Raw genomic sequence first — 922,746 nt, forward strand, 5'->3', positions numbered from 1 at the left:
GATGACGAGGAACAGTCTTTCTTGGGGATATTTAAGTTAAATTATAAACCGGCGCTGACACATTTTGTTGATTACATAGATAATCAGATGGTAAACAATATTATTGTGAATAAGACGATTTTGCCGAAGATGGGCCAAAGAGTGGATGAGGGGATTTTGATTTATCTTGAAACACTTGATTTCCATTCCATCGAAAAAAAATATAAAATAGAGGGGAAGAAAGTCAGTTATTTGACAGAACGGATTTTTGAAGTTCAGTCTTCCCCCTCAGCCGTGGAAAATATAAAAATCGTCAAAAAAGCTGTTCAGAAAGTGGCAGATAAATACAATGAGGAAAAATATGAAAGTTTTGCCAATGTGCAGCAAGCCATCTATGACAGCATTGAAGAAGAAGGAAAAATCGTTAACGAAAGAATTGCCGAAGCGGTTTTTGAAAATAATCACAGCGCCAAGCAGGAATATTTGGACTATGTGGAGAGAACAAATTTTCAAGAAGATGTGCCAACTAATGTCACTAAACTGGAAAAGAAATACAGCAAACAAAAGTTGAAACTGGCTAACGGGATCGAACTGACCGTCCCCATAGATTTATATTGGGACAAAGAAATCATTGAATTTATCAATAATCCAGACGGGACTATCTCAGTGATGATTAAAAATGTGGAAGAAATCATGAATAAATTCTAAAAAGAGAGACAAACTCTCAGTCGTGGACTTGCTTCTGCTGAATGGTTGATATTTCAGGAGCAATAGAAGTTATAAAAAATTATATGACATAAAGGAGCATTAACAAAATGAGTGAACATACTTTGGAATTGGTGCAGGGGAAAGACGGATTGGAGTTGCCGTTAGATTCGGGAAATTGGGTGATGTTGAAGGACTTTGGCTACTCGCCTGTGCAAAGCTTGGCGGCAGCTGCCGGTGCCTGTGGGGCTTATGTGTATCAGTCTGTCTTGTTTAATTCGAAAGTTCCGTATACCTTTGAAAAAGTTATCATCGACTATACGCGTGCTACGGAAAAACCAAGCAAACCGCTCGAAAAAATAGAAATGACATTTTATTTGTCCGTTGCACCGGAATTTCAGGATAAGGCCCTTCGTGCACTTAAGCTGGTCAAAAGAAACTGTCCTGTTATCCAATCTTTGGATCCCAAAATCCATGTGACAGAAACTGTCAGCTTTATTTAAATTGTCCGGTATGCCGGGTGGAGACTATTTGGATATCTAGTTGCTCTTAAATCGCAAACTATTATTTTTTAGTGAGGAATGGTATAATTAAATTGAAGTTTAAGAGTGTCGTTTCAGGTTTTTGGAGAATCTGATGTGTTATAAAATAGGAAGGGGAGAGCGTCATGGCTATAAATGACAAACGCTGGTCTATCGGAAAAAAAGATATCGATAGGGACAACAGGTTGATTAGCCGGGATCCGTTTAATGATACCCATCTACCCTCAGATGATAATGAAAAAAATGATTTCTCACGGGAAAATGTGTTTAGAAAAATTTTGTCCTCTGTCTTTGCATTCTTTTTGTTTAGTGTTTCGTTTTACATCGGCATGAAACTTCCGGATAATATCTCGCGCAGCCCATGGTTTTTAGCTTTTTCATTGATTCTCTGTTTTTTTGGCTATTTATTAGCAAATAAAGTGCTATTGAAAATAATCAAGCACTGAGAAATATAATCGGTTTTAAAAGAGTTTGAATAAATTAAAAAGATAAATATTAAGTGATGTTGCAATGCTTGAAGTTTGTTTTTAAGGGAAAATTTAGTCAGCTAAAATGATTGACGGGCAAAATGAAGAAAATATATTTGAAATTCATGTCCCAGCGAAATTGTTTTACGAGATGAATGTTGAAAAAATAAAAGAAATAATAGATAGAGAATTGGTCAATCAAGAGGAGACAGTTGAGAAGCTTTAAATGGTTATTTTTGTCAAGAGTAGATTAAAAGACTATTTCAACAGTCCAACTTGTTTTGATAAATGATAAAGTAAAAACCCGCTTCACTTACTGTGAGACGGGTTTTTTTTGTCATGAAAGAATAGAGATTCTGCTGGTTATTCAATGATTAAAAAATTGAGTTGAGGATAGTTGTTGATCCTTAAAGGGAAACGGCTATTGGCTAATCCCCGGCTGACGATTAGTTTTGCCTGTTGATTCTTTTCAGAATCATAGAGACCATCAGTGAGCTTAGGAAAAAATCCTTGATTGGGTGATAAGATACCTCCAATGCCCGGTATAATAATCTGTCCACCGTGGGCATGTCCGCTGAAAATATAGGTATTATATGGCTGGTTCTCTGGGAGCAGCTCAATGATATTTTCGAATAATTCCGGGTGATGGGACAATAATAAAAAGTGTTTTTTATTTTTTAATTTGTTCATCTCTGTTTCCGGAAAGGCAATTTGATATTCGCATAGGCCCCCCACCGCAATCGAATGGCCGTTGATTTCAAGTTCTTGGATTTGATTTTCTAACAAGAAGGCACCAGAATCATTGATCATTTGCCGCCACTCATCATATTGGCCGCTTGTGGTTTCGTGGTTTCCCGCAACGATAAATACAGGTGCGATTTCCATGAGTTTTGGCAGTAAAAGTTTTAGTTTTGTTTGTTCAACAGATTCGGTACGATCAATCGTATCGCCTGTTAAAAAAATCAAGTCAGGCGTTCTTTCCCTCAACTCGCTGATTAGTGTTTCTTCATTAATCCTTAGCCGCGGGTATTGCAAATCTGATAACTGGGCTATTTTGAGAGATGATGCTTCTAATGAAGCGACTTTATATTCGGCAACGGAAAGAACTCGATTCTCTCTGATTCCTTCCAGAACAAAAACAATAAAAAAAATGAAAGTGATTTGAATAAAATAACTCATGGTTAACTTTGCTTCCTTTCCATGCTGGTGAATCTATCATAGCAAGCGGAAGTGCAAGAACCAATAGCTGAACAGAACATTTAGAAAAAAATTAACCAAATCAAAAGTAATTTTTTTGAAAAAGGGACTAAAAACACAGTGGGAAAGGATTTGTTGAAAGCTCCATGAAAATATGTTATAATGCTTCTAGATTGATACCGGAGGAAAGAGTGAGCGTGCGGAACGCTCACTCTTTTTGATGGATAGACAGATTCCCATGAAGGAGGCGAAATTAATTGAGTAGTGTTGTGGAAACTGTTAGTGAAGTTGTGACCCCTATTCTAGATCAATTAAAGTTTGAACTTGTAGACATTGAGTTTGTAAAAGAAGGTAGAAACTGGTTCCTGCGCGTTTATATTGATAAGCCAAATGGTATAGATATCGAAGAATGTGCCATCGTTAGCGAACAGTTGAGCGAAAGAATGGATGCATTAAATCCAGATCCTATTCCACAAGCATATTTTTTAGAAGTCTCCTCTCCTGGTGTTGAAAGACCGTTGAAAAAAGAAGAAGACTTTCAAAAAGCTTTGGATGAATACATCCATATCTCTCTTTATGTCGCAGTTGAAGGTGAAAAGCAATTTGAAGGGTTTTTAACAAAATTAACTGCGGATGAATTGACGTTGCTAGTAACAATTAAAACGATGAAAAAAGAATTGACATTCCAAAGAAGTAATATTGCCAAGGCGAGACTGGCGATTCAATTTTAAGAAAACGTAATGGAGGATAGTAAAAGTCATGAGTAAAGAAATGTTAAATGCTCTTGAAGCATTGGAAGTAGAAAAAGGCATTTCAAAAGAAATTGTGATCGATGCACTTGAAGCAGCATTGGTTTCTGCGTATAAAAGACATTATGGTCAAGCACAAAATGTACAAGTAGAATTTGATGAGAAAAAAGGAAATATCCATGTGTTTGCAGTCAAAGAAGTGACAGACGTGGTAATGGATTCACAATTGGAAGTCTCTTTGGAAGAAGCTTTGAAGATTAACCCGGCGTATGAAATCGGGGATAAAATCAACTTTGAAGTGACACCGAAGGACTTTGGCCGAATTGCTGCACAGACAGCAAAACAAGTTATTTTACAAAGAGTTCGTGAGGCAGAACGTTCGATTATTTACGAAGAATTCAGCGCCTATGAAAATGAAATCATGCAAGGGATTGTGGAACGTCAGGATCACCGCTATATTTATGTCAATCTTGGCAAAATAGAAGCAGTTTTGTCCCGGCAAGATCAAATCCCTAATGAAATTTATCAACCTCACGACCGCATCAAGGTTTATGTGTCCAAGGTAGAAAACACATCGAAAGGGCCTCAAGTTTTTGTCAGCCGCAGCCATCCGGATTTGTTGAAACGATTGTTTGAACAAGAAGTGCCGGAAGTTTATGACGGTGTGGTGGAAATCGTCAACGTGGCCCGCGAAGCAGGAGACCGTTCTAAAGTTTCAGTCCGGTCTGAAGATCCAAACGTCGACCCTGTGGGGACATGTGTGGGACCAAGGGGACAAAGAGTGCAGGCAATCGTCAATGAATTGAGAGGCGAGAACATGGATATTGTCGAATGGGACGAAGACCCGGCAGTCTATATCGCCAATGCATTAAACCCGGCACAAGTTTTGGAAGTTAATTTCTCTGATGACAACAACAGTCGTTCTTGTACGGTGGTCGTACCTGATTATCAGCTGTCATTAGCGATTGGCAAGCGGGGACAAAATGCAAGGTTAGCAGCAAAACTAACTAATTTTAAAATCGATATCAAGTCTGAAACTGATATGGAAGCCTTACGAGAACAATGGGCGGCAGAAGAAGACGTTCAGTCAGAAGAATTTGCTGAAGAGCTGGAAGATTTTTCAGATGTTGATGATGAAGAGTTCGTGGAAACAGACGAAATGATTGGAGCTTCTGATGATGCAGGAGACGATGTAATCGAAGAAGATGATACAGTTGATGAGAGCTTTTTGGAGGAAGAGTAAGAACGGAGGCAAAAATAGATGAAACAGCGTAAAGTTCCTTTAAGAAAATGTGTGGTTTCGGGAGAAATGAAAAACAAAAAAGAAATGATACGCATTGTCCGCTCAAAAGAAGGAGAAGTATCCCTTGATCCTTCCGGAAAAATGCCGGGCCGTGGCGCTTACGTTTCTATTGAGCCTGAAGTGGCCAAGAAGGCACGTGACGAAGATATCCTTTCTCGGGTTTTAAATGTAAAAATATCAGATGACTTTTATCAAGAGTTGATAGATTACGTGACCCATCAAAAAGCAAGACAGGAATTGTTTGGAAAATGAATAATCGCGAAAAAGCGTTAAACTTACTAGGTATGGCCATGAGAGCAGGAAAAATCGTTTCCGGCGAAGGACTTGTGTTACAAGATGTCCGGAGTCGAAAGGTTGAACTTGTACTGCTGGCAGAAGATGCTAGTGCCAATACCCAAAAAAAACTCACAGATAAGTGTTCTCATTATCAAATTCCTTGTTATTCACTATTCACTCAAACAGAAATCAGTCAAGCGATTGGCAGAAAACGAATGGTTTGTGGGGTGAAAGACAAAGGATTTGCTGAGAAATTAAAGGAGTTAATATCAAGTTAGGAAGGTGATTGCATGGGAAAAAAAAGAATTTATGAATTAGCCAAAGAAATCAATCAATCAAGTAAGGCGGTTATTGACAAAGCTAAAACCCTTGGGATTGATGTGAAAAATCATATGGCAACTGTTGACGGCTCTCAAGCCGAAAAGATTAGTCATGCTTTTAAACCAAGAGCAGCTAGTCAAAAACAACAACCAGCGCAGTCCAAACAACCCTCAACACAAAAAAATCAACAAAAGAATCAAGATAATCAACCTAGAGGGAGCCAAAGTCATCAGCAAAACCGCTCCCAACAAACAAGCAAGAGACCAACGCACCAAGCTAGTCGTTCGCAAGCAGGTCATAAACCGGTGACAGGGCAGAGACAGCCACAATCCGGTAAAGAGACGCGGACTAACCAACAAAGACAAAATAATCCGCAGCAATCTACTGGCGGCAAGAAAGAGCAAACGACTTATATGAATAATAATCAGTCAAAAAATAGTACACAAAACAAAAATCAGCAACGTCCGACTCAGAAAAAACCATTTTCTAAGCAAGGCGGCCAGCAGAGTAACAGACCGCAGCAAGGGAATAAACCGCAACAAGGGAATAAACCACAACAAGGAAATAAACCACAGGGCAACAAACCCCAAGGTCAAAATAAAGGCGGCCAGCAGCAAGCTAGGACACAGGGGCAGGCGAAGCAGCAGCAAGGAAACAAACAACAGGGTGCTCAGCAGGGCACTCAAGGCGGCAACCGTTCAAAGAATTTCCGTGGAGATAATCGTCAGCAAGGCAATTATCAGAACCGAAACAAATTTAACAAACGAGGAAGAAAAGGGAAACAAAACAGACAGCAGTCAACGAAGCCAGCGGTGCCAGCACGTAAGTTCAGAGAGCTGCCTGAGGTTTTAGTTTACACAGAAGGTATGAATGTGGCTGAAATTTCAAAGAAAATCTACCGTGAGCCGGCAGAAATCATCAAGAAATTGTTCATGCTTGGCGTGGTAGTAAACCAAAATCAGGCATTGGATAAAGATACGATTGAAATTCTAGCTGCTGACTATGGCATTGAAGCAGAAGAAAAAGTTCAAGTTGATGTTGCAGACATCGATAAGTTTTTCGAGCCAGAGGCAATAAATAAAGAAAACTTAGTTACTCGTCCTCCTGTTGTGACAATCATGGGGCACGTTGACCATGGGAAAACGACATTGCTAGATACTCTTCGTCATACAAAAGTATCCTTAGGGGAAGCAGGCGGTATCACTCAGCATATCGGTGCTTACCAGATTGAAATCGAAGGCAAACCGATTACTTTCCTTGACACACCTGGACACGCAGCCTTTACCAGTATGCGTGCGCGGGGAGCGAGCATTACCGACGTTACAATCTTGGTAGTTGCAGCAGACGACGGTGTGATGCCGCAAACTATTGAAGCCATCAACCACGCCAAAGCGGCAGATGTACCTATTATTGTGGCGGTCAATAAAATCGACAAACCGTCTGCCAATCCTGATCGTGTCATGCAGGAATTGAGTGAACATGGTTTGATTCCGGAAGATTGGGGCGGCGATACGATTTTCGTACCGATTTCAGCTAAGTTCGGTAAACACATCGACGATTTACTGGAAATGATTTTACTTGTTTCTGAAGTTCAGGAATTAAAAGCTGATCCAACGCAACGAGCTATCGGAACAGTAATCGAAGCCCGCCTGGATAAAGGAAAGGGTGCAGTGGCTACTTTGCTGGTTCAACAAGGGACCTTGCGAGTTGGAGACCCGATTGTTGTCGGGAATACTTTCGGCCGTGTCCGTGTGATGACCAATGATGTAGGCCGTCGCGAAAAATCTGCCGGACCATCTTCACCAGTTGAAATCACTGGTTTGAACGATGTGCCCCAAGCTGGTGATCATTTCGTTACTTTTGAAGATGAAAAAACAGCACGGGCGGCAGGTGAAGAACGTGCTAAACGTGCACTGTTGGAACACCGTCATGCTAATACCTTGGTTACTTTGGATAACTTGTTTGAAAGTTTGAAAGAGGGAGAACTGAAAGAAGTCAATGTTATTATTAAAGCTGACGTTCAAGGTTCCGCAGAAGCATTGGCAGCCAGCTTGAAGAAAATCGATGTGGAAGGCGTTCGAGTGAAAATCGTCCACTCTGCCGTGGGAGCTATTAACGAAAGTGATATTACACTTGCAACAGCAAGTAATGCGATCATCATCGGTTTCAACGTTCGTGCCACACCTCAGGCAAAAGTTCAGGCAGAAAGCGATACTGTGGATATTCGTTTACATCGAGTCATCTACCGCGCCATCGAAGAAATAGAAACAGCGATGAAAGGGATGCTTGATCCTGAGTACCGAGAAAAAATCACCGGTCAAATGGTGGTTCGTGAAACATATAAAGTGTCCAAAGTGGGAACGATTGCTGGTTGTTATGTAACCGATGGACATATTGAACGGGATAGCGGTGTTCGTGTGATTCGCGATGGTATCGTCATTTTCGAAGGCAAACTTGCTAGTCTGAAACGTTTTAAAGACGATGTGAAAGAAGTGAAGACTGGCTACGAGTGCGGTGCCATGATTGAAAACTACAATGACGTCAGAGTAGATGATGTGATTGAAGGCTTTATTATGGAAGAAATAAAAATCGTTTAAGCTCTGATTTATCCGAAAAAAATATTACTTTTAACAAAATAATCTTTAGTACAACGGGTATCAGGCTGACAAGTAAGAGGAGAAAACAATGACAAAATATCGTGCACGCAGGGTAGCGCAAGAAATCCAAAAGGAAATCAACGATATTCTGCAAAAAAAAGTTCGTGACCCTCGAGTAGAGGGAGTAACGATCACAGAAGTATCTGTTACAGGAGATTTGCAAGAAGCAACGATCTACTACAGTACCTTGTCTGATGATGCAGAGGCTGTCAAAGAAGTTCAAGCCGGATTTGATAAGGCTAAAGGTTTGATCCGCAAAGAGTTGGGCTCACGTTTGCAGATTTACAGAACACCGGAATTGTTCTTCAAGCGGGACGAATCTGTTGCTTACGGTAGTCGGATAGACGAATTAATCCGTGAAATGAACAAAAGAGATTAACATTAAAAATCCTGAGGAATTCTCCAAGAAGATGTTCTTCGGGATTTTTTTTGAAGAAAAACAACAGATGATAAAGTGTCATTGTATTATCATATTTTTAGCAGAGAAATTTTTAAAACCAATCAGATTTCTCCTCTGCTGTCAGATTTTTTTAGCTAGGAAACAATCTTTCGTCAGCATATCAGCTGTATGAAAATACTTTAAAACCTCCGGAAATATTGCTATAATTAAACATGCTGATTGAAAAGAAAGTAGGAATTTTTTAAATGGAGATAGAAAAATTAAGAGAGAGGCAGAGCAAGATTCGGAATTTTTCGATTATTGCTCATATCGACCATGGGAAATCAACGTTGGCTGACCGGATCCTTCAGCAAACTGAAACAGTGTCTTCCCGTGAAATGCAGGATCAATTATTAGATTCCATGGACTTGGAAAGAGAGCGTGGCATCACTATAAAGTTAAATACAGTGGAACTTACTTATAAAGCAAAAGACGGTGAGGAATACATTTTCCATTTGATCGACACGCCTGGTCACGTAGACTTTACCTATGAAGTTTCAAGGAGCTTAGCGGCTTGTGAAGGAGCAATACTGGTGGTGGATGCTGCCCAAGGTATCGAAGCACAGACATTAGCCAATGTCTATTTAGCCGTTGACAATGATTTGGAAATCCTTCCTGTTATCAATAAAATAGATTTGCCGGCAGCAGACCCGGAAAAAGTTCGCCAAGAAATCGAAGATGTTGTAGGGATTGATGCCAGCGAAGCCGTCCTTGCTAGCGCAAAAGCCGGCATAGGTATTGAAGAAATTTTAGAACAAATCGTAGAAAAAGTTCCGGCACCTGATGGGGATTTAGATGCACCTTTGAAAGCTTTGATTTTCGATTCCGTTTACGACAGTTACCGAGGTGTGGTTCTAAATATTCGGGTTATTGATGGTATGGTGAAACCTGGCGATGAAATTATGTTGATGCAAAATGGCAAGAAGTTTGAAGTGACAGAAGTAGGGATTTTCTCGCCGAAACCTGTGTCACGTGATGTATTATCCGTGGGAGATGTAGGTTATATCACTGCCAGCATCAAAACGGTTCAAGACACACAAGTGGGGGATACTGTCACTTTAGCTGACAATCCTGCCAGCGAACCATTAGCAGGTTATCGGAAGCTGAATCCGATGGTTTTTTGCGGATTATATCCAATCGACACTTCAAAATATAATGATTTGCGTGAAGCTCTTGAAAAATTACAGCTGAATGATTCGGCTCTGGATTTTGAACCGGAAACATCTCAGGCTTTAGGCTTCGGTTTCCGCTGCGGCTTTTTAGGTTTGCTGCATATGGATGTGATTCAGGAACGTTTGGAACGTGAATTCAACCTTGATTTGATTACGACCGCCCCATCAGTTATCTATCATGTTGTTAAAACAGATGGAGAAAGAATTGTGGTGGATAATCCGGCAGACTTCCCCGAACAAGGAGTTATCGATTACGTGGAAGAACCTTATGTAAAAGCTTCTATCATGGTGCCTAATGACTACGTGGGTGCAGTGATGGAGCTATCCCAACGCAAACGGGGGGATTTTGTTACGATGGATTATTTGGATGCTTACCGGGTAAACGTCGTGTATGAGCTGCCTCTGTCAGAAATCGTTTTTGACTTCTTTGACAGGCTGAAGTCTCATACAAAAGGTTATGCATCATTGGATTATGAGATTATTGGCTACAAGACGAGCAAATTAGTGAAAATGGAAATATTGCTGAATGGGGAAAAAGTAGATGCATTGAGCTTTATCGTTCATAAAGAATTTGCCTATGACCGAGGCAAAGCTATTGTTGAAAAGCTGAAAGCACTGATTCCGCGCCAACAATTTGAAGTGCCGGTACAAGCCGCTATCGGACAGAAAATAGTATCACGTTCCAATATCAAAGCGTTGCGCAAAAATGTCTTGGCTAAATGTTACGGTGGAGATGTTTCCCGTAAACGTAAGCTGTTAGAAAAGCAAAAAGAAGGTAAGAAACGAATGAAATCCATCGGTTCAGTCGAAGTTCCGCAAGAAGCCTTCATGGCTGTTCTTAAGATGGATGAGGATACACCAAAGAAATAAGATTTTAAAATTGAATCCGGCTCTTTGCCAAATAGGGCTGATGACGATTAAATCAAAAGATGTTGGTTAGGAAGCGAATGTCCTGACCAACATCTTTTTTTCGTTTTAATTAAGAGGTTGAAAATCTTTTTTATGATAAGAAAATCTCATTAATCCTTCCTTACCCCAATTAAGATATTGAGATGTAGTAAAATTAATAAGAGCAGCAAAATAGAGCCGGTTGATAAGATTGTTTATGTTAATTACCTGATATTTTTTAGAAAAAGCGTTATTTTTATCTTCTAAATTGAATGAAGTTCGGTTACAATGATGATAAAATATTAAGAATCTTTTTTATAAATGGATACCAGTTAGCTTTATCATACATGTCATTTAATTTACTTTAAGGGTGAAGAAATGATATGATACAAAAATAAAGACGTTTTCATCCGTCATTTGGTAAAAGATGAAATAAGAAATAAGAGCAGACTATAAAATTATGGACTAAAAGAGTGTGAAGTTATGAGAGAGTTATTAAATGAAAAAGAGAACCGTCGTTTAGAACTAATCGAAATGATTTATCTTAACCCTGGGATACGTTTAAAAACTTTATCCGAAAAACTTTATTTAACTGTCATGCAGCTTCAAGTCGATATCGGTTTCCTAAATCAGATGATTTCACCATTGTTTATCGAAGTTACCGGGGACAAACGATGCTATTTACAAATCCCGCAAGAAAAATCAATGAAAATAATTTATCAAACTTTTTTAAAAGAAAGCCTGACGTTTAAGTTGCTGGAGACAGTTTTTTTCAATGAACATGACAGTTATGAAAAATTAGCTAAGGAATTGTATATTTCTCAAGCAACGTTAAAGCGGACGATTTCTTTTATTAATCTCTGTTTGGCTCCTTATCAAATTAAAATCAAAAGCAGACCTGTCCAGATGGTAGGGGATGAAAATAACATTCGTGCCTTTTACATCTTTTATTTCCAGGAACGCTATCCAAATGACGAGTATCCATTTGACAAAATAATCACAGACTTTAGTCTAGAGTTGATTGATGTTTTCATGGAGAAGTTTCCGCGGGGACAATATAATTATCCAAGTCACATGCGGATGAAACGTTATCTGATGGTGGCATTGATTCGTGAAAAGCAACACCATGTTCCTACTCAAATGGTCGAGTTGACCAAAGACTTGCGGGAACTGGTTCAGTCAGAATCAAGCCATTATCAAAACAAAAATAATTTCGAATATTATTTCAAAATAGAGTTAACCGTTGATGTTTATCAGAGACTGTTTCGTTATTTTTTAAATGACTGGTATGCGTTATCTAACCGTGATTTCAAGGAGAGGGTTGGGAAATCTAAAGGAAATCGTGAAATTTTTGAAGGAATCATCAACATCATAGAAACATTGAGTGATGATTTCTCTATTCCTGTCACACATTTGGAAAAATTAGCTCTAAATATCTATAATGTCATTTCTATTGCGAAAGAAATCAGCATTACACCTTATATTATTTTCCCCAATCGGAAAACATTCCTGCTCTTAAGTCACCATCTAAAAGAAACAGTCCAGTTACGAGTGAAATCTTTGTTTCAAGAACATTTGCCAATGGTTGCTGCTAGTAATGAGGCTTATTTTTACGAGTTTTTTTATTTATTAGTGACACATTGGCAAGAGTTTTATCATTACTTGATAGAGACGACGCCCCCATGCCGAATTGGACTTTTCTTCAACAGTGACGTGGAACATATGCACTATATGTCTGAACACCTTAACTTTTTGTTTGGAAAAAAAGCTAAAATCACCAGTCTTGATCTGCAAGCTATAGAAGAGCTGCCCAAAGCCGCTGCTGATTACGACCTTGTCTTGATTAATTTTATTTTGCCGGAAAATATAAAATTGGCTCCTCCTTATATCAGTGTCATCGATGTTTTAGGAATTGATGAATTGACTCAGATAGAAGCATTAGTGAACCAACAGTATTATCATAATATGAGTTATTTTTTAAGAAACGCTTAGGCGTTTCTTTTTTAGCTCAAAAAACATTTTTAAAAGGTAGAAACTGACCCGCTGAGCTCCCTGTTCCTTGATAAGATAAAGTTATATTTTATAGTTTGAAAGGAGATTGTTTAATATGAGTAATAAGCAGTTGGCTGAAGATATTGTGAGTCTTGTCGGTGGTGCTGATAACGTTCAGTCGGTCGTACATTGTGCCACTAGATTGCGTTTCAAGTTGAAAAATGATGAACAGGCACAAACGGAGAAATTAAAAAATCATTCTGAGATCATCCAAGTCGTCGAAAGTGGAGGTCAATATCAAGTGGTGATTGGCAGCCACGTCAGTGACGTTTATGCAGAACTGATAAATCTGGACGGGATGCAAGTGATGTCTGAGGAAACGGATTCGACTGAAAAAGAGACTGGAAAGAAAAAAATTGTCAGTCGGGCAATCGATATTATTTCTTCAATTTTTACCCCTATTTTAGGAGTGATTGCCGGAGCCGGTGTCCTTAAAGGGCTGATGAATCTAGGTGTTTTTCTAGGATGGCTGTCCATGGATTCTGGCACCTATCAACTATTGTACACAGCGGCTAATGGTATTTTCTATTTTATGCCCATGGCTTTAGCGGTGACTGCTGCCCGTAAATTCAAAACAAACGAATTTTTGGCACTGGCACTTGCAATGTCATTGATGTCAGTGGAGTTCTTGAATTTTGCAGCGGGCGTTGCAGAGGCTGGGGGCAGTTTAACTTTTCTAGGTATTCCTGTCATCTTCTCAGCAGCCATCGGAGGGTACTCTTCAACAGTCATCCCTATTATTATTGCTGTCTGGATTCAAAGCTATGTGGAAAAGTTTGCCCGTCGTATTGTACCGAATTTTCTACGGATTTTTGGAGTGACCTTAATCACCCTATTAGTCATGGTGCCGCTGACTTATATTGTTATTGGCCCGCTGGGACTAGTTTTCGGTCAACTGGTCGGAGCAGGTTATCAAGCAATTTATGGTTTCAGTTCGGTATTAGCCGGTGCAATTTTAGGAGGTTTCTGGCAAGTACTGGTGATTTTCGGGATGCATTGGGGCTTAGTTCCAATCGCTTTGAACAATTTAGCGACAACTGGTATGGATACGATGATTCCTATGTCGCTGGCAGGTGTTTTAGCACAAGCTGGTGCAGCATTTGGTGTTTTCTTGAAAACCAAAAACATAAAGATGAAGGGATTAGCAGGTTCCGCGACGTTGACCGCTTTGTTCGGGATTACAGAACCAACTGTTTACGGGGTCACCTTGCCGCTTAAAAGACCTTTTGTTTTCGGATGTATCGGTGGAGCGATTGGTGGAGCAATCACCGCATTTAACGGTGTCATTTCTTACGCTTTCGGACAAAGTATTTTGACTTTCCCTAATTTTATTGGCCCAGATAATGACACTTCAAAAGTTATCGCTTCAATCATCGCTTGTACGATTGGTTTTGTTTTTGCAATGACAATGACTTATTTCTTTGGAAGAGTAAACGCTGAAGAACAAGAAGTTGAAAATCTTACTGATGAAAAATCAGAGACAACTTTGGAAGAAGATGTGGTGAGTCCATTGGCAGGTAAAATGATTCCTTTAGCTCAAGTTCAAGACCCAGTTTTTGCCTCTGAAGCCATGGGGTTAGGAGTTGCGATTGAACCAGTTGAAGGTAAATTATATGCCCCTGTGGATGGAGAAATCGTGTTACTGTTTCCTACGGGGCATGCAGTGGGCATGAAAACGGCGAGTGGTGTTGAGTTGTTGCTGCACATCGGTATGGACACTGTTGATTTGAATGGTAACGGGTTCGTTCCTAAAATTGCACAAGGGGACAAAGTAGTCAAGGGACAGCTATTAATCGATTTCGATATTGATTTGATTGAAAGAGAAGGTAAATCGATTATCACGCCAATTGTCATCACTAACAGCAAAGATTTTGTTAATATTTCCGCAACTGAAAGTGCACATTTAGACGTTGGTGATCGGCTATTGACAATTGAAAAATAGAAGGAGGTACTATTTTGAAATTTCCTGAAAACTTTTTATGGGGCGGAGCAACATCAGCAAGCCAATGTGAAGGTGCCTATCTGGCAGACGGCAAAGGACTTTCGACTGCAGATGCACTGCCTGGTGGAAAGACACGCTTTCAAACGATTTTTAGTCCAGACTTTGACTGGGATATAGATGAAACAAAGTATTATTATCCTGCGCATTCAGGGATTGATCATTACTCCCGTTATCAAGAGGATATTGCGTTATTTGCTGAGATGGGCTTTAAGTGTTATCGGTTTTCTATTGCCTGGACAAGAATTTTTCCTAAAGGTATTGAAACTGAGCCTAACGAAGCGGGACTTGCTCATTACGAAAAAGTGATTGATACTTGTCTGAAATATAATATCGAGCCAGTTATTACGATTTCTCATTATGAAATGCCGTTATATCTAGCCAAGGAATTTGGAGGCTGGCAGGACCGGAGCTTGATAGACTATTTTGTGAGATATGCTAAAGTTCTCCTTGAACGTTATGGCAGTAAAGTAAAGTATTGGATGACTTTTAATGAAATCAATGGTGCCCTTCATTTTCCTGCTCTCAGTTTAGGAATGATTCCTAAGACTGGGTCCAATGATAAACAACTTGTCTTTCAAGCACTCCATCACCAATTTGTAGCGTCAAGCTTAGTAGTAAAATTAGCCCATGAGATAAATCCTGCTCTTAAAATCGGTATGATGACAATTTATGCTACCGGATATGGTTATGATTGCCATCCAGCTAATCAGGTGGCAAATATGGAGAAAAATCAGGAAATCAACGGATTTTGCTGTGAAGTTCAAGCTGGCGGAAGCTATCCTTCCTATACACAACGGATTTTAAAGAAATATGGGGTCAAACCATTAAAAATGGCTGATGACGATTTGGCTCTTATAAAAAAATATCCAGTAGATTATATTGGTTTGAGTTACTACATGTCAACAACCATTGATGTAGTTGATCCAGAGAGGGCAAAAGTTGCTGGCAATTTGACAGGCGGGGCTAAAAACCCTTATTTAAAAACCAGTGATTGGGGTTGGCAAACAGATCCCGCTGGTTTGAGAATCGGCTTGAATGAACTGTATCAACGTTACCACAAACCTTTGTTTATCGTAGAAAACGGCTTGGGTGCAGTCGATGTTTTGACAGAAGATAAAAAAATCCATGACAGTTACCGCATTGATTATTTGAGAGAACACATTATTGAAATGGGGAAAGCACTAGAAGACGGTGTGGAACTGATGGGCTATACTCCGTGGGGTTGTATAGATTTGGTCAGTATATCAACAGGTGAAATGTCTAAACGTTACGGGTTTATTTATGTCGATAAAGATGACGAAGGTCAGGGAACATTGAATAGATATAAAAAAGATTCATTTTATTGGTATCAAAAAGTCATTGGCAGCAATGGCAATGAAATAGACAATGATTGATAAACGCTCGTTGTGAAGAAATCTAGTATCATGTCAGCAGATAGATACTAGATTTTTTAATTGAACCCTAGAGAAATTTTGATTGCTCTAAATAGTAAAAATTCCCTAAAATGAACGATAGCCCTCTCAATCAAGAGAGGGCTATCTAACTAATCAATATTTTGTATTTAAAGTTGTGAGGTTACTATTACTAGATTTTGAGTATTTCTCATTTAAACGATGTATTCCCTAACCTCTAATACATCCTTGTAGCTCTTTAGCTACGCCAGTTTTGAATAAATTTCTTAAAAATAAACTAAAATTGTCGCATAAAAATATTTTTCGTATCGTTGTATTATAGCACATTTAAAAATAAATTTCCAAGTATGACTGATAAAGACTATTATAACTAACCTAAGCAATAAAAAGATAAATGAATCACTCTGAAATCTGTTTGTTCCTCATCATACAGGAATTAATAGTTATTTCTTGAATGGATGTGATTAGCTAGTGCTCAAAATGTTTTTCTAGCTGCTTTAAAAGTTGAATATAGTGAAGGTATAGAGCCGTGAATCGGCTGTCGCTACTCGGGTCCCACGGCTTGGGCTGTCCACAAAAATGAAGGATAGCTGTATTGCTCATGACCCACTGCCGATCATGTTTGCTCAAGCTTCGAGTATAATAACTGACAGCTTTTCGGGTGTCATAATTCCAGATTTCTTCTGGAACTTCTTTTATATATTTACCATCTAGGAAGTTAAGGACATCTTGATCGGGAAACAGTAGCTCCCTGTCATGCTTTTCAATGACAAATACAATGTCTTCCAGTTTAATTTTCGATTGGGTCTTTTCTAAGTCAAGCAACGCCAATTTTAAAATAAGCAAATCTGTTGCTTACGTCGCTTGCCAATTAAATCGGTCAAGACAGACCATCAATAAGGTCTATCAATGGTTCAAACAAGAGAAAACAGCTCTGGAATACAAATAAAACAAAGATGGTGTTTTCGATCTACACAAAAATCTTGACGCAACCTATGAATCATTGTAACGTTTAATATAGACATTTGAATGGTTTTTTGTTATAGTGTGTTCATATAATGGCCAAATTTTGTTAAAAAAACTTCTCTTAAAATTATGCTAATACATCAAAAGAGTGATTACCGTGAAATAAGTTGCTAGTAACAAGCATATAGAAAGGATGATTTATTTTGAAAAAGAAAATAACTATTTCTCCTAGAATGTTAATTTCGATGATTTTGATTCTGATAATGGTTGTGGTTTTGATTACATACTTAATCATTTCACATTTCGATGACGGAACAGCCACTGCTGAAGATCCCAATCCTAATACAGAAAAAGTATATCAAAAGAGTAATAAAGTTGTTATTCCCAATGTCCAACCAAAAAGAAAGTAGGTATAGAAATGATTGATACCAATTCAAAAAAGATAAAAGTTATTTTTTTAAGTTTATGCATGATGCTGTCTATTTTTGTTCTATCCGAACGGGTGCTTGCTGCTGATGATGAGTCCCAGAGCTCAACGGAATCCAATTTAGTAACTGACTCATCTTCTGAAGGGACATTAAATACGATTGACTCTTCGATCCCAAATCCCGAAGCTGAAATAGTCAGTCAAGAAAAAATCGTTGAAAATAAAGTATTAAATGTGTATGAGGACACGACTTTTGGTTTCATATTGAAAATGGATTTTATCAATCTTACATCAGGAGACATCAATAATACGGCAGTGGGTGACGTGATAGAACGAAGAGTAACAATGACTAATCCATTGACCTCTATTATGGGGGTTGAGCTTTCCATGTCCATCAATAGTCTTTCGGAAGGTTGGGACTGTTGGGGAGGGCTGGTGCATATCCCTGTTTTAGATGAAGTAGGCCCTGAGGTTGTGAAATCAAATCTGGGTTCAGAAGAAATAAATCCCAACTTCTGGGGTTATCGTCTTTTTAAATTGTTGGGTGGTGATACGATTACAATCACCCAACAATATGAAATTATTTCCCCGACCGACATATACACGGATGAAGGAAAAACAAGTTCTTTGGTTAATCAGTATAGTTATTATCTTTACACATTTCACGATAATGATTTTCAAATAGATGATACGGGTTTTTTTACTAATATTAGTGATACAAATGATGGCAATGATACTGCATTTTACACTACTAACTCTGTGCCCCCAAAACTCGAAGTTTCCAAATCAGTGGAAAATTTAAGCGGAGAAGATTTTCATGTGGGAGACACCTTAAGATACAGTGTGAAAATTACCAACACTGTCAACAGATCTATCTTGACTTCTGGTATGATTGAGGATAAGTTGGATAAGCATTTAGACGAACCTCAGAACATCATACTGACTTATTCTGATGGAAGTATTGAAAATATCGATGCTAAAGAAGTTTATAATGAAGAAACACATGAAATAAATGTGGATTTGTTAAAGCGATTAGTTGGCAAAGATAGCGTTGAATTATCTTTTGAAACCAAATTATTGGATTCAGCAGTTGGTAAAACCGTAACCAATACGGCTATTGTCAAAGGGACTGGCTTATTAGGTGGTTACACATCAGCAGATTATAGCTATTCTTCATTTGGCCCGATCTTAGAAGGCGTAATGTGGGTAGATGGAATCGAGAGAACAGAGGTGCCTATCACTTCTGATGAAGTGACATTAAAGCTTAGTGACTCAACAGAAACAACAGAAACAACAGAAACAACAGAAACAACAGAAACAACAGAAACAACTGGACTTACAACTTCCAAACCAAGCGGTAAAAATAACAAAAGCAATATCTTGCCGAAAACTGGAGAGCATACGTCAGATTTACTTATAATAGTTGGTGTAGGATTAGTTTCCATCATCGTGTATTCTAAAGTAAGAAAAGCAAGAGAATAATCAAAAACCAGCAAACTAGTTTGCTGGTTTTCGTATGAGGGAGGTTAGCTGTGAATGTGAAAAAGAAATATATGTGGTATGTTACATGTATATTATTAACATTGAGCATCTTAATTAGTGCATATATATTAATGGGTTTTTACCCATTTGGAAGCAAAAGTATATACATATCTGACCTGCATTCACAATACAGAGGTTTTTTGATGTATGCTAAAAATTTGATGATGGGTGAGGAATCTGCTTTCTTTAGTTGGCATTTTTTTAGTGGCAGTAACATGATTGGTAATGTTGCTTACTATATGGGAAGTATTTTTAATTTTGTCTTGTTAGTTGTGCCAGATGAGTATTTCTATTTTGGTATTGTTATCATCATAGCGTTGAAATTTACTGCGATATCCTGTTCTATGTTCACTTTTCTCAACAACTCATTTACTAATAAACAAGAGGTCTCATTATTTTTATCTCTTTACTACACATTTTCAGGTATGTTCATTGGCTATTTTTTCAATATTATTTGGTTAGATTCATTCATTTTATTTCCACTTTTCTTAAATGAGTTAGTTTATAGCATAAGAGAAAAAGAAGTTCGAATCAGATATATATTTTTGTTCTTATTTTTAATCATTGCTAATTTTTACATTGCCTATATAATCATATTGTTTTCGCTATTCTTTGTCTTAGCTGGTTTGTATATAAATAATTATTCTCGACAAGATGTATTTAAAATTTGTAGTAAACTAATAGGGTATGCAATGTTTTCCTTAATGCTTTCCTCTGTGATTGTCATACCAACTATTTTTCAATTGTTAGAGGGTTTAAGAAATCAAACTGGGACTGCTGAAATACGTTTTTCAATAGCTAAGCTAAGTGCTAAAATATTTAACGGCGTCTATTTTAATCGATCTTTTATTAGTAGTTCGAAATCAGTTTATCCGCATTTATACAGCGGTATATTACCTATTATGACAGTTCCCATTTTTTTTATGTCAAAGAAAGTCTCTCGAAGAGAAAGAGTCTGTTTTGGAATATTATTTTCTTTTATAGTGTTTAGTTTTATTTTTCCGTTTTTGGGATACATCTGGCATGTATTTAGTTATCCGACAGGATTTCCTTATAGATTCTCTTTTGTGTTTAGTTTTCTAACTATCTTTTTGTGTGCATTAGGAATGGAAAAAGAGATTTTCAACTTAAAAAATATCTCTATAAGTGGTTTATTGTTTTCTATGGTACTGATGGTGTTACTTTTTAAAAGAGAACTTAATTTTACCTTATGGTTTTGGAATCAAGCACTGGTTATATTCTGGTTTATCATATTAATGTTTATAGATTCATTTAAGCGAAATAAAGCAGCATTGATTGTAAGTATTATATGTGTGTGTCTAGAGGTTTCGGTGCATCAAGTGTTGACATTAGCCAAAATGGATAATGTCACCCCTTTTAATGAATATGAAAAGAATGAGTCTGAGATAGTTTCCGAATTAAATGACATTAAAAAAAGAATAACTTCAAAAAGCTCTGACCTTACCCGTTTTATTTCGTTGGATAATCAGTTTGAAACAGATAATTTATACTACCGTTTTCCTTCTGTATCTGGGTTCAGTTCTATGGGCAACAAAAAATATATGAAGATGATGAGTAATCTTGGTTATCCTTCTAGTTATGTAAAAGTAAACAAAGAAGGAGGAACGATGCTTACAGATATATTACTGAGAAATCAGTATAAGCTCGTCGCTAGTGGGGATAGTAACTCAGATGATAATCAATTTGATTTAATTGCCAAAGGGAAGTATATTGACGTTCTTCAGGCTAAATATCAAAGCCCCGTAGGTTTTTTAATGAATGGATCGGATGCTAATGCAACATCATTACCTGATATTCAAAATAGTATCATCCGTAGTTTAGGTGGGGAGCCTAATGAATTTTTAAAATATTACGAAATAAAGCACAAGCAAGCAACCGGTGTCGTCATTAAGGATGGCACACTTAATCAAGTTTCTGAGGAAGCGGCATATACTTTCGCCTTGCCTAGAATGAGTGATGATGACATTTTATATGTTTTTTTTCCACCTTATTTTATAAATAATATAAAGTATATTTTAAATGGAGAAGTTTATGATATTGTTCCTGGATGGCATCAATTGAACAATACCTCAAGTGATGAGATAATGATTGTATGGAATGAAAATCAGATTATCCAAGATTTTCAATTATATTTCATGACCATTGATAGCGAAAAGTTATTAACACTAGTTTCCAATAGTGGCAATTCAGGTCTTGATATAGATGAAATGGCAAGCCAATCGTTTTCAGGTTCTATAAAAACAGATGATAGGGCAGATTTAATTCTTCCAATACCTTTCGATAAAGGTTGGCAATTTTATATTAATAAGAAGGAAATCGACATTAGTACTGGGTTTGGAGGATTGATATTACTAACGGATTTGCCTAAGCATCAAGAGGTTCACATCTCAGCAGTCTATACATCACCAGGCTTTGAATTAGGGAAAAACATATCGATTGTAACATTGTTTGCCTTGATAATATTTCTTTCAAGAAAAAGCAGTTGGATAAAAAGTTTAATTACCAAATTCGATTGGTATAAAAGAAAGTATTGCTAGTTCTACAATCTGGTTATTACTTTCAATGACAATTTTAGCTTGCTTGAAATAAGTTTTCGTTAGCTTAAAATAAGCAGTATTCATATCTGTGATGAGAAACTTTGCTTTATTTAATGTTTCTGGTGGATAACGGTTAAAGTGTTTTTCTAACTTGTCGTGTTGTCGATTCAGCCAAATATCCACTAGTTTCTCCGATTCACCATCGGCACAAATAAACGTCATCTTATCTTCTTGCGTCGCATGAGACAGAAATTCATCGACCATTAGGACAGTGGGTAAAGTGGTATTTACTTGGTTGTTAGGCATGTAGACTTCTAGACTTTGAAAAAGTCTTATCACTGTCGTGATAGACACATAACAGAGTTTGGCAATTAAAGTATACGAGATTTTTTCCCTTTAAAGAGCCAAGATTTTAAACTTTACATGCTCTAAAATAAAACAATTTTCCTTGTCAAACTAGGGACTGGCAGTGGTATATGAGTGACAATTGCGACAAAAATATTTCTGTTTCTTCAGCTTCATCACGGTAGGCATGTGATGATAATTCTCCGAGCGAATCATAGAAGATTTAGACCATTTTTAACGACAATGTGACTTTCTTTATGGTCAGTAGAACTAGAACCACATTTTTGGTAAGCTTTGGCAGCGGGTAAATAGTGGGTGTCAATAATCAATGATTGCTTGTCTTGATATGCTTCTTTAGAAACAGCTAAAATAATTAGCCCTGGCTCTATAATTCTGAGTCATGGCATATAGTTCTCCTTACTGTTTTTGTTTAGACGCTTTAATAGTAACAGAAGAACTATATTTTTTTATTTACGCCAATTGTAAAATTGAGCTAGACAACTAAAAAGTCATTTGTGTCACACTCAAAATAGTTCCTACCACAGAATTATAAGGAATGCATATAAATGACCTGTACTCATCTTATACCAAATGAAATCGTAATGATAGAATCTTATTTCAAAATAAACGAATCTGTTGCTAACGTTGCACGTCAATTAAAACACTCAAGACTGGCCGCCTGATGCTATCGTTGGTCGTGCAGAATTCCCAATCAATTGCTCTGTACGCACACTCTATCGTATGTTTGAAAAAAAGCCCATTCAACGTGCTTGACTTTCCTTTTAAAGGAAAGCGTAAGCTCATCGGGCATCAGGAAAGGCATGGCAAAAAAACTTTCGATGTTCGATCCATCAACGAAAAAGCGAGTACACCAACTATTCAAAAGAACTTGGTCATCTTGAAGGGGATACGATTGTCGGTGCCAAACACAAAAGTGCCGTTATCACATTCGTTGAACGTTTATCTAAAGTGATCATTACACTGAAACCACAGGGGAGACAAGCCATAAACACCGAAAATAGATTGAATCAGTGGTTCGAATCTGTTTTCAAACGCTTATTTAAATCCATTACTTTTGATTGTGGCAAAGAATTTTCTAATTGGAAAACTATCAGTAATGTCAATGATATTGATAGTTACTTTGCCGATCCTGGTACCCTTCATAGCGGGCTTTAAATAAGTATTCAAATGGACTGCTTAGACGTGATAGTTTACCTAAATCAACAGATTTTAGGGATGTCAGTCAAGAATTTATTTCTTCTGTGAGTTGTCACAGGAATCATACCCCTAGAAAATCATTAAACTATCAAACACTTATTGAAGGCTTTTTGAGTTATGTACAACAGGCAATTTATTCTAACTTAATTTAACAAATGAAATGTATTGAAAACCAGCTGCCGTGTACCGACCTTTCAAAACAGACAGCGAATCTACGTTTAAAGAGCCGGTACATATCACGAGTAGGTAATTACTATTTACTTTATTGGCTTAAACTATATGGATAGTCAGTTCGTTCGTAGTCCCTAGGTGTTGGAACGATGCCTAAATGATAGTCGATTTGTCCGCCCTTGACTAGTGTTTCATGACTAAAGAACAATTTCTCATAGGATTCATCATTCAGTTTAACCCCATGAAGGAACTGTTGTTGGGAATGATTTGGGGAGCTGCGTAGTGTTAGCTTATTTCCGTTGGACAAATAAACAGTTGCTTGATCAAAAAGGGGTAACCCAATCACATATTCTCCGCTTCCGGGACAAACTGGATAAAAACCAAGACTATTGAAGATAAACCAACCTGCCATGCTGCCGTTATCTTCATCCCCGGGATATCCTGAAGGAGTGGCAGAAAAACATTGAGTCATCAACTGTTTTAAAAGAGGCTGAGCCATTTCAGGTTTGCCAATGTAGCTGAATAAATACGGAAGATGAAAGCTAGGCTGGTTTGATATTGCTAGTTGGCCAAATTCAATGGCAGCCATCTCGCTCATTTCATGAATTTCAAAGCCGTAACCGGTCGTTCGGTAAATGGGAGCTTGGTTACATAGTTCAATAATTTTTTGTTGGAAAGCTTTCTCCCCGCCATAAAGTTTGATTAATCCGGCAAAGTCATGATAGACAGCAAAACTGTTTTGCCAGGCACTGCCTTCAGCGTAGTCTTTTCCCCAACTATGGAAATCAAAAGGTTCGCGGAAACGTCCTTGTTTGTCCTTTGCCCGCATAAATTTTGTCTGAGGGTCAAAAATGTTCCGGTAGTTTGTCGCCTGTGAACGATAAAAATCTGCTTCAGGGTCGGATAACAGATTGGCTACTTTTTGAATACAGTAGTCACTGTAACAATAGTCCAAGGTATGATTAACAGATTCGTGGTAGTCGGCGGGCACATAACCGTATGTTAAATAATCTTTTGTTCCTTGCCGACCGTATTTAGAGTCGGTTGACTGAACGGTTGCTCCTGTTTTCATCGCCTCCAAAAATTCAGGCATTAAATCAGACCGGATATCTTTGACTGCTGCATCGGCAATCACCGCATCGACTAATGTTCCAGGCATTAATCCCCGTTCGTCAGGAGACAGCCATTTTGGTAGAAAACCAGTTTCGCGGTAGCTATTGAGCAGTCCTTCTAAGATTTCTTCATATTTTTCTTGAGCAATAAGCGAAAAGAGGGGATAGACGGTCTTGTAAGTATCCCAAAAGCCATTGTTTGTATAAAGGACTCCCGGACGTATCTTTTTATTGTAAGTGTCATAATGAATTTTTCCACCTTCAACATTGATTTCATAGAAGGTCTGGGGGAATAAAAACATCCGGTACATATTATGATAAAAAGTATTTACTTGATTTTTGTCATGGTGTTCAACTCTGATACGGTTCAGGTATTCTTCCCATTTATTTTGTGAATTTTGTAAATACTCAGAAGCCTTTTGTTTTTGTTCCCGGCTAAGATTTAGAGCAGCTTGTTCAGGGGAAATAAAAGAGGTACCCAAGCGGATTTCTTGATAATTAAGCGCGCCAAATCTAATGATGATAAAAGAATCTTCTCCTGATAAGTCTCCTTCTACGGTTTGAACAGATTCTTTAAACGATAAAGTAAAATAAAAAGTAAAATCAGGGTCCTCAGTTCCAGAAAAATTAATGACTTCCCCTTTAATAGTGTGTGCGTCAATTTGTTGAAGCTTATAACGTCCGGGGAGAAATAAACCTAATCCGGCATCGTCCATCAATCCTTCCATAACAAGAATTCCGCCGTACATGCTGGGAATCAACTGAGATACTAACTGGTAACGGCAGCTTTTGATTTTGAGCATAGAGGGTTGAAAGATACTTTCTTCAGGACGGTAAGAAGTCTGTGCATGAAAAAGCTGCTGCTTTTCAATCTTTCCTGATAAAGGCTGGAAAATAAGGTGGCTAAAATCTCCCATCCAGGGACTAGGTTGATGGGTCAGGCGGTAACCTTGGAAAGTGCGGTCTTCCGGATGGAACCACCAACTGCCATTTTGATCGGTTGTTTGCGGGGCAAAATAGTTCATCCCAAAAGGAACACCTGTGTACGGCAGACAATTCCCATGAGAAAAGCTGTATTGATTATTTGTACCATGCCGTGTGTCAATAGTTATCATAAAGTTGCTTCTCCTTTGTCCAAATCAATTTCTCTGGAAACTGTTGCGGTGGAATTTCTCTCAATTAAAGAGACAGGGACTTTTAAGACTCGAAGTTGCTTGCTTGTTTGTTGGATTTCCTCCAACAAGGTCTGTGCTGCCAATTGTCCGAGGGCTTTGAAATTTTGTGCAATGGTAGACAATGGGATTTCAACTAGGCTTGCCGCCTGAATATTATCAAAGCCAAAGACTGAGAAATCTTCTGGAATGCGAGAGTCTAGTTGCTTTAACTGCCGCATCAGTTCAATAGCGGTAATGTCGTTTTCACATACAGCAGCAGTAATCTCATTTTGATGTAAATAAGTTGCAGCATTTGTTATTGTTGCACTGTTGTCATCAAGTTGTGTTCTAAAATCAAGTCGGTGATTATTTAGACCGTCAAGATAGCCAAGATAACGTTGGCGGACAGATTGGGGATGAATCTCGGAACCGAAAATATAAGCGATCCGCTCATGGCCCAATTGAATCAATCTTTCAGCAGCAATTTTTCCCCCTTCAAAGTTATCAGGCAGAACCGTGGGAAAGGGAAGATCGTAAATGATTTTATCAAGGATGACCACCGGAAAATCTTGGATGGCTAATTCATAGAGTAAATCAATGTGACTTTCAGTGTTTTCAGCATAATAAAGAAGACCATCAAATTCATTCATTAAATTTTCAGTTGTTTGGCCATCAAGATAGCTTGATGGGGTCATCAACAGCTCCATTCCTCTTTCCTGAAGCGGCGGATAGAAACCTTCATTAAAATTTCCCATAGGAGCATTGTTGCTGAAAGGTAAGATAAATAAAATTTTATTTTTTTCGGCTGCAGATGCTAAAGTGCCATTTCTTGGTTTAACGAAACTGCCGCTCCCTTGTACCCGGTAAATGTAGCCCTCTTGCTCCAGCTCAGTCAATGCACGTTTGGAAGTGATACGGCTGACCTCATAGAGTTCTGAAAGTTCTTTTTCCGTAGGTAACTGGCTTTCCACAGGTCTTTTTCCTTGGAGAATTTCCTTTTTTAAATCTTCGAATATTTTTTTATATAAAGGCTGAGACATGGTAAACCCCCTCTTGTTGATATATCATTTGATTTAATAATACTACTTAAAACGTATTTAATCAATTGTTTTTAATTTATTATGGACAAAAATGGTATATCAAGTTATACTTGTTTTGAATTATTGATATAACAAAAAGGATAGGTGATAATATGGTTTACAAAGAAATCCCGCATTCAGTCAAGGAATTTATGGAAACTATTACAATTAAGTGTGGAGTGGAGCATGCTCATTGGGCAGAAAATTTTAATGCCGCTTTCGCCAATACACTATTAACAACTGTCAAACGTCATGAAGATGGCACTACTTTCCTTTTAACAGGCGACATTCCGGCGATGTGGTTAAGAGATTCAACTGCTCAAGTGCGTCCGTATTTGGTAGTTGCCAAAGAAGACGAAGATTTGGCAGAGATGATTAGTGGTTTAGTGAAAAAACAATTTTTCTATATCAACTTGGACCCTTATGCTAATGCATTTAACGAAGAGGCAAACGGTGCCGGCCACCAAGACGATCAAACAGAAATGAATGATTGGATTTGGGAGCGCAAATACGAAATTGATTCCCTTTGCTATCCTGTCCAGTTAGCTTACCTGCTTTACAAAAATACTGGGAAAACAGATCAATTCAACAAGAATTTCGTTGAAGGAGTCAAAAAAATTCTGACAGTTTTTGCCACTGAGCAAAATCATGCCGCGTCACCTTACACTTTTATGCGGGATACTTGGCGTGAAGAAGATACCTTAATCAATGAGGGCAGAGGGGCAGAAGTGGCACCAACTGGAATGACTTGGTCAGGTTTCAGGCCAAGCGATGACCGCTGTATTTATGGCTACCTAGTGCCTTCCAATATGTTTGCTGTTGTCATTTTGGACTACATAGCTGAAATTTTTTCATCGATATTGGATGATCAGGCGATTGTTGAAAAAGCGAAAACCCTGAAAGAAGAAATTAATGCTGGTATTCAAAAACACGGTATCACCAAAAACAAGGCGGGAGAAACTGTTTACGCTTATGAGGTGGACGGGTTGGGCCATGCAACGCTGATGGATGACAGTAATGTCCCAAATCTGATTTCTGCACCTTACCTAGGTTACACAGACGAAAGAGACCCATTGTATCAGACTACCCGGAACACATTATTAAGCAGTGAAAATCCTTATTTTTATGAAGGAAAATATGCTAAAGGTATCGGCAGTTCTCATACGCCGGAAAATTATGTTTGGCCAATTGCTTTAGCAATGGAAGGAATGACTACTTCCGATAAAAATGAGAAGAAGAGGATTTTAGATTTGTTAGTAGCCAATGATGCAGGAACTCATTTGATGCATGAAGGTTTTGATGTTAATGATCCTAATCAATATACAAGGGAGTGGTTCTCTTGGGCGAACATGATGTTTTGCGAATTAGTCATGGATTATTTTGATATACGGGTGGAAAAATAAGGAGATTTTTGATGAAGAAAAAAGTTTATATTGTTTCCCACAGTCATTGGGACCGTGAATGGTATATGGCCTATGAACAACATCATATGCGTTTAGTCGAACTTATGGATGATTTGCTTGAATTGTTTGAAACAGATGAGGATTTTCATAGCTTTCATTTAGATGGACAAACGATTCTTCTTGACGATTACTTGGAAGTTCGTCCGGAAAAAAAAGAAGCTGTGCAAGCAGCAATCACAGCTGGAAAATTGCAAATCGGCCCATTTTATATTTTGCAAGATGATTTTTTGATTAGTTCAGAATCCAATGTCCGCAACATGCTGATTGGTGTTTCTGAAAGTGAAAAATGGGGTACGCCAGTAGCTTTGGGCTATTTCCCTGATACCTTTGGCAACATGGGTCAAGCACCGCAATTGATGTTGCAGGCCGGGCTGAAACGGGCAGCTTTTGGCAGAGGAGTCAAGCCTATCGGGTTTGATAATGAAGTGCTTCCCGATGACAACTATGCTTCCCAATACTCTGAAATGTACTGGGACGGTCCAGATGGCAGCCGAATCTTCGGGTTATTGTTTGCTAACTGGTACAGTAATGGCAACGAAATCCCCGTGGACAAACAAGAAGCTCAAATCTTTTGGCAAAAGAAACTAGCAGATGTAGAAAAATACGGTTCCACCAGACATCTGTTGATGATGAACGGTGTGGACCACCAGCCAGTTCAAAAAGATGTAACTGAAGCGATTCGTGTGGCAAATGAATTGTTCCCGGAATATGAATTTGTGCATTCCAGCTTTACCGAGTATTTGGATGCGGTTGAAGGGGATTTGCCTGAAAATATAGGAACTGTTCAAGGGGAGCTGACTAGTCAGGAAACAGATGGCTGGTACACATTAGCCAATACAGCATCGTCAAGAGTTTACTTAAAACAGTGGAATACTAAGGTTTCCCGTCAACTAGAAAACATTGCTGAACCTCTTTCGGCCATGGCTTACGAATTGACTGGCAATTATCCTCATGATCAACTTGACTATGCTTGGAAACTGCTATTACAGAATCATCCTCATGACAGTATTTGCGGTTGTTCAGTCGACGAGGTTCACCGGGAAATGATACCGCGCTTTGAAAAATCATTTGAAGTTGGTAAATTTCTGGCAGATGAGGCTTTGACAACACTGACAGAAGCCATTGATACTAAAGGATTTCCAGAAAATAGTTGGCCTTTTGTCGTATTTAACACTACTGGTGTGAAACGCAGTGATATAGCAGAAGTGGAAATTTCATTAGAACGTAAACTATTTAAAGAGGGCATCCCAAGCGAGTTGTTTCGCTCCTTAAAAAATGCTCCTTCTAAAAATTATCAAGTAATCGATGCTGAAGGTAGAGTTCTGCCCGCAGACATCGGGGTAGAAGAAGTGCGTTTCAATTACGATTTGCCTAAAGAAGCTTTCCGAATTCCATATATGGAAAAATTTGTAAAAGTTAGAGTGATGATATCTGAAATGCCAGCATTTTCTTGGGAAACTATGACTTTGGTCATTAGTGAAGCTTCACCGTCAGTCGAGGAAATCGTAAAAGATGAAGGTCGAGTTTTAGAAAATGATAAAATTAAGGTGATTGTTGCAAAAGATGGCAGTCTTTCCCTGACGAATAAGCAATTGGACCAGACTCTTGACAACTTGCTGGTATTTGAAAATGTCGGTGATATCGGCAATGAATATATTTTTAAACAGCCTGCAGGTGACAATGCTATTTTATCAACAGATTTTCCTTATGAAATAGAAATTCTTGAAAATTCTACTGTGGCTGGAAGTATCCGTCTGACTCACCAGATGCGAATTCCTCCCTCGGCAGATGAGCTCTTAGCAGTGGAACAACAAGCAGTGGTGGAATTTCGCCATCGTCAAGCTCAAAGGTCCGAAGAGCTTATTGATTTTAAAATCGAAACAGTCATTTCTCTTGACCGCGAAACCAGTCGCGTTTCTTTTCAAACTACTGTGGACAATCAAGCAAAAGACCATCGTCTGCGGGTGATGTTCCCCACAGGTTTGGCTAGTTCGACGCATGTCGCTGACAGTATCTATGAAACAGTAGTGAGAAATAATCAACCTTCTGAACATTGGGAAAATCCATCCAATCCACAGCACCAGCACGCTTTTGTTAGTATCCACGACAGTGATGTTGGGGTAACGGTAAATAATTTTGGTCTGAATGAATATGAGATTGTAGAAAACACAATTGCTTTGACTTTATTGCGCTGCACAGGGGAGATGGGGGATTGGGGATATTTTCCTACCCCAGAGGCTCAATGTCAGGGAGAGCATACTTTGTCGTATGGCATTGAATTTCATGCTGCAGAGGACAGGTTTGAAGCCTATAAACAGGCTCAGGCATTGCAAGTTCCTCTGGTTGCCGCCCAGTCTGCTCATCATGAAGGACAATGGTCGGCGATAGACCGCTACATTGACATAAGTGGTGAAACCTTTGCGGTAACAGCATTAAAACGTCATAAAGTGACCCAGCAGTTAATATTGAGAGGTTATAATTTGTCGGAAAAGACAAGCCTTGTTTCTGTTAAAAAAGATTCCAGTTCAGGACTTGTGTTACTGAATCTTCTGGAAAAGGATTTGTCCAGCGAAGTATCCCCTGAACTAAGTCCTTATGAAATTAGAACCATCGGCTTTAAGGAGGATCAATAATGTATTATGGCGGTATTGAAGCAGGCGGAACCAAGATGGTTTGTGCTGTTGCTGACGAAGATTTAAACATATTGGAGCAAGTATCGATTCTTACAACGACTCCGGAAGCCACAATGAAAGAAATTTTTACTTTTTTTGATCAGTTTGACTTAATTAGTATAGGCATCGGTTCTTTTGGCCCGATTGGTATCGATCCAGCAAAAGAGAACTATGGTTACATTTTAGCAACACCAAAAAAAGGCTGGCAACAATTTGACTTCTTGGGAGCTGTTCAAAAACGATATGCAGTTCCAATTGAATGGACAACAGATGTCAATGCTGCGGCATACGGCGAGTTAAAACTTGGGGCAGCCAAAGGATTAAAAAGTTGTGTTTATCTAACTGTGGGAACTGGTATCGGTGGCGGTGTTGTGGTTGACGAACAAGTTTTTTCAGGCAGGACACATCCCGAGATGGGGCATATATTTGTCAAGCGTCATCCTGATGATGACTATAAAGGCACCTGCCCTTACCATCAAGATTGCCTTGAAGGCGTTGCTGCAGGACCTTCATTAGAAGCTCGGACGGGAATTAAAGGACAGCATTTGCCCGAAGACCATGCAGTTTGGACATTTGAAGCTTTTTATATTGCACAGGCACTGATTGCTTACACTTTGACGTTTGCACCGGACCGAATTGTTTTGGGCGGCGGGGTAATGAATCAGAATCACTTATTACATAAAATCAGACAGCAGTTTGTTGAACAGATGGCTGGTTATGTAGAGACACCAGAAGTCACGGACTATATTGTCCCGTGGGGGTTGCCAAATCAGAGCGGCATTACCGGCTGTCTGCTGCTGGGACAAAAAGCAGCGGCAGAGCATTCCGGTTAACAATAGTGAAAAAATAAAAACATGAATTAAAAAAAGCTCAATGATGAAACATCGTTGAGCTTTTTGTGTTGAAGCATCAAGAATCTAAAACATTCTAGAATAAAAAAACATGGTATCCAACAACTGATAATAGGAACTGTCATTTATCTTTAATTTGTTTCAAGTTTCCTTTAGTTTGTTCATTATTTTCAACGTTTGAAAGCGGTATGATAGTAGACGAGAGGAGATGAGAAAATGAAAAAGAAGAAAAAGAAAGGTTTTTGGGCTCAGGTTTGGCAGTTCAAAGCCTTATTGTTGATGGCGCTGCCCGGTTTTATCTGGTTTATCTTTTTCTTTTATATACCAGTCTTTGCCAATGTGGTGGCTTTTAAAAATTTTAGAATTTCTCCAGATGGATTTTTTGCCAGCTTGAGATTGAGCGAGTGGGTAGGGTTTGATAATTTTAAGTTTTTATTTAGTTCTAAAGATGCTTGGTTGATTACTAGAAACACTTTAGGATATAACCTTGTCTTTTTAGCAGTAAATCTATTTTTGGCAATTGCTTTTGCTATTATTATGAGCGAAATGAGAAATAAACGCGGCGTGAAAGTTTATCACACCATGTCTTTATTGCCTTACTTTTTATCATGGGTCGTCATTTCTTATTTTGTATATGCTTTCCTGAGTACTGACAAAGGGATACTGAATGCTTGGATCACCGGGTCTGGCGGGGAAAAGATTCACTGGTATTCAGACGTCACATGGTGGCCTTTGATTTTTGTTTTCCTGAATTCGTGGAAGAATCTCGGCTACAACAGTATTATCTACTATGCGTCAGTTGTCGGTATAGACCCAACCTATTATGAGGCAGCAATGGTGGATGGTGCCAGCAAATGGCAGCAACTTAAAAACGTGACGTTGCCGCAAATCAGACCAATGATGCTAGTATTGCTGATTTTAAATATTGGTGGTATTTTCCGTGCAGATTTTGGTTTATTCTATAATGTTCCGATGAAATCAGATGCACTTTGGTCAGTAACTTCCGTACTTGATACCTACATTTATAATGCGATGGCTAAAACAGGAGATATGGGAATGGCCATGGCAGCCGGTTTGTATCAGTCATTTGTGGGTGCTTGCCTGTTGTTGCTGGCAAACTTTGTCATACGGAAAATTGAACCGGAATCGGCTTTATTCTAGAGGAGGGCTGTAAATGAATAAGAAAAAAATAAATAAAGTACAAGTTCGTACCTTTAGCCCGGGCACTAATTTTTTTGTGAACATATTTATGGCGATTTTTGCTCTATCATGTGTGCTGCCTTTTATCTTTGTCATTATCATTTCTGTGACTGACGAAAGCAGCTTAGCGGTCAATGGCTATCAGTTTTGGCCAGAGCAAACGTCTTTTGCGGCTTATAAGTATTTATTCAGTGGTGCGATGAAGTCTAAAATTTTAACGGCATTTGGTGTTTCTGTTTTAGTAACAGTAGTAGGAACGATAGTAAATGCAACGATTACGTCGCTTTATGCGTATGTGATTTCACGCTCTAACTTTCCTTTCAGAAAATTCTTTACCTTGTTCGCATTGATTACGATGTTGTTTACACCAGGGATGGTGGCTAATTATCTAGTCATGAGCAATTTGCTGCGGCTGACTGACACAATTTGGGCATTGATTTTGCCTTTAGCACTGGCACCTTTTAATATTCTGGTGATGCGGACATTCTTTATCAAGACGATTCCAGACAGTATTATTGAGTCTGCCCGAATCGATGGTGCAACTGAAATGAAAATCTTCAGAAGTATTGTTTTGCCGCTGGCGGTGCCCGGTATTGCAACGATCAGTTTGTTTGCGGCGGTTGGTTACTGGAATGACTGGCTTAACTCGTTGCTTTATATTCAGAGTGACTCGTTAGTATCTTTGCAGTTTTTACTGATGAAGATTACTAACAATATGGATTACCTAGCTAGAAACACTGCTTCAGCAGCACAAATGCAGGGCGATATAGCAGCATTGCCAACAGAAGCAGCACGGATGGCAATTGTAGTGATTTCTACTTTACCGATTGCACTGACGTATCCTTTTTTCCAGAAATATTTTGTGGGTGGGTTGACAATCGGCGGAGTGAAAGAATAAATTTTAGGAGGAATTATGGATGAAAAAAACGTGGAAAAGAGTATTGGCTTTTTCAAGTGTTTTGGCTTTAACACTTGGGTTGGCTGCTTGTGGATCTGGTGACAAGAAAAAAGAGTCAGCTGGAGACGATGATTCTACGACATTGTTGATGTACCAAATCGGTGACAAACCGGATAATTACGATCAATTGATGGAGATTGCCAATAAACGCATCAAAGAAGAAATCGGTGCGACAATCGACTTGCAATATATCGGCTGGGGTGACTATGCTGAAAAAATGAATACCATCATTTCATCAGGTGAAAATTTTGACATTGCTTTTGCTGACGGTTATGTAATTAATGCTCAAAAAGGTGCTTATGCCGACATTACTGAATTAGCTCCTAAATACGCGAAAGAGGCTTATGAGCAATTAGATGAAGCTTACATCAAAGGAAATTTGATTAACGATAAACTTTATGCTTTTCCAATCAATGGGAATGTTTATGCACAGCAAATGCTGACGTTTAATAAACAATTCCTAGACAAATATGATATTTCTATTGATGATATCAATTCTTACGCAGATGCAGAAGATGCTCTGAAGACTATGCATGAAAAAGAACCTAATGTCGTAGGCTTCGCTATCGGACAAATTTACAATGTTTCTGGTAATTTTGATTATCCTTTAGGCAAAGACATGCCGTTTGCAATTTCTCTGGATGGGGATACGACAGAAATTATCAACCAATATGAACATCCAGAGCAAATGGAATTGTTGAAAACATTACATAAATGGTACAAAGCTGGATATATCCCAGCAGACGCTGCAACTAATGACACTGTCTATCCATTGCAAGAAGCTAACTGGTTCATGCGGGAAGAAACCCAAGGACCTATGGACTATGGTGACACAATCTTGACCAATGCTGCTGGCGGCAACGAACTGGTATCACGTCCTGTCACTAAACAATTGAAGACAACAACTCAAGCTCAAATGGCAAGTTTTGCCGTGGCAAATGTCTCCAAAAACAAAGAAAAAGCAGTTGAATTCTTAGGAATGCTAAACAGTGATCCGGAATTGCTGAATGGTCTGGTTTGGGGTGTTGAAGGGGAAGCTTGGGAAAAAGTTGGTGATGACAAAGTAAAATTGTTAGACGGCTATCAGCCAAACATGCATATGTCTGCCTGGAACACCGGGAATAACCTGGCCCTTTATACACAAGATACAATCACTGATGAGATGATTGAAGAACGTGACGAAAACATAGCCAACGCTGAAGAGTCACCGATACTTGGTTTCAACTTTAATACAGATCCAGTGAAAACAGAAGTTTCCAACGTCTCCAGTATTATGAGCCGCTACCGTGCCAGCCTTAATACAGGAACAGTTGATCCAGAAGAAAAAGTTCCAGAGTTGCTTAAAGAACTTAAAGAAGCAGGCTGGGATACAGTTAGGGATGAGATGCAAAAACAATACGACGACTATCGTCAATAATAAATCTGTCGATTATTAAGCTGACAGGGGCTCGTAAAATCTCTTGATTTTCCAGCTCCTGTCTTTATGCTATGATAAGTTTAACAGGAGAGTTACACAGCAGATTCAGTAACAAGGGGGAAATAGAGATGGTGAGTTCAGGGATTAGCAAGTTTTTTATGATTTGCTGGGGAATTATTAAATTGAATATGTATTTCTGGTTGATGTCGCTTTGCGGAGGTCTTATTTTAGGGATGGGTCCTGCCTTTTTGATGATGGCTGATTTTTTAGGCAATTATCCTTTGGATGGTCAAAAGTTGACATTTTCTTTTGCTTTCGACCGCTGGAAAAAAAATTTCGTGAGAGGAAATATTCTTTTTTATCTTTTTATAGCGATTATGGCAGTGCTGGGTTATAACTTGTTTTTGTCTGTTCAAATCGAAGGACTCCTTTGGTTGATGATTGATTTCCTTTTGTTCTTTTTGTTGCTTTTGCTGATAATGCTGTATCTATATAGTGTCATTTATCATGGCGTTTATGACATCGGACTAATGAATTTATTAAAACTTTCGTTTATCAGTGTCTTTATTGATTTTGGTTCATTTATAAAAATGATTGCTGGCTTGGCTGGTATCATATTATTGACTTGGAAAATGAAGGCTCTTTTGTTATTTGGTTCGTTTAGTTTGGCACTTGCCATTGTTAACAGTCTTTCATTGAAAACTCGGACATTTATTGATGGGAAGATGACCAATGAAGCGTAAGATTTTAAAGTTTTTTAAACGGGATTTTTTAATCAATCAACTGATGTGGCTATATAGTGTCTTACTTTTTATCGTGATTTTATTATTGATGATTGGCATAGGCACGTATTACACTTTCCAGAATATTGAAGATAAAAAAATGAATATTGAATACCGTTTATCAGAGTTGGAGCGTTATATCGACGAAAAAAATGGGATTATTGGCAGCTTCATGAGTGAAATCACTTCAAATGCAACCAATTTTGAGGCTATGCGTCAATACATTTTACAATCGCCACCTGACTACTTTGACTACGTTCAAGAATTTTATATGACTAAAGGAGAGAATATATTTTTTCCAAATAAACTTTCTGCCATTATTAATAATTATTCCGAAATAGAAACGATTGATATAGTTTTGGATGAGTCTGATTATGTCATTCATGCAGATAGAAAAAACAAACGAGGATTGTTATTGCGAGAACAACCGGATATGACGGATAAACTCTACATGTTCCGGACTATCCGAGAGCCCCTTGCATCGAAAACTGTAGGGAAGCTGTATATTACTTTTTCGAAAGAACCAATTGCATCTTCTGAACAGTATTTGTCCAGTGAAGATTTCAGCAGCTATATATTTTCAAATAACGGTCAAATTATTTTTTCGGAGAGTAATGATAAGCATCCTCCTGAACTTAGTGAAATCACTGAAAAATCCGCTGTTCAAAAAATAAATTTTGAGCAGCTGTTAAACAAAGAATACTTTTTTAGCAGGCGAACAGGCAAGGATAATACACTGATTCTAGTGATGCAAAGTAAAAAAGCAGTATTTAAAGAAATTGCTGTTTTTTTGGCCGGTCTTGCTGTGATTGGCGGGTTAGTGATTAGTTTACTTCTGGTGACTTTGCAAAAGACTTTTAAAAGATATTACTTACAAATTGCTCAAATCGTGGAAGTGACTCAACAAGTCAGTGAAGGAGATTTGAAGAAACAAATTGACACGTCAACAGTCCAGCTAGAGCTGAAGGATCTTTCCGTCGCTATTAATCATATGATCAAAAGTATCAATCAATACATTGATAATATTTACAATCTGGAAATCAAACAAAGGGATGCTCACATGAAGGCATTGCAAGCTCAAATCAACCCTCATTTTTTATCCAATACGCTGGAATATATTCGGATGTATGCTTTAAGCCAAGATCAGGAAGAACTGGCAGATGTGGTTTATGCTTTTTCTGCTTTGCTTCGTAATAATATCAGCTCTGGAAAAACCGCAACACTGCGGGAAGAAGTAGATTTTTGCGAAAAATATGTGTATCTTTACCAGATGAGATTTCCAGATGTAATTGCTTATCATGTCAATCTTGATGAACAGATGGAAAATTTGGTTTTGCCTAAATTTATTTTACAACCCATTGTTGAGAATTATTTCATACACGGAATTGATTATCAGCGGATGGATAATGCTATCAGTATCAAGGCATTTATAGAAGATGATTCTCTTGTGATTCAAATTTCTGATAACGGCAAGGGAGTTTCAGCTCCAAGATTGAAAAGTATTGAAACAAAACTTTTTAGTAGAACTCCCGACCTTAGCGATTCGATTGGTCTAAAAAATATTCACGAAAGATTAATGTCTTATTTTGGTGGAAATTATCGTCTTGAAATTTTTTCGGAGGAAAATGATGGTTTTACAGTGAGGATTTTGCTGAAAAGGGAAGTGCTTGAAGATGGCAAAGTATAAAATTTTGTTAGTCGATGATGAATACATGATTCTTGAAGGGTTGAAAAAAATTCTTGATTGGGAAGAATTAGGTTTTGAAATTGTTCACACCTCTAAAAATGCCCGTGATGCACTGAATTATTTAAAAAAGTTTCCAGTTGATTTAATGATTACAGACATAACAATGCCTGAAATGAGCGGTATTGAGTTGGTAGAAGAGGCACAAAAAACATCACGATTCTTTTTTACGATTATTCTCTCCGGTTATCGTGAATTTGACTATGTTAAACGGGGAATTTCACTAGGAGTTAAAGATTATTTAGTTAAACCGGTCAATAAAGAAGAATTGAAACAAAGCGTCTTGAACATCAAAGATGAATTGGAAAAGCGCAAAGAAAATCAGATGAAAGCACTTTTCTATGTTGAGAACCAGCTAATGAAGTGGTTGCAAGATGAGCTTAATGAAGTTGAGTTTGAACAAATGATGGAAAAATATTTCCCTAATATGAGTGCTCCCTATACTCCCGTGTTATTTAGCAGTGCCAAGTCTCACTTAGAAGAAGTGGTAGAGAAATTTGAGTCAGATGGTCAGAAAATGTGGGTAAATATTCAGGGAAAAGAAGGCCAAAAATATTTGATTTATGCAGGTAAACGACAACTGCTCCTAATCAATTTGCGTCAGCTTGAACGAGTTTTAAAGGAATCGGATTGTCAGATTCTTGTTGGAGAGACGGTTTATGAATGGGAAAATCTTTATGTCAGTTTTGACAAAATCAAACAGCTTGAAAAAATCCAGACTTTTTATCCAGATTTGGCATCTGCCCAAAGGATTCAAACAATAGACATCATCGATCAGGAAGAGGAAGAGCTTCCCTATCTTTCTTTTAATAAAGCGTTGATGATTGGCGATTATAAAACTATCAGAAGCGAACTGGATCAAATTTTTTTACAATTGGAGGAACTGCAAGCTGATCCGGAACATGTAAAGACAGTCAGCTTTCTATTGTTTACGGATATGTACCGACAGTTTTCAGGAATGTCGGCAACAGATTACGAAGCAGTTATTGAAGAAATCCGTCAGGTGAATACGATAGATGAATTGAAAGGAATCTTAGAAAATGTGTTGGATAATACTTCTTCAAGGATTTCCGGCAAACGATACTCTCAAGTTGTACAAAAAGTGATGGAGATGATTTTGACGGATTCTTCCAAAGATATTTCCCTAAAGTCAGTTGCCGAAGAATTATATATGAATGCCGTTTATCTAGGACAAGTTTTTAAAAAAGAAACAGAACTTAGTTTCAACCAGTATTTAAATCAAATCCGGATAAAAAAAGCACAGGATTTGCTTTTACATACTTCTTATACTATCAATGAGATTGCTCAGAAGACAGGTTTCAATAATACGAATTATTTTTCAAAAATGTTTAAAAAGTTAAACGGTATGACACCTAAGGAGTTCAGGGATACTTACGATAAAGAAAGATATGAGTCGGTTTGATAGGAGATAAAAAAGCAAAAAATCGAGAGAGAATAAATCCTCTCTCGATTTTTTTACTGATTTTTACTGGACCTCATCTAAAAAATTATTGACAAAAGGCAAAGCGGATCCAGTAGCAATGGCTTCTTCCTTATACGCACATGGTTTAACAAAATCAATTTTATCACCAAAGGTATTATACTGTTCCAACTTTTTATTAATACCTTCGATATAAGGCTCCATATAAGCCCCCACATATCCCCCCAGAATAATGTCGCTGTCAAAAAGCATCCGCAAGTTATGGATAGTTAAGACTAAGTCATGGCAGTATTTTTGCCAAATAGTTTGTAGTTCTAGAGAATCGGGCAAATCTTCGAAAAATTTCTGCAAATTTCCTTCTGTCAGATTTGAAAGAACGGTGGCAGACAGGTAAGGATCTGTGCATCCCTTTAGACCACAGTAACATTGTTCGCCGTCAGGGTACAATGTAAAATGACCCACTTCACCGCTTTTTAAAGTATTACCCGTATAAACTTCCCCATTAATCAAGACAGATCCACCGACATTATTACTGAGCATTAAATAAAAAGTTGCGCTATTCGGAAAATTAGTGAACGTCTCTGCATAGCCGGCAGCATTAGCATCATTATACAATAAAGAATTTACGGGAATATATTTAGTAAATGTGGCAAGGTCAAGGTCTTTTAACTTTAAAATTTCACCGTAGATAATCTCATTATTTTTTTCGTTAGTTAGTGCTGGCAGGCCGAGTCCACATCCCAAAACTTGTGCAGGTGTTAAATTATTTTTATCAATGATTTCTTGAGTTAAGTTACCAAGAATTTGAGAGTAGCCGTCTGTTTGCACAAATTTTTCTCTTATCCGTATGACATCAATGATTTTGCCAAGTAAATTGATTAAAACAACAGTAATATGGTTTTGCGTGATATCAACCCCAATGGCAAATTTAAAATCAGCATTAAGGGAATAACGTTTGGAGTTACGACCGCCCGTATTTTTTTCAATGCCTGACTCAATGATTAACTTTTCTTCTAAAAGTTCGTTGATGTAGAGATGAATAGTTGGCAAGCTAAAGCCTAGATTAAATTGTAAGTCTTGACGTGTTGCAAATTTATTTTCACGGATGTAATTAAATATAATCCGTTTATTTGTGTTTTTTTTCACAATAATTCTCCTTTTAAGTGTTGGTAAAAATCTATATTCCAATTATGCCTTGTTTCCTCAAAAAATTCAAATAAAATTAGTTTATTTTATAAAAGATTTTATTTAATATCTTTTATAAAGTTGTTTTATAAAAGGTGTTGACAAAACTATAGAGAACGTTTAAGATGAAATTATAAAATATTTAGGAGGAAGCAAGAATGTCAAAATTACCTGAAACAATGAAAGCGCTCGTTGCATATGGCGTAGGAGATTACAAATTGGAAGAAGCTTATCCAGTTCCAACGTGCGGACCTGATGAAGTTTTAATCAAAACAGAAGGATGCGGCATTTGTGCCGGTGACTTAAAATGTTTTGATGGCGCTTCAAGATTTTGGGGAGACAGCAATCAGCCAATGTGGGTGAACCCGCCATTTACCCCCGGTCATGAATTTTTAGGGACTATTGTTGAAAAAGGTGGAAATGTAAGTGATTTCTCAGTCGGTGATCGAGTCATTGGCGAACAAATTGTTCCTTGCGGAGAATGTAAATTCTGTACAAGCGGACGTTACTGGATGTGCGAACCTCACGCCACTTTAGGATTCCAAAAAGATAATAATGGCGGGATGGCAGAATACGTTTTATTTCCGAAAACTGCGTTACTGCATCAAGTACCGAAAAACATTCCTTTAGAGTCAGCGTTGTTGATTGAACCTTACGCTTGTTCAAAACATGCGGTAGACCGTGCTAATATCACCAATGAAGACGTGGTAGTTATTTCAGGGGCGGGAACTTTAGGTTTAGGGATGATTACTTATGCCCGCATGAAAAATCCGTATAAACTTGTTGTTTTGGACTTAGTAGACAATCGCTTGGAAAAAGCCAAAGAATTCGGTGCTGACATTGTTTTAAATCCAGCTAAAGAAGATGTTGTTTCGATTATCAAAGAGCTGACTGACGGCTATGGCTGTGATATTTACATAGAAGCTACAGGACATTCTTCAAGTGTTTCTCAGGGACTACAGATGATTCGCAAACTAGGAACATTCGTCGAATTCAGTGTTTTTGGTGAAGAAACCACAGTTGACTGGAGTATCATTGGTGACGGCAAAGAACTTGATTTATTAGGCGCCCACCTATCTCCTTACTGCTATCCATTTGTAATCGAACATATTGAAAACGGTAAATTAAAAACAGAAGGTGTTGTCACTAAAACTTACAGCCTTGATCAGTGGGAAGAAGCTTTTGAAAAAGCAACTGGAAAAGACGGAGACTTTAAAGTAGCAATTACTTTTGATCATTGATTATTTTGGGTTAAAGCTTTTTAAAATAAGGTGAAAATTAAAATGTGGAATAGAGGAGTTGCAATCTATGATTATTGGAATACTAATTGTTGCTATTTTTATTTTAATGGCAGTGTTAATGATGTTGAAAAAAATTCCAGCTTTACTGGCGTTACCGATTATGTCGGTACTAATCAGTGTCGCCGTTGGCTTGCCAGCCATCGGAGATGAAGGTATTTTTACTTTCGTAATAGAAGGCGGAGTTGTACGTCTTGCTAGTACTTATGTCGCTATTCTTTTTAGTTGCTGGCTCTCCCAATTGCTTAACCGGACAGGTGTCACCAGAACTTTGATAAAAAAAGCTGCCGAACTTGGCGGTGATAAACCGTTTGTGATTGCCTCGTTGCTTTTATTTGTAACTTTTATCATGTTTACCACATTGTATGGTACTGGAGCCGTTGCAATGGTAGGTGCAGTGGTTTTGCCTATCTTACTTTCAGTTGGGATACCCGGGGAAATTGCCGCCAATTCTTTCTTGATTGCTATGACGGCAGGATATGTGCTGAACCCAGCCAATGTTTCTTTAATTACAAGTATTACTGGAGTTGAAAATAGTGTGATCAATCCTGCAGCCATTGTTTTAGCAGTGCTGAGTTTGCTTTTTGCAGTTCTCTATTTACTTTATGGTTTCAGAAAATATGGTCTCAGCTCTGCGTTTTCTGTTCAATTAAACAGCAGACCGGAAGATCAACTAAAAGGTATCCGTGGTTTTTTAGCCTGTATGACACCAATCGCAGTTATTGTAATGATGCTGGTCTTTAAACTTCCAGCATTGTCCGTCTTTATCATGGGGATTGTTTGGGCAGTAATCTTTACCTATCACGGAAGCTGGTCGAGAAATATCAATCTCTTGGTGGAAAGTTGTTATGAAGGTTTTAGAGATGGCGCACCGACAGCGACGTTAATGTTTGGCATCGGTATGATTATCAATGCTGTTACAGCACCGACAACTCAAGCAGTTATCAATCCATTTATGAAAGCTATTACACCGACAACTGCAGTTGGTCTGATTGTTATGGTGTGTCTGTTAAGTCCTTTAGGCCTGTACCGCGGACCTTTCAATCTTCAGGGTTTGGGAGCAGGGCTGGCTGCAAGTATGTTGGCGATTAATGTGGTTCCCGTGGCAGCCTTGTCAGCAGTGTTTTATGCTGCATTCAGATGGCCGACTCAATCTTGTCCAACGTCCACGCAAGTAGTTTGGACAGCAAATTATGTGGGAATGGACCCTGTTTCTTTAACGAATAAAATTCAATTGCCTAATTGGATTTTAACGATTGTATCAGTCATAATTTTAACATTTATATATTTCAAATAACTTTGAGGTGAGAAGATGGCAAAGTATCGAGTAGGAATTGACGTTGGTGGCACGTTCACTGATGCTGTCGCAGTAAATTATGAAACATTCGAGTTAGTAGGACAAGTTAAAGTACCTACTACTCATGATTCTGAGTATGGTGTTAGTGAAGGAATCGTTCAGTCCTTAAAAAAATTAATGGAAGAACATCGGATTTCAGCAGAAGAAGTCAGCTTCATAGCCCATGGGACGACACAAGCAACAAATGCTCTGCTGGAGGGAGATGTTTCCCCAGTTGGTATTGTCACAGTTGGAAACGGTATAGAAGGCTTAAAGGCAAAGATTGATACCAATATGGGGAAAATCGAAATTGCTGAAGATAAATTTTTGAAAACAAGCAATCAGTTTCTAAACAGCAAAGAGCCGCTGGAAAAACAAATTCATGCCGCACTGGATCAATTTAGAAAAGAAGACATCACCTCCGTTGTGGCAACGGAAGCGTTTAGTGTCGACAATCCGGAAAATGAACTGCTTATCGCAGATGTAGCAGAGTCGCAAGGCTTTCCAACAACAACAGGTCATGACGTTTCGAAACTGTATGGTTTGAAGGTTAGGACACGTACAGCAGTAGTTAATGCTAGTATTTTACCCCGTATGATTGAAACAGCCGACATGACAGAAGACAGTATAAAAAAAGCGCGTATCACTTCTCCTTTGATGATTATGCGTTGTGATGGGGGTGTCATGACCATTGATGAGGTCAGAACTCGTCCGATACTGACAATTTTGTCAGGTCCGTCGGCAGGTGTTGCCGGAGCCTTGATGTATGAAAAATTGACAGACGGTATCTTTTTAGAAGTGGGAGGAACAAGTACAGATATTTCTTGTGTGAAAGACGGAAATGTTGTATTAAAATATGCGTCAATCGGCGGGCACAAAACCTATTTAAGTTCTTTAGACGTGAGAACTGTGGGGATAGGCGGCGGCAGTATGCTGAAAACTCAGAATGGAAAAGTAGTAGATGTTGGACCGAGAAGTGCCCATATCGCTAATTTAAAGTATGAAGTGTTTGCCGAAACAGAAGAAATCGATCAGCCGGTGTTTAAAGAAGTTTCACCTTTGCCGGGAGATCCAACTTACGGCTATATCCAATGTGCCAATGGCAAAAAATTTGCACTGACCTTAACAGGTGCTGCCAATATTTGCGGCTATATCGGAGAAGGGGACTACGCTCGCGGAAACGTTGAAGCAGCAAAAAAAGCCTGGGAACCTTTAGCGAAAAATATGGGAATGACTGTTGAAGAAACTGCTAGGCATGCACTGGATTTGTCTGCTAAACGGAATGGCGAAGTAGTTAAAAAAATCATGAAGGATTATGGTTTGGAACACGATGCGATTACCCTTGTTGGAGGGGGTGGCGGTGCGTCAGCTGTTGTAGGACATCTAGGGGAAGTCTTGGGAGTGGAAAGCAAGGTAGCTGAAAATGCTTCAGTTATTTCACCAATTGGTGTTGCTTTGGCGATGGTTAGAGATATGGTCGAGCGTACGGTGACAAATCCAAGCGAACAAGACATCATGGAAATCCGTAAAGAGGCAATTCAACTAGCAATCAACTCAGGTGCAACGGAAGAATCTATCGAGGTATTGGTGGAAATTGATACGCAACAAAATAAACTGCGGGCAATTGCCACAGGAGCAACAGAATTGCGTTCTAAAACACTAGGCAGTTTGAAAAAATCAGAACAAGAAATCATCGAATTAGTCGCAGAAAATACAAAACAACCTGTAAGTAAAATCAAAATCGCAGCAAAAAATGAGTACTATACTGTGGCGACGACCCAAATCGAAACAAAACAATTTTTATTTTTTAAAAAGACTAATTATCCTGTCCGGGTGGTGGATGTGGACGGTGTTATCCGTTTGCAGCGGATGAACGGAAAAGTTGTGACCACTCAGGCTTCCCAGTGGAAAAACACCCTTGAAAAACTAATCAATGAAAATATCGTTTACGGTGATGGCGGTGCTGAAATCCCAAATATCTTTATTTTAAACGGTCCGCGAATTATCGACTTATCGGGAATGAAAGATGCTGGACAAATTTTAGCTTTGGCTGATGCAGAGTTGAAAGGGATGACCGGTAATCCTGAGCTGATCGTCATTTGTACTCTGACTGCCGAGAACCAAAGAGGTTAAGATGGACAAAGCCTTTAAAACTTTTCAATGGGAACAGCTGCGAAGAGATATCTTGTTTGATAAAATACCTTCAACAGAGATTCCTAAAATTTTAGATGCTGCCCATCAGATAAGTTCTCAGGTGAGAAAAAAAATAAAGATGATTGACAATCCGGCGGATGTGATGACTTGTTTTTTAGAAAGAAACATTCGTCTGATAAAAAAATCCAGTCGGAGTTATGGTGGGACAACAGTTTACGGTGAGTATCAACCAAAGTCTAAAGAATTGTTTTTGTATCAAGAAAATATTGATTCATTGAACTTGGCGTTTACTCAGGATGTACCATCCTTTATATTGTTGCATGAGTTATATCATATTCTTGAGCAAGAACAGCCAATCAATTATCGTGAGTATTATCAGCTTGAAACAATAAAGTGGGGACCTTTTAAAAAAAGCAGCAGTTTGATTCAACTATCAGAATTGGCAGCAAATGATTTTGCCTATCAAATTCAAAATAAATGGAGAGATTAAAAGATGAATAAATCGAAACGAAATGTAATAAAAACAGATGTTGTGGTGTTGGGAGCAGGTTCTGGCGGGATTGGAGCAGCAATTGCTTCTGCAAAAGAAGGAGCAGAAACTTTATTGGTTGACCGTCAGGGGTTTATCGGCGGAAACATGACAATTGGTTTACCGCTGCTTGCTTTCCTGGATGCACAAGGGCGTACAGTTACAGGTGGTCTGGCACAAGAAATTGTGGACCGTTTAATTGAATTAGACGGCAGTTTTGGCCATCGCGAATGTCCCCTGCATAACTCAACCACAGTAGTCGATCCTAATCTGATGAAAATCGTCCTTTTTGAAAAGGTAAAAGAATATGGCGTTAATTTGCTTCTTCATTCAGAAATTATTGAGACAAATGTAGAAGACGGAGAAATTACCTCAGTAATAGTTAAAGGAAAAGGTCAAGAAACTGAAATCATCGCTGATGTTTATGTGGATGCGACCGGTGATGGGGATGTTGCATATATGGCAGGAGCGGAATTTGAACAAGGCCAGTATGCAAACGGAGAGACACAGCCTCCGACATTGATGTTTACAGTAGGCGGTTTTGATATTGATCAGTTCATGGATTATTTAAAAGAAAATCCAGATGAATTAGTTCATGGAGACTCAATGAAAATTCGTCCCGGCTATACTCCGGAGTTCCTAAGTGCCAGTCCAAATCATGTCATGGTGGGCTTAAGAAAAACGATTACCAGACTGCGTGCAGAAGGTAAGTGCCCAATTGACCGAGACACGATTATTTATATCAACTTGCCTAAGGACGGGTACATTGCTTTAAACTGTATTCGGATTTTAAATTTTGACGGAACAAATGTGGCAGATTTAAGCCGTGGAGAAATTGACTCTCATTTGCAGATTCTACCATTGATCGACATGTTGAAAGAACACGTGCCAGGTTTCCAAGATATTTATCTTTCTTCCATTGCACCTTTCTTGGGCATAAGAGAAACACGCCGCTTTATCGGTGAACAGATGATTGTAGAAGAAGATGCGGTGAATGCAGTTGTACCGGAAGATACGATTGCTCTAGGGTCCTACATCATTGATATCCATAGTGGGTCTGGGGATTCGACCATTATTAAATCATTGGCCGATCCTTACGGCATTACTTACGGTGCTACTGTCAGTCGTGATATCTCTAATTTAATGTACAGCGGCAGATGTATCAGTGTGGATCCAGTCGTCTTTGGTTCTTCCCGTGTGATGCCGACTTGTATGGCTGTGGGTGAAGGCGCAGGGACTGGAGCAGCAATGGCTTCAAAACAAAAAATTGCACCAAAAGAAGTGGATGTTGCTGTTGTCCGCGAAAAACTTCTCAAAAATGGTGCAATCTTAGAAATAAAGTAAAGATTTTGGTCACTTTTTAAACATCGTATTTTTGTAAGAACTAACCAACCTAGATTATTTTGCTAAGTTTGGTTAGTTTTTTTGTAAAATCACTAAGGAGCAGTTGACAATGGAAAATAAACAAAGGATAAAAGGTGAAATTGAAGCTGGTCGTGGAGTATTGGGAATCGAATTAGGTTCCACTCGAATCAAAGCAGCACTGATTGATTCAAATTTTAAAGTTGTGGGACAAGGCAGTTTTTTATGGGAAAATGAGCTGATTGACGGTCATTGGACTTATGCATTAGAAAAAGTGTGGCAAGGCGTACAAACCTGTTATCGCCGTTTGGTTGAAGATGTTGAAAAAAAATATGACACAACTATCACCAGCTTAGCATCTATCGGCGTCAGCGGGATGATGCATGGTTACATGGCTTTTGATGAAAAAGGGGAGCTGTTGGTTCCTTTTAGAACATGGCGCAATTCGACAACTGAACAGGCGAGTCATGAGCTGAGCAACTTATTCCAATTTAATATTCCCCAGAGATGGAGCGTGGCTCATTTTTACCAAGCTGTTTTGAATCAAGAATCTCATGTGGGGAAAGTAGATTATTTAACCACCTTATCAGGTTATGTTCACTGGCAGTTGACTGGTGAAAAAGTTTTAGGCGTTGGAGATGCCTCGGGAATGTTTCCGATTGATTCAGAAATCAAAGATTACCATCAGACAATGGTTGATAGTTTTGACTCTTTATTGAAACAAAAAGGATTGGAGACGACACACCGACATATATTTCCTAAAGTATTGACGGCGGGAACTCAAGCGGGAACGTTAACGCCCGAAGGCAGCAAGCTTTTGGACCAGACAGGCCGCTTGGTTTCAGGTATCCCGTTTTGTCCGCCGGAAGGAGATGCCGGTACAGGAATGGTGGCCACTAACAGTGTTGCGGTCCGTACGGGAAATATTTCAGTTGGAACGTCGATTTTTTCCATGAATGTTTTGGAAAAAGAGCTAAGTAACTGGTACCCTGAAATTGATCATGTAACGACACCTAGCGGCGAGAGTGTGGCGATGATTCATGCTAATAATTGCTCATCAGAAATCGATGCTTGGGTGGAACTGTTTGCTGAAATGCAGGAACGTTGTGGTATCAGTGTGGAGAAAAGTCAGCTATATGATATTTTATTTGCTGAAGCTATGCTAGGTGATTCGGACTGCGGCGGTATTTTAAGTTATGGATTTTACGCAGGTGAAAATATCTTTGAACTAAATGAGGGCAGACCGCTTTTAGTACGTTTGCCAAATGCTAATTTCAACTTGGCTAACTTTATGCGTTCTCATTTACTTTCTGCTTTTTGTACTGTCAGAAAAGGAATTGAAATTTTGAGTAATGAAGGTGTGGAAATCGATCAATTTGTCGGCCACGGAGGGATGTTTAAGAAAAAAGGAGTGGTACAGCCTCTGCTTTCAGGTGCCTTGAAAACACCGGTTGCTGTGATGGCAACAGCCAGTGAGGGTGGAGCGTGGGGGATTGCCTTGCTTGCGTCCTATATTAATCAAAAAATTTCACTTGCAGAGTATCTGAATGACCATGTATTTTCGAAAGAGCTTAGTGAAAAGGTTCTTCCAGCGAAAGAAGACATGCTGGGATTTGACCGATATTACGGTCATTTTATTGCTGCACTTACGACAGAACGGCAAGCTGTTGAAGATTTTAAATAAAAGAATAACCTCCTCTGTGATGAGCTTTTCATTATAGAGGAGGTTATTAAAATTAAATGATAGAGATTGAATAAGAGCACGGCTGTTGGGATTCGTAGAAAATATCTTTAAAGATGGAAATTTTATATTGAAAATCTTATCAACAATTTGCTTTAATTAATCATAAAAATTTATTCTTCAAATCAAACTTGTCAGAGAAAATCATCCAGTCTGAAAAGTCTGTTTGATTAAATATCTGGAAAATAAAATCTCAAATGACTTTCATATGGCTTCTTTTTAGAGACTAAAACCCAAAAAAATATACTTATTGAGGAAGGTACATATATAACATAATAAAAATGTAAAAAAGGCTTTTTGACATGGCAGCTGTTGAAATTGCTAAGGATTATTTTATATCATGACAGCTATTTCATCTAACTAAGAAGTAGGCAATTATTAAGAGAATGATGATGATAACCAGGGTTGTTTTCCAGCTTCCGCTTCTAAAATCTCCAATTTTCGATTGATCATGAGCATCTTTTAAGGTTCCTAAAGGATTCTTTCTTTGCTCTTTTGTGATCAGCTTCCTTCTTTTTTCTTCAGGATTCTCTTTCCTTTTCATTACTCAGCGCCTCCTCTGATGTTAAGTACATTATAGCATATGTGGTTGACCGCAATGAGTTGCCTGACTTTTTAGTGTCCGGCGAAGTGGGAATCAAATCATGTTGTTGGATCAGTCAGAAAAAGTCAGATAAATTTTAACAATCGTATAGAAGAATAAATAACATCCCTGTTCAACATAAGATGATCAGGGATGTTTTTGTTTTGCAGGATACACTGGTGACCAGAAAAATCGTAAGACTGATTTGAAATCCAAAACCAGTTCTTGTGAAAGTATTCTACCCTATAAAAATTTCCGACTAGAACATTTTGGAAATTACAAAAGTATTCAAAAAAATAAATAATACGATATGAGCAGGGTAGTAGGTGTAGAAGAAATACTTATTAGGCCCTTCTCCCCTCTGACCATTGTACAAGAAAAAGAAGACAAAAAACAGTAAAGCAGGCCAGTAACCTCCGCTGATACCGTTGTTGATCAAGTCCGGTAATGAAGTGGGCAAGATAACAAGAGCAGCGATTAATGCTTGCATCCATTTTTTATTTCTTGTGATATATAATAGCAACCCAAATATCGGAAAGACTGGAGCCCCTTCAACAATGATTGGTAAAATGCTATTAAGAATCATAGCTAGTTCAGGTGAAAAATTAATAATCACCATAAAACTGAATGACGATGTTAAAACAAGCAGAAGTGCTGAACTGAAACCGAAAACTTTCAACCAATTTTTTTCGAACCAAGAAGCTCTCAGACAATCAAACAAATACATGGAGAGAACAGCTTGGAAAATCCCACCAAAAATGTTAAAAAACATCATTTCTTGCATGGCTTGACTTAATGGAAGGAAAGTAATCATCAAAAACTTTGCCAACTCTACGATCCAAAATCCTATTAAAAGATTACGCAAATATCCTTTTTTATTTCTTGTATAATAATACCCTTCAACGCTTAAAAAGATGAATGTAAGTCCTACTGAAGGGCCAGCAATACTGGCGACCAGCTCAAGCATAGGGTATTTTTCTATGACGCCGAAGAGCAAAATACTTAAGTGATTCAAGGTCATCAGGATAATCCCGATAATTTTAATTTGGTTGCCAGTGAGCCCGATTTTATTTTTAATCATTTTAAATTTCCTTTCTTAAAAAAATCACGATGTTCATTTTAAGTGATATTATTTTGTTTAGCAAGTTACAAGATTGTCATATAAATGCTAAGAAAAGTTATTAATTGCTGACAACCTAGACTTTTTTATAAACTATGTTTCATAATTAGTGAAATTGTTAGGTAGGACAACAAGCTACGAACAATATTGATGTCTAAGAAATCATGGAGAATAAGCCGTTTTATTTGAACCAAAGAAAGTCAAAAAAATTAAAAACAGGCCTTGTTGTCGTGGTAAATAATGGACAACATTGCCTGTGCTTTAAGCAAAGTTAAAATTTTGTTAGTTTTAATTTTTAATGGTAGTTATTTTCCAGACATCCATCGAAAATTTACTAATTGTTCCATTCTTGTGATGAACAGAAATACTTTTCACCTCCGGGTCGTTCAGGTAATCCAGCATATCAATTGCGTCTATGATTTCGATACTGCCTTGGGAATTTCTAATGATTACCTTTGTGACATCATCAATTTCCTTTGTGGAGTTGTCAGTCATTTTCAATAGTTTAATAAGAGCCATTTTACCACCTCGCTTTCAGTAAAATTATACCAAAAAGAATTGAAATGAGCTAAAAGTTGCGGACGAGGTACGCTCCGTGTTTGAATGAATTTATTTGTATTTGAAAATTGGATAAAGATTCTACAATGATTTAATTTAGTAGCTGAGATGTATTTGTACTGGACTGTCATGCTAGTATAATCATCGAAATAGATATTTCAAGATAAAAAATAATTGTTTTCTTAACATGGAGGGATTATAATAATCAAGTACTACCTAATCCAGATATTGCTTATTATTTACTTTAAATGAATTCCCAAATGGTGTTAATGTTTCAGTTTATAATTTTATCGTTGTTAATATGGAAAGTTACCCAAGTTTGGCTGAAGGGGACGGTCTCGAAAACCGTTAGGTCGGGCAACCGGCGCAAGGGTTCAAATCCCTTACTTTCCATTTTATTATATCAAAAAGTTGTTTAAACTCTCGCACGATCAATATCGTCTAGACGTTTATTAACTTTTTTGTTTTGGATTTAGCAAATTTCACCCTACATTATGAATAACCAGAGAGATTAAAAAGAATAATCTCCAAGTATCTTTTTAAACAAATGGAAACGCTAGTATTTTCATAATATTACAATCTCAACATTGGAATATAAGAAAACAATAATTAAAATTAAAGTGAATGACTACATGAACAAGTTAAAAAGTGTTGTGTTGAACTTTAGCAAATTTAAATAATTATCTTTAAAAATTGTAAAGTGTGAATATCACCATCACCGATCAGAATTTGCATGACTTGGCAAAAGCTTTTGGCATAGTACCAAGAGAAGATTATCTATGTTAGAATAAAGGAGGCTGACCCATAAGTCTCAAAAATAGTAAAAAGGGAACCAAAATCAATAAAAAGATTTTGGTTCCCTTATTTTTTTGTTTATTTAAGAGGTTCTTCCGCTGATAGGCAGTTAACTTTCTCAGATTAACCGCCATAAATGCAAAACCTAATTCGTTTCTCACCTTATCTTTACCTCTTACTGAAAATCGAGTGAAGCCTAAATTAGCCTTCAGATTTCCGAAGGCTGGTTCTACGTCTATTTTTCTTTGACCATATAATTTGCCTGTTCGTTCGTCTTTCAGAAGTGTCTGAACGTAAGCTTTAAAATAGTCCCAATTGCCGTTTTTTTGAATCATTCTATTACGACCCGACTTCGCTTTGGTACATTGAGAACGAACTGGGCAGTTTTCACAAGAAAGACATTCGTATATTTTTAATTGTCGTTGGTAGCCATAGTTATCTATACGATTGGCATAACGTTTAAACGGGACCTCACGGTCAATGGGACATAAATAGGTATCTCTTAACTCATCATACCGCCAATTCAAAGGATTAAAACGATTCTTTTTAAAACTTCTCTTTTTCTCTTTGCGGTACATCCCATAGGTTATCAAAGGTGTTTTTTCAAAGCCATCCACAATAGTTTCATAGTTTTCTTCACTACCATAACCGGCATCTGCCACAATATAGTCGGGTAAATCAAAATAGGTATTTTCTATGGTCCGTAAAAAAGGAACTAAAGTTCTCGTATCCGTAGGATTCGGAAAGATGTCATAAGCTAGGACATATTGTTGATTGGTCGCAATTTGGACATTGTAACCTGCTTTTAGTTGCCCATTGCGCATATGATCCTCTTTCATTCTCATAAAAGTGGCATCGTGATCTGTTTTGGAGTAACTATTTCTCTCACCTAAAATAGCTTTTTGACGGACATACCGTGACTGACGTTCTTTAAAATCAGAGAATTGCTTCAAGGCTTGTTTAGGTGCCTTTCGTTGAGAGCGTAGTTGTTTTCGTTTTTTAGCGCAGTCAGAGGTCTCAATTTCTTGAGTCAAATTTTCTACACTTGTTTCTAATGCCGTGATGATTTTTGAAAACTCTTTGTCTGAAAGGTCTTTGTCTTCATCACAAATAGAAGGAATGATGGTTTCCTTCACGAGTTGTTGATAAATCTCTTTTGATTTCTCTGTCAACTTAGCTTCATACTTTTCAATGCTTTTTTTCCAGACAAATGTGTATTTATTGGCATTGGCTTCTAACTTAGTACCGTCAATAAAGATGGCATCTGTTTCGATAAGATTCTGGGAAACCAAAAGGTTTCGGAATTGAATAAAGCATTCTTCTAATAACACTTGCATCTGAGGATGTACACGAAACCGATTAATCGTTCTAAAATTGGGTTGCTGGGATTGTGTCAGCCAGCGAGCGCGAATACTGTCTTTAGCTAGCGCTTCAATTCTTCTGCCAGAAAAAACAGACTGCGTGTAACCGCACAAAATCAACTTCAACATCATTTTAGGATGATAAGAGGTTGCACCCATCTGATGGTCAAAAACCGAGAAGGCTTTTTCTGGCATGCTTTCTACAAGTTCATTGATTGCAAAAGCGATGTCACCCTTTTCCAAATAAATTTCTAAATCTAGTGATAAAGTGACTTGATTCATGTTATAATCTTTGTACATAGATAGCACTCCCTTTTGGTTATGGTTGGTACTTTAATTATACAAGGAAGTGCTATTTTTATCGCTAAAAAAAGGAACAAAATCATAAAAAGATTTCGTTCCTTTTTGCATTGAATGAGGACTTATGGGTCAACCTCTTTTTATAAAAACATAAGTGATTTTATTCACATGAAAGGAAGTTATTAAATATGGCAAACCGAATGATTTTAAATGAAACCTCTTACTTTGGGGCTGGAGCAATCGCTCATATTCCAGAAGAAGTAGAGGCACGAGGATTTAAAAAAGCTTTTATTGTGACAGATGAAGGACTGGTTAAAGCAAGATTGGTAAAAAAAATTACCCAATTATTAAGTGATAATGACTTGTCTTATGAAATTTTTGATAAAACTGTTCCTAATCCAACTGTAAGCGTTGTTAAAGAGGGAATAGATGCTTATAAAATATCAGGAGCAGATTATATTTTAGCAATTGGCGGAGGCTCGCCGATAGATACTGCCAAAGCCATCGGAATCGTTGTTGCGAATCCAGAATTCGATGATATCGTCAGTCTCGAAGGAGTTGCACCTACAAAAAATCCTTCTGTTCCACTTTTGGCAGTACCTACTACATCTGGTACTGCGGCAGAAGTCACTATCAACTATGTTATTACAGATGAAGTAAAAAAACGTAAATTCGTGTGTGTAGATGTTCATGATATTCCAATTGTTGCGTTTGTGGACAGTGAAATGATGTTGGGTATGCCAAAAGATTTAGCAGCAGCCACAGGGATGGATGCTTTGACCCATGCAATCGAAGGCTACATAACTAAAGGTGCTTGGGAAATGTCAGACATGCTTCACATCAAGGCGATTGAGATTATCGCACGCTCTTTGAGAGATTCTGTCAATGGAGACCTCACTGGAAGAGAAGATATGGCATTAGGTCAATATATCGCTGGTATGGGCTTTTCCAATGTGGGCTTAGGTTTGGTTCATGGCATGGCTCATCCTCTTGGTGCATGGTATGATACGCCCCATGGTGTGGCAAATGCGATTTTATTACCGACAGTCATGGATTATAATAAAGAATTCACTGGAGAAAAATACCGCGACATTGCTACAGCAATGGGAGTATCCGGTGTGGAAGGGATGTCATTAGAAGAAGCTAGAGAAGCTGCTGTAAACGCTGTTCGTCAACTAGGTGTTGATGTAGGCATCCCAACAACATTAACGGAAGTAGGATTTAAAGCCGAAGATGTGGAACAAATTGCAAAAGATGCTTTGGCAGATGTGTGCACAGGCGGGAATCCTAGAGATACTAACGTAGCAGAGATTGTTGAACTTTATCAGTCACTACTATAATAAAAACTTTGCAGCATAAGTAAAGAGATTTTTTTGAAGCCATAAGATTTTGATAAACTAGGGAGAAAATATTTCCCTAGTTTTTTGTTACTGTTTTGTTTTTTGAAAAATATTAATGCCTGATTGACGGATGGGACGAATCAATCACAGGAATAAAACTTGTCATTGGCACCAAAATAGTTTTAAAATAAACAGTATACGAACGGGTTATTTTTAATTTCTCAATCATAATAATTACTGGAGGTTATTTAGATGGTGTTGCTGGAAAAAGATATTTTGAATGAAGCTTTGGCGATGAAAGATGAAATGATTCATAACAGAAGACATCTTCACGAAAATCCTGAGCTCGGTCTTGATTTGCTTAATACACGAGAGTTCGTCGAAAGTAAGTTGAAAGAGATGGGCTATGCTAAGATTCAACATGTGGGACAAGCTGGGTTGACAACAACAGTGGGGACAGGAAAAGGAAAAGTTTTCATGCTTCGGGCCGATATGGATGCTTTGCCGATACTGGAAGATAATGATTTATCATATAAATCTAAAATCGATGGCAGAATGCACGCGTGCGGCCATGATATGCACACAACGATGCTGTTGGCAGCGGCGAAAATTCTAAAAAAACATGAAAAAGAAATTCCGGGACTTGTCAAATTAATGTTTCAACCGGGAGAAGAAATCATGAAAGGTGCACGCGACATGATTGCTCATGGAGTTTTGGAAAATCCCGCACCTGATGCAGCAGTGATGATTCATGTGATGCCCGCTGTTCCCTTTGTTTCCGGGACGGTGATTGTGTCAGAAGGCGGTCCGACCATGGCTTCAGTCGATTGGTTCAAAATTACTCTTCAAGGCAAAGGCGGACACGGCTCAACCCCATATTTGACTTCGGATCCTTTGATTCCTATGAGTGCCATCCACAATGGACTGAATACCATTCAGTCCAGAGATTTGCCTCCTAATGCCATCGTATCTTTAACGGTAGGGGAAATAAGTGGCGGAGAAACATCTAATGTCATTCCGGACTCAGTTTCAATGGGCGGAACGATTCGTACTTATGATGAAGCTCATAGAAAATTGATTAAGGAAAGAATTGTTGAGATTTCGGAAAATATTGCAAAGGCTTTTCGCTGTACTGCAAATGTGGAATTCCCTGCAGGGGCTCCATATTTTAAAACAGACGATGACCTATCAAAACATCTTCAAAAGTCTCTGCCTAATTATTTAAAGGGAAGATATATTCCGCCAATCAAACAAGAAATCCCCGTCATGGGTTCAGAAGATTTTGCCCACGTCTCTCATGAAATCCCGACTGCATTGATGATGTTGGCAGCCAGCGATTTGCGCAAAGGTGCGATTCATAGTGTTCACCATCCAAAGTTAATATTGGATGAAGAGTGTTTACCCTATGGTGCGGCAGCTTATGCTGGTGCAGCATTGAGCTGGCTGGAAAGCAATTAAAAGATCAAAAAGAAGTGCCCGTACTAGCGGCACTTCTTTTTTGTTCTTACCCTAATTTTAATTTAAGTTCTTCTTGACAGATTTATTTTATCTGTATATACTGTACTTGTTGAATGAGTACAGACTGAAGTTGAAATAGGAGGATAGCTAAATTGGAAATAATTATCAGCAGCACGATTGATAAACCAATTTATGAACAAATCTGCTCTCAAATTAAAGAGATGATCATGACTGGAAAACTAAAAGCTGGTGACCCGCTGCCTTCAATGAGGAAATTAGCGAAAAGTTTACATATTAGTGTCATCACCACCCAGAAAGCTTATGAGGTACTCTTGAATGATGGTTTTATTGAAACTGTTCCGGCAAAAGGTACCTTTGTAGCAGATACGAATAAGGATTTTATCATAGAAGAAAACCGTAGAAGAATCGAGGGATTGTTGGAAAATGCTACAGCTCTTGCAAAAGAGAACGGTATTTCAATGGATGAACTTACTGAAACATTAAAACTATTGTATTTGGAGGAAATGGAATGAGCAACGCAGTTGACATAAAAAACTTGAAAAAATCTTATAAAGATTTTTCATTAAAGGGAATAGATTTAACTATTCCTAGAGGGAGCGTTTTTGGTTTGATCGGGGAAAACGGTGCTGGTAAGTCGACGTTGATTCATTCAATGTTAGGATTAACGAATGCGAGTTATGATAGCTTAGATTTTTTCGGAAAAGAAATCAGCCGTTTTCAAAAGGAAATCAAAGAAAATATTTCAGTGATTTTTGATCAAACCCATTTCGACTTGGAATTTTCACCGACAATCATAGGAAAGATAATGAGTAATATTTATAAAAGTTGGGACTCTGAAAAATATATGAAATTACTGGCTGAATTTAAACTTCCAAAAAACAAAAAGTTGAAAAAATTTTCCAGAGGAATGAAAATGAAACTGGAATTTGCAGTCGCGTTTAGCCATAGTACAAAATTACTTATTTTGGATGAAGCGACAAGTGGACTGGATCCAATCTTTCGAAATGATATCTTGGAAATCCTTCAAGAGTATAGTGAAAATGAAGAAAATACAATTTTGATGTCAAGTCATATCACAAGTGATTTAGATAAAATAGCTGATTATATCGGTTTTATCCACGAAGGAGAAATGAAGTTTATTATGAGCTATGATGATATTAGAGAAAATTACGGCATTGTTAAGTGCGGCAGACATGTGTTTGAGTCACTGCATGAAAATGATATCGTTGCATATCGTGAAGGAGAATATGCTTATAATGTTTTAGTCCATAATAAACATGATCTCAGAAAGAGTATCAAAGATTTAGTTGTAGAGAATGCTACTTTGGAAGATATCATGCTTTTTATGGTGAAAGGGGAGCAGTTATTATGATCGGTGTGATGACAAAAGATGTGTACCAAAATATATTTATCCGGAAAAATCGTATGAGCCTGATGTTAAATGTTTCAGTCTGTATTTTATCAATGCTGTTGATGCAAAATTTTTATGGACTTATCTTGCCTGCGTTCATCTATATTCCGTTTATTATCTCCCCCAGTTTGCTGCAAATTTCTTCTGAGAGAGATAGTTTGAGTAATTATGACAAAATCCAATTGACAATGCCCGTAACAAAAAGGGAAATTATTTTTGCAAAATATTGTTTAGGTGTTTTATTTTGTTTGTTCAATACCCTGATATTATTTATAGGTATTTTCATTCATATTTATATCTTTCATTCTATCACCATGACTCAAGGGATTTATTTGGGAATCACTTGTTTTCTTATTTCTTTACTGTCACTGGCAATAAACTATTTGTCTTATATTATTCTAGGTGATAAAGGTGTCTTTGTGACAGTTGGGATTGTAGGCATCATATTGTTTAGTTATTTTTTTAATCCCTCTTTTTTAAATTTTAATCGTATGATTGAAATATTATTAACTTTGAAGAGTCTTACTTTTTTTGGTTTTGGTAGTTTTATCGTTATTTTATTTTTAGCTTTAAGTTATATGAGTGCTTTTTTTTACTATTCAAAAAAAGAAATCAGTTAACAATATATTTTTTAGAAAATTCGGCAAGTTTTTGTATCGGATTTTGCGTGTAAATAAGTTAAAAAGGGACTGACCTATAAGTCTCAAAATGGAGAGAACCCCATGAAATCATTTTTCTAAAACATTGATTTCACGGGGTTTTTAAATTATAAAAATTATCTTTTTATGCTTAAAAACTACTTATGGTTCAGCCTTTTGATTTTAATTTTCTTTTCCCCGTTCCTGTTCAATGATATATTGAAGATATTTTATTGCACGCAATTCCATCTTGGCGTCTCCTGGATTTGGTGCTTTTTCTTTTAAAGCAATCCCTTCCTTCAAAAGCACCTCAGCTTTCTCCTCATTCTCTAAAATAAAATAATAATAAGCTGCCTCAATCCGCCGATTACCCATCAATGGTTGTTTTAGACTTGCTCTTACAAGTTTATCTTGCCATAAGTCGGAGATTCTCGAATCTTGAGGGTCTTGCAGACACAAAATAAACAGCAATTCTTTTTTTAATTCCGTTTGATAAACAATGATGATATTTTCTCTTTCTTTCCACAAATCTTCTACTCTATTTCTGAAGTCACCCCAGTCTTGTTTGTCAAAGGCCCATCCGATTTGCAAAAACTTTTGGGAATCATTGAAATAAGTGTTTTCTGGAACAGCCGGAACTGCTTTTAAGTATTCTTCCGGTAGTTCTCGATATGTTTGTCCTTTTGTTAACCGGGAATTCACGTCCATTTGGAGAAAAAATAAATATTGCTGTTCAGGACTGGAAGAAGCGATTTTATAAGTCATCCCGTCGTTGAATCCTGCTGGAATGCCGTTGGTGATAATGATAAGGAATCCAACTAGAGCAAAAATAATCGCAAAATTAGAGTTTGGGATAAAGAGCAATCCGACAACCAAACTACAGATGGCATTTGCTAAAACACCTCCCATCACATATAGTCGATAGGGAAATTTATTCTTTTGAAATTCTGGTGGTGTCATTAAGCATTGACCTAGTGTGCCCGGAACTTTGAAACGACGAAAAACGATTTTTCCATCCTCTTGCCACAGCCACATAAAAGAAAAAATGCGATAACTTAATATCTTATAACCTGTCAAAGAGCCAAAAACAGCATGCCCTGCCTCGTGGATAATGATATGCAGAACATAAAACAAAACTGCTGAAAAAGAGTAAAACAATAGTTCTGGGACACTTGTGGCACCTTCTCCTATAGTGATACCTAAAATGAAACCGATACAGGCGAAAACTAAAATAAATATAGAATAACCAGCTGTTTTTTTAATTTTTTTCTTCATTTCTACCTCCGTGTCTCTGATTTTAACCTATTTTTGTACGAAAAGGGAGAGTAAAATGTTATTTATTCTTGATGAAGAGATGTTAATGTGAATGATACTAGAAAAATAAAGAGGAGAGGGTATCCTGTTATCAGTGATTGGCAGTGATTACTGAAAAAAACTATTATTGTTTCTCTGCAAAGTTTAACCATGGAAAAGAAATTGTAAACTACTAAAATTATTTTTTATAGTCAAATCAAGAAAATTTGTCTATACTGAAAACAGGTACTAGTGGGAAGATTTTTTTGATTGTAATTTCAAATAATCTCCTGAAAAAAATTAGAAAGAACTATATTAATTTTGGAGGAATGTTTCAATGTCAACAGGAAGATTGGAAGCTTTTTCTGATGGGGTCATAGCCATCGTTATTACGATTTTAGTGTTAAATTTGACGCCGCCCAAAGGGGATACACTAAAAGAATTACTAGGGATTGAACATAGTGTTTTGGTCTATCTTTTGAGCTTTAGTCTGGTGGCAGTCTACTGGTTAAATCATCATCATCTTTTCCAAGTAGCACAAAAAATCAACAGCAAAGTTCTCTGGGCGAATATTTTTTTCCTGTTCAGTTTGACATTGTTTCCATTTTCAACAGCTTGGATCAGCGGACATCTGTTTAGTTTATTACCTCAGTTACTTTATGGTTTGGTCATCTGCCTGGCAGATTGTGGATTTTTGTTGATTTTGTTAACACTGGCCAGAAGTAATGACGAACCAATCATCAAGGTAGATTTACGAAAGACAGTATTTTCAATTTTTCTAAATATACTGGCATTGCTCCTTGGCATTCTGATTAATCCAATAATGGTTTGCCTTGTGAATTTTTTAATGATTCTTTTGTGGGTTTTACCTAATAAAAAGATAGAACATTTCTTCGAATAAAAATTATAATTGCCGGATAAGCACAAATAGTTTTATACTACATTTAGAAATCACATTAAAAATATCGAAAAGGTTGTTTTCAAGGTGTATTACCACGTTGGTTTGTTTCTACACGGTTGCGGACCATAACGTTTTGTTGCTATCTTTCGACCAATTGAACTTCTCAAATTTTTTATAGTTTGGGAAGTTTTTAATTTTCCATGCTGGTTTAGAACTGACTTGTTCGTAAAACACAAAGATTTTGACTTCTGATATTAGCCATGTATGATATTTCTTCTTGTGGAATTGTTCACTAGTATGGAGTATAATAGGCAATGTAATAATGATTTAATAGGAGGAACTTATGCATAATACAAGAAAAATTACTGATGACATCATTTGGGTAGGAGCGACCGATCGACAAGTACAGTTATTTGAAAACCTTTTCCCGCTAGCCCATGGGATGTCCTATAATTCCTATGTTCTCTTAGATGAAAAGACTGCTCTGCTTGATACTGTGGACTCTTCAATCAGCGATATTTACATGGAAAATATCCTTCATGCTTTAGGCGGCAGAGATCTTGACTATCTGATCATCCATCACATGGAGCCGGATCATTGTGCGAATATCGAAGCCGTTTTGCGCCGCTTCCCTGACGTTAAGTTAGTCGGTAATAAAACCACCTTCAAGTTCTTGGAACAATTTTACGATGTGCATGTGAAAGATAATTATCATCCAGTAAAAGGAGGAGACACCTTAGAATTAGGAAAACGGACACTGAAATTTATCATGGCGCCAAATGTGCACTGGCCGGAAGTGATGTTCAGTTATGATAGCAGTGACGGATTTCTATTTTCAGCTGATGGCTTTGGTTCTTTTTCACCTCTTGACGGAAATCTATTTTCTGATGAATTGGATTTTGATGGCCGGATTAAAGAAGAAAGCCGCCGTTATTTCGTCAATATCATCGGTAAATTTGGGGCTAACGTACTAAAAGTTTTGAAAAAGCTGAATGGCTTGCCGATCAATATGATTCTTCCTCTCCATGGTCCCATTTTCCGTGACAAGGAACATATTTCATATATGATTGATCGTTATCGCCAATGGGCTAGCTATGAGCCCGAACAAGAAAGCGTACTAATCCTTTTTGGTTCTATGTACGGCAATACTGAAAATGCCGTTGGGAATTTGGCGACAATGCTTGCTGAAAAAGGCGTGAAAAATCTGCGTCTGTACGATATCTCCAACACTGACCCTTCATTATTGATGTCGGAGATGTGGAGCTACTCCCATATTGTTTTGGCATCACCTAACTATAATGGAGATTTGATGTATAAGATGGACACAGTTATCAGAGAAGCTTTGCGACTCAATTTGCAAAACCGCAAGATTTCTTTCATGACCAATGCGACTTGGGGCGGGGCAGCTCTGAAAACGATGGAAGCTTACTTCGAGGATCCAAAACATTTCGAAATTGTAGGTGAACCTGTAAAAATTTCATCTTCAGTTAAAGTAGACAACGTGCCGGAGATCGAAGCACTGGCAGATGCGATTGTAGCGTCACTCAACGCGTAATTCAACAAGAAAAACGAAAAATAAATAAGCTGAACCACCCGATAGTTTGGGAGTTCAGCTTATTTTTTTATGTTATTGAACTTTTGCAGCCATTTCTTTGGCAAATTTTTCCAATGCTTCTACGTCGTCATCTTCTGGTGCAAGCTCTACCTTAACAGAGTCAGCCCCTTTGATTCCGCCGATTTCTAAAAAGACTTCTTCAAATTCATCAATCGCTTGACCAAAATGATCGTATGAGGTGTCTCCAGAACCTACGACACCAAAAATTTTATTGCTGAAGTCTTGTTCTTTCAAATCATCAAAGAAATCTTCAAATTCATCAGGAACACCATCACTATATGTGAAAGTTGCCACGATGAAAAGGTCGCCCTCATCGAAAAAGTCGATATCTACATCATCTACTTCTTCTTTTTCGACCTCTAGTCCATTTTCTTCTAAAGCTCTTTCAACGATTTCAGCTACTTCTTCAGTGTTGCCGCCTTGACTTGCATATACTAATTTTGCAATTGCCATAATATTTCTCCTTTCAATTGTTTACAATTATTATAACAGATGTTGAGTTTTTGAGGTAGAGTGAGACTGAAAAGGTTTGTAAGAACTTGGAAAAAAATTGAGATAATAGACATATTTGAAAATTATAGCTTTGTTATGTAAGTTTTGTCAAAACATCTCAAAACAAACAAAAAAATGAATAGTACACAAACAAAAGTCAGCGAAAGATTTAGAGTGAAGCTGTTTTTAGTTAGGAAAATATTTTTAACTTGTTGTAAAAAAAACGAAATATTTAAAATTTTATTTTGGTGCAATTTTCGATTTCTAAAAAAAACAAAATCAATAACGAGTAATAAAAAAAATACTAATTAAAATCTAATTACAGAGTGCTTAACCCAGCAGTACGATAAGCATAAAACATATTATTGATTCAATATAGTCAGGCCCATTTTATTTCCTCTTGAAAATGGCAAAAAGTTCTATAATCTTTTTCCTAATGTGAGTTTAACGGAAATCGTTCTTGACTAACACAATGTATTCTTTGATGACTTTAAAAAAAGCATCAATTTCTTCTTTAGTGCAATTTTCTTCTAGTTGACTCATCGTTTTGGTAATGTCGCTGATATCATATTTCTTGTGCGCTTTACTCAATCGGAGCCCTTTTTCTGTTACAAACAGCCAATAGGATTTGCCATTTTCAGTGGATTGCTCTTTTCTAATATACTCTTTCCTCTCAAGTTTTGAAACAGTTTGAGAAATTGCGGCATTTGTTCGGTTTAAATAATCAGCTAGCTCACTTACTGTGGTTGCTGGATGTTCTTCAATAAAAGTAATCGTATGGGATTCAATCATTGACAAACTTTCGCCCGTGCCATAATCATGCTTGGAAATGATGTAGTTATAATAAAGCATTACAAATTGATAAATATTATTATGCCGCCGATTTAACAATTTGAATTGCTCATCAATTGATTCATTTTGCTGGAGTTCTTCGCGATTCTTATTCTGAATTGATGTCATTGTATACCTCCTAGATATTGATTTTAATAATACTATAGCATAATTCTCATAAAATTTTATAAAATATACTTAAGTTCCTTAAACATTTTCAAAAAAACACTTGACAGCGTATACAAAAAGAATTATATTGGACATATAGTTTAGGACCTTAACTAAGTTGGCGATTTTATTTAAGAAAGGATAGTTGAGTATGGAAATGAATAAGTTTTTAAAAAATTATGCTGTAGATCGTAAAAATACTGATTCTTTAAAATGGGATGCATTAGATGTTAGGTTTGGTGACCCGGATTTGATTGCAATGTGGGTGGCTGATATGGAATTTAAAGTACCTGAAGCAGTACAGAAAGCGTTGAATGAAAGAGTTGACCACGGGGTGTTTGGCTATTCCTATACACCAAAAAGCTATTTTAAAGCTTTTTTTGACTGGCAGAAAAAACATCATAATATCTCATTAAAAGAAGAATGGATTTTCTTTTCACCGGGGGTTGTCAGTGCTTTATATTGGCTAGTCAACATTTTTACAAATGAAGGGGATAGTATTATCATTCAGTCGCCTGTTTATTATCCTTTCCACAATGTGGTAATTGATAATAACAGAAAATTGGTTCGTTCTGAATTGATTAATGCTGATGGCTATTACTCTATGGATCTTGAAGATTTTGAAAAGAAGATCAAAGATGAAAATGTTAAAATGTTTATCCTTTGTTCTCCTCATAATCCTGCAGGAAGAGTATGGAGTGAAGAAGAATTGAGTGAGGTTCTTGCAATTTGTCAAAAACATGATGTTCTTGTGATATCTGATGAAATTCACCAGGATATTATTCTTGGAGGACGAAAATTTATTTCAAGTTTAAATGTTGATCAAGGAAAATATCATGACAATCTTATCGTATGTACAGCACCTTCGAAAACCTTTAATCTGGCTTGTCTATTAAATTCTCATGTCATTATTCCAAACGAAAAAGTGCGGGAACATTACCGTTCAGAAATTAAAAAATATAATCAGGTTGAGACAAGTATCATGGGACAAATCGCCACCGAGGCAGCTTATACTCATGGTGAAGAATGGTTAAGCGGCCTATTAAGCGTAATCGAACATAATTTTAATTACGTAAAGAAAGAGCTTTCAGAAAAAGCGCCTAACATTGTAATAACAGAGCTAGAAGGTACTTATCTGGCATGGCTTGATTTACGTGCCTATATCGAACCGGATGAAGTTAAAAGTTTTATTCAGGATAAATGCCGTTTAGCTATTGATTTTGGTGAATGGTTTAGTGATGAATGTAAAGGTTTTGTAAGACTAAACATGGCAACCGAGCCTAGATATGTAGAACAGGGTATTCAGCACATAATCGAGGAATTGAAAAAAATAGGAGAAGATTCATGAAAATTTTAAAAAATTATAAATCATCCCTGATATTATTGGCAGGAATGGGCGTAGGAGGAATTATTGGAGCAATCATGGGGCCAAAAGCTGAAGTTTTTTCGCCGATTGCAGAATTGTTTCTTAATCTGTTGTATGTATGTATTGTACCAATGATTTTCACCTCACTAGTTTCTGCTATTGCTAATATGAAAAGTACTAAGAAGTTAGGAAAAATTTTAGGATTGATGTTGTTTCTATTTATTTTAACAGGTGTTATTGCGGCTATTTATATGTTGATTGTCACTCTTGTTTTCGATCCATCCAAGGGAGTGCAGATGTCATTTACTGAGACAATTGATAAAGGCTCTGCCAATACCAATTTCTTGGCTATGTTGACTGTGGATGATTTTAATTTGTTATGGAGCAGACAAAATCTGATGGCCTTAATAGTCTTCACGATGATGTTTGGTATTGCAACATCAGCGATAGGAGAAAAGGCCAAACCTGTAGTTGATTTTTTTGATGCATTGTCAGGTGTTATCATAAAAATCGTTGGCTATGTTATGAAACTGGCTCCATTTGGTTTAGGAGCATTTTTTGCAACGTTAATAGGTGAACAAGGAAGTCAGATTGCTGGACCGCTTTCACGGGCCTTGATTATTTATATGTTTGCTGCAGTCGTATATTTCTTTGCATCAAATACAATTTTTGCATTGATTGGTGCCGGAAAAGAAGGAGTTAAAGCTTTTTGGCGTAATATCATTCCACCGGCTTTAACTTCACTTGGGACTTGTTCCAGTGCAGCGGCAATTCCTGCTAACTTAATTGCTGGAAAAAAGATTGGTTTATCAGATGAAATCAATGATTTGACGATTCCGATGGGGGCGAATCTGCATAAAGATGGAGCTGTTCTTATACAAATTTTAAAAATTGTATTCATGGCAGAAATATTCGATATTGATTTGCTACAACCCGGAAATTTAATAACAGCAGTTGTGATATCAGTACTAGCATCATGTGTTATGGGAGCTATTCCGGCAGGTGGTTATACTGGAGAAATATTCATTGTTTCAGCTTTTGGATTCCCAGAGGTTTCCATCCCAATTATGGTCTTGATTGGTACTATCACAGACGCCCCAGCGACTGCTATCAATGCCACAGGAGATGTTGGCATTGCCATGGTGCTAAATCGTTTAATAGATGGTAAAGGCTGGTTCAATAAAAAAGAAGATGATGTAAAAAAAGAGCCAGTGCTTAAAAATGTGAAATTAACGGTTAGTCAATAGTAAAAATAACGATTTTAAATAAATGATATAAGTCCCCACTTGAAAGCTTTCCGGTAGCGTCAAGAATTATGTGTAAATGGAAAGTCCATCCCGAATGATTAATTTAGAACATTGATTCCAAAGTATCTTGAATTTCTTTGAAACCTTTGTGGACACGACCTAAAAATGTTTGATTATAATTATTAAATTGAGAAACCAAGAATCTTTCTAAAGATTCTTCATTAGGAAATTGTTCTTTTCTCTTTGTATATTTTTTCAGTTGTTTATTAAAGCCTTCAATCAGATTAGTCGAATAGATGGTTCGTCTGATGGAGGGAGGAAAATTGAAAAATGTTAGTATAGCAGGATTCAGGAGTAGTTTGACCACTCTTGGATACTGCTTCTTCCATTTTTCACTCATCAAATGTGTTTGATTGATCGCTTCTTCTTTTGAATCAGCTTGATAAACTTGTTTAAAATCATCACATATTTCTTTTCTATCGCTTACCCGTACTTTATGGGCAATATTTCTCGCAACATGAACACAACATTGTTGAAATTGTGCCTTGGGATAAACACTGTGAATACTATCGCTGATACCACTTAGACCATCGGTCACCACTAATAAAACCTCTTCTAACCCACGGGCTTTTAAATCTTGAAGGATCTCTTTCCAAACAAAAGCAGACTCTGTTGGGGCAATCGTAAATCCTAACACTTCTTTGGTCCCGTCTAATCTGATGCCAATCACAATGTAAACTGCCTCTTTAGAAACCGTTTGTCGCTTTAAGGGAATGTGGGTCGCATCCATAAAAATGACGGAGTAACGTGAGTCTAGTTTCCTATCTTTGAACGCGGAGACATCTTCAGAAATGATTTTACTCATATTAGAAATGGTTTGCGGTGTGTAGTGATGGCCGTACATTTTTTCAATTAAATCAGCTATTTCAGACATTGTAATACCTTTTTGGAATAGCTGAATAATGGTTGTCTCTAAAGAATCATTGGTTCTTTTATAGGCTGGTAATGTCTGTTGAGAAAACTCGCCATTTCTATCTCTTGGAACGACTAAGTTTAATTCTCCATATTCTGTTTTGAATGAGCGTGAATAATTCCCATTACGGGAATTACCAGAGTTAAAGCCAGAACGATCATACTTTTCATAATCTAAGAAAGCCGTTAACTCAGCCTGTAGCAAAGAATTGACAGCAGACTCCAAATGTTTACGAAATAATTCGTCTAAATCACCTTTATTGATTAGTGTTTCCATAATTTCTGTAGTAAAATTGGGCATGTGAAAGTCCTCCTATAAAATTTCTGTGTCGCAATTTTAATTTTACAGAATGGACTTTCTTTTTTACTACCCTAAATTTCTATTTACACAAAATATTTTACGCTATCAGCTTTCCTTTGTTGCACTTTCAAGTGGGGATTTTATTATACAAAACTATAGCACAAAAAATATTATAATAAACATATTCTTGACGATGTGCAAATTAAAAATCATCAGACTGAAAACATGGTATTTCAAATCCGCTTGAACTTTTTCAGTATTCTATATAAAGAGATTATTAACAAAATTTATCTGGAAAAATTCCACTTGGACTTTTGAAACCTTTTTATTCACAAAACAGGTTGTTTCATCTTCATCCTAGAAAATTGTCAATCCCATTAATCGAGTTGTCTATCCTTTTTTAACCTAACTGTTATTTTAAAAAATCTAAAGTGTCAATCAGTAAAATACTAAAAAATGATTATTTTACATTTGGAAACGACATTCCTTTAAACTTTTGGCGTAAATAGCAAATGATACTTAAATGTACAACTCGTGAGTGCTGAAATTTTATCAACATTAGAAATAAAGAAATACTTTTTAGTTTCCTATAGCGTTTTTCTAGTCAACAATTTAGTTTATCCCATGAACTTTTTATCGCTGAAATTCTGTTGCCCATGCACAGTGTAGTACACTTGATTTTTTTACATGATTTATGCGCATCTTGCTAAAGTCTTTAATAAAAAATCACTTGAGTCAAAAAATTTAATTCAAACGATTTTTGAATGTACGAGTTTTTAAAAATAGGGTAATATGAAGGTATGACCTAGAGAAGTTATGACAGATGGAGGGAATGTTGATGACAGAAAATACTTACATCATGGCAATTGACCAAGGCACAACCAGTTCACGAGCAATCATCTATGATAAGCGGGGAAATCAGGTAGGAAGTTCCCAAAAGGAGTTCACGCAGATTTTTCCTCAAGAAGGATGGGTAGAACACAACCCTAATGAAATTTGGAATTCTGTGCAGTCAGTTATTGCGGGAGCATTTATCGAGTCTGAAATCAAGCCGGAGCAAGTAGTAGGCATCGGCATTACCAACCAGCGTGAGACAACGGTGGTCTGGGATAGAGAGACTGGCAAGCCAGTCCATAATGCGATTGTTTGGCAATCAAGACAGTCAGCCCCGATAGCAGATCAATTAAAAGTAAAAGGATATGGAGATTTTTTTCATAAAAAAACCGGATTGATTATTGATTCATATTTTTCTGCGACAAAAATTCGCTGGATCTTAGATCATGTGGTAGGCACGCAGGAAAAAGCAGACAAGGGTAAGTTGATGTTTGGCACGATTGATACGTGGCTGACCTGGAAGTTAACAGATGGCGGGGCGCATGTTACAGATTATTCCAATGCCAGCCGAACGATGTTATTCAATATCGAAAAATTGGAATGGGATCAGGAAATTTTAGACCTGTTGGACATTCCACGTTCAATGCTGCCGAAAGTTTGTTCAAACTCTGAAATTTATGGCTATACGAAAAGTTTTCATTTCTATGGCAGAGAAGTGCCTATCTGCGGTATGGCAGGGGATCAACAGGCGGCTTTATTTGGCCAAATGGCTTTTGAACCGGGAATGGTAAAAAATACTTATGGCACTGGTGCGTTTATCGTGATGAATACTGGTGAAACACCACAATTATCAAAAAATAATTTGCTGACGACGATTGGTTATGGTATCAACGGCAAGGTTTACTATGCTCTAGAAGGAAGTATCTTTGTTGCAGGCTCGTCTATTCAATGGCTGCGTGACGGTCTTCAACTACTGGAAAATTCGGCAGAATCTGAAGAAATGGCACAGAAGTCTGATAATGATGATGAGGTCTACGTGGTGCCAGCTTTTGTAGGTCTGGGTGCGCCATACTGGGATCAGGATGTTCGGGGTGCCATGTTCGGCATCACTCGTGGAACTGACCGTAATGACGTGGCAAAAGCGACACTTCAGGCTATTGCTTATCAAGTTCGAGATATTATTGATACAATGGAAGCTGATACAGGCATCAAAATCCCTGTTCTAAAAGTAGACGGCGGTGCGGCAAATAATGAATATCTGCTTCAGTTTCAAGCTGATATTATCAACACCCCGATTCAAAGAGCGGTGAATTTGGAGACAACGGCTTTAGGTGCAGCGTTTCTTGCCGGTTTAGCTGTAGGATACTGGAAAGATATTGATGAAATAAAAGAATCATATGAAGCCGGGAAAATTTTTGAACCACATATGGCTGATGAACGCCGAGAAAAATTATATTCGGGATGGCAGCAAGCAGTTGCCGCAGCCCGCGTCTTCAAACCGAAGGGGTAAGGGAGCGGTTGTCACGAGTTTTTTGATTAAAACAGGGTACTTACCAACCACCGAAACAATTGCGGTTGCCCTTTACCTGTGATATTAAAATTAAAAATTTTCGAGAATTACCATTGATTCAGATAATTTGAGTCAATGGTTTTCTATTTAAAATAGATTATTTTAGTGAAAAAAATGCTATACTTATAGGAAAATCACAAAAAAGTTGAAAAGGATGAATGCTATGGGGAAAAAAGTCGGGATTATAGGTGTGGGTCATGTGGGCAGTACAACGGCGTATACTTTGATTCAAAAACAAGTGGTGGATGAACTTGTCCTATTTGATAAAAATGAAAAAATCGTTGAAGCTGAAATCAACGATTTATTACAAGGACAAATCGGCAACGAATCTACGGTCAAAATTACCGGCAATGATTTGTCTCAACTAGCAAGTTGCGATGTGCTGATTTTTTCTGCCGGTAAAATCGAATTGCTGGCAGGAGGGGCTGACAGATTTGAAGAGCTGTCTTTTACCAAAAAAGTAGTAGAGGAATGGGCACCTAAAATCAAAGATTCAGGTTTTTCCGGCATTATCCTCTCTATTACCAATCCTTGTGATGTCATCGTCCGTTATTTACAGGAGTTGACTGGTCTTCCGAAAAATAAAATTTTTGGGACAGGTACCTCCTTGGATACTGCACGGATGAAACAGGCTGTGGGAGAATCATTTGGTGTCCACCCAAATAGTGTGGGAGGCTATGTTTTGGGCGAACATGGTGAAACACAGTTTATTGCATGGTCTACGATCAGGATTGCAGAACAACAAATTGCTGACAGCCTTTCCGTAGAAAGACTGGATTATCTGGAGGAAGAGGCAAGTGCTGCTGGTTGGCGAATTTTTCTAGGCAAGATATACACTTGTTATGGTATAGCAAATCAAGCCGCTCAAATCACCAAAGCCATATTGACCGATGCAGATGTAATTTTTCCTGTTTCGGCTTATTCAGAGCCAGAAAAGTTATACATTGGTCAGCCGGCACTGATAGGTGCTACGGGGATCAAAAAGACTTTTGATTTAAAATTAACTAAAGAAGAACAGAAAAAATGGAAACATTCAGCAGAAAGAATTAGTGAAATGTATGCCGCCATATAATCAGTGATTAACAATCAGAGAATGTCTGGTTGTTTTTTATTTTACTGTGCTCAGGAATATTTTTTCTTTGTTTCAACTTTATATTTCTCTATAACACGAATTATAAAATGATAATGACATGAAATATTCGTAATTGTTTTGACATTGGAAATAGAGGTTGTTAAAATAAAACTGAAAGTATGAAAGGAGAAGATTATGAAACCGTTAGTTGGAGTTATCATGGGGAGTATTTCCGATTGGGAAACGATGAAGTTTGCTTGTGACATCCTTGATGAATTAGCCGTTCCTTATGAAAAAAAAGTTGTCTCTGCACATCGCACACCAGATTTAATGTTTGAATATGCAGAAACAGCACAAGAAAAAGGATTAAAAATAATTATTGCCGGAGCTGGTGGCGCCGCCCACTTGCCAGGGATGATCGCGGCAAAGACCGTATTGCCGGTCATTGGTGTTCCAGTTCAGTCAAGGGCTTTAAACGGTTTGGATTCCTTGTTGTCCATTGTGCAAATGCCTGGTGGTGTTCCAGTTGCGACCACTGCCATTGGCAAAGCAGGGGCAACTAATGCTGGTTTGCTGGCTGCACAGATATTGGGCATCGAAAATCAAAAATTAAGTGATAAAATTAAAGATAGAAGACAAAGCTTAGCCGATACCGTGCTGGAAAGTAGTGAACAACTTGACTAAAATTATTTTTCCAGAATCAGTTATCGGAATTGTCGGGGGCGGTCAGCTGGGGCGAATGCTGGCAATGAGTGCTAAAGAGATGGGATATGTGGTCGGTGTGCTTGATCCTGCTGAAAATTGTCCGGCTGCCCAAGTTTCCGACTGGCACATCCAAGCTGATTATGATGATAAAGCAGCTTTAAAACAATTAGCTGACAAATGCGATGTATTGACCTATGAATTTGAAAATGTTGATGTCACGGCTTTGGAACAGGTAAAAGAGGATGTTTTGCTTCCCCAAGGCACCAGACTTCTGTCTATTACACAAAACAGGATAAGAGAAAAGAACTTTTTACATGAAGAGCAAGTACTGGTTGCACCTTTTGCCGAAGTCAATCACTTTGAGGATTTGGCTGCTGCTGTTGTAAAAATCGGTTTTCCTTGTGTCCTGAAAACAGCTACTGGCGGATATGACGGAAAAGGCCAGCAAGTGCTTCATGGAAAAAATGATTTGGAAAATTGCCGAGAAATGCTAGCTTTAAGTCCTTGTGTGTTGGAGGCTTGGCTGGATTTTGAAAAAGAAATCTCAGTTTTAGTGTGCGGCAATGGGCAAAACGACTATATTACGCTTCCAGTAGGAGAAAATATCCATCGGAACAATATTTTACATGAAACCATCGTTCCAGCTGACATTCAGACAGATATTGCTGAAAAAGCGCAGAGGATTGCCTTGAAAATTGCGAAGGCATTAAATTTAGCCGGCATATTGGCTGTCGAGATGTTTTTGACTAAAGATGGAAAGATTTATGCCAATGAACTGGCTCCTCGACCTCATAACTCCGGTCATCACAGCATTGAATCATGTGCCATGAGTCAATTTGATTTGCATATTCGCGGTGTTTGCGGCTATCCGCTCAGCTTTCCCAAATTATTGTCTCCTGCAGTAATGGTGAATATTTTAGGAGAACATTTGGCGGCAACCTACAAGATTATCGAAGAAAAACCAGATTGGCATTTTCATTATTATGGTAAAAAAGAAGCTAAATTTGGCAGAAAAATGGGTCATATCACAATTTTGACCAATAACACAACAGATACTTTGAATGAAATCCAAGCAACAAAAATATGGGATAGATAAGGGAGAATAAAATGATACCACGTTATACTCGCCCCGAAATGGGTGCAATCTGGACAGAAGAAAACCGTTATAATTCTTGGCTGGAAGTAGAGATTTTAGCTGCCGAGGCTTGGGCTGAACTTGGAGAAATACCAAAAGAGGACGTAAAAAAAATCCGTGAGAAAGCAACTTTTGATATTGAACGGATTTTAGAAATAGAAGAGACCACTCGGCATGATGTGGTGGCATTTACCCGTGCCGTTTCCGAGAGTTTGGGAGATGAAAGCAAATGGGTTCACTACGGACTGACAAGCACGGATGTGGTGGATACTGCCTACGGATTTCAATTAAAGCAAGCCAATAAATTACTGTTGGAAGGCCTGGAAAACTTTCTGTCTATTATCGGCAATAAGGCGATTGAACATAAATTTACCATTATGATGGGACGTACTCATGGTGTACACGCAGAACCGACCACCTTTGGTTTGAAATTGGCTACTTGGTATTCTGAAATGAAGCGCAACATTGAAAGATTCAAACATGCCTCTGCGGGGGTGGAAGCAGGGAAGATATCCGGAGCAGTAGGGACGTTTGCAAATATTCCGCCTTTTGTAGAAGAATATGTTTGCCAAAAACTAGGAATACGTGCACAAGAAATTTCAACTCAGGTGCTGCCTAGAGATTTGCATGCAGAATACATTGCTTCACTGTCATTGATTGCCACCAGTATCGAACGATTTGCTACTGAAATCAGAGGCTTGCAAAAATCCGAACAAAGAGAAGTTGAAGAATATTTTTCAAAAGGGCAGAAAGGTTCATCAGCCATGCCACATAAAAGAAATCCGATCGGTTCTGAAAATATGTGCGGTTTGGCAAGAGTTGTCAGAGGACATATGATGACAGCTTATGAAAACGTGGCACTGTGGCACGAAAGAGATATCTCACATTCTTCAGCTGAGAGGATTATTATCCCTGATACTTTGATTTTAGTCGATTATATGATTCATCGTTTCAGTAAAATCGTTAAGGATTTGACCGTATATCCAGAAAACATGAAACGCAACATGCAGGCTACCTTTGGTTTGATTTATAGTCAGCGAGTCATGTTGAAATTAATCGACACCGGTATGACGCGGGAAGAAGCTTATGACTTAGTGCAGCCAAAAACTGCCTATGCTTGGGACCATCAAACGGATTTTCGCCCATTGCTAGAATCGGATGAGAAAATTACTTCTGTGTTGAGTGCATCAGATTTAGATGATGCTTTTGATTATCACCACCACATGACACAAGTAGAAACAATCTTTGAAAGAGTAGGTTTGTCATAATACTCGGAAAATTTTCCGAGTATTTTTTCAATTAAATAAAACACGAACATTAACTTTACATTCGTGTTAAATGTACTGAATATCATTGACCAACATTTTTTGCTTTGTTACAATGATGGCAAGTTAGTGATTCTGATAACATTTAGTTTTAAAAACAAAAAGGAGTGTTGATGAATGGAAAAAGCTGGACTTCTCTATGAAGGAAAAGCTAAAAAGCTCTTCAAAACAGATGATGAAGACGTTCTTTGGGTAGAATATCTAGATCAGGCAACGGCTCTCAATGGTTTGAGAAAAGATATCGTGGAAGGTAAAGGTGCCCTGAACAATCAAATCACAAGTTTGATTTTTGAAAAGTTGAAAGCAGCAGGCATTGAAAGTCACTTTATTGAAAAATTATCAGAAACCGAACAATCTGTGAAGAGTGTGGAGATCGTTCCCTTAGAAGTGGTTGTCCGTAATATTGCAGCCGGAAGCTTTTCAAAACGATTGGCAGTAGAAGAAGGCACTGAGCTGGCATTTCCGATCGTAGAATTTTATTACAAAGAAGATCAGCTGAATGATCCGTTTATCAATGAAGACCATATCAAAGTATTGGATATTGCTTCCGATGAAGACATTGGCAAAATCAAAGAACTGGCATTAAAAGTTAATCAAGTGTTGTCAAAATTGTTCGATGAAGTGGGTATCCAGTTGGTGGATTACAAATTGGAATTTGGTCGCACAAAAGAAGGGGAGATTCTTCTAGCCGATGAAATCTCGCCAGATACGTGCCGTCTGTGGGACAAAGAAAGTAAAGCTCACTTAGATAAAGATGTTTATCGACGTGATTTAGGGGAATTAGTCCCTGTTTATCAAGAAGTATTAAACCGTTTAAAAAAATAAAACAAAATAAAGGAGCGCTCAACATGTATTTCGTGAAAGTTTATGTAACGTACAAAGATTCAGTCTTAGACCCTCAAGGAGAAGCAGTGAAGGGAGCTGTTCACAAACTGGGCTATGATGAAATTGAAAATATCAGAATCGGAAAATATTTTGAAATTAAAGTGGCGAAATCAGCAAAACCTGTAGAAGAAATGATCGAAGAAGTTTGCGACAAGCTGTTAGCTAATGTGAATATGGAAACATACCGTTACGAAATCGAGGAGGTTTAAAATGAAATTTGCAGTCATTGTATTTCCAGGGTCAAATTGCGACATGGATTTGTTATGGGCAGTGAAAGATGTGATGGGTGTGGAGGCCGAATACGTTTCTCATAACGAAACCAGCTTAGCCGGCTTTGATGGTGTGCTGCTTCCCGGAGGCTTTTCCTACGGGGATTATTTGCGTTGCGGTGCCATTGCTCGATTTTCTAATATCATGGAAGAAGTTGTGCGTTTTGCAGAAGAAGGGCGTCCGGTTTTTGGCACCTGCAATGGTTTCCAGATATTGACGGAAGCAGGACTTTTGCCGGGAACATTATTAAAAAACAGTTCTCTGAAATTTATCTGCCGTCCCGTTCCGTTAAAAGTAGTGAATAATCGTACAAAGTTTACTTCTGAATACGACGAAGACGAACTTATCAGTTTGCCGATTGCGCATGGTGAAGGGAATTATTATTGTGATAATGAGACATTGGCTGACTTAAAAGCTAATAATCAAATCGTGTTTACTTATGAAGAAGAAGTAAACGGCAGTCTGGAAAATATTGCCGGCATCATTAACAAACAGGGCAACGTGCTGGGGATGATGCCCCATCCTGAACGGTCGGTAGAAAAGTTGCTAGGGTCGGAAGATGGCAAAAAACTCTTCCAATCAATGATAAAAAATTTCGGAAAGGTGACAGTTTAAATGGGAAAAATCATGGAGCCAACTCCTTTAGAAATTAAAGAAAAACGTATCTATGTTGACTGGGGCATGACAGATGAAGAATATCGGATGGTAGAAGAAGATATTTTAGGAAGAATGCCTAACTACACTGAAACCGGGTTGTTTTCAGTGATGTGGAGTGAACATTGTTCATATAAAAATTCAAAAACAGTGTTAAAAAAATTCCCCACATCAGGTCCGCAAGTACTACAAGGACCAGGGGAAGGCGCAGGGATTATTGATATCGGTGATGATCAGGCAGTCGTTTTTAAAGCTGAAAGTCATAACCATCCATCTGCGGTGGAACCTTATGAAGGTGCAGCCACTGGAGTGGGAGGAATCATCCGTGACATTTTCAGTATGGGTGCTCGTCCGATTGCGATGCTGGATTCATTGAGATTTGGTGAACTGAATACTCCGAGAACTAAATTTTTATTAGAGCAAGTGGTGGCAGGAATCGGCGGTTACGGTAACTGTATCGGTGTTCCCACAGTGGGCGGCGAGATTTGTTTTGATCCATGTTACGAAGGGAACCCCCTCGTGAATGCAATGTGTGTAGGGTTGATGGAACATAAAGATATCCAAAAAGGACAAGCTAAAGGAGTAGGGAACTCCATTATGTATGTCGGAGCGAAAACCGGTCGTGATGGTATCCACGGAGCGACATTTGCGTCGGAAGAGTTTGTAGAAGGCGGCGAACAGCAGCGTTCAGCAGTACAAGTGGGCGATCCTTTTATGGAAAAATTATTATTAGAGGCTTGTTTGGAACTGATCCTTGATCACTCTGATATTTTAGTAGGGATTCAAGACATGGGAGCTGCCGGATTAGTTTCTTCCAGTTCCGAGATGGCTTCAAAAGCCGGGTCTGGGTTGGTGCTTTATCTGGACGATGTACCACAACGTGAAGCTGATATGACACCTTATGAAATGATGCTGTCAGAGTCCCAAGAGCGGATGCTGATTTGTGTGAAAAAAGGTTCCGAAGACCAAGTCAAAGAATTGTTCCATAAATATGATCTTGATGCAGTCACAATCGGTGAAGTGACCGATGACGGTCTCTATCGTTTGTATCATTTAGGTGAAGAAGTAGCTAATGTTCCGGTTGATGCATTGGCAGAGGAAGCTCCTGTCTATCAGCCTGAAAAAGAAGAACCAGCAAGAATCAAAGAGTTCAATGAAATGGCAGACTTTGTTCCTGAAGTGGCCGATGCCACGGAAGTTTTAAAAGATTTGCTGCAACAGCCGACCATTGCTTCGAAGAGAGCTATTTTTGAGACTTATGATTCCCAAGTATTGACCAACACAGTGGTCGGTCCGGGAAGCGATGCTGCTGTTTTACGTGTACGGGGTACAAATAAGGCACTGGCCATGACGATTGATTGTAATGCACGTTACTTGTATTTAAATCCTGAAGTCGGCGGGCAAATTGTTGTAGCTGAAGCTGCCAGAAATATTGTAGCCAGCGGCGGGCAGCCGTTAGCGCTCACAGATTGTCTTAACTATGGTTCTCCGGATAAACCGGAAGGCTATTGGGAGCTGTGGACTTCAGCAGACGGAATTTCTGCGGCTTGCCGTGAGTTGGGCACACCAGTAATTTCGGGAAATGTCTCCTTATATAATGAGACAGACGGCAAAGCGATTTATCCGACGCCAACAATCGGTATGGTTGGTTTGATAAAAGAGCTGGACCATGTGACAACACAAGACTTCAAGTCAGCAGGAGATTTGATTTATGTGGTAGGAAATACTTTTGCGGACTTCAACGGATCTGAATTGCAAAAAATGCAGTTGGGCCGCATCGAAGGGAAACTGATGTCCTTCGATTTGAAAGCTGAAAAAACAAATCAAGACTTAGTATTGCAGGCAATTCAAAACGGTCTGGTAGAAAGTGCCCATGATTGTTCTGAAGGCGGGCTAGGGGTTGCTTTAGCTGAATCTGCTTTCGGAAATAATTTAGGTATTTCAGTCAAAGTTTCAATGCCAGTAGAAAATCTGTTTTCTGAAACACAGTCACGTTTCGTAATTTCTGTGAAGAAAGAAAATCAGCAGGCATTTGAAGAGTTGATTAAAGACAACGGGGTATTGATCGGTGAAGTTAATGGACAAGGAAAATTATCAATTACAGCAGAGAATGGTGAGATAGATTTGGCAACTGCAGAAGCTAAGCAACTTTGGGAGGAAGCCATTCCATGTCTTATGAAGTAAAAAGTTTAAATGAAGAGTGCGGGATTTTCGGCATCTGGGGACACCCAGATGCTGCCCGCGTCACTTATTTTGGTTTGCACAGTTTGCAGCATCGCGGACAGGAAGGTGCCGGTATTGCTGCTAATGAAAACGGGATTCTCCAGCGTCATCGCGGACATGGTCTTTTAGCGGAAGTCTTCCAAGATGAAACTCACATGGAAATGTTGTCTGGTTCCAGTGCAATAGGTCATGTGAGATACTCAACCTCGAGTAAAAACACCTTGAACAATATCCAGCCGTTTTTGTTTGAGTTTCACGATGGGCAAGTTGCACTTGCACATAACGGAAATTTGACTAATGCCAAGTCATTGCGCAGGATGTTGGAAGAAGACGGGACGATTTTCCATTCTACTTCAGATACGGAAATTTTAATGCATCTTATCCGCAAAAGTACCAAAAAAACGTTCATCGAGAAATTAAAGGAAGCCTTGAATGTAGTCAAAGGGGCTTTTGCTTATTTGCTGATGAATGAAACACAGATGGTGGCGGCCTTAGACCCGAATGGTTTCCGCCCTTTATCCATTGGTCAGATGACCAACGGGGCGTATGTAGTAGCATCAGAAACTTGTGCTCTTGAAGTGAGCGGAGCCAAGTTTATTTGTGATGTAAAACCGGGAGAAATCGTGATTATTGACGATGAAGGCTATCATATTGACCGATATACCGATGAGGTTCAGTACGCTATTTGTTCTATGGAGTACATATATTTTGCCCGTCCTGATTCCAATATTGCGGGAATCAATGTGCATTCGGCACGAAAGAAAACAGGAAGCAATCTGGCAAAAGAGGCTCCTGTAGAAGCGGACATGGTCATCGGTGTTCCAAACTCTTCCCTATCGGCAGCCAGCGGATATGCTGAAGCTTCAGGTATCCCTTATGAAATGGGACTGGTGAAAAATCAATATGTGGCTAGAACCTTTATTCAACCCACCCAAGAATTACGGGAACAAGGGGTGAGAATGAAATTATCAGCCGTCCGGGGTGTGGTTGAAGGCAAAAAAGTAATCATGGTAGACGATTCCATCGTGCGGGGGACTACCAGCAAGAGAATCGTCCAGTTGTTAAAAGAAGCCGGAGCGAAAGAAGTCCACGTGAGGATTGCTTCACCGCCGTTAAAATATCCTAGCTTTTATGGGATTGACATTCAAACACGCAACGAGTTGATTGCTGCTAATCATACTGTGGAAGAAATACGGGATTGGATAGGGGCAGATTCCTTGTATTATTTGAGTGAAGAAGGGTTGATTGATGGCATTGGTCTAGATTTCGATGCACCTTATTCAGGTTTGTGTATGGCTTATTTTAATGGGGATTACCCAACTAAACTTTATGATTATGAAGAAAATTATCGTAAATCACTGGGAGAAAAAAATTCCTTTTTCTGATAAGTAGTCAGGGGTACTTAGGAGTGCTCATCTCAGTTAACCATTAGTCAATGATTAAAGGAAAAAATTGAGGTAAATTTAAAAGCGTGGGAGACAGTGAAGAAAGGAAGAGAAATCAATTGGGAAATGCCTATTCAAAAGCTGGCGTAGATGTAGAAGCTGGTTATGAAGTAGTGAAAAGAATCAAAAAACATATTAAGCGAACGGAACGTTTGGGAGTCATGGGGGAAATCGGCGGATTTGGCGGTTGTTTTGATCTAGGTGAATTGAATTACAAACATCCTGTCCTTGTTTCGGGGACAGATGGTGTGGGGACAAAACTGCTTCTGGCGATTCAAGCCGACAAGCATGACACTATTGGAATAGACTGTGTGGCGATGTGTGTCAATGATATTGTTGCCCAGGGTGCAGAACCTCTTTATTTTCTGGATTATCTTGCCACCGGTAAAAATGATCCCGCTCAAATTGAGCAGATAGTTGCAGGTGTTGCGGAAGGCTGTGTGCAGTCAGGTGCTGCATTGATTGGCGGAGAGACCGCTGAGATGCCGGGGATGTATGATGATGAAGATTATGATTTGGCGGGTTTCGCTGTTGGGATTGCAGAAAAAGACCAGTTGATTACAGGTGAAAAAATATCTGAAGGTGATGTCTTGATCGGTCTTCCTTCGACAGGTATCCACTCAAACGGCTATTCTCTTGTGCGGAAAATCTTTTTCCAAGACCATTCATTTTCTCTTGAGGATACTTTGCCTGAATTACAGGGGAGAACACTTGCGGAAGAATTATTGGTTCCAACCAAAATTTATGTGAACTCTCTCTTGCCCCTTGCAAAAAAAGGATTAATAAATGGTGTGGCACATATCACAGGGGGCGGATTTGTGGAAAATATCCCACGGATGCTGCCTGATGATTCATTGGCAGCCAAAGTGACTTTGGGAGAATGGCCTAAATTGCCGATTTTTGATGTTTTGCAAAAGTACGGAGACATCCCTCATTTAGAAATGTACGAAATTTTTAATATGGGTATCGGTATGGTGCTGGCAGTTTCTAAAGAAAACGTAGAAAATGTTCAAACTATTTTAACAGAGTTGAATGAACCGAATTATGTGATTGGGAATGTAGTTTCAAAAAAAGAAGAAGCTATCACGTTTAAAAATGTTTAACAAAATGTCGATTCGCAAAAATTTAGGAGATTATATTTTGTTTTTAATGATAAATCAAAACTATCAGAGGGCTTTATATCATGAATAAGGAGATCGGCAACATGAAAGTGGCAGTATTCGCATCTGGCAACGGCAGTAACTTTGAAGCTATCATGGAAGCTGTTGCAGCAGGAAAGCTGGAGATGGAAGTAGTTTTGCTTTTTTCTGACCAAAGAGAATCCTATGTTTTAAAACGGGCTGAGAAGTATCAAGTTCCATCTGTCGCTTTTGGTCCCAAAGAGTTTGACTCAAAGGGGGCTTATGAGCAGGCAATTTTGAATTTGCTTAGTGAAAAGCAAGTAGATTGGGTTATTCTTGCAGGCTATATGCGTATCATTGGAAAAGAACTGCTTGAAGCTTATCCAAATCGGATTATCAATATCCATCCATCCTTGCTGCCTGCATATCCAGGGCTGCATGGTATCAGAGATGCTTTTGAGGCTGGTGTCTCTCAAACAGGCGTCACTATTCATTTTGTGGATGATGGTGTGGACACTGGCCCAATGATTGCTCAAGAGACGGTTCCAGTTTATTCAGAAGACACATTGGACACATTAGAAGAACGGATTCATAAAAAAGAACACGAGCTATATCCCAAAGTGCTGCAACAAATTATTGGCAAAGGGAAGTTAGATTTTAACATAAAGGAGAATAGTGATCTATTATGACAAGACGAGCATTGATCAGTGTTTCAGATAAAAACGGAATCGTTGAATTTGCAAGAGAATTACAGGCTTGCGGCATAGAGATTATTTCTACTGGTGGGACGAAGCAAACGCTGGATGAAGCAGGTGTACCTACTATCAGCATAGATGAAGTCACTGGATTTCCGGAGATGATGGATGGACGGGTGAAAACACTGCATCCTAAAATACATGGAGGACTTCTTGGCAGACGGGATTTATCAAGTCATCTAGAGGCCATGAACGAACATGACATCCTACCAATAGATTTTGTATGTGTGAACTTATATCCTTTTAAAGAAACGATTTCCCAGAAAGATGTGACAGAAGAGCAAGCTATTGAGAATATCGATATTGGCGGTCCAAGCATGTTGCGCTCGGCGGCCAAAAACTTTGCTGCAGTTACAGTAATCGTGGATCCGGAAGACTATTCTTTGGTTCTATCAGAATTGCATGAAGGGAACGAAACAACGTTACCTACACGTAAAAAGTTAGCAGCGAAAGTTTTTCGCCATACTGCCAGTTATGATGCCCTGATTGCGGAATACTTGACCAATGCAGTCGAAGAACATTTGCCAGAGAAATTGACGCTAAGCTATGAATTGAAACAAACTTTGCGTTACGGGGAAAACAGTCACCAAAAAGCTGAATTTTATAAGGAATTGCTGCCCAGCGATTATTCTATTGCCCAAGCAAAACAGCTTCACGGGAAAGAGTTGTCCTATAACAATATTAAGGATGCAGATGCGGCAATTAAAATCGCCCGGGAATTCGATGAACCTACTGTGGTTGCTTTAAAACATATGAATCCTTGCGGTATCGGCACAGGAAAGACGATTTATGAGGCATATTGTGCGGCTTATGAGGCAGACCCTGTTTCCATTTTTGGCGGCATCATTGTCTTGAACCGGGAAGTAGACGAAAAAAGCGCCAGGGACATGAGCGGTATTTTTCTGGAAATCATCATTGCTCCGAGTTTTTCTGACAAAGCTTTAGAAATTTTATCCAAAAAGAAAAATATCCGTTTACTAACCCTTGATTTTTCTAAAAAAGCTGAAAAGCCAAAAAGAGAAATTGTTTCTGTGCTAGGCGGACTGCTAGTCCAAGATCAGGATATACTTGAGGAAGATGTGCAGGCATGGGAAGTAGTGACAGAAAGAAAGCCGACAGCAGAAGAGCTTGCTGCTTTATCTTTTGCCTGGAAAGCTGTCAAACACGTAAAATCCAATGCTATCGTCGTAGCAAATACCAAACAGACTTTGGGAATCGGTGCCGGACAAATGAATCGTGTAGGCTCTGTTAAAATTGCTATTGAGCAGGCAGGTGATAAAGCGGCTGAGGCTGTTTTAGCAAGTGATGCATATTTTCCGATGGATGACAGTGTAGAGTATGCTGCACAGCACGGAATCAAAGCTATTGTCCAACCAGGCGGAAGTATCAAGGATCAAGATTCTATTGATATGGCAAATAAATATGGTGTGACCATGGTCTTTACAGGCGTTCGCCATTTTAGACATTAATGGCTAATACTTCGGCTTATATAAAAGCTTTCCGTTTTTTAAATAATCAAAGGGAGCGTACTTAAATGAAATTATTGGTGATAGGCAGCGGAGGCCGCGAACATGCAGTCGCTAGAAAGCTGCTTTCAAGTCCAAAGGTAACCAATGTTTACTGTGCTAAAGGCAACATTGGCATGTTACAAGATGGTGTTGAACTAGTAGATATAGCAGAAGATAATCATGAAGCACTGATTGAATTTGCTAAAAAACATCAAATTGACTGGACATTTGTCGGTCCGGAAATTCCTTTGTTAAATGGTATTGTTGATGATTTTGAGCAGGCGGGACTGAAAATCTATGGCCCAAGAAAAAATGCTGCGATGATTGAAGGATCAAAGGAATTTGCAAAAAAAATTATGAAGCAAAATAACATTCCAACGGCTGATTATCAGGTTTTCACGGCTTTTGATGAAGCAAAAAAATATGTTGAAAAGATGGGAGCACCTATCGTCATCAAAGCTGATGGGTTAGCTGCCGGAAAAGGTGTCGTAGTTGCAGAAACCGAATATGAAGCACTGGAAGCCTTGAAAGAGATGATGGTGGACAAAAGATTTGGTGAAAGCGGCACTCGTGTAGTCATCGAAGAATTTCTCCAAGGGCAGGAGTTTTCTCTGCTGGCGTTCGTTCGCGGAAAAGAAGTGTATCCTATGGTTGTTGCTCAAGATCACAAGGCAGCTTTTGACGGGGATAAGGGACCAAACACGGGCGGCATGGGGGCTTATTCCCCAGTTCCGCAAATTCCAGAGTGGATGGTTCAGACAGCAATTGATAAAATACTCCAGCCTGCTGCTGAAGGGATGGTTAAGAACGGTACACCTTTTGCCGGGATTTTATATGCCGGTTTAATTGCAACAGATGAAGGACCGAAGACCATCGAATTTAATGCGAGATTTGGCGATCCTGAAACACAGGTGATTTTACCTAGATTAAAAAGTGATCTGGCACAGGTCATTGATGATTTGTTGAATGAAAGAAAACCTGAAGTAACATGGGATCATGAACTATCTTGTTTGGGAGTTGTGGTCGCAGCAGAAGGGTATCCGGGAGAATATGAAAAAGGGGCTCCTATCCCTGAATTTTCAGATATTGTGACCGTTTCTTATGCTGGTGTGGCAGAAGATTCCGGGAATCTTGTAACAAACGGCGGGAGAGTCTATCTTGTTGCGGCAGAGGGGAACAATCTGAAAGAAGCACAAAAGAAAGTTTATGATGCTTTGTCAATTGTCGATACCGACGGGACATTTTACCGGATAGATATCGGGGATAAAGCGATTAACCATTCTGTTTAAAATAGTTGAATTAGTAAGAAAATGTAAAGCATACGAATCATCTATCAGATTCGTATGCTTTTTCTATTGAAAGAGAACTTCTTCTATTATTCTATTTTGCTGGTTTGTTGAACAAAAATCTGTACAAATCTAAAAAAAGTACAGTTTTTCCATAATCAATTTTTATTTTCAAGTTAATCATCCCCGATTGATTTGGTAATTACATCAATAGTATGCTCCATATTATGACGATATTCTTCTTTTTCAAGTAATAGAGTAGTGATGATGTCAATGATGTAGATGGTAGCAAATTGGGAATTAATAAAGCGTTCATTGTCGATAAATTTGCTACTATACGATACTAAACTGATATCACTCAATTGTGAGATGGAACTTTTGGAGAAACTGGTTAAACTGACTATTTTAGCTTGAGCTTTTTTTGCTAATTTCATGGCATTTAAAACTTCCATAGTTTCTCCAGTTGATGAAATACCTATCACTAAATCTTTTTTTGTGGCAATGGAACTACTAATAATCATAAAATGGGGGTCGGTAATCGCTGAAGCATTTAACCCCATTCGCAATAAACGGTAAGTCAGTTCTGTAGCAGTCAACCCAGAACTTCCAGCACCAAAAACCAGTACTCGGTCAGCTTTCTCAATCAAACTCACAACATTTTTTATTTGTTCATTTTTTGTCATACGTTGTGTATTTTTAATTACCTTCGAGTAGAAGTTATAAATTTGGTCAGATTTTTTATTGTGATCATTTTTGGGAATTTCAATCATTGAGGCGTTTAAGCGAATTTTTAATTCAACGAAACTTTCGCAGCCTATTTTTTTTGCGAATCGGGTGATGGTAGCAGGAGAAGTATCCGTTAACTTAGCCAAATCAGAGATATTAATGTTTTTGATTTCATTAATACTTTGCAATAGGTAAGTGGCGATTTGTTTTTCTTTTTCGGAAAAATTAGGAAATCTGTCTTGAATTTCTTCAATGATAGTCATAATTACTTTCCTTCCTTGGTTTTAATATTATGAAGATATGCTTTGAATTTTAAATCATTATCAATATTTAAGCAACTAGAAAATTATTTTCGTAAATTATCTCTAAATGAATTTAATACGAGTGTTAGTTTTAAAATCAATAAGAAAATTATTTTCATAAAAATACTATTGATAAAATTAATTTCTTAATGTATACTGAATTTGAGAGTATTACCACTAGTGGAAATCTAAAAGAGTTAGGAGCAAAAGATGAAAAGTCAAATATTAAGTAACATAAAAAACAATTTAATCGTTTCTTGTCAAGCACTTGAAGAGGAACCTTTACATAGTTCTTTTATAATGTCAAGAATGGCACTGGCCGCCGTTCAATCTGGTGCTGTTGGTATTCGAGCTAACTCCACTGAGGATATTAAAGCGATTCAAGAAACCGTATCTGTTCCTATTATAGGGATTTTAAAAAAAGAATACCCTGATTCACCTGTGTTCATTACGCCAACCTTAGCTGAAGTTCGAGAGATTTGTGAAACGGGCGTAGAAATAGTTGCAATGGATGCTACCTTGCGTCAAAGACCTAATGATGAAAAATTAAAAGAAATTGTTGCAACGACAAAGGCTGAATACCCGAATATTTTATTGATGGCTGACTCAAGTTCAATTGCTGATATAAAAAAAGCTGAAGAATTCGGGTTCGATATCATTGGAACCACATTATACGGTTATACAGATCAAACTCAAGCTAAAAATATAGCTGACAATGATTTTAAATTTTTAAAAAAAGTTTTAGAGACTACCAGCCTGCCAGTTATAGCTGAGGGGAAAATTGACAGTCCAACAAAGGCAAGAAAGGTTCTTGAAATGGGGTGCCACTCAGTAGTTATCGGAGGAGCAATCACTCGACCACAACAAATCACGTTAACATTTGTTAATGAAATAAACAGAATGAAAGAGGAAGATAGAAGTGACAGTAAATAAAGCTTATCTTTGCTTAGATGTTGGAGGGATGAGCATTCAATTTGGTCTGTTCAGTCAAGAGGGGGTTCTTTTATCTGAAATAAGTTCAGTATCTTCGATTAATGAGAAGAAGTCCATTTTGGATATCTTGTTAGAAATTGTTGCGGGAGTAATTAAAAATAATCCGATTAAAGGAGTTTGTGTCGCCAGTTCAGGAGTTATTGATTCAGAAAAAGGGGAAGTGATTTATTCTGGCTATACGATTCCAGATTATAAAGGGGCGCAAATAAAGAAAACAATTGAAATGAAGTTTAATATACCATGTGAAGTGGAAAATGATGTGAATTGTACAGCATTAGGTGAATATTGGAAGGGAAGTGGGAAAAATAGCAAGTCTCTAGTTTGTTTGACTATTGGTACAGGTATTGGTGGTGCAGTTATGTTTAATGATTCAATTCTCCATGGGAATAATTATTCGGCTGGTGAAATTGGATATATGAAAGTTGCTAATAAAAATTTCCAAGACATTGCTTCTGCAACAAGTTTGATTGATAGAGTAAACCGAAAGAAAAATGCTACTTTGGATGGAAAAAAAATTTTTGAAGCTGCAAAAGCTGGGGATAAAGTATGTATTGAAGAAATTGATTACCTTCTAGAAAATCTAAGTGTTGCGGTTATAAATGTGACGTATTTATTAGCCCCAGAAAAAATAATCATTGCAGGAGGAATTATTAATCAGAAAGATTATCTCTATGAAAAATTATTAACAAAAGTTGCCGAAAACATAGAAGATGCTTTTTTCAATAATAGCGAGGTTGTTTTTGCTGAAAATAATGAAATCGCTAATTTACTAGGAGCATTGTTCCATTTTAAAAAGAAGCAAGGCATATAGTTATCTTGTGTTTTAAAAAATCGTAAAGTAACTTTTAAAGGAGATGTTTAAATGACAAAATTAGAAAAATATAAAACAGTTATACCCGCATTTTATGCTTGTTACGATGATGAAGGAAATATTTCACCAGAGAGAATAAGAAATTTAGCCAAATATTTCTTAGCTAAAGGAATCAAGGGACTTTATGTAGGGGGAAGCAGTGGCGAATGTATCTACCAAAATGTAGAAGAAAGAAAACTAGTTTTAGAAACTGTGGTTGACGCAGTTGGAGATGAAATGTTGATCATTGCTCATGTGGCGGCAAGTTCAACTCGGGATAGTATTGAGCTTGCTAAGCATGCAGAAAAACTGGGGGTTGATGCTTTGGCAGCAATTCCACCAATTTATTTTGTCTTACAAGAACATGCGATTAAAGCTTATTGGACAAGTATTCTAGAAGCTACTGCACTGGACTTTATCATTTACAACATTCCTCAAACTACAGGTTATTCACTATCAGTTAAGTTGTTTCAAGAGATGATGGGGCATAAGCAAGTGATAGGCGTAAAAAATTCTTCCATGCCAGTGCAGGATATCAATAATTTTAAAATTTTTAGTGAGAAGCCTTCCATTGTTTTTAACGGACCCGATGAGCAGTTTGTTGGTGGTAGAGTAATGGGGGCAGAAGGAGGCATTGGTGGAACTTATGGTGTAATGCCCGAGCTTTTCATTGCCATGGATCAGCATATAAAAAATAATGAACTAGCCCAAGCGTTAGCCATTCAGAATCAAGTCAATTTAATTATTGCTAAACTTACTTCATGTAAAGGTAATATTTACGCAGTTATAAAAAAGGTACTAGAGTTGCAAGGAGTAACCATTGGGGGGGTTCGTGAGCCTCTACCAAATGTAGAAGATCAAGATTTGGATACCATCAAAGAATGCTATAAAATGATTGAAGCTGCAAAAAACTCTTTGGCGTAAGGGGTTAGGATAATGATTATTGACAATATAAAAAACATTCAAAGGTATCAGCAGATGGAAGAAATCCATCAAATGTTAAAAATAATGAAGGAATATAGTAGACAAAGTGAATTAATTTCAAGACAAAAAATGACAATTAATAAAATATTTTTTACAGCTAAGCCCGAAGAGGAAAGAGTGTTTGAAAATCACAAAAAGTTTATTGATGTGCATTATATTTTGTCTGGTGAAGAAAAAATAGATTTGGCGGATGCAACAGTTTTAAACGAATTAGAATCTTATGATATCAGCAAAGATATTATGTTTTTAAGAGGGAAAGCTCAAGTAGAAGTTAGATTGAAACCAGGTGATTTTTTAATTTGTTACCCTAATGAAGCTCATAAAGTAGGAGGAAAGATAAGCGATGACACAAAAGAAATAACTAAATTTGTGGGTAAAATCAAAGAAATTTAAAGCTGAAAGGAAGAAAAATCATGAGAAAATTATTTAAAAAGAAAATGTTAGTTTGGGGCTTTGCTTTATTAGCATCAATATTTTTAATTAGTGCTTGTGGAAAGGATAAAAAGGAAGAGGCGACTGTTGATGGTGAATTAAATGGCGAAATCACATTTTGGCATTCATTTACTCAAGGGCCGCGGATGGAATCGATTCAAAAATCTGCAGAAGATTTTGAAAAAGAACATCCTGGCGTAAAAATAAAAATTGAGTCGTTTTCGTGGGATGATTTTTATCAAAAATGGACTACCGGTTTAGCCTCTAATAATGTACCAGACATGAGTACGGCTTTACCGAATCATGTTGTGGAAATGATAGATTCAGGTGCAGTTGTGCCTCTGAATGATTTGATTGACAATATTGGTCGTGATCGTTTTTCTGAGATGTCAATTGGTGAAGGACACGTGGATGGTAATGATTATTCTATTCCTTTATATTCCCATGCTCAAGTGATGTGGATTAGAAAAGATTTATTAGAAGAGAATAATTTGGAAATACCAGAAACATGGGATGAATTTTCAAAGGCAGCAGAAATTTTAACAAAAGATGGTGTTTACGGTGCCTCTTTCCCAACGGGATCTAATGATTTCCTAGGGACTAGATACTTGAACTACTATGTCAGAAGTCACGGAGAAAGTTTGTTAACTGATGATTTAAAGGCCAATATAACTAGTGATGCTGCGATTGAAGGAATCAAGTTCTGGGTTGATGTTTATGAAAAGGCTTCCCCTAAAGATTCCATATCCTATAATGTACTAGACCAAGCCACTCTCTATTATCAGGGAAAAACAGCTTTTGATTTTAATAGTGGTTTTCAGATTGCTGGAGTAGAGGCTAACTCGCCAGACTTGCTTGAATATATTGATGCTGCACCTATTCCAAAAGTAAATAAAGACGATGAGGAATTAGGGATTGAAACTGCAAATATTCCTATGGTTGTCTGGGAAAATTCAGAGCATCCAGAAGTTTGTAAAGCGTTTATAGAATACCTCTTTGAAAAGGATCGTTATATTGAATTTCTTTCAGCTACACCAGTTGGTATGTTGCCTTCATTGAATGATATCAGCGAAGAACCAGCTTATAAAGAAAATAAAATAGTTAAACAATTCTCTCACGCAGAAAAAGTTATTAGTGATGCGGTAGCAAAGGGAACTGCAATAGGTTATGAACATGGTCCTAGTGTTCAAGCAGGTTTATTAGTATCTCAAGGTGTTATTGAGAGTATGTTCCAAGATATTATAACTAATGATGTACCAGTTGAAAAAGCAGCTAAGGCAGCAGAAGAGGAGTTAAACGAAATATTCAGTAGTGTGGAACAATAGTCATTATTCATGATGATGGATAGGAGGGGAATGAGTGATAAAAAGAATTAAAAAGATAAATTATACTTCTTGGTTGTTTATATTACCAGCGATTTTAGTTATTGTTTCTTTACTTTTGTATCCGGTTCTCTCAAGTGTTGTTTACAGTTTTACCTCTAAGCATTTAACAAGACCGGTAAGCACATTTGTAGGATTGCAAAACTACAAGCAGATACTTGCTGATGAACAATTTTATAAAGCATTTTTCATGTCAATAAAATGGACTGTAGCATCTATCGGCGGACAAGTTATTTTAGGGTTTATATTAGCAATGTTGCTAAATAGTATCAAAATCGGGAAAAAAATGTTCCGTGTTTTGCTTATCGTACCTTGGGCGTTTCCTGTTGTGGTGATTGCAGTTATTTGGAAGTTTTTATTGAATGGAGTCTATGGCTTTATTCCAACGATGTTAGTTAATTTGGGATTGACAGACACGTTACCACAATTTCTTAGTTCAGGAACTTTGGTTTTTCCAACTATATTATTTGTCAACTTGTGGTTTGGAACACCAATGATTATGGTGAACATTTTGTCTGCCCTCCAAACAATTCCAGAGGAACAGTATGAAGCGGCAAAAATGGATGGGGCTAGTGCTTGGCAAACTTTTGTTAGTGTAACCATTCCACACATTAGTAAAGTGGTAGGTTTGCTAGTTATTTTGAGAACTATTTGGGTTTTCACAAACTTCGATATGGTCTACTTATTAACTGGTGGTGGTCCAGCTAATGTTACAATGACTTTACCTATTTATGCTTATAAGATGGGTTGGGGTCTCAAACTATTAGGGAAATCATCTGCTATTACTATTATCATGCTGATCTTCTTATTAATAGTTTGTTCAATTTATTTTTACTACTCAGATAAAAAGGAAAAGGAGAATGTGTAATGAGGAAAAAATTATCTTTCAAAACAATTATCAAATATGTAACATTAATTTTAGCCTCGGTTGTTGCAGTTTTTCCTTTACTTTGGATTATTTTATCAGCTTTTAAAGGACCGGGAGAAATCAATCAATATCCTACCGATATTTTACCTAAACAATGGACATTTGAGAATTTCCGCTATGTATTATCTGAATTGAATTTTGGAAACTATATTGTTAATAGTCTAGTGATTGCATTGGCTACAACTTTTGTAGCTGTAACAATTTCAGCTTTAGCTGCATATGGAGTGGTTAGATTTTTCCCAAGGGTTGGAAAAGCTTTAACAAGATTATTAATTACTACTTACATGTTTCCACCAATTTTGTTAGCTATTCCTTACTCTGTCATTATCGGAGCATTAGGTTTAGTTAATACTAGGATAGGTTTAATTATTGTTTATCTATCATTTAGTGTACCTTATGCTGTCTGGCTGTTAGTAGGTTTTTTTGAAACAGTTCCACTAGGAATTGAAGAAGCAGCAAGAATTGACGGTGCCAATAAACTGCAAGTATTTATTCAAGTAGTTTTACCAATTGTTGCGCCTGGAATTGTGGCAACAGCTATCTACACATTTATAAATGCTTGGAATGAATTTTTATATTCATTAATTTTGATTAATAGTACAGAAAAAATGACCATTGCAGTGGCTTTAAGAGCCTTAGAAAACCAAGAAATATTAGACTGGGGTCAAATGATGGCAGCATCAAGTTTGGTGGTTTTACCATCGGTGATATTCTTTGTTTTCATTCAAAATAAAATAAGCAGCGGATTAGCTGAAGGTGCCACTAAATAAAATAATTTGAGGAGAGAAAATATGAGCAAAACAGGATATGCAGTTGTAGGAGTAGGTTATTTTGGTGCAGAACTAGCGCGAATCATGAAGCAAAATCAAGGAGCAGAAATTGTAGCGGTTTATGATCCTAATAATGCTGAAACAATCGCAAAGGAGCTAGACTGCGACTATGAAACTGATTTAGATACATTGTTTAGTAGAGAAGACGTTGATGCAGTAATTGTAGCGTCTCCTAATTATCTGCATAAAGAAGCTGTTCTAAAAGCTGCTGAACATGATGTACATGTTTTTTGTGAGAAACCAATCGCACTTTCTTTTGAAGACTGCGATGAGATGGTGAGAGCATGTGATGATAAAGGGCTGACCTTTATGGCCGGACATGTAATGAATTTCTTTAATGGTGTACGGACAGCCAAAAAATTAATTGAAGAGGGTAAAATTGGTGAAGTTTTGTATTGCCATTCAGCTAGAAATGGTTGGGAAGAGCCTCAAAAAGAAATTATTTGGAAGAAAATACGAAGTAAATCAGGTGGACATTTATACCATCATATTCATGAATTAGATTGTATTCAATTTATTTTGGGAGATCCCTTAGCGGCTACAATGACCGGTGGAAATGTGGCACACCAGGGAGAAGAATTTGGTGATGAAGATGATATGTTATTCATTAATCTTGAGTTTGAAGGTAATAAGTTCGCGCTGCTTGAATACGGCTCAGCTTTCCGCTGGACAGAGCATTATTTATTAATTCAAGGAACTTTAGGAGCAATAAAAATAGATATGAATAATGTGGGAATGACATTAAAAACTGAGGAGGGAGAAGAAAGATTCTTGGTTCATGAAACTCAAGAAGAAGATGATAATAGAACAGCTATTTATCGAGGAACAGATATGGATGGAGCTATTCAATATGGTCAACCAGGTAAAATCCCACCGATGTGGTTACATAGTATTATGAAAAAAGAAATGCTTTATTTCCATAACATTATGAATGGAAAAGCACCAGATAAAGAATTTGAAAGTTTGTTAAATGGTAAGGCTGCGAGATCCTCTATTGCAACGGCAGATGCGTGCACACTTTCTCTGAAAGAGGATCGGAAAGTAAAATTAAGTGAAATTAGAGAGAAACAATAAACTTTCCAGTTACTGATTTTAATCACTGTTAAATGAGACACTGGATTTACAACTTGCCTCTAGCTATGATGGATTTTAACTAAACAATGGTTGTTGAGATAATAAATAAAATTGAAAATTATAGAAAAATTATCCACCCAAAATCTTAAAATAGATTTTGGGTGGATTTTTAGATGTGGGCGCATTTGTTTGAAAGTCTCACATTGAAGTTGAAAATTGGGAGTTTTGTAATTTTTTTAGAATATCATCTCTACTGTTTTTATTTACCTATCTGTTCTTCCACGTATTTAACAATCACATCAACGTCTTGTAAAGCCCCTTTGCCAAAATCACCGCAAGCCAACAGACTTTCCTTTGGCTCAATGATGGTATAGCCGATTTCTTTGAGAATCGATAAATTTTTTTGGACTATCGGGTGTTCATACATATAAGTATTCATCGCCGGTGCAATCAACTTCGGCATATTTGGATTAGGGAAAGCCAAAGCAACGGCGGATAGCAAGTCATCAGCCAGTCCGTTTGCAAGTTTGGCAATCACATTGGCAGTTGCCGGGGAGATGATAAACAAATCTGCTGCTTTTGCCAGGTCAATATGGGTGATGTTTTCCGGCGCATTTTCAATCATCAAGTCAGAATAGACCGGTTTTTTGGATAATGATTGGAGAGCTAAGGGAGTGATGAATTCTTGACTGTTTTTCGTCATGACTACGTCAACCGTCCAGCCTTTTTTTGTAAACTGACTGGTGATATCTGCCGCTTTATAAGCAGAAATACTTCCCGAAACACCTAGTAAAATATTTGTCATTAGTTATTTTCCCTCCGTTTTTGAGTTGTCTCTAATAGTTTTTACAATCATCTCAGCAATTTCCTGCTTCGTTTGAGCTATTTGAGTGCTGCGGTCCTTGCTGACTAGAATTCCACGGTGCTTATCTCCCTTGATGGTGCTCAAATCATTTGCCAGAACATAATCGCAGTTATTTTTTTCCATCAAACGGAGAGCTACATTAATTAAATTTGTTTCCGTGGTGTTCACAAGAAGTTTGAAGCCTACCAAAAGCGTTTCAGGTTGTAAAAGTTTGATGCTTTGGATAATTTTAGGATTTTTTTCCATTCGTATCAGCAGATTATCAAAATCAGAACTTATTTTATGGTTTTGCTGAGAACCGATGGATTGAAAATGTTTTTCCAAAGCAGACAAAAGTTCATCTATAGTCCACGAAAGCTGGCCTGTTTCTTGTTCTATTGGTATTTTTTCAGCAAATGCCGACAAAAAATCTGCTTCACTGAAAGTGTTTGCCACCGTATAATCGCTCACAGCCATACTGTGGATGACGGCTGTAAATTTTTCTTTTTTTAATTGCTCCTCCAATTGTATTTTCAATTCTTCAGTGGAAAATACCCCAATTGGAAAAATATTGGGGTGTTCCGGAACAATCGCACCAGTGCCGTGGAGGTAGACAATTTTATTTTCAGCATCTTTCGCAAATGTTTCAGCAATGGCTGCTCCCAGTCTTCCTGTGGAATGATTGGCAATGTAACGGACGTCATCTATTTTTTCTTTTGTTCCGCCTGCAGTAATCAGAATATTCATCGCTTACTTGCTCCTTTGGTCATATCAGTTGAGAGTGTTTCAAGCATCTGGGTAATTTTCTTATTTCTCAGCAGAGATTTGCAGACAAGTGTCACGATGACTGCCGCCACAATGGATTCCATCACACCATTAGTCACAATGATGCTCAAAATAACCGTATAAACAGCGTTAAGGTTGATGTCCTTCACAAGTGCATATTCATCGCCGAAAAGAAAGAATATCCCGTTCATAACAAGAAGGGTATTGGTCATGGTTCCAAGAATTCCGGCGATGGCAAAAGACAAACTGTCTTTATTCTTAATACGTTTTTTCAGGAATTGATAGACAAAATATGGAACAACACCTGTCAAAATTCTAGGGACGAAACAAATAATTAATGCTAAGTAACTGCCCTGATTGGTCCCTGGTAAAGGGATAAACGGGGAAAAGACAAAGGAGCTGACCACGGGTGCAGTGGTATTACTAATGAAACTGGTCAGACCAAAAACAAACCCTAGAAAAGCTCCTTTTTTAGGTCCTAATAAGATCGAGCCGATAATCACCGGCACATGGATGATTGTAGCTTTAATAAAAAGCAATTGGATAAAACCAATAGGGGTGAAACTCAATAAAAAGATGATGGCAGTGAAAATTGCTAAGATAACTAAACTTTGAGTTTTGATTGTTTTAATCGGAACCCACTCCTTAAATTTTTTTGCTTGAAACTAATTGTTTTTTTCTAATAATGTCTCTAAGAGATTAAGTTGCTGAGTGATTTGTTTTTCTGATAATTGATTAAATGTACGAAAGACACTCATTCCTTCAAGTAAAAAAATAAAGGTGTCCGCAATATCGTCAATATTTTGATTGGTGATGGCGTTTTGCTTTACACCTAAAGCAAGGACATTGTAAATGATCTCTTTCAAGTATGCCACATAACTGCGCTGGAACTGGATTTGCTCCTCTGTTTGATGAGAGCGATAGTATTCGTAAGTTGCCACGAGTATAACGTCATCAATATTAAGCAAACGGTTTTTTTGTAATTCTAAATACAGAGCAAGGATTTTTTCAAAGGGTTGGTCTTCTTCTACCATCTGGTTGATGATATTAAACTTCTTCTTTGACTGGTCGATAACGACTTCTTGAAAAAGTTCTTCTATTGATGAGAAATAAAGATACAATCCACCCCGGCTGATTTGGCAGGCATCCACGATGTCTTTCATCGTCACATTAGAATACCCTTTTTGTCCGAATACTTTTCGGGATTTCTCAATAATCATTTTTCGCTTTTCCTCACGAATTTTTCCACTGGGTTTATTCGACATATCAGCATCCCTTTCTTAAAATGACACGCGTGTCATTTTTTATAATTTACCACGTCCCGAAAGAAGTGTCAATCATTTGTTTTCATAGCACTAAATTTCCTTTTATCTGAATTTTTTTACCGCTTATCGTGATGACTGATAGATTTTGAGAAAATTCTATTATCATTTGATGTAGAGAGGAGTCGAACAGCATGGCATTTATGACAATAAAAGGTTTAAAAAACTTTATCATGACTTTGAAGCGGTCATCTGGCTCAATGAATATATAAGAAGCAAAGAAGCAGCTTAAGCTATCAATAAAAAGTTGTTTAAAAAGTAAATTTTCCAGTTTTTTGTCAAATTTTCAGAATATTTCAACTATTTAACAAAAAAGTGTTGACTTTTGTCCCAAGGGAATGTATCCTATTTATTAATAAGTTTTAATTTTCTAATCAATCTTTAATTTTAAGGAGTAGTTATCCGATATGAAATCTTATAAGAATCTATTTGTCATTATTTTATTACAACAGAGGGCTTAGATCATTTGAGAAGTTTGCAAATGTTCGAGTCCTGTTTGTCATAAGATAATGGGATTCTTATTCATCGAAGCATTCCATTTTTGAGTAATCAAGATGGAATGCTTTTTTATTTCTTAGAAATCAAAAGATGGATGTTTCACAGAACATGGAACCATGAGTTTGAGAGAGGCACTTGAGTTAGACAACCGAAGGAGTGAAAGAATTTGAGAAGTGACAAAATAAAAAAAGGAATAGACGCTGCACCAGCCAGAAGTTTGCTGTACGCAACGGGACAAGTAAAAAGCGCAAAAGATATGGAGAAACCTTTTATTGCGATTTGCAATTCTTATATCGATATCGTACCAGGGCACGTTCATCTGCGTGAGTTGGCAGACATTGCCAAAGAAGCAATCAGAGAGGCTGGGGGAATTCCTTTTGAGTTTAATACGATTGGTGTAGATGACGGGATTGCCATGGGGCATATCGGCATGCGATATTCATTGCCGAGTCGTGAAATTATTGCCGATGCAGCCGAGACAGTGATCAATGCTCACTGGTTTGATGGTGTTTTCTATATTCCCAACTGTGATAAAATCACTCCCGGAATGATTTTAGCGGCTATGAGAACCAATGTGCCGGGAATCTTCTGTTCAGGAGGTCCTATGAAAGCGGGGATCGATCCCCACGGCAAATCAATGACACTTTCTACAATGTTCGAAGCGGTAGGCTCTTTTAAAGAAGGAAAACTGACACCAGAAGAATTTAGGCAGATGGAACAAAACGCTTGTCCAACATGCGGATCATGTGCCGGAATGTTTACAGCGAACTCAATGAACTGTCTGATGGAAATTCTAGGGTTAGCTTTGCCAGGTAACGGGACTATTTTGGCAGTTTCTGATGAACGGAAAGAGTTGGTCAGGCAGTCAGCATTTCATCTGATGGACCTTGTTAAAAAAGGAATCAAGCCTAGAAATATTGTGACCAAAGAAGCGATCGATGATGCGTTTGCACTGGATATGGCTATGGGCGGTTCAACGAATACTGTGCTCCATACTTTAGCTATCGCCAACGAAGCAGAAATCGATTATGATTTAGAAAATATCAACAAGATTGCTGAACGTGTGCCGTATCTTTCTAAGATTGCGCCATCTTCTGCTTACTCTATGCACGATGTCCATGAAGCAGGAGGCGTTCCTGCTATTATCAGGGAATTAGTAGATATCGAAGGTGCTATTCACCCGGACCGGATAACCGTTACAGGTAAGACTATAAGAGAAAACGTGGCAGAGGCAAAAATTAAAAATCCAGAAGTTATCCGTCCAAAGGAAGATGCATATAGTCCTGTCGGCGGACTGTCGATACTCTACGGAAATATTGCCCCTAAAGGAGCAGTAATCAAAGTTGGCGGTGTAGACCCGTCAGTAAAAGTCTTTAAAGGGAAGGCCATTTGTTTTTCCACCCATGATGAAGCCGTAGCGGCCATTGATAATCATACAGTGACAAAAGGGCACGTGGTGGTTATCCGCTACGAGGGACCAAAGGGCGGACCGGGTATGCCGGAAATGCTTGCTCCAACATCAAGCATCGTGGGGCGCGGCTTAGGAAAAGACGTGGCTTTGATAACAGACGGACGTTTTTCCGGAGCGACAAGGGGCATCGCTGTAGGACATATTTCTCCTGAAGCTGCTGCCGGCGGACCGATTGCTTTGGTAGAGGACGGAGACGAAATTGTTATCGACCTGACTGAACGTACAATCAATGTTTTGGTTGAAGACGACGTGTTGGATGAAAGAAGGCAGCACTTGCTTCCATTCAAAGCAAAAGTAAAAACTGGTTATTTGGCTCGTTATACGGCACTAGTTACTTCTGCCCACACAGGCGGAGTGATGCAGATTCCAGATGAATTACTAAATTAGGAGGAGAATAAAATGGAGGAGGAGAAAAAAATAAAAAAGGGCACGAAACTTTTACTTGAAGCATTGGAGAAACAACAAGTCGAAGTAATTTTTGGTTATCCAGGCGGAGCAGTTCTTCCTTTATACGATGAGCTTTATGACAGTGATATTCGCCATATACTGACCAGACATGAGCAGGGAGCTGTTCATGCTGCTGAGGGATATGCAAAGGCAAGTGGAAAACCTGGAGTGGTGATAGCAACGAGCGGACCAGGGGCGACAAATGTTTTGACTGGGATTGCAGATGCCATGGGAGATTCAGTTCCTCTAGTTGTTTTTACGGGACAAGTCGGAACTGCCGGAATCGGCAAAGATGCTTTTCAAGAAGCAGACATCATGGGCTTGACCATGCCAATCACCAAGTATAATTACCAGGTGCGTTGCGTAAAAGATTTACCGAAAATCATCAATGAAGCTTTTCATATTGCTACAAGCGGAAGGAAAGGGCCAGTCGTCATCGATTTGCCTAAAGACATCACGATATTGGAAACAGATGCGCCAAAGTGTGATGATATAGAGCTGGAAAGCTATCAGCCGACTTATGATCCCCATAAAATACAGGTCACTAAATTATTGGAAAGTCTTGCCGCTTCTAAAAAACCCTTGGTTCTGGCAGGAGCCGGGGTGATTGGAAGCGAGGCGAGTCAAGAACTGATGACATTTATCAAAAGGTATGAACTGCCAGTAGTGAATACGTTATTGGGATTGGGAACCGTTCCTTATGACTACGATTTGTTTTTGGGAATGGGCGGCATGCATGGGTCTTACGCAGCTAATATGGCTATTACCGAATGTGATTTGCTGATTAATTTTGGTTCTCGTTTCGATGACCGTCTTGCTAGTCACCCGGAAAAATTTGCGGCAGAGGCGACGATTGTTCATGTAGATATTGATCCTGCAGAGATAGGAAAAGTAGTGAATACAGACATTCCGATCGTTGGGGATATCAAAAGAGTGCTCCAGCAATTATTAAAAGAAGAAGTGGAAAAAGTAAGCCACCATGAATGGAAAGAGCATAATCTTTCTAGAACGAAAAAATATCCATTTACGTTTGACCGGCAGCAGCAAGAGGAAATAAAACCGCAGCGCGTAATCGAACTGATTGGAGAAATAACTCAAGGAGAAGCCATTGTTGCAACGGATGTGGGTCAGCATCAGATGTGGGCGGCTCAATATTATCCTTTCTCTAGAGAAAAACAAATCATTACCAGCGGGGGATTGGGAACTATGGGTTACGGTATTCCCGCTGCCATAGGTGCTAAAATCGCCTGTCCTGAGAAAGAAGTAGTTGTTTTCGTTGGTGACGGCGGATTCCAGATGACAAATCAGGAGCTGGCAATTTTAAATCTCTATGAATTGTCGATCAAGTTTATTTTATTGAATAATCATTCTTTAGGAATGGTCAGACAGTGGCAGGAATGTTTCTTTGAAGAACGGCGTTCCGAATCAGTCTTTGAGGATCAGCCGGATTTTATCAAGCTTGCTGAGGCTTACCACATTAAAGGAAGAAGAATCGATGATCCGTCTACTTTTGAGGAAGACTTGAAAGCAGCTTTTAATGAAGAAGGGTCCATGCTGATTGAAGTGGTGGTTTCACCGACTGAACACGTCTTGCCAATGGTCCCGGCTGGTAAAAATAACGATGAAATGATTGGAGTTGAGTAACTATGAGAAGAATCATTTCGGCAAAAGTCCGCAACAGCTCCGGTGTTTTAAACCGGGTGAGCGGTGTTCTCACAAGGAGACAATTCAATATTGAAAGTATTTCAGTTGGAGTGACGGAAAGAGAAGGTATTTCCAGAATCACTTTTGTTATGGTAGGTTCATCAGAAGAAGTCGAACAGGTTTTAAAACAGTTGAATAAACAAATCGACGTTTTAAAGGTGGTTGATTTGACGGAAGTGGCTTATTTGGAAAGGGAACTGGCTTTAGTCAGAGTCAATGCTCCTACCGCTACCCGTTCAGAGTTATTTGCTTTAATAGAACCTTTTCGAGCCAGTGTGATTGATGTAGGAAGTAAGACGATTTTGATTCAGGTGACGGGTACCAGCGACAAGGTAGATGCTTTCGTCGAGCTGGTCAAACCGTATGGGATAAAAGAACTTGCCCGTACAGGTGTGACCGGCTTGGCTAGAAGTTTATAAATGTAAAAAAGATGTCTTGAACATCAAGTATGAAGCAGACAAATTAGGAGGAAGAAAAATGACAAAAGTATATTATGAAGACGCAGTAACATCAAATGAATTAGATGGGAAAGTAATTGCTATTTTAGGCTACGGCTCACAAGGACATGCCCATGCACAAAACTTGCGTGACAATGGCAATCAAGTGATCATCGGTGTCCGCAAAGGGAAATCAGCCGATGCAGCAGCAAAAGATGGTTTCGATGTGTATCCAGTGTTTGAAGCCACTAAAAAAGCTGATATCGTTATGATTTTAGCTCCTGATGAGATTCAAGGAAAACTATATCAAGAAGAAATCGAGCCTAATTTAGAAGCCGGCAATGCATTAGTTTTTGCCCACGGATTCAATATTCATTTTGATGTTATCGTTCCTCCGAAAAACGTGGACGTTTTCTTAGTTGCACCGAAAGGACCGGGACACTTGGTCAGAAGAACGTTTGTGGAAGGTTTTGCCGTGCCGGCATTGTTTGCTGTCTATCAAGATGCAACAGGCAAGGCTAGAGAAATCGCATTGTCTTACGCTAAAGGCATCGGTGCTACCCGTGTAGGAGTTTTGGAGACGACCTTTGAAGAAGAAACCGAAACAGATTTGTTTGGTGAACAGGCAGTGTTGTGCGGCGGTACGACTCACTTGGTTCAAGCTGGTTTTGAAACGCTGGTAGAAGCAGGCTATCAACCTGAAATCGCCTATTTTGAAGTGCTGCATGAGTTGAAACTGATTGTAGATTTGATGTATGAAGGCGGAATGGAAAAAATGCGCTATTCTATCTCAAATACAGCAGAATATGGTGATTATGTTTCTGGACCGCGTGTGGTTACATCAGAAACAAAAGCCCGCATGAAAGAAATATTAGCTGATATCCAAAGCGGAAAGTTTGCCAAAGAGTTTGTTGCGGATAATGCTAACGGATTTAAGGAATTCCACAGAATGCGCGAAGAACAAAAAGGTCATCAAATCGAGAAAGTCGGGGCAGAGTTGCGTGCCATGATGCCTTTTGTTAAAAAGGATGCTTAGATGTTTGAAAGAGGAGTGAAGTCTTTTGGTTGATTTAGTAAGAAAGGAAGATGTCCTGAGCGCACACGAAATGCTGAAAAAAGTAGTGACCCATACCGAATTGCAGTATGACGACTATTTGTCCAACAAGTATCATTGCCACGTGTACCTTAAAAGAGAAGACTTGCAGAAAGTTCGTTCTTTTAAACTAAGAGGAGCCTACTACGCTATCGCCAACACACCAAAATCAATTTTAGACAATGGCGTCGTTTGCGCCAGTGCCGGCAATCACGCTCAAGGAGTGGCATATACGTGTAATAAAATGAAGGTGAACGCAACCATCTTTATGCCTACGACAACACCTAATCAAAAGATATCACAAGTAAAATTTTTCGGTGAAGATTTTGTCACTGTTCGACTGGTAGGAGACACGTTTGACGCTTCTGCTGAAGCTGCCAAGCGTTACGCTGAAGAAAAGAACAAAGGATTCATCGATCCCTTTAATGATCCCTATATTATCGCCGGACAAGGGACCGTAGCAGTGGAAGTTTTCGAAGACTTAGCAAAAGAAGAACGTCAACTTGATTACATCTTTACTGCCATCGGCGGCGGCGGGTTAATCAGCGGGATTTCCACGTATACCAAGGAAAAAAGTCCTTACACCAAAATTGTGGGTGTGGAGCCCAGCGGTGCCGCTTCGATGAAAACATCTATCGAACAAGGAAAAGTAACGCCTCTTCATCAAATCGATAAATTTGTTGACGGTGCAGCGGTAAAAGAAGTCGGCGAAATCAACCTTGCACACGCCAAACATTTTGTGGATGATGTGGTAGCAATCGATGAAGGCTTAGTTTGTTCTACGATTCTGGAACTCTATACTAAACAGGCAATCGTTGCTGAACCAGCAGGAGCTTTAAGCGTTTCTGCTTTGGATAGATACAAAGAAAAAATCGTTGGAAAAACAGTGGTGTGTGTGATTAGCGGTGGAAACAATGACATCAGCCGTATGCAGGAAATCGAAGAACGTTCTCTCCTTTATGAAGGGTTAAAACATTATTTTGTCATTAATTTCCCTCAAAGAGCCGGCGCCTTAAAAGAATTTGTGACAGATGTTTTAGGACCAAAGGACGACATAACAAAATTTGAATACACGAAAAAAGTCAACCGGGGCAGCGGACCAGTAGTGATTGGTATCTTATTGAATGACCAAAACGATATTGATGTGCTGTTGGAACGCATGTCTGACTTCGATCCGAATTATATCAATTTAAATGAAAACCAATCCTTGTTTACCTTGTTAGTATAAGCAAGGATAGGCATTTTAAGTTAAATAAGTTTTGAGAAAACGCAGCAAGTTGTCAAATAACTTGCTGTGTTTTTATTTTATCGCACTAACAAGGGAGACAGGTTGTTTTTAGAGTGATTACAAATGAAATTTTAGTTTTTTTAAGAGAAGAAATCAGTCTTCGAGGGTAACTGAAAACGTTATTTATAACTTAAAGTCCAAAAGTAATTTGACAAAAGCTTAACAAAAAAAATATAATAGGATAATGTGGGATATTATAATTTAGAAATTTTAATAAAACAATCGGCATTTGTGTCTTACCTTTCTGGAAAAAACTTCTATGGAGTTGGAATATTTTTTACCTTTAGCAATACTACAATAGTCTTCGGATAAGTAACATGTTGTCTTATTTTTGATAATTTTCATTGTGTGTTTTCAAAGAAAACGGCTTTTCTAGTCGTTTTTTTGATGGTTAAAATCATTCTTCATTATTTTTATGATTAGAGTTTATCATGATATTTTAATAAAAAATGATTTTCGAAAATTTTCAACCCGTTTTATTTAGGCTTTTATTGCTATAAATAGAAAGCTGTGTTTATTTTTAAAACGTATGAGTTGCTATGTCAACGTTGTTGCAGACCGGAGCATATATTTTATTTTTTTGAATATTTCTAGGTCAAAATGATTAAATGTGATATAATTTTACACGTACCTAAAATTAGAGTATTCTCATTTTTTAGAGAAAGGAAGTTGCGTAAATTGATTGAGATAGAAAATGTAAATAAATTTTATGGTGATTTTCAAGCACTAAAGAATATCTCCTTGGAAATAGAAGCTGGAGAAAAAGTCGTCATTCTTGGGCCGTCTGGTTCGGGAAAAAGTACTCTAATTCGCTGTATGAATAAACTTGAAGATGTGACCGAGGGCAGAATCGTCATCAACAATATAGATGTGACAAAAAAATCAGCACCTATCCATCGGGTTCGTGAGAAAGTAGCTATGGTATTTCAAAATTTTAATCTTTATGCCCATAAAACGGTGCTGGAAAATTTAACTCTGGCTCCAATAAAGGTTCAAAAAGTAAAAAAAGAAGATGCCGAAAGAACTGGAATGGAGTATTTGGAACGTGTGGGACTTGCTGACAAAGCCGATGCGTACCCTGCACAACTCTCCGGCGGACAGCAGCAGCGTGTGGCAATTGCCCGTGCACTAAATATGCACCCATTGGCAATTCTTTTTGATGAGCCCACATCGGCATTGGATCCGGAAATGATTCAGGAAGTGCTGGATGTCATTGCCGGATTAGCTGAAATGAATATCACCATGGTAGTGGTGACCCATGAGATGGGATTTGCCCGTTCAGTTGCGGATCGTATTGTTTTTATGGACAACGGTTCGATCATAGAAACAGGAACCCCTGACGAGTTTTTCAATAATACACAAAATCCGCGAGTTCAAGGATTTTTAAGCAAAATTATTAATCATTAGACATAGGAAAGGAAGGAATAAGTTATGAAAAAATTTAAAGCTGTTTTATTAGGTATGGCAGTCGTACTGTCTCTTGGTTTGATTACAGGCTGCTCAAATAATGATGATGATAAAAAAAATGCCGGAAACGGTTTGGAGAAAATAAAAAAAGCCGGTGTGGTTAAAATAGGGATCAAAGAAGATGTCCCGAATTTTGGCTTTTTGAATCCTGACACTAATAAGCATGAAGGTATGGAGATAGAGATAGCTAAAAAAATCGCCAAAGATTTGACCGGCAGTGAGGACAATATCGAATTTGTCGGTGTTACTGCAAAAACCCGGGGACCTTTACTTGACAATGGGGAAGTGGATATGATTATCGCCACTTTTACCATTACCGACGAACGTAAAGAAACTTATAATTTCTCTACACCTTATTATAAGGATGAAATTGGCTTTTTAGTGCGTAATGATGAAGGTGTAGATTCCATGGAGGATCTAGACGGAAAAATGATTGGTGTGGCACAAACTGCGACAACAAAACAATCATTGGAAGAAAAAGCCAAAGAAATCGGCATTACACTTAAATTCAGTGAATATGCGACCTACCCAGAATTGAAAACAGCATTAACTTCTAAAAGAATCGATGCTTTCTCCGTGGACAAATCGATTTTGACAGGTTATGTAGACGGCGGTACGAAGATTTTAGATGATGGATTTTCACCGCAAGAATACGGTGTAGCGACAAAGAAAAGCAACAAAGAATTGCATGAACATCTAAATAAATTGATTGAAGGCTGGGAATCTGATGGCACATTAGATGAGATATATGCAAACAACGGGTTAAAATAAACTTTCATCCCGTCAATTATCATATGAAGGGGGAAAATATTTTGTTAGTTGCATCTATTTTTTATTCAAATACAGGGCCATTTGCCTTATTCCGTTGGGAGGCTTTATTCAAAGACCTCCCAGTCTTTGTGAAATCATTTGGATACACTATCGCCCTTTCCATTGGTGCGATTTTGCTTGCTTTTATTATCGGACTAATATTCGGGATTGTTTCTCAGGCGAAAAATCCCCTAGCTCGGGCATTGGTTCGAATTTATGTGGAGTTTTTCCAAAACACGCCTTTGTTGATTCAAGTTTTTTTTGTTTATTATGGACTGCCTTTAGTGGGAATCGTTATGCCGGTTTATTTGATCGGAATTATTTGTGTGGGATTGTATCATGGCGCGTATATTTCTGAAGTCGTGCGTTCTGGAATTGGTTCAATTCCTAAAGGTCAGCTGGAAGCCGCCATGTCTCAAGGCTTTACTTATTGGAATGCCATGGGTTACGTGGTTTTGCCCCAAGCTTGGCGTGTGATGCTGCCTCCTTTGACAAATCAGGCAGTGAATTTAATCAAAAACACATCGGTGATTGCCATTATTTCTGGAGCTGATATCATGTTTACCGCAAACAGCTGGTCGTCAGTCAACTTGAACTACGTCCCGGCCTTTGCCTTTGCCGCAATTTTATACTTTATTCTTTGTTTTCCACTTGCATCAGCTGCTAGAAAACTGGAAGAAAAGAATAAAAAATTGTACAGCAAATAAGAGAGGAGAAAAACAATTTGGATACAATAGGACAAATTTTCACTTTCAATAATATGAAATTTATACTGGAAGGTTTGGGTTTGACCCTCTATATATCGGCTGTAGCAATTTTATTAAGTATGTTTTTTGGCACTTTTTTAGCTATTTTTAGAAATATGGAAAAGGGCCCTTTGAAATTGCTTGCGACTATATACATAGAAGTAGTTCGGAATGTCCCTAATTTGCTGTGGATTTTTGTGATTTTTTTAGTTTTTCGTCTAAAATCCACACCGGCAGGCATTGTAAGCTTTACCGTGTTTACCACAGCTGCTCTGGCAGAAATTATTCGCGGCGGGTTGAACAGTGTGGGGACAGGACAAATCGAAGCGGCAATTTCCCAAGGCTTTAATCAGATACAGGTGATGTGGTTTATCATTTTACCTCAAGCCTTTCGAAGCATGCTACCGGCAATTATGTCCCAATTTGTCACAGTGATCAAAGACACAAGTTTTTTATGGTCGGTCTTAGCGTTACAGGAGCTTCTAGGGAAAGCAAACATTTTAATGGGACGCTACACAGCTACCTCACAGGTATTTGCGTTATACGGCATTGTGGCAGTCGTTTATTTTGTTGTCAACTTTACTATTTCCCACTATGCTAGACGATTGTCGAAGAAATGGGCGAAAGCTTATTAAGATATTTTCAAGTTATTTGTGACGGTAATCCTGTGATTTCAAGGATAATAAGAAATGAAATGAAAACTTTTTAATGTTTACCATAGACAATTTTAATATTACATGATATCATCAATTTAATTTCATAAAGAGGTTGCAGTGTAAATGAGTAAGGTGTGGGAGAAGGCATTTGTTGATCATACCCGAAAGGTAACCACTGCCGAACGGGACTTTATCGGCGGATAGAGATCGTGGGGGTATGGGGAAAACCTATATCACTCCTACTTGTATAAGTAGAGGCGCTGGATCATAATTTTGAAACATAGTGATAAAGCCTGTACTTTACGTATAGGCTTTTTTGTATAATATCTATAAGGAAGTAATCTCTGGTGCAAAACCATTTATGAACTTACCAAAAACTTGTTAGAATTTGCTAAGAAGCAGTATAAAATTTTGATCCGCGAGTGGAGTTAAAAGCAAAAGGAGAAGATAGTATGTCAGAATTGTTAATCGGCGGAGTGTCAGCAGAGTCTTTAGCTAAAGAATACGGCACACCATTATACGTTTATGATGAAACTAAAATCAATGATAGGATTAGTGAATATACAGACAACTTTATTTCCCAGTCTTTCCAGACGAAAGTGCTGTACGCATCAAAAGCTTTTCAGTGTATCAAACTGCTGCACAAGATAGAAGCTGCCGGTCTTTATTTGGATGTGGTAAGCGGCGGGGAAATCTTCACTGCACTGGAAGCGGGCTTTCCAACTGATAAAATATATTTTCATGGCAATAATAAAACACCGGAAGAAATTGAGTTTGCTGTCTCAGAAGGCATCACCCATTTTGTGTGTGATAATGTCATGGAGTTGGAAGTGCTGGAACAGGAAGCACGGAAACAGGGAAAAATTATTTCGGTAATGTTGCGTTTAAATTTAGGAATAGAAGCACATACCCATGAATATATCGTTACTTCTTATATCGATTCCAAGTTTGGCATGTCTTTGGAAAGTGAGGATTATCGGGAAAGTTTGTCAGTGATAAATTCAAGTCCTTGGCTAGAACTGGAAGGGTTCCATTCTCATATCGGTTCCCAGATTTTTGAGATGGATGCCTGGTTGGCAGCAATTGAGAAACTGGTTGATTTAGCTGCAAGTTTTTCTCAACCTTTGTCATTAAATATTGGCGGCGGTTTTGGCATCAAGTATACAAAAGAAGACAAACCGTTAAGTATCCCAGAAGTTGTTGCCCAGCTGGTGCAGGTAACGGAAGCTGCTTTAGCCAAACGAGAAATTCAAATCAACGCCTTAATGATTGAACCTGGCAGAAGTTTGATTGGTGAAGCCGGAACAACGCTTTATACTGTGGGATATCAGAAAAAAACTCCGAACAAACACTATGTTTTTGTAGATGGCGGGATGACGGACAATATCCGTCCAGCTCTTTACCAAGCGAAGTACAGCTGTGATGTGGCGACACGTTTAGCAGAAGAAAAAAGCAATAAAGTGACGATTGCCGGAAAAATGTGTGAGTCGGGGGATGTAGTGATTGAAGAAACATTTTTACCTGAAGTGGTGCAAGGGGACGTGTTGGCAGTATATTCCACAGGAGCTTACGGCTATTCCATGAGCAGTAATTATAATCGGGCGACAACGCCGGCAGTGATTTTTGTTAAAGACGGTGTGGCAAAAGAAGTCATCAAGCGACAAACTTTAAAAGATTTATTGAGAAATGATGTCAGAAATTAAAAGTATTCTGTTTGAATCAAATTAGACAAAAAAATTCGAAAAATTTAAAAAAGGTGGAGATAAAAATGTTTAAAGGGTCGATTGTTGCGCTTGTTACGCCATTCACGCAAGACGGAAAAGTAGATTTTGAAAAATTAGAGTCGTTGATTGACTGGCACATAGACAATAAAACTGACGGCATTGTTGTCTTTGGGACCACAGGAGAGTCGCCAACTTTGACTATTGAAGAGGAAAAAGAAATCGTTGCTTGTGCCGTAAAAACAGCGAAGGGTCGGGTTCCAATTATCGCTGGAAGCGGCAGCAACAGCACCCAAGAAGCGTTGCACAGAAGTCTGGTGTTTGAGGAAATAGGTGCAGATGGATTATTGCTGATCACCCCTTATTACAATAAAACAAATGAAGAAGGAATGAAGCAGCATTTTCTGACAGTCGCTGACAAAGTCAATATCCCTATCGTTCTTTACAATGTTCCTAGCCGGACAGGCTGTCAGATTTCTATTCCAGTATTGAAAGAATTGAGTCTCCATCCAAATATTGTGGCAATCAAAGAAGCTTCGGGAGATATTTCTTATGTTATGCAAGTTTCTAAACTGATTTCCGATGACTTTGGTCTGTTGAGCGGCAATGATGACACCATCTTCCCGTTGTTAAGTGTGGGAGGTACAGGAGTTATCAGTGTTTGGGCCAATATTATGCCTAGAGAAGTACATGATTTAGTTAAATCATTTGAAGAAGGTGACATTGCCAAATCATTAAAAATTCAGCAAGACCACTTGCAGTTAATCAATACTTTATTTGTTGAAACTAATCCAATCCCGGTCAAAAACGCCATGAATTTTTTAGGATTTGAAGTAGGACCATTGCGTTTGCCATTGACAGATCTCTCAGAAGCTAATGAAAAAGTCTTGAAAGAAATTTTAGAAAGTTACGGGGAGGCATTGACATGGAAATAGGCGTAGTCGGCAATGGACAAATGGGGTTGACTTTAGCGGAAACAATTAAGGAAACTTCCCATCAGATGGCCAAGATGTGGGATATTTTTCCGGAAAATGAAACAGCCTCAGTTGACGTACTAGTCGATTTTTCTAACCCGGAAAATCTAACGAACTTATTAAATTATGCGGTGAAAAATAATGTACCGGTCGTAATTGCGACCACAGGATATACTGATGAACAACTACAGCTGATAAAAAAAACGGCAGAAAAAATTCCTGTTCTTTTTAGCGGTAATTATAGCTTGGGTGTGATTGTGATGAATCAAGTAGTCAAACAGTTGGCTGAAAGTTTAGGTGAAAACTTTGACATCGAAATCATAGAAAAACATCATAATAAAAAGCTGGATGCACCGTCAGGAACGGCTAAAATGCTGTTAGGCAGTGTGATGGAGACAGGAGATTTTACTCCGGTTTATGGGCGGGAAGGTATCGCCCCAAGACAACCCAAAGAGGTTGGTGTTCATGCATTACGCGGAGGTACTATCGTTGGCGAACATGAAGTGATTTTTGCGGGAACTGATGAAGTGCTTTCTATTAAACATGAGGCATTCTCGAAGAAAATATTTTCCAAAGGATCGCTTGTAGGTGCAGCATGGCTGCTGCAACAAGAACCAGGTCTGTATTCGATGGAAGATTGTTTATTTTAATATAGCTGGTGCTGATCTAAGGATCAGAGGAATAAATCAGAATAATCAGAGATGCATAAGGCATCAAAAGAATGATAAAGGGTGGAAGTAGATGAAAAAATATCATGTATGTATTGTAGGAGCAACTGGGGCTGTCGGTCAAACGTTTTTGAAAGTTTTAGACGAGTATGATTTTCCCTTGGCCTCCTTGAAACTTTTGGCTTCAAAACGAAGTGCAGGAAAAACTTTTGAATTCAAAGGACAGGAATTAGTCGTTGAGGAATTGACTGAAGAATCTTTTTCAGGGGTGGATTTAGCATTATTTAGTGCAGGGGGAAGTATTGCAGAAAAGTTTGCTCCTATTGCTGTCAAAGCAGGTGCTAAAGTCATTGACAATTCAAGTATGTTCCGTGAAGACCCAACAATCCCTCTGGTAGTCCCTGAGGTGAATTTCAGCGATGTGACAGGACATTCGTTGATCGCAAATCCAAACTGTTCTACGATTCAAGCAGTGTTACCGCTGAAAGCCTTGCATGAAAAGTTTGGTTTGACTCGCGTAAGTTATGCAACCTATCAAGCTGTCAGCGGCAGCGGACAAAATGGGATTAATGATTTGCTGGAAACCAGAAAAGGAAAAGAGCCAGCCTTTTATCCTCATAATATAACTGAAACATGTATCCCGGAAATCGATGTTTTCCTTGATGACGGTTATACAAAAGAAGAAATGAAAATGATTAATGAAACCAAAAAAATGCTCCACACACCGGATTTGCCTATAAGTGCTACCTGTGTCAGAGTGCCTGTGCTTAACGGACATGGTGTCAGTATTTCTGTAGAGTTGGAAAAAAGCTTTGAGTTGGATCAAGTCAGAGAAATTTTAAAAAATTTCGAGGGGATTAAATTAGTGGACGACGGCCCTAACCATCTTTATCCGGTATCAACGTTAGCTAACGGTACCGATGATGTGTTTGTAGGTCGGATACGCCGTGATCTTGCAGCTGACAACGGTCTGCTGCTGTACTGTGTGGCTGATAATATCCGTAAGGGAGCTGCCGGCAACGCTGCTCAAATTGCATTGAAAATGGCACAACAAGAGTTGATTTAATCAATAGTTGTTTGTATCAGAAATAATTAGGTTAGGAGTTTTCAAATGATTCGGCATATTGTAGCCTGGAATTTCAAAAGAGAGTTTTCTGACGAGGAAAAACTAGCCAATGCACGTAAAATAAAATTAGCTGTGGAACAGTTAAGCACTGCTATCCCCGGTATTATTTCTATTGAGGTAGAGATTTCCCTGCTTCAATCAAGTACCCATGACCTTATGCTAAATGGGTTGTATGAAAACGAAAAAGCTTTAGCTGACTATCAGACTCATCCAGAGCACTTGCGTGTGGCCGAGTTTATCAAGGAAGTGACAACTGATCGAGTATGTCTTGATTTCTTTGTGGGATAGCGGTCTTTAAAGCAGGAGCAGGAAATATTCTGTGAGAAAAGCAGGTGATAAAGTGTTAGAACAATATCGACGGGAACTCCATTTGATCCCTGAAATTGGATTTCAGGAATTTGAAACAAAAGCATATCTCTATGACCATATGAAAAAAACGTCGGGTATATTGCACGAAGTAGGAGAAACTGGAATAATTATTTTCTATGATAACGGAAAAGAGAAGACAATCGGGTTTCGAACGGATATTGACGGCTTGCCTATTATGGAGGAAACCGACCACGATTTTGTTTCCCAGCATCCGGGATTTATGCACGCCTGTGGACACGACGGTCACATGGCGATGGTTTTAGGAATATTTGACTACTTAGAAAAGTATGTCCATAAATTAGATAAAAACATTGTTTTGGTTTTTCAGCCCTCGGAAGAAGCTTTGGGCGGATCTCAAAGCATCATTAATTCAGGTTTGCTTCAGAAATACGGAGTATCGGAGTTTTATGGTTTTCATTTATGGCCGGGACTGCCAAAGGGAAGTATTTTTTCGAGAAGCAAGGCATTGATGTCCCAAGCTTCCGATGTGAATATTACAGTCCATGGAAAAGCGATTCATGTTGCGGACAGCGGCAAAAGTGTAGATGCATTACAGGTTGCCTGCCGTTTGCTGAATGATATTTATAATTATGAACAAACCATTGATCCTGCAATCGATCATCTGTTGAAATTTGGTCAGATGGGCGCGGGAACTGTCAGAAATGTAATCGCCAGTGAAGTTAATGTTTATGGAACACTGCGTTCTTATGACAATCACTTTCATCAGGAAATGAAAAGTGCACTTAAAAAAATTGTTGAAAAAAATGAAGAAACATTTGAATGCCGTATAACACTTGAGTATAGAGATGGATGTGATGCCGTGATTAACGATAGAAAATTATTTTCAAAGTTATCAGAGACACTTCATATTCAGACACTAGAAAAACCGGTGATGCAATCTGAAGATTTTGGCAATTACACGTCATTAATCCCATCTGTTTTTTCATTTCTAGGTGTTGGGAACACTCCCTCCCTTCATGAATCAACCTTTGATTTTGATTCCCAAGTATTGTATAAGGGACTGGATTTTTATAAAAAGATCCTGTATTTGGAATAGGCAGCAGTTAAGTAACAAGATTTACTTAAATCACAGTTTGACTGACGAAATATTTGAAAAAAATATACATAAAGTACTCTTACCAGCCGTCTTGACGGTTGGTAAGGGTGTTTTTGGGTATCAGTGATTCATGATAGAGATGACGCTTTCCTTTTAACTATGGTAACAAGGTCTTATCATTCGAATGGAAAAGTCTGAAACGTATTTATGAAAATTTATCAGCAAGTTTTTAAATATCTTCTCAAAAGAAGATTTATTGCTTGATGTTGTTAATAGATTTTAAAATTCAGAAAACAAATTCAAATTATCATTTGAAATCAAGGTTTGTTATAATAGCTGTAAAGAATACTTTTCGTAGGAGGTTGGGATAATGACATTGAAATCAATTGAAAATGGAGATCTGCTTTTGCGTCCTGTTGATAGTGCTGATTTATCAGATATATGGCGTCGTGCCTATGACACGGACGAGCCCCAGTGGATGAAATGGAACGGTCCTTATTTCAACGAACCTAAATACAGTTTGGAGCAATTCACATATTTGATTGGGCCTTCTTGGGTGGAAAGTCCAAAAACTTATCTAGTTTTATTTCAAAATAAAATCATAGGTGCGGTTTCATGGGAGTGGGAGGACGGCGAACTAGAAAAATGGCTGGAGTTTGGCGTCGTCATATTTGTTCACGAATATTGGAATCAGGGACTAGGGACAGAAATTTGCCGGTTGTGGATCCATCATATTTTTTCTACACAACCCGATTTAATCAAACTTGGATTTACTACTTGGTCAGGCAATCACCGTATGGTAAAAATCGGCAAGAAATTAAATCTGGCGTTGGAAGCTAATATTCGCAAGGTAAGATACTATGAGGGAGAGTATTTTGATTCGGTCAGTTTTGGTCTTTTACGGGAAGAGTGGCTGAACAGTGATATCTTTAATGACCTTTTTGAAAAAAACCGCTGATACCTTTTTTTATAAAAACTTAACTGGACCTTGAGGACGAGTCCCTTCATAATTTAATCAAAGAATTACTCAGAGGAGATGGTATCTGAAGTGAAATTGTTTAAAAGAATCCTTGTGTTGATGTTGGGAATAGGTATTGTGTATGCAACGACTCTTTTTTATTTGATTCATACTGGTAAAAATACCCAACCGGCTTCAAATGCGGATACTTTGCTGATTCTAGGTGCGCAGGTAAAAGGTGATCCGGCTTACCCAAGTGCTTCGTTAAAAGAACGACTGGATGAAAGTCTTATCTATCTTGCAGAAAATCCTGACACTGAAGTGGTTGTTTGTGGCGGACAGGGAGCCGACGAGTCTGATACTGAAGCCAATGTCATGGCGGCTTATTTGGAAACTAAGGGCATCAGTGGGGAAAGAATCATAAAAGAAGGAACATCTACAAGGACAAAAGAAAATATTCAGAATGCCATGAACAAGAAAGATTTAGGCAGCGTTGTGATCTGCACGAGTGATTTTCATCAGTACCGTGCTTTGCTGCTAGGAAAACGTCTGGGATTAGAAAAAGTTACGGGCTTGCCGGCCAAATCAGATAATTCTGCCACATTCAAGATGAATGTGAGAGAAATTGCAGCTTTAGGTTACGGTCTGATTTTTGACTGGTAAATGTTGGAAACATGAAAAATAACGATTGACAAGTCGTCCCTGGATTGTCAGCCGTTATTTTTTTGTTTATCAGATTTTGTCCCATGATTGATCAGGAGTCTAATAAAAGTTGGCAAGAACATTTTATTTTCCAAATAAGATGATTTTTACCGGGTTTTCCGTTATACTATTTGGGGAAGAAAATAATAAAGTAGGTTTTGGAAAATGGCTCAATTATTTTTTAAGTACGGTACTATGAATAGTGGGAAAACTATTGAAATTTTGAAAGTGGCCCACAATTATGAAGAACAAAATAAACCGGTGATTCTTATGACCAGCGGCCTGGACACGCGGGATGGCGTAGGTGTGATTTCCAGCAGGATTGGTCTTTCGAGAGAAGCCATACCGATTTTCAGCGAGACCAATGTCTACGAAAAAATCAAGGAGCTGTCTTTCCAGCCATACTGTGTGCTGATTGACGAGTCTCAATTTTTAGAAAAACACCATGTTCTCGAATTGGCACAAGTTGTAGATGAACTTGATATACCGGTGATGGCTTTTGGTTTAAAAAATGATTTTCGCAATGAACTTTTTGAAGGATCCAAGTATTTACTGCTCTATGCGGAAAAAATTGAAGAATTAAAAACCATCTGCTGGTTTTGCCATAAAAAAGCAACGATGAACTTACGGGTGATGGACGGTAAACCTGTCTTTCACGGCAAACAAGTTCATATTGGGGGCAACGAATCATATTTTCCTGTTTGCAGAAAACACTATAAGGACCCAAAATTGTAACTGGGCACTGACAGAATATAAAATAAGCAAAGAAATTTTTTGAAATTAGAAAAGCATCTTCAAAAGCAGTTGAAATCACATAATATCCCATATTTTCGATTTCAAACGAGATAACACGATAGTGGCAGATGGAATGCTTAAAGAAATGAAAAGATGTTTTCATGAGTTCAGAAGATAAGAAAACAATCTCAAGGATGAAAAGAAGAGGAGAAGATACATGTTTGATCAATTACAAGCGGTTGAGGACCGTTATGAGGAATTAGGTGAGCTGCTAAGCGACCCGGAAGTTATTTCTGACAATCGTAGATTCATGGAATTGTCGAAAGAAGAGGCGAACACACGGGAAACAGTAGAAGTGTACCGCCGTTATAAAGAAGTTATGCAAGGAATTGCAGATGCAGAAGAAATGCTGGCTGAAAATCTTGAAGATGAGCTGGCAGAGTTGGCAAAAGAAGAGCTGTATGAATTAAAAGATGAAAAAGAAGAACTGGAAGAAAAAATAAAAATATTGTTGTTGCCGCAAGACCCTAACGATGATAAAAACATCATCATGGAAATCCGTGGCGCTGCAGGGGGGGACGAAGCCCAGTTGTTTGCAGGGGATTTGCTTGAGATGTATCAAAGCTATGCCCAATCTCAAGGCTGGCGTTTTGAAATATTGGAAGCCAACGTGACAGGAATCGGCGGTTATAAAGAAGTTATAGCTATGATTACCGGAAATAATGTGTATTCTAAATTAAAATATGAAAATGGTGCCCACCGTGTACAGCGTGTGCCGACGACAGAGTCTCAAGGAAGAGTCCACACGTCTACAGCTACAGTTGTAGTACTTCCTGAAGCAGAAGAAGTTGAAATGGAATTGGATGAAAAAGATATCCGAGTAGATATCTATCATGCCAGCGGTGCAGGAGGACAGCACGTCAATAAGACCGCCTCAGCCGTCCGTTTGACCCACGAGCCTACTGGTATCGTGGTTGCCATGCAGGACCAGCGTTCACAATTACAAAATAGGGAAAAAGCAATGCAAATATTGCGCGCCCGGATATATGACCAGCTTCAACAGGAAGCTCAAAGCGAGTACGATGCCAATCGTAAATCTGCGGTCGGAACAGGAGACCGTTCTGAGAGAATCAGAACGTATAATTTCCCTCAAAATCGTGTGACCGATCACCGTATCGGCTTGACTATTCAACAGTTGGACAGGATTTTATCTGGTGAATTAGATGATATTATTGATGCTTTAATCATCTACGACCAAACCCAAAAATTGGAGCAGATGCAGAATGGATAGTAAGACTTATGGGGAGGCCCTCTATTGGGCTTCTTCTTTTTTAACGGAAAGAAAAAAGGAACGGGAAGCAGCGGAATATTTGATGCGCGGCCGTTTAGACTGGGAAAAAACCGAACTGGTCATGAAGTTGAGAAAACCGATTCCTAAAGAAGTATTACAGCAATTTGAAAATGACATTTATGAATTTGCAATGGATAAACCGGCCCAGTATATTATCGGACATGAATTTTTTTATGGTGAAAAATTTAAAGTGACTGAAGATACATTGATTCCGAGACCGGAAACGGAGGAACTGGTGGCATTGATTTTACGTGAAAACGGCAGACGAGATCAGCTGACAGTGGTGGATGTAGGAACGGGAACAGGTGTGATTGCTCTCACATTGAAACGATTGAAACCTGAATGGCGGGTAATCGCCATAGATGTGTCGGAGGAAGCTTTGAAGGTAGCACAAGAAAATGCTGAGAGACAAAAATTAGCAATCGATTTTAGATTGGGTGATTTGCTGGCACCGGTAATGGATGAAGAAGTTGATTTGATTGTTTCCAATCCGCCATACATCAGCGTAGATGAATGGGAAGAGATGGATGAGAGTGTCCGTAAGTATGAGCCTAAAACAGCTTTATTTGCAGAAAATCAAGGACTGGACTTTTACGAACGTTTAGTGCAGGAAATCCCGCAAGTCCTTGCGGTTGATGGTAGAGTGTATTTTGAGTACGGCTATAAGCAGGCCCGAGCTATTCAGCAGATGTATCAGACGGCTTTCCCCACTAAAAAAGTTCTGGTCCATAAAGATTTGAGCGGTCACGACCGAATGTTGGAAATGAAATAAAAATTTTAAGTTTAATGATAATAGAGGCGAGAAAAATGAGTGAGAAAAAATGGCAGGCACCACAGCTGCATCAGGCAGTCATGGCGTTATTAAAAGGGGAATTAGTTGCCTTTCCAACTGAGACAGTCTATGGGTTGGGGGCTGATGCGACTAATCCTGAAGCAGTAAAAAAAGTGTTTAAAGCTAAAGGACGTCCGACTGATAATCCCCTGATCGTCCATGTAGCATCAAAAGAAGAAGTGGATTATTACGCTCAGGGGATTACTTTAGATGCGAAAAAAATCATGGCCGCCTTTTGGCCAGGACCGCTAACTTTGATTTTTGATATCAAACCTGCTGCTTTTGATTCTGTTGTTACCGGCGGCTTGACCACCGCTGCTTTTCGGATGCCTGACAATCAGCTGACTTTGTCATTGATTCAAAAAACAGGTCGGCCGCTGGTCGGTCCAAGTGCCAATATTTCCGGTAGACCAAGTCCGACCACAGCTGATCATGTCTTACATGACTTGGAAGACAAAATTGCCGGCGTTTTGGACGATGGTCCTACAAAAGTCGGTGTTGAATCTACCGTCCTGGATATGACTGTCGTACCTCCGATGATTTTACGTCCCGGAGCGGTGACAAAAGAAGATTTGGAAGAAGTGATTGGCAAGGTAGCGGTGGACGGTTCACTCAACGGGACAGCAGATATACCTAAGTCTCCCGGAATGAAGTACAAACACTATGCTCCGGAAGTCCCCGTGTATATGATTGATGCGCAAAAACAAAATTGGCAAGAAGCCGTCAAGTGGGCGGAAGAACAAGGTATGAGGATCGGCTTGTTAGGCTCTAAGGCACGTTTGAAACCTTTTGTTGGGAGAAAGCTGACGATGTTTTATTTAAGCGAGGAAAGCGACGTTACGGAAAGTATGCGGCGGTTATTTTCCGGTTTGCGTTCATTAGATGAAACAACTCCGAAACTAGACATTATTTTCGTGGAAACCTTTTCTGATGAAGGAAAAGGACTTGCGTACATGAATCGTCTTAAAAAAGCGGCAAATCAAAAATATTTTTCAACCTTACAAACGTAATATGATACAATCAGAGTATTAACTACAAGGGAGTGCAAGCCATGAGTTTTAAAAAACAAGACCCAGTGTTATGGGAAGCAATTGCAAATGAAAAGAATAGACAAGAACATAATATCGAGCTGATCGCTTCGGAGAACTTTGTTTCGGAGGCTGTGATGGCAGCCCAAGGAAGCGTTCTGACCAATAAATATGCTGAAGGCTACCCGGGAAGAAGATATTATGGCGGGTGTGAGTTTGTTGACATCGTAGAGAATTTAGCCATCGAAAGAGCAAAAGAATTATTCAATGCTAAATTTGCTAATGTTCAACCTCATTCAGGTTCACAGGCTAATACAGCAGCCTATCTAAGTTTAATCGAACCGGGAGATACGGTTTTAGGGATGGATTTAACTCATGGAGGGCATTTAACTCACGGTTCAGCAGTTAACTTCAGCGGCAAATCATATAATTTCCGTCCATACGGAGTGGACCCGGTAACAGAAGTGATCGATTATGACGTGGTGATGATAAAAGCCCGTGAAGTCCAGCCAAAACTAATTGTGGCAGGTGCCAGTGCCTATGGCCGGATGCTTGATTTCAAAAAATTCAGGGAAATCGCAGATGCTGTAGGTGCAAAATTAATGGTGGATATGGCCCATATTGCTGGTCTTGTTGCCGCCGGACTTCATCAAAATCCAGTGGAATATGCTGATATCGTGACTTCTACTACACATAAAACTTTACGCGGCCCCCGCGGCGGACTGATTTTAACGAACGACGAAGGGTTAGCTAAAAAAATCAACAGCAATATTTTCCCTGGGATTCAAGGAGGACCTTTAGAGCATGTCATTGCGGCCAAGGCGGTCTGCTTCCATGAAGCTCTTGACGAGGACTTCAAGGATTATCAGGAGCAGGTGATAGAGAATGCCAAAGCGATGGCAAAAGTCTTTAATCGTTCTGCCAATGCCCGTTTAGTCAGCGGAGACGTGGATAACCATCTTCTGCTTATCGAAGTGACAGACTATGGTTTGACCGGCAAGCAAGCTGAGGAGATTCTTGACGACGTGAACATCACGGTCAATAAAAATACGATTCCTTTTGAGGTGCTGAGTCCGTTCCAAACAAGCGGAATCCGAATCGGAACACCGGCGGTAACAACAAGAGGAATGCGTGAAGCTAATGTGACTCGAGTAGCTGAATTAATCAATGAGGCGCTTTCAAATTATCAAGATGAAAACAAGTTGTCGAATATTCGCAAAGAAGTTCGTGCTATCACTGAAAAGTTTCCATTATATTCTTAAAAAAACGCAAGATTGACTAGTCAATCTTGCGTTTTTGCTTTACAATAGATAAGAGTAAAATTTAAATTTCGCTTCTATTTCTAAAAGTTGATTGGGGACACATCTGGAAAATAGCAGGCGTCAAACTTATATGAAAGAGGAGAATCGATATGGGAAAATTTCAAGTAATGGATCATCCATTGATTCAACACAAATTAACGATTATTCGTGATAAGCATTGCGGAACTAAAGTTTTTCGTGAGGTTGTGAATGAAATAGCAATGCTGATGGCTTACGAAGTTTCAAGGGACATGCCTTTAGAAGCAGTCGAAGTTGAAACGCCAATGGGAAAAACAACTCAAAGAACACTTTCAGGAAAGAAAGTTGCCATTATTCCGATTCTTCGTGCCGGTATTGGGATGGTTGACGGGATGTTAGAATTGATTCCTGCTGCAAAAGTTGGGCATATCGGCATGTACCGAGATCATGAAACCTTGGAACCGGTAGAGTATTTTGTAAAATTGCCGTCTGATATTGAAACACGTCAGCTATTTGTGGTGGATCCGATGCTGGCTACCGGCGGATCAGCTATTTTGGCAGTAGATGCATTGAAAAAACGCGGCGGCACTAACATCAAATTTGTTTGTCTTGTGGCAGCACCTGAGGGAGTGAAAGCCTTGCAAGAGGCCCATCCTGATGTGGATATTATTACTGCCGGACTGGATGAGGGCTTGGATGAGAACGGCTATATCGTTCCAGGTCTTGGCGATGCTGGAGATCGTTTATTCGGGACAAAATAAAGCACTTGAAGGACATAATGTAAGAATTTTCTAACATTGGTTGGTTTTTTATTGATTTATATTGCCACTCTATTATAATAGAATGGTCTGAAAGATTTTCTAGGGTTCCGCATCTTAAACATAGATGGTCTGGTCCGAGAGAAAACGCGTAAAAGATTTACGTACCACGGAGGGATAAAAGCCTGGGAGAATATTGTTGAAAGACAATATTTCTCCGGGCTTTTTTATATGGAAAGGATGAATCATGTGAATACGTACTGGTTAAAAATTATTATTGCAGCAATATTTGAAGTTGGCTGGGTGATTGGTTTAAAACATTCCGTTTCGGTTTTTCACTGGCTGATGACATTGATTGCCATCTTTATCAGCTTCTATTTATTGATTACTGCCACGCAAAAGTTGCCTGTAGGAACTGCTTATGCCGTTTTTGTTGGCCTAGGTACTACAGGAACGGTGATAATGGACACTTTTTTGTTTGGTGCTCCCTTGTCCCTGGCCAAAGTTTTATTTATCGGTCTGCTTTTAGCAGGTGTGGTAGGATTGAAAATGTTGACGGATCAGCAGAAGGAGGGGAAATAGATGGCTTGGATATATTTGATTTTCGCTGGGTTATTTGAAATGGTTGGTGTGTCGCTGATAAATTATTTTAACGTGAAAAAAAATCTCTTATCCGTTATCTACTTGTTTATTGGTTTCGGCATCAGTTTTTATTTGCTGAATTTGGCCATGAATGAGATTACTATGGGGACAGCCTATGCTATCTGGACTGGTATCGGTGCTTCCGGCGGGGCGATTATGGGAATGTTTGTGTACGGTGAGGAAAAGAGTTGGCAGAGGATCGCTTGTTTGCTGCTGATTATCGGCGCAGCGGTAGGATTAAAAGTAATTTCTTAAATTAAAATTCTGAATAAAAATCGGCAAAATAATACCGAACAATGATATGCTCAAAAGCATGGTCGTTGTTCGGTTTGTTTATTTTAATAGGTCGTTGGGTTTAAATGATATTGCGGTAAATGGCGATTGAAGCTCTAAAAAAGAATTTATCAGTTAATGAGTGTCAAATCTTTATAACTAACGACCACCATTCCTTGAGTTTGAAAAATAAGGTCTCGATTTTCAACAGTTTCTTCAATTTCAATGATTGCAGAGTTTATTTTTTGTTTAATAACAGTTCCTGTTTCAATCTCATTATGAATCAAAAATTGAACTCTAGTGTCAGGCAAAAACTGTTTTCCATCTTGACTAATGTCTTTATTTGCAGAATAAAACATGCTTTTTTTCCACCTTCCTGTATAAACATGCATAAAATAACCGTCCATCGTTTATATTATAACATATTTTGAACGGAAACACACGTTTGCAAAGCCATAGCCTTGGGAGTGACAGTCGTCAACGAGGGCTTTTTGTAGTAAAATGATTTTGAAGTACAATTATAAGCTGGGATAATTTTTATGTTTATCGGTTATCAGTTTTGACATTAGTTGACAAGACGGTCTGTTAGAAGGCCGTCAATTAATAATAAAAATTTTTATGATAAGGTTGGAAGCACTAATGAAAGATATTTTTCAGCATAGTCTGATTGTTAGCGGCACTTTATTATTATTTTCTATTTATATTATAACATTCACTCCTTTTCCGATTTTAGAATATTATCAGCAAAATCAAAGGGAGGATTCTTTTTCTTTGTCAACAGAAGTTGAAGAAGGATTAGTCGTGAAGAAAGACATTGTCTACGACCAATCCACTTTTCATACCCATTATTTGAGAGCAGTCTATCAGAAGGGTCGGTCTCAGCTGCTGCCCATCGTATATTATCACCCGCTGGGAAGTTCAGAAACAAACTGGCTTGAAACAGAAGGCATGGAGTTGGCACGCCAAGGGTATCTGGTAGCAGAACTCAGGGAAGGGACCAGTAACGATTATTCATCTGAGAAGACAGGGGAACGTTTGGCTAAGGTTCAAGAAGCGATGCAGACTCTTGCAACTGAAAATCATAGTACGCTGGCATCCTTTACTTGGGTCAGTGAAGGTATTGGAAGTTTGGTTGTTTCCAATTATTTGCTGGCTTCGAAACAAAAAAACGATGTTGCCCATTTTGTGAACCCTTATTTTTCATTCGAAGATATGAAAAATAATTCTGTTACAACAGGAGATTATTTGGCTGCGGTGAAGTATGAACAGGCTTACGGAGCAAGAGGACTTGGTAGATTTGAAACTGCCGATAAAAAAAATATGAAGAAAATCTGTTTTTATACCACAGAGGATTTTCCGGGAAGAAATGATTTGGAGGTCCATCTGAAAAAAATAGCTTTTGATAAAGAGATTTTTAAACTGGAACAAGTGCCTATTGCCAGCGATGTGATTTTACAAAATCATTGACGATGTTAAAAATCATTAAAAATAAGTGGCAGGAGTGTTTTTTGCAAACTATTTTTTGTATAATGATTTGTATAATGAAGATTAATAGAAAAGAGTATATGAATGAATAAAAAAACGATCGACTTAGATAATCGAATAGATTACGGTATCATCCTGCCTGTGTTTGTTTTGTGTCTGGTCGGGCTGGCGGCCCAGTATGTGGCTTTAAGTGTCAATCCGATAAAGCAAGATGTGACTTCCCAGATGTTTAAAAATGTCTTGTGGCTGGCGCTTGGGGTGGTAGCCATTGCGGTATTAATGCAATTCACATCTAAATTATGGTGGAAACTGTCTGCGCTTTTTTATGGATTAGGGTTGATTTTGATGGTTTTACCATTGTATTTTTCTGACCCGCGAGTTGTCGCGCTGACCGGATCGAAGAACTGGGTATATTTTGGCAGTCTTTCTTTTCAACCTTCAGAGCTGATGAAGATTGCTTATATTTTAATTTTGGCCTTTATCGTGACCCAACATAATCTTCAGGAAGAACATACAATCAAAAGGGACTTTATACTGATTGGAAAAATGATTGCAGTGACGATTCCCATCGCTGTGCTGTTGCGGTTTCAGCATGACTTTGGAACCTTGCTGGTATTTTTTGCAATTTTTTCCGGGGTATTCTTGATGTCAGGGGTGTCTTGGAAAATATTGTTGCCGTCGATTGCTATTGCTGTTTTGCTGGTCGTCGGTGTGATTTATGCCGTCACCACTGAAACTGGACGGGAATTTTTGCAAAGATTAGGAGTGAAGCAATATCAGCTGCTCCGGATTGATTCTTGGCAAAACCCTTTCCATGACCCTACCGGAAACTCTTATCAGCAGGCACAAGCATTAACAGCTATCGGCTCGGGAGGGTTGATAGGAAAAGGTTTTAACGTATCAGAGGTGGAAATTCCTGTAAGAGAATCTGATATGATTTTTACGGTGATTGCTGAAAATTTTGGTTTTATCGGAAGTGTTTTTGTTATTTTTATGTATTTTCTTTTGATTTACCGGATGATCCGTGTCTGTTTTGATACGAATAATGAATTTTACACTTATATTGCCACAGGAATCATCATGATGATTTTATTCCATGTTTTTGAAAATATCGGAGCCAATATCGGGCTTTTGCCGCTGACAGGAATCCCGCTGCCTTTCATCAGTCAAGGGGGGTCTGCTTTGCTGGGGAACATGATCGGTATAGGCATCATCCTTTCCATGAGATTTCAGCAGGAAGATTATTTAAATACGTAATTATTTTTTGAGTTGTGTGATTTGAAATTCCTTTGTTTTTTGTCTCAGCATGTCTTAAAACTAAAGACATTCTATGATATACTGAATGCTGACTAATTAGAAATGAGGGAGACAGATGATTAATTTTTATTGGTACGAAAAATGTTCTACGTGCAAACGGGCAAAAGCTTGGCTGGATCAGCATCAAGTAGAATATCAATTGATAGATTTGATCAATGACACACCTACAAAAGAGCAATTTGTAAAGTGGATGGAAGAAACCGAAATTCCTATTCATAAATTTTTCAATACTTCGGGAATCATTTACCGAAAAGAAAATTTAAAAGAAGTTGTTTATTCGTTATCGAAAGAAGAAGCGGCAGAAAAACTGTGTGAGCGGGGCATGCTAGTCAAACGTCCAATTTTGGAAAACGGCAGTCAGTTGTTTCTTGGTTTTAAAGAAGCCGAATATGAAACACTGCTGTAATTTGGAGGAAAGCTTATGAAAAAGAAAACATCAGGTAAGTACCTATGGATTGCTAAAAAGGATCAGAACTACCGCCTAGGTTTGACAAACGAGGGACAAGATGAGCTAGGGAGCATTACTTTTGTTTCACTGCCTAAAGTGGGGAGTCTATTAGTCAAAGACGAAGCTTTTGCTGATGTGGAAGCTGAAAAAGCGGTGACTGAGCTATTAAGTCCTCTAAACGGTACTGTGGTAGAAATTAATGAAAAAGCAGTTGATGAGCCGTCAGTGTTGGACAGTGAAGACGAAAACGAGGCGTGGCTGTTAGTTATGACCGAAGTTTCTGAGGACGATTTTCAAGCACTTTAAGAAATTAGTTGACAATCAGAAAAAACACTGCTAGAATAACAATCAAATTTAAAAATAAATGCTTTGAAAAGAAAAGTACATATCAGGAAAGTTTAAAGAGAATCCCCAGTTGGTGAGAAGGGATAGCCGGAAAGTTATGGAAAATGGTCTTTGAGCAGAATGGATGAGCTGTAACAGTCAGTCCATTACGAACACACTCGTTAACGTGTCACAGTATTAAAAGTTTTTCTTGCGTACTGGAAGAGGTTACTTTTGTGAGAAAGTAACAAATAAAGGTGGTAACACGAAGCAACGCTTTCGTCCTTATTTCATTAGAAATAGGACGGAAGCTTTTTTATTTTCAAAAAAAAAGGACAGTTTTTCTTCTGATGAATCAAAAGTCTATGACAAAAGGTTCAGAAGATGAGAGTTTGGAGGGAACGCAATGTCGCTTATTAGCTTAAAAAAAGTATCAAAAAAGTTTGAAGTTAAGAACGATACGATTTTAGCAGTGGATCAAGTGGATTTTACCGTTAACGAAGGAGAAATATTTGGGATCGTTGGTTACTCAGGTGCGGGGAAAAGTACACTGCTGCGATTGCTCAATGGTTTGGAAAAGACAACTGAAGGCAAATTGACAGTCAATCAGCAAGAAATAGCTCATTTGAAAACAAAAGAATTAAGACAGTTTCGTAAGGATATCGGCATGATTTTTCAACATTTTAATTTATTATGGTCACGGACTGTTTTGGAAAACATCATGCTCCCTCTGGAATTGGCCAAGGTTCCTGCCGATCAGCGTCGTGAACGGGCAGAGGAATTGCTCCATCTTGTGGGATTGAAAGGAAGAGGGTCAGCTTATCCCGGACAACTTTCAGGAGGACAAAAGCAACGTGTGGGTATTGCCCGTGCTTTAGCCAACCATCCAAAAATTTTGTTATGTGATGAGGCTACCAGCGCACTGGACCCTCAAACCACTGACGAAGTGTTGCAGCTGTTGAAACAAATCAATCAGGAATTAGGTGTGACCATTGTCTTGATTACCCACGAGATGCACGTGATTCGCAAAATTTGTCATAAAGTTGCCGTGATGGAAGACGGGAAAATCGTTGAGCAAGGCAGTGTCATGGAGGTTTTCAGTCATCCCCAAGAGGAAGTTACTAAACGTTTTGTACAGCAAGAAACCTTTCCCGAAGTGGTGGAAGACAATACTTTGGATTATTTCAGCAAAAATTATACTCAAGGAAAAATCGCTCAGCTGACTTTCAGGGGAGAAAAATCCAAACATCCGATTTTATCCCAGGTTATCAAGGAATTCGATGTGGATATCAACGTGATTCAAGGACAGATACAGGAAATAAATCATTCTTCCTTCGGCACACTAATCGTGGAATTAACCGGCGCTGAAGAAGAAATCAAAGCGGCACTCGATAGATTTATCCATGAAGGTGTTGGTGTGGAGGTGGTTGAAGATGAACAATAAAGGCTTTAAAGAAACCTATTTTAATTTTTCTAACTTGAACACTGAAAAATTTAAAATAGCAACTCAGGAAACTTTGATGATGACAATTATCTCTATGGTACTGGTAGTGATTTTGGGACTTATTTTAGGCCTGATTTTATATAGTCTGGCAAAGAGCGATAAGAAATCATCACGAATTTTATATTCTGTCGTGTCGATTCTCAGCAATATATTCCGCTCCATCCCATTTATTATTTTGATTCTGCTTTTGATTCCATTTACCAAAGCTTTGTTGGGAACTTTTTTAGGTGCAAAAGCTGCAATTCCCGCATTGGTGATTTCCGCAACACCATTTTATGCCAGATTGGTAGAGATTGCTTTTAGAGAAGTCGATGAAGGTGTGTTGGAGGCTGCTGATGCGATGGGCGCCAACAAGCTGGAAATCGTATGGAAGATTTTGCTGGCTGAAAGCAGGCCGGCGTTGATTTCAGGAATCACTGTCACCACTATCACGATGATTGGTTTCACTGCAATGGCGGGAGCAGTAGGGGGAGGAGGGCTAGGTCAATTGGCCTATTACCAGGGCTATATGCAGGGAGATTTGACAACCACTTTGTTTGCGACGATTTTGATTTTAGTGATTGTTTTTATTATTCAGTGGATTGGTGATTTATTAGTAACGAAAGTTGATAAAAGATAAAACTATTTAGGAGGAAGCAAAATGAAGAAAAAATTATTGAGTGTTTTAGGTATTGGGGTTTTGGCCCTTAGTTTAGCTGCTTGCGGAAATTCAGGAACGCCAAAAGAGGAAGAAAAAGCAGATACTAAAGTTTTGAAAGTGGGCGCCAGCCCAACTCCTCATGCAGAAATTTTGGAGCATATCAAACCAAAACTTGAAGAAGAAGGCATTGAATTAGAAATAGTCGAGTTTCAAGATTATGTCTTGCCGAACAAAACTTTAGCTGAAGGAGAAATCGATGCGAACTATTTCCAGCATATACCTTTCTTTGAGGAAGCCAAGGCTGAAAACGGCTATGATTTTGTGAATGCCGGTAATATTCATATCGAATTAATGGCTTTTTATTCTCAAACTGTCAAAGATATTAAAGATTTAAAAGATGGTGCCACAATACTGGTCAGCAACTCAAAAACTGACTGGGGCCGCAACATCGCTATCCTTCAAGAAGCTGGTCTAGTGAAAATAAAAGACGGTGTGGATGTTAAGACCGCCACTTTTGACGACATTGTAGAAAATCCGAAAAACTTAGTCTTTAAATCTGATGTCAATGCTGAGCTGCTGACTACCGCTTATCAAAATGATGAAGCAGATTTGATTGCAATCAATGCCAATTTTGCCGGAACGATTGATTTGGCTCCAGAAAAAGATGGTGTCATCGTAGAAAGCGACAATGCTCCTTATGCGAATCTAGTAGCTGTCCGTTCAGAAGATAAAGATGATGAGAGAATCAAAAAGCTAGTGGATGCCCTTCATGATTCAGAAACTCAAAAGTGGATCGAAGAAAAATGGAATGGAAAAATCAAACCAGTCACAAAATAAATTCCAGCAAGAGACTGAGTGATAAACAGTTTCAAAACTAAAGTAGATAAACTTATAATTAAAAATCCCATAAAACCGCTGTTTTGGCAAAGTGGTTTTATGGGATTTTTTCTAGTTTGAGACTTTCCGCTCTGGCTTTTTTTCAATTTTGCGCATCATTTCTGCCGACTATTTTCATTGACCTAAAACAATCACCATCCACTGAAGAAGCCCAATGCTGTGAGAGTATCAGTCGGAAAACTTGCATTAACCCTTGATTAATTTTAAACTAGTCTTAAACCAAACTAGATGTCGAGGGTGATAGAGAATGTACCAGGTAATAAAAATCTATGGGGAAAATGAACCTTGGTGGTTTTTTGAAGATTGGGAGAAAGATATTATTGAGAAAAAAGAATTTGCCGATTTTAATCAAGCAAAAGAATGTTTTGCAAAAATATTTTGCGAATTAAGAAATGCCAATGATCATGTCAATGAAAAACCGGGTTTTCTGACTGCCTTTTGGCGGGAAGGGAATACTCATTTTTGTGAAGAATGTGACGACGAGGTCCAATTATTTCACGGTTTAATGCTCTTGAAAAACAACCAAAAAATGGTTCTTGATGGAAAGGATAACAATGAAGCAATTAATTATAGCGGAAAAGCCAAGTGTTGCCAGAGATTTAGCCAAAGTCCTCGGCGCGACTCAGAAAAATAAAAATTATATTGAAGGAAAAAACGTTATTGTGACTTGGGCGCTGGGTCACTTATTGACGTTGAAAATGCCGGAAGATTATAAAAAAGAATGGCGCGAGTGGCAGCTTGAGACTTTGCCGATGATCCCTAAACATGTGGGAATCAAGCCGCTGCCAAAAACCACGGGTCAGCTAAAAGCTATCCAAAGGCTTGCACAGCGTAAAGACATCAAGGAAGCGGTGGTTGCCACAGATGCCGGAAGAGAAGGGGAACTGGTAGCCAGATGGATACTTGAATATGTTCGTTTCAACAAACCGGTCAAGCGGTTGTGGATCTCATCTCAAACCACTAAAGCAATTAAAGACGGTTTTAAAAAATTACAACCCAGTGAAAAATATGATAATTTATATGAATCAGCTGTTGCCCGTTCAGAAGCGGATTGGCTGGTGGGATTAAATGTGACACGGGCCCTGACAGTCAAATATGAAGACAGTTTATCAGCCGGGCGTGTTCAGACACCCACATTGGCGATGGTCCGTGAGCAAGAAAAACAAATTGAAACATTCAAGCCCCAACAGTATTATACTATTGAGGGAACGGTCAAAGGTTTAAAAGGGAGAGTGCAAATACAACCTGTTCACTCCCTAAAAAATTATGAAGACGCAGAGAAGATTGTCAAGGCGCTGCAAACTGCCAAAGGAAAAGTAGTTAAAGTGGCGGAAAAACGTAAGACTGAAGCTGCACCGTTGCCTTATGACTTAACGGAAATCCAGCGGGAGGCTAATCAAAGGTACAATTACTCCGCCAAAAAGACATTGTCTATCGTTCAAAGACTGTATGAGGTTCATAAAATTGTTTCCTATCCGAGAACAGATTCTAAATATTTAACTTCTGATATGGCAGCGACGATGAAAGAAAGGGTACACGCTGTCGCAAGTTATTTTCCCGAAGAAGCCAAAAAAATATTGCGTAACGGCGCACAAGTGCAGCAGAAAAATGTTTTTCAAGATGCTAAAGTCACAGACCACCATGGCTTGATACCAACGGAGCAGACACCTCGAAGCGAAAAGATGGACCAAGAGGAGCACCGAATCTATCAGCTGATTACAGAACGATTTTTAGGGTTGTTCCAAGGACCTCACATCGTTAAGCAGCAAAAAGTGGAAGTAGTTTTTTTAGACAAAAAAATCAATCTGGTTCAAACGCAGGTGGTGGCACCGGGATGGAAAGTGACAACAGAGCAAGAGAGCTCGACAGCATCTGTTGAGTTTAATGAAGGGGAGACGGTCTCTGCCAGTTTCGAAATAAAAAAAGAAGTCACTTCACCTCCAAGTCCTTTGAATGAAGGAACGTTGCTGGCAAAGATGGAGAAACATAATCTAGGCACACCGGCGACCCGGGCAGAGATTATCGAGCGATTAATCAGTTCCGAACTGATGGAGCGGCATCAAAATCGGTTGATAGTGACACCAAAAGGAAAACAGCTGCTTCAACTGGTGAACCCTTCTCTAGTGTCTCCTGAGTTGACAGAAAAGTGGGAGAAACAGCTGGAAGAAATTGCAAAAGGCAAGTTGAAGCGCCAGACATTTATTCGGACTATTGAAAAAGATACCGCCCGCCTCGTTAGTGAAATCAAACAGAGCGAGCAGAAATATACGGATTTCTCTATCACAGAGAAAAAATGTCCGGAGTGTGGCGAAAAACTTCGTGAAAAAAATACCCGTCAAGGAAAAATTTATGTTTGCACCAATTCGGAATGCAGCTACTCAAGACGTAAAGATCCAAAGGTTTCGAATAAAAGATGCCCTCAATGCCATCGGAAAATGGAAATTCATTCTGGAAAAAATGGCGACTTTTTCCGCTGCAAGTATTGTGTGATTACTGAAAAAGTTGGAACGAAGCAGGATCGAAAGAAAAAAATGACTAAGTATGAGGAAAAGAAACTATTGAAAAAATACAGTCAGCCCCAGGAACCGGAAGAAAGTCCATTGGCGGCTGCACTAAAAGCAGCAATGGAAGGAAATAAAAAGTAGCAGAAGGACTGACCCTTAGCAGTTTTTAAATCTGAAATAAAAATTTTATAAAATAAAACCCCTATGAAATCAATGTTTTAGAAAAGTGATTTCATGGGGGTTTCCATGTCAAGACTTTGAGGTCAGCATCTGTCACATAAAGGTTGATTTTAGCAATTTATGAGCATCTTTTAATAATGGGAAAAATTTTATTTGTTAATGAGCATCAAATGCAACGATTTTTGTCCCGTGTACTTCGCGGACATTCAGGTTTTCAACTACATGCTGATAATTTTCGTGAGTTATCCCGCCGCCGGGCATTATTTTGATTCTTCTATTTGCAATGCAACAAACCCAATCATCCAATCCTTTGTTTTTTTGGATGTATTTCTAGTAATTTAGTGTATAATAAATAAGGAAGTAAAGGCAGTCACCTAACAAGTATATTTTGACGAGCCGGAACTTTAGGGCATATAGGAGGGTTTTAATGGCGAAGAAAAAGAAAAAAAAGAAAATGACTAAAAAACAGCAAGCTAAGCAGGAAAAACTCACCTTTCTTTTGATTGGTTTAGCATTTATTTTATTTGGCTTATTTGGAGCGCTTAAGCTTGGGTTTTTAGGCATGCTTATCGGGAATGTCTTTCGATTACTAGTGGGAGACACTTTTCGTTTTTTCGGTGTCCTCTTAATGGTTTATGGATTCATCTTGATGATTATGGGGAAAGACATTCGCTTTAAAAATCCAAAATTATTTTATGGCGGACTGTTAGTTTATCTCTCTGTTTTAATATTCCTGCATGCATGGCTGTTTAAAGGAGCAGTATCAGAAGAAACAAATATCATAAGCATGACTTGGGAAAAGCTTCTCGCAGATGTCCGTTTGAATACGATTAAGCAACCTGTTGGCGGCGGAATGATTGGGGGAGTTTTATACAGTGTGACTTACTTTTTAGTTGCACAGTTGGGGACTTATATCATTGCCAGTCTGCTGGCGGTTTTTGGGTTGGTATTGCTTTTTAATCTCAAATTGGAGCAATTTGCTAATTTTGGACAAAAATTCAAGGAATATATGAAAAATAGTGCAGCAAAACGTCAGGAAAAAACTGAAGCCAAAAGAATCAAAAAAGCTGAGGAGATGGCGGCACTAGAAGAGCAACAGAAAGAAGCAGAACGCAATCAAGTGCGAAAATTGACACCGGGGGAAGAACTGGCAAAGGAAAATTTGCAGAAAGATTTTTCGGAAGAACCGGGAGAAACAGAACAGTTGTCTTTGGAAATCGACAGCTATCAGCGCACTTTTAAAAATAAAACAATGCAAGAAGATGAAATGCCGCAAGAAGAGGATGAGAGTTTAGAGTTCGAGATCCCGCAGGAAATTGAAAACCGGGACTATCAGCTGCCGCCTTCTTCATTGTTGAATGAAATTCCGATGACTGACCAAAGTGCCGAGTACGCCGCCATTCAAACGAATGTTGACACTTTAGAAAGAACATTTAACAGCTTTGGAGTAGATGCAAAAGTTGTCAAAGCGAGTTTAGGACCTTCAGTAACAAAATATGAAATTCAACCGGCAGTCGGCGTAAAGGTCAGCAAGATTGTCAGCCTTGCTGATGATATCGCCCTGGCTTTGGCAGCCAAGGATATCCGTATGGAAGCACCGATTCCGGGAAAATCTTTGATTGGTATTGAAGTACCCAATGGCACCGTAAGTACGGTATCTTTTCGTGATATTGTAGAATCCCAAGTAAAAGATGATGATAAACTATTGGAAGTCCCTCTAGGCAGAGATATTTCCGGTCAGGTTATTTCGGCGGACTTGTCTAAAATGCCTCATCTTTTAATAGCCGGGTCCACCGGAAGCGGAAAGTCTGTTTGTATCAACGGAATCATTACAAGTATTTTAATGAGAGCGAAACCTCATGAAGTAAAATTAATGATGATTGATCCAAAAATGGTAGAATTGAATGTTTATAACGGTATCCCTCATCTGTTGACACCTGTTGTGACCAATCCTCGTAAAGCGTCCCAAGCTTTACAGAAAGTCGTTCAGGAAATGGAAAAACGTTATGAGTTGTTTGCAGCTACCGGCGTCAGGAATATGACCGGTTATAATCAGTTAATAATCAGGCACAACATGGAAGATGGTGAGAATCGCCCGGTCCTGCCATATATCGTTGTGATTGTTGATGAATTGGCAGATTTGATGATGGTTGCCAGCAATGAGGTGGAAGATGCTATTACTCGTCTTGCACAGATGGCAAGGGCAGCAGGAATCCATATGATTTTAGCAACACAGCGTCCCAGTGTGGATGTCATCACAGGAATTATTAAGGCAAATGTTCCGTCACGGATTGCGTTTGCTGTTTCAAGCGGCACGGATTCAAGGACGATTATTGACAGCAACGGGGCTGAAAAACTTCTTGGCAGAGGGGATATGCTGTTCCTGCCAATGGGGGAAAATAAACCTATCCGCGTGCAGGGAGCATTTATTTCCGATTCAGAAGTGGAAGATGTTGTCACTTATGTTACGGATCAGCAAGGAGCTGACTATCAGGAAGACATGATGCCTAGTGAAGAACCCCAGACTTCTAACGGTGCTTCACAGGACGAGTTGTATGATGAAGCGGTAGCCATGATTTCAGAGTTGGAAACGGCAAGTATTTCCATGTTACAGCGGCGTTTCAGAATCGGTTATAATCGTGCGGCCCGGTTGATTGATGAAATGGAGGCACATGGTGTGGTAGGTCCTTCAGAGGGCAGTAAACCGAGAAAAGTTTTAATTGCGGCTTTATCGTCTGAAGACGTTGACGCAGAGTTTGATGGGCAAGACAGATAAAAAAAGACTAATATTGTTATCTATTCATTTAATCTCAACACATAAAAACTGGGAAATTCTTCTCAGTTTTTTTATATGACAACAGCAACGTACAAAAGTTAAATAAGTGTAAAAAATAACAGCGGGAGATTCTTTTTAAAAGGAAAGTGATTTATAATTTTAGGAAGAAGAATAGGACAGTGGAAGGAAAATGAGGAGGAATTTTATGAGAGAAGTGGTTATTGTATCAGCAGCCAGAACGCCAATCGGCAGTTTTGGCGGGGTATTTAAAAATGTTTCAGCTGTTTCATTGGGCGTTGCTGCAGGTCAGGGAGCACTTGAAAAAATAAATCTTTCTCCTGCTGAAGTTGATGAAGTGATTTTCGGTAACGTACTGGGTGCTGGGCTGGGGCAAAATGTGGCACGGCAAATTTCAGTTGCACTAAAAATTCCTGTTGAAAGTTCCTCCTTTACAGTGGACATGGTTTGCGGCTCAGGGTTGAAAGCAGTGATGCTTGGGGCTCAATCCATCCAGACAAATAATGCTGATGTGGTTCTAGTCGGCGGAACAGAAAATATGAGTCAAGCCCCTTACTTGTCAAATAATCAGCGTTGGGGCAGTAAGATGGGAAACGTGACGTATGTTGATTCCATGTTGAAAGATGGTTTGTTAGATGCTTTTAAAGACTATCATATGGGCATCACTGCGGAAAATATTGCAGAAAAGTATCAAATCAGCCGGGAGAGTCAAGACGAGTTTGCTGTGAATAGTCAGAAAAAAACAGAAAAAGCAGTGAGTGAAGGGAAATTTGATGAAGAAATCATTCCCGTTCAAGTGCCGAAAAAAAAAGGAGAACCTTTGATTGTTTCTAAAGACGAGTACCCGAGGAAAAATGTCACACTGGAGAGTTTAAGCAAGTTGCGCCCGGCATTTAAAAAAGGGGGTACTGTGACGGCCGGAAATGCTTCAGGAATAAATGATGGTGCTGCGGCAATTATTTTAATGGCGAGAGAAAAAGCCGAAGCTCTGGGATTGAATATCATGGGACGTGTCACACATTACGCCAGCGCAGGTGTGTCACCTGATGAAATGGGGCTGGGTCCGATCCCTGCCACCCGAAAAGTTTTGTCTAAGGCAGGCTTGACGGTGAAAGATATTGATTTAGTAGAAGGCAATGAAGCCTTTGCGGTCCAATCCCTTTGTGTCTTAAACGAGCTTGGTTTGCCGCCGGAAAAGGTGAATGTCAATGGGGGAGCCATCGCCCTTGGACATCCGATCGGTGCCAGCGGAGCTAGGATTTTAGTAACTTTAGTCCACGAGATGGAGAAAAGAGATGCTAAAATAGGTTTGGCCACATTATGTATCGGTGGTGGACAAGGAAATGCTGTTTTAATAGAAAAAGAATAGCTTTTTATCAAAGAGCCTGAACTTCGGCTCTTTTATATTTTCAAATTTGATGGGAGAAAAAATTGCACCGAGTGTCAATATGCTGCCAAATCAGAAACAAAAACAAGTGCTGATTTTCCTTGTTTTTATTTCATTTGATTTGTCAAATTAAGCTAGACAATATAGTTTTATCCATATGATTCAGAAATACCTCCATCGGTGTTTGATAGTTTAACGATTTCCTTGGAATGTGGTTTCGTTTGTTCGCAACACTAGAAATGAAGTCTTGAGGGACTTGGTTAAAGTCCATATCTTTTGGCAGACCATCTTTCCTAAGTAATCCGTTTAAGTTTTCATTAAGAGCTCTTTGTGAAGGCGTTCCTAGATCCGCAAAATAAATGTCAATATCATTAGTATTACTGATGTTTTTCCAATTAGAAAACTCTTTGCCACAATCAAAAGTGATAGATTTAAATAGGTGTCTAGGGATTTCCTGTAACCAAGTATTTATTGACGTCTCAATGTCTTTGGCCTTACGGCCTTTAGGTTTCAAAGTGATAATGACTTTTGAAAATCTTTCAACCAACGTGATGATTGCACTTTTATGATGCATACCAACAATTGTATCACCTTCAAGGTGTCCAAATTCCTGTTTAAAGGTAGGGCAATCTTTTTCTCTCTCGGAAATATGTCGTTTGAAAGCCTGTTTACCTCTTTTTTCCTTGTGACCATTAGGTTTACTTTTCCCCTTCATAGGAAGAATAGCCGTATCAAATTTACCTTGTTTGAATTGTCGATGGAGCGTTCTGGCAGAACAATCAATAGGAAACTCTCCACGACCAATAATCACATCAGGCGTCCATCCTTGAACAACCCTTTTTGAACATAGGCTCGTTGTTCCTCGGATAAAATGGTAGAGCGTCTATCACAACGTGTTTTGTTTATTTGATAATTTTCCCAATAATTTGAAGCAGACTTTCCGGTTTTAAGAAAGTTAATCACGTTGTAAATGGTTTGCCTAGAGCGCCTTAAAGAAAGAGCTATTTTAGACACAAGTTTGTTTTCTTGATAGTATGCTTCTATCATTACGAGTTCATTTGGTGTAAGATGGGTGTAGGTCATTTGCACTCACTCCTTATAATTCTTTCGACGGAACTATCTTGAGTGTAGCACAGATGACTTTTTTAGTTGTCTAGCTTAATTTTACTATCCGCGTATTTAAAAAAAACTCAAAGATTTACTTTAAAAGAAAATAATATTCTAATAAAACAAAAAGGATACTTAAAATAGGGATCAAAATGGCTATCAATGCAAAAATTATAGGCACCAGAAATGAACCTTTTTTTGTGTTTTTGTAATATTTTATAGAAATAATTAAAATTAAAAAATTACCAATGTAAAATACTCCTCTAGACATTTGGCCATAAAGGTAAGTCAGATAAAGCATTTCGTTTGTATGCAATAGAAAATAATAGGGAACAGTACATAATACAGAAATAACAAACAGTATCCAGGGCGCGTTTATTAATTTTTTCATGAAACCACCTCCTGAGTACATTATATCATGAGAAGACACAGTTATTCAAAAAAGGATTTAAGCAAAACAAGATTCTGAAAATATAAAAATTTATAATTTAAAAATCCTGTGAAATCATTCCAAAACATTGATTCCATAGGATTTTTTCTATTTTAAGACTTTTTTATCACTTTGAACTTACTTGCCTTTTTTTGCATTCGCTCCAAAAACAGCATTAATGACTGATTTTACTGATGCAGGTTGATTCTGTGTACAAGTGATTAATTGTTTATCACAACAAGAATCGTCAGCACCGAATCTTGACCAACACACATCATGGTTTTTGCAGCATTGATCCAATGGATTTCTAACTGGACCACCGCCATTTCTTTGTCCATCACCACAGCCTGCGCCACAATGATTAGTTCCCGCAACACAAATTCCATTAAACCAATCTGCAATACTGGTAGTTCCAAAGTATTCTTCTTCGTGAGTATTTTTTTGTTCCATAGCTTTTTTCTCCATTCTATAATATTTTATTTTAATTATAAACAGCCCATATTTTCTTATTAACATAACCAGCGTACAACACAGTCAAATTCGCTCCACTGCCCGTTTTATTAAAAATAGGGATAGTCCCCTTTACCCAATATTCGTATCCTCCACTTTTATATTTATAGTCAACACTTTGGTAAGCTGGAACATTTTGGAATGTTGTAAAGTACAACGTTCTACTTACCCAATCATGACCATAATCTTCCCATCGCCCTGTTTGTGCCTCAAGCTCTTCCAATGAACTTGGGGTTGTAGCCTCTTCACTTTCAGTATGTACCATGTCTAAAATCAATTTTACTTTTGCGAAATCATACCCGACAATGATTACGTTTAGATTATCAAAAATCATGTTGATTGTCGGTACAGCACCTTTCGCCCCAAGCTTATCTAAAGCTTCTCGGTTTTCTTTATCAGCTACGTCATGTTAAATGAAAAATCACTTGATTTTTAAATTGATGATAAGATTCCGTTCTACAAGATTGCAATGGAAGAATATTTGCATTATAGTGTAGACTGAAAGTGTCAGTACGAGAAAGTAGGAGAGTTTAATTGGAAAAAAAGGGGATTTTTGACCTGACCTATCAGGAACTTGAAGAATGGTTTCTGTCGCAAGGGGAAAAGAAGTTTAGAGCTTCTCAAGTCTGGGACTGGCTTTATGTGAAAAGAGTGCGCAACTTTGAAGAAATGAGTAATCTATCAAAAGACTTGATTAATAAATTGGAAGAGGCGTTTTTATTTGCCCCGCTCAAAGCCATCGTCGTCCAGGAGTCACAAGATGGGACAGTAAAATATTTATTTGAATTAGCGGATAAACACATGATCGAAACAGTTTTGATGAAACACAGCTACGGCTTGTCTGTCTGTGTGACTACTCAAGTCGGCTGCAGTATCGGCTGTACGTTTTGTGCCAGCGGCTTGTTAAAAAAACAACGGGACTTGACAGCAGGGGAAATCGTGGCCCAAATCATGCAAGTCCAGTACTATTTAGATGACAAAGGTAAAGAGGACCGCGTCAGTCATGTGGTGGTCATGGGAATTGGCGAACCTTTTGATAATTATGATAATGTCATGACTTTTTTAAACATCGCTAATCATCCTAAAGGTTTGGCCATCGGTGCCAGACATATGACAGTGTCTACCAGCGGTTTGATTCGTAAAATCAGGCAATTCGCAGATGAACCTTTGCAAGTCAATTTAGCGATTTCACTGCACGCACCTAACGATGAGGTCAGATCATCTATCATGCGGGTTAATAAAAGTAATCCGATAGACAAATTAATGGCTGCGGTAGATGATTATTTAGAAAAAAATAACCGCCGTATCACATTTGAATACATTATGCTGTCTCATGTGAATGACCGTCCGGAACATGCGAAACAACTAGCAGAACTGCTGAGAGATAAAAAGAAACTGGCTTATGTCAATTTGATTCCATACAATCCAGTCAGCGAACATGATCAATATCAGCGCAGTTCCAAGGCAGATGTGCTGGCATTTTATGATCGTCTGAAAAAAGAAGGGATTAACTGCGTTATCAGAAAAGAACAGGGGACAGATATAGATGCAGCCTGCGGTCAATTAAGAAGTAAAAAAATGAAAAAATAGTCTTAGAAAAAAACATGAAATGTTGTCAGAGGTTGACCCATAAGTCCTCATTCAATGCAAAAAGGAACGAAATCTTTTTATGATTTTGTTCCTTTTTTTAGCGATAAAAATAGCACTTCCTTGTATAATTAAAGTACCAACCATAACCAAAAGGGAGTGCTATCTATGTACAAAGATTATAACATGAATCAAGTCACTTTATCACTAGATTTAGAAATTTATTTGGAAAAGGGTGACATCGCTTTTGCAATCAATGAACTTGTAGAAAGCATGCCAGAAAAAGCCTTCTCGGTTTTTGACCATCAGATGGGTGCAACCTCTTATCATCCTAAAATGATGTTGAAGTTGATTTTGTGCGGTTACACGCAGTCTGTTTTTTCTGGCAGAAGAATTGAAGCGCTAGCTAAAGACAGTATTCGCGCTCGCTGGCTGACACAATCCCAGCAACCCAATTTTAGAACGATTAATCGGTTTCGTGTACATCCTCAGATGCAAGTGTTATTAGAAGAATGCTTTATTCAATTCCGAAACCTTTTGGTTTCCCAGAATCTTATCGAAACAGATGCCATCTTTATTGACGGTACTAAGTTAGAAGCCAATGCCAATAAATACACATTTGTCTGGAAAAAAAGCATTGAAAAGTATGAAGCTAAGTTGACAGAGAAATCAAAAGAGATTTATCAACAACTCGTGAAGGAAACCATCATTCCTTCTATTTGTGATGAAGACAAAGACCTTTCAGACAAAGAGTTTTCAAAAATCATCACGGCATTAGAAACAAGTGTAGAAAATTTGACTCAAGAAATTGAGACCTCTGACTGCGCTAAAAAACGAAAACAACTACGCTCTCAACGAAAGGCACCTAAACAAGCCTTGAAGCAATTCTCTGATTTTAAAGAACGTCAGTCACGGTATGTCCGTCAAAAAGCTATTTTAGGTGAGAGAAATAGTTACTCCAAAACAGATCACGATGCCACTTTTATGAGAATGAAAGAGGATCATATGCGCAATGGGCAACTAAAAGCAGGTTACAATGTCCAAATTGCGACCAATCAACAATATGTCCTAGCTTATGACATCTTTCCGAATCCTACGGATACGAGAACTTTAGTTCCTTTTTTACGGACCATAGAAAATACCTATTTTGATTTACCCGACTATATTGTGGCAGATGCCGGTTATGGTAGTGAAGAAAACTATGAAACTATTGTGGATGGCTTTGAAAAAACACCTTTGATAACCTATGGGATGTACCGCAAAGAGAAAAAGAGAAGTTTTAAAAAGAATCGTTTTAATCCTTTGAATTGGCGGTATGATGAGTTAAGAGATACCTATTTATGTCCCATTGACCGTGAGGTCCCGTTTAAACGTTATGCCAATCGTATAGATAACTATGGCTACCAACGACAATTAAAAATATACGAATGTCTTTCTTGTGAAAACTGCCCAGTTCGTTCTCAATGTACCAAAGCGAAGTCGGGTCGTAATAGAATGATTCAAAAAAACGGCAATTGGGACTATTTTAAAGCTTACGTTCAGACACTTCTGAAAGACGAACGAACAGGCAAATTATATGGTCAAAGAAAAATAGACGTAGAACCAGCCTTCGGAAATCTGAAGGCTAATTTAGGCTTCACTCGATTTTCAGTAAGAGGTAAAGATAAGGTGAGAAACGAATTAGGTTTTGCATTTATGGCGGTTAATCTGAGAAAGTTAACTGCCTATCAGCGGAAGAACCTCTTAAATAAACAAAAAAATAAGGGAACCAAAATCTTTTTATTGATTTTGGTTCCCTTTTTACTATTTTTGAGACTTATGGGTCAGCCTCTTTTTAATCTTTCGGAAATATGGTATTATTTAGTAGATATTGAGAAAAGGGGCGAAGATACTTTTGACAGAATCCAATAAATTTTCTATGGAATTAGAGCTGCATGACCATGAGGAAATTTCGCAAATATTCGGTGCACAGGACAAGCACTTACAATTAATAGAAGAAAACCGCCATGTGACCATCCATGCCAGAGGAGAGATTATTCAGATTTCTGGTGAAGAGTCTGATGTCAGGGCCGTTCATGAGATATTGAAAAAATTACAGATGCTGGTATTGAAAAAAATCCCAGTCAGCACCCCTGATGTGGTGACAGCATTAAAAATGTCGAAAAAAGGCACGTTAGATTATTTTGTTGATTTATACGAAGATGAAATTATAAAAGACCGCAATGGCAAAGGAATCCGTCCCAAAACTTACGGACAAAAGCAGTACATTGAAACCATCAAGAAAAAGGATATCACATTTGGAATCGGTCCGGCAGGGACGGGGAAGACTTTCTTAGCCGTCGTCATGGCAATCGCAGCTTTGAGAAAGGGAGAAGTGCAAAAAATTGTCTTGACCCGGCCTGCGGTGGAAGCTGGTGAAAATCTCGGTTTCCTGCCCGGCGATTTAAAAGAAAAAGTCGATCCTTATTTGCGGCCGGTTTATGATGCCCTTTATACAGTTTTTGGTGTGGAGCATACCAACCGATTGATGGAAAGAGGCGTGATTGAAATTGCCCCCCTTGCCTATATGAGAGGCCGGACCTTGGATGATGCTTTCGTGATATTGGATGAAGCACAAAATACCACTATCGCACAGATGAAAATGTTTTTAACTCGTTTAGGTTTTAGTTCTAAAATGATCGTTAACGGGGACATCTCTCAGATTGATTTACCTAGAGGGGTCGTCAGCGGTCTGGTAGATGCTCAAAAAAAATTGCAGCATATCAAAAGAATTGGTTTTGTCACCTTTGGGTCATCAGATGTAGTACGTCATCCGGTTGTTGCTGAAATCATTGATGCTTATGATAAAGACGTCGGCTGACAAAGGCTGAAGAAGGAGTAACCGCAAATGAAATTTGATTTTAAAAGTCTGATTGATAAGTTCGGCAAACGATATATCATCATTATTACCGTTCTTTTTGCGCTTATCCTTGGCTTGATGATGTCTGGAAGTGTGAAACAGACAAATAGAGATCTTAGAGAAGGAAAATTGGCCGAAGAAACGATTCGTGCCAATAAAACTATCGAGAATAAAGAAGAAACAGAAGAGAGAAGGAAACTTGCGGCCGAAGCTGTGACTCCCACCTACAGTTTTGACGATTCGATTGCTAAACATCGTGTGGAGTTAACCATGCAGTTGTTTTCTTATGTGGAAGCAACAAAAAAAGAACTGCAGGAAAAATATCAGGCAGAGTTGGAAAGAGCTAAAGACCGCAATGCCGTTGAAGTGCCGACTGTTGAAGATAAGGTGGCTAATCTGAAAGGCCGTCTTGAAAAAATTGACAGTGATGATATTAATTTCTTTCAGGATATCTCCATGAGTTTTTATCAGGATGTTTTTGAGTTGCCTGAAGACCAGTTCAACTTATTAAAAAACGAAATGATAAAAATTGTTGAAAAAACCATGGGCGAAAGAATCCGCGACAACAATTTAGATCAACATCGTGAATCAGCTAAAGACAGCATCAATGCTTCATCGCTTTCCGATGACGGCAAAAACTTAGCGGAAGCTCTAATCGATAAGGTCGTCGTCGTGAATGAAGTTTACGACGAAAAAGCGACTCTTGCAGCGAAGGAAGCAGCAAAAGAGGCTGTGAATCCAGTGATGATTTATCACGGAGAAGTGATTGTCCGTGAAGGTGCCCAGATTGATTCCCGGGCAATCAAAAAATTGGAATTGCTGGGGATGACCGACAAGAACAGTACCATTTTCCCTTACGTGGCAATGATCATGCTGATTTTGATTCAATTGGTTCTTCTTGTCTGGCTGGTTTTGAGAGAAACATCCAAAGAATTTCAATTCAGGTTTATTAACTTTTATGTATTTATGATGACTCTAAGCATATTATTCATGAAATCTGTCGCGCTGTTTCAAACAGAGAGCATGCCCTACATTTCTTTACTATTTCCAGCAGCGTTCACACCACTGGTTCTGAATTTATTTATTAGTCGAAAGGCCAGTATTTTAGCGGCATTGTTTCAAGTCGCCTTTTCGGTCTTCGTTTTTTATGATTTAGGCGGAACCAGTACGCTGATTTCCTTATTGATGTCCTATCTTTTTTCAGGACTGATGGCTTCTTTGATAAAACAGGAGCGTATCGGAAGGCAGCTTGGTAAAGCACTTATCTTGCTGATTGTCATTCCTTTGGCATTTACCATCGTTATCTCCACCTATCAGGGGATGGATTTTGGAGATAGAAAAACTGTGTCAGCGATACTCTGTATGCTGATTGGCAGTCTGTTTACCTATGTTTTATCTATCGGACTGCATCCTTATATCGAATTGTTATTAAATGATGACAGTATGATTGTGTTGAATGAATTAAGTAATCCCAACCATCCTTTGTTGAAACGTTTGCTGGAAGAAGCTCCCGGCACTTACCACCACAGCATGATGGTGGCCAGCCTTAGTTCCAATGCGGTGGCTGCAATCGGCGGACGGTCGCTGATTACGCGCGTTGCCTGTTATTATCATGATATCGGGAAACTGAAACATGCGAATTTCTTCGTAGAAAATCTGCCTTTTGGTGCAGAAAACCCACATAATTTTCTTCTGCCGGAAGACAGTAAAGAAATCATCTTTTCTCATGTGACAGAAGGAGTCAAGATTTTAAAAAAACAAAAAATGCCTAAGATGATTGTTGATATTTGTGAGCAACATCATGGGACGACGTTGATGACTTTTTTCTACATTAAAGCTTATGAAAGAGACGACACTGTCAAGGAAGAAGATTTCAGATATCCCGGACCGAAGCCCCAAACTAAAGAAGCGGCAGTGGTTAACTTGGCTGACACTTGCGAAGCAGCCGTCCGGGCGATGAACCAGCCGACCAATGCAGCCATCCATGAGTTTGTCCATGATTTGGTTGAAAAAAGAATCAAGGATCATCAACTGGATGAATCAGGTTTGACTTTGGGGGAAATCCGCTTAATTGAGAAATCAATCATCAACGGATTATGCAGTGCCTATCATTCGAGAATCGAATATCCAAAAATGAAAAAGAAAATTGAGGAAAGTAATCAATAATGGAAATTACAATCAATGATCAAACGGAAAAACTTACAGAGCTACAGTTGTCAGAAATCACGTCGCTGCTGAATTTTACAGGAGACTATCTTAAGTTGGCAGATGATACCGAGATGTCTGTCACATTTATGTCTAATGAGAAGATTCAGACTTTCAACCGGGAGTATCGCGGAAAAGATGTTCCGACGGATGTTATCAGTTTTGCGATCGAAGATGAGGAGGACATTTCACCGGAGTTGTTTGAACAGATGGGGATCCCGAGAAATCTGGGGGATATTCTTGTTTCGGTAGAGAAAGCTCAGGAACAGGCAGCCGATTACGGGCACTCCTTCGAGAGGGAGTTAGGTTTTTTAGTTGTCCATGGTTTTTTACATCTTAATGGTTATGATCACATGACTAAGGAAGAAGAAACCGAGATGTTCAGTTTACAAGGAAAGATATTAGATGCGTATGGACTTGAAAGAGAATAAATACAGTGTTGAAAAGAATAAAAAATTTTATCGTTCTTTGAAGTGTGCGTTGGCAGGTTTGAAGGTTGCCTTTTGCGAAGAAAGAAACTTAAGATTCCAATGCATGCTGGGAATCTTAGCTGTTTTGGCAGGCATTTTTTTCAAACTGAACCGCTTTGAATGGCTGTGGATCCTTCTGGCGATTTTTCTCGTCATCACGATGGAACTGTTGAATACTGTGGCTGAAAATTTAGTAGATATGATTACCGAAAAAACGTATCATCCCATCGGTAAAAAGGTTAAAGACATTGGTGCCGCCATAGTGTTTCTAAATGCATGTTTTGCGGTGCTGATTGCAGGGATTATATTTTTGCCGAAAGTGATGCTTCTGTTACAAAAATTTTTATAAAAGAAAGAGGACCTTAAATGACTAGACCATTTCGTTCAGGTTTTGTGGCAATCATCGGTCGGCCTAATGTGGGTAAATCCACTTTGCTCAATCGTGTGATCGGTCAAAAAATTGCAATCATGAGTGATAAAGCTCAAACCACGCGAAACAAAATCCAAGGTGTCTATACGACGGAAGAAAGCCAAATCGTATTCATTGATACACCGGGAATTCATAAACCTAAGCATAAACTGGGTGATTTTATGGTGGAATCTGCCTACAGTGCACTGCGGGAAGTAGACGCTGTGCTTTTCATGGTGAGTGCAGACCAAAAACGGGGACCGGGGGATAATTTTATTATCGAACGGTTGAAAAAACAATCAGCACCAGTCTTTTTGATAATCAATAAAATAGATACTGTTCATCCTGACGATTTGCTGCCTATGATTGAGGATTATCGGGAGCAGATGGATTTTGCAGAGGTAGTTCCCATTTCTGCCACCGAAGGAAACAATGTGGAAAATCTGCTTGATGTGTTGACCGGTTATCTGGAAGAAGGTCCCCAGTACTATCCTTCAGAACAGATTACAGATCATCCGGAATACTTTATCGTTTCTGAATTAATCCGTGAAAAAGTTTTACAGTTAACCCATGAGGAAGTACCCCATTCCGTTGCTGTCGTCATAGACAATATGGAAAGAGATGAAAATGATAAAATTCATATTATGGCAACGATTGTCGTAGAACGGCCGACTCAAAAAGGGATACTGATTGGCAAAGGCGGCAAAATGATGAAGGATATCGGCATCAGGGCACGTAAAGATATTGAAAATCTCTTGGGAAACAAAGTTTACTTGGAAACTTGGGTCAAAGTAGAAAAAAATTGGCGGGACAAGCAAAGACATCTTAGAGATTTAGGCTATAGGGACATGGATTATTAGCGGAAGTTAATAATCCTTTTTGTTCTTTTGGATCAAATACCTTCAAATTTTTAGCGGCAAAAAAATTGCCCGGCATCTAAGTGAAAGGAGATAAGGCATTGTTACAAAGCAATGAAACGAAAGGTTTGATTTTGTTTGCGAGAAACCATCGTGAAAGAGACAAACTAGTTAAGATATTTACCGAAAAATATGGCAAGCGGATGTTTTTCATGCGCAATGCCACAAGAAAAAATAATCCTTTAACCGTTGCCGTACAACCTTTTACAGAAGCCGTCTATGTAGGTAAAATAAATGAGGAAGGGCTGTCTTTTTTAAATGATGCAAAAGAAGTGACGGGGTTTAAAAATATCCAGCAAGATATTTTCATCAGTGCCTATGCCACTTATTTACTGAATTTAGTGGATGCGGCAATTGATGATGGGGTCTATGATCCGGCTCTTTATGGCTTTACCAGAAATTTATTGCAGCTGATGGACGAGGGAAAAGATCCGCAAATTTTGACAAATATTTTGGAAATTCAAATTTTAGAACGTTTCGGCTTGGATTTTGATTGGCTTCATTGCCGGATTTGTGGCAAAACTCAAGGGAAATTTGATTTTTCCTCCGCTTATCACGGTGTTCTTTGTGAAGAACATTTTTATAAAGACCCTCGACGCTATCACGGTTCTCCCCGTGCAGTTCATTTTATCCGGATGTTTGCCAGTATTACTTTGGAGCAAATAAACAGTATCAGTGTTTCAGAGCAAACGAAAAAAGAATTGCGGGAGATGATAGATGCACTGTACGAAGAGTTTGTCGGTGTTTCTTTGAAAAGCAAACAGTTTATTGATAAGATGGCCGGTTGGCAGGATATTTTAAAAAGTCCTAAGGAGAAGGATGGAAATAATTACCCGACGGAGACAGAGAAGAATGAAGCAGGTTCAGAAGTCTCCAATGATAGAAAGGCTGACGAAAACCGAGATTGATTTCCTTTTTTATGTTTAGGTGTGGATGTATCCGATAGTCGCCGTGAGTAATTAAAAAACATTTGACAAAAGAGGCCTTTAAAGGCTATTATAAGAGAAATGTAATAATGGTGCGTTGAAGAAGAGGAGTAAATTATTTTTCTTTCTAGAGAGACTGGCAATGGTGGAAGCTGGTTAAGAAAATTGATTGAAGGGCGCTTCCGAGCAGCAAAATTAAGAGCCAAGTTTTTAATCCTTGGAAGTAGGGTGGAACCGCGAATATTTCGTCCCTATGCTTGACAGAATTGTTAAGCATAGGGATTTTTTATTTTTTTATGGAGCATAAAGTTATTGTTTATTTCCGATCTCTGGTTATCGGAAACAAGGATTTCAATTACTGGGAGGAGATTTTTTATGACTAAGGGATTAACGATTCAAGAAATGATTTTAACCTTGCAAAATTTTTGGTCCGACCAAGGATGTTTGCTGATGCAGGCCTATGACACAGAAAAAGGAGCAGGGACTATGAGTCCTTACACCTTTCTTAGGGCAATCGGACCGGAGCCTTGGAATGCGGCTTATGTAGAGCCTTCACGCCGTCCGGCTGACGGACGTTATGGTAAAAATCCGAACCGTTTGTATCAGCACCATCAATTTCAAGTGGTGATGAAACCTTCGCCGGACAATATTCAGGAAATGTATTTGGATAGTTTGCGTAAATTAGGGATAGACCCGTTGAAGCATGACATTCGTTTCGTTGAAGATAACTGGGAAAATCCTTCTATGGGATGCGCCGGTTTAGGATGGGAAGTTTGGCTGGACGGGATGGAAATCACACAATTCACTTACTTCCAGCAAGCGGGCGGGTTGGAATGCAAACCTGTCACTGTGGAGCTGACTTATGGTATTGAGCGTTTGGCTTCATATATTCAAGAAGTTGAAAGTGTCTACGATTTGGAATGGACCCACGGTGTGAAGTACGGAGAAATTTTTGTAGAACCGGAATATGAACATTCTAAATATTCTTTTGAAGAAAGCAGTCAGGAAATGTTGTTGACGTTATTTGAGATGTACCAACGTGAAGCCCAGCGGTGTATCGAACTGGGACTGGTCCATCCGGCTTATGACTATGTTTTAAAATGCAGCCATACCTTCAATCTGCTGGATGCCAGAGGAGCTGTTTCTGTGACGGAGCGTGCAGGTTATTTGGCCCGTATCCGCAAGATGGCCAGAGAATTGGCAAAAGCATTTGTTGAAGAAAGAAGAAAATTAGGTTTCCCTCTGTTGTCAGAAGGTGTTTTACAAGAGGAAAAGGAGAGAGCATAAGATGACAAAAACATTTTTATTAGAAATCGGTTTGGAAGAAATGCCTGCACGGGTCGTGACTTCTTCGATTAACCAACTTAAAGAAGCCATGGCTGCTTTTCTGAAAGATAACCGCCTATCTTATGACAGTATCGAAACCTATTCAACCCCAAGAAGACTGGCGTTGAAAGTCATCAATTTAGCTGAAAAGCAAACGGATGTTGAAGAAAATGCCAAAGGACCTGCCAAAAAAATTGCTGTGGATGACCAAGGCAACTGGACTAAAGCGGCAGAAGGATTTGCCCGCGGTCAAGGGGTTTCCGTAGATGAATTATATATGAAAGAAATCAAAGGAGTCGACTATGTCCATGCCGACAAATTTATTCGCGGAGAATCTGCGGAGAAAGTTCTGATTTCTGTCTTGGATATTTTAAAAGATCTGCATTTTCCTGTGACGATGCACTGGGGAAATTTTGATATGGAGTTTATCCGTCCCGTGCATTGGATTGTCAGTCTTCTGGACGACCAAATAATCCCGTTGCAGTTTTTAAATGTGGACAGCGGCAATGTTTCCCGCGGTCACCGATTCTTAGGCACAGAGACAATCATTGAGCACGGGAAGGACTATGAAGATAAATTAAAAGAACAATTCGTGATTGCTGATGCTGCTGAGAGAAAAATGATGATTCGTGAGCAGATCGCGGGGATTGCCGAAAAAAATCAATGGCTGATTACTCTGGATGAAAAACTTCTTGAGGAAGTCACCAATCTTGTGGAATACCCGACAGCTTTTGCCGGGAATTTTGCTGAAAAATATTTGGATATTCCAGAGGAAGCACTTATTATTTCTATGAAAGAACACCAGCGTTATTTTGAAGTCCGAGACAACGATGGAAAATTATTACCCCACTTTATCGGTGTTCGCAATGGAGATGAACGCTACTTAGGAAATGTGGTCAGCGGCAATGAAAAAGTTTTAGTGGCCCGTTTGGAAGATGCGGTGTTCTTCTATGAAGAAGACCAGCAAGTGTCCATCGAAGAGTATGTCAAACGCTTAAAGAAGGTCACTTTCCATGAGAAAATCGGCTCTATTTATGAAAAAATGCAGCGTGTAGGAAGTATTGCCCAACTCATTGGGGAACAAGTGGGATTGACTGCAGAAGAGTTGAAGGACTTGGACCGGGCAGCAGCTATTTATAAATTTGATTTGATGACCAATATGGTGGGAGAGTTTCCTGAACTGCAAGGCGTGATGGGAGAAAAATATGCACTGTTGAAGGGAGAATCTGCAGCTGTTGCACAGGCAATCCGTGAACACTATTTGCCAACTTCAAGTGAAGGAGACTTGCCTGTTTCCAATGTAGGTGCTGTTTTGGCTGTGGCGGACAAACTGGATACGGTAACGACTTTCTTCAATGCAGGCATGGTGCCGACCGGTTCCAATGACCCTTACGCTTTACGCCGTCAGACTTATGGCATCATACGTATCGTCGAAGATAAAGATTGGGATTATCCGATTTTACGAATCCAAGAAAAAATGGCTGAGATGATCAATGATAATCCGGATAAATTCGGTGTTCACTTATCCACTGACGGTCAAAAAGTTTTTGACTTTATGAAAGCCCGTCTCAAACAATTTTTGTCAGGTCATGACGTCCGTTACGATGTGATTGAGGCAGTCACTAATGCGAAGCAAAGTAATTTGATAAAAATGATCGAAGCAGCCCGGATTTTGAAAAAACATCAGCAAGACAGTGACTTCAAGAGTGCGATGGAAGCTCTGGGCCGGGTCACTAACTTAGCTAAAAAAGGTGAGGAAATGCTTCGTGAAGACATCCATGTACCAGTTGATGAAGATTTATTTGAAAATGAAGAGGAAAAACAACTGTTTCACGCTGTGGAGCAGTTGATTACGACTGCTAAAGAACACGAGCCGGAAGACATTTACTTTGCGCTTAAAGATTTGGCACCTTTGATCGAAAAATATTTTGACAGCACCATGGTGATGGCTGACGACGAAGGCAAAAGAAATAACCGTCTGAGACAATTGAAATTGATTTCAGATTTGGCTTCGGCATTTGCAAGTATTGATTTATTAACAATAAAAAATTAGGAGTGAGCTAATATGAAAAATGTAGAAACTGCGGCAGCCCCTCAAGCAATCGGACCTTACGCTCAAGGGAAAATCATTGGAAATTTATTGTTTTCTTCTGGTCAGATTCCCCTTCATCCTGAGACAGGAGAAGTGGTAGGGACGGAAATCAAAGAACAAACTGTCCGGGTAATGGAAAATATCAAGGGGATTTTGGCATCAGAACAGCTGACATTCGATCAAATCGTAAAAACCACTTGTTTTTTAAGTGATATGAATGATTTTGTCGCCTTTAATGAGATTTACGGCAATTATTTTTCTGAGGGAAAAGTTCCTGCCCGCTCCTGCGTGGAAGTGGCCAGATTACCAAAAGATGTTTGTGTGGAAGTTGAATTTATCGCAACATTGGACTAATGAAATAACCCTAAGACCCAAAGAGGTTGACCCATAAGTCCTCATTCAATGCAAAAAGGAACGAAATCTTTTTATGATTTTGTTCCTTTTTTTAGCGATAAAAATAGCACTTCCTTGTATAATTAAAGTACCAACCATAACCAAAAGGGAGTGCTATCTATGTACAAAGATTATAACATGAATCAAGTCACTTTATCACTAGATTTAGAAATTTATTTGGAAAAGGGTGACATCGCTTTTGCAATCAATGAACTTGTAGAAAGCATGCCAGAAAAAGCCTTCTCGGTTTTTGACCATCAGATGGGTGCAACCTCTTATCATCCTAAAATGATGTTGAAGTTGATTTTGTGCGGTTACACGCAGTCTGTTTTTTCTGGCAGAAGAATTGAAGCGCTAGCTAAAGACAGTATTCGCGCTCGCTGGCTGACACAATCCCAGCAACCCAATTTTAGAACGATTAATCGGTTTCGTGTACATCCTCAGATGCAAGTGTTATTAGAAGAATGCTTTATTCAATTCCGAAACCTTTTGGTTTCCCAGAATCTTATCGAAACAGATGCCATCTTTATTGACGGTACTAAGTTAGAAGCCAATGCCAATAAATACACATTTGTCTGGAAAAAAAGCATTGAAAAGTATGAAGCTAAGTTGACAGAGAAATCAAAAGAGATTTATCAACAACTCGTGAAGGAAACCATCATTCCTTCTATTTGTGATGAAGACAAAGACCTTTCAGACAAAGAGTTTTCAAAAATCATCACGGCATTAGAAACAAGTGTAGAAAATTTGACTCAAGAAATTGAGACCTCTGACTGCGCTAAAAAACGAAAACAACTACGCTCTCAACGAAAGGCACCTAAACAAGCCTTGAAGCAATTCTCTGATTTTAAAGAACGTCAGTCACGGTATGTCCGTCAAAAAGCTATTTTAGGTGAGAGAAATAGTTACTCCAAAACAGATCACGATGCCACTTTTATGAGAATGAAAGAGGATCATATGCGCAATGGGCAACTAAAAGCAGGTTACAATGTCCAAATTGCGACCAATCAACAATATGTCCTAGCTTATGACATCTTTCCGAATCCTACGGATACGAGAACTTTAGTTCCTTTTTTACGGACCATAGAAAATACCTATTTTGATTTACCCGACTATATTGTGGCAGATGCCGGTTATGGTAGTGAAGAAAACTATGAAACTATTGTGGATGGCTTTGAAAAAACACCTTTGATAACCTATGGGATGTACCGCAAAGAGAAAAAGAGAAGTTTTAAAAAGAATCGTTTTAATCCTTTGAATTGGCGGTATGATGAGTTAAGAGATACCTATTTATGTCCCATTGACCGTGAGGTCCCGTTTAAACGTTATGCCAATCGTATAGATAACTATGGCTACCAACGACAATTAAAAATATACGAATGTCTTTCTTGTGAAAACTGCCCAGTTCGTTCTCAATGTACCAAAGCGAAGTCGGGTCGTAATAGAATGATTCAAAAAAACGGCAATTGGGACTATTTTAAAGCTTACGTTCAGACACTTCTGAAAGACGAACGAACAGGCAAATTATATGGTCAAAGAAAAATAGACGTAGAACCAGCCTTCGGAAATCTGAAGGCTAATTTAGGCTTCACTCGATTTTCAGTAAGAGGTAAAGATAAGGTGAGAAACGAATTAGGTTTTGCATTTATGGCGGTTAATCTGAGAAAGTTAACTGCCTATCAGCGGAAGAACCTCTTAAATAAACAAAAAAATAAGGGAACCAAAATCTTTTTATTGATTTTGGTTCCCTTTTTACTATTTTTGAGACTTATGGGTCAGCCTCTTTGTTTCGAATGTCTAAATGACCGCTGTCATTAGTGCACGATTTCCCTGATTCTTATATCCAAAAAATCATCGATGACAAAATCTACTAAACCAGTATCATTTAATTTTTGGTGATTATCACCAGTCGCCACTGCGATAATATGTTCAGCTTTTGCATTAAAAGCCCCCTGCAATCCGATGGGAGAATCTTCAAAAATAATCATGCGGTCAAGGTCGCCGCCAATGTTCAACGCGGCTTGTAGATAGAAATCAGGAGCCGGCTTACTTTTTAATGTCCCGTCATTATAAACGACATTTTTAAAATCAAACCAGCGGGCAAGGTGAAAAATATCAAAATAAAAATCCAGGTTGACCTTGGGTGAAACCGTCGCAATATTCATTGGGCGATTCTTATACTTTAAAAAATCAAAATATTCCGTGACCCCTTTGATCAACTGAGGATGGGGGTTCTCCATCACCAAATCCCGGTAAATAGCTTCTTTACGATTAGATAATTCTTCAGCTTCTGTATCACTCAAAGACTTTCCTAAAATTTTTTCCATCACTAAATGATTGGTCCTTCCATGAATATGATCAAATTCTTCTTGAGTAAATTTGCGTCCAATCAACTCTTGGATAAACTGCTGCCACGCCTGTTCATGCAAATGAGAATCGCTGAACAAAGTGCCGTTGAAATCAAAAATAATCGATTGCATTGCTTTTCTTTCCTCCTTTTTTTAAAAAATGCAGTAAATTTATTAGTAGCGCTAAAATGCAGCAAAACATTCTCAATTTTGAAATATTAAAATAGGGAGCACATATCTCTCGCTATTTTAACTATGGTAACAAAGGAATTCCAGATTTCAAGTGCCTGCCAAAAAAATTATCCTTAGCTTTGCGGAGAAATTTTGTTGTTTAGATAAAGCCTCCGCATTGGATATAAAGAATTTTTTCAGCCATATCAGGCATCAAATTACTGCTAATCCAAATAAATGTAATAAACATTTTTTTATTAAACATATTTTGCCAAGTATGCATAAATAGTAGCAAAACAAAATTTTTTAGTCAACGTTAGTTGAAACCATCTGCTTTTGTTTCCGTTAAAACCAGCAATTTTTTACAATTGTTTTAAGAAAAAATCCAAGTCCATGTGTGAATAAAAATCAATTTGAGTAATCAAGTTTTCGAAACATTTCTTTTACTACTTCTTAACCTTTGATTTTAAACTTACAAAATAATAGGACCAGTGAAATTTCTATCATCCAACAGTTAGAAATATTTTGGAATAGCTGAGGGTTTCAAAAGTTATTTGTCGCAGGATTAATTTTTTGAATCTTACAACTTTGACATCTTAATTTTTCGAACTTTATGGGGTTTGTCCTAAGGGGTATGCTATAATTAAGGTTAGAAAAATTGGAGGTTTAAACGGAAAGCAAAGTGGAAGTTGTCGGTTTTTTAATAAAGGAGGTATACAATGAATTTTTTGAAAAGAGCGTGGGCAAGTGTTTCCAGGCGTAAGGGGAAATCGCTGATTTTATTTGCGGTGGTTTTTATTTTGGGGAATGTGATTGCAGGAGCAATTGCCATCCAGCAATCTACCAAAAACGTGGAAAAGAATATAAAGAAAGGTTTGGGGGCATCAGCAACTCTCTCGATTGACTACGAGCAGATGATGAACCTTTCAGAGACTGAGAATGAGTCAGCTTTCAAAGATTCTGCTTTGATGAACTTGGAAATTATGAAGCAGATAGGGGAACTGCCTTATGTTGCCTATTTTGATTATACAACGCCTTCTTATTTTCAAACGGAAAAGTTAAAACCCGTGGAACCTGAACTAGAGGAAGATGAGGGAGGATTCATCGGCGGAGGCATGGGCTTCACTATCACTGGAGGTAATACCGAACAGATTGCCGATGAGAAAAAAGGGAAAATCAAACTTGTAGAAGGCCGCTCATTTTCAGAACAAGAATTATCTAGCGGGAAACAAGTGGGAATCATTTCCAAAAAATTAGCGGAACAAGAAAAACTCTCTGTTGGGGACAAAATTATTTTTGATCGTGTCAGCCGGATGGGAGAAGAGTACAATGATGACGGTACAATCAGAGAAACAGAAAATACAAAAACATTTGTAAAAGAAATCCCGGTGGAAATCGTGGGGCTCTTTGATGTACAACAAACAGAGAAAAAAGACAAAGACGACAACAAAAACCAACACGTTTTTATTGACTATAATTTTCAGCTTGCAGAGCAGCAAAATACCGTTTATATGCCAAATGAAGCAGTCGTAAAAATCGAAAAAGATTACAATCATGCACTAGAAGAAGAATTCCCTAATTTCTGGGGGATGAGTGAGGAGGATTATCAGGAATTCAAAAAGGGAACAGAAGAAGAGCTCACTTATTATCAGCCGTTTTTCATGCTGAAAAACCCTGAAGATGCAGAAGCATTCAGAAAAGAAGCGCAGGCACTAATCGGAAAATATGACAAGGTGCTTATTTCAAGTGACCAGTTCGATTCAGTCTCGGGTCCGCTTTCCGGTATGTCAAAAATATCGGGATTGGTTCTATATGTTGCGGTGGGGGCTTCTTTACTTATTGTCACACTGGTAATTTTGCTGTTCTTACGGGACCGCAAACATGAATTGGGGATTTACTTATCCCTTGGAGAAAATCGCATCAAAGTCATCGGGCAAATCGTGGTAGAAGTGATGGTCATTTCTTTAGTGGCAATCACGCTGTCAGTATTTACCGGTAACCTTGTGGCGGACGGCGTTTCGTCTTCACTGATTGCCTCGCAGGAGCAGACTGACAGCTTCGAGATGTACAGCAATCCAGATTACTATGAATTACAGCAACTTGGAACTGAAACAGTCAGCGAGGAAGATGTTATTTCTGCTTATGAAGTGAAACTCTCGGCAAGTTATATCCTTACCTTTTATCTTGTGGGAACGGCGACCATCTTATTATCAACGGTCGTACCGCTGATTTATATCATGCGGCTGAACCCCAAAAAAATTATGATGTAGGAGGAAAAGCAGATGACAATTATTGCAGCGGAAGACGTAAATTATTACTATCAAGACGGCGACCAGCGTAGATATATTTTAAAAAATACCAGCGTTAGTTTCGATAAAGGGAAATTTTATACGATTCTTGGACAGTCGGGTTCCGGAAAAACTACTTTCCTCTCATTGTTAAGTGCCCTTGATGCGCCAAAAGAAGGGAAGATTTTATATCAGGGAAAAGACGTCCGCACAATCGGCTACGAAAATTTCAGGCGCAATAACGTAGGCATCATTTTCCAAAGTTATAATTTGATTCCCTATTTGACTGCAGTGGAAAACGTGATGGTGCCCATGGCAATCACTGAAAATAAATTACCGGACAATCAAAAAGAAGTCGCTTATAATTTGCTGGATTACATCGGAATCGTCAAGAGCAAATCCGACCGGCAAGTCAATCAGCTGTCAGGGGGAGAGCAGCAGCGTGTGGCAATTGCCAGAGCGCTGGCAACCAATGTGGATGTTATTCTGGCTGATGAGCCGACAGGTAATCTGGATGAAGGAATCGAGCAGGAAATCGTAGCGATTTTCAAAAAATTAGCTCACGAACATGGAAAATGTGTTATTGTGGTGACCCACTCCAACGAAATTGCCCAGCAGTCGGATGACACCTATATTTTAAGGAAAGGCAGCTTAAAGCGATATGAGTGATTTTTTATCTAATTTCAGCCGAGACAATTACAAAAAAACGTTGAAGAATAAAACGGATAAAAAAGACACTGATGACACTAAAGCTGAAGTCCAATCCAAAAGCAAAAAAAAATACAAAGATGTTTATGATAAGGTGGAAAATAATCATATTACTGAGTCGAGAAACGAAAATCAGGGAAAAAAACGAGCCAACGAAAAAAATGGAACAATTGGCACGACATCAACCCAAACGACTGATGTCGGGTCTGATGGAACGACTGAAAAATCGTTATCGAGAAGTGACCGTCACAAGGGAGTAAAATCAGATAAAGAATCCCAAGAGCTTCAATTCAGCGATAAGACGGATCTGAGAGATGCTTTTTCTTCCGAACCGCAAGAAAAAGCAGACTTGTCAGATGAAGCCTATGATGACAGGGAAGAAGTCACAGAAACTGACCCGTCCTACCAATCAAAGAAGAGAAAAAAAATGATTTTAGCTGCGGCAGGAGCTTTGTTCGCCGTTGTTGTCCTTATGTTTGCTTATCATCGGGGAACTACTGTAGCAACCCCGGATTTCAAAGAAAAACCTTTGTCAGAAGTCCGTGAATGGGCAGCTGATAATAAAATCAGGTTAGATGTGGAACAAGCCCATGATTTTGATGTAGAAGTCAATCATATTATCAGACAAAAGGCACCTGCCGGCAAACGGGTCAAAAAGAAAAATAAATTTTTGGTTATTGCCAGTCTTGGTCCAGATCCTGAGGAAGCCATCAAACTGCCGGATTTTTCAACGATGGTTCAAGAAGAAGCAGAAAAATGGGTGGAAAAAAATAAAGCAGAAAATGTGACGATTACCAGCGAGTATGACGATAAAATTGAAAAATCAAAATTTATCAAGCAAGAATTTTCTGACAAAGAAATGACTGTTGAAAAATACAAACGGAAAGATCAGTTGATTGTGTCCTACTCCAAAGGGAAAGAAGTTTTTGAAAAAAATATCAGTGTGCCGAATTTTGTCAAAAAAGCCAAAGCTGATGTTGAAACGTGGGCAAAGAAAAATGAAATAGCTATGACCTATGAAGAAACAGATTCAGACACGATCGAACAGGGATTTGTCATCAGTCAAAGTGTGGGTGAAAATGAGAAAATAGCTAAAAGAGATGCCATGACCGTTGCGATTTCTAAAGGGAAGGCATTTGTGGTCCCTAATTTTGCTGAATATAATAAAAGTTCCGCCGCAGAATACCAAAATCTGACCGTCAATGTGAAAGAACAATTTTCCGATGGGGTGGCTTTTGGACTGTTGATCAGTCAATCTGTTGAACCGGGGAAAAAAATCTATGAAGCCGATAAAGGCACCCCTATCACAGTCATTTATTCCAGCGGCAGACCTTACTTGAAATCATATATTGGTTTAATCGAAGGGGAATTGCCGGAGCTTTTCTTCAATGATTACCAATCCAAAGGGGCCAATATCACCTATGCCGTCTACTATGTGGATTCCGGAGAGCCGAAAGGGACTGTGGTGGATATGAGCAACTATAATGAATATGTTCCGCTCAATTATCAGGTTAATGTGGCTGTAAGTAACGGAATTTATGCCGATGTCATCCCAACGACTGCTGAGGTTGAAGAAGAAATCGAATAATTTTTTAAAGGAGGGCTGAACAGCCTTCCTTTTTGAGATGATTCGGATAAGTTCTTTGCTTGCTTGCGAAAATTGTGTTATACTGAAAGATGTATTTTTGTGTACGTTACTATGAAAGTCGCACTAGAAGAGGTCATTTTAGTGCGACTTTTGACAGCTATTTTTGTCTCAGCTGAAGTTCAAACATTCCTTAAGGGTGAGAAAACCATGAGTAGAATTCCGCAAGAAGTCATAGAAGAGATTCGTGCTGGAACCAACATCGTTGATGTGGTCGGCCAGTATGTCCAATTAAAAAAATCAGGGAAAAACTATTTTGGTTTATGTCCGTTTCATGAGGAAAAGTCGCCATCTTTTTCAGTGGCAGAAGACAAACAAATTTTTCATTGTTTCGGTTGCGGCAAGGGCGGTAATGTTTTCCAATTTATTCAGGAAATCGACGGCGTGAGCTTTCCAGAGGCCATTGAAAAAGTTGCAGACTTAGGTCACATGCATGTGGATTTTCAATTTTCTTCGGCGATATCTCCGGCTGAGGACAGCCGCAGACAGAAAGATGTCCAGCTGATAGCATTGCACGAAAAAGCTGCGGAGTTGTATCACCATATTTTACTTCGGACCCAAGTGGGCGAGCATGCGTTAAAATATCTGCGAGACAGGGGTATCAGCGAAGAACAGATAACAGAGTTTCAAATCGGTTTTGCTCCGGCAGAAAGAACGTTGTTAAAACAAGTTTTTCAACAAGAAAACACTGATAATCAGCTAATCCGTGATTCTGGTTTGGTGACAGTGAGAGAGGACGGGGAACAACTGGACCGCTTTTATTCCAGAATAATGTTTCCCATACGCAATGCCCAAGGAAAAGTCTCGGCTTTTTCAGGAAGATTGTTTTTAGAAGATTTCCAAGAGTCGGCAAGAATGCCAAAATATTTGAACAGTCCTGAAACAGAAATATTTAATAAACGGCAAGTGCTTTATAATTTTGATCAAGCGAGAGCAGTGGGTAGAAAAGAAAATGAATTGATTTTATTTGAAGGGTTTATGGATGTTATTTCAGCATCCGGTGCCGGGATTAAAAACGGCGTGGCTTCGATGGGGACTAGCTTGACCAACGAACAGTTGATGATGTTCCAACGCACGGTGAAAAAAGTGCTGATTTGTTATGATGGGGATAATGCCGGAAGAGAGGCAAGCTATCGTGCCTTGCAGAGTTTCACTGACCATTCTTCCCTAGATGTCAGTGTCCTGATGTTGCCGGAAAAACTTGATCCCGACGATTATATCCAAAAATATGGCGGCAAACGATTTAAAGAGCAGGTAAAAAATCATCGTGAGTCCCCTTTTACGTTCAAAATGCTTTATTTTAAACAAGATAAAAATCTGGAAAATGAACATGAAAGACTGGCTTATTTAGATCAGATGATTAAAGAACTGGCAACAGTTCCTTCAGTCATCGAACGTGAGGTCTATGTCCATCAGCTTTCTGAGATGTTCGAAGTTTCGGAAGAAGCGATCCAAACCGAAGTTGATAAAGTGCTGCAGGCTGAAAGGCAGCAGCGCCGTCAGCAGCGCTCATATCATCAGCGAGAGAGTTACGGTGTGCCGGAAATTGAGCGAGTTACGCCTTTGACACAGCAAGAGGCAAAACTGACTCTAGTGGAAAAAACAGAACAGATGCTTTTGTACCGGATTTTTCATGAACAAAATGTGGCTAATCGTTTAAAAAACGAGAAAAACTTTTCTTTTGCCCATGATGACTATCAAGAATTGTTTACACATTTTGAAACGTATATGATGCTGCATGGTCAATTTGTTGAAGCTGATTTTTTAAATTACTTACAAGAGGATCACTTAAAACGTAAAATAATCGATATTTCTTATTTGGAAATGTCAGATGAAAGTACCGATCAGGAGATTGATGATTATATCCGGGTGATTGAAAAAAACAGTCTTGAATTGCTAAAAAGAGAAAAATTAAAAAATCAGAAAGAAGCTGCCAGGGCCGGCGATAAAGAGTTAGAGCTGGCTTTGTCAATCGAAATAATTGAAATTCAAAAGAAATTGAAGAATCATTAGGAACGTAGAAAGGGGATTTCTTCCATGGCAGAAAAAAAACTAACTTATGATCAGGCAGTGAAAGCAGTGATCAAAGAATATAAACCCAAAGGCGCAGTCTTGTATGATGTTTTGACAGATCGTGTCGCCACTCCCTATGAATTAGGAGCCAAAGGTATGGATAACTTGATCCAGCGTGTTGAAGATCAGGGAATCAGTGTAGTGGATGAAGATGGCGAACCGGCCAAAAGAAGTTTGGAAAAAACTGAAAGTGAAGTCGATCAAAAAGAACTGGAGGACATGTCCGCACCCGCAGGCGTTAAAATCAATGATCCAGTACGTATGTATTTAAAAGAAATTGGTCGTGTCGATTTATTGACCGCTGAAGAAGAAGTGGAGCTTGCCCTGCGTATTGTTGATGGAGATCAAGAAGCCAAGCAAAAATTAGCCGAGGCTAACTTGCGGTTAGTGGTAAGTATCGCTAAACGCTATGTTGGGCGTGGCATGCAGTTTCTTGATTTAATTCAAGAAGGAAACATGGGATTGATGAAAGCTGTAGAAAAATTTGACCACACTAAAGGTTTTAAGTTTTCAACTTATGCCACTTGGTGGATCCGTCAAGCTATCACCCGTGCGATTGCTGATCAGGCACGTACGATTCGTATCCCGGTGCATATGGTAGAAACCATCAACAAGTTGATTCGTATTCAGCGTCAATTATTGCAGGATTTGGGCAGAGAACCTACACCAGAGGAAATTGGCGCAGAAATGGACTTGCCGACAGAAAAAGTTCGCGAGATTTTAAAAATATCCCAAGAACCGGTTTCTTTGGAAACGCCGATAGGGGAAGAAGATGATTCTCATCTGGGAGACTTTATCGAGGATCAAGATGCCACAAGCCCGGCAGAACATGCCGCCTACGAAATGTTGAAGGAGCAGTTGGAAAGTGTGCTTGACCAGCTGACGGACAGAGAGGAAAATGTTTTGCGTTTGCGTTTTGGTCTAGATGACGGCCGGACACGGACCCTCGAAGAAGTAGGGAAAGTATTTGGCGTCACACGTGAAAGGATTCGTCAAATCGAAGCGAAAGCTTTGAGAAAATTACGTCATCCTTCCCGTTCCAAACAATTGAAAGACTTTTTAGAATAAGCCTTGCTAAACCAGAAGTCGATGGGATTTCTGGTTTTTCTTTTTTAAAAGTCAAGAAGTTTCATTTTTTTGTCTATTAGAATGAGGGTTGATTTCATTTTTAAAAACATTTAGTTTTTCCACTCATGGCGTGAAACAATGGTATAATATTAAAGACAATAAATCGAGGAAGTTGATAGACAGATGAATGAACATAAATTATCTGGCAGATTACAGGCAGTGGCAGATCTTGTTCCTGACAATGCCAGACTGGCTGATATTGGCTCAGATCACGCTTATTTGCCGGCTTGGCTGATTTTGAATAAAAAAATACGGTTTGCAGTTGCAGGGGAAGTTGTGAACGGACCTTACCAATCAGCTCGGTCGTTAGTGGAAACTTCTCAACTGCAGGATAAAATTCATGTACGCTTGGGAGATGGACTGGAAGTTATCTCTGCCGCAGATGCAATCGATGTGATTACCATTGCCGGGATGGGCGGGAGTTTGATCCGTGATATTTTACAGCGAGGGAAATCCGGCGGGCATTTGACGGGACAGGAAACATTGATTCTCCAACCCAATGTAGGAGAGCCTGCACTACGGGGATGGCTGGCAAAAGAAGGATACTTAATCACCCATGAAGAAATTTTAAAAGAAGACGACAAGATTTATGAAATTATAGTTGCGATTAAAAAGCCTGAAACTTTCAGCTACAGCCGGAAAGAATTATTTTTTGGTCCCATCCTGCTCAAACATCAAACAGATGTTTTTTACGAAAAATGGGGCAAGCAGTTAGAAAAATACCAATATATTTTATCTGGTTTAAAAAAAGCCGCTCAAACAGATGAACAAAAAATTTCCGAAACAGAAGAGAAAATCGAATGGATAAAGGAGTTGTTGACATAAATGTTACAAGCTTTAGAGTTTATCAAGCGTTTTGAACAACATTTTCCGCTGGAGTTGGCAGAAGAAGGGGACCCGGTGGGACTGCATATCGGCACATTGAATAAGCCGGTGGAGCGGATTATGATTACTTTGGATGTGCGTCCAGAAGTTGTGGAAGAAGCTATTGAGAAAAAAATAGATTTGCTGATTGCCAAACACCCTCCGATTTTCCGGCCAATCAAAAATTTGGCTACGGATAATCTGCAGCATAAAATGTACGGGGATTGTCTAAAACACGATATCGCAGTTTACGCTGCCCATACCAATATGGATATTGTTCCTGACGGGTTAAATGACTGGTTTTGCGAGCTGTTGGGCATCGGTGATACAGATTATGTGACAAAAACCCACGAAATAGATGGAAAATCTTATGGCATAGGGCGGATAGGCAACTTAAAAAATGCTGTTGCTTTAACAGATTTTATACAGAAAGTGAAAGAGGTTTTTCATTTAGACGGGCTGCGTTTGATTAGTCCCACAACAGAAAAAAATATCCGTCGGGTGGCAATTTGCGGCGGGAGCGGAGAAAAATTTTATCCTGATGCTTTGGCAAAAGGGGCCGATGTGTATATCACTGGGGATGTTTACTATCATACGGGTCATGAAATGATAACAGACGGGTGCTGCGTTATTGATGCAGGTCACTATATCGAAGAACTTTGTAAATCTAGAATCGTTTTGTTATGTAATGAGTGGAAAAAAGAGTATAATTGGGATGTGGACTTCATAGAATCAACAGTAAATACCAACCCGTTTATTTATTACTAATTTTTAAAGGAGCTTGATAAAATGTATGAAAATTTAGTCTCTCGTTTTTTGAAGTATGTAAAAATCGACACCCGATCCAATCCTGCAAGTAAGACTGTCCCTTCGACAGAAAGCCAAGTGGCATTTGCAAAAATGTTAGTGGAAGAACTTAATGACATTGGTTTGTCCGCAGTTAAGTATAATGATGAAAACGGCTTTGTGACAGCAGAGTTACCAGCTAATACTGACAAAGAAGGGGTCAGAAGTATTGGTTTTATTGCTCATATGGACACGGCAGATTTTAATTCGGTGGGTGTGAATCCGCAAATTGTTGAAAATTATGATGGGAAATCTGATATCCCCTTGGATGAAGCAGGGAAATACAAGTTAACAGTAAAAGCATTCCCTAATCTTGCTAATTATGAAGGACAAACACTGATAACGACAGATGGTTCTACCCTTTTAGGAGCAGATGACAAGTCTGGTATCGCAGAAATCATCTCAGCCATGGAGTACTTGCTGAAAACACCTGAAATCAAACATGGGAAAATCAAAGTTGCTTTTGGTCCTGATGAGGAAATCGGTGTAGGTGCCGACCGTTTTGATGTGGACGATTTTGCAGTTGACTTCGCTTATACAATGGACGGGGGACCTGTGGGCGAATTGAATTATGAAACTTTCAGTGCAGCACAGGCAGACATCACGATTCAAGGGATGAACGTTCACCCGGGCACTGCTAAGGACACAATGATTAATGCACTGCAGCTGGCTATAGATTTTCACAACTTGCTGCCTGCTGAAGAAGTACCGGAAAAAACAGAAGGCTACGAAGGATTTTTCCACTTGATGAAATTGAACGGCAATGTAGAAGAAGCAGAACTTTGTTATATTATTCGAGATCATGACCGTGATAAATTCGAAAACAAAAAAAATAAAATAACAGAAATTCAATCCAAACTGAATGCTGCTTTTGATCAGGAGAGAATCCAAATAAATATGTATGATCAATATTATAATATGGGTGAAATCATTGCCAAAGACATGAGTATCATCGATTTGGCAAAAGAAGCCATGGTCAATTCAGGTATCACGCCAAAAGTAGAACCTGTCAGAGGAGGAACAGACGGTTCAAAAATTTCTTATATGGGCATTCCTACCCCAAATATTTTTGCCGGCGGGGAAAACATGCATGGACGTTTTGAATTTGTGGCAGTGGAAAGCATGGAAAAAGCCACAGACGTCATTGTGGAAATCGTTCGCCTAAATGAATCGAAAGCTTGATAATTACTAAAATTTATTTGATTTGATGTTTGCCAAAGTGTCTGGGAGAAACAATGGCCCGATGTTTCTCTCAGATGCTTTTTACTTGCATTATAAAAAAGTTGTTGATTTGTTAAAAATAGAATAGAAAAAATATCATCATCAAGATTAAAAGGAGAAGCAAGTGCTGACGTTTGAAGAAAAGAAAAAAATTATAGAAGAATTTTCAGAGTTGGAAGAACAGAAAGTATCTATGAACCGGTTGAATTATCATTTTAATGAAAGTGCCGTTGCTAAAACTGTGGTAGTAAAACATCTGCATCCCAAAAGTCACAATGCCTTTGTTTATGCCGGCTATTTGCCTGCGGCTGAAACTAAGGACGGCTATCTTTCTGTTATAGATGCTTCAGAAGAAGAATTGAGACAGCTGATTCGTTTGGGCATCGAAGAGTTGAAAAAAACTGAGGATGGTTTTCCAGACGGATATGAAGAACGTTGGGAAGATGACCGGGGAGATGTGCTGCGTTTAAGATACATGGCACCTGTTTGGGGAGTCGTTATGCAAACAGAAAGTATCGAAGGAATTTTCAAAACAAAAGAAGCGGGAGAGGCCTATCTAGAAGAAGAAGGTTTTTTTCTGAAAAATCAATAATATGAAATAAACAAAAACGAATCAAAATGCCGGACATTTTTAACACTCTGCCGGACATTTTGATTCGTTTTATTGAAAAGGATTATAAAATCTGCCGTTATTGACAAAATACAACCCGATGGAAAGGACAAGAGTCACTATGGAAATGGCGATAGTCACACCATCAGCTTTGTTGAATGGTTTTGCCATGTACCATGTGCGCGTCTTTTTTTTACCGAATCGCCGTAATTCCATGGCGGTACTGATAGACTCGATACGATCGATACTGGACAAAATTAAAGGAGAAACAATAGCGACTGCTCCTTTGATGCGCTGTGAAAACGGCGCTTTTTTTGATGTTTCAGAGCCGCGCGCCTGCTGGGCGACTGAAATATCAAAGTAATCTTCCTGAATATCAGGGATATAACGCAAAGCCAGCGCAACAGCATAACTGATTTTATAACTGACACCGATTTTATTTAAACTTGAGGCAAATTCGCTGGGATTTGTCGTCAAAATAAAAATGAGAGCAATCGGAATAGTTGAAAAATATTTTAATAAAAGGTTGAATTCATAAAAAAGCTGTTCGCTGGTTATGGTGAAGCGCCAAAACCCTTCCCAAAGGACATGTCTTGTGCCGTAAATAGTCACACCATATTCCGGGGAAAAAATATAAACGGCAATCAGATTGAGAACAGAGAAAAAAGTTATAAATTTTACGACAAAAGAAATTTGGTGCCATTTGATTGCGGAAATCCTGAATAAAATTAATGACATGACTGCGGCAGCTAAAAGAAATCTAGTATCATAAGTTGTCATGGTTGCAATGGAAATGAGGATCAGAGCAATCAATTTTGCCGCCCCGTTTAATTTATGAATAGGAGTATCTTCTGGAATATATCCTAAGATTTGAAAATTCATTGAAGTCTGACCTCCTTATCATAAGCAATAAATTTATCGACAAATGTTACCGGATCTTTCAGCCCGATTTTTTCGGCAAATAAAAATAGACTTGTTTCCTTGAGTGAAGCCTGTTTGACAATCTCCCGATCGGTCAGGACTGCCACAGGGGAAGTATCTCCAACCACCATTCCTTCATCAATCACGATTGTCCTTTCAGCATATTCCAGCATCAAGTGCATGTCGTGAGTGACCATACCAATGGTTAGTCCTTGTTTGTTCAGTTTTTTTAGAAACTGCATCATTTCAGTGTAGTGGCGTAAATCTTGCCCCGCAGTAGGTTCATCAAGCAAAATCAATTCTGGTTCCAACACGAGGATGGAAGCAATAGTGACCCGTTTTTTTTGTCCGTAACTGAGAGCAGAGATGGGCCAGTTTCTAAAAGGATAAAGACCGCAGACTTTCAGTGTATCGTCCACCTTTTGATTGATTTCTTCTTCCGGTATACCCCGGAGCAGCAATCCCAAGCCGACCTCTTCACGTATCATCTTTTTTGAAATCATTTGATTGGGGTTCTGCATGACAAAACCGATATTGTCCGCTCTCTCTTTGATAGAAAAAGTGGTGAAATCTTCCTCTTTCCATGTCATCTCCCCCCGTTGCGGCGTAATAAAACCGCAAATCGCTTTACATAGGGTCGATTTTCCAGAGCCGTTTTTCCCAACGATACTAAAAATTTCTCCTTTATGGATATCAAGGGAGAGATTATTCAGCACTTTTTTTCCGTGCTTGGTATACTGAAAATCAATGTGTTTAAGAGATAGAAGAGGCTCTACTTTTTTTATGTATGGCTGTGCAGGAATCGTTTCATGCCATTCCGTGATTTTTTTGGTCAAGTCAGGACTTGTTACCTGATTGATGTTTTCTAAATATGTTGCAGCAGTCATATCAACCCCGGCATATTTCATAGCCGTCACATAGAGGGGCTCGCGAATACCGATTTTTTCCAGCAAGTCTGATTTTAACAGGGCATCAGGTGTGGTATCAGCTACAATCCTTCCGTCATTAAACACAATGATACGGTCCACAGGACGGTGAAGGACATCCTCCAAACGGTGCTCGATAATTACCGCAGTGGTCTGATTGGACCGGCAAATGTCGTCAACTAAAGTGACCGCGTACTGTCCGCTTTCAGGATCAAGATTTGCCAAAGGTTCGTCAAGAAGGAGGACTGGTACTTCATCGATTAGCACCCCAGCCATACTGACGCGCTGTTTTTGTCCTCCCGACAAATCTTGGGGACGATGACTGAGGTGTTGCCCCAACCCAACGATATCGGCAAACTGATTGACTTTTTCTTTCATGACAGATTGTGCCACATTTTCATTTTCTAATGAAAATGCGATATCTTCGGCCACAGTCAAACCCACAAACTGTCCATCAGTGTCTTGCAGGACTGTGCCTACTTGGAAAGAAAGGTCGGCAATCGTTTCTTTTGAGACATTTTTCCCGTTTATCAGCACCTCGCCTTGAATTTCCCCGGAATAAATGTGGGGAATCAAGCCATTGATACAATGGGCAAAGGTTGATTTTCCGCTGCCGCTGGGACCAATCACTAAAATTTTTTCTCCCGGGTGAATACGGACATTGATATTTTTTAACGTCGGTTCAGCTTGGCTATGATATTGAAAAGAAACATTGCTAAATTCAATGATTGGATTCATTTGCAAAACTCCATCTTATTCTTTAGTTAAACTTCCTTCTTCCGTACGTGATGAAGCATAAAGTTTCATTAAAATAGTTCCCAATACTCCTACGGAAACACCGTTTGCAATAGAAGCAATGACGCCCTGAGTAAAGACTTTGTTCGCTGGCTCTTGATAAATAAGGATATCTAAAAACGGTGCAATAAGGCCAAATACTACCAGCTGAGCAATAAATTGAAGCACAATAAATTTTATCATATCTTTCACGGAAAATTTTCCGCTTTCCAAATCAAACTGTTTCCCGATAACGCCATAAACAAGACCAATCAATCCTGAACAGATAATCCAACTCCACCAAGGCCCGTAAGTTGTTATGTCTTTAATCGTATGCCCGATAAATCCAATCAGAAATCCGGCAATGGGACCGAAAAGGGCGGACATCAGGGCTAAAAATGGATAAGTTGTTTCTAGATTGGTGTTGGGTACACCGGTGGGAATACTGATAAATCTCCCCAGCACAACGAATACTGCCGCGCCGATACCAATAGCAACGATTGTTTTAACAGAAAAATCTTTCTTCATAAATTTATCTCTCCTTAGTTTTCAAAAATTATTTTTGGTGCTTTTCTAAGCTGAAGGGTCCAGTCGATGCCAGTCCCGATATTATAAAGTTTGGAAAAAGAATCCTGATTCACAGCCACGCCTAAGTTCACTAAAGAATTAACATAGACCAATGGCTCGCCCACATGCACGTCAGCAAAAGATTTTGCAAAGAGCATCAAATTTTGGTAAACTTTTTTATCCTTATGGAAAATAGTGACTTGAACGTTATCCCCATGTTGGATGCCGACTTTTTTAAGATAGTGAAGCGGGATATTGGTCCACAAAGAACCAAAGCGTACATCAAGCACGTCGATGCTCCCCGTCAGAATACTTCCTTGTTGAGAAGCTTCAATAATGGAAAGTTTCTCGATGGTTTCTTTATCAGTGATTTCCCCGAGTTCTTCAAAACTTATTTCCCCTGAAGCTAAACGGGCACCATTATAGGCGTAAATATCTCTGCCGTGGAATGTGTGGCTTTCTTCCGAGTGGGGCAGGCGGCTTTTCACTTCGTCAATCTGACGAATCTCTTCTATACCGTCATAATGGGAGATGTGGGTCAAAGTTCCGTTATCCGGTGTGATTACATAGTGTCCGGAACTTGTTTTACACACAATACTTCGTCTTGCACTCCCCACGCCTGGGTCTACGACGGAAACAAAAACGGTTCCCTTAGGCCAATATTGAACCGTCTGATATAATCGGTAAGAAGCTACCCAAATGTCATAGGGCGGAATATCGTGAGTCAAGTCGTGAACTCCGATTGTCGCATCCACGGTGTAGGCAACACCGTACATAGCACTGACAGCACCATCTCCTAAACCAAAATCTGTCTGTAACACTAAATTTCTTTTCATTCGTCACTCCCCTTTGATAATTTATAGTCCAAATTCAATATAGCATGATATTTAGATTCAAACAATTATTGAGAATAGGATAATTAAATATTTTATCAGAATGTTCGTAATTTTCACACTATTTTAGATAAAATGGTACAAATCTTTCGATTCAATGCATTGAAGTTCATTCTTTAGTCCTATGTGTTATAAATTTTCTTATTATATAATTGTGATAAGACTTTATAAGTGAAGTGTTTAAGAGGAGGGGTTACTGTTGAAAAAACAGCGAGTCATTTGGTTAGGGGTTATAGCAGCAGCTGGAATTTTTTTGCTGATTAGAAATTTTACGGGATGGCCGTGGCAAGGCGCAATGACGTCAAAAACTATTGATAGTTTTGACAGTGTGGTCATGGATTTATCCGATGCTGATTTAGTCATAGAGGAAGGCTCACAGTTTGAGCTGTCATTTGAAAATATAAAAGAGAATCAGATAGAGTGGAGCGTGGATGACGGAGAATTATTTTTATCCGAAGAGGTTCTTGGAAATCCGTTTTTCAGTTTCAATTCGAAAAGAAGGGTTATTGTGCTTACGGTGCCGCGGAAAACATCCTTAAAAAATTTAGAACTCAGCACCGAGGACAGCGATGTCGTTGTAGGTAATCTCAGTGCAGAGAAGATCACTATGGAGTTGAGCGACGGGGATTTGACGCTCCAACAACTTGCTGGTCAGGATATGAGTGTGATGACAGGAGACGGGGATGTTTATGTTGAGGACATCAATGTAAAAAACATAGAGATGGAGTCAAATGACGGGGACTTTTATTTTAATAAGCTCACATCAGATTCCCTCTTTATCAACATGGCAGATGGGGATCTGGTAATAAACGACAGCACCATCGGAAAATTGCAACATGATGGTAACAGCGGAGACATTGCAATCGATCACTCTAAGATTAGTGAAAGTTTTCTTAGTGTGGCAGATGGAGATTTTGCGGGTAATGAAATGATTTTAAATCTGTTTGAGTTTAACAGTGATGACGGGGATTTTTTATTAGGCGTTGAGGGAAAAAGGAAAGATTATGAACTTGATTTAGATTCAGATGATGGGGATATACTTTTAGATGGTCAGGCTTACCGAGGGAAAAGCAGTCAGGGAAGTAAACAAGACAACCGGATTATAGTGTATTCGGGGGACGGGGACATTTTAGTCAACTTTAATCACTAATCTGACAAATTGTCAGGCAGTCATCAAGTTTGACTGCCGGTGAGATTTGCTGGAATATCTTCTAGTCATGAACTAAATGTTCAAAAAGAGATTGAGGGATAAATCAAAAAGAGTCAATGACATTTCTCAAGATCATTGACTCTTTTTAGCTTTTTCAATAGTTTGACAGCTAGAAATCCACAGAATGTACGATTAGAATCGGATCTTCTGAACTCCCGATCAGCTCTCCAGTGATGCGTTTTTCGTTTCGCATGGCAGTAAAGGCTTCCGCTAACAGGTTGTTGTCGATGTCGTCTCTCTCAATCAATTCGAGTCCTACACGAGTCGGGAAAGTGGTCAACTCCTTGATTTCACTCTCCAATTCCAAATAAATATTTTCGTACCCATAAGGCATACTAACACCACCCTTTGTTCCTATTATAGCAAGAATATTTTCGGATGAAAGTTTAATCCATGTATTTAAAAACACTTCAAAAGAAACTTTGAGAGGGATTCCAATAGGGTAAGGTTCATTATTCTAAGAAAGAGAAAAATGTATAAAATTGGGAAAATATACACAATTATTTGTTGTCCATTTTTAAATTTGCTACAATTTAAAAAGGAAGACAGACAGTAGTTTCATAGAAAAACCTTTATTTTAAACGAAAATGAAACAGCCACAGAAGCTTTTCAGAATTGACTCACAGAAATTATGAAAATAAAAGAGCGTAGTTGAACACTTCATTCATTATCCATGAAAAGTTTACATACCATTGATATTCTGTTAATAACAGTGTCTATCTACAAATTTATAAGGAGGAAATTAATGCCAATCAATAAAAGAAAAGAAACTATTTTTAAAAGAAAGAATTTGATATTTAAAATAGTTTTTATTCTCTTAGCATTATCAGTTGTTTATGCAGCGATAATGTTGACTCGTGCGCCTTCCGGTGTATCCAACAAAGAGTACGAGCTGGTAAAAACCGATTACGTTTTGATGATTTTGCAGTGTTTGGTAGGAATGGTAGTTATTTTTCTTCCCCACAGGGCGGAAAAACTATTCAATGTAGATATTCCCGATATGATGGAAATTATTTATTTTCTTTTCTTATTTTGTGCGATTTATCTAGGGGAAGTGCAAAATTTCTACTATAAAATTCCTTTCTGGGACAATATTCTTCACGGTTTCAGTTCAATCATGCTCGGTGCGTTAGGATTCGTGATTGTTGACTTTTTAAACTATAAAGTCAAAAGCAAACTGCAGCTTAGTCCTTTTTTTGTTAGTTTGTTCGCTTTTTGTTTTGCGATTACGTGCGGTGTAGTTTGGGAAATTTACGAATATCTCGCTGACCATATTTTGGGGACAAACATGCAAAAGTTTATGACAGCCCATGGCAACATTTTAGTTGGCCATGATGCACTGGGAGATACGATGAAAGACCTGATTATCAATTTCTTTGGTGCTCTAATCATCGTCATCTTAGGCTACGTTCATTTAAAAAGGCAGCAAAACGGATTGAAATACTTGGGAAGAAAAAAGAACAAGGGAAAATGATTATTTACCCCCGCAAAAAATTTGCTGTCGTATGGCAATTTTTGTGGGGGTGTAGTTTTAAAACCGATGTTTCTTTGAATTTTTTTCGTTGTCAGCTTTCCAGCTTGATTTATTAAACTTAAAAATGAAAAACTTTGTATTAGAAAACATTTGTTGGGAATGTTTATGTAGAAAAGCTATATTCAAACATATAGAATTTTCATGGTCTAATACAAAGTTTACAATTAGATTATATTAAAAACAGTACGTTTTGTATACAGATGTGCTTGGCACTCATTTTTCAAAAAAATGTTATTTTTAACAGGCAAGATTTTGGATGGAAAAGCTGACGCTGCAAATTTTTTGTCAGAAATACAGCATTAAAAAACGTCGCGATTAAAATTAGGCATAGAAATATTCATCAGACTATCATTGAAAACCCATGAGATTATTATTTTCATAGTGTTAGCTATAGTCATAGATTGACCTTGTAATAGGGTGAGGCTATAATTGTGTTGAGAGAGCCCTGTCGGTTTCTTTTGTCATGTGAAAATAATCACTTAATATAATTTGAATGAAATAATGAATTTTTAGGAGCCTATGATGATATTATTAACAAATAATCCCAAGGTAGCAGAAGAAATGAAAGCGGTTAATAATTTGGAGTTGGACTATAAAAAGGTGTCTTCTGGTGAAATATTTGAATACGCAAAAAAAATGATTGTGGATCAAAAGATGCTTCTGCTAAGTCATCCATTAAGCGGCAACATCAAACCTGACAAAACTTATTTTAAAACTATTTTTTTATCTGAAAGTTCAAACAGATATATCGATTTGGAAAGTTTAGAATATATTGAATCAGCCATATTAGTGTATGAGAAATTTATGAAAAATCACGTGTATCCGGTCTGCACTGATAAAATTTTGGATGATTTTGCATCTTTTGATTTATATCTTACAAAGAGCACGTTACAACGGATAAGTACGTCCTATGGTTATCATAGTTTTTAGTTGTAGAAAAATATTTGGGAAGGAGGCATTACCATAAATTCCAAAGAATTGAGGTGAGAAAATGAAATTAGAACTTGGAAAAATTCAAATTCAGAATGTTGAAACAGCCACAGAAGAAAGGATTGAAAATCATGTACTGTACATTAATCCTGAAAAAATTACTGAACTTGTATTAGAAGATGAACGATTGGCAGCTTGTTCGATTGAAATTGCCAAGCCAGGGGAAAGTGTTCGAATTACGCCAGTCAAAGATGTTATTGAACCTAGATGTAAAATCGGATTGTCCAGCGGCATCTTTCCCGGTGTTATCAACAAAGTAGATACTGTGGGGAGCGGTCGTACCCATGTTTTAAAAGGCTGTGCAGTGATGACAGTTGGAAAAATTGTCGGCTTTCAAGAAGGAATCGTTGATATGAAAGGTCCGGGGGCGGAACTGACCCCTTTTTCAAAGTTGATGGAAATCTGTCTTGTTTTAAAACCGAAAGATGATATCGAACCCCACCAGTATGAAGAAGCAGCCCGTTTGGCCGGTTTAAAAATTGCAGATTATCTGGGTAAGTTGGGGGAAAATATCGAACCGGACGAGATTGAAACTTATGAAACATTGCCTTTACAAAAACAGCTGGCACAATTCCCGGAATTACCCAAAGTTGGATACATTTACATGCTTCAAACACAAGGATTGTTACATGATACCTATGTCTATGGGACTGATGCCAAACATATCGTGCCTACGATTTTATATCCGACAGAAATAATGGATGGTGCCATCATCAGCGGCAACTGTGTGTCTGCCTGTGACAAGAATACAACCTATCACCATCAAAACAATCCGGTGATTGAAGACTTGTATAAGAAACATGGAAAAGAACTAAATTTTATCGCTGTCATCATCACGAATGAAACAGTCTATTTAAAGGATAAGCAGCGCTCGAGTGATTTTGTTGCCAAGCTGTCGGAATTTTTAGGGTTGGATGGTGTGATTATTTCCCAAGAGGGATTTGGGAATCCCGACACAGATTTAATTATGAATTGTAAGAAGTTGGAAGAAAAAGGCATACGTACGGTAATCGTTACTGATGAATACGCAGGAAGAGATGGTGCAAGTCAATCTCTGGCAGATGCAGATAAACTTGCGACAGCCGTGGTGACAGGCGGCAATGCAAATGAAATCGTCCAATTGCCGAAGATGGACAAGGTTATTGGACAGTTGGATGATGTGGATGTGATTGCAGGAGGGTTTGATGGCAGTCTAAAAGAAGACGGTTCGATTGAAGTTGAGATTCAAGCGATTACCGGCTCGACCAACGAGCTTGGGTTTAATCATTTGTCTGCTAAAGGCGTATAGAATCATAAAGATAGGTTAGTAAGTGTTGAATAGGAATTTAAGGAGGAATAAATCATGACATTTACCTTGGAAAACAAAAAGGTTTTAGTCATTGGAGACCGAGACGGTATTCCGGGACAGGCCATAGAAGCGTGTCTGGCAAATACAGGGGCAGAAATCATCTTTTCATCAACAGAATGTTTTGTTTGAACGGCCGCAGGGGCAATGGATTTGGAAAATCAGCGTAGAGTAAAAGAGGCAGCTGATAATTATGGTGCCGAAAATGTGGTAGTGATTATTGGTGCAGCTGAAGGGGAAGCAGCAGGTCTTGCTGCTGAGACTGTCACCAATGGGGATCCTACCTACGCAGGTCCGTTGACCAATGTACAGCTAGGTTTAGCTGTTTACCATATTGTAGAGCCGGAAATCAAAACGATTGTGGATGAGACTGTCTATGAAGAACAAGTCGGCATGATGGAGATGATACTTGATGTTGATGATATTATTGAAGAGATGACTGAGATCCGAAATGAATATTCCAAATATTGAAAGAATCAAATGGGATATTTATCGTAAGGAGGCATACAATGACGAGTAAATTTAAAGTAGTTCACTATATAAATCAGTTTTATGCCGGAATTGGCGGCGAAGAAAAAGCTGATTTGGAACCCTTTACTAAAGCAGAGGTTGTTGGCCCCGGTCTTGCGTTTACAAACGCGTTTGGGGAGGAAGCTGAAATCGTCGGAACTGTTGTCTGTGGAGACAGCTATTTTAATGAAAATTTAGCATCTGCAGAAAAAAAAGTCGTCGATTTTATAAAATCATACAACCCTGATTTGGTAATTGCCGGTCCAGCTTTTAACGCTGGCAGGTATGGAATGGCATGCGGGGCTGTGGCAAAAGCGGTGATGGAACAGTTGGGAATCCCGGCTGTGACGGGCATGTATGAAGAAAATCCTGGTTTGGATTTGTTTAAAAAAGATGCTTACATCGTCCCGACTAAAAGCAGTGCAGCTGGCATGAGAAAAGCTGTGCCCGTAATAGCGAGATTAGCGTTGAAACTTTTAAAAAATGAAGAAGTATCACCAGAAGCTGATAACTATTTTGTCAGGTATCGTGTCAATTTTCAAGCAGCACATAGAGGGTCGGAGCGGGCAGTGGACATGCTGATTAAAAAATTAAAGGAAGAAGAATTTGTTACGGAATACCCGATGCCTGAATTTGATAATGTTGTTCCCGGAAACGCTTTGGAAGATTTATCAAAGGCTAAAATTGCTTTGGTCACATCAGGGGGCATCGTCCCGAAAGGAAATCCCGATCATATTGAATCAAGCAGTGCGTCCAAGTATGGGCAATACGACATTTCCGGAGTGGATTATTTAACTGATGACACTTATGAAACTGCCCATGGCGGATACGACCCGGTCTATGCCAATCAAGATCCCAACCGTGTGTTGCCTTTAGATGTGGTCAGAGAGCTGGAAAAGGAAGGGAAAATCGGCAGTCTGCATCAATTTTTCTACACCACAGTGGGTAACGGAACTTCTGTTGCCAATGCCAAAAAATTTGCTGCTGAAATTGCAGAAAAACTTAGAATTGATGGCGTAGATGCGGTAATTTTGACGTCAACCTGAGGGACCTGTACACGTTGCGGTGCAACGATGGTAAAAGAAATTGAGAAAACTGGAATCCCGGTGGTTCATATCTGTACAGTCGTTCCGATTTCAGTCACAGTGGGAGCAAATCGAATCGTACCAGCAGTGGCTATCCCTCATCCATTAGGAAATCCAAATTTATCTTTCAAGGATGAGAAAAAAGTACGCCGGGAAATCGTGGAAAAAGCTCTGGCCGCCTTAACGACACCTGTTGAAGAACAAACAGTCTTTGATTAAAAATACTTGTCAGCTGCCTGAATAGTTATATTCAGGCAGTTTCAAAAAGGAGCTGAACAAATGACTAAGTATGATGTGGTAATTATCGGAGGAGGACCAGCAGGACTGACAGCGGCTTTATATAATGCCAGAGCGAGATTAAAAGTCCTCGTCCTAGAGCAAACTAAACTTGGCGGACAAATCGTTACTACTCATGAAATTGCAAATTTTCCCGGATCTGTCCGCGGAAAAGAAGAAGAAACAACAGGACCGGAATTGATTGCCAGAATGACTGAACAAGCGCAAAAATTTGGAGCAGAAATTCAATTAAGAAAAAAAGTTGTGAATTTAGATGTTTCAAGAGAGATAAAAAAAATCACCTGTCAGGACGGGACAGTTTATGAATCCTACACTGTCATCTGTGCTAACGGGGCTCACCCGAGAGAAATCGGATGCCCGGGTGAAAAAGAATTGCGCAGCAAAGGTGTGTCTTATTGTGCCACTTGTGATGGAGCATTTTTTGAAGATATGGAAGTTTATGTTATAGGCGGAGGTAATTCAGCCGTTGAAGAGGCAGTTTTTTTAACAAATTTTGCCAGAAAAGTAACCTTGATTCAAAATTTGTCCCATTTGACAGCGGATGCTATTGCCGTGGAGCAAGCTAAAGCAAATGATAAAATCTATTATATTTTTAATTCAGTTGTTGTGGATATAGAAGGGGACGGGATGGTGGAAGGAATGACCATCAAAAATACCAAAACCGGCGAATTGACCCGAATCAAGGCAGATGAGGAAGACGGCTTATTTGGGATTTTTGTATTCATAGGCACCATTCCCAACACCGAAGTATATGAAGGAATAATTCCGCTGGATGATTTCGGTTATATGCTGACTGATGAAAACATGGCAACGGAAATTCCGGGAGTTTTTGCTGCGGGTGACATTCGTCCGAAAATTTTGAGGCAAGTGGTAACTGCTGCTGGCGATGGAGCGATTGCAGCTTTTTCGGCACAAAAATATGTGGAGAAAATGAAATAAGGAGGCTTTCTGAGATGATTGAATTGACATTAGATAATTTTGATGAGGAAGTCATAAACAATGCCCAACCGGTTTTAGTTGACTGGTGGGGTGAGTCTTGTGAAAATTGTATTGCTTTGATGCCGGCAGTAGAGGAATTGGCTGAAAAATATGGAGACAGAGTCCATTTTACTAAATTCAACACATCGCAAAAAAAAGTTCGTCGTTTTTGTATCAAGCATAAAATACTGGGTTTGCCGGTGATATCGATATTTAAAAATGGCGAAAAAATCGATGAACTCATCCAAGACGATTGTACTAAGGAAAATATCGAGAGTTTGATCAAAAGAAATATTTAGGGAGGGACTGCAGATGAATTACTCCACATTAAAAGGGGCAAGCTACGTCTTGGTGCATACACCCGATATGATCGAACATAACGGAACAACTCAAACAACCGAAAAAATCACCGCACCAGACAGCGATTACCTGAAAAATTTATATGAAAATATCCGGTCCTATGAAGATGTAATCAATTATGCCCCTAATCAAACATATATCGGGAATCTGCACTATGATGATTTAAAAAAAATACCCCAACCTTGGGTGAAAGCAACTAACGAAGGAAAACGGGTAGGAAAGTTTGGGGAAATTTTACCGGAGCTTGAATTTTATGGTTTGCTGCAAATCGTCGATGTCTTCGAGCTGGTTCATTTAGAAGAAAGTTTTGCTGAAAAGGTTAGAGATGCTTTATCAGCTCATCACTTATTCAAAGACGATGTTGGAGAAATAAAAAATGAAAAAAATTTAACTTGGATCGAAAACGAACTTTCAGAAAACGGTGCAGAAGGACTGTATTATCAGCGAGAATTAGTTGGCTGTGTCAGCCGTGCCCATCAAATCGATCTTAATTTGAGCGCCCATGTCATGCTTGAAAATTTGGTGGCTAAAGCCAGCGGAGTCCTAGCTTTGCGTCACCTGTTTGATAAGAATGACATCGATCCGGCATCAGTGGATTATGTCATTGAGTGCAGTGAAGAAGCTTGCGGAGATATGAACCAGCGGGGAGGAGGCAATTTTGCAAAATCTATTGCAGAGTTGTGCGGCTGTTCTAATGCGACGGGCAGCGATATCCGCAGTTTTTGTTCCGCACCGACCCATTCGATTATCACTGCTGCTTCTCTAGTAGCTTCGGGAACACATAAGAATGTGGTAGTGGTGGCTGGCGGCTCGGCAGCTAAGTTAGGGATGAACGGCAAATCCCATGTGAATAAAGGATTTCCGATTTTGGAAGACGTATTGGGAGGTTTTGCCGTCATGGTCGGTGAAAATGATGGCGTCCATCCGATTTTTCGGCACGATCTGACAGGAATGCACAAAGTGTCTAGCGGTTCCAGCCCTCAAGCTGTGACTACGGCTTTGATTGCCGATGCTTTGGACAAAGCTGGATTGACTGTAAAAGACATTGATGTGTATTCAGTGGAAATGCAAAATCCTGACGTGACGAAACCTGCTGGTGCAGGAGATGTACCGCTGGCTAATTTAAAAATGATCGGTGCCATTGGCGTCCTTCGTAAAGAAATCGAAAAAAAAGATTTGATGAGTTTCGTCAATGAGAAAGCGTTGGTTGGATGGGCACCTACTCAAGGACATATCCCAAGCGGTGTTCCTTATCTTGGTTATGCATTGGATGATCTGACCAATGGTAGCAAAAAACGCTGTATGATTGTTGGAAAAGGTTCTTTATTTTTAGGAAGAATGACTAATTTGTTTGATGGGGTATCAATCATTATGGAAAGAAATTCCGGAAAAATAGCCGAAGACGATCAAAGGGATTTGGAAGAGCTGGTTAAAACTGAAGTTGCAAAAGCTCTAAGAAGCTTTGCTGCCAGTCTTTCCTCAGATTAGGGGTGGAATCATGTCTGATCAAATAAAAAAAATAGTCAAAGAGGTTTTTGAAGATTTGGCAACGGCGATTGAAACTGGAAAAATGGAAACACGGATTAAAATCGGATTGACGATTGATGGCAGTGAGTTAGGTTTTGATGTGATGAAAGAAGCTGCCTATCAGATAAAAAAGAAAAATGATTTTGATGTTGTCATTATTGGCAGTCATCAGGAATGGATGGCAGACTTTGATTACGTTTCTACAACAGACTGTCAAAAAGATGCCTATGACATCATGGAAGAGCTGCTGGAAAAGGGAGAAATTCAAGGATGTGTCACACTTCATTATAATTTTCCGATTGGGGTGTCAACGGTCGGCCGGATTTTGACACCGGCTTTTGGAAGAGAAGTATTGATAGCCACCACCACCGGAACAACAAGCGCTGTAAGGAATGAGGCCATGGTATTAAACACAATCAATGGTATCATAGCGGCAAAAGCACTCGGTATTGAAACTCCTACAGTCGGCATTTTGAATGTGGATGGTGCAAAAACAGTTGAACGATCCCTGATTTCTTTAAAAGAAAATGGTTACGATATTCATTTTGGTGAAAGCGTCCGGGCCGATAGAGGAAGTGTCTTGAGAGGAAATGATTTGCTGACAGGCAGTGTCAATGTGGTGGTGACAGACAGTCTAACTGGAAATATATTGACTAAACTGTTTTCTGCTTATTCTAGCGGCGGCAGTTACGAAAGTCTAGGCTCTGGCTATGGCCCTGGTATCGGAGCAAACTATGATAAAAATATTTGTATCATTTCGAGAACGAGCGGGGCACCGGTAATTACAAATGCATTGGAATATGCTTATCAGCTTGCTAAGGGAGGACTTTCTGAAATTAGTCAAAAGGAGTATCGAGAAGCAGAACAAGCGGGATTAAGAAAAATTTGCGAGGAGTTGAAGCCTTCTTCGGTTGTAAAGGAAGAGCTGATTGCTCCGCCTGAAAAACAAGTGGTAACAGAAGAAATTTCCGGTATTGATGTGATAGAGTTAGATGAGGCTGTAAATGTTCTCTGGAAAGAAAAAATTTACGCAGAAAGCGGAATGGGATGTACAGGCCCGGTTATTTTGGTAAATGAGCAGCAGATAGATTTAGCACAACAGCTACTAAAAAAAGAAAAGTTTCTTTGATGTTTAAGACATTCTCTGAAAACCAGCCTTTAGAAAATTACTCAAAAATCAGAAGACAAAGACATACGAAGTGTCAGGTGGGAGTTTGCTTTCCCACCTGTTTTGTTTCGCCGTTAGGAAGGGAAAATAAAACTATTTAAGTATAAATTACGATTATAATTATCGATTATGAATATCGAAAAAATGGAGAAATAATGCCAACAACAAATAAGTGTCAGCGCTTGCAATAAAAGGGATTATATGGTATAAAATAGATGTAAGGGATAATAGAAATTCCCAAAAGGTCGGTCAAGTTGCCGACGTAATAGTGAAAGCAGTTGACGAAAAGATCAACTGAGAAAGGAACGTGGGGATTTGAGAAATTCCTTACCAATCGAAGAGTCTAGCAAGTGTTGAAAAACGAAGGATTGAGTGGACATAAGAACCTCAGTTCAGATGTGTATGAATGAGAACACCTCTGCTAGACTATTTTTGTGCCCAAAAATAAAACAGTCGGACCTAAAAATCATAAAATCCCATGAAATTACTATTTTAGAAAAGTGATTTCATGGGACTCTTAATATATATTTTTAGTTTAAAATATTTTTGAGACTCTGTCTTCATGAGTATTATTTGACTGTGATGACAGAGCACGGCGCGTGGTTTACCACATAGGCTGTTGTGGAGCCGATGAGCAGTTTATTGATTCCATGTTTTCCGGTAGCTCCCATGACGATGATATCAAAATTATTTTCTTTTGCAAAATCTACAATGGTATTTTTGGGTGTGCCTCTTAAAATAGTGACAGTGACATTATCAGATTTTTCCGGATTGAGTTCATCTTCCATTTCTCGTTTTAATTGTAAGTCAGCTTCAGTTTCACCTTCAATCAGACTGGTTGGGACAAGGGTATAGGGTGCCAAAAAATAAGCAATAGGTGTCAGAACTTGAAGAATCGTCACATGAGCATTTTGAAATTCAGCCAGGACTTTTGCGTGTTCAAGAGCTTCTTTGGATTGATCTGAACCGTCGAAAGGGACAAGGATTTTTTTATATGTTAATTTCATAAAACAACGCCTCCTTTACTTTATTCTACCACATCAGTAATAAAACAATGTGTAGAATGAATGTACGATTAACTAATCCAACAAAAAAGACATTTCGATTTCGAAATGTCTTTTTTAATATCTAGGTGTTCTGACTCTTATTCCTTTGAAGAGATGAACTATAAAATATTTATAATTATCAAATGAATAGGGATACTGGACTTTAGCCGGAAACGTTTTTTAGCGACAACTGTCTCTAACCAAGCTTTTCAACCAGTCATAAAATGAACGAATCTGGCCATTCTGAATATTTTGACGAACCGTAATAAACCGTGATACACTATTGACGCACCCTAAGGGAATCGAACCCCTGTCTCAAGAACCGGAATCTTGTGTGATATCCACTACACTAAGGGTGCCTTGAACACAATAGTTAGTTTAACTAATTTTCTTAAAAATAGCAAGTGTTCGTTTGCATCAATTTGGATCGAATGATAGAAAGAGGATTATTATGAGGTTTGGCCAACAATTAAGTCAACAACAAAAACAAGTGCAAAAACTTGCCATGACACAGGAATTACAGCAATCTATTCAAATTTTGCAATTTAATACTGATGAGTTGCTTTCATTTTTAAAAGATAAAACATTAGAAAATCCTTTGCTTGAAATTAAAGTTACAGGTGCCCAAGCAGATGTAACTCATTACAGCAGAAAACCGAAAAAGGATTCCGATGATGAGGAGAGCAATTTTTTTGCTCAGATTCCTGACACTCACATATCGTTATTTGAATATTTGATCGATCAGATCCATTTAAATTACCGTGACACGTATTTGCGTCAGTTGATTATTTTTTTAGTAGAATTTATTGATGTCAACGGCTATCTGTCCATTGACCTTGAAGATGCGGCGGAAAAAACAGGCGCGGATTTTATTCAGATGCTGGATGCTTTGACACTTTTACAGCAACTTGATCCTGCCGGTGTAGGGGCGAGAAACCTACAAGAATGTTTGATGCTGCAGACTGAAAGAGATGATAAGGCACCGGAAATGGCTTATATCGTTCTTGAGGAATGCTTCGAAGCCTTTGCAGAGAGAAAATGGAAAAAAATTGCGGATAAATATAAAATATCTTTAGCTGAAGTTCAAATGATTTACGATTACGTACAAACTTTGTCGCCTAACCCGGGGGCCGGCTATGGAGAATCCTATGAACAGCATATTTACCCTGATTTAATCGTCAAAAAAGAAGATGATCAGTTGGAAGTCTTGTCCACCAGACGGGGACAGCCTCTCATCCGTTTTCAAGAGGAATATTTTAACCGTATGTCCCAAACAGATGACCCGGAAGTAAAAAAATATCTGAGAGAGAAAAAGGGCGAATTTAATTGGCTTCAAAAAAGTGTGCAGCAGCGGGGCAATACTATCTTGAGAATCGGCCTAGAGATTGTCAAAAGGCAAAAGGAGTTCTTTTTTGACACTGCCCGTCCGTTGAAACCAATGAAACTGAAAGAATTAGCTGAAACTTTAGATATTCACGAGTCAACAGTCAGCAGGGCAGTTAACGGCAAGTATTTAGAAACGGATTTTGGTGTTTTTGAGTTAAGGTCATTTTTTACGAATGCTGTTAATCCTGACGAGGGCGGCGATGCCCTGTCTGCCAGTGATGTTCAACAAAAAATAAAACTGATTATAGATAATGAAGATAAAAACAAACCTCTGTCTGATCAGAAAATATTAAATCTTTTGAAAGAGGAAGGGATTGAAATGTCCCGCCGGACGGTTGCAAAGTATCGGGATGTGTTGGGGATACCATCTTCTTCAAATCGTAAACGCTATGACTAGATTTTTTTGAAAGAAATATTTTTTCTTGACCTCTTTAATATGATACAAATTTTTCCAGCAATTCCATTCGCTTTGGGATTGCTTTTTATTTTTCATAAATAAAGAACGTTTCTTTATATAGAAGAAAAAGATTTTCACTTTGTAATGGACATGTAATGTTTCAAGGTTTAGTAAACTTACTAATATAATTAAAAATAAATAGAGTGTTATATTTATATCTTGAAGGCCTTTATTATCAAGTTTGCTGGCAAAAATAGGTGTCTTCTCTTGATTTTGGCAAGTATCAATGCTATACTTGCTTTAGCTTTGGTAGTTAAATATTTAAATATATCGACTACCAAATTTTTTTAGAGATGATGGGTCGATAAACGACTGACTTGGACGTTTAAAGTCCAACGAAGGGAAAGTGACAAAACGAGTGGATAATCAATTACGTTTACTAGAAGCGATTGTTCCTGATGTTTTGGAGATTGTTCAAGAAAGATTTAATATCTTAAGACATATCCGATGGATGTCACCGATCGGTCGCAGAGCTTTATCTCAAAAGCTAGATATTACTGAACGGGTTTTGCGTACTGAAGCAGATGTTTTACGCAGTCTAGGACTGATTGAGACATCCAAAAGCGGTATGACTTTGACAGAAGAAGGTGCCCGGATTTTAGATAGTTTAGAACACATGATGTCTCAGTTATCAGGAATGCAGCAAAAAGAAAAAAAATTGGCTGACTTTTTTGAAATTGAACGTTGTATCATCGTTTCAGGAAATAGTGACGAGGATCCAAAGGTGTTAGTAGAATTTGGCGAAACGGTCACAGATGCCTTGAATACGCTGCTGCCTAGCGGTGAAAATATCATTGCGGTCATGGGCGGAACGACAATGGCTGGCGTGGCTGACAATATGCATTCGTTGGCTTCTGAACAGCAGAATAATATTTTTGTTCCCGCACGAGGCGGTTTAGGCGAAGCTATGAACATTCAAGCCAACTCAGTAAGCGGCATGATGGCTGCCCGGACAGGAGGACGTTCCCGTCCGCTCTACGTTCCAGAAAGGGTCAGTAAGGAAACTTATGCATCATTGCTTCAGGAACCAACAGTTCAAGAAGTTCTGGCACTGATTGATCGATCAACATGTGTGATTCACAGTATCGGCAAGGCCATGCATATGGCTGAACGCCGCGGCATGTCCCAAGAAGAACTTGATATGCTGGCTGCCAATGGTGCCGTGGGAGAATCTTTTGGTTATTTTTTTGATGCAGACGGTGAAATCGTCTATAAAATCCCCCGGATTGGTTTACAGTTAAAGGATTTAAAAAAAATCCCGATCGTGATTGCAGTCACCGGCGGAAAGAATAAAAGCCAGGCGATTCAGTCGTATATGAAACATGCCCCAAGTCAAACATGGTTAGTTATTGACGAGGGTGCAGCAGAAGAGATTTTAAAAGGTAAAAACCTTTAAAATAAAAAATTTTTTTGATTTTCTAAAGGAGGAAATCCAGCATGACAGTAAAAGTAGGTATTAACGGATTTGGACGTATCGGACGTTTGGCATTTCGCCGCATTCAAGATGTAGAAGGCATCGAAGTTGTAGCAATCAACGACTTGACAGACGCAGCTACTCTTGCTCATTTGTTAAAATATGATACAACACAAGGACGTTTCAACGGTGATGTTGAAGTTCATGATGGTTACTTTGATGTAAATGGCAAAAAGGTAACAGTTATGGCTAACAGAAATCCTGAAGAACTACCTTGGGGAGACTTAGGTGTAGAAATCGTTTTAGAATGTACTGGTTTCTTTACTTCCAAAGAAGGTGCTGAAAAACACTTGAAGGGCGGAGCAAAACGTGTCGTTATTTCTGCGCCAGGCGGAAACGACGTGCCTACAGTTGTTTACAACACTAACCATGATATCTTAACTGGTAAGGAAACTGTTATCTCAGGAGCTTCTTGTACTACTAACTGTTTAGCTCCAATGGCTAAAACTTTGCAAGACAAATTTGGTATTGTTGAAGGCTTGATGACAACTATCCACGCTTATACTGGAGACCAAAACACATTAGATGCACCGCATAAAGACTTACGTCGTGCTCGTGCTGCTGCAGCTAACATCGTACCAAACACAACTGGTGCTGCTAAAGCAATTGGCCTAGTTATTCCTGAATTAAACGGAAAATTAGACGGAGCTGCTCAACGTGTTCCTGTACCAACTGGTTCATTGACAGAGTTAGTGACTGTTTTAGAAAAAACTGTAACTGTTGACGAAGTGAACGCAGCAATGAAAGCTGACGCTAACGAGTCTTATGGTTATACAGAAGATCCAATCGTTTCTTCTGACATTGTCGGAATGGTTTACGGTTCATTGTTTGATGCAACTCAAACAAAAGTAATGACTGTTGGCGACAAACAATTAGTTAAAACTGTTGCTTGGTATGACAACGAAATGTCATATACTGCACAATTAGTAAGAACTTTAGAATACTTTGCAAAATTAGGTTAATATGCTTAATAAAAAGCGGGGAAGCAGCGCGCTTCCTCGCTTTTCTTTCTATGAGAGATAAATTATGGGAGGCTATCAATTAAAATGGCTAAAAAGACTGTGAAAGATCTTAATTTAAAAGATAAAAAAGTTTTGATACGTGTTGACTTCAATGTACCTTTGAAAGACGGCGTTATTACAGATGACAACCGTATTGTTGCGGCATTGCCGACAATCAACTACGTTATTGAGCAAGGCGGCAAGGCGATTTTATTTTCTCACTTGGGACGTGTGAAAACTGAGGAAGATAAAGAAGGAAAATCTTTGCGTCCAGTGGTTGACCGTCTAGCAGAACTACTTGGTAAGGAAGTTGTTTTCGTTCCTGAAACCCGCGGAGAGAAGTTAGAATCCGCTATCGATGCTCTAAAAGACGGTGAAGTCCTTGTTGTGGAAAACACACGTTTTGAAGATATCGATGGAAAAAAAGAAAGCAAAAATGATCCTGAATTAGGAAAATACTGGGCTTCTTTAGGTGATGTTTTTGTTAACGATGCTTTTGGAACTGCACACCGTGCTCATGCTTCCAACGTTGGAATTTCTTCTAACCTTGATTCAGCAGCCGGCTTCTTGATGGAAAAAGAAATTAAATTTATCGGCGGAGCTGTAGATGAGCCGAAACGTCCATTTGTAGCAATTTTAGGCGGTGCCAAAGTTTCTGATAAAATTGGCGTTATCGAGAATTTATTAGACAAAGCTGACAAAGTACTTGTCGGCGGTGGAATGACTTATACTTTCTATGCAGCCAAAGGTCTTGAAATCGGTAAATCACTTGTAGAAGCAGATAAAATTGATTTGGCAAAATCATTGATTGAAAAAGCAGGAGACAAGTTGGTTTTACCTGTGGATTCAGTATGTGCGAAAGAGTTCAGCAATGATGTGGATACCTTCGTTTCTGAAGGAAGAACGATTCCGGCAGACGCCATGGGCTTGGATATCGGACCTGCAACTATCGAGCTGTTCACTAAAGAACTTTCCGGAGCTAAAACTGTAGTTTGGAACGGACCGATGGGTGTGTTCGAAATGAGCAATTTTGCTAAAGGAACAATCGGTGTTTGTGAGGCAATCGCTAACTTGGAAGATGCTACAACAATCATCGGCGGAGGAGATTCAGCGGCAGCTGCCATCCAACTAGGATTTGCTGATAAATTCACTCACATTTCTACTGGCGGCGGCGCTTCTTTGGAATACTTAGAAGGAAAAGCTTTGCCTGGTGTAGAGGCGATTTCAGACAAATAGACAGCAGGGAACTTTCAGTCTGTCATCTGACTGACTATCATAATTATTAAGGAGTTACTAAAATGCGTAAACCTATCATTGCAGGAAACTGGAAAATGAATAAAACAGTTGGCGAAGCATTGGCTTTTGCTGAAGCTGTGAAAACAAAGATACCTAGTAAAGATGTGGTGGATTCCGTGATTGGTTCCCCTGCATTGTTTTTACATGGATTGAAAGAAGCAGTCAAGGGAACAGAAGTACAACTGTCTGCTCAAAACTGCTATTTTGAAAATGCTGGAGCTTTCACAGGTGAAAACTCACCGGCAGCCATTGCCGACTTGGGTGTTGAATATGTGATCATCGGACACTCTGAGCGTCGTGAGTATTTCCATGAAACAGATAAAGATATCAATAAAAAAGCGAAAGCAATCATCGCTAATGGCATGACACCTATTTTCTGTTGCGGGGAATCTCTTGAAACTTACGAAGCGGGTAAGACTGCTGAATGGATTGAAGGACAAATCACAGCAGGTTTAGTTGATTTAACTAGCGAGCAAGTCAGCGAAATGGTCATTGCTTACGAACCTATCTGGGCGATTGGTACTGGAAAATCTGCAGACGCAGCTATTGCTGATGAAATTTGCGGAGTGGTACGGGCAACAGTTGAAAAGTTATACGGCAAAGAGGTTGCTGAAAAAGTACGTATTCAATATGGCGGTTCAGTGAAACCTGAAAATATTGCTGAATATATGGCAAAAGAGAACGTTGACGGTGCTCTTGTGGGCGGCGCAAGTCTTGATGCCGAATCATTCCTTGCGTTGTTGGAGGCTGTTAAATAATGAGTAAGTCACCAGTCGCAATTATTATTTTAGACGGTTTTGGTTTGCGTAATGAAACCGTTGGAAATGCAGTAGCACAAGCAAACAAACCTAATTTTGATAAATACTGGGAGGAATATCCTCACAGTACCTTGAAAGCTTCTGGTTTAGACGTGGGTCTTCCCGAAGGTCAGATGGGGAATTCTGAAGTCGGTCATACGAATATCGGTGCCGGCCGCATTGTTTACCAAAGTCTGACTAGAATTGATAAAGCTATCACTGATGGAGAGTTTCAAACCAACCAAGGAATTTTGTCTGCAGTTGAGCATGCCGTTGCTAAAGGGACTGCATTGCATTTGTTTGGACTGCTTTCTGACGGCGGTGTACATAGCCATCAAAATCACTTATACGCTTTGTTGGCACTAGCCAAAGCCAAAGGTGTCAAACAAACTTATGTGCATGCTTTTCTAGATGGACGGGATGTTCCTCCAACTTCAGGAGCAGACTTTATGAGACAACTTGTTGCCAAGATGGATGAATTGAATTACGGAGAAGTTGCAACAGTCTCTGGCCGATTCTATGCTATGGACCGTGACAGACGCTGGGAGCGTGTTGAAAAGGCTTATAAAGCTCTTGTCAACGGAGAAGGTGTGAAGGCAGCCGATCCTGTTCAGGCAATTGAAGATTCCTATGAACAAGGTGTGAATGACGAGTTTGTTGTGCCTGTGGTCATTGAAAAAAATGGTGCACCAGTTGCGACCGTAAAAGAAGATGATGCAGTTATATTCTTCAATTTCCGTCCGGACCGTGCCATTCAATTATCTAACGCATTTACTGATAAAGAATGGACACATTTCGACCGGGAAAATCATCCTCATGTGAAATTTGTGACGATGACTTTATACAATCCAAGCATTGATGCAGTAGTTGCTTACCCGCCGATTGAATTGAAAAATGTTTTGGGAGAAGTATTGTCAAATGCTGATTTAAAACAGCTGAGAATAGCTGAAACTGAAAAATACCCTCACGTAACATTCTTTATGAATGGTGGACGCAACGAAGAGTTTCCTGGTGAGAGCCGTATTTTGATCGATTCGCCAAAAGTTGAGACTTATGACTTGAAACCTGAGATGAGTGCTTATGAAGTCACTGATGCCTTAGTGGATGATATCGAAGCAGACAAACATGATGCGATTATTTTGAACTTTGCTAACCCGGATATGGTTGGGCACTCCGGTATGCTTGAACCGACAATCAAAGCAATCGAAGCAGTGGATGAAAATCTTGGACGTGTGGTAGATGCCATCTTAGCTAAAGGCGGTTATGCGGTTATCTTTGCGGATCATGGCAACTCAGAGACGATGTCCACACCGGAAGGCAAACCTCACACAGCTCATACAACGGTTCCAGTCCCAGTGATTGTGACTAAGAAGAATGTGGAGTTGCGTAACGATGGACGTTTGGCGGATATTGCTCCAACAATGCTTGACTTGTTAGGCGTGGAAAAACCTGCTGAAATGACTGGTGAGTCTTTAATTAAAGAGTAATCACCCGAATTTTAAAGGGTATTCGTTGCAACTAGCAATGAAACGATTTAGAATGTAGTTGTAGAGCTCTTTTTCACTGGCAACAATAAAAGCATTCAAATATTGTTCTCAAATCAAAGGCTCTATACCACATAAAATAAATAACTATGGTAGAAATACCTAGATATAAACATAACCTCAAAGGAGAGAATTTAATCATGTCAATTATTACAGATGTTTATGCTCGCGAAGTTCTTGACTCTCGTGGAAATCCAACAATTGAAGTAGAAGTGTACACAGAAAGCGGTGCTTTTGGTCGTGGAATCGTTCCTTCTGGTGCTTCAACTGGTGAACACGAAGCAGTTGAATTACGCGATGGAGACAAAAGTCGTTACTTAGGTAAAGGCGTACAAAAAGCTGTTGATAATGTTAATAATATTATTGCAGAAGCTATCATTGGTTTTGACGTAAGAGACCAAATGGGCATTGACAAAGCAATGATTGAATTAGATGGTACACCAAATAAAGGCAAACTAGGTGCCAACGCAATTTTAGGTGTTTCCATTGCAGCCGCACGTGCAGCAGCAGATTTTCTAGAAATTCCTTTATATCATTATTTGGGCGGCTTCAATACAAAAGTATTGCCTACACCAATGATGAATATCATCAATGGCGGATCTCACTCAGATGCACCAATCGCATTCCAAGAGTTTATGATTTTACCAGTGGGAGCTCCAACATTTAAAGAAGCTTTGCGTTGGGGAGCAGAAGTATTCCATGCATTAGCAAAAATCTTAAAAGGCCGCGGTTTAGAAACATCTGTCGGTGACGAAGGCGGATTTGCCCCTCGTTTCGAAGGAACTGAAGACGGTGTTGAAACAATTCTTGAAGCAATCAAAGCAGCTGGATTAGAGCCAGGCAAAGATGTATTCTTAGGATTTGACTGTGCAGCTTCTGAGTTTTATGAAAATGATTTGTATGACTACACGAAATTTGAAGGTGAAGGTGCGGCAAAACGTACTTCTTCTGAGCAAGTAGATTACTTGGAAGAGTTAGTTAACAAATACCCAATCATCACTATCGAAGACGGTATGGATGAAAATGACTGGGACGGCTGGAAAGAATTGACTGAGCGTCTTGGTTCTAAAGTTCAGTTGGTTGGAGACGACTTGCTTGTAACTAACACTGAAAAACTTTCTCAAGCAATTGACTTGGGTGTAAGTAACTCTATCTTGATCAAAGTAAACCAAATCGGTACATTGACAGAAACATTTGAAGCTATCGAAATGGCGAAAGAAGCAGGCTTTACAGCGGTTGTTTCTCACCGTTCTGGTGAAACAGAAGATTCAACAATTGCTGATATCGCTGTTGCAACAAATGCTGGTCAAATCAAAACAGGTTCTCTGTCAAGAACTGACCGCGTAGCAAAATATAATCAGCTATTGAGAATTGAAGATCAATTAGGTGAAGTAGCTGTTTATAAAGGCTTACAAGCTTTCTATAACTTGAAAAAATAAGCTTTCCTTTTGCTAAATAACATTAATCTCTCTTATTTTAATAAAAATAGGAGAGATTTTTTTTCAAGTCCATAATGTTGTCGAAAATACTATCTAATGTTTCACTGCTCTTTTAGTGTTTAAACTTAACATACTTTCTTGTATGGAAATATACTTATCAAAATAGCATTTGTATTCTGATTACAATTTCTCAATGAAGTGGTTGCAATACATATCTCAATACTTGTAACAGCTCTATATATTTACCACAATAAAAATCAATACATAGAAAAATACTTGAATGACCTAAAAATTAGAATCATTCAAGTATTTTATAAGATACAAAAGATTGTCAAAAAAATAACTAGCTTAATTAGTGCTGCTGATATTAGAGCCCAAAAGTATAGTTATTTTTCAATGACCAACGGGACGCAAAGATTATTTATTTTTTCCTTCCAGCTTTTTCTCTAAACTTTCGATTTTCCTAGTCATAAGATTGGTTTGTCCCGGTTTGATGTCAGCTTTGAAAATGACTTCAGTTCGGATGCCTTTTTCCGCAAGTTTAAATGTGGCTTCTTTGATGACAGTCATCACTTGATCCCATTCTCCTTCTATTTCCGTAAACATGGAAGTGGTGCGGTGTGGCAGACCGGATTCCTCAATCACTTTGACCGCCTCGGCCACATATTCTGACAAATGTTCTCCCTGTCCAAAGGGAGCAATGGCTACAGCAACCAGTGTGTTCATAACAGTACCTCCTGCTAGTGTGAGAAAAAGATCTCCCACAACTTTTATTTTTGATTCCACTATAACATTGTCCAAAAAGAGTATCAATCTTGGCAGATTATTTATTTTTAATGTTAAAGTGATTTTCTTTTTTTGTTTGTGAAATGATGGTATACTGTAGTGAGAATTAGAACGTAAAGGAGTGGGATGGGATGCTATCAGTCGAAAAAATGTGGGAAACTTACGTAACTTCGAAAAACACAAAAGAACTATCCTTACCGGATCTTATCTCCGAATCTTGGGAATACTGTCTAAAAGAAAATGTAAACCCTTACCTCGTGCGCGGAACTGAAGCTATTTCACAAACTGGATTGATATTGATTAAAAAAGAGATGTCGCTGTTGATAGAAAGTGTCAAATATGAATTGAGCCGGCTGAATGAATTTTTGCAGGTAAAAAAACCTTTGTTTATATTAACAGATAAAAATGGCGTAGTGATTTGGCGGGACGGGAATGATTCTACCCGCCATTTGGCTAATGACATTAATTTTACAGAAGGAAATATCTGGACCGAAAAAGCAGTGGGCACGAATGCGATTGGTATCGCTTTGAGAACATTTGAAAGTGTTACAGTTGAAAAATTTGAACATTTCTCCAAAGCTTCTCATCCTTTTACTTGCAGTTCCACTCCGATTTTGGATGCAGATGGTGAAATGATTGCTTGTTTAAATGTCTCTACGATGGAAGAAGTGCCGAATGCAAACTACACTATGCTGGCCATGCAGATGATTGCAAAAAATGTTCAGCGAGGCTTGGTAATCAATTATTTTAAAGATAAGAAACAAGAATTGCTGGACGTGTTGAAAACGCCTTTTGTGAAGGGGGTCCTTTGCGATACGAAAATGAGAGTGGCAGGATTATCTAAAGATTTTGATAAAGATGAAGGGCAATGGCTGGGCCGTTCTATTGACAGCTTGTTAGAAGAGTGCCAAGGAGAATATAGGAAACGAATACTCACAAGAAATGGCCACTTGATTGGATATTATTTCCAGTTTTCACGTCAACATAAACTAAATAATTTTGTCACATTTGGCATTGAATCAAAAAATCGTCACTATCGGACTTTTTTAAATCAGCTGGTCCGAGCTGCCGAGTCGGATTTGCCGATTCATATTTACGGAGAAACGGGCAGTGGAAAAGAAATTGCAGCAAAAACTGTTCATCATAATAGTGATCGGCGGCAAGGAAAGCTGGTTTCGGTCAACTGTGGGGCATTGAGTGAAAGTTTGCTAGAAAGTGAGCTTTTTGGTTATGTTCCGGGAGCATTTACAGGAGCACAAACAAAAGGGTATAAAGGTAAAATTCAGCAGGCAGATGGCGGGACTTTGTTTCTGGATGAAGTGGACAGCATGTCTCCCCGGATGCAGGTAGGCTTGCTAAGAGCTTTGGAAGAGAAAAAAGTGACGCCGCTGGGAAGTGAGAAAGAAGTTTATTCAGATTTCAGGGTAGTTACAGCTAGTAACAGGGATTTGAGAAAATCAGTTCAGGAAGGGACATTTAGAGAAGATTTATTTTACCGTTTGTATGTCGTCCCTCTTTCTCTGCCGCCTCTTCGTAAACGGCAAGAAGATCTTTATGAGTTGGCGGAACATTTTTGTCTTACAAAAAATTGGGAACCTGATTGGATGGATGAGGTAATCGATATCGCCCGGACTTATGAATGGGCAGGGAATATCCGGGAGTTTCAAAATTTTCTTGAAAGATTATATGTCTTTTATCCGTTGAGTGCGCCGACAGAAAATAAAGTCCATGAGATGATTCAGATAGGAACGGTGAAAAAAGAAATAACGGGAAAGACAGCTTCTACACCGCTAAATGAAAAAGAACGAATAGTACAAATGCTGAACGAAACAAATTATCACTTGAGTCAAACCGCCGAGCGGTTGGGAATTGCGAGAAGCACTTTGTATAGAAAAATTGACAAGTATAATATCAATGTGAATAAAAAAAGCAATTAGTTGCAAATTTTTTTGGCTTTAAATCCTTTAAATAAACGAATGCAGGACATTTGGAGATTGTCAATCTTCAATTGTCCTGTTTTTATGTTTTGTTGCAACAAAATGACACAAAATTGTCTCATTTTTTATTATCTAAAATAGCAGAGCCTGTGTTCATGGGCTTAATGTTTTGGCACGTTAATTGCTTTTATAGGAGTAGAGAAAAAATAGGGAGGGGGATTCTATGGGAGATTATGATTTGATTGTAATTGGTGCTGGTCCCGGCGGTTATGTTGCAGCTGTAGAAGCAGCAGAACTGGGGAAAAAAGTAGCAGTTATCGAACGAAAACAAATCGGAGGTACTTGTCTAAATGTTGGGTGTATTCCTTCGAAAGCTTATCTCAAACATGCCAGTTGGATGGAAGAATTAAAAGAAGCAAATCGTTTTGGCATAATGAACACCTTGGAAGTTGTAGATTTTGAAAAACTTGTCAGTCGTAAAAATCAAGTGGTTTCTCAATTACAACAAGGGATTCACTATTTGTTCAAGCAGCACAGGATAGATTATTTTGAAGGCGAGGCAAGTCTGAAAAGTCCGCACGAAGTGACAGTTGGCGAAAAAACATTAACTACTGATTACATTTTGCTGGCAACGGGGAGCAAACCTTTTGTTCCACCAATCAAAGGACTTGAGACCACAGACTATCTGACGACAGATACTTTTTTTGATTTGCTGGAGCTGCCAAAAGAGCTGGTCATTATCGGTGGGGGTGTAATTGGTATCGAATTAGCGTTCGCAATGGCACCTTTAGGCAGTCAAGTCACTGTGATTGAGGCGGCACCTAATATTTTAATGACAGAAGACACCCAAGCCAGAGAAATCATAAAAAAACAGTTAAAAAAAATGGGTGTTCGTGTGTATGAAGGGGCAGAAATCAAGGGGATTCAAAAACAGCAATTGACGTTAGCACAAGACACAGTGACCTTCGATAAATTGCTTGTGGTGACAGGTCGTCAAGCTAATCTGGCACTTGCTGATCAATTAGGGTTAAGACATACGAATCAAGAAAAATTTGTTGACGTCAATGATTATTATCAAACCAGCAAGCCGAATATTTACGCAGTGGGAGATATGATAGGGGGATTATTGCTGGCACATACGGCAAGTAAGGAAGGGATTAAAGCAGTCCGGCATATGTTTGCAGATAAAGAACTGCCTCTTAATAAAGAGTTTGTTCCCCGGTGTGTTTACACTCATCCGGAAATTGCCAGTTTTGGTTTGTCGGAGGAAGAAGCTGCAGCTTCTGGTTACGATGTGCTGACGTCAAGTGTTCCTTACATGGCAAACGGACGTGCCATTGCCGGAAATGAAACCTTGGGATTCGTCAAAATTATTGCAGATAAAAAGTATCGGGAAATACTGGGAGCAGTTATCGTAGGTGCTAATGCAACTGAGATGATTCACACGCTTTTAGCTGTCAAACAATCGGAAGGAACGGTTTTTGAGTTGGAACAGATGACATTTGCTCATCCGACTTTATCGGAAATGATGGGTGAGTTAGCAAATCAAATGATTGATTAAGGAGGAAAAGAAATGGAAGCGATGACAAAAGAAAAAGCAGTATGGGTGTACAAGACAATGAATAACATCCGTCATTTTGAAGACGAGGTCCATCGGATTTTTACTACTGGGGAGATTCCAGGGTTCGTCCATTTATACGCAGGGGAAGAAGCGATTGCCACAGGGGTTTGTGCCCATTTGACGGAGACAGATTATATCACGAGTACACATAGGGGACACGGACATTGTATCGCAAAAGGCTGTGATCTAGATGGCATGATGGCGGAAATTTTCGGTCGTGAAACCGGGTTATGTAAAGGCAAGGGCGGTTCCATGCATATTGCTGATATCGACAAAGGCATGTTGGGGGCTAACGGTATGGTAGGCGGCGGTTTTGCTATTGCTGCAGGTGCAGGTTTACGAAATAAATATTTAAAGACTGATGATGTGGTAGTTTGTTTCTTTGGTGACGGAGCTTCAAATGAAGGCAGTTTCCACGAAGGAATCAACTTGGCAGCGATTTGGAAATTACCGGTAGTCTTTGTTTGTGAAAATAATATGTTTGCCGAATCTACGCCTATTACTTATTCTTCCGGTTCCAGAACCATTGCCGATCGCAGTGTGGCTTATGGCATCCCTGGCATACGGGTGGACGGGAAAGATTTGATGGCAGTCTATGAAGAAGCTGGAAAGGCGATTGACAGAGCACGCAACGGGGAAGGACCAACTTTAATCGAATGTATGACTTACCGAAATTATGGACATTTTGAAGGAGACGAACAGAAGTATAAAGCAAAAGACGGGGAAGAAAAAGCCTGGGCGGACTTGGACAACATCGTCCTGTTTAGGGAAGTTGCTATTGAAAATAATTGGTTGACTGCTGAACAAGCAGATGAAATCGAAGCAGCTTCTGCCAAAGCGATTGAAGAAGCAGTGGTTTTCGCCAGAAACAGTCCGTTGCCAAAACCAGAATCTTTGCTGGAAGATGTTATTGTCTAGAAAAATTAAATGATTAAGGAGTGACTATGATGAGCAGAAAAATAACATTTATGCAAGCAATCAATGAAGGATTAGATTTGTCGATGGATAAAGACGACAAAGTTATTTTGTTGGGTGAAGACATTGCAGGGGGAACGACTGTTGAACATTTAGAAGGAGAAAGTGCGTGGGGCGGAGTGTTCGGAGTTACTAAGGGATTAGTGGAAAAATACGGTTATGATCGGGTAATCGACACGCCAATCTCAGAGATGGGATATATGGGCGCAGCAGTTGGAGCAGCTGCAACAGGTTTGCGTCCAGTGCCAGAATTAATGTTCAATGATTTTATCGGATTCTGTTTTGATACTTTACTAGGTCAGGGTTCTAAGATGCGTTATATGTTTGGTGGCAAAGCAACTATTCCTATGACTGTGCGGACGAATCACGGTGCCGGAGCATCTGCCGCTGCACAGCATTCAGGTTCTTATTACGGCATTTTCGCATCGATTCCGGGAATAAAGGTGGTAGTTCCATCCAATCCTTATGACGCCAAAGGCTTATTGATTTCGGCTATTGAAGATGACAACATCGTGATTTTTTCTGAAGACAAAACGATTTACGGGATTAAGGATGAAGTACCGGAAGAATATTACAAAGTAGAAATTGGAAAAGCAAAGGTGAAACGGGAAGGAACAGATTTAACAATCGTGACCATCGGGAAAATGCTCTACGTTGCGCTGGAAGTGGCAGAAGAGTTGGAAAAAAATGATATCTCCGTAGAGGTAATCGATTTGATCACTGTGGCACCATGGGATCAAGAGACCATTTTAGAATCTGTTAAAAAAACTGGACGTCTGATTGTAATCGATGAGTCGAACCCTCACAACAATGCGGCAACTGATATTGCTTCAGTCATGGGAGATAAAGCATTCGATTACTTAGACGGACCTATCAAATGTGTCTGCGCTCCAAATACACCAGTTCCATTTGCCAGTAATTTAGAAGCGATGTATTTGCCGAATAAAGAACGGGTATTGGAAGAAGCGAGTGAACTAATCGAGGATTTAAAATAGAAGGCGGGTGAAAACAATATGGCTGAAACATTAATTATGCCAACACTTGGTTTAACAATGACGGAAGGGACTGTGGACCACTGGTATAAAAAAATAGGTGACAGCGTCGAAAAAGGGGAAGCGCTTGTCTCCATCAGTTCTGAAAAATTAACACATGATGTTGAATCGCCAATCGACGGTGTGCTGCTGGATATTGTTGCTGCCGAGGGCGAAGTGGTTCCCTGCAAAGATGCGATTGGTTATGTAGGGGCACCTGGCGAAAAAATTGAATCCGGAGCGAATGAAAAACAGGTTGAGAAAGAAGCGGACGCTCCTGCAGAGGTTGAAGACAAGACAGAAAAAAGCAGTTTGGAAAAAAATGAAAGTGTCAAAAGAAATGCTGGTCAAAGAATTTTTGTGACACCTCTAGCTAGAAGAATTGCGGCAGAAAAAGGTTATGAGTTGTCGGAGATTATTGGCACAGGGGGTAATGGCCGTATCACGCGTCGTGACGTTGAAAGATATGTACCGATTCCGGCTGTAAAAACCGCAAGCAGTGAGGTTATGAGTATCGGTGAAGGGCTTGAAGGAATGCGGAAAGTTATCGCTCAAAGAATGCATCAGAGTCTGAAACAAACTGCGCAGTTGACTTTACATGGTAAAGCTGATATTTCAGAATTGCTGGCATTTAGAAAAGAAATGAAAGCAAAAGGTGGAGAAAAATTAGATCGCCGGACACTGAGTATTAATACTTTACTGATTAAGGCGGTTGCTTTGGCACTGAAAGATTATCCTGAAATGAACAGTTGGTATGACGGACAGAGTTTGGTTGAACATGAGGAAGTCCATATGGGGATTGCGGTAGCAGTGGCAGATGGTCTGATGGTACCGGTTTTGCGGGGCGTTGACACGAAAAGTCTATCACAAATTGGCGAAACATTTTCTGACACAACAGCTAAAGCGTTGGATGGCACCTTATCAGGAGAATTTTACAGCGGTTCCACCTTCACGATTACCAACTTGGGCAATACGAGAGTAGAATATTTTACACCGATTTTAAACACGCCTGAAGTGGGGATTTTAGGAATTGGGGCTATGCAGAACAGGTTGGCGTTCAATGAAAAAAGAGAAGTGGTAGAAATACAAGAATTGCCTTTGAGTTTGACTTTTGATCACCAAGTAGTAGATGGCGCACCGGCCGCTGAATTTTTGGATAAAGTAGTTGAGTATCTGCAACAACCATATTTATTAGTTCTCTAGTATAGGGGGAAGCCTCCTCTGATTTTTATCAGAGGAGGATTTTTTGTGTGTACAAATATTCAAAACTATTTTTCTTTTGACAATGAACGACTTTTGATAATTTCAGACAGTTTGCAATGACTTCTCTCTCCATTTTTGTTAAAATCAGCTTATGATGAAAGGAGTGGTGTGTCATGAAGGAAAGAACTGAGAAAATAAGACTAGAGGTTCTTGTTGGTCGATAAAGACTGCCTACGTCTGTAAACAATGATAGTATCGACTAATAATTTTGTTAGGAGATAAAAATGACAATCAACTTTAAAAAAATGGAAACATCCGCTGAAATCGCAACTTTTTGGCAAAAAAAAGAAAAATACGAAAAAGAGGATATCTTTCCTAATTTAAAGGAAAAAGGCGACGCACTACAGGAAGTTATAGACTGGTTTCAATCAAAAGAATATTATGACATCATCATGGAGCTGCACCAGCATGCTCAACCTGAAGGGAGAACTTTGGAATTTGTTTTTATGTTTAACGATCGGCAGAATTACTTAGGTTTTACTATGTATAAAATTTATACAGAAGAAGACGGCAAAGCGTTTATTTTGGATTTTTGTATTGAAAAAGACTACCGCAATCAAGGGATTGGCAGCAAGGCAGTACGAGAATTGGAAAATTTTTTAAAAAATGAAGGTGCCAGTTATATTGCTTTAAATACCTCAAATGGAAAAAATCTGAACTTTTGGCAAAAGAATGGTTATACAGCATCTGGAAAAGATGAGTTTGGTGAAATGGTCTACATTAAAAACACAGAAAATTTCAATATAAAATAACAAATAATCTGAATAATGCACCTATATTTTCAGATAAAATCTTAAAATAATACGGATGTATTTGTTATGATAGAGCAAATAAAAATCAATCGGCTGGGTAACCAAAGTTTTGAAGGGAGAAGGAAATTTAAAATGAAAAAGCCTAAAATTTTTACTATGACGTTTGCAAGTGTCTATCCTCTTTATATCCAAAAAGCAGAGAAGAAGGGACGGACCAAAACAGAAGTTGACGAGATTATCTTTTGGCTGACTGGTTATGATCAAGCCGGCTTACAACACCAGCTTGATGAAAAAGCAGATATTGAAACTTTTTTTAACCAAGCACCCCAATTTAACGGTAATGCTTCATTGATTAAGGGAGTTATCTGCGGTTATCGTGTGGAAGAAATTGAAGATCCGCTCATGCAAAAAATCCGTTATCTGGATAAATTGATTGATGAATTGGCAAAAGGAAAAGCAATGGAGAAAATTTTGCGTAAATAATCAGCCTTGCAATGATTTTTATCTCCGACAGGAAAACTGCAGTTGTCCTGTTATTACTGAGTATATCCGATGATTGGAAAAGGTTTATACCAATGTGGAAATCTTTACTCATGGATATGCAAAAAGTGACTAGAAGAGTTGTCTAAATTGAGCTACCATTTACTATGGTTTGCCATAATCAGTAATAGGACGATGACTTATGCTGTAAGAAAACTTTACTGAACCAGTTGGCAAACAAGATGATATCATCTGTTTTAGTGCCGCTCTTACCCCTCGATACTTGATTATTGGGGAAGCTTGTTGTGAAGTACTGTTGTGACAAACTGGGGAAGTTGAAAGGGTTAAGTATGTTTATTATCAGAAAAGCAGTCGAAGCAGATGTATCATCTATTGAAAAAGTTATCGCCTCTGGAGTAAATTTTCTCAAAACGCAAGGCTTACCACAGTGGCAAGATGGGAATCATCCCTCAACACCGACATTACTCCGGGATATAAAACTGGGTGAAGGTTATGTGCTGACTGATGGCGAAGGTGGCAATATTCTTGCTTATGGTGCCTTAGTTTCAGGTCCGGAAAACAGTTATGAACAGCTGCTTTCAGGTTCGTGGGTAGAGAATAATAGGAATTATATGGCCATCCATCGTATTGCGGTAGATGGGAATCAGCGGAACCGTGGACTAGCCAAGCGTCTGTTGATTGGTCTGATTCGAGAAGGTAACAGATTGGGAAATTTTGATACCCGTATCGACACTTATCCTGATAATAAAATCATGCAGCACCTGGTAACGGGGATCGGCTTTAGTTATTGCGGAGAAATTAAGCTACCTATTAAAAATGGCGAGCGTTTTGTCTATCAAATGTTAAACACTTACTTTTAAGGCTTTTGGAGCAGAGAAATCTGCTCCTTTTTGATTTTCCCGGAACCTATCGGTATACTTGATTTAGAAGGACTATCTGATGTGGCGGGACTTGCGGCAGGGATAACTAGCCAGCTTTTTCCAAATTGCCAAAACTTCAGGACATAAATTTTATAAAATGAAGAGTCTATTGACGAATGGAGGAATAGGATGCTGACATTACAAGGACGTTATGCCGAGGCAAAAATTTTTACAGATGCAGTGGATGAGTTGACGTTGCAGCAAATCCAAGCCATGATCGACCATGATATTACTAAAAATACCCAAGTGAGAATTATGCCGGACTGTCATGTGGGAAAAGGTTCCACAGTCGGGACGACTATAAAATTCAATGGGGCGATAGACAAAGTAGTCCCCAATATTGTAGGCGTTGACATTGGCTGCGGTATTTTGATGCACCAGCTTGCCCCTGGTACGGATATTGATTTCAAGCGATTGGATCGTAGAATAAATAAACTGATTCCTTCTGGTTTCGCAAAACATGATTTTATCTCTAATATTTTTGATGAGGAGCTGTCAAAGCTTTTGCTGCCTTTGAGCCAAGATGGGATAGTGATGGCACGGCAGTCCATCGGTACACTGGGCGGCGGCAATCACTATATTGAAATCGCTGAGGATGAACAAGGAAACAAATGGCTTTCTGTCCATTCCGGTTCAAGAAATCTAGGTCATCAAATCGCCAGTTACTATCAAGAGCTTGCATTTGGCGAAAGTGCTCAGGAATTAAGCGGAACATATCAGAAGGACTTAGTGCCTTTGACAGGTAAAAATTTGGCAGATTATCTGAATGATATGCAGATTGCACAAAAATTTGCTGCGTTAAACCGCAAAACCATGCTGGAAACAATTGCTGGAGAGATGAGTTGGGAGATTGTGGATTGTTTTGATTCGATTCATAATTTTATTGATCTTGAACATAAAATTATCAGAAAAGGGGCAACTTCAGCACAGAAAGGAGAACGTTTAGTTATTCCTTTAAATATGCGGGACGGTTCTCTGATCTGTGAAGGGTTAGGAAATGAAGACTGGAATTATTCGGCTCCCCACGGGGCAGGGCGTGAATTATCCCGTTCACAAGCCAAAAAACAGCTGGACTTTAAACTTTATCAGGAACAAATGAGAAGTGTTTACACAAGTTCAGTAGTTCGCAGCACTCTGGACGAAGCACCAGATGCTTATAAACCAGTAGAACAAATCGTTGAGAATATTTCTGATACTGTTGTGATTACCCATCGTTTAAAACCTTTGTATAATTTTAAAGCTCACTAAAAAAAGATTCTCCAAGTCGGAGAATCTTTTTTTGTGTTTTACTTTGCGTGAATATTTTACTTTTCCATGATTGCCTGTGCCGCGGTGCAGTTTAGCTTGAACATCTCCCGGATTTTGGTCAACGTGTCTAGTTTTTGGCTTGACAGTTATTTTTCTTTTAGCCATATCAAGATCTCCTTTCCTTTATATGTCGTTCAGACAGGGGTTGATATCGGCTCCTATCTAACGATTATTGTGCCAATAAAAAATTATTTTGTAAAGCTTCCAGTTAATTAAAGGTTAAAAACAGTCTTTTACCAGAAGTGATTAGCACAATATGGATTTTAATTGCCTTAAAAGAGAATAACGTTCAATGTTAAGGCAAAAATTAGTGTGAAAGTATTTTTTAAAATAATTTCATGCTTTGTTTTTGATTGAGGTGGGAAGAATTTCTTGTTTCATGGTAAATGGGACCAACAAAAATTTAATCCAATTTACTGACTAGTGAAAGAAATTTTCTTCACTGTTTTTTATCAGCCCTATTTGTTTAGATTTGGTGAGATTGAAAGCATATTATCCGGCTTTTTCGTAAACTATAAAGAAATTTACATCAGGATTAATTTACAATTAGAAAGAAATTGTGTATACTAATCAAAATGTAATCATTGTCGAGAGGTGAGGAAATGTCCTTATTTAAGGAAAATTGTCGCAGTCAATTACTGCATGACAATCAAGTTTATTTTTATTATGATTTAGAAAACGCTGCCCGTCAAGCTGAGGCAGATTTGCACAGACTACCCTATACGATTCGGATTTTACTCGAATCATTGATCAGACAAGAAGACGGTTTGGATATCACTGAAAATCACATTGAGGAGCTGCTCCGCTGGGAACCAAAAAATGTTTCCGGTGAGATTCCTTTTAAACCGGCGCGCGTGATTTTGCAAGATTTTACAGGTGTTCCCGCTATTGTGGATTTGGCTTCCATGCGTGAAGCCATTGTTCAATTAGGCGGAAAAGCAGAACAAATCAATCCAGAAGTCCCGGTTGATTTAGTAATCGACCACTCCGTTCAAGTGGATGCTTTTGGAAACGAAAAAGCATTGCAAAAGAACAGCAAGTTTGAATTTTTACGCAACAAAGAGCGGTATGAGTTTTTGAAATGGGCACAGCAAGCTTTCAGCAATTACCGGGTTGTGCCTCCAGCAACAGGAATCGTCCATCAGGTAAACCTTGAATATCTGGCCGATGTTGTGAAAACAGGCAAAGAGAATGAGACAGATTTACTTTACCCAGACAGTGTTTTTGGAACGGATTCCCATACGCCAATGGTCAACGGCCTAGGAGTCTTAGGATGGGGTGTGGGAGGAATCGAAGCAGAAGCGTGTATGTTAGGAGAGCCTTCCTATTTCCCTACACCGGAAGTCATCGGTGTTGAATTTACCGGTACATTGCCGCCAGCTGCAACAGCAACAGATTTAGCATTGAAAGTGACTCAAGTGTTACGTGAAAAAAATGTAGTAGGAAAATTTGTGGAATATTTTGGTGAAGGTATCCGGTCACTGACTTTGGCAGACCGTGCCACTATTGCCAATATGTCGCCGGAAAATGGTGCAACATGCGGGTTTTTCCCGGTTGACGAAGAAACTTTAAATTATATGCGTTTGACGGGAAGAAAAGAGAAACAAATCGAGCTGGTTGCTGAATATTTAAAAGCTAATCATTTGTTTTATGACAAGGAAGCTCACATTCAGTATAGTGATGTGGTCGAGATTGATTTATCGGCGATACAATCTAATTTGGCCGGTCCTAAACGGCCACAGGATTTGATTCCTTTGACAGAGATGAAAACTTCTTTTGAAGACGCGGTGACAGCTCCGGAAGGAAACCAAGGCTTTGGTTTACCAAAAACGGAACTGGATAAAAAAGCCGTATTGACATTGAATCAGGAAAACTATGAACTGGCAACTGGAAGTGTCGTGATTGCTGCGATTACCAGCTGTACGAATACTTCTAATCCTTATGTGATGCTGGCAGCTGGACTGCTTGCCAAAAACGCAGTAGCCAAAGGTTTGAAAGTAGCTCCGTTCGTAAAAACTTCTTTGTCGCCAGGTTCTCAAGTGGTAACAGGCTATCTTGAAGATTCCGGTTTAATGCCTTATTTGGAAGCGTTAGGATTTTACTTAGTTGGCTATGGCTGTACCACGTGTATCGGAAATTCCGGTCCATTGGAAAAAGCAGTAGAAGACACTATCAAAGACAATGATTTGCTAGTGACATCAGTTTTAAGCGGCAATCGAAATTTTGAAGGTCGGATACATCCTTTGACTAAAGCAAATTACTTAGCTTCTCCACCATTAGTCGTAGCTTATGCTCTGGCTGGAAATGTCAACAAAAACTTGGAGGATGAGCCGTTAGGTTTGGACAAGGACGGTCAACCTGTTTATTTGAAAGATATCTGGCCGACTGCTGAGGAAATCAATGAAATGATTGCCAAATATGTGACACCGGAAATTTTCCAAAAATATTATGCTGAAGTTTTTGACGCCAATCAGGATTGGAATGCTATTGAGACCAGTGAAGGAAGTACTTACCAATGGGATGAGGCTTCAACTTATATTGCCAACCCGCCGTTTTTTGAGAATCTTTCGCTGACTCTGGATAAAAAGGATGAGTTGCACCAGCTTCGTGTGTTAGCGAAATTTGGCGATTCGGTTACCACAGACCATATTTCACCGGCAGGCTCAATAAGTCCGGAGTCTCCAGCCGGTAAATACTTGCTGTCCCATGACGTCCAGCCGCGCGAGTTTAACTCTTTTGGTTCACGTCGGGGACATCATGAAGTGATGATGCGCGGAACCTTTGGCAATATCAGAATCCGTAATCAAATCGCCGCTGGAGTGGAAGGCGGCTACACGACTTACTGGCCAACAGGAGAAATCATGTCAATTTATGACGCCGCTATGAAAAATCAGGAAGATGGCATTGGTTCCGTGATTTTAGCCGGTGCCGACTATGGTATGGGATCTTCCCGGGATTGGGCAGCCAAAGGGTCAAAATTATTGGGAGTCAAGGCAGTCATTGCTAAAAGTTTTGAAAGAATCCATCGTTCCAATTTAGTGATGATGGGGATTCTGCCTTTACAATTTATCGAAGGCGAGGATGCACAGACGCTTGGATTGACTGGTTCTGAAACCTTTACAATTCTGTTGCCGGAGGAGCCGGCTATCCACGAAAAAGTAACGGTCAAAGCAACCGATGCCGATGGGAACGTGAAAGAATTTACGACAGTTGCTCGTTTTGATGCTCAGGCAGATATCCGCTACTATCAGCATCAAGGGATACTGCCGATGGTGATTAGAAAAAAATTGGAAGAAAAATAGAAAAGAGAAAGGTGGCTACTCAAGATGGCAGTCGAAATAGGATTAAGAGGAACCTTTGCCTGTGAAACGCGAATCAGCTCGATTATTGATGAAGTGCTGTCCTATGCTGGTTACACGATTGAGGAACTGGTGGATAATAATATAAGTTTCGAAGAGACGATTTATTTGTTGTGGTATTTGAAATTGCCAAATGCTAGTGAACTGAAAATATTGACAGATGATTTAAAAGCCCACATGGGGATTTCAGATGTAATCGAAGCAGCGTTGCGCATCCAATGTCGGGAAAACTTGCACCCGATGAGCGTCTTGCGCAGTACTATTTCACTGCTGGGAGTATTCGATCGGGATGCAGAAAAAACTGATTCAGAGGCGACTTATCGTCAGGCAATCAGCATTCAAGCAAAAATGCCGACAATTATTGCTGCTTTTTCCCGCTTGCGTCGGGGGCTTGATCCAATACCTCCGCGCAAAGACTTGTCCTTTGCCGGAAACTTTATTTACATGTTGGAAGGAAAAGAGCCGACAAAAGTTCAGGAAGATTCCCTAAATGAAGGGCTAGTGCTCCATGCAGATCATGAGTTGAATGCTTCGACTTTTGCCGCACGGTCATGTGCTTCAACCCTATCAGATATGTATTCTTGTATTACCACCGGGATTGCTACGCTGAAAGGCTCTCTGCATGGGGGCGCCAACGAGCGGGTCTTTGAAATGCTAAGGGCCATTGATGAATGTGGAGATACGGAAAAATATCTGCAAGAGAAATTGGATTCCAAAGAAAAAGTCATGGGCTTCGGACACCGTGTCTATCGGACAGTAGACCCACGACAAAAATATTTAAAGAAGAAAGCTTGGGAATTGACAGAGGGAACCGAAGATGAGAAATGGTACCATCTGTCAATCGAGGTTGAACATTTTATGCGAGAGAAAAAAGGAATCATTCCTAATGTGGATTTTTATTCCGCCACAGTTTATCATAGCTTAGGCATTGAAAGTGATTTGTTTACCTTGATTTTTGCCATGAGCCGGACATCTGGATGGATTGCCCATGTGTTTGAACAAAAAAGTGAGAACACTTTGATTCGTCCCCGTTCCAAATATGTCGGTCCATCAGATTTGAAGTTTGTTCCACTGGAATTACGGGAAAATTTTTCAGCGATACAGGAGGGGTAAAGGTTGTCAGAAGGAAATAAAATTATAAAAGAAACCAATGGGGTAAAGGTCGGCGATCAGCCGATCATTCCTTTTATCGAAGGTGACGGGACAGGACCTGAAATATGGCAGGCAGCTCAAAAAGTTTTCGATGCGGCTGTGCTCAAAGCTTATGGCGGTCGTCGAAAGGTTGTCTGGAAAGAGTTGCTGGCGGGTGAAAAAGCTTTTAAACAAACAGGGGAGTGGCTTCCTGAAAAGACGTTGACAGCCATCAAAGACTATTTGGTTGCTATCAAAGGACCTTTGATGACTCCTATCGGCGGAGGTTTCCGCTCATTGAACGTGACGATGCGTCAAGTATTGGATTTGTATGTTTGCTTGCGTCCCGTGCGATATTTTCAAGGAGTTCCTTCACCATTAAAACATCCAGAGCGGACAGACATGGTGATTTTCAGAGAAAATACGGAAGATATTTATGCAGGGATTGAATTTGCTCAGGGGACATCGGAAGTTCAAAAGCTGTTGAATTTTTTAAAGGATGAGTTGGATGTGACAAAAATCCGCTTTCCTGAAAGCAGCAGTTTGGCCATTAAGCCTGTATCACAGGAAGGGACCAGCCGTCTGGTCAAAGCAGCCATCGACCATGCTTTACTTGAAAATAAACCGAGTGTGACTTTAGTGCACAAAGGGAATATCATGAAATATACCGAGGGTGGTTTTAAAAACTGGGGTTATGATGTTGCCGAACAAGAATACGGCGAACAAGTTTTCACTTGGCGACAGTATGAAGTTATCAAGTCTGACAAGGGAGCAGATGCAGCGGAAGCCGCTTTGAAAGAGGCCGAGCAAACAGGTCGTTTGATTATCAACGATGTGATTGCGGATAACTTTTTGCAGCAGATTCTTTTGCGGCCTGAAAACTTCTCTGTGGTGGCCACATTGAACTTGAATGGCGACTATATTTCAGATGCATTGGCAGCACAAGTGGGTGGAATCGGTATTGCACCTGGGGCGAATATCAATTACGATACCGGCCATGCAATTTTTGAAGCCACTCATGGAACCGCACCTGATATTGCTGGGTTGAACAAAGCCAACCCGTCGTCTGTAATTTTGTCAGGGACGATGATGTTTGACTATTTGGGATGGCAGGAAGTTTCTCAGCTGATTGTGACCGCTTTAGAAAAAACGATTCAGGCCAAGACAGTTACCAGTGATTTTGTTACTCAAATGGAAGATGCTAAAGAAGTCACGACGATAGAATTCGCCCAATGTCTAATCGATAATATGGCTTAGATTTATTTTGGTTATTAGTGGTGACTGTTGTTCAAAGCAGAAAAATCAAAAATGAATAGAGCATTTGACCAGTGAAGAATTCTTTCTTCGCTGGTTTTTTAATATGCTTTGCTGTTTAATTTTTAGCATATATCTAAAAAAGTTCTGAAATCTTTTCATTACCAAGAGAAGTTTTAAGGTTTACAGTTCGAAAATTTCTAACGAGTTTATTTTAAATAAAATAACAAAAAATATCAGGATAAAATAATTGACATGAGGATTTATCAGGTGTCATACTATACACGAAAGATATTTATCCTTTCTAAATCCTAAAACTTTAATGATGAAAAAGAATGATAAATAACAATAAGAAAGAAGGCGGTTTTATGTCAACGATGGTTTTCGCAAACTTTCCTGTGAGCAACTTAGAGCGTTCGATTGCCTTTTATACCAGTCTGGGTTTTCAGCAAGATGAAGAATTTTCATCGTTTGATGGTTGTGCAATGGTTTGGGATGATACTTTCTGGATCATGCTCCATACTCACGAGTCGTATCTCAAGTTCATTGGAGGAAAAAGTATTCCAGATACTAAAACTATGAGCGGATCGCTAGTTTCCTTTAGTCTTGAAAGTCCTGAAGCTGTGAAAAAATTTGCTGAAACTGCAAAAGAAAATGGCGGGAATTATTATAAAGTTGACATGGGAGTACCAGAAGACCATTTATATTTTTTTGAAGTCACAGACCCCGATGGAAATATTTTGGAGCCATTGTGGATGAAAACTTAGATTTACAGGATAATCAAACTGTCTATCAATAATGATTTCTAGTTGTTTACACTTTGTTGCAACAATCCTGCTATTTAAAAATTTAAAAATGAATTGCTCATTTACCCAGAAAAATATGATCAGTGTTTTCTGGGTGTTTGATTTGTTGCCTATTATAATTTTTTTCTACGGGGATTTAAATAAAAAAATTGAAAGAAAATTGTTTTCTTTCAATACCGATAATTTATAAGTTTGTGTTTTCGAAAACGCAGTAAATCTTGATGATCCCTTAAAACACTGTATCTATCGCACTATCAATGGATTGCAATCATTCATTTTACTATTTATTTACTACTGACGAATGAGTCTTGATACGCTGATATTCTGGATATACGAAGAGATGGTACAGTGCATCAGTATTGAAACATCAAAATTGAATAAAGTATATAGGTCGCAGAGCATACAAAACCGACATTCTTTTTCTATCTCCATCCGTTCAGAAATGGGCGGCTATTTTATTACACAAATTGTACTACTGACGTAAGGATAGCACCTCTACAATTTCTCAAGAGCTTGAGCATTTTATTAGATACTTATATTCAACAGTTCGCAATTAATCACTGATTCAGAAAGTTATTAATTAAAGTATGACAGTGTGGATATGTTTCACTAACAAAGATTTTTATTTTGTAGATAGAGGAAGTAACCACAAAGCAGCGTATAAATTTGTCTATTCTGAAGGTTACAACGTTGAATTGGGTTATAATGGTAATCTTTATGCGGCAAAAAGCTATACTTGCATTTATGATGTTAATGTTATGAGTTTTTGATATAATATATTTAAGAAAAGGAGGGATTATTATGACACTTGAAAATTATATAAACATACTGACATTGATAGGTTTAGGAATCTTTTTTCATTTTTTGATTTATTTGATTATACAAAAGATATTTTCTAGTTCAAAACTACAGGTACTTGCATCTTTTCTTCTTTCTTTAGTTTATACTATTAGTATATTCACTTTTACAAAAGGGTTTGAATTACTTGCTTTGGGTATAGCCATGGTGGGAGTATGGTTTTTCTTCGTAGTAATTCTCTTATATAAAATCATTAAATATTTTAAAGGTAAATTAGCATAAGAACTTTTAGGGGTCATCTAATCTGATGACCCCTTTTTTTGTAAGCTTTTTTGAATGATTTATCTATAATTAAATCTCCTTATAAATTTTTCTTGTTCATACTATAGAACTGATTTTTTGCATTTTTAAATGTTATGTCCAATATAATTTTTAAAGATTGAAATAATTCTTGTTGCACTAATATTTAACAAAAAAATGTCGTTATTGCCTGTATTTATGGGCTATAACGACATTTGACAACATTTGAAAATATAATCAAAGTTTTTATAAGTTTGTATGATACAAATATTTGATTTTAGGAACATGTTATGGCATGAATCAAAGTGTGAAAAGAATAGTTCAAATCAGTACTGATAATTGTTTGTAATTAAACAGATTCACTCGCAAGCAATAACATGATTCCATCCTTCAAAATGGAAAATTCCTTATCGGAAGGGTTGACAGATAAAATAAAATTGATTTTCCCAAGCAAAGAACTCAAATAATCTTCAGCATTTTTGGTTTCATTGGAGGAATGTGACCAGTCATTTGTACGTTCTAAATGGGACTTCACCCCGTATTTCAAGCAGTAATGAGCAGATTGTCTGACCTTTCTCCGGTATTTTTTAGGTACTTGTATTTTTTCGTTGACGGTGAGGCCGGTAACTAACTGCTGTTTGCCGGTTGAAAGGAGTTTGGTCTTTTTTTGATTGAGGGAAAATCCCAGCACTTCAAGAAAAGCATTGACTTTATGATACAGTTTTTTAACATCAAAATCACCGGAAAAAGTCATGTCGTCGCAATATCTCGTGTACTCAATGTCGCGTTCCAGACACCATCGGCCCATATAGTCGTCAAAGGGTTTCATCACAAGATTGGAAATCATGGGAGAGCTAGGTGCTCCCTGCGGCAGACAATGGTTCAAACAGCATAATTGAGTCAAGATACCAGCCGTTTGCGGCGGGAAATAGGCTCTTGGGAATGCCCGCTGAAAGACCATGGCAAAAGAAATGTTATCAAAAAAATCATTTATATCTAATTTATAAACCTGCGTTTTTCCAACGTGAGCCGAAGCATTGTGGAGCAAAGATTTTTCTCTTTGATAGGCGGTGGCATAGACCGAACACGATTGAGGTTCCAGCACATGAGTCAAAATATTTTTTTGTATTTTTTTCAACAAAGGGCTTGGCTCATGGATGATTCTGTGGCCGCCTGTTCTCTTTTTTAAATAAATAGTAGTGTAATGGGACTCGATGGAGTTGCTGACGGCATAGAGACATGCCAGCTGTTTGTCCGGAGTCAAGTTGGTAGGGGCCAGCAAGTTAAAAGACAGCAGAAAATCATTACATTGATCAGTCGTAGTATATTTCCAAATTGAAGTGTTCATACGCTTAATCCCCTTAAAAAAAAAATAACGCATCGGCAAGATAGAAGGATACTAAACAACGATGCTGTAATGAGCGAGATGTGCATCGTCGTAGACTGGCAGCACATGCAATGTGCGGAAGCACATTGAACGAGTTACAGTTTAAATGGTTCATGTACCATTTTCCAAGGGCGACTCGCTCTTGGACTGATTGGAAAACAATCAAAATGACTATCCTTATCCTGCCGATGCTCTAACCACATCATAGCATATTTTTTTAAACCGTTATAGTAATAAGGGGGATTAAAACTGAGCAATTGTTTGCTGTAAATTTTCAAAAAATCAATCCGCTGTTATGAGAAGGGAACACCGAAATTCTTGTCTGAAGTGAGTGTGGAGATTGAAAAATGGTTCGTTTATGCAAATTTTTACATGAAATTTACATGCTTTATAATCTTTTTTTACATAGACAATCTATAGTTGAAGATGAGACAACGTAAAAATTTTACAACAAATGGAGGAAAAAAATGGCTCGAGTAAAAATAAAATGGATTTTGACCTTAGTATCACTTCTAATGCTGGTATCAGCTTGCGGCAATTCAAAAGCAAATGAAGGGGAAGAGAACGCTTGGCCGGAGAAATTGACAATTGTGACGATGCCTGATGAAAATAATCCTGAGGCAGGCGGGAAAAATAAAAAATTTGAACAGGATATGAGCGACTATCTTGGAATCGAAGTGGAGCAAATGGAAGGAGCAGATTATGCCGTCGGGATCGAGGCGATGAAAAGTCAGCAGCTTGATATTTTACTAGTCAGTCCGATGAGTCTTCATCAAGCAAGCGAGAGAGTAGAAAACGGAATCGAACCCGTAGCTACCACAAAATCTGGTGATGCCCAAGAATATAAAACTGTATTTGTTGCCAAGTCAGATAATGATGAAATCAATAGTCTTGAAGACCTGAAAGGGAAAAATTTTGCCTTTGTGGATCCTGCCTCATCTTCCGGGTATTTATATCCTAAATACACATTAGTCAAGGAACTAGATTTATCACCGGACCAAATGGAAGAATCAAACTACTTTTTTAAAACTGTGGCTTATTCAGGGAAACATGACACAAGTTTGATGGGTGTAGCTAAAGGGGATTATGATGCAGCGGCAGTGGCACTTCAAATAATTTCAATGATGTCTGACTCTGGTTTAATCAAGGAAGACGACCTTAAAATAATCGGAGAGACTTCTGTCATACCTAGTGCCCTTTACATCATGCGTTCCGATTTGCCCGCTGATTTGAAGGAAAAAATCAAAAATTTCTATTTACAGTACGAAGATGAAGAGTACTTTGAAACATTTTATAAAGATAAAACTACCCGTTTTACTGAAGTGGATATGGCTGATTATGCTGAAACTCAAGATATGTTGAAAACATTGAATCTGGAGGTAGACTGAAGTGAAAGAACCTTTGCTAAAAATAACCAATCTTACCAAACGTTATGACGGAAACAAAACTGCATTAAAAAACATTGACCTTGAGATTCATCCAAAAGAATTTGTGGTGATTATCGGGCCTTCAGGTGCCGGTAAATCCACACTCATCCGCTGTCTGAACCAGCTGGTGAAACCTTCTGAAGGGGATATTATTTTTGATGGGGAGGATATCTCAAAGGCAAAAGGCAAACAGTTAAGAAAATTACGCGGAAAAATCGGAATGATTTTTCAACACTACAATTTGATTTCCCGTACCAATGTTTTAAAAAATGTACTGAATGGCAAACTTGGCAGTGTACCTTTTTGGGTCAGCACTTTTGGATTATACAGTCAAGAGGACCGGTTGCAAGCCTATCAGCTGCTGAAAACGGTTGGTTTACAAGACCACCTTTATCAGCAGGCAAAAGATTTATCGGGAGGGCAGATGCAGCGTGTAGGTATTTGCCGTGCACTCATGCAGGACCCTACACTTATCTTGGCAGATGAACCTATAGCTTCTCTAGATCCAAAATCTTCGGAAGTTGTGATGGATTATCTGAAAAAGGTGACCGAGGAACGGAATTTGACGTGTATTGTCAATCTCCATCAAGTGGAAGTAGCGAAAAAATATGCCACTAGAATCATCGGTGTCCGTCAGGGGGAGATTGTATTTGACGGAACAGGTGCCCAGTTGAATGATGAGATTATTCAAAATATTTACCATCTTCCGGAAAAAAATCAAGAAGTCATCCTTCCGGAAACAGAATTTATGCCCGAAGGAGAAGCTGTCTATGAATAGTCTTGATCAAAAAGTTTCTGTCCCTTTACGCCAAATGTCTGTGCTCAAACGAAATTTCACTTACACTATGCTTTTTATTTTAGTTGCATTTCCTTTTATTTATCTAAGAGTCAATCCAGTAGAAATATTAGCTTCTTTTCCGTCGATTGTGAGTTTCTTTGGTGAAAATTTTTTCCCGCCGGATTTTTCAGGATTTAAAAATTATGTGCCTCTGATTATTGAAACGGTGTTGTTTGCTGTAGTGGGGACATATATTTCGGCTGTTCTAGCTTTTGTTTTAGGACTTGCCATGTCAGAAAACATCAACCCGATTGCGCCGGTACGCTGGGTTGTCCGTACTTTTTCATCTTTAGTCCGAAACATTCCCGTGCTGGTTTGGGCATCTTTGCTTGTGTATATTTTTGGTATTGGAAGCATGGTAGGCCTTCTTGCCTTGATACTGGCGACTCTGGGCTTTTTGACCCGGTCCTATGCCGAAACCATTGACAACATCGCAGACACGAAACTGGAGGCTCTAAAGGCGAATGGTGCCTCTCCTGTCCAAGTCATCATCAATGGACTGATGCCGGAATTTATCCCTTCATGGGTCAACTGGACACTTTTTTCTTTTGAAATAAATATTAGGGCTTCTGCCATTTTAGGAATGGTGGGAGCCGGAGGGATAGGTATCATGATTCAAACCAATATCCGTCTGTTTAAATATCAGGAAGCCCTAGCGTTGATTATTACCTTAGTTGTCCTGATTCTTTTGACAGAATTTGCCGTTACAAAAATCAGAAGAGCGATTTTATGAGGGGAGAGGGAAATGGAAAGTAAAATTCAATTAACTGACAGGAGATCCCTGATTAGAAAAGTTTTGATGGCAGCTGGTTCTCTGGTACTTTTCGGTGTCAGCGTCAGCTTTTTAAAACTAGATTTTGTTACATTTTTTGATAGAGCCAAAGAAGCCGGCACTGTTTTACAGCATTTTATTCAGTTGGATTTGACAGATATTGCTGAAATTATATCGGAATTATTTTTATCTGTCACTATTGCCTTTGCTGCATTGATTGCCGGCACAGTGTTTTCTGTAATTTTCGCTTTATTCGGTGCTGAAAATATTTCTCCCCATCCTTACGTTTCTTATTTTATCAAAGGATTTATTTCAATCATTCGGGCGATTCCGTCCCTTGTGTGGATATTGATGATTGTAGCAAGTATGGGATTTGGGACTATTTCGGGTTTAATCGGTTTGATTTTTCCCACAGTAGGTTATCTGGGAAAGTCTTTTATCAGCAGTATTGAAGAGGTCCCAGAAGACATAATCGAAGCAATGAAAGCTACTGGTGCTTCCAAAATACAAATTATTACAGAAGGGATATTTCCCTGTGTGAGCAATATGTTTTTAAGCTGGATTGCTATCCGGGTGGAAAGTAATGTGGCTGAATCCATCTCTTTGGGAATCGTGGGTGCGGGAGGTATCGGAACACTGTTGACCCGTGCTATCGGCAGTTACAATTATCCTAAAATATCAACAATTATCCTGATGATTTTTATCACCATGCTGGCACTGGAAATAATTGTCAACGGTATTAAAGCGGCAGCAAAATAGAAATAGAAGTTATCGAAACAAACAAAAATATTAAAAAAGGAGACCATGTGATGTCTTTTGTACGATTACCATTAGAAACAACTTTTAATACCCGTGATTTAGGAGGGATTCCTACTAGAAACGGGAGTCATACCAAATGGGCCCGGCTGATAAGAAGCGATGATGTGTCCAAAGTAAACCCCCATGATATGGATTGGCTTAAAAATTACGGTGTAAAAACCATCATAGATTTAAGAACAGCAGAGGAAAGGGAAGTGACCGGCTATAATTTTTCGTCCAAAGACTTTTCCTTGCACCATCTTTCTTTGATGTCCTCAGACGTAATTGACGATGTGACAAAATATGACTCAAAAGATGTGTCCATGGGAGATTTATACGTTAAATTCCTCGAAGAAGGGGGAGAAAAATTCCGACATCTTGTTGAAATCGCTGGGGATGATAAAACCGGGGGCGTTTTATTCCACTGTGCTGCCGGCAAGGACCGTACAGGAGTGCTGGCCGCCTTGCTGTTAAGTTTGCTAGGGGCAGAAACGGGGGATATTTTAGCTAACTACGAAACTACTTATACTTATTTGAGTCAAAATCCGCTTTTCAATCATCAAAATGGTTATGGCGAATTGCTGCAAAGTCGCCGGGAGTGGATGGCACAGGTGCTGAATCATTTAGATAGTGAGTACCAAGGGTCAGAGAATTATTTGAAATATTATGGCGGAACAAAAGAAACGATAGAGATGTTGAGAGCCAAATGCTTGAACTCTTAATCGTTTAAATACAAAAAAATGGGACTGATGAATCAATTTTTGATTCATCAGTCCCATAAATTATAGAGCCGAGAAATCTAGATGATTCTCGGTCCCATGATGTTTATTTGTTTTTTTAAGGGGTTCTTGGGGCGAGTTGGGGTTTGCCGTCTGCACCGATCAGCGGTGTGATAGCTGTTCCTGAACCGCTGGCAACGAATAAGTATTGAACACCGGTGAGGGTATCTGTAATCACCCGTACATCCACCATCAATCCAAGACCTTTTTGTATATCGATTTCAAAACGTTCTGACATAGTGTCACTTCCTTCCGTTTTTATCCCTATTTTTTATTAGTCTGTAAAATCTGCTGACAATCAAAACTGTAAAACTTACCAGTGCTATCACGAAAAAAATCGTCAATTGCAAGGTATGATTTTTGTATTGGAAATAAAGGGCAGTGTATGGCAAGTCTAAATAAAACAGCCACCAAACCGTATCCAGGAGATAGCAGACAATGGTCAGGCACAGAAGGATTTTATCAGAAATCAGCCACTGGGTTCCTTTTGTTAGAAATAAGAACAACACTATCAATGCTAGAGTAATGACGATTACAGCCAAACCTTGGGACAAGTGGTAGCTCATGTTTGCCAACTCCTTTTTTATCCCCACAACACTTATTCCAATCTTAAAAGATATCTGATTTTAAAGCAAATCAAACCTTTTAGGCAAAATAACATTTGAAAAAGCAATTATCTTATAGCTAAAATACAGGGTTTTTGTCTAAATTATGTTCTGTGAAAGTTTCTCTGATTTTATTTTATAATGACGGATTTATCTATATGAGATATAATATAGACAGAAACATCTATATCAGTAGTGATATAGTCGTTTCCGTCTATATTTTTTTATTAGTTAGCAGGGAGGAACCGTCGTGAAAAACAAATTGTTTTCCGTCTTTATTATGGATGTGACTGATTCCAGTAAATTTAAAAATTATCAGCAATTGTCTCACTATTTGACTTTTTGGGAACAGACGCTCAATGGTTTTTTTTCAGACATTCAGATAAAGGCCAAGTATCGGATGGGGGACGAGATCATTTGTGTGGCAGAGCATTATTTTACTGCGTATCTTTTGGCTAGTTTTCTGTTGAGTCAATGGAAATTCAGGGAAGCCATGCCATATTTCGGCATTGCTTTAGGGGAATTTGAAAAAGATGCCAGTGAAATCAAAGAGCTGGAGTCTTGGAATCATCCCGCAATAAAATCAGCACGAGAAAAAAATGACTGGATCAAATCCGGAGACAGACAAAATTATTTAGGGATGGCCATGCCGAATTTTGGTGCTTTTGCCAAAATGGCTATGACTACTGCGGATACAGAAACAGAGTTTTTATTTCACTTGCAGTCTTTGCTGATCAATGAGCAGTCTAGCAGTCAGCGTGAAGTCTACTCCCTTTATAGTTTATTAGATAAACAACAGCTGGTTGCAGAAGAATTGAATAAAACACAGGCCACTGTGTCCGCCGGTTATAATCGGGGGAAATCAGACTTGCTGGCAGAAACATCCAGTCTGTTAGTTAAAAAGTTTGAAACATTGGAAGCTTATCAACAACTTGCTGTTTTAAAACGTTCTTCAGGAGATGGTTCTGAGGGGAATATGCTTTTGCAGCAGCTTCTTCAGGACTCTGAGAAAACAGAAGAGTTGGTTTCAGAACAATGGCAGAAAATTCATGGTACAAGGAAAAATTGGGAGAATCAATTTAAAGATTATCTTTTTCAGCGTTTTAAAGAACATCCGGAGGTACGCCCATGGGAAATTTGACATTGGTTTTGATCATCGGACATTTGCTGGCAGATTTTCCTTTGCAGCAGTACGGCATGAAAGAAAGCAGGGAAGGATTGCTGCGCCACGTATCCATACACCTGATTGTTTCCGTGGTGCTGACAGTGTGTTATTTATTTTTTGCCCCGAGTGTGGGATTTATCATGATTTTAAAGCTGGTGCTGACGATTATTTTGATTAGTTTTCTTCATATCTTTGTTGATTTGGCAAAAGAAAGATTAAAAAAACATGCAGATTACTTAATCCATACTGCCCATATCAAAATGGCGGTTCAAACCGGTCTGTATGTGCTGGATCAGCTTGTCCATCTTATGGTTATCCTATTGGCGGTCAAGTGGCTGTTTAAAAAGAAGTTTGATTTTTATCGTTTATTTGAAAGCTTCCTTCAGAAAAAAATAATTCTTCCCTTTGACACCCGGATTTTATTGACAGTTATCGTCATCCTTTTGAGCGTGTTCTTTGTGGGTTACTTGATTGCCAGTGTTTTAAGTTATTTCAAGCCCGTCAATGAAATTAGGGAAAAAATAAAAACAGAAGAAACCCGGCAGCAGGACAGCCAGTCTCAAATCATTGAAAAAATAACCGTTAAAAAAGCGACTTTTGTGACAGATTCCCCTGAAAAAGCAGGTATGTGGATTGGTATCTTGGAACGGTTGCTGATTTTGATATTATGTCTGGCAGACAGTATCACCGGCATTTCTTTTATCATTGCAATGAAGGCACTGACCCGTTTCAAACAGTTTGAAGATAAAAGTTTTGCGGAGTATTATCTAATCGGCAGTATGCTTAGTATCATGTTTTCTCTGATATTAGGTTATTTCCTGCGTTTTGTTTGGATAGGATAAAAGATATGACAATAAATGACGACTAACAATTCATTGGAGAAAGGAGCTGGGAAATGTATCAGCCGGTGATTTTATCTTATTCTCACGACACTTATTATGAGATTCCACCCCATAGTGCTTTGAAAAACTGGATTCAGACTTTCTGGGTCAGTCCGCCCGGTGATACTTTTCAACGGGTCCTTCCGGATTTTTGCGGAGATATCATACTGGTCATGTCAAAAGAATTAACCATAAAAAAGATGTTTTTTTCAACACCGCAGACTGCCTATTTCATTTCTGATGGCGATGAAGACTATATCACGGTGGGTATCAGGTTTTATTTAAGAGGTTTTCCTTTGATTTTAGAAGCACCCTTGCTTGGTCAAAAAAATGAAATTTTGACAAATCCAGCCTATTTTTCGGATTTTTCAACTTATTTCAATTATTTGAATGGCTTTTCTAGTTTGTTCGAATTGTTTGAACGGCTGAATCAATATTTTTTGAACAAATCGACTACGGTCAAACCTTTGGAATCAGAAACACTTTTAGGCAACTTTATCACAAATGCCTTCAACAATTTACCCTATAAGGATGTAATCCGGAAAGAAGTGATTTCTGAACGAAGTATTCAACGGAAATTTAAAGAAGAAATTGCTTTATCACCTTATGAATTATATGATACAATCCGATTTCAGAAGATTCTGAGAGATATTCAAATGAGCCGGAAATCATTTATAGACTTGACCTATGATTATCATTTTCACGATCAGGCACATTTTTCCCGAACGATGAAGAAATACAGCGGGTTGTCTCCAAAGCAAATTGTATTTGCTTGTCGCAATTATACAAGAAACTCCTGAATTTTTTTAATATAATTGGTTTACTAGAAAGGAGAGGTGCAGATGCGATTAGATATGGTGGGAATCATTGTGGAAGAGATGTCCAAAGCAGTTGATTTTTATCGGCTGCTAGGTTTTGAAATTCAAGGGGAACAGTCTGATGATTACACAGAATTAGCCAGCGAGTCTGTCAGGATTTCTTTGAATTCTAAAAAAATGATTGCCGATATTTATGGCTTTGAGCCGGCATTAACAGGAGAAAGGCTGGAACTGGCTTTTTTATGCGATTCTCCCGCCGCATTGGAACAAAAAGTCGAACAGATACGACAGGCTGGATTTAAAGTATTTAAAGAACCATGGAATGCTTTTTGGGGACAATATTATGCCATTGTTGAAGATCCCGACGGCAATTATCTTAGTCTATTTTGTCATACATTGAAAGAAGGGGGCAGGGATTGATTTTGACATCTGATGAAAAAAAGATTGCACACAACGAAGTCAATGATTATTCCATATTGACAGACTTCAAAAAAATCATTCTGAAATGGCCCGGAGCTGATGTTTATTACCGGAAAGACTGGGAGTGCGAGTATTTTAATGTGGCAGGCAAATTTTTTTGTTTGTATACGCAGAATCATCACCATGGTCTTCTCATGACGGTCAAAGGGTTGCCTGCAGACAATGAGCTTTTACGTGAACAGTATGAGTTTGTGATTCCCGGTTATCATGTGAATAAAACCCATTGGAATTCTATCAAGCTTTCAGAGTCAACTTTTTCACGTGAGGAATTACATGCTTTGTTGAAACAATCCTATAATCTAGTGGTGGCAAGTTTGCCAAAAAAAGTCCGTAAAGAGCTGGAAGAAGGGGAATAGGGGAGTTTAAAAGTTTTGTAATGTAACATTAATAAATTATTTTCATTTGGGATTTCAAGGATGAGATTTTTATGAAATCTCATACAGAAGAACATATAGTTTTCAAACTTAAAAAATCATGACCGCTCTCTACAAGGGCGGTCATGATTTTAAAAATTTATATCATCAAAATCCATTATTGTCAGAAACTTCCTTGAACCAGCGTCCGCTGTTTTTGATGCTGCGTTTATAATCTTTATCCAATCCAACTGAGATAAAGCCGTAACGATTTTTGTAAGCATTTAACCATGACCAGTTATCCATACACGTCCACATATGATAACCTAGGCAATTTGCCCCTTCTTGAATGGCTTGATGGACGTACTTTAAATGTTCGCTGACAAATTCAATCCGGTAATCATCTTCGATAACACCATCAGCATTGCGGAATTTTTCTTCTCCTTCCACACCCATCCCGTTTTCTGAGATATAGCATGGGATATTGCCATAATTATCGCGAACATTAATCAAAATATCATAAATACCTTTTTCATAAATTTCCCAGCCGCGGTGAGGATTCATTTTCCGTCCCGGCATTTCGTAGTTATCGAAGTAGTCATCAGGCATTGGTCCATGTTCTGGATTGATAGGAGATTCTTTTGCTTTGACACGTCTCGGCTGATAGTAGTTGATACCTAACAAGTCGATTGTATTTTCTTTAATAATTTCCAAATCATTTTCTTGAACATCAGGCATCATGTCCAACTCTTTCACGATTTCCACTAATTCGGCAGGGAATTCGCCTTTGATAGAAGGATCTAAAAATGAGCGGTTAAACATCGCATCAGCAATAATTGAAGCTTTGACGTCTTCAGGATTATTTTCATCTCTCGGATAACTAGGTGTCAAGTTCAAAATGATACCGATTTGCCCGTCCTGTTTCATTTCACGATATGCTTTTATAGCTTTTGCACTAGCCAGCATCTCATGATAACCCACCTGCACCGCGTGTGCCATATTGATTTCAGCAGGGTAATGGAATTGATATAAATAACCAGCTTCTACAGGGACGATTGGCTCATTTTGGGTAAACCATTTTTTCACTTTGCCGCCAAACAATTCAAAACAGGTCTGGGCAAAATGAACATAAGCATCAACTGTTTCCCGATTTAACCATCCGCCTTTTTCTTGCAACGCCATCGGCATATCGAAGTGATACAGATTCATGAAAGGTTCGATGCCATTTGCTAGCAATTCATCGATTAAGTTATGATAATACTCAACAGCGATTTGATTGACTTCACCCGTACCTTCAGGAAATAATCGACTCCACTGAATAGAGTGGCGGTAAGTGTTGTGACCTGTTTCTTTCATCAGTTGGATGTCTTCTTTATATGTGTGATAAAAACGAGAAGTGTCCGCCGGGCCTACCTGATTAAAAAAATTTTCCGGGGCCTCTTTGTACCAATAATCCCAGATATTTTCACCTTTGCCGTCGCCTTCGAATGTTCCCTCTGTCTGCGGACCACTTGCTGCAGATCCCCACCAAAAATCTTTTGGAAATTTATACGTTACCATGTTGATCCTCCTTCAAATATTTGTTCACTCCCATTATAAGACAAAACATTAAAAAATAAAAGTCTAGACATTAAAAAATATAATAGACAAACAGCAGCTTGCTATGGAATAATCCGGGAACTAATCATAAAAAGTTACTTGATAGTTTTTATCAGGTAACTTTTTTTATGGTTGAATGTTATAATATGGATGAACGAAGGACGAAAGGAAGAGAGAGTTGACAAAATATGAAAAAGTAGCTGGTATCATCAGGAAACGAATCTTGTCTGGTGAATATCCGGAAAATACTCTGATTCCGAATCAAACAGATTTTGTTGAAGAATTTAATGTCAGCCGGATGACTGTGAATAAAGCTATCAATATGCTGATGATGGAAGGTCTAGTCTATAGTCAGCGTGGTGTGGGCACCTATGTGTTGCGCAACAGCTCATTTAAACGTTCGCCGACTTTGGCAAATGATTATACAGGGCTGACAAAGGGGTTGAAGGGCAGGAAGATCGAAAGTAAAGCTCTGCTGTTCAATGTAGATTTTCCTTCTGAGGAAATTCAAGAAAAACTAAAAATAAACAGCCATATCCCTGTTTATGAGATTATCCGGTTACGATTTGTTGATGACGAACCTTTTGTTATTGAGCACACGTTTATGCCCACAGATTTGGTGCCAAATTTAACAACGGAAATCATTGAGCGGTCTATTTATACATACTTGGACGAATTAGGTATCGAGTTCGCCGGTGCTCACCGTTCGATTCAAGCAGATAAACCCTCTGAACTGGATCAAAAATATTTGGAGTGTGCACCAGACGATCCTGTGTTGGAAGTAGAGCAGGTGGTTTATCTTAAAAATTCACGTCCCGTTGAGTATTCAAAAAGCCGAAACAGATATGACAAGAAGCGCTATACTGTATTAGATGTTATCCAATAAAACAGCTCACAAATAGTTTTTCATGCTTTCCAATTGGAGGGTATCAGCGTTAGAGATGATTTTGTCTATCCACTTGAGGGAAAAATCAGCGGAAGACAACCAAACAAAAGCAAAACAAGCTTAGTCTTCAGTGGTGTTCGCTGAAATTAAGCTTGTTTTTTATTCCGATAAATCATTCGCTTTCGGGGCGGGTAGTTTCGTTCTGCAGGGTTTCCTCAAATTTTTCTTCAATCCCATTGCTATAGACGAAAACATCAAGCTGTTCCTGTGACGCCAAGTGGGAAAAGAAATATTGAGGGACATCTGTATCCACGATATTTTTAATAAAGCTGATGGTCAATTTATCTCCGCAGGAAATCAATCCGCAGGCCATCGGACTTTGTTGGGTCGGGTAGGCAAAAATTTCTGCGTGGGCAATCAATTCAAGCATTTCTTCCGGCAAGTCCATCCGACCCAGATTAGTCAGAGTGATTGTCTTACGGCGTTCACTCAAATAACCAAAGCCGATTCTCACAGCCAACTTTTTAACAAACAGCGGCACAAATTTTGAAGCTAGATTACGCTCGAAGTTCACATTATGATTAATGGCTGACTGTAAATTACTTTTACTAGTCTTTTGCAGCAGCATTTCTTGAACTTGAGGGACTAATTCTTTCAGAGTGATATCATCGTTCATGTAGGCACCAACGTTTACCACTGTAAAAAAGTTTTTCAGTGTTTTTGAGTGAAACACAGGACGCAAGTTGACTGGAACAGCGATAACGATTGGTTTCTTTTGAGTTTTATCAGATTTTCTTGTCTGATAAATCGACATCAGCAGTAAAGAAGCCAAATAAGCAGTAATCGAGCCGCCGTATGATTTGGCTACCTGATTGAGTTGACTGCCGCTTGTAACGCCGCTGATTGTACTTGCATCGGCTCCCTCCAGACGGACACCTCTCAAATGATAAGAGGCAGGGCTAGAGGTGTTTTCGGCATAGACAGGTGTATAATTAGCAGAAAAACTATCTTCCAATTCGTCCCGGGAAATAGCATCTTTTGCCAATAATATTTTATTTTCGTGATCCAGCTCATGACCTTCCATCAAAAAGTAATAATAGATTAAGGTCTTTAATAATTCGATGGCACCGCCCCCATCAGTCAACGCATGAAACATTTCAATCGAGATACGGTAACGGTGGTATAAAATCCTGAGCGAGTAGCCATCGTCCTGGTTCGATATAGGCTCGCAAGGCGGATTGATCTCCTTTTGTATCTTTAATGGATGCCTATTTTCATCTAGATAGTTCCAAAAAATACCTTGTCTTAAACGGACGGTAAACATTGGAAATCTCGGCATCACAATATCCACAGCCTTTTGAAGAGACTTAGGATTAACTTCCTCTTTTAAGACTACTGCAAATCGGAAAACTGATGAATTCTTGCTTCCGGAAACGGAAGGGAAGACAATTGCAGCATTATCTAAACGATACCATTTATGCATGGGAACCTCCTTTTTAAAGGTGACACAGTTTAATTTTTCAGTTTAAAAATGGAATCTCTTTTGCAACTCGTATAATAATCTTTTGCCTGAAAAAATAAATATACCCACCACAGTCATTACTCCGTAGAGCAGAGAGGCGATACTTGGCCATAAGACATCTACGGCTTTCAGTAAAAATAAAATAAAGGGCATTACATTGACTCCTAAAATCAATAAAATATACCCGATATCATCCCGCCACATAGATTTATTTTTAACAGACCAGAGCGTCATGATGAAACCTGTGGCAATCCCCAAGAAAGGGATAACAAAATTTAATGACCATCTTTGGTAGCCAGTCACATTATCAACAATCAGAAAAAAAGCAGTTAGTATCAAATAATTGTTCCACAATGTTTTTGCTACTAAGTTGATATTAAATTTCTGATATAAATCTCGACCTAAGAACCAAATATAGAAAACGGTGATAGAGAGAATCGGAGACCAGCCTAGGGGCTTGATTTTCCAAGTCAGCGCATTGATTGCCAAAGAAAAAACGATAATTGAAATTGTTATGAATGTCCAAACTTTGACACGGAATTTTTTCTTTTTGGCAGTCTGAGGGTATTCCGGATAAGACACGGAAGTCTCTTTGATAGTTTCTCTTAGTTTGATTCCGCACAACGGACAATTCAAATGATGATCAGCAACATCGACTTGACAACGAATACATTTGGTCATAAAGAAAAACTCCTTTTTATTTTTTCACACCTTCTTCAGTTTACCATGTTTCGATGGCAACTGAACATAGCAAAGTTTATTTTTTATTTACTTTGCTCATAGTACATTGACTTGCATCATCTGTAAAATGGGAAGAAAAGTTGATACCAGAGTGTTTCAAAGAAAAAATATAAAAAATCTCCTTCAGATAGCCTGAAGAAGATTTTTTAATTACTTGAACGTTTGCCATAAGAACGCCAGTCTATGTCTCTGGCTTCACACCAAGTTTTTAATGGTTCGTAAAGCACGATGTCAGTTCGTTGCAAATCAGCAATTTCCGCAGCACCTAATAGTGTCATCATAGTTTGGATATTTTCTTTCCATTGAGTCACTTCCTCAATGGTTTTTTCCACACCTTGATTGACGACTAAATGAAGAAATTGACCGGAAAGTCCCACTGCACGGGCTCCCAAAGCTAAAGATTTGACGATATCGAAAGGGGTGCGGATTCCTCCAGAAGCCAAAATTTCGACCGAATCAAGCTGACTGCCGGCTTCCAGCAAAGCAATCGGGGTGGATTGTCCCCAATGTTCAGCAAAAGAAAATTCTTTGTTTGCTCTTCTGGAATTTTCTATCTGAATAAAATTAGTGCCGCCCCGGCCGCTCACGTCAATCGTTTGCACCCCGGCTTGCACCAGTTGTTTAATCGTATCCTGGCTCATCCCAAAACCGACTTCCTTAACGATTACCGGTACACCGACTTTTTGTACTGTTTCTTGGATATTTGTCAGCCAGTGGGAAAATTTTCGCTCACCTTCAGGCATGACAAGTTCCTGTGGGACATTTACATGGATTTGTAAGGCATCAGCTTGTAATAAATCTACTGCTTTCAAGTAATTCTCCAAGGGATGTTCAGGTCCCATATTGGCAAAAATTTTACCATGGGGATTTGTTTTGCGGATGATAGAAAAACTTTCTTTCGTTTCAGGATGTTTGATTGCAGCACTTACAGAGCCAGATGCCATTGCCAGACCAGTTTCTCTAGCTAGTGTTGCTAAATCACGATTGATTTCCTGTGTTTTCTTACTTCCGCCAGTCATTCCGTTGATGAAAAAAGGGAAGGGAAAGTTTAATCCGGCAAAAGAAGTATTTATTTTAACATTTTCCCAATCTATTCCGGGAAATGAGTGATGGATGAAACGCATATTGTCAAAATCGCCTGCAACTGCTGTTTGATAAAACTGTTCAGCTAATGCCACGTGTTCATCTTTGCGATTCTTGTGGATACTCATAATGTCTCTCCTTATTTCATAGGAACTGGCAGTTTCTCAAAGTGAACCGCTAGAGGAAGGTGTGTGATTCCTGCCTTTTTCCATTCTTTAAATAGTTCAAAATGATTTTTCGTTTTATTTATTAAAACGATTCCGCAATCTCCGCCGCCGGCACCAGAAGATTTTGCTGCTCCCATGTGTTCTTCCGCGATTTCGCATAATTCAAAAAGAGTAGAAGTTTCGATATGCATACGACTGGAAGCACCTAATTTTTGCAGCAATGCCCGGTTTTGCCGAATCCCATGTTGAATCGCGTCAAGATCTTGTTCTTGAAATGCAGTAATAATTTGAGCAACGATTTGCTTGCTTTCTTTAAGAAATATTTGGTAAGTTTCTTTGATTTCCGCTTTCTCATCATTCAGCAAGTCTACCAAATGAGTCGTTGAGGCAGGGGAGCCGGTCCAGCCAATCAGGAGTTCTAAATCTTCCGGTGCATCCAATGGCTGGATAGATAACAAAGGCCACTCCATCTCTAAAACTTCCAATAAACTGTTTTTAGTCAGCTCTCTTGTCAACCAGCCGCGGTCAAAACAAGAATAAGCAATCCATCCGCCATAAGTGCTGGCAGCCAAATCACCAAAAGAACCGTTGCTGTTGATAGCCAGATGTGTGATTGCAGCCAGCTTATAAACGGTCTCCTGAGTAAAAGCGACACGGTAGAACTTTAACAATGCCTTGATAGTGGCAACAGTAACGGCACCGCTGGAACCCAGTCCATACTTGCGTCCGTCTTTATTGTCTAAGTCGCTGTCTATTTCTATATTGAAAAACGTTAATTTTTTTCCAAGTTCTTGAATATACTTTTCCGTGGTAGTCACAGCTTCTGCCACATAGGCGAAGGGGTTTTCCCGCTGGTCGATAAAAAATCTGCCTTGTTTTCTGGTCCAAAGAATCGGGAAGTTATTGGTCAGACTGGAACGAATGGTCCCCAAGTTGTTTGTTTCCTTTAGACGAACAGTGATGTATTGTTCCAGAGCTACCAAGATGGCTGGATGTCCCGGCTCAAGTACAGCATATTCACCTGCAATGTATAATTTTCCCGGTGCACTTGCTTGAATCATTCGTTTCTTCCTTTCTCAATGTCTGTCAGCAGATAAGCTCCCTGACCCACTCCTGAAAAAATACTAGGATTTTCAGGAAAAGCATCATCCAAAATTTTTTTAAGTTCCATCGCCTGCGACTGCCGGCAAAGAACTTTCACGTTTGGTCCAGCGTCCATTGTATAGTAACAAGGCAACCCTTGTCCACGTATTTCTTTGACTTTTTGTAAAACTTTGACTGTCAATGGTTCCCAATAACAAAATGGAGGTACAGCCCCCAACATCGTGCCGTGCATTTTCATGCCGTTTGCTTCGGTTATTTCCCCTAGACGAATAAAATCTTTTGCCGCGATGGCTTCTTTAATCGAATTAAGATCTTTTTCAGCTTGTTCCACCCACGCAGGGTAGAAAGCTGACGTTTCCACAGTCAACTTCATGCCGTCACGGCTGGAGATTTTCTTTTTATCCGTACTGACAGGAATCGTCAGCATGGCTATGTCCCAGGCGGCATCATCGATTTTCTTCGCACAACTGTTAAAACTATCTGTACCCATGTCCCATTCGACGAATCCGCCGAAAAGACTGCGCGTTGCACTTCCTGAACCCCGCCGGACAAAGGTGGACAAGGTTGTTTTGTCCATTTTCAAACCAGTCAACTCATTTAAAGACGTGCCTAGGGCGGCAAATGCTGAGGCCGATGATGCTAATCCCGCAGCAGTAGGGACGTGATTTCTGCTCTCTACTTTGACTTTAGTTGTGATACCGGCAGCGGCACGGAATAAATCAATAAATGCAGAAATTTTCTGTTGTTCTTTTTTTCCCTGTTCTACACCGTTTAAGACAAAAACATCATCTTTATCTTCGGGTAAAAAACAAGTGGTCGTGTCGGTATAAAAAGCATCTAAAGTTAATGAGAGTGAGCTGTTCATAGGCAAAAACAGTTTTTCGTCTCTTTTTCCCCAATATTTTATTAATGCAATATTCGTGTGAGCTCGAGCAGTTATTTTTTTTTCAGTCAATGATGCGACCTCCGTTCATTTCAAAAATCCAAGTTTCGGCAGCCCCGGCTTTTTTTAAGCTTTCAGCAATGGTGACGCCATGGTCTTTATCTCTTCCTAAGGCAATCATACAACCGCCGCGACCGCCGCCGGTTAATTTTGCGCCGAGAGCACCGGCGGATAAGGAAGCAGCGACCAGCTGATCCAGTTCTTTACTTGATACATCTAATTTTTTTAAAAGTTCGTGGACTGCTGACATATGTTTTCCCAGTGCCACAGGTTTATCATTTTCTAAAAAATAAAGGGATTCACGGGCCAATTGACCAAGAGTGCGGATGTCATTGCCATATTTTTCAGGTTGACGTTTCACCTTGTCAGCAACATCCTGAACCGCTTCTTTAGTCTTTCCTGTCACTCCGGTGTCTCCAACAACTAAGACCCCGTGTAAATTTAAGTTGAAAGGGGAGAGTTCTTGATTTTTTATATAATAATAGGGAGTGCGGCTGCTTGTCATTAAAGCATCTAAACCGCTGGGATTGCCGTGAGCTATTTTTTCAGCTTCATTGACGATGTCAAGCAGCTTTTGATTTGTAAGAGGGTAGTCGTAATAATCAAAAATCGCCCTCGTTACAGCCACTGCAACTGCGGCACTTGAACCCATGCCTCGTTCTGCAGGGATAGTGCTCTCTATTTTTATGGAAAGCCAGTCTTCTTTTTTGATTTTCTCCAAGGAAATATCGATTGCTTTATGCAAACTTTCAAGAAGTTCAGGCATCTCTTCGACCAGTCCTTTATAAAATAAACAATCAATCGAAGTTTTTCCTTGATTTTTTTCCACTGTTGCTTTGATTTTTACAGCGGGAAATGGGATGGCTACAGCCGGTTCTCCATAAACCACCGCATGTTCTCCCATCAGTATAATTTTCCCGTGTGCATACCCAATCCCCTGAGTCATTTTCTACCTCCAAAATCATCAACTTCAACCATTCAAACATACTTCCCCATAATCAGTATGATTACTTTTTCAAGACAATTTTAACTGAAAAGAGAATTGAAAGGCTATCGAATCAGCTATTTTTAAACATTTCTTATGTTTTATAAGTAAGTAAACAAAAAAAGAAAGAGGCTGACCCATAAGTCTCAAAAATAGTAAAAAGGAAACCAAAATCAATAAAAAGATTTTGGTTCCCTTATTTTTTTGTTTATTTAAGAGGTTCTTCCGCTGATAGGCAGTTAACTTTCTCAGATTAACCGCCATAAATGCAAAACCTAATTCGTTTCTCACCTTATCTTTACCTCTTACTGAAAATCGAGTGAAGCCTAAATTAGCCTTCAGATTTCCGAAGGCTGGTTCTACGTCTATTTTTCTTTGACCATATAATTTGCCTGTTCGTTCGTCTTTCAGAAGTGTCTGAACGTAAGCTTTAAAATAGTCCCAATTGCCGTTTTTTTGAATCATTCTATTACGACCCGACTTCGCTTTGGTACATTGAGAACGAACTGGGCAGTTTTCACAAGAAAGACATTCGTATATTTTTAATTGTCGTTGGTAGCCATAGTTATCTATACGATTGGCATAACGTTTAAACGGGACCTCACGGTCAATGGGACATAAATAGGTATCTCTTAACTCATCATACCGCCAATTCAAAGGATTAAAACGATTCTTTTTAAAACTTCTCTTTTTCTCTTTGCGGTACATCCCATAGGTTATCAAAGGTGTTTTTTCAAAGCCATCCACAATAGTTTCATAGTTTTCTTCACTACCATAACCGGCATCTGCCACAATATAGTCGGGTAAATCAAAATAGGTATTTTCTATGGTCCGTAAAAAAGGAACTAAAGTTCTCGTATCCGTAGGATTCGGAAAGATGTCATAAGCTAGGACATATTGTTGATTGGTCGCAATTTGGACATTGTAACCTGCTTTTAGTTGCCCATTGCGCATATGATCCTCTTTCATTCTCATAAAAGTGGCATCGTGATCTGTTTTGGAGTAACTATTTCTCTCACCTAAAATAGCTTTTTGACGGACATACCGTGACTGACGTTCTTTAAAATCAGAGAATTGCTTCAAGGCTTGTTTAGGTGCCTTTCGTTGAGAGCGTAGTTGTTTTCGTTTTTTAGCGCAGTCAGAGGTCTCAATTTCTTGAGTCAAATTTTCTACACTTGTTTCTAATGCCGTGATGATTTTTGAAAACTCTTTGTCTGAAAGGTCTTTGTCTTCATCACAAATAGAAGGAATGATGGTTTCCTTCACGAGTTGTTGATAAATCTCTTTTGATTTCTCTGTCAACTTAGCTTCATACTTTTCAATGCTTTTTTTCCAGACAAATGTGTATTTATTGGCATTGGCTTCTAACTTAGTACCGTCAATAAAGATGGCATCTGTTTCGATAAGATTCTGGGAAACCAAAAGGTTTCGGAATTGAATAAAGCATTCTTCTAATAACACTTGCATCTGAGGATGTACACGAAACCGATTAATCGTTCTAAAATTGGGTTGCTGGGATTGTGTCAGCCAGCGAGCGCGAATACTGTCTTTAGCTAGCGCTTCAATTCTTCTGCCAGAAAAAACAGACTGCGTGTAACCGCACAAAATCAACTTCAACATCATTTTAGGATGATAAGAGGTTGCACCCATCTGATGGTCAAAAACCGAGAAGGCTTTTTCTGGCATGCTTTCTACAAGTTCATTGATTGCAAAAGCGATGTCACCCTTTTCCAAATAAATTTCTAAATCTAGTGATAAAGTGACTTGATTCATGTTATAATCTTTGTACATAGATAGCACTCCCTTTTGGTTATGGTTGGTACTTTAATTATACAAGGAAGTGCTATTTTTATCGCTAAAAAAAGGAACAAAATCATAAAAAGATTTCGTTCCTTTTTGCATTGAATGAGGACTTATGGGTCAACCTCCTATCTGTGTATTTTAACTAGAAGGCTCATTTTTCTTGTCAGTCATTCGCCAAGTTTGGAGAAACTGACGGGCCTTTTCCAAACTCATTTTGTCCGTTTGACGCAGTTGTTCCGAGACATGAGAGATTTCCTCTCCTACAGCTCCAGCGTGTATCGCCAAAGCATTCGCATGAAGCCCCATATGTCCTTTTTGGATGCCCTCCGTTACCAAAGCTCGCAGTGCGGCAAAGTTTTGTGCCAATCCTACAGAAACAGCGATGTTGGCTATTTCTTTAGATGACGAAGTTTTCATTAATTCTTGGGATAATTTTGCTGCAGGGAGTACACTGACAGCTCCTCCCAGAGAACCAATCAACATAGGCAAGGTGAGGGAGCCTTGCAGATAGTCGCCGTCATCACTTAACCGCCAATCACTCATCCCGCGATAACGACCTGTTCGACTGGCAAAAGCATGGGCGGCAGCTTCAATGGCACGAAAATCATTTCCGGTCGCAATGATGACAGAATCAATTCCGTTCATGATGCCTTTATTATGGGTGACTGCACGGTATGGGTCTAGCGAAGCATAGTCAGAAGCCCGGATTATTTTTTCAGCCACTTGGCTTCCTGAAAGTGTATCTGTTGCCAAATCTGAAATTGGTATTTCACAGCTGGCCGTTGTCAAAGTCTGGTCGTTATAATTACTTAAAATACTAATCAAAGATTCAGCATTCACCCATTCAGCGACAACCGGTTGAAGTCCTTCTAATATTGTATTGACGATATTTGCTCCCATAGCTTCTTGTACATCAATATGAAGATAAACGGTCAAATATTGAGGGACTTCCTGTTCGTCTCTGATAATCTCGACCACTACTTGTTTAGTGCCTCCGCCCCGTTTGACGATGGAAGGGTGGAGTTGATTAGCTAATGCAATAATATCGTTGCTACGTTCTTCTAAAACTTTTTTTGCTTGTTCAAAGTCGGCAAGACCATAAAAAATCATTTGACCGGTTTGCAGCCGCTCATTGGAAGTGGCTTTGAACCCGCCAGTTTTCCTAACGAAGCGGGCAGCATTGCTGCATGCTGCCACGACAGAAGGTTCTTCTACCACCATCGGAACAACGATTTCCCGACCGTTGACGATAAAATTAAGAGCTACCCCTAAAGGCAGGGGAAACTGACCGATTTGATTTTCGATTAAATGATTGGCAACGTCATCGTCCAGTAAATTATTTTCAAGAAAGTATGTCATCCCGTCCTCGGTAAGAAAGTGATGATCCTTTAAAAGAGACAAACGTTCCTGTCTGCTTTTTTTATAAAATTTTGATAAATGTGATGTCCCAGTCATAGCTGCTCCTTTTATGAAATGAAGAATTTAACGAAAATCATAATGCCGCTGATGGTCACGGATTTCTACCAGCTGGATTGGAGCCGAATCAAAGCGGTTAAACAGCTTTAACGAAGTCCCGTCTTCCGGCAGTGCCTCCATGAACAGCTCTTCATACTCTGGAATCGTCAGTCTTTCTCTATCGTCCAGCAATTTTTGATGTTCTTTTGTGGCAAGATGATCTTTAAACCCTTGTACCAGTTCGCCGACGAAAAATTCTCCCACAGCTCCTGAACCGTAGCTGAACATACCGATTTTGTCTCCGCCACTGATTTCCTGACTATTATCCAGCAGGGAAGCCAGCCCAAGATAGAGAGAGCCGGTATAGATATTTCCGATATTTTTTGTGTAAAGAATACTTGATTCATAATGGGCTAATAAACGGTTTTTTGTTTCTTCTGATACTTTTTCCAGTTCATTTGCCATGGCTTTTTTACCCATTTTTGAATAGGGAAGGTGAAAGCAAAGTGCTTCAAGGTCTTCTAAAGAAAAACCAAAACGGTCTTGATATTCATGGAGTACAGTTTCAAAAAACTGAATATAGGCTTCATTTGAGAATTTTCCGTCCACTTTTGCAGTATCAGAATAATTTGGCCGCCAGAAATCAAAAATATCTTTGGTAAACGGCAGAGTCTCATCACTGATTGCCATGATCCTCGGCTCGGCGCTGATAAGCATGGCCACTGCACCGGCTCCTTGGGTGACTTCTCCGGCGGTATTCAATCCGTAGCGGGCCAAGTCGGAACCGACTACTAAAACTTTGCGGTCCGGATGGGCAGCGATGTAGTCTTTTGCCATCATCAGTCCCGCCGTAGCACTGTAACAGGCCTGTTTCATCTCGATGGCCCGGGCGAAAGGATTTATGTTTAAGAGGCGATGGATAGATACTGCGCCTGATTTAGAGTAGTCTGTACCAGACTCTGTGGCAAAAATCACCATATCTATTTTGGATTTGTCCGCTTCTGAAATAATTGGCAAAGCAGCATTTGCACCCATAGAAACAGCATCTTGGGTGATTGGATTAATCCCCATTTTTTCCTGACCAATCCCGATAATATATTTATTCGGGTCTGTGTTGCGGGCTTCTGCCAAGTCGATCATATCAACATAGAGAGCAGGGGTGAAAAAATTCAACTGGTCAATCCCGATACGCAATTTATCCATAATCTACGACTCCTTGTCATTATAAAATTATTTCCATAGAGAGTTTAGCACAATTTGTAAAAAATCAGAAATTCAGCAGGACAATTTAGTGATTACTTAACAATTTTCACAAAAAAACTCACTCCTATGAAGGCATTCATAGGAATGAGGTTAATTTATTTTGGCTCTTGCAGGATTTTGATTTCAATAATCGTCACATCAGTTTTAGGTTTTTCTCCGTCAACTTCCACAGCGGCGATTTTATCTACCACATCCATCCCTTCGAAAACTTGTCCGAAGACTGTATGATTGCTGGCACTTGCTTCGTAAGTGTAGTCTAGATAAGGCGCACCGCCTTCTTTATACTTTTCGATGATTGCTTCCGGGTACTCGTCTTTTAAAAGTCCGCTGCGTGTGGACACATCGTCTTTATTTTGCACGATGAAAAACTGGCTGCCGTTTGTATCTGGACCAGAATTCGCCATGGAAAGAGCGCCGCGGATATTGAACAGCTCCCGATTGGATTCATCTTTGAAAGGTTTGCCCCAAATACTTTCGCCGCCGGCTCCTGTGCCTTCAGGATCTCCGCCTTGAATCATAAAATTATCAATGACCCGATGGAAAATGACACCATCGTAATAGCCGTTTTTAGCATGGGTGACAAAATTTTCCACTGTTTTTGGCACGATATCAGGAAATAATCTAAATGTGATCGACCCCATAGACGTGACCATTTCCACCAGATATTCATTGTCCGCTACTTCTGAATTTAATTGCGGCAGAGTTAAGTTTGAAAAATCAACAGGCTCAGAAGAAGTTTCTATGGTTTCTTTCGTTGTTTTCTTTCCATTATCGTTATTGGCATCTTTAGAGGTCCCGCAGGCTGTTAAAAGTAAAACAGATGCACCAATCGTTAAAAATTTTAGTATGCTTTTTTTCATTTGAATCCTCTCTCTCTAAAAAAATCTATGATGCCATAGTATCAAATAATAGGAATGATTGAAAATTAAATGTGAAAAATTTTATGTAAGTGAGTCTTTTTAAACACAGTTCTAAATTATTTGTTATAATGTTATTTTAAGAAACTAAATTCGGGAGGAATGTAGGAATGGGAAAACTTGGAATTTCGATTTACCCAGAAAAATCAACTTTTGAGAAGGACAAAGCGTATTTGGATTTGGCTCACAAATATGGATTCAAACGTGTATTTACCAGCCTGCTTCAAATTAAAGATGATAAAGAAAAAGTGTTGAGTGATTTCAAAGCAGTTGTGGACTATGCGAATTCTCTTGATTTTGAGGTCATGGTGGATATCAATCCGGCGCTGTTTGATCAACTAGGTGTTTCTTATAATGACTTGTCTTTTTTCCATGAGCTGGGGGCCGATGGTATTCGCTTGGATATCGGGATGACAGGCCAAGAAGAAGCACGTATGACCCGCAATCCTTATGGTTTGAAAATCGAAATCAACATGAGTGCAGGGACCAGCTATGTGGATAATATCATGAGCTTTTCTCCTAATCAGAAAAATCTGCTGGGATCACATAATTTTTATCCTCACCGTTATTCCGGTCTAGATTATAATCATTTTGTTGCGTGTTCAGAAAAATTCAGAAAGCATAATTTAAACACGATGGCTTTTGTAAATTCTCAAGACGCCACCTTTGGTCCGTGGCCGACACAAGATGGCTTGTGTACTTTAGAAGATCACCGGACTCTTGAAATCAGTACGCAAGTCAAGCATTTGGTGCTGACAGGTCTGATTGATGATATTACGATTGGCAACGCCTATGCCTCAGAAGAGGAATTAAAAGCGATGTCCGAAGCATTCTTTGCAGATTATCCTTCAATAAAAGTGGTACCCCATGAAGAAATAACAGAAGCTGAACGTATCTGCTTGTTTGATAATTTGCACAGTTACCGGGGAGACCGTTCGGCCTATATGCTGCGCTCAACCATGACCCGGGTTTACTATAAAGACAAAGCATTTCCTGCACATAACACTGTGGCTATTACAAAAGGCGATGTGCTGATAGACAATGAAGGTTATGGGCAATACAAAGGAGAAACACAAATCGCTCTGAAAGAAATGGAGAATGACGGGCGTGTGAATGTGGTGGGGAAAATTACCGACAGCGAATTATTCTTGCTGGATTTCTTGAAACCTTGGTCAAACTTCAAGCTTATCGAAGACAAGTAAAATCAAGAAAACCTCACAAAAAGACTGTTCCAAAAATTTTTTAAAAAAGAGAAAATCCCATGAAATCACTGTGTGGTAGAAGTGATTTCATGGGATTATTAATTTGTAAAAGTCTTTGTTTCGAGATTGAAGTCAGTTAGTGGACCAGATTTTTTTCTTTTTTATTTTGATTCTTCTGGAAAAGAGGAAAGGCTCGATTGAAGTCTGAGTTCAACAGCAATCAGGTCTATCAGAGCATTGAGATAGAATTTGAATTCATTAAAAGCTTCTGGTTCGAATTTTTGATAGTGATGTTGGAAAGTAGAGCCTTTCAGTTGGCTCAGTTTAGTTGAAGCAATATAGGTCATTCTTGGTAAGTAGTCTTCAATGCATTGATATAGAGGTTTAGCAGAAATCTCGTCCTCAGGCACATTCAAAATGGCGATGGCAAAATCCTTAACTAAAATTTCCAATGCGAATTTATATCCAATAGCAGCCAAGGTCAAATTATTTTCAGCTTCACAGCTGGAAGCTTGATGATAGATTTCAGTGAACCGGGGAGACAAACTGGTCAATTGTTCGCTGAATTTCCGCTTATGAATGGGTGGTGTGATGCCTAAAAATCTGGCATTAACATCACTTAAATTACGCCGGGTGTGAAACGTGACATAGTTGTCAAAACATTGGGGACATTTCCATGAAAAAACTTGCAAATGTGTTTCTTTCGCATATTTAAATACTTCCGAACTATTTCGTATCGGCAAGATGGCATGATGACAGTTTGGGCACTCTTTAGGCAAGGTTACCTTTGCATAGTTGAGCCATCTTTCCGTGTTGCTCCCTAAATTGATTGAAGTCATCTTGTCATCAGACATATTAAAACACCGCCATTTATTTTATTTTCTTATACCATCATATCACAAGAAACAAAAAGGATGGTTATATTCAAGGCCTCTTTGTTTTGGCGTGCTCTAAGAAAAAAAGCATATCCACGGGACGGATATGCTTGATAGTTTAATAATCTTTTTCTTTGATGTTTCCGTCTTTTTTGAATACTTCATAAAAGCCGGCTGTTCCGCTGCCGCCTTTTTCTTGTATACTTTTTGAAACTAATTTGATTACATAAGAATCCTCAGTTTCCCGCCACATCATATAATAAATATCATCATTTTCTTCCAAATAAGCAGTCAAAGTGTTAATCGCTTGTTCCTCAGTTTTGATCAAATTTTCTTCTGCGGAAGAGGTTTCTGTTGTTTTGTTTGCAGAGTTTTTGTTGACCGTCGTCTCTGTCTGATTGATTGACTCGGCAGTTTCCTCTGTGTTGCCGGTTTTTATTTCTGTTGTGGCAGGTTTCACCACATCACTGTGAGAAGAATGTTGCGTGTTATTTCCATCTTCTGTTTGAGTACAAGCGGTAAGTGCAAAAGCCAATCCTAAAAGCAAAATCAGCCATCTGTTTTTTTTCATCGTCACCCGCTCCCTTCTATATAAAATTTTATCTCAATTCATCATGTTTAGCCAGAAAAATAAACAATCTTATTTATTTTATTACCTTTGTCATTAATAATCCCAGATGATGACGGGATAGGGGAAACTGTTTTGAAAATAATCATTTAGAGTAGGAGGTGTATATCATAATGGAAGGGGAAATTATAGAAATTGATTCTATCCAAGAAGCGTTTTTCTGCAACTATTTTCTGAATAGATGCAGAAACGATAAATGATTGGACAAAAACCTATAATATCAGTAAAATAGTAAAGGATTTGATAGGAATAGGAGGACAAAAAAATGTCCATGTTTTTAGATCAGGTGACGATTGATGTCAAAGCCGGCGATGGCGGCGATGGAATGGTTGCATTTAGAAGAGAAAAATATGTACCCGAGGGCGGACCAGCCGGCGGTGACGGCGGCCGCGGAGGAGACGTTATTTTTGAAGTGGATGAAGGGTTGAGAACTTTGATGGATTTCCGCTTCAATAAACATTTTCGTGCCAAGACCGGAGAAAACGGTATGCGTAAAGGTATGCACGGTCGGGGAGCGGATGATTTGGTGGTTGCTATTCCTCCGGGGACAACCATTCGTGAAAAAGAAAGCGGACGTCTGTTGGGAGATTTAACGGAGCACGGAGAACGTTTGACAGTTGCAAAAGGCGGACGGGGCGGACGGGGGAATATCCGATTTGCCACACCAGCCAATCCTGCGCCAGAAATTGCAGAAAACGGCGAACCGGGTGAAGAATTCCGTCTGGATTTAGAATTGAAAATACTTGCTGATGTGGGATTGGTCGGGTTTCCGTCTGTCGGTAAGTCCACACTGTTGTCCGTTGTCTCAAAAGCCAAGCCAAAAATCGGCGATTATCATTTTACAACTTTAGCACCGAACATTGGTATGGTTGCATTAAAAGACGGCCGGAGTTTTGCCATGGCAGATTTGCCGGGGCTGATCGAAGGAGCTTCCCAAGGTGTGGGGTTGGGGACACAGTTTTTACGCCATATCGAACGTACTCGGGTGCTGCTCCATGTAATTGACATGAGCGGTATGGAAGGGCGCGACCCTTTTGAAGACTATTTGATTATTAATCAAGAGTTGGAAGCCCACAATTTGCGCTTGATGGAACGACCGCAAATCATTGTCGCCAATAAAATGGATATGCCTGATGCAGAAGACAATTTGCAAGAATTTAAGTTGAAGCTGGCAGAGCATTGGGCAGGAAAAGAAGCGCCAGTCGTTTTTCCAGTGTCGGGCATCGCACATCAAGGGATAGATGGCTTGCTGACTGCCACAGCTGATTTGATTGAAATTACGCCTGAGTTTCCACTTTACGAAGAAGAGCTTGCTACAGATACCAACGTGGTTTATTCTTTTGCAGACAGTCAGCCGGATTTCGAGATTACCCGTGATCCGGACGGCACGTGGGTCATTTTTGGCGAGAAGCTGGAACGTTTATTCAAAATGACTAATTTAGAACGTGATGAAAGCATCATGAGATTTTCCAGACAACTTCGCGGCATGGGAGTTGATGCAGAGTTGCGTCAACGAGGGGCCAAAGATGGCGATTTGGTGCGAATTGAAGATTTTGTCTTTGAGTTTGTTGACTAATGCTTTAAAATAGTAGCTGAGACACTGAGTCTCGGCTATTTTTATCAATGAATTTTAGAAAGTTTAGGTGTCATATGGAAATAGAATTTTTAGGTACAGGAGCAGGTGTTCCTTCGAGACAACGCAACGTAACCGGGATTGCTCTGAAACTTTTAGACGAAAGAAATGCGATTTGGCTTTTTGATTGTGGAGAGGGTACCCAACAGCAGATTTTGAAAACCAGTATCCGCCCGAGGAAAATAGAAAAGATTTTTATCACTCACTTGCACGGGGATCATATTTTTGGTTTGCCCGGCTTGCTGAGCAGCCGTTCTTTTCAAGGCGGTGAGTCTCCGCTGACTATTATCGGACCAGTCGGTATCAAGAAGTTTGTAGAGACGAGTTTAAACATTTCCGACTCTCATTTAAAATATCCTATCATCTATACAGAAATCGAGGATGGTGGAGTTATTTATAAAGATCATCAATTTGAGATTACTTGTCTTCCTTTAGATCACCGGATTAAGAGTTATGGCTTTCGTATCCGTGAAATGGATCACCCCGGCGAATTGCTGGTGGAAAAGGTGAAAGCCCTTGGTATCCCATCAGGACCAGTCTATGGCAAAATCAAAAACAGAGAAAAAATCATTTTAGATGACGGACGTGAAATTGACGGCAAGGATTTTGTCGGTCCGGATCAAAAGGGGCGCATCGTCACGATTCTGGGAGATACCAGACCCCATCAAAATATAGGAATACTTGCTCAAGATGCGGATGTTCTGGTTCATGAAAGTACATTTTTATCGGAAGAATATAGAATGGCCAATGCTTATTTTCACTCAACAGCTTCTCAAGCGGCAAAAGTTGCCAAGGAAAAAAATGTTAAGCAATTATATCTGACCCACATCAGTGCCAGATATTTAGCTAAAGATATGAAATTGATGGAAAATGAAGCGAAAAAAATCTTCCCTCATACAAGAGTGGTCAGAGATTTTGATTGTTTCGAAATACCATTTCGTAAAGAGGAGCGGATGAGATGAAGAAATTGTCCAATCAAGTTGTCCTGATTACTGGAGGCTCCTCGGGACTGGGGGAGCAAATAGCCTATGAGTCGGCGAAACAGGGAGCGACGGTCATTGTATGTGCCCGAAGAGTAGAGGAATTGATTTTAGTTTGTCAAAAATGCAAAGAACTTTCCGGAAATCAAGCTTATTGTTACGAATTAAACATTGCAGAACCTGAAAGGATAGGGGAAGTTTGTCAGCAAATTTTTGATAAATTTCCTAAAATAGATATTTTGGTGAATAATGCAGGTTTTGGTCTATTCCGCAATTTTCTTGAATTTGATATGGCAACTGCTGAACGGATGTTTCGTGTCAACGTACTGGGATTGATGTATTTGACCCAAAAAATCGCTTTGAAGATGGCTGATGAAGGGCAGGGGCACATCATAAACATTGCTTCTCAGGCGGCAAAGATGGCCACCCAAAAAAGTACCATCTACTCCGCAACTAAATTTGCCGTTTTGGGATTTTCTAATGCCTTGCGTTTGGAATTAAAACCGTTGAACATTTATGTCACGACGGTGAACCCCGGTCCAATCGAAACAGATTTTTTTGATATTGCAGATGAATCGGGGGATTATTTGAAATCTGTAGATTCCTTTGTTTTAGATCCAGTCAAGCTAAGCCGGAAAATTATGAATAATTTTAACCGCCCGAAAAGAGAAATCAATGCGCCGGGAATCATGGAAATTGCAAGTAAGATGTATACATTATTTCCCCATATCGGCGATTTTTTAGCGGCATCGGTTTTTAATCATAAATAAATGAAAGAGGTGGCAAGATGGGCAGACAGTGGAAAGTCGTTGTAAGTGCAGTATTAGTTTTACTTGTGATTATTTTTGCTGTGATGAACACGGCTAAGGTCACACTTGATTTTGGAGTAGCTACATTTTACGTGCCATTGATTTATGTTATTCTTGGGTCTGCATTTGTCGGTGCTTTAGTTGTTTTTTTACTGTGGCTGACCTCCCATTTGCGTCAGAAAAAAATAATCAAACAATTAACTAAAGAGTATCAAGACCTTCAGGAAAATCTTGAAGAAAGGGTGGAGAAAGAAATCCATCACTATCATCATGAATTCGAGAATGAGTTGGAATTAAAGGACAGACGCATCCGGCAATTAGAACAGGAATTTTCAGAATTAACTGGCAGTGTGTTTAATATCGAAGAAGATTACGATGATTGAAAGAAGGCGATTCGCCTTCTTTTTAATTTATCTTTTCTCCAAACCAGAATAGTTGTAAAGGGTTGCAACAACGTAATTACGACTGCTATAATGAAAGAAAATAAGGGGGGATTTTTATGCAAAAAGTAATCAGTAAACCAAGAATACTGCTTCTTATTTCTATTTTATGTACGATTCCCTATTACTATCTTTCGCTTACAGACAATAATCGCTATCTTTTTTACCTCTACGGCTCGTTATCTAAAGGAGTATTTTACATTGGTAATTTTATGATTTTTATAATATCCATAATATATTACAAAAAAGCGAAAAATATTTCCTATATGGTTCCTATATTTTTTTCGATAATTCCCATGTTGATTCCTTTCTTAACTAACTTTTTTGTTCTCCTAGAGTATTATTTTTTGTTAAAGTGAGTCTACAGCTGCGTTTTGATACAATTGCTTCTTAGAAAAAAGTAATGTCCAAAATACTTGCAAAAAAATGGAGTTAGGTGGGATTTTTATGAAAAAGGTAATAACAATACCAAGAATACTGCTTGTTGTCTCAACTTTACTTGCCATTCCATATTTTTATTTTTTATATACTGATATTCGCTATCTTAGCTACCTTTATCTGCCATTATCAAGAGGGATATTTTATATCGGAAATTTATTGATTTTCATCTTTTCAATTATTAATTACAGGAAAACAAACGTTGGTTCGTATAAGCTGCCATTATATTTCTCACTAGTGATTATGTTATTTCTTCCCGTGCGAGTTTTACTTTTTATCTTGCTTCTTTTGTTGCATAGACCATAGGAGTATTGAAAGCAGCTCCAAGGTTGCTATATCTGATATCATTTTTTTAATTTATTTTTTTTAACAATCAAAACCTCCAGTATATCCTGGGGGTTTTGATTGTTATGAAGAGTATTAGTTGAAAAATTTAATTTTTAATCTCCAAACTTTTATTAATTTTGAAACCATACTAAAATATAAATGCTTCTACGGTTATCTATCAAGAGGAAATTTGCTATAATGAATAGGTTGGGAGTGATTGAAAAATGAGAAAATCTCATTTCCATTGGGAAAAAACGCAAGTGGAAATACCAACGGAAGTTGTCCGTTGGTTGGAAAAAAATAATATCTCTCGTTTTCTTGGAGAATTACTGGCAAAAAGAAATATAACTACCGAGAAGCAATTGGAACTTTTTTTTAATCCCACAATTGAGGAGCTTCATGATCCTTTTCTTTTTTTTGATATGGAAAAAGCCATTGAGCGGCTTCGTTCAGGTATAGCCTCTGGTCAAAAAATAGTGATTTACGGCGACTATGATGCAGATGGTATTACCAGTGCAACAGTTTTGAAGGAAGCTATCGAACTTGTGGGAGGGGAAGTGTCAGTCTATTTACCTAATCGCTTTACTGATGGCTATGGCCCTAATGTAGATGTTTATCAACGTTTGATTGAAGAAGGGACAGAGCTGATCGTCACAGTAGATAACGGTGTGAGCGGTCACGAAGCGGTGAATTACGCCAATGCTGCGGGAGTCGATGTAATCATCACAGACCATCATGAGCTTCCTGAAAACTTACCTGAAGCCTATGCGGTGGTTCATCCCAGACATCCTAAAGGAAATTATCCTTTCGGAGACTTAGCAGGTGTGGGTGTGGCTTTCAAAGTAGCATCGGCCTTATTAGAAGAAATTCCCGAAGAATTACTTGACTTGGTTGCCATTGGTACCATTGCCGATTTAGTGTCATTGACAGGGGAGAACCGTGTCTTAGTTAAATTAGGGATAGAATATATGCGTCAAACTCACCGCATTGGTTTGCAAGCATTGAGTGAGGCAGCAGGGATTGAGCTTTCGTCTGTCAGTTCTGAAACGATTGGTTTTGGTATCGGTCCGCGGTTGAATGCCATTGGTCGATTGGGAGATCCTACACCGGGCGTTCAGTTACTGAGCACCTTTGATACGAACGAAGCGGAAACAATCGCCAAAGACATTCAGAAAAAGAATGAGCAAAGACAAAAAATCGTTGCGGATATAAAAAAAGAAGCAATGGCGATGGTTCAGGAATCTGGACCGCAAAATATTTATGTTTTGGCGAAGGAAGGCTGGCATGAAGGCGTATTAGGAATCGTTGCCAGTCATATCGTACAGGCAACTAACCGCCCCGTCCTGATTTTATCGGTTGATTCGGGCACCGGGATTGCTAAAGGTTCAGGCCGGAGTATCGAAGCAGTTAATTTATACGAACTGCTGCAAACTGCGGCAAATTATTTAGAAAAATTTGGCGGTCATCATATGGCTGCAGGGCTTTCCATGGAAGCTAGCCAGCTGGCACGGGTCAGTCAAATGCTTAACGAACAGGTCTCGTCGATGGGGATTGATTTTTCAATCGGAGCTCCGTTACCAGTTGAAGACAGTCTGTCGGTAGCAGATATTTCTGAATCATTAATTGAAGATTTGCAGCTGCTTGAACCATTCGGAACTGACAACCCCAGTCCCAATTTCCTTTTTAATAATATCAGTATCAAAGAAAGCAGACGAATCGGTGCCGATAAAAAACATTTAAAATTAGTGCTAGAGTCCTCTGGCCAAACGCTTGACACGATTGGATTTGGTTTTGGAGACGAGGCCAGTGAATTTGAGAGTGCCGAAGAGCTTTCGGTGGTGGGAACGATTGGCTTGAATGTCTGGAACGGCATAAAAAAACCACAGTTGCTGTTGAAAGATTTTCAAGTCACAGGCAACCAGTTGTTTGATTATCGTGAACAGCTCCATCGGATGGAAGAATTATCCCGACTGGAAGATGCGTTATTCGTTTTGTTCGATGAAAAAAATCGCAGTGTGTTCAGAAATCTTTCGGTAGAGAGAATTTTTTCTTTTGAAGAGTTAACGAACGGCGGAGCAGTTTCGACTGTTGACTATCGCTCTCTGGTTCTGTTGGATTGTCCCAGCACAGTGGCACAAGCCCGTACGATTGTACAAGCGTATCAGGCAGAACGGTTATATTTGCTGCTGTATTCCAGCGAAAAATGCTATTTAAATGGCTTACCTAGCCGGGAGCAATTTGCTAAATTATTTAAACTAATTCAACAGGAAAAAGAGCTGGATGTCCGTCATAAAACTTCTTTGATTGCCAATTATTTGAAAATTGAAGAAAGTTTGATAATTTTTATGATTCAAGTGTTTTTTGATTTGGAATTTGTTACAATAGAAGATGGTGTTTTGCGAAAAAAAGAAGTTTTACATGGGATGTCGTTAAATGAAAGTAAGAGCTATCAATTACGGGAACAAAAAGTTTTGACAGAAAAACTATTATTATACGGCAGCGTGAAAGACGTGGAAAAGCATCTTTTTTAATGGGAGGAAATAACATGAACTTAAAAGACTATATTGCAAGTATTCCAGACTATCCGACAAAAGGGGTGATTTTTAGAGATATTTCACCGCTCATGGGAGACGGAAAGGCTTATCGTGAGGCAACAAATCAGATTGTCGCATATGCTAAAGAAAAAAAGATTGATATGATCGTAGGTCCGGAGGCACGTGGGTTTATTATCGGATGTCCGGTGGCTTATGAATTAGGTGTCGGTTTTGCTCCTGCTCGTAAGAAAGGAAAGCTGCCCCGTGAAACCGTTGAAGTAGATTATGCTTTAGAATACGGTCATGCCACTTTGACTATCCATAAAGACGCCATTAAACCCGGTCAGAGAGTCTTGATTTGTGATGACCTGCTGGCAACCGGAGGCACTATCGCTGCGACCATCCAATTAATTGAAAAGCTGGGGGGCATCGTAGTCGGATGTGTTTTCTTGGTAGAATTGATGGATTTAAAAGGACGGGAAAAAATCGAAGGCTATGATATCTTAACGTTGATGGAGTTTTAAACTTGTCTGCTTATCAAAAAATAGCAATAAATCAAACGGTTTTCTTTTTGGTTTATTGTTTTTTTGATGACATTTTTATACTGGATACCATTTTTTAAAAAACAACTAAGGAACAGCGAAAAACTACTCACGGCATTAAAAATATAGTATGATGTGAATTCATCAAATGATTTTTACTAGAAGGGTGACACCTAATATGAAGAAAAAAAGAAGACATCCGCTGAAACGTTTCTTCTTTCTAATTTTAGTAGTTCTTTTGCTGTTTTTTGGCAGATATTTATATATAAGTAAACAGAGAGTTGATCAAATCAACCAATGGCAGTCTCAAGTGGAAACTTTAGTAGACTATTATGATATCGGCGAATATCGTGACATTGTCTTAGCGATTATTTTTACTGAATCTAAGGGGAATCATGTGGATCTCATGCAAAGCAGTGAAAGTAAATATGGCAAAAAAGATGAAATAAGGGATGCAGATGAAAGTCTGGACTCAGGGATAAAGTTTTTGTCCGAAGCTATTCATCAATCGGAAATTTTAAATACTGACATCTGGACTGCCGTCCAAGCCTATAATTTTGGTTTGAACTATATTAATTATGTGAGCGAACGGGGGGGAGTCCACACTATTGACCTTGCAGAGGAATATTCTAAAAATATTTTGGCTCCGGCACTAGGGAACAACACTGGAGTTGAGTACCGCTATTTAACGCCCCGTTCTATCCTGCACAATGGCGGCTATCTCTACCGGGATGGGGGAAATTTCTTTTACGTGGATCTTGTCAAATGGAATGTCAGATTGTTGAATTTATTGACCTAAAGGTTGGGCATGCTGCCTGACTTTTTATTTTGGCAAATTATTAAAACAAGAATTGTTATAAATTTTTTGCCTCAATAAAAATCACCAAGATTGCCTACCAGCAATGCTTAAAGCCACCAAGATATTTTTTCTAACTTTCAAACTAACAATCCATTGTAAAAATTGATATACTAGAGTCTAGAAAAGAGAGTGAGTGCAATGTTAAAACTATCTGAATTTTTACAAGAAGGGTCAACTAATGTATCTAATTTGGTTATTAAATATTATAAAAAAATTGGGTTAAGCGAGACCGAGCTTGCCTTATATTTGCAGCTTGTCATGTATCACGATAAGGGTGATTTGTTTCCCGACATGGAGGAAATTGCTTCAACAATGGAGATTTCCTTAAAAGACGTTTATGAAACTGTCCAGGGACTGTTAAGAAAAAAAGCCATCAAAATGGAATCTGTTAAGGATGCACAAGGCAGACAGGCTGATCAATACAACTTATTTTTGATTTTTGAATTAATTGATAATTACTTGGTTTCACTGAAACAAAAAGAGCAGTCGGCTGCTGATGAACAGGACGTCGTCCAATTGTACCAATCTTTCGAAAAAGAATTCGGCAGGATGTTGTCGCCCATTGAAAGGGAAACGATCGGCTACTGGATCGAAGACGATAAATATTCTATACAGCTGATTCATTTAGCGTTGCGGGAAGCCGTTCTTAATCAGGCATATAATTTAAAATATATGGACCGGGTCCTTCTCAGTTGGGAACGGAAAAATTTAAAAACAAAAAATCAAGTTCTTGAAGAGTTGAATCGCCGTAAAAAATCAGTTTCAGAAAATGATAAACGGCAGTTTGACAAGGAACAAAAAAAGCAGGCGCGAGTGCCGTTGTATAATTGGCTGGATCCAAATAATCAATCGCAGAAGTAGGAGGAAATGAGTTGCTGTCAAAGAAGAAAACCTTGGAAGCTATTGAAATAATGGCGGAGATGTTTCCAGATGCCAGAGGAGAGTTGATACACAGAAATCCATTTGAGCTGCTGATTGCAGTGATTTTAAGTGCACAGGCGACAGATGTCTCTGTCAACAAAATCACTCCGGCTTTATTTGAAAAATTTCCCACGCCTGAAGCGTTCGCTGAAGCACCTTTGGAAGAAATCGAAGAATCCATCCGGACTATCGGACTTTTCAGAAATAAAGCAAAACATATTAAAGGCTGTTGCCAAATGCTGATTGAACAGTATCATGGGGAAGTTCCCCAAACCATCAAGGAATTGATGACTCTGCCCGGTGTGGGACGAAAAACAGCTAACGTGGTAGCCGGAGATGCTTTTGGAGTCCCTGCGATTGCTGTGGACACCCATGTGGAAAGAGTTTCAAAACGTTTAAGAATTGTAAAAAAATCGGCAACTGTTTTAGAAGTTGAAGAAGCCTTGATGAAAAAAATTCCTAAAGAGCGTTGGGTCGATACTCACCATCGCATAATTTTTTTCGGACGCTATCACTGCCTGGCGCGAAATCCCAAATGCAGTGAATGTCCGCTGCTTTATCTTTGTGCGGAAGGAAAATCCAGAGTTTGATTTTTTTGTTTTAATCTGCGGGATGATTATTCATCCGCATAAAATGGCAAACGGGCAAAGGTTGTGATGGTTATGACTCCGTCCAATCAAATAACAAACTTAGACCAATACATGTAAAAACCCCAAACGGCTAGATAGAGTGCTGTCCGTTGGGGTTTTTCTGGCTCTATAATTTATGGGACTGATGAATCAAAAATTGATTCATCAATCCCATTTTTTTGTATTAAATAAAAAAACATATAGTTCTTCTGTTACTATTAAAGCGTCTAACCTAAACAGTAAGGAGAACTATATGCTATGACACATGATATCAAAAAATTACTAAGAATTATAGACCCTGATCTAACTATTTTAGCTGTTTCTAAAGAAGCCTATCAAGACAGGCAAACACTGATTATTGAAGCTGATTATTTACCCGCTCCTAAAGTTTGCCAAGTATGCGGTTCAAGTCCTATGGACCATGAGGGGAAGTATAGGGTCGTTAAAAATGGGACTAAATCTTCTATGATTCGGTTGGAGGACTATCATCATATGCCCACCGTGATGAAGTTAAAAAAGCAGAAGTATTTTTGTCGCAATTGTCACTCATACACCACCGCTAGTCCTTACTTTGTTAAAGAAAATTGTTTTATTTCAGAGCACATCAAGTTTAAAATTTTAGATCTTTTAAAGGAGAAAATCTCGTATACCCTCATTGCCAAACTCTGTCATGTGTCTATCACGACAGTGATCAGACTTCTTCGAAGTCTAGAAGCCTACGTGCCTAACAGCCAAGTAAAAGCTGCTTTACCCACTGTCCTAATGGTTGATGAATTCCGGTCTCATGCGACGCGGGAAGATAAGATGACGTTTATTTGTGCCGATGGTGACTCTGGGAAACTTGTGGATATTTTACCGAGTCGACAACACAACAAGTTAGAAAAGCACTTTAACCGTTATCCTCAAGAAGCATTAAATCAAGTAGACTTTCTCGTCACAGACATGAATGCGGCTTATTTTAAGCTAACGAAAACCTGTTTCAAACAAGCTAAAATCGTCATTGATCGTTTTCATATTGTTAAACATATCAATACTGCGTTTAATGACTTCAGAGTGAAGGAAGTCAAGCGATTAAGGAAACAAGGGCACCTCTATGAAGCCCAAAAAATCAAAACTAACTGGAAATTACTATTAAAGGATTATCAAAACATTGATTGGACCAATTATCGTAGTTGGCGAAGCTTTAGATCTCCTAAATATCCTCTCCTCACGGAGGGAATGGTGATTGACCGACTGCTCTCTTACTCGCAAAGGCTTCACGATACCTATCACTGTTTTCACAACCTGTTGAACGCCTTTAGGAGCAAAGATGTCGCCTTATTTTTCAAACACTTGGAAGACTTGCCGGAACATCTTGATAAAGAGTTTAAACAGAAAGTACAAAATCTATTAAAGTATGAAGTAGGCATCACTAATGCTCTTATTTACCCGTATTCCAATGGCAAATTGGAAGCCAAGAATACCCATATTAAAACACTAAAGCGAGTGTCCTACGGCTTTAAATCATTTCGTAACATGAGAATCAGAATTTTTATGATGAATGGTTTAATACAAATAAAATAACGGAAAAAGGAACCAAGCAGGAGTGTTCACTTCTACTTAGTTCCAAACTAATTTTTACTCATCAGTCCTATTTGACAAAGAGCCGTTTTTCTTATTTGATTTATTTATGGCGAAGTTCCGGCTTCCGGTTTATTTTCCGGTTCAGGTGCCGGCTCCGGTTCTGGTTCAGGCAGCGGCTCTGGTTCTGGTTCTGGTTCTGGTGTTGGCTCCGGTTTCGACTCAGATGACTTAGGCGGAGGAGCAGAACTGGAACTTTCCGAAGTTTCTGTACTCTCCGAGGTTGTGCTAGGTTTTGTGGAACTGGAAGGTCTCGTGTACTGTCGTTGATTGGTTTCATAACCTTTCACAAACAGTTCATTGCCGATTTTTACTACACTGTCGGGCATTACCCAGTCTTTGACTTCAACGCCATTCATCATATAGCTCATCATAAATTTATAAATCATCATGGCAAGCTGTTGTTCCGAATAAGGAATCGAATGGAAATATTCCGAGTAGCCTGTCCAAACTGAAATGACATAGTTAGGAGTGTAACCTACAAAACTGATATTAGGCGCTCCTGATGGATCACCGATGACTTTATTTTTTTCTGTATCGTCATAGTTGGAAGTCCCGGTTTTTCCAGCATGAACGATGTTGGAAATATTTGCCGGTACCCCGGTTCCTCTTCTCAACACATCTTTCAATATATCTGTCACCATATAGGCGGTTGATTCTTTCATGACACGGGTGCCGTTGTCAGTGTAAATTTCTTCTGTGCCGTCAGTAAATTGTATCCGTTCGATATAAGAAGGGGCGTAGTATTTACCGCCGTTAGCCAGTGCTGCGTAGGCTCCCGCCATATCTAATGAATTGGTTTCACCGTGGATCGCACGAGACTGAACATTTTCTCCTGCGTATTTCACATGGAGTTTATTAAGAAATTCCTGGGATTTGTCCAAGCCGACTTCCTTTATCGTTTTAGCCGCAGGGATGTTACGTGAATCGACCAATGCTTCTCTTAATGATATTGGTCCGAGATATCTCATGTCGTAATTGTATAATGGAGTATTGGTTCCTTCGTACTTGTACGGTTCATCCACGATTGTTTTAGCGGTAGAATAGTTCAAATATTCGATTGCCGGAGCATAAACGTTGATTGGTTTCACTGCTGAGGCAAAATCCCGTTTTGCTGTGGTTGCAAGGTTTTCTCCCAGCTGAACATCATCGGGGATTTTCCGTCCGCCGATTTGGGCTACGACTTTGCCGGTATTGACATCCAAGACAGTCACTGCCGCTTGAAACTCATCATTAGGGAACAGAATCGTATTATCGGTGTTCAGTAGGTTATACAAGTAGTTTTGAGCTTCCATATCTATATTCGTATAAATTTTCAACCCGTCTGTAAAGATATTTTTATCGGTTTTTGTTTCAACTTCTTCAATAACTTCATAGATATAGTTGTCGATGACTTTGTTTCGTGCCCGATTGTCTTCCGCTGGCAGCAGTTGGTGATCGATGGGTTCATTCACTGCTTCCTGAAATTCTTTTTCTGTGATTTTGTCATCCAAACGCAGTTGTTCCAGAACTGTGTCCCGTCTCTGCTTCGCCAGTTCCGGGTTGACATAAGGGTCGTAATCATTTGGTGCTTGAGGGATACCGGCAAAAAGAGCAGATTGCGCAAGGGTCAGCTCATCCAATTCTTTATTGTAATAAGCTTTGGCCGCTGTCTTCATACCGTACAAGCCGTTTGCCATGTAGACTTTATTGATATAGTAAGTCAGAATTTCATCTTTTGACTTTTGTCTTTCCAGCTCCAATGACAGCCAAGCTTCTTGTGCCTTACGTTCAAGGGTCTGATCTGCTTTGCTGGTTGAAAAGAAAGATAATTTGATGAGCTGCTGGGTGAGAGTACTCCCACCTTGGAGACCGCCGGAACCGCTGCTCTTAAAGTTGGCAACGACTGCACCGACAATTCGGATTGGGTCTATACCCATATGTTTTTCGAAACGTTTGTCTTCGATTGAGATGATGGACTCTTTTAAAAGAAAAGGTACTTCTTCAGACTTGATTGCTTCTCTTTTTTTATTGCCCACACTATAAATCAATTCTCCATTGGCAGCGAAAATTTCCGAAGACAAATCATCTTCCAGTTTTTCATAGTCTAATTCAGGTGCTTCTTTTACATAATGCATAAACAAAGCGGCACCAGATAATAAGCCGATACATCCCAATAAAAATAAAGTTAACAGCAACTTGAGAAAAATGTTCTTTTTCTTTTTTTTAGGTTTACTTCCTGAGTTGTTGTTTCCGCTTCTGGTATTGGGAAGTGGGCTGCCTTTTTTATTTGTTGCCATAAGTTACGTTCCTCCTAAAATATGTTTCTCCAGTGCAGCCAGATAATCTACTCTTGGAGCAAAACCGATTGAAACTTCGATACCGTCTGATTCAAAAAAAGATAGGGGAATGGATTTTTTTCCGCTTTCTTTTTTATCCCACCATTCAAACAAACTAGAACTGCTGAGCATAAAGCAGCGTTTTAAAGTGGAAAACCAAATCAAAACAAAAACTATCCCTTGCTGTTTGACGCATTTTTTCATATGATAAACTTGATGATCGTGGAGATTTGCCAGAGGAAAGGAGGTTTTATTTCTTGTTTCCTTTGCCTCGAAATCCAAATAGCGGCCCTTGTAAACACCGTTATAGTCAGTGGTGGACGCCTGCTTGAAGTAAGCTTCTTTAATCATCGCCGCACTTCTTTTTGGATAGTCCACTTTCACGATTTGTATGGGAGTCGGTTTTTTATGGATGACGGCAATGTCACGCTGTAAATAATAAAGATTGCTTGCGTTGATCATCTCTTCAAAAGTCATCCCGCGGTTGCCGAATTTTTTGTTGGTTTTCTTGGAACTTTTGATGTCCGAGAAAGAACTGACGGAATAACGTCTGCCGTTCGGATAATTCAATGTCATACCATCACACTCCTAGAACGTATTATATCAAAAAACATTTTAGATTGGAAAGACTAGTTAAATGAAACCAATAAAAACACTTTATGTATCTGGTTATCGTAACTTTGAATTAGGTATTTTTCAAGAGAAAGATCCAAAAATCACGATAATAAAAAGAGCTTTAACTAAATCTTTAAATACTTATTTAGATGCCGGCTTGGAGTGGGTTATTATCAGCGGAAACTTGGGAGTGGAGTTCTGGGCCAGTCAGGTCGTCCAAGAGTTGAAGGAGGACTATCCCGATTTGCAGCTTGGATTAATTTTTCCTTTTTACGACTTTGGTAATAATTGGAATGAAAATAATCAGGAAAAACTATTATCCATGAAAAATAACGCCGACTATGAAAATTCGACCTCCCATCAGCCTTATAGCTCCCCGGTGCAGCTAAAAAATCATACGAACTTCATCCTTGAAAAGACTCAAGGATGTCTGCTGGTATATGATTCCGATTATCCCGGCAAAACTGAGTATTTTTATCGTGATGTATTGAAGTTTCAAGAAAATAACGACTATTCCATGGAAACCATCGGGATGTTTGAATTGCAAGATGTGGCAGATGAATGATTATCTGATTGATTTTCATGTAAAATTTAGATACAATATATTAGGAGCGCATTAATAGAAAAAATAAGACACTTAAACATAGATGGGGTGCTAGAAGATGGCAAATTATAATTTTACAGCGAGAGAAATTTTACAAAAAGAATTCAAGACAAAAATGAGAGGCTACGATGCGATTGAAGTAGATGAGTTTTTGGATAATATCATCAAGGATTATGAACAGTTCAACCGGGATATTTTAGACTTAAAAGAAGAAAATCAGCGTCTGATTTCAAAAGTAGACCAATTGACTAAGAGCACGGAAACCTTGTCGCGAATCCGTCAGGAAACGCCAAAACAGGCTAGCCCTGCAACTAATTTTGATATTTTAAAACGACTTTCTAATTTGGAAAAAGAAGTTTTTGGCAGCAAATTGCTTTCTAATGACAATGATTTAGACCAAACTAAACAATTTTAAGATGACTGACATCCGTGTAGTTTTCGGGTAATTACAGCAGCTCTTTAAGAGTTGTTGAGGAAAGTCCATGCTCTCACAAGCTGAGATGCTTGTAGTGTTCGTGCTTAGCGAAATCATAAGCTAAGGTGCTCTTTATTGAGCAACGGCAGCTAAAAAAGCTACGGCGTAAGCTATGCTTGAGTAGGCTTGAAAGTGCCACAGTGACGAAGCGGTTTTAGAAATAAAACCGGTGGAACGGGTAAACCCCTCGAGAGAGCAACCCAAATTCAGGTAGGGGCATTCTTTTCAAGGAAATGAACGAAGAAAAGAGACGGAGATTCTCTCCGTAGACAGATTATTACCGTTGATTTTTTTCTCCTGAGAAAAATCAATACAGAACATGGCTTATAGAAAACTACACTTATCAGGATTATTTTGCTTTCCGTTAGTTAATGGAAAGCTTTTTTAACATTTACTAACAACTGGGGTGAATAGGATGGAACGATTTAAATTAATGGCAACTGCAGCAAGCGGCATCGAAGCTCTAGTTGGTAAAGAATTACGTGATTTAGGTATTGATTGTCAGGTAGAAAATGGACGGGCTATTTTTTACGGAACAATGGAAACAATTGCTAAAACTAATTTATGGTTAAGAACAGCCGATCGGATAAAAATTATTGTCGGGGAATTCAAAGCAACTACTTTTGAAGAACTTTTCGAACAAACAGCGGCTCTCCCATGGGAAGAATATTTGCCTATGGATGCGGAATTTCCTGTGGCCGGAAAATCTATCAAATCAAAATTATTCAGTGTTTCCGATTGTCAGGCAATCACGAAGAAAGCCATCGTTAAGCGGCTAAGTGATTACTATCACCGCTATGGCAGATTGCCGGAATCAGGTGCCCATTATCAGCTGGAAGTATCTTTGCTGAAAGATAAGGTCACCATTACACTGGATACTACTGGTCCAAGTTTATTCAAACGGGGTTACCGGCTGGACAAGGGTGGGGCACCGCTGAAAGAAAATATGGCAGCTGCCTTGGTGCTTTTAACCAACTGGAGAAAAGACCGGCCGTTTTATGATCCGGTGTGCGGCTCTGGAACGATTTGTATCGAAGCAGCTCTGATTGGACATAATATCGCCCCCGGTTTTAACCGCAGCTTTGCCTGTGAAGACTGGACATGGTTTGAAGATGAAGCATTTGAAAAAGTTCGTGATGAAGCTGAATCACTGGCAGACTACGACTGTGAATTGGATATTATGGGAACAGACATTGACGGCAGGATGATTGAACTGGCGAAAAAGAACGCAGAAGAAGCAGGTCTCGGCGATTCGATTGTTTTCAAACAAATGCAGCTGGCAGATTTTCGCACAGAAAAAGAATACGGTGTGATGGTTGCCAATCCGCCATACGGAGAACGTTTGGGGGAAGAAGAAGCAGTGAGAAAACTTTACCGTGAGATGGGCGACGTTTTTCGTCCGCTGGATACTTGGAGCAAATATATCCTTACCAGTGACTTGGAGTTTGAAAAATCCTATGGTGAAAGGGCAACGAAAAAGCGAAAACTATATAATGGAGCCTTACGTACCGATTATTTTCAATATTGGGGCAAGCGTCCGCCGCGCCCAGCAAAACCAGACACTTCAAAGGAATGAAAGAGATGACAGAAAAAGAATTTTTAGCATATATCAAAGAACGGGAACTTTTGAAAGAAGCCAACAGCCTCCTTTACTGGGATATGGCCACCGGTATGCCGGAACAAGCTGCTGAACAGCGCAGTGAATTGATGGGGTACCTGAGCGGACTGGAATATGATTTGTCTTACGGCGATAAAATGACTGATTTCATGAGTTACTTTACTGAACACCCGGAAGGATTGTCAGAGTTCGGTCAAGCGGTGTTTCTCAAGGAAAAAGAATCTTTCGATCGTAATCACCGTATTGACAAAAACTGCTACTTAGCTTTCCAAAAATCACTGGCACTTGGCCACAGCGATTGGGTCAAGGCCCGGAAAACCAATAATTTCGAGGATTTTAAAGAGTCATTGTCTTCGTTGATCAGTTTTACTAAAGAATTTATTCCTTTGTGGCAGAAAGATGAAAAAACTCCTTATGATGTTTTGTTAAATCAGCACGAACCGGATATGACCGTTGAGATACTAGACGATGTTTTTGAAAAACTTCGGGAAGGAATCATGGCGATTCGTGGAACCATCGCTGAAAAAGGAACAGCCCCTGCCACGGATTTTTTATTTCGTAAAGTGACGAGGGCACAACAGAAAAAATTTATCAAAAAGGTAATCGCCGATCTGGGTTATGAGATGAGTCGGGGACGTTTGGATGACACCATCCATCCTTTCGAAATAACACTGAATCACAATGATGTCAGGATAACCACACGATGGGATGAAGACAACTTTCAAACCGCTGTTTTTGGAGTGATTCACGAAGCGGGGCATGGACTCTATGAACAGAATATCGACCCGAGATATGCCTACACTCCGCTGGCGACTGGCACTTCTATGGGATGTCATGAGTCTCAGTCGTTGTTTAATGAAATCATTATCGGCGGCAGCCGGGCCTTTTGGCAGAAACAGTATCCTTATTTTCAAAAAGTTACTGAGGGAACCTTTGATGATATTGATTTTGATACTTTTTACCGTGGGCTAAAAGCAACTCAAGGCAGTTTGATTCGGATTGAGGCAGATTCCCTAACTTATCCTTTGCATATTATCATCCGTTACGAAATCGAAAAAATGATTTTTAATGAAAACGTCGAATTAGATGATTTGCCTCAGATCTGGAACGATAAATATGAAGAGTATCTGGGAATTCGTCCAGAAACGGACTTGGAGGGGATTTTGCAGGATTCTCACTGGTCAGGCGCCAACTTCGGCTACTTCCCATCCTATGCGCTCGGATTCATGTACGCGGCGCAACTTTATCACGCTATGGGTCGGGACATGGACATCAATGCCGTTTTGCTTTCAGATGATTATCAGCCGATGATTCAATGGAATAAGGAACGTATCCATCAATATGGTGCTTCCCGCAAACCTAATCAGTTGATATTCGAGGCGACAGGGGAAACGTTAAACCCGCAATATTTGTTGGATTTTATGAAAGACAGATACTTTGATGCTTATAAAATTAAGCAATGACAACTGACTAAAAATATTGGTTTTTAGTTGAATCGAAATATACAACCAAAAAAACGGTCGGGGGAATTCCCGGCCGTTTTTTTATCAAAGCAGAAAGTCAAATAATGGACTGAGCCAGCTGATGATTTTAAGGACTGCCTTTTTAAAGGTGCTGACGTCAGAGGTGTGATTTGTCTGTACTGAGTCGTCGATTTGTTTTTCGCTGAGACTTTGCAAACTTTGTTCTTTATAGTCGTTTAAAATAGTTTCTAACTCGTCATGAAATTCTCGGCTGTTGATAATCAGCATATGCTCGCTGCTTAAAAATGCAGAACGGGAATCCAGATTTGACGAGCCGATAATACTGACGGTTTCATCAAGCAGTAATGCTTTTTGATGCAGGGAGCCTTGCCCTTGAAACTCCCAAATATCAAAGGTTTCTAAAAGTTTTTGCTTTTGATGCAGGTAGCCACCAAAGGCAAATAAATTTGGTGAATTGCTGACAGAATTAGATAAAATTTTAATGTTTCTGTGAGAAGGGACATGGATATACCCCAACATCTTGTCTGTCAAAATCACATAGGGACTTGCGATGATTGCTTTTTGTTCCGATTGGTTGATCAACGTTGACAATTGTTTCCAGACCACAGGTTCTTTCACAAGAGTCCCCACGGAATTATGGATTAAGTGGCCTGATTCTAACGGGTGATAGGTGATTTGACCAAGTACATCTTTTGATAGCAGTTCCTTATGTCTTTTCATAGCTGTCTGGATGGCTTGCTTTTTTTCTTCAAGCTGGTCATCTGTTAGGTGGCTGGCAGTATTCTTTTTCTTGTCCAGCAGGTTCACAGCATAAGGATTTTCCCATAGTTGGTTGAAGTACGTGGTAGCTTGCGGAATCAATGAGTTTTCAGAAGCTTTTCCATTTTTGCGGATAATCAGGTCTAAATCATGGACGGGTCTAGGGTTTTCAGACACCATCGTAAATCTGTTTTCGATATTTCCTCCTGAAGAAAGAAGATATTCATCGTCAACGATTATTAATTTATCATGCAGGACATTATTCATTTCCCACGGCTTGATAAAGTTAAAACCGCCAATCATTCTCAACTTAAAGTTCGGATATTCGCTAAGCAAAGATAAGGGCAGCCGTTCAAAGCCTTTTACTTGGTTAGACAGTCCGTTGACCAGCAGTTCAATGGTGACACCACGTTCGGCCGCTTCAAGTAATTTTCCGACAAAAATCATCCCGCTGTCATCGTCAGAAATCGCATACTGGCAAATCAATAAAGATTCTTTTGCCTGTTCCACCAACTGACAACGAAGAGGAAGGACATTTTCAATATGACTGTTGAGACCTGCAGATTCGTTTAAGACAGCCTGAGTTAAAACAGTCTCCATCGACTTAACATCCGTCTTTTGAACGTCCGCCGAGGTCTGATTAATTTTTATTTTAGTATAGACTAGAATACTAACGGTGCAATAAATAAAATATATAAGCAACAGAATCAGTGCGTATTTGAGTATGTGTTTCAATGTGGACAAAGCTATCATTTCTCCTTCTATTATTTGTATCCCATATCTTCATTTTAGCACCGATAAAAAGAAACTTGAAACAATATGGTGCAGGAATGTCATGTCTATTTTAAAAATTAATCAAATAACATTGAATAGTTTTATAAATTATTTCATTTAGTTTATGATAGAGACAAGAGGTGCTTAAAACAACAGTTACGGTCAAAATAAAGGAGAGAGCGTGATGAAACAAGATAAAATCCACATATTAGTCACTCTAAATGAAAATTATATAAAACCTTTAAAAACAATGCTGGTTTCGCTTGTCCAAAATAATTTTTTAGAATCATTTGATATCTGGCTGATCCACCAATCCATCTCAGATGAAAAGATAGCAGAGCTGGAACGTTTTGCCAATTTTATCAACTGTAATCTCCATGTGATAAAAATGACTGAAGACCATTTTTCAGAAGCTCCTGTATCAAAAAAATACCCAAAAGAAATGTACTTTCGCCTATTGGCAGCTGACATACTTCCTGCAGATTTAAACAGAGTCATCTATCTGGATCCGGATATCCTCGTGATTAACAGCATCCGTCCATTATGGGAAATCGATTTTCAAAACAATGTTTTTGCAGCATCGGCCCACACTGGTTTGACCGATATCAGTCAAGATATCAATAATCTTCGTCTAGGAACAGAACACGCCTATTTTAATACTGGAGTGATTGCCATTGATTTGATGAAAGCTAAAAATGTCATAAATAAAGAAACGATTTTTTCCCATATCGAAGAAAGTATCATCACTTCATTGCTGTTGCCGGATCAAGATATTTTTAATGCTCTGTATGGAAAAATGACTTTGGAAATTCCTGATGAAATTTGGAACTATGACACAAGAAAATTTTCCAAATATATCACCCGAACAATGGGACTTGTAGATTTTCCATGGATTATTAAGCACACCGTCATATTACATTATTGCGGCAAAGCAAAACCGTGGAAAGTGAACAGCACCTCAAGATTTCATGCGCTGCATAAACACTATCAAAATTTAACTAAACGATACGAAAAAGCACTTGATATTGTCATGGAAAATACCGGTCGAGACAGAGAAGAAGACCTGTTGAAAACCAACTTTGAATAAAAAAGTGAAAAACAGAGGTGACAAGTCCATGGATAAAAATCAGAGGATACAAAGTGCCGAAGAAACCTTAACCTATTACGAGAACTATCCGAAAAATAAGCTGAAACAAAGGAGCAAAATTTATATTTCAGAACTGCCCGAAAGAGAAACTAAAACTGTCTATGTTACTGAATACATAGTTTGCGACGAAAATGTCATCAACAGGATATTTCGCGAAACACCCCACGGGAAAACAGGTGTACTTAATTTTGCCAGTGCTGTTCAACCAGGAGGAGGCTTTCAATTAGGGGCATCGGCACAGGAAGAAACATTGGCAAGATGTTCTTTCCTGTATCCTGAACTTTTGCAGTTTATGGATGATTATTATTTTTACCATCAGGAGCATCTTAATCGTCATCTTTATTCTGACCGTCTTATTTATTCATCAGATGTCTTGTTCATAAAAAATGACATCTTCGGTCAGGAGACGATGGCAACGCCCGTTGTATGTGATGTGGCCACCATGGCAGCACCAAATAAATCAGCTAATAGCTATAATGATTTGCAAGTCTCTGATGACGAATACGAGGAAGATCTGCGGAGAAAAATCATTAAAATTTTAAGAGCTTTTAAGGAAAATGAGTGTGAAACCATCATATTGGGAGCTTTCGGCTGTGGTGTATTTGGTAATGACCCTGTCCTAGTAGCTGATTTGTTTCGACAAATACTATTTTCTGAAGAATTCAAACAAGGGTTTAAAAAAGTGTGCTTCAGTATTTTGGGAAATGTCGCCAACCTAAAAGCTTTTCAATCAGCATTTTCAAAATAAGTCGGTGATTGTTGAATTTCCAGTAAGCTAGACATGTCTGAATAACTAACTAACAAAAAATGACCATAAGTCTCAAAATAGAAAAAATCCCGTGAAATCACTTTGTAAAGTCGATGATTCCATGGGATTTTAATTTTTAAATATCTCTGTTTCAATTTTTAAAACTTCTTATCAATCATTTTTTAATCTCTTTTCAAGATACTGATGCCGATAACTCCCGGCCCAGTATGGACACCGAGAACGGGACTGACTTCATCAAAGTAAAAATGTTTAAAATGGCTGAAGCGTACTTTAAGTGTCTCAGCCAATTCTTTTGCCTCATCGACGCAGTTTCCGTAAGCAACTGCCAAGTCGTAGGATGTGTCAGTGCCTAAAAATTTTTCTACTTGTCCGATCATCTTCTCCAGACTTTTTTTCCGTCCCCGTGCCTTATTAACCGTATAATAAATCCCGTCTTCATTACAGGAAATCACCGGATTCAGATTTAGGGCTGTGCCGAAGATTGAAGAAACCAACCCGATTCTGCCGCCTTTTTTCAAATATTCCAGTGTAGGAATGCTGAAAAACACCCGTGATTTTTGGACGCTGTCAGCTAGAAGAGCACTAATGTTAGCGAAGGATTCTCCCCGGTCGATAAGTTCTTTGGCGTATGCTCCTTGTAAGCCGCCTCCGATGCCGATACTTTTGGTGTCGATCACTGTTGTTGTCAGTTGCGGGAAATCTTTTACCATCAAAGAAAGTATATTATTAGTTCCACTCAATCCGCTGGAAATCGTGCTGATGATTAAGTGAGTGAAACCGTCATTAATAATTTCATCTAAAATTTTACTGATAGACTCACCGTCAGGCAAAGAAGTAGAAGGGACTTCCTCGTCAAGCCGGGCATAAATTTCCTTGGAAGTAATAGTGACCTTGTCGATATACGCTCCTTCAGAATAAATAACACTCAAAGGGATAACGTAAACACCTGGTTTTTTTATGATTTCTGGTGGTAGATCCATCGCAGAATCAACGAGTAACGCGATTTTTTCTGTCATTTGCTGCACTCTCCTATAAATTTTCACGTAACGCTTTTGCTGCTACGAATTTTGCCGCAAGGGATAAGGTAGCCATCTGTACGGCGCGGTATTGATTATCTGAAAAATTAATTTCAATGGTTTGCTGTTTTTGTTCTGGTGTCAAAAGAGCAATGGAATCTTCTAGTTGCTTGCAAAACTGATCATAAGCTTGTTTGTAGTCCCCTTGATCGATTTGAGACTGGATACCTAAATGGACTGTGGGTAAATCAAAAGATTGTTTCAAAATCGTGATGATAATCAGCCTTGCCAGATGTCGTCGATCGTATCGCTTTTTTTCCGGTGCCAAAACATATTTTTTTTTGACATAGTTATTGACCATGTTGGGGGTCAGAGCTTTGTCGCTGGTGTCGTCAACTTGAAAGGGCTGGACATAGCGGCTGACAAGGGTGACCAGCTGATCCATATAAAGCGGAATATCCGGAAGTTCAGACCAGCGGGGCAAACGGATGCTCCGAAGCTCTTCCTGCCAGGAAACCTGTTTATCTTGCATGTTAGTTTTTATATATCCTTTCATCTAGTTTTTAAAACTATATCATATAATTATAAAAATTTAAAGTAAAAACACGCAGAAAAAATTTTCTGCATGTAATGGTGTTTTGTTTAAAACAATGAAACAGGGGGGATAGATTAAGAAATTGATTTTAATGATTTTTGCAGACCTTGACGTGCCAGCTGGTCCGCACCTTTGTTTTTGCTTTCGGGAATCCATTGAATGATGACCAATGGAAATTTTGCCAGCAGCTGGTTGATTTTTACCAAGTAAGGTTGGAACAGAGGATTTTTAGTATGATTGCTGTCGATTACTTTACTGACGATTTTACTGTCAGTATATAGAAATGCGGTAGTGGTATTTAAGCCTTTATCCACTGCGATTTCAAGCGCTTTGACTGCAGCAAAAAATTCAGCTTCATGATTGCTCATGTGGGGAATAGGAAAATGAAGCTGTTCATAAATCGTTTCGGTCAATAAAATGATACCGATACCGCTCGGTCCCGGGTTTCCCTTGGTTGCTGCATCAATATAAATCTTTAACATAAAATTACTTCCTTTAAAATAGTTTAGATATCATTTTACATGTGTTAATATAAACCTAGATGTTTGAAAATTGCGAGGAATTTAAGTGAAAAAACAATCGGTTACATACAAAAAATATCACTGGCAGCCTGAAATTTCCAGATTTGTTATCTACTGGTCTTACACGATCGGCTTGTTGTGTCTGGGTATCATTATCCAGCTGGAGAAAATCAAATTCAACTGGCTGACAATTACTTTGATTTTTATCTCATTGTTATTCGTCCTCAACGGTTGGATGAAATATTTTTTAGTTACGGAGAGACATCTCTATCAATGTTGTATAAATCCCAAGATAAAGAGAAGGGTAATGATAAAAAATATTGAAAGCATCTCAGTGGGAAGCCATGGCTTCACCTTGACGATTAAACATTTCAAAGGAAAGATGGATAGAAATATTTTTTTGATGAGAAGAAAAACCCTGCAAGGATTTTTGGCGGAGATAGCTTCTCACCCGGAATTTGCGGGACAAATCATTCAGATGAAAGAAAAATAAAGGCGGAGCTGACTGGATTGGTCAAGTCAGTTCCGCTTTTTTTAATTATCATTCTCTTCTCGTAATTCAACATTAGTTGCCTGCGGGCCGCGCCGACCTTCTTTTATTTCAAATATCACTGGCTGATTGGCTTTTAATGTCCGAAAACCTTCTCCCATGATGCCTGTAAAATGAACAAAAATCTCTTCATTTTCATGATAGGTTATAAAACCATAACCTTTCTTGTCATCAAACCACTTCACTGTGCCTTCAGTCATTTTACACTCCCCCAGTCAATCTATTTTAGAATACACTCTCCATTATAAGTACAATGGGAATAAAGGTCAATCAAAGGCATTGAAACATTTTATGAGATGTCTGATTTAAACTGTTATAACCTTTCCCCTTGGCTGCAAATGATTGTCTCATTGTTCAATAGTTTAAGGCTATCAAGGATACAATGTCATGACTTTTAGATTTGCCATTATTTTTGTTTCCGTCATCGGGGATTTATCCGTTTTAACTTTGCTTTTTCTGAATATACTAAGATTTTTATTTACTACTGGGATGATTTTCTAAGTTTTTTTGGGTGATAACTTGCAAATTTTGCCAGCTTATTAGTTTTTCTAACAGCCTAATATTAAAAATATTACATTTTCAATAAGAAATGATTAAAAAATTATTTACTCTTAACAATATGAAAGATTTTAGTTATACTAAAGATAACAAGTAGGGGAGTGGTAGAATTGACACATTTACAGAAGCTGATATTTAAATTAGGCTTTATTTTTGGTAAGTTATTCAAAAAAACTCCTTCAACAGTGAAGAAAAATTTGGTAAAAAAAATAACTGTCTAGTTATTTTTGATATCTTTCCCAAGCAGTAGGTAATCTGCTTGGCTTTTTTTTTGAATTGTTGCTATTATAGTTAGAGAATTTATATAAAAGGTGTGAGCTAGATGAAATTTTCACTTAAAAGACAAACAGGATTTTTTGGTATGGGATCAGCCCTATCCATCATAAAAAATGGGGAGTCTGTTGATTCGCTGGCATACGACAGCGAAAAAGAGATAGAATTTTCAGAGGGAGACCAGTTGTCTGTGAAGCTCTCCATATTGAGAAGCGAGCCTTTTACTTTATCTGAAACAAATCAAGGGCAGAAGTTGACGGTCAAATTAAATCCTATCATTTTAAGACTTTATATTTTGTTTTTTACCTTTACCTTTATTTTTCCGATTTTCTTTCAGTCATGGCTATTAGCTATCGTTATCGTTTTAGGCTATGTGGTTTTTGCGATTGCCATGACGAAAAAATTTTATTTAATAGAGGAGAATAGACGTGAAGCGTAACTCGGAGATTTTTTTAACTTCTTTCAATCGAATTGAAAAGTGGATGCGCCGACAGTTGAATAATCCGTCAAACATCGGTTTCAGCGAATTAGTGCGCCGTCTTTCACGACGCAAGGATCTGCTGATCCAAGAACATGCGGATGATTTGATTCAGTTGGCACAGCTGCGCAACGCTATCGTCCATGACCAGATTGCCCCTGATTTCATCATTGCGGAACCTAACGAATGGGCGGTCAAAACAATCACTGAAATTGAGAAAGATTTACTCAATCCTGAAAAAGTCATTCCGCTGTTTCAGAAGAAAGTTACCGGGTTTGAACAGGACACTCTCTTGAGTGACCTGTTGAAAATCGTTGCTTCAAAAGGCTACTCCCAGTTTCCTATTTACCGCCGGGGAAAATTTTTGGGATTAATCACGGCTCACGGATTGGGTATCTGGTTGGCAAGACATTCAAAGAACAACTATCTTGATATTGAAGGAAAAACTGCTTTCGATGTTTTAGATGCAGACCGCAGGAGCCAAAATTACCGTTTTATCTCGGCCAATACACCTGTATTCGAGGCAGTGGAATTATTTCTTAATTCACCCTATCTCGAAGCTCTGCTGATTACTAAAGACGGTCACCCAGATGGAAATTTGTTGGGAATCATCCGTCCGAGAGACGTATTTAAAAATTATTACGGTGAATGAAGGGAGCCAGTTATGTGGTATATCGCAATTATATTGATGTCAGTTGGGCTTGATCAGCTGGTAAAGTGGTGGACGGTGGAAAATATCCCGTTTGGAGAAACTATCATGGAAAATCCAGTGTTGTCCTTGACTCATATCCGCAACACAGGTGCCGCTTGGAGCATGTTTGAAGGGAAAATGTGGTTTTTTTATATCATGACAGTCGCTGCCTTGATCGTTCTAGTGTATTTGCTTTATCAAAACCGTTCGAACAGTCGTTGGATGACTGTGGGATTGGCGCTGATCATCGCCGGAGCTTTAGGAAATTTCATTGACCGGGTCCGGATGCAGTATGTTGTAGACATGTTTCAATTTGAGTTTATCAATTTCCCGATTTTCAATGTTGCTGATGTCAGCATCGTCATCGGTGTCATCTGCGTTTTTATTTATATATTCTTTTTCGCGGAAGAAGAGGAGAAGGTGGCAAAAAAATGACACAAGACATTACTCTGACTGTCAATGAAGAAAAAGGGCGGATAGATAAAGTTTTAGCGGGACATTTGACAGATAAATCCCGTTCCCAAATTCAGCACTGGCTGAAAGACGGCAATGTGCTTGTCAATGGGGAACCTGCCGCGGCCAATTACAAGGTGAAAAAAAACGATGTAATAGTCGTCAAGCCTCCTGAGAGCGTTGAACTTGAATTGACCCCTGAACCTATTTCACTAGCTATTGTCTATGAAGACTCGGACATTATCGTGGTCAATAAACCTCAAGGGATGGTGGTTCATCCGTCTAAAAATCATCAGACAGGTACCTTGGTGAACGGATTGCTTTACCATACCAGTGATCTGTCTGGGATTAACGATGTGATTCGTCCCGGGATTGTCCACCGGATCGATAAAGACACTTCCGGTTTGCTAGTCGTTGCTAAGAATGATCAGGCACATAAAAACTTACAGGAACAATTGATGGCGAGAACGGTGATACGAAAATATTTAGCGTTAGTCCACGGTGAGATTCCTCATGAAACGGGAACCATTGATGCACCAATCGACCGGTCTAAAAGCAATCGTCTGATGAACACTGTAAGAGAAGGCGGCAAGAGAGCTGTCACACATTTTAAAGTTCTTGAAAGATTCAAGGGATTCACTTTAATCGAATGCCGGCTGGAAACGGGGCGTACCCACCAGATACGGGTTCATTTGAAATATATCGGCTTTCCGATTGCAGGGGATCCAATCTACGGACCTTTGAAAACTTTGAAGGGGCAGGGTCAATTTCTTCATGCGGGAACACTTGGTTTTAAACATCCTGTTTCCGGTGAAAACTTATTGTTTGAAGTTGCTCCGCCTGAAATCTTTCAGACAGCTTTGAAAAAAATGGAAAAATAGTTTGCTTTTTTTAATGAAAAGAGCTATCATAAATAAGAACTAAATAGTGTTTCCTTTAAACATAGTCCCGTGAGGCTAAGAAGGAGCAATGCGTAGTGATCCCTTGGAGAAAGACTATCCAAGGACATTTATTTGCAGAATTTTCAACCCTATCTCGCGGACGAGATAGGGTTTTTTATTTGGGAAAAGGGGTGAGCAAATGAAGAAAGAAGTATTAGACGAGATGACGATGACACGAGCTTTGACACGTATTTCTTATGAAATCATTGAGCGTAATAAACATCTCGAAGACATTGTTTTGGTTGGCATCAAAACACGGGGAATTTTTTTAGCCAAAAGAATTGCCGAGCGCATACTTCAAATTGAAAACAAACAACTTCCAGTAGGGGAACTGGATATCACGCTTTATCGCGATGATAAGAAGCCGGAAATTTCTACAGGACAAGCTTCAGTTCAGGCATCAGACATTCCATTTGATATTACCGGAAAACAGGTGATATTGGTGGATGACGTGCTGTTTACCGGACGGACGATTAGGGCAGCCTTGGATGCTTTGATGGATGTGGGACGGCCGGAAAAAGTTTCAGTAGCAGTGCTGGTAGATCGAGGACACAGACAACTTCCGATTAGAGCGGATTTCGTGGGGAAAAATATTCCCACTGCAATCAGTGAAGAGATTCTCGTTCAAATGAAAGAGCACGATGGGACAAATGGTGTCTTTATCGTCACATAATCAAATTTATTTGCTTTTTAAATACGTTCAGAGAGACGAGAAGAGCATTCAGTAAAGAGGGTATCCGAACTTTACTTATAGAAAATCTTCTGTCCTTAATTAAAAGGTATAGAAGATTTTTTTGAAAAATTGTGCTGGAAGAGGGGAAAATGAGATGGAACAAGAATTTAGAAACGGCGATGCAGTACTGGATATTATGGACAAACCAAATTTTCTACAAGGAATCGGTTTGAGCTTTCAGCACTTATTTACCATGTTTGGCGCCACAGTGTTGGTGCCCATATTAGTAGGAATCGACCCAAGTGTGGCATTGATGAGTTCTGGGATCGGCACACTGCTTTACTTATTTACCACAGGAGCTAAAATCCCTGCTTACTTAGGCAGCAGCTTCGCTTTTATTCCTGCCATGAAATTATTGATGGATAATCCCGAAGCAGGTTACGGGGCAGTGGCACAGGGGGCATTTACCACAGGATTGATTTACATTCTTATGTCTCTTGTGATTAAAAAAGTGGGGTCTGACTGGCTCTCACATGTTCTCCCACCGATTGTCGTGGGTCCAGTAGTGATGGTGATCGGGTTAGGCTTGGCATCAAACGCTGCTCAAAATGCCATGCTAGATAATGGCGTCTACAGTATAAAATATATCGCTGTGGCACTGATTACTTTAGCTTTGACTATCTTATTCAATATGCTTTTAAAAGGTTTTTTAGGACTTATTCCGATATTGTTAGGTATCGTCAGCGGTTATATTGTTTCTCTAGGGTTCGGAATCGTCGACATTCAAACAATCCAGGCAGCACAATGGTTTTCGATTCCTGATATCCATATTCCTTTTTTACAGTACCAGCCCGCTTTTCATTTGAATGCCGTTTTGATGATGGCACCCATCGCTTTTGTCACGATGACAGAGCATGTGGGACATATCAGTGTGCTGAATAAACTTACAAAACGCGACTTTTTCGCTGATCCCGGTCTTGACCGGACTTTATTAGGGGACGGTTTAGCACAAATAATGGCTGGTTTAGTGGGAGGACCGCCAGTCACAAGTTACGGTGAGAATATCGGTGTACTGGCAATCACAAGAATCCATAGTGTTTTTGTTTTGGGAGGCGCTGCAGCGCTGGCAATTATTTTGAGCTTTGTCGGCAAAGTCAGTGCAGTGATTTTAAGTATCCCTGGTCCCGTCATTGCAGGAATCAGTTTTATCCTGTTCGGCGTCATCGCGTCCAGCGGCATGAAAATCATCATTGATAATAAGATAGATTTTGATCAAAAAAGAAACTTGATTATAGCTTCAGTAATTTTAGTTATCGGCATCGGCGGATTGGTATTGAAAGCAGGAACATTTGAGTTGGAAGGCATGGCGTTGGCAAGTTTGTTTGGGATTATTCTGAATCTTTTTCTGCCCAGAGAAGCTGCCAGCGAAAAGTAGAGAAGAGAAGGGAGTATTGCGATGATTATTAGCCGGGAACAAGTCAGCTTAAAGCATCTGTTGACGGTGGAGGCTTTACATGACAGAGAAGTGATGGGCCTTATCAGACGGGCACAACAATTTAAAAATGGTGCCACTTGGCTTAATAAACCGAGAGATTATTATGTTGCAAATTTATTTTTTGAAAACAGTACGAGAACACATAAAAGTTTTGAAGTGGCAGAAAGAAAACTTGGCTTGCAAGTCATCGAATTCGATACTTCAACCAGTTCCGTAAATAAAGGGGAATCCTTGTATGATACAGTGCTGACGATGTCGGCAATCGGTGTGGATGCCTGTGTTATCAGACATTGGGAAGAAAGTTACTACCACCAGCTGATACAAAGTAAAACGATCCGCTGTTCCATCATCAACGGCGGTGACGGAAGCGGGCAGCACCCAACCCAGTGCTTGCTGGATTTAATGACGATTTATGAAGAGTTTGGCAAGTTTGAAGGCATCAAAGTCGGCATTGTGGGCGATTTGAGCCATTCCCGAGTGGCAAAATCAAATATGCAGATGTTGAAACGTTTAGGAGCAAAAGTTTATTTTTCTGGTCCGGAAGAATGGTACGATGCTAAATTTGAAGCTTACGGAACCTATCTTCCGATTGATGAAGTCGTAGAAAAAGTCGATGTGATGATGCTGCTTCGAGTGCAGCATGAACGCCATCATGAAGGAGAAATTTTCTCCAAAGAAGCCTATCACCAAAAATACGGTTTGACTGTGGAACGGGCAGAAAAATTACAAAAACATGCAATCATCATGCATCCGGCACCGGTGAACCGCGATGTGGAATTGGCTGATGAGTTGGTGGAAAGCTTGCAATCACGCATTGTAATCCAAATGAGTAATGGAGTCTATATGAGAATGGCAATTTTAGAAGCAATTTTAGAAGGGAAGGCATAATGATGGCTACACTTATTATTAACAGTCTTGTTTTAAACGAACGTAACCAATTGATCCCCTGCGAATTTCTGTTGAAAGATGGAAAAATCCAAGCAAAAGGATCAGCACTGGAAGAACAAGGTGTCAAGTTTGACGAAAAGATTGATGCACAAGGGGCACTGGTCACACCTGGACTGGTGGATGTCCATGTCCACTTTAGAGAACCCGGGTTTACCCATAAAGAAACCATCGCCACAGGCAGTGCGGCAGCAGCCCGGGGCGGATATACTACCGTCTGTGCGATGCCGAACTTGGATCCTGTGCCTGACACAGCAGAAAAACTGGAAGAAATCCAAAAAATCATCGCCCGTGACGGCGTGGTGAACGTTCTGCAATACGCACCGATCACCAAAAATTTGCGCAGTGATGAGCTGGTCAACTTTAAAGAACTGAAAGAAGCAGGTGCTTTCGCTTTTACCAATGACGGTGTGGGTGTTCAAACGGCCGGCGTCATGTATCAGGCAATGAAAGCTGCGGCAGAAGTCGGCATGTCCATCGTTGCCCACACAGAAGATGAATCGTTGCTGTTTGGCGGGTGCATGCATCATGGGGAAAAATCAAAAGATTTAGGTCTTCCCGGTATTCTAAGTGCTACTGAATCTTCTCAAATTGCCAGAGATTTAATTTTGGCTGAAGAAACTGGGGTTCATTACCATGTCTGCCATGTGTCTACTAAAGAAAGTGTGCGAATCATCCGCGATGCTAAACGTGCCGGCGTCAACGTTACTTGTGAAGTCTGTCCTCATCATCTCATCTTATCAGATAAAGATATTCCTAGTGATGATGCGACTTACAAAATGAATCCGCCCCTACGCGGTGAAGATGACCGTCAGGCACTGATAGAAGGGCTTCTTGATGGAACAATCGATTGTATCGCAACGGATCACGCCCCTCACAGCCGGGAAGAAAAAGCCCAGTCCATGGTGAAAGCACCTTTTGGAATCGTGGGCAGCGAAACAGCTTTTTCATTGATGTATACCCATTTCGTGAAAACAAATATTTTTACACTGAAACAAGTCATTGATTGGATGACTGACAAGCCGGCTCGAATCTTTGGTTTGACCTCAGGGACTTTGGACATTGGTGCCCCAGCAGATCTTGCCCTTTTTAATCTGGCTGATTCATTTGAAATCAAGGCAGAAGATTTTGCCTCCAAATCGGACAATACGCCATTTTTAGGGGAAAAAGTTTATGGAGAAACCATGTATACATTTGTTTCTGGAAAATTAGTTTGGACGAAAAGGGGTAAATAGTTTGAAAAGATTACTACTATTAGAAGATGGCACAGTTTTTGAAGGAGAAGGCTTCGGGTCAAGTGAAGTCAGTACCGGAGAGTTGGTTTTCACTACGGGAATGACTGGCTATCAAGAAGAAATCAGCGACCCGAGTTTTAACGGACAAATCATTGTATTTACTTATCCTTTGATTGGCAACACGGGCATCAATCGCGATGATTTTGAATCAATTGAACCTAGCTGCCATGGGATAGTAGTGAGAGAACTTGCAAGAAGACCATCCAATTGGCGTACCAGTGTCAGTTTAGATCAATATTTGAAACAAAAAAACATCCCGGGAATCAAAGGGATCGATACACGGATGCTGACAAAAAAAATCCGTGAAAAAGGCACACTGAAGGCTTGCATTATCAATGTGGAAACTGATCCGGCCCATGCCTTAGACCAGCTGAAGGCCACCGTGATGTCTTCCAAGCTGGTGGCAGAAGTGTCCACCACCAAGCCTTATCCTAATCCGGGATTAGGCAAGAATGTTGTCGTGGTCGACTTTGGATTGAAACACAGTATTTTGCGGGAATTAAGCCGCTACCAATGTCAAGTGACGGTAGTTCCTTACAATACATCTGCCGAAGAGATTTTAAATCTGGCTCCAGACGGTGTGTTGTTGAGCAATGGTCCCGGAAGTCCAGAAAATGTTCCTGAAGCAATTCCGCTGATCCAAGGAATTCAAGGAAAAGTTCCCTTGTTTGGGATTTGTCTTGGTCACCAGTTGTTTGCATTAGCAAACGGGGCGTCTTCTTATAAACTGCCTTTTGGACATAGAGGCAGCAACCATCCTGTGCGAGACCTTGAAACGAATACAATTGACTTTACTTCTCAAAATCATAGCTATGCTATATCTGAACAGTCTCTTGAAAAGACTGATTTAGTGGTGACACATTTAGAAATCAATGACGGCAGTATTGAAGGATTGAAACATAAGACCGATCCAGCCTTTTCGGTACAATTTCATCCCGATGCCGCACCAGGTCCTCACGATGGACAGCATGTCATTGGGAAATTTATAAAATTAATGGACACTTGGAAGGAGACACCTGATGCCAAGAAGAACAGATATTAAAAAAATAATGGTCATTGGTTCCGGGCCGATTGTTATCGGTCAAGCCGCAGAATTTGACTATGCAGGCACCCAAGCCTGTCTTGCACTGAAAGAAGATGGCTACGAGGTAGTTTTAGTAAATTCCAATCCGGCTACGATTATGACAGACAAAGAAGTTGCTGACAAAGTTTATATTGAACCCATCACGGAAGAATTTGTTTCCCGTATTATTCGTAAAGAACGTCCGGATGCTCTTTTGCCTACTCTTGGAGGGCAAACCGGTTTAAATATGGCGATGACCTTGGCAAAATCAGGTATTTTAGATGAGTATCAGGTTGAATTGCTGGGGACTAAGCTGTCAGCTATCGACAAAGCTGAGGACCGGGACTTGTTCAAACAGCTGATGGAAGAGTTGGATCAGCCCATCCCGGAAAGTACCATTGTGAATACGGTTGAACAGGCCATTGAATTTGCAGAAAAAATCGGCTTTCCTTTGATAGTACGTCCTGCCTTTACCCTTGGGGGAACAGGTGGAGGCATGTGTCACGACTTGACTGAGTTGGTAGAAATCACCAGCAATGGATTAAAATTATCCCCTGCCACCCAGTGCTTGATTGAAAGAAGTATCGCCGGTTACAAAGAAATTGAATATGAAGTCATGCGTGACTCTGCCGATAATGCAATCGTGGTTTGTAACATGGAAAACTTTGACCCGGTAGGCATCCATACCGGTGATTCCATCGTTTATGCCCCTAGCCAAACGCTGACAGATATCGAACATCAGATGTTAAGGGATGCTTCATTGAAAATTATCCGTGCTCTTGAAATCGAAGGGGGCTGCAATGTGCAGTTGGCTCTGGATCCCGATAGCTTCAACTACTACGTTATTGAAGTCAATCCCCGTGTGAGCCGTTCTTCTGCTTTGGCAAGCAAAGCTACCGGTTATCCTATTGCGAAATTAGCAGCTAAAATCGCTATCGGTTTGACACTGGACGAAATCAAAAATCCCGTAACGGAAACGACCTTTGCGGTATTTGAACCTACGTTGGATTATGTGGTAGCGAAAATTCCCCGCTGGCCTTTCGATAAATTTGAAAAAGGCGAGCGTCGTTTAGGGACACAGATGAAAGCTACCGGAGAAGTAATGGCTATTGGCCGCAACTTGGAAGAGGCGACTTTAAAAGCAGTACGTTCATTAGAACTAGGGACGACCCATCTAAAGTTGGCAGAAACAGCAGATGGCAGTGAAGAAAAATTGCATGACAAAATTGTCCATGCTCAAGACGATAGGATTTTTTATCTGGCAGAGGCCTTTAGAAGAGGGGATACAGTCGAGGAACTTTTCGACTTAACGAAAATCGACCCGCTTTTCCTTGATTGTTTGGAGTACATTGTGGCAATCGAAAAAGAACTGGCTGACAATCCTTGGTGTGTGCAGACATTGAAAAAAGCAAAAGTCTACGGATTTTCAGACAAAACCATCGCAGATTTTTGGTCGGGCAGCGAAGCCGAAGTTAGAAAATTAAGACTGGAAAATAATCTAAGACCCGTCTATAAGATGGTGGATAGCTGTGCCGCAGAATTTGAATCTAAAACACCTTATTTTTACAGCACCTATGATTTTGAAAATGAAAGTCAGCCGTCCGGCAAACCTGCTGTTTTAGTTCTCGGGTCAGGACCTATCCGAATCGGGCAGGGAGTAGAGTTTGATTACGCAACTGTTCATTCAGTAAAAGCAATTCAGCAGCTGGGGTATGAGGCGATTGTGATAAATAACAATCCGGAAACTGTTTCAACAGATTTTTCCATCTCAGACAAACTATATTTCGATCCTTTGACCTTTGAAGATGTGATGAACGTAGTAGATTTGGAACAGCTGAAAGGTGTCATCGTTCAATTTGGCGGACAGACTGCAATCAATTTGGCAGACTCTTTGGACAAAGCCGGTGTGCCAATCATCGGAACAAATATTGACGACCTTGATTTAGCAGAAAACCGCGACTTGTTTGAGCAGGCATTGAAAGATTTAGACATTCCCCAACCTTTAGGAGATACTGCAACCAGTGTTCCTGAAGCTGTGAAAATTGCTGAAAGCATCGGCTATCCTGTACTGGTTCGTCCTAGCTATGTCCTAGGGGGACGAGCAATGGAAATCGTCGGTAATCAAGCAGATTTGATGTCTTATATGAAAGAAGCTGTCAAGGCTTCTCCAGAACATCCCGTCCTGATCGACCGTTACTTGGTTGGTAAAGAATGCGAAGTTGATGCGATTTGCGACGGAAAAGATGTGCTGATACCTGGTATCATGGAACATATTGAACGGGCTGGTGTTCACTCGGGAGATTCCATCGCCGTTTATCCGCCCCAGACTTTATCACCAAAAATCGTGGAAACGATTATTGATTATACAAAACGTCTTGCTCTAGGTCTTCATTGTTATGGTATGATGAACATACAGTACGTTATTCATAACGATGAAGTCTATGTAATCGAAGTGAATCCTCGTGCCAGCCGTACAGTGCCCTTTCTAAGTAAAGTCACTGGCATTCCGATGGCACAGGTGGCAACTAAAACGATTTTAGGCAAGTCGCTGGCTGAACAGGGATACGAAGGCGGTCTATATCAAAATAGTCCGTTGGTTCATGTGAAAGCTCCGGTCTTTTCCTTTGCGAAACTTCAAAGTGTGGATACTTATTTAGGACCTGAAATGAAATCCACCGGGGAAGTGATGGGGACGGATAAGACTCTTGAAAAGGCACTGTATAAGGCTTTTGAAGCAAGCAATATGAATTTGCCTCACCATGGTTCGATTTTATTCACTATCGCTGATGAGACGAAAGAAGAATCGATAGCTATTGCCCAGCGCTTTGCGAACATCGGATTCAAGTTGTTTGCCACGGAAGGGACTGCTCAATTTCTTGCCGAAGCCGGACTGGAAGTGGAAACAGTAGCAAAAATTAATAAAAACGGCAAAAATGTTTTAGATATCATCAGTGACGGAACAGTCCAAGTCGTGGTAAATACAATGGACAAGTCCCGCCAGACGAACTCTGATGGATTTATGATCCGCCGGGAGTCTGTTGAACACGGAGTCCCTTTGTTCACCTCACTGGATACGATAAGTGCGGTTTTGAAAGTAATCGAGTCTCAACAATTTTTGCTTGAAAGTTTGTAAAAATAGTTTTTAAAAAAGGAGCGAGTGTATTGAAACAGGAAGACATGCTGATCGTGCAACAAAAAATGATTGCACCTAAGATTTTTGAGTTGGTCCTGGAAGGCGAGCTGGTGAATAAAATGTCAACACCGGGACAGTTTATTCACTGTAAGCCGTCAAGGGCAGATTTATTATTAAGACGTCCAATCAGTATTTCAAGTATTGACCGTAAGAACAAGCGTTGTACGATTATTTACCGGATTGAAGGTGATGGGACAAAAAACATGAGCGACATGGTCCCTGGAGAGACCATGGATGTTTTAGGCCCGCTAGGAAACGGTTTTCCTGTGGAAGATATCACTTCAAAGGAAGTAGTGTTGATTGTTGGCGGGGGTATTGGTATCCCCCCTTTATATGAAGTTGCCAGACAGGCACATGAACGGGGAGCCAAAGTAATCTCATTTTTAGGTTTTGCATCAAAAGAAGTTATCTACTATCAGGATGAATTTGCGGCGTTAGGGCAGGTCATTATATCTACAGATGATGGTTCTTTCGGTGAAAAAGGCCATGTGGGTATGGCACTTGACAAACATTTGCCGCAAATTACCGCAGATGCAGTTTATGCCTGCGGTGCCAGAGGAATGTTAGCAAAGGTCGATGAGTTGTTTGAAGACCATCCCCGTGCCTACATTTCCATGGAAGAACGGATGGCTTGCGGTGTTGGTGCCTGTTATGCTTGTGTCTGCGACGTCAAAGATGAGAAAGATAATTCTTTATCAATGAAAAAAGTGTGTGATGAAGGTCCGATTTTTAAAACAGGGGAGGTAGTACTATGAATCGATTGAAGATTAGTTTGCCGGGATTGGAATTAAAAAATCCAATCATGCCAGCCAGCGGATGTTTTGGTTTTGGCGAAGAGTACGCTGATTATTACGATCTCAGCAAGCTGGGGGCGATTATGGTAAAAGCGGCCACCCTTGAACCTAGAAAAGGCAATCCTACGCCTAGAGTAGCTGAAACTCCTTGTGGTATGCTGAACGCCATCGGTCTGCAAAACCCCGGTTTGGATGTCATCATGGACGAAAAACTGCCGGCATTGGAAGCTTACGATGTACCGATCATCGCTAATGTTGCCGGTTCAACAGTAGAAGATTATATTGCTGTGTGTGCCCGAATCGGAGATGCACCCAATGTAAAAGCCATCGAATTAAATATTTCCTGTCCAAATGTCAAATCAGGCGGCATCGCATTTGGCACAGATAAAAAAGTGGCGGCAGAGTTGACCTATAAAGTAAAAGAAGTGGCAAAAGTCCCAGTTTATATTAAATTATCTCCCAATGTTACAGATATTGTGCCTATCGCCAAAGAAATAGAAGCGGCAGGGGCAGACGGATTAACTATGATCAACACACTGTTAGGGATGAGGATCGACTTAACCACCCGTCAGCCGATTTTAGCCAACCAGACAGGAGGCCTGTCCGGTCCGGCGATCAAGCCTGTAGCCATCAGGATGATTCATCAAGTTTCAAGGGCTGTAGACTTGCCGATTATCGGTATGGGGGGAGTTTACACGGTGGATGACGTTTTAGAGATGTATCTGGCAGGAGCCAGCGCTGTTGCCGTGGGGACAGCGAATTTTACTGATCCGTATGTTTGTCCCAAGTTGATTGAAGGACTTCCTGCAAGAATGGATGAACTGGGGATTGACACTCTGGAACAATTAATTGCAGAAGTGAAAGGAGCCCGTTAATAATGAATCACCGACCAATTATTGCACTGGATTTTCCAGACAGACTGCAAATCGAAACATTCCTATCTAATTTTCCCAAAGAAGAATCTCTCTATGTGAAGGTGGGAATGGAATTATTTTACCAAGAGGGGCCAGACATCGTACGTTGGCTTAAATCTCAAGGACATGATATTTTTCTTGATTTGAAATTGCATGACATCCCCAACACGGTAGAAAGTGCCATGAGGGGAATCGCCCGTTTAGGCGTTGACATGGTCAATGTTCACGCGGCAGGAGGAAAACGGATGATGACCGGCGCACTCAAAGGTCTTCAAGAGGGGAGCAGCGACGGAACTCGACCGATATTAATCGCTGTCACGCAATTAACCTCCACCTCTGAGGAAGAAATGCACGAAAATCAAGGACTGACATGTTCTTTACAGGAGAGTGTGCTGCATTATGCGAAAAATGCTGAAATCAGCGGATTGGACGGGGTAGTCTGCTCAGCACTGGAAGCAGCGGCTATCAAAGAGGCAACCAACCAGGAGTTTGTTTGTCTGACCCCTGGGATTCGTCCGCAAGGTGCTAGTGTAGGTGATCAAAAAAGGGTGGTCACACCGGCCAGAGCTAAGGAGTTGTCTTCCAGTTATATCGTCGTTGGAAGACCCATCACCCGCTCTGAAAATCCTTATGAAAGTTATCTGTCAATCAAAAAAGAATGGAATGGAGACGTTTAATATGAGTATTGCATCCACAACAGCTGAACACTTGCTGGCTATTGAAGCCGTCAGTTTAAAACCACAGGAGCCTTTTACTTGGGCCAGTGGGATTAAAAGTCCAATTTATTGTGACAACCGTGTGATTATGAGCTATCCTGAGATTCGAAAAGAAGTCGCAGCCAATCTTGCGGAAATCATCAAAAAGAATTATCCGGAAGTTGAAGTTATTGCAGGAACAGCCACGGCAGGTATTCCTCATGCCGCATGGGTGGCTGACATTATGGATTTACCTATGGTTTATATCCGAAGCGCAGCTAAAAAACACGGCAAAGGCAATCAAATCGAAGGTAAAATAACTAAAGGCCAAAAAATGGTGATTATCGAAGATTTGATTTCTACTGGGGGCAGTGTTCTGGAAGCAGCTGAAGCAGCAAAAAATGAAGGGGCAAACGTATTAGGTGTGGCCGCTATTTTCACTTACGAGCTGCCTGACAGTTCAAAAAACTTTGCTGAACTTAATCTTCCTTTTGAAACATTAACAAACTACACCACATTGATTGATGTTGCATTGGAGAAAAACATCATTCATGAAAATGATATTAACTTACTGAAAGAATGGAAAATAAATCCTAGAGAGTGGTTAAAATAAATTACTGAAAACTTTCAGCAATAAAGCAGTGCTTTTTATTCGTCAATTATTTTTGAATAAGATAAAATAAAACAAATGACATCCAACGATTTACAAATGAATAAAAAGATAAGGCGGGTGGTCTTTTTGAAAAGTACTGCAAAATCTTTCTTCCCTGAGTGGGACTATTCGAGTAAAGAGAAAGGACCTGAAAACTGGGCACAACTTTGTTCTGACTTTTGCGCTGCCGAAAGTGCAGGGTATCAATCTCCCATTCGTCTAGAGACAGGAAAGTCCAGTATGATGGGGAAAAGTTTAGTTGAATTTTCATATTCCCAGGAAATATTTAACAAATCATATAATAATCACACGCTGCAACTGGAAAGTACAAGTCATAAGAATATACTTGTGGTAGATGGCATGACTTACCGTCTTCATAATATTCACTATCACATTCCCAGCGAGCATTACATCAATGACCAGCAAGCCCAGATGGAGTTTCATTTAGTTCATCGCAATCAGCAAGACGAAATCGTTGTGCTGGCTGTGCTCTTTGATGTAGCAGCTTCCGGAGAGAATAACGTGAAAAATCATTCTTCTGCTGATAATCACTGGTATGATTCGAAACATCATGTGGCATTGAACCCCGCAATCTTGCTTCCTGAAAAGAAAAATTATTTTCATTATCAGGGTTCTTTAACGACACCTCCTACTCTGGAAGGTGTGAAGTGGTTCGTTTTTTCTGAGAGTTTAGAAATCACTCAAACGCACTTTCAGAAATTAAAAAGTCATTTAAGTGATTCTTTCAATAACCGGCCGCTGCAAGAGCTAAATGGGAGAACTGTCTGGTATCATGGTTAATTCGATTGAGAGATAGCTAGATGCTCTTTTAAGAATAAAAAATAATTTGCAAAATATTTTCTTTATCAAAGCCAACTAATGGAAATAAAATGAAAAGATGCTGATCAGGAAATGAACTTCCTGGTCAGCATCTTTTATTATTTTTATTTTGGTAAAGTCATTTACTAAAAAGGTTTAATGGAATCATAGAGTTAATCTTTGCTATATTGCTTTTAAAAAGTGAATTCTGAAAAATTATAAATCCTAAATTCTAAATTCTATTTTTTCCTGAATCAAGGCTATTCAGTTCCATTTCGATATATTGTATCACTTTATCCCGTTCCTCATCACTGAGATCAAAATTTTCCTTCTTATCAGTCAAATCAGCTAAAAAATCTTTATAGATTTGTTGAGCTAAAAAACCAGTTTCATCAACATCAAAGGTCATATGCGAATAAAGTTTACTCCGTACAAAACTATCAATTGTGGGTACAGCATACAGCAAATTCATGATAGGATGATAGCTCATCTGATTGCTTTCGGAGATATGAAGCAGTGCGCCTAACTGGGCAAATTTACCTATTTCAAAAACTTCCATCACAGCAACCCTTTTATTGATGTAATATGAAGCCATATCTTTATTGCCTTCATACTCTGCCATATGTGTTAACGAGATCAGTACATTGTTTATCATCATTTGACTTCCATAGAGAATTTCTTCGTAAGTTTTATAGGCCAAAGAGTAGTCACCTTTGCTTCGATAGAAATCTGCTTTCAATCTGGAATAAAGCGATGCTTGTTTTGGAAGCAATTCCAGCAGTTCTTCCGCATGGAGATAGTCTTCAACCGAGAGATAATATTGCATCAATACATCTATAAATGAATCGGAGAGGGAATTAAGATTATTTATTACGAGTCTATGCATTCTTTTTGTAATTTCTTCTTGTTCACTCTTTTGCTTCTCATTTTGAGATGTTAGCAGCATACTCAGTAAATTGGACTGCAATGCAAGGTCATTGGGGTAGTCCTCTAAGTAAATTGTTGCGACACGAAACGCTTCTGAAAATGATTTTTGTTCGAGCAAGTGAAACACTTCCATTATATATGTACGTAATTGTTTTGGCGTACAAACACTGCCATATTTCAACAAATCATCAACACTTACATCCAATATTCTCGACATTGGCAACAAATTTGAGATATCAGGACTGTTTGTTCCTCTTTCCCATTTATTTACTGCTGTGGGACTGATATTGAGCAAACGAGCCAGCTCTGCTTGTGTCAGTCCTTTTTCCTGTCTAAATTTCCGTATGGTTCCGGCAAGATTCATTCCATCTCCCCCTTTCAATAATATAGTATCACTAGAATTATAGGAATACTATGACTGATTCCTCATCTTTCAGCAAATTTATAAACTATTAGTTTATGAAGCATATCAAAAGTTGAAACATTGATGAATTCATTGAATCTTTGATATTCCAAGGGCTAGTTGTCTAGTTCTGTAATAAAAATTTGTAGAAAGTAAATCATTCGTATCCCATTTGAATAAAAATGAAAATAATCACTTTTAAAAATAGTGTAACTATGCAAATTTACAAATACTTTACAATAACCAATCTTGTTTTTTACATAGCTTTGTTAAGATTCATTTAGAGTTAAATAGACAAACCCTTATGGGAAAAGGAGAAATTATCATGAAAAAAATTGGAATAACAGCTTTACTGACAGCTGTTCTAGTTATTGCTGGAGCTTGCGGCGCAGGGGATACTACTGAATCTGGTTCGGCTTCCGGTGAAAAACCTGAAGGAAATAATACTAACAAGGTTGAAATTACTGCAGTGGGTTCTACCGCTTTACAACCTTTAGTGGAACAAATCGCAGAAATTTATATGACTGACAATCCAAATTACTCGATTGTTGTTCAAGGTGGCGGCAGCGGGACTGGCCTGACACAAGTGAGTTCAGGGGCAGTAGATATCGGAAATTCGGATGTTTTTGCAGAAGAAAAAGACGGCATCGACAGCTCAGCAATCAAAGACCATCAGGTGGCTGTCGTGGGGATGGGACCTGTTGTGAATAAAGAAGTCGGCGTTGATGATGTCACTCATGAAGAATTAGTTGACATTTTTACCGGAAAAATCAAAAACTGGAAAGATCTTGGTGGAAAAGATCAGGAAATCGTCGTGGTCAACCGGGCACAAGGAAGCGGTACTCGGGCGACATTTGAAAAATGGGGGCTTAACGATGCACAGTCTGTAGCTTCTCAAGAACAGGATTCCTCGGGGACAGTAAAGAAAATTGTTTCTGAAACGCCGGGTGCTATCAGTTATCTTGCATTTTCCTACTTCGATGAGTCATTGAGTCCGCTGAAAATTGACGGTGTAGAGCCGACAGAAGAAAATGTCGCTACTAACGACTGGAAAATCTGGTCCTATGAGCACATGTATACGGTAAAAGATGCGTCAGCGGAAATCACCGCCTTCCTTGACTATATTATGACAGAAGATGTGCAAAAAAATGTGGTTGCAAAACTTAATTATATCCCGATTACTTCCATGAAAATTTCACGTGATTTGGAAGGCAATGTGGAAACAATTAAATAGATAGAAGCCCCCCTTTCGACTGTGCTATAATGTTGTCACATTATACGCACAGTTTTATTTTTTTATGAGGAGGTCAAAAGTGAAACGAGTACTGATTGTCGATGATGAACCATCGATTACTACCTTACTGCAATATCATTTTGAAAAAGAAGGTTTTGAAGTCGTTGTTGCCCACGACGGGGAGAAAGCCATAGAAGAAGGAACAACCACTGATTTTTACTTTATCATTTTAGATGTTATGCTCCCAAAACTTGACGGATTTGAAATTGTAAAGATTTTACGACAAAAAAAGATTACTACCCCTATTTTAATGCTGACTGCTAAAGATGATGTAATAGATAAAATAGTTGGTCTGGAAATCGGTGCCGACGATTATATGACAAAACCTTTCAGCCCAAGGGAGCTTATCGCTCGAATGAAAACTATCATGAGACGCGTGGATAGAGAAAAGCCTTCTCCAGAAGAAACACAAAAAAATAAGGATGATAAGAAGCTGCAGGTGGGCGACTTGGTGGCATATCCTGAAAAATTTGTTGTTGAAAAGAAGGGAAGTCCTATTGAGCTGACCAGAAAAGAATTCGAACTTCTAGTCTATTTTATGGCACGGAAAGACCGGATTATTGACAGGGAAACATTGTTGGCTCAAGTATGGGCCGATGACTATTTCTATGACCAGTCAAGGACGGTGGATATTCACGTAAGCCATTTGAGAGAAAAAATTGAAGATGATACTAAAAAACCGAAATATTTGAAAACGATTAGGGGTTTCGGTTATAAATTTCAGGAGCCGGAAAAATGAGTCAGAGTAAAAAAAAGCAAATAAAACTTTTTTTGATAGTTGTTTTGTTTTGTTTTGCTGCCGTGTTCTTGATTCAACACTTTTTTGTTCAACAAAGCATCGCCCAGCAAACAGAGATGATGTTTAAGGAGGCGGACTGGCTTTTGCGGAGCTATCATCTGAATCAAAACGGAGAGTGGACAGAAGAGACTTTCAGTGAAATGGCATCCACAATAGACGACAGGCAACAACTGATTCTTTTAGATCCGACGGGGGCAGTTCTTTTCGACTCTGAAGAAACAAAAAGTTTAGGGGAAATAATATCTAAAACACCTGAAATTGATGCTATTTTAAAAGATAATCATGAACAGGCTAGTTTTTTAGATAAAAGTTCTTCTTCAAAGCATGGCGTGCTTCACATCGGAAAGCAGGTAAGAGCAGATTATGAGCTGGTGGGAATTATCAGATTATCCGAGGAATATGGCGGCGTTAAGGGTTCTCTCAATCGTTTGAGATGGGGTTTGACATTTACAACCATATTTTTGTTTGGGGCAGTTTATTATTTGCAGTTTTATTTGGAGAGCCGAAGCCGTCGTCCCTTAAAGTATGCTTTGCCTGTGATACAAGAGTTTTTACAACATCCTGAAAACAGACAAAAAATTGAAATCCAGTCGCGAGAATGGGCCAATTTGTATGATTCCCTAAACCAGTTAATGAAAAGCACCAATAAATTATATTTTCAACAATTGTTTAGTGAAGAAAAACTTGACTTCATCCTTGAAAATTTAACCATTGGGGTAGTGGTTTTTCAATCAAAAGACCGGCGGCGGGATTTGAATCAGGTTGCCAAAGAGTTGATAAGAGAGTCGGACGGTTTGGAAGATGAACTGAACCGCCTGCTAAATCAGGCCGAAAAAACAAAAAAGGACATCCAAAAGGAAGTTTATTTTTCCTTTCCTTTTGAGAGGTATCTCAATATCGTTGTTAAGCCTTTATATTTTTCTGAAGGAGAGAATACGGAACTGGTGGCAATCATCTATGACATCACTGATATCCGCAAAATCGAACAACTTCACGGGGATTTTATCCGTAACTTATCCCATGAACTAAAAACTCCTACAACTTCTATTCTAGGATTCACTGAAACGTTGCTTGATGGGGCGCTAGAAGATCCGGCTGTGAGTGAAAAATTTGTGGCAATCATCGATAAAGAGGCTAGACGTCTGTCCCGCTTGATTCAAAATATTTTACTTTTGATGCGTACGGAGCAAGATTTTGAAGGAGATTCGCTTCTTTGGATGCCAGTTGAAAAAATAATTCAGGAAGAAGTCCAGTATTATTTGCCGCAGATTACAGCTAAAGCTTTGTCTTTGAGACAAAACATCTCGGCTGAGGCGGGAAGTACTCACGTCCCGAAAGAACATTTCCAGCCTGTGATAAAAAACTTGCTTGAAAATGCGGTAAGTTATACTGAGGATGGAGGCACTATTACTTTAGCGCTTCAAATGTCTGACAAAGATTTAGAGCTGAAAGTTATGGATACCGGGGTGGGAATTTCCCTTGAGAATCAGAAAAGAATTTTTGAAAAATTTTATAGGGTAAGTAAATCCCGGCAAAGAAATACTGGCGGTTCAGGCTTAGGACTGTCTATCGTTGCGAACTATGTCAACTTGATGCAGGGCACAGTTGAGGTAGAAAGTGAACTTGGAAAAGGAACCGTTTTTGTAGTGTTGATTCCTAGGGAGTTTTTGAAGGCTTCTTTTAACGATTAAAATGAATCAGAATCAGTTTTATAAGCCTTCGTATTTGTAATGTATTGCATAAAATTTTTTGTCGAAAGTTAAAGAATAATATCAAATTTTAGCCTATTTTACCAGATTAGTTGCATTTTACTTCGAACAATTTTATAATTGCTTTGTTTAAGAATATAATATACTGGATTTTAGTTTAGGGAATGAGGTGAAAATCCTCAGCAGCCCCTTTCTACTGTGTACGCAAACATTATTTCAGCAAGTCCGCTCAATTGAGAAGACAGATGCGAAGCCAGGATACCTTTACTGAAAAACAGAAAGAACAATTGGATTGGGAAAATTGTTTTAGTATCTGATGAACGGACTATAAATCGTTTGCTTATTGAAAACAGTACAAAACATTCCTTAAAGATGTTTGTACTGTTTTATTTTTTCCCACTACACTAGGGACGGAGGAGATGCTGAAGAAGAAAAAAGGCTGAATTATTTGGACGTTTTATTTTTGCTATTTAAAATAAGAAATAAATTTTATCTAGATGTTCACATTGGACTTGACAGCTCAGTGATACAGAAAGTCACATTGAAAGTTTAACTGATTATTTTATAATCCAGTCTGATAATCGCTACTATCTTTCAATAAACCAGGATGAAAAAACATCGAGTAAGTATATTTAAAAACATTTTTACAGAACTTAAAAAAATATCAATAGGAGAAGATTATGAAAAAGAAAACTATTTTTATATCGTTGATTTGTTTTGCATTATTTTTTATGAGCGCCTGCTCTACACCTGAATCCAACAAGGATTCTTCAACGATTGATACGGTTGAAACTGCTGATAAAAAAGAAACTGAAAACACCATCAATGTATCAGTAACAATCTCTGATGAAGAGAAAACTATTGCTGAAAAAGAATTAGAAATAAATTCTGAAACTTCATTAATGGAATTAATGCAAGGAAATTTTGAAGTTGTTGAAGAAGGCGGTTTCATTACTTCGATTGAAGGAGTCGAACAAAATCAAAAGGATAGCTTCTTTTGGACTTATAAAATCAATGATGAGGAAGTGTTAACTGGCGCCAATGAGACATTTTTAAGTGATGGAGACAAGGTTGTGTTCACTTATGCACAATTTAAATAATCAGAAAAAAGCATATCTTTCCATTAAGGAGATTGCCTATCTTGGGTTATTGATTGCTGCTTGTGTTGTTGGAAGAACTATCTTTCAAGCTATTCCCAACGTGCAGCCGGCTACAGCAATTTTTCTGATTATCACATTTTATCTAGGTGTAAGCAGGGGGCTGATTGTTTGTTTGGCAACGATGACAATTACTAATCTCTACATGGGCATGGGGTCGTGGATGATTGGTCAAGTCGTCAGCTATACGGTTATCTTGCTATTGTTCAGTCTTTTATGCAAGATAAAATTTTTCAGAAGGAGTTTACTGCTTCAATCCATCTTTAGTTTTGGCTCTGGTTTTATTTACGGCTTCATTTTCTCCATTGTAGATGTTCAAATCTATGGAATGAAAGCATTCTTGCCTTATTATCTGCAAGGAATCCCGTTTGATTTTTTACATGCCGTAGGAAATATCGGATTTTACATCATTCTCCTTCCTGTTTTAAAGATATTGTTAAAAAAGTATCGAGAATTATTACCTTAAATCATCAAACAACCTGAAAATTCAGCACCAAAAGCTGTTCACAGGTTGTTTTTTCTTATTAATTGTGATGATAAAAAGTTGGACTTAGACAAATAATTATCTCATTTTTTTAAAAAAATTAGAGTTTATAAATACATTGAATTATTAAATAAGATGGGAAAGGGGCAAACTTGTGATAGAAGGAATTATTGCTTATTTTCAATTTTTTACCCGTTTAGTTATCCCTGTTGATTTGAAGGATCCTATGAATGCTTTGAAAAAGGGAACAAAATATCTCCCTTTATTTGGTCTGCTTTTAGGGATGATTGAGGGAATCGTTTACTATGTCAGCAGTCTTTTTCTTAACACTTTACTGGCATTTCTTATGGTGCTGTTTTTTGATGTTCTTTTTACAGGAGCAATGCATCAGGACGGTTTGGCTGATATGGCTGACGGATTATACTCTTCCCGTAAAAAGGAACGGATGTTAGAAATTATGAAAGACAGTCGCATTGGAACCATGGGAGCATTGGCTTTAATATTTTACTATTCTTTCATGATTAGTATTTTCTTAAGTTATCAGCCATTGTTTGATGGAGCAGATGGAGCAGTCATGATTGTAGCCATGAATCTTCTCGCCAAAAGCAATCTGACACTATTGTTCTATAAGATGACTTATGCCAGTGCCTCAAGCAGCGGTCTTGGTAAAACTTGGGAAGACATCGGGATAAGTGACATCATAATCGCCCAATTAAGTACTATTATTTTATTTGGGTTTGTTTTTAGATGGAACGGAGCAATTATTTATACGATGGGCGTAGTGTTTACTTTTATTTACCGTGGCTTTGTTTATAAAAAAGTTGAAGGACTCAACGGTGACACTATGGGAGCACTTGCTCCGCTAAGCAATGTGGTATTTTTATTGAGCATTTGTGCCCTTGGAGGTGTCTAAAAGTGAAAATATTTTTTATCCGACACGGGCAGACAGACTATAATGCTAATCGTCTGTTCTATGGCACCTCTGATGTTTCTATTAATTCAACGGGCATGAAACAGTCTCAGAAAGTGAAAGAAAAACTTTCAAGCTATAAAATTAAAAAAATTTATACAAGCACTATGAGACGAAGTCAAGAGACGGCCAAAATTGTTTTTCCAAACCAGGAACACGTTCAGCGATCATTTTTAAACGAGTGGGGATTTGGTGAATGGGAGGGTCTCAATGCCGACCAGATTCAAGCAGCTTATCCCTCTGAATGGGAGCAGTGGCTGCAAGATCCTTTTGGCTATACACCGCCGGGTGCAGAACCGTTTTCGCAGTTCGAAACAACGATGATTAACGGCTTCCGTGAATTATTAACCGGAAACAATGATTGTGCCATTGTCAGCCATTTGGGAACCATCCGTGTGCTGCTGAATTTTTGTTTTCCTGACCGGTCATTTTGGGAGATTAAATTAGAACAAAATAATTATACACTGGTTTCCTTTGAAGCTGGAAAATTCAAGTGTGACATCTGGAATGAATAAATTTTTTGATTTTAATTTTTCTGCTAAAAAATAAAGAATAAGTATTTTTTCTGACATTTAACGTTTGAAAAAACATCTTAAATGAGAAATCCACAGATATTTATCACTGTTATTTTAAAATAACAAAATATTGTTCTTGACAAAGAAAAAATAATACTATATTGTCAGCTTAACAAGTTAGGTATGTCTTTATCAAAAACTATACTATAATAAATTGAGATAAAAAATAATATTAAAGTGTTTGTCAAAGGGAATGAGGTGTGAATCCTCAACAGTCCCTTTCTACTGTAACGCAGACGAAATCTCACAATGCCACTTATTTAGGGAAGGCGAGAAATTAGGATGAAGCGAAGTCAGGATATCTTTGGCAAATGCTGAGTAAAGCAATTGGATCGGGAAAATTGTTTATGGCTGAGAGATCATTAGGTTGGTTTATCTGTTGTTTTTATTTTTATTTCTATGACAGATGCAGCACAGAGCATGTTTTCATTCCATGCTTTGTGCTGTTTTTTGTCGTTAAAAAGGAAGTGGTGAAATGAAGAACAGTACAAGAAAAATAGCGTTGATTGGTTTGTTTTTATCTTTAAGTATCATCGGGGCAAATATAAAAATGTTAGGTTCTATCGCCTTAGATTCTTTTCCCGGATTTATTGCAGCTATTATTATTGGACCGGGTGCCGGGGCGATTATTGGATTTTTCGGCCACATAGTCTCCGCACTTTTGGCAGGATTTCCCAATACGCTGCCGATTCACTTGATTATTGCAATGTTGATGTCTTTTTGCCTCTTTGTTTTTGGCTGGATCCGCCATCAACCAAGATTTCAAAATCTCTCCAGTCGTTTTTTATCTTTTGTTATTGCCTATCTCATCAATGTACCGCTGGATTTAATTATTTTATATCCATTTTTGGGGAAAGTCGTTTTCGGACTGTTTGTTCCCTTAACTGCTGCAACATTAGCCAACTTAGTAATTGCCGAAATGGTTTTTCTTGCATTGCCGCATAAGATTAAAAATATCTCAGGAATCCATTTTTGAGTGACAAGAATTTTAGGAGAAAAAAATGACAATCATCCATGGAGGAAATATTCAAGAAATTAGTGAACACTATCAGCTGAATCCCAATACAATTACTGATTTTAGCGCCAATATCAATCCCCTTGGTTTTCCAAAAGGTATTAAAGAACTGATTAACAGTCAACTGACGAAAATGTGCCACTATCCAGATTTGCGTTATAAAGATTTAATCCAACAAATTGCCACTTTTCATGAGTGTGCAACGCAAAACATTTATGTGGCTAATGGGGCGATAGAAGCAATTTATAATTTTTCTGAGGCGGCTGGCTTAAAGCATGTGCTCATTTTGGCACCAACTTTTATGGAATATGAAAGAGCATTCAAAAAATACCATACCAAAGTAAGCTACTTTAAAACTGAGTCATTTGACTTTGCAGTCTGTACAGATGATTTGCTGAAGTCAGCTGAAGAACTAAAAGTTGATGGGATTTGTATTTGCAATCCCAACAATCCCACAGGAAAGATGCTTTCAAAAAAAGAACTGCTGAATATTTTAGCTTTCAGTCAATCTAAACGGATATCTCTCATTATAGACGAAGCGTTTATGGATTTTGTTGAAAAAGAAGAGTCTGCTTCGTTGGTTGGCCACTTAGATGCCTATCAGCATTTATATATTTTTCGTTCACTTACCAAACTTTTTGCAATCCCGGGGTTAAGGTTAGGGTATTTGTTAACTGTAGATGAAGCATTGATGGCTAAATTACAACAAGGCAGTATTCCCTGGCGCGTGAATATTTTTGCAGATTTAGCAGGTCAGTCAGCACTTAAAGACCAAAAATTTATCAGTGAGACTATTGATTACGTGACATCAGAAAGGTCATTTCTGATAAGTGAATTGAAAAGGTTTTCCCAAATCATTGTTTACACAAGCCGGACTAATTTTATATTCTTCAAGCTATGGGAAAAATTTAATTTACAAGAAAAACTGTTAGCCAGAGGTTTTCTTATCAGAGACTGTCAGTCTTTCAAAGGGTTGACAGCAAATTATTACCGCATTGCAGTACGTACCCGGGAAGAAAACCGGCAATTGGTTGCTGCGTTAAAAGAGATATTATGGCAAGAAAAATAATCGTCACCTCGCCAGGAACCTGTGGGGAATTGATTCAAGGCTGGCTAGGGGACTCGCAAAAACTAGTTAGTTTAGGGATGAACAAATTTACTACTGTCACGATTGAAGCATCGAAGACAGCGTCAGAATTACAACTGACACCTCATAAAAGTAAAAGTTATCAAGCCTTGTTGGCCACCTGTGATTTTTTAAAAATTGATGTTGCCCGATTGGATAATCTGAAGATCACAATTTCCAGCGAGCTGTCGTGCGGCAAAGGAATGTCTAGCAGTACAGCAGATATAGCCGGCTGCATTTATGGCTTGGCTCTCTATTTTGGAAGAAGGCTGACTGTTCAAGAAGTTGTCAATCTGTGTGTGCCAATCGAAGCCACGGACAGCGTAATCTTTCCTTCACTGACTTTATTTGAACAGCAAACAGGCAGCTTGATGATTGAAAGTAATTGGCGACCAAATTTTTATATGTTAGTTTTAGAACCGGCTGCATCTCTCAATACAGCAGATTTTCATACACAACAAATTGAAAGAAGTTTTTATCAGCAGAAAACATTATTTAAACAAGTGCACCAAAAATATCAGCAGGCTGCTGCTAATCAAGATCTAAAGTTGCTGGGGGAAGCCGCAACGGCCAGTGCCTGTCTTAATCAAAGTATTTTAGAGAAACCATATTTTGAAAGTCTGAAGAAGTTAGTTGGGAAACATCATCTGATGGGGATAAATGTGGCACACAGCGGTACGGTAGTTGGTTTGTTAATGGAAGATTTGATATCACTGACCATACTTGTGAATCAAATTAGAAATTCTGCGATCGGTGATTACTACAAGCATTTACATTTGCAGCGGACATGCTTTGATGGGCTAAAGGCAGTTATTGTTGATGATAAATAATTAAACTGATGGGGGTTTAATATGAAAAAGATTATGATTGCCGGGACGTCAAGCGGCAGCGGCAAAACCTTGATTACTCTTGGATTGTTAAAAATACTGCAACAAAGAGGCTTTGAAGTACAGCCTTATAAAGTCGGGCCCGACTATATTGATACGCAATACCATACCCGCGTAGTAGACCGCCAATCTCGCAATTTGGATATGTTTATTGTTAATAGCAGGACGACAATGCAACAGCTGTTCTACCAATCTAATGTGGGAGCAGATATTTCTGTAGTGGAAGGAGTTATGGGGCTTTTTGACGGATTTGGTGTAGACAAAGACTACTGTTCATCCGCTGGTGTTGCCAAACAGCTGGATATCCCGGTTATCCTAGTGGTTAACGGCAAGTCAGCCGCCACTTCTGTAGCAGCGACCATCAAAGGTTTTCTGGAATTCGATCCAGAGTTGAATATAGTGGGAGTGATTATCAATCAGCTGTCCTCAGAAAACCACTATCAACTTATCAAAAAAGCTGTAGAAATTTATACAGAAACTAAAGTCTTTGGCTACCTTCCAAAAATACCGGAATTATATTTACCTTCTAGGCAACTAGGTTTAGTGCCTGACCGGGAAATAGATGATTTAATGCTGAAAGTCGATGAAACGGCAGCTCAATTAGAAAAAACAGTAGCCATTGATGACATATTAAAAGAAATAGAGAAAGAGGATATATTCGGTACAATCAAACCAGTCTGGACGTCTCAATATCCGGATTTTTCCGATCTTACTTTAGCTTATGCCTATGACGATGCTTTTCACTTTTACTACCCTGACAATTTAGAATTACTGGAAAAATTCGGGGTTAACTTGACATCATTTAGTCCTATCGCTGATAAAAAACTACCTGCTGCTGACTTTTACTATTTTGGCGGGGGTTATCCGGAAGAATTTGCTGCACAATTGAGTGACAATCAACAAATGAGGATAGAAATTCTTCGCAAACATCAGGAGAGCGTGCCAATTTTAGCTGAGTGCGGTGGTTTGATGTATCTGGGAGAACATTTGAAAATTAATAACATTCACTATGAAATGGTCGGGATTTTTAAAGGTTTTAGTCAAATGACCACTGGATTGAAGAATTTCGGTTACTGTTACGGTTTAGCTAATCAAGACACATTAATTGCTGACAAAGGCGAAAAAATTGTTGGTCATGAATTCCATCATTCAATTTTTGAAAGCGATGAGTCGACTGTTTTGAATATGTTTAAGGAACGGGACGGACAAGTCATAAAAGCATGGCACGGAGGGTATCAAAAAAATCAAACGTTTGCCAGTTATTTACATCTCCACTTTTATCAATCCTCTACTTTTCTGACTAAACTACTAGAGCGTGTGCGTCAGTTAAAAAAGGTGGGTTCTAAATGAAGATTAGTTTTTTTATAGCAGCTTTTTTTCTTGATATTTGCTTAGGGGATCCTTACAGCTGGCCCCATCCTGTTAAAGTCATCGGACATTTGATTAGTTTTTTTGAAAAACGTTTAAACCGACCATTTTTTTCCAAACGCAAACGATTTTTATACGGTTTTCTGATTTGTTTCGTAACAGTCGCTCTTTCAGGACTGATAGTAGCAGCCATACTTATAGTCAGTTATCAACTGAACAGGATTTTGTACGGTTTCATCTATATTTATTTAACTTACAGTCTGTTGGCACTGAAAAGTTTGTCGGTAGAAGGCTTAAAAGTTTTTACTAAATTGAAGGATGGTACGTTAGAGGAAGCTCGTTATCAGGTCAGTATGATTATCGGACGGGACACTTCGGAATTATCCAGAGAGGAAATCACTAAAGCAACCATTGAAACAATGGCGGAAAATCTAAGTGATGGTGTCATCGCACCGCTGTTTTACATTCTTATTGGCGGTCCTGTTTTGGGGATGATGTATAAAGCAATCAACACTTTAGATTCTATGATCGGTTATCAAACCCCAAAATATCAAGACATTGGATATGCCTCGGCCAAATTAGATGATTGGGTCAATTACATTCCCGCAAGAATAACTTGGTTTATCCTATTAGTAGCTAGCTATCTGCTTAACTTGAATGTGAAAAATGCCTGGGAAGTTGGGAAAAGAGATCGGCGAAATCATCAAAGCCCCAACAGCGGCTACCCAGAATCTGTGGTGGCTGGGGCACTGGAAATTCAACTGGGAGGGACACATCGTTATCATGGTGTGGAAATTTTTAAACCTCATATCGGCGATCCTTTAAAACAAGTGTCTATTGAAGATATTCTCACCATGAATCAATTGCTGTATCTTGCTGGTTTTTTAAGTTTAGTCTTGATGACAGCTTGCTATTATATCGTTTAATTTATATGAAAAGAGGAGAAACTATGGCTTACATTAAAAATCCCGAAATGATTGAAAAAGAAAGCTTTATTATTATTCAAAATATTATTAATGAAATCGCGCCGGATTATCAGTTTCGCACTAAAGATGAAGAAATGATTATTAAAAGAGCTATTCATACAAGCGCCGATTTTGATTATTTACAAAACTTGGTTTTTACTCACGATGTGGTGAGTGAATTAAAAGATTTCTTCAAAGGGACAGGAACGATTTTTACTGATACCACCATGGCATTGAGCGGTATCAATAAAAGAGTGTTGGATAAGTTAGGAATTGAGTATGAATGTTACATTAGCCATCCGGAAGTTGCCAAAATAGCTAAAGAAAAAAATGTGACCCGTTCCATGGCAGGCATCGAATGGGCAGCACAAAAAAACGGGAAAAAAGTGTTTGTTATTGGGAATGCCCCCACTGCAATCTTTAGATTGCTGGAAATGTATGGAGAACAAACGCTTGAGCCTGTGGCGGTTGTGGGTGCTCCCGTGGGGTTTGTAGGTGCGGAAGAGTCTAAAGAAGCGTTATATGAAAGTGATATTCCTGCTATCGTCACCCGCGGTAGAAAGGGCGGCAGTAACGTAGCTGCTGCGATCATTAATGCCATTCTTTATAGATTGGGGTAAGCATGATAATGGAAGAATTTGTTTCTTACAATGGAAAAAAATTGCGAAAGGGTTATACCACTGGAACTTGTGCAACAGCTGCTGCAACAGCAGCATGTATGCAATTTTTCAAAAATGAAACAGTTAGTGAAATAAAGGTGACGTTGCCAAATGAACAAGAATTGCTAATCCCCATTGAACTGGTGGAAAAGCATCAAGATTTTGCCATTGCAGCGGTTAAAAAAGATGGTGGGGATGACGCAGACGCTACTCACGGCATGCTGATTTATGCAAAAGTCATGGTAAACTCTACCGGGAAAGTTGTGGTTGACGGTGGCACAGGAATCGGCCGCGTGACCCAAGAAGGTTTGTTAGTGCCGATTGGTGAAGCAGCAATAAATCCAGTGCCACGCAAGATGATAAAAAAAAGCATTTTGAATTGTTTGCCTCCAGACCAAGGCGCTGATGTTTTGATTTTTGCTCCAGAGGGAAAAAAAATCGCAGAACTGACAATGAATGGGCGTTTAGGAATCAAAGGCGGCATTTCAATTTTGGGGACGACAGGAATTGTTACTCCTATGTCCGAAGAAGGCTGGAAACAGGCAATTACTATTGAGTTGGAAATGAAAAGGAAACAAGGCCATCAAAAAATCGTTTTATCGCCGGGGAATTATGGCGAGGATTTTGCAGTGGAGCAATTAGGCATAGATACGGATAAAATTGTTTCAATGAGTAATTTTGTAGGGTACGTTTTAAAAGAAGTTCAGCGTTTGGGCTACGAGAAAGTGCTGATTATCGGACATCTAGGAAAAATCATCAAAGTATCAGCTGGAATATTTTCAACCCATAGTAAAGATGCGGATGCGCGTGCGGAAGTGATGGTCGCCAACTTAGCTCTTTTGGGAATGCCTCCAGAGCAATTGGCAGAAGTTTATAAATGCAGTACTACTGAAGCTGCTGGGGATTTAATCGAGAAATATGGTTATGATGCAGTTTATCCGGTTATAGTTGATAAAATCCAAAATCGTTGCCAACGTCTTTTACGTTATCGTGACCCCGAAACAGTTGTAGATGTGGTGATGTTTTCTTCAAAAAGAGGGTACTTGGCTTCAACAAAACCATTGAACAGTTTGAAGGAGGAATGGCAATGATTACCATAGTGGGGATTGGGCCAGGCAGCGGAGATTTTTTGTTTGAAAAAAGTCGTGAACTTGTGAAACAAGCAGATCAGGTAATCGGAAGTGAACGACAACTGGCTATCTTCACAGATATTGATCCTGAAAAACGCAAAATTTTACCTAAAAAATTAAGTGTATTGCAACAGTATCTAGAAACTCATAGTGATAAAGAAATTGTTTTACTTGCTTCAGGAGATCCTTTTTTATATGGGATTGCTGCTTGGTTAGTGAAAAAATTGCCGAAAAACCAAATCAAAATCATCCCCGGGATCAGTTCTATTCAGTATTTGTTCAATGCTGCTAAGGTTTCCATGGCAGATAGCTATTTGACTAGTTCACACGGACGGGTGCCAGACTTTGATTTGATTGCTGGATTAAGTAAAGTAGCTGTTTTGACGGATGAAAAAATCGGTCCTTATGAAATAGCTCAGGAAATATTGCTTCGGGGGGAAAATAAATATTTTTTGATTGGAGAAAATCTGAGTTATCCCGATGAGAAACTGTCTTGGTATTTGGCAAGCGATGTTCCAAAGAAAAAATATGAGATGAACGTGGTGGTGATTTTAGATGAAAGATGAGCTTTTTATTCGAGATAATGTCCCCATGACCAAAGAGGAAGTCCGGGCGATCAGCTTGAATAAAATGAATTTATATCGGGCAAGAAATTTATTGGATGTAGGTGCTGGCACAGGTAGTGTGTCAATAGAGGCTTGCGTGACATATCCCCATCTAGAAGTTACTGCAATCGAAGAAAAAGAATTAGCAGTGGCTTTGATCAAAAAAAATCAAGCAAAATTTTCAGCAGAGAGGCTGACAATAATTAAAAGGAAAGCACCATTTAATTATTCCGGGACTTTTGATGCAATTTTTATTGGTGGCAGCGGCGGAAATTTAACCGAAATTCTTGAATGGTGTTGGGAGCTATTGAATTCAGGAGGCACAATGATTTTAAATTTTATCTTACTGGAAAATATCAGTGAAACACAAAAATGGCTCCAATCCCGGGGTTATAGTCATGAAGAAACCTTGGTACAAGTGAGCAAACAAAAGCCTTTAGGAAAAGGCCGCTATTATCAATCACAAAATCCAATTACCATTATTGAACTAAGGAAAGGCGGCGTTTAAATTGCCAAAAGTACATTTTGTAGGAGCAGGACCAGGGGACCCTGATTTGATTACGCTAAAAGGCTATCAATTGTTGCAAAAAGCAGGGGTGGTAATCTATGCCGGATCGTTAGTAAACCCTGAGTTGTTAAAGTATTGCCAACCCGATTGCCTAATTCTAAATAGTGCCCATATGAATTTGATAGAAATCATTGATGCCATGGAAGCAGGTATCAAAGCAGGAAAACAAGTCGTTCGTTTGCATACAGGAGATTTTTCAATCTATGGCTCCATCAGGGAACAGATCGAAGTGATGACTGAGCGCGGTATCCCGTTTACCTGTACTCCCGGGGTAAGTTCCTTTTTAGGTGCAGCTTCAAGTTTAGGCGTGGAATACACCGTTCCTGAAGTCTCCCAAAGTGTCATTATCACTCGTGCAGCTGGCAGGACACCGGTACCTGAAAGGGAAAGTATCCGTTCCTATGCTCAGCATCAAACGTCTATGGTTATCTTCTTGTCCGTTCAAGCTATTGATCAAGTAGTGGCTGAGTTAGTAGCGGGAGGCTATCCTGAAACAACTCCAGCAGCGGTTGTTTATAAAGCAACTTGGCCGGAGGAAATGAAAGTGACAGGAACGTTGGCAACAATAGCACAACAGGTTAGTGATGCCAAAATTCGAAAGACAGCTTTGATTATGGTAGGAGATTTTTTGGGGGAAGAATTTTACTACTCTAAACTTTACGATGAGAATTTCCATCATGAATACCGCTAAATCAAATAAGGAAAAAGAACTGGTAATTTTCGCCCTGACCGTCAATGGCAGACAACTTGCTTTGAAGTTAGCTGATAAATGGTCAGAACCGGTGATTGTTTTTGTCCCCGAAAGAATAAAAACAGAGGATACTAGAAGTTTTGAAAAAGAAAGTTTTAAAAATCAGTTGCAAGCAGCGTTTGTCAACTACCGAAAAATCATTTGCATTATGGCTGCCGGTATAGTTGTCAGGAGCTTAGCAGAAGTTTTGCAGGACAAACGTTATGACCCGGCAGTGTTAGTGATGGATGAAAAAGGGGACTTTGTCATCAGTTTATTGTCAGGACATTTAGGCGGGGCCAATCAGCTTGCCGAAGATATAGCATGTGTAACTGGCGGACAAGCAGTAATTACCACTGCTACCGATGTACAGGGTGTCCCTGCGATCGATATGATTGCACAGGAAATTTCTGGCTGGTACAACCACTTCAAAGAAAATACTCGTTTTTTTAATCGATTATTAGCCGAAAAAGAGTCCGTTGCTTTGTGTCAGGACAAGGAATATTTACGAGAAACCGATTATTTCACTGTGATTCCGTGGGGCACAGCGCTGGAATCTTTTAATGATTTTGCAGGGAGTATTTTTATTTCCAATCAAAACTTCTTTGAGACACCAACCAATAGTGTGATACTCGTTCCACAAGAGTACGTTTTAGGGATAGGCTGCCGAAAAAATGTTTCTTTCGAGGTAATTCAGGCAGAATACATAAAATTTTGTCAGCAGGAAAATATCCATCCGCGGAGTGTTGCTTTACTAGCAAGTATTGATTTAAAGAAAAATGAAGCAGGAATATTGGATTTAGCTGAATGGCTGGAAGTACCTTTTCAGACTTATTCAACAGAACAATTACAAATGGCAGCTGAAAGATACCCCCAATCTCCATTCGTTAAAAAAACAGTAGGGGTCGGCAATGTTTCCCAAGCCGCAGCAGATTTAGCAAGCAAGGGACAGATGATTTCAGGACGCTATCAGGGAAATGGCGTCACATTCGCACTAGGGAGGAAAATTTAATGTTATACGTCGTCGGTTTAGGACCAGGAGGCAACTCAGATATATCTTTTGAAGCCTATGAAGCATTGAAAAAAAGTGACGTCATCGTAGGATATACCACTTATATGCGTCTAATTAAAGAATTGGTTGGGGAAAAAGAGATTGTGGTAACAGGTATGCGGCAAGAAATCGAACGCTGTCAAAAAGCAATCGATCTAGCTCTTACCGGAAAAATTGTTGCTGTCGTATCCAGCGGCGATTCTGGCGTTTATGGCATGGCGGGTTTGATACTCGAATTAGTGAGCAGACAAAATCTTCTCCTAGAGGTAAAAGTTATCCCGGGAATAACTGCAAGTACTGGTGCTGCGGCACTCTTAGGAGCCCCTTTGATGAATGATTTTTGCCATATTAGTTTGAGCGATTTGATGACTCCATGGGAAATGATTGAGAAAAGACTCCACGCGGCTGCGGATGCCGATTTTGTTATCTGTCTTTATAATCCCCGCAGCAAGGGAAGACCCAAACATCTCGAGCAAGCTTTGAAGATTATGAAAAAGTATAAAGCTGGCGATACGGTTGTGGGCATTGCCAAAGATGTGGGACGCAAAGCTGAAACAACCTATTTGACTACTATCGATAAATTGGATGAGAATTTAGTTGACATGACGACGATTGTTTTGATTGGTAATAAAGAAACATTTATTTACAATAACCAGATGATTACACCAAGAGGGTATAAAGTATGATTTTATTTTTAGGTGGTACTTCTGACAGTCTAGCAATTGCAAAGCAATTAACAATTAAGAAAATTCCTTTTGTTTTTTCAGTTGCGACTGATTACGGTGAGTATGTCGCAAAAGCCAGTTTATTAAACGTAAAAAAAGGACGGATGGATGAAGAGACAATGACTGCCTTCATTCAAAAAGAAAATATTTCGCTAATATTGGATGGCACTCATCCCTTTGCCACATTGGTTTCTCAAACTGCAATCAATGCAGCTGAAAAAACAGGGATTTCTTATGTGCGTTATGAGAGGCCTAGTCTAGATTTAGGAAAGGGACTCCCTGTTCAAAGTATTGAAGAGGCATGCGAACTTGCCTTGACCTACCAAGGAAACATTTATTTGACAACAGGAAGCAAAACGTTGAAAGAATATTTAAAATACTTACCCGTTGAAAGAATAGTGGCAAGAATTTTGCCGACAACTGAAGTGCTTGCTATGACCGAACAGTTGGGATTGCAGGCTCATCAAATCGAAGCATTGAAAGGTCCTTTTTCCCAAGACATGAACCTTGCCTTAATTAAGCACAATCAAGCTGGTGTATTAATCACTAAAGAAAGCGGCACTAGCGGAGGACTAAGCGAGAAACTGGAAGCGTGTGAAAGAATGGACATTCCTTGCATCGTTATCTTGAAGGAGAAATTAAATTATCCGGAATGTTTCAATAGTGTGTGTGAAATTGTGCTGCGTTGTGAGGAGGAAGAAGTATGAGTGGTTTTGTTTCCCTAGTAGGAGCGGGGCTTGGCGATACCGAATTGTTAACCATGAAAGCTTTGAGAAGGATCCAGGAAGCGGATGTGGTAATTTATGATCGCTTGATTGACCCGTCTTTACTAAATGAATGTGCGGCCCATTGTGAAAAAATTTATGTAGGAAAACTGCCCAAGCACCATCCTGTACCCCAGTCAAAAATTCAGTCTATTTTGATTGAAAAGGCAATGGAAAATAAAAATGTGGTTCGTTTAAAAAGCGGTGATCCTTATGTTTTTGGCAGGGGAGGCGAAGAGGGCATAGAATTATTTGAAGCTGGAATCCCATTTGAAGTGATACCGGGCATTAGTTCTTCAATCGGTGGACTAGCTTACGCAGGAATCCCGGTCACTCATCGGGATTATGCGTCAAGTTTTCATGTAATTACTGGTCACTTGAAAGAAGGTGTCAGCTCAATTGATTGGAAAAATATTGCTGATTCAGAGGGTACCCTAGTATTTTTAATGGGAATGAGCGAGCTTGCCAATATTGTGGATGGTCTGATTTCAGCAGGAAAAGAAATAGATACACCTGTTGCAATCGTAGAATGGGCTGGTCGCGGAGGTCAAAAAACTGTCACAGCAACTTTAGAAACGATTGAAACAGAAGCTCAAAAAGCTCAAATGAAACCGCCTAGTTTGATTGTAGTCGGTGATGTGGTAAGGCTGAAAAATCAATTAGCTTTTTATGAACGTTTGCCTTTATTCGGCAAAAGAATTGGTATTCCTTACAGTCGGGGCAAAAGAATGAACCAGCTATTAAAGGATCAAGGAGCGGAAATCATTGAATTAACAAAGCCAGAGTTGACATCTGTACCATTTCACTTTCCACAGCAAGCGTACACTGAGTGGGTTTTTCTGGACTCTTTCAGCTTGGAAAAGTTTGTAGCAGAAATGATAAATTCTAAAAAAAGCTGGCTGGACTTCAAACAGGTGAAATTGCTGACAGTGGGGCATCACACGGAGTTATTGTTAAACAAAATGGGCATGAGAGCACAGGCTTCTTTCCCAGATACTACGGCATTGTTAAAAGCCATGAATCGCTTATCAGGTAAAGCATTAGTGATTGGTGAGGCTTTATTATTAGACCGGCTAAGTGAAACGATTTATGACGACCGATGGGATTTCCTCATCAGTCACCGGGAAACCATTGAACAGATGCCAATAAGTGTTTGGGAAAAATTAGATTATTTATATTTTCCAAGTTCAAAGGCGGCGCGTTTATTTTTAACTTCATTATCTGGTGTGGAACTCAATCTTTTGAAAGCTAAAGAAATCATCGTGATGGGACCCATCACCGCAAAAGTTTTTAGGCAAGAGGGAATACCTGTGAAAGAGACGGATGAGGCAAGTTATGATAGTGTTATTCGATTATTGATAAAGGAGAATGTCAAATGAAAAAAGCCTTGGTTGTCGTTAGTTTTGGTACTAGTTATGTGGAAACCCGAAAAAAAACAATTGAAGTGATGGGAGAGAAAATGAGTTCAGAATTTCCTGAATACGAAATTTTTCATGCTTTTACTTCTAACAAAGTGATAAAAAAAATCAAAGAACAAGAGGGTTTGACAATCCCCACGGTGGCCCAATTGATGTCCAGACTAAAAGAAGAGGGCTTTAAAGAAATCGTGATGCAGCCGCTGCACGTTATCCCAGGGAGTGAATATTCAAAAGCGGTTCACCAAGCAGGACGTTTTAAAAATGATTTTGAATCAATCAAGATTGGTAAACCCTTATTGACGAGCTTTTCAGATTTTAAAAAAGTTCAAGACTGGTTGGAAGACTTGGGACAAGAATTAAAAACAGGTGAAGCTTTGGTACTGATGGGGCATGGCAGTCAGCATAATGCGTTTACAACTTACGCATGTCTGGACCACTTGTTAATCGAAACGCCTATCTATGTTTGTGCCGTGGAAAGTTATCCTGAAATTGAAACAATTATCCACCGACTTCACCAAGACAATATCAAAAAGGTGATCTTGACTCCACTGATGTTAGTTGCCGGAGATCATGCTGTTAATGATATGTCCTCTGATGAGAAAAATTCATGGAAGAGTCAATTGATAAAAGCTGGTTTTGACGTAGATGTTTTATTGAAAGGCATGGGGGAATATCCAGCTATTCAAAATCTTTATATCGAACATGCCAAAGAGCAAATGGGGTGAATGAAGATGGCAAAATTTTACGGTATCGGCACTGGACCGGGAGAATCCACATTGTTGACAATCAAAGGTAAAGAACGACTGGAAACTATTGACATTTTATATGTTCCGGAAGCCAAAAAACAAGGAAAAAGTTTAGCATTAGCCATCGTTGAGCCGTACTTACCCAGTGATTTAGAAATCAGGCAGCGTCATTTCCCAATGACTAATGATTTTTCAGAAAAAGAATCAGCCTGGAATAAGATTGCCGCTGAAATTATTGAAGAAGTTCAGTCAGGCAAAGATGTGGGGTTTGTTACTTTGGGAGATCCAATGGTTTACAGCACATATAGCTATTTATTGGATAGAGTAAAAGAAAGTATTGAAACAGAGACGATTCCGGGTATCTCTTCTTTCTGTCATATTTCCAATCATCTGCAGATTCCCTTGGTGCTGGATGAAGAAACATATTCTGTGGTACCAGCGACCGCTTCAAAAGAATTTTTAGCAAATGCTTTAGATTATTTTTCAACCATTGTTATCATGAAAGTAGCAGTGGCGCTGCCAAAAGTGCTGGAGGTTTTAGCAGAACGTCAATTGTTAGAAAAAACGGTGTTAGTCAGCAACAGTTCTCTTAAAAATGAGCAAATTCATAGAAATGTGAATGATCTGCATCCTGCTGATAAATTGTCATATTTTTCAACGATGATTGTTTATAAAAATCGATAGAAAAGAGGAATATAAATGAAAAAAATGATTTGGGGCATAGTTTTTGTTTTATTAGTATCTTTTATTATCCCCGGGAGAGCACAAGCTATGCATATTATGGAAGGTTTTTTGCCAGTTGAATGGTGTATTTTCTGGTTCGTCGTATTTGCACCATTTTTCGTCTATGGTTTGATGCAGATGAAGAAGGGAATTGAAAAAGACCCTGAAAACAAAGTCTTATTAGCGTTGAGCGGTGCGTTTATTTTTATTTTGTCCGCCTTAAAAATACCATCGGCAACAGGTTCGACTTCCCATCCAACAGGCGTTGGCTTAGGTACTGTTTTTTTTGGACCAGGAGTTGTCAGTGTCCTCGGAACAATTTGTCTGCTCTTCCAAGCAATCTTTTTAGCCCATGGCGGTTTAACGACTTTAGGGGCTAATGCTTTTTCAATGGCAGTCGTTGGTCCCTTTGTTGGTTTTGGCCTGTACAAATTATTGCGCAGACTTTCAGTGAATCATTCTGTCAGTATTTTCCTCTGTGCATTTGTTGCAGATTTATCCACTTATTTGACAACTTCCCTTCAACTGGGAGTTGTGTTCCCAGACGTTTCTGGCGGCATACTGGCTTCGGTAATGAAATTTATGGGAATATTTCTGATGACTCAATTGCCTATTGCAATCGCTGAAGGTCTGTTGACCGTAGTCACATATAACTTGGTGATTTCAAACGTAACAATCAACAAGGAGGCGTTTTTAAGTGAAAAATAAACATACTAAAACAAATATTTTAATGCTGTTGGCAGTGATTGTCTTAGTTGTTGGTGCATTGCTTTTTAATAAAAGTGGTGCATTTGAGGGTTCAGATGGTGAAGCGGAAAAAGCCATTACTGATATTTCACCAGATTACAAACCTTGGTTTGAACCGCTTATCGAACCAAAAAGCGGAGAGATCGAAAGTTTGCTGTTCACTTTACAAGGCAGTTTAGGTGTGGGGATGATTACGTATATTATCGGGTACTATAAAGGGAAGAATAAAAATGCTGTCAATTGATCGCATTGTCTACAATAACCGACTCATTAATTTAGCACCACAAATTAAAGGCAGTACTTACCTTTTGCTACTATTAGGGATGTTGATTAGTCCACCTATCGTGCAAATTTTTGGGATAGTACTGATTAGTGGTGCAATCATTTACACGTCAAAAATCACAGTTGTCCGGTATCTTAAATGGCTGATGATACCTGTGCCTTTCTTACTAGTGAGTTTTATAGTTATTTTATTTACTTTTTCACCAGATAAAAATGATTTGCTGCTCAGTGTCAAGTTCGGCAGTAATTATTGGGGACCAAGTTTTGCTTCATTATCAATGGGCACGAAGTTAGTAGTCAGATCTTTAGCTTGTTTAGTTTGTACCCTGTTTTTTTCTGTGACTGTTCCTTTTCAGCAGATTTTGGGACTATTCAAGCTATGCCGTGTCCCTGTTTTTTTAATTGAAATAACCATGTTGATGTATCGATTTATATTTATTTTATTGGAAGAGGTTAATTCAATTTATCATATTCAGAATTTAAGATTTGGTCATCAAAGTTTCCAGTCAAGATACCGTTCCACAGGTCTACTGTTACAGTTAGTGATGAAGCAGAGCTTAGAGCGTTACCAGCAAATGACTGTCGCACTAGAAATAAAATTTTTTAACGGAGATTTCCCGATTTAAGAGGAGGTTAACAATGATCAACATCGAAAATATATGTATCAGTTATAATCATGAACATGATGCATTGAAAAATATTTCTCTTAAATTAGGTGAAAGAGAGGCAGTTGGTGTCATTGGTGCAAACGGTTCGGGAAAATCTACATTATTTTTAGCAATGATGGGGCTGCTTAAACCAAAAACTGGAAAAATCTATTTCAAAGGGCACCCACTTGGTTACAGTAAAAAAGAACTGATGAGTTACCGACAGGAAGTGGGAATGGTTTTTCAAAATCCTGAGCAGCAAATTTTTTATTCCATTGTAGAAGAAGATGTGGCTTTTGCTTTAAGAAATTTGAATTTTGAAGAGGACGAGATACAACGGCGATTGGATGAAGTGTTTGACATACTTGAAATACAGCATTTGCGGAAGCAGCCCATTCAATATTTGAGCTATGGTCAGAAAAAACGAGTGGCAATAGCCAGTGTGCTGGTTTTAAAAACGAAATGGGTTTTATTGGATGAACCTACTGCCGGTTTAGATCCAGCGGGAAAAAAACAGATGATTACCGTAATCAAAAAATTGATTCAACAAGGAAAAAAAGTGGTTTTATCTAGCCATGATATGGACTTGATGTATGAAATATGCAATTATTTTTATATTCTTAGTCAAGGCGAGATAGTAGCAGAAGGAGATAAGCGACAAGTTTTCAGAGATGCCGCACTTCTTAAAAAAGCTAAACTGGAACAACCTTGGTTGGTAAAAATTCACCAGCAACTTAACATACCATTATTTGAAAACGAAGAAGCTTTTAATCTCTATCAAGCAAAGTAAGGTGAGGAGAAAAAGATGACTGGAAACATAATGATTCAAGGGACCACTTCAGATGCAGGTAAAAGTATTGTGGTAGCGGGACTATGCCGTATTTTATTTCAAGACGGTTTAAAAGTGGTTCCTTTTAAATCACAAAATATGGCGTTGAATTCTTATATCACTGCTACTGGAAAAGAAATGGGTCGAGCTCAAGTTTTTCAGGCAGAGGCTGCAATGATTGAACCTGATGTCCGTATGAATCCTGTCTTGCTGAAGCCAACTTCCGATCGAAAATCTCAAGTGATTTTCAATGGGGAAGTTTTAGCTGACATGGATGCCGCTGAATATCATGAATTTAAACCGCAATTAGTTGAAAGAATTCGTCATTTATACCGGGAAATTTCTGCCGAAAATGATGTGGTGGTGATTGAAGGAGCTGGCAGTCCGGCAGAGATTAATTTAAATAGTCGGGACATCGCTAATATGGGAATGGCTAAAATTGCAGATGCACCGGTGATTATTGTTGCGGATATCGACCGGGGCGGGGTTTTTGCATCAATTTACGGCACAATCGAATTACTGCAACCAGAAGAACGTCAACGGGTGAAAGGTATCATTATTAATAAGTTTCGCGGCGACAAAAGTTTACTGGATTCAGGTTTGCAAATGATTGAAGAGTTGACGGGCGTCCCTGTCATTGGAGTGATTCCATATTTGTCGCTGGCAATTGATGATGAAGACAGTATGGCATTAAACAAAGTAAACCGCCGTTTTAATGAGGCTAAAGCAATCGACGTGGCGGTGGTTTGCTTAAGTAAGATATCCAACTTTACTGATTTTAACAGTCTGGAAATGGAATCAGATGTTTCAGTCAGGTATGTTTTTTCAAAAGAAGAAATGGGCTTGCCTGATTTATTGATTATTCCGGGCAGTAAAAATACTGCCGTAGACAACTTATATCTGCAAGACACCGGTTTGGATAAAGAAATTTTAAAAGTAAGGGACGCCGGTAAGACCATTATTGGAATTTGCGGTGGTTATCAGATACTTGGAACTAAACTTCATGATCCTGAACAGATAGAATCCAGTTATGGAACACTCCCCGGTCTTGGTATTTTGAAAACTGAAACTTATTTCAAGGAAAATAAAACGACTACGCAAGTCGTTGCCATAGCAGATGAAACTCCACTGCGAGGTTATGAAATCCATATGGGTGAAACTGTTTTGAATGGGGAAAGTCCCTTTGCGCAAATCATCGAAGAAAATGGTTCGCCTTGTCAGCGTTTTGACGGAGCTGTGAGCGAAGATGGTCGCGTTATCGGTACATATCTACATGGATTATTTGACGATAGTCAGTGGCGTCACCAATTTTTTAACCGACTGCGTCAGAGAAAAGGCTTGGCTACTCATCAGGAACGGGCTCCTTCATACGATGATTTTAAAAATAATGAATATGATAAATTGGCGGCAACCCTGAGACAACATTTGGACATGACAAAAATTTATCAAATTATTGATGGGAAAGGGTGAACCTATGTCAATCTATACTAGAAGCGGTGACAAAGGCTATACGGGATTAGTTGGCGGCACACGTGTAAAAAAATATGACTTAAGAGTAGAAACTTATGGCACGGTAGACGAGCTTTGTTCCGGCATTGGTTTTACAATTTCATTATTGTCCGACGATGACCCTTTAAAATCCGAATTGACGATAATCCAGCAAATTGTCTTTGATTGCGCCAGCGATTTGGCAGTGCCGAGAGAAAATCGCCCTTATAAAGTTGTGGCGGAAAAAAGCTCATTTTTAGAAGAAAAGATTGATGAGTACTGGCAACAGCTTCCGGAAATCAATCAATTTATTTTGCCGGGCGGAACTACACTGGCAAGCTCTTTGCAACTGAATCGGACGGTGACCCGGCGGTGTGAGCGTTTGGCTGTTAAGCTTGGCGATAAAGAGGGGTATGTCAACAAGGCAGTTTTGATTTTTTTGAACCGTTTATCTGATTATTTTTTTGCTGCGGCTCGCTGGGTGAACTACCAATCATCAGAACAAGAAATCTTGCATCATAACAGCCGTAATGTTTTTTCGAGAAAATCGAGAAAGAGGAAAAACGATGTATCCAATCATGCTAAAACTTAAGGATAAACCGATAGCGGTTATAGGCGGCGGTAAAATTGCGGCGCGGAAAATAAAATTTCTTTTGGAAGAAGAAGCGAAAATCACTGTGGTCAGTCCTTCTCTCCATCCCTCAATCAATACGGAGAAAGTCAAATGGTTAAAAAAAAGATATGAAAAGAAAGATATCAGAGAGGCATTAATTATTTTTACATGTACCAATCATGACGAGGTCAATGAGCAAATAAAACAAGATGCAGATCCGAAACAATGGGTCAATGTCACGAGCAATAAAGAGCTAGCTGATTTTTATAATATGTCGGTTTTCAAGTACCAACAGATGACGATTGCTATTTCTTCTGAAGGCGTCTCCCCTTTGAAAGTCAAAAAAACCAAGGAAAAGCTGCTTGAATGGTTTGAAAAAGAAGAAGGTTGTGATTAGACATGCATATTTTGTATATTGGTCTGACTTACAAAAAAACGCCGGTCAGCTTACGGGAGAAATTAAGCTTTTCTGCAGAAGAACTGGCTTTAGCAAATCAGCAGTTAAACGAAACAAAAAGTGTGTTGGAAAATGTGATTTTAAGCACATGTAATCGAACAGAAATCTATTGTGTGGTGGATCAACTGCACACGGGACAGTACTATGTAAAACACTTTTTAGCAGATTTTTTTCAAATAGACTTCTCGGAAATCGCATCTTATTTGGAGTTTAAAGAGGATATGAACGCTGTCAGTCACTGTTTCAGTGTAGCTTGCGGGATTGATTCCATGGTAATCGGTGAAACTCAAATTTTAGGTCAACTCAAGCGGAGTTTTTTTATAGCGCAGCAGTTGGGAGCAACCGGAACGATTTTTAATCATTTATTCAATGAAGTGATTGCTTTTTCCAAACGGATCCATACTCAATATGGTTTAAATGAGCACTCGGTATCTTTAAGTCATTCAGCCTTAAAACTGGCAGATGCTAACGGAGGAACAGAAGGAAAGCATTTATTCATTGTGGGGACCGGGGAAATGGCACAATTAGTCCTTAAAAATACTGCTAATTTTTCTTTTAAACAAGTGACGGTTTTTAACCGCACCTTGTCTTCAGCCAGAGAGTTAGTTAGTAAATATTCACCAGATTTTAAGGTTAAACCATTGGAACAGCTAAAGGATTCATTGGCAAAAGCAGATGTTTTAATCACTGCAATTACCGTCCACCAGCCGATAATCAAGTCAAGTGATTTCCAATCACAGATTAATGTTGATGACAAAGAGCTTCTCATGATTGACCTTGGTTCGCCCCGGAATATTGCCGTTGAGTGCGGCGATTTAGAAAATGTGGCTTTAATGGATCTTGATGATATTTATAGTTATGTAAAAGAAAATCAAGTAGAACGTGAAAGTATTAAAAATCAAGTCCTCCCTGAAATCGAAGAAGCTGTCAATAAATTTGATGAATGGGAGAAACAATTGGGAATCATTCCAGTGATTAAAAAAATAAGAGAGCAAACCTTGGCGATTGAAGAAATGGCTATGAAAAGTCTATTACAAAAATTGCCTCTACTGGATGATAGAGAAACTAAAATTATTCGCAAACATATGAAAAGTATCGTCAATCAAGTTTTACGGACCCCTATCAAAGAAATCAAGGAGTTATCAATTCAAAAAGATTCAGCTTCAGATATTTGTCTGATACAAAAAATTTTTGGCGTGGATGTAGAAAAAGGAGAAGGTCATGAAAATCATTAAGGTAGGCACTCGCGGCAGCAAGCTGGCAGTAACACAAACTAAATTGGTAGTCGAAGAACTCCAGAAACAAGTGACTGACATAAAAATCCAAATTGTGGAAATTGAAACTAAAGGTGATAAATTAGTCAGCCATAGTTTAACAAAAATTGGCGGACAAGGAGCGTTTGTGAAAGAGCTTGAAAATCAATTACTGGCAGGAAATATTGATTTTGCTGTCCATAGTTTAAAAGATTTGCCCACAATACTGCCAGAACAACTGACGATTGGTAGTGTATTGAAACGGGTAAATCCTTGTGATTGTTTGATCACAAATTCCGCTAGTCAGACTTTGGCGGATTTACCCATCGGAGCTAAAATAGGCACCAGCAGTTTGCGACGTCAAGCTGAACTTTTAAGAATAAGACCTGATTTAAAAATTTTACCTTTACGGGGGAACGTGGACACTCGACTCAAACGTTTAAGAGAAGGCAACTATGATGGGATTATTTTAGCCAGTGCCGGTTTAGAAAGGCTGGGGTTAAAGACACCTAGTTTGCATTTTCAAGAGTTACCTTTGAACGATTTTTTACCGGCGATTGGACAGGGTGCGTTAGCAATCGAGTGCCGCAAAGCGGATCAGCAAATATTGAATCTGATACAGCCGTTGACAGACCCATCAACTTTGGCAGCTATTCTGGCAGAAAGAGCTTTTTTACGTGGGATGGATGGTAGCTGTACGTTTCCAATCGGTGGTTTTGCCGAAGCAAAGAATGATCTGATTCAGGTAACGGGTATGATTGCAAGTATCAACGGGCAGAAAGTCCTAAAAGAAACAGTCATCCATCCAGCTGCCGAGACAGCAGGACAGTTATTGGCTGAAAAACTGATCGAACAAGGTGCTTTTTCTTTAATAAAGGAGTGTCAAAACTATGTCAAAAACACTAGTCTACACACGTCCACAAATGTGCCCCATTGAAATAGTGAATGCTTTGGCTAGAAATAAGATTGACGTTGTTCATCTGCCGATGATTCAAACAATTTCTTTGCCATGGACTTTGACAACCCCGCTTAGTTCTTTTGACTGGCTGTTTTTCACAAGTGTCAATGGGGTTAACCGTTTTGACTTTTCAAAAATAATTTCAGAAATAAAAATTGCTGCTATCGGTGAAAAAACAGCGGAAATCTTAGAGCATTTCGGGCAGAAAATTGATTTCATGCCGCAAAAATTTGACTCAGAAGATATGGCAGAAGAATGGCTCGCCACCCAAGCTTCCCCGAAAAAAATCCTATTGCCCACCAGCTTAAAAACACGACAGGTTTTAAAACAAGAACTGGAAAATGCCGGCCATTTTATTAAAGAAATATATTTATACGACACAATTTTTCCTGACTCGTCATATAGGCCGACAGTTGAGCTGATAAAAAAACAAAAGATAGATTTTCTTGTATTCTCAAGCCCTTCAGCATGGACGCATTACTTTTCGATTTTACAAAGCTGTCAAATGGTTCCAACAGCTGAGCAGCCTATTATTTTTTCGATCGGACCGGTGACTACCCGGAAAATTGTTGAAACGGGATTTAGGGTGGATTATCAGGCAAAAAAATATACTATGGAAGATGTCCATAAGATGTTATTAAAGGAGTTAGTTGATGATGCAAGAATTTAGCCGTCATAGAAGATTACGATCCAGCAGCTCGATGAGAGATCTTGTGAGAGAAAATGAACTGGCGTTAACCGATTTGATTTATCCGCTTTTTATAAAAGAAAAGGGAAAAACTGAAGAAATCAGTGCTATGCCAGGCATTTATCAATACACTTTGAATGATTATTTGGAAGAATTAAAGATTTTAGTTAATTTAGGTTTGAAAAGTGTGTTGTTGTTTGGCATACCGGACAGTAAAGATGACAAAGGCAGTGGTGCTTACGCCGAAAACGGAATCGTTCAACAGGCGATCCGCTTAGGTAAAAAGAAATTCCCGGAGCTGCTCTTCATTGCGGACACGTGTTTGTGCGAGTATACTTCCCATGGCCATTGCGGTATTTTAAATCATGATAGGGTAGATAATGATGCCACATTGCCGTTATTGGTCAAGACAGCTGTCAGTCAAGCTGAAAGTGGCGCCGATATAATTGCACCTTCCAATGCTATGGACGGTTTCGTCTTAGCCATTCGGGAAGGGTTAGATCAGGCAGGTTTCAGTCATATTCCGATTATGTCTTATACTGTTAAATATGCTTCAAGTTTCTACGGACCATTTCGCGAAGCGGCGGAGTGTGCACCGAAATTTGGTGATCGGAAAAGCTATCAAATGGATCCTGCGAACAGTCGTGAGGCGTTGAGAGAATTAACCAGCGACTATCATGAAGGAGCTGATTTTTTTATTGTCAAACCAGCTATGTCGTTCTTAGATATTGTAGCTAAAGCCAAAGAACAATTTCAGATTCCAGTGGTCTGTTATAATGTGAGTGGAGAATATTCTATGGTCAAAGCGGCAGCACAAAATGGTTGGATTGATGAGCCTGCTGTAGTGGACGAGTTATTGATCAGTATGAAGCGAGCCGGAGCGGATTTGATTATTACTTATTTTGCTAAAGATATTGCGTTGCGGAAATCAGCAAGGAAAGAATACTATTAGGAGGAAACTGGGAATGAAATATCTTCAATCGGAGTTAGCGTTTGATGAAGCGGTTAAAAGATTACCTGGAGGAGTTAATAGTCCTGTCAGAGCTTTTAAAGCGGTTGGACGCTCACCTGTTTTCATGGCAAAAGGACAGGGGGCTTATGTGACAGATGTGGACAATAATACTTATCTTGATTATGTCCTGTCATATGGTCCGCTGATTTTAGGTCATGCTGATACAAAAGTGATTTCTGCAATCCAAGAGACGGCAGCTAGAGGAACGACCTTTGGGGCACCAACTCTATTGGAAACTAAGTTGGCAAAATTAGTGCAAGAAAAAGTACCAAGCATGGAACAATTAAGAATGGTTTCTTCCGGGACGGAAGCTACCATGAGTGCTATCAGATTGGCGCGGGCAATTACCGGCAGAGATAAGATTATTAAATTTGACGGCTGTTATCATGGGCATAGCGATTCATTTTTAGTAAACGCCGGGTCAGGTGTGGCTACTTTTGATATCCAGGGATCACCCGGAGTACCAAAAAATCTTAGCACGGAAACCCTGAGTGTTCCTTATAATAATTTGATTGCGACAGAAAAAGTCTTTCAGCAGTTTACTGATGAAATCGCTGCAATCATTGTAGAGCCGATTGCTGGCAACATGGGATTGATTCCCGGTGAGGAAGAATTTATCCATGGTCTACGAAGACTCGCAGACGAATATGGAGCATTACTAATTTTTGATGAAGTGATGAGCGGATTGAGATGCCACATCGGCTCAGCACAATATCTTTACCAAATTAAACCAGATTTGACAACTCTGGGAAAAGTTGTGGGCGGCGGTTTGCCGGTGGCGGTTTTTGGCGGAAAAAAAGAGTACATGTCCTTTGTGGCACCGGAAGGGCCTATGTATCAAGCAGGCACACTTTCGGGCAACCCTTTGGCGATGGCAGCCGGTATTGCAACTTTAAAGCAACTGACGCCAGAACTTTACCAGCAGATGAATTGCTTGGCAACCCGATTGACACAGGGGATAAAAGCAGCTGCCGAGGAATTCGGTCTGTCGATTCAAACTTGTGTGAGAGGAACCATGTGGGGGTTTTTCTTTAGTGAAACACCGGTGAAAAATTTTGCAGATGCTAAAAAATGTGATCAGGCGTTTTTTTCATCTTTTTATCAATTGTTGCTGGAAGAGGGCGTTTATCTTGCCCCGTCCATTTTTGAATCAAATTTTATTTCCAGTAAGCATACAGAGGTGGATATCAAAGAAACTGTCAGTGCGTTTAAACGAGTTTTCCGACAATTGAAGCAGGGGAGGTAGTCTGATGAAAAGCTTAAATTACCGGGATCTGACAATCATACCTATTTCTAAAAATAATCATCTGGTTATTGCCTGCGACAGCAGTGCTGGTCTTGGCGAGAAAAAATATGACCAAGTAGCCATCTCACCAGGAATAGTGGCCCGCTTTTGTATACGAGTGCCGTTGATGGAGTTGTTTTGCGTTGGAGCAACTCCGCTGGCAGTATTTGACACGATCGGAAATGAGTATTTGCCAACCGGAAAGAAAATGATTGCAGGGGTAAAAAAAGAATTACTTGCGGCTGATCTAGGAGACATCAGCTTGAACGGCAGTACTGAAGAAAATATATCAACCGTGATGACAAGCATGGGAATTACTGTTATAGGTAGAAAAGATCAAATGACTATGCCTAAAATTTCAGCGGGCGATTATTTGCTGCAACTTGGAAAACCCTATGTTGGTGAAGAAGTGATTACTCATCTGGAAGATATTTTTGACTATCAATTAATTAAACAACTTTATCAGCGCACAGAAGTTGTTGATATGATTCCGGTTGGCTCAAAAGGGATTGCTTTTGAGGCTGGTTTATTGGCAAAAGACAACAGATTGTCTGTAGTTTTTAATGATGAGACTCAGGAGCTTAAAAAATCAGCTGGACCAGTGACGGTAATATTGTTGGCGGTCAACTCGGAAAGTTCTGAAGATTTAAAAAATGATTTCCCCCAGTTGAAAATAATCGGACGATTCGTTAAAAAAGGTGATTCAATATAAAAAGACTACAAGGTGAGATTTCAAATAGAATTGCTGGGAGGCGATTAGATGGCATATACATTGGTGACAGGCGGAGCCCGCAGCGGCAAATCCTCTTTTGCCGAATCTATTTGTAAAGATGAAAAAAAAGTATGTTACATTGCTACAAACGTGGGGCATGATGACGATCCGGAAATGACAGAAAGAGTTTTAAAACATCAACGTCAGCGTCCAAATGACTGGCAGACAGAAGAACGGTTTTTAGATGTGGGGGATTTTTTAAAACAAAATGATTGGGCTGATTTTTTTTTACTAGATTGCAGTACCATGCTGACCACAAATCTATTTTTTCATCTGCTGGCAGAAGATGCCAGAAAAGTAGGAAAGACAATTGCTCAGCAGATAGAACTGCTGGATGAGCCGAAAAAGATGCACTATGAAACGCTAATCAGTGAAGAATGGCAAAAAATCATCGAGTCAGCTAAAATGATAAATAAAGAGTTGATTATTGTGGCAAATGAAGTGGGAATGGGGATTGTACCAGAAGATAGTTTGACGCGCTGGTTTAGAGATGTCTACGGGAGAATCAATCAGCAGCTGTCAAGGGACGCAGAAAATGTGTATCTGGTGGTGACCGGTATCCCGCTGAAAATCAAATAATCAAAATTTTGATTTGGTATTCTTTCAGCTTTTATATTCATGAATCAAAAGTCTTTAGACTTTTCTTGAAAAGGTGTATTCTTTGGGATGAAGACTTGAATAATTATTGTAGAAATGTAGGGGTTGAAATGAAAAAAATAATATTTATGGGTGAAAGTGGTTCAGGGAAAACCACATTGTCACAGTGGCTTCACAATAAAGAACAAAAATATCATAAGACACAGCAAGTTTATTACATGGATGAGGCAATAGATACTCCAGGTGAATTTATGGAAAATAAATTTTATTACAATGCGTTGGTAAGTGCGGCAGTGGAAGCTGAACAAATTGGTTTTGTTCAAAGTGTCAATCAAACGCAAAATTATTTTCCCCCCAGCTTTTCCTCAAGGTTTACGCGACCAGTCATTGGCATTATCACGAAAATTGATCTGGCATCGGATCGACAAGCTGTTGATAAAGCAAAAAATTTACTTAAATTAGCAGGAGCGCAAGAAATTTTTGAAGTTTCAGCGGTCACGGGAGAAGGTTTAAGTGAATTGGAAGGTTATCTCTTTCCAAATAGAAAATAAATTAAAACCTCCAGTGTGAAGGTGTCCTAAAGCATTCTTTAAAGTTAGACGAAACTGTAACTTTAAGGAGCGACACCAAACTGGAGGTTTATTTTCTTAATTGTTTCTGACCATATCCTCATCTTAGAGTATCTGCAATTTTTAATAAGCTATTTTATTGCAGAAGTATACCAGTCAAAGCTAGTTTCAATACTTTGCCACAATAAGGGAGAAATTTCTAATTTTTGTCTATTACTTTCGGTCAGCTCAACAATTGGTGCCGAAATAGAGTTAGAACCCAACATTTTTTTGCCCCAATTAGGTTGGAGAACAAAAGGGCGGCAAGCAGAAACACATGGGATGGTCGTAGAGATTACCTGATGTAAAACAGTTTTATCATTCAGATTCCCGCACAAGATGATGGGAGTTTGCTTGACTAGCTGTTTTATTTGTTCAGCATTGGCTAGTTCTATCAGCTTTAACTTGTTTCCTTGAATTAAATGAAAGTAATCCAAATTGAAAGCATCAAAATAATTCAGACAAGCCAAAGTTTCTGTCACGCTTTGAGAAAGCTCAACCTCATTATTTCCTTCCTCCAGTGAGAGTCGAAGCCCTAGTGCAAAAGGGGACGTGCTATTTTTAGCAATAGTTTGTTGGAGGGTTTTGATTAAAATTTCCAAAAAATAAAAACGTCGGGTGCGGCTGCCGCCCCATTTGTCAGAACGGTCATTCCACAGGGGGGAAATAAACTGCTTAACAAGATAAGAGTTGGAACCATGAATCTCGATACCGTCAAAGCCAGCTTTGATAATTCGTCTGGCAGCTAAACAATAATCCAATATAATCTTTTCAATCTCATGGTCAGACAGGAGCGATAAATCAGTTTCAGGAATATTTAAACGTGAAGCAGCTAGTCTGCTGACAGAAGGGACAGCTTTGCCAGTATGGTAAAAATGAGAGAAAGCGCCCCCATGGTAAATTTGAACGATTGCCTTAGCCCCGGATTGCTTGATTGACGCTGCTAAGCGGGAAAGTTGAGGGACATGAGCATCTGAACTTGCACCGAGACCGTATTCATAAGCTTTACCTTCAAGAGAAGTGTAAACCGATCCGACGATGATAGCTCCCGCATCCTTATTTCTGAGCTGATAATAGCGACTTTCTGCATCAGCCGCAAGGCCACTTTTACCACTGGCAAAAGTAGTGACCGGTGCCACGATCAGTCTGTTTTTTAAAGTCAGACCAGAAGAGAAAGTCACGGGTTGATTTAACATTTCCAAGCCTCCTTTAGTCAAGATAGATTCTTTTAACGTCTAAAATCGTCTTTTGACGTGATATGTCAAACTCCTTTTTACGAGAAATCTCAATTGTATTTAAATTTAATATCTGTCATTGTTCCATGCTCATTGGATTCGATTGTTAGTTCACCTTTAAGTTTATCAAAAACATAACTTTTAATGATTTCCATACCAAACGAGCCTTCTTTTTTGACCGTTGTATCATATCCGATGCCGTTATCACGTACAAGCAAGTGGAGCCAGCTATTTTCCATACTATATATTTCCAAACTTATTTCACCAGTTTTCAGACCCTCAAAGGCATGATCAAAACAGTTTTGAACCAGCTCATTTACCACTAAAGAAACAGTCACTGTTAAATCACTTGGCAGTAAAATCCCTTCCTCAATATCTGAGCTGATAGTAATCAACTGTTGATCTGTATAACCTCTGCGAAGATTATTGATTACCGTAAATAACACCTGCTTCAGTTCGATATTATCTTCAAGTTGCCGTGACAATAATTCATGAGTGCTGGCAATTGCCATGATGCGGTTCACACTGTCAATCAAAGCTTTTTTCGCTTCTTCAGAAGGTGTCATCCGACTTTGAATACGCAGCAGGGAGATCACGGTCTGCAAATTATTTTTAACACGGTGATGGATTTCCCGAATCGCCACGGATTTGTCAACGATTTCTACATCCCGTTGTTTTAATTCAGTGATATCTAGAATCAACATAATGAACGCACCGTCATCTGAAAAAATATATTTGATTTCAAAATAAGAATTGTGGAAAAAAACTTCTTTCATTAAATCGTCTTGTAAACTTGAAGAATTAATCAAATAATTGATATGTTCGAAAGTCGAAAAATCAATCGATAAGTTATCATAATGCAGTCCGATGATTTCTCCGAGATAACCAAAATCTCTGTACATATTTCTGGCGATGGCATTGGCTTTTATCAGTGTACCGTTATTGTTGAAATGGAGAATGCCTTGTTCGATTTTATCGATCAGGTAATCAGAACCATTAAAACTTTTCTCTGCATCCGGCAAAGTGAGCTGTTCGACACTTCCCTCAAATTTTTCTTCGATGATCAGCACAGCAATATTTTTTTTATTGTTACGAATTGGATAAACAATTTGTCTGATATTGATGCCGTCCGGGGTTTTCCCAAGGAGTCCAACTGAATTCAAGGACGTTTCATAGCTGCGGTAAATCGCCGGCTCATTTTTTCGTTCCATCCGTTCCCCTAAAATATTCCGCGAATATAATGATTCCCCTTCAAGAGGAGGTCTTTGAAAAACAACGATAGCTTCTCCTGTCGTAAAATCGAAGACATCAATAAAAACGTCCACATTTGGGTATGATTTATTCTCGATAATTTTATGAGCTTGAATTTCTATTTCTTTGATATCTTTATCTGACAACAGTGTGTGATTTTGGCACAACTCACGAATTCTAAGTTTATTTTTCACCGGGTTATCCTCCAATCGAAAAAATAAGACAATGAGCTCCACTTCTGTGAAGACATCATTGTCTTTGCTTTGCATTATAGCATAATTAACTGGCCGCTTCAATTTTTCAAAACGAATAGTGAATATTTTTTTAGAAATTTGACAGAGTATCAGCCCTTCATAAACTTGTGAGCACTTTCAAAATCCGTTGACATATCTGATGATGTGTGATAGGCTTTTTTTAGGATTTATAAAATATGAATACAATAATTTCACAATGACGTGTAATGACTTTTGGACGAGGCTGTCTTTCTTTTGGAAGGGATAGTTTCGTCTTTTTTCATTAGAAATCATGTTTTAATGTCTGAAGTCGCACATCTGATTGTGAATGAAGGAGGAAGTCAGTATGAGTTTAAATGCATTAGGAATGGTTGAAACTAGAGGATTGGTAGGGGCTGTTGAAGCTGCAGACGCTATGGTCAAAGCAGCAAATGTCACTTTGATCGGTAAAGAACAAGTGGGTGGGGGACTTGTCACTGTTATGGTTAGAGGAGATGTGGGCGCTGTAAATGCTGCAGTTGATGCTGGAAGAGTGGCTGCTGAAAAAGTTGGCGAATTATTGTCTACTCACGTTATTCCAAGACCTCATTCAGAAGTTGAAGTGATTCTCCCGAAATAACCTCGTTTAATCTTATTGATTTTAGCTAATGCGGGAAGGAGATAAATATGCAAATATATACCAAGTCAGGAGACAAAGGACAGACGTCTATTATCGGCGGTTTCAGAATGAGTAAAGCCTCTATCAGAGTCAGCGCTTATGGTGAAGTAGATGAACTGAACTCATACTTGGGCATCATCATCAGTAAAATGAAATCTTTCATGGCTGTTAAACGGGAACTTCAGGAAATCCAGCAGATTCTGTTTGACTGCGGCACTGATTTAGCCACCCCTGACGGATCGAAAGGATTTCGTACGGGTGCTGAGAGTACAGAATGGCTGGAGGAGATGATAGATAGATATGAGCCTATACCTCCTGCGATAACAGAATTTATTTTGCCCGGCGGTTCCGAGCTGGCGGCACAGCTGCATTATGCACGAGCCACAGTCCGAAGAGTAGAACGAACGGTTGTTGCTCTGCAAAATGAAGAGCCGATCAACCCGGAAGTTTTAAAATTCTTAAACCGACTGTCTGATTACTTTTATGCACTAGCACGATTTATCAATTTTAGAGAAGGAAATCAAGACATTTCTTATCGAAGAAATATCAAGGTTTTTCATTAGACTATTTACTCGTGAAAAAATATGTGATAAAATATGTTCAACGAAAACTTAGATGAAACACTTTTGCTTTGGATGGAAGTTTGGTTAGAATCCAACACGGTCTCGCCACTGTATTAAGCTTTTGCTTTAAGTCAGGTCTTTCCAAGGAAAAAGTCAATATGTGTGGCCGTTTCGATGCAAAATGGTCGCATGCTCATCGTTAGGGATTTTTTTGACCTTAAGGTTTTCTCTAACGGAAATATCTGATACAACGGCGTTTCATTTACACAAGGATGTGTGGATGTGTCCGTTTCGATAGGTAAAACTCATTTGTTTCATTCATGTTATCTAATAAAATAATGTAGCACGTCGCAGTGTTATTATGGCAAAGATGCCTAAGTAGAACAGGGTAGAACTCTCTTTTATTTAGGCATCTTTATTTTATTTTTGGCATACTAATGAAGGGATGGTGATCTATGAATGTCAGTGGTTGAATATCCAACACGTATTTATTTGGATGAAGACGCTAAAAACTACTTAAAAAATTTAAAAAACGAAAAAATTATCATTGTAACTGATGGATTCATGGCTAACACTGGAAGTTTTCAAGGTTTAATGAATTGGATTACTTCGGAAAATGAATGTCAAATTTATTCTGATGTGGTTACAGATCCGCCGATAGAAAACATCATAGCGGGGGTCAAACATTTTGAAGCGTTTAATCCAACTGTTATCATCGGGTTTGGCGGCGGCTCTCCGATGGATGCTGCCAAAGCTATGAAATATTTTGCAGAGAAGAGCGGCGCTATTAAAGAAAACCGCTTCATCGCAATACCCACTACCAGCGGCACCGGTTCTGAAGTAACAAATTTTGCAGTTATTACAGATGATGAAAAAGGACAAAAATATCCTCTAGTAACTGCCGATATCCAGCCGGATGATGCTTTGCTGATTACAGATTTTGTATTGTCTGTACCAGGGAAAGTAACTGCGGAGACAGGCATGGACGTATTAACTCATGTCATTGAGTCCTATGTTTCAACAGAGACATCATTATTCAATGAAAGTCTCTGTGAAAAAGTTGTACAAGTTGTTTTTGATGAACTATTCAATTGTTATAAAAACGGGTCGAATCTTGAAGCTAGACGTAAGATGCATTATGCTTCTTGTATGGCAGGAATGGCTTTCAATACGACATCATTGGGAGTCGTTCACGGACTGGCCCACTCTCTGGGAGGGCGTTACCATTTGATACATGGTCGCTTGAATGCGGTGATCCTGCCCATGGTGATTGAATTTAATGCCGGTGTGGGTGACTTTTCATCAAGGTTCCAAGAAGAGACGGCTAAAAGATATGCTCACTTGGCTTCATTGCTTGACGGTGAAAAATATTCACCTAAAGCAGGGGCACTCGCTTTAGTTAGAGCAATTCGCCGTCTAAATCAAAAACTTGGGCTGCCTGAAAATTTATCTCACGAAGGAGTTGATTCTTCTCAAGTGCGTAAAGATCTTCCGGAGATTGTCAGCGCAGTATTAGCTGATAAATGCACTTTAACGAATCCCGTTCAGCCTTCGACACAAGATATAGAACAAATCATCCGTAAGCTGTTTCTAGTATAACTGTTTGGAACCGGGGATGATAAAAGGAGGGTTCCAATTGCCAGAATTTGAGAAACAACGTATGATTCAAGAGTATGTACCTGGTAAACAGGTCACTATCGCCCATATCATTGCAAGTCCGGATAGCGAAGTTTATCAAAAAATCGGCTTGTCAGAAGATGAAGGCGGGGCTATAGGGATTCTGACACTAACACCTAGTGAAGTGTCGATTATTGCTGTAGATATCGCTCGAAAGAGTGCAGCAATTTCTATAGGTTTTGTTGATCGTTTCAGCGGAACAGTGGTGATTTGCGGGGATGTTTCATCCGTTGAATCAGCCTTAAGAGAGGTGGTTAACACTTTAACAACAGTTCTTGGATTTCAATCTATTCCGATAACAAAAACTTAAATTATTAGAAGGATGTGCCATCTATGAATGGAAAAGTTGTCATCGTAGACGATGAGCCAATTACAAAAATGGATATCCGCGGTATTCTAGAGTATCGAGGTTACGATGTGGTAGCCGAAGCCTCAGACGGAATCGCCGCAATTGAAGTATGTCGTGAACAGGTGCCTGATGTGGTTTTAATGGATATCAAAATGCCGATACTCGATGGATTAAAAGCAAGTAAAAGGATACTTGATGAGCAGTTGGCAAAAGCAGTCGTTCTATTGACCGCATACAATGATACCAAATATATCGAAAAAGCCAAGGAGTACGGCGTATCGGGATATATCGTCAAGCCTATTGATGAACGGTCTTTGATTCCAACATTGGAAGTTGCTATCGCAGCCGGTAAAAAACGGCAAAAATTAGAATCCACCTGCGAAAAACTAGAGAAAAAACTTGAGGATCGCAAAAAGATTGAACGTGCAAAAGGAATTTTGATGGATGAACAAGGTATTACTGAAGAACAAGCATATCAACTCATGCGAAAGTTATCAATGGACCGACGTTGTCCAATGATTGAGATTGCTGATATGTTGTTGATTGGTTTGGAATAATTCATTCGACTAATTAAATAAGAGGAAACATAGATGTTTTCTTACACTAGCAAAGACGCTAAGAAGAACCCGCAAGGAGAAAGTTCTTTTTGGTGTCTTTTTTTGGAGGTGTATAAATGAATGATGAAATGATTAGTGTTGGAATAGATTTAGGAACGTCAACAACTCAAATGGTAATTTCTCGTTTGACTATAAAAAATATGGCTTCATCGTTCACTATTCCAAGAGTGGAAATTACGGAAAAGGAAATCATTTATAAAAGCGATATCATTTTCACTCCCCTGATTAATGAACAAGAGATAGATGTAGAAAAAATCAAAAAGTTTTTAGACAATGAATACTTGAAATCCGGGTTTGAGCGGACGGATATACACATTGGAGCTGTAATTATTACCGGAGAAACCGCCCGTAAAGACAACGCAGAGAGTGTGCTGCAGGCAATGAGTGGTTATGCTGGCGATTTTGTAGTCGCAACAGCCGGTCCTGACTTGGAAAGTATCATTGCAGGGAAGGGAGCAGGTGCTCAAACTTATTCCAAAGAGCATCATACTTCTGTGGTGAATTTTGATGTTGGAGGCGGTACAACCAATTTAGTTATCTTTAAAGATGACGACATAGAATCTACTGCCTGTTTTGATGTTGGCGGAAGAGTCGTTAAACTAATACCTCAGACAATGGAGGTAAGTTTTATTACTCCCAAGGTTTTGCAGATTATTGAAGCAGAAGGCCTGAATATCAAAATCGGTGAGAAAACAACATTAACAGATTTACAAAAATTAGCTTCTATTTTAGCTAACGTACTGGAAAACTCTGTGGGTGTGGGAGATACATCCCCATATTTCGAATTGCTGATTACCCACAAACCTTTACAAATTAATTCGAAAATCCATAATATTTCCTTTTCCGGCGGGGTGGCAGATTGCCTGCTAGGAAAAAATGACTACGAAGATATGTTTATCTACGGAGACATTGGTGTACTTTTAGGCGAAGCCATTAAGAATTCTCAATTGATGACAGAGTTTAATGTGATTGATTCCGTGGAAACTATCCGTGCAACAGTGGTTGGGGCAGGTTCCCACACTACAAACGTGAGCGGCAGTACGATAACTTACCAAAAAGAGAGTTTGCCAATTCAAAATCTCCCGGTATTAAAGCTGTCATCAGATGATGAAAAAGAACAATTTGCGCCTTTAAGAGAGTCAATCAAAGAAAAAATCAATTGGTACTTGATTGATGACCAACTCCAAGCTATCGCAATTTCCATGGTTGGAATAAAAAATCCAAGTTTCAAACAGATCCAGCATATAGCTGCTGAAATTTTAGCAGGGGCAGCACCGCTTCTTGATCAGAACTTGCCATTGATTGTTGTGGTGGCAGAGGATAACGCCAAGGCGTTAGGACAATCTATTTTCAATCGCTTACCCAAGGATTATCCTTTTGTCTGTATTGATAATGTTTTTGTCGAAAATGGGGATTACCTTGATATCGGTTTGCCCGTTGCTGACGGGAATGTCTTGCCGGTAGTTGTGAAAACTTTAGTATTTGAGTGAAAAAGTGATTTTTCGAGTATAAATAGAACACAAAGGAGGATTTATTTAGAATGATTTTAAAAACTAAATTGTTTGGAAAAGTGTATCAATTCCACTCAGTAAAAGAAGTGCTTGCAAAAGCAAATGAAGAAAAATCTGGAGATCTTTTAGCCGGAATTGCCGCTGAATCTTCAGAAGAACGTGTGGCTGCACGTGTCGTCTTGGCTCAACTAACAATGGAGGATTTATTTAATAATCCCGTGGTTCCTTATGAAACTGATGAGGTAACACGAATCATCATTGATGATTTAAACATGCGTATTTACAACGAGATCAAGCACTGGACAGTTGAAGAATTGCGTGAGTGGCTACTAGATTTAAAAACAACTGATTTCGAAATAAAACGCATCTCAAGAGGCTTGACTTCGGAAATGGTCTCTGCCGTGGCAAAATTGATGGGCAACCTTGATTTGATCTATGTCGCTCAAAAGATAGAAATTACTAAAACATGTAATACAACAATAGGAAAAAGAGGCACCTTTTCTGCCAGAGTTCAACCGAATCACACTACCGATGATGTGGACGGAATTATGGCTAGTTTAATGGAAGGTTTATCTTATGGTGCGGGTGATGCTTTAATTGGTTTGAATCCAGTTGACGATTCGACAGAGAGTGTGATACGTATCTTAAACAAATTTGAAGAGTTTCGCAGCAAATGGGAAATACCAACACAAACTTGTGTTTTGGCCCATGTGAAGACTCAAATCGAAGCAATGAAAAAAGGTACTCCGACAGGCTTAGTTTTCCAATCAGTCGCCGGTTCCGAAAAAGCCAACAAAGCTTTTGGATTTAATGCTGCTGATTTGGAGGAGGCAAAACATTTGGCACTGACTACCGGACAAACGGTTGGTCCTAACGTAATGTATTTCGAAACAGGTCAGGGTGCCGAGCTCTCCTCCGATGCACATTTTGGAGCCGATCAGGTAACAATGGAAGCGCGCTGCTACGGGTTTGCTAAACGATTCGATCCTTTTGTTGTCAATACTGTAGTTGGGTTTATCGGTCCTGAATACCTGTATGATTCTAAACAAGTTATCCGTGCAGGTTTGGAAGATCATTTCATGGGTAAACTGTCCGGTATTTCTATGGGAGTAGATATTTGCTATACCAACCATATGAAGGCTGATCAAAACGATGCTGAAAATCTATTAGCTTTGTTGACGATGGCAGATGTTAACTATGTCATGGGAATCCCTAATGCTGATGATATCATGCTGAATTATCAGACAACAGGCTATCATGAAACTGCAACAATGAGGGAAATCGCTAACAAACGTCCGATTCGTGAATTTGAACTATGGTTGGAAAAAATGGGCATTATGGAAAACGGCAAATTAACAGAACGTGCCGGCGATGCCTCAATATTCTTAAGATAGTAGGAGGAGGGATAAAAAAATGAATGAAAAAGAATTAAAACAAATGATTGTTTCAATTTTAGAAGGAATGGCGGTAGAGGGCGCGAATCAAGGCGTCGTAGCACCTGCTAAAACTGAATCATGCGATGCAGACACTGCAAATATTGAAGAAGATGGGATTCTTGATGATATCACAGAAGTAAACATCCGGACTCAATTTTTAGTACCTGATCCTTATGATCGTGAAGGCTACCTGAAAATGAAAGAACGCACCCCTGCTCGTCTTGGCTTATGGCGTGCCGGTCCCCGTTATAAGACACAACCTTTGCTTCGTTTCAGAGCAGATCATGCAGCGGCTCAAGATGCAGTTTTCTCATATGTGAGTGATGAGCTGATTGAGGAAATGAACTTTGTTTCAACGATTACTGAATGTCAAGATAAAGACGAGTATGTCACACGTCCGGATTTGGGAAGAAGATTTGATGAGGAAAATGCTGAAAAAATTAAAAAAGCCGTTGGACCAAATCCTAAAATAGTGATGATGGTGGGCGATGGCCTAAGCTCTGCGGCTATTGAGGCTAATATCAAAGATGTTTTACCTTCAATCCAGGAAGGATTAAAAACATACGGTCTTTCATTTGATGAAAAACACATTATTTTTGTTAAACATGCACGTGTTGGTGCGATGGATCATATCGGTGAAATTACAGGTGCAGACGTTGTTTGCTGTCTCATTGGCGAACGTCCCGGCTTGGTCACTTCTGAAAGTATGAGTGCCTACGTTGCTTATCGTCCGACAGTTGGTATGCCGGAAGCAAATAGAACGGTTATTTCTAACATACATCAGGGTGGAACTCCTGCTGTAGAAGCCGGAGCTTATATTGCCGAACTTATCAAGAGAATCTTAGAACATAAGAAGTCAGGTCTCGACCTGAAAGAAGCAGAATAGGAGGAGTGACCAAATGATAAATGAAAGGCTTGGAGCAGATGTCCTTGCAGTAAAAATCATTGCCAATGTGACCCCAGGCATGGTAAAGGAGTTCAATCTTTTACCAGAACACAGAAGTATCGGACTTATCACATCCAATTGTGATGATGTAACTTATATTGCTTTGGATGAGGCAACAAAAGCTGCGAACGTAGATGTTGTTTATGCAAAAAGTTTCTATGGCGGTGCAGACAATGCGAACACTAAACTAGCAGGAGAGGTGATTGGTATTATTGCCGGGCCTAGCCCTGCTGAGGTGAAAAGTGGTTTATCTGTTGCCGTTCAGGAAATCGAAGAAGGTGCCAGTTTTTATAGCGCCAACGAAGATAATACTATCAGTTACTTAGCCCACTGTGTTTCCAGAACAGGTTCTCACCTTGCCAAAGAAGCAGGGGTAGCTGAAGGCGAAGCAATCGCTTATCTAATCGCACCGCCTTTGGAGTCAATGTATGCTTTAGACTTGGCTTTAAAATCAGCAGCAGTGGAATTGGCTGCCTTCTATGGACCACCATCAGAAACAAACTTTGGTGGTGCACTGTTAACAGGAAGTCAATCAGCCTGTAAAGCCGCCTGTGATGCCTTTGCTGACGCTGTGAAAATGGTTGCTGCTAATCCGACTCAATTTTAGAAGTGTGGTGAAAAAGAATGCAAGCTCTTGGGCTTATTGAAGTAAACGGGTATCTGGCAGGAATCTCTGCTGCCGATACAGCATTAAAAGCAGCAAATGTTACTTTATTGTTTTCTGAAAGAATCAGAGGGGGATTAAGTACCATACTTTTAATTGGTGATGTTGCAGCTATTCAAGCGGCTGTGGACGCTGGGAGTAAAGAAGCCGAAAGACTTGGGCAGTTACTTTCAAGCCATGTCATTCCACGGCTTGATGAACAAACGAAGAAAATTTTAAAAAAATCAGCAGAAAATAGTCAAACGAAAAAGCCGCTTTCAAGGGAAGATGCCTCGAACCTTAGCAAAAAGATTAAAGCTGAAATGGCAAGTGGAGGAAAAAAAGAATCACTAACACAGGCAACAGATGAAGAAAAAGAGTCAAGCCAAGTAAAAAAATCTTCTAATGCCAAAGAAAAGCAGCTGTCCAAATCTGACAAAAACACTAAAACTGATGAGAAGAATTTACCAGTTCCAACTCCTAAAAAAGAAGAGAAACAATCAAAAAAAGCTGCTGAGAACTCAAAAACAAAAAAAACATCTGAAGCTAAAAAGAAATCTGGAACAAATCAGAAAAAAAAATAAGGGGGTTTTTGCTAGATGGAATTTGATAAAGATTTGAGATCTATTCAGGAAACACGCACATTAATCAAAGAAGCAAAAGCTGCTCAGTTAATTTTAGCAGAAATGAATCAGCAGAAAATTGATAGAATTTGTAAGGCTATTGTTGATGCTGCTTATGACAATCGGGTTAAATTAGCAAAAATGGCATGTGAGGAAACTGGTTTCGGAATTTGGGAAGATAAAGTTATCAAGAATCTGTTTTCTTCCATAAATGTTTGGGAAGCTATTAAAGATATGAAAACCATTGGTATCATTGCCGAAGATAAGGAACAAAAAATTATTGATGTGGCTGTTCCCATGGGTGTTGTTGCCGGATTGATTCCTTCAACAAATCCGACTTCTACGGTTATTTATAAGGCTTTGATTGCCATTAAAGCAGGAAACAGTATCGTTTTTTCTCCCCATCCTAATGCTTTAAACTCTATTAAGGAAACTGTTAAAATTCTAAATGAAGCAGCTGTCAATGCGGGATGCCCAGAAGGAACCATCGGAATCATTACACAACCAACGTTAGAGGCTACCAATGCCTTGATGAAAGATCCTGATACTGCAGTTATTCTGGCTACAGGAGGGTCTGCGATGGTTAAAGCTGCTTACTCTTCCGGTAATCCAGCCATCGGTGTAGGTCCAGGCAACGGTCCTGCTTTCATTGAAAAATCGGCTGACATTTCTCAAGCGGTTAGAAGAATTATGGATTCGAAAACGTTTGATAACGGAACTATTTGTGCCTCAGAGCAAAGTATTATTGTCGAAGCCGATAATAAATCAGCTGTGGTGGCTGAACTTAAAAAACAAGGTGCTTATTTCTTGTCAAAAGAAGAAGCTGATAAGCTCTCAGTTTTTATTCTTCGGCCTAATGGAACGATGAATCCGGCAATTGTCGGTAAAAGTGTTCAGACTATTGCCAAGTTAGCAGATTTATCAATTCCAGCAAGTATACGTGTATTAATCGCTGAAGAGACAAACGTCGGCAGGGATTATCCTTATTCACGAGAAAAACTGGCTCCAATTTTAGGAATGTATACGGTAAATAACAGTCAAGAGGCTTTGGCAAAAGCAACTGAAATTCTCATGCACGAAGGTGCCGGTCATTCAATGATGCTCCATTCGGAAAATCAGAACGTCATCAACGAATTTGCTTTAAAGATCCCTGTTTCAAGATTATTGATAAACACAGGGGGATCGACTGGGGGCATAGGCGCAACAACTAACCTTTTCCCAGCTTTAACGCTAGGATGCGGCGCTATTGGGGGAAGCTCAACTTCAGACAATATCAGTCCCATGAATCTGCTTAATGTACGCAGAGCGGCATGCGGAATTAGGGAACTGGCAAGTTTAAGAGAAGAACCTGAAAAATCAAAACCTGCTATCGCCATGAGTGTAATCACAAAGAGCGAAACAGATGAATTAGTCGACTTGATTGTCGGTAAAATATTAACTCGGTTACAATAATTTTGTAATATAAACCCATAAATTAGGAGGATATAGAAATGAATGCAAACGCACTAGGAATGATTGAAACAAAAGGTTTAGTAGGAGCAATTGAAGCAGCTGATGCAATGGTGAAGGCAGCAAATGTGACCCTAATCGGGAAAGAACAAGTTGGAGGCGGTTTGGTAACTGTTATGGTTCGCGGTGATGTTGGTGCTGTAAAAGCGGCAGTTGATGCTGGTGCAGCAGCAGCTGAACGCGTAGGCAACTTGTTGTCTGTTCACGTAATTCCTCGTCCACACACTGAAGTCGATGCTATCTTGCCTCAAGCTTAATCAGTCATAGGACAAATATGTCTGACAAGAAGTCCTTTAAAGGACTTCTTGTCAAGTAGGAAAAGGTGAGCGAATGGATGAAAAATTTATTGATTTGATCGTAGATCAGGTCGTCCAAAAAATCGGTGAACAAAAACACTTCCAAATCGAAGCAAGCGGCAGGCACGTCCATCTTTCCCAAGAACATTTAGAGTTATTATTTGGCGAAGGTTATGAATTATCAATTTCGAAATTTCTCTCACAACCTGGCCAATTTGCTTCTAAAGAGCGGGTGACTCTCTTGGGACCGAAAGGGGCGCTGCACAATGTGGTTGTCTTGGGTCCGGTTAGGAAAAAATCACAAGTCGAAGTTTCATTGACCGATGCCACCTCGCTTGGCATCAAGGTGCCTGTAAGAGAGAGTGGGGATATTTCAGGCACGCCTGGTGTGATTTTAGTTAACGGCAGCCGTTCAGTGGCTTTATCAGAAGGATTAATTGTTGCGAAACGGCACATACATGTGGCTGAAAAAGATGCCGAAAAATTCAATGTCAGTCATGGGGAAATCGTGAAAGTAAAAATTCAATCAGAGCAAAGATCACTCATTTTTGATGATGTGGTAATCCGTGTAAGTCCAAAATTTGCTACAAGTATGCATATTGACTACGATGAGGCCAATGCATGCGGTTTTTCAAAAAAAATGACAGGTACCATAATAAAGTAGGGATAAAATGAATGAAAAAATGATTGAACATTGGGTACAGATTATCGCCGATGAGATTGAAAAACGGCTTACATTAAATTCATCCGGTAATCTGATCTATTTGACCAAAGAGTCGTTTGTTCTTCCCGATAATACAGAAAAAATTTGGCGTAAAAAATTGCGTTTGAAAAACTCTATCCCGTTATATGTTTTGCCAAATATAAGTCTGGATAGTTTGGCACGCTTAGCTTTGCTTCAGCCTCAAACTGAAAGTGAAAAGGAATTTGTATCGCTTTTATCCAAGGGAGAAAAAGTGATTGTTATAAAGGAAGGTCGAACGTATCAAGACATTTTAGATTCCGCCAGATACGGATTTAAAAAAAGAATTCTGGAATATGAAAATATGCTTTATCTCTATGGGATAGAATTTTTATCCTTAAAGGAAAAAGAATGAATAGGGGGGGTTAGATGCTGATCGGAAAAGTGACAGGCAGTGTTTGGGCCACTAGAAAAGATGAAAAACTAAACGGATTAAAATTTTTAGTCGTGAAGCTTAATCCTACATATGGCATATCAGGTTCTACTCTGGTTGCAGCAGATAATGCTGGAGCAGGTGTTGGGGACACTGTGTTGATCACGACGGGCAGCTCTGCCAGGTGTTCTTTTCAAGAAAACATAACAATTCCAGTGGATGCCACAATTGTGGGGATTATTGATTCCATTGAGGTTGAATAAAAAGAAAAGGAGCAGGATAGATGAGTATCAATGAAATAATTATGTATATTATCGCTTTTTTCCTGGTCGTAGGTGCTATTGATAAATGTATCGATAATAAATTCGGCTTAGGTGAACAGTTTGAAGAAGGAATCATGGCGATGGGCTCGTTAGCTCTATCAATGGTCGGGATCATCTGTTTAGCACCAGTATTGGCTACGATTTTAAAACCTGTAGTGGTTCCATTTTATACAATGTTGGGAGCAGACCCGGCAATGTTTGCCACTACCATCATAGCCAATGATATGGGCGGCTTTAACTTGGCGATGGAATTATCACAGACAAAAGAGGCAGGATTATTTGCGGGAACTATCTTAGGTTCAATGATGGGACCGACAATCGTTTTCACAATTCCAGTAGCATTAGGTATCATTAAAAAATCAGATCAGAGATTTTTGGCAACTGGCGTTCTTTGCGGAATCATCACAGTTCCTATCGGCTGTTTTGTAGGTGGGCTCGTTGCTGGTTATGATATTATGATGATTTTAAGCAACCTTGTTCCAATCGTACTATTTGCATTGCTGATTATCATTGGATTGTGGAAAATTCCTGATGGGATGGTCAAAGGATTTACAATTTTTGGTAAAGGTGTCGTCATTGTTGCTATTATAGGTTTAGTTTTAGGCGCACTGCAAGAATTAGTCGGCTTGACAATCGTCAAGGATTTGGCTCCAATCTCTGAAGGTATCCAAACAGTGGGCTCTATCGCACTGACTTTAGCTGGAGCATTCGTCTTAGTTTCAGTTATTACAAAAGTTTTTAAAACGCCACTAATGAAGCTTGGTTCTGTTTTAGGAATGAATGAAATTGCTGCGGCCGGAATGGTAGCAACATTGGCCAACAATATTCCAATGTTCCAAATGATGAAAGACATGGACCCGCGTGGTAAAGTGATCAATGTTGCCTTCGCTGTCTCTGCATCTTTTGTACTAGGGGACCATCTTGGCTTTACAGCAGGCGTTGCTAAAGAAATGATTTTTCCGATGATCGTTGGAAAATTAGTTGGCGGGATTACTGCTATCTTAGTAGCAATGCTTTTCACTAAAAATATGGCGAAAGAGGATAACTCCGAAACATTGACCGCAGAGGAGGCATAAATCTATTATGGATCGTAAAGAATTAGAACAAATCATTCGCGAAGTTCTAGTAGAAAAATTCGCTAAAGATCCTGGAAAAAAAATGCTGAACAGCGGTGTTTGTTCGCTATCCCTTCCAGCTTACCATGGTCGTGAGGAAGACAGGCTTGATACTGGAAACCCGGCTGATCAAGTGTATTGTCGTGATATGCTGTCTCTGACAGAAAGTCCAAGATTGGGATTCGGTATGATGGAAATGACCGACACAGATTTCGAGTGGTTATTGGAGTATGATGAAGTCGACCATGTGATTGAAGGAGAACTTTCTGTCATTGTCGATGGGGAAGAGGTACGTGCCAAGCCGGGAGAGGCAGTTTTTATTCCTAAAGGTACTAAAGTTATCTTCTCAGTCAAAGGATACGCAAGGTTTACTTATGTAACGTACCCAGCTGACTGGGCAGGCTAAAAAATATCATAGCAAGGGGATGAAGATTTTGAAATTATTTTTAGATGAAAGCAGGGAAGAACTTTCTGAGCTAGAACAGTTTGTTAAAAATTTCGCTTTCGTCAGCGGATTTACTGCGGCGATTATCGATTTAAACGGCAATCAAGTTTCTGAAGTCTATAATAAAAAAAAAATTTATCCAGAAAAGACTAAGTCTCCTTACGGGAGCATTGCTTCTAGTTTGATTGAATTCGGCAAAAAAAAAGCATTCAAGTCTCAAACCCCTTACTTATCGTACTGCCCTAATGGACTATTATTAATAGTTTTTCCTATTATTAAAAAAAGACACGTAGCAGGTTATGTCATTTGCAGCGAGGTTCAAATAAAACCAGCAGAAAAAGTACCGGATTTTGAAATGCCCGATTGCTCAGTGGCTCTGACTGAAAAACAGCCTGTTGCGAAACATTCTACGGCATCTCTACCTTGTTTAAGTGAAGAACAGGTCATCAGCTGTCTTAGTTTACTGGCAACAGTCAACCGGTATGAGTTTCCATTTCAGCCAAAATCGCAGTTAAATTTTGCGATACCGCAAGAGTGTCAAAAATCGCCAGAAATATTAAAAGCTGTAATATTTATCAAAGAGAATCTGAATGGTCCATTGACTTTAAATGATGTGGCCAATCACGTGTATTTAAGTCAATATTATTTCAGTAAATTGTTCAAACAAGTCATGAAGAAAAATTTTGTGACCTACTTGAATGAACAAAGAATTGCCTATTCAAAAAACTTGCTGCTAAATTCTGACTTAAGTATTGAGGTCATCTCTAGTACAGCGGGTTATTCTCAAACTAGCTATTTCTGTAAAATTTTCAAAGAGCTGACTTCAGTCACACCGGCGAAATTCCGTAAAAAATATATGTCCTCTGAAATGGCAGAGTCAGTTTAATTAAAACAACTTTAAAAACCAAACTAAAAAGGCTGCTTTTGCTGAGATAGCCTTTTTAGTTTGGTTTTATTGAATTAAACTATTGACAAGTGCTTGATCAGGATTGGATAAGACAACTTTATTGATCAGCATTGCTTCCTCTAGAGCACCTTCAACACCAGCCTCAACTGCAGCTTTAACTGCCGAAACATCACCTGACATAACTACAAAAGATTTTCCTGCTATGCCGGTCCCTAGTTGGATGGCAATTATTTCAACATCAGCAGCTTTGACTGCGTAATCAGCAGCTATGATAGAACCTGCTGCAGAATAGTATTCGATAACGCCGACAGCTTCCACTTGATCAGGGATATGGGACATGTTGATACCTTGGATAACAGCGGGGCTAACCCGTGGAATAACAAGTTGTCCGACAATATGTTTGCCTCCGATTTCCGTTCCGACCTGAATTGAGCGCTCCACAGCTGCAACTTGCCCGCTAATCATTATGTAGTATTTCCCAGGACAGCTTGCTTTTGCCATGATGAGCTTAGTGTCGGCCACTTTCAGCATATAGTCGACACACTCAATACCTCGTGCAATACTATTTAATTCGAGAAATCCGATGGAGTATAGCTGTTTCATCTGACATTCATCCTTTCGATTTCAATTTCATGGGAAGTAATTGCGGTGATTTTTCCATCAATACTGGCATGGATTTTTGCACCTAGAGATTTTTCAGGTATTTCCGCAATCAATTCACCTCTGGTTACTTCCTGATTTATTGCCACAATTGCTGTAGAAGGAGCTCCTATATGCATTTGCAGCGGAATACGGACTTTTGTTGGCTCATAATCTCTTCTTTCTTCAATAGATAGATCGGCGTAACGTTGTAATTCATCTTTCAGAAGAATATTTTTAGGAGGTACTTTTCTTAAATCACGCATCTCATGAGCGACTAACTCCTGATCTTTTGCTTGGTACCGAATCCCTTTCTCCGCTAGTATTTTTTTAACATAAATATTCACTTGACGCGGCATTAACTCCATTGGACATGCAATTACTTCACAAATACCGCATTCACAACACAATAAGGCTTCCTGCCAAATCGGATCGTCATCGATAGAGTCAGGAACATTTGATATGGCTAAGTGGCGCATAATTCGATGAGGGTGAAGCGGGTGGCCAATCAAATAACGCGGACACAAATCGGTACAAAGTGTACATTGAATACATGAGGAGCGGGCAGTATTGGTGATTGTTTGATCCGTTTGACTAAAGATATCAAGTATAAAACCCGATTTTTCGAAGATAATGATACCCGAAGTAGTTTTTGTCACGACTTGTTGATCAAATGTCGATTCATCTCCCACGGCTCCCATCATAGGTCCCCCATTGAGAAAGAGGAATTCTGTCAACGATGTTCCTCCGGCTTGCTCCAAACACTCTTTAAAGGAAGTTCCGATTGGTACATATAGTATACATGGGTTTGCAACAGCACCTGTAATAGTCAGATATTTATGTGTGACGACAATATCCGCCATAGATTCATACACATTAAGCATCGTTGCGATATTTGAAACCACACATCCGACTGAAATTGGAATACCCCCAGGGGGAACAGTTCTACCGGTTATTTCGTAAACCATGATTTGCTCATCGCCAGCGGGGTAAAAATTATCCATTTTAAAAATTTCAATCGGTGCATTTTGTTCTTCAATCGCGGTCTGGAGCTGCTGAATTTGATGTGTATAATACTTTTTTGTTGCAATCACAATTTTTTTTGCGTCAAGAATTTTCCCAACAGCTGCAATCGCTTTAATACATTCGCTTGCAAAGTGGTCCATGACATAATGATCTGTTTTCAGCAACGGCTCACATTCTGCAGCATTGATAATAAAATATTCTGCTTGTGTTGCCAGTTTAGTGGCTGTTGGAAACCCTGCTCCTCCACATCCAACGATTCCAGCTTCTTTGATTTTTTCTAACAGCATAGGAGTCTCTCCATTCATGATAATCCGATTTGAGCAACAAGAAAATCGTAACCGATTTCATCTCACCTTAACTTTACGCTATAATAGGTGGCGACACAATATTTCTAAGATAAGAAAACAAAATTTTGTTGTTTTTGGACTATAATCTACAATTTTTCGTCCGTAAGGTTTGTGAAATTGAAGCAAGAAAATGAATACTATCTTAAGAATAAATAAATTATTTTCCCAACTAAAGAAAATAATAATTCTAAAAATATACTTTTTGAGTATCTTGCAATAGTAAAGTAAAGCATGATAAAATCATGCTTTATCAAACATTGTATTCATGTCACTACCAATTAAATAGTGTAGAATAAACTGATAATTTGAACAGCTTTATTCTCTATAAAAGATTTTTTTGTCCAAATTGTTGAGGTACTGGAAAAATTCAGACCACGAAATAAACGATCGTTTAATATTATCATAACAATTATTGAAAGGGGTTTCTTATGAAGTTTAGAACTAAAATATTAACATTATTTATTTGTTGCATTTTAGTACAAGGGGGAATTGTGGGTTATTTTTCGTATTATTATGCTAACGACAAGTCAATTCAAACAAAAAAACAAACGATTGCAAGTTTAGTCAATTTGATTGATATTAATCTAAATACGAAAGTTCGGTTTATTAACGATAGTGTTAGCAGTGCAGTGGAAAACAATCATATAATGCAAGATTTACAAATATCTCAGTCAACAGTGATTGACCAAACAATTAAAAACTTCCACTCTTATTTGGAACAGACTATCGGCAACATCAATGCTGTCATGCTGATTGATGAAAATACCATTCACCATTATTCAGCAAGAGCACATAATCTTAGTCAATATCCAGTAAAAATGTTTTTAGCTCAAGATTTCTTGGAAACAGCCAAAAATACACCCGGGAAACTTTTGTGGTATGGGATTGTCAAACCTGTAGTTGGTTATAGTGATGATTTAGAAAAAAAGATTTTAGCTTGCTTCGGTATAGACAGTAAGAATGTCATAGCAATTGAAGTGAATATAAATAGTTTTATAAATTTAATACCAGTTGTTCAAGATTTGTTCATAAACCAATATATTTTTATTATAGACAAAAATCATCAAGAAGTAGCAGCAAATAAGGCAGTTGGGCAAAGATGGCTGCCTTACTTATCGGAAATTGAAAATAACCACTATCAAAATCAACTTGTCATAAATGAGGAAGAATATTTTACTACAAACCAGCTCAACGGACTAACCGGATGGCGAACAGTTGCCATGGTTTCTACAAAAGATATGATAGCGGAAAATGCCCCTTTAAAAAAAGTTGTCTTGTTATTCGTAGTTACAACAACCGTTGTATTCTCAATTATTGTGTTGCTTATTTCAATTGAATTGACAAAACCTTTAAACCAACTTTCAGACGCCATGGATAATGCTCAACAGAGCGATTACCAGAATATTTTATCTGTTAATAGAAGGGACGAAATTGGTAAATTAGGCAACTCTTTCAATCATCTTTTAATTAAAATACAGCAATTAATTCGTGAAGTATATCTTAGCAAGATCACTCAAAAAAATGCTGAGTTAAGTGCACTTGAAGCACAAATAAATCCACATTTTCTTTACAACTCTCTAGACTCGATTAATTGGATGTTAATTGAAAATGATGAGGAAGAGATTAGTGAGGTTGTTGTAGCATTAGGTAATATTTTAAAGTACAGCTTAAACACCGCTATTAGCACTGTAACATTACGTGAGGAACTAAGCTATATTGAATCGTATTTATTAATTCAAAGAAATCGCTTTGAAGAACGATTGAAATACCAAATAAACATTTCTCAAGCCCTAATGACTATCGAAGTCCCCAAACTAATTTTACAACCTATCGTTGAGAATTCTGTGATTCATGGAGTTGACGCTGAAAATCACAAACTTTGTATTGAAATAATACTAAGAGCTTATGAGAAAGATGAAATTGTGTATATTGAAGTAATCGATAACGGTGTAGGAATCCCTTCGGATAAGTTAATTGAGTTAAATAAGAAGCTAAAATCTAAACAAAATAATCTAAACAGTATCGGACTTGATAATGTCAATCGACGATTGAAAATATATTTTGGAAAAGAATATGGATTAGAAATATCAAACCAACATAGTATTGGCACAATTGTAACTATCACATTACCAAAAGGAGGAAAGAAGTCTAATGATGAATTTATTGATTATTGATGATGAACCAAAAGTAAGAAAAGGTCTGAAGAAACTTCTTAAAAAAAAATATGGAGAAGAAATGTGCCTCTATACTTTCGACAATGCTTTAGAGTCATTAGACTTTTTACGATTAAATTCTGTTGATTTAATTATCTGTGATATCAAAATGCCTGGAATGAACGGACTAGAATTAATTGAAGAAATCAGAAAAGAAAATACGAAAATCGATATTGTCATCCTAAGTGGCTTTGGATATTTTGAATATGCTCAAAGAGCTATTGATCTAAATGTACGAAAATATTTGACAAAACCTACTGATACAAAAGAACTGTTTAATGTAATCAATCAAATTAGAGATCACATAGCAAAAAAAACCGATCCACGACTTGTCGAACCCCTTCGTGAATCCCAAAATATAATCATTGCCAAGTGTCTTGACTATGTTGATAAACATTTTTGTAGGAAACTATCTCTTAAAGAGATTGCGGATAATTTATTTGTCTCTCCAAATTACTTGAGTATGTTATTTAAAGAAGAAATGGGAGTTAATCTTTTTGAATATATCCAAATGCTTCGTCTAGAGAAGGCGAAAATTTACTTAAACGATATCTCCTATAAAATATTCGAAGTTTCTGAAATGGTAGGTTATCAAGATACAAAATATTTTAGCACGCTTTTTAAAAAGAATTTCGGAATAACACCTAAAGAGTATAGGAATAATGAGCATAATATTTCAAACTAAAACGTAATATTGTTGAATGGTATTATAATATTTTTGTATTATACTAAAAGTAAGCGTTTACTTAATTTTAGGGGGATTATATTATGAAAAAGAAACTATTTTCACTTTTAACATTGATTATTGTTTTAATGACAAGTGTTGCATGTGGTAGAGATGACAAGTCTGATTCTGGTGGCGGTCAAGAAACCAAAAACAAAAAGGCGGGCGATTTCAAAATTGTTTTGATTCTTCCAGGTCCAATTAACGATCAGAGTTGGAATGCTACTAACTATGCTGGATTGAAGGCTTCTAATGAGAAGTTAGGCACTAATATTGAATATGTAGAAAATGTTCAAGCTGCTGATTACGAAGCAACATTTCGGGAATATGCAGAACGAGGCTATGACTTGATTATGTCAGCAGGATCGCAGTTTGACGAAGCCGTTGCAACAGTTGCCCCCAATTTTCCAGATGCAACATTTTGTGTAGTTAATGGTACTAGAGCGGAAGGAGAAAATATTGCACCGATTTTCCCTAAAGAATTTGAGGCCAGCTATATTGCTTCAATAATTGCTGGAAATATTACTGAAAATGGAAATTTCGCCACAATTGGTGGTTTCCCAAATGAACCAATGGAACAACTGCTGGACGTCTATGAAAAAAACAGTGTAGAAATTGCGTTAGAGCGAGGAATTTCTGAATCAAAAGCTGTTCGTACTTATGCAAATAGTTGGGACGATGTTTCACTGGGGAAACAAATTGCAGAGCAAATGATTGATAACGGTGCTGATACTCTTTTTATCTACGCCAATGAAGTTGGCTTAGGATCCATTGAAGCTGCAATTCAAAAAGGAGTTAAAGTTGTCGGGTTCTCAAGTGATCAAACCGTAATCGATCCTGACATCGTAGTAGCTTCGGTCGTGTTTGATTTTGAAACATTTTATGTGTGGGCAATAGAACAGTACATGGATGGAAAACTTGTAGGAAATAAGATACATGAAGCAGGAATTAAAGAAGGTATATTTAAACCTGTTTATACCGAAAATATTGATGATGATGTGAAACAGGCTGTGGAAGGTGGCATAGAAGAGTTTAATAGTGGTAGTGTGGATTTGACACAACTGTTCAATAAGTAAAGAGGTACAGTTATGAATAAACATAAATCTTTTTTTGCAATACAAAATGTATCTAAGTATTTCGCAAAAGTTGTTGCCAATAAAGATGTATCCTTTTCTATTGAGCGAGGAGAGGTATTAGCATTATTAGGCGAAAATGGTGCTGGAAAAAGTACAATCATGAAAATACTCTATGGGTTGTATAGTGCGGATGAAGGAACAATTTTTAAAGATGGCAAAAAACAAATAATTGACAATCCGAAGAGTGCCCAAAAACTTGGTATTGCAATGATTCAGCAACATTTTTCTCTAGTTCCGGCACATACAGTGACAGAAAATATTATTTTGGGAACAGTACATGGTGTTATTGACTATACGCAATGTGAGAGTGATGTAAATACTATCGCACGTAAATACCATTTTGAACTTCCGCTATCTAAGCTAGTCAAAGATTTGGATGTCGGAACCCAACAAAAAGTTGAAATTGTTAAGGCACTTTATCTTAATGCCGAGCTATTAATTATGGATGAACCAACAGCTGTGCTGACTCCTCAAGAAGCGGATAAATTGATGGATTTTGTAACAGAATATACTCGTCAAGGAAATTCTGTTATTTTCATTACCCATAAACTAAAAGAAGTTATGAAGGTTGCTGATAGGATAATTGTGATGAGAAATGGTAGTATTTGCGGCAATCTTCAAAAAGACCAAACAAATGAGAATGAGCTTTCAAAATTAATGGTTGGAGAAGATATTATCAAAACAAATTTATTAAAAAGAGAAAGAATTTCTAATGAAATTAAACTATCAGTCAAGAACATAAATTTGAAAAGCGCCAATGGAAATTTATTACTTAACAATATCAGTCTCCATGTCTACTCTGGGGAAATATTTGGAGTTGCAGGTGTCAGTGGTAACGGACAGGAAGAATTATGTGAAGTTATCACAGGAATAAAACAGCCGGATGACGGAAGAATTGAATTAAACGGTGAACTGATAAATAATTGTACAATTAGAGAAAGAGTCAACAAAGGAGTTGGTTATGTTCCAGTCGACCGTTATCGAGATGCGATGGTTTCAAACCTTTCACTGGCAGAAAACATGATGCTAAAAACTAGTTACGAAAAAAAATGGGCAAATCATGGTCTGATTGATAACAAATTTCTTTTTAATTTTACACAAGAAATCATTAAGCAATACGGTGTGAAAACTCCTGGACCAGAAGCCAAAATTGGTAGTCTGTCTGGTGGAAATCAGCAAAAAGTCATTCTTGGTCGTGAGGTTGATTTGGGAGAAGAGTTGTTAGTTTTGAATCAGCCGACTAGAGGATTGGATTTAGGAGCGATTAATAACATCCACAGTACGATTTTACATGAAAAAAAAGCAGGAAAAAGTATTTTGATGGTTTCAACTGAATTATCAGAAATATTTGATATATGTGATCGAATTGCGGTCATGTACAAAGGTGAAATCATGGGAATCTTTAATAACGATGAAATATCAGTAGAAGAGATAGGACTTCTTATGGCTGGTTACGATCTGAGAAATGAGGTGGTAATCTAATGAATACTAAATTAAGAGATTTAATCGTTACGAACTTTCTAGCAATCTTTTTGGGTTTGTTGATAAGTGCTAGCTTATTATTATTTATCAATGTGGAACCTACAGTAGTTTTTATAAGCGCCTTACAAACGATTTTTACAGATAAATATACATTAGGAGAGGTCTTTCTAAAGGCGACACCTCTGATTTTTACAGCATTAGCTTTTTCTTTTACTTTCAAAGCCAATCTATTTAACATAGGTGCTCAAGGTCAATTTTACATGGGGGCAATTGCTGCTATTTCGTCTTCTTTGCTCCTTCAAGATAAAGTACCAGCTTTTATTCTGTTTATCTTGGTTGGTTTTTCAACAGCAATTGCTGGTGGGGTGATAGGCGCTTTGATAGGATTTTTAAAAGCAAAATTTAATGCTAATGAGTTTCTCGTCAGTATGATGTCGACCTATGTTATTCAAGCTTTGATGAATTATTTACTTCGCACCTTCCTTATGGAGTCAAAAAAAGAATATCCTCAAACCGATGCACTAAAAAGTTCTTCATGGCTTCCGACAATTGCTCATGGAACAAGATTAAATATTGGTTTTATTCTCGCTATTGTACTTGCTATTTTCATTTGGATCATTCTGTATAAAACGACCTTTGGTTTCCGTATTAGATCAGTGGGGAGCAATGCGATTGCATCTAAGGTATCCGGTATTAACGCCAAACGAATATATATTTTAACCTTTTTTATCAGTGGGGCCTTAGCTGGTTTGGCTGGTTTCACTGAAGTAAATGGCGTTCAGCACATGTTAATTCAGGATCTTAATCCAGGCGTAGGAGCAGCTGGTTTAGGAATTGCCATTCTTGCTAATTCAAATCCTATAGGAATAATTTTTGCATCACTGCTTTTTGGTATACTGAATGTTATTGGGACACTGATGGGAAGAATGTCAAATATCAATGTTCCATCAAGTTTTATTGAATTGATGCAAGGATCTGTCATGATTTTTGTTATTATGTCCTATTTTTTTAGAAACTATTTGAACAATAGAAGAGAAAAATTGAAATTGAAAAGGATGGCTTAACATGATTATAAGTATACTTAATAGAGCCATTACTATGAGTACACCTCTATTGTTTGGCTCTATATCAGAAGTTATTTCTGAAAGATCTGGAATGATGGTAACAGCAATTGAAGGTATTTTCTTAATCGGTGCATGGGGAGGCTTTATTGGTACTTACTTAACGGGAAGCATTGCTATAGGACTACTATTTGCGGCTTTATGCGGCATACTTGTTGCTTTGCTCTATGGATTTATCTGTATTACATTGAAGCAACATCAAGTGGTTACAGGAACGGCACTTAACATTCTGATTGCTGGTTTTTGCCTATATTTTCAACGCGTTTTGTTCGGTGTACCGACTTCTCCTTTAAAAATTCAGACATTAAACAAAATAGAAATCCCCTTCTTGTCAGAAATCCCTTTTTTAGGAAAAATTTTTTTTCAACAAAATATTCTGACTTATGCAGTCTACATTGTTATACCTTTAGCTTATTTTTTATTATACAAAACTTCTTTTGGATTAAGTGTAAGATCAGCAGGAGAAAATCCAGAGTCTGTTGATGTCGCGGGAATAAATGTAGACAAACTAAGATTTATTACAGTTACTTTATCAGGAGTAATGTGTGGACTTGCTGGAGCATTTTACTCTGTTGGGTATCTAGGCATGTTTACCTCAAATATAATTAACGGACGTGGCTGGATTGCCTTTGGTATATGTTTTCTTGGAAACTGGAATCCTAAAGGTGCAGCGATTGGAACATTTGTGTTTGGTTTGGCTGAAGCAATTTCTATTTTTATGCAATCAAAAGGCGGAGGGAGTTATTTCCCAAATGAGTTGTTTATTGCCCTCCCATACATTTTGACCATAGTTTTGACTGTTTCCCGAAAACATTTTAATGTACCCGCACAACTGGGTATCCCATACAAAAAAGAATAATAAATACTAAAAGATCAGGGAATTTATCTTATTCTCTGGTCTTTTGATATTTCCCTTACCAGCCCAATCACTTCATCAAAAACGATATTTAATCTTATCCTTGTCTAACAGATCAATTTTTTGATATCCTGTAAATGGCAAGATTTTTTAATATTATCATCTCAACTAAGGAGTGGATTTTCGTGCCGGATAACATAGAAACCTTGTTAAGTAAAAGTGAATTGATTTATATCAGGCATTCCAGATACACAGAAAGCGAATGGCATTCATCCTTGCATTCTCATTATTTTTCAGAAATTTTAATCGTCCTGAATGGAAAAGGCGAGTTCCTTGTTGAAAATGAGCGCTATCCTATTCAGAGAAATGACATTATCATTGTCAATCCCTATGTGCAGCACACTGAGACATCTTCGGGAGAATTTCCTTTGTGGTATGTAGTCATAGGCATCAATAATATAAAATTCGAAAAAGAAATTCAGGAAAACCGTTCCCATTTTATTTTTCATGATTATTCTGGAGAATTGCTTCCATTGTTAAAAATGGCCATTAAAGAACTGAATGAAAATGAGTGGGGGAGTGAGGCAGCATTAAAAAGGCTGGCAGAAATGATTCTCATACAAATTTATCGCGACCAAAAATTTACGCTGCTCCCGGCAGAAAATAAAAGTATTGGTAAAGACAGTGCATTGATTAAAGACTTTATTGATAAACATTTCAAAGAGCAATTATCTTTGGATGATATTGCAGATAAAGTACATTTAGACAAGTTTTATATCATTCATACGTTCAAACAAAATTTTGATACCACACCGATGAATTATTTAATGAAAAAACGCATTGATAATGCTCGCAACTTGCTGGAGAATACCGAGTATCAAATTTCTGAAATTTCTATGATCAACGGTTTTACTTCCCAGTCTTACTTTAACCAAGCTTTCAAAAAAGAAATGGGGATGACTCCAATGAAATACCGTAAGAAATACCGTCATTCTTCTTGATGTTTATATAAATATACATAAATCGGTTTCACCAATATATATAAAAAATAAACCAATAGTTCGAAATTAAACCGTTTTCTTAGATGGTATACTTAGGTCATAAAAGATTAGGAGGAGCAGTCATGAAGAAATTCTTTGGCTTAACATCAGTTTTAATTTTGAGCTCTTTATTGCTTGGAGCTTGCGGCTCAAATGAAAAAAGTAAAACGGAAGAAACTGGCGGCGGCGATGGCAAACAAGTCGTAAAAGTTGCGGCACTAGAATCTGCTTATGGTGCAGATATGTGGAACAAAATGAAAGATGCGTACGAAAAGCAAAATCCAGATGTGGAAATCGAACTGACTCTCGACAAAAAAATTGAAGACGTTATCAGTCCTAACATGAAAGCTGGAAACTTTCCAGACGTGATTTTACTTGCAACTGGCAGAGAAGCTGGTTTGACAGAAACATTCATCAAGGATAAAAACTTGGAGGACTTGACCGACGTCATTTCTATGACAGTGCCAGGAGAAGATAAAAAAGTCTCTGACAAATTGATTCCTGGTTTTACGGAGACTTTGGCAACCAATCCCTATAACGATGGAAAAACCTACTTGATGCCGATGTTCTATTCACCGACAGGTCTTTTCTACAATGCAGCTTTGTTAGAAGAAAAAGGTTGGGATGTTCCAGAAACTTGGGACGAAATGTGGGAGTTAGGTGAAAAGGCTAAAAAAGAAGACATTGCTTTATTCACTTATCCTGTCTCAGGCTATATGGACTCTTTCTTCTATAGTTTATTGTCTGCTACTGGCGGGCCAGAACTTTTCAACAGTACGATGAATTATGAAAAAGGTGCTTGGGATTCTAAGGAAGCAACAAAAGCTTTTGAAATCGTTGGAAAACTTGCAGAGTATACAGCAGAAACAACTGTAGCCAATGCTAACCATCAAGACTTCACTAAAAACCAGCAACTGATCCTTGATAACAAGGCAATTTTCATGCCTAATGGGACATGGGTGCCAGAGGAAATGAAAGATGCCCCACGTGCTGACGGCTTCAAATGGGGGATGACATCTCTACCAGCAGAAGATGCTGACGGTGATCGTTATTCTTATACATTCTTTGAACAAATTTGGATGCCCGCAGGTGCCGAAAATAAAGCAGACGGTAAAGATTTCATGGCTTTCTTGTACTCTGACATTGCGGCAGACATCTTTAAAGAAGCCAGCGCTATCCAACCGATTCAAGGAATGTCCGACAAACTAGACGGAGACAACAAGTTGTTCTACAGTATCTATGATGATGGTGCAAAAGCTGTCATGGGCGGATTTTCAAGTTCTGAAACAGTAGAGGGTGTCAACATGCACGATGCTTTGTACGGCACGATTAATAGTGTGGTTTCAGGAGACAAGAGTGTAGACGAATGGCAAAAAATCGTAGTGGAAACAGCTGACAAGCTGAGGGAAGCTGCAGAGTAAGCTTAAAATAAGCTGGGGTGGCATACCTGCCTCAGCTTAACTTTTTCGATACTTAAACTTTAGAATTATTTAACAAACAAAACATATACAAAATTCATAAAAGAGGTGACACCCATGAACAGGAAAAAACAAAAAAATATTTTTATCACACTGTGTTTACTTCCTGCGATAGTGCTGGTCAGCATCTTTATTTTTTATCCTACACTTACTGTATTTTTCATGTCCCTATTCAAATGGGGAGGCTATTCTCCTGACAAACAATTTGTCGGACTTGATAACTTTAAGATTCTGATCAAAGACATGATGTTCCTACGCTCCTTTCAAAATACGATTTTACTCATCGTGATAGTCACGATTATCACATTAGCACTTGCCTTAATATTTGCGTCAATTTTGACACGTGAGAAATTCAAGGGAGTCAATTTTTTCCGCGTTATATTTTATATCCCGAATATTTTATCCATCGTTGTTATTGCGGCTATTTTTTCAGCAATTTACGATCCAACCAGCGGTCTGCTTAACAACTTACTGGGAATGTTAAGACTGGAAGGGTTGCAGCGGATGTGGCTAGGCGATCAAAAAATCGTCATTTATAGTATTGGTTTTGCACTTATTTGGCAGGCGATCGGCTATTATATGGTCATGTATATGGCTTCCATGGCTTCGATACCGGAAAGTCTTTATGAAGCTTCTTCCTTGGAAGGGGCAGGGGCAGTCCGTCAGTTCTTTGATATCACATTGCCGCTGACGTGGAATACCATTCGAACAACGCTGACGTTTTTCGTTATCAGTACGATTAATTTAAGTTTCCTGCTGGTTAAAGCCATGACCGGCGGCGGTCCTGACGGTTCGACGGAAGTATTTTTAAGCTATATGTACAAACAGGCGTATACTAACTCATCATTCGGATACGGGATGGCAATTGGTGTGGTCGTCTTTACCTTCTCATTTATTTTATCAGCCATACTAAATAAAATCACTGAACGCCAAGTCTATGAGTTTTAGGAGGATTGGACTATGAAGAACAAAAGAAAAAATCGTCTCTATAAAGTGTTTGTTTATGTGGCGCTTATCACACTTGCGGTTTCTATTATTGTCCCAATCGCCTGGGTATTTTTAGCTTCCATCAAACAAAACAATGAATTTTACGGCGATCCTTGGACATTGCCAAAAGGTTTCTATTTTCAAAATTTTATAGAGGCTTTCGAAAAAGCCAACATGGGCTCTTATATGCTGAATTCTCTGATCGTGACACTTTTAGCATTGGTGATTTTGGTCAGTGTGGCATTGCCGGCGGCTTATGTATTAGCACGGTTTAAATTTAAAATAAAAAAACCGCTCAATACGCTGGTCATGATGGGACTATTTATCAACTCAAACTATATCGTCGTTCCTATATTTCTGATGTTGCTGGACGGAGATAAATTTTTACAGCGGCATGTAGGTTCAGGTTTTCTGATCGATAATCTGTTTATCCTTGCCCTTGTTTATGCGGCAACGTCCCTGCCATTTACCATCTATTTGATGTCAAACTATTTCCGGACGTTATCAACCTCCTACGAGGAAGCGGCCTATATTGACGGGGCCGGCTATTTCAAAACGTTGATCACGGTGATGGCACCATTGGCTAAACCCAGTATTATCACAGTGATTCTATTTAATTTTCTTAGTTTTTGGAATGAATACATTATTGCATTAACACTTTTACCCGGGCAAAACAAAACTTTGCCGGTGGGATTAATCAATTTGATGGCTGGACAAAAAGCGGCAGCCAACTACGGGCAATTATATGCCGGTCTGGTGATTGTTATGTTGCCGACACTGATATTATACATACTCGTTCAAAAACAGCTGACCCAAGGTATGACTGTCGGCGGAACGAAAGAATAGGAGGATACATATGAAAAGAACAGGACGCCTAACGATTCCCAGCGAAAAAGATTTTCTGGCAGAAACAAAAAAACTAATGGAAATCTGGGGAGCTGATGCTATCCGTGACAGTGACGGAACTAAACTAGACGAAGCGCTGAAACAGCTGGAGGCTAAAATATATACGACTTATTTTGTGGCACGAAACCATAATGACTTTATCGAAAAGCACATGGACGAGGTGCAGCAAATTTATTTGTTAAGCGAACGGGGGTTATCAGACGCAAAGGGCAGTGTGACAATCAACTTGCTAGATGGATTTTTTTCTGAGCAAATCATACCAAACCATGATGACGATCCAAAACAGTATTGGGAAGTTCGCGACCGGACTTCAGGAGAAGTGATTGAAGCAGAACACTGGACGGTGAATCAGGAAACCAATGAGGTGACCATTACAGGCGTGAAACCATTTCACGAATATACTGTATCGTTTCTTGCCTATATGATTTGGGATCCGACCCAGATGTATAATCATATCACGAATAATTGGGGAGACGTGCCCCATGATATTCCTTTCGATGTCCGCAAACCTCATTCCCAACGTTATATGATGGATTACTTGGTCCAATGGCTAGAAGATAATCCGGATACAGACGTGGTGCGTTTCACGACATTTTTCTATCATTTCACGCTATTTTTCAATCAGTTGGGCAAAGAAAAATTTGTTGACTGGTTTGGCTATGGCAGTACTGTTTCAGTGGCTACACTCCGAGCATTTGAAGCCGAATACGGCTATGCGTTAACTCCGGAAGATTTTGTTGATGAGGGTTATTATAATTCGAGTTTCCGTGTGCCTTCTCAATCTTACTTGGATTATATCGAATTTATTCAAAAATTTGTTTGCGAAGAAGCTGGAAAACTAGTTGAGCAAGTCCATAAGAGCGGCAAAGAGGCAATGATGTTCCTAGGAGACAACTGGATTGGAACAGAACCTTATGGGGAACATTTCCATAAAGTCGGCATGGATGCTGTTGTGGGAAGCGTCGGAAATGGCACAACATTACGTTTAATTTCCGAAATCCCTCATGTCAAATATACAGAAGGAAGATTTTTACCATACTTTTTCCCTGATGTTTTCTATGAAGGCAATGATCCAACCATCGAAGCAAAAGAAAATTGGCTGACTGCCAGACGGGCGATTTTGAGAAAACCTGTGGACCGTATCGGTTATGGCGGCTATCTAAGTCTGGCCAACCAGTTTCCAAAGTTTGTGGACTATGTCGGCAAAGTAGCTGATGAGTTTCGTGAGTTGTATGACAACATCAATCGCACCAAACCTTACACAGGATTAAAAGTGGGCATTTTGAATTCATGGGGCAAACTGCGCTCTTGGCAAACTCATATGGTTGCTCATGCTCTATGGTATCGTCAAATTTATTCTTACAATGGTATTTTAGAATCACTGTCCGGTCAAAAAGTGGAAGTGGTCTTCTTAAGTTTTGATGATTTAAAAAATGGTGTTCCAGAAGACATCGATGTTTTGATTAATGCAGGTGATGAGGTCACAGCTTTTTCCGGCGGTGCCCATTGGCAAGATGTCAAACTGATCGAAACAATCACTGAGTGGGTTCATAATGGCGGCGGTTTTATCGGCGTAGGAGACCCGAGTGCCTATCAGCAAAATGGCCGGTATTTCCAACTTGGCTCAATTCTAGGTGTCGAAAAAGAGCGCGGGTTTACTTTGTCCACTGACAAGTATTTCTTTGAGGAAGTATCCAATCATTTTATCACTGATAATAGCGGGGAAATCGAATTTGGTGAAGGAAAGAAAAATATTTTTGCCTTAAACGATTCCACACAAATTTTACGTATAAAAGACGATTCAGTCCAGTTAGCTACTCATGACTTTGGACAGGGAAGAGGGGTTTATATTTCTGGATTGCCTTATTCACCTGCCAACAGTGCTCTGTTTCTCCGAGCGTTGTTTTATGCAGCCGGCAAAGAAAAAGAACTTTATCAATGGTACAGTGAAAATCCTTCAGTTGAAGTACATGCCTATCCTGAAGTCGGTAAATATGCTGTTGTGAACAACCATGATCAATCGGAAGAAGCACTGATTTATTTGAACCGTGGTGAAAAAGAAACCGTCCAGCTGGCTCCCGGTGAAATCATTTGGAGGGATTATCATGAATAAGAAAGTCTTGACGATTATCAAGATTATCAGTTTCTTTTGCTTCATTTATTTAGTTATTAAAGGACAAAAACACATCGGCTACTCAGGTTTAGCCAGTATGCTTATCGGCTTGGCCGGACTTTTAATGCTGATGTGGGATTATAACAGAAAATATCAGTGAGAGGAAATGAAAGATGAAAAATGTTATCGGAGTGGATATTGGCGGCACTAAAATAGCTGCAGCACTTGTTGACCAAGACGGTTTGTTCTCCCATGAGACAGTCATCCCCAGCAGGATTAAAAATTCCGAAGAAATGTTTTCAGCCGTGTGCGAGGCGGTTGACAAAGTTATCGCTCAATCCGGCATCTTCAATCAGCCATTCAGGATGGGAATTGGTGTTCCCGGTCTAGTGAATGTTGAAGAAGGGATAGCTGTCTTTCAAAATAATCTTCCCTGGGCTAATTTTCCTATAAGAGAACGACTGACCAAGCATTATGAGATGTGCGAAGGTGTGATGCTGAATAATGACGTGTATCAGGCAGCTTATGCTGAATGGTGCAATGCCAAACTTGGAGAAGAAGATACTTTGGTCTTTTTTACAGTCAGCACAGGCGTATCTTCAGCAGTCATCAAGGGAGGTAACTTTCTAAAAGGGAAAGGATTTGCCGGTGAAGTCGGACTGCTTCCCGTCAAAAAAAACAGTCAGGGACAGTATTTAACTTTAGAGCAGCTAGCTTCTGGACCTGCTTTGGCTGAATCAGGAAGAATGCTTTACAATGACGGGACAATCACAGCAAAAGAAATCTTTTTCCGCTACCGCACGGGAGATACTAAAGCGTTAAAATTAGTGGACGATTGGGCAGAAACGATTGCATTGGGACTTTACAGTGTGATTTGTCTCCTTGACCCGCAAAAAATCATTTTGGGTGGCAGTGTGATTCAAAAAAATCCTGATATGTTGGAGCTTATCCAAAAGAAATTAAACCAGTTTTTAATCCCTGCACAAAAAGAAAACCCAACGAACATTTCAATCAGTCAGCTTGACAACCATGCCGGATTGATTGGTGCCGGGCTATCTGCCTTTCAGTAAACTGGATTAAAAAAATATTTGTAAATCTTGTTGGAGAGCATCTGGGTTTCTGATTAGCCGGTGTTTTGCTAAAAGTGACAAGATAAATTGATAACCAACAAAAAAGATGTATGACCTTAGGTAAATTTGCTACTTAAGGTCATACATTCTACTTTAAAAGAAGAAATCTGAAAACAAAGAGGGGAGAAAGATGAAAGAAAAAACACAAGAAAAACCTAATATTGTGCTGATGATGGTGGATCAGCTTCGATATGATTGTTTAGGAATCAATGGACACCCGATTGTTTCAACACCTAACCTGAATATGATGGCAGACCAGGGTTATAATTTCCATCACACTTATAGCGCAGTTCCAACATGCATTCCTTCGAGAGCGGCATTGATGACAGGACTAAGTCAAGAAAATCACGGCAGGGTAGGCTACGAGGATGGGATACCTTGGCAATATGAAAAAACCATTGCCAAAGAATTTACTGAGTTAGGTTATCAGACAGAAGCCATTGGGAAAATGCATGTCTATCCTGAAAGACAAAGAATGGGATTCGAACATGTGTTGCTGCATGACGGCTATCTTCATGAATCAAGAAAATACCACAAACCACATGGCTCACAATTTGAACAAACGGATGATTATCTCAGTTGGCTCAAAGAGAAAAAGGGAGTGGATATGGATTTAATCGATGACGGTATGGACTGCAACTCATGGGTCGCCCGGCCATGGATGTATGAAGAGGCCCTACATCCAACGAATTGGGTGGTAACAAAATCTCTTGAATTTCTAAAGAGACGGGACCCTACGCAACCTTTTTTCCTCAAAATGTCATTCACCCGGCCCCATGCACCGTTGAATCCGCCAGAATATTATTTTAATATGTATATGGATATGAAAGATGATTTTCCAGAAATCAATGTGGGAGAATGGGCGGGAAAAAACGGGGAAAATCTCCCTTACAACACTACGGCATTGAAAGGAAATTATAATCAGGAGGAAATGAATCGCTTCCGGGCGGGCTATTACGGCTCAATCACCCATATCGATCATCAGATTGGGCGTTTTCTAACTGGGATGACTGAGCATCAGCTTGATAAAAACACGGTGATTCTATTCATTTCAGATCATGGGGATCAGCTAGGGGAACATCATTTGTTCCGCAAAGCTTATCCTTATCAGGGCAGCATCCACATTCCTTGTTTGTTGTACGATCCAGGAAAACTCCTTGATGGACAAATCAAAGATATTTATGAGATAGTAGAGCTAAGAGATATTTATCCAACCCTTATTGATATTGCTGCCGGTAAAAAAGTTGAAGGTATTGATGGAATCAGTGTCAAAGAAACAATTTATCAGCAAGATATCACCACAAGAGAGTATCTTCATGGCGAACACAGTTTTGGTGAAGATTCGAGTCAATATATCTTAACTAAAGACTATAAGTATGTTTGGTTTTCAGTCAGAAATGAAGAACAGTTATTTTATTTGGTTGAAGACCCGAACGAATGTGTCAATCTCGCTGAAGAACCTCCACATCAAGAAATGTTGTCCATGTTGAGAAATCATTTGATAAAAGAACTGGAAAGTCGGGAAGAAGGCTTCGTAAAAGATGGGAAACTGGTACCTTTAAGCGAAACTAAACCCACGTTAGATTTTATTAAACCTGTCTAAACGGCAAAATAACTTCAGCACTGGATAAGCAAAAAGTATAGGAAAGTAGGGAAGAGATGTTTTATTATTTCACTGATCGAGGCAACCTTTTCAACGAAGACTTTGTTTATGGTACGGATGATTTTGGTGTTCTTTTGGATGGTGCGACTGGTCTGAATGATAAAAAGTTCACCACAGGAAACAGCGATGCACAGTACTGGAGTCATTTGTTGGGGAGCAAGCTGGTCGAAACGATTGAACAAGACTCGGAAAGTTCTCTGAAACAAAATATTTTAACAGCTGTGAAAATCGCAGCAGAAACCTACTTCGATAATATAGGAGAAGAGGCTGCAGTAAAAGAAACAGATTTTCCTTCCTGTACACTCAGTTGTTTTAAAATCCGTGGTAGAGCAGCAGAATTTGCAATTGTGGGAGATTCCCCGTTAATTATCAGTCATGGCGAACAAAATCTTGTTTTTATTGATGAAAAACTTACTGCAAATGAACAAGTTGCTATAGATGAAATTAAAACATATTTAAAACAAGGCATGTCTTATGAAGAAGGGCGAGAAAAAATCAATCCATTGCTCCAAAAATTCAGAAACGAAAAAAATACTGAACATGGCTACCCAATAGTCGATCCCTCGATGAAAGGGCTAGAAAGGATTGAGTACCATACATTTCCAGTGGAAGATGTGAGTTCAGTTATTCTTTGCAGCGACGGTTTTTATCGGTTAGTTGATGTCTTTGAATTTTTGACAGAAAAAACTTTTGAACAGTCTATCTCAAACTATCTAAAAGCTGTGGAATGGGTAGATAAGCTTAGACAAATTGAAAAACAGCAAAATTCTTTAAAAGACTATGTTCGGTTAAAAGAGTCAGACGATGTTTCAGTTTATTTTTGGAAGCAGTAAAATTTGTAATGATATTAGAGTCTGTCTGGAAGACAAGAAATTCAGGCAGACTATTTTTATTTTATGCTCTTCATAAAAGAACAAAAAGTAATCATCTTTTCACGCTTTAGCCAGAGTTAAGATAATTACTTAATTAGATTAAACATATGTTTGACCGCCTGTTGCAACACGAGTTTTGTAAAAATATTAAAATAAAATTTTTAATTCTCCTATCTTTTAGCGGCTAATTTTTCATCTATAATTCTTCCGATTTCTTCAACATCCATATTATAGAATAACTTCGCAGGAACGTTAATCACGAATGCTCCTTCTTCATTTTGTATTGGAGGGAAGGGTTCTGGAACCACTAGTGCATCTAGATCTTCTTCTTTTTTTGCTTTCTCCCAATCAAATGTAATGTCCCATTTGTCCCCTAAAGAGTCTCGAATTTTTTTTTCTAAAGTAAAGGTTTTTACCAATGATTCACCTAGTAAATAGGTTACACTAAGTAGTTGATTTGCATATAACACAAATGCAATCTTTTTCATGTTAATCTCTCCTTATATTGTATTTAGTTTATATCTTATACTTTACATGAAAATAAATTATTTTAAAAAACACGAATTTAAAAATAATTTAATTCAAAAAATCACAACATGGTGTTTAAAAGGCTATTCAATAATGTTTATAAGATTATTTTTAAATAAAATGAATTATAATTATCAATTCACAATTACTATATAATTATATCCAATATTAATCAATGTTATTTAATTAAGAATCAGCTTCGTCGGTATACGAAGCGTTAACGCTTTCAATTGGTTTTGCAATGTTGGTGACTGCTATATTGAAATTTAACCAAAAATATAACCGTCTTCTAACTTTGGCAGGTTAAGATGGAATAAAGAATGAATATGCTGAATATACGATTAGTGAATTTATCGAACCTATTGAATATGGAAGAAGTATATTTTGTGAAGATGACTATATCTGATCAGGCCAAATTGATAAACTTTTTACCTCAAATCATTATTTCCACCATAATATGACAATTTTAAAAAATTGTTTCGTAGACAATCAGAGGTTAGAATATAATTGTATATACGGTGTATACGTTTTAAGGAGGGTGAGAATAATGAGTATCAAAGAGAGAAAAATTAGAGAAGTGGGAAATTCAATTACAATCACACTTTCAAAAGAGTTATTAAAAAATCTTGGGTTAGTTCCAGGAGACACTGTATTAGTTGATGAAAATAAAATGATGGATGCAATTGTAAAAAAAGACAGCTCAATTTCAGATGAAGAGGTAAACTTTGCAATTCTAAAGGGACTTAGCAAATATGATGAAACGTTTAAGGAGCTAGTTAACCGTTGATAAGAAAAATAACTTTAGAGCAAGTTGCGAAGATTAATGAAATACAAATTAAAAAGTATTCGCCAAAAGAACAAAACGGCATTAAAGACTTTTCCGCCTTGCATATGGCGATTAATCAAATAGTTCAAACATTTGAAGGAATTGAAGTGTATCCCACACTAGAAGAGAAAGTCGCTCTTTTGATGATAGACATTATTAAAAAGCATCCGTTTCACAATGCCAACAAACGCACAGCATGGCTTGCAGGATACGTCTTTTTCTATATAAATGGAGTGGAACTGGAGGCACCTCAAAAAGAAGCAATTGATTTCGTTGTTTATATTACAACGTTCAAAGGAGATTTTGATAGTCTTAAAGAATATGTAACTCAAACATTATCTAAAAACACAAGTAAACTCTAACATGTGGCTTTGTTAACCGCATGTTTTTTTGTTTATGCGAATAACCTAAGTTGAGAATTAACTACACTATGTTTAAAACTGCCAGCAATAAAAAAAGAGTAGAGTTAGTCTTTCTCTAATTCTAATATCTAGTTTAAACAACCGTTTTTAGGTTTACATAATATATATTAAGCGAAGTTGATTGTTGAAGATACATGTCAAGATTAACTGCAACACACAAACGTTGCTAACATAACGTTGCTTCTGAAAAATAGTAAAAAAAATAAACGTCATTTAACGTTTTTCTTAGCTTTTCCAGTATTTAATTTATAACATATTTGATTTTGAATTTATTTCTTAAAGTAGACTTTCAATTGATATGATTGATAGATTTAATCAATTCTCTGTTATCAATTGTTATGTTTATGACGACTTTATCTCTGTTTTTAAAATCAGCTAAAAAATTTTAGTGAAGTTTTGAATATTCTTTTTCAAAATTCAACTGCGCTGATCGCCATTTCAATGTTTTTCGAGGTCGAGTATTAATAGAATTAACCGACTCACTAATAGTCCTTTGAGGAATCATCCTAAAATTGCTTGGTTTAGGATGGTATTCTCTAAGTAAGCCGTTATGATACTCATTAGAACCCCTTTGATAGGAAGCATATGGAGCAGTGTAATAAATTTTAACAGTAACGTATCTTCAATTAAAAAAAGATGAATCTGGTCGCCTTAACACGTTCCCTCTGTTTTTCCTTTTATACCTCTTCCCTTTCAGTCTAAGCTTTCGCCAATCAAAAGGAATAATTTTTTGGTAAATCCAGTTGTAGATGGTATTTGTACAGGCGCTAACACTCTCTACACCATGAGCTATTTGTTCTGGAGACCATTTCATTTTAAGATACTTCAAAATGGTTCGTACATTGTGACTGGTAGCTTTAATATCTGTACCACACTTAGCTTTTCTCAACATTGTCAGATTATTAGCACTAATCGTTTGATATGGCAGTGCTGCAAGACTATTGGGTTTACGTTCTTCTGAATTACGCTTTAATTCTCGATGAATAGTTGAGCGATGTCTTCCTAGTCTTTTGGCTATTTCAACTATTGGAACATTATCAACTTCGATTTTGCCCCTTTCATCAAGAGTCAGTTGCTTGTATATTGTTTGTATATCACTTGATGTCAACTCCTTTGAAGTAGATTCTAACTGGGCACGCATTTCCATAAGACCATTGTATAACGCAACACTTATGATATAGGTTTATTAGAGCTGGATACTTTCTTACTTACTTTTGAATAATTTTTTCTTAGTTCTGAGACAGTAACACTTTCAAGCTCTTCTAAATTCATGATATTGTTCACCTCCTTTTAATTATTTTTAACTTATAGAATCAAGGGATTGATAAACATAATTCTTCATTAATTTTGATAACATACATTAGTAAAATCACTAAAATATACAAGTAATCTTCATATTTGGCTTCAATTACGGAACCATGTTGGTATTTATTTCTCAACCCTATAGAATTATCAAATTCAGAGTCATTCAAAATATAATTAAAAAAGTTAATTTCTGGCTTAGAAAATAATGTATTTTCCGACACTAATAATTCTTCATTTATCATACTGTCAATTTCTTTTTGTAACTCTAGTAGGGATTTATTTAGAGTAATCTTACCATTTAATCCATGGTGATAATGGATAACTCCATATCTAAATAAGTTGATTAATATTAAACTTCTAATTTTCTGTTTGTCATTTAGATAAATTTTGTTGTTTTTATCAAAAGAAATGACATCATTTGTTTTTAAAAAATTTACATTTTGTTTTTGAAACTCATTGAAGTCATTAAGTTTTATATTATTTTTAAGAACTAAACTCAAAAAATTATTGTCGTTTATCTGTTCATTTATGTAAATTATGTGGGACTGATCAGAAAATAAAAGATAACAAATATTATCTATTACTTTGTTATCCTTATTTAAATAAATATATTTCTTTTCTAAGAAACTCGGTAAACTTGAGATAGATGGAGTTTGTTCTAGAACGAAAAGATCATGGTCAATATTACCCTCATTTACCAACTGTTTCCATTGTTTTCTTATTTGCTCTTCAATTGTAAATAAAGTTTTAATTTGAATGTTAGTCTTTTCATATTGACTAGCAAATTCTAACTTTAACCACTCAATATCAAAGTTTGTATTGCTATATTTTGTAAAGAAATATAGCAATAGCTCCTCAATTCTTGTATTTTTCTTTCTTTTTAGAAATTCTTGTAAGACATTAAAGCTCATAAGTATTAATTTATTTTTGTTTTTAAAATAAAAACTTGTTTCATAATGTCGAAGTGTCTTCATGCCCGATAAGGTTCTTACCAAAGTAGAACTTTCTAAGTTAGGAAAACTACATAAGTTAATTATCCAGTTATCATTGAAAAGGTAGTCCATATACATAATATATGTCAATAATTCTTCTGGTTGACTGTTTTCTTTAATCCAATCAATATCAATAAAACTCTTAAAATCTATTGGGCTATCTCTATACTCTTGATTATTTGTAAAAACACCAAGAGTCTTTTTCATTCCATTAGAAACAAATTCACCATCTTTATTTAAGAATAAGTCGTCGAACAATTTTTTATTTTTTTTAGTTGCTTTTAGTTTTAGTTTAGCATCAATATTTAGCTCTCTAACACCTTTAATATTATGTTCAAGGAGATTTAGATAATTGATGTTAACATCATTACTCTCAATATATTCCTCCGCTAATTTATACATTTCATCACTAGTAATTTCTTTTGGTATAAAATAATTAGATTCTTGAGAGGTGTAATTGTTTAGCAATAACTCGAAATTTTTAGGTTCTTTTAAGAATAAATATTTTACAAAATTAGGGTAAACGCATGAAAAATAATTAGTATTTAAAAGATGAAAAACAGTCAAATTATTTTCGTGAATAAATTTTTCAAAATCTATTTCATTGAATTTATTATGAAGCTTATATTTTTCAAAACATTTTAAGTAATCTTCTCTGTACTGTATCCTAGCATAATAATTAGTGTTATTGCTACCATCAGTTTGTGATGTGCTAAATAAGTAGTTTAAATCAGTTAATATTTCATTGCTATTTTTTTTACCAAAATACTTGCCTAATATTTTATGTATCGTTTTCTTACTATTCTCTATTTCGATAGTTGAATAATTAGTAGGATAAAGTTTGTTCTCCAAAAATAGTAATACATTATACAATTCTAATATATCTATTAAAGTTTCTTCTTGTCTGCTATTTAAACTATTAAGTAATTCAGTAAGCCTATCTAACTGCCAGTTTATACTTAAGTCATTATTACTATAATATTTGACCCTCTCCATAAAACATCATTATCCCTTTCTTATTTAACTATATTGAACATTATATCAGAAATGCACATTTAAATAATGCCTAATATTAAAAGAATAAACACTGGGGATTATAAATAACAAAATTGTTAATAATTTTTCTTTATACTGTCGCACTTCATTTTGCCATCTAAAAGTATCTTCAACTAGTCCAATATTGAATTGATGGACAAATTCAGCACAACGATCATATCTAATTGCTTTAACTGCACCTGGTGAAAAACGTTCAATAAGACTTTTAATCGCCGTAAGCATGTTATTAGAATTTTTTTACGCGCTTTACGTTCTACAAAAGTCATAAGACAATTCGCTACGCCACGCTTTTAAATCACTGTACAGCTTCCCGATGACCAAATTATGGGGTTTCCTTAGATATCGTTGATCGATGACTATCCAATCGATAGACAGTTTTTGATTGAGAAATATCATCAAATAGCCAATCTTCATTTTTTCTCGTTCTTCAGATGCTAAATGTATGTATGACATAAATAATCTTCATCACAAATTTAGTTTTTGTGAAGAATTACAAATCGTAATTTTCTCCTTTAAAATCCATATTATCTATGGTGTGTTTTGTTTTTCTTTTATGATTATTTTAATTGGAGTACACCCTCCCCCATTACAATCATTTTCAGATTATTATAGTGATTAGTATAAATGGAGTTCCCAGTGGTGATTGGAGTCAACAGATGAGACACTTTTGGCAAGAGATTTTTTCCGTTAAGCAGCCAGTATCTTTTGCTCAAATTCAGTCGAAGATAAATAAGCTAAAGCACTGTGAATTCTGCGATCATTATAAAAACCTCGGATTAATCTTAGACTGATCTTCCACTTTTAACATATTTTTATAATAGAACGAATTTCTTTTTTTGCCCACATTTTCAATGAACTTAATTATATCGAAACTAACAAATTTAAAACTAGAAAACAGGTATTTCTTATACAGCTTTAAAATTTGTATAAAATAAGAAATATAAATGGCTTTAAGATATTGATGTAAAGGGAATTTCATAGTATAATTATTTTGTTAAATATATGAATTTGAGTGCATTAAATAACTTTCGTAAACTTCTCAGTTTTTTGATTTCTCACAGTTATTGTATCTCAGTTTGATTTATCAAAATCATTTTTCAGATGATTTTAGCGCTGTTCTCTATACAGCGTATTTTTTTATTTTTAATTTTCTGGTTGAAAGGATAGGAGAGGAGAGAAATGAAAACGATGAATAGGATTGAGCAGAAATTATACAATGAGTTAGGGAACTTGATGCATACCGTTTATCGTGATGGGAGCATTTTGCCAAATCGATGTTCCAAGGATGGGATCGATATAGATGATATTACTGGGTATTACTTAGAACCAGTCTCATATTTGATTTACCCAATCTACCATCAGCTGCATCCAGAATCTGTGATGAATGAAAAAGGCTATGTCTTAGATAGCGAGTTAGAAATGATTATGCTAAGCCCAGTTAATATAAATAGCCGTGAGGAAATTGAAAAATATGGATTTAACAGGATCATGTTTCATACGCAGTATGACGCTCTAACCGAAATTGTTAGGCGTAACGTTCATAACGCACCAGTCACATTAGATAAAATCTACATTTTAAAGCTTGTCCTAGATAATGGCCGTGAAATACCCGTCATGCCAGATGGTAATTCGATCGGTTTGGCAGGCAAGGGCTACAAAATTGTAAACAACTCAGAGCCAATCGAGCCAGTTGAATTTTTGCTACGTCCGACCATTGCAGCCAAGGTTTTAAAATCTTTTGGCGTTGATATCATCGATGTAAAAAATCGTGGAGACGAGAAAAAGTAAGCCAGCCTTATATTAATACATATTTTATAATTTTAAGATTTTGAGAGATTTGATTTTGGATACATAAAACACTATCCAAGCTCATATTCTTGCGTTAAAGTGAAATCGGTAGAAAAATGAGTATATTTTAGAGAAAAAATCAACATTTTATTTTATACCGAATATGAAGATACATTTCTAAAAGATAAATTAACATTCCAAAATATTCAAGACTGTTCAAACCTTGCCCTTATTAATTAGCTTCTGATTTATGCGAAATATTGACGTTATTTTACCAAATAAAAAAACTTGATTCCGAAGTCAATCGACAAATCAGAATCAAGCAGAAATCTTTATTAGTGCTATTCAAATGTTCAAAATTTTTGATATGGAGATAAGCGGTCTCGAACCGCTGACCTCTTGCATGCCATGCAAGCGCTCTCCCAACTGAGCTATACCCCCTTGAAACAACTACCTATTTATTATACCAATAAAAATAAATTCTTCAAGTGCTATTTTCAAACATTTTAGAGTACTTTTTTGCCTATCACAACTGTATCTAAAATTTTTTTCTGTATTCAAAAGTTTGAGTCTGATTACTAAAAAACAAAACAGACTGACGCTTCTATTTGAAAATTAGAAGTCGCCAGTCCTCTTTATTCTAGAATGATGTTTATTTTGCCAGAAATCATGTAATAATCCTTGGATAAAATGATTTGGTCAGTGATTTTGCTCAATTCTGATTGAATTAATGGATTTTTTCTTAAAAAATTCAACTCTGAACCATTCAGCGTGTAGTCTCTATCAGTGGGATTCATGAGATAAAAAACAAACTCATCATCAGTATATCTGATAATCCCTAATAAATTATCAAAATAGCAGACATCCAGCTCTCCTGAATGAAATGCATCGAATTTTTTCCGCAGTTTGATCCATTTTTTAAATAGAGCTTGAATTTCAGTGTCTTCCCTACCCCATGGGAAAAATTTACGGTTTTCCGGATCTTTTCCTCCCGTCAGACCAGCTTCATCACCGTAATAAACGCAAGGAACCCCCGGCATAGTAAACATAAAGCCAATTGCTAAATCAAGGGAATCTCTGTCGTGATTTAAAAGAGTCAGTATCCTTTCAGTATCATGTGTGCCAAGATTATTGAAACTGTTGTAAAATGCAGCTTTAGGATAATTTTCCTTCAAAGTCTCCAAGTGCCGGCAAATTCTTTCAGCAGAAGAATGACCTTGGAGAAAGGCTAAGATATCTTGACGCAGCGGATAATTCATGACACCGTGCAGATGATTGCCTAAAATATATTTCCGGCGCTGTTCATAAGAAATTTTATTTGAAGCATCTTCCCAAACTTCACCAATCAGGACTTTATCTGGATAAGTGTCTGTTTTTTTCCGAATATTTTCAATGAAATAATCCGGCAGTTCATCTGCAACATCTAAACGCCAGCCATCCACTAGAGGTGTCCACTTTGATAGGACACTATTCTCATCGTCACCGTATATAAATTGTTGAAAACTAGCGTCCTGCTTATTAAACACTGGAAGATCTTTCACTCCCCACCAAGCGCGGTAATCTTCAGGATACTCATTAAATTTAAACCATGGAAAATAGGGGCTATTGGGGTCGTTATAGGCACCCACATCATCGCCAAACTGCTTGTTGCGATTAAAGTAGCGGCTATTCCAACCAACATGACTGAAAACACCGTCAAGAATCACACGGATGCCGACTTCATGTAATTTTTCCATTAGTGACAAAAAGTCATCAAAGCTTCCTAAAATAGAATCGATTTCCAAGTAATCATCGGTATCATACCGATGATTACTGCTTGCTCTAAAAATTGGGTTCAGGTAAAGAATAGTCACTCCTAAATCTTTTAAATATGGGATTTTCTTTTCAATTCCTGTCAAGTTTCCTCCGAAAAAATCCCAGCGGATGATTTCATGCTTCTCATTTTTGACATAAATAGGATCATCCTCTGGCGTTGCATAAATAAATGTATTTTTTCTCGGATGGTTGAGCAAACCATTTTCGTTCCCGTTGAAAAAGCGATCTGGGAAAATCTGATAAGCGATACCTTCTCTATACCATTGGGGCACATCATCCACTTGATCGAAACAGGTTAGCTGATAAGGTGTCAAGTGATCGATATCGTGCACCAGTACACCCTCTCCGCCAAATTCCTGTTGACCGTAGTAATAAAGTTTAACCCCTTCTTCTGTTTCTTGACTAATTTGGAAATAGTAAAAGTACAAGCCTTTGCCTTTATCAATCGTGTGGTGCACATTAAATTGTGATTCCGCACAACGAATCATTTCCAATACTTCCGGATTTTCATTCTCTTTCTGGATAATCAAGAACATCTTGATTTTTCCTTCTAGCTGACAGTGAATGAAAAAATCAACGGTAGTATTGACCATGACTGATCCAAAGGGCCGTTTGTAAGACAAGTCCCAAGAATCATAGTAAACTTCCATCATTAAAACCCTTCTCGTCTCCATATTCTGGCAGCGGCTCGATATGCCAGATCTCGTCCGCATAGTTCTTCACTGTCTCATCAGAAGTGAACGTTCCTGCATTGGCGATATTCACCAAACTTATTTTTCTCCAGTTCTTCTGATCTCTATAACAAGCTTCAATTCTTTCCTGTGCCTGAACATAGGATTTGAAATCCCGTAGGACAAAGAACTCATCATTATACCGGATCAATGAATCAAAAATCTCGATACCTTCTTGGTAGATATTCGGAATCGTGCCGTCAATAAACGCTTCGATCACTCTTCTGATGACCGGATCATTTTCATAATAAGAAACTGCAGAGTAAGATTGATTTTGATAATAATCATAAACTTCGTCTTTGGTGATACCGAAAATACAGATGTTATCATCACCCACCGCATCTTTAATTTCGATGTTTGCTCCGTCCAGCGTAGCAAGAGTCACTGCACCGTTCAGCATCAATTTCATGTTGCTGGTACCGGAAGCTTCTTTTGTTGCAAGAGAAATCTGTTCACTGACGTCTGCTGCCGGAATAATCAATTCTGCTAAAGAAACACTGTAGTTTTCCAAGAAAACAATTTTGATTAAATCTTTAACATCAGGGTCATTGTTGATTAGTTTAGCAGTTTCGTTGATACATTTGATAATAGTTTTTGCGTAAGAATAACTTGGGGCTGCTTTTGCACCAAAAATGAATACTCTTGGATAAGGATTGCTTTCAGGATTTTCTTTGATATCCTGATAACATTTGATAATATGCATCAAATTAAGCAGCTGACGTTTGTAGGCATGAAGCCTTTTGATTTGAACGTCAAATATGGCATCAGGCGATACTACGATTCCTGAATGTTCCTCAATAAATTCAGCCAGTTGTTTCTTGTTCTCACGTTTTGCTTGGAAAAGCTCTTCTAAAACTTCTTCATCATCTTGATAATTAAGCAGCAGTCTCAAATCAAGAGGGTCCTTACGCCAAGTCGTACCGATAGTTTTATCCAACACTTTAGATAAAGGACGGTTGCTCAGCTGCAGCCATCTGCGTTGCGCAATACCGTTTGTTTTGTTATTAAATCTGTTTGGATAGATTGAGTAAAAATCAGGCAGTACGGTTGTTTTCAACAACTCCGAATGCAGCTTGGCCACACCGTTGATACTGTGACTGCCTATGATAGCAAGGTGAGCCATATGTACTTGCCCGTCTTTAATAATTTTTGTGTGCTCGACAACTCTCGGATCATGAACTTTCAATGACATTTCTTCGACAAAACGGCGGTCTATTTCTTCGATAATCTGATAAACTCGCGGCAATAAATATTTGATCATATCAACTGACCATTTTTCCATTGCCTCTGCCATAATCGTATGGTTGGTGTAGCTCATCACTTTCAAAGTGATTGCCCATGCTTCTTCCCATGTAAGATCCTCTTCGTCCAGCAAAATCCGCATAAATTCAGGAATACACAAAGCCGGGTGAGTATCATTGATATGAATCGCCACATACTCGTGAATATTGTGAATGGAAACATTCAATGTTTTGAAATAGCGAACGATACTTTGAACTCCCGCTGAAACAAAGAAATATTCTTGCGCTAAACGAGTCAGCCGGCCTTTTTCGTTTGAATCGTCTGGATACAACACGGCTGTCAAATCTTCAAGAGCACGTCTTTCCTCAATGCTGCGGTAATGAATTTCTTCTGAAGCAGGAATTTCTACCGACCACAAACGCACCATATTGACCACATCGTTTTTATAGCCGATCATTCCCGTATCGTAAGGGACTGCTCTTAGCATTTGCTGATTTTTATAGACAGGTTTCAATTTGCCGTATTCCACTTCTTCCAAGTGAACATCACCAAAAAAGTGTACATTGACTGCTTTGCTGTCTTTACGGACTTCCCAGACATTTCCGTTGTTCAACCAGTCATCCGGCAATTCTACCTGATAGCCATCAATAAATTTTTGCTTGAATAGACCGTACTGATAACGGATACCGTTTCCGTTGCCCGGCAAACCGCATGAGGCGATGGAATCCATGAAACAAGAAGCAAGACGTCCCAGTCCCCCATTACCCAAAGCCATGTCGGGTTCTACATCAATCAATTCTGCTAAATCTATTCCCATTTCCTCTAAAGATTCTTCAACTGTTTCCAGCCAGTCCATGTTTAATAAATTGCTTTCCAACAATTTTCCTGGTAAAAACTCAATAGAAAAGTAATAGACTTGTTTCTTCTGGTTGACCAAGTAATTTTTCCACGTATGGTGCCATTGTGAAGAATAAGCTGCACGCATCATTGAACCTAGTGTGTTGTATAGTTCATTGGCTGAAGCATCTTCAACTCCCATAGCGTATTTTTCATTCAGACGATTCTTGAATTCTTTTTTGAATTCCTGCTTTGTGATTTTCATTATTTTCTCCTTCATAACGTAACACGAATGTGATTCCTGAGATGAATCTACTCCTCTTATATGAATCAAAGATTCACAAAGAGGAGTCTTATCGATTTACTATTTTTCTAATTATTTATTTTTTCTTCATTGAAGACTTTGATATAAATTAAGGTACTCTTTGCTGGAATGTTCCCAGCTGAAGTTTTTCGCCATTGCCCGCTGCACCATGATTTTCCAAGCAGCTTGATCAGTGGCATAGGTGGTCATGGCCAATTTCAGTGTTTCCATCATGAAGAAACCTTGAAATTGTGAAAAGCCGAAACCGTCACCTTGGGCTGTTACTGGATTGTATGGAATCACAGTATCCTTTAACCCGCCGACTTCATGGACTACTGGAAGTGTTCCGTATCTCATGGCAATCATCTGGGATAATCCGCAAGGTTCAAACCCAGACGGCATCAGGAAAATGTCCGATCCCGCATAAATCTTTTGTGCAAAAGAAGCATCGAAAAGAATATTAGCCGAAAACTTTTCAGGATACCTGCTCTCCATATATTTAAAGAAATCTTCAAAATGAGCGTCTCCTGTACCTAACAACACCAGCTGGCAATCAAATTGCATGATGTTTTCAAACTCTTCCACCACAAGCTGGAAACCTTTTTGATTAGTTAGACGGCTGACGATACCGATCAAAGGCACATCAATTTCCGGCAGATTGACCATGTTCTGCAACATTTTTTTATTTTCTTTCTTCCCGGATAGATCATCGGCAGAAAAATGGATGGTCAGATGTGGGTCTGTTTCCGGGTTGTTGATGTCATAATCAATGCCGTTTAAAATACCGGAAAGCTTTCCTGAAATCATTCTCAAAATGTCGTCCAAGCCGAAACCAAATTCAGGTGTTTGGATTTCTCCTGCATAGGAAGGACTGACAGTGTTGACCCGATCGGCGTAGATGATCCCCGCTTTAAGAAAGTTGATACCATCACCGATACGGATTGTTCCGTCTTCAAACTTCTCCAACCCTATCCCAAATAAATTGTGCAAGACACTTTCACTGCATTGGCCCTGAAACTCCATATTATGGATAGTCAAGACTGTTTTTATTTTGTTATAGGCTTCGATCCAGTAATACTTTTCTTTCAGTAAAAATGGAATCATAGCAGTATGATAATCATGGACGTGCAAAACATCTGGAATAAATCCGATTTTTTCCATCATCTCTATCACTGCCTGCTGAAAGAATGCAAAACGTTCGCCGTCATCATAGTAGCCGTAAATGCCGTCCCGATCGAAATAATACAAGTTGTCGATAAAGTAATAAGTTACTTGCTGGTAATCAAGACGTTTGACACCGCAGTATTGTTTCCGCCAGCCCACGTTGACAGTGAAGTCTAAGACGTGGTCCAGCTCTTTGCGATATTTTTCTGGTAAATTTTTAAATAGCGGCAGAACAACTATTACTTCCTGACCTTGTTTGACAAGCTCTTTGGGAAGTGCTCCTACCACATCGCCCAGTCCCCCGGATTTAAAAAAGGGAGCACATTCAGCAGCTGCAAATAAAATTTTCATACGTCAACCCTTCCTTAACTTTCCTTGGAAACAACGACTCCTTTGGCAATCACCTTAATATTGTCAGGAGTACCGATGACTTCCGCACCATTTTCTACAATCACATTTTTATCCAAAATCGCGTATTTAACTTTTGCGTTTTCTCCGATGGAAACATTTGGCAAAACGATGGAGTCTGCGACTTCCGCACCAGGTTTAATGATGGTTTTTCTCGACAATAGCGAATGCTTGACGCTTCCTTCGATAAAGCAGCCGGTAGCAGAGTGACTGTTAACTACTTCAGATGTATCAGAATAATAAGTCGGCACTTCGTTTTTCAGTTTTGTATAGATTTTTTTGTTTGAATAAAGTAACGAGTTAAACCTACTGACCTCCAGCATATCCATACTGACTTGGTAATAAGAATCTATATCGAAAATATTACCTAAATAGCCGGTGTACTCGTAAGCCGAACTCTTAATTTTCTGTATTTGATGCTGAATGATCACGTGAAGGTCGGCAGATGCCCCTTCCTTCTGACCTTTTTCAAGCAAATCAATCAGCCAATCCGTTTGAACAAGGTATATTTCCATGGACAGATTGTGGGAATCTCCTCTTTCTTCTGCTTCTTCAAGAAGATAAGAGCCTGTAATCGTACCTGTATCACTGATATTAATTAAATTATCAGAAGCCATGATACGGTTTTCCGGTACCCGTTTATAGACGACAGTGATATCATTGTTTTGATTCTGATGAACCTTTAACACGGCTTGAAGGTCAATATTGCAGAGGATTTTGCTCCCCATGACCACCGTGTACTCGGATTTGGATTTATGCAGATAATCTATCAACTTATCGTAATATGGTTTGCCTTGTTCTTTTTTCTTAAGAAATTCTTGATAAAGATGGATGAAATAATGGTGCTGGATTGCATCCAAATTCCATTCTTTTCCTCCGCCTAAATGGTCAAAGACAGATTGGGTTTCATCTTCATTAAATATCATAAAAATAGTATTGATTGACGCATTGACAATACTCGATAGAGGAAAATCTATCAGCCGGTATTTACAATCAAATGGCAGTGTAGCAAGAGGACGCTTATTTGTCAATGGTTTTAAATCGTCAAACTTCTTAATACCTGATAGCACAGCACATAGTTTATTAGTTCTCATCGATTTTCACTCCTATCACTTCTGAGTACCCGACCACTGCAATCTCATCGGCTCCGTCAATAACAGCATCTGTACCTATTACCGCATGTTCTCCGATAATAGCGCGATTGATGTACGCTCCTTTACCAATCACTGCTCCTGGCATGATAAAACTGTCTTTGATTACGGCGTTTTCTTTCACTTGAACATCACTGGATAAAATACTGTTTTCGACTTTCCCGGAAACGAAACAACCGTCCACTATCAAAGAATGTGAGACTGAAGCTGTTTTCGTGAGGAAATGCGGCGGAGAAATCGTGTTTTTACCAAAAACTCTCCAACCTCTATCTCTCATGTTCAGCTCATTGTCAGGATTGATAAAATCCATGTTGGCTTGCCATAAGGAGTCAATCGTTCCAACGTCTTTCCAGTAACCTTCGAAACGGTGAACGAACACATTTTCAGCACTGTCCAAATAAAACGGAATGACATGTTGACCAAAATCCAGCATATTGTCTTCTTTGTTGTAACTATTAATCAAAATACTCTTTAAACGTTCCCAATTGAAAATGTAGATACCCATAGACGCTAAATTGCTTTTCGGGTTTTCCGGTTTTTCTTCAAATTCGATGATCCGGTCATTTTCATCTATATTCATGATACCGAACCGTGAAGCTTCTTCCATCGGCACTTCGATGACCGCAATCGTCAATGAGGCATTATTTTTTTGGTGAGTTTCCAGCATTTCGCCATAATCCATCTTATAAATATGGTCCCCGGAAAGAATCAAAATGTATTGAGGATTGATGTCATTAATATAATCTATATTTTGATAAATTGCGTGGGCGGTTCCTGCGAACCACTTGCTCCCCTCAGAGCTGGAAAAGGGCTGTAATATCGTTACCCCGGTGTCTATCCCGTCCAATCCCCAACTTGCCCCGTTACCAATATGACGATTTAAAGTCAAAGGCTGATACTGGGTCACTACACCTACATTTCCGATACGGGAATTGGCGCAATTGCTCAGTGTAAAGTCGATGATGCGGTAACGTCCTCCGAAAGGTACTGCCGGTTTGGCAATCGTTTTAGTGATTTCACCTAAACGGGTGCCTTGGCCGCCAGCTAAAATCATTGCTAGCATATCAGTTTTCATAATGTATTTGGTGAAAGAAGATTCTTTCACCATCCTCCTTTCCTTATCTGGCTCTCCTAATTTTGATTGAATCTGGCTTCAAAACGATGGCACCTAAAGCCGGTACAGTCGTATTGATAGTCTCTGTGTAGTGCTTGAATTCTTGCGGCACTGTTTGACAATCAGGATTATGAGAAGTCCAGGTACCTCCAAATTCTTTCATCTCTGTGTTAAAGACTTCCTTGTACGTTCCCGGATATGGCACGCCCACAGTGAAATTCCTTCTCTCCACCGGTGTCATATTCAATATCACAATCAAAAAGTCTTTTTTACGTTTGCCGTGACGGATAAAACTTAAAACCGTTTCATCACTATTGTCGGCATCGATGATTTCAAGGGTCTCGTGGGTATCATCCAACTCCCATAACGCCCTCTCATCTTTGTAAAATTGATTGAGCTGTGCTGTAAAGTTTTGCATAGAGTGATTGAGAGGGTCATTTAAGTCTACCCATTCCAGTTGCTCATCAAACTTCCACTCTAAAAACTGGCCCCACTCACTGCCCATAAACAAAAGTTTTTTCCCTGGATGAGTAATCATATACGTATATAGATTACGAAGCTGGGAAAATTGTTTATAGCGGTCTCCCCACATTTTGTGCATGAGACTTTTTTTGCCATGAACAACTTCGTCATGGGAAAGAGGTAAGATATAATTTTCATTAAGCATATACATAAATGAAAATGTGATTAAGTTGAAATTATGCTTGCGGTAAATAGGATCCAATTCGTAAAATCTCAAAACATCGTTCATCCAACCCATGTTCCACTTGAAATCAAATCCTAAAGAACCTGTTTCGATCAAACCTGTTACTTTGGTTTCGGAAGAACTTTCTTCAGCTACCATCAAAACTTCAGGATGGCGCCCTTTCACTACGGCATTTAATTTTTGCAAGAAATAATAACCTTCAAAATTCCGGTTGCCGCCCTCGTGGTTAGGGGTCCAATAACCGTCATCATAATCACGATAAATCATACTTGAGACTGCATCCACCCGAATGCCGTCCACATGGTACTCTTCTATCCAAAACAACACACAGGAAATCAAAAAGCTTTGGACTTCCGGTTTGCCTAAGTCAAAATTCAGACTGCCCCAGCGCACATTTTTTGCCCGATCGGGGTCAAAATACTCAAACTGCGGCGTGCCGTCATAATAAGCCAATGCATCATTGTTGACAGAAAAATGCCCCGGCACCCAGTCAATCAAGACACCGATGTTTGACAAATGACAAGCTTCCACAAAGTCCTGAAATTCTTCTGGCGTCCCAAAATAGGAACTCAAAGCAAAATATCCTGTCAGTTGATAGCCCCATGACCTGCCAAGTGGATGTTCCATCAGCGGCATAAATTCGATGTGGGTATAACCCATTTTTTTAACGTAAGGAATCATCTCTTCCTTTAGTTCTTTGAAAGAATATGGAGTGCCATCTGGATGCTGACGCCATGAACTGCTGTGCACTTCATAAATATTCAATGGACGTTTAAAATAATCGCTTCTTTTTTTACGTGCAAACCAAAGTCCGTCACGCCATTTTTTTTCAGGAAAGTTATAAATGACTGCTGCATTGTTAGGACGTTTCTCGAATTTAAAGCTAAACGGGTCAATTTTATCAATAATCGTGCCGCCCTGCTGTTGAATCCTAAATTTGTACAACTGTCCTTCTTGGGGAGTATCAAGTGTGATTTCCCAAATGCCCCATTGGGAATCCAGAGTCATCAAATCGGTTTGCTCCCACTGATTAAAATCTCCGATTACCCAGACTTTTTCAGCATTCGGCGCCCAAACTCTAAATGTATACTGGTGATCAGTTTCCTGATGGAGTCCCAAAAGATGCTGTGCGAAAAAGTTTTCGCCGGTGTTGAATGTCTCTTTCTCCTTTCTAATCAAAGTGTTTTGTTCGTTCTCAGTCGGTTTTTCAACCATATTTTCACCTACTTTCAAATTAATGGTAATTAATTCGTTTAGAATCAGAAATAATAAAAAATATATTAACTATTACACTTACTATAATACCATATATTTCGTATGATTTTCACTGTTACCGCTATCATTTTTTGACAATGTAAGAGATATTGAAAAAACACGAATATTAACTGAAAATGAATGCCTTTTCGTTCGCTATATATTCCCGTGATTTTCTTCTCCTACTGTGCGGAAACCGCAAATGGATACAAATGGTTAAAAATTATAGAAATAGAGCTGAACTAAGATTTCAAAATAGAAAATATCCCATGAAACCACTTTTCTAAAACAGTGATTTCATGGGATGTATGGTTTTATATGTTTCTTCATTTTAAGTTTTGAAACTACTTATGGGTCAACCTTATTTTAAAAAATCAATGTGACCTTCTGCCTCTGGTTTTTCTCAACATTTGTCTTCTTTTTTTCCTGCGGTTTTCAGCAACCATTGTAACGATGACCAACAGAATCAGGCCTATCAATGCAATCAAACTAATCAATAGTAAAAGATTGTTTGAAAAAATTTTGATGATTTTATCTAAAAGACTGATTTCCTTATTGTCAAGTGCACTTAAGTCCATTTTGCTGATGATTGATTTTTCTCTTTCAAAAGGTATTTTTACGGGAGAAATTGTTGGGGAGATGACGGACAAGCTGCTCTCCGCCTCCAATTGATTATCTTCTCCTAATTTAAAAGTTGCGGTCTCTCCTTTGGGAACAAGGTCCAAAAGATTGTCTGACAAGATGATATCTTCCTCATTTACTTGCTGTTTTCCCGCAGGAAGGAGCTCCTTGTATTCAAAGTGATTAAAACCGTAATCCAGCATGGCGTTGGCAAAGGGATGGCGATAGTATTCGCCATTCTGATCGGACCAATCCCCTACCCCCAGCACAACTGTTATCAGACGCAAGTCTCCTCGTTTAGCTGTCATGGAGATATTAAAACCGCCAGAAGCACTGGAACCGGTCTTTATGCCGTCTACTCCCTCATAATCGTAATCAGCTCCCGGCAAAGAGTGGTTATAGGAATCAAAAGTTTCCTCATAAGGGGTTCCTGCCATGACTGTCACTTGTGAACGGTTAGTATATTCCAGTATTTCAGGAAAATTATCCAATAAATGGTATGTAAAAACTGCTAAATCTTTTGCCGTAGTCACATTGTCGGCTGTTGTTTGCAGGGTGCTGATATCAACGCCTTCCTCCGCATACAATCCTTGAAAAGCAGAGATTTGTGCCCCGGTAGCATTATAGATAGTCGTATTTTCCATACCCAGTTCCTGCGCTTTTTCATTCATTTTCTCTAAAAAAACTACCGGGTTTTTTTCAACCAGTTCTGACAACATAATTGTGGCCACATTTGATGACGGGACAAAGACCATCGGAAATAATTCCTTCACTGGATAAGACACGCCTTCGACGATGTTACTGTTACTTAATTCATAGATTTCAGAAATAGCCGCATGACGGTGTGTGGCTGTGACCTCTGTATCAAGACTGATCTTGCCGTCCCTGATAGCTTCATAAGTCAGGTAAACGACCAGCAGCTTAATGATACTTGCGGGGTTTCTAGGTACATCAGGATTTTCACTCCATAAATATTTCCCCGTGTTGGCATCAATCAAAACCGCAGACTTCGGCCGGTTGTACTCTTGGACTTCATAGCCGGATTCATTGACTAAATCCATCATTGAAGGGCTTTCTGCATAAACTCTTTGAGGAATGATACTCAAAAAGATGCTGAATATAATGATAAATGAACACCATTTCAATTTTAACCTTCTCACTAATCTTTCTCCTTTACTCCGTATCATCTATAAAGAATGATCCTTTTACTGAACTTTTAAAATCTCCATAAAAAGTTTAGATACTATTTTTATAACATGACTTCATCCCAGAAATTACTGTTAAAGATGAAAAACCATGCTTTTAAAATTATAACATATCCCCCTGCTTTTTTTCTTTCAATTTTGTAAGTTCGTAGTGTCAGATCTTCGGTAAAAAGAATAGTCTTACACATCAAGGCTCTTCACTTTTTTTAAAATTTATTATGAACTTTCTCAAAAAAACAAATCAGTTCGTTCAGTTGAAGCTTTTTGCCATTATCTAGGATGACTTCCCCTGTTAATTTGCCAAAAACCTGCTGCTGATCAGAAACGATGATTTTGTAGTCTGTGAGAGCACTGCGATTTAAAATAGGCACAAAGTCTCCTTCAAACCTGCCGTCTGAAGAAGTAATCTCCCATGGTTGTAAATAATCACTGTCATGCTTAAATAAAATATCATCCAGCTTATGCAGAACTCCGTCATAATAAAGCACATTTTCGCTGGCAGCTGAAGTGTCGCCGAAGCCATAACCTAAGTTGAAACCGAAACGCTTTCCTTCAACAAACCCATTTCCATTGCCCCAGTACCATGTATTATCATAGGTCCATACACCGCGTCCCCAATCCAGTGTTGCAAAAGTGTCTGCCGGTCTGAAGACAATAGTTTTATCCCCCAATGTGACGTACCCTTCTGCCGTCATGCAATTTATTTTTTGATTATAATAGAAGGCTTTTTTATTTTCTGGCCATGGTGTAGCAATCACCATACTGTCCGGCTGCGTTTCAGTCAACAGGAACTCACAGAAAAAATCCTGATTATCTTTGAATTTTTTAAACTCGCAGAGTATTTTTCTTTGATTGTTCACATGACTAAAAGATAAACGTAACCGTTTGTCTTCATAGTGGACATCTCCACTGACTGAGCTAGCAGGCATATTTAATTTCCCCATTGGAAAGGGTATCACAATGGATTCCGTATGCTGATATTGTGTTTTCAAATGAATCAAAGAGACAGACTCCAACCCCATATATCCGTTGTCAGAAACAGTAAAGCAGCAAACATATTCCGAATTTTGAATAATATAGTAATCCCACTCTTTGATACGCCATTTTGGTGCTTTGATTTGCCGGCGGTCATAAACTTGTACTAAAGAGCGGGACCAACCTGGTTCATCCAAATGGCCCTGTACGTTCAGCAAATTTTTAACAGTTTTGACTTCATGATTTCTCATGATTAACAACCTCCTGTTACAATATTTTCATCTTTTTATTTTAAAAATTTCTTGATGATTTTTTCTTTTTTTGATGTATAAGGCGGAAGCATCAATGGCAGGGACAAGAATGTCTTTCTGTCTAAAATAGCTTTTTGGTGGGTAAAAGTTTCAAAGGAATATTTGCCATGGTAGCGGCCTGTGCCTGAATTTCCTACCCCACCGAAAGGCAGATGGATATTGGCCAAATGCAGGACAGTATCATTTACTGTTGCTCCCCCGAATTGACAGCTTGTCAATAGGGTTTCGATTTCTTTTCTGTCTTCAGAAAAAGGATAAAAAGCTAAAGGGGGTTCGTGTTGTCGGATAAACTTAATGGCTTCAGTTAAATCATCATAAATCAATACCGGGAGCACTGGACCAAACAACTCTTCTTTCATGCTTTCAAGGGGTGTGTTCAAAGAAGCTGTCATAATGGTCGGTTCTAGGTAACGGCCAGCGACATCGCAGTTGCCTCCTGCAAAGAGGTATTGCTGATCTTTGTCGATGATATTCAGCAATCTCTTCAGTGCATCTCCATGAACAAGCCGGCTATAATCAGCAGAACGTTCCGGGTCATTGCCATACATATCTTTCACAGCTTTTACCAGTTCCGTTAAAAATTGTTCGGCTGCACTGGCAGCCACTAGACAATAGTCCGGCGCCACACAGGTTTGACCAGAATTTAAAAACTTGCCCCAGGCGATTTGTTTAGCAGCATGTTGAATTTTGGCCTGACCAGTGACGACGGCTGGACTTTTTCCGCCTAATTCAAGCGTAACAGGTGTTAAATGCTGACTGGCAGCTTGATAAACAATCTTTCCCACTCTAGGACTTCCAGTAAAAAATATTTTTTGAAATTTTTCTTTTAAAATCAATGTGTTCTTTTCTTTTGAACTGACGAAAAAAAATAAATAATCCGTTTTAAAATATTTTGTGTAATTATCAAAAATCACTTGGTTCACATGGGGCGTATGTTCCGACAATGCTACCATTGCAGTATTGCCGCCGCTGATTGCTCCGATTAGAGGATCGACAGATAAAAGCAAAGGATAGTTGAAAGCTGATAAAATCAGCACATTGCCGTACGGACTGGCTAATGTATAACTTCTGGCGGGAAACAAAAATAACGGTGTTTTGACTTTTTGTGCTTTGCTCCACTTCGGTAAATGCTTCAACATATAGTCGATACTATGGTAAATCAGTCCGATTTCAGTCACGTATGATTCTAACGGGTGTTTGCCTAAATCTTTGAAGAGTGCTTCCATGAATTTTTCTTCATTGTCTTTGAACATCTTCTTTAGTCGTTTTAACTGTTTCAGCCGGAATTCCAACTTAAATGTCTTTTTTGACTCAAAATAAATCCGCTGTTTTTTTAATGTATCCAGCAATAATTTCCCATCTGACATTTCTTCACCCCATTGTTGTCATCACGTTCATTTTACTTGAGTTTAGTCCTTTGTTGATGCTAGTTCTATTATGAATTATGGGGTTGATAAAATCAAACCATTCCACTGATACTAAAACACCCTGTCCATCTTCAATGTGAGTGAAGATGGACAAGATGTTCTTGAATTGAAAGGTTATTCGAATGCGGCAGCTACATCTTCCAGCATTAAATCTGTGGACTGGATGCCCCCGCCAGATAAATACCATACATCTGCTGCTAGGGAGATGATTTTATTATTTTTACCGGCATTTGTTTGTGCTGCCAACTCATTGTTAGCCACATCATTTTCTGAATGATCTCCGCCAATGGCCTTGGTACGGTCAATAACAAAAATGATGTCAGGATTTTTTTCTAAAATGTATTCGTAAGAGGCCGATTGTCCATGAGTGGAAGCCTCTATTTCCTGATCGGCAGGTTCAAAACCGAAAGTGTCATGAATGATTCCAAACCGTGAGTTGGTACCGTAGACGGAGAGTTGACCCTCATTAACCAAAGTTACCAATGTTTTCAACTGGCTGTCTGCCGCTTTTTGTTTCACTTCTTCAATCTTGGTTTCCAAGCGTTCCACTTCATTTTCAGCTTCCTTTTCCTTTGAAAAAATCGTCCCCAAGGTTTGAATGTTCTCTTTGGTTGACTCCCAAGTCTTCGTGTAGTCTACTGACAAGTATACTGTGGGTGCAATACTGCTCAACTCTTTTTTAAACTCTTGCTGACGACCGGAAATGATAATCAAATCTGGTTGCAGCTGATTGATTTTTTCTAAATCCGGTTCCTTGATACCGCCGGCTGACTCTATCTCCGCAAATTTGTCCAAATATTTCGGCAAACTTTCTGTTGGTGCTGCGATGATTTTTGCTTCTTCCCCTAAACTATCAATGGTGTCCAAAGCTCCCATATCGAACACAACAACCTTTTCCGGATTGACTGGGACTTCGATAGTTTCATTTTCAGAATCTGTAATCATCACAGTTGCATGCTCATTTTTTTTAGAATCGGCGGTTTGTTTGTCGCCAGTCTTCCCTGTCCCACTACCAGCACTTTTCCCACAGCCAACGAAAACCGCTACTGCCAATACTAATACACTTATAACTTTCAAGGTTTTTTTCATCCGTTTTTCTCTCCTTTAATTTCTGCTAATTAAAATATAAACAAAACCGCTTGCCCTCCATTTCGCATACTTTGATGCTCATATCGTATAACCGGTCAAGCACTTCTTTTTTTATAACTTCTTCTGTATGGTCATGTAGAAATAATTTTCCTTTTTTCATGGCGATGATCTCATCAGCATAACTAGCGGCAAAATTAATATCATGTAAAACAATGATAACTGTTTTTCCGTGAAACACTACTAAGTCTTTTAAAATCTTCATCATTTGCACGGCGTAATTCATATCCAGATTATTCAAAGGTTCGTCTAATAAAATGTAGTCCGTATCTTGCGCAAAAATCATGGCAATGTATGCCCTCTGCAATTGTCCTCCTGACAAGGAATCAATAAACTGGTCTTGGATATCTGTCAAACCGAAGTGACTCAAAGCCTCATCGACTATTTGATTGTCTGCTTGAGTGAGTCTCCCTTTTGTATGGGGGAACCTGCCAAAAGTCACCAGTTCTCGAATTGTCAGCTTTAAATTGACATGATTAGACTGTTTTAGAATAGCCAGTTTTTTTGCCAGCTCATTTTGTTTCCAGCTTTTCACTTCGTTGCCGTCAAGGTAAATTTCCCCGATATCTTTATCTATCAGCCGGCTCATCATGGATAGAAGCGTACTTTTTCCGGCGCCATTAGGACCGATCAAAGCAGTGAGCTTTCCTTCTGAAATATCAAGACTCACATCTTCTATGACATTTCTATTGCCATAATGTTTTGAAACTTTTTTTATTTTCATCAATGCTCTTGCTTCCTTTCATGAAGAATTTTTCCGACAAAATAAATCCCGCCGATAAATTCGATGACCACACTCATGGTAGTGTTCCATTTAAATACTTGTTCCACTAAAAATTGACCGGAAACTAACAACAAAATACTAATCAGACTCCCTGCAATAAACAAATACCTGTGCTTAAACGTAGACATCAACTGGTAGGTCAAATTAACCACTATAAACCCTAAAAAAGTCACTGGACCTACAAGTGCTGTGGATAGAGCGACTAACAAACTGACGACTAGCAACAGCCTTATTTGCAGAGCAGTCACATTGACTCCCAAACTGACCGCCTGATCTCTGCCTAAATGAAGAACATCCAGTGTGGGTGCAGCAAGCCATAAATAGGCTATAGCTAAGCTTGCTAAAAGGAAACCAATCCCAATCAAAGAAATATCCACATTTGAAAAACTGGCAAACAACTTTCCTTGCAATTTATCGTACTCATTAGGGTCCAAAACCACTTGCAAAAAAGTGCTGATACTGCTGAAAAGGGTTCCTAAGATCATCCCGATCATCAATAAGAGGTATAAATCCTGAGTTCCCTTTTTCAACAGAAAGAAATATAAAACTCCGCTCAAGATAACCATGAAGAAAACGTTAAGCAAAAAAAATGGAATCGTTCGATTCAACAGACTGGATACCTGAACCCCAAAAAAGAAAAAGAGCAGTGTGTGCACCAAGACATAAAGAGAATCAAAGCCCAGAATACTGGGTGTTAAAAAATGATTGTTGGTGATGGTTTGAAATGTAATCGTAGCAAAGGTTGTAGCAATGCCAACCAAGACAAAAGCGATAAATTTCTTGCCGCGAAAAGCCAATGCAAACTCAAAATTCCCATAAGTATTATAGGTAAGAAAAAGAGCAGAACATCCAACTACTGCAATAACAAGAAAAATAAATTTAACCCCGTTTTTCCCTAAAATTCTGGTCATTTTCTCCCCCCTTTAAACAAAAGAATGATAAAAATGACACTGCCGATGATTCCCACAACTAAGCTGACCGGTACTTCAAAAGGCTGTATGATAATCCGGGAAATAATATCACAAAAAATCAGAAACGTACTGCCCGCACCAGCTGTCAGCCAAAGGGTTTGTTTCATCTGGTCCCCCATATAAAGAGAAACCAGATTAGGAATGACAATTCCCAAAAAAGGTAAATTGCCAATGGTCACAAGCATGACACTGCTGGCAATCGCAACTATCCCAAGCCCAAACAATTGGGTGAGACGGTAATTCAATCCCAAGCTTGATGATACTTCTTTCCCCATGCCTGCCAGAGTAAATTGATAGGCGTATATGTAAGCAATCAGAAGTAAGGGAACACTTAAATAAATCAATTCATAACCATTTCGTGCTACTGTCGCAAAGTTTCCCTGCAGCCAAGAAGACATGTTTTGAATCAGTTGCAGCTGATAGGCAAAAAATGTCACGATGGAGCCGATAATATTTCCAAACATCAAACCAATCAGCGGAACCATTATTTGATTTTTATGAGGCAAATAGTTGATTAACTGAATAAACAGCATGCTGCCTAAAAAAGAAAAGACAAAGGCAAGCAATGACCGGTTAAGCGTTGAGGCATTTGGAAAGAAAACCATCGCCACTAAAATACCCAGCCGGGCGCTGTCCATCGTTCCTGCAGTCGTTGGTGACACAAACTTATTTTGAGTCAGATGCTGCATGATCAATCCGCAAACACTGGCGGTAGCCCCAGCGATGATCAAACTCATGGTTCGAGGGACTCTCGTACTCCATAGTACAAGTGCCTGATTTGAATTTAAATGAAAAATATCACTGATAGAAATGCTTTGAACACCAACAAATATTGAACTTATCGCTAAAATTACCAAAGTAATCAGCAGTATTATCTTTTTCAAGTAGGCCTCCTTTTAATTGAGAATGATTTTCACTCTCGATAATTATTGTATGAGTTTTCACAAAAAAAGGCAAGCTGATTTTCAAATATTTTTGTGAAAAAATAAAAAAAAGAGAACATTAGAAGCTGTTCTCTCAGTTTTAATCTTTTGCCGTTAGTTAGTCTACGGCTGTCATAATATTTTTTTGTCTTTGGAATATGCCATAAAATGTGCAAGTTTATCGAGTTTTTCAGATTTGATGATATCAATTTCAATTGCAGACAGAGATTGCAGTATTTGCTTTTTCTGCAACATCTCCATTACTGCACATAGTTGATAAAATTCTGTCAGCACTTGTTTTTCGTTGGAGATTTCCGGTGTTTCCGGATGGGCATCCTCCAAACCAAATCTCAATGCTTTAGACAAGGCTTGTTGGATTTCGGCACATTCCTCCATCGCTACAATCATCAAATATTCTTGTTCCTTCATTTAAATAATCCTCTCATCACCTTATTCAAAGAGTTCTAAATCATAAATTGTATAATCACACCGGTAAAGAAACAAATACTTCCCGTCGATTAAAATACCTGTACTTTTAGGAACTTCTGTTTTGTACAAAGATACTTTTTCCCCCGCATAAGTCGCTAGGGGTGTACCGTTTTGACTTCGGATCAGAATCACCTTTTCTTTTCCGCTAAAAGACTGTTTAAAGTCATTAACCATTGCATTCACTACCGGGATGCCGCGATCAAGATTTTTGATATCTACGGTTTCACTGTACTCATCAAAAATATTCTCTAGTCCAGATTCTTCAATAATCATGGATGAGCCCACGTGGTGCATTTCTTTATTGCCGATTGTAATTTGAATCACGCTGGAGTCTTGACTTTCCTCATCGGAATCAAAGGTATCATCTCTCTCTAACTTAATTGACTTTCCCACCACTTCATCCATAATCTGACTTTCTTCATCATAAGTTCTGATTGTCATTTCCAACCCTTTAAAACTTTCTTCAAAACCTTTAAACCACATTTTGATATCTTGGCAGCCAGTCAATAAGAAACTGCTCATCAAACACAGTAATGCCAGTGAAAAATATTTTTTCTTGGTTGTCATTTTAAACTCCTTTTGTTCCCTTATTTTAACCCTTTGTTCTGTTCATAGTTTAGCACAATTATCCTTGATTAGAATAAATTGTTTTCCTTTTTTCCCATGATTTTATGCATTAGAGCGCCAGTCTTCCTAATTTTTTCCGATATTCTAAAATATACAATGAATAAACAGCTCATCATTTTTGATATAAAACCTAGGTGTGTTTTATAAATTTATTATGTCAACTAGACCTCCTCTCTATCAAAAAAACCTTCAAAAGTTAGAATAATAATCTAACCTTTGAAGGACGGGCTTGCTACAGCTTAGTTTATTGTTTTTTCGTTTCATCTGAGTCTTTATTATCTGCCGGTTTATTCTCTGATTCCTCAGACTTCGGAGACTTCTTTTCTTTCAAGTCAATATTATACGCACTGCTGATAGTTTGTTCAATCAAATCCGTATAGGCTTGTGCTCCAGATGGATTGAGATGAACACCATCGCTTTCTAACAGACTCAAGTTCTCGGAAACATAGCTATGCCAATCTATTAGAAGGATATTATTTTTACTGTTCGCCGCATCTTTCAATATATTGTTGACTTGATTTTCCCAGTTGAACGGAATTTTAATTGTAATAAATGCCAACTGGGCGGGCGCAGTGTAGTCGATAAGCTCATCCAACTCTTTTTCGGAAAAAGGACCATTGGACCCTAATTCAAGAATAAGGAGAGTTTGTTCATCTAACTGATCCTTGTACTTTTCTTTAATGATTTCCCTGCCCTCTTCCAACTGTCTGCTGACTTTTCCATCGACGACAGTCCCCGGGAAACGACTTTCTATTTCCTGCTCGGCACCTAAAATGACCGAATCGCCAACGGCAAAAATTTGGTTGATTTTAGGCTTGACTTCTACGACGGACTCGGAAGTTTTTTTTGGCGGATCTTTTTTCACCACGATTTTTTCTTTTGCCTGAGTGGCCAATTCTTTATTAAAAAAATAATTCGTTCCGGAAATAATCCCCAAGAAAACCATGATGACCGCTCCATTTTTCAACAGACTTTTTTTATTGTCATGCCAATAAGAGCTGATTTCCGGTCTAATTTCCTTCAAACTAGATTTTCTGAAAGGTTTTTCAATCATTTCATAAGAAAAATGAGCCAGCAGAAAACTTAAAGTAATTTGTGACATCACCAGTATAATACGGAAATCTCCACCGATTCTTAAAGGAGTTGACAGAACGATGATCGGATAGTGCCAAAGATAAAGACTGTAGGACCGCTTGCCAATCCAACATAAAACCGGATGAGAGAATAATTTGCCTAAAGATGTCCCCGGATGAATAATAATAGCCAATAACGTCACTGTTATCAAAGCCACCAGCAGAAAGCCGCCCTGATACAAGAATGGTGTGAACTCCGTTACTGATACTACAGCTGCAGCCAGCAAGACTATCGCGAGCACACCGATAGCATCAAGAGCTGCCTTGGTGGACGGATGAGGGCTTTTATTCAAACGTTCATAAGGCCAGACAAAAGCTAAAAGACTGCCTAAAATAAGTGTGAAAACTCGGGTATCTGTCCCGTAATAGATTCGGTCGATTTTTTCTGGCTGATAAAGCAACAGCATTGTTAAAAAGGATACTGCCCCGATAGAGAACAAACCGTAAAAAAAATAGCGTTTACGCTTGAAAATATGATAAAAGAGCAAAATAATTACTGGGTAAAATAAATAAAATTGCCCTTCTACTGCCAAAGACCATAAATGTTTCAATGGTGTAGGTTCGGCAAAAAAATCTGCATAAGGAACTTCTTGAAAAATATACCACCAATTGCTTAGCAATGTAAGCCCCGCTGTATCCGCCTTTAGAACTGATTGGAAATGTTTAGGAATAAGAATAATTGCAAATAAAGTTGTGATGCTCAATAAAAAAAGCAGTGCGGGATATAATCGTTTCAGGCGTTTTTTCCAAAATAATTTCAAATCAATCGATTTTCTTCGCTGCCACTCCTTTAATAAAATAGTTGTGATTAAGTAACCCGATAGTACAAAAAATATGTCAACTCCAATGAACCCGCCATTGAAGAAAGGAATTCTGAAATGATATCCGAGAACCAGTAAGACCGCAAAAGCTCTCAGGCCGTCTAAACTTGTAATATAATTTTTATTTTTTTTATCTGTGTGCATCCATAATATTCTCCTTGAAAATATTCTATTTGTATCCCATGATTCATTCATGCATCTATTTAAAAAGATTTTTAGTCCGTCATAGCGTCCTTTAATTGTAATACATTTGTAATTATTTCGCAATAAAAAATACAAAAGAAATATAACCAAGGTTTTGTTTTTCATTTGTTATAGTTTTGTCATTTTTGTTACGTTGTGTTCGCTAATTTTGCACTATTTTTAGCAATAAGCTGTTTTAAACAGATCTAAAAAATCTTTACATGAAAACAAAATAAAAACGGATATTTGAGAAGCAATCAGATGGGTTGAATCTTTAAATGATTATCCATCTTTTCTGCCGTCTCAATATCCGTTTCAATCATTGGTTTTTAAAAGCGTCGATTCTTAAATAATACCTAGTTAAAAATCAGACAATCAATCGCTGACTGTCACAAAACATCATGAATTTTCTTCGTATTGCTGCCACAATGTATCAAAGTGATCCATACTCTCCACATAATTCACGCTATCCTCTAAATAACCGCTGATTTCATTGTATTCTGTAGAGAACTTGGGAAACTGGGAGTCTTGATAAATTGCTTCTGCCAAGAGTGCTAGAGCGTCTGGCATTTTTGGGTGACGCTTTGTTTGGCTGAACTGATAAAAACTTTTATTTTTCATGTTTCCATTTTTCCTCAATAAATTTTTCTCTCAAACCGCTGGATGCCCGATATCTGACAGGACTTTTCCGGTAAAAATCCTGATGGTATTCTTCGGCAGGATAAAAAGCTACCCGTGGTTCAATTGTCGTGACAATAGGTCGGTCAAATCGGCCGCTGAGTTGTAATTTCTCCCGACTTTTTTCTGCTATTGATTTTTCCTCTTCATTTTGGTAATAAATCACCGGCCGATAGCTGTCGCCTCGGTCTTGAAATTGACCAAAAGCATCCGTCGGGTCGGTCTGCTGCCAATATATTTCCACTAATTCCCCGTAAGAAATTACATCTGGGTCATAGGTGATTTCAACCGCTTCTGTATGTCCGGTCAAACCGGAACACACTTCCTCATAAGTTGGATTTTCTACATGCCCTCCAGTATAACCGGAGATAACTGAAATAATGCCCGGCTGTGTATCAAAGGGGTGCACCATGCACCAAAAACATCCGCCAGCAAATACTGCTGTTTGCGACATTGCTATTCCTCCTCTTTAGTATTATTGCCAGTACCTAAATCTAAATAAACACTCATGCGTATGTCATCATCCACTAAATTTATCCGGTCTGCCCTTAAATGAATGTTGTTTTCAATGACAAGCTGATCTAAATGCAGGATGATATGCTCTTTTTCAGGAACGATTTCCACCCAATCAGGCATATGAAATCCTGCCACTTGATTCATGACTTGTTTCACAGGTAGACCAAGGGCGCCGATAGAAACATTTTTAGCTTTCAGCTGGATATTACCGTCCTGCATCACATAGGGTTCAAAGTATAAAAAGAACTCCATGGGATAGCCTAACACTTTAAACGTTCCATTCAGCAATGCCTGATTCTCCAAGTAAAAGGTGTATTGAACACCAGAATCTTTCAGGAAATCATTCAAATAAAAACTGATAACTTTATTCAGCTGAGCTTTATTGGTTGAAATTTGAAAGCTGGGATCATCTGGCAAGACCAGCTGTTCTTGTGCCTTTTTAAATTCAACTTCTCTCGTACCTGTCACCCGTACGCCAATAAATATGAAAAATGCCAGAATGATGCCAAGCAAAGTGAGAAAAGCATATTGCCAAATGTTGTGTTTCTTAGAGTGGCCTTTTATCTTTTGGGAAGACTTTTTCAAGTCCGCCGAATTTTTTATCTCTTTAGATTGTTTCTCTTCCATGTTATTCCACCTATTCTTCCAGCCAGAGTTTAGTTGTACTCATCAATTTAAATTTAAACTCGTTTGCAATGATTTGATAGCCTAAATTATTCGGATGAAAGTTGTCTGCATCCGACAATAAATTATTGACACCTTCCTCGGAATCTTCGCTAGCTGTATTCATTCCGCTATAAATGTTTTCATTGATTGGTACAAAAAATACATTATCAAAAGCTTCAGCATTTTCCTCTGCCGTCAGATTCCATAAATCAACGATTTCCTGCATTTCAGTAATTTGACTAAAACTCAAATAGAAGGGATTATACACCCCTAACTGATAAATTGGGGCAGTTTTGTTATACTCTCTAATCAAAGTCAATAACTTTTCCAGATTTTTCTGATACTTTTCTTTGGGTTTATTAAAAGTTTCAAAATTAATGTCGCTAAACAAATCCGATTTGATGACTTTCATCAAATCATTGCCCCCCACTGTTAGTGTGATGAAGTCAGCCCTTGCCAAATCTTCCTGAATATTCTTGCTTTTTTTAATGCGTTTGATAATTTGGTCGCTACGGTCGCCGGACTTGCCATAATTCTCTGTTTCTACCAAATTTAGTTTAGCTTCCTCGCCCAACATGTCAGCCAGCAATGGCACAAATCCGCCAGACTCTGTTGAATCCCCCACTCCCTCGGTCAAGGAATCACCGATGGCCACTAAAAAAACCGCATCAGTTTGTTTTTCCGGTGGCTCTAAGGTTGCCATTAAATCTTTTTCGGCTGGAAAAACTTTCAAAAATATAAACATACTCACAATCAAACTGATAAAGAAAAATGCCAGGGAAACCGCATTCCGTTTAAAAATTTTCATTGATTCCTCTCCTTTCTTCGGATAAAAAAACAGATCAAACCAATGATCTGCCTTTATTGTTATTCTAAGTAAAGCATGATGGCAAATGCCCCTTCTCCAGTATGGGTGGCAACGATTGGCGAAGTATCCAACACTGGAATATGCACATTGGGAAACATCTCTTGCAACTCATTTTTAAATTTCAACGCTGTTTCCAGTCCAGCTGCATGAGAGATGCCTATTTTTTTCACATTACTTAATTTGCTGAGTTTATCTTTCTTCAATTCATCGAACCAGCGGTTAAAAGCCTTATTTCCCCGACCTTTACTCATGGTTTCCAGACCAGTATCCAGCAGTTGCATGACCACACGGATATTGAAGACATTTGAAAGGACACCAGTCGCCCGGCTGATGCGTCCCCCTTTAACTAAATTGTTTAAATTTGCCACTCCGATATAGAGCAGGGAATTTTTTTGTCCTTTTTCGATAGCTGCCAAAATGGTTTCGGCATCGGCCCCTTCATTGGCGAGCTCAGCTGCAGTTTCAACTAAAAATGCCAAAGATTGATCAGTGAAATGACTATCAATCACCGTCACTTTGCTTTTGGAAATCTGGCTGGCTTGTCTGGCAGCTTCCACCGTGCCGCTTAATAACCCAGTCAGGTGAAGAGAAATGATTTCAGACCCATCTGCTCCCAACCGGTCATAGACCTCAACAAACTCTCCTATTGGCGGTTGGCTGGTTTTAGGCAGTGCGGAGGCAGCAGCCATCATTTTCATGTATTCAGCCCCGTCAATGGCTGTATCTTTGTAAATCACATCATCTACCATGATAGACAAAGAAATAATTTCTACTCCTAAGGCCTGGGCAACCCCAGGTTCAAATTTAGCACTTGAATCTGTAACAATTTTTACTTTTGACATTTCATCAGTCCATCCTTTATAAAATCAATATTTTCATGTAAAATGATATACAAGGAAACTTTCCTAGTAATTATAACAGATATAATGCTCTTTTTCACTTAAAATAAACTTAGAAAGCAGGGATACGATGCAGCAAGTAAACTTTTCAAGAAAATACAACATCGTTAATGAAGTCTTCAATGCAGTGACGCACGGCATCGGCGCCGGCTTGAGTATTGCCGGACTGATCATATTATTAATCAAAGGAGCTAAAATGGGCTCTGCTATCCATGTGGTATCCTATGCAATTTATGGTTCCACCCTTATCCTGTTGTTTTTGGCATCCACGTTGTATCACAGCCTGATTTTTACAAAAGCAAAAAATGTTTTTCAAGTGTTCGATCACAGTTCCATCTACCTATTGATTGCCGGAAGCTACACCCCCTATTGTCTCACGATTATTGGAGGGGCACTTGGCTGGGTACTCTTAGGCTTAGTTTGGGCACTTGCCATTGCAGGCATCGTTTATAAATCGATTTTTCTAAAGAAAAAGGGAAAGGCCGACGTTGTCTTATACATCCTGATGGGTTGGATTTGTCTGATTGCTTTCAAGCCATTATTAGATGGTCTCGGCACAGGAGGGATTTTGCTTCTTGCAGGCGGCGGTGTTGCATACACGATCGGCGCAATTTTTTATAGTTTGAAGCGGCTTAAATTTATGCATGTAGTCTGGCATTTCTTTGTACTTTTAGGTGCAGGACTGATGTACTTTTCGATTTTATTTTATACTTAGAAACGTGTTTATGTGAAAGTATATCTTTTAATAATGAAACACTTGAAATTGCGGAAGCAATCACTGCTTCCCACAGTTTCAAGTGTTTTTTTTATTTTAATTCTTCTGTGGCAAGTCCCCTATCGAAAAGTGTTAATTGCGGAAAACTTTTCCGCCCCGCTCATAAAAAATGTCTTGTTTCCCGTAAAAATGGTTGACGTAACGGGCGGCAACAAAGAAAAAATCTGACGAACGATTTAAAAATCTCAAAGCATCTTCATTGATTTTTTCTTCTGCCAAAATAGCCACAGTTTCCCGTTCTGCCCGCCTAATAGTAGTTCGGCAAATGTGAAGTTGGGAACTCAAAGGATGTCCCCCAGGGATAATAAACTTTTCGATTGGCGGCAGTTTTTCAGTATAAAAATCAATTTTTTCTTCTAACCACTCCACGCTTTCTTTTGACAAGCGGTATGTTTCTGCCGCAGCGGGTGTCGCCAAATCAGTACCGGCATCAAATAAATAGTGTTGAATGGCTGACAATTCTTCGAATAAATCCGGCATTTCTGATTGGGACATTGAGCTAATTGCTGAGCCGATAAAAGAATTGGCTTCATCTACTGTTCCGTAAGCTTTGACACGCGGATTATTTTTTAAAACTCTTTCCCCACCGATGATGGAGGTCTTACCTTTGTCTCCACCCTTTGTATATAATTTCATAGTCATCTCTCCTGTTTAAATTTTTATGCAAGATTACAAAAGACGTTATTGTTATCTACGTTAATTAAACTATAATTATGTTATTTATAAAAACCTTATTGTTAATGTTGTGTTTTTATTAATAAATACATCCGCCAAACAAACGTTTATATCATGGCTATTTATTAAAACGTAATGATTTTATTTTTAGTTAAAAACAGATGAAGGTAAATTAAGTTTAGTTATTTTAATCCGTTAAATAACTGTATTTATTTTGGATTAAATGATATATTTACGTTGGTACTAAAAGCGAACTCAAACCATTAGGAGGTGATTTGATTTTGGAAATCAGAACATTGCAAACGTTTCAAGTAGTTGCTCAAGAATTAAATATGACTAAAGCTGCCCAAAAACTAAACTATTCCCAACCTACGATTTCAAAACATATCCAAAGTCTTGAAACTGAAATAGGCACCACACTGTTGGAAAAAAAAGACGGCAGATATCTTCTCACTTTGGCAGGCGAAGAACTTTTGAAACATTCGACCAATATTTTAAGAGAGGTCAATCTTTTAAAGAAAATTCGGCCTGAACATGGAGAAAAATATAAAATGCGTATCCAAGGACATGATTACTATCTGTTTCATTATTTTCTGCCTGTCCTCAAATCGGTGGCGGCAAAATTTCCCACTGCCTCTTTCCAGTTAGATGGGACAAACAATGAAACAGTCGTCCAACGTATCATACGAAATGAAATCGATTTAGGTATCGTTTCCGGCAATATCGTCTCATCAGATTTGCTTTATGAAAAAATCGGTTCTGAAGCAACAGCCCTTTGTATTTCTTCCGAACTTTTTAAGGAATCTATTGATTTAGAACACTATCTGGAAAAATACCCTATTGTTATCGATAAAACCGAAAAATATTCTTATGACAGTTTTTTCTTAAAAAATGTTACAACCCCGACACTTATCGACTGCAGCAGCGATGAAGTTGTTCAGGAAGCTATTTTAAATGAAAAAATGATAGGTATCGTCAGGACAGGAAGATTGAGTAAATATATTGAATCGGGAGAAATCAAAGTACTAAAACCATTGACTCGAAGCGAACCTATCCATATCGTGATGAATGCCAATCGTCTGGATAATAAATATATCACCCAGGCTTTCAACGCTATCTGTTACCGATTCAAAAAAAATCAACCTGTTCTCCGTGATTTGACTTGGAAAAAATAAACAACAGTCTAAACCACTGTTTAGATTGTTGTTTAAATTTTTCGCCTGACCTCATTTCAATCATTCTTCCAAAATCCTCATTGTCTGTCCGTCGGTTTGTTGGCCCTAGTATCCAATCAAGATTGACTATCACAAAATCAATGCTGATGATTTGAATCACTTCTTTTAATTTTTTGATAAACGATAAAATACTGATGCTTCCGTCAGACTGTTTAAGATTGGTGTCCTATTCTCAGGAACAAGCATGCCATTTAATACATATCAATGGACGAATCTAAAGAGGAATTCAAAAATGGAATCACTCATCGGAAGAAGCAATTTTTGTGGGCAAAGACATATCCAATGAGCTTTCCAAAAGTTTTAAAGCAGCAGCTTTATATTTATATGCCAATACACCGAGAGAAGCCAAAATATATTGCCGATCCAATAAAATCGTTACATCACCAGCCGGGAGCAGCATATCCTTGGTTTTTTCTTTTTGTACGATTTTTTCTAAAATCTTTTTACCATCTGCCAATTGAGTCAGTGCGCCTCCTGTGCCAATAATATATTGTATCCTTGTCAAGTCCTTGCCTTGAGCCAAGGTTGCTCTGCCGCTTGGGCCATAAACATGACGCAACTTTCCTGCATGTCTATAAACAGCTGTTAAGGTCGCTGCTTCCGTCAATCTTAGAATAAATCTTTTTTCTTCCTCTGTCCGGGGGATAAATTGATAGTTGCCCAAGATGGTGTCCACATCGAACCCTTCTTTTTCCAAAACCTCTTTTCCTACAATGTCAATCACATTCTGACTGTTGACGTACATCCCTAAATCACCCTCAACGGTCCGTTTGGCCACCGGTTCCGGTGCTACTTGTATCCGTGAAATAGCTTCATTGCCTTCGGTAACGGAGTGGACATCGGTTGTTGCCCCGCCCACATCAATTACCAGAACGTCGCCGATTCTCTCGTAAATCAGTTTGCACATATTCATGACCGATGCAGGGGTCGGTGTGATGGTCTCATTTACCAGATCGTAAACATGGCTCATACCTGGCGCGTGGACAATGTGGCTTTCAAAAACTTTTTGAATCACTTTTCTTGTAGGTTCCACATTTAGTTCGTCAATTTTAGGGAAAACATTCTCCACGACAAACAATTCTTGTTGGCTTCCTTCAAAAATCAGCTTTATTTCTTCATCGTTTTCAATATTCCCTGCGTAAATCACGGGTATTTTCAAATTTAACTCTAAAATTTTTTCCCCGTTATCCAGGGCGGTCTCTCTTTCCCCATAGTCCACACCGCCAGCCAGTAAAATAATATTAGGATTGATTTCCTGGATTTTTTTTAAGTCTGTCCGACGCAGTTTTCCTGCGGTCACAAAACGGACAATTGCCCCTGCTCCGAGAGCTGCTTCTTTTGCAGCTCTCGCAGTCATATCAAAAACTAAACCATGGACAGTCATTTTCAATCCGCCGGCAGCACTGGAAGTGGCAAACATCTCATCGTAATGCAAATCTTTGACACCTAGAATATTTTTTAAATCATTGATACTATTTTGCAGACCAATTCTAACATCTCCTGCTTCCACACTGGTCGCAGCCTGCCCTTGACCGATAAACTGAGGATTTTCTGAATGAATGTGATGAAAAGCATTGACAACTGTTGTTGTTGAACCAATTTCAGCTACCAGTACATCCACTTTCATTAAGCATCTTCTCTTTCCATGTTTCTTCTTTTCTCAACTAACGCAGTGGCTACTTGCTGACCGTTGCTGCCCCGGCCAAAGGCAGCATCCATATTGTATTTTCCGGTTGCGATTTCAGGCACTACTTGTGTGCCTCCTGCCATAATCATCAACTTGTGGCGTACTCCTTTTTCCACTGCCAAGTCATTGATTCTTTTCATGTTTTTATAATGAATATCGTCATGACTGATGATCGTTGAAGCCAAGATGCCGTCAGCATTTAATTCGATGGCAGCATCCACGATTTTTTCAACAGGCACACTTGTTCCGAGATAGTGGACTTCGATACCGTATTTCTCGATGCCTCCATGCTTGATATCAATGATTTCACGAAGTCCCACTGAATGTTCATCTTCACCCACTGTCCCCGCTACTAAGACCATTTTCTTGCGCTTGATGTCTTCACGAATCTCGTCATCAGACATGATTACAGGCTCTTCAGGGATGATTAAATCATTTTTATCGATGGTAAATGGCACCCGTCCTTTGAGTTCGATTCGTGTGCCTTCAGCGTATTGCATGACTTCTTTATTGATGACTTCTGCATCTGTCAGTCCCATCTTTTCAGCCATTTCTAAAGCGGCAAACTCTGCCACCCGTGCTGATTCAGGAATCATCATTGTCAGCAGGATGATTCCGTCTCCTTGCCATTCTGCTTCTGGAACGATTAAGCCTTTCTCACGCATGTCCTTTGTTTCTTCCAAACGGATATTGACATTATCATTTTCATCCAACTCGTCAATGAAAATGATTTTTTCCGGTTTCTCGAGAGTAGAGCCGTTAATTAATTTTGCAGGGTCTTCTTTAGCGCTTGGGTCGTACTGCTCGACATTATTGTAACCAAAATGGGCAGTTACCGGCGCCATGTAATCCTCATCACGCTCGTAAACTGTTCCTTCTCCCACGCCCCCGTTGATTTTTCTGGAAATGCCGTCCTCATTACGTTCAGGGAAATTACCCGAGTCTACAAAAAACGCATCTTCTACTGCCTGGAAATAACCGCCGTCTTTAATGATGGCTTCCATAAATAAAACTGACCGCTCTTTGATTTCTCTAGCTTTTTCTCTCAGAGGTCCATCCTCTTTCAAATCAAGCATTTCATTTAAGCCGTCCAGTCCCTGAAAGACTTGTTTGGCAGTATCCACCGCTTCGATATTATAAATATGCCATGGCACGTTTCTTCCTTCATCTGGAGTGATGGTAGATTGAATGTCTGCACTTGTCAATTTGGAAATCAACAAGTTGAGCACGTGAGTCACTGTTGCTTCCCGAGTAGAAGCTTCCATGTATTTCGTGTTTTGCTGTGCCCTCATCCGATAGTCGCTGAAAAACTCTCTCAAAGCTACTGCGTAAGGCAAATCCAGATACATGGACGGTGCAGGCGGTGCAGTAGGCGGCACCGTAGACAGACAAATATTTGATTTCTCCATTCCTACTTTATAAGAAAATGCGGAGTTGATTCCATGCTGAACGATTAGTTCGGGCATCACTTTCCATGCTTCCCTTGCTGTTGCATTGGCATTATGGGCCCCGTCAATTTGTGCAATTCCTGCCCAAGCCATTACCTTTTTTGATTCACAAGCATCTACAAATGAACGAATCATATTGATGTTACGGTACAAAACATTATACTGGGGATCTTGATGGGCGCCATTGACGCCTTCCTCGGCAAACATCACCGCAACTTCCGGCCCGGCAATCCCTGAAACATAGCTATGGTAATTAATTGGCCGACCTACTTCATCTTCAATGGCATCTAATGCTTTCCTTTGAGCTCGCACTTGTTTACGAGTGATGGGAATGCCCCCGGTCCCTTGTGGTGTACCTTCGATTAGACCGTCAAAATGAGACTGCCCTGCTGTCCGTATCACCATGATATGGTCTGCTCCGTGCCATGCCGCCATACGCATACGCCTGATATCGTCTTCAAAACGTCCAGAGGCTATTTCTGTCGTAATCGTAGACGTTCCTTGCGGGTCAATATTATTAAAATATTTTGCTGAAGGTAAAGGAACCGATTGTTTCAAAGATTCCGCCATGTCTTTATATACGAATTTATGCATTTGATAGTTTGGCACAGGGGTCCGCCAAACCCATTCTTTTCTTCTTGGATGATAATTTTCAAGGTCGGCTAAAATCTCATTGATATTAAGTTTTTTATTTTTGTCTAATTTAATACTTTCAGTCATTCGCTTTTGCCTCCTTTGAAAATGTCATTCACCTGATCCCATAATTCTCCTTCATAGAGTTTCAGACCGGCTTCGCGAATCTCCAGATTATTTTCTTTAGCCACGCGATAGACGATATGTCCAGCACCTTTGCCGATTAGATTTTGAGCTAAAACCAGCTCAACGATTTTTGCGGCTTCAACAGATGAGAAACCCATACGCAAAAGAATCGAACGCTCTATTGACGGAGAAGTATATTTCCTTCCCATCTCAAGCAAAGGTTCAACTATTTCTTCAGCCAATTCCCAAAAACGTGTTTTCAATTCTTCATCAGTTAAATTTGCAAGATGTTTTCTTTCTTCTTCAAATTTAATGTTTTCCATAATTCTTACGCTTCCCCTCTCTACAACTCTGCAATAATCTTTTTCACCAGCGAGACATTGCTTCTTGTTTCTTCAGCTAAAAATTCTAATTCTTCAGCGGATAACTCTCGGTCTATTCCCTTGACGGCATTTTTTACAAAAGATTTTCTCAGATAAGCCAAGTCTAAATCTTTCACACTGATTTGTGCAGGGGATGACGGCAAGATGATATTTTTACCGGCAATCTCCTCCTGAGGGTCTCCAAATCTGACATCAATACCGTTGTCCCTTGCAAATGATAACTGAGGTTGAACGCTTTTTCCGGCACCAGTATATTCAGTTTCCTGAACTAAAATCAACTGGTCTTCATCCATCTCCTGTGCAAGAGCAAATGCAGCTGCAAGGGAGGTGTTTCCTGCAGGCCCTTTTTCCAACCCTTCCAAATTTGCTAAGGCTTCAGTGATAAAGAAGACTTCCCCTTGTTTCACCAGCACATAGCGGTCCATATAGCGCAGAGGGCGGGCTGCTGATCTTGGAACGTCGGAACGATCTGGACCAGTAGTAAACGGTACGCCAAACCCCGTGTGACCCGTAGTAAATGATTTGCGGTTGAAATCAGTATCAGAAGCCATATGCAAACCGCTTAAATCTACGCTGGCACCTACGATTTGTGTCGATGTGTTTCCGGCCATGCTCATTCCCCGTGCCGTTCCAGTCAGATTGCCTCCTCCAGCATTCGTAGCGACAACCACATCAGGCTGACGGCCCACCTTTTCATCAAATTGTTGGACGATCTCTGCACCTAAAGTTTCGATTCCAGCGATGCCGAAAGGGGTATATAAAGAAGCATTAAAATACCCGGTTTCTTCAAGAAGCAGCAGAAATTTATAAAATAATTCAGGTCCCACTGTCAATTGTACGACCTCGGCACCAAGAGCTTCACATTTTCGCGCCTTCTCTACGATTTCCGGCTGCCCTACTCCCTTGGAATCAAAGCATTCCTGAACAACGATACACTTTAACCCCAGCTTAGCGGCATGGGCTGCCACAGCTGCACCGTAATTTCCCGATGTGGCTGTTACCACACCTTTGTAGCCAAGTTTTTTAGCGTGATAAACGGAGATGGTCGCACGTCTGTCTTTAAAACTGCCTGAAGCGTTAGCCGCTTCATCTTTAATAAATATCCGTGCCCCTTTGCCTGCCGGAGCATATTTCCGAGCGAGTGCGGTTAAATTACTCAACTCGACGATTGGTGTGCTGCCAACACCAAGTTTGCTTTGAATCTGGACCATTTCGTCCAAACCATACCCGGCTTCAGCCATCATTTTTTCGTAATCAAAAGCAATACCTTCAGATTCAAATTCATCATAATCGATTTGAATGGAATTTTTCATGATACTGTTTCTTCTCGCCATTACAGCTTCATAGCTTTTATCTAACAATGCTACTCACCTCCAAAGAGTTCTTTTTGTACTATTCTGTCGATTTCCAATATCTCCGGAACAAAATTACCGAAACTGTGGGTGTAAGTTGGAAAAACTTCTACCAGGATGCCTGTTTCCTTGCGGCCAGTTACCGTCTTAATGGCTACAAGCTCATTCAGCTCGCTGTCTTCTTCCAAATATCCCTTGACCCACATCTCCAGGGGAACTTTTTTTGTGTCTTCCGGAACTTGGGGAGCTCTTTGTTCGGCGGTCAAAATAGTCGAATGAATCTTAACCCAGTCTCCTTTTTTTGCCATGTTTCTTCCTCCTTTATTTCTCGCGATTTATTTAACTATTTTTGCATCAGGGTGGATTTGGTCACGAAAATCTCCTAAGATGGCCCGCGGAATTGGCAAATCGATCATAGTCACCAAACCTGGACGAGCATTGATGGTTTGAGGAATCATATTCACACACATTGCTATCGTCCCAATACCCCCTTCAACCTCGGGAGAACCGACCATGTTGACTTTTGGTGTTCCTTCGATAATCACGTAATCCCCTGTGTTGACTCCCACTTGTTCCGGCTCGATTTGTTGGGGATGGTCCATTTCGATAATTGTTTTGCCGTCTTTTTTAGCAAATGCTTTCATTGAAACACCGGCAACTTCTCCAGCCTTAGCCTCTCCGTGGGGGGCTTTCCTGTCAACATCTGTTACGATTGGTTCCATATTTTGTTCGATTTCATCAATTTCCCATCCAAGACCTTCAACAATCAAACCAATTGATTCAGGAAAGCCGACATGGCCTGATAGAGACCCGTCTTTTTTCCCGTTTTCAAACTCTTCCACTGTGATTCCGATACCCTGTTCTTCCATCACTGCTTGACCGAATGGAGATAAAGAATTCACACGCCGGGAAGTGATATGTTTGATGTCCGTGCAAGCACCGGTCAGCACCAAAACTAAAGTATCCATGATTAGACCTGGATTCACTCCCGTGCCAAGGACCGAAACGCCGTTTTCTTTTGCCAATTCATCAATTTTTTCAGCAAGTTCGGGACTTTGAGCCTTTGGGTAAGCCATTTCCTCTGCCGTGGTGATGACATTCATCTTGTTTTCTATGATTAATCTAATTTTATCGAAAGCTTTGGCAGTAAAGGAATCTGTGCAGAGTAAAACAACGTCGGCAGCTTTTTTAGTGATTGTTTCTTCCACGGTGCCGATGTGTATATTTTCATTGCCGGGAAATTCTTTGCCTAAAATTTCGAAAATCGGTTTACCGACTTTATTGCCGATATCGATGGCGCCAACCACATCCACACCTTTTTTCTGCATCAAGACTTCCGCCATTCCGCTGCCCATTGCCCCCATACCCCAGATGATTACTTTTACATTTTTCATTTATGAATCCCCTCTCTTTTTCTACTCTTTTTGACTATCTTTCAGCAAATCATGCTCCACAACTTTATTTTTATATTTTGCCCAAAAACTGGAAATTACAAACAATCCGATAAACACTGGTGCGCCAGTAGTCAACGATGCCCTCTGGGTTGGGTCAAAGACCATTCCAGTGGCAACTAAAATACATAATATGACTAAGGCAATAGGTATAAATGGAAACAGTGGAATCTTATATTTCAAATCTGCTAAAGAATGGCCTCGGTTTACGAAATATTTTCTAAACTTCACTGCACAGACACCGGTAATAGCATAGACAACTAATTCTGCTGATCCTATAAACGATGTCAGGAAAAGATAAACCACATCAGGAGAAATAAAACTGGCTGCCACAGCAAAGCACGCAAAGACCATCGTTACCAATAACGCATTCATCGGAACTCTTCTCTTATTGATATGCCCGACAAATTTTGGTGCCTGTTCATAGTGCCCCATGGACCATAGCATTCTGACTGCTGAATAAGCATGAGCGTTGGCAGACGATAAAGCCGAAGAAACGATAATCAAGTTTACGATGATTTCGGCGGAACGGATGCCGGCGGATTTGAACACATAGGCAAAAGGACTTCCTAGTAAATCTGCTTCTCTCCAAGGCAGTAAGGCAACCAAAACAAACAACGTTAAAAAGTAGCTGATAACAATACTCAACACACTGGTTCTGATAGCTTTCGGCAAATCTCTGCCGGGATTTTCGCTTTCCCCAGCCGCAGTGGCAAACATATCAGCCCCGCTGTAAGCAAATACCGCAGTCATCATTGACATCAAAATAGGAACGAAGCCCGTAGGAAACAGACCGCCATCGTTGGTGAAATTCGACAAGCCTACCGGTTCATCTCCTATTAAACCGGTAATCATTCCCAATCCGACGATAATAAATACCACAATTAAAATAATTTTTAAACTACTGAACAGAAAAGAACTTGATCCGTATTTATCACTTTCTGAAGCATTTAAAACGAAAAGCAAAAAACCAAATCCGACAATCCAAACAATTCCCGGAACATCAGGAAAAACATTTTTCATCATGATTGAAGAAGCTACCAACTGGGTTGGAACTGTGACTGCCAGTTGCAACCACTTGACCCAGCCGACAGTAAAGCCAGCACCATACCCTAAAAATTGAGAGGCGTAAGCTTGAACATTCCCAGAAACAGGCATTTGCACTAACATCTCCCCCATGCTGACCATCATAAAATACATGATGACCGCACCAAAACCGTATGCGACAAATAATCCGCCTGGACCTGCCTGTTGCAAAACGTAACCTGTTCCCAAAAATAATCCGGTCCCTATCGTTCCTCCAACACTCAGCATAGCCACATGATGGGATTTCATCCCTCTTTTTAACTCCACATTGGATGTGTCTTCCGAAGTACTTTTAATTTCTGCCATCAAAATCTACCTTTCTTTTGGTATTTGTAAAAGAAAATTAACCAAATAATTTGATATAAGTTGTGTGTACATCATCTATGAACAATAAAACTCCTTAGCTACATACTGACTCGTAAAACAACTTAAAAGAGAGCCGTAATCTAAGTTAAAAACTATTTTGTCACCCACTTGATAATTCCTGTTGGTGCGGGTCAAATCCAAAATCAAATGATCTGAACTCGCTCCCAATATGACGATGGTTTGATCTTGGGGATAGATAGCTGTTTCAGAGACGTCTTGTTTGCCTAGAGCAACAATACCTCGCAGCATCACACCCTTATCTTCAAAAGTTGGCGAGTGTCCAAAGGCATCGACACCGATTTTACCAGTGGGAAGAGATGGTTTTTCTTTTACCTCAATCAACTCTGCTTCCAGTTTAAAAACATCTTGGTTCATACCCGGTACATCTTTTCCAAAAGCTGTCTCTTTCCCAAGTACTAGTGCCTCTCCAATCCTTAAATTATTGATTCCGTCAGGGATGTTTTGCGTCTTATCATCAATCAAATATAAGGAACTGGAATTTCCGCCCGAAATCATTTCCAATTTGTAATTTAAAAGTTCTTCAATTTTATTTTTGTAATATAGCAATTTCTCTAAATTTTTTTCCTCTGGAATGACTGCCCCATAACAAGTTAAATTAACACCTATTCCGATAATCTGAATATGTGATAATTTATTGATTTGTTTTACTGCATCCAGCAAATCTTTTTCGTAATAGAACCCTTCTCTTAAATCTCCCAGATCTATCATTAGGAGAATCTGATGTGTTTTATTGATTTTCTTTGCAGCATCATTTACCAAATTAATCGTTTTCATTTCTGAATGAAAGCTGATATCCGCATATTTGACCACATCTTCAACTTCACTAGGCATGCAAATCCGAATTAAAATTTTCTTTTTTGTCGATTGTTTATAGCTTTTCAAATTTATGATTCGTGAATCGCCAAAATAGTCGATACCTTCACATTTTTCAAATACTTCCATCATTTTGGGGTGAGCAGAAAAAACTTTAGTTACTGCGGTAAATGACAGCCCTGATGCGTTTAGTTTGTGTGACATAAATTCAAGATTTTGACTTAATTTCCCTGTGTCAACTCTGATTTTGGGATAACTCAATCGATTTACCTCCTTTCAATTTTTTAAATGATTGACCACCCAAATCATAATATGATTTTTTTGAGAAAATATTCTAAAATCGAATAGTTACTATTCATTTCTGAAAGCGTTTTTATTTGTGAAGTTGTTAGATGCATTTCATTTTTTATTCTTTATATCCTGAAAAATCAGTGCGGCACAACTCTGAACTTAGAAAATCCTGCATGATTTCACACAAAAAAAGCATACATTCAGAAGTATCAATTCTTCTGAATGTATGCTTTTCACAATTTTACAATAATAATGTTGTTCAATCTCACTAATAGTACATCTGCTTACCGAAAATCTGATTTATGCTAAAGACTTTTTATACCTTCGAATTTTTTTCATCGCCCAATCATAGTGACTGGCTGTAGTTGAAACGAAATAACTGCCTAATGTGCTGCCGCCCACCCAATCATAAACACCTTTTGAAAATAACTGATCATTGGAAAACTGTTCGAGCAGCTCCATGACTTCTTTGTGACTTTCAACAACTAACGCCATAGCTTCAGTAAAAGGCGTTTTTTGATATTTCTGCCAAAACTCAACGTTCATAGCGCCGTATGTTCTCCAGTTGTAACCTTCCAGCAAAAATGGTTTTTCTTGTCCTTGCGTATTGCTGGCAACCCATTCCAACAAAAGTTTATGCCATTCATGCAAATGAATCAATATGTCGCGGATATTTTTGTCCCTCTTCCAATGAGCTTCTTTATCTTTAGAAACATCAAAAGAAAAATCATTGGTTTGCTCCTCTTCAGAAAGTACTAAAATCATTTTTGTCATTTTTTGGTATTTATCATCTGAGGCGGAGATTAAGTCTTGTTTTGTTGTCGGTCTAGCCATTCCTTTCATCCTCTCATAATAATATTTACTTTGGCCTAAAAGAATATGGAAGAAATAATTATGCGGATAAAGCCGCCATCTTTAAATCTTCATATTTTAGTATAAACCCTTACCTTAGGGCCGAGTCAATGCTGGCAGATGAAATTGCACATAACCGCATAGAGTTGATCTTGCCTAAACAAGATGGGATTAACCAAAAAGTTAAATCATAGTTGTTTTAAATCAATCACATTTCTTTCTTCTCCATAAGCTAAAGCTGCTAAGAAAACAAAAGAAATCACCAGTCGCTCCAACTGTTCGTCTAAAATATTAATATCAAAAGAAAAATCTATCTCTTTAGTCACCGAAACATCTGCAATTTTTTCACCATTTCTAAAAATGGCAAATTCATCTCCTAAAAAGCTCCCTTCTAGCGTTAGTCCTTCCCCTTTTATCTTGTAGATACTCTTTAGTTGTATCATATCTTTAATAATCGAGATTTCCTGCCAAGAATTAACTTTAAGAAATAGTCTAGGTAAATCGAATCCTCCGAGACTGTATCGTTTTCTTTTAACAGTGCCTACTTGCTGATTACGACTGTCTTCAATGACATATTTTCTTTGTGTGGGTATAGCTGCAGTTGTCTGTTTCATAGAGTAACGGATATTTTCTGCTTCATCAACGGCCTGAAAATAATCTCCTGTTTTTTTCACCTTGACCTTCATTCCGATAGTATCTTTTAGCATCTCTTTATCCTCCCTCAATAATTTATCAAGAGAAACGCCATATAAATCACTGATCAAAAGAATGGTTTCTATGTCTGGAACGTTTCTTCCTACCTCCCAGCTAGAAACGGTTGAACGGGAAACATTTAATAAACTGCCAAGATGTTCTTGCGTCCATCCCTTTTTTTGCCGTTCTTCTTTAATCTTTTTGCCAATGTTCATGATAGCCACCTCTCATATCAATTATCTTATGGGACATACAAATAACTCCAGCCACTTTTCGTAGAGTTGCCAAAAAATCATGATACGTATCGTATCTTATATTTTTCTCCCTTGATTTAGCAACTTCTTCTTTTATCTTATACTTATTCGGAAGGCAAGTCTATATTTTTTGATTTTAGAGTGTTTAGTGATGGCAGTAGAAAAATTCTTTACGGGCTTGGTGATTTCAATTCCGTTTTAATCATTTTAATACCATCAACACCATTTGACGAGGAAACAAAAAAATCTGCCTAAGCCTATTGCTTAGACAGATTTTTGATTTTTTGAATCATTTTAGCTTCCGCAAACACAGTTTGACAAAAGATTTTTTAACTAAACAAATACAACTGAGCAATCTCAACTGAACCAATTTGCAGAAAACCGCCTATTATTTTCTGGCGGCCAAAGCAAGGCGGATAGTTTCGTCTACCAGTTCGGACTGGGCATCCACCACCGGGAAACGTCCATTATTAGTTTCCTCTTGCATCAACGACAATTCTGTACATCCCAGCAAAGCCACATCACACTTCTGACCTTCAATCATCTCTTCTAAAATCTCATCATAAAGTGCTGTATTTAAAAAATCATGCTCTTTAATATCCCGATAAATCAAATTGGTAATCTTAGTCTGAATTTCTTTGCTTGGGATAACCGTTTCAAGATTAGGATATTTGTCCAGTTCTTTCTCGTATACCTTGGAATTAATAGTTCCTTCGGTCGCCAGTAGCGCTACTCTCAGTAAAGGCTTTTCATCACCAAATCTTTTCTGAACAGCTTCTACAGCTAAACGGGGCATATGAAGCATGGGAATATCAGTTGCTCCTGCCAGTTCTTCATAAAAATTATGTGCCGTGTTGCACGTCAAAACAAAAAAATCTGGCCCCAGCTGACTATGCTGGCGGATATCTTCTTTGATGGCCAGTGCAGGATTTTTATCTGATTTGCCAATTAAATAAGCTGTCCTGTCAGGCACCGTCGCATGGTTGACTAATACATAATTCAAATAATCCTGATCTGAGGTTGTGGGCGTCCGTTGGTTCAACACATGGATAAAGCTTTCTGTGGCCAACGTGCCCATTCCGCCTAGGATAGTAAAAAAATTTTTCATAGCACCACTATTTCTTTCTAAAATATTTCTTGAAACGTGAATGGTATTGCTGGAACATCCGCTGAACAAGCAGGTAGCGTTTAATAGACATGTCCTCTTTATAGAAAACGGTTGAACCATACTTCCCTTCATTTAAATAGTTCATGGCTTTCTCTTTGTCCGGACCTTCTGCAATATATTCACGGAGAATTTTTTTCGGGACACCAATCCACAACTTGTCTCCTTTGCCGATCAGTGTTTCAGTGAAAGGTTTCTCAAGGACATAATCCTCTACGATATACCTTGCAAGATTATACCCGCCCAATGTGACATAAAAGCTGCTACGTCCTTGACGCAAGTTGATTTCGAACAATTTATATTCTCCATCCCGTGCGTCATACTTCATATCGAAATTAGCATAGCCAGTGTAATTGATACTTTCTAAAAAGCCTTTTATCCTCAGACAAATTTCTTCATTGTAATCAGGCATAATTGCAACATAGTTTCCCACAGATGCTGGTGTGGGATCTTCTAATAACGGATGTCCCAGACACATCATCCTTACCTTATGATGCTGGTCCACATAAGCATTGAGCACCCGCATCCGCGAATCATCTCCTGGAATAAAATCCTGTGCAATCATTTCCGAAGTGTAACCGGCACGATAAATTTTCTCAATGATTGTGTCGAATTCTTTTTGAGTATCGATGATGAAAGCTTTTTTGCGTCCTTCAAAATCAATGTCCAGCCACTCCACACTATCAGCAGGTTTTAAGGCCACTGGAAATTCAAAAGGCAAGGAAACTGTAGTATTTTCTTCTGCCAGCTGTTTCGTAATAATCAGCGTTTTTGGATAAGGCAGATTGTATTTTTCACAGGTCTCATAAAAAGAAACTTTATTAGACAATAATGCCTGTGTTTCTAAATCTACTGTCGGACAAATAAATCGCTCAGAAAGTTCTTCTTTATATTGTGCGATTAGTTCTGTATAACCATCACCGCAAGGTATCAACAGAAGCTTGCGCGGGTCATTTTTATATTGTGTCATTAATTCCCTCATGACTTGGATAAATCTTTGAGGGTCGTCAAAACCATCGTGTGCATGCACACGGACAATCTTGCTGTATTTTGTTGCAGATAATTCCCCAGCCCCATGAGCTTCGGAAATAATGCCATATTCTTCGTAGAAGGAACGAGCCATTCCATACACATTAATATCACTGCCAAGCAAAATTGGTTGAAATCGCTCTTTGACTTCCTTACTCACGCTCAAACCCCCTTTTTTCCAACCACTCCAAGACCACATTGACATCACCAAGATAATCGACTTTTTTCGTGCCGATGATTTGATAACAGTCTACACCTTTGCCGGCAATGATGACTACATCTTCAGCAGAAGCATCATCCAATGCCTTCTCGATTGCCGACTGCCGGTCAATAATCGTTTGGCTTTGAGTGGAACCTGTCAATGATTTTTCAATCACTGCGGCGATTTCTGAAGGATCCTCTGTTCCGGGATCATCAGAAGTTAAATAAACATGATCAATGTATTTTGAAATTACCTCTCCAAAACTAAACCGGCGGGTCTGTGCCTTATCACCTGTGCTTCCAATAACAAGCCTTAACGTCTTGTCTGGGTATTCTCCCACAATAAAGGACAAAAGCATATCTAAGCTTAAATGATTGTGGGCATAATCGATATAAACCGGGAAACCATTCTTCACTTGAATTTTTTCCATTCTGCCGGGAATCGTTGTTTTTTTGATGGCTTCTTTGAAAACGGAGGTTTGTTTGTTCAAGATAAGAGAACAAGCCATCAATGCACTTACAGCATTGCTTTGATTAAAGGCACCCTCCAATTGAATGTCATAAGTCCCCTCTAAATTCAACTGACTATCTTCAACGGAAAAACTTTTGCTGTCAAAAGTTTTAAAATGTACGTCTGCTTGTTGGGAAATCCCTGAATAGGTCCAAAAATCATCTTTATGATATTCGCTGACTTCTTTCAGAAAATCAGCATAATCACTGTCCATATTTAAGATCATCTGTCGGGAATGATGGAACAAGCGGCGTTTGCAATAAAAATAATCATCAAAATCAGGATGTTCGATTGGACTGATATGATCCGGAGAAATATTTAAAAAGACACCAATATCATAAGTCAAACCATAAACACGCTCCTGCTTATAGGCCTGAGAAGACACTTCCATCACTAAGTGGGTGACACCGTTATTGAGCGCTTCACGCATCATACGATACAAATCCAAAGATTCGGCTGTCGTCAATTCAGACGTAAATGTTTGATCACCGCCCAAATGTGTCTCCAGTGTAGAAAACAGTGCGGCTTTATTGCCGGTGGCCTGTTGTAAAATAGAATGACAAAAATAAGCTGACGTGGTCTTCCCTTTAGTCCCTGTATAAGCAATAATTTTCAATTCATTTTGAGGGTAATCATAATAATTCATGCTGATGATCGCCATGGCTTTGCGAATATCAGTCACGATAATGGCAATGCAGTCCTCAGATATTTTTTCGTAGTACCTGTCAGACACATAGACCTTCGCACCTTGCTTTATGGCACTTGACAAGTAGTCTTCTTTAAAATTTAGACCCTTGCAAAAAAACAAAGAATCTTTTGTTGCTTTTCTCGAGTCGTAAGTCATACCGGCTAAAGAAATATCGAGAAGTTCTTCTGGCAATTTATAGTACCATGAACCTTCAATGATGATCTCTTTTAAAATATTACTTTGTCGTAAGATTTCTAAACTTGCTTCTAATTTTCTCATCTTATCGCCCTCTTTCATACTTAAAATAGTATATCATATAACCGAAAAATCCAAAACTATTCTTGCAAAACAAAAAGGTTAAGAGTCTCCTTAACCTTTTGTGTCTAAGTTCTCGTCAATAAAATAGACTTTGTACCAAACCAAAAAAGTAAAAATCGTCCAGATTTTACGACGTTCATCTATTTTTTCATTGAAATTATCATCCAGCAGCTGAAGGATTTTTTCTTGATGAAAGAACATACCAGCAAAATCAGCTTCAAACAAATTGCGAATGTCCTTGTAGAATTTTTTTTCTCTCAACCAGTCTTTTATCGGAACAGGAAATCCTAATTTTTCCCTGTCTGCCCATTCATCGGGCAAATGCCGGTTGGCAGCTTTTCTGAAAGCATACTTTGTATTCTCTTCGTTGATTAAATATTTTGTAGGGATACGCTCCGCCAGTTCCATCATGCGTATGTCCAATAAAGGTGTTCTTGCCTCCAAAGAATGAGCCATCGTCATTTTGTCGGCTTTGAGCAGAATATCTTTAGGCATCCACTGATGCATGTCCAAATATTGCATTTTTTTGACTTCAGGCAAATCCGGGACTTTTTTGTACTGACGTTGCACAATATCATTCACACTTTCGCTGTCATGAAAAGGTTCCTTCAAATAGTTTTCAGCTTCCTTTTCGTCAAAAACGAATGCTTGACCGATGAAAAAATCTTCCGCCGGTGCCAATGACTTGTATAAGTGCATGGAACCTTTGAAATTCGGCATTTTTTTGATCGTTCTTGCCAGACGGTAACGTGATTTTTTCGGCAGTTTTTTTAATTTCTCCGCAAACACCCGCACAACTTTAGAACGTGTGGCGAAACCGTAATCTGTATAGCCGGCGAACAGCTCATCGGCTCCTTCTCCAGACAAGACCACTGAAACTTTTTCACTGGCTAACTCTGAAAGAAAATACAGCGGCACACAAGATGGATTTGAAGCTGGTTCATCTAAATGGTATTGAATCTTAGGGAATTTTTCAAAGGCTTGATCCCCTGTCACCACTTTCGAGTAATTTTTCAAGCCAAGTTTATCTGTTAGTTTTTTAGCTTCATGGGATTCGTTGTAAGTTTTGTCTCCGAACCCGATGGAAAAAGTATAGTTTGGACGGGCTAATGCAGTAACAAAGCTGGAATCCACTCCGCTGGACAGGAATGTTCCCACTTCCACATCACTGACTGAATGGGCAGCAACAGACTCCTGCACTGCTTCGTCAATCAAATCAATGGCTGTTTCCAGTGTCATTTCTTCTTCACTGAATTCTGCATCCCAGTATTCAGTCAGCTCCATCTCATCTCCCCGGACAAAAAAATAGTGTCCTTCTGGGATCCGGAAAACATTTTTGAAAAACGTCTCGTCAACTGCCGAATATTGGAAAGTCATATATGGTTTTAGAGCTTTGGGATTTAGCTCCTTCACAAAATCCGGGTGATCCAAAAAACTTTTTATTTCTGAGCCAAACATAAATGTGCCATTTTGATGATAGTAATAAAATGGCTTGATGCCGAAATGATCTCTCGCCCCAAATAATTCTTGTTTCTCCCGATCCCAGATTACAAAGGCGAACATCCCCCGCAAATGTTTCACAATTTCTGTTCCATACTCTTCGTAGCCGTGTAAGATAACTTCTGTATCTGCCTTAGTTTTAAAAATATGCCCTTTTTCTATTAATTCTTCGCGAAGCGTTTTAAAATTATAAACTTCCCCGTTGAAAATAATAACTTTAGTGTCATTCTCACTATAAATCGGCTGACTTCCGCCTTCCAAATCCATAATACTCAACCGGCGGAAACCAAAGGCAACATCTTCATCAACAAATTGTCCTGCACTATTCGGTCCTCGATGGACGATTCGATCCATCATTTTTTGAACAATTTTGTGTTTTTCATCTATAGAATATCGATTATTTATAAATCCGGCAATGCCACACATAAATTTTACCTCGTTTTCGTTTTCTTTCCCGGGAAAGCCTGTCTCCCCTAGGAATCAGCCGTTTCATTATAGCATAAAACATTTTATTGATACAGTAGAAGAGATGGATTTTTTGCCCTTTTTAATATTTTCTTATGGCATTTTTTTCTGACAGCCTCGTTCATTTCTGCCCGTTTTGTTTAATGAAACCGAAAACAACTCTAATACAATCAGTCAAGCCCTTTCACCATTGCCCTCCGAATTAATATGATAGTCATGTTTTTCCTTGACAGCCATTTTTTTGATGGCTGCTTCTCCTAAATCAATCTGCATTATTTCTGACAAGCCAGCAAATAAATCGCCATATCAGTCAGTTTCCTGCTTATCGTTTTTTATAAGCATCAAATACTTCTGCCAGCTCTCCGTAGAGCAGCAAAAATTCCTTTTCGATACTACTGATATTGAAACCATGAGACAGTTTGTTTGCATACACCATTTTTTGCAGGGTTTTAAAATCCATTGCTGCTTTCCGTTCAAAAAATCTTTTTTTACTATTTTGAAAATTCAATGCGGTCACCAGTAAAGCAAAAAAAAAGAGTGATAAACACTCTTTTTTTACTTTCTAACGTTGTTTTCTTTTATAGGTTTCGAAGGAATGGGAATATTTATTTTTTTCATCCAGTGTCCCTTCGCTGATATCGATCATCGTCCATTCATCCCAATCCACATCTGGAATATAGGTATCTCCTTCAAAGCTTTCATGAATGACTGTCCGGTAGATAATATCACAGTATGGCAAAAAAGAATCATAAACTTTCGACCCGCCTGTGATAAAAACAATGCCGTCATAATTTTTTTCATAATTCAGCACTTCTGCAATGCAATGCATCACGATTGCATTGTCAGCTTGATAGTTTTTATCCGTCGTCAAAATAATCGTCTGTCGATTAGGCAACGCTTTTTTATTCATTCCTTCGAATGTTGTGCGTCCCATTACGATAGTATTATTTTCTGTGGTATTTTTAAAAAATTGTAAATCATTGGGAAGATGCCAAGGCATTACATCTTCTTTACCGATCAACCCATTTTCATCTTGTGCCCAAATTGCCGCTAACATAATTTTGTATCCTCCCAAAATAACTTCCCGCTAAACCGCAATCGGTGCTTTGATCGCTGGATGGGGTTGATAATTTTCAATTTGAATATCTTCCATTTCAAAATCAAAAAGCGATTTTTTCTCCTGATTTAATTTTAACACAGGGAAAGGACGAATGTCCCGTGATAATTGTTCTTCGATTTGCGCCACGTGGTTATTGTAAATATGGGCATCGCCAAATGTATGAACGAATTCCCCTACGTCAAGCTGTGCCTCATGGGCGATCAGATGAGTCAAAAGTGCATAACTGGCAATGTTGAAAGGAACACCCAAAAATACATCTGCACTTCGTTGATAAAGCTGGCAGCTTAACTTTCCATCTGCCACATAAAATTGAAAAAGAGTGTGACATGGCGGTAAGGCCATCGTCGGAACATCTTCAGGATTCCACGCCGACACAATCAGCCTTCTGGAATCAGGAGAATGTTTAATCATTTCCACAACGTCTTGAATTTGATCGATGGTTTCTCCATTTTTCGTTTGCCAATGCCGCCACTGAGAACCATAGACATTACCTAAATCTCCGTAAGCTGCAGAAAAATCATCATCAGACAAAATCTTTTGACAAAACTTGTCTTTCTCCAGCAAATAAATTTTGCGGAACCCTTCATCTTCAGCAGCCCGCAAACCAAAATCTGTCATGTCGGGACCAGTATAATCCGCACTTTTCACGTAACGTTCAAAAGCCCATTCGTCCCAAATATGATTTTTATGCTGGAGCAAGAAACGGATATTAGTATCCCCTTTTAAAAACCATAACAATTCGCTTTTTATGAAACCAAAAGGCACTCTCTTAGTCGTCAACAAAGGAAAGCCTTTTTGAAGGTCGAAACGCATTTGGTGACCAAAAATACTTTTAGTTCCGGTTCCAGTGCGGTCGCTCTTTTCTACCCCTTCATCTAATATTTTGCGGCATAGTGCCAAATAATTTTCTTCCATTACGAATTCCTCCCTTTCTAGTCCTCCGCAAACTCGCTTAAATATTCCCAACGGTCCAGTTTATAGGCGATTTTCTCCTCCACTTCATCCACTTGAGTTTGAAGCAGATGAAGTTTTTCAAAATCACTAGTTTGTAAATTCATCTCTTCTTGCAGTTTTTCAAGCTCTTGTTCCAATTCATCGATTTCAGTCAAGATAACATCCCATTCTTTTTTCTCCATGTAAGTCAATTTAGTTTTGACGGATGGTTCTTTGGAACTTTGAAGATTTTGTTTCTTTTCAGATTTCTTGAACTGTTTTTCATCAGTTTCATCTGCCAAAGCTTCATTTTTTTCTAAAAAATCGCTCATGGAACCAAAATACTCAAGTATCTTACCATTTCCTTGAAAAACAAGCAATTTTTTCATTGTTTTATCTAAGAAGTAACGGTCATGGCTGACTGCGATTACCGCACCTTCAAAATCATTCAGGTAGTCTTCTAAAATCGTCAGCGTGTCGATGTCCAAATCATTGGTCGGCTCATCCAACAGCAAAACATTGGGTTGGGCAATCAGCAGTTTCAGCAGATACAGACGCCGCTTTTCCCCGCCGGAAAGTTTTCGGATTAGTGTTCCGTGTGAATTTCTTGGAAACAAAAATCTTTCCAGCATATCAGGTATACTCACAACACCATCAGTAGCCGTCCGGACTTCTCCGGCAACATCTTGCAGATATTTGATGATTCGGACATCTTCAGGAATTTCTTCAGTCTGCTGGGTATAATAAGCAAGCTTGACAGTTTCGCCCAGTGTGACGATACCTTTGTCTGGCGCAAGCTTCCCTGAAAGCACATTCAATAAAGTTGATTTACCGGAGCCGTTTTTCCCAGTGACACCTAACCGTTCATTCCCCTGAATCAGCAAGTTGAAATCTTTTAACAGGCACTGATCCCCCATCGTTAAGGAAATATTTTTGGCTTCGATGACTTTTTTACCTAAGCGGGTGGTGCCGATATTGATATCCACTTGCGCTTTTTCCTGAGATTGGTTGAGTGTGTCCTTTAACTCATGGAAACGGCCGATTCTCGCCCGCTGTTTCGTCCCCCGAGCCTGCACACCGGCACGCATCCAGTCTAATTCCTTTTTATATAATTGTTTTCTCTTGTGCTCTGCCGTTGCTTCCGAAGCTTCTCTTTCACTTTTCTGTTCCAAATAAACTTGATAGTTTCCACGGTATTCATAGAGTTTGCCAAAGGAGAGTTCAAAAATCCGGTTGGTTACCTTGTCAAGAAAATACCGGTCATGGGTGACTAATAAAATAGCCCCGCGGTATTGTTTCAAGTAACTTTCAAGCCACTGAATCGCTTTATAATCCAAGTGGTTGGTAGGTTCATCAAGAAGAAGGAGATCCGCTTCCTGAATCAAAGCTTGAGCCAGCGCCACCCGCTTTTCTTGACCACCTGACAAATTTTTTATCTTTTGTGAAATATCACTGATTCCAAGTTTTTGCAAAATGGTTTTAGCATTAGTATCTGCCGTCCAAGCATCTTCTTTATTCATTAATTCTTCTGCTTGAATATAGCGTTTTTGAGCTTGGGGATTTTGACCGTCCTTTTCCAGCTCTTTCAATGCAAGTTCGTATTGCTGCACTGCTCTCAGCACAGGGGACTCTCCTGTAAAAACTGCTTCAGCAACGCTAGCTTCCCCATCAAAAGACGTTGTTTGAGACAAATAGCTTGTAGTAAAGTCATGGGGATGCTTCATCTCCCCGGCTTCAAAGGTATCCTTACCCGCCAAGACATTCAACAAACTGGTTTTTCCTGTCCCATTGATACCAATCATACCAATCCTGTTATTGGTATGTATTAAAAAAGAAATATCATCGAACAATAACTTGTCGCCATAACTTTTACTTAAGTTGTCAACTCTCAATTCTTTCAAGATATCACATCATTTCTATACAATGTCTTCCTTATTTTAACAAATTATCCTTTTCCTCACAATTCTAAAAAAGAACAAGAAATATTTGAGGACAACTTCTCTATAATACATCATTCCTAGCCATTAATATAGGGAGAATAAGACATAAAAAAAGAAAACAGCTTATTTACTCAAAAAAACTGGAAAGACCTTCTCTTTCCAGTTTTACAATCTATTTATATTTCTTCGCCGTAGACACTGGCCACCGTGTTATTAGCATCAATCACGATATACAAGTGACCGTTTTTGCCAATCTTCGTGCTCTGGTATTTGTTGTCCAGTCCTTCTTGACCAGGAGTACCTTTGTCCAAATACGGGAAATAAATTTGTTCGGATTTTCCGTCATCAAATTGGATATCTATTTTTAAAATATCTTCATATTTCAATGCTCTCTGGAACATCCCCAACTCCAAACCGCCTAGATTAATATCATCTGTTTGGACATGATCAGCTTCTTCAAACAATTCTATTTTGATGCCTTCGCAAGGTCTGATTTTTTGGAAATCTCCCCCGTTAATTCTGCCATAGCTGGTAGTTACTTGTTTGATCCAAAGATCTCCGATGAACTCCCGTTGAATAGTCCAAGTTTCACCATTTCTGAAATAAAATTTTAACGCAGTCATCTCTTTTGTCATTGTTCTGGCTCCTTCACAATTTATATGTTCATAATATCACAAAGATTTTAAATTACAATATCTTTGTGAAAAATATCATCCGATTATAATTTTTCTAAGAATCGCTGGCGATTAACAGCAACACGCTGATGGGTACCGGAAGCAATCAGTACATCCTTTTCGTACACCTGGATTTTAAAATCAAACCGCTTTTTATCTTGCTTGACCAGCTCTGCAGCAACTGTCACTTTGGCACCAATAGGGCTTGCTTTTAAATGTTTCACATCTATGGAAATCCCCACTGTTGTTTCATCAGCAGTTAACGAGTCGAAAATCATCTCTTTACAAGCATTTTCAGCAAAAGCAATCAAAGAAGGTGTTGCTAAGACCTCCAAATCACCTGAGCCCACAAATGATGCTGCATGATTTTTTTCAACTAAATATTCTTTTTTATATTGTTTCATTTGCACTCCCCCTTTCTAAAACGTATTTCATCAGCCTTTCCGGTTCATTAGGCAAGGCTTTGAGAACGACTTTTTCTTCGACTTCCTGTAATAATTCTCCCAGCCAAGGACCAGGTTTTTTATTGGTCCAGGTTAAAACATCGGAGCCGCTGATCGACAAATCCTTCAAAGAATGTATCGTTAGACCGTCATAGCAAGCTAGCGCCTCTGATATCCGGTTGGGCTGGCCCGTTAACACAAGCATTTCTTCTGTCATAATGACTTCTTCCCGTGACAATGGATAAATCATCAAAGGAACCCAGAAATCATGCAAACGATAACGATAAGCTGGTAAAATTGCTGTCACAGTTTTGATCAGCTGGTTGGAAAGTTTCCACGCTCTCAAGAATTTTACAACTTCTTTGTCTGTTAGTTTTAAAAAATGAGCAATAATCGACCAAATAACCGCTTCTTTTTTTATTTCTTTTTCTGGAAGGGTCATCAACTCAGTCAATCCGGCTAAATGATTGGAAAATCCCGGGCAGCACTGATAAAGTTCGCACTCCAAAAAAGGAATCAGTCCAATCGTTCTTTTAGCTTCTGTCATTAATTTAATAAATTCGATCTGAATACGTTCCACTGAAACATGATGCAAGAGTGCATGATGATCTTTGATAGCTGTCAAAGTTTGTTCTTCTATAGAAAATCCCAGCTGACTGGCAAAACGTACCGCACGCATCATCCGCAAAGCATCCTCATGGAAACGCTCCTGTGGTTCCCCAACCGCCCGGATAATCTTTTTTTTCATATCTTCCTGTCCGCCGAACAAATCGATCATCTGTCCTTGGGTGGTCATAGCTAAAGCATTGATAGTGAAATCCCTCCGCTTCAAATCATCTTCCAAATGTCTGACGAAAACCACCTCGTCAGGACGTCTGAAATCCTGATACCCTGACTCTGTCCTAAATGTTGTGATTTCATATTTATTTTGATGGTAAAGGACCAACACCGTACCATGTTCTATGCCGACATCGATGGTGCGGGGGAATATAGCTTTGATTTCTTGTGGAAACGCATTTGTCGCAATATCGATATCATGGATAGGTGTTCCCAGCAAGAGATCACGGACACATCCCCCTACAAAATAAGCCTCGAAGCCAGCTTCTTTGATTTTAGCCATGACAGGAATTGCCTGTTCAAATTCAGTCGGTAACTTGTGCCCCATGACGTTCTTCCTCACCATCCATCTCTGATAATTCATTTTTATTTTTTCTCAAAAAACGATTTTTATCTCTTGTTCGAAATTTTTTCATATTATTATGAAAAACCTCAGTTAAATCTATCCCTAAAGAATTGGACATAATAATTGCAGCAATCAGCACATCTCCGATTTCTTCACCAATCGATCGGCGGTGCTCCTCAGGCTTTTTTTGTTTGTCTCCAAACTCGTGGTTTAATTCCCGGGCCAACTCCCCTACTTCCTCAGTCAGTGTGGCTAAGAGAGACATCGGCGGGAAATAACCTTGTTCAAATTGCTGGATATAGGCATCGACTTCTTGTTGAAGTTCTTGAATGGTCAAATCTCCCTTTTCTATTTCCAAAAAAGCCCTCCTCCCATATACATTTCATTCTATCAAAAGCAGTTGCTTTTATAAAGAAAGCTGCACCAAAAGGGCAACAGCCTCTTGCAGCTGTATTTCTACTTTTTATTATTCTTCATGCAAATATTCACTTAATTTTTCAAACATTTTGATATCTTCTTTTTCCAGTGCTGCATCCAGTTTGAGCCGGAGTTGTTTATCGTAAAACTCCTTTTCCAATGAATTTAGAAAATTATCCATATCTTCGGAAGAATAATCCAAATCGTAAACATTCCAGGAGTAATGAGGATTGTCTTCCAAAACAGCCAGATACAACTCGTTTTTCCACTGATCTTTAAATAAAAATTCTACAAATAAATCATATTGCCAGTTCATTCGTATTTCATGGAAAATCTGTTCAGCATCGTCAAAATCTACCGTATATTTATACATTTCAAAGGGTTCCAGATCAAAGGTATTGTCTGAAAATCTCAAGCCTCTGGGAGTAGTTTCTGCATGCTCTACAATCCGTACCTTTTCCAAAATGTTTTCATGACCAATCAGATAATCAATCAGCCAGTAAGCCTCTCGCTCTCTGAACGCAACATTTTCCATCACCCATTGCAAGAATTCTTTTTTCGCTTCCAGGTTAATCATGATTCTTCATCCTATTCTTCAAGTAAATCATAAACTTCAACATCGTCAGGCACTAATACCAAATACTGATGAAGGATATTATCTGCTTCCTTAACATTTCCTTCTTCTCTCAAAAACAAGCCGAATTCTTTCATAAATTCCGGGTCATCGGACAATCCCTCATAAGCTTTCCGGTATTGTCTGCCGGCTTTTTCATACTCTTCCAACCCGTCATAGGCTTTGGCTAAACTCCAGTGTCCCTGGACATTCATCAACTCGCGGCCTTCTTCCAACAAGTCCAGCACTTCTTCATACTTTTCCTGAAATAAAAATAAGTTGCTTAATTTGATTAGTGTCAGCTCTGTATCTTCTTCAATTTTTAATGCATCCAGCAAATACTCTTCTGCTTCATCCAGTCGATGATGTTGAAAAGCAAAATCGGAAGCCAAGTGGTACAGTGAAAGGTCATATGGATTTTCTTTTAGTCCTTCTTTGAGCACTTCTTCAGCTTCATCTTTCATATTTTCATCTATCAGCACACTGGCGAGCGGCACGTAAACGTTTAGATAAGTATCCCCCATGAAACGAACTTCCTGCAGCAATGGAATGGCCTTTTCTCTTTCTCCCAGCTGATTATAAAGAAGGGCTAAAAAGTACAGCACCTCGTCTGATCGTTCAACAGACAGCTCATTTTCAAAAAGAGTAACAGCTGTATCAAATTCCCCTGTCTGACTATAAATCATAGCCATTTTCTTAGGCAGCCTTGTCTGGGCAAATTCTTCAAACCCCTCTTGGAGAAGTTGCTGATAATAAGCCAACGCTTCAGGATATTTATCTATTGCAAAATAAAATTCTGCCAAAGCAAACTTGATTGCCGGTTCGTCAGGAAGGATGGTCAGAGCTTCTTTTAATTTGCTTTCACTGACCTCCGGTGCATCAATAGTCAGGTATAAATCTGCCGCCACCAGCAAGCTTTCCGGATAGCCGGGATCATCTTTTCTGACATGGGATAAATAATCTAAGGCTAAATCTATCTCGTCTTCTTCAATGGCAATTTCTGCCAAAGAGATGTTCAATGTCCGCTGATTGGGATTTTTTTTACTTAACTGATGGAAAATCTTTTTTGCTTCATCCAAAAAACCCATCCTCAGCAGCTCGTCTCCTAAACTTTCTAAAATTTCCTCGTCATCGAAACGCAATGCTTTTTCTAAAAATATCTCACTTTGTACGTAGTCATCATTATCTATCGCTGCTAACATCTGTTCACTATATGCTGTCATTTCCTCACCTCTGCTACACACTATTATAAACTAATCAGAAGAAATAAGCACAAAGTAAATCTCATTTCCCTTGATTAGTAAAATTACGACAAAAAGAAAAAACTAGCCAGCTGAAACTGACTAGTCTTTATATATCATTATTTTACAGCGTCTTTTAATGCTTTACCTGGTTTGAATGCAGGTACTTTGCTTGCTGGGATATCAATTTCCTCACCAGTCTGCGGGTTACGACCTTTACGTGCTGCACGGTCGCGTACTTCAAAGTTACCAAAACCGATAACTTGTACTTTTTCACCGTCAGATAAGAAGTCTTGAACAGATGAGAATACTGCATCAACAGCTGCTGTAGCATCTTTCTTAGTTAAGTTAGTTTTTTCAACAACTTTTTCAATCAATTCTGCTTTGTTAGCCATGTGTTTGTTTCACCTCCGTAAATTATAAGATGTTGCCATCTTTTGTTTCTACAAACCAATGTTGAAAAATTGATGAATCAATATTTCATTATCAAAGATATCACAGAAACATTGTCTTATCAAGGAATTTAACCATTTTGTTTGAAATAATTGAGAAAGATATGAATTTGATTAAAATATTGATTTTTATTTTCTCCGCCGTGGAATAATGTGTATCGGTGTGCCTTCAAAAGGAAAAGCTTTGCGAATTTGATTTTCCAAAAAACGTTTATAGGAAAAATGCATCAGCTCTTCTTCATTGACAAATATCACAAAAGTGGGCGGTTTGACACCTACTTGTGTAGCATAAAATATTTTTAAACGTCTGCCTTTGTCTGTCGGTGTAGGATTGATAGCCACCGCGTCCATAATAACATCATTCAGGACAGATGAGGAAACTCTCAAATTCTGATTCATACTGATTGCTTCAATCATTTCAGGCAACTGTGACAACCGTTGTTTAGTCACAGCGGAAACAAAAATAATTGGTGCATAGTCTAAATACTTGAACTCTTCACGCACCTTCGTTTCAAATTCCTTCATCGTGTTCGTGTCTTTTTCAATCAGATCCCATTTGTTAACCACGATGAGGATTCCTTTTCCTGCTTCGTGAGCAAAGCCGGCAATCCGTTTATCGTACTCTCTGATGCCTTCCTCCGCATTTAAAACCATCAAGACGATGTCTGAACGGTCAATGGCACGCATGGCACGCATGACGCTGTATTTTTCTGTACTTTCATAGACTTTTCCGCGTTTTCTCATGCCTGCTGTATCAATCATAACAAAAGGCTGACCGCTTTCCGCAGTGAAGGACGTGTCCACAGCATCTCTGGTAGTCCCGGCAATATCTGAAACAATCACTCGTTCTTCCCCTAAAATCGCATTAATCAAAGAAGATTTCCCTACATTGGGACGGCCGATCAAACTGAAGCGGATGGTGCCGTCATCAACGTCTTCTGAATTGTCTTTAAAGAATTTCACTGCCTCATCAAGCAAATCACCTAAACCTAAACCATGACTGCCTGACACCGGATAAGGTTCACCTAATCCTAAAGAATAAAAATCATAAACATCGGCACGCATTTCAGGGTTATCTACTTTGTTCACGGCTAATAGCACCGGCTTTTCAGTCCTGTGAAGGAGTCGCGCGATCATCTCATCAGCATCTGTCACACCTTCCCGGCCGCTTGCGACTAAAATGATAACATCGGCCTCGTCCATGGCTATTTCAGCTTGGTATCTGATTTGTTCCATGAAAGGCTCGTCACTGATTTCTATACCGCCTGTATCAATGATATTAAATTCTCTGCCTAACCACTCGCCCACAGCGTAGATTCGATCCCTAGTGACTCCCGGGGTGTCCTCCACAATTGAAATTCTTTCTCCTGCAATACGATTAAACAAGGTGGATTTTCCTACGTTAGGTCTGCCCACGATTGCAATTGTTGGGTTTGCCATTCATTTAACTCCTTTCTTCCTTTGATAACTATACTTGGACATACATAAAATAGCCTAGGCTTCATTCATCTCAAAGCCTGACTATTTTTAAACAATCACTATTGATGATGGACTGCACCATTGTAGTTTACCTAAATGAGAGCTTCCATGCAAGAAAATTCTTCTTGCCACACAAAAGCACCGCATAGTTCATGCGGTGCTCAACGGAATGCTTATTCCTTTTCTTCGGTGATATCAGTTAATTGTTCTCCCACAATGTCCCCTAAGGTAAATCCTGACTCTTCTTCTTTTTCGAAGGTCTCATAGGATTCTTCTACAGGTTCTTCTTTTTCTTCCAACGCTTTGATACTCAAAGCGATTCGGTGTTCCTCAGGTTTGACTTCCAAAACTTTAACGGTGATTTCTTCGCCCTCTGTCAACACCTCGTGAGGGGTTGCAATATGTTTGTGAGAAATTTGCGAAATGTGCACCAACCCTTCAACACCAGGGAAAACTTCCACAAAAGCGCCAAAGCTGGTCAAGCGTTTGACGATTCCGTTCACTACTGACCCTACGGCAAGTTTATCTTCTATGCCGATCCAAGGTCCCGGTAAAGTTGCTTTGATGGAAAGTGAGATTCGCTCATTTTCTGCATCAATGGAAAGAACTTTCACTTCCACTTCTTCACCAGCTTTTAGGACATCAGAAGGTTTTTCAACGTGTGTGTGGCCGATTTCTGATACGTGGACCAACCCGTCGATGCCTCCCAAATCAATAAATGCACCAAAATCAGTCAATCGTGCCACAGTTCCTTTGATGACAGAACCTTCCTCAATCTCATTCAGCAATTCTTTTCGTTGTTCAGCTTTTTCAGCTTCAACTATTGCTTTGTGAGAAAGAATCAGCCGATTTTCCGACGGCTCGATTTCAACAATTTTAAAGGTCATTGTCTTGCCCTTGTAATCAGAAAAATCTGATACATAGTGATCTTCCACCATGGATGCCGGTACAAAACCACGGACGCCGGTGTCTACGACCAAACCACCTTTTACAACATCGGTAACGGGTGCTTCGATGGTATTCCCTGCTTTGAAATCTTCTTCGATTTCCTCCCAAACTTTTTTAGCGTCCAAGCGACGTTTGGACAATAAATAATTTCCGTTTTCTTTGTCTTTTCCGATTGTAGTAATCACAACCAGATCCAAAATGTCGCCGACTTTAACAAGCTCATTGATGTCTTCGACAGGAAAAGTCGACAGTTCTTTTAACGGAACTACCCCTTCTTCTCCAGTACCTAAGATTCCAACAAGTGCTTGCTTGTCTTCAAGCTGCAGTACCTCTCCTTTGATGATGTCGCCAATCTTCACCTCTTGAACACTTTCGAGAGCATCCAACATTGAAGTATTCTCCGTTTGTTCTTTTTCAAATTCTGACATGACTAATGGCCTCCTAACCAACAAAAAATTTCTATTTACATTGTATCTTATAAATCGTGGGATATCTAGTAATACCCTTATTTTTTTAAAAAACAGCTTAGATTTCTATATTTTTTTCTATTTCTGCCACAACTTCTTCAATGGTCATGCCAGTTGTATCGATTTTGATGGCATCCTCTGCCTGAATCAATGGTGAATTTTCCCGATGAGTATCTTTATAATCCCGTTCAGCAATTTCACCTTTTAAAACATCAAAATCCACTGTCATCCCTTTAGAAATGTTTTCCTCGTACCTTCTTCTGGCGCGTTCCTCCACACTGGCGACTAAAAATATTTTCAGTTCAGCTTTTGGCATAACAGCCGTCCCGATGTCCCGACCATCCATCACCACACCACCGTCAGCACCCATTTTCCTTTGTCTCGAAACCATTTCTTCTCTGATTTTTTTATGGGCAGACACTTCAGAGACATTATTGGTCACATCGTCTCCACGAATCTCTTCCGTCACATCCTCGCCATTCATCCATACCCGCTGCTGCAACGAATCATCAGAGGTAAAACTGATAGTCGTCTGGTCCAGCAACGAAAGAATTTCAGCTTCGTCTGCAGCCGGGATTCCCTCTTTTAAGACTGCATAGGTCAGTACCCGATACATTGCCCCCGTATCCACATAAATATAATTTAATTTTTTCGCCAACAATTTAGCTACCGTACTTTTCCCCGCCGAAGCCGGGCCGTCGATGGCTATGCTAATCTTTCTCCCCATTAAAACGCCCCTTATCTTCTAGTCATTCAGTTAAAAAAAAGCCGTTGTTACGGCTATTTTTATTGTAATCTTAACTGCTGATTGATAGAAATCTCAGTACCGCTCAGTCCATTCAACTGCTGCAATTGTTCCACAGTCAAACCATTATTTCTTGCGATGCTGTATAAAGTATCTCCTGGTTGAACCACATGGATACCTCCAGATGGTGTTGGTTCAGGAGTTGGCGCTGGTGTAGGTTCGGGTTCCGGTGTTGGTATTGGTTCTTGCACATTAACATCTTCTTCCGGTTTCTGAGTCGTTTCTTTGGTTTCTGTTTCCTTAGTAGTTTCCTCAGTCTTCTTTGTGCTAGTTTCTGAGGTTTTTATTTCAATCTTATCCTCTTTTTTGGCAGTTGGTGTTCTATTGTCTGTTGCTTTTACAAAGATATATATCACCAAAAAAGTGATAGCCAGCAACATCACAACTAAAAGTGTGATAAACCCAGCATTCCCTTTGGATTCCTTGCCTTTGTTCCTCTTTTGTGTCCTTGAAGCATTTGAATCATATTCAGTTTCATATATCGGCTGTTCCCATGGTTTTTTTTCATTGTCATTCTTATCCACAAATAATTCCTCCTTGTAGATTAATTATCTAATCTAGCAAATGGTTTTCATAACTCCTATCCATCTTACAATATTTCAGTACAAATATCCAATCCTAAAATAACTTTTTTAAGATTTCTTTTGAATTTTGTAATTTAGATTCTTTTTTGTTCGGCTGTATGTCCCTAAGACCGATGGGATAGTCAGTTATTTCCTGATTGCAATTATCGCAACAAACTTCTTGTTGGTGCTTTGCTGTTTCAGAAAAATAAGATAATATTTTTTCACGCCTGCAAGACGATGTCACTAAATATTCTTCCATCAATGTAAGTTTATGGTTTTTTTCTTGTAAACGTGACTGGACTTTTTCTTGAAGTTGATGAGCAGGTTGATTCTCTGCTCGAGAAAAGTCATACCATTTTTTCTGTAAATCAGAAAAATGATTTAAAGCCATCCCCTCATTATTTTTAGTGAACGGAAACAGTTGGGTAAATTCATCGATTTCTTTGGCCAACTCTTTTTGAAAATATCTATGTACCGCCCGATCCTGTTCCAAATACAGGACTACAGAAAGAGTCTGCAGACCGTCCCGTCCTCCCCTGCCGGACTCTTGGATAAAAGATTCCAAACTGTCTGGAAACTGGTAATGAATGATATAGCGAATGTTCGGTTTATCAATCCCCATCCCAAAAGCACTGGTGGCAACTAAAACATCCAATTGGTCGGTCAAAAACTGCTGTTGAATGGCAGAGCGTTCCATGCTAGTCAATCCGCCGTGGTAATAGGCGGTATCAAGCGGAGTATTTTTAGAAAGCCAGCGACTGACTTCTTCAGTATCACGGCGGGTATTGCAGTAAATCAGCCCGGGGCCAGAATATTTGGAACAAAAAGAATTCAACCACAAAAGTTTTTCTTCTTCTGTGTTCAACTTTTCCACATCATAAAAAATATTCTCCCGGTTGACTGTGTGTTGGATCATCTGAATATCCTGCCCTAAAAAAAGTTTTTGACGGATGTCCTCTTTTACAGTTTCTGTGGCGGTGGCAGTCAGTGCTAAGATTTTCTTTGCACTCAGATGCTGGGCAACCACAGCCAATCTTTCATAGTCAGGGCGAAAATCAATGCCCCATGTAGAGATACAATGGGCTTCGTCCACCACAAACAAACTCACTTCCAACTGCTTTAACCGTTGTAATATTTCGTCTTGAAATAATGATTCGGGAGTAATAAAAATAAATTTGTACTTAGCTAACCGGGATAAAACCCATTGTTTTTCGTGGAGGCTTAACTGACTGCCAAAGGCGACCACGTCCTTTTCCCCAGTTCGCTGCAGCTGTCTGACCTGATCCTCAATCAATGAAAGCAGAGGCGACACCACAACTGTAGTACCAGAAAGCAGATAACTTGGCAATTGATAACACAGGGATTTGCCGGTACCGGTAGGTAAAACGGATAAAACATTATCGTCCGATAAGATTTTCTGAATCGTTTCTTCCTGTCCTTTTTTAAAAGACGAAAAACCAAAACGCTCTTTGAGCAATAGATGAATTTTTTTATTCATCAGCTTTCACCATCCCTCTTACCCGCCAGATTTGATAAAGGCGCATCTCAAAAAATGATACATCCGGATATGATTCCTGAATCATGGATATTTTCCAGTCGCGAAAATCTGGCCAGCTTTCTTCTGCTGCTAATAATATCTCCCTAATTTCAGGAGTCAGCACATCTGCAAAAGGAAATGCCGGGTCGATGATGGCAAATTCAACCAAATGATCCAAAATCGTACTTTTTTTAAGCCGTCTAAGTTTGATTAATTTATCAATATTTTTGATTTGCAAGTAGGATTGATAGGTTTGATAAGCACTTTGATTATAGTTGGGCACATCTGCCAGCTGATATAAACTATACATGATGGGATAGGCTTCTTGAAAATTATTTATAATAGTCAGCACTGAATGGATGCAATGGCGATGAAATAGTAAAAGTTCAAACTGACCAAAGCCCAAAAGACTGCCAAGCTGTTGGTAAGTTTTTCCCACCACTCCGGCACCTGTCAGCTGATTAGTCAAAAAATCCCCTTCCAACTCCGGCAACGTTGCTGCCAATTGCTGCCATTCTGACGTAAAGCCTAGGATAAATTTTTCTTTAGAATGCTTCTCCAGCTGATGGGCCAGCCATTTTTTTAATTGAAAATGTTTGTAGGGATTATTCTCCACCGGCACATAGGAGGGATTACCAGCATTTAGTTCCGCTGTCACTTGGGTAGAAAATAATAAAAAATCAAAAAAAGACTGCCATGATTTCCCGTAAGTAAAGTAATCTAGTTTGGCATAATTAACCAAGTCAGTCGTTTGCAGAAAATTTTTCCCTTCATTGGTGATGCCGCCCTTTTCATCTGTCACAGTCAATAAATTTTTCTTCACTAAACTATTTATGGAACGCTGGAAAGTTTCTTTATCCAGTTTAGGCAATACACCAAAGTAAGGCAGCTGTCCGTAGAAATGTCCGTAGCACAAAATAGAGGACGTCCTCTTGCCGATCAAAAGCTGATAAAGTGTACTGATTCTTGCCTTGTAACCATGAGTGAAGAGCGTTAAAATAAATGTATCAAGACTCATTGTCATTGAAATACCTCTTTTTAAGGTGATTGAGTTGCTAACTAGAATTATACCAGAAAATTGTATTGCCTGCGGTCTTTGCCAAGTCAAAGCTCCGGATATTTTTGATTATGATGCTGCTGGTATCGTGATTTTTAAAAACGATCCTGAGGCATTGAGCCAAATGATTCCCAGTGAACAAAGGGAACAGTGTCTGTCAGCATATAAAAAATGTCCCACAAGGGCAATCATTATCGAAAAAGAAAAAACGGCACCCGAGAACTGATTGGGGTGTCGTTTTAATTTTTATATTTTTATTGTAAATGATGACTGAGGTTTTGTTTCTTCTCTAGCCAAGGCAACAAGTTTTTACGGACAAGTATGAATGCGGTACTCACGATGACCGCCTTAATCAAGTTAAAGGGCAATACCCCGAACATGATGTATGAAGCCAATGTCCCCGGCAGTTGGAATCCCATGAATTTAGCATACACAGGCAAGATAAAACTATAATTTGAAAACATCATCACCGATGTCATCAAGAGGGTTCCCAAGATTAATCCTCCTGCAAGTTGTTTCGTCGTTGCTTTTTTATTTGATAGGAAATAAACTGGCAGCACGAAAGAAATTCCCGCTAAAAAGCTTGCCAAATCCCCTACCATATTAGGAACGCTTATCCCTGTGGTTAGAAAATGCAAAACCGACCGAACAGCTGCAATCCCTACGGCAGCAAAAGGACCGAATATATAGGCCCCAATCAATATTGGAATCTCACTAAAATCGACTTTCATAAATGCATACGCAGGAATGACAGGAAACGATAAAAACATTAATACATACGCGACAGCACCTAGCATGGCAACTCCTACCATACGTTGAATCTTACTTTTTCTCATACAACTAATCCTCCTAAAAGGATTCATCTCCACCGAACTTTAACATCTGATAGTTTTTCAAGGGTCGATTTCAATAAAAAAAGCTATTTTCTGTCCACGGGCAGAAAATAGCGAGAAATCTTACTTGATACTTCATCAAATAAGCCCAATCCTCTTTATACCAGACTATACTGTCGGTTTTGGAATTACACCAAATCAGCTATTTCAAAAAGAAATAGTTCGTGGACTATCACCACCGGTCGGGAATTACACCCTGCCCCTGAAGACGAACCTTAATATTTAATTACTTTTATACTATAACAAAATTTTTTGTCCTAGACAAGTCTTCTGTTTCTACCTTAGTTATCAAATGCTAGGCATCAGACTGATTCAACAGTTCTTTGACTTCCCTTGCAGACAGACTTCGGTATTGACCAGGTGACATGCCTGATAAATCCAAGGTACCTAAACGCTCTCTTTTTAATTTCATCACGGGAAAACCGATTGCATCAAACATTTTTTTCACTTGATGGTTCCGTCCTTCATGGATAGTCAGTTCCACGATTGCTGTCTCTGCTTTTTTGTCTCTTGATAAAACCCAAGCCTTGGCAGGTGCTGTTTTCCTTCCGTCAATTTTGATGCCTTTTTCCAATTCCCTTAATTGTTTTTGGGTTGGCAGACCTTTGACTTTTGCCACATACACTTTAGCTACTTCATTTTTTGGGTGAGTAATTTTATTCATGAACTCTCCGTCATTGGTCAGCAATAATAATCCTGATGTGTCATAGTCCAAACGTCCCACCGGAAAAATACGCTCTTTAACCCCCGGCAATAAATCTGTGACAACTTTACGACCTTTATCGTCACTGACTGCTGAAATAACTCCTCTAGGCTTGTAAAGCAAGAAATAAACATTCTTTTCTCTAGTTAGAGGAATCCCGTTGACTTCAATCAGGTCTTTTTTTGACACTTTGACCCCCATTTCAGTCACTACTTTTCCGTTTACTTTTACTACACCTTGAGCAATCAGCTCTTCTGATTTTCTACGAGAGGCAACACCGCTTTGAGCCAAAAATTTTTGCAGACGCATTTCTTCCATTTATTTATTCACCTGTTCCTTCTTCAATATCATTTTTTTCACTAGACAAGTTTTTTTCATCTAAGCCGGGTATTGCAGCAGCTGGTCTTTCTTCAGCTGACACTTTCTCAGTTGATGTATCATCATAGCTGATTACCATTTCTTTAAGAGCCTCTGTATCATGAATGCCCTGTCCCTCAAGTTGTTTTTTAAATTTATCAAAAAATAAATCACTTGGGAGTTCCTCTGTCAATTCTTCTTCCATTTCTTCCACTGAAGGCAAATCATTGATTGTTTCCAGACCAAAATAATTCATAAAATAAGAGCTTGTGCCGTATAAAATAGCCCGCCCCGGTCCGTTCACACGACCTTTTTCTTCAATCAGCTGACGGGCCAATAATTTTTGCACAGAGCCAGTGGACTGGACACCGCGGATTTCATCAATTTCCATCCGGGTTACAGGCTGTTTGTAGGCAATAATCGAAAGAGTCTCTAAAGCTGCCTGGGACAGGTGATTGGACATGGGAGACTGGGCATATTTTTTTAAGACATCTGCACATTCTTTTTTAGTGGACAATACAAATTGATTGCCTACTTCTAAAATATGCAGGGCGCAATCCTTATCTTGCTGATATTTATGCTCTAAAAAACGAATACTTTCAAAAACTTCCGCCGTCTCCTTCTTTAACAAAAAAGACAACTCATCTAAAGAAATCCCTTCCTCTCCTACAACAAATAAAAGAGATTCAATTTTTCCGTATAAACTCATCATTCAGTCTTTACTCCAGTTCTTCCGAATAAGTGTATAAATAAATAGGTGCACGGTGATTCTTCTGCTGTGCTTTCACCCTACGCGCCTTAATTAATTCTAGCAGCGCCATAAAAGTAGTCACGATTTCACTTCTTGAATAAGTCACAAATAAGGACTCAAAAGACAGTCCTTGATTTTCAGGTAAATCCTCCATGGCGTGTTCAATGAATTTAATTTGTGCCTCGATCGAGAGTGTATCGGCAGTGATCGTGGTTTCTTTCGGCGCACGTAGTTTACTGCGCTCCAAAACATCATGGAATGCCAAAAACAAATCAATGGTGCTGACTTGGTCTGGTTTTAAAGGTTCGATTTCTCCTTTATAATCACTTAAATCTAACGGCTCTTTCGTGTAATAAAGACTTCGCTCTGCCTCTTTATCTTTGAGCACGTCTGCTGCATACTTAAACTTCCGGTATTCCAATAATTGTGCCACTAGAGCGTCCCGAGGGTCTTCACCTTCTTGTTGATCCAAATCGTCTTCCAAAGCTAACTCTTGTTTCGGCAGCAACAGTTTGCTTTTGATCGACATCAGCGTTGCCGCCATGACGATGTACTCTCCTGCAACTTCTAATTGCAAATCTTTCATAGATTGAATGTAATTCATATATTGTACAGTGATTTCTGCGATGGGGATATCATAAATATCTATTTCTAACGTCTTGATTAAATGGAGGAGTAAATCCAAAGGACCTTCAAAGACGTCTAATTTTACTTTCAAAGTTTCCATTGAATCACCCTTTCCATGTTTAAGCCGTTAGTATTATAACACATCAAGACAAGAAAATTAAATTTCTCTACGCGCGGGGGAAATATTGTTTATAAACTTCCGCCATACGTTTCTTAGTGATATGAGTGTAGATTTGAGTGGTTGAAATGTCTGCATGTCCTAGGAGTTCCTGAACCACCCGTAAATCAGCCCCGTTTTCCAGCAAATGTGTGGCAAAACTATGCCGAAGAGTATGCGGCGTCACCTTTTTAGTGATTCCAGCCTGAAAAACATAAATTTTTAAATTCTTCCAGATTCCTTGTCTGGTGAAACCATTTCCCCGATGATTTAGAAACAGAAAAGGTACGGACTTCCCTTTGTTTAACAGTTGGGGACGAGAATGGGTCAGATATTGCTCTATCCAATAGATAGCATGGTCTCCTAAAGGGATGATTCTCTCTTTATTTCCTTTACCAATCGTCTGAACTAAACCAAGCGACAGATGTAAATCATCCATTTTCAAAGAAATCAATTCAGTCACCCGCAAACCAGTGGCATACATCACTTCAAAAATAGCTCTGTCCCGCAAACCAAGGGGTGTTTTAGTGTCAGGTGCTTCAATCAATTTTTCAACTTCCTCTAAAGACAGTGTTTTCGGTAATTTTTGCGATTTTTTGGGAGTTTCTACATATTGCATCGGGTCGTGGTCAGTGAGTCTTTCAATCCTTAAAAATTGATGAAACTTCCGCAAAGTAGACACCATTCGAATACTGGTGGCGGAAGATTTCCCTTCATCTGAAAGTTTTTTCAGGAATCCCATCACATGGTAGCGGTCGACCGTCTGCCACTCTTTAACATCCATACTTTTTAAATATTTAAGATATTGAACCAAATCACGCTGATAGCTTTCAATCGTGTTTGCCGAAAGTCCCCGTTCGATTTTTAAAAAATGAATATAGTCTTGGATAACATCCATCATCTGACATTCCCCCCTTTTCAGTTTGTATTCCACAGTTTATTTTATTTCCGATACATATATTATGTCAACTAAATAAAAAACTACTAAGCAATCGTACGACGTGTTTATCACTTAGTAGTTATTTACTCATTTGATTTAGTTTGGCGGCACTCTCCGCAGACACCGTGGAAAGTCAAACGGTGATCCGTCACTTGAAAGTTGAAATTTTTTTCAACTACTTTTTCTACCTCGACTAACAAATCTTCTTCGATTTCCTCAATACTGCCGCATTCAAGACACAGCAAATGATGGTGAAAATGTTTTGCGCCTTCTTTACGTAAATCGTAACGCGCCACACCGTCATTAAAACTGATTTTATCTACGATTTTTAATTCAGTCAGCATTTCCAGCGTCCGATAAACAGTAGCCAAGCCAATTTCTGAACTTTTCTGCTTGACCAGCATATATATTTCTTCCGCAGAAAGATGGTCTTTTTCATTTTCAAGCAAAACTAAAACCGTTGCTTCACGCTGCGGCGTCAGCTTATAACCGCCATCATGCAGCTGTTTGCGGATACTTCGCAACATCGACTCCTGACTCATGTTCAACGCCCCTTTGTTTATAATAATTATAATCTACTAAGATATAGCAAATGATTAATTTATATTAATTATAAAGTATAGTAGAAATATTATCAACCATTCTCAATTAGGAGTTTTATTTTGGGTCGGTCTTTTTTTTACAGTATAAAAAAGAACGAGCATTCCAATGAAGCTCACCAGCACACCGAATAACAACATGGCAGAAATCCCCCGATTCTGGACGAGCTGTCCGCCAACTAGACTCCCCACCACGTTACCTAAAGTTACGGCTGCCATCACAAAAGTTTGTCCCTTGACTTGATCTTCTTCTGTCATCATTTCATTGACATAGTAGGCATAAGCCGGAGTAATCAATGCAAAAGAGAAACTTTGCAACAATTGTGCCGGAAGAAACATCAAAAACGTACCGGCAAAATAATAAATCAAACTGCGGATAAAAAAGAAGATACCGGAAATTTTCAACGTATTTTGAACTGTGAACCGGGCTTCGATGCGCTGAAAGCCAAGCATCACTGGTATCTCACAAAATGCTGCCAGTGCGATCGCATAACCCACTTGTGCATTCTTGCCCCCTACATTGTCCACCATCTGGGGTAAAAAAACATTCACAAGTGTATGAAATATAAAAAGACAACACAGACCTGCAAGCAGACCCAGCAACGTGGGATATTTTTGGAACAACTCCCGTAAAGTGGTTTCCTTTGATTTTTTTTTCTCCATATATCGGCGGTCAGCTGCAAGAGAATCAACTTTAGGCAGACTCAATAAAAGTATAAACAACATGACCATAATTGTTGTTGAAAGCACGGGTATTGAAAGGATGGAATGACTATCAAGCCATTTGCCCAAAAAGAATGAGGTCAAGGCATAAGTCAAAGAGCCAATCCCTCTGGAAAATGAAAATGAAGTGGGAAGTCCGCTGTTGATATACTGATAAACAAGCGTCGTAATCAAAGGCTGGATATTAAACAGAAAAACCAATGAAACACAATACACCAGCGCAACAACCAACGTATTGCTGCGCCACAGTAAAATCAAGCCATTCAAGACCGCGGTGACTCCAGCATACCCCAGCAGTACCTTTTTTACAGTCAAATCGGCGAAACGGTCTAAAATAAAGCCTGTGGCAAACTGGGCAAACACAGAAATCAAACTGGCAGAAGCAATAATAATCCCTATGGTGGAACTATCCAAACCTTTCGTCAGTAAAAAAACAGTCGCAAAACCGCTGATTGAGCAAAAAGACACCCAATAAATCCCTTGAAGAAAATTCAACTGCTGTTTCAATCTATTTGTGTCACTCATACTCAATTAACAAAACCCTTTCCTTACAGTGAGTTCTTAGCTGCCTCTTTTCAAAGGCAACTATCACTTCTCTTCTTCTTGTAATAAAATCGTATAACCGCCCTCTTGCTTAACTTTTTTTTCTTTCATTAAACTTCCCAGGGCACGTTTAAACTGCCCTTTGCTGATGGCAAACATCTCTTTGATTTCTTCCGGAGTAGATTTATCTGAATAAGGGATTTTCCCCTCTTTCGATTGACGCAGAAATGTCAAAATCATCTGAGCATCATCGCTGATTACTTCGTGGGCCCGGGGTTTCAAAGATATGTTTAACATGCCGTCAGGTCTGACACCAATCACACGGCCATGGATGATTTCTCCTAATCTCGGTTCAACATAACGTTCTGAAGGATGGATAAACGCTAAATGAAAGTCATCAGTCAGCACAAAACTTCCGACGGCTTTTAACCGGTAAACTTTTCCGGAAATATTTTTATTTTTCATTTCCTCTGTTGCCGGGCGGCTCATGGCTTCAATCCGCTCTTCTTCAGCCAACGTTGCCCATAGCCGGTTTTTTTCATCGGTTCTTAAGGTAATGTATAACATATCGCCTTTTTTAGGCCACAGCTGGCGCATTTCTGATAACTCGTCTGAGGACAGGGCCATTTCTTTGTCTGGAAGCCCAATATCTACAAAGACACCTAAATCTCTTCTGCTGGCTGCGACTTCAGCGAAACCGTAAGTCCCTTTAGTGATTTCGGGAAGATTAGTTGTAACCACTAATTCATCTTTCTGATTCATATAGCCAAAAACTTCTACCGCATCACCAAGGCTATGGCTGTTTTCATTTTCATTTTTATTTAATCGAAAGGTCACACCATTTTTTTGTACAAAATAGGCAGAATCATTTTCATCTGTGATAAGACCCGTCCAGATTGCTCCTAATAATTCATTCATTAAACGTTCAACTCGCTTCTATAAAAGTATGCCTATTATAACACAGCGGACACACAAGGACACTAAAATAAACAAAAACACAGGGAACAGTTCCCTGTGTCGAAATGTTTTCTGTTAAATAATACTCATGATGATAAAGTTGATAATAAACAAACCTGTAACGACCCATAGTATCGGGCTGACATCTTTTGCTCTGCCTTTGCAGGTTTTTAGAATTACATAAAAAATGAATCCTGCAGCGATACCGTAAGAAATACTGAAACACAGTCCCATGAAAATCGAAGCAAAAAATGCAGGGACAGCTTCTTCAAGAATCACCCAGTTGATTTCCTTAAAGGAACCTAGCATCATTACACCAACGATGATTAATGCAGGTGCTGTTGCTTGAGCTGGCACAACCGCAATTAGCGGAGCAAACAAGCTGCTTAATGCAAACAAACCGGCAACTACCACAGAAGTCAGACCAGTACGTCCGCCAGCGCCGATACCTGCAGCACTTTCAACAAAAGTTGTCGTATTAGAGGTACCGAAAATCGCTCCGATAGAAGTTGCGATAGCATCAGCAAAAAGTGCTTTGTCCATTTTTGAGCTGAAGCCTTTGCTGTTTTCCAGAGCTTCTTCATCTTCTTTACTAAAGATACCAGTTCTTCTTCCAGTACCGATAAATGTTCCGATCGTATCAAAAGTGTCTGATAAACTGAAAGCCAAAATAGTCATCAAAACTTGCGGAATTTTTGCGGCGTCAGAAAATAAACTTGGCAATCCTTCCGAACCAAATGCTGCACCGAAAGTAACCCCTAACTCTTTAACAGAGTTGCTGAATGAATTTTGCTGAAAATCGATGGTAGATAAGTCAACGACTCCCATCAAAATACCAATCGCAGTTATCCCGATGATAGAAATCAAAATTGCTCCTTTTAAATCCAAAACAACCAGTACCACGGTAAGAATGATACCGATAACTCCCAAAATCATTTCTGGATTGTTGAACATTGCCAACCCGGGAACAACGCCTCCGTTGATAGTAACGTTGGTAGTGATACCATTTTCAACAGTTGAATCAACGATTGAAGATGTATCACCTGAAAAAACTAAAAAATTAGCGCTTTTAAGTCCAGCATAAGCAACAAAAACGCCGATGCCTCCGCCGATGGCATGCTGTAAACTTTCAGGAATTGCTTTTATAATCATCTTTCTTATTTTTGTAACTGTAATTAAAATATTAATAAGACCGCATAAAAAAACCATGCCTAACGCTTGCTGCCATGAATAACCTAAACCAAACACAACCGTAAAAGTAAAAAAAGCGTTCAAGCCCATTCCAGGTGCTTGAGCATAAGGAACGTTAGCAAATAATCCCATCACCAAAGTCCCAATGACAGAAGAAATGATTGTTGCTAAAAATACTGCTTGAAACGGCATTCCTGAAGCAGACAAGATGCTGGGATTTACAAACAAAATATAACTCATCGCAAAAAATGTTGTTAATCCGGCCATTATTTCTGTAGACACATTTGTACCATTTTTCTTTAACTCAAAAAACTTTTCCATTCTTTCTCCCCTTCAGTTCTCGATATTAAAAATCATTGCAAATAATTGTTCGCGTCATTCGCTCACAAATTCTATTATAGTTATAGAATAAAAATAACACAACACAAATATTAACTTTTATTGCATTAAAACTTTTAATGTTCGTGTTTTTAAGTTAAGTATCTATATTTACTCCAGTATAAAAAATCTTTTAAAACTATTAGTTGTGCTGAACATTTGAAATTAAACACAAAAAGAGACTTGACGAAAAAGTCTCAAGATAGTGAAAATCCCATGAAATCAATGATTAAATCTTTGATTTCATGGGATTATTGATTTGTAAATGTTTTATTTCAGGTTTAAAAAACTTATGGTTCAGCAACTTTACACAAATTTTTAAAAAAATTTGTTAATTTATTTTTTTACGATTCAAGCTTAATGAGTTGAGCAAAACACTAACAGAACTGAAGGCCATTGCTCCTCCGGCAACCATTGGATTTAAGAAGCCAAGTGCAGCAAAGGGGATACCGATTGTATTGTAGAAAAAGGCCCAGAACAAATTCTGTTTGATTTTTTTCATCGTTGTTTTCGATAGTACAATCGTGCTATTTACTTTTTGCAGGTCGCCATTCATGATAGTCACATCAGCGGTTTCCATGGCAATATCTGTTCCAGTTCCCATTGCCAATCCAACATCTGCTGTAGCCAGTGCCGGTGCATCATTGATACCATCTCCGACCATGCCGACAAACTTGCCAGCTTTTTTCAAGCTTTCCACATAATTTGCTTTATCCGCAGGCAATACCTTGGCAAAAATATGTTCCGGACTCAAACCGATTTGTTGGCCGATATACTCAGCCGCCAGCTGATTGTCTCCAGTCATCATATAAACTTCAACCCCTTGACTCTCAAGTTCCTTGATGGCGGTTAAAGAAGTTTCTTTAATTTGATCAGCCAGTCCGATAATCCCCACAAGCTGCTGAAAATCGGCGATATAAATCACCGTTTTTCCTTGACTTTCAATAGTCGCAACTTCCTGATCGGCTTGACCAGTATCTATACTTTGCTGGGTCATTAAACTTTTGGTTCCAATGTAGTAACTGACTTGGTCAATTTCACCCTTAATACCTGCCCCGACCAGTGCTTCAAAATTAACTGCTTCTCTGGAGATGTTTAAATCATTTTCCTTCGCCTTTGCTACAATCGCTTTTGCCAATGGGTGTTCAGAATTTTTTTCTAATATTGCTGCTAATGTCAGCATGTCATCAGTCTCTATATCAGACTGATAAATTTTCATATCGGTGACACTTGGCTTGCCTTCTGTTATAGTACCTGTCTTGTCAAGGACCAAAGCATCGATTTTTGATGCCCGTTCCAATGCTTCACCGTTTTTAATCAGGATACCATTTTTAGCTCCCAGACCTGTTCCCACCATGATAGCAGTCGGTGTTGCAAGTCCTAAAGCACAAGGACAAGCAATAACTAAAACCGAAACACTGTGTATCAAAGACTGTTCCCAATTTCTAGTCACTAACGCTGTCACAACTAAAGTAACCACTGCGATAATCAGCACTGCCGGCACAAAAATCGAAGAAATTTTATCGGCAATGGCTTGAATCGGTGCTTTAGTTCCTTGAGCTTCTTCCACCATTCGAATGATACGCGAAAGGGTTGTTTCAGAACCTACTTGGGTGGCTTTGAATAAAAAGCTGCCGCTTGAATTCAACGTTCCACCAAAAACATCATCTTCAGCCTTTTTTTCTACTGGCAAGCTCTCACCTGTCAGCATGCTTTCATCAACCGTTGAAAAACCTTCCACCACACGGCCATCCACCGGGATTTGCGTGCCCGGCAAGACTCTGATAGTATCTCCGACTAATACTTCTTCAATACTGACCGTCTCTTCCTTGCCGTCTCTGATAACAATCGCTTCTTTTGCCTGCAGAGCCATCAGCTGTTTGATAGCATTGCTGGTTTTATTCTTCGCATTTTGTTCCAAATATTTTCCTAGTAAAATCAAAGTGATAATGACTGCACTGGACTCAAAATACAAATGTGTGGGATCTCCGCCAAAAAAGCCATTGTATAAACTTAATAAATAAGCTGCACTGGTACCTACGGCGACTAAAACATCCATATTTGGTGCTTTGGTACTGATGGCGTGATAAGCTCCTCTATAAAAACGCCAACCGATTAAAAACTGCACAGGAGTTGCCAAAATAAATTGGACCAGAGGCTCGTGTAACAGCATTGTCAATGTACCATGACTGCCTGCCATCATAAATACCATGGCAATCAGCATCGGCGCACTAAGAACTGCTGATACAATCAAATCACGTTTCATTTTCCGATGTTCTTTTCGTTTATGTTCCGCAATTTTGGCTTTGTGAGCATCATCATACAAAATCGCCCCATAACCAATTTTTTCAATACTTTCGATTAAACTTTCAACTGATAATCCTGATTCATGCTGAATAGTAGCTCTTTCCGTTGCCAGATTTACGTTGGCATTCAAAACTCCTAATTGTTCGTTCAATTCTTTTTCAACTCGCGCTGAACAGTTGGCACAGGTCATTCCAGTAATGGAAAGTGTATCTACTTTTGTTGTTTGTTCTGAACTCATTTTCACACCTCGACTTCATACCCGGTTTCTTTCACCTTATTTTTTATCGTTGCCAAATCAACGACTGATTCATCAAATTTTACTGTTGCCTGATTTTTTTTCAAATTGACTTTTACTTTATCAATGCCGTTCAACTCATTGATACCGTCTTCCACTCTTGCTGCACAATGTTTACAAGTCATGCCATTTACTGTAAAAGTTTCTTTCATTTTTCAATATCCTCTTTCCTTTTATGATTATATTTGTGACAGGTACACTGTCCCGGCACACAATTACATTTTATTTCTGAAGGTGCTGTTTGTTTCTTCTTGGCAAGGATATCTTCAAGGTTTTCAATATCCCCGACACTCAACTCGGACATCTCAATCATTTGCCCAACAGTGATGCCTACCCTTCTTGAGCAAATTTGGGACAATAGCATTTTCATGGTGTGGTTGATTGCATCCTGTTCTTCTATCGCCGCTTTATAAATAAATCTTTTGCCATCTTTTTCCGTCTCCAACATATTTTTTTTGACCAGACGTCCAATCAAAGTTTTAATCGTCGGTGCCTTCCATGACATTTTTTCAGACAAAACGTCAACAATTTCGGAACTGGTGGTTGCATCTTGAGCCCAAACCACTCGCATCACTTCCCACTCAGCATCACTAATAGCGATGTCTTGCATTGATAGTATGCCTCCTTTCTCAATCGTTTACCTTTGTAATCATCAACTAAATATAGTTTACAACTGTAATTAAAAAAAGTCAACAATTCATTCTTAAGACTGATGCTCTTTTTATTTGTTTCAAATATAATAACTAATATGAAGAAAATGTCGGGAGGTCGCGGGTATGAGTTTAACAAAACAAGATGTGTTTGAGACAGATGATTTTCTGATTCTCTCACTAGGAGCATTGTCTTTACTTTTTTTTATGTGCAATTGGGATTTTGATTCGCCATTCATCACAGCATCACAAATGATGGTGACATTAGCCAGTCTGATTAATTATTTCTCTAATTTACACTCAACAAAAAAAATGATCAGTTCCATCTCAATGATTTTAGCCTTGTCTCCTTGGGTGTTTCTGCTTCTCTTGAGCTTGATCGGTCTAGTGTAGTTAGCTAATCTTTCCACTTGATTTTGTTTGAAGAAGATTAATTCCAAGTTAAATCAAAAAAACCTGAAGCTCAATTTTTGGCTTCAGGTTTTTAGTATTCTTTAAGTCAAACTCACAAGTTAAGGATAAATTCTGTGTAATAAACGAGGGAATGGGCTTGCTTCACGGACGTGTTCCGTACCGGAAATCCAAGTCACAGTCCTTTCAAGTCCCAAGCCAAAACCGGAGTGAGGCACCGGACCATATTTATTCAAATCAAGATACCATGCGTAATCTGCATAGTCTAATTGATCTTTTTCCAACTGCTCCATAATATAATCGTAACCTATGGCACGTTCACTACCGCCGATGATTTCCCCGTAACCTTCCGGAGCAATCAGATCAGCGCGGATTACCACGTCATCACGGTCTGGGTGAGGTTTCATATAGAACGGGCTCATGGATTTCGGATAATTCAAAATAAACACAGGCTTGCTGAAATGGTTAGCAATAAATGTTTCATGAGGCGAGCCAAAGTCATCTCCCCACTTGATATCTTCAAAACCATTTTCATTCAGTAAAGTTACTGCATCATCGTAAGTGATACGCGGATAGGGCAGTTCTGTATAGCTCTTCAACAACTCTTTGTCCCGTCCCAAAACGTCCAAAGCGTAGTCGCAATTTTCTAGTACTTTCTCAATCATGAACGCCACATACTGCTCTTGTATTTCCAAACTCTCTTCATGTTCCACAAAGGCCATTTCAGGTTCCATCATCCAAAATTCTGTCAGATGACGGCGAGTTTTAGATTTTTCTGCACGGAAAGTCGGACCGAAAGAAAAAACTTTGCCAAAAGCCATAGCCGCAGCTTCTAAATATAATTGTCCTGTTTGAGACAAATAGGCTTCTTGACCAAAATAATCTGTATGGAACAGTTCTGTTGTTCCCTCTGGAGCACTGCTTGTTAAAATTGGCGGATCGATTTTAATAAAGCCACGTTCATTAAAAAACTCGTAGGTGGCACGAATCAGCTCGTTGCGAATCTGCATAATCGCGTGCTGTTTAGTTGAACGCAGCCACAAGTGGCGGTGGTCCATCAAAAAGTCTGTGCCGTGTTCTTTTGGCGTAATAGGATAATCATGACTTTCACCGATAACTTCGATGCCTTCAACACCAATCTCGTACCCAAATTTTGAACGTGTATCTTCACGTATTTCTCCGATAATTTTTACAGATGTTTCCTGATTCAATGATTTTGCCAACTCAAAAACTTCTTCAGGCACTTCAGACTTAACCACAACGCCTTGAAAATAAGCTGAACCGTCACGCAATTGTAAAAAAGCAATTTTCCCGCTGGAACGCTTATTAGCAATCCACGCATTGATTTGAACTTTTTCACCCACATGATCTTTTGAATCAATAATTCGAATTCTTTCCATCGTTTCCATTCTCCTCGCTTCTCACCATTTAAATCTACTCATTCATGACTTTATTGTCTTTTTTTATCAATAAAGTTTTTAATTCTTTCAATCCCTCGTTCAATCGTTTCAATATCGGCAGCATAACTCAATCGAATGTGGTCCGATGTACCGAAACCTTCTCCCGTCACTACTGCTACATGGGCTTCTGTCAACAGGTCACTGACAAACTCTGTGACATTTTCATAGCCGCACATCGTCAATGTCTCCCTGACATTAGGATATAGATAAAAAGCACTCGGCGGCTTTTCCAGGGATACTCCAGGCAATGCCGCTACTTGGGGATACACACGGTTTAACCGTTCTTCAAAAGTCCGTCTCATCTCTTCAACAGATTCTTGAGGACCCGCTAATGCTTCAATCGCCGCATACTGACTAACTGCTGCACAGTTGCTGATGGACTGTGAATTTAAATCAATCACTGCTTTGATAACTTCTTTATCCCCTAAGATATAGCCGATACGCCAGCCGGTCATGCTGTAAGCTTTAGACACACCATTTACCACAAAACACTGGCGGCGGATCTCATCTGACAGTTCGATGAATGAGACAAAACGATTATCATTATAAACCAGTTTGCCATAGATTTCATCTGCAATAATACGGATATCATGAGCCACAGCCCACTGTCCGATAGCTTCCAGCTCCTCACGGGTATACAAGGCTCCTGTCGGATTGGAAGGAGAGTTGATCAACAGTAATTTTGTCTTATAAGTTCTTACCTGTTCTAAATCAGCCACGGTTGCTTTAAATCCGTTAGTCTCCCTTGTTTCTAAAAATACAGGGACTCCTTCGGCAAGTTTGATTTGTTCGCTGTAGCTGACCCAATATGGCGAAGGCACGATGACTTCATCCTCAGCATCCAGCAACACTTGGAATAACGTATAAAGAGCAAATTTTGCCCCTTCGCTGACGACGACTTCATCCATCTGATATTCAAAGCCGAAATCTTCTTTTGTCCGTTGGATGATTGCTTTTCTTAACTCGGGAATTCCGGCAGAAGTCACGTAAAAACTCGCTTTTCCGTTTTCGATTGACTGAATCGCTGCTTGCTGAATATTTTTTGGTGTTACAAAGTCAGGTTGTCCCAAGCTTAAATTTACCACATCTACCCCTTGGGCTTTCAGTTCATTGGCTTTCGCAGCCGAAGCTAGGGTGACAGAGGGTTCTAATTTTTTTGCTCTTTTAGATAGGCTCATTTTAACACTCTCCTTTATCTTGTGTCTTGATGCTATAGTATTTTTAAATGCTACCTTCTTTAAAAAGATAACATTGCTAGACTTTTTCTAAAATCGATTTGATTTTCCCGGTAGAAAAATCAACCAAATAATAATTTAACGAGTTGTTGTCGTTTTTTGTCACAACTTCCCATACAGGCACATCTTGATATTTTCCCAACGTAATCTTCAAAAATTTAATCGGTCCGTGATCAGCTTCGACTTTTGCCAAGGCCTGTTCTTCTGTTATTCCGTCTTTCTGATTGAGGATTGTGATTTTATCACCGGTTTGGGAAATAATGGCAATCACTTCTTTGTCCTTATCCGTTGTTCCAACAAGGGTAAAATAAGTTTCTTCACGATTAAACCAGTAGAAATCAGAAACATAATCAAAAGTTACATAATCTTCTGCAAATGCCAAGGCCTGTTTTTCGGCTTGTTTTATCGGTCTGACTGAACGAACGTAGAAGACGGTGGTAAACAACAGACATAGACCTAAGAAAATACTGACACCTATTCCAATTTTTTTAGGCATATTTCCCCCTCTTTCTCATTCTTTCAAATCATTATAGCAAAACTTTGCCATCTTGTAAGGAAACTTTGGGAAAATCATAAAAAGTTTTTCAAATCTTTTAGAATATTTTCAAAAGAAAGCTCTGTGACTGGAAGATCCTCCGGCAATGCTGACTGAATTTTTTTGGCATAGCGCGCTTTTACAAGACGGGGGTCCATCATGATGATTGCTCCCCGGTCCTCTTTTGTTCTCAGCAGCCTTCCAATGCCCTGACGCAGCCGCAAAACAGCTTTAGGCAAAGAGTACTGCTGGAATCCGTCCATCCCCTGTTGCTGCAGAAATTTTAATTTTTCTTTGATGAACGGTCTTTCCGGTGATTCGAAAGGCAAGCGTGCAACAACCAGCAACTGCAAAGCATCTCCCGGCAAATCAATTCCTTCCCAAAATGAATCTGCCCCTAGCAGAACCTTTTGACCTTGACCGGTAAATCTTTTCATTATACGTTCTCTAGAACCTGACAGTCCTTGACCCAGTACCTCGATATTATGATTAATCAAATCGGGCTGAATCCCATGGTAGACATTTTGCAGCATCTCATGGGAAGTAAACAAGACCAACATTTTGACTGGCAAGTTTAAAGCCAAGGAAATCACACTGTCTATTATATATTTTTCATAGTAGACACTTGAAAGGTCGCTAAAGGAACTGCTCTCTTCCGGCACGTAAAAACGAGCTTGTTTGCCAAAATCAAAGAGAGTTGGAAATTGAATAAACGGCATGGACTCAATCCCTAAATTTTTTGCCAAGTATTGTGTATCATTTCCTATCTTCAAAGTTCCGCCAGTAAACAGAATTTTATCGTACCTGTCGTACCATGCAGAAGTCTCTGCTGATGAAGGTAAAAATTCACTGGTATACAGATAAATATTTTGCTGTTTTTCTTCGATTTTCAACCAACGGACAGACTGTTCTTCGTCCGTTGTCAAAAAAGCATCAATAAAGTAATATTGTTCACTAATATTTTCGCACAAACATTGCCAGTTTTGCAAAGTCAACTGTTCGGATATCAGCCATTTATCCAAATTGCTGGTGATGTAGTCATGTCCTTTTGCTATCAAAGCGATCATGTCTTGCAGTAGACGATTCAAGCGAAAAATATCTTGATTTAAATAAATCGGCAAGTTCTCTAGGCCTCTGCTTGTCAGCAGAATCTCGTCGTCGAATTGATGGGCAGTGTCGATGAGAGTAGTTTCGATAATGTCGTCTTGCACCATTTCTAGGACATTGATTGTCTCCAAGGCTGTACGCTCCAGCAGTTTGTTTTTGATCGGCCAGACTTGATCCTTAATGATTTTCCGCCAATTCGGCTCCTGTTCGTGAAAATGAATCAACTTGAATAGCGAACTTTTCAGTTGGGAAAAACTTAGCTGACGGTAACCTAATCTCTCAGCTATTTCAGGAAAATGATGTGCCTCGTCAATAATCAGATGATCACTGGCAGGCAGCCATGGAAATTCTCTGAATGTTTCTTTAATCAAGAAAGCATGGTTAACAATCAATAGATTGGACTGACGGACTTTCTTCTTTAAGAACAGCCAAAAATCTTCTTCATAATAAGGGCTGGACTTTGTCACATATTTTTCGCCTAAATGCTGCACATGAGAAAAAAACACATGATCCAAATTAGCCAGATTTAATTCACTCATGTCTCCCGTATCAGTCTCAAGCAGCCAGACTATGCATCTCATTTGATAAAGTGCATACTGTTTCTGCTTCAAAGGGTTGGCCAGTGTGGCCGCAAACTTTGTCAAATCGATAAAATATTTGGAACTCTTGATCACCGTTGCTTGCAAACTAGCAGGATTTATTTTATTAACAAGAGGCACTCCATCTTTTAACAGTTGATTTTCCAATACAATCGAGACAGTACTCACGATAAGCGGATTGCCGACCGTGGCTTTAAAGCTCAAAGGAAATAAATAAGCGAATGTCTTGCCGCTGCCGGTAGGGGATTCAATACTTAAATTTTTCACTTCAGAGTCCTCTGCATCAAAAAAATCATAGACTTCGTTCATCATTTGTCCTTGACTGTCGCGGTAGTCAAGAAATTCGCCGTAGACAGCTTTTTTATCTTCTGGCTCCCTAGGGAAAATTCTTAATGGTTTTTGCGGATATTCTCCTGCTAAATCATTCTTTTTTTTCAACGCCAAGTGATGGACTACTTGAATCCCTTCTGGCAAGGGTAAAAGATTCTTCTGGAGTATTTGCAACTGCAATTTTAAAAAATCTCCAGTGTCCATCGCCAATACGTCTGACAAAGTAATGATTTTTTCGAGGGTCACAAGCGGTATTTTTTTTATTTCTTCTTGAATCATCAAAAATAATTGACTTGTAACAGAAGCATCACTATCTGCCTGATGGGGCCTGTCGTGATTAAAATCAAACTGCTCGGCAATATCAGACAACCGGTAGCTCGGCAGCGTAGGCAAAAAAATCTGCGCCAATTCCACCGTATCCACTCCCGCCATGGTCATCTCGGGAAACCCAGCCCGTTCAAATTCAGCACTCAAAAATTGATAGTCAAAAAAAATATTATGTGCCACAAAGACGCAATCATTGAGTAATTCAAATAATTTTGGCGCCACATCTTCAAAATAGGGTGCGTTTGCCAACTGTTCGTTAGAAATATGAGTGAGGGATTCTATCTGTTTTGAAATTTTTATACGCGGATTCAGATCTGTGGAGAAACGATCGATCACTTTGCCATTTTGAAGAAAGACGCAGCCGATTTGAATGATCCTATCTGCTTGAACACTGGTGCCCGTAGTTTCGATGTCCACCACTGCATAAACTGAACGCTGTTTCATTGAAACAGTTCCCTCCTTTTATTTTCAATAGTTCTTATTATACCTTATTTTATTTGGAACAACAGGAGTTCTCTGCTTTTTTTCTCAATTAAATGCAATCTTTTATACTCTTTTTCCAAAAAATCTGTCATTTGATAATTCATTGGATTTTAGCAATTTGTTCTCAAAAATTCCGCCTTTTTCCCCAAAACAAAAAAAGACTTTCCACTAGTTTAACGGCTCTATAATTTATGGGACTGATGAATCAAAAATTGATTCATCAATCCCATTTTTTTGTATTAAATAAAAAAACATATAGTTCTTCTGGTACTATTAAAGCCTCTAACCTAAACAGTAAGGAGAACTATATGCTATGACACATGATATCAAAAAATTACTAAGAATTATAGACCCTGATCTAACTATTTTAGCTGTTTCTAAAGAAGTGTATCAAGACAGGCAAACATTGATTATTGAAGCTGATTATTTACCCGCTCCTAAAGTTTGCCAAGTATGCGGTTCAAGTCCTATGGACCATGAGGGGAAGCATAGGGTCGTTAAAAATGGGACTAAATCTTCTATGATTCGGTTGGAGGACTATCATCATATGCCCACCGTGATGAAGTTAAAAAAGCAGAAGTATTTTTGTCGCAATTGTCACTCATACACCACCGCTAGTCCTTACTTTGTTAAAGAAAATTGTTTTATTTCAGAGCACATCAAGTTTAAAATTTTAGATCTTTTAAAGGAGAAAATCTCGTATACCCTCATTGCCAAACTCTGTCATGTGTCTATCACGACAGTGATCAGACTTCTTCGAAGTCTAGAAGCCTACGTGCCTAACAGCCAAGTAAAAGCTGCTTTACCCACTGTCCTAATGGTTGATGAATTCCGGTCTCATGCGACGCGGGAAGATAAGATGACGTTTATTTGTGCCGATGGTGACTCTGGGAAACTTGTGGATATTTTACCGAGTCGACAACACAACAAGTTAGAAAAGCACTTTAACCGTTATCCTCAAGAAGCATTAAATCAAGTAGACTTTCTCGTCACAGACATGAATGCGGCTTATTTTAAGCTAACGAAAACCTGTTTCAAACAAGCTAAAATCGTCATTGATCGTTTTCATATTGTTAAACATATCAATACTGCGTTTAATGACTTCAGAGTGAAGGAAGTCAAGCGATTAAGGAAACAAGGGCACCTCTATGAAGCCCAAAAAATCAAAACTAACTGGAAATTACTATTAAAGGATTATCAAAACATTGATTGGACCAATTATCGTAGTTGGCGAAGCTTTAGATCTCCTAAATATCCTCTCCTCACGGAGGGAATGGTGATTGACCGACTGCTCTCTTACTCGCAAAGGCTTCACGATACCTATCACTGTTTTCACAACCTGTTGAACGCCTTTAGGAGCAAAGATGTCGCCTTATTTTTCAAACACTTGGAAGACTTGCCGGAACATCTTGATAAAGAGTTTAAACAGAAAGTACAAAATCTATTAAAGTATGAAGTAGGCATCACTAATGCTCTTATTTACCCGTATTCCAATGGCAAATTGGAAGCCAAGAATACCCATATTAAAACACTAAAGCGAGTGTCCTACGGCTTTAAATCATTTCGTAACATGAGAATCAGAATTTTTATGATGAATGGTTTAATACAAATAAAATAACGGAAAAAAGAACCAAGCAGGAGTGTTCACTTCTACTTAGTTCCAAACTAATTTTTACTCATCAGTCCTATTTGACAAAGAGCCAGTTTAACTCCCAGTCAAAATCAGATGGAAAATCTTTTTAAATCATTCGGAAAAAATCAACTGATTCATTTTTCTTAAAAATGACGACTCAGCAGTCCGTCTATCCAGAAAATCGTCTGTTTCGTCAAATCAAAATGAATCAAACGACTGTCTTGCTTTTTGATTGCTTCTTCCATATGGCAAGCTTCATAATATAAGGCATCCTTACTTTTCCCTGCCGTTATGGTCTCTTTTCTGCCGTCAGCTTTAACTAAAGTAGCTTCATCTGCCCGCGGGTATTCATAAATTTCAATATAGCCCTCATCCCCGGCAATCAGTGCCCGTTTAGGAAGTTTAGAACGGAAACTCAGTGTTGATGCGGCTAAAATATTTTTGTCTGTCACCATGCCGATATTCCATCGCTCATCCACACCTGTCTTAGAATAAGGGATTTGAACTTCCTTAATTTCTGCTACTTTTCCCTCGATAAAGAAACTTAAAAAGGACATTGCATAAATCCCTATGTCAAGCATGGCACCCCCGCCCTTTTCTTTTGAAAAGAAACGATTGGTGGGGTCGTCTTCTTTTAAGCTCCCAAAATCTGCCTGCACAGACTGGAGCTTTCCGATGGCCCCTGCGGCTATCATCTCCTTTAATTTTTCCATTAAGGGCATGTGATAGATGGTCATTGCTTCGGCTAAAATCAACTGTCGCTCAGCCGCAATTTTTTCCAATGCCAGCAGTTCATCGTAGTCATGCCAAATCGCCTTCTCACACAAAACATGCTTGCCATTTTCAAGACTTTGTTTGATCAACTGGAAATGCTGACTATTAATTGAAGCAATGTAGACCACATCAATCACCTGATCTGAGAGTAAGGCATCGTAAGACGGATAGGCTTGCGTGATGTCGTGTTTTTCGGCAAATTTTATTGCCCTTGCTTCATCTCGTGCTGCAACCCCATAAATCTTTTTCCCATTTTCACTTAAATTTTTAGCAAAGGCTTCTGCAATCGCTCCTAAGCCGATGACACCCCAGTTTAACACTTCGCCCATGTTTCCTTCTCCTCTTTCCATTTTTTTCTATGATAAAACAAACCACATAAAAAGCTTGAAAGATAGTCTCTCAAGCTCTGATTTCAATTAAAAGGCATCCGTCAACGGCGGGACTACTTGTTTCTTACGAGAAACTACCCCCGGCAGCAATGCTGTATTACTTTCCAATGTCACGTTAAAGGCTTGTTCGACTTTTTCTTTTGGCTCTCCCGCAATCAAAGCAACCGAATTGCTGTTTAAGATGTCAGTGATAATCAAGACAAATAAATCATAATTATTTTGATTGTTTTGTTCAATCATTGCCTCTTCCAAAGCAGACTGGCGCAATAGGACTTCGTCAACATCCACTGTATTAACTTGACCAATCCGAACGACCTTCTCTCCCATATTGAAACTTTTGGCATCCATATCCAACAATTCTTTTTCCGTTTTAGTAGAGAGATTTGTTCCTGCCTTTAGCATCTCCAAACCATACGTTTCCATATCAATGCCAGCGATTTCTGCCAAAATCCCGGCAACTTTTTTATCCTCTTCCGTGGAAGTAGGTGATTTAAACAAAAGCGTATCGGAAATGATCGCAGACAACATCAACCCCGCAATTTTTTTAGGGATGTCGATCTGATGTTCTTTAAAAATTTTATAAATAATCGTGTTAGTACAACCAACAGGCTCAGCACGATAATAAAGCGGATTAGCTGTTTCAAAGTTGGCGATACGGTGATGGTCTACCACGGCCAACACTTCTACTTCCTTGATGTCTGCAACGCTTTGCTGTGCTTCGTTATGATCCACCAGCATCACCCGGTCAGTTTCGTTTTTTGCAGTTTTGATGACTCTTAATGGAGCTGTTCCAAATTCGTTCAAGGCAAACGCAGTTTCTTCATTCATTTCTCCCAATGCAACAGCCTCTGCCTCTACACCAAGCTGATTTTGCAGATAGGCAAATGATATTGCTGAAGCGATCGTATCCGTATCAGGATTTTGGTGACCGAAAACTAATACTTTTGACATTTAATTCCCTCCAAATATAATTTCAAAGTCTATTAAATTATAACACAGAAAAAAGAAGGATAGAAATAGTATCTAGCGACAAATATTATTTGCTGGATTTTCACATCCCGGTAAACTTCAATTTCTATTGCAGAAAGCTGCAACGATTAATACAAAAACTGCATGAATCAGAATGTCATAAACGTAAACACTGATCCATGCAGTTTTTTATTTTAAAAGCATATAACTGCCAATTGGATTAAGCAGTTTTCTCTTGCTTATTTTTTTCTTTATAGCCTTGATAGTCGTCTACATGCAGCAATTTCTTTGCATTTTCAACTCGTTCTTGGGTTGGCGCATCAATGCCTTCCAATGGATAATCAATCCCCAATTCTTTCCATTTATAGATACCCATTCGATGGTAAGGCAATACTTCAACCTTATCCACATTGCTCAATGTTTTAATAAATTCGTCCAAACGGATAAGATAGTGGTCGTAGTCCGTTCTTTCAGGAACTAAGACGTGACGAATCCAAACCGGCTGACCAATGTCTGATAAAAATTTTGCCATCTCAAGAATATTGTCATTTGTATGTTGTGTTAATTCACGATGTCCTTCCGGGTCGATATGTTTGATATCAAACAAAATCAGATCCGTATACTCAAGCACTTCTTGAAATTTGTTGAAAAAAGACTTCCGTTTGGTGAATGGTTTTCCACAAGTATCAATAGTTGTATGGATCCCTTCTTTTTTGGCTTTCTTAAACAAGTCCAGAATAAAATCAAGTTGCAGCAAAGGTTCTCCCCCGCTGACTGTGATCCCGCCATCTTTGCCCCAGTAGCTTTTAAATTTTAAAGCCTCTTCAATAATTTCATCTGCTGTTACTTGCCTGCCAGCCTTCAAGTCCCATGTGTCAGGATTATGACAAAATTGACAACGCATTTGGCACCCTTGGGTAAAAACAACAAAACGAACGCCCGGTCCGTCCACTGTTCCAAAATTTTCGGTAGAATGAATTCTTCCCATTACTGATTGACTCATTATGTATTCCCCTTTTCTCATCGTTTCAATCTTTCTTTGAAGAACAGCACAGCACCCAACAGATAAAATGTTTTTTCATAAATAATACTGAGACAAGGGGCACTTGTCTCAGCATTTTACTATTAATTAAAGTCTGTCATGTGAAGTTCTTGAAATAACGTCCGCTTGTTGTTCTGGGGTCAAATCACGGAATTTAACCGCGTAACCAGAAACACGAATAGTTAAGTTAGGATACTTCTCAGGATGTGCTTGTGCATCTAACAATAGCTCATTGGTAAAGACGTTCACATTGATATGGTATCCGCCTTTATCGAAGTAACCATCCAACACATTACGCAAGTTGTCGATTCTCATCTCATCATCTTTACCCAAACCATTTGGATTGATTGTCTGAGTATTTGAGATACCGTCCAATGCGCAAGTATACTCAAGACGTGCAGTAGAGTTAAGGGATGCAAGCAAACCGTTTTTCTCACCTAAGAATTTACCATCTTGATAACTTGGGTTAGCTCCTGGAGCTAAAGGTTTTCCAGCACGACGTCCGTCTGGTGTGTTCCCTGTTGCTTTACCATAAACCACGTTAGAAGTGATTGTCAACAATGAAGTTGTTGGTGTAGCGTCTCTGTATGTATGTTGACGTTTGATTTGACCCATGAAGTATTCAAGGATCCAGTTAGCCATTGCATCAGCTTCCTCACTGTCGTTTCCGTAAGTTGGAAATTCGCTTTGAGGAATGTAGTCAACAGCCAAGCCGTCTTCGTCGCGAACAACTTTTACATTGCCGTGTTTGATTGCCATCACACTGTCGGCAGCATGAGAGATACCTGCAATCCCTGTTGCAAATGTACGTCTCAAATCAGTATTCATAAATGCCAACTGTGGTGCTTCGTAAGAATATTTATCGTGCATGTAGTGGATAACATTTAGTGTATTGACATACAACTCTGCCAACCAGTCCATGATATCTTTGAATTTGTCCATAAACTCATCAAAATCAAGAGTATCTCCCACCATTGGACGGAATTTAGGCCCAACTTGTGCCTTAGTTTTCTCATCTACCCCGCCGTTGATAGCGTATAGGACAGCCTTAGCCAAGTTCGCACGGGCTCCGAAGAACTGCATGTCCTCACCCATAACAGTAGCTGATACACAACAAGCGATAGCTGAATCATCAGATTTCCAGTTTTCTCTCAATAGATCATCATTTTCAAATTGAATAGATGAGCTTTCTTTCGCAATTTTCGCTGAGAATGTTCTGAAACCTTCTGGTAATTTTGATGAATACAACACAGTCAAGTTTGGTTCAGGAGACGGTCCCATGTTAGTTAACGTATGCAAGATACGGAAGTCATTCTTCGTAACCAAGGATTTACCATCCATTCCCATACCAGCGATTGACAATGTTGCCCAAATCGGATAACCAGAAAACAGTTGGTTATACTCAGGAGTACGGGCAAATTTAACCATACGCAATTTCATGATCAAATGATCAATCATTTCTTGTGCTTCAAACTCAGTGATGATGCCATTATCAAGATCACGCTGAATGTAGATATCCAAGAAAGCTGAAATACGTCCGATAGACATTGCAGCGCCGTTTTGTGATTTGATTGCAGCCAAGTAGCCGAAGTATAGCCACTGGATTGCTTCTCTTGCGTTTGATGCTGGAACAGAAATATCAAAACCATAAGATGCAGCCATTTCTTTGATTTGACCAAGTGCACGGATTTGCTCTGAAATCTCTTCTCTCAAACGGATAACATCTTCAGTCATTTGATGTCCGCCGGCAGTACTTAAATCTTTTCTCTTTTCTTCAATCAAACGGTCGATACCATATAGAGCTAAGCGGCGGTAATCTCCGATGATTCGGCCTCGTCCGTAAGCATCAGGTAAACCAGTGATGATTTTATTTTTACGAGCAGCTCTCATCTCAGGTGTGTAAACATCAAAAACACCTTGGTTGTGAGTCTTTCTCCAGTCAGTAAAGACATGAGTCATCTCGTCATCAACTTCATAGCCATTTGAACGCAACGCGTTATTTGCCATGTTGATACCGCCAAAAGGCATGAATGCTTGTTTCAATGGAACGTCAGTTTGTAAACCAACAATTGTTTCTTCATCTTTAATCAAGTAGCCAGGTGCATGTGACGTAATCGTTGCAGGAATATTATTATCCATGTCATAGACGCCATTTTGCTGATGTTGAACCTCAAACAATTCTTGTAGTTTTGTCCATAGTTTATCAGTGCTTGGTGCAATCGGCTCCAAGAAACTATCGTCGCCACGATATTCAGTGTAGTTTTTTTGAATAAAATCTCTTACGTTAATGGTATGATCCCATTTGCCACCTTTAAATCCATCCCAGTATCCCATAAAATTGGACCTCCTCTAAGTCTTTGCAATTGAATTGCAACAGCTTTATAAACACAGTATAACACAAGATAAAAAAATCACAAGACTTTTGCTCGAAAAAAGATGAAATATTTTAAAATTATTTTAAACGCTATAATGAACGCTGTAATATCAACGTTTTATCGCTTGAGACATTGTTTGCAAACTTATAAAAAGTAAATGAAAGTTTTAATTAAAGAACTGATTCTGTTATAAAACAGCTTTCTTAATTGTTATAGTTGTTATACTGTTTCAGGATATCTGTTTAAAGTTACAATTAGAAATACCAATTATCAGTAACATTTTAGTCAGCTTTAATGTATAATTAACAATCATTCAACTGGATGGAAGGGGGAATTGTAATGAAGTTGCTAAAATTAGCAACGAATCGAATCGTGTTAGTCATAGTTCTGCTTCTGCTGCAATTAATTGCACTTTTTGTGATTGTCATGAGATTTCAGGAATATTTTGTTTATTTCTATGCTACCTATATCTTGATTTCGACCGCGGCTATCTTAGATATCATCAATAGCAGGAAAAATCCGGCATATAAAATTGCCTGGCTCATCCCTGTGATGATTTTGCCCTATTTTGGTGTTTTTATTTATATGATTTTTGGGCATCTCTATGTTAGACGGAGTTTTAGATCAAAAATGGCACGGATCGAGAAAAAAGAAATCGAGGCAATCAAAAAAACTATTCCCTCCATCGATATTGAGAATAAATTCAATGACGATGATGCTAAGATACAATCCACCTACTTAAAAAACTTTGGTATTCTGCCCTTAGTAGAAAACAGCTCCAGTAAATATCTTCCTTTAGGCGAAGATATGTTCGAAGAAATGAAAAAAGAACTGCGAAAAGCTGAAAAATATATTTTTATGGAATATTTTATTGTTGAAAAAGGTAAAATGTGGGATGAGATATTAGAAATCTTGGAAGAGAAAGCTGCTGCCGGTGTGGATGTCCGCTTCATGTACGATGATTTCGGCTGCCTGTTTAAATTACCCCAAGGCTACGATAAGCAATTAGAAAAGAAAGGAATCAAAGCCTGTGTGTTCAATCCGATTGTTCCCGTCCTTTCTTCTATTTTTAATAATCGCAATCACCGGAAAATAACGGTAATCGACGGTAAGGTGGCATTTACCGGCGGGGCAAATCTGGCTGACGAATATATCAATGAAGTGGAACGTTTCGGACATTGGAAAGACACAGCGATTGTGATGTACGGTGATGTGGCATGGGGATTCACTCTGATGTTTTTATCGCTTTGGGATTTTGTCCGCGGCGAAGAAAAAGATTTTACGTCTTATTTTCCTGAAAAAAAATACGAAATTGAAAATGCTTCAGGTTTTTATCAGCCTTTTTCTGACACGCCTTTCGATGACGAGTCTGTCAGTAATACAGTTTATTTAAACCTTATCAACCGGGCTAAACACTATATCTACATCACTACACCCTATTTGGTGATTGACAACACCCTAATGGAGGCCTTATGTGCGGCGGCCAAAGCCGATGTGGATGTCCGGATTCAGACGCCTCATATCCCTGACAAATGGTACGTCCACTCTGTGACCCGTTCCAACTATGATCAGCTGGTAGAAGCCGGTGTCCGTATTTTCGAATATACTCCTGGATTCATCCATTCTAAAACTTTTGTGGTAGACGATCTCTATGCAGTGGTGGGAACTATTAATTTGGATTACCGAAGCCTATATCTGCATTTAGAATGCGGTGTCTGGATGTATAAAACTGAATCTGTTCAGCAAGTTCTTGATGATTTTATCGAAGTACAAAAAGTTTGCAAAGAAATCACTCTTGAGGACATACAAAAGGTGGGATGGTGGCGCCATCTTGCACGGGCTGTTCTTAACATGCTCGCACCATTGATGTAGAGGTGTTATTAGCTCGCTATCATCACAAGCTCGTTGAAATTCATTCGAAAAAATCAGTTGCTCCGTATGAATTTTTAGATCAAAGTAAAATATTTTAAAAATTTAAAATCCCACGAAATCAATGGTTCAAAAATGATTTCGTGGGATTTTTTCTATTTTGAAACTCTCAGGTCATTTTTTTTTCTCCTTTTCAAACCTTCTCTGTGCCTGTGCTGCCTATAAAAGCTGACCTTTCATGAAAGCCGGCAGGCCAGTTTGATTAAACAAAGACACCTAAAAACTATCAAAATAAATTTGTTAGAAACTTCAACAACACTCCTATTATGGTGAAATCAACATCTCCGAAAACCACTGTGCCAGTCCCATTACTTACATAAGCAATAAATATAGAAGAAAAAAAAGTCATCAAGAAGCCATTTACCAATGCTCCAAGAATCGCACCACGTCGTCCTCCTGTACTATTGCCATAAGTTGCCGAAACTCCGCCTATAAAGAAATGTTGAAGCATACCCGGAATAATAACTGGTAAGTTGGTAAACATTAATAGTACCATGCCGATGATCCCAGCACCAAGACTGACAAGGAAACCTAAAATCATTGAATTAGGCGAGTATTTCATCATAAACGGTGCATCTAAACCAGGAATGGCACCTTCAATAAGTTTTTCTGCTATCCCTCGAAAAGCCGGTATTATTTCAGAAATTCCCATGTTGATGCCAACCAATACGATTTGAACTCCAGCAGAAAAGATGATTCCTTGCATAAATGCGAAAAACAAATAACTCTGCCCATTGCTTAGGTTTGATTCAACGAAATCAGATCCTGAGAAGAGACTCACTATGAAAAAAAGCAGGCTCATTGTAAGAGACATAGAAACCGCCGAATCTTGCAAGAATCCAAGTCCTTTGGGAACTTTTAAATCTTCAGTTGATTTTTCCGGATTGCCGAACCATTCGCCAAGTTTTCCAGCCAAAAAATAGGTAATGCTGCCTGTGTTTGCAATAGCTAAACTTTCTTCCCCAGTAATTTTTTTAGTGTATTTGTGCAGGAGTGCAGGTGAGAAACTCATATACAAACCCAATAAGACCGCACCAAGAAATAAGGCTAAAATCATATGAAAACCACTTAAAATCATTGCCAGCATCCCTGACATATACAATGCCAAATGCCCTGACAAATATATGAATTTGAAATGAGTGAACTTTGCAATCACCAAATTTATTATCATACCCATGATGAAAATAAATGGTGCTAAAGTATACTTCTCGGTTAATATGGCCCCAAATGCGTCAGAATTGATTACTACGGCACGCAAGTGAAATGCCTGCATAAACATAGCGCTGAAATTATTCAAGGACTCAGCAACAATTCCAGCGCCTAAATCTAACAATGTAAAACCCAAAATAGTTTTTAACACACCTGAGACGATTTCTGTCAAAGATTTTTTTAAAAGAACAGACCCCAGTAATACAAAAAAGCTGATTAATATTGCTGGTGTGGATAAAATATCATTGATAAAAACGTCTATCATCTAAATTCTCCTATCTAAAATTCTAATTTGTTCAGCATTTTTAATGTCCTAAATTAAAAAAATTCACGAAATTTTCTCCCAAAAACCACATGATTTATTTCAGATATTAGGAAATTAAAAAGTCAAAAAAATTATATCATTTTTTCACTTTCCTAATAATATTCTCCTCCATTCTGCTCATAATTGACATTATTTTGACAATATTAACATGCTAATACTTGAACCTCACTTTAAGCCACGCACTAAACACTAACAAATCGAGAAATTTTTATCTGCACAATCAGTCTAGTATCACAATTACGTGATTTGCTAATATGATCATTTAGTATTACGGTAAATATGCTTTTCGTACATTATAAGGGTCTCTGATATTCAAAAGTTCCCTGACTAAAAAAAAAAAGACTTAAAATTGACGAATTATTTGAAAACGAAAAAAAGTCCATGAAAAAGATAAATTTAAAATCCCACGAAATCAATGGTTCAAAAATGATTTCATGGGATTTTTTCTATTTTGAAACTTTCAGGTCATTTTTTTTGCCCCTTTTCAGACCTTCTCTGTGCCTGTGATATTGATTTCAGACAGCTTTTTGTCCACTTCAATTATAAAGTTCTTCCGGTCTGTTAAATTATTTACCACATCTGTTTTATCCATCTCTACAATCAAGACTTCTGATGCTTTGTAACAATTCATCACCCAAGCATCGTAGCCTTCCCACAAAGCATAGTAATAATCGGTCAGTCCCTCATCTTGTTCGAAGTCTCTGCCCCGCTCTTCTATTCGTGCCTTTACAGTCTCGAAAGATCCTTGCAAATATATCATCAGGTCGGGAGATTTCTTTGGCAATTCGTTTAGTTCTTCCATCATGTTATCCAAAAGTTTTTCGTAAATGGAAAATTCTAGTTCGGATATCTTACCTAATTCCTTATTCACTTTTGCAAAGTACCAGTCTTCATAAATCGATCGATCTAAAATAGAATGTTTACTGACAGAAGCTCTTTTGATATCTTTGAAACGTCGCTGTAAAAAATCTAATTGCAGTAAAAAAGGGTATCTTTTTGCTTCCAGTTCTTTTTCACTGGCAGTATAGAACAAAGGTAAAATCTCATTATCCCTCACATCTTCATAAAAAACTTCTGAGTGAAAATGGTCTCCTAATATTTTTGCGACACTAGTTTTACCAAGTCCAATCATTCCGCCTACGACAATCATTCACTTCAACTCCTCTCCCACATTAAAAAAAATAATATTGCCTGTTCATTTCTAGAAATGGTTTATTTTAAATGATAAACAAACAGCTCTTCCCCGTCCACTATTTCTCCGGTATTAATAAAACCAAATTTTTCATAAATATATTTCCCTTTAAGATTGGCTGGAGTGGTGCTCAGATAAATTTTCGCACAAACAAATCTCCCCGCCATTTCCTTGACGATTATTTTTAGCGCCTCTTGTCCATAACCCTTCCCTTGAAAATTTTGATCCAGCATCAAACGGCACATGTCATAGACATCATCTGCTGCATTATAGCCATACATGGTAAAACCGATAAGTTCTTCTCCATCAGCAATCCCTTTAACAATCCAATGACCTTCATTACTGTAAACTGATTCAGCGATAGAAAAAGCATTTGGAGCAACATAATCTGCTCCTTGTTTTCCCGGATTCAATAAACAAATCTTCAACCAGTTATCCTTAGTCACATCTATTAATTTTATTCTCCCCATTTTAACTTTCTTCCTCCTGCTGATTCCAAATATATAAAGCAAATATTGATACTACGACCAATGATTTCAGTCTACTTTAAAAAGTTTATAAATGAAAGACAAAAAAGAACGATGTTTCCAAAACACCGCCCTTTAGCAACTCTTAAACAAAACTATTCATTGCCGGTGCTTCTACCGACAGAAATTAACTGCTGACACTTAATTTTTTTTCATAATAGTTTACCGCCCTGCTCAATGTAAAAGTGATTACAAAATAAATCAGTGATACGATGGCGATGGGCAAGAAAGGTTTGAAGCTGGCCCCTTGCACCACCCCAGCTTGAAACATCAGCTCAGTTACACCAATAACAGAAACGATTGATGACTCTTTAACAATTGTTACCAGCTCATTTCCAAATGCAGGTAAAATATTTTTAACCGCTTGGGGTAAAATAATCAAACGCATCACCTGTGTCTGGTTCATACCAAGAGATGACGAGGCCTCCCATTGCCCCACGTCTATGGATTGAATTCCTGCCCGAATGATTTCAGCAACGTAGGCGGCACTGTTTAATCCCAACGCCACGATACTGGCATTGAATGCACTAAGTTCGGCACCTAAGACAGTGGAACCAAAAAAGATGATGAAGACTTGTGCCATAAGAGGCGTTCCTCTGACAAACTCGATATAGATAGTCGACAGCCATTTAAGCCACTGCTGTTTTGACAATTTCATCAAAGCTAAAATTGTTCCCAACACGATACCCGGAATTACAGACAAGACAGCTAAAAACATGGTGGTCAAAGTACCTTTTATAAAATATGAATAATATTTTTTAACGAAACTCTCATCTTTGAACATCAGTTGATTGGCTTCTTTTTGCCACCCCGGCAAAAGGTTTTTGTCTTTGATCTCTTTGATTGATTCGTTGATTTTAGCCTCTAGAATTGGCGCATTTTTTGAAATAGCAATGGCTGTTTCTTTCTTGCCGTCTGCAAATGCCACATCTGTAACAAATAAGTTTTTATCTTGTGAGGCATAAGCTTCGGCTACCACGCTCTCCAAAACTGCTGCGTCAACTTTTTTATTTTGTAAATTCAACACCACGTCAGCCCCTTTAGGCAAGGAGACTAACTGACTGCCTAGCAATTCTTTATCGGCTAAAGCTTCTTGTGTTGATTGTTTTTGAACACCTACTTTAGCACCGTCAAAATCATTGACTGTCAAAAATTTATCCGCATTTTCTTTTCTGATAATCACTTTCTGCTCAACTTCCATATAAGAATCAGAAAAATTGACTTCCTGCAGCCGTTCCGGTGTTGGGGACATCCCTGAAATGATTGCATCGATTTTCCCGGTTTTCAAAGCTCCTAAAAGAGAATCAAAATTCATCTCAGTGATTTTTAACTTCACACCTAAATCGTCTGCAATTTTATTGGCGATGGAAATATCGAAACCAACGATTGTATCCTTGCCATCAACGGTGGCGTGAAATTCATAGGGAGCATATCCGGCAGACAACCCGATAACTAACTCCCCACTTTCCATTACCTTGTCATAAACCGGGTCTTCCTCTTCTGCGAAAACCTTGCTAGGCATGCTACACACACTCAACAGGATGAGCGGTACTAACCAAAGAATAATTTTTTTCATTTCACTTCCTCCATTGTCTTCTGTATTCGTCTATTTTAAATCATTCCAACTCTTGCCATGCCTTGGCAATCATTTTTTCAACTTCTGAACTGCTAGTGCCTCCGTAGGAAGTTCGACGATTCATGGCATTTTTTGAATCTAAAAATTGATAGATTTCTTCGGAAATACTTGGTTCGATTTTCTGATAAGTTGCCAAGTCGATATCTTGAAGATAAATACCTTTTTGAATACAGGATAAAACGAGCTTGCCGACAATTTCATGAGCTTGTCTAAAGGGAATACCTTTTGTTGCCAAATAATCAGCTAGTTCCGTAGCATTGGAAAAGTCTTGATTGGTACTTTCGTACATTTTTTCTTTATTGACCGTCATTGTCTCTAGCATGCCTTTCATTGCTTTCAAACTTAACGTCAATGTAGCTACCGTATCGAACATCCCTTCTTTATCTTCCTGCAAATCTTTATTGTAAGCTAAAGGCAAACCTTTCAAAACCGTCAACAGACCGAACAAGTTGGCATAAACTCTGCCTGTCTTGCCGCGGATTAATTCAGCATAGTCCGGATTTTTCTTCTGGGGCATAATCGAGCTTCCTGTGGAATATTGATCGGAAAGTTCGATAAACTGAAATTCATGTGAGGTCCAAAGAATAATCTCCTCACAAAGACGTGAAAGATGCATCATTAAAATCGATGCGTTGCTCAAAAATTCTAAAATAAAATCACGGTCGCTGACACCATCCAGGCTATTATCATAGACGGAACCAAATCCAAGCAGTTCCGCTGTGTAGTCTCGGTCAATCGGAAAAGTTGTTCCTGCCAGTGCAGCACATCCCAAAGGTGAAATATCGATTCTTTTGATACTTTCCGATAGTCTTTCTTTATCTCGACTAAACATTTGATAATAAGCCAGCAGATGGTGACCAAAAGAAATCGGCTGCGCATGTTGCAAATGAGTGTAACCGGGCATCAAAGTGTCTGTGTTTTCTTCCGCTTTTGCTACCAATGTCTTCTGCAGAAGATGTAACTCTGATAATAGAGACTGCACGGATTTTTTTAAATATAAATGCATGTCAGTCGCCACTTGATCGTTACGGCTTCTGGCTGTGTGTAATTTTCCAGCCACAGACCCGATTTTTTGATGCAGAGCTTGTTCGATATTCAAATGAATGTCTTCGTGTTCAGGCAGATAATCGAAATTATCGGCTTCAATGGCCTCCTTGATTTCTGTCAATCCTTTTACGATTAAGTTTTTATCCTCTTCAGTGATGATTTCACATTTCGCCAACATACTGACGTGGGCAAGACTTCCTTGCACATCTTCCAACGCCATTTGGTAGTCAAAACCAATGGAGGCTCCAAAATCATTCAACCATTCTTCCCCATGGGCTGTAAATCGACCCTGCCATAATTTCTTCATTTGATTTGCTCCTTTTTATAGACTCATTGCAGCTTTTTCTTTCAGACTGACTAAAAGTCATGATTCTGACAGCAGCGGGGAAATCAGCCAGTAAGCTGCTTTCCCCTTTCATGGAAGAAACTTCCCATTCATTTATTGCTGATATTAAATATTATTTTTTTTGCAGTGCTTGAACTTCTGCATTGACTTTGGATGGCAGTCCCCACAATTGGATAAAGCCGACCGCAGCATCTTGATCAAACGTATCCGCAGAAGTATAAGTAGCTAAGGCTTCGTCATAAAGACTGTTTGGTGATTTTCTGCCTTCTACAATCACATTGCCTTTAAATAATTTGACTCTCACAGTCCCATTGACATATTTTTGAGAAGATTTGATAAATGCAACCAACGCATCTTTGATTGGGTTGAACCATAAACCATCATAAATAATTTGAGACAGTTGTAATTCAATATAAGGTTTTGCGTGAGCTAATTCTTTAACTAGTGTCAAATCTTCCAACTCTTTATGAGCTTTCAGTAAAACTGTAGCTCCCGGACATTCATAAACTTCACGGGATTTGATTCCCACCAGTCTGTTCTCCACATGATCAATCCGTCCGATTCCGTGTTTGCCTGCTAAATCATTTAAAGATAAAATCAACTCAGACAGGAGCATTTTTTCGCCATTGATGGACATTGGTACACCTTCAACAAAGTCGATTTCAATAATATCTGCTGTGTCCGGTGTGGTTTCAAGACTTGCTGTCAGCTCGTAAGCATCTTCTGGCGGTGTGGCCCATGGGTTTTCTAAAATGCCGCATTCATTGGCACGTCCCCACAGATTTTGATCCACAGAATACGGACTGTCTAAATCGATAGGAATTGGAATTCCTTTTTCTTTGGCATACTCGATTTCTTCCTCACGGGACCACTTCCACTCCCGGATAGGGGCGATGACTTTCATCTTTGGATCCAAGGTTGCGATAGACACTTCGAAACGCACCTGATCGTTTCCTTTCCCAGTGCAACCGTGAGCGATGGTCGTGGCGCCCACTTCATGAGCCAGTTCTACTAATTTTTGGGAAATCAATGGACGGGACAATGCAGAAACCAAAGGATACTTCCCTTCATACATCGTATGTGCCTGCAAGGAAATCAAGGCATATTCCTGCGCGAATTCTTCTTTGGCATCGATTGTATAAGAAGCGCTGGCACCTACATCCAAAGCTTTTTGTTTAATCCCCGCTAAATCTTTTCCTTCACCTACATCTAAACAGCAAGCGATAACGTCAAATCCTTTATCTACTAAATATTGAACAGCTACAGAAGTATCCAATCCTCCCGAATAGGCCAATACTACTTTTTCTTTCATATTTATTCACTCCTAAATCGATTTTTATTTACTATAACAAATAATAATTTAATTATCAACACATTATTGCATATTAATTCATTATTTTTGAATTTTATCGCATTTATACATAATAAAATGAATATTCACTAAATCTAACCCGTAAAAACGCCTTAACAACCTTACAGTTTAGAAAGCTATGTTGAGATTAATAAACAATTGTAGTATAACTGATATATTAATAAGGAGGTTCGAAAAATGATTGAGGTAGTTGGATTAAAGAAAAATTATGGACAGACACAAGCACTAAAAGGGATAGACTTGACCATTCCAAACGGAAAAATTTTTGGCTTTCTTGGCCACAATGGTGCCGGAAAATCTACGATAATAAAAAGCCTTGTCAGTATCATTGAACCCACCGAGGGGAAAATTTTCTTTGATGGGGAAGAATTGAAAAATAACCGGCTGGCAATTAAAAAAAGTATCGGCTACGTCCCTGACACACCAGATATGTTTTTACAATTAACTGCTGATGAGTATTGGGATTTGGTGGCAGCTGCCTACGAAATACCAAAGGAAGTGCGCCAAAAAAGACAAAAAGAGCTGCTAGCCTTATTTGAAATGACCGGACAAGAGTTTGAAACCCTTGATGGTTTTTCTCACGGGATGCGCCAAAAAGCTATCGTCATCGGTGCCCTTTTATCTGACCCTGACATTTGGATATTAGATGAGCCATTGCAAGGACTGGACCCGCAAGCTGCCTTCGATTTAAAAGAATTGATGAAAAACCATGCGGAAAAAGGCAAAACTGTTATCTTTTCTACTCATATTTTATCTACCGCTGAACAACTCTGTGATGAGTTGGCAATCCTTAAAAAAGGTGAATTGATTTATAATGGTTCAGTAGCTGATTTATTAGCTTCTGAAGAAAATGAATCTCTGGAAAAAATATACCTGAAAATGACTGGCAAACACTCTAACGATGAATTGATCGAGGAGTTGGAGGAAACAGAAGATGAGTAAAAATCAGCTCTTGGCATTATTAAAAGTCAACTTTTTATATGTCAATCCTCAGTACACGACAAACTCAAGAAAAAAGAATAAAAATGGCAATCAAATCGTTAAAAATGTGGTAATCCAGTATTTATTTCTTTCTGTATTTTTTGTTTTTATCTATGGGTTGACCATGTTTGCGGTGGATTTCAGCCAATTTCCCGGGTTTTTTACCTATTATGTCGCCTTATTCAGCTTGATGAGTTTTTCCCAAATATTTACTTCAATTTTTAATATATTTTTTCAAAGTAAAGATTTGGCAAGTTATCAGCCGCTGCCATTTAACCTGAATCAGATTTTTATCGCGAAATTTGCAGTCGTTGCCTACACGTCTCTGCCATTTTTATTTCCCATACTGGCCCTTTTTCTTTTGGTCGGCTGGCAGTCTCAAGTTTTTATTTTGATCAATATTATTTTTTCATTGATTGTCTTTAGCGGATTATTTATATTGTTGTTTGAACTTTGTGTCATCTGTGTTTTTGGTATTACACGAAGCAATTTTTATAAAAATAATCAAAAAATCGTATCATCAATTTTGATGCTGATCCCAACAGTTTTAGTCGTAGTGGCTGTATTATTTTTAAATTTTGATACAAATACTTCGTCAACAGTTATGTCAGACCGGGGTATCATTCCAGTGATTTATCCATTTTACGTCGTTGTTACCCAGCCATTTTCATTTAACAGTCTCTTGATTTTAGCTGCTATCGTGCTCTTGATTGCCGGTTTGTACCGTCTTATCAGTCTTTGGATAGTACCAAGTCTTTACGATATCACAACTGTCAATCACAAAAAGAGAAACAATAAGGGGAAAAGGAAAGAACGTTCCTCTTTAAAAGAAGTATTGATCCATTATAATCGCGGTCTCATCAACGACCCCACATTGATTATGCAGTCCCTTTCCAGTACGATCATCATGCCGGTCGTCATGATAATTTCTGGTATCATTGGAGCACAAGGAGCATTTAATCTTTCAAACCTGAGCTTGGATTATGGGGGTGTGTTTTTTCTCACAGGTATCGTTTTTGCCTTAATGACCGTCAATGGCGCTTCATTTGTTGCCAATTTGATTTCGCTGGATAGAGAAAATTTTAATTTTATCCGCAGCTTGCCTCTTTCCATGAGGGCCTATCTGGCAAATAAATTTTGGTTTGGCTATATTATTCAAGTGGCATTGAACATTTTCGTCATAGTGTTAGTATTTCTTTTTTTGAAGCCGCCACTTTTATTAGCGGTGTGCACATTGTTAGGAAATATTATTGGAGCATTTTTTATCTGTCAGCATTATTTCTATCGCGATTTTCGCCTGTTGGAGTTACAATGGACAAATGTCTCACAATTGTTCTCCCGCGGCGGTGGAAACTTTGCACTGATGTTTTCTATGCTCGGATCAATATTCGGCGGGATTATTTTAATCGTTTTGTATGCCGTAGCGATTACTTTACTGAGCCAATTGGCTTTAGTAATCAATCTTGGCGTTCTAGCCGTCTTAGCACTGATCTTTCTTTTGCTTTTCATTTTCTATAAAAATAAATTTTGGCAAAGACTTAGTTAAATAAATAATCAAAAAAGTGTCAGATCTTCGTTCATCAACGAGTCTGACACTTTTTATTCATTCTACTTTACCGATAAATTTTTCTAATCTAAATCTTCGCCATTGGAAGCAATGACTTTTTTATACCAGTCAAATGATTTTTTCTTTGAACGTTTCAATGTTCCGTTTCCATCGTTATCCCGGTCAACGTAGATGAAACCGTAGCGTTTTTTCATCTCTCCCGTCCCGGCACTGACCAAATCAATACATCCCCACGTGGTATAGCCTAATAAATCTACCCCGTCGATTTCTACTGCTTCTTTCATTGCTTTGATATGGTCACGCAGATAATCGATTCGATAGTCGTCCTCCACATAACCATTTTCATCTGGCGTGTCCACAGCTCCCAAACCATTTTCCACGATAAAGAGCGGCTTCTGATAGCGGTCATAGAGCTGGTTCATGGTTGATCTCAAACCCAGAGGATCGATCTGCCATCCCCACTCTGAAGCTTTCAGATATGGATTTTCCAGTGAAGCAAAGATATTTCCTGCCACTGTTTTGTTCAACTCTGGATCTGTTGAAACAGTACGGGAAGAGTAATAAGAAAATGAAATAAAATCAACGGTATGTTCTTTCAATAGTTCAAGGTCACCATCAGCAATTTCCAGTTGAATCCCTTTTCTCTCCATTTCTTTTAACGCATAGCCCGGATAAGCCCCCCGTGATTGTACATCAATGAAGAAATAATTCTCCCGGTCCTTCTGAATAGCAGCAAAATAGTCTTCTGGATTACTGGTGTAAGGATAATAGTTCCCAGCTGCCAGCATACATCCCACTTGATTTTCAGGGTCCACTTCATGGGCGATTTTTGTTGCAATCGCACTTGCTACCAACTCATGATGGGCCGCTTGATACTTGATTTGCTCTTCATTTTCTCCTTCTTCAAAGTAAAGACCAGCTCCCATAAACGGTGCATGTAATATCATGTTGATTTCATTGAAGGTCAACCAGTATTTGACTAGACCTTTATAACGGTTGAAAAGTACACGACAAAGATTTTCATAAAAACCGATTAGTTTCCGATTTCTCCAAGCCCCGTATTCTTTTACCAAATGCATGGGACAATCAAAATGAGTGATGGTCACCAGTGGTTCGATACCGTACTTATGACATTCTTTAAATAAATCTTCATAGAAAGCAAGACCTTCTTCATTTGGTTCAGACTCATCCCCTTTTGGAAAAATCCGACTCCACGCAATCGAAAGACGGTAGGTTTTAAAACCCATTTCTCCAAATAAAGCAATGTCTTCCTTATAACGGTGATACATATCAATGGCACCTTTTGCCGGATAAAAATGCTCGTCATCGAAATCAAAATGTTTCATTTTCCCAGAAATAATTGGAAAACGGTCCTTCCCGATAGGCACGACATCAACATTTGCCAAACCACGTCCGCCTTGATCATATCCGCCTTCACACTGGTTGGCAGCAGTGGCACCACCCCACAAAAAATCTTTACGAAATCCCATTTGTTATTACCTCCCAAAATTCAAAAGCTTACTTTTATATGGATAGTACTGACTATATCGTAACATATATTTTCTGACTTTTCTTAAAAAAACAAGACAATTTACATCAATAGTGTCAACAAATCCTCCCCGGATTTTACATCGCTCTCACTTGTTTCGATGATATCAAGAAAATCATCTTTATTTGTAACGATTACTGGTGTTTGCGCACTATAGCCGGCTTCTTGGATTTTTTTGACATCAAACTCCACTAAAAGGTCTCCTTTTGATACACGGTCTCCCTGCGACACATGGGCTTCAAAGAATTCTCCGTTGAGCTGCACAGTATCCAACCCAATGTGAATCAAAACTTCCGCTCCCTCATCCGACACTAAACCAATCGCATGCTTTGTCGGAAATAAAGTCATCACAGTGCCGTCAAATGGTGCAACTGCTTTACCTTCTGCCGGGTCTATCCCTACTCCTAAACCTAAAGCCCCTGAAGAAAATGCCTCATCCTTGATTTGAGCCAAAGGAATAACTTTACCTGCGATTGGACTGCCGACAATGATTGGAGCTTTAACGAGAGAAGAGCTCTCTTCTTCGACTGCTGCCTCAGCTGTGTCATCCTTCCAGAAGAAGAAGGTCAGAACAAATGCTATAATCATTGAGATTCCAGCGGCAACTAATGATTTCCAAATTCCTGACGTATCATTTGTAGCTGGATTTACATAGTTGAAAACTCCAAAAATCCCCAGTCCGCCAACAGTATAAGCATTTAAATCAAACATCATCATGACGATACCACCGATACCTGCGGCAACCAGTGAAAAGTAAAATGGTTTCTTTCTTGGCAAAGTTATCCCATAGATAGCTGGTTCCGTAATACCGAAAAGACCGGAAATCATAGCTGGAATAGTCAAACTCTTAGTTGCCTTATCTTTTAATTTGAAGAACATGGCTAAAACAACAGCCGTTTGCGCAAAGGTGGTACCAAACATCGGTGTGAGGGCTTGTGAATAGCCGAATTGCTGCACTTGAATAAAGGACAGCGGAACCACACTCCAGTGCAAACCGAAAATAACCAAAACTTGCCACAATGTTCCCAAAACCGCACCGTACAAAATTGGAGAAAAATTAGCTACAGCTTCAAAACCAACTTGGAACAGATTTGTCAAAATCGTAATCACAGGCCCAATCACAAGAAATCCGACAGGGACAGAAATTAATAAGACAAAAAGCGGAATAAAGAAATTTTGAATCATCTCAGGGATGATTTTCTTTCCTAGCTTCTGAATTTGTGCAGCAAAAGCAACTACGAAAATAACTGGAACAACAGAGCCGACGTAGTTATTAGCAACCACTGGTATCACGCCAAACAGTTTCATATAGGCCGTTCCTTGAAAAATTCCGCTTCCTACTACAGCTGGGGTCGTCCCGGCTGCTTCAAAAAGTGCAGCAAGAGTATCCTTCTGAAGTGCCGGCATACAAAGAGCCATACCAATAGTCATACCGACAATTGGTGCCAACTTGAACTTTTTGGACGAAGTATATCCAATAACAATAGGCATAAAATAAAAAATTGCGTCTCCTACATTAAAAAGTAATTTGTAAAGGTCCCCTTCACCGTTCATCCATCCAAAGGCGACAAGTGCACTTAAAATCCCTTTCAACATCCCGCTGGCAGCCAACACTCCGAGAAACGGTTGGAAGGAACCGCTGATGATATCGATCAAACGGTCAAAGAAACTCATTTTTTCGTCTGTTTCTTCTGATCCGCCTTCCGATAATCCAGCCACAGCCATGACATCGTCAAAAACGTCTCCTACATGGTTGCCTATGACTACCTGATACTGACCGGCACTTTTCATGATAGTTACAACGCCTTCAGTATTTTTTAGAGTCTCATCATTTGCTTTGCTTTCATCCTTGAGTTTAAATCTTAAACGTGTGATACAGTGCGTCAAATTGTTGATGTTTTCTTTTCCGCCTACATTTTTGACAATCTCTTTTGCTAGTTTTTCATATTTTCCCATTTCTGTTCCTCCTAAATAATTGCATACGTTGATACAAATTCTCTAGCAGGTTTAGCCAACTTAATGTCACTATCCAAATTGTTTCCGCTGTACCTCTATCCTCCTTAGATTATTTTTAAACTAATTCACTTTGCCTGATGACCCGGTCGATATGAATCGTCAGATAAAGTAATTCATCTTTTGTAATCTCGTACTTGTACTGCTTGGCAATAAAGTCCGAAATAGTCAATGCACATTGGTAAGCATTGCGATACTTGAGCTGTATCATTTTTATCAAGTCCTCGTCTGTTTCATCTTTGTAATGAGTGTTGGAAACAAGACGATAGGCAAAAAACTTTAGATGCGTGATAAATCTGTAGTAGACCACAGATTCTTCCTGAAACTCTATGTGAAAATTGTATTTGATAATCGTAGTAATTTCTTGCATGATTTTAGTAATTTTTTCAGCATCATTAAAATTTGGGGCAAGTCCGCTGTTCAACAAATGCAAGGCAATAAAGCCAGCTTCATCTTCAGATAATTCCAAACCGATTTTATTTTTTATGATTTCCAGCGCTTGCAGACCTACATCGTATTCTTTTCTGAAAAACTTTTTTATATCCCAGATAAGGATGTTCGTGATTTCCACCCCATCTTTGACCCGTTTAACGGTCGAATAAATATGGTCGATCAAATTGGTATAAATATTCTCGCTGAAGGTATTATCCAGATGTCTAGTCGCAACGTCAACGATTTCATTCGCTATCTCAATATACTCGATGGGCACATCTCTCAATATTTCTTGAAACCGGTAAGAGGCAACCTCATCTTTCAGTACATAAGTCTTGTCGATCGAATTTTTTGGAACGAATTCACCAACCTTTTTTTTAAAAGCAATCCCTTTCCCCATGACAATGGTTTCCTGCCCGTCCGTATCATGAGTAACCACCACATTATTATTTAAAATCTTGTCAATTTTCACCTTTATCTTCTCCATTTCTCCTTAGAAAAAATAAATACCCAACCATGCGAAATAAACAGAAAAAGCAACCTTCCATTTGATTTCACACGATTGGGTTTAGCTTGCGAACTGCAATCACTATCCCGTGTATTCCTTTTCATAATAAATAGTAGCTCAAAAAAAGCTCTTTGTCAACCACATGTGCCCGTTGTTTTGCGAAAAATAAATTTAACTATTCAGCCTTACATACCAAATAATGGATGTATACTCATTTGCTTCAATACGCTGACAAAAGAGAATCTGCATACAAAACCGGCTCTTAAATCTAACGCATTCCTAAAATTACTTTCGTTAAAATGCTTATAATGACTGGTTATTGCAAAACTAAATTCGCTCTAAATTCTTCTATTCTGGTTTTTTATACATACTTGCATCCCAAGGAATGTTTGGATCATAATTATCAGGCGGGCGATGTTGCGGCGCAGTGATAAACCACCAAACGCCGAATTTATCAATAATTGTGGCAGCACATGGACTCCATGGTAATGGTCCAATCGATTCTTTGATGATTCCTCCCTCGCTTAAAATCCGGTATACTTTATGCACTTCTTCTTCGCTTGCCAATGTCACTCCTATCTGTACCGCTTGTTCCATAGCAACTTCATCTTGTGCTTCTACGACAGCGAATCCCCTGCCACCTTTTGATAGTTCAGAATGAAAGTAGCTTCCATCAGAATTTTTCACATGATAGCCGAGCTCCAAACCAAACGCTTCTTTGTACAGTTCGACAGCCTCCGCACTATTTTTGACAGAAATTCCAATATTAATTTCCATGGTATACCCTCCTAATCATGACAAAATTTCCTGCATTCATAGTATTCACCAACAACAAATCAATGCTAAAAACTTTAATACATTGAAAAATACGTTTATAAAACCGTATAAGATTCACCACAGGCTGTTTTTCATATTTGTGTGAAGGCTGTCACTTTATTAAAAAATAAGCTGCATACGAAAATATATCATATGTTCTTGCTTAATAATTACAGAAAAATCACTTTTCTTTTTCTTCATTCTCAGCAGAAACTGGCGGGCGGCACGGGATGATAAAATTCATTCCTAAAGCGATAAACATTCCGATGAAACTGTCAACAATTCTGCCAAACGCATAGCTGTAAGATTGATGACTGGGGATCATAAATAAAATTGTCAGCAGTGTAGCGCTGGCTCCCACTGTGCCTTCCGCATAGCCTAAAGCAGATAAAATAGCGATAATCAGCACGATAACCAAAGGAATCGAAATCAGCTGAACCAAATCCGTTTTACCAAAAACATCAAAAATAGCAATGACCAGCAAAGAAAAAATAGCCCCTAGTACATTGCCGACAACACGGTGTTTGCCAAATTTCAATGTATTTTCAACATCTTCCCTTAAAGTAAAAATAGCAGTAATCGATGAAACTACATAAGTCTCCCGCTGCAATAAAAGACTAATCAATATACAAATAAACACACTCAATCCTGTTTTAACCGTCCGCATCCCAATTTTCAAATTTACAATCTCCTTAAATCTTTCTAGTCTCCAAAGAATCAGCCGACCTTGCTGCACCGATTACTAGTCAGCTCTCCCAATAAAATAACCCTTACAATACCTACAAAATAAAAATAATTGCTGATAATTTGATGATACCATAAATCCCGGCAGATTTAATTAACAAATATAAAAAAGCAGGAAGCATTTTAAGCTTCCCACTTTTCTAATTACTTAACAATTTGCTGAATTTCATTTTATACTCATGAAACTTCTGATCTTCCTCTAGAAGGTAAGCAGGATTGCTGAGAATTTTTCTGCTAAAATCTATTTCTTGATCCACTTCGATTTGACCGGGTCTCTTGGACATGACGATAATCCGGGTCCCCAGCTTTAAAGCTTCCTCAATATCATGGGTTATCAGGAAAATGGTCTGACTGCTGTCGTGCCAGAGTTTACGAATCAGGGTCTGCATAGACGCTCTAGTGATAGCATCCAGAGCGCTAAAAGGTTCATCCATCAAAATCAATTCAGGCTCGTTGATAAGAGTCCTCGCAAAGGCTACTCGCTGCTTCATTCCCCCTGAAAGTTCAAATGTATGAGAATCGGCAAAATCAGTTAAACCAACCTTTTCGATATAAACTTGACTTTTCTTCCTGATAGCTTCTTTATCTTCTTTCCTGATTTTAGGACCATACTCAATATTTTGGCGAACAGTAAGCCAAGGATACAAAGTAGGAGACTGGAAAACCACTCCTCTGGTTACATCAGGAGCGACGATTTTTTTTCCGTGCATTTCACAACTTCCAGAACTGGGCATTAAATATCCTGCTAAAATCTTCAGCAGCGTACTTTTACCGCTACCAGAAGGTCCAATAACACAAATAAATTCATTTTCAGAGATATTCAGACTGATATTTTTCAATACTGGAAGATCTTCAGCTTGCTTTTTAAAATGATGGCTCACGTTTTTAACAGCGATTATTTGATTATGAGTTGTGTTTATCATTTTCGGCACTCCATTTTTTATTCCAAAGCAAGTTCGACATATTTAGAAGAGACAAAACTGTTGACTTCTTTTTCATCAGGCACCCGCTTTATTGACCCCTGTTCTTTTAAGAAAACCGCTGTATCTAAAAAAACTTCGTGAAATTTCCCTAGTTTATCAGATGTGCCCAAATAGCTGTCGCTGGCTTGTTCTTCAAGTGTGAGCCATTCTGTCGCTTTCATCTGATTCAATGCATCATCTTCAGAAATTTCAAGTGCTTCTGCTGCTGCTCGAGCCGCCTCCCCGGGTTCATTTTTATAAAGGGTAACAGCTTCATTCAGTGCCAATAAGTAATCTCGAACTAATTCAGGATATTTTTCCGCAAAATCTTTATGAACTAAATCAATATTGGCTGTCATATAGCCTTTTTCAGCCAACTGTCGACTATCAATTAGCACATTGCCTGTTTCTTTGATTTTACTCAACGTAGGCTCCCATGTGTATGCTCCGTCTATGTCCCCACGTTCCCATGCGGCAACGATCTCAGCCGTCTCCATATCCAGAAGCGTGACATCTTTTTCAATACCAGCTTCTTCAAGCGCCTTTAGCAAACTCAAATGGGAAGTAGAACTGAAAGGTGTAGCAACTTTTTTCCCTTTCAAATCTTTGACTAGGGTTCCTTCAAAATCTTTTTGAACGACTAATGCTTCGTTTTCACCTAGCACTTCATGAATCCAAATCAACTCTACCGGCAATTCAGTTGCACAAGCGACGACGCCATTAGTATAGCCCATCTCAGCAAAATCTATGCTCCCGGAAGCAAAAGCCTGATTTGCTGCTACACCAGAGTCAAAAAACATAAATTTTGTTTTGATGCCTTTATCGTCGAAATATTTCTTGAAAAAACCTTCTTGTATGGCTACTTGTTTATCATTTGGCACCCGAATAATCCCAATCCTTACCTCCTTGGGCATTGCACCACTCTCTGTATTTTGTTCTTTATTTTTTCCACAGGCAGCAAGTCCACTGCTCAGTAAAACAAGCAGACTAGCCATTAAAAAAAATTTGTTTTTCAACTTCATCTACTCTTTTCCTTTCCAAAAAACAACTTTTTTCTCTATTTTTTTTAGCATATAATCAATTCCCAGACCAGTAATCCCCATGATGATAATACCGACAAACATGACATCACTTTTTAAATATCTGGATGCGTCAATAACCATCCAGCCGATTCCAGAAGTAGCGGCGATCATCTCAGCCGAAACTAGCGTTGTATAAGCAACCCCCACCGCTGTTCTAAGACCGGTAAAAATTTCGGGCAGACAGCTGGGCAAAACAATCGTAAAGAAAACATCTTTTTTATTTGCTCCTAGAGATTCCGCACTTAACAAATAATCCGGATTGATATTCCCAACAGCCGACACACAAGCAAGATAAATCGGCGCGAATGCAGCCAAGAAGAGCAGTGTCACCTTTGATGATTCGTCTATCCCCAACCATAAGATCAACAGCGTATAATATGCCAGAGGCGGCAGAGGCCGATAGAATTGAACTATGGAATCTACCACTCCTCTAACCCGAACAAAATAACCGCTTAGTAGACCGATTGGAATTGCGGTTATGATAGCCAAAGAAGAAGAAAACAGCAGTCTCGACAGGCTGACTCCGGCATGTTTCCAGAAAGATATCCCGTTATATCCATTTTTCAAAATATCAAAAAAAGTTATGACTACTTCTGATGGGGAAGGCACCAGACTTGAAGAAATTAACCCAGTCTCTGTTGTGATAAACCACACAAAAATAATCGCTGCCCATGTTCCGATAGCATAATATCGAGTGTTGATTTCTTTATTCTTTTCCATTATATCCCAACTTTATCTTATAATGTCAAAAAGGCATAAGATATTAAACGATTCTTATGCCCTTCTTCTTTTAATGATTACAGCAAATCGAAACGGTAGTTAGTAACCACAGGTTGACGTCCGGTCACTTGATCATTGTAATATTCATACATACACAAGCCCAAGAATGATCCCATCAGATTGTGGACATTGTCAAATCCACGCATCTGTAAAGCTTTCACCATGTTGTAACTACGTTGGCTGGATAAGCAATGAACATAGACAGGCTGGTCTTTTGGAATTTCCTCCAAACGATTTCTGAATTCGCTAAACGGAATATTTACAGCATTGATCATATGTCCTTCAGCATATTCATCCGGTTCACGACCGTCAATGATAAATGCATCAGATTCGATCAGTCCTCTGATCTCAGTCACTGGCACTTGCTTGTATTCCCCGTTTAAAATATTTAAACCAACTAGGGCAGCCATGTTTACAGCATCTTTGGCTGTTCCAAACATTGGTGAATAGGAAAGTTCTAATTCTTTCAAATCTTCCAGATTACCGTTCATAGTAATCATTGTTGCGATGATGTCTATCCGTTTATCCACGTTTCCTTCACCCATGCACTGGGCTCCTAAAATCTGGCCCGATGGATATGCAAAAATCAGTTTAAAGTAAATCGGACGTGCATTGGGCATCAACCCAACTTTATCTTTTGGAATGACATATGACGTGCGGTAGTCGATACCTTCTTTTTTACAATCTTTTTCATTCAATCCAGTCGAGGCAGCGTTCATCTCAAAACACTGGATAACAGAAGAGCCAATTACACCGGTGTTGCGATAGTTTTTCCCGTACATATGATCCGCAGCGGCCCTAGCCTGTCTCTGAGCTGGACCAGCCAAAGTCAGACGAGTAGGTTTTCTCGTAATCAAATTCGTTGTTTCAATCGCATCTCCAACAGCATAAATATGCGGTTCAGATGTCAAATAATGGTGGTTGACCTTGATGCCTCCAGTTTCTCCGATTTCTAAACCTGCTGCTTTGGCAAGAGTCAACTCTGGTTTTACCCCAATAGCCATGATTACCGTCTGAGCAGGAATCTCTTTTCCGGAAGCCAAGATGACACTACCTTTTTTAATTTCAGCAATAGCATCCTCCAAAACCAGATTTACTCCATTATCCAAAATCTCTTTATGAAGAATTTGTGCCATGTCATAGTCAAAAGGTTCCATGACTTGATCTGACGCTTCAATCAAACTGACATCTTTTCCAGCTATTTTTAGATTTTCTGCCACTTCGATGCCGATAAAACCGGCACCAGCCACCACTACATCTTGAACATCATGTTGATCAATGTAGCGTTTGATTTGATCGATATCTGGAACATTCCTTACTGAAAAAACATGTTCCGAATGAATGCCTTTGATACTTTCAGGAAGCACGGGATTGGCTCCCGGGGATAACACAAGCTCATCATAGGCTTCCACAGTTTCTTCACCTGACAGAAGATTTTTTACAACGATTGTTTTTTCCTTAGGATTTATTGCAATCACTTCATGATTAACACGAGCATCAATGTTATACTGTTTGTCAAAAACCTCAGGTGTCATCAAAACTAAATTTTCAGACTCCTCCACGATGCCGCTCAAATGAAATGGCAAAGCACAATTTGAGAAAGAAACAAAAGGTCCTCTTTCAAACATTACGATTTCAGCAAATTCATCGATCCTTCTGATTCTCGCAGCTGCAGAAGCACCTCCTGCCACTCCGCCAATAATTAAAATTCTTTTTCCCATGATGGATGCCTCCTATATTTTTTTAAAATCTTTTTTAAACACTTTACCTTAAACTAATCAAGATTTACTGTTTTTGCAAGTTTGTTTCCAAGAATTCCTCCAGTAACAAGTGCAATCAGGAAAATCCAGCCAGATAGTGAAAACTGGGCAATTGGAGAATACAAAGCACCCACATTACAGCCATTTGATAGACGAGTACCAAAGCCCATCAATAATCCTCCCAGTGAATAGAAAACCAATCCGTTGATTTTCAATCTTGGAAAAGATTTGACAGTCTCCATAAATTGTCCAGAAGTCAAAAGGAAAATTAGCGTTCCCAACATGATACCGATATTTTGAACCGTTACGCCATTTGCCAAGAAAGGAGCTGTAAAAGTTTCAGGGGCCTGATGAGTAAAATTAGCCAGAGAATCTGCTGAAACACCAAAGACATTCAGCAACTTACCAACCCAGATACCATAAGGCGTCGAAGCTCCCCACCCGCTTTTAGTTACTGCCATCAGAACAACAAATAGAATGGTTAACATAAATGCACCTTGCTGTAATGTCCAAGGCTTAGTCAATACGTAGTTTACCGTAGATTCATTCGATGCTGAGAAGCTTTCCACATCCAATGTCTCTTTTTTATCTTGCACTCTCTCAGAAGGAACTCCTGTATAAGTTCCCTTTTTGATACGAGACTGTTCATATCGATAAGATAAGTAAATCACGATGGCAGCAAAAATCATCGTCAACGCGATAGCTCCTAAATAGCCATTCAAACCGTCCCATTTAAACCAGTCCGGTAGAAAAACTCCTTGGGAAAACAGCTTGCCAGTTTCTGAAGTGAATAGAGAATCAGTGACCCAAGCTTGTGTGCTTTGAAGCGGAAAACCGACAAAAACTCCAATACCAAAGAAAAGCAAAGTAACCCCTGCCCTTGGCAAATCAGTTACGATGTCAGTCATCACCCCAGAAGCACAACAAGATGAAAGGGCCATCCCAATTCCGAACAAAATCCCGCCAAGGATTAGTCCTAAATTAATCGGATTGATCCATAATCCGTACGCAGTGATATCTTCTGCAAATACTAGAAAAGCAGCAGTTGCGATTGATGTGATAACAAACATAAACATCAACGTGCGCATCAATTTAGTAGAACCTGTCCTGTAAGCTCTGTTCACACTCCCTGCAAATCCAGTATAAGATCTGGATAAGGTATAACCAAAAACAAGTCCGATGATCAATCTAAAATACAGCATATTTGATGGCAAAATTTTCAAACCGACCGTTAATAGAACAAAAAATAAAATAAATCCAAAAATTCTTTCCTTAAGTTTCATAAATTTTCTCCTTTGTGAATTTTCTAACTAGCACATTATAACATCAAGAACAAATTTATTAAAGCTCCCATTAAAAGTTGATTAAATTTACAAAATGAACATTACGAAAACATGTTTTTGTTTAATGCGAATTAAGTCCCAGCAAAATAAAGCTGCTTATTTTCTAATGATTTTATTAAAAAAGATAGAAAACAAAAAATAAAAAAATTTTGACTGAATCTTACTCATTCGCTGAACTTCACAAACTGCAAGCTCTATCTTTTTTAAATAACCAAGAAGTCTTTATATCAGAAAGTTAAGACTACCTTGGGAAACAGCTTGAAATCATACTAATAACTCGTTTTGTCAGATAAATTTAAAATAAAAAAGGCAGAGGTACACGAGTCCTCTGCCTTTTATTAATTCCGACTGGAACTTCTTTCATGCTACAGGCTTAACCTTGGATTGCACTAGAGAAGTTTAATTTTTTTCAATATAAAATAAATGATAAGTGAAATCATTACCATAATCCCCAAAAGGATATAGTAACCGTTGGGATTTTGAAGTTCAGGCATGTTCTCAAAATTCATGCCGTAAATGCCAGTCAAAACCGTAATCGGTGTGGCGAAAACTGTGAAAACTGTCAGTTTATTGATGACATCGTTGGTTCGGGTGCTGACGGCACTGTCGTAAATTTCCAAGAGATGACCACAAGTTTCATACAGATTTGAAGAAAACTCGTACAAACGATTGATGGCAACATCCAAAGTATTCACAACTTTCATTTCTTTGTCAGAAATCAAATTATTGATATTCAAAACCAAATCATCTCCAACATACAGCAACAACCTCATATATTTTTTCACTTTAAAGCAGTTGTTCTTTTTCTCCACTATTTCTTCCATCCCATGAACTTTGTCGCTTATGATGATTTCATTTTCAATTTCAGCTAAAATTTCCTCATACACATACAAGCTGTCGAACATTTCGCTGAATAAAGCATCTAAAAAACTGACATATAAGCGGCTGACATCATTTGTCTGAACAGATGGAAGAAAATCATCTAGAAAATCCTGCAGAAGATGGCTTTCTTCTGAAAGTGATAAAATTAAATAGTTTTTGCCAAAAACAAGAGAAAAAGTTTCAAACTCAAATCTGCCTCCAAGTGTTTGAAAGTAAATCAAATTTAAATAATCATGATCTTCCTGAGCATCAAATCGGATAAATGTGTCGGCACGTTTCATCAGATTGTCGGAAAACGCATGGATACCCAGCTGGACAGCTATTTCTTCTACCTGGTTCTCTTTTACAATCACAAAACAGGGCTCATCGGCGATTCTTTTACCGAATGTCTGACTATTTTCTTCAAGCAGATTATATATTTTCATAGGACCCAAACCTTCCTCCCAGATTTTATCGTCTTTATTTTATCATATTTCACAAAAAGAATAACTTGCAAAAATTTGTTTGACGTCAAATGTCCGGAAGAAATCATATGAATTGCTTCTGCTAGCTCTTAGTCTCATTTGATAGTCTTTTTTTAAGGATTAAAGCAATAATAATAATCACGAACATCAGTAGACTCGTTAAAATAACCGCTTGCTGCAAAATTTTATCCTCCTCAGTCTTCTCCTTGACAGGTTTTATTTTCTCTCTTTCTTCTGGAACATATTTCGTTCTGCTGCCTCTTACCAAAAGCCTATGAGAATTGATACCGTAAGGAGTACACGTAATCAATGTCAAGTAGTCTTCCCCGGTTTTAGTTGCCAAGTATTTTAAATTATCGGGAGTGACTACTTTGATTTGGTCAACTTTGTAAGCTAAAATTTTCCCCAAAACATGAACGTAAAATAAATCATCTTTTTTCAAAACAGGCAAGTCCGTAAACATTTTTGAATGGGCCAAACCGCTGTGTCCGGTCAGTACGCTGTGATTTCCTTTTCCACCTACAGGCAAAGACGTTCCTTCCATATGTCCCAAACCTTTTTGCAACACACTTTCACTGGTTCCATGATAAACGGGCAATTTGACTGAAATTTTAGGTATGTCAATCAGCGCCATGGTATTATCGGGAAAATTTAATACCTGCTGATAATCTTTAGGCAACGCCATACCGCTGCCGACGATAAAAGGGTCTTTCACAGGGTCTCCTTTTAAATTCTGATTATAAGTTACAGCTTTTTGCCACTCCTCTTTTATTCTTGCATCCTCTTCCGCATTTATTTGCTTTTCGTAATCCAGGGTTTGAGTCGATACTTTTTTATTATACAGTTCCTTACTTAATATGGGATATAGTAAAAATCCCAATCCCGCAAAAATCAACAAAAATGTAAGCAGCCATCGTTTCATATCGTTCACTCCTAAAAATTAAAGACTGAAAATTGATAAACAATGTTCAGTCTTTAAGCTGTATCCATTCCTTATGATATTTTTTTCTTCTTGTTGGAAAAAATACCAAAAATGATTCCAACACCGATAATGACGACTCCCGCCACAGAAAAAATCAACGCAGCTGTACTACCGGTTTTTGGCAACAATCCTTTTTTGCTGTTTTTTATTTGGGACTTAATCGTAAATGTAGGAGCGTCCCCTGAAGAACTGGCGTGATCAAAAGATACTTGTACAGGATCATCTAATAAGTGATACCCTGCCGGCGCTTTTGTCTCAACCAGCCAATAGCTTAGATAGTCAGTAATGGTCTCTGCACCTTGCTGGTCAATCACAGAGCGATAATCCTCGATTCCTTTGAACTGGGCAAAGCCATTCCCATCTGTCTTAACAATCCAGTCAAATGCTTGGGCATAGCCATCCTCGCCAACGTCGATAATCTTGCCGTTACTATCTTTTTTCAGGTAGTTGCCATCTTTAGCATTTTTGGGGGAGGTGGCTAATTGAAATTCTGCCCCTTCAAGTTTCTTATTATCTCTGGCACTCAATTTTTCAATTTGGATTACAGCAGTATGGATATCTACCGATGTCGTTTCTATATTGATTGTCTGACCATTTTTATTGACAAAATTAACCGAGGCCTTGTTCCCTACCACCAGCTGTTCTTCTGCATCTAACGTTTGATTTACTTGAACATCAAATGACAAAATAACAAACTTGTTGTGTGATAATTTCTCCCGGCCGGCTGCTGTAAAATCAACTGAAAAATTTGATACAGTGTCTAGGGTGTAATCTTGCCCTGCTATCAGCTGAGTACCTGGCATCATCTCTCCTTCTTTTGTATCAGAAGTGTAGACTGTTACACTGCCTGTTTGCAATGTTAAAGCACTATGCAACTTATCAATAATCGAAAAAGCAATATTATCATCAATGGTTGGGTTACTATCGTGAATCCCTGCAGGTACTTTAGTATTGATCCGATATGACATGATACCTCCAATCCGATTGGCCAATGAGGTTTGTGCGATTTTTTCAGATGACATTCCTTCATTTTTAGGATAAACATGAACATCTGTCAGCCAATCTGAACCGTTGGGATCGGTCATTGGGACATGCACAATAAATGGCGCAATTGGATTTAAGATCATTTCTTCTCCATCAACTTCTACAGAGGAGATGATCCGTTCAACCACTATGTAAGCTCCTTGTGCCAGATTTGCAGCAAATGCAGTCCCTTCTCCGTCTGTAACGATAGAAGACGATGACACTAAATCATAGGTCACTCCTTCATCTGTGACGGTCAACATGGTTTCATCAACAATCAGACTTTTACCTTCTGGATAAGTCCCATCGATTGGTTCAACCTTATACAAATCAAAAACAATATCAGCGAGCGGAACTGCCGACTCAGGCAGCTCATTCATAGGGATTGCTTCTCCATCGTTAGGGAGACCGGCTAAATCAGCATCTGACATATAATACTTATGGATGTAGAGATTTCCGGTTTCAGGGGGCACACCAGCTGCTTCAGCAGTCGTTAAAAAGCTGCCAAACGAACTTAGTGATACTATCAATGTCATAATCAGTGCTATAAATTTTATAATTTTGTTTTTTTTGTTTTCCATATTTTTTCCTCTTCTCTTTTAATTCAACAATTTTCAACCCAGCATTATTTTTTAAATTTTGGTTCGGCAAAGATGAAATACACTCCCCCTATTCCTAAAAATATTACACCTGCAACAACAGCAACCAAAGCACCGAGACTTCCTGTCTTGGGCAATACCGTTGTGGGATAATTAGGTAACTTTAAAACTTTTTCTCCTTCCTGTTCTTCAACCATAAATGCAGGTGGCAGCTTGTCACCTAGTGCTTCTATGTGTATCCGCTCATCAATATTCTCTTTGTACGGATCGTACTGAATCTTCCAATGTCCTAAAGGCAACTCATAGCCCGAGTGAGTCTGAGTTTCTGCTAATAAATAATCTCCTTTTTCCAAATTATCAAAGTGCACTTCCCCTTTTGCATCGCTTACAGCTTCTCCCGTAAATTGCCAACATCCAGTAAGGGGGGCGCCTTCAAACTTCCCATGCACATGCTCCATGTTCTCATCCAAACATTGATACAAAGTGAATACGACATTTTCCATAGGCTGATATGTTTCAGTCACTTTATAAAATACTAAAGGGAATAAAGGTTTAGCTTTATTGGGAAGCGTCAGGGACAATTTGTTAGCTGCATTCCCTTCTGCTAATGTTACTTCTATTGGTTTCCCATCAAGTTTCGCTGTACCATCATTCAAAATCTCGATCAGCAGTGCTTCTGATATTTTTTCAAAATTTTCAGGAGCTTCTATCTCCGTCAATGTGTACGTTCCCGGTGACAAATTTTGAAAAGTAAAATAATCCAGCTCTTGATTATCAGCCGGCAACGTTATATTGGTATCCGGGCCTGTTAGTTGGAAGACTGCTCCCTTTAACTGCACACCACTTTCATCCGTTTTTTGAACTTCCAAATTGAAAGGTTTCAGACGATTAAGGTGTTGCAAAGTCCAAAAAGGCGCATTTGGCTCAAGATTATTTCCTGAGTAGATAATCTCCCCATATTTAGTCAAAGAAAATTCATAGTCTCCTGTGACAGTATCGTAACCAACAGGCCCTTGTGTTTCTTTCATCCGGTAATCTCCTGACTCAAATAAAGTAAAGGAAGCTGCCCCATTATGGTCTGAGACTTTTTCCTCCATCAAGTCATAAATTCCGCTCAGGTTTTTCTTTTCCAGTTGAAAAACAGCACCTGGCAGATTTAATACCACATCGTCCCTTCTATCAGCATATTTTTTTATTCCAATTGAAACCGGCGAAAATTTATTTTCAACGGTTAAATGCACAGTGTCATTTTCAACTGCCACACTTTTTCCATCAATAATTACGTTGCCGTTTCCGTCTATGCTGATTTGCCAAGAAGCCTTGTTAGGCAACAAATGACCCTCTGGAGCTTTTATCTCTGTTAATACATATTTTTTCCCAAGAGTCATGCGGAAATTTTCCGGTAGTGTGTATGTGCCGTCCTCATTGTCCGCTAATGTCACTCGATTCTTGCCATCCGTAGATTCTAGAATAAATTCAGCTCCGGCAAGTAAATCATCTTGTTCATTGACTTTGGTGATAATCAGATTGGTTCCCATGTACGCACGTGTGAAAAATACTCCCTGACTTTGCCCGCCGATGGGATTTCCGGCAGAAGGACCTGTCCCGCTGGTAAATCCCCAGTAAACATTGTGAGGATCTGCTACATCATTTCTCAAGTTATAATTTAAAGAAAAAGAGGCCCCTCCTACTGAACCGTACAACGTACCATGACCGTAATTGCCAGCAGGATTCCAATTGTAAACAACTTTTTTCCATCCCCCGTCTGCGATTGGAGCGAGTATTGTCCCAGTTAACAAGACAGTATGTTTGCTGACCATATCATTACTGCTGCTGGTTCGGATAGCCACATGTCCTGCATGATTCCAAGTAGGAGTTCTATGATTAATGAGTTCAAAATCGCCATCTTGTAAGGATTGATCTTGATTGCTCCAAGAGTTGTAGTAAGTATCAAATTCTAAAACATGGGCACGACCTAACCCGTTACCGTATGCTCCAATGGACGAACCGCCTCTTCCCACGTGTTCGGTGTTACCATTTCTAAATACCAAAGTAATCCCGTCTGCAACAGTTTGCCATTGAGAAGCATCGCCAAGATACGCATAAAATTCAAGACGAAAAGGATCGTCAAGATTTATCTTTCTTTTGCTCCAAGCCTGTCCAGAAAAACTTGCTCTATTAGGACCAGTCAAATCAATGACATACTCTCCCGGAATATCGTGATAAATGGTTGAGCCGGAAAAATTATAAAACTCCGACATGTCAATGGGTGTGACACCGTATGGTAAATTAGGATATCCTGCTACCGCTGCAAAACTTTTTGTAAAAGGTGTTTCCACGATTAAAATTACTATCATTAAAATCAAACTCAAAAATATTTTTTTGAATTGATTCACCCTTTTCCACCTCCCCAGTTCTCATCTTATTTTAATATTGTGAATCAAAATTTTAAACTTGCCGCTAAATCTGTTTTAGCTGACTGTGATGAAAACACAATATTTTAAAAATATAGTTTTTATAGAATTATTTTTATAACACACAAATCATTATTATCGATATAAAAATATTTTTCGCCAGCAAAAATTTACCTTTGAATAAATTCTATAAAAGCCGGTATTTTTTACCTTGATAGATTATATTATAGGTTTATTTTTTAAACAACCATCTTGTTTATCTTTTTTTAGGAGAAATTAAAAAACGATAAAAATAATTTACATATTGTTTTTTGGTGTTTTTTATCTAATTATATTTCACTAAAAAACAAAAATTATCTTTCTAAAAGCATTATTTAATATTTATTACATTATTAGAATTTTCTAATTTAACCTGTTCTAAAAATTGTTTTTTACAATTTCAACGTACCTTAAAATTTCAAAAGTCTTTTCTAGAAGAATATTGTAAAAGTTTTTCAAAATTTAAATATTTACATATTTTCTAAAAAAGTATTTTAGAATAAACCATTTTAAATTATTTTTTCTTAACTAATCTTCAGCAAAAATAAAAAACTCCTTTATCAACTTTTTTTAAAGTTGATAAGGGAGTTTCAAAATCCTATCATTATTTTATTAAATCAACAACTGATGTTAACTAACTACTATCTAATCCCCAATGCAATTCTCGCATATCGACTCATTCTATCAGTCGTCCATGCAGGATACCAAACCAGTTTCACATCTGTTTTCTTGATTTCAGGTATGCTGGACAGTGCTTCGTGGATTTCTTCCGTAATCACATCAGCTAATGGACACCCCATCGTTGTCAATGTCATTTTTATTGTGCACAAGCCCTCTTCATCTAATTCCACTTCATAAATAAGACCTAAATTGACGATATCAATGCCAAGCTCAGGGTCGATGACTGTCTCTAAACAGGCTAAAATCCTTTCCTTTACATCCTCAACTTGTTTATCTACTTTATTTTCTTCAGACATTTAAAACATCCTCCTTGTTTAAATTAAAAAAATGCCACTAAACTGCTATCATCTAAAACTGTTTTTCAAAAAATTCCGCCATCTCTATTGTAATCTTATAAGGCACTTTATGTCCATCATCAGTAGTTGTAAATGTTAATCCCTGTCCATAATCTTCCTGACAATTCTTTTTATAAAAGTCAAAAGTTGGTTGGTAAGGTACTGTTTCATCTGCTGTACCATGCCAAAAATGAAGAGGACGGCCTGACAATTTTTCCGGATGTAAACTTAAATCCAATACTTCCAGTTGTGCGATAGTATTGTCCACTTCCTCTTGACTACACCCATCATCGTCAACGCCCACCAGCAAAGATTTCATGAACTCAACAAAACGAGGAGTGCCCATCAAACAATCGCCTGCTTTTACCCATGGGTATTTCGCCATCACGCCACATGTGGTAATTCCGCCCATTGAAAGTCCTGTTACTCCTACTTGCTCTTTCGACGCAAGACCGTTTTCGACATAGGCATCAACAATTCCGGAAAACTCCTCAATATTTCTTAGAACAATATGCCAAAACTCCATAAAATGTTCTTCTGTTTCAAGATGATCTTTTCTATCTCCATGAAAAATAGCTTCGGGTAAAATTGCTCTCATACCTCTCTTGGCTAGCTCGTAACCATTCACAAGAACAGCTTCCTTAGTGCCCGTCCAGCCATGATAGAAAAAAACAAGCGGACGCAACTCGTCCCGATAGTTTTCTTTGATTATCTCAAGAACCGGTATGCCAGCAACTACTTTACGGTGTACTTCTATCATTTGTCATTCTCCCTTTTACTTTAGCAACATTCTGCGGATTACTCTGTCAACACAAAATATAACATCTACAAAAATCATTAAGATGATTGTATCAAAAAAAAGGAGAAATTTAAACTACTATTCCACTTGCCCATAAGCATTTCTTAACATTTCTTTTTGCTGATCCTCGGTATAGAACAGGCCCATCACATGTTCTGTCGGCATCACATTGACAAATGCATGGGAATCAATGTCGTAAATTGCTTTTTCAATATCATATAATTCGTAGCGGCTCACAACAATCATATAAACTAACCGCTCTTTTTTAGAGATACCACCTTTTCCCGGAAAAATAGTGATTCCTCTAACAACTGTTTGTCGCAACTGATCTACCATACTTTTTTCAGGAATATCGGAGATGACCATCAACGTCAGCTTATTGCCGCTTGTATGGATTTTATCAACCACAATGCTTAAACAATAAATCGAAATAACAGTATAGATGGCTTGTTCCCAGTTGAATAAAAGACCCGCTAACAAAATAATCAACAGGTTCATCGAAAACATCATATTACCGACAGATCTGCCAGTGGATTTGGCAATAATCACCGAGAGTACATCAAACCCTCCTGTGGTAAACCCAAATTTCAGGCATAAAGCTGCACCGATTCCAACTAGCACACCACCTACTATGGCATTCAACAAAGTATCCTCAACAATCCCATGCACAGGAATGATTAGCAGTGATATGGAGAAGCTAAAGACCGTTAAAAAACTATAGATGGTTGCTTTGGGTCCCAATTTTATCCAACCCAACATAAATACAGGGATATTAAGTAGAAAAACTAAAATTCCAGTATCGATAGTGATACCAGAAAAAATATTTAATGCTTCTGAAAGTAATTGTGACACCCCATTCAAACCCGCCGAAAAAACATTGGCAGGAATCAAAAATAAATTCAAACCGATAGCAGCCAGTACGGCATTGATTAAAATAACAAAAGATCTGGTAACTATCTCATAATTTTTGTTAAACTCACGAATCCTCCTCACAACACATTTCCCCCTATAAAATCTATTTCTTTTTATACCATCCCCATCCTACAACAAAAAAAAATAAAAGGATACCTCTTATTCTCTTTCTTTAATCAATTTTTTATGTTAAAGTTAACACTAAACAAAGGAGGTTAACGTATGGATTTTTCAATTAAAAAAATTACTATTTCAGCCCAGCTTGCAGTTTTTATCGCAGTAGTCTCTCAATTAACAATCCCATTAGGTATCATTCCCTTGACTGGGCAAACTTTCGCAGTAGGATTGGCTGCCACACTGATGCCCCCCAGCATATCAGTTTGTGCTGTGGGAATCTATTTGTTGTTGGGCATCATCGGACTGCCGGTTTTTGCAGGACTTTCGGGAGGGCTGGCCACCATTTTAGGTCCAACAGGAGGTTATCTGATCGGCTTCGTTTTCAGCTCTTTTTTTATTTCTTATTTGGTCTCAAAAAAATCAGATAGCTTTATTTGGATTTTTATTGTAAATATTTTAGGAATGATGATTTCACTTCTGGTTGGAGCAATCGGTTTAAAACTACACTTGGGCAGCTCTTTGATGGAAGCACTGAAGATGGGAATCATCCCGTTTGTTTTTCCTGAAATAATCAAAGCTTTTTTTGCTTCATTTTTGGGTATGAAGGCTCTAGCAGTCTTTCGGAAAAGGTTTCCTTCCCTCATCAATTAAATCAGATTAACTAAAAAATCTGAAACTAAAATAAAATCCCATGAAATCATTTTTCTAAACCTTGATTTCATGGGATTATAAATTTGTAAGTTTCTTATTTCGGATTTAAAAAACTACCTCTGGGTCAGTCTCTTTCAACTCAAAATAAAATTAACTTTCATGGCTGTACTGAGATAAACGAAACTGCCCCCGAAAAATTTTCTCCTTCCTAATAACGATAAAAGTTTCCCTTATTCTGAAATTAATCAATATCGGGAGGGCACCACTCTGGCACCAAAGGGCATCAATGCCAGCTTAGCCAATTTAAATGACTGCATGGCAAAGGGAATTCCTACAATTGTCAAACACAACACCAATCCGCTGATACAGTGGGCAATCGCCAATTCGATTCCGCCAAAAATCAGCCAAAAAATATTGATTAGAAAATTAAATCCGCCCCCATCATACACGACCTCTTTACCAAAGGGCCAAAAACTTAATCCTGCCATCTTAAAACATTGAAGGCCAACCGGAATGCCAATGATTGTCACACACCATAATAGCCCAACCAATGTCCAACCAAGTCCTCCCCAAAAACCTCCGAAAATAAACCAGATGATATTTCCCAAACAACTCATTTTCCCACCCGCTCTTATAGTTTATATTTACAAAATACTGTTAAGCTACTGAAAATATCATATCATGTTGAAGTGTTTCTGAAAACAAAATGTAAAAAAATCAAACTAAAGTCTGAAGAAAATCAGCGAAGGATTTCATTTGATTGATGTAAAGATTTGAAGATGAATGTTACAATCTGGTCAATTCATAATGTTAAACTAATTCCCGCAATACCAACTATAAAAAACAGCTTCTGCCTTCAAGACAAGAGCTGTTCTTTTACATATTCTTTATACAGTGGATGAGTCTCCAACAGTTCCTGGTGGGTCCCACTTCCAGTGATTTTTCCATTTTCAACGAAATAAATTTTATCAGCATCTACGATAGTGGACAATCTATGGGCGATAACAAATGTTGTCCGCCCTTCCATCAAATGTTCTAAAGCTTTTTGGACTTGTTCCTCCGATTTAGAATCTAGACTGGCCGTTGCCTCGTCCAACATTAAAATCTTAGGGTTTCGCAAAAACGCTCTGGCGATAGCCAAACGTTGTTTCTGTCCACCGGAAAGTTTGACTCCCCGCTCCCCTACTTCTGTCTCAAGCTTTTCAGGAAATTCTGATACAAAATGACTAGCATAGGCCAGCTCTAATCCCCGCCATAGTTCTTCATCCGAGAGTTTTTCTTTTAACCCGTACTGAAGATTATCACGGATACTTCCAGAAAAAATCGCAGAATCCTGAGAAACATAGCCTACTTGTCTGCGCCAGCTGTGAAGAGCGATATTTTCAATCGGTTCATTATTTACTTTTATTTCACCATTATCCACTGCATAAAATCTTTCCAGTAACGAAAAAATTGTAGACTTTCCACCACCACTAGGTCCGGCAAAAGCAACCACTGAATTAGGTGCGGCCGAAAACGAAACCTCCTGCAAAATCTTTTGTCCTTCTATGTAAGAAAAATCAACATCTGTCACTGAAACAATCTTGCCGGTGATATCCACATCCATACCTGAAGAAAAATCTTCTCCCGGTGTCCCCAACAGTTCTTGGATTCTTTCAGTTGCCCCTCTGGCTTTTTGTAATTGAGAGAAGAAAATTGGAAAACTGGCGGCCGGCATCAGAATATTGAATAAATAAAGTAAAAAAGCAATCAGGGTCCCCGTAGTAAGAGTGCCTGCCTGAACTCTGATAGCGCCATAACCTAAAATGCCAATAAACATCCCAAATATTGCCGTACTCATAATAGGCTGCAGCAAAGCACTGACTTTTGCTTCCTTAATACTCACTGCCAAAATATTTTGTATCAAAACAGCACCGCGTTTTTCTTCGACTTCTTCACCGTTTGAAGCTTTAATCAAGCGAATTTCGCCAAGTTTTTCTGTGGCTTCCCCGTTAAAGTCAGCAGTAGCCTCCTGTAAAGCTTTCCCTAACTTTACCATGATTTTACCGATGGGAATCATGATGATGACCACTAAAGGCACCAGAATAAAAATAAGTGCCGCCATTTTCCAGTCGGTTAAAAATAAAATAATCAATGCACCTATCAACTGTATCATTCCAGTAATAAACGAAGGGAAATGACCTAAAACTAACTCTTTTATGAGCATGGTATCATTAACCAGTCTTGAACTTATCTCACCGCTTTTATGCTCGTCAAAATAACTGATTGGCAAACGAATCAGATGGCGCCATACAGTATTCCTTAAATTTGCCACAGTCGTTTCCCCAGCATACCGAAGCAAGAAGCCTCCTAAAGCGCCGAATACAAGTTGAACGGCAAATAAAGTCAACAAGCCCAGCAACATAGTACGATCAATTTCAGCCAATTTCGCCGTGTCTATCAGACTTCTCGTCAATTGAGGGAGTATCAGTGAGGAGCCCGTTGTCGCTAAGCTGAGAAGCAATCCTAAGACAAAAATCATTTTTTTGTTATTTGATTGATTGATCATTTTTAAAAAATCGTTTAATTTAAACTTGTTTTTCTCCATAAATTTGCTCCTAACAAGTGATGGATTCTATCCTATAAAAATATCATTTTTCGATGCGCTATCTTCTACTTTTTTTTACTTTAAACTGCCAAGTATTTGAACAAAAGAACTTGTTAATGTTTTTTAGACTAGTTAAAAAGAAGCCGCTAATAAAACAAGGGCTTCTTTTGATTTAAACATAGCAACTAGCCTTAAACATTCCATCTAATTTTTGGATTACGTGCAGAGAGTTTACACAGGTGTATATCCGTCAAACAAGCAAATCTATTCCGCTTGTTTCTCTTTGCAATAATCAATTTTCAACTCATAGTCCTCAGGGGATAAAACCGCATCTCCCAAATTTTGACTGCCGAAGTCAATTAAATCCAAACGTGCCGTATAGGGTTCAAAAGCAGCATAACGTTCTTTTGGGGTGTTCAATTTACCTTTAAAATATTTTTCCCCTTTTATAAACAAAGTGACGCCTATTTCCACATCCTTGATGGTGTTGGATTTATTGTTAATCAATAAATATTCTAAAATCATGTGAGGAGATTCTATCGTCAGATTTCCCCCGACAAGAATCAATTCCTCCTGTTGTTTGTCTAACTCTGACTTGTGTTCCTTCAGAAATTTCTCCCAAACCTTTATGTACTCCTGATCTTCCGTCAAAGCCGAAAAATTTGGCTCTTCCTTTAAATATTTGGACCATTCGATTTTCATTTTATTCCTTCTTTCAGTTAATGTGCTTGATAAATCCCCTTGTGAAAGCAAAAGTAATGTGCTAATCCAATACGTAGCAAAATCATTTGACTAGCACAGTTCTTGAATTCAAACTCAAACTTCATTATATCATATTTATTTTAATTGCTGATTTGATATTTATGAAGTTTTTGACATTTTATTTTTGAGATAACTTTCATCTCTTTCCTTGACCTTCTATTACTCTAATCTTTTATGATTAAAGATGAGAAAGTAGCGGAAATTTCTATTTAACTCAAAATCTATTTATTTTTGGCCTTTAGCTGTTCATGGATAATTTTGTAAATATGCCTAATTGACAGAGAGGATGAAGATCATGGAAAAAAAGAAGGATAGTCACGTCATTTTCGGTCTTGTCGTTATGGTTGGAGCGATTGCAGGAGGGTTAGTACCTACAGCAAATGCTTTAGGTCTTAATGCAGGACTTACAGAGGCACAGGTGCTTATCGGTCAATCTTCTTTAGGATTGATTGCAATGCTTATTCTATTTTTTGCCACAGGAAAATTTAAAGACTTTTCTCTCAAAAGCTTTTTCAGCTCATTATTTATTGGTGTTTTTTTGGGATTAACAGGTTTCTTCCTTGTAAAAGCTCTTTCCGAACTTGAAGCAAGTGTGACGGTCATCTTACAATTTCAATTTACTTGGATTGGCATCCTGCTTGATGCTGCCTATACAAAGCAAAAATTAACAACACAAAAAATCATGCTGATTGCTGTGATTTTGTTTGGGGTTGTTCTAGGCAGTGGTGTTTTTGAAACCGGATTGGGAGCTCTCAGTATCAAAGGGGTGGTTTTCGGATTATTGAATGCAGCATGTTATGCATTGTATATTTTTTTTAATGATGCCATTGAACCTGAACTACATTGGCTAAAAAAAGGAACGGGAATCGCAACAGGTGTTTTAGCAGTAGTGATTATCACTAGCTTGCCACAACTCAGTACCATCGGAAATGTTAATGTTGCTGACTTTTTAATCTATGGAGGAATAAGTGCTGTCGTGGCGATTATATTGCCTATTACATGTTTCTCAATTGGTATACCAAAGATAGGCGCAGGATTATCCTCGCTACTATCCTCAGTTGAACTTCCTGCCGCAATCCTAGGAACACTTTTATTTCTAGGAGAAAAAATCTCATTCTTAAGATTTATCGGAATGCTTATCATCCTAGGTGCTATTTTATATTCTAATCTCTCAGAACAAGAAAAAATTTCTCCCGAGTCAGAGAATTAATCTATTAAAATTTAGGAAGGTGAAAATAATGACTTACGTGCTGATTACAGGTGCTGCTTCTGGTCTTGGAAAAGAACTTACGTTAATGTACAGCAAGATGGGCTGTGTTGTTTTTGCTTTGGATATAAATCAAGAAAAACTCGAACAACTTCCGACAAAAAACATCATCCCCTGTCATCTTGATGTTTCCAAGGAAGTGGAATGGGATAAAAACGTTATTCCTAAAATCAAACAGCACACGAAACAATTAGCTATTGTGATTGCGTGTGCGGGAACAATGCAAGTTGGCAATGTTGAAGAATGTACTGCTGAAGACTGGAAATTAATGGCTGACGCTAATTTAAACAGCCACTTTATGACTGCAAAAAAAGTGATACCGTTCTTGAAAACTTGTGCAGGAAATATCTTATTTATTGGTTCGCCGTCTGCTCAACTTGCTGTAAGGGATGAAGTTGGCTATGTCACATTTAAACACGCTACTGTTGGACTAATGAAGTCAATTGCTTTCGATTATGGAAAGTACAATGTCAGATCTAACATAATCCATCCAGGGTGGATGAGGACTGCAATGTCAGATGAGGAAATGGAAGAAATAATGACAAAGGAAAATGTTTCTCTCGACGAAGCTTATGAAATAGTTTGTCAGCATGTTCCTCTGAAAAGACCAGCAACTCTTGAGGAAGTTTGCGAAAGTATCAAATTTATCACATCAGAAAAAGCTGGCTACATCACAGGTGCTGAACTCAAGGTCGATGGCGGCATTACAATCGTTGATCCGGGAATGATTGCAATGATGTGAAGTGGTTTTCACATTTCGTTCAATCAAATAAAAAAAGTGTGAACCTGTAAAGATTCACACTTTTTTATCTTTTATTTTCTAAACCACCACTTGGCAAACAATTTCCTCGTGCCAGCCTACAATGATTCTCCAGTAACCTGCCAATTCTTCATCTAAATCGGGATCTGAAGTGTCCACGTGCAATAAGTTATCATGCAGTGAATACAATTTATCAGCCGTAGCCACTATCCAAACATTTTCTTTTTTGATTTGTCTGATAACTCTGGGACTCAACTGCTGATTACCCCGTCCAAAAATATGGCCTTGTCCTCCTATGACTGTGAGAATCAAAATAATATTTTTATCACGAATATAGTCGTAAATTTCCCTTTCAGCTCCGTCTTTAATGACCACTTCTTTCTGGCAGACCACATCTACTCCCAATAAGCTGCCCTCTAGGCCAAGTTTTTCCAATATGGTGTAAGTGGTGCCCCCTGTACCGAAAATATAGCATGTGTTGTCATCCTCTTTAGCCATTCTTTCAATAATTTCATCCGCAATCCCCTGCAAATCATGCTCACTGAATTTAACTGATGCTTTGGACTGCTGCATCAAATTTCTGGCAAAAGGAATTTTTAAATAGCCATAGAGCTTGGCATCCACAATATTTTGACGAAATTTTTCCTCGTCAATGTCCATGACTTCACATTCGACCGTACCTATTTTTTCAAACTGATTAACATATTGTTTAATCAAAATGCCGGCATCTTTAGGGTTGTTGGCATAGACTGCCGAATGGATTTTAACCCCAGCGGGAATCCCCACACAAGGAATGGAAAGACCTACAGCGTTGTAAATATCTCTTGCTGTCCCGTCACCTCCAGCGAAAACAAGCAAATCCACCTCTTTTTCCTTCATGAGTTCAGCCAGTTTTAGTGTGTCTTCGCCGCTTGTACGTTCTTTTTTTTCATCTAGAACCTGAAAAGAAAAATCCAAAGACTTCAGCACCTCTTCTCCCATCAAACCAGAGCCAGTCAGAAATTTCAGACGCTCTTTTTCCTCCTCCAGCTGGGAGAGAGCAATTTTAGTTTTTTCATTTGAGCGATACTCGCTTCCCAAACTCACAGCTAATTGCTGGATTTCTTCGCTGTCGCTCCCTTTTAAACCAGCAGGCCCCCCAATCCCTGCAATCGGATTTACTATCAAACCGATTAACATCAGTCAATACCGTACTTCTTCTTATATTGTCGCCATGAGCAAATCACATTGGCTGGATCCGACTCATAGTAATTTTTGATGCCGTGGCAAGGTGCATTATGGGGGGCAGTCCTGATTACTTCCGGATCGTTGTAACACTCCCAGGAAATTTTCTCCAGAACTGCGATAAATTCGTCTACGTCTTTTTTACTGTAAGAATCCGTCGGCTCAAGAGTGAATGGTTCCGGGACAATATGAGGATGATGAGATTCCCAATAATGCTCCATACTGTAATCTACCAAACGTCTTTGAACATCCTCTGTCCCAAAGCCCGTATCTTCTTTCATTTTTTCCCAACTGTAACGACATTGCTCAATCCGCCGTTTGCCTTCTGCATAATACATCGTAACACCTCTGATTTGGGAAATCTTTTTGATAGCGTATTGATTGTTGAGCACGGCACATTTGGCTGCTTCTTGCACGCCATCCGCCCCCAAACTTCTAAGCCACATGTATACTCGAACAATAATCGCCGCGTTTCCCATAAAGGAACGAACCTTGCCGATAGATTGCTTGAGATCATAATCCAAGTGATACTTTTCCCCGTCAAAAGTGACTTTAGGCACCGGGATATAATCTTTGAAAACCCCTCTGGCTCCTAAAGCTCCCACTCCAGGCCCCATACCGCCGTGGGGAGCAGAGAATGTTTTATGGAGATTGTAGTGAATCAAATCAAACCCCGCCTCTTTAGCCCGAGTAATTCCCATAATGCCGTTTACATTTGCCTGATCATAAACTGCTACCGCCCCGACTTCATGAGCAGCATCCACATATTCTTTGATTCTCGGATTGAAAATACCCGTGTCTTCAGGATTGGTAATAAAAATTGCAGCTGTTTTTTCGGATAAGGCTGCTTTGAATGCCTCCAGCGTTGGATAACCCTGATCTTTATCGTGCATCAAATCGATGACTTTGTATCCGCATGTTGCCGGAGCCCCTGCATCCGCCGGGTGAGAGAAAATCGTCGTTACGATTTCATCTCTGTCTTCCCCTTTATCTTCAAAATATTTACGGACAATCACAGCGTTAGTATAGATTGCCTGAGCACCTCCCCCAGGTTGAAACGAAAAGGCATCCATTCCAGAAATTTCCTTTAAGTATTGCTCTGTTTTGTAATAAATTTCGAGCAACCCTTGGATTGTCGACTCGTCTTGATAAGGATGAACCGAAGCAATATTACTATTTCGCGATACCAAATGTTCCTGAACTTTTGGACTGTATTTCATGGTACATGTTCCTTGACCGATATCCACGCTGACATCATTTCCCAATGTCTCCTGAGAGAGCCGCATGTAGTGACGATTTACCCTCATTTGTCCTATCTCCGGTAAATCAACAGTTTTTTTGCGTTTCAGGGACTGGGGAATCATGTCCTCTTTGTTTTGCAGTTTCTCTTTTATTTTTTGATCCACATCCGGTGTTATGACGCCCCGCTCACCCGGGGTGCTCATTTCGTAAATAATAGGTTCACTCCACCGTGCCTGGTGAAAATCCCTTAATAAAGTCTTTTGATCTTGTCCCATTGGTCGTTCTCCTCCTTTTCCCTTTTATTTCAATATCTGCTCCAAACATTCTGCAAGGAAATCAATTTCTTCCCGAGTGTTCACTTCTGTCACACAATACAGAGCACAATTATCAAAGCCATCATAACACCCTGTCAAATCTAAACCGCCAAAAATTTCTTTTTCTAAAAGTTGATCATTGATTTCCTTAACTGTTTTGCCAGATTGAGAAAAATCTACAACAAATTCTTGGAAAAAAGGACTTGTGAATTTCAGGGATACATTAGGAATTTTAGATATTTTTTCCGCTGCGTATCGACTATTGTATAAAATTGTCGTACCCACTTCCTCCATGCCTTTTGGTCCCATCAAAGCCATATAGACAGCAGCCGAAATCATCCAAAGATTGGTACCCGTTCCAGTGTACTCATTGCCAAATGCTCTTTTCGAATAGTGGGTTCGTTCAATCAGCATATTTCCAAAAACATACTCCCCTTCAACTTCCGGTTCAGCAAATCCATAAATGAAATCCTTATAGTTATTTAAGTATTTGGCTTCCCCTTGGGTTGAAATGAATCCGGCCTGCCCGTTTCCAGCTGAAAGATGCAGACCTAAACTATGCAAATCACCGCACGTGATTGTAGCGCCATAATTTGACGGTGCTTCCAAAATCCCCAATGAAATCGGGTTAACATACACTATGAATTCTGCACCGACAGAAGTTACCAGTTGACCGATTTCTTCTCCCCGGTCTTCCAACACGCCGACAAATCCGGGATTTTCTATCATTACAGCAGCCACTTCATCGCTTAATTTTTCCTTTAAATCAGCTAAATCAATCCGCCCCGTTTCCGGTTCAAATTTGATATAGTCAACTTGTATTTCTAATTCCTCTTGGACAGAATGCATATAATTTTCCAGTATGGATTTATAAGCAGGATTCATCAGTTCCGGCACCAAGATTTTCTTTCGATTAGTAATCCGGCAAGCCATTGCCATGGCAGTAGAAATGGCTTGTCCGCCATCAAATTGCGGGACACTCATCACTTCAGTATCTAAAAGTTCTGCCAGCATCGAATTGTACTCAACAAATGTCTGATATTTCCCATGGTCACCCCAACTCTCGGCGCCATAGCAAGTGAGAAATTCCCCGCGAGTAGTGATTTCATCCACAACAGCTGGTATAAAGTGCTGGGCACATCCTGCCCCCAAAAAGCTGGTAAACTCATCACAATTTTGATTTTTGGCTAGTATTTTTTCCACATGCTTTTTAAGACTGAATTCATCTAATATGCCATCAGGTATACCCAGTTTTTCTTTATAACGCAGTTCCACTGGAATCTCTTCATACAAATCCCACATGTCTTTTGCACCAACAAAGTCCATCATTTCTTTTTGAGTTTCAGGGTTAGAATTGGGAATATAAGGGTAGACAACTTTTTCTTCCTTCATTTCCTTAACGCCTCCTAAATTTTTTGTTTGCGGATAAAACTCCGATTCCCTCCACTGAGTCACTGAGTCCTTTAGCTATATCTCACTCTTCCGTTCAGCAAATTCCTAAAAGTAACACGTCACGTGACAAAAATCATGTTTTAGGACGCTAATGTCCCATCTTCCTTGATTTTACAAGATTACAGTAATAGAAGGTCAAGTTATTATTTGAATTATTTGAGAATTATTTTTATAATAAAGTCAAAGGCGTTCGATTTACACATATTTTTTATACAACATCATTCATGTGACTGCTGCTCCGTCAATGGCACCATAAGGAGATGACCAGCCGTGGACAAACAGGAAAGCTATACTATTGGCGAACTGTCCGACATCTGTGGTATCAGTACACAAACCCTTCGTTTCTATGATCAAAAAGGTCTCCTGGCTCCTTCGGGAAGGGATACAGAAAATAATTATCGCTTGTATTCCAATGATAAGGCACTTGAGGCTCTTGTTATTCGTGGGATGCGTCAGCTAGGCATGGAATTGACAGAATTAAGAAGAGTAAAAAAAAATCGTGACATGCAAGAAGTCAAACAGAATTTGAAAGAAAAAATACTATGCCTCCAACAAGATATTGAAGATATCCAAAGACAACTGGACGTCACAAAAAATACTTTTAAAATTCTTGAGTCTTCTTTGAATGAAGTTAAAAATTATGACGAACAAGAAGTTTTTTTCAATCATCTAAAATACGAGACAATTGTTTCTATCCGTTATCCGTCAAGCGTTAATGCCAGCAAGATTTTTTGGAAGCGGTATGCCGAACTTATCCAGTTAGTTGAAAAACTTAATTTAACGATTGAAGGTCCATTTTCAGCAATCTTTCACGACGACTATGACAATCAATTTTTTAATGATGTTGGGGATTTGGAAGTTTTTTTCCCCATTAAAAAAACCGATGTCTGCTCGCAAAACATTAAAACGTTGGCTTCGCCTTTGATGATCAGCAGTATTCATTATGGCAACTATACAGACTTGCTGGAAGTTTATTATACATTGGCTGATTTTGCTAAAAAAGAGGGCTATTATATTTGCGGACCCAGTTTAGAAGAATATCTCATTGATTTTTCTTTAGGGTTAAATGAAGAACATTGGGTAACTAAAGTCAGCTTGCCGGTAAAAAAAGAACACACAAGTCGATAATCTTCTGCTACACATAATTACTTTGCATTCCATCTAAATAAAAAAGTAAGAACAGGCAAGAAAACTCACCTGTTCTTTTTCTATTTCAGACCTTTTAGGGGGTGTCTGACGTTATTTTATGTAAGCATATTTGTAGATACATGTAGGACCAAAATTATGATACTCTAGTCCTGTCAAACCAGCTCTTGTCAACTGTGCTCTTCCTTGTTGATACAAAGGAATCAAAGCTGCATCTTCTTCAACAAATTGTTTTTCTACTTCTATCAATGTTTCCCAGCGTTTCCCAAGATCATTGCCGTACTTGTTAACAACATCATCGATTAATTGGTCATACTTTTCACTTGAATAATTTAACGTATTTCCTGTTGTGTAACTTTCAAAGAATGTCATCGGGTCTTGATAGTCAGGAGCCCAAGTTCCGATTGCCAAATCATAGTCGCCTTTTTTAATGATTTCGATTGAATTATTTAAAGGCACAGTTTTGATCGTAACCTTCAGCCCCGGCAAAGATTCTTCCAGCTGACTTTGGATGAATTCCGCAACTTTTTTATCACTGTCTCCATCTTTTGCCAACAGTTCCATCTCAACATCACCTTGCAACTCAGCTTTAGCCTTGGCTAAATATTCTTTGGCTTTCTCAACATCCGTTACTGCCAACTCTCCGGCATCTTCACGGAAATCAGCTTTAGTCTCAGGGTTGAACACAAAATTCCAAGGGATATAACCAAAAATTTCTTTTGAGCCGTCTGCAAGAATATTGTCTACCAAACCTTTTTTGTCAATGGCATAAGCCACAGCTTTACGCACATTCTCATTGGCAAAGATCGAGTCTTTCCCATTTCTGATTTGATTCATCCGGATAGAATAAATTTTTGAACGCTCAATAGCTTCATATTCAGGATTATCTATATTTTGTTGCGCCAGCTCTCCCGATAAAAATGCGATATCTAATTCACCAGATTCAAAAAGGTTGAACGCTGTATTGGTTTCTTTGATAACTTGGAATTTGATTAAATCTGACTTCACTTTGTCAGCATCATAGTAATCCGGGTTTTTTTCTAAGTCCCAAGTTAGTGATGATTGATCCCAGTTTTTCATAATAAACGGACCGTTGGATACGATATTTTCACTGCTTGTCCCATACTCACTGCCCTTTTCAGTAACAAATTTTTCATTTTGCGGGAAGAACGGGGAGAACGCAAGCAACGATGTGAAATATGGCACTGGTTTTTCCAGTTTGATTTCAATCGTGTAGTCATCTACTGCTTTGACGCCTAATTCTTTAGGATCTTTCCCGTTATTGATGATGTCGCTGGCGTTTTCAATCATGCCGTCCGTAAGGAAAACATAGTTGGCCTGCTTTTCAGGATTGACCAATTTTCTCCAAGCAAAAATAAAGTCATGTGCAGTCACAGGGTCACCGTTGCTCCATTTCGAATCTTCTCTCAAAGTAATCACATAGGTTTTGCCATCTTCTGAAATTTCCGGCATGTCCTTTGCAACTGCAGGAATCACATTGTCATCTTTATCTAACTGATACAACCCTTCAAATACATTGGATTGTGCATTAATACTTGGTTCATCTTGTGTGTAAATAGTATCCATTGAACCGATTTCAGATTCTTCCATAAAACTAAGCGGTCGTGCTTCGCCAGCTTTTTCTTTATCTCCGCTGCTGCCAGTCTCTTTCCCATTACCGCCGCAACCAGCCAGCAACAAAGTCGCACTTAATGCCAAAGCCCCTAATGTCAGCCATTTTTTCATTTTACTCATCCTTTCATTGGTTAGCTAATCTAGTTCAGTCATTTCAATCATTTCTTGTTTTACTTCCAGATAAGCATAAGGAAGACCTTCTCCCTCATACTCAAACTCTCCTCTTTGATTGTCAATCGGGTCTGCTCTTAGCGTGTTCTTTTCAGGCACAAAATTTTTCTGGATTGCACTGTTGGCGGGCATCCGGAAAATATCAAGGTTTCCAAAATAATAGTTCCAACGATCAAAATTATTCATTCGGTATGCTGACCCTCCAAAAGATAAATCTGCAAATACCCAGCCATAGGGTTCAACGTAAAATTGGGCCCAGTCATGACAGCCTGTGTAGTGCTCACTCACATATAAGCCCGACTGCCATTTTGCGGGAATCTTGGCCATGCGGCACAAAGTAATAAATAAAATCGCCTGAACACCGCAATCGCCTTTTAAATTGACCGCCGCATATTCAGAAATATTTTCAACGGTGAAATATTCTCTCATGAAAGTATAATTCACTTTTGTGGTGATAAAATCATAGATTTTCCTTGCTTGTTTGATGGGATTCGTTTCACCATCCAGTATTTCCGACAAAACTTTTTCCAGATATGGCGTAAAGCGGATATGAGGCAATTCTTCTTCTAAAAACGTGTTGTTTGTGATAGGTTTTGCCTTATCAGGGTCTAAGTCTACATAGTTCACTTGATTGATATAACTGTATTCTACTGAAAATTCCTGATCTTCCTCCAGCACTGTTTCAAAACAAACTGTCCGCTGTTCAGTGTCCTCGGGTGCTATAAAAGTTGCTTCCGGAGTGGTATTTAAGATTTTTATATTGGAAACTTGTTGACATGTTTGGGGAACTGGCAAATAAACTTTGACTTTCTCTCCTGCACGTTCATACTCTTTTTTTACTTTGATAGATTCTTTGATTTGTGTTTTGACTTTCCGAAAACCTTTTTCTTTCATCAAACGGATATTTTCATCCAACTGAGCCTGTCTCGCCTGTTCAGTTCCATTGTTTTCCTCATTTTGCTGTGCACGTTCTTGGTATTCTTTTTGAGTTTTTATCAGCGTTTGCAAAAAACGTCTTTGAAAATGAGGCTGCCCATCAATATATATCCAATCCACCAGACCGGCTTCTTTGAGCGTTTGTAATTCTGAATCATCATAATCTGCCAATGCATCTTGCAGCATTGTTTGCGCTTGTTCCCAAGAATAAGGATATTCGTCAATCCCGATCATTTTAAGGATTTCTTTTTCTATCCGCAAGCGCTGCTTGAGAGCGTCTGGGATGTCACGCTTCAAAAAAGCGTCAATCGTAGCTGCTGCCCCCTTAAAATCACCGTAATTTTTTTGCTTAACAATATCTTCCGGCAATGGGATACTTAAATACTCTAAATCATACAACATTAATTGCTTCCCCTCACTTTCGTTAAACCTAATCCCGGCTGATCAGTCAATGATAAAATTGGAGTTGCTTCTAAAGGTACTGGCCCGGAAAAATTTGTTTCCGCTAAAGCAAATGTTGCATCTAAATCCGCTCTGGTGATATTTTTCTTGGCGGCAACTAAATGAGCACCGGCAGTCACCCCTAAGTCAGTTTCTTCCACCATACACCCCACCATGCACTCCACTCCGGCAGCTTCACAAATGCTGTTGATTTTTTGTGCTTCGTAGAGTCCGCCGCATTTCATCAATTTGATGTTGACAATATCCACCACACGTTTCTTAATTAGACGCAAGGCATCCTTGGCATCAAAACAACTTTCATCTGACATAATCGGAATCGGAGAATGCTCAGTCACATAGGCTAAACCTGCAATATCGTGATAAGGTACAGGCTGTTCAATTAATTCGATATCATAATCTGCCAAACGCTCAATCATTTGGACCGCTTCTTTAGGACTCCAGCCCTGATTGGCATCCAAACGCAATTTAATATCTTCACCCGCATTTTTTCTTATTGTTTCGATTCGTTTGATATCTAGGGCATTGCCCATACCCACTTTGATTTTTAATGTACCAAACCCTTGGCTGACCGCTTCTTTTGCTTTGACTCCCATGATGTCAGGCGTATCAATGCCGATAGTCATATCTGTTTCAACTTTATTGTCATGGCCGCCAAGAAGTTTATATAGAGGCAAGTTTGCTTTTTTTCCCAGCAAATCATAACAGGCAAGATCAATCGCTGCTTTCGCGGAATTGGCATGTGCCGCGATATGGTCCATGATTTCATGAACTTTTTCCAAATCGGTGGGATCCACACCGATTAAACCACGTTCAAACATTTTGATGCACTCCACTGTCCCATCTAAGGTTTCACCAGTGATTAAAATTCCGGGTGCACCTTCTCCGTATCCCACAAGACCCTCATCAGTTTCGATTTCAATGATTGCACTTACGGATTCATGAATTGTTCCCAAGGAAATCGTAAATGGTGTCCTTAGTTTAACAAATTTTTTTGCAATATTTATTTTGGTTATCTTCACATTATCTCCTCCAACATTTGAATGTAAAGTTAAAAAATACTTATTATTTTAACTATTGGTTCAATAGTAAGGCCGTTAATTAAAAAAGTCAATATTTTTAATGATATTTCAGTTAGAATTATCTAATTTTAAGTCTAGCTTGTTTTTTTAAACTTAATTAGAGATAATAAGACGAAAAGAAAAAATATGGAGATGTAATCATGGACTTCAAAGAAATCAAAAACCTGAGAAAAGAAAGGGATATGACTTTGACTGAATTGGGCATTAGAACTGGTTATTCAGCTAGTTTTCTATCCCAAATCGAAAGAGGTGTCAATCGTCCCTCATTGGAAGCGTTGAGAAAAATAGCCGAGTCACTGGATGTCTCTGTCGCATCATTGATGGCAAAGGAATCTCCAAAAATAAAGGAACACGGTGAAAAAATCACACATGGGTTCAAAGTAATCCGAAATTCAGAAGACACAGTGTATAATCCGTGGCAAACTAGTTCAACCTACTATAACACGCTGTTCAATCTCCCAGTTCACACGGACAATATGGTCATCTCTAAAATTTACATTGATGCCCAGTCTTCTTCGAGTGGAAAAAAAATCACACATAACTTAAGTGAGATAAATTACGTGCTTCAAGGAGAGGCCACTATAGAACTGGACGATCAAACTCTGACACTACAAGAAGGAGACGCCATCTTTCTAGAAGCTTTCACCAAGCACAATGTCAATAATTTAACGGACTCAGGACTGCTGCTTTTCACTCTACAATTTTGAAACAGATACTCATGTCCTGTTTTATAATGATTTTCATTGGTAGCAGACTGAAAATATCTTATCAAATACTAAACAGCTTGAACCCATAATAATTTATGTGTTTCAAGCTGTTTTTAGGTTAAGAGTTTAAATTTACAAATTCTTTTCTTCTTCGATTTTGTTAATCGTCTCTTCCTTGATGGTTTTCCTTAAACCTTTCAGATAATCTGAAAAAGCTACTTCTTTATCACCGTGGGTCAAGTTCAACTCATACTCTAAAGGAATCCATGTGGAAAGATCAGATTCATTATGCTGAATTAAAACTTCCAATTTATCCAAAGCTTTGTAAAGTTTTGCTTCTAAGGTTGTTAATTCTTCCATCTCTTTAAATAATAACGTAAGTTCGTTTTTATAGCTTTCAGGTAAATCATTCAAAAATCCGTTAATTTCGATATGCTCATTCACTTCATCCTGTTTCGTCTTATTAAAGGCGGGAATATCACCTGTAACTGCCTCTCCTAAATCATGAAACAAACACATCAGTATCACTTTATCCCTGTCAACATCGGGAAACTCATCTGTCATAAAATAAGCCATCAAGGCCAACCGCCAACTGTGTTCTGCCACGCTTTCCTGTCTACCCGACGATGTCCACGAATGTCTCGTCGTATTTTTTAATTTTTCTGCTAACGACATCAGTGATAAAAATTTTTTGCTTTCCATTACCAAACACCTTCCATTCACCAAATTTATTAATCACTAATCAAACAGATTGGTTAAAAGCTATTTGAAATACTATTTTCAAAAATAGCAGATATAGTTTAAATGTTGTTGCTTTCATTGTGAGTAGAAACTAAATGTTCCCTGAGATATTTATGTGTGCATTGAGTTGCTCGATGGTGTCTGTTAATAAAATGGTAGTATGTTTTGTTTAAAAAAGTGCATTGGTTTCTTATATGGCACACTAACAATATTAAATGAAAACGGCATGTTTTTGTCTGTGCCTACATCTAGAACAAAAATCACTTTTCCTTCCTTTCCGATGGTTAATATAACTTGAGCTTGCTAGCCATGGGTTCTGTTCATTTCGAACGTATTATAGGGATAAATTACTTGGCCAACACCAATATAACAATATGCAGTCTAGAACAACTACAATAAATCCCATATCAATTATACTCTCCGAAGAGCACTCAAGCAAACATACTTTATTTTCTCCAAAGTCAATTCAATGCTTATTAATTAGTTTCAAAAGGAGAACTGACAATCATACAAAAATGACGATTGAAAATAAAAAAGCAGTGTTCAAGAGTTATTAACACCCCTAAATCCTGCTTTCTCAATTCAATAACCACTGTCAAACTTTTTCAGACCGTATTTATATAAAATTCAAAAAAATTATAATATAGAACTTACTCTAACCAATGGATTGTTTTTCGTCACTAGGGCTCAGTTAGCACACTTCTTACGTAGTTTCTCAAAGGCCCACTTTGCCTGTCATTTAAGCTTAAAAATCACTGCTGTCCACGCCCTTGATTGGAAGATTTCCGTCTGACACACCATAAAGTTTCATCTGATAGCCAAATCCCCCTTGCACTGTGATATTCTCTCTTGATTCTGAGTATCTTCCACTAGGTCCGAAAGCATGTTCCGTGCCATACCATTTACTGCCCTCTCCTGTAGCAAATCGCATACGATAGGTGCCCGCCGGCAAATTTATGTAGCAACTTTCTTTGCTGCGGATATAGGCTGTCAATGTTTCGTTGCCGCTGCCGTCTAAAAATTTTACAAAATAATCTCTATCCCCAGCTTCAGGAGTCAAAACAGTAATCGGACTGCCGGCATTTGCACCGGACAGTACACCCGTCCCAGGTCTCTCTTGAATTTTTACCAATATCTCTTTGTCAATGTATTCGGTGACATCATTGACTACTTTATCAAATTCAGCCTTGACTGTCTTGTCCATTTCTTCGGTGACTTCTTTAGGAAGATTGACGGAATCCTTTGAGTAAGCTACTTTTACTTCTTTTTCGTTGCCAAAAGTAAAAGGAGTATCTCTACTATTTAGATTCAAATTGTTATCGACAGTTACTTTTGCTATCGGATAAAATTGGCCTACGTTCTCCTCTTTTAACCTCTTTTTATAATTTTCACCAAGTTCATGTAATTTTTCTTTGTAGTCTGTGACAAACTCAAGTTTGACAGAATAGTACTTCTGTTTTGAATCTTCTTTTTTTCCTTCTTTTTCTTCTTGCACAGCGATTATTTTAGGAGCCATTCCTTTTGGTGAAGTTTTTTCAAGCTCCTGTTTCAACCGGTTTGTAAAGTCAAATTTCTGATATTCTGGAATTTCTATTACCATTTTATCCACAAATACATCTTTCTGTTCTTGGGCTCTACTTTGCAAATCTTCCAATACCTTTTCCGGCATATCTGCGGTAAACTTTTTTTCTTTTTCCTTGACAGTCAAAGTTATTTTTTCTTGCCGCATAGTTTTCTCTTCTTTCCCCAACAGAAAAGAAATCAAACTTTCATCAAGCAGCTGAATTGCTTCTTTATGATAAGCGGAAACATAATCATTTTCTTCATTATTTTTATTATCTTTATCATAAAGCGACTCAATCTTCATTTTTGGTAATTTAACATCCAGCTTGGAAATTTCGACTTCGTTTATATTTGGAAGTCGGATAGTGATATCATACGTGAAATTTTTTCTCTTTTTATTTTCTTCAAATTGTTTTTCATACTGAGGTTTGAGTTGTTCCTTCAAATCACCAAAGTCCATATTTTTAACATTAGCATTCCAAAAATCCTCATCCACCAGTACATAGCCAGAGGTTAAAAACATCTTTCTTATAAAATCAGGCATGATTAATTGATCTTCTTGGATTCTTCCTTCTTTAACTAACTTTTCACGCATGGCCAACGTTTCTTCATCAAACTCTACATCATCTAAATATGAGGGCACAGAACTACTGGTTGTTGTCACACTACCAGTGTCATCTTCGCCTGAAGTTTCAGTGGTACTGCTGCTTTTTGTTTCCTCAGCTTTCTTTTCAGTTTGAAAAAAATCCTCAATGGCTTTTGCATGTTTCGATACCTTAGAAGAACATCCCGTTAATACTAATAAAGAAATCATCAAAACACCAATTTTTAATACTCTTTTCATTTTCTCTCCTCCTTTTGTACTCAAATCAATTTTCAAAAGTTCTTACTAAATAAACCAGCAACTCTAAAAATAAGGAAACCACTACTTGCCTTAAATCAAAATCATCCTGTCAATCTGGAAACACATTAGTGAATACGCTTTCATTTCGCTGTCTATTGAAAAAATCTTTTGAAAAGCAAAACTGATATATTATTGCATTTGAAATATTCATGCTAAGATTCAAGGAGGGCTGTGAAAAATAAAATACTGTAATTAATATTTCGTATAATACTCTATTTGTAAATCTACTTGCTAATAACTTACGTTCATTATATCATGATATTTTGTTGAAAAGAATGGAAATTTGCTGTCAATATCATTATCAAAAATATTTTTCAAGAATTATTAATAAAGCCTGCAAAATTTTAGAAAATCCAAATGTGAAATCAAACTAAAAACTTGTAATATATTTAAATTGTCTTTTCCCGCAAAATAAACAATTTTATGGTTTTTTTAAGCAAACTAAAATAACCTGTTAAACCCTCTTCATTATCAGGGCGTTTAACAGGTTATTTTTTCGCGAAAGCCGATGAAAACTACTTCTTTACTTCAAATCTTTCAAACTTAATTGAGCAGCAAAAGTATGGAAAGCCACACCTTCTAAATCAGAAGCTTGAAGAACAGTCTGCTGATTTTGACTCAAAACAATCATGCCTGCTGTTTCTTCAATGGCCACTTTTTCCGCCTCTATCAATGTTTCCCAACGCTTGTCGGGATCCAGAGCATAATCTTTAGACGCTTTGTCAAGCAATTGGTCATATTTCGCGTTTGAGTAGTTCCGGTCATTTCCGGAATACAACATATTCAGAGTGGAAATAGGATCTTGATAGTCCGGTGCCCAATAAATCAAAAACATATCATAATCACTTTCCCGACTGAGATTTAGGGCCGACTCAGTTGGCAGGGAACGCATGCTAATCGTCAAGCCGTCAAAACGATTCTCCCACTCCCCTTGCAAACTCTCTCCCAATTTTTTGTAGTTGTCAGCATCAGTAGTCATCAAATCAAGGGTGATGTTTTCACCCAGTTCTTTTTGTGCTGCTTGCCAATATTTTTGTGCTTCTGCTTCGTTAAATTTCATCAGATCCCCTGCATCTTCACGGAAATCCGCATCAGTAGATGGGTTTTTGACAAAACCTTCAGTAATCATTCCATACAAAGGAACTGAACCGTCAGCTACTACATTATTGATTAAAGTTTCCTTATCAATACTTAGAGCTAAAGCTTTGCGAAGATTTTCATTTGCCAAAGGTGTTTCTTTATCTCCCCGTTTTTGATTTAAACGAATGTAATTCATCGTAGAGGTTGGATAAGCTTTGTAGGCTTCGTGATCCTGATTCATCTGAGCCAGAGTCCCACTTAGAAAAGCCAAATCCAAACTGCCATCTTCAAAAAGATTAATGGCTGTAGAAGGTTCTTTGACTGCTTGATAATAAATAACATCCATAGCCACATTTTTTGCATCCCAATAGCTTTCATTCTTATGCAATTCCCATGTGGTGTCAGTTTGTGCCCAATTTTCTATTGTAAAGGCACCGTTGTAGACAACAGTATCCCCGCTTGTGCCATATTTATCTCCGAATTCAGCAACAGCATTTTCATTTTGAGGCAGGAAAGTCGGAAAAGTCAGCAGTGAAGTAAAGAATGGTTTCGGCTCAAATAATTCCACTTTCAACGTTAAATCATCAACAGCTTCCACTCCTAATTCGTCCACTGGCATCTCACCGGCAGCCACGGCCACACCGTTTTTAATCGTTTCCTGTACAAGAAAACTGTAGATATAGCCATTCTCCGGATTAGCCAACCGTTTCCACGAATATTCAAAATCCTTGGCTGTGACAGAATCACCATTGGACCATTTCATATCTTCCCGAAGTTCGATTGTGTAGGTCAACCCGTCTTCTGAAATGTCAGGAAGCTCTTTCGCTGCTGCCGGTATCACTTCATCTTTTTCGTTTAAACTGTATAAACCTTCATAAACTGCCGATAAAGCTATCGCATCGGGAAAATCCAGCATCCCTGCCGCATCCAAAGTGGTCAGCTCACTTAAAGACATCAAACTTGCCGTTTTCTCCTCTGACACTGAATTTGTTTTTTCCGACTCTTTTGATTTGCCACAGCCAAACAACAAACTGGCACAAACTGCCAACAGAGCAATCCCTTTAATTTTTTTCATTTAATTTTCTCCTCCTATTACCTTTCCGCTAAAAACCAGACAACAACCGCCGGTACATCCCCGTCATTATAGTTTTTATGTGCTTCACCAGCCTCAATCAACTGTGCATCGCCGGCCCTACCGATTAAATCACGTCCGTCTTCTAAAACCGTATGTGCTTCACCGGATATCACAAAAGAATACTCGTCCTGATCATGTTTGGCAAACCCTTCCTGAGGACTTTTTTCCCCTGGCTGAAGAGTGATGATGCCCATCTGTACATGCTGATTGTGATTATTTGTCGGATCAAAAAAGACCTCAAATAATTGGTTTGGATCCATTGATTTAATTTTCATGACACTCCTCCTTAGTTGATATATAAGTTCTATCATAACAAAATAATGAGAACATATCCATTTAGATTTAATGTTTTTATCATTTTGAAAAAATATTTTCTGTTGAACTGGTCCTTTTCGGAATTTCTATATTTTTAGGTCATAAAAAAAGACATGGAATCAAGTCAGACTTGTTCCATATCTTTTTTAGTTTTTCTGTCCGTCGATTATCTTCGACCAGTCAGTACATCTGCTTTGAAAGTTAATTGGAAGCAGAACTTGCGGCCGCCTGTTCATCTGCTTTGACACAATCAATAGCAATAACCAGTGCAATGATTACCTCTTCCAAGCTCTCGTCAAAAACAGAAACCTCATAACTATCTCCCCAAGAAAACCATTTCTTTTGAACTGACCCCACTTTTCGCCCATTTTTCTGGATATCGAACTCCATATCCCACCAATCCCCTTTTACAGTCAAACCATGGGCAGAGATGGCATATTTGGATTTTAAAAAAGACAACTCTTTTTTGATTTCAATCATTTCTTGCCCACGAATCTTAACATAAAAAAATGGCAGCAAGCTGAAAACTTTTTTAGTGATAGTTGCAATTTCACTTCCTTGAACATTTTCTATTGAAAAAGATTTCGGGACTTTAAAAAAGCTTCCTTGTACCCGATAGCAAGTGTTTTCAGAAGAATCTTTTACTGTAAATTTCTCACCAATACTGAATACTTGTTGTTTGATATAAAATTTTTTCATTGTGTCTCCTTCAAAAATGATTTAGTATTATCTTCATAAATTACCGGAAAATAAACGATCCAATGAAATGATTATATCATGTTTATTCTCTATAAATCTTTGGTGAGTGGAAAATTTTTAACCATTACAAGAAAATCGTTAAACTATCAAACACCGATGGAAGTATTTCTGAGTCATATGGATGAAACTATATTGTCTAGCTTAATTTGACAAATCAAAAGTATAAAATAAAACAAAAAACCCTTGATATACAAGGGCTTTTCTAGGTTTAGTCTCAACCAGATTCAAAAATTGATTAACGTCTTTCTTTGATTCTTGCAGCCTTACCGTGTCTATCACGCAGATAGTACAACTTAGCACGGCGCACTTTACCACGACGTGTCACTTCAATTTGTGCAACACGTGGCGTATGTACTGGGAAAGTACGTTCCACTCCTACACCATTTGAAATTTTACGAACAGTGTATGTTTCGCTGATTCCAGTTCCTTGGCGTTTGATACAAACACCTTCAAAAATCTGGATACGTTCACGTTCGCCCTCAACAACTTTTGCATGTACACGCAAAGTGTCCCCAGGTCGAAACTCAGGAATATCTGAACGTAGTTGTTCCTTTGTGATTGCTTCAATAATTGGATTCATTTCATCCATCTCCTTATTCCAAACACTCTTATGTTCTCTGACACAGCGGAATGTCGTAATAGATGAGCCTTTTGACTCACCAAATAATTCTATCATGACTGAGTTTGTAAGTAAAGACAAAATCATTTTTTAATCAAATATCCTCAGAAAAACTTCCCGCCTCGTCTACTGGCTCTTTTTCTATCTCTGCCAGTATTTTTTTCATTTGGTCCGTTAATTCAACTTTATCGAGCATTTCTGGCCTGCGTTCATAGGTGCGTCGCAAAGATTCCTTTAGCCGCCATTCATCTATGAGCTTATGGTTCCCGCCAATCAGCACATCAGGCACTTTCATCCCTTTATAATCTGCCGGACGTGTATAGTGGGGGTGTTCAAGCAATCCAGTAGAATGAGAATCAGCTGCAGCAGATGCCTCATTGCCCAGTACCTCCGGCAAAAGTCTTACAGCAGCATCAATCATCACCATCGCTCCCAATTCTCCCCCGGTCAACACGTAATCCCCCAGAGAGACTTCATCTGTCACAAGGGAGCGGATACGTTCATCATAACCTTCGTAATGCCCGCAAATAAATACCAGATGTTCTTCTTGGGCAAATTCCTCTGCCACTTTCTGGGTAAAAGGCACCCCCGCCGGATCCAATAAAATCACGCGTTTTTTTGTTTTGGGATGATCCTCGGTAATGCTAGCCAGTGCGTCATCAATCGGTTGAACCTTAAGAAGCATCCCCGCGCCACCACCGTAGGGATAATCATCCACCTGCTGATGTTTGTTGTCAGAAAAATCACGAAAATTATGAACTTTAATGTCCACCAGCTCCCGTTGGACAGCTTTACCTAAAATCGATTCAGTCAATACACCCCCAAACATTCTCGGAAACAAAGTCAATACATCAATCTTCATCGTCAATCAGTCCTTCTGGAATTTCCACATCCACTCGTTTATTAGCCGTGTCTACTGCTTTAACCACCGACTCAATATAAGGGAGCAAGATATCTTTTTTCCCAATTCGCTGAATCACCCACACATCATTAGCACCCGGAGACAAAATTTCTTTAATTTTCCCCAACTCATGATTATTTTCATCAAAGACTGTACTTCCAATAATCTCATGATAATAAAATTCATGTTCCCCCAAAGGTTGTGTGTCTTCCATTCTGATTTTCAACATACCATCTCTGAATTTTTCCACATCGTTGATATTTCCGTGGTCTTTAAAACTTATAACATCAAAATTTTTATGCTTGCGGTAACTATTAATAATCAGCGGTACCGCTTCTTTCCCCTCTTGAAACAGATAAAGCTGCGTCCCTTTTTTATATCTCTCCTCAACAAAATCCGTCACAGAAATTACCCTGACTTCGCCTTTGATTCCTTGAGTATTCACTATTTTTCCCACGTTTAAAAATTCAGTCATTACGTCACATCTTTCTTATTTTATCCTCTCACATTGTAACATTACAAGGTAGTGCTGACTAGCTTTTCTATCCCAAAGAAAACCTTTCTTCTCTACTTTTTAAGCGGGGGAATCGTATTAATTAAAAAAGATTTTCCAGATATGAAAAAATCCAACACGAACAATATATCAATTCCGTATCTAAAAAGCACAAAAGCTGTGACTTGATTTACCTAAGCAAATCAAGTCACAGCTTTTTAATCGACAATATTCAAGCGAATTTTTTTTGGACCTTTTGTCCTTACGGAGTAGACAATCGTACGGATTGCTTTGGCCACTCTTCCTTGTTTACCGATCACACGACCGATATCATCTGGATGAACGCTCAAATTGTATTCCATAAAATCATCTGACTCTTCAATTGTCAAAGAAATTTCTTCTGGATAACTGACTAACGGACGGACAATGGTTAATACCAAATCTTTCACATCTGTCATCTCTTATGCCACCTTATTTCTTTTCATATTTCGCTTCATGATGTTTCTTCATGATTCCTTCTTTAGAAAGGATATTGCGAACTGTATCTGAAGGTTGTGCACCTTTTGACAACCAATCTAAGACTAACTCTTCGTTGATTGACACTTTTGCAGGTTCTTCAACTGGAGAGTAAGTTCCCACTACTTCGATATAGCGTCCATCACGAGGAAAACGTGAGTCTGCTACTACCATACGGTAAAAAGGATTCTTTTTAGATCCCATACGTTTCAAACGAATTTTTACTGCCATCTATCTGTCACCTCCATGTTCCTTAATCACAAGAGCTAGTTTAACACGTTAGCAAATAGATGTAAAGTGTTTTTTCTTTACAGACTAATTTTTTCCAAAAAAATATTTGCAAAAAGCAGTCTGGCATTTCGTCAGTTTGCCCGTAAAATGGTTTTTATCGAATAATATTCTGCCCGTAATCAGAAAAACAAGTAGTCCAATTCATTGAGCAAAGGATATGCTATCCGATGATTTGACTATCTCTTCTTCTTACGTTTTTTCCGCAAAGCTTTTTTCTTGGCATTTTGTTGTTTACGCGCCATTTGGTTAAAGGCCATCTTGCCCATTTTACCTTTGATACCGCCGCCAAACATCTGATCCATACCAGCCGGCATCTTGCCGCTGCTCATCTGCTGCATCATTTTTTTGCTTTCTTTAAATTGTTTGATCATCTGATTCACTTGGACCACACTATTTCCTGAACCGGCAGCAATTCTGCGGCGTCGGCTTGGATTCAGCAAATCAGGATTTTCTCTTTCTTCCGGAGTCATGGAGTAGACCATTGCTTTTTTACGTTCGATATCTTTCGGATCCACTTGGATTTTGTCCATTCCCGGAATATTACTCATACCGGGGATCATCTTGATAATATCCTCAAACGAGCCCATATTTTGAAGCTGATCGAATTGTTCAATAAAGTCATTGAAGTCAAAAGTATTTTCTTGCATTTTTAAGGCGAGTTCTTCAGCCTTTTGCTCATCGTACTCTTGCTGGGCTTTTTCGATTAATGTCAGCATGTCTCCCATGCCGAGAATCCGGCCTGACATCCGATCTGGGTGGAAAACCTCTATATCTGTTAGTTTTTCCCCTGTCCCCACAAATTTAATCGGCTTTCCAGTGACCGCGCGGATGGACAGTGCAGCACCCCCACGAGTATCTCCGTCAAGTTTTGTAACCACAACACCTGTGATTTCTAGTTGCTCGTTAAAGCTTTCTGCAACATTGACTGCATCTTGACCGGTCATGGCATCAACAACCAGCAATATTTCATCTGGAGAAGTCAAGTCCTTGATTTCTTTTAATTCATTCATCAAGACATCATCTATATGCAGTCGCCCGGCAGTATCAATAAAGACATAATCATTTTTTTGTTCCTTTGCCAAGGCCATCCCTTGACGAACAATTTCCACTGGACTGACATCAGTTCCCATATCAAATACCGGCACATCTATTTGCTGCCCGATAACTTTCAGCTGTTCAATAGCCGCTGGACGGTAAACGTCACCAGCAATCAACAACGGTCGTGCGTTGTCGTTTTTCTTTAAAAAGTTCGCTAATTTTCCGACAAAGGTGGTTTTACCTGCTCCCTGTAAACCTGATACCATGATAACGGTGGGGATTTTGGGAGATTTATTCAGCGGCACTGCTTCCTGACCTAAAGTTGCCGTCAACTCCTCATCCACTATTTTTACAATTTGCTGGGCCGAAGTCAGGGTCTCTAATACTTCACTGCCGACTGCCCGGTCGCTGACCCGTTTAGTAAAATCTTTTACCACATTAAAGTTTACGTCTGCTTCAAGTAAAGCTAAGCGGATTTCCCGCATCATTTCTCTGACATCAGATTCCGTGATTTTTCCCTTACGACGCAATTTTTTCATTGCATCTTGTAATCGTTCCGTTAAACTTTCAAAAGCCATCTACAAAACTCCTATTCTTCGATTTCTTGGATAGTTTTTACCCATTCTAATATTTCTGTTTCTTCCGGATAATTATTTTTAAGTTTTCCTTTGATTTTTTCGATAATTTCTTTGCGCACAATATAATTAGAATATAAATGCAACTTTCGCTCATAATTTTCTAAAATTTTCTCTGTCCGCTTAATATTATCATAAACAGCCTGTCTGCTGACATCATATTCATCAGCAATTTCAGCCAATGAGTAGTCGTCTGCATAATACAGCTCGATGTAATTCATTTGTTTTTCCGTCAAAAGTGTGGAATAAAATTCAAACAAAGCATTCATTCGATTAGTTTTTTCGATTGACATATACTTCCTCCTTCTAAACAATTTATCCCGTCTCTTTCCAAAGGCACTTTTTTCCGCTTGCCTTTTTTAACATACGAATCATTATTAGAGAACGAAAAAACTCCTTTATATTATAGCATATTCCCGCGGTGTGTTTGTAAGAAATGTTGGCATACTTGAAAATAATGTGTTAAACTGTTGTCATGCGATGAGGCGACAGAACTCGGTTTATGAGTTCAGCTTTACCAATAACACTTTGTGGAGAGTGGGTAAAGTCGTAAAAAAACAGCAAAGGTATCTTACCCTTGCTGTTTTTTATTTTTTACATAGTCCCCGATACGTTTGACAGCTTCTTTCAAATTTTCCATGCTGGCCGCATAGCTGATACGCACATAACCTTCTCCACCGGGACCAAAAGCATGCCCCGGAATAACGGCTACTCTATTGTCATAAGCTAACTCACGGCAAAATTCCAGGGAGGTTAGTCCAAATTCAGATGGGATTTTAGCGAAAATGTAAAATGCCCCTGTCGGTTTGGCAGAATCAAACCCCAATTCATTTAATGAACTAATCATAAAGTCACGCCGTTCTTTATAAGCTTGCCGCATAACCAACCCGTCATCTTTACTTTCAGTTAACGCTGCAGCTGCAGCTTTTTGTGAAATAGTAGATGCGGCGGTCACGATAAACTGATGCACTTTCCGTATTTCCTGAGTAATTTCTGCAGGCGCCAATGAAAAACCAATTCGCCAACCCGTCATTGCATGAGATTTCGACACACCATGAATCAAAATCGTCTGTTCAGGCAGAAACTCAGCAATAGAAACATGCTCCTCTTCATAAACTAATTCACTGTAAATTTCATCAGATAAAACAAAGACATCATGTTGTTTTATCACTTCAGCGATTTCCATAACTGCCTCGCGGTCATAAGTCACACCAGTTGGATTGGTCGGGTAGTTCAGCAAAACAGCTTTCACCCGCTCGCCGTATTTTTTAAGATTTTCTTCCAACAGGTCTTTTTTTAGAATAAAATCTGTGGCAGAAGTATCCATATGGACCACTTCAGCACCGGCCATATGAATCACTGGATGATAGCCGGGAAATGCCGGCGAAGGAATCAACACCACATCTCCGGGATTGAGAATTGTCAAAAGACTGGCAGCATAGGCTTCTGTTGCACCTACGGAAACAGTGATTTCATCGACAGGATCATACACCACATTATATTTTTCTTTCATAAATCCTGCGATTGCTTCTCTCAATTCTAATAGCCCGGGATTTTGAGAATAGTGAGAATAATTGTCCTCAATTGCTTGAATCCCAGCTTGCTTGACTTTTTCAGGGGTATCAAAATCTGGTTCTCCTAATGTTAGTTTGATAATATTTTCTAATTGACCGACTTCTTCGTCGAAAGCTCTGATAGGCGATGGTTTGATGCCGCCTAATCGTTGATTGAAACGACTCATTGTAACGTCCTCCTTTAAAATGTTGATCATTGCGTCGTCAACAATTGTCTTTCATTATAATACAATTAGAAACAAAACCCAATAACTTTCTTGTTTTTAATTTACTCTGTGCTTTTAAAATTGAGGATAATAGTTTCTCATATTCTAAATTTTAAACTTTATCAGATTGAAAAAAATAAATTCCAAATAAAAAATACCGCAGAACATCTCATAAAAGCAGTATGTTCTCGGTATCTATAGATTACTAATTTTATTTTCTCTTTAAGATATCAGAAATATTAAAAACACTGTTAAGAACGATAGCTGACAGTGAACCGGCGACTATTCCACTGCCAAAAATATTTTGAATCAATTCTGGAAATTCTGAATAAAATTGAGGGTAAACAGAAGGCAAGATTGCCATACCAATACTGATTGCTACCAATAGTTTTCCATTATTTTTGTCCAAATCCACTTCTTTCAGCATGCTGATACCACTGGAAGCAACAGCGCCGAAAAGGGCAAAACCAACACCTCCCAACACCGGTTTTGGGATGATATTGATAAACGCTGCAGTTTTCGGCAAAAAACTTACGACTATCAGCATCATACCTGCTGTTGCCGTAGTAAATCTGCTATGAATTCCTGAAACGTCTAGTAATCCAATATTTTGGACGAAAGCAGTGGGCATAAAAGAATTAAAACTTCCGGATAGCAAAGTAGCGATACCAGTAGTTGAAAATATTTTTTTTACATCTTCTTCTTCAACTTGTTTTTTGCAAATGCCGTAAATACCCAAAGTACACCCAGAAATCTCTACCATCAACAAGATAGTCACTATTGAAAAACCAATAATCGTTGAGACATCAAATTTGGGAAAACCATACTTGAAAGGTTGAACAAACCCAATCCAAGGGGCCTCATCCACCTGAGTAAAATCAACAAACCCGAAAAATATGGAAACGATCGTTCCAATTAATATAGTAAAAAGCGGAGCTAACGTACTGAAAAATCCTTTAAGAAACTTACTCAGCACAATGTTTACCGCTAAAACGAATAAAGCAAGATAAAGATTCTGAGTGTTTGCAATTCCCTCGGTTACTATCCATCCAAAAGAGCTCGGCATTAGTGCTATTCCGATGACCAAAATATTGGTTGCCACCACAATCGGAGGGAATAATCTCAATAATTTAGACCAAAGAGGAGCAATCAACAAACAAAGAATCCCAGAAACAATCGTCGCACCGGCAATTTTTTGAAATCCTTCAGTAAAATCAGCGGAAGTGGTTAAAGCATGAACTGCGACATTCAGAGTAGCAAATCCCGCTCCCATCACCATGGGCATATTCGTACTCACTTTTGGAATAATATTTAGACTGGTTAAAATACTGGTAACACCTGTAGTAAAAAGCACAGCATTCAGCAGACTCTGAGTGGCCTCTGGAGGCAAACCTGCCAGACTTCCAATCAGTAAAGGGCCAGCAAAAGCAGACAGAATCGCAATCAACATGTGCTGAAAAGCTACTGAAAAATTTTTCCCAATGGATAATTTTTCATTTACACAATCTAATTCGTTAATTTTTTCCATCATTTTCCCCTTTTCCTACTTTTGTCTCCTCTTTACTGTCATTTCCACTGCATCAACAATCTTATGATACCCGGTACAACGACAAAGATTCCCTGATAAACCGCTTCTAATTTCATCTCTAGTTAAATTTCCACGATGGTTTACTAAATCAGTAGAAGCCACGATTAAACCGGGTGTACAAAAACCGCATTGAACAGCACCCGCTTCAATATAATGACGTTGAACATCATTAGGTGTTCCATCTTCAGATGCGATACCTTCTATGGTCACGATGTTTTTTCCTTGTGCCCAAACAGCTAGGTAAATACATGAATCCAGCGTCACACCATTAACACTGACACTGCAAGCTCCACATTCTCCAACACTGCAGCTTTCTTTAGTTCCTTTCAGATGAAAATCCTCCCTCAGCATCTCCAGCAGGCTTTTTCGGATATCCACTTCTTTTTCAACACGACGACCATTTAAAGTAAAAGAAATCAATTTATGCATACTGGTTCACCCTCCTTGCATACTCAATATTTCGACCAGGTAATAGCTGAATCAAGTGCTCTCGGTAGTGCTTTGAAGCACGCCAAGAATCTCGCGCCTTTGAATCCAAAACACACTGCTCGCCAATTATTTTCAAAAGCTCCTCCGAAAATTCTCTGCCTTCTGCATATTTTTCAGCCTGAATTGCTCTAATTGGTGTGGGACCAGCCACTCCAAAGGCTATTCGCATATTTGTCAAATTTCCGTTGGCTTCTTTAAATAATGTAGCACAACTCAAATTGGCAATATCCAAGGCATTCCGTTGAGCAAATTTTGTATAATGACCGATGAACCCCATGTAGTTATCTTTTGAAATGATGATAGAGGTCAACACGTCTCCTTTTTCTAAAGCAACCTTTCCCGGGCCAAGATAAAATTCTTGAATTGGCAGCCTTTTAGTACCGTTCAGACTTCTGATTTCTAATAGTGCATTGTATGCAAAAAGTGTCGGTGCACTATCAGCTGAAGTTGCTCCGTTACAAACATTCCCTCCAATAGTACCCACGTTCCTTGTTTGGGGACCTCCTACTGTAGAAACTGCATAGGCAAGTAAAGAAAGATATTTTTTTATCAGCGGATGCTCGGAAATTTCTGTAAATGTATTCATAGAACCAATAAATATCGTTCCTGCATCATCGATGTGTATTTCTTTCAAAGAGGCAATGGACTGCATGCCCACCAAGTGCAAATCTGGGATCAAATGGCGGCGGTTACGCAAATCCACCAAAAGATCCGTGCCACCAGCAATAATTTTGGCGTGCTCATCTTCTGATAAAATCTTCATCAGTTCTTCAATATTCGCGGGTTCGCTGAATTTTTTAATTTCAAACATATTAAATCCTCACTTTCACATTTTTTTAGTCAGCTCTTCAAACACGTGTTGAGAATGCAATGGAATTTTGTTGATTTCTACATTTGTTGCATTCAACAATGCGTTTCTAACTGCAGCAGCCGGTGAAACAATGGGATTCTCTCCTAAAGACTTGTTACCATAGGGGCCGACCGGATCAGGGATCTCGATAAAATCAATCGCTAAATCAGGAACATCTAGAAAAGTCGGGACTTTATAGTCCAGTAAATTATTATTTAACGGCATGCCTTTTATGTCATAACGCAACCCTTCACTTAGCCCCATAAAAGCTCCCATAATCATACCGCCATGAACTTGTCCTTCTGCAAGCAAAGGATTTAAAATAACGCCTGAATCATGAACATTAAGCATCTCTGAAAGGGAAACTTCGCCTGTTTCTGTATCTACCTGTATTTCTGCGAATGTTGCACCTGTGGCATATGAGGCATTTTTAACGTTAAGAGAGGATTCAGTCACGATCGCTTGAGCGTAATCTTTGTGATAAAAGATGACCATTGCCAGCTCGGATAATGTGCTGAGCAGTTCCCCGGTTTTCTGATGAATGATATCTCTGTCAATAATAGTGAGCATGGCTTTGTCCACATCTAAAAATTGTGCTGCTCTTTCAATCAAAGCATCGCGCATTTTTTCCGCTGCCTCTTTTACTGCCATTCCAGTAATATAAGATTGACGCGAAGCAAAAGCTGCCGTATCAAAGGGAGCATAATCGGTGTCAGTGACGGAGTCTATATGTATATCCTCATAATTCACTCCAATTGTTTCAGCAGCCATCTGTCTAAATACTGTGTCCGATCCCTGCCCCAATTCAGTTGCTCCCACAATCAATTTAAAACAACCGTCTTGTATCAAAGTCAATCGTGCACCTGTTACTTCCAAGTCAAAAGGCCAGACACCTGTTGAATAGGTAAAACTTGCAACTCCAATACCTTTACGAATTTTTTTGTTAGAAGCATTGAACGCTTTGATATTTTTTTGTCTAGTTTCCCACTGGAATTTTTCTTTCCCTTTTTTGAACACCTGGGCCATATTATTATGAGTAAAAGTAACTCCTGACATTTCGTTTACTTTACCGGATGGAAACTGATTTTTCATTCTGAATTCAATGGGATCCATTCCTAATTTTCTTGCTGTATCTTCCATGACTGATTCCAGAGCAAACATGGCCTGAGGAATTCCATAGCCCCGCATGGCTCCCCCTGTTCCGATATTTGTATAGACAGATTTCACATCATATCTCATAGCTTCAGGATAATAGCTGATATTGAAGAATGCGGACCCGTTTGCCGAAACAGCATGTCCATGGGAACCGTAAGCACCTTGATTAAAAAGAACGTGACTATCGATTGCCGTTACTTTTCCCTCATTGGTAACACCTATTTTCATATAGTATTTCGAAGAATGCCGTGTTCTCGTGAAGCCCATCGTCTCCTCACAATCAAATTCAAGACGGACAGGTCTTCCTCCCACTGCCATACTCATCGCAATTGTCAGCGGTTCTAAACTGACATCTTGTTTGTTGCCGAACCCTCCGCCTATCAGGGGTTTAATAATTCTCACATCAGAAAACCTTACGCCTAAAGCTTGTGCTGTAATCTGTCGGCACAAATGGGGAACTTGAGTTGATGACACACATACCCAGCGCTGGTCTTCGTCTTGATATGCAAAAGCCGAATGCTGCTCTAAATGAACATGGAGTTGTACAGGAGTTTCATAGACTCCTTCGACAATCATATCCGCCTTCGCAAAAGCTGCGGCTATATCACCATGCTCGTGAACAGTGTGAGCCAAGATGTTATTTTCGATTCCTTCATGTATCTCAACAGCTCCGGTCACCATGCTTTCCTCCGGAGTTAAATACACTGGATACTCTTGATAAGTCACTTTGATTTTTTCGATTGCTTGCTTAGCCGCAAGTTCCGTTTCTGCAATAACTGCTCCTATCTCGTCCCCATACTGTCTAACACGTCTAGTCAAAATCGTCCGGTCTATAGGGTCCCTTTCTTCAGGATTAAGCTTCCATGGATGGCCTGCTGTACTATAAAGATTTTGAGGAACATCTTCTGGCAATAAAATTTTTATCACTCCAGGAATCATCTCTGCTTCTGAGACATCGTATTCAGTTACTACCCCATGAGCAATAGAAGAACGTAATACTTTTCCATAAAGAGCATTCGAAATTTCATAATCCCGAGTATACCGTGCTTTTCCCAAAACTTTTGAAAGAGCATCCCACCGTTCATGGGAATCACCAATAATTTTACACTGCATGTCTTTTCCTCCTTATTTAGGCAACTTATAAAACGCTTACAAAAACAACTGTATTTTTTCTTTTTCCCTTAAATCTCCTCCACCCCAAACAACTGTTTAATATTTTTCATTGTATTATAACACAATTAAAAAAAGAGTAAATATTTTTTTTATTAAAAAAAAATAATTTTTTGTTAGATAAAAAATTAAACAGACAAGTCCTCTGTCCGCCTCATGGCTCAGCAGATAGACTTGTCTGTTTTTATGATTCTTATTCTTCGTTGCTTGTATCTTCTTTCGTAATGTCTGTGTGTGCAACTTGCGAAGCTGTCACCACCAGTCCATCAGCTTTCTCATCAGTCAGGAACGAGCCGTTAGACGTTCGGTCACTGATTGGGTAATCTTTGGAACTAAAACTTTTTAGTTTCCCTTTTTCAGTTATGACCTGAATCTCATCATCCTCTTCGGATTCTGTCATGTAAACCACTCGGTGAGGATTATTCTTCAATTCACGAAGAACTAATATGCCCCGTTTGGCGCGGCTCAATGAAGAAATTTCCTGTGCCAGCATTCTTTTCACTGCACCCCGTTGTGTCACTATGGTAATCGGCGTGTCTCCCTCTGACCAAACTAAAATCCCGTTAACCACATAATCCCCTGCTTTGAGATTCATTGAAATCACACCAGCCGCTCGTGCTCCCACGATACTCACCTCATCCAGTGAGTAACGCAAACCGAAGTTCCGATGACTGACCAAAAACACATCCAAGTCGTCATTCTTATCAACTAAATAAGCATTGACGATTTCATCCGCACCTTTCAGATTCATGCACAATGTGGCACGGCTTTTGTAAGTTCGCCAGACATCAAACTCTGTCATTTCAGTTTGTTTGATCATGCCTTCTTTTGAAATAAATACAAATACTTTGTTTTCATCTATTTTATCATAAGTATAGACACCGATAATTTTTTCATCTTTTTCAAAATTAGTTATCATTTGGGACAAATGTTCTCCCACATCTTTCCAACGAATATCACTTAACTCGTGGACCGGCCGGTAAATCATGTTGCCCATACTGGTGACAATCAAAAGATGTTGCAGAGTGTGCAGTTTTTCAGCAAAAATCAAATAATCCGTTTCCTTCATGCCGATTTCCTCGGGGACTGAGGCGCTGTAAGAACGCAGACTGCTGCGCTTGATATACCCTTCCCGAGTCACCGATACAACGACATCTTCTTGTGCCACTAAAACTTCTGTTTCAACAACAATTTCTTCAATTTCCTCTTGGATATGAGTTTTACGAGGCGTGGCATATTTCTTTTTCACTTCTCTCAATTCTTTTTTCATCAATTTTAGCAATTCATTTTCATCACTTAAAATCAAATTTAAAAAAGCAATAGTTTCGGCTAATTCTTGCGCCTCTTTTTTCAGAGCAGTGATGTCTGTGTTAGTCAAACGATATAATTGCAAAGAAACGATGGCTTCAGCCTGTACTTCTGAAAAACCAAAGGCTTGAATAAGATTATGTTTGGCATCTTTTTTATCTTTACTTTTGCGAATTGTTTGAATGACCTGATCCAAGATGGACAATGCTTTGATTAAACCTTCGACAATGTGCTGACGTTTTTCAGAACGTGCCAGTTCAAACCGGCTGCGGCGTTTAATCACACTTTTGCGGTGCTCAATATAAGCTTCTAAAATCCGAATCAGCCCAACTTGTTTTGGTCGTTGCTCGTCTATGGCTACCATGTTGAAATTATAATTAACTTGCAGATCAGTGTTTTTATAAAGGTAATTTAGAATCCCTTCGGCGTTGGCATCTTTACGCAACTCCACCACAATCTGCAACCCTGTGCGGTCTGTTTCATCACGGACTTCCGTAATACCGTCGATTTTTTTCATCAAACGGACTTCGTCAATTTTTTTGACCAGATTGGCTTTGTTGACTTCATAAGGAAGTTCGGAAACCACGATTTGTTCCCGTCCGCCCTTTATTTTTTGAATCTCAACTTTTGAACGGAGCACCACGCGGCCCTTTCCTTCAGTATAGGCATTCTTAATTTCATCTTTGCCTTGTAGAATTGCACCTGTAGGAAAATCCGGTCCCGGAATAAATTCCATGATTTTTTTCAATTTAGCATTAGGATGATCAATCAGGTATATCGTTCCGTCAATAACTTCTCCCAAATTATGGGTAGGGATTTCAGTAGCATATCCCGCAGAAATCCCGGTTGAACCATTCACCAGCAAATTAGGATAGCGGGCAGGTAATACGGTGGGCTCTTTCTCAGTATCATCAAAATTCCAAACCAAGTCTACAGTTTCTTTTTCGATATCTGCCAGCAACTCGCCGCTTAATTCAGATAAGCGTGCTTCCGTGTAACGCATGGCTGCTGCGGGATCGCCGTCCATACTCCCGTTATTCCCGTGCATCTCGATTAAAACATCCCGCAATTTCCAATCTTGGCTCATTCGCACCATAGCTTCATAAATACTGCTGTCGCCGTGGGGATGATAGTTCCCCATGATATTTCCCACACTTTTCGCAGACTTTCTAAAAGCTTTATCGTGGGTATTTCCATCCTCGTCCATGGCAAATAGAATCCGTCTTTGAACTGGTTTCAGTCCATCACGGATATCCGGTAAAGCCCGTTCCTGAATAATATATTTTGAATAACGGCCAAAACGATCTCCCATGACATCTTTCAGTGCCATCTCTTGAATATCATTTCGTTGCTGCATTCTTTCCACTTCCTTCATTCTCTAAAAATCTGCAAATAAATCTATTTCTTCAAAATCATCATGAAGTTTTTTATCCTGTTCAGGGTCTGGAACACCCGTCACTTCATTTGACTCTTCGCCAGTTGTCTGACCAGGTTCATGATGCTTAGTATCTAAAATACTTCCTTCTTCTTCAAGAGTGAACGCCACATTATTTTCAATCCAACGGCGGCGTTTATCCACTTTGTTGCCCATCAGAGTAGAAACGATTTTTTCATTACTGCCGGATTCCCCGTCTTCTTCCGAAAGCGTAACACGGATCAATGTCCTGCTGTCTGGATTCATGGTTGTTTCCCACAGCTGATCGGCATTCATTTCCCCAAGTCCTTTATACCGTTGGAGCATATAGCCGCGACCCATTTTTTTAGTGACATCAGTCAACTCTTCATCCGTCCAGGCATATTCAACGGTTGCTTTTTTTCCGGCACCTTTTGATACTTTATACAACGGCGGCATGGCAAGATACACCTTGCCCGCTTCGACAAGTGGCGTCATAAAGCGATAAAAGAAAGTCAACAAAAGCGTTTGGATATGGGCACCGTCTGTGTCCGCATCTGTCATGATAATGACTTTATCGTAATTGCAATCTTCAAGGGTGAAATCAGAACCATAGCCGGCACCGATTGTATAAATCATTGTATTTATTTCTTCATTTTTTAAAATATCTTCAAGCTTAGCTTTTTCCGTATTCAGAACTTTCCCCCGCAATGGCAAAATCGCCTGAAACTTCCGGTCTCGTCCTTGTTTAGCTGAACCGCCAGCAGAATCCCCCTCCACGAGATACAATTCATTTTTCTTAGGGTTTCTAGACTGGGCTGGTGTCAATTTGCCCGACAGCAAAGAGTCTTTCTTCCGTCTTTTTTTCCCGTTACGACTGTCTTCACGGGCTTTTCGAGCAGCTTCACGCGCTTCACGTGCCTTTAATGATTTTCGTACCAGCATTTGGCTCATCTCATTGTTTTCCTGCAGATAGAAACCGAGCTGTTCAGAAATTATCGTTTCTACTACTGTTCTAGCAGGAACAGTGACCAGTTTTACTTTTGTCTGACTTTCAAACTGGAGCAGATTTTCAGGAATTCTGACTGAAACAATGGCAGTCAGCCCTTCTCGTATATCGCTGCCATCCAAATTTTTATCTTTGTCTTTCAACAAGCCGACTTTGCGGGCATAGTCATTAAAACATTTAGTCAATGCTGTCCGCATCCCTGTTTCGTGGGTGCCGCCATCTTTGGTCCTAACATTGTTTACAAAAGAAAGCACATTTTCCGAATACCCGTCATTATACTGAAAGGCGAATTCTGTTTCTATTTCATCTTTTTCTCCCGAAAAATAAACCACAGGGGTCAAATCATCTTTTTCTTCATTCAAATAATCAATAAATTCTTTAATTCCTTGCTCATAGTGGAAAATTTCTTCCGCCGGTTCTTCTGGACGTTCGTCTCTTACAATGATTTTCAAGTTTTTAAGCAAGAAAGCCGATTCCCGTAAACGTTCAGTCAATGTTTGAAAAGAAAATTCCGTCGTGGTAAAAATTGATTTATCCGGCATAAATTGGATAAAAGTACCATTTTTCTTCTTGGAAGTTTTTCCTAGTTTTTTAAATTTTTTGTCAGGTCTGCCCCCGTTGCGGAATTTTTGTTCATACTCCACTCCGTCGCGAACAACACGCACGATTAACCATTCAGAAAGCGCGTTGACCACACTGGCTCCCACACCGTGAAGTCCCCCGGAACTGCGGTAGCCTCCCCCTTGTCCAAATTTTCCCCCGGCATGAAGTACGGTGAAAATCACTTGAACAGTAGGCACACCAGATTCATGCATTCCGATAGGCACGCCCCGGCCGAAGTCTTCCACGCCAATACTTCCATCCTTGAAAAGGGTGACTTTTATTTCGTTCCCGTAACCTGCCAAAGCTTCGTCCACGGAATTATCAACAATTTCAAAAACCAAATGATGCAAACCTTTGGCATCATTGGATCCAATATACATTCCCGGTCTTTTTCTTACAGCATCAAGACCTTCCAGTACTTGAATGGACGAATCATTGTAGTCATTTTGTACTTTTTTAACCATGCTCTGTCAAACTCCTTATTGCTCTGCATCATTACAAAGCCAATATTCTCAGCAATACAGCCTTTCTATTATAACATTAAGTTTTTAAAATGAAAAAACAATTAAGTCTTTTCTTATTTTAACAAACAAGCCCTTTCTTATCATACGTCATAATGGTGCAAATTTAAAATAATTTTTTTCAACTTGAGGAAAACTTCTGATTGTCGATGAGTATGCACCTCCCATGAACTCAAAAATAAAAAGCCTTTTGGAAAAAATCCCTCAGGCTTCAACTTTGATTTTATGATAAATTACAGAAAATGGTCTCATTTGCTTCGATTGAACATACCCGCCGCAGCGCACCCATTTCTTTAACTCTCATTTCCGATAAAGACCGGTCAATCCTATATCCTCAAAAACACTTAATCCCATCTTTTTATACCAACTGATAATTTTTTGATTTTCCTTCGATCCGTCAGTCATCAGCACCAGTTGACGAATATGTTTCGATTCATCTAATATTTGTTTAATAAGCAATGTGCCGATGCCTTGCTTTTGATATTCCGGCATAATCAATATATCTTGGATATATTGAATCGAGAGACCGTCTCCTACTGTGCGAAGCAATCCTACCAGTTGGTCTTCATTCCAAGCTGAGATAACCGTTTGACTGTTTGCTATCAGTAATGATAAATCCGCAATTTGTTCTGTATATGAAAGCCAGCCAACAGAAGTATATAGTAATCTTAAATCATTATCTGAAATTTCTTTGGTTCTTTTATACTGAATCATTCTGCCACACCCTTTGTTTCAATCATTTATGGAATTTTCCTGATGAAAAGACAAGGACACTTTATACCGGTTGACTTGTCTTCTCTTTCACTATGATAAACTATGGATGATTTTTAGACAAAAAAATAGTCTAGCAAGTGGAATTTTTCTACCTTAAACACATCCGAACCAAGTTCCATGTATCAAAAACCTGATCCTTTATATTAAACACTTGCTAGACCATATTCAATTGGTAAGGAGTACTCAAATTCCCACTTCCTTTTACAGTTTCTTTAAAGCTCATACAAATTCTCTTCACACGTAGATGCTATCTTCTTCTACTTTCCTACTGGGAATTCATACGCCCCTTACACATTATTTATACCATATTCAGCGTTTTATTGCAAGCGTTTTATTTAACATAAAGTACAAATTTTCTCCCACAAGATTAACAAAAATAAACTGATATCTGTGTTACAATTTAGACAATGGATAGAAACAAATAAAAATTATGAAAGGATAGATTTCATGGAAAAATTTTCTAGAGATCATGTGATTTATAACTTTGAACATGGAATGAACGAGCGCTATCGTGTTGCTTCTGGGGATTCTTTTGTTGTTGAAACCAATGACTGCTTCCATCAGCAAATCGTCAGTGAAGAACAATTGTTGATGGAGATTGATATGGATATCGTCAATCCGGCAACAGGACCGATTTACGTCGAAAATGCCGAACCGGGGGATGTTTTAAAAGTAGATATACTTGATATCACACTGCCTGACCATAGTGTGGCAGCCGCAGTTCCCGGTGAAGGAGGATTGGGAGAGGAATCGAACACACCTATCGTACAAATTATTGAGATCAAAGACGGCAAAGCACATTATTTAGGGAAAGAAATCCCCGTCAATCCGATGATTGGTGTTATTGGTGTGGCCCCAGCAAAAGAAGATGGCGTTTGGGGGACACACACTCCTTGGAAACACGGTGGAAATATGGATTCCAAAGTGATAGGCATCGGTTCTACACTTTATTTTAACGTTAATCAAGCTGGTGCTATGCTAGCTCTCGGAGATTGTCACGCGGCAATGGGTGACGGAGAATTATGTTTTACAGGGCTGGAAATCCCAAGCAATGTCCACTTGCGGGTATCAGTCTTGAAAGAGAAACGTTTGTTGGATTGGCCTATCTTGGAAACGAATGATACCATCAGCGTTATTGGATCAGGAGAGACTTTAGAAGATGCCATGAAAGCCGCTTCCAGTGATGCGGTCGCCTATATACGCGACACACTGAGCGTTTCTTGGCCGCAAGCTTACGTTATGGCAAGTCAGGCGATGGATCTGAGAATCTCTCAAGTGGTCAACCCGATGAAAACAATCCGTGCTGAAATACCGAAATATATTTTAACTATGGAAGAACTGCTGGAAAAAAGATAATAAGCCCTGCAAAAAACACACCTCCCAAAACACAGCCAATGTTGCTGCACCTTGGGAGGTGTCTTGTGAGTTGCGTTTACAGATGTTGACACCCAAATCTTAGAAAGTCAAACTCTCTTTCACCTTTTCAAAAATCAATCCTATTTCCTCATCATCAATCGTACGAACATCTAACAAATAATTGTCAGAATGAATTCTCCCTATCACCGGTGCTTCACCTTGCCGCAAGCGAAAAGCGAATGCTGTCACGCTTATTTCTTTTGGTTTGACCGACACTATCCAGGTAGGCAATTCCTGTTCAGGCATAGACCCCCCTCCGACTTGAGATTCTCCTTTTGTGACTCTCACATCTATTTCATCTAAATCAGATAAACTGTCAGACAATTTTTTTGCTCTCTCTTTTAGGATATCTTCTGATACCGTCAACATACGCAATGAGGGAATCGCCTGAACCGCTTTTTCTTCATCGAGATATTGACGCAGAGTGCCTTCCAACATTGCTATCGTCAACTTGTCGATCCGTAAAGCACGCGTCAGCTGATGGCGTTTCATTTGGTCGATATATTCTTTTTTCCCGACAATGATCCCTGCTTGCGGTCCCCCTAACAACTTATCTCCGCTAAATGTCACGATATCCGCGCCCGCATTGAGCGCACTGCTGACTGTTTCTTCTTTTCTTAAACCGTATTTTTCCAGCTCTATCAATGTACCGCTGCCCATATCATAAATCAAAGGAAGTCCTGCTGAATCGGCAATAGCTTTCAGCTCTTTTAAAGAAACACTTTCAGAAAATCCGCTGATAGTAAAATTACTACGATGGACTTTCATCAGCAGTCCGGTCTGCTCCTCATCAATGGCTCTTTCGTAGTCCGTTCCATAAGTTTTGTTAGTCGTTCCTACTTCTCTAAGCTTACAACCGCTCAATGTCATGATTTCGGGAATCCTGAAAGAACCGCCGATTTCAACCAGTTCTCCCCTCGAAACAATGACTTCTTGTCCCGAAGCAAGGGCAGACAGACTCAACAACACTGCTGCAGCATTATTATTCACTACCAGCGCAGCTTCTGCACCGGTCAACGTCACTAACAATTTTTCCAGATGTTCATATCGCGACCCTCGTTGGCCTGTTTCCAAATCATACTCTACATTTGTGAAATGAAAAGCAACATTCAATAATTGTTCTTTCAAGTCACGTGCCAGTTTGGAACGTCCTAAATTAGTATGCAAAACTGTTCCTGTGGCATTGACTACTCTTTTAAGTGTAGGCTGAGACTCTTTAGCAATCAATTGCTTAGCTTCTAACAACAAACCGTCCAGTGTTTGGGCCTCCACATCATTTTCTAACTGCTGTTTTCGGCTGTCAGCAGCCACTCTTCTAAAACAGTCCACGACAAATTCTCTAGGATAATCGGCAAGCAGTTCTTTTCCTGTCCGGGTTTGAAGCATTTCGGTGATGGACGGCACGGAAATTTTTTTAGTCATCTCTCTCCCCCTTTTTTGATTGGTTATTCACATCTGAATGATTCCCCGCTGTCAAGATCCGGTAATCATCAACTCTTTCGGTGATATGCAGCTTATCAAGATAATCCAATATCAACACAGCATATTTTCTGCTGGCGTTGATCAAATCTCTGAACTCGGCCAATGTCAATTTACCGTGGGTATGGATATGTTCTTTAACCAAGTCCACCGCCTGATTAAAGTAATCAATATGAAGGACATTTTCAGCATCTAGTTGGACGACTGTTTTTCCAATCAAAGATTCCAACACTTCTTTTTTTTGTTTATCCCTCTCTGTCACTTCATCTTGTCTCATTGCCTGAAAACCTGCATTCAGCAATTTCTGTTCAATCTCTTTTCTGTCTTTTTGCTGATAGGCATTGTAGACAATTTTAAAACCTGACAAATAAACCATGGGAGCCATTTTGATTATTTCATCCTGAGCCATTTTTGTTAACAAGGTATCAAAATCTTTTTGCTTCATTTCCAAATTGATTTTCGTTCTAAGTTCCTCTTTAGTCATTCCTTCTTTCAAACGGAATTTTTTATGATAATTATTTAGTTGAAGAACCACTAGATCTTGAAAGTTTTCGTAATAGTCGGCATGAAGATATCTACTGCCAAATTGATAAATCAGATGAGATTGGACCATTTTTTCTAATACATGCTCGATTTCCTCTTGACTTGCACCAAAATACGAAGATATCTCTCCACTGGTCATAAATACAGCAGTATGACTCAGCATATAATCGCTGATTAGATTTTCCAATGAATTTTTTTCTTTCATTTTTAACTTTTCAATAACTTCTTCACTAAAACGTTTATGTTTATCAGGAAGTTCATCTAACACTCTCCCTCCGCCGATAGTCGTCATTGGAGAATAGGAGCGCAAGATAAAACGGTCGCCTTTTTTCGCAACAACTTCTTCTTCAAGCCTTAACTGGAGATAGGCTTCTGCTCCTGCCGGAACTTCCTCAACTCCAATAGGTACAACCCGGCACATGATTTCTCTTGTCCCTATATGAAGCCTGACTCGATCCCATAGTGACAAAGAAAAATTCTCCAGCAGCAAAACTTTAACATCAAGCATCCAAGTTTTTTTCAATGCCTCTGGAAAAGCTAAGGTATCGCCACGCTTTATGTCACTCACTTTCACATTAGACAAATTTAGAGCCGTCCGCGTATGAGGAGAAACATGGGAGACATTTTGTTCGTGAACTTGAATGTTGCGGATTTTTGTCCTTTTGCCTGAAGGATACACCATCATTTCATCTCCCGTGCTTAACTGCCCATCCATCAAAGTCCCTGTTACAACAGTACCAAAACCTTTTACGGTAAACACCCGATCCACATGCATTCTCGGCATGTTCACAGCAGTTTTCCCATTTCCTATCTCTTTGCTTTGTTTATCAATTAAGTCAATCAATTCTGCTATCCCCACATCATCTATTGCATCGACTTTGACTAGCGGTGCCTCTTGTAACGGCGTTCCAGCAAATTGATCCCGGATGTCTTCTTCAACCAGCTCCATCAACTCGTCATCGACTAAAGAAATTTTAGTCATCACGATGATATAATTTTCAATGCCCATCAGCTGCAGGATATCCGCGTGTTCTTTGGTCTGCGGCATGACTCCCTCGGTACTGTCAATAACCAGCAAAACCAAATTGATGCCTGACAAACCGGCCATCATATTTTTAATAAAACGTTCATGACCCGGTACATCAATGATTCCTGCCCGGTTGCCACTTGGCAGGTCAAAATACGCAAAGCCTAAGTTGATAGACAACCCGCGTTGTTTTTCTTCTTTCGTTGTATCTGTTTCAATGCCAGTCAATCTTTTAATTAACGTGGATTTTCCATGATCGACGTGTCCGGCAGTCCCGATGATGATATGCTCCATTTAAATCCCCTCTTTATCCCGCTTACTTAACTATATTCCACTTAGAGAATCTCTTTTCTATTCATAATCATAACACAAGGCCCTTGTCCCCCGCACTTTTTACTCACTTTAAACGCCATAGCTTTTCTTGATTTGATAGACCGCTACTTTTTTCTGTGCTATACTATTTTCGGGAGTGGATGGGTTCTGGTGTTCCCTCTGGTCTTCAAAACCAGTATGAGGAGTTAAGAGCTTCTTAGGTGGGTTCGATTCCCACACATTCCCGCCAAATAATCTAATTTTTTAATTTATCATCAAACCATAAAGAATTTATTTTAACCATTCCTTGAATGGTTTTTTTGTTTTATCATCCCCTCCAGCACATGCTGAAAGGGGTGATTTATTTGATAAAATTTAAAATTTTCCGTCATGCTGACATAAAAAAGTCCAAAAAAAATAGTCTAGCAGATTTTTTCTGTTTAGTTGAATTGATTTGAGGTTCTGATGATTCTCAATCTTTCATTCTAAACATCTGCTAGACCTTTTCCAATGGTAAGGAATTTTTCAAATCCCCACGATCCTTTCCATGACTGACTTACTCGTCAGCCGGTTCACTATTCTGCTGCAAACTGCTCTCAGCATTACCGGGAATTTATCTCATCCCTTACACTTACTTTATACCATATTTAAGAATATTTTGCAAGCGTTTTCTATGCATCTGAATAACCTTGGTTAAAAAATAATTCGACTGGGAATTTTGATAAAAAATCAAAGTTCTAACGGCCCTTTTCGTAGGGTATTCGTTTACTTACCAGGTTTTCTTATATATACTTTAGTTAACAAAAACTTTTAGGAGTGACGAAAATGGAAGAAACTATCTTTTTCAATTTAGGGAATGCCCTCGCTTCAAAAAAAGACACAAAAGAACTCATGAGAACAGCTCAAGTGGAATATGACAAAAGAAAAGGGAAACTCATCATCGTCGAAGACTCTGAAAATGGCGAGCTGGTATTATTCGATGTATCGGACAGCGAGCAACCTTCAGAAAACACCCGAAAATACTATGTCAAAAAAGTGATTGAATAAACTTCTCCGGTATATTTTAAAAATCATCCAGATAACACAAATAAGTAAGAGCAATCAATAAGAGAAAGGATTTTTAAAGCTGCAAAAAAATTCTCATTTATCAGAAAGACGTTCTTTTTATCCATGAAGTTAGAAGAAATCATTCAGAACATGCTATTGCTATGTATAGATATGCCTGTGTGATAAAATATAGTTAAGGAGGCGTTTAAAATGAATGTAGAGTTTAAGAATATTCTTGTTGCATTTGATGATTCTGAACCGTCTAAGAGAGCATTCGAATACGCAAAGTCCCTGGCCGATAAATACGGCAGTCACATCACACTTCTCCAAGTCTTAATTCCTGTCACTGATTATTTGATTCCTGATGCATTCATCTTGCGAGATTTTATTGAAGGTCAGAAAGAAATTGAGGAAAAAGTTCAAAAAGAATTAGAAAGTACGATTCTTCAGTCAGACTATACTCGAAAAAACGCCATAGATGTCATTGTCATGAGAGACACACCCAAAAACTGTATTGTTGATTTTGCTAAAAATAATAATGTCGATCTGATTGTGATGGGAGCAACGGGCAGACATGGTGTTCAAAAAGTGTTGATAGGCTCCACTACTTCCTACGTCATGAGTCGCGCTACTTGTAACGTTCTAATGATAAAATGATTTCTATGAATATTCGTTTTGATACTTTAGCAGTTGGAGTCTCTAGGAAATGATTACTTGTGCCTATTGATTTTCCGTTCAATAATGTGACCTATAATCAAGCTGGACAAGTTATATCCTCTCTGATGACAGTAAACAAGGGAGGCAGTGTTATGACAATTATTTTATTTTTTGGCATAGGAATATTTGCTAGTTATTGGACCTACAAAATTTTAAAAAAGTTTGTCACTAATAGCATTTTGTTATCGATAGCCTTGTGGGTGCTGCCACTTTTAACAGTCTATCTAGTATGGGAATATGTAAACGATTGGGGCGGCCTCTTTTATCTAGTGTCCGCATTTGCGGCTGCTTTGACTAATATTTATTTACATTTCCTCCTACTGTATAGATATTTTAAACAACGTTTCGCTAATTAAGATTAGTAGAAGCTAGATTAATAAACGAAATCAAGTGTCAACTTGAGCAACTTGCTCAGGTTGGCACTTTTTTTACTTGGGGTAAATTCAAACATACACGTATGAAAAATATAAATAAAAAAGGAGCAGATTTCTCCACTCCGATAAAAATTCAACTTTTAAGTATGCTGCGTTTATATGTTTTTTTGCTGTTTTTTCGATTAAAAAGCAAGTAGCTACGATAAACAGATAACACTTGTTCATAATTGACAATCGTTAAATCCTTTATTTGGGCATATTTAATCGCTTGATGAAACTGATTTTTAGTAAATAAAGTTCTATATTCCTGATTGACCCACTTTGACACAAAGTACAGATATTGAGTCCAATCTTCAGCCTTTATATCAGCCTTATGCCTGTTTAATTTTACCAACACACTGTTCACCCTGGGCTTCGGGTGAAAATATTTAGAGGGGATTTTCAGTAATAACTGAATAGAGACTTGAGTATGCAGAAGCAAGCCTAATGTACGATGAATATCCAGCATACGTTTGTAGAACCCCTCTTCCACCACCAAAAATATCTCCGAGGCTTTACTTTCAAATACCGTTTTTTTTAACGATTTTAGTGCTCAAATTATATGGAATATTGCCAACTATTTTATAATCCGTTGTGTCAGGAAATTTAAACTCAAGAATATTCTGATTGACTACTCTAATATTTTTACTGTCTTGCAACTTTTTTGAAGAGAAATTAAACAATGTATTATCTAATTCCACAGAGTGAACGCTTTTGCAATGTTCAGCTAGCTTTGACGTCAAATGTCCCTTCCCAGTTCCAATTTCATAGATTACGTCTGACTTTTTTAGTGCAATTTTTTTTATGATTTGGTTGAGTATCTTGTCACTTGTTAAAAAATTTTGTGAGTATTTGATATTTCTCTCCATGTAACCACTCCTAAGGTGATTACATCGATAAACAAATAAGAAGCTGAATGAATAATTATTTGTAATTTTATTTATCTATTAGATTTAGAATGAAATGATCAATTAACGATAGTTAACAAAATTATTTATTTATCTGCGTAATCACTGTTTTTAATATACTGCAAAACAGTAGACATTTTATCTACATTACGCATTTGGAATACTAGCATGACGAATTCCTCCTTCTAAATGACAAATATCTTTGATTTCAACTCCAACTTCCGCCACCCAGTATACTAAAATTTCAAACGATATGCCATCAATATATCTATACCATACTTGATAATTTTACTTTACAATAGGAACAAATGTTCGTATAATAACTTCAAGGAAGTGACGATTATGAGTAATTTCGACTACTCATTGGAACCTTTACGAGATATTTTGTTAATTGACGCCAAATCTTTTTACGCCTCTTGTGAATGTGTTGCCCTAGGAAAGCACCCGCTTCAAACAATGCTGGTCGTCATGTCAACTACTGACAACACAGGGAACGGATTAGTCTTGGCAGCCTCTCCTCTAGCGAAAAAAATCTTAGGCATTTCCAATGTAACAAGAGCTGATGACGTACCGGATCATCCGGACTTGATAAGAGTAAATCCCCGCATGAACTATTACATAGAAGAAAATATCAAAATCAACAATATTTTCAGAAAGTATGTTGCCGATGAAGATTTGTTTATCTACAGTATTGACGAATCTATTTTAGATATAACCAGAACCCTAAATTTATTTTTTCCGGATAAAACTTTGACCCGACGTCAAAAACGCTGGAAATTCGCCCGGATGATCCAATTAGCCGTAAAAAATAAAACCGGTATTTACTTGACTGTCGGCATCGGAGACAATCCCCTTCTTGCCAAACTCGCTCTGGATAATGAAAGCAAACATTCAAAGACTTTTATCTCTGAGTGGCGTTATGAAGATGTGGAAAACAAAGTTTGGAAAATTAATCCCATGACCGACTTCTGGGGTATCGGCCGAAGAATGGAAAAACGTTTTTCAAAAATGGGGATAGCTAGTATCAAAGAGCTGGCAAATGCCGACCCTAACGTGTTAAGTGAAGAATTTGGTGTCATGGGATTGCAATATTACCATCATGCCAACGGAATTGACCGAACCATCTTATCTGATACTGCACCTATCGTAAAAGAAAAATCATACGGCAACAGTCAAGTATTGCATCGCAATTATTATATTCAAGCTGAAATAGAAACTGTAATCAAAGAAATGGCGGAGCAAGTTGCAGCCCGTATCCGAAGACATGGTTTTCAAACAAGCTGTATCAATCTTTATATTGGCTTTTCATATCATGAGAAAAAGGCAGGATTTTCCCATCAAATGAAAATTCCTGCAACCGATTCGACTAAAAAACTGTCAGATTTAATTATCCTCCTATTTCGCAAGCATTACCATGGAGAGTCCGTCAGACACGTTGGGGTGACCTACTCAAAATTAACTGACACCAAGCAGATACAGATGAATTTATTTGAACCTTATGAGGAATTAATAAAAAATGAAAATCTTGACAGAATCATTGACAGAATCAGAAAAAAATACGGTTTCACTGCCATTGTTCATGCAGATAGCCTAAGTGACGGGGCCAGAAGCATTGCTAGAAGCGACTTGGTCGGCGGACATCATGGCGGCGGAGCAGGAGGTCTTGACGGATTATGAAACCAGAATATCGAAATATTCTGCGCAACTACCAAGATAGAAAAAAAATGAAGTGGGCAGGATTTTATTTGTCTGATCATACGGCGCGTATTGATAAAGATACCGCGGCACATTATCCTGTTTGTTTAAAAAAAGAACGTATGGGTGCCGTTGAAATTGACCAAATTCTTTCGGAAGCTAAAATCAAAGATTTAACCGTATGTATTCAAAAAGAAGAAATAGATTTAGAACACTCTCAACTTTCTAATATTGAAGGGAAAATCAGCGGCTATGACGAAGCCGGTATTTTTATTGGCGATAAAAAAATATTCTACGAACAGATAAGGCATGTGGCAATTACTGACAGCAGAAAATGGTCGGCTCTTTAGCTTTGCCTTCAAACTAAAAAAACCGATAAAATCTTAAGATTTTATCGGTTTTTTGATTACCCCAATGCTCTGACATAAGCATCTACTGCAAATAAAGCGTCAGTCACTGCTTCTGCCGTTACTTCAAAGGGCATTTGATGCATTGTTTCCCCGTCGATGGTTGCCTGTTTTCCAACTTTTAAAAGATCCTCATAGCTCGCATCGGCAAGTTTCAATTCTGCTAAAGTTGTCGGCAAACCTAAACTCTGATAAAAACGAATATATTTATCAAGTACCTCTCTAGGTTTGTTTTCTAAAAACAGCTGGGTCAATGTCCCATAGGCAACTTTTTCTCCATGGGTCATGCTGTGAATTTCTCCATGTAAAGCTGTGAAACCATTATGAATGGCATGGGCTGCTGCCAAACCGCCGCTTTCAAATCCAATACCACTAAGCAGTGTGTTGGCTTCCACCACTGCTTCCAGTGCTTCTGTAACAACTTTTGCACGGTTCGCTTCGATTGCCTGTATGCCGAACTCAAACAATGTTGCCTCACACTTTTCAGCGATGGCTGCTGCTGCCAACGTCGGTACGCCCCCTGCCATTGTTGTTCCATTTTTTTGTAAAACAGCACTTACCTCCACTTGTGTCGCCAACGCGTCAGCAATACCGGATGCCAGCAGTCTGACAGGCGCTTTGCTGATTACTTGTGTGTCTACTAAAACAAGCTCAGGATTTTTCTTGTAAAACAAATATTTTTCAAATGCTCCCTCTTCAGAATAAATAACGGATAAGGCTGAAGTCGGTGCGTCTGTGGAAGCGATTGTCGGCAAAATCCCCACAGGTACTTCTAAATTATCTCCGATTGCTTTTGCCGCATCAATTGCTTTTCCGCCCCCGAGACCGAGGACCACGTTACAATTATTCTCAGAACCAATTTTACTGACCCGATCGATTTCTTGAATAGAGGCTTCCCCATTGAATGGCACATAGGTCACTGCAAAACCATTGCTCTTCAAATCTTCGGTAAATGACTTTCCAATAATCTCCCATACCACATCATCGCAGAGCAGCAACGGCTTTTTCCCAAGTTTTTCAATATGATGAATACCTGTTTTCAAGACACCTTTTCCTTGCACATAACGTGACGGACTTGCAAATACTTTTTCCACGATTTTTCTCCCCTTCTATTAGATAGTGATACACCCATAATGTATCACAGACTTTTTGAAATTTTAAATAAAACAAACTACATTTTCATCACATAAATTTTGCTTTTTTATTGCAAATCTGCTATTTTGGTTCCTTCACCAAAGATTGCTTCCCAGTCAGAGGTGAAATCTGCCACTGCTTTTCCGATTGCCGGCATAACCAGTGCTTGCTGAATGATATCTGTCCCCATGGTCGCAGACTGTGCCCCGTTTTCGAAAGCTGCTGTCACTTGCCCCACATTTTTAAAACTGGCTGCCAGTATTTTTGTTTTGCTGTTCGCTCGGCTGATTTGATCAGCCATCTCTCTTATCGCCTCTCTTGGATCGATATTCAGATTTTCCATCCGGTTAAAATAAGGTGCGATATAATCTGCCCCCGCCGCGATAGCCAAATAGGCTTGAAATTTAGTGTAAACTGCTGTAGCTGTCACACGGATATTTTTTTCTTTCAATGCTTTGATGACTTTTAAACCTTCTTCGTTCACCGGTACTTTAATAAAAACATCCTTGTCGATTTTTTCTAAAATTGTCTGAGCATCGGCCATCATTCCATCAAAATCAGTTGCGACTACTTGAACATGGAGAGACTTTTCGGAACCGATCACTTCTCTTATTTGTTTCATATGATTGAAAAAGTCGATTTTTCCTTCTTTTTTAACAATACTCGGATTCGATGTCACGCCTGCCAATGGTATGATTTTTTCATATTTTTTTATCTCATCAAGATTAGCTGTATCTAACATAAACTCCATTTAAGTCCCTACTTTCTATATAATCTTCTATTAACACTATAGCAAATTCTAAAAGGTAATTCTTTAATCAATGTAGGCAAAAATCGGTAACGCCTGATATAACAGCATTTATCGCTAATAGTTATAAAAGAAAGCACAAATGTGCTTTCTTTTATAAAATACTGCAGTTATTTTATTCAAGTCCATCAACAATAGCATGGATCTCATGTGTTTCAAAGCTTTCTTTAATCAGCTCAATTTCTTCATCAGACAGTGGTTCCATATCTTTTAATAGATACTCCCATCCCAAATAATCATATTTAGCTGATCCGTATTGATGAAAAGGAAGCAAATGAACCTCTCTGATATCAAGTTTCTTAAGATAGTCAATAACTTTTTCGATATTTTCCTCTGTAGCAGTATATTCGGGAATCAAAGGGATTCTCGGGGTTACTTTCACCTCTGGAAACTGCAAAGCCATTTCAAAATTATCTTTCATATTTTTCAAATTGATTCCAATCACTTTTTTTGCCTGAATCGGGTCTAATATTTTTATATCAAACAATACTTCATCAATAAATGGCAATAAAACTTCTAGGCGTTCTTTTTCAAAGCATCCTGTAGTCTCAATAGCTGTATTGATACCAAGATGATGTAATTCAGATAATACTTCTTTTGCAAAGAGATGTTGCATCAAGACTTCGCCTCCAGACAGCGTGACTCCTCCACCAGAAGTGCGATAAAAAATTTCATCTTTTAACACCTCATTAACTACATCTTCCGTAGTCTGCCACTGCCCAATCGTTTCTTTTTTTCCATTTTTAACCCATTGCACAGGTTCTACTGCTTTTCTTGATTCAGGATTGGAACACCATGGGCAAGCCAAAGGACAGCCTTTCAAAAAAATAATTGTACGAATGCCTCTGCCATCATGAATGGAATAGCGTTGAATATTAAATACTAATCCTTTTTGCATACATGTCATCATCCTTTTTAAAGTTCATGTTCTACACGAGCAATAATATCATCTTGTATTTTTTTGTTTAAATCAACAAAAAATGCACTGTAACCTGCTACGCGAACTAGCAAACCAGAATATTTTTCTGGATGTTTCTGAGCATCTAACAAAGTTTCTTTTGATTGAACATTGAATTGTACGTGTTGAATTTTCAACTTAGTAAATGCCATTAAAAAATCAGCAAATTTATTCAGCCCTTGGTGCCCTTTTAATGTATTTGGCTGAAATTTTAAATTTAGCAAACTGCCATTGACCGTCAGATAATTATCAAGTTTGCTGACAGACTTCAAAACTGCCGTAGGTCCCAAACGATCACGACCAACCATTGGCGATAATCCACCGTCCGCTAACTGTTCCCCTGCTTTTCTACCGTCTGGTGTTGCACCAACTGCTTCCCCTAATGGGATATGTGCCGAAACAGTATAAGCTCCCGGAATAAATTGCCCCTGTCGAACGTTTGTATACTTTTCTAATTCTTTCGCATAAAATCTAAAAACTTCTGCAGCAATGTCATCAACCTCATCATTATCATTGCCATACTTATCAAAATCTTGAATGACATGCTCTTGTAATGAGCTATATTTACCAGAGTAATTAGACTCCATCGCATCGACTAATTCGTCAAATGACATTTCTTTATCTTCAAAAATCATCTTCTTGACGACATAAAGTGAATCGCTCAGATTAGCTTCTCCAATCCCTTGAATCCCTGAGAAATTATATCTTGCCCCACCTTCGGTCACATCTTTTCCATTTTTTATGCAGTCATCTATTAATACAGACAGAAAAGGAGTTGGTGCGTAATGACGATGTCCTAAATCAACAATATCAGATCCCTCAGCGACTAAGCGAACATAATACTGAATTTTTTTGTGTATGTTTGCCAATAATTGTTCATAAGTGATATTCTCAGTGCCCCTCAACTCATACATGCTCAACTCCATGATACGTAATAAATTAAACAATGCTATGTCATGTAAGCCATATGTTTTTCCAGGGATACTGATTTCCACACACCCTACAGTCGCAAAATCCCTCGCATCTTCTAATGAAACACCCTTGCTCAAAAATCCTGGAATAATCACTTCGTCATTGAATAGTTGTGGGATACCTGTCCCTAAGCGTATCGTTTCACAAGTTTTTAACAAAAATTTCCTCGGGATCAACTCGTTCATACGTACGGAAAGATTGGGTTGTGGTAATAGAATTTCATGGTACAAGTCTAACATCATATAAGAAAGCGGGTTAACTGACTCCCTTCCTAAACGATCAACGCCTCCCAACACAACGGTATATCCAGTAGGGAAACCAGCAAAACACTTGGCACTGCTCTCACTTCTCAATAGAACAACATCATTTGTTTTAACATAAAAATCACCAAGGACTTCATAAAGAAACTCATCTGATACACTTTCATCTTGAGACTTTTTATAAAAAGGATACAAGTATTGATCCATACGCCCTAAGGACAGAGAAGAAGCATTTGATTCGTATTGACCGACAATACTAGTCATCCATAACAGCTGAAGAGCTTCGTAAAAAGAATCAGGTTTCTCTGTACTTAGTTTTTCACACATTTGTTTAATACCTTTTAATTCATTAGACCGATGTTCAACTGGTTCTATCTCTGCCATTTTTCCTGCCAATTCAGCATAGCGTAAGAAATGTGATTTCATTCCTTTAAAAATAATTAAACTAGCCTGGAAAAATTCGTTTTCCGGGTGTTCCTTCGATAACTCTTGTAGCAAAACGATATAATATTGAACACCTTTTTCCAGGATTGCAGGAAAGTCCATTATAATATGTCCTTGACCTTTATCAGTTTGATTCAATTTGAATACTTCATCTTTTAAAGCATCATTTATTTCATCTGTCAGTTGACCAACAATAAAATCTTTCATGGAATGATTTTCCCAGTAAGGATAAAGCTCTTCCAAATATATTTTTTTATCTTCTTCTGTAAATTCAAATTGATCTTGTGGACGAGAATGAATCGTATCCATCTCTTTAATAATCCAATAAGGATCCATCTCTGGAGAGAGAATACCAGAACGTGGACGAACAGTCCGATTACCTACTAATAATTCTCCTTCTCGGATACTGATCTCAACATTTTCCAAGATGTGTGCCACAGCTTTGGCTCTACGAATAATGACAGCTTCTCCCACTGTCTGCTTATAACTCTCAGTATATAAAAGGGCCCTTTCAAGAGAAATTTGTCTTTTATTTTTGAATAAGTTGTCTTTCATCATTTGAATTCTTGAATTCACTTTAGAAGTTGTGTTGTCTGGACGCTGATTTTTATTAATAGTAGTTATTGCCATTCCATTCATCCTTTCTTTTATATCCGTCTTTATTATAATTGTAACAACAACCTAATTCCATGTTTTCCTTTGATTTAGTTCAAATTAAACGTTTTTAAGTAGAAAGTCCCAAATATATTGGACTTGTTATTGGAATTTATGCTAGAATAAATCAAAAAACAATACTTACCATAGTAGTAAAAGGAGTAACAAATGAAAGCTGATGAAATTATTAAACGTCGCAATGAGATTTCTAATATTATCCACCAACAAAAAACTGTTAAAGTCAGTGAGTTGGTCAAGCTCTTTGGAGTTTCTGATGAAACAGTCCGAAAAGACTTGACCCATCTAGAAAAAGAAGGAATTCTAAAAAAAAAATATGGCGGTGCTGAATTAATTCCCCAAAAGGAACTAACACCTGTTTTTTACCGCACACCTGATAACCTTGATTTAAAATCCCCTTTAATCGATGCAGCAAGTCAATTAATAGATGAAAATATATCAAGTATCGGTATTGATCAAGGAAGTACTATGGCTTTATTGGCTAACCATTTAAATGCATTCACTCAAAAAGAAATTTTTACCAGCTCGCTCGCTGCAATCTTGGAGCTAGTTCACAGTAAGCATAATCTCTATTGTTTTGGAGGAAAGTATTCTGACAATGATATGTCATTTCAAAATAATACTACTGCAGAGATTTTCCCTAATATCCAATTAGATCTGTGCTTTTTGGGATCTAGCGGCGTTAAAAATAGAAAAGGTTTTTGTACTTCTTCCTTGGTAGATGCAGAAATAAAAAGAAAATTATTAAACAAATCGACCAAAAGAATAGTCATCCTTGATAGAACAAAATTTGATTCCAGCTCACTAGTAGAAGTCGCTAGTTGGCAAGAAATAGACTTAGTGATTAGTAATAAAGGAATTCCAATTGATTATGAAAAAATGATTCGGGCACAAACTAAATTATTATTAGTATAAACGAAAGCACGTAAGACAAATGGCTGATAAAATTATCCATAAGTTTTACGTGCCTGTTTTTATTTTATCTCGCGAAACTATAAAATTTCAATTTCCAAATCAAAATCTACTTCATTAGTCGACGTCGAATCTATATCAACTTGTTCTTTAATATTCTTCTTCAATAAGATAACAATCAGCGCAGTGACACCTGAACCGACAATAGTGGCAACCATATACATAATAGGGTTTTGAGCAACAGGAGCAACAATCCATCCCCCCCATGGAGCAGGATTGCCAGCACCAAGTAGAATTGCAGTCGCTGAACCGATTGCACTCCCTATAATATTAGCTGGAATCACCCGAATCGGATCAGCCGCAGCAAAAGGAATAGCCCCCTCTGAAATACCAACCAAGCCCATTATTATAGCTGCTTTCCCAGAATTTTTCTCTTCGACCGTGAATTTTTTAGGTGCAATTATAGTGGCCAATCCCATTGCAAGTGGCGGGACGCAAATCGCAACACCGATGCCTCCCATAATTGCTAAAGCTGTCTCTGACGGCAGTCCCGTCACAGAGTCAATGGTACCTACCATCGCCGAACCGAAACCAAAGGCAACTTTATTAATTGGTCCCCCCATATCTGATCCAATCATGGCGCCTAAAACCAATCCTAACAAAACTAAATTCCCAGTACCCATTGATTCTAAGGCATTGGTCATAATGTTCATTAAGGATGCAATTGGTTTTCCTATGATAAAATACATGATGCCCCCCACAATTGTTGTCCCAAGAAGAGGAATAACAAATATTGGCATCAAAGAGCGTAGACTAGATGGCAATTTTATTTTTTTGATATAGCTTACAACGATACCTGCTAAGATACCAGAAATAATCCCGCCGATAAATCCTGCTCCGATGCTATTAGCAATCATCCCACCGATAATCCCCGGTGCAATCCCTGGTCTGTCTGCCATGGAAAAAGAAATATACCCTGACAGTATCGGTACCATCAATCCTAATCCTGTCACACCAATAGTTGCCATCCCTCCCAAAATGCCTGCTTCAGGAACTGAAGCAGTACCTGAGAAAAGTACACTCAATGCTAAAAGAATACCTCCTGCTACTACAAAAGGAATCATATAGGAAACACCCGTCATCAAGTGCTTTCTAATATCTTTCAATAAATCCATCATTTTGATCACCTTTCATTTCTAATTTATTAACCTAACTTTTCAATCAATTTCTTTACAATAGCATCTGCTTTATTAATGCAATCCCCGGCACTGACTCTTACAACAGGCTTTCCTTTGAATCTTTCTTCATTTTTAATTCCAATATTGTTTGTTAAAATAATTGCATCTGCTTCTTCAATCCATTCACGTGTCAACTCGTTTTCAATGCCAATTGAACCTTGTGTCTCAACCTTAATTTCCACATTATTATTCTTTGCCGCTACTTCTAAACTTTCTGCTGCCAAATACGTGTGGGCTACTCCAGACGGACATGCTGTAACTGCTGCTAATTTCATTTGACTCTCTCCTTTATTTTATTTAGTTAAAGTACTTGCTAGTGTATCAGTAATCATTTCAACAAGTGCCTGCTCATCTTCAAGAGTTTCCAGCTGATTTCTAAAATCTTCATGAATTAATTTTCTTGAAAGTGCAGCAATAATTCTCAAATGTTCATCCCCTTTACAAACATCTGGAACTGCTAAAAGAAAAACAATCTTCACTGGTTCCCCATCCAAACTATTCCATTCTATCGGAGATTTTAACCTTGCAAATGCAACTGTACATGAAGTTACGTGTTCACACTTGCCATGTGGGATTGCAATTCCAAAACCAATACCTGTCGATGTTAACTCTTCCCTTTCCATAACACTATCTATGTATCCATCAAAATTTAAAATTCTTCCAGCATAGTCAATCCTTTCTCCTAAGCGCATCACGACTTCTTTTACATTTGATGCTTCAAGGTTTAAATCCACCAATTCTTTTGTTATTATTTCCATTATCTTCGACCCCTTTTTAAAATAATGAGTTTATCAACTACTTTGGGAATAAGATCCCTTCCAATCATCCGATCTAACTCCAACAATTTTGTTGGAATTGGTAATAATTAGTTGATTTATCTTAAGGTAATCTTCTCAATTTTTATTTATTTTCACAACATGTTTTTTTGACAAAAAAAATAATAACGCTGTCATCCCTTTGTCAACAACACATTGAGCAATGTTTATAAAATATGATTTCAAAAAAACAGCACAAATGTGCTGTTTTAAATAAAAATAAACCTTTAAAATTCCAAGTTTTTTCGTTGCTAAATTGGATTATCTATAAAAATGTACTTATGTTATATTTTAAAGTCATAGCATCAACCCCTAAACTAGCTAACGTTCACACAACTCAGCATAACCCGTATCTTTTTCCAGCCTTAATAACTCCAGCATAGTTTCCTGATCTGAAATAAGACAATTGATATACTTCCCTTTTAAAATCGAAGCAATAGCCCGTGCCTTTACCTTACCTCGTGCAATACCCACAGACAGAGGAACCTCCGCCAATTCTTCCAGAGACAGTCCGATAGTTCGATCATCTAAGTCTCCCTTTAAAATTTTTCCGTCATTGTCAAAAAAACGGCAGCAACAATCCCCCACAGCTTCTCTCAACTTTAAATCTTCAAAATCTTTAGCAGTCAGCAAGTCGCGCCATTGACTTTTTTTATAACTTAATTGACCGCCTATGCCAACAAAAGCCACATCCAGATGCTCCCACCTGTCCTTTAGTTCACGAAAATATTTTGAGCCTACAATTCCCTCTTTTAATAATTTCGTTTCTTGAACTACCGTAGCATTGATAAATAAACTTTCTCCTTCAAATCTCCTCGATAACTCATACACCAAAGTATTCACATGGAAATTAGCGTTGATATGGCTGGGCCCGCCCACTATGGGAACAATCGTCGCATTTTTATCATATTTGCCATTAATTTTATCAATAGCACGCCAAAGAGTGGCTCCCCAGGACAGTCCCACCACATCGTCAGTTTTAATATTTTTCTTCATAAATTCCCCGGCAGCTGATGCCAGTTTTTCTTCTTTTTCTTCAGTTGAATCAGATTCCTCAGAGGGAACCAGTTCAACCTGCTTTAAACCATATTTTTCCTTTAGATAGGACTCCAGTAAAAATAATTCTTCCCCGTAATCAACTATTTTGATTTTTACGATGCCTTCTTTTTTGGCCTGAGAAATCATCCGGCTGACAGTCGTTCGATAAATGCCCAATATTTTAGCGATTTCCGCTTGTGTTTTTTCTTCAATAAAATAAAGATAGGATACCTTTGCCAGTTGTTTCCTTTTTTCATCAAACATGATTGCCCCCGCTCTCTTTTTTAATAAGATTTTACCATCCATCAGACAGATATTTATTCAAAATATAAAAGGACATAGAACCATTTGATTAAACCATCAATGATTTCCTGTCCCTTCATAAAAACACAACATGTCTTTTTCATTAGCCGCAACATTTTTTGAAAATTAAAACATTCTTACACAGTGACCACACTGATATTTTTTTCCTCAAGAAATTGTTTGGCAGCCGCTGGAATAGCCTTGTCTGTATAAACTTTAGCAACTTCATCAAACTCAAACTCGGTAATCACACCTTTTTTGTGGAACTTGCTGGAATCAGTCAACAAGATGGTGTTATCAGCGTGTTCCGCCATAACTCTTGCTGTGTCGCATCTAGTGATATCACTCCCGGTAAAGCCTCGCTTTAAATCAAAACCATCCACACCAACAAATAATTTATTTACGTGGAAATTTTCTATGACCAGCTTGATTAAAGGACCCACGTTCACTTGAGAATCTTTTTGATGTTCGCCGCCCAAAAGAATAATTTTAACGCTCTCCGATTTTCGGATGTAGGAAGCAATGAAACTAGAGTTAGTGATAATCGTCACGTCCGCTTTATTAAAAGCCAGCTCTTCGGCTAAAAGTGCACAAGTAGATCCGGATTCAATCATCACAACTTCCCCGTCAGAAATACTTTCCGCAGCTTTTCTTGCTATTTTTGATTTCAAGTCATAATTTTTTGCCAGACGATAGTTAATGTCTGCTTCATTATTCAATAAAGCGTAGCCGTGCTCACGATGAAGAATTCCGCGTGCTTCTAATTTATCTAAGTCTTTCCTAATGGTTACTTTCGAAACTTTTAGGAGCTCTGCTAATTGATTGACCTCAATCTTTTTTTCTTTACTTACTAATGAAATAATCTCTTCTTCTCTTGACATGGTAACCTCCTTACAATCAACATTTTATCATATTTTTGCTTGTAACTCAATTGCCGACTTGTTTCTTTCGAAACTTTTAAAGTTGCGTTTGAAACAAACTGTGATATAATAATTTACGAGGGGGTTTACTACGATGACTAAAAAAGCATGTATTTTCAATATTCAAAAATTTAGTATTCACGATGGACCTGGCATCCGCACGGTCGTTTTTTTCAAGGGTTGTCCGTTAAGATGTTATTGGTGTTCAAATCCAGAATCCCAACTGGGAACACCTGAAGAAATGTGGGACAATCAAAAGAAAAAAAATACTGTCGTGGGTGAATTTAAAACAGTCGATGACATTGTTGCCGAAGTAATGAAAGATGAACCTTTTTATCAAGAATCAAATGGCGGTGTCACCTTATCAGGAGGTGAAGTCCTCTATCAAGCAGAGTTTGCAATCGACCTTTTGAAAGAACTGAAAAAAAGAGGCATCCATACTGCTTGCGAAACAACCGGTTTTGCAAAAGAAGATGTATTCCGGGAATTTATCAAGCATCTTGATTTGATTTTCTTTGATGTGAAACACTATAATTCCAAAAGACATCGTGACGGTACAGGTGTCCCAAATGAACTGATTCTGAACAATCTGAAAATTGCTCTTTCCGAGCATCCTAATGTTGTTGTGCGCGTTCCGGTAATCCCTTTTTACAATGACAGCCTGGATGATGCAAAAGGCTTTGCAAAATTATTTACCGATATGGGAATTACTTCAGTGGAACTATTGCCTTTTCACCAGTTTGGCGAAAAAAAATATACCTATCTAAATCGTGATTACAAATTGCAAGATATCCCTCAACTTCATACAGAAGACTTGGATGATTACCAAAAAATCATATCGTCCTCAAATATTAACTGCAACGTTCAGTAAATCCATATTGCTTAGAAAATAAATTTATAAATTAAAAATCCCATGAAATCAACGTTTTAGAAAAGTGATTTCATGGGATTTTATGTATTTTAAGACTTTTAGGTCAGCCTAACTGATTTAATAAATCTATTTAGTGCTGATTTGATAAGTGTGAGAAACTTTTTCATAAATAAGCTGTTTTTTCTTAAATAGCATATTAACTACAACGTGGGTAGTAAATAATAGTGCATAACTGGCAAAAAGCAATGCCAAATAGTAAAAAGTCTCCAGCTGTTCATCAGGGACTGTTCCGGTGGCACTTAAAATCTGCGGCAGTAAATAAAAAAGAAGAAAACAATTCAAACCAAATAGCAGTTGACGTTTTAACAAGGCCTTCTTGGAAATATCTTGACCGTCTTCGGAGATGATTTTAAGATTGATGATTTTTTTCCCTATGGTTTGACCTTTAAAAAGTGTCAGCGGGACAAAGTAATAATAAACCACGAGGATGATTAGCGTAATTAAATCATTAGAAATGAAAAAGCCGAGAAAAGAATGGGTAAAATTAATAATCCACCCCACGAGAATCCAATCTACGATAAAAGCCACTAAACGACGCAAGTAAGTAACTTGGTGCTTGGACTTGTCTTTTAAAGTCATCTCTATCTCTGAGTCCTTCGGGAAAAACATTCTGAAAAACGGTGTCAGCCAATAGCCAATGGCACCGCCCAATGTATTTAAAAATAAATCATCCACATCAAATAACCGGTAAGGCCGAGGATAAATACCATAGAGCCCGCTTAATTGTGTCAATTCAAAAAACAAGGAAAGCAAAAAAGAAAAAAAGATTGTTTGCTTTAAATTTCTTTTGAATCCGTAACGCAAGTAAACCCCAAATGGCAGTGTCAAAAAGACATTGAACAAAGGCTGAATCAATACAGATTGTTTTAAAGCTAGAAAATAAGTGCTTAAATCAAACGGACACCAAACCGTATGGGCAGCAAACTCTCTGACAAATGCAAAAGGCTGGAGATTGTATGTAGGCAAAGTCGATTCAGCTACCTGATTGATATCTGGCAAAGGTAGAATCACCAGAAAATATGCTGCCAGCAAATATAAAATAAAACTGTAAATAACCACAGCGAACCATCTGAGAAAAACCCCATATTTGTGATAATGATAAATTAATATCGGCAATGACAGCAGCAACGCAACAAATGGAAAGCTGATGACCGCAATTTTAACCGGCTCAATGTAAGCACTCATTCTTTTCCCTCTTTTGACTAAATTTTCTCTAAAATATCCGTTTGGTCTCTCTTCGAACAACAATCTAAAAAACAACTATCATCCAAGAACAACGATGATAGTTAAGGCTGCTTCCTTTAATCTTCTTCAATTTCCCTCTGGTAATGCTCTTCCAATATTTTCATAGATTCGATCAATCTATCCTTGCCTTTATTTTTCAGCAAGTCCAAATCTCCCTCTAAAATCTCTAAATATTGCTCATGTAATTCTTTTGCCAATTTTTTGCCATTATCAGTGAGCAGCAAAAAATAAAGTCGTTTATCTTCCCCGGACTGAGATTTTTCAATCAGATCCAGTTCCCCAAGATTTTTCAAAATACGGCTAGTATAGCTTTTATCCAAATCCAACCGGACTTCAATGTCTCTGGCCGTTAATTGGTCAGATTCATTCAACTCAAGCATCACCTTTATTTCATTAAAACTTAATTGCTTATTGGACATTTTCTTTTCAATAGTGTTTAGATAATTAGAAAAAATACGAATGAAAGAACTAATCTGCTTGCCATCTTGTTCCTTGGACATTTGCATCACCTCTATCCTCACTGATTCGCGGTTCCAATACTTATATACTCTATGATACGAAAAAAAAGGACCAAACACAATCAGAAAACCCTAAACCTGTACTTCCTTTCACTTAAAAATTTTATTTTCGGACAAAATGAACATAAATACCAAAAAATAAGCGAACAGTTTCCACCGTCCGCCAGTTTAGGATGAAAAAATAAGCAATAGTACCAAAATATTATTAGATACAATATAACACTTCCCCGTTTCTCCATCATTTCAATATTTGCACAGCTATGTGAAATCAACTAAATAAACATAGCTAAACATTGACCATTTGTCCGTAAAAGATTACGATAGAAGTGTGAGAAGATTTTTAATCAGAAAGGACGGTCCGTATGAAAATAGGAATTATTGGTGCAACTGGAAAACAAGGAAATTTAATTTTACAAGAGGCTTTAAAACGTGGGCATGAAGTTCTCGCTTTTGTGCGAAATAAGGATAAACTTTCTCAAGAGGTTCCTTACATTGAAAAAGAACTTTATGATTTGACCACTGAGGAAATTGAACCTTTAGACGCAGTAGTGAATGCTTTCAATGCCCCGCCCAACATGCCGCAACTTCATCAATCCTCTTTACGGCACATTACTAAGATTTTGAAGCAAACACCGGTAAGACTTTATGTTGTAGGCGGTGCCGGCAGTCTGTATATAGATGAATCAAAAACCACCATGCTTTTTGAACAGGAAGGCTTCCCGGAGTCTTTTCACTTAACAGCAGAAAACATGGCGAAATCTCTTAAAGAATTAGAAGGTTCGACAGGAACCATCTGGACTTACGTCAGTCCAGCCGCCCATTTTGATTTTAACGGTCCTAAGACAGATCAATATAAAATCGGCGGTGAAGTGATTACCTACGATGAAAACGGCAAAAGCTATCTGAGCTATCAAGATTACGCTTCTGCCATGCTGGACATTATCGAAAGCGGCAAATATGAAAATGAACGGATTTCCGTTTATTCTTGATAAAAAAAATAGAAGCGGACCTGTTTGACAGGCTCGCTTCTATTTTTTTATTTTATTGTTTCCAGTTCTAAATGACTGGCAATACTACTAAGTATTTTCCAGCTGAAACTGTCCTTCTTTGACAGCATTTTTTATCATAAGTCTACTACTTTCAATCTCTAAAGAAGAAATTTCACCAGCCTCTGCCAAAAAAATGAAAAACTTTTTCATTGAGGCACCTAACTGACTGACGTTGGTCATATTTACTTGTAAAAATTTCCCCACATACCATTCAGAAATAAATTGGGGCACTTCATGTGCATGAGTTGCCACTGTCTTGATGTCATAATACAGCAGATAGTCATCGATAAATAAGCTGGCATTTTCCTGATGTCTTCTGATTACTTTTTGACTTAACTGTTCTTTCACTGCCAGATATTCTCCGAAAGATTCCAGCAGCTTGGCATTATTTTCCCTGATTTCCTCAGCGATTCTTTCGTAATCACCGCCATCTGCTGCTTTTCTGAAATTCTGCCATTTTGAGAAATCCTGCCAATTTTTGTTGATTTGATAAGAGGAGTTTTCTTGCTCCAAAATCTCGTCATTGCCCAGTGTTTTTTTCACATGAATCTTGCCCACTTTTTTAGCTCCTTCAATAAATATGACTACTCTAGTTTGATTTGATGTCAACAAAGTGCCAGACTGTATATTTTCTGCCTGTTAGAGATTTGTTAGACATGCTAAAAATTCCATGGTCTTCTCTGTCAGCTGTTCCCTTCTTTCACTGTAAGAGTCTGTTTAGCAAGTATTTTTTCACTGTGTATTATAACACCATCTTCTGAAATTAACGATATTTTTTTATCACGCTCATTAGCGGTTAACTTCGCTTTTCAAAACAATATTCTGATACAATTTTACAGTAATAAAGTAATAGAGAAGATAAATCGCTGCAAAAACCGTAAATGGCAGCCAAATGTGACTGTAAGGTTCCGGCATCAGCAGTTCAAACATTTTTAATCCGAACAGCACATGGATTGTCCCTAAAATTCCCGGAACTGCAAAAACTACCAAAATTTCCTTATAGATTGAGGATGATAATTTTTTCTTTCCTACACCGATTTTTCTCAACATATCGTAACGTCCAATGTCCTGATAAGCCCCTGATAAAATCTTGAACATCAGAGAACTGGCTAACATTGCCAAAAAGGCGATACCGAGAAATGCTCCCATGAACATGAAGCCGCTAACCATCATGCTGATCATCGAATACAGTGCAAACTTGCTATTGGAGGTATAGGTGTTTTCAGGATTGAATCTGGCTGTTTCCAGTGTTTCGATTCTTTCAAAAATATCCAGTTGTCCTTCAAAATCATCCACCAGCAGTACATGGATAACTCCTGCTTCTCCCTGTACCTGATCAAACTCACTTTGCGAGAGCACATGATAGGCCGGTGCATCTAAATAAGGGGCATGAGGATTCATTATCTGGGCAAAAGCCTGCATAATTGAAAAATCTGTGCCATTGTTGGTAGAAAAACTAACTCCCTCACTAAATTCAGTAAATGGCTTGGCTTTCTTGGTAAAACCCGTTTGATTGTTCATCATAATCGGGTGTGTCCTAAGTTCATCATACAAAAAGTAAAATTCTTCGCCATTGCGTTTAATATGGTAAAGTCTTTCCTCTTTCCCTTCCAGCTTCTCCATTTCCTGTGACACAGCTTCATCGGGATTAAAAATAACCGCATCGTAAGGGGCTTGTTTGATTAGTGCTTCTTTGTAATTGTTAAAAGCATCTCCTACTGTGATAGCTCCTAAAGAAAGAGCCAGCAACATGGTGACCATCCCTAAAACTCTGCTTAAAGAGCTGGCTTTAAAACTCAATTGAGATAAAGTGAAAATCCGTATTCCTTTCCTGCTGAACTTTTCGTTATTTTTAAATGCACTGATCACTGCCGGAAGCATGGCAGCAAAAAATAAAAAGGTACCGAACGTGATGGTAAACAAGGCAATAACCAATGCTAAAATAGAGAGCTCCTTCACATGCCATAGAGAAAAATAGCCAATTATTATCAAAACTACTGAGACGACTGTCAAACTAATCGTTTTTAATTTATTCGGACGGTGCTTTTCTGACTGCTGTTCTTCATGCAACAGATCCAGCAACTTGGTTTTTGAGAATTTTGAAGAATTGGTAACAGCCGTCAATACGAATAAAATCAAGAAGAAAATAAACGTGACTGCCACTGCGCTCAATGAAAAAGCATTGTACTGGTCAGAGGATACTCGCAACTGATTCAAGAGCACTTGGCTCATCACAGTTGAGAAAACAACTCCCAGCATGACTCCTGCAATCATTGATAAAAAACCGATGAATAGAGTCTCAATCGTCATCATCTGTTTAATTTTTTTCTTTTTGGCTCCGAGCATCATATACATACCATATTCTTTTTTACGCATGGACAATAAAAAAGAGTTGGCATAAAAAATATAAACAATCGTAATGATCCCAAGTAAAATGGCTCCCAGTTGAAAAATGAAAGCGACCATAGAAATGGTAGGAATCACCTCTTGAAGAAACTTAACATTTAAAGACAATGTTTGAAACATATAAAAGATTGAAACCGAGATTATCAGTCCCATCATCAAAACCAAATAGTCTTGCCAACGTTTTTTTACATTGATCAAAGCTAATTTCCAAGTCATGAGTTACACCTGACCTTCCGAGAAGTCGACGTGAGACAAATTCGCCAAGATGTTTTGATAAAAATCTTGTTGGCTGCCCTCTCTCCGCAACTCTTTGAAAATCATGCCGTCTTGAATAAATAAAATTCTCTTACAATAGCTGGCACTCATGGGATCATGGGTCACCATCAGGATGGTCGTTTGATAATCTCTATTCAGACCACGCAAAGCTTCCAGCAAATTTTTAGCATTTTTGGAATCCAACGCTCCTGTCGGTTCGTCTCCTAACAGCAGTTGTGGTTGATGGACCAATGCCCGTGCGGCAGCAACCCGCTGTTTTTGCCCGCCCGAAACTTCCGTAGGGTAGTTAGCTAAAATTTGTGTGATATCCAGTATCTCAGCAATTGTTTTGATTTTCTTATCGATTTTTCTTGAAGGTACGCCTTGTAAAGATAGGGGCAATCCGATATTTTGACTCATAGTCAAATTTTCCAGTAAATTAAAATCCTGGAAAATAAAACCGATATTGGTGGCTCGAAAATCTGACAGCTGCTGTTCATTTAAGCCGGTGATGTTGTTTCCTGCAATCGTCACGTCTCCTTGTGTTGGCGAATCCAGCGCTGACAACATATTCAACAACGTGGTCTTTCCTGAGCCGGAAGGACCCATGATACCCACAAATTCACCTTCTTCAACATCAAATGAAATATCTTTCAAGGCTTCATACTGCTTTTCATTTTTTTTCCCGTAGATTTTTTTTAAGTTTCTCACACTCACCACTGAATGGTTCATTATATTTCCTCCTGTTTCTCTCTCACATTTGATTTGCATACTAAGGTTAACACACACCAGACACAAAAAAAATCAGTCCTAAGTCCAACATATTTTGAAAATTTTCATTAATTTTATTAAATTTCTTTTAACTTTTTCGTTGCGACTTCTGTCACCCCATATTATATGCCATCTCCATAGAAATTTAAAAGATCAGCACTTAACGAAAAAAGTTAACATATTTGACGTTCGCCTCCAACTTTAACGTGTTACAATAAATAAAGATAAATAAATTAATAAATGAAGGAAAGGACGACTTTAATTGATGAAAAACAAACCAAATGTCATTCTCATGTTAGTCGATGACTTAGGAGTCGGTGATGTTTCTTGTTTCAACTCCGATGGGAAAATAAAAACCTCACACCTTGACCAATTAGCCGAAAGCGGCATGCGTTTTGGCAATTCCCATGCCACCAGCAGTCTTTGCACACCATCAAGATACAGCTTGCTGACAGGCAGATACAATTGGCGTTCGCGATTGAAATCATTGGTACTGCACGGAGATTCTGAAACCCTGATTGAAAAGAATCGGATGACTTTGGCTCAGCTGTTCAAATCCCAAGGATACCACACCGCTGCTGTGGGAAAATGGCACCTGGGGATGGATTGGCATTATAAAAAACACATCGACTACAAAGCTTACGGGGTGGACCCATCAGACTATGCCGAAGCAGAGGTGGCTCCAGATAAACAATATGGTCGTTCCGGCAATTTTGATAATGACTACCCGACACAGCTCATTGAGGGTATCGATATTGATTTTTCCAAAAAAATCAAATATGGCCCCAATCAATACGGCTTTGATTATTTCTTTGGCACGCCGGCCTCTTTGGATCAGCCGCCCTTTGTCTACATAGAAAATGACACTGTCACCGAAATTCCAACGAAAGTCACGGGGATTGCTAATTTAGATAGAAAAGGTCCTTCGCAACAACAAGAGTGGCAGTTGGGTGTCATCGCCGATAATTACAAACATCAAGAATGCCCTAAACTTATGCAAGATAAGGTCATAGAAATCATCGAAAAACAAGCTGAAAAAGACGAGCCGTTTTTCCTTTACTACCCTTGCCACCTTGTCCATGGTCCTATCTTGCCTGATGAACAGTTTCAAGGAAAATCCGGTCTGGGCCCATACGGCGATTTTGTCCTCCAGCTTGATTACTATGTGGGTGAAATCAGTCAGACATTAAAAGAAAAAAATATTAACGAGAACACGATATTTATTTTCACCAGTGATAATGGTGCTTCCGGTGTTGCAGATTTCCCTAATCTTTTAGCCCAAGGGCATAACCCCAGCAGTATCTATCGGGGAAAGAAAATGGACATCTGGGAAGGGGGTCATACGGAACCTACGATTATTTCTTACCCTGACCATATCAAAACCAATAGTTTTTCCCATCAGCTGGTTTCTCATTCAGATATATTTGCCACCTTTGCAGAAATGTTTGATGTCCAATATAAGGATGACACAGCCGAAGATTCAATGTCCCTCCTGCCTATATTGAATGGCAGCAACAAAGAAATCAGAAAAGACATTGTGGTGAGCTGTGCCAACGGAGGTTTAGCACTCAGAACACATGGATGGAAGTTAAACCTTGTTAAAAACGGCGGAGGAAATCTGGCGAGAAACGCTGAAGAATCCTTTGGACCTTTTGAATTATTCAAAATCGACGAAGACATTCAAGAAAAAAATAATGTGATTGAAGATTATCCTGAAATCGTCCAAGAGTTGATGGCCCGTCTGGAAAAATATATCAAATCAGGTCGTTCAACTCCCGGGGAAAAGCAAAAAAATGCGCGAAACAATCCTACTGGAAATTGGGACGCCATCAGCTGGCTCACAGATTATCCGGAATATATAGAAACACTTGAAGAGTCTCACACATAAAGAATTTGAAAATCAAATGAAAAATAAACCTGATGGGAAATCTGCTTTTAAAAAGCTGGTTTCCCATCAGGTTTTATGTGATGTCATTTAGTTTTAGATGGTAATCATTTTTGAGCAGCAGCAGCCATGATTTTCTCGAAATCCAGCTGAGCAGTGTTCTCCACACGATAATCAGCATCCCTCATAGAGACTTCATCTCCAACCCCTACAGAAAACATCCCTGCTTTTCTGATGCTTTCTATACCTGCCTCGGCATCCTCTACCCCGATACATTCGGAAGGTTGCAAGTCAAGAAGTTGAGCACCTTTCAAAAATATTTCAGGATCGGGTTTGCTTTTACTCAATGTTGCGGGATCAACTACTATATCGAACATCTCAGAAATTTCCAGTTTCTCCAAAATGAACGGTGCATTTTTACTGGCGGAAGTCAGTCCCATCTTTAAGCCGTGCGATTTGATCTGATTCATCAACGCCATTATTCCCGGAAGAATATCCTCTGGAGTAATCGACTCAATGAGTGTCAAGTAGTCGTCGTTTTTCTCCACAGCAAGTGCGGACTTTTCTTCATCCGAAAAAACATTTTCTTTATTGCCGTGTTTTAATATCCGGTCCAGAGAGTCCATTCGGTCAACGCCTTTTAATTGTTCGTTGAACTCTCGGTCGATTTCAATACCGATTTTTTCTGCCAGTTTTTTCCAAGCTTGGTAGTGGTACTCTGCACTGTCAGTAATTACTCCATCTAAATCAAACAGAAAACCTTTTATCACTACTCTTTTCCCTCATTCCTAGATAATTTCACTTGAAGATGACCGTCCAACACCATTTCTTCATCAAATATTTCTAGCGGTAAGTTCTCCCCTGACAGCAATTCTATTTCCACATCTTCGCGACTGACAGACAATTCCAACAGGCGTCCGCGGTAATTGATTTTAAAGCGGTAGCTCTGCCAGTCCTTTGGAACAAATGGAAAGAATGACAATTTTCCGGTCAAGGTGCGCATGCCGGCAAAACCATGAACGATTGCCAGCCAGCTGCCGCTCATTGAAGTGATATGCAAGCCGTCTTCGGTATCATTGTTATAATTATCCAAATCAAGCCGGGCCGTACGTGCATAAAATTCCACAGCCTTTTCTTCCATTCCCAACTCTGCCGCCAAAATACTATGGACGCATGGTGATAAGGAGGACTCATGAACCGTCAGCGGTTCGTAAAAATCAAAATGACGCTTCTTTTCTTCCTTTGTGAATTCATGATTCAGGAAATACATGGCTTGCAATGTGTCTGCCTGTTTGATATATGGCGAACGCAAGACCCGGTCCCAAGACCATTTCTGATTTAACGGCAAATGTTTTTTATCCAATTCTGCCACAGGTGTGAGATCTTTATCCAAAAAAGTATCGTGTTGAACGAAAATTTCCAAATCTTCGTCATAAGGATAGTACATCTTGTCAATGATTGCCAGCCATTTTTCCATTTCCGACTGGCTGACTTGAAGTTCTTCACGTTTTTTATCGGAAACTTTGGCTAGAGTGTCTAACGTATATTGCAATACCCAAACAGCCATTCTATTTGTGTACCAATTATTGTTTACATTATTTTCGTATTCGTTAGGACCGGTCACACCGTGGATCATATATTTATCGTTGCGTTTAGAATAATGCACACGGTCTTGCCAAAAGCGTGAAATTTCCACAAGGACTTCAATACCTTCGTCCAATAAATAACTTTCATCGCCCGTATAGGTAGAATAATTGAAAATGGCATGGGCGATTGCAGCATTGCGGTGGATTTCCTCAAATGTAATCTCCCACTCGTTGTGGCACTCGATACCGTTGAAAGTCACCATTGGATACAGGGCACCTTTAAGCCCTTGCTGTGCGGCATTATGCTTAGCTCCTGGCAGCTGCTGGTGCCGGTATTTAAGTAATTGTTCTGTCACTTTAGGCTCTGCCACCGACAAATACATCGGTACAATATAGGCCTCTGTATCCCAGTAAGTAGCCCCGCCGTATTTTTCTCCAGTGAAGCCTTTAGGACCAATATTCAAACGAGCATCTTCACCATAATAGGTAGAAAACAATTGAAAAATATTGAAACGAATCCCCTGTTGCGCTTCATCGTCTCCTTCAATGACCACATCTGCTTTGTCCCAGCGTTTTTCCCATGCTGTCCGATGCTGTTCTTCCAACTCTTCAAAAATATATTTTTCCAAATCAGCTAAAACTTTTTCTGCTTTCTCAACATGTTGTTCTTCAGGAACATTACGAGTATTGATGACAGCCACTCTTTTTTCTGCGGAAAAAACATCTCCTGCTGTCAACTTGACTTGAACCATTTCATCGGCATATTTCGCAGACTGGCTAGTCAGTCTTGCCATTGAATAGTTTTTGTCTGAGTCTTTACCGGAAACCGTAAAATTGTTTCTCATTAAAGAAGTGACACTGAATCTAGGTGTGCCAAAAGGATTTTCTTTCGTTTCCATCGTTAAGTAGCTGCCGGCAATATCAGCTTTTACCCCTTTTTCAAGCCAAAACTGTTCTTCATAGTTGCTGTCTTCGTTCGTAACATTGCCATCTAAATATGAAGTCACTGAAACGTCAGCTGTTCCTGACAAAACTTCCATTGTCAAACGGACAACTGCTAATTCAGGTGTGGCGATGCTGACAAAACGCTTAAAGTTTAATGCTACCTCTGTATCCCCCAATTCCACCACATAGCGGCGGGACAAGATTCCAGTTTTCATGTCCAGTTCTAAATAAAAATCCCGGTAATTGACTTTATTCAAGTCAACCGTTTCGTCATTAATCTTGATGGTCATGCCGATGAAGTTTGTTGCATTGATGACTTTACCAAAATATTCCGGATAGCCGTTTTTCCACCAGCCGACTCTTGTCTTATCCGGAAACCAAACCCCCGCAATATAGGTTCCTTGATGAGTATCACCAGTGTAAGTTTCTTCAAAATTCCCCCGCATCCCCATGTAGCTGTTGCCGATAGACGTCAGACTTTCCTGAAGTCGTTTGTTTTCCTTATCAAAGCAAGTAGTGGTAAGCTTCCACGGATGGATATCAAATAATCGTTTATACATGTTCGTTCCCCTCTACTTTCCTCTTATTTCACTGCACCATCTGCTACCCCAGCAATGATTTGTTTCTGCATGATGAAGTAGAAAATGATGACAGGGACAATTGCAATGACTAAACCTGCCAATGCCAAATGCCATTGTTTTGTATATTCCCCGAAGAAGAAGAACATCTTCAAAGGAATGGTTTGTTTCCCTTCTTTATTAATCACTAAGGAAGGCAGCAGATAGTCGTTCCAAATCCACATTGTATTCAACAATGCCACCGTGACAGTGGTTGGTTTAAGGATAGGGAAAATCACATGTCTAAAAATCTGCCAGCGTGTGGCGCCATCAATGACAGCCGCTTCGTCTAAAGCAACAGGAATGGCTTTCATTGCCCCGTGATAAAGGAAAATCGACATACTGGCACCAAAACCGATATACATGAAAATCAAGCCCCCGCGGTTCAACTGGTCGATTTTCCCAAAGATGCTGACTAATGGAATCATCACAGACTGAAAAGGAATCAGCATGGCAGCAACAAACATCATGAACACCACACCGCTTACTTTGGTTTTGACCCGTTGCAAGGCATAGGCCGCCAGAGCAGAAAAGAAAATAATAAAGAGCACACTGGCCACGGTAATCAATAAGGAATTAAACAATGTCTTAACAAAATCTAAATCTTGAAAGGCTTGGATATAGTTGTCAAATGTTGCCTCTTTAGGCAGTCCCAACGTATTGGTAAAAATTTCTTTCTTAGGTTTTAAGGAATTGACTATCATCAAGTAGAAAGGAAATACCCAAGCAGCTACTAAAACTAAGCCGAAAATCCCAAATAGCCATTTTTTCTTTTTAGCCATCATACTTCAATCTCCCTCTTTTTAGTCAAATAAACTTGAGTCAACGATATCACCGCAATAATCACGAAGAAAATAATAGCCTTCGCCTGAGCATATCCCATCTTGTTTTGAGAAAATGCTGTATTGAAAATATTCATTGCAACCATCTGAGTCGAGTTGTATGGTCCCCCAGCGGTCAAGGACAAGTTTTGATCGTACAGTTTGAAAGAGTTGGACAACGTCATAAACAAACTCACGGTGAATCCCGGCATAATCATCGGGAATTTTACCCGCCAAAATTTTTGCCAGCTGGTAGCTCCGTCAAGACTGGCCGCTTCCAGCAAGGATTCGTCCACACTTTGCAGATAAGAAATATAAATGATCATAATGTAGCCCGACATCTGCCAGCACATGACAATGACCAATGCCCAAAATCCCGTCTGGGTAGTTGATAACCATATTTGCAAAGATTCTATTCCTAACGCAACACCGATACTGGCAAAAGCTTTGGTAAAAACGAATTGCCAGATAAATCCAAGAATCAAACCGCCAATCAGGTTTGGCATGAAGAAGATGGTCCGCAAAAAGTTGCTTCCCTTGAATTTTTGTGTCACAAGCAGTGCCAATCCTAAACCGATCACATTGATTAAAATGATAGCAACTACGGAAAATTTAGTCGTAAACCATAGGGCAGAACGAAAACCCTCATCTTTAAACACATCTATATAATTTTGGATTCCCACAAATGCTCTGACTGTCACTCCGTCCCAATCAGTGAAAGAGTAATACAAGCCGTAAAACAGCGGCAGGATCACAACACAAAACAGAGCCACAACAACCGGAGCGGTAAAAGCATAAAACCAGCTTTTTTTTGCACTCATTTTTTAACCTCCTTAATGTAAAAGGATAGAGACTCGCTTTAGAGCTCTATCCCTGATGAAACGATTATTTTCTTGAATCTTCCCAAGATGTTTTGACTTCATCCATCAACTCATCCCAAGTGCCTTCGTCGCTGACATATTTTTGGATGCCTGCACCTAAAACGTTCATTCCCCAATCAGTCGGGTAACCCATGAACACCCAGCCAGTAGCATCTCCAGCATTTGAAAATTCGTAAACTTGTTTTGACAATGGATCAACAATTTTTTCAGTATCGAAACCGGAGTAAGCTGGAATAAATTTGAATTCTTCAAGCACTACTTTTTTACCTTCTTCTGAAGTATACAGCCAGTCTAAGAAGTCTTTAGAGGCTTGCTGCTCTTTATCTTCTGAGTTTTTGTTCACTGCCCAGTAGTTTGGTACGCCAACCGGAATTTTTTGCTCTGAAACGCCATCCACTGGAATCGGCAGAATACCTACATTGTTCTCGGCAAATTCCGGATCGATTTCTTCGATTGTTCCATATACCCAGTTACCTTGTTGTGTCATGGCAATCAATCCATTAGAGAACAGTTCTTCCATTTGTTTCGAGTAATCTAGACTGTTGGTCGGTTGAACAGAGTATTCCTGCATCAAGTCGATATACTCTTTAAATTCTTTGTTATAAGTGAAGTCAAGCGTTTTTGATTCGTAAGCTTTGTTAACATCATTGTCAAACTCTGGTGCAATGAATGTATTGGATGCATGAAGTCCAGTGATCCAAGTTTCTTTAGCAGGTAGAGCAAAAACTGCTTGCAAACCTAATTCTTCCTTCTTGCTGTCGATAATCTCTGTCGCTTTTCTCAAATCTTCTTGAGTAACGATATCTTCTACTTTGATGCCCGCCTCTTTAAATACTTCTTTATTGTACAATAAGCCATAACCTTCCATGTTGTACGGAAGTCCTAGGATTTTTCCATCTCTTGTGACTCCGCTGGTAGTTCCTTCGAGTGCATTTTTAGCCGCTTGAGTGTCGCTGACATCTGCCAATGATTCTTCCCAAGTTGTTAAATCTTCAGGTCCGCCAATATTGAAAATATCAGGCTCCTCGCCGGAAGCAAATTTAGTTTTCAATGCCGCTCCATAGTCGTCTCCGCCGCCAACAGTTGAGATGTTGATTTTTACACCCGGGTTCAACTCTTCATATTGCTTGGCTACTGCTTTAAATTGTTCATTGAACTCTACTTTAAATTGGAAAATGTCTACCGTTACTTCGTCACCCTTGCTTTCTTTCTTAGCGTCGCCGCCTCCACATGCTACCAGTGACAAAGCAATACCAGCAGTCAATAAACCTAGTCCTACTTTTTTCCAACTTTTTTTCATTGTTGTTAAGCCCCCTAAAATTTTTAATGTTTTGATTCACTAACCACATTATTGTTCCTGTGGACAAAATTTGCAAGCGATTTATCATTGTTACCGATAACAGAATTTTACTTTGACACTTTTGTGATGATAAAACCATTTTGGGCTATCTGCCCCTTGCCATCTGCAATCTCAGTATTCAAAGACAGCAACACTTGCTGATTAAATAACTCAGCAGTTTGGATATGACTGCCTTTATTGAACCAAGCCTTCAATTCTTCCCCCTCAGTTTTCCGGGTAAATTGCAGACATTTACGCTCATCATCCAGCTCATCAAAAATAATTTCTCCATAGGATAGCACCGGTTGAAAGTTTCGCCGCAAAGCTATCAACTTTTTGATAAAATCAAGCAAATCCAAATCCTGCCGGTCTTTGTCCCAAACCATACATTTCCGGCAATCCGGGTCATTTTCGCCGGTCATGCCTATCTCTGTGCCATAATAAAGGCAAGGAGAACCGTGCTGCAAAAATGTAAAAGCCAATGTCATCTTCGCCACATCTTTATCCTCCTGGGCCATTGTCAGCAACCTTGCTGTGTCGTGGGAATCCAGCATATTAAACATAACCTCATTCGTTTGTTGGCGATAGAGCATCAGTTGATCGATAAGACCATCCGACAACATGGAAGCACTGATAGTGTTCTTCACAAAAAAATTTAAGATCGTTTCAGTATAGGCATAATTCATCACTCCATGAAATTCGTCCCCGTTCAGCCAATTTTGAGAGGAGTGCCAAATTTCACCTAAAACATAAACATCTTCTTTGATTTCAGTAACCTCGTGATAAAACTTTTTCCAAAATTGATGATCCACTTCATTTGCCACATCTAAGCGCCAAGCGTCAATATCGAATTCTTCGATCCAGTAGGCCGCGATTTTCAGCAAATAGTCCTGAACTTCCGGATTAGCTGTGTTTAATTTAGGCATGCTCGGTGTGAATGAAAAAGTATCATAGGTCACTTTTTTAGCTTCTTCCATTCGTTGCTCATCAACAGGGGCAACTGGAAACTGGCGGATATGGAACCAATCCGCAAATTCGGATGCTTCTTGTTTATTTAAAACGTCCTGCCATTGAGGAGAAAAATAGCCCATGTGATTAAAAACTGCATCCAGCATAATTCTGATGCCTCGCTTGTGAGCTTCTTTTACTAACTTTTTAAATAAAGCTTTGTCGCCAAAATGAGGATCCACCTCAAAATAATCAATCGTATCGTATTTATGATTGGAGTAGGCTTTAAAAATCGGACAAAAATAAATGCCGTTAATGCCTAAATCTACCAAATAATCCAAATGATTCAGGACACCTTGCAAATCACCGCCAAAAAAATCGGTCCGGTCCGGATGTTCTTTACTTCCCCAGATTAGTGTTCCTTCCGGGTCATTAGCAGGATCACCATTATCAAATCTTTCTGGAAAAATTTGATACCAGACTGTTTCTTTCACCCATTCAGGGGTCTTGACACGGTCCACTTCATGAAAATAAGGCAGACGAAAATAATTTTCGTTAACCGCTAAACTATCTAGAGAAAAGCTTTTTATCCCGCGGTCCCCATAAAAGAGACTTTCACCATCATTTCCAATCAGATGAAACCCATAACTTAATCTTCTATAATCCGCTGAAACTTCCGCAAACCAATAGTCGAAAATATCTGTGCTAAATATTTTTTTCATTTTTACAGGCGAGCGGTACCACTTATCTTCTGTGACAAGATAGGGATCGCCGTAAAGCAGGTTCACTTCCCGTACATCTTCTTTTTTTGTCCTCAACCGGAGGTGAACACAGTCTTCCTTATATAGATAGGCGTACTCACTCTCTGGTCGGTGATAGACTGCCGATTTTTCCAAATTAATCTCCCCTTTGATTCACTTACTAACTGTCATTGCTACTTCCAAGCATACATAAGCTGATTTTTATTTTCAACAATTACAGTGCTGTTACCGGTATCAAAAAGCCTCTGACAAACCGTTTTGAGTTGACGGTTTGCCAGAGGCCTTAAACTGAATATTTTTCTACGCTTGAGATTCGATGTAGCCATGAATGATTTTTTTCACATCTTCTTCAAAATCTCTTGTGTTGATCATCCGTGCTTTCCTGAGATATTCTTTTCCTTCCACAAACAATAGCAAGACAGGTGCTGTCAACGCTTGAAATTCCGCAGCCACCTCAGGAACTTTCAAACTATCAACGACCATTCCGTGGACTTCGGGAAATTTTTCAAAGATGGCTTCCACTTGCGGCTGCAACCCATGGCACACACTGCATCCTGTGGTCACAATGTATAAAAAAGCGATTGGCTGATGCTCAATATTTTCTAAAATTTCTTCTATATTATCATACGGAATAAATCCCATATCTATCACTCCTCTTTTTCATTTTTCATGACGGGTCTTGTGTAATAATCAAGTGCTTTATCTTCTTCTCTCACCAGCTGATACAGTTGTCCCGCCCGAATATCCAGCGACAACAACGAGTCATTTTGGCTGTTTATATTTGTTACGACAGGTAATGTCAACTGGTTTTTCCGAAGGTTCAAATATACCCGTCCTTTGTTGCTGAAACCAAGGACACGCAGATAGCTGTTTTGCCAAACATTCATTATTTCATCTTGTGTCACCTGTAAAAGAATGTAGAGGCACAACCGCTGCAATCGCGTCCATGTGAACCGTTTTGTTTTAACTTTTTCGATGAACTCTTTAAAACTATCTGCTTCATTGACATATTTCTTTAAACGATTTTCAATCCCTTGGGTCATCTGATAAATAAATCTAAGCTGTGACGCCGATTGTACTGTGAGCTGATATTTCAGCAACGGCCAAAACAATTCCCAATCAATAGGCTGATGCTCTTTTAATACCTTAAACGTTTCTTCAGGAACTACCTGTTTTATTTCATGCCATTTTTTTCCCTTTACACTCTGCCGGATACTAGTTCCGCTGGCAAAGTCTCCCTGCGTAATTTCCGTCTGATGATGTTCACTTTCCTTACGGGGAATCGGAAGCAGTTCCATGGGAGAATCGTATAAAATATTTTCTTTCGCATAGCCCATACCTAAAATATGATTGGGCGAACTGAAATCTAAAGTCATTTCAGGATATAAACGCCGGTAAACTTCCGTCATCTGTTGGGGATAGCTCATACCGTTGTTTTGAATAGTCTTAAAAGTTTCATCAATCTCTGTCTGATTATCGTGTTGAAATCTAGCGAATCCATGGTAATCCATCTCACCAGAATAATCCGTCCCAAAAGAAAGGGTGTCTACCCCTAAGTCCTGAAGCAGCTTAACTCCGCCTTTTGAAAAATAATCTGCCGACTGAACGGCATAAGCAAAAGGCAATTCAATGACCAAGTCGATGCCATGATTTAGAGCCAACTCTGCCCGCGTCCATTTGTCAATGATTGCCGGTTCTCCCCGTTGAAGAAAATTGCCGCTCATCACTGCCACCATCACATCTGCTTGACTCTGCTGCTTTGCTTGGCGGATTTGATAGCGGTGACCATTATGGAAAGGATTATATTCTGCAACAATCCCACAACTTTTCATACGACTTCTCCTTCCCATTCTTTCCTCATCATTTTCTATTCCTGTTTCTATTTTACACTAAAAACTCCCCATAGAAAAAGATTGTGAGGATAGTTTTCGATTCCTCACAATCTTTTGTCATCCTGTTAATCTTTTAGCGATTCAATATACTTGTAAGCTTCAATCCCGGCAATACTTCCGTCTCCCACTGCTGTGGTGATTTGACGCAAAACTGTCTGACGGACATCTCCGATAGCATAAATCCCCGGCACAGATGTTTCCATTTTTTCGTTAGTGATGACCCAGCCTTCCTCATCTAAAATATCTAAAGAAGTAAAAGCTTCAGTGATTGGAATCACGCCGATGTAAATGAACACACCACCCGTTTCGATTGTAGAAAGTTCACCCGTTTTCGTATCTTTCAATTTAAGGGTATGGACTTTTTGATCGTCACCTTCTATTTCTTCTACCACCTTATTCCATAAAAAATCAATTTTATCATTTTTGAATGCACGGCCAGCCACTATTTTTTGACATCTTAATTCGTCACGTCGATGGATAATAGTGACAGATTCAGCTAATTGTGATAGATAAATGCCTTCTTCCACTGCTGAGTCGCCGCCGCCCACCACTACCAGCGGCTGATTTCTGAAGAAAGCACCATCACATACAGCACAGTAAGAAACGCCTCGACCGGCATATTCTTCTTCACCGGGAATACCTAATTTACGGTGTTCCGCTCCTGTCGCAATGATAACTACTTTCGTGTCATAGCTGCCATCTTCGGTGATGACCTTTTTATAATCTCCATGGTCTTCTACATCTGTTACATAGCCGTACCCATGTTCTGCCCCAAAGCTTTTTGAATCTTCGTACATTTTTTCAGAAAGCTCCGGTCCAGTTATCAAACCGGCACCGGGGAAATTTTCAACTTCGGCGGTATTTTGCATTTGACCGCCATAAATCCCTCTTTCAAGAACTAGAACTTTTAAATCGGCACGGGAAGCGTAAAGTGCCGCCGTCATACCGCCGGGACCGGCCCCAATCACGATTACATCATACATGTATTTATTCCTTCTTTCTCAAACTTGTTGTCTAAATATAACTCTACTCATCTCACGTTCGTTTGTCCAACCTTTTGCTTGAAACTGAGTAGTAAGAGAAAGCAAGTTATCATTTTGAAGCTCTCGCAATTTCCATCTTAATAAACATACTTTTATTAAAAAACACGGCATTCAACAGACAATAAATCATCCCTTGTAATGCATACTAAAACTATTATTTATACTATTAATTATCGAACCAACTAGTCAGATGATTGTCTGGAAATCCAAATCCCAATGAACCTGACAATTGTGAATTTTTTTATAATTGGCCGTTTGATTCACCAGCGGTAAAGCCCCCACATACCTAGAGGTCCTATGGAGCCAAAGAAGGCTTGAAAATGAAGATACCTATCAAAATTAATAGCATGAAAATCCAAGGTGATAATGCAATCAAGATAACTAAAATGTTTAATTTAACATTTTGATGCTTCTTTATTTGAAAATAAGAAACTGCAACTGGAATAAGTTGTAGTACTACCATGGCAAGCATGTGATTTTTCGACAGCTCTCTCCCATTTAAAATAAAGATAATCAGAGCAATCAAACTTAAAGCAGCAGAGGCAATCGTCGCTGTATTAATTTTTCCTTTAGTCATTATAAAACCCTCCTTTTTATTTTAAGAATAACAGATAGGAAGTCCTTAGAGCAAACTTATCATGCTAAACTAAAGTGATACATCCGCTAAGCTCAAATTCTGCTTCTATTTTTTAATATTGATTTGTATTCTTCGATAATTTTTATTCCTGAGCTCGTTCCTATGCGTTCGGCACCAGCTTCAATCATTTTTTGAGCTGTTTTAAAATCTCGGATACCGCCAGCTGCTTTTACTTTCACTTTGTCACCAACAACCCCCTTCATCAGTGCCACATCTTCAACTGTTGCCCCTCCTGTTCCAAAACCTGTAGAGGTTTTTACAAAATCCGGCAAGATTTCTCTAGCGATTTCACAGACGATTCTTTTTTCTTCCTTTGTCAAATAACAATTTTCCAAGATTACTTTACTTAACATCCGATGTTTTTTGCTGGCTGCCACAACCGCTTTCATTTCTTCCCTTATGTAGTCACTATTTCCATTCTTTAATTCACCAATATTGATAACATAATCAATTTCATCTACACCATTTGCTGCTGCATCTTCAACTTCAAAAACTTTCGTTGCAATGGTAGTTTGCCCTAACGGAAAACCTATAGCTGCTCCAACATGGACAGGACTATCTTTTAGTAATTCTGCACACAACTTGACTGGTGAAGAATTAATAGCTACCATTTTAAAACCATAGTCATCAGCCTCATGACATAAGCGTTTGAATCCTTCTTGCGTTGCATCTGCTTTCAATAATGTATGATCAATCATGTTTGCCAATTCTTCTGCGGATAAATTAAATGTCATGCAATCTCCTCCTATGCTGTCGACTCATATTATCCATTGTTTTCCAGTGTCATTCAATAGTAATTGTTAAGTTCCTTCGATAAAAATGTCATAAAAAAAGCATCTTGAGGTATAACTCTCAAGATGCTCTGATAAATCTTTATTCTAATCATGATTCTGCTGCAGCCTGTACATATCATAATACAGACCGCCAACCTCAATCAACTCATCATGGCTGCCTCGTTCAACGATTTCGCCTTTATCTAAAACTAAAATCAAATTGGCATCACGGATTGTTGACAGCCTGTGGGCGATTGCTAAAGTCGTCCGCCCTTTTCTCATCCGTGACAAACCTTCCTGAATCAGACTTTCTGTCTCTGTATCGATATTTGCTGTCGCCTCATCCAATACTAAAATCTTCGGGTCAGTCACAATTGTTCTTGCAAAAGAAATCAGCTGACGCTGACCGCTGGAATAACTTGTCCCTCGTTCTATGACTCTGGCATCATATTTTTCCGGCAAAGTATTGATAAATTTATCAGCCTGCACAAACTCAGCCGCTTTACGGATTTGCTCATCTGTGATCGATTTATCCAGAAGACGGATATTGCTTTTAATATCGCCATAAAACATAAAGGCATCCTGCAAAACCAGCCCCATCTTACGTCTCAGTTCCTCCATAGGATAACTGCGGATATCTTTATCGTCTATCAGGATTTCCCCTTCATAAAACTCATAAAAGCGCATCATGACATTGATGATGGAACTTTTCCCACTGCCGGTATGTCCCACCAAAGCAATCGTTTCTCCCGGATTGGCTACAAAACTGATATTTTTGAGAACGTAGTGATCGTCGTCATAAGCAAAGCTGACATTTCTAAATTCTATTTTCCCCTCGGTGATTTTTTCCTTTGCTTCTTCATATTGTTGCGGTACCAGTTCCTGATGGTCCATGATTTTTAAAATCCGGCTACCAGCTACCAAGCCGTCTTGGAAAACACTTAAAAAATCCATCATATTGATCATCGGCTGGAAAAAAGTCTGTACGTAGGTGATAAAAGCATAAATCATTCCCACGTTGATTACGGTCTCCAAAGAAAGTTTACCAAAGAAATATAAAACTAGAGCGGTATTTAAAGCTACCAGCAAATTGATGACTGGTGCTAGGAGCAAAGAGTTCGTTTTAATCATCGCATATTTTGTCTGCAGATAATCATGATTGATTGCCTCAAACTCCTGTTCCAGTCGTTTTTCCTGACGAAACTGCTGAACGATACTCATACCGGAAATGGACTCGTTGAGTTTAGTATTCAACTGGCTCAATTTCTCCCGCATACGACGGTACACCCTTGAACTGAATTTTTGATAATACCAAACAATTACCACTAGAATAGGCAAAAACAACATCACATACGTCGTAAGTGTTGGGTTGATCAGCCACATGGCAATAAAACCGGCAAGTACGCCGGAAATACCGGTCAAGACACTTAAAAAAACAAACCAAAATTCTATCAGTGTTTCCGTGTCATTGGTCACCCGGGAAACAATCGACCCGGCCGGTGTTTTGTCAAAATAACGCATGCCTAACTGCTGGACTTTTTTATATAAGGCCAAACGGATATGCTGGGACGTTTTTACCGCAGCTTCCAAGTATAAGAAATATTGGAAAAACCAAATAATAGCTTTCAAACATACCACGCCAAAATAAAGCAAAGCAAAATAAATAAAAATCGAAAAAACAGTATTCCCAGTATTCAAGTAATCATCAATGAATATTTGGATAATTCTTGGCAAAACCATATTGATACCGGAAAGAACTAGCGCAAGTATGATTGAAGGGATGAACAAATGCCAAAAAGGTTTTGTAAAAGCCAACAATCGTTTAACAACACTGATTTGTTCTTTGCCGCTCATAGAACGGGTCCATTCTGATTGATACTGATCTTCCACTAGCGACTCCCCCTCTCGATTTTTGATTCCAACTGCTGACGCTGATACATTTGTGCATACCAGCCCCCAGCCGTCTCTAATTGCTGGTGAGTGCCCCGCTCGATAATCTCCCCTTTATCAATAACAATGATTTCTTCTGCATGAAGGACACTGCTCAAACGGTGGGCAGCAATAATCGTTGTTTTATCTTTGCGCATCTCTTTAAGATTAGCTAAAATGATTTCTTCTGTTTTAGCATCTACTGCTGAAAGTGCATCGTCCAAAATCAAAAGTTCTGGATTCAAAATCAAGGCTCGGGCAATAGAGATCCGCTGTTTCTGCCCGCCGGATAAAGAAACACCCCGTTCTCCCACCATTGTTTCGTAACCTTTAGGGAATTCTAAAATGTCTTCGTGAATGGCTGTCAATTTAGCCACTTCTTCCACTTCTTCATCCGTTGCTTCCGGCTTGGCGAAACGGATATTGTCCCGCACTGTCATGGAAAACAGAAAGTTATCTTGGGGTACGTAACCGATGGAGTTCAACAAAGCATCCAGAGAATAGTCCTGCAAAGGATGATCTCCAAATTTGATTTCTCCCTGATAATCATCATATTCCCGTGTCAAAAGTTTTAAAATCGTTGTTTTCCCTGATCCTGTCTTCCCAACGATTCCTAAAGTATCCCCGGAAGCAATATGAAAATTGATATTTTTCAAACTGTCATGGACATCATCGTAATAGCGGAATTGCTGAATATCAAAATCAATAGCGCCTTGTGCTTCTTCTTGAATTGCATGGGGATTTTCCTGAATATTAGATTTTTCAGCCAATAAATCCTGAACACGATCGTAGCTGGCACTTCCCCGTTCTAAAATATTAAACAAACGGCCAATGGCAAACATCGGCCAAACCAGCATCGAGATATAAGCAAACATGGAAACCATGTCTCCCACCTCGATATAATTTCTCGAAACAAAATAGCCCCCGATTGCCAGTGTCAAAATATAAGACAGTCCGATAATAATCGTGATTAGGGGATCAAATAAAGAGTCAATCAGATTGACCCGGTGCCATTTTACAATTGCATCATCAATTTTGTCAGAAAAATCCTGAACGTCTTCCTCTTCTTGGCCAAATGTTTTGATGACCTTGATACCGGTGATACTTTCCTGTGTCTTATCATTGATGTTAGAAAAAGCTTCTTGAGATTCTCTAAACGCGGTATGCATACTGCTGCCCAACTTACGGGAAACCAGTCCCAATAACGGTAAAGGAATCAGCACTAAAAGAGTTAAACGCCAATCAATGAACACACACATGGCAATGATTGTCATCCCGCCGTTCACTAATGAGTCTACCAGTGTTAAGACTCCTCCTCCGGCAACGTTTTGAATCGCATTCAAATCGTTGGTCGCGTGAGCCATCAAATCACCAGTACGGTATTTTTGGAAAAAAACCTGATCCATGGATGTAAAATGATGAAATAATTGCCTGCGCAGTTTCTTTTCCAAACGGGCGGAACTTCCCCAAATATTGGTCCGCCAAACATAGCGGAGCAAATACTGGCCGATACCGCCGAAAGCTACTACACTGATATAAAATAACAGCTTTTCAATTGTTAAGCTGTGTCTGTTGATTTCATTTACTACCAACCCGATGATTCTTGGTGTCATGATTTGCAAAGCTGCAACTAAAACAAGAGAAATGACACCATAAATGTACGATTTCTTTTCCTCTTTAAAAAACCAGCCGATTTTACGAAAAACCTGCATCCTCTCACTCCTAACTGTAAAACCATTCTTGTCGCAATAACAAGTCTATCTGTCATTTTTTGTCGATTAAGACATCCAATGAAAAAAATATTGCAAAACTGCCTCCCTTTTTTTCGGAAAACAAAAAACAGGCACCTAAAAAAGCGCCCGTTTACACATACGAATTGTTCCTTTAATAGAACTACTTCTTCTGATTTTGATTTTTCATGTTCTGCATCATTTGACGAATCTTTTTCTCAGAAGGTTTTTGTCCCATTTGCATCATCATCATACGTAATACATCCTCATTAACGGGAGGATTTTTTTGTAAGTAATCTTCCATATATTTTCTTGCGATGAAGAAGCCGCCTACCCCACCTAAAAGAAGTGCAGCAATTGCTATTAAAACTACCCATCCTATACTCATCTCAAATCGCTCCTTTCATCTTAAATAATAATACCCTCAATAAGAGATTGTACTAGACTTGTCTTCATTTGAAAAGTAAAATTTTTGAATCTCATTAAATGTTCACTGTTTATGAATTTTGAATCTCTTCTAATACGTTAGGATTGAAAGTTTGTTCCCTGAACATGGCAATTTCAAAACCATAAGGTGCTTTTGCTGTTTTCTTATCGGGACCTACGTAAGGCGTTTCAAGAATTTTCGGAAGGTCGGTCAATGCTTCATGGTGTACGATTCGATTGAGTGCTTCAAAGCCGATCTCACCAAAACCAATATTGGCATGACGGTCTTTATGTGCTCCCTGCGGATTTTTCGAATCATTGATGTGTACCACTTTTAACCGGTCCAAACCGATGATTTTATCGAACTCTGTCAAAACAGCATCAAAATCTCTGACATCATAGCCGGCATCATGAATATGGCAAGTGTCCAGCGTAACGGAAAGTTTTTCATTGAAGGTCACTCCATCAATGATTTTTGCCAGCTCATCAAACGTCCGGCCGATTTCTGTCCCTTTTCCTGCCATCGTTTCCAAAGCGATCTGAGGTACTTGTTCCCGAGTGAGAACTTCATTTAACCCTTTGACAATTTGTGCAATGCCCGCATCTGCTCCTGCCCCTACATGAGCCCCGGGATGCATCGTGATTTGTTTTCCGCCCAGAGCTTCAGAGCGCATAATTTCATCTTTTAAAAATTGAACAGCAAAAGGAAAGTTTTCCGGCTTGATCGTATTTCCCAAGTTGATGATGTACGGGGCATGGACGACCATATGACTTAGATTGTGCTCAGCCATAAAATTCTTTCCTGCTTCGATATTCATCTCTTCTACCGCTTTACGACGTGTGTTTTGCGGTGCTCCTGTATAAATCATAAATGTGCTGGCGTTATATCCGACTGCTTCTTCTGCCGCTCCCAGCAACATCTTTTTTCCACTCATACTGACATGAGAACCTATAATCATTTCCATCCTCCTATAATTATCATACCTATCTATTGTAAACTTTTTTATAGACAGAAACAATCTTAGTGCCTAAACTTTTTTAAATCTGTTCTAAACTGTCGGTGTAATTTTTTGGGATTTTTTTCGTTTATATTTTATGAGCAAGAATCTATCAAACGTACATAAATTCTACACAAGTTGATGCTATGATAAAGACAATAGGAAATGAAAGAGGTGATATAAATGACACGTGCGAAAAAAATTTTATTCTTCATGCTGACATCTGTGTTTATCTTTGCGGTGCCTCTCACTGTATCAGCCAGAGGTCATGGCGGCGGACACCCTCGGGGGAATGCCGGAGAAAACTGCTGGAATAGCGAAAGATGTCTTGCAGGACAGGGAAATCAAACCCGGCAACAGCCAGCCCAACCTCAAACAAGTGCGCCAGCAGCGGATAAACAAGAGGAGCAGGCAACTGACACAGTGCAACCTCAACAAAGAATCCGACAGCGCGATCAGCAATGCGAGGACCCCGCTAAAAGAGAAGATTGTCCCTACAGACCTTACTGCAATAATCAAAATAAAAATAGCGGAACATCCCATCGTCATAACTGGGGAAGGAACCCCGGATGTCGCTTAGCACCAGCTGCAAGCTGATGATTAACAATAACAACTGCCAATTATTTTTAAACGATTACCTTCCATGAATGTTTTTACCACATCGTCATGGGAGGTTTTTTTGTTTTTTCAGCTTACTTCACAGCAAAAATCAGTTCTTTTTATTTAGAATTTTTTTGCGTAACTCTTTTCTGTCGTTTGAAAAATATACGTTTTTCTTATAGTGTGGAATCACTGGCTTTTAAATGTCATCAGGTTTATTTTACAAAGGAGATGATTAAAATTGGCATTTATCAGATTACTGTCAGCCGGACTGTTGGAAATCGTGTGGGCGTACACTCTAGGGAGAAGTAATGGTTTCACTGAGTTGCCCTGGTCATTGATTACTCTCGTATTGCTGCTCATCAGCCTGTCCCTGCTAGAATCGGTCATTGAAGATTTCGGCGTAGGGATGACCTATGCTATTTTCACGGGCATCGGAACAGCTGGAACCACTGTAATGGGCGTCCTTGTTTTCAATGAGGCAAGTAATTTCCCTAAATTTATTAGTCTGTCCATTCTGCTGATAGGAATCGTAGGTTTGAAACTAACTTCAACAGAAAAGGAGAGTGAAACGAAATGAGCTGGGTTTTCCTGTTTACTGCGGGATTCATGGAACTGATTTATGTGATATCGCTGGAAAAAGGACACAAGACAAAAAGAATCATCTGGCGTCTTTCATCTGTCCTTTCTATGCTTATTTCCATTTATCTCCTCAGCCAAGCAGCACAAACAATTCCCTTAGGTGTTTCTTATGCTATTTGGACGGGACTGGGGTCGCTGTTTAGTGTCTCCTACGGAATCATTGCATTAAAAGAATCCAAAAAGCCGATCAGATTATTTTTCATTGCTTGCATCGTTACCGGTGTCATCGGTCTGAAAATATTTGGTTCATAATATTATCCCTTCGTCTTTGACATTGGATATGAAAAAACTTAAGCTGTGAGAGCTGTCTCTAATCAGAGGACACCGGTCAGCTTAAGCTTTTTTATTTTATTAAAATTTCAACAAGAAGTAGTTTTTCTTGCCCCGTCTAAGAACAGTAAACTGCCCTTCGATGGTATCTGTTTCTTCTAATTCATAGGTTACCTCTTGCTGACGTTCCCCGTTAATATATATCGCACCATTTGTGATGTCTTCCCGTGCCTGACGTTTTGATTGGACCAATCCTGAAGTCACCAGCAGTTCGACTAAATGACGGTCGTCCGATGCCTGAATTTCATAACTTGGGACATCTTTAAAACCTTGGGCAATTTCCCCAGCATTCAGAGATTTTATGTCGCCGCTGAATAACGCTTCAGATATTTTCACTGCCTGTTCAAAAGCCTCTTCGCCATGAGTCAAGATGGTCACTTCTTTGGCTAAAACTTTTTGTGCCAGACGCTCATGGGGTGCTTCTTTAAATTTTGTTTCAATCTCTTCAATTTCTGACAGAGATAAAAATGTAAAATATTTTAAGAACTGAACGGCATCACGGTCGTCTGTATTGAACCAAAATTGGTAATACTCGTACGGAGTCGTCTTTTCAGCATCCAGCCAAACTGCGTTTCCTTCTGTTTTTCCAAATTTCGTACCGTCTGCTTTTTTTATCAGGGGCATCGTCATGCCGTAGCCTTGTACTTCGCGTTCACGACGCAACAGTTCTATCCCGGAAGTAATATTTCCCCACTGGTCGCTGCCGCCTAATTGGAGCAGACAGCCTTCACGATCGTACAACTGTAAGAAATCATAAGCCTGAAGCAGCTGGTAAGCAAACTCAGTATAGGAAATCCCTGTTTCAATCCGGCGTTTGACACTCTCTTTGCTCATCATATAGTTAATCGTGAAATTTTTACCCACATCCCGTAAAAAATCAATCAGCAATATGCTGCCCAGCCAATCGTAATTATTGGCAATGATAGCTGGATTTTCGTCATTGTAAAAATCAATAAATCTTTCCAGCTGGCCTTTCAAACTGTCAGACCATGAAGCCACCGTTTCACTGGAGTTCAAACTTCTTTCCGCATCTTTAAAGGAAGGGTCCCCAATCAGACCGGTACCGCCTCCCACCAGTGCAATCGGAACATGACCAGCTTTTTGAAAGCGGCGTAAAGTCAATATAGGCAATAAATGACCGATGTGCAAACTATCAGCCGTCGGATCAAACCCAATATATAATTTCACAGACTCTTCATTTAACTTTTTTTCTAATGCTGATTCATCTGTTACTTGATAAACCAAACCGCGATCTTTCAATTCTTGTAAAAAATCTGCTTGCATAACTTCTCCTCCTAAAATTTCTCTACTTGTCTATCTTAGCTTATTCAGAAATGAAAATAAAGCTCTTCTGCCAACAATTCTTTTCTTTTTTATCACCGTCTTAGTTGTAACTTTCAACGATTTCTAACAATTCTCCAGTTTCATAAATTTCAACGTCAGGTTTTATTCCTCTATCCAAGACTTCTTCATATTTATTTAAAAAAATGACTTCCCAGTCTGCTTGTTTAGCTCCCACCACGTCGTTTTTATAAGAATCGCCAATCATTAAAAACCGCCGCCCTTCTGCTTGCACACGTTCTTCAACAAGTTTAAATATTTCCAGTTGAGGTTTTGCCAAGTCAAGGGCCCCGGAAATAAAGAAATACTCAGGAGCGATCCATTGGTCAAGGTTCAACTGCTGAATTTTTTTCATTTGATGCTCTTCAGGACCATTAGTCAAGACTGCCATTTGAACACGACGGTCAGAAAAATAATCCAAAACTTTTATCATCTCTGGGTCCAGCGTGATATTATTTTGAAAATATTCATAAACTTCTTGAAACTCCAACAATTCTGAAGAATCTATTTGAATATCAAATTCTTGAAAGGCTTTCCCCATCCGGTAGATATACATTTCTTCCATGCTCATCTGACCGCACTGGCTTTGATAAAAAACTTGGTGGCTGTACGCCTGTCGGTGGCAGTACAATTCTTTTAAAGGAATTGAATATTTATCGCCAAATACCTGATGGTAAGCTTGTTGAAAAGGAACAAACTGGTCATACAAGGTGTCATCCACATCAAACACAACTGTAAACAAATGAAACCCAACTTTCCTTCGTATTTTCGATTAGTCATTGACTAATCCCCCATAACCGTCCTTTCTACTCTAACATATTCTTGACTTTTTTCGTACAGGAAAGCAGGAAAATAGCATTAAATTCTGAAAATCGATTGAAAAAATTTTCCTTTTTTTAAATTATTTGACACTTACTTTCTCCTATTTGGTTATTTAAGCTTAAAAGAACGATTATAATCCCTCTATTTGATCGCCACCCTAGGCAGTCAACTTCTTTTTTGATATAATATACCGCGTAGAAGATGAAAATGAGGTGAGGAATCTGAATACTTCTAATAAAGATAATAAAAACAATAAACAAAAGAAGCAAATATCAGCTAAAAAAATAATGAACAAAAAAACACTGATTTTCTCCTCCATCATTTCCATGGAAGTTTTGAAATCGACCCTTTATTTTTTCCTAGCCGTACTCTTTTTAGGCGGTTCCCTTGCACTTGGAATCGGCTTAGGGTATTTTGCCAATCTGGTGGAAAGGACGGATATTCCATCAGGAGATGAAATCGTCAGAGCAATCAATGATATCGAATTAGTTTCCCATGTTAATTATTCAAACGGAGAACAGATTGCCGAATTGCGCTCTGACTTGATCAGAACACGTGTCAGCAAGGAAAATGTTTCTCCGCTAATCAAACAGGCATTGATTGCCACAGAAGATGAATATTTTAACAAACATGAAGGTATCGTCCCCAAAGCTCTGATTAGAGCCATGGTTTCAGATATCACTGGTTTAGGAGGAAAATCAGGAGGTTCGACAATCACCCAGCAGCTGGTAAAACAGCAACTCCTGACAGATGAAATAAGTTTTCACCGAAAAGCAAATGAAGTCCTGTTGGCACTCAGAGTGGAAAAGTTCCAAACAAAAGAAGAAATCCTGACCGCCTATTTAAATGTTTCTCCTTTCGGGCGAAACAACAAAGGACAAAACATTGCCGGTGTGGAAGAAGCTGCTCGAGGGATTTTTGGCAAACATTCAAATGACGTCAGCCTGCCTCAAGCGGCATTTATTGCAGGACTTCCCCAAAGTCCAATCATCTATTCTCCTTACACTAACACAGGGGAATTAAAAGAAGATTTGTCAGAAGGACTTGCACGGAAAGATACCGTTTTAAGCAATATGTACCGTGAAAAATACATCGACAAGAAAACTTACGAAGAAGCCAAAAATTATGATTTGACAGCAGATTTTCTTCCGAGAGAAGAGATTAATCAACCCGATAATGGTTACCTTTATTATTACGTTGAAACACAAGCCATTGAAGCGCTGATGGCAAAACATTATCAAAAGGATAATGTGGAAAAAGAAAATGTCTTTTCCCAAGATGTGTTATATGAAAAGTATTATAAGATGGCAGAACGTGATTTACGCAGGAACGGCTATACTGTTGAAACAACAATCGATAAAAATATATATCAAGCCATGAATAATGCTGTCATGAATAATGCTGGATTGCTTGAAGATTGGTCCGGCGATACGATTCAGCTTGGCGGTATTTTGATGGAAAATCAAACTGGTAAAATCCTTGGTTTTGTGGGCGGCCGCGATTATGCGACCAACCAAAACAACCATGCTTTTCAGACCAAACGATCTCCCGGATCCACTATGAAACCTATTGTTGCTTACGCCCCGGCAATCGACAAAGGATTAATCGGCACAGAATCAAAACTGGCTGATTTCAAACGCAAGTATGGTTCGGAAAACACTAATTTAACAAATTACGGCGGCACATCTAGCGAATCCTTTATCTCTGTCAGAGAAGCTGTCAGGGAGTCGGGAAATATCTCAGTAGTCAATCTGTATGAAAGACTTTTGGAAAGTGCTAACCCTGCTGAATATTTCAGCAAAATGAATATCGACATTTCTGACAGTGTCACGAATCTTTCATTGCCTTTAGGGACCACAGATTTGAGCGTCTATCAACAAGCCAATGCTTATCAAACCCTTGCAAACAAAGGCGCTTATTTGGAAGGCTACGTGATTTCAAAAATCACAGACTCTAATGGAGAAGTGGTTTACGAGCACAAACCCAATCCTGTCCAAGTGTTTCAACCTGCTACTGCCTCAATCATGGCTGATTTGATGCGGGATGTTTTGACAGGCGGTACTGGAACAACAGCAAAATCCAGTTTGTATAATTATGGTGCAGCACTTGGGAATGCCGATTGGGTCGGTAAAACAGGGACATCTGAGGAAGATAAGGACTTTTGGTTTACAGCATCGACTCCAGGTGTTACCTTGAGTACTTGGATTGGAAAATCTTACGGCAAGCAAATGCCCCAAAGCTTCGGGCAAAATAATATGCGCGTATGGGCAGCGATTGCCGGTGCTGCTTATCAAATCAATCCTGACATTTTCCAAACTGCACAGCGTTTTGATTTAGATCCTTCAGTTCATGTTGCCAAAGTCTCCAACATCACTGGTACGAAAATGGGTACTGCCTACATCAACGGCATACAGTACTATACGCCCGGCAAAGAAGTTGCTTCTTATTTTGTACCAGCTAGCGGTCCCCTTGACCCGACTTTCCGTTTCGGGATAGGCGGAACCGATGCCCAATATCAAAACTATTGGAATAAAAATACAAAAGTTGAAAAAAAAGAAGATAAGAAAACAACAAACAACAATAGAGATCAAAATAAAGTTGATGAAGAAAATGAGGAAGAAGAAGACGGGGAAGAAGACGAAGAATAGTAAAAACGCTAAAGATAAGTCATTAAAAAAACCGCGAAATCATTCGCGGTTTTTTTCGGCTCTATAATTTATGGGACTGATGAATCAAAAATTGATTCATCAATCCCATTTTTTTGTATTAAATAAAAAAACATATAGTTCTTCTGTTACTATTAAAGCGTCTAACCTAAACAGTAAGGAGAACTATATGCTATGACACATGATATCAAAAAATTACTAAGAATTATAGACCCTGATCTAACTATTTTAGCTGTTTCTAAAGAAGTGTATCAAGACAGGCAATCACTGATTATTGAAGCTGATTATTTACCCGCTCCTAAAGTTTGCCAAGTATGCGGTTCAAGTCCTATAGACCATGAGGGGAAGTATAGGGTCGTTAAAAATGGGACTAAATCTTCTATGATTCGGTTGGAGGACTATCATCATATGCCCACCATGATGAAGTTAAAAAAGCAGAAGTATTTTTGTCGCAATTGTCACTCATACACCACCGCTAGTCCTTACTTTGTTAAAGAAAATTGTTTTATTTCAGAGCACATCAAGTTTAAAATTTTAGATCTTTTAAAGGAGAAAATCTCGTATACCCTCATTGCCAAACTCTGTCATGTGTCTATCACGACAGTGATCAGACTTCTTCGAAGTCTAGAAGCCTACGTGCCTAACAGCCAAGTAAAAGCTGCTTTACCCACTGTCCTAATGGTTGATGAATTCCGGTCTCATGCGACGCGGGAAGATAAGATGACGTTTATTTGTGCCGATGGTGACTCTGGGAAACTTGTGGATATTTTACCGAGTCGACAACACAACAAGTTAGAAAAGCACTTTAACCGTTATCCTCAAGAAGCATTAAATCAAGTAGACTTTCTCGTCACAGACATGAATGCGGCTTATTTTAAGCTAACGAAAACCTGTTTCAAACAAGCTAAAATCGTCATTGATCGTTTTCATATTGTTAAACATATCAATACTGCGTTTAATGACTTCAGAGTGAAGGAAGTCAAGCGATTAAGGAAACAAGGGCACCTCTATGAAGCCCAAAAAATCAAAACTAACTGGAAATTACTATTAAAGGATTATCAAAACATTGATTGGACCAATTATCGTAGTTGGCGAAGCTTTAGATCTCCTAAATATCCTCTCCTCACGGAGGGAATGGTGATTGACCGACTGCTCTCTTACTCGCAAAGGCTTCACGATACCTATCACTGTTTTCACAACCTGTTGAACGCCTTTAGGAGCAAAGATGTCGCCTTATTTTTCAAACACTTGGAAGACTTGCCGGAACATCTTGATAAAGAGTTTAAACAGAAAGTACAAAATCTATTAAAGTATGAAGTAGGCATCACTAATGCTCTTATTTACCCGTATTCCAATGGCAAATTGGAAGCCAAGAATACCCATATTAAAACACTAAAGCGAGTGTCCTACGGCTTTAAATCATTTCGTAACATGAGAATCAGAATTTTTATGATGAATGGTTTAATACAAATAAAATAACGGAAAAAGGAACCAAGCAGGAGTGTTCACTTCTACTTAGTTCCAAACTAATTTTTACTCATCAGTCCTATTTGACAAAGAGCCTTTTTTTCTAGCTTATATTCTTTATTTTGTTGAGCCGCGTTTATTGATACCATGAGGCAAAATGACGACTTTTTCTTCAATTTCTTCTTTGTTCATCAACTTGGTCAACAACCGCATGGCAACTGCTCCAATATCGTACAAAGGCTGTGTGATACTTGTCAGTCTTGGGCGGACGATTTCAGTCAACAAGGAGTTGTTGCTTGTAACAATCTCAAAATCATCTGGTATTTTTACGCCATTATCTTGTAAAGCATTGGCGATACCCACTGCAAGTTCATCAGATACCACCAAAGCAGCAGTAGCTCCGCTGTTTAAAACTCTCTCAGCCAAATCAACGCCTAATTTGTATTCGAAATTGGACTCAAAGATTAAGCCCTCTGAATATTTCAAGCCTTTTTCTTTCAACGCTTCTTTGTAACCTGATAATCTTTCTTTCCCATTGATTGGGTCCAGCAAAGGTCCGCTGACAAAGGCAATTTTTTCATGTCCGTTGTTTGCCAATAGTTCCACAGCTTCTTTCGTTGCACCTTTGTAGTCGATATTGACAGAACCGACCTGATTATCCGGGTCCACAGAACCAGCTAAAACGATTGGTGTTCTGGAACGTGAAAATTCGGCACGAAGCTGGTCTGTGATATGGTGGCCCATAAAAATAACCCCATCCACTTGTTTAGCTAATAAATTATTTAACACATTGACTTCTTTTTCTGAATCTCCATCTGAATTAGTCAAGATGATATTATATTTATACATTGTCGCAACATCGTCGATTCCTCGCGCAAGTGAAGAAAAATAGATATTACTTACATCGGGGATAATTACGCCGACTGTTGTCGTTTTTTTACTTGCAAGACCTCTGGCTACCGCATTAGGCCGGTAGTCTAAACGGTCAATCACTTCCAATACTTTCTTTCTGGTAACCGGCTTGACATTTGGGTTGCCATTTACAACACGTGAAACAGTTGCCATGGAAACATTTGCTTCTCGTGCAACATCATAGATGGTAATCGTTTGTTTTTCCATCTCAACATTCCTTCTTTCTTTTATCTTCATTTATACATTTTCTGAAAAAGTAATTTACATTTCTCAATTTATAGATTAACAAATTGTATAACATTTTGCAAGCGTTTTATCGTATTTTTCATGAAAAAAAAAGAAAATTTCATCTATAACGTTCAAAAAGAGGCAAATTCTTCGAATTATTGCCTCTTTGTGTTTATTTTATTGATTTTTTTAAGGCTTTTAAATTATCTCTCATAACAGAAAGATAATCTGCTCCTTCATCTTGTTGTTTTTTAGACAATGTTTCTAAAGTTGACAGAGTGGACACTTCAGCCTTTGTTGCCGTTGCAATAGTATCAGCTAATTTGCTTGATCCAGCCTGCTCAATATAAATAACAGAAATTCCTTGATTTTTGACATAGTCTTCAAGCTCCGCCAATGTTTTCGCACTTGGTTCTTCATCAGGAGTCAAACCGGTGATCGCCACTTGATTAAGATGGTAACGGGAAGCTAAATAGCTGAAAGCTGCATGTTGAGTGATAAAGGTCTTTTTCTGTGCCCCTTCAAAAACTTCTTTGAAATCTTTGTCAAGATCTAAAAGTTCAGCACTAAATTTTTCATAATTTTTTTGATAGATAGTTTTATTTTTTGAATCAACTTCTGCCAAGCCTTCATAAATTGCTTTTGCTTCTTTTTCTGCCAAAACAGGGTCTAACCAAACATGGGGATCGGCACCATGGGAGTGGCCCTCGTGTTCTTCATGGGCATCACCATCCTCTTCTTCCCCCATTAACTCAATATCACTGCTGGCTTCAATAATTTTAACTTTTGATGTATCTACAGATTTTAATACAGAAGGAACCCACGTTTCCATTTCCTTTGAATTATAGACAAACACGTCTGCTTCTTGAATTTTAGCAATGTCTTTGGCACTTGGCTCATAGTCATGGGGCTCGACCTCTCCACTCATCAAAACAGACACTTTTCCCTGATTTCCCACAATTTTTTCAGAAAAATCATACATTGGATAAAAAGTCGTCACAACTTTTAATTTTTTATCCCCTGTGGAATTTTCTTTTTCTGTTGAACATCCTGCAAAAATAAATAAACCTAAAACACTAAGCAATATAAATAATCTAGACTTCATATAAATTCTCCTTAATTTTTTCAAATCGTAATCATTACTATTTGTATTATACATAAAAAAAAATAGAACGCAATATTTTTTTACTAATCCAAGCATTTTTTCTCAATCCATCGACTATAAAATTAGGCTAAACAATTAAAATAATCATTTGTGCTCACTAAAAATAGTTCATACGAAAAGGTTATAAGAAAAACTGAAATTAGTGTGGTTCAATCTTTTTACCCTATCATTTCCCAATGATAGATTTTGATTCGATTCGTATTCTTTAACTAAATATGCTATGCTAAAAACTGATAAAATGAACGGGGTGAAAAAATGACTATTCCAAATTGTCCAGAGTGTGGTTCTACATACGTCTATCAAGATCAGGCATTATTTATTTGTCCTGAATGCGGTTTTGAGTTTACAGAGTCGGCCAGTGAAGCTGACGAGGAAATAATCGTGAAAGATGCTAATGGCAATCCTCTAGCAACCGGCGACACTGTAACGGTGGTCAAAGACCTAAAAGTCAAGGGCGGCTCAGGTCCTATTAAAAAAGGCACTAAAATTAAAAATATCCGTATTCTTGATGAGCCTGTCAATGATCATAATGTAGATGCTAAAGTTGATGGAATCGGCATGATGCAATTGAAATCAGAATTTTTAAAGAAAATCTAAGCCAAAAAATACGGCTAAAAGAAACAGTTCTCCAAAAATATTGGGAACTGTTTCTTTTTTTGTCAGAGCTATTTAGTCTATTTTGTTTTTCCTGCAACTTTCCACTGCTTTGCCAAAAATCTCAAATACCGGATTGAAACAATCAGAACAATCCATAATGCGATAACTTGTTCCAAACGTAAAATAAACCAAAACAATCCAGATATAGTCGGAAAAGCACTTCCCAAGAAGCCTGTTGCAAGCTTAAAAGCCACTGCCGAAATCACTAAAGGAAAGGTTAGCGCTGCAGAGGTAGGATAAAATGGAAGACTTAACAATTTAGGTAACTGATATAAAACATAAGCATAGAATACTTGGGCGACAATTAACTGGATAACCACAAACCAAACTATTTTTTCATCAAAAACGATCATATAGCCTGCTAAATTCAAAGAAACAGGAGCTGCTAAAATAGCTAATGTGGGGCGCAATGGCTCTGGTAAGGGTAAATTTTTTAAACGTTTTAAAACCGCTGGCAGTAAAATAAAAAAAGCCAGAAATCCAAAAGCGTAAACTATTTTCCCTAAAACCTGTTGCTTAAATAATGAGGACGTCATACTGACCACCACTATGCCTACATAGACAATAAACCATGATGGCAACACCAGCGATAATTGTTTTTTATTGACAAAGGTCGCTGTAAAATAAATCAATAAACTCAAATGAATAAAAATCCCCAAAATCCAGATTAATAAAGCTAGCCAATAACTCCATGGCAATAAAAATTTCGAAATTAAAATCATTCCCATACTCAATGTTGGAGCAATAGCGGCTATGGGTACTTCTTTTATTTGCTTTAGAAAGCCGGGAAAATCAAACATGATTTTCAAGGCGACACCCAAGAGAATCGATCCGCTGACGATCACACAGAAGATACTCAACCATTTGACTTCACTAAATAAATTGGCCAAACCAACAAAACTTAATCCGACAGCTGCGGCAGGCAACGGCAGTATTTGTAATAAATTCTTCATGATTCTTCTCTGCTTTCTTCACTAATTTTTCCAATCAGCGGTGCAGTTGCAGGATTGATTTTACCTGCTTCGATCAATTGTTCGGTCACCCAAGCTACCACCTCACCTGTGATTTTAATGCAGTGCGCCTTGCGTCCTTCAGATTTAAAATCATCTCCACGCCACTTTCTCGTAATAATCCGACAGCAACATGAACCATATTCTTGTTTGATGTAATCATGAAGTTCTTTAGAAATTTCAAACATTTCCGGATCCATAGGCTCCCCTTTTTTTCGGCCATAAACCATCCCCAAAGCAATTTGACCGCCAGAAACGGCACCACATAAACATTGGGCCTTACCCATCCCAATAGGGAAACCGGAGGCTAGTCCAACCACGCTGTCATCATAAGGTTTTCCTAAGGCTTCATTCATAGTATCAACAACTGCTTCAGAACAATAATAGGTGCCAGACCGGAAATATTCCTTAGCTGCTTCTCTAACCATCTCAATATATGCTTCTTTTTCCATCGATTTAAAAGTCTCCTTAGTTCTGTTCATTTTATTTTTTTCTTGTAAAAATTCCATTTTTCTATCAAAATAATTTGACTTTATTTACTGCCCATAAGAGCTGCACCAATCGCTCCCGTATATTGCGCCAATTCGTGAGTCTGAATGTCCTGTCCTGTATATTCTGCTAATAATTCCGCTATTTTTTTACTTTTAGCCAGACCGCCGGAAAAAAACACCTCTCCCTTGTAGGTATTGCCGATGCGGCTGAATTGACTGGCTATTCGCTGACAAATCGAATGTAAAACACCTAGAGCAATATCTTCACGCCTCTGCCCTTCGGCAATCAAGCTAATGACTTCTGATTCAGCAAAAACGGTGCACATGCTATTGATTTTCACCGGAGTCGCTCCATCTACAAAGACATCTAAATTTTCAATAGGTTCTGCTAAAATAGTCATTAAAACTTCGATAAAACGCCCTGTTCCGGCGGCGCACTTATCATTCATGCTGAACTCGGTGACAAAGCCCAGTTTGTCCAATTGAATCGTTTTGCTGTCTTGACCGCCAATATCGATAATACCGGTGGTCCTTGGTTGGAGAAAAGCTGCTCCCTTAGCATGGCAACTGATTTCTGTTACTGATTTAGCCGCTATCATCAATTTACGACCATAGCCAGTCGTAATGACAGGAACTTTACCTGTTTCATCTAATTCCTTTAAAACTTGTTCCATGGCTTTTTTAGGATTCCCGGCAGTTAAAACTAATGATGAGCCGATTATCTGACAATTTTTCATCAGCACACCCTTCGTCGTTGTTGATCCTGAATCTAATCCGATTACTTTTATCATAATCTTGCTTCCAGCATTTCGATAAAGGCTGCCACTCGTGTATTGATTTGTTCGATATCTGAGGTGGAATAGTCGGTCTCTAAATAAAGATAAGGAAGCTCTTTTTGCTCATTACAAAACTCTTTCACCTTTAAAGATTCGACTGAAAAAGGCGTGCAAAATTGCAAAACCATATCTACAACACCATCCACTTGATACTCATCAATCATCCGGTCTAACATCTCTAAACGAGGCTGATTATCCCACATACAAGCACAGCCGATGTTGATATATTTTTCTGCCAAGGCTTCATAGACATCTTCCTTATTTTCATCTACTAATTGTTCAACAGGTTTAGCCACCGTACAATTTTCATAGGCTACGATTTCACCCCCATGCTCCTCAATGGCACGAATCACTTTTTCCGTCACACCGCCGATTGGCGAACCAGTGATTAAGATTCGCGGTTTTTCAGACCTTACTTCGTCGCGTTGCCTATAGTCCATCAGCACTTTTTCAGTGGCTGTGTTTAAATTATTTATCAAAGCTTCTTTATCGAAAGAATAATTGGCTCCGTACATCATCTTGAAAATATCCGAACCGCTAATAGCAGCAGGTTTTAATTTTCCTAAACCATAAAAATCTTTACGGGCTTGTCTTTCCCGGTTCTTATCCTTGATGGCTTGGCGGATGGCTTCTTCGGTAATAGTCACACCTAAATAAACCTCTAATTTTTCTTTGAATCGAATAATTTCAGCTTTCCACAAATCAAAGGCTTCTTGACTATTGCGCATATTTGGCAAATGCATCAAATATAATTCCTTAAAACCAGCCATATATTCATACATTTTTTTCTTGCCGTCACAGGTGGCTTCTCCCACGATAATATCGGAAAAATAAAAATAGGGACACTTATCTGTTTTACCGAAACCATAGCTAGATTTTATTAAGGGACAAAGGTTACGTGGTAATTCTTCCTCTGCATCAGGAATCGTTTCATCCGAAGTGGAGCACAAACTAATCTGCAATGCCCCTGCTGCCGTAGTAATCTCTTCTGGCATAAAGGTACAATAAACGCCTACTATCGGTATCCCTTGCTCTTTTAAATTTTTAACACTGATAAAACCTTCACGACGTGCCTCAGCAAATTCATCAAATATTTCAGGTAAAGTTGTCTTTAATTCCATTACTTTGCTCCTTCTAATGTTTAAATAGTAAATAAAACTGAAATAAACCTCCTGTCTGTTGTCCAAGAGGTCTTAATCTTCAATTAACCTATTTTCTACTTACTATTTCGTCACCTATTGTGAATGAACGAGCTTGATAACTAAAATAAAAATGCGAAAGATAATCGCTTTCAGTTATGGGATCCACCTATTTGTCACAGCTTATGCCACTCAAATAAATTTATAATAGTAGAGACGGCCAATCAAAGTAAGACTTAGAAACTTCTAAGTTAGTTGCTAAACAGACTCAACCAACAAGATGATAGTTTGCTTTCATCAGACATCCCCACTTTCTTTTATTATTAACAAAACTTTTTAAATAACGCTTACAAGGTTCCTCCCTGAGTATACATTGCTTATTTTTGTTTTTCAACATTTATTTAGCTTACCTAAAAAATATTCAATTTTCCAGTTAAAAATAGTGAGGATAATGAGTATGAATCATTCTTTCAAAAATCCTTGGTCTCATTCCTAGTCAAATGACACAAATAAAAAATACCCATGATTTGCAGCTTCTTCAAATTAGAATAACCTTCTAACTTTTAAGAATCTCCACAAATCTCTGAGTATTTTTTAAAATCATTATTTTTTCTTCTTACCTTTAGGATCAAAGCTAAAGGCATCTTTCATTTTATCAAAAAAGCCTTCCTCTTGCTCCCCAACACTATCTCCGCCAGCTTCGGCAAAGTCTTTCAAAGCTTTTCTTTGCGCTTCGTTCAGGTGTTTAGGTGTAATCAGCTTCACTGTCACATGTTGATCTCCGTTGCCGCTTCCTCTCAGACGTGGTGCTCCCTTACCGCGCAAACGGAAAGTTGTTCCTGTTTGAGTACCTGCCGGTATTTTTAACTTCACTTTACCGTGAACAGTTGGCACTTCGACTTCAGTCCCCAAAGTCACTTGGACAAAACTGACTGGCAAATCATAAAAGATATCTGAACCTTCACGGTTAAAGATGTCACTTTCTTCCACTCGGAAAACTACGAATAAGTCGCCATACGGACCGCCGTTATACCCAGCTTCTCCTTGACCGCTTAAACGCATTTGCTGACCATCTTCAACGCCTGCCGGAACATTGACTTTCACGGAATGATTTTCAGTCACACGTCCTGAACCATGACAATCCACACATGGGTCTTTGATTATCTGACCCTTGCCTTGACACTCTGGACAGGTCTGACGGCTCATCACACGGCCGAGGGGCGTCTGACGTTCTACATTGATCGTTCCTTGACCATGACAGCGCGGACATGTCTCAGGATGAGTACCCGGTTTAGCACCAGAACCATGACAAGTCTTACATTGATCTTCACGTTTGAATGTCACATTTTTTTGCGTACCAAAAATAGCCTCTTCGAAAGATAAATTCAAGGAATATTGTAAATCAGAACCTTGACGAGGTGCATTAGGATTAGCCGATCTGCCGCCACCGCCAAAAAACGATTCAAATATATCTTCAAAGCCGCCAAAACTTCCGCCTCCGAAACCTTCAAAGCCGCCAAAACCGCCAGCACCAAAATTAGGATCCGTGGACGCGTGTCCATACTGGTCATATGCGGCTCTTTTTTGGGAATCGCTAAGGACTTCATAAGCTTCTGAGACTTCCTTAAACTTTTCATCAGCCCCGGGCTCTTTGTTGATGTCGGGATGATATTTTTTAGAAAGTTTCCGATAAGCTTTTTTTATTTCATCTTCAGAGGCACTTTTAGATACACCCAAAACTTCATAATAATCTCTTTTCGCCACGGGCTTTCCTCCACATTTCTAATTATTCTTTAAAACCTTTTAAATCATATCACACTTCACCATAGGAAGAAACTCCATTCTCTGATAAAGTGGGATTCAAGCAGAGAAAGCCAATTCCCTCCAAAGGTCACTGGCTTTCATCACGAACATTATTTTGTATCATCGTCCACTTCTTCGAAGTCTCCGTCTACCACATCATCAGCAGAACCTTGAGCTTCATCAGCTCCTTGAGCCGCTTGTTGTTCTTGGGCTGCCTGTTCATATAATTTAACTGTCAACGCTTGGACAATTTCATTTAGTTCATCCCGTTTTGTCTTCATTGCTTCTAAATCATTAGCTTCGACTGCTGCTTTCAACTCGTCACGTGCAGTTTCTGCCTTTTTAACTTCTTCCTCGTCAACTTTGCCTTCAAGTTCTTTCAAGGTTTTATCGACTGAGAAGAGCAATGCGTCCACATCGTTACGCAAATCAGCTTCATCTTTTTTAGCCTTGTCAGCTTCGGCATTTGCTTCAGCATCTTTGACCATTTTTTCAATTTCTTCATCTGTCAAACCTGAAGAAGATTTGATTGTGATTTTTTGCTCTTTTTGAGTTCCTAAGTCTTTTGCACTAACATTAACAATCCCGTCTTTATCAATATCAAAAGTTACTTCGATTTGAGGCACACCGCGTGGAGCTGGCGGGATATCTGTCAACTGGAATCTTCCCAGTGTCTTATTGTCAGTAGCCATCGGACGCTCACCTTGTAGTACGTGAATGTCTACGGCCGGCTGGTTGTCTGCTGCAGTAGAAAACACTTGAGATTTGCTAGTTGGAATTGTTGTGTTACGGTCAATCAGTTTGGTAAATACTTGCCCCATTGTTTCGATTCCCAGTGATAGTGGTGTAACATCAAGTAAAACAACGTCTTTCACGTCACCAGAGATAACGCCACCTTGAATCGCTGCTCCCATTGCCACAACTTCGTCCGGGTTCACTGATTTGTTAGGTTCTTTATTCGTTTCTCTCTTCACTGCTTCCACAACTGCCGGAATACGGGTAGAACCGCCGACTAAAATAACTTCGTCGATTTCAGAAGCTGATAATCCAGCATCTTTCAATGCACGACGAACTGGTCCTTTAGTTCTTTCTACAAGATCTGCTGTTAATTCATCAAATTTTGCACGAGTCAATGTCACTTCCATATGAAGCGGGCCTGCATCTCCTGCAGTGATAAACGGCAAGCTGATTTGAGTGCTTGTCACACCGGACAAATCTTTTTTAGCCTTTTCAGAAGCATCTTTCAAGCGTTGAACCGCCATTTTATCTTTTGATAGGTCAATGCCATTTTCTTTACGGAATTCAGCAACAAGATAATCAATGATTTTGTTATCAAAGTCATCTCCACCAAGCTCATTGTCACCGGCAGTTGACAACACGTCAAATACTCCGTCACCCAACTCAAGAATCGAAACGTCAAAAGTTCCTCCGCCTAAGTCGAACACAAGAATTTTTTCTTCTTTTTCTACTTTATCCAAACCATAAGCAAGAGCTGCTGCTGTCGGCTCGTTGACGATACGTTCAACTTCTAAACCGGCAATTTTACCAGCATCTTTTGTTGCTTGACGTTGAGAGTCGTTAAAGTAAGCTGGAACTGTAATAACCGCTTTAGTTACTTTGTCCCCGAGATATTCTTCAGCGAAACCTTTCATATATTGTAAAACCATGGCAGAAATTTCTTGAGGGGTGTAAGATTTCCCTTCCATCTCGATCTTATAACCTGTCTGCCCCATATGACGCTTAATCGAAGACACAGTATTCGGGTTGGTCACTGCTTGACGCTTTGCAACTTCCCCTACTTGAATTTCCCCTTCTTTAAATGAAACAACTGAAGGAGTTGTACGGTTTCCTTCTGGGTTTGGGATAATTTTTGCTTCTCCGCCTTCTAATACTGCTACGGCAGAGTTTGTTGTTCCTAAGTCGATACCTATAATTTTGCTCATAATCACTTGCTCCTCTGTTTTATAATTTTATTTTTACTGCGCTACAATCACCATAGATGGTCGCAACACACGATCATACAATTTATATCCTTTTTGAAGCACGACAACAATTTCTTCCACTTGTTGCCCTTCTTCAATCGGCACAGTTTGCACTGCTTGATGAAGGTTAGGGTCAAATACTTTGCCTAATGCTTCGATTTCTTCGATTCCCGAAGTTTTGAAAGCAGCTAGTATGCCGTCTTTCACCATTTCTACACCTTTTTTCAAATTCTCTACCTGTTCTGCTGAAATTTCAGCCTCCAAGGCCCGATCTAAATTATCCAGTGCAGGAAGAAGTTCTTTAGCTAAATCCTGTGATCTAAAGCGGACAAGAGCTTCTCTTTCTTTTTGAAATCTGTTGCGCATGTTGGCAATTTCTGCCTGTGCACGGAGGAATTTATCCTCTGCTTCTTCCAATTCGATTTTTAACTGTTCTTCGGAAGACAATGCTTCTATTGAACCTGCTGATGATTGTTCCTCGTCAACAGCCTCAACATTTTCAGCTGCTGCTTCTGTTACCTCATCCATTGTTTCTTCCTTGTGTTCTTCTGCCACTTTACTCATCCTTTCGCTACGTCTTTATGAATCCAACAAACGGTAATAGTCTGCTAAATAGTCCGCCAATTCATGTCTAAAGGCTTCGACTAGACCAAACATGCGAGAGTAAGCCATGTTCGTCGGCCCCAAGATTGCAATGGTTCCGGTCCCATGCTCAGCCACATCGTAAGAAGCGGTAATCAAGCTCATGTTGGTCAATAAATCATTTTCGATTTCTTCGCCGATTCGAATCTGTATCCCTTCTTTAGGTGCTTGAATAAGAGAGGAAACCTGATTCTGGTTGCTCATCAAGGAATAAACCAGCTTGAATTGATGGACGTCTGGAATCAAATCCACATCAAGCAAATTCATCTGTCCGCCGATATATACCCTTTCTTCAAATGCGTGACTCAAGATGGATTCAAAAATATCCATGATTCCTCTTGGCGTTTGAAAATATCTTTGCAAAATCAAAGGAATTTCCGTACGCAATTTATTATACACAGTGATCAAGGGTTGCCCGACCAACTTATCATTGATGATTTGAATGATTTTTTCAATATCGCTGCTGGAAATATCATCAGGAACTGTAAAAACTTGGCTCTCCACATTTCCTCTGTCAGTAACAATAATTGCCATCAGTTGTTGATTGTTTAACGGAACAACTCGAAATCCCGTCAATCTCCGATCATTCATCTCAGGTCCCAAAGAAAAAGCTGTATAACTGGTTAAATCAGATAGAACTTGAGCTGATTTTTCGATAATTTCATTCAATGCGGTAAAATTCCGGTTGAACGATTGTCTGATAGATGACAATTCTTCATTAGTCACTGTGGAAGGTTTTAAAAGATAGTCTACATAAAAACGATACCCCTGTACGGAAGGCACCCGCCCGGCAGAAGTATGAGGTTTTTCAATAAACCCCTCTCTTTCAAGGAAGCTCAAGTCATTTCGAATAGTTGCGGAACTGGCATTTATGCCGGCGTTCATCAACGTTTTCGATCCTACTGGTTCTCCTGTCGCTGCGTGCAGCTGAACCACAAGGGCCAATATATCTAATTGTCTTTGTGATAGCATTCCTTTCACCTCTTTTTTTAGCACTCAAGTATCCAAAGTGCTAATCACATGTCTCAGTATACCAAGACAACAATCTCTTGTCAACGGAAAACCACGCAATATTAGCACTCGATAACAGCGAGTGCTAATATTGCGTGGCAGCATAGATTTTAGTTTGTATGGCAACGTTAGCCTTCATCAATCAAGTAAAAACTGCTCAAATACTTCGTTGCCCAGCATGAGTCCTTTTTTGCTCAATGCGATAAATTTCTCATCAACCGTGACTAAATTGTTTCTCGCTAAATCTTTAATCGCAGGACCATACACATCAAAAAGAGACCGACTAAACTTTTCCTCAAACTTGGTTAGAGAGACCCCTTCTAATTTTCTCAAACCTAAAAACATTTCTTCTTCCATTTTATTTTCCAATGTCAATGTTTCCACTTCACGGATTGGCAGTACACCTTTTCTCAAAGGACTTAAATAATGTTGGATAGGACCATGATTTTTATATCGTTTTCCAGCTAAATAGCCGCTTGCCCCAGCCCCAAGTCCGTAATAATATTCATTATCCCAATACACTAAGTTGTGACGGCTCTCTTTGCCGGGAATTGAAAAATTACTGATTTCATATTGGATTTTTCCGGCCGCTTCCATTTTTTCAGCGGCTAATTCAAACATATCTCCCTCAATATCTTCAGTGGGTAGATGCAATCGTCCTTGCCTAGCCCAATTATAAAAAACTGTCTGATTCTCGAGAATAAGAGAATAAAGAGAGTAATGAGGCAAATCTAAAGTCAGGGCTTTATCTAAAGTTTCACGAAAACTTTCCAGAGTTTGACCGGGCAATGCATATATCAAATCAATGCTCACATTATCGAAGCCGGCTTTTTCTACAAGTGACAATGTAGTGTAAACATCTTCTTCAGAATGTCTTCTGCCGATTTTTTTCAATAGGCGGTTATCAAATGTTTGAACGCCCATTGACAGGCGGTTTACACCATAATTTTTTAAAACATTTAATTTATCAAGGGTCAAATCACCTGGATTTGCCTCGACTGTAAACTCATTGCCGTTGTTCAGCGGAAGCCTTGAACGAACCCCCGCCAGCAACACGTCCAGCTGTTTGGCTGACAATGCTGTAGGTGTGCCTCCCCCGATATAAATTGTTTCTATTCTTTCCGAAAAATGCTTGGCTTTAATCAAATCTATTTCTTGCAGCAGTGCAGAAATATACTCATCCACCGGCTGTTCTTCGATAAGTACCTTGTTGAAATCACAATAGTAGCAAATATGCTCACAAAACGGAATGTGAATGTAAGCTGAAAGCTGCTGATACTGGTTTTTTTTATTTTCTAACATCTAGTAAATTCCTTCCAAAAACTTCCAAAATTGTTTCGATAACTTATGATTGACTAACTAATCTACTCTATTTTGCAAGATAATTTTGAAAAACACAACTAAATGCTTTCAATAATTTCCTAATAGGATTTTTTACACAGATTTCTCGTTTTCCTCACTTGGTTTGATATAAAGAGATACCTGTGCTGTCCAAAGGATTGACAATTGCTCCCAAATAATTAGGAAATAATTCGTTTGAATCATCTTTGCCGATAGATATTTCTGTCGACTTCGAAGCGCGACATGACATAAAAAAGTCCTCCTGCAAAATTTAAGTACGATAACTTAAATTTTGCAGGATGGATTTATTTTTAGTGCTTAGGCTCCCATTATTTGCTAGTTGTCAGGATTTCAGCAAATCGTATTGCGACTGGTACAAGAAATAGTATCTACCTTTTTTTGCCATCAACTCATCGTGGGTGCCGTGCTCGATAATTTGGCCCTGATCGATAAAGAATATTTCCGAGCTGTTTTTTATAGTTGATAACCTGTGAGCGATTATAAATGATGTCCTGTTTTTCAACAGTTCTTTCAATCCGTTTTGAAGGAGTTCCTCTGTGTGTGTGTCAATACTTGACGTCGCCTCATCCAGTATCAGGATACGCGGGTCTGCCAGCAATGCTCTGGCAAAAGAAATTAGCTGACGCTGTCCAGCAGATAAGGTACTTCCCCGCTCTTCAACTACCGTATGATAACCATCTTTCAGGTCTTTGATAAAATCATGTGCCCGGACAGCTTTACTTGCTCGGATAATTTCCTCTTCCGTGGCGTCAAGTTTTCCATAACGTATATTTTCAAGAATAGTTCCGGAAAAGATAAATGTATCTTGAAGCATCACACCCATCTGCGAGCGCAGTGACTGGAGCGTGACATCTCTTACATCTTTGCCGTCTACCTTGACACTTCCATCGTTCACATCATAAAATCGGCTGATCAAGTTGATGACTGTTGTCTTACCTGCTCCGGTAGGACCAACCAATGCAACTGACTGTCCCGGTTCCACCGAAAATGTCATATCATCCAAAATTTTCTTTCCGTTTGGTTCGTATCTAAAAGTAACATGCTCAAAGGTCACATCTCCCCTTACAGTATCCAAAACCTGAGCATCGTTTTTATCCTGTATTTCAGGTTCTTCATCCAACGTCTCAAAAATCCGTTCTAAGTAGGCTGTTGCCGTAATCAAAGAGTTATAGAAATTACCAATATTAATCACGGGATTCCAAAAATTATTGATGTAGCCCATAAATGCGATTAGCGTACCAGTACTGACTTTTACACCGATTTGACGAATACCGATAAAATAAATCAAACACGTGGTCAAGATTGAAATATTTTCCACCGATGGCCAGAGGAGACGCATGATTTTGATTGCCCTCATCCAAGCCGAACGGTAGTCATTTGACAACTCATCAAAAATCAGTTCATTTCGTTCTTCACGGGTGAATGACTGAGTGATACGAACTCCAGAAATACTTTCATGAATATAAGCATTCAAATTAGATTGTTTATTGCTTAGGTGCTGATAGGCTTTACGTTGCCGATTTTTGATAATCATCGTGATAAGAAATAATAAGGGCAATAATGCCAAACTATAAAGCGTCAGCCGTACATCTATGAGAAACATGACAATCAGCGTAATAAGAACATTGAAAAAATCTGAAATTAAATTAATTAGTCCATTACTAAGCAAGTCGCTTAATGTGTTGATATAATTAACGACACGAATCAAAATTTTCCCGTGAGGTCGTGAATCAAAATAAGAAAAAGGCAACTTTTGCAAATGTGTAAAAATATCGAAACGTATGTCCAGCAAAATCTGCTGCCCCAATTTTGTAATATGCCAAATACGATACTTCAGGCACCATGCGATAAACAGTAAGAAAATAAGAGAGAGACCGCTGACCATCAGCAACAGCTGGATATTTTTTTGCGGAATGATTTCATCTATTGCCAGTTTAGTAAAATATGGACCCGCCATGGATGCCATATTAGCCAGTATAATCGTGAAAACAATCCGTATAAACGGTTTTTTATATGGTACAACATACTGAAATAATCGTCGGTAGTGAGACCAGTTAAACTCTTCCTGTAAAACTTCATCTTGAGAAAAAATATTCTTAGCCATCTATCTCACTCCCTTCATCCAAACCAAGCTGCTTCCTATAAATGGTTGCATACTCGCCATCTTGCTCCAGCAGACTGTCATGACTGCCGCTTTCTACGATACGCCCTTTTTCCATGACTAAAATCAAGTCCGCCTCTCTCACCGAACTGATCCGGTGAGCAATGATAAAGGTTGTGGTATCATTAGTGACTCTATCCAGCTTTTTCTGAATTTTGCTTTCCGTTTCCATGTCTACCGCAGAGGTCGTATCATCCAATATCAACACGGCTGGTTCTTTTGCCAGTGCTCTGGCAAGGGAAATGCGCTGTTTTTGTCCCCCTGACAAGCCAACACCTCTTTCACCTACAAAGGTTCCGTATCCTTCCGGCATCCGTTCGATAAAATGACTGGCATCTGCAATTTCTGCCATATCACGGATTTTTCCAATCGGCATTTCAGGATCACTAAATGCAATATTTTCTTCAATCGTATTGGAGAATAAGAAAACATCTTGCATAACCATGGAAACCTGTTCCCGCACAACCTTGATCGGCCAGTCACGAATATCTTTGCCTCCCAACTTAACAACTCCTGAGGTTGGGTCATAAAAACGGGAAATCAAATTCACTAAGGTTGTTTTCCCTGCACCTGTTTGCCCTAAAATCCCCACCGTCTGTCCTGCCTTAACCGAAAAAGTAATATTTTCCAAGATATTTGTTTCAGGGTCATCACTGAAATGAAATGACACATTTTCAAAGACGACATCCCCGGTCAACTGTTCGACTTCATCCTCATGAACAATCTTCAAACTGCTCCGGTGGTTTAGCAGTTCACGAATTTTAAGACAGCTGGCAAGAAAACGCTGGGTATCGTTAATCAGCCAACCACTCATTCGTAAAGGGTTGTTCAACATCCAAAGATAACTGTTGAAAGCCACCAAGTCACCGATACTCATGCGCGCCTGAATCACGAATAGACCACCAAACAGTAATGTGAGCACGCCTAGCAGTCCCGCAAGAAACTCAAGGGCAGGCAAATATCTGCCGGAAACTTTAGCGGAAGCCATGTTTTTTTCCATATAGTCTTGATTGGCTTGGTTAAACTTTTCAACTTCATAATCTTCTCTTGAAAAAGCTTTGACGACACGATTCCCGCTAATATTTTCTTCCACCATCGAGTTCAACCTGGAAAAAGACTCCCGGATATCAAAAAACTTCGGATAGCTTTTGTTAGAAATACTACGGGTCAGGAAAAAAATAGCCGGCGTAATCAAAAGCATTATAAGAGTCAAAGAGACGTTTATCGAAAGCATTACTGCCATTGCAACGCAAAACCATAAAACCGACTCTATGATACTGTAAGATGCCCACGAGACAAAGTGGCGGATGGCATCTGTGTCGCCAGTCATTCTTGCCATAATATCTCCCACACGTGTATGATTGAAATAATCAAAATCTAATTCGTGCAGCTTATGGTACATATCTTTCCGCAAATCAAAGAGTACATTTTGTCCGACTTGCTCAAACATGTTTTGATAAATATAACGGACAAGCGTTCGCAGCAGTGTCACACCTATCATCAAAAGCAGATAAGGTATTAAACGTTCTTCTTTCCCCTGACTAATGACTTCATCAACAATTTTTCCTGCAAGCAATGGATTGACGATAAGCAATAACGCACTAATAATCAATAATACCGTTGCGATAAATTCCTGCAACTTATAAACTTTGACATAACGCCAAATCCATTTAAAATGAATCATATTTTCACCTCTCCTTATTTATGTTTCAACTATAGTTTAGATTAACCTGTTTTTTTGGATAAAAGAATGGATTATCTTCACTAAATCATGTAGTATATTGTAGAGATGTCAGGAGTGAGAAATAAGAATGTTAAATATCCCATCTAAAACATTTAATCCGGAAGTGTTATATGTTTTTGACGCTTTCTGGGAACCTGGTCAGTCAGCCAAACAGCACTTTCACGATTTTATTGAGCTGAGCGTCATCGTTGAAGGAACAACTACCTATCATATAAATGACAGAACCTATACCTTTAAACAAGGTGATGTAATCTGTCTTAATCCTTACACTATGCACTGGGAAGAACAACAGACTACATCAGGCAGTCATCAATTGCATATCGGCATAGAAAATTTTCAACTTTCAGGATATGAGCCCAATTACTTTCCGGCACGCTCACCTATCCTTAATTTGGGCAGCTTGCAAAACAGTTTTATGGAAACGATTCAGCAGATTATTATTGAAAAAAATGGGAACACCCCTTATCAAGACTTGGCGATGAAACATTTGGTCAGTCAACTTTGGGTGCATATTTTTCGTGCAGCAGCATCCCAGTCTATCCAACTGCATCCAAAAAATTCAAAAAAATCAGATAGAAAAAAACTGATCAACGATATCATTTACTACTTGGAAACCTATCATGCGCAAGACATCAAACTTGAAAGTCTGTCCAGCAAAATGTATATCAGTCCTGCTTATATATCCAAATTATTTAAAGAAGAAACAGGAGATACCCCGATTAATTACCTTATCAAAGTCCGCATGAACAAAGCAAAAGAGCTGTTGGAAAATGAAGAGATGTCGATTAAAGAGGTTGCCAATTTGGTCGGCTATCAAGATGCTTACCATTTCAGCAAACTTTTTAAAAAATATTTTAATATCCCGCCGTCAGAGTATTCGAAAGAAAAAAACAAACATGACTTGTAGAAAGTCCTGTTTGTTTTTTTGGCTCTTCGTCAAATGATGTGGATGGCTAGAATTTTAGCCTAATTTAATAACAGATCTAGACAACTTCGCTTAAACAAGTGGGGTTGTCTTTTTGGTCCATCAGTTTAAAACTGACAAGAATGCGATGCTTAAAGTGCCAAAAGCTGCGATAGCCATAAGCAGTGTGTTTAATGACTTTAATTTTATTGATTATCCCTTCAAGTAGGCCATTGGAAAAAGGATACTTGAAGGTATTTTCAATCCTATTCAAATGTTTTTTGAGGGTTTTTACGGAGGTTTGCATATAAAGTGAAACCTCAGGTTTCATTGCATCTAAATTTTCTTTAAAACTCTCAAAATCATTGTTTTGAGCATCATAAAGCAAATGTTGATAGAGCTGATAAGTCGCTTTTAAAGTTGGATCAAGAGAAAGAAGATAATCTATAATTTCTGTTTCAGGCATCGGCTTTTTGAATAAACGCTGATAAGAATAGTCTTGATAGTTAAGGTGACTGGCTGATTTTAACATCAAGCGCCAGTATCGTTTTAGCTTGCGATAGTCTTTCATTTTTTCACCTTTACCCACAAAGAATTTTTTCATAATATCTACTCGTGTTTGGTTAAGAGAACGTGAGATAAGCTGAACAATATGAAAACGATCAATGATTATTTTAGCATTCGGGAATAGTTCCTGAATCACCGTAAAATAAGCAGCATTCATGTCTATGACAATTGTTTTAACACTGGCCCGTGCTTGAAGAGAGTAGCGAGAAAAATAGGTACGTAATGTTTTCTGTCGCCTATTGGGAAGAATATTGATAATCTTACGTGTGACAGCATCACAAAAAATGAAACTCATTTTGTCCGTGACGTGTTTGACTGATTTAAATTCATCAAAACAAAGATTCTCAGGTAAAAATTGAAAATCAGGTAAATGTTCCTTGCCCCGATGGACTAAAATACGTGTGGCGGTTGTAGGAGAAACCCCGTGGCGACGGGCAAGGTCCTTCATAGAAATATTATCCTGAAGTTCAATGGCAATGGACTGTTTAACTTTATTGGCAATAAAACACCCTGTCTCAATTTCAGGAGAAGAGGCTACAAAAGTCGTTTGACACTCACGACAAAGGAACCTCTGTTTTTTCAATTGAATGAATGTTGGTTGGTGTGACATACTCAACCATTTTAACCGAGAGGTTAAGAACCCATTTTTGACAATAGAAAAAGCTTCATTAATGGCACCACAATTAGGACAGTGAGTGGGACGATAGCTAAGTGTAGCGAAATAAAGCAAGCTCGTCAGCCCTTTTATTATCACCTCCTGACAAACTTCTTTTTCAAAAGTGATATTTTTATCTTCTAAATTCAATGATCTTCGTATAAAATGGTGATGAGACATATGAATCTTCCTTTCTGAATGGGTAGTAGTCGACTTCATTCTAACTGGAAAGTTCATATGTTTCTATTTTTATAATAACAAAATAGGTGTGAATGAATTTCTTCATCCACACCAAAAATTATACAGCCGTTTTTTTTGCTCTATGATTTATTAGAATGATGAATCAGGGCTGAATTATAAAATGACAGCTCCATCTAATGATAAAAGCAGTAGTCTGTCAATTCTCCAGATGCTCTTTTATCCTAACAAAAACAGCTCATAAATTCATTACCAAAAAAGAGAAAATTTATAATAAAAATGAAAATTGACTTCATTTACGTATATGTATAGCTTACAATTAACTTAACGTCCGTTTATAAGGAGGAGTCAATGATGATATTTTCAACGATTTTGCTTATCCTAGCAATTCTTCTATTCATTTCATTTTTCTATTCTATCTTTAAACGTCGGTTCAAAAGAGGAATAAGACATTTTATTGTAAGTCTTATATTCATAATTATGATGACTTTTTTCGCTCCTCAAAGGATGCGGCTCGAGGTCGAAAGCAATCATCTTATCACAAATGACCAAGGCACCGCAGTAATCAAAGGAGAAACTCATCCGGAAGCAACTTTAGAAATTGAAGGAAAAAAAATAACCCTATCTAAAGAAGGTTCTTTTAAATACAAAGTCAGCTTGTCATCGGCAAAAAAGTACACTGTTGATTTAATCAGCAAATTGGCGGAAGAAGAACTAAGAGAGAAGGTAACCATTGCTCCTTCTAGCGAATTTAAAAAGTCTATCGCTTTAAAAGAGGAGAAAGAAAAACAGAAACGACTTGAAACAGAAAGAAAAGCTCAAAAACTTGAGGAAACCAGAACCGCAGTCGTTCTTGCTGAAAATGAACCTACTAAGGAAAATTATGATGAAGCCATTCTCTTAGTTAACCAACTGGAAAAAAATGATGATGACTTGGAAGCTCGGCTGGAAAAAGTAAAAGAGAAAATAATTTTTGAGGAAAAGGTTGCTGAGACAAGTTTAGCAGCAGAAAACGCCTTAAATGCCGCGGAGCAAAATAGAACGAGGGAGAACTATGAAATAGCTTCGGCAGCAGTGAAAGAGGTCCCGGTCAATCGTACTGACTTTGAAAATCGTCTCGAAACTATCAATCAGCAAATCATCGCTCAAGAACAGCAAGAGGCAGCAGCGAATATTCCCGAAGCCCAAAATACATCCATTGTTTTAGTAACCCCCACTGGAAAAAAATACCACAGTCGGGCTTGCGGTAACGGTACGTATACAGAAGCAACCCTGCAAGAAGCTCTAAATCGCAGGCTAACACCTTGTGCCAAATGTTTTTAATCCCCGCTTATTTTATAAATTATTAAAGAAGTTTTTTATAGCAACAACTAATGATTTAGCGAAGAAAAACGACTGAAAAACTCGATTTTCTTCGCTATTTTAATTTTTTAATTGTCATAATAGGTTAGAGTAAAAACCAAAATCCACCGCAAACTCAAACCTAGTCAATCAGCAATCGTAATACTATCTTCAAAATATTTCTGTGTTTCTATTTGGTCTTTTTTCAATTGCTCAATCAATCCCTCAGGACCAGAAAACTTTATTTCACCACGTAAATAATGGTACCAGCGCACCTTCACATGTTCTCCGTAAATATCGTGATGAAAATCTAAAATGTTGACTTCAACCGTGATGTCACGGTCTTCTTCAAAGGTGATATTGCGGCCGATTTGAGCCATTCCGGGATACCATTTCCCTGCCACTTCCAATTCTACAGCATAAACACCGTTTTTAGGCAATCTGACAGTCGATCTGGTCTTGACATTTGCTGTTGGAAATCCCAGCATTCTGCCACGGGCGTCCCCATGAACCACCGTACCAGTCGTTTCGTAAACATAGCCCAGCTGTTGGGCTGCCCCAGCCATATCTCCCGCTTCCATCAGAGTTCTGATTTTGGAGGAGCTGATTTTTTCATTTTCTTCTTCTTGTTTTTCTACACAAATAATGTCAAATCTATCTTTTGCATAACTAGGAAGCTGTTTCATCGAAGCTGTTTCAGCAGGCCCATAAGTGTAATCAAATCCAGCGACAGCCGCCTTTGCATGCAAAGCAACAATATACTGGTCAACAAATTCTTGCGGCGATAAGCTTGCAAAAGCTGAGGTAAACTCGATGAGATACAGGTAATCCACGCCTAAGCGCTCCATGATGTCGCATTTTTGCTCAATAGTAGTCAGATACTTCATATCTCCCGGCTCTATTTTCTTAAAAACGATGGATGGATGCTGATTGAACGTCATCACAGCTAATTTAAGACCTCGCTTTTCCGCTTCATTTTTTCCGCGATTGATGACTTCTTGATGTCCGCGGTGGACACCGTCAAAAAAACCTAAAACCAAGACCACATCATCTTGAGGGATCATATCTTCTGTATATGGGTGATGAATTTCTATTACTCTCATTATTTTCTCTACCTATTCATTTCTTAAAATTTTTCTCGGTTTCAACCTATCCGTTTTAGTCGGATGAATCTCATAAATACCTACCACTTGCTGATGATAAAAAACAGGGAGAATTTCTCCATTTTTTATTTCCCCAACATCTTTTCGGTTCAAAAAACCGCCATGTTTAACAATGTCATATTGTTCTTCAGTTAAAAAAAACTTTCTGTATGACTCATCGAATGCTTTTTCGATCGGCAAAACAAACGACCAGTCCCCCCGTTCCACCAAGTCAGTAATCTCCTGAAGCGTGAGACTTTGTCCTTTTTCCAGTCCGCCGCTTGCCGTTCGAGTCAAATCAGACATATGGGCAGGATAGCCAAGTAATTCCCCAGTGTCTACTGACAAGGTACGCACGTAGGTTCCTTTGCCGCAGACCACCCGGAATCGCCACGATTGAGTTTGTGAGTCCTCATGATAACGCGGTTCGCTTATCCGTTTGAAGGAAAATATTTCTGCCATGCGTTCAGGACGTTCCACTTCAAGCCCTTCTCTGGCATATTCGTACAGTCGTTTTCCTTTGACTTTAACCGCGGAATACATGGGAGGAACTTGAGTGATAACACCTTCCATTTGTGCCATTGCTCCGTCGATTGATTCTGCGGTCAGGGGTTTTTCCACAGCTCTCACAGCCACTTTTTCTCCGCTGGAATCTTCAGTTGTTGTTGAAAAACCGATTGTCATTTCACCTTCGTAAACTTTAGCATTGTCTTGCAAAAATTCTATCACTTTAGTCCCTTTGCCGATGCAGATAGGAAGAACACCTTCCACATCCGGATCAAGAGTCCCGCCATGACCGATTTTTTTCATTTGTAATATACGTCTTAATTTGAAGACACAATCATGGCTTGTCATGCCACGCTCTTTCCATAAGGCAATAATTCCATCCATGAAAATAACCTCTCTATTCACTTAAATAACTCAATCATTATAACATAAAAATTATTCTTTGAGTGAATGAAGGATTCTTCCCATCTAATTTAAGAAGCAACTAAAATAAAAAAACTGCCATATTTCTTATGATATGACAGCTTTTCAATATAAGTCTAGTAATCAGTAATACTTGGTCGTTCTTTTTTTAAATTGCCTACTTTATGACTGCGTGATTGGATTTCTGCAGTGATGTCCTCAAATGAAATGTCTCTTTCTGCCAACATCACAAACAAATGATACAGCAAATCACTGGTTTCTGCGATAATTTCTTCGGAATCATTTTTCATAGAAGCAATGATGACTTCACTGCTCTCTTCTCCTACTTTTTTCAAAATTTTCTCGATACCTTGATCAAATAAATATGACGTATAGGAACCTTCCTCCGGAAATTTCTGACGGTTCTTAATCACTTGATACAATGATTCAAATTCATTGGCCATCTAATCTTCACCTCCGTACAACTGATTAAAGAAACAAGTCTTTGCCCCGGTATGACAAGCACTGCCGATTTGGACAACTTCTATTAAAAGAGTGTCAAAATCACAGTCCACCATGATTTTTTTAACTTTTTGATAATGACCGCTGGTTGCCCCTTTTACCCAAAGTTCTTGACGACTGCGGGAGTAATAGGTGGCAAGTCCTGTTTCCATCGTCTCCAGCAAACTTTCTTTAGACATATAGGCCAACATCAGCAATTCTCCAGTAACTGCCTCCTGAACTACGGCAGGGACTAGGCCCTCTTGCTTACTAAAATCGATTTGTTCTAATAATTTTTTACCCATTATGGCTGCACCCCTTGGTTAGTTAGAAAATCTTGAATCTCATCAACGGTAACTTCGCCATAATGCAGGAGGGAAGCTATCAACGCAGCATCTGCAGCTTCCTCAACAAACACTTCGGCGATATGAGACATTTCTCCACAGCCGCCAGAAGCTATCAATGGCAAACTGACAGCAGCTTTGACCATTTTCAACAGCTGGATGTCGTAACCGTTTTTCATCCCGTCAGCTTCCATGCTTGTCAAAAGAATTTCCCCGACTTTCAACTGTTCCAGTTGGCGGCAATAAGTTAACAGCTCAACACCGCTTGGTTGTTTCCCGCCGTGAGTCATCACTTGCCATTGACCATCAATTTTTTTGACATCAACAGCCGCAACGATGGTTTTGCCGCCAAATTTTTCTACTGCACTCCCGAGCATCTCAGGGTCTTTCAAAGCCGCTGTACCGATGGAAACTCTGCCGGCACCTTTAGCCAAAACGCGGGCAATGTCTTCTAAAGTTTTGATACCTCCGCCCACAGTTACTGGAATGTTTACACTTTGGCAAACATCTTCCACTACTTTTAGGGACGTATCCCTCTGCTCATTTGTCGCTGAAATATCCAAGATGATTAATTCTTCAGCACCTTCATCGGCATATTTTTTCGCCAGTGTCACCGGGTCCCCCAGAACTTTCAATCCTTCAAAGTTGACTCCTTTGACTACTTTTCCATCTTTTATATCCAAACATGGAATAATTCTTTTTTTCATCTTGTCACTCCTTACTGTAGAGAAAGTGCTTCTGCCAAATCCAAAGTCCCTGCATAGATGGCTTTACCAGTGATAGCGCCCTCCAAACCAATTTTTTTGATTAGAGCCAAATCTTGAATATTTTTTATTCCGCCGGCCGCAATTATCGACATCTTGGTCAGGGAGTGAATCTTTTTCAATAGAGCCTCGTTCACTCCTTCTAAAGTGCCGTCTCTGCTGATATCCGTCACGATAATCCTTTCTACTCCCATTTCTTCCAGTTGCGAAATGAATGACTCGTAGGGAACAGCAGATGTTTTTAACCAGCCGTGACCATACACATAATTATTTTTAATGTCCACGCCCACAACGATTTTGTCCTTGTATTTACCTAGCGCTTCTTCCAAAAACTGTTTGTTTTCCAATGCAGCAGTTCCCAGAATCACTCGGTCAACACCATTATCCAAATAGCGGCTGACTTTTTCCATATCTCTGATGCCCCCGCCCACTTGCAGCGGAATCGTCAAACGGCTAGCCAACTTGAGAATGATTTCCTCGTTGACCAACGCTCCATCTTTTGCCCCATCTAAATCCACGATATGTAAAAATTTCGTTCCCAGTGATTCAAATTTTTCAGCCAAAGACAGTATGTCATCGCCGACCACTTCTTTCTGGTCATAGTCGCCTTGATACAGTCTTACTGGCTTTCCTTCTAAAATATCGATTGCCGGCAACACTAACATTGGATCACCCCTTTTGAAGAAGGTATTTCTGTCCCATTTATCTTACTAGCCTTGGCAAGAGCTCTCCCCAAAGCTTTAAAAATAGCTTCAATTTTGTGGTGGTCGTTATCGCCGTACAGCACATTGACATGCAACGTAATTTTCGACTGCATGGCAAAGGCGTATAAAAATTCTTTCGTCATTTCACATGAATAATCTTTGATCATTTCTCGCTGCAACTCGCAATGATACACTAAAAACGGGCGTCCGCTGATATCCAAATCCACATCGCATAAAGTTTCATCCATGACCATCCGCATGCTTCCGTAGCGCTGGATGCCTGCCCGATCTCCCAAGCATTGATTTACCAGCGTTCCAAGCACAATACCGCAATCTTCAATGGTGTGATGGTCGCAGACGGACAAATCCCCTTCTGCTTTCAATGTCAAATCAAAGCCTGAATGAAAGGCAAACAAAGTCAGCATATGGTCAAAAAATCCGATGCCGGTTTCCACACTGCTTTTACCTGTGCCATCCAAATCGATAGAAGCTTGAATTTTCGTTTCCTTTGTTTCTCTATTTATCTCACTTTTTCTCATTTGATTTTTCCATTCCTTTTAATTTTTTCAACACTTCCAAAACCTGTTGATTTTCTGAATCCGATCCCACTGTCAAACGAATGATTCCTTCGCCCATCTGACGAATCGCAATACCAGAGTCGGCAAATATCTCAGCCACCTGAATGGTTGAATCACACGTGCCGTATAAATAATTTGCCTGCGAAGGATACAGCGTCAAACAACTTGGATCAATTTTTTGAAAATTTTCATACAAAGTATCACGGGCCTTTGTAATTGCGGCCACATCTTTTTTTATCAGGTCGGAATGTTTTAAAACGATTGTTGCCGCTGATTGAGTAAGACTATTCACATTGTAAGGAACCTTTAAAGGTTTGATATGAGCAATCATAGCAGGATTGGCAAGTAAAAATCCGCAGCGAAGTGCTGCTAAACCAAACGCTTTAGACAATGTTCGAGTGATTCCTAAATTTTGATACTTCGATAAATAAGGAACCATCGTTCGTCCGTAAAACTCCGTATAAGCCTCATCGATAATTACTGGAATATCTGAAAAAGCTTCAATGATTTTCAATATTTTCTGGTCCTCAATGACTTGACCCGTAGGATTATTGGGATTGGAAAAAACAATCAAGTCTACTTGTTCGTTTTTCCCCTTGGCAATAAAATCATCTACATCAAACGCCTTTTCAACACCTAGTGAGTAAGGAATGAGTTCTCCCTCATTTTGCTGGACAAAATAATCGTACATTGAGAAATCCGGGTCCAAAGTGTAAAGTTTTTTTCCTTTGGTGATATATGTACTAATAAGGAGCCCCAAAACTTCATCGCTCCCGTTTCCCGCGATAATCTGTTCCGGATTGACCCCAGCGTAAACACCGTAGGCCTCGCATAGATCTTTCGCACCGTCATCAGGATAGCGGTTGAATAAAATATTCGGCAATTCTTCCTTGATTTCCTCAATAATTTCAAGAGGAAGGTTCGCTGGCTTTTCATTGGCATTTAGCTGACAGCCAGTTTGCTGTTCCACACGGTAGCCTTTACTCATCTTTTTCCCTCCTGATTTTGACTGCATTGGCATGACCTTGAAGTCCCTCGTGGACTGCCATGTTTATGATTTTGTCCCCGTGTTTTTCCAGTGCGTCCTTGGTCCAGTGCAAATAAGAAGAGCGCTTGACGAAACTTTCCACTCCCAAAGAAGAATAAAATCTCGCCGTACCGTTCGTAGGCAGCACATGATTAGTACCGCCAAAATAATCGCCGATACTTTCGCAAGAATCATACCCCAGAAAAATACTTCCGGCATTTTTAATCAAAGGCAGATAAGTTTTCGGCTGATCCACCAAAAGTTCCAAATGTTCAGGAGCAATTCGGTTGGATACCGCTATCCCTTCCTCGATAGATGAAACTTTGAGACTATAACCATAATTTTTCAATGAAGCAGAAGCAATTGCTTTTTTTGGCAAATCGGCCAATTGCTTTTCAATTGCTTGATTCACAGCTGCGATTGTCTTATCGGATAATGCAATTAAAATACTACTGGCCAAAGGGTCATGTTCAGCTTGGGATAATAAGTCTGCTGCCGCATAGGCGGGGTCCACTGTTTCATCTGCTATCACTAAAATCTCGCTGGGGCCGGCAATCATATCAATATCCACGATACCGAAAACAAGTTTTTTAGCGACACTGACATAAATATTTCCCGGTCCGACGATTTTATCCACTTTAGGAATCGTTTCTGTCCCATAGGCTAAAGCTGCAATGGCTTGAGCGCCCCCCACTTTGTAAATGGTATCGACGCCAGCCACAGCTGCGGCTGCCAGTATCACAGGATTAATGTTGCCTTGAGAATCCGGCGGAGTGACCATGATGATTTCATTTACGCCGGCGATTTTTGCTGGAATCACGTTCATCAACACACTGCTGGGATAGGCCGCTTTCCCTCCCGGAACATAAATACCGACTTTATCAAGGGGAAGCACTCTTTGACCGAGGTAAACACCATCAGACTGTGTTAATTCATAACCTTTTGCTTTTTGAGGCTCATGAAATTTCTCAATGTTTTCTTTTGCCTCCCGGAAATTTTCCATTAAAAACGGATCAACAGTGTCAACAGCTGTGTCGATTTCCTTTTGGGAGACTACATAGTCTTCCAGACTAACTGAATCAAATTGCTGCGTAAATTTTTTTACTGCTTGATCACCGTCTAACTTGACCTGTTCTAAAATACTGGTTACCTGTACGATAATCTCAGGATTGATTTCACTGCTGCGGCTTTGCAACAGTTTTTTCATTTCATCTTCGTTTTGATAATCCACTGCTTGCAACATACACTAGACCTCCTCAGGTTTGATATCATCCAATAAAGTCAAAATTTCTTCTTTTTTCAAAATAAAACTTGCTTTGTTTACAATCAGACGGGCGCTGATATCACTGACCGTATCAAATACGACAAGACCATTTTCTTTTAGAGTCGTCCCAGTTTCCATAATGTCCACAATGCCATCACATAAGCCAAGCAGAGGACCGACTTCGACTGACCCCTCGATTTTGATAATCTCCACATCCATACCTCGTTGGTTAAAGTATTGTCTAGCCACCCGCGGGTATTTCGTGCCGATTTTGATATGTCCCGTTTTATTCCACAAATCGCAATCAGGCAATCCCGCGACTATAAAACGACATTTGCCGATGCCTAAATCCAGTAACTCGTAGCAATTGCAGTTTTCTTCCAACAAAGTATCCTTGCCCACAATCCCTACATCTGCCACCCCATGTTCCACATAAGTAATGCAATCTGGAGCTTTGGCTAAAAAATATGCGATGTCTTTCTTTGTGTCCTGAAATACCAATTCCCGGCCTTTATTTTTTAATTTATCCACACCGTACCCGTTTTTTTCAAACAGCGGTAAGCTCGCTTTCTCAAGCCTGCCCTTTGTTAAAGCAATCATCAACATTTTCTAACCCCCTAACACAGATATCTGTCAACTGATCATTGACTTTTAACTCGATCGGAGAATTTCCACCGAGCATTTGTCTTTTTTTCAACGCTTCCACAATAAGTTCCTGAGGATATTCGACGGTTATAGCTGAAGGTTGTGGGGAACTTTCCATCCTTTTCATTAATTGATCAACTTTTATAGAAAAACCAACTGCCGGTAAATCAAACCCGAATTTTTTCAGCAACTGGTCGTATCGACCGCCGCTTAAAATTCTCAACCCGACTCCTTCGACAAAAGCCTCAAAAATAATACCAGTGTAATAATTCAACCGGCCGATTTTCCCCAAATCAATATGAACCAAGTCTCCATAACCTAAAGAATCGATTTGTTCATACAATAACGCCAGCTCATCTAGAATACTGAGTAGATCAGCATCTACTATTTTTTCTCTGGCTTTTTCAAGGATATCAAATTTACCATTCCACCAAACAAGCTGATTGATGATGACTTGATAATCTTCCGGCAGTGCCAGTTTCTCCAGATAAAGAGCCAAATCTGTCACTTGCTTTTCACCAACAAGCTTTGCCAGATGACTTTTTTCTTCATCTGTGATTTCAACTTTTTCACAAATTTGATTGAAAAAGCGGCTGTCTCCCAGCTCCAAGATAAAGGTCATGTCTTCCAAGGACGTTAAAACATCTAGTGCACAAATAATCACCTCTAAATCGCCAGTTTCTTTAGGCAATCCAAGCAGCTCTACCCCGCAGTCGCAGATTTCATTTTTTTTGCCGGTTAATTCTTCATGGACTTTGAAAACACTGGCACAATAGCGGAATCTTAACGGCATTTCAGCATTACGAAATTTCTTTGCTACTACCCGTGCGATAGGTATGGTCATATCAGCTCTTAAACTCAAGAGATTTCCTTGTTCATCAATAAATTTGTAAAGAGCTTTTTCATTAAGACTCTCAAAGCCCACTTGATAATTTTCATAATATTCGATAGTTGGTGTCTCGATTACTTGATAATTCCAACTGGCCAAGCGGGTCTCGATGTCCCTTTCAAGCTGTTTTTTCAATCGTGCTTCTTCTAATACATAATCTCTGGTTCCTAACGGACTGTAGAACTTCATTTCAACTCTCCCTCCTCTAAAAAAAACAAAAAAACTTCCGTCCTGAAAGGACGAAAGTTTGACTTCGCGGTTCCACCTTAATTCGCCAGCATCTCGCAATGCTGACCTCAACGAGTGCGTTCACACTCAGGAAAGATAACGGTTCCTTCCGATAAAGACTCATTAAATCAGTCTTTACAACTCCGAGGTGTGTTTCAATATAGACCCATCTTCTTTCTCACCAGCCAAGAAGTCTCTGAATTGTTTCTATATCTACTCTTCTCTTCAACGTTTTTGATTTAACTTGTATCTTACCCATATTAAATGAAATTGTCAAGATTATTTCTAATCTTTTTTTAATTAATTTTTAATTTTCTTGTTTTTCTTCACCCTTAATATGTTTAAACATCTAACATCCGTCACGCCCCACTTTCTCAACACAAAAAATCATAGGTATTTTAAAAAAATAAGTGAGCAAAATTGTTAAATTCTGATATAATAGTAACCATATTGAAGAAACCCTTTGATTGCAAATCCATTCCTTTTTGATAGCGGTCGTCATCATTTACGTAATCATTTTTATCATTATCAAAAGGAAATTTGAAATCAGCCGGGGTTCGAAAAGAAAGGATGTGAACCGACGCCGTCTTATGTGAAATATTTCACTTTAACAGCGTCCGCTTATGAATCGAAAAACACTTTGGATCACACAAACCGCATTGCTTTTAGCTCTATTAGTCTCCATTCAGATGATTACTTCATCTATGAAGAACACCTTCATCACAGGCTCACTGGTCAATTTAATCCTTATTATTGCAGTCATGTTTGGAGGATTATCCAGCGGTTTGACCGTTGCCTGTCTATCACCAATTTTTGCTTTCTTTTTTGGCATTGGACCGGCCTTCTGGCAAATAATTGTCTGCATTGCTTTGGGTAATGCCGTACTCGTCATCGCTTGGCACTTTATTGCCGGTAAAAACTCGGAGAAGTCGGTTGCTTCAACTGTGACAGCAGCTATCGTCGGTGCCCTTGCCAAATTTATATTCTTATACTTATCGGTAGTCCAATTCCTTCTGCCTTTTGTTTTGCACTTACAAGGACCTCAGGCAAAAATGATTTCAGCAACTTTTTCTGTGCCTCAGCTGATTACCGCATTGATCGGCGGCGGAATTGCCATTGTTGTTTTACCGCTGCTGACTAAAGCTCTGGGCAATAAAGTGAGATTAAACTAACAAATCAATCCAAAGAAAAAGCTTCGCCGTAAAATCAGGCGAAGCTTTTTTGTTCACTATCTTAAATATTTTTCCAAAATTTTAATGAGCCTTGTCATTGCCAGTGAAGCTTCTGTCGGCAGTGAATCGAATCCATGATTAATCGTTTCTTTTTCTCGAATAAAATTCAATCTGGTTTCCATTCTAACTTTCAGCAATTCCATATATTTTTTATCATTAAAATCAGGCTCATAGCCCTCTACCGGTAAATAACTCAACCCTGCTAAAGGTCCCATAGGCTCAAAATCAGCTTTATTTTCAATGATTTTTTCTATCAGGGAAAGTGTGATTTTTGCGGTAACTTTCTTATCATTATAAAAACCAGTATTCAAAATATAGCAATCAATGTGATGCTCTGAAAACAATGTTTTAAAACTCAAATAATCTTCTCCCAGCGGATAGGCCCTGAAAGGATTAGCAAAAGGTTCAATAACGAGATTGTCTATTTTAACATTTGGATCTAAATTTTCTGCTGTTGAACGTTTAGTCGCCAAAGTTGCCCCGAAAACCGCCGGCAAAACATCTCCTTTTAACTTAACTACCGGAGGCAAACTATCGTCTTTCATAATCCAAAAAATAGCATCTATTTTTTCAGATAAATGATTGACCCTGTTTGGTGTGGCAAAACGCGACTTCACTGTCCTTCCGTTACCGTTTCTGATATCCTCAGTCACCAGTACTTTACGATGATCAACATCCAAAGTGACACCTACATTTTGAGCTGTTAAGAAGTATTGAACATCTTGACTTGCCATAGGGTAATCCTGCGTCTTATCAAAGTAAGCCGGCTCTAAAGCAATAGACGAGCCGTCTTTTTTCGAAATCACAAAAGCATCGTCATGAAGCACCTTGATCGGATATTTATCTTGGTGCGTTGCCAGTGTAATGGTTGATTTGCCAGAACCAGACAAACCGAAAGCAGCCATCGTATAATGACTTTTATCACTGAGTTCGAATTGTTTCATACCGCCATGACACGAAACAAACTTGTTCCGGTGTGCAATCGTCCACGCCAGAGTCAAAGTCGCTTTTTTAAATTCTCCAAAATAGCGCAAACCTAAAATCGCCGCCACGTTATGATCAGGGTCAAATAAAGCTAGTCCCATTGGATAATCAGGATGTGACCAATCTGGATCTGCGAATAAAAAGATATCTCCTTCCGCAAAAGATTTAGACTGCTGATATTTATCTTGATACTCTTCATTCATCACCTGAAAATTCAGCAGATAAGAATAAAGTACTTGTTCGTAACCTTCAGGCATCATAATATGCCCGTTGATCATAAAATCTTCATCCAGTCCGACAACGACACGGCTTCGGTAAAACGCTTTCTTTTCCGCTTGAAACAAAGCTTCTCTCAATATTGCCCCGTAGTTTGTAGATAAATCTGACTGCTGGTTGATAAATCGTCTGACAGATGCCGTTCTGCCCACGATACCACCGCAATTATCTACTAAGATTTTGGCATCTGCAGGCAATCCTAGTTGTTCCGGCTGATAGACAGGCAAGTCCGTCACAATCGTACCCGGTGCACTTTCAGCGAGCGTATAGGCCTCTTCAAGCGTCGTTACTTCTTTTACATGATTCCCATAAAAAGCCGTTTCAATCATCACGCGGAAATCTGAAAAAATCGGGTTTTCTTGGTTGATATCTTCAACTCTAAACTGACCAATTGAACTCATAAATTCATCTCCTTCTAGCAATATGTATAAAACTTTCTATGATAAAAACACCTTACAAAGCAAATCGTACCACTCTATAAATTAATTGTCAAAAGACTTTAAAAGTCTAAATGACGCACCGCTTGCACGGTGCGTCAAAGTTGATACATGAAATCTTATTTCCTCAGCTAGTTAAAACTGTGACCGTTTAGTAAAGCTTGTATGCAGCACATCATGAGCTTTCTTACTACCCGGTTTTCCTAGGAATTCTTTATAGACTAGCTTAACAATCGGACTATCATTGGACTTCCGAACGCCGCGATTTTTATCGGCTGCATACAGAGCTGCCGCACGTTTTGTTTTCAGGTCTACAAAGTTTCTGACAGAAGCCGGTTGAACAGGTTGCCCACCACCGTTGATACAACCGCCCGGACATCCCATCACTTCAACGAAGTGGTAAAACTCTTCGCCTGACTGGATTTTATCAATGATTTTTCTCGCATTGGCGATTCCGGAGACAGCCGCCACTTTAACTTCAGTACCATTTATTTCGTAACTTGCTTCCTTGATACCTTCCATTCCGCGGACTTCTTTAAAATCAATACTGTCTATCGGATGACCTGTTAAAGTTTCGCTTGCTGTACGCAGTGCAGCTTCCATCACTCCGCCTGTTGCACCAAAGATGTATCCGGCACCTGTGGCTTCTCCAAACGGATTGTCAAACTCCTCATCCGGCAATTCATTGAAACGAATACCTGCTTTTTCGATCATTCTAGCAACTTCACGAGTAGTCAGTGCCACATCGCAATCAGAATATCCGGCTGCTGCTTCATCTTCCCGTGTCACTTCGAATTTTTTAGCAGTACAAGGCATAACACCCACAACAAAAATATCTTTCGGATGAATGCCGGTTTTTTCAGCATACCATGTCTTTGCCAATGCACCAAACATTTGCTGCGGTGATTTACAGCTAGACAAATTAGGAATCAACTCTGGATGATAAGACTCGCAATACTTGATCCATCCCGGAGAACAGGAAGTGAACATCGGCAGCGGTCCGTCATTTTGCACCCGCTCAACGAATTCATTTGCTTCTTCCATGATCGTGAAGTCTGCAGCAACGTTTGTATCGAAAACTTTATCAAAACCGATTCTGCGAAGTGCCGCGACCATTTTACCTTCCACATTAGTACCGATAGGGATACCAAAAGCTTCTCCCAAGGTCACACGAGTTGAAGGAGCAGTTTGAACAATCACGTGTTTAGTCGGATCATCCAAAGCTTCCCAGACTTCCTTGGTTTGGTCTTTCTCAGCAATCGCGCCTGTCGGACAGACAACGATACACTGACCACAAGAAATACATGCCACATCTCCCAGACTCTTTTCATAAGCACTGCCGATATGGGTTCTGAAGCCCCGGTCATTCGCTCCGATGACACCGATATCTTGCCAAACAGAACAAGCGGCGACACAACGTTTACAAAGAATACATTTATTATCATTACGATACATGTGAACAGAAGTATCATCAAAATCATACTGCATGTTTTCACCGTTGTAATAATCTTCATCATCAACGCTGAACTCTTTACATAACTTCTGCAGCTCGCAATTTCCGCTTCTGATACAAGACAAACATTTTCTTTCATGAGTCGAAAGAATCAACTCTAAATTAATTTTTCTCGATTTAAATACTTTCTTGGAATTAGTGGTAATATCCATCCCTTCTCTAATCGGATAGACGCAAGCAGTGACAAGGTTTTTCATTCCTTCCACTTCGACCACACACATCCGGCAAGCACCTATTTCATTGATTTCTTTTAGAAAACACAAAGTAGGGATTTCGATATTATTGATTCTCGCTGCTTCAAGAATTGTCGATCCTTCTGGAGCTGTACACACTTTTCCATTAATAGTTATCATAATTTCTTTCACAAGTCTCACCCCCTAACCCACATTGACTGCATGGAAACGACAAGCTTCCAGACATTGACCACATTTGATACAAAGAGACTGATCAATATAATGAGGCTCTTTGACACTTCCGCTGATAGCATCCACTGGACATCTTCTGGCACAGGCGGTACATCCGGTACAAGCAACTTCATCAATTTCATAGGTGATCAAGTTCTTACAAACACCGGCTGGACAACGCCGTTCCATAACATGGGCGATGTATTCATCTTTAAAGTAATGATAAGTGGAAAGCACTGGGTTAGGTGCTGTCTGACCTAAACCGCAAAGAGAATTTTCCTGAATATGGAGACACAGCTCTTCCATTTTATCCAAGTCTTCCATAGTTGCTTTACCCATGGTGATTTTTTCTAAAATTTCCAGCAGTCGTTTGGTTCCAATCCGACAAGGCACACACTTACCGCAACTTTCTTCTACTGTAAATTCCAGGAAGAATTTAGCAATGTCCACCATACAGTTTGCTTCGTCCATAACGATAAGTCCGCCTGACCCCATCATGGAGCCGATTTCAGTCAGATTATCATAATCGATTGGGACATCGTAGTGTTCCACCGGGATACATCCTCCGGAAGGTCCACCGGTCTGGGCAGCTTTAAACTGCTTGCCGTCAGGAATACCTCCTCCGATTTCCTCAACGATTTCTCTTAATGTGGTTCCCATAGGTACTTCAACAAGACCTGTATTCACAATATTTCCGCCCAAAGCAAATACTTTTGTTCCTTTGGATTTCTCAGTTCCCATTTCGGTAAACCATTTTGGACCTTTAAGAATGATTTGCGGAATGTTAGCGTAAGTTTCCACGTTATTAACAACGGTCGGTTTTCCAAACAAACCCTTAACAGCAGGGAACGGCGGACGAGGACGAGGTTCCCCTCGATGCCCTTCGATACTTTCTAACAGCGCAGTTTCTTCACCACACACAAATGCCCCTGCACCTAATTTCAAATCTAAATCAAAGTCAAAACCGCTGCCCAAAATATTTTTTCCTAAAAATCCATTTGCTTTTGCTTGCTCGATACCGATTCGCAGACGTTTAACCGCAATCGGATACTCTGCTCTCACATAGACATATCCTTGATTTGCACCAATGGTATATCCCGCAATCGCCATCGCCTCAATAACTGCATGAGGGTCTCCCTCTAAAACGGAACGATCCATAAATGCTCCCGGGTCCCCTTCGTCAGCATTACAGATAATGTATTTTTGATCAGAAGGACTCTCTTTTGCAAAAGACCATTTCATAAAGGTCGGGAATCCAGCACCACCACGTCCCTTTAGGCCTGATTCTTTCAAATCGTTTAATACATCATCAGCGGTGTATTCGCTCACAACTTTTGCCAATGCCTGATAGCCGTCAAAAGCAATGTATTCTTCGATCTTCTCAGGATCAATCCGACCGCAATTTCGTAGAGCAAGTCTTTTTTGCTTATGATAAAACGGTGTATCCAATAACTTATTAATAACTTCTTTAGTTTTATGGTCATGGTAAAGCAATTTTTCTACGGGTTTCCCGTCAATTAAATGCTGTTCGACAATTTTTTTAGCATCTTTTGGTTTTACGAGATGGTAAAATACTCCCTCTGGATAAACAATGGCAATAGGTCCCTGAGCACATAAACCAAAACAGCCCGTAGAAACGATTCTCACCTTATCCGCTAAACCATGTTTTTCAAGTTCATCTTTTAAATTTTGAATGACATCTCCACTTTTGGAAGAGATACATCCAGTACCTGCACAGACCAGAATTTCTTTTTCATACTGTAAATCTGATTCTGTACCGTCTTCGAGACGAATCGCAACATTTTGGCGATAACTTTCTCGAAGCTCTTTTAATTCACTCCAATTTTTCATATTTCTGCTCCTGACTCTTTTAAATCAAAAGTTTCGGCCAACTATGTCTAGTATTTGCGTTACTCTTGATTTTGATAAGTAACCAATACTTTATCGCCTTTTTTCTTTGTTAATCGGCCGTACACCTCTTCATTGACCGTGATGACTGGTGCCAATCCACATGCTCCGATACAACGAACGGATTCCAATGTGAACTTACGGTCTGGTGTGGTTTCCCCGGGTTTTATGTTCAGACTTGTTGCATAAGAATCTAAAATATCCCCGGCCCCTTTAACATAGCAGGCAGTTCCCATACACACGCTGATGGTATACTTGCCCTTAGGCACAAAAGTAAACTGAGAGTAAAACGTAGCCGTGCTGTAAAGTGTTTCTAAAGGAACATCTAATTTCTTGGATATTCTTTCTAAAACTTCCACCGGCAGATAGCCATAAATTCTTTGAGCTTCCTGCAATGCCGGCATTTGTGCACCTTGAACACCTTGTAAATTTTCAAGACATTCTTCAAATTCCTGGAACTGTGATTCCGTTTCAATGAAATCAAATACTTTTTCTGTTACACTCATTTGTTCTTATCCCTCCTTTCTTCTTTGATCAATCATTCACTATAGAAAGCGTGAACATAAAAAAATTCAACACTTTTAGTGCCTTTCTTTAATTATAGCAAAAACTATCCAAAATAAAACACTAATATTGTGAAAAGGTACACATTAATATTATTTTGGTCTCATTAATAATAATTAGCCTCTCTAAATATTGGCTGTATCGAAGGTTTTGAAAAAAAGGCTGCTCAAATGCAGCGTGTTAACTGCAGCTGAGCAACCTAATTAACTGTTATAATGTGAATTAATGTTCAATCTGAAAATCAGTTTCTAAATCTTGAGTGTTGAAACTTAACCGGTCATTTTCTACGGTAATTATTATTTGTTGTTTTGGTTGAACTTTACCTGCTACGATTTCTTTTGCCAACGGCGTTTCCACTTCTTTCGTTAGAAATCGTTTCAGCGGTCTCGCGCCAAATGCCGGTTCATAAGCCCGTTCAGCAATCCATTCCTCGGCTTCATCAGAAATCACCAATTTCATTTCCTGATTTGCTAGTTTTTCCCCTAGTTCATTGGTCATTTTCACAATGATCCGTTTCATATCATTCAGCGTCAACGGTTTAAATAAAATCGTATCGTCAATCCGGTTTAAAAATTCCGGCTTGAACTGGCTGCGCAGCAAGTCTTGCACCTGTCGTTGTGCCTCTTCAGAAATTTCTCCTTCAAGAGTCAAACCATCTAAGAGAATATGTGAACCTAGGTTACTTGTCATGATTAACACAGTATTTTTAAAATCAACGACGCGACCTTTATTATCTGTCAAGCGACCGTCATCCAGCACCTGAAGTAAAATATTGAATACATCCGGATGTGCTTTTTCGATTTCATCTAAAAGAACGATAGTATAAGGGATACGTCGTACTGCTTCCGTCAATTGTCCCCCTTCTTCGTAGCCGATGTAACCCGGAGGGGCACCGACTAAACGGGAGACACTGTGTTTTTCCATGTACTCGCTCATGTCGATCCGCACCATATGATCTTCAGAGTCGAACAAGTTTTCTGCTAACGCTTTGGCTAATTCTGTTTTCCCTACGCCTGTAGGTCCCAAAAATAGAAATGAACCTAAAGGACGGTCAGGATCCTGCAATCCAGCCCGGGAACGAATGACGGCATCAGCCACTGCTTCCACAGCTTCATCTTGTCCAATCACACGTTTGTGAAGTGTTTCGTTCAATCGTAAAATCTTTTCCCGTTCTCCTTCTTCTAAACGGGCAACTGGAATACCGGTCAATCGTTCGACTACCATGGCAATTTCATGTTCCGTGACAGATTCCTGAATGAGACGTTCATTGATTTGAGTGTTTCTGCCTTCTAACTCTTTTAACTCTTTTTCCAGTTGCGGCACTGTCCCATGACGTAATACTGCAGCCTTTTCCAAATCATAATCGCTCTCTGCTTCTTCCAACTGACGACGTGCCGTCTCAAGTTCGCTGCGTTTTTCGCTGATTTTATTGACTTCTTCTTTTTCAGTTTCCCACTTCATTTTCAGCTCATTTGCTTCTTCCCGAAGTTCGGCTAACTCCTCCTGCAAAATAGCTAATCGTTTCTTACTAGCATCATCTGTTTCCTTCTTTAATGCTGCTTCTTCGATTTCCAACTGCATCAACCGTCGGGTCACCTGATCCAGCTCTGTCGGCATAGAATTCATTTCCACACGGATAGAGGCACAAGCTTCGTCTACCAAGTCGATGGCTTTGTCCGGTAAAAAACGGTCGGTAATGTAACGGTTGGACATGGTAGCGGCCGCCACAATAGCATTGTCATTGATGTTTACTCCATGGTGGATTTCAAAGCGTTCCTTTAGCCCCCGCAAAATACTGATGGTGTCTTCGACGGTCGGCTCTTGAACTAAAACTCGTTGGAACCGCCGTTCCAGTGCCTTGTCCTTTTCCATATACTCACGATACTCATCAAGGGTCGTCGCACCGATACAATGGAGTTCGCCCCTAGCTAACATCGGTTTCAGCAAATTGCCGGCATCCATGCTGCCTTCTGTTTTTCCTGCGCCGACGATATTGTGGATCTCGTCGATAAACAAAATAATTTGACCGTCGCTTTTTTTGACTTCTTTCAATACAGCCTTTAGACGTTCTTCAAATTCACCACGATATTTTGCTCCTGCGATCAGTGCCCCCATATCCAAAGAAAAAATAGTTTTATCTTTCAGGTTTTCCGGCACATCCCGTCTGACGATTCGCTGGGCCAAACCTTCGATGATTGCTGTTTTACCTACCCCAGGTTCTCCAATCAGTACCGGATTATTTTTAGTTTTTCGTGATAAAATACGGATGACATTACGGATTTCTTCATCCCTGCCGATAACAGGATCCTGCTTCCCTTCTCGGACCCGTTTAACTAAATCAATCCCGTATTTTTCAAGAGCTTCATACTGCTCCTCCTGATTTTGGGAAGTCACTCGTTCTCCACCCCGCATCTCTTCAATTTGTTTTTTCATTGAATCAAAAGTTATATTTTGTGTCAGTAAAAACTTTGTCAAACGATAGTTTTTTAATTTCATAAGTGCCAATAATAAAATCTCAGTGGATAAATAATCATCATGAAAGTCACTTTGGATTTTCTCGGCTTCTTGAATAAGATAAAACAAATTCTGACTAAACGTTTGACCATACTGAACATTGCCTTCCACCACAGAAAGCTGGTCCAAGGCTTGCTCTATTTCACTTGAAAAGCGATTTAAATCCACGCCGGAATCTTTATAAAAATTATAGGCAAAATTTCCCGGCTGCACTAAAGCTTTCCATAGATGTGAAATATCGATTTCCTGATTTCTTCTCCGCATAGCAATTTGCTGTGCTTCAGCGATGGCCTCTTGAACTGTGGTTGTCATTTTTTCTACTGCCATATTGCTACCTCCTGTTTAATTTTATGTCCGCCGTAAACTGACCTTGACTTTCCATGGTGTTATGAAAAATCATCTAGATGAAAAGTGCTGGTCAATTTTTTGTCAATCGCGGATTAGGACATTAAAATCTCTAGACCACTTTAGTATACTCTTTTGGTCAAATATGGTCAAAACAAACGTACATAATATAATTTTAAGTTTTAACTCAAATGTTGAAGTTACTGCAAAAAAATATTTCTCCCAAACATATCGCTGTTTTGTTTTCCCAGAGCTTGATATAATAGAAAAAATTGAAGGAGTTGATTCACATGAAAAAAACAAATTTTTTGGTTGTTTTTTGGTTGTTATTGGCAATAATTTCATTCATCGTTTTTTTGTTCAATTTCAATAGTTTTTGGCATGCAATTTCTTATCTGATTTTTCCTGATAAAGACGGGTATATGGACGGCCAGCAAATTGCGAGAAACCTTCTGACTACGATTCCTATGCTGTTGATTACATCTGGAGCATTTTATTTTGGATTGAAGCAGGGGCTTAAAGTTTATAAAGAAATTTAAAGAAAAATCACATCGAATCAGAACTGTCGTTGCTGACCCAATCTCTTTTTACTTTAGTATCATTCTTTTTAGGGAGGAGAAATTATATGAATGAGTTTGAAACGATTATCAGCCAGATTGAACATCCAGCACACAGAGAAAAAATTACCGAACTTTTTTCTTGGATTCATCAGTCGTTTCCTGAATTGGTTCCTGTCATCAAATGGAACCAGCCCATGTTTACCGCACATGGCACTTTTATCATCAGCTTTAGTTTCTCCAAAAATCATTTTGCCATCTCTCCAGAAACGGTGACGATTAATCATTTTGCCGCTGAAATCGAAGAAGCAGGCTACGATCATACTCCTAATATTATCAGGATTAAATGGGTGCAAGACATTGACTACACATTGATCAAAAAAATGATTGACTTCAACATTGTTGACAAAGCAGAGCATAAAAAATTTTGGCGTTAATACCAAAAATAAAATTAATTGAGAATATTTCTCAATTACTATTGATTTTCTTACAAAAACAATTTAAGATATAGACATAGACTTTTACACACGCATAAAAAGTCATTTGATTCACTCTTATCCTGACTCTGAACCTCATATCGAAACAGAAATTTTCGCTTCCTTTTCTGCTTCGATGTGACGTTCTTTTTTATTTGTCAACGAGATTGTTTGATTTTTTCTCTTATTTATATTACAAAATCTCCAGAACATCGTTATTTATTCTGGAGATTTATGCTGCTTAACAAGTTGGGGCATTTTCCCCATACAATTTTATAAGAGTCCTTGGTCGGTCAGAAACTTTTTAGCCACTTCTTTTGCTTCTTTTCCTTCCACATCTATTTCATAATCCAATTCTTGCATCTCAGTATCACTGATACGGCCTTCTAAAAGGTCTAACACTTCTTTCAATTCGGGATTTTCTTCAAGCACTTGATCACGGCAAATAGGTGCACCGTGGTAAGGCGGGAAAAGTTCCTTGTCGTCTTCCAAGATAACCATGTCATATTTTTTCAGTAAAGAATCTGTTGCATAAACTACCATAACATCTATTTTTTCTTGTTCGATGGCATCGTACAACAATGACGTGTCCATTTTCAGCGCCTCTTTAAAATTCATCTCGTACAAGGCAATCATCGGGTCAAAACCGTCTGCATCACGTGTATAAAAAATATGATTAGCCCCGAATATCAAGCTCCCGGAAGGTGCTGACAAGTCACTCATACTTTTGATGCCCATCTCTTCGGCTTTGCTCTTCAACATAGCTAATGCAAAAGTATTATTGATACCGATAGGCTGAAACATTGTGATCTCATGGTCGTCTTTCAATTTTTTCACAGTAATATTATAAATTTCATCTGCGCTGATTCCTGTGCTATCAGGCAGTTTCAATATTTCGTTATAAGCAGTCCCTGAATATTCCACATAGATATCTATTTCCCCTTTTTCCATTGCGGGAAAGCAAATGGACGTCCCGCCGAGATTTTGTTTCCTCTCTACTTTAAGTTCTGTTTTTGCTTCGATCAGCTGGGCATACATTTCACTCAAAAGGATATTCTCAGTAAATTGTTTTGAAGCAATCGTCACTTTTCCTTCTTTGCCGCCGCAGCTGCTGAATAAAATGATACTAATCATGGCTATCAGTCCTAAAAACAGTCCTTTTTTAATAGGTTTCATTTTTCTTCCTCCTCAAGGGTAAACCTGACAAAAACAGTCATTTGTCATCAACGACTTAATCGTTTTTCCAACGTTGACAGCAGCACATCAAATAATACTGCCAGCAAAGAAACCGGTATAGCGCCAGATAGCATCATAATCATGTTCCGCGTTTGTATCCCCCGCCAAATCGGCATGCCCAAACCGCTTGCCCCTATCAAAACTCCTGTAGTAGCAATACCTAGAGCAGAAACTAACGCCAAACGAATTCCCGACAAGATGACAGGGAAAGCAAGGGGCAGCTCCACCCGGAAATATATTTGCATTTGCGTCATGCCTATCCCTTTTCCGGCACGAATAGCTCCCTGGTCTACGCCAACGATACCAGTGTAGGTGTTGCGGACAATCGGAAACAGAGAGTATAAGAAAATAGAAAATATGACAGTAGAGTTGTTTAATCCAAAAAGCAGCATGACAAAAGTAAACATGGCAAGTGTAGGTACCGTCTGAATGATATCAACAATTACGAAAACGATTTTTGCGATTTTTTTATGTCCACGCAACAAAGAGCCAGTTGGGATGCCAACGAGACAGCCAGCTAAAATACCAGTGAAAACAATTTGCAAGTGCTCCATGAGAGCAATTCCGATCGCTGAGAAATTCATGTCTTCCCCCCTCTCCTGCCCCGGCTAAACTGAACAGCTTTGTTTTCCGCCGCAGACAGTAAGAAACTTACCAACAAGGCTAATAAGGTAGCAGGCAAAGCGCCGGCAAAAATCATATCGTAGTTGTAAGCTTGCAATCCTGACCAGATCAGGTCGCCTAAACCGCCGGCACCGATAAAGGCGGAAAGAGTTGCCCAGCTGATAATATAAATGCTGGATAAGCGTATGCCAGTGATGATTGCGGGCAAAGCAAGAGGAAGTTGAACATTAATCAGTAATTGGCGGCGGTTCATTCCCATCCCTAATGCTGTTTTGATATATTTCGGATTTATCGAACGGATTCCTGTGTAGGTATTGCGCATTATAGGCAACAGCGAGTATAAAAACAAAACTGCCACGGCCGGAACAAATCCCAGGCCGAGCACAATCATGGCGACCCCTAAAAGCACTAAACTGGGAATGGTGTTGACCACACCAAAAACCCCTAAAATAACTGCTGCAATTTTTTTATTTCTCGTGAGCAAAATACCAGAGGGCAACGCCACCGCCAATCCGAGCAACACAGCCGTCAGACTGATCATGATATGCTCCCCCAATGCTTTCCAAATCATCTCTTTATTGCTGGATAAAAATGAAAAGAAACTAGTCATTTTGTTTCCCTCCCCAAACAACTTGTGCTAGAGACTTGACCATACTTGTTTTGGTAACGACACCCAACACATGGTTTTCTTCGTCTACAACTGCTAAAACGTCTAAATTCAGTTCAGTGATCAGGTCAAAAGCTTCTTTTGCCGGCGCGTCGGGCAGAATAGACGGGAGCTTGTTCAACTGTAAATCTACCACTGAAATCCCCGGCTGCACTTTATTCATGATATCTTCAATACCCAAAGACCCTAGCAAGCGGTCTTCATCGTCTACTACCAGCAATGACGAAACCTGCTCACTTTCCATCAAGGCGATACTTTGGGCGAGACCTGAATTTACATTGACTTTAAAGACTTTACTGCGCATTACGTCCTTGACTCGTTCCACGCTGCTAAGATAAAAGCGGTGTTTCCCCACAAATTCAGCAACAAATTCATTTTTGGGATTTGAAAGCAACTCATCTGGCGATGCCGCCTGCACAATAGTGCCTTTCTTCATCAATACGATGACGTCAGCAATTTTTATCGCTTCATCCATGTCGTGAGTGACAAATACGATTGTCTTATTTAATTTCTTCTGCAATTTTTTGATTTCATCTTGCAGATTGTCCCTAGTAATCGGGTCTAAGGCACCAAAAGGTTCATCCATCAAAATAACTGGGGGCTCCACTGCTAAGGCACGCAAGACACCGATACGTTGCTGCTGTCCTCCTGAAAGGTCTGCCGGATACCTATGTAAATAAGTGGCATCCATCTCTACCATTTTCAGCAATTCAAGCGTGCGTGCCTCACGCTTTTCTTTCGGCCATCCCAAAAGCTTAGGGACGATTTCTATATTTTGTTCAATCGTCATGTGCGGGAACAAGCCAATTTCTTGAATGACGTAGCCGATACCTCTGCGCAATTCCACAGGATCGATCGTTTGTATGTCTACCCCATTGAGATAAATTGTCCCTTCGGTAGGATCTATCAGACGATTGATAAGCTGTAATGTGGTGGTCTTGCCGCATCCGGATGGCCCCACAAGTACCACAAGCTGACCGGCTTCTATTTCCAAATTAAAATTATTTATGACTATGTTATCTCCGTAAGCCATTGCGACATTTTCAAATCGAATCATGGTCTTCCTCCTTTCGCTGCTTGAACTAAACAAATGTCATGTGTACACAAAAAGCCACCGCAAGCGATGGCTAACCAAGTCGATTTTTTCTATGCAAAGTAAATTCTGCCGAAAGTTAAGGATATGAAAATTGTTTCATCAGATTTTCGCTCTCGGCACATCTGCTCTACATCCAATCCTGTCATTTTGGAATGTTCAGCACCCTTAAAAAAACAGGATGAAAAAGAAAGCGTTTTTATTAATATTAAAACAATCAGCCGCTAGACGTTCAATAAACCGTCTATCCCTTATAACAAAATTATAGCAAAAAAGGGCCGTTTTTACTAGCAAGGTCCTGTTTGGCTTTATTTTCGCAAAACACTGAACTTGATGTATAAGGGTACGTAAAATATTCATAAAAAGTTAAAATGTTTTCTTAGTTGGAAACACTTCTGCTTTCCTTCTCTTAACATAATCGTGATACAAATAATGCCGGAAAGTTCGCAGGAATGTTCTCATTTTTGTGAATTTGCAACAAATGCCATAAAAAACTAGCAAAGAAAACATTCCGCAACTAAAAGAAAGACCTAAGTTCTATAGACAAGGTAAGAAAAAATGATAACAGTTTCCTCCTTTATTTCATAAAATTTGAAAAAATCTTTAAGAAACAACCCAGCCAAGAAAAAATCGTTATTAACAACGCTATTTGGAAAACAGCCCCTTCTTCGTAAGAAACTTTCAGCCGATTTTCTCCTTTTTGCTGTGTAACGCTGATTATCCCCAAACTGCTTAGCTTGATTTCTTCTTCCGAAAGCTTTCTCCCGTTTAACTCTAACTTAGTCCCCCTGTATTTAATAATTGGCACAGTAACATTCAAGTTCTTTTCTCCCAGCCACTTTACTATCAGGGGCTTCCCTTTCACTTCTTTGACAACTTGCTGGTTTCTATCAATAATACCTTTTTTATACAATTGGTAATTGTTTTGCTCCTCATGGTAGTAAACCGGAGGTAGTCTGGAGTTGCTTTTTCCACTAGCTGTAATGCTCTTTGTTTATTTTTATCAAAGAAAGATGATTTCACAAGACTGTTGTCAGCTTCGTGAACGAAGACATGTATCCCGGACTGCAAATAATCCTCCTCTGTTTGCCAGAACGAAAGAATCACTATGATTAAAATCAGAGTCTGAAGCAAACTGATGGGCAGCAACCATTTTGTCGCTTTCGCTGCTTTTAATTCTTGCACTAGTCCTTCCTTCAACAAAATACCAAAGTTAACAATCAGCAAAACAGTCGCTGGAATAAAGAAACGGAAAGGAAATTGAACAATTTTAGCAATTCCGACTTCTTTGTCTATTAAAAATTTCCAGGGAATCAAATTGCTGGATAACAGCAAAAAGAAACTTTCTGCGAAAAGCAGTATTTTTGATATCTCTGGCAAGTGCTGTTTTTTCTGCCAAGAACTATAAAACTGAACGAACAGCAAAATCAGCAGTGAACAGGGCATCACCAGCATATAAACACTTTGCCAAGTAATCGTACTTAAATACATTGAGTAATTGATGAATGGGGGCAATATTTTTTGTCCTCGATATAACTCACCGAAACTACTCCAGACATTTAATGTTAAAAGGAAAAATAGCAGTATGGAAAAAAATAATTCTTTTAATAGACGAAATTTTGCTGGTGAGTGAAAAAAAGTATACATGAAAAAAATCAAATAGGTCAACACCAGCAGAACGCTGGAAAAAACATGGGTTTGAAACATCAGTGCCGTCAAAAGTCCTAAGGAAAACCTATTGATTTTCTTTTTTTCAATCATGTCCACAATGGGAAGCAGGCAAACTGGCAGCAAAGCACCGCCCCAAGCCGAAAAGCCTTGACGGAGAATCCAATATTGGACTGAGAAAGTCATCATGAAGAGTAAAGACAAAACACTCTGCCATTTGATGGGTACCCTAACTTTTTTCAATAGATACGCCATGCTGCTGCCTGCCAAAAGATACAAAATAAAGTTTGATAACAGTTGATAGTGAAACCAAGTCGGGCTCAGCAAAAACAACACGCCGTGCAAATAAGACATCATGGGCCCATAGAACGGAAGAACGATCCTAGCTGACTGTTGAAAACCGTAAAGAGAAATAAAATATTGGAAATTTTGTTCCTTGATTTGCATTCCAGCATCATAAACCCTGTTGAAATGAAACAACGCATCGGAACCTACAATCATCTGTCTGCTCAACAGTTGCGGCAAAATAAACAGAAAAGCAGTCAAAATAATTATCGGAAATAAAGAGAGATGCTTCTTGCAAAATGACCTCATTTTATCTCACCTCCAAAGGGTGGCGGTACAACACAGCTTTTAGTTTCCAGAAAGTGATACCCGCAAGACTGGTAATCACATAAGTGGCAAAAAATAAAGACAAGCCGGTGATTTGTTTCCCATTAAAAAAAATAGATGAGATTCCTTTGATTGATTCTAAAAAAGCTGGATGTAATAAAAAGTTTTTTTGGGTTAAAAATCTTATGAAGTGATTTTTGTGAAATTTTGGCTGTTTTGATTGCAAGATAAATGCCAGAAAAAATAAAGAAAATGGAATCAGGCTGAAAAAGAAATTTTTATCATCCCCTTGATTTTGAAACACAAACCAGCCTTCCAGACAAAAAAGTAATAGACTTAAACTCAGTTTCACCGGCAAATTCTTCCTGAAAATTGACCGATGACTATTCTGTGCTAAAATAAATCCTGACCAGATAAATATTGGAGAATAAAACAAACCGTTTCTAGTCGTGAAAAACACTTGGCGATAGGAAAAGTAAAGATTGCCGATTAGTGTGTTTTCCATGTAAGCAGAATAGGTCTCCACTGCTCCGAAACTATAAAGCAGCAGCAATAAGCCAAAGGTCAACAAAATCTTTTTTTGTCTGTCCAGTTGATTGACAAGCCAAAGCCCTGCCAATAATCCCGGAAAATACCAAAGATGGTAACAAGTGCCGATATACAGAAAAGCACCGGCCAAGCCAACCAAAAAATAAATAAAAGGCAAATTTTGCTGGCGTAAAAATGACACAGCGAATGGTAAATAAATAATACTCCAAAGCAAATATTGCTTCAGCAAACGCTGAACATACCTTTCCTGATAATTAGGCGACTGAATCTTTTTTTGGTAAAGAAAGTATCCGGTGGTAATCAGGAAAAAAGGAACAGCTGTCCGACACAGCATGCTTTTCACAATAAAGTGAAGGACATCGTGCTGGAAAAGTCTGCCGCAATGGACAAGAATAATCAAAACCGAAGCAACATATTGTATAATACTGATGAGTGTGTTATTGGATGATTGTGAGTGATTCATAGAAACTCCTTTCTGCTAAATCACATGGTATAAATCATCCGCAGAAAAATAAAGAAACAAAAAATGACTCTAAAAAAAATGGGCGATACAAATGGTGACGAAAGAAATAAATTCTTTTTTTCTCCTGTCACGTTTTGTTGCATCCCCGTCATTACAAGGATTTCAGCACTATGACCAATAGTTGTTAAAAGGAGATATGAATGGATATCGGAAAAATAATCAAGCAAAAAAGAACGGAATTAAAACTAACCCAAGAAGATTTGGCTAAAGAATTATTCGTCTCACGACAACTTATCTCAAAATGGGAAAATGGGAAAAGTTATCCTGATTTGGAACAAGTTGTCAAATTGAGCGAACGTTTCAATCTTTCTTTAGATGAACTTTTAAAAGATGATGAAGACATTGTGAAAGAATTGACCTTTGACACTGCAAAGAAAAAAATATTTAAAACTTTACTGGCTTTGTTGACGATTGCCATCATCAGCTTACTGTCGATCATCGCTTTTATAGTATACGTGGATGGTGCGTTCTTGGAATATGATGACATCACTGTGACTAACATCGAAAAAAGAATCCTTCCTGAAAAAAAAGTTTCCCTCCCTTGGAGTGATGATGTCATTACGTTGCCAGCGGATGTGGAAACGACTATTCACTTCAAAACAGATAAACCTTTCGTTCATTTAAACAAAATCAGCGGATGGAAAAATGTAGCCCGCGATCAAAGCATTCAAGTTATGGTACGAGGAGAGTATAAATTATTGGGAGGGAATAAAGAAAGTCAAATCCTTATCCGGAGTGACAGGGAGAATGTTTTTCATGGATATGAGTCAAACGTTGGAAAAAACATTTATATCATGGATTTAAAAAAAGAAAGAAAAGCCGTTAGAATGATGGAAGATCCACTGGCATTTCCTTCTATTGAAGACATATCGAGACTTTTGATTTCGTGGGAAGACATTGAAAAACTCCCCGAGACGCCATCAAAGTAACTTAAAAAAATATCCGGCAGACCGGTTGCCCACCCATAGTCATGAGAATAATCTCATTCATCTATCGGCGGTATTTTGAACATCAGAGCAATAAATTTATGGTAAAAGAAACATCTCCCGGTCTCTGTTTAGCTACTTCAGGTCCAACGACCGTCAGTTCCCTAAAAAAACCGTCAGAAAACTGACTAAGAGAATCGCTGGAGGCAGATACTTCGTTTTGTCATTGCTTGCTCTCTCAAGGGCACCCTTCTCTTTTAAAAAAAGATTGTTGAAAAATGTAAAGCAATAATAGCCAATCAATGTTCCTAAAAGATTAGTCAAAAGGTCATTGATATCTGTTGCTCGATATAGTGTAAAAATCTGGCTGATTTCAATACTCAAAGAAAACATTGCCCCTAATAAAAAAGTGTTTTTAACGGTTTTAAATGCGGGACTTATGAGCGGCACGAGAAAACCTATGGGTATAAAGGCAAGAATATTTAATAAGAAGCTCAGACTGAACCCCTCTGCAAAAGGCATCAATTCAATTGCTGGATTGACTATCGGTTCCCCCAGCTGCGACATCCGTGACAGACTGCCAACACTTGGAATACCAAAAACATTGGTCAGTGTGATAAGAAGGTAATAATAGAATGCTGTTGAAACGACCACAAATTTTAATTTCCCCTCTTTGACAGATCCGTTTTTAATTACCCAAAAAATCATAACACCAATCACCGCAAATCCTATCAAAGCAGAACTATTTACTTCTAATAAATCTATGATGCTTTCCCACCAGCTAAGTTGAATCGACACCCCATCTTTCATTGTCTAACCTCCATTATTCCTTTTTCTTTATTATATAAACAACCTCATGGAACCACATCCAACGAAAGTCTTGTTTTTTGTCAGATGGTCACAGCTAATCAAGCAAAATGTTGCCTAGGAAATATTGACCGTCCGATAGCATTACTGGAAAGGCGGAAACAGGATACGAATACAATATATTATTCTCTAACCATAAATAAAAAACTGATGAATCTGCGACAACCGTGCAGAAATCATCAGACACTAGTCGTAGGTCCTAATTAGTTCAGCTTTTTTGCAAAATCTGCTATGGAGTCACAGACAAAAAATTACTAGACTTTCTCTAATGAATAGATATGCTGTACTCCCCTTCAACAAAGAACTTTCCGGGAAGAAAATGTTAAAATTTTTCATGTTTGATACAATCATTTCATTTTATTTAAAAAAAGTTATACAATAGAGTTATCAAATCACAGGAGGTTTTCAATATGGATGACACTATTGTTGAGCTGCTAAGGTCAATTGACGAAAGACTTCGTGAGATGAATGAAACCTTAAACTCAATCGAAAACAACACTGACTTGCAAAAAAATAACTCTGCGGATGTACTGGAAACAACACAGGACATTAGGGAAATTCTTGTTAAATGGGAATACAAGGAAGAAAATCCAGATGCAAATGTTTATTTTTAATTGACCGACTCTTACGTTCGCATTCTGCGTAAGAGTTTTTTTGAGTTGCTGAATAGTTTTTATCAGTCCAATATCTAGGTGAAAATAAACTATTTTTCGATTGTTCACTTATCTTCAAAATGGCTTTAATCAAAACGGAAATTACTTTACACCTTGGAAAAAGTATTCCGCAAGTTCCGGAAATTTCATAAAAAAAACATCTGACAGATAGCGAATAAGAAGTTATATTTAGTTCGATTCATTGTTGACAAAAATGAAAAAAATGTAACTAAGTTGCTCTAGTTTGCCAACTGTCTATTCAAAAATCACAATACTAGGCATTTTATTTTAAAAAAAGACGATGATAGAATATAATCGCTTTTGGTTGAATATGTTCATTTGTTCGTATAAGGTATCCATTAAAATTTGGAGGGATTTTATGTTTAGAAAAAAATTTGTATCATTGGCTTCATTACTTTTGGTTGTTATTCTTTTTTCTGCATGCGGAAAAACATCACAAACTGAAAGTACGACTGATAGTGACACAGTGGATAGAGAAGCTGTGCGTCCGCAAGACGACTTTTATGAATATGTTAATGGAAAATGGCTAGAAGAAACAACAATAGATAGTAAAGAAGACGTGGCAAGCATATTCTCGGAGATTCAAAAAAATGTTTCGGGCACACTGCAAAATGATTTTGATGAGATGATTTCGGGGAAACTGGAACCGACAACGCCTGGCAGTATACAGTTTATAGATTTTTATAAAATGTTGCTGGATAAGGAAAAACGCAACAAAGACGGAATGGCTCCCCTGCTTCCTTATTTAGAAAAAATTGAAAATATTTCTACTTTAGATGACTTAAGCAATGTTATCGGAGAATTTACCCTTAGCGAAATTCCCTTACCGATTCATATCAGTATCATGACCGATATGAATGATGCAGAAAAACACCTGATAGCTGTTGACGCCCCTTCCATCCTGCTCTCAGATAAGAGTTACTACGAAGAAGGCAGCAAAGAAGGACAGAAAGAACTCAAGGAACATGAAAAGTCTTACATGAAGTTATTGACTGCTGTAGGAAAAACAGAACAAGAAGCGGCAGCCATGGTTAAAAACTATCTAAAAATTGATAGGCTAATTGCTGAAACCGCTAAATCCACTGAAGAAACAAGTGATATAGCAGGACAGTATAATCCCTATTCTATTTCTGAATTAAACGCGGTGATAAAGACTGTTGATTTGACCCAAGCAATGGAAGAAATTACCGGCGTAAAACCTGAGACTATTACTGTCCTTAATCCTGACTTTGCTAAAAATTTACACCTGATTGTTAATGAGGAAAATTTGCCGGCTATCAAAGACTGGATGTCTATCGACATGATATCTCAATCTTCCGAATTCCTCTCTGAAGAAATCGCAAAAGCGGGGTCCGATGAACCAGTGCCAGATGATGCCGATGATTATGAAAAAGATTTTAAATCTAAGTCTTATGAAACCGCAAGCGATCTGTTTAAAGATGCCATCGGGATGTATTATGGAAAAACTTACTTGGGTGATGCTGCCAAGAAGGACGTCATTCAAATGACAGAAAATATGATTTCCCTATATGAAGAACGTTTAAAAAACATTGATTGGCTATCAGAAAAGACAAAAGAAAATGCGCTTAAAAAATTAGACACACTAATCGTTCAAATTGGATATCCTGATAAGTTGCCTGCATACTATGAGCATCTGACCATTGATACAGACGTGAGTGCTTTCGACAACGTGCAGACGGTTCGAAAAGCCATCAATGAAAATCAGTTTTCAGTATATTCCCAATCGCCTGACCGGAAAGCATGGAAGACACCTGCCCACGAGGTTAATGCTTTCTATGACCCTCAAGCCAATACCATCTGTTTCCCGGCAGCTATTTTGCAAAAACCGGTTTATCATGTGGATCATTCCAAGAGCCAGAATTATGGCGGCATCGGAACCGTCATAGGACATGAACTATCCCATGCCTTTGACACTAATGGAGCAAAGTTTGATGAAAAAGGAAATTTACACGATTGGTGGACAAAAGAAGATTACAAAGAATTTGAGAAAAGAGCACAAAAAGTAGTCGAACAATTTGACGGCATGGAATTTGAAGGCGGCACAGTCAACGGCAAGCAGACAGTCAGTGAAAATATTGCGGATTCTTCAGGAATTTCCATCGCACTAGAATCGCTGAAAAACGAAGAAAATTCAAACTTGGAAGAGTTTTTCACCAGTTGGGCAACCATGTGGCGCAAAAAGTCTTCTCCTGAAATGACACAACAATTATTACTGATTGATACCCATTCTCCTAACAAACTAAGAGCAAATGTCCAATTATCTAATTTGGAAGATTTTTATACTACTTTTGATGTTAAAAAAGGAGACAAAATGTATCTTGCACCAGAAGAAAGAGCTTCTGTCTGGTAAAATAGTTAGGGATGGTTTGTTAAAATAATTTTTTTGATGAAATGGAAGATAAACACCCCTCCACCCATGAAAACAGGCGGAGAGGTGTTTGATTTGTATGCCCACAAAATTAGTGGCATTCTCAATGTTTGAATTATTATTTCTCTTTATTGACCGGATATTCGTACAAAATGCCAATATTGTCCAGCTTATACGATTTAATTAGTTCACTTTGTCATTCGTTATCAAAACAAGCAATTAAGAACACTTATAGTGGTTTAATTAGTCAGTAATTATCATTGATTATCAAATTAAGATGGTCAAAATCTGGTCAATTTAGATATGTTATTGGGAGCAATATCACAGAGCTAACCAGAAACGGATAGCTCTTTTTTGTATCTTTCCTTATTCTCTAATCAGACTAATTTCTTCCAAAGTTTTTTGGTAAGTCTCTTTCTCCCACTCTGCTTCTGTTCGGCTATAAAAAATTGTTTGATATTCCAAGTGTTTTTTTTCGTTTCCTAAATAGAAATAAGCAACTGAGAGTGTCGCATACATCCAATAGTTTTCCTCTTCATTCTCCAAGCTACTCTCAATTATAGAAATAACATCAGTATAAACTTTTTTGCTTTCATACATCAGGAAGCCTTTAACTTCGTCCGTTATATTATTATTTTGGGTTTTCAACGCTAGGCAGTTTGCATAATTCTCACCGTTGTAGTAATCTTTTTTGATGATATAGCCTTTGTTGTAGTATTCTACAGCTTCATCCAAGTAATCAAAGTTATTGTTCAACCTGTATAAGTTTTTATAAATAGCGCCTGTAATACCTAAGGTCTCTAAATCTAATGACTTTTCCGGATTCAATTCTTTAATTAATTCCAGCGCATTCTCCAATGCCTTTGTTTCATTAGGTAATTTAGATTTATATGTTGATAATGCTAGTTGTTGAACAACATATTCATTATTTGGAAGAGCCTTCTTTAATTTTTTCCAACTGACTATCGCACTCTTAAAATCAGCTTGTTTCATAAATTCTTTTGCCTCATTTAACAAGTTAATTATAGTTTCGTTGCTTTCCTCTGCAGTTTTTATAAACCGATTATATTCCTCATCACTAATTGTTGGAGGTTGTGTATTGGGTAAGTATGTATATAGAGGACTATCGACTATCTCACCTTTACTTGACAAGACAAATTCCTTTAAAGATTTTTTAATCTCATTTGCCTCATCTATATCTAGTTCTTCACCAATCTCTTCATACGTCAGGTATCTAGAATGCTCTAAGTCAAAAGGAATTTTGTTATCCTTTTGAACCATAATAATTGTTGAAAATGGTCTAACTGCGTGTCTTACACCTAATTCATAGATAGCATTTGCATTAAGTGTAGTCAAATCAGCGATGACCAAATCTGCATTCAATAGAAGGGCATACATGCTTACATCAATAATTGACGAGCCTGCTATCTCATCAGCTCTGATTAACTTATACTCTGTTAATTCCTCTTCAAACAGTGGCTTAATAACTTTTAGGTATATTTTATCTAAATCAACTTTTTTTGAATTCTGGTAATCCATCTTTTCCCCAAACCCCATAGCTACAAAACAAACTTTTTGTTTCATTCATGTTTTCCTCCATTCACTTAATTAGCATAATTCCTAACTGCATTAATTAAACTAGATGAATTCCAACCTACTAGAACAGTTGCATTATTCGATATTTTAGTGGGGGTCTTTTCGCTTCCCCAAGGCTTTAATCCGATTATTGGTTTGTTTAATCGCAACGCTTCATCAATTTCATAATCAATCCATTTACTATAATTAGTGTACATACCCGCAACTACTATAACTGCACTACAACCATTAATTTGTCTTGTCAATTTTTCTTTTAATTCTTTATCAGTCGAAGAATCAAATGGATTATCAGCAGAGACCGAATGATTAGACCATTTAAAGTATGGGCTATCGTCAAGCCAGCCTTTAACTTTGCCATAATGACTCGCATAAGTCCATGAATGACTAATCAATAATCTGTAATTTTTTAAATATGGCATATTTGTATCTCTCCATTCAAATTATTTTTATAAAATCTGGATACACATAAACATTTCTAAAATTATGATTTCCATATTTTTCATTTTCAAAATTCGTTACGGATTTCACTTTAAACTTTACCCTGTCTCCAATACTTATTTCCTGAGCAATAGGAATAAATTTATAGTACAATTGCAACCAATGACTCTCTTCTTCATGAAATCTTTCACCAATAGGAATCAAGATATCAATCTTACAAAAAATGTAATCTGTGTATTTAATAATATCTGTTATTGTTGCTACGTATGTAGAACTTGACGGACTTAGTTTTCTTAAGTGCTCGCAACACACATCAACTTCATCATATAAAACATCATCAGTTACATCTAATTTCATCTTTGATGATAAATCTTTGACAAATTCTCGTAACCCTTGTCTACAATTATTGGCTCCATTTAAGATTATTCCCATTTTTTTCTGATTTATACAACAGTCCATAAACTCTTTGGAATTTCTATCGAATCCCGGTATAAAAAACAAATAATACTCATTTTTTGTAACCCATGAGGCACCCATTTCATTAAGACAAACAACACTCTTAAAATAATCTTCTGAAAGTAAAAATAAAACAATGTTACTTTTCTCGATTCTGTTACCCAAATAATTATAAATATTCTCCCCTAGAGGGATTTTGTTTTTCTCATGCGAAGTATATACTATATCTGAATTAGTAATCCCAATAGAAACCATTAAATTCCTAAGAGCGTTACCATATTGTCTATCTACAGAGTTATGACTCAAAAATACTGATTGTTTGTTATCAAAAAAAGAACTAACAAGTTTCCCAAACATCGAATTTTCACCTACCAGACATTTTGTACTCAAATGTAATTGTACCATACTCCCCCACTTATCTAAAAGTAAAATTAAATTATTGGCAATTCTTGAATAATGTACCTGAAATATTTGTAGGTCTGTTTCAAGTACATATCTCCCACTTCTTTGTAGGACAGTTCAACTATTTCAGACCGAAAAATATATTTTGTTTCACCTGTATCTGAAGCGCTAAAACACTGTTGTATCAATATCTGTATCACGTTGTTTCAGATAGGTTTCAGATACCAAAATTCTTTATCCTTTTACAAAACGAAAAAAAAGAATACCCCATGTGAGCCATGTATGCTCATATAAAGGTATCCTCTATTGGGTCAAAAAACAACGGGGTGGGGTCTGCCATCCTATCATCTTCTTGGTATTATAAACTGATCATGTTAGTGGTGTAAATAATGCGTCGTAATTCTGCTGGGTACTTGAAAAAAGTTGCCAATTCCGTCCAGTTGTCCATCCAACTTTTCGTGATAATGGGATATTTCTCGCCCCATTTTTCATCAAATTTGTTGAGTGCTTCTGACGCTAATTCTTCCGTAGCCGCCTTATAGATTGGTTTTAAGTCAGCCGTTACCGACCTCAAATCTTTATACCCGACAAAACGAATACTGCTACGGATTTGATGAACGATACACTTTTGAATCTCTGTTTGTGGGAACGTAGCCTCAATGGCTTCGCTAAAACCACTTAAGTTATCTGTGCAAGCAATGAGAATATCCTGGACACCACAATTTTTCAATTCATTTAAGGCCCTTAACCAGAACTTGGAAGATTCAGATTCACCAATCCAAATACCTAATACATCTTTATAGCCTTCAATCGTTACACCTAGAACAACATAAGCTACTTTTGACTGGATCCGACCTTCATGTCTCACCTTAAAATGAATCGCATCCATAAAGATAATCGGATACAGCGCTTCTAATGGTCGATTTTGCCACTCTTTTACCAAAGGCAAGATCTTATTGGTGACATTTGAAATAAGCGTAGGAGAGACTTCCGCACCGTATAAATCATTAAAATGTTCTTCGATATCTCGCGTGCTCAATCCTTTAGCATACATGGAGACAATTTGATCTTCTAATCCTGTTAAGGAGGTTTGATTTTTCTTAATAATTAGAGGCTCAAATTCACCGTTTCGATCACGTGGAATAGCTAATGGCACCTTGCCATATTCTGTTGACCGTAAGGTCTTAGAACTCGTTCCATTGCGTCTGTTTTCTGTCGCTTTATTTTCTTTGAAGTTCTTTTCATACCCCAGATGTGTATCTAGTTCTGCTTCCATAATTTCTTGGATTGTTTCCCCAAACATATCTTTGAACGCATTTTTTATATCATCAGTCGTTTTTATATCGTAATGTTAGGTCATTTTTTTATTTGATCTTTTGAGAGCATACTCATTGGTGTATTCCTCCTAGATGATTTTTTTCATTATACCATTTTGGAACTTACACAAAATATTGTACACTCCCCAAAATTTTGCTGATATGATGGCTCATCAGTAAAAAAGCTGGTCAAAAGCTGGTCATTTCAAATATCAAGGTAAAATAAAAAAGCTAGAATCCTTATCTATCAAGGGTTCTAGCTCCTATAAAAGGTTTATCCCACACTGCCTTCCATCTCGTAACTTATCAATCGATTCAACTCTACCGCATATTCCATCGGCAATTCTTTCGTGAACGGCTCGACAAAGCCCATCACAATCATTTCAGTCGCTTCTTCTTCCGACAAGCCTCGGCTCATCAAATAATAAAGCTGCTCTTCTGAAATTTTTGATACTTTGGCCTCGTGCTCCAAAGCAACTTGGCTGTTGTGGATTTCATTAAATGGAATCGTATCACTCTTAGATAATCCATCCATGATAATCGTGTCACATTCAATGTGTGAAATAGAGCCTGCACTATTTTTTCCAAAGGTAACCTGTCCGCGGTAGTTGACTTCCCCGCCGCCTTTAGCGATCGACTTGGAAACGATAGAGCTGGAAGTATTAGGCGCATTGTGAATCATTTTTGCACCAGTATCCTGAATCTGCCCTTCATTAGCAAACGCCACTGACAACATGGTGCCTCGTGCACCTTTTCCATCCAAATACACACTTGGGTATTTCATCGTAGTCTTGGCACCCAAGTTTCCATCGATCCACTCCACGGTTCCGCCTTCCATTGCTTTGGCACGTTTCGTTACTAAATTGTAGACATTGTCAGACCAGTTTTGGATGGTCGTATATCGACAATAAGCATCTTTTAAGGTGAAGATTTCCACGATAGCCGCGTGCAGACTGTTAGAAGAGTAAGTTGGTGCGGTACACCCTTCCACATAGTGAACACTGGCTCCTTCATCAACGATGATCAGCGTACGCTCAAACTGTCCCATATTTTCGTCATTAATCCGGAAATATGTTTGGAGAGGAACATCTGCTTTTACTCCCTTTGGCACGTAAATAAAGGTTCCCCCTGACCATACCGCTGAATTTAGCGCCGCAAGTTTGTTGTCAGTTGGCGGAACTAATTTTGCAAAGTATTGTTTAAACAGTTCAGGGTATTCTTTTAAAGCAGAATCCGTGTCGGTAAACACGATGCCTAATTTTTGAAATTCTTCTTTCATATTATGATAGACAACTTCTGATTCATACTGGGCGGAAGCACCAGCCAAATATTTTTGCTCTGCTTCTGGAATTCCCAGACGCTCAAAAGTTTCTTTGATTTTTTCAGGCACATCTTCCCAGTCCCTAACTGGTTCATCACTTGATTTTTTATAGTAAGTCAACTCATCAAAATCTAAATCAGAAAGATCTGGTCCCCATGTCTGCATAGGCATTTTTTTATAGGCTGCAAAAGATTTCAGCCGGAAGTCCAACATCCATTCCGGTTCTTCTTTCACCCGGGAGATTTCTCTGATAACTTCTTCTGTCAATCCCTCACCAGTACTATAGACCGGCTTCACATCATCGCGAAATCCATATTGATATTCGCCAACTACTGGTACATCTTCAATTTCTGGTATGTCCGTCATATTACTTTCACTCCTTATTCTCGCAATGTTCTTGAGATTCGGTGGCAAGTGCTTCTTTCTCGTTGATTCCTTTTTCTAAAGCCTTCCATGCCAATGTGGCACATTTGATACGGGCAGGGAATTTAGAGACCCCCTGCAATATAGCAGCATCACCGAGTGCATCTAGGTCTGCCACCTCATTGCCTTGAACGAGCTGGGAAAAATCTTCCGCAAGTTTCAAAGCTTCATCCTCTGTTTTGCCTATCACAGCATCTGTCATCATGCTTGCACTAGCCATGGATATCGAACAGCCGCTCCCGGCAAAACGGGCATTTGTCACCATGCCGTCCTCGATTTTTAATTGCAGCTGAATCACATCGCCGCATGTAGGGTTGTTTAATTCGATTTCATGAGTCAATCCCTCTTCCAAACCAAAGTGGTGAGGGTGACTGGAATGGTCTAAAATCACTTGGCGATATAAATTGTCTAGTCTAGATAATGCCATGATTGAAAAACTCCTTTGTTGCAATGACTGCTTCGATAAATTTGTCCGCTTCTTCGATCGTATTATAAAAATAAAAACTTGCACGTGCCGTAGACTGGACATTTAAATGTTGCAATAACGGTTGGGTACAATGATGCCCCGCTCTCACCGCCACCCCCTGCATATCCATCGCTGTTGCCACATCATGTGGATGTACACCGTCGATATTGAAAGCTATCACGCCTGAACGTTTTTTCGGATCTTTTGGTCCATAGATTGTGACACCTTCGATGGCTTGAAGTTTAGGCAAAACATACTCAATCAAGGTCTGCTCATAATTATGTATCGTCTCCAAGCCGATTTCTGTTAAGTAGTCTACCGCTGCACCTAATCCGATACCACCGGCGATATTAGGTGTGCCTGCTTCAAATTTCCATGGCAATTCTGCCCAAGTACTCTCTTGAAGGTAAACAAAATCTATCATTTCTCCGCCGAATTCCACAGGCTCCATTTTCTCAAGCAAAGATTGTTTGCCGTATAAAACACCGGTTCCTGTTGGTCCGCACATTTTATGTCCGCTAAACGTATAAAAATCTGCATCCAGTTGCTGCACATCTATGGGCATATGAGGGACTGACTGTGCACCGTCCACTACCATCACAGCTCCCACATCATGGGCAAGTTTAATAAGGTCTTCGATCGGGGTGATAGTTCCCATCACATTGGAAGCATGATTCAATGCCACGATTTTTGTTTTTCCTGTAATTTTTTCCCGAGCATCCGCCACGTCTAATTCGCCGTCTTCAGTCAGACTGATATATTTTAGCACCGCTTTTTTCCTTTGTGCCAGCTGCTGCCACGGAACAATATTTGAATGGTGTTCCATGTGAGAAATAACGATTTCATCGCCTTCTGCCACGTTAGCATCGCCATAGCTTCTAGCAATCCAGTTCAAACTTGTGGTTGTTCCTCTTGTAAACAACACTTCTTTTGTAGAAGCTGCGTTGATAAACCGGCGGATTTTCTCTCTGGCATTTTCATAAGCTGAAGTAGCCCGTTCCCCCAAAGTATGAACACCTCGGTGGACATTGGCATTATCATGTTCATAATAATATTTCAAGACGTCCAGCACCTGTTTAGGCGTTTGTGAGGTTGCTGCATTATCCAAATAAATCAAAGGCTCATCGTTCACTTCTTGAAACAGAATAGGGAAATCTTGACGCCATTTATCAACATTCAGCATATTAAATTAACTTCCTTTCGATAACTTCTGCCAATTCATCACGAACTGCAGTCACTGGAATAGCTGTCAAGACTGAACCTAAGAATCCGCGAATGACCAGACGTTCTGCCTCCACTCTCTCCAAGCCGCGGCTCATCAGGTAATACATTTCTTCTGGATCGACCCGGCCAACACTGGCAGCATGTCCAGCGGTTACTTCATTTTCATCAATCAGCAAAATCGGGTTGGCATCTCCCCTTGCCTTATCAGAAAGCATCATCACGCGACTTTCTTGTTGGGCATCTGAGCCAACTGCTCCTTTGATAATATGTCCGATACCATTGAAGGTCAACGTCCCACGCTCACGGATGACTCCGTGCTGCAAGATATGGCCCACAGAATGACGGCCATAGTTGGTAACACGAGTGTCGATTCCTTGCACTTGACGTCCCGCGCTGATAGCTACCGCCTTAACCTCTGAATGAGAGCCTTCGCCGACTAAATCAGAATCAAAGTCTGCAACAACGTTTCCGTCATTCATGACCCCGATAGCCCAGTCAACACTGCCATCCCTTAAAATATGGGCACGACGGTTGAAGTAAGTCGTAACATTTTTACCCAACTGGTCAATGGCAGCAAATTTCACCTGTGCGCCTTGTTTTGCAATCACTTCTACGACAATGCTTGCTGTTGATTTTGCTTCCCCGTCGCCAATGGTCTCAAATTTTTCCAAATAGCTCACAGAGCTGTTAGTGTCTGCTAAAATCAATACGTGCTTTGTAAAATTCACCTCGGAATCTGCACTGTGATAAAAATGCGCTTCCATAGGCTCCTCAATCACAACATTTTTAGGAACGTATAAAAACATTCCGCTATTCATAAACGCCGCATGAAAAGCCGTCAACTTGTCTTCATCATATTTTACCGCTAACTGCATATAGGCTTCTCTAACTAAATCCCCATGCTCTTTCAAAGCTGTAAATATATCGGTAAAAATCACTCCTTGATCGACCAACTCTTGAGGCAGTTGTTCTTTGAGCGTCCGGTTATAAAACTGGACAAACAACGGATGATTTGTTTCTTTGTTCAGCAATACTGACTCATCGAAATTATCTTCTCCGTCGAAAACCAGTCCCTTGACTTCTGTCAGCGGCCAACGATGCATTTTGACCCGTTCGATGACCGGCAAAGCCAAGTCTTCTATTTTACTCAAGGCTGCCAAACGCTGCTCCAGCATCCAAGATGGTTCTCCTTGACTAACTGAAAATGCCTTTACGTCGTCAAGATAAGTTTTCTCTATCGTTTCCTTCATTTATCTTGTCACTCCCATTTCTTGAGGCAAATGCCTGCTATCACTTATTATTCTCCAGCTAACTCGATACCCAATTCTCTGCTGATACCGGCATACCCTTCAGCCTCTAGTTGTTTAGCCAGTTCTGCATCACCCGTTTTTACAATTCTGCCATCCATCATAATATGGACAACATCTGGTGTGATGTAGTTAAGCAAACGCTGATAGTGAGTAATAATCAGTGCACCAAAATCATCGCTGCGCATTTCGTTGACTCCCTTGGACACAACTTTCAACGCATCGATGTCAAGGCCTGAATCGATTTCATCCAAAATTGCAAATGTCGGCTCCATCATCAACAGCTGCAAAATTTCATTACGTTTCTTCTCTCCGCCGGAAAACCCTTCATTCAAATAACGCTCCGCCATTTCTTCAGGCATGTCCAACAGAGCCATTTTCTCATCCAGTTTCTTGATGAAATTCATAACTGAAATCTTGTCATCTTCCGGGCGCTTGGCATTAATCGACGCACGCATAAATTCAGCATTGGTAATGCCTGGAATTTCACTCGGATATTGCATGGCTAAAAATATTCCTTCGCGGGCACGTTCGTCCACTTCCAATTCTAAAATATTTTTACCATCCAGCAGAACTTCTCCCTGTGTCACTACAAAATTTGGGTTCCCCATAATTGCGGCAGACAGAGTTGATTTTCCTGTCCCGTTTGGTCCCATAATGGCATGTACTTCTCCTGTATTCATTGTCAGATTGACACCCTTTAAAATTTCCTTGTCGTCAATCGATACATGCAAATCTTTTATTTCTAAAACAGACATCAAAAATCCCTCCAATAAATTGTTTAGATAAAAAATATCACTAGTCCTATTCTAGTCTAATTGAGGATGAAATTCAAATGAATATCATCAAATTTCTATCAAAATCAACGATCTTACCAAAAATATATTCCCCTTTTTTATAATCATTATAAATTGATAGTATTTTTAACACATTAAAAAGACTAGACGAGCCTCCTCGTCTAGTCTAGCTTACTTTCATTTGAGTTGATATAAATCTGCTTTAAAACTCCGTCTTTCTACTCAACTAGGTACATATACTTATATTCGTAAGAAGCACCCGCTGTATGTGCAATCATTCCCTTTAGTTTTGGATTTCTCAAATGTCCTTCTGACATCTGATAAACTGGGATAACAGCCGCGTCATCGTTGATTAGAATTTCTTCCGCATCCAGGAAATTCTGCCAGCGTACTTCTGGATTTGTTGCATTGGTCGTTGCAGCTTCCTCAATCAGCTTATCATAAGCCGGGTTAGAGTATTTGCCGCGGTTATAAGGATTGCCGGTTTTGAATAAATCCATAAATGAGCTTGGATCATTGTAGTCAGCTCCCCAGCCAGTCACGACAAAGTCAAAGTCCCCTTTATTGGTACGGTCCAGACGAATCGGCTTGGTCACTGCTGTTACAGTCGTTTTGATTCCCAAAACATCTTTAAATGTCCCTTGCAGATACTCAGCGATTTTTTTGGTAGACTCATTATCATCTGTCAAAATATCAAATTCAATAGTGTCTTTACCAATTTCTTTTTTAGCTTTTTCTATGTACTCTTTTGCTTTTGCTTCATCAAACTCTTTTTTAGCTTTCGTGTCTTCGGTAAAATCTTTTCCTGTTTCAGGATTGCTGGAAAGATTTGTCGGCATCAGACCTGTAGCCACAGTAGAACCGTCACCGATAACATTTTCAACAATGGATTCATTATCAACAACTAATGAAATAGCTTTTCTAAGATTCACATTATCAAAAGGAACGGTCTCAGATACTTGATTGAATTCCAAATAGATGGTGCGCCCTTCCTTATCGGTTACGTAATCCTCATTGTCCCGATACTGTTGTGCTAATTCCCCAGTCAAAATAATATCGTCCAGTTCGCCGCCTTCATACATATTGACCCCTGTAGAGGCTTCTTTTACGACCTGAGCTTTGATTTTTTCCATTTTAACCGTGTCTGCATCCCAATAATCTTCATTTTTCACATAGGTCCAGTCAATGTCGGAACCCACACCGTCAAAGTCTTCTAACACGAACGGTCCGTTATAATATGAAGTATCACTGGAACTGGCATATTTATCACCAAATTCTTCCACAGCTTTTTTATTCACAGGGAAGAACGAAGGGAAAGCCAACAATGAATCAAAATAAGGTGTCGCCACGTCAAGCGTAATTTTGACTTCATAATCGCTTAATGATTCGATTCCAAGCTCAGATGGTTCTTTTTCGCCAGCGACCACGTCTTTACCATTTTTCACGGATTCGAACAGATAAGCATATTCGGAAGCTGTAGCCGGGTCTGCGGTTCTTTGCCAGCCGTAAACATAATCATCAGCCACGACAGGATCTCCGTTTGTCCACTTAGCATCTTCTCTAAGTTTGATTGTATAAGTCAACCCATCCTCACTTTTTTCTGCCAGTTCAGCTGCACCGGCCGGAATAATCTGATTGTTCTCATCGATGCGATAAAAACCTTCGTAAAGTTGATTTAAAACGGTAAAACTCAATTTGTCTGTGGCAGTAGAAATATCAATCGAAGCAACTTCTTGCGGAGCTGCAATAGTAATAACTTGTTCCGCTGCCAGTTTTTCTTCACCTGACGGACTGCTCTCTCCTGATTCTGCGGTCTTTTTTCCCCCATCGCCGGAGCAGGCTGCAAAACTTAGTGCTGCAAGACAAAGCAGCGTTAGACCTGCTAACTTCTTTTTAGCATTCATAAACAATATCCCCCTAAATTAAGATATGTTTATATTACGCCATACATTAGTAATTTTCAATCATTTTTTAATCTTTTTTTAATCTAACGAATACTAAACTCTAATCCTACAGAGTAGATTTCAACCTTATATCTATCGATGACTTAAATATACTGCAATACTTTATCTTCCTGATAGGCTAAATCAATTAGCCCGCCGCCTAAACATTCTTCACCATCATAAAAAACAACGGCTTGCCCCGGCGTAATCGCCCGGACCGGCTCGTCAAAAACGACAGTCCCTTTCGTTGGATCGTTTTCATCTAAAGTAACGGTCACTCCCACATCCTGCTGGCGGTAACGGAACTTAGCCGTGCAACTAAAAGTCAATTGTTCCCAGTTTTCTTGAGTAAAATGAATCTCGCTTGCTTCCAAACTCGTAGCGTACAGTTTAGGGTGATGAAATCCTTGCCCTACAATCAAGGTGTTCGTGGCTAATTCTTTACCGATGACAAACCACGGTTCATTAGATTCTCCACCGCCGCCAATCCCTAATCCTTGACGTTGACCAATCGTATAGTACATCAAGCCGGCATGTTCTCCTTTAACCTCTCCGTCCTCTGTCACCATTTTTCCGGGGGACGCAGGCAGATACTGACTTAAAAATTGTTTGAAATTTTTTTCTCCGATAAAACAAATTCCTGTTGAATCTTTTTTCTTAGCCGTAGCCAAACCGGCTCTTTCGGCAATCTTACGCACTTCTGATTTTTTCAAATGACCTAAAGGGAACATTGTCTTAGCCAATTGCTCTTGAGACAGTTGATTTAAAAAATAAGTCTGGTCTTTCGAGTCGTCCACTCCTCTGAGTAAATGGGAATTTCCTTCCTCGTCTCGAACCACACGTGCATAGTGTCCAGTTGCCACATAATCTGCACCAAGATCTAGTGCATAATCCAAAAATGCTTTGAACTTTATTTCTTTGTTGCACATCACATCCGGATTTGGCGTGCGCCCCAACCGATATTCTGAAAGAAAATATTCAAAAACCCGCTGCCAATACTCTTTTTCAAAATTTACTGAATAATAAGGGATACCGATTTGGTTCGCAACTTTAGCAACGTCTTTGTAATCCTCCGTCGCCGTACAAACGCCGCTTTCATCCGTATCATCCCAGTTCTTCATAAAAACTCCTACAACATCATACCCCTGCTCTTTTAATAAAAGAGCAGTCACAGAGGAATCCACTCCTCCGCTCATGCCGACAACCACTCTAATGTGACTGTTGTCTGCCATGTAATCACCATCATTTCTAACTAGATTCTGAAAATTATCTACGATTTGAAGGTCGGAAATTTCAGTGTTTCTATTATATACTTTTCCCGACAGAATTTCATCTATCCGAAATCATCTGTGAAGCCTAAAAATTATTCTATTATGAAATAGAAAAAAATTACTGATATTTTGATATGCTTTATCATTCTGTGTTACAATTTCATTGATTTAAAAGGAGGATACCAGTGAAAAAGATACTAAATTTCTGTATGCTGATATTTTTATGTGTACTCATCACCGCTTGCTCGTCTAAGAAAACAGCGACATATCAACAAGCAGTCGATGGTTCAGATGTTCAGGTCATCCTCACTATTGAAAAAGATTATGTGTATCAGCAGGAACAAATCACCCGGACATCTTTTGAGAGACTGGAAGAACTTGCAGGGATCGAAAAATTATCAGCTGCAGACTTGACCAGTTTAAAAAAAGACATGGTGAAAAAGAATGAAATCCTAGATGGATTAGATGGGGTCAGCTATCAAATCAGTTTTGAAGATGAACATCTCGTTGAAACGATCCAACTGGATTACCAAAGAGTTAACTTGAATGCTTTGGCATCAGTCAAAGACCTCAATTTTAAACACCCTCATTCCGGGGACGATTATATCAGTGCAAAAGCTGCGGATAAGCAATTACGCAAAAACGGATTCAAATTAGTAGAGTAACATCAAAAATTTTATTTTCAAAAATAAACGAGAAAGACTCCTAAAGTCAGATTTTTAATCTAACTTCAGGAGTTTTATAAATTCTAACGCAAGGCATGACTACCCACAAATTGCAAACTGTCACTATAGAACATGTTCTGTTCGTTCGATAATGTCGTCTTGTGTTGCTTTTGATAAGACATTGAAGAAAGCTGAGTATCCAGCGACGCGAACGATTAGATCACGGTGTTTTTCAGGATGCTTTTGGGCATCAATCAGAGTTTCTCTTGACACGACATTATATTGGATATGGTAACCATGAAGCTTATTGAAGAAAGCACGAAGCAGCATAATCAATTTTTGCTTGTCTTCTTCTTTTGCCAATGTTTGCGGATTGACTTTTTGATTCAGCAACACTCCGCCGATGATTTCCTCTGTTCTTAATTTGGAAACAGATTTCAGTACAGAAGTCGGTCCATTTTTATCCATATTATGAGAAGGAGAGCACCCTTCTGCTAGCGGTACCCAGGCATTACGACCGTCCGGCGTGGCCATAGTTCCTTTTCCTTGCCCAACGTTGGCAGAAATCGATGATGTTCCTGAGTAACGTTTTCCGCCGATAGGGCCCCGGCCAAAACGAGTATTTGGATATTTTTTGACTTCTTCGATATAACTATCATAAGCTTCAGTGACTAGCTGATCCACGTAATCATCATCATTTCCGTATTTAGGAACATCGTTAAGGATCATCTGTTGAATTTCCTTGCTGCGGTCGCTGGCGTAATCCGTCATCAGCGCTTCCCACAGTTCTTCAGGGGTAAATTTTTCTTCTTCAAAAACGAGTTTTTTGATTGCTGCCAACGAGTCAGCCAAGTTGGCGATACCCACTTGAAGTCCAGAAATAAAATCATAAACGGCTCCGCCTTCTTTTAGCGTCTTCCCGCGTCCGATACAATCTTCTGTCAATGCAGAACATAAAATATCCGGTACTTCCCGTTCCAGTCCTAAATCGATAGCATTTTCGACAATCACGCTCATTCTTGTCAACTCACGCACTGTCTTATCCCAAGCGTCTTGAAGTTCTTCAAAAGAGTTCATCTCTTTGAAATGACCATAACCTTTTGCAAAACGCTTGCCCGATACCGGATCAATACCGTCATTCATGGCAATCATCAAAATCTTAGGAAAGTTCATATAACTCATGCCAGTACAACGGTAACCCCATTTTCCAGGGACGGCAGTTTCCACACAGCCGATGGCACTGTAATCATAAGCATCTTCTTCTAACACTCCGATATTTTTGAATGATGGGATAATAATCTCATCATTATTGAAGGCAGGCATACCAAAACCTAATTTCATCACTTCAATACATTCATTCATAAATTGATTGTCCAGTCCTGAATGATAGCGGACGGTCAAATTGGGTTGAGGCAATTTAGTTTGAGCCACACTCTGCAGCACAAGATAGGACAATTGATTGACCGCATCTTTTTTGTCCCGTGTTTGTCCGCCAATTGTCACATTCTGATAGAGTGGACTGCCGGCACTGCTGAAGGTGTGAGCCTGACTGCGTACCTTATTAATCGTCAGTGTTTTGATCCATAGGTTTGTCAACAACTCGACAGCTTTATCCTCAGTGATATTTCCACTGTCTAAATCAGATTTTAAATAAGGATACATATACTGGTCAAAGCGACCGTAAGAAAGTGAATGGCCATTGGATTCAATTTGTAAAATTAATTGGATGAACCAAACAGATTGCACGGCTTCTAAGAACGTTTCAGCCGGCTGGTTAGGAACTTTGCCGCAAACCCGACTGATTTTCAACAATTCGGCTTTTCTTTCAGGAGTTGCTGTTTCGGCCATCTCAGCGGCTAATTTTGAATAACGTTCAGCAAAAGTTTTAACTGCATCAAGGACAATCAAAATAGCATTATAAAATTGATATTTATCAATACTTTCAGGTTCTGTCAAATCCAGATTGGCTTTTTCTGCCAATGTCCGCTGTCTATAACCTTCCAAACCTACCTCAAGTACAGTTCTATAATCGACGGCCAAGTGGGCATCTCCGGAATTCATTTTCCCTTCCATGCCGAAGAATCCCGTTTCCATAAACACAGAGACTTCCTCTGGCAACAATGCACCGGCTTTTGCTCGCAAGTTATTATTTTCCCAAAACGGTGCAATCGAACGTAAATCTTCTTTTGTTTGCTCAGTAATATAGAAGACATCCCCATCACGCTTTTCAAATAAATCTAACTCGTTCAAAACAAATTCCAAAGTGTATTCAGGAAAAATCGGAGCATCTTTGTTGGAAGCGGCTTGATTCCCTACAATCATTGTTTCATCTTCGATATAGATGGACATTTTTTCTAAGATATTTTTCAGCATCAAGGCACGTTTCATCACATTTGGTTGATTTTGATGCTCTTTGTAAGCTTCGGTAGCTAATAAAGCACGTTCCGCACAGATATAAGGTTTTTTATTCAGCACTGACTCACGATATTCGTTCATACGATTGGTTAGGCGTCCAAAATATGGTTCATTTGCCATACTTTTTCTTTCTTTGATTTGAATACTCATCATCTTTCCTCCTGTTTTTCGTTCGCAAACAATTATTGTTTCTTTCGTAATTATATTACCATGTTTAAGTAGCTAAAGTCAATATTATATACACGTTTTAAAATAAAAAAAGCAAAACACATTTTCACAAACATGTTTTGCTTAGATAATTTCCAACTTTAAATTTTAACTCTTGATTTTATTCTACAATATCAAAACAGCCTCTTTTAACCATTTCCGACAAAATAAAATCAAAGTTTTGTTGTAATTCTTTAAATGAATCATCTTCGAAAATATTGATTTGACGTAAACCGTTGGGCGTAGTTACACTCATCTTCAATGTTTTCAAATCTTTTGCCACCGTGATTTTCAAACGAGGACCAGATTTACTTACTGTCATATCTAGAGGACGATCATATTGTAAATTGCCCTGCTTCGTTTCAACAAAGCCTAAATCTCTAAACGTATATCTTTTTGCCTGATCACTCATTTTATATTGTACAGAGGATCCACTTACTGTTGACACTTGATCGAATGCCATTTTCTCCACACTCCTATCATCTTTCTGTTCTCTTTCTCATTATAGTAAAAAAAGGCGCATAACTCTAGTATCTTTTGTTTTCTTATGCTATAAAAAAATATTAAACACTTTTAATCATTTTAATCTTTTTTTAATCTTATAATTTTGATATAATGGAAAACATTACCCATAGCTCTAATTTATCTCAAATTGTTTTTTCTTGGGACATATCCAGGTTACGGGAATGATTTCATTATTTTAGTATTAAAAGGAGAGAAGAATGAATGGCAAAAACTTATAATTTTTCAGCAGGGCCGGCAGTGTTGCCGCAAGAAGTTTTGGAAAAAGCACAGTCAGAGTTTCTTAATTATCAAGGAAGCGGTATGTCCGTGATGGAAATGAGTCACCGTTCCTCCATTTTTGAAAATATATTAGAAGACGCAAAAAAAGCGTTAAGGCAACTGATGAACATCCCGGAAAATTATCATCTTTTATTTTTACAAGGTGGTGCCAGTCTGCAATTTACCATGATCCCGCTGAACATCGCGCAAAACCAAACAGCCTATTACGTGGACACAGGCAGCTGGTCAACAAAAGCTATCAGCGAGGCAAAAAAAGTGCCAAACGTTACAGTCAATAAACTGGCAAGCAGTGAAGATAAAAATTTCAGCTATATTCCGCAAGTTGACACAAGTTCAGTTCCAGAAACTGCGGCTTATGTCCACATCACAACTAACAATACTATAGAAGGAACGAGCTTCCATACACTGCCGAACTTTAAAAATATCCCCTTAGTCGCAGATATGTCGTCAAATATTTTGTCTAATGACTACGATATCAATGATTTTGGGTTGATCTATGCAGGTGCCCAAAAAAATATCGGTCCGGCAGGGCTCACTTTAGTAATTATCCGTGATGATTTATTGAAAGATCACACCAATATCAGCAACATGTTGGATTACCGTATCCATGTAAAAAATAATTCTCTCTACAACACACCTAATACGTTTGGTATTTACATGGCTAAGTTAGGCTTTGAATGGCTGCTTGGAAAGGGAGGAATTCCTGAAATAGTCAAAGAGAACAAAGAAAAATCAGGACTGCTCTATGATTTTATCGATCAATCTAAACTCTTTACTTCTCCGGTTGACCCGAAAGACCGCTCCATTAATAATATTCCTTTCTTGACTGGCGATAAAAAACTGGATGCTGAATTTGTCAGTGAAGCAGAGGCGTTGGGCTTGGTAAACATCAAAGGACACCGCTCAGTAGGAGGCATGCGTGCCAGTCTTTACAATGCGTTCCCTATGGAAGGTGTAAAAAAACTGGTAGACTTTATGGAAACATTCGAAAAAGAACACGGAGGAAAATAAATGGCTTTTGATATTCAAATCTTTAACAATATTGCTGAAGAAGGATTAAGACAATTCGACAGTGCACGTTACACTCTTAACGAGACAGACAATCCTGATGCTATCTTACTGAGAAGTAAAAAATTGCACGACATGACATTCTCTGAACACACGATTGCTGTTTCCCGGGCAGGTGCAGGCACTAATAACATTCCGGTCGAACGTTGTACCAAAGAAGGGATTGTGGTGTTCAACACTCCCGGAGCAAATGCAAATGCAGTAAAAGAACTAGTTTTAGCCAATCTGCTGCTATCCGCCCGTCCGATTTTAAAAAGTGCCCAGTGGGTTCAAACAATCACTGACGATAATGTGGAAGAAATTGTAGAAGCTGAGAAAAAATCATTTGTGGGAACAGAATTGGAAGGAAAAAAACTGGGTGTCATCGGTTTAGGGGCCATCGGAGCGATGGTGGCAAACGATGCTTACCGTTTGGGAATGGAAGTCATGGGTTACGACCCTTACGTCTCCGTAGATACCGCGTGGAATATTTCTCGGCGTGTCAAGCGTGTGACTAATCTTGATGAATTGCTGGCAGCTTCTGACTATATCAGTCTTCACGTTCCTTTAATGGAGAAAACACATCACTTGATTTCAACTGAAGAACTTAAAAAAATGTCTCCTGCTGCTGTCCTGTTGAATTTCTCCAGAGGGGAATTAGTGGATAACGATGCTGTTTTACAGGCATTGGCTGAGGATGAAATTGCCGGATACATCACTGATTTTGCAGAAAAAAGTTTGCTGGGTCATGAAAAAATCACAGTTCTGCCACATTTGGGTGCCTCTACTGAAGAAGCTGAAATCAATTGTGCCAGAATGGCTGTCAGAACGTTGAAAAATTATTTAGAAACCGGCAATATCAAACGTTCAGTTAACTTCCCAACAGTGGAAATGAGTTTTAATACCGAATTTCGTTTGGCTGTCTTTCACGAAAATGTCCCCAATATGATCGGTGCGATTTCTAACATTATTGCTGATTCAAAATACAATATCGATAATCTAAGCAACCGCAGCCGGGGAGATATCGCCTACACACTGATTGATTTAGACCGTGTCACTGAGGAACAGGTACTGGCGTTGGCTGAACAATTAAAGACACTTTCTCACGTGATTCGCGTACGACACATCAAAAATCTGCAGCGAAAGGATTATTAAAATGGTCGTCATTAAACCTTTTAAGGGGATTCGCCCTGATAAAAAAATAGTTGATAAAGTAGCTTCACTGCCCTATGATGTGCTGGACAGCGAAGAAGCCAGAGAGTTGGCTTCGGACAATCCCTATTCTTACCTGCATATTGATAAAGCGGAGATTGATTTGCCGACTGATATTTCACCCTATGATGAGCAAGTCTATTTGCAGGCAAAAAATAATTTGCAGCACTTTCTAACGCAAGGGTGGCTGATGAAAGAAGCCCAAGACAGTTACTACCTTTATGAACTGACTATGAATGGCAAAAGCCAGACTGGAATCGTTGCATGCACCTCTATTCAAGAATATATGGATGGGGCAATTAAGAAGCACGAATTTACCCGGCATGAAAAGGAATTGGACCGTATCCGTCATGTGAGAACTTGCGATGCCAACACCAGCCCGATTTTTCTTGCTTACCGCGGAAAAGAAACAATCAGCGATATTATTAGTGATTGGAAAAAAGAACACGATCCTATCTATGATTTTACAAGTTTTTACGACACTGGCCACCGAGTTTGGCTGGTGGATGATTACGCCACGATTCAACAATTAGAAAATATATTTGCCAAAGATGTGGACAGTCTTTATATTGCAGATGGCCATCACCGTACCGAATCAGCTGTAAAAGTCGGAATGGAGAAACGAAATGAGTTTCCCCAAGCCACAGCGGAAGCTGAATTCAATTATTTTCTGTCGGTCATCTTTCCAGAGGAAGAATTAACGATTTATGATTACAATAGAGTTCTCAATGTTGATATTCCGGAGAATTTTTTGGAACTTTTAGAAAAAGATTTTATTGTGGAAAAAGCGGGAACACAACCATACAAGCCTGAAGAAAAACTTAATTTTGGGATGTACTTTGGTAATTCTTGGTACCATCTAAAGGCAAAACCTTCCCAAAAAGATGTTCCTGTCATTGAAAAACTTGATGTTTCTGTTTTGCAAAAGGCTGTCTTTGAGAAAATTTTTGATATCACTGATATCCGTACAGATGACCGAATTGATTTTGTGGGCGGCATTCGCGGTCTGGAAGAGTTAGAGAAGTTGGTATCAAGTGAGGAATTCAATTTAGCCTTCTCCCTTTATCCTACTTCAATGACAGAACTGCTGGAAATTGCTGATGAGGGAGAAATCATGCCGCCGAAATCTACTTGGTTTGAGCCAAAACTTTTAAGCGGATTGTTCCTGCATGATTTAGAAACAGAGAAACTGGCCGATTGAAAATCAGCTGCTGAGTAATTATCTGAAAATTAAACTAACCCCGATGAAATGCATTTAACTGCATTTTATCGGGGTTCTTTTCTCTAAATAAGTCTAGTCAGTCATTCCTTAGTTGGTAGAATAGAGTTTATATCGATTTTCTTTTGCTGTTTCGTACAGAGTTATCTATCTCAACAGCATGATCGCATCTGGCTTTACTGAAAAAAAACGAATGGAAGACGGAGCGGCAGTTTTATTCCCTTTCCACCAAATCCTGTCTCCGCCATGGCTAAACCAAGCACTTTGTTCGAAAGGAGATTCCTGTCTTTCTATATATTCTATCTCAACTTGGTTCTCACCTTCAACTTCTGCTAAAAAATCTCGCGCCCTGATACCAATATGAGTAATCTCCTCTGAAATTTTTTTATCGGTGGTAAAAACTTCTGACCAGCCTTTCACTCTCAACTGATGGGAAGCGAGTTTGTCGATTGGAAAAATATTTTTACAACCTGTCAGCTTTGCTGCTTGGATAGTAACAGGATTTTTAAAAATTTCTTTAGTCTCTCCCATCACAACTTCCTTGTCTGTCATGATGGAAATTTTGGGACATAAGCGGTAAAGCTCATCTAAACTATGACTAACAATCAACACATTACGCTCTTCATGGCTCATCAGCTTTTGAAGTTGCAATAGCAAACCTTCTTTCAACGGTGCATCCAACGCCGAAAAAGGTTCGTCAAACAACAATAAATCTGGATTTGAAGCCATCAGCCTAGCCATTGCAACACGTTGCTTTTGCCCCCCTGACAAGTGCCGAGGATAACACCTCTCTAACCCTTCTAATTGAAATGTTTTCAGAAATTCAGTTACTTTAGATTGATTTTCAGCAGCACATTCTATATTCTGCTTCACTGTAAAATGTGGAAAAAGTGCATACTGCTGAAACATTAACCCCACACTTCGTTTTTGAGGAGGCAAGTTGACTCCTTTTTCCTTATCGAAAAGAATCTTGTCCCCTAGTTGAATTATGCCTTTGTCAGGAGATTCTATCCCGGCAATACACTTTAGCAGCATACTTTTTCCGCACCCGGAAGCACCAAGAACCCCCATGGTTTCAGAGTCAATAGAGAAACGAATCCGTAAATCATTGTGACGCATTTTTTTCTCAATATCTACTTTTAATCTCATAATGCTTTCCTTCGCGACTTTATACTTAATATTTCAATCAAAAAGAGAATCAGCAAACAGATAACAAGGATGATTGTGACATAAATTTTAGCTAATGACCAATCCCCGCTTGCCACAGCAGAATAGATTGCTAGCGGCAAAGTGCGTGTTTTTCCTGTTATGTTGCCTGCCAGCATCGTTGTGGCTCCAAACTCGCCCAGCCCTCTGGCAAAAGCCAGCACCCCGCCAGTCATCAACCCATTAGCAGCTAAGGGCAGTTCGATTTTCAAAAATATTTTTTTTCTTGAAAAACCTAAAGTTTGGGCAACAGAAATATAATCAGAATCCACCTGTTCAAAAGCAGTCAAAGCAGAGCGATACATCAAGGGAAAAGAAACAGCAACTGCGGCAATGACAGTCGCACTCCAAGAAAATGCCACTTTTACTGCGAAAAATTCGATCAAAAATTTCCCGAAAGGTTGAGTCACTCCAAATATTTCTAATAAGAAAAAACCGAAAACAGTTGGCGGTAATACCAAAGGCAAAGTAAACAAACCGTTTATCAGCATTTTTAAAACGGGTCGTCTGATTTGAAATACCAGATAAGCAGCCAATGTTCCTATGAAAAATGTAAAAAAAATCGCCATCGTACTTGTTTTTAAAGAAAGTATAATTGGACTCAAATCCATCTACTTCACCTGCTCATTTATAATAAAGCCAGCTGCTTCAAATGCTTTCCACGCCTCTTCTGTTTGTAAAAATTTGATGAACACCTCTGACAACTTTTTATTTTTAGTAGTTTCTACAATCCCTACCGGATAGATAATCGGTTCATCCAGTGTACCTTTCGGCAGATTTGCAACCACCTTCACTTGATTATTTGAAGCTGCATCGGTAGCATAGACCAGACCTGCTTCAGCACTTTCTGCTGCCACCCAGTTTAAAACCTCGGTCACGTTAGTTCCTAAACTAGCATGTCCTTTAACGTAGTTCCAATCACCAAGAATCTTTAATGCTTTCTCCGCATATTGCCCCGCCGGAACACTGGCAGGATCGCCAATCGCAATACTATCTGCTTTGGTCAAATCAGAAAAATTTTCCCATTCTTTATCTGAAGATGCGGGAATAATCATAACTAATTCATTGCACAGCAAAGGAATCACGCTTTTTTCTGCTATTAGGTTTTGTTCTATCAAATTATCCATTTGAGTTGTAGCAGCAGAAAAAAAGATATCTGCTTCTAATCCTTTTTCAATTTGGGACTGCAATTTCCCTGAGCTGTCATAGGTACAATCCACCGATACACCCTTATGCTCTTTTTCAAACATGGGAATCAATTCCTTTTCAAAAACCTTTTCCAAGCTTGCAGCAGCAGCTATCAGCATTGTTTGTTCCACAACAGAATCGTCACTATCGGAGCGGCTTCCGGCAGACTGATTATTTTTTTCTTGTGTTTTATTTCCTCCGGCGCATGCAAATAAAATAATGTTAAATAGTGCCAAGATTAGTAAAAATCTGAAAGTTTTTTTCCTCATGAGTCATTCCTTTTAAATTTAATTTTACCTGATTAACAATTTTATTTTTGACCCTCATCATTTTTCCCATTGATTTTTGGAAATCTGAAAAATTGCCACTTCATATCTGACGTTGTACTTCGAAAAGATAACGTGTTGATAAATAAATCTAATTTTTTGCTATTTAATTAAACTATATTAAATAGCCGCCGTAACCTAAGGAGGCTATTTCGCGGGAACTTATCGGGTCTCCTGCCATTAAGCGCGGCAACAGCAAGTCGAAAACTGTTCGATCTGAAAACATAACACCACCTGGCAAGCCTAAAATCGGTTTTCCTTGCAGATAAGCCAACATCAGCATTGAGCCTGGTAAAACCGGAGTTCCATGGGTGATAATATCTGCACCTGTTTGTTTTATTCCAAGAGGTGTCCGGTCATCAGGATCCACACTCATGCCGCCGGTACAAAAAATAATTTCTGCCCCTTGGCTTAGCATCTTATTGATGGCTGAGGTGATTGAGTCTGGTTTATCATCAGTGATTTGATGCCAACAAACATCCACTAAGGGATAATCTGCCAATTTATCTTTCACAACTGGAGTAAATGTATCCTTGATTAACCCGCCAAATACTTCGCTCCCTGTAGTAACGATGCCTGCTTTCATTTTTTTGAAAGGGAGCAACTTTAAAATAGGCTCGCCATCAGCTAATTTTTCAGCCTCCATTAATCTTTCTTCTGCTATTCGCAAGGGTATAATTCTCGTGCCTGCAACTTTCTGTCCTTTAACCACTCTCTGGTCACTGCAAATCGTCGCAACGGCAACATCTTGGATACGATTCATTTGCAGTAATTTTTGCTGATCCACTTTCAACAAACCATCCACATTGGCTATTGCTTCAATTTTTCCTTCCTTGATCTCTGTCGGAAGCAGATGCTCTTCTGCAATTAATGAATAAAGTATTTTAGCAGCGTCCTCTTCATGAACCCAGCTAGGGTCATCAGACCAGACATATAAAAATTCTTTCCCGATAGAAAGCAGTTCAGGAATATCCTCGGCTGTAACCACATGTCCTTTTGGAAATGCCACACCTTTGAATTCATCTTTTATAATTTTCGTAATGTCTTGACAGAGTGTCAAACCTTCTGCCTCAACTGTTTTAATGACTTTCACAATAAATTCTCCCATCAATGTTCAGTGTTCAAGTCTGTAACGATTTCCAATGCGTGGGGCAGCACAGGTAATAAGTAATTTAAATTTTCTTCCACGGCTTTTGGACTGCCGGGCAGATTAATAATTAGTGTTTGCCCTCTTAAAACTGCTACTCCCCTGCTTAACATCCCGAAAGGAGTTTTTTCCAAACTCATCATTCTCATTCCTTCGCTGATACCGGGAACTTCCTTGTCAGCCACAGCTAAGGTAGCTTCAGGCGTCACATCACGTGAACTTAGTCCAGTTCCGCCAGTTGTCAAAATCAAATCGCATGTTGCACACAGTTTGATCAACTGTTCTTCAAGCATTTTTTGTTCATCTGGCAACAATTCTTCGGCAAGTACAGTAAAATTTTCCGGAAGTATTTTTTTTATCAAAGGACCTGATTCATCCACTCTCTCCCCACGAAATCCTTTATCACTTAATGTGATGATTCCTACTTTAAAAGACCTCAAGAGTATCACCTTTCTTTACATGACCACCCTTCACCACTACAGCAAAAATGCCTTCTCTTGGCATGATGCAATCACCCACACGTGCATAGATTTGACAATGTCGGTGGCATTCTTTCCCGATTTGCGTCACAACAAGTTCTGAATCGCCGATTTTCAATTGGGTACCTACCGGCAGCCGCCGCAAATCAACTCCTGACACAATAATATTTTCACCAAAAGCACCGTTTCCTACATGAGCTCCGCGTTCATTAAACTCGGAAATTTTCTCAAAAGAAAGCAAACTGACTTGCCGATGCCAATTACCGCCATGAGCATCGGATTCAACACCGTATCCTTTGACCAAATTAATTTCTGCCATTTCATATTTTTGAGTACCTCTTTTTTCGCTGATATTAACAGCAATGATTTCTCCACTTGTCATATTTCTTCTCCCCATCTGTTAACCGCCTATCTCTGACATCAATCTTGTTTCTCCCTGTTCTTGCAAAAATCGGTGTCTTTCTGGTTTTTCTTGCACAGCTTGAGCGATTCTCATCAACAACTGCTCCTTGTCTTCTGAACGAACAGCTGTTAAAAGATTGCAGCCATCATCCATATGCAAACATGTTTTTAAATTGCCACTTGCAGTGATTCGAATGCGATTGCAAGTCTCGCAAAAACAATTCTCCAAGGCACTGATAAATCCAATTTTACCCGTAAAGCCTTTTAAACAATGATAAACAGCTGGTCCATTGCCTAATTTTTTATTGTAAGGCATAAGATTTCCAAAATTATCTTCGATGATTTGTTGGACTTCTCTTTGACTTCTGCCTTCACATTGACGCCCCATCCCAATGGGCATCATTTCGATAAAACGAACATGTATCGGATAATCTTTTGCAAGTGAAACAAGCTCACAAATCTCGTTTTCAGATAATTCTTTGCGAGAAACAGTATTGATTTTGATATTTGGTAATCCGGCTTCAATAGCTGTTTTGAGTCCGTTTAAAACTCTAGTCAGCTGACCTACGCGAGTAATCTTATGAAACTCTTCTGGATCTAATGTATCCAAACTTAGATTTAACCCATCCAATCCAACCTCTTTCAGAGCAAAAGCATATTTACTTAAAAGCATCCCGTTAGTAGTCAGTGTTACTTTTTCAATCCCTTTGATTTGTTTGATGCTCTTAATCAACGGGATGATATCTTTTCTAACTAATGGTTCTCCCCCAGTAATTTTAATTTTTTTAACGCCCTCTTCTGCTAGCGTTCTTATTAAAAAAATAATTTCATCAGAACTTAGTAATTGTTCTTCCTTTAAAAAGCACGTACCCACTGCGGGCATACAATAAGTGCATCGCAAATCGCAACGGTCAGTGATAGATAATCTGACATAATCAATTTCTCTACCGAATGAATCTTTCATCGGTTTTAGGCTCCTTTCATCCGTAAAAATTGAAGTCGCCGCTTTTACCGCCTTTTTTTTCAAGCAAATGGATATTTTTGATAATCATTTTTTTATCCAATGCTTTGCACATGTCATAGACAGTCAATAAAGAGACATTTACCCCCATTAGAGCTTCCATCTCCACACCCGTAGCCCCAACCGTCTTCGCCGTGCATTTGACAGCTAACACTTGACTTTCCCGCCACTCAAAATCAACTTCACACTTGGTCAATGATATTAGATGACAAAGAGGGATTGATTCAAAAGTTTTCTTTGCTGCTAAAATACCAGCTATACGAGCCACTTGCAGCACTTCGCCTTTTTTAATTTGATGAGTTTTAATGGCAGTTGCTACTTTCTCATTGACATAAATTTCCCCGTAAGCGGTGGCTGTCCGCTCTGTCGGATTTTTGCCGGATATGTCTACCATTTGGGCCTGACCTTTCTCGTTAATATGTGTTAAATCCCCAGCTGAATCCATCTTGCACCTCTTCACTAGTTATAAAAAAATCACAGTTTAATTTGTTTAGTTTGTTAAAAATCTAGCTGTCTTTCCAATAATATACAGTCACTTTTTCACCTTTTTCAAACTTTCTGTCAGCAGTTTGATCGATCAAACAGTTGCTCTCAAGGAGATTACGGAAAACAGAAGATGGCTGTTTTCCTTTTTTAAAATAAACCAAACCATCTTCTTCATAAGCTTGAATAAATCTTCGCAAATTTGACTTTGGCAAATCCCCGGTCAATATCACTTCTCTTTTCATCAATCCTAACTTAGAACACTGCATAAATTTCGCCAAAACAGCCCAGTAAAATAAATGAAAATTTACCATAGCTGCAAAAGGATTGCCAGATAAGCTTAAAATCAAGCGGTTTTGATATCTGGTTGCCATCACTGGCGTGCCCGGTTTGATTTTGACAAAATGAAAGATTTTTTCCCCACCAAGCCTTCCCATAACTTTGGACAAGTAATCTTTTTCGCCAACGGAAACGCCCCCTGTGGTGATTAAAAGATCCACCTTTTGGATATTTTCCTTGATTTGATCCGCCAGTTCATCAACATCATCAGAACTTATCTCTTGAAAGATTACTTTTCCATTAGTTGATTCGATCAAAGAAGCGAGAGAGTAACCGATACTGTTATATATTTTTCCAAACCCCAATTCAGAACCTAGAGGTTGCAACTCACTGCCTGTTGACAGTATTCCCACCCGCAGAGGAGCTAAAACCTCTACTTCTTTAATTCCTAAACTGGCCAGCACACCTATTCCATGATGTGTCAAATATTGATGTTTGGAAATCACCGTCTGATTTAACTGAATGTCTTCCCCTATTTGTCCATAGTTGCAGCCTGAAGGTATTTCATGATAGACCTCTATCTGATTTTTTCCGCGATTGGTCCATTCCTGCTTGATTACTCCATCAAAGTTTTCTGGAATAGGAGCTCCGGTCATAATCCTGACTGCTGTGCCCTTTTTTCCAGTTGTCTGTTTTGTCACTTCTCCGGCAAAAATCGAATCCGTCACTTGCAGTTTGACCGGACGTTCCGCTGTTGCTCCCAGAGTATCTTCAGAAAAAACCGCATACCCGTCCATCCCAGACCGTGGGAAGCTGGGCACTGGTATATCTGCTGTGATTTTTTTCCCGCAAACACGGCCTGCCCCCTCGGTAATGGGAATTATTTCAGTTTTTCTTTGCTTCAACAAAACTTGACAGGCTTTTTCAACAGCTTCTTCTAATTCAATCATTTTCACTAGATTTCCCTTCTCTCAACTGCAAATGGCTCTGTTACTCAATCACCCCCTTTAATCCCCTAAAGATTCGGGCACTTTTCAGTTATACTGGACAAATATCTACAGCACAGACTTTATATTCTGGAATGATGGCTATATCATCAAAAACTGCATTGGTTATCTCATTGACATTGCCGTCTGGAAAATGAAAAGTCATAAACACTTCACTTGGAAAAACCCGGTCACCTACAGCGGCATAGGTTTCAATTTCTCCTCTTCTTGAGCTGACTTTTACTTTGTCTCCTTCTTTGATTCCAAGTCGTTCAGCATCCTGATAATTAATCTCAATATAGGAGCGATTAGAAATCTGATTGATGCCTTCCGTTCTTCCAGTCATTGACCTTGTGTTGTAATGATACAGCATCCGCCCTGTGGACATTAAGTAAGGGTAAGTCTCATCTGGAAGTTCCTTAGCTTCTTTATATGGGATGGCCATAAACAACCCTTTACCCCGGGTGAACTGCCCCACATGCATGATGTAAGTCCCTGGACTGTCGACTGTTGGACACGGCCATTGCAATCCGCCGTCTTCCAGTCTAGCGTAATTGATTCCCCCAAAGGAAGGGACAACCGAAGAGATTTCATCCATGATTTCTTTAGCAGATTCATACTTTATCGGGTAGCCCATTCGAGTCATCACTTCGCAAAAAACTTCAAAGTCTTCCCTTGCTTCCCCTGTCGGCTCGACCGCTTTGCGTACTCGCTGGACTCTTCTTTCCGTATTGGTAAATGTCCCGTCTTTTTCAGCGTAACTGATACCCGGCAAGACCACATCTGCATAAGCCGCTGTTTCTGTCATAAACAATTCCTGTACCACAAGAAAATCAAGATTTTCTAACGCTTCCCGGACATGTCCCGTGTCTGGATCGGTCACGATTGGGTCTTCACCGAAAATATAAATCCCTTTCACTTTTCCTTCAGCCGCTGCCGGCAAGACTTGGGTAGAAGTCATTCCTTTTTCTTGACTGAGAGATACTCCCCATGCTTGTTCGAATTTTTCAATGACTTTTGGATTGTTGACTTTTTGATAGCCCGGAAAATCGTAAGGCATACAGCCCATATCGCAGGCACCTTGAACATTGTTCTGACCTCTTAACGGATTGACACCGCAGCCGGATTTCCCGATTTTTCCGACTAACATGGCGAGATTAGACATACTCATCACGCCTTCAGTTCCAGTGGAGTGCTCCGTGACACCTAAACAATAAATAATCGGTGCTTTTTCTGCTTTGGCGTACATTCTCGCTGCTTGCCTTAAATCATCCGCATCAATGTGACAAATCTCTGCTACTTTTTCAGGTGTATAATCCGCCACCATTTTCTCAAGTGCTTCATAGCCTTCAGTTTTATTTTCTATGAATGACTGATCCATCAGATTTTCTTTTATAATAACGTGCATCATCCCGTTGGCAAAGGCCACATTTGTTCCCGCTTGAATCTGTAAGTGAACGGCACTGTCTTTCACTAAATCTATTTTTCTTGGATCAACCACAACTATTTTCGTTCCCTTTTGTATGGCTTGTCGAATTTGTGCCCCAATGACAGGATGAGCCTCTGTCGGGTTGGAACCAACCAGCAAAATCATATCAACATCCGTAGTAATATCTTCAATGGGATTTGTCATAGCCCCTGAACCTAACGTGTGGGCTAGGCCATGAACAGAAGCAGAATGACAAACTCTGGCACAATTGTCCACATTATTGGTACCGAAAACGGTACGAACCATTTTTTGGAACACATAGTTATCCTCGTTTGTCGCACGGGAGCAAGAAAAACCTGCCAAAGCATTCGCTCCATGCTTTTCTTTCAGCTCGGTAAATTTTTCCGTTATCAGCCCCAATGCTTCTTCCCAAGTCGCTTTTTCAAAAACACCGTTGCGCTTGATTAGTGGATGAGTCAGCCGGTCTTTAGCTCCCACGAATTTATAAGAGGCAAAGCGGCCCTTCACACAAAGCAAATTCTTATTAGCTGCACCATCAGCAGGCTCTACACCAACAAGTTTATTTCCCTTGATAATCAAATCCATCTGACAGCCTGTGCCGCAATGTGGACAGGTAGTCCTAACACGACTGGTTTCCCACTTACGATAGTTCTTGTGATCTTTTTCAGAAAGTGCTCCCGTAGGACAAGCAGCGACACAATTGCCGCATGACTCGCAAATCGACTGATCAAAAGATATTTCATAACTTGGCGTCATTTTTGTGTCAAAGCCACGATTTGCAATGCTCAGCACATCACGACCTTGCCGTAACTGGCAAACTCTGGAACAGCGGCGGCACATGATACATTTTTCCGGATCATAGTTGAAAAAAGGACTTGAGACATCTTCTTGATAACAAGGCATCCTTTTGCCTTCCGTAAAGCTTGTACGTTCGACACCATATTCCATGCAATAATCCTGCAGCTTACAGTCGCCATTTTTCACACATGCAAAACAGTCTATTTTGTGATTACTCAAAAGTAAATCAAGCACGAATCGTCGTGAATCATGGACTCTCTCAGAATCTGTATAGATAACCATATCGTCTTTACATTGAGCAGTACATGCAGTTACCAGTCCGCCTTTGCGTCCGCCTTCAACTTCAACCACACACATGCGGCATGAACCATCTGGAGCCAGTTCTTTTAAATGACACAGCGTAGGAATTTCCAATCCCAATTGACTTGCAGCATTCAAAAGTGTGGTCCCCTTTGCCACGGTAATCGACTGACCATTGATAGTCAGTGTAACAGTGTCTGTCTTAGTAATTACTTCACTCATTTACCAGCTCACCTCCTCTAATTGCCTAACTTCTTCTCCGATTCCCTCATAAAATTCTTCAGGATATAATTTTAAAGCGCTTCTCATTGAAGTAGCAACGGATTGCCCAAGTCCACAAGCAGACAGATGAGTGACATGGGTCATCATTTTTTCTAGACGTTCGATGTCCCCGATTTGTGCACGCTTCTCCTGGAATTTTTTCAATAGTTCCAGCAGACGGGTCGTGCCCAAGCGACAAGGAGTACATTTCCCACATGACTCATGAACAAAAAATTCTGCCACATTGACTAAGTATTCAACGATGCTGACTTGACTATCCATGACGACAACCGCTCCTGACCCAATGGATAAATTTTTATCCCATAACCCTTCGTAGGAATAAATACAGTCTTCTAATTTATCAACTGCACCGATTGGACCAGACTGACCGCCAAAGTGAATAAATTTCAACGGATTGCCGGTAGACGACCCTCCACCATATTTATCTGAATAAATAAGTTCATATAGAGGTGTGCCAAGGTTTACTTCAAAAAGACCGCGATTCTTCACATGCCCGGATAGGCAAACAAGCTTCGTTCCTCCTCCGTCTTCACTTCCCAAATCTTTAAAACTTTGGCCTCCTTCTCTTAAAATAACCGGTATGCCGGCATATGATTCCACATTGTTTACCAAAGTAGGTTTCAAATAAAGTCCCACATCTGCCAAATGAGGCGGTTTCACTCTTGGACGTCCTGTTTTCCCTTCAATGGAGTTCAACAAAGCTGAATTTTCTCCGCAAACATAAGCACCTGCACCGGAAATAATCAGGATTTTAAAGTTGAATCCTTGGATACCTAAGATATTCTCTCCCAAGTAGCCCGCTTCCGTTGCGTTGTCAATGGCTTGTTGAAATACTTTTTGTATCCGGCGATATTCTCCCCGCATATATATGTAGCCCATTTGTGATTTGAATAAGTAGCCGGCAATAAGCATGCCCTCGATGACACTTAAAGGATCTTTTTCTAATAATGCTTTATCTTTAAACGTTCCAGGTTCTCCCTCATCTGCATTGCAGACAATGTACTTTGGCGTTCCTTTGGAGTAATACATATGTCGCCATTTTTTCCCTAAAGGATAAGCGGCTCCTCCACGTCCGCGCAAATGAGCGATGTCCAGTTCATCTAAGATAGTTTCATCGTCCATTTCGATTGCATTTGCCAAGCCTTCAAATCCGTGAAACTCTTTGTATTCTTCCACGTCTACGGCATTTTTCATACGGTATACCCGCTCTAATAAAACCGGTTGATTTCTTTCCAGCATTTTTCTCCCCCTTTATAAATTTTCATAGCAGCCGGCCCGTAAATCATCCAACAGCTTGTAAATAGAGTCTTCTGTCAAATTTCCGAAAACTGTGTCTTTGATTTTAATGACCGGACTGGCATCGCAGGCCCCTACACAAGGAATTTTATTATACATAAACATCCCGTCCTCCGTCGGCTCATCTGCAGGCACACCTAACGCTTTTTCCAAAACATCTAAAACCATTGTCCCGCCAGAAAAATGACAGGGGGTGCTGTTGCAAACTTTCAAAACATATGCGGGCTGAGGTTTGGTTTTTAAAATGGCATAGTAAGTCAAAATCTCATACACTCGCGCCTCAGATAGATGTAGTCTGTCAGCAACGAGTCTGGCTGTTTCCTCGTCAATATAACCGCCTTCTGAACGAAATTGAAGTTCCAGCAAAATATTTAAAATACGTTGGGGATCAGACTCATATTCTAAAATGATTGCTTCTTTTTCTGCTAAATTTAATGAACCCATAAATGCTAGTCTCCTTTATCTAATAATCACGCTAATTGAACTATTTTTTTCTCTATCAATGACTGGATGTCTTTTGATATAAGCGGCTTGTTTAGTACTATATCTGCCCTTTGGATTACATCTGCTGCCGATTTTTTAATTTTTCTCTGATTATCCATCATGATAAACATATCCGGGCGAATTACTTCCCTCAGAGAATTGGATTCGCAGACAAGCAATGCTTCATCAGGAATTTCTGAAATAAACTCTTGAAAGGCTTCTTCCAGACATTTTTGAAAAGCTTTCAACAAATACACTTTCTTGCAGCCAGCCTTCAGCAACTGCATCGTATCCTTGCTTCCTTCAGTTTCCTTCTCCTCAACCAATTCATATCCTTCACTGATGCTTGTACATATACCGCATCCTTTCATTCCTCTCTGGCAAACTCCCCTGGCCCCTCTGATTGTGATGATTTTTAAGCCGTAAATAGGCAGCTGGCTGCTGTAGCGGGAGATGATTTTTTTAGCCATGGTCGTCTTGCCGCTATTTCGTCCTGTGGAACCGATTTGAATAACCAGCGGATAGTCAGATCCTCTCATTTTTTCACCACCTGTTTTCATTTGAATGTACGTTTTTTAATAACTGGCCAAACTTCTCATATCTGTTACCTTACAAAAGAAAATGTAATCGCTACCAACGTTTTTCAAAAAAATAAGGCAGGACATCAAATCTTTTTTACTCAATACCAATCCGAAAGTTCCTCAGGATAATTGATATTTTTAATGACTGAGTTTTGACTGGAAGCAACTGCTTTCAGTGATAATTTTGAAAAATTACTTTTCAGCCGATAATCCCCTTCAAGAAGTTGTTTTTTGAGTATGGGCAGGCAGGTTTTACCATAAAAAGCAAATAGAGGTTCTAGTTGTCCTTCTTGTTCATAAACAACCACATCATAAGCTAACCTGTCAGCAGCCATTTGCTTGATTAAAGCAAAGTCTAACTTTGGCATGTCACAAGCAACCAAGAACAAACTGGCAAATTCACATTTTTCCAGAGCTGTCACCAAGCCTCCCAAAGGACCGCAATCAACGTAATAATCTTCCCAGATAAGACAATCTTTAAATGCTTCGGGAAACTTTTCTCTGTCATCCGTTACCAGCGCTACTTGTTTAAAAATCTGTTGAAACTCTTTGACTGTTTCTAACAAAACATAACTTCCCTTGATTTTTAACAGGGACTTGTCAAACCCCATCCGGGAACTTTTACCGCCGCATAAAATCGCAGCAGTTGCTTCGATTGGCCGATTCAAATCATTCACCCGCTTTATCAAAAAAATGTTATTATAGATTGTTTAAAAGGCATTGCCCTCTATGCTAAAAATTATTTTTCCTACCTAACTTTTATTTATATTATAAACTATCTTATTAACTAGTCAACAACTTTTCCTAAATCTTGGCTATCTTACTTTTTTAAAGAATGATAAATAAACACTCTGCTGAATCGTGTATCATTCAGCAGAGTGCTTTAGATTAATCCGTATTTTTCAATGCTTCTAAAACTTTTTTGAATTCCAGTTCTGTTTTGAGATACTCTTTAGAGCCTGGGATTTGAGTTGACAGCTCTGACATCAGCCGGTCTTTCATGAAGCTCAATCTTGTAAGGTCTGGATTTTTTTTAGGAGCCGCCATTTCACTTTTTGAGATAATTTTTTCATTCTTGATGACTAGTTCACGTGACATGATTTTCTCTCGAAAATATTTATCATGGGATACAAATATCACCGTACCCTTGTATTGACTTAAAACATCTTCCAACTCTTCTCTTGTTGGTATATCCAGATGATTAGTAGGTTCGTCCAAAATCAAAAGATTTTTGTCTGAAAGGATATGACCCAACAATTTTAATTTGGTTCTCTCTCCCATGCTTAAAAGTTTAATTTTCTGATGCCATTGTGATGCTTGAAATCCTAACTGGATAAACATGGTCATAACTATACTTTTTTGGTCCCTTGTAATATTTAAAAAGTCGGCTATGGTTTGTTCCAAGGGCAAGTCGAACACTTCCTGACTTAAATAGCCGATGTTATTACTGCCGGAACGCCATAGTTTACCTTCAAAATCCTCTTTTCCTAAAAGGATATTCAGCAATGTGGTTTTACCGCTGCCGTTTTTTCCCGAAATGGCTACTTTTTCCTTTGACTGGATGGTAAATTCCCCTCCAGTAAAAAGTGTTCTTGAATCAAATTTTTTAGACAAACCTGTCGCAATGAAGACAGCTCCTTTGCGAGAATCATCAGTCTGCAAATCTAGTGTAATTTGAGCCTCTTTTTCAACTTTTTCTACTCCATAAGCATCTAATTTTTTCAATAATCTTTTTTCAGCAGATTTCCGCTGTTTATCCATTCGTTTGGCGGACAAGCGATAATATTCTTTGAATCCCTCTTGTTTTGTCGATTGAGCATGGGCTGAGGCCGACATATCTTCAAGACGTTTCATCTCTTGCTTCACACGTTTTATTTCTTTTTGCTGTTTCTCATAATCTTTTTGCTGAGTTTTCCTTCGATGTTCCCTGACTTCTCTGTATTGACTATAGTTCCCATCATAAGCAATGATTTCTTGGTCTTCAATCGCCCATATTTTCGTTGCCACTTGATCCAAAAAATAGCGGTTATGGGAAACGATTACCACGCTGCCATGGTATTTTTTCACTATGGCTATTAATTCGTCAACACCTTCTTCATCCAGATGATTCGTCGGTTCATCCAGCATCAAAAGAGGTTTGTTTTTACTGATTCCCTGAAATAACCGTTGTTTTAATTTCTCTCCCCCGCTCAAAGTCTGGAATGACTGTTTCGTCTGCCATTTTCTCAATTGATTGGAGAAATTAACTTCTTCGGCTTGAAAAGACTCCACCTCTTGTTCAATCAAAGCGATATCCTCCCCGGCTATCTGCCAGACGATACGCCGATTGCTTTGGTCAGCTTCCATGCTTTTTAAAATATTCAATAGTGTTGTTTTCCCGGCACCATTTCTTCCCACGATACCGATTACATCCCCGGTGTAGATAGCTAAATTATCCCCGCGAAATAAAACATCTGAGTCAGTCTCAGCAACCAAATGATTGATTTTAATTAATTCCATCATCTATAAACCACCTTTCATCGGCGGGAAACAAAAAAACCTCCCGCATTTGGAAGGATTAGTACATAAATAAACAAGACAAAAAGGTCTTATCATTAACATGTCTCATGTAAAAAAATGCATACTAATCCCGTTGTGAAACTTTTATGTCAGGATTAGTTGTACATTTGCTTTACCTCGTGCTTTCGTATGATAAAATAAGTATACGATGTGTCTTATCTTTTGTCAAAAAAACGTTATCAAGGAGAATACTCATGTTCAGCGGAAATTATTTAGTTTATCTGATTGTCTTTATCTTGATTCCTTTTGCCCTTTTTATTTACTGGGCATTGAAAAAATCCACAAGTCTATGGACAGGAGCTTTTTTCCTTTATTCAAGTGCTTCCCTCCTGCTTATGTTTCTCATCTGGCTAGAAAAAATTTCAAAAAACTTGACCTTCATTATCGCAGCAATTTTAGCGTTAGGTCTTTTGCTCTTAGGTACATTGGGTATTTATGCCATGATTATCGCACTTTTTTGGAATGAACGCATACTGTTAAAATTTGAGCGGCCTTCATTTTCTAATTTTTTACCGCTAATCGTTGCTACGATGTTGTTGCTTCTAGCAATCGGAAATATAGTCATGGTGATTTATTTTCCTGACACCTGGTTCATCAAAGTATTTTCTTTTGTAATCAATTTAGCCATTTACTTATCAGCGGTTTTCTTTTTTTACTCTGTTACAAGCGTCATTTATAATCTCATGCCTGTACGGGGAAAAGTTGACTGTATCATTGTGCTGGGAGCCGGGTTGAATAAAGACAAAGTCACACCTCTGCTTGCCGCCAGAATTGATGCCGGAGCCAAATTGTATTTATCCCAGCAGGAAAAAAAAGCCCATACTCCCACGATTATTTTATCCGGGGGTCAAGGAGCCGACGAATTGATTTCAGAAGCTGAAGCAATGGGTAATTACCTCCGGGCAACTTATCCGCAAATCGAGCATGTTTTATTGGAAAAACAGTCCACAAATACTGAAGAAAATTTGCGTTTTTCAGAACTGGTCGCCAGAAATGAAGACCCTGCTGCGGATTTCAGCAAACAAAACATTGTGATCGCCACAAGCAATTACCATTTGCTGCGCGCCGGTAAATTAGCAAAAAAACAAGGAATCAGCGCACAAGGCGTTGGTGCTAAAACACGTCTGTTTTATCTTCCTGCTGCATTTATCAGGGAATACATCGGTTATCTTGTATTTTCGAAAACGAAACATTTGACCGTCATGGGAGGGATTTTTTTACTGACTGTCGGCTTAGATTTGATTCTTCATTTTGTATTTAAAATATAAAAAAATGCCAATAATTCAACTGTAAAAGCTTACATAATTTAGATATATAAATAAAGGCATTTTAAGGCAAATACCCGCTGGAAAAATGGCTTAAAGGCCGTGCAAATGCTATAATTAACGTAGGAAACATTTATAGTTGAAAGGTGGAATTTACTATGACTCAAATCAAAGAACATCAAAAAATTATCTTGGTCGGCAATGGAGCTGTCGGTTCAAGTTACGCTTTTGCTCTAGTTACTCAAAATATTGGACAAGAACTGGGGATTATCGATGTTAATGTGGATAAGGCAGAAGGAGATGCCATCGATTTGTCCCACGCTTTGGCGTTCACTTCGCCAAAACGCATTTATGCAGCAACCTATGACGACTGCCACAATGCAGATTTAGTCGTCATTACTGCAGGAGCTGCACAAAAGCCCGGTGAGACCCGTTTGGACTTAGTTCATAAAAACTTGCGCATTTTCAAAGATATTATTGACAACGTGACACAAAGCGGTTTCAACGGCATCTTTTTGATTGCCTCAAACCCTGTTGACATACTGACCTATGCTGCTTGGAAATTTTCAGGATTTCCTAAAAGCCGGGTAATCGGATCAGGGACCTCTCTTGACTCGGCCCGATTCAGACAAACCATTGCGGAACTGGTCGGTGTAGATGCACGAAATGTTCATGGATACATTTTGGGAGAACACGGGGATACAGAATTTCCAGTCTGGTCTCACGCAAATATCGCCGGTCTGCAAATTTATGAATGGGTAAAAAGTCACCCCGAAGTAGATGAAGAAGAACTCGTTAATATTTTCTTCAATGTTCGAGATGCTGCCTATACCATCATCAATAAAAAAGGGGCCACTTTCTATGGTATTGCAGTCGCCTTGGCAAGAATCACTAGAGCCATCCTTGATGATGAAAATTCTATCTTCCCCCTCTCTGTTTATCTAGATGGTGAATATGATCAGGAGGACGTATACATCGGTGCTCCCGCAGTTATCAACCGCCAAGGAGTCAAAGACATTATCGAAATACCTTTGACCGATGCAGAGAAAGAAAAAATGGAGCTTTCAGCCAATACCTTGAAAGAAGTATTGCATGATGCCTTTGAAAAGTTTGATAAGGAAAATCAAAAATAAACAGCTAACTAAAAAAATTACAAAAAAGGAGCAAAATCCGAAGATTTTGTTCCTTTTTTATTGTAAGAATTTTCGTATGATCCATTAATTAAAAAAAATAAGTTCAACGAGTTGCATTATAGATAAAAAAAGTCTATAATGCAATTTGATTATAGATAAAAAAAGTCGATAATAAGATTTTGGTAAAGGAGTTGAGAACAAAATGAAATTAACCCACGCTACAGAACAAGCTGTTGCAGTGATGGCAATGTTGGCTACACAAAAACCTGATGTCTATTTGTCTTCAGATGCTATTTATAAAAAACTTGATGTATCGAAAAGTTATGTTCAAAAACTGTTGCGCAAGCTGGTGGTTGCAAATATCATCGAGGGCGTCACAGGATCAAACGGCGGCTTTTATATCAACCGTCCGCTGACAGACATTTCATTATATGAAGTGGTCTCTGCCATCGAAGGCGAGTTCAAATCTTTTTCCGGACAAAACGTATTGTCTCAGGCTTTTTCCGGTTTCAATCCACGAGCTCGTGAAGGACATCAAGTCATCGCTGACTATTTTTCCCAAGCTGATGAATACTGGATCCAATATTTAAAAAATATTACAATTGGAGAAATCATGCGTGATGTTTTCTCTGAAGAACAAGAAATTCCCCAGCATGACTGGAATCTTGAATAATGACAATTTAGCAAACTGTATAATTAAGGAATGATTAATATGAAAAAGGTAATCGAACTATATCGGCAAGACTGGAAAAGAGTTTTTCAAAATAGACTGACTTTACTATTAGTTCTTGCGCTGATGATTCTCCCCTCACTGTACGCATGGTTCAATATTGCAGCGCTTTGGGACCCGTATTCCAACACTAAAGATATCAAAGTAGCGATATTTTCAGAAGATCAGACTGCAACTGTTCTTGACAAAGAGGTCAATATTGGAGATAAAATCATTGAAAATTTACAGGAAAACGACACATTAGACTGGCAATTTGTCTCTTCAAAAAAAGAGTTGGATCGCGGCGTAAAAAATGGAAAGTATTATGCTGGTATCGTCATGCCGCCTGACTTTTCTGCCAACCTTGTCAGCTTTGTGACCGGAGATATTAAAAAACCCGAAATAGAATATTCAGTCAATGAGAAAATCAACGCCATCGCTCCTAAAATCACTGATAAAGGTGCTGCCACTATTCAGAGTACCATCACGACAGAATTCATTGATACAGTCAGCCAGACCGTTTTTAAAGCAATGAATCAAGTAGGATACGATATTGATTCCCATTTGGTTTCTATCAATAAAGTAGCAGATAAGTTACTGTATGTGGATGAACACTTAGACGATATCGACAACTATACCAAGGAAATTACTGCCCTAAATAAAAAAATGCCCGAATACAAAGAAAAATTGGCGCAAGCAGGAGAACTGAAAGCCTATTTGCCGGAGGTTGACCGACTGGGACAAAAAGTGATCAAATTAAATGAAAATCAGGAACAAATTGAAAAAGCGGGTCAAATGTTTCTCACTCTTCAGAAAAAAATACCAGAAATAGAAAATGCCGGACGTCAGCTTAAAATGGTTGATGATGATTTTGATGACATCATAACTACTTTGAATCAAGCTGTGGCGCAAGCAGAAAATGGCTTGATTATAATTAAAGATACTCAAGATATGCTGCCGGAAATCAGCCAATTTGTCAATCAAGCAAATCAGACGCTGCCAGTGATTCAGGATGATGTAGACAAAGTTCAAGAAGCATTGCCGCAAGTTGCCGCTGGTGTCAGCACGAGTTTACAAATTGTCCTCGTCGTCAGTCAGGATGTCGTTAGAGTGACCGATGATTTATTAAACTTTATTGATATCAATGAATGGACACCTGAGCAAAAAGAAGAGATTAAACAACTGCTAAATGCCTTGAATGAAAAATTAGTGCGCCAAGATAGTGTTATAACTGCTTTAATCAATGTCTTATCCGATTTGCAGGAACTTTCTGGAAATCAAAATTTACAAACTTTTATTGACCATTTAAATAGCTTGAGGGGAATTGGACAATCTCTCCAACAAACAGTTGTCTATCTCCACGATCACATTGATTCCTTAGATAGTGGAGAAATCAAGCAAAAATTGCTGGAAATTCAAAGTTTTGCAAGTCAGCTGAATCAGACTCTCTCACAAATCAACGTGTCCCAATTGGAACAGCATATTGCTGAATTACTGAAAGATGTCTCTTCACTTCTAGATACTGCCAGTCACATCACAGGACAAATCATTGATAAGGATTTGATAGACTCTCTGGACAGTTTGTTGAACAACACCACTAAAATTATTGAAGATGCCCTAGAATTTTTCGAGGAATATCAACAAGAACTCCCATTGATCAAGCAAGAAATTCATGATGCAAATTTACTGCTTAATAATAATATGGCACTGGTTACTAAAGGGATTAATACTGGTGTCGCGCTCTATCAAAAAGACTATCCCGAATTAAAGAAAAAACTTGCCTTGGGAGCCAATTTTTTTGAAAATGATTGGCCCGAGGTGGAAAATGAACTGGTAGGTACAATTGACACCATCAATCGCAAGATGCCCCAAATAGAAGAAGCTTTAAAGTTAACAACAGAATTTATCGAAGATGATTGGCCTGACGTGAAAAATGGTCTGCATAAAGCCGCAGGACTTGTCAGAAAAGGTGAGCAAGATGTTGACTTGAGTCAATTGATTGCTTTGCTTAAAAAAGATGCAGCCGAAGAAAGTGATTTTTTGGCCGAACCTGTTGTTTTAAAACAACATTCCGTCTATCCGGTTCCTAACTACGGATCAGCCAGTGCACCCTTTTATACTGCACTTAGTCTATGGGTGGGAGCTGTGCTGTTTTCCAGCATCGCTACAACAGATGTTTACTTAGAAAAAAATCAGAAACATAAATTTAGTGCCAGGGCACAATTCTTTGCCCGAATGCTGACTTTTCTGACAGTAGGGTTATATCAAGCACTTATTGTCAGTATCGGGAACATATTGTTATTAAAAACTTATGTGGTCAATCCTATCTGGAGTGTGCTATTTGCTGTTTTAGTCGGACTCGTCTTCACGACCCTAGTTTATGTGCTGGTGGGACTATTCGGCAATATCGGTAAAGGAATGGCGGTCATTATTCTCGTCCTGTCTATTTCCGGCGGCGGGGGTAATTTCCCGATTGAAATGTCTGGGCCGTTCTTTAAAATGATCCACCCTCTACTCCCTTTCACTTATGCCGTCAATTTACTCAGGGAATCAACAGGGGGTATCTATTGGCCTAATGCCAGTCGAGATATTGGCGTGTTAATCTTGTTCGCTCTTGTTTTTACTATCGCAAGCTATTTCTTACTGCCGCTCTTAAAAACATTTATGAAAAAATTAAATCAGCAATTAAAAGAGGGGCATCTATTGCATTAAAAAATTTTAAGATAAAAAAGGAACAAAATCCGAAGATTTTGTTCCTTCTTATTTTTGCTAAGTTATTTGTCATTGCCCTGTAAAAAGCCAGACAGATACTGAATGATGAAACTTTATCTTATCACGTCAACTTTGTGTTCCATATAATTCATGACAAATTCTTTTGAAAGTAACGGACTGTCTCCCATGGTCGTATGACTCAAGGCAGCATAATTAATCGCAAAGTTCACTGTCAGTGACTCTGACCAATCTTCACCGAAACCGGTCAAAATACCAGCAACGAAAGCATCTCCCGCACCAATACGGTCAAGAATCTCATAAGGAACTTCTTCTGAAGTGAATTTTTCACCATCTTTATACATGAAACCTTGCAGAATTTTTTCGCTGCCTTGTTCCTTGCGATAAGTTCCGGCAAAAATATCCATTTGATATGTTTTCATAAACTCTGCAACAATCTGTTCTTCATTCTCACCGGTCAGTTTTAGTAAATCAGTCAGGTCACGTAAAGAACCAAATGCAATATCGGCATGACTCAGAATTTTTTTATAGGCTTTCAGCAATTCTGCCATACCTTCTTCAGTATTAAGTGAACTTCTAAAATTAAAATCAAAACAGACCTTAACACCTTTCTCATCGGCAAGTTCTGCCAAAGCCAAAGCATTGGCTCGAGATATTTCAGAAGTAGACAAGGCGATGCCGCAAATATGAACAATATCGACTCCAGTCAGAGCCTTTTCCATCGCACTTTTTTCCAAAACATAAGTATTAAAAGAACTCATGGAACGATTTAAGTAAGTGACTTCAGAAGGTCGGGAACCATAACCCATTTCTAAAATATAGAGTCCCAAATGATTGCCATCAAAAATGATGTGCTGATCTGATACACCAAGTTTTCTGATACTCCCGGCAGCAGCTTTTCCTAAGTTATTGTCTGGTAAAATCGTCAATGTGGCAGTCTCGTGGCCGCTTTGAAATACCCCTGACAAAACATTTAACCCTGATCCTGTAAAAGAAAAGTCCATTTGATCAGTCTGACTTATTTTTTTATAATCGCTAGGGTTCAATCTCAGCATAATCTCGCCAAAAGCTAATATCTTCATTATGGTCTCCTTTATTTGTCTGCTAATACTTTTTTAGTCATTTCAAGTAACGTCTTCACATCTTCTGGACGTGTGTTGCCTGTTTCTTTATCAATAATCGAGCTGTAGATATGAGGAATGATTTTCTTAACTCCTGCGTCTACTGCAATTTGTAAAATTTCTTCATAGTTTTCCAAGTCGATGCCGCCTGTAGGCTCCAAAGCAAAATCATGAGCTGCACAAGCTGCTGCCACGGCTTTGTATTCTTCTATATGAGCTAAGCCTTTCATTGGGAAATACTTGACTGAAGAACCACCCATGTCTTTTAGTAATGCAATCGCTGCTTCGATTGTTACTTCTGCAGGCGTGATTTGAGAAGACAGTGGCCCTGTTGTGATGGACACATAACCTACTTTGCCTGTGGGAGAAACTAAACCATTGACAAACGTCTCATCTTGTTTCAAAACAGCTCTTGAGCCTCCTACGCCAGTGAACACTTGATTGACGTGTTGAGGTTGAAGGACTTCTGACAAACGAGTGACCATGTTGCTTTGATTGGGGTCGCCGGCACCGAGTCCCACAGATAAAGCATTGTCTGTTGCTTCCTGATAAAGTTTCATGTCTTCGATTGCTGCCTCGTCAGTGTCATACGCTTTAGATAATACACCTAAAACAACATGCCCTTCAGCCGCTTCATAGCAATCTTTAGCATTTTCCACTGAATGTGCCAATACATTTAAACAAACTCGCTCTTGGTAAAAATTTGGTGACTTTTTCATTATTTATCCCCCATCACTATTGCTTTTATTTTTTCGATGATCAATTGTAATTCATTTTCATCCACAGAACGGATATCAAACTCAATAATGCCATTGTTGGCTTGATACTCCCGTGTATACACAGCGGTGTCGCCTTCTTTTAATTTTTTAATCAGTGTCCATGCATCTAAATCTGGAGAGACGACCTCTACTTTGCCCCGGAAAATATCACGTCCTGCAGCGTCTTGGACAACGGAGACTTTCAAACCTTCCAGCTGATTCAATGCTGTAACAAATGGCTCTAGTCTTTGTTTCATGCTTTCGCCGTCCTCACTTCCATGAGCCAGGTAGTCTTCTACTGCTTGAACGAAGCCTAGAATATTATCCTTGCCAATCTTCATTGAGCGGCCTAGTCCATGGCTTTGTTTTTGAATCCAAGAAATATAAGGTTCTCTTCCTACTACTAAACCGGAACTTGGTCCTTCGATAGCTTTGGCACCACTGTAGATAACAAGATCTACGCCTTGAGTGTAATATTTTTTCAAATCTTCTTCCGCCGCTGCATCTAGAATCAATGGCAATTTGTGAGCTTGGGCCACTTCCACCATCTGTTCGATAGACAGCATACTCTTTTGAACGGCGTGGTGGCTCTTGATATAAAGCAAAGCAGCTGTACGTTCTGTAATCTGCATCGCAACTTGATCAGCCGAACATTCGTTGGCATAACCAGCTTCCACAAGTTGTCCCCCGCCTTGGGCAACCATCAACTCAACACTTGTACCGTAGTTGACATTGTGTCCTTTTGGCATGACGATTTCACGACGAGTGATGCGTGAAGTATAAGGATGCATGGTGTGGTAGGCGTCCCCTCGTCCAATCAATGCAGACACTGATTGAGCAATCCCTGCACTGGCAGAAGATACAACCGTGGCATTTTCTGCCCCTAGTAATCCCGCAAGGTACTTGCCAGTTTTTTCTGTTAAATCTGCCATTTCAAAAAAATTCTGTCCGCCAAAAGCTTGCATTTCAATCACTTTATCGCTGACTTTTGAAACACCTAGTATGGTCATTTTCCCACTGGCATTAATGACCCGTTTTAAATCATATTTTTTGTAGATATCCATCATCTGCTCTCCTATCTTTTTAAACTATCAGCTCTTGATTTATAAATTTTAATGGTTTTAAAATCAAGCCTGCTGCGTATTGACCGGATAAACTTTCCCGCCAACAATTGCATAATCTGGTTTAATCTGTTGATTGATTTCGGTCTCGTTACCATTGGAGTCGATAAGTGTTTTCTTCTTATCTTCTACATGGAAAATCGTGATATCTGCATCCATACCGACGGCTAATCTTCCTTTATGTTCGAAATGGAAAATTTCTGCCGGATTTTCTGTAATCATTTTGATTATTTCTTCTAACGGAATACCGATGGACAGCATTTTTTCTAATGTGGTCGCCAAATCATAGACTGGTCCGTCTTCTCTGTTGCGGTGATAAATGTCTGTGCTCACCGTCCGACACAACAATCCTTCATCAATCGCCTTATTGCCCACATCAAAATTAAAACTATCTGTACCATGACCAATATCAAAATTGACACCACGGTGATAAGCATCCCAAACAAAGTCTTTGATTTTGCCTTCTGTATCTACGATGCCGTTCAACTTACCATTATAGCAATGAGTGACAATATCCCCTTTATCCAACAAGCTAAGTATATCAGATAACTCGGGAGGAGCAGAACCGATATGAACCATCAAAGGAATATGATTTGCTTTTGCCTGAAGAGCTTTCGCCATCTTGAGCGGTTCGACGTCATTGTCTCCCACCACTGTCCGGCTCATCCGAGCTTTGATACCTATGATAAAATCAGGCAGCTCTTTGATTTTTTTCAAATTCTTCTCTTCATTGACGTTAGTTAAGTCTGATAATTCATCTTGGGTCACAATGCCAGTTCCAGAAATATTCATCAAAGCAAAGACATTTGTTTTTGCCTTTTTAGCCAATGCATGAAAATCATCAATATTCTTTTCTCCGGAAGTCCCCGCATCAATAACCGTCGTAACACCTTTTTTAATCCCAATCTCATCAGGAAAATCATAATACAAAGTCATTTTCTCATAGCAATGAACATGGCTGTCGATCCAGCCGGGAGTAATAATTGATCCGTCTGCCAACATCAGTGTGTCAGAGGCATCTTGAGTAATTTTTTCAGCAACTTCTGCAATTTTTCCGTTTAAAATCCCGATTTCCAGCGATTTGCCACTAACGTCTTTACCATTCTTAATAATTAAGTCTAACACGAAGCATCCTCTCCTATTTTTGACTAAAAATAAATTTGCTCCACGGTTTTATATAATCGAGTAAAATCAATTCTTCTTGTGGAATTTGTCCAACCTTATTTTTTCTGTTGTCAGAATGAGGCTCCAATACGACCTGCAATTCATTTTTGTATTTTCCAAAATTATCGTTACCGATGACTACATCACCACGTTGAAATACCAGCTCATTGTCATGTGGCGGATTTTCTTCCTGATTATATTTCTTTCTAACTATCGTCGAACGAACCATTTGTGCAGTAATATCTCCACGACGGAAATGCTGATTATCAAACAAAATATTCTTTTCTACTTCATTGATGTCAGCAACTAAATCAACAGCAAACGACGTCTGATAACGATTCACTTGACTTAAGGCAACCAGTTCTTCTTCTGAAGCATAGGCATTACCGATAACCACATCATCAATCAGTCCTGTAGCAAACAAGTGCTTGGCTTGAACATCTATTGGCAAATTACGGTGCATCTCTAGTGTCGGCAGACCATCATTGATATCCCAAGGGCCGATTTCTGCTGTCTGAGATGTGATAAAAGCCGCAGACCGTATCCCTTGTTTTTTGAATCTTTCACTACATTTGTTAAAAAAGTCCAGCGGCAAAGCTGAGCCGTTTTGAGGATAAAAATTGTGACACCCATAAATAAACGGTTTGTTTGCTTCATAAGTTAAAATATTGTCCAAATAAGCAACATCATTACTCATGTTTAATTCAATAATCAAACCATAAGGGTTAAACGACAAATTCGCTTCTTTATTCCCGTCAAAGCCTAAATCCAATCGAATCCCATCTGCCCCGACTTCTGAGAAAAATGACAAATCATCGTAAGAAATTTCCAATGCTTCGAAGATAGAAGGTGCAATATCCAAAATTACTTCATAGTTAAGCTCCTTAGCAAAATCTATCACTTGCTTGAATTTCTTGAACACAACGTCTTTTCCTTCAGTCACTTCCAGCATACTCATAAATATTCTGGAAAATCCATTTTTAGCCGCCAGCTCTAAATATTTTTTGTCTTCCTCAAAATCACTGTGATCCGGATACAAGGAGACTCCAAGTCTTCTCATCATATTATTTTCACTCTTTTCTATTTTATTAATATCTTCCTAAACTTTCCAACAATAACTGAACCAAAGAAAATTGTTGCTGCGATCGGTATGAAATTAAGCTTGAATAAGTAGCCGATAAAAACAGACAGCACCATTCCGCCAAAGGAACCCAACAAAACTAAACTTGCCTTCCAGTGATTTAATCGCTCAGAAAACGGACTCTTTTCAACCAGAAGTTGAGAACCAAAAAAGATAATCAGAAAGACAGTAAATTGTAAAATTGTCATAGATAATCACCTAAAGGGTAAGGAGCTTTCATTCCTTACCCACCTTTCACATATTACATTTTATGCTTGAGCTGCTTCTTCTGCTTCACGTTTCAACTGATTTGCTTCAAATACTTTAAAGAATGGATAGTAAATTGCTGCTGTGATAACAAAGTTAAGGATTACCAAGACACCTGACATTATATGCCAGTCTGTACTCATCCATGCAGCAATCGGACCAGGGATTGTAAACGGCAAGCGTGTCGCCATCTTTGGAACTATACCTGCAATCGTAAAGAAATAAGAAACTGTTGTGGTTACCATTGGAGCAAGGATAAATGGAATCCCTAAAATTGGGTTCATCACAATCGGTGCACCGAAAATCACAGGCTCGTTAATGTTGAAGAGACCCGGAAGGAACGACAATTTACCTAAACTTCTAAGATACTCTGATTTTGAAAACAGGAACAAAATGACTAGAGCCAACGTACCGCCAGCGCCACCAATCCAAACGAACCATTGTAAAAATTGTTCAGTAAAAAGGTTTGGCAAATCAAAAGCTGATACTCCTTCAGTAAAAGCATCTACGTTCTCTGCAATAGACATGTCCCAGAAAGGACGGATGACTGGCCCCATGATAGCTGGACCGTGAATTCCCAGAACCCAGAAGAATGTAATCAAAAGAACTGTCAGCAAACCGCCAAACAAACTATTTCCTGCTAAAACATTTTTGAATGGCAACAACAAATTACTTAGGAAAATATTGATTTCAAATTTTAAAACATATTTTATTGTCCAAAACAACAAAATGACAGCAGCAGTCGGGAATAAAGCCACGAAAGAGTTGGATACTTCTGGCGGAACTCCAGCAGGCATCTTGATGGTGATTTTTTTCTCTTTCATAATGCGGAAAATTTCCACCGCGACTATCCCCGCGACAATCGAACTGAACAGTGAGGAAGAACTTAGTGAACCAACAGACATATACCTTCCAGCAGCAATCACACTGTCATAGCCCACCCCTTGCAGGTCAACACCTTGAACATCTGCCACTACTCTAAACGGAGATACCACTGTGATTAAAAAAGCAAGTGTTCCAAGCATTCCGCAAGTCAGACCATCTAAGTCATAGCTTTTTGCTAACGAATAAGAAATTCCAAAAGTGGCGTACAATGCTAGTATCCCCACTGTAAAACGAGAGGGAATATCAATCATTGATTGAAACTGAGACAGATACTCGGCAACAGACGGAATAGGGAAATTACTAAAAATAGTGAAAAAAGAACCGACGATAGATAATGGCAGTGTTGCAATAATCCCCTTTCTGATGGCTGTCATGTGACGTTGGGAACTTATTTTCCCGGCAACCGGAGCAATTTTCATCTCCAAAAGATTAATGAATTTATCCAAATATAAAACCTCCTAATTATACTACATAGAATATAACATTATAATCTTTATTTGTAAACGATTTTTTAAAAATCGTCCTAAATCAGCTATACTTCATACTCTATCACATAAGAATGACGATCAACATCGTAACAGCCTACAGAATATTCAACCAAATTTTGTGCTTGATCGTAAGAATAGCGATGGCGTTTCAAATAAGTAGATTGATCAAGATTTAAAATATTTTTAATTTCATCGTCAGCCACTTCGATAGAAAAACTATCTTTGATATAAGAAACGGATTGTCCTTGTTCACTAAGCCAGCTGTATAAAGATGTTTCACTTTTTCTCAGGGGCTCTATTTTTTTCTTATACGGCAAATAATGCTTATATAAAATATAAGGGTTGTCATTTAAATAATACATCCTAGTCAGACAGACAACGCGTCCCCCTAATTTTTTTTGGACATCAGCAGGAAGTTTCTCAAGGTCCTCGACTTCTTCTAATGAGACAACTTTTTTTGTCAACAGGTGCCCTTCATTTTCTAATATAGCAGAAAAGGAAGTAGCTTTTGACAATTTATTAAACGGACGATTGCTGATGACCGTTGTCCCCTTACCGCTTTTTTTCTCCAAATAACCTTCTTGGGAAAGTATCTCAACAGCTTTTCTAATAGTGATTTTACTGACATTATATTTTTTTTCTAATTCAGTCTCTGTAGGGATAAAAGTTCCCACCGGATAATGTCCTATTAAAATATCAGATTTTAAATCCTTTGCTACTTCAACGTATAAAAGTTTTTTACCTCTCATATGACGACCTCCAGGGTTTAGTGTTTGAAGAAAAATCAGCATTCAAATTTTTCTCTTGATAGTTAGACTTACTACAATAATCATGCTAGGATGTCCGGTTATCTTTCAATCGCTGTGCTAAAACGACAAATCTAATCATATTTTAAGATATCATTCTTTCAGTCAGATATCAAACGAGAGAAGAAAATATGAAAAGTAAAAAAACAGTTCACTTGAACAGCGAACTGTTTTTTATGCTATCCTTATTTTTTCAATGCTTCCTGTGCCAACAAATTCAAGTAATTCCAAGGACGGTTGAAGTGGGGTTGGAAGAAAAAGTCTTGTAATGCCAAGTCTTCCAAAGTCATTTTATTTTGGACAACAACCGATAAGGTATTGGCTGATTGAGTGATGTCATATTTAGACATCAATTGTCCACCCAAAATAACCTTGCTGTCTTTGTCGAACACGAGCTGCATGTATATTTTTTCGGTGGTAGGCATAAATTCGGGACGGTAATTATCTTCAAACCAGACGGCATCAGCGTTAATTCCCTGAGCCAATGCGTTGCCAAGAGTCATACCGGTGGAACCGATCGTCCAGCCAAACAAATATAGCCCTGATGTTCCTTGTGTTCCTCTGTAAGCTAACACAGGCTCTTTAATGTTTGTTCCCACAAGCATTCCTTGACGCACAGCGTTAGTAGCAAGAGGAATATAATTTGGTGTCTCAGTAGGATTATAATGAACAATCGTGCTGTCGCCAGCGGCAAAAATATCTGGATTGCTGGTACGCATATACTCGTCTACAACAATCGCTCCAGTAGGCAGCATGTCAACTTTCCCTTTTAAAAGTTCAGTTTGTGGCTTAAAGCCAACGCACATGATGGCCAAGTCAGCTTCATACAAACCAGCTGGTGTTTTGACACCGGCCAATTTACCGCTCTCGTCGCCTACAAATTCAGAAACAGTTTCATTTAAAGCAAGAGTAACTCCTTTTTGACGCAGTTCTTCTTCTAAAATATCCGTATGGCCTGCATCGAGATATTTATTTAAAATACGGTCCAAGCCGTCGATTAGTGTGACTTCTTTTCCTGATTCTACAAAAGCTTCCACTAATTCGATACCGATATAGCCTCCGCCAACAACTGTGATTTTTTTCGCGTGTTGTGCTTTGGCAATGATTTCTTTTGCCTGATTATAGTTTTTACACAACAGCACATTTTCCAGTTCCCGTCCTGTAATCGGAGGGATAATCGGCCAAGAGCCTGTGGTCATTACTAATTTATCATAGGACTCAGTCATTAATTCTCCGGTTTGCAAATTTTTTGCTGTCACCTGTTTATTGTCAGTATCGACTGTAGTGACTTCATGCTCCATGTATAATTCGGCACCTAAGCTTGCCAGTTCTTCCGGATTTGAATAAAATAATTCTTGCGCATTTTTTACGACTCCCCCTACATAAAGGGCAATGCCGCATGAAAGGAAAGAGACGTTATCGTTTTTTTCAAAAACAGTCACGCTCGCATCCGGATTATTTTGTAAAATATTTTTGACCGCTGCCGTTCCGGCGTGCGTGCATCCTACTACGATTACTTTCATTTTTAATAACCACCTTTTCAATCGTTTAGTCTTAAAAATCAAACTACCCTCAAGACCTTCTATAATATACCAAAGGACTGTTGCGGCAAACATTATTTTGCTTGCTCAATCACACCAAAATCTTCATTTTCTAAAACATTTTTTTCACAATGACTTTCCTAGGGACTGGTACCAATGTATTCTAGTCAACGAGATATTGTGCAATGTTTTTCACAATATAAATATTTTTCGTGAAAAACAAACTGCTTTCAAGTGATTTAATATAAAAACAGCACAAACAGATGTCAAAGATATCATTTTCAGCTTAAAGATTTTCAAAAAAGTGTGTCTTTGAAAAATACAAATCGTAAAAAATGATATTCAGGCTTTTAGATCATTCCTTAGCCAGCCATTCAACAATGTCTTTTTCAATTTCAGCGGGTGTGGTCTGAGGAGAATATCTTTTTATCCCTTCTTCCTGTTTGGCAACTAAAAACTTAGTAAAGTTCCATTTGACCGTTTTTCCCAACCTACTGGGAGCTTGATCTTTCAAATATTTAAACAGGGGCAGCGTCTCAGTGCCATTGACTTTAATCAGCTCATGCATGGGAAAACTGACACCATATTTCAAACGACAAGCTTCTGCAGCTTCACTGCCGTTTTTTAGTTCCTGTTTGAATTGATCCGAAGGGAAGCCTAGAACCATCAAACCCTGTTCTTTATATTTTTCATATAAACGTTCCAACTCTTCGAACTGAGGTGCAAGCCCGCATTTTGTTGCTGTATTGACGATGAGCATCACTTTGTTCCGGTAGTCACTTAAAGGATAGACACGACCATCTTCCAAACGCACGTCAAAATCATAAATCGACATCAGATAAACTCCTTTCATTGCTGTTTTCATTATAAAACTATCCTTTGCATTATGCTCTTAAAACGACTTGGGATTCACATGGATACAGATACTTATAACAAAAAAACTACAGTAAAGACTCACTTTACTGTAGGAAAAAACTAAAAACCAGCCTTTATTTAATCCAAAATTTTAATTATTTTTGTTTGGGGCATTTGTGGCGGTAAACTATGTGTCATGATGGGCACTACCGGTACTTCCAATATGACCTTATCTTTTTCTTGCAGAGTCTCCAGCTTTTCAGACTCCTGAAAAGTAAAAGCAATTGTCTGATCATTCGGCACCAAATCATTACCATCAAGGACATCTCCGATGAAACGATCTTCTGCTACACTCTTTACTCCTACCAATATCTGACTGTCTTTCAATTTTGCTTCCTCGCTTCTGACATAATCTCTAATGAAAAAAAAGCTTGTCCCCACCACTAATAAACCAATTATAAACATCAGTTTCTTTTTCATACAAATTCCCCTTAACTTAGTTATGTTATTGTAAAGAAATCCGTTATTTGACATCTTCATTATAATGAAGATGTGAATTTATTGTCAAAGGTTAAGCCTTTTAAAATAACAATTTAATATCAATCCGAAAGTCATTTTCAAGGTACAATATTGTATAAAAATCTCTACTGATAATGTCAAAGATTCCATTGAAGGACGCTTGGGATAGTTACCAATCTTGTTTGATTTTTCTTACAATAAATCCTGCTTCATGAATCCAATTTTCAGGATTGGGAGATTGAGCTGGAGAAACAATCGAAATATTTACCATAGGACCGGAGATTTCGTAACCGTTTATACTGATCCAGTTGCCTAATGCAGTAGTAATCAACGGCATCTGGGAAAAGTCTCCATGAAAAACCACCGAAGCTATTTCTTCCGCTTCCTGAGTGAAAAATTTGACGTAATCTGTGTCCTTATATTCTCCGATAACACTGCTCTGGATTTCAACATCGACATTTTCTTCTTTATATTCAGAATCATGATAGTAGGAAATCCCAAAAGGCGGGGAGGTAAAAACAGCTTTCTGTTTTAAAAATTCTTCATACAGCTCCTGCCAAAGTTGCCCTTCTGCATCAAATTCCGGCAATATTCTTCGGATGCTCATGACTTTTCTTGCAGGCAGTTTTCGAACGCTGATATTATAACTGCTCATCAGCTGTTCCTGGTCATCTTCCATCAACAGTTCAAGAAATTTTTGTTTGTTTTTTAATTCTTCAAATTCATGTTGCAATACTTGATATTTTTGTTCAAAGTAATCCGCCAGGTTATCACCGGTGTCTTCTTTAATTATCTGCTTGATTTCTTCTAAAGAAAAACCGATTTGCTGCAATACTTTGATTTGATTCAATTTATTAATCAATTTGGCATCATAATAACGGTAGCTTGTTTGTTCGTCAATATGTGTGGGCAAAAGAAGACCGATTTTTTCATAGTGATGCAGTGCTCTGACGGTGGTATTGGTTATTTTAGAAAATGTGCCGACTTTAAACATAGAATCCCTCATTTTTATATTATTTTGGCTCTAGTATAAACTGCTGCGTTAGGTCAGAGTCCGACCTTTAATAAAAAAATCACTTTTCATAAAAAATTAACTTAAAGCATGTCTTTTTATGGTTTGAGTGTTCTCTATTCTTAGTTAGATTGCTGCTTCCCAGCTAAGATTCATTGCTTTTTTTCAATTTTTCATAATAAGCTGCCATTGCTACTTCCCATTTTTTCTTGTCGATATGATTGATTTCTCTAATGACTTTTGCTGGATTCCCTGCAACGATAGTATTTTCTGGCACATCTTTAGTAACGATTGCCCCTGCACCCACAACGGAATTCTTTCCAACCGTGACTCCAGGTAAAATAACTGCGTTAGCACCAATCCAGACATTATCTCCCACAGTAATCGGCAAGCCAAATTCCAGCTCTGTTATTCTAACTCCCGGATCGGTGGGATGCCCGGCAGTATAAAATCCGGCTCGTGGGCCTACCATCACGTTGTCACCAAATGTTATTTTGTTCACATCTAAAAACAAACAGTCCATGTTAGCATAGAAATTTTCACCGATTTCTACATGACGTCCGTAATCCACATATAACGGTGGATTCACGTAAAAAGAACGACCTGTCTTCCCAAATAGTTTTCTTTCCAGTTCGATGATTTTTTCCGTATTTTCAATAGGCTCTTGATTAATTTTCTGTGCTAATTTTTGTCCTTCCAAAGAACTGTTTTCCGGGAAAATATTTGGGGCAAAATATAGCGCTCCTGCCAGCATTTGTTCGTAGTCAAAATCTTTTTTCATTTGCCTCTCCTTGAAATATCTTTTTATTCTTTTTAAAGTAACACTGTATCTTATTTGTTTTTATATGAAAACTGCGTCACTAAAAGTAGTGGTTACTGCTTTCAAAAAACCGCGAATTTCGATGTCTGTTCAAGTTTAAAACTTAATCTTCATTTTCCCATAGGCATGCTAATTTTGTCAAAGAAACGTTAAAGTAATGTTTTTTCCAAAAGATTAATGTTCATTCTGTTCCTATGTCTTATCCAAATCTAAAAAACCACGGATGAACGCTCATCCGTGGTTTTTCATTATTTAATGTTCCAAATTATTCTTTCTGACATTGATTATAATGTGCCGTCCGAGCCATTTCCTTTGAACCAACCGGTCTTACAGTTAATCGTCACTAAATAATATGGCGTAGCCGGTTTCCAGTCATTGAACAACGGAGCGCTGGTATCGGTGGCGTACAGGTCATAGTAACCCTCGCCATCTATGATTTTACTTTGAACTAAAGAATAGCCTCCTGCTACAATATATCCGCGGCGGAAACACTCATTCAGCACCGTCTCTTGCACACCTGGCGCCCATACCCACGGGTCGCTGGAAATTGTTCCCGGATCGAGATTGTTCAGAGTACCGCTTTGAACTGTCGGATTTTTGTCATGCCATTTTTGAATCCGGTCTGCCCCAAAAATATTTGTCCCGCTGCCTTGACCTGCCTGATTGACTTGCTGGTTTTGAGCGGCGGCAGCATTTGCGGCTTGTGCACCTGCAGCGGCCTGCGCTGCTTCTTTTTCTGCTGTTTCTTTTTCTTTTGCAACGAGATAATCGTCAACTGATTTTAATTGTTTTTCAAATGTCTCTTTTAGTTCTTTGCGTTTGATTTTCCCAACAGCTTCCTTAGCTTTGAGATAATCTTCCCGTTTGATATTTTCAACAATTTTATTGTCCTTGAAAACAACGGTCATCAACTCTTTGGCTTTGTTTGTATTCGCCACCTGCCCTTTAGCCACTTTAATGCCTTCATTGATTTTTTTATCAAAAGCATCTTGTTCCTTTTCGGATATTTCTAGTCCTACACTGGAAATATTCTCTTTCACCAATGCCTGGTCATCTAATGTATCCCCCGTAAGTATTGGTTGATCAAACAAGATGTTCAAACTATTTTGTCTTTCGAAACGTTCTCTTACATCTGTCTCGATTTCTTGCAAATCATTTTTAAATTCTTTGTTATCAATAGCTTTGATTTTTTCGCTGGCCTTATCAATTTTATCTTTTGTCACAGCAGCATTGAGGAAAATTTTATTTTCATCAAAATAAAGTTTCTCAAAATCTATTTTGGCTTGCTTATAAGCTTTCTCAGTCTCAGCCGCCCGTTTTTCCCTAGCGCTGGTTTCATACTTATTGTAACCCCAAATTCCTGCAGCCAAAAGCAAAACTATCACTAGACCAAAAATAAGGTTATTTGGTTTCTTCTTTTCCGGCTTCTCGTCATCGACAGCCGCCGAAGTTCTTTCTATATCTTCGGGAGATTTTTCCGGGCGTTTCCAGTTTGTTTCTTCTTTGGCTCCGGAACTTCCAACCTCCTTTGTTTCTATTATGGAAGAAACACCTTTTTCTTCCACAGTCTCAGCGCCTGTAAAGGCATTTTTTTTATCCTCTGCTTCATCCAAAGCTTCTTTAAGCTTTTCTTTTTCAAGTGTTTGGGTTTCCTGCTCGTATTTTTCCTTTAACCGCTGACGGATTTCTTCATCGGTGGCCTGCTCCATTTGCTTGCGTGCTAAAACTTCTTCTGCTGTCGGCTTTTTATGAATATATTTTGAGTTAGGATTAATCACATCACAATTAGGACAAAATTCTGTACCTTCATCATATTCAAAGCCGCAATTGGGACATTTTATTTTTTTTGCCATTGATTATTCTTCTCCATATTCATTAGTATAAACACAATTTTAACATATTTTTACCTGTGCTGAAACTTTTTCTACTATCTCAGTCCTTATTTCAAATATTACCTTTGGTTACTCCTTCAATGTGATGATTTCAAAATCTGTTACATAGCCTTGCACCTGATCATCCACCATCCTGGCCTTGAATTTCACCTGATCATTTTTCTCTAAAAATATCCCTTCAGGATAAGTGTTTTCGGACACGGTATAAATAATGCCGTCTTCCATCAAGAATTTTACGATGATACCGTCATCTGTGACAATCGGACTGCTGACTCTTGATACGTTTCCTTCCAACTCTTTTTCAACCATGTCCTCCGTTGCACCTACGTTGGCATTTTTCTCCCCTATTTTCAGCCGATACGTCTGCAAAGCTTTGGTCACTGTGTCCTCCATTGCCAAAATATCGCTGTCTGTGGCGTTCACATAGGCAATTTTTTTGAAGATGCCATTTTTATCCAGCATGGACACGACCCATGTGGGAATTCCGTCGATGTTATACAGCAAAGGCATACTGCCTTTAAGCTTTTTCTCCGGATAAACTAAATTGACCAGATTCAACAGCCCTTCACTGTCCATCATGTTTTTCTTGCTGTAATAAGTCAGCTCTCCTGTGCGGGCATTGATAAATGAATAGCCGATAGCTGAATCATCAGAACTTGAAGGAGAAGTAAAGTCAGTGAAATAAAGCATATCTCCTTTTTCATTGAAAATCGGCGTCACATCATCTTCAGTACCGTTTTCGGTGGCCAGCTTCACGCCTTTTTTCGCCATTTTGCTATTCAGCCAGCCATTTTCATACTTGCCATACACACTGTTCATCTCACTGGCCATCTCCGGCGAAATCGGAGCATCGATAAATTCAGGAACATCTTTCAAATCATAAACTTCAACTTCTCCTGTCGTGGTATCCAATACGGCAATTTTCATTTTCCGGTAATTAGGATTTTCAGAAATCCCTCTTGCCTTATACAATGTTTGAACGTAATAAGCCTTGCCCTCATCGTCAACTTCTAGCTGGGGCACCCCCATTGTTTTATAGGTAGACGTGGCAAAATAAATTTTCCGCTCTACATCTTTAAAAAAATAAGCACTGGGGATATAGGCCATGGGATTTTTCACTGCGACAGGCTGGGCATAAATATCAGTGGCTGACATCATCAGATACCCTTCCGACGTTTTCCCTTTAAGCCAGCGCCAAAAGCCTTTGAACTCAAGGGGAGCGATGTAAACCACTTCATCCTTGATTTTTTGAACCTGCAATTCTCCTAAATCATAAAATTGCTGATTATCAAACTGATTCATAGATTTTTTCATTTTGTTCCGGACGGTTTTCGGCGGAATCGTCACCGGAGTATCTTCCTTATCCAGCTCTGGCGTGTCTGTTCCCTCTACAATATTCAAGGTATGATACACCTGTTTTTTACTGTAAATATCATAACCCCCTGAAGCAAGCAGTAAAAGGATGAATGCTGCTGCAATCAAAAGAAACTGCCGAACCATGGGCTTTACAAGTTTGACGACCAAATCATCCGCCTCGTTTAATAACCAGATGACGCCCCCAGCCAACAACCCCAAAACCAGATTTATCAGCAAATAATTTAATAAAGACTTACTGGGTAAAACAAACCAGATGAAAATAAACTGACCGAAAATCAAAAAAATAACGGACAATACTAATCGCAATCGTTGAGTCCGATTAAGCGAAAATTTCTTTTTGAACAAATACATTCCGATTACAACCAAAAAAAGAATACTATTTAAAAATATTTGAATAACCACTATTGCGCCTCCTTCTTTGAAATTATTTTAACCTTTTTAAGCAAGAGAAACAATGCTAGTTATAATTTGCTTCCTTCTGAGCTTTTTTTTAGTATAATAGGAGACAACAACGACAACTAAGGAATGGACGATGAAAACGACTCTATTTTTTCAATTAAAAAATAAAATGTCTCGCTATTTATCATCACGCGTTTCCAGCATCCAGCGGATCGTCGGCTACTATGTTTTTTTAACCCTAGTTTCTTTTGTTTTGCTGAAAATCCCTTGGTTTCGACACTCAGGGGTAGAAACCGCACTGATTGATGATCTTTTTATGGCTATCAGCACAATCAGTGTGACCGGTCTCAGCACATTTAACATCAATCAAATTTTTAACCATCGAGGGATTCTTCTGCTTGAAATCCTTTTTCAGGTAGGCGGTCTAGGTATCATGATGATCGTCACCTATTTTTTAATCATTTCACGAAAAAAAATCACTCTGAGTCAACGCCAGCTGATCATGACAGACATGAACCAGCCGAAACTCAGCGGTGTCGTCAGATTAATCCGGGTGACTTTAACTTTTTTAATCGCCATCCAATTTATTTTCGGCGTGATTTATTCTTTTCATTTTTATCTCACTGATATTCATGCAACGATTTCTGAATCTATTTTCTTTGGTTTCTATCAGGCGATTTCGGCGGTCACAAACTCAGGTTTTGATGTGACTGGTGCTTCTATCATGCCATATAGAAACGACTTTTTCTTTTTAGTCAGTACCATGATTTTAATCATGATCGGCGGTATCGGATTTCCAGTCATTATGGAAGTCCGTGAATGGCTGGCACACAAACGAAAGAAACATCTTGTGCCCTTTAGATTCTCTCTTTTCAGCAAACTTGCTATTTTTTCTTTTATTATTTTATTTATTTTTGGTACAATCATGATTTATTTACTGGAAAAGAATCATCTTTTTGCTCCCATGGCAGAAAATCAGAAGTGGCTCAGCTCCATGTTCTACTCTGTCAGCACCCGTAATGCAGGACTGCAGCTCCATAGCTTAGATCGTTTTCAGCCCGCGACCTTGCTGTTGTTTTCTGCTTTAATGTTCATCGGTTGCAGCCCGAGTTCGGTAGGAGGAGGCGTGCGGACCACCACCGTTGCCATTCTTTTTCTATACCTTGCTTCTTTTATCAAAAGTGAAGAAAACGTGAATATCTTCGGGAGAAGGATTTCCAAGGAAGACATAAAAAAAGCCGTGGTAGTTTTCAATTTATCTCTTTTCATGTGTTTTTTTTCTATTATTATTTTATCTGCCACAGAAAAACATTCACTGCTTTCTATTATCATAGAAGTGACTTCTGCATTTGGGACCACAGGACTTTCTTTGGGAATCACTTCTGATTTATCCTTTATCGGAAAAATCATTATTGCCCTTTTGATGTTTATTGGACGCGTGGGCATGCTCTACACTCTAATGACCTTTGTTCCCAAGGAAAAACAAGACAAAGCATTTTCCTATCCTACTGAGCAAATCATCATCGGCTAATTTTTTTCACAACTTGATCAAGAGATTAAAGGAAATTATTTAAGCAAAGGTCTTCTCAGAACATCTCTCTCGAGAATATCTATTTGATAAAATAGTTTAAAGAATGACCTGCGTATTTTAAGAATATGGTATGATAGACGTTGTCTTGAACGAGACATACTCTCACAAATTTTAGGGGGATTCACCATGAGTTTACGTAGTCAATTAGCACTCGCTGTGGGTAAATCAAGCCAGTGGTTTCTAAAGACTTTTACAAAAGGCGGCAGCAGCTTGCCAGGCAAACTAGCTTTAAAAATCGATCCGGATATTCTGGACACTATCGCAAAAGACTATGAAGTGGTCGTTGTCACAGGAACCAACGGCAAAACTTTGACGACCGCTCTGACTGTCAATATTTTGAAACAAGCATACGACAATGTCCTGACTAATACCACCGGAGCTAATATGCTCCAAGGTATCGTCTCGACTTTTTTATCGGCTAAATCACGGCAAAAGGGAAAAAAATTTGCTGTGCTTGAAATTGATGAGGCAAGTTTAGCCAAAGTCACCAGCTACCTCAAACCTTCTTTATTCTTGTTTACTAATATTTTCCGCGATCAAATGGACCGTTATGGAGAAATTTACACGACTTACCAGATGATTTTAGATGGGGCTGCCAAGGCACCTGAAGCGGTGATTTTAGCTAACGGAGATTTGCCGATTTTCAATTCGAAAGAAACAGCTAATCCGCGGGTTTACTATGGCTTCGATCACAAATCTGATGAAGATGTTACTCCCCATTCAAACACGGATGGGTTACTGTGTCCGAAATGTCATCGGATTCTCCAATACAAAATGATTACTTACAGCAATCAGGGAAAATACTACTGTCCCCACTGCGGTTTCAAACGGCCGGAGCTGACGTATCAGCTGACCAAACTTATAGGGATGGATCATACTTATTCTGAATTTGAAATCGATGGCGAAACTTACCGCATTGAAGTAGGCGGTTTGTATAATGTATACAATGCCCTAGCGGCAGCAGCAGTGGGAAGTTATTATCAAGTAGCTCCCGAAAAAATCCGTGAAGGACTGTCCAGCGACCAAAAAGTATTTGGACGGCAGGAAGTCATCCACATCGAAGACAAGGAATGTACCTTAGTTCTTGTAAAAAATCCTGTCGGACTCAACCAAGTCATTGACATGGTGGCACTTGCTCCCCAACCTTTTCAATTAGTTCATCTGCTGAATGCTAATTACGCTGATGGAATCGATGTCAGCTGGATTTGGGATGGAAATTATGAAAAATTTGCCGATATGGATATTCCTCATGTCATCGCTGGGGGCGAACGCTCCGGAGAAATTGGGTTGCGTTTGAAAGTGGCGGGACTTGAAGACCATAACTTCAAAGAAATCAAGGACATCCCAAAAGTCGTGGAGACAATCAAGGAATTACCGCCCGGCAGAGTGTTCATCCTTGCCACTTATACCGCCGTACTGCAATTAAGAAAAGAATTAGCTGCCCAAGGCTATATTGACGGAGGAATGTAAAATGACCGGTTATTCGATTCATGCCTGCCATCTCTACGGCAACCTTTTAAATACCTATGGCGACATCGGAAATTTGCTTATTCTAGAATATTTTGCCAAAAAAATCGGTGTTTCGTTCACTTACGAAGTTATCAGTTTAGAAGAAGATTTCAAACAAACCGCCTATGATTTTGTTCTTTTCGGGGGCGGACAAGATTTTGAACAGTCTATCGTTTCCAAAGACATACAAGCTAAAAAAGAGGATCTAACAGAATACATCCACAATGGCGGTGTGTTTCTAGCCATCTGCGGAGGTTTCCAGCTTTTGGGTGATTATTACGTAGGTGCCAAAGGTGAAAAAATCCCTGGTATTTCTGCCATCAACTACTACACAGACAGCCAAAAAAATCACCGGTTCATCGGTGATATCAAAATTTATAATAAAGAATTTGATGAAGTCTATGCAGGATTTGAAAATCATAATGGTCTGACTTATTTAGGAGAAGGTATCCAGCCTCTAGGTGTTGTCCAAGAAGGTTTTGGGAACAATGGCAAGGACCAGACTGAAGGGGTACATTTTAAAAATACTTTCGGTTCTTATTTTCATGGACCTATTTTGCCACGAAATGAACATTTGGCAAAAAGGCTGTTAAAAATAATACTGGAGAAAAAATATCAGGAAGATTTTTCTTATGTGTTAGATTTATGAAAAATAAAATAAATGGGCTGGATGATTATGGAATCAGATTTTTCCTTAATGCTTTATCACCAACCAAAATCTAACTTGCTACAAAAAACCACTTGCATTGGCAAAATCAATGCAAGTGGTTTTCTTAATAACTATCTGCACTCTCATCCGTATCAATAAACATCTCGCGGGTGAAGCCTTCTCCTATCACGCTTTGGGTATCGCTAATCGTAACGAAAGCCAAAGGATCGATGTCATTGATCAAATTTTGTATGGCCATCAGCTGATCACGGCTGATCACCACATACAATATTTTTTTGGGTTCCCGTTTATAATACCCTACACCATTCAACAAAGTAATACCCCGGCTGATTTTTTGGTCGATTGCCAAAGCTATCTCTTCGTAATGATCTGAAACAATCATGACAGTCTTCTTTGGATTGGAACCTTCTAAAATAAAATCCAGCACTTTGGTGGAAATCATCAGTGAAACGACTGTCAGCAAAAATTTTTCGATTCCGATTACTGACAGAGAAGCAATTACAACAATAATGTCAAAAAACAGCAACGCGTAGCTGACTTTCCAGCCTAAGAATTTATTCATAATTTTAGCTAAAATCATACTTCCAGCCGTTGTGCCGTCCCCCTTCATAATCAGGCCCAAACCGATGCCCATGAGACCACCGGCAGCGATTGCTGCAACGATTCCTTCCTCAGCCACAAACTGAAAATCTTCGGTAAATTTTAGAAAAACAGACAAAATCCCAACAGCTAATACCGTATACAAAATTGTTTGCTTATCTAGCAGCTTCCAGCCTAAAAATAGTATGACTGCATTGAATAATATATTTGTTACTGCTGGTGAAATATGATGTGTATAGTATAAAATCATCGTAATTCCGGTAACACCGCCTTCACCTAGTTTGTTCGGCAGTGCGAACATGTTGACAGCTACTGCAAATACAAAACAACCAATCATAATCTTGATTACATTAAAAATAATTCTTTTCCTTTTTTTCGTCATCTAGTTTCCCCCTTTGCCCCCTTAATCTACTTAAACAAATTTCTATTTTCAAGTCAACCATTTCAAGAAAAAAATTCTAAGACCGACTACTAAATCACTATGATTAAGCAGTCATTGACAGGTGCTCAAGAGATGTTTTCTAATAAAAAATTTCTTCGACCATCAGGCAGTTCCGGAAATTATCAGCAAGAGAATCATTTGTATGCCCGGAATTTCATGTATGACCATGGTTCTTTTTTTACCTCGGCAAAAAACTTCAACCACTATTGCAGTTGAAGTTTTTCAATTATTTCTAATAGTTCCCGCCTGAAATCACCAAGTTAAACAACTTTTCTATATCGCTGGAAGCTGCATTATATTGCACTTTCAGCTGCCCTTTGATTGATACACTAAACAGTTCAATCATTTCTTAGTTGGTCGATGGCACTTTCCTGATGTATCAAACGGTACACTAAATTAGGTAAAAGCAGACAAATCAATGCGGCAAAACAATAGAGTAAAATTAATGTTATCAAAGGTATTTCATAGCTTGTCTCGTAAACATTAGTCAAGGAAAAAACCAAGTAGCTTAAACTGTTCCCTACGATGACTGAAAGAACTAGGGAAATACCTGCATAGATCATCCCTTCGTTCAAAAGCATTTTCTGGATTTGTTTAGTGGTCATGCCGATACTGCTTAAAATCGCCAAATCTTTGGAGCGGCTGAAAATACTCGTAGACAGTACGTTGATGTAATTCAACAACCCTAATAACGCCAACACAAAAGCAATGACTGACCCCATGATCAGCAGCTGGTTTTCCGACTCTTTCATATTTTCATAACGTTCGATTTTAGATTCGTAATCGATTTGTTTATTCTCACCAATCACAGATAAAATCTGTAAGTCAGTTTCTTGATTATAAGGCTCATGATAATCAATAACCAAATGATCCACAAATGTTTCTGAGCCAGTCAGACGGTCTAAAAAATGATTGGAAACAAAAATCTCCGGGAAAAAACTGCTGTACTGAATGGTTTCAAAGAGTTGATATGGTTTGGCAACGTAACTGATACTGATTTTCAAAGGTCTGGTTTCAAATTGATAATCTATCGTCTCGTTTTCCAGCGACTTCAGTTCCTGATATTCATGTTCTAAGGCACGTGATATCACTCCTACTTTGCCCTCATCAAATTTTTTCTCCGAAATGGTCAGTTGAAATTTTTTCTTCATTTGCTGAAACTGTTGACTGTCAAGACCAACCAAGGTTCCGAAAAAATTTTCGGGTCTATCTTTCATCATTTGCCGGCCCTCTTTTTCATAATCAACACCATAACTTCTCTCAAATGCCGGTTTTAAATACTTAGAAAACTGGACTTGAGGTTTTGTCAATTCGATATTAAGAGCACTCACCCGGTGAACAGCTTTTACTCCTTTTAAAGATTCGATTTGGGAAATAAATTCTTTTTGGAACACCTGAACTTGATCTTCTTCCCCAGAACTGCGATTGATCAACTGGAAATCAGCCACTTCCAGTACTTCCAAAATTTTCTTAGCATTGTTATTTTTTATGATTGAAGCAACGACTGTAAAAGCAGTCATGCCAATAAATAATGAGAGAAAGACCAGAATGGCTTGTTTTTTATTTCTAAAAACATTACACCATGCCATCCCGCGGATACTGCTGCCAGTCTTGCTTTTTTTTGATTTTTTTACTGCCGCGCCTTCTTGCTTTACTGCCTCAATAGGCGAAATCTGTGCGATGGATTTTGCCGGTTTAGCCACACTGATAAAAATTGTCAGCAAGCTGAAAAGGCCGGCAAGAATGTAAATAATTGGCTGAAACTCCCCCCGAAAACTCACAGGCCCCGGAATCAAGGAAACAATCAGTTTTGGAATCAAATAATTGGAAATTCCCCCTCCTAGTATCAAACCAGCAGGAATCCCGACCAGTGACAGCAGGATGATTTGCCTAAAAACAATTTCACGGATTTGTTTGCCGGTAGTTCCGATGGTTTTCAGTAACCCAAAATAATATGCTTCTTTTCTGAGGGAAATATAGACAATATTGTAAATCAGCAAATAACCGCTGACCACGATGACTCCAATGATTCCGACGATTGACATGACCATTTTGAACAACATGTCCCCCATCTCAGTATCTGCAAAAAAATGTTGATATTTTGTTAATTTTAGTGCTTCTTCCATTTCAGCCTCGTCTTGTTCGCTGATAAAAGGCGTGGAGAAATTCAGATACACGCGGCTCCTATCCAAATCATCGGCTGTGATACCTGATTGCTGATAAAATGTTTTTGAAACAAATCCCCGGTTTTTCTCAGAATAATCATTAAAATATCCAGAAAGGACCATCTCTTCGTCTCTAAGTCCATCATAATAGGCCAAAGACATTGGCAGGACCATACCGATCTTTGGTTGAGCGATCCCCATTTTTTTTAACGCTTTTTCCGAGAGCATAACTTCATTTTTTTTCTGCGGATAAGCGCCTGTTAACTCAAGAAGTACCGGTTGAAGCTGTTTTTCCCAATGAATCTCATCTGCCCAAACAAGACTAGTGCCCACAGCAGTGCCTTCATAATCAGCCACAGTGACACATCCGACTGCCAATCCTGCTGTTTTGACTTTTTTCATCTCTTGAACAATAGCGAGTTGTTTCTCAGAGGGACCCGTCAGCATACCATTATAATCACTGCCGTACATGGATAAATTCCGCTGATTCAAAACAGAATAATAGTTGATACCGATGCTGAATACAACAACCAGCATCATTGCTGCAAGGGCAACTGCCAAAACCAGCAGACGATTTTTTACAGGCTGCTGTTTCATTTGAGTTCTGGCCAGACGTTTGATGACTTTGCGGTTATTTACTTTCAGCATAGGGATCATCCTCCAAAAGTTTGCCGTCTTCGAGACGGATGATGCGGTCTGCCAACTGGGCAAAATCATCATTATGGGTAATCATCACAATCGTCTGATGCCATTTTTTACTCGTTCTTTTTAACAAACCCAAAACATCTAAGGCTGTCTTGCTGTCCAAGTTGCCAGTAGGTTCGTCTGCCAAAATAATGGCAGGTTTTGCTGCCAACGCTCTAGCAATGGCCACTCGCTGTTGTTGCCCCCCAGACAAATTATTAGGCATTTCAAATTGTTTATCTGCTAAGCCAAGTGTATTTAAAACCAGTTGAATATATACCTCGTCAACTTTTTGTCCGTCTAACTGGATAGGCAAAACAATATTTTCATAAACATTTTGTAAAGGCAAAAGATTGAAATTTTGGAAAACAAATCCTATTTTCCTCCGGCGGAAAATCGTCAGCTCATCTTTTGAAAGTTGTGAAATATCTTGATGTTCGATCCACACTTTTCCTTCTGTCAATGTATCCAGTCCGCCCAACATATGCAGCAAGGTGGATTTTCCACTTCCTGAAGTCCCCACAACTGCCACAAACTCACCTGCTTCAACTGAAAAAGAAACCCCGTCCAGAGCTTTCACCAAGTTGTTACCTGCCCCATAATATTTCTTTAGGCATTCTGCTCTTAAACTTTTCATAGCTCTCCCTCCTTCTTATACAGTTAATCATAACAGGCAAATCTATCAGCCCTCTGTCTGAAATCTGTCACTTTTGACAGATTTTACTGTCCTCTCGGGAAAAACAAAGAAAACTCTGCACCGCCAGTCTTTGACGTGCTGACTTTTACGAAGCCATTTTGTTCTTCCATGATTTTCCGCACCAAAAACAAGCCGATCCCCAAGCCTTCTTTTTCACGACTGCTTTTTCCGCGGTAAAACCGTTGAAAGATTTGTGCTCTTTCTTCTTCTGGAACCCCTTGCCCTTCATCCCTGACCGTTATCTTGGTGAAAAATTCCTGCTGTTCACTGGAAAAAACAATTGTTCCATTCAATGGAGAATATTTAACTGCATTTTCCAACACATTATTCAAAGCCTCTAATGTCCATCTTCTATCGCAGTTGATTAGCTCTTTGATAACCGTATGTCCTACAAAATTTATATTTTTTTCCTTTCCTTGAAGTGCCACCGATGAAAGTGAGTCTTCCAAAAGTGTTTTTACGGAGATTGCTTCTTTATGGCTAGTAATCAAATTATTTTCCATATAAGAAGTCTTCATCAAACGTTCAACTAAAAAAGACATTTTAGCCGTGTGTTTATGAATTTCATTTGCAAACACCTCAGCTTCTTCCGATAAAGGTTGTTCTAATAATAACTGGCTGTATATAGTCAGATTAGCCAACGGTGTTTTTGTTTGGTGGGAAATGTTGGAAACTAATTCCTTAACAGCATCCTTTTCTTCTTGATTTTTTTCCTGCTGAAAAGAACTGATTGAAAGGAAACGATTGATTTTTTGCCCAATTTGTGAAAGGTAATGTTCATCATAAGAAACTTCCAGCAAATCCCCTTTGAGAGCCTCATCTAACTGATGGTTTAGTGTATCCAATGTGCGTTTGGCTTGACGGGACAAATAATAACCTCTGAAATAAAATCCAAGTGAAAACACCGTCATTAAAATCACTGCAACTGAGAACATCATATTCTCACTTCCCAACGATAGCCGATGCCGTATACGGTTTTAATCGAAACATCGGGATTGCTTCCCAATTTATCACGCAACCGTTTCACTGTGACAGACAAAGCATTTTCATCGATAAAATCCGAGTCGACGGACCAGAGTAATTCTTCCAAGCGTTGTCTCTCCAATGTCCTGTTGGGATTCCCGCAGAACACTTTGAGTAATTTGATATCATTTTTCGTCAACTCCAAAGACTGTCCATTTTTGGTGAAATTTAAATGTTCAAAATCAAACGTCAGTTCAGTAAATTGAAAAACTTTTCGTTGCTGGTATTCACTTCTCCGTAAAATTGCTTCCACTCTCGCTCTCAGGATAGTTAAACTGAAGGGCTTTGTAATATAATCATCAGCTCCTAAACCCAATCCAGTCACAATATCCATTTCCAAATCTCTTGCGGTCAAAAGAATAATCGGCACAGAGGAGGTCCGCCTGACTTCCTCACATAAGTCAAAACCGCTGCCGTCTGGTAAATTTACGTCCAGCAAAAGCAGACGAAAATGTTCAGAATTCAATTGCTCTTTTGCTTCTTTCAGAGTCGAACATTCGATAATTTCAAATTCTTTTAGAGCAAGACCGTAAATGATTCCTTTTCTTAAGGACGTATCATCTTCTACTAATAAAATTTTTTCCATGGCTTTATTCTCCAATTTTTTATCATTATCACGAAACAACTCCTTAACATTTTTTTGAGATATTCTTCCAACCTTTTTTGAACCTTAATATTTTTAAACACATCGGAACCGATTTACTCTGACCATACTTGATCTTGTATGATTCCGGCAGCTTTTAAAAACATCGTTGTGACTACTGGTCCCACAAAGGTAAAGCCTCTTTTCTTCATGTCTTTAGCAATCAAGGCTGCTTCCGGCAGTGTATTCGGTACCTGCTCCAGAGTTTCATAATGTTTGACTACCGGCACTCCGCCGACAAAATCCCATAAATAGTCGGCAAAACTTATTCCTTCTTTCTCTAAATTTACAATGGCTCTTGCGTTTTGTATCACTGCACGGATTTTCCTTTTATTGCGGATCATTGCCGGATCTTCGGCAATTTTAGCCACCTCATCTTCAAAAAAACCGGCGACTTTTTGATAGTCCATCCCGCAAAAATGTTTTAAAAAGACTTCCCTTTTACTTGCCGCAGCCTTCCAGCTTAACCCGGCTTGAAAAACGCCTACTGTCAACAGTAAAAAAAGCATTTGCCCGTCTCTGGTTGGCTTCCCCCACTGTTGCGAATACCAATCATATTTTTTCCTATTTGTTTGTTCCATTACGCTCCCATTCCCCGTTTGCAAATCTAGCTTGAACTGTCCACTGTGCATAGTTGACCACCTTTAACTGAAACTATGATAGCATGTTCCAAGGCCTTATTACAGCCTAATATCGAAGCAAGTCACCTAGTTTTGCCCTAAACTAAAACTTTTTCAAAACACTCTTTCTCAAAACGTTCAATTTATTTCCGACAGATGGAGAATCATCCGCCAAAAAATATTTAAAATGCCTATCTGAATTTATTTCCCACGCCTGTGAGAATATCAAGTGAGATTATTTTATCCCAAATTCAAAATGTGATATGCTTGTGCTAATGAGAAAAGAGGGTTGATTATGTATCCGAAAACAAAAAACAAAATCGAAGAATTAGTAAATAAAGGCATCATGCCGGGGGCAGCATACTGCTTCATCAAAGGGAACCAAATTTACCAAAGAGCGTTAGGTTTGAGACAAATCATCCCTCAAAAAGAACAGATGACCATCGACACCCTTTTTGATGTGGCCTCCTTGACAAAAGTCGTGGGAACTAATTCTGTTATTTTGAAATTGCTAGAAGAAAATCAAATCCATGTTGATGACGGATTGCAGCAGCATCTGCCTAATTTTCAAGATAAATATGTGACCATCAGACACTTGCTGACTCACAGCTCAGGAATCAACGGTTTTATCCCAAATCGCCAACAACTTTCTCAAGAGCAACTAATCAAAGCTTTTTTACAGTTGAAATCAAATCCTAATCTGAGAGGGAAAGAAATCAAATATACGGATACTGGTACGGTCCTGCTGGGTCTGATGATTGAACATCTCTACGGAAAACCAGTACAGCAGGTAATCGATGATGTGGTCCTTAAACCGCTGAAGATGACTCAGGCAACTTTCTCCCCCGTCGGAAATAAAATTGCCCCCACTGAACTGAATAATCTCAGAGGGCTGATCAAAGGAGAAGTCCACGACCCCAAAGCGTTTATCTTAAAGGAACGTTGCGGCAGTGCCGGACTTTTTGCCACGCTGAACGACTTGATGAGTTTTACTTTTATGATGCTTTACAATGGCAAGATGCGTGACGGGGAATATTTTTTAAAAGAGGAGACTGTGACTTCTTTGTATCAAAGCTGGTCAATGATTGATTCAGCGCCCCGTTCTCTAGGGTGGGATTTGAAATTTGAGCCGGAGACGGAAAACCCCGTTCTTTTTCACACCGGCTATACCGGCACTTTCATGCTAATCGACAGCGCCCAGATGGAAGCTTTCATCTTGTTGTCCAATCGTATTCACCCCTTGGATCATAAAGTGCTTTTCCAAATCAATCGCGACGAGTTGATTGATATTTACTTGAAAGAAAAACAAGCACTCTGAGAACTGTCACTCTCAGAAAGCTTGTTTTTTAGTTTTCTTATCTATAGTTGCGACTACTCGTCACTCTCATCGTCATTATCATCTTCTTCGGAATAAAAATCTCCAGTAACGATTTGAGTAAGTTTCCGTCTAGGGTTGAGTTGAGTGTCAATAATCAGTGGCACCCGTTCGGTTACTACATCACTGTACTCCAAACCAAACCAGTTGGCAGTCGATGTGGTAATCGTTTTGATGGCAATTTTTAATTGATAAATGACTTTATCTAAATTGGACAGACCAGTATTCACTCGTGCCAATTCTTCTTTTAGCAGTACAAAGCTGAAATCGCCCACTTGCCTGCCCGGTAAAATCGTATATTTTTGAGGTTGTTTTTTGATCATTCCCTGCTCCATCAAATCATTGACAATTTGCCGGATATAAACATTGACATCTTGACGGACGCGGAAACCTAACTTCAATTGTACATTTGCGATACAATCGGTTCCCATCATATCCACCAAATATTCCTTCGTGTAAGGTTCATCAGTGACAAACACATTGACAAACCAGTAGACTTTCGCACGTTTAGGTTTTTTATCCAAAATCGAGTACAGGATTTCCCTGCCGATTTTGTGCCCTCTGAGATTGGGGGTTAAAAAGACCACATTTGTTTGAAATAGGGGTAGAGAGTCATCATTGCTCAATGAAACCAGCTGGTCCACATAATCTTTAAGGTCCACTCGCACCGACACTCTTTCCCTAATCAGATAACTTCTTTCCCAAATTACCATGATAAGCAATATAGCCACAGCGATACCTACCGCCGTATAACCTCCATGGAGAAATTTCGTTGCACTTGACAGGAAAAATATCGTTTCAATAGCGCCAAAGAAAGCAAAAATACTAAATGAAATAACTTTCGGCACTTTGTTTTTCAACAGATAAAACAGAAGCAAAATCGTCGTCATCAGCATGGTGATAGTAATTGCCAACCCGTAAGCCGCCTCCAAGTGAGCGGATGTTCTAAAGGCTATGACGATACTGACGCACAGCAGACATAAGGCCCAGTTGATAGCCGGGATATAGAGCTGCCCTTTCTGGTCTGTTGGATAAATAATTCTTAGTTTCGGGAATAAATGCAATTTTATCGCTTCTGAAACTAAAGTGTAAGAGCCGGAAATCAATGCTTGTGAAGCAATAACTGCTGCAACAGTAGCAAAAGCAACCGAAAAAATCGATAAGCTATCGGGAATCATTCTGAAAAAAGGATTTAACACTTCCACAGCCAAATATTTAGGATCATTGTTGACAGAAATAATCCATGCTGCCTGCCCCAAATAATTCAAAATCAAACACACTTTGATGTAAGGCCAGCTGCCTAAAATATTTTTCCGTCCCACGTGACCCATGTCAGAATACAATGCTTCTGCCCCTGTAGTTGCCAGGAAAACACTTCCTAGAATAAAAATCCCCGCTTTATTTTGCGGGCTGGTCAGCAATTTTATGGCGTAGTAGGGATTGATGGCCCGGATAACGGAAAGATCGCCTAAAAAATTATAAGCGCCCACCAGACCGATAAAAGTAAACCATCCCAACATAATCGGCCCGAAGGCTTTCCCAACTTTTTCTGTACCAAAACGCTGAATCATAAACAAAGCTAAAACGATTGTGATGGTGATAGCCACGATCACATTTTGATTGTTGCCAAAAATATTGTAAAAAACCGGGATGCCCCGCAATCCCTCCACTGCAGTCGTGATGGTCACGGCCGGTGTCAAAACCCCATCCGCCAACAAGGTGGCTCCTCCAATCATCGCCGGGATAATCAGGTAGGGACTCATCTTACGCACCAGCGTATAAAGGGAAAAAATCCCTCCTTCTCCATGGTTATCCGCACGCAAAGCAATCATCACGTACTTGACTGTGGTCAAAAGCGTCACTGTCCAAATAACTAGAGAAACAGCGCCGATAATAAAATCAGACGAGACTTCACTTAGCCCGCCATTCCCCTCGATAATAGCCTTCATCACGTACAGCGGACTAGTTCCGATGTCCCCGTACACCACTCCCATTGCGATTAATGCGCCACTCAATTTAAACTTGTCAAATTGATTGTCCACAACAGTCTTACTCATTTTTTTCCTCCGAATTTTTTTAACATTTCTATAAAATTTGCTATTGATTAAATGAAACACTGATAGTTATTATAAAACTTTTAATCTTAAAGTCAATTCGATTTTTATTCTCCCATTCCCATTATTTTTCCTTCTGTGATTCTTCTGTGATAGAATGGGAGAAACTATTATTTTCAGGGGTATTTTAATGAACACTACAATCAAAGCAATTATTTCAAAAGAAAAAAAATATTGGCTTGCAGCCTTCCTGCTCCCAATCATTGTCATGGTCATCAGTTTTCTGACTGTTGGTGTCTATCCCGGCAGCGACATCAGCATTATGGCCAGTGATTCCTTTTCTCAGTTTTCAAATTTTCACGCCAGCTTTCATAATGCATTAACTGGGAAGCAAAGTATTTTTTACACTTGGAATGCCTCACTAGGCTTAAACTATCTTGCATTGATTTCCTATTATTTAGGCGGGATTTTTACGCCTCTAGTTGCCTTGGTCCCAAACCAGTTCATGCCAGATACTTTGTATTTTTTGACTCTGTTAAAATTCGGCTGTGCGGGACTGTCTTTTTGGATTTTTTCACGCAATACTTATAACATCCGGCCTATGTTCCACGTGGGGATGGCAACACTCTACGCCTTGATGGCTTTTTCAATCGTCCATTCCGAAATGATTATGTGGCTGGATACATTTGTCTGGCTGCCGCTGATTTTATTAGGCATTCACCGGGTGATGGACAATAAAAAAACCAGACTGCTGTTTATTTCCTATTTCCTTTTATTTGTCGGAAATTTCTATTTCGGCTTTATGGTAGGAGTTTTTTCTCTACTTTATTATTTAGCCCGACTGCTGTCTGATTGGAAAAGGTATCAAAGCAGTCTGCTTCATTATTTTTTGACCTCTCTGCTTGCAGGAACAGCATCCATGGTCATTATTTTGCCTACCTTACTTGATTTGCAGGCTAACGGAGAAACGTTGACGAAAATCACTAGATGGAAAACACCTGATTCTTCTTGGTTCGACTTGATTTTCAAAAATATGATTGGAGTCTATGACACTACAAAATACGGTTCCATCCCTTTTATTTATATCGGGCTGCTGCCGCTGATTTTTTGTACATTTTATTTTATTTCGCGAAAAATTCCATGGAAAAATAAACTGCTGTTCGGCGGGATTTTTGCTATATTGACCGCCAGTTTTTACCTTGAACCGTTAAATCTATTCTGGCATGGATTTCACGCACCAAACATGTTTCTTTTCCGTTACAGTTTCCTGATGTCTGTTCTGGTCATTGTTTTGGCAGGTCATGCACTGGAAATAGTTAAACGGGAAGACGCCTTGGTGCTGGCCAGTATTGTCTTCGGATGGGCTTTGCTGTTCTTTATCGCCTTTGGCCTCAAAGGTGATGAAGATTATTCTTATGTGACTATCAGCCACTTGGCTGTCACCATCGGCCTATTGATGAGTTACCTGATTCTTGGAGTATTGTATGATTATCTTACTGGAAAAAAGGCAGTAACAAAAAAAAGCGGAGTGCTGCTTTCACTTTTCTTTTTTATCTTGCTGCTCACTGAAGTGTCGATTAACTCAATTCAATTGGTTCAAGGCATCCTTGAAGACTGGAACTATCCTTCGAGAAGCCTTTACACAGCACCTTACAAAGATTATAAAGATGCTGTGGACACAATCAAAAAAAGAGACGATGATGAGTTTTACCGCATGGAAAACCTGACACCTGTTTCCTCTAACGATGCTTTCAATTACGGATTCAGCGGTGTCAGTATGTTTTCATCCATACGGAATCGTAATACATCCACTCTTTTGAACAGCCTTGGCTTTCGGTCAAGAGGTACTAATCTGAATATCCGTTATCCCAACAACACACTTATAATGGATAGCCTATTGGGGATTCAATATAATCAGACAAAAGATTACTTGTTTAAATACGGCTTCGACATTGACTACCACAATGACACTTATACCATGTACCACAATAAGTTAGCCGCAAGTCTGGGGATTTTAACTGATAACAAGATTTATTCTGTTCCGTTTCCAGAAAATGATAACTTGTCTTCTCAAGAGAATTTGTTAAATCAGCTGGCAGGAACCAATGCGTCTTATTTTTCTTCTATTTATCCTGAAATTACGGAAACCAATAACACGCAGCTTACGGTGACAGAAGGTACTTTAAGAGCCAGAGAAAATGAAAAAAACCAAAGTCAGACGATTACTTGGACTGCCGATGTGCCTGCCCAAAAACAGGCTTATCTCAGCTTGTTCCCGAAAAACTTTTCCGAGTTAGACGGGCTCCGCGCAGAACTGACAATCAACGGCATCAATCAAACATCCCAAGTCAATATCAACGGGCAGTACTATGATTTAGGGTATTTCCCTAATGACAGCACCATTGTCTTTACAGTAACTTTTACCGGCCGAGAAAGTTTTTCATTTGTGAACCCGCCAATTATTTTACTGGATATCCCTGCCTATGAAAGAGCCATGACCAATATTCAAAAAAACAATGTGCCTTTTCAAGTAAAGGGAAGAAAAGCGAAAGCGGCCGTCTCCATCGAAGAAAATAGTATTTTATTTACCACGATTCCTTTTGACGAAGGCTGGTCGGCAAAAGTCAACGGTAAAAAAGTCGATATAAAAGATTTTAAAAATGCCTTCATCACCTTGCCTTTAGAAAAAGGTGTCAATACAATTGAATTGACCTTCCTGCCTCAAGGATTTCTGATTGGCCTGATATTATGTATCGGCTCTGTTTCGATTTATATTGTTTACGAAAGAAAACTCAAGCACCGCGAAAAAACGTAGCGGTCTTGAGTTTTTCTTTTCATTGTCATATTTTTTTCTTCAGATTGACCAGACAGCTTGAGCTCACCGATTTTTTTCTTCCCCATAGGCCAGTTGCAGCAATTCAAAAGGACGGGAAGAAAAAACTTTGCTACCGGTCAGCAGCAAATGTAATTGAATAGCAATCAGCCAAAAACCGCTGCGGCTTCGGTAGCACAAATAACGGGGCTCCCATTCTGTGGCAAAACCTTCCTTAAAAATTCTCAACTCTTTCCAGCCGTATTGCGGGTAGCTGTAATGATACAATAAATTCACGATTTTTTCTGAGATAAAAGAGCCTTGGTATTCCCCCACTTTCGCAAAGGGAGTCAACCCGATACTGAAATAAGGCAGTTCTTTCTCACGATAGTAATCAAGCAGACTGACAACCATGAAAGCGCCAATCGTTCCCGGTGCATCTGTTCGGTATTGGAGCAAATCATAGGAAAGCCGCTCCCCCTCTTTGATCGGTTTCAATGTTACAAATCCTTGCACCACATGGGCCTGATCCCGGACAATACCGATTGGGGCTTTGGCTAAATAATCTTCGTCAAAGTGTCCAGTGGAAAAATAACGACGGCCATGTACTTCTTCCCATTCTGCCGCAACTTCTCTGACCGGCAGCAGAAGTTCCTCGTCTGGAAGGGAATGATACATCGTGAACGTGTAACCCTTGCTTCTCAACCGTTCCACTTCCAAGCGGATTTCCGTCCGGTCGCTCAGCTCAGCAGAGCTTCTTTCCTGTAAGCTTACGATGCCTTCCTCCCCGATTTTAATAAAATGGAAGCCAACATCATGGAGCAGCAAGGCAAAACGGTCGCTCACACTATAAAAAATCAGCTCATAGCCGTGCTGATCCGCATAGCGGTGAAAGGCCATTATACTGTCTTCATAGAAATCAGCTTCCCCCACCGGATCTCCCAAGACAAATAGTTTATTCGCTTTTATTTGAAACTGAAAAAAGACTTTGTCATAACCGCTTTGCTGATAGAAGAAATAACGGCGGTCTTTTAAATAATTTAAATGAGAGTAACTCGTTCCCTCATGACGGCTTAAAAGCCAGTTGATGCGGGCATAATCATATCCTTCCCCGGGCTCTTCTTTTGCCGCTAAATAGCGATAGAGTAAAAAAATAGTGACAAAAGCAATCATCAGACCGACCAGCCCTTTTAACCAAACATTAGAAGATGGAAATAAAATGAAGGTCAATTTTTCCGGGGTCGTCACTTGTTCCGTATTAGACAAATATCCTACCACGGAATATAGGGCAAATAAAACGCCATAAAGCAAAGCATCAAACCCCATAGCTTCCCAAGAAAAAACTAATTGTTTACGGTAAAATTGTTTACGTGATAGGTACAAACATCCCAAGATGAAAAGGTAAAAGGCGGACAGTTTCCAAGAGCGGACGTTGCTCAGTGTATTCACGATACAGAATAACAACAGGAAAACCGTGGGCAAATAAGCCTTTTTCACCTGATTAGCAACCCCTCTTGCCAGTCCTAAAAGCAAAAAACCTACCATCATATTAAGTGTCTGGTCCAAAAAATCAAAAGAGTAAGAAGAGATGCTGGCAAAAAATTTAGATAGATGGGACAAATTAGGAATGGTAGATAAAATCACCATTAAAATTCCTGCTAAATAAACCAAAATCACAAGAAAAACATGGGCGACTTTCTCAGAAACCAGCTTAGGCAGACCATCGAAGAAAATATTTATTTTTACTCCTGTCCTGATCAGGTAAGTTGCCAGTCCGGAGAGAAAAGGGATAACAAAATAGAAAATACGGTAAAACAACAGCCAAACCAATGCCATCTCTTTTGAAACACCTAAACTTGCCAGCCCCATAATCATCAAAACATCAAAGGTCCCCATTCCGCCGGGTACCATCGTTATCATTCCAATCAAAGTAGCTGAAACAAATAAAGGATATAAGTCCAGCGGAGAAACTTTTACATTTAAAGTAAAACCGATGAACATAAAAAATATCATGGCAAACAGCCATTGCCCTAATGAAGCTGACAACAACTGTATCACTCTGACAGTAGTAAAACCTGAAAATAAATTTCTCCGGCGGATGATGATAATCCCCACTAAAACAGGCGTGTAAAAACTTCCCAGAAGCAGCCAAATCCAATAGTTCTGAAAAATATGATCCGGCCGAAGGAGCAGAAGATCCGCTAAAGTTACAAAAGAGAGAATGGACAGACCGGACAACATAAATAATGCCACTTTGGAAACGGCAGCAACGATTGTCTTTCCCTTGAGATCGGAACCATAAAATTTCCCTCTCAAAGTCGCCCCGATCACTCCGCCGAATCCGGCAAAATTATTTAACGTATTAATAATCCAAGCAGCAGAAAAAAATTCTTTTTTCCCTATGGGTTCTCTGCCTTTATCTTCCAATATTTTTACGGTTGCCCAGTCATACAATAGCAAAGGGACCGCAGCAAAAAAACCTGACAGGGCAAAAATGAACAGTGTGCTTTTACTTTGGCTAAACATAATTTCTTTCAGTTCAGACCATGTCATGCCATGTAAAATCTGGGCAAATTGATTGATGACAAATAAAATAATCGAAGCCATAAAAATCAATTTGATGACAAGCTGGTATTTTTTTATCATCTTCAACCATCTATCCACATGTGCTTTCATCTCAGACACCCTCCCTAGCTTATTCTCTATTATTTTACCACATTATGACAAAAGAATTATGATTGCAATCCTATACCTGTTTGCTTTATAGTAGTTCTATAAAGAAGAAATGAGGTTATCCTATGAAAATCGGATTTATCGGGGCAGGCACTATGAGTACTGCCATTATCAAAGGTCTGATAGACAGCCGGTTCACTTCCCCTGAATATATGACGCTGACAAAGTCTAAAGTGGAACGCACTAAGGAACATGCCCGTCAACTAGGTGTTTCCTATTCATTAAATAATACTGAACTTGCTCAACGATCGGACTTGATTATCTTGGGGGTGAAACCCCAAAAATTACCTGACATATTAAATGAAATTGCCCACGTGATTGAAGGGTCAAAAAAAATCGTGGTTTCTATTGCTGCTGGTTTTAACCTTGCTAATATACAGTCTTTCCTTGGCAGTCAGGCAAAAATCGTCCGGGTGATGCCCAACATGAATATTGCCATCCGCCAGAGCGTTTCCGGTATATCTTTCTCTGAAAATTTTTCTACTGAAGAAAAGAATCTCGTCTCAGAATTATTCGGTCAGCTTGGGGTAACTTACGAAATGGCTGAAAAAGACTTTGTTACCTTTACTGCTATCGCCGGCTGTTCTCCTGCATTTACTGCGATGTATATCGACGGCTTGACACGGGCAGCTGTAAAAAACGGTCTCCCCCATCAATTAGCTCAAGCTATTGCCTTGGATGCTGTCAGCGGCACTGTGGAATTGATGAAGACCACAAATCTCAGCTCATGGGATTTGGTCAATCAGGTGTCATCACCGGGAGGTACCACTATTGAAGGTGTGGCTTCGCTGGAAAACGACTGTTTTATTCCCAGCCTATTCCATGCTGTGGATGCAACAATCAAAAAAGATCAAGAGATGTCAAAAGAATAAAAATCCCGTGATTCGTCCATGTATGATTTCCTAAAAGTCAGACCAAAAATCTGACTTTTAAGGCGCATGACAATGTTCACAGGATTTTTATTTTCCCAATTTTTTATTTTTATCAGTAATAACTATTTTTTGTTTATTCGCAAATCTGCTGTGCTATCTCTTTTAATGCTTGAACAGCGGTACGGACTTCTTCTTCTGTATTGAAAAAGGAAAAACTGAAACGGACCACACTTTGTTTCTTGGTTCCTAATGCTTCATGGATTAGCGGAGCACAATGTCCCCCAGCTCTAGTCGCGATACCGTAGTCATTTGCCAGTCTGTCGCTGATTTCTGAAGAATCTTCTGTACCGATACTCAAACTGACAATCGGGCAGCGTTCCTTAGTGCTGAAATCCCCGTACACCTTCACTCCATTTATTTGGGAAACTCCTTCATGAAAAAGTTGAACCAATGACATTTCCTTTTGATGAATACTGCACAAAGTTTCATCTAAGATAAATTCCACCCCAGCTTTTAAACCGGCAATGCCAGGGCCATTCAACGTTCCCGCTTCCAATGCAGTAGGCATAGCGGTCGGATGGGTTTTGCTAAAAGTGGCAACACCACTCCCGCCTACTTTTAGAGGTTTTAAATTTATCGCCGGATTGACATATACCCCACCTGTCCCTTGAGGACCAAAAAGACCTTTATGACCGGTAAAACATAAAATATCTATGTGCTGTTTCTGGATGTCTATCGGAAGGGTTCCTGCCGATTGTGCACCATCAACGATAAAAATCACATTATGTTTATGAGTAAGTTCTCCTATTTTTTCTAAATCTACACTGTTGCCGGTCACATTCGAGCCATGAGAAATAATCAATGATTTAGTGTTGGGCTGGATAGCTTCTTCCAAATCGTAATAATCTATTCGCCCCTTTTCATCCACTGGTACAATCGTCAATTCAATTATTTGCTGCTCCTGAAGCTGATATAATGGCCGCAACACCGAATTGTGTTCCATCATCGTAGTTATCACATGATCTCCTTTTTCATGGAGACCTTTTATCGCAAGATTGAGACTTTCTGTTGCTCCTGAAGTAAAAACAATCTGACTGGATTTTTCGCCATTAAAAAAATCGCATAGTAATTGACGAGTCTTAAATAGCAGCTGAGAGCTTTCCAATGAGGCATCATGAATACCTCTGTCGGGATTTCCTAAATGATTTAAGGCATCTACGACTGCTCGGATCACACTTTCCGGTTTTTTCAAGGTTGTCGCTGAATTATCTAAATAAATCATTTCCCACTCCTTCTGAGAATTTTTTAATGAAACTGATACGCTTGCTCTTGCATTAACTTTGGACAAATAAAATCATCAGCAAGCAATTTTTACATAAGCTTTTCTAAACGTTTGTCCGGTAGAGCATACTGAAAAAATGACTCACTTTTTTTATTTTTCCATAAATATCAATGATTTAGATTTGCATACAGCTCCAGTATAGCCAAAAGAAATTTCCATAGCAATCATCAAATCAGATAGGAAGCCTTTATTAAAAAAATTCCGTAAAAGTCTCACTGTGTGATGACTTCACGGAATTTCTGTTCTTAACAAGGAATCGTTAAGAAAATTATTATTTTGTCATATAGTCTTCCAATGCCAGCATAGCATCTTTAATCACTTGCGGGTTGACGGGCTCCGCTAATAAATGAATATACTCTTTAGGAGAGGCCGCTTTTTCAACCACCTTGTCTAAATCATCCAAGGGTATCTTCATCTCTTTAAGTGACAGGGGCAACCCTAATTCTTCATAGAAAGGTTGTAGCTTTTTGATGTCTTCCCATTTATCTTCAATTACCAGTTGAACCAAAATTCCGTAGGCTACCTTGTTGCCATGGAGAACGGCCCGGCTTTCAGGAATCACTGTCAACGCATCGTGAATGGTGTGCGCCCCGGCAGTCCGCCCGTAGTCATCCCCAAAGCCACCCACGAGACCAGCCAACATGATATTAGTTTCGATAACCTTTTTAAAAGCTTCATTTAATTTTTTTTCATCCAGTGCTTTGATTGCTTCTTGACTATATTCAAGCAAATTATCACGACATTTTTTAGCCATGCTTTGGGCAATTTCAATTGCAACAGAAGTCTCATCCAACTGAGAGATGATGGCATTTGACTCATACCATTTGGCTAAGGTGTCTCCGATGCCGGCAATCAAATATTCTCTGGGCGAGTCCAACAGCATCTCTGGTTCCACCAACACTAAATCCGTACTGTAAGGAAAAATCCTCATCTCCGAATGCTCTCCGTCATCATTATACACCGAACTAAGAGAAGAATAAGCAGCACAAGTGGCAGCCAACGTCGGTAAAATCACCACTCGTATTTTCATCTTGTGGGCAATCATTTTACCTAGGTCAGAAATTTTTCCTCCTCCCACAGCAATCACAGTATCTATGCCGTGTTCTTTAGCAACTAAGATGTGCTGATCACGCAGTGTGTCCGTACAATGATTGCCGTAATGGCGGAATATCACTTCGAAATCTGTCAGATCAGGAAAATAAGATTCTGCAGCTTTCCAAGATTTCTCTCCATGAAGCACTAATATTTTTTCCACACCTCTTTTAGCCAAATGGCTTGGCAGCTCCTTCCAACTTCCTGTTTTGCATATATATTCCTGAGGCGCTCCCCGCACGATCAAATTCATTTTCATTAGACTCAACTCCCTTTTCTTTCTCATATTATACATAAATATCGGCAATAATTACAAGAGAATGTATAAAAAATCTATTTATGCATAAAACATGTATTTAATTTCAACTTATAGTGAATATACTATTTTTTTTATTGCATATTTTTTCATTTTGATTTATAATTCATATCATATTCACTTCAAGGAGGAAAATCAATGAAACATTTTAAAAAATATTTTTCAATTTTAATGTTAGCAATTATTGGTATGACTTTTTTCATTCCTATCAAAGCTGATGCAGATACAGAAGATAAAATTTACGACCGTATTCAAGAGGAAGGTGTCCTAAGGGTCGGTCTATCCGCAGATTATCCCCCTTATGAGTTCCATACTACTGTGAACGGCAAAGACAAAATCGTGGGTATCGATATTTTTATCGCCGAAAAAATCGCTGAAGACATGGGTGTGACATTAAAAATCGAAGAATTTGGTTTCGATGCATTATTAGGAGCATTGAAAACTGGAAAAATCGATTTGATTATTTCTGGGATGTCTCCCACACCTGAACGGTTAAAAGAAGTCAATTTCTCAGACCCTTATATGGAAGTAAAACAACGGGTCGTTGTACGTAAAGGCGAGGAAGAACGTTTCAGCAGTGTCAATGATTTTGACGGAATCAAAGTCGGTGCCCAGAAACAATCCACTCAAGAAGAACTTGCTAAAAATGAATTGATTGGGTCAGAAGTTGTTTCCCTGCAAAAGTTTACTGACATCATTTTGCAGCTGCAAAACAAAAAAATCGATGCTGCTGTTGTGGAAGGCCCTGTTGCCGAAGCTTACCTGTCACAAACCGAAGACTTATCCTTTGCTGATAATGTCCAGTTTGCAGATGCAGATAAACAAACTGCTGTGGCTTTGTCAAAAGAAGCACCGGTATTGCTGGAAAGAATCAATGACGCTATCGCCAACATCAGAGAAGAAAATCTGATCGAACGTTATAAAAAAGAAGCATCTGCTTTGATGTTCAATGAAGAATCTTTCTTTGAGAAGTATGCATCTTACTTTTTAAAAGGAACAGGCTTTACGATTCTTTTAGCCATCGTGGGAGTATTTTTTGGAGCTATTTTAGGGGCAATCCTGGCAATAATGAAAATATCTGCCAACAAGCTGCTGAAAATCATTGCTACAGTTTATATCGAATACGTCCGCGGTACACCGCTGCTCGTGCAAATTTTCTTAGTGTTTTTTGGCACAAATGTTATCGGATTGGATTTGTCTGCCTTGGCATCAAGTTTAATCGCTCTGTCACTGAACAGTGCGGCTTATGTGGCTGAAATCGTCCGTGCAGGAATCAATGCCGTTGATGTGGGGCAAATGGAATCTGCCCGCTCACTGGGGATGAATCAATTCCAGGCAATGAAGTTGATCATCATGCCTCAGGCTATCAAGAATATTTTGCCGGCATTGGGAAATGAGTTTGTCACGGTCATTAAAGAATCCTCTGTGGTCTCTGTCGTAGGTGTGTCAGAGCTGATGTTTCAGGCGGGAGTGGTCCAAGGCGCAAGCTTTAAACCATTTATTCCGATTGTGATAGCTTCCATTATTTACTTTATCTTGACATTTAGTTTGTCTAGAATTTTAGGAGTTGCTGAAAGGAGATTAGGAGCCAATGATTAAAGTCGAAAATTTACATAAATCATTTGGTAAAGTTGACGTGTTGAAAGGTATTGACGCGACGATTAACCAAGGAGAAGTAGTAGTTGTGATCGGTCCTTCCGGGAGCGGAAAAAGTACATTTCTCCGCTGTCTGAACTTGCTGGAAAAACCTCAGCAAGGTAAAATATTGTTTGAAGGTAAAAATTTATTAGATGCCGACACGAATATTAATGAATTGCGTCAAAAAATGGGAATGGTGTTTCAGAACTTTAATCTTTTTCCACACAAAAGTGTCTTGGAAAATATTACCATCAGCCCGATCCAAGTGAAAAAAGAATCACCGGAAAAAGCTAAAGCCCACGCTTTGGAACTATTGGAGAAAGTCGGATTAAGCGATAAAGCAGACAGCTATCCGGCACAACTTTCCGGCGGGCAAAAACAACGGGTCGCCATTGCCAGAGCTTTAGCGATGGAACCCACTGTTATGCTGTTTGACGAACCTACTTCTGCCCTTGACCCGGAAATGGTTGGAGAAGTGCTGAATGTTATGAAGACATTAGCACAATCAGGAATGACCATGGTCGTAGTAACACACGAGATGGGCTTTGCCAAAGAAGTTTCTGACCGTGTCCTCTTTATGGCAGACGGTATCATTCAAGAAGAAGGTTCTCCAGAGGAAATTTTCACAGCACCAAAAAATTCCCGGACGCAAGATTTTCTAGGCAAAGTTTTATAAAAAATGAGGGGAATAAACTTATGAATCACCAGTTTTTGAATCATTATTACCAGCAACCGGAAGAAAGTATTTTGATGGAAATTGCTAATTTAGCAAAAAAAAGCACAGGTTTGATTGATCTTTCCATCGGTGATCCTGATTTGATTACCGATGCAAGCATCATCCAAGCAGCATTTGAGGATGTAAAAAAAGGACATACCAAGTACACTGCTCCCGACGGCAGTGCAGAGTTCATCGAGGCAGTCATTCAATTTTACAAAAAAACTCACGGGCTGACGTTCAATCATGACCAAGTCAGAGGGACTGTGGGGGCACTCCACGGCATGTATCTTGCGCTGCAAGTCCTGTTGAATCAAGGAGATGAAGTGATTATTCATGAGCCTTACTTCTCTCCTTACAAAGAACAGGTCATTGCGGCAGGCGGTACCCCTGTCATCATCCCCACCTATGAAAAAGACGGTTTCCAGATCGATACAGAGATTTTGGAAAAAGCAATCACTGCCAAAACAAAAGCGCTGATTTTGAATACGCCTAATAATCCCACAGGTGCTGTTTTTTCTAAAGAAACCTCGGAAAAAATTGCTGAATTAGCCAAAAAATATAATTTTTATATTTTGTCTGATGAAGTCTATGAGGCTTTTACTTTTTATGATGAGTTCACACCTTTGGCGGCACTGGCTTCGGAACATACCATCACTTTCGGCAGTTTTTCGAAAGCTTTTGCCATGACGGGCTGGCGTATCGGCTATATGATTGCACCAAATTATATCAACGAAGCGGTCAGTTTACTGAATGAAAATGTCACCTATTCGGCGCCTACCCCTTCTCAACGGGCCGGTATTTACGCGTTGAAGCACAGTGAAGAATTGATTCCTAAAGTGGTTGATGTGTTCAAAGAGCGAATGGAATACATTGCCCACAGGGTAGCTAAGATCGACTATCTCTCATTACACGAGTTGAAAGGAAGCATTTACGCTTTTATCAATATTTCCGCCACTGGAATGACTTCTGTGACATTTTCAAAATATTTGCTGGAAAAAACAAAAGTTTTACTCATCCCCGGAAAAGCTTTCGGAGACAGCGGAGACGACTATGTCAGGCTGGCAGCGACACAGGAAATCGCTGTATTGAAAGAAGCCTTTGACCGGATGGAGAAGCTGACATTTGACGCTTAAAAAAACATTTTTATGAAAAGTCGAGTACACAAATATGCTAAGCAGGCGGCAGTGACCGTTGCTTAGCTTATTTTACGTTTAAAACATGTGAAATTTATGAAAATACAGCTGTTGATTGTTAAGTTCAAATTATAATTTATGAAAGGTCGGAACCATTTGGTCAAACGTACAAAAATAAATATAGCCGATATCTTTTAAAGTCTTTTTTGCCTTTTTGATGTGGGAACCCAGATGCTCAGGTTCATGACTGTCGCTTCCTATGGTAAGAATCGTTCCGCCCAATTCGCGATAAAGAGTCAAAATATCTATAGAGGGTGTCAACCCTTGAATTCCGTAACGAAAAGAAGAAGTATTTAATTCGATACCTTTGTCATCGGCAATAACGATTTTTAAAATTTCTTCTATTTTTTCTCTGCTGTAAGCCAATGTGTCCACTTCTTTGTCCAGATATCTCCTGACCAGATCCATATGTGCCAAAACGCTGTAATCTTTGTAGGCTCTCACCAACTGGTGCATTTCTTCATAATAGCGTTCGCAATTTTCTTCATAGGTCCGCCCTTTTTGAAACTCCCCTGTCCAAAACTCTTTGTTCTCTACTTGATGCACGGACAGCAATATAAAATCAAATGTATAGGAATCATAAAGCTTCCTGAATTGAGGAATCGTATGCATCTGCATGCCGAATTCCAATCCGGTTTTGATTTTTATCCGATGTTTATATTTCTTTGTCAGTTCTGCCAGTTCAGAAAAATACCGCTCGTAGTGGACATTCTTGACTTCCCGGTTTTTCCCCGGTAAAAAAGTATCTCCCGGCTGCCAGTCCGGTTTTACGCCATAATCTACATGATCGGTAAAACACAGTTCTTCCAAACCGATTTTAAGTGCATCTTTAATCACATCTTCCATCAAATACCAGGAATCATCACTATAATCGCTATGAACATGATAATCGGCATACACCATCTAAAAATCTCCCTTCAATTCCAAATCTGTTAATGCTGTTCACAAATAAGAAATCAGAGAACCATAACATCAACTTTCCACCTTTTGAGTGTCTTATAAACCTCTCTAGCCACTGAAAAATCCGCCTCTCTCAAAATCAATGGTAAGTTATAGTAATCTGAAAAGCCTTGTTGATTTCTTCGGCGGTGATTTCCGTCACTGTTTTTCCTTCGTGAATCAAGGCCAGAAGTGCATGTCTGGCAGCAATTCCCAAGTCAATTTTGTTCAGTTTATTTTTCAATAATACTCGTTTAATTCCCTGTCCTCTATCAGTAATGATGACCTTTCCTGTATCAAAAGTTAATTCCCAAGGTTGGGAGTTTAATGATGAGGGGGCTAAACGAACCGCCTCTGCCACTACATTATTTTCAGGACTGATAACCTCAAGAGATTTCCGTTTAAACTCTGCCCTCTCCGTCCTTGCTGGAACATCAGTCTTTCCGAAAGCCAATGCAATACAAAAATCACTGCTGCTTCTTTTAGGTTTGACACCGGCGAACCAGCCGCTCCCAAGTCCAATACTCTGAATATACAAATCCGCCTGCTGTAACACAAACCCCGCATTGGCATAGGCTGAGCTTCGTTTATCACAATAGCTCAACAAATAATAAGGGGCGCCTGACCCATTGGTAACCTCGTTTTTTGTTACCAGCTCTATTCTGACTTGTTCTCCGGAAAACTGTTCTGTCTCTGACAAACAGGTCCGGATAGCCGAAAGCTGCTGCTGGTCTAACAAATCTTTGCTAAACCCCCTGACTTGTCTTCGAGTAAAGATTGTTTCATATACTGTCATTTTTGCCACTCCTTTTAATTTCGGCAACGTAAAGAGATGAAACAACATCATAACATAAGTTCTTAGTTGATTAGTTATTTTCCAGTCCGATTTTTTGATGATTCAATTCCACCAACAATGCAGAAAAAATAATATCAATGATATATTGTGCGGAAAAAAGTGAAGACAATGTGTCAATATGAAAATAGCGGTTAGTATCCAGTTTAATCAGCTCATCACAGTAATCGCGAAGCTCCGCCACTCTCCCCCCGCCAATCACAACAGTGTATATCTGATTTTTTTTCAATCTTTTTGCAATTTTCAAAATCGTTTCATTCACTCCGGTCAGCGTGATAAGTACAGAGACAGTCTCATTTTTATAGGGTGATTTGTAAATGTAACTGCTGTTGTAGCCGCTGTGTGACTGACAGAAAACACCAGTGGAATTCAACTTGAAAGCCATTTGATCCGCCAAGGAAGACGTGATTCCGATACCGTAAACATCCACTATCTTTGCGGCAACAATTTTTTCACACACATGCTGCAAGACCGTCGTATCCAGCAGCAACTTCGTATTAATCGCTGTTTTCTGGTAAAGGTTGGGCAATGTTTCGATGATATCTTCCACTTCCAACTCATTATGGATGGGATTATTATCTACTATCAAATTTTCAGCACGCCGCAGTTCTTGAAGTTCATTATTTAAGTCTACCACGAACTCCCGATAAGATTTACTGCCGATTTTTTGATAAAGTCTGGTCACCGTTGCTTGCGACGTATAGGTTAATTTCCCTAACTCCTCACTGGATAAATTGATCACGTCATTCTCCCGGTCCAAAACAAATTTTGCAATCACCCGTTCAGAAGGGGTCAACTTTTTCTCATCTTTTAATTTTTCTATCAGCATCTTTATTCACACCATCCATTTATTTTTCCTTGAATCAATTTTTTGTAAAATAACAACAACATTCGATTTGCCAGCAAGTGCTCAGACGGCCATTTTTTAGCACAACATCCAAAGATTTTTTATCTGGAGAGTTTGTTATCGAGACTCTCCTTATCTGTTTCCTTCATTATAGCAATAATTCCTTGCTTCCTTAAATCATTTTGAAGAAATATTTCATTTTATTGCCTCTCCTGCTCCTGCTTTTGAATGCTTCAACCATAATTCCCATATCTATTGTTTCTATAGAGAGAAACCGTTAACATAGAAGTATGAGTATTTTTACAATAAAATTTTAGGAGGAATTCTTAAATGTCAAAAAATGCACTTAAGATTGCAACAATCGGTGGTGGTTCCAGCTACACACCGGAACTAATCGAAGGTTATATCAAACGAAAAGATGAACTGCCGATCAAAGAAATTTGGTTGCTTGATATCCCTGAAGGAGAAGAAAAATTATCCATCGTCGGCGAGATGGCCAAACGTATGGTCAAAGCTGCCGGACTAGATTGGGAAGTCCATTTGACCCTTGACCGTCGTGCCGCTTTGAAAGATGCAGACTTTGTGACGACACAATTCCGTGTGGGCTTGCTTGACGCCCGGGTGAAAGATGAACGTATCCCTCTTTCTCATGGTGTTTTGGGCCAGGAAACCAATGGTGCCGGCGGAATTTTCAAAGCATTTAGGACGATTCCGGTGATTTTAGATATTATCGAAGAAATGAAAGAACTATGTCCTGATGCGTGGCTGATAAACTTTACCAATCCAGCCGGCATGGTCACTGAAGCAGCAATCAAACATGGCGGATGGAAAAAAACTGTGGGATTGTGTAACGTTCCTATCGGACATACTAAACAGGCGGCTGAAAAACTTGGAGTGCCTGAAGAAGAGTTATTTGTCAAATATGCAGGTATCAATCACTTCCACTGGCATCGTGTTTGGGATAAAGAAGGTAAAGAACGGACAGACGAGCTGATCGATTTAATCTATGGACCGCAAGTCGAGTCTGAAAGTCATCTGAAAAATATCCACAGCGTGCCGTTCCACTACGAACAAATAAAAGATTTAGGAATGCTGCCGTGCGGCTACCACCGCTACTACTACATTGAAGACGAGATGCTGAAACACTCCATCAAAGAGTTTGAAGAAGGAAAAACCCGTGCACAGGTCGTTAAGGAAACGGAGAAAAAATTATTCGAACTTTATAAAGATCCTAACTTGGACTACAAGCCAAAAGAGTTAGAGCAACGTGGAGGAACTCACTATAGTGATGCAGCTTGCGAAGTGATTGCAAGTATTCAAAACGACAAACACACTCATATGGTAGTTTCCATTGAAAATAATGGGACCATCAATGATTTGCCTTACGACTGCGCGGTAGAAGTATCAGCTTCCGTCACCGCCCACGGTCCTGAAAGCTACAATTGGGGCAAATTCCCGCCGGCGGCCCGCGGTCTTCTTCAAGGGATGAAAGGAATGGAAGAAACTACCATCAGAGCTGCAATTACTGGCGACTATGGTGCTGCCCTCCATGCCTTTACAGTCAACCCGCTGATTCCGGGCGGAACCATGGCGAAAACATTATTGGATGAACTTTTGATTGCGCACAAGAACCATCTGCCCCAGTTTTCTGAGGACATCAAGCGCATCGAAGAAACACAACCAGAGACTGTTTCTTATGTTGAAGAACTGATGAAAAGCAACTAAAAATTGATGATATTTTTTAAAAATATCTGTCAAAACAATCTGATTTAATTGTTCCGATACAAACTGCTTCGTTTTTGAAAATTCAGAAACGAAGCAGTTTTTCTTTTATTGGACTTCTTTTGCGAACAATAAATTTCAAGCAACAGTTCCATAAAGCAAACCAGATTTTTGCTTTATGGAGCTGTTCCTTTTATAATTTGATAGAAAGAAATGATGAAAGAAAGCTGGTGAAAATAGATGAAATTTCACTTTATTGATATTTCCCGCCAATGGATGGAAGCTATGACAGAGCAGGATGTCCGTTTTTACATCGAACAAAAAGACCAAAACATCCGCTTAGGAGATGTCGTTCAGTTTATCCCATACACTGGCTGACGTTTTTCATCTAGACAGTTTGTCTATGGAAAAGTAACCTTCATTACGGATTATGAACAAAATCCCGGGATGGTCGTGTTCAGCTTTAAAGAATTGTCTCCCTTGTCTGAAACACTGTTCAACGAATTGCTGGATGTGTTCTATGATATTTATGAGCGGGACATGATTGACTTTCCGGAAATGCCAGAGGATTTCAACCATATAGCAGAAAAAAATGAGCAAGTCAAAGAAGCGTTTTTAGCATTCACCGCAAGTCTGTCACAAGACAATGATGGCACTCAATAAAATCTGACCGCTCAACGGTATCTTTTAAATCAAGCACCGGAAAACTGTTTTTAGTTTCCAGTGCTTGATTTTCTAATGAGCATTGTCAAACTATTCGATTACTGATACTCCCCCCATGTAAGGACGGAGCACTTCTGGAATCGTAACGGTGCCGTCTTCATTTTGATAATTTTCTAAAATAGCAGCAACTGTCCGCCCTACGGCTAAGCCTGAACCATTTAATGTGTGGGCGTAAGTTACTTGCCCTTCCTTGTTACGATAGCGGATTTTGGCGCGCCGAGCCTGAAAATCTGTACAGTTTGAGCACGAACTGATTTCACGGAAGGTGTTTTGCGCCGGCATCCAAACTTCGATATCATAAGTTTTGGCAGCTGAAAATCCCATGTCCCCTGTGCACAAAACTATTGTCCGGTAAGGCAGTCCTAATCTTTTTAAAATATCTTCGCCATTTTCCGTTAATTTTTCCAGTTCTTCATAAGAAGTTTCTTTTGCGGCAAACTTGACCATCTCCACCTTATGAAACTGATGCAACCGGATGATGCCGCGGGTATCTCTTCCCGCACTGCCCGCCTCAGATCTGAAACAAGGACTTAAAGCGGTCAAATAAATCGGCAATGCTTCTTCTTGCAAAATCTCATCTGCATAATAATTTGTCAGTGGTACTTCGGATGTAGGAATCAGGGTATAGTCAGCCCCTTGGATTTGAAACACGTCTTCTTTAAATTTAGGAAATTGCCCCGTACCAAACATGGCACGACTATTGACCATATACGGGGGGACTATTTCCTGATAGCCATGCTCATTGATGTGCGTATCCAGCATAAAGTTGTACAATGCCCGTTCTAACCTTGCACCTAATCCTTTGTAGTAAACAAAACGGCTTCCTGCCACTTTTGCGCCCCGCTGAAAATCAAAAATATCCAAATTTTCTCCGATTTCCCAATGATGTTTCGGCTCAAAGCTGGTCTCAAAAGGCTGACCCCAGCGCCTGACCTCCACATTATCTTCTTCATCATCCCCCACAGGCACAGTCTCGTGAGGCAGATTAGGCAGTCCTTCCATCAATTGTTTAAAAGAGTTATCAATCTCTTCTAACTCTTTAGTCAGTTCTTTGATGGTTTGATTGAGTGCCCTTGTTTCTTCGATGATTCCCGACAAATCCTTGCCCTCTCTTTTAAAAAGTGCTGCTTCTGCGGATAGCTGATTGCGCAAATTTTTCTTTGTCTCGATTTTCGGCATCAGCTCCCTACGCTTTTGATCCAACCTTAAAAAAAGAGACAGGTCCTCTTCTCCAACACCACGGGTGGTTAACTTTTTAGAAAACGCTTTAAAATTATTTCTCAATTCTTTTACATCCAGCATACCTATCATGTCCTTTCATTTTTTAATCTAAAAAAGCTTTCCCATCCCAATAGAATCCATCTATCGGGACGAAAAAGCATGTCTTTTATCCGCGGTACCACCCAAAATCAACGGCTTCAACTCTGCCGCTGCACCTTATCAGCTTAATAACGGTCGCTATCCGGAATAAATTTCTTTATTCCCTCTAACAGGAATGGATTTCATCTCATCATCTTGCCAATTTCCACCAAACATCGGCTCTCTGAAAAAATGACGCAGACTACTCGTTCCATGAGTCTTTTCTAATATCTCTTTCACTTTCTATGATACCCGTTATATACAGCTTGTCAACTTTAAGTCTATTTTATAAAAACGCCTCAAAATCTTATTCTAGAAAAATCATAATCAAACTTTCTAATAATGCGTAACCAATAAATTCAAAAAATTATCCAAAATTATTTCAGCTTTTCTATCCCCATTGAGTTTATTGTGTCAATTTTTTTATTTAAGACTTATAATAGATGTGAAATGTATAAACTGGCGAAAAGAAGAGGAATTCACATGCAGACGAAACGATTATTTGATGCTTTAGCTCTTAATCCAATCATTGCGGCAGTCAAGGATAAGGATGATTTGGAGGCCGCATTGAAAACAGATGTAGAAGTTATTTTTGTTCTTCACTCCGATATTTTTAATATCAAAGAAATCTCAGCAAAAATCAAAGCTGCCGGTAAAATTGGATTTATTCATTTCAATTTTGTCAAAGGTTTGTCCGATGAAGATATCAGTTTAAAATACATACGAGAAAACACTGATTTTGATGGTGTCATCTCCACAAAAGCTAATCATATTTCCGCTGCAAAAGCCCTAGGATTTTACACGATTCAACGGCTGTTCCTGCTTGACTCCATCTCTTTGGAAAATATCCACTCCCAAGTCCAGATGAAACATTCGGATTTGATAGAAATCTTACCTCACGTCAACAAAAAAATCATTCACATCGTCAGGCAAAAAATCAAACGTCCTTTGCTTATCAGCGGATTGATTTTGGATAAAGAAGATGTCATGAATGCCTTAGCCAACGGGGCGGCGGCTATATCTTCCACCAATCACTCGGTGTGGAAACTTTGAATTTGAATCAGATTGTCAAAACATGTGAAAAATAGTATAATTAAGGTAAGTTAATAATTGCTAGAGAGATGAGTGCACATAATTGATTTCCGTAGATAATATGGGGTCGGTTTGGTGCGCTCTTTTTTGTATGGATGACAGGAGGAATAAAAATGTACGATATCATTATTATTGGTGCAGGAATCGTTGGAACTTCTATTGCCTATGAATTGGCGAAATATCAGCTGGATATTTGCGTTTTAGAAGCTGAAAACGATGTCAGTGTAGGAACGACAAAAGCCAACAGTGCCATTCTCCATTCAGGCTATGACCCTAAATCCGGCTCTTTAAATGCCAGATTAAATGTGGAAGGCTCTGTTTTGGCAAAAGAACTTTGCAGGAAACTGGATGTTCCGCGAAAACAAATCGGTTCATTAGTGATTGCTTTTTCCGATGAAGATATATCCACCTTGGAAGAACTTTATAACCGGGGCAATCAAAACGGCGTGGAAGGTCTTGAACTGCTGACAGCGGAAGAAACACTTGCAATGGAACCTAACTTGAATCCGGAAGTTTGCGGTGCGCTCTATGCGCCGACCGCAGCTATTGTCAACCCTTGGGAATTTGCACTGGCACTAGGCGAAACCGCTAAAATAAACGGTGTTGATTTTAAATTCAATCAACGTGTCTTGGATATCCAAAAAGAAAAGGACTGCTTCACTGTTGTTACCGGGAAAGATTCTTTTCAAACAAAACTGGTCATCAATGCCGCCGGGATTCATGCAGAAGAAATACATCGTTTAGTGGCTCCCCCGACCTTTAAAACTATTCCTTGCCGCGGGGAGTATTATCTGCTGGATCTGGAAGAAGGAGGCACTGTCAGCCATATAGTTTTTCAATGTCCGACAAAAGTCAGCAAAGGCATTTTAATCAGCCCCACCACCCACGGCAACATCATCGTTGGACCGAATGCTGAAAACATCCCTTCCGAGCTTTTAAACACCGGTGCTGATTTAGCTAATACTTCTGCTGGTTTGGAAGAAGTTGCCAAGGGAGCCAAACGCAGTGTACCTGCCATCAATCTCTCAAACTCTATCAGGAATTTTTCAGGTGTCCGTGCTAATACAGACCGGGGGGAGTTTATTATCGAGAAAGTTATCGAAGGTTTCTACGATGCTGCCGGAATCAATTCCCCCGGTCTCACAGCAGCTCCCGCCATCGCCCGTTACTTGGCAGACTTAATGGCTGAAGACGGTTTAAACCTTGTGGAAAAAGAATCATTCATTGATAAGAGAAGCAGAATGCATTTTAGTGAAGCTTCCATCTTAGAAAAACAAAAAATCATCAAAGAAAATCCTGATTATGGACGGATTATTTGCCGTTGCGAAAACATCACTGAAGGTGAAATCCGCCAGAGTCTCCATCAGACTTTGCCTGCCAGTTCAGTGGACGGGGTTAAAAGACGGACAATTGCCGGAATGGGAAGATGTCAAGGTGGTTTCTGCGGTCCCCGTGTCGTAGAAATCATTGCGGATGAGCTGAATATCTCCCCCACAGAAGTGGACCTAGATAAATTAGGCAGCCGCATCTTGACCGGCATCACAAAGGAGGTTAACTAAATGTATGATTTAATCGTGGTTGGCGGTGGACCCGCTGGTTTGGCAGCCGCCTTAAGCGCTTATGAAAACGGCTGTAAAAAAATACTAATCGTGGAACGTGATCTGGAATTGGGTGGCATCTTAAATCAATGTATCCATAATGGATTCGGCTTGCATTATTTTAAAGAAGAATTGACTGGACCAGAGTATGCAGAACGTTTTATCGACCAGCTGGAAAACACTTCTATCGAAGTCAGACTTGACACCATCGTCCTGGAAATCACTGAAGATAAACAAGTCCATACCATGAGCAAAAAACACGGCTATCAAGTGCTGCAAAGCAAGGCAATCATCTTAGCCATGGGTTGCCGGGAAAGGACCCGGGGAGCTATCCAAATGCCCGGCTCCCGTCCTGCCGGTATTTTGACCGCCGGAGCTGCCCAACGTTATGTGAATATTGAAGGCTATATGGTGGGGAAAAAAGTCGTGATTTTAGGTTCAGGGGATATCGGTCTGATTATGGCCAGACGCATGGTTTTGGAAGGTGCGGAAGTATTGGCTTGTATTGAGCTGATGCCTTATTCAGGCGGTCTCACAAGAAATATCGTCCAGTGTCTGGATGATTTTAATATCCCTTTATACTTATCACATACAATCATTGATGTTGCAGGTAAAGAACGATTGGAGTCCATCACCATGGCGAAAGTAGATGAAGAAAGAAAACCGGTTCCGGGAACCGAACAAATCATTCCCTGCGACACTCTTCTTTTATCTGTGGGTCTAATTCCCGAAAATGAATTGTCCCGCAGTGTAGGTCTTCAACTAGATGGGCAAACACGGGGCGCCATGGTCTACGAAAACATGGAAACTTCTATCCCCGGCATCTTTGCTTGCGGGAACGTGCTCCATGTTCATGATTTAGTGGATTATGTCAGTGCAGAAAGTTCTCTGGCTGGAAAGGCGGCTGCGAAATACATTCAACAGCAAGACCGAATCACCGAAGCTGAGCATGTGAAAATTAATCGCGGTCAGGGTATCTCGTATATCTTGCCCCAAAAAATCCGTAAAGAAAACGTTGATAAGAAAGTAGATTTGTACTACCGGGTCAACCAAGTTTACGACACCTGTATCGTCTCGATCCAACAGCAAGGAAAAGAAATCGCAAAATTCAAACGAAAAAATCTGGCACCAGGCGAGATGGAAACTATTCCCCTTAGAAAAAAACTATTAGATAAACTTAACGGCAGTGAACTAAACATTGTCATAAGGGAGGCGTAGAAAATGGCTGAAATCATTTGTATCGTTTGTCCAGTAGGCTGTCACCTTACGGTAGATGAAGAAAATGGCTACAAAGTAACCGGGAATCAGTGCAGCAAAGGGGAAGTTTACGGAAAACAGGAACTGCAAAATCCGGTCAGAACGGTCACTTCCACTGTCAAAATAAAATCCGGCAGCCATCCCCGTCTGCCAGTGAAAACCAGCGACACGATTCCTAAAGGTAAAATGAAAGATATTATGAGGCTAATCAATCAGGCAGAAGTCACTGCTCCAGTGTCAATAGGCCAGATAATTATTCCAAATATCCTTGGCACAGGCGTTGATATCGTAGCGACAAGAAGTATGCCGAAAGCAATGTGATGCAAAAACACCTAGAAAGAAGAAAACTTCATTCTAGGTGTTTCTTATAATTTAATCAATTTAGCTATTTGACTACGTTCTGCATCTTCGATTTTCATTTTGATGTAAGCAATGGTTTCCGTTAAGTCCGGGATTGTTTTATACTCTAAAGAGTTCACCCGGCGTCTGGTGGCAATGATTTCTTCACCAATCAGGAAACATTTTTTTTCAAGTTCAGCCAGCTTTACCAAATTTTCACTCAGTTCTTCCTGATCCACATCTAATTCCTTGATGACGATGGGAGTGTAATAACTGCTAGTTTCTCCGCCTCGGGGAACTAGATTTTTATCAGGTAATTCAGCCAAGTGATAGCTAGGCACCCGCACACCTAAAACGTGCTGGAGAGACGTGCCCACATCCATTTGAAATTGGGAAGCATTTAAACTGTGCTGTAAAAAACGGTCATCAGATTCCAGACTTGCGTGTTGATAGTTTTTAAACAACGTCCCCAAACGCTCCTCCACAATCCGGCGCTGGATCACTGCTTCTTCCGTCATCTCTCTAAAATTTCTAACCAAAGAATCCTGTTTTTCTTTCAATAATGTGTGACCACGAGTGGCGATCTGAAGCCGATTGGATAAATTTCTCAACTCCACCCTCGTCGGATTGACATTTAATCGGGCCATTTCCTCACCCCTTAATAGTATTGCTCCAAGTAAGTGCTGCGGACTCGTTTCAGCTGGCTTTTCGGAAGCATCCTTAATAATTTCCAGCCTAAATTCAATGTTTCTTCAATAGTTCGGTTTTCATAAAATCCTTGATCGATATATTCTCTCTCAAAGGCCCGGGAGAAAGCGGCATACTTATGATCCAATTCAGTCAGAGCACTGTCTCCCAAAATGCTAGCCAACTCAATCGTTTCTTTTCCTTTAGCATAGGAAGCAAACAATTGATTCATCACGTCTGCATGGTCTTCCCTGGTTTTATCTTTGCCGATACCTTTATCCTTCAGTCGGGAAAGACTTGGCAAAACGTCGATCGGCGGCCGGTACTCAAGCTTTGACAAATCTCTGGAAAGAATAATCTGTCCTTCTGTGATGTAGCCGGTCAAGTCAGGAATCGGATGGGTCTTATCATCTTCCGGCATGGATAAAATCGGCATCATCGTGATAGAACCAACTTTATTTTGCAGACGACCCGCACGCTCGTAAATGCTGGCCAAATCCGTATACATGTAACCAGGGTAACCTCGTCTGGAAGGCACTTCTTTTCTTGAAGCAGACACTTCTCTAAGAGCTTCACAATAGTTGCTCATATCAGTCATGATGACTAGCACGTGCATATCCAAATCAAAGGCCAGATATTCTGCAGCCGCCAAAGCCATCCGCGGAGCAGATAAACGCTCGATGGCGGGATCGTCTGCTAGATTCATAAATAAAACTGACCGTTCGATGGCACCCGTCCGGGTAAATTCATCAATAAAAAACCGCGATTCTTCAAAAGAAATCCCCATGGCACAAAAAACCACCGCAAAGTTTATATCGTCTTCCAACACTTGAGCTTGTCTGGCAATTTGTGCCGCCAGTTCATTGTGAGGCAAACCGGAGCCGGAAAAAATTGGTAATTTTTGACCAACCACAAGAGTGTTGACACCGTCGATGGCACTTACTCCCGTTTGAATGAACTGATTGGGATATTGGCGCAGCACCGGGTTCATCACACTGCCGTTAATGTCCCGCCGTTCATACGTCAGCAAATCAGGACCATTGTCGATCAAGCGACCCTGCCCGTCAAAAATTCTGCCCATCATCTCACGGGAAACGTTTAGACTGACCGGGCGCCCTCTGAAACGCAGCTTGGCTTCATCTGGATTTAAACCGATATTGGAGTCATACAGCTGTATAACAGCATGGTCTCCTTCTATTTCTAATACCTTTCCCACCCGGACATCATTTTCACTCTGATAAATTTCAACTTCTTCGTCATAGGCGATATCAGAAACACCTTCAACGATTAACAGCGGACCGGCAATTTTTTGGATATTTTTAAACTCCTTCAATAATCTGGTCCTCCTTCAAACTTTCTGCAATTTGCGACAATTCTTCTTTGTTTTCTTTGATGATTCGTCGAATGTCATCCAAATGTGTCTCATCAATATATTTCATTTGTCCGATTTTTTGAATACTCTCGCCATTTAAAATATCTGCGATATAAACGTGTTCATGCATCAACGCGTCTCTGGCTTCGGCAAAAAACTCCATGATACACGTCAGCATCAGCTTTTGTTTCGTATGGGAAGTAAACATATCTTCTTCTACGAAAGCATTTTGCTGCAGGAAGTCCTCTCTTAACATCCGGGCAATTTCCAGTTTCAGAATTTCAAAATCTGACAAACCGTCTTTTCCGATCAACTGGACTACTTCTTGTAATTGCTGTTCCTCTTTTAACAAAGCCATGGCACGTTTCCGGTATTTAGGAAAATTGCGGTTCACTTGTCTGCGCATATAGTGATCGACTCTGTCTTGATACAATGAATAACTTTCCAGCCAATCGATGGCAGGAAAATGTCTGGCATAAGCCAAACTGGAATCCAGTGCCCAAAACACTTTAGCCACTCTCAACGTTGCCTGAGTGACCGGCTCGGACAAATCTCCGCCAGCAGGAGAAACTGCACCGATCATGGTCACAGATCCTTCTCTCGTCTTTTCTCCCAAACACTTGACGATCCCTGCCCGCTCATATACTTGAGCCAGCCGGGAAGCTAAATAAGCTGGATACCCTTCATCACCGGGCATTTCCTGCAAACGTCCACTCATCTCGCGCAGTGCTTCTGCCCATCTGGATGTGGAATCTGCCATCAGAGATACATCGTAACCCATGTCTCTAAAATATTCTGCAATGGTCATACCGGTGTAGATAGAGGCTTCTCGGGCTGCCACCGGCATATTAGATGTATTAGCAATCAACACCGTCTTGTTCATCAGCGGTTCTTTGGTTTTGGGATCGATTAATTCGGGGAATTCATACAGCACGTCTGTCATTTCATTTCCCCGTTCGCCGCAGCCGATATAAACCACCACATCCGAATTAGACCATTTAGCCAGTTGATGCTGGACCACTGTTTTTCCGGAACCAAAAGGCCCGGGGATACAAGCAGTTCCGCCTTTTGCCACCGGGAAAAACGTGTCGATTACGCGCTGTCCTGTGACTAAAGGTGTTTCAGGAAGTCCTTTTTCTTTAAACGGCCGTTGTTTCCGAATGGGCCAATATTGCCGCATGGTAACTCCCTGCTCATGTCTGTCTTCTTTTAAGATAGTGGCGACTCTTTCAGTAATTGTGTATTCCCCGTCAGCAATCCAATTGACAATCCCTGTGATTCCTTCTGGGACAAGGATATAATGTTTGAATTTATTTTCCATCACGTAGCCGAGATAATCTCCTGGGATTACAGTTTGTCCTATTTTGGCTATGGGATGAAAATACCACTTACGCTTCTCATTCAAGGTGGTTATTTTTGACCCTCTAGTCAAGTAGTACCCTTCTTGAGCTGCAAATTCTTTTAAATCTCGGCCGATACCATCCAGCATGCTGGATAACAGTCCCGGACCCAACTCCACACTTAGGGGGCGGTGTTGGGAAACCACTTTTTCCCCTAACTTGATGCCCGAAGTTTCCTCATAGACCTGAATAGATACCTCATCATCCTTGACTTCGATGATTTCTCCAAGCAATTCCAGATTGGAAACCAGCACTGTATCAAAAAGACGGGCATTTTTAATCCCGTTTGCCACTACTAAGGGGCCGGATACTTTGATTATTTGTCCATCTTGCAAACGTCTTCCTCCTAACTGATTGTAACTCCTAAAGCTTCTTCCGTCAGTTCTTTAAGTCTTTTTTGCGCCAACTGGTGATGGTGCAGCTGATTGGGAAGTATGCTTATGTTCACTTCGAATTCTTTGTTGTATTGTTGAATGGTTTCCTGATAGTCTTGAAAAATTGGTTCAGTAACAAAAATAATATTGACACCCGTATGCTGAAGCTGACGGACAAGATGTTTGAAATCGCCATTTCTTTCCAGAGTGACCACCTCAAGACCCAAAGTTTTCATCATACCTTCTGTCTTCTCATAACTTAAATAAACTACTTTAGCCATTGATTGTCCTCACCCTTTCCAAGACTTCCTCATTCGGCAAATGATACAATTTGCTCTTTAAAATCAGGCGCAAGTTAAACAACTCGTAAACCTTTTCCAGACTGTAGGTAAAGATGCCTTCCAGCCCAATGGTTTGATAACGGTAAGTCTGATAGCTTTCGATCAGCCAGTTATCAAATCTTTTTTCCAGTTCGATAGGATGGAAACCATCCTGAAAAACTTCTTGATAAAATGAGTGCTGCAGCCAGCGAATCCCTTCTTTTAAAGGAAGTGTCTCCAGCCGTTCCAAATCTGCCCGGGAGAAATTTCCGCAAGCATACTTTTTGAAAGTAATCCGATGATCCTCATGACGAAAATAATCGTTTAGAAAAAATTCATCGATTCTGCTTTTCGCATAGCTGGAGATGATTGGATGCAGACCATTTTTTGCATATCTGCTGTATTCCGCTAAAACTTTCTCATCTAAGTTTTCATAACCTGTTCCCTGATTTTTCTGAAAAATATCCCGTTTGACAAAAAGGACTTTCAAATATTCATCGGGAAAATTCAGCTGATACAAGGTGGACTCCAGCTCTGCCAGATTGTCCTGATAAAGATCATCAATAGTTTCGATGGTCACTTCTCCTCGAAGAGAATAATCAAAACGGGCAAGAAATCTCTGGATATCTTCCCAATTTTTCAATTGAATCAAATCGTGGAAATCAGCTTTTTTTAACAATTTTTTCTGCATATACACGACTTGGATGTTGGACATTAGAAAGTCATCTAACTGTTTACTTCTTCTCATCATGCTCATCCTCAAATAAGTAATCCATCATTTGGTTGGTCATTTCCTGTTTTCTGTAACGCATGACTTGATTCATATCATAGTTGATATCAAAATTTGGATAACATAAAAGAAAACCTATTTTTAAATCCTCTTTCAATCTGATGTCATAATCGGCACCAAAACGGGAACGGGCACTTTCATAACGGGAAGGTCCGATAAAGATAACCGGGCGTTCATCATGCTGCAATAAAAAACGGGACATCCAGTCAAAAAATATCTCGTCCGACAAATCATGAAAGTACTGGACACAAGTTTCCAACTCCTGATCGATCAGCGTTTGTCTGAATTCATTCACTCTCAGTTGTTCCGACATAGAGATGCGGATCATCTCCTGTCTTTTTTCAGCATTCAGTCTTTTGCGGTAGCGTGATTTGCGCTGTTCCAACCGGGCAACCCCTTCATCGATGATTTTTTGGTAAGCATCTTCTGCCTTTTGCTGAGCAGAAACAAGAAAGGCAGTTTCTTTTTGCAAATCTCTTTCTTCAAGATTTTCAACGATATTTGATAAATTTCCGTACCTCATCAGAAACTCACCGTATTCAAGATGATCAGGGAGCTGACAAACGCCAACAGAGCGTATGTTTCTACCATGATCGTATAAATAATGGTCTTGGTCATCTGCTCTTCATCACGGGCCAATAAGGCAATCCCGTTGACTGAAATACGACCTTGAGCCATGGCACTTGGATATCCGACGATAGCCATCGGCAAACAAGCGACTAAAATAAACAAACCTTCCTGCAACGGCATCGCTGCCGAAAGACGTGCCAGACACATAATGGCGATAACGAAACCGTAAAGTCCCTGAGAGGCTGGCAGCAGTTGAATAATCAATGTTTTACCAAATTTTTCAGGCTCTTCCGCCATCAGCCCTGAAGCTGCATCTCCGACCATCCCCACGCCTTTTGCACTTCCAGTGCCCGGGATAATAATTGCTAAAGCCATGCCTAAAACGGCCATGATGATGCCGCCGTATTCTATAAAAAATTCTGTGAATTTCATTTATCTTCCTCCTGAATGATATTAATGTATGTGTTGGGACTTCTAAATTCGCGGAATCTTTTGCCTCCACCCACATAAAACTTCCCGAAAAACTCAACATAAGTCAGACGTGCCGAATGCACATAAGAACTTAAACCGCTGATACCCAAGTTAAAGGTGTGTCCTCCTACAAAAACGATTGCTCCGACAATCACACCAATCACGCCAAAACCGCTCAACATTTCAACGATCAAGTTGAAAGCAAACCCGATGGAAGCTCCAGCCAATCCTAATGCCATCAAACGGGAGTAGGATAACACGTCACCGATATAACCTGTCATGCCGTACAAACTATACAGACCGCTGGCAAGCTTGCCAAAGATGGTTTTAGCATCTCTTCCGTTTGTCAATACGATGCCTATCATCCCGACGATTAGGATAATCGTTCCAACTCGAGTATAGGGTTCAAGCAAAGGCGTAAACATTTGGGAAACTAATATGATGGCACCGCCCAAAGCCAGATACCAAAAGATTACATCGAATAAAACATACCAAGGCTGTTTCCATTTGATAAAGAGATAACCCTTAATCGCAAGGCCAATGAACAAATGGAAAATACCAAAAACAATCGAGAAAATCAGAACGGTCATAAAGTCCTTGTTGATATCCAATAATCCTTTGACAGGGATTAGACCCCCAAAGAAAGCCCCATAGGCCCACCCAATTAATGTGGTTGGAACACTGAGATACATCAAAAATCGAATAAAGTTTGCTACGCTTTCTTTAAAATTGCCGAATTTCAGGGCAAGCAGGGTTGCCAGACCCATAATCAAACCGTAACCGATATCTCCCAGCATCATCCCAAAAAAGATGGCATAAAATGGCGTAAATAAAGGTGTAGGGTCCAGCTCGTTGTATCTAGGAAGAGAATACATATTAGTAATTCCTTCAAACGCACTGAAAAATTTGTTGTTTTTAAGTTTGATGGGAACATCTTCTGAATCAATCGGTGTTTCTGTGATGTCTGCCACAAACTGGTCGTCTGTAATTTCTTTCAGCAGCTCCACAAATGAATCTGTATCAGAAGTAAAAATCCAACCATCTATTCTGGTAGTTGTTTCAGAAACCAAAAACTTTTCAAAAGTTTCATATCGGAGCATTTCATTGTTCAGGTATTCATAGTAAAGCTGTAATTCTTCACGATAATTCCCGATACTCCCTAAACGGTCCTCAATAGTTTTTCTTTTATCAATAAGTTGAGTTAACTGATATTGCAGTTCTTTCATATCATCAGTTATTTGAAGTGACTTGCTGCTGCGTTTTTCGAAGTGATATTTATCAAGGATGATATCAATTTGTGCACGTTTATCCATCCCGGGGAGAATCACCACTACATTCAAGTGATTCGATAAAGTTTTTGTCATGTAAAAAGTATTGCCGATTTTTTCTAAATCTTTGGCAAAACTATCATAGTTTGTTTTGTCTACCGTTCCAATAATTGGCTTTTCTTTGCTTAATTGAATGATTTCTTCACTGCTCATGCGAACGTTATCGTTCCATGGCCGGTAGTACTCAAAATCAGCAATAGTTTTTTTCGATGCGTCATAATATTTATCATAAGTATCCAACAGCATTTCAATGTCGATATGCTGACACCTTTGAATAAGCTCATCGAAAGTAATCGATAAAACAGGTTGTTTTTTCTTTAATTTCTGCTCTTTTTCAATCTTTTTGATTGCGTTTAAAATATCTTTCAAATGTTCCCGCATGAATCGGTTTCTCTCAAAGTCATAAGCACTCTTTTTATTCTTGAAAAAAGATGTTTCCTCGGAAGAAATATCTTTAAAAGAAATATTTTTATAGTGCTGCATCCTTTCAAGAAGCGGTTCAACATGCTCATTTAAAAGAATGAGTTGAAATTCACTCATTTTTACTATGGCCATAACCGAATATCTCCTTTATTAGTTCTTCTCTGGCGTATTTTTTATTTTCTTCGTATTGTTTACGATAGAACTCTATTTCATTTTCTACTTGTTGAGCCATTGAAATTTTATATGCTTCAATCTCTTCTTCGACTTCTCTTCGCCAGGTGGATTCTTCCTGATCAAAATCATGATTCATCTCTTGTACTAATTTATGGGCGCGTTGTTTAGCTTCACGAATCAGTTTTGCTTCTTTTTCAAGAAGAACAGATTGATTGTCATCCGTCTTTTTTGCTAATGTCTCAAGTAGCTGCATGTCCTTTTCCAAAAATCCAGAACCCCCTTCCTGTCAATCAGTGGTCAGCAAGTGTTAATTGTCTCATTAAAACCTGCCAAATTTTAACATCATATCTCTAGTATAGATAAAATTTTATAATGGATTCAATAAAAAGACAAGTTTCTCATAATTTTATTAGAATTAATTTCTCAAAAAACCGATTAGTACCATAGGTTGAAGCACAAAAATCTGGCTTTCATGAGTTTATCTTAATTTACTGCTGTTATTATTCTCTTATCTTAACCATAACGTTCTAGACGATTTTCGGAAATCTTGACTAAAAAAACAGCCCTGATAAACTGTCAGGACTGTAAATAAAATAGTTGTATAATTTTTGATAAGGATGAATATTCCAGCTAGCATAAAGATGTCCAACACTTATCGGAAAAAGAAGAATAACAAATTTCATCGTCTTTGTAACTAAACCTCATTAAACACAGACAGTGAAACCAAAGATGTCATTCTTTACGAAAACCTTATAAAAAAATTAAGAAACATCTGAACTGAATTGAATTGAAAATACCTTCAACTTTTTTCTAATAAACTTCTTAAAAGACCTAATAGTAACATCAAAGTCATTTAACGGACTAATTGTAGTTATCTTATCTTTTGATACTTCATACATCGCATTCTTGTCGAGTTTAAACTGACAAATCCAAAAGACAACTCCACATGTTTAAGAAGAGTTGTCTAAGCTTGTTATTTAAAGTCAACTAAATTCTAGCCGTCCACATTATCTGACGAAGGTCCAGTCCCTTTATCAGTTTTGTTTTTATTTTTAAAACTTAGGGTTAGCCACTTTTCCTATTTCGATGCTTGTATCGAACAGACACAATATTCAAATACAGCTGATAGCTTTTAATCATTGTACGATTAGTTTCTTTCTACTCATTCTAACTGTCAATTCAATTACAGGTCCAATCATGAAAACACCTAAAAGAGTCCCAACACCAAATTTTCCACCAAGCACTACACCACTAATTACTAGTAAAAAATCTAACAATATTCTTATAAATTTTATACTCACATTGGTTCGTTCCGATATTACCATCATTAACCCTTCAAGCGCACCACAACCTAAATCTCCGAGTAAATATATACCCGTGCCAAATCCTAATACTACTGGTCCTAAAAGAACATAAATTATTTTCGGACCATTTAGGAAGGATTCAATTGTTAAGGCTGATAGTATATTAATAAAAAAACCTACTGAAAGTCCATTGATAAAACTTCCTAAACCTATTTTTTTTCTATCAACAATAAATACCAAGAACAATACAATAATATTAAACAATTGTGAAGCTGTACCAAAGAGAATATCAACATGATTAACGATTCCTAAAAGAAAGGTACTTATTGGATCCACTCCCCAGCTGCCGTAAATAAACATTTGAATGCCTAAGGCTGATAAAAATGATCCTAATAAGACTTGCAGACACTTCTTAATTAATCGTGGCATTCGCTTCATCCTCTGCGATTTTTTTCTCAATTTTATTTCCTTTAATATTTGCATACAGAACGACTACTGCGATGAAAACAAATAAAATCACCCATCCAATCCTGTCCAGATCACCAAAAGATAAATATGAACCGTAAGAAAATAAAATTAAACTGATTATTGGAATAATCTTTGTAAAAGGGACGGGCAACTTAAATGCGGCCTTCTTATATGCTTCTGGGTTCTTTTTAACAAGAAAGAATAAAGCAAATGCTGGTAAAATTCCAAAAATCATACCTACACCATTACCAAGCATGGAAATATAGGTAATATCCATCTTAGTCACTATAGGAAACATACCTACGATATAAAAAATAAGTAGCAGAAAATGTTGAGTTCCAAATGTTTTATTTTTTTTCGCTAATCCTTTAGGCAACCACCCATCTTCGATTGCCATTGCCAATCCTCGTGTACACCAAGAGAAAACACCATTTAAAGAACTAAAGAAATTCGCCAGGGCTCCACCTATGATAAAGAAAACAAATATGGGATTCGGAAGAATTTTTTTAGCAACCAAAGTCAACGGCTGAAATGCAACTTCTTCAGTTGGTAAAACTCCTGTTGCAACTATTCCTAAAATAAAATAAAACACCGCAACAACTAAAGTAGAAAAAATCATTACAAAAGGAATCATTTTACCTGGATTTTTTGTTTCACTACCCAGCTCTGAAATATACTCAGATCCAACCATCGCAAAACGTAATAAAGCAGAAGCCACAAAAAACTGAACAATACCATTGGGCATTACTGATTTCATTTCAAAAAACGGCTTAAAATCCGTAACCTGAGGTAATCCGTAAATGGAAAAAGCTGCTAGAGCTGCCAGTAAACAAATAACCAGTATTGTTTGAACTTTAGCTGCCATATGGATGCCGACAATATTAATAGCAAAGCAAATTGTCATTACAATACCAGCAACTAAACGAATATCTACTGAAACTAATGATGATAAATACTCAGCAAAACTCAGTGCATAAACAGCAATCACTAATTGACCCGTTACTAATAGAATCACATAGAAAAAGCCTGTTTTTTTTCCTATATAATCACGAACATAGGTATACATTCCTCCATTTGAAGGTACAGCAGAGCCCATAGCTGCAATACATACAACAGGAAAAAGTGTGATTATCGCTCCTACAATAAACGCCCAAGGTGTCCCGTACCCAGTTAAACCAATACTCACGCCAGTTAAAACCATAATTCCAGAACCAGTTATTTGACCAATAGAAATACTCATTAAATCCAGGAAACCTAATTTTCTCTTTTTTTTCATATTTTTTTCCTTTCTATCTTGAGCAACTGATATTTTCCAGACAGATAATGAATCTTTTAAAGTGACTAAATATCCTATCTTAATCTAATACATTAGGTACCCCAACTGATTTAGCAAAGTGATAAATTTTAGCTGCATCCTCCAAATAAACGCTTGATAAATAAGCATTCTCCAAATTATTTCCCATACTCATTGTTCCGTGATTTGCTAACAAACAAGCTTTCCGATTTACCAAATAAGGAGACGTTACTTTTCCTAATTCAACAGAACCAGCCGGAGCAAAAGGTGCTAGTTTAATATCACCTCCAAGGAAAGGTTTCATCTCAATAAGTATTTCCGGTATCCCCTCTCCGCACACTGCAAAAGCCGTGGCATAAGGTGAATGGGTATGAACTAGAGCAGAGTCACTCTTGAAATATTTATATATTTCAGTATGCATCGGCCATTCAGAGGATGGTTGATGTGGCCCTTCAATAATCTGTCCATCAAGTGAAATAACTGAGATATCATCCACTACCATAGTCGGATATTCGATACTACTAGGTGTGATGATTACTAAGTTTTTATGTTGGATGTACATACTTATATTCCCACTTGTGCCCGCCATTAATTTTTCGTTATATGCTTTTTTTGCAAACATTAATACTTTTTGCTTTGCCTGTTCTAACCCCATCTTTATACCTCGAGCTTCACAATTGCTTCTAGTGCAATTCGAATGCTTTCATCTACTGTTTTTTCTAATAATTCTGGATCTGGATCATTGTCTTCTGCACTTTCTAAAACGGCTAAGGCAGAACCATCTACAGATAAAATAGATCCTGCTTTTTTACCAAACATGGATGCGGCAATATATAAAGCAGCCAGTTCCATTTCCAAACCAACAGCGCCTGACTTAGCTTGTTCGACAGTATTGGTTGGCAAAATCCCCCCATAAAATGCACCATGTGTCACAACAACACCATCAAAAATTTTACTTGAAGATTTCTCTGATTCTTCAAGCAACACTTGTGTTGTTTTAAAATCGGCAATCGCAGGATATGATTTTGGAACATACATATCTGTCACGCCATCTTCTCTAGCTGCCGCAGTAGCAACTATTAAGGTCCCTGGTACGACATCTTTGTTTAACCCTCCACAAGTTCCAACTCTTACCACAACTTCGGCCCCACCTTTCATCATGCCAATAAACGCTAACATCGCACCACTGGCACCAACACCGTGGGAGATTACCATAAGTTCTTTACCTTTATATTTTCCTTTATACGTCCAATACTCTCTGTTCTTTTGAACTTCCACAACATCTTCTAATAAAAAGGAAATTTTTTTCGCTCTTTCAGGATCCCCTACGGTAATAACGCGTTTTGAAATCCCACCTGGTTTGATTTGTAATCCTGGTAACATTTGTTCAGTCATTTTTACATCTCCTTCATTTTTTTTAACATTTTTTCGTATGATGGTTCAGGATATAAAATCCCTTTTTCAAAAATCATCGCTGTAATTAACTCATTGGGCGTCACGTCAAAAGCCGGATTATACGTTTTTATATTATCGGGTGCTGTTTGTTTTCCAAAACCATGAGTTATCTCACGGGAATCTCTTTCTTCAATAGGAATGTCTCTACCAGTAGCTGTTGAAAAATCCACGCTAGCAAATGTAGAAGCCATATAAAATGGAATATTGTGATGTTTAGCGGCAACAGCCACGCTATAAGTGCCGATTTTATTCACCAAATCACCATTTGCAGCAATTCTGTCGCTGGAAACAATAACTGCATCAATCATCCCCTGTTGCATACAGTAGGCTGCCATACTATCGCAAATTAATGTAGTATCAATACCTGCAGCTTGTAATTCGTGGGCAGTTAATCTAGAGCCTTGAAGTAGTGGACGAGTTTCGTCTGCAAAAACTTTGATATTCATCCCTTTTTCTTTTGCTAAATAAAACGGAGCCAAAGCTGAACCACGCTCAACAGTTGCATAACTACCCGCATTACAATGGGTAAGAACTGTCATTCCATCCTTCAACAAGGATAATCCATATTCCCCAATTTTTTTACAATCATTAATATTTTCCTGACGTATATGATGACATTCATTCAGCATGTCCTCTTTCAAATCAGCTATAGTTTTTGCATTAGACTCCCTGCTGATTTTTCTGATACGGTCAATCATCACAAAAAGTTTGACAGCTGTCGGTCTAGCCGTTGCCATGTAATCTGCAACATCCTCTACCTCTTTTTTAAAAACCTCAAATGAATCCGCTTTCGAATGTTGAATGCCTAAATATACACCGTAAGCTCCTCCAATACTCAAAGCACCAGCACCTCTAATTGTTAGAGTTTTGATACATTCATGCATTTTTTCTGCTGTTTCAACACGGATGTATTCTGTCTTCACTGGCAGTTTAGTCTGGTCTAAAATAACCACTGCATCTTCATCCCATCTAATCGAGACTGGTAATTCTTTTTCCATTACGATCCTCCTGTGTTTTTCTTTTTTTTTGTTATAACAACTAGAATATACAACATTTACAAAGAATAGTCAACATTATTATGAAATTAATGTTGTTTATTCTGCTTAATTGTTGTATCATGTGTTTATAAACAAAAATAATTAGAAAAACGTGGTGATAAAATGTTAAAAGTTGATAGACAAAAATTTATTTTAGAGCAATTAAATGAAAACGGAAGCATCATGGTTTCTGCTTTGAGTGTTGAGTTAAACGTCACAGAAGAAACGATTCGAAGAGATTTAGAAGAACTTGAACAACAAAATAAATTAAAACGCGTGAGAGGAGGAGCATACTTACCTCAAGAGTTTGATAAGGAAGTACCCATAAATATTAGAGCTAATATTTATAATAAAGAAAAAGAAATGATTGCTAAAAAAGCAATGGAGTTTATTAAACCAAACGATACGATTTCTTTAGATTCAAGCACCACTGCTTATCATATCGCATCTAAATTAAAAGACGCCAGAATCAAAGTTACTATTATCACAAATTCGCTAAGAATCAGCCAATTAGTTGAAAATGTGCTAGATATAAAGCTAATTTGTACTGGTGGTGTTTTAAGACATCGTTCAAGTTCATTTGTCGGTTATAGCGCAACAAATAGTCTCTCGCAATTTTTTTCAGATAAAGCATTCGTTAGCTGCTCGACACTTTCTCTCAAACATGGTATTACAGACAATAGTTCTAGGGAAGGAGCATTAAGAAAAACAATGATAGAAAACTCTAGCGAAGTTTTTTTAATTGTAGATTATACTAAATTCGATACGCCTTCTTTATATAAAGTTGCAGAACTAACAGATGTCAAGAATATTATTACAGATAGAACTCTAGATGAAATAACGAGCACAAAATTGATTAGCCAAGATGTAAACATAATAATTGCAAACTAAGGAGGAAATAATCATTGGAAAATTTTATTTATTATAATCCTGCAAAAATCATTTTTGGACGAGATAGTCAAGAAACGATTGCAGAAGAAATTTTGCCTTACTCATCTAATGTACTTCTTGTGTATGGAGGAAAATCTATAGAAGAGCTAGGGATTTATGAGTCCATAACAAATCTGCTGAATCATAAAAATATCACATACTTCGAGTTTGGGAAAGTCGTGCCCAATCCTTTGCTTGAACATGTCCAGGAAGCAATTAAAATTTGTAGAAAAAATGATATCGGTTTTATTTTAGCTATTGGTGGAGGAAGTGCTATCGATACTGCAAAAGCAGTGGCTTTAGGTACGTTATACGAAGGAAATGTATGGGATTTTTATATCGGTAAAGCCTTACCCAAAACAGCGTTACCTATTGGAACAGTACTGACATTACCATCTTCCGGATCAGAAATGTCTAATGCATCCATCATTTCTAAAGGTAGTGAAAAATTGGGGTTTGAACACTCTTTGATTATCCCAAAGTTTTCTGTGCTAAATCCGGAATACACCTTAAAGTTACCAATGCATCATACTTTTGTAGGAATATCCGATATCTTTTCTCACCTATTAGAAAGGTATTTTACTGACTCAACTCATGTCACTTTAACAGATCATATGCTAGAGGGTGCCATGAAGTCATTAATAACGAACGCAAACAAAATCAAAAAAAATTCGAGCTCTTATGATTACAGAGCTGAAATTATGTGGACTGCATCTGTTGCTCATAATAATTTTTTGGATACTGGACGAGTTTCTGACTGGGGATCTCACCGTATTGAGCATGAATTAAGTGCACAATATAATATCATTCACGGGGAAGGAATGGCAATCGTTTTTCCGGCGTGGATGACATACGCAGCTAAAAATAAACCGGAAAAATTAGCCCAATTAGCAGTGAGAGTTTTTAACTACGATCCTTTGATGTATTCTGTGGAGGAACTTGCGAATTTAGCCGCAGAAAGTGTACAAAACTTCTTCTGCAGTTTAGGGATGAAAAAAAATTTAGAACAATTAGAGATTGACTCAACTCATTTTTCAATTATGGCAAAACGTGCCACAAAAAACGGAGCCGTTGGACACTATCTCAGATTGGAGGAAGCAGATATAATTAAAATTTTATCAATTGCTTTAAAAAATGACTTTTAATCTGCTAAAATCATGACCACCTATCAAATAGGTGGTCATGATTTTTGGCGCTGTGTGATGATGTATCTGATTGAGGTAAAGCAGGTCAAAACTATTCTCCAATTAACTTTTGAGAATCATAACGAATTAAGAGCTATATTTTTTATCTATCCGATTGCATAATTTTGGGTATGGATGAAATCTTTATTCACACCTATTTGTTATAAAAAACATATGAATTTTCTAGCTAGAATAAAGTCGTCCAACACTCATTAAAGAAGGTGAATTCACATATCTAATCATGATTGTATCGGGACTTCATTAAATTTAGAAGATTAAAATATCATTTTTGAAAAGAATTTCATATAGCTTTTAATACTTCGAGCCTCGCACTCTTGTCATTTTTAACCCGATAACCAAAAAGACAACTCCACTTATCTAAGCGAAGTTGTCCAAGTTTGTTATTTAAAGTCAACTAAATTCTAGCCATCCACATCATTTGACGAGAGCCAAATTTTATTGGGTGAAGTTATCAAAATATCCTTGGATAAATACGATAGGTGTCCCCTTGTCTCCACTGCCGGAAGTCAAGTCTGCCAGAGAGCCAATCAAATCTGTCAATCTTCTTGGCGTAGTTCCTTGTGCTTCCATCGCACCGGTCAAGTCGTCACCTTTATTGGTGATATGCTGTTTGATGGCTTCCTCTAATTCTGCACCATCCAAGTTTGAAAAATTATTATCTGCCAAATATTTCAATTTCACCTCATTAGGTGTGCCTTCCAAACCTGATGTATAGGCTGGAGAGACTACCGGATCGGCCAACTCCCAAATTTTTCCTACAGGATCTTTAAACGCTCCGTCACCATAGACCATCACTTCCACGTCTTTACCTGTTTCTTTTTTCATCAGCGACTGGATGGTATCAACTACCGGCTGACTTTCACGAGGAAATAATTTCACACCGTCTTCAGTGGATTTATTGGACCCTAACAAACCATACTGTTCATTATATCCGCTGCCGTCCACTGATTCAGATAAAATATTATCCAAGGTATATACTTTTTCTGCTCCATTTTGTTCCAATATCCTTTTCGTACGGTAACGTGTGTGGATATCGCAAGCCAGAATGTTTTTTGTATAGTTTAAAATAGTTTTCGGTTTTTGAGAAAACACAACTTCGCATTGAGCGCCCTCAGCCGAAATCAATTCTTTATAGTACTCAATATAGTCGACACCAGTAAAACGATGTTGATTAAAGCCGAACAAATTACGGAATTCTTTTTCAGTCAGCACGTCAGTCCAAGGATTGACCCCTTTTTCGTCCAGCATGTCCAGAGTAATCAGATGATTACCCACCTCATCAGAAGGATAGCTCAGCATCAGCACGATTTTTTTTGCCCCTCGTGCAATCCCTCTTAAACAATTAGCAAAGCGGTTGCGGCTCAAGATGGGAAAGATGACCCCGATAGTGTCATCGGCAAACTTATTTTTAATATCCGTAGCAATTTGGTCAATGCTGGCATAATTATTTTGGGCACGGGCAACGATTGATTCGGTGATCGCGATGATGTCCTGATCATGAATATCAAATTTTTCGGCCTCTGCTGCACGCAAAATACTGTCTACCACGATTCGTTCGATGTTATCTCCAGTTTTGATGATAGGGCAACGAATACCTCTTGACACTGTTCCAACTGTTCGTTCCACTAAAGATCGCTCCTTTTAGACTCAATGGTCTCATAAAATATCATTACTCTAGTACTATACACGTTTTATGAGCATAAGTAAAATGAATTTCAAGTAATTTGGCTGGTGTTGCTGCTAACGGTAGTAATTTCAAATCAAACAGTCTTCCAAACATTTAAAATGATAAAAAGTCAAAAATCAGACCAACAAATTTTGATATTACTAAGCAAATTAAAAGGAGAATCAACATAAAAATCAATGAAAGTTGGTTTGACAAATGATGTGTCCATTCAATCTATCTCCTACTCTTCAAACATTTCCGCCAAAAATCCTACGGTCAGTTGTTCTTTTTCCTGTTGAGTAAATTCCCGGTGGATTTTGCCGTCCTTTAAAAGAATCAGCCGGTTCCCATAGGTAATCGCATCTTCCAACCGATGTGTAATCATCAGGCAAGTCAAGTTTTTTTCTTTGATTCGTTCGTCTGTCAATGCCATCAAGGAACGGGCGGTTTTCGGATCCAAAGCGGCAGTGTGCTCATCCAGCAAAAGCAGTTCAGGGGTTTTGATTGTTGCCATGATTAAACTCAACGCCTGTCGCTGTCCGCCTGATAGCTGACCTGCGGACACATCTAAATGTTTCTCCAAACCGTTTCCGATTTCGCTTGTCATTTGATAAAATGTTTCTTTGTGCTGGGCCAGCTGACGGTTTTTAAACTTCCTCTTTTCTCCCCGGAGAGTTGCCAGCAATAAGTTTTCCGATACTGTCATTCTTGGAGCTGTCCCCATCTTAGGATCTTGAAACACACGGCCGATATATTTGGCCCGCTGTTCTTCTTTCTGATGGCTGACATCCCGGTCGTTGATTTTCACTTGACCTTGTGTCAACACTAAATTACCTGAAATACTATTAAAAAGAGTAGATTTTCCGGCACCATTTCCGCCTAAAACAACGACGAAATCCCCTTTGTTGACGGTCAGATCCACTTGGTCGAGGATGTTACGCGCCTCTTCAAACTCTCCCTTGATTGTTTTCGTGGCATTGACTAATTCTAATACAGGTGCTGTCATCAGTTATCCCCTGCCTTTCTTTACAAACTTTTGAACAGATAGTTGCGGCAATATTAAGAACAGTGCCAAAATCGCCGAAGAGAAGATTTTCAGATAATTAGTGTCTACGCCCAGTTTGATAACACCTAAAATAAGCAGCTGGTAAAAAATACTCCCCACAACAATCGCCACTAACCGTTCTCCCAAACGCAGCTCACCGAAGACAACTTCCCCGATAATAATTGAAGCCAATCCGATGACAATTACTCCGATTCCTTTACTCATGTCGGCACTGCCTTCGTACTGGGCCATCAATGAACCCGAAAGTGCAATAATCCCATTGGATATAGACAATCCCAACAATTTCATGTTGTCTGTTTTTATCCCTAAAGATTTTGCCATGGACTCATTGTCTCCCGTTGCAATGTAGCCTTGTCCCAACTGTGTATGAAAAAAGAAAAATAGAAAAGAAACAATTAGTGCCACGGCAATCAAGCCAATCAAAATCGTATCATAATTTTTGGGCAAGCCTGAATTAGACAGGAAATCACTCAAACGGCGATGATTCAATAAAGACAAGTTTGAACGTTTCATGACAAACAGCATGACTGACTGCAACGCCGACATCACTAGTATCCCGGATAAAATGACTGGGACTTTCCCTTTGGTATAGAGCAGACCTGTCACCAATCCCGCTACCATGCCTGCAAGGATTCCCAACAATGTGGCCGGAACAGGATGGACCCCCATGGTAATTGCGGTCACACTGACCGCTCCGCCCAGAGGGAAAGAACCTTCCGCCGTCATATCTGGAAAATTTAAAATACGGTAGGTCATAAAAATCCCCAAACCTAAAATAGACATCAACAGTCCTTGACCGATACTTAAAATCATTTTTCAGCTTCCCCCTTTATGAATCTTGCCTCGTCTTGATAGTTTTCCGGCAGTGTCAGCCCGAAAAACTCCATTTGCTTTTGGTTGACGACCAGCTCGCCAGTCTTGTAGGCGTAGACCGGTGTGGTTGCCGGATTGCTTTTCCCATCCAGTATATCCGCTGTCATCTCACCGGTTTTTTCACCTAAAGCATACTGATTGATGCCGATTGTCGCCAATCCTCCTTCAATCACCATCGTATCCACCGCAGGAAAAATCGGGACTTTATTTTGATTGGCAATCTGCACTACGGTTGAAATAGCGTTGGCAATCGTATTATCCGTAGGGATATAGATTACGTCCACTTCTTTCGTCATAGCATTCACCACTTGAGTGATTTCATTAGTTGAAGGCACCCCATATTTTTTTATTTCAATGCCTTTCTTCTCGGCTTTTTCTTTCACGATTTCCACTTGGCTTTTAGAATTGTCTTCTGCCAACGAATATAAAATCCCCATCGTCTTCACCTCAGGCAGCAAATCTGTTAAAAATTCCAACTGTTCGTCTACTGGCGATTCCAAACTGACTCCAGTGATATTCCCTCCCGGTTTTTCATTGGACTGAACGAGCCCCGCCTGTTGGGGGTTGGTGATTCCTCCCAACATAATTGGATGTTCGTCTGTCAGATTAGCAAGTGCTTGGACGGCTGGAGTACCGATACCTACAAAGATATCTGAACCTTTGTCCAGCAGCTGCTGACTCATCACACTGAGTTTGTTTTGATCTCCTTGACCATTTAAATAATAAATATGAACGGTTTCACCGTCTTTATACCCTCTTTTGGCCAAGTAGTCTACGGTCCCTTGATGGATATCATCCAAAGCCGGATGGGTGATAAATTGTAAAATCCCCACCGTTGGGATCTCTGTCTCTCCTTTGACTTGAGCTTCTTTCGGCAGAAGCCCGCCGTCAATAAAACCGTATATCAGAAATGCGCTGACGAAGCTGACGACAGCAAGGACAATGGAATTATTTGTTAGTCGTTTCATCAGTTTTTTCCTCCTCTGCGGCTGTGACAAATGTGGCTTCTTCCTTCATTTTTTTTGACAAGGTAATATTAAAACGCTCTGCCTGTTCCTCATTAATAATCAAGTCACCTGTTTTAAACGTATAGACTGGCGTGGTCGCAGGATCACTTTTCCCTTCTAGAATGTCGGCAACCATCTCGCCGGTTTGAAGACCTAATTCGTACTGATTGATACCAATCGTCGCCAATCCGCCCTCTGCCACCATTGTATCCACTGAAGGAATGATGGGAATATTTTCCTGATTGGCGATTTGTGTAACGGTAGGCATGACATTTGCAATTGTATTGTCCGTTGGAATATAAATCACATCAACTTCTCCAGCCATCACCGTCACCATTTGAGTAATTTCGTTGGTTGAAGGAATCGCAAAACGCTTAGTTGTCATCCCTCTTTTTTCAGCTTCTTTTTCTACCATCTGCACTTGAAATTCTGAATTATCTTCTGCCGAAGAAAACAGAATACCGATTCTCTGCGCTTCAGGCAATAATTCTTTCAGCAACTCTATCTGACTATTCACTGGTGACTGGTCACTGACACCGGTAATATTTCCGCCCGGTTCTTCATTGGAGTCCACCAATCCGGCACTTTCAGGATTAGTGATTGCTCCCAAGACGATCGGGATATCTTTCGTGACGTTTGCCAAAGATTGTGCTGCCGGCGTGGCAATACCAACCAAAACATCAGATTTTTTGTCTATCAACTGCTGGCTCATCATCGTTAGTTTATTATGATCCGCCTGCCCGTTTTGAAATTCGATGTTTACTGTCTTGCCTTCTTGAAATCCGCGTTCTTCCAAACGGTCGACCATCCCTTGATAAATTTGGTCCAGTGCAGGATGACTGACAAACTGCAAAACCCCCACAGTAGGAATATCCTCTACAACTGCTTTCTTGTTTTCTGCTGGCTCCTTTACCCCGGCGATAAATCCGTATGTCAAAATCCCCAAAAGGGCCGCTATCGCTACTAATAATCGCTTATTCATCTCATTTAACCTCCAATAAAATAATAATAAAAAGACAATAACCAGAACTAATGTTAGTGTGGTTATTGTCTCAAAAAAACAAAAACCCACATAGATCGCTTTTCTATGCGGGTTCAACTATTTAAAATCAAACAGGTCATGACCGACATAGATACAAGATTTAGATGTACTCTAAAGTTGTATCTACGACATCTTTAATCAAAGAAATCATACATACAACCATCTACGCCAGTTTTGCCAAGCCTTATTCACTTTTGTCAAACTTTTGTCTAGATGCTGCATGTCAATCCCTCTTTTCTTTTTAAGTTGCCTATAAGTCTACACATAATCTTTTCATTTGTCAATCAGATTTTGAGAGTTTGTTCTTCTCTATTATTGAATGACGGATTCAGAACTTTCAAGAGATTCTTTTTCTGTCCCTGCCGCTTCAGGATTTTTTAAATCATCAATCACATCACTGTCGTCAGCCTCACCAGTCGTTTCTTCTGTTCCTTCCGAATCTTTCTCTTTATTTTTTGTTTCCTCTGTTTTCTCCCGGTGGATCGGCTGTTTCACGCTCTCTAAGTGATCCATGAAGTACAACTCTATTTCCTGGGACTCTGTAAAACTCACCCGGCGAGCCTCCGTCTGATTTAAGAAATGTATCAGCGTCACGTCAGTTGTTAAATTAAAAAAACGTTTGGTTTCTTTTACATTATAAATCAACGGATAAACATAAACTTTTCCGCTCATCCCCGACCTCTTTTTTTCATCTTGCAGCACTTTTTCTAAACTAGAATAGTTTTTTCCATTAGGATCAACAAATAAAAGAGTGACTTCATTTTCATCGAGAATCAAGCGTTTGGCTCCCTGGTAATCTACCGCAATAAAATTTTTTCCATCCACCAATCGGGAAGATAACACTGAATGTATCTGTTTATTCCTGATATTGGCCCGGACATGGGGGACAATACCGAACCCCAGCAGCAGAAAGATAATCGCCGTCAATGCGGTCAGGATATACTTTTTTTGTTGAGCGTTTAAGTTGTTATTTAAATTTGTCAGCTTTTCCAATAGTTGTTCTTTTAAACGATTCACCTTATCCATCATCTCACCTCTCACATAGTTTTAGTATACTCATTCTTTTTAGAAAAAGAAAGTACTTATCAAATTAAAAAGTACTTATCAAAATAAATTGGACATCCTTTTGATTTAAGGATATATTTAAAACAGTTGAATCAGAAAGGGGGATTTCCATGTCCTTTGACGGTTATTTTACACACGGCATGGTTCAAGAACTCAACCAAGTCCTTAAAGGCGGCCGGATTGCTAAAATTCATCAGCCCTTTGAAAACGAAGTGATCCTAATCATCAGGAATCACCGGAAAAATTTAAAACTGCTTTTATCTGCTCATCCCAGCTATGCACGGATGCAAATCACAGATATCGATTATACTAATCCCGACACTCCGCCCAATTTTTGTATGATGCTGCGGAAATATCTGGATAGTGCGATTTTAGAAAAAATAGAACAAATAGAAAATGACCGCATCATTCATTATTCCTTTTCAAAAAGAAATGAACTGGGCGATCTGGAAAATATCGTACTGATTGTGGAACTGATGGGCCGGCATAGTGCGATTATCTTGGTCAACAAAGAGACCGGCAAAATTTTAGATTGTCTGAAACATGTGGGGCCTTCGCAAAATTCCTATCGTTTACTGCTTCCGGGTACTGAGTACATCGAACCGCCGAAAAATGAAAACCAAACTAATCCTTTTTCCGTAGATGACAAAAAGTTGTTCCATTTATTATCCACGGCGGAAGAACTGACACCTCACTATTTGCAGCAACATTTTCAAGGATTGGGATTTGATACTGCCAGTGAACTTTGTTTTAGATTAGCACAGCGCAGTCAGGAAAAACTGAAAGTCTGGCGACAGTTTTTTGTCTCCCGGCAGCTTTTAGAACCATCGATTTATGAAAAAAAGTCGAAAGAATTTTTCAGCTCTGTTCCTTTTACTCATCTGGGACAGCCTACAGCAACTTTTTCCAGTCTCAGTCAATTATTGGATACTTTCTACGAAGGCAAAGCGGAAAAAGATCGGGTCAAGCAACAAGCAGGCTCTTTAATAAAAAAAATGGAAACAGAATACAAGAAAAATCAGAAGAAAATCAAAAAGCTGGAAAAATCTCTGGCAGATACCGAATCAGCGGAGACATACCAGCTCAGAGGAGAGCTGCTGACCACTTATCTCTACATGATTAACCCAGGAGACAATGAAATCACTGTGGAGAACTATTATGATAATAATCAACCGCTGAAAATCTCTCTTCAGCCGGAACTGAGTCCGTCGCAAAACGCACAACGGTATTTCAAACGTTACAATAAACTGAAAACTGGTGCAAAGATGATAAAAGAACAGCTGGAAAAAGCCAAACAGGAAGAAAATTATCTTGCTTCCGTGCTATCCCAGCTTGAAATTGCCGCACCTAGCGATATTCCCCTTATCCGTGAAGAATTAATTGCCAGCGGTTATATTCGCGAAAGACTTAAAAAGAAGAAAAAAAACACTGTCAGCAAACCTCAAGTTTTTTACAGCAGTGATGGAGACCAAATCTTGGTAGGAAAAAATAATCTGCAAAACGATCAGGTGACACTGCGGACAGCCAAAAAAACTGATCTTTGGCTCCACGCAAAAAATATCCCCGGTTCCCATGTGATTATCAAAAATGATGCACCTTCGGAAAAAACCATTGCTGAAGCTGCTAATTTGGCAGGATATTTTTCCAAGTACCGCTTGTCCAGCCAAGTCCCTATCGATTACGTCCCGGTCAAGCACGTCCGCAAGCCTAGCGGTGCCAAGCCAGGCTATGTGATTTACGAAAATCAGCAAACGATTTATGTCACACCGGACAAAAAGTTAGTAGAACAGCTTAAAAAGACTCCGTCATAAAGAGAAAATCCCCAAAAGTCAGATTTCCATCCGACTTTTGGGGATACTTTTTTATAAAATCAAACTTCAGTTTTCATTAATTTGTACATCAGTGCTTTTTGTGCATGAAGGCGGTTCTCAGCTTCTTGATAGATGACTGACTGTGTTCCGTCTATCACATCGGCAGTCACTTCGCTGCCCCGGTAGGCAGGCAAACAGTGCATGAACTTGCAGTCCGAAGCACCTGACTGCATGACTGAATCATTGACTTGATAGTCCGGCAAGAAAACAGATTCTTTCAATGCTTTTTCTTCCTCCTGCCCCATACTTGCCCAAGTGTCGGTATAGATAAAATCTGCACCCTCCATCACTGAGTTTGGCTCGTCTGTGACAGTAATCACCGCTCCTGTTTCTTTGGCCAACTCTTCTGCAAGAGAAACGATTTGTGCAGAAGGTTCATAGCCCTTTGGAGATACCACTGCTACATTCAAACCAACTTTAGCCCCGCCGATCAGCAAGGAATGAGCCACATTGTTCCCGTCACCCATATACACAAGGTTGACTCCCTTAAACGTCTCTTTCCACTCATAAATCGTCTGCAAATCCGCCAGACATTGACAAGGATGGTGCAGATCCGTCAGTCCATTAATCACCGGTATGGTGCTGTGGGCGGCCAAAGCCGCCACTTCGTCATCTTTGTAGGTACGGATCATGATACCGTCAAGATATCCTGACATCACGTTTGCCGTGTCTTTGATTGGCTCCCCCCGACCTATTTGAGAATCCTGAGTGTTCAATACGATGGCATGACCGCCAAGCTGCAGCATGCCTGCTTCAAAAGAGAGACGGGTCCGAGTGGAGGCTTTCGCAAAAATCATTCCCAGAATTTTTCCTTTTAAGGAATCCGCATAGTGCGCCGGGTTCTTTTTCATGTCGATTGCCAACTCAATGAGCTCCATTATTTGTTCCGTAGTTAATTCTGTTAAATCTAGGATATCTTTTCCATAATAGTCATTTTTCATCTGCTTCTCTCTCTTTCGTCAGCGTAGCAATTATTTTATCTAAACCTCTTTGCAAGTTTTCTTTACTGATGATTAGTGGCGGCAGTAAACGGATTACTGATTGCCCGGCTCTGAGAACTAATAATTTTTCTGCCATCAAGGAGGCCATGACCGACTCAATACCATCTGTTAATTCTATCCCGATCATCAAACCTTTCCCTCTGATTGACAAAACATTTGAACAATTTTCCAGCTTTTCAGACAAATAAGCCAGCGAAAATTCTCCAAGTGCCTCAACATTTGCCAATAATGACGGCGTATCAATCAAGTCCACGACTTTTTCAGCCGCACTTAAGGCCAATTTATTCCCACCAAAAGTCGAACCGTGAGTGCCCGGTCCGAATGACTCTCCCAACGGGCGTTTTGCCAGCATAGCACCAACTGGGATGCCATTGCCTAAGCCCTTGGCCAAAGTTATAATGTCCGGTTGGATATTATAAGTATCGCTGGCATATAAATTACCGGTACGTCCCATTCCTGTCTGGACCTCATCTACTGCAAGAAGGAGTCCATAAGTATGGCACAGCTGGACAACTTCACTAAGCCACTGTTCATCAGCGGGTATCACTCCGCCTTCCCCTTGGATCAGCTCAAGAAAAATAGCCGCCGTATCCTCTGTAATGGCATCTTTCAATGCCTGACTGTCATTAAACGGAACATGAACGAAACCTTCCACGATACTGCCAAATCCACCATGAATTGCTGACTGCCCTGTCGCCGACATACTGCCGAAAGTCCGGCCGTGAAAAGAATCTTTGAATGCAATGATTTGATTTTTCCCCGTATGTCTGCGAATCAATTTAATTGCCGCCTCGTTGGCTTCTGTTCCACTGTTGCAGAAAAATGCCAACATGTCTCGGTCGCCAATCAACTTTTTTGCAACTTTTTCCTGCAGGGAATTCTGATACAAATTCGGTGTATGCCATAACTGTTTGGCTTGTGCCGTCAAAGCTGCCACAAGTTCAGGCTGGGAATAACCCAGATTAGCCACACCGATACCACTGGTAAAATCCAAGTATTTGGTTCCGTTGCTGTCATATAAAAAAACATCTTCCCCCTTGACAAATTCCACTGGGGCTTTACCGTAATTGGGCAGCAAATAGCTGTTCATCATACTCTTACCTCCACCCGGGATATGACTGTACCAGCTTCATGGATGCAATCAGTAATGTGCACGTTGCTGACACCTTTTTTCACTGCGCAGACTGCATGTTCGACTTTAGGAATCATTCCCCCTGTTAAAACTTGCTGTTCTTTCAAATCAGCCGCATCTTCCGGGGATAAGTTATCTACCCACTGATCACCGACTTTAATACCCGGCACATCTGTCAGCAGAAAAAGAGATTCCGCTTTGAGACTTTCTGCTATTTTACACGCCGTATCATCTGCATTGACATTCAGCCATTGATTAAACTCCGTCAGTGCCAGAGGTGCAACGATGGGAATGATGTCATCTGCCAGCAAACTTTCGAAAAAGGGCACGTTCACTTGAGTGACACTGCCGACTTTTCCATAAATCGCCTCATTGACATAGTCACCCGTAAGACAATGCTGATCGGCAGCATTGAGCCCCACAGCGGCAAGTCCTTCTTCAAGGAATTGATTGGTGATATCCGGCTGAACTTTTCCAATCAGAACCATCTTTGTCACATCTAGCACCTCATTGGAAGTGACCCGCAGACCATTGACTATTTTTACTTGAATATCTAATTTTTCCATCATCAAAGACACATGATTGCCTCCGCCGTGAACCACAATGACTTGTTTGCCTTGATTTCTCCACGAATGGATTTTTTCAAAAAATTGTTTCGTTAAATTTTTTCCGGCAACACCGCCCAGTTTAACTACAATATAATCTGTCATTCTCGTTTCCTCCAATTACGTATGATACGCAGCATTGATATCGACATATTTGTATGTCAAATCGCAGCCCCAGGCACGCCCTGTTTCTGTGCCAGAACCAATATCAATGGCAATGACCACTGTATCTTTTTTCAGCACCTTCGCCATTTTTTCATTTGAAAAATGACAAGGTTCGCCAACTTTCAGCACGTCAATATTCCCAATAGCAATGTTGATTTTTTCAGGTTCGATTTCTGCGTCTGCGTAACCAATCGCACAAATAATCCGCCCCCAGTTGGCGTCTTCTCCAAAAATCGCTGCTTTCACCAGATTGGAGCCTACGACTGTTTTAGCAATGTGATTGGCACTTTTGGTGGAATCACACCCTGTCACTTGCACTTCAATCAGTTTGGTTGCTCCTTCGCCATCACGTGCAATTTTTTTAGCTAAATCCTCCGTAACGGTCAAAAGCATTTCCTTAAACAAAGAATAATCGGGATCATCAACGGTTAAGGGAAAATTGTCCGCTTGACCATTTGCCAGCACCATCACCATGTCATTGGTCGAAGTGTCGCCGTCTACTGTGATTTGGTTGAAAGACTGATCAACACATTCCTTCAAAGTAGATTGCAGCAATTTATCCTCGATGTTGACATCAGTAGTAATAAATGCCAGCATGGTTGCCATATTGGGATTAATCATTCCTGAACCTTTTGCCACCCCAGCAACCGTCACTTCTTTATTCTTTATCGTATTGCTGACAGTTAATTCTTTTGTCGTCAAATCTGTGGTTAATATTGCCTGATGAAAATGCTGGGGATTTCCGGAAAAGGTATTGAGCAATTCAATCCCCGCAGCCATACTCAACATCGGCAGCTGTTTGCCGATAACTCCTGTCGAAGCAATTCCCACTAACTCATTAGAGATTGCCAATTTTTGTGCAATCAAGTCTCTGGATTTTTGAGCATTGGACAAACCTTCACGGCCAGTACAGGCATTTGCCACACCTGAATTGACCAGCACAGCTTGAATTTTTTCCGAGTTTCTAATTGTTTCCTGATTCACAAGTATGGGTGCCGCTTTAACTTTATTAGTAGTATAAACTGCAGCGACTGTCGCCGGCACTTCGGAATAAATCAATCCAAGGTCATGTTTTTTACGCTTGAGACCGCAATGAACGCCGTCAGCGTAGAATCCCTTCGGACTTGCAATCGTCCCATTATCAATGATATTCATAAGTTATTCTCCTTTTAAAAATATGATGGGACCAAATCCAGTCCGTGCTCTTCAGGAAATCCGGCAAACAAATTTAAATTCTGAACAGCTTGACCGGCTGCTCCTTTTATCAAATTGTCGATGACTGAAACAATCATCAGGACATTGGTTGCTTCATTATAAACGATACCGATGTCACAATAATTTGAGCCTACGACTTGTTTCAAATCCGGCAATTTTCCTTTCGGCTGAATTCTGACAAATTTTTTATCTTGATAAGTCTGCTGATAAATATCGTGCAGCTTGTCTGCTTCTTTTTTTTCTTTCAACTGAACATAAGTCGTACAGAAAATCCCTCTGGATACCGGTATCAGACTGGTTGAAAACTGAACCTTGTCATATGTTTTAGACCACTCCGTCAGTTGCTGTACGATTTCCGGAATATGCTGATGCTGATTTGGTTTGTATAACGTCATATTGTCATGGGCATCAACAAAGTGGCTGTTTTGAGAGAGAGATTTCCCTGCTCCCGATAGACCCGATTTAGCATCAATAATAATTGTTTCTTCAATTAAATTATTTTGAACCAAAGGCGCTAACCCAAGCAATACTGCTGTGGCATAGCACCCGGGATTGGAAATAAAGGGGCTATCTGCCGTTTTCTTAAAAAATTCTGGAATTTGATAGGTAAACTGTTTTAAGTAACGGTAAGGAGCCGGTTCTTTCTGATACCATTTTTTATAGCGTGTTTCATCACTGAAACGAAAATCTCCTGATAAATCTATCACAGGATGGTTTTTATCAACAAAGGCAGGTGCTAAACGACTTGAAACTCCAGACGGTGTTGCTAGGAACACCAAATCACTGTTGGCAATAATCCAATCAGTTTCCACAGGTCGTAAGAGATTATCTGTCACACTATCAGTATGGGGATAAATTTCCGATAGCATTTGACCTGCAGCAGAATCGCTATGCAATGATGATATGCAAACGTCTGGATGTTTATGCAGTAACTTTACTAACTCCATCCCACTATACCCTGTTGAACCAATAATCGAGACATCCACATGATCACCTCCACTTATTTTTATTCATTATATATGCATTCATTCGGAAGGTCAATACATATTTATACATTTTTTGTAAAAATACACATTATTTATACAAAAGCATTGAGACTATAACTAAAAAAAGTGAACACATCTTACATTTGTGTTGTTCATTCTGCTAAAAAATTGATTTTTCGTACGACAAAAAACGACATTATCCAGAAGTTATTCATGGATAATGTCACCTGCTTATATTTTACTTGTTTCTTTAAACAATTCAATGACTTATTTCAGTTTGACAGGCATCTTTCCGGATACCGGTAATTCATGGGTCAGGACACTGACCGCTTTTTCCAATACAAAACTGGAAGGTTCGTAAGTGAAAACTGTTTCCTCAATTTGCTCGTTTTGAATCAAATTCACATCATAAGGATTCCTCATAACAATATGTTTTGTTCTGACAGAAAATGATTCAGCTGCAGAAACAATCCAATCTTCTTTAGCCACATTCACCGTACAAAGTATCAGCATGTCTGCTTCGGAAAGAGCTTCTGACAAATCAATATCAGTATCAGTCAACCCCTGTTTATCATATAAAACCACTTGGACTTCAGAACCGAATTTATTAAATAGAGAAGAAAAATCGTAAGAATGACGAATATCTTCTACTCGCAGCATCCCCTTTTCATTAGGAAACAAGACTACCACTTTGTCAGACAATGACGGTTGCTCGGAAGACTGTTTATTGATGACATGAGTCAAACCTTTTTGATAGACTTCATCAGCAAGTAATTGATGGGACTCTTTTTGCAAGTCTGTTAAATCGTCCGGCTTCTTCTCCCAATCGAGATAACCTTGTTTTAATTGATTGATCCGCTCGATAGAAGCATGTATACGGGAAATGTCCAATTCATTATCAGCTATTTTGCCGGAAATATAGTCCATGGCAGCGATTTGTTCCGCCAGCGTATGGGAAACCATCAGGAAGTCACACCCGGCTAGCAAGGCTTGATAGCAGCCCTCTTTTACTCCGACTGTTTTTGCAATAGCATCCATTTCTAAACAATCCGTAGTCACAACACCGTCAAAGCCGAGTTTCTCCCGTAAAAGACCGGTAACCATCTGATAGGAAAGACTTGCAGGTCTTTTATCTATCGAATTGAACTGAATATGAGAAATCATAACAGTATCACAATTTGCCTCAATCCCAGCTTTAAACGGTACAAGTTCGGTTTTTTCCAGCTCTTCAAGACTTTTATCGATAATAGGTAATGACAAATGGGAATCCACTTGTGTATCCCCGTGTCCCGGGAAGTGCTTAAGACTGGAAATCACTCCTCCGGCTTGCATGCCTTTCATACTTGCCACGACAAAATCAACCACTTTTTCCGGGTCATCTCCAAAAGAACGAACACCGATAATAGGATTTTCAGGATTGTTATTGACGTCAGCCACAGGTGCCAAATTCCAGTTAATACCGCAGGAAGCTAATTCCTCAGCTGAGGCTTCATAAACTTCAGATGCCAGCTTTGTGTCGCCAGTCGCCGCTAATGTCATAGCACCAGGAAAACGTGTCAGCACGTCATCGATCCGTCTAACTACACCATTTTCTTGATCCAGACAAATCAGCAATGGCCTGCTGTATCCGGCATCTCTAGCTTCTTTTTGCAACTCTTCTGTCAATTGATTCAACTGTTCCAAAGTGCCGATATTGCGGTTAAACAGGATAACTGCACCGATATGGTAATCGTGGATCAGCTGTTTCAGCGAGTCTGTCACAGTAATTCCATCAAATCCAACAACAAATAACTGTCCGACAAGTCGTCTTATAGTCACAAGCTTATGCTCCTTTCATTGGGACCAGTTTGATGCTGACATTTCCTGTTACGTAAGGCATCAGCTCAAGCAAATCAGGGTGAAGGAAGCCGATTTTATTTCCTTGCGGAGAGAACGGCAAATCCTGTTTGCAAAATTGAAGTTCCCCAGCATATCTGCCGGCCAAATCATTTTGCATGATGATGTCCCCTTTATGCCGACTCCCATTGTTTTCAGGAGAAATTCCTTGCTTTCTCGGTGTCATCAATCTGACCACCTGCTCTGAAACATCTTTACGGCTGCGCAACTCTTCTTTGAATAAATAAGCATACTCTGGTTGGAGAACTACAGGGAGTGTCAAAGTATTGTTATGCAAATAATCATGGATCCATGCCATGGTTTCATCGTAAACCATACTGTCCCCGATCATTATGCCAGTAGTGTCAGCTGTTTGGATTAACTCCACAGCGGCAGCATAAGGATGCATGCTGCGGTGTTTTTCTACAGTAGGCAGTCCTTCATACAGAGGGAATCTCTTTAGTCTGTCCCCAGGAACAAAGGTGATTACCGGGATATTATATTTGGCAAAAACGCGATTGGTCTTGATAACTGAATCCAGCGACAAACCTGTGTCTGTTTTAGGATAAAAATTATGCACTCCGATGATTTCCTCAATGGCGATACCATGTGCCTGACACTTGTTGATATACTCTTCCGAAACCACACTGGCGTTCAACATAATTTCAAAATCCTGCTGCAATTCTTTGACAGTGTTCAAATCATCAAATCCGTAATCCAGCCTTAAAGCCTTGACACCTAATTCTTTTAATGCTAAAAAATCCCCTGAAGCAATTTCTAATTTTTCAAAAGTAATCGGAGATACATCTGGTACCAGATGCATCCCGTATTTCTTACAGTAGCCAAGCAACTCTTTGATCTGCACTGCCGCCTGAGAAAGATCTTCCTCGGGGATATGCAATGAGGTAAACACATATTTTGCACCGTTTTCCGATGCTGTTTTAAGATAATCTTCAGTCATATCTTGTAAATAAACTGAGATTCCAAATAAATAAGTCATTTGTGAGTCTTCTCCTATTCCATTTCGCTTTCCAAAACAAGCTCTTGCTTCTCAAGTGCTTTAACAAATGGCGAGTAAATCATGAAACTGATAATCCAACCTGCGATTACAAACAGTGCAGCTGCCCAACTACCGTTAGTTGCTAGAAACGCTTTAAGCGGTGCTGGCGTAATCCACGGTACATTTAGCACTGGGACAGGAATCAAACCGATCGCTTGAGAAACTGCTGAACCAAGGGCAAGTACCAAAGATGACAGGACAAATGGAATCATCATCAACGGGTTCATCATAATCGGCAGACCAAAAATCAATGGTTCTCCGATGTTAAACAAGGTTGCCGGAAGTGCCAACGCACCCAATGCTTTGAATCTTGGAAGTTTTGAACGTGTCAGCATGAATGCCAACGGGAACAATCCTGACCAGATGTAGTTATCCATAAAGACACTGGTAAAGGTGTAAGGCAATGCTTCACCGGCTTGCATCGCTGTTTGGTTGGCAGTCATCATCTGTGTCCAGAAAGTACCTGCTACTCCGGAAACGATATTACTACCGTGGATTCCCACTGACCACAATATCCGGTTTAAAAGCGTAACGATAATCATCGCAAAAGATGAATCCCCTACTGTAACTAACGGTTCAAAAATACTGCTGATGACTTCACTGATATTGATTTGAAGCACTGATCTTAACAACCACCAGAAGACGATAACAAAAAATGACGGGAATAATGAAGTGAAGGCATTCGATACCATTTCAGGAACACCTTCCGGAAGCTTCATGACTATTTTCTTTCTAACAAAGAATCGATACATTTCTACAGTAACGATTCCGACGATAATAGCGGTAAAAACTCCTAAAGCCCCTAGAGCTGCACTAGGGATACCAGTAAATGATCCCGGTTCTTTTGCGCCTTCCACCACTGTAGAAACAGTCTGTGCCGGATTTACCAAAAGGAATGAGGCAACAGCCAAAATCATCGGCTGAACAACATCCATTTTTTCATTTCTGTTTTTAGCATACCATTCAACTAATGCATAAGAAGTAGTAATCGTCGTGTATAATGCGATAAATGCTGTACCAACCCCTGAAGCTTCAGCCAGCGTCCAACGGAAGTCCCCTAAAAAGTTTAAATATGTTTCGCTGGGGAATGAAGCCAACAACAAGAACACGGAACCAATAATCAACAAACTCATGATTCCTAAACCGGTCCTCTGAATCACCTGAATATATTTCATTTGTGAAAATCTGATGAGCGGTGGAGCTACTTTTGTTTCGATAACACTTGTAAGTTTTTTCATATCTTTTCTCCTTTATAAGTGATAAATGATTTCGTTTCCATTATAACCTGAATGAAATTATATTTCAAGTATTATTTACGTTTAAGAAAACTTTATTCCGAAAGTTCGTGCTAAATGAATGCAAGGACATTTTTTATCTGCGTGAATAGTAATATTTAAATTAGTGACTATCTAATTTTCTTATCATATATTGCCCACTAAAAAAATTTTACTTCTTCACTTATCATCTGAAGTCAATCTTTTATTAAATCATATTTCTATTTCATATGCCAAAGCCTTTTATCATTGTAGGCAAGTTAACTTCTTGTATTTTTCATTTGTCAAATTAAGCTAGACAGATTGTCTTTATCTACATAACTCATAAATACCTCCAACGGTGTTTGATAATTTAATGATTTCCTTGGGATATGATTTCTTTTTGAAGCAACGGATTGAATAAACGCTTCTGTGACGTCACTAAAATCCGTGGTTTTAAACAAGCCATCTCTACGTAGTAGTCCGTTAGAATTTTCATTTAATCCACGCTGTGAAGGGGTACCAGGATCGGCAAAGTAACTATCAATATCATTGACATTACTCATAGTTTTCCAATTAGAAAATTCTTTGCCACAATCAAAAGTAATGGATTTAAATAAGTGTTTAGGTACCGATTCTAACCACTGATTTAATCTATTTTAAATATCTATGGCTTGTCTCCTTTGTGGTTTCAGCGTAATGACCACTTTAGACAGACGTTCAACAAGTGTGATGACGGCACTTTTGTGTTTGACACCAACGATCGTATCCCCTTCAAGGTGACCAATTCTTTTGAATAGTTGGTGTGCTCGCTTTTTCGTTGATGGATCGAATGTCGAAAGGTTTGTTTGCCACGCCTTTCCTGATGCCTAGCTTACGTTTTCCTTTTAAAGGCAAGTCAAGCACGTTGAATAAGCCTTTTTCAAACATACGATAGAGTGTGCGTACAGAGCAATTGATTGGAAATTCTGCACGACCAACGATGACATCAGGCGGCTAGTTTTGAGCAGTCATTTTTTGACATAGTTCACTTGTTCTGTAGGCAACACAATCGGTTGTCTTCCGCAGCAGGCCTTATTTTGTTTGTATTGTTGATAATATTTTAGTGCTGTTTTCCCCTGTTTGAAACACTGATAAACCTTGTTGATGGTTTGCCTTGAGCGTTTTAATTGACGTGCAACGTTAGCAACAGATTCGTTTATTTTGAAATAAGACTCTATCATTACGGGTTCAACTGGTGTAAGAGGGTGTCAGTCATTTGTGTGCACTCCTTATAATTCTGTGGTAGGAACTATGTTGAGTGTCGCACAGATGACTTTTTAGTTGTCTAGCTTAATTTTACAATTGCGAAATATAAAAAAACTCTACCCTAAGAAAAAAAGATTCATAGTAGAGTTTCATTTTTCAAAATAATATTTCATGTTATCGATAAAGAAAACAATCTCAAAATGACATAAAATTAAATGACGCCTAGGTATTTTAATAAGACACTGATAGCCATAATAGTGATAATAATTAAAGCAGAATGTTTACCATTAGTTTTTTTCAACACATTGTAAATAATAATCGTAGCTAGAAGTGCTAAAAAGTTTGGCATGATTGTATCAAGCATTTCCTGAAGTTGAATAACATTTTCCCCTGCCGATATTTCAAGAACTGTATTGATTTTTACTGAGCTAGCAATCATAGAGCCCACTACCATCAACCCAACAACATTTGCCATACTTGAAATTCTTTGAATAATCGTATTATCTTCATTTTTTGTAAAAAAGTCTATTCCTTTCTCATAACCATAAACCAGACCAAAGTATTTCCCGCCCATATTGACAATATTATATAGAACAAACATTAAGATTGGACCTAAAATACTGCCGTTTAATGCCAAAGATGCACCAATACTTCCTACGATAGGTACCCAAGTAAATTTTAGTAAGCTATCCCCAATTCCTGCTAATGGACCCATTAGTCCAGTTTTCAAGGCTATCACACCTTCTTTATCTTCTGGAGTTGTTGTTATTTCTTCCATCGCTGCAGAGATACCTAAAATAATAGCATTACCTACCACATGGGAATTATAGAAAGTATTATGACGTTTCATTGCTTCAGCTAAATCCTCTTTATCTGGATAAAACTTTTGAAGAACCGGTGCAATCGCTCTCATAAAACCTGGCGCTTGCATCGTTTCATAGTTTAAGGTTACACGAACATTTTGAAGTCGCCAAAATAATCTATTCAGATCTTTTTTTGTTAATTGTTTTTCCATTATAAATCATACTCCTCTTCATCAGAAAAATCAGAAACAACTGTTTGAACGGCTTGCTGTTTTAATGCTCCATTATGATTGCTTTGATCATGTAATAAAGCAAATGCTAGTGCTATTAGAGCAATTGGTAGTACTGCCAGACCTAAATATGATGATAAAACAAATCCTAAAACCAAGTAAATCCACATTTTTCCTTCTTTAATCATTACGCTCATTAATAAAGCCATACCAACTGCGGGAATGATTTTTCCAGAAGCAGAAAGTCCATCAAGGAAAGTAGTTGGTAAGGAATCAACAATATTCTGTATGGCACCGCTACCAAATTTAATTGCGATAAACGTCGGAACAGCTCTGATAACACCAATTAATAACATTGGGGGGTAAATCAGCCAGTTAGTTCCTTTAACGTCTGCATTTTCTGCTAATCGTTGTGCCCAAGGATTTAAAGAAACATTGACTGTTTCCCAAAGAATTAATAATTGTTGTGCTAAAATGGAAGTTGGAACAGCCAACGTGGTTGCAACTGCTACTCCACCACCACTAGAAATCGCTAATGCACAACTGATGATAGAACCACTCACGATATCAGGAGCCATGTAAGCTCCAACATTACCAATCCCCATCCACATTATTTCTAATGTTGCCCCAATTATTAGTCCTTGTGTAATATCCCCCATAATAATCCCGGTAACAAAACAAATCATTAATGGACGACGTACCATCTGTGTTGTTGCATCATCAACTCCGCAGATAAAAGCCCATAGTGTTAGTAATAAAGTAGTCATCTAGATCAACTCCTTCAATTTTTTTGGTGAATCATTAGGAACCATCTGAATATCTATATCTACACCTTTAGCTAATAGATTTTTAAATACTTTTCTTTCATCTTCAGTAACAGAAACCGCCTTGGTCAATTGCTCTCTTTCTGGATTTAATCGCATGCCACCTACATTTAATTTATACATTTTAAATCCACCATTAACGATTTTTTCAACATCATAAACTGAAGAAAACAATAACATGGTTGATCGGTTGATCGGATTTTTCTGAATAATTTTTAAAAATTTCTCTGGAGAAAAAATTGCTAGCTTGACATTTGAGGGAGCTGTCATTTTTAAGACAGATGATTGAACTTTGTCTTCAGCAACTTCTTTATTTAAAATAATAATTTGCTCAATCTCATGCACATTCACCCAAGTTGTCACCACTTGTCCATGAATTAACCGGTCATCAATTCTACAAAATTTCACATTCATCTTCATTGTTATCCTCCTTGCTTAACACTTTTGTTATATTAGTAAAACCAGATAAATATGTCTTCTCAAGATCCTCTGCGAGCTCATCAAGTGACAAATGACGATTTAACAGTAACTGAATTAACATTGGAAGATTTAAACCGCTGATTGCCAATACTCTGTCATTTTTCATTACAATATTTCCACTCACATTCGAAGGTGTTCCTCCAAAAAGATCCACTAAAATTACTGTTCCTACTGAAGTATCAAGACCATCTAGAAGAGACTGCATCTCTTCTAGAGCTTCCTTCAAGTTGACATCCATTTCGACGGAAAGGCATCCACAGTTTTCTTGTTTACCAACAATCATTTCTGCACTTTCCAGCGCTGCCTCTGCAAATTTTCCATGACTTGCGACTAAAACCGCAACTTCTTTCATCAGCTACATCTCCTCTAAATAATTTTCCTTCATTACTTCAATCTGATCCGAAGACAAATCCAGCTGCCTTACTGAATAATTTTCAATCGAGCCATATTGTTCCTTTATATATTCTATCGTAGAAGTGATAAACACTTCTTTAGTATCCAAAACTGCCATCAAATAATTGAGATACCTCTGATTGTCGGTCAACTCCTTATACATTTGTAATTTCAATGCGTTTCTTCGCTTTCTGATTTCACCAGTCAACATATAATCTTTTACGACTAACTCTTCTTTTACTCCCAATAAAAGCAACAATAGCATGGATCCAAAACCTGTTCTATCTTTCCCACCTCGACAATGCTGTATAAATGGAGCATTTTTAGAACAAGCATAAGCATGAATCATTTTTTTCAGTGCCTGAATTGATTCTGGATTATTCACCATATATTGATAACTCTCAATCACCTTGAGATCAGGATTTTCAAGATATTTTTCTTCAACTAATCCTTGCTCTAAAGACTGAACTAATTTTTTGTTTTCAGAATGAAGATCCACAACTTCAGCCGCTGCTTCAGAAAAGCTTGAACGAGGGTCACTAAGAATTATTTTCTCAACAGTAGGAATATTTCTGTTTGGATTTAACCCCCTTTCGTGACTGGAACGAAAATCAATGATGGTTTTTAATCCAAGCTTTGTTAATAATTCAACATCCTGATCTGTCAATTTCGATAATTGATCTCCTCTGTATAACATTCCCCACTTGGTCTTCCGATGATCAGTGGTTTCATAACCTCCCATATCTCTTACATTGATTGCTCCTTCTAAAGGAAGAACACGTTCAGAAAATAAAGGAGAAAAGCCAGAGCTATTTATATATTTGAAATAAGGACGTCCTTTACCAACAGGTGAATATAAATTAAACTCTCCCTCAACATTCTCTCCCACTAAAGTGGTGATTGATTCTCTCATAGGAGAATCTCCGACAAAAAGTGCCACATTTTGTTTAGAAGCATTAATGATTTTAATTTCAAGTTTATCATCGTTTCTCGAAATATTAACATCTTCTAACACATAAGGTTGTTTCAAATTCATACAGTTCACTTCCCTCTTTTTCAACTATGTAACTGCTTTCAGTTTACCATTCGATAATAATTAACTCAATATAAAAACATGAAAATAATTAACAAAAAAGAGTATTTAAAACAGCAATAATAGTAAATATGCACAAATAAATTTTAAGATTGACTATGAAGTAAGTCGTCAGAAAGCCACATAGTACTGAATCAAAAGATACTAAAAAAAACATTTGATAATATTTTACAATAAGATATTAATCGTTAATAATTATCAGATGTTACTTCTCTAGTTTTTATAAATTTCTCTTGAAGTTCTTTATTTTCCAGTAAAAGAGTGGTAATTACATCAATTAAATAGACCATTGAAAACTGCGAATTAATGAATTTCTGATTATCAATAAATTTTGTACTATACACGTAAAGATCCAAATTACTCAAAGCAGCTAACGGATTTTCTGAAAAACTAGTAATCGAGACCAATCTAGCATTACTTTTTTTAGCCTGTGTAAAAGCATCTAGTACACATTCTGTTGTGCCGGAATTAGAAATAGCTACAAATAAATCTGTTTTCTTAGCAATACTACCTCTCATGACCATATCTACAGTGTCACCATAACTAACAACAGGTAATCCCATTCTCATCAAGCGATTACCAAATGTAGAAGCTGTTGTACCTGAATTATTCAAACCCATAATTATTATCTGTTCTGCTTCAAGCAAAAATTTTATAAAAGTTTCAAGCTTATTCATTTCAATCAAACTTTGAGTATTTTTTATCACCATCTGATAATAATTAAAAACATCTTCTGAGATTCCCTTCGTTTGAAATTGAACTTTCGGCACTGATAGTGAATTAATTTGAAATTTCATATCTGAAAAATTTTTACAATCAATTTTTTTAGCAAACCTTGTGACAGTAGCTGTCGATGTCCCCGTCTTCAAAGAAAAATCTTTAATATTCATGTTTTTTATCTCCGAACTGAATCTCATAATGTAATCAGCAACTTTTTTTTCTTGCGGCGATAAAAATAAATAGTCATTTTGAATGCGTGTTAATATATCCATAGCAGTCTCCTCCTAATTGATAGGATAGCATTTTTTTTAAACAAAATCTAAAAGAACTTATTTCTTCTGAAATCGAAAATATAAATAATGGCAGTGCTAATGAATTTTTTCAATCTACACCAATAAAAAAATCAACAAAGACGGGACTGACCCACTAACGTAGGACACAATAGAAGTCAAACAAGCTGCAATTAAGATGAAGTTGGAGAGAAAATCACACCAGAAATTATAGAGAAACTATGTATAAAAAATAGAACACAAGTGAATACATGGTGGCGATGATATCGAAATGGTGGAGAACATCGATTTCTTCAACCAGTAGGAAAGCAATATACCTATGGAAAAGGTCCTGAAGGTTTAAGTGACATCGATAAATTACAGATTGAAAATAAATTTTTGAGGAACAAAATCTCTATCATGGAAAAGTACCACGAATTGGAAAGGATGTGACGCCACAATTATTTGTAAAATTAGTTGAAGAAATGAAGAATCAACTACCCGTTAGAACCATTTGCCAATTATTTGGCATTGCTAAATCAACTTATTATCGATGGAAAAACAATCGTTTGTGACTGGCTTAACGGAGAAAGAACAATTAATTAAAGAATTATGTGAAAGCTATCGGTTCACTTACGGTTATAGAAAAATCACTGAATTCATACGAAGAACTCAAATTATAAATAAGAAAACCGTTCAAATAATTATGCAAAGAAATGGGTGGAACTGTCGTGTAAAGGTAAAAAAGAAAAATAAAATTGGATCCGTTCGTCAGGTATGTGAAAATAGATTAAATCGAAATTTAAAATCTGAAGAGCCATTCAAGAAATTAGTGACTGATATCATTTACCTTTTGGTTCAAAGATGATGTATTTATCATCGATTATGAATGTGTATAACGGCGAATAGTGATAGCGTAAAATATTTTGTGTAAATAGAAATTTAGGGTAGTAAAAAAGAAAGTCCATTCTGTAAAATTAAAGTTGCGACACAGAAATTTTATAGGAGGACTTTCACATGCCCAATTTTACTACAGAAATTATGGAAACACTAATCAATAAAGGTGATTTAGACGAATTATTTCGTAAACATTTGGAGTCTGCTGTCAATTCTTTGCTACAGGCTGAGTTAACGGCTTTCTTAGATTATGAAAAGTATGATCGTTCTGGCTTTAACTCTGGTAATTCCCGTAATGGGAATTATTCACGCTCATTCAAAACAGAATATGGAGAATTAAACTTAGTCGTTCCAAGAGATAGAAATGGCGAGTTTTCTCAACAGACATTACCAGCCTATAAAAGAACCAATGATTCTTTAGAGACAACCATTATTCAGCTATTCCAAAAAGGTATTACAATGTCTGAAATAGCTGATTTAATTGAAAAAATGTACGGCCATCACTACACACCGCAAACCATTTCTAATATGAGTAAAATCATTTCTGAAGATGTCTCCGCGTTCAAAGATAGGAAACTAGACTCACGTTACTCCGTCATTTTTATGGATGCGACCCACATTCCCTTAAAGCGACAAACGGTTTCTAAAGAGGCAGTTTACATTGTGATTGGCATCAGATTAGACGGGACCAAAGAAGTGTTAGGATTTACGATTGCCCCAACAGAGTCTGCTTTTGTTTGGAAAGAAATCCTTCAAGATTTTAAAGACCGCGGGTTAGAAGAGAGTTTATTAGTGGTGACCGATGGTCTAAGTGGTATCAGCGTTAGTATTCGCAATGTTTATCCTAATGCCCAGTTTCAACAATGCTGTGTCCACGTTGCTAGAAACATTGCTCACAAAGTACGAGTAAGCGATAGAAAAGAAATATGTGATGATTTTAAACAAGTTTATCAAGCTGATTCAAAAGAAGAAGCGATCAATCAAATGCATTTGATGAGTGAAAAATGGAAGAAGCAGTATCCAAGAGTGGTCAAACTACTCCTGAATCCTGCTATACTAACATTTTTCAATTTTCCTACCTCCATCAGACGAACCATCTATTCGACTAATCTGATTGAAGGCTTTAGCAAACAGCTGAAAAAATATACTAAAAGAAAAGAACAATTTCCTAATGAAGAATCTCTTAAGAGATTCTTGGTGTCTCAATTCAATAATTATAATCAAATATTTTTAGGGCGTGTTCACAAAGGGTTCAAAGAAATTCAAGATACTTGGGAATCAATGTTGTAAATTAATCATTCGGGATGGACTTTCCATTTACACATAATTCTTGACACTACCTATTGTGTTATAAAAATGGAAACATATGAATTTTCCTGTCAGCATATAGTCACCACAATTAATCAAAAAGAAAAATCCATATATCTCATCATCATTGTATCCGAACCTCATTAAATTTAGAAGAAAAAATATCACTTTTGAAAAAGAATTTTGTCAGGAGGTTTAAATAAAAGCGCTTACCAGCCTGCTTTATTTTGTCACTCTTAGCTATACTCCCATTCATTGTCCCAACTGCGAAGCGAACAATAAAACTTTTTTGCCGTGACTGTCAAACAACTTTTGTTGCTGCCTCCCCTGAAATTGACGCAGGGTGTTTTATCGCCAATAGAGTGAAACAATCCATTGCCATTGAACTTCAGAATAATCTTTCTATGAAAGATTTGGCTCGTCGTCATGGAGTGTCTCCTACTACCACCACACGAATTTTGGTCCAACGGGGCAAAGAACACACACCTGATTTTCAACATTTACCTGAAAATTTATGTTTTGATGAATTTAAATCAGTCAAACACGTCACGGACAAAATGAGTTTCATTTTTTGTGATGCTGTCACACGTAAGATTATCGATATTCTTCCCAATAGGCGACAGAAAACATTACGTACCTATTTTTCTCGCTACTCTCTTCAAGCACGTGCCAGTGTTAAGACAATTGTCATAGACATGAATGCTGCTTATTTTACGGTGATTCAGGAACTATTCCCGAATGCTAAAATAATCATTGACCGTTTTCATATCGTTCAGCTTATCTCACGTTCTCTTAACCAAACACGGGTAGATATTATGAAAAAATTCTTTGTGGGTAAGGGTGAAAAAATGAAAGACTATCGCAAGCTAAAACGATACTGGCGCTTGATGTTAAAATCAGCCAGTCACCTTAACTATCAAGACTATTCTTATCAGCGTTTATTCAAAAAGCCGATGCCTGAAACAGAAATGATAGATTATCTTCTTTCTCTTGATCCAACTTTAAAAGCGACTTATCAGCTCTATCAACACTTGCTTTATGATGCTCAAAACAATGATTTTGAGAGTTTTAAAGAAAATTTAGATGCAATGAAACCTGAGGTTTCACTTTATATGCAAACCTCCGTAAAAACTCTCAAAAAACATTTGAATAGGATTGAAAATACCTTCAAGTATTCTTTTTCTAATGGCTCACTTGAAGGGATCATCAATAAAATTAAAGTCATTAAACGCACTGCTTATGGCTATCGCAGCTTTTGGCACTTTAAGCATCGCATTTTTGTCAGTTTTAAACTGATGGACCAAAAAGACAACCCCACTTGTTTAAGCGAAGTTGTCTAGATCTGTTATTAAATTAGGCTAAAATTCTAGCCATCCACATCATTTGACGAAGAGCCAACATTTTCTGTTGGGGCTTACTGCTTTTCTACTTTAAATAATTTTTCCCACTTTAAGTGACTCAATAATGTCTTTCAGCTTCCCTGCTGCTGACCAGCGCATTGACAAGGGACAATATCAAGGCGATCATAAACGCTGACCAAAAACCATTGACATAAAATCTCCCCGATCCCACGATAAACGAAGTCAACTGAAGCATCAAGCCATTGATAACAAGACTGAACAATCCTAAAGTCAAAATCGTGATCGGCAAACTAAAAATATGCAGTATCGGTTTGACAAATCCATTTAGAAAGGACAAGACAAAGCTAGCTAGAATTGCCGTCAAAAAACCGCTGATATAAAGCATATTGGGAAACAAGTAAGCCAGAGCCATAAAAGTAATCGAATTTATCAATAGGCGTTGGAAATATCCCATTTAAAAGTCACTCCACTCATCTTCTTCATCAACTTTTTCTGCTTCTTTTCTAGGTCGTTTTTCTTGACGGTCACCATAGTAGGCTTGATTACCGTAATATCTCTTTTGATTATTCGGACGGTAGGGCCCACTTGCTTGTGGAATCACTACTGCCAAAATGATATATAAGAAAAAGCCGGGAAATCCTGCAGTAAAAAATGACAGGGCTAAGTAAACAACACGGATGATTGTCGGATCAATGCCAATGTATTCGCCGATGCCTCCCAAAACACCTGATACGACAATATTATCTCTTGATTTTGTTAATCGTTTTCTCATCAAACTTCCTCCTCTTAACACCAGTTAAAGGGATAATCTCCCTCTAACTATTGATCTGTATCCTTCATATAAACAGTTCCCGTAGTCGTACTTAAACGGACATGGATTGTTTTCTCCGGATTAAGTCGGCGGAACTGAAGCATTTGATTGGTCTTTTCTTTTTTCTCGCGTACGACTTCAAAATTGGTCAAACGGTTTCTGATCGACCCTGTATTTGTTTTTGCCAATCCTTCAATGCCGACCGCTGTCGGTAAAGCAAGCTTTATGGCACCATTGACAAGGTTGACTTCAATCTTTTTCGTTTCTTCCGACTTGACAGTCATACGGATATCGCCATTCACATTTGACACCACAATGTTTTCAATCGAGGAAAGCAGTGTGAAATCTCCATTCACAGAATCAGCCATAAAATCCAAGATATCAGATTCTGTCACTTTCACATTTCCGTTGACACCCTTTACCTCTAACATTGTAGCACGGAATTGATCAAAACTCATGTCTCCGTTAGTGCTTTTTACAAAAGCATCGCTCGCCTGTACGTCAGTGAAGGAGACATCTCCATTCAATAATTTTACAGACACATGATCATAATCCCGTTTCGGCAAATAGAAGACCAAGTCTGCTTTGATACGTTTATTAGGAATTTGGAAGGAAATTCTTTCATCTGTCACATCAATCTGACTTCTTTCAAGAAATGCTTCCAATGGTGTGTCAGCATCCATCTTTCCGTAGAGCTTGATTGCTGCTTCAACTTTCAAGTCCTCAGACTCCCAAGTTTTGAATACTACTTTACCATTTGCCAGTTTCACATCCAAAATCGATGCAGTTGTCGCTGGATAATAAAATTCATGTTGGAAACTGCTGGAAGTCATGCCTGGTACTTTGATATTGATATCTTTCCATTCAACATTGTCATTGACTGTTTCAGTCACTGTCTTGACTGTGTCCCGGAAAAATCTTCCCAGTTGCGAACCGGCTTCACTCATCTTTTTACCGAATTTATCTCCGGCTTGACCCATTTTTTTGCCGAACTCATCAAAGCTTTTCTCCCAATCTTCCGGAATGTCAAACTTATGACTCCACTGTTCAGCTGTTCCTTCAGACTGCTCTTTCCGGATTGCTTTTAGTTTTTCTTCTAAACTTTCTTTGTCCACTTCCAGTTCAACGACTTCCTGTTTTAATTCGTTCAACTCCGCTTCCAAAGCTTGACGTTCTTCGATTTTTTCATCTTCCAGTGTTTCAAGTTCTTCAATGGTATTGATTACCATGATTTGTTCTTCTTTATCTTTGATCTGATCAGCCAACTCTTCCAATGCCACATTCACCGTATCTAATTCGGCAGATGCCTTGTTGGCTTCGGTGGCCAATTCATCTAAAAGTTTTTCCAATCGTTCCTGATCGACTTTCTCACTGTCTGCGAAGAACTCCGCATCACTTTTTTCCTGCTCAGCTTTTTCCTTCTGATCATACTCAAAAGTTTGGGCGCTTTTCTTCACTTTACTTGCTTCTTGGTCCAGTGACTTTTCATCCTTTTCAGTTGCCATATTTTCTAACAAAACTAAAGCTTCCTCAGAAGTAATAATCCCTTTTTTGACTAATTCGAATACTCTTTCACGTTCATTCATTGTTGATAGCCTCCTTAGCTAAATATCTATCTGACAATACCTATTATGCATGGTTTTCAACGAAATGTCATAGGTCCTAGGATGGATTTATTATTAAGACCTTTCACAAATAAAATAATTTTTCTATGTTATTTAATCCAGAAGTCCCGAACAGGAATCATTTCCTAGTTATAGATTGCCTTGATCGGATCCATGCGGGCAGCACTGAATGCTGGAATAATACCGAAAATCACACCGGTCATAACCGACACACCGGAAGAAATCAAAAATATCTGCGGTGTCATTACAGGAATGATATCTATAAAACCGCCTGCCAGCACTGATAAACTATATCCAATGCCTACACCAATCAGTCCGCCTAACAGTGTAATGAATGCTGCTTCGGATAAAAATTGAAACAGGATCACTCTTGGTTTGGCCCCGATAGCCCGACGGATACCGATCTCTCTTTTACGTTCGGTGACGGAAACATACATAATGTTCATCACACCGATACCGCCCACTAAAAGAGAAATAGCTGTGATAGCCATCAAAAACATCGTCAAACTGCCGATGGCGTCTTCCATTTGTTTCATTTCCTTCTGATTCATATCATTTTCAGCAAAGAATCCCTTAACGTCTTGATGATTCTCTTCCATAATGCTGATAGCTTGGGCCATCACTTCATTTTTGTCTGCCCCTTCTTCCAACTTGAAGTTGATTCCTTTGATTGCCTGACTTTTGGACAGTTCATTGTAAGAAGCGCGGGAAACCAAACTGCTGTCGACTGTACTCCAGTCAAGAGCCATTGCTTCTGACTGACTCAAACTTTCGTAGCTGAATTTTTCCAAAATCCCGATAACTTTGTACATATAGCCGTTGATCGACACCGCCTTATCCAACAGCTCTTCCGGGTTTTCAAATTGATTATCATAATCAAACAGACTGTGATTCAAGATAATCACATTTTTCCCAACGTCGCTTTCATTAAAATCCCTGCCGCATAAAAAACTTTTTGAGGCATTATTGTTGGGAGCCACTTGAAGATAGGAGACCACATTAAAATAATTCATTTCAACTTGCAAGTTGTCGCCGCCGTAAAAATTGCCGTACTCCGGATAGATGGCTTTAACCCCTTCGATTCCCTGAACTTTTTTCATGTCCACCCTTGAAAAAGAAAAATCCGGTTCCTCATAATAATAAACGCCAAATTCATCGTCTAATTGCATCGTATAATGCAATTTCACCACATCGGTGTTCATGGCACTGGTGGAACTTAGAATTTGTTTTTTCATCCCTTCTCCCAAGGTCGAAATAGTAACGACTGAAGCAATCCCGATGATGATGCCCACCATCGTCAAGAAGACGCGCAATTTATGGGCTTTAAGACTCAAAAAAGTACTAATAAATAAGTTTCCTATCATTGGATCGCCTCCTCAAGAAATCTGCCGTCTTTCATGTAAACAACCCTTGTAGCATAACGAGTCAGGTCTTCATCATGGGTCACCATAACGATTGTTTTACCACGTTGATTCAGTTCTTTCAACATCTCCATAACCTCGGTGCCTGTTTCACTATCTAAAGCTCCCGTAGGCTCATCCGCCATAATCAGCAAAGGATCATTGATTAAGGAACGGGCAATCGCTACACGCTGCTGCTGACCGCCGGAAAGTTCGGTCACTTTTGACTTTGCTTTGTCTTCCAAACCCACAGCTGCCAGATACTTTCTACCTAGTTCATTTTGTTCCCGCCCGCTTTTCTTTTTTTCGTAGACACAGGGCAATTTAACATTTTGGATGACGTTCAATGAATTGATCAAAAAGAATTGTTGAAAAATAAAGCCAAAAAACTCATTGCGAAATTCTGATTTTTTGTTTTCTGTTAATTTGGAGATATCTTGTTGGTTAAAAAGATAGCTGCCATCCGAAATTCGATCCAAAAACCCAATGATATTCATCAGTGTGGTTTTACCGCTGCCGGATTTCCCCATGACCATGATGAATTCTCCCGGGTAAATCGTCAAATCAAGATTTTTCAGCACATGAAGTTTCTCTTTCCCGGCAGGAAAATATTTGTTGATATTTTTCAGGACAACTAAAGGTTCCTTTTTTTCACCGATTGCTTCCACTTTTTCTCCCCCTTACTCCTCATTTCCAGAAGGAGAAGATTTTTCTTCTGAAGCTGTTTCATCCAAAATATCCCCTTCTTTGACAGCTTTTTCCGAAGTCACGATAATCCGGTCGGCAGATTCGATACCAGAAATTACAATCGTATTTTCCCCTGCCTCTTCGCCAAGTTGAAGTTCCCGGCGGATGACTGAACCAAAGTCATTGACCAAGACGTATTTTTTATCTCCGTCTTCTTTGATGGCTTTCGTAGGAATTTCTACTTGTTTGTCTTCCAGATTGACTGTTGCTTGCACATGATAGCCATTTTTGATTCCCTCAGTGGAATCAAGAGTAAGTTTCACACCATAGTTTGACATGGAACCGCCGCTGCCTTCTTGAACCTGTGCCTCCCCATTTGCTTCAAGGGGATTATCATCAATATAAGAAATTTTTCCTTTAACGGTAATATTATTTGAAATGACCGTGATTTCAGCAGGTTTGTCCACAGCTATTTTAGGCAAGTCTTTTTCGTTTACTTTTCCTGAAACATAAAACCCGTCCGATGTCAGGGTCAAAATAGGTGTGTTCTCTTCCTTGACTTCCGGGATTGAGACACGTCCTTTAAACTTGGCCGTTGTTGAAAGATACTGTTTAGTTGAAAGGTCGTTTAATTGTTTGTTGATGAAGAAAGTTTCTTCATCTACCGAATCCACTTCTGATTGATACTGCTCATCTAAAGTTCCACCGATAGCCAACTGTTCTTCCACAGAAGCATTATTATAATTGTCTATGGCACGCTGCCATTTAACTAAGATGTTTTCCCGTTTAGTATAATTCCGCGACAACTGGTTATTCAGCTCTTCCAGTTGTTTTGTGACCTCTTTATCTTCATACACATATAAGACAGTGCCTTCTTCAACAATGTCGCCATGATTGACTTTGATATCAGGTTCGCTGCTCATCCGTGTGTCTTTCGAAAAAGCTTCCATTTGATTCGGCTGTACGATACCGTTGATGTAAACTTGCTCGACATCAGGCACCACAAAATATTCAATCCCATAATCATCTTCCAAGGATTTTGAAGTTTCCGCTTTTGAATCTTTGCCGTTCACTAATTTTAATACACCAAAAATCACTGCTGCTGCAGCAATCAAACCTCCTATAATCATCAACCATTTCTTTTTCGCCATTTTTCCCTCTCCTTTTTAAACAACTTGTGAAATACTTTCAATTTACCTTCAAGCAATCAACAAATTGAGCTAATCCAATATTTTGTTTAAGCATCCTTTTCAAAAAAAGATCCTTTCAGAGTCTTATTTTAGCATAGTTTAAAAATATAAATAATCAGACCTTAGTCTCAATTAATTCCCTCGAGTCAAATTTCAAGGCAGTATTAGCCTAATTTATACTTGATATTTTTATTTTTTAATAACAAAAAGCCTCTGAATGTCAGAGACTTGAGCTGATTTTATTTCAATCGTCATTTCATATTAACGAACAACTTTCACTGTTTGAACCCAACTGCATCTCTTGGTAGTGTCTGGCAATCATATATGCCTTAATCGGTCAATATTTCAAAACCGTAATTCCGGATATGTTGCTTTAACAATTCTAAATATGTTTTTGCCATGTCGCTGAGAGTCATTTTTTATTTTCCACTACATATTATCTATTTAAAAAAGCTTCTTGACTTTGATTAATTACTTTTTATCTTCTATATTAAGTTATCGGATTAGTATTTTTAAATTTATTTATCTGAATTAAAAAAAGCCCCAAAAGATAATACTTTTAGGGTGATGCTTAGATAATATCCAATTCTTTGAACTCGCTCAAAATTTCAACATCTCGTGAAACACTCACAAAAGCATTGGGATCTGCTTCTTTCATGATTTCTTTAAGAATTTCCATTTCATAATTCGTTATGACGGTAATCAGCACTGCTCTTTCTTGTTTCGTGTAGGCACCGATAGCATAGCTGATGACCGTGATTCCCCGTATCAATTGTTCTTGCAGTTGGGTGGAAACTTCCATTGGATGCTGAGTAATAATCATTACCTGAACTTTTTTATGTTTGACATAAACCTGGTCTGTTGCCTTTGCAGCAACAAAAATCGACAACACACTGTAAAATGCGTGGGGCCAGCCAAAAATAAAACCAGCCGTCAGCACGATTATCCCGTTGATAATCATGGAAATATTTCCTACGCTTTTGCCCGTCACTTTTCTAAGACTTAGAAGGATGATATCCATCCCTCCAGTAGACAGTCCGTGTTTTAAGGCAAACCCCAAAGAATATCCGCTGAGTGCCCCGCCAAAAATCGCACAGATAATCGGGTCTTTTGTCAACTCTAGGGTTGGAGTAATTTGAATCGCAAAAGATGCAAAGGTAACACCGATAACTGTGAACAGAACAAATTTACGATCCACTAGAAACCAGCCTAAAATAAACAAAGGCACATTGAGGGCATAATAGACCACAGAAATTGGTACCGGGGAGGCTGTGACTTTTTCTAAAATCGTTGTGATGATTTGGGAGGCCCCTGTGATCCCCCCGGCATAAATATTTCCATTCCGCCAAAAAACATTTAAAGCCAAAGAATATAAAAAAGCATAAATAACTAAAACAAATAATTTAGTCGCATAATCCTGTAATTGATTTTTATATTTTAATAATATCCCCATAATCGTCTCTCTCTCAATTTATTAACATCTCTCTTATCATACACTCTCAAAAATCCCCTTGCAATCTCTTTCGATAACTTCTGACAGACTAGTATCTCAAATGGTGATAATTTGTTTCGTTTTATTAAACTTATTGGGAAATAATTGCTTTTTTGCCGAATGGTCCATAAATACCCTTTGCAATCCATAACTATAAAAAATCTCAGAGCAGAGCGCGAATTTTTATGAGACGAACTCCACCTTAGCAGTCAAATCTGAAAAAAAGCATCATATAAAAAGGGAAGAAAAACCTTTCCGGCGTTTCTTCCCAATCTAAGTCAACCTAAGTCAACAAGTATCTATTGCAGTCGCAGACATCATGTCTGATTATATTTAGAATAATCCTGAAATGACCCCATTTTCATCTACATCAATTTTTTCAGCAGCTGGTACTTTTGGCAATCCCGGCATTGTCATCACAGCACCAGTCAAGGCTACAATGAAACCTGCCCCTGCTGAAACCTTTAAGTTCCTGATGGTGACTGTAAAATCTTCCGGCGCACCGATTAGTGTGGCATCATCAGAGAAAGAGTACTGCGTTTTAGCCATGCAAATCGGATAATCCCCAAAGCCAAGTCTTTCCAATTCATTCATTTCACGACGGGCTGCTGGTGTTAATTCAATTCCTTTGCCGCCATAAATTTTTTGGACGATTTTGACCAATTTTTCTTCTATACTGTCCTCCAAATCATAAACGAAACTAAAATTATTGTCTCTTTCCGCTAATTCAACCACTTTATGTGCAAGGTCAATACCGCCTTCACCGCCGCTGCCCCAAACATCAGAAAGAACAACTTCCACACCTTTTTCTTCACAGGCTTTCTTCACTGCATCAAGTTCCGCCTCTGTGTCTGTTGGAAATTTGTTGATGGCTACAACAACCGGCATACCGTAAACCTCTTTAATGTTCGACAGATGTTTTTCCAAGTTAGGCAAACCAGCAAGGACAGCAGGAATATTTTCTGGTCCCAATTCTTTTTTAGAGACACCCCCATGCATTTTCAAGGCTCTGATCGTTGCGACCAAAACAACTGCATCGGGTCGGATATCCGCCAGACGACACTTAATATCAAAAAACTTTTCAGCTCCCAAATCAGCCCCGAATCCTGCTTCTGTAATGGTATAATCCGCATATTTCATCGCCATTTTGGTCGCTAAAACACTGTTGCAGCCGTGGGCAATATTGGCAAAAGGACCGCCATGGATCAATGCCGGTGTGTGCTCAAGGGTTTGAACCAGATTAGGATGGATTGCATCTTTCAATAATGCTGTCATTGCTCCCTCAGCTTTTAAATCTCCAGCAGTCACAGGATCTCCTGAAAAATTATAGCCGACAATAATTTTTTTCAACTTATTTTTTAAATCGACAATGTTGTCAGCCAAGCAAAGAACTGCCATGATTTCAGAGGCAACTGTAATATCGTAACCATCTTCCCGCGGTACTCCATTTATTCTGCCTTGCAGCCCGTCAACGATATGACGCAGCTGACGGTCATTCATGTCCACCACACGTTTCCATGTGATTTTACGGCTGTCAATTTGCAGGGTATTCCCATGATGGATATGATTATCAAGCATGGCTGCAAGCAAGTTATTAGCTGCTCCGATGGCATGAAAATCCCCTGTAAAGTGAAGGTTGATATCTTCCATCGGCACTACTTGAGCATATCCGCCGCCAGCAGCACCGCCCTTCACTCCAAAAACGGGACCAAGAGAGGGCTCCCTTAAAGCAAGCATCGCTTTTTTGCCGATTTTCGACAGACCATCAGCCAGTCCAACAGAAGTAGTAGTCTTTCCTTCACCAGCAGGCGTCGGAGTGATAGCAGTCACCAAAATTAATTTACCGTTTTGTTGATCCTTCATTTTATCCAACTCATGTGAATCTAATTTTGCTTTATACTTTCCATATAAATTATAATCTTCCTCTTTTAATCCTAGAGAATCAGCGATTTCTTTGATGGGTTTCATCTCAACTTTACTCGCAATCTCAATATCTGATAAATGTGTCATATTAACCAATACTCCCTTTCTTTTATATAAATGATAAAAATAAATTCCTTCTGTTAGTGCAAAGGTTGCCCACTTGAAACTAATTTATTAAAACCTAAAATCAGCATCAATTCCTGTACTAGAAATTCAATAAACGTTGTTAATCTATCATCTTAAATTTTACTTTAATCAAAGCTTTTATGCCAGCAGCAAAACAATTTCAATCTTAAATAGTATTCTGCCTAGCTGTCTGTTCTAATATTTTGAAAACATCAAAGTCAGACCATTAAATTTTAAAAGACATAGCTTCGGTTTATCCTATTATTTATACATACAGCCATTTAACCATCTTCAACTTTGTAAAAATAAACATTCTTCATTTACAATGACAGACTGATTAAAACTGCGGATTTATAAATTTTATGAACATTTTTTAGCTAAATTATACTCGCTGGATTTTTTAAATAGTACACTGTAAAATTTCTAATTAAAGCGAACATTATCATAAATTTTATTGATAATATTAGGATATCACATTTTTCTGGAAATTTGCCCTTTGTCTGTTAAAAATTTAAAATTCTCATTATTTGCAAGTTGATATCCGAATCAAATACTTGAGTAAAAAGTCATAGTCAAAATTCATGTATTATTGATTGTATAATTTTGGGTGTGGATAAAGAAATTTATAGAATATCATAAAAAAGGAACCAAGTAGCAGTGTGTACTTCTACTTAGTTCCAAACTAATTTTTACTCATCAGTCCTGTTAGACAAAGGACCGAATAGGACATTCTTTTTCTACTACAAATTTCTATTTACACAAAATATTTTTACGCTATCAACAACTGGCAAACCTAAATAAAGGAAGCTGGCTAAAATTAGAAATGCAATTATTTTTTTGTTATTTTCTTTGAATATGAAAATAAAACTATTGTCAAAATCCCTAATCCCAAAACAACTGGTATAATCGACGGATTTTCTCCTGTTTTTGGTAACGATTTTCCTAAAAGGTTTGTTGATTTTCCATCGGAAAGTTTCAAGTTATTTGATGGAGTTGTCTCTTTTACCAGTTCAGATTGGGCTTCAGTCAGTGTTTGAGCGGCTTCATTTACTTGCGCCTGTGTCGCCTCAGGGTTAGCCAAGACTGCCTTTGCATCCTTTAACGCCGCTGCAAACACTGACCAACTTTCTGCGGTATATTTCGACTCGTCTTTTTTCTCTGCTTCTTCAACCGCGCTACTTAGTGCGGCTTTGTCTACTGCCGGTGGAGTTGTTTCTTCCACTAGAGCTGATTGGGCCTCAGCCAGTGTTTGAGCAGCTTCATTCACTTGCGCCTGTGTCGCCTCAGGGTTAGCCAAGACTGCCTTTGCATCCTTTAACGCCGTTGCAAACACTGACCAACTTTCTGCGGTATATTTCGACTCGTCTTTTTTCTCTGCTTCTTCAACCGCGCTACTTAGTGCGGCTTTGTCTACTGCCGGTGGAGTTGTTTCTTCCACTAGAGCTGATTGGGCCTCAGCCAGTGTTTGAGCAGCTTCATTCACTTGCGCCTGTGTCGCCTCAGGGTTAGCCAAGACTGCCTTTGCATCCTTTAACGCCGTTGCAAACACTGACCAACTTTCTGCGGTATATTTCGACTCGTCTTTTTTCTCTGCTTCTTCAACCGCGCTACTTAGTGCGGCTTTGTCTACTGCCGGTGGAGTTGTTTCTTCCACTAGAGCTGATTGGGCCTCAGCCAGTGTTTGAGCAGCTTCATTCACTTGCGCCTGTGTCGCCGCAGGGTTAGCCAAGACTGCCTTTGCATCCTTTAACGCCGTTGCAAACACTGACCAACTTTCTGCGGTATATTTCGACTCGTCTTTTTTCTCTGCTTCTTCAACCGCGCTACTTAGTGCGGCTTTGTCTACTGCCGGTGGAGTTGTTTCTTCCACTAGAGCTGATTGGGCCTCAGCCAGTGTTTGAGCAGCTTCATTCACTTGCGCCTGTGTCGCCGCAGGGTTAGCCAAGACTGCCTTTGCATCCTTTAACGCCGCTGCAAACACTGACCAACTTTCTGCGGTATATTTCGACTCGTCTTTTTTCTCTGCTTCTTCAACCGCGCTACTTAGTGCGGCTTTGTCTACTGCCGGTGGAGTTGTTTCTTCCACTAGAGCTGATTGAGCCTCAGCCAGTGTTTGAACAGCTTCATTTACTTGCGCCTGTGTCGCCTCAGGGTTAGCCAAAACTGCCTTTGCATCCTTTAACGCCGTTGCAAACGCTGACCAACTTTCTGCGGTATATTTCGACTCGTCTTTTTTCTCTGCTTCTTCAACCGTGCTACTTAGTGCGGCTTTGTCTACTGCCGGTGGAGATACTTCAAAAGAAAATGTTGCTGTTATTTCAGGTCTAACCTGACTTGTTACGAGTACCTGATATTGGCCGATAGAGGTATCTGAGGTTGTTGTGATTAAACCTTTTTCATTGATAATTGGCATCACTGACTGCTCTTCAGCTTTAGCTTTATCTAGCAATTCATATACTACTTGAGAGCTCCAATCATCAGTTTCAATATAGGGTTCTTTCCCAACAACTTTTAGTTTTATTTCGTAGTGATTTCCTTGAGCAATGATCGCAGATTCCTGCTCAATCTCGATTCTTTCTGGAATTGCATGTGTATTTACATTTTGGAATATTTTCAATTCCTTAGGATTAGAAATACCAACTTTTTCTTCTAAAGCCGCTGGAAAACTATACTTCCCTGGAGGACTACTTGGAGAATAGTTACTCACATCATCATCCCAGGAAATAACTTTTAGTACAACTTCACTATCATCGTTTAAGATAGCTGTTACTTCATTCGGCATATCTAGTTCATCTCTTGATGTACCAATGAATCTATCTAATGCAGGGAGTTCATTAAAGCCAATAATATGTTTAGAAGTTACTTTTACATTTGCAACAATAGGGAATGCTACTCCCACTGCTTTACCTATTACTTCAAACTCACCTTCCTTCTGATAAAGGTCTGCTGAAATTTCAGGCCAATTGATCGTTACTTCTTTTTTTGTTCCATCAGAATAAAACACCGTCGTCTTTCCTGGTAGAATCGGTTTCTTCCCAGCTTCAGTTTCTATGTTAATTAATTCATGTTTTAACTCAAAAACATTGGACAAGACGATTTTTGGCGCTAAAGTATCCTCAGTGATTTCTTGCCCTTCAGATAATTTTAGTTTGCCATCTATAAAATCTTGATAGGCTTGTTTCGCTCCTTCTTTAGAAAATGCATCAAATCCAGCATTATCTGCATTATATCCAGGAAGTTTGCTGTCCGTGATCACTAATAGAAAACTCATCTTTTCAGGAATGGATTCTTCACTTTGGACTATTCTCCTCATGTAATTGCTGATATCAACATTCACGATATTATTATTGGCAATAATATCTGCATTCTTATATGAATTACGTGCAATAAACTCTTCATTAGGAACACTCGTATTCGATGGTCCATTATTCCACGTGACAGTTTCACTGGACCAGTTAGAATCTGTTGCATAAACTTCCATTTGAAATTGCGTGTTATTTAACCTCTCATTATCTGTGTCGCCTGCTGTTACCCAAGCATCGTATCTCATGACACTTAATTGGAGATTTGCTTCTTTTAAATCTTTATATTTTTCTAATTCCTTTGTATCTATTTCCACATAAATACGACGATTATAATCTGCAGCACCTGCATTCTTCAATTTTAATCCATACTTGCCGGAATAATTTACGCCATAAGGATATTTATAGGCATCACTACCAACTGTACTAACATTACCAGGTTCTGCCGAATAGGCTTTATTCCCTTCTTTCTTTTGTACAAAAGCTGTTTGCGACGTCTTAAAGGAAACAATATCTTTTCCTTCTCCTAATTTTCCTGTAAAGGTTACCTCAGCAGTGATCTGCCCTTGACCCTCTTTCATGCCCACAGCGTTCCCTTTTATTTCTACTTTTCCTTGGGCATTCACTTTATCTTGGGGTATCCTTTCCCATTGAATTGTAAATTCTTTTTTACCAGAACCAACTATCTCTCCATTCACTAATTCTTCAAATTCAAGCTCAAGGGTTTCTGGCAGTTTAGGATATACTCCCGTTGCAGATTCAATTTCCAAAAATACATCTTTGTATTCAGTAACCTTTTCAAAATTAGAAACCTGATGCGCCCCGATATCTAACACTTTATTTTTCAAGCTATTACCGAAAAAGTCTTCACTTGCATTATTACTTGCTGACAATCCTTTTGAGACAGCAGGTGAGTCTTCTTCTAAATTAAAAAGAGAAGCCCTTTTTCTCAATCGCTCTTTTGATGTGAATTCTGCAACACTGTCCGTTGCAGGATTCATTGTTGAAAATTCTTGAGATCCAAGTTCATCCAGTAACGCTTGATTTTCTGTGATTGCTAGTTTAGGTTTCTCAAAAATATTATTTCCTTTTTCTAATTTTTCAACCGTTGCCCCACTTTTTTCAGTTGCTACTTCTTTAGGCCAAATTAAATTATTTTTAAAGTACTTTTCTGGGTTATCAACCATTTTCCGTTCGACTGGTTCAGTTCCATTAGAAGGATAGTTTGACAAGAATTTTAATGTTCCATCTCCTTCTTTGTATAGAATATTATTATGGAAATTTGCAACTGTACGGCTGTTATCGTTACTATTACCTTCTCCAAATAAGGAAGTCGATATTCCATCGCCTACAAAGAAAGTATTATTATGAATCAATGGCATGGCTGCTCCGTCATTTTTCACCCAATAATGGAAAATACTTTGCTCTTTATACGTGTAACTGGAAGCCTTTCCAGGATTATCCTTACTTGTTCCCCGGTTTCCTCCGCCATCGTTTGCCGAAATATTATAACGAATAACAGAATTTCTCTGGTCAGACATCAACAAAAGAAATCCGCCTGTATTATGATGAGAATAATTATACTGATATACAACATTGTTAGATTGCATATCTATATCATAAGCTTCCGCATCGTTATATCCATATTGAATACCATAAACTTCATTGTATTGGAAAACACCATCATCTACTGACATTGCCCAAACCCCGGCATAGTTGTGTGTCCCATAATCGGCATTACACATACGAACAGCAACATTGCCCTCAACGACACCACCACTTTTAACTTCAGATAAAACTATGCCGTCTCCAGCAATGTCTTCTAAATAATTGTTTCGTATTACAATATTAGAAAATGTTTTATGGAAAGTATTTCCTTGAGAAGTATCCGAATCTGCCTTTGTACGTATTCCTTCTAGACCCACACGTTGAACGACATTGTTTTCGATTAGGATGTCATTAAATCCAGTTGTTGTCCTATGATCATTGGGAGGAGTAACGATGGTTCCATCTTCATCAAACCAACTCCCTAATACAATAATTCCTCCTACAGGTTTTAATCGTTTAGTCGAAGTTTGACCTTCGAAATTTAAATAGTATTCTGTTTGCACATCATGAACATAATTGTTACGAACCCTAACACTATTAAATGTTCGATTTTGCTCATAACCCCAAATCAAAATACCTGCACGCTGGGCATCTCCTGGTTTTTTGTAACTTTCTAAATCATTCAAATCTGGAGTGTTTGTTACCTCAAGGTTAGATATGTCCCAGTACTCTTGATTTACTAATTGAACAGTACCGGAAATTGCTCTCTTGTATTGACCGATACTATAAGTTCCACCACCGTTGATCACGGGACGTCTTGTAGATTCAAAAACCGCATTGCCTTGCGAGTCAGTGTCATAAATATCAATAACAATATGATTCCCTTTTGAACCATTCCCTTTTGGATGTAAATACTGATTGTTCCAAGTGCTTTTTGCATGGAGAAGAATGTGATCACCAGGTTCAAAATTTGTTTCATTGACTTTTTTAAAATCTTTCCATGCAGATTTTGGTGAAAGTCCATCATTATCATTGCTACCATCTTCACCATCTACATAGTAAGTGCTTCCATTTTCAGCAATTCCTTCTGACTTAAAAATTAATCCCTCGGTTTTTATTTCTTCTCCATAAACAAATAAAGTGGAAACATTCAAATGTACAAGAACTAATAAAACTGATAATATCATGCGCGAATATTTTAAAACCATTTTTGAATTCATTTTCTACTCCTTTGTCAATTCTGAAAGTGTTTTATAAACTGTTTTTTTGCCTCTTTAGTTAATTTAACACTGACCTCCTTTTTATAGGCATCAATTTTTTCATCGTATTTCTTATTAATGAAATAAGTTTCACCAAATTTTGGTGCTTCCTCGAACGTTAATAGCTGCCCTCCTTCCTTGTTTACTGTATAAAAAAATTGCTGCTCATGATATCCGGTTACTATCTCACCAACCGGTGTACCACTTAATATTTCACCAATAGCAATTGAGTAAATATCTTCCTTTTGAATCTCTTCACTTTTTAAATGAAAAGATGTAATAAAAGAGTCAGGTAATGATTTTTTAAAATAAGATAATATTTGTTCCAAATTACTATCAGGCAGAATTTCTTCAGCAATTTCTTCTAATTTTTCTTTATCTTCACTGTCAGTTATGATTTCAACTGCTTCTATCATATACTCTGATTTTTTATATTTATCATCCAATTGATCAAATGATTCTCTTAGTTCTTCATTGGTAGGTGGCTCTTTTTTTAAAAGTTCAGTTTTGATTTTATCTATAAGTTGGCTATCCTTATTATCTAAAAATTGCCATAATTCTAAGCCATTACCATTTTTCTGCCACTCTTTTTTCTCACTAGAAAAACTTACTGGTTCAATAATTTCAAGTTCTTCAGCAATTTGAGAAACAATTATATGGTCTTTTAAATCATTGAGTGCTGCAATATATAACTCATCAATGGGTTTTTCATCATTATAATCAGTCTTCCAAAATTTTTTGCCAAAAGAACTTATTCCGTATTTATCTGAAAACTGTTTAGCTACTCTATTAGAATTCTTTTCTCCATAAGTAATAAGTTCTTCAATACTAATTTTTTTTGTATTAATATCTCCAAATTGATTAGGGCGGGAAATAATAAAAATAATTATTATTACTAAAATTATAGAAAAAATATATAGATTTTTTCTCCTCATTTTTAAATCTCCTTTATTTTACGTAAAATTTATATACCTCACGAACATTATAGCTTATTAAGCCACTTAAAGAAAGCGTTTTTTTGTAATCTCCAATTTATCCATAAATAATATAACTAAAATACTTATATTTTAGTAAACATTAGAAGGGTAATCCGTAGAAACTATTTATTTTTTTACTAATATGTGTTCCCGAATGTCAAGTAGAAATTATCTACTAGTTTTTTTAGGCTCTATAATTTATTGAACTGATGAATCAAAAACTGATTTGTCTGCCTTTTTTCATTGTTACATTTGCCAAATTAAACTAGACAAATCATCTTTATTTACGTTGATCATAAATACTTTCAACAGTGTTTGATAATTTAATAATTTCTTTGGGATATGATTTCTTTTTGAAGTAACAGATTGAATAGAGAGTTTTGTGATATCATTCAAATCCATGGTCTTAAATAAGCCATCTCTACGTAACAGTCCATTAGAGTTTTCATTGAGACCACGCTGTGAAGGTGTGACAGGATCGGTAAAGTAGATGTCAATATCATTGATGTTACTGATGGTTTTCCAATTAGAAAATTCTTTGCCACAATCAAAAGAATTGATTTAAATAGAGTCTCTACCTCATACAGGAACTTATTTTTAAACAAATATAACAAAACCGGTAGAGAAAAATTCCCTACCGGATGGATGAACTCTATTCAGTTTTAATATCATCAACACCATTTGACGAACAACCAAAAGAAAGAGACCGACGTTCCAGTCAGTCTCTCAAGAAACTTTTAAAAATTATTTTGTTTTTTCTTCTGTCACAGAAACACCAAACCAGTTATTTGGAATTTCTTCTGACGTATAGTAACTATAGTTATAACCTTTCACCCGGTCATTGACAACAGAAATACGGTAGTTGTAGTTGATTGGAATCACAGGGATATCCTTTTTAACTAATGCTTGGAAATCTTTATAAGCTTTCTTACTGAAGTCTTCATCAAATGCTTTTTGTGAAGCAATATCTTTCAGTGCTTTATCCATTTCCTCGGAAGTATATCTCATCATGTTGAACTGTGCTGTCCGTCCAAATGACTCGGCAGGGTTAGGGTCAGTTCCTACCCCCCACGCAGCAGCGTACACGTCTACATCGTCACTGTCCCCTAAAACTTTATCATAAAATGAGTTTAATTCAATCAGACGTCCAGTAGTGTACTCCACTTTCAGACCGATATTTTCCATACTTTGCTTGAAGTAATCTGCCACTGTTTCTGAGCTGCCACTGCCTGACATTGCTGCCAGATTGATAACCAGTTCCTTACCTTCTTTGTCTTCCACAAAACCGTCGTCATTTGTATCTTTATAACCTGCTTTTTCCAAGATCTTTTTAGACTTCTCTGGATCAGCCTTAAATGCTTCCAATTCTGAATCATGAAGGTCTGTAAAGGCAGGTACGATAACTGAGTTGGCAGGTACACGTAATCCGTCATAGATTTTTTCACCTAGCTGTTCAGTATCTATAGAGTAAGCAATAGCTTCACGCAAAGCCTTGTCAGCCATTTTAGCTTTAGAATCGGAAACAGCTTCTCCTTTTTCCTTATCAAATTTACCAAATTTGAAACCAAGGTATGAATAATACAACTCTTCACGGCCGACGTTTTGATATCCTTCAATTTCTTTGTAGCTCTCAAAACTGTCTGATGGCATATCTAAAGCAACGTCAAAGCGTTTTGCTTTTAGTTCGTCTACAATCGTTGAGTTAGGTACCACTGTGATGACCATCTTATCCAACTTAGGTCTGCCTTTGAAGTAATGTTCATTGGCAACATATTCCACACTTTCACCTGTTTTAACATTAGCAATCGTGTATGGTCCTGTCGTTACAGGATTTTTACGGATTTCATCTGACTCTACTAATTTAGCGACCGGGATATCTTTTAAATAATGTTTTGGCATGGCGTATTGAAGCAAACCACTGCCGTATTCCACACTTGGATTTATTTCATTGTAAGTGATTTCCACCACTTTATCATCGACTTTTTTGATTCCGGAAATTGTGTCAGCTTCTCCCGCATGATACTCAGCCATACCCACGATATTTCCTAAACGGTCATCGTAACGAACGCCGGTATAGTCTTTATGGGCCACCACTTCATAAGCGAAAATAACATCATCAGTCGTTAAAGGCTCTCCGTCGGACCATTTCAAATCATCCTTCAAAGTGATAGTGACTTTGTTATTTTCAGTATCAAGTTCAGGAGTCGCCAGACCAGTATCATCATAGCGGAAATCTTCGCCAGTATTGAATAAAAATTGTTCAGCAGGCTCTAACAACATCCCATCGTAAGCATCTTCATACAAAGCATATGAAAACACCCCTTGGAACTGAGTATCATAAGGCATTGCAACCTTTAAAGTTCCTCCCTCAAGAGACTCTGCATCGTTTTCGATCATTGATGGAAATTTCGCTGCTTCCTCCGTTTTTTCTCCGCCGTCTGTCGACTTGTCTGCTCCGTCTTTACTGCCGCAAGCAGTAAAACCTAATGACAGGAGAGCAGCAAGTGCAATAAATCCTAGTGCTTTTTTCTTCATCATTATTTCCCCTTTCTTACCCCAATCTTTGTTTTGCATCAGCCGAGCGCCCTAACGCCTGACCAATATAATTTATACTCAACATCATTATCAATACAAATAATGATGCAGGTAACCAGACCCATGTTTTGTTCACTAAAACATCAGAATCTTTGGCAAATCCAATCAGAGTCCCTAGACTGGGAACGTCTGACGGGAAACCAAAACCTAAAAAGCTAAGTCCTGTTTCGATACCGATATTCGCCGCAAAATTTATGGTTAAATTGGTAATGATTAGCGAACTTAAATTAGGCATGACTTCTCTGAACATGATTTTAAAATCACCAGTGCCTAATGTCTTTGAAGCACTGACGTAATCTTTTCGAGCTTCTGACAATGTCTTGCTCCTAAATAACCGGGCTTTTCCCACCCAATAAAAGGCACTCATAATCGTCACAAAAGAAAATATATTATACTTCGGCACGATTGTAACAAACACAATGATTAGCATTTGCATCGGCAAAATCATTACAAAGTCGACGATTCTCATCAAAATATTATCCACGATTCCGCCATAATAGCCTGAGATAATTCCAATGGAGACACCAACGATAGATGTTATGATTGTAATACTGAAACCTATTAAAATCGAATTTTTTGCTCCAACAATCAATTCTCCAAAAACATCCCGACCTGAAATATCCGTTCCCAACCAATGCTGGCTGCTAGGATTGGCATACTGGTTCAAAATATCGACCTTCATCAGCTCTTTCGTATCAATGATTGCCGAGCCTATGAAAGCAATCGAAAGAAGCACGGCAACAATCACTAACGAAGCAATCGCTACTTTGTCCTTCTTGAACTCTCTGACAATCACGTTAAATCCCATGGGGACCGTACTTTCACTTATTTGTTGACTTTCACTGGGAGTCACTTCCGCCATTTTTTTCACCCTTCCTCATCTCAACTGGTTTATTGTATCCTGATTCGCGGATCAACGATACTTAAAATAATATCGGACAACAACGTACCGACTAACGTAGCAATACCAAGAATCAAAACAAGGGCTGTGATTACACTATAATCCCGTCCGTTTAAAGAGTCGATAAATAGCTTCCCGATGCCGGGATAACCAAAGATTGTTTCAATAAAAATCGAACCGCCGATTAAACCAGTGATTTCATAACCAAAGGTGGAAGCCACCGGCAATGAAGCATTTCTAAAAATATGCCGAGTATAGACTTTGCCTTCCGGCACACCTTTTGAACGTGCCGTTTTAACATAATCCAAGCCTTTTGAATCGATGACTTCTGTTCTCAAATACTGAATCGTGACTGCAGTTGCCAACAAAGCTTGTGTGATGGCAGGCAAAATAATATGTCTGAATTTATCCACATAAAACTCCAGTGTGCCATGAGGTATACCCACTGTTCCTGAGCCGTTTGTCGGGAACCAGGCAAGCTTGTAGCCGAATGCATACATCATCAGCAAAGATAAAACAAAAGGCGGCACAGCAAAACTGATATAGTTGTAGGCGACGACAAACCGGTCAAATACCGAATTCTGATACCTCCCCGCAAACATCCCGAAAGGTAACGCAATCGCATAAGTCAATATCAAAGCCAAGGTCGAAAGCCAAATCGTGTTGACTGCCTTGTCAGCAATAACACGGGAAACCGGCATTTTTTTGACATAGCTGATACCAAAATCTCCTTTGGCAGCATTTTTCACCCAGTTGACATACTGGGTAGGCCATGGATCATTCAATCCTGCTTCTTCACGCAGCTCCTCGATTCGGTTAGGGTCAGTGTTTGGCGTAATCAGTCCCGTAAAAGGGTCTCCGGGCATTGCCTTAGCCAAAGCAAAAATGAACATACTTAAAATAATGACTTGAGGAATCATCAAAATAATTCTTCGTAAAATCGTTTTCCACATGATTACATTCCCTCACTTTCATGATGAATCACAGCCGCTTTATGGGTGGAAGAAATATCTTGCAAGTCATAGACCCGACCGTTCTCATCATAATAGTCGCTGATCAATTCCTGATATTCCTGTTCAACACCACGCCGCTGAGCTTTATGCTGTTCACGATTTTCCACGTCTATTTTCGGAATTGCCGAAAGCAGGCGCTTGGTGTAGATATGTTGAGGATTTGTATAAATGTCTTCACGTGTCCCGACTTCAACAAACCGTCCTTTATGCATGATTGCCAAATTGTCGCACATGTACTTGACGACCCCTAAGTCATGGGAAATAAATAAATAACTCAAATCATACTGCTGCTGGATATGTTTCATAAAATTCAGCACTTGTGCTTGCACAGATAAATCTAGGGCTGATACAGGTTCATCAGCGACAATCAGTTTCGGACTGGTCGCCACTGCCCGTGCCACACCCAGACGCTGACGTTGTCCCCCGGAAAACTCGTGGGGATATTTATATAGCGAATCTGTGGGCATTCCGACGATGTCGAGCATCTCGCGCACACGTTTTTTTTCTTCCAAGTCTGTCAGATTTTCAAAGTTTCTGATGGGTTCTGCAATAATGTCAATGACTCGTTTTTTCGGATTCAAACTTGACATTGAGTCCTGAAAAATCATTTGAACGTCTTGATTATATTTGGTAGCTTTTCTCACCGAACGCTTGGTCACATCGTTACCCTCATAGACAACTTCTCCGCTGGTAACTTTCTCTAACCCGACCACTGACTTGCCGATTGTTGATTTCCCTGAACCGGATTCTCCAATCAGTCCGTAAGTTTTCCCCCGTTCGAGGGTCAATGTCACACCGTCTACCGCATAGACATAGTCAGTAATTCGGTTGAAGAATCCGCTTCTGATAGGATAATGTACTTTTAAATCATTTAGTTTCAGCAATTCACTCATAGCACTTCTCCTTCTTCATCCCTGAAATGAAACTGTTTGTAGCAGGTACAGCGAACATGATGTCCCGGTGCTACCTCGTGAAGTCCCGGATCTTCTTCGTGAGCTTCAGCCGGAATCCAAGGAATGCGTGCAGCAAAGCGGCAACCTGTTCTTGGCATCTGTGTCAAAGACGGAACAACACCTTCAATAACATGCAAGTCTTCATCTGGCGAATCTTCTTGAGGAATGGAATTCAGCAGTGAGCGAGTGTATGGGTGTTTGGGATTTCCAAAGAGTTCAGCCACAGGCGCCGTCTCAACAATTTGTCCTGCATACATCACCGCAACCCGGTCTGCCATTTCCGCAACAACTGCCAAGTCATGAGTAATTAAAATAATACCCGAACCGGTTTCCCTCTGCAGATCTTTCAATAAATCCAAAATTTGAGCTTGAATGGTCACGTCCAGTGCTGTTGTCGGTTCGTCGGCAATAATAATCGGAGGCTTGCAAGAGATGGCGATGGCGATAATGACGCGCTGACGCATACCGCCGGATAGTTCGTGAGGATATTGTTTTGCTACTCTTTGGGCATTTGGGATGCCCACTTGGTCAAGCAGTTCGATCACTCGAGCTTCTCTCTGTTTTTTATCAAAGTTTGTATGATAGTTTAGCGACTCGGCAATTTGCTCACCGACTCTCATCAAAGGATTCAACGCTGACAAAGGATCTTGAAAGATCATCCCAATGTCATTTCCCCGTATTTTGTTATACAGTGTTTCATTGAATTCCAGCAAATTCAAATCTTTGTAAATTACTTGTCCTGTCGATTTGGTATTTAAAGGATTATGCAACCCCATAATAGTGGTTGCTAGCGTACTTTTCCCACACCCTGATTCTCCAACGATAGCTAAAATTTCATTTTTGTCCAATGTTAGAGAAACATCGTCCACGGCGTCGTAAAAAGTATCTTTGATTCGAAATCCAGTATGTAAATTTCGGACTTCGAGCAGCTGCTCCTCTTTACTCATATAATACCCCTCTTTCAATGTTTCTTAATTGCATTAAGGAGATGCAATCACTAGTTTCATTTTTTAAAAAACTGTCTTTTTTTCTATAAAATCCCCCAGTATTCTCTGATTATACTGAAATGTTAGTCTATTTTCAATCAACTAAACATGATTACACATGAAGATTTCATTGATTTCTCATTTAAGAAAAACAGACAATTATTTTGCTTGGCAACAATAATCATCTGTTCTATCTTATTATAAGTGAGTTGCTATATAGTCAACAGCTGCTCCGACTGTTTCAATTTTTTCAGCGTCTTCGTCGGATATTTCTGTCCCAAATTCATCTTCCAATTCTAAAACGAACTCCATGATTTTTATCGAGTCGGCTTCCAAATCGTCCTTGATGCTTAAACTTTCTACGATTTTATCTTTTTCAATATCAAAATGTTGCAAGATAATCCCTTGTACCTTTTCAAATACTTCTTCACGTGTCAAATCCTGTCACCTCCAAATTATCTGTAGTGGTATGTTATTTCTAGACTTATTGTACTTACTTTTTATCAATTTGTCTATAGCGGTCTACAGAGAATCCTTACTTTCAGATTTTTTTCTTTCAGCATAAAAAGCAACCAAGTCATCTGTGATTTTTGTCTCAAGCATCACGGAAATTTGGCGGATTGTGTACGCTACAGCTTCGGGACCTGTACTACCGTGAGTCTTCACCACTGGTGCTTTTAGTCCAAATAAAACTGCCCCTCCGTAGCTGGAATAATCCAAACCGTTCTTCACATTTTTTAAAGCGTCTTTTAATAAAACTGCGCCTAACTTGCCCTTGACACCGGAATCTAAAATAGAAGCTTTCAATACAGACATGATATTCAGTGCCGTACCTTCAATAGACTTTAGAACCGCATTGCCGGTAAAACCATCTGTGACGACAACATCAGCCACACCGCCTAAAATATCCCGGGCTTCCACATTGCCGATAAAATGAATACTTTCTTCACTTGCTAAAAGTTCATAAGCAGACTTGGTCAACTCGCTGCCCTTTGATTCCTCACTGCCGTTGTTCAACAGACCCACTCGAGGAGCGGTGATTTTTCTGACATTTTCTGCGTAATGGGAGGCCATGATGGCAAACTGTAAGATATGTTCAGGTTTATTATCTGCGTTGGCTCCCATGTCAATAAAATCGAATCCCTGTTTTTTCTCATCAAAGGTGGGTAATGTAGACATCAGTCCCGGACGCTCCACATTCGGAATACGTCCCACAATGAATAATCCTGCGGCAAGCAATGCTCCCGTATTTCCGGCAGAAAAAACAGCATCAGCTTCCCCGTCTTTGACTGCCTTGGCTGCCAAAACCATGGAGGCTTCCTTTTTCCTTCTAATTGCTCTGACCGGTTCATCATCACTTTCGATTTTTTCCTCCGTATGGATGATTTTGATGTTTTTTTCGTCAGTCACATATTTTTTTATTTCTGCTTCATTCCCGTACAATTGAAATTCAATGCCAGGGAAATCTTTCTTCGCCAGCATCACGCCTTCTACGATTGCCTTGGGTGCATAATCTCCTCCCATGGCATCAACTGCTATTCTCATAGTGTCACTCCTTTTCATAACGGTTCGTTGTTCCTTAAACAGCTCAAAAAATTCAGCATTGATTTAATTTTTAAGGACTTCTTTACGTTCAATCTTTAATATTATAGCATAATTTTTATTTCCTGCTTATCAATCAAACTCTGATCGTCCCTGATGTTTTTTCAAATATTCTGAGAGAGCTTGATTTTCAGTTTGCTGCCACCATTGGTCTTCCTGCCAGATTGCTGCTGCTTCCTGACGGGCACGTTCCAGCATGTCAAAATCAGCCACAATATCACCCACTAAAAATTGGGGAATGCCAGATTGTCTGACACCAAAAAACTCTCCGGGTCCGCGCATCTCCAAATCTTTTTGGCTTAAAACAAAGCCGTCATTGGTTTCTGTCATGATTTTCATCCGTTCAACGCCAGTGTCATTTTTAGGGTCGGCAACCAGCACACAATAGGAAGCCTTGCTTCCTCTGCCGACGCGGCCCCGCAGCTGGTGCAGCTGTGCCAGACCGAAACGATCTGCATCCATAATCAACATAATCGTCGCATTGGGAACGTCCACGCCTACCTCGATGACCGTCGTTGAAACCAGTATATCTAAAGACTTATTTTTAAAATTTTCCATGATGGTTTCTTTTTCATCGGCTTTCATCCGTCCGTGAAGCAAACCTACCTGATACTCGGGAGCAAAAAAATGATGAAGCATTTCATACGTTTCCTCAGCATTTTTCAAATCCAAAGCTTCCGACTCTTCAATCAAAGGACAGATGACATAAATTTGATGACCCTTTTGAAGCTCTTTTTTCGACCATTCCAGCACAGTTTCCAACTGTTTAGGTCTGACCCATCTGGTCACAATCGGGATTCTCCCTGCAGGCAGTTCGTCAATGATGGAAACATCCATTTCCCCGTAAGCAGTAATCGCCAGTGTCCGGGGAATGGGTGTTGCCGTCATAAACAAAACGTCAGGGTTGTCTCCTTTTTCCCGCAGCAATTTTCTTTGATTGACACCAAAACGATGCTGTTCATCTGTAATCACCAAACCAAGTTTATGAAAATTCACACTTTCTTGAATCAGCGCATGGGTACCGATAACGATATCCAGCTGATGATTAGCCAGATGGGATAAAATCTCCCGGCGTTCTTTCGCTTTGGTGGAACCTGTCAACAAAGCGATGCTAACATCGAAATGTTCAAATAATTTTATCAGACTGAGGAAATGCTGCTCTGCTAAAATTTCTGTCGGTACCATCAAAGCACCCTGATAACCGGCAGTAACTGCCGCATATAGTACGATTGCCGCTACGACCGTTTTACCGCTCCCCACATCTCCCTGCAGCAAACGGTGCATGTGGAGGGGGCTTCTCAAATCCCGGCAAATATCATTGGTCACCCGTTTCTGTGCATCTGTCAATTCAAAGGGCAAGTCTGCGATAAACGCTTTGAGTTGTGCCACATCATATAAAATTTCTAAGCCTTGGGCCAAAACCTTTTCCTGATAACGCAATTCCTGCATCCGCATCTGAAATTCAAAAAATTCCTCAAAGATAATCCGCCTTCTAGCTTCTTCATTCATCCCCATGTCCTGCGGGAAATGCATTTGTTTTACGGCTTCTTTTCTGTCTAAAAAATGATATTTTTTGATAAGCTTTTCGGGCAGCCATTCTTCAATCAGCTCTTGGTATTCTCCCAATGCTTTTCCGATCAAATCCACCAGTGTCCGCTGGCGGATATGTTTATTCACATGATAGATAGGGGAAAATTCATCTTCCGGATTTCCTGAGCCTAAAATTTTTATGCCCATTAGAGATTTCCTTTTGTCGTCCCACTTCCCGAAAACTGCAATGTCTTCTCCCTGAACGACCTGATTTTGCAGATAATGCTGATTAAAAAAAGTCACGTTGACTACGGCATGGTCTTGCAGCATTTTAAAATTCAAGCGGTTTTTCCGGTAACCGTAATGGGAAACGACTGCCTCTGTGATTGCTTGACCTTTCAGCACTACCTTCTCCCGATCGGCGATGTTTTCAATGGAGCGTACCTGAAAATCATTGTAGCGAAAAGGAAAATATGTCAGCAAGTCTTCAATGGTATTAATTCCTAAATTATTCAAATGTTCCAGTCTTTTCGGCCCCACTCCCGAGAGTACGGCCACACTGTCCTGCAAACTCTTCACTCTGGCTCACCTCATTGATTTAAAAAAAGCCAAACAAAATGTTTGGCTTCGGCTTTTATGACAACACCTATTCTACTGAGAATAAGTATGGATACACCGGCTGGTCTCCTTGATGAATTTCAACTTCAAGCTCTTCATCAAGAGACTCGATCTGCTCTTTGATTTGATTGGCTTCCACAGCAGCTGCCTCTTCTCCAAAGATAATGGTGACGATCTCACTGTCCTCTGTCAGCATACGTTTGATTGTTTCTACTGCTGCTTCAAGACGATCCGGTGTTGAAACGACAATATCTCCGTCCACCATTCCGATAAATTCATCTTTACGGATTTCCAAACCATTGATTGTGGTGTCTCTGATTGCTGTCGTCAACTGTCCGCTGATAACCTCATCCAGCATTTCAGTCATTGCTTCCTGATTTTCTTCAAGAGACAGTTGGTCATTGAATCCCAGCATGGCTGTCATTCCTTGGGAAATTGTTTTCGCAGGAATCACGATGGCAGGCACATCACTCACTTCTGCCGCCTGATCTGCAGCCATAAATATATTTTTATTATTAGGCAGGATGATCACTTTCTCAGCATGGACTTCTTCGATTGCTTTCACGATATCCTCTGTACTTGGATTCATAGTTTGTCCGCCGCTGATAACATAGTGAGCTCCTAAACTTTTGAACAGCTCTTGAACGCCTTTACCTGCTGCCACTGCAATCACACCGTAAGGCTTGCGGGTTTCCGGTTTTTGTTGCGCATTTTCTTGATCTGCTTCTAAAATCGTTTCATGTTGCAGACGCATATTGTCTACCTTGATTTTCATCAATGAACCGAATTTTTGACCATAGTTCATTACTTCTCCCGGATATTCTGTATGCACATGGACTTTTATCACTTCATCATCAGCAACTACTAATAAAGAATCTCCCAGACCGCTTAAATAATTGCGAAAAGTATCGTAATCAAATTTACTGTCAACAGTCTCTCCCTCGCCGATTTTTACCATGATTTCCGTACAGTAGCCGTACTTTATCTCATCAGTTGAAACATGGCCTGCCACACTCCGGTGGTGTTCGGCATTGACCATCTCTGTCATTTCTGCCGGACTTGGCTGGTAGATTGGCAGTTCAGCAACTTTTCCGGAAAGCACTTCTAAAAAGCCTTCATAAATGAAAACCAGTCCTTGTCCCCCGCTGTCCACTACCCCAACTTCTTTTAACACCGGCAGCAAATCTGGTGTTTTCTCCAATGATTTTTTTGCAGCTCTGACAACTTCTTCCATCACTGCCACACAATCATCTGTTTTCTGAGCTTTTTTAATCCCTGCGCGGGCACTTTCACGGGCAACCGTCAAGATTGTCCCTTCCACCGGCTTCATGACCGCTTTATAGGCTGTTTCCACTCCATTGGCAAAAGCAGCTGCAAATTGCTGGCTGTTTAAAGTCTTTTCTTCTTTGACTGCTTTTGAAAATCCTCTGAACAGCTGAGATAAAATGACGCCCGAGTTTCCTCTGGCACCCATCAAAAGTCCTTTTGACAACAACTGAGTCAGCTCTCCTACGTGCTCAGACACTGAGTTCGTCACTGCCTTTGCTCCGCTGGTCATTGATAAATTCATATTAGTCCCTGTATCCCCGTCAGGTACAGGGAAGACATTCAACGAATTGACATATTCCGCATTTTGTTCCAACCGAACAGAACCCGCTCTAACCATCGCTTGAAACTGCCCACTGTTGATTTGTTTGATTTCCACTTGAATAATCCTCCTTGAGATTCCATTGATCCGACAACTAGTCTGGCAGTACACGTACATCCTGAACAAAAACGTTCACTGAATTTGCAGTGATTCCCAACATCGTTTCCAAATTGTATTTTACTTTTTCTTGGACATTTCGGCAAACTTCAGAAATTTTTGTCCCATAACTAATAATCGTATATACATCTACCGCTACACCGTTTTCTTCTTGGCGCACGACTACTCCACGGGAATAGTTCTCTTTGCGAAGGATATCACTTAAATTATCTTTAATCTGATGTTTACTAGCCATACCGACGATACCATAGATATCTGTTGCTGCGCCTCCTACAACAGTGGCAATCACATCATTGCTAATTTCAATGGTTCCTGCTTGTGTATTAATTTTTACAGCCATAAAACTAATCCTCCTTAGGGCACAAAAGGCCATTTTCTTACATTATTTTATCATAGTACTTGTTAATTTAAAAGGTTAACTCACTTGTCAGAGTGAAACTATTTAAAAAATTCGCTTAATTTTTGAAAAATTTACTTGAAAGTTTCATTTAGTATCCATCTTTTCCCCTTGCATTCATTCAAGGTTTATGATAAATTATTCTAGTATGAGCTAGTCGATAAACGCTCCGAGATCAAAGCAAAGGAGGAAGGAACATGGCAAAAGAATGTTATATTACTGGACGCAAAACTAGAACTGGCAACTCCCGTTCTCACGCACTGAATGCATCTAGACGTACTTGGAAACCTAATCTGCAGAAAGTTCGTATTTTAGTGGATGGTAAGCCTAAGAAAGTTTGGGTTTCAACTCGTGCTTTGAAATCAGGTAAAGTTGAGCGTGTTTAATTTTAATACAGTAAAAAACTGTTAGCAAATTTGCTAACAGTTTTTTTTATCGTCTTTGCTCTGAATCACTGCAATGATTCCCTCGCTGAAGGAAAATCTAGCTGATTTTCCAGTAAACTCATTACTGGCATAGCTAATCGGGCGAGGAACATATTGGTCAGTCAGAAGATATTTAGTATCGTAAAGAGTCAAGTCTTTCGCTTCCGTCAAGCAGACAAACGCCAAATAATTTTTGTCCGCCTCCTTTTCAACGATATACTCCCCCGGCAAATAGTAAGTAAGACTGTTTTGCCTGTCCACAATAGATATTTGGGAAGTATAAGGAGCCAGTACCGGATTAAAGGGCAGCCACAAATTCGACAGTAGGTGATCCAAACGTCCGCCGGTAGCGCCAATTATGCTCAGCGACGCTTCCGGGTAGGTGTCAAAAACTTTTTGGACAGCCAGCTCCGTATCTGTAAAATCTTTTTCCGGTTGAGCATAGTGGATTGCAGCAACATTTTTCTCCACCAGTGCCAATTCATCTTTTGTCAATGAATCGAAATCTCCCACCGCCATGTGGGGGATGATTCCTTTTTCCAGCAAATGCCACGTGCCCCGGTCTACTCCTACCCAAATGGAAGAAGAAAAAAAATCATTTTTAATATCGGGCCAAAGTTCAGTAGGCCCTCCTGCTGCTAGGATTACTGAAGTCATTTATTTAAGCGCATCCTTTAATTTTTGAATCTGTCTAGCTGGGTCATCACTTGCATAAATATAGGAACCTGCCACAAAAACATCTGCTCCTGCTTCCGCACATTGCTTGATTGTTTCGTCTGTCACTCCGCCGTCTACTTCTATTTCATAAGTATAGTTTTTAGATTTTTTCAAATCAGCAACCGCTTTGACTTTTTCTAAAGTTTCAGGAATAAATGATTGACCGCCGAAGCCGGGGTTTACAGTCATGATCAATACCATATCAACCATCGATAACACAGGGTCGATTGCACAGACCGGTGTGCCGGGATTGATGACGACTCCTGCTTTTACTCCAAGAGACTTGATTTGCTGGATGCCCCGATGCAGATGATGGGTACTTTCAGCATGAATCACAATAAAATCTGCTCCCGCCTTGGCGAAATCGTCTATATATTTTTCCGGTTCGACAATCATCAGATGAACATCTAGCGGCAATTTTGTCACTGGTCTCAAAGCAGCCACAATGTTCGGGCCTAAGGTGATATTAGGAACAAACTGCCCATCCATCACATCGATGTGGATGTAATCTGCACCTGCCTCCTCCACCATCACTACATCTCTTTCTAAATTTGCAAAATCCGCACTTAAAATCGACGGTGCAATTTTCATCTTACTCATCCTCCTAATTTAATTTTTGCTGCGACCGTATAAAGGTTTTCTGTTTTCCAACTCATCCAGCATTTGTAAATAATTTTTATAACGCTGCTCAGAAATTTCGCCCTGTTCCACTTGTTTTTTAACTTCACAAGCCGGCTCATGGACATGACGGCACTCGCGGAATTTACAAAATTCACTGGCCCGCCTCATTTCTATGAACTGTTTGGACAGCTCGCTTAAAGCCATATCAGGCAAATCAATAGCGCTGAATCCGGGAGTGTCTCCCACTAAGCCGTCCAGTAACGGGATAAATTCAACATGCCTTGTGGTATGCTTTCCTCTTCCCAGAGACTTAGAAATTTCTCCTGTCTCCAAAGCCAGCTCAGGAGAGATTTTATTAATCAAGGTAGATTTTCCCGCTCCGGTTTGGCCCATAAAAACAGTGATGTTTTCGGGGAAATATCTTTCAAGCTCCGCTAAAAGCGAGTCGGGGTCTTGAAACTTGGGAAGCAAAACATCATAGCCGATTTTCTGATAATACCGGCAGGCCATTTCTATTTCTCTATAAGAATCTTCGTCTAATAAATCCGTTTTGGTCATATAGACGATGGGAATGATTTGATGATATTCCAGATAGACTAAAAAACGATCTAAAAGATTGGCAGAAAAATCGGGTTCCACACAACTGACAATGATTACCGCCTGATCGATATTAGCAACCGGCGGACGAATCAACTCATTTTTCCTCGGTAAAATTTCAAGTAAATAGCCGTCTGTTGTCGAGTCGCTTTTAAAAATCACTTCATCCCCTACCAGAGGAGTGATATTTTTATTCCTAAAGTTCCCCCTCGCACGTGTCTGATAGGTTTCCCCTTCGGAATAAACATAATAAAACCCGCTTAAAGCTTTTCTAATCTGCCCTCTTGACAAGCCAATCCCTCCTTTATGTTGGCCAGAGTTTTCACTAACAGTTCCAGTATAACATACTCTTTTTTACAAAGAAAAAGAAACTGTCAGCTGAAAACCAACAGTTTCTTTCCTTTAATTCCCGCCTTCATTATCCCCAGTTTTATTATCAGAGTCATCGGCTCCGTTATCTGCAGGTTCCGGCTCAGGTTCTGGATCGGGTTTTGGTTCAGGTTCCTTAGTTTCTGGAGGATCAGGTACTGGCTCTGGGCCTGAAGAAATGATCAGGGCCACCATGTTGCCTTTCACAAGTACTACACCTGAACTCGGAGAAGTTCTAACAACTCTGCCGACAGGAACGGTGTCTGAGTGTACTTCCTGAATAGAATAAGTTAATCCATTGTCATTTATGTAGTCAATAGCATCCCCTTGAGACCAGCCCGTCAAATCTTTGAGAGTCACCTTTGTTTGTCCTTTGCTGACTTTCAAAGTAATTTCCCGATCTTTAGGAATTTTAGAACCGGCACCAGGCTCTTGAGAAAATACCCTGCCGGCGTCTACATCCCCATTTTCCTCTTCGATTTTTTCGATATTTTCCCGCTTGAATCCTAATTCTATCAAGTCACGTCTAGCTTCTTCAAACGTCATATTAAAATAATCGCCGACCACTGCCAAGTCTGGTCCTGTACTAACGATCAATGTGATTTCTTTGCCTTTTGCTACTTTGCTGTCAGCCACCGGATTGGTCTTGATGACATAGCCTTCATCTACAGTATCGCTAGGCTCCTCCTCGATTTCATCGGCTACTTTAAACCCTTTATTCTCTAATATTTGCCGCGCATCTTCCACAGATTTTCCTGATACGTCCGGCACAGCTTCTGACCGGGGGGCAAATATAAGGAAACCAACGACTGCCAAGATAACGACTCCGATACCCAGCACCCAAAATTTGGCACGATTCTTTTTCTTTTTAATTTTTTTGCCGTCTTCCTGATCTTCCTGCTTCTCCAAAGAATGCTCTGCAGGAGCAGGTGGCTGTTCCATCGCGTGAAACGCTTCAGGCATATCCCCCGCAGTGATTGGTGTCAGTACCTTAGTTTCTTCAATCATAGATTGAGGTTCAAATCTCGCTTCGTTCGCTCTGTCTGCCGAAAGGCTCGTTGCGATATCATTCGCCATCTCATCAGCGGAAACATAGCGGTCAGCAGCTTCTTTTGTCGTTGCCTTTAAGATGACATTTTCCAAAGCCTGTGGAATTGCCGGGTTGATTTCCCTGACCGAAGGAATTTCTGATTGAAAGTGTTTCAATGCAATCGACACGGCTGATTCGCCTTCAAATGGCACCGAGCCAGATAAAAGTTCATACAAAATGATTCCCAAAGCATAGATATCCGATTGACGGGTAGCCATGCTGCCCCTTGCTTGTTCGGGAGATAAATAGTGAACTGAGCCCAGCAGTGTGTTCGTCTGGGTCAGGGATGTTTCTGATAAGGCAATAGCGATCCCAAAGTCAGCGATTTTCACATTGCCGTCTTCATCCATCAAAATATTTTGCGGTTTTAAATCCCGGTGGATGATCCGGTGTTCATGGGCCAATGAGATGGCCGCAAGAATTTGGCGCATGATGATAACCACATTCTCCAAGGGAATCGGATAATTATGCTGAATATATTTTTTTAAATCTGTTCCTTTGACATACTCCATCACCAAATATTGTCTGCCGTCTTCTTCGCCTACATCATAGACGCCGACGATATTAGGATGGACTAATTCTGAAGATGCTAAAGCTTCACGCTGAAAGCGACGGATAGCTGCTTTGTCATCTAAAAAGTCAAAGCGTAATACTTTGACGGCCACATCACGGTCCAAAATCAGGTCATGAGCCAGAAAAACATTGGCCATTCCGCCGCTCCCGACATTTCCGATGACCTTATAACGGCCATTTATCATATCACCTATTTCAACCATGGGACTGTTCACCTGCTTTTCTTTCGTAATCTACCAGCAAAACAGTGATATTATCTCTGCCTCCAGCTTCATTTGCCTGCTTTATCAAAGTCTCAACTGCCTGTTTTAATTCATCAGTTTGCGAAATAATCGTCAGCATCATATCATCGGGGACCATATTACTCAATCCGTCGGAACAAAGTAATAATCTGTCTCCTTCCAATAGTTCAAAACTAGTGACATCAATTTCAACAGTGCCCGGAATTCCCAAAGAACGCACCAGGACATTTTTTCTTGGATGGGTCATCGCCATTTCTTCCGTGATTTCTCCAGTTTTGACCAGTTCATTCACTAAAGAGTGGTCCTCTGTTACTTGCTTGATGGTGTCTTCGCGGATCAAATAGGAACGGCTGTCTCCCACATTGGCCAACACAACGGTAGCTCCTAACAGAACGGCCGCAACAATCGTTGTCCCCATCCCTGTCTGTCCGGGGTTGTCTTGACCCTCTTCGAAGATTTTTTCATTCAGGCGCTGGATATTTTCCAACAGCCACTTAACGACATCTTCTTGATCAGTCAAATTTGTTTCCCGCCAAATATTTCCCAAATCTGACACAGTCAGCTGACTGGCAATATCTCCTGCCTGATGACCTCCCATTCCGTCAGCAACAATTGCTAGACGAACCTGTTCTCGGTTGAAAAAAATACCGACTGAATCTTGATTGGTCGTTCTTCTTTTTCCTACATCTGTTTGAAACTCGATTTTCATTTTACACCTCTTACTTTACAGTTGCCTACCTGCGACGTTGAATATTACAGATAAAAAAGCCATCCGTACCGTACTCATGGGGATACAAAGTTACATAGAGATTGTCTCCCTTTGCAAATTGTTTTGCACCTTTCACTGCGACCATTTCAAATTCCGGATGGTTTGCAAGAAAGGCTTGGATTACTTTTTCATTTTCTTCCGGTAAGATTGTACAAGTACTATATGATATTATACCCCATTGTTTTACCTTTTTGGCAACACTTTCTAAAATTTCAAGCTGAATTTGAGGCAATTTTTCAAAATCAGCCGGAGTTTTACTATATTTGATATCAGGTTTCCGCCTCAAGAGTCCCAGTCCGGAACAAGGAGCATCTACTAAAATTCTGTCAAAACTCTCATCAGGAAAAGTTTCTCCTGCTTTTCTGGCATCGAGTTCCCTTACTTCCACCACATCAGCAACCTTCTGCCGCTGGCTGTTTTCCCGGATCAGTTTTGTTTTGTGGGAATGAATGTCCAAGGCAATAACTTTTCCGCCTTTTTCTGCACCAAGATATTGAGCGATATGAGTCGTCTTGCCGCCTGGCGCTGCACAAGCATCCAGCACTAAATGATTTTGCTGGATGTCCAAGCCAGGGGCCACAAGCATCGAGCTTTCATCTTGAATCGCCATTGCTCCCTTTTGAAACAACTGACTGCCAGCTAAAAATCCGCTTTTTCCCACAACACCGAAAGGAGACAGTTTGCTGGCTGAAACATCGTAGCCTTCCTGAATCAATATTGCCAAACCTTCCTGACGAGTCAGCTGTTTTTGGTTAATACGGCCGCTGACCCGGCTGGGCTGGAACAGAGATTGCCCCAACTTGACCGTTTCTTCTTCGCCTAAAATCTCTATCAGCTTGTCGACCAGCCAGACTGGCAAACTCAGTTCAACGGATAATCGTTCACTTTTATTTTTAATCTTCTCAGTTGACGGCAACGAACTTCTTAAAAACGTCCGCAAGACACCGTTGATAAATTTTCCGATACCTGGATTGCCGTACGCCTTGCCGATTTCTACGGCATCATTGACAATGGCGTGTTCGGGCACCCGATCTAAAAAACAAAGCTGGTAAAGGGAGAGCAACAATAACTGCTTTACCCAAGGATCGATTTTTTTGGCTTTCTTGATGAAAGGCTGCAGGTAATATTCTAAAGTTAATTTGCGGCTGATTGTACCGTACACGATTTCTGTCATCAACCGGGCATCCTTTGCACTTAGCTTCCCGTCCCTTATCCCCTGATCGATTAGTAAATTAGAATAGGCTTGTTTTTCTGATACCTTGACGAGCAGCTGCATCGCAACAAAACGCGGGTTATGTTTGATAGGTGAATCGATTCTTTTCTTTTTAGCCATTAAACCAACTTCTCCCCAATCGTCAACTTTCGTCCCACTCCGTTCAGAAATTCTTGTGCCGTAAGCACACCTTTGCCTGCCGGCTGCAGCTCTAAAATATCATAGACGGTATTATCCCCCGCTGCCACACTAAGGCTGTCTTTCGACAAAGCAATGATTTCACCGGGACGACTAGATGTTTGTTCATCACTAGCTCTTCCGGCAAAAATTTTCCAGCGTTGACCCTCATAAGTTGTGTAGGCAACAGGCCATGGATGCATCCCTCTCACCTGACAGTCAACCTCTCGGGCAGTCTTTTCCCAGTTGATTTTTTCATCTTCCCGGGAAATATTAGGGGCATAGGTTGCTTGAGCCTCATCTTGAGGAATCGGCGTGATCTTCTGCTCAAAAATCAGCGGCAGCGTGTCCAAAAGCAGTTCTTTCCCCACTAAACTCAACTTATCAAACATTGTCCCTACATTATCTGTCGTTTCAATGGGCACGACTTTTTGAGTCAAAATATCGCCGGCATCCATTTGCCGGACCATTCGCATGATTGTTACCCCTGTTTCCTTTTCTCCATTGATAATGGCGTAGTGAACTGGTGCACCTCCGCGATACTTAGGTAAAAGAGAAGCATGGACATTGACCGAACCGAAAGTTGGTGCATGAAGCAATTTTTCAGGCAAAAATTGCCCAAAAGCGGCGGTGACAATCAAGTCAGGGGCCAGCTCCAAAACCCGGTCCATCTCTTCCGAACCGGATAATTTTTCCGGCTGTAAAACTTCTATGCCGTGTTTTAATGCGGCTTCCTTGACTGGCGGCTGAGTCAATATTTTTTTTCTGCCTACAGGACGGTCAGGTTGAGTCACTACTGCCAGTATCTCATACCCTTGAGAAATCAATCCTTCTAAAATAGGGACTGAAAAAGATGGTGTCCCCATAAAAACTATTTTAGTCATCTTGTTTTTCCTCCATGTATTTTTCTGCCTCGTCACGTGTCAAGCGCCGGATTATCTGGTCAATAAACACTTTGCCATTGAGATGATCAACTTCATGTTGGATGATCCTCGCCAAATAATCTTCGGCTTCCATCTCATATTCTAATCCTTGCCGGTCAAAATAACGCAGCACGATTTTTTCGGCACGGGAAACTGTTCCGTACCAATCTGGGATACTGAGACAGGCTTCCACGTCTATTGTCTCTCCCTCCTGCTCGGTAATAATCGGGTTGATCAATTCCAAAACTTCTTCTTCATCAAGTTGGATTACAGCGACTTGCAATCTTTTCCCGATTTGCGGTGCCGCCAGTCCCACACCATCATGCGCTCTCATCGTCTCCTGCATATTGTCCAGCATATCGATCAGTTGGTCAGTGATTTCCGTGACTTCCTCAACGACTGATGTGAGAAGTTTGTCAGGATATAAAATTATTGGATAAATCATTTTTCTCCTCTAGATAAAATTCAACGGCTCCATGTCGATTACTAACTTCAGGCCTCGTTGAATTTCCTGTTGACTTTCATTTAGTATTTTTTTCAAAAAGGTCATTAACCCTGATTCAAATTTATATTTGATCACTATTTGATAAAAATAGCGATTGTTTACCCTCATCACCGCTTTAGGTGTCGGTCCTAAAACGATTGTCTTGTCGGAAACTGCTTGAACCAGCTGTTCCGCAATCTCATACATTTTTTTTGCCACAACAACTTCTTCTTCGTGGCTGCCGACGATTTGGACCGTAAAGAAAAACGGCGGATAATTCCCCTGATGTCTTGCCATCATCTCGGTTTGATAAAACGTTTCATAATCGTGTTTCTCGGCTAATTGGATTGCATAATGCTCCGGATTAAATGTTTGGATCAACACCTCTCCCGGTTTTTCTCCCCGACCGGCACGACCGCTGACTTGCGTCAACAGCTGAAAAGTTTTCTCGCTGGAACGGAAATCCGGCAGATTCAAAGCTGTATCAGCATTGAGCACTCCTACAAGAGTAACCTCTGGAAAATCCAATCCTTTAGCAATCATCTGGGTTCCTAATAAGATTGAGGCTTCTTTTCTCCCAAAAGCATCTAGCAATCGTTCATGTGCACCTTTTTTTCTCGTAGTGTCCACGTCCATCCGAATGATGCCCGTATCTGGAAATAACGTCTTCAGTTCTTCCTCTACTTTTTGTGTCCCCGTGCCATAATAGCGTATTTTATTGCTACGGCACTCAGGACAGATTTTAGGAATCCTTTCTTCATGACCGCAATAATGACATTTCATCGCGTAGCTGTCCATGTGCAATGTCAATGATATATCACAGTTGGGGCAGGTGTGGACATATCCGCAATCCCGGCACATGACAAAGGAGGAGTAGCCTCTGCGGTTCAGCAGTAAAACGATTTGCTCTTCCCGCGATAATTTTTCTTTCATGCGTTCTAATAGTTGGGGAGAAAAAGTCTGCATTTTCCCTTTAGCAACGACTCGGCGCATGTCAATCACCGTAGTATCAGGCAACTCCGCTTCTGAAGAGGCCCGCTTGGTCAATCGCAAATGATGATATACTTTTTTTTGTGCACGAGCTCTTGATTCCAAAGAGGGCGTGGCACTTCCTAAAACGACAGGGCAGCCATGATACTTTCCCCGCCAAATCGCGATATCTCTGGCATGGTATCTCGGACTTTCCTCTTGCTTATAACTGCCTTCATGTTCCTCGTCAATCACGATAATACCGATATTTTTTAAAGGGGCAAAAATTGCTGAGCGTGCCCCTACTACTACATGAGCCTGTTGTTTTTCTATCTTCCGCCATTCATCATAACGCTCACCTTCTGATAAACCGCTATGCAGCACGGCTACCTCTTCGCCAAAACGTTCTTTGAAACGTCTGACAGTTTGCGGTGTGAGGGAAATTTCGGGAACAAGAAGAATTCCTGTTTTCCCTTGAGCCAAAGCATGGGCGATTGCTTGAAGATATACTTCTGTTTTACCGCTGCCTGTGATTCCCTGAAGCAAAAAGGTTGTTGCCTGATGGTTGTCCATCCCATGAATCATTGCATCGCAGGCTGTCTGCTGTTCATCATTCAGTTTTTCAGCTGATGTTTTTTTGAATTCGTGGTGAGCATAGGGGTCCCGCTGAACTTCTATATCAACAATTTCTAACCATTTTTTTTCTGCCCCGCTACGAATTGCTCCAGGAGTCAGCCCGTATTTTTCTCGGGCCTCCTGATAAAGCATTTTTTCACCTTGAAGAGTTTGAAGAACTGTCAGGAGAGCGTGCTGCTGATGGGCATTAGGTCTGATACCTGCTCTTACTTCTTCTGCTTGCTCAAAGTCCAGCAAAGAAACAAAACCTTTTTTAGTTTTTACTTTGTTGCGTTTTAAGACCTCGTAACGAACGTCTATTTTATCTTCATTTCTCAGTCTGGTCAACAAAGGCAGATGCCCCTGTGCTTCGGCCTCTGTCCAGCTGATTTCATTCAATCCTTTAAACACGTCAAATTGAATTTCCTCTGAGACCTCATCGACTAAGACTAAATATTTTTCATAAGTGGTTTTCATCACACTGGGAAGCATGGTCTGCAAACAGGTGATTTTAAAAGACATGGTCGTCTGACTCATCTCTTCTGCTAGCGCCAGCATTTCCTGATCCAGTACCGGTGAGAGATCCATCACACGTTCGATAGATTTTAACTCAAATCCCTGATTTTTTTCATCTGCACTCCTGATGCCTATGACAAACCCTTGGACTTTCCGATTACTGTTGCCGAAAGGAACGACCACACGCATTCCTGCTTGAATCACTTGCTGCAAATCAGGAGGAATGCGATAGGTGAAGGGTATATCTGTCTGCATGGTAGGCACATCCACAATTACTTCTGCTACATCCGTCATTTCCTCCGTCCTTTCTTTTTACACATTTTCATTTTACTAAAAAAAACAGCGTTTGTCTTCTAAACGAAAGAAAACAGAACAAACTCTCCGTTTGCTCTGTTCAAAGTTTATCTTTCTTCTCTAAGTTTTGCTTCTAATTCTGCACGCTCGCGATTTTTTTCAGCCAATCGCTGTTCTTCCTTCTGGCGGATCAATGCCCGTTTTAATTCTGGATTAGGGTCTATCACAACGTCTCCGTCAACGATTTCTTCCAGAGCCTGTCCTACACGCTTCACAGAATAAAAATCTTCCTTCATCGGAGTCGCCCCTGCTTCCAACTCATGGGCTCTCTTGCTGGCTAAAATCACCAGCGAATATTTAGAATCGATTTTCTCCAACAGAGCATCGATCGATGGTTTCAACATCATAAACTACCACTCCTTTATCATTTCTTCATATCTAGCTAATACATTGGCGATCCGGCAATGTTCACTTTCAATAATACAGCGGATCTTGCTGACTGCCGAGTCAATCTGATCGTTCACCACAGCGTAATCGTAATGGCTCATCATTTCTATTTCCTGCTGGGAGACTTTCATCCGTTCTTCGATTACCGACAAATCATCCGTCCCGCGATTGACGATGCGTGATTTCAGTTCTTTCAAATCAGGGGGAGTTAAAAAAATAAAAATACCATCTGGTACTTTTTCTTTGACTTTCATTGCTCCCTGAACTTCTATCTCCAAGAAAACGTCATGGCCATCCGCCAGCGTTTTATTGACATAGTCCAAAGGCGTCCCATAATAATTTCCAACATATTCAGCATATTCCAGCATCTTGCCTTCTGCAATCAGCGTTTCGAACTCCTCTTTCGTACGGAAAAAATAATCAACGCCTTCTATTTCTCCTTCACGCTTGTTCCGCGTCGTCATAGATACTGAATATTTTAAACCGATCCCTTCTGATTCAAACAGTGCTTTTCGAACTGTTCCTTTACCAACACCAGATGGGCCGGACAATATGAATAATAACCCTTTTTCCGGCATGCTGTCTTCCCTTTCACTTTTCAATTACTTGTCTTACCATACTACGCTATATTCCAATTGACTGCAAGGGTTATGATAAAATTTTTATCTTTCTGTGTCCACTGTCTACTCCACGTTTTGGGTCTGTTCTCTGATTTTTTCGAGAATCGTCTTCATTTGAACCACAGCATTTTTAATAGACATATTTGTCGATTTTGACCCGATCGTATTTACTTCACGATTCATTTCCTGAAGCAGAAAATCCAGCTCCCGACCTACAGGGGTTGTTTTTTCCAACAATTCCATCACTTTTTGCTGATGGATGTTCAAACGATCCAATTCTTCATGAATATCTCCCCGGTCGATCAAAAGTGTGATTTCTGTCAACAACCGCTGTTCATCATAGTTATGACCAACTTCTGTCATCAGTTTGTTTTCCAATCTTAAACGGTAATCTTCCTCAATTTCTGGTGTCATCTCACTGACATTCTTCACCTGACGGGAAAAATCTTGGAAATACTCAACTAGAACCTGACATATCTCCTCCCCTTCTTTTTGGCGGGAGGCATCAAGCTGTTCCACTGCAGCTTCGAAAGCTTCCTTCAGGTAATCCATCAAATCTTCTGTCAGCGCCCGGTTCTCAACAATTTCAAAAAAGTCTTCACGGTTGGTAATCCCTGAAAGCAGTTGTCCCGGATCGAAAGCAGTCTCCTTGTAGCGAGCCTCCTTTGCCTGCCACAGTTGTGCAACGATGTCATCCAACAATCCCCATTGGATTTGGACACTTTTCTGATCTTCCCTCTGATTGAGAAAATAAATCGAACACTCTACTCTGCCGCGCTGGATTTTTTTATTAAGCATATTTTTTAATTGATGTTCAAACTGTTGAAACTCCCGTGGCATCCGGAACTGGCAATCCAGAAATCGGTTGTTGACCGACTTAAGCTCAATTTCTAAATGATAGCCGTCCTTTACCAGCTGACTTTTTCCAAAACCAGTCATACTTTTCATATCGACAGGGCCCCCCTTTTCTACATTTTAAGCATTGCTTGTTTTAAAGCTTCGAATTCTTCGTTGGATAATGTGATGCCTTTCCCCATTTTTCCGTGGTCAGGAGCCCAATCCCGCAGATCAAACTTAGCCGGGCGGTCATTCCAGCTGACTAAATTCAATTCTTTGCGCCAGCCTTTGGCATTTTCCGACAACACCGCGATTTCTTCAACAATCTCAAATTTAAATTCTTGTGCCAATTCTTCCACTTTCCTTTCTTTAATCAAACAACTTAACATTTGTGCCATCAGCATTGCTGCCGGATGAAGTTTCATCCCGATTTTCCATACCTCTGTCGTAATCCGGTCATCCAGAAAAAATTGCAGAAGTAAATACAGCAAAGATTCATCCCCGATCACTGGCGTTTTATCCAAGTATTTTTGAATCCATTCCAAGGGAGACAACAGTATGTCTTCATGAAATATTTCTGCCTCATCATAGGAATACTGTCCTTCGTAGGCTTTTAAAATCCCCTGAATAAATGACTCCAGTGTATAACATTTAGTAGGCGAAAGATCGAAAGCTTCCCCCAGCAGCTCTAAAACGGCAAACAACCATGTATGAACGGATACCCTGTCATGGTATAGTTTACGAATTTTTTCGCTGACTTCATCGATAAAATCATAAGAGAGAATTTTTATTTGTTCAGGTGTCAGTACTTTTTTCATCAATAAACGATTATAGCGTACTGCCGACCCCTTTTTGGCTGAGTCACTGAACGTATACCAGCTGCCAAAATACTCTCCCAACATTTTTTTAGTTTCAAGGTAACCCAGTTGAATATTCCATTGGGACCGCCCGCTGTCAAACAAAAGGACGGTGCCAAGCGGCCAGCGGCTCTTCAACAAATAAACGGCGGTTTCCGGCGGGATAAATGTATTTTTGGAAAACCCCGGACCGGAAATATCAGCGATAATCAATTCAGTTGCTCCTTGATTAAGTGCCACATCAACAGGAACATTATTCCGATAACCTCCGTCAACATAAAATTCCCCATCAATTTCAGTTGCTTCCATCGCCGGGAAGAACGATGCAGAAGCCAACAGCCAATCGATCAGCTGGGTTTCCGGCATCTGTTTCAAGTCTATTACTACTTCAACTAAATTTTGCATTTTAGTCGTACATAAAAACAATTTTTTTTCAGAAGCAAGCAGCTGCTTAGGGTTCAGCAGTTGACCAATCAACTCTCTTAAAGGCTTGCTGCTTACACCTTTATTTGTTAAAGCCGAAAAAGCAAAATTTTGCATTTCCTCCAATAATCTGTCCGGCGAACGAATAGCGCTGCTCTCCTTGGCAGGAAAGTCTAAAATTTTTCTGGTTTCAATTTTTTGCCACATATCCTGTGCCGCCGCCAAGTCTCCCTGTAAAATCAAACCGCCATTCAAGGCACCCACGGAGGTCCCTGAGATTATCTGAAAGTCGACCCCATGCTCCATCAGCCCTTGCCAGACGCCAATCTGATATGCACCTTTGGCTCCTCCCCCAGCCAACACCAATGCTGTATGATAGGTCAACACACTTGTATAGTCAAACCCTTGTTTTTCAAAACCATTTCTTTGCAACAACTCATCCACATAGTGATTTTCTTTCAGCAAAGAAAGCTGTACACTAGTCATGAACTGTCTTTTGACACAATTGATCAGCAAATCTAAAACATTTTGAACGCTCAGCTTTTCCTGTCTTCTTACCAGAACACTGGTGACTTGAGCAGATGTCTGGTGGGTTTCGATGCAAAAAGCCGCCTGAATTTGATTGTTTTTGATCATCAGACAATGGGAAGCTTTATCGTCAGCATGGTGAAAGTAGGCATCCAGCCAATTTTTCCGGCTTCTTTCCAATGATTCTTCCAATGGCAATAAAAAGGCTGTCTGTTCTAAAAAACTTAAAAACTCCCCTACAGTCGACTGATAAAGGGGGATCATTTCATAAGATTTCATCTCATCACTTCCTTTGATTTGGCCGTCATCATTCTTTACTGGACAGCAATCAGGTATTCAAATCCTTGGCCTTTGCTTATCTATGCGGAAACTTTCAAAAAATTGAAATGTTGCTTTGTCTTTGTGTTTTTTGTATAATGGTAACACATGATGAAAGATTGGAGGGAATCTCTATGGAAAATAAAAACAAACGCAATCCGATGAAAAATTTCACAAAAATCATTTCCGATTCTTCCCAGAGGTTTTTGGCTTCCTTTCTTGATGATTCTCTAGCGCAGAAGAAAGAGAAGGAAAAGAAAAAAACTCTCATTCAGCAGGCAATCTCGCAAAACAATATGGTTGTATTGCAAATTGTTTTAGATGAGCACCCGAACGGCCCCTTTGAAACCCTTTATGGCAAGGTCAGGGAAAACAAGAATAACTCCGATGTGGTGGTTCTCGTTTCAAAAGATACAAACGAAATCAAAATGATTCCCATTGATCAAATAAAAAAAGTTAGTATCATGGGACATTCACATAAGAAAATGGCAAAATAAGTCGAAATTCTTTCGGCTTATTTTTTTACTCTTCTAAAACGATTTGCCCCACTGCCACTAAGTCCGAATGGGAAATGGATACATGGACTTTCCCTTTAAAAGGGGATTGAGTGACTACCGGCTTGCCATTGGGTTCATTTAAAATTTCGATATCTTGCAATCCCAAAGTGCCGATGCCTGTGCCCCATGCCTTGGAAAAAGCCTCTTTACAGGCAAATCTCCCTGCAAAAAATTCTGCCCGCCGATTCTCGCTGAGTGCTTCAAACAATGCCAGTTCTTTTGGGGTCAATACCCGGTTAACAAAAGCCGGCTTCGTCTGAATGATTTTTTTTATACGGGAAATATCTGTCACATCAATCCCGATGCCGTAGATACTCATTGGTCTTCACTTCCAAAAAAATATTTCTTAAGTCAACTAAGCAGAAAACAGGAGATGCTTTTCTGTCTTTGGTTGCTGATTTTTTATCAGCTGCTCTGTGTCAAGGATACCATTTTCAAAATAATTATCCTAGTAAAAAAAAAATTAAACAGGAGAACACTCCCATTTAATTGTTTTTTGTTTTATTTATGACTAGTACGGATCACAAAATCACGTTTGCTTTTGTTACTGCGTTTTTTGCTGTTCCAGTCTTTACGTTTGTTTTTATTGCTTCCTTGAAAATCACGGTCACGTCGCTCGTTACGACGAGAACCGCCTCCGCCTCCTCGGCGGTCATTGCTTCTCTTGCCTTTTTGTTTTCCGCTGTTTCGACGGGTAGCCGGCAAAGGTCTTTCAGGAGTGATTCTTACAGGAACTTCAGACGCATCTTCTTTGGTCACTGATTTGATTAGCAGTGCTACTAAATCTTCCGCAGAATATTGGGTCAAAAGTTCACTAGCTGTTGCCTGATAAACGTCCAAGCTATTTTTTTCCAAATCTTCCTGAATTTGCTCCACGGCTGTACCGATTTGCCCTTGAAAGGCCTCTCTTTGCGTCGGTGGACGCAGGGGAGACATTCTTTTCTTAGTAAGCTCTTCAATAACGTGAAGATAACCCATCTCGTTAGGCGTAACAAAAGTGACCGACATACCGTCTGCACCTGCTCGTCCTGTCCGACCGATTCGGTGGACATAACTTTCCGGATCTTGAGGAATGTCATAGTTGATGACGTGGGTCACCCCGGAAATATCCAGTCCCCGAGCCGCAACATCTGTCGCTACCAACACGTCAATCTTATTGGATTTAAAAGCACGCAGCACACTCATTCTTTTTTGTTGTGTCAAATCTCCATGAATGCCTTCTGCCTTATACCCCCGTGCTTCCAATCCTCTGGCCAGCTCGTCCACACGGCGTTTTGTACGTGCAAAAACAATCGTCAATTCCGGTGATTGAACATCAAAAAAGCGTGTCATCACATCGAATTTCTCAAAATCTTTACAACGAACATAATATTGATCAATCAAACTGGCAGTCATTTCTTTAGCCTTGATTGTAATATGTTCCGGTTTTTTCATAAATTTAACGCCGATATCTTTGATACTTTTCGGCATTGTGGCAGAAAATAACAATGTCTGACGCTCTTTAGGGGTTTCAGCAATAATTTTTTCGATATCTTCAAGAAAACCCATGTTCAGCATCTCGTCTGCTTCATCCAGTACCAATGTATCTATTTTATTCAAACGCAATGTTTTACGTTGAATATGATCAATCAAACGTCCGGGAGTTCCCACAACGATATGAGGGTTCTCTTTCAAGCTGCGGATTTGACGGCCGATGTCTGCTCCACCGTAAACGACCTGCACACGAACTTTCTTTTCTTTTCCAAGTCTGAATAGTTCCTCTTGAGTTTGAATAGCCAGTTCCCTTGTAGGTGCCACGACCAGTCCTTGCGTTTCTTTTTTACTAATATCTATTTTTTGAATCATCGGTAAACCGAAAGCTGCTGTCTTACCTGTCCCAGTCTGCGCTTGCCCGATAACATCTCTTCCTTCCAAAGCTAAAGGGATTGTCCCTTCTTGGATGGGGGTGGCTTCTTCAAAACCAATTCTCTCAACTGCAAGCAGCAGTTCGGGTGCTAGACCTAAATCTTTAAACTTCAAATAATATCCTCCTAAGTAGTTTTATCTATTATTTACATACAAAATCATTCTTATCAGTGTCCACATCTCTATAATACTAGCATATAATACGTTTTGTTACAAACCTTTAGTTTTGTTTTCTTGAAATTTCCTCAACAATTTCTGCAAGTTTCATACTATTGCTGCCTTTAAATAAAATCATATCCTGGGGCTGGAGCACTTCTTTGATTTTTTCTATCAGAGCGTCCCGTTCCTCAAGAGAAAAATAAAAATAGTCCAGCTCTTTTTTTTCTATCAATGCGTCAGCCAAATGCTCCATCCACTGCCCATACAATAAAACCACATCGATGGTGTTAGGATCAATAAAATCAGTCATTTGGCGATGCATGGCAGCCGAATCTGTCCCCAGTTCGCCCATATCCGCTAAAACTGCAATTCTTTTCCCGCCGGACCCTAAATCGATTTGACTAAATGTTTGCAGCACCAAACTCATAGCCGTCGGATTGGCATTATACGCATCGTTTAGAATGTCTGCACCATTCCATGCTTTTTTCCATTCTGCCCGGCTGTGGGTCAGTTGGAGTGTTTCCAAACCTGCATGAATCTCGTCTTGCGATAATCCGAAATGTTCGCCCACAGCAATGGCGATTAAAGCATTGTTCACATTGTAATCACCTACAACTGGAATCGTAAACTCTCTTTCGGCAAAATGATTCGTCACAAAAGTGATAGTGTTTTTGGTGCGGGCAACAATTTCAGCCCTTACATCTTCCGTTCCCTTCTGACCGAAAGTTACAATTTTCTGTGACAGATTTTTTGTTAAACTTTTCAGCAGAGGCTCTTCCCCGGGAATAATCAGTTCACCATGAGGCGCCAGGCCTTCGGTGATCTCCATCTTCGCTTCGGCAACTCCTTGGCGGGAGCCTAAATATTCTAAATGAGACTCGCCGATAATCGTGATGGCGGCAACTTCAGGTTCTGCAAGTAAAGATAAGGGCCGGATTTCATCTTTATGGTTCATCCCCATCTCCAAAACCAGCGCTTCTGTCTCAGAAGGCATGTGCAAAATAGTATAGGGCAGACCGATTTCATTATTAAAATTCCCTTGGGTCTTGTAAGTCTTAAATTTTTGGTTCAGCACGCTGGCCACCATGTCTTTTGTGGTCGTCTTGCCGTTGCTTCCCGTGATGCCTATCACTCTTGGAGCAATTTTTTTCACAAAATAGTGTGCCAAATCCTGCATGGCTTGCAAACAATCGTCTACAATCAGCAGAGGAAAGTTTTCCGGCTTGGGCAAAGGATTTCCATCTTCCCAAAAACTGACACTGGCACCATTTCCGATGGCCGAATCAATAAACTCATGACCGTCTCTTGTTCCTTTCAAAGGAACGAACAAACTATTTTTCACGATTTTTCGCGTATCAAATTCCACACTTTTAATGATAACCTCTGACCATTGACTGTAATTATTTTTAGCCTTCACGACTTCAGCTACTTCTATTAAAGTAAACATTTTCCCGCCTCTTTCTCTAATCGCTCTTCTTTCAAAAGAAAAGGAGCTGAGACGCTTGCCATCATCAACCCCCCAATAACACTTAAAAATAACTAGACAGAAGTCTTCTTCAAAAAAAGCTGGCCCTCACTGATTCAAAATAAACTTTTCAGGAACTGCCGGCTTACTTTCTGAATATCATCACTTCTGTCTCAATCAACTATTCTTATTCATGAATAAATTGTTGTTTCTCTTTATGGCGCATCAATGCTAATTGAATCAACTCTTCGATCAAATCCCCATACTTTAAGCCCATCTCTTGCCAAAGCAGCGGGTACATACTGAACGGCGTAAAGCCGGGCATGGTATTCAACTCATTTAAAAACAATTCGTTATTATTGGTCAAAAAGAAGTCGCATCGGCTCAAACCGCTGCAATCTAAAGCAACGTAGGCTTTTTGGGCTAGTTCCCTAGCCTTGTCTTGAATTTTTTCAGGAATCTCTGCCGGGATTTGCAGCGTTACCTGATTGTCAAGATATTTTGACTCGTAGTCATAAAATGCCACATCTTTCACGATTTCACCAGGCACTGTGGTCCGGACTTCATCGTTGCCCAACACGCCTACTTCGATTTCTCTGGCATCGATACCTTGCTCAACAACCACACGACGGTCATACTGAAAAGCCAGTTCGATGGCTGTCTGCAATTCTTCCCTAGTCTCTGCTCTATTGATTCCCACACTTGAACCCATATTGGCAGGCTTGACAAACATGGGATAAACTAAAGACCCTTCGCAATAATCAAAAACCTCTTCTTGACTCTTTTTCCACTCGCCCTTGGCAACGGCGACGTATGGAACTTGGGGGATTCCGATCTGCTGCAATACGTGCTTGGTCATGATTTTATCCATCGCACAAGCGCTGGACAAGACACCCGTCCCCACATATGGCATGTTGATGGTTTCCAAAAGTCCTTGAATCGTCCCGTCTTCCCCATTAGGTCCGTGTAAAATCGGAAAAACTACTGCGTCTTCCTCTTCAATATCCCCGACTTTGATTTTTGTTGCTGTCTCTTCGGTTAAGTGAAGAACTTTCTCATCTGCCGGCGCCTCGGTCAACAACGGTCCTTTCAGCCAAGTGCCTCCTTTAGTGATGTACACTAACTGCACTTGATAGTATTCAAAATAAAAAGCTTGAAGCATTGAGTAAGCTGACAGAATTGAAATCTCATGTTCAGCACTCTTTCCACCATACAAGGCAACAATCTTCATATTTCTCCCCTCAATTCTACAAAACTGTCTTCATTATAGCAATTTTCAGCAGAAAAAAACAAGCCTAAATCCATTATTAGACTTGTTTAGAACCGTATAGCAAACCTACGTCCTCATATTCCATAGTCCATGTCTGATTCTGCTGGGAATAAATCAGGGTCAAAATCTTTTCGTCTCTTTCAGTAGCTGTTTTGATTTTATCCTCCGTAATGTACACTGGCACGGAATACAGCTCATCAATCAAATCTTTTTGAGAAAAGTCAAAAACTACCCCTTCTTGAAGAACCATTTTGGCTTCTTTCAACAACGTCAAGTCAACTGTTGGTATAGCTAGTTTCTGCTGAAAAAATAACCTTCGATGGTTAAGCTGGGTTTCAACTTGTCTTTCGATCGTCCGCTGCAATACAAGAAAGAATTCATCTAAATGTCGATAGTAAACTTTGCCGTATTCATCCTCCCGGCCAAAGAAAACAAAATTATTTTGTAATTTATAGAAAAATGGCGAATGAAGATGGGTTCTCATATGCGCAAAATACAGCAATTCTGAAATTTCAATCGGGGTCAGCTGTCTCAGCAAGTCAATACTTTTGAAGTCGATCCACTTTAGACCACTTCCATTGCCCATGGTGCCGTTAAAAAATTGACGGATCGTCTGCTCGCCGCGAATCATCCGCAAACCTGTAGAAGGCTCAAACTCTCCGACAGACGGTTCAGCAGATAACAACAGAATGTTTTGCGGAAATGAAGTGATGGCTTCTTGAAAATCTACAAGTGACATTCCTTTTGACATCACTGAATTAGAGATCGTATCTAAATGAACATACACTTGAGTCGATTTCACTGTGTTCACCCCTTTAACTTTTTACCATGTATTCTATTCTACATCATTTTCAAAAAAAAGGCAGAACTGCAACTTTAAATTTAGGTTACATTCCAAGGTTTGGAAATACTATTGTAACAATTATAATTCACTTCCAATGCTATTTTCATTTTTTTATGTTATTATAATCAAAAAAGAAAAGGGGTGAGGGGGATCGGCAAAAAGAAAAATAGACCAGTCCTTCATGAAGGACGAGTCGCCAGAAGGAAAAAACCGAATAAAGTAAAAAACTTCTTTATTAATTTGTTTCTCTTCCTATTGCTGATCGTTGGATTAGCGTTGATATTCAACAAACAGATACAATCCTTCCTGCTGAACCAGCTGTTGGATAAAAACCGGGTGGAAAATGTTTCGAGAAACGATATCGAAGCCAATATGAAAAAAAGTGCGACTTTTGATTTTGATGCGGTGGAATCCGCTGATTTTGAATCAGTCTTAAAAGGTCGTCTCAATAACGACAATATGTATGTGGTCGGCGGTATCGCGATTCCGGAAGTCAGCATCAATCTGCCTGTTTACAAAGGTCTTTCACCAAATGCGATTACATTCGGTGCAGGAACGATGAAAGAAGAGCAAAAGATGGGTGAAGGAAATTACGCTTTGGCGAGCCACCACATGATTGATCCGAAGATTTTATTTGGTCCTTTGGTCCACATTGAACTGGGCCATACTATTTTTTTAACAGACTTAGCCCACATCTATGAATATACGGTCACCTTCAAAGAATACGTCGCCCCTACCCGGGTTGATTTGATTGATGATGTGGAAGGCAAAGCATTGGTGACTTTGATTACTTGTGATTACACAGGGGAAAACCGCATCGCTGTGCAAGGTGAACTCGTCAAAAAAGTCCCTGTTAAAGAAGCCACAAAAAAAATGCAGAAAGCTTTTAATTTAGAAGAAAATCTAATCGAAGGAACTATCATAAATTAGGGTGAACTGATAATATTTACTTGCAGTTTCACTAGGCAAACAGGCATGGAAAAAAAGAAATCTCTTTTTCCATGCCTGTTTTTGCTAGTAAACCAATAGTAATTGTTTTTTCTGATGCCCTATTATGTTTTAAATTTCTTCTTTGATTATCTCCAGCCACACTTCACTGCCTTGATCAATCAATTCGTAAGTATAGTCAAAATCACCTGTATAATAAGGATCCGGGACTTCATCAATATTCCTGCTATCCACAACAGACAGAAACAATTTTATTTTATGGTGATAGGCTTCTGGTGCCTCCCGCTTCAAGTCAATAATATTTTGATTGTCCATTCCAATAATATAATCAAAAGTAATAAAATCTTCTTCACGGATAACTTCTGCTTTGATGCCAGAATAGTCGATATCATGTTTATCCAAAAGTTCTCTTGTCCCGTGATGAGGGGCTTGTCCTACGTTCCAGCTGCTGGTAGCTCTGGAAGCCACTATAACTTGACCATCCACCCCGTCTTCTAAAAGTTTTTTGCGGAAAACTGCCTCAGCCATTGGAGAACGGCAAATATTTCCCAGACAGACGAATAAAACTTTTTTCATTGTTCCACCTCATCTAATATTTTTTCAAATTTTGTGACAAAATTTTGTCGTGATGCTTCACTAAATTTTTTTGGTCCTTTTGTCTTTTGACCGCTTTGTCTCATTTTTGCGGAAAAATGCCGGCTTTCAAGGAGCATATCTATGGTTCCTTGTGTGTATTCTTTCCCGGAGTGGTGAAGGACTCTCACTTTTTTAGGCAATGCCAATGCAGCCAAACCATAATCTTGCGTCACTAAAATATCCCCATCATGCAGCAGAGAGATGATTTTAAAATCTGCAGAGTCTTGCCCCCTGTCCACGTACACACAAGTGACATTTTTAGGGACTCTATTTGATGCATGGTCATAACTTGTCACCAGAGTCACCGGCACTTTTCGCCGTTGGCATATTGTATAAATGTTCTCTTTGACGGGACACGCATCCCCGTCTATGATTACTTTCATGAAGTTCCTCCTGACTTTCCTATCTTGAAAGAAAAGGATGATGTGCCGGCACATCACCCTTTTCATGAAATTAATTAGCCACGATATTGACTAGTTTGTTAGGAACAGCGATGACTTTTCTCACCGTTTTATCTGTCAGCTGTTTAGCAATTTCTTCGTGCTGCAGCGCAAATTCAATCAGAGCATCTTTTTCCATATCACTTGCTACAGAAACACGAGCTCTTACTTTTCCATTAATTTGAATGACGATTTCTATCATATCTTCCGTCAGTTCTTTTTCATCATAAACCGGCCATGGAACATAAGTCAAACTGCCATCCATTCCCAGTATTTCCCACAGCTCTTCACCCAAATGAGGTGCGATAGGCGCAAGCAATTGGACAAAACCTTTCACATAATCATATGGAAGGGAGTCCTGTTTATTCGCCTCATTAACAAAAATCATCAACTGTGAGATAGCTGTATTAAAGTGCAGCATCTCAAAATCTTCCGTGACCTTCTTGACGGTCTGATGGTAAACCCTTGTCAGCTTCCCATCATTATAGGTAGTGATTCGGTCACGCATCTTTCCTTTTTCATCAACGATCATCCGCCAGACACGGTCCAGGAATTTGCGTGCGCCTTCCAACCCGTTTTCACTCCAAGCAATAGAAGCATCAAGAGGACCCATGAACATCTCATACAAACGCAGTGTATCAGCGCCATATCTGTGGATCACATCATCAGGATTGATAACATTTCCTTTGGATTTAGACATTTTCTCATTGTTTGCTCCCAAAATCATGCCCTGATTATAAAGTTTCTGGAACGGTTCTTTGGTATGAACCACACCGATGTCATATAAGAACTTGTGCCAGAATCGTGCATACAGCAAATGCAGCACCGCATGTTCTGCACCGCCGATATAAATATCCACAGGCAGCCAACGTTTCAGTTTTTCCGGATCGGCCAGTGCTTTTTTGTTATGAGGATCGATAAACCGCAAATAATACCAAGAGCTTCCAGCCCATTGCGGCATGGTGTTTGTTTCCCGACGGCCTTTCAAACCCGTTTCAGGATCTACCACGTTGACCCAGTCTTCAATGTTGGCCAAAGGTGATTCGCCAGTACCGCTAGGATGAATATCTGTCGCCACAGGCAATCTCAAAGGCAGCTCTTCTTCCGGAACAGCAGTTGTCGTACCATCTTCCCAGTGAATAATCGGGATGGGCTCACCCCAATATCTTTGACGTGAAAAGAGCCAGTCGCGTAGACGGTAGTTGATTTCTTTTTTCCCTACCTGATTTTCTTCCAGCCAGTCAATCATGGTTTTGATTGCCTGTTCATTTGTCAAACCATTCAAAAAATCTGAATTGATGTGAGTGCCCTCACCTGTATAGGCTGCTTCATCCACATTGCCCCCTTGGATAACAGGGATGATCGGCAAGCCAAATGCTTTGGCAAAGGCATAGTCGCGTTCGTCGTGAGCCGGAACCGCCATGATAGCACCAGTCCCATAACTGGACAATACATAGTCGGCAATCCAAATCGGCATTTTTTCCCCGTTCGCCGGATTGATGGCATAAGCACCTGTGAACACGCCGGTTTTTTCTTTTGTTAGCTCTGTACGATCCAACTCAGATTTGTTTTCGGCTTCTTTGATATATTTTTCGACCACTTTCTTTTGTTCTGAGGTCATGATTTCTTTCACCAAAGGCAATTCTGGGGCAAAAACAGCATACGTGGCACCAAACAACGTGTCTGGACGAGTGGTAAATGCTGTAAATTCCTTGTCAGTTCCTTCGATTTTAAAAGTGACATGGGCCCCTTCTGAACGGCCGATCCAGTGACGCTGCATCTCTTTAATACTTTCCGGCCAATCCACCAAGTCCAAATCATCAATCAAACGATCGGCGTACTTTGTAATCTTCAACATCCACTGTTTCATCGGCACACGGTAAACTGGGTGATCTCCTCTTTCCGACAGACCATCGATCACTTCCTCATTAGCCAATACCGTTCCTAGAGCCGGACACCAGTTTACTGGTACTTCAGCTTCATAAGCCAGACCTTTTTCAAATAACTTAGTGAAAATCCACTGGGTCCATTTGTAGTAAGAGGGATCAGTTGTGTTAATCTCACGGTTCCAATCATAACTGAAGCCTAAAGAGTTTATCTGTCTTTTAAAAGTTTTTATATTTTTTTCAGTAAATTCAGCCGGGTCGTTCCCGGTATCCAGCGCATATTGTTCAGCCGGCAGTCCAAATGCATCCCATCCCATGGGGTGTAGCACATTATAACCTTGCGCCCGTTTCATTCTTGACAGGATGTCCGTCGCAGTATAACCTTCGGGATGTCCCACGTGCAACCCTTGCCCTGATGGATAAGGAAACATATCCAAAGCATAATAATTTGGTTTGCTTTCTTCTTCCGTTGTTTTGAACACTTGCTCTTTGGCCCAATATTTCTGCCATTTCTTCTCTACTTCGAGATGATTAAATCCCATTTTCGTCCCCCCTGTAATTAAATAAAAAAAGTCCTATAAAAGCATTTTCTGCTTTTATAGGACGTCATATCAACGTGGTACCACCTAAATTTCATCGGAATCTCCGATGCTCTCATGCTCGATAACGTGAGCAGCCGTCTCAGAATGTTAGCAATCATTTTTGTTTCTTAAGGCAAGTTCAAAAGTTCCATCATACACATTTTCACCAAACATGTGCTCTCTGCCATGATCCCACTTTTTACTACTCCTTTTCTGGATGATGACATCATATCAAAAAAGAATTGCTTTTGCAAATATTACTTCACTCTCAGGCTTTGGCCCACATAAATCACATCACTGGTCAGTTTGTTCCATTGTTTAAGCTGGGCAACAGAAACTCCTTTTTCCGCAGAAATTTTCCACAGCGAGTCGCCGGCTTTAACAGAATAATATCCTGCACTTGAAGATGGTTTGCTGCTGGTCGACACGGACTGATTTACATTAAGTTTCTGTCCCACATAGATGACATCGTCTTTCAAATTATTCCAGGACTTCAACTGGGATACTGAAACACCATATTTCGCAGCAATGCCAAATAATGTATCCCCTGATTTTATAGTGTAGGAGGTCGTGCTGGTACTGGTGTTCGCCGGTTTGCTCGGGTTGCTGGTATTGCCGGCACTTCCTGAAATTTTTAACTTTCCACCCACATAAATCATATCGCTTTTCAGATTATTCCAAGACTTCAATTGAGCCACACTCACTCCATATTTCGACGCAATACCGGATAGAGTGTCTCCTGATTTTATAGTATAGGATGTGGTAGTATTGGAGTTTTGATTATTAGTCGGCTTTGTTGTGCCAGACGAAGCAGTGGTGTTTAACTTTATCTTCTGCCCCACGTAGATCAAATCACTCTTTAGGTTATTCCAAGATTTAAGTTGGCTGACAGACACTTTGTAACTTAATGCAATGCCGTACAACGTATCCCCTGATTTGACTGTATAGGTTTTCGTGCTGGTTGTAGTTGTATTGTTATTGGCAGTATTGCCCGTCGGATTGCTGTTGCCTGCAGCAGCTCCTTTAGCAGCCACTTTCAGCTGTTGTCCGATAAAAATCGTATCGCTTTTCAAATTATTCCAAGATTTCAACTGTGCGACTGTTACGCCATATTTCAACGCCAAACCATACAGCGTGTCCCCGGCTTTTACCCCATGAACTGTTTGACCGGAAGTGTTTGAGGACTGACTGCCAGTGTTCCCGGTGCTATTTGAACCTGTAGAACCACTGGAACTACTGCCTGAAGTATTCAGCTTCAACGTCTGCCCCACATAGATTAGATCACTTTTTAGATTGTTCCAAGATTTCAATTGGACCACAGTCACTCCGTACTTCAATGCAATGCCAGACAGCGTATCCCCTGCTTTAATCGTATAAGTCCCGTTGGTCGACTGATTATTATTGCTGTTTTGATTAGAGTTATTAGAAGACGTCCCCCCGCCGGAGCCCCCTCCGCTCACTACATTTTTTACGGTCAGAACATTGCCCACATAAATCGTATCGCTTTTCAAATTATTCCAAGATTTCAACTGGGCCACTGTCACACCATATTTTAGTGCAATACCATATAGTGTATCCCCTGCTCTGACAGTATGTTTCGTAGAATTGCTGTCAGGAGTAGTAGGCGGCGTAACCGTCGTCCCACCTGTGTTATTTCCGGTATTTCCGCCACTTTGATTCCCAGTGTTTGTATTGCCGCTGCCTCCTAGCGTATCATAAGATGTTAAGCCATAACGGTCAATAATACTGTTCAATTTAGAGCCGTAATTCGGATCTGTGGCGTAGCGTCCTGTCAGCCAAGCTGTTGCATCTCTGAAAGATCTAGTGTTGCTCTTCCATGCGCCCGAATAAAAATAATTGCCCGCAGAAAAGCTGGTGTTCCTTAAAACATTGGCATTGTCTTGTAAAGACTGGCTGTAAGAAGGATATTTTCTGAATGCCGCCGGGACGATAACATCCCGTCCATTGATATGTTCCCAAGTTTGCATCGTTACAGATTGGCCTTGATAGCTTCCTTTGATACCAAACAAATTATGATTCGGCGGCAAAGACAAGGCACTTGAACCCCAGCCGCTCTCCAAAATTGCCTGAGCAATCATGATAGACGCGTATAAATCATTCTGTGCAGCCACAGTTTGGGCCTGATCGCCAATCGTCTGGATAAAATCCTGCTCTGACGAAAAGGGGCTGTAACTTCTGGCAGAGCGGTAGAATGCTGTAATCCCTGTTGGAAAAGCATTTTCCTTCAGCTCTTTTTCTTCTGTCACGATTGGCCCGTCAGGTATCCCTTCCTCGCCTTCATAAAGAACTTCTTCAGTAGTTTCTTCGTTTTCGGCCTGATTTTCTGCCGATGATTCCTGATTTTCCACGGTCCCTTCAGATGAATCTACCACTTCCGTTTGAGATACATCTGTTGTTTCACTTGTCACCGTACTGCTTGTTGTTTCAATATCAGGAAGTTTTTCCGTTTCCTGCTGATCTATCATCTTAGGCTGCTCAGGATCCAATTCTGAAGCTTTCACTGTTTTGATACCCTCCAGTGTTGGTACTAAAGCAGAACCCACAACCATTGAAGCACTCAATAACGAGGCTCCTTTTCTTAAAATCACAGGAGATTTCGGGTGATTGTTTCTTCTTTTTTCTGAACGTTTCTCACTCATTTTTTCCACTCCTATTTCCCTAAAAATTCACGTTTAAATAATTATAGCATTAATCCATTAAAAATAACTGTTCAACACTCATTTGTTACAGAAAAATAATAATCGTTAAACAAGAGTTTTCAACTTTCTTTTCAGAAAAATCTCCATTGATAAAAAACTGCTAGTCGAAACCTATTAAAGGCGATAAATCAATAAAACTCAAGTCTAATCCTCCCTCATACTTAAGGCCGATTTTGGCCCAATCCTATTGTAATCATGCTGAAAAAACTATATATTGAGTATAGAAATCAATGTAAAGAAAAGAGGATCTCTATGAACAAGGAACATTTCATGACGGAATTAAAAATTCAATTGCGTCCTTTATATAATGCTCAACTGGTTGCTGTACTTGAAACCTTTGAAAAAAAATTTGCAGAAGGTGAACTGGCCGGGAAAACAGAACAAGAAATTTCAAAAGAACTTGGGTCTCCAGTGGAGATTGCCCATGAAATTTTAAAAGACCTTAACATCCAGCCTACGGCAGAATCGAATGCCTACCATGATTGGGAAGAAGTAACTCCTGATAATTACAGCCAAGACGACGGGTTTGACTACTATCACAGCTATGATCAGCGCTATGCTGCACCGCCAAAAAAACCGTCAGCTTTTTTAAGATTCTGTCAGATTACAGGAATCCTCTTTTTTAATTTATTTTTCATGGTTTGGGTACTTTTCGCCGCCGTAATGGTTTTAATCGGTCTTTGGATAACAAATATTATCCTTTTGCTTACGCCAATTTTAGGTATCATCAGCTTTTTTATTCCATTCACATCCTACCGGCTCCTTACATTGTCAGGAACGATCGTCTTGTTTGGACTGGGCTTGATTGGTTTCGTGATTTTAAGAGCCTTGACCATCTATTTCCTGCGATTCTCAAGATATTACATCCAATCCAATCTAAGAATACTGAGGGGTAGTCAACAATGAAAAAGAGTACAAAGTATATTTTAATTATTGCTGTTTTAGCCCTCGTCGCCGGAGCAGTCGGGGTCGGCATTGGTATCGGTCAAGTGAGCAAGGACCGGCTGGATGTGGACTTGGCACTAAATAAAGAGGTGGAAGAATTAACCTTGCGCATTGACAATGCCAGCCGGATAAACTTGCAGATCGGCCGAAGCGAAAGTGACCATATAACGATTAAGGATCGGTTCATGCCCACCAAAACGGCTTACGATTTTAACGAAAAGGGAAAAACCGCAGAATTAGCTTTCACACTTGATAATACAAGTCCTCTGCCTGAAGACTTGCAGATAGGCGTTCATACCGGAAACGAATTAGAAGTAACCATTCCTGACAGTATCAAGAAACTTCATATTCAATCAAATTCCAGTCAGCATACTTCCTTGAACTTCAGCCAGTTGACCTTGGACAAACTTTCCCTGAATGCTACCAATACAGACACGCATTTTTATGACATCGATATCCATGAGTTTGAAAGTGCAGTCGACAGCGGCTCTGTCCACCTGAACGACAGCAATATCACCGGGAAATCAACCGTTAAAGGAAAAGCGGCTTTCATCGCCCTTGAACGAACCACCTTAGCAGAAGATACCCAGCTTGTTTCGCAGTCAGGAGACATTCAACTTTGGAATGTTACGGCAAAAAAATTAACGTTGGAAAATAAAAAAGGGGATATTACACTAGAGGAAATTAAAGGCCCTATCCAAGCTGTTTCGGAAACAGGCGATATTTATCACCTTGCTTCCAAACTGACCGAGGATGTTCAATTGACTTCAAAGAACGGCAAAGTCATTTCCATATTGAGAGAAAAAGCAAAATCCCAAGTCAATATCCAAGTCAAAAACAGTCCAGATACTTTACTGTTCAATGAAGAAAAAACGGCATTCGGCGATGACAAGGCGGATCATACAATGACTCTCCAGTCTGATTTGGGCGTCGTCAGAGTGTATCAGCTGATTCCCATTGGCTACGATGAAGAAGAGGGAGAAATCCAGTTAGACGAAAAGGCAGATCCAGATACTATTGATCATTATCGCATTGATGGCAAAGATGAAGCAGTGATGGAAGACTCTCGAATCGATTTTCATAATAGCTATTGGCCAAATAATCAATTGTTCGGCATTTACTACCACTATTAAGCTCTGATAGTCAATGAACTTTAATCTCTACTTAAATAAAATCTATGTTATAATGAAAAAGCTCTTTAGAACTCTAAAGAGCTTTTACTAATTGAAAAGAGGCACCCAATTGAAACACACAAATAAAACATTATTCTTACAATTTTATGCCAGCTCAGCACTGGTTCTTTTTATGATTCTTGGCTATACGGCTAAATTTTACGAAGAATGGCTATTAAAAATCGATCTGCCTATTATAACGGCTGTTGCCGGCCATCGTTCAGCAACTCTGACCAGTATGTTTATCTGGTTTACCAAATTCGGCAATGCTGCCACTGTCATTTTTTTATTACTTGTTGTTGCGGCTTTTCTTTGGCAACATAAGAAAAAGGTGGAGTGTGCTTGGCTGATAATCAATTGCGCCCTTTCTGCCGGCGTGAATTTTCTGATTAAATTCTTATTTGAACGCCCGCGCCCTTCCATCAGCCATCTGGTTTCGGCAACTCATTTTAGTTTTCCCAGCGGGCATGCCATGATTTCAATTTTAATGTACGGCACATTGATTATTATTTTGGCCCCCTATGTCAGACTAAATATTTGGGCTAAAATCGCACAGCTCGTCCTCGCCCTTTTGATATTGCTGATCGGTATCAGCCGTATTTATCTGGGAGTGCACTATCCTTCAGATGTACTGGCAGGGTATTTATTAGCACTCAGTTGGCTGGGTTTGAGTTATCCTGTTTTTGCCAAGTACCGTTTCAAACAACTATTCCATCATTCATAAGAAAGAGAGTCTTGTCATGAATTTTGTCTACTCCAATGATCCAAACAAACGATTTCATACCCTGAACTATGCATTTAGAAAAAAATTTGGCGAGAAAGTCTTCAAAGTGACCATTGACGGCGGCTTTGATTGTCCAAACCGTGACGGAACAGCGGCATACGGCGGTTGTACTTTCTGCAGTCTTTCCGGTTCAGGAGACGCCATTTTGGCACCGAAGGACCCATTGCCCGTTCAATATCAAAAAGAAGTGGCACGGATGCACGAAAAATGGCCGTCAGTCAATAAATACATCGTCTATTTCCAAAATTTTACAAACACTCATGCCTCTGTGGACGTCATCCGTCATCGTTTTGAACAAGTCATTAATGAAAAAGGGGTCATAGGACTTTCAGTCGGCACACGGCCCGATTGTCTGCCTGATGATGTGGTGGAGTATTTGGCAGAGTTGAATGAACGGCTTTATCTTTGGGTAGAGTTGGGACTGCAAACAGTCCATGAAAAAACAAGCCGCAATATCAATCGTGCCCATGACTACCAAACTTATCTGGACGGTGTGGCGAAACTTCGCAAACATCAGATACGGGTCTGTACCCACCTGATCAACGGTCTGCCGCAGGAAACACCAGAAATGATGCGGGAAAATGTCCGCCGTACCATTTTAGATTCTGACATCCAAGGAATCAAAATCCATCTGCTTCATTTGATGAAAAATACTCGGATGCTGCGTGATCATGCCAATGGAAATTTGAAATTCATGAGTCAGGAAGAGTATGTGAGTTTAGTTTGTGATCAACTTGAAATGATTCCCCCGGAAATCATCATTCACCGTTTGACAGGTGATGCTCCCAGAGATGCTTTAGTCGGTCCTATGTGGAGTATCAATAAATGGGAAATACTAAATGCCATCGATGATGAGATGAAACGACGTCAAACTTATCAAGGGATTTATAACGTCAGACACGAAGGGAACAGACAATCATGTTAGCCAGTGCATTAAAATTTGGTCATCAGTTGCTGGCAGAGGTTATCGTCTCTGGAGATACTGTAGTAGATGCCACTGTCGGAAACGGCAATGACACCTTGTTCCTCGCCAAACTCGTGGGAGAGCAAGGCAAAGTCATCGGCTGTGATGTTCAAGTTCAAGCAATCGAAACCACAGAGCAAAAATTAATTGAGCAGCAACTGGCTTCTCAAACCCGGCTATATTTACAAGGTCATGAAACTATCAGGGACATTCTGACTAAAAATGAGCGAATCAAAGCGGCTGTTTTCAACTTAGGCTACCTGCCTAAAGGAGATAAACAAATCATCACACAGGGAAAAACAACCATCACTGCACTCTCTGCATTGATGGCTCATCTGGAAAAAGGCGGTCGTATCGTCATCGTCATTTACTACGGTCACCCTGGAGGAAAACAGGAAAAAGAAAGCGTCCTTGAATTTGTCAGAACAATCCCACAAGAAGCGTTCAATGTATTGAATTATCAGTTTATCAATCAGAAAAATGCTCCGCCAATATTGATTTGTATCGAAAAGAAATTAAGGAAAAATGCTCCTTAAAATTCTGCGATTCATTTATCTTACAAAAAAGACTTTGACAAGGCTGATATGTGCCTGTCAAAGTCTTTGTTTATTCTGCCAAACTGGCCAAAAGTGCCTCTACTTTATCTGTCTTTTCCCAAGTGAATTCAACATCTGTCCGGCCGAAATGACCATAAGCCGCCGTCTGTTTGTAAATAGGTTTTGTCAAGTCCAGCATCTGGATGATACCTTGGGGACGCAAGTCAAAATTAGCTCGTACTGCTTCAACTAGCCGTTCCTCTGATACTGTTCCCGTGCCGAATGTATCAATAGCGATTGACACTGGATGGGCAACTCCAATGGCATAAGCCAGCTGCACTTCGCATTTTTTTGCCAACTTCGCAGCTACAATATTTTTTGCAATGTATCTTGCTGCATAACTGGCAGAGCGGTCTACTTTTGTTCCGTCTTTCCCGGAAAATGCTCCCCCGCCATGACGGGCATAGCCGCCGTAAGTATCCACGATGATTTTTCTTCCGGTCAAACCCGCATCTCCTTGGGGTCCGCCGATCACAAAACGCCCTGTTGGATTGATAAAATAACGTGTTTTTTCATCAAGTAATTCAGCGGGTATCACAAAACGAACCACATGCTCCATGATATCTTCTTTGATTTGTTCCAAGGACACCCCATCTTCGTGTTGAGTGCTGATAACTACTGTATCAATACGTTTAGGCTGACTCTTGGCATCATACTCTACTGTTACTTGGGATTTGGCATCTGGTCTTAAATAAGGAAGTTCTTTACTCTTCCTTAATTCTGACAAGCGCCGTACCAAGCGGTGACTTAACGAAATAGGCAAAGGCATCAGCTCAGGCGTTTCATCACAGGCAAACCCAAACATCAAGCCCTGATCTCCAGCTCCGATATCCTTTTCTCCTTGTTCTTCTCTCGTCTCCAACGCATTGTCCACCCCTTGGGCAATGTCCGGCGACTGTTCGTCGATTGCTACCATGACAGCACAAGTATCTCCGTCAAAGCCGAATTTGGCCCGAGTGTAGCCGATATCTTTAATCGTTTGGCGTACTACTTTCTGAATATCCACATACCCTGTCGTAGATATTTCTCCAAATACAAATACCAAGCCAGTGGTGACTGCTGCTTCACAAGCAACCCGGGCATGCGGGTCCTGTTCCAATAAAGCATCTAAAATCGCATCACTGATTTGATCTGCCACTTTATCCGGATGGCCTTCAGAAACAGATTCTGAAGTAAATAGTTTTTTTTCCATTATTAATATTCCCCCATTATTATTTTTCGGTTACAAGGCATCTTTAAAAAAACAGCTTTTTAAATCCTATCGGGAATCTTGCAACGTTCTTAGTATAACAAATTTAAAGTAAAACACCATACTTATTTAAAAAGCAATCCCTACTTGACGAAATTATGTTCTTTCTATAGGATTATTAACATAAGTCATCTACTTGAAGAGGAGACGTAAAGTGAACAAAATAAATAATCAATCTTTTAATTTTTCATTTATTCTATTAAATGCAGTAATTCAAACCATCATCAGTTTTCTTCCGGGAATGCTGCTGAATAAAACAGGCCGTTATTTTTCAATTCACTTGCTGATATTTGTTGGCTACCTGCTGTTATCTGAATTTTTTATGGCTTTAATCAGAGACCGTTATCAATCTGGAAGAAAACTTTCTGTTCAATTATACAGTGTCAAATTAGCAATTTCTTCTTTGTTGATTATTTTATACGGCATGAATACGACGTGGCAATTCGGGGTCATTTTAGTCGGTTATGAAGCTTTTCAATTTTTATCTTTTTCCAGTATTTATCACTACCCTGACTCTTTTCTTTATACCGTCACTCAAGCTTTTTTTAAAGGCATCGTTTTAAACATGATGGTCTATCTGTCTGATTCTTTTTCCTTTAAACTGGAATTGGCTCTTTTGTTTACAGTCAGTGCCTGCGTTATTTTATGGCACACATCAATCATTCAGAAAATATATTCTTACTTAAACCGGCAAAGAATTTTCAGTTTGCTCAGTGTTGTTTTTGTGATTATCACCGGATCTGCTCTATATTTTTTTAACCTGAAAAAACAACTGTCTTTCGCAGTATTCATCGTGGCATCCCTTGGTTCAGCCGCAATCTTTTTAGTATCAAGTCTCATGAAAAACTTCCGCAAGCGGGAACTGTTCCTAAATATTAGTGTCCTGGTTTTGTTATTTATCATCTATTTCAATTGGAAATAATCTGCTGGAATAAAAATAGATGACCCCAAAAGTTAGAGTGATCTCTAATTTTTAGGGGTCAGTTTTTTTCAGAAAAAAAGACGCTGCTTTCGCAACGTCTTTTAAAATGATTATTTTAATTCTACTGAAGCGCCAACTTCTTCTAGAGCTGCTTTCAAAGCTTCTGCTTCTTCTTTAGCAACGCCTTCTTTGATTGGTCCTGGAGCTCCATCAACAACAGCTTTAGCTTCTTTCAAGCCTAGGCCAGTTGCTTCACGAACTGCTTTGATAACTTTAACTTTTTGGTCGCCGATTGCTGTCAATTCAACTGTAAATTCAGTTTGTTCTTCAGCAGCAGCACCATCACCAGCGCCACCTGCAGCAGCAACAGGTGCTGCAGCTGATACACCAAATTCTTCTTCGATAGCTGAAACTAATTCGCTTAGTTCTAAAATGCTTGATTCTTTCAAATCAGCAATGATTTGTTCAATATTTAATGCCATTTTATATTCCTCCATTATATATGTTAGTTTTGATACGAAAATTTTAAGCAGAAATTAAGCTGCTTCCCCTTCTTTTGCCTCTGCCACTGCTTTGACAGCATATGCCACGTTGCGTACAGGAGCTTGAAGGACTGAAAGCAACATTGAAAGCAAGCCTTCGCGGTTTGGCAATTTGGCCAATGCAACGATTTGTTCGATTGAAGAAACTTTTCCTTCAATGATACCACCTTTGATTTCCAATGCTTCTGCATTTTTAGCAAAATCAGCAATGATTTTTGCAGGTGATACTACGTCTTCGTTACTGAAAGCCACAGCTGTAGGTCCAGTGAATACTTCATCCAAACCTTCCAAGCCAACTTTCTCAACAGCACGTCGTAAAATAGAGTTTTTGATTACCCGCATTTCCACACCGCTGTCGCGCAATTGTTTACGCAACTCAGTCACTTCTGCCACGGTCAGTCCGCGGTAGTCAACTACCACAACAGATGCTGCCTGGTCAAATTTCTCTGCGATTTCTTCTACTAGTTGTGCTTTTTTTTCAATCACTTTGTTGGTCATTGATTAAATTCACCTCCGTAATAATAGATGGTGGAGAGTCTATGTCCTGTCAGCAGCAAGGCTTTGAAAGCCTAAAAGCGCTGACGGAGAAACAAAAAAACTCCATGCCACCGTTGACATAGAGGGACTATTGATCATACTCAATGTGGTCCTCGGCAGGAAATTAAGGCATCAGCCACCTGCTGTCTTCGGTACATAATTAAATTATTTTATTTAACCTAGACAACCTTATCATGTAAAGCCGTCTAGGTCAAGTATTTTTTATTACAAAGATTGAACGTCCACTTTGATGCCAGGGCCCAATGTAGTTGTGATCACCAGGTTTTTAATATAATTTCCTTTTGCAGAAGCAGGTTTTGCTTTCAAGATCACGTCATGGATAGTTTGGAAGTTTTCGATTAGCTTGTCGTCAGCAAATGAAACTTTCCCCATTGGCATGTGAATGTTTCCTTGCGGGTCTACACGGTAAGTCACTTTACCAGCTTTGACTTCTTCAACCGCTTTTGTAACGTCCATAGTTACTGTGCCGGTTTTAGGGTTAGGCATCAGTCCTTTAGGTCCCAACACACGGCCCAATTTACCAACTTCAGCCATCATGTCCGGAGTTGCTACAACAACGTCAAAATCGAACCAGCCGCCTTGGATTTTTTGTACCAAGTCTGCGTCTCCCACATAGTCAGCTCCTGCTGCTTCAGCTTCCTTAGCCTTATCGCCTTTAGCAAAAACCAAAACAGATTGAGTCTTCCCTGTTCCGTTTGGCAAAACGACCGCTCCACGGATTTGCTGATCTGCTTTCTTAGGATCTACGCTTAAACGATAAGCAACTTCGACTGTTGCATCAAATTTAGCGAAATCTATTTCTTTAGCCAAAGCGATTGCTTCAGCTAAATCATAATTTTTTGTGTTATCAACTTTTTTCAAAGCTTCTTGCATTTTCTTGCCTTTTTTAGCCATTTTGTTTCCTCCTTGATTGTGGTTATAACGGTAGAACCTCCCACGTGATTTATATTTTTCAATATAAACTGACTGAGAAGCTACTTCTTTGTGATTACTAAAAATTATTCGACTGTAATCCCCATGCTTCTTGCAGTACCTTCGACCATGCGCATAGCTGCTTCAACATCAGCTGCGTTTAGATCTTCCATTTTAAGTTCAGCAATTTCTTGTACTTGCGCTTTCGTTACTTTAGCAACTTTGTTTTTGTTCGGCTCTCCAGAACCTTTGTCTACTTTTGCTGCTTTTTTCAAAAGAACAGCTGCCGGCGGTGTTTTTGTAATAAATGTAAATGAACGGTCTTCATATACAGAAATTACTACTGGGATGATCAAACCGATTTGATCTTGTGTACGAGCGTTAAACTCTTTAGTGAATCCCATAATGTTGACACCTGCTTGTCCCAATGCTGGTCCTACCGGTGGTGCCGGTGTTGCTTTCCCAGCTGGAATTTGTAACTTAACAATTTTGTCTACTTTTTTTGCCACGTGACATACCTCCTTAAGTCCGTGATGTGGTTAATTGGAGCTAAGATTTCTCCTCCCACGATTCTTTTCGCAAAGAAGTGTGAAATTTACACACCCATATATTATACAATGATTTCTAGAAAAAGCAAGATTATTTCCCTTGATTTGACGTGCATTCTTTATCAGAATTAAATTAGAATGCTTTTCTTACAATTTGATCTCAGTTGTCACTGTCGGATTCACAAAAGTTCGGGAGAATTCAAGAGACACTAGAGTCCATGTTTTAAGCTTAGAAAGCGGATGACTGTTGCGCATAATCATTAACATAACTGATTCTTTAACATCAAATAAATTTTTTCTAATTTGATTAATTATATAACAGTTATTAGTTGGAAAATCCCATTTTTATGTTAAGATGGGGACGGATAAACTTGAAAGGGGTTTTGCCGATGAGCAACAACCAGTTTAAAAGCGTGTTTGATATAATTGGGCCTGTCATGGTCGGTCCCAGCAGCTCCCACACAGCAGGTGCAGCACGCATCGGAAAAGTCGTACGTCAAATTTTTGGAGAACAACCCGAAACGGTGGACATCTTGCTTTACGAATCTTTTGCAAAAACTTACCGGGGACATGGTACGGATATTGCCATTGTGGGCGGACTGCTTGGCATGGAACCAGACGATCCCAGACTAGCTGACTCTTTAAAAATCGCCTATGAACACAAAATGGAAGTTTTGTTCATCCCTAAAAAAGAAGCGGCTGAGCACCCTAATCAAGTCACTTTGATCTTGAAAAAAGGCGAAAGAAAAATGCGGATTACCGGGATTTCCATCGGCGGAGGAAACATTCAAATATCAGAGCTAAATGGATTTAAAATCCATATCAATTTGGGAACACCGACAGTCCTAATCGTTCACCAAGACGTGCCTGGAGTAATCGCTGAAGTGACCGATGTCTTCCGTCAAAAAAATATCAATATCGCCACAATAACCGATTCACGGGCAGCCAAAGGTGAACAAGCGATTATGATACTTGAGATTGATGAACATCCGATAACAGATACTATTGAAAAAATCAAAGAAATTCCACACGTTCACAAAGTCGCTTTCTTTGTTTAGGAGGTTAAAATGTTTAACACAATCGAAGAATTAGTCGAGCTGGCTAATCATTGGGGATCCGTCGCTGAAGCAATGATTCAAGTAGAAATGGCCCAAATGAAAACCAGCAGAGAAGAAATATTAGCACTTATGAAAAGAAAAAAAGAGGTCATGTTTCAATCAATTGAAAAAGGAGTGGCAGGAGTAACTTCAGTCACCGGACTGACAGGCGGAGATGCCAAAAGATTGCACTCTTATCTCAATGAAGAAAACTTTCTTAGCGGTGAATACATTTTGACTGCGGTACAAAATGCCATCGCCGTCAATGAAGTGAACGCGCAGATGGGATTGATTTGCGCCAACCCTACTGCCGGCAGTGCGGGAGTAGCCGCTGGTGTACTGGCAGCAGTGACCGAGCAAAGACAATTGAACGAAGAACAACAACTGCAATTTTTATTCACAGCAGGAGCTTTCGGTCTGGTCATCGCCAACAACGCTTCCATCAGCGGTGCTGCGGGCGGATGTCAAGCTGAAGTCGGATCAGCCAGCGCCATGGCAAGTGCCGGACTTGTAGAAATTTCCGGTGGTACTCCTGAACAATGTGCACAGGCAGTGGCTATGACGTTGAAAAACATGCTGGGATTGATATGTGATCCAGTGGCCGGGCTAGTCGAAGTCCCTTGTATAAAAAGAAATGCCTTGGGCGCCTCTCAAGCGTACATCACGGCTGATATGGCATTAGCTGGTATCACCAGTGTCATCCCGCCAGACGAAGTCATCGAAGCGATGAATAGTGTGGGAATGCAAATGCCTTCAATCTTTAAAGAAACTGCCGAGGGGGGCCTGGCAGTAACACCTACCGGCAAAAAGATAAGTCAACAAATTTACGGGTAGTTTTTAACTCTCTGACATAATCAGATAAAACAACTCTCAGAAAAATAAAAAAGCCGTGCAATCTTAACAGTTTGCATGACTTTTTTCTGTTTTATAGTTTATCTACTTGATCAAAATCAACTTCAGTGGAGGTTTCACGTCCGAACATGTTAATATTTACTTTCAGTTTGTGACGCTCGTTATCAATTTCCGTAATTTCTCCTGTCAAATTGGCAAAAGCTCCTTCAATGATGGTTACCACGTCTCCCAAATCAACATTCAATTCTGTGTGACGTTTGCTCATGCCTAGTTTCCGTAAAATTACTTCGATTTCTTCGCTTAACAACGGAGCAGGTTTGCTTCCGGCACCATGGGAACCTACAAAACCTGTAACACCAGGTGTGTTTCTGACCACATACCATGAATCATCTGTCATGACCATCTCAACTAGCACATAACCAGGAAAAGTTTTTTTCATGTTGATTTTTTCTTTGCCATTTTTCACTTCACGCTCTTCTTCTTCCGGGACTACCACACGAAAAATAAAATCTTCCATTCCCATGCTTTGAGCACGTGACTCAATGTTTGCCTTTACCTTATTCTCATAACCCGAATATGTGTGCAGGACATACCATTGCTTTTCAAATGTTTCCATTTTTTTCGATGCCTACTTTCTTATAAAATAAAAAAACCTCAGCCGCATCCGAAGTTTTCCTCAAAACCAGTATAACACTGAACCAGTCCATTGGCTAGCAATTTATTGTGCTAATTTTCAAAGTTAAAAAACGAAAAACAATTGTTTTTCGTTTTCCCATGCTATTTAGCAAAAAAAGTAACCAAAATATTTAATGCATAGTCAACAATCCCGAAAAATATAACAAACAGTACTGCTGTCTGGATAACGATTGCTACATCTTTACGGAGTTTTTTTCCTGTCGGCCATGTCACAAGTTTTAACTCTTCAGCCGTTTCCTTGAAAAATTTCATTCCTTTAAGCCTCCTGCTACTTGGTTTCCCTGTGAATCGTATGTTTTTTACAATATTTACAAAATTTCTTCAGCTCTAAACGTTCTGTTCTTTGTCCCTCACTGATCACTTTTGAATAATTGCGAGACCCGCAGACCGAACATGCTAGAGAAGTTTTTTTAATTGCCATAATATCAGCGCCTTCTCACTTGAGTTTACTCATATACATTACCATTATTCAAACCTAGTGTCAATTCTGCGCAACAAAAAGATACAACTATTCAGTCTCTTCTTTTTATGATAAAATGGGGATGATAAAGGAATTGGAGGGATGCTTTCTATGCTAATTAAACAAGTCTGTATACCTAAACGAGATCTGACAACGGTCAATGAAAATTGCACGTTGGAAAAAGCTCTTGAAATACTCGAAAAATCCGGGTTTCGATGTGTGCCCATCCTTGATGATACGGGAAAGATTTTTCGGGGAAATATTTATAAAATGCATATTTACAAACATAAATCTGAAGGCAAAGATATGCAGCTGCCTGTGACTCATTTATTGAAAAATGCCACAAAGTTCATACATTTAGACTCCTCTTTTTTCAAAATATTTTTTACCATCAAAGAATTACCGTACATTGCCGTACTAGATGAACACCAGCAATTTTATGGGATACTCACCCACAGCAAATTGCTGAATATTTTGGCACAATCTTGGAATGTGAACGAAGGCCGTTACGTAATCACTGTTGCAACAACGGGCAACCGGGGCGACTTATCCAACGTAGCAAAAATCATTTCAAGACACGTAAACATCACAAGCTGTATCACATTAGATGTTGGACAGGATGAATTCATCCGCAGAATGCTGTTCACACTTCCGATCGAAACTACCGAAGAGGCATTAAAAACGATTATCGACCAGCTGGAACGTAGAAATTATGGTGTTATCGAAGTCGAAGACCTTCAAAAAGAACGGGAAAGATAATTTTATCCCCTTAGTCAGATATTTTCCTGACTAAGGGGATTTTTTATTTTCTCAATTCAATTATTCGAAACCTTCTGCCACAGCTTCGGGAAAGTTTTCTTCCACAATGTCCGCACAACGATGACACAGTGTCGGCAACTGCTGATGGCTGCCCACATCTTTCTTAACTGCGCGGCAACGTTCGCAAACTTCTCCTTCGGCTTTTTCCACTAGCACTGCCACTTGGTCGAACGTCAAAGCTTGTTTACTTGGGACAGTTCCTGCCGGCATGATTTCCAGCTGTGAAACAATCAGTAATTGAGCCAAATCAGTATCCAAACTCTTAAACAGAACCTCTGTCACTTCATTTGGATAAAGAGTGACTTTTGCTTCAAAGGATTTCCCGATCATTTTTTCATTTCGGGCTTCTTCCAGAGCTTTCAAAACATTGTCCCGCACTTTCATAAAGGCGGCCCACTCTTCCATCAATTCTTCCTGATTTTCAAAATCAGCAGCTTCAGGCATTTCTGCCAACTGAACATACTCTTCTTCTTCTTTTAAATAATGCCAGATTTCTTCGCTGGTGTGAGGCAAGATCGGCGTCAATAATTTTGTCAATGCTACCAACACATCATAGAAAACTGTCTGCATACAACGGCGGCTGTAATCTTCCTCAGCTTCGATATAAACAACATCCTTGGCAAAATCTAAATAGAATGCAGATAAATCTACTGTACAGAAGTTTACGATTGTTTTATAGACAGTAGAAAAAGAATATTTATCATAACCTTTTTCTCTGACTGCTCGGATCACTTCATTCAGACGTACCGTCATATATTTATCCACGGAGCGAAGTTCCCGGTAATCCACGCGGTGTTTTGCAGGGTCAAAATCACTGGTGTTTGCCAATAAAAATCTCATGGTGTTACGGATTTTACGATAGATTTCAGAAATTTGCGTGAGTGTATTCATATCCACACGCACATCCGACTCATAGTCTACGCTGGCAACCCAAAGTCGTAAAATATCTGCACCCATCTGTTTGATTACCTTGCCTGGCTCAATCGTATTGCCTAAAGATTTACTTTGTTTTCTTCCTTGTGCATCCAATGTGAAACCTTGGGATAACACGGCTCGATAAGGTGCGACACCATTGATAGCAACACTGGTAGTGATACTTGAGTTAAACCATCCGCGATATTGGTCCGACCCTTCAAGATACATATCCGCAGGAAAACTTAAATCATCTCTTGTACGCAAAACCGCTTCGTGAGAAGAACCAGAATCAAACCAGACATCCATGATGTCATTTTCTTTGGTAAATTTCCCATTAGGACTGCCTTCATGAGTGAAGCCTTCAGGGAGCAACTCCTCAGCTTCCCGGTCATACCAGACCCGTGAACCGTGAGCCGCAAATAAATTTGCCACATGCTCAATCGTTTCCGGTGTGATGATTGCTTCGCCGTTTTCAGCATAAAAAATCGGTAAAGGAACTCCCCATGCCCGTTGCCGAGAAATCACCCAGTCTCCCCGGTCGCGCACCATGTTATATAGACGAGTTTTGCCCCATGGAATAATCCAATCGACTTTCTCGATTTCAGATAAAATATTCTCTCTGAATTTATCGATGGAAGCAAACCATTGCGGTGTGGCTCTAAAAATCACCGGTTTTTTCGTACGCCAATCATGAGGATAGCTATGGGTAAAGAAATCTAGTTTCAGCAATGCTCCTTTTTCCTTCAATAATTCTGTGATCATCGGATTGGCTTTGTCATAAAATACGCCTTCAAATCCCGGTGCTTCATCAGTGAACACACCTCGGTTATCTACGGGAGATAAAATTTCTAAACCATATTTGTGTCCGATTTGATAGTCATCATCCCCATGCCCTGGTGCTGTATGGACAAGACCTGTACCGGCTTCCAGTGTGACATGGTCTCCCACTAACACAAGAGAATCACGGTCATAGAATGGATGCTGTGCTATCAGCCGATCCATCTGGCTGCCTTTGATTTCTTTCAGAACTTCATAATTTTCCCAGCCGATTTCCTCAGCCACGTGTGACAATAATTCTTTTGCCACCACATATTTTTCTCCTTGAGCTTGCACCACAACATACTCAAAATCAGGATGAACGGAAACACCTAAGTTAGCCGGCAATGTCCATGGCGTGGTCGTCCAAATAATCAGCTGGGCATCATCATCGATAACACCTTTGCCGTCCTTCATTTTAAAAGCAACGTAAATAGAAGGAGACTTCACATCTTTGTATTCAATTTCAGCTTCAGCTAAAGATGATTCACTGGAAGGAGACCAATAAATCGGCTTCTTCCCTTTGTAAATATAACCCTTTTCAGCCATCTTGCCAAACACACGAATCTGTGCGGCTTCGTACTCAGGTGTCAGCGTGATGTAAGGATTATCCCAGTCTCCTGCCACCCCTAATCGTTTGAAATCTTCCCGCTGCGTATCGATTTGCGATAAAGCGTAATCGCGGCATTTATCCAAATATTCTGAACGGCTCATTTTTTTCCGGTCGACGCCTTTATTCGTCAAGACCTGCTCGATGGGCAACCCATGCGTATCCCAACCGGGAACATAGGGAGACCGAAATCCCGACATGGATTTAGAACGTATGATAATGTCTTTACTGATTTTATTCAATGCATGTCCTAAATGAATATTCCCATTTGCGTAAGGAGGACCGTCATGCAAAATAAATGTCGGCTTTCCTTTATTTATTTCCTGTCTTTTTTCATAAATTTGTTTTTCTTCCCAGTCTTTTTGCCATTCGACTTCTCTGACCGGGAGATTCCCCCGCATTGGGAATGCTGTTTTTCCAAGTTGCAGCGTGTCTTTCATCTTCATTCCGATTTTCTCCTTCTTCCTAACGATTCCATATTTATCCTATGATTAGAAATAATCTACGTTAACATTTTTTATTTATCTATTAAAAATAAAAAACACTTCGCCCCAAAATAGGGACGAAGTGTTCGTGTTACCACCCAGATTCCAAATAAATACCTGTTGATTTATTTGCTCTTGCCATTCGTAACGTGAATGAATCGGCAAGTACTATGTTCGTTTTCATACTTGCTTTCCATGAAGGATCTTTCTTATTTTTAGGGTCCGTCAACCTTTCACTATCGTTGACTCGCTTTTAGGAATAAAAATAAGCTTTTCTGTTTCATGCTTAGTCTTGTGAACGTCTCACGCGACTATATTTTGGTTTATTTTTTTCTACTATTTCATCATTATTTTCTTCAGCTTCAATGGCGTCCAACTCGATTGCCTGGGTATGCCCTTCAGCAATATTTTCATCTGAAGGTTCAACAACTTCAGTCAAAACTTCCTCTGTTTCTTCGCTCACAAACATTTGCTGTTCGTTTTTTAATTTTTCCTCACTCTCCAGCAGCTCTCTAACGTGAGAATGCCGCTCGTCCATATAGGTAGAGAATGGTTTCAGCAGTTCATCCCATTCGCGGCCTTTAACGATTTCAAGTTGTGATTCCAAAAGCAGAGAAAGATTGCGGTGAAACTCTCTCGTTTTTTTCTTCAAATCATCTGTTTCATTGGCCAATTGAGAAGCCTGAATTTGAGCAGTCTTCAAGATTTCCGAAGAAATCCGGTTAGCATCTGCAACAGTCGCTTCTGCTGTAGCATTGGCTTCATCCAAAATTGCTCTGGCATCTGCTTGCGCAGTGCTCACCAATACGTCAGATTCTTTTGACGCAGTATTTTTCAATTTATCTGCGGTATCTTGCGCCACGATAATTGATTGGTTCAAAGCATCTTTCAATTCGTTAAAATAGGTCAGCTTTTCTTCTGCATGCTTTAAATTCTTTTCCAACTCTTTTACTTTTCTAACGGATTCTTCGTAATCATCAATCACCTGATCCAAAAAATCATCCACTTCATCTTGATTATAACCTTTAAATTTTGTAGAAAATGTTTTATTCTTGATATCCAACGGAGTTAATGCTGCCATGCCGTTCACCTCTTGATTTTAATTTTTTATTACACCAACAATCAAACGAAACTTGTCTTTTCGTGTTTTTCCGTCCAATTCTTCCAAACGAAAACGTCCATATCCCCTGACAGAAACAGTGTCGGCTTTTTCAATTATACTATCAGCTCGTTCCACACCGCTCCAATTAATCTTTACTTTACTGGATTCTACCAAAGATTTAGCTTTTTGTCTTGAAATTTGAAAAATTTCAGAAACAAGTACATCTACTCGTAAAGAACTGACAGTAGCGGTCTCCATTTCCCAATCATCTTGGGGAAGGATGACATCGTTTATCGTCCGTTCTTCCAACCTGACACTGATATTTCCAATTTTTATCAACTGAGTGACCACATAGTTTTGAACATTTTCGCTAATAAAAAACTGCCAGCGGTCCCCGTCAGTGATGATATCACCAAAATATTCCCGTTTAATCCCTGTTCCCAACAATGAACCCAAGATATCCCGGTGCTTTAACTCAGCAAACTTTTTGGGATACAGAATTTCGTAAACAGCTGTTTCAAAATCCTCTGCTGCCGGCTGATAGTATGAAGGATAAATCAATGCCCGCTTTCTTTCCGCCTCTTTATATCCCCCATTGAAGGAAAGCTCCAACTCATCACTTGAGGTCCTTAAAATCGTTTCAAGCAAAAATTGCTGTCTGGGATCAAGAAAATCAGTCAGAAAAGGGGAATAAAACTGATCCACCTGATAGATCCAGTCATTTATTGAATCAAGAAAAGGATGCTCATCTTTTCGAAAATGTTGATAAACATTTGCCTCCACAGATAATCATCCTCCCACGATTTTTCAAATTTACATAAAAGCAAACATAAGCCGTACTAAAACTCTTGATACAAGATTCAATACGAAAATTGCAGCTATGATAGTAAAACCTATCCCGCCAAAGTTTAAATTAAAGCGGTCAAACAGCCTCAGATAAGGCTCACATATCCGGGCAAGCAACTGACCAAAAAAATTATCATACCCTCCCGGAAACCAGGAAAGCAGCGCATATAGTGCTAGACAAACCGAATAAATTTCAATCGCCTTAAGCAAATAATATAACAAACTTGCCAAATTAATTCCCACTTTCTTAATTAAAAATCAGAAAACTGTGTGCGTAATAAACTTTTGGCAACGGCACTGTCAATTTCCATATTAGGCGGTGTACAAATAAACATCAAGCCATCCAATCGTTGAATGTCTCCATCCAAGGCATACACCGTTCCTGTAAGAAAGTCAACAATTCTTCTTGCTTGGGCCTCTTCGACAAGGCGAAAATTAATAATCACTACCTCGTTGCGGAAAATCGCCTTAGCAATGTCTTTGGCTTCCGTATAAGTACGCGGCTCGATTATGGCTATTTTTTTCACCTGTCCATCACCTTTAACTTTACCTTGATATTTATTTTCTGCCCTTGATTCTCTGGAGACAACAGCTTTTTCCATACTCAAAATATTGCTGTCGTTTCTAACTGCTGACTCACGAGCCGATGATGACCGATTCACTTTCTGCCTGCCACCAGACTCAGTATTCTGTCTGCTCTTAGTCTCACTTGCCGGTTGATTTGAATATTGAGATTGATGATGAGCTGGTTGCCGAACTTCCTGAGTCGCCTGCACAGGCTGTGAATACTCAAAATCATTTTCATAATCACCGGCTCCATCCAAGCCAAAAAATCTTTGTATTTTTTCAGTTGTCAATGCAAAACTCATTTGTGCTCACCCTCTTCATCATGATTTTCAAACAAACTTGTTCCAATTCTTACAAATGTAGCTCCTTCTTCCACTGCTATTTCAAAATCATTGCTCATTCCCATACTAAGCTCAGAACATGGGGCATGAGGCAGGTTTAATTCAGCTATATCATTTTGTTTGTCCGCAAGTTGCCTAAAATGCGCTCTGATGATTTCCGGCGATTCATCCAAGGGTGCCATGGTCATCAATCCTACAACTTGAATTTTATCAAATTTTTCTAAATCCTTAATAAATTCTTCTACGCTATCTAAAGAAATTCCTTGTTTCGTTGCTTCGCCTGAAACATTCACTTGAACAAAACATTTAATCACTCGAGTGGCTCTTTTTTGGATTTCTTTGGCTGTTTTAAGCCTGTCAAGCGCATGAAAATAATCAATATCGTTAATTATATCTTTTATCTTTCTTGTTTGCAAGGTACCAATCAGGTGCCAAGTGACCTGATGCTCGTCTTGGAGCTGATGCTGTTTTTCCAATAGTTTTTCTGCACGGTTTTCCGCCAGATCCGCTACACCCAGATTCACCAATTCTTCTGCACAGGCACTTGTCACCGATTTAGTCACCGCTACAAGAGTCACTTTCTTTTTCTTCGGGGCTTTTTGAATCGCTTGATCAATTTTAGTTTTGATAACCTTTAAATTTTCCTCAAGCATTCCAAATTCTCCTATCTTCTTCTTCTAAAAAATGGTGGTGTATTTAATTCTTCGTCATCATCATTTTTACCATTAGAGTCGGGCTCTCTTCTGAAAGTTTCCAGCTCTCTTTTTTCCATTGTCTCAAAATCAGCATCGCTGATGACTTCCCGCTGACTTGGCTCTTTACGGATATCCCAATCACCAAAGCCGCTTTCGTCTTCTGGAGTTTCTGTTTTGACAGTATCAAACTCTACAGGAGGTCTGCTGATTGTTTGAGGCTGTTTTGGAACAGCAGTTGAGCGTGGACTGCGTGATTTAGAGCGCCCTTTTTTTTCTTTTTTTGAAGAATCGATACCTGTTGCAATCACTGTCACAATAATCTCATCTTGTAATTCTTCATTGATAGAAGTACCCAAAATAATGTTCACATCACCGTCAGCTGCTGCTGCGATAATGTCAGAAGCATCTTGTGCTTCAAATAATGTCATATCCAAACCGCCAGTAATATTTAGCAATACTTGCTCAGCACCATCAATAGATGTTTCAAGCAATGGCGAAGAGATAGCCTGTTTCGTAGCTTGGATTACGCGGTCTTCCCCGCTTGCCGACCCGATTCCCATCAAGGCAGTTCCTTGATTTTGCATCACTGTTTTAACGTCGGCAAAGTCCAGATTGACATAGCCCGGAGCAGTGATCAAGTCAGAGATCCCTTGAACTCCTTGACGTAAAACATTATCAGCTTCTTTGAAAGCTTCCAAAATCGGAGTCTTTTTGTCAACGACTTCCAGTAACCGATTATTAGAAATAATCAATAGAGTGTCGACATTTTCTTTTAATGCAGAAATTCCTTCTGCTGCGTAGCGGCCCCGCTTCGGTCCTTCAAAACTAAACGGACGAGTCACTACACCAACTGTCAATGCGCCTAAATTTTTAGCGATACGGGCAACTTCCGGTGCAGCACCTGTACCAGTACCTCCGCCCATTCCGGCAGTAATGAAAATCATGTCTGCGCCTTCTAATGCTTCAGCGATTTGCTCTTCGCTTTCCTCGGCAGCTTTTTTCCCAACATCAGGTTGCGAACCAGCGCCAAGACCGCGAGTATATTTTGGCCCAAGTTGGATAAGAGTTTCTGCGTTGCTGTCACGCAAAGCTTGGACATCTGTGTTGGCAACGATGAATTCAACGCCTTTGACATTTTCTTCAATCATTCTGTTGATAGCATTGCCGCCGCCGCCGCCCACACCAATAACTTTGATAACAGCGCCGTCTTCCATGTGGTTATCTATTGTAAATTCCATTTTCGCTTTATCCTCCCATATTGATTAGTCAAAAATATTTGAAATGAAGCCCTTCACCTTATCAGTCATTTTCTTTCCAGTTTTTTCTTCCTCTGGATAGTCGTCATAAGCTGGCGGCTGTTCTTGTCTGATTGGTTCGGCAGGCTCTTGTGTCTGCTGGTAAGAACTTTCCGCTGCCGGTTTAGTTCCCGTCACGGCATATTTTGAAATTTGATGAATTTCACTTAGTTGTGCCGCATATTCCACAATGCTGATTGCATTAGCGAAAATTGGATTTCTCAATCCCATATGATTAGGGACATGAAGTTTAACATGGACGCCTAGAACATCAGAAGCCAGCTCAACTACGCCAGGCAGACTGGCATTGCCTCCTGACAGGACTACTCCGCCAGGCAAATCCAACGAATCTATTTCAGCCAAGGCTTCTTTCGCCTTTGTCAAAATTTGTTCCTCACGAGCTTCGATTATTTCAGAAAGGTAGCGCTCATCAACTTTTATAGGTTCGTTTTGACCGATGACATCCACAGGAAACTCTTCAGAAGAAGATGTCCTTTCCGGATAAGCATCGCCGTAATTGATTTTCAACGCTTCTGCATTAGTCAGAGATGTGTTGAGTACAACGGAAATATCTTTAGTGACGTATTCGCCGCCTTCTTGCTCAACATGGGTGAATTTTAGTTGATGTTCATGCATGACAGCAGTGGTGGTTTGACCTCCACCCATATCAATGATGATCGTTCCAAAATCTTTTTCACCACTTGATAAAATCGATTCGGCCAATGCTAAAGGTGTAATCACCATCTCGTCTAATTGTAAACCTGCTTTTTCAACACATTTTTTGATGTTGTGAATAATGGTTTTTGGTCCCGTATAGACAAGACCTTTCATATCCAAACGAACACCAATCATCCCTCTAGGATCTTTGATTCCGTCAAAACCGTCCACCTTATATTCTCGTGGAATAATCGTAATGATTTGACGTTCCGGCGGTGTTGAACGGACGATTGCTGCCGATGCCACATTTCTGACGTCTTCGTCAGTGATTTCTTTAGACTCGGTGCTTACTGCGATCATGCCCTCACATTGTTCCACTTCCAAGAGATTTGCAGGAAGCCCCACATTTACTCTCCTGATTTGAATACCTGATTTTTCTTCTGCTTGTTTAATTGCGCGTTTAATAGTTGCGACTGCTTTATCAATATCTACAACGATGCCTCTGCTCAAGCCTTCTGACTTCGCATTGCCAACGCCAATAATATTTATTTGTCCTTCGATATATTCAGCTACCACAACTTTTACGGATGTAGTTCCGATATCCAGGCCAACGTATATTCCTGTGTTTGCCATGACAGGTGCTCCCTCCTACATATTTTCTTACTTTTTGAATGTTTTATTTTCGAACAATTTAGCTTAAAATTCAAAAGATTCCTACTCTTACTAATTCTACCATAAATTGGAAACATTACAAAACAAGAAAACGTAAATTAATCATTAATATTTTCTGTTTTTTCAGCATTTTCAGAGACTTACTGATTCGCTGATTTTTCTTGTTCTTCTTTTTCTACTTTCTCTTGTTCATAGGATTCTTTTGTTGCAAAAGAGTAGGTAAAGACACCTGCTTCCATATCTACTACACCAGGTTCTGACATTTGACTAGCAACTTCATCATAATAGCCTATTTTTTTATCTAAATTCATCACAGAGCCGATAATCTGATTGTCATCTTTCAATCTGATGATGACTCGATTCACATTATGCTTTGTTGGAGACAGAACGATTTCAAGAATATTTTCCTGCATCGTTTCGTCCATGCCGTGATAAATTGACATCATTTTTTCTAACTTGTCGCCATTTTCAAAATTTGTAAAAACCGGAAATTCCTGATGAGTTTGTTCTACTTTTTCATCAAGGATTAGTCCGTTTTCCAATATCAGGAAAAACTCCCCATCTTTCTTTGCGTAGGCAACTTCTTCATATTCTTGAACGGTCAACAGGATATTATTAATATGACTGATGCTCCGTGTGACTGATTTAACCCTTGGATTCTTTTTCTTGACATCACTTAATGCTTTTTTGTCAAAGTATGCCTGCCAAAAGAATTGATCTTTTTTATAGTTAGTTGACTGGGCAATATCTACTTCAGAAACTTTTTCAGTCCCTGAAATTTCCAGTGCACTTAGTTTGCTGATAGGCGAGACATAATACACTAAAGCAAGAGTTGCCACACCAAAAATCCCCACGATCAATAATAACCGCCGCTTCAAACGAAGCCTTCGTTTCTCTTTCATTTTTGGCAATTTATCTGCAAATGATTTCGATTTAGGTAATTCTCTGGGCTTTTCCTCGTTAGCATCGTCTTTTTCAGGCGGAGGTTTTTCTCCATCTTCTGGCGGCACTTCGCCAGAGGTTTCTAGCAGAATAAATTGCGTGTTTCCTATCTCAACCTTTTTCTCATCCGGCCGGTCTGAAGCATCGCTCTCCTCCTGCCCCTTAAAAGACAGTTTCTCAACTTCGTTCTCTTTTGGTGTTTCCAGCCATTGGGGCTCTTTGCCTTCTTGCTCAAGGTACTTTAAATTCTCTTGCTGCCAAGGAGTAAGTTTCTTATTATTTTCAGAATCATTACCTGTTTGATTATCTTTAATTCCCACAAGACTTACCTCCTTAATTATCTATTGGATTTCTTTTAACAGCATATATAACCTTTCAGCTGCATCAGGCATCCCCATACTTTTCGAAGCCTCGCTCATTGCCGAAAGTTTTTTTTCATCCGACATTAATTCATCGATTTTCTGCAACAAAAGCTGTCCTGAGAGTTCTTTGTCTGTCACTGTTTCTGCAGCGCCTTTTTTTACTAGCGACTGGGCATTTTTTGTCTGATGATCATTGGTCACGTTGGGACTTGGAATTAGCAGAGATGGCAAACCAATGCCGGTTATTTCAGCGATTGAAGTTGCTCCTGCTCTTCCTACGACTAACTGGATGCTAGCAAGCACCTGTGTCATTGACTCGATGTAAGGAACTATTTTGACATTTGTCAATTCCATGTCTTCTGATTGGGCTATCACATCTTTATAGTATAAATTTCCAGTGCCAATCAATGTCTGATAATCCCGTTTATTTAATTCTTCCAGGATCTCTGTGACGGCGTTAGCCATAGAATAAGCTCCCCGACTGCCGCCGAAAATCAGCACCGTCTGTTTTTCAGGATCTAAAGAATAGTGTTCTAAAATACGACTGGGACTTACTTCGGCTACTTCCTGAGCTCGAGGATTCCCTGTCAAAACAACTTTTTTCTCAGGAAAAAAACTAGCAGCTTCATCAAAACAAATCGCCACTTTATCTGCGTATCTAGACAAAAATTTATTGGCGATTCCCGGAACACTGTTTTGCTCGTGGATTAAAGTTGGAATCCCCAGCTGATGAGCAGCATATACCACAGGAGCACAAACATATCCCCCTGTCCCTACGACCACATCCGGTTGAAACTGTTTCAGTATTTTCCTGCTTTCTTTTAAGCTGACTAAAAACTTTTTCACTGTCTTAAAATTTTCTAAAGATAGACTTCGACGAAAGCCTTGAATATCTATAGATTCAAAAGGGATTTTTGCATCCTCGGCTATTTTTTTCTCCAATCCATTTTCAGTACCAATATAGAGAAACTGGGAATCCGGCTCGACCGCCTTGACATACTGTATTAATGAGGTTGCTGGATAAACATGTCCGCCTGTTCCTCCGCCTGATACTAATAACTTCATTCAAAATCCCTACTCTTTTCCAAATTTTTAATTAATTTTTTGAATGTCTCTCCACGAATTTCAAAATTAGAATATTGATCCCAGCTTGCACACGCCGGTGAAAACAAGATGATGTCTCCTGATTCAGAAAAATCAAATGCTTGTTTGACAGCATCATCCAAAATTTCTGTTTTTTTAATCAGCTGAATCCCTACATCTTGTGCAGTTTTCATTAATTTGTTTTTCGTTTCTCCGTAGAACACTCCTGCTTTGATACCCGCTATCGACTTTTCCAAACTTTCAAAATCATTGCCGCGATCCAACCCGCCAGCAATCAAAATCACTTGTTGCTTTTCGTCTTTAAAAGAACGCAGTGCTGTTTCTGTTGCAAGAATATTCGTAGCTTTTGAGTCATTATAAACTTTTCTGCCTGCTATAATACCCACATACTCCAAGCGATGTGCTACTCCAGAAAAGGTACTCAACGCCTTTTTGATTGCTTCATTAGGTGTGTCATAAAGTTTTGCCACAGCGATAGCAGCTAGTGCATTTTCTAAATTATGTTCTCCCGGAACGCCTAGCTCAGCGCTATCCATGATTTTTTCTTCTCGGTAAAAAATTTGATCGTTTTCAATATAAACCCCATCGGTCAATATCTCTTTTGTTGAAAATGGTAAAACACTTGCCTTAGTTTTCTTGCTTAGATTCCGCAGTTCTTCTTGATCAAAATTCAGTACCAAGTAATCAGACGCTGTCATATTTTTTTGAATCTGCCACTTAGCAGAAACATAATTTTCTCTGTTTTTATGATAATCTAGATGGGCTTCATACAAATTAGTGATTACGGCTACGTGAGGATGAAATTTTTCAATGCCCATCAGCTGAAAACTGGACAATTCAGTGGCCATAACATTTTCTTTGGTTACAGTTTGGACCACCTGACTGGCTACTTTTCCGATATTTCCTGCCAAGTAAGCAAACTGACTTTCTTTGCCTTCGTTCAACACTTGGGCAATCATAGTTGTGGTTGTGGTTTTCCCATTCGTACCCGTAATACCGATGATAGGCGCTTCAGAAACCTCATAAGCTAATTCCACTTCGGTGATCACAGGCAATCCTTTTTCAATGGCCTTTACCACCATTGGATTATCATAGGGAATACCCGGATTTTTGACCACAAGTTCAAAATCTTCATCAAGCAGTTCAGTAGGATGACTTCCTGTGATAACTTTAACACCTAAAGCCAACAGTTGCTGGGCTTCTGGATTCTGATCGAAAACTTTGCCGTCATTGACTGTCACAATGGCTCCGAGTTGATGCAGCAGTTTGCCGGCACTCAAGCCGCTTTTCGCCAGTCCCAAGACTAAAATTTTTATATTTTCATATTTTTTCACAGCTTTCATCCTATTCAACTCCTTCTGATTTTGTAACGTCGGTCAAACTCTAAATATTATTTTAATACAAAATGGCAAGTGTTAGTGTGGACATGAGCAAACCAATAATCCAGAATACGATATTGACTTTCCACTCTGACCAGCCAAGCATTTCAAAATGATGATGAATAGGTGCCATTTTGAAAATCCTTTTGCCTCTCAACTTAAACGATGCGACTTGCAGCATCACGCTGGCCGTTTCAACAACGTAGACAAAGCCTATTAACAGCAGTGTCCACTCTTGTTTTAACATGATGGAAACACCTGACAAAAGACCGCCTAAAGCTAAAGAACCCACATCTCCCATGAATATTTTAGCTGGTTTCTTGTTAAATAAGAAGAAACCTAACAAGCCGCCAATAGCTGCTAAACAAATTAGTAAAACATCAAATTGGGCCTGATTCCAAGCAATAATAGCATAAGTACCAAAAGAAATCATCCCTAAACCTGCCACGAGACCATCCAAACCATCCGTCAAATTGACAGCATTGGAAAATCCCACAAGCCAGATAAGAATAAACAAACCATAGAATAAGCCTAAGCTTATTTCGCCGATTAAAGGCAATGTCAGCACGAATGTATCTGTTTGTTGAAAGAGAACCAAGAAAAAGATGATCCCGCCAACAATTTGAGCAATCAGCTTTTGCAGAGAAGTCAGTCCCATGTTGCGTTTTTTAAAGATTTTGATAAAATCATCCAAAAAACCGATAGCACCGTATAAAAACAGAATAAATAATAAGCTTAACAATGTGGCAGTCATTTGATGTGTCACAGCCCCGCTAAGTATCGACGTCACAAAAATCCCGAACAAGAAGACTACGCCGCCCATCGTAGGCGTCCCGGCTTTGATATTGTGCCATTTGGGTCCTTCTTCTCTGATTTGCTGTCCCTGTTTTTTCGCTTGAAAATATCCGATAAAAAAGGGCATGAATGTAACGGTAATTGCAAAACTTATCGCTATAGGTAAAAAAACTTGTGTCCATTCCATGCTAGATTGCTCCTATTTTTTTCTAAAATTCTTTTATTATTGGTCTTATTCGTTACTGTTTCGTATCTAAATCCAAGGCCATCTTTAAAACGGGATTGGAAATTTCAGCAACAACCTCTCCGCCTCCGACAGTGTTATCCAATTTAACGGTGACATACATGATATATTTAGGGTCTTCAGTAGGAGCGATTTGCGCCACTGAAAAAATATACCGGTCCTTATAGTAAGCACCTTTCTTGTTATTAAAAATTTGTGCTGTCCCGGTTTTTGCCGACACACGGTACCCTTCTATCCCAAAACTTCTACCAGTTCCATAGTTTTCATCTTCCACCACAGAAGTCATCAAGTCTAATGTTTGACTGGCTGTAGCTTCTGATATGGGTTGTCCGACTGCTTTAGGACCAATGTTTGTGGTCTTATTATCCCCGTCGACAATTTGTTTAATATAATTAGGTTTTAACATCGTTCCCTGATTGGCAATGGCTGTATACCCTTGAACCATTTGAAAAGGTGTCACAGAAATACCTTGTCCAAAAGCAGTAATCGCCGCATCAACACTGTTAGTCATATCTGGCAAATATCCCGGATTTTCATTTAACAAGTTGGTACCCGTAGGCTGCACAAACCCAAATCGTTTGATATAGTCCTCCCATTGAGTCCCCATTCTCTGTTGCAGTGTGACCATTGCAACGTTACTGGAGTAAGCAAAAGCTTGCCGGAAAGTGACAGTCCCCACACCTGTATTGTCCCAATCATAAATTTTTGTGCCGTCCTCAAACTCGAAGTCTCCTGTTTTCACAAGACCATTTTGATCAAATTGACCCAAATCTATGGAGGAAGCAACGGTGAAAACTTTCATTGTGGAACCGGGCTCAATCGGCATTTGTGTCAGCAGATTATACCACTGGATACCTTCTTCGTCCTCATCGGATTCATCTGCCTCCTCGATTTCATCGATGACATCTGAATCTCCCCCCAAACCTTCCTTAGTTTCAGGATTAAACGTTGGGCGCTGAGAAGCTGCTACAATATTGCCGGTTTTCGCCTCTACCAGCATAGCTGTCATTTCATAAGGATTGTATTTCTCCTGAACTTCATTCATCTTGTCTTCCAAATACAAGCCTAGGCTGACATCCAACGTCGTATAAATATCTTTCCCATCTTTTGCTTCTTTTTTTACAATTCGAGTAGTTGGGATTTCCCGCTGATTTTTATCTTTCAGATACTCGATTTCGCCATTTTCCCCTGCAAGCAAGTCATTTTCAGCTTCTTCGATTCCCATTTGTCCAACTAACCCTTTAGTCTCATCTAATTCATCTTCTTCATTTTTAGGAAATTGGGCAAAACCTACTAAATGAGAGGAGAAAATTTCATTTGGATAAGATCTCGTTACATGTTCATTAAAGTAAATCCCTTTTATCTCAAGTGCTTCCAGCTCTTTTTCAATTGAATTTTTTTGTTCCAAAGAAAGCTGTTTTCCATCAGCACCAAACTCTACTTGCTTTTGCTCTTTGTTAAGTTGTTCCAGCACATAACTTGCTGCCAGATTGGTGTTGTTTTCTAAGACTTCGGAGATGTTTTTCTTATCTTTTTCTTGAACAAACAACTTTTCACGGTCTTTGCTTTTTCCTGTTTTGCTTTGCCCTAAGTATTCTTCATCTAAAACTGCGTATAACGAATAAGAAGTAGCGTCCTCAGCAATTACTTCGCCATCACGATCATAGATGGTGCCCCGCTTTGCTTTCACTACGCTACTACCTTGATATAGTTCCTGGGTCTTCCTGTTTAGGGAAGTTTTATCGACCTTCCCGACTAAGACAATATAATTAAATCGGGCAACAAATATGAAAAAAACACCAATGGCGGTTCCAAACAGAAGCGTTGCGAACTTTCGCCGATTCAACTGTGGGTTAGTGCCCTTCTGCCTAATAAAATTTTGCCATTTTTTCCACATTACTCTGTCACATTCCTTATGTTCTCTTCATTCTTTTTAAGTCCTTCTTTTTCTGCTGCTTCCCGCAGTCGCTCAGGTCTGGAAAGCTCCCCTTTTTCTTGTTCCAATTCCTTAACAGCTCCGCGCAAGTTTTCTTTTTCTTCCTGTATAGTTGCTATATTTTGTTCTTGTTGCGCGATTTTATTTGATAGTTGAATAGTTAATCCAGAAACTCCTAGAAGAAACAATACTAGAAAGCCAAAAATAACTTTTTCCATTTTGGAAATTTTACGCAATCGGCTGACTGGTTGTTGATAAATGACAACTTCTTCAGTTGTTTCTACTTGATTATCACCATAATGGTCTTCATAATAGTCAACTCTATTTGGCTCCGCCATTTTTTCTTCTCCTTCCTTTCATAACATGTTTTTCTCAACCACTCTCAGCTTTGCACTTCTTGAACGGTTGTTATCCGCCAGCTCTTCTTCGGAAGGCATGATCGGTTTCTTATTAATTAGTTTTAATATAGGTTGATGGTCATCAGGCAGCACGGGCAATCCAGGAGGTGTGTCTTTCGGCTGACTGTTTTCTTTAAATATATTTTTCACTAGCCGATCTTCCAAAGAATGGAAAGTGATTACTCCTAACCGGCCCGCTGGTTTTAATATTTCAATAGCTTGCTCCAAAGATTCTTCTAAAACAGAAAGTTCATCATTGACCTCAATGCGAATCGCTTGAAAAATTCTTTTCGCCGGATGTCCGCCCTTTCTTCTAGCTGGTGCTGGTATGGCTTCTTTAATAATTTCCACCAGTTCTCCAGTGGTTTCGATTGGTTCCTCAATTCTCTTCTTTTCAATCAGGCGTGCAATCTGCTTTGAAAACTTCTCTTCGCCATAACGAAAAAAAATCTTGATCAATTTCTCATAACTGTAGTCATTTACAACATCTCTGGCAGTTAGAGAAGATTGTTGATCCATCCGCATATCAAGAGGCGAATCATGATGATAGCTGAATCCCCGTTCTATCTCGTCTAATTGTGGGGAGGAAACGCCTAAGTCATATATAATCCCATCTACCTGACCGATGTCAAGCTTTTCCAGCTCTTCACGCAGATATTTAAAATTTTTCTTAATAAATGTCACTTGATTTTTTTCAACAAAAGGAGCAAGTTTCTCTCTTGCATGGTCAATCGCCAGCTGATCTTGATCAAAAGCATAAAGGTGCCCTTTATCGGAAAGTTTGGACAATAAATAAGCGCTGTGTCCTGCTCCCCCCAAAGTACAATCAACATAAATACCATCTGGATCAGTAACAATATTATCAACAGTTTCTTTCAAAAGTACTGTCACATGATGGAATTTTTCAGTCATTGCCTATGGTCCTTTCCTAAAACCCAAAATCAATCATTGATTCTGCCAATTCATTATAATTTTCTTCTGCATCTTCTGAGAATATTTCCCATTTCTCTTCGCTCCAGATTTCGATGCGGTCTGAGACTCCGATGACCACACAGCCTTTTTCCAACTCGGCATGATTTCTCAAAGTCTGGGGGATATTTATCCGGCCTTGCTTGTCAATCTCACATTCTGTTGCAGCTGAGTAAAAAAACCTCACGAAGGTACGAGCGTCTTTTTTAGCCAGTGGGAGATCCTTTAACTTTTCTTCCAGGTGAGTCCACTCATTCAATGGATAGCCAAACAAACAGCCATCCAGCCCCCTAGTCACGACGAATTTTTCTCCTAGTTCTTCGCGAAATTTTGCAGGCATGATTAGACGACCTTTGGCATCGATATTATGTTTATACTCACCCATAAACATGATAGACTACCCCCGAATCCACTCAGTAAATCTAGTCTACCACATTCCCCCACTTTCTACCACACAGATAATGAAAAAAATAGTTTTTTTTTTACAAACGAACAAAAACCTTGATAAATCAAGGTTTTAACATCTGAATTATGCTAAGAATAATAGCAAAAACATATAATAGCACTGTGGTTAAAAATGTAATTCGCCAAAACATTTTAAAAAATCTTTTGTATTGGATGTCACCAAAATATCTCGCATGTCCCACGGCGACACCAATCCCGATCAGCAAGATGATAATGGCAACATAGGGCATCATAGAAACAGAAAATGATTCTACCGATAAAAAATGTAAACCGATAAACAAAAAAAAGGTTGCGACATCGGGCATCCTTACCCCTGCCCGCTCTGTCAGCGAAAGACGTTTAACGATAAAATTGCTGGCGAACATAATCAAAAAAGGATATATGTACCAAAAAACCAGCATGATAGATATTGTTTTCATAAATAGTAAGATCCTTTCCTATGTAAATACATCATACAACGCCAAGTTTACACCTGCGTTGCAATCAGTTTAAACAGTGTGATTTTTCTTTGTGTTTTTGTCACAATAAAGTGATAACCTGTAATCTTTTGAAACAATCGTGTTACTTTCAACATCAAATGAAGACTCTCAATAAGAAAGAAATAATTCGATTTGATACACTAAAAAACTTGATAATCTTCACTCAAAACGCTAAGATGAAGCTAATGAAAAAAAAGGAAGTGAACTGCTTTGAATAGCAAAAAGTTTAACATCATTAAAAAAATCGTCATTTGGTTGATGCTCATCGCGATTGTTGGCTCTATCGTGATTACCGGAATTATCAGCATCCTTTAATAACTGGTGGGGGATTTTCCCAAAATTTATCAATCAAGTTGATTAGCATAGCAATAAACGACAAAATGTTAAAAAATTTAAGCCCTAGGAATTAGACTAAAACCTAGCTCCTGGGGCTATGAGTGTCTTCAAGACTATTGAGACAATCTCAACAATTCAAAAGCATGTTGCCGAGACAAATCGGTTACGACTTCCCCTGCAAGCATCCGGGCGATTTCTTCCACCCGTTGTGTCTGGTTAAGTTCACCAACCTTCGTCTCTGTCCGATGATTAACAATTTCTTTTTTGATAAAATATTGATGATCTGCAGCGGCAGCAACTTGAGGAAGATGGGTAATACACAAAACCTGTGAACTGCTTGCAATATGATGAATCTTCTCTGCAATAGCTTGGGCCACTCTCCCGCTTACCCCTGTATCAACTTCATCAAAGACGATACTGGTAATTCCTTGACTTTCTGAAAAAAGGCTCTTCATCGCCAGCATCACACGAGACAACTCGCCGCCTGAAGCCACTTTTACTAAAGGTTTCGCCGGTTCTCCGGGATTGGTGCTGATGAAAAATTCCACCTCATCTTGTCCGGAATGCTGCCATGCTTTTTTTTGAAATTGCACTTCAAAAACAGTCTTCTCCAAATACAAATCTTTCAGTTGATTGATTATTTCCTGCTCCATCGTTTTAGCAATCGTCTTCCTGACTTGGGTTAGCTGATCCGCTGCATTTTGTAATGTGACTTTGACTTCATTTTGCTCCTTAGTCAGCTGCTCCAACTGATCGCCGGCAGTCAGGGACGCATCCAGCTCTTTGACAACTTGTTCGTAATGGGACAAAATCGCGTCCTCGGAATCCCCATATTTTCTTTTCAGTTGGCGAATCATGTTTAAACGTTCTTCCACATAATTGACCCGGCTGTCATCCAGCTCGATACTGTCCAATTCTGCTTTCAAACTGCGGCTCGCTTCTTCAAGCTGATAATAACTGGAAGCTATTTCTTCATATAAATGTTGATACTCTTGATTCAGGTCCTGAATCCCATCCATTTCGTCCATAGCTAAAGCGATTTGAGACAACCCGCTAAACTCATTTGCCTGCAATGCTTCATAGCTGCTGTTTAAAGCATCGGAGATTTTTTGATAGTTCATAAACCACTGCCGTTCTTTTTCAAGTTGTTTTTCTTCCCCCACTTGAAGATTGGCTGCAGAAATTTCTTCCTTTTGGAACAACAACATGTCCATACGCTGGGCATATTCTTTTTCGTTCGTCTGAACTTCATTTAATTGTCGTGTCAACTCTTGATAACGATGATAGATTTCCTGATAAGTTTGTTTAATTTCAGAAATTTTCTCTTGCCCAAACTGATCCAAATAATCAAGGTGACGTTCCACTCTCATCAGTTCCTGATGTTCATGCTGACCATGAATATCTACTAAAAAGTGACCGATACGTTTTAATACTTGAATATTTACCAGATGGTTGTTCACCCGGCAAACGTTTTTCCCGTTTTTAAAAATCATACGGGAGACGATGACTGTATCGTCTTGTACCTCAATCCCAAATGTTTCCAGCACCTCGGTCATTGGCTGCAATAATTTTGGTCCAACAACAAATTGACCTTCCAAAACGGAGCGTTCCGCACCTTGTCTGACGAAATCCGCAGAGCCTCTGCCGCCAGCCAGCAAACCGACTGCATCAATGATGATTGATTTCCCCGCACCGGTCTCTCCGGTTAAGACAGTCATGCCGCCGTGAAAAGAAAGGCTTAAATCCGAAATAATCGCAAAATCTTTAATCGTTAACTCCTGTAACATTTTCTCACCTGCTTTTAGCGTGTATTGCTTCTAACTGTTCCTTCACATTCTTTGCTTGTTCATCGCCTAAACAGAAAAGAAGGATTTTATCATCGTCGGTCATCACGGTAAAAAGTTGAGAAGAAAATTTTTCCTCTACTACTTTCGCCAATGTCGTTGCCGTCCCCGGGACCGTTTGAAGCAGAACCAGATCGCCTTTATACTTTAACTTCCGCAATGAATTCCCTAACATTTTTTCCAGTTTGATGGAGGGTGCCTCTTTGGAGCTGCTCATCATTTGATATTTTGTCCGACCATTGTCCAGCACTGTTTTCACCAGCTGCATCTCTTTAATATCTCTGGAAATCGTTGCTTGAGTGACGAAAACAGATTGAGCCAGCAAATGCTCCACCAGCTCTTCTTGTGTCCCGACTTGATTTTCGCGGATGATTTTTTCGATTAATGCATGACGTTCTTTTTTTCTCACATCCAGACCTCCTTGGCTCGCTTCAGTTATAGTGATTGGTGTGCTTCGTTGACAATTTCTTGACTAAATTCTTTGATAAAGTTTTCAGTTTTTATATCAGGTTTTTTCCTGTTAATCAAATAGACTAAAAACTCAATATTTCCTTCTCCCCCTCTTATAGGAGAATAACTGGCACCTTTTATTTCATAGCCGGCTTCCTGCATAAAAGATAACAGCTGAGATAATACCATTTCATGGACTTCTTTGTCGCGAATGATGCCATTTTTCCCCACGTATTCCCGACCGGCTTCAAACTGGGGTTTAACTAAACATACAACTTCCCCTTGATCCTTTAAAATCGTTTTCAGTACAGGTAAGATCAGTTTTAGTGAAATAAATGACACGTCAATGGTAGCAATGTCGGGAACACCTTTTTTAAAATCTTCTGGTTTAGCGTAACGGAAATTTGTTTTTTCCATCACTACGACCCGTTCGTCCTGACGAAGTTTCCATGCCAGCTGATTGTAGCCCACATCAAGGGCATAGCTTAATTTAGCACCATTTTGCAGGGAGACATCTGTGAATCCACCAGTGGAAGCACCGATATCCAATACAATTTTATCCCTCATTTCAATACCGAAGACTTCAATCGCTTTTTCCAATTTTAGCCCGCCGCGGGAAACATAAGGCAAACGAGACCCTTTTAGCTGCAATTTCGTGTGCTCAGGAATCTTCATCCCCGGTTTATCCATCCGCTCATTGTTTTCGTCATAAACAAGTCCTGCCATGATGCTGCGTTTCGCCTGCTCACGAGTGTCGCACAATCCTTGGGCTACGACTAAAACATCTACTCGCTCTTTTTTCATTTTAATCATCTCAACTTCCAGATCAACTTTTCCAGTAATGTTATTTCTTCTTGTCCGATTTTATCTTGGGCCTTATGAAGGGAAGACACTGCTTCAGCGATATGATACTCTAGTTTTTTTTGTGCTTCCTCAATGCCTAGCAAGGACGTATAGGTACTTTTGTTCAAAGATTCGTCTGAACCGATTTTTTTGCCCAACTCCTGCTCATTTCCTACCACATCTAAAATATCATCTTTAATTTGAAAAGCAATGCCATAATTATCACCGTAACCGGTTATCAAGTCTTCGATTTCCTTTTCTGCATAAGCTAATTTGCAGGCTGCTTTGACAGCAAATAAAATCAATGCCCCTGTTTTCCGCCGGTGGATGTGCTGTAATTGTTTCAAACTAAGTTGACGGTTCTCCCCTTCGATATCTGCCGTCTGACCGGCGATCATCCCGCCGGTGCCCGCAGCCGAAGCCAGCTCCTTGAGCAGCGTCACTTTCATATCGCTGTCAAAATCAGTTGAAGCCAGCAAATGAAAAGCTTCCGTCAATAGACCATCCCCGGCCAGAACTGCCATCCCTTCGCCAAACACTTTGTGATTTGTGGGTTTCCCGCGGCGAAGGTCATCGTTATCCATTGCCGGTAAATCATCATGAATCAAAGAATAAGTATGGATCATCTCCAAAGCCGCAGCAACTTCGTAATGCTCTTTTTTCACTTCTACTTTCAAAAAGTCCAAGGCAGCAAGAAAAAGCAGCGGTCTGATACGCTTGCCCCCTGCGGAAACCGAGTAATCCATTGCTTCCCACAAACTTGGCTCAGTGGTGTTTTTCTTAAGAAAACTTCTCATCGCCTGATTAACCTCAGGCAAATGAATGGCTGAAAAATCCGTCAGGCTCTGTTCACTCATGTGCTGACTCGCTTTCTTCAAAGATTCTTTCTTCACCATTTTCATTCATGATTTTAGTTAAAACTTCTTCTACATCCGTTAATTTTTTTTGACAGAATTGACTTAATTCGATTCCTTGTTTAAAGCTGGTCAATGCTTCTTCCAAAGGGATATCTCCCTTTTCCAATTCTTTGACGATTGCCTCCAACTGCTCCAAAGCTGTTTCAAAGGTCTGTTCTTTTTTACTTGCTGCCATTCTTTTATCCCTCTTTTTTCTCTTCTATCGTTAATACTTTTGCTTCAGCTACTCCATCTGAAAAATGGATATTGATGTGACTGTCAGGCGTTAGTTGCGTGACGGAATGAATGATTTGCTCTTCTTCCGTGACATAACCGTAACCCCGGCTCATTATTTTCAGCGGGCTCAGCAAATCAAGCTCGCTGGTTGCCTGCAGCAATTCCTTTCGGCTCTTCTCTACTCGGCGGGTGATTTCTGTCAACAGCTGTTTTCTTAGAAAATCCAATTGCTGCTGAGAGTGGATGATTTGATTTTTAGGCTGTGTCATCAGCAACCGCTGAGTTAAATCATCAGTCAGTTTCTCCTTATCAGCCAGCACTTTTTTACTATTCAACTGAAACTGCTGCAACAAGCGGTCTAACTTCAAAGTTACACTTTCATACAAACGATGGGGTTGTCTAAAAACATAAGAATCCATCGGACGTAATAAACGCTGCTGTTTGTGCCTTATCTGACCGATAAATGCCTGCAGCAGACGATTTTCTTTTTCTTTGATTTTCAGTAATTCTTCCGACAGATTGGGTACGGATAATTCTGCCGCAGCGGTGGGTGTGGCTGCCCTGACATCTGCCACCAAATCAGCGATAGTAACATCCGTTTCATGACCAACAGATGAAATCACCGGAACTTGGGCTTCTGCAATCGCCCGAGCCACAGATTCTTCATTGAACGGCCATAAATCTTCTATGGACCCGCCGCCCCGCGCGATAATCAACGTATCGAAATTCCCCAGCTTTTCAACCTGATAAATATTTTTTACAATGCTTTGGGCAGCTTTATCCCCTTGAACAAGGGTCGGGAAAACTACTAATTCAACAATCGGATATCTGCGTTTTACCGTGGTCATGATATCACGGACGACCGCACCGCTCGGACTTGTAATCACGGCAATCCGTTTAGGGAATTTAGGCAAACTTTTCTTCGGTGCAGAAAACAAACCTTCTTTTGCCAGTTTTTCTTTCATTTCTGCCAGTGCCTGATATAACGCCCCCACACCATCCGGTTCCATGTGTTCAACATATATTTGATATTGCCCGCTGGCTTCATACAAGGAAACCCTGCCGATTACCAGTACTTTCATCCCTTCTTTAGGCTGAAACTTCAGCTTTTGAAAAGCTCCTTTAAACATAATAGCTGAAATTTTAGCTTTTTCATCCTTCAAAGAAAAATACTGATGGGCATTGGGACGAAGGCGGAAATTAGATAGTTCCCCCGTAAGATACACTCTTTGCAGATAGGGGTCTTGATCGAATTTATATTTTAAATATTTAGTAAGTGCTGTTACAGTTAAATATTGATTTTCAGACAAAGTGTCACCTCTTACTTATATTGATCCACAATTTGCTTCATAAACATTGTTAAACCTAAAGGAGAAATTCCCCCTTTGACCAGACTCAGATATCCTGCTTTTCCCATCACAGCATCATTGTCCACATCTCCGGATAATTTTCCAGTCTCGTCTGTGCTCATGCCAATATCCACAACAGCCGCCCCTTCTTTGATAAATTTTTCATTTATTAAGCGAGGTTTACCTACTGCTGAAATAAGGATATCTGCCTGAGATGAAATTTTTTCCGGCTGTTTTGAGTGAGAATGAAAAACTGTGACCGTTGCATTTTCTCTCATTAATAACTGAACAAGCGGCTTTCCGACGACTTTTCCTCTCCCAAAAACCGCCACATGTTTCCCTTCTACTGATAGATCATAAGCTTTTAACAAAGCGAGGGCCGCTAAAGGGGTGGTCGGTACCAATCCTTTTTCCCCCAGCAATAATTTACCTTGATTTACCGGATGGTAGCCTTCCACATCCTTTTCGGGAACCATGGCAAGTCTTAGAGAAAACTCGTCCAAAACATCCGGAATCTTTCCATCTAAAACTAAGCCTGAAATTTTTGGATGTTGGCTAAGCTCTGCAATGATTTCATGACCATCTGCAGGAGAAATCATGCGATACTCATAGATAATTCCCAGCTTTTCAGCTAATTTTTTTCTCCGTTTATACAAAAAGGAAGGTTCATCAGCAAAACCCAAAGTCACAACATGAATATTTTCGCCAGCTTCAGATACTCGTAGTTTTATTTCTTCCTGTAGTTCAGCCGAAATTTTTTGACCATCCATGATTACTGTCATGTTGCAGCTCCCCTTTCAGTACAATTGCACTTCCATTTTATCACAGTTCACAGAGCCAGGAAAGAAATCAAAAAGCCCAGAAAGTCTTTTTGATTTTCCGAGCTTTTACTGATTTACAATGTTTGATAGAACACCATTGACAAATTTTCTGGACTGATCATCACTGTAAATTTTTGTCAGTTCTAGAGCTTCATTCAAAGCCACGATATTAGGTGTCTTTTCTTCATAAAGCATCTCATAAATGGCAATACGCATGATAATCAAATCTGTTTTAGCAATTCTGGTGATACTCCAATTTTTTAAATTTTCTTCGATTTTCTGGTCGATTTCCTTTTGATGTTCGATGACTCCGGAAACAATAGTGTCAAGATAAGAAGGGACAAACTTTTCTCCATCTGTATCTAACAAATCTTCCTCGCCAAATGTCAGGGCGTAATCGATTGCAGCTTCTTTCGTCAATTCTTGATGAAAATCGAAAGGATAAAGAGCCTGCAGTGCCTTGACTCTGATTTCACGACGGGTCAGCTCCACACTATTCATCCTCTTCCAATTGTAGTAATTCTTCCAGCGACGGGGCAGTCATTTTTTCAGGAATCACTGCCAATACGTGGATATTTACCTCCAGCAAATCCAAATCTGTCATGTACAGCACTTGCTGTTTAACTTTCTCTTGCATTTCTAGCGCAACTTTAGGAACGGACACCCCATAATTTAAATAGCAGTAGAGGTCAACTTTTATTCCTTCGTCTACAATGTTAAGGAACACGCCTTTGCCATGAGCTTTTTTTCCGAGAAGTTCATTTACATTGGATGCTAAATTACTTCTCATCCCGTAAACACCTTCAACTTTTGCTGCAGCAATGCCGATAATGACTTCTAAAACTTCAGGAGCGATGACGATTTCACCGCCTGAATTATCTTCCATATTTTCTAATATCAATTCTGAATTTTGTGCCATGTTACTATCTCCTTCCTGCAATAAAATAATCAAGCTCTTGAAGAGTAAGAACCATCTTCAGTATTAATAACAAGTTTATCTCCCTGATTGACAAAGAATGGTACTTGCACCACTAACCCTGTTTCCATTTTAGCTGGTTTGGAACCGCCGGAAGCAGTGTCCCCTTTGATGCCGGGTTCAGTTTCAGCTACTTCCAAAGTCACGGTGTTGGGCAAAGAAACACCGATAGTCTCAGTCCCATACATGATGATGTTGCAAACACTATTTTCCAATAGATAATTCAGCTCATCTTCAATCAATTCTGTCGGCAACTCGATTTGTTCATAAGTTTCTGTATCCATAAACACATGATTATTCCCGCTGGCATACAAATATTGCATTTTTTTATTGTCGATTTGCGCACGACTTACTTTTTCTCCTGCCCGAAAAGTCTTTTCTTGCACGTTGCCGCTGCGTAGGTTTTTCAACTTAGTCCGAACAAACGCCGCACCTTTACCTGGCTTAACATGCTGAAAATCCATCACACGCCAGATGCCTCCATCAAACTCGATCGTTAGTCCTGTTCTTAAATCATTAACTGAAATCATAATTGTCCTCCTAAGTTTTCCTATTGCTTATAAAATAATTAATTCTTTTGGTGAATGTGTCAAGATTTCTACACCTGACTCTGTCACTAACAAATCATCTTCTATTCTCACACCGCCGATTTCCGGATAGTAAAGACCCGGCTCGTTGGTAATGACATTTCCTGGTACAAAAGCTTTTTCAGCTAACCTTGAAACATTAGGTCCTTCGTGAATTTCCAGTCCGATACCATGACCCGTCGAATGACCAAAAGCTTCAGCATGCCCTTTTGAAGCAAAATAATTTCTTGCTACCCCATCCAACTGCACACCAGTTATTCCCGGTTTAGCCGCATCTATCACCATCAGTTGCGCATCTAAGACTAGCTGGTGAAGTTCCTTCAACTTCTCATCAGGTTCTCCCAAAGCAATCGTACGTGTCATGTCAGACACATAGCCGTTGTAATAACAGCCGTAGTCAAGTGTGATCAGATCACCTTTTTCGATAATTTTTTCGCTTGCTACACCATGGGGCATGGCAGAACGAATGCCGCTAGCCACAATCGTATCAAAAGAAACTCCTGTAGCACCCAAAGAACGCATAAAAAAATCCAACTCATTGGCCACTGTGATTTCTGTCATTCCCGGCTTAATAAAATCTAAAATATGTTCAAACGCCCGATCAGCAATGACACAAGCCTGTTTGATCACAAGAATTTCAGCTGGTTCTTTTACTTCTCTCAGCTCTTCAATGATTTCTTTTACCGGTACCAGCTCGCAAGTCAATAGCTCTGACAGCAGTTGATAGGTCCCATAAGTGACAAAAGATTCTTCAAAAGCTAGAGAAGTCAAATGATCTTGTGCAACAATCTTCGCAACTTCATCGTAAATCGGTCCAGTGTTTTGAACGATTTCATACCCTTCACACTCTTTTTCCGCCTGTTCAGTGTAGCGGAAATCTGTCACAAAATAAGCCGCATCCATGGTAATCAACGCTAAACCGGTCGTACCGGTAAAGCCGGAGACATATCGAAGATTATACGGGCTGGTGACTAAAAATGAAGAGATGTCCTGTTCTTTCATTTTATCTCTCAATTTGTTTACACGATGTATCATGATGAAACCTTCCTTCTAAAAAACTAACACATGGTCATTATACCAAAGTAACGAAAAGATTGAAACAATAGACTTTACTAATTCCTTGTACACACTTTACTGTATTGCTATACTGATAAAAAGATGGGAGGGCTTCAACTAATGAAAACAATTGGCTTAATCGGAGGAATGAGTTGGGAAAGCACCGTGACTTACTATCAATTAATCAATGAAATGATTGGAAAACGATTGGGAGGTTTACACTCCGCAAAATGTTTGCTGAACAGTGTGGACTTTGAGGAAATCGAATACCTGCAGTCAACAAATCAATGGGGTAAAGCCGCAGAAATCTTAGGAGAGGCAGCACAATCTTTAGAAAAAGGCGGTGCGGATTTCATCATACTCTGCACCAACACCATGCACAAAATTTTTGATAATCTTACTGCTGCAACTTCCATCCCTTTTATTCATATTTCTGATGCAACAGCCGATGCTCTTAGTGAAAACGGGATAAAAAACGCCTTGCTTCTAGGAACTAAATACACAATGACAGAAGATTTTATAAAACAGCGATTAAATTCTGCCGGAATTGAAATATTTATTCCAAGCACATCGGAAATAGAAGAAATCAACCGAATCATTTTTGAGGAATTATGTATGGGCAACATCGTTTCCAAATCAAAAAACTATTTTCTTAAGGTTATGGAACGTTTTCAACTAGAAAATATCCAAAGCGTCATCTTAGGATGTACAGAGATTGGCCTGCTCATCAATCAATCTGACTGCGAGATTCCTGTAATTGACACCACAACGGTGCACTCCGAAAAAGCCGTTGACCTTGCTCTCAGTGAATATCCAACCTAAAATCAGACTAAGCCAAAAAAATTTTTATCTTGGCTGTTCAACATAGAATAAACAATATTTTCTTTCCCATTTATTTTCTCGGCTTCCTCATTAACATAAGGGGATACGAAAATTGCCTGCAACTCAAAATAATAATCCCATGAAACCAAATTTCTAGAAAAATGATTTCATGGGATTTCCTTTAATTTTGAGACTTAAAAGTCAGCCTTTTATCTGGCTGGGTGACGTTTTTTTAAAGAAAGTTTATTTAATCTCGACAACTTTTTCAAAATTCGGTGAATTACTGATCGTGTCCACCACAGGACATGTATTTTCAATAAAATCAATAAAAGACATGATTTCCTCTTCAGTGTTATCAGCTTTAATTTGATAAGTGGTTTTTATATTGAATAATCCGATTTTTGCTTCAGGATTTCTACCTAAAAATCCGTCAGTATCAATATCCCCTTCCACTTTTATTACGATGTCCTCAAGGTTGATTTTTTTAAGTCTGCAAAAACTTCTGGCAACGATGACTTTGCACCCTCCAACAGCTGAAAGCAAAGCTTCCACGGGATTCATCCCTTCATTTGTTCCCCCAAGATTTTTAGGCTCATCCATTACAAATTCAAAATCTCTAACTTTACTAACTGTTTTCAATCCCTTAACTGACTCTACTGTAGCGCTCATTCTTTCTTTCGGCACCGCTATTCCTCCTTTTGATATGTTAAGTATAGCTTAGCACATAGTGAAAACGTTAACAAACATTCCTTGAATTTTTCATCAAAACTTAATTTTATGCACCATTTTTTTAACAAAATTGCTTACTAAGTTAATTTTTTTATTCATTCAAAAAACTTCAGTTCCACTGTCAACCTGGAATCTGAAGTCTAAAAATACAGCAATATAAATTTTGCCTACACATGTAGAAATCATCAAGTAATAGCTTAATTAACCTTCCCGCGCCTATTTCTTCCTGAATTTTTCTTTCAGCCCCCGCTTGACTACGTCGAAGAAACCTAAAGATTGTACCATCTGACTGGAATCGACGTATTTTCTCATGGCTCTGAGAACATCCTTTGGCTTTTTCGAAGCAAAAGTATATGTACCGTTTCGCTTTGTTTGGATAGCATACCGGGGAATCCACTTGCCCTTGAACATCACAGACGCAAGAACGTAATCAACTTCTTCCCAAGGTATTTGTATAAATTTTCGAGTGTCACGCCCGTGGTAAAATTCAAAGCCTTTGTCGCCAATCATAATTTTGCCATAGTCAGTCAGTCCGGTATAGGCGGTCCCGTCTATAACTAAATCAACTTTTGTGTTAAGCGATTGTACCATTGTATCTGCCCCATTCCTAAAATATCTAGTCATATAAAGTATAAACTTTTTCTGCTAAATAGGCTAATAAAAAAAGCCTGGCACAAAGTCCAGGCTATGGGAATCAATTATAGCAGTCCGATAACGTGTCCGACAATCCCGACTACAAATAATCCTAGAATAATAACAATCGGAGACACTTTCTTCTTCAGCAACCACATGCACAACAACGTCAACAGTAATGGCACCAAACCAGGAATCAACTGATCCAAGTTGTTCTGTAATGTTGTTACTTTAATTTCCGACAGTGCCATACCTGAATTTACTTGCTCGAAAGCCTGTTGTAATCCTTTACCAGTCATTTCCAGTTTATCCCATTCGATAAAAGCACCTTCGTCAAGCTGAACTCTTGAAACTACCGGCTGGAAGTTGATGGATACCCAACGCTGTACCAGTGCCGCTAATACGAACATCCCCAGAATGGATGCCCCTTTAGTAATATCTTGCAGCAAACCGCCTGAAAGGTCTTCAGTAATTTTCGAACCGGCTTTATATCCAAATTCTTGTGTATACCACATGAAGCCCCAACGAATAAGGTTCCAGACCACAAAGAAAATAATCGGTCCCAGAATGCTTCCGCCCATCGCAAGTGAAGCTCCTAGAGCACCTAGCATTGGTCGGACAGTAAACCAGAAAACAGGGTCTCCGACACCTGCCAACGGTCCCATCATCCCTACTTTTACCCCTTGAATCGCAACATCATCAACTGGTGCCCCGTTTGCACGGTCTTCCTCAAGTGCTAATGTTACTCCTAAAATTGGTGAAGCGATATACGGGTGAGTATTAAAAAATTCCATATGACGTTTCAAAGCTGCTGAACGGTCTTCTTTAGATTTATATAATTTTTTTATTGCTGGAATCATTGCGAAACACCAGCCGCCATTTTGCATACGTTCGTAGTTCCATGATCCTTGAATAAAAGTAGAACGCCATGCAACAGACAGCCGATCTTTTTTTGTTAATTCTATTCTTTCTGCCATCTCTTATTCTCCTCCTTCAAAATTAATAATCATTGAGTATGCTGTCTAGCGGATCACCGTGGCTGCCATTGCCGCCTGAAGAACCGCCCATTTTTGATAAATTCAAATAAATCAGCGCAAGTGCAACTCCTAGTACCCCTAGACCAATCAAAGTGATTTGCGTAAGTGCAGCTACAACAAATCCGATAGCAAAAAACGGCCAAACTTCTTTCGTCGCCATCATATTGATAACCATCGCATACCCTACTGCAACTACCATGCCCCCGCCGATAGCCATCCCATCTGCTAACCATGACGGCATAGCTGCTAGCGCTCCTTGAACAACATTTGGCGGAATAAATAATAGTGCTCCGGCAGGTATAGCAATTCTCAGCCCCTGCATGGCCACTGCAATAATATGCCAAAGTTCCATCTTTCTATAATTGCCTTCTTCTGCCGCACCGTCCATGATATGAACGACTGGTACTGCAAGTGTACGAACAACCATTGTCAAGACCAATCCTGCGACAGCCAGCGGTACTGCAATAGCAATCGCTGTTGAAATATCTGTCTGTGTGAAGCTTGTTTTTCCTTCAAGTCCTAAAACTAAAATAATTGCTGATGCCACTGATGCCAAGGCTGCGTCCGGCGCAACAGCCGCCCCGATGTTTGCCCATCCCAGAGCGATCATCTGAAGTGAACCGCCAAGAACAATTCCTGCTTCCAAATGTCCGGTAACTAAACCAACTAGAGTACAAGCGACTAACGGCTGATGGAATTGAAATTCATCCAAAATACCTTCCATACCAGCTAAAAAAGCCACAAATATGACTAGAATTATTGATACTATATTCATGATAAACCTCCTATTATTATTGAATGTATTGTGTTATTTAGCACTAGCCAATTCAGTTTTTGCTTTATTAAGAATCTCATCCATGTTATCTTTAGCATCATTTGGTACTTTACGCACATCAAACGTAATACCTTTAGCCTTCATTTTTTCGAACGATTCCACGTCTTCATCGCCCATGGATAACACTTTGCTCACCACTACTTTTCCTACTGAGTGAGCCATTGAACCAACGTTGACTTCCTTAATATCCACACCGCCTTCGACTACTGTCATAACGTCTTGCGGGTTTTCAAATAGCAGCAAAGCTTTAGTCCCCCCAAACCGAGGATCTTTGTAAATCTCAATCATTTTTCTGATTGGAATGACATTAGCCTTAACTCCTGGAGGTGCCGCCTGTTCAATTAATCTTTTCCGCATATCATCTTTGGCAACTGCATCAGAAACAACAATGATACGATTTGGTCCTACTGATTTCGTCCATGCTGTGGACACCTGTCCGTGCAACAGACGTGAATCGACACGAGCCAAAACGATTTTCAGTTGTCCATCGCCCACCACTGTTCCTGGCGGTAGCGCCCCTTTAGGTTGTGAATCTGCCACAACAGCTGCTGTTGGTGTTTCCGGTTCCAGTGATTCCGGTTTGACTTTCACGCCATCTTTTGCCACGTCAATGATATGAGTAGCAATCTCATGTGCAGATTCCATGGATAAACGAGAAGCAAACGTCTCAATCAGCATTGGCAAATTCAGACCGCTGACCACTGCCCACTTGTCTTCATTGCCGCTTAAAACATGGTTGGCTTGATTAAATGGTGTTCCTCCCCACATATCAACTAAAAACAGCACTTGGCTATCTTCTCCAAATGACGCGATGGCATCTTCGATTTTCTTCCTTAAATCTTCAGGACCCTCACTAGGCATTAATGTTACAGCTGCTACTTTTTCTTGTTCCCCAAAGATCATCGTGCCGGATTGTAAAATACCTTCAGCAAATTCTCCATGGCTCGCTAGAATAATCCCTACCATTCTTTCTCCCTCCTACAATTTTCTTAGCATACTTAACTTAAAGTTTTTTAGCACTGCATCGTTAAAATTTTAATAAATCAAAATAATTTCTTTTTGCGAATCAGTTCCATTAAATCTTGTTTGTTGTCGGCAATAACTTTTCGAGTCTCTATCTCAATACCTTTGCCCGATAAATAATAAAATGCATCCACATCCTTCTCATCTACTGCGACAAAATTAGAAACCATTTTTTTACCGATTGTATAACTCATCCCCCCTACGTTAACAGATGACAGGACAACCCCTCCTTTGACAACTTGGACGACTTCCAGCGGATTGGTGAACAACAACATGACTTTGACATTCATGAATAACGGATGATTGAAACTTTCAACTAACTTTTCGGGTGTGATCACATGAACTTTGATTCCAGGCGGTGCTGCCTGCATCAACATGGTCTTGCGCATAGGATTGAGCGTCACTTCCCGGCTGACGACTAAAATCCGTTCCACGTTGAGCATCTTCACCCAAACAGTAGCGACCTGTCCATGGATCAACCGATCATCGATCCGAGCTAATTGAACTTGCATTTTATCACCTGCTTTTGCTTTGAACTTTAAGTTAACTAGTACCACCTTAATATAAGCAACTATCGTTCCAACTTTAGTGTGTTGCCCTTAAACCCTAAAACATCAACACTTAAAAACAAAAACAACACACTGGTCAGTGTGTTGTTTTTGTCGATACACTAGATTTTGCTAGTGTGTTTTTTATATTTTGAATTGTATAAAATATTTCTTCTTCAGAAAATGTAAGTGAAAAAATTTCTTCCAGCTGACGGATTTCTCTCACAACCACATCATATAATTCCGAATCTTTTTCAGCATTGATTTGCTCCGTTTCCGCACTTAGACTTTCATGCCTTACTGCACGTTCTAGTACCCCTGCCATATGCATGACCACATTCACATAGAAGCTGTGACTGGCTTTAGGGGTGAAACATCCGCTGACTCTATCTGTGAAATCCCACAGCGGATCAAACACTTTAGCTGGATTGATAAATGTAAAATAATTTTCAAGTCCTTCGCGGCACAGTCTGCGTGCTTCTGATTCATCAATTTCCACAGGTGTTGTTTCGACAGTTTCAGTCAGCAGCAAGTCCTGTAAATCTTCTACTGCTTTGCCGGACAGTAGTGCCTCCATAGAAAAATAGGGAACATTAATTTCCGGATCTACCAGTCCTGTGATTGCAATCAACTCATAGTCTTCACGAATACTATTCAAAGTTTCCAGCATATTAATCACAGAAATCGGTATAATTTTCAAATTTTCTCGATAATAATCTCCCAGCTGTTCGCTGATCAATGATTTCATCCGCTCAGCGGCTCCTTTGCCGGAAGCACAAATAGCAACGATTGCTTTAGGTTTGTCTGACATCGGCTGCTTATCAGCGATGGCTGAGCTTTCTACCCGTTTGACCTGACTGTAGCCGTAAAAATTTTTCAAGGAATCAAACAAGCGATTTAAGTCTGTATCAATCAGCTTGGTTTTTCTAGCGGCTTCTAATACGAGAGCTGTGGTGACCATATCGATCGTCCGCACTTTTAAGCCCGTTCTTTGGATAATCTCTTCTTCAAAAGCGAAGAGAGAACCCATATCAACCAATAATAAAATACCATTTTTGGAACGAACTTCCTCCGCTGCAGCAACCATTAATTCCAAGGCTTCTTTCGGCGGCATATCCACTGGCATATCGACAGCGGCTATATTTTCATTGCCAAAAAGCTGCACTGCAACTTGAGCCATGCTGGAAGCCGTACTCTCGCCATGGGCAGCGACAACGATGCCTATTTGCTGTGCACTCTTATCTTCTTTCAGAGAGACAATCAGCAACGTCAAATAATCTGTTTCCTCTACCGGTAATTCCACCTGATATTTTTCAGCAAGCAATTCTTTGATTGTCAAAGCTACTTGATACTCTTTAGGACATTTCCTCACAATTTCTTTAATACTTTCGTTGCTTTCCAGAAATTCCTGAGAGCCATTTTCCGCCCGCCGCAAATAGGCGCTGATATGAAGACTTAAAGCATAAATAAAATTCACTTGAAAATCATACTGAAGCTCCTCAATGGCAATTTCACGGATTTTCTTTGTCAATTCGATTAGTTCAGGGTCAACCAATTCTACTAAGTTGCTCTCAGCTCCTAAGGTCAGTCCATGGTTTTTATAGAATTGACTCAAGTGACTCTGAATGTCTTCCATGACAAAGCCGATGATTTTTTCTTGCGGGATGCCCTCTGCTTTTAAAACAGTGGCTTTTTCTCCAATCCATTCGTACAAATCGTAGGGCAATTCGTATGCATCAGGAGTTTTTGACAAGTCCACCTGATTGGGCGAAATAATCATCTTAGGTTCCAGGAGTTGGGCCAGTTCCATGGAAGTCTGCCGGTTGGTCACTGCTTCAGTCAAACCTTTTTTCAACTCCGTAGGTAATCCGTCCACATCAATAATCAAATGTTCTTCGCCTAAATGATTCAGAAATCCGCGGGCACAAACCAGTTGGACATGGGATTTCAGCTGTCCTACATTACCGAAAGTAACACTGCCGATAATCGCCTTGACCACATCCGCTGTCAAGATGATATCCCGCTGGATGCGCTCGGCCTCGATGGCAAACATCCGGAGTGTCAAATCGATTTTTTCCCGGGGCGTTCTTTGATTGAAATGGGGCAATTGAATATTGATTGGTATGCGGCGGATAAATGTATTCAGGAGTGCAGATGCGGGCTCTTCGGTCGTAGCACAAATAATCCTCACATTCGCTTGACGGTTTTTGGTCGTCTCACCTAACCGATTATACGTACCGTGATCCATGAAGTAAAAAATCATTTCTTGCCCTTCCGGTGGCAGACGATGGACCTCATCCAGAAACAGCATACTGTTATCCGCTTCGCAAATCAGACCTTCTTTGTCTTGTTCAGCACCGGTAAACGCACCTTTTGCATAACCAAACAAATGGCTCATCAGCAATTCAGTATTGTGGGAATAGTCGGCACAATTAAAAATAACCAGCTCTTTATCATAGCCGATCAACTTGTTCTCTTGAGCAAATTCAAACATTAATTTCGCAAAATATGATTTTCCGGAACCTGTGGCACCTGTAATCAAACAATTTAACCCTTTAGGCGGATACAAGACTGCCGCTTTTGCTTGTTCTACGGAAATCTTTAAACTTTGAGAGGCACCGATTAATGAGTCAAAAACACTGTGCTTCATTTCAAGTTCATACTTATTATCGTTGGACATAATCATTTCTGCCGAGAAATTAGCCATATACCTTACCGGTCTGCCGCTGCTTTTTATAACGAGCCCTTCCCTAACCAGTTCATTTAAATCACGGCTGGCGTTCGGACGTTGAATATTTAATGCTTTGACTACATCTTCTGTGGTCACTCCTTTAGATTTTTCAAAATCAGCCGCTGTCAGATGACTCGTTCGTTCTACCACAAACGTATAAACTCTATCAGATCTTTTCATCTTCTCCCTCTTTCAATTATCGGCAATTGTTTTCCCAACTAAGCATTAATTATGGCTATTATAACAAATCTGCTTAAAATTTCCCATCAATCTTCTTACACTTTACTGCTCACAGATACCTTTGTTATATATCTGTTATTTAAATCAACTAATATCTGATTTATATTTTATCATCCCGTAATACAATATGCTACAAAACACTCTTTTTAAGGAGTCGTGAAAATTTACGTTTAACATATATTTTGTTATTATTATCCATATAGAAACTATTAGAGATCATGATTTAATAAAAATCCGTTTTGCAAATAAAACAGATAGCCGAAAAATCTTTCTCTGTATTTTTCTCTGCAACAAATGAACCTTTTTAATACTTATGCCATTTGTCAAATTAAGTTAGAATAAAATTTCATTTTGCCAATAGACCGATAATAAAATGTACCTTATGGCATGAAAAATACAGCTTTAGGTTGTATACTTAACTAAAGGAGGTTGAACAGAATTGAACTCGATGATTTTTCACCCTATCAGCAGAAAAGAAACAGCTCTTCAAGAAATCGCTGATCATGATGTATTGATCAAAGATCATGTTTTCAGACCCAAGACATGGGAACGTCTATCTCTTCCGAGTGAAAATAAAGATGATATCCGATTTTTTGGACTTGAGTTTGAATTTAACGTTGTATCTACCAAAAATAATAGGCATCTTGACAACACAGCCATTTGCAGGAACATCTTATCACTCTTAAACGCCTCTGGACCTCACTTTCACATCATGGTCGATAACTCTGTCAGAAATGGGATCGAAATCGTCTCGAACCCGATGAGCATCGCATACATCAGGAAAATGTTCAACTTTCACGCAATCACAAAGGAACTGAAAAATTTAGGCCTCGTGGCATCCAACGACACCGGCTTTCATATACACGCAGGATTCAATCATACATTGAGGGAAAGGAATCTTATCTTAAAGCTGTTTTCGATTTCTTATCCCCTTTGGCTGGAGCTCTCGCGAAGAAAGATAGTCCGGCTGCAAAACCGTTATGTTTCTACGGAGTTTTTCATGATGAACGAAAAAACACTGAGAAGACATGAACATAATATTACTTCATTATTAAAGACCGGAGATTCCTTCGTAGATTTCAGCAATTTATTTTTTGACAATTACGAAGTGAAAAACCGCTATAACGCAATTAACTTTTTAAACCCCGACACTGTTGAATTTAGGCTGCTTAATGGCACAGTAAATCCGAATACTATCACTGAAAGCATCCAGTTCATTACTGATTTTATCGCTTTAGTGGATGAAATCTCCGTCACGAGAGAAGACGATGTTTTCCATCTTCATCATTTTGTGGAAAGGACAAACAGTTATTCTTTAATGGATCGAACAACTAAGCAGATAAGAAGAAGCTACAACCTTCTGAAAAACAACAAACTTTATTATAATTATTTCTACCTAGTGGATTGCTACTGGTATGAGGGCAGTATCAACTTCGCCAAAGAGGGAGATTATGTCATGTCGAAAAAAGACTACCAGCACTATCTGGAGTTATTGAAAAAACTCACGACTCTTCTTCAACGGGGAATGATTTTCGAAGCGAATCCTGTCAAAGAACAAATCAACGACTTTTTATTGGCTACGATAAGGGAGGTAGTTGCAGTAGAGGACTTTGTTTTGGGAACGATACCTGTCGTACACAATGTTTTCTACACAGAATTGCCCAAAGAACATTTCCATAAAAAATATGTCCTATTGAAGGGTATCAATAAAGACTTGGTCACCCCTGTGATAAAACATCTCCAGAAAACATAGAAATAGCAGGCGCCAACAGACGGCTGTGTAGATGCTGTTTTTTTATATCAGGATATCTTATTTTAAAAACATCAATTTTATTATGATATTTCTACGTACAGGAGGCAGCAAAAATATGATTGAAACAGGCCGATTGATTATCGTTCCGGCTTCCAAAGCGGACATCGACACTATTCTTGCGATCGAACACGCCGCCGATAATCGGGATTTTATTTTTAGGGGAACGAAGGAAGAACATCTGGCAGAAATCAATGACCCCACAGTGGGCATCTGTCTCATCAATACAAAAAGAAACGGTGAGACCATCGGATTTCTAATTTTCGCTTTGGACGAAACATCGGAAAAATTTGAATTAAGAAGAATTGCGATTGGTCAAAAAAAGCAAGGTTATGGAACCGAAGTCTTTGAAGCCATGCTTCAATATGCCTTTGAAGATTTGAAGATGAACAAATTCTGGCTGGACGTTTACACAAACAATCACAACGCCATCAGACTGTACGAAAAGCTCGGCATGAAAAAAGAAGGTGTCCTCAGACAAAATCATAAAGATGAACGCGGATTTTTAGATCAAGCACTGTATTCCCTTTTAAAAAGTGAATATTTTAATCCCAAACACTTGAAAACCTCTGAGTGATAGTTTTTAACAAATTTTGTTTTTTTAAGTGGAAGTCTCATTTTTAATCATCTGTTTGGCAGTGTAGAATAAGTCTAGATAAAAAATAGGAGTTGATCTGATGGTAAAACCACAGGAAGTCAATAGTCCAAAAGAAAAACTGGAAGTAATAACGATCATTGAAGACGGCACACTGACTGGCAAAGGTTATTCTTTCGCCAAGGTAAAGTGGAAAGGAAATGAAGCCTATGCTATCAGATATGATGGGGATAGCGACAAAGACATAGGTTTCCCTACCAGCGGCAGAGGGTATCATCCGGCTTGGTTTATTTTACCGGAAGCAGTTGCCCAGCCGTATCTGAGAGAACTTGTGACACAAAAGATTTTTGCTGAACATTTGGAAAAATACTTTTAGCGAAAAAGAACTATGCTAAAGGTAAAAAATAATCAGGTATCCATCGCTCTAGGACCCTTTAATAGCCGGTATTCCAACAAAAAAAGAGGCTGACCCATAAGTCCTCATTTAAAACAAAAAAGGAACGAAATCTTTTTATGATTTTGTTCCTTTTTTTAGCGATAAAAATAGCACTTCCTTGTATAATTAAAGTACCAACCATAATCAAAAGGGAGTGCTATCTATGTATAAAGATTATAACATGAATCAGGTCACCTTATCATTAGATTTAGAAATTTATTTGGAAAAAGATGACATTGCTTTTGCGATTAATAATCTGGTGGAAAGTATACCAGAAAAAGCGTTCACGGCTTTTGACCATCAGATGGGAGCAACTTCTTATCATCCTAAAATGATGTTGAAGTTGATCCTGTGCGGTTACACACAGTCTATTTTTTCTGGCAGAAGGATTGAAGAGCTAGCTAAAGACAGCATTCGTGCGCGATGGTTGACACAATCGCAGCAACCCAATTTCAGAACGATTAATCGTTTTCGTGTGCATCCTCATGTGCAAGTCTTATTAGAAGAATGTTTTATTCAATTCCGAAACCTCTTGGTTTCTCAGAACCTTATCGAAACAGACGCCATTTTCATTGATGGTACCAAGATAGAAGCCAACGCCAATAAATACACATTTGTCTGGAAAAAGAGCTTACAAAACTATGAGGCCAAACTGACTGAAAAATCAAAAGAGATCTACCATCAACTTGTGAAGGAAAAAATCATTCCTTCTATTTGCGATGAAGATAAAGACCTTTCAGAAGAGGACTTTTCCAAAATCATCACTGCATTAGAAACAAGCGTAAAACATTTTACGCAAGAAATTGATACCTCTAATTGTACTGAAGAGCGGAAACACCTACGCTCTCAACGAAAGATACCTAAGAAAGCTCTGGAACAATTCTCTGATTTTAAAGAGCGCCAGTCTCGGTATAGCCGCCAAAAAACTATTCTAGGTGAGAGAAATAGTTACTCCAAAACAGATCACGATGCCACATTTATGAGGATGAAAGAAGATCACATGCGGAACGGGCAGCTTAAAGCAGGTTACAATATACAAATTGCGACCAATCAACAATATGTCTTAGCCTATGATGTCTTTCCGAATCCTACGGATACGAGAACTTTAGTCCCATTTTTACGGACAATAGAAAATACCTATTTTGATTTACCAGACTATATCGTGGCGGATGCCGGTTATGGCAGTGAGGAAAACTACGAAACAATTATAGATGACTTTGAAAAAGTTCCTTTGATTACGTATGGGATGTACCGCAAAGAGAAAAAGAAAAGCTTTAAAAAGAATCGTTTTAATCCTTTGAATTGGCGGTATGATGAGTTAAGAGACACCTATTTATGTCCCATTGACCGTGAAGTCCCGTTTAAACGTTATGCCATTCGTACAGATAACTATGGATACCAACGGCAATTGAAAATGTACGAATGTCTCTCTTGCGAAGCCTGTCCTGTTCGCTCTCAGTGCACAAAAGCTAAGTCGGGACGCAATAGAATGATTCAAAAAAATGGTAATTGGGATTATTTTAAAGCTTACATCCAGACACTTCTGAATGACGAATGCACAGGTAAATTATATGGTCAAAGAAAAATAGATGTAGAACCAGCCTTCGGAAATCTGAAGGCGAATTTGGGCTTCACACGATTCTCCGTAAGAAGCAAGAACAAAGTAAAAAATGAGTTAGGTTTCGCATTTATGGCAGTTAATCTGAGAAAGTTAGCTGTCTATCAGCAGACAAACTTCTTAAATAGACAAAAAAATAAGGAAACCAAAATCTTTTTATGGATTTTGGTTTCCTTTTTACTATTTTTGAGACTTATGGGTCAGCCTCCGAAACTTTAGTTTTGTTATGGTTATTATTGCGCTACCGGATAGACGGATACTTGTTTTTTATCTCGTCCTTTTCTCTCGAAACGAACCACACCATCGATTTTAGCGTATAGTGTGTCGTCGCCTCCGCGCCCAACATTTGCTCCCGGATAAACTTTAGTTCCACGCTGACGATAAAGAATAGAGCCACCTGTTACAGTTTGCCCATCAGCGCTTTTAGCGCCCAAGCGTTTGGACTGTGAATCACGTCCGTTAGCAGTTGAACCGCCACCCTTTTTAGTCGCAAAAAATTGTAAATTCATTTTTAACATGTCATCGCACCTCCGAATCCTATATCATGCTGACCTCGATCTTTACAAATCGAGGATACTCTTCTGCTACATCCTGTAAGCCAAGTAAAAGATTTTCCAACAGAACTTGGGAAACCGCAAGCTCTTTTTCTGATAAATCTTCTTTCAATGTCACATATAAATACCCTTCATTTTCATTGTCGATATCTACTAGAGGCTCAACCTTTGATAGAACAGCTATCCCGTTCACGGTGGAGAACGCCAGTGCTGAAACTGCTGCACATACGATATCTTCTCCTTTGTCCCCGGCTCCAGCATGACCTGAAAGCTCGAAGGAGTGAATGATGTTTTCTGCTCTGTCACGTTTAAAGAAACCTTTAATCATGAGACACCCTCTTTTCGAAAATGAATTATGCGTTGATCGCTTCAATCATCACTTTAGTGTATGGTTGACGATGTCCTTGTTTACGATGGCTGTGTTTCTTTGGTTTATACTTGAAAGTCACGACTTTCTTTTGTTTGCCTTGTTTTTCAACAGTTCCTTCAACAGTTGCACCGTCTACAAATGGAGCTCCAACTTTAGTTTCTTCTCCACCGACTAGGATAACTTCGTCAAAAACAACTTTTTCTCCAACTGCTGCGTCCATTTTTTCAACGTATACTGCTTGGCCAACCTCAACTTTAAGTTGTTTTCCGCCCGTTTTTACAATTGCATACATGCTTGTAAAGCACCTCCTTATAATTAAACTTAGACTCGCCATCGTAAGTGATCATTTCTAAAGAAATAATACTTTTACTCATTCTGTGCGGTTGTAGTTGTGGTGCCCACAATTACAACATTAAAATTGTATCAAAAAAGAGAAGCTAGGTCAACTAACTTCTCTAAATAAACGTAACTATCTTTCGACGACAAAAAATTCTGTCAATCCTACATCTTCAATAAATTCAGACATTAAAATCTTTTTTAAATTTCCTGCCATATAATGGGTCGCATAAATTTTTCCTTGAGAAATCCAACCATCCACATATCCCAACAATGTATACATCAGATAGTTGAGCAAAATTTCTTTTGGAATTTTGCCATCAGTGATCCCGGCATTTTCCTTATATTCATCGATGCATTTCATCAAAGAATATTCTAATAACTGCCTGTAATCAAAAGCATCTTCGTCTTTCAACAAAGCATCAAAAAATTCCGGATGTGCTTCCACAAACTCCAGCATGCGATTCAGCGAGAAGTATTTCGTATCCTGTTCTTCTTTCTCAATCATCGTTGCTGCAAACAACTCGGATACTAACTGCTCCATCATCGCCGTGACAAACGTATCCTTGTCTTTGTAGTGCAAATAAAACGTTCCCCTGGTCACCTCTGCCGTCTGTGTCAAGTCCTTAATATTAAAATTACTCAGCGATTGAACAGATAACAGTTTAAGAAAGGCGGCCTTCAATTTTCTTCGCGTTTTTAAAACCCGTGGATCAATTTTTCCTTCCATGTGTAGTTTTCCTCTTCCCTTTCCCTTATGATGTTTTCCCCTCAACATCCCCAAATATTGTTAAGAACAATTTCTAGTGTATCTATTTTTTCAAAATTTGTCCATTTATATCATCATTTTGTCTGCTGAGACCGCGAAAAAATTTATTTTTTACACTAAGAAAGAAAATAAGACAGCTTATTTAATCTTAAGCAGCTAAACTTTTGAAGAAGAACCTAAAAACAGTTGACATAGTTAACTAGATTCACTATAATAATCTTTGTTGTTCAATTTTGTCACAGTAGCTCAGCTGGATAGAGCATTCGCCTTCTAAGCGAACGGTCGGGGGTTCGAATCCCTCCTGTGACGTCTGTTAAACACATAAAGGCATCAAGGATAATATAACATCCTTGGTGCCTTTATTTTAGTTAATTTTATTTAAAAAAGCAAAGAAAACGCTCACAAACCGCTTTTTATAGCACATACGTTTTTTTGAAACAAAAAAATTATATAAAGATTTTTCGAGCATCAATCGGAAAAAATCTTTTTTTATTCGTCACATCAAAAGGATATCTAAAGTTCTACTTCATCCTGTTCTTTTGTTACTAAAAGTACACCGTCTCCGAGAGGAAGAATACTGGTAGTCAACTCTTCATGGTTTAAAACTTTGTCAAACAACAAATTTAATTTCCGGTGAATCCCCCGCTGTCCCCGGGGAATTTCTTCAATAGGATGCAAAACGGTACCAGCTTGTAAAACGTCGTCAATCATGACGATACCGCCTTTTTTCAAGAGTCTTAGACACTCAGGTAAAAAATCAATATATTTGGACTTTGCGCTGTCCATGAAAATAAAGTCATAAGGTCCTTCTAATGTTGGCAGGATATCTACTGCATCTCCTTCCAAAAGTGTCACTTTTTCTTCCAAACCTAGACGTTTAAAATTAATTTTTGCCTCTTTGATCATCACATCAAAACGATCGATGGTAGTTATATGTGCATCTTCCGGAGCCGACTGCGCCATCAGACCAGCGGAAAAACCAATAGCCGTACCAATTTCCAAAATTTCTTTCGGCTTAATTTGGTGAAACAGAAATTGCAAAAAAACAACTGTCTCATGAGGAATGATTGGTACGTTACGCTGATTAGCTTCCTTTTGGATCGTCCCCAAAGTTCCTGTCAATTGTTTTTGTTTTTGCCTCATAAAATCGACTATTTCTTGTTTGACTACAGGTCGACGCATCATTGGATTAAGCAAAATATTCACCCTTTCATCATTTGTCGCTTTATCATTATACGAAAGACTCGAACTGGAAGCAATTAAATATTAGACTTGATTTAAATACAAAAAATGGTATAGTCGAATAAAATGACTTAAAACATAGTTTATTATCCTACCTTTTGAATTAGGTATAGTTGAAAGAGAGTCGATAAAATGAAGATTGATATTGAAAATCCTGTCCATTATTTAACTGAGGAGTTAGCTCATTTAGAAGCTGTTCTTGAGCTTCCTAAAGGGACAGAATATTTTATGAGTGATTTGCATGGCGAATATCAGTATTTTTCTACCGTCATTCGCAGCGGTGCAGGCAGAATTAAAGAAAAAATTCATTATTGTTTTTTTAATCAATTAGATGAAAAGGAGCAAACCGATCTTGAAGCTTTGATCATCGCACCAACGGCATTTTTAAAATCAATCAGAGAACAAAAAAAAGAAACTGAAGAATGGCTCTATCTGACTGTTGATCGTTTAGTCTATCTGACCAGATTTTTGAGCGGGAAATACACTAAAGAAAAAATTATTTCCTTAGCTTCAAATCATAAAGACATCCTTAATAATCTTTTGTTCTCAAAACTGGAAGTATCAAAAAATATCAGCAAAAAAATTGTAAAAGAAAATGCAGCCGAAGAAATCATTATCGAATTAAGCACGATTATTCAAAATATTACCATTGACCATTTGCATATTATCGGAGACATCTATGATAGAGGGCCTGAACCCGATAAAATCATCGATTTCCTCCAAAGCTATCACTCTTTAGATATCCAGTGGGGCAATCATGACATCACCTGGATGGGAGCTGCCAGAGGCTCCAATATATGCATGATGAATATCATCCGTATTTGCGCGCGGTATGGTCACTTGAATATTTTAGAAAAAGCTTATGGTATTAATTTGAACCCGCTCTATCATTTTGCATCGACTTATTATAAAGACAATCCAGCGTTCTCACCGATAACAGATGAAGAATCCACATTATCAGCCCAACAAAAGAGCTTGATGAACCGGATTCAGCAAGCAACAGCTATCATTCAATTTAAGCTGGAACATCAGTTGATTAAACGACGCCCGGAATTTCAAATGGAGCACCGACTGCTTTTCAATACCATTGACTTTGATCAGTTGATTATTGAAAAAAATGGAGAAATCTATCCATTAGAAAATACTTGTTTTCAAACTATCTGCTCTAAACAACCTGATCTTCTGACAACAGAAGAATTAGAATTACTTACATCTTTGAGAACGTCCTTTAACCAATCAAAAAAACTGCAAAAACACGTCCAGTTTCTTTTAGATAAAGGCAGTATGTACCTTTGCTACAACGGCAACTTGTTAATTCACGGCTGCCTCCCATTGCACCCTGACGGCTCTTTTCAATCGATTACTCTACAGGGAGAAAAGCTATGGGGGAAAAAACTCATTGATTTTTACGAAAAACACGTTCGGCTATGTTGCGCCAATCCAGAAAAAGAAACAGATTTTTCCACGGATATGCTTTGGTATCTATGGGTCGGCGAGTATTCCTCACTGTTTGGAAAAAAAGAAATGACAACCTTTGAAAGATATTTTATTGCTGATAAAGCAACCCACTTTGAAGATAAAAACGCCTATTACGAATTAAGAAATGAGCGGACGGTATGTGAAAGAATTTTAGAAGAATTCAACTTATCAAGTAAAGATTCCCACATTATCAATGGGCATACACCGGTAAAAGACATTAGGGGAGAAAATCCCATCAAGGCCAACGGAAAGTTAATAGTGATTGATGGAGGTTTTTCAAAGGCTTATCAGAAGACCACTGGAATCAGCGGTTATACACTGATATCAAACTCTTTCGGTATGCAATTAGTGACCCACCAAAAGGGAGAAAACAATGGCAGCAAACCACAGACATTAATCAGACGGCTGGTAGACCGTGCCAGTCAAAGAAAGCTGATCAAAGACACTGACGTGGGACAAGAACTTAAAAGACGGATAAAAACAATCAAACAACAACTCGTTGCTCTTGAAGAATAGAGTTTCAAAATATTCCCCCCTAGTTGCCATCAATAGCAGCTAGGGGGTTCAGCATTAGACAGTTATACTTACCGTCCGGTCTTATTAGTTTAATTTTTTTATATACCAGCAATCCATGGCAGAATGTTCAGGCTGTCCTAATGGTTGGGATATTTGGGTAAAGTCATAGTTGAGATAAAGGTTGTTAGCTTCATTTAAAATATGATGAGTTTCAATATACAAATAATCATAGTCTTCACTCGCATGAGATAAAATACAATCCATCAATCGTTTTGATAATCCCTGTCCTCTTTTATCTTTTTTCACATATAACTTTTGTAATTCTCCGGTATCAGATACGCCAGCTATCGGGCCATATCCGCCGCAAGCAATCACTTCACCATCATCATCTTCGATAATCCAGAATCCGCTCTTGGGTGTATCCGAATAAAACTGTGACAAATTGCTCAACTGGGGGTCCATGTATGCTGTCCCCTTCATCGCCAATCCTACTTCTTTAAGAGAAGATTTTACTAATTGTTCAACAGCCTGATTATCTTTAGAAGAAATAGTTCTCAACAACACAACCTCCTCCTTCTCCTTTCCTCTATTTTTATTTTATCATTTTTACTTGTTTTTTTATAGACTGCTTTAGAATCAAATTAGCACTTAAAATACAAAAGGCAACTCTTTTATCTTAGTGTCAAATCTGACTTACTAAACCATCAGAACCTTTAATAACACGAGCTTAAAATTTAGCAGCGAACTTATATTTGATGTCTGGGTATTAATTACGCATAGTATTTATTGAAAAATTTTCATTGTTTTCCAATCTAATAAAATTTTATTATAACTCTTTTTCTTTAATTATTTTCCCAGTTTCTTTATTCATTATCACCCCATAGTTGTCTTCCTGAATAAAAATATTTTCTCCAAGATCAGCAAAAAATGTAGCCCTTTCTGATAATATTTGCCCATTTTTATTAAACAAAATATGCGTACGCTCTTCATACGTAGACTCACTATCTTCATTTGCCCTTGGTAACACATAAATATTATCTGGACTAATAGCTCTGCCAGAAAAATAAAGTTCCTCTGTTGCAAGAACTTCTCCTTTTCCATTAACAACAGAAGTCGATTGTTCATTTTCTGAGTATATGGATTGAAAAAATAAATTAGTTCCCCCTATGCTATAAAGACTATCCTCAAAGGAACTGTCAATTACCTCTTCGTCTACAGTCATTAACCCGTATGTTGATTCCTTTTGAAAACTTACTATGCCTTCCTCATTAGGGAGACTCAAATAATCATAGGTCGGCTCAATAAGAGTTTCGCCATTGATTTTATTTAGTCCGTATCTTTCATTTTCATGGAAGAGTATATATTTATTATTCTCAGAAATAGAAATAGAAGAAGAAAAAGTTGGAGGCAAAATCTCTTTTAAGTTGCTGTCAATAATGCCACTCTTTCCTAAAACATTTGTTACATGAAAATAGTCAGCGAAATTATACATAAAATAAATAGAATCATAGGGTAATTCTTCGACTATATTTCCCTGTAAATCAACGACGTTAAATTTGGAAGACTCATTTTTCTTGACTGCGATTCGTTTATCGCTCATCACAAGAGCTTGCTCATTGATTGGTTCAACTATAATCTCACCTTTCTCATTGACAACACCAGCAAGATTATTTCTATAAAAAGTAGTTAATGTGCGGCCATAAAAAGGCATAAACTGATATTCTCCAGCTTCTAAAACAATATTACCTTTTGAATCAATTAAGCCGCTCAGTATTTTATAATTTTCGTCATCCTCTGATTCAGATTTAATATTAAAATCCATCACTCCATTTTTTGATTGCATTACTGTATTATCATAAGACGATACGTAATTTATATTAAACATATTAAGTCCAAGAAAATCATCATCTGCAATTTCTTCACCTTTAGTATTAACAAGTACGCTCTTTTCTTTCCTATTAACTACCCCTGCACCAAACTTGTTGAAAACCACAGGTGTGGTGCTGAGACTTTCATTAATAATAGTCAAATTCTTATCAAGAATGCCAAAGTAATCACCGTTTTTGTATGAAAAAAATTGGGTCTGAACCGTTTTTTTGCGTTTGTTTTTCGCTTGTTGAGAAACGATTCCATTGTTAAAACTCACCTTATCTGATGATGAAAAAAAATAGTAGCCTCCAGCTAAAAGTCCAATCCCTAAAACAAGCGTTCCAATAATGATTAGATTCCTTTTAAGATTAAAACGTTGCTTAGTTGGCTCATTTTGTGCAAAAGCAGACATCTCCGTCTCATTTAATGTGCCACATTTTGTACAAAATTTTGCATCTTCAACTAAAGGCGCCCCACATTGTTTACACTTTTTCATTATATTCCCTCCAAAAAAACTTATTTGTCCGACTATCCTTCACTTTTTCTCCCTGATAAAATTAAACCATATTGCATCATCTTGCCTTATTGAAATCTAGATAGCGTGCTGTGAAAATTACTTAAAAACTCTTGCACAGCCTCTTCCTTGGGTAAGTCTACGGAAAAAGCTGTGCAATAGTTATTCATCTGAAATTGTGGCATTGACTGCTGTCATTGCTGATACTACGCGGTTATCGGAATCATTTTAGTTCATTTTTTCCTGACATCATTCCAAAATATTACAATTGCTCTAAACTCAGAGAAAGTTTTATGTTTACCTGCTCATCCCTGATTAAAAGAACATGTTAGAAGTAACTGAAGTCAAAATTTCTTCAAACAAGCTCAGTAAACTTCCTCCTACGATATCACCTAATAAAATATTTGCGAAAATTTGAATTATAAATGCTAATACTAGTGCACCGATGGTCCAATAAAACTTATTTTTATTCGTAGCAAAGTTATCAAGTGACCAAATATTTGCGATATAAGAAATATAGATCAAGAAAAATATAAACAGCAAAACAATTGTAAAAATAAAGCTAAAACCAAATCTAGATACAAATGTAAAAATAAACATTATCACTGCACCATAAACACTAATACTGATTGGAGCGTATACTCTATCAAAAGCTTCCATTAAGCTAATATTAGCTTTGAAAACTTTGCTTCCTAACAAAAAGATAGCCAATACATTAATAAATTGACCAACCAAAAATAAGAGCAGCAGTGGTAAAAACATTTTAAATTGGAAATTTAATCCAGTAAATGATTTCCCCAAAGCATGACTGATACCCAAACTAATTAAAACATTAACGACAATATAAGAGGTTAAGCCGAATACACCGTTTGTATTTGCTTTTCCTAAAGCAGGCGACTTGATATTCTGATTCAAGTAAGATAGGTAATTTTTGCTTCTATCTGTCAATTGATTCACTGTCTCTTGATTAATACTGATTAAAGGGGTTCCTTGAGTTTGTTGCTGATCCTGTTGCTGTTCAGTCTGTTCTTGATTTGGTGTAAAAGAAACAGTCTCTTCATCTGCCGATTTCGTTACCGGTTCGTTAACATTATTTGTTGCCTCAACACTTATTTTCTCCTCTGTGTTAGGGATTTCTTGTTGTTTTCCCCCACAAAATGGACAAAATTTTACACTCTCTTTTATTTCTTTTCCGCAATGCATACAAAACTTCATTTTATTCATCCTCCAATTTAATAATTCCTAATTTATATTTCCAATTTAAAATTCGTAAAACCGATGCCTCAAGCGCTTGCTCGGTATATTCACCATTTAAGACTGCTGATATCACTATGGGTATTTGTTGCTGATAAGTAGATGATAGAATCAAATCAACCCCAGATTTAAGCGCAGCTAAAGCAGCTGCTTCTTGAGAAATAAACTCAGCTAAGCCAGACATATCCATGTCATCGGTCATAATCACACCTTGAAATCCCAACTCCGTTCGAAGAACATCAACAACTTTCGGTGATAGTGAAGCTGGAACAGAGGAATCAATGCCCTCTATAATATTATGAGAAATTAAAATACTATCAGCACCTGCAGCAATCCCTGCTTCAAAAGGTGGTAACGACTCTTGATTAATTTCTTCAAGAGATCGTGTGTCACGAACTACATCAACGTGAGAATCAAAATTATCACCATATCCAGGAAAATGTTTCAACGTTGAGCCTATTCCCTCTTTATTAAGTTCAGAAACAACTTGAGCAATATAATCACTGGTGCCTTCAACATCCAGACCGATGGTTCGATCATAAATAAAACTTTCCGGATCAACTGAAATATCCGCGACAGGATATAGCCCGCTATGGATACCTAACTCTCTGAAAATTTCTGATTTTCTCCGTACATCAGCCAACACTCCCGCCATTCCCTCTGCTAAATATATTTCCTGAGGCGATCTAAATTTCTCAGACACTACTAAATTATTCTGGCTAATACGGGTGACAGTTCCTCCCTCTTCATCGGAAGCGATAAGCAAGGGTATCTCACTGCTATTTTTAAAATCTGCTATTTTTTTCTTCAAGCTAAGTTTATCTTCGCCGATAATATCTCGACCAAATAATAAATATCCACTTAAATGGTAGTTTTTTATATCTTCAATTTGATTACTTTCAGGAACTCTAGCCAAAAAAAGCTGTCCTACTTTTTCATCAAGTGTCATTTGACTGATTAACACGTTCAATTGCTCTTCGATAGTCATGACATGTTCTGTAGTAGACGTCGTGGTTGTTGAATAATTTTCTTTTTTTGTTGTTTCAGTTGTCACTGATTCGTTTTGAGGTTGTTTATTATTCAAAAAAAGAATTAGCACCGTCACCAACACAATCATAAGAGCACTTGTTATCAGAAAGATGTTTCGTTTATGAAATAGCATCAAGCTAAGACACCCCGCCGTTGTCAACAGTCTCAAAATTTTCAACGCCACCTAAATCAACAATTTGGAATTGATCTTCTGACGCATCATACTTAAATGTTCCCTTTTTATACCTGAAGACCTGAACGATATCATCTACATCATATGATTGATAGATTGTACGATATTCAATCAAATATTGTACCTGAAACCTATCTTCCCCAATCATTGTAAAAGTTTCAACTGTAGGTCTTCCCGATACTCTTGACTTTTCTTTACTAGAACGAACCCCTTCAATAAATTTGATAAAATCTTGATATTCTTTATTCTCTTTACCATTCTCAAAATATTTAGAAAAATCAGATTTTTCAGACTCTCCCAAATCTGTAAATTCATTAGTATAATAAGAGACATCGTAATAAAAGCCATTTAAGAAACTCTCCATGTCATATTTTGTTGGAATGTCTTCAAACTGAAGTGATAGTTCTGAATAATAACCTTCCTTGTCATAATCCTCCGCAAGAAACTCATCAGATTCTATCTCTCGGGAAGCAGTGCTTAGTTCTTCTTTGTCAAAATTTTTCTTAACTTGAACAGTCATGCCCTGATGCCAAACCAAATCTTTAATTTCTGCTGAGCCATCTTCAATGGTACCTACTTTTTTATCGTCAACAAAGACATCAGCTTCATCTATATTTGAGCTGACCAAAAAGGAAACTTTGTGCAAATCAAAAGTCACTGTACTGTTTTCTTCAAAAAAATCATTATTCAAACGAATCAAATTGACAGTTGACATCGTTGAAACATCATTTAGTGTTCCTTTGACTTCATATTCACCAGGTGTCAATGGACCTATTTTAATCTCTGTTTCTTTTCCATCACCATGTTTTTTGCCATCAACTTCGATTTGAATTCCCGTCTGTTCTTCCGTATTGACAGTCAAATACGCAGGATAAATCTTTAATTTGTATTTTTCGAAGAAAAAGAAAGCTTTCCCATCTTTTACAATCTTCAAATCTGCATTAAGATTGTTGAGGTTGTCAAAACTACTGATAAGTAGAGAGAACTCCTCTTTATGATTGTCATTTTTGTAGTAGTTCGTCATTTTTTTTAGATTCTCTGCACTGACTTTATAACTTGGGTCCGCAGATTCAATGACTTGGGCCCATTTTTTTGGATCTTTCGATTTAATTATTTTCTCGAATCTTGTCACTTGCTGATTGTAACTAAAATAATGATTGCCATAATAATATGCACCCACAAAAATAGCAAAAACTACTCCTAACGCAATTAAAACTTCCTTTTTTTTGCCAGACATTGGCGCTTTAGGTACAGCTGATTTTTGATTTACATTAGGTGGTGACTGATTGGGAACAGTTTCCACTGTTTTCACGACAATATTTTTTTCTTCAGAAGCTGCCTTTGTGTCGTTTGTCAACCCTTGATCCAAATCAACACCACATTCTTCACAAAAAGAAGATTTATTGTCGTTTTTATATCCACAATTCCAACAAAACATCTTATTATACTCCTCCTTTGTTTATAAAACCTGCCATTCATACATTTTAACACACCTAAATTGATCTTTGAATAACAAAAATAATTTTTGGCTAGGATTTCGCTTTCATGGACGTACGAGAGATAAATAAGCTGCAAAGTTTGCATAGAATTAAGACAAGATAGAAATGGATAAGAACCGTTTTGAGTGCCACTCAATGATTTTTTTAATTGTCCACCTTAATTTACAATCGTTGTTCCTTCAAACATATGCAAGTCCTCTTAGTGATTTAGCTAAAAACAAAGATACTGGAGAAGACTTCCCAGAAAAAGAAAAAGCCTCAGACGTCTGAGGCTTTTTTAAAGGTTTGGCAACTAACAGCAATTTTATTAGGATAATCCATTCATTTCCAAATCATTCATTGCTTCTTCTAACCATGGGTGTAAAACAACAATATCTGATAGTGCCCATTCAATATAAACTCTGCATCCCTCATCAAGAGAAACTTCCAGCGCCTTGTTTAATTTCTCCAAATATGGCGCACTGTGTTTTCTATCCCATTTAATTTTATCTGCGATAAATATTATTTTATCAAGATCTGATGCATCTTTCTTAAGTGTTGTGTGACACTCAATTGCTGACAATATTTCTGTATCAGTAATACGAAAAACTTCTTCAGCAATAAAAACTGATTGTTTCTGATGAAGAATCATTGGTAATTTTTCTTCCTCTGCCAAAACCTCTTTTCCCAGTTGTTGATGCAACTGCAGCCTTTCTTCATCAGGAATCACAAGACTAATATCATGTAATAAGCCTGCAATATAAGCTTTTTTTGGTGAAATATTGAACCCTTCAGCCAACTTTTCAGCTGTCTTGGCGACATTGATTGAATGAGCGATTACATCTTCTTTTTTATGATAAGCTAAAAATTCTTTAACATTATCCTTAATGTCCTGAGATTTAAAAGATAACTGATAATCAATAATTTGCTTCATCACTTAAACTTCCAATCTTTCAATTATTTTTCAGCAGGTCAAATATAATTTGGCTTATATTTTCAGATGATGTCCTGCAAGATTCCTACTTTAACCTTGTAGAATAAATTTATTCGCCATGTTATCAAATAAATCATGCATTGAAAAAGATAACATCTGTTTGGGTATTTTAAACTGTTGATATAACATTCATCTATAAAAAAGAACTTCTCTAAACATAGAGAAGCTCTTAAAAAGTTGTTGGAACATAATTTTTTATAGTGACGATTACTCTGCTGCGTTTTCGTCTGTAAGACCGTATTTTTTGTTGAAACGATCCACACGTCCGTCTGCTTGAGTGAACTTTTGACGACCTGTGTAAAAAGGATGTGAATCAGAACTGATTTCTACTCGAATTAACGGATAAGTGTTTCCATCTTCCCATTCGATAGTTTCAGTTGTATGTTTCGTCGATCCTGACAAAAATTTGTAGCCAGTCGTTGAATCCATAAACACAACTGGTTGGTATTTTGGATGAATACCTTCTTTCATTGTTTATCTCTCCTTTGCCCTGGATCATTTGCTGAACCAGAGTTTCTATTCTTTGCTTTCACAACAGTATGATATTATCATATCTTTTTTAATTAAGCAATGATTTTATCGTAAATTAATGGCGGATATTTTTGCCAAACGAGACATCTTTAAAGGCTTTGAACAGCTCTTGATTGTTCTTAGTCCTTCTCAGAAAATTCAACAATTGTTCCGTATATTCCAGCGAGTCGCCTTTCATATTACGGCGCAATTTCCAGATATCATCAAGATTTTTCTGGTCAATGAGAAGCTCCTCTTTTCTGGTACCGGATTTTTTCACATCAATGGCCGGGAAAATCCGTCTTTCAGCTAACTCCCTTGAAAGATGCAGCTCCATATTTCCCGTTCCTTTAAATTCTTCATAAATCACGTCGTCCATTCGGCTGCCTGTGTCAATTAATGCTGTAGAAAGAATCGTCAAACTTCCGCCTTCTTCAATATTACGGGCGGCACCGAAAAACTTTTTAGGACGGTAGAACGCCGCAGGGTCTATCCCTCCGCTTAATGTCCTTCCGCTAGGCGGTATCACCAAGTTATACGCTCGAGCAAGCCGGGTGATGTTGTCCATCAAAATAACCACGTCCCGTTTATCTTCCACTAAGCGCATAGCACGTTCCAAAACCAGTTCCGAAATCCGGGTGTGATTTTGCGGCTGCAAATCAAAGGTGGAAGACACTACGTCAGCATTTACACTGCGTTCAATGTCTGTGACTTCCTCAGGACGTTCATCAATCAGCAGGACAATCAGTTCAACCTCAGGATAGTTTGTCGTGATTCCGTTGGCAATTTCCTTTATCAAAGTTGTCTTACCAGCTTTCGGCGGCGCGACAATCAGCCCCCGTTGACCAAAACCTACAGGTGAAAAAATATCTATCATCCGGGTTCCCAGTCTGCCCGGCGTTGTTTCCAATATTAGCTGGTCATCAGGATAGGTCGCCGTTAATGCAGGGAAATGAGGACGTTCTTTTGCCTCTTCCGGATTTTTTCCGTTGACAGATTCCACATGCATCAAACCGTAATAACGCTCGGACTCTTTAGGCGGGCGCGCCTTGCCTGACACTTTGTCCCCATTTCTCAAACCAAAACGTCTGATCTGCGAGGAAGAGATATAAATATCTTCCTGACTAGGCGAGTAATTGATAGGCCGCAAAAAACCGTAGCCATCCTGAGAGACGATGTCCAAAATCCCTTCCATCATAAAGAAACCTTGTTTTTCCGCCTGTGCGCGAATGACCGCAAGAGATAATTCTTTTTTATTCATTTGACTGTAATAGGGAATCTTAAATTGTCTTGCATAAGCATAAATCTCTTTTAGAGTGCTGTTTTCCAACTCTCCCATTGTTAAATAGTCTTTCATAAAGACTCCTTTCACTTATCGGGCTGCTGCCGCGATGACTTTCTCTGTACTCCTCTTTCTGCCAGCTTACAAAAATTATATTCCGTTTGCCTTGAGCACCTGTCTTAAAAAATATCTGATATCACTCTTCTTCAATCATGCGAATGTCGGCACCCAAATGAGTCAACTTTTCAATAATCGAATCATACCCGCGTAGAATATATTCCACATTGGTAACTTTTGTTGTTCCCTCAGCAATCAACCCTGCCATTACGAGACAAGCCCCTGCCCGCAAATCGCTGGCAGCCACCTCTGCACCGTGTAATTTGGCTGGTCCATTCAAAATAATCATATTGCCTTCCACATGACAAGTTGCTCCCATACGAGCTAATTCTGGGATATGATTGATACGCTGCTGGTAGATGGTGTCTTCTATAATGCTTTGACCTGTTGCTTTTAACAATAGAGGGGTGATAGGCTGTTGTAAGTCTGTTGCAAATCCAGGATAAGGAAAGGTCTTCACGTTCACAGCTTTTAAATCTTTGGCAGGATGCACGTATACGGCATCTTCACTGATATCTAAATTCACGCCGATTTCCTGAAGTTTGGAGATGAAGCTTTCGATATGCTCATGAATCACATTGCGGACTAAGACACCCTCGCCTGCCACTGCGGCAAGAGCGATGTATGTACCGGCTTCAATCCGGTCGGGGATAATAAAATGGCGGCAGCCTGACAATTTTTCTACACCGTCGATTCTGATCTCATTGGTTCCGGCTCCACGTATTTTTGCGCCCATATTATTCAACAGGGTAGCCACGTCAATGATTTCAGGCTCTCTGGCAGCATTTTCAATTACCGTCCGCCCTTTGGCTTTGACAGCCGCCAACATGATATTGATGGTAGCACCAATGGAGACAACATCCATAAATATCCGCGTGCCAATCAAGCCTTCTTCTGGTGCACGTAAATACATGGCTCCATGCTCTGAGTCAACTTTTACTCCCAATGCTTCAAAACCTTTCACATGCTGGTCGATAGGCCTTGGTCCCAAAAAACAGCCGCCGGGAAGCCCCACTACTCCTTCGCCAAACTTAGCTAACAAAGCACCCATAAAATAATAAGAGGCTCTCAAGCTATTGATTTTTCCGCTTGGCATCGGTACAGAAACCATTTCCCGGGGGTCGATAGTCATCTGATTATTTTCGAAGCTTACTTTCACGCCCATGATTTCTAAAATTTCTTTCAAAGAATAGACATCGTCTATATCCGGCACACCTTCTAAAACCACAGGAGAGTCAGCTAATATCGCTGCCGGAATCAATGCAACAGCACTGTTTTTTGCTCCGTTGATCGTCACTTCACCTGTCAGTGGTTTCCCGCCATTGATAACAAATTTTTTCATTTTTCCACTCATTTCCTCAAATCTCATCTATTAACCATTCATAATTTATTGTTTTATCCATAATCTTTTCCATTTTAACATAAATAGAGGCTTTTAAAAAGTAGGCTTAGTCTAAATAAGACAAATATATCTTTCAATAAGTGATGGACAACAAAAAAACTGCAGAAGATGCAATCATCTTCTGCAGTTTCACCTGACACCGTTTAAATTTTCAGCAAATTAATTTTATAGACCTTTTTAGGAATTTTATTTTTCCGGCTTTACTCTAAACCAAACATGAATTCCGTTTGGATCATCAACTTGTAAAATCTTTTTTCCATTATTAAAGAAAAACTGATGGCCTGATGATTCCACATTCTCCTTTAAAGCCATTAAAGCCTCCATGCTTGCAAGCTGAAAAGAAATGTAGTCCAATCCCAGATGTTTGTCATCCAACGTGTCCACTTGGGCCCAATTGCTTAGGCTGAGATGGTGGTGATAACCACTCGCTGACAAGTAGGTCACGCTTCTGAAACGGTCGTCTTTGACATGAAAGCCTAAAATATTCTCATAAAATTTTCTGCTTTCTTCCAAATTAACCACATTCAACTGCACATGCCCCACTCTAGCTTCCGTTGTCAACGTTTCGTAAGGCTCATCCGTTTCTGCTAAAAGAGAATCCAAATCCAGAGGGGCATACTCCCAGGCAAGCGAATTTCCACCATTCTTATCCCAATAAATTTCAACAACATTAAACTCAGGGTCCCTAATAACGATTGATTCAGCGTATCCGTGATCTACTAATTCCAAAATCGGATAGTTGTTTTTTTCCAAATGCTGATAAATTTTACTCAATTTTTGTCTAGTTGGAACAACCAATCCCAAATGATTCAAGCCGTTGTGAGTGTATGGACTTGGCAGCCCGTCCGGTTGTTCAAGAAGGATCATTAGACTTTCTTTGGTCTCTTTGATACCTAAAAAGACCATGCCGTTTTCTTCGCTTAAAATATCAAATTTTAAAAGGCTTTGATAAAAATTTAACTGTTTTTCGATATCCTTTACTTTTAATGCTACCAATTCAACAGATGTCTCTTGATCGATGCGAAATTTTCCCATTATCAACTTCCCACGCTTTCCTATTGCTACACACATTATTCTAACATTGAATGAAAAAAAAGTGTAGAAATAACCACTCATTCTCATAGAAGTGTTTTTTAATACTATTAATAATACATAAAAAGGCAAGTATCTGCTTGATAAGTATAAGCAGATACTTGCCTTTATTTTTATTATACAGCTATCTCTTCAGAAAATTGACTGTTATATAAGTCCGCATAGAAACCATTCTTTTCCATCAATTCCTCATGGTTGCCGGTCTCAACAATTTCGCCGTGATTCATCACAATAATTTTATCAGCATCTCTAATAGTAGACAGTCTATGGGCGACAACAAAACTTGTCCGACCTTTCAGCAAGCGTCCCATCGCTGTTTGAATCAAACTCTCTGTCCTGGTGTCTACACTCGAGGTAGCTTCATCCAATATCAGAATTTCCGGATTTGCTAAAAATGCTCTGGCGATAGTCAGCAATTGACGTTGTCCTTGAGAAATATTGCTGGCTTCTTCATTTAAAATCGTTTGATAGCCTTCTGGCAAACGTCGAATAAATTCATCTGCGTGGGCTGCTTTAGCTGCCCGAATGATTTCTTCTTCAGTTGCATCTTTACGACCATAAGCGATGTTATCATAAATAGTCCCGGTAAACAGCCACGTATCCTGCAGCACCATCGAAAAACGACTCCGCAGTTCCTCACGGGAAATGTCCCGGATATCTCTGCCATCCAGCTTGATACTTCCGCCGCTGACATCATAAAATCTTTCTAAAAGATTGATTAATGTGGTTTTCCCTGCTCCTGTTGGTCCTACGATTGCAATCATATCTCCTTCAGGCACCGCTAGATTAAAATCAGTCATCAGCAGGTCTTCTGCTTCATAGCCAAATTGAACATGATCAAAAGTGATTTTATCCGGCGTGCTGATCGGTGTAATATTAGATTTCTCATGTGTCATTTCTTCCTCGTCCAACACTTCAAAAATACGCTCCGCAGAAGCAATAGTTGCTTGAATGGTATTCATCAAGTTTGCCATCTGAGTGATAGGCTGGGAAAACTGTGTGGTGTACTGCAAGAATGCTTGAACATTCCCCAGAGTCATGTTGCCATTTGCCACCTTGATGCCTCCCAGCACTGCAACAAAAACATAGCCTAGATTTTTAATAAAATTCATCAAGGGCATAATCATTGCCGAAATGAACTGGGCTTTCCAACCAACTTCAAAAAGAATTTTATTTTCTTTTTCAAACTCTGTGATTGACTCATCCTCGTAATTGAAAGCTTTGATAACTGTGTGCCCCGCATAAGTTTCTTCGATTTGGTCATTCAGCAGACCTAAACTTTTCTGCTGAGTGCTGAAAAACTTTTGTGATTTGGGTGCTACGATCATAACCACAACCAAACTCAAAGGAACAGTTAAAAGCGCCACTAATGTCAGCTGCCAGCTGATGGACAGCATCATCCACAAGATACCAAAGAATGTGACTACACTTGTCAGAAGTTGGGTCAAGCTCTGCTGCAAGGTCCCGGAAATATTATCCATATCATTGATTGCACGAGACATGATATCTCCATTGGAATGTGTATCGTAGTATTTTATAGGCACTTTATTCATTTTATCTTTCAAATCATTTCTCAACTGATACACAGTTTTTTGAGAAACTCTCGTCATGATTAATTGCTGGAGCAAACCCATCAATGCGGAAACCAAAAACATGACACCAACGGAAACTAAAATCGTTTTGACCGCATCAAAATCTATGGGCAGTTCTTTGAGCGGCTCTCCTTTTTGCATCATTATGAAACCTTTTTTGACACCTTCAAAAATTTCCGTCGTCGCTTCCCCAAGTCTCTTAGGTGCTCGGATTTGAAAGACAGTTCCCACGATGGCAAAGATAAAGACCGCTAAAACTGCATATATTTTGGAAGACATGTATCTCAGCAAGCGCTTAGTCGTTCCCCAGAAATTCTTAGCTTTTTCTGGCCTTCCTGACGACATTCTTCCTCTTGGTCCTGGTCCATGTGCCATTAGATTTCCTCCTCTCTCAATTGTGATTCAATGATTTCACGGTAGGTTTGATTCGTCTCTTTAAGTTCCGCGTGAGTTCCCTGACCAACGATCCGCCCGTCATCGATCACTAAAATCAAGTCTGCATCGACTACTGTGCTGATCCTCTGTGCCACAATCACGACCACAGCGTCTGTAATTTCTTTTAACAACGCCTGCCGCAACAGCTTGTCAGTTTTGAAGTCCAGTGCAGAAAAAGAATCATCAAAGACATAGACACTTGCTTCTTTCACCAAAGCTCTGGCAATGCACAATCTTTGACGCTGTCCGCCAGAAAAATTAGAACCGTTTTGTTCAACTTTACTGTCCAGACCTTCTTCTAATCCTGCCACAAAGTTTTTCGCTTGTGCAATCTCCAGTGCATGCCAAATTTCTTCATCAGTGGCGTTTTCTTTTCCGTATAGCATATTTTCCCTAATCGTTCCAACGAACAGTTTAGCTTGCTGGGGAACAAAACCGATACGGTCACGCAAATCTTTTTGAGACACTTTAGTGATATCATGTCCATCTAAAAGAATATTTCCCGCCTCAATGTTATAAAATCTGGGGATGAGATTCACCAATGTGGTTTTTCCTGAACCGGTCCCGCCGATAATGGCGACTGTCTGTCCTTGTTTCGCATCAAAGTTGACATCGTGCAATGCAAGTTTCTCTGCTCCTGCATAACGGTAATCCACATGATCAAATGTCAAGGAAGATTCTTCAGTTTCAGAAAATTGCTCCGGTGAAATCGGATCGATGATTTCCGGTACAGATTCCAATACTTCATTAATCCGTTTTGCTGATGCCTGACCTCTTGGAATAAAGACAAAAATCATAGTCATCATCATGAAACTCATTAAAATTTGTGTGGCATAAGTCATAAATGCCAAAAGATTTCCTATTTCTAAATTGCCTTCTGCAATATAATGACCGCCGACCCACACGATACCGATATTGGTCCCGCTCATAATCAACGTGACAATCGGAATCATCAGAGAAATAATTGAAAACACCTTGATTGCTGTATTCACATAATCTTTGTTTGCTTTATCAAAACGTTCAGCTTCATATTCAGAACGGTTGAAAGCCCGTATAACTCGGATACCCGTCAATCCTTCTCTAAAAACCAAGTTTAATTTGTCAGTTTTTTTCTGCAATGAACTGAACAACGGGACTGCAAAGAATAAAATCACGCCGATAAATACAATCAAAATCGGCAACACAAATAGAAAGATTCTTGTCAATTCCGCATCTTTTTGATATGCCAAAAAGCTAGCACCAAGTAATGTGATGGGAGCGTTGATCATGATTCTTAAAACCATTTGAGAAACCATTTGAATTTGGTTTACATCATTTGTAGTTCGTGTGATCAGGGAAGCTGTCCCAAATCTATCGAACTGCTCGTTTGTTGAATATTCGACTTTTTTGTAGATAGAAGAACGTAAATCTTTTCCCACCGTTTGTGCTTCACGGACAGCGAAAAAAGTATTTCCTACCGCAGCGATAATGCTGATAACGGACACACCGATCATGATGAAACCAATTTTCCAAATGTAATCAATGTCTCCTTTCGCTACACCGTTGTTGATGATATCCGAAGTAAGTGTAGGCAGATACAGATCGCTAATTACTTGAACGATCATGAATAAAATGGCGCCTATCGCTGACCAAGGCGACATCTTTTTTAAAATTTTTAACATCTAGTCAACCTCCCTGTTGATTTCTACTCCATTTTTTAACCAGCCTAATTTACGGTCAAACTCTATGACCGCCTCACGAGCCTGTTGTTTAGGAGGTAAATTTTCTTTGCGAAACGCCTGTACAACTGTAGAAAATAAAATGTGCAAAATCAAGTGCACCAATTCCTTTAGTTCCTCATCTGACTGGATACGCAAATTGGTCGTGTCTAAATCTTTAATGGAAATTCTGCCCGGACCTTTTTGGCTTTTAGGAAATTTCTCCATTCTCTGCGAATACTGATGCATTCTGACGTTAAATCCTCTTGAAACATGACGTACCACATGGTCATCCATGTTCAAAAACAACTGCCGGAAATATCCCACATATTCCCCTTCCAAGACTTCATGAATAAGAATTTTGAAATACTGGGTATAAGTTTCAAATAAATCCCCTTTAGTCTCCTCCAAAAGATGGGAAAAAGTTTCCATACTATTTCTTCTTAAAAAGTCAAAAAAATAGAGATACAGGTCTTCTATTCCGTCAAAATACTGATAAAAACTCCCTCTCGGTATGTCGGCAAGTTTTATAATGTTAGAAATAGAGGCTTCCCGAATTGAATGAACTGAAAATTCTTCTTTGGCAGCTGCCAATATTCTCGCTTTTTTTTCTTCAGGCAAACGAAAAAAAGTTTCCGTTGGCATTTTTCACACCTCCCATTTATGACACAATGTCATTTTATATGACAAGGTGTCATATTGCAAGACTTTTGTTTCAATATTTTTCCTGAAAATGTTGAAAAAATAGTTTATAAGCAGTATTCTTAGAGAGGTTGAGTGATTAACGTATTAGATTTTATGGGCTTGTTTGATTTTTTTTAAGCTAAAAAATTTCTGCTCATGTAAAATCTGCTGCTAAACAAACTATTCATCTGGATTAATGTCACTTTATTCAAAAAAATTAATTTCACAGCTGCTTTTAATAATGACTGTCTGTTAAACGAAAACTTTATACATGGAGGAAGACTATATGAAACGAAAACTTTCCTTGGCATCTTATCTGGCCGTAGGTTCTATGCTTTTTGGTCTCTTTTTTGGTGCAGGAAATTTGATTTTCCCAGTCTCAATGGGACAACTGGCTGGAAAAAATACCATCCCCGCCATGATTGGATTTATCATTACCGGTGTAGGGTTGCCATTTTTAGGCGTGATGGCGATCGGCTTTTCAAAAAGTACGGGACTTTTTGATTTAGCTTCAAAAGTATCGCCGAAATTTGCCGCCTTTTTCACGGTCGCTCTCTATCTTACGATTGGTCCCTTTTTTGCATTGCCAAGAACAGCAACCGTTTCTTTTGAAATTGGTTTGACTCCTTTTATCTCTGAAAAATGGTGGTCTTTGGGATTATTGATTTTCACCGCTGCATTTTTTATTCTCGCTTGGTTATTTGCTTTAAGACCTTCAAAAATCATGCTCTGGATCGGAAAAATTTTAAATCCCTTATTTTTAGTTTTTTTATCCGTTTTGATTATCAGTGCTTTCGTTTCACCCATGGGGACTGTCAATATCGGCACCCCGCAACAAAACTATGTCAATCAAGCGTTTATGACTGGATTTTTAGAAGGCTATAATACGATGGATATTTTGGCTTCACTGGCTTTTGGAATTATCGTCGTCCAAGCCATTAAAAATCTCGGGGTGACCTCGCCTAAAAAGATTGCAATAGATACATTGAAGTCAGGTGTTGTCACGATTATTTTAATGAGCATCATCTATGGCAGCTTGGCTTTGATCGGTGCAATGAGCTTAGGTCAACTTAATATCGCAGAAAACGGCGGACAAGCTCTGACTCAAATCGCTAATTTTTATTTTGGTTCATTTGGCACTGTCCTGCTGGCAATCATCGTCACTCTCGCATGTCTAAAAACAGCTATCGGTTTGATTACCGCATGTAGCGAAACTTTTCACCAGCTCTTCCCTAAAGTCAGCTACTTGAACTTTGTCCATCTGTTTAGCTTGACTGGCGGATTGATTGCAAATGTGGGCCTCTCATCAATTATTGAGTTTTCAATTCCAGTACTGATGTTCCTTTATCCCTTAGCCATTGTCTTGATTGTTTTAGCTTTTATTACTCCACTTTTCAAAAACAGTCAGATAGTCATGCAAGTAACGATGGGATTTACTGGTATCGCCGCCATCTTTGACGGGTTAAAAGCATTCTCATGGATCAATAACAGTAACCACTTCATTGCAAAACTACTGTTTAAATTTACTCAAACAATTAATGATATCCTGCCACTTTCAGAAATCAGTATGGGATGGATAGTGCCTTCACTGACAGGATTAGTTATTGGGATTTTTTGGAGCCAGTTCTCAGCAAAGAAAATCAATAGTTGAGCAACTAAAAATAGATGTGCTTTCTTATTTTTCTCTCAAAAATCAACTGCAAATCACTTTGAACTCCGTGATACTCCTTCAATTGCAGAAGCTAAAAAACTTCTCTGAGAAATTCTCAGAGAAGTTTTTTGTCAGTGATTAGCAAAATTTTAAAACTGTATAACCTATCCCCTTGCCGAAAAAGCTAACTCATAAAACGGTACAAGCTGCTTGTAAGTTTCAAGCATAAATTTTCTAGCAGCTTCATGGTCTGCCAGGATTTTGTCACCTTTTTTGATGATTCGTCCGACCATAAACTCTCCTTTTTTCACATCACGCCAGCGAATCAAAGCTTTTTCCAAATCTATTTTTGCTAAACTTTCCACGGTTTCTTTCGTATGATCCAAAGAAACCACAAAATCTTCAGGCAACTTTTTCAAAGACGATTGATTTTCTAAAAACAGCTGGGCCATTTCTTTTTCAAACTCCGGATTATCTATAAAACTTAGCCACATGCCGATGTATTGATCGTTAATCGTCAACTGAAAATGTGGAAATCTTTTATACCCTCTTTTATTTCCTCCCATGGCACTCCAAGTGCTTTCGGGAGCATGGGCGGTTCGACGGCGATGTTGGGCAATATGAACCAGCAATTTTTCACCTAATATCAGCTCCAGTTCTTGAACAAAATAGTCATCCAACTCCTGAAACTTTGGCTGAATCTCCGCTCTGATTGCCGACATCCGCTCTTCTAGACCGGTAATTTCAAACACAGCAAAACTTTCTTGAGAAAACATTGACTTGCACTCCTTTTAAACAATATCCACTTCACATTTTTCATTTTAAGTTCATTAAAACGAAAAATAAAAATTCTTATCTAATGATTATAACAAATTTATTTATGTTCAGCTAAAAAATACGAAATTAAAGACCTATTCTTTGAAAACATAGGCTGTCCACCAATATTATCACGTAAAGAAGATATACACTTCTCTTGACCTAATCAAAAATCTTTTAACCTGCCAACAATAAACAAAGCCGGAGCACAACATCCTCTCCGGCTTTGAAAATTGAAAATTTGGCTGTATAATTTTTGGTGTGGATGAAGAAATTCATTCACACCTATTTTGTTATTATAAAAATAGAAACATATGAACTTTCCAGTTAGAATGAAGTCGACTACTACCCATTCAGAAAGGAAGACTCATATGTCTCATCACCATTTTATACGAAGATCATTGAATTTAGAAGATAAAAATATCACTTTTGAAAAAGAAGTTTGTCAGGAGGTGACAATAAAAGGGCTGACGAGCTTGCTTTATTTCGCCACACTTAGCTATCGTCCCACTCACTGTCCTAATTGTGGTGCCCTTAACGAAGCTTTTTCTATTGTCAAAAATGGGTTCTTAACCTCTCGGTTAAAATGGTTGAGTATGTCACACCAACCAACCTTCATTCAATTGAAAAAACAGAGGTTCCTTTGTCGTGAGTGTCAAGCGACTTTTGTAGCCTCTTCTCCTGAAATTGAGACAGGGTGTTTTATTGCCAATAAAGTTAAACAGTCCATTGCCATTGAACTTCAGGATAATATTTCTATGAAGGACCTTGCCCGTCGCCACGGGGTTTCTCCTACAACCGCCACACGTATTTTAGTCCATCGGGGCAAGGAACATTTACCTGATTCTCAATTTTTACCTGAGAATCTTTGTTTTGATGAATTTAAATCAGTCAAACACGTCACGGACAAAATGAGTTTCATTTTTTGTGATGCTGTCACACGTAAGATTATCGATATTCTTCCCAATAGGCGACAGAAAACATTACGTACCTATTTTTCTCGCTACTCTCTTCAAGCACGTGCCAGTGTTAAAACAATTGTCATAGACATGAATGCTGCTTATTTTACGGTGATTCAGGAACTATTCCCGAATGCTAAAATAATCATTGACCGTTTTCATATCGTTCAGCTTATCTCACGTTCTCTTAACCAAACACGGGTAGATATTATGAAAAAATTCTTTGTGGGTAAGGGTGAAAAAATGAAAGACTATCGCAAGCTAAAACGATACTGGCGCTTGATGTTAAAATCAGCCAGTCACCTTAACTATCAAAACTATTCTTATCAGCGTTTATTCAAAAAGCCGATGCCTGAAACAGAAATTATAGATTATCTTCTTTCTCTTGATCCAACTTTAAAAGCGACTTATCAGCTCTATCAACACTTGCTTTATGATGCTCAAAACAATGATTTTGAGAGTTTTAAAGAAAATTTAGATGCTATGAAGCCTGAGGTTTCACTTTATATGCAAACCTCCGTAAAAACTCTCAAAAAACATTTGAATAGGATTGAAAATACCTTCAAGTATTCTTTTTCCAATGGCCCGCTTGAAGGGATTATCAATAAAATTAAAGTCATTAAACGCACTGCTTATGGCTATCGCAGCTTTTGGCACTTTAAGCATCGCATTCTTGTCAGTTTTAAACTGATGGAGCAAAAAGACAACCCCACTTGTTTAAGCGAAGTTGTCTAAATCTGTTATTAAATTGGGCTAAAATTCTAGCCATCCACATCATTTGACGAAGAGCCTGAAAATTTGGTAATGAAATTTTTCTAAATTTTATGCTGTCTATTAACTCCCAGTAAAAACTCTTATACCATTGGCTCATCACATAAATTTAAAAACTAGCCAATAGTTTTAAACTTTTGTAACTTTAATCAAATCAAAAATATCTTGAAAATTCGACGGGTCCACGTGCCCGGTTTTTTCTTCCATTGCATTCAACATTCCAAGAGCCATTGATGTTTTCAAAGTATCTTCCAAAGAAAGTTCCTTTGAAAGTCCAATCGCCAATCCTCCTACTGAAGCATCACCGCTGCCCACTGGATTGACAACATTGATTTTAGGAATAGACACATCATAGTAGGTCTCATGAAATTTGACAAACGCCCCTTGCCCGCCTAAAGAAATCACAATCAACGGAATGTTGGCGAACAATTCATTAGATAGAATCCGTTTGATATCATCCACATTTTCTTCATCGATTGTCTCATGAACGATTCCCTGAATTTCTTCCAGATTAGGTTTGATTGCATAAGGCATGCTCCCTGAAGCCAAAACAGTCGCCAAAGTACTGCCAGAAGTATCTAAAATGACTTTCTTCCCTTCCCCATGAGTTTTCCTGATGATATCTATGTAGACTTCAGGAGAAACGCCTTCGGGCAAGCTGCCTGAAATAGTGACCACATTTGCATCGCTCAGCAATTGACCAAACTGACTTAAAAAGCCCTCTGCTTCTTCAGCTAAAATGACTGGACCTTTCTCCAAAACTTCAGTCTGCTTTCCATCATCATGCAAAATAGCGATGCAGTTGCGTGTCTCTCCGCTGATTGGATAAAAATTCCCAGCAATCCCTTCGCTGCTCAGGTTTTCCTCAATATATCCACCCAAAGCTCCACCCAACAATCCTGTGGCTGTCACTTGATGACCCATTTGGTGGATCACCCGGGTAACATTCAACCCTTTGCCGCCAGCCGTTTTGCTGTAGTTGTCGCACCTGTTCACTGTGTCGATGTTAAGTTGATCTATCTTGTATGAAATATCCACAGATGGATTCATTGTAACTGTTAAAATCATCCTTACAGCTCCTAACTTAATTTCCCGTGCCAAGATTGGGCAGTACGGTACAGCACTTCATTTAATTCCTCAATGTTTATTTTCCCTTGAGTCTGGAGCCATTTTCTAGCGGCTTCTTCTCCTTCTCTGGCAAATACTGTCACGCCATCTTTCCACGTCGCTCTGCCGCATAAAACACCATTAAATGTAGAGCCTGCTTCGGCCGCAAACACCAATGTTTCTTGGAATAACTCAGCACTTACACCGGCACTTAAAAAGATGAATGGAAGATCTGATTTTTCGCTTTGTTCTTTGAAAAATCCTAGGGCTTCTTCGCGAGAATAAACAACTTCATCATCATTCTTTGCAAAACCTTCCACATAATTCATATTGACTGGTACTTCCATCTTTAAAACATCTACATGGTATTTTTCTTTCGAAAATTCTGCCATCATTTCGTTCACTTTATGAGGTTTTACTTTGGCGAACTCCACACTGGAATTATCTTCAATTTGAGCATCGTAGGAAAGCAATTCCAAATAAAAAGGAATATCTTCAGCCACACATTCAGAGCCGATTCGTTCCACAAAAGCGTGTTTCCGGTCATTGACAGCCTCTGATTCATCTACATCATAATACAGTAAAAACTTAACTGCATCTGCGCCTTGTTCCTTGATTCTCCGCACAGACATATCAGTAATCAAGTCAGGAAAACGTCCCGGCTCGGTGGCATCATAGCCTGTCTGTTCATAAGCTAGTAAAAGTCCTGCTTTTTCATCTTTGACTTTGGCTGCCGGCAAGCCGTATTCTGGATCAAGCAAAATTGAGGAAGCATAAGGTGTCAACTCTTCTGACACTAATTCCTTAAATTTCACAACTGCTTCATCTATGTTGCCGCTGTACTCTTCCTTTTTTAACATCTTCCTTAAAGCTCCACGCTGATCAATCGCCAGAGCAGCAATCACGCCTTCTTCAGTAGATAGTTGATTCATAAATTTTTTCTTTTGTTCTGTCAATGTTTTCACAAAAAATCCTCCTTTTAATGCTGGGACAACGATTCTATAACTCGTGGATAGTAACACCCTTAACGACTCTGTTTACTGTTCCTGTTGGCGAAGGTGTATCTGGTTTATTGCCCACTTTTACGGCTGTCAGAAGCGCAAAAATTTGAGCAATCATTACAAACGGCAACGCAGCAAAGCCATCCGGTAAAAGTTCGTCAGAGACCAATGTCAAACTCTCCCCTTCAAAAGAAGTGTCGTTTTGACCAATAGCAACCGTGTTGACAGCAATATCATTTTCTTTTATTTCATTTAAAATATCTTTATCATATTGCTGTGTGTAAGAATCATTGCTGACAAAAGTGAACACGATCGTTTTTTCATTGACAAATGATTTAGGTCCATGACGAAAACCCATTGAAGAATCAAACGCTGTGGTAACTTTTCCGGCTGTCAATTCCAACAATTTTAATTGTGCTTCTCTTGTTAATGCAGATAAGCTTCCGGAACCTAGATAAACAACTCTGTCAAATTTCAGATCGACTAGCTGCTGTATTTTATCCTCTAAATCAACAGCCTGATGTCCCATGGCAACCATGGCATCAACCAGTATTTTTTTCTCAGTATGCTCCTTGTCAAACGTCAACAAAGTAGTAAGTGTCATACATGAAAAACTTCCAGTCATGGCAAAGCCCTTATCGTTTGATAACTCCGGCATCAATAATAGGAATGAATTGGAAGACTGACGGCTATCTTTGGCCAGCTGTCCTTCAGGAGCACAGGTAATAATCAAGTGTCTTAAATCCTTGACTATTTTATTAGCCAATTCAATTGCAGCTACACTTTCAGGACTATTGCCGCTTCTTGCAAATGAAACCAGTATAGTCGGCTCATCTTCTTTTAAATAGTTGTGGGGAGCTGAGACAATATCCGTTGTAGGGATTGCTTCAAATTGATATTTTTTAGTATCACCAAACCGAATCAAATGGGGTCTTACTACATCTCCCACATAAGCAGACGTTCCTGCACCGGTAAAAATTATTCTGATTTTTTTGGATGCTTTCTCTTCGAATTCTTTTAAAAACACCGTTAGTTCTTCCTGGTGATTTTCATAAATTTCATAAGTTTCTTCCCATAATTCAGGTTGTTGTTTGATTTCATTCGCTGTAATTTTTCCGCCTACTTCATCAAGCTGTTCTTCGGTCCATTTCAACATAGTGTTGTCTCCTTCTTTCTATAGTCTATTGTGTAATATTTTATATCTAAACTGATCCGCCCGAGCCACACTCAGGGTGTACTCGATCACCTCATTAGAGATATTGTAAGTTTTTCTAATTAGATTCAGACTTGCTGCACCTTCTGGAATGTCTAACAACTTGGCATCTTTTGCATTTACCAGACTTGCATAAAATTCTTCTTCAGCATATTTGATTTTTTCTTTATAATCATCGCTGAAAATATCATACATCGGCTTTTGTTCCAGCCTTTCTGGTGTTAAGTCCGAAAATTTTTTATACGGCAGATATGAACGTTCCAGCATCATAGGTTGCCCATCTGCCAGCCTCAACCGTTTTATCTTGATGATTTTTTCCCCAGTGTAAATATCCAAATTAGTGCTGAAATATTTATTGGCTTCTCTTATGTCAAATTCTAAAATTTTCGTCTGAGGATTTTTTCCCAGTGATCTCATCTGCTCTGTAAAACTGTAAGTCCCCGTCAAGTTTAAAATACTGTCGGACACACTGGAAACAAACGTCCCTTTCCCATGTTTTTTATAAATATAGCCTAAATGCTCCAATTCTTGTAGAGCCAGCCGGACTGTTGTACGACTAACACCATATATCTCAGCTAACTCTCTTTCGGACGGGAGTAAGTCGTGAGGTTTAAGTTCTTTTTCAATCGTTTCCCTTATAGTATCTACCAGCTTCCCATATAAGGGCTGCTTCGCGTTTTTCATCTTTATCCTCCTTCCAACTAATACCAACTGGTTACAACCACTTATATTATTGCTTATTTTTTATGGAAAGTCAAATATTTTAAAGTATTTAGACATTTATTTTTATCCTTTTATTTGGAAACAATGAAAATTTTCCATACTAAAAATCCAGAAGAACACATCTTCTGGATTATATTGTTTTGATTAAATTCCATTGTCAAACGACTATGGCCAAATTGACGGCCAGATCCCGAATCCTGAACCTACCAGACCAATTATTAAAATCAGACCAATACATTTCAAAGGAGTCCATCCGCGTTTCGTCAATAAGAAATAAAGCATAACTGTAACCATCAACGGAATAGCCTGTGGTAAAATACCGTCAAGAATTTCCTGTATATCAACAAATACTTCTTTTTCCTGATATTGATTGAAGGTTACTTCATAGTCACCACTATCCAACACTGTTACGCTGGCACCATCTTGGAATTCCTCTGTAAGCGCCCCGTCATCATCTGCTTTATAAAGGAACTCATCGTATTTTGATACGTCTTGTTCGGAAGCAACGATTGTTGTCACTTGTCTGACTTCATTTGTTGTTCCATTAGGAATTTGCACATCCAGTTTTGTTGCGCCATACACAGAGATAAGTGAACCTACGATAAAAATACCTAAGATACTAGCTGCCCGAGTAAATTCCTTAGCATTTTCTGTCAAAATACCAATAGCATTTGTTCCCAGTTTGTAGGACCATTTCATTAAGAAAATACGAACCGCAAATTGCGCGATGTTAAAAATCAAAAGGAAAATAAACGGTGCGGCAATATTGCCGTTGATCGCCATATTAGAAGTAATCCCGGCAGTTATAGGCACTAGAGTAAACCAGAAAAGAGCATCCCCGATACCGCCTAAAGGTCCCATTGCAGCTACCCGTACCGCACGAATCGTCGGGATATCTGCTTTATTCTGCTCCATTGAAAGAATGATACCCATTACAAAAGTTACCAAGAACGGGTGAGTGTTGAAAAACTCCAAGTTATGACTCATAGATGCTGCTAAGTCGTCTTTATCTTTATGAATTTTTTTCAATCCTGGCAGGATTCCGTATAACCATCCAGCAGACTGCATTCTTTCATAGTTGAATGATGCTTGTAAAAAGAGCGAACGCCAAACCATCTTATTCAGTGTCTTATCGTCAAGCTGTTCAGCTGGTGTCAAATCTTTATAAGTTTCAGGTATATTATATGCCATCTTCTTCTCCTCCTTCACCACTGCTTACAGCAGACGTTTTAAATTTCGTTTGGATTTGGAAATCCCAATAAGCGATTGCAAAACCGATAAAGGCTAAAATAATCAATGCAGGTCCACTTAGTGAAGGTGAAGCCATGATGATTGTGGCCAATCCGAAACCGGCCAATAAAAAGCCCCAAAGATCTCTTGAAAGCATCACTTTCATCAGAATAGCAAACCCTACATAACGCATCATACCTCCAGCGGCGCCTAGACCACCCATCAGCCACTCTGGAATCACAGCAACGACTTGGGCACCGAAAGCAGCACCACCGATAAAGAACAATGTAACAATAATTCCAAAAATTAATCCTAATAATCCCATTGCTAAATAGTTGATTCGTTCAATACCTTTTGTGTTTGCTTCATGAGCATAGTTGTCTGCTACTGTCATCATAGGTGACATAAGTGAAAAAATCAGAGTAACGGCGTACTGTCCAAGTATAGAGAAAGGAATCGCCGTTGCAACTGCTGCGGTAGGTTCAAGTTTGAGCGTGATCGCTAAAACTGTTGCCATAATTCCTCCAATAACAGCATTCGGCGGCTGTGCTCCCCCGACTGGCATATTTCCGATAGTCATCAGTTGGTATGTACCCCCAACGACTAGTCCCGTTTGAACGTCTCCCAAAATTAGTCCGATAACTAATCCTGTAACAATTGGCTGGTAAAGTGATTCCAAGAAACTAAACTGGTCAATTGCAACAATGAAAGTAACAATAAAAATCAGCAGTACTTGTAAAATTGAATAATCCATTGTTTCTCCTCCTATTTAGTAAACAATTTAGACACGCTTTCCGGCGCGATTGATGGCACACGCTGAATCTCCAAGGCTACTCCTGAAGCTTCTAATTTTTTGAATGCTGCCACATCCGCATCATCGACCGCTACCGTTGTTGCTACCTGTCTCTTCCCCTCAGACATGTGCATATTGCCAATGTTGACTTTTTTTATTTCCACACCCCCTTCCACTAATCTCAAAGCATCCTGCGGACTTTCAACAATGATAAATATCTTTTGCCGATCAGCCGCCTTATGGATAATATCGATAGTTTTTTGAATTGAAAAATAACGAGTGGCTACCCCTGTCGGTGCTGCCATATCCATAAGTCCTTGACGTATTTTATCCTCGGAAACCTTGTCGTTTGCAACTAAGATAAGATTGGCACCGATAGAACTTGTCCACTGTGTGGCAACCTGTCCATGTATCAATCGGTTGTCAATTCGTGTTAACAAAATATTGGCCATGATTTTTCCTCCGTTAATTTAATATTTTTGAAATGGCATATCTGGAAACTTCCATGATTTGACCGGATTTTATTTTAATATCCACAGTCTCTTTATTAACTGCTGCTATTTCACCGTATATTGCATTTAAGATGATAACTTTTTTACCAACCCGCAAATTCTCATGAAGTGTCTTATAATATTTTTTCTGATTCTTCATATTTCTAAGATTAAATAAATAAACAATTCCAATAGTAATGATGATGATAATAATTAAAACAATTGATGAGTATAATATATTTTCCCACATACTTAGATACCATCTTCCTCAACAAGTTCGTCTTTCTCGCGAATTTCACCTTTTGAGATGCCTGCTTGCCCTGTTTCGATCAATTTTTCGATCACTTCTTCCAAATTGCTGTTTCCCAAACGAGTGCCCGCAAACTCCAGCAACACAGGAAGATTGGTTCCTGAAAGCACCTCCACTGTTTCAAACTTTCCTTTTACAAGCATTGAGATGTTAAAAGGTGTTCCGCCTAATAAATCTGTCATGATTATAATGCCAGAGCATTCTTTCTGCATGCTTTCAACGGAAGTAATCAGCTGGTTTTCATAGTCTTCCAATGAGCTTTGCTCAAGAAACGGCACCGCTTTCATTTCCGCTTGATTTCCCGCAATCATCTCAAGAGCATCCAGCAGACCTAAAGAAAATTCTCCGTGCCCAGTGATGACACATCCAATCATAAAAATCCCCCTCTCACTCTAATAGGTCGTAATAACCATCTGGTTACAACCACTTATAATATAACTTGTTTTCTTTTTTGTGTCAAGAATTTATATTTAAAACCTTTTACCATTGTGTTTTGTCATTGATAATTCACATAGAAACAATTTTAAAAAAGATGACAGAATTGATTTCCCTTTGATTAACACCAAAATATTAATAATTTAATCTACACATCTATTGTTATATTAAAATCTTTATGTGTGCTTATATGATACTTTGAAAATGATTGCCTAACAAAAAAATGCTTCTCTCCCGGGAGACGTTTTCAGAAAATAAATGATGATTTCAAAATTATTTCATGATATAATGTCCGCTGGTTTGAAAAAAATAAAAAAATCAAAAATTTAAAAAGAAAAACATTCTTTTTAATAATGGAGGGAATTTATGAAAAAAAACAGAAAAACTTGTGTCGCTACTTTATTAATATTGTTATTTTATGTGTTTATACCCAATATTAGCTTGGCAGTTAATATTGAGAGTGAAACTGATGCTAGACTGACCGTCTCGCACATTGATTACACGAATTTATCCGAACAGGAACAAGACCGTGTCACCTTGGATAAGTCTGAAACGGTAAAAGTCAATAACATCACACAAGAAGACACTTATTTAACAATTGTTTATAGTAAGAATGAATCTCTATCTCCACTAAATGAAACGGCTAAGACTTCTTTACAAAAATTACTGCCTAAAACAGGAATGAAAAATAATTTACTTCTGTTAATCGGCTTAATATTATTGTCTGTTAGTATGTGGATATTGCTAAAAAGAAAGCAGTTAAAAAAATCAAAAATTTTATTCTTTTTATTCCTTTTTGGAACAGGTCTATCCATTCCAGATTTGAATGACAGATTTTTTGCAGACACTGAATATCTTCTAGAAGATAAGACATTAACAGTGATTAAAGGTGAAAAATTTACCTATAATGTTCCTGAAATCGACGGTTATGAAAAAATCGGCTATATCTTGGATGAGAATAGCGAGGAACCTAGTATTCCTACACCCCCTGTTAAACATATAGGTAAGGTAGAAGTAAATTATTTTGATACTTCTGAGGAAAAAATCATTGAATCTTTCATCCTTGAAGGTGAAGTCGGCGAGTCTTACCAGACAGAACAAAAAGAATTCACTGGGTACGAGTTTCTTGAAACTGAAGGAGACGCTGTTTCGGGGGAATTTAAACCTGAAGATCAAACTGTCACTTACATCTATAAAAGGCAACAAGGCACTGTCACTGTCCACTATGTAGACGCCGGGGGCGAAAAGCTTTTAGAGTCTGTCGTGCTGACAGGGAATGTGAATGACACTTACCAGACTGAACAAAAAGAATTCTCTGGGTACGAGTTTGTTGAAACCCAAGGAGATGCTGTTTCAGGCGAGTTTAAACCTGAAGACCAAACTGTCACTTATATTTATAGTGAAGTCATAGGTAAGGTCAATATTATTTGCTATGATCAAAATAATATTGAAATCCACAGGGAACAAATTTCTGGACAGGTAGGTGCTGATTACAACATCGAGGCTCCATCTATTGCAGGTTACATTTTTGATGATGAAAAAATACCAGAGAACGCTAACGGAGTGTATACAAAAGAAGAAATTGATGTGGAATTTTTTTATACTCCGGAACAAGGGCAGATAGTTCAGATTACACATTTTGTTTACAGAGATCATCATAATAATAACATCATTATTGATGAAGGCTACTCTAAAATTGATCCTGATGGAGCATTTTACAACTATACTATAAATAGTATCCCAGATTACCTCATAGCGGATCTTAAAGTAGAAAACATTTCAGGGTTTCCGCTTCCTTATGAGATGAATATTTCTTCTAATGGGCAGCTTGCCACTTTCTCGGGACAATCAAAAGGTGATGTTATAATCAGGGTTTTTGTTGATTTAATAAAACAAGAAATTGACTAAGCTTTCTTATTTTCTATTTTTACTTGCTTTTTAGAAGAGAAACTACCGATACCAATGATTCGAATTTTATTTTAAAGGGACGTTGTTTTCCATCACCATTTAAGGTCACTCATATAATTGGTTTCATTTTTATTCTGCAGTTGTTTGAAGCAGACAGTTACTTTTCCAAAATGAAGATTAGTTATCTGTTTTAGTAAATTTTAAAATAGCCTTGTGCTTGCACCTATAAAAATTAGGATTTCAGATAGTTCAAAATTAATCTGACAAGACAAAAAATCAACAATCAGCGTATATCAGATGATATATGCTGATTTTTTGACGGCTTTCTATTCTTTTGCTTTCGGTGAGCTCAGATAAGAGTGATATTTTTGCAAAACTTTCTCTTCGTGTATATGGTAAAATAAGTGATAATAAAAGGAGTGTGGCTAAAATGAAACAAAAAATTCAAATTTGGGATCATGCAGGAGAAATTCTAAGCGCTGTTTCAAATGGTGTTCTTCTTACCACCAAGTCAAAAGATAAAGTAAATGCCATGACTGTTTCATGGGGAACTTTGGGAATTGAATGGTCAAAACCGATTTTCACAGTTTTTGTCCGTGAGCATCGTTTTACCCGTGAACTGCTGGAAGAAAATGGTGAATTCACCATCAACATACCCACAGGTAATTTTGATAAAAGAATTTTAAGTGTGTGCGGTAGAAAATCCGGACGCAATACTGACAAAATCAGTGATGCCAAGTTGACTCTAGTAGAACCAGAAAAAATTTCCGTCCCTGCCATTCGCGAGCTTCCTTTAACACTAGAATGTCGAGTGATTTATAAACAAAGACAAGATCCTCAAGCTATTACAGAAGATAATCAGACCAAGTATTATCCTCAAGAGGTAGAAAGTGATTTTCACGGATCAAACCGTGACTACCACACTGCCTATTACGGAGAAATACTTGCTGCTTACATAATTCAATAATCGCAAAATCCTTAAAACAAATGTTTGTTTTTTTGAGAAATCCATATTTAAAGGTCTTTCTGTTTCACGGCTGTTTTTCTTAACACACACTTATACTTACAAACGGTAACCTTCCACCTCTAAAGGAATCAGCAAACAACTTTTTGGTTGTCTGCTGATTTTTAGATGGATGATCTTCGAAAAGGTGACAATCTTTGGAATATCCAGCTTGCTTATCTATAAATAGTTGAGCCATTAATTGTCTTCAAGTTGGTAATATGCTATGATTATTTTATCTTATAACAACGAGGTGAAACACGTGTCCAGCTATCCAAGAATAGCCAAATACTTGATTATCGGTACACTAGCCAAATGCGGTATTTCAGCTGTACCTTATTTGAGTGCGTCTTTTTTTGATGGTACACGTGTCTTAATCGGCTAAAATAATTCTTTTCATAGAATTACTCCCGATGTGTGTATCTAGACGCATCGGTTTTTTTGCGTTCAAAATTCGATGAAAGGATGATTTCACTAATGTTTAAATCTTTTATAGTTACGATTAAAATTTCTTGCAAACAAGAATTCAGCGGCGGAATCGTACCGGTTATAAAAAAGCAATTACTTAATTACGTTTGGTTTTATTTTATGTGTCAGATATGGTTATTTATCGGACAAAACTCTGAGATGTCTTTGACCACCGCACAGTTGCTGACATACTCTCTTCTATCCACAGTTTTCAGACCGCAAATGGACATTATCAGTCCAGCGACGTCCTCATTGTGGGAAGGCTCTATTATTGGGAGATACACACGACCCATGCATGTTTTCTCCAGTTTTATAGCGGAAACAATTGGGAAAATTTGGATACCTACTTTTTTTACTCTTTCACTTCCCTTAATCATATTGGCTTCGATTATTGGAATAAACCCGTTGCCAGATTCTTTCTATACTGGAGTGATGGGTTTGATTAGTCTTTTGTTGTCAGCCAGCCTTGGCTTTGCAATGGATTTTATTTTTGCGGCTCTTGCCATGCATTTAAAAGATAAGTGTTGGGCTGCACTGCAAATTAGGGAGTCTTTGCTGAATCTTTTGACGGGTGCGGTGATTCCATTAAACTTGATGCCGCTGTCTGTGGGGAATTTTCTAAAACTTCTCCCCTTTGCTTCTCTTGCTAGTGTCCCTATAAATATCTATATGGGGATGACTGAGCCAGAGAATGCTTTGTTTTTACAATTGATTTGGAATATTCTTTTTTGGGTGATTGCCCACTTCGTCTATAAAAAAAGTGAAGAGGAGATGATTTCTTTTGGCGGCTAATTTTAAAACAGCAATTAGGCTGCTCAAACTCCATGCAAAAATGGACTTGCTTTGGTTTTTGAGAGAACCTTCATCGTTTTTTATTTATATTTTTTCAGAAACTATTTCCGCTCTTTCTGCTGTGGCAGGAGTCTTTCTGATTGCTACTCAATTTGGCGAAGGGGCAGGAATCAACAAAAACCAGATTATTTTTATGCTGGGTTACAGTCTTTTAGTTGATGGAGTTTATTGGCTATTTTTCCGGGGAAACAATATGGGGGAAATCAGCAGAATCATCGGACGAGGGCAACTAGACCACTGTATGATCCAACCGGTATCTTTACCGATTCAGCTTTTAACTAATGGCTTTGCTCCTGTTTCCAGCAGTCACATACTTCTTACAGGAATCATCGTGACTGTCTACGCGACATATCAATTAAAGCTAAAAGTTTCTATCTTCTGGTTGCTTTTATTAATTGGCTTTGTCTTATTGTCCATGCTGATTATTTTATCCTTAGTCTACATTTTTTCCGCCAGAGCTTTTTATTTTCCAGTGGCTTCAGAAGAAACAGCTGGCGAAGTTTTATCTTTCACAGCTATCAAAGTTTATCCTTTGAACGGCTTTCCAAAAATCATAAAAAATTTTTTGATTACTATTTTACCTATCGGACTTACTGCATGGTATCCCAGTATTCTTTTACTGAACGCTAACTCAGAGCAAGCAATCAAACTATCTTATGGAATTTTACCAACAGTCGCCAGCATATTCATAGTGATTGCTGTGTTACTTTTTAAGAAAGGACTACATTATTATGAAACAAACAGCAGCCCAAGATACTCCGGCTTTGGTCATCGATAAAGTTACAAAAACATACACGAAACTCCAACCAAAAAACAATTTAAAAGAGACACTTCTTTATTTTATGAAACCGCAAAAAATAATCACCACAGCACTTGATGATATTTCTGCGACTGTGAATAAGGGCGAATTTGTAGCATATGCCGGTGCTAACGGTGCCGGCAAGTCCACAACGATGAAACTATTATCGGGTATTCTGCAACCTAATAGTGGAAAGGTAGAAGTTTTAGGACTCGCCCCTTCTTTAAATCGGGTGGAGCTGATGAAAAAAATCGGTGTGCTCTTTGGACAGCGGACAGAACTTTGGTGGGATCAGCCAATCATCACCAGCTTTGAATGGAAAAAAACAGTGTGGGATATCCCAGATGAGATATATCGTTTAAATTTGGAAATGGTCACTGACCTGCTTGATTTAGGTCCTCTGATGAATACTTTTTCAAGAGAACTTAGTCTCGGACAGCGTATGAGAGCAGATTTGGGGATGCTTCTGCTTCACAGCCCAGAAATTATTTTTTTAGATGAACCTACTCTTGGACTAGATGTTCTGGCAAAACGGCAAATGATTGCTTTTTTGAAAGAGTTGAATGCAGAAAAAAAGACCACTATTTTAGTGACCAGCCATGATATGAGTGATTTGGAAGAGATGGCTCAAAGAATTATTTTATTATCCAAGGGGAAAATTATTTTTGATGGGGATTTCCACCAGCTTCGAGATGTCCGTGGAAGTATTTCTGAAATACATATCGAAGTAGCGAAAACACCTCCAGTGATGGACTCCCTGAAACTCCTTAAAAGTAATGGTCAGAAACACGTTTATTCCATTGTGGATGGGGACATCCCCCTTAATCAAATATTATTTGAATTGTCTAAAATCGGCGATATCAATAATTTGGAAATTCGTAAAACATCTATTGAAGACATCATTGCTGCGCTGTATACGGAATTACGCGGGTGAGCGGGTTAATTAGGAAAGGTTGTATAGTTTTGGTGTGGACGAAGAAATTCATTCACACCTATTTTACTAATGACTTTAGTCGGTTGAACACGAAGTCGTACGAAACAAAAATCACGCGTATAGCACGTGGAGGAACTAGCTTTAGCGTTAAGAAACTCCTTTCGATATACTAGATAGTGGCTACCTGATCCTATGTCAAGATTTAGGACAAGTTAAAATGAGAGCTTCTCTTACTTTATTACGATCAAAAAATGATTTTAGCGGATTCAAACATAGTCTACAAACAGTAAATCACTCTATATGAAAACCGCAGTCAAAACCCTTAGAAAACATCTAAAGAGAATTGAAAATACCTTTAGCTATCCTTTTTCTAACGGCCCTCTGGAAGGACTGATCAATAAAATCAAGGTCATTAAACGGACTGCTTATGGTTATCGTAGTTTTTGGCACTTTAAGCATCGCATTCTTGTCAGTTTTAAACTGATAGACCAAAAAGACAACCCCACTTGTTTAAGCGAAGTTGTCTAGATCTGTTATTAAATTAGGCTAAAATTCTAGCCATCCACATCATTTGACGAAGAGCCGGTATTACGTGGTGTTTCGCTAAAAACAGAAAAGCCATCCGAAACGTTGATATATCAACATTTTGGATAGCTTTTCTGTTTACGTCGTGTTACGCTGTATCGCGTAAAAATACCGGCGGCCGGTTCGTATCTAAATCCTCTTAAGTATATGTAAACTCTGGGATGCCTCATCTGTTTAAATATAGCTTGCGCAAAATTTGGGCAAAATAATTCTCTATCCCAAAAACAGATATTGTATTCTTTCAATCACTATCTAAGCTATGAGCCAATGTTTAAAAATATCTCTTGAGTTATACGTATACTATTTTGATGAGTTAAAAAATAACCCCACCTCGCTAACTTATTTCCATTGCCCATCAAAAAAGCCACTCGAGAGAGTGGTTTTTTTGATGTCTTCATTCACCGGTTTAAAAAAGATAATAAAAATGTCACTACACCTAACGTTGTTAGCCACAAATTAATTGCCTCCAATTTCCCCGTGTCCAAACATTTTTTTAATTCTCTGATCACCATCAAAATAATAATAACTGTGACCATATAAGTGATATAAAATGTTCTTAGACCAGATGCCCAAACTGTCGGGGAAAACCCTAAGATCACTCTTGAACAAAAGGCCATCAATAGTAATAGTATCAAAAAAACAGAATGCTTTTTATTGCTAAAACCAATGTAAATACTTATACACAGACTAAATAACAAGCCCAATACTAATAAAGTTGGAATCCATGTGCTCGGATGGTACAGTGATAGATTTGTGCCATGGCGTGTAAAAATTTTTTCTAAAAAATCTGTTTTCCAAATCATAGAATCCCCAAATCTAAATCCACTTTTACTTACATCACCTAAATAAATCAATATATTAAAAGTTAAAGGTAAAGAAACGATTAATCTTGAAAAGTAATTTTTAGATTGCAACCATACCAACATGGCTAATGCAGCAAAAAATAATGTAAAAATAAAAGTATTGCTGAAAAAGAATATTTTTCCAAATGACGAAACCCCTAAATCTATTTTATTTACTAAATTAAAGTGTTGGTACTCAGGAAACCAAGTTAGTATCTCTGCCTCATATCTCATTTTGTTTCCAGGGGTTGTGGCCGAAAAGATCAAGGATAACAAGCTAATAATTGTAAATAAAGATAATTTTTTCTCATATTGTTTATTTTTCCAAAGATAAACCGATAAAATAATTGTAAGTGTTAAAAAACATATATTCGCTTGTTCTTGATTGCTGCCTACTATCAAGAAAGGTAGCACAGCAAAATAAATTGGCAAGTTGATTTTTTCCCCTTGTAATCTTTGATAAAAAGGATAAAAAGATGCCATTAAAAAGGCAATAATCCAATGATAGTTTAGTGTTGTTGCTACCCATCCTGTTTCCCCCATTAGTTGTAAAGGGATAAAGCAATAAACGGCAGAGACTAACAACACATTTTTTATTTCTAAATTCCTGAATACATATTTACATAGCATCACGACAGTACCCCACATTATTGTGGTGTTTATTATCTTCCAAAACACAAAGTGCTTAGAGAAAAACATCAACAGCAGTTCTATAATAATTCTCGAGCTCCACAATCTATAATAATCAATAGAAGATGTTATATATCCCATTGAACTTACTCTTTTTAAAAAAATAATATCATCATGGTTAAATCTTGGAACATAGAAATTATAAATAAGAAAAAGAAAGAATAAAAAAAATAAAAATAACTGATTTTTATTCTTTTTTAAAAACTTTATACCCATTATGTGCCCACCTTTTTGATTTGATTATATCATAAGATATAAATCATTAAATAATCCATAAAATTATTTTTGTTTTTTTCATAAAAACTACCTCCTAATCTAACAAAAGCCTATCCCTAAACTAAGAAATAGGCTTTTACTTTTAAAAAGTATTATTGTTTAGTCGTCTTTGCAACTCTCTTACCATATCCGACTGTGGACTAATGATGCCGTCCTGAGTAGTACCAAGATATCGTTGTAATGCCCTAATCGTGTTGGGACCAAATAAACCGTCAGGAGTTATGCCTAGTTTCCGTTGCAACGCTGCCACCACGTTGGACCCTATTTGCGTGTAATCAAATTGAGCCGCATAGATATACTGGTTATGCACGGATCTCCACTGGTGACTGATAATACCATCCCTGATAGGGCATCCCAGATACTCCTGCAGACGTTTAGCTGTTGCTGGTCCAAAACTACCGTCCTCTGCTAGTTTATTCTGCTGTGGCTTATTATCAACGATGATGCCACCTGCTGACACGATCTCATAATAATGTACCGGTAATCCGGAATAGTCTCCCATCCACTGATAAGCCGGTGTGTCTGCCATATTATTACTGCCGTAACCGTAAGTACAATGTATAATCCGTGAGTTGCTCAAAAATATCCCCGTGTGGCCACCAGAGCCTAGCGAGTTGCCTTTGACACCACTGATAAACAAGTCTCCCCGTTTTACCGCAGATCGTGTAATCGGTCGTAAGATTTTACCTTCCAGTGCATATAATGTCTCGGTGTTGCCGATCCCCGTCCCCTTTGGCAAGATGCCTCCTGCAATCAAAGCGTTATATACCGCACTTGAGCAATCGTAGCTATTGGGTCCTAAACGGTTAACCATCGAGTAAGTGATCTTACCCTTACGATCTAGCATCCACTGGACCATAACGTTTTTATTCATCTACTCACTCCTTTTCGATTTTAAATACCGTTCCGTGTTGTTTTGCGTGTATTCGTGATCTAAACCATCGTCAAAATTTTCAGATGCGAACATATCATCTATCAAGTTTTGTAACCAACGAATTATTTTCATGTTTTCGTCAATCCTTTCAAAAATAAAAAGAGCATCCTAAGCTACTCTTTTTCGTTTTTATTTAAAAGTTTTTCTATTGCTTTATCCAGTAGATCTAACCCTCTGTGTTCCTTTCCGTCACTATTACCCCTGATATGAGCGATCACACTCCACATTTCGTTAGCGATAAAAGCTGCCAACACAATGTATAAGGTTCCTAATCCCAACACATCAAACATTAAAAACACAGGGACAATTGCGACAGATAACAAAATCATGCCGACCTTTGTTGCCAGACCGACCTTCATTTTTTTTGAATTGTAACTGCCGTTAAAAATAGCAAGGAAATACCCCAAAATAAAATCAAGCATGTTAAGCACGATATATGTGACAATCACCAAGTAAAGCTTGGTATTATCGTCCTGGAGTAAACTCTGTAACCAATCTATCATTTCCATTTGTACCACCTTTTCTTAATTTAAAAAGCAACCGATGCGATAAACACACCGATTGCTAACGTAACTAAATTTCAATTTCTAAATCAGCCAAGATTTCTTTTACTTGGTCACGAATCAATGCAGGCACTTGATCAACCGTCTTTTTACCCTTGACAATCAAAGTTGCATAAATCACAGCCATCACTTCCACCTCCTTTTTAAGCAAACAAAAAGCAATCCTAAGCTTCAGCCTCTGAAACCAAGATTGCTTGCACTTCTTTTCTAAGCTGTTCCGGTACGTTCTCAATACGCTTCAGCCCCTTTTTGATTAGACTTACATAGACTTTAACCATCAAACGATGCCTCCAATCATTTCATAAACTTCCGCTAAAGCCAACTGGGTATTTGTTAAGTCTTCTTGTGTTTTTTCTAACTCTTGTTTCACAATTTCCAACTCACTCGGTGCTTTTTCTAACTCTTCTAACTCTTTATACTTTCCCTCATCCAAAACTGCAATTCCGTTAGCTATCTTGACACAACCGATTAAGCCAATCAATGTTTCTTCTGCTTGAATCTCAAAAAAATTAAGAAGCTCCTTGTCTGCCCAGCTGTCGATATATCCGTCTTTTGTTAGCTTTACAAATATTTTAACCATTGTAATGGATCACCACCCGTCTTAATACGATGGCATCTGACGGTCCTCCAGCTGCATTGGACTCATGCCCTCTGATTTGAGTATTTGACACGTAAAATGTTTTTTCTACATTACCAAACCACGCTTTGCGCATGGACCATTCGCCAATTTCGCTGATTTTCGGCGGTGTGATAAAAAGACTCGTATGGTTGTAATCTCGCGCAGTAGTTGCATACCCAGAAAATATCAACTCAATCAATCTGACATCCAGATTATCTGGATTGTAGTCGATGGCAGTATTAGCATCCAGATGCGTCACCATTTCAACGACTTTTTTACTTATTAGTTTTAATTTACCGATTGCTTCTTGTATTGCTTCTTGCAAAATCCGGAAATTTTTATTGAGTGGGTCTTGCGATCCCAACTCCCCCTCGTTAAATATATGCAATGCTTCCATTTAGTAAAAACCTCCTACAACATTTATTTGGATGGTACGATTTCCCTCAATTAATCTAAAAACAGTGCCACTAATTTTTATTATCTTATAATCTTCCATCTTGTAGTTTTCAGGTAGTTTAACAATCATTGAGTTACGATTTAAAAACTCTACGGTATGATTAACTTTATTGGCATTACTCCCACCAAGCGGAGATAAACCTAACGGCACTGTTCCTAGCCCGCCTGTCCAAGCCATTACATGGAGTTGAGGATACTGCATCAGGTTGTGGTCAATGCGGACTTCAAAACTTTCAGGAACATAAGCGGAGCGGATTCTGATTAATTCGGTCAGCAGCTTCCCACCAGGATCAATTGATTCGATGATTTCTCTCACTTGATTAAACCATTGGTCAAAATCCTTCTGTTGCTGGATTACCTGCTGGTTAAATGATTCAATAATTTGTCGAATTTCTTCCATCGATATTTCTTTTACATCTTCAAAGGCATTTAGCACATCTTCCATTCGTTGGATATAGGGTCCAAAATCTCCACAGCTATCATCGATTCCAGAAATCACCCGAAAAGAAAAGTTTTGAGTGGTGCCCACTAATTGATTAGCCTTCATAAATTTAAAATAAGCAAATCGCAATGTGCCCTGCATATCGTATTGATTCAACGTATAAAATATTTTTCCATTTTTAGCATCAACGACCACCGCTTCTTGTTCCACTGGAATAAACCTTTCAAAATAAGCACAAAAATAGATTTTTAATCCGGTTAAATCATAAGGTTCTCCATTTTCAATGATAGATGCCTCAATTGTTTCTGTACCAACATTACCTTTTCTGACTTTCATCAAGCCGATATGATTATAGGGTTCTGTTGTGCTTAAAATCATGTCCCATTTTTCTTTTGTCAAATTACCTCACATCCTTTCTATGGTGGCGTCAGTCCGATAAACGGTGCCGGATCCACATATCCGCTCCATTTGGCTGTCTGTACACTAAAGTGAAGATGTGGTCCTGTACTGTCGCCGGTTGACCCCATACGTGCGATTTGCTGACCTTTAGATACTTTGGTACCAACACCAACTAAACGTTGGCTGTTATGTGCGTAGCCTGTCATATAGCCATCGTCATGTTTAATCAGAATCCACTCTCCCATATCTGGGTCAAATTCTGATAACCAAACAGTTCCATCTTGTGCAGCAAAAATCGGATCTCCTGTTGCACCACCAAAATCAATGCCATTATGCATCTTACCCCCTCGAGGACCAAACCACGATGTGACTCGTGTACCTTGCAATACAGGCAAAGCGTATTTACCGCCCGGTTGTTTCAAGTCTTTAAATCGATTATAAAAATCATTGGCTGCAGCAACACGTTGACCTAATTCTTCCACGCCTGCACGTTCATAGTTTTTCAAAAAGGCAAACGTAGCATTCTCAACGCTCGTTGTAGCCTTAAAACCCGCCACTGTCGTTGGACTAACAGCACCAATCCACTGGCCATTAAACATCGACCATTCAATCAGTTTCCCTTGAGCGGTCATGGTTCGATAGTCGTCTGTGATCCCAGCTGCATTCATCAACCGCTGAACATATTCCCGACCGTTATATGTTGGACTGCCAACTAATGGATAAGCTGACCCATCCCACTGGACAATCCCATAAGCAGGACCGCCAATTTGATCTGTGTCCGGATTCATGGTTCCGCCTGTTTCCCGGCTGGCATTCCCAAGTATTCCGGCTGCGGCCTGTTTGCTATATCCTTGACTTAGTAGATACTGCCATAACTGCCATGCAAATTTATCAGCTTGAGTGATGATTTCTGCCGGATACTGTCCGTTCCAACCTCCATCGCCTCCACCAGTTCCTCCCGGTGTGACTTTGACGCCGTTAATGTAAAATTCTCCTTCCAAGTTTACTTTTCCATATAAGTTTAAAAGTCTGTTGCTACTATGAGAATCCGCTGGAATTTGAACAATCGGAGTCGAATTACTGCTTGTTTTTGATTGAGAATTTAACGAAAAGATATAACCAGGCTCCTGAATGATTGCCGTCCCATTCACTCTTCCGGTTGTTCCCGATATCGTGGATGCTAATCGGCCAAGACTTATTTTGTCATTTGGGTTAGCTACATCATAAAATACAATTTGTCCATTATACATATCGATCAGATAATTGACATTCTCTGCTTGAACACGGACACCGTTTAATATTCCTGCTTTGATAAAATCCGCAACGATCCTTCCGTCCTGTGTAATAGCCGTCTCGTAAGGACCGTCAATTCCATTTTTAGAGTGTCCCAATCCTCCTAAATTCCAACGCCAAACTTCTTTAGCTTTCGAAGCATCAGGATTATCCATGATTAAAATTTCTCTTGGAGCTTTTTCTGGCCGGAATAAAACATATCCTTCTTTATTTCCAGTAATCCACGCTGTGGCATTTTTAACATTTTCAACTAGCACTTCTCTTGCGATAGAAAGTTCGTTTCTAACAACTTGTGTCTCCGTTTGAGATTGATACGTGTACATATTCAAGTCATTTCCAAGTGTCATGCTCTTATATTTTTGAATTGTTGGATACCAAACACATTCAACCAAACGTTCCTGTATATCAATACCCAACTTAGGCACATAAACATGAGCTGTATCTCCGAAACCTAACTTAGTTAGATTTTTATAGACATCCTTGTATTCGATCGAATTTTCTAAACTTACCATGGACACATCATGAGTTACTTTTGGTTCATGAATACGGTCTTTATCAAATAAAGATTGCCCCCACTTTTTTAATTCTTCTATATCTACTATTTCAGAATTTTGCCTTTTCCCTATCCGTCTATTCTCATCAGTCACTCCCGAAACTTCTAAATATTTGAAAACAATTGGATTTTTTTCTTCATCGTAATCATTTTCCGGAGTGCCTCCAACAAGATATAAAGAATTAATGACACTATCCGAGTCAATAGTTTCTTCTACACTTTCCAAATTATGTCCAAAATCAATTCTAAATCCTTTATCTTCACCTATTCTTTTAGACAGTTTCAACTCCCAGTTGTTCATATCTAATTCGGAATCTGTCACACCCACTAGATTCTGGCTACCATTGTTACTACCCATAATCGCTTCAAGCGGCTTAACTTCCTTGGCTGTAAATTGGTGCTTAGTTTCAACATCAGAAATAAAAATATGCTTTTGAGGGAAAGCCAGACTCTCTTGCAAATGAGACATGATTTGAATCCCGTCTCCTCTAGCAGTGAAAGAATATTCAATAAAGTTCCTGTTCGCAATATAAGCGATATGCCTGCCGGTAATCGAAAGTGAATTTAAATTCTTCACAGGTGTATTTATTTCAAAAAATTGATACGTTCCATCAATCCATTTGGCTTTTACAAAATTTCCTTTTTCAAAGTAATTGACATTTAGACCATCTAACTTATAAACACCATAAAACTGATATTTGTTGTTTAGAATCCTGTGAATTTCAGGCAACTCCAACCAATCTGTTAACGTTGCACCATTAATATCCAAATCGACTGGCATTTCTTGATAAGCATAAATATCGTATATCATAGCCACACACTCCTTGGATATAGTTTGCCAGTTCCTATTGATTGGTTAATAAACAAAGAATTGTTCCCCGGTTTTCCTTTCAACCAATTTCCTTTAGTAAAAAGCAACACACCATTCTGGACAGCTAACTTTCTTTCGGTATCTACAAATAAAAAACCCTTTTGAGTGTTCAAAAGAGTTAGTGCCATATCATTTAGTTGAATATCTATCGTTCCACCAAGGGAATTTATTTCTAAGTAGGGTTGACTTGTCTCCTGTCCATGGTCAAAATACCTGTTTGTCCCTTTATTTATATCAATAGCAGTTTCCCTTACCTTTCTGCGAAAAGGCTGACTCCGAAAGAGTAAATCAAACGTGTAAAACACGCCCCATTCATTTTCAAACTGATTTTTTTGATTAAAACTTGCAATACACTCACGATATTTGTCAGGGTCGTTGTGAGTAATTAGTTTCCCACTGCCTCTTAACCAGTCTTTTACCTCATAAATTCTTTCAAAAGGAATCGAGACAGACTTGATTGGATAATCATTCTCACTGAATGACCTACATCTTTCTTCCTGGTATATGTCCAGGCTACTGCATCGCTTGCCAACGGCGTGGGCCACAATAAAAGTTCTTGATCGTTGGTGACTCGCCCCCACGGCTGAAGCTGGTAATACAAACGATCTTGCCTCGTATCCGATGCTTTCCAGGTCAGATAATGTGCGGTCGAGCTCCATATTGGCAAAGTTAGCAACATTTTCTCCAACAATCCAATCGGCCCTGAGATCCTTGATAACTCTAAACATTTCCGGCCAGAGATCGCGGTCATCCTCCTTGCCTTGGCGCTTCCCAACTGAACTGTAAGGTTGGCAAGGGAATCCGCCGTGAATAAGTTTAATTGTTCCAGTGTCAATCCCCTCACTCTCTAACAACTCTTTGTTTAGTAATTTGATATCTTTAAAAATTGGCACATCCGGCCAATGCTTATTTAATACTTGCCTCGGGAATTCGGCATACTCGCAAAAAGCAACTGTTTTAAATCCTGCCCATTCCGCTGCCAGATCGAGCCCGCCGATTCCGGAGAACAATGATAATGCCTTCAATTCCTCACCTCAAATCTTTTATGCGGATTAGTTATAGTAATCAACACTGTTTAGACCATTATTTTTAATTCTTAATTTTCTTTTTCTATATTTGATTCGTTATAGTTAATTATCGGTTTTTTATTATTTTCCACTCTTTCCATAAGATCCTTTGATATAATCAAATTCAAAGGAGGTGAAAATATGCTAAAAAATATTTCCGTAACATTTCGAGATGGAACTTATACTACGGCCTTAAATCTTCCAAATTTTTGTCCTCATTGTGGTAAAACAATGTCCCCTGAAGCGTTTAAAGGTGTTTCTGAGTTTAACGGATCCGCTTCCCCTAATAGGTTAGGGATTTTGGTCCAGTGTACTGCTGATGAATGCGGTAAATACTTTGGACTTGGGTATTATAAGAAATTAAATGATAAATCGTACAAATTACAACGTTATGACTACAGACCACCAATAAAAATATCTTTAGTAGAAAATATTGACAAAGTTTCTCCTTCTTTTGTTGAAATTTACACTCAAGCTGCAAAAGCTGAAGAAGAAAAACTAGATCAAATCGCTGGTGTTGGATATAGAAAATCCTTAGAATTTTTAGTGAAAGATTATGCCATTAGAATCTATCCTGACGAAAAAGAAACAATTGAGCCTATGTTCCTTGGAAAAGTGATTGACAATTATCTGTCTGCATTTCCAAAGCTACAATCTTTAGCTAAGGCTGCAACATGGATTGGTAATGATGAGACTCACTACGTCCGTCGACATGATGATAAAGATATACGTGACATGAAACAATTCATTAAATCGGCTTCCCAGTTTATTGCTGCCGATTACGATGCCGATCTAGCACAAGATTTTATCGAGGAAAATGGTTCATAAGAAATTTTATAAGCTCTCGATTAGTCTGCATAGCTTTCTCGAGAGCTTTACTATTCAATTCCAGCAAAGCTTCCAAAAATTCAACTCTATCTTTCAAAAAAATAATTTTTTCGTTTGATTCCATTTTTTCACGCTCCTAATTTTTTGCCGATTACACACACTAATTAAAAATCTTATCCGCCCATATTTCTTGCTTATACAACCTCCGTTTTGCTGATTTCTCTTTTCTCTCTTCATCTCGTTTTATTTCATTGAGGATTCTTCTCGAAAACTCATAACTCAAACCTAATCTGTCAACTATTTTTGAAGGAGTAATTCCTGGATTTTGTCTAAGCATCTCTTTAATGTCTTTCTTCGATTCCTTTTTAAACTCAAGTTCTATTAAATACCAGTCTGCATACACGATCTTATAACCTAACATCCTTTTATTATGAATATTTCCAACAACATCCTTTGTACTAACACGCAAAAATTTGACAATTTCTTTTTTTGAATGAAATTTCCCTACTAAGTTCTTATTTTTAAACACAAGATACTTGTAGGCCTTGCCCTCAAGAATTCCACCGAGTTTCATTATTCGGGTGCATATACTGCAACCTTGACACTCACCGACATCACCGTTAATTACATAATGCAAAGCCATCTCTTCAGCTAACTTCCTTCTTACAATCCTTTTATCCACCGATATCCCCCTTCTATATTTTTTCCAATCTCAAACCATTGCCATTTGTTCTTCT

General features: G+C 39.1%; 839 protein-coding genes, 5 tRNA genes, 1 other RNA gene, 11 pseudogenes, 7 riboswitches and 7 other annotated features (2 of these 870 cut by a window edge). Of the genes and pseudogenes, 369 read left to right on the plus strand and 487 right to left on the minus strand.

What is annotated here, in order from left to right:
- The 3 genes from AC4PHI_RS05540 to AC4PHI_RS05550 all read left to right on the plus strand — a co-directional run.
- Positions 1-687, plus strand: partial view of a nucleoid-associated protein gene (locus tag AC4PHI_RS05540; protein WP_492201314.1) — the 3' portion only. It extends 306 nt beyond the left edge of the window; 687 of the gene's 993 nt are visible here — the last part of the coding sequence; the start codon falls outside the window, past its left edge; it ends in the stop codon at positions 685-687.
- Positions 688-794: 107 nt separating this feature from the next.
- Complete coding sequence (locus AC4PHI_RS05545; RefSeq protein WP_492201315.1) at positions 795-1,187, plus strand: OsmC family protein; 393 nt, start codon at positions 795-797, stop codon at positions 1,185-1,187.
- 164 nt (positions 1,188-1,351) lie between these two features.
- Entirely contained in the window at positions 1,352-1,672 is a 321-nt protein-coding gene (locus tag AC4PHI_RS05550; protein WP_492201316.1) for a hypothetical protein, read from the plus strand.
- Positions 1,673-2,056: 384 nt separating this feature from the next.
- On the opposite strand, the gene AC4PHI_RS05555 is transcribed toward AC4PHI_RS05550, so the two are convergent.
- On the minus strand, positions 2,057-2,872 hold the full coding sequence (locus AC4PHI_RS05555) for a metallophosphoesterase (RefSeq protein ID WP_492201317.1): 816 nt from the start codon (positions 2,870-2,872) through the stop codon (positions 2,057-2,059).
- A 275-nt stretch (positions 2,873-3,147) separates the two neighbouring features.
- Here AC4PHI_RS05555 and rimP point away from each other — a divergent pair, with 275 nt between their 5' ends.
- From rimP to AC4PHI_RS05605, 10 genes are all read left to right on the plus strand, one after another.
- Positions 3,148-3,621 carry a ribosome maturation factor RimP gene (gene rimP / locus AC4PHI_RS05560; protein ID WP_492201318.1) on the plus strand — a complete coding sequence of 158 codons (474 nt, stop codon included), beginning with the start codon at positions 3,148-3,150 and terminating at the stop codon, positions 3,619-3,621.
- Positions 3,622-3,649: 28 nt separating this feature from the next.
- Positions 3,650-4,882: a transcription termination factor NusA gene (nusA, locus tag AC4PHI_RS05565; RefSeq protein WP_492201319.1), complete on the plus strand. Its 1,233-nt coding sequence runs from the start codon at positions 3,650-3,652 to the stop codon at positions 4,880-4,882.
- Positions 4,883-4,900: 18 nt separating this feature from the next.
- Positions 4,901-5,194, plus strand: coding sequence for an RNase P modulator RnpM (gene rnpM, locus AC4PHI_RS05570; RefSeq protein WP_492201320.1), 294 nt, complete (start codon positions 4,901-4,903; stop codon positions 5,192-5,194).
- On the plus strand, positions 5,191-5,496 hold the full coding sequence (locus AC4PHI_RS05575; protein WP_492201321.1) for a YlxQ-related RNA-binding protein: 306 nt from the start codon (positions 5,191-5,193) through the stop codon (positions 5,494-5,496). Before rnpM ends, AC4PHI_RS05575 begins: the two co-directional genes overlap by 4 nt.
- 12 nt (positions 5,497-5,508) lie before the next feature.
- Entirely contained in the window at positions 5,509-8,136 is a 2,628-nt protein-coding gene (gene infB / locus AC4PHI_RS05580; RefSeq protein WP_492201322.1) for a translation initiation factor IF-2, read from the plus strand.
- An 88-nt stretch (positions 8,137-8,224) separates the two neighbouring features.
- The gene (gene rbfA / locus AC4PHI_RS05585; RefSeq protein ID WP_492201323.1) at positions 8,225-8,575 is read left to right on the plus strand and encodes a 30S ribosome-binding factor RbfA; all 351 of its coding nucleotides are present in this window, start codon (positions 8,225-8,227) and stop codon (positions 8,573-8,575) included.
- Between the two features lie 266 nt (positions 8,576-8,841).
- The gene (gene lepA / locus AC4PHI_RS05590) at positions 8,842-10,677 is read left to right on the plus strand and encodes a translation elongation factor 4 (protein WP_492201324.1); all 1,836 of its coding nucleotides are present in this window, start codon (positions 8,842-8,844) and stop codon (positions 10,675-10,677) included.
- Positions 10,678-11,178: 501 nt separating this feature from the next.
- Positions 11,179-12,687, plus strand: coding sequence for a helix-turn-helix domain-containing protein (locus tag AC4PHI_RS05595; protein ID WP_492201325.1), 1,509 nt, complete (start codon positions 11,179-11,181; stop codon positions 12,685-12,687).
- A 115-nt stretch (positions 12,688-12,802) separates the two neighbouring features.
- On the plus strand, positions 12,803-14,689 hold the full coding sequence (locus tag AC4PHI_RS05600; RefSeq protein WP_492201326.1) for a beta-glucoside-specific PTS transporter subunit IIABC: 1,887 nt from the start codon (positions 12,803-12,805) through the stop codon (positions 14,687-14,689).
- 11 nt (positions 14,690-14,700) lie between these two features.
- Positions 14,701-16,143, plus strand: a complete 1,443-nt coding sequence (locus AC4PHI_RS05605; protein WP_492201542.1) for a glycoside hydrolase family 1 protein — start codon at positions 14,701-14,703, stop codon at positions 16,141-16,143.
- Positions 16,144-16,629: 486 nt separating this feature from the next.
- On the opposite strand, the gene AC4PHI_RS05610 is transcribed toward AC4PHI_RS05605, so the two are convergent.
- Positions 16,630-17,007 carry a glycosyltransferase gene (locus tag AC4PHI_RS05610; protein ID WP_492201327.1) on the minus strand — a complete coding sequence of 126 codons (378 nt, stop codon included), beginning with the start codon at positions 17,005-17,007 and terminating at the stop codon, positions 16,630-16,632.
- 323 nt (positions 17,008-17,330) lie between these two features.
- Here AC4PHI_RS05610 and AC4PHI_RS05615 point away from each other — a divergent pair, with 323 nt between their 5' ends.
- From AC4PHI_RS05615 to AC4PHI_RS05625, 3 genes are read left to right on the plus strand one after another with little or no spacing between them, the layout of a single operon-like run.
- A complete protein-coding gene (locus AC4PHI_RS05615; protein ID WP_492201328.1) occupies positions 17,331-17,537 on the plus strand; it encodes a hypothetical protein in 207 nt (68 codons plus the stop codon).
- Positions 17,538-17,545: 8 nt separating this feature from the next.
- Positions 17,546-19,036: an isopeptide-forming domain-containing fimbrial protein gene (locus AC4PHI_RS05620; RefSeq protein ID WP_492201329.1), complete on the plus strand. Its 1,491-nt coding sequence runs from the start codon at positions 17,546-17,548 to the stop codon at positions 19,034-19,036.
- A gap of 50 nt (positions 19,037-19,086) precedes the next feature.
- Positions 19,087-21,654 (plus strand): YfhO family protein, encoded by a 2,568-nt coding sequence (locus AC4PHI_RS05625; protein WP_492201330.1) that lies wholly within the window; start codon positions 19,087-19,089, stop codon positions 21,652-21,654.
- Here the strand turns inward: AC4PHI_RS05625 and AC4PHI_RS05630 are convergent.
- A complete protein-coding gene (locus tag AC4PHI_RS05630; protein WP_492201331.1) occupies positions 21,613-21,960 on the minus strand; it encodes a transposase in 348 nt (115 codons plus the stop codon). The two genes, AC4PHI_RS05625 and AC4PHI_RS05630, sit on opposite strands and share 42 nt — an antisense overlap.
- A 605-nt stretch (positions 21,961-22,565) precedes the next feature.
- Between AC4PHI_RS05630 and AC4PHI_RS05635 the strand changes: the two are divergent.
- Positions 22,566-23,369: pseudogene (locus AC4PHI_RS05635) on the plus strand (IS30 family transposase).
- A 110-nt stretch (positions 23,370-23,479) separates the two neighbouring features.
- On the opposite strand, the gene AC4PHI_RS05640 reads toward AC4PHI_RS05635, so the two are convergent.
- Both AC4PHI_RS05640 and AC4PHI_RS05645 read right to left on the minus strand, forming a co-directional pair.
- A complete protein-coding gene (locus AC4PHI_RS05640) occupies positions 23,480-25,615 on the minus strand; it encodes a GH92 family glycosyl hydrolase (protein WP_492201332.1) in 2,136 nt (711 codons plus the stop codon).
- Positions 25,612-26,694, minus strand: a complete 1,083-nt coding sequence (locus AC4PHI_RS05645; RefSeq protein ID WP_492201333.1) for a GntR family transcriptional regulator — start codon at positions 26,692-26,694, stop codon at positions 25,612-25,614. The genes AC4PHI_RS05640 and AC4PHI_RS05645 overlap by 4 nt, the downstream gene beginning before the upstream one ends.
- Before the next feature lie 152 nt (positions 26,695-26,846).
- On the opposite strand from AC4PHI_RS05645, the gene AC4PHI_RS05650 reads away from it, so the two are divergent.
- The 9 genes from AC4PHI_RS05650 to AC4PHI_RS05690 all read left to right on the plus strand — a co-directional run bounded on the left by AC4PHI_RS05650 (position 26,847) and on the right by AC4PHI_RS05690 (position 39,243).
- Entirely contained in the window at positions 26,847-28,136 is a 1,290-nt protein-coding gene (locus AC4PHI_RS05650) for a glycoside hydrolase family 125 protein (protein ID WP_492201334.1), read from the plus strand.
- Positions 28,137-28,147: 11 nt separating this feature from the next.
- Positions 28,148-30,829 carry an alpha-mannosidase gene (locus AC4PHI_RS05655; RefSeq protein ID WP_492201335.1) on the plus strand — a complete coding sequence of 894 codons (2,682 nt, stop codon included), beginning with the start codon at positions 28,148-28,150 and terminating at the stop codon, positions 30,827-30,829.
- Entirely contained in the window at positions 30,829-31,701 is an 873-nt protein-coding gene (locus tag AC4PHI_RS05660) for an ROK family protein (RefSeq protein WP_492201336.1), read from the plus strand. The genes AC4PHI_RS05655 and AC4PHI_RS05660 overlap by 1 nt, the downstream gene beginning before the upstream one ends.
- 234 nt (positions 31,702-31,935) lie before the next feature.
- Complete coding sequence (locus tag AC4PHI_RS05665; RefSeq protein ID WP_492201337.1) at positions 31,936-32,880, plus strand: ABC transporter permease; 945 nt, start codon at positions 31,936-31,938, stop codon at positions 32,878-32,880.
- A gap of 13 nt (positions 32,881-32,893) precedes the next feature.
- On the plus strand, positions 32,894-33,817 hold the full coding sequence (locus AC4PHI_RS05670) for a carbohydrate ABC transporter permease (RefSeq protein ID WP_492201338.1): 924 nt from the start codon (positions 32,894-32,896) through the stop codon (positions 33,815-33,817).
- Between the two features lie 19 nt (positions 33,818-33,836).
- A complete protein-coding gene (locus AC4PHI_RS05675; protein ID WP_492201339.1) occupies positions 33,837-35,294 on the plus strand; it encodes an ABC transporter substrate-binding protein in 1,458 nt (485 codons plus the stop codon).
- A 128-nt stretch (positions 35,295-35,422) separates the two neighbouring features.
- The gene (locus tag AC4PHI_RS05680; protein ID WP_492201340.1) at positions 35,423-36,037 is read left to right on the plus strand and encodes a YesL family protein; all 615 of its coding nucleotides are present in this window, start codon (positions 35,423-35,425) and stop codon (positions 36,035-36,037) included.
- Positions 36,027-37,763 (plus strand): sensor histidine kinase, encoded by a 1,737-nt coding sequence (locus AC4PHI_RS05685; protein ID WP_492201341.1) that lies wholly within the window; start codon positions 36,027-36,029, stop codon positions 37,761-37,763. Before AC4PHI_RS05680 ends, AC4PHI_RS05685 begins: the two co-directional genes overlap by 11 nt.
- A complete protein-coding gene (locus AC4PHI_RS05690) occupies positions 37,750-39,243 on the plus strand; it encodes a response regulator transcription factor (RefSeq protein ID WP_492201342.1) in 1,494 nt (497 codons plus the stop codon). The genes AC4PHI_RS05685 and AC4PHI_RS05690 overlap by 14 nt, the downstream gene beginning before the upstream one ends.
- A gap of 63 nt (positions 39,244-39,306) precedes the next feature.
- Here the strand turns inward: AC4PHI_RS05690 and AC4PHI_RS05695 are convergent, their stop codons facing one another.
- On the minus strand, positions 39,307-40,407 hold the full coding sequence (locus AC4PHI_RS05695; RefSeq protein WP_492201343.1) for an ROK family protein: 1,101 nt from the start codon (positions 40,405-40,407) through the stop codon (positions 39,307-39,309).
- Between the two features lie 197 nt (positions 40,408-40,604).
- Between AC4PHI_RS05695 and AC4PHI_RS05700 the strand changes: the two genes are divergently transcribed.
- The 6 genes from AC4PHI_RS05700 (at position 40,605) to AC4PHI_RS05725 (ending at position 48,809) form a co-directional block, all read left to right on the plus strand.
- Positions 40,605-41,687 carry an alcohol dehydrogenase catalytic domain-containing protein gene (locus tag AC4PHI_RS05700; RefSeq protein ID WP_492201344.1) on the plus strand — a complete coding sequence of 361 codons (1,083 nt, stop codon included), beginning with the start codon at positions 40,605-40,607 and terminating at the stop codon, positions 41,685-41,687.
- Between the two features lie 67 nt (positions 41,688-41,754).
- Positions 41,755-43,041 carry a hypothetical protein gene (locus AC4PHI_RS05705; protein ID WP_492201345.1) on the plus strand — a complete coding sequence of 429 codons (1,287 nt, stop codon included), beginning with the start codon at positions 41,755-41,757 and terminating at the stop codon, positions 43,039-43,041.
- Positions 43,042-43,056: 15 nt separating this feature from the next.
- On the plus strand, positions 43,057-45,213 hold the full coding sequence (locus AC4PHI_RS05710; RefSeq protein WP_492201346.1) for a hydantoinase/oxoprolinase family protein: 2,157 nt from the start codon (positions 43,057-43,059) through the stop codon (positions 45,211-45,213).
- Position 45,214: 1 nt separating this feature from the next.
- On the plus strand, positions 45,215-45,724 hold the full coding sequence (locus tag AC4PHI_RS05715; protein WP_492201347.1) for a hypothetical protein: 510 nt from the start codon (positions 45,215-45,217) through the stop codon (positions 45,722-45,724).
- 3 nt (positions 45,725-45,727) lie between these two features.
- Positions 45,728-47,107, plus strand: coding sequence for an FAD-dependent oxidoreductase (locus AC4PHI_RS05720; RefSeq protein ID WP_492201348.1), 1,380 nt, complete (start codon positions 45,728-45,730; stop codon positions 47,105-47,107).
- A gap of 109 nt (positions 47,108-47,216) precedes the next feature.
- Entirely contained in the window at positions 47,217-48,809 is a 1,593-nt protein-coding gene (locus AC4PHI_RS05725) for a xylulokinase (protein WP_492201349.1), read from the plus strand.
- Positions 48,810-49,218: 409 nt separating this feature from the next.
- Here AC4PHI_RS05725 and AC4PHI_RS05730 read toward each other — a convergent pair whose 3' ends face one another.
- From AC4PHI_RS05730 to AC4PHI_RS05740, 3 genes are all read right to left on the minus strand, one after another.
- Positions 49,219-49,410, minus strand: coding sequence for a DUF6366 family protein (locus tag AC4PHI_RS05730; RefSeq protein WP_492201350.1), 192 nt, complete (start codon positions 49,408-49,410; stop codon positions 49,219-49,221).
- A 298-nt stretch (positions 49,411-49,708) separates the two neighbouring features.
- Entirely contained in the window at positions 49,709-50,530 is an 822-nt protein-coding gene (locus tag AC4PHI_RS05735; protein ID WP_492201351.1) for a TraX family protein, read from the minus strand.
- 327 nt (positions 50,531-50,857) lie between these two features.
- Positions 50,858-51,088, minus strand: coding sequence for a hypothetical protein (locus AC4PHI_RS05740; RefSeq protein ID WP_492201352.1), 231 nt, complete (start codon positions 51,086-51,088; stop codon positions 50,858-50,860).
- Between the two features lie 342 nt (positions 51,089-51,430).
- Here AC4PHI_RS05740 and AC4PHI_RS05745 point away from each other — a divergent pair.
- Positions 51,431-51,520, plus strand: a tRNA-Ser gene (locus tag AC4PHI_RS05745).
- 389 nt (positions 51,521-51,909) lie between these two features.
- Here the strand turns inward: AC4PHI_RS05745 and AC4PHI_RS05750 are convergent.
- Positions 51,910-53,583: an IS1182 family transposase gene (locus AC4PHI_RS05750; protein ID WP_492201353.1), complete on the minus strand. Its 1,674-nt coding sequence runs from the start codon at positions 53,581-53,583 to the stop codon at positions 51,910-51,912.
- A 188-nt stretch (positions 53,584-53,771) separates the two neighbouring features.
- On the opposite strand from AC4PHI_RS05750, the gene fucO reads away from it, so the two are divergent.
- From fucO to AC4PHI_RS05775, 5 genes are all read left to right on the plus strand, one after another.
- Positions 53,772-54,923 carry a lactaldehyde reductase gene (fucO, locus tag AC4PHI_RS05755; protein WP_492201354.1) on the plus strand — a complete coding sequence of 384 codons (1,152 nt, stop codon included), beginning with the start codon at positions 53,772-53,774 and terminating at the stop codon, positions 54,921-54,923.
- Between the two features lie 252 nt (positions 54,924-55,175).
- A complete protein-coding gene (locus tag AC4PHI_RS05760; RefSeq protein ID WP_492201355.1) occupies positions 55,176-56,381 on the plus strand; it encodes a M20 metallopeptidase family protein in 1,206 nt (401 codons plus the stop codon).
- A 152-nt stretch (positions 56,382-56,533) separates the two neighbouring features.
- Complete coding sequence (locus AC4PHI_RS05765) at positions 56,534-56,914, plus strand: GntR family transcriptional regulator (protein ID WP_492201356.1); 381 nt, start codon at positions 56,534-56,536, stop codon at positions 56,912-56,914.
- Positions 56,911-57,774: an ABC transporter ATP-binding protein gene (locus AC4PHI_RS05770; protein WP_492201357.1), complete on the plus strand. Its 864-nt coding sequence runs from the start codon at positions 56,911-56,913 to the stop codon at positions 57,772-57,774. The genes AC4PHI_RS05765 and AC4PHI_RS05770 overlap by 4 nt, the downstream gene beginning before the upstream one ends.
- The gene (locus tag AC4PHI_RS05775; RefSeq protein WP_492201358.1) at positions 57,771-58,433 is read left to right on the plus strand and encodes an ABC-2 transporter permease; all 663 of its coding nucleotides are present in this window, start codon (positions 57,771-57,773) and stop codon (positions 58,431-58,433) included. Before AC4PHI_RS05770 ends, AC4PHI_RS05775 begins: the two co-directional genes overlap by 4 nt.
- A gap of 201 nt (positions 58,434-58,634) precedes the next feature.
- Here the strand turns inward: AC4PHI_RS05775 and AC4PHI_RS05780 are convergent, their stop codons facing one another.
- A complete protein-coding gene (locus AC4PHI_RS05780; protein ID WP_492201359.1) occupies positions 58,635-59,726 on the minus strand; it encodes a hypothetical protein in 1,092 nt (363 codons plus the stop codon).
- 355 nt (positions 59,727-60,081) lie between these two features.
- Here AC4PHI_RS05780 and AC4PHI_RS05785 point away from each other — a divergent pair, with 355 nt between their 5' ends.
- Positions 60,082-60,645, plus strand: a complete 564-nt coding sequence (locus tag AC4PHI_RS05785) for a TMEM175 family protein (protein WP_492201360.1) — start codon at positions 60,082-60,084, stop codon at positions 60,643-60,645.
- Positions 60,646-60,988: 343 nt separating this feature from the next.
- Positions 60,989-62,200, plus strand: coding sequence for an FprA family A-type flavoprotein (locus AC4PHI_RS05790; RefSeq protein ID WP_492201361.1), 1,212 nt, complete (start codon positions 60,989-60,991; stop codon positions 62,198-62,200).
- A gap of 72 nt (positions 62,201-62,272) precedes the next feature.
- Here AC4PHI_RS05790 and AC4PHI_RS05795 read toward each other — a convergent pair whose 3' ends face one another.
- Together AC4PHI_RS05795 and AC4PHI_RS05800 are read right to left on the minus strand one after the other, a co-directional pair.
- Positions 62,273-62,713, minus strand: a complete 441-nt coding sequence (locus tag AC4PHI_RS05795) for a flavodoxin (RefSeq protein WP_492201362.1) — start codon at positions 62,711-62,713, stop codon at positions 62,273-62,275.
- Positions 62,714-63,196: 483 nt separating this feature from the next.
- Entirely contained in the window at positions 63,197-63,712 is a 516-nt protein-coding gene (locus AC4PHI_RS05800) for a MarR family winged helix-turn-helix transcriptional regulator (protein WP_492201363.1), read from the minus strand.
- A gap of 190 nt (positions 63,713-63,902) precedes the next feature.
- Here AC4PHI_RS05800 and AC4PHI_RS05805 point away from each other — a divergent pair, with 190 nt between their 5' ends.
- The gene (locus AC4PHI_RS05805) at positions 63,903-65,099 is read left to right on the plus strand and encodes a MalY/PatB family protein (protein WP_492201364.1); all 1,197 of its coding nucleotides are present in this window, start codon (positions 63,903-63,905) and stop codon (positions 65,097-65,099) included.
- Entirely contained in the window at positions 65,096-66,364 is a 1,269-nt protein-coding gene (locus tag AC4PHI_RS05810) for a dicarboxylate/amino acid:cation symporter (protein ID WP_492201365.1), read from the plus strand. The genes AC4PHI_RS05805 and AC4PHI_RS05810 overlap by 4 nt, the downstream gene beginning before the upstream one ends.
- A 103-nt stretch (positions 66,365-66,467) precedes the next feature.
- Here the strand turns inward: AC4PHI_RS05810 and AC4PHI_RS05815 are convergent, their stop codons facing one another.
- Positions 66,468-67,637, minus strand: coding sequence for an IS256 family transposase (locus AC4PHI_RS05815; protein WP_492200862.1), 1,170 nt, complete (start codon positions 67,635-67,637; stop codon positions 66,468-66,470).
- Between the two features lie 838 nt (positions 67,638-68,475).
- Here AC4PHI_RS05815 and glpK point away from each other — a divergent pair.
- From glpK to purD, 14 genes are all read left to right on the plus strand, one after another.
- Positions 68,476-69,981 carry a glycerol kinase GlpK gene (gene glpK, locus AC4PHI_RS05820; RefSeq protein ID WP_492201366.1) on the plus strand — a complete coding sequence of 502 codons (1,506 nt, stop codon included), beginning with the start codon at positions 68,476-68,478 and terminating at the stop codon, positions 69,979-69,981.
- 223 nt (positions 69,982-70,204) lie between these two features.
- Positions 70,205-71,113: an L-lactate dehydrogenase gene (locus tag AC4PHI_RS05825; RefSeq protein WP_492201367.1), complete on the plus strand. Its 909-nt coding sequence runs from the start codon at positions 70,205-70,207 to the stop codon at positions 71,111-71,113.
- A 195-nt stretch (positions 71,114-71,308) separates the two neighbouring features.
- Positions 71,309-71,797 (plus strand): 5-(carboxyamino)imidazole ribonucleotide mutase, encoded by a 489-nt coding sequence (purE, locus tag AC4PHI_RS05830; protein WP_492201368.1) that lies wholly within the window; start codon positions 71,309-71,311, stop codon positions 71,795-71,797.
- Entirely contained in the window at positions 71,781-72,914 is a 1,134-nt protein-coding gene (purK, locus tag AC4PHI_RS05835; RefSeq protein ID WP_492201369.1) for a 5-(carboxyamino)imidazole ribonucleotide synthase, read from the plus strand. Before purE ends, purK begins: the two co-directional genes overlap by 17 nt.
- 11 nt (positions 72,915-72,925) lie before the next feature.
- Positions 72,926-74,221, plus strand: coding sequence for an adenylosuccinate lyase (gene purB, locus AC4PHI_RS05840; RefSeq protein ID WP_492201370.1), 1,296 nt, complete (start codon positions 72,926-72,928; stop codon positions 74,219-74,221).
- Positions 74,222-74,395: 174 nt separating this feature from the next.
- On the plus strand, positions 74,396-75,103 hold the full coding sequence (gene purC, locus AC4PHI_RS05845) for a phosphoribosylaminoimidazolesuccinocarboxamide synthase (protein ID WP_492201371.1): 708 nt from the start codon (positions 74,396-74,398) through the stop codon (positions 75,101-75,103).
- Between the two features lie 23 nt (positions 75,104-75,126).
- Positions 75,127-75,372, plus strand: a complete 246-nt coding sequence (gene purS, locus AC4PHI_RS05850; RefSeq protein WP_492201372.1) for a phosphoribosylformylglycinamidine synthase subunit PurS — start codon at positions 75,127-75,129, stop codon at positions 75,370-75,372.
- A gap of 1 nt (position 75,373) precedes the next feature.
- The gene (gene purQ, locus AC4PHI_RS05855) at positions 75,374-76,048 is read left to right on the plus strand and encodes a phosphoribosylformylglycinamidine synthase subunit PurQ (protein WP_492201373.1); all 675 of its coding nucleotides are present in this window, start codon (positions 75,374-75,376) and stop codon (positions 76,046-76,048) included.
- On the plus strand, positions 76,049-78,271 hold the full coding sequence (gene purL / locus AC4PHI_RS05860; RefSeq protein ID WP_492201374.1) for a phosphoribosylformylglycinamidine synthase subunit PurL: 2,223 nt from the start codon (positions 76,049-76,051) through the stop codon (positions 78,269-78,271).
- On the plus strand, positions 78,256-79,695 hold the full coding sequence (purF, locus tag AC4PHI_RS05865; protein ID WP_492201375.1) for an amidophosphoribosyltransferase: 1,440 nt from the start codon (positions 78,256-78,258) through the stop codon (positions 79,693-79,695). The genes purL and purF overlap by 16 nt, the downstream gene beginning before the upstream one ends.
- Before the next feature lie 119 nt (positions 79,696-79,814).
- Positions 79,815-80,858 carry a phosphoribosylformylglycinamidine cyclo-ligase gene (purM, locus tag AC4PHI_RS05870; protein WP_492201376.1) on the plus strand — a complete coding sequence of 348 codons (1,044 nt, stop codon included), beginning with the start codon at positions 79,815-79,817 and terminating at the stop codon, positions 80,856-80,858.
- Between the two features lie 101 nt (positions 80,859-80,959).
- Positions 80,960-81,565 carry a phosphoribosylglycinamide formyltransferase gene (gene purN, locus AC4PHI_RS05875; RefSeq protein ID WP_492201543.1) on the plus strand — a complete coding sequence of 202 codons (606 nt, stop codon included), beginning with the start codon at positions 80,960-80,962 and terminating at the stop codon, positions 81,563-81,565.
- The gene (purH, locus tag AC4PHI_RS05880) at positions 81,562-83,100 is read left to right on the plus strand and encodes a bifunctional phosphoribosylaminoimidazolecarboxamide formyltransferase/IMP cyclohydrolase (protein ID WP_492201377.1); all 1,539 of its coding nucleotides are present in this window, start codon (positions 81,562-81,564) and stop codon (positions 83,098-83,100) included. The genes purN and purH overlap by 4 nt, the downstream gene beginning before the upstream one ends.
- Before the next feature lie 65 nt (positions 83,101-83,165).
- Complete coding sequence (gene purD / locus AC4PHI_RS05885; protein WP_492201378.1) at positions 83,166-84,428, plus strand: phosphoribosylamine--glycine ligase; 1,263 nt, start codon at positions 83,166-83,168, stop codon at positions 84,426-84,428.
- Positions 84,429-84,601: 173 nt separating this feature from the next.
- On the opposite strand, the gene AC4PHI_RS05890 is transcribed toward purD, so the two are convergent.
- On the minus strand, positions 84,602-85,414 hold the full coding sequence (locus tag AC4PHI_RS05890; protein ID WP_492201379.1) for a MurR/RpiR family transcriptional regulator: 813 nt from the start codon (positions 85,412-85,414) through the stop codon (positions 84,602-84,604).
- Positions 85,415-85,663: 249 nt separating this feature from the next.
- Between AC4PHI_RS05890 and AC4PHI_RS05895 the strand changes: the two genes are divergently transcribed.
- The 8 genes from AC4PHI_RS05895 to AC4PHI_RS05930 are packed head-to-tail and all read left to right on the plus strand — an operon-like array spanning position 85,664 to position 92,926.
- On the plus strand, positions 85,664-86,386 hold the full coding sequence (locus AC4PHI_RS05895; RefSeq protein WP_492201380.1) for an N-acetylmannosamine-6-phosphate 2-epimerase: 723 nt from the start codon (positions 85,664-85,666) through the stop codon (positions 86,384-86,386).
- Positions 86,373-87,257: an ROK family protein gene (locus tag AC4PHI_RS05900; protein WP_492201381.1), complete on the plus strand. Its 885-nt coding sequence runs from the start codon at positions 86,373-86,375 to the stop codon at positions 87,255-87,257. The genes AC4PHI_RS05895 and AC4PHI_RS05900 overlap by 14 nt, the downstream gene beginning before the upstream one ends.
- A gap of 51 nt (positions 87,258-87,308) precedes the next feature.
- Entirely contained in the window at positions 87,309-88,220 is a 912-nt protein-coding gene (locus AC4PHI_RS05905) for a dihydrodipicolinate synthase family protein (protein ID WP_492201382.1), read from the plus strand.
- Positions 88,221-88,232: 12 nt separating this feature from the next.
- Positions 88,233-88,673 (plus strand): NanQ anomerase/TabA/YiaL family protein, encoded by a 441-nt coding sequence (locus AC4PHI_RS05910; protein WP_492201383.1) that lies wholly within the window; start codon positions 88,233-88,235, stop codon positions 88,671-88,673.
- 20 nt (positions 88,674-88,693) lie between these two features.
- Positions 88,694-90,037, plus strand: coding sequence for an ABC transporter substrate-binding protein (locus AC4PHI_RS05915; protein WP_492201384.1), 1,344 nt, complete (start codon positions 88,694-88,696; stop codon positions 90,035-90,037).
- A gap of 37 nt (positions 90,038-90,074) precedes the next feature.
- Positions 90,075-90,962 (plus strand): carbohydrate ABC transporter permease, encoded by an 888-nt coding sequence (locus AC4PHI_RS05920; RefSeq protein ID WP_492201544.1) that lies wholly within the window; start codon positions 90,075-90,077, stop codon positions 90,960-90,962.
- Positions 90,962-91,792, plus strand: coding sequence for a carbohydrate ABC transporter permease (locus AC4PHI_RS05925; RefSeq protein WP_492201385.1), 831 nt, complete (start codon positions 90,962-90,964; stop codon positions 91,790-91,792). Before AC4PHI_RS05920 ends, AC4PHI_RS05925 begins: the two co-directional genes overlap by 1 nt.
- Positions 91,793-91,813: 21 nt before the next feature.
- The gene (locus AC4PHI_RS05930; protein WP_492201386.1) at positions 91,814-92,926 is read left to right on the plus strand and encodes a Gfo/Idh/MocA family protein; all 1,113 of its coding nucleotides are present in this window, start codon (positions 91,814-91,816) and stop codon (positions 92,924-92,926) included.
- Between the two features lie 259 nt (positions 92,927-93,185).
- On the opposite strand, the gene coaC is transcribed toward AC4PHI_RS05930, so the two are convergent.
- The 4 genes from coaC to AC4PHI_RS05950 are packed head-to-tail and all read right to left on the minus strand — an operon-like array spanning position 93,186 to position 95,776.
- Positions 93,186-93,731, minus strand: coding sequence for a phosphopantothenoylcysteine decarboxylase (gene coaC / locus AC4PHI_RS05935; protein ID WP_492201387.1), 546 nt, complete (start codon positions 93,729-93,731; stop codon positions 93,186-93,188).
- Between the two features lie 3 nt (positions 93,732-93,734).
- Positions 93,735-94,517 carry a phosphopantothenoylcysteine decarboxylase domain-containing protein gene (locus AC4PHI_RS05940; RefSeq protein ID WP_492201388.1) on the minus strand — a complete coding sequence of 261 codons (783 nt, stop codon included), beginning with the start codon at positions 94,515-94,517 and terminating at the stop codon, positions 93,735-93,737.
- Entirely contained in the window at positions 94,514-95,188 is a 675-nt protein-coding gene (locus AC4PHI_RS05945) for an ECF transporter S component (protein WP_492201545.1), read from the minus strand. Before AC4PHI_RS05945 ends, AC4PHI_RS05940 begins: the two co-directional genes overlap by 4 nt.
- 33 nt (positions 95,189-95,221) lie before the next feature.
- A complete protein-coding gene (locus AC4PHI_RS05950; RefSeq protein WP_492201389.1) occupies positions 95,222-95,776 on the minus strand; it encodes a TetR/AcrR family transcriptional regulator in 555 nt (184 codons plus the stop codon).
- Positions 95,777-96,542: 766 nt separating this feature from the next.
- Between AC4PHI_RS05950 and ilvD the strand changes: the two genes are divergently transcribed.
- The 25 genes from ilvD (at position 96,543) to AC4PHI_RS06075 (ending at position 120,951) form a co-directional block, all read left to right on the plus strand.
- Complete coding sequence (gene ilvD / locus AC4PHI_RS05955; RefSeq protein WP_492201390.1) at positions 96,543-98,234, plus strand: dihydroxy-acid dehydratase; 1,692 nt, start codon at positions 96,543-96,545, stop codon at positions 98,232-98,234.
- 12 nt (positions 98,235-98,246) lie between these two features.
- Positions 98,247-99,938 carry a biosynthetic-type acetolactate synthase large subunit gene (gene ilvB, locus AC4PHI_RS05960; protein WP_492201391.1) on the plus strand — a complete coding sequence of 564 codons (1,692 nt, stop codon included), beginning with the start codon at positions 98,247-98,249 and terminating at the stop codon, positions 99,936-99,938.
- A gap of 2 nt (positions 99,939-99,940) precedes the next feature.
- Positions 99,941-100,417 (plus strand): acetolactate synthase small subunit, encoded by a 477-nt coding sequence (gene ilvN / locus AC4PHI_RS05965; protein ID WP_492201392.1) that lies wholly within the window; start codon positions 99,941-99,943, stop codon positions 100,415-100,417.
- 58 nt (positions 100,418-100,475) lie between these two features.
- Complete coding sequence (gene ilvC / locus AC4PHI_RS05970) at positions 100,476-101,471, plus strand: ketol-acid reductoisomerase (RefSeq protein ID WP_492201393.1); 996 nt, start codon at positions 100,476-100,478, stop codon at positions 101,469-101,471.
- Positions 101,472-101,496: 25 nt separating this feature from the next.
- Positions 101,497-102,756 (plus strand): threonine ammonia-lyase IlvA, encoded by a 1,260-nt coding sequence (gene ilvA, locus AC4PHI_RS05975; protein ID WP_492201394.1) that lies wholly within the window; start codon positions 101,497-101,499, stop codon positions 102,754-102,756.
- Between the two features lie 738 nt (positions 102,757-103,494).
- The gene (locus AC4PHI_RS05980) at positions 103,495-104,223 is read left to right on the plus strand and encodes an amino acid ABC transporter ATP-binding protein (protein WP_492201395.1); all 729 of its coding nucleotides are present in this window, start codon (positions 103,495-103,497) and stop codon (positions 104,221-104,223) included.
- Positions 104,224-104,247: 24 nt separating this feature from the next.
- Positions 104,248-105,054 carry a transporter substrate-binding domain-containing protein gene (locus tag AC4PHI_RS05985; protein WP_492201396.1) on the plus strand — a complete coding sequence of 269 codons (807 nt, stop codon included), beginning with the start codon at positions 104,248-104,250 and terminating at the stop codon, positions 105,052-105,054.
- A gap of 38 nt (positions 105,055-105,092) precedes the next feature.
- Positions 105,093-105,800: an amino acid ABC transporter permease gene (locus tag AC4PHI_RS05990; RefSeq protein ID WP_492201546.1), complete on the plus strand. Its 708-nt coding sequence runs from the start codon at positions 105,093-105,095 to the stop codon at positions 105,798-105,800.
- 53 nt (positions 105,801-105,853) lie between these two features.
- Positions 105,854-106,474 (plus strand): amino acid ABC transporter permease, encoded by a 621-nt coding sequence (locus AC4PHI_RS05995; protein WP_492201547.1) that lies wholly within the window; start codon positions 105,854-105,856, stop codon positions 106,472-106,474.
- A 119-nt stretch (positions 106,475-106,593) separates the two neighbouring features.
- A riboswitch (Lysine riboswitch) is annotated at positions 106,594-106,766 on the plus strand.
- Positions 106,767-106,947: 181 nt separating this feature from the next.
- Positions 106,948-108,198, plus strand: a complete 1,251-nt coding sequence (lysA, locus tag AC4PHI_RS06000; protein WP_492201397.1) for a diaminopimelate decarboxylase — start codon at positions 106,948-106,950, stop codon at positions 108,196-108,198.
- Between the two features lie 65 nt (positions 108,199-108,263).
- Positions 108,264-109,151 carry a 4-hydroxy-tetrahydrodipicolinate synthase gene (gene dapA, locus AC4PHI_RS06005; protein WP_492201398.1) on the plus strand — a complete coding sequence of 296 codons (888 nt, stop codon included), beginning with the start codon at positions 108,264-108,266 and terminating at the stop codon, positions 109,149-109,151.
- The gene (gene dapB / locus AC4PHI_RS06010; protein ID WP_492201399.1) at positions 109,142-109,840 is read left to right on the plus strand and encodes a 4-hydroxy-tetrahydrodipicolinate reductase; all 699 of its coding nucleotides are present in this window, start codon (positions 109,142-109,144) and stop codon (positions 109,838-109,840) included. The genes dapA and dapB overlap by 10 nt, the downstream gene beginning before the upstream one ends.
- 91 nt (positions 109,841-109,931) lie before the next feature.
- Positions 109,932-110,924, plus strand: coding sequence for an aspartate-semialdehyde dehydrogenase (locus tag AC4PHI_RS06015; protein WP_492201400.1), 993 nt, complete (start codon positions 109,932-109,934; stop codon positions 110,922-110,924).
- 45 nt (positions 110,925-110,969) lie between these two features.
- Complete coding sequence (locus tag AC4PHI_RS06020) at positions 110,970-111,272, plus strand: Dabb family protein (RefSeq protein WP_492201401.1); 303 nt, start codon at positions 110,970-110,972, stop codon at positions 111,270-111,272.
- A gap of 31 nt (positions 111,273-111,303) precedes the next feature.
- A complete protein-coding gene (locus tag AC4PHI_RS06025; RefSeq protein WP_492201402.1) occupies positions 111,304-112,410 on the plus strand; it encodes an amidohydrolase in 1,107 nt (368 codons plus the stop codon).
- 370 nt (positions 112,411-112,780) lie between these two features.
- Positions 112,781-113,368 (plus strand): GNAT family N-acetyltransferase, encoded by a 588-nt coding sequence (locus tag AC4PHI_RS06030; protein WP_492201403.1) that lies wholly within the window; start codon positions 112,781-112,783, stop codon positions 113,366-113,368.
- Between the two features lie 90 nt (positions 113,369-113,458).
- Entirely contained in the window at positions 113,459-114,031 is a 573-nt protein-coding gene (locus AC4PHI_RS06035) for a YdcF family protein (RefSeq protein ID WP_492201404.1), read from the plus strand.
- A gap of 204 nt (positions 114,032-114,235) precedes the next feature.
- Positions 114,236-114,805, plus strand: a complete 570-nt coding sequence (locus AC4PHI_RS06040; protein WP_492201405.1) for a thymidine kinase — start codon at positions 114,236-114,238, stop codon at positions 114,803-114,805.
- 217 nt (positions 114,806-115,022) lie between these two features.
- Positions 115,023-116,096: a peptide chain release factor 1 gene (prfA, locus tag AC4PHI_RS06045; protein ID WP_492201406.1), complete on the plus strand. Its 1,074-nt coding sequence runs from the start codon at positions 115,023-115,025 to the stop codon at positions 116,094-116,096.
- Entirely contained in the window at positions 116,089-116,928 is an 840-nt protein-coding gene (gene prmC, locus AC4PHI_RS06050; protein ID WP_492201407.1) for a peptide chain release factor N(5)-glutamine methyltransferase, read from the plus strand. Before prfA ends, prmC begins: the two co-directional genes overlap by 8 nt.
- A 35-nt stretch (positions 116,929-116,963) precedes the next feature.
- A complete protein-coding gene (locus AC4PHI_RS06055) occupies positions 116,964-117,998 on the plus strand; it encodes an L-threonylcarbamoyladenylate synthase (RefSeq protein WP_492201408.1) in 1,035 nt (344 codons plus the stop codon).
- A gap of 41 nt (positions 117,999-118,039) precedes the next feature.
- Positions 118,040-119,278 carry a serine hydroxymethyltransferase gene (gene glyA, locus AC4PHI_RS06060; RefSeq protein ID WP_492201409.1) on the plus strand — a complete coding sequence of 413 codons (1,239 nt, stop codon included), beginning with the start codon at positions 118,040-118,042 and terminating at the stop codon, positions 119,276-119,278.
- 149 nt (positions 119,279-119,427) lie between these two features.
- Entirely contained in the window at positions 119,428-120,057 is a 630-nt protein-coding gene (gene upp, locus AC4PHI_RS06065; protein WP_492201410.1) for a uracil phosphoribosyltransferase, read from the plus strand.
- Positions 120,058-120,145: 88 nt separating this feature from the next.
- Positions 120,146-120,248, plus strand: a riboswitch (guanidine-I (ykkC/yxkD leader).
- A gap of 46 nt (positions 120,249-120,294) precedes the next feature.
- Positions 120,295-120,636 carry a DMT family transporter gene (locus AC4PHI_RS06070; RefSeq protein WP_492201548.1) on the plus strand — a complete coding sequence of 114 codons (342 nt, stop codon included), beginning with the start codon at positions 120,295-120,297 and terminating at the stop codon, positions 120,634-120,636.
- Positions 120,637-120,951, plus strand: a complete 315-nt coding sequence (locus AC4PHI_RS06075) for a DMT family transporter (protein WP_492201411.1) — start codon at positions 120,637-120,639, stop codon at positions 120,949-120,951. It abuts the gene before it with no gap.
- Between the two features lie 149 nt (positions 120,952-121,100).
- On the opposite strand, the gene AC4PHI_RS06080 is transcribed toward AC4PHI_RS06075, so the two are convergent.
- On the minus strand, positions 121,101-121,328 hold the full coding sequence (locus AC4PHI_RS06080) for a hypothetical protein (RefSeq protein WP_492201412.1): 228 nt from the start codon (positions 121,326-121,328) through the stop codon (positions 121,101-121,103).
- A gap of 280 nt (positions 121,329-121,608) precedes the next feature.
- Between AC4PHI_RS06080 and AC4PHI_RS06085 the strand changes: the two genes are divergently transcribed.
- The 9 genes from AC4PHI_RS06085 (at position 121,609) to AC4PHI_RS06125 (ending at position 130,229) form a co-directional block, all read left to right on the plus strand.
- Entirely contained in the window at positions 121,609-122,436 is an 828-nt protein-coding gene (locus tag AC4PHI_RS06085) for a hypothetical protein (protein ID WP_492201413.1), read from the plus strand.
- Positions 122,437-122,538: 102 nt separating this feature from the next.
- Positions 122,539-123,711 carry an FtsW/RodA/SpoVE family cell cycle protein gene (locus AC4PHI_RS06090; RefSeq protein WP_492201414.1) on the plus strand — a complete coding sequence of 391 codons (1,173 nt, stop codon included), beginning with the start codon at positions 122,539-122,541 and terminating at the stop codon, positions 123,709-123,711.
- A 115-nt stretch (positions 123,712-123,826) separates the two neighbouring features.
- Entirely contained in the window at positions 123,827-124,177 is a 351-nt protein-coding gene (locus AC4PHI_RS06095; protein WP_492201415.1) for an arsenate reductase family protein, read from the plus strand.
- A gap of 15 nt (positions 124,178-124,192) precedes the next feature.
- The gene (locus AC4PHI_RS06100) at positions 124,193-124,525 is read left to right on the plus strand and encodes a glycine cleavage system H family protein (RefSeq protein ID WP_492201416.1); all 333 of its coding nucleotides are present in this window, start codon (positions 124,193-124,195) and stop codon (positions 124,523-124,525) included.
- 54 nt (positions 124,526-124,579) lie between these two features.
- Positions 124,580-124,833, plus strand: a binding site (T-box leader).
- 116 nt (positions 124,834-124,949) lie between these two features.
- The gene (locus AC4PHI_RS06105; RefSeq protein WP_492201417.1) at positions 124,950-125,987 is read left to right on the plus strand and encodes a methionine ABC transporter ATP-binding protein; all 1,038 of its coding nucleotides are present in this window, start codon (positions 124,950-124,952) and stop codon (positions 125,985-125,987) included.
- Positions 125,977-126,666, plus strand: a complete 690-nt coding sequence (locus tag AC4PHI_RS06110) for an ABC transporter permease subunit (RefSeq protein ID WP_492201418.1) — start codon at positions 125,977-125,979, stop codon at positions 126,664-126,666. The genes AC4PHI_RS06105 and AC4PHI_RS06110 overlap by 11 nt, the downstream gene beginning before the upstream one ends.
- Positions 126,667-126,687: 21 nt before the next feature.
- Positions 126,688-127,524, plus strand: a complete 837-nt coding sequence (locus tag AC4PHI_RS06115; protein ID WP_492201419.1) for a MetQ/NlpA family ABC transporter substrate-binding protein — start codon at positions 126,688-126,690, stop codon at positions 127,522-127,524.
- Between the two features lie 307 nt (positions 127,525-127,831).
- Positions 127,832-128,218 carry a DUF1033 family protein gene (locus AC4PHI_RS06120; RefSeq protein WP_492201420.1) on the plus strand — a complete coding sequence of 129 codons (387 nt, stop codon included), beginning with the start codon at positions 127,832-127,834 and terminating at the stop codon, positions 128,216-128,218.
- Positions 128,139-130,229 carry a DNA topoisomerase 3 gene (locus tag AC4PHI_RS06125; protein WP_492201421.1) on the plus strand — a complete coding sequence of 697 codons (2,091 nt, stop codon included), beginning with the start codon at positions 128,139-128,141 and terminating at the stop codon, positions 130,227-130,229. Before AC4PHI_RS06120 ends, AC4PHI_RS06125 begins: the two co-directional genes overlap by 80 nt.
- A gap of 195 nt (positions 130,230-130,424) precedes the next feature.
- On the opposite strand, the gene AC4PHI_RS06130 is transcribed toward AC4PHI_RS06125, so the two are convergent.
- Positions 130,425-130,574 (minus strand): copper homeostasis protein CutC, encoded by a 150-nt coding sequence (locus AC4PHI_RS06130; RefSeq protein ID WP_492201422.1) that lies wholly within the window; start codon positions 130,572-130,574, stop codon positions 130,425-130,427.
- 121 nt (positions 130,575-130,695) lie between these two features.
- Between AC4PHI_RS06130 and AC4PHI_RS06135 the strand changes: the two genes are divergently transcribed.
- A complete protein-coding gene (locus AC4PHI_RS06135; RefSeq protein WP_492201423.1) occupies positions 130,696-133,044 on the plus strand; it encodes a DNA translocase FtsK in 2,349 nt (782 codons plus the stop codon).
- Between the two features lie 205 nt (positions 133,045-133,249).
- Positions 133,250-134,431, plus strand: coding sequence for an acetyl-CoA C-acetyltransferase (locus tag AC4PHI_RS06140; RefSeq protein WP_492201424.1), 1,182 nt, complete (start codon positions 133,250-133,252; stop codon positions 134,429-134,431).
- A gap of 142 nt (positions 134,432-134,573) precedes the next feature.
- On the opposite strand, the pseudogene AC4PHI_RS06145 reads toward AC4PHI_RS06140, so the two are convergent.
- From AC4PHI_RS06145 to AC4PHI_RS06160, 4 genes and pseudogenes are all read right to left on the minus strand, one after another.
- Positions 134,574-135,532: pseudogene (locus AC4PHI_RS06145) on the minus strand (IS30 family transposase).
- A 115-nt stretch (positions 135,533-135,647) separates the two neighbouring features.
- Positions 135,648-135,947: a hypothetical protein gene (locus AC4PHI_RS06150; protein WP_492201425.1), complete on the minus strand. Its 300-nt coding sequence runs from the start codon at positions 135,945-135,947 to the stop codon at positions 135,648-135,650.
- Between the two features lie 177 nt (positions 135,948-136,124).
- Complete coding sequence (locus AC4PHI_RS06155; RefSeq protein WP_492201426.1) at positions 136,125-136,436, minus strand: hypothetical protein; 312 nt, start codon at positions 136,434-136,436, stop codon at positions 136,125-136,127.
- Positions 136,437-136,467: 31 nt separating this feature from the next.
- A complete protein-coding gene (locus AC4PHI_RS06160; RefSeq protein WP_492201427.1) occupies positions 136,468-136,830 on the minus strand; it encodes a hypothetical protein in 363 nt (120 codons plus the stop codon).
- A gap of 200 nt (positions 136,831-137,030) precedes the next feature.
- On the opposite strand from AC4PHI_RS06160, the gene rlmN reads away from it, so the two are divergent.
- From rlmN to AC4PHI_RS06220, 12 genes and pseudogenes are all read left to right on the plus strand, one after another.
- The gene (gene rlmN / locus AC4PHI_RS06165) at positions 137,031-138,086 is read left to right on the plus strand and encodes a dual-specificity RNA methyltransferase RlmN (RefSeq protein WP_492201428.1); all 1,056 of its coding nucleotides are present in this window, start codon (positions 137,031-137,033) and stop codon (positions 138,084-138,086) included.
- Between the two features lie 165 nt (positions 138,087-138,251).
- Positions 138,252-139,808: pseudogene (locus AC4PHI_RS06170) on the plus strand (IS1182 family transposase); the annotation flags it as partial.
- A gap of 169 nt (positions 139,809-139,977) precedes the next feature.
- On the plus strand, positions 139,978-140,943 hold the full coding sequence (locus AC4PHI_RS06175; RefSeq protein WP_492201429.1) for a PhoH family protein: 966 nt from the start codon (positions 139,978-139,980) through the stop codon (positions 140,941-140,943).
- A 27-nt stretch (positions 140,944-140,970) separates the two neighbouring features.
- Entirely contained in the window at positions 140,971-143,148 is a 2,178-nt protein-coding gene (locus tag AC4PHI_RS06180; RefSeq protein WP_492201430.1) for an HD family phosphohydrolase, read from the plus strand.
- Positions 143,148-143,618, plus strand: a complete 471-nt coding sequence (ybeY, locus tag AC4PHI_RS06185; RefSeq protein WP_492201431.1) for an rRNA maturation RNase YbeY — start codon at positions 143,148-143,150, stop codon at positions 143,616-143,618. Before AC4PHI_RS06180 ends, ybeY begins: the two co-directional genes overlap by 1 nt.
- Complete coding sequence (locus AC4PHI_RS06190) at positions 143,593-144,006, plus strand: diacylglycerol kinase family protein (protein WP_492201432.1); 414 nt, start codon at positions 143,593-143,595, stop codon at positions 144,004-144,006. The genes ybeY and AC4PHI_RS06190 overlap by 26 nt, the downstream gene beginning before the upstream one ends.
- A 17-nt stretch (positions 144,007-144,023) precedes the next feature.
- Positions 144,024-144,926 carry a GTPase Era gene (gene era, locus AC4PHI_RS06195; RefSeq protein ID WP_492201433.1) on the plus strand — a complete coding sequence of 301 codons (903 nt, stop codon included), beginning with the start codon at positions 144,024-144,026 and terminating at the stop codon, positions 144,924-144,926.
- A 98-nt stretch (positions 144,927-145,024) separates the two neighbouring features.
- Complete coding sequence (recO, locus tag AC4PHI_RS06200) at positions 145,025-145,891, plus strand: DNA repair protein RecO (protein ID WP_492201434.1); 867 nt, start codon at positions 145,025-145,027, stop codon at positions 145,889-145,891.
- Between the two features lie 106 nt (positions 145,892-145,997).
- Positions 145,998-146,165 (plus strand) — a binding site (T-box leader).
- 119 nt (positions 146,166-146,284) lie between these two features.
- Positions 146,285-147,196, plus strand: coding sequence for a glycine--tRNA ligase subunit alpha (gene glyQ / locus AC4PHI_RS06205; protein WP_492201435.1), 912 nt, complete (start codon positions 146,285-146,287; stop codon positions 147,194-147,196).
- A gap of 1 nt (position 147,197) precedes the next feature.
- Positions 147,198-149,288, plus strand: a complete 2,091-nt coding sequence (gene glyS, locus AC4PHI_RS06210) for a glycine--tRNA ligase subunit beta (protein ID WP_492201436.1) — start codon at positions 147,198-147,200, stop codon at positions 149,286-149,288.
- Between the two features lie 12 nt (positions 149,289-149,300).
- Complete coding sequence (locus tag AC4PHI_RS06215; RefSeq protein WP_492201437.1) at positions 149,301-149,681, plus strand: RidA family protein; 381 nt, start codon at positions 149,301-149,303, stop codon at positions 149,679-149,681.
- A gap of 159 nt (positions 149,682-149,840) precedes the next feature.
- Entirely contained in the window at positions 149,841-151,538 is a 1,698-nt protein-coding gene (locus AC4PHI_RS06220) for an IS1182 family transposase (RefSeq protein WP_492201438.1), read from the plus strand.
- Here the strand turns inward: AC4PHI_RS06220 and AC4PHI_RS06225 are convergent.
- Complete coding sequence (locus AC4PHI_RS06225; protein ID WP_492201439.1) at positions 151,535-152,200, minus strand: HAD family hydrolase; 666 nt, start codon at positions 152,198-152,200, stop codon at positions 151,535-151,537. The genes AC4PHI_RS06220 and AC4PHI_RS06225 overlap by 4 nt on opposite strands.
- 758 nt (positions 152,201-152,958) lie before the next feature.
- On the opposite strand from AC4PHI_RS06225, the gene AC4PHI_RS06230 reads away from it, so the two are divergent.
- The 9 genes from AC4PHI_RS06230 to AC4PHI_RS06270 all read left to right on the plus strand — a co-directional run bounded on the left by AC4PHI_RS06230 (position 152,959) and on the right by AC4PHI_RS06270 (position 163,604).
- Positions 152,959-154,509 carry an ABC transporter permease gene (locus AC4PHI_RS06230; protein WP_492201440.1) on the plus strand — a complete coding sequence of 517 codons (1,551 nt, stop codon included), beginning with the start codon at positions 152,959-152,961 and terminating at the stop codon, positions 154,507-154,509.
- A 12-nt stretch (positions 154,510-154,521) separates the two neighbouring features.
- On the plus strand, positions 154,522-155,196 hold the full coding sequence (locus AC4PHI_RS06235; protein WP_492201441.1) for an ABC transporter ATP-binding protein: 675 nt from the start codon (positions 154,522-154,524) through the stop codon (positions 155,194-155,196).
- Positions 155,189-156,823 (plus strand): PASTA domain-containing protein, encoded by a 1,635-nt coding sequence (locus AC4PHI_RS06240; RefSeq protein WP_492201442.1) that lies wholly within the window; start codon positions 155,189-155,191, stop codon positions 156,821-156,823. The genes AC4PHI_RS06235 and AC4PHI_RS06240 overlap by 8 nt, the downstream gene beginning before the upstream one ends.
- A 207-nt stretch (positions 156,824-157,030) precedes the next feature.
- Positions 157,031-158,893, plus strand: coding sequence for a DNA primase (gene dnaG, locus AC4PHI_RS06245; RefSeq protein ID WP_492201443.1), 1,863 nt, complete (start codon positions 157,031-157,033; stop codon positions 158,891-158,893).
- Positions 158,894-158,917: 24 nt separating this feature from the next.
- On the plus strand, positions 158,918-160,021 hold the full coding sequence (rpoD, locus tag AC4PHI_RS06250) for an RNA polymerase sigma factor RpoD (protein WP_492201444.1): 1,104 nt from the start codon (positions 158,918-158,920) through the stop codon (positions 160,019-160,021).
- Between the two features lie 183 nt (positions 160,022-160,204).
- Complete coding sequence (locus AC4PHI_RS06255) at positions 160,205-160,906, plus strand: tRNA (adenine(22)-N(1))-methyltransferase (protein WP_492201445.1); 702 nt, start codon at positions 160,205-160,207, stop codon at positions 160,904-160,906.
- A complete protein-coding gene (locus tag AC4PHI_RS06260; protein ID WP_492201446.1) occupies positions 160,907-161,713 on the plus strand; it encodes a Nif3-like dinuclear metal center hexameric protein in 807 nt (268 codons plus the stop codon).
- 21 nt (positions 161,714-161,734) lie between these two features.
- Positions 161,735-162,973 (plus strand): peptidase T, encoded by a 1,239-nt coding sequence (gene pepT / locus AC4PHI_RS06265; protein WP_492201447.1) that lies wholly within the window; start codon positions 161,735-161,737, stop codon positions 162,971-162,973.
- Positions 162,974-163,136: 163 nt separating this feature from the next.
- Positions 163,137-163,604 (plus strand): hypothetical protein, encoded by a 468-nt coding sequence (locus AC4PHI_RS06270; RefSeq protein WP_492201448.1) that lies wholly within the window; start codon positions 163,137-163,139, stop codon positions 163,602-163,604.
- A gap of 69 nt (positions 163,605-163,673) precedes the next feature.
- Here the strand turns inward: AC4PHI_RS06270 and AC4PHI_RS06275 are convergent, their stop codons facing one another.
- The 4 genes from AC4PHI_RS06275 to AC4PHI_RS06290 are packed head-to-tail and all read right to left on the minus strand — an operon-like array spanning position 163,674 to position 167,646.
- Positions 163,674-164,504: an energy-coupling factor transporter transmembrane component T family protein gene (locus AC4PHI_RS06275; protein WP_492201449.1), complete on the minus strand. Its 831-nt coding sequence runs from the start codon at positions 164,502-164,504 to the stop codon at positions 163,674-163,676.
- The gene (locus AC4PHI_RS06280) at positions 164,501-166,207 is read right to left on the minus strand and encodes an ABC transporter ATP-binding protein (protein ID WP_492201450.1); all 1,707 of its coding nucleotides are present in this window, start codon (positions 166,205-166,207) and stop codon (positions 164,501-164,503) included. The genes AC4PHI_RS06275 and AC4PHI_RS06280 overlap by 4 nt, the downstream gene beginning before the upstream one ends.
- 15 nt (positions 166,208-166,222) lie before the next feature.
- A complete protein-coding gene (locus AC4PHI_RS06285) occupies positions 166,223-166,771 on the minus strand; it encodes an ECF-type riboflavin transporter substrate-binding protein (protein WP_492201451.1) in 549 nt (182 codons plus the stop codon).
- A gap of 14 nt (positions 166,772-166,785) precedes the next feature.
- The gene (locus tag AC4PHI_RS06290) at positions 166,786-167,646 is read right to left on the minus strand and encodes an SAM hydrolase/SAM-dependent halogenase family protein (RefSeq protein WP_492201452.1); all 861 of its coding nucleotides are present in this window, start codon (positions 167,644-167,646) and stop codon (positions 166,786-166,788) included.
- Between the two features lie 256 nt (positions 167,647-167,902).
- Here AC4PHI_RS06290 and AC4PHI_RS06295 point away from each other — a divergent pair, with 256 nt between their 5' ends.
- Positions 167,903-168,853: a DUF4097 family beta strand repeat-containing protein gene (locus tag AC4PHI_RS06295; RefSeq protein WP_492201453.1), complete on the plus strand. Its 951-nt coding sequence runs from the start codon at positions 167,903-167,905 to the stop codon at positions 168,851-168,853.
- Positions 168,854-169,022: 169 nt separating this feature from the next.
- Here AC4PHI_RS06295 and AC4PHI_RS06300 read toward each other — a convergent pair whose 3' ends face one another.
- Entirely contained in the window at positions 169,023-169,247 is a 225-nt protein-coding gene (locus AC4PHI_RS06300; protein WP_492201454.1) for a hypothetical protein, read from the minus strand.
- 411 nt (positions 169,248-169,658) lie between these two features.
- Here AC4PHI_RS06300 and AC4PHI_RS06305 point away from each other — a divergent pair, with 411 nt between their 5' ends.
- The 9 genes from AC4PHI_RS06305 (at position 169,659) to grdD (ending at position 178,668) form a co-directional block, all read left to right on the plus strand.
- Positions 169,659-170,387, plus strand: a complete 729-nt coding sequence (locus AC4PHI_RS06305; RefSeq protein ID WP_492201455.1) for a DUF2238 domain-containing protein — start codon at positions 169,659-169,661, stop codon at positions 170,385-170,387.
- A gap of 582 nt (positions 170,388-170,969) precedes the next feature.
- Positions 170,970-171,377, plus strand: coding sequence for a GrdX family protein (locus AC4PHI_RS06310; protein ID WP_492201456.1), 408 nt, complete (start codon positions 170,970-170,972; stop codon positions 171,375-171,377).
- A 61-nt stretch (positions 171,378-171,438) separates the two neighbouring features.
- Positions 171,439-172,725: a glycine/sarcosine/betaine reductase component B subunit gene (locus AC4PHI_RS06315; protein ID WP_492201457.1), complete on the plus strand. Its 1,287-nt coding sequence runs from the start codon at positions 171,439-171,441 to the stop codon at positions 172,723-172,725.
- 54 nt (positions 172,726-172,779) lie between these two features.
- Positions 172,780-173,253 (plus strand): glycine/sarcosine/betaine reductase complex selenoprotein A, encoded by a 474-nt coding sequence (grdA, locus tag AC4PHI_RS06320; RefSeq protein ID WP_492201458.1) that lies wholly within the window; start codon positions 172,780-172,782, stop codon positions 173,251-173,253.
- 38 nt (positions 173,254-173,291) lie between these two features.
- On the plus strand, positions 173,292-174,596 hold the full coding sequence (gene grdB, locus AC4PHI_RS06325) for a glycine reductase complex selenoprotein B (protein WP_492201459.1): 1,305 nt from the start codon (positions 173,292-173,294) through the stop codon (positions 174,594-174,596).
- Positions 174,597-174,623: 27 nt separating this feature from the next.
- Positions 174,624-175,613 (plus strand): NAD(P)/FAD-dependent oxidoreductase, encoded by a 990-nt coding sequence (locus AC4PHI_RS06330; RefSeq protein WP_492201549.1) that lies wholly within the window; start codon positions 174,624-174,626, stop codon positions 175,611-175,613.
- Between the two features lie 14 nt (positions 175,614-175,627).
- Positions 175,628-175,951, plus strand: a complete 324-nt coding sequence (trxA, locus tag AC4PHI_RS06335; protein WP_492201460.1) for a thioredoxin TrxA — start codon at positions 175,628-175,630, stop codon at positions 175,949-175,951.
- A gap of 13 nt (positions 175,952-175,964) precedes the next feature.
- Entirely contained in the window at positions 175,965-177,500 is a 1,536-nt protein-coding gene (gene grdC, locus AC4PHI_RS06340; RefSeq protein ID WP_492201461.1) for a glycine/sarcosine/betaine reductase complex component C subunit beta, read from the plus strand.
- A 10-nt stretch (positions 177,501-177,510) separates the two neighbouring features.
- A complete protein-coding gene (gene grdD, locus AC4PHI_RS06345) occupies positions 177,511-178,668 on the plus strand; it encodes a glycine/sarcosine/betaine reductase complex component C subunit alpha (protein ID WP_492201462.1) in 1,158 nt (385 codons plus the stop codon).
- Between the two features lie 608 nt (positions 178,669-179,276).
- Here the strand turns inward: grdD and AC4PHI_RS06350 are convergent.
- A complete protein-coding gene (locus AC4PHI_RS06350) occupies positions 179,277-179,714 on the minus strand; it encodes a universal stress protein (protein WP_492201463.1) in 438 nt (145 codons plus the stop codon).
- A gap of 326 nt (positions 179,715-180,040) precedes the next feature.
- Positions 180,041-180,112, minus strand: a tRNA-Arg gene (locus AC4PHI_RS06355).
- Positions 180,113-180,204: 92 nt separating this feature from the next.
- Between AC4PHI_RS06355 and rpoN the strand changes: the two genes are divergently transcribed.
- The 7 genes from rpoN to eno all read left to right on the plus strand — a co-directional run bounded on the left by rpoN (position 180,205) and on the right by eno (position 189,147).
- A complete protein-coding gene (gene rpoN, locus AC4PHI_RS06360) occupies positions 180,205-181,536 on the plus strand; it encodes an RNA polymerase factor sigma-54 (RefSeq protein WP_492201464.1) in 1,332 nt (443 codons plus the stop codon).
- Between the two features lie 418 nt (positions 181,537-181,954).
- Positions 181,955-182,992 (plus strand): sugar-binding transcriptional regulator, encoded by a 1,038-nt coding sequence (locus AC4PHI_RS06365; RefSeq protein ID WP_492201550.1) that lies wholly within the window; start codon positions 181,955-181,957, stop codon positions 182,990-182,992.
- Between the two features lie 41 nt (positions 182,993-183,033).
- Complete coding sequence (gap, locus tag AC4PHI_RS06370; RefSeq protein WP_492201465.1) at positions 183,034-184,032, plus strand: type I glyceraldehyde-3-phosphate dehydrogenase; 999 nt, start codon at positions 183,034-183,036, stop codon at positions 184,030-184,032.
- Positions 184,033-184,116: 84 nt separating this feature from the next.
- The gene (locus tag AC4PHI_RS06375) at positions 184,117-185,307 is read left to right on the plus strand and encodes a phosphoglycerate kinase (protein WP_492201466.1); all 1,191 of its coding nucleotides are present in this window, start codon (positions 184,117-184,119) and stop codon (positions 185,305-185,307) included.
- A gap of 62 nt (positions 185,308-185,369) precedes the next feature.
- Positions 185,370-186,125, plus strand: coding sequence for a triose-phosphate isomerase (tpiA, locus tag AC4PHI_RS06380; protein WP_492201467.1), 756 nt, complete (start codon positions 185,370-185,372; stop codon positions 186,123-186,125).
- Positions 186,125-187,651, plus strand: a complete 1,527-nt coding sequence (gpmI, locus tag AC4PHI_RS06385; RefSeq protein ID WP_492201468.1) for a 2,3-bisphosphoglycerate-independent phosphoglycerate mutase — start codon at positions 186,125-186,127, stop codon at positions 187,649-187,651. The genes tpiA and gpmI overlap by 1 nt, the downstream gene beginning before the upstream one ends.
- 197 nt (positions 187,652-187,848) lie before the next feature.
- Entirely contained in the window at positions 187,849-189,147 is a 1,299-nt protein-coding gene (gene eno, locus AC4PHI_RS06390) for a surface-displayed alpha-enolase (RefSeq protein ID WP_492201469.1), read from the plus strand.
- A 417-nt stretch (positions 189,148-189,564) separates the two neighbouring features.
- Here eno and AC4PHI_RS06395 read toward each other — a convergent pair whose 3' ends face one another.
- Positions 189,565-189,873 carry an MTH1187 family thiamine-binding protein gene (locus AC4PHI_RS06395; RefSeq protein ID WP_492201470.1) on the minus strand — a complete coding sequence of 103 codons (309 nt, stop codon included), beginning with the start codon at positions 189,871-189,873 and terminating at the stop codon, positions 189,565-189,567.
- A 191-nt stretch (positions 189,874-190,064) separates the two neighbouring features.
- On the opposite strand from AC4PHI_RS06395, the gene AC4PHI_RS06400 reads away from it, so the two are divergent.
- From AC4PHI_RS06400 to AC4PHI_RS06440, 9 genes are all read left to right on the plus strand, one after another.
- Positions 190,065-191,870 (plus strand): sigma-54-dependent Fis family transcriptional regulator, encoded by a 1,806-nt coding sequence (locus AC4PHI_RS06400; RefSeq protein ID WP_492201471.1) that lies wholly within the window; start codon positions 190,065-190,067, stop codon positions 191,868-191,870.
- Positions 191,871-192,093: 223 nt separating this feature from the next.
- Entirely contained in the window at positions 192,094-193,431 is a 1,338-nt protein-coding gene (gene lpdA / locus AC4PHI_RS06405; RefSeq protein WP_492201472.1) for a dihydrolipoyl dehydrogenase, read from the plus strand.
- 12 nt (positions 193,432-193,443) lie between these two features.
- Complete coding sequence (locus tag AC4PHI_RS06410; protein WP_492201473.1) at positions 193,444-194,409, plus strand: thiamine pyrophosphate-dependent dehydrogenase E1 component subunit alpha; 966 nt, start codon at positions 193,444-193,446, stop codon at positions 194,407-194,409.
- 29 nt (positions 194,410-194,438) lie between these two features.
- Complete coding sequence (locus AC4PHI_RS06415) at positions 194,439-195,461, plus strand: alpha-ketoacid dehydrogenase subunit beta (RefSeq protein ID WP_492201474.1); 1,023 nt, start codon at positions 194,439-194,441, stop codon at positions 195,459-195,461.
- Between the two features lie 18 nt (positions 195,462-195,479).
- Positions 195,480-196,700, plus strand: coding sequence for a dihydrolipoamide acetyltransferase family protein (locus AC4PHI_RS06420; protein ID WP_492201475.1), 1,221 nt, complete (start codon positions 195,480-195,482; stop codon positions 196,698-196,700).
- 284 nt (positions 196,701-196,984) lie between these two features.
- Positions 196,985-197,512 (plus strand): GNAT family N-acetyltransferase, encoded by a 528-nt coding sequence (locus AC4PHI_RS06425; RefSeq protein WP_492201476.1) that lies wholly within the window; start codon positions 196,985-196,987, stop codon positions 197,510-197,512.
- A 132-nt stretch (positions 197,513-197,644) separates the two neighbouring features.
- Positions 197,645-197,995 carry a DUF2200 domain-containing protein gene (locus AC4PHI_RS06430; protein WP_492201477.1) on the plus strand — a complete coding sequence of 117 codons (351 nt, stop codon included), beginning with the start codon at positions 197,645-197,647 and terminating at the stop codon, positions 197,993-197,995.
- A 302-nt stretch (positions 197,996-198,297) separates the two neighbouring features.
- A complete protein-coding gene (locus AC4PHI_RS06435; protein WP_492201478.1) occupies positions 198,298-198,873 on the plus strand; it encodes a GNAT family N-acetyltransferase in 576 nt (191 codons plus the stop codon).
- Between the two features lie 189 nt (positions 198,874-199,062).
- A complete protein-coding gene (locus tag AC4PHI_RS06440; RefSeq protein WP_492201479.1) occupies positions 199,063-200,181 on the plus strand; it encodes an RtcB family protein in 1,119 nt (372 codons plus the stop codon).
- Here AC4PHI_RS06440 and AC4PHI_RS06445 read toward each other — a convergent pair.
- On the minus strand, positions 200,149-200,346 hold the full coding sequence (locus tag AC4PHI_RS06445; protein WP_492201480.1) for a hypothetical protein: 198 nt from the start codon (positions 200,344-200,346) through the stop codon (positions 200,149-200,151). The two genes, AC4PHI_RS06440 and AC4PHI_RS06445, sit on opposite strands and share 33 nt — an antisense overlap.
- A gap of 497 nt (positions 200,347-200,843) precedes the next feature.
- Between AC4PHI_RS06445 and acnA the strand changes: the two genes are divergently transcribed.
- From acnA to AC4PHI_RS06470, 5 genes are all read left to right on the plus strand, one after another.
- Entirely contained in the window at positions 200,844-203,543 is a 2,700-nt protein-coding gene (acnA, locus tag AC4PHI_RS06450) for an aconitate hydratase AcnA (RefSeq protein WP_492201481.1), read from the plus strand.
- Positions 203,544-203,567: 24 nt separating this feature from the next.
- A complete protein-coding gene (locus tag AC4PHI_RS06455) occupies positions 203,568-204,713 on the plus strand; it encodes a citrate synthase (protein ID WP_492201482.1) in 1,146 nt (381 codons plus the stop codon).
- Between the two features lie 3 nt (positions 204,714-204,716).
- Positions 204,717-205,988, plus strand: coding sequence for an NADP-dependent isocitrate dehydrogenase (gene icd / locus AC4PHI_RS06460; protein ID WP_492201483.1), 1,272 nt, complete (start codon positions 204,717-204,719; stop codon positions 205,986-205,988).
- Between the two features lie 365 nt (positions 205,989-206,353).
- The gene (locus tag AC4PHI_RS06465) at positions 206,354-206,752 is read left to right on the plus strand and encodes a VOC family protein (protein WP_492201484.1); all 399 of its coding nucleotides are present in this window, start codon (positions 206,354-206,356) and stop codon (positions 206,750-206,752) included.
- 840 nt (positions 206,753-207,592) lie between these two features.
- Entirely contained in the window at positions 207,593-207,871 is a 279-nt protein-coding gene (locus AC4PHI_RS06470; protein WP_492201485.1) for a hypothetical protein, read from the plus strand.
- A 367-nt stretch (positions 207,872-208,238) separates the two neighbouring features.
- Here AC4PHI_RS06470 and AC4PHI_RS06475 read toward each other — a convergent pair whose 3' ends face one another.
- Positions 208,239-209,237: a reverse transcriptase family protein gene (locus AC4PHI_RS06475; RefSeq protein ID WP_492201486.1), complete on the minus strand. Its 999-nt coding sequence runs from the start codon at positions 209,235-209,237 to the stop codon at positions 208,239-208,241.
- Positions 209,238-209,743: 506 nt separating this feature from the next.
- On the opposite strand from AC4PHI_RS06475, the gene phnD reads away from it, so the two are divergent.
- The 5 genes from phnD to AC4PHI_RS06500 are packed head-to-tail and all read left to right on the plus strand — an operon-like array spanning position 209,744 to position 213,833.
- Positions 209,744-210,664: a phosphate/phosphite/phosphonate ABC transporter substrate-binding protein gene (phnD, locus tag AC4PHI_RS06480; protein ID WP_492201487.1), complete on the plus strand. Its 921-nt coding sequence runs from the start codon at positions 209,744-209,746 to the stop codon at positions 210,662-210,664.
- A gap of 1 nt (position 210,665) precedes the next feature.
- A complete protein-coding gene (gene phnC, locus AC4PHI_RS06485; RefSeq protein WP_492201488.1) occupies positions 210,666-211,481 on the plus strand; it encodes a phosphonate ABC transporter ATP-binding protein in 816 nt (271 codons plus the stop codon).
- Complete coding sequence (phnE, locus tag AC4PHI_RS06490) at positions 211,474-212,274, plus strand: phosphonate ABC transporter, permease protein PhnE (protein WP_492201489.1); 801 nt, start codon at positions 211,474-211,476, stop codon at positions 212,272-212,274. The genes phnC and phnE overlap by 8 nt, the downstream gene beginning before the upstream one ends.
- A 12-nt stretch (positions 212,275-212,286) precedes the next feature.
- A complete protein-coding gene (locus tag AC4PHI_RS06495; protein WP_492201490.1) occupies positions 212,287-213,072 on the plus strand; it encodes a PhnE/PtxC family ABC transporter permease in 786 nt (261 codons plus the stop codon).
- A gap of 50 nt (positions 213,073-213,122) precedes the next feature.
- Positions 213,123-213,833: a tyrosine-protein phosphatase gene (locus tag AC4PHI_RS06500; RefSeq protein ID WP_492201491.1), complete on the plus strand. Its 711-nt coding sequence runs from the start codon at positions 213,123-213,125 to the stop codon at positions 213,831-213,833.
- A gap of 115 nt (positions 213,834-213,948) precedes the next feature.
- On the opposite strand, the gene AC4PHI_RS06505 is transcribed toward AC4PHI_RS06500, so the two are convergent.
- Both AC4PHI_RS06505 and AC4PHI_RS06510 read right to left on the minus strand, forming a co-directional pair.
- Positions 213,949-214,128: a DUF6440 family protein gene (locus AC4PHI_RS06505; protein ID WP_492201492.1), complete on the minus strand. Its 180-nt coding sequence runs from the start codon at positions 214,126-214,128 to the stop codon at positions 213,949-213,951.
- A gap of 4 nt (positions 214,129-214,132) precedes the next feature.
- Positions 214,133-214,456 carry a hypothetical protein gene (locus tag AC4PHI_RS06510; RefSeq protein ID WP_492201493.1) on the minus strand — a complete coding sequence of 108 codons (324 nt, stop codon included), beginning with the start codon at positions 214,454-214,456 and terminating at the stop codon, positions 214,133-214,135.
- A gap of 289 nt (positions 214,457-214,745) precedes the next feature.
- Here AC4PHI_RS06510 and AC4PHI_RS06515 point away from each other — a divergent pair, with 289 nt between their 5' ends.
- From AC4PHI_RS06515 to AC4PHI_RS06535, 5 genes are read left to right on the plus strand one after another with little or no spacing between them, the layout of a single operon-like run.
- Positions 214,746-215,636 carry a hypothetical protein gene (locus AC4PHI_RS06515; protein WP_492201494.1) on the plus strand — a complete coding sequence of 297 codons (891 nt, stop codon included), beginning with the start codon at positions 214,746-214,748 and terminating at the stop codon, positions 215,634-215,636.
- Positions 215,624-216,502, plus strand: coding sequence for a DUF3307 domain-containing protein (locus AC4PHI_RS06520; protein ID WP_492201495.1), 879 nt, complete (start codon positions 215,624-215,626; stop codon positions 216,500-216,502). Before AC4PHI_RS06515 ends, AC4PHI_RS06520 begins: the two co-directional genes overlap by 13 nt.
- 53 nt (positions 216,503-216,555) lie before the next feature.
- Positions 216,556-217,341: a helix-turn-helix domain-containing protein gene (locus tag AC4PHI_RS06525; protein ID WP_492201496.1), complete on the plus strand. Its 786-nt coding sequence runs from the start codon at positions 216,556-216,558 to the stop codon at positions 217,339-217,341.
- A 42-nt stretch (positions 217,342-217,383) separates the two neighbouring features.
- Positions 217,384-217,779 (plus strand): VOC family protein, encoded by a 396-nt coding sequence (locus tag AC4PHI_RS06530; RefSeq protein ID WP_492201497.1) that lies wholly within the window; start codon positions 217,384-217,386, stop codon positions 217,777-217,779.
- On the plus strand, positions 217,776-218,195 hold the full coding sequence (locus AC4PHI_RS06535) for an MmcQ/YjbR family DNA-binding protein (protein ID WP_492201498.1): 420 nt from the start codon (positions 217,776-217,778) through the stop codon (positions 218,193-218,195). The genes AC4PHI_RS06530 and AC4PHI_RS06535 overlap by 4 nt, the downstream gene beginning before the upstream one ends.
- Before the next feature lie 165 nt (positions 218,196-218,360).
- Here the strand turns inward: AC4PHI_RS06535 and AC4PHI_RS06540 are convergent, their stop codons facing one another.
- Positions 218,361-219,752: a glycoside hydrolase family 1 protein gene (locus AC4PHI_RS06540; protein ID WP_492201499.1), complete on the minus strand. Its 1,392-nt coding sequence runs from the start codon at positions 219,750-219,752 to the stop codon at positions 218,361-218,363.
- A 217-nt stretch (positions 219,753-219,969) separates the two neighbouring features.
- Here AC4PHI_RS06540 and AC4PHI_RS06545 point away from each other — a divergent pair, with 217 nt between their 5' ends.
- On the plus strand, positions 219,970-220,677 hold the full coding sequence (locus AC4PHI_RS06545) for a GntR family transcriptional regulator (protein WP_492201500.1): 708 nt from the start codon (positions 219,970-219,972) through the stop codon (positions 220,675-220,677).
- A gap of 172 nt (positions 220,678-220,849) precedes the next feature.
- On the opposite strand, the gene AC4PHI_RS06550 is transcribed toward AC4PHI_RS06545, so the two are convergent.
- The 10 genes and pseudogenes from AC4PHI_RS06550 to AC4PHI_RS06595 all read right to left on the minus strand — a co-directional run bounded on the left by AC4PHI_RS06550 (position 220,850) and on the right by AC4PHI_RS06595 (position 232,603).
- Complete coding sequence (locus AC4PHI_RS06550; RefSeq protein WP_492201501.1) at positions 220,850-222,160, minus strand: hypothetical protein; 1,311 nt, start codon at positions 222,158-222,160, stop codon at positions 220,850-220,852.
- A gap of 42 nt (positions 222,161-222,202) precedes the next feature.
- Positions 222,203-222,880, minus strand: coding sequence for a DUF6320 domain-containing protein (locus AC4PHI_RS06555; protein ID WP_492201502.1), 678 nt, complete (start codon positions 222,878-222,880; stop codon positions 222,203-222,205).
- A 206-nt stretch (positions 222,881-223,086) separates the two neighbouring features.
- The gene (fni, locus tag AC4PHI_RS06560) at positions 223,087-224,151 is read right to left on the minus strand and encodes a type 2 isopentenyl-diphosphate Delta-isomerase (RefSeq protein WP_492199123.1); all 1,065 of its coding nucleotides are present in this window, start codon (positions 224,149-224,151) and stop codon (positions 223,087-223,089) included.
- A gap of 11 nt (positions 224,152-224,162) precedes the next feature.
- The gene (locus AC4PHI_RS06565) at positions 224,163-225,251 is read right to left on the minus strand and encodes a phosphomevalonate kinase (RefSeq protein ID WP_492199124.1); all 1,089 of its coding nucleotides are present in this window, start codon (positions 225,249-225,251) and stop codon (positions 224,163-224,165) included.
- Entirely contained in the window at positions 225,248-226,249 is a 1,002-nt protein-coding gene (gene mvaD / locus AC4PHI_RS06570) for a diphosphomevalonate decarboxylase (RefSeq protein ID WP_492199125.1), read from the minus strand. The genes AC4PHI_RS06565 and mvaD overlap by 4 nt, the downstream gene beginning before the upstream one ends.
- Entirely contained in the window at positions 226,242-227,183 is a 942-nt protein-coding gene (gene mvk / locus AC4PHI_RS06575; protein WP_492199126.1) for a mevalonate kinase, read from the minus strand. The genes mvaD and mvk overlap by 8 nt, the downstream gene beginning before the upstream one ends.
- A gap of 159 nt (positions 227,184-227,342) precedes the next feature.
- Positions 227,343-229,013 (minus strand): annotated as a pseudogene (locus AC4PHI_RS06580) (IS1182 family transposase); the annotation flags it as partial.
- A 150-nt stretch (positions 229,014-229,163) separates the two neighbouring features.
- Positions 229,164-230,480, minus strand: a complete 1,317-nt coding sequence (locus AC4PHI_RS06585) for a hydroxymethylglutaryl-CoA reductase, degradative (protein ID WP_492199127.1) — start codon at positions 230,478-230,480, stop codon at positions 229,164-229,166.
- Between the two features lie 27 nt (positions 230,481-230,507).
- The gene (locus tag AC4PHI_RS06590; RefSeq protein WP_492201551.1) at positions 230,508-231,674 is read right to left on the minus strand and encodes a hydroxymethylglutaryl-CoA synthase; all 1,167 of its coding nucleotides are present in this window, start codon (positions 231,672-231,674) and stop codon (positions 230,508-230,510) included.
- A gap of 164 nt (positions 231,675-231,838) precedes the next feature.
- Positions 231,839-232,603, minus strand: a complete 765-nt coding sequence (locus tag AC4PHI_RS06595; RefSeq protein ID WP_492199128.1) for a peptidylprolyl isomerase — start codon at positions 232,601-232,603, stop codon at positions 231,839-231,841.
- A gap of 167 nt (positions 232,604-232,770) precedes the next feature.
- On the opposite strand from AC4PHI_RS06595, the gene AC4PHI_RS06600 reads away from it, so the two are divergent.
- A complete protein-coding gene (locus tag AC4PHI_RS06600; protein WP_492199129.1) occupies positions 232,771-233,862 on the plus strand; it encodes a DUF871 domain-containing protein in 1,092 nt (363 codons plus the stop codon).
- Between the two features lie 161 nt (positions 233,863-234,023).
- Here the strand turns inward: AC4PHI_RS06600 and AC4PHI_RS06605 are convergent, their stop codons facing one another.
- Positions 234,024-234,716, minus strand: a complete 693-nt coding sequence (locus AC4PHI_RS06605; RefSeq protein ID WP_492199130.1) for a hypothetical protein — start codon at positions 234,714-234,716, stop codon at positions 234,024-234,026.
- Positions 234,717-234,855: 139 nt separating this feature from the next.
- A complete protein-coding gene (locus AC4PHI_RS06610) occupies positions 234,856-235,308 on the minus strand; it encodes a hypothetical protein (protein WP_492199131.1) in 453 nt (150 codons plus the stop codon).
- A 322-nt stretch (positions 235,309-235,630) separates the two neighbouring features.
- Here AC4PHI_RS06610 and obgE point away from each other — a divergent pair, with 322 nt between their 5' ends.
- The 10 genes from obgE to AC4PHI_RS06660 all read left to right on the plus strand — a co-directional run bounded on the left by obgE (position 235,631) and on the right by AC4PHI_RS06660 (position 247,040).
- Positions 235,631-236,941 (plus strand): GTPase ObgE, encoded by a 1,311-nt coding sequence (obgE, locus tag AC4PHI_RS06615; RefSeq protein WP_492199132.1) that lies wholly within the window; start codon positions 235,631-235,633, stop codon positions 236,939-236,941.
- 74 nt (positions 236,942-237,015) lie between these two features.
- Entirely contained in the window at positions 237,016-237,960 is a 945-nt protein-coding gene (gene rnz, locus AC4PHI_RS06620) for a ribonuclease Z (RefSeq protein WP_492199133.1), read from the plus strand.
- Positions 237,957-238,748 (plus strand): SDR family NAD(P)-dependent oxidoreductase, encoded by a 792-nt coding sequence (locus tag AC4PHI_RS06625; RefSeq protein WP_492199134.1) that lies wholly within the window; start codon positions 237,957-237,959, stop codon positions 238,746-238,748. Before rnz ends, AC4PHI_RS06625 begins: the two co-directional genes overlap by 4 nt.
- A 17-nt stretch (positions 238,749-238,765) precedes the next feature.
- On the plus strand, positions 238,766-239,170 hold the full coding sequence (locus AC4PHI_RS06630; RefSeq protein WP_492199135.1) for a LapA family protein: 405 nt from the start codon (positions 238,766-238,768) through the stop codon (positions 239,168-239,170).
- Positions 239,171-240,216: 1,046 nt separating this feature from the next.
- Complete coding sequence (recJ, locus tag AC4PHI_RS06635) at positions 240,217-242,523, plus strand: single-stranded-DNA-specific exonuclease RecJ (RefSeq protein WP_492199136.1); 2,307 nt, start codon at positions 240,217-240,219, stop codon at positions 242,521-242,523.
- A 14-nt stretch (positions 242,524-242,537) separates the two neighbouring features.
- Complete coding sequence (locus AC4PHI_RS06640; RefSeq protein WP_492199137.1) at positions 242,538-243,050, plus strand: adenine phosphoribosyltransferase; 513 nt, start codon at positions 242,538-242,540, stop codon at positions 243,048-243,050.
- Positions 243,051-243,246: 196 nt separating this feature from the next.
- Complete coding sequence (locus tag AC4PHI_RS06645; RefSeq protein ID WP_492199138.1) at positions 243,247-243,867, plus strand: lysozyme family protein; 621 nt, start codon at positions 243,247-243,249, stop codon at positions 243,865-243,867.
- 198 nt (positions 243,868-244,065) lie between these two features.
- On the plus strand, positions 244,066-244,788 hold the full coding sequence (locus tag AC4PHI_RS06650) for a DnaD domain protein (RefSeq protein WP_492199139.1): 723 nt from the start codon (positions 244,066-244,068) through the stop codon (positions 244,786-244,788).
- A gap of 11 nt (positions 244,789-244,799) precedes the next feature.
- Entirely contained in the window at positions 244,800-245,438 is a 639-nt protein-coding gene (gene nth / locus AC4PHI_RS06655) for an endonuclease III (protein WP_492199140.1), read from the plus strand.
- 297 nt (positions 245,439-245,735) lie between these two features.
- The gene (locus AC4PHI_RS06660; protein ID WP_492199141.1) at positions 245,736-247,040 is read left to right on the plus strand and encodes an ISL3 family transposase; all 1,305 of its coding nucleotides are present in this window, start codon (positions 245,736-245,738) and stop codon (positions 247,038-247,040) included.
- Positions 247,041-247,144: 104 nt separating this feature from the next.
- Here the strand turns inward: AC4PHI_RS06660 and AC4PHI_RS06665 are convergent, their stop codons facing one another.
- Positions 247,145-249,376, minus strand: a complete 2,232-nt coding sequence (locus tag AC4PHI_RS06665; RefSeq protein WP_492199142.1) for a PBP1A family penicillin-binding protein — start codon at positions 249,374-249,376, stop codon at positions 247,145-247,147.
- Positions 249,377-249,379: 3 nt separating this feature from the next.
- Entirely contained in the window at positions 249,380-249,991 is a 612-nt protein-coding gene (recU, locus tag AC4PHI_RS06670) for a Holliday junction resolvase RecU (protein WP_492199143.1), read from the minus strand.
- Between the two features lie 61 nt (positions 249,992-250,052).
- On the opposite strand from recU, the gene AC4PHI_RS06675 reads away from it, so the two are divergent.
- From AC4PHI_RS06675 to AC4PHI_RS06695, 5 genes are all read left to right on the plus strand, one after another.
- Positions 250,053-250,595 carry an SLOG family protein gene (locus AC4PHI_RS06675; RefSeq protein WP_492199144.1) on the plus strand — a complete coding sequence of 181 codons (543 nt, stop codon included), beginning with the start codon at positions 250,053-250,055 and terminating at the stop codon, positions 250,593-250,595.
- A gap of 97 nt (positions 250,596-250,692) precedes the next feature.
- Positions 250,693-251,049, plus strand: coding sequence for a cell division regulator GpsB (gpsB, locus tag AC4PHI_RS06680; RefSeq protein ID WP_492199145.1), 357 nt, complete (start codon positions 250,693-250,695; stop codon positions 251,047-251,049).
- Between the two features lie 19 nt (positions 251,050-251,068).
- An RNA gene (gene rnpB, locus AC4PHI_RS06685) (RNase P RNA component class B) lies at positions 251,069-251,441 on the plus strand.
- 83 nt (positions 251,442-251,524) lie between these two features.
- On the plus strand, positions 251,525-252,685 hold the full coding sequence (locus tag AC4PHI_RS06690; RefSeq protein WP_492199146.1) for a THUMP domain-containing class I SAM-dependent RNA methyltransferase: 1,161 nt from the start codon (positions 251,525-251,527) through the stop codon (positions 252,683-252,685).
- 5 nt (positions 252,686-252,690) lie between these two features.
- A complete protein-coding gene (locus tag AC4PHI_RS06695) occupies positions 252,691-254,190 on the plus strand; it encodes a carboxypeptidase M32 (RefSeq protein WP_492199147.1) in 1,500 nt (499 codons plus the stop codon).
- 84 nt (positions 254,191-254,274) lie between these two features.
- Here the strand turns inward: AC4PHI_RS06695 and AC4PHI_RS06700 are convergent, their stop codons facing one another.
- A complete protein-coding gene (locus AC4PHI_RS06700) occupies positions 254,275-255,570 on the minus strand; it encodes a phospholipase D-like domain-containing protein (protein WP_492199148.1) in 1,296 nt (431 codons plus the stop codon).
- Positions 255,571-255,928: 358 nt separating this feature from the next.
- Between AC4PHI_RS06700 and AC4PHI_RS06705 the strand changes: the two genes are divergently transcribed.
- Together AC4PHI_RS06705 and AC4PHI_RS06710 are read left to right on the plus strand one after the other, a co-directional pair.
- Positions 255,929-256,831 carry a glycosyltransferase family 8 protein gene (locus AC4PHI_RS06705; protein ID WP_492199149.1) on the plus strand — a complete coding sequence of 301 codons (903 nt, stop codon included), beginning with the start codon at positions 255,929-255,931 and terminating at the stop codon, positions 256,829-256,831.
- A gap of 28 nt (positions 256,832-256,859) precedes the next feature.
- Positions 256,860-257,639: a TIGR02452 family protein gene (locus tag AC4PHI_RS06710; protein ID WP_492199150.1), complete on the plus strand. Its 780-nt coding sequence runs from the start codon at positions 256,860-256,862 to the stop codon at positions 257,637-257,639.
- A 182-nt stretch (positions 257,640-257,821) separates the two neighbouring features.
- Here the strand turns inward: AC4PHI_RS06710 and AC4PHI_RS06715 are convergent, their stop codons facing one another.
- The 3 genes from AC4PHI_RS06715 to AC4PHI_RS06725 form a co-directional block, all read right to left on the minus strand.
- The gene (locus tag AC4PHI_RS06715) at positions 257,822-258,676 is read right to left on the minus strand and encodes a DegV family protein (protein WP_492199151.1); all 855 of its coding nucleotides are present in this window, start codon (positions 258,674-258,676) and stop codon (positions 257,822-257,824) included.
- Positions 258,677-258,689: 13 nt separating this feature from the next.
- Positions 258,690-259,208 (minus strand): DUF1836 domain-containing protein, encoded by a 519-nt coding sequence (locus AC4PHI_RS06720; protein ID WP_492199152.1) that lies wholly within the window; start codon positions 259,206-259,208, stop codon positions 258,690-258,692.
- A gap of 137 nt (positions 259,209-259,345) precedes the next feature.
- A complete protein-coding gene (locus AC4PHI_RS06725; protein WP_492199153.1) occupies positions 259,346-259,753 on the minus strand; it encodes a ribonuclease HI family protein in 408 nt (135 codons plus the stop codon).
- A gap of 85 nt (positions 259,754-259,838) precedes the next feature.
- Between AC4PHI_RS06725 and AC4PHI_RS06730 the strand changes: the two genes are divergently transcribed.
- Positions 259,839-260,285 (plus strand): EbsA family protein, encoded by a 447-nt coding sequence (locus AC4PHI_RS06730; RefSeq protein WP_492199154.1) that lies wholly within the window; start codon positions 259,839-259,841, stop codon positions 260,283-260,285.
- A gap of 41 nt (positions 260,286-260,326) precedes the next feature.
- On the opposite strand, the gene AC4PHI_RS06735 is transcribed toward AC4PHI_RS06730, so the two are convergent.
- Positions 260,327-260,542: a cold-shock protein gene (locus AC4PHI_RS06735; protein ID WP_492199155.1), complete on the minus strand. Its 216-nt coding sequence runs from the start codon at positions 260,540-260,542 to the stop codon at positions 260,327-260,329.
- Positions 260,543-261,222: 680 nt separating this feature from the next.
- Between AC4PHI_RS06735 and AC4PHI_RS06740 the strand changes: the two genes are divergently transcribed.
- The 15 genes from AC4PHI_RS06740 to AC4PHI_RS06810 all read left to right on the plus strand — a co-directional run bounded on the left by AC4PHI_RS06740 (position 261,223) and on the right by AC4PHI_RS06810 (position 276,256).
- A complete protein-coding gene (locus AC4PHI_RS06740) occupies positions 261,223-261,612 on the plus strand; it encodes a hypothetical protein (RefSeq protein ID WP_492199156.1) in 390 nt (129 codons plus the stop codon).
- Positions 261,613-261,655: 43 nt separating this feature from the next.
- Positions 261,656-262,303, plus strand: a complete 648-nt coding sequence (locus AC4PHI_RS06745) for a CBS domain-containing protein (protein WP_492201552.1) — start codon at positions 261,656-261,658, stop codon at positions 262,301-262,303.
- Positions 262,304-262,315: 12 nt separating this feature from the next.
- Positions 262,316-262,777 (plus strand): signal peptidase II, encoded by a 462-nt coding sequence (gene lspA, locus AC4PHI_RS06750; RefSeq protein WP_492199157.1) that lies wholly within the window; start codon positions 262,316-262,318, stop codon positions 262,775-262,777.
- A complete protein-coding gene (locus AC4PHI_RS06755) occupies positions 262,774-263,676 on the plus strand; it encodes an RluA family pseudouridine synthase (RefSeq protein ID WP_492199158.1) in 903 nt (300 codons plus the stop codon). Before lspA ends, AC4PHI_RS06755 begins: the two co-directional genes overlap by 4 nt.
- A 199-nt stretch (positions 263,677-263,875) precedes the next feature.
- The gene (pyrR, locus tag AC4PHI_RS06760) at positions 263,876-264,409 is read left to right on the plus strand and encodes a bifunctional pyr operon transcriptional regulator/uracil phosphoribosyltransferase PyrR (protein ID WP_492199159.1); all 534 of its coding nucleotides are present in this window, start codon (positions 263,876-263,878) and stop codon (positions 264,407-264,409) included.
- A gap of 154 nt (positions 264,410-264,563) precedes the next feature.
- On the plus strand, positions 264,564-265,844 hold the full coding sequence (locus AC4PHI_RS06765) for a solute carrier family 23 protein (RefSeq protein ID WP_492199160.1): 1,281 nt from the start codon (positions 264,564-264,566) through the stop codon (positions 265,842-265,844).
- A 21-nt stretch (positions 265,845-265,865) separates the two neighbouring features.
- Positions 265,866-266,792, plus strand: a complete 927-nt coding sequence (locus AC4PHI_RS06770; protein WP_492199161.1) for an aspartate carbamoyltransferase catalytic subunit — start codon at positions 265,866-265,868, stop codon at positions 266,790-266,792.
- A gap of 2 nt (positions 266,793-266,794) precedes the next feature.
- Positions 266,795-268,084, plus strand: a complete 1,290-nt coding sequence (gene pyrC / locus AC4PHI_RS06775) for a dihydroorotase (protein ID WP_492201553.1) — start codon at positions 266,795-266,797, stop codon at positions 268,082-268,084.
- A 1-nt stretch (position 268,085) separates the two neighbouring features.
- Positions 268,086-269,186 (plus strand): carbamoyl phosphate synthase small subunit, encoded by a 1,101-nt coding sequence (locus AC4PHI_RS06780; RefSeq protein WP_492199162.1) that lies wholly within the window; start codon positions 268,086-268,088, stop codon positions 269,184-269,186.
- Entirely contained in the window at positions 269,164-272,340 is a 3,177-nt protein-coding gene (gene carB, locus AC4PHI_RS06785; protein WP_492199163.1) for a carbamoyl-phosphate synthase large subunit, read from the plus strand. Before AC4PHI_RS06780 ends, carB begins: the two co-directional genes overlap by 23 nt.
- 29 nt (positions 272,341-272,369) lie before the next feature.
- Positions 272,370-273,155: a dihydroorotate dehydrogenase electron transfer subunit gene (locus AC4PHI_RS06790; protein WP_492199164.1), complete on the plus strand. Its 786-nt coding sequence runs from the start codon at positions 272,370-272,372 to the stop codon at positions 273,153-273,155.
- Positions 273,152-274,069 carry a dihydroorotate dehydrogenase gene (locus AC4PHI_RS06795; RefSeq protein ID WP_492199165.1) on the plus strand — a complete coding sequence of 306 codons (918 nt, stop codon included), beginning with the start codon at positions 273,152-273,154 and terminating at the stop codon, positions 274,067-274,069. Before AC4PHI_RS06790 ends, AC4PHI_RS06795 begins: the two co-directional genes overlap by 4 nt.
- Positions 274,070-274,071: 2 nt before the next feature.
- Positions 274,072-274,785, plus strand: a complete 714-nt coding sequence (gene pyrF, locus AC4PHI_RS06800) for an orotidine-5'-phosphate decarboxylase (RefSeq protein WP_492199166.1) — start codon at positions 274,072-274,074, stop codon at positions 274,783-274,785.
- 1 nt (position 274,786) lies between these two features.
- Complete coding sequence (gene pyrE, locus AC4PHI_RS06805) at positions 274,787-275,416, plus strand: orotate phosphoribosyltransferase (protein WP_492199167.1); 630 nt, start codon at positions 274,787-274,789, stop codon at positions 275,414-275,416.
- A gap of 126 nt (positions 275,417-275,542) precedes the next feature.
- A complete protein-coding gene (locus AC4PHI_RS06810; RefSeq protein ID WP_492199168.1) occupies positions 275,543-276,256 on the plus strand; it encodes a carbonic anhydrase family protein in 714 nt (237 codons plus the stop codon).
- 250 nt (positions 276,257-276,506) lie between these two features.
- Here AC4PHI_RS06810 and AC4PHI_RS06815 read toward each other — a convergent pair whose 3' ends face one another.
- A complete protein-coding gene (locus tag AC4PHI_RS06815; protein ID WP_492199169.1) occupies positions 276,507-277,565 on the minus strand; it encodes a helix-turn-helix domain-containing protein in 1,059 nt (352 codons plus the stop codon).
- A 364-nt stretch (positions 277,566-277,929) separates the two neighbouring features.
- On the opposite strand from AC4PHI_RS06815, the gene AC4PHI_RS06820 reads away from it, so the two are divergent.
- From AC4PHI_RS06820 to AC4PHI_RS07005, 38 genes are all read left to right on the plus strand, one after another.
- The gene (locus AC4PHI_RS06820) at positions 277,930-278,838 is read left to right on the plus strand and encodes a phosphate ABC transporter substrate-binding protein PstS family protein (protein WP_492199170.1); all 909 of its coding nucleotides are present in this window, start codon (positions 277,930-277,932) and stop codon (positions 278,836-278,838) included.
- A 79-nt stretch (positions 278,839-278,917) separates the two neighbouring features.
- Entirely contained in the window at positions 278,918-279,637 is a 720-nt protein-coding gene (locus AC4PHI_RS06825) for a response regulator transcription factor (RefSeq protein WP_492199171.1), read from the plus strand.
- Positions 279,634-281,388, plus strand: a complete 1,755-nt coding sequence (locus AC4PHI_RS06830) for a sensor histidine kinase (RefSeq protein WP_492199172.1) — start codon at positions 279,634-279,636, stop codon at positions 281,386-281,388. Before AC4PHI_RS06825 ends, AC4PHI_RS06830 begins: the two co-directional genes overlap by 4 nt.
- A 133-nt stretch (positions 281,389-281,521) precedes the next feature.
- A riboswitch (cobalamin riboswitch) is annotated at positions 281,522-281,691 on the plus strand.
- A gap of 395 nt (positions 281,692-282,086) precedes the next feature.
- Positions 282,087-282,506 (plus strand): DUF4430 domain-containing protein, encoded by a 420-nt coding sequence (locus AC4PHI_RS06835; RefSeq protein ID WP_492199173.1) that lies wholly within the window; start codon positions 282,087-282,089, stop codon positions 282,504-282,506.
- Positions 282,490-283,029, plus strand: coding sequence for an ECF transporter S component family protein (locus AC4PHI_RS06840; protein ID WP_492199174.1), 540 nt, complete (start codon positions 282,490-282,492; stop codon positions 283,027-283,029). The genes AC4PHI_RS06835 and AC4PHI_RS06840 overlap by 17 nt, the downstream gene beginning before the upstream one ends.
- Before the next feature lie 172 nt (positions 283,030-283,201).
- A complete protein-coding gene (cobS, locus tag AC4PHI_RS06845) occupies positions 283,202-283,960 on the plus strand; it encodes an adenosylcobinamide-GDP ribazoletransferase (RefSeq protein ID WP_492199175.1) in 759 nt (252 codons plus the stop codon).
- A gap of 2 nt (positions 283,961-283,962) precedes the next feature.
- The gene (locus tag AC4PHI_RS06850) at positions 283,963-284,532 is read left to right on the plus strand and encodes a histidine phosphatase family protein (RefSeq protein WP_492199176.1); all 570 of its coding nucleotides are present in this window, start codon (positions 283,963-283,965) and stop codon (positions 284,530-284,532) included.
- 206 nt (positions 284,533-284,738) lie between these two features.
- Positions 284,739-284,910, plus strand: a riboswitch (cobalamin riboswitch).
- Between the two features lie 157 nt (positions 284,911-285,067).
- Positions 285,068-285,568, plus strand: a complete 501-nt coding sequence (locus AC4PHI_RS06855) for an ECF transporter S component (RefSeq protein WP_492199177.1) — start codon at positions 285,068-285,070, stop codon at positions 285,566-285,568.
- A 25-nt stretch (positions 285,569-285,593) separates the two neighbouring features.
- Positions 285,594-286,676: a threonine-phosphate decarboxylase CobD gene (cobD, locus tag AC4PHI_RS06860; protein ID WP_492199178.1), complete on the plus strand. Its 1,083-nt coding sequence runs from the start codon at positions 285,594-285,596 to the stop codon at positions 286,674-286,676.
- Entirely contained in the window at positions 286,661-287,563 is a 903-nt protein-coding gene (locus tag AC4PHI_RS06865) for a GHMP family kinase ATP-binding protein (protein WP_492199179.1), read from the plus strand. Before cobD ends, AC4PHI_RS06865 begins: the two co-directional genes overlap by 16 nt.
- 21 nt (positions 287,564-287,584) lie before the next feature.
- Positions 287,585-288,970, plus strand: a complete 1,386-nt coding sequence (locus AC4PHI_RS06870; protein ID WP_492199180.1) for a cobyrinic acid a,c-diamide synthase CobB — start codon at positions 287,585-287,587, stop codon at positions 288,968-288,970.
- Complete coding sequence (gene cbiB / locus AC4PHI_RS06875; protein ID WP_492199181.1) at positions 288,967-289,914, plus strand: adenosylcobinamide-phosphate synthase CbiB; 948 nt, start codon at positions 288,967-288,969, stop codon at positions 289,912-289,914. The genes AC4PHI_RS06870 and cbiB overlap by 4 nt, the downstream gene beginning before the upstream one ends.
- A gap of 23 nt (positions 289,915-289,937) precedes the next feature.
- Positions 289,938-290,573: a cobalt-precorrin-8 methylmutase gene (locus tag AC4PHI_RS06880; protein WP_492199182.1), complete on the plus strand. Its 636-nt coding sequence runs from the start codon at positions 289,938-289,940 to the stop codon at positions 290,571-290,573.
- 5 nt (positions 290,574-290,578) lie between these two features.
- Positions 290,579-291,703, plus strand: a complete 1,125-nt coding sequence (cbiD, locus tag AC4PHI_RS06885) for a cobalt-precorrin-5B (C(1))-methyltransferase CbiD (protein ID WP_492201554.1) — start codon at positions 290,579-290,581, stop codon at positions 291,701-291,703.
- Complete coding sequence (locus tag AC4PHI_RS06890) at positions 291,700-292,308, plus strand: cobalt-precorrin-7 (C(5))-methyltransferase (RefSeq protein WP_492199183.1); 609 nt, start codon at positions 291,700-291,702, stop codon at positions 292,306-292,308. Before cbiD ends, AC4PHI_RS06890 begins: the two co-directional genes overlap by 4 nt.
- Complete coding sequence (locus tag AC4PHI_RS06895; protein WP_492199184.1) at positions 292,298-292,855, plus strand: decarboxylating cobalt-precorrin-6B (C(15))-methyltransferase; 558 nt, start codon at positions 292,298-292,300, stop codon at positions 292,853-292,855. The genes AC4PHI_RS06890 and AC4PHI_RS06895 overlap by 11 nt, the downstream gene beginning before the upstream one ends.
- A 1-nt stretch (position 292,856) precedes the next feature.
- Positions 292,857-293,606: a cobalt-precorrin-4 methyltransferase gene (locus AC4PHI_RS06900; RefSeq protein ID WP_492199185.1), complete on the plus strand. Its 750-nt coding sequence runs from the start codon at positions 292,857-292,859 to the stop codon at positions 293,604-293,606.
- A complete protein-coding gene (locus AC4PHI_RS06905) occupies positions 293,593-294,657 on the plus strand; it encodes a cobalt-precorrin 5A hydrolase (protein ID WP_492199186.1) in 1,065 nt (354 codons plus the stop codon). Before AC4PHI_RS06900 ends, AC4PHI_RS06905 begins: the two co-directional genes overlap by 14 nt.
- Positions 294,657-295,382, plus strand: a complete 726-nt coding sequence (gene cobJ, locus AC4PHI_RS06910) for a precorrin-3B C(17)-methyltransferase (RefSeq protein WP_492199187.1) — start codon at positions 294,657-294,659, stop codon at positions 295,380-295,382. Before AC4PHI_RS06905 ends, cobJ begins: the two co-directional genes overlap by 1 nt.
- Positions 295,379-296,128 carry a precorrin-6A reductase gene (cobK, locus tag AC4PHI_RS06915; protein ID WP_492199188.1) on the plus strand — a complete coding sequence of 250 codons (750 nt, stop codon included), beginning with the start codon at positions 295,379-295,381 and terminating at the stop codon, positions 296,126-296,128. The genes cobJ and cobK overlap by 4 nt, the downstream gene beginning before the upstream one ends.
- The gene (gene cobA / locus AC4PHI_RS06920; RefSeq protein WP_492199189.1) at positions 296,125-297,564 is read left to right on the plus strand and encodes a uroporphyrinogen-III C-methyltransferase; all 1,440 of its coding nucleotides are present in this window, start codon (positions 296,125-296,127) and stop codon (positions 297,562-297,564) included. The genes cobK and cobA overlap by 4 nt, the downstream gene beginning before the upstream one ends.
- Positions 297,561-298,328: a sirohydrochlorin cobaltochelatase gene (locus AC4PHI_RS06925; RefSeq protein WP_492199190.1), complete on the plus strand. Its 768-nt coding sequence runs from the start codon at positions 297,561-297,563 to the stop codon at positions 298,326-298,328. Before cobA ends, AC4PHI_RS06925 begins: the two co-directional genes overlap by 4 nt.
- A 6-nt stretch (positions 298,329-298,334) precedes the next feature.
- A complete protein-coding gene (locus AC4PHI_RS06930) occupies positions 298,335-299,033 on the plus strand; it encodes a cobalt-factor II C(20)-methyltransferase (RefSeq protein ID WP_492199191.1) in 699 nt (232 codons plus the stop codon).
- A gap of 15 nt (positions 299,034-299,048) precedes the next feature.
- Complete coding sequence (locus tag AC4PHI_RS06935; protein WP_492199192.1) at positions 299,049-299,780, plus strand: energy-coupling factor ABC transporter permease; 732 nt, start codon at positions 299,049-299,051, stop codon at positions 299,778-299,780.
- A complete protein-coding gene (locus AC4PHI_RS06940) occupies positions 299,770-300,063 on the plus strand; it encodes an energy-coupling factor ABC transporter substrate-binding protein (protein WP_492199193.1) in 294 nt (97 codons plus the stop codon). Before AC4PHI_RS06935 ends, AC4PHI_RS06940 begins: the two co-directional genes overlap by 11 nt.
- The gene (gene cbiQ, locus AC4PHI_RS06945) at positions 300,050-300,727 is read left to right on the plus strand and encodes a cobalt ECF transporter T component CbiQ (protein ID WP_492199194.1); all 678 of its coding nucleotides are present in this window, start codon (positions 300,050-300,052) and stop codon (positions 300,725-300,727) included. The genes AC4PHI_RS06940 and cbiQ overlap by 14 nt, the downstream gene beginning before the upstream one ends.
- 13 nt (positions 300,728-300,740) lie before the next feature.
- Positions 300,741-301,538, plus strand: coding sequence for an energy-coupling factor ABC transporter ATP-binding protein (locus AC4PHI_RS06950; protein ID WP_492199195.1), 798 nt, complete (start codon positions 300,741-300,743; stop codon positions 301,536-301,538).
- 15 nt (positions 301,539-301,553) lie between these two features.
- On the plus strand, positions 301,554-303,047 hold the full coding sequence (locus AC4PHI_RS06955; RefSeq protein WP_492199196.1) for a cobyric acid synthase: 1,494 nt from the start codon (positions 301,554-301,556) through the stop codon (positions 303,045-303,047).
- Between the two features lie 4 nt (positions 303,048-303,051).
- Entirely contained in the window at positions 303,052-303,657 is a 606-nt protein-coding gene (locus AC4PHI_RS06960) for a cob(I)yrinic acid a,c-diamide adenosyltransferase (protein ID WP_492199197.1), read from the plus strand.
- A complete protein-coding gene (locus AC4PHI_RS06965) occupies positions 303,632-304,075 on the plus strand; it encodes a precorrin-2 dehydrogenase/sirohydrochlorin ferrochelatase family protein (RefSeq protein WP_492199198.1) in 444 nt (147 codons plus the stop codon). Before AC4PHI_RS06960 ends, AC4PHI_RS06965 begins: the two co-directional genes overlap by 26 nt.
- Before the next feature lie 2 nt (positions 304,076-304,077).
- Positions 304,078-305,370 carry a glutamyl-tRNA reductase gene (hemA, locus tag AC4PHI_RS06970; protein WP_492199199.1) on the plus strand — a complete coding sequence of 431 codons (1,293 nt, stop codon included), beginning with the start codon at positions 304,078-304,080 and terminating at the stop codon, positions 305,368-305,370.
- A complete protein-coding gene (gene hemC / locus AC4PHI_RS06975) occupies positions 305,357-306,325 on the plus strand; it encodes a hydroxymethylbilane synthase (protein ID WP_492199200.1) in 969 nt (322 codons plus the stop codon). Before hemA ends, hemC begins: the two co-directional genes overlap by 14 nt.
- Entirely contained in the window at positions 306,279-307,016 is a 738-nt protein-coding gene (locus tag AC4PHI_RS06980) for a uroporphyrinogen-III synthase (protein ID WP_492199201.1), read from the plus strand. The genes hemC and AC4PHI_RS06980 overlap by 47 nt, the downstream gene beginning before the upstream one ends.
- On the plus strand, positions 307,003-307,986 hold the full coding sequence (hemB, locus tag AC4PHI_RS06985) for a porphobilinogen synthase (RefSeq protein WP_492201555.1): 984 nt from the start codon (positions 307,003-307,005) through the stop codon (positions 307,984-307,986). Before AC4PHI_RS06980 ends, hemB begins: the two co-directional genes overlap by 14 nt.
- 13 nt (positions 307,987-307,999) lie before the next feature.
- Positions 308,000-309,292, plus strand: a complete 1,293-nt coding sequence (hemL, locus tag AC4PHI_RS06990; protein WP_492199202.1) for a glutamate-1-semialdehyde 2,1-aminomutase — start codon at positions 308,000-308,002, stop codon at positions 309,290-309,292.
- 4 nt (positions 309,293-309,296) lie between these two features.
- Positions 309,297-310,043 (plus strand): hypothetical protein, encoded by a 747-nt coding sequence (locus AC4PHI_RS06995; RefSeq protein WP_492199203.1) that lies wholly within the window; start codon positions 309,297-309,299, stop codon positions 310,041-310,043.
- Between the two features lie 48 nt (positions 310,044-310,091).
- The gene (gene cobU / locus AC4PHI_RS07000) at positions 310,092-310,682 is read left to right on the plus strand and encodes a bifunctional adenosylcobinamide kinase/adenosylcobinamide-phosphate guanylyltransferase (RefSeq protein ID WP_492199204.1); all 591 of its coding nucleotides are present in this window, start codon (positions 310,092-310,094) and stop codon (positions 310,680-310,682) included.
- Between the two features lie 128 nt (positions 310,683-310,810).
- Positions 310,811-311,251 carry a EutP/PduV family microcompartment system protein gene (locus tag AC4PHI_RS07005; RefSeq protein WP_492199205.1) on the plus strand — a complete coding sequence of 147 codons (441 nt, stop codon included), beginning with the start codon at positions 310,811-310,813 and terminating at the stop codon, positions 311,249-311,251.
- Between the two features lie 149 nt (positions 311,252-311,400).
- Here AC4PHI_RS07005 and AC4PHI_RS07010 read toward each other — a convergent pair whose 3' ends face one another.
- The gene (locus AC4PHI_RS07010) at positions 311,401-312,504 is read right to left on the minus strand and encodes an oxidoreductase (protein ID WP_492199206.1); all 1,104 of its coding nucleotides are present in this window, start codon (positions 312,502-312,504) and stop codon (positions 311,401-311,403) included.
- 89 nt (positions 312,505-312,593) lie between these two features.
- Positions 312,594-313,988 (minus strand): sensor histidine kinase, encoded by a 1,395-nt coding sequence (locus AC4PHI_RS07015; protein ID WP_492199207.1) that lies wholly within the window; start codon positions 313,986-313,988, stop codon positions 312,594-312,596.
- Positions 313,989-314,373: 385 nt separating this feature from the next.
- On the opposite strand from AC4PHI_RS07015, the gene AC4PHI_RS07020 reads away from it, so the two are divergent.
- The 18 genes from AC4PHI_RS07020 to AC4PHI_RS07105 all read left to right on the plus strand — a co-directional run bounded on the left by AC4PHI_RS07020 (position 314,374) and on the right by AC4PHI_RS07105 (position 328,739).
- Positions 314,374-314,646, plus strand: coding sequence for a BMC domain-containing protein (locus AC4PHI_RS07020; RefSeq protein ID WP_492199208.1), 273 nt, complete (start codon positions 314,374-314,376; stop codon positions 314,644-314,646).
- 47 nt (positions 314,647-314,693) lie between these two features.
- On the plus strand, positions 314,694-315,248 hold the full coding sequence (locus AC4PHI_RS07025) for a cob(I)yrinic acid a,c-diamide adenosyltransferase (RefSeq protein WP_492199209.1): 555 nt from the start codon (positions 314,694-314,696) through the stop codon (positions 315,246-315,248).
- 47 nt (positions 315,249-315,295) lie between these two features.
- Positions 315,296-315,443: riboswitch (adenosylcobalamin (AdoCbl) riboswitch) on the plus strand.
- A 264-nt stretch (positions 315,444-315,707) separates the two neighbouring features.
- Complete coding sequence (locus AC4PHI_RS07030; RefSeq protein ID WP_492199210.1) at positions 315,708-316,847, plus strand: 1-propanol dehydrogenase PduQ; 1,140 nt, start codon at positions 315,708-315,710, stop codon at positions 316,845-316,847.
- Positions 316,848-316,908: 61 nt separating this feature from the next.
- Positions 316,909-317,235, plus strand: coding sequence for a BMC domain-containing protein (locus AC4PHI_RS07035; RefSeq protein ID WP_492201556.1), 327 nt, complete (start codon positions 316,909-316,911; stop codon positions 317,233-317,235).
- Between the two features lie 23 nt (positions 317,236-317,258).
- Complete coding sequence (locus AC4PHI_RS07040) at positions 317,259-317,831, plus strand: ANTAR domain-containing response regulator (protein WP_492199211.1); 573 nt, start codon at positions 317,259-317,261, stop codon at positions 317,829-317,831.
- Between the two features lie 116 nt (positions 317,832-317,947).
- Positions 317,948-319,381, plus strand: coding sequence for an ethanolamine ammonia-lyase reactivating factor EutA (gene eutA / locus AC4PHI_RS07045; RefSeq protein WP_492199212.1), 1,434 nt, complete (start codon positions 317,948-317,950; stop codon positions 319,379-319,381).
- A gap of 50 nt (positions 319,382-319,431) precedes the next feature.
- The gene (locus AC4PHI_RS07050; RefSeq protein ID WP_492199213.1) at positions 319,432-320,796 is read left to right on the plus strand and encodes an ethanolamine ammonia-lyase subunit EutB; all 1,365 of its coding nucleotides are present in this window, start codon (positions 319,432-319,434) and stop codon (positions 320,794-320,796) included.
- 19 nt (positions 320,797-320,815) lie between these two features.
- Positions 320,816-321,724 carry an ethanolamine ammonia-lyase subunit EutC gene (eutC, locus tag AC4PHI_RS07055; RefSeq protein WP_492199214.1) on the plus strand — a complete coding sequence of 303 codons (909 nt, stop codon included), beginning with the start codon at positions 320,816-320,818 and terminating at the stop codon, positions 321,722-321,724.
- A gap of 13 nt (positions 321,725-321,737) precedes the next feature.
- Entirely contained in the window at positions 321,738-322,391 is a 654-nt protein-coding gene (gene eutL / locus AC4PHI_RS07060) for an ethanolamine utilization microcompartment protein EutL (protein ID WP_492199215.1), read from the plus strand.
- A 17-nt stretch (positions 322,392-322,408) separates the two neighbouring features.
- Entirely contained in the window at positions 322,409-323,011 is a 603-nt protein-coding gene (locus tag AC4PHI_RS07065) for a BMC domain-containing protein (RefSeq protein ID WP_492199216.1), read from the plus strand.
- 15 nt (positions 323,012-323,026) lie between these two features.
- Positions 323,027-324,502, plus strand: coding sequence for an acetaldehyde dehydrogenase (acetylating) (locus AC4PHI_RS07070; protein ID WP_492199217.1), 1,476 nt, complete (start codon positions 323,027-323,029; stop codon positions 324,500-324,502).
- Positions 324,503-324,540: 38 nt separating this feature from the next.
- Positions 324,541-324,816, plus strand: a complete 276-nt coding sequence (locus tag AC4PHI_RS07075; RefSeq protein WP_492199218.1) for a BMC domain-containing protein — start codon at positions 324,541-324,543, stop codon at positions 324,814-324,816.
- A 73-nt stretch (positions 324,817-324,889) separates the two neighbouring features.
- Positions 324,890-325,519 (plus strand): ethanolamine utilization phosphate acetyltransferase EutD, encoded by a 630-nt coding sequence (eutD, locus tag AC4PHI_RS07080; protein WP_492199219.1) that lies wholly within the window; start codon positions 324,890-324,892, stop codon positions 325,517-325,519.
- A 7-nt stretch (positions 325,520-325,526) separates the two neighbouring features.
- On the plus strand, positions 325,527-325,952 hold the full coding sequence (locus tag AC4PHI_RS07085) for a hypothetical protein (protein WP_492199220.1): 426 nt from the start codon (positions 325,527-325,529) through the stop codon (positions 325,950-325,952).
- A 14-nt stretch (positions 325,953-325,966) separates the two neighbouring features.
- Positions 325,967-326,233: a EutN/CcmL family microcompartment protein gene (locus AC4PHI_RS07090; RefSeq protein WP_492199221.1), complete on the plus strand. Its 267-nt coding sequence runs from the start codon at positions 325,967-325,969 to the stop codon at positions 326,231-326,233.
- A gap of 20 nt (positions 326,234-326,253) precedes the next feature.
- Complete coding sequence (eutH, locus tag AC4PHI_RS07095; RefSeq protein ID WP_492199222.1) at positions 326,254-327,369, plus strand: ethanolamine utilization protein EutH; 1,116 nt, start codon at positions 326,254-326,256, stop codon at positions 327,367-327,369.
- A gap of 7 nt (positions 327,370-327,376) precedes the next feature.
- Positions 327,377-327,814, plus strand: a complete 438-nt coding sequence (locus AC4PHI_RS07100; protein ID WP_492199223.1) for a cupin domain-containing protein — start codon at positions 327,377-327,379, stop codon at positions 327,812-327,814.
- A 28-nt stretch (positions 327,815-327,842) separates the two neighbouring features.
- Positions 327,843-328,739 carry an AraC family transcriptional regulator gene (locus tag AC4PHI_RS07105; RefSeq protein WP_492199224.1) on the plus strand — a complete coding sequence of 299 codons (897 nt, stop codon included), beginning with the start codon at positions 327,843-327,845 and terminating at the stop codon, positions 328,737-328,739.
- A 66-nt stretch (positions 328,740-328,805) separates the two neighbouring features.
- Here the strand turns inward: AC4PHI_RS07105 and AC4PHI_RS07110 are convergent, their stop codons facing one another.
- Together AC4PHI_RS07110 and AC4PHI_RS07115 are read right to left on the minus strand one after the other, a co-directional pair.
- On the minus strand, positions 328,806-329,363 hold the full coding sequence (locus AC4PHI_RS07110) for a BMC domain-containing protein (protein ID WP_492199225.1): 558 nt from the start codon (positions 329,361-329,363) through the stop codon (positions 328,806-328,808).
- Positions 329,360-330,712, minus strand: a complete 1,353-nt coding sequence (locus tag AC4PHI_RS07115) for a 4Fe-4S dicluster domain-containing protein (RefSeq protein ID WP_492199226.1) — start codon at positions 330,710-330,712, stop codon at positions 329,360-329,362. The genes AC4PHI_RS07110 and AC4PHI_RS07115 overlap by 4 nt, the downstream gene beginning before the upstream one ends.
- Positions 330,713-331,200: 488 nt before the next feature.
- On the opposite strand from AC4PHI_RS07115, the gene AC4PHI_RS07120 reads away from it, so the two are divergent.
- The 15 genes from AC4PHI_RS07120 (at position 331,201) to AC4PHI_RS07190 (ending at position 348,454) form a co-directional block, all read left to right on the plus strand.
- A complete protein-coding gene (locus AC4PHI_RS07120) occupies positions 331,201-332,946 on the plus strand; it encodes a sensor histidine kinase (protein ID WP_492199227.1) in 1,746 nt (581 codons plus the stop codon).
- Entirely contained in the window at positions 332,924-333,670 is a 747-nt protein-coding gene (locus AC4PHI_RS07125) for a response regulator transcription factor (RefSeq protein WP_492199228.1), read from the plus strand. The genes AC4PHI_RS07120 and AC4PHI_RS07125 overlap by 23 nt, the downstream gene beginning before the upstream one ends.
- Before the next feature lie 83 nt (positions 333,671-333,753).
- Entirely contained in the window at positions 333,754-334,785 is a 1,032-nt protein-coding gene (locus AC4PHI_RS07130) for a BMP family protein (protein ID WP_492199229.1), read from the plus strand.
- 12 nt (positions 334,786-334,797) lie between these two features.
- A complete protein-coding gene (locus AC4PHI_RS07135) occupies positions 334,798-336,327 on the plus strand; it encodes an ABC transporter ATP-binding protein (RefSeq protein ID WP_492199230.1) in 1,530 nt (509 codons plus the stop codon).
- A complete protein-coding gene (locus AC4PHI_RS07140; RefSeq protein WP_492199231.1) occupies positions 336,327-337,391 on the plus strand; it encodes an ABC transporter permease in 1,065 nt (354 codons plus the stop codon). Before AC4PHI_RS07135 ends, AC4PHI_RS07140 begins: the two co-directional genes overlap by 1 nt.
- Position 337,392: 1 nt before the next feature.
- Positions 337,393-338,307: an ABC transporter permease gene (locus AC4PHI_RS07145; RefSeq protein WP_492199232.1), complete on the plus strand. Its 915-nt coding sequence runs from the start codon at positions 337,393-337,395 to the stop codon at positions 338,305-338,307.
- A 182-nt stretch (positions 338,308-338,489) separates the two neighbouring features.
- The gene (locus AC4PHI_RS07150) at positions 338,490-339,305 is read left to right on the plus strand and encodes a helix-turn-helix transcriptional regulator (protein ID WP_492199233.1); all 816 of its coding nucleotides are present in this window, start codon (positions 338,490-338,492) and stop codon (positions 339,303-339,305) included.
- Positions 339,306-339,427: 122 nt separating this feature from the next.
- Positions 339,428-340,765, plus strand: coding sequence for a carbohydrate ABC transporter substrate-binding protein (locus tag AC4PHI_RS07155; protein ID WP_492199234.1), 1,338 nt, complete (start codon positions 339,428-339,430; stop codon positions 340,763-340,765).
- A 114-nt stretch (positions 340,766-340,879) separates the two neighbouring features.
- Complete coding sequence (locus AC4PHI_RS07160; protein ID WP_492199235.1) at positions 340,880-341,770, plus strand: carbohydrate ABC transporter permease; 891 nt, start codon at positions 340,880-340,882, stop codon at positions 341,768-341,770.
- 12 nt (positions 341,771-341,782) lie between these two features.
- Entirely contained in the window at positions 341,783-342,655 is an 873-nt protein-coding gene (locus tag AC4PHI_RS07165; protein ID WP_492199236.1) for a carbohydrate ABC transporter permease, read from the plus strand.
- 10 nt (positions 342,656-342,665) lie between these two features.
- Positions 342,666-344,828 carry a 1,3-beta-galactosyl-N-acetylhexosamine phosphorylase gene (gene gnpA / locus AC4PHI_RS07170; protein ID WP_492199237.1) on the plus strand — a complete coding sequence of 721 codons (2,163 nt, stop codon included), beginning with the start codon at positions 342,666-342,668 and terminating at the stop codon, positions 344,826-344,828.
- Positions 344,821-344,988, plus strand: a complete 168-nt coding sequence (locus AC4PHI_RS07175; RefSeq protein ID WP_492199238.1) for a DUF6903 family protein — start codon at positions 344,821-344,823, stop codon at positions 344,986-344,988. Before gnpA ends, AC4PHI_RS07175 begins: the two co-directional genes overlap by 8 nt.
- Positions 344,989-345,001: 13 nt before the next feature.
- Positions 345,002-345,898, plus strand: coding sequence for an ROK family protein (locus AC4PHI_RS07180; RefSeq protein ID WP_492199239.1), 897 nt, complete (start codon positions 345,002-345,004; stop codon positions 345,896-345,898).
- A gap of 190 nt (positions 345,899-346,088) precedes the next feature.
- A complete protein-coding gene (locus AC4PHI_RS07185; protein WP_492199240.1) occupies positions 346,089-347,561 on the plus strand; it encodes an arylsulfatase in 1,473 nt (490 codons plus the stop codon).
- Between the two features lie 56 nt (positions 347,562-347,617).
- Entirely contained in the window at positions 347,618-348,454 is an 837-nt protein-coding gene (locus tag AC4PHI_RS07190; RefSeq protein WP_492199241.1) for a protein phosphatase 2C domain-containing protein, read from the plus strand.
- Positions 348,455-348,663: 209 nt separating this feature from the next.
- Here the strand turns inward: AC4PHI_RS07190 and AC4PHI_RS07195 are convergent, their stop codons facing one another.
- A complete protein-coding gene (locus AC4PHI_RS07195; protein WP_492199242.1) occupies positions 348,664-348,981 on the minus strand; it encodes a hypothetical protein in 318 nt (105 codons plus the stop codon).
- A 587-nt stretch (positions 348,982-349,568) separates the two neighbouring features.
- Between AC4PHI_RS07195 and AC4PHI_RS07200 the strand changes: the two genes are divergently transcribed.
- Both AC4PHI_RS07200 and AC4PHI_RS07205 read left to right on the plus strand, forming a co-directional pair.
- A complete protein-coding gene (locus AC4PHI_RS07200) occupies positions 349,569-349,808 on the plus strand; it encodes an AbrB/MazE/SpoVT family DNA-binding domain-containing protein (RefSeq protein ID WP_492199243.1) in 240 nt (79 codons plus the stop codon).
- Positions 349,808-350,209, plus strand: a complete 402-nt coding sequence (locus AC4PHI_RS07205) for a type II toxin-antitoxin system death-on-curing family toxin (RefSeq protein WP_492201557.1) — start codon at positions 349,808-349,810, stop codon at positions 350,207-350,209. Before AC4PHI_RS07200 ends, AC4PHI_RS07205 begins: the two co-directional genes overlap by 1 nt.
- Positions 350,210-350,891: 682 nt before the next feature.
- Here AC4PHI_RS07205 and AC4PHI_RS07210 read toward each other — a convergent pair.
- The 3 genes from AC4PHI_RS07210 to AC4PHI_RS07220 all read right to left on the minus strand — a co-directional run bounded on the left by AC4PHI_RS07210 (position 350,892) and on the right by AC4PHI_RS07220 (position 354,075).
- Complete coding sequence (locus AC4PHI_RS07210; protein ID WP_492199244.1) at positions 350,892-351,416, minus strand: transposase; 525 nt, start codon at positions 351,414-351,416, stop codon at positions 350,892-350,894.
- A 166-nt stretch (positions 351,417-351,582) separates the two neighbouring features.
- Positions 351,583-353,562 (minus strand): hypothetical protein, encoded by a 1,980-nt coding sequence (locus AC4PHI_RS07215; RefSeq protein WP_492199245.1) that lies wholly within the window; start codon positions 353,560-353,562, stop codon positions 351,583-351,585.
- Positions 353,563-353,868: 306 nt separating this feature from the next.
- On the minus strand, positions 353,869-354,075 hold the full coding sequence (locus AC4PHI_RS07220; RefSeq protein ID WP_492199246.1) for a hypothetical protein: 207 nt from the start codon (positions 354,073-354,075) through the stop codon (positions 353,869-353,871).
- A gap of 726 nt (positions 354,076-354,801) precedes the next feature.
- Between AC4PHI_RS07220 and AC4PHI_RS07225 the strand changes: the two genes are divergently transcribed.
- Positions 354,802-355,410, plus strand: a complete 609-nt coding sequence (locus AC4PHI_RS07225; protein ID WP_492199247.1) for a hypothetical protein — start codon at positions 354,802-354,804, stop codon at positions 355,408-355,410.
- 368 nt (positions 355,411-355,778) lie between these two features.
- On the opposite strand, the gene AC4PHI_RS07230 is transcribed toward AC4PHI_RS07225, so the two are convergent.
- The 22 genes from AC4PHI_RS07230 to AC4PHI_RS07335 form a co-directional block, all read right to left on the minus strand.
- Positions 355,779-355,851, minus strand: a tRNA-Ala gene (locus AC4PHI_RS07230).
- Positions 355,852-356,045: 194 nt separating this feature from the next.
- The gene (locus AC4PHI_RS07235) at positions 356,046-357,878 is read right to left on the minus strand and encodes a glycoside hydrolase family 13 protein (protein ID WP_492199248.1); all 1,833 of its coding nucleotides are present in this window, start codon (positions 357,876-357,878) and stop codon (positions 356,046-356,048) included.
- Positions 357,859-360,300, minus strand: coding sequence for a glycogen/starch/alpha-glucan phosphorylase (locus tag AC4PHI_RS07240; protein ID WP_492199249.1), 2,442 nt, complete (start codon positions 360,298-360,300; stop codon positions 357,859-357,861). The genes AC4PHI_RS07235 and AC4PHI_RS07240 overlap by 20 nt, the downstream gene beginning before the upstream one ends.
- 126 nt (positions 360,301-360,426) lie before the next feature.
- Positions 360,427-361,854, minus strand: a complete 1,428-nt coding sequence (gene glgA, locus AC4PHI_RS07245; RefSeq protein WP_492199250.1) for a glycogen synthase GlgA — start codon at positions 361,852-361,854, stop codon at positions 360,427-360,429.
- Between the two features lie 14 nt (positions 361,855-361,868).
- Positions 361,869-363,005 carry a glucose-1-phosphate adenylyltransferase subunit GlgD gene (glgD, locus tag AC4PHI_RS07250; protein WP_492199251.1) on the minus strand — a complete coding sequence of 379 codons (1,137 nt, stop codon included), beginning with the start codon at positions 363,003-363,005 and terminating at the stop codon, positions 361,869-361,871.
- Positions 362,995-364,137 carry a glucose-1-phosphate adenylyltransferase gene (locus tag AC4PHI_RS07255; RefSeq protein ID WP_492201558.1) on the minus strand — a complete coding sequence of 381 codons (1,143 nt, stop codon included), beginning with the start codon at positions 364,135-364,137 and terminating at the stop codon, positions 362,995-362,997. The genes glgD and AC4PHI_RS07255 overlap by 11 nt, the downstream gene beginning before the upstream one ends.
- Positions 364,138-364,180: 43 nt before the next feature.
- On the minus strand, positions 364,181-366,097 hold the full coding sequence (gene glgB, locus AC4PHI_RS07260; RefSeq protein ID WP_492199252.1) for a 1,4-alpha-glucan branching protein GlgB: 1,917 nt from the start codon (positions 366,095-366,097) through the stop codon (positions 364,181-364,183).
- Positions 366,098-366,510: 413 nt separating this feature from the next.
- Positions 366,511-367,917, minus strand: a complete 1,407-nt coding sequence (locus AC4PHI_RS07265; RefSeq protein WP_492199253.1) for a DUF1958 domain-containing protein — start codon at positions 367,915-367,917, stop codon at positions 366,511-366,513.
- Between the two features lie 251 nt (positions 367,918-368,168).
- Positions 368,169-369,188: a DUF2804 domain-containing protein gene (locus tag AC4PHI_RS07270; protein ID WP_492199254.1), complete on the minus strand. Its 1,020-nt coding sequence runs from the start codon at positions 369,186-369,188 to the stop codon at positions 368,169-368,171.
- A gap of 35 nt (positions 369,189-369,223) precedes the next feature.
- The gene (locus AC4PHI_RS07275) at positions 369,224-370,615 is read right to left on the minus strand and encodes an aldehyde dehydrogenase family protein (RefSeq protein WP_492199255.1); all 1,392 of its coding nucleotides are present in this window, start codon (positions 370,613-370,615) and stop codon (positions 369,224-369,226) included.
- Positions 370,616-370,789: 174 nt separating this feature from the next.
- Positions 370,790-371,764: a siderophore ABC transporter substrate-binding protein gene (locus tag AC4PHI_RS07280; protein ID WP_492199256.1), complete on the minus strand. Its 975-nt coding sequence runs from the start codon at positions 371,762-371,764 to the stop codon at positions 370,790-370,792.
- Positions 371,765-371,789: 25 nt separating this feature from the next.
- The gene (locus AC4PHI_RS07285) at positions 371,790-372,548 is read right to left on the minus strand and encodes an iron ABC transporter ATP-binding protein (RefSeq protein ID WP_492199257.1); all 759 of its coding nucleotides are present in this window, start codon (positions 372,546-372,548) and stop codon (positions 371,790-371,792) included.
- Positions 372,545-373,516: an iron chelate uptake ABC transporter family permease subunit gene (locus AC4PHI_RS07290; RefSeq protein ID WP_492199258.1), complete on the minus strand. Its 972-nt coding sequence runs from the start codon at positions 373,514-373,516 to the stop codon at positions 372,545-372,547. The genes AC4PHI_RS07285 and AC4PHI_RS07290 overlap by 4 nt, the downstream gene beginning before the upstream one ends.
- Complete coding sequence (locus AC4PHI_RS07295; RefSeq protein WP_492199259.1) at positions 373,513-374,460, minus strand: ABC transporter permease; 948 nt, start codon at positions 374,458-374,460, stop codon at positions 373,513-373,515. The genes AC4PHI_RS07290 and AC4PHI_RS07295 overlap by 4 nt, the downstream gene beginning before the upstream one ends.
- 171 nt (positions 374,461-374,631) lie before the next feature.
- Entirely contained in the window at positions 374,632-374,928 is a 297-nt protein-coding gene (locus tag AC4PHI_RS07300; protein WP_492199260.1) for a hypothetical protein, read from the minus strand.
- A 21-nt stretch (positions 374,929-374,949) separates the two neighbouring features.
- Positions 374,950-375,555: a DUF5052 family protein gene (locus AC4PHI_RS07305; RefSeq protein ID WP_492199261.1), complete on the minus strand. Its 606-nt coding sequence runs from the start codon at positions 375,553-375,555 to the stop codon at positions 374,950-374,952.
- A gap of 304 nt (positions 375,556-375,859) precedes the next feature.
- Positions 375,860-377,713, minus strand: a complete 1,854-nt coding sequence (locus AC4PHI_RS07310; protein ID WP_492199262.1) for an acyltransferase family protein — start codon at positions 377,711-377,713, stop codon at positions 375,860-375,862.
- Positions 377,714-378,151: 438 nt separating this feature from the next.
- Positions 378,152-378,373 (minus strand): YozE family protein, encoded by a 222-nt coding sequence (locus AC4PHI_RS07315; RefSeq protein WP_492199263.1) that lies wholly within the window; start codon positions 378,371-378,373, stop codon positions 378,152-378,154.
- Positions 378,363-378,884, minus strand: a complete 522-nt coding sequence (msrA, locus tag AC4PHI_RS07320; RefSeq protein WP_492199264.1) for a peptide-methionine (S)-S-oxide reductase MsrA — start codon at positions 378,882-378,884, stop codon at positions 378,363-378,365. The genes AC4PHI_RS07315 and msrA overlap by 11 nt, the downstream gene beginning before the upstream one ends.
- Before the next feature lie 2 nt (positions 378,885-378,886).
- The gene (locus tag AC4PHI_RS07325) at positions 378,887-379,573 is read right to left on the minus strand and encodes a YpmS family protein (RefSeq protein ID WP_492199265.1); all 687 of its coding nucleotides are present in this window, start codon (positions 379,571-379,573) and stop codon (positions 378,887-378,889) included.
- A gap of 10 nt (positions 379,574-379,583) precedes the next feature.
- Positions 379,584-380,420: an SGNH/GDSL hydrolase family protein gene (locus AC4PHI_RS07330; protein ID WP_492199266.1), complete on the minus strand. Its 837-nt coding sequence runs from the start codon at positions 380,418-380,420 to the stop codon at positions 379,584-379,586.
- A gap of 59 nt (positions 380,421-380,479) precedes the next feature.
- Positions 380,480-381,322 carry a DegV family protein gene (locus AC4PHI_RS07335; RefSeq protein WP_492199267.1) on the minus strand — a complete coding sequence of 281 codons (843 nt, stop codon included), beginning with the start codon at positions 381,320-381,322 and terminating at the stop codon, positions 380,480-380,482.
- Positions 381,323-381,449: 127 nt separating this feature from the next.
- Here AC4PHI_RS07335 and trhA point away from each other — a divergent pair, with 127 nt between their 5' ends.
- A complete protein-coding gene (gene trhA, locus AC4PHI_RS07340) occupies positions 381,450-382,094 on the plus strand; it encodes a PAQR family membrane homeostasis protein TrhA (protein ID WP_492199268.1) in 645 nt (214 codons plus the stop codon).
- A gap of 132 nt (positions 382,095-382,226) precedes the next feature.
- Here the strand turns inward: trhA and AC4PHI_RS07345 are convergent, their stop codons facing one another.
- Positions 382,227-382,790: a cob(I)yrinic acid a,c-diamide adenosyltransferase gene (locus AC4PHI_RS07345; RefSeq protein WP_492199269.1), complete on the minus strand. Its 564-nt coding sequence runs from the start codon at positions 382,788-382,790 to the stop codon at positions 382,227-382,229.
- A 320-nt stretch (positions 382,791-383,110) separates the two neighbouring features.
- Here AC4PHI_RS07345 and AC4PHI_RS07350 point away from each other — a divergent pair, with 320 nt between their 5' ends.
- Entirely contained in the window at positions 383,111-384,004 is an 894-nt protein-coding gene (locus AC4PHI_RS07350) for a LysR family transcriptional regulator (RefSeq protein ID WP_492199270.1), read from the plus strand.
- Between the two features lie 298 nt (positions 384,005-384,302).
- Here AC4PHI_RS07350 and AC4PHI_RS07355 read toward each other — a convergent pair whose 3' ends face one another.
- From AC4PHI_RS07355 to AC4PHI_RS07505, 31 genes are all read right to left on the minus strand, one after another.
- Positions 384,303-385,691 carry a GlmL-related ornithine degradation protein gene (locus AC4PHI_RS07355; protein ID WP_492199271.1) on the minus strand — a complete coding sequence of 463 codons (1,389 nt, stop codon included), beginning with the start codon at positions 385,689-385,691 and terminating at the stop codon, positions 384,303-384,305.
- Entirely contained in the window at positions 385,691-387,919 is a 2,229-nt protein-coding gene (gene oraE / locus AC4PHI_RS07360) for a D-ornithine 4,5-aminomutase subunit OraE (RefSeq protein ID WP_492199272.1), read from the minus strand. The genes AC4PHI_RS07355 and oraE overlap by 1 nt, the downstream gene beginning before the upstream one ends.
- Positions 387,916-388,281 carry an ornithine aminomutase subunit alpha gene (locus tag AC4PHI_RS07365; protein ID WP_492199273.1) on the minus strand — a complete coding sequence of 122 codons (366 nt, stop codon included), beginning with the start codon at positions 388,279-388,281 and terminating at the stop codon, positions 387,916-387,918. The genes oraE and AC4PHI_RS07365 overlap by 4 nt, the downstream gene beginning before the upstream one ends.
- Before the next feature lie 20 nt (positions 388,282-388,301).
- Positions 388,302-389,702: a 2-amino-4-oxopentanoate thiolase subunit OrtB gene (gene ortB, locus AC4PHI_RS07370; RefSeq protein WP_492199274.1), complete on the minus strand. Its 1,401-nt coding sequence runs from the start codon at positions 389,700-389,702 to the stop codon at positions 388,302-388,304.
- A gap of 2 nt (positions 389,703-389,704) precedes the next feature.
- The gene (ortA, locus tag AC4PHI_RS07375; protein ID WP_492199275.1) at positions 389,705-390,001 is read right to left on the minus strand and encodes a 2-amino-4-oxopentanoate thiolase subunit OrtA; all 297 of its coding nucleotides are present in this window, start codon (positions 389,999-390,001) and stop codon (positions 389,705-389,707) included.
- Between the two features lie 27 nt (positions 390,002-390,028).
- Positions 390,029-391,087 (minus strand): 2,4-diaminopentanoate dehydrogenase, encoded by a 1,059-nt coding sequence (gene ord, locus AC4PHI_RS07380; RefSeq protein ID WP_492199276.1) that lies wholly within the window; start codon positions 391,085-391,087, stop codon positions 390,029-390,031.
- A 21-nt stretch (positions 391,088-391,108) separates the two neighbouring features.
- On the minus strand, positions 391,109-392,536 hold the full coding sequence (locus tag AC4PHI_RS07385; RefSeq protein ID WP_492199277.1) for an amino acid permease: 1,428 nt from the start codon (positions 392,534-392,536) through the stop codon (positions 391,109-391,111).
- 75 nt (positions 392,537-392,611) lie between these two features.
- Positions 392,612-393,691 (minus strand): ornithine racemase Orr, encoded by a 1,080-nt coding sequence (gene orr / locus AC4PHI_RS07390; RefSeq protein WP_492199278.1) that lies wholly within the window; start codon positions 393,689-393,691, stop codon positions 392,612-392,614.
- Between the two features lie 330 nt (positions 393,692-394,021).
- On the minus strand, positions 394,022-394,555 hold the full coding sequence (locus tag AC4PHI_RS07395) for a ClbS/DfsB family four-helix bundle protein (protein WP_492199279.1): 534 nt from the start codon (positions 394,553-394,555) through the stop codon (positions 394,022-394,024).
- A gap of 206 nt (positions 394,556-394,761) precedes the next feature.
- Complete coding sequence (locus tag AC4PHI_RS07400; RefSeq protein ID WP_492199280.1) at positions 394,762-395,481, minus strand: LURP-one-related family protein; 720 nt, start codon at positions 395,479-395,481, stop codon at positions 394,762-394,764.
- A gap of 427 nt (positions 395,482-395,908) precedes the next feature.
- Positions 395,909-396,628, minus strand: coding sequence for an aspartate/glutamate racemase family protein (locus tag AC4PHI_RS07405; protein ID WP_492199281.1), 720 nt, complete (start codon positions 396,626-396,628; stop codon positions 395,909-395,911).
- A 7-nt stretch (positions 396,629-396,635) separates the two neighbouring features.
- The gene (locus AC4PHI_RS07410) at positions 396,636-397,913 is read right to left on the minus strand and encodes a carboxylate--amine ligase (protein WP_492199282.1); all 1,278 of its coding nucleotides are present in this window, start codon (positions 397,911-397,913) and stop codon (positions 396,636-396,638) included.
- Positions 397,867-399,393, minus strand: coding sequence for a UDP-N-acetylmuramyl-tripeptide synthetase (gene murE / locus AC4PHI_RS07415; protein ID WP_492199283.1), 1,527 nt, complete (start codon positions 399,391-399,393; stop codon positions 397,867-397,869). The genes AC4PHI_RS07410 and murE overlap by 47 nt, the downstream gene beginning before the upstream one ends.
- 90 nt (positions 399,394-399,483) lie before the next feature.
- Positions 399,484-401,358 (minus strand): asparagine synthase (glutamine-hydrolyzing), encoded by a 1,875-nt coding sequence (gene asnB / locus AC4PHI_RS07420; protein WP_492199284.1) that lies wholly within the window; start codon positions 401,356-401,358, stop codon positions 399,484-399,486.
- A gap of 361 nt (positions 401,359-401,719) precedes the next feature.
- Positions 401,720-401,857 carry a nucleoside triphosphate pyrophosphohydrolase family protein gene (locus tag AC4PHI_RS07425; protein WP_492199285.1) on the minus strand — a complete coding sequence of 46 codons (138 nt, stop codon included), beginning with the start codon at positions 401,855-401,857 and terminating at the stop codon, positions 401,720-401,722.
- Positions 401,858-401,959: 102 nt separating this feature from the next.
- Positions 401,960-402,454 (minus strand): dihydrofolate reductase, encoded by a 495-nt coding sequence (locus AC4PHI_RS07430; protein ID WP_492199286.1) that lies wholly within the window; start codon positions 402,452-402,454, stop codon positions 401,960-401,962.
- Between the two features lie 30 nt (positions 402,455-402,484).
- Entirely contained in the window at positions 402,485-403,432 is a 948-nt protein-coding gene (locus tag AC4PHI_RS07435; RefSeq protein ID WP_492199287.1) for a thymidylate synthase, read from the minus strand.
- A 17-nt stretch (positions 403,433-403,449) separates the two neighbouring features.
- Complete coding sequence (locus tag AC4PHI_RS07440) at positions 403,450-405,351, minus strand: ABC-F family ATP-binding cassette domain-containing protein (protein ID WP_492199288.1); 1,902 nt, start codon at positions 405,349-405,351, stop codon at positions 403,450-403,452.
- 215 nt (positions 405,352-405,566) lie between these two features.
- Positions 405,567-406,025, minus strand: a complete 459-nt coding sequence (locus AC4PHI_RS07445) for a hypothetical protein (protein ID WP_492199289.1) — start codon at positions 406,023-406,025, stop codon at positions 405,567-405,569.
- Between the two features lie 83 nt (positions 406,026-406,108).
- Positions 406,109-406,468, minus strand: coding sequence for a thioesterase family protein (locus AC4PHI_RS07450; protein ID WP_492199290.1), 360 nt, complete (start codon positions 406,466-406,468; stop codon positions 406,109-406,111).
- Positions 406,455-407,672: a CCA tRNA nucleotidyltransferase gene (locus AC4PHI_RS07455; RefSeq protein WP_492199291.1), complete on the minus strand. Its 1,218-nt coding sequence runs from the start codon at positions 407,670-407,672 to the stop codon at positions 406,455-406,457. Before AC4PHI_RS07455 ends, AC4PHI_RS07450 begins: the two co-directional genes overlap by 14 nt.
- Positions 407,650-408,027, minus strand: a complete 378-nt coding sequence (locus AC4PHI_RS07460; protein WP_492201559.1) for a nucleotide pyrophosphohydrolase — start codon at positions 408,025-408,027, stop codon at positions 407,650-407,652. The genes AC4PHI_RS07455 and AC4PHI_RS07460 overlap by 23 nt, the downstream gene beginning before the upstream one ends.
- Before the next feature lie 129 nt (positions 408,028-408,156).
- Positions 408,157-408,684, minus strand: a complete 528-nt coding sequence (locus AC4PHI_RS07465; RefSeq protein WP_492199292.1) for a YpiB family protein — start codon at positions 408,682-408,684, stop codon at positions 408,157-408,159.
- Between the two features lie 11 nt (positions 408,685-408,695).
- Complete coding sequence (locus AC4PHI_RS07470) at positions 408,696-409,943, minus strand: tetratricopeptide repeat protein (RefSeq protein WP_492199293.1); 1,248 nt, start codon at positions 409,941-409,943, stop codon at positions 408,696-408,698.
- A 137-nt stretch (positions 409,944-410,080) separates the two neighbouring features.
- Positions 410,081-410,356, minus strand: a complete 276-nt coding sequence (locus tag AC4PHI_RS07475) for an HU family DNA-binding protein (RefSeq protein WP_126806127.1) — start codon at positions 410,354-410,356, stop codon at positions 410,081-410,083.
- Between the two features lie 186 nt (positions 410,357-410,542).
- Positions 410,543-411,853 (minus strand): ribosome biogenesis GTPase Der, encoded by a 1,311-nt coding sequence (der, locus tag AC4PHI_RS07480; RefSeq protein WP_492199294.1) that lies wholly within the window; start codon positions 411,851-411,853, stop codon positions 410,543-410,545.
- 212 nt (positions 411,854-412,065) lie between these two features.
- On the minus strand, positions 412,066-413,268 hold the full coding sequence (gene rpsA / locus AC4PHI_RS07485) for a 30S ribosomal protein S1 (protein WP_492199295.1): 1,203 nt from the start codon (positions 413,266-413,268) through the stop codon (positions 412,066-412,068).
- A 97-nt stretch (positions 413,269-413,365) separates the two neighbouring features.
- The gene (gene cmk, locus AC4PHI_RS07490; protein ID WP_492199296.1) at positions 413,366-414,034 is read right to left on the minus strand and encodes a (d)CMP kinase; all 669 of its coding nucleotides are present in this window, start codon (positions 414,032-414,034) and stop codon (positions 413,366-413,368) included.
- A 59-nt stretch (positions 414,035-414,093) separates the two neighbouring features.
- Positions 414,094-414,636, minus strand: coding sequence for an SAG1386/EF1546 family surface-associated protein (locus AC4PHI_RS07495; protein ID WP_492199297.1), 543 nt, complete (start codon positions 414,634-414,636; stop codon positions 414,094-414,096).
- Between the two features lie 94 nt (positions 414,637-414,730).
- Positions 414,731-416,176 (minus strand): RecQ family ATP-dependent DNA helicase, encoded by a 1,446-nt coding sequence (locus AC4PHI_RS07500; protein WP_492199298.1) that lies wholly within the window; start codon positions 416,174-416,176, stop codon positions 414,731-414,733.
- On the minus strand, positions 416,169-417,239 hold the full coding sequence (locus AC4PHI_RS07505) for a YpbB family protein (RefSeq protein ID WP_492199299.1): 1,071 nt from the start codon (positions 417,237-417,239) through the stop codon (positions 416,169-416,171). Before AC4PHI_RS07505 ends, AC4PHI_RS07500 begins: the two co-directional genes overlap by 8 nt.
- 28 nt (positions 417,240-417,267) lie before the next feature.
- On the opposite strand from AC4PHI_RS07505, the gene AC4PHI_RS07510 reads away from it, so the two are divergent.
- Positions 417,268-417,498 (plus strand): ferredoxin, encoded by a 231-nt coding sequence (locus tag AC4PHI_RS07510; protein WP_492199300.1) that lies wholly within the window; start codon positions 417,268-417,270, stop codon positions 417,496-417,498.
- A gap of 28 nt (positions 417,499-417,526) precedes the next feature.
- Here AC4PHI_RS07510 and AC4PHI_RS07515 read toward each other — a convergent pair whose 3' ends face one another.
- From AC4PHI_RS07515 to AC4PHI_RS07570, 12 genes and pseudogenes are all read right to left on the minus strand, one after another.
- Positions 417,527-418,108, minus strand: a complete 582-nt coding sequence (locus AC4PHI_RS07515) for an ECF transporter S component (protein WP_492199301.1) — start codon at positions 418,106-418,108, stop codon at positions 417,527-417,529.
- Between the two features lie 144 nt (positions 418,109-418,252).
- Positions 418,253-418,379, minus strand: a riboswitch (FMN riboswitch).
- A gap of 81 nt (positions 418,380-418,460) precedes the next feature.
- Positions 418,461-419,177, minus strand: a complete 717-nt coding sequence (locus AC4PHI_RS07520; protein WP_492201560.1) for a pseudouridine synthase — start codon at positions 419,175-419,177, stop codon at positions 418,461-418,463.
- A 193-nt stretch (positions 419,178-419,370) separates the two neighbouring features.
- Positions 419,371-419,934 (minus strand): annotated as a pseudogene (gene scpB / locus AC4PHI_RS07525) (SMC-Scp complex subunit ScpB); the annotation flags it as partial.
- 10 nt (positions 419,935-419,944) lie between these two features.
- Positions 419,945-420,703, minus strand: coding sequence for a segregation/condensation protein A (locus tag AC4PHI_RS07530; protein ID WP_492199302.1), 759 nt, complete (start codon positions 420,701-420,703; stop codon positions 419,945-419,947).
- 67 nt (positions 420,704-420,770) lie between these two features.
- Positions 420,771-421,661, minus strand: coding sequence for a site-specific tyrosine recombinase XerD (gene xerD / locus AC4PHI_RS07535; RefSeq protein ID WP_492199303.1), 891 nt, complete (start codon positions 421,659-421,661; stop codon positions 420,771-420,773).
- A gap of 122 nt (positions 421,662-421,783) precedes the next feature.
- Positions 421,784-422,242: a ferric iron uptake transcriptional regulator gene (gene fur, locus AC4PHI_RS07540; protein ID WP_492199304.1), complete on the minus strand. Its 459-nt coding sequence runs from the start codon at positions 422,240-422,242 to the stop codon at positions 421,784-421,786.
- A gap of 102 nt (positions 422,243-422,344) precedes the next feature.
- Positions 422,345-423,547: an MFS transporter gene (locus tag AC4PHI_RS07545; RefSeq protein ID WP_492199305.1), complete on the minus strand. Its 1,203-nt coding sequence runs from the start codon at positions 423,545-423,547 to the stop codon at positions 422,345-422,347.
- A gap of 63 nt (positions 423,548-423,610) precedes the next feature.
- The gene (locus tag AC4PHI_RS07550; protein WP_492199306.1) at positions 423,611-424,483 is read right to left on the minus strand and encodes a CvfB family protein; all 873 of its coding nucleotides are present in this window, start codon (positions 424,481-424,483) and stop codon (positions 423,611-423,613) included.
- 114 nt (positions 424,484-424,597) lie between these two features.
- Positions 424,598-426,034: an NCS2 family permease gene (locus tag AC4PHI_RS07555; protein WP_492199307.1), complete on the minus strand. Its 1,437-nt coding sequence runs from the start codon at positions 426,032-426,034 to the stop codon at positions 424,598-424,600.
- A gap of 388 nt (positions 426,035-426,422) precedes the next feature.
- Positions 426,423-428,636 (minus strand): heavy metal translocating P-type ATPase, encoded by a 2,214-nt coding sequence (locus AC4PHI_RS07560; protein WP_492199308.1) that lies wholly within the window; start codon positions 428,634-428,636, stop codon positions 426,423-426,425.
- A gap of 2 nt (positions 428,637-428,638) precedes the next feature.
- Positions 428,639-428,845 carry a copper chaperone CopZ gene (gene copZ, locus AC4PHI_RS07565; protein WP_492199309.1) on the minus strand — a complete coding sequence of 69 codons (207 nt, stop codon included), beginning with the start codon at positions 428,843-428,845 and terminating at the stop codon, positions 428,639-428,641.
- A complete protein-coding gene (locus tag AC4PHI_RS07570; RefSeq protein ID WP_492199310.1) occupies positions 428,842-429,303 on the minus strand; it encodes a CopY/TcrY family copper transport repressor in 462 nt (153 codons plus the stop codon). Before AC4PHI_RS07570 ends, copZ begins: the two co-directional genes overlap by 4 nt.
- Positions 429,304-429,469: 166 nt before the next feature.
- Here AC4PHI_RS07570 and AC4PHI_RS07575 point away from each other — a divergent pair, with 166 nt between their 5' ends.
- A complete protein-coding gene (locus AC4PHI_RS07575; protein WP_492199311.1) occupies positions 429,470-429,736 on the plus strand; it encodes a hypothetical protein in 267 nt (88 codons plus the stop codon).
- A gap of 119 nt (positions 429,737-429,855) precedes the next feature.
- Here the strand turns inward: AC4PHI_RS07575 and asnS are convergent, their stop codons facing one another.
- From asnS to AC4PHI_RS07595, 4 genes are all read right to left on the minus strand, one after another.
- Positions 429,856-431,154 (minus strand): asparagine--tRNA ligase, encoded by a 1,299-nt coding sequence (gene asnS, locus AC4PHI_RS07580; protein ID WP_492199312.1) that lies wholly within the window; start codon positions 431,152-431,154, stop codon positions 429,856-429,858.
- A gap of 50 nt (positions 431,155-431,204) precedes the next feature.
- Complete coding sequence (locus AC4PHI_RS07585; protein WP_492199313.1) at positions 431,205-432,392, minus strand: pyridoxal phosphate-dependent aminotransferase; 1,188 nt, start codon at positions 432,390-432,392, stop codon at positions 431,205-431,207.
- A gap of 76 nt (positions 432,393-432,468) precedes the next feature.
- Positions 432,469-432,945: a cell wall elongation regulator TseB-like domain-containing protein gene (locus tag AC4PHI_RS07590; protein WP_492199314.1), complete on the minus strand. Its 477-nt coding sequence runs from the start codon at positions 432,943-432,945 to the stop codon at positions 432,469-432,471.
- 74 nt (positions 432,946-433,019) lie between these two features.
- The gene (locus AC4PHI_RS07595) at positions 433,020-435,791 is read right to left on the minus strand and encodes a helicase C-terminal domain-containing protein (RefSeq protein ID WP_492199315.1); all 2,772 of its coding nucleotides are present in this window, start codon (positions 435,789-435,791) and stop codon (positions 433,020-433,022) included.
- Positions 435,792-436,143: 352 nt separating this feature from the next.
- Here AC4PHI_RS07595 and AC4PHI_RS07600 point away from each other — a divergent pair, with 352 nt between their 5' ends.
- The gene (locus tag AC4PHI_RS07600; RefSeq protein ID WP_492199316.1) at positions 436,144-437,448 is read left to right on the plus strand and encodes an ISL3 family transposase; all 1,305 of its coding nucleotides are present in this window, start codon (positions 436,144-436,146) and stop codon (positions 437,446-437,448) included.
- A gap of 158 nt (positions 437,449-437,606) precedes the next feature.
- Here AC4PHI_RS07600 and AC4PHI_RS07605 read toward each other — a convergent pair whose 3' ends face one another.
- The 4 genes from AC4PHI_RS07605 to pflB all read right to left on the minus strand — a co-directional run bounded on the left by AC4PHI_RS07605 (position 437,607) and on the right by pflB (position 442,971).
- Positions 437,607-438,566 (minus strand): Gfo/Idh/MocA family protein, encoded by a 960-nt coding sequence (locus tag AC4PHI_RS07605; RefSeq protein ID WP_492199317.1) that lies wholly within the window; start codon positions 438,564-438,566, stop codon positions 437,607-437,609.
- Between the two features lie 87 nt (positions 438,567-438,653).
- Positions 438,654-439,577: a manganese-dependent inorganic pyrophosphatase gene (locus tag AC4PHI_RS07610; RefSeq protein WP_492199318.1), complete on the minus strand. Its 924-nt coding sequence runs from the start codon at positions 439,575-439,577 to the stop codon at positions 438,654-438,656.
- A gap of 238 nt (positions 439,578-439,815) precedes the next feature.
- A complete protein-coding gene (pflA, locus tag AC4PHI_RS07615; RefSeq protein ID WP_492199319.1) occupies positions 439,816-440,598 on the minus strand; it encodes a pyruvate formate-lyase-activating protein in 783 nt (260 codons plus the stop codon).
- A gap of 126 nt (positions 440,599-440,724) precedes the next feature.
- Positions 440,725-442,971, minus strand: a complete 2,247-nt coding sequence (gene pflB, locus AC4PHI_RS07620) for a formate C-acetyltransferase (RefSeq protein WP_492199320.1) — start codon at positions 442,969-442,971, stop codon at positions 440,725-440,727.
- A 380-nt stretch (positions 442,972-443,351) separates the two neighbouring features.
- Between pflB and cls the strand changes: the two genes are divergently transcribed.
- Complete coding sequence (gene cls, locus AC4PHI_RS07625; RefSeq protein WP_492199321.1) at positions 443,352-444,884, plus strand: cardiolipin synthase; 1,533 nt, start codon at positions 443,352-443,354, stop codon at positions 444,882-444,884.
- A 283-nt stretch (positions 444,885-445,167) separates the two neighbouring features.
- On the opposite strand, the gene ulaA is transcribed toward cls, so the two are convergent.
- From ulaA to AC4PHI_RS07655, 6 genes are all read right to left on the minus strand, one after another.
- On the minus strand, positions 445,168-446,415 hold the full coding sequence (gene ulaA, locus AC4PHI_RS07630) for a PTS ascorbate transporter subunit IIC (RefSeq protein WP_492199322.1): 1,248 nt from the start codon (positions 446,413-446,415) through the stop codon (positions 445,168-445,170).
- Between the two features lie 544 nt (positions 446,416-446,959).
- A complete protein-coding gene (locus AC4PHI_RS07635; RefSeq protein WP_492199323.1) occupies positions 446,960-447,625 on the minus strand; it encodes a deoxynucleoside kinase in 666 nt (221 codons plus the stop codon).
- Between the two features lie 62 nt (positions 447,626-447,687).
- Positions 447,688-448,137: a GNAT family N-acetyltransferase gene (locus AC4PHI_RS07640; RefSeq protein ID WP_492199324.1), complete on the minus strand. Its 450-nt coding sequence runs from the start codon at positions 448,135-448,137 to the stop codon at positions 447,688-447,690.
- Between the two features lie 184 nt (positions 448,138-448,321).
- The gene (locus AC4PHI_RS07645; RefSeq protein WP_492199325.1) at positions 448,322-449,770 is read right to left on the minus strand and encodes an ABC transporter substrate-binding protein/permease; all 1,449 of its coding nucleotides are present in this window, start codon (positions 449,768-449,770) and stop codon (positions 448,322-448,324) included.
- Positions 449,771-449,810: 40 nt separating this feature from the next.
- Positions 449,811-451,184 carry an argininosuccinate lyase gene (gene argH / locus AC4PHI_RS07650; RefSeq protein WP_492199326.1) on the minus strand — a complete coding sequence of 458 codons (1,374 nt, stop codon included), beginning with the start codon at positions 451,182-451,184 and terminating at the stop codon, positions 449,811-449,813.
- A 151-nt stretch (positions 451,185-451,335) separates the two neighbouring features.
- The gene (locus tag AC4PHI_RS07655) at positions 451,336-452,535 is read right to left on the minus strand and encodes an argininosuccinate synthase (protein ID WP_492199327.1); all 1,200 of its coding nucleotides are present in this window, start codon (positions 452,533-452,535) and stop codon (positions 451,336-451,338) included.
- A gap of 237 nt (positions 452,536-452,772) precedes the next feature.
- On the opposite strand from AC4PHI_RS07655, the gene AC4PHI_RS07660 reads away from it, so the two are divergent.
- Both AC4PHI_RS07660 and AC4PHI_RS07665 read left to right on the plus strand, forming a co-directional pair.
- Positions 452,773-453,537: an ABC transporter ATP-binding protein gene (locus AC4PHI_RS07660; RefSeq protein ID WP_492199328.1), complete on the plus strand. Its 765-nt coding sequence runs from the start codon at positions 452,773-452,775 to the stop codon at positions 453,535-453,537.
- Entirely contained in the window at positions 453,530-455,122 is a 1,593-nt protein-coding gene (locus tag AC4PHI_RS07665; protein WP_492199329.1) for an ABC transporter, read from the plus strand. The genes AC4PHI_RS07660 and AC4PHI_RS07665 overlap by 8 nt, the downstream gene beginning before the upstream one ends.
- 83 nt (positions 455,123-455,205) lie before the next feature.
- On the opposite strand, the gene AC4PHI_RS07670 is transcribed toward AC4PHI_RS07665, so the two are convergent.
- The 17 genes from AC4PHI_RS07670 to AC4PHI_RS07750 all read right to left on the minus strand — a co-directional run bounded on the left by AC4PHI_RS07670 (position 455,206) and on the right by AC4PHI_RS07750 (position 476,343).
- Entirely contained in the window at positions 455,206-456,633 is a 1,428-nt protein-coding gene (locus AC4PHI_RS07670) for a 6-phospho-beta-glucosidase (protein ID WP_492199330.1), read from the minus strand.
- 101 nt (positions 456,634-456,734) lie between these two features.
- A complete protein-coding gene (locus tag AC4PHI_RS07675; RefSeq protein ID WP_492199331.1) occupies positions 456,735-458,648 on the minus strand; it encodes a beta-glucoside-specific PTS transporter subunit IIABC in 1,914 nt (637 codons plus the stop codon).
- Positions 458,649-458,763: 115 nt separating this feature from the next.
- Complete coding sequence (licT, locus tag AC4PHI_RS07680; protein WP_492199332.1) at positions 458,764-459,609, minus strand: BglG family transcription antiterminator LicT; 846 nt, start codon at positions 459,607-459,609, stop codon at positions 458,764-458,766.
- 384 nt (positions 459,610-459,993) lie between these two features.
- Positions 459,994-460,422, minus strand: coding sequence for a VOC family protein (locus tag AC4PHI_RS07685; RefSeq protein WP_492199333.1), 429 nt, complete (start codon positions 460,420-460,422; stop codon positions 459,994-459,996).
- Positions 460,423-460,642: 220 nt separating this feature from the next.
- Positions 460,643-461,128, minus strand: a complete 486-nt coding sequence (locus AC4PHI_RS07690; protein WP_492201561.1) for an FUSC family protein — start codon at positions 461,126-461,128, stop codon at positions 460,643-460,645.
- A gap of 217 nt (positions 461,129-461,345) precedes the next feature.
- The gene (locus AC4PHI_RS07695) at positions 461,346-462,128 is read right to left on the minus strand and encodes an ABC transporter ATP-binding protein (RefSeq protein ID WP_492199334.1); all 783 of its coding nucleotides are present in this window, start codon (positions 462,126-462,128) and stop codon (positions 461,346-461,348) included.
- A 17-nt stretch (positions 462,129-462,145) separates the two neighbouring features.
- On the minus strand, positions 462,146-463,189 hold the full coding sequence (locus AC4PHI_RS07700; protein ID WP_492199335.1) for a taurine ABC transporter substrate-binding protein: 1,044 nt from the start codon (positions 463,187-463,189) through the stop codon (positions 462,146-462,148).
- Positions 463,190-463,969, minus strand: coding sequence for an ABC transporter permease (locus tag AC4PHI_RS07705; RefSeq protein ID WP_492199336.1), 780 nt, complete (start codon positions 463,967-463,969; stop codon positions 463,190-463,192).
- A 77-nt stretch (positions 463,970-464,046) separates the two neighbouring features.
- Positions 464,047-465,750 carry an FAD-dependent oxidoreductase gene (locus AC4PHI_RS07710; RefSeq protein WP_492199337.1) on the minus strand — a complete coding sequence of 568 codons (1,704 nt, stop codon included), beginning with the start codon at positions 465,748-465,750 and terminating at the stop codon, positions 464,047-464,049.
- 53 nt (positions 465,751-465,803) lie between these two features.
- Positions 465,804-467,072 (minus strand): YeeE/YedE family protein, encoded by a 1,269-nt coding sequence (locus AC4PHI_RS07715; RefSeq protein ID WP_492199338.1) that lies wholly within the window; start codon positions 467,070-467,072, stop codon positions 465,804-465,806.
- A 449-nt stretch (positions 467,073-467,521) separates the two neighbouring features.
- Complete coding sequence (locus AC4PHI_RS07720) at positions 467,522-468,439, minus strand: magnesium transporter CorA family protein (RefSeq protein ID WP_492199339.1); 918 nt, start codon at positions 468,437-468,439, stop codon at positions 467,522-467,524.
- A 121-nt stretch (positions 468,440-468,560) separates the two neighbouring features.
- Complete coding sequence (locus AC4PHI_RS07725; RefSeq protein WP_492199340.1) at positions 468,561-469,400, minus strand: class C sortase; 840 nt, start codon at positions 469,398-469,400, stop codon at positions 468,561-468,563.
- A 71-nt stretch (positions 469,401-469,471) separates the two neighbouring features.
- Positions 469,472-471,064, minus strand: coding sequence for a SpaH/EbpB family LPXTG-anchored major pilin (locus tag AC4PHI_RS07730; RefSeq protein ID WP_492199341.1), 1,593 nt, complete (start codon positions 471,062-471,064; stop codon positions 469,472-469,474).
- Positions 471,065-471,108: 44 nt separating this feature from the next.
- Positions 471,109-473,478 (minus strand): SpaA isopeptide-forming pilin-related protein, encoded by a 2,370-nt coding sequence (locus AC4PHI_RS07735; protein ID WP_492199342.1) that lies wholly within the window; start codon positions 473,476-473,478, stop codon positions 471,109-471,111.
- A 698-nt stretch (positions 473,479-474,176) separates the two neighbouring features.
- A complete protein-coding gene (locus AC4PHI_RS07740; RefSeq protein ID WP_492199343.1) occupies positions 474,177-474,512 on the minus strand; it encodes a metal-sulfur cluster assembly factor in 336 nt (111 codons plus the stop codon).
- 52 nt (positions 474,513-474,564) lie between these two features.
- On the minus strand, positions 474,565-475,311 hold the full coding sequence (locus tag AC4PHI_RS07745) for a prolyl oligopeptidase family serine peptidase (RefSeq protein WP_492199344.1): 747 nt from the start codon (positions 475,309-475,311) through the stop codon (positions 474,565-474,567).
- Positions 475,312-475,428: 117 nt separating this feature from the next.
- On the minus strand, positions 475,429-476,343 hold the full coding sequence (locus tag AC4PHI_RS07750) for a YitT family protein (RefSeq protein WP_492199345.1): 915 nt from the start codon (positions 476,341-476,343) through the stop codon (positions 475,429-475,431).
- A 141-nt stretch (positions 476,344-476,484) separates the two neighbouring features.
- Here AC4PHI_RS07750 and AC4PHI_RS07755 point away from each other — a divergent pair, with 141 nt between their 5' ends.
- On the plus strand, positions 476,485-477,030 hold the full coding sequence (locus tag AC4PHI_RS07755) for a biotin transporter BioY (RefSeq protein WP_492199346.1): 546 nt from the start codon (positions 476,485-476,487) through the stop codon (positions 477,028-477,030).
- 245 nt (positions 477,031-477,275) lie between these two features.
- Here the strand turns inward: AC4PHI_RS07755 and AC4PHI_RS07760 are convergent, their stop codons facing one another.
- The 3 genes from AC4PHI_RS07760 to AC4PHI_RS07770 all read right to left on the minus strand — a co-directional run bounded on the left by AC4PHI_RS07760 (position 477,276) and on the right by AC4PHI_RS07770 (position 480,319).
- Positions 477,276-477,647, minus strand: a complete 372-nt coding sequence (locus AC4PHI_RS07760) for a YccF domain-containing protein (protein WP_492199347.1) — start codon at positions 477,645-477,647, stop codon at positions 477,276-477,278.
- Between the two features lie 239 nt (positions 477,648-477,886).
- Complete coding sequence (locus AC4PHI_RS07765; protein ID WP_492199348.1) at positions 477,887-479,617, minus strand: ABC transporter ATP-binding protein; 1,731 nt, start codon at positions 479,615-479,617, stop codon at positions 477,887-477,889.
- A gap of 264 nt (positions 479,618-479,881) precedes the next feature.
- Positions 479,882-480,319 (minus strand): hypothetical protein, encoded by a 438-nt coding sequence (locus tag AC4PHI_RS07770; protein WP_492199349.1) that lies wholly within the window; start codon positions 480,317-480,319, stop codon positions 479,882-479,884.
- Between the two features lie 355 nt (positions 480,320-480,674).
- Between AC4PHI_RS07770 and AC4PHI_RS07775 the strand changes: the two genes are divergently transcribed.
- Both AC4PHI_RS07775 and AC4PHI_RS07780 read left to right on the plus strand, forming a co-directional pair.
- Positions 480,675-481,589 carry an EamA family transporter gene (locus AC4PHI_RS07775; protein ID WP_492199350.1) on the plus strand — a complete coding sequence of 305 codons (915 nt, stop codon included), beginning with the start codon at positions 480,675-480,677 and terminating at the stop codon, positions 481,587-481,589.
- A 28-nt stretch (positions 481,590-481,617) separates the two neighbouring features.
- Entirely contained in the window at positions 481,618-482,388 is a 771-nt protein-coding gene (locus AC4PHI_RS07780; protein WP_492199351.1) for an SDR family NAD(P)-dependent oxidoreductase, read from the plus strand.
- 78 nt (positions 482,389-482,466) lie between these two features.
- Here the strand turns inward: AC4PHI_RS07780 and AC4PHI_RS07785 are convergent, their stop codons facing one another.
- From AC4PHI_RS07785 to gcvPA, 3 genes are read right to left on the minus strand one after another with little or no spacing between them, the layout of a single operon-like run.
- Complete coding sequence (locus AC4PHI_RS07785) at positions 482,467-483,585, minus strand: ATP-NAD kinase family protein (RefSeq protein ID WP_492199352.1); 1,119 nt, start codon at positions 483,583-483,585, stop codon at positions 482,467-482,469.
- Positions 483,585-485,147, minus strand: coding sequence for an aminomethyl-transferring glycine dehydrogenase subunit GcvPB (gcvPB, locus tag AC4PHI_RS07790; protein ID WP_492199353.1), 1,563 nt, complete (start codon positions 485,145-485,147; stop codon positions 483,585-483,587). The genes AC4PHI_RS07785 and gcvPB overlap by 1 nt, the downstream gene beginning before the upstream one ends.
- A 24-nt stretch (positions 485,148-485,171) precedes the next feature.
- Positions 485,172-486,578: an aminomethyl-transferring glycine dehydrogenase subunit GcvPA gene (gcvPA, locus tag AC4PHI_RS07795; RefSeq protein WP_492199354.1), complete on the minus strand. Its 1,407-nt coding sequence runs from the start codon at positions 486,576-486,578 to the stop codon at positions 485,172-485,174.
- 330 nt (positions 486,579-486,908) lie between these two features.
- On the opposite strand from gcvPA, the gene AC4PHI_RS07800 reads away from it, so the two are divergent.
- Positions 486,909-487,766: a MerR family transcriptional regulator gene (locus AC4PHI_RS07800; protein ID WP_492199355.1), complete on the plus strand. Its 858-nt coding sequence runs from the start codon at positions 486,909-486,911 to the stop codon at positions 487,764-487,766.
- Between the two features lie 111 nt (positions 487,767-487,877).
- On the opposite strand, the gene AC4PHI_RS07805 is transcribed toward AC4PHI_RS07800, so the two are convergent.
- The 3 genes from AC4PHI_RS07805 to AC4PHI_RS07815 are packed head-to-tail and all read right to left on the minus strand — an operon-like array spanning position 487,878 to position 492,007.
- Positions 487,878-489,530 carry a peptide ABC transporter substrate-binding protein gene (locus tag AC4PHI_RS07805; protein WP_492199356.1) on the minus strand — a complete coding sequence of 551 codons (1,653 nt, stop codon included), beginning with the start codon at positions 489,528-489,530 and terminating at the stop codon, positions 487,878-487,880.
- Between the two features lie 24 nt (positions 489,531-489,554).
- Complete coding sequence (locus AC4PHI_RS07810; RefSeq protein ID WP_492199357.1) at positions 489,555-490,928, minus strand: transglutaminase-like domain-containing protein; 1,374 nt, start codon at positions 490,926-490,928, stop codon at positions 489,555-489,557.
- Complete coding sequence (locus AC4PHI_RS07815) at positions 490,928-492,007, minus strand: dipeptide epimerase (RefSeq protein ID WP_492199358.1); 1,080 nt, start codon at positions 492,005-492,007, stop codon at positions 490,928-490,930. The genes AC4PHI_RS07810 and AC4PHI_RS07815 overlap by 1 nt, the downstream gene beginning before the upstream one ends.
- A 200-nt stretch (positions 492,008-492,207) precedes the next feature.
- Here AC4PHI_RS07815 and AC4PHI_RS07820 point away from each other — a divergent pair, with 200 nt between their 5' ends.
- Complete coding sequence (locus AC4PHI_RS07820) at positions 492,208-492,774, plus strand: helix-turn-helix domain-containing protein (protein ID WP_492199359.1); 567 nt, start codon at positions 492,208-492,210, stop codon at positions 492,772-492,774.
- 132 nt (positions 492,775-492,906) lie between these two features.
- On the opposite strand, the gene AC4PHI_RS07825 is transcribed toward AC4PHI_RS07820, so the two are convergent.
- The 20 genes from AC4PHI_RS07825 to AC4PHI_RS07920 all read right to left on the minus strand — a co-directional run bounded on the left by AC4PHI_RS07825 (position 492,907) and on the right by AC4PHI_RS07920 (position 516,344).
- Entirely contained in the window at positions 492,907-493,476 is a 570-nt protein-coding gene (locus AC4PHI_RS07825; RefSeq protein WP_492199360.1) for an HD domain-containing protein, read from the minus strand.
- A 784-nt stretch (positions 493,477-494,260) separates the two neighbouring features.
- Positions 494,261-495,922 (minus strand): hypothetical protein, encoded by a 1,662-nt coding sequence (locus tag AC4PHI_RS07830; protein ID WP_492199361.1) that lies wholly within the window; start codon positions 495,920-495,922, stop codon positions 494,261-494,263.
- A 583-nt stretch (positions 495,923-496,505) separates the two neighbouring features.
- Entirely contained in the window at positions 496,506-498,137 is a 1,632-nt protein-coding gene (locus tag AC4PHI_RS07835) for a peptide ABC transporter substrate-binding protein (RefSeq protein ID WP_492199362.1), read from the minus strand.
- A 17-nt stretch (positions 498,138-498,154) separates the two neighbouring features.
- Positions 498,155-498,472 carry a cupin domain-containing protein gene (locus AC4PHI_RS07840; RefSeq protein WP_492199363.1) on the minus strand — a complete coding sequence of 106 codons (318 nt, stop codon included), beginning with the start codon at positions 498,470-498,472 and terminating at the stop codon, positions 498,155-498,157.
- A 241-nt stretch (positions 498,473-498,713) separates the two neighbouring features.
- Positions 498,714-499,211 (minus strand): LURP-one-related/scramblase family protein, encoded by a 498-nt coding sequence (locus AC4PHI_RS07845; protein WP_492199364.1) that lies wholly within the window; start codon positions 499,209-499,211, stop codon positions 498,714-498,716.
- Positions 499,212-499,506: 295 nt separating this feature from the next.
- Positions 499,507-499,851 (minus strand): 50S ribosomal protein L19, encoded by a 345-nt coding sequence (gene rplS, locus AC4PHI_RS07850; protein ID WP_492199365.1) that lies wholly within the window; start codon positions 499,849-499,851, stop codon positions 499,507-499,509.
- 133 nt (positions 499,852-499,984) lie between these two features.
- Complete coding sequence (gene trmD, locus AC4PHI_RS07855; RefSeq protein WP_492199366.1) at positions 499,985-500,752, minus strand: tRNA (guanosine(37)-N1)-methyltransferase TrmD; 768 nt, start codon at positions 500,750-500,752, stop codon at positions 499,985-499,987.
- Entirely contained in the window at positions 500,742-501,266 is a 525-nt protein-coding gene (rimM, locus tag AC4PHI_RS07860) for a ribosome maturation factor RimM (protein WP_492199367.1), read from the minus strand. Before rimM ends, trmD begins: the two co-directional genes overlap by 11 nt.
- 236 nt (positions 501,267-501,502) lie before the next feature.
- Positions 501,503-501,742, minus strand: coding sequence for a KH domain-containing protein (locus AC4PHI_RS07865; protein WP_492199368.1), 240 nt, complete (start codon positions 501,740-501,742; stop codon positions 501,503-501,505).
- 13 nt (positions 501,743-501,755) lie between these two features.
- Positions 501,756-502,031: a 30S ribosomal protein S16 gene (gene rpsP, locus AC4PHI_RS07870; RefSeq protein ID WP_492199369.1), complete on the minus strand. Its 276-nt coding sequence runs from the start codon at positions 502,029-502,031 to the stop codon at positions 501,756-501,758.
- A 236-nt stretch (positions 502,032-502,267) separates the two neighbouring features.
- The gene (ffh, locus tag AC4PHI_RS07875) at positions 502,268-503,707 is read right to left on the minus strand and encodes a signal recognition particle protein (protein WP_492199370.1); all 1,440 of its coding nucleotides are present in this window, start codon (positions 503,705-503,707) and stop codon (positions 502,268-502,270) included.
- Between the two features lie 11 nt (positions 503,708-503,718).
- Positions 503,719-504,057: a putative DNA-binding protein gene (locus tag AC4PHI_RS07880; RefSeq protein ID WP_492199371.1), complete on the minus strand. Its 339-nt coding sequence runs from the start codon at positions 504,055-504,057 to the stop codon at positions 503,719-503,721.
- A 278-nt stretch (positions 504,058-504,335) separates the two neighbouring features.
- Positions 504,336-505,505 (minus strand): aminotransferase class I/II-fold pyridoxal phosphate-dependent enzyme, encoded by a 1,170-nt coding sequence (locus AC4PHI_RS07885; RefSeq protein WP_492199372.1) that lies wholly within the window; start codon positions 505,503-505,505, stop codon positions 504,336-504,338.
- Between the two features lie 250 nt (positions 505,506-505,755).
- A complete protein-coding gene (locus AC4PHI_RS07890) occupies positions 505,756-507,075 on the minus strand; it encodes a solute carrier family 23 protein (protein ID WP_492199373.1) in 1,320 nt (439 codons plus the stop codon).
- 12 nt (positions 507,076-507,087) lie between these two features.
- The gene (gene xdhC / locus AC4PHI_RS07895; RefSeq protein ID WP_492199374.1) at positions 507,088-507,561 is read right to left on the minus strand and encodes a xanthine dehydrogenase subunit XdhC; all 474 of its coding nucleotides are present in this window, start codon (positions 507,559-507,561) and stop codon (positions 507,088-507,090) included.
- Positions 507,554-508,432, minus strand: coding sequence for a xanthine dehydrogenase subunit XdhB (xdhB, locus tag AC4PHI_RS07900; protein WP_492199375.1), 879 nt, complete (start codon positions 508,430-508,432; stop codon positions 507,554-507,556). The genes xdhC and xdhB overlap by 8 nt, the downstream gene beginning before the upstream one ends.
- A gap of 15 nt (positions 508,433-508,447) precedes the next feature.
- Positions 508,448-510,739 carry a xanthine dehydrogenase subunit XdhA gene (gene xdhA / locus AC4PHI_RS07905; protein WP_492199376.1) on the minus strand — a complete coding sequence of 764 codons (2,292 nt, stop codon included), beginning with the start codon at positions 510,737-510,739 and terminating at the stop codon, positions 508,448-508,450.
- Positions 510,740-510,989: 250 nt separating this feature from the next.
- A complete protein-coding gene (gene parC / locus AC4PHI_RS07910) occupies positions 510,990-513,461 on the minus strand; it encodes a DNA topoisomerase IV subunit A (protein ID WP_492199377.1) in 2,472 nt (823 codons plus the stop codon).
- 21 nt (positions 513,462-513,482) lie between these two features.
- Positions 513,483-515,573 carry a DNA topoisomerase IV subunit B gene (gene parE / locus AC4PHI_RS07915; RefSeq protein WP_492199378.1) on the minus strand — a complete coding sequence of 697 codons (2,091 nt, stop codon included), beginning with the start codon at positions 515,571-515,573 and terminating at the stop codon, positions 513,483-513,485.
- 357 nt (positions 515,574-515,930) lie between these two features.
- A complete protein-coding gene (locus AC4PHI_RS07920; protein ID WP_492199379.1) occupies positions 515,931-516,344 on the minus strand; it encodes a GNAT family N-acetyltransferase in 414 nt (137 codons plus the stop codon).
- Positions 516,345-516,851: 507 nt separating this feature from the next.
- Here AC4PHI_RS07920 and AC4PHI_RS07925 point away from each other — a divergent pair.
- Positions 516,852-517,760 (plus strand): acetamidase/formamidase family protein, encoded by a 909-nt coding sequence (locus AC4PHI_RS07925; protein WP_492199380.1) that lies wholly within the window; start codon positions 516,852-516,854, stop codon positions 517,758-517,760.
- A gap of 99 nt (positions 517,761-517,859) precedes the next feature.
- Here the strand turns inward: AC4PHI_RS07925 and selA are convergent, their stop codons facing one another.
- On the minus strand, positions 517,860-519,242 hold the full coding sequence (gene selA / locus AC4PHI_RS07930; protein WP_492199381.1) for an L-seryl-tRNA(Sec) selenium transferase: 1,383 nt from the start codon (positions 519,240-519,242) through the stop codon (positions 517,860-517,862).
- On the minus strand, positions 519,235-521,163 hold the full coding sequence (selB, locus tag AC4PHI_RS07935) for a selenocysteine-specific translation elongation factor (protein ID WP_492199382.1): 1,929 nt from the start codon (positions 521,161-521,163) through the stop codon (positions 519,235-519,237). Before selB ends, selA begins: the two co-directional genes overlap by 8 nt.
- 171 nt (positions 521,164-521,334) lie before the next feature.
- Between selB and AC4PHI_RS07940 the strand changes: the two genes are divergently transcribed.
- The 3 genes from AC4PHI_RS07940 to AC4PHI_RS07950 all read left to right on the plus strand — a co-directional run bounded on the left by AC4PHI_RS07940 (position 521,335) and on the right by AC4PHI_RS07950 (position 522,885).
- A tRNA-Sec gene (locus AC4PHI_RS07940) sits at positions 521,335-521,431 on the plus strand.
- Positions 521,432-522,006: 575 nt separating this feature from the next.
- Complete coding sequence (locus AC4PHI_RS07945; RefSeq protein WP_492199383.1) at positions 522,007-522,228, plus strand: hypothetical protein; 222 nt, start codon at positions 522,007-522,009, stop codon at positions 522,226-522,228.
- A gap of 210 nt (positions 522,229-522,438) precedes the next feature.
- Positions 522,439-522,885 (plus strand): universal stress protein, encoded by a 447-nt coding sequence (locus AC4PHI_RS07950; RefSeq protein ID WP_492199384.1) that lies wholly within the window; start codon positions 522,439-522,441, stop codon positions 522,883-522,885.
- A 567-nt stretch (positions 522,886-523,452) separates the two neighbouring features.
- Here the strand turns inward: AC4PHI_RS07950 and erm are convergent.
- Positions 523,453-524,227 (minus strand): annotated as a pseudogene (erm, locus tag AC4PHI_RS07955) (23S ribosomal RNA methyltransferase Erm).
- Between the two features lie 125 nt (positions 524,228-524,352).
- Positions 524,353-524,436, minus strand: a complete 84-nt coding sequence (locus AC4PHI_RS07960) for a 23S rRNA methyltransferase attenuation leader peptide (RefSeq protein WP_492201562.1) — start codon at positions 524,434-524,436, stop codon at positions 524,353-524,355.
- 172 nt (positions 524,437-524,608) lie between these two features.
- Here AC4PHI_RS07960 and AC4PHI_RS07965 point away from each other — a divergent pair, with 172 nt between their 5' ends.
- Together AC4PHI_RS07965 and AC4PHI_RS07970 are read left to right on the plus strand one after the other, a co-directional pair.
- Positions 524,609-525,943: a Y-family DNA polymerase gene (locus tag AC4PHI_RS07965; RefSeq protein ID WP_492199385.1), complete on the plus strand. Its 1,335-nt coding sequence runs from the start codon at positions 524,609-524,611 to the stop codon at positions 525,941-525,943.
- On the plus strand, positions 525,940-526,311 hold the full coding sequence (locus AC4PHI_RS07970; protein WP_492199386.1) for a hypothetical protein: 372 nt from the start codon (positions 525,940-525,942) through the stop codon (positions 526,309-526,311). Before AC4PHI_RS07965 ends, AC4PHI_RS07970 begins: the two co-directional genes overlap by 4 nt.
- A 56-nt stretch (positions 526,312-526,367) precedes the next feature.
- Here AC4PHI_RS07970 and AC4PHI_RS07975 read toward each other — a convergent pair whose 3' ends face one another.
- From AC4PHI_RS07975 to AC4PHI_RS07990, 4 genes are all read right to left on the minus strand, one after another.
- Positions 526,368-527,462, minus strand: a complete 1,095-nt coding sequence (locus AC4PHI_RS07975) for a glycerol dehydrogenase (RefSeq protein WP_492199387.1) — start codon at positions 527,460-527,462, stop codon at positions 526,368-526,370.
- Positions 527,463-527,569: 107 nt separating this feature from the next.
- A complete protein-coding gene (locus tag AC4PHI_RS07980; RefSeq protein ID WP_492199388.1) occupies positions 527,570-528,253 on the minus strand; it encodes a fructose-6-phosphate aldolase in 684 nt (227 codons plus the stop codon).
- A gap of 172 nt (positions 528,254-528,425) precedes the next feature.
- Positions 528,426-529,208, minus strand: a complete 783-nt coding sequence (locus AC4PHI_RS07985; RefSeq protein ID WP_492199389.1) for a glycyl-radical enzyme activating protein — start codon at positions 529,206-529,208, stop codon at positions 528,426-528,428.
- A gap of 17 nt (positions 529,209-529,225) precedes the next feature.
- On the minus strand, positions 529,226-531,574 hold the full coding sequence (locus tag AC4PHI_RS07990; protein WP_492201563.1) for a formate C-acetyltransferase: 2,349 nt from the start codon (positions 531,572-531,574) through the stop codon (positions 529,226-529,228).
- Between the two features lie 192 nt (positions 531,575-531,766).
- Between AC4PHI_RS07990 and AC4PHI_RS07995 the strand changes: the two genes are divergently transcribed.
- Positions 531,767-532,531, plus strand: coding sequence for a DeoR/GlpR family DNA-binding transcription regulator (locus AC4PHI_RS07995; RefSeq protein ID WP_492199390.1), 765 nt, complete (start codon positions 531,767-531,769; stop codon positions 532,529-532,531).
- Between the two features lie 77 nt (positions 532,532-532,608).
- Here AC4PHI_RS07995 and AC4PHI_RS08000 read toward each other — a convergent pair whose 3' ends face one another.
- The 5 genes from AC4PHI_RS08000 to AC4PHI_RS08020 all read right to left on the minus strand — a co-directional run bounded on the left by AC4PHI_RS08000 (position 532,609) and on the right by AC4PHI_RS08020 (position 536,803).
- Complete coding sequence (locus AC4PHI_RS08000) at positions 532,609-533,706, minus strand: PTS fructose transporter subunit EIIC (RefSeq protein WP_492199391.1); 1,098 nt, start codon at positions 533,704-533,706, stop codon at positions 532,609-532,611.
- A gap of 26 nt (positions 533,707-533,732) precedes the next feature.
- Positions 533,733-534,041 carry a PTS fructose-like transporter subunit IIB gene (locus AC4PHI_RS08005; protein WP_492199392.1) on the minus strand — a complete coding sequence of 103 codons (309 nt, stop codon included), beginning with the start codon at positions 534,039-534,041 and terminating at the stop codon, positions 533,733-533,735.
- A gap of 18 nt (positions 534,042-534,059) precedes the next feature.
- Positions 534,060-534,524 (minus strand): PTS sugar transporter subunit IIA, encoded by a 465-nt coding sequence (locus AC4PHI_RS08010; RefSeq protein ID WP_492199393.1) that lies wholly within the window; start codon positions 534,522-534,524, stop codon positions 534,060-534,062.
- Positions 534,525-534,902: 378 nt separating this feature from the next.
- Positions 534,903-535,883 (minus strand): sugar-binding transcriptional regulator, encoded by a 981-nt coding sequence (locus AC4PHI_RS08015; protein ID WP_492199394.1) that lies wholly within the window; start codon positions 535,881-535,883, stop codon positions 534,903-534,905.
- Positions 535,884-536,059: 176 nt separating this feature from the next.
- Positions 536,060-536,803, minus strand: a complete 744-nt coding sequence (locus AC4PHI_RS08020) for a DeoR/GlpR family DNA-binding transcription regulator (protein ID WP_492199395.1) — start codon at positions 536,801-536,803, stop codon at positions 536,060-536,062.
- 133 nt (positions 536,804-536,936) lie between these two features.
- On the opposite strand from AC4PHI_RS08020, the gene AC4PHI_RS08025 reads away from it, so the two are divergent.
- Positions 536,937-537,713 carry a glycyl-radical enzyme activating protein gene (locus tag AC4PHI_RS08025; protein ID WP_492199396.1) on the plus strand — a complete coding sequence of 259 codons (777 nt, stop codon included), beginning with the start codon at positions 536,937-536,939 and terminating at the stop codon, positions 537,711-537,713.
- Between the two features lie 126 nt (positions 537,714-537,839).
- Here the strand turns inward: AC4PHI_RS08025 and AC4PHI_RS08030 are convergent, their stop codons facing one another.
- Both AC4PHI_RS08030 and AC4PHI_RS08035 read right to left on the minus strand, forming a co-directional pair.
- Positions 537,840-538,958, minus strand: a complete 1,119-nt coding sequence (locus AC4PHI_RS08030; RefSeq protein WP_492199397.1) for a VanZ family protein — start codon at positions 538,956-538,958, stop codon at positions 537,840-537,842.
- A gap of 116 nt (positions 538,959-539,074) precedes the next feature.
- Positions 539,075-539,518 carry a MarR family winged helix-turn-helix transcriptional regulator gene (locus AC4PHI_RS08035; protein ID WP_492199398.1) on the minus strand — a complete coding sequence of 148 codons (444 nt, stop codon included), beginning with the start codon at positions 539,516-539,518 and terminating at the stop codon, positions 539,075-539,077.
- Positions 539,519-539,898: 380 nt separating this feature from the next.
- Here AC4PHI_RS08035 and AC4PHI_RS08040 point away from each other — a divergent pair, with 380 nt between their 5' ends.
- A complete protein-coding gene (locus AC4PHI_RS08040) occupies positions 539,899-540,525 on the plus strand; it encodes an NAD(P)-dependent oxidoreductase (RefSeq protein WP_492199399.1) in 627 nt (208 codons plus the stop codon).
- An 87-nt stretch (positions 540,526-540,612) separates the two neighbouring features.
- Here AC4PHI_RS08040 and AC4PHI_RS08045 read toward each other — a convergent pair whose 3' ends face one another.
- The 3 genes from AC4PHI_RS08045 to AC4PHI_RS08055 all read right to left on the minus strand — a co-directional run bounded on the left by AC4PHI_RS08045 (position 540,613) and on the right by AC4PHI_RS08055 (position 543,978).
- Positions 540,613-541,143 (minus strand): hypothetical protein, encoded by a 531-nt coding sequence (locus tag AC4PHI_RS08045; RefSeq protein ID WP_492199400.1) that lies wholly within the window; start codon positions 541,141-541,143, stop codon positions 540,613-540,615.
- 231 nt (positions 541,144-541,374) lie between these two features.
- Positions 541,375-543,207 (minus strand): FtsX-like permease family protein, encoded by a 1,833-nt coding sequence (locus AC4PHI_RS08050; protein WP_492199401.1) that lies wholly within the window; start codon positions 543,205-543,207, stop codon positions 541,375-541,377.
- A 3-nt stretch (positions 543,208-543,210) separates the two neighbouring features.
- Positions 543,211-543,978, minus strand: coding sequence for an ABC transporter ATP-binding protein (locus AC4PHI_RS08055; RefSeq protein ID WP_492199402.1), 768 nt, complete (start codon positions 543,976-543,978; stop codon positions 543,211-543,213).
- Positions 543,979-544,282: 304 nt separating this feature from the next.
- Here AC4PHI_RS08055 and AC4PHI_RS08060 point away from each other — a divergent pair, with 304 nt between their 5' ends.
- Positions 544,283-545,905: a sulfatase family protein gene (locus AC4PHI_RS08060; RefSeq protein WP_492199403.1), complete on the plus strand. Its 1,623-nt coding sequence runs from the start codon at positions 544,283-544,285 to the stop codon at positions 545,903-545,905.
- A 104-nt stretch (positions 545,906-546,009) separates the two neighbouring features.
- On the opposite strand, the gene pgmB is transcribed toward AC4PHI_RS08060, so the two are convergent.
- The 15 genes from pgmB to AC4PHI_RS08135 all read right to left on the minus strand — a co-directional run bounded on the left by pgmB (position 546,010) and on the right by AC4PHI_RS08135 (position 563,189).
- Positions 546,010-546,672, minus strand: a complete 663-nt coding sequence (pgmB, locus tag AC4PHI_RS08065; protein ID WP_492199404.1) for a beta-phosphoglucomutase — start codon at positions 546,670-546,672, stop codon at positions 546,010-546,012.
- Positions 546,672-548,993, minus strand: a complete 2,322-nt coding sequence (locus AC4PHI_RS08070; RefSeq protein ID WP_492199405.1) for a glycoside hydrolase family 65 protein — start codon at positions 548,991-548,993, stop codon at positions 546,672-546,674. The genes pgmB and AC4PHI_RS08070 overlap by 1 nt, the downstream gene beginning before the upstream one ends.
- A 23-nt stretch (positions 548,994-549,016) precedes the next feature.
- Complete coding sequence (locus tag AC4PHI_RS08075; RefSeq protein ID WP_492201564.1) at positions 549,017-549,832, minus strand: carbohydrate ABC transporter permease; 816 nt, start codon at positions 549,830-549,832, stop codon at positions 549,017-549,019.
- Positions 549,832-550,692 carry a carbohydrate ABC transporter permease gene (locus AC4PHI_RS08080; RefSeq protein ID WP_492199406.1) on the minus strand — a complete coding sequence of 287 codons (861 nt, stop codon included), beginning with the start codon at positions 550,690-550,692 and terminating at the stop codon, positions 549,832-549,834. The genes AC4PHI_RS08075 and AC4PHI_RS08080 overlap by 1 nt, the downstream gene beginning before the upstream one ends.
- Before the next feature lie 64 nt (positions 550,693-550,756).
- Complete coding sequence (locus tag AC4PHI_RS08085; protein WP_492199407.1) at positions 550,757-552,052, minus strand: ABC transporter substrate-binding protein; 1,296 nt, start codon at positions 552,050-552,052, stop codon at positions 550,757-550,759.
- 107 nt (positions 552,053-552,159) lie between these two features.
- Entirely contained in the window at positions 552,160-553,935 is a 1,776-nt protein-coding gene (locus tag AC4PHI_RS08090) for a glycoside hydrolase family 13 protein (RefSeq protein ID WP_492199408.1), read from the minus strand.
- Positions 553,936-554,100: 165 nt separating this feature from the next.
- The gene (locus AC4PHI_RS08095) at positions 554,101-554,442 is read right to left on the minus strand and encodes a thioredoxin family protein (RefSeq protein ID WP_492199409.1); all 342 of its coding nucleotides are present in this window, start codon (positions 554,440-554,442) and stop codon (positions 554,101-554,103) included.
- A 5-nt stretch (positions 554,443-554,447) separates the two neighbouring features.
- The gene (locus tag AC4PHI_RS08100; protein ID WP_492199410.1) at positions 554,448-555,632 is read right to left on the minus strand and encodes a nucleotidyltransferase; all 1,185 of its coding nucleotides are present in this window, start codon (positions 555,630-555,632) and stop codon (positions 554,448-554,450) included.
- A 125-nt stretch (positions 555,633-555,757) separates the two neighbouring features.
- Positions 555,758-556,675 carry a thioredoxin-disulfide reductase gene (gene trxB, locus AC4PHI_RS08105; protein WP_492199411.1) on the minus strand — a complete coding sequence of 306 codons (918 nt, stop codon included), beginning with the start codon at positions 556,673-556,675 and terminating at the stop codon, positions 555,758-555,760.
- A 355-nt stretch (positions 556,676-557,030) separates the two neighbouring features.
- Positions 557,031-557,312: a hypothetical protein gene (locus tag AC4PHI_RS08110; RefSeq protein ID WP_492199412.1), complete on the minus strand. Its 282-nt coding sequence runs from the start codon at positions 557,310-557,312 to the stop codon at positions 557,031-557,033.
- 92 nt (positions 557,313-557,404) lie between these two features.
- Complete coding sequence (gene deoC, locus AC4PHI_RS08115) at positions 557,405-558,106, minus strand: deoxyribose-phosphate aldolase (RefSeq protein WP_492199413.1); 702 nt, start codon at positions 558,104-558,106, stop codon at positions 557,405-557,407.
- A gap of 144 nt (positions 558,107-558,250) precedes the next feature.
- Positions 558,251-560,035 carry an ABC transporter ATP-binding protein gene (locus AC4PHI_RS08120; RefSeq protein ID WP_492199414.1) on the minus strand — a complete coding sequence of 595 codons (1,785 nt, stop codon included), beginning with the start codon at positions 560,033-560,035 and terminating at the stop codon, positions 558,251-558,253.
- A complete protein-coding gene (locus AC4PHI_RS08125) occupies positions 560,035-561,786 on the minus strand; it encodes an ABC transporter ATP-binding protein (protein ID WP_492199415.1) in 1,752 nt (583 codons plus the stop codon). The genes AC4PHI_RS08120 and AC4PHI_RS08125 overlap by 1 nt, the downstream gene beginning before the upstream one ends.
- A 181-nt stretch (positions 561,787-561,967) precedes the next feature.
- Positions 561,968-562,192: a YneF family protein gene (locus tag AC4PHI_RS08130; RefSeq protein WP_126810161.1), complete on the minus strand. Its 225-nt coding sequence runs from the start codon at positions 562,190-562,192 to the stop codon at positions 561,968-561,970.
- Between the two features lie 109 nt (positions 562,193-562,301).
- Entirely contained in the window at positions 562,302-563,189 is an 888-nt protein-coding gene (locus tag AC4PHI_RS08135) for a deoxyribonuclease IV (RefSeq protein WP_492199416.1), read from the minus strand.
- A gap of 222 nt (positions 563,190-563,411) precedes the next feature.
- On the opposite strand from AC4PHI_RS08135, the gene AC4PHI_RS08140 reads away from it, so the two are divergent.
- From AC4PHI_RS08140 to AC4PHI_RS08150, 3 genes are all read left to right on the plus strand, one after another.
- A complete protein-coding gene (locus AC4PHI_RS08140; protein ID WP_492199417.1) occupies positions 563,412-563,825 on the plus strand; it encodes a hypothetical protein in 414 nt (137 codons plus the stop codon).
- Between the two features lie 244 nt (positions 563,826-564,069).
- On the plus strand, positions 564,070-564,408 hold the full coding sequence (locus tag AC4PHI_RS08145; RefSeq protein WP_492199418.1) for a DMT family transporter: 339 nt from the start codon (positions 564,070-564,072) through the stop codon (positions 564,406-564,408).
- Complete coding sequence (locus AC4PHI_RS08150; protein ID WP_492199419.1) at positions 564,405-564,722, plus strand: DMT family transporter; 318 nt, start codon at positions 564,405-564,407, stop codon at positions 564,720-564,722. The genes AC4PHI_RS08145 and AC4PHI_RS08150 overlap by 4 nt, the downstream gene beginning before the upstream one ends.
- Before the next feature lie 99 nt (positions 564,723-564,821).
- On the opposite strand, the gene tyrS is transcribed toward AC4PHI_RS08150, so the two are convergent.
- Positions 564,822-566,084, minus strand: a complete 1,263-nt coding sequence (gene tyrS / locus AC4PHI_RS08155; RefSeq protein WP_492199420.1) for a tyrosine--tRNA ligase — start codon at positions 566,082-566,084, stop codon at positions 564,822-564,824.
- A 100-nt stretch (positions 566,085-566,184) separates the two neighbouring features.
- The gene (locus tag AC4PHI_RS08160) at positions 566,185-566,883 is read right to left on the minus strand and encodes an HAD family hydrolase (protein WP_492199421.1); all 699 of its coding nucleotides are present in this window, start codon (positions 566,881-566,883) and stop codon (positions 566,185-566,187) included.
- A gap of 367 nt (positions 566,884-567,250) precedes the next feature.
- Here AC4PHI_RS08160 and AC4PHI_RS08165 point away from each other — a divergent pair, with 367 nt between their 5' ends.
- Positions 567,251-569,611, plus strand: a complete 2,361-nt coding sequence (locus AC4PHI_RS08165; protein WP_492201565.1) for a transglycosylase domain-containing protein — start codon at positions 567,251-567,253, stop codon at positions 569,609-569,611.
- Between the two features lie 192 nt (positions 569,612-569,803).
- A complete protein-coding gene (locus AC4PHI_RS08170) occupies positions 569,804-571,108 on the plus strand; it encodes an ISL3 family transposase (RefSeq protein WP_492199422.1) in 1,305 nt (434 codons plus the stop codon).
- 105 nt (positions 571,109-571,213) lie between these two features.
- Here the strand turns inward: AC4PHI_RS08170 and ccpA are convergent, their stop codons facing one another.
- Both ccpA and AC4PHI_RS08180 read right to left on the minus strand, forming a co-directional pair.
- On the minus strand, positions 571,214-572,215 hold the full coding sequence (gene ccpA / locus AC4PHI_RS08175) for a catabolite control protein A (RefSeq protein ID WP_492201566.1): 1,002 nt from the start codon (positions 572,213-572,215) through the stop codon (positions 571,214-571,216).
- Between the two features lie 193 nt (positions 572,216-572,408).
- Positions 572,409-573,341 carry a metal ABC transporter substrate-binding protein gene (locus AC4PHI_RS08180; RefSeq protein ID WP_492199423.1) on the minus strand — a complete coding sequence of 311 codons (933 nt, stop codon included), beginning with the start codon at positions 573,339-573,341 and terminating at the stop codon, positions 572,409-572,411.
- A gap of 315 nt (positions 573,342-573,656) precedes the next feature.
- Here AC4PHI_RS08180 and AC4PHI_RS08185 point away from each other — a divergent pair, with 315 nt between their 5' ends.
- Positions 573,657-573,998 carry a zinc ribbon domain-containing protein YjdM gene (locus AC4PHI_RS08185; RefSeq protein WP_492199424.1) on the plus strand — a complete coding sequence of 114 codons (342 nt, stop codon included), beginning with the start codon at positions 573,657-573,659 and terminating at the stop codon, positions 573,996-573,998.
- Positions 573,999-574,075: 77 nt separating this feature from the next.
- Here the strand turns inward: AC4PHI_RS08185 and AC4PHI_RS08190 are convergent, their stop codons facing one another.
- From AC4PHI_RS08190 to AC4PHI_RS08245, 12 genes are all read right to left on the minus strand, one after another.
- Positions 574,076-575,011, minus strand: a complete 936-nt coding sequence (locus tag AC4PHI_RS08190) for a TDT family transporter (protein WP_492199425.1) — start codon at positions 575,009-575,011, stop codon at positions 574,076-574,078.
- Complete coding sequence (locus AC4PHI_RS08195) at positions 575,008-575,520, minus strand: C-GCAxxG-C-C family protein (RefSeq protein WP_492199426.1); 513 nt, start codon at positions 575,518-575,520, stop codon at positions 575,008-575,010. Before AC4PHI_RS08195 ends, AC4PHI_RS08190 begins: the two co-directional genes overlap by 4 nt.
- Before the next feature lie 80 nt (positions 575,521-575,600).
- Entirely contained in the window at positions 575,601-576,350 is a 750-nt protein-coding gene (locus AC4PHI_RS08200; RefSeq protein ID WP_492199427.1) for an acyl-CoA dehydratase activase, read from the minus strand.
- Positions 576,347-577,516: a double-cubane-cluster-containing anaerobic reductase gene (locus tag AC4PHI_RS08205; RefSeq protein ID WP_492199428.1), complete on the minus strand. Its 1,170-nt coding sequence runs from the start codon at positions 577,514-577,516 to the stop codon at positions 576,347-576,349. Before AC4PHI_RS08205 ends, AC4PHI_RS08200 begins: the two co-directional genes overlap by 4 nt.
- Before the next feature lie 621 nt (positions 577,517-578,137).
- Positions 578,138-579,298 (minus strand): molecular chaperone DnaJ, encoded by a 1,161-nt coding sequence (dnaJ, locus tag AC4PHI_RS08210; protein ID WP_492199429.1) that lies wholly within the window; start codon positions 579,296-579,298, stop codon positions 578,138-578,140.
- 149 nt (positions 579,299-579,447) lie between these two features.
- Positions 579,448-581,280 carry a molecular chaperone DnaK gene (dnaK, locus tag AC4PHI_RS08215; RefSeq protein WP_492199430.1) on the minus strand — a complete coding sequence of 611 codons (1,833 nt, stop codon included), beginning with the start codon at positions 581,278-581,280 and terminating at the stop codon, positions 579,448-579,450.
- A gap of 33 nt (positions 581,281-581,313) precedes the next feature.
- A complete protein-coding gene (grpE, locus tag AC4PHI_RS08220; RefSeq protein ID WP_492199431.1) occupies positions 581,314-581,883 on the minus strand; it encodes a nucleotide exchange factor GrpE in 570 nt (189 codons plus the stop codon).
- Positions 581,884-581,898: 15 nt separating this feature from the next.
- The gene (hrcA, locus tag AC4PHI_RS08225) at positions 581,899-582,933 is read right to left on the minus strand and encodes a heat-inducible transcriptional repressor HrcA (protein WP_492199432.1); all 1,035 of its coding nucleotides are present in this window, start codon (positions 582,931-582,933) and stop codon (positions 581,899-581,901) included.
- Between the two features lie 177 nt (positions 582,934-583,110).
- The gene (gene hemW, locus AC4PHI_RS08230) at positions 583,111-584,274 is read right to left on the minus strand and encodes a radical SAM family heme chaperone HemW (protein WP_492199433.1); all 1,164 of its coding nucleotides are present in this window, start codon (positions 584,272-584,274) and stop codon (positions 583,111-583,113) included.
- Between the two features lie 154 nt (positions 584,275-584,428).
- On the minus strand, positions 584,429-584,563 hold the full coding sequence (locus tag AC4PHI_RS08235; RefSeq protein ID WP_492199434.1) for a hypothetical protein: 135 nt from the start codon (positions 584,561-584,563) through the stop codon (positions 584,429-584,431).
- Between the two features lie 93 nt (positions 584,564-584,656).
- Entirely contained in the window at positions 584,657-586,438 is a 1,782-nt protein-coding gene (locus tag AC4PHI_RS08240) for an ABC transporter ATP-binding protein (protein ID WP_492199435.1), read from the minus strand.
- Positions 586,431-588,179, minus strand: coding sequence for an ABC transporter ATP-binding protein (locus AC4PHI_RS08245; RefSeq protein WP_492199436.1), 1,749 nt, complete (start codon positions 588,177-588,179; stop codon positions 586,431-586,433). Before AC4PHI_RS08245 ends, AC4PHI_RS08240 begins: the two co-directional genes overlap by 8 nt.
- Positions 588,180-588,306: 127 nt before the next feature.
- On the opposite strand from AC4PHI_RS08245, the gene AC4PHI_RS08250 reads away from it, so the two are divergent.
- Positions 588,307-589,146 carry an AraC family transcriptional regulator gene (locus AC4PHI_RS08250; RefSeq protein WP_492199437.1) on the plus strand — a complete coding sequence of 280 codons (840 nt, stop codon included), beginning with the start codon at positions 588,307-588,309 and terminating at the stop codon, positions 589,144-589,146.
- Between the two features lie 76 nt (positions 589,147-589,222).
- Here AC4PHI_RS08250 and AC4PHI_RS08255 read toward each other — a convergent pair whose 3' ends face one another.
- On the minus strand, positions 589,223-590,545 hold the full coding sequence (locus AC4PHI_RS08255) for an ISL3 family transposase (RefSeq protein WP_492199438.1): 1,323 nt from the start codon (positions 590,543-590,545) through the stop codon (positions 589,223-589,225).
- 369 nt (positions 590,546-590,914) lie between these two features.
- Between AC4PHI_RS08255 and AC4PHI_RS08260 the strand changes: the two genes are divergently transcribed.
- A complete protein-coding gene (locus AC4PHI_RS08260; protein WP_492199439.1) occupies positions 590,915-591,886 on the plus strand; it encodes a hypothetical protein in 972 nt (323 codons plus the stop codon).
- Positions 591,887-592,050: 164 nt separating this feature from the next.
- Here AC4PHI_RS08260 and ribF read toward each other — a convergent pair whose 3' ends face one another.
- The 11 genes from ribF to hisZ form a co-directional block, all read right to left on the minus strand.
- The gene (ribF, locus tag AC4PHI_RS08265; RefSeq protein ID WP_492199440.1) at positions 592,051-593,007 is read right to left on the minus strand and encodes a riboflavin biosynthesis protein RibF; all 957 of its coding nucleotides are present in this window, start codon (positions 593,005-593,007) and stop codon (positions 592,051-592,053) included.
- A 12-nt stretch (positions 593,008-593,019) separates the two neighbouring features.
- Positions 593,020-593,937 (minus strand): tRNA pseudouridine(55) synthase TruB, encoded by a 918-nt coding sequence (gene truB, locus AC4PHI_RS08270; RefSeq protein WP_492199441.1) that lies wholly within the window; start codon positions 593,935-593,937, stop codon positions 593,020-593,022.
- Positions 593,938-594,092: 155 nt separating this feature from the next.
- A complete protein-coding gene (hisE, locus tag AC4PHI_RS08275) occupies positions 594,093-594,419 on the minus strand; it encodes a phosphoribosyl-ATP diphosphatase (RefSeq protein ID WP_492199442.1) in 327 nt (108 codons plus the stop codon).
- The gene (hisI, locus tag AC4PHI_RS08280) at positions 594,420-594,761 is read right to left on the minus strand and encodes a phosphoribosyl-AMP cyclohydrolase (RefSeq protein WP_492199443.1); all 342 of its coding nucleotides are present in this window, start codon (positions 594,759-594,761) and stop codon (positions 594,420-594,422) included. It lies immediately after the preceding gene.
- Positions 594,761-595,507: an imidazole glycerol phosphate synthase subunit HisF gene (hisF, locus tag AC4PHI_RS08285; RefSeq protein ID WP_492199444.1), complete on the minus strand. Its 747-nt coding sequence runs from the start codon at positions 595,505-595,507 to the stop codon at positions 594,761-594,763. Before hisF ends, hisI begins: the two co-directional genes overlap by 1 nt.
- 11 nt (positions 595,508-595,518) lie before the next feature.
- Complete coding sequence (gene hisA, locus AC4PHI_RS08290) at positions 595,519-596,229, minus strand: 1-(5-phosphoribosyl)-5-[(5-phosphoribosylamino)methylideneamino]imidazole-4-carboxamide isomerase (RefSeq protein ID WP_492199445.1); 711 nt, start codon at positions 596,227-596,229, stop codon at positions 595,519-595,521.
- Positions 596,223-596,807: an imidazoleglycerol-phosphate dehydratase HisB gene (hisB, locus tag AC4PHI_RS08295; protein ID WP_492199446.1), complete on the minus strand. Its 585-nt coding sequence runs from the start codon at positions 596,805-596,807 to the stop codon at positions 596,223-596,225. The genes hisA and hisB overlap by 7 nt, the downstream gene beginning before the upstream one ends.
- A complete protein-coding gene (gene hisC, locus AC4PHI_RS08300) occupies positions 596,794-597,834 on the minus strand; it encodes a histidinol-phosphate transaminase (RefSeq protein WP_492199447.1) in 1,041 nt (346 codons plus the stop codon). Before hisC ends, hisB begins: the two co-directional genes overlap by 14 nt.
- On the minus strand, positions 597,827-599,116 hold the full coding sequence (gene hisD / locus AC4PHI_RS08305; protein WP_492199448.1) for a histidinol dehydrogenase: 1,290 nt from the start codon (positions 599,114-599,116) through the stop codon (positions 597,827-597,829). Before hisD ends, hisC begins: the two co-directional genes overlap by 8 nt.
- 3 nt (positions 599,117-599,119) lie before the next feature.
- Positions 599,120-599,743 (minus strand): ATP phosphoribosyltransferase, encoded by a 624-nt coding sequence (gene hisG / locus AC4PHI_RS08310; RefSeq protein ID WP_492199449.1) that lies wholly within the window; start codon positions 599,741-599,743, stop codon positions 599,120-599,122.
- Positions 599,709-600,860 carry an ATP phosphoribosyltransferase regulatory subunit gene (hisZ, locus tag AC4PHI_RS08315; protein WP_492199450.1) on the minus strand — a complete coding sequence of 384 codons (1,152 nt, stop codon included), beginning with the start codon at positions 600,858-600,860 and terminating at the stop codon, positions 599,709-599,711. The genes hisG and hisZ overlap by 35 nt, the downstream gene beginning before the upstream one ends.
- Before the next feature lie 43 nt (positions 600,861-600,903).
- Positions 600,904-601,137: a binding site (T-box leader), on the minus strand.
- A 385-nt stretch (positions 601,138-601,522) separates the two neighbouring features.
- Here hisZ and AC4PHI_RS08320 point away from each other — a divergent pair.
- Positions 601,523-602,071: an ECF transporter S component gene (locus AC4PHI_RS08320; RefSeq protein WP_492199451.1), complete on the plus strand. Its 549-nt coding sequence runs from the start codon at positions 601,523-601,525 to the stop codon at positions 602,069-602,071.
- 56 nt (positions 602,072-602,127) lie between these two features.
- Here AC4PHI_RS08320 and AC4PHI_RS08325 read toward each other — a convergent pair whose 3' ends face one another.
- The 5 genes from AC4PHI_RS08325 to clpB form a co-directional block, all read right to left on the minus strand.
- Positions 602,128-603,792: a phosphoenolpyruvate carboxykinase (ATP) gene (locus AC4PHI_RS08325; RefSeq protein ID WP_492199452.1), complete on the minus strand. Its 1,665-nt coding sequence runs from the start codon at positions 603,790-603,792 to the stop codon at positions 602,128-602,130.
- Positions 603,793-603,963: 171 nt separating this feature from the next.
- On the minus strand, positions 603,964-605,706 hold the full coding sequence (locus AC4PHI_RS08330) for an NADH-dependent [FeFe] hydrogenase, group A6 (RefSeq protein WP_492199453.1): 1,743 nt from the start codon (positions 605,704-605,706) through the stop codon (positions 603,964-603,966).
- 12 nt (positions 605,707-605,718) lie between these two features.
- Positions 605,719-607,596: an NADH-ubiquinone oxidoreductase-F iron-sulfur binding region domain-containing protein gene (locus tag AC4PHI_RS08335; protein WP_492199454.1), complete on the minus strand. Its 1,878-nt coding sequence runs from the start codon at positions 607,594-607,596 to the stop codon at positions 605,719-605,721.
- A gap of 59 nt (positions 607,597-607,655) precedes the next feature.
- The gene (locus AC4PHI_RS08340; protein WP_492199455.1) at positions 607,656-608,159 is read right to left on the minus strand and encodes an NADH-quinone oxidoreductase subunit NuoE family protein; all 504 of its coding nucleotides are present in this window, start codon (positions 608,157-608,159) and stop codon (positions 607,656-607,658) included.
- Positions 608,160-608,439: 280 nt separating this feature from the next.
- The gene (gene clpB, locus AC4PHI_RS08345) at positions 608,440-611,058 is read right to left on the minus strand and encodes an ATP-dependent chaperone ClpB (RefSeq protein ID WP_492199456.1); all 2,619 of its coding nucleotides are present in this window, start codon (positions 611,056-611,058) and stop codon (positions 608,440-608,442) included.
- Positions 611,059-611,366: 308 nt separating this feature from the next.
- Between clpB and AC4PHI_RS08350 the strand changes: the two genes are divergently transcribed.
- Both AC4PHI_RS08350 and AC4PHI_RS08355 read left to right on the plus strand, forming a co-directional pair.
- The gene (locus tag AC4PHI_RS08350; RefSeq protein ID WP_492199457.1) at positions 611,367-611,615 is read left to right on the plus strand and encodes a hypothetical protein; all 249 of its coding nucleotides are present in this window, start codon (positions 611,367-611,369) and stop codon (positions 611,613-611,615) included.
- Positions 611,616-611,701: 86 nt separating this feature from the next.
- The gene (locus tag AC4PHI_RS08355) at positions 611,702-612,070 is read left to right on the plus strand and encodes an iron chaperone (protein WP_492199458.1); all 369 of its coding nucleotides are present in this window, start codon (positions 611,702-611,704) and stop codon (positions 612,068-612,070) included.
- Positions 612,071-612,382: 312 nt separating this feature from the next.
- On the opposite strand, the gene AC4PHI_RS08360 is transcribed toward AC4PHI_RS08355, so the two are convergent.
- The 7 genes from AC4PHI_RS08360 to AC4PHI_RS08390 form a co-directional block, all read right to left on the minus strand.
- Complete coding sequence (locus AC4PHI_RS08360) at positions 612,383-613,285, minus strand: ABC transporter substrate-binding protein (RefSeq protein WP_492199459.1); 903 nt, start codon at positions 613,283-613,285, stop codon at positions 612,383-612,385.
- 47 nt (positions 613,286-613,332) lie between these two features.
- Positions 613,333-613,929, minus strand: coding sequence for an ABC transporter permease (locus AC4PHI_RS08365; RefSeq protein WP_492199460.1), 597 nt, complete (start codon positions 613,927-613,929; stop codon positions 613,333-613,335).
- A complete protein-coding gene (locus AC4PHI_RS08370) occupies positions 613,926-614,579 on the minus strand; it encodes an ABC transporter permease (RefSeq protein WP_492199461.1) in 654 nt (217 codons plus the stop codon). Before AC4PHI_RS08370 ends, AC4PHI_RS08365 begins: the two co-directional genes overlap by 4 nt.
- Positions 614,572-615,693, minus strand: coding sequence for a betaine/proline/choline family ABC transporter ATP-binding protein (locus AC4PHI_RS08375; protein ID WP_492199462.1), 1,122 nt, complete (start codon positions 615,691-615,693; stop codon positions 614,572-614,574). Before AC4PHI_RS08375 ends, AC4PHI_RS08370 begins: the two co-directional genes overlap by 8 nt.
- A gap of 613 nt (positions 615,694-616,306) precedes the next feature.
- Positions 616,307-616,642 carry a hypothetical protein gene (locus AC4PHI_RS08380; protein ID WP_492199463.1) on the minus strand — a complete coding sequence of 112 codons (336 nt, stop codon included), beginning with the start codon at positions 616,640-616,642 and terminating at the stop codon, positions 616,307-616,309.
- Complete coding sequence (locus AC4PHI_RS08385) at positions 616,591-617,991, minus strand: hypothetical protein (RefSeq protein WP_492199464.1); 1,401 nt, start codon at positions 617,989-617,991, stop codon at positions 616,591-616,593. The genes AC4PHI_RS08380 and AC4PHI_RS08385 overlap by 52 nt, the downstream gene beginning before the upstream one ends.
- A gap of 1 nt (position 617,992) precedes the next feature.
- Complete coding sequence (locus tag AC4PHI_RS08390) at positions 617,993-619,021, minus strand: acyltransferase family protein (RefSeq protein WP_492199465.1); 1,029 nt, start codon at positions 619,019-619,021, stop codon at positions 617,993-617,995.
- A 200-nt stretch (positions 619,022-619,221) separates the two neighbouring features.
- Between AC4PHI_RS08390 and AC4PHI_RS08395 the strand changes: the two genes are divergently transcribed.
- Positions 619,222-620,010, plus strand: a complete 789-nt coding sequence (locus AC4PHI_RS08395) for a helix-turn-helix domain-containing protein (RefSeq protein WP_492199466.1) — start codon at positions 619,222-619,224, stop codon at positions 620,008-620,010.
- A 153-nt stretch (positions 620,011-620,163) separates the two neighbouring features.
- On the opposite strand, the gene AC4PHI_RS08400 is transcribed toward AC4PHI_RS08395, so the two are convergent.
- Positions 620,164-620,817: a VanZ family protein gene (locus AC4PHI_RS08400; protein ID WP_492199467.1), complete on the minus strand. Its 654-nt coding sequence runs from the start codon at positions 620,815-620,817 to the stop codon at positions 620,164-620,166.
- 467 nt (positions 620,818-621,284) lie between these two features.
- Between AC4PHI_RS08400 and AC4PHI_RS08405 the strand changes: the two genes are divergently transcribed.
- Together AC4PHI_RS08405 and AC4PHI_RS08410 are read left to right on the plus strand one after the other, a co-directional pair.
- The gene (locus AC4PHI_RS08405; protein WP_492199468.1) at positions 621,285-621,488 is read left to right on the plus strand and encodes a hypothetical protein; all 204 of its coding nucleotides are present in this window, start codon (positions 621,285-621,287) and stop codon (positions 621,486-621,488) included.
- Between the two features lie 418 nt (positions 621,489-621,906).
- The gene (locus AC4PHI_RS08410) at positions 621,907-623,919 is read left to right on the plus strand and encodes a M13 family metallopeptidase (protein WP_492199469.1); all 2,013 of its coding nucleotides are present in this window, start codon (positions 621,907-621,909) and stop codon (positions 623,917-623,919) included.
- 384 nt (positions 623,920-624,303) lie between these two features.
- Here AC4PHI_RS08410 and AC4PHI_RS08415 read toward each other — a convergent pair whose 3' ends face one another.
- The 11 genes from AC4PHI_RS08415 to mnmA form a co-directional block, all read right to left on the minus strand.
- Positions 624,304-625,521, minus strand: coding sequence for a tetratricopeptide repeat-containing protein (locus AC4PHI_RS08415; protein WP_492199470.1), 1,218 nt, complete (start codon positions 625,519-625,521; stop codon positions 624,304-624,306).
- A 20-nt stretch (positions 625,522-625,541) separates the two neighbouring features.
- A complete protein-coding gene (locus tag AC4PHI_RS08420; RefSeq protein WP_492199471.1) occupies positions 625,542-625,952 on the minus strand; it encodes a TIR domain-containing protein in 411 nt (136 codons plus the stop codon).
- Positions 625,953-625,968: 16 nt separating this feature from the next.
- Positions 625,969-626,784, minus strand: a complete 816-nt coding sequence (locus AC4PHI_RS08425; protein WP_492199472.1) for a toll/interleukin-1 receptor domain-containing protein — start codon at positions 626,782-626,784, stop codon at positions 625,969-625,971.
- 403 nt (positions 626,785-627,187) lie between these two features.
- On the minus strand, positions 627,188-628,132 hold the full coding sequence (locus AC4PHI_RS08430; protein ID WP_492199473.1) for an IS256 family transposase: 945 nt from the start codon (positions 628,130-628,132) through the stop codon (positions 627,188-627,190).
- Positions 628,133-628,419: 287 nt separating this feature from the next.
- Entirely contained in the window at positions 628,420-629,832 is a 1,413-nt protein-coding gene (gene sufB, locus AC4PHI_RS08435) for a Fe-S cluster assembly protein SufB (RefSeq protein ID WP_492199474.1), read from the minus strand.
- 7 nt (positions 629,833-629,839) lie between these two features.
- Complete coding sequence (gene sufU / locus AC4PHI_RS08440; protein ID WP_492199475.1) at positions 629,840-630,316, minus strand: Fe-S cluster assembly sulfur transfer protein SufU; 477 nt, start codon at positions 630,314-630,316, stop codon at positions 629,840-629,842.
- Positions 630,303-631,538, minus strand: coding sequence for a cysteine desulfurase (locus tag AC4PHI_RS08445; protein WP_492199476.1), 1,236 nt, complete (start codon positions 631,536-631,538; stop codon positions 630,303-630,305). The genes sufU and AC4PHI_RS08445 overlap by 14 nt, the downstream gene beginning before the upstream one ends.
- 1 nt (position 631,539) lies before the next feature.
- Positions 631,540-632,829 carry a Fe-S cluster assembly protein SufD gene (gene sufD, locus AC4PHI_RS08450; RefSeq protein WP_492199477.1) on the minus strand — a complete coding sequence of 430 codons (1,290 nt, stop codon included), beginning with the start codon at positions 632,827-632,829 and terminating at the stop codon, positions 631,540-631,542.
- A 47-nt stretch (positions 632,830-632,876) separates the two neighbouring features.
- The gene (gene sufC / locus AC4PHI_RS08455) at positions 632,877-633,644 is read right to left on the minus strand and encodes a Fe-S cluster assembly ATPase SufC (RefSeq protein ID WP_492199478.1); all 768 of its coding nucleotides are present in this window, start codon (positions 633,642-633,644) and stop codon (positions 632,877-632,879) included.
- Positions 633,645-633,901: 257 nt separating this feature from the next.
- Complete coding sequence (locus AC4PHI_RS08460) at positions 633,902-635,587, minus strand: peptide ABC transporter substrate-binding protein (protein ID WP_492199479.1); 1,686 nt, start codon at positions 635,585-635,587, stop codon at positions 633,902-633,904.
- Between the two features lie 143 nt (positions 635,588-635,730).
- Positions 635,731-636,858, minus strand: a complete 1,128-nt coding sequence (gene mnmA / locus AC4PHI_RS08465) for a tRNA 2-thiouridine(34) synthase MnmA (protein ID WP_492199480.1) — start codon at positions 636,856-636,858, stop codon at positions 635,731-635,733.
- A 224-nt stretch (positions 636,859-637,082) separates the two neighbouring features.
- On the opposite strand from mnmA, the gene AC4PHI_RS08470 reads away from it, so the two are divergent.
- The gene (locus tag AC4PHI_RS08470; protein WP_492199481.1) at positions 637,083-637,562 is read left to right on the plus strand and encodes a DUF1307 domain-containing protein; all 480 of its coding nucleotides are present in this window, start codon (positions 637,083-637,085) and stop codon (positions 637,560-637,562) included.
- Between the two features lie 123 nt (positions 637,563-637,685).
- Here the strand turns inward: AC4PHI_RS08470 and AC4PHI_RS08475 are convergent, their stop codons facing one another.
- Both AC4PHI_RS08475 and AC4PHI_RS08480 read right to left on the minus strand, forming a co-directional pair.
- Complete coding sequence (locus AC4PHI_RS08475) at positions 637,686-640,127, minus strand: glycyl radical protein (RefSeq protein ID WP_492199482.1); 2,442 nt, start codon at positions 640,125-640,127, stop codon at positions 637,686-637,688.
- Positions 640,128-640,305: 178 nt separating this feature from the next.
- Positions 640,306-640,647, minus strand: a complete 342-nt coding sequence (locus AC4PHI_RS08480) for a cysteine desulfurase (protein WP_492199483.1) — start codon at positions 640,645-640,647, stop codon at positions 640,306-640,308.
- A gap of 263 nt (positions 640,648-640,910) precedes the next feature.
- Between AC4PHI_RS08480 and serC the strand changes: the two genes are divergently transcribed.
- The 3 genes from serC to AC4PHI_RS08495 are packed head-to-tail and all read left to right on the plus strand — an operon-like array spanning position 640,911 to position 644,448.
- Complete coding sequence (gene serC, locus AC4PHI_RS08485) at positions 640,911-641,999, plus strand: 3-phosphoserine/phosphohydroxythreonine transaminase (protein ID WP_492199484.1); 1,089 nt, start codon at positions 640,911-640,913, stop codon at positions 641,997-641,999.
- A complete protein-coding gene (locus tag AC4PHI_RS08490; RefSeq protein WP_492199485.1) occupies positions 642,000-643,190 on the plus strand; it encodes a 3-phosphoglycerate dehydrogenase family protein in 1,191 nt (396 codons plus the stop codon).
- A gap of 1 nt (position 643,191) precedes the next feature.
- Positions 643,192-644,448, plus strand: a complete 1,257-nt coding sequence (locus tag AC4PHI_RS08495) for a DUF1015 domain-containing protein (protein WP_492199486.1) — start codon at positions 643,192-643,194, stop codon at positions 644,446-644,448.
- 165 nt (positions 644,449-644,613) lie between these two features.
- Here the strand turns inward: AC4PHI_RS08495 and AC4PHI_RS08500 are convergent, their stop codons facing one another.
- The 15 genes from AC4PHI_RS08500 to abc-f all read right to left on the minus strand — a co-directional run bounded on the left by AC4PHI_RS08500 (position 644,614) and on the right by abc-f (position 659,675).
- Positions 644,614-645,615: a sulfate/molybdate ABC transporter ATP-binding protein gene (locus AC4PHI_RS08500; RefSeq protein WP_492199487.1), complete on the minus strand. Its 1,002-nt coding sequence runs from the start codon at positions 645,613-645,615 to the stop codon at positions 644,614-644,616.
- On the minus strand, positions 645,612-646,283 hold the full coding sequence (modB, locus tag AC4PHI_RS08505) for a molybdate ABC transporter permease subunit (RefSeq protein WP_492199488.1): 672 nt from the start codon (positions 646,281-646,283) through the stop codon (positions 645,612-645,614). The genes AC4PHI_RS08500 and modB overlap by 4 nt, the downstream gene beginning before the upstream one ends.
- Complete coding sequence (modA, locus tag AC4PHI_RS08510) at positions 646,284-647,129, minus strand: molybdate ABC transporter substrate-binding protein (RefSeq protein WP_492199489.1); 846 nt, start codon at positions 647,127-647,129, stop codon at positions 646,284-646,286. It abuts the gene before it with no gap.
- A 172-nt stretch (positions 647,130-647,301) separates the two neighbouring features.
- On the minus strand, positions 647,302-648,279 hold the full coding sequence (locus tag AC4PHI_RS08515; protein WP_492199490.1) for a molybdopterin-binding protein: 978 nt from the start codon (positions 648,277-648,279) through the stop codon (positions 647,302-647,304).
- A gap of 14 nt (positions 648,280-648,293) precedes the next feature.
- On the minus strand, positions 648,294-648,773 hold the full coding sequence (locus tag AC4PHI_RS08520) for a MogA/MoaB family molybdenum cofactor biosynthesis protein (protein ID WP_492199491.1): 480 nt from the start codon (positions 648,771-648,773) through the stop codon (positions 648,294-648,296).
- Positions 648,760-649,194: an MOSC domain-containing protein gene (locus tag AC4PHI_RS08525; RefSeq protein WP_492201567.1), complete on the minus strand. Its 435-nt coding sequence runs from the start codon at positions 649,192-649,194 to the stop codon at positions 648,760-648,762. The genes AC4PHI_RS08520 and AC4PHI_RS08525 overlap by 14 nt, the downstream gene beginning before the upstream one ends.
- A gap of 18 nt (positions 649,195-649,212) precedes the next feature.
- Positions 649,213-650,178: a GTP 3',8-cyclase MoaA gene (gene moaA / locus AC4PHI_RS08530; protein WP_492199492.1), complete on the minus strand. Its 966-nt coding sequence runs from the start codon at positions 650,176-650,178 to the stop codon at positions 649,213-649,215.
- 16 nt (positions 650,179-650,194) lie between these two features.
- The gene (gene moaC, locus AC4PHI_RS08535; protein WP_492199493.1) at positions 650,195-650,680 is read right to left on the minus strand and encodes a cyclic pyranopterin monophosphate synthase MoaC; all 486 of its coding nucleotides are present in this window, start codon (positions 650,678-650,680) and stop codon (positions 650,195-650,197) included.
- Positions 650,681-650,741: 61 nt separating this feature from the next.
- On the minus strand, positions 650,742-651,947 hold the full coding sequence (locus AC4PHI_RS08540; protein WP_492201568.1) for a molybdopterin molybdotransferase MoeA: 1,206 nt from the start codon (positions 651,945-651,947) through the stop codon (positions 650,742-650,744).
- 88 nt (positions 651,948-652,035) lie between these two features.
- Positions 652,036-654,753, minus strand: coding sequence for a formate dehydrogenase subunit alpha (gene fdhF, locus AC4PHI_RS08545; protein WP_492199494.1), 2,718 nt, complete (start codon positions 654,751-654,753; stop codon positions 652,036-652,038).
- Positions 654,754-656,052, minus strand: coding sequence for a complex I 51 kDa subunit family protein (locus AC4PHI_RS08550; protein ID WP_492199495.1), 1,299 nt, complete (start codon positions 656,050-656,052; stop codon positions 654,754-654,756).
- 12 nt (positions 656,053-656,064) lie between these two features.
- Positions 656,065-656,553 carry an NADH-quinone oxidoreductase subunit NuoE family protein gene (locus AC4PHI_RS08555; RefSeq protein WP_492199496.1) on the minus strand — a complete coding sequence of 163 codons (489 nt, stop codon included), beginning with the start codon at positions 656,551-656,553 and terminating at the stop codon, positions 656,065-656,067.
- 26 nt (positions 656,554-656,579) lie between these two features.
- Positions 656,580-657,131 carry a hypothetical protein gene (locus AC4PHI_RS08560; protein ID WP_492199497.1) on the minus strand — a complete coding sequence of 184 codons (552 nt, stop codon included), beginning with the start codon at positions 657,129-657,131 and terminating at the stop codon, positions 656,580-656,582.
- A 140-nt stretch (positions 657,132-657,271) separates the two neighbouring features.
- A complete protein-coding gene (gene mobA, locus AC4PHI_RS08565; RefSeq protein WP_492199498.1) occupies positions 657,272-657,841 on the minus strand; it encodes a molybdenum cofactor guanylyltransferase in 570 nt (189 codons plus the stop codon).
- Positions 657,842-658,061: 220 nt separating this feature from the next.
- On the minus strand, positions 658,062-659,675 hold the full coding sequence (gene abc-f, locus AC4PHI_RS08570; RefSeq protein ID WP_492199499.1) for a ribosomal protection-like ABC-F family protein: 1,614 nt from the start codon (positions 659,673-659,675) through the stop codon (positions 658,062-658,064).
- A 251-nt stretch (positions 659,676-659,926) separates the two neighbouring features.
- On the opposite strand from abc-f, the gene AC4PHI_RS08575 reads away from it, so the two are divergent.
- The 4 genes from AC4PHI_RS08575 (at position 659,927) to AC4PHI_RS08590 (ending at position 665,551) form a co-directional block, all read left to right on the plus strand.
- Positions 659,927-661,000: a YdcF family protein gene (locus tag AC4PHI_RS08575; RefSeq protein WP_492199500.1), complete on the plus strand. Its 1,074-nt coding sequence runs from the start codon at positions 659,927-659,929 to the stop codon at positions 660,998-661,000.
- Between the two features lie 155 nt (positions 661,001-661,155).
- Complete coding sequence (locus tag AC4PHI_RS08580; RefSeq protein WP_492199501.1) at positions 661,156-662,130, plus strand: L-lactate dehydrogenase; 975 nt, start codon at positions 661,156-661,158, stop codon at positions 662,128-662,130.
- A gap of 202 nt (positions 662,131-662,332) precedes the next feature.
- Positions 662,333-662,803, plus strand: coding sequence for an RrF2 family transcriptional regulator (locus AC4PHI_RS08585; protein WP_492199502.1), 471 nt, complete (start codon positions 662,333-662,335; stop codon positions 662,801-662,803).
- A gap of 39 nt (positions 662,804-662,842) precedes the next feature.
- Entirely contained in the window at positions 662,843-665,551 is a 2,709-nt protein-coding gene (locus AC4PHI_RS08590; protein ID WP_492199503.1) for a YhgE/Pip domain-containing protein, read from the plus strand.
- Positions 665,552-665,664: 113 nt separating this feature from the next.
- Here AC4PHI_RS08590 and AC4PHI_RS08595 read toward each other — a convergent pair whose 3' ends face one another.
- The 15 genes from AC4PHI_RS08595 to AC4PHI_RS08665 form a co-directional block, all read right to left on the minus strand.
- Positions 665,665-666,651 (minus strand): sugar kinase, encoded by a 987-nt coding sequence (locus AC4PHI_RS08595; RefSeq protein WP_492199504.1) that lies wholly within the window; start codon positions 666,649-666,651, stop codon positions 665,665-665,667.
- A gap of 11 nt (positions 666,652-666,662) precedes the next feature.
- Positions 666,663-667,409: a 2-dehydro-3-deoxy-phosphogluconate aldolase gene (dagF, locus tag AC4PHI_RS08600; protein WP_492199505.1), complete on the minus strand. Its 747-nt coding sequence runs from the start codon at positions 667,407-667,409 to the stop codon at positions 666,663-666,665.
- Complete coding sequence (locus tag AC4PHI_RS08605) at positions 667,409-668,512, minus strand: DgaE family pyridoxal phosphate-dependent ammonia lyase (protein ID WP_492199506.1); 1,104 nt, start codon at positions 668,510-668,512, stop codon at positions 667,409-667,411. Before AC4PHI_RS08605 ends, dagF begins: the two co-directional genes overlap by 1 nt.
- A 63-nt stretch (positions 668,513-668,575) precedes the next feature.
- Complete coding sequence (locus tag AC4PHI_RS08610) at positions 668,576-669,694, minus strand: amidohydrolase/deacetylase family metallohydrolase (protein WP_492199507.1); 1,119 nt, start codon at positions 669,692-669,694, stop codon at positions 668,576-668,578.
- A 13-nt stretch (positions 669,695-669,707) separates the two neighbouring features.
- The gene (locus tag AC4PHI_RS08615) at positions 669,708-670,796 is read right to left on the minus strand and encodes a DUF871 domain-containing protein (RefSeq protein ID WP_492199508.1); all 1,089 of its coding nucleotides are present in this window, start codon (positions 670,794-670,796) and stop codon (positions 669,708-669,710) included.
- 17 nt (positions 670,797-670,813) lie between these two features.
- Positions 670,814-671,062 carry a hypothetical protein gene (locus AC4PHI_RS08620; RefSeq protein ID WP_492199509.1) on the minus strand — a complete coding sequence of 83 codons (249 nt, stop codon included), beginning with the start codon at positions 671,060-671,062 and terminating at the stop codon, positions 670,814-670,816.
- 60 nt (positions 671,063-671,122) lie between these two features.
- Complete coding sequence (locus AC4PHI_RS08625) at positions 671,123-672,451, minus strand: PTS sugar transporter subunit IIC (protein WP_492199510.1); 1,329 nt, start codon at positions 672,449-672,451, stop codon at positions 671,123-671,125.
- Between the two features lie 86 nt (positions 672,452-672,537).
- Positions 672,538-673,242, minus strand: a complete 705-nt coding sequence (locus AC4PHI_RS08630; RefSeq protein WP_492199511.1) for a GntR family transcriptional regulator — start codon at positions 673,240-673,242, stop codon at positions 672,538-672,540.
- Between the two features lie 242 nt (positions 673,243-673,484).
- Positions 673,485-674,822 (minus strand): FAD-dependent oxidoreductase, encoded by a 1,338-nt coding sequence (locus AC4PHI_RS08635; protein WP_492199512.1) that lies wholly within the window; start codon positions 674,820-674,822, stop codon positions 673,485-673,487.
- Between the two features lie 373 nt (positions 674,823-675,195).
- Positions 675,196-675,675 carry a glutathione peroxidase gene (locus AC4PHI_RS08640; RefSeq protein WP_492201569.1) on the minus strand — a complete coding sequence of 160 codons (480 nt, stop codon included), beginning with the start codon at positions 675,673-675,675 and terminating at the stop codon, positions 675,196-675,198.
- Positions 675,676-675,833: 158 nt separating this feature from the next.
- A complete protein-coding gene (locus AC4PHI_RS08645) occupies positions 675,834-676,175 on the minus strand; it encodes a hypothetical protein (RefSeq protein ID WP_492199513.1) in 342 nt (113 codons plus the stop codon).
- Positions 676,176-676,383: 208 nt separating this feature from the next.
- Positions 676,384-677,208: a MerR family transcriptional regulator gene (locus AC4PHI_RS08650; RefSeq protein ID WP_492199514.1), complete on the minus strand. Its 825-nt coding sequence runs from the start codon at positions 677,206-677,208 to the stop codon at positions 676,384-676,386.
- 163 nt (positions 677,209-677,371) lie between these two features.
- Entirely contained in the window at positions 677,372-678,007 is a 636-nt protein-coding gene (locus tag AC4PHI_RS08655) for a sugar O-acetyltransferase (protein WP_492199515.1), read from the minus strand.
- A gap of 323 nt (positions 678,008-678,330) precedes the next feature.
- Positions 678,331-679,899: a cell division site-positioning protein MapZ family protein gene (locus tag AC4PHI_RS08660; protein WP_492199516.1), complete on the minus strand. Its 1,569-nt coding sequence runs from the start codon at positions 679,897-679,899 to the stop codon at positions 678,331-678,333.
- 108 nt (positions 679,900-680,007) lie between these two features.
- Positions 680,008-681,717, minus strand: a complete 1,710-nt coding sequence (locus AC4PHI_RS08665; RefSeq protein ID WP_492199517.1) for a DNA-binding protein — start codon at positions 681,715-681,717, stop codon at positions 680,008-680,010.
- Between the two features lie 130 nt (positions 681,718-681,847).
- Between AC4PHI_RS08665 and AC4PHI_RS08670 the strand changes: the two genes are divergently transcribed.
- The 3 genes from AC4PHI_RS08670 to AC4PHI_RS08680 all read left to right on the plus strand — a co-directional run bounded on the left by AC4PHI_RS08670 (position 681,848) and on the right by AC4PHI_RS08680 (position 685,463).
- Complete coding sequence (locus AC4PHI_RS08670; protein ID WP_492199518.1) at positions 681,848-683,245, plus strand: TrkH family potassium uptake protein; 1,398 nt, start codon at positions 681,848-681,850, stop codon at positions 683,243-683,245.
- Positions 683,246-683,431: 186 nt separating this feature from the next.
- Positions 683,432-684,775: a MurT ligase domain-containing protein gene (locus AC4PHI_RS08675; protein WP_492199519.1), complete on the plus strand. Its 1,344-nt coding sequence runs from the start codon at positions 683,432-683,434 to the stop codon at positions 684,773-684,775.
- Between the two features lies 1 nt (position 684,776).
- Positions 684,777-685,463 carry a type 1 glutamine amidotransferase gene (locus AC4PHI_RS08680; RefSeq protein WP_492199520.1) on the plus strand — a complete coding sequence of 229 codons (687 nt, stop codon included), beginning with the start codon at positions 684,777-684,779 and terminating at the stop codon, positions 685,461-685,463.
- 124 nt (positions 685,464-685,587) lie between these two features.
- Here AC4PHI_RS08680 and AC4PHI_RS08685 read toward each other — a convergent pair whose 3' ends face one another.
- From AC4PHI_RS08685 to AC4PHI_RS08710, 6 genes are all read right to left on the minus strand, one after another.
- Positions 685,588-686,466, minus strand: coding sequence for a YitT family protein (locus AC4PHI_RS08685; RefSeq protein ID WP_492199521.1), 879 nt, complete (start codon positions 686,464-686,466; stop codon positions 685,588-685,590).
- 398 nt (positions 686,467-686,864) lie between these two features.
- Positions 686,865-689,339, minus strand: coding sequence for an ABC transporter permease (locus tag AC4PHI_RS08690; protein ID WP_492199522.1), 2,475 nt, complete (start codon positions 689,337-689,339; stop codon positions 686,865-686,867).
- Positions 689,323-690,012, minus strand: a complete 690-nt coding sequence (locus AC4PHI_RS08695) for an ABC transporter ATP-binding protein (RefSeq protein WP_492199523.1) — start codon at positions 690,010-690,012, stop codon at positions 689,323-689,325. The genes AC4PHI_RS08690 and AC4PHI_RS08695 overlap by 17 nt, the downstream gene beginning before the upstream one ends.
- Positions 690,013-690,095: 83 nt before the next feature.
- A complete protein-coding gene (locus AC4PHI_RS08700; RefSeq protein WP_492199524.1) occupies positions 690,096-691,010 on the minus strand; it encodes a sensor histidine kinase in 915 nt (304 codons plus the stop codon).
- Positions 691,007-691,681, minus strand: coding sequence for a response regulator transcription factor (locus AC4PHI_RS08705; protein WP_492199525.1), 675 nt, complete (start codon positions 691,679-691,681; stop codon positions 691,007-691,009). The genes AC4PHI_RS08700 and AC4PHI_RS08705 overlap by 4 nt, the downstream gene beginning before the upstream one ends.
- Positions 691,682-691,794: 113 nt before the next feature.
- On the minus strand, positions 691,795-692,319 hold the full coding sequence (locus AC4PHI_RS08710) for a DNA-3-methyladenine glycosylase I (RefSeq protein ID WP_492199526.1): 525 nt from the start codon (positions 692,317-692,319) through the stop codon (positions 691,795-691,797).
- Positions 692,320-692,653: 334 nt separating this feature from the next.
- On the opposite strand from AC4PHI_RS08710, the gene AC4PHI_RS08715 reads away from it, so the two are divergent.
- Entirely contained in the window at positions 692,654-693,676 is a 1,023-nt protein-coding gene (locus AC4PHI_RS08715; protein ID WP_492199527.1) for a serine hydrolase domain-containing protein, read from the plus strand.
- Positions 693,677-693,729: 53 nt separating this feature from the next.
- Here AC4PHI_RS08715 and AC4PHI_RS08720 read toward each other — a convergent pair whose 3' ends face one another.
- Complete coding sequence (locus AC4PHI_RS08720; RefSeq protein WP_492199528.1) at positions 693,730-695,790, minus strand: KUP/HAK/KT family potassium transporter; 2,061 nt, start codon at positions 695,788-695,790, stop codon at positions 693,730-693,732.
- Between the two features lie 187 nt (positions 695,791-695,977).
- Here AC4PHI_RS08720 and AC4PHI_RS08725 point away from each other — a divergent pair, with 187 nt between their 5' ends.
- Positions 695,978-698,602 (plus strand): YfhO family protein, encoded by a 2,625-nt coding sequence (locus AC4PHI_RS08725; RefSeq protein WP_492199529.1) that lies wholly within the window; start codon positions 695,978-695,980, stop codon positions 698,600-698,602.
- A 63-nt stretch (positions 698,603-698,665) separates the two neighbouring features.
- On the opposite strand, the gene mprF is transcribed toward AC4PHI_RS08725, so the two are convergent.
- Complete coding sequence (mprF, locus tag AC4PHI_RS08730; RefSeq protein WP_492199530.1) at positions 698,666-701,275, minus strand: bifunctional lysylphosphatidylglycerol flippase/synthetase MprF; 2,610 nt, start codon at positions 701,273-701,275, stop codon at positions 698,666-698,668.
- 122 nt (positions 701,276-701,397) lie between these two features.
- On the opposite strand from mprF, the gene proC reads away from it, so the two are divergent.
- Positions 701,398-702,204 carry a pyrroline-5-carboxylate reductase gene (gene proC / locus AC4PHI_RS08735; protein ID WP_492199531.1) on the plus strand — a complete coding sequence of 269 codons (807 nt, stop codon included), beginning with the start codon at positions 701,398-701,400 and terminating at the stop codon, positions 702,202-702,204.
- A 133-nt stretch (positions 702,205-702,337) separates the two neighbouring features.
- Here the strand turns inward: proC and AC4PHI_RS08740 are convergent, their stop codons facing one another.
- Both AC4PHI_RS08740 and AC4PHI_RS08745 read right to left on the minus strand, forming a co-directional pair.
- Complete coding sequence (locus AC4PHI_RS08740; RefSeq protein WP_492199532.1) at positions 702,338-703,486, minus strand: aminotransferase class V-fold PLP-dependent enzyme; 1,149 nt, start codon at positions 703,484-703,486, stop codon at positions 702,338-702,340.
- A 331-nt stretch (positions 703,487-703,817) separates the two neighbouring features.
- On the minus strand, positions 703,818-704,897 hold the full coding sequence (locus AC4PHI_RS08745) for an iron-containing alcohol dehydrogenase family protein (RefSeq protein ID WP_492199533.1): 1,080 nt from the start codon (positions 704,895-704,897) through the stop codon (positions 703,818-703,820).
- A 195-nt stretch (positions 704,898-705,092) separates the two neighbouring features.
- Here AC4PHI_RS08745 and AC4PHI_RS08750 point away from each other — a divergent pair, with 195 nt between their 5' ends.
- Genes AC4PHI_RS08750 through AC4PHI_RS08760 form a run of 3 tightly spaced genes read left to right on the plus strand, consistent with a single transcriptional unit; the run spans position 705,093 to position 708,443 of the window.
- Positions 705,093-706,553, plus strand: a complete 1,461-nt coding sequence (locus tag AC4PHI_RS08750; protein ID WP_492199534.1) for an ABC transporter substrate-binding protein/permease — start codon at positions 705,093-705,095, stop codon at positions 706,551-706,553.
- On the plus strand, positions 706,546-707,268 hold the full coding sequence (locus AC4PHI_RS08755) for an amino acid ABC transporter ATP-binding protein (RefSeq protein ID WP_492199535.1): 723 nt from the start codon (positions 706,546-706,548) through the stop codon (positions 707,266-707,268). Before AC4PHI_RS08750 ends, AC4PHI_RS08755 begins: the two co-directional genes overlap by 8 nt.
- 20 nt (positions 707,269-707,288) lie before the next feature.
- On the plus strand, positions 707,289-708,443 hold the full coding sequence (locus tag AC4PHI_RS08760; protein WP_492199536.1) for a pyridoxal phosphate-dependent aminotransferase: 1,155 nt from the start codon (positions 707,289-707,291) through the stop codon (positions 708,441-708,443).
- A gap of 129 nt (positions 708,444-708,572) precedes the next feature.
- Here the strand turns inward: AC4PHI_RS08760 and AC4PHI_RS08765 are convergent, their stop codons facing one another.
- The 3 genes from AC4PHI_RS08765 to AC4PHI_RS08775 all read right to left on the minus strand — a co-directional run bounded on the left by AC4PHI_RS08765 (position 708,573) and on the right by AC4PHI_RS08775 (position 711,124).
- Positions 708,573-709,406, minus strand: a complete 834-nt coding sequence (locus AC4PHI_RS08765) for a histidinol-phosphatase HisJ family protein (protein WP_492199537.1) — start codon at positions 709,404-709,406, stop codon at positions 708,573-708,575.
- A 136-nt stretch (positions 709,407-709,542) separates the two neighbouring features.
- Positions 709,543-710,238 (minus strand): nitroreductase family protein, encoded by a 696-nt coding sequence (locus tag AC4PHI_RS08770; protein ID WP_492199538.1) that lies wholly within the window; start codon positions 710,236-710,238, stop codon positions 709,543-709,545.
- Positions 710,239-710,308: 70 nt separating this feature from the next.
- Complete coding sequence (locus AC4PHI_RS08775; protein WP_492199539.1) at positions 710,309-711,124, minus strand: MurR/RpiR family transcriptional regulator; 816 nt, start codon at positions 711,122-711,124, stop codon at positions 710,309-710,311.
- Between the two features lie 348 nt (positions 711,125-711,472).
- Here AC4PHI_RS08775 and AC4PHI_RS08780 point away from each other — a divergent pair, with 348 nt between their 5' ends.
- The 3 genes from AC4PHI_RS08780 to AC4PHI_RS08790 all read left to right on the plus strand — a co-directional run bounded on the left by AC4PHI_RS08780 (position 711,473) and on the right by AC4PHI_RS08790 (position 713,527).
- Positions 711,473-712,867, plus strand: a complete 1,395-nt coding sequence (locus tag AC4PHI_RS08780) for a 6-phospho-beta-glucosidase (protein WP_492199540.1) — start codon at positions 711,473-711,475, stop codon at positions 712,865-712,867.
- Between the two features lie 237 nt (positions 712,868-713,104).
- Positions 713,105-713,242 (plus strand): hypothetical protein, encoded by a 138-nt coding sequence (locus tag AC4PHI_RS08785; protein WP_492199541.1) that lies wholly within the window; start codon positions 713,105-713,107, stop codon positions 713,240-713,242.
- Positions 713,243-713,344: 102 nt separating this feature from the next.
- Positions 713,345-713,527: a hypothetical protein gene (locus AC4PHI_RS08790; protein WP_492199542.1), complete on the plus strand. Its 183-nt coding sequence runs from the start codon at positions 713,345-713,347 to the stop codon at positions 713,525-713,527.
- Positions 713,528-713,617: 90 nt separating this feature from the next.
- Here the strand turns inward: AC4PHI_RS08790 and serS are convergent, their stop codons facing one another.
- On the minus strand, positions 713,618-714,889 hold the full coding sequence (gene serS / locus AC4PHI_RS08795) for a serine--tRNA ligase (RefSeq protein WP_492199543.1): 1,272 nt from the start codon (positions 714,887-714,889) through the stop codon (positions 713,618-713,620).
- Between the two features lie 61 nt (positions 714,890-714,950).
- Positions 714,951-715,173, minus strand: a binding site (T-box leader).
- A 256-nt stretch (positions 715,174-715,429) separates the two neighbouring features.
- Here serS and AC4PHI_RS08800 point away from each other — a divergent pair.
- The 4 genes from AC4PHI_RS08800 to AC4PHI_RS08815 all read left to right on the plus strand — a co-directional run bounded on the left by AC4PHI_RS08800 (position 715,430) and on the right by AC4PHI_RS08815 (position 719,214).
- Entirely contained in the window at positions 715,430-715,999 is a 570-nt protein-coding gene (locus AC4PHI_RS08800) for a glycerol-3-phosphate responsive antiterminator (protein WP_492199544.1), read from the plus strand.
- Positions 716,000-716,151: 152 nt separating this feature from the next.
- Positions 716,152-717,597: an NAD(P)/FAD-dependent oxidoreductase gene (locus tag AC4PHI_RS08805; RefSeq protein WP_492199545.1), complete on the plus strand. Its 1,446-nt coding sequence runs from the start codon at positions 716,152-716,154 to the stop codon at positions 717,595-717,597.
- Positions 717,598-718,854 (plus strand): NAD(P)/FAD-dependent oxidoreductase, encoded by a 1,257-nt coding sequence (locus AC4PHI_RS08810; RefSeq protein ID WP_492199546.1) that lies wholly within the window; start codon positions 717,598-717,600, stop codon positions 718,852-718,854.
- A gap of 3 nt (positions 718,855-718,857) precedes the next feature.
- The gene (locus AC4PHI_RS08815; RefSeq protein ID WP_492199547.1) at positions 718,858-719,214 is read left to right on the plus strand and encodes a DUF1667 domain-containing protein; all 357 of its coding nucleotides are present in this window, start codon (positions 718,858-718,860) and stop codon (positions 719,212-719,214) included.
- A 44-nt stretch (positions 719,215-719,258) separates the two neighbouring features.
- Here AC4PHI_RS08815 and AC4PHI_RS08820 read toward each other — a convergent pair whose 3' ends face one another.
- The 14 genes from AC4PHI_RS08820 to mtnA form a co-directional block, all read right to left on the minus strand.
- Complete coding sequence (locus AC4PHI_RS08820; protein WP_492199548.1) at positions 719,259-719,879, minus strand: V-type ATP synthase subunit D; 621 nt, start codon at positions 719,877-719,879, stop codon at positions 719,259-719,261.
- Positions 719,880-719,890: 11 nt separating this feature from the next.
- The gene (locus tag AC4PHI_RS08825; protein WP_492199549.1) at positions 719,891-721,252 is read right to left on the minus strand and encodes a V-type ATP synthase subunit B; all 1,362 of its coding nucleotides are present in this window, start codon (positions 721,250-721,252) and stop codon (positions 719,891-719,893) included.
- Positions 721,239-723,026 (minus strand): V-type ATP synthase subunit A, encoded by a 1,788-nt coding sequence (locus AC4PHI_RS08830; protein WP_492199550.1) that lies wholly within the window; start codon positions 723,024-723,026, stop codon positions 721,239-721,241. The genes AC4PHI_RS08825 and AC4PHI_RS08830 overlap by 14 nt, the downstream gene beginning before the upstream one ends.
- An 11-nt stretch (positions 723,027-723,037) precedes the next feature.
- Complete coding sequence (locus AC4PHI_RS08835; protein ID WP_492199551.1) at positions 723,038-723,346, minus strand: V-type ATP synthase subunit F; 309 nt, start codon at positions 723,344-723,346, stop codon at positions 723,038-723,040.
- Positions 723,339-724,133, minus strand: coding sequence for a V-type ATPase subunit (locus tag AC4PHI_RS08840; RefSeq protein WP_492199552.1), 795 nt, complete (start codon positions 724,131-724,133; stop codon positions 723,339-723,341). Before AC4PHI_RS08840 ends, AC4PHI_RS08835 begins: the two co-directional genes overlap by 8 nt.
- Positions 724,120-724,698 (minus strand): hypothetical protein, encoded by a 579-nt coding sequence (locus AC4PHI_RS08845; RefSeq protein WP_492199553.1) that lies wholly within the window; start codon positions 724,696-724,698, stop codon positions 724,120-724,122. Before AC4PHI_RS08845 ends, AC4PHI_RS08840 begins: the two co-directional genes overlap by 14 nt.
- A complete protein-coding gene (locus AC4PHI_RS08850; RefSeq protein WP_492199554.1) occupies positions 724,698-725,177 on the minus strand; it encodes a V-type ATP synthase subunit K in 480 nt (159 codons plus the stop codon). The genes AC4PHI_RS08845 and AC4PHI_RS08850 overlap by 1 nt, the downstream gene beginning before the upstream one ends.
- Positions 725,174-727,099 (minus strand): V-type ATP synthase subunit I, encoded by a 1,926-nt coding sequence (locus AC4PHI_RS08855; protein ID WP_492199555.1) that lies wholly within the window; start codon positions 727,097-727,099, stop codon positions 725,174-725,176. The genes AC4PHI_RS08850 and AC4PHI_RS08855 overlap by 4 nt, the downstream gene beginning before the upstream one ends.
- Positions 727,077-727,406, minus strand: a complete 330-nt coding sequence (locus AC4PHI_RS08860) for a hypothetical protein (RefSeq protein ID WP_492199556.1) — start codon at positions 727,404-727,406, stop codon at positions 727,077-727,079. The genes AC4PHI_RS08855 and AC4PHI_RS08860 overlap by 23 nt, the downstream gene beginning before the upstream one ends.
- An 871-nt stretch (positions 727,407-728,277) precedes the next feature.
- Positions 728,278-728,874 carry a YczE/YyaS/YitT family protein gene (locus tag AC4PHI_RS08865; protein WP_492199557.1) on the minus strand — a complete coding sequence of 199 codons (597 nt, stop codon included), beginning with the start codon at positions 728,872-728,874 and terminating at the stop codon, positions 728,278-728,280.
- The gene (locus AC4PHI_RS08870; protein WP_492199558.1) at positions 728,858-730,189 is read right to left on the minus strand and encodes an APC family permease; all 1,332 of its coding nucleotides are present in this window, start codon (positions 730,187-730,189) and stop codon (positions 728,858-728,860) included. Before AC4PHI_RS08870 ends, AC4PHI_RS08865 begins: the two co-directional genes overlap by 17 nt.
- Before the next feature lie 79 nt (positions 730,190-730,268).
- Entirely contained in the window at positions 730,269-730,862 is a 594-nt protein-coding gene (locus AC4PHI_RS08875; protein ID WP_492199559.1) for a class II aldolase/adducin family protein, read from the minus strand.
- A gap of 2 nt (positions 730,863-730,864) precedes the next feature.
- Complete coding sequence (locus AC4PHI_RS08880) at positions 730,865-731,602, minus strand: nucleoside phosphorylase (protein WP_492199560.1); 738 nt, start codon at positions 731,600-731,602, stop codon at positions 730,865-730,867.
- Between the two features lie 2 nt (positions 731,603-731,604).
- On the minus strand, positions 731,605-732,660 hold the full coding sequence (mtnA, locus tag AC4PHI_RS08885; protein ID WP_492199561.1) for an S-methyl-5-thioribose-1-phosphate isomerase: 1,056 nt from the start codon (positions 732,658-732,660) through the stop codon (positions 731,605-731,607).
- Positions 732,661-732,822: 162 nt separating this feature from the next.
- Between mtnA and AC4PHI_RS08890 the strand changes: the two genes are divergently transcribed.
- Together AC4PHI_RS08890 and AC4PHI_RS08895 are read left to right on the plus strand one after the other, a co-directional pair.
- Positions 732,823-733,590 carry a DeoR/GlpR family DNA-binding transcription regulator gene (locus tag AC4PHI_RS08890; RefSeq protein ID WP_492199562.1) on the plus strand — a complete coding sequence of 256 codons (768 nt, stop codon included), beginning with the start codon at positions 732,823-732,825 and terminating at the stop codon, positions 733,588-733,590.
- Positions 733,591-733,604: 14 nt separating this feature from the next.
- Positions 733,605-734,774, plus strand: a complete 1,170-nt coding sequence (locus AC4PHI_RS08895) for an iron-containing alcohol dehydrogenase (protein WP_492199563.1) — start codon at positions 733,605-733,607, stop codon at positions 734,772-734,774.
- A gap of 495 nt (positions 734,775-735,269) precedes the next feature.
- Here AC4PHI_RS08895 and AC4PHI_RS08900 read toward each other — a convergent pair whose 3' ends face one another.
- From AC4PHI_RS08900 to AC4PHI_RS08925, 6 genes are all read right to left on the minus strand, one after another.
- Positions 735,270-736,460, minus strand: a complete 1,191-nt coding sequence (locus tag AC4PHI_RS08900; RefSeq protein ID WP_492199564.1) for a coenzyme F420-0:L-glutamate ligase — start codon at positions 736,458-736,460, stop codon at positions 735,270-735,272.
- Positions 736,461-736,741: 281 nt separating this feature from the next.
- Positions 736,742-737,506 (minus strand): ABC transporter ATP-binding protein, encoded by a 765-nt coding sequence (locus tag AC4PHI_RS08905; RefSeq protein ID WP_492199565.1) that lies wholly within the window; start codon positions 737,504-737,506, stop codon positions 736,742-736,744.
- A gap of 3 nt (positions 737,507-737,509) precedes the next feature.
- On the minus strand, positions 737,510-738,379 hold the full coding sequence (locus AC4PHI_RS08910) for an ABC transporter permease (protein WP_492199566.1): 870 nt from the start codon (positions 738,377-738,379) through the stop codon (positions 737,510-737,512).
- On the minus strand, positions 738,376-739,407 hold the full coding sequence (gene trpX / locus AC4PHI_RS08915; protein WP_492199567.1) for a tryptophan ABC transporter substrate-binding protein: 1,032 nt from the start codon (positions 739,405-739,407) through the stop codon (positions 738,376-738,378). Before trpX (AC4PHI_RS08915) ends, AC4PHI_RS08910 begins: the two co-directional genes overlap by 4 nt.
- Complete coding sequence (trpX, locus tag AC4PHI_RS08920) at positions 739,388-740,428, minus strand: tryptophan ABC transporter substrate-binding protein (protein WP_492199568.1); 1,041 nt, start codon at positions 740,426-740,428, stop codon at positions 739,388-739,390. Before trpX (AC4PHI_RS08920) ends, trpX (AC4PHI_RS08915) begins: the two co-directional genes overlap by 20 nt.
- Positions 740,429-740,800: 372 nt before the next feature.
- On the minus strand, positions 740,801-741,514 hold the full coding sequence (locus AC4PHI_RS08925) for a hypothetical protein (RefSeq protein WP_492199569.1): 714 nt from the start codon (positions 741,512-741,514) through the stop codon (positions 740,801-740,803).
- Positions 741,515-741,663: 149 nt separating this feature from the next.
- Here AC4PHI_RS08925 and AC4PHI_RS08930 point away from each other — a divergent pair, with 149 nt between their 5' ends.
- Positions 741,664-743,364, plus strand: a complete 1,701-nt coding sequence (locus tag AC4PHI_RS08930; RefSeq protein WP_492199570.1) for an NFACT RNA binding domain-containing protein — start codon at positions 741,664-741,666, stop codon at positions 743,362-743,364.
- A gap of 59 nt (positions 743,365-743,423) precedes the next feature.
- Here AC4PHI_RS08930 and argF read toward each other — a convergent pair whose 3' ends face one another.
- The 15 genes and pseudogenes from argF to AC4PHI_RS09005 form a co-directional block, all read right to left on the minus strand.
- Positions 743,424-744,365 (minus strand): ornithine carbamoyltransferase, encoded by a 942-nt coding sequence (argF, locus tag AC4PHI_RS08935; protein WP_492199571.1) that lies wholly within the window; start codon positions 744,363-744,365, stop codon positions 743,424-743,426.
- Entirely contained in the window at positions 744,355-745,518 is a 1,164-nt protein-coding gene (gene argD / locus AC4PHI_RS08940; RefSeq protein WP_492199572.1) for an acetylornithine transaminase, read from the minus strand. The genes argF and argD overlap by 11 nt, the downstream gene beginning before the upstream one ends.
- Entirely contained in the window at positions 745,515-746,267 is a 753-nt protein-coding gene (gene argB, locus AC4PHI_RS08945) for an acetylglutamate kinase (RefSeq protein ID WP_492199573.1), read from the minus strand. Before argB ends, argD begins: the two co-directional genes overlap by 4 nt.
- A gap of 15 nt (positions 746,268-746,282) precedes the next feature.
- Positions 746,283-747,482: a bifunctional ornithine acetyltransferase/N-acetylglutamate synthase gene (argJ, locus tag AC4PHI_RS08950; RefSeq protein WP_492199574.1), complete on the minus strand. Its 1,200-nt coding sequence runs from the start codon at positions 747,480-747,482 to the stop codon at positions 746,283-746,285.
- 14 nt (positions 747,483-747,496) lie between these two features.
- The gene (gene argC / locus AC4PHI_RS08955) at positions 747,497-748,528 is read right to left on the minus strand and encodes an N-acetyl-gamma-glutamyl-phosphate reductase (protein WP_492199575.1); all 1,032 of its coding nucleotides are present in this window, start codon (positions 748,526-748,528) and stop codon (positions 747,497-747,499) included.
- A gap of 267 nt (positions 748,529-748,795) precedes the next feature.
- On the minus strand, positions 748,796-750,346 hold the full coding sequence (nagZ, locus tag AC4PHI_RS08960) for a beta-N-acetylhexosaminidase (protein WP_492199576.1): 1,551 nt from the start codon (positions 750,344-750,346) through the stop codon (positions 748,796-748,798).
- 4 nt (positions 750,347-750,350) lie between these two features.
- Complete coding sequence (locus tag AC4PHI_RS08965; protein WP_492199577.1) at positions 750,351-751,403, minus strand: MupG family TIM beta-alpha barrel fold protein; 1,053 nt, start codon at positions 751,401-751,403, stop codon at positions 750,351-750,353.
- Between the two features lie 14 nt (positions 751,404-751,417).
- The gene (locus AC4PHI_RS08970; RefSeq protein WP_492199578.1) at positions 751,418-752,701 is read right to left on the minus strand and encodes a PTS sugar transporter subunit IIC; all 1,284 of its coding nucleotides are present in this window, start codon (positions 752,699-752,701) and stop codon (positions 751,418-751,420) included.
- 320 nt (positions 752,702-753,021) lie between these two features.
- Positions 753,022-753,939, minus strand: a pseudogene (locus AC4PHI_RS08975) (IS30 family transposase).
- 236 nt (positions 753,940-754,175) lie between these two features.
- Positions 754,176-754,979: a PTS system mannose/fructose/sorbose family transporter subunit IID gene (locus AC4PHI_RS08980; protein ID WP_492199579.1), complete on the minus strand. Its 804-nt coding sequence runs from the start codon at positions 754,977-754,979 to the stop codon at positions 754,176-754,178.
- Positions 754,979-755,764, minus strand: coding sequence for a PTS mannose/fructose/sorbose/N-acetylgalactosamine transporter subunit IIC (locus AC4PHI_RS08985; RefSeq protein WP_492199580.1), 786 nt, complete (start codon positions 755,762-755,764; stop codon positions 754,979-754,981). The genes AC4PHI_RS08980 and AC4PHI_RS08985 overlap by 1 nt, the downstream gene beginning before the upstream one ends.
- Positions 755,765-756,241 (minus strand): PTS sugar transporter subunit IIB, encoded by a 477-nt coding sequence (locus tag AC4PHI_RS08990; protein ID WP_492199581.1) that lies wholly within the window; start codon positions 756,239-756,241, stop codon positions 755,765-755,767.
- Positions 756,216-756,653, minus strand: a complete 438-nt coding sequence (locus AC4PHI_RS08995) for a PTS sugar transporter subunit IIA (RefSeq protein ID WP_492199582.1) — start codon at positions 756,651-756,653, stop codon at positions 756,216-756,218. Before AC4PHI_RS08995 ends, AC4PHI_RS08990 begins: the two co-directional genes overlap by 26 nt.
- A gap of 3 nt (positions 756,654-756,656) precedes the next feature.
- The gene (locus AC4PHI_RS09000) at positions 756,657-757,730 is read right to left on the minus strand and encodes a tyrosine-protein phosphatase (RefSeq protein ID WP_492199583.1); all 1,074 of its coding nucleotides are present in this window, start codon (positions 757,728-757,730) and stop codon (positions 756,657-756,659) included.
- Positions 757,731-757,975: 245 nt separating this feature from the next.
- The gene (locus tag AC4PHI_RS09005; RefSeq protein WP_492199584.1) at positions 757,976-758,779 is read right to left on the minus strand and encodes a MurR/RpiR family transcriptional regulator; all 804 of its coding nucleotides are present in this window, start codon (positions 758,777-758,779) and stop codon (positions 757,976-757,978) included.
- A gap of 446 nt (positions 758,780-759,225) precedes the next feature.
- Here AC4PHI_RS09005 and AC4PHI_RS09010 point away from each other — a divergent pair, with 446 nt between their 5' ends.
- From AC4PHI_RS09010 to AC4PHI_RS09025, 4 genes are all read left to right on the plus strand, one after another.
- The gene (locus tag AC4PHI_RS09010) at positions 759,226-759,351 is read left to right on the plus strand and encodes a helix-turn-helix domain-containing protein (RefSeq protein WP_492199585.1); all 126 of its coding nucleotides are present in this window, start codon (positions 759,226-759,228) and stop codon (positions 759,349-759,351) included.
- Positions 759,330-759,644: an IS3 family transposase gene (locus tag AC4PHI_RS09015; protein WP_492199586.1), complete on the plus strand. Its 315-nt coding sequence runs from the start codon at positions 759,330-759,332 to the stop codon at positions 759,642-759,644. The genes AC4PHI_RS09010 and AC4PHI_RS09015 overlap by 22 nt, the downstream gene beginning before the upstream one ends.
- 149 nt (positions 759,645-759,793) lie before the next feature.
- Positions 759,794-760,963 carry an IS256 family transposase gene (locus AC4PHI_RS09020; RefSeq protein ID WP_492199587.1) on the plus strand — a complete coding sequence of 390 codons (1,170 nt, stop codon included), beginning with the start codon at positions 759,794-759,796 and terminating at the stop codon, positions 760,961-760,963.
- A gap of 245 nt (positions 760,964-761,208) precedes the next feature.
- Entirely contained in the window at positions 761,209-762,321 is a 1,113-nt protein-coding gene (locus AC4PHI_RS09025; protein ID WP_492199588.1) for an ISL3 family transposase, read from the plus strand.
- 118 nt (positions 762,322-762,439) lie between these two features.
- Here the strand turns inward: AC4PHI_RS09025 and AC4PHI_RS09030 are convergent, their stop codons facing one another.
- The 22 genes and pseudogenes from AC4PHI_RS09030 to AC4PHI_RS09135 all read right to left on the minus strand — a co-directional run bounded on the left by AC4PHI_RS09030 (position 762,440) and on the right by AC4PHI_RS09135 (position 790,985).
- Positions 762,440-762,796, minus strand: a complete 357-nt coding sequence (locus AC4PHI_RS09030; RefSeq protein WP_492199589.1) for a phage holin family protein — start codon at positions 762,794-762,796, stop codon at positions 762,440-762,442.
- Complete coding sequence (locus tag AC4PHI_RS09035; RefSeq protein ID WP_492199590.1) at positions 762,797-763,114, minus strand: PspC domain-containing protein; 318 nt, start codon at positions 763,112-763,114, stop codon at positions 762,797-762,799.
- 47 nt (positions 763,115-763,161) lie between these two features.
- Positions 763,162-764,739 (minus strand): daptomycin-sensing surface protein LiaX, encoded by a 1,578-nt coding sequence (liaX, locus tag AC4PHI_RS09040; RefSeq protein WP_492199591.1) that lies wholly within the window; start codon positions 764,737-764,739, stop codon positions 763,162-763,164.
- Positions 764,740-764,903: 164 nt separating this feature from the next.
- A complete protein-coding gene (locus AC4PHI_RS09045; RefSeq protein ID WP_492199592.1) occupies positions 764,904-766,142 on the minus strand; it encodes an ABC transporter permease in 1,239 nt (412 codons plus the stop codon).
- Positions 766,139-766,837 (minus strand): ABC transporter ATP-binding protein, encoded by a 699-nt coding sequence (locus AC4PHI_RS09050; RefSeq protein ID WP_492201570.1) that lies wholly within the window; start codon positions 766,835-766,837, stop codon positions 766,139-766,141. Before AC4PHI_RS09050 ends, AC4PHI_RS09045 begins: the two co-directional genes overlap by 4 nt.
- 21 nt (positions 766,838-766,858) lie before the next feature.
- Positions 766,859-768,016: an efflux RND transporter periplasmic adaptor subunit gene (locus AC4PHI_RS09055; protein WP_492199593.1), complete on the minus strand. Its 1,158-nt coding sequence runs from the start codon at positions 768,014-768,016 to the stop codon at positions 766,859-766,861.
- Positions 768,017-768,626: 610 nt separating this feature from the next.
- Positions 768,627-769,508, minus strand: a complete 882-nt coding sequence (locus AC4PHI_RS09060; RefSeq protein WP_492199594.1) for a YitT family protein — start codon at positions 769,506-769,508, stop codon at positions 768,627-768,629.
- Between the two features lie 372 nt (positions 769,509-769,880).
- Positions 769,881-771,557, minus strand: a complete 1,677-nt coding sequence (locus tag AC4PHI_RS09065) for a formate--tetrahydrofolate ligase (protein ID WP_492199595.1) — start codon at positions 771,555-771,557, stop codon at positions 769,881-769,883.
- Positions 771,558-772,425: 868 nt separating this feature from the next.
- A complete protein-coding gene (locus tag AC4PHI_RS09070; protein ID WP_492201571.1) occupies positions 772,426-773,466 on the minus strand; it encodes an LPXTG cell wall anchor domain-containing protein in 1,041 nt (346 codons plus the stop codon).
- Positions 773,467-777,666 (minus strand): annotated as a pseudogene (locus tag AC4PHI_RS09075) (Ig-like domain-containing protein); the annotation flags it as partial.
- A gap of 14 nt (positions 777,667-777,680) precedes the next feature.
- On the minus strand, positions 777,681-778,640 hold the full coding sequence (locus tag AC4PHI_RS09080; protein WP_492199596.1) for a hypothetical protein: 960 nt from the start codon (positions 778,638-778,640) through the stop codon (positions 777,681-777,683).
- Between the two features lie 288 nt (positions 778,641-778,928).
- Positions 778,929-779,237: pseudogene (locus AC4PHI_RS09085) on the minus strand (IS30 family transposase); the annotation flags it as partial.
- A gap of 189 nt (positions 779,238-779,426) precedes the next feature.
- Positions 779,427-781,217 (minus strand): oligopeptide ABC transporter substrate-binding protein, encoded by a 1,791-nt coding sequence (locus AC4PHI_RS09090; RefSeq protein WP_492199597.1) that lies wholly within the window; start codon positions 781,215-781,217, stop codon positions 779,427-779,429.
- 16 nt (positions 781,218-781,233) lie between these two features.
- On the minus strand, positions 781,234-782,139 hold the full coding sequence (locus AC4PHI_RS09095) for an ABC transporter permease (RefSeq protein WP_492199598.1): 906 nt from the start codon (positions 782,137-782,139) through the stop codon (positions 781,234-781,236).
- 29 nt (positions 782,140-782,168) lie between these two features.
- A complete protein-coding gene (gene opp4B, locus AC4PHI_RS09100; protein WP_492199599.1) occupies positions 782,169-783,131 on the minus strand; it encodes an oligopeptide ABC transporter permease in 963 nt (320 codons plus the stop codon).
- A gap of 2 nt (positions 783,132-783,133) precedes the next feature.
- Positions 783,134-784,084 carry an ATP-binding cassette domain-containing protein gene (locus tag AC4PHI_RS09105; RefSeq protein WP_492199600.1) on the minus strand — a complete coding sequence of 317 codons (951 nt, stop codon included), beginning with the start codon at positions 784,082-784,084 and terminating at the stop codon, positions 783,134-783,136.
- Positions 784,081-785,091 carry an ABC transporter ATP-binding protein gene (locus tag AC4PHI_RS09110; RefSeq protein ID WP_492199601.1) on the minus strand — a complete coding sequence of 337 codons (1,011 nt, stop codon included), beginning with the start codon at positions 785,089-785,091 and terminating at the stop codon, positions 784,081-784,083. The genes AC4PHI_RS09105 and AC4PHI_RS09110 overlap by 4 nt, the downstream gene beginning before the upstream one ends.
- A 237-nt stretch (positions 785,092-785,328) precedes the next feature.
- Positions 785,329-785,568 (minus strand): acyl carrier protein, encoded by a 240-nt coding sequence (acpP, locus tag AC4PHI_RS09115; RefSeq protein WP_492199602.1) that lies wholly within the window; start codon positions 785,566-785,568, stop codon positions 785,329-785,331.
- An 84-nt stretch (positions 785,569-785,652) separates the two neighbouring features.
- Entirely contained in the window at positions 785,653-786,675 is a 1,023-nt protein-coding gene (plsX, locus tag AC4PHI_RS09120; protein ID WP_492199603.1) for a phosphate acyltransferase PlsX, read from the minus strand.
- Positions 786,676-786,804: 129 nt separating this feature from the next.
- Entirely contained in the window at positions 786,805-788,841 is a 2,037-nt protein-coding gene (recG, locus tag AC4PHI_RS09125; protein ID WP_492199604.1) for an ATP-dependent DNA helicase RecG, read from the minus strand.
- 67 nt (positions 788,842-788,908) lie between these two features.
- Entirely contained in the window at positions 788,909-790,585 is a 1,677-nt protein-coding gene (locus tag AC4PHI_RS09130; RefSeq protein WP_492199605.1) for a DAK2 domain-containing protein, read from the minus strand.
- 37 nt (positions 790,586-790,622) lie between these two features.
- Complete coding sequence (locus AC4PHI_RS09135) at positions 790,623-790,985, minus strand: Asp23/Gls24 family envelope stress response protein (protein ID WP_126808190.1); 363 nt, start codon at positions 790,983-790,985, stop codon at positions 790,623-790,625.
- 254 nt (positions 790,986-791,239) lie between these two features.
- On the opposite strand from AC4PHI_RS09135, the gene rpmB reads away from it, so the two are divergent.
- Positions 791,240-791,428, plus strand: coding sequence for a 50S ribosomal protein L28 (gene rpmB / locus AC4PHI_RS09140; RefSeq protein ID WP_492199606.1), 189 nt, complete (start codon positions 791,240-791,242; stop codon positions 791,426-791,428).
- Between the two features lie 33 nt (positions 791,429-791,461).
- On the opposite strand, the gene AC4PHI_RS09145 is transcribed toward rpmB, so the two are convergent.
- From AC4PHI_RS09145 to AC4PHI_RS09210, 14 genes and pseudogenes are all read right to left on the minus strand, one after another.
- Positions 791,462-792,124, minus strand: a complete 663-nt coding sequence (locus AC4PHI_RS09145; RefSeq protein ID WP_492199607.1) for a thiamine diphosphokinase — start codon at positions 792,122-792,124, stop codon at positions 791,462-791,464.
- Positions 792,125-792,775, minus strand: a complete 651-nt coding sequence (rpe, locus tag AC4PHI_RS09150) for a ribulose-phosphate 3-epimerase (protein ID WP_492199608.1) — start codon at positions 792,773-792,775, stop codon at positions 792,125-792,127. It lies immediately after the preceding gene.
- 18 nt (positions 792,776-792,793) lie between these two features.
- Positions 792,794-793,699, minus strand: a complete 906-nt coding sequence (rsgA, locus tag AC4PHI_RS09155; protein ID WP_492201572.1) for a ribosome small subunit-dependent GTPase A — start codon at positions 793,697-793,699, stop codon at positions 792,794-792,796.
- A gap of 105 nt (positions 793,700-793,804) precedes the next feature.
- The gene (pknB, locus tag AC4PHI_RS09160; RefSeq protein WP_492199609.1) at positions 793,805-795,637 is read right to left on the minus strand and encodes a Stk1 family PASTA domain-containing Ser/Thr kinase; all 1,833 of its coding nucleotides are present in this window, start codon (positions 795,635-795,637) and stop codon (positions 793,805-793,807) included.
- Entirely contained in the window at positions 795,630-796,385 is a 756-nt protein-coding gene (locus tag AC4PHI_RS09165; protein WP_492199610.1) for a Stp1/IreP family PP2C-type Ser/Thr phosphatase, read from the minus strand. The genes pknB and AC4PHI_RS09165 overlap by 8 nt, the downstream gene beginning before the upstream one ends.
- 25 nt (positions 796,386-796,410) lie before the next feature.
- Complete coding sequence (gene rsmB, locus AC4PHI_RS09170; protein ID WP_492199611.1) at positions 796,411-797,778, minus strand: 16S rRNA (cytosine(967)-C(5))-methyltransferase RsmB; 1,368 nt, start codon at positions 797,776-797,778, stop codon at positions 796,411-796,413.
- Positions 797,778-798,719: a methionyl-tRNA formyltransferase gene (gene fmt / locus AC4PHI_RS09175; RefSeq protein WP_492199612.1), complete on the minus strand. Its 942-nt coding sequence runs from the start codon at positions 798,717-798,719 to the stop codon at positions 797,778-797,780. The genes rsmB and fmt overlap by 1 nt, the downstream gene beginning before the upstream one ends.
- A complete protein-coding gene (def, locus tag AC4PHI_RS09180; protein ID WP_492199613.1) occupies positions 798,712-799,203 on the minus strand; it encodes a peptide deformylase in 492 nt (163 codons plus the stop codon). Before def ends, fmt begins: the two co-directional genes overlap by 8 nt.
- Positions 799,204-799,212: 9 nt before the next feature.
- Positions 799,213-801,636 (minus strand): primosomal protein N', encoded by a 2,424-nt coding sequence (gene priA / locus AC4PHI_RS09185; protein WP_492199614.1) that lies wholly within the window; start codon positions 801,634-801,636, stop codon positions 799,213-799,215.
- Between the two features lie 107 nt (positions 801,637-801,743).
- On the minus strand, positions 801,744-802,043 hold the full coding sequence (gene rpoZ, locus AC4PHI_RS09190; protein WP_492199615.1) for a DNA-directed RNA polymerase subunit omega: 300 nt from the start codon (positions 802,041-802,043) through the stop codon (positions 801,744-801,746).
- A gap of 3 nt (positions 802,044-802,046) precedes the next feature.
- Positions 802,047-802,661 (minus strand): guanylate kinase, encoded by a 615-nt coding sequence (gmk, locus tag AC4PHI_RS09195; protein WP_492199616.1) that lies wholly within the window; start codon positions 802,659-802,661, stop codon positions 802,047-802,049.
- 105 nt (positions 802,662-802,766) lie between these two features.
- Positions 802,767-803,651: a YicC/YloC family endoribonuclease gene (locus tag AC4PHI_RS09200; protein ID WP_492199617.1), complete on the minus strand. Its 885-nt coding sequence runs from the start codon at positions 803,649-803,651 to the stop codon at positions 802,767-802,769.
- Between the two features lie 20 nt (positions 803,652-803,671).
- Entirely contained in the window at positions 803,672-803,890 is a 219-nt protein-coding gene (locus AC4PHI_RS09205; RefSeq protein WP_492201573.1) for a YdbC family protein, read from the minus strand.
- Between the two features lie 750 nt (positions 803,891-804,640).
- Positions 804,641-805,627, minus strand: a pseudogene (locus tag AC4PHI_RS09210) (patatin-like phospholipase family protein); the annotation flags it as partial.
- A 173-nt stretch (positions 805,628-805,800) separates the two neighbouring features.
- Between AC4PHI_RS09210 and AC4PHI_RS09215 the strand changes: the two are divergent.
- A complete protein-coding gene (locus tag AC4PHI_RS09215) occupies positions 805,801-806,163 on the plus strand; it encodes a hypothetical protein (protein ID WP_492199618.1) in 363 nt (120 codons plus the stop codon).
- Between the two features lie 25 nt (positions 806,164-806,188).
- Here AC4PHI_RS09215 and acpS read toward each other — a convergent pair whose 3' ends face one another.
- From acpS to AC4PHI_RS09240, 5 genes are all read right to left on the minus strand, one after another.
- Positions 806,189-806,542, minus strand: a complete 354-nt coding sequence (gene acpS, locus AC4PHI_RS09220; protein WP_492199619.1) for a holo-ACP synthase — start codon at positions 806,540-806,542, stop codon at positions 806,189-806,191.
- Between the two features lie 182 nt (positions 806,543-806,724).
- Complete coding sequence (gene cshA, locus AC4PHI_RS09225) at positions 806,725-808,242, minus strand: degradosome RNA helicase CshA (RefSeq protein WP_492199620.1); 1,518 nt, start codon at positions 808,240-808,242, stop codon at positions 806,725-806,727.
- A gap of 106 nt (positions 808,243-808,348) precedes the next feature.
- Positions 808,349-809,734: a UDP-N-acetylmuramoyl-tripeptide--D-alanyl-D-alanine ligase gene (locus tag AC4PHI_RS09230; protein ID WP_492199621.1), complete on the minus strand. Its 1,386-nt coding sequence runs from the start codon at positions 809,732-809,734 to the stop codon at positions 808,349-808,351.
- A gap of 205 nt (positions 809,735-809,939) precedes the next feature.
- A complete protein-coding gene (locus AC4PHI_RS09235) occupies positions 809,940-810,983 on the minus strand; it encodes a D-alanine--D-alanine ligase (protein ID WP_492199622.1) in 1,044 nt (347 codons plus the stop codon).
- Positions 810,984-811,059: 76 nt separating this feature from the next.
- Positions 811,060-811,824: a hypothetical protein gene (locus tag AC4PHI_RS09240; protein ID WP_492199623.1), complete on the minus strand. Its 765-nt coding sequence runs from the start codon at positions 811,822-811,824 to the stop codon at positions 811,060-811,062.
- A 183-nt stretch (positions 811,825-812,007) separates the two neighbouring features.
- On the opposite strand from AC4PHI_RS09240, the gene AC4PHI_RS09245 reads away from it, so the two are divergent.
- The gene (locus AC4PHI_RS09245; RefSeq protein WP_492199624.1) at positions 812,008-812,796 is read left to right on the plus strand and encodes a class A sortase; all 789 of its coding nucleotides are present in this window, start codon (positions 812,008-812,010) and stop codon (positions 812,794-812,796) included.
- Between the two features lie 129 nt (positions 812,797-812,925).
- Here AC4PHI_RS09245 and AC4PHI_RS09250 read toward each other — a convergent pair whose 3' ends face one another.
- From AC4PHI_RS09250 to AC4PHI_RS09265, 4 genes are all read right to left on the minus strand, one after another.
- Positions 812,926-813,390, minus strand: coding sequence for a low molecular weight protein-tyrosine-phosphatase (locus AC4PHI_RS09250; protein WP_492199625.1), 465 nt, complete (start codon positions 813,388-813,390; stop codon positions 812,926-812,928).
- The gene (locus tag AC4PHI_RS09255; protein ID WP_492199626.1) at positions 813,387-813,833 is read right to left on the minus strand and encodes a YaiI/YqxD family protein; all 447 of its coding nucleotides are present in this window, start codon (positions 813,831-813,833) and stop codon (positions 813,387-813,389) included. Before AC4PHI_RS09255 ends, AC4PHI_RS09250 begins: the two co-directional genes overlap by 4 nt.
- 70 nt (positions 813,834-813,903) lie before the next feature.
- On the minus strand, positions 813,904-816,318 hold the full coding sequence (gene leuS / locus AC4PHI_RS09260; RefSeq protein WP_492199627.1) for a leucine--tRNA ligase: 2,415 nt from the start codon (positions 816,316-816,318) through the stop codon (positions 813,904-813,906).
- Between the two features lie 54 nt (positions 816,319-816,372).
- Positions 816,373-816,581, minus strand: a binding site (T-box leader).
- Between the two features lie 33 nt (positions 816,582-816,614).
- The gene (locus AC4PHI_RS09265) at positions 816,615-819,017 is read right to left on the minus strand and encodes a muramidase family protein (RefSeq protein ID WP_492199628.1); all 2,403 of its coding nucleotides are present in this window, start codon (positions 819,015-819,017) and stop codon (positions 816,615-816,617) included.
- A 312-nt stretch (positions 819,018-819,329) separates the two neighbouring features.
- On the opposite strand from AC4PHI_RS09265, the gene AC4PHI_RS09270 reads away from it, so the two are divergent.
- From AC4PHI_RS09270 to mnmM, 5 genes are all read left to right on the plus strand, one after another.
- Positions 819,330-819,983 carry a DUF1700 domain-containing protein gene (locus tag AC4PHI_RS09270; protein WP_492199629.1) on the plus strand — a complete coding sequence of 218 codons (654 nt, stop codon included), beginning with the start codon at positions 819,330-819,332 and terminating at the stop codon, positions 819,981-819,983.
- Complete coding sequence (locus tag AC4PHI_RS09275) at positions 819,980-821,155, plus strand: DUF4097 family beta strand repeat-containing protein (RefSeq protein WP_492199630.1); 1,176 nt, start codon at positions 819,980-819,982, stop codon at positions 821,153-821,155. The genes AC4PHI_RS09270 and AC4PHI_RS09275 overlap by 4 nt, the downstream gene beginning before the upstream one ends.
- A gap of 109 nt (positions 821,156-821,264) precedes the next feature.
- Complete coding sequence (locus AC4PHI_RS09280) at positions 821,265-821,918, plus strand: phosphatase PAP2 family protein (RefSeq protein WP_492199631.1); 654 nt, start codon at positions 821,265-821,267, stop codon at positions 821,916-821,918.
- A gap of 16 nt (positions 821,919-821,934) precedes the next feature.
- Positions 821,935-822,903 carry a tRNA modification radical SAM protein MnmL/YtqA gene (mnmL, locus tag AC4PHI_RS09285; protein WP_492199632.1) on the plus strand — a complete coding sequence of 323 codons (969 nt, stop codon included), beginning with the start codon at positions 821,935-821,937 and terminating at the stop codon, positions 822,901-822,903.
- Positions 822,897-823,478 (plus strand): tRNA 5-(aminomethyl)-2-thiouridylate-methyltransferase MnmM, encoded by a 582-nt coding sequence (gene mnmM, locus AC4PHI_RS09290; RefSeq protein ID WP_492199633.1) that lies wholly within the window; start codon positions 822,897-822,899, stop codon positions 823,476-823,478. The genes mnmL and mnmM overlap by 7 nt, the downstream gene beginning before the upstream one ends.
- A 70-nt stretch (positions 823,479-823,548) precedes the next feature.
- Here mnmM and metK read toward each other — a convergent pair whose 3' ends face one another.
- Positions 823,549-824,733: a methionine adenosyltransferase gene (metK, locus tag AC4PHI_RS09295; RefSeq protein ID WP_492201574.1), complete on the minus strand. Its 1,185-nt coding sequence runs from the start codon at positions 824,731-824,733 to the stop codon at positions 823,549-823,551.
- Positions 824,728-824,819: riboswitch (SMK box riboswitch) on the minus strand. Its footprint overlaps the gene before it by 6 nt.
- Positions 824,820-824,941: 122 nt before the next feature.
- Here metK and AC4PHI_RS09300 point away from each other — a divergent pair.
- Positions 824,942-825,709, plus strand: coding sequence for a hypothetical protein (locus AC4PHI_RS09300; protein ID WP_492199634.1), 768 nt, complete (start codon positions 824,942-824,944; stop codon positions 825,707-825,709).
- A 110-nt stretch (positions 825,710-825,819) separates the two neighbouring features.
- On the opposite strand, the gene rplL is transcribed toward AC4PHI_RS09300, so the two are convergent.
- From rplL to rplK, 4 genes are all read right to left on the minus strand, one after another.
- Positions 825,820-826,191: a 50S ribosomal protein L7/L12 gene (rplL, locus tag AC4PHI_RS09305; protein WP_492199635.1), complete on the minus strand. Its 372-nt coding sequence runs from the start codon at positions 826,189-826,191 to the stop codon at positions 825,820-825,822.
- A gap of 54 nt (positions 826,192-826,245) precedes the next feature.
- Positions 826,246-826,749 carry a 50S ribosomal protein L10 gene (rplJ, locus tag AC4PHI_RS09310; protein ID WP_492199636.1) on the minus strand — a complete coding sequence of 168 codons (504 nt, stop codon included), beginning with the start codon at positions 826,747-826,749 and terminating at the stop codon, positions 826,246-826,248.
- A gap of 84 nt (positions 826,750-826,833) precedes the next feature.
- Positions 826,834-826,959, minus strand: a sequence feature (ribosomal protein L10 leader region).
- Positions 826,960-827,013: 54 nt separating this feature from the next.
- The gene (gene rplA, locus AC4PHI_RS09315; RefSeq protein ID WP_492199637.1) at positions 827,014-827,703 is read right to left on the minus strand and encodes a 50S ribosomal protein L1; all 690 of its coding nucleotides are present in this window, start codon (positions 827,701-827,703) and stop codon (positions 827,014-827,016) included.
- A gap of 104 nt (positions 827,704-827,807) precedes the next feature.
- Entirely contained in the window at positions 827,808-828,230 is a 423-nt protein-coding gene (rplK, locus tag AC4PHI_RS09320) for a 50S ribosomal protein L11 (RefSeq protein WP_492199638.1), read from the minus strand.
- Between the two features lie 428 nt (positions 828,231-828,658).
- Between rplK and sdaAB the strand changes: the two genes are divergently transcribed.
- Positions 828,659-829,327 (plus strand): L-serine ammonia-lyase, iron-sulfur-dependent subunit beta, encoded by a 669-nt coding sequence (sdaAB, locus tag AC4PHI_RS09325; protein ID WP_492199639.1) that lies wholly within the window; start codon positions 828,659-828,661, stop codon positions 829,325-829,327.
- A 9-nt stretch (positions 829,328-829,336) separates the two neighbouring features.
- Positions 829,337-830,200 carry an L-serine ammonia-lyase, iron-sulfur-dependent, subunit alpha gene (gene sdaAA, locus AC4PHI_RS09330; RefSeq protein WP_492199640.1) on the plus strand — a complete coding sequence of 288 codons (864 nt, stop codon included), beginning with the start codon at positions 829,337-829,339 and terminating at the stop codon, positions 830,198-830,200.
- A gap of 91 nt (positions 830,201-830,291) precedes the next feature.
- Here sdaAA and nusG read toward each other — a convergent pair whose 3' ends face one another.
- From nusG to rpmG, 3 genes are all read right to left on the minus strand, one after another.
- The gene (nusG, locus tag AC4PHI_RS09335; protein ID WP_492199641.1) at positions 830,292-830,834 is read right to left on the minus strand and encodes a transcription termination/antitermination protein NusG; all 543 of its coding nucleotides are present in this window, start codon (positions 830,832-830,834) and stop codon (positions 830,292-830,294) included.
- 161 nt (positions 830,835-830,995) lie between these two features.
- The gene (gene secE / locus AC4PHI_RS09340) at positions 830,996-831,166 is read right to left on the minus strand and encodes a preprotein translocase subunit SecE (protein WP_492199642.1); all 171 of its coding nucleotides are present in this window, start codon (positions 831,164-831,166) and stop codon (positions 830,996-830,998) included.
- A 16-nt stretch (positions 831,167-831,182) separates the two neighbouring features.
- Complete coding sequence (rpmG, locus tag AC4PHI_RS09345; protein WP_126808097.1) at positions 831,183-831,335, minus strand: 50S ribosomal protein L33; 153 nt, start codon at positions 831,333-831,335, stop codon at positions 831,183-831,185.
- Positions 831,336-831,485: 150 nt separating this feature from the next.
- On the opposite strand from rpmG, the gene cbpA reads away from it, so the two are divergent.
- Positions 831,486-832,133: a cyclic di-AMP binding protein CbpA gene (gene cbpA, locus AC4PHI_RS09350; protein WP_492199643.1), complete on the plus strand. Its 648-nt coding sequence runs from the start codon at positions 831,486-831,488 to the stop codon at positions 832,131-832,133.
- 60 nt (positions 832,134-832,193) lie between these two features.
- Here cbpA and ileS read toward each other — a convergent pair whose 3' ends face one another.
- From ileS to AC4PHI_RS09435, 17 genes are all read right to left on the minus strand, one after another.
- A complete protein-coding gene (ileS, locus tag AC4PHI_RS09355; protein ID WP_492199644.1) occupies positions 832,194-834,980 on the minus strand; it encodes an isoleucine--tRNA ligase in 2,787 nt (928 codons plus the stop codon).
- A 325-nt stretch (positions 834,981-835,305) separates the two neighbouring features.
- Positions 835,306-836,100, minus strand: a complete 795-nt coding sequence (locus AC4PHI_RS09360) for a DivIVA domain-containing protein (protein WP_492199645.1) — start codon at positions 836,098-836,100, stop codon at positions 835,306-835,308.
- A gap of 18 nt (positions 836,101-836,118) precedes the next feature.
- On the minus strand, positions 836,119-836,904 hold the full coding sequence (locus tag AC4PHI_RS09365) for a YlmH family RNA-binding protein (RefSeq protein ID WP_492199646.1): 786 nt from the start codon (positions 836,902-836,904) through the stop codon (positions 836,119-836,121).
- 30 nt (positions 836,905-836,934) lie between these two features.
- On the minus strand, positions 836,935-837,204 hold the full coding sequence (locus tag AC4PHI_RS09370) for a YggT family protein (RefSeq protein WP_492201575.1): 270 nt from the start codon (positions 837,202-837,204) through the stop codon (positions 836,935-836,937).
- 14 nt (positions 837,205-837,218) lie between these two features.
- Positions 837,219-837,836, minus strand: a complete 618-nt coding sequence (locus AC4PHI_RS09375; RefSeq protein ID WP_492199647.1) for a cell division protein SepF — start codon at positions 837,834-837,836, stop codon at positions 837,219-837,221.
- Positions 837,833-838,528 (minus strand): YggS family pyridoxal phosphate-dependent enzyme, encoded by a 696-nt coding sequence (locus AC4PHI_RS09380; protein ID WP_492199648.1) that lies wholly within the window; start codon positions 838,526-838,528, stop codon positions 837,833-837,835. The genes AC4PHI_RS09375 and AC4PHI_RS09380 overlap by 4 nt, the downstream gene beginning before the upstream one ends.
- An 11-nt stretch (positions 838,529-838,539) precedes the next feature.
- On the minus strand, positions 838,540-839,808 hold the full coding sequence (ftsZ, locus tag AC4PHI_RS09385; RefSeq protein WP_492199649.1) for a cell division protein FtsZ: 1,269 nt from the start codon (positions 839,806-839,808) through the stop codon (positions 838,540-838,542).
- A gap of 24 nt (positions 839,809-839,832) precedes the next feature.
- Positions 839,833-841,155, minus strand: coding sequence for a cell division protein FtsA (gene ftsA, locus AC4PHI_RS09390; protein ID WP_492199650.1), 1,323 nt, complete (start codon positions 841,153-841,155; stop codon positions 839,833-839,835).
- A 179-nt stretch (positions 841,156-841,334) separates the two neighbouring features.
- Positions 841,335-842,456, minus strand: a complete 1,122-nt coding sequence (locus AC4PHI_RS09395) for a cell division protein FtsQ/DivIB (protein WP_492199651.1) — start codon at positions 842,454-842,456, stop codon at positions 841,335-841,337.
- Between the two features lie 21 nt (positions 842,457-842,477).
- Positions 842,478-843,563, minus strand: coding sequence for an undecaprenyldiphospho-muramoylpentapeptide beta-N-acetylglucosaminyltransferase (gene murG / locus AC4PHI_RS09400; RefSeq protein WP_492199652.1), 1,086 nt, complete (start codon positions 843,561-843,563; stop codon positions 842,478-842,480).
- Entirely contained in the window at positions 843,560-844,945 is a 1,386-nt protein-coding gene (gene murD / locus AC4PHI_RS09405; protein ID WP_492199653.1) for a UDP-N-acetylmuramoyl-L-alanine--D-glutamate ligase, read from the minus strand. Before murD ends, murG begins: the two co-directional genes overlap by 4 nt.
- A 52-nt stretch (positions 844,946-844,997) precedes the next feature.
- Entirely contained in the window at positions 844,998-845,963 is a 966-nt protein-coding gene (mraY, locus tag AC4PHI_RS09410) for a phospho-N-acetylmuramoyl-pentapeptide-transferase (protein WP_492199654.1), read from the minus strand.
- A 52-nt stretch (positions 845,964-846,015) separates the two neighbouring features.
- On the minus strand, positions 846,016-847,710 hold the full coding sequence (locus AC4PHI_RS09415; protein ID WP_492199655.1) for a peptidoglycan D,D-transpeptidase FtsI family protein: 1,695 nt from the start codon (positions 847,708-847,710) through the stop codon (positions 846,016-846,018).
- Positions 847,711-847,916: 206 nt separating this feature from the next.
- Complete coding sequence (ftsL, locus tag AC4PHI_RS09420; protein WP_492199656.1) at positions 847,917-848,294, minus strand: cell division protein FtsL; 378 nt, start codon at positions 848,292-848,294, stop codon at positions 847,917-847,919.
- A gap of 18 nt (positions 848,295-848,312) precedes the next feature.
- The gene (rsmH, locus tag AC4PHI_RS09425) at positions 848,313-849,266 is read right to left on the minus strand and encodes a 16S rRNA (cytosine(1402)-N(4))-methyltransferase RsmH (protein ID WP_492199657.1); all 954 of its coding nucleotides are present in this window, start codon (positions 849,264-849,266) and stop codon (positions 848,313-848,315) included.
- Between the two features lie 16 nt (positions 849,267-849,282).
- Entirely contained in the window at positions 849,283-849,714 is a 432-nt protein-coding gene (gene mraZ / locus AC4PHI_RS09430; protein WP_492199658.1) for a division/cell wall cluster transcriptional repressor MraZ, read from the minus strand.
- Positions 849,715-849,832: 118 nt separating this feature from the next.
- Entirely contained in the window at positions 849,833-850,207 is a 375-nt protein-coding gene (locus AC4PHI_RS09435; protein WP_492199659.1) for a DUF3397 domain-containing protein, read from the minus strand.
- A gap of 270 nt (positions 850,208-850,477) precedes the next feature.
- Between AC4PHI_RS09435 and AC4PHI_RS09440 the strand changes: the two genes are divergently transcribed.
- The gene (locus AC4PHI_RS09440; RefSeq protein WP_492199660.1) at positions 850,478-850,582 is read left to right on the plus strand and encodes a DUF4044 domain-containing protein; all 105 of its coding nucleotides are present in this window, start codon (positions 850,478-850,480) and stop codon (positions 850,580-850,582) included.
- Between the two features lie 134 nt (positions 850,583-850,716).
- On the opposite strand, the gene recN is transcribed toward AC4PHI_RS09440, so the two are convergent.
- The 11 genes from recN to AC4PHI_RS09495 form a co-directional block, all read right to left on the minus strand.
- Entirely contained in the window at positions 850,717-852,390 is a 1,674-nt protein-coding gene (recN, locus tag AC4PHI_RS09445) for a DNA repair protein RecN (RefSeq protein WP_492199661.1), read from the minus strand.
- 4 nt (positions 852,391-852,394) lie between these two features.
- Positions 852,395-852,856: an arginine repressor gene (locus AC4PHI_RS09450; RefSeq protein ID WP_492199662.1), complete on the minus strand. Its 462-nt coding sequence runs from the start codon at positions 852,854-852,856 to the stop codon at positions 852,395-852,397.
- 26 nt (positions 852,857-852,882) lie between these two features.
- Positions 852,883-853,701, minus strand: coding sequence for a TlyA family RNA methyltransferase (locus AC4PHI_RS09455; RefSeq protein ID WP_492201576.1), 819 nt, complete (start codon positions 853,699-853,701; stop codon positions 852,883-852,885).
- Positions 853,702-853,706: 5 nt separating this feature from the next.
- The gene (locus tag AC4PHI_RS09460; protein ID WP_492199663.1) at positions 853,707-854,597 is read right to left on the minus strand and encodes a polyprenyl synthetase family protein; all 891 of its coding nucleotides are present in this window, start codon (positions 854,595-854,597) and stop codon (positions 853,707-853,709) included.
- A complete protein-coding gene (locus tag AC4PHI_RS09465) occupies positions 854,590-854,832 on the minus strand; it encodes an exodeoxyribonuclease VII small subunit (protein ID WP_492199664.1) in 243 nt (80 codons plus the stop codon). Before AC4PHI_RS09465 ends, AC4PHI_RS09460 begins: the two co-directional genes overlap by 8 nt.
- Before the next feature lie 4 nt (positions 854,833-854,836).
- Complete coding sequence (gene xseA / locus AC4PHI_RS09470) at positions 854,837-856,183, minus strand: exodeoxyribonuclease VII large subunit (RefSeq protein WP_492199665.1); 1,347 nt, start codon at positions 856,181-856,183, stop codon at positions 854,837-854,839.
- Positions 856,184-856,194: 11 nt separating this feature from the next.
- Positions 856,195-857,004 (minus strand): hypothetical protein, encoded by an 810-nt coding sequence (locus AC4PHI_RS09475; protein ID WP_492199666.1) that lies wholly within the window; start codon positions 857,002-857,004, stop codon positions 856,195-856,197.
- Between the two features lie 105 nt (positions 857,005-857,109).
- Positions 857,110-857,544, minus strand: coding sequence for a transcription antitermination factor NusB (gene nusB / locus AC4PHI_RS09480; RefSeq protein WP_492199667.1), 435 nt, complete (start codon positions 857,542-857,544; stop codon positions 857,110-857,112).
- Positions 857,537-857,962, minus strand: coding sequence for an Asp23/Gls24 family envelope stress response protein (locus AC4PHI_RS09485; protein WP_492199668.1), 426 nt, complete (start codon positions 857,960-857,962; stop codon positions 857,537-857,539). The genes nusB and AC4PHI_RS09485 overlap by 8 nt, the downstream gene beginning before the upstream one ends.
- Before the next feature lie 29 nt (positions 857,963-857,991).
- Positions 857,992-858,549, minus strand: a complete 558-nt coding sequence (gene efp, locus AC4PHI_RS09490) for an elongation factor P (RefSeq protein WP_492199669.1) — start codon at positions 858,547-858,549, stop codon at positions 857,992-857,994.
- Positions 858,550-858,576: 27 nt separating this feature from the next.
- Positions 858,577-859,641: a M24 family metallopeptidase gene (locus tag AC4PHI_RS09495; RefSeq protein ID WP_492199670.1), complete on the minus strand. Its 1,065-nt coding sequence runs from the start codon at positions 859,639-859,641 to the stop codon at positions 858,577-858,579.
- A gap of 141 nt (positions 859,642-859,782) precedes the next feature.
- Here AC4PHI_RS09495 and AC4PHI_RS09500 point away from each other — a divergent pair, with 141 nt between their 5' ends.
- Positions 859,783-860,484 carry an aspartate/glutamate racemase family protein gene (locus tag AC4PHI_RS09500; protein WP_492199671.1) on the plus strand — a complete coding sequence of 234 codons (702 nt, stop codon included), beginning with the start codon at positions 859,783-859,785 and terminating at the stop codon, positions 860,482-860,484.
- A gap of 243 nt (positions 860,485-860,727) precedes the next feature.
- Here AC4PHI_RS09500 and AC4PHI_RS09505 read toward each other — a convergent pair whose 3' ends face one another.
- The 7 genes from AC4PHI_RS09505 to AC4PHI_RS09535 all read right to left on the minus strand — a co-directional run bounded on the left by AC4PHI_RS09505 (position 860,728) and on the right by AC4PHI_RS09535 (position 868,200).
- Entirely contained in the window at positions 860,728-861,168 is a 441-nt protein-coding gene (locus AC4PHI_RS09505; protein ID WP_492199672.1) for an OsmC family protein, read from the minus strand.
- Positions 861,169-861,429: 261 nt separating this feature from the next.
- Entirely contained in the window at positions 861,430-861,804 is a 375-nt protein-coding gene (locus AC4PHI_RS09510) for a DUF956 family protein (RefSeq protein ID WP_492199673.1), read from the minus strand.
- Between the two features lie 107 nt (positions 861,805-861,911).
- Complete coding sequence (locus tag AC4PHI_RS09515; protein WP_492199674.1) at positions 861,912-862,823, minus strand: PTS system mannose/fructose/sorbose family transporter subunit IID; 912 nt, start codon at positions 862,821-862,823, stop codon at positions 861,912-861,914.
- Between the two features lie 22 nt (positions 862,824-862,845).
- A complete protein-coding gene (locus AC4PHI_RS09520; protein WP_492199675.1) occupies positions 862,846-863,658 on the minus strand; it encodes a PTS mannose/fructose/sorbose transporter subunit IIC in 813 nt (270 codons plus the stop codon).
- 33 nt (positions 863,659-863,691) lie between these two features.
- Complete coding sequence (locus AC4PHI_RS09525) at positions 863,692-864,684, minus strand: mannose/fructose/sorbose PTS transporter subunit IIB (protein ID WP_492199676.1); 993 nt, start codon at positions 864,682-864,684, stop codon at positions 863,692-863,694.
- 77 nt (positions 864,685-864,761) lie between these two features.
- Positions 864,762-865,253 (minus strand): PTS sugar transporter subunit IIB, encoded by a 492-nt coding sequence (locus AC4PHI_RS09530; RefSeq protein ID WP_492199677.1) that lies wholly within the window; start codon positions 865,251-865,253, stop codon positions 864,762-864,764.
- 133 nt (positions 865,254-865,386) lie between these two features.
- Positions 865,387-868,200 (minus strand): sigma-54-dependent transcriptional regulator, encoded by a 2,814-nt coding sequence (locus AC4PHI_RS09535; RefSeq protein ID WP_492199678.1) that lies wholly within the window; start codon positions 868,198-868,200, stop codon positions 865,387-865,389.
- 508 nt (positions 868,201-868,708) lie between these two features.
- On the opposite strand from AC4PHI_RS09535, the gene AC4PHI_RS09540 reads away from it, so the two are divergent.
- From AC4PHI_RS09540 to AC4PHI_RS09555, 4 genes are all read left to right on the plus strand, one after another.
- Positions 868,709-870,013 (plus strand): amidoligase family protein, encoded by a 1,305-nt coding sequence (locus AC4PHI_RS09540; protein ID WP_492201577.1) that lies wholly within the window; start codon positions 868,709-868,711, stop codon positions 870,011-870,013.
- A 115-nt stretch (positions 870,014-870,128) separates the two neighbouring features.
- Positions 870,129-870,647: a GNAT family N-acetyltransferase gene (locus AC4PHI_RS09545; protein ID WP_492199679.1), complete on the plus strand. Its 519-nt coding sequence runs from the start codon at positions 870,129-870,131 to the stop codon at positions 870,645-870,647.
- 100 nt (positions 870,648-870,747) lie between these two features.
- Positions 870,748-871,041, plus strand: a complete 294-nt coding sequence (locus AC4PHI_RS09550) for a hypothetical protein (RefSeq protein WP_492199680.1) — start codon at positions 870,748-870,750, stop codon at positions 871,039-871,041.
- 223 nt (positions 871,042-871,264) lie between these two features.
- Positions 871,265-872,938 (plus strand): IS1182 family transposase, encoded by a 1,674-nt coding sequence (locus tag AC4PHI_RS09555; RefSeq protein ID WP_492199681.1) that lies wholly within the window; start codon positions 871,265-871,267, stop codon positions 872,936-872,938.
- 14 nt (positions 872,939-872,952) lie between these two features.
- Here the strand turns inward: AC4PHI_RS09555 and rpmA are convergent, their stop codons facing one another.
- The 4 genes from rpmA to AC4PHI_RS09575 all read right to left on the minus strand — a co-directional run bounded on the left by rpmA (position 872,953) and on the right by AC4PHI_RS09575 (position 874,709).
- Entirely contained in the window at positions 872,953-873,237 is a 285-nt protein-coding gene (rpmA, locus tag AC4PHI_RS09560; protein ID WP_492199682.1) for a 50S ribosomal protein L27, read from the minus strand.
- A gap of 19 nt (positions 873,238-873,256) precedes the next feature.
- Positions 873,257-873,601, minus strand: coding sequence for a ribosomal-processing cysteine protease Prp (locus tag AC4PHI_RS09565; protein WP_492199683.1), 345 nt, complete (start codon positions 873,599-873,601; stop codon positions 873,257-873,259).
- A 25-nt stretch (positions 873,602-873,626) separates the two neighbouring features.
- A complete protein-coding gene (gene rplU / locus AC4PHI_RS09570) occupies positions 873,627-873,935 on the minus strand; it encodes a 50S ribosomal protein L21 (RefSeq protein ID WP_492199684.1) in 309 nt (102 codons plus the stop codon).
- A 21-nt stretch (positions 873,936-873,956) separates the two neighbouring features.
- Positions 873,957-874,038 (minus strand) — a sequence feature (ribosomal protein L21 leader region).
- 74 nt (positions 874,039-874,112) lie between these two features.
- Positions 874,113-874,709 carry a TetR/AcrR family transcriptional regulator gene (locus AC4PHI_RS09575; protein ID WP_492199685.1) on the minus strand — a complete coding sequence of 199 codons (597 nt, stop codon included), beginning with the start codon at positions 874,707-874,709 and terminating at the stop codon, positions 874,113-874,115.
- 274 nt (positions 874,710-874,983) lie between these two features.
- On the opposite strand from AC4PHI_RS09575, the gene AC4PHI_RS09580 reads away from it, so the two are divergent.
- A tRNA-Arg gene (locus AC4PHI_RS09580) sits at positions 874,984-875,057 on the plus strand.
- 204 nt (positions 875,058-875,261) lie between these two features.
- Here AC4PHI_RS09580 and AC4PHI_RS09585 read toward each other — a convergent pair.
- Positions 875,262-875,945, minus strand: coding sequence for an O-methyltransferase (locus AC4PHI_RS09585; protein ID WP_492201578.1), 684 nt, complete (start codon positions 875,943-875,945; stop codon positions 875,262-875,264).
- A 177-nt stretch (positions 875,946-876,122) separates the two neighbouring features.
- Here AC4PHI_RS09585 and AC4PHI_RS09590 point away from each other — a divergent pair, with 177 nt between their 5' ends.
- Positions 876,123-877,985 (plus strand): fructose-bisphosphatase class III, encoded by a 1,863-nt coding sequence (locus AC4PHI_RS09590; protein ID WP_492199686.1) that lies wholly within the window; start codon positions 876,123-876,125, stop codon positions 877,983-877,985.
- An 84-nt stretch (positions 877,986-878,069) separates the two neighbouring features.
- On the opposite strand, the gene AC4PHI_RS09595 is transcribed toward AC4PHI_RS09590, so the two are convergent.
- From AC4PHI_RS09595 to AC4PHI_RS09655, 13 genes are all read right to left on the minus strand, one after another.
- Positions 878,070-878,549 (minus strand): GNAT family N-acetyltransferase, encoded by a 480-nt coding sequence (locus tag AC4PHI_RS09595; protein ID WP_492199687.1) that lies wholly within the window; start codon positions 878,547-878,549, stop codon positions 878,070-878,072.
- A gap of 262 nt (positions 878,550-878,811) precedes the next feature.
- A complete protein-coding gene (locus tag AC4PHI_RS09600; protein ID WP_492199688.1) occupies positions 878,812-880,350 on the minus strand; it encodes a WG repeat-containing protein in 1,539 nt (512 codons plus the stop codon).
- A 333-nt stretch (positions 880,351-880,683) separates the two neighbouring features.
- Positions 880,684-881,592 (minus strand): zinc ribbon domain-containing protein, encoded by a 909-nt coding sequence (locus tag AC4PHI_RS09605; protein ID WP_492199689.1) that lies wholly within the window; start codon positions 881,590-881,592, stop codon positions 880,684-880,686.
- Positions 881,585-882,784, minus strand: a complete 1,200-nt coding sequence (locus AC4PHI_RS09610; RefSeq protein WP_492199690.1) for a glycoside hydrolase family 3 protein — start codon at positions 882,782-882,784, stop codon at positions 881,585-881,587. Before AC4PHI_RS09610 ends, AC4PHI_RS09605 begins: the two co-directional genes overlap by 8 nt.
- A 4-nt stretch (positions 882,785-882,788) precedes the next feature.
- Positions 882,789-884,282: a zinc ribbon domain-containing protein gene (locus AC4PHI_RS09615; protein WP_492199691.1), complete on the minus strand. Its 1,494-nt coding sequence runs from the start codon at positions 884,280-884,282 to the stop codon at positions 882,789-882,791.
- Between the two features lie 368 nt (positions 884,283-884,650).
- Positions 884,651-885,256, minus strand: coding sequence for a bis(5'-nucleosyl)-tetraphosphatase (symmetrical) YqeK (gene yqeK, locus AC4PHI_RS09620; protein ID WP_492199692.1), 606 nt, complete (start codon positions 885,254-885,256; stop codon positions 884,651-884,653).
- Positions 885,257-885,523: 267 nt separating this feature from the next.
- Positions 885,524-885,787, minus strand: coding sequence for a type B 50S ribosomal protein L31 (locus AC4PHI_RS09625; RefSeq protein WP_492199693.1), 264 nt, complete (start codon positions 885,785-885,787; stop codon positions 885,524-885,526).
- Positions 885,788-885,902: 115 nt separating this feature from the next.
- Entirely contained in the window at positions 885,903-887,183 is a 1,281-nt protein-coding gene (rho, locus tag AC4PHI_RS09630; RefSeq protein WP_492199694.1) for a transcription termination factor Rho, read from the minus strand.
- Positions 887,184-887,304: 121 nt separating this feature from the next.
- A complete protein-coding gene (gene murA / locus AC4PHI_RS09635; RefSeq protein ID WP_492199695.1) occupies positions 887,305-888,567 on the minus strand; it encodes a UDP-N-acetylglucosamine 1-carboxyvinyltransferase in 1,263 nt (420 codons plus the stop codon).
- A 246-nt stretch (positions 888,568-888,813) separates the two neighbouring features.
- Positions 888,814-889,662, minus strand: a complete 849-nt coding sequence (locus tag AC4PHI_RS09640) for a VOC family protein (protein ID WP_492199696.1) — start codon at positions 889,660-889,662, stop codon at positions 888,814-888,816.
- Between the two features lie 173 nt (positions 889,663-889,835).
- A complete protein-coding gene (locus AC4PHI_RS09645) occupies positions 889,836-891,686 on the minus strand; it encodes an ABC transporter ATP-binding protein (protein WP_492199697.1) in 1,851 nt (616 codons plus the stop codon).
- Positions 891,686-893,407 carry an ABC transporter ATP-binding protein gene (locus AC4PHI_RS09650; RefSeq protein WP_492199698.1) on the minus strand — a complete coding sequence of 574 codons (1,722 nt, stop codon included), beginning with the start codon at positions 893,405-893,407 and terminating at the stop codon, positions 891,686-891,688. The genes AC4PHI_RS09645 and AC4PHI_RS09650 overlap by 1 nt, the downstream gene beginning before the upstream one ends.
- A complete protein-coding gene (locus AC4PHI_RS09655) occupies positions 893,408-894,088 on the minus strand; it encodes a TetR/AcrR family transcriptional regulator (RefSeq protein WP_492199699.1) in 681 nt (226 codons plus the stop codon).
- Positions 894,089-894,413: 325 nt separating this feature from the next.
- On the opposite strand from AC4PHI_RS09655, the gene brnQ reads away from it, so the two are divergent.
- Entirely contained in the window at positions 894,414-895,778 is a 1,365-nt protein-coding gene (gene brnQ / locus AC4PHI_RS09660; protein WP_492199700.1) for a branched-chain amino acid transport system II carrier protein, read from the plus strand.
- A gap of 164 nt (positions 895,779-895,942) precedes the next feature.
- On the opposite strand, the gene AC4PHI_RS09665 is transcribed toward brnQ, so the two are convergent.
- Positions 895,943-896,554 carry a DUF1054 family protein gene (locus AC4PHI_RS09665; protein WP_492199701.1) on the minus strand — a complete coding sequence of 204 codons (612 nt, stop codon included), beginning with the start codon at positions 896,552-896,554 and terminating at the stop codon, positions 895,943-895,945.
- A gap of 411 nt (positions 896,555-896,965) precedes the next feature.
- Between AC4PHI_RS09665 and AC4PHI_RS09670 the strand changes: the two genes are divergently transcribed.
- Entirely contained in the window at positions 896,966-898,288 is a 1,323-nt protein-coding gene (locus AC4PHI_RS09670) for an ISL3 family transposase (RefSeq protein WP_492199702.1), read from the plus strand.
- A gap of 165 nt (positions 898,289-898,453) precedes the next feature.
- Here AC4PHI_RS09670 and AC4PHI_RS09675 read toward each other — a convergent pair whose 3' ends face one another.
- From AC4PHI_RS09675 to AC4PHI_RS09715, 9 genes are all read right to left on the minus strand, one after another.
- Positions 898,454-899,392 (minus strand): hexose kinase, encoded by a 939-nt coding sequence (locus AC4PHI_RS09675; protein WP_492199703.1) that lies wholly within the window; start codon positions 899,390-899,392, stop codon positions 898,454-898,456.
- An 11-nt stretch (positions 899,393-899,403) separates the two neighbouring features.
- Positions 899,404-900,396, minus strand: coding sequence for a tagatose-bisphosphate aldolase (gene lacD / locus AC4PHI_RS09680; protein ID WP_492199704.1), 993 nt, complete (start codon positions 900,394-900,396; stop codon positions 899,404-899,406).
- Between the two features lie 34 nt (positions 900,397-900,430).
- Entirely contained in the window at positions 900,431-901,588 is a 1,158-nt protein-coding gene (locus AC4PHI_RS09685) for an SIS domain-containing protein (protein ID WP_492199705.1), read from the minus strand.
- 18 nt (positions 901,589-901,606) lie between these two features.
- On the minus strand, positions 901,607-902,329 hold the full coding sequence (locus AC4PHI_RS09690; protein WP_492199706.1) for a GntR family transcriptional regulator: 723 nt from the start codon (positions 902,327-902,329) through the stop codon (positions 901,607-901,609).
- Between the two features lie 204 nt (positions 902,330-902,533).
- Positions 902,534-903,559, minus strand: coding sequence for a PTS system mannose/fructose/sorbose family transporter subunit IID (locus tag AC4PHI_RS09695; RefSeq protein ID WP_492199707.1), 1,026 nt, complete (start codon positions 903,557-903,559; stop codon positions 902,534-902,536).
- Positions 903,549-904,352 (minus strand): PTS mannose/fructose/sorbose/N-acetylgalactosamine transporter subunit IIC, encoded by an 804-nt coding sequence (locus AC4PHI_RS09700; protein ID WP_492199708.1) that lies wholly within the window; start codon positions 904,350-904,352, stop codon positions 903,549-903,551. The genes AC4PHI_RS09695 and AC4PHI_RS09700 overlap by 11 nt, the downstream gene beginning before the upstream one ends.
- A gap of 11 nt (positions 904,353-904,363) precedes the next feature.
- The gene (agaB, locus tag AC4PHI_RS09705; RefSeq protein ID WP_492199709.1) at positions 904,364-904,843 is read right to left on the minus strand and encodes a PTS galactosamine transporter subunit IIB; all 480 of its coding nucleotides are present in this window, start codon (positions 904,841-904,843) and stop codon (positions 904,364-904,366) included.
- A gap of 13 nt (positions 904,844-904,856) precedes the next feature.
- Positions 904,857-905,132 (minus strand): preprotein translocase subunit YajC, encoded by a 276-nt coding sequence (gene yajC, locus AC4PHI_RS09710; RefSeq protein ID WP_492199710.1) that lies wholly within the window; start codon positions 905,130-905,132, stop codon positions 904,857-904,859.
- 2 nt (positions 905,133-905,134) lie between these two features.
- Complete coding sequence (locus AC4PHI_RS09715; RefSeq protein ID WP_492199711.1) at positions 905,135-905,566, minus strand: PTS sugar transporter subunit IIA; 432 nt, start codon at positions 905,564-905,566, stop codon at positions 905,135-905,137.
- A 427-nt stretch (positions 905,567-905,993) separates the two neighbouring features.
- Between AC4PHI_RS09715 and AC4PHI_RS09720 the strand changes: the two genes are divergently transcribed.
- The 7 genes and pseudogenes from AC4PHI_RS09720 to AC4PHI_RS09750 form a co-directional block, all read left to right on the plus strand.
- A complete protein-coding gene (locus tag AC4PHI_RS09720) occupies positions 905,994-907,535 on the plus strand; it encodes a MucBP domain-containing protein (RefSeq protein ID WP_492199712.1) in 1,542 nt (513 codons plus the stop codon).
- Positions 907,536-907,965: 430 nt separating this feature from the next.
- Entirely contained in the window at positions 907,966-908,502 is a 537-nt protein-coding gene (locus tag AC4PHI_RS09725) for a flavin reductase family protein (RefSeq protein WP_492199713.1), read from the plus strand.
- A 298-nt stretch (positions 908,503-908,800) separates the two neighbouring features.
- Complete coding sequence (locus AC4PHI_RS09730) at positions 908,801-908,923, plus strand: hypothetical protein (RefSeq protein ID WP_492199714.1); 123 nt, start codon at positions 908,801-908,803, stop codon at positions 908,921-908,923.
- A 92-nt stretch (positions 908,924-909,015) separates the two neighbouring features.
- On the plus strand, positions 909,016-909,798 hold the full coding sequence (locus AC4PHI_RS09735) for an ABC-2 family transporter protein (RefSeq protein WP_492199715.1): 783 nt from the start codon (positions 909,016-909,018) through the stop codon (positions 909,796-909,798).
- Positions 909,788-910,636: an ABC-2 family transporter protein gene (locus tag AC4PHI_RS09740; protein WP_492199716.1), complete on the plus strand. Its 849-nt coding sequence runs from the start codon at positions 909,788-909,790 to the stop codon at positions 910,634-910,636. Before AC4PHI_RS09735 ends, AC4PHI_RS09740 begins: the two co-directional genes overlap by 11 nt.
- Positions 910,590-911,591, plus strand: a complete 1,002-nt coding sequence (locus tag AC4PHI_RS09745; RefSeq protein ID WP_492199717.1) for an ABC transporter ATP-binding protein — start codon at positions 910,590-910,592, stop codon at positions 911,589-911,591. Before AC4PHI_RS09740 ends, AC4PHI_RS09745 begins: the two co-directional genes overlap by 47 nt.
- 297 nt (positions 911,592-911,888) lie before the next feature.
- Positions 911,889-912,119 (plus strand): annotated as a pseudogene (locus tag AC4PHI_RS09750) (transposase); the annotation flags it as partial.
- 455 nt (positions 912,120-912,574) lie between these two features.
- Here AC4PHI_RS09750 and AC4PHI_RS09755 read toward each other — a convergent pair.
- From AC4PHI_RS09755 to AC4PHI_RS09800, 10 genes are all read right to left on the minus strand, one after another.
- Positions 912,575-913,924 carry a DUF6056 family protein gene (locus AC4PHI_RS09755; RefSeq protein WP_492199718.1) on the minus strand — a complete coding sequence of 450 codons (1,350 nt, stop codon included), beginning with the start codon at positions 913,922-913,924 and terminating at the stop codon, positions 912,575-912,577.
- Between the two features lie 142 nt (positions 913,925-914,066).
- On the minus strand, positions 914,067-914,858 hold the full coding sequence (locus tag AC4PHI_RS09760; protein ID WP_492199719.1) for a C40 family peptidase: 792 nt from the start codon (positions 914,856-914,858) through the stop codon (positions 914,067-914,069).
- Between the two features lie 173 nt (positions 914,859-915,031).
- Positions 915,032-915,427 carry a phage holin family protein gene (locus tag AC4PHI_RS09765; protein ID WP_492199720.1) on the minus strand — a complete coding sequence of 132 codons (396 nt, stop codon included), beginning with the start codon at positions 915,425-915,427 and terminating at the stop codon, positions 915,032-915,034.
- A 64-nt stretch (positions 915,428-915,491) separates the two neighbouring features.
- A complete protein-coding gene (locus AC4PHI_RS09770; protein ID WP_492199721.1) occupies positions 915,492-915,608 on the minus strand; it encodes a CD1375 family protein in 117 nt (38 codons plus the stop codon).
- Positions 915,609-915,645: 37 nt separating this feature from the next.
- Positions 915,646-915,759 carry a CD1375 family protein gene (locus tag AC4PHI_RS09775; RefSeq protein ID WP_492199722.1) on the minus strand — a complete coding sequence of 38 codons (114 nt, stop codon included), beginning with the start codon at positions 915,757-915,759 and terminating at the stop codon, positions 915,646-915,648.
- Positions 915,759-916,061 (minus strand): hypothetical protein, encoded by a 303-nt coding sequence (locus AC4PHI_RS09780; RefSeq protein ID WP_492199723.1) that lies wholly within the window; start codon positions 916,059-916,061, stop codon positions 915,759-915,761. Before AC4PHI_RS09780 ends, AC4PHI_RS09775 begins: the two co-directional genes overlap by 1 nt.
- Positions 916,054-916,497: a hypothetical protein gene (locus AC4PHI_RS09785; protein ID WP_492199724.1), complete on the minus strand. Its 444-nt coding sequence runs from the start codon at positions 916,495-916,497 to the stop codon at positions 916,054-916,056. The genes AC4PHI_RS09780 and AC4PHI_RS09785 overlap by 8 nt, the downstream gene beginning before the upstream one ends.
- Entirely contained in the window at positions 916,498-917,397 is a 900-nt protein-coding gene (locus AC4PHI_RS09790; RefSeq protein ID WP_492199725.1) for a BppU family phage baseplate upper protein, read from the minus strand.
- A 17-nt stretch (positions 917,398-917,414) separates the two neighbouring features.
- On the minus strand, positions 917,415-920,054 hold the full coding sequence (locus AC4PHI_RS09795; protein ID WP_492199726.1) for a phage tail tip lysozyme: 2,640 nt from the start codon (positions 920,052-920,054) through the stop codon (positions 917,415-917,417).
- The gene (locus AC4PHI_RS09800) at positions 920,051-921,139 is read right to left on the minus strand and encodes a DNA cytosine methyltransferase (protein ID WP_492199727.1); all 1,089 of its coding nucleotides are present in this window, start codon (positions 921,137-921,139) and stop codon (positions 920,051-920,053) included. The genes AC4PHI_RS09795 and AC4PHI_RS09800 overlap by 4 nt, the downstream gene beginning before the upstream one ends.
- A gap of 183 nt (positions 921,140-921,322) precedes the next feature.
- On the opposite strand from AC4PHI_RS09800, the gene AC4PHI_RS09805 reads away from it, so the two are divergent.
- On the plus strand, positions 921,323-922,009 hold the full coding sequence (locus tag AC4PHI_RS09805; protein ID WP_492199728.1) for a DUF4145 domain-containing protein: 687 nt from the start codon (positions 921,323-921,325) through the stop codon (positions 922,007-922,009).
- A gap of 160 nt (positions 922,010-922,169) precedes the next feature.
- Here the strand turns inward: AC4PHI_RS09805 and AC4PHI_RS09810 are convergent, their stop codons facing one another.
- Both AC4PHI_RS09810 and AC4PHI_RS09815 read right to left on the minus strand, forming a co-directional pair.
- Entirely contained in the window at positions 922,170-922,691 is a 522-nt protein-coding gene (locus AC4PHI_RS09810; RefSeq protein WP_492199729.1) for a hypothetical protein, read from the minus strand.
- Between the two features lie 13 nt (positions 922,692-922,704).
- On the minus strand, positions 922,705-922,746 hold the 3' portion of the coding sequence (locus AC4PHI_RS09815; RefSeq protein WP_492199730.1) for a rolling circle replication-associated protein. It continues 996 nt past the right edge of the window; the window shows 42 of its 1,038 coding nt (coding positions 997-1,038); its start codon lies off the right edge, out of view; its stop codon occupies positions 922,705-922,707.

The organism is Vagococcus sp. QWL-13 (assembly GCF_058683555.1).

What these genes read in the sequence shown, in the direction of transcription:
- murE (WP_492199283.1), bottom strand. Translation starts at nt 399,393, where the DNA reads ATGAGAAAATTAGAAGCAAGTTTAGAAATCTTACGACAAAGTAATATT.
- AC4PHI_RS09760 (WP_492199719.1), bottom strand. Translation starts at nt 914,858, where the DNA reads ATGAATAAAAACGTTATGGTCCAGTGGATGCTAGATCGTAAGGGTAAG.
- AC4PHI_RS07755 (WP_492199346.1), top strand. Translation starts at nt 476,485, where the DNA reads ATGGATTTTTCAATTAAAAAAATTACTATTTCAGCCCAGCTTGCAGTT.
- AC4PHI_RS06965 (WP_492199198.1), top strand. Translation starts at nt 303,632, where the DNA reads ATGTATCCAATCATGCTAAAACTTAAGGATAAACCGATAGCGGTTATA.
- AC4PHI_RS06095 (WP_492201415.1), top strand. Translation starts at nt 123,827, where the DNA reads ATGATTAATTTTTATTGGTACGAAAAATGTTCTACGTGCAAACGGGCA.
- AC4PHI_RS07500 (WP_492199298.1), bottom strand. Translation starts at nt 416,176, where the DNA reads ATGAATAAAAAAATTCATCTATTGCTCAAAGAGCGTTTTGGTTTTTCG.
- AC4PHI_RS06905 (WP_492199186.1), top strand. Translation starts at nt 293,593, where the DNA reads ATGAATACCGCTAAATCAAATAAGGAAAAAGAACTGGTAATTTTCGCC.
- AC4PHI_RS06155 (WP_492201426.1), bottom strand. Translation starts at nt 136,436, where the DNA reads ATGGAACAAAAAAATACTCACGAAGAAGAATACTTTGGAACTACCAGT.
- moaC (WP_492199493.1), bottom strand. Translation starts at nt 650,680, where the DNA reads ATGGATTCAGCTGGGGATTTAACACATATTAACGAGAAAGGTCAGGCC.
- AC4PHI_RS09475 (WP_492199666.1), bottom strand. Translation starts at nt 857,004, where the DNA reads ATGACAGTAATCATGGATGGTCAAAAAATTTCGGCTGAACTACAGGAA.
- AC4PHI_RS07745 (WP_492199344.1), bottom strand. Translation starts at nt 475,311, where the DNA reads ATGATAGAAGTACACCGTAAAGTAGTTGCTGGCATACCGGTTCTTGAG.
- AC4PHI_RS07700 (WP_492199335.1), bottom strand. Translation starts at nt 463,189, where the DNA reads ATGAAGTTGAAAAACAAATTTTTTTTAATGGCTAGTCTGCTTGTTTTA.
- AC4PHI_RS09605 (WP_492199689.1), bottom strand. Translation starts at nt 881,592, where the DNA reads ATGAATAAAATGAAGTTTTGTATGCATTGCGGAAAAGAAATAAAAGAG.
- serC (WP_492199484.1), top strand. Translation starts at nt 640,911, where the DNA reads ATGGCAAAAACTTATAATTTTTCAGCAGGGCCGGCAGTGTTGCCGCAA.
- AC4PHI_RS07865 (WP_492199368.1), bottom strand. Translation starts at nt 501,742, where the DNA reads ATGACAGATGTGAAAGATTTGGTATTAACCATTGTCCGTCCGTTAGTC.
- dnaK (WP_492199430.1), bottom strand. Translation starts at nt 581,280, where the DNA reads ATGAGCAAAATTATAGGTATCGACTTAGGAACAACAAACTCTGCCGTA.
- AC4PHI_RS05685 (WP_492201341.1), top strand. Translation starts at nt 36,027, where the DNA reads ATGAAGCGTAAGATTTTAAAGTTTTTTAAACGGGATTTTTTAATCAAT.
- ftsZ (WP_492199649.1), bottom strand. Translation starts at nt 839,808, where the DNA reads ATGGAATTTACAATAGATAACCACATGGAAGACGGCGCTGTTATCAAA.
- AC4PHI_RS05895 (WP_492201380.1), top strand. Translation starts at nt 85,664, where the DNA reads ATGAAAAGTCAAATATTAAGTAACATAAAAAACAATTTAATCGTTTCT.
- AC4PHI_RS07235 (WP_492199248.1), bottom strand. Translation starts at nt 357,878, where the DNA reads ATGATGGAAGTTTACTATGATTCTTGGGACTTGTCTTACAAACGGCCC.
- AC4PHI_RS07280 (WP_492199256.1), bottom strand. Translation starts at nt 371,764, where the DNA reads ATGAAAAAAACCTTGAAAGTTATAAGTGTATTAGTATTGGCAGTAGCG.
- AC4PHI_RS09060 (WP_492199594.1), bottom strand. Translation starts at nt 769,508, where the DNA reads ATGGGGATATTATTAAAATATAAAAATCAATTACAGGATTATGCGACT.
- AC4PHI_RS08320 (WP_492199451.1), top strand. Translation starts at nt 601,523, where the DNA reads ATGAATCGAAAAACACTTTGGATCACACAAACCGCATTGCTTTTAGCT.
- AC4PHI_RS07220 (WP_492199246.1), bottom strand. Translation starts at nt 354,075, where the DNA reads ATGTCATACATACATTTAGCATCTGAAGAACGAGAAAAAATGAAGATT.
- AC4PHI_RS09090 (WP_492199597.1), bottom strand. Translation starts at nt 781,217, where the DNA reads ATGAAGAAAAAAGCACTAGGATTTATTGCACTTGCTGCTCTCCTGTCA.
- AC4PHI_RS06630 (WP_492199135.1), top strand. Translation starts at nt 238,766, where the DNA reads ATGGGCAGACAGTGGAAAGTCGTTGTAAGTGCAGTATTAGTTTTACTT.
- AC4PHI_RS05760 (WP_492201355.1), top strand. Translation starts at nt 55,176, where the DNA reads ATGGTGTTGCTGGAAAAAGATATTTTGAATGAAGCTTTGGCGATGAAA.
- glyS (WP_492201436.1), top strand. Translation starts at nt 147,198, where the DNA reads ATGACAAAAACATTTTTATTAGAAATCGGTTTGGAAGAAATGCCTGCA.
- AC4PHI_RS06530 (WP_492201497.1), top strand. Translation starts at nt 217,384, where the DNA reads ATGCGATTAGATATGGTGGGAATCATTGTGGAAGAGATGTCCAAAGCA.
- AC4PHI_RS09765 (WP_492199720.1), bottom strand. Translation starts at nt 915,427, where the DNA reads ATGGAAATGATAGATTGGTTACAGAGTTTACTCCAGGACGATAATACC.
- dapA (WP_492201398.1), top strand. Translation starts at nt 108,264, where the DNA reads ATGTTTAAAGGGTCGATTGTTGCGCTTGTTACGCCATTCACGCAAGAC.
- AC4PHI_RS09725 (WP_492199713.1), top strand. Translation starts at nt 907,966, where the DNA reads ATGAAACAAAAAATTCAAATTTGGGATCATGCAGGAGAAATTCTAAGC.
- AC4PHI_RS09675 (WP_492199703.1), bottom strand. Translation starts at nt 899,392, where the DNA reads ATGATTTTAACAGTTACAATGAATCCATCTGTGGATATTTCATACAAG.
- AC4PHI_RS05730 (WP_492201350.1), bottom strand. Translation starts at nt 49,410, where the DNA reads ATGAAAAGGAAAGAGAATCCTGAAGAAAAAAGAAGGAAGCTGATCACA.
- AC4PHI_RS06465 (WP_492201484.1), top strand. Translation starts at nt 206,354, where the DNA reads ATGTCAACGATGGTTTTCGCAAACTTTCCTGTGAGCAACTTAGAGCGT.
- AC4PHI_RS06400 (WP_492201471.1), top strand. Translation starts at nt 190,065, where the DNA reads ATGCTATCAGTCGAAAAAATGTGGGAAACTTACGTAACTTCGAAAAAC.
- argD (WP_492199572.1), bottom strand. Translation starts at nt 745,518, where the DNA reads ATGATGAACAGCTATTTGCTGCCCAATTACGGTAAAGCCCCAGTGGAA.
- AC4PHI_RS08245 (WP_492199436.1), bottom strand. Translation starts at nt 588,179, where the DNA reads ATGATTCATTTTAAATGGATTTGGCGTTATGTCAAAGTTTATAAGTTG.
- AC4PHI_RS09030 (WP_492199589.1), bottom strand. Translation starts at nt 762,796, where the DNA reads ATGGGATATTTCCAACGCCTATTGATAAATTCGATTACTTTTATGGCT.
- glgD (WP_492199251.1), bottom strand. Translation starts at nt 363,005, where the DNA reads ATGAGAACTAATAAACTATGTGCTGTGCTATCAGGTATTAAGAAGTTT.
- gpmI (WP_492201468.1), top strand. Translation starts at nt 186,125, where the DNA reads ATGAGTAAGTCACCAGTCGCAATTATTATTTTAGACGGTTTTGGTTTG.
- AC4PHI_RS07655 (WP_492199327.1), bottom strand. Translation starts at nt 452,535, where the DNA reads ATGAAAGAAAAAGTAGTATTGGCCTATTCGGGAGGATTGGATACTTCT.
- efp (WP_492199669.1), bottom strand. Translation starts at nt 858,549, where the DNA reads ATGATTTCAGTTAATGATTTAAGAACAGGACTAACGATCGAGTTTGAT.
- cobU (WP_492199204.1), top strand. Translation starts at nt 310,092, where the DNA reads ATGGCATATACATTGGTGACAGGCGGAGCCCGCAGCGGCAAATCCTCT.
- AC4PHI_RS08335 (WP_492199454.1), bottom strand. Translation starts at nt 607,596, where the DNA reads ATGAAAAATTGGAGTGAATTAAAAGAGCTTCGAGAAAGTTATCGCCAA.
- rpoZ (WP_492199615.1), bottom strand. Translation starts at nt 802,043, where the DNA reads ATGATGTTGAAACCATCGATCGATGCTCTGTTGGAGAAAATCGATTCT.
- AC4PHI_RS08200 (WP_492199427.1), bottom strand. Translation starts at nt 576,350, where the DNA reads ATGATAAAAGTAATCGGATTAGATTCAGGATCAACAACGACGAAGGGT.
- AC4PHI_RS06605 (WP_492199130.1), bottom strand. Translation starts at nt 234,716, where the DNA reads ATGTCTGATGACAAGATGACTTCAATCAATTTAGGGAGCAACACGGAA.
- AC4PHI_RS06090 (WP_492201414.1), top strand. Translation starts at nt 122,539, where the DNA reads ATGAATAAAAAAACGATCGACTTAGATAATCGAATAGATTACGGTATC.
- AC4PHI_RS08495 (WP_492199486.1), top strand. Translation starts at nt 643,192, where the DNA reads ATGGTCGTCATTAAACCTTTTAAGGGGATTCGCCCTGATAAAAAAATA.
- AC4PHI_RS06505 (WP_492201492.1), bottom strand. Translation starts at nt 214,128, where the DNA reads ATGTCAGAACGTTTTGAAATCGATATACAAAAAGGTCTTGGATTGATG.
- AC4PHI_RS06420 (WP_492201475.1), top strand. Translation starts at nt 195,480, where the DNA reads ATGGCTGAAACATTAATTATGCCAACACTTGGTTTAACAATGACGGAA.
- AC4PHI_RS07240 (WP_492199249.1), bottom strand. Translation starts at nt 360,300, where the DNA reads ATGAAAATCACAAAGCAGGAATTCAAAAAAGAATTCAAGAATCGTCTG.
- AC4PHI_RS07880 (WP_492199371.1), bottom strand. Translation starts at nt 504,057, where the DNA reads ATGTCAATCGAAAAAACTAATCGAATGAATGCTTTGTTTGAATTTTAT.
- AC4PHI_RS06415 (WP_492201474.1), top strand. Translation starts at nt 194,439, where the DNA reads ATGAGCAGAAAAATAACATTTATGCAAGCAATCAATGAAGGATTAGAT.
- rpmB (WP_492199606.1), top strand. Translation starts at nt 791,240, where the DNA reads ATGGCAAAAGAATGTTATATTACTGGACGCAAAACTAGAACTGGCAAC.
- purL (WP_492201374.1), top strand. Translation starts at nt 76,049, where the DNA reads ATGGGAAAAATCATGGAGCCAACTCCTTTAGAAATTAAAGAAAAACGT.
- AC4PHI_RS06240 (WP_492201442.1), top strand. Translation starts at nt 155,189, where the DNA reads ATGAGTGATTTTTTATCTAATTTCAGCCGAGACAATTACAAAAAAACG.
- AC4PHI_RS07595 (WP_492199315.1), bottom strand. Translation starts at nt 435,791, where the DNA reads ATGAAACAGCGTTCAGTTTATGCAGTGGTGGACATCGAAACTACGGGC.
- fur (WP_492199304.1), bottom strand. Translation starts at nt 422,242, where the DNA reads ATGAGTCAGGAGTCGATGTTGCGAAGTATCCGCAAACAGCTGCATGAT.
- AC4PHI_RS05665 (WP_492201337.1), top strand. Translation starts at nt 31,936, where the DNA reads ATGAAAAAGAAGAAAAAGAAAGGTTTTTGGGCTCAGGTTTGGCAGTTC.
- AC4PHI_RS08170 (WP_492199422.1), top strand. Translation starts at nt 569,804, where the DNA reads ATGACACATGATATCAAAAAATTACTAAGAATTATAGACCCTGATCTA.
- fmt (WP_492199612.1), bottom strand. Translation starts at nt 798,719, where the DNA reads ATGACTAAAATAGTTTTTATGGGGACACCATCTTTTTCAGTCCCTATT.
- AC4PHI_RS06315 (WP_492201457.1), top strand. Translation starts at nt 171,439, where the DNA reads ATGAAATTAGAACTTGGAAAAATTCAAATTCAGAATGTTGAAACAGCC.
- AC4PHI_RS05555 (WP_492201317.1), bottom strand. Translation starts at nt 2,872, where the DNA reads ATGAGTTATTTTATTCAAATCACTTTCATTTTTTTTATTGTTTTTGTT.
- abc-f (WP_492199499.1), bottom strand. Translation starts at nt 659,675, where the DNA reads ATGATGGAATTAATTAAAATCAATCATTTGGTTGCTGAGACTGACTCA.
- rplA (WP_492199637.1), bottom strand. Translation starts at nt 827,703, where the DNA reads ATGGCTAAAAAAGGCAAGAAAATGCAAGAAGCTTTGAAAAAAGTTGAT.
- AC4PHI_RS08250 (WP_492199437.1), top strand. Translation starts at nt 588,307, where the DNA reads ATGTTAAATATCCCATCTAAAACATTTAATCCGGAAGTGTTATATGTT.
- AC4PHI_RS09465 (WP_492199664.1), bottom strand. Translation starts at nt 854,832, where the DNA reads ATGGCAGCAAGTAAAAAAGAACAGACCTTTGAAACAGCTTTGGAGCAG.
- AC4PHI_RS07215 (WP_492199245.1), bottom strand. Translation starts at nt 353,562, where the DNA reads ATGGAGAGGGTCAAATATTATAGTAATAATGACTTAAGTATAAACTGG.
- pknB (WP_492199609.1), bottom strand. Translation starts at nt 795,637, where the DNA reads ATGGTTGAAATAGGTGATATGATAAATGGCCGTTATAAGGTCATCGGA.
- AC4PHI_RS05910 (WP_492201383.1), top strand. Translation starts at nt 88,233, where the DNA reads ATGATTATTGACAATATAAAAAACATTCAAAGGTATCAGCAGATGGAA.
- AC4PHI_RS07085 (WP_492199220.1), top strand. Translation starts at nt 325,527, where the DNA reads ATGAATGAAAAAATGATTGAACATTGGGTACAGATTATCGCCGATGAG.
- hisA (WP_492199445.1), bottom strand. Translation starts at nt 596,229, where the DNA reads ATGTTAGTGTTGCCGGCAATCGATATTTTAGAAGGAAAGCCAGTAAGA.
- AC4PHI_RS05600 (WP_492201326.1), top strand. Translation starts at nt 12,803, where the DNA reads ATGAGTAATAAGCAGTTGGCTGAAGATATTGTGAGTCTTGTCGGTGGT.
- AC4PHI_RS07155 (WP_492199234.1), top strand. Translation starts at nt 339,428, where the DNA reads ATGAAGAAATTCTTTGGCTTAACATCAGTTTTAATTTTGAGCTCTTTA.
- AC4PHI_RS08640 (WP_492201569.1), bottom strand. Translation starts at nt 675,675, where the DNA reads ATGTCGATTTATGATTTTGACGTGCGTTTGGAAGATGGTCGTGTCTAT.
- asnB (WP_492199284.1), bottom strand. Translation starts at nt 401,358, where the DNA reads ATGTGTGGCATTGCCGGATTTATAAATAATCGATATTCTATAGATGAA.
- hemW (WP_492199433.1), bottom strand. Translation starts at nt 584,274, where the DNA reads ATGTTAGAAAATAAAAAAAACCAGTATCAGCAGCTTTCAGCTTACATT.
- AC4PHI_RS09775 (WP_492199722.1), bottom strand. Translation starts at nt 915,759, where the DNA reads ATGGTTAAAGTCTATGTAAGTCTAATCAAAAAGGGGCTGAAGCGTATT.
- AC4PHI_RS05940 (WP_492201388.1), bottom strand. Translation starts at nt 94,517, where the DNA reads ATGAATATTCTGATTACTGCAGGCGGAACAAAAGAAAAAATAGATGAC.
- hisC (WP_492199447.1), bottom strand. Translation starts at nt 597,834, where the DNA reads ATGAGTAAAGGCTACCGTGTGGAACAGCAAACTGGCTGTCAGCTAAAT.
- AC4PHI_RS09720 (WP_492199712.1), top strand. Translation starts at nt 905,994, where the DNA reads ATGAAAAAAAACAGAAAAACTTGTGTCGCTACTTTATTAATATTGTTA.
- ffh (WP_492199370.1), bottom strand. Translation starts at nt 503,707, where the DNA reads ATGGCTTTTGAAAGTTTAACGGAACGATTACAAGATGCAATGAAAAAA.
- AC4PHI_RS09250 (WP_492199625.1), bottom strand. Translation starts at nt 813,390, where the DNA reads ATGAAAAAAGTTTTATTCGTCTGTCTGGGAAATATTTGCCGTTCTCCA.
- purC (WP_492201371.1), top strand. Translation starts at nt 74,396, where the DNA reads ATGGAAAAAGCTGGACTTCTCTATGAAGGAAAAGCTAAAAAGCTCTTC.
- mnmL (WP_492199632.1), top strand. Translation starts at nt 821,935, where the DNA reads ATGAATTTTGTCTACTCCAATGATCCAAACAAACGATTTCATACCCTG.
- AC4PHI_RS09135 (WP_126808190.1), bottom strand. Translation starts at nt 790,985, where the DNA reads ATGGCTGTAAAAATTAATACACAAGCAGGAACCATTGAAATTAGCAAT.
- purN (WP_492201543.1), top strand. Translation starts at nt 80,960, where the DNA reads ATGAAAGTGGCAGTATTCGCATCTGGCAACGGCAGTAACTTTGAAGCT.
- AC4PHI_RS08040 (WP_492199399.1), top strand. Translation starts at nt 539,899, where the DNA reads ATGAAAATAGGAATTATTGGTGCAACTGGAAAACAAGGAAATTTAATT.
- AC4PHI_RS08390 (WP_492199465.1), bottom strand. Translation starts at nt 619,021, where the DNA reads ATGAATCACTCACAATCATCCAATAACACACTCATCAGTATTATACAA.
- AC4PHI_RS09745 (WP_492199717.1), top strand. Translation starts at nt 910,590, where the DNA reads ATGAAACAAACAGCAGCCCAAGATACTCCGGCTTTGGTCATCGATAAA.
- AC4PHI_RS07300 (WP_492199260.1), bottom strand. Translation starts at nt 374,928, where the DNA reads ATGAAGGAACAAGAATATTTGATGATTGTAGCGATGGAGGAATGTGCC.
- AC4PHI_RS09530 (WP_492199677.1), bottom strand. Translation starts at nt 865,253, where the DNA reads ATGCAAGTTCAATTAGCTCGGATCGATGATCGGTTGATCCATGGACAG.
- AC4PHI_RS08415 (WP_492199470.1), bottom strand. Translation starts at nt 625,521, where the DNA reads ATGAAACAAAAAGTTTGTTTTGTAGCTATGGGGTTTGGGGAAAAGATG.
- acpS (WP_492199619.1), bottom strand. Translation starts at nt 806,542, where the DNA reads ATGAGTATCTACGGCATCGGGATTGATGTGACAGATATTTCCCGTATA.
- AC4PHI_RS06765 (WP_492199160.1), top strand. Translation starts at nt 264,564, where the DNA reads ATGGAACAAGAATTTAGAAACGGCGATGCAGTACTGGATATTATGGAC.
- AC4PHI_RS08670 (WP_492199518.1), top strand. Translation starts at nt 681,848, where the DNA reads ATGAAAACGACTCTATTTTTTCAATTAAAAAATAAAATGTCTCGCTAT.
- AC4PHI_RS05690 (WP_492201342.1), top strand. Translation starts at nt 37,750, where the DNA reads ATGGCAAAGTATAAAATTTTGTTAGTCGATGATGAATACATGATTCTT.
- AC4PHI_RS09615 (WP_492199691.1), bottom strand. Translation starts at nt 884,282, where the DNA reads ATGTTTTGTTGGAATTGTGGATATAAAAACGACAATAAATCTTCTTTT.
- eutD (WP_492199219.1), top strand. Translation starts at nt 324,890, where the DNA reads ATGGATGAAAAATTTATTGATTTGATCGTAGATCAGGTCGTCCAAAAA.
- AC4PHI_RS08385 (WP_492199464.1), bottom strand. Translation starts at nt 617,991, where the DNA reads ATGAGGTCATTTTGCAAGAAGCATCTCTCTTTATTTCCGATAATTATT.
- AC4PHI_RS08810 (WP_492199546.1), top strand. Translation starts at nt 717,598, where the DNA reads ATGTATGATTTAATCGTGGTTGGCGGTGGACCCGCTGGTTTGGCAGCC.
- AC4PHI_RS05700 (WP_492201344.1), top strand. Translation starts at nt 40,605, where the DNA reads ATGTCAAAATTACCTGAAACAATGAAAGCGCTCGTTGCATATGGCGTA.
- der (WP_492199294.1), bottom strand. Translation starts at nt 411,853, where the DNA reads ATGGCAAACCCAACAATTGCAATCGTGGGCAGACCTAACGTAGGAAAA.
- AC4PHI_RS05930 (WP_492201386.1), top strand. Translation starts at nt 91,814, where the DNA reads ATGAGCAAAACAGGATATGCAGTTGTAGGAGTAGGTTATTTTGGTGCA.
- AC4PHI_RS08755 (WP_492199535.1), top strand. Translation starts at nt 706,546, where the DNA reads ATGATTAAAGTCGAAAATTTACATAAATCATTTGGTAAAGTTGACGTG.
- AC4PHI_RS05575 (WP_492201321.1), top strand. Translation starts at nt 5,191, where the DNA reads ATGAATAATCGCGAAAAAGCGTTAAACTTACTAGGTATGGCCATGAGA.
- AC4PHI_RS06720 (WP_492199152.1), bottom strand. Translation starts at nt 259,208, where the DNA reads ATGCAAGATAAACAGGTTTCCTGGCAGGAAGAGCTTCGGAGCATCCGT.
- phnD (WP_492201487.1), top strand. Translation starts at nt 209,744, where the DNA reads ATGGCTCGAGTAAAAATAAAATGGATTTTGACCTTAGTATCACTTCTA.
- AC4PHI_RS08800 (WP_492199544.1), top strand. Translation starts at nt 715,430, where the DNA reads ATGCAGACGAAACGATTATTTGATGCTTTAGCTCTTAATCCAATCATT.
- hisD (WP_492199448.1), bottom strand. Translation starts at nt 599,116, where the DNA reads ATGTTGCAAGCAGTGGATTATCAAAACGAAGATGAAATGAAAAAACTG.
- murA (WP_492199695.1), bottom strand. Translation starts at nt 888,567, where the DNA reads ATGAAAAAATTTGTTATCAATGGCGGGAAACCACTGACAGGTGAAGTG.
- AC4PHI_RS08685 (WP_492199521.1), bottom strand. Translation starts at nt 686,466, where the DNA reads ATGACGAAAAAAAGGAAAAGAATTATTTTTAATGTAATCAAGATTATG.
- AC4PHI_RS08375 (WP_492199462.1), bottom strand. Translation starts at nt 615,693, where the DNA reads ATGATTCGATTTGAAAATGTCGCAATGGCTTACGGAGATAACATAGTC.
- AC4PHI_RS06895 (WP_492199184.1), top strand. Translation starts at nt 292,298, where the DNA reads ATGAAAGATGAGCTTTTTATTCGAGATAATGTCCCCATGACCAAAGAG.
- AC4PHI_RS06740 (WP_492199156.1), top strand. Translation starts at nt 261,223, where the DNA reads ATGAAATTTTCACTTAAAAGACAAACAGGATTTTTTGGTATGGGATCA.
- rnz (WP_492199133.1), top strand. Translation starts at nt 237,016, where the DNA reads ATGGAAATAGAATTTTTAGGTACAGGAGCAGGTGTTCCTTCGAGACAA.
- eutH (WP_492199222.1), top strand. Translation starts at nt 326,254, where the DNA reads ATGAGTATCAATGAAATAATTATGTATATTATCGCTTTTTTCCTGGTC.
- AC4PHI_RS07730 (WP_492199341.1), bottom strand. Translation starts at nt 471,064, where the DNA reads ATGGAAAACAAAAAAAACAAAATTATAAAATTTATAGCACTGATTATG.
- AC4PHI_RS09715 (WP_492199711.1), bottom strand. Translation starts at nt 905,566, where the DNA reads ATGATTGGATGTGTCATCACTGGGCACGGAGAATTTTCTTTAGGTCTG.
- hrcA (WP_492199432.1), bottom strand. Translation starts at nt 582,933, where the DNA reads ATGCTATCACAAAGACAATTAGATATATTGGCCCTTGTGGTTCAGCTG.
- AC4PHI_RS05670 (WP_492201338.1), top strand. Translation starts at nt 32,894, where the DNA reads ATGAATAAGAAAAAAATAAATAAAGTACAAGTTCGTACCTTTAGCCCG.
- AC4PHI_RS09095 (WP_492199598.1), bottom strand. Translation starts at nt 782,139, where the DNA reads ATGGCGGAAGTGACTCCCAGTGAAAGTCAACAAATAAGTGAAAGTACG.
- AC4PHI_RS06705 (WP_492199149.1), top strand. Translation starts at nt 255,929, where the DNA reads ATGAAACAAGATAAAATCCACATATTAGTCACTCTAAATGAAAATTAT.
- AC4PHI_RS07030 (WP_492199210.1), top strand. Translation starts at nt 315,708, where the DNA reads ATGTCAGTGGTTGAATATCCAACACGTATTTATTTGGATGAAGACGCT.
- AC4PHI_RS08035 (WP_492199398.1), bottom strand. Translation starts at nt 539,518, where the DNA reads ATGTCCAAGGAACAAGATGGCAAGCAGATTAGTTCTTTCATTCGTATT.
- trxA (WP_492201460.1), top strand. Translation starts at nt 175,628, where the DNA reads ATGATTGAATTGACATTAGATAATTTTGATGAGGAAGTCATAAACAAT.
- infB (WP_492201322.1), top strand. Translation starts at nt 5,509, where the DNA reads ATGGGAAAAAAAAGAATTTATGAATTAGCCAAAGAAATCAATCAATCA.
- AC4PHI_RS09540 (WP_492201577.1), top strand. Translation starts at nt 868,709, where the DNA reads ATGATTTTTCACCCTATCAGCAGAAAAGAAACAGCTCTTCAAGAAATC.
- grdD (WP_492201462.1), top strand. Translation starts at nt 177,511, where the DNA reads ATGTCTGATCAAATAAAAAAAATAGTCAAAGAGGTTTTTGAAGATTTG.
- lysA (WP_492201397.1), top strand. Translation starts at nt 106,948, where the DNA reads ATGTCAGAATTGTTAATCGGCGGAGTGTCAGCAGAGTCTTTAGCTAAA.
- AC4PHI_RS08240 (WP_492199435.1), bottom strand. Translation starts at nt 586,438, where the DNA reads ATGGCTAAGAATATTTTTTCTCAAGATGAAGTTTTACAGGAAGAGTTT.
- nusG (WP_492199641.1), bottom strand. Translation starts at nt 830,834, where the DNA reads ATGGAAACATTTGAAAAGCAATGGTATGTCCTGCACACATATTCGGGT.
- AC4PHI_RS07145 (WP_492199232.1), top strand. Translation starts at nt 337,393, where the DNA reads ATGATTATAAGTATACTTAATAGAGCCATTACTATGAGTACACCTCTA.
- ortA (WP_492199275.1), bottom strand. Translation starts at nt 390,001, where the DNA reads ATGGCAAAAAAAGGAGACTGGGTTAAGATTCATTCGACTATTTTGACC.
- lepA (WP_492201324.1), top strand. Translation starts at nt 8,842, where the DNA reads ATGGAGATAGAAAAATTAAGAGAGAGGCAGAGCAAGATTCGGAATTTT.
- AC4PHI_RS06565 (WP_492199124.1), bottom strand. Translation starts at nt 225,251, where the DNA reads ATGATTCAAGCAAGTGCACCGGGAAAATTATACATTGCAGGTGAATAT.
- AC4PHI_RS08765 (WP_492199537.1), bottom strand. Translation starts at nt 709,406, where the DNA reads ATGGTGTATGCCGATTATCATGTTCATAGCGATTATAGTGATGATTCC.
- AC4PHI_RS06500 (WP_492201491.1), top strand. Translation starts at nt 213,123, where the DNA reads ATGTCTTTTGTACGATTACCATTAGAAACAACTTTTAATACCCGTGAT.
- AC4PHI_RS08680 (WP_492199520.1), top strand. Translation starts at nt 684,777, where the DNA reads ATGACCGGTTATTCGATTCATGCCTGCCATCTCTACGGCAACCTTTTA.
- AC4PHI_RS09640 (WP_492199696.1), bottom strand. Translation starts at nt 889,662, where the DNA reads ATGGGAAAATTTCGCATCGATCAAGAGACATCTGTTGAATTGGTAGCA.
- AC4PHI_RS06255 (WP_492201445.1), top strand. Translation starts at nt 160,205, where the DNA reads ATGAATGAACATAAATTATCTGGCAGATTACAGGCAGTGGCAGATCTT.
- AC4PHI_RS07890 (WP_492199373.1), bottom strand. Translation starts at nt 507,075, where the DNA reads ATGATGGAAAAAATTAACGAATTAGATTGTGTAAATGAAAAATTATCC.
- leuS (WP_492199627.1), bottom strand. Translation starts at nt 816,318, where the DNA reads ATGGGATTTAATCATCTCGAAGTAGAGAAGAAATGGCAGAAATATTGG.
- AC4PHI_RS07725 (WP_492199340.1), bottom strand. Translation starts at nt 469,400, where the DNA reads ATGAAACGATGGCTGCTTACATTTTTGTTGATTTTTGCGGGATTGGGA.
- AC4PHI_RS07445 (WP_492199289.1), bottom strand. Translation starts at nt 406,025, where the DNA reads ATGACAAAAGAGATGACTGCGTTAAAATTTTATTTCAGAAATGGTGAA.
- hisZ (WP_492199450.1), bottom strand. Translation starts at nt 600,860, where the DNA reads ATGAAGTTCTACAGTCCGTTAGGAACCAGAGATTATGTATTAGAAGAA.
- AC4PHI_RS05950 (WP_492201389.1), bottom strand. Translation starts at nt 95,776, where the DNA reads ATGATTATTGAGAAATCCCGAAAAGTATTCGGACAAAAAGGGTATTCT.
- AC4PHI_RS09795 (WP_492199726.1), bottom strand. Translation starts at nt 920,054, where the DNA reads ATGATATACGATATTTATGCTTATCAAGAAATGCCAGTCGATTTGGAT.
- AC4PHI_RS05550 (WP_492201316.1), top strand. Translation starts at nt 1,352, where the DNA reads ATGGCTATAAATGACAAACGCTGGTCTATCGGAAAAAAAGATATCGAT.
- opp4B (WP_492199599.1), bottom strand. Translation starts at nt 783,131, where the DNA reads ATGTGGAAAACGATTTTACGAAGAATTATTTTGATGATTCCTCAAGTC.
- AC4PHI_RS06215 (WP_492201437.1), top strand. Translation starts at nt 149,301, where the DNA reads ATGAAAAATGTAGAAACTGCGGCAGCCCCTCAAGCAATCGGACCTTAC.
- AC4PHI_RS05770 (WP_492201357.1), top strand. Translation starts at nt 56,911, where the DNA reads ATGAGCAACGCAGTTGACATAAAAAACTTGAAAAAATCTTATAAAGAT.
- mvk (WP_492199126.1), bottom strand. Translation starts at nt 227,183, where the DNA reads ATGACTCAGGGGATTGGGTATGCACACGGGAAAATTATACTGATGGGA.
- AC4PHI_RS06030 (WP_492201403.1), top strand. Translation starts at nt 112,781, where the DNA reads ATGACATTGAAATCAATTGAAAATGGAGATCTGCTTTTGCGTCCTGTT.
- AC4PHI_RS06700 (WP_492199148.1), bottom strand. Translation starts at nt 255,570, where the DNA reads ATGGAGACTGTTTTAACTCAGGCTGTCTTAAACGAATCTGCAGGTCTC.
- AC4PHI_RS08350 (WP_492199457.1), top strand. Translation starts at nt 611,367, where the DNA reads ATGAAAAAAACAAATTTTTTGGTTGTTTTTTGGTTGTTATTGGCAATA.
- AC4PHI_RS07990 (WP_492201563.1), bottom strand. Translation starts at nt 531,574, where the DNA reads ATGGCAATAACTACTATTAATAAAAATCAGCGTCCAGACAACACAACT.
- AC4PHI_RS08005 (WP_492199392.1), bottom strand. Translation starts at nt 534,041, where the DNA reads ATGAAATTAGCAGCAGTTACAGCATGTCCGTCTGGAGTAGCCCACACG.
- AC4PHI_RS07125 (WP_492199228.1), top strand. Translation starts at nt 332,924, where the DNA reads ATGATGAATTTATTGATTATTGATGATGAACCAAAAGTAAGAAAAGGT.
- AC4PHI_RS08400 (WP_492199467.1), bottom strand. Translation starts at nt 620,817, where the DNA reads ATGAAAGATGGGGTGTCGATTCAACTTAGCTGGTGGGAAAGCATCATA.
- AC4PHI_RS09270 (WP_492199629.1), top strand. Translation starts at nt 819,330, where the DNA reads ATGAACAAGGAACATTTCATGACGGAATTAAAAATTCAATTGCGTCCT.
- AC4PHI_RS08850 (WP_492199554.1), bottom strand. Translation starts at nt 725,177, where the DNA reads ATGAAATTCACAGAATTTTTTATAGAATACGGCGGCATCATCATGGCC.
- AC4PHI_RS08560 (WP_492199497.1), bottom strand. Translation starts at nt 657,131, where the DNA reads ATGAGAGGATCTGACTATCCGCTGGTTATTCAAATCGGTTCCACAGGA.
- AC4PHI_RS09015 (WP_492199586.1), top strand. Translation starts at nt 759,330, where the DNA reads ATGGAAAAACAATCGTTTGTGACTGGCTTAACGGAGAAAGAACAATTA.
- modA (WP_492199489.1), bottom strand. Translation starts at nt 647,129, where the DNA reads ATGAGGAAAAAAACTTTCAGATTTTTACTAATCTTGGCACTATTTAAC.
- gpsB (WP_492199145.1), top strand. Translation starts at nt 250,693, where the DNA reads ATGGCAAATTATAATTTTACAGCGAGAGAAATTTTACAAAAAGAATTC.
- ileS (WP_492199644.1), bottom strand. Translation starts at nt 834,980, where the DNA reads ATGAAGATGAAAGACACGCTGCAACTTGGAAAAACAGCATTCCCAATG.
- AC4PHI_RS05640 (WP_492201332.1), bottom strand. Translation starts at nt 25,615, where the DNA reads ATGATAACTATTGACACACGGCATGGTACAAATAATCAATACAGCTTT.
- AC4PHI_RS09020 (WP_492199587.1), top strand. Translation starts at nt 759,794, where the DNA reads ATGCCCAATTTTACTACAGAAATTATGGAAACACTAATCAATAAAGGT.
- moaA (WP_492199492.1), bottom strand. Translation starts at nt 650,178, where the DNA reads ATGAAAGATTCATTCGGTAGAGAAATTGATTATGTCAGATTATCTATC.
- AC4PHI_RS06020 (WP_492201401.1), top strand. Translation starts at nt 110,970, where the DNA reads ATGATTCGGCATATTGTAGCCTGGAATTTCAAAAGAGAGTTTTCTGAC.
- AC4PHI_RS08865 (WP_492199557.1), bottom strand. Translation starts at nt 728,874, where the DNA reads ATGCCACGATTAATTAAGAAGTGTCTGCAAGTCTTATTAGGATCATTT.
- pyrF (WP_492199166.1), top strand. Translation starts at nt 274,072, where the DNA reads ATGAATCACCGACCAATTATTGCACTGGATTTTCCAGACAGACTGCAA.
- AC4PHI_RS08340 (WP_492199455.1), bottom strand. Translation starts at nt 608,159, where the DNA reads ATGAGTGTAACAGAAAAAGTATTTGATTTCATTGAAACGGAATCACAG.
- AC4PHI_RS08635 (WP_492199512.1), bottom strand. Translation starts at nt 674,822, where the DNA reads ATGAAAGTAATCGTAGTAGGATGCACGCACGCCGGAACGGCAGCGGTC.
- AC4PHI_RS05985 (WP_492201396.1), top strand. Translation starts at nt 104,248, where the DNA reads ATGAAAAAATTTAAAGCTGTTTTATTAGGTATGGCAGTCGTACTGTCT.
- AC4PHI_RS07575 (WP_492199311.1), top strand. Translation starts at nt 429,470, where the DNA reads ATGAGTTTAACAAAACAAGATGTGTTTGAGACAGATGATTTTCTGATT.
- mnmA (WP_492199480.1), bottom strand. Translation starts at nt 636,858, where the DNA reads ATGGCAGACAACAGTCACATTAGAGTGGTTGTCGGCATGAGCGGAGGA.
- AC4PHI_RS07310 (WP_492199262.1), bottom strand. Translation starts at nt 377,713, where the DNA reads ATGCACACAGATAAAAAAAATAAAAATTATATTACAAGTTTAGACGGC.
- rho (WP_492199694.1), bottom strand. Translation starts at nt 887,183, where the DNA reads ATGAAAGACTATTTAACAATGGGAGAGTTGGAAAACAGCACTCTAAAA.
- AC4PHI_RS07120 (WP_492199227.1), top strand. Translation starts at nt 331,201, where the DNA reads ATGAAGTTTAGAACTAAAATATTAACATTATTTATTTGTTGCATTTTA.
- hisB (WP_492199446.1), bottom strand. Translation starts at nt 596,807, where the DNA reads ATGAGAAAAAGTGAGATAAATAGAGAAACAAAGGAAACGAAAATTCAA.
- AC4PHI_RS05795 (WP_492201362.1), bottom strand. Translation starts at nt 62,713, where the DNA reads ATGGCAATTGCAAAATTAGTATATGCAAGTCAAGGCGGCAACACTGAA.
- AC4PHI_RS08055 (WP_492199402.1), bottom strand. Translation starts at nt 543,978, where the DNA reads ATGAACCATTCAGTGGTGAGTGTGAGAAACTTAAAAAAAATCTACGGG.
- plsX (WP_492199603.1), bottom strand. Translation starts at nt 786,675, where the DNA reads ATGAGAATAGCAGTTGATGCCATGGGAGGAGATTATGCACCCAAGGCA.
- AC4PHI_RS06235 (WP_492201441.1), top strand. Translation starts at nt 154,522, where the DNA reads ATGACAATTATTGCAGCGGAAGACGTAAATTATTACTATCAAGACGGC.
- AC4PHI_RS07010 (WP_492199206.1), bottom strand. Translation starts at nt 312,504, where the DNA reads ATGTTAAATCAACCCGTGACTTTCTCTTCTGGTCTGACTTTAAAAAAC.
- AC4PHI_RS06960 (WP_492199197.1), top strand. Translation starts at nt 303,052, where the DNA reads ATGTCAATCTATACTAGAAGCGGTGACAAAGGCTATACGGGATTAGTT.
- AC4PHI_RS06160 (WP_492201427.1), bottom strand. Translation starts at nt 136,830, where the DNA reads ATGATTTTTGATAATCTAAACGTAATCATTGTCGGGTATGATTTCGCA.
- AC4PHI_RS07830 (WP_492199361.1), bottom strand. Translation starts at nt 495,922, where the DNA reads ATGAAAAGAGTATTAAAAATTGGTGTTTTGATGATTTCTTTATTAGTA.
- AC4PHI_RS09625 (WP_492199693.1), bottom strand. Translation starts at nt 885,787, where the DNA reads ATGAAAGAAGGTATTCATCCAAAATACCAACCAGTTGTGTTTATGGAT.
- eutL (WP_492199215.1), top strand. Translation starts at nt 321,738, where the DNA reads ATGATAAATGAAAGGCTTGGAGCAGATGTCCTTGCAGTAAAAATCATT.
- prmC (WP_492201407.1), top strand. Translation starts at nt 116,089, where the DNA reads ATGGATAGTAAGACTTATGGGGAGGCCCTCTATTGGGCTTCTTCTTTT.
- trpX (WP_492199567.1), bottom strand. Translation starts at nt 739,407, where the DNA reads ATGAAACGACTAACAAATAATTCCATTGTCCTTGCTGTCGTCAGCTTC.
- rbfA (WP_492201323.1), top strand. Translation starts at nt 8,225, where the DNA reads ATGACAAAATATCGTGCACGCAGGGTAGCGCAAGAAATCCAAAAGGAA.
- pflA (WP_492199319.1), bottom strand. Translation starts at nt 440,598, where the DNA reads ATGAGTCAATCAGTAATGGGAAGAATTCATTCTACCGAAAATTTTGGA.
- agaB (WP_492199709.1), bottom strand. Translation starts at nt 904,843, where the DNA reads ATGGCCAATATTTTGTTAACACGAATTGACAACCGATTGATACATGGA.
- AC4PHI_RS08050 (WP_492199401.1), bottom strand. Translation starts at nt 543,207, where the DNA reads ATGACTTGGAAATTAGCTTTGATCAATGTAAAAAAACGTTGGCAAGAC.
- AC4PHI_RS07515 (WP_492199301.1), bottom strand. Translation starts at nt 418,108, where the DNA reads ATGAGAAAAAGTAAGATTCAACGTATGGTAGGAGTTGCCATGCTAGGT.
- AC4PHI_RS07035 (WP_492201556.1), top strand. Translation starts at nt 316,909, where the DNA reads ATGATTCAAGAGTATGTACCTGGTAAACAGGTCACTATCGCCCATATC.
- AC4PHI_RS09770 (WP_492199721.1), bottom strand. Translation starts at nt 915,608, where the DNA reads ATGGCTGTGATTTATGCAACTTTGATTGTCAAGGGTAAAAAGACGGTT.
- rimM (WP_492199367.1), bottom strand. Translation starts at nt 501,266, where the DNA reads ATGACTGAATTTTTAAACGTGGGAAAAATAGTGAATACTCAAGGAATC.
- carB (WP_492199163.1), top strand. Translation starts at nt 269,164, where the DNA reads ATGCCAAGAAGAACAGATATTAAAAAAATAATGGTCATTGGTTCCGGG.
- AC4PHI_RS08030 (WP_492199397.1), bottom strand. Translation starts at nt 538,958, where the DNA reads ATGAGTGCTTACATTGAGCCGGTTAAAATTGCGGTCATCAGCTTTCCA.
- AC4PHI_RS07825 (WP_492199360.1), bottom strand. Translation starts at nt 493,476, where the DNA reads ATGGAAAGCAAAAAATTTTTATCACTGATGTCGTTAGCAGAAAAATTA.
- AC4PHI_RS08980 (WP_492199579.1), bottom strand. Translation starts at nt 754,979, where the DNA reads ATGGAAAAACAATTAACAAAAAAAGATCTGAATAGATTATTTTGGCGA.
- AC4PHI_RS06105 (WP_492201417.1), top strand. Translation starts at nt 124,950, where the DNA reads ATGTCGCTTATTAGCTTAAAAAAAGTATCAAAAAAGTTTGAAGTTAAG.
- AC4PHI_RS05825 (WP_492201367.1), top strand. Translation starts at nt 70,205, where the DNA reads ATGGGGAAAAAAGTCGGGATTATAGGTGTGGGTCATGTGGGCAGTACA.
- AC4PHI_RS07610 (WP_492199318.1), bottom strand. Translation starts at nt 439,577, where the DNA reads ATGTCAAAAGTATTAGTTTTCGGTCACCAAAATCCTGATACGGATACG.
- AC4PHI_RS06840 (WP_492199174.1), top strand. Translation starts at nt 282,490, where the DNA reads ATGCACAATTTAAATAATCAGAAAAAAGCATATCTTTCCATTAAGGAG.
- rsmH (WP_492199657.1), bottom strand. Translation starts at nt 849,266, where the DNA reads ATGACTGAAAAATTCCATCATGTGACAGTACTTTTGAAAGAAACTGTT.
- AC4PHI_RS06470 (WP_492201485.1), top strand. Translation starts at nt 207,593, where the DNA reads ATGACACTTGAAAATTATATAAACATACTGACATTGATAGGTTTAGGA.
- sufC (WP_492199478.1), bottom strand. Translation starts at nt 633,644, where the DNA reads ATGTCTGTTTTAGAAATAAAAGATTTGCATGTATCGATTGACGACAAG.
- AC4PHI_RS06725 (WP_492199153.1), bottom strand. Translation starts at nt 259,753, where the DNA reads ATGTTAAAGATTTATATTGATGCAGCAACCAAGGGAAACCCGGGACCG.
- AC4PHI_RS06260 (WP_492201446.1), top strand. Translation starts at nt 160,907, where the DNA reads ATGTTACAAGCTTTAGAGTTTATCAAGCGTTTTGAACAACATTTTCCG.
- AC4PHI_RS06110 (WP_492201418.1), top strand. Translation starts at nt 125,977, where the DNA reads ATGAACAATAAAGGCTTTAAAGAAACCTATTTTAATTTTTCTAACTTG.
- AC4PHI_RS06935 (WP_492199192.1), top strand. Translation starts at nt 299,049, where the DNA reads ATGAAAAAAATGATTTGGGGCATAGTTTTTGTTTTATTAGTATCTTTT.
- yqeK (WP_492199692.1), bottom strand. Translation starts at nt 885,256, where the DNA reads ATGAAGCAAATTATTGATTATCAGTTATCTTTTAAATCTCAGGACATT.
- AC4PHI_RS05995 (WP_492201547.1), top strand. Translation starts at nt 105,854, where the DNA reads ATGAAATTTATACTGGAAGGTTTGGGTTTGACCCTCTATATATCGGCT.
- AC4PHI_RS08085 (WP_492199407.1), bottom strand. Translation starts at nt 552,052, where the DNA reads ATGAAAAAAAGTTGGAAAAAAGTAGGACTAGGTTTATTGACTGCTGGT.
- glyA (WP_492201409.1), top strand. Translation starts at nt 118,040, where the DNA reads ATGAGTTTTAAAAAACAAGACCCAGTGTTATGGGAAGCAATTGCAAAT.
- sdaAB (WP_492199639.1), top strand. Translation starts at nt 828,659, where the DNA reads ATGAGCAACAACCAGTTTAAAAGCGTGTTTGATATAATTGGGCCTGTC.
- AC4PHI_RS08855 (WP_492199555.1), bottom strand. Translation starts at nt 727,099, where the DNA reads ATGGCCATAGTAAAAATGAGTGAATTTCAACTCATTCTTTTAAATGAG.
- AC4PHI_RS05715 (WP_492201347.1), top strand. Translation starts at nt 45,215, where the DNA reads ATGGACAAAGCCTTTAAAACTTTTCAATGGGAACAGCTGCGAAGAGAT.
- gcvPB (WP_492199353.1), bottom strand. Translation starts at nt 485,147, where the DNA reads ATGGGACAAGATCAAAAGACTTTATTAAGGGATTTTCACCAGGCACGG.
- AC4PHI_RS06890 (WP_492199183.1), top strand. Translation starts at nt 291,700, where the DNA reads ATGATTACCATAGTGGGGATTGGGCCAGGCAGCGGAGATTTTTTGTTT.
- AC4PHI_RS06075 (WP_492201411.1), top strand. Translation starts at nt 120,637, where the DNA reads ATGGCTTGGATATATTTGATTTTCGCTGGGTTATTTGAAATGGTTGGT.
- AC4PHI_RS09500 (WP_492199671.1), top strand. Translation starts at nt 859,783, where the DNA reads ATGAAAACAATTGGCTTAATCGGAGGAATGAGTTGGGAAAGCACCGTG.
- AC4PHI_RS07025 (WP_492199209.1), top strand. Translation starts at nt 314,694, where the DNA reads ATGCAAATATATACCAAGTCAGGAGACAAAGGACAGACGTCTATTATC.
- AC4PHI_RS06120 (WP_492201420.1), top strand. Translation starts at nt 127,832, where the DNA reads ATGTACCAGGTAATAAAAATCTATGGGGAAAATGAACCTTGGTGGTTT.
- AC4PHI_RS06625 (WP_492199134.1), top strand. Translation starts at nt 237,957, where the DNA reads ATGAAGAAATTGTCCAATCAAGTTGTCCTGATTACTGGAGGCTCCTCG.
- AC4PHI_RS05705 (WP_492201345.1), top strand. Translation starts at nt 41,755, where the DNA reads ATGATTATTGGAATACTAATTGTTGCTATTTTTATTTTAATGGCAGTG.
- copZ (WP_492199309.1), bottom strand. Translation starts at nt 428,845, where the DNA reads ATGAAAGAAACTTTTACAGTAAATGGCATGACTTGTAAACATTGTGCA.
- recJ (WP_492199136.1), top strand. Translation starts at nt 240,217, where the DNA reads ATGAGAAAATCTCATTTCCATTGGGAAAAAACGCAAGTGGAAATACCA.
- rnpM (WP_492201320.1), top strand. Translation starts at nt 4,901, where the DNA reads ATGAAACAGCGTAAAGTTCCTTTAAGAAAATGTGTGGTTTCGGGAGAA.
- AC4PHI_RS05675 (WP_492201339.1), top strand. Translation starts at nt 33,837, where the DNA reads ATGAAAAAAACGTGGAAAAGAGTATTGGCTTTTTCAAGTGTTTTGGCT.
- nusA (WP_492201319.1), top strand. Translation starts at nt 3,650, where the DNA reads ATGAGTAAAGAAATGTTAAATGCTCTTGAAGCATTGGAAGTAGAAAAA.
- AC4PHI_RS08995 (WP_492199582.1), bottom strand. Translation starts at nt 756,653, where the DNA reads ATGAAAGAAGTTGCGGTTTTAGTCGCAAGTCATGGAAAATTTGCAGAG.
- AC4PHI_RS09650 (WP_492199698.1), bottom strand. Translation starts at nt 893,407, where the DNA reads ATGTTAAAAATTTTAAAAAAGATGTCGCCTTGGTCAGCGATAGGCGCC.
- AC4PHI_RS08780 (WP_492199540.1), top strand. Translation starts at nt 711,473, where the DNA reads ATGTCAAAAAATGCACTTAAGATTGCAACAATCGGTGGTGGTTCCAGC.
- AC4PHI_RS09665 (WP_492199701.1), bottom strand. Translation starts at nt 896,554, where the DNA reads ATGTTTTCTCAAGAAAGTTTTGCTGTGTTTGAAATTACCGGTCTAGAA.
- AC4PHI_RS05660 (WP_492201336.1), top strand. Translation starts at nt 30,829, where the DNA reads ATGTATTATGGCGGTATTGAAGCAGGCGGAACCAAGATGGTTTGTGCT.
- AC4PHI_RS07780 (WP_492199351.1), top strand. Translation starts at nt 481,618, where the DNA reads ATGACTTACGTGCTGATTACAGGTGCTGCTTCTGGTCTTGGAAAAGAA.
- AC4PHI_RS07785 (WP_492199352.1), bottom strand. Translation starts at nt 483,585, where the DNA reads ATGTTAATCGGTTTGATAGTAAATCCGATTGCAGGGATTGGGGGGCCT.
- AC4PHI_RS06650 (WP_492199139.1), top strand. Translation starts at nt 244,066, where the DNA reads ATGTTAAAACTATCTGAATTTTTACAAGAAGGGTCAACTAATGTATCT.
- AC4PHI_RS07840 (WP_492199363.1), bottom strand. Translation starts at nt 498,472, where the DNA reads ATGAAAATTAAATCAATGGATCCAAACCAATTATTTGAGGTCTTTTTT.
- parC (WP_492199377.1), bottom strand. Translation starts at nt 513,461, where the DNA reads ATGCAGCAACGAAATGATATTCAAGAGATGGCACTGAAAGATGTCATG.
- AC4PHI_RS07255 (WP_492201558.1), bottom strand. Translation starts at nt 364,137, where the DNA reads ATGAAAACTGATATGCTAGCAATGATTTTAGCTGGCGGCCAAGGCACC.
- AC4PHI_RS09535 (WP_492199678.1), bottom strand. Translation starts at nt 868,200, where the DNA reads ATGAAAAGATCTGATAGAGTTTATACGTTTGTGGTAGAACGAACGAGT.
- AC4PHI_RS08475 (WP_492199482.1), bottom strand. Translation starts at nt 640,127, where the DNA reads ATGAGTATTCAAATCAAAGAAAGAAAAAGTATGGCAAATGAACCATAT.
- AC4PHI_RS08930 (WP_492199570.1), top strand. Translation starts at nt 741,664, where the DNA reads ATGTCCTTTGACGGTTATTTTACACACGGCATGGTTCAAGAACTCAAC.
- AC4PHI_RS07950 (WP_492199384.1), top strand. Translation starts at nt 522,439, where the DNA reads ATGAATGTAGAGTTTAAGAATATTCTTGTTGCATTTGATGATTCTGAA.
- gcvPA (WP_492199354.1), bottom strand. Translation starts at nt 486,578, where the DNA reads ATGAAGGAAGAAAAAGTTGTCTACCCTTATATTCCCAATTCTAACCCT.
- AC4PHI_RS09590 (WP_492199686.1), top strand. Translation starts at nt 876,123, where the DNA reads ATGAAGATTGATATTGAAAATCCTGTCCATTATTTAACTGAGGAGTTA.
- hisE (WP_492199442.1), bottom strand. Translation starts at nt 594,419, where the DNA reads ATGGCCAATGAATTTGAATCATTGTATCAAGTGATTAAGAACCGTCAG.
- AC4PHI_RS06080 (WP_492201412.1), bottom strand. Translation starts at nt 121,328, where the DNA reads ATGTTTTATTCTGCAAATAAAGACATTAGTCAAGATGGAAAACAGTTT.
- argF (WP_492199571.1), bottom strand. Translation starts at nt 744,365, where the DNA reads ATGAAAAATGACTATTATGGAAAAGATATCCTAGATTTAACAGAATTA.
- ulaA (WP_492199322.1), bottom strand. Translation starts at nt 446,415, where the DNA reads ATGATAGACGTTTTTATCAATGATATTTTATCCACACCAGCAATATTA.
- AC4PHI_RS09265 (WP_492199628.1), bottom strand. Translation starts at nt 819,017, where the DNA reads ATGAGTGAGAAACGTTCAGAAAAAAGAAGAAACAATCACCCGAAATCT.
- dnaG (WP_492201443.1), top strand. Translation starts at nt 157,031, where the DNA reads ATGAGTAGAATTCCGCAAGAAGTCATAGAAGAGATTCGTGCTGGAACC.
- eno (WP_492201469.1), top strand. Translation starts at nt 187,849, where the DNA reads ATGTCAATTATTACAGATGTTTATGCTCGCGAAGTTCTTGACTCTCGT.
- AC4PHI_RS05595 (WP_492201325.1), top strand. Translation starts at nt 11,179, where the DNA reads ATGAGAGAGTTATTAAATGAAAAAGAGAACCGTCGTTTAGAACTAATC.
- truB (WP_492199441.1), bottom strand. Translation starts at nt 593,937, where the DNA reads ATGGATGGAATTATTGCCTTATGGAAAGAGCGTGGCATGACAAGCCAT.
- AC4PHI_RS06695 (WP_492199147.1), top strand. Translation starts at nt 252,691, where the DNA reads ATGACAGAAAAAGAATTTTTAGCATATATCAAAGAACGGGAACTTTTG.
- AC4PHI_RS06150 (WP_492201425.1), bottom strand. Translation starts at nt 135,947, where the DNA reads ATGAAAAAATTAATAAACGCGCCCTGGATACTGTTTGTTATTTCTGTA.
- AC4PHI_RS08185 (WP_492199424.1), top strand. Translation starts at nt 573,657, where the DNA reads ATGACTATTCCAAATTGTCCAGAGTGTGGTTCTACATACGTCTATCAA.
- AC4PHI_RS08260 (WP_492199439.1), top strand. Translation starts at nt 590,915, where the DNA reads ATGATGATATTTTCAACGATTTTGCTTATCCTAGCAATTCTTCTATTC.
- AC4PHI_RS06950 (WP_492199195.1), top strand. Translation starts at nt 300,741, where the DNA reads ATGATCAACATCGAAAATATATGTATCAGTTATAATCATGAACATGAT.
- AC4PHI_RS07385 (WP_492199277.1), bottom strand. Translation starts at nt 392,536, where the DNA reads ATGGCAGAAATTAAAAGTACTTCGGAAGACACATCCAATGTGGAGTTA.
- AC4PHI_RS07365 (WP_492199273.1), bottom strand. Translation starts at nt 388,281, where the DNA reads ATGGAAAACATTAAATTTGAAGAAGAAAGAAAACATCTTGCAAATTTA.
- AC4PHI_RS08605 (WP_492199506.1), bottom strand. Translation starts at nt 668,512, where the DNA reads ATGGATATCTACAAAAAATATGATTTAAAACGGGTCATTAATGCCAGT.
- AC4PHI_RS08190 (WP_492199425.1), bottom strand. Translation starts at nt 575,011, where the DNA reads ATGAAGAATTTATTACAAATACTGCCGTTGCCTGCCGCAGCTGTCGGA.
- sufB (WP_492199474.1), bottom strand. Translation starts at nt 629,832, where the DNA reads ATGACGGACATACCAGAAATTGAAGATGTACCAGTAGTTGGCGAATAT.
- glgA (WP_492199250.1), bottom strand. Translation starts at nt 361,854, where the DNA reads ATGAAAATTTTATTTGCAGCTGCTGAATGTGCTCCCTTTTTTAAATCC.
- mtnA (WP_492199561.1), bottom strand. Translation starts at nt 732,660, where the DNA reads ATGGAAAAAGAATTACCAGTCTCGATTAGATGGGATGAAGATGCAGTG.
- AC4PHI_RS08370 (WP_492199461.1), bottom strand. Translation starts at nt 614,579, where the DNA reads ATGACTAGTTTCTTTTCATTTTTATCCAGCAATAAAGAGATGATTTGG.
- rsmB (WP_492199611.1), bottom strand. Translation starts at nt 797,778, where the DNA reads ATGGCTAAAAAGAAAAGAATCGATTCACCTATCAAACATAACCCGCGT.
- AC4PHI_RS07760 (WP_492199347.1), bottom strand. Translation starts at nt 477,647, where the DNA reads ATGAGTTGTTTGGGAAATATCATCTGGTTTATTTTCGGAGGTTTTTGG.
- AC4PHI_RS08235 (WP_492199434.1), bottom strand. Translation starts at nt 584,563, where the DNA reads ATGTCATGTCGCGCTTCGAAGTCGACAGAAATATCTATCGGCAAAGAT.
- AC4PHI_RS07305 (WP_492199261.1), bottom strand. Translation starts at nt 375,555, where the DNA reads ATGACAACCAAGAAAAAATATTTTTCACTGGCATTACTGTGTTTGATG.
- AC4PHI_RS07765 (WP_492199348.1), bottom strand. Translation starts at nt 479,617, where the DNA reads ATGGAGAAAAACAAGTTTAAATTAAACGATTTTTTAAAAATGATCAAT.
- AC4PHI_RS08770 (WP_492199538.1), bottom strand. Translation starts at nt 710,238, where the DNA reads ATGACAGTATATGAAACAATCTTTACTCGAAGACAAGTCAGGGGGTTT.
- AC4PHI_RS06125 (WP_492201421.1), top strand. Translation starts at nt 128,139, where the DNA reads ATGAAGCAATTAATTATAGCGGAAAAGCCAAGTGTTGCCAGAGATTTA.
- AC4PHI_RS08905 (WP_492199565.1), bottom strand. Translation starts at nt 737,506, where the DNA reads ATGACAGCACCTGTATTAGAATTAGTCAATGCCACGAAAACAATCAAG.
- asnS (WP_492199312.1), bottom strand. Translation starts at nt 431,154, where the DNA reads ATGGAAAGAATTCGAATTATTGATTCAAAAGATCATGTGGGTGAAAAA.
- ccpA (WP_492201566.1), bottom strand. Translation starts at nt 572,215, where the DNA reads ATGGAAAAACAAACGATTACCATCTATGATGTTGCACGAGAAGCAAAT.
- AC4PHI_RS07660 (WP_492199328.1), top strand. Translation starts at nt 452,773, where the DNA reads ATGATTGAGGTAGTTGGATTAAAGAAAAATTATGGACAGACACAAGCA.
- AC4PHI_RS08150 (WP_492199419.1), top strand. Translation starts at nt 564,405, where the DNA reads ATGAGCTGGGTTTTCCTGTTTACTGCGGGATTCATGGAACTGATTTAT.
- AC4PHI_RS05740 (WP_492201352.1), bottom strand. Translation starts at nt 51,088, where the DNA reads ATGGCTCTTATTAAACTATTGAAAATGACTGACAACTCCACAAAGGAA.
- AC4PHI_RS08970 (WP_492199578.1), bottom strand. Translation starts at nt 752,701, where the DNA reads ATGAAAAAACTTACAAGTGTTATCGAAACAAAAGTAGCTCCACCGCTC.
- AC4PHI_RS09690 (WP_492199706.1), bottom strand. Translation starts at nt 902,329, where the DNA reads ATGAAAAACGCGAAGCAGCCCTTATATGGGAAGCTGGTAGATACTATA.
- AC4PHI_RS09805 (WP_492199728.1), top strand. Translation starts at nt 921,323, where the DNA reads ATGCTAAAAAATATTTCCGTAACATTTCGAGATGGAACTTATACTACG.
- AC4PHI_RS06710 (WP_492199150.1), top strand. Translation starts at nt 256,860, where the DNA reads ATGGATAAAAATCAGAGGATACAAAGTGCCGAAGAAACCTTAACCTAT.
- AC4PHI_RS07520 (WP_492201560.1), bottom strand. Translation starts at nt 419,177, where the DNA reads ATGCGTCTGCAAAAATTTTTGGCTCAAAGCGGTGTTGCCTCTCGTAGA.
- AC4PHI_RS08835 (WP_492199551.1), bottom strand. Translation starts at nt 723,346, where the DNA reads ATGGCTAAAGTAGTTTATTTAAGTTATGAGAAGACAGAAGGTATGATG.
- AC4PHI_RS06085 (WP_492201413.1), top strand. Translation starts at nt 121,609, where the DNA reads ATGAAAGATATTTTTCAGCATAGTCTGATTGTTAGCGGCACTTTATTA.
- AC4PHI_RS09785 (WP_492199724.1), bottom strand. Translation starts at nt 916,497, where the DNA reads ATGGAAGCATTGCATATATTTAACGAGGGGGAGTTGGGATCGCAAGAC.
- hisG (WP_492199449.1), bottom strand. Translation starts at nt 599,743, where the DNA reads ATGTTGATGATTGCTTTAACAAAGGGCAGGCTTGAGAAAGCGAGCTTA.
- AC4PHI_RS08820 (WP_492199548.1), bottom strand. Translation starts at nt 719,879, where the DNA reads ATGGCCCGATTAAATGTCAATCCGACGAGGGTGGAGTTGAGAAATTTA.
- AC4PHI_RS08430 (WP_492199473.1), bottom strand. Translation starts at nt 628,132, where the DNA reads ATGTTTGGGGAAACAATCCAAGAAATTATGGAAGCAGAACTAGATACA.
- AC4PHI_RS08410 (WP_492199469.1), top strand. Translation starts at nt 621,907, where the DNA reads ATGTTTAGAAAAAAATTTGTATCATTGGCTTCATTACTTTTGGTTGTT.
- AC4PHI_RS08990 (WP_492199581.1), bottom strand. Translation starts at nt 756,241, where the DNA reads ATGAAGATGAATGTGAAATTTTGTAGAATTGATGACCGGTTAATTCAT.
- obgE (WP_492199132.1), top strand. Translation starts at nt 235,631, where the DNA reads ATGTCCATGTTTTTAGATCAGGTGACGATTGATGTCAAAGCCGGCGAT.
- AC4PHI_RS08880 (WP_492199560.1), bottom strand. Translation starts at nt 731,602, where the DNA reads ATGACTGAACAAATGTTACCAGGATTACAAATCAAACCAGGTGGGATT.
- AC4PHI_RS07190 (WP_492199241.1), top strand. Translation starts at nt 347,618, where the DNA reads ATGTTTTATTATTTCACTGATCGAGGCAACCTTTTCAACGAAGACTTT.
- rpmG (WP_126808097.1), bottom strand. Translation starts at nt 831,335, where the DNA reads ATGGCAATTAAAAAAACTTCTCTAGCATGTTCGGTCTGCGGGTCTCGC.
- AC4PHI_RS07530 (WP_492199302.1), bottom strand. Translation starts at nt 420,703, where the DNA reads ATGGAAACTTTGAAAGTAAAATTAGACGTCTTTGAAGGTCCTTTGGAT.
- AC4PHI_RS07965 (WP_492199385.1), top strand. Translation starts at nt 524,609, where the DNA reads ATGAGTAATTTCGACTACTCATTGGAACCTTTACGAGATATTTTGTTA.
- trxB (WP_492199411.1), bottom strand. Translation starts at nt 556,675, where the DNA reads ATGTATGATGTAATCGTGATTGGGGCCGGTCCCGGCGGTATGACGGCG.
- AC4PHI_RS09360 (WP_492199645.1), bottom strand. Translation starts at nt 836,100, where the DNA reads ATGGCAGCATTAACTCCGTTGGATATCAAGAATAAAACATTTTCTACA.
- AC4PHI_RS08910 (WP_492199566.1), bottom strand. Translation starts at nt 738,379, where the DNA reads ATGATTTTAAGTATCGGTCAAGGACTGTTGATGTCTATTTTAGGTTTG.
- mnmM (WP_492199633.1), top strand. Translation starts at nt 822,897, where the DNA reads ATGTTAGCCAGTGCATTAAAATTTGGTCATCAGTTGCTGGCAGAGGTT.
- AC4PHI_RS05925 (WP_492201385.1), top strand. Translation starts at nt 90,962, where the DNA reads ATGAGGAAAAAATTATCTTTCAAAACAATTATCAAATATGTAACATTA.
- AC4PHI_RS06140 (WP_492201424.1), top strand. Translation starts at nt 133,250, where the DNA reads ATGAGAGAAGTGGTTATTGTATCAGCAGCCAGAACGCCAATCGGCAGT.
- AC4PHI_RS07505 (WP_492199299.1), bottom strand. Translation starts at nt 417,239, where the DNA reads ATGACAATGAGTCTTGATACATTTATTTTAACGCTCTTCACTCATGGT.
- AC4PHI_RS09575 (WP_492199685.1), bottom strand. Translation starts at nt 874,709, where the DNA reads ATGGAAGGAAAAATTGATCCACGGGTTTTAAAAACGCGAAGAAAATTG.
- AC4PHI_RS09670 (WP_492199702.1), top strand. Translation starts at nt 896,966, where the DNA reads ATGTCTCATCACCATTTTATACGAAGATCATTGAATTTAGAAGATAAA.
- hemB (WP_492201555.1), top strand. Translation starts at nt 307,003, where the DNA reads ATGCAAGAATTTAGCCGTCATAGAAGATTACGATCCAGCAGCTCGATG.
- cbpA (WP_492199643.1), top strand. Translation starts at nt 831,486, where the DNA reads ATGCTAATTAAACAAGTCTGTATACCTAAACGAGATCTGACAACGGTC.
- AC4PHI_RS07705 (WP_492199336.1), bottom strand. Translation starts at nt 463,969, where the DNA reads ATGGAAAAGAATAAAGAAATCAACACTCGATATTATGCTATCGGAACA.
- AC4PHI_RS06955 (WP_492199196.1), top strand. Translation starts at nt 301,554, where the DNA reads ATGACTGGAAACATAATGATTCAAGGGACCACTTCAGATGCAGGTAAA.
- rplS (WP_492199365.1), bottom strand. Translation starts at nt 499,851, where the DNA reads ATGAATCCAATTATTGAAGCAATCACAAAGGAACAACTACGTTCAGAT.
- AC4PHI_RS07345 (WP_492199269.1), bottom strand. Translation starts at nt 382,790, where the DNA reads ATGAAATTATATACAAAGGGTGGAGACAAAGGTAAGACCTCCATCATC.
- purS (WP_492201372.1), top strand. Translation starts at nt 75,127, where the DNA reads ATGTATTTCGTGAAAGTTTATGTAACGTACAAAGATTCAGTCTTAGAC.
- fni (WP_492199123.1), bottom strand. Translation starts at nt 224,151, where the DNA reads ATGAGTATCCACAAGAATCGCAAAGATGAACACGTGGCATTAGCTGAA.
- xdhA (WP_492199376.1), bottom strand. Translation starts at nt 510,739, where the DNA reads ATGCAGTGTAAAATTATTGGTGATTCCCATGAACGGTGGGATGCTCTT.
- AC4PHI_RS07395 (WP_492199279.1), bottom strand. Translation starts at nt 394,555, where the DNA reads ATGGCTAGACCGACAACAAAACAAGACTTAATCTCCGCCTCAGATGAT.
- AC4PHI_RS07325 (WP_492199265.1), bottom strand. Translation starts at nt 379,573, where the DNA reads ATGGAAGAGAAACAATCTAAAGAGATAAAAAATTCGGCGGACTTGAAA.
- AC4PHI_RS08700 (WP_492199524.1), bottom strand. Translation starts at nt 691,010, where the DNA reads ATGATGTTCTCAGTTGCAGTGATTTTAATGACGGTGTTTTCACTTGGA.
- AC4PHI_RS05790 (WP_492201361.1), top strand. Translation starts at nt 60,989, where the DNA reads ATGCATAATACAAGAAAAATTACTGATGACATCATTTGGGTAGGAGCG.
- AC4PHI_RS08650 (WP_492199514.1), bottom strand. Translation starts at nt 677,208, where the DNA reads ATGTTTAAAGTCGGCACATTTTCTAAAATAACCAATACCACCGTCAGA.
- AC4PHI_RS09600 (WP_492199688.1), bottom strand. Translation starts at nt 880,350, where the DNA reads ATGAAAAAGTGTAAACAATGTGGGGCGCCTTTAGTTGAAGATGCAAAA.
- AC4PHI_RS05810 (WP_492201365.1), top strand. Translation starts at nt 65,096, where the DNA reads ATGAAAATTTTAAAAAATTATAAATCATCCCTGATATTATTGGCAGGA.
- AC4PHI_RS07160 (WP_492199235.1), top strand. Translation starts at nt 340,880, where the DNA reads ATGAACAGGAAAAAACAAAAAAATATTTTTATCACACTGTGTTTACTT.
- AC4PHI_RS06275 (WP_492201449.1), bottom strand. Translation starts at nt 164,504, where the DNA reads ATGAATTTTCAAATCTTAGGATATATTCCAGAAGATACTCCTATTCAT.
- AC4PHI_RS07695 (WP_492199334.1), bottom strand. Translation starts at nt 462,128, where the DNA reads ATGATAAACACAACTCATAATCAAATAATCGCTGTTAAAAACGTGAGC.
- AC4PHI_RS09000 (WP_492199583.1), bottom strand. Translation starts at nt 757,730, where the DNA reads ATGAATTTGAAACAACCTTATGTGTTAGAAGATGTTAATATTTCGAGA.
- AC4PHI_RS07165 (WP_492199236.1), top strand. Translation starts at nt 341,783, where the DNA reads ATGAAGAACAAAAGAAAAAATCGTCTCTATAAAGTGTTTGTTTATGTG.
- AC4PHI_RS06445 (WP_492201480.1), bottom strand. Translation starts at nt 200,346, where the DNA reads ATGGCTAAAAGAAAAATAACTGTCAAGCCAAAAACTAGACACGTTGAC.
- pepT (WP_492201447.1), top strand. Translation starts at nt 161,735, where the DNA reads ATGTATGAAAATTTAGTCTCTCGTTTTTTGAAGTATGTAAAAATCGAC.
- AC4PHI_RS08550 (WP_492199495.1), bottom strand. Translation starts at nt 656,052, where the DNA reads ATGCTGGAAAGAAATCAACCGGTTTTATTAGAGCGGGTATACCGTATG.
- AC4PHI_RS08355 (WP_492199458.1), top strand. Translation starts at nt 611,702, where the DNA reads ATGAATGAGTTTGAAACGATTATCAGCCAGATTGAACATCCAGCACAC.
- AC4PHI_RS06735 (WP_492199155.1), bottom strand. Translation starts at nt 260,542, where the DNA reads ATGACTGAAGGCACAGTGAAGTGGTTTGATGACAAGAAAGGTTATGGT.
- hisF (WP_492199444.1), bottom strand. Translation starts at nt 595,507, where the DNA reads ATGAAAAAAAGAATTATTCCATGTTTGGATATAAAAGATGGAAAAGTA.
- AC4PHI_RS09045 (WP_492199592.1), bottom strand. Translation starts at nt 766,142, where the DNA reads ATGATAGGAAACTTATTTATTAGTACTTTTTTGAGTCTTAAAGCCCAT.
- AC4PHI_RS06640 (WP_492199137.1), top strand. Translation starts at nt 242,538, where the DNA reads ATGAACTTAAAAGACTATATTGCAAGTATTCCAGACTATCCGACAAAA.
- tpiA (WP_492201467.1), top strand. Translation starts at nt 185,370, where the DNA reads ATGCGTAAACCTATCATTGCAGGAAACTGGAAAATGAATAAAACAGTT.
- AC4PHI_RS06690 (WP_492199146.1), top strand. Translation starts at nt 251,525, where the DNA reads ATGGAACGATTTAAATTAATGGCAACTGCAGCAAGCGGCATCGAAGCT.
- AC4PHI_RS07585 (WP_492199313.1), bottom strand. Translation starts at nt 432,392, where the DNA reads ATGAGCCTATCTAAAAGAGCAAAAAAATTAGAACCCTCTGTCACCCTA.
- AC4PHI_RS06595 (WP_492199128.1), bottom strand. Translation starts at nt 232,603, where the DNA reads ATGAAAAAAAGCATACTAAAATTTTTAACGATTGGTGCATCTGTTTTA.
- AC4PHI_RS07090 (WP_492199221.1), top strand. Translation starts at nt 325,967, where the DNA reads ATGCTGATCGGAAAAGTGACAGGCAGTGTTTGGGCCACTAGAAAAGAT.
- sufU (WP_492199475.1), bottom strand. Translation starts at nt 630,316, where the DNA reads ATGGCATTATCTAGACTAGACAATTTATATCGCCAAGTGATTTTAGAC.
- AC4PHI_RS09610 (WP_492199690.1), bottom strand. Translation starts at nt 882,784, where the DNA reads ATGCTATTTCATAAACGAAACATCTTTCTGATAACAAGTGCTCTTATG.
- AC4PHI_RS09200 (WP_492199617.1), bottom strand. Translation starts at nt 803,651, where the DNA reads ATGAAAAGTATGACTGGTTTTGGAAAAAGTCAGCTGGTAAAGGACGGC.
- nusB (WP_492199667.1), bottom strand. Translation starts at nt 857,544, where the DNA reads ATGAATAGTGTGGAGCTGACCCGTCGTGAAATCAGAGTCAAGGCACTG.
- AC4PHI_RS06055 (WP_492201408.1), top strand. Translation starts at nt 116,964, where the DNA reads ATGAGTGAGAAAAAATGGCAGGCACCACAGCTGCATCAGGCAGTCATG.
- AC4PHI_RS08180 (WP_492199423.1), bottom strand. Translation starts at nt 573,341, where the DNA reads ATGAAGTCTAGATTATTTATATTGCTTAGTGTTTTAGGTTTATTTATT.
- AC4PHI_RS08705 (WP_492199525.1), bottom strand. Translation starts at nt 691,681, where the DNA reads ATGGAAAAAATTTTATTAGTAGAAGATGATACGTCCTTAAGAAAAGGA.
- AC4PHI_RS06870 (WP_492199180.1), top strand. Translation starts at nt 287,585, where the DNA reads ATGAAAAAGATTATGATTGCCGGGACGTCAAGCGGCAGCGGCAAAACC.
- recN (WP_492199661.1), bottom strand. Translation starts at nt 852,390, where the DNA reads ATGTTACAGGAGTTAACGATTAAAGATTTTGCGATTATTTCGGATTTA.
- AC4PHI_RS09555 (WP_492199681.1), top strand. Translation starts at nt 871,265, where the DNA reads ATGTATAAAGATTATAACATGAATCAGGTCACCTTATCATTAGATTTA.
- pflB (WP_492199320.1), bottom strand. Translation starts at nt 442,971, where the DNA reads ATGGGATACTGGGATGGATTTAAAGGTGGCAAATGGGATCATACCATT.
- clpB (WP_492199456.1), bottom strand. Translation starts at nt 611,058, where the DNA reads ATGGCAGTAGAAAAAATGACAACCACAGTTCAAGAGGCCATCGCTGAA.
- AC4PHI_RS08075 (WP_492201564.1), bottom strand. Translation starts at nt 549,832, where the DNA reads ATGGCTAAAAAGAAAAAATGGCTATTTGGGATTTTCGGCTTAGTTTTA.
- AC4PHI_RS06070 (WP_492201548.1), top strand. Translation starts at nt 120,295, where the DNA reads ATGAATCATGTGAATACGTACTGGTTAAAAATTATTATTGCAGCAATA.
- ribF (WP_492199440.1), bottom strand. Translation starts at nt 593,007, where the DNA reads ATGAGAGTAATAGAAATTCATCACCCATATACAGAAGATATGATCCCT.
- ftsL (WP_492199656.1), bottom strand. Translation starts at nt 848,294, where the DNA reads ATGGCGGAGCCAAATAGAGTTGACTATTATGAAGACCATTATGGTGAT.
- argB (WP_492199573.1), bottom strand. Translation starts at nt 746,267, where the DNA reads ATGACAGATTATATTGTAGTTAAACTGGGCGGTGTTGCCGGAAAAAAT.
- AC4PHI_RS06395 (WP_492201470.1), bottom strand. Translation starts at nt 189,873, where the DNA reads ATGAACACACTGGTTGCTGTAGCCATTGCTCCCTTTGGACAGGGAGAA.
- AC4PHI_RS06715 (WP_492199151.1), bottom strand. Translation starts at nt 258,676, where the DNA reads ATGACAGAAAAAATCGCGTTACTCGTTGATTCTGCGATGGATCTACCA.
- AC4PHI_RS08630 (WP_492199511.1), bottom strand. Translation starts at nt 673,242, where the DNA reads ATGAGAGGTAAAAAACTTTTATACGTTGAAGTAGCAAAGGATTTAAAA.
- AC4PHI_RS07290 (WP_492199258.1), bottom strand. Translation starts at nt 373,516, where the DNA reads ATGACCAGAATTTTAGGGAAAAACGGGGTTAAATTTATTTTTCTTGTT.
- AC4PHI_RS07070 (WP_492199217.1), top strand. Translation starts at nt 323,027, where the DNA reads ATGGAATTTGATAAAGATTTGAGATCTATTCAGGAAACACGCACATTA.
- AC4PHI_RS07200 (WP_492199243.1), top strand. Translation starts at nt 349,569, where the DNA reads ATGAGTATCAAAGAGAGAAAAATTAGAGAAGTGGGAAATTCAATTACA.
- yajC (WP_492199710.1), bottom strand. Translation starts at nt 905,132, where the DNA reads ATGTGGGAAAATATATTATACTCATCAATTGTTTTAATTATTATCATC.
- AC4PHI_RS08405 (WP_492199468.1), top strand. Translation starts at nt 621,285, where the DNA reads ATGGATGACACTATTGTTGAGCTGCTAAGGTCAATTGACGAAAGACTT.
- AC4PHI_RS08840 (WP_492199552.1), bottom strand. Translation starts at nt 724,133, where the DNA reads ATGAGAAGAAGTAAACAGTTAGATGACTTTCTAATGTCCAACATCCAA.
- AC4PHI_RS07270 (WP_492199254.1), bottom strand. Translation starts at nt 369,188, where the DNA reads ATGAGAAATCATGAAGTCAAAACTGTTAAAAATTTGCTGAACGTACAG.
- AC4PHI_RS09110 (WP_492199601.1), bottom strand. Translation starts at nt 785,091, where the DNA reads ATGAGTAAAGAGGAGCAGCTGCTCGAAGTCCGAAATTTACATACTGGA.
- AC4PHI_RS07450 (WP_492199290.1), bottom strand. Translation starts at nt 406,468, where the DNA reads ATGAAACAATATAAAAAAGAATATTTAGTTGAAAAAAATCATGCAGCA.
- ilvC (WP_492201393.1), top strand. Translation starts at nt 100,476, where the DNA reads ATGACAAAAGTATATTATGAAGACGCAGTAACATCAAATGAATTAGAT.
- AC4PHI_RS08205 (WP_492199428.1), bottom strand. Translation starts at nt 577,516, where the DNA reads ATGGAATTAAAGACAACTTTACCTGAAATATTTGATGAATTTGCTGAG.
- AC4PHI_RS09520 (WP_492199675.1), bottom strand. Translation starts at nt 863,658, where the DNA reads ATGAATATAGTATCAATAATTCTAGTCATATTTGTGGCTTTTTTAGCT.
- AC4PHI_RS06925 (WP_492199190.1), top strand. Translation starts at nt 297,561, where the DNA reads ATGAAAAAAGCCTTGGTTGTCGTTAGTTTTGGTACTAGTTATGTGGAA.
- AC4PHI_RS08620 (WP_492199509.1), bottom strand. Translation starts at nt 671,062, where the DNA reads ATGACAATTTTACAATTTACTGTCTTTCTGATTATCTTTTTTGGTTCT.
- mprF (WP_492199530.1), bottom strand. Translation starts at nt 701,275, where the DNA reads ATGAAAGCACATGTGGATAGATGGTTGAAGATGATAAAAAAATACCAG.
- AC4PHI_RS07925 (WP_492199380.1), top strand. Translation starts at nt 516,852, where the DNA reads ATGGAAAAATTTTCTAGAGATCATGTGATTTATAACTTTGAACATGGA.
- gnpA (WP_492199237.1), top strand. Translation starts at nt 342,666, where the DNA reads ATGAAAAGAACAGGACGCCTAACGATTCCCAGCGAAAAAGATTTTCTG.
- selA (WP_492199381.1), bottom strand. Translation starts at nt 519,242, where the DNA reads ATGACTAAAAAAATTTCCGTGCCGTCCATCACCGAAATGCTTCAAACC.
- AC4PHI_RS09455 (WP_492201576.1), bottom strand. Translation starts at nt 853,701, where the DNA reads ATGAAAAAAGAGCGAGTAGATGTTTTAGTCGTAGCCCAAGGATTGTGC.
- hemA (WP_492199199.1), top strand. Translation starts at nt 304,078, where the DNA reads ATGCATATTTTGTATATTGGTCTGACTTACAAAAAAACGCCGGTCAGC.
- AC4PHI_RS07210 (WP_492199244.1), bottom strand. Translation starts at nt 351,416, where the DNA reads ATGGAAATGCGTGCCCAGTTAGAATCTACTTCAAAGGAGTTGACATCA.
- grdC (WP_492201461.1), top strand. Translation starts at nt 175,965, where the DNA reads ATGAATTACTCCACATTAAAAGGGGCAAGCTACGTCTTGGTGCATACA.
- mraZ (WP_492199658.1), bottom strand. Translation starts at nt 849,714, where the DNA reads ATGTTTATGGGTGAGTATAAACATAATATCGATGCCAAAGGTCGTCTA.
- AC4PHI_RS06300 (WP_492201454.1), bottom strand. Translation starts at nt 169,247, where the DNA reads ATGCCTTATGGGTACGAAAATATTTATTTGGAATTGGAGAGTGAAATC.
- AC4PHI_RS08420 (WP_492199471.1), bottom strand. Translation starts at nt 625,952, where the DNA reads ATGCCATATTTAAAAAATTACAGATTATTGATTAGTCATTCATGGACT.
- liaX (WP_492199591.1), bottom strand. Translation starts at nt 764,739, where the DNA reads ATGAATGAACGTGAAAGAGTATTCGAATTAGTCAAAAAAGGGATTATT.
- purE (WP_492201368.1), top strand. Translation starts at nt 71,309, where the DNA reads ATGAAACCGTTAGTTGGAGTTATCATGGGGAGTATTTCCGATTGGGAA.
- AC4PHI_RS08580 (WP_492199501.1), top strand. Translation starts at nt 661,156, where the DNA reads ATGACTCAAATCAAAGAACATCAAAAAATTATCTTGGTCGGCAATGGA.
- AC4PHI_RS09005 (WP_492199584.1), bottom strand. Translation starts at nt 758,779, where the DNA reads ATGGATATATTAACACGCATTCAAAATGACTATTTATTTTTATCGCCG.
- parE (WP_492199378.1), bottom strand. Translation starts at nt 515,573, where the DNA reads ATGGTTAAAAAAGTACAAAATGACTACAATGATTCGTCCATTCAAGTA.
- AC4PHI_RS07720 (WP_492199339.1), bottom strand. Translation starts at nt 468,439, where the DNA reads ATGAAAATATATAATCTGCTTGAAGAAAATAGTCAGACATTCGGTAAA.
- AC4PHI_RS06675 (WP_492199144.1), top strand. Translation starts at nt 250,053, where the DNA reads ATGAAACCAATAAAAACACTTTATGTATCTGGTTATCGTAACTTTGAA.
- murG (WP_492199652.1), bottom strand. Translation starts at nt 843,563, where the DNA reads ATGAAGTTATTAGTATCAGGCGGAGGAACAGGCGGACATGTTTATCCA.
- AC4PHI_RS06795 (WP_492199165.1), top strand. Translation starts at nt 273,152, where the DNA reads ATGAATCGATTGAAGATTAGTTTGCCGGGATTGGAATTAAAAAATCCA.
- AC4PHI_RS05655 (WP_492201335.1), top strand. Translation starts at nt 28,148, where the DNA reads ATGAAGAAAAAAGTTTATATTGTTTCCCACAGTCATTGGGACCGTGAA.
- AC4PHI_RS06855 (WP_492199177.1), top strand. Translation starts at nt 285,068, where the DNA reads ATGAAGAACAGTACAAGAAAAATAGCGTTGATTGGTTTGTTTTTATCT.
- AC4PHI_RS07185 (WP_492199240.1), top strand. Translation starts at nt 346,089, where the DNA reads ATGAAAGAAAAAACACAAGAAAAACCTAATATTGTGCTGATGATGGTG.
- secE (WP_492199642.1), bottom strand. Translation starts at nt 831,166, where the DNA reads ATGAAATTTTTCAAGGAAACGGCTGAAGAGTTAAAACTTGTGACATGG.
- AC4PHI_RS06770 (WP_492199161.1), top strand. Translation starts at nt 265,866, where the DNA reads ATGATTATTAGCCGGGAACAAGTCAGCTTAAAGCATCTGTTGACGGTG.
- phnE (WP_492201489.1), top strand. Translation starts at nt 211,474, where the DNA reads ATGAATAGTCTTGATCAAAAAGTTTCTGTCCCTTTACGCCAAATGTCT.
- AC4PHI_RS08575 (WP_492199500.1), top strand. Translation starts at nt 659,927, where the DNA reads ATGTTCAGCGGAAATTATTTAGTTTATCTGATTGTCTTTATCTTGATT.
- AC4PHI_RS06190 (WP_492201432.1), top strand. Translation starts at nt 143,593, where the DNA reads ATGCGTATGGACTTGAAAGAGAATAAATACAGTGTTGAAAAGAATAAA.
- xerD (WP_492199303.1), bottom strand. Translation starts at nt 421,661, where the DNA reads ATGATGGATGTTATCCAAGACTATATTCATTTTTTAAAAATCGAACGG.
- AC4PHI_RS06475 (WP_492201486.1), bottom strand. Translation starts at nt 209,237, where the DNA reads ATGAACACTTCAATTTGGAAATATACTACGACTGATCAATGTAATGAT.
- xdhB (WP_492199375.1), bottom strand. Translation starts at nt 508,432, where the DNA reads ATGTTTGAAATTAAAAAATTCAGCGAACCCGCGAATATTGAAGAACTG.
- AC4PHI_RS07770 (WP_492199349.1), bottom strand. Translation starts at nt 480,319, where the DNA reads ATGAAAATCGAATGGTCCAAATATTTAAAGGAAGAGCCAAATTTTTCG.
- AC4PHI_RS07740 (WP_492199343.1), bottom strand. Translation starts at nt 474,512, where the DNA reads ATGTCTGAAGAAAATAAAGTAGATAAACAAGTTGAGGATGTAAAGGAA.
- AC4PHI_RS08785 (WP_492199541.1), top strand. Translation starts at nt 713,105, where the DNA reads ATGAAATTTCACTTTATTGATATTTCCCGCCAATGGATGGAAGCTATG.
- AC4PHI_RS06225 (WP_492201439.1), bottom strand. Translation starts at nt 152,200, where the DNA reads ATGCAATCGATTATTTTTGATTTCAACGGCACTTTGTTCAGCGATTCT.
- purH (WP_492201377.1), top strand. Translation starts at nt 81,562, where the DNA reads ATGACAAGACGAGCATTGATCAGTGTTTCAGATAAAAACGGAATCGTT.
- cbiB (WP_492199181.1), top strand. Translation starts at nt 288,967, where the DNA reads ATGAAGATTAGTTTTTTTATAGCAGCTTTTTTTCTTGATATTTGCTTA.
- AC4PHI_RS08585 (WP_492199502.1), top strand. Translation starts at nt 662,333, where the DNA reads ATGAAATTAACCCACGCTACAGAACAAGCTGTTGCAGTGATGGCAATG.
- AC4PHI_RS08365 (WP_492199460.1), bottom strand. Translation starts at nt 613,929, where the DNA reads ATGAATTTCTCAGCGATCGGAATTGCTCTCATGGAGCACTTGCAAATT.
- AC4PHI_RS06180 (WP_492201430.1), top strand. Translation starts at nt 140,971, where the DNA reads ATGAAATTTGATTTTAAAAGTCTGATTGATAAGTTCGGCAAACGATAT.
- AC4PHI_RS07555 (WP_492199307.1), bottom strand. Translation starts at nt 426,034, where the DNA reads ATGGAAAAGTTTTTTGAGTTAAAGAAAAATGGTACAAATGTGTCTACA.
- AC4PHI_RS07545 (WP_492199305.1), bottom strand. Translation starts at nt 423,547, where the DNA reads ATGAGTGACACAAATAGATTGAAACAGCAGTTGAATTTTCTTCAAGGG.
- recU (WP_492199143.1), bottom strand. Translation starts at nt 249,991, where the DNA reads ATGACATTGAATTATCCGAACGGCAGACGTTATTCCGTCAGTTCTTTC.
- priA (WP_492199614.1), bottom strand. Translation starts at nt 801,636, where the DNA reads ATGACGGATGTAGCAGAAGTAATTGTGGATGTGCCTACCATGCAGACA.
- ord (WP_492199276.1), bottom strand. Translation starts at nt 391,087, where the DNA reads ATGAAAAATGTAAAAGTAATCATCTGGGGTATGGGGGCAATGGGCAGC.
- rpoN (WP_492201464.1), top strand. Translation starts at nt 180,205, where the DNA reads ATGAGGTTTGGCCAACAATTAAGTCAACAACAAAAACAAGTGCAAAAA.
- AC4PHI_RS07590 (WP_492199314.1), bottom strand. Translation starts at nt 432,945, where the DNA reads ATGCCTAAAAAAATTGGAATAGGTGTCAGTATTTTCTTAGGTCTATGT.
- AC4PHI_RS08480 (WP_492199483.1), bottom strand. Translation starts at nt 640,647, where the DNA reads ATGGCATTCGATCAAGTGTCAACAGTAAGTGGATCCTCTGTACAATAT.
- argH (WP_492199326.1), bottom strand. Translation starts at nt 451,184, where the DNA reads ATGAAGAAATTATGGCAGGGTCGATTTACAGCCCATGGGGAAGAATGG.
- glgB (WP_492199252.1), bottom strand. Translation starts at nt 366,097, where the DNA reads ATGGTTGAAAAACCGACTGAGAACGAACAAAACACTTTGATTAGAAAG.
- AC4PHI_RS07140 (WP_492199231.1), top strand. Translation starts at nt 336,327, where the DNA reads ATGAATACTAAATTAAGAGATTTAATCGTTACGAACTTTCTAGCAATC.
- AC4PHI_RS08750 (WP_492199534.1), top strand. Translation starts at nt 705,093, where the DNA reads ATGAAACATTTTAAAAAATATTTTTCAATTTTAATGTTAGCAATTATT.
- AC4PHI_RS06815 (WP_492199169.1), bottom strand. Translation starts at nt 277,565, where the DNA reads ATGAATCTTGCCGGAACCATACGGAAATTTAGACAGGAAAAAGGACTG.
- ilvN (WP_492201392.1), top strand. Translation starts at nt 99,941, where the DNA reads ATGAGAAGAATCATTTCGGCAAAAGTCCGCAACAGCTCCGGTGTTTTA.
- AC4PHI_RS09655 (WP_492199699.1), bottom strand. Translation starts at nt 894,088, where the DNA reads ATGCCAACGGAAACTTTTTTTCGTTTGCCTGAAGAAAAAAAAGCGAGA.
- rpe (WP_492199608.1), bottom strand. Translation starts at nt 792,775, where the DNA reads ATGAAAATTGCACCGTCGATTTTAAGTGCGGATTTTGCAAATTTAGAA.
- AC4PHI_RS06510 (WP_492201493.1), bottom strand. Translation starts at nt 214,456, where the DNA reads ATGAGCTACCACTTGTCCCAAGGTTTGGCTGTAATCGTCATTACTCTA.
- AC4PHI_RS07075 (WP_492199218.1), top strand. Translation starts at nt 324,541, where the DNA reads ATGAATGCAAACGCACTAGGAATGATTGAAACAAAAGGTTTAGTAGGA.
- purF (WP_492201375.1), top strand. Translation starts at nt 78,256, where the DNA reads ATGTCTTATGAAGTAAAAAGTTTAAATGAAGAGTGCGGGATTTTCGGC.
- purD (WP_492201378.1), top strand. Translation starts at nt 83,166, where the DNA reads ATGAAATTATTGGTGATAGGCAGCGGAGGCCGCGAACATGCAGTCGCT.
- AC4PHI_RS08140 (WP_492199417.1), top strand. Translation starts at nt 563,412, where the DNA reads ATGACACGTGCGAAAAAAATTTTATTCTTCATGCTGACATCTGTGTTT.
- AC4PHI_RS08875 (WP_492199559.1), bottom strand. Translation starts at nt 730,862, where the DNA reads ATGGGGTTAGAACAGGCAAAGCAAAAAGTATTAATGTTTGCAAAAAAA.
- trmD (WP_492199366.1), bottom strand. Translation starts at nt 500,752, where the DNA reads ATGAAGATTGATGTATTGACTTTGTTTCCGAGAATGTTTGGGGGTGTA.
- AC4PHI_RS06830 (WP_492199172.1), top strand. Translation starts at nt 279,634, where the DNA reads ATGAGTCAGAGTAAAAAAAAGCAAATAAAACTTTTTTTGATAGTTGTT.
- AC4PHI_RS09735 (WP_492199715.1), top strand. Translation starts at nt 909,016, where the DNA reads ATGTTTAAATCTTTTATAGTTACGATTAAAATTTCTTGCAAACAAGAA.
- AC4PHI_RS05785 (WP_492201360.1), top strand. Translation starts at nt 60,082, where the DNA reads ATGTCAACAGGAAGATTGGAAGCTTTTTCTGATGGGGTCATAGCCATC.
- AC4PHI_RS06745 (WP_492201552.1), top strand. Translation starts at nt 261,656, where the DNA reads ATGCGCCGACAGTTGAATAATCCGTCAAACATCGGTTTCAGCGAATTA.
- rpsA (WP_492199295.1), bottom strand. Translation starts at nt 413,268, where the DNA reads ATGTCAGAATTTGAAAAAGAACAAACGGAGAATACTTCAATGTTGGAT.
- AC4PHI_RS09525 (WP_492199676.1), bottom strand. Translation starts at nt 864,684, where the DNA reads ATGGTAGGGATTATTCTAGCGAGCCATGGAGAATTTGCTGAAGGTATT.
- purB (WP_492201370.1), top strand. Translation starts at nt 72,926, where the DNA reads ATGATACCACGTTATACTCGCCCCGAAATGGGTGCAATCTGGACAGAA.
- AC4PHI_RS06015 (WP_492201400.1), top strand. Translation starts at nt 109,932, where the DNA reads ATGAAAAAATATCATGTATGTATTGTAGGAGCAACTGGGGCTGTCGGT.
- serS (WP_492199543.1), bottom strand. Translation starts at nt 714,889, where the DNA reads ATGCTGGATGTAAAAGAATTGAGAAATAATTTTAAAGCGTTTTCTAAA.
- AC4PHI_RS08740 (WP_492199532.1), bottom strand. Translation starts at nt 703,486, where the DNA reads ATGATTTATTTAGATAATTCAGCGACAACCTTGAAAAAACCGGAAAGT.
- ftsA (WP_492199650.1), bottom strand. Translation starts at nt 841,155, where the DNA reads ATGGCAAACACAGGAATATACGTTGGCCTGGATATCGGAACTACATCC.
- AC4PHI_RS08745 (WP_492199533.1), bottom strand. Translation starts at nt 704,897, where the DNA reads ATGAAAATGAATTTGATCGTGCGGGGAGCGCCTCAGGAATATATATGC.
- AC4PHI_RS09145 (WP_492199607.1), bottom strand. Translation starts at nt 792,124, where the DNA reads ATGACTTCAGTAATCCTAGCAGCAGGAGGGCCTACTGAACTTTGGCCC.
- AC4PHI_RS07985 (WP_492199389.1), bottom strand. Translation starts at nt 529,208, where the DNA reads ATGCAAAAAGGATTAGTATTTAATATTCAACGCTATTCCATTCATGAT.
- AC4PHI_RS06425 (WP_492201476.1), top strand. Translation starts at nt 196,985, where the DNA reads ATGACAATCAACTTTAAAAAAATGGAAACATCCGCTGAAATCGCAACT.
- rplU (WP_492199684.1), bottom strand. Translation starts at nt 873,935, where the DNA reads ATGTATGCAATTGTAAAAACGGGCGGAAAACAACTTAAAGTTGAGGTT.
- eutC (WP_492199214.1), top strand. Translation starts at nt 320,816, where the DNA reads ATGAATGAAAAAGAATTAAAACAAATGATTGTTTCAATTTTAGAAGGA.
- AC4PHI_RS07175 (WP_492199238.1), top strand. Translation starts at nt 344,821, where the DNA reads ATGAATAAGAAAGTCTTGACGATTATCAAGATTATCAGTTTCTTTTGC.
- AC4PHI_RS07635 (WP_492199323.1), bottom strand. Translation starts at nt 447,625, where the DNA reads ATGATTGTCGTAGGCGGAATGATTGGACTTGGTAAAACTAGTGTCGCA.
- era (WP_492201433.1), top strand. Translation starts at nt 144,024, where the DNA reads ATGACTAGACCATTTCGTTCAGGTTTTGTGGCAATCATCGGTCGGCCT.
- AC4PHI_RS08255 (WP_492199438.1), bottom strand. Translation starts at nt 590,545, where the DNA reads ATGTCTCATCACCATTTTATACGAAGATCATTGAATTTAGAAGATAAA.
- lspA (WP_492199157.1), top strand. Translation starts at nt 262,316, where the DNA reads ATGTGGTATATCGCAATTATATTGATGTCAGTTGGGCTTGATCAGCTG.
- AC4PHI_RS07430 (WP_492199286.1), bottom strand. Translation starts at nt 402,454, where the DNA reads ATGTTAGCGGCAATTTGGGCACAAGATGAAAATGGGTTGATCGGTAAA.
- AC4PHI_RS09695 (WP_492199707.1), bottom strand. Translation starts at nt 903,559, where the DNA reads ATGGCATATAATATACCTGAAACTTATAAAGATTTGACACCAGCTGAA.
- rpmA (WP_492199682.1), bottom strand. Translation starts at nt 873,237, where the DNA reads ATGTTAAAAATGAATTTACAATTTTTTGCGACTAAAAAGGGTGGCGGT.
- AC4PHI_RS07835 (WP_492199362.1), bottom strand. Translation starts at nt 498,137, where the DNA reads ATGAAAAAAATTAAAGGGATTGCTCTGTTGGCAGTTTGTGCCAGTTTG.
- AC4PHI_RS05710 (WP_492201346.1), top strand. Translation starts at nt 43,057, where the DNA reads ATGGCAAAGTATCGAGTAGGAATTGACGTTGGTGGCACGTTCACTGAT.
- AC4PHI_RS07820 (WP_492199359.1), top strand. Translation starts at nt 492,208, where the DNA reads ATGGACTTCAAAGAAATCAAAAACCTGAGAAAAGAAAGGGATATGACT.
- hisI (WP_492199443.1), bottom strand. Translation starts at nt 594,761, where the DNA reads ATGGGTAAAAAATTATTAGAACAAATCGATTTTAGTAAGCAAGAGGGC.
- cobK (WP_492199188.1), top strand. Translation starts at nt 295,379, where the DNA reads ATGATTTTATTTTTAGGTGGTACTTCTGACAGTCTAGCAATTGCAAAG.
- xdhC (WP_492199374.1), bottom strand. Translation starts at nt 507,561, where the DNA reads ATGCATAAATTGATTTCTTTTACTTTAAATGGTCGTCGTGTTGAAAAA.
- AC4PHI_RS07315 (WP_492199263.1), bottom strand. Translation starts at nt 378,373, where the DNA reads ATGAAAAATAAAAGTTTTTATCAGTTCAGCCAAACAAAGCGTCACCCA.
- AC4PHI_RS06865 (WP_492199179.1), top strand. Translation starts at nt 286,661, where the DNA reads ATGGCAAGAAAAATAATCGTCACCTCGCCAGGAACCTGTGGGGAATTG.
- AC4PHI_RS08490 (WP_492199485.1), top strand. Translation starts at nt 642,000, where the DNA reads ATGGCTTTTGATATTCAAATCTTTAACAATATTGCTGAAGAAGGATTA.
- AC4PHI_RS06410 (WP_492201473.1), top strand. Translation starts at nt 193,444, where the DNA reads ATGGAAGCGATGACAAAAGAAAAAGCAGTATGGGTGTACAAGACAATG.
- AC4PHI_RS07355 (WP_492199271.1), bottom strand. Translation starts at nt 385,691, where the DNA reads ATGAAAGTGGATGTACTGGTAGCTGAAATTGGTTCAACAACAACAGTT.
- AC4PHI_RS09510 (WP_492199673.1), bottom strand. Translation starts at nt 861,804, where the DNA reads ATGGTACAATCGCTTAACACAAAAGTTGATTTAGTTATAGACGGGACC.
- glyQ (WP_492201435.1), top strand. Translation starts at nt 146,285, where the DNA reads ATGACTAAGGGATTAACGATTCAAGAAATGATTTTAACCTTGCAAAAT.
- AC4PHI_RS07945 (WP_492199383.1), top strand. Translation starts at nt 522,007, where the DNA reads ATGGAAGAAACTATCTTTTTCAATTTAGGGAATGCCCTCGCTTCAAAA.
- AC4PHI_RS07710 (WP_492199337.1), bottom strand. Translation starts at nt 465,750, where the DNA reads ATGGGAAAAAGAATTTTAATTATTGGCGGAGTGGCAGGAGGTGCTTCT.
- AC4PHI_RS08020 (WP_492199395.1), bottom strand. Translation starts at nt 536,803, where the DNA reads ATGTCAAGAGAAGAAGAGATTATTTCATTAGTAAGTAAAGAAAAAAAG.
- AC4PHI_RS07115 (WP_492199226.1), bottom strand. Translation starts at nt 330,712, where the DNA reads ATGCTGTTAGAAAAAATCAAAGAAGCTGGAATCGTTGGATGTGGAGGA.
- AC4PHI_RS06290 (WP_492201452.1), bottom strand. Translation starts at nt 167,646, where the DNA reads ATGAAAAGAAATTTAGTGTTACAGACAGATTTTGGTTTAGGAGATGGT.
- AC4PHI_RS09565 (WP_492199683.1), bottom strand. Translation starts at nt 873,601, where the DNA reads ATGATTAAAGGTTTCTTTAAACGTGACAGAGCAGAAAACATCATTCAC.
- AC4PHI_RS07410 (WP_492199282.1), bottom strand. Translation starts at nt 397,913, where the DNA reads ATGTGGTCTTGGAGTGGTTGGAAAAAAGGGGGTTTGAGCGTGAGTAAG.
- AC4PHI_RS07775 (WP_492199350.1), top strand. Translation starts at nt 480,675, where the DNA reads ATGGAAAAAAAGAAGGATAGTCACGTCATTTTCGGTCTTGTCGTTATG.
- AC4PHI_RS07465 (WP_492199292.1), bottom strand. Translation starts at nt 408,684, where the DNA reads ATGATTAACCTGGAAGCGAAAAAAGAATTCTTGCAATGGGTGATGGAA.
- AC4PHI_RS07670 (WP_492199330.1), bottom strand. Translation starts at nt 456,633, where the DNA reads ATGGGATTTCGTAAAGATTTTTTGTGGGGTGGTGCCACTGCTGCCAAC.
- AC4PHI_RS05805 (WP_492201364.1), top strand. Translation starts at nt 63,903, where the DNA reads ATGGAAATGAATAAGTTTTTAAAAAATTATGCTGTAGATCGTAAAAAT.
- tyrS (WP_492199420.1), bottom strand. Translation starts at nt 566,084, where the DNA reads ATGCAAGCAGATTTTTTACAAGAATTGAAAGATCGCGGTTTGGTTTAT.
- gap (WP_492201465.1), top strand. Translation starts at nt 183,034, where the DNA reads ATGACAGTAAAAGTAGGTATTAACGGATTTGGACGTATCGGACGTTTG.
- cobD (WP_492199178.1), top strand. Translation starts at nt 285,594, where the DNA reads ATGACAATCATCCATGGAGGAAATATTCAAGAAATTAGTGAACACTAT.
- AC4PHI_RS05650 (WP_492201334.1), top strand. Translation starts at nt 26,847, where the DNA reads ATGGTTTACAAAGAAATCCCGCATTCAGTCAAGGAATTTATGGAAACT.
- AC4PHI_RS09545 (WP_492199679.1), top strand. Translation starts at nt 870,129, where the DNA reads ATGATTGAAACAGGCCGATTGATTATCGTTCCGGCTTCCAAAGCGGAC.
- AC4PHI_RS09645 (WP_492199697.1), bottom strand. Translation starts at nt 891,686, where the DNA reads ATGGCACATGGACCAGGACCAAGAGGAAGAATGTCGTCAGGAAGGCCA.
- AC4PHI_RS06520 (WP_492201495.1), top strand. Translation starts at nt 215,624, where the DNA reads ATGGGAAATTTGACATTGGTTTTGATCATCGGACATTTGCTGGCAGAT.
- cobA (WP_492199189.1), top strand. Translation starts at nt 296,125, where the DNA reads ATGAGTGGTTTTGTTTCCCTAGTAGGAGCGGGGCTTGGCGATACCGAA.
- AC4PHI_RS08720 (WP_492199528.1), bottom strand. Translation starts at nt 695,790, where the DNA reads ATGAGTAAGACTGTTGTGGACAATCAATTTGACAAGTTTAAATTGAGT.
- AC4PHI_RS08010 (WP_492199393.1), bottom strand. Translation starts at nt 534,524, where the DNA reads ATGGAAATAATAACAAAAGAATTGGTGGATTTAAACCTTGAAGCATCA.
- brnQ (WP_492199700.1), top strand. Translation starts at nt 894,414, where the DNA reads ATGAAACGAAAACTTTCCTTGGCATCTTATCTGGCCGTAGGTTCTATG.
- AC4PHI_RS06115 (WP_492201419.1), top strand. Translation starts at nt 126,688, where the DNA reads ATGAAGAAAAAATTATTGAGTGTTTTAGGTATTGGGGTTTTGGCCCTT.
- cbiQ (WP_492199194.1), top strand. Translation starts at nt 300,050, where the DNA reads ATGCTGTCAATTGATCGCATTGTCTACAATAACCGACTCATTAATTTA.
- selB (WP_492199382.1), bottom strand. Translation starts at nt 521,163, where the DNA reads ATGGAGCATATCATCATCGGGACTGCCGGACACGTCGATCATGGAAAA.
- AC4PHI_RS07135 (WP_492199230.1), top strand. Translation starts at nt 334,798, where the DNA reads ATGAATAAACATAAATCTTTTTTTGCAATACAAAATGTATCTAAGTAT.
- gmk (WP_492199616.1), bottom strand. Translation starts at nt 802,661, where the DNA reads ATGCCGGAAAAAGGGTTATTATTCATATTGTCCGGCCCATCTGGTGTT.
- AC4PHI_RS07885 (WP_492199372.1), bottom strand. Translation starts at nt 505,505, where the DNA reads ATGAGTCGTTTCAATCAACGATTAGGCGGCATCAAACCATCGCCTATC.
- trpX (WP_492199568.1), bottom strand. Translation starts at nt 740,428, where the DNA reads ATGAATAAGCGATTATTAGTAGCGATAGCGGCCCTTTTGGGGATTTTG.
- AC4PHI_RS07455 (WP_492199291.1), bottom strand. Translation starts at nt 407,672, where the DNA reads ATGGGGCACAAGTTACCGACTGAATTTGAACAGGCAATTCCTGTCATG.
- AC4PHI_RS05780 (WP_492201359.1), bottom strand. Translation starts at nt 59,726, where the DNA reads ATGAAGAAAAAAATTAAAAAAACAGCTGGTTATTCTATATTTATTTTA.
- AC4PHI_RS07475 (WP_126806127.1), bottom strand. Translation starts at nt 410,356, where the DNA reads ATGGCTAACAAAGCAGAATTGATTGAAAAAGTTGTTGAAAAAACTAAC.
- AC4PHI_RS07275 (WP_492199255.1), bottom strand. Translation starts at nt 370,615, where the DNA reads ATGTCAGATGGGAAATTATTGCTGGATACATTAAAAAAACAGCGGATT.
- AC4PHI_RS08870 (WP_492199558.1), bottom strand. Translation starts at nt 730,189, where the DNA reads ATGAAAAAAAAGAGAAAATTAGGTTTCCTGGATTTAATGAGTATTTCT.
- prfA (WP_492201406.1), top strand. Translation starts at nt 115,023, where the DNA reads ATGTTTGATCAATTACAAGCGGTTGAGGACCGTTATGAGGAATTAGGT.
- AC4PHI_RS06665 (WP_492199142.1), bottom strand. Translation starts at nt 249,376, where the DNA reads ATGGCAACAAATAAAAAAGGCAGCCCACTTCCCAATACCAGAAGCGGA.
- AC4PHI_RS08555 (WP_492199496.1), bottom strand. Translation starts at nt 656,553, where the DNA reads ATGGGTTCATTAAATTTAGCAGAAAAAGAAGCAATCATTTTAGAATAT.
- AC4PHI_RS06455 (WP_492201482.1), top strand. Translation starts at nt 203,568, where the DNA reads ATGGCAGTCGAAATAGGATTAAGAGGAACCTTTGCCTGTGAAACGCGA.
- AC4PHI_RS06550 (WP_492201501.1), bottom strand. Translation starts at nt 222,160, where the DNA reads ATGCATAAATGGTATCGTTTAGATAATGCTGCAATTGTCTTCCCTTCC.
- AC4PHI_RS06995 (WP_492199203.1), top strand. Translation starts at nt 309,297, where the DNA reads ATGAAAAGCTTAAATTACCGGGATCTGACAATCATACCTATTTCTAAA.
- AC4PHI_RS07335 (WP_492199267.1), bottom strand. Translation starts at nt 381,322, where the DNA reads ATGTCAAAAGTAAAAATTGTTACAGATTCAAGTGCTAAATTTGAACCT.
- AC4PHI_RS08195 (WP_492199426.1), bottom strand. Translation starts at nt 575,520, where the DNA reads ATGGAAAAAGAAGCATATATTGAGATGGTTAGAGAAGCAGCTAAGGAA.
- AC4PHI_RS08445 (WP_492199476.1), bottom strand. Translation starts at nt 631,538, where the DNA reads ATGCTGAATGTTGATAAATGGCGTCAAGATTTCCCTATTCTGTTTCAA.
- AC4PHI_RS07810 (WP_492199357.1), bottom strand. Translation starts at nt 490,928, where the DNA reads ATGTTGTATGATTTAGAGTATTTAAGTATCCCATTGCCGGAAGATATT.
- AC4PHI_RS08715 (WP_492199527.1), top strand. Translation starts at nt 692,654, where the DNA reads ATGTATCCGAAAACAAAAAACAAAATCGAAGAATTAGTAAATAAAGGC.
- AC4PHI_RS06555 (WP_492201502.1), bottom strand. Translation starts at nt 222,880, where the DNA reads ATGACCAAATGTATTCGTTGTCAAGTCGATGTTGCTGATCATCATTTG.
- AC4PHI_RS08615 (WP_492199508.1), bottom strand. Translation starts at nt 670,796, where the DNA reads ATGATGAGAAGACTTGGAGTCTCCTTGTATCCGGATCACAGTGATTTT.
- AC4PHI_RS07570 (WP_492199310.1), bottom strand. Translation starts at nt 429,303, where the DNA reads ATGCAAGACATCGCTATTAGTGATGCTGAGTGGGAAGTGATGCGAGTG.
- AC4PHI_RS08080 (WP_492199406.1), bottom strand. Translation starts at nt 550,692, where the DNA reads ATGAGTGCAAAAAAAAGCTGGTTTTATGCTTTTACCGCTCCGGTTGTT.
- AC4PHI_RS09230 (WP_492199621.1), bottom strand. Translation starts at nt 809,734, where the DNA reads ATGTTTACTTTAATAGAAGTAGCTGAAGTCGTGAAGGCTAAAAATAAT.
- AC4PHI_RS08690 (WP_492199522.1), bottom strand. Translation starts at nt 689,339, where the DNA reads ATGCTGAAAGTAAATAACCGCAAAGTCATCAAACGTCTGGCCAGAACT.
- mraY (WP_492199654.1), bottom strand. Translation starts at nt 845,963, where the DNA reads ATGGAATGGACACAAGTTTTTTTACCTATAGCGATAAGTTTTGCAATT.
- glpK (WP_492201366.1), top strand. Translation starts at nt 68,476, where the DNA reads ATGACAGAAAATACTTACATCATGGCAATTGACCAAGGCACAACCAGT.
- AC4PHI_RS09215 (WP_492199618.1), top strand. Translation starts at nt 805,801, where the DNA reads ATGGAAAATAAAAACAAACGCAATCCGATGAAAAATTTCACAAAAATC.
- AC4PHI_RS07845 (WP_492199364.1), bottom strand. Translation starts at nt 499,211, where the DNA reads ATGAAAAAATTTTATATCAAACAACAAGTATTCAGTATTGGTGAGAAA.
- sufD (WP_492199477.1), bottom strand. Translation starts at nt 632,829, where the DNA reads ATGAAGGAAACGATAGAGAAAACTTATCTTGACGACGTAAAGGCATTT.
- trhA (WP_492199268.1), top strand. Translation starts at nt 381,450, where the DNA reads ATGCAGCAAGTAAACTTTTCAAGAAAATACAACATCGTTAATGAAGTC.
- AC4PHI_RS08815 (WP_492199547.1), top strand. Translation starts at nt 718,858, where the DNA reads ATGGCTGAAATCATTTGTATCGTTTGTCCAGTAGGCTGTCACCTTACG.
- fdhF (WP_492199494.1), bottom strand. Translation starts at nt 654,753, where the DNA reads ATGAGTGAAGTAATTACTAAGACAGACACTGTTACACTGACTATCAAT.
- AC4PHI_RS08925 (WP_492199569.1), bottom strand. Translation starts at nt 741,514, where the DNA reads ATGGATAAGGTGAATCGTTTAAAAGAACAACTATTGGAAAAGCTGACA.
- AC4PHI_RS09080 (WP_492199596.1), bottom strand. Translation starts at nt 778,640, where the DNA reads ATGAGGAGAAAAAATCTATATATTTTTTCTATAATTTTAGTAATAATA.
- AC4PHI_RS06495 (WP_492201490.1), top strand. Translation starts at nt 212,287, where the DNA reads ATGGAAAGTAAAATTCAATTAACTGACAGGAGATCCCTGATTAGAAAA.
- AC4PHI_RS08590 (WP_492199503.1), top strand. Translation starts at nt 662,843, where the DNA reads ATGAAAAAGGTAATCGAACTATATCGGCAAGACTGGAAAAGAGTTTTT.
- AC4PHI_RS08100 (WP_492199410.1), bottom strand. Translation starts at nt 555,632, where the DNA reads ATGAAAAGTTGTGGGATTGTTGCAGAATATAATCCTTTCCATAATGGT.
- AC4PHI_RS09780 (WP_492199723.1), bottom strand. Translation starts at nt 916,061, where the DNA reads ATGGTTAAAATATTTGTAAAGCTAACAAAAGACGGATATATCGACAGC.
- dapB (WP_492201399.1), top strand. Translation starts at nt 109,142, where the DNA reads ATGGAAATAGGCGTAGTCGGCAATGGACAAATGGGGTTGACTTTAGCG.
- AC4PHI_RS09055 (WP_492199593.1), bottom strand. Translation starts at nt 768,016, where the DNA reads ATGGCGAAAAAGAAATGGTTGATGATTATAGGAGGTTTGATTGCTGCA.
- rpoD (WP_492201444.1), top strand. Translation starts at nt 158,918, where the DNA reads ATGGCAGAAAAAAAACTAACTTATGATCAGGCAGTGAAAGCAGTGATC.
- AC4PHI_RS08095 (WP_492199409.1), bottom strand. Translation starts at nt 554,442, where the DNA reads ATGGGATTTATTCCGTATGATAATATAGAAGAAATTTTAGAAAATATT.
- AC4PHI_RS08965 (WP_492199577.1), bottom strand. Translation starts at nt 751,403, where the DNA reads ATGACTTATTTATTTGGAATCTCAGTTTATTTACAAGATATGACTGAA.
- rpsP (WP_492199369.1), bottom strand. Translation starts at nt 502,031, where the DNA reads ATGGCAGTAAAAATTCGTTTGAAACGTATGGGATCTAAAAAGAATCCT.
- AC4PHI_RS09375 (WP_492199647.1), bottom strand. Translation starts at nt 837,836, where the DNA reads ATGAGTTTTGCATTGACAACTGAAAAAATACAAAGATTTTTTGGCTTG.
- lpdA (WP_492201472.1), top strand. Translation starts at nt 192,094, where the DNA reads ATGGGAGATTATGATTTGATTGTAATTGGTGCTGGTCCCGGCGGTTAT.
- AC4PHI_RS08000 (WP_492199391.1), bottom strand. Translation starts at nt 533,706, where the DNA reads ATGATGGATTTATTGAAAGATATTAGAAAGCACTTGATGACGGGTGTT.
- fucO (WP_492201354.1), top strand. Translation starts at nt 53,772, where the DNA reads ATGGCAAACCGAATGATTTTAAATGAAACCTCTTACTTTGGGGCTGGA.
- eutA (WP_492199212.1), top strand. Translation starts at nt 317,948, where the DNA reads ATGAATGATGAAATGATTAGTGTTGGAATAGATTTAGGAACGTCAACA.
- AC4PHI_RS09165 (WP_492199610.1), bottom strand. Translation starts at nt 796,385, where the DNA reads ATGAAAATCGAGTTTCAAACAGATGTAGGAAAAAGAAGAACGACCAAT.
- acnA (WP_492201481.1), top strand. Translation starts at nt 200,844, where the DNA reads ATGTCCTTATTTAAGGAAAATTGTCGCAGTCAATTACTGCATGACAAT.
- AC4PHI_RS07180 (WP_492199239.1), top strand. Translation starts at nt 345,002, where the DNA reads ATGAAAAATGTTATCGGAGTGGATATTGGCGGCACTAAAATAGCTGCA.
- AC4PHI_RS08645 (WP_492199513.1), bottom strand. Translation starts at nt 676,175, where the DNA reads ATGAAAAAGAAACTGATGTTTATAATTGGTTTATTAGTGGTGGGGACA.
- AC4PHI_RS09515 (WP_492199674.1), bottom strand. Translation starts at nt 862,823, where the DNA reads ATGGCAGAAAGAATAGAATTAACAAAAAAAGATCGGCTGTCTGTTGCA.
- AC4PHI_RS09755 (WP_492199718.1), bottom strand. Translation starts at nt 913,924, where the DNA reads ATGGGTATAAAGTTTTTAAAAAAGAATAAAAATCAGTTATTTTTATTT.
- AC4PHI_RS07435 (WP_492199287.1), bottom strand. Translation starts at nt 403,432, where the DNA reads ATGGAAGAAAATTATTTGGCACTATGCCGCAAAATATTAGATGAAGGG.
- AC4PHI_RS09685 (WP_492199705.1), bottom strand. Translation starts at nt 901,588, where the DNA reads ATGTTGAAATGGACCGAAGAACAGCTTGATGAAGTAGGCGGAAAAATT.
- AC4PHI_RS08325 (WP_492199452.1), bottom strand. Translation starts at nt 603,792, where the DNA reads ATGAGTTCAATTGGTCAGTTTAGAGTTGAAGATATCAACCAAGAAAAC.
- cmk (WP_492199296.1), bottom strand. Translation starts at nt 414,034, where the DNA reads ATGGGGAGAAAGATTAGCATAGCCATCGACGGCCCGGCTTCGGCGGGG.
- ilvB (WP_492201391.1), top strand. Translation starts at nt 98,247, where the DNA reads ATGGAGGAGGAGAAAAAAATAAAAAAGGGCACGAAACTTTTACTTGAA.
- AC4PHI_RS08360 (WP_492199459.1), bottom strand. Translation starts at nt 613,285, where the DNA reads ATGAAACCTATTAAAAAAGGACTGTTTTTAGGACTGATAGCCATGATT.
- AC4PHI_RS07970 (WP_492199386.1), top strand. Translation starts at nt 525,940, where the DNA reads ATGAAACCAGAATATCGAAATATTCTGCGCAACTACCAAGATAGAAAA.
- AC4PHI_RS09065 (WP_492199595.1), bottom strand. Translation starts at nt 771,557, where the DNA reads ATGACACATTTATCAGATATTGAGATTGCGAGTAAAGTTGAGATGAAA.
- AC4PHI_RS08540 (WP_492201568.1), bottom strand. Translation starts at nt 651,947, where the DNA reads ATGATTGAATTAGAAGAAGCTGTTGAAAAAGCCTGTCAAGTTTTGTTG.
- AC4PHI_RS08655 (WP_492199515.1), bottom strand. Translation starts at nt 678,007, where the DNA reads ATGAAAAAAGATTTTGACTACGAACAAATGCTGGCAGGAGCGCTATAT.
- AC4PHI_RS08015 (WP_492199394.1), bottom strand. Translation starts at nt 535,883, where the DNA reads ATGTTTGATGAAAAAAGGAAACAACTGGCAAAGGTATCCTATCTTTAT.
- AC4PHI_RS08760 (WP_492199536.1), top strand. Translation starts at nt 707,289, where the DNA reads ATGAATCACCAGTTTTTGAATCATTATTACCAGCAACCGGAAGAAAGT.
- AC4PHI_RS07995 (WP_492199390.1), top strand. Translation starts at nt 531,767, where the DNA reads ATGAAAGCTGATGAAATTATTAAACGTCGCAATGAGATTTCTAATATT.
- msrA (WP_492199264.1), bottom strand. Translation starts at nt 378,884, where the DNA reads ATGTCGCAAACAGCAGTATTTGCTGGCGGATGTTTTTGGTGCATGGTG.
- AC4PHI_RS07685 (WP_492199333.1), bottom strand. Translation starts at nt 460,422, where the DNA reads ATGGAAATTAATATTGGAATTTCTGTCAAAAATAGTGCGGAGGCTGTC.
- pyrC (WP_492201553.1), top strand. Translation starts at nt 266,795, where the DNA reads ATGGCTACACTTATTATTAACAGTCTTGTTTTAAACGAACGTAACCAA.
- AC4PHI_RS07195 (WP_492199242.1), bottom strand. Translation starts at nt 348,981, where the DNA reads ATGAAAAAGATTGCATTTGTGTTATATGCAAATCAACTACTTAGTGTA.
- AC4PHI_RS07130 (WP_492199229.1), top strand. Translation starts at nt 333,754, where the DNA reads ATGAAAAAGAAACTATTTTCACTTTTAACATTGATTATTGTTTTAATG.
- ybeY (WP_492201431.1), top strand. Translation starts at nt 143,148, where the DNA reads ATGGAAATTACAATCAATGATCAAACGGAAAAACTTACAGAGCTACAG.
- AC4PHI_RS08500 (WP_492199487.1), bottom strand. Translation starts at nt 645,615, where the DNA reads ATGAGATTAAAAGTAGATATTGAGAAAAAAATGCGTCACAATGATTTA.
- AC4PHI_RS05915 (WP_492201384.1), top strand. Translation starts at nt 88,694, where the DNA reads ATGAGAAAATTATTTAAAAAGAAAATGTTAGTTTGGGGCTTTGCTTTA.
- AC4PHI_RS09275 (WP_492199630.1), top strand. Translation starts at nt 819,980, where the DNA reads ATGAAAAAGAGTACAAAGTATATTTTAATTATTGCTGTTTTAGCCCTC.
- AC4PHI_RS06230 (WP_492201440.1), top strand. Translation starts at nt 152,959, where the DNA reads ATGAATTTTTTGAAAAGAGCGTGGGCAAGTGTTTCCAGGCGTAAGGGG.
- AC4PHI_RS07805 (WP_492199356.1), bottom strand. Translation starts at nt 489,530, where the DNA reads ATGAAAAAATGGCTGACATTAGGGGCTTTGGCATTAAGTGCGACTTTG.
- AC4PHI_RS06375 (WP_492201466.1), top strand. Translation starts at nt 184,117, where the DNA reads ATGGCTAAAAAGACTGTGAAAGATCTTAATTTAAAAGATAAAAAAGTT.
- AC4PHI_RS08125 (WP_492199415.1), bottom strand. Translation starts at nt 561,786, where the DNA reads ATGCAGGTTTTTCGTAAAATCGGCTGGTTTTTTAAAGAGGAAAAGAAA.
- AC4PHI_RS07425 (WP_492199285.1), bottom strand. Translation starts at nt 401,857, where the DNA reads ATGGATTTTAAAACCCTGCAAAAAATGGTGTATGCAAACAAACTGTCT.
- AC4PHI_RS06280 (WP_492201450.1), bottom strand. Translation starts at nt 166,207, where the DNA reads ATGAATCCAATCATTGAATTTAGCAATGTTTCTTTTCAATATCATAGC.
- AC4PHI_RS06930 (WP_492199191.1), top strand. Translation starts at nt 298,335, where the DNA reads ATGGCAAAATTTTACGGTATCGGCACTGGACCGGGAGAATCCACATTG.
- oraE (WP_492199272.1), bottom strand. Translation starts at nt 387,919, where the DNA reads ATGACTGAAAGTATTAAATTAGACAAAAATAAAAAACTTAATATCAAT.
- AC4PHI_RS07605 (WP_492199317.1), bottom strand. Translation starts at nt 438,566, where the DNA reads ATGGGCGAAGTGTTAAACTGGGGTGTCATCGGCTTAGGAGCGATTGCA.
- AC4PHI_RS07005 (WP_492199205.1), top strand. Translation starts at nt 310,811, where the DNA reads ATGAAAAAAATAATATTTATGGGTGAAAGTGGTTCAGGGAAAACCACA.
- AC4PHI_RS08425 (WP_492199472.1), bottom strand. Translation starts at nt 626,784, where the DNA reads ATGTTTGGGAAACTTGTTAGTTCTTTTTTTGATAACAAACAATCAGTA.
- AC4PHI_RS07640 (WP_492199324.1), bottom strand. Translation starts at nt 448,137, where the DNA reads ATGGGGAGAATAAAATTAATAGATGTGACTAAGGATAACTGGTTGAAG.
- AC4PHI_RS06660 (WP_492199141.1), top strand. Translation starts at nt 245,736, where the DNA reads ATGACACATGATATCAAAAAATTACTAAGAATTATAGACCCTGATCTA.
- rplJ (WP_492199636.1), bottom strand. Translation starts at nt 826,749, where the DNA reads ATGACCAACAAAGTGATTGAAAAAAAAGCACAACTAGTAGAAGAAATC.
- AC4PHI_RS05815 (WP_492200862.1), bottom strand. Translation starts at nt 67,637, where the DNA reads ATGCCCAATTTTACTACAGAAATTATGGAAACACTAATCAATAAAGGT.
- AC4PHI_RS07600 (WP_492199316.1), top strand. Translation starts at nt 436,144, where the DNA reads ATGACACATGATATCAAAAAATTACTAAGAATTATAGACCCTGATCTA.
- AC4PHI_RS05645 (WP_492201333.1), bottom strand. Translation starts at nt 26,694, where the DNA reads ATGTCTCAGCCTTTATATAAAAAAATATTCGAAGATTTAAAAAAGGAA.
- AC4PHI_RS06645 (WP_492199138.1), top strand. Translation starts at nt 243,247, where the DNA reads ATGAAGAAAAAAAGAAGACATCCGCTGAAACGTTTCTTCTTTCTAATT.
- cls (WP_492199321.1), top strand. Translation starts at nt 443,352, where the DNA reads ATGAAGTTGCTAAAATTAGCAACGAATCGAATCGTGTTAGTCATAGTT.
- AC4PHI_RS08130 (WP_126810161.1), bottom strand. Translation starts at nt 562,192, where the DNA reads ATGAGTATAGGATGGGTAGTTTTAATAGCAATTGCTGCACTTCTTTTA.
- AC4PHI_RS08660 (WP_492199516.1), bottom strand. Translation starts at nt 679,899, where the DNA reads ATGGCAAAAAAAATAAAATGTCCCAATTGCGGCTTTGAATATGATGAA.
- murD (WP_492199653.1), bottom strand. Translation starts at nt 844,945, where the DNA reads ATGAAAGCTGTGAAAAAATATGAAAATATAAAAATTTTAGTCTTGGGA.
- AC4PHI_RS07980 (WP_492199388.1), bottom strand. Translation starts at nt 528,253, where the DNA reads ATGGAGTTTATGTTAGATACAGCTAATCTTGATGAGATAAAAAAATAT.
- AC4PHI_RS07400 (WP_492199280.1), bottom strand. Translation starts at nt 395,481, where the DNA reads ATGAACATTGGCAAAAAGATTAAAGAAGAACGGCAAAAAAAGGGATGG.
- AC4PHI_RS09700 (WP_492199708.1), bottom strand. Translation starts at nt 904,352, where the DNA reads ATGGATTATTCAATTTTACAAGTACTGCTGATTTTTATTGTTACTTTC.
- AC4PHI_RS06835 (WP_492199173.1), top strand. Translation starts at nt 282,087, where the DNA reads ATGAAAAAGAAAACTATTTTTATATCGTTGATTTGTTTTGCATTATTT.
- AC4PHI_RS07675 (WP_492199331.1), bottom strand. Translation starts at nt 458,648, where the DNA reads ATGGGAAAATATGAAAAACTAGCAAAAGAGATTGTCAAAAATGTAGGC.
- AC4PHI_RS08165 (WP_492201565.1), top strand. Translation starts at nt 567,251, where the DNA reads ATGAACAAAAAAACACTGATTTTCTCCTCCATCATTTCCATGGAAGTT.
- AC4PHI_RS05775 (WP_492201358.1), top strand. Translation starts at nt 57,771, where the DNA reads ATGATCGGTGTGATGACAAAAGATGTGTACCAAAATATATTTATCCGG.
- AC4PHI_RS08775 (WP_492199539.1), bottom strand. Translation starts at nt 711,124, where the DNA reads ATGCTGATAGAAAAATTAAAAGATGAGAAAAAGTTGACCCCTTCTGAA.
- grpE (WP_492199431.1), bottom strand. Translation starts at nt 581,883, where the DNA reads ATGAGTAAAGTGGCAGAAGAACACAAGGAAGAAACAATGGATGAGGTA.
- AC4PHI_RS08695 (WP_492199523.1), bottom strand. Translation starts at nt 690,012, where the DNA reads ATGAAAAGTTTAAGAGCAGAATGCCTAAAGAAATATTATGGGGCAGGT.
- AC4PHI_RS06040 (WP_492201405.1), top strand. Translation starts at nt 114,236, where the DNA reads ATGGCTCAATTATTTTTTAAGTACGGTACTATGAATAGTGGGAAAACT.
- upp (WP_492201410.1), top strand. Translation starts at nt 119,428, where the DNA reads ATGGGAAAATTTCAAGTAATGGATCATCCATTGATTCAACACAAATTA.
- AC4PHI_RS08070 (WP_492199405.1), bottom strand. Translation starts at nt 548,993, where the DNA reads ATGTATAAACGATTATTTGATATCCATCCGTGGAAGCTTACCACTACT.
- AC4PHI_RS09435 (WP_492199659.1), bottom strand. Translation starts at nt 850,207, where the DNA reads ATGAAAACAATATCTATCATGCTGGTTTTTTGGTACATATATCCTTTT.
- AC4PHI_RS08060 (WP_492199403.1), top strand. Translation starts at nt 544,283, where the DNA reads ATGAAAAACAAACCAAATGTCATTCTCATGTTAGTCGATGACTTAGGA.
- def (WP_492199613.1), bottom strand. Translation starts at nt 799,203, where the DNA reads ATGATTTATCCAATAATTTTATATCCTGACAAACTTCTCACATCAGTC.
- AC4PHI_RS08845 (WP_492199553.1), bottom strand. Translation starts at nt 724,698, where the DNA reads ATGAGGTACGGAAATTTATCAAATATCGTTGAAAATCTTGAAGAAAGA.
- AC4PHI_RS09460 (WP_492199663.1), bottom strand. Translation starts at nt 854,597, where the DNA reads ATGAGTGAACAGAGCCTGACGGATTTTTCAGCCATTCATTTGCCTGAG.
- deoC (WP_492199413.1), bottom strand. Translation starts at nt 558,106, where the DNA reads ATGACATTTAATTTATCCGCAGAAGAATTGGCAAACATGATTGATCAT.
- AC4PHI_RS09105 (WP_492199600.1), bottom strand. Translation starts at nt 784,084, where the DNA reads ATGAGTGAATTGCTGAAACTAAATGATTTAAAAGTACATTATCCTATC.
- AC4PHI_RS05720 (WP_492201348.1), top strand. Translation starts at nt 45,728, where the DNA reads ATGAATAAATCGAAACGAAATGTAATAAAAACAGATGTTGTGGTGTTG.
- purQ (WP_492201373.1), top strand. Translation starts at nt 75,374, where the DNA reads ATGAAATTTGCAGTCATTGTATTTCCAGGGTCAAATTGCGACATGGAT.
- AC4PHI_RS06430 (WP_492201477.1), top strand. Translation starts at nt 197,645, where the DNA reads ATGAAAAAGCCTAAAATTTTTACTATGACGTTTGCAAGTGTCTATCCT.
- AC4PHI_RS07405 (WP_492199281.1), bottom strand. Translation starts at nt 396,628, where the DNA reads ATGAAAAATTTTTTTACTATCCTAGGCGGAATGGGCACGTTGGCCACA.
- AC4PHI_RS07470 (WP_492199293.1), bottom strand. Translation starts at nt 409,943, where the DNA reads ATGACAGCATATAGTGAACAGATGTTAGCAGCGATAGATAATGATGAC.
- AC4PHI_RS05890 (WP_492201379.1), bottom strand. Translation starts at nt 85,414, where the DNA reads ATGACTATCATTGAAGAAATTCAAGACAGATTTCCTAATTTTTCCGAA.
- AC4PHI_RS07920 (WP_492199379.1), bottom strand. Translation starts at nt 516,344, where the DNA reads ATGATTCAGTATAAAAGAACCAAAGAAATTTCAGATAATGATTTAAGA.
- AC4PHI_RS06880 (WP_492199182.1), top strand. Translation starts at nt 289,938, where the DNA reads ATGGCTTACATTAAAAATCCCGAAATGATTGAAAAAGAAAGCTTTATT.
- AC4PHI_RS07020 (WP_492199208.1), top strand. Translation starts at nt 314,374, where the DNA reads ATGAGTTTAAATGCATTAGGAATGGTTGAAACTAGAGGATTGGTAGGG.
- AC4PHI_RS06585 (WP_492199127.1), bottom strand. Translation starts at nt 230,480, where the DNA reads ATGACTGGGACATCACATTTATCAAAATTTTATAAAAAAAGCAGACAG.
- AC4PHI_RS08025 (WP_492199396.1), top strand. Translation starts at nt 536,937, where the DNA reads ATGACTAAAAAAGCATGTATTTTCAATATTCAAAAATTTAGTATTCAC.
- AC4PHI_RS07040 (WP_492199211.1), top strand. Translation starts at nt 317,259, where the DNA reads ATGAATGGAAAAGTTGTCATCGTAGACGATGAGCCAATTACAAAAATG.
- modB (WP_492199488.1), bottom strand. Translation starts at nt 646,283, where the DNA reads ATGGATTTGAGTCCAATTATACTTTCTTTAAAAACAAGTACGATGGCG.
- AC4PHI_RS08460 (WP_492199479.1), bottom strand. Translation starts at nt 635,587, where the DNA reads ATGAATGCTAAAAAGAAGTTAGCAGGTCTAACGCTGCTTTGTCTTGCA.
- AC4PHI_RS05750 (WP_492201353.1), bottom strand. Translation starts at nt 53,583, where the DNA reads ATGTACAAAGATTATAACATGAATCAAGTCACTTTATCACTAGATTTA.
- hemC (WP_492199200.1), top strand. Translation starts at nt 305,357, where the DNA reads ATGAAAATCATTAAGGTAGGCACTCGCGGCAGCAAGCTGGCAGTAACA.
- AC4PHI_RS06310 (WP_492201456.1), top strand. Translation starts at nt 170,970, where the DNA reads ATGATATTATTAACAAATAATCCCAAGGTAGCAGAAGAAATGAAAGCG.
- AC4PHI_RS07690 (WP_492201561.1), bottom strand. Translation starts at nt 461,128, where the DNA reads ATGCGGACGGTTAAAACAGGATTGAGTGTGTTTATTTGTATATTGATT.
- AC4PHI_RS07960 (WP_492201562.1), bottom strand. Translation starts at nt 524,436, where the DNA reads ATGCTAGTATTCCAAATGCGTAATGTAGATAAAATGTCTACTGTTTTG.
- AC4PHI_RS08805 (WP_492199545.1), top strand. Translation starts at nt 716,152, where the DNA reads ATGTACGATATCATTATTATTGGTGCAGGAATCGTTGGAACTTCTATT.
- AC4PHI_RS06440 (WP_492201479.1), top strand. Translation starts at nt 199,063, where the DNA reads ATGCTGACATTACAAGGACGTTATGCCGAGGCAAAAATTTTTACAGAT.
- AC4PHI_RS06820 (WP_492199170.1), top strand. Translation starts at nt 277,930, where the DNA reads ATGAAAAAAATTGGAATAACAGCTTTACTGACAGCTGTTCTAGTTATT.
- AC4PHI_RS08110 (WP_492199412.1), bottom strand. Translation starts at nt 557,312, where the DNA reads ATGACTAAAGGAAAAATTAATACAGCGACGATTGCCTCTGCTGCTTTA.
- AC4PHI_RS07225 (WP_492199247.1), top strand. Translation starts at nt 354,802, where the DNA reads ATGAAAACGATGAATAGGATTGAGCAGAAATTATACAATGAGTTAGGG.
- coaC (WP_492201387.1), bottom strand. Translation starts at nt 93,731, where the DNA reads ATGACAAATATTTTACTAGGTGTTTCGGGAAGTATTTCTGCTTATAAA.
- AC4PHI_RS08710 (WP_492199526.1), bottom strand. Translation starts at nt 692,319, where the DNA reads ATGGAACAAACAAATAGGAAAAAATATGATTGGTATTCGCAACAGTGG.
- pyrE (WP_492199167.1), top strand. Translation starts at nt 274,787, where the DNA reads ATGAGTATTGCATCCACAACAGCTGAACACTTGCTGGCTATTGAAGCC.
- AC4PHI_RS08725 (WP_492199529.1), top strand. Translation starts at nt 695,978, where the DNA reads ATGAACACTACAATCAAAGCAATTATTTCAAAAGAAAAAAAATATTGG.
- hemL (WP_492199202.1), top strand. Translation starts at nt 308,000, where the DNA reads ATGAAATATCTTCAATCGGAGTTAGCGTTTGATGAAGCGGTTAAAAGA.
- AC4PHI_RS06610 (WP_492199131.1), bottom strand. Translation starts at nt 235,308, where the DNA reads ATGAAAAAAAACAGATGGCTGATTTTGCTTTTAGGATTGGCTTTTGCA.
- AC4PHI_RS05800 (WP_492201363.1), bottom strand. Translation starts at nt 63,712, where the DNA reads ATGACATCAATTCAGAATAAGAATCGCGAAGAACTCCAGCAAAATGAA.
- proC (WP_492199531.1), top strand. Translation starts at nt 701,398, where the DNA reads ATGAAAATCGGATTTATCGGGGCAGGCACTATGAGTACTGCCATTATC.
- AC4PHI_RS07560 (WP_492199308.1), bottom strand. Translation starts at nt 428,636, where the DNA reads ATGAGTTCAGAACAAACAACAAAAGTAGATACACTTTCCATTACTGGA.
- AC4PHI_RS06755 (WP_492199158.1), top strand. Translation starts at nt 262,774, where the DNA reads ATGACACAAGACATTACTCTGACTGTCAATGAAGAAAAAGGGCGGATA.
- AC4PHI_RS07665 (WP_492199329.1), top strand. Translation starts at nt 453,530, where the DNA reads ATGAGTAAAAATCAGCTCTTGGCATTATTAAAAGTCAACTTTTTATAT.
- AC4PHI_RS08525 (WP_492201567.1), bottom strand. Translation starts at nt 649,194, where the DNA reads ATGACAAGTGGAGAAATCATTGCTGTTAATATCAGCGAAAAAAGAGGT.
- AC4PHI_RS08890 (WP_492199562.1), top strand. Translation starts at nt 732,823, where the DNA reads ATGTTAAAAGTTGATAGACAAAAATTTATTTTAGAGCAATTAAATGAA.
- argJ (WP_492199574.1), bottom strand. Translation starts at nt 747,482, where the DNA reads ATGAATATCATTGATAATGGGACGATTGCAAGTCCGAAGGGATTCTAC.
- AC4PHI_RS05680 (WP_492201340.1), top strand. Translation starts at nt 35,423, where the DNA reads ATGGTGAGTTCAGGGATTAGCAAGTTTTTTATGATTTGCTGGGGAATT.
- AC4PHI_RS05725 (WP_492201349.1), top strand. Translation starts at nt 47,217, where the DNA reads ATGGAAAATAAACAAAGGATAAAAGGTGAAATTGAAGCTGGTCGTGGA.
- AC4PHI_RS06600 (WP_492199129.1), top strand. Translation starts at nt 232,771, where the DNA reads ATGGGAAAACTTGGAATTTCGATTTACCCAGAAAAATCAACTTTTGAG.
- AC4PHI_RS07050 (WP_492199213.1), top strand. Translation starts at nt 319,432, where the DNA reads ATGATTTTAAAAACTAAATTGTTTGGAAAAGTGTATCAATTCCACTCA.
- AC4PHI_RS09380 (WP_492199648.1), bottom strand. Translation starts at nt 838,528, where the DNA reads ATGCTTGAGGAAAATTTAAAGGTTATCAAAACTAAAATTGATCAAGCG.
- AC4PHI_RS06220 (WP_492201438.1), top strand. Translation starts at nt 149,841, where the DNA reads ATGTACAAAGATTATAACATGAATCAAGTCACTTTATCACTAGATTTA.
- AC4PHI_RS05735 (WP_492201351.1), bottom strand. Translation starts at nt 50,530, where the DNA reads ATGATTAAAAATAAAATCGGGCTCACTGGCAACCAAATTAAAATTATC.
- pyrR (WP_492199159.1), top strand. Translation starts at nt 263,876, where the DNA reads ATGAAGAAAGAAGTATTAGACGAGATGACGATGACACGAGCTTTGACA.
- AC4PHI_RS07330 (WP_492199266.1), bottom strand. Translation starts at nt 380,420, where the DNA reads ATGAAAATTTTTAAACGGAATGCGGTTTCCCTGGCATTTTTCTTTATC.
- AC4PHI_RS07550 (WP_492199306.1), bottom strand. Translation starts at nt 424,483, where the DNA reads ATGAATGAATTATTAGGAGCAATCTGGACGGGTCTTATCACAGATGAA.
- dagF (WP_492199505.1), bottom strand. Translation starts at nt 667,409, where the DNA reads ATGAAAAAGTCACCAAATTTTTACCAAGAGCGAGTTTGTTTAAATGTA.
- AC4PHI_RS05620 (WP_492201329.1), top strand. Translation starts at nt 17,546, where the DNA reads ATGATTGATACCAATTCAAAAAAGATAAAAGTTATTTTTTTAAGTTTA.
- AC4PHI_RS09035 (WP_492199590.1), bottom strand. Translation starts at nt 763,114, where the DNA reads ATGAGAAAACGATTAACAAAATCAAGAGATAATATTGTCGTATCAGGT.
- AC4PHI_RS09235 (WP_492199622.1), bottom strand. Translation starts at nt 810,983, where the DNA reads ATGAAGATTGTTGCCTTGTATGGTGGAAAGAGTGCTGAACATGAGATT.
- rplL (WP_492199635.1), bottom strand. Translation starts at nt 826,191, where the DNA reads ATGGCATTAAATATTGAACAAATCATTGCTGATTTGAAAGAATCAAGC.
- sdaAA (WP_492199640.1), top strand. Translation starts at nt 829,337, where the DNA reads ATGTTTAACACAATCGAAGAATTAGTCGAGCTGGCTAATCATTGGGGA.
- AC4PHI_RS07645 (WP_492199325.1), bottom strand. Translation starts at nt 449,770, where the DNA reads ATGAAAAAAATTATTCTTTGGTTAGTACCGCTCATCCTGTTGAGTGTG.
- AC4PHI_RS07715 (WP_492199338.1), bottom strand. Translation starts at nt 467,072, where the DNA reads ATGAAACTTAAGGAAAGAATTTTTGGATTTATTTTATTTTTTGTTCTA.
- AC4PHI_RS07065 (WP_492199216.1), top strand. Translation starts at nt 322,409, where the DNA reads ATGCAAGCTCTTGGGCTTATTGAAGTAAACGGGTATCTGGCAGGAATC.
- AC4PHI_RS06100 (WP_492201416.1), top strand. Translation starts at nt 124,193, where the DNA reads ATGAAAAAGAAAACATCAGGTAAGTACCTATGGATTGCTAAAAAGGAT.
- AC4PHI_RS07100 (WP_492199223.1), top strand. Translation starts at nt 327,377, where the DNA reads ATGGATCGTAAAGAATTAGAACAAATCATTCGCGAAGTTCTAGTAGAA.
- AC4PHI_RS09550 (WP_492199680.1), top strand. Translation starts at nt 870,748, where the DNA reads ATGGTAAAACCACAGGAAGTCAATAGTCCAAAAGAAAAACTGGAAGTA.
- AC4PHI_RS06285 (WP_492201451.1), bottom strand. Translation starts at nt 166,771, where the DNA reads ATGAAGAAAGATTTTTCTGTTAAAACAATCGTTGCTATTGGTATCGGC.
- AC4PHI_RS08395 (WP_492199466.1), top strand. Translation starts at nt 619,222, where the DNA reads ATGGATATCGGAAAAATAATCAAGCAAAAAAGAACGGAATTAAAACTA.
- AC4PHI_RS08675 (WP_492199519.1), top strand. Translation starts at nt 683,432, where the DNA reads ATGAGTTTACGTAGTCAATTAGCACTCGCTGTGGGTAAATCAAGCCAG.
- AC4PHI_RS06350 (WP_492201463.1), bottom strand. Translation starts at nt 179,714, where the DNA reads ATGAAATTAACATATAAAAAAATCCTTGTCCCTTTCGACGGTTCAGAT.
- cobJ (WP_492199187.1), top strand. Translation starts at nt 294,657, where the DNA reads ATGTTATACGTCGTCGGTTTAGGACCAGGAGGCAACTCAGATATATCT.
- AC4PHI_RS09255 (WP_492199626.1), bottom strand. Translation starts at nt 813,833, where the DNA reads ATGAAAGTAATCATAGACGGGGATGCGTGTCCCGTCAAAGAGAACATT.
- AC4PHI_RS08985 (WP_492199580.1), bottom strand. Translation starts at nt 755,764, where the DNA reads ATGACTACTTTATTACTAACACTATGGGCTTTTATCTGCGGAGTTGAT.
- AC4PHI_RS07110 (WP_492199225.1), bottom strand. Translation starts at nt 329,363, where the DNA reads ATGAAACAGCTATACTCCATCGGATTTCTCGAATTAAATAGTATTGCA.
- AC4PHI_RS06305 (WP_492201455.1), top strand. Translation starts at nt 169,659, where the DNA reads ATGCCAATCAATAAAAGAAAAGAAACTATTTTTAAAAGAAAGAATTTG.
- AC4PHI_RS09495 (WP_492199670.1), bottom strand. Translation starts at nt 859,641, where the DNA reads ATGATACATCGTGTAAACAAATTGAGAGATAAAATGAAAGAACAGGAC.
- AC4PHI_RS06540 (WP_492201499.1), bottom strand. Translation starts at nt 219,752, where the DNA reads ATGGTAACGTATAAATTTCCAAAAGATTTTTGGTGGGGATCTGCAGCA.
- AC4PHI_RS06525 (WP_492201496.1), top strand. Translation starts at nt 216,556, where the DNA reads ATGTATCAGCCGGTGATTTTATCTTATTCTCACGACACTTATTATGAG.
- AC4PHI_RS06135 (WP_492201423.1), top strand. Translation starts at nt 130,696, where the DNA reads ATGGCGAAGAAAAAGAAAAAAAAGAAAATGACTAAAAAACAGCAAGCT.
- AC4PHI_RS09485 (WP_492199668.1), bottom strand. Translation starts at nt 857,962, where the DNA reads ATGGCACAAAATTCAGAATTGATATTAGAAAATATGGAAGATAATTCA.
- AC4PHI_RS06980 (WP_492199201.1), top strand. Translation starts at nt 306,279, where the DNA reads ATGTCAAAAACACTAGTCTACACACGTCCACAAATGTGCCCCATTGAA.
- AC4PHI_RS08135 (WP_492199416.1), bottom strand. Translation starts at nt 563,189, where the DNA reads ATGATTATAGGTTCTCATGTCAGTATGAGTGGAAAAAAGATGTTGCTG.
- AC4PHI_RS05905 (WP_492201382.1), top strand. Translation starts at nt 87,309, where the DNA reads ATGACAAAATTAGAAAAATATAAAACAGTTATACCCGCATTTTATGCT.
- AC4PHI_RS08595 (WP_492199504.1), bottom strand. Translation starts at nt 666,651, where the DNA reads ATGAAGATATTAGCTTTTGGCGAGATTATGCTGAGATTGAACCCTAGC.
- AC4PHI_RS05630 (WP_492201331.1), bottom strand. Translation starts at nt 21,960, where the DNA reads ATGCCTAACAACCAAGTAAATACCACTTTACCCACTGTCCTAATGGTC.
- AC4PHI_RS05545 (WP_492201315.1), top strand. Translation starts at nt 795, where the DNA reads ATGAGTGAACATACTTTGGAATTGGTGCAGGGGAAAGACGGATTGGAG.